Here is a 916,826-nt window from a genome sequence, read left to right as displayed (position 1 = left end):
TTTTTGCGGGCTGACATGGTCGCAGCGGCGGCCATCTTTCTGATCGTAGTCTCCTCGACGTTCCCGGTCGCCTTGCCGTTCGTCGTGTTCAGCCACGTCCCGACTGCCTTGATCGTCTCGCGTGCATTGACGATCGTCATCCTGTTTGGCAGCGGAATAGCGCTGGGCCGTCATTCCGGGTTCGGTGAATGGAAAGCGGGATTGGCCATGGCAGCGCTCGGCGTACTGCTGACCATGGCAATCATCGCGTTGGGAGGATAAAGCAAACGCGGCTCTCCCGGACCGCGTACCGAGCCGGCTACAACCTCACGTGATCGGCTCCCTGCGCCACGACCGCCGATCAGGTCGCCCGGCGTAAGACCAAGGTCTGATTTTCCGATTGTCGCATCGTGACATTATGTAATCGGAGACGTCGCCACCGACGCACCCGTTCACCGAAGACGCGACAGTTTGCATGTTCGCGGGAGACTGCTCGTGTGTGCCATGAGGACAGGAGCGGCAGCCGCGTGAGGACTTCACGGGTCATTGTGCACCGCTGCGTTGCTCGCTGGATGAGCCAGTAAGGCGAGCCGGATTGCGGGCAACCATTGGATCGCGATTGGGCAGGGAACAAGCGGCCAGAAATCGAGCTGGCAGTCCGCACTGTAACCACAATGGAGGTCGATAATGAACAGACGGAATTTTATGCAAAAGATCGCGATTTCAGGCGCCGCCGCGAGTTTGACATTGACGGGGTGCACCGCGACATCCGGCAGCGGCAAGAGTCCTGAAACTGACGCGGCAAAGCGGCAAGAGATCAATGCAGCCGTGGACGGCACGTTGTCACGATTGGCCACGACAGTAAAAGGTTCGAGTGAACTGGTCTCGAAGGCTCAAGGGGTGCTGGTTTTCCCATCGGTGAAAAAGGCGGCCTTCATTGTCGGCGCCGAGCACGGCGAGGGCGCATTGCGAGTGGGTGGCGCGACAGTCGGCTACTACAACACGACCTCCGCTTCATTCGGACTCCAGGCGGGCGTCCAGTCGACCGCGGTCATATTTCTCTTCATGACGCAATCCGCGCTGGACGGTTTCCGCAATTCGGCGGGGTGGTCGGCTGGAGCCGACACAGGAGTCTCGGTCGCGAAAATGGGTGCCAACGGCGCGATAGATACAACATCAGCGACCTCGCAAGTGGTTGCGCTTGTCTTGACCAACGTCGGTCTGATGGCGGATCTGTCGCTCGCCGGAACGAAGGTGACCAAACTTGATTTGTAAGCGCGCGCTACGCGCTCGAGCACACAAAATTAATCAGCATGCTTAAGGAATGCCATATTGATTCGAACCTCTGCACAGCGGACGGCGCGGTACGATGCGATCAACGTTCGTGAGCTGGCCAAATAGGCACGTCTTTACTATCATTCGGCGCGCGCAATGATTCGCTATTGATGGCGTGGTGATGGCAATTTCACCAGGAGACTCATAATCTGATTCACGCAATGCACACAGATCTTTCCGGATAAAAAGCTTGTTGTACGTCCGCTGGTGGCAATAGGACGGCGCACGGGATATATCTAAATAGTCCTTTAGACGTTCCGGCCCGTTGCCGCCTGGATATTGTCCGCCGGTCGCTATATGACGCGAATTCACGGTGCCAGTTAAGGGCATACTTGCATGTATGCAGGCCTGTACTGGATCCACACGAGGAGATGCACCGCTACATTGTATTTAGCAAGGCTTTTCAACGTTCAGATAAGTGCTAGTGAGTGTCCATACAGTACGCATCGGCCAGGGATTGGAAAATCTCAAAAAAGTCTTTCATGAACCTTCACATCCTTGCCTGAGGCTCTATACTGTCTTCAAGTTACCGATGTTTCAGGTTCAACGCTAAGAATCAGTATAGTTGACCGAATCCGCACGTGGCGAGACGGCGACTTTGGACATGCACTCAACATTGGTGACGGAGAGACCAGTGATCAATCTGATCGTGCGTGGCAAAGACCTGGTGCAAGGCATGGTCGGTATCGCCATGGCCTGCTGCTACGCGGCCCGACTGCGCTCGCCTAGAGATGTCCACCGCCAGTCGCGTGCCTCACCCATCAGCGCCCGTTCGCCTCGGGAACGAGCATATTGGCGGCTGAGAACACCAGGCGCGAAATCATTGGCGTTTTTCGACGACGTTGCGGATCAGCCCGAAAAATGGATTGCTGCCAATGAGCGCGAGCTTGCCAATGCAAAGCCGGGACGGCACGCACATGCAGGCGCAAGCGCGACCGGTCTGCAAGCAGAACGCTGCGGCAGGCGCGGGATTCTGGACGAAAGAATTCATTTGCGGGACGCGCTTGAAATGTTGCCGGTCGCGATGCTTACGCTCGATCGGAAAAATCAGATAGTCTTTGCGAACGCCAGAGCGATAGAACTGTTCGGCTACACCAGCGAAGAATTGACCGGCGCACCGATCGAGATGCTGTTTCCGGTCCATGCCTGGCAGGGTTGCGATTCCATGGCCGAAGACCGCGGCGCCCGTCACAGGAGCGCCGATCGGGCAACGACACAGGTGCTGGTCGCGCGCCGGCGCGACGGTGAAGGCTTTCACGTGGAAGCCGATACCAGCAGATACAGCGCGTCTGATCAGGGTTTGCAGATCATTGCCATAGCAGGGCTCGTGGCCTGCCGCGAAGTCGATCAAAACCGCAAGGAGATGGCTCATCTGGTGCGGGTTTCATCTTTGGGAGAACTAGCGAGTTCTCTCGCACACGAGCTGAATCAGCCGCTTACCGCTATCTTGAGCAACGCGCAAGCGGCGCAGAAATTGATTGAGTCGGAGAAGGTCAATACGGCAGAACTCCGTGAGACATTGGGCGATATCATTCTGGATAACCGGCGCGCGAGTGAAGTTATCCAGAAGATCCGGACGATGGTACGAAAAGGTGACCTTGAGCTGCAGCCGGTAGATATCGGCGATGTGGTCCGGGACATCGCCCTGCTCGTACATAGCGACGCAGTAGCGCGGGAAGTTCGCACGGAATTCGACATCGCCGACAATCTGCAGACGTTGTTCGGCGATAGGGTTCAACTGCAGCAGGTGTTGCTCAATCTGCTGCTGAACGCCTTCGACGCGGTGAAGGATTGCGATCCGGCTGAACGCGTCATCGAAACAACGGTGCGAGAAGGGGCCGGGGGAGGAGTACGCATTACGGTGAAGGATCGAGGTCAAGGGTTGACCGTCGACAAGATGAATAAAATATTCAGGCCATTCTTTTCGACGAAGCCTCAGGGACTCGGTCTTGGTCTTTCCATCAGCCGCACGATCGTCACAGCGCACGGAGGCTGGTTATGGGCGGAGAACAACGAGTGCAAGGGAGCGTCGTTTCACATAATGCTGCCTCAGAAAGCGGCTGTACGAATGGATCCCCGCGGGTCGTCATAAATCCGGACACCGCGCGTGTTTTCATCGTGGACGACGACGAGCAGGTGCGATGCGCGCTCTCCCGACTGCTTCGCGTATCCGGTTATCTGGTTGAAACTTTCGACAGCCCCGAAGCTTTTCTGGATAGAGCCGACCTCGCCAGCGTACCTGCATGCCTCATTCTCGATTTGCAGATGCCGGGCAAGTCGGGGCTTGACGTGCAGCGCAGTCTCAATCAGCTCTTGCCAATCGTTTTTCTGACCGGGCACGGCGATGTCGGGTCGAGCGTTGAAGCAATGAAGGGTGGTGCGCTCGATTTTCTGCCCAAGCCGGTATGTCAGTCTCTCCTGCTTGCCGCGGTGGACCGCGCGCTAAAGGTCGCTTGCATGGAGTGGGCGAAGAGGAGCGAAAAGGCTGAGCTGCAGGAACGGGTCGATTGTCTCACGCACCGCGAGCGTGAAGTCATGGCGCTCTTATTGACAGGGCGTCTGAACAAACAGGTCGCCAGCGATCTTGGCGCGGCTGAAAAGACCATCAAGATTCATCGCGCCCGGGTGATGAAGAAGATGAAGGCGCGATCGATTGCCCAACTGGTTCGGCTCGCGGAAAAGGTCGGCATGGACGCAGCCGACGACCTATAAGTTTGCATTGCCCCGATCGGGATTGCGCGGGAAGGGAGGCCGGCGCAATTCCATCCTGTTGACGCCGCTAGTGGACCAAGGTCCTATATCTCGCTTTAAAATCTCACGTTACGCTGGAACTCCGAACGGGTTTTCTCGTGGAGCGACCGCGCTTTCGCATATCAAAATGGTCAACCCCAATCAGATCGTTGCCATAGTCGACGATGATGAATCGGTATGCCGAGCCATCAAGCGGCTGCTGCGCGCCTCAGGTATTGAGGCGGAGACGTTCTCCAGCGGCGACGAGTTCTTGAATACGCTCTCGGCGATTCCGTCGTACCGGCCTGCGTGCGTTATTCTCGACATCCAGATGCCTGGCACAGGCGGACTGGAAGTTCAGCGTCAACTTGCGCCGATGGGCCTGCCGGTCATCATGATCACCGCGCACGATGAGTTCTCCGTCAGACAGACCGCGCTCGCGTCAGGCGCTGCCGCATATCTGCGAAAACCGTTCAATGCGGCCATCCTGATCAAGGCTGTGGAAATGGCGATGAATGGTCCGCTGCGCCCTTGAAGTATCTGTGCCCGGCCGGGCGATATGAGACCAAGGTCTGATTGCCTCTCTGTATTTCAGCTACCAAACTGACCTACATCAGCGCGCGGCTCAAATCGCCAGCCGTCGTCGTGCGCGGGTTACTGCGCGCGCAGCGCTCAAAGAAAAAGCCGGAGTACGTGATGAAACCAGGGCCCACCTTACTCGCTTCTGCAATTGCGATTCTGTTCAGCGCCATTGCATTCGACACGTCGGCCGCCGACTTCGATGGCAGCAAACGACTCATCTGCGCGACGATCGACGCGCATTCATGCGATCCCGGACTAACCTGCAGCCGTTCTTTACCGGCGGATATCGGAGCGCCCCGGTTTCTCTCGCTTGACTTCGACAAGAAGGTGATCATCGGACCCGCGCGAACGACGCCCATGCGTATCGCCAGCAAAGATGCCAATCAAATCATCATGGACGGGACAGAGATGGGATTTGGGTGGACCTTGGTGCTCGATTCGACCGACGGATCAATGACATTGACGATCGTCAATAGCGACGAAGCGCTGGTGCTCTTCGGCAACTGTACGGTCTTGTGATCAGGCGGGCGCGCAATGAAAACTGTCGCCATCCATCATTCCACGCGGGGGCCGCATTGTCTCAGTGCTGCGGACACACCGGTTGTGTTTCGTCGTTCGTGGCGCGCGCTGCTGCTGATGGCAGCGGCGGTGACCTTGCTCGCTGCCTGCAAAAAGCAACCTGCCGCGCCTGCCGCTGCCGCGCCGGAGGTGACCATTACGACCGTCGTACAGAAGGACACGCCTGTCGATTTCGAATTTACCGCTCAGACCCAGAGTTCTCGCGAGGTCGAGATTCGTGCTCGCGTGGACGGTTTTCTCGACAAACGCCTGTACGTTGAGGGGCAACTCGTCAAGGCCGGGCAGACGATGTTCCAGATGGACCGCAAGCCGTTCGAGGCCGCGCTGCAAACCGCGAAAGGACAACTCGCGCAGCAGCAGGCGCGTTATCAGGTTGCCAAGGCGAATCTGGCGCGGGTCGAGCCGCTCGCTGCTCAAAACGCGTTGAGCAAGAAAGATCTCGACGACGCGATAGGCAACGAAAAGCAGTCCGCCGCCGCAGTGATCGCGGCAAAGGGGGAAGTCGATACGGCACAGCTCAATCTCGGCTATACGACGATCAAGTCCCCCCTCGCGGGTCTGTCGAGCTTTGCGCGTCAGCAGGACGGCAGCTATGTCACGGCGACTTCCAACGGCTTGCTGACCTACGTTTATCAACTGGACCCGATGTGGGTGAACTTCAGCATCTCCGAAAACGAGATGTTGAAGTACCGGGACCAGATTGCAGCAGGTCTTCTGAAATTCCCGGAGCACAGCGATTTTGTCGTCAAGCTGATCCTGGCCGACGGATCGGTGTTCTCGCAGGTGGGCCGTATCGACTTTGCGAATCCTGCTTTCAGCACCGAAACGGGGACTTTTCTGGTGCGGGCGGTGTTCGATAATCCGAAGGGAGCATTGCGGCCCGGTCAATTCGTGAAAGCACGCGTTTCCGGGGCCATCAGGCCCAACTCGATTCTCGTGCCGCAGAGGTCCGTATTGCAAGGCTCGAAGAGTCACTTTGTCTGGGTCGTCGACGACCAGTCGAAAGCGCACCAGCGGGTCGTCGAAGTGGGCGATTGGCAAGGCGACGACTGGTTCGTCTCGGAGGGACTCAAGCCGGGCGAGCGCATCGTGGTGGATGGCGCACTGCGTGTCGCAGCGGGAGCGCAACTCAAGATCGTTAAAGGCCCATCCGCCGAGAAGAACGCAGCGCCGCCCGCACCTGCCGGGTCTGAAAGTGCGGCGCAGGCGCCTGCACCTTCCACGCAGGCCAAGGAGTCTGAGGCGCAAGGAACCGGCAGCGGTGCGACCCAATGAAAGGCCGACCGATATGAGCATCTCGCACTACTGCATCGATCGGCCGATTTTCGCGTCGGTCATTTCGATTGTCATTACGCTAGGTGGCGCGTTGGCGATGTTCGCCCTGCCGGTCGCGCAGTATCCCGACATCACTCCGCCGCAGATCACCATTTCCGCCACGTATCCGGGCGCGAACGCGGAGGTTGTGGCGAACAATGTCGCCGCGCCGATCGAGCAGCAGGTCAATGGCGCGGACAACATGATCTATATGAACTCGTCGAGTTCGTCCACTGGCAACCTGACGATCAATGCGTACTTCCAGATCGGCACGAACCCGGAACTGGCTCAAGTCGACGTTCAGAATCGCGTGAATCTCGCCTTGCCGCAACTGCCCCAATCGGTCCAGGCGCAGGGCATTCAGGTGCAGAAGAAGTCGTCCGCCTTCATGATGGTGATTGCAATTTATTCACCTTCCGACCGCTACGACTCGGTCTACATCGCGAATTTCGCCAACGTCTACGTGCTCGACGCGATCAAGCGGGTGCCGGGCGCGAATCAGTCCAGTATCTTCGGCAATCCGGATTACGCGATGCGTATCTGGCTGAAGCCCGATCGGATGGCGCAATTGGGCGTGACAGCCGCGGACGTTCAGCGCGTAGTGGCGAACCAGAATCAGCAGTTCGCCGTGGGCAGTATCGGGCAGTCGCCTACGGGTAAATCGGTTGAGCAGTCGTTTGCCGTGACAACGACTGGCCGTCTGACCGAGCCGTCCGAGTTCGAAAATATCATCGTGCGCGCAGCGAATGGCGGGGCGGCAATCGTGCGCATCAAGGACATCGGGCGTGCCGAACTGGGGCAAAAAGATTACTCCATCCGCAGCCGGTTCCAGGGCAAGCCCGCGACCGTCCTCGCTGTTTATCAGCAGCCGGGTGCGAATGCACTCGAAGTCTCGAAGAGCGTTCGCGCGACGCTGGCGGAACTGAAAAAATCGTTTCCGGAAGGCATGACTTATGAAATCGCGATGGATACGACCGAGTTCACCCGGTCCTCCATCTCCGACGTCATTCACACCTTCTTTGAAGCGCTGGTGCTCGTCGTTATCGTCGTTTTCGTGTTTCTGCAGAGCCTTCGCGCGACGCTGATTCCGATCGTGGCGGTCCCGGTCTCGATTGTCGGCACATGCATGTTCATGCTTCCGCTGGGGTTCTCGATCAACATGCTGACCCTGTTCGGGATGGTGCTCGCCATCGGGATCGTGGTCGACGACGCAATCGTCGTGATCGAGAACGTCGAACGAAACATCACGGTGCTCAAGCTCAATCCCAAAGATGCCTCCAAAAAGGCCATGGACGAGGTGGCGGGACCGGTCGTCGCGATCGTGCTGGTGCTGTGCGCGGTGTTCGTACCGGTGGCGTTTCTCGGCGGCATCACAGGCCAGATGTACAAGCAGTTCGCCATTACGATTGCGATATCGGTCGTGCTGTCCGGCATCGTCGCGCTGACTTTGTCGCCGGCGCTCGCCGCGTTGCTGCTGAAGAGTTCCCACCACGAGAAGAAGGGCTTCTTCCGCTGGTTCGATAAACAGTTCGCGCGCATGACATCGGGCTATTCGCGAGCGGTCAGGCTGGTAATCAAGCGATCGATTTTCGCGCTGGTGTTTTTCGTAGCCATGATCGTACTCGCCGTGCTCATGGTGCGGTCGATTCCCTCCGCGTTCCTGCCACCGGAGGACCAGGGCTATCTGCTCGGCGCAGTGGTTATGCCCGACGCGGCGAGCCTCGACCGTACCGGAGAAGTGTCCCAACAGGTCACCGACTACTTCATCAAACAGCCGGCAGTCGGCAGCATCACAGTGGTCGACGGATATAGCCTGCTTGATAACCAGAACAAAAACAACGCAAGTACTTTCTTTGTCGGTTTCAAGAGCTTCGATGAACGCTATTCTTCGGACAACATCCGCACGCAGAACGCGCGAACCGTCTTGCAAGATGCGTACCGCCATTTCGCCAACGTGAAAGAGGGCGTGGTGATTCCCGTCAACCCACCATCGATTCCTGGTCTCGGCACGACCGGCGGCACGGAAGTGTGGATTCAGAGCAAGGGCGACGCGAGCATCGCGCAACTCGCGGAGGTTGCGCAAGACTTCGTTCAGAGGGCCAAGCAGCGTCCGGAACTCGCGGGTGTGACTTCGACGTTCAATGCCTCGTCGCGGCAACTGCTGGTGCAGGTGGACCGCGACAAGTCCGAGACGCTCGGCGTGCCCGTCGAAGACGCGTACAGCTCGATGCAGACGATGTTCGGCTCGCTCTACGTCTCGCAGTTCAACCGCTCGAGCCGGCTCTGGCAAGTGATTTTGCAGGCTGAGCCGTCGTACCGGTTAAAGCCGAGCGACCTCGATCAGATTTTCGTGCGCAGCAAGACTGGCTCGATGCTGCCGATGACGTCGGTGGCCACTTACCAATTTGTCGTGGGTCCCGATCTGGTCACGCGCTTCAACAATTTTCCCGCGATCAAAATCACGGCGAACGCCGCTCCCGGATTCAGCTCCGGCCAGGTCATCTCCACCCTGGAGGAACTGGCGACGCAAATGCCGGCCGGCTATGACGTCGCCTGGAGCGGAGAGGCTTACGAGGAACGGCAATCGGGCGGCACGTCGGGGCTCGTCTTCGTGTTCGGCCTGGTGATGGTGTTCCTCATCCTCGCCGCGCAGTACGAGAAGTGGAGCTTGCCGTTCGGCGTGCTGATGGCGGTCCCGTTCGCGCTGTTTGGCGCACTGCTCGCCATTCTGCTGCGCGGCCTGAGTAACGACGTCTACTTCCAGATCGGCTTGACGATGCTGGTTGCGCTCGCGGCCAAGAACGCGATCCTGATCTTCGAATTCGCCGTGCTGAATCGCGAGACCGGCGCGTCGGTGTTCGACGCCACCATGACGGCGGCCGAAGAGCGCTTGCGTCCGATCGTGATGACGTCGCTGGCCTTCATTCTTGGCTGTGTGCCGCTTGCCATTGCGACGGGCGCGTCGGCCAACAGCCGCCATTCGATCGGCACGGGGGTGATTGGCGGCATGATCGGCGCGACGGCCATCGCCGTATTCTTCATTCCGATGTTCTATTACCTGCTTGAGTCGATGTCCTCGCGCTCCAGCGGCGGCAAGCAGAAGTCCGACCCCGGCGCAGCCGGAACGACGCGGGAGTCGGGCGCCGCAGAGCCCGGCCTGCCGCCGCCCGCGCCGTCGCAAGAGAGCCCTTGACATGAACGTGACCGCTTTGGCGCGCCTGCTCGCTTCGGCCACGCTGCTTGCGCTGGGCGGGTGCCTGCTCGGCCCCAATTACGTGCGGCCCACGGTGGACGTGCCGGCAACGTATCGCTTTGCGCAGGGCGAGGCCGCCGAGATTGCCAACACGACGTGGTGGGAGCAGTTTCAGGACCCGGTGCTCGACCAGTTGATCGCAACCGCGTTGCTGGAGAACCGCGATGTCAAGATCGCGGCCGCGCGGGTCGACGAGTTTCAGGCGCAGTTCGTGACGACGCGCTCCGCGCTGTTTCCCCAGGTGGTCGCGGGTGCGGATGCATCTCGCCAACGCGCGTCTCAGGCGAGCGGAATACCGATACCGAACGGCGTCAGCCCGATCTACAACCAGTTCGACGCGACCGTGTCGGTGGCATGGGAAATCGATCTTTTCGGCAAGGTTCGCCGCCAGACCGAGGCTGCCCGCGCCAACCTTTTGGCCAGCGAGGAAGGCCGGCGGGCCACCATCCTGACGCTGGTCAGCTCCGTTTCATCCGCCTACATTAACTTGCGCAGTCTTGATCGGCAGCTTGAGATCGCGAAGTCGACCGTGGAAAGCCGCGACGAATCGGTCCGGGTTTTCACGTTGCGCTTCAGGGGCGGCGAGGTGTCGCAAATGGAGCTGGCGCAAAGCCAGTCGGAATACGAGGCAGCAAAGGCCACCATCCCGCAGCTCGAAGCGCAGATCGGCCAGCAGGAAAATGCGTTGTCCGTGCTGATCGGCAAAAATCCGGGCGCCATTCTGCGCGGCCGCGAACTGTCGACGTTGGGCTCGCCGCAGATTCCGAACGAGCTGCCATCGGACTTGCTGGAACGCCGTCCGGATCTGCTGCAGGCCGAGCAGGCGCTGGTGTCGGAAAACGCGCTGATCGGCGCGGCCAAGGCGCTTTACTTTCCGTCCATCTCGCTGACCGGGCTGTTTGGTACGGTCAGCACGCAGTTTTCAAACCTTTTCACCGGCCCGGCGCGTGTATGGTCTTTTGCCGGCAGCGTGACGCAGCCTATCTTCACGGCGGGCAATATCTCCGGGCAGGTGCGGCAGGCCGAGGCGCGTCAGCAGGAAGCGCTGTTCGCTTATGAGAAAGCGATCCAGGTGGCATTCCAGGAGGTCGAAGACGCGCTCATCTCCGTGCAGAAGACGCGCGAGCAGCTGGCCGTGCTGGCCAACCAGGTCGAGGCGCTGCACACCTACGCGCGGCTCGCGCGTCTGCGTTACGAAGGCGGTTACACGAGCTACATCGAAGTGCTCGACGCCGAGCGCAGCCTCTTCAACGCACAACTGAGCTATACGCAGACGCAGGGAGCCGAGCTGACCTCATTCGTCAACCTCTACAAAGCGATGGGCGGCGGCTGGGTTCTCGCCGCTGAGAAACTGTCCGTTCCGCCGGCCGCACCGCCCGCACCGGGCACGCCGTCGCCGGACACCACACCCGCCGCGCCCGTCGCGCGTGGCACGGCGCCGACAAGCGACCCAGCGGTCGCGCTGGAGGCGAGATGACACGCGGGGAAATCATTGCTTGCGAGGAGTGCGACATGCTCCAGCTTGCAGCGCCTCTGCCGCCCGGCGGCTCGTGGCGTTGCCGTCGTTGTCGCGCGGAGCTCGGCAGGGAACGTACGAACGGGCCCGAACGTGCTCTCGCCTTTACCCTCGCGTCCGCCGTGCTGCTCGTCATCTCCAACGCCTTTCCTATCGTAGGTTTGTCGGTCAATGGCCATCTCGTCCAAACGACACTGGCCGGGTCGGTCCGCATGCTCTACATGCATGGCACCTGGCCGCTCGCGGCGCTGGTCTTCCTGACGACGATTCTGACACCGGTGCTGCAGACCCTGGCCATGCTGTGGCTGCTCGTGCCGCTGCGTCTGGGACGTGTGCCGTGGCACGCGGTCGAGGGCTTCCGGCTGTTTCAACTGGCGCGGCCGTGGGGCATGACCGAGGTTCTGATCCTCGGTCTGCTGGTCGCGCTCGTCAAGCTGACGCATATCGCGAAGGTCGTGCCAGGCACGGCGTTGTGGTCGTTCATGGTGCTGATGTTGTTGCTCGCCGCGGCGTCGGCGACGTTCGATCCGCGCGAGATATGGTCGCGCATCTGCGCCCTCAAAAATGCCGACGGCGCGTGGCGGCTGCCTCCCGTGGAGCGGCACCGCACTGCGGTGACGGCCTCCGCATGCGGGCTCGTGCTGTGCGAAGAGTGCGGGCTACTGGTACGCGATCCGGCGCGATCGGGCGAGCAGGGCTGCCCGCGTTGCAGAGCGCGCTTGCATACGCGCAAGCCAGCGAGCATCTCGCGGACGTGGGCGTATCTGTCGGCGGCAATCGTGCTGTATATCCCCGCCAATGTGCTGCCCGTGATGAAAACGAGTTCGCTCTTCGGGGCGCAGAAAGACACGATCATGAGCGGCGTGGTCTATCTGTGGGTATCCGGTTCATGGCCGCTTGCCGTTCTCGTGTTCATCGCAAGCATCGTGGTGCCGATGCTCAAGATCCTTGGCCTTGCGTATCTGGCGGTCTCCACCCAGCTTCACTCGCAATGGCTTCCCGGACAGCGCACCAGAATCTACCGCGCCATCGAACTGGTTGGGCGCTGGTCGATGCTCGATATCTATGTCATCACGATGCTCGTCGCGTTGGTGCAATTCCAGGCGCTGGCGACGATCGAGGCCGGTCCGGCATCGATAGCGTTCGGGGCGGTGGTCGTGTTGACACTGCTGGCGGCGATGGCTTTCGATCCGCGCCTCATCTGGGATGCAGCGGAGAGCGCTCATGTCAAGACCAAATGACGAGCCGGATCGTCCCGAACTCCCCCTGGCGGATTCCATTCCACGCTCGCGCTGGCGTATGCAACTGGTGTGGCTCGTGCCGATCGTGGCGGTGCTGATCGGCGGATGGCTGGCTACGAAAGCGATCCTGGAACGCGGCGAGAATATCACCATCAGTTTCAAGACCGGCGAGGGCCTTGAAGCCGGAAAGACAAAGGTCAAGTTCAAGGACGTCGATATCGGCGTGGTCGAGGCCGTCAATCTCTCGCCGGATCATAAGAGCGTCGTGGCGAAGGCGGAGGTGGCTCGCGACGTGGCGAGTCTGCTGGTCGAGAACACCCGGTTCTGGGTCGTGCGCCCGCGCATTTCAGGCGGCACGGTCTCGGGGCTCGGCACGCTGCTCTCCGGGTCGTACATCGACGTCGATGTGGGCAATGCCGCGAAAGCGCGGCGTGATTTCGTCGGGCTCGAAGAGCCCCCTGTGTTTGCGAGCGACGTGCCAGGGCGGGAGTTCATTTTGAAGGGTGCGGGTCTCGGCTCGCTGGACGTAGGCACGCCCATCTTTTTCCGCAGACTCCGGGTCGGCCAGATTGCTTCTTACAAACTGGACCCGGACGGCAAAGGCGTCACGGTGAAGGCGTTTGTCAATGCGCCTTACGACCAGTTCGTGAAGACCGATACGCGCTTCTGGCACGCAAGCGGGGTAGACATGGCGTTCGATACGAACGGTCTGCGGGTCGAAACCCAGTCGATCGTTTCCATCATCATCGGCGGCGTGGCGTTCGAGTCACCGCCGGAGTCGCAGGAAGTGACCAGCGCCGCCGCCAACACGGGATTCGAACTTTACGCAACGCGCGCCGACGCGATGAAACAGCACGATCGGATCGTCGATAAATACGTCGTCAATTTCATCGATTCGGTGCGCGGCCTGACGGTTGGCGCGCCGGTCGATTTTCGCGGTGTAGTGATCGGCGAGGTGACGGCGATCTATACACGCTTCGAGCCGGCACAAAACCGTTTCAGCATTCCCGTCGAGGTAGCGATCTATCCCGAGCGCTTTACGTCACGCTATCAGAACGGGCGTGACGGAGGGCGTCTAAGCGACAACCCACGTGGACTAGCCGACTATCTGATTGAACATGGATTCCGCTTCCAGCTCAAGAGCGGCAATCCGTTGACGGGTCAGCTTTACGTCGCGTTGGACTATTACCCGGATGCGCCCAAGGCGAAGATTGACTGGAGCAAGTCGCCGCCGGAATTGCCTGCCATACCGCGCACGCTTCAGTCGCTGCAAGACTCGGTTACACGCTTGCTGACCAAGCTCAACAATATTCCGTTCGAGGCGATCGGCAACGATGCGCGTACGACGCTACGCACGACCAACTCGATGATCTCCCAGCTCAATAACGAGGTCGTCCCGAAGGCGCGTGACACGTTCACGTCGGCGCAAACCGCGCTCGATTCCGCGAATACCGCGCTGCAACCGGATTCGTCGCTGCAGCAATCCACGGAACAGGCGATGCACGAAATGACCCGGACGGCAGCCACGCTGCGTACGCTGGCCGACTATCTGTCCCGGCATCCGGAAGCGCTCGTGCGCGGCAAGTCTGAGGACAAGCCATGAGGTACGCCACGACATGTCTGATTCTCGCGCTTGTCGCCGGCTGGTTCGGCGGATGTAAATCGCCATCGGCCAGTTTTTACACGCTGAGCCCCGACCGCTCTCTCGCCAACTCCGGCACAACGCGCTCGATCGCTGCCGTGATCGGGCCCGTTACGATACCGGACCTCGTGGATCGGCCGCAAATCGTGACCCGGGTCGGAGACAACGAGGTCGAGATCAACGAATTCGCCCGTTGGGCGCAACCGTTGAGCGGCGACATCGGCGGTGTGATTGCCGCCAACCTTGCCGTGCTGCTGAACTCACCGCAAATTTCGGTGTTCGATCTGACGCGCGAGCCGCCTGGTGTATGGCGTGTGCGTATCGACGTGATGCGCTTCGAGTCCACACCGGGGCGGGAGGTCACCGTCGACGTGCTATGGGCCGTGCGCCCGCCGGGTAATGGCCGTCCCGTCACGGGCCGCTCTGTTGCGCGCGAGGCGGTCTCCGGTCCGGGCTTCGATGCGCTCGTTGCCGCGCACGATCGCGCGCTGGCGTCGGTGAGCCGCGATATCGCGGCGGCGGTGCAGGGGAGTCCGGCTCAGTGACGCGGCGTGCGGATCGTGCATCGACATCGTGGTGCAACGCCGCGCGCACGGTAACGATCGAGGAGCAAATATCATGGCTGAACTGATGCTGGGCAACGTGGAAGAAAGCGTCTCCGATGAGGAAATCGGGGCGTTCCTTATCCGGTATGGCTTCCCTCAATTCAGTACGATCCGCCGTATCCCGGGCGCGGGCTCGCGGCCCGCAGCGCTGGTGATTTTCGACGACGTGACGGCGGACGGGTTGCGCATGTTGCAGCCGCGCGTCCACAACCTGTTCTGGAAGGGCCGCACGATCACCGCGTTGCTTCTTCCGGAGCGCGATGAATCGTAGAACGCCCGGAGCCGCGTATGGGTCTGCTGTCGTGGTGGTCGTCGAGACGCCGCGCGTTGGCGACAGGGGACGGGGGCCGGTCGCTGTTGGCGAGCGAGGCATCGTGCACCTTCACGGAGGGGGCGCGACTGCGGGCGCAGCTCGACGAGAACGATCGCGCTCTGGCCAATCTGGGCCTGAAAACAGAGGTGCTGGAGCGCGACTGCAGATGGTCTGCAAGGTACTCGCGTTGCCACTCGCGTTGCCTGATGCCCATGTTTGACGCAAGGCGGTCGGGTGGTCTCGCCTCAATCGGTCCGGTGGGGGACGAGGTGGCCCTGACCGTCCTGATTGTCTTGTGCTACCAGCTTATCCGGCTGGTCTATCCACGCGCGGAGCAGATGGTAAGTGACGGCAAGGATAACCGGGCCGATGAACAGGCCGACTGCTCCTATTGCGATCAGACCGCCTAGTACGCCTGAGAGGATGAGCACCATCGGCAGCGCAACCGCGCGACGGATGAGTATCGGCCGCAAAATGTTATCGAGCGCCGAGACGGCGATGGTCCAGACGAGCAGCACGCTGGCCGTCAACTGCGCGTCATGCATGAATAGCCAGATCACGCAACCAAGCATGGGCAGCAATGGACCCAATTGTATGAGGCACATGACAAGCATCAATGCGCTGAGCACACCGGCGAACGGAATGCCCGCGAGCCAGACCCCGACAGCGCCGAGCGAAGCCTGCACCAGCGCCGTGACCACGACGCCGAGTGCGATCGCGCGGATCGACTGACCTGTGAGGTGGATAATGTTCGCGCCGTTCCCGGGCGCCACTCGCAAAGCCAAGGCGGTCACGAGGGCGACGGCAGCCTCGCCCTGGCCATAGAGCAAGCCGCACACGATAAGCATCAGGATCAGATGCACGGCAAACGAGCCGACGAGACCCATCTGCAGCAGAAGCCATTTCGCGACGACGGCGGCGTAGGGTTCCACCTTCGCGAGGATGCCCCCCGGACCCGCGTCGGACAGTTTTTGCCACTCATCCGTTACACGATCCATTAGCGGGACACTGCTGAGCCAATGAGGGGGCGACGGAAGTGCGTAGCCAGGCAGGCCCTCCACGAAGTTCATGATGTCGGCCGTATGGCCGGCAAGCGTGGACACCGCGGCGTAGGTGGGGATGCATATCACCACGATTTCCAGCAACAGCATGACGGTGACGGCGAGTCCGCGCCGTCCTCCGAGCCACGGCTGGATTCTGAGCATGAGCGGCCATGTCGTGACGACAATCGTGGTGCCCCAGATCAACGCGGGCACGAACGGATGCACGATATAGAGGCTGCCGCCAATGAGCAGCAGAAGCGTCCCGACAGCCAGCACGATTCGGGCTAGATCTACTTGGGGCCGAATTACCTGGCGCTGCGGCTCGGGAGAGGATTGGGCCAAATCATCCATTGTCTGTTCGGCTCCGGTTCAACTGTGCAATCAACCCTGCGTGGCTACCTGGCTACCTGGCTTGAGGTTCGACGGAAATTGCCACGGCTTCGTTGTAGAGCACTTCCAGGCGGTCCCCCTTTTTGATCAGCTTGAGCTGGTCGGGATCCTGTACGACAAGGTCCACCGAATTGCCTTGCGGGCCTTTCAACGTGATCGCGCCGGTCTGGTGGTTGACGGCGGTCACGCTGGCCATGACCGTTATCTCCCTGCTTGCCGAGCCGCCGGGTTTGGCGCCCATCGGCGCTCGCTCCAAGGTCTGGCTCTCGTTGACGGCCAGGGGTGCGCCGCCCTTTTTGAGCGTGACGGTAACGGCCTGCGAATACTCCGCCGTGACGACGTCGCCGATCTTCAGCTGGTCGAAGTTGCGTGCTTCTTCACTCACGACGACTTGCACGACCTTGCCTTTGGCGTCCTTGAGCCACACCGTTCGGGTGGCCGGCTCGATACCCACCACAGTCGAGCTCGTCTTCACTGTGCCCTTCATGGATACTTTGCCGGGCGCGCTGTTGACCGCCACTTGTGGCTCTGTCTGGGCGGAAGCCATCGTAGCGAAAGACACGAACGCCGCTGCGACGATGAGTCTGCTGTTTCTCATGCTGCTCTCCTTGAACGCCTGCGCGCACGTCGACTTAGGCCCGAATGGCCGCCGGCCTTTCATGACAGGGCGGGTTACCCGGCTTACACGCTAAAGTTCATTTGATGGAGTAGCCGCGACCTTCCATACACGCGGCATAGGCGCGATTGAATGTGTCCATCGAACCCTGTGTCTGGGACTGTGTCGATGCCGCGGCCGCGCGCCGGTTCTGCCGCGCACGCGATCCACCGACCATCGTGCCGGTTGCGGCTCCGATCGCCGCCCCTTTGCCCGCATCACCCGCTATGGCTCCGATGACCGCGCCTCCGGCAGCCCCGCGTGCGGCGCCCTGAACGCGCTCGCCGCCGCCCACCGCCGGTCCGGAGGGCGGAGGCGGGGCGTTGGCCATCGCCGCCGGATCCACGCCGGTGTTGTTCTTGGCCCACGAATAACATGCACCGTCATCCTGCTGTTGCGTTTGCGCGCTTTGCCCTTTCGCGGGATAGGCAATGGGCTTCGATTGCGCCATACCATCGCATGACATCGAACCCGCTAAAGCGGCGAGAAGAATGTACTTTCTCAACGTGATCACGGCGACTCCTTGCGTAAGTCCACATCCAAGCGGACCGCCGGCTGCCTTTTTGGACGAGCGTGAAATCGAAGCTGGCGTGGGTGTTGGATCCTGTCAGTATCGAGCGCTCGGCGAGGTGTCGGCAGCAATGGCATCTTCGCTCTCATCATTGCGTCCCGGGCATGCAGTGCGCAATCGGACCAAGGTCGTATTTGCAACAGGGCACCCGTCGGGTCCAAACTGTTTGCAGGGCACGTGTGTCTCGTTTCCATTGCTTCGGATAACTGTCTTTTAAAGGTCGTTTAAAGGCCGCAAGCCTGCTTGAGTGTGAAGAGTGAGGGGAAGCAACAATGGACCGCGTTATGCGTGCTTTTGAACGGATCATCCCGTTTGAGTGGGCGCCCGACAGGTGGCCGCGAGCGATCGTCGTGCAGGAACTCAAGTTGCCCCGGATCTCGATCCATGCGGTCATCGTCGCAATGCTGGCGCTCTACGTCATGTCGTCCGCGACGGTCTCAATTGCGCAGGCCCCCGCGGCTGACGTCGGCGCGGCCGCCGTTCCCGCTGCGACGCTCGACAAACTTGTCGGACCCATTGCGTTATATCCGGACGACCTCGTCGCCATCATTCTTCCCGCCGCGACTTATCCGGTCGAGATCGTGCAGGCGGATCGCTTCCTCGATCAGCGCAAAAGTGACAAGTCGCTCAAACTCAACGAGAACTGGCACGATCCCGTGAAGGCCTTGCTGAATTACCCCGAGGTCGTCAAAAGAATGAGTACGGATCTCGACTGGACGATCAGCGTCGGCGAAGCCGTCGTCGCCGATCAGGGCGCGGTACTGGAGGCGGTGCAGCGCTTCCGGCGTCAAACGCAGGCGGCGGGTCAGCTCAAAACCGACGACAAGCAGGTCGTGGTGGTCGAGAAGGAGGTGATCAAGATCGTCCCGGCCGACCCGCAGGTAATTTACGTGCCGCAATACAACCCGACCACCGTCGTGGTAGCCGGCGCACCTCCGAGCTATGCCTACCTGCCTGCACCTTATCCGGCCTACTACTATCCGTACGCTCCGGGTGCGGCGCTCGCGACGGGCCTGATATGGGGAGCGGCGATTGGCGCGGCCTGGAATGGCGGACACTACGAGGCTCATTACGGAGGCGGCGGCAATAACAATATCAACATCAACCGGGAGAGGAACGTCGAGCGAGGCGATCGGGAAAGGAATGTCGAGCGAGGCAATATCAACACGGGCGATGTCAACCGCACGCGAGGCCAGGGAGGGCAATCGTCCGCATGGCGATCCGAGAAGAAGCCAGGCCAGGTGAGCGGCACGACAGGCCGCGCCGCCGGCATGCAACGGGTCGGCGATGCACCGGCCCGCGGCGCCGCGGGAGGTGGTAATGCGGCGTCAGGAGGACGGCAGCAAGCGGCTCAACGCCCGGCTACGCCGGCCGCGAGAGACCAGGGTGCTCAGCGCCCCGCTTCGGCAGGCACGCGGGACCACGGCGCGGGGGCCTCGCAAAGGGGCGGGGGCGATGCGTTTAGCGGCTACGGATCGGCGCGCGACGCACAGGCGAATAGTTCAAGGGGCGCGGCGAGTCGTCAGTCGTTCTCAGACTCCCACAGCCGGGCTTCTGGCCATTCCGGCGGTGGATTTTCATCGGGAGGCGGGCGCGGCGGTGGCGGTGGCGGCGGGTTCCAACGTGGCGGTGGCGGCGGCCGCGGTGGTGGACGGCGATAGGGGATGACAATGACTGACCCGATCAGGACCGGCACGAACCGGCGCGCGGAATGGCGGCCCCGCCTGGCAATATGGTGCGGGTTATACGCGATGGTTCTCGCATTGCTGATTCCGCTTGGTGCCTTCGCCGCGGAGCAGCGCACGTTCGCGACGCCGGAGCAGGCGGTCACCGCTTTGTCCGAGGCGCTGAAGGCCCGCGATGAAGCGACGCTAGTCGCCATTTTTGGCGAGGCGCACAAGCGCCTGGTGGTGTCGCCGGATCAGGCGGAGAACGAAGCGAATTGGGCCAAGGCGAGCGCGGAACTGGATGCCTTCCATGTCCTCGATGAAGCCGGACCGGATCGGCGGATTCTACTGGTCGGCGACGAGGCCTGGCCGATGCCGATTCCCATCGTGAAGGAGAAGGGTAGCTGGCGGTTTGCCACGGAACTCGGCGAGGAAGAAATCCTGAATCGGCGTATCGGCGCAAACGAACGTGAGGCAATCCACGTGCTGCGCGCCTATGTCGACGCACAGCGGGAATATGCGTCACGTGATCGAAACAATGACGGCCTGCTGGAATACGCGCAAAAGCTTGCCAGCACGCCCGGCAGGCAGGACGGCCTTTACTGGCGGACGGACGAGAGCAGCGGTGAGGAAGCCAGTCCATTCGGACCGCTGATCGCCGCCAGCTCAGCGTATCTGAAGGGCCACCAGGCGGGTGACGCTTATCGGGGATATCACTTCCGCATCTTGACGCGGCAAGGCAAGAACGCGGCGGGCGGCGCCTTCAGCTACATCATCAACGGGCACATGCTCGCCGGCTTTGCGATGGTCGCCTATCCGGCCGAATATGGCACGACCGGTGTGATGACTTTCGTGGTCAACAACAACGGGGTGATTTACCAGAAAGATCGTGGCGCGAACGCGTCGCCTGTCACGATGTTCGATCCGGACCACACATGGCAGCGCGTCAACGATCCCTATTGAGGCGGTCGCCGCGCTTGATGCCCGGCTCTGGTGGGTCGCCGGCGGCTTCGACGGTACGACAGTACGACAGCGTGGCCACGCAGGCATCTAGGACCAAGGTCCGATGTGGACCGCGCAGACCACCGACTATGCTTGAGGAGCAGCACGGCCCGGCCTGGGAGCATCGCGCACCGGATCGCGGAACGGCGTGCGGCCCTGCTCCTGTCGAGTTTGCTTCCGTCTGCGAGGCGCTACGTTGACCAACGAATCCAGCGTCACCGAGCCGGTGACGGATCAGATGCCCGCGCGCGGGTGGCGCAACGTGTTTCCGCCCGCGCAATGGCTCGGAGCCTATCAGCCTCGATGGCTCGTCAAGGACGCGGTAGCCGGAGTGACGCTCGCGGCCTACGGGATTCCGGTTTCGCTCGCGTATGCGCTGCTGGCCGGTTTACCCGCGCAATACGGCATCTACGGTTATCTCGTCGGGGGACTCTTCTACGCACTGTTCGGCTCGTCGCGCCAACTCGCGATCGGTCCGACTTCGGCGATCTCGATGCTGGTCGGCGTGACTGTCGCGGCGATGGCCAATGGCGATCCGGCGCGCTGGGCTTCGATCGCGGCGCTCACGGCCTTGGTGATCGCCGGCATGTGTCTGGTGGCCTGGCTGCTACGCTTGAGTTCATTGGTCAATTTCATCAGCGAGACGATCCTGCTCGGCTTCAAGGCGGGCGCGGCGTTGACTATCGCGATGACCCAACTGCCTAAACTCTTCGGGGTCAAGGGCGGCGGAGAGTCGTTCTTCGAGCGGATTGCCGTGCTCGGCGGGCAGCTAGGGCAGACCAATCTCGTCGTGCTCGGATTTGGTCTGGTCTGCATTGCGTTGCTGCTGCTCGGCGAAAAATATCTGCCGGGGCGTCCGGTTGCACTCTTCGTCGTGATCGCGTCGATTGTCGTCTTGTCCATTACGCCGCTGGCCGGTTCCGGATTCAAGCTGGTGGGCGCCCTGCCTCAAGGCTTGCCCGAATTCCGCCTGCCAGGGTTGCGGATACGCGATGTCGATGGCGTCATTCCACTCGCTTTTGCGTGCCTGTTGCTGGCGTACGTCGAAAGTGTTTCGGCGGCGCGCGCGCTCGCGCAGGCCCACGGTTACGAGATCGACGCGCGCCAGGAATTGCTCGCTCTGGGAGCCGCGAATCTGGCTGCCGGATTATTCCAGGCGTATCCGGTCGCAGGCGGACTTTCTCAATCGTCGGTGAATGACAAGGCGGGTGCGAAGACTCCGCTTGCGCTCGTATTCGCGTCGATTGCCATCGGGCTCTGTCTCATGTTCCTGACAGGTTTGCTCGCCAACTTGCCCAATGTCGTGCTGGCGGCCATTGTACTGGTGGCCGTGAAGGGGTTGGTCGATATCGGCGAGCTACGCCATCTCTGGCGCGTCAGCCATTTTGAATTCGCCATCTCCATGGTCGCGTTCGCGGCGGTGCTGATGCTGGGAATTCTGAATGGCGTGATCGTCGCGGTCATTGTCTCCATGCTCCTGATCATCCGGCGTGCCGCGCATCCTCATGTGGCGGTGCTAGGGCGTATTCCTGGCACGCGCATTTTCTCGGACATCGAACGGCACGCCGAGAACGAGGAGATTGCGCATGTGTTGACCGTGCGCGTCGAGGCATCGCTGCTTTACTTCAATGTCGAGCACGTGCGCGAGACCGTCTGGCGGAGAATCCGCGCCGCTTCCGAGCCAGTCGAACTGGTGATCTGTGACCTGTCCGCTTCGCCGGTTGTCGACCTCGCGGGCGCGCGGATGCTGAAGGCGTTGCACGACGCGCTGCTGGCCGCCGGCACGGCGATGAAAGTGGTTGCCGCACACGCGGAGGTGCGCGACATGCTTCGTGCCGAGGGACTCGAAGATCGTTTTGGCCACATCGGCCGGCGCGGCTCGGTGGCTGACCTCGTCGACGAGTTTCAGTCGCAGGAGAATATTGCCGATGGCCCAGGTGTGGCACCACAGGCCGCTACGTGATATGTGGCCGTACCGCTATCAACGGAGATGATCCATGCAAGCGCATTCCCCCATGACCGTCCATTTGTTCGCGCGCCGGCTCGCCGGCGCCGCGTTGCTGGCCGGCGCGACTTTTAGCCATGCCGCGAATCTGAATTTCCTGAAAGACACGCCGGTGAGCTACATGAAGGAAGCTGACCGTAAAGCGCTCAACGATGCAGCCCAGGTGGCGCTCGAAACCAAGAAAGATGGCGAATCGATGGAATGGAACAACTCGGGCACCGGCAACTCCGTTTCGATCAAGGGCACGGTGACTCCGCGCGATACCTCGAAGGAGGGCGACAGAACTTGCCGCACCACGACGCTTGTCGCGATTGCGAAAGGCCAGACGCAAAGCTGGACGCCGACTGTCTGCAAACAGGGCAGCGGCCCCTGGAAGATCCTCAGGCAATGAGCGGAGCGTCGCAACGGGCGACGCCGACCCGGGAAAATTCTTTCTGGAGAGTGCAAATTAGCAAACGGGAAAAGCAGGATACCGGGAAGGCGGCGGGGGGCGCGGTTGAGCGCGGCGAACCTGGCGATGCTGCCAGCCAATCGCGGCGGGTTTGGCAGCAGCGATTGCGCCGCCCATCAGCGGGGTTCGCCTCGCTTTCTCGACCGGTGGTTTGCCATGGGGTTTAGTGCTATGACGAATGTCGCCACGCCAATGATGAGTGCCAGGACGCCATAGCGGAATTCTTGTGGCACTTCATAGAGCAGACCCCGGATCGTCGCATAGAGTCCCCCGATCCAGATAAAAACGCCAACCGCCGCGCAGCCGATTCTAAATTCAGAGCGTTTCATTAACGTCCCCCGGCACTCGCGCGAAGTTGAATTTCAGTTTAGGACATCAGATGCCGCTGCGGGAGCGAGGAATGACTTTTAGGTCTGGATAACCGGGGGTCGGTTCGTCGGACCAAGGTCGTATTGCCTGTTGTCGGGAGAAGGGCCATTGTGGTGAGCCGTATCGATCGGCAAACCACAGATTGGCGTTGCGATGGCATGACGCTACAACGTTGGCCATTATGTGGAGGGTCATGCCATGATGGACGCAAAGAATCAGATCTCCCGGAGTCAGGAGATCGCCGCGAAGGTTGCGCGTCTTTATCAGAAGCGCTCGCAAATCGCGCAGCAGGGTTTCAGCCAACGCGTACATGATGCCGCGACCCGTCTCGGAGCCGACCGCGGCACCGGGTCGCCAGGCAACGCATGGGCTGCCGCGCTCGACCCTTGGGCTGGCTACCGCCATGCCGTCGACGTGATGCAGCGCACGGTACTCTTTTGGGACACGCTGCGCCAGCGCGGAAATAGTTTTGTCGATCAGACGTCTCGCGGATTGCAGCCGGTGCTGCATTTTGCTTACGAGACCGTGCTCGACGCCCGCCTGTTCGCGCGTCCTGTCAACTATGCGTTGCTACGTATCCTGCCGCCCGAAGGCGTGTCGATCGACATGCGCAAACGCCCTTATGTGATCATCGATCCGCGCGCGGGTCATGGCCCGGGCATCGGCGGTTTCAAGGACGATTCACAGGCGGGGGTGGCGCTGAAGGCCGGGCATCCGGTGTATTTCGTCATCTTTTTCCGCGACCCGGAACCCGGCCAGACAATGCTCGATGTTTGCGCGGCGGAGCAACAGTTCGTCCGGAAAGTGTGCGAGTTGCATCCCGACAGCGCTAAGCCCGCGATCGTCGGCAATTGCCAGGGCGGCTGGGCCGCAATGATGGTGGCGAGTTCCGACCCGGACCATACGGGGCCGCTCGTCATCAACGGCGCGCCGATGTCTTACTGGAGCGGCGCGTGGAGCGAAGGGGAGGGCGACAACCCCATGCGTTATTCTGGCGGCATGCTGGGAGGCGCCTGGCTCGCGTCACTCACCGCGGATCTCGGCAACGGCAAGTTCGACGGTGCCCATCTGGTTCAGAACTTCGAGAACCTCAATCCCGCCAATAGCTTGTGGGACAAGTATTACCACCTCTTTGATAACGTCGATACGGAGCCGCCGCGTTTCCTTGACTTCGAACGCTGGTGGGGTGGGTACTATTTAATGAACCGTGAAGAGATTCAGTGGATTACGCAAAATCTGTTCATCGGCAACAAACTGTGGTCCGGGGAAGTCAGAGGCGTGGGTGGCGGCGCATTCGATCTACGCGACATCAAGTCGCCAATCATTCTGTTCGCCTCGCTCGGCGATAACATCACGCCACCGCAACAGGCGTTCAACTGGGTCGCCGACATCTACGGCAGCACGGAAGAAATCAAGGCGCGCGGCCAGGTGATTGTCGGGCTCATGCACAAGAGCATCGGCCACCTCGGCATCTTCGTGTCAGGCAAGGTGGCGAAAAAAGAGCATACGCAGATCACGTCGGTGCTGGAGACGATTGAGACGTTTCCACCGGGACTGTACGGCATGGAGATCACCGAACGCGAAGGAGCGAACGGCGCGACTGAATACGACGTGGAACTGCGTGAACATCGGCTTGAAGAAGTCAGCGCGCGGTTCAACCGGTTCGAGCGAGTGGACGAGCAGCCATTCGAGGCCGTGAAGCGGGTCTCGGAGTTGAATCAGCGGGCGTACGAGTTCTTCGTTCAGCCCTTTGTGCAGGCCATGTCGAACGAGACGACGGCCACTTTGCTACGGCAATTTCATCCGCTGCGCGCGCAGCGTTGGGCATTCTCGGACATGAACCCGTGGCTCGCCTGGCTTGGACCGGCCGCCGAAGCGGTCAGCGCGACACGCAAAACGGACGCACAGGCTGACATGCCGCTGCGGCAGTTCGAACGATATGGCGCCGACATGATCAGCGCATCGCTCGACTACTATCGCGCGATGCGTGACGCCGCGACAGAAAGTGCATTCTTCTCGCTCTACGGCAACATGTTTTCCGCGTATGAAGGCGGCGAGCGGAACGATGCGCTTGAAAGATCCGCTCGAGCCGAGGCGAATCCGCGAGAACTGCCGTTCGTTAAGGATGCGCTTTCGTCGATGACCGAGGGCGGCTACAGCGAAGCCGTTGCGCGGGTGGCCTGTCTGCTGGCGCGGCGAGGCGAAGCACTTCCGCTTGCGCGGCTGGTGTTGCGCCAGCAACTCGCCGAGGATTACGCGGAGTACCTGCCGCAACTTCCGCCGGATCAGTGGCGGCGCATTCGCGGCGAGCAGGAAATCATCGTGTCCTATGAGCCGGATCAGGCGCTTGCGACGCTTCCCGTCCTGCTCGGCGACCGCGAAGATCGCAGCAAACTGCTCGGGCTGATCGCCAAGCTGCTTGCCGATAGCCGCGTGCAAGGCGCAGAGCCAACGCCCGCACAGTTGAGCATGCTAGAAGGCATTCAATCGATTCTACCTGTGAAGGCCCAGCGCGGGCCTCAAGCATCGGCATCCGCGCGTTAGGTCCTTGACAGCGATGCCAGCCAGCCGGGCCTCCGGCACGAAGGAGATCTCATGGACCGCGAGCATGACAAGTATCAACGGCTCATCGACTTTTGCCGTACGCAACAGCCAGTCATCACCGCAGTCGCGCACCCGTGCGATCGAAGCTCGCTGGAAGGCGTGGTTCAGGCAGCGCAGCTTGGGCTGATCATACCGATTCTCGTTGGGCCGCAGCAGCGCATCCAGGCGATCGCCGCGCAAGAGAACCTGGACATCGCGGACTTCACCATCGTCGATGCACCGCACAGTCACGCCGCCGCTGCAAAGGCAGTCGAACTGGTGCGCGAAGGCAAAGCGGAGGCGCTGATGAAGGGCAGTCTGCACACGGACGAACTGATGGGTGCGGTCGTGAGCCGCGAAAGGGGGCTGCGCACGGCGCGCCGGGTAAGCCATTGTTTCGTGATGGACGTGCCTGGGCACGAGAACGCGCTGATCATCACGGACGCAGCCATCAACATCGCGCCCACGCTTGCGGAGAAAGTCGACATTCTGCAGAACGCCATTGATCTTGGGCACGCGATGCAGATGCCTGAGGTGCGCGTGGCTATCCTGTCGGCGATCGAAACAGTGAGTCCGAAGGTGCCATCGACGATCGAGGCCGCGGCCTTGTGCAAGATGGTCGACCGCCATCAGATCACGGGCGCGCTCGTCGATGGCCCGCTTGCGCTCGACAATGCAATCGATCTCGAAGCGGCACGAACCAAGAAGATCGACTCGCCAGTAGCCGGCCGCGCGAACGTGCTGATGGTGCCCGATCTGGAAGCGGGCAACATGCTGGCAAAAAGTCTGTCTTTTCTTGCGGGCGCGGATGCCGCGGGCATCGTGCTCGGCGCGCGCGTGCCGATCATTCTGACGAGTCGCGCGGATTCGGTCAGGACGCGGCTAGCGTCTTGTGCGGTCGCGTCGATGGTGGCGCGGATGCGCAAGGAAGAAGCCAGACTCATGGGGTGAAGCGATGGCCGATGTCATTCTCGTACTCAATGCCGGCTCGTCCAGCATCAAATTCAGCGCCTTCGATGCCGAGTCGCAGGATCTGGCGCTGGTGCTGCGTGGCCAGATCGAAGGCCTTTTCTCTGCGCCCCGGTTCCTGGCGTTCGACCAGTCCGGCGAACAACTCGGCGTCAAAGAGTGGGGCGCTGCCGCACGGCTCGAACATGAAAGCGCGATTGCCTATATCGGTGAGTTCTTGCGCAGCCATCGCGGCGGCAATCGCCTTATCGCGGTGGGGCATCGCGTGGTGCATGGAGGCCAGCATTTCACGCAACCGGCGCTTGCCACCACCGAAGTACTCGACGAACTCGACAAGCTTGCATCACTGGCGCCGTTACATCAGGTCCACAATCTGAAGCCGATTCGCATCATCGCGACGCAGAATCCGGCGATGCCTCAGGTGGCCTGTTTCGATACCGCATTTCACGCAACCCAGGGGGAACTCGCTTACGCCTTCGCACTGCCCGAGTCGATTACGTCGCGCGGCGTGCGGCGCTATGGTTTCCACGGTCTTTCATACGAATACATCGCGAAAGCGTTGCCGCACATCTCACCGGAGGCCGCGAAAGGGCGCACCGTGGTCGCGCATCTGGGCAACGGCGCCAGCATGTGCGCCATGTTGGCAGGCCGCAGCGTCGCGAGCACGATGGGCTTCACCGCTGTAGACGGACTGCCGATGGGCACGCGCTGCGGCAATCTCGATCCCGGCGTCATCCTGTATCTGTTCGACGAACTGGGCATGAACGCGCGCGAGGTGGAAGACCTGGTGTATCGCCGCTCAGGTCTATTGGGTGTGTCCGGCATATCGAGCGATATGCGCACTCTGCTCGCGAGCGACGACGCCCGCGCGCGTTTCGCGATCGAGTTGTACACGTACCGGATCGGGCGCGAACTCGGATCGCTTGTGGCCGCGCTCGATGGACTCGATGCACTGGTCTTCACGGCCGGCATCGGCGAGCGGTCGGCGGAAATCCGCCGGCGGGTCGCTGAAAAGGCGCGTTGGTGTGGCATCGAACTTGACGAGAACGCAAACGCTGCGGACGGTCCACGCATCAGTGCTGCTTCGAGCAAAGTCAGCGTATGGGTCATTCCCACCAATGAGGAACTGATGATCGCGCGGCACACCCGTAATCTGATTGGCGCTCACTGAACGAGCGTGAGAGTGTAAGGAGATCTTGTGATGAGTCTGGATCATCCACAGCCTGTTTTGCAAGGCGCGAAAGCGCTCGTGACGGGTATTGCGAACGAACACTCGATCGCTTATGGCTGCGCAAAGGCGTTTCGCGAACTGGGCGCCGAACTGGCCATTACCTACGCCGATGAAAAGGCGAAGCCCCATGTCGAACCGCTTGCCACGGGTCTGAACGCACCGATTTTCATGCCGCTCGACGCGTCGAGCCAGGAAGAACTGGAAGCAGTATTCGGGCGGATCACGAGTGAATGGAATCAGCTGGACATCATGGTGCATTCCATCGCGTGGGCGCCGAAGGCCGACCTTCAGGGAGGGCTGCTCAATAGCTCGTCTGAAGGGTTTGGCGCCGCGATGGATATCTCCTGCCATTCGTTCGTGCGCATGGCGCGGCTTGCCGCACCCTTGATGAAAAATGGAGGATCGATGTTCACCATGAGCTATCACGGTGCGAACAAGGTCGTCCCGAACTACAACCTGATGGGCCCCGTCAAGGCTGCGCTCGAAGCTTGCGCGCGCTATCTTGCCTATGAACTCGGACCGCAGGGTATCCGCGTACATGCGATCTCGCCGGGCCCGTTGAAGACGCGTGCGGCATCGGGCCTGAAGGACTTCGACCTTCTGCTGACAGAAGCGGCCGAGCGCGCACCGCTCGGCGAGCTGGTCGACATCATGGACGTCGGTTTCACCTGTGCCTTTCTCGCGACGCCGTATGCGCGACGTCTCTCGGGTGAGACGTTATATGTCGATGGAGGGGTGCACATCATGGCGTGATCCGCTCGATGCGGTTAACCTCAAACGCATCGACCTGACAGAGATGATCGGTTTGCCGCTAGAACCGGTTGCGCATGCTGGGATCGAATCTCGGATCGGGCTGTCTCTGCGTCTGCCGCAAGATGCCCTGATCATCGAAGTAGAAGTGGTAGAGCAGATGGTCGATATTGTTCTCCAGGTAGCGGTATGACCAGACCTCCCGGTTGGTTCGCTTAAAGTAGGCGGTTTCGAAGGGGCGGCCAAAATTGACGAGCACGTCGTTGCGGGTCCACTTACCTATCTCCGCGCGATGGAACTCATTGTCCTGAAGTACTTGTCGAACACCCAGCACCTTGCCGGAAGCGTCGATGTCGGCTGCGGTCGTTGTCGTACCCATGGGCTGGGTCGGCCACATCAGCCGCTTGCCGCCGTTCGGCAAATCGTAAGTTTCCTTGGGCGGACCCAACCGGCCGATAAGTACGGACTGGTCTGCACCAGCCTCGACCTGCCGGTGCGGTTCCGTGCAAGCCGCGAGAAACAGCGCCACGGTACATGCCGTTAAAAATGCGAGTCGATTAAGCATGTGAGTGCTCCGGTACGGGTGATCAGACCTGACAGTCTCTGTTCTCACCGAACATTCGCGCCGCGCTTAACAGACGAATGCAGGCATGGGTTGCTATCGGACGTGCTTGCTACGCTCGAAACAACGAGGCTGCGGTAATCTGGCGACGCTCAGTTTGGTGACGGGCATCGATCCAGACTCAGTACTTGATGTTTCGGGCCGCCTGGCGTCCCTGCTCCTTGGTGTGTCGCTTGTCCTGCCGGCATTGCGAATTGCTTTGCTGATTGGCGGCGCGGCAATCCTGCTTGGTGTGTCGCGCGCCCTGGCGAGTGTCCTGGCGAACATCGCGTCCGGCACGGCGTTGCTGCGCCTGCTCCGTCGCCCAGCACGCTCCCGTCGAAGCCGTGAGAAGCGTTGCGACTACGAGCCCGGTGAATCGACGGTTCCATTTAGACATGGCATGACCTCCAGTAGGGTGCGTGGGCCGCTGCTGAAGGACTGGGTTGCGGGGACGTCGGCCGCCTTCGGGGCCGCAGTGTCGAACCGGGACGCATCGATCAGCGCAACACGCAGGCGCGTGGCAGCAAGCGCTTCAAACTTCTGGATGTTGGCGCCGCGAGCGCCGCGCGGATGTCGGGCTCGTACTTCTTCGCTTCGACGTCTGGTTTGACGCCCCTGAATAATAAGCACCGACTTGATGGTTCGTTACCCAAATTAATGCTCTGGCTCCGCTTACCATCGTAGTTCAAGCTACGAGTCTGCGCCTGCCGTTAAGGCATCGGACCATGGTCGTATTGTCATTCCAGGCCTTTAAACCTAGATTGAAATTTCGCCTTCAGACAGTCGAAAAAAAAGCTTCAATCCCAGCTAATGTGACCGGGCGAGCGTCAAGCGGGTGGAGCGACCCTGGCGCGGCGGTTCGATACGCCGCAGCGTCCTTGTGCTTCAAAAGGAACTGTTATGGATGCACTCAGGACGTTGCTCGAGACCCAGCAACTCTTCACGCTGTTTCTGACGGTCGCGTTGGGTTATCTGGTCGGTGAGATCAGCATCAAGGGGGTGTCGCTCGGCGCCGGGGCGGTGCTGTTCGTCGGGTTGGCCATGGGCGGTTTCGCGCCCAAGGCTGCACCGCCCGCGCTGCTCGGCACGCTCGGGCTGCTGCTCTTTCTCTACGGCATCGGCATCCAGTACGGCGACCAGTTCTTCAAGGGCCTGACGAGCATCGAGGGCCTCAAGGCCAATGCGGCCGCGGTGCTCGGGGTCGTGATCGGCGGGCTTGTGTCCGTTGCGTTGGTGCCGCTCTTCGGCGTGAAGCTGGAGGAGGCGCTAGGCATGTTCGCGGGCGCGGGCACCAGCACCGCGAGCCTGCAAGCCGCGATGGCCGCCATGAAGAGCGACGGCCCGACGGTGGGCTACAGCGTCGCGTATCCGGTGGGCGTCGCTGGGCCGATCCTCTTTCTGTACGCCCTTAGCGCTCTGCTCAAGCCGAACATCGCGCGGCCGCCGCCCAAGCTCGTCGAGACCGCCGAGATCGCCTTGAGAAATCCGGCGTTCATCGGTGTGACGCTGGCGGAGTTCGCGGCACGCATGCCGTCAGGGCTTGGGATCGCCGCGGTTCGCCGCGACCACCGCAATCGGCCGCCCGCCGACGATCTCGTCCTCGCCGCCGACGATGTCCTTCTCGCCACCGCCACGGACCCCGCCGTGCTGCGCGAGGCCACCTCGATGTCCGGCGAACTGCAGCCCGGCCGCATGGCGAGCCATCGGGAGGATCTCGACTACGCGCGTGTGTTCGCGTCGAGCCGGCGCGTGGTCGGAAGCATGTTGCGCGACATCCGTTTCCCCGAGGGCGTCGTCTGCACGATCGCACACGTGCGCCGCGGCGACGCCGACCTCATGCCGAACCCGGAGCTCGTCCTCGAATTCGGCGACCGGGTCGGCGTGCTCGTCAATCGCGCGCACCTCAAGCCGATTCGTGCTCTATTCGGCGATTCCATCAAGGGCACGGCCGAGCTGAACTTCATCTCGATTGGCGCCGGCGCGGCGCTGGGCCTCCTGGTGGGCGCGATTCCGCTCACGATTCCGGGGGGCGGCAAGCTCGCGCTCGGGCTCGCGGCGCTCCTCCTGACGGCGCTCGTCCTCGGCCGCGTGCGGCGCTTCGGGCCGTTCGTCTGGACGATGCCGCTCTCGGCCAATCTGGTACTGCGCAACTTCGGTCTGACTATCTTCCTTGCGCAGGTGGGCATTACCTCTGGCCCAAAATTCTTCGCGACCATCGGCGTAACGGGCGTGTCGTTTCTGCTCTATGGCGTCGCCATCCTTCTCGCGCTCGTCGTCGTTACGGCGCTTGTCTGCCTATGGATTTTCAGGCTGCCGTTCGACATGACGGTGGGCGTCATCAGCGGCGCGACGGGTAATCCGGCGATCCTCGCATTCGCTAACCGTGTCGCGCCGACCGATCGGCCCGACGTCGGCTACGCAATGATTTTCCCGTCGATGACCATTGTGAAAATCCTGTTCGTGCAGGTTGCCGTGCTACTGACGGGCGGATAGTGCGTCGGCCGAACCCCCGAACCTCGACCAGCCACGGAGGCCCTCGATGGACATAGCCGTCTTCAGCGCGAAGCCTTACGACCGCGAGTATCTCAACGCCGCGAACGCGGCGCACCGCCACCGTCTTCAGTACTTCGACGTGCCCCTCGACGTCGAGACGGCCGGGCTCGCCGCAGGGCACGGCGCCGTATGCATCTTCGTCAATGACCTCGCGGATTCGCCTGTACTTCAGGCGCTAAAGCAGGGCGGCACGAAGCTTGTCGCTTTGCGCTGCACCGGGTTTAACAACGTCGATCTGAAAGCGGCGGACAGCCTCGGGATCAAGGTGGTTCGCGTGGTGGACTACTCGCCGAACTCGGTGGCCGAGCATGCTGTCGCGCTGCTGATGGCGATCAACCGCAAGATCCACCGCGCCTACAATCGCACGCGCGATTTCAATTTTTCTCTCGACGGCCTGATGGGCTTCGACTTGTGCGGCAAGACGGTCGCTGTCATCGGCACAGGGAAGATCGGGCGCGTCTTCGGCAAGATCATGGTGGGGTTCGGCTGCAACGTGATCGGCTATGACAGGTTTCCGTCGCCGGAATTCGAGGCGTTAGGAGCGCGTTACGCGCTGCCGGGAGAAATCGGCGTGAGCGCGGACATCATCTCGCTGCATTGTCCGCTTACCCCCGAGACTTATCACGTCATCGACGCCGATGCGCTTTCGCGCGCGAAGCCCGGCGCGCTGCTGATCAATACGAGCCGCGGCGCGCTCATCGACACCGAGGCGGTGATTGCCGCGCTGAGAAGTGGCCAGTTGGGCGGTCTTGCGATCGACGTGTACGAGCAGGAGGCAGAGTTGTTTTTTCGCGACCTGTCCGGCACCATCATCGCGGACGACATACTGCAGCGGCTCATCACTTTTCCGAACGTGATCGTGACGGGACACCAGGCTTTTCTCACGCGCGAGGCGGTCACGACGATCTGCGCAACGACCCTGCAAAGCGTCACGGAGTTTGAGACGGGCAAGCCGCTTTCGAACCAGATTAGCGCGAGCTGAATGCAACCCTCTGCGGACGTAACGTGCGGGCGGGTGAGTTTCGCCCGCTTATGGCTGAGCGTGACAGGCTTCCTCGTTCTGTCGGCGGCGCTCATCAATCCGGCGGCCGCCGCGTTGCCATCCGGGTTGCAAAACCTCGTCGACAATGCGACGGGTGGCTCTGCGCCGGCCGCCTCGGCGGCGCAGGCTGCATCGGCACCAACGCTCGCGAGTCAGGCCGAATTGGCGCGCTCGCTGGACAGCCTGATCGGCACGCTCGAGAGCGACCCACAGCGCAAAGCGCTGGTCGGCCAGTTGAAGGGGCTTCGTGCGGGTACCCAAAGTGCCGCACCCGTGGTGCCGGCATCGTCAGCACAGGACAACAGCGATCTGCTCGGCGCGATTGCCTCAGGCATTGCGTCTGTCGAGACGGATCTGAGCGAGGGTCGCACACCGTTGCATTACTGGGCGGCTCGTGCGAGCGCGGCGGCCAACGATTTTTGGACCATTCTCAGAGGCGCAAGCGGCGAGTCGTTCGGCAACGTCCTGCTTGGCCTGATCGGGACGCTCGCGGGCTGGGCCGCGTGCGCTGGCCTGTTGATCTATCTCCGGCGGAGCGTCAGTGCACGTTATGGCTGGAAGGTCACGCTCGAACCGAGTCCAACTTCATTCGAACTTTTGAGTTTTGCATTTTGGCGCACGGCGCCATGGATCGTCGCATTCGTGGCGGTGGCGTTGTTCACGCGAGGAATGCCTGACGCGCTGGGCAGCACGTTAGGGCTTTTGATCGTTTATACAATAGTCGCCGGTTCGATTTTCTCGGCGCTCTGCCTGATCGTGTTCTCGGCGTTCAATACGGCCCACCGGCGTGTCGCGGTTCACCAGTTGCTCGCGCAAAGCCGCTGGCCGCTGTTCGCGATCGGTGCATGTGGCGCGCTCGGCGACGCGACGGCCAATCCAGACGTCACGGGCCTGCTCGGCGTGAATCTCGCCGGGCTCGTATCGGCATCCGCAAACGTGGCAGCGGCCGTCCTGATCGGTTATTTCGCAATCGCTTACCGCCGGCCTGTCACGCATCTGATACGCAATCGCCCGTATGCGGGAAGGCGTGACCACAAACTCGCCACGGAGGCGCTCGATATCCTCGCATCGCTGTGGCACATCCCGATCCTTTTAATCGCGATCGCGTCGGTCGTTGCGATTATCGACGCGCGCGGTTCGGAAGAAAACGTTTTGCGGCCGTCGCTTCTCAGTGCGTTGTTACTCGTGCTCACGCTGTTCGTGTCGGCGCTGCTGATGCACCTGACGCGTCGGAGGGACACCCGCGCACATCGCCGCGCGCCGCATCTGATGCGACTCTTGCGCTTCGCGAGCACGCTACTCGTTCTTCTGATGTGGCTCGCGTTCATTCAATTCGAACTGGACCTGTGGAGCGGTCCGATTGCGCGGATGATCAAGCACGGCACGATGACACCCAGTTTCAAGCACGCGCTGGTTACAGTCATCGCGACGGTTTTCTGCGCCTGGTTCATATGGATACTTTGCGATACCGCAATCCTCAACGCGCTGGGCCCGAGCAGTTCGCGGAACAAAGCACTCGATCCCAGCGTGCGGGCACGCACGATGTTGCCGCTCGTACGCAACGCTGTTTCCGTGACGGTTGTGACGCTCGCTGCCATCGTTGCCGCTGCCACTCTGGGCGTCAATCTGACACCTCTCCTTGCGGGTGCGGGCGTAATCGGTCTCGCAGTCGGCTTTGGTGCGAAGGCACTCGTTACCGATCTGATCACGGGCCTCTTCATCATTATCGAGGAGACGATCTCGGTCGGCGACTGGATTGAGATTGACGGCAGCCACGCTGGCGCCGTTATGGATCTGACGATCCGCACGGTCCGCTTGCGCGACGGACAAGGTGCGGTTCACACCATTCCCTTCTCGCAGATCAAGATCGTGAAGAACCTCTCGCGCGACTTCGCCAACGCGGTGTTCGAGGTGCGGGTGCCCTTCGCCGTTGAACTCGATGACGTCACACGCATGATTGTGGAAGTAGGCGCCGATCTGCAGGAAGATTTTCGCCTGCGCAACGAAATACTTGCGCCCGTCGAAGTGTGGGGGCTAGACCGATTCGAGGCTAACTGGATGGTCGTGAAAGGGCAGATCAAGACACGGCCGCTGCAACAGTGGAGCGTGGCGCGCGCTTTTAACGCTCGACTCAAGCGCAAGATGGATGAAGCGGGTATTGAAATTCCTGTACCGCATATGCGGCTTCATACCCCGGCAAACGGGCCCAATGCATGGTCGCAGTCTGACGAGGACGCCGAGGACGACAGCGGGCAAACGAACGACGCGAACAGTGAGGCAGCGCGCAGTCCGGCTAGTACCATGCCAGTCGAACCGCGGGTGCTCAAGGAGCCGCCCGCAACTCAGCCCGTGGTCCAGACAGGTTCCAGATCGTCCATCAATTCCCCCGGTAGCGATACCGGACGTCTTTAAGATGCGGTACGTGAGCCATTGAAAAAAAGAATACTTTTACTGGCTCGTGCCGTGTTGGGCTGCTTCAACCGCAGTGTCGCGCTTCTTTTTCGCTTCCGCTTTCTTGTGGTCGTAGACTTTTTTGGCAGCCGCGACCTCACGGTTGTATTCGCGATTCGCTGCGGCAACCTGCTGGTGCATCCTGACGATCTCATCAGGATGTTGAGAGGCTGTCGATGAACTCGCGCCGGAACTTTGTTGCGCCCAGGCGCCAGGAAGGGACAACAGTGCAGCGGAAGCCGTAATGACGGCCGCAATGGTGCTTTTCATGAAGATCTCCGCGTTGGTCTGCCAGGCAGCGGACTTCAGCCTATACAGATTGAGCGAGATGTTATATAGGACTTTGGTCCAATGAGGCGGGTTGGACAGCCTGCACGCTGTGCGGAGTCAGCCAGCCGCTCGCAACGTGCTGCTGATGCTGACAAACCGGGATTTGAGGGCGACGGTCCAAAAGAGCTAGAAACTCATTGCAAACCCGAATGAAACGCCATGCACGTTGTGTCCGAACACGTATCGCACCATCGCGCGCGTGCGCGTGATGATGATGGGATACCTGCTGCTATCGAGTTCAAGCCCGACTCCCAACGACGTGAGGTCATTGAACCCCAGCACGCCGGCGCTGTCGCCATAATAGTGCGAGTACGCGGCTTCCAGCACATAGCGGATCGGCCGGTCCAGCGCGTGCCAGCCGGTGGGGGCCCGCCAGCGTGTCCACAGGCTCAGTTGCTGCGCCATGGCCGATCCCTGAACTGCCTCCGATGAACCGCCGAAACTGCGCAGGTAGATGTCGGTGGCACGCAGTTCGGCATCGATTTCGTAGTTTTCGCGGTAATGCTCGTAGTCGAGCATGAGTGAGCCACCGTAGCCGTACGCGTCCAGCGAGCCATTCTCGAGAAACTGTAGATTGCGATCAGTGACGTGATTGAAGATCGACTGCCCCACCTTCAGATCGCTTGAAACACGTCCGATCGTACCGTTCAGGATCGGACGGAACACCAGTTCATTTGTGATCCGGAAATCCCAGCCGAGGCCCACCGTGCCGCTGAAAGTGTTCCATCGTGTCGGCACCGGACGCTGCTCCGCGCCCTCTGTAGCCACAAAGGTCGGATCGTAACGACTATAGGCGAGCGTGCCCTCCATGTACAACGGGAACGACTTGCTGATAGTGAAGCCGCCCCCGAACTGCGTCTGACCAAAGCCGGGATTGCCCGTAGTGCCGTTATTGACCGACAGGTTACTGGTCGTAACGTCGGGCACTGTTGTGTAGGTCATGATGGAGAGCACAGCGTTGGCATGTTGCTTCACATTTCCACCGACCACGGCACTCCCCGGCGGTTGGCTCGGCGCGGTCTGCGCATTCGACGGGCACGGCAGCAGGGCGAAGGTCAGAGCGCCGCACATCCATGCTGCGCGGCGGGGCCGACGCGCCGGGAGCGCGGGCATTTCAAGCGACCTCGCCATGGCCCGCACAATTGCAACCTGCCACACAGCGTACCGAACGAGCATGACACACTCCTGTCAGTTAGATCGTTCTGCTTGTCTTCCACGAGACCGCCATTCCGTGCCAGCACAATAGTTCGAGACAACCGACCCGGCGCGTCACGACCGCTCAACCGTTCGCAGCACCAGGAGCAGGCTACATCGAAGCCCGCCCAATTGTATCGCTGAACGAGCCGATAGATTTCGGTGCCGATTACGGTAGTTGAGCTCGACGTCCCTATTCTGTGGGCCTAAGGTCTCATTGACCGGCCTGAAGTTCAGGGAACATATTGTGTCAGGGAGGTCCGTCTGTCCGCCGGTCGCGCACCGCGGCTAGAGAAGGAGGTCATGGACGTTCCCGCAGCGCTGGACTGGACACCGACGGGTGTCCGCTGCAATATGAATCGTAGGGAGATAGCAGGCATGGGCTGGAATCGCTGGTACAGTTTGAAGAGCTATCTGAGATCTTCGCTGTGGACCGTGCCGCTCTTCGCCGTCGCGATCTATGCCGTGGTGAAGCCTGCGACCGAAATGGTGGGCAGGTGGATGATCAGGCAGGGGAGCCTTGATCCTAAGACCGGCTTTCTTGGGCTGTCCATGACTGGCGCGCGGTCGTTGCTCGGTGACATCGTTTCCGCAGACATGGCGTTTCTGGTGTTTACGTTCGGTTCGCTGCTCGTCGCAATCCAGGTCGCTGGCGGTCAGTACACCCCGCGGATCATCGCGACGACACTGCTGCGCGACAACATCATTCGTGGCATCTCGGGATTGTTCGTTTTCACACTGCTGTTTGCAAATAGAACGCTGGCGTGGATGGGGGAAAATGAGGTACACCAGCTTCAGTTGTTCATTGCGGCGCTATTTGGGTTCGCTTCGGTCGTCGCTTTCCTTTTCCTGATTGATTACGCCGCGAAATTTCTGCGTCCCGTGAGTCTTGTGGCTCGCGTCGGAGAGCAAGGGATCGCCGTCATCGAGAGCGTTTATCCGGCCCCGACTGCGGACGGAGCGACTCCCGCGAATCGTGATAAAGAGCGAGACGTGCCGGACCACATTGTTCGTCACCACGGCAAGTCCGGCATCGTTCTGGCCTTGAATCTGGAAATGCTGGTGGCCAAGGCAAGGCGTGCCGACGCAGTCATCGAATTCGTGCCGCAAGTCGGTGATTTCGTCGCGATGGGCGAACCCTTGTTCTATTTGTACGGGAACTCTGGCGCAATCGACGACGGCAGGCTGCGCGCGCTCGTTGCTTTCGGAACGGAGCGCACGATGGAGCAGGACCCTATGTTCGCGTTTCGCATCCTGGTGGATATTGCGCTGAAAGCGCTTTCGGCAGCGATCAACGATCCCACCACGGCGGTGCTTGCGATCGATCAGTTGCACCGGCTATTGCGGCTGGTGGGCAAACGGTCTTTGCACATCGAAGAGATGGTGGATGGGTCGGGACGGGTGCGTGTGATCTTGTGGACGCCCAAATGGGAAGACTTCGTGCACATCAGTTTCCGCGAGATACGACAGTGCGGCGCGGGCAGCATTCAAATCGCGCGGCGTCTGCGTGCGGCGTTAGAGAACCTCATCCAGAGGCTGCCGGAGCATCGTCATGCCGCGTTGCTCATCGAGTTGATGCTGCTCGATCGCGCGATTGCATTGAAGCATCCGTTTCCGGAGGACCTGGCGTTGGCACGTATCCCTGACTCGCAAGGGCTTGGAGGTTCGGCAGCCTCGCCGGCGAACAACTAGCCTTGCGGAGGCAAGCCGTGCGCAAACTCATAATGGGTATCGTCGAATTCCGCGAGAAAATGCTGCCGCAATACGCGAAGCAGTTCAGCAAGCTCGCGCTTTCGCAAGCGCCTGACGCGCTCTTCATCACGTGCTCGGACAGCCGGGTTGTACCCGATCTGCTTGCCTCGACCCATCCGGGCGATCTGTTCACGATGCGCAACGTCGGCAACCTGGTGCCGCCGGCGACCGCAGAGGGAGTGTCTACCGGTGACCTCTCCGAGGCGAGCGCGATCGAGTACGCAGTGCTAGTGTTGAAAGTCGCGAATATTGTTGTGTGCGGGCATTCCGGGTGCGGTGCAATGAAAGCCGTGTCTACACGCAACGCCAAGCTGAAAACGCCGAACCTCGATAAATGGCTGTGCCACGCCAACACTGCGGCGTTTCGCCTCGAACACGAAGGTCCACTCGATGACAGGCTGAAACCGCACGATCAATTGTCGCAACTCAACGTACTTGTGCAACTCGAGCATCTCATGACTTATCCGATCGTGCGCCAGCAGGTCACTGCCGGGGCGTTGGTGCTGAGCGGCTGGTGGTTCGACATCGCGACGGGCGACATGTATGCCTACCTGCGCACGAGCCGCTCATTCGAAGTCATCGACCGCGCGATGGCTGACCGGATCATTGAGCGCCTTGCCGCACGGGCACGGTGAATGGTTTGTCGCAGTACGGTTCGCGGAGTGAAGTCGAATCGATATGCAAAGTATTGCTTACGTTGCCAGTTCGTGAACCGTCGTTCACGCGTTGCTGATACCCAGTTTGAAATGATGCATCGTACTAGCCAATTTTGGTCTAGGCTGTAAAAGCCAGAAAGCGAATGGCCCGGTCGTCGGCACGGGTCACCCGCACCGGGAGGCGCGCTCAATGGGCTTTGTGTTGTCAGCCGTGATTTTCTTAACGTCGACTGGATTCCTTGTCGACGCTGCGCTGGCGCCGACCCCGCCGGCGGTGATTGTGCCAGCCTCCGCTCCCGGTGCAAGCGAAGGCGGCACCACGGTCCCGCAGTTAAGCCCGGAGGGCTCCGGCGAAGCCACCGCTCCCTAGGCAGGCTCTAGTTTTACCTCCATCTACACGGCGCAGTTCGTCCAGAGCGAGTTTTTACTTGCAAGCATTTCATTGGTCAAAAACTGTAAGCGCACTAGCGGTGCTTACGCGAGGCTTCATGAAAACTTCATTCTTGCAGGCGCTGTTGTACGACGTTTTCGATAAATATTTCGATCCTGCGTTTGCTTTCATCGAGAGGACCGAGGAACCATGTGCAGTGGAGTTTGATGCCCAGCCTGCGTCAGTCGCCGCCGATGCGCAGGTGCTTTGCGCGCCGCGCCGTGTCCGGGCACGACGTTTTGCAACGAGGCGGTGCCTTCGCGAGGGCGTCAGGTTCTTCCACTTCCTGCCTGGCCACGCAGCGTGAGCGCCGTGCGTCTTTTGATCGCGGCCATGGCGGTGGTGTGCGGCGCGGGGGCGGTATTCGGAATCGCCTATACGATCGTCGCGGCCCTGCTAATCAGACGTTTTTTCCGGCGCTCGGCGTGCGTGCCGAGCAGCTATCCGCCAGTCACCGTCGTCAAACCGCTGTACGGCGACGAGCAGGGACTGCTTGCCAATCTTTCGAGCTTTTGCCACCAGGACTATCCCGGCCCGGTGCAGTTTCTGTTCGGCGTGAACGACCCGGCGGATCCGGCGCTACTCACGGTCGATGCCCTGCGGCGCCTGCATCCCGAAGCACACATCACCGTGGTCGCCGATGCGCGGCTGTATGGGCCGAACCGCAAGATCAGCAACATCCTGAACATGATGCCGCAAGCGCGATACGACGTACTGGTGTTCGCTGACAGCGACGTGAGCGTTGCACCGGACTACCTGGGCAAGGTCATCGGCGAGTTGCAGGAGCCGGGCGTCGGACTCGTCACGTGCATTTATTGCGGCAAACCCGAGGCGGGTTTCTGGCCGCGCCTTTCGGCGAAAGCCACCAACTACCAGTTCCTTCCCGGCGTGGTAATCGCCCTCGAACTGGGCCTCGCGCGGCCATGTTTTGGACAGACCATCGCGATGCGACGCACGACGCTCGACAAGATCGGCGGCTTTGAGCAATTCGGCAGGCATCTGGCCGAGGATCATGCGATCGGCGAGGCGGTGCGGCTCGCTGGCGAAAAGGTGTCGATCCCGCCCTTCACGGTCGCGCATGCCTGCGTTGAAAGCAGTGCGCGCCAGCTGATCGCGCACGAACTGCGTTGGAGCCGCACGATCCGCCGTGTCGATCCACTCGGGTATCTAGGGTCGGTGCTCGTTCACCCGCTCGCATTCGCACTGTTTGCCGTGATGTTGTCCGGCGCCGCCGCGTGGTCGTGGCAACTCGTCCTCGCGACAATGGGCGCCAGGCTCGCGCTCGAGCTGGTGTCGGACCGCGTTCTGCGTCATGCACATCGCGATCTATGGCTGTCGCCGCTGTGGGATATCGTTTCCTTTGCGATATTCGTCGCGAGTTTCTGGTCGTCGCGTGTCACATGGCGCGGCTTCCGTTTCGAAGTCGACAGTGACGGCCTGTTGTCGTCTGTTCAGGACGAACGGGTAATAGATTGATGCAGCAAAAGCGATTCGCGCGCACAAGTTGGGCTATGCGGGAGGCGGGTTGCTTCAAAGTGCCGGCATCGCTGCTGTGGGTTCTGATGTACAAATAGCCTCTACTGACCAACTGTTTGCTATAGATGGGATGTCTTATCGAACCGACGCGCGGACGTTCGTCGAAGATCGCGTCTACGGGTCCACCTCCAGCGTTACGCCGGCGCATCGAAGCACGTGCAGGTAAGCGACCGTGTCCCCGACGGCGGCGGCGGCCTGCTCCGCAAGCCTCCACATGTACGCTGACTTTTCGGCGCGCGCCATCATCGTCTCGAGCGCGTCCGAATCTGCGAACCCGTGAGCTGCCGCTGCCCCGAGCACGGCATCGAGAACGCGTCGGGCCGCAACTCGGGCGGCAATCGGCGCCAGCGGAGCACGATAGGTAAGAAAGCCTGCCATCAGCAAAAATTCGGTCGGGCTGATGTGCTTGCAATTACCAAGAGGAACACCGTCTGTATTGACTCGATCTTGCATCATGGTTCGTCTCCGGCTTTGCAGCAGCAAGCGCTGTGATTGCGCGAATCCGTGTCGCTATTGCCGCTGGCCGTTCCGTAGGGGATTCGACGACGGCACGGTGCTGCGCGGCGCCGGACACCCTTTGATGTCTGGGGCGAGTCTTGGCCGGCGCAGAGATAGTCTAGTACAGGATGAATCGCCAATGCCGTCAAACGCGGCTACGATTGCCACAGCGTTGCCTTTTAAGTGTGTGTTTCGCTAAGCTGGGCGTCGACACCGGGTCGATACCACCTTCCACTTCCAACGTATTCGCGCTGCGACGGCTGGCAGGTTAATAGGTCAATTTTTTTGCCCTGCCGACACTCCAAGACGTAGTATTCTTGATCCGCCTCCTGATCCCCAGCTATAGCCGCCGCCTTACTACTTCGCGTCGACTGTCGTGCGGCTCTGAGAATATGATGGTGCGGCGAATCGCTGCGCGCCAGTACCCCGTACCCTCGGGGCTCACAGGAGACGAGGACGTCCAAGGCAACTGTGCAGTCATTGTCATCTTTTTGAAGGCTTCGAAACACTTGGCGAACATCGCCGAGGCCTGGCGAGTCCGTGCGGGTGACTGATCCCGGCCACGCAGACTATTCTCTTCGAGGGCATTCATGAAAACGCTGTTTCTGCAGGCACCTTCGTATGAAGGCTTCGACGGCGGAGCGGGTTCACGCTTCCAGACGAAGCGCGAGATTCGATCATTCTGGTACCCAACGTGGCTAGTCCAGCCCGCTGCGCTGATTGAGGATAGCCGCGTCGTGGATGCTCCCGCGGATGGCCTGTCGCTGGAAACGACACTCGATATTGCTCAGCAATACGAACTGGTCATTATTCACACAAGCTCTCCATCGTTCCAGACTGATGTTCAATTCGCAGAGCACTTAAAGCAGCGGAAGCCCTCAATCCTCATCGGGATGATCGGGGCAAAAGTCGCCGTCGATCCTCAGGGCTCATTAGCCGCGAGCGACGCACTCGACTTCGTGTGCCGTGAAGAATTCGACTTCACTTGTCGCGAGATCGCACAGGGCCTCCCGTTCGCATCGATTCTCGGTCTGAGCTATCGCCTGGCCGACGGCGGGATCACGCACAACGAGGCCCGGCCGATTCTCGAAGACATGGACCAGTTACCGTTCGTCTCGCCGATCTACAAGCGCGACCTGACGCCTGAGAACTACTTCAGTGGCTATCTCAAGCATCCGTATCTGTCGCTCTACACAGGGCGAGGCTGCAAATCCAGGTGCACCTTTTGCCTATGGCCGCATACGGTCGGGGGGCATCGCTACCGCACGCGTTCGGTCGAGAACGTCCTCGCAGAAGTGAAATGGATCAGGGACAACATGCCCGAAATCAGGGAGATCATGTTCGACGACGATACCTTTACGGATCTCAGACCGAGAGCCGAGGAGATCGCTCGTGGTCTTGGCAAGTTAGGGGTGACGTGGTCGTGCAACGCGAAGGCGAACGTGCCATATTCAACCCTCAAGGTCATGAAAGAAAATGGGCTGCGGCTCCTGCTCGTCGGATACGAATCCGGCGACGACCAGATTCTTGTGAACGTCAAAAAGGGCCTGCGAACGGATATGGCTCGCCAGTTCAGTGACGATTGCCGCAAGCTCGGCATCAAGATCCACGGCACGTTCATTCTCGGACTTCCCGGCGAGACGCGCGAAACGATCCAGAAGACAATCGAATACGCGAAAGAGATCAATCCCCACACGATTCAGGTGTCGCTCGCCGCGCCCTATCCGGGAACCGTCCTTCATAAGCAGGCGGTCGAGAACGGATGGTTGAATGAAGGGAAGGTCATCGCCCTCATCAATTCGACAGGCACCCAAGCTTCCACTATCGGCTATCCGCACCTGTCGCGCGAAGAGATCTACCTTGGCGTCGAGGAATTCTACAAACGCTTTTATTTCAGACCAACAAAGATCTGGGAAATCGTTCGCGAGATGCTGATAAGTTGGGAGATGATGAAACGGCGTCTGCAGGAAGGCGTAGAGTTTTTCAGATATCTTCATTCGCGCAGGGCATGAAGCGCCGGTGCGCGGCGACAGGCGAAGCCTCGACATTGGACCAACGTACGATCGTCGCGCAAGCATCACGGGTCAGCTACGCAGCTATCCTGCCGCCTAAGCCGACATTCCAGAGCGGGTCGGCGTAAAGCATGTGTTCGTCAAAGCGGCAGCCGGCATCGCGGGTGATCGAAAAACTCGTGCGAACGCGGCCGGTCGTAACCAAATGACTCAGCAAGTCGGTTAAAAAGAGGGCGCCGCTTCATTCGGTCGCCGCTTTTTGTTCATGCGCGGGAGCGAGGCATCAACGATGTTGCCCCACCTTCTGCCGTCTTTCCAGCACTCGCGCGTACCACGTCAGCGGGAAGCACATGGCGAAGTAAATCATCGCGACCATGCCGTAAATCGGGAACGGGCGGAACGCGGCATTGGTGATCATGGTGCCGGTCTTGGTCAATTCGGTGAAGCCGATGATCGACGCGAGCGCGGTGCTTTTCACCACCTGCACGAGAAAGCCGACCGTCGGCGCCACCGCGATTTTGCGCGCCTGCGGCCACACGATGTAGCGCAACTGCTGGCCGAACGTCATGCCGAGGCTCGCGCCCGCGGCCCACTGGCCGCGCGGCACGGCTTCGACACAGCCACGCCAGATATCGACCAGATACGCGCTCGTGTAGAGCGTCAAGGTGACGGTGGCGGCGACCCACGGCGACACATCGACACCGAGCAGCGGCAAGCCGAAAAACGTCAGAAAGAGCTGCATCAGCAGCGGCGTGCCCTGAAACACCTCCACATACAGCACGACGATGCGGCGCAGCCAGGCGATCGGCGACACGCGCATTGCGAGCAGAATCAGTCCGACAACGCCGCCGCCAACAAACGCGATCAGCGACAGCAACACAGTCCAGCGCGCGGCAAGCAACAGATTGCGGGCGATGTCCCACAGCGTGAATTCGACCATGATCAGCGCTCCGTGGGCAGAGTGCGGGCGCCGCGCCACATCAGGCGATTGCGCCAGTTACGCGGCGCGCTTTCATTGCCGCGCGCCGCACGGCCCGCGAACAGACCGCGGCCGAGCCGGTTGAGGATTTGCCGCAACACGATCGACAGCACCAGATACGTTGCGGTGATGATCAGGTAGCTCTCGAACGAACGGAAGTTGCGCGACTGGATGAAGTTGGCCGCGTACGTCAGATCGGGCACGGAGATCTGCGAGACCACCGCCGAGCCGAGCATGACGATCAGCACCTGGCTCAGCAGCGCGGGAAACACATTGGCGATGGCCTGCGGCAGCACGATGAAGCGAAACACCTGCCGCCCATGCAGACCGAGCGCCTGCGCCGCCTGCACCTGGCCACGCGAAATCGAATCGATGCCGGCGCGCACGATCTCTATGGCATAAGCGCCGAGATTGACGGTCATGGCCAGAATCGCGGCCTGCACTTCGTCGATATGAATGCCGAGGCTCGGCAAGCCGAAGAACACGAAGAACAACTGCACGATGAACGGCGTGTTGCGGATCAACTCCACATAACTCGCTACCACCCAGCGCGCCCATTTCGGCCCGGCCACCGCCACGCTCGCGCCGGCAATGCCGACGATCCCGCCGAGCACGGTCGAGACCGCCGTCAGCCCCAAAGTCACGGCGACGCCGCGCGCGAGCATCCCCGCATAGAGGCCGAAGCCGCTGAAATCGAACGCATAGGTCATGGCGTGGCGCTCATCGTGAGGTCAAACTCCGGCGCGGACCACGCTGCGTGGTCCGCGCAAAAAGGTTCAGAGGTCGGCCGGCAGCGGCGCACGCAGCCACTTCTGCGAAATCGCGTTCATGGTGCCGTCCTTGCGGGCCTTGGCAATCGTTTCGTCGACCTTCTGCTTCAGACGCGGCTCGTTCTTGTTCAAACCGACGTGATCGGGCGAGCTGAACAGCGAGAATTTCTGTTCGGGATCGTTGGCCGGATGACGCGCGAGAATCGTGGCGCCGACGTCGTTGCCGACTACCATCAACTGTACCTGACCAGAAAGGAACGCCGAAATTGCGCCGTTAGGATCGTCGAATCTTTTGATGTTCGCCGAGGGCGGCGCGATCTTGGTCACGCTCAGGTCTTCCAGCGTGCCGCGCGCGACCGAAATGGATTTGCCGGCGAGGTCGGCGGCGTTCTTAACCGGCAGGGCTTTCGGGCCGAACACGGCGAGGTAGTACGGCGCGTACGGTTGCGAAAAATCGATCACCTTTTCGCGTTCCGGCGTCTGGCCGACTGACAGCAGCATGTCCGCCTTGTGGTCGGCGAGATAGGCCATGCGGTTGTCGCCCGTTACCTGCACGAGTTCGACCTTGGCGTTGAGCGCCTTGCCGATCAGGTTGGCGACGTCGATGTCGTAGCCCATCGGCTGCATGTCCGGGCCGATCGAGCCGAACGGCGGATAGTCCTCGAACACGCCAATGCGTACCGTGCCCGATTTGGCGATGTTGTCGAGCGCGTCCGCATGCGCAGCCGACGGCAACGCGCACAGCGCGCCGAGAGCGGTGAAGGCCAGCGTCGCGGCGAGCGTGGCGAACACGCGGCGGGTGCGGGTCGGGTGAGCGGGGCGGTGGTTCATGGTCTGTCCTCTGTCGTAAATGTCGCTGTTGGAATGGGCGAGTTTGCGTGGGTCGGTGGCGTACGGCTCAATGCGGCGCGCGGGCGGCGATCAGTTTGCACGCGTGCGGTGGCAATTCCGCGAGCACCGGCGTGCCGAGCGCGAGCCCCGGCGTTTCGCGCGGCGTGGTGGCGGCCGTCAACGTGAAGCCGGCGCAGTCGATGGTCGCTTCGAGCGACGCACCCACGTCGCGGATAAACGTCACAGTGCCTGGCAGCCGGTTCGGACCCGCCGCGTCGGAGGCCGCTTTCACGCACACGTCTTCCGGGCGGATCAGCAGACGGATATCGCTGCTCGACTCCGGCACGCGCGCCGGTTGCGCGACGCTGATGCGCCGGCCGCCCGGCAAGCTCACGACGCCCGCGCCGTCGTAGGTGACCGGCAGGATATTGCCGAGGCCGATGAAGTCGGCGACAAACTCGCTGACCGGATCGCGATAAATATCGAGCGGCTTGCCGACCTGGGCAATCCGGCCTTTTTCCATCACGACGATTTCGTCGGCCATCGTCATCGCTTCGCGCTGGTCGTGCGTGACCATGATCGTGGTGATGCCGAGGCGCTGCTGCAGCAGGCGGATTTCCACCTGCATTGCTTCGCGCAGCTTGGCGTCGAGCGCGGAGAGCGGCTCGTCGAGCAGCAGCAGTTTCGGCTGCGAGGCGATCGCGCGCGCAATCGCCACGCGCTGGCGCTGGCCGCCGGAGAGTTGCGTGACGGGCCGGTTCGCCATGTGCGGCAACTGGATCAGTTCCAGCAATTCCGCCACGCGGCGGGTTTGCTGGTCCTTCGCGGTATTGCGCAACTTCAGCGGATACGCGATGTTCTGCGCAACCGTCATGTGCGGAAACAGCGCGAGCGACTGAAACACCATGCCGAAGTCGCGCTGGTTCGCGGGCAGTCGCGTGATGTCGCGTCCGGCGAAATGGATCGTGCCCGAGGTCGGCGTTTCCAACCCGGCGATCATGCGCAGCAGCGTGGTCTTGCCGCAGCCGGACGGACCGAGAAAGCACACCAGCTTGCCGTCGGGCACGCTCAGATCGACATTGTCGACGGCATGCGCCGCGCCGAAACGCCGGGTCACGGCCTGCAACGTTAAATGGGTCATCGAATGCTCCAGCAATCAAGCGCTACAAGCGCGTCCGTTCACAAGGCAACGCCTTCGTCGCCGATCAGCTTTTCGAGCAGCCAGATCAGCGCGAAGTCGATCGCGACGATGAACACGGCGAAACAGAACACGGTCGGATCGAGCGACGACACGGTGCGGCTGTAGAGCCACACCGGCAGCGTCATCGTATCGATGCCGTAGAGGAAGAACGTGACCGTGAATTCGTTGAACGAGATGATGAAGGCGAACAGCATGCCGGCGAGAATGCCGGGGCGCATCAGCGGCAGGATTACGTCGATAAGCGCACGGCCGGGACTCGCGCCCATCACGCAGGCGGCCTCTTCGAACTCAGGACCGATCGAGGCGACCGACGCCGCGCAATTCTTCACGGTGAACGGCAGCGCCAGAATCACGTGCGCGATGATCAGGCGGAACACGCCGAGTTCGACCGGCAGCACGTTGAACACCAGCAGCAGCGACAGGCCGAGCATCACGAGCGGATAGACGAGCGGCAACGCGACCATTTGTTCGACCGCGGGCTTGCCGCGAAAGCGGTAGCGGCTCAGCGCATAAGCGGCGGGCACCGAGACCAGCGTGGCGATCACCATGGTAGACAGCGCGACGATCAGGCTCGTGCTCAAGGCGGCGCCCATCGAGAGCGAGTCGCTCGCGTCCGGCGACGCGAAGCTGTGCCACGCGGCGCGATACCAGTGCAGGCCGTAGGCGTGCGGCGGGAATTCGAGCGTGTCGGCCGCGCTGAACGACATGGTGATCATTGTGAGGATCGGCAGCGCAGCGAGGAACAGCACGATCGCCGCGAGCAGGGCGGTCGCTTTGCCTAACTGGCCGGGCATGACGGCCGTTAGTCGTGGTGAGCGTGGAGAGCGCGGCGAGCCCGGCATGCGCGAGGGAGCGGTTTGAACGGGCGTGCTCATGCGTGCGGCTCCTCGGCAAGTTTTTGCGTGCGGCGCACGAGACGCTGCGACAGCGCCATCACCGTCAACGTGGCGATCATCAAAACGACACCCGACGCGGAGGCCGCCGGCCAGTTCAGCAACGGCGCGACCTGATCGTGGACCAGCACGGCGAGCATCGGCACGCGGCGTCCGCCGAGCAGCAGCGGCACGGCGAACGCGCTCGCGTTGTACGCGAACACGAGCAGCGCGCCGGATACGAGGCCGGGCATCGCCAAAGGCAACAGCACGTGACGCAGCGTTTGCCAGCGTGTCGCGCCGAGCGTGGCGGCGGCTTCTTCGTAGGAACTCGAGACCGCGCGCATCGCGCTCGAAAGCGGCAGCACGGCAAGCGGAAACGCCGTCTGGATCAGCCCGAGCAGCACGCCGTTTTCGCGGTACAGCCACATCAACGGACGTTGCACGAGGCCGCTGCCGAGCAGCGCGTGATTGAGCAGACCGGCCGGTCCGAGAATGATCAGCCAGCCATAGCCTTGCAGCAGCAGATTGACGAGCAGCGGCAGCAGCACGCCGGCCAGCAAAAGCCGCCGCGCGAGCCGCGACTTCGTGCGCGCCATGGCCAGTGCGACCGGAATCGCCAGCAGCACAGCGCAGATCATGCTTTGGAACGCGAGCTTCAAGGTGAGCCACAACGACTTCATGAAGTAGCCGTCGAGCAGGTCCGCGTAGTTTTGCAGCGTGAAGCCGTGCCACTCGTTGCCCTGCGTGCCGAAGCTCATGCGCAACACGACCAGCGCCGCCGCGCCGAGGATGGCGAGAAACAGCAGGATCGGCGCGAGCAGCAGCCATGGCCGCGCCTTTGCCATCGCGGTGGCGGCAGGCGTGTCCGGTCCGAGACCGGACGCACCCGACGCCGCATCGGACGCCGGCCCGGACGAAGCAACACGTCGCGAGAAGCGCGCGAGCATCGTCGTCATGCCGCGAAGATTTCGGTGTAACGCTTGATCCACGCTGGCTGCACCACGGCGAGCGCCTTGTCGTCATGCAGCACGGCTTTCTCGGCGATCTGCTGCGGGCTCGGCACGAACGCGCGGCTTTCGGCGGGTATCACCGCTTTCGAATTCACCGGGCCGTTCAGCACGTCGGCGGCCATGCGGCCTTGCACGCCGGCGTCGAGCGAATGGTTGATGAAGGCGTGGATCAGATCGCTGTCGCCCGGATGCGCTTTCGGGATCACGGTGAACATCAGCTGCGTGGCGAAACCTTCTTTCATGCCGTAAGTCACGCCCATCTTGTACTCGGGCTTGCGGATCTGGTCGGGGAAGAACGCCGGCGAATAGATGCCGCCGATATCCAGCGAGCCGGTGCGGAACAGATCCGCCACCTGGTTCGGGTTCTCGCCGAGCGTCATCACGCGATCTTTCAACTGCATCAGTTTCTTGAAGCCCGGCTCGATGTTCTGCTGCGAGCCGCCGTTCATCTTCGCGGCGATGATCGCGAGGTCCACCGCTTCGGCCCACTCGGGCGGCGGCAGGAACAGGCGTCCGGCGTACTTGGGGTCCCACAATGCTTCGTACGATGCCGGCGCGGTCTTCACCGTCGACGTGTTGTAGATCAACCCGTCCGACCACAGCAGATAGCCGACGCCGAAGCCGTTCGCGCCCGTGCGGTACTGCGGCGCGACGTCTTTCAGGTTCGGCAGTTTGTCCAGATCGGGCTTCATCAGCAGACCGGCGTCGCCGAGACCCGACGCGCCGACGCCGGCCAGGGTGATGACGTCGTAGGTCGGGCGGTCGCCCGCGGCCTTGACCTTCGCGACCATGCCGGAGGTGCCGTCGGCGCGGTCGGCGATGACTTTGGCGCCGGTTTTCGCGGTGAAGGTGGCGGCGATATTGCGCAACGCGGCCGCGCCCGTGTCGTCCGACCAGGTCAACAGGCGCAGCGTCTTGCCGCTGAAGTTGTGTTCCTGCGCGCGCAGGTTGATGAACGGCATGGGCAAGGTGGATGCCGCAAGTGCGGCGCCGAGCGTCTTGATGGCCTGCCTTCTACCCCGTTTGATCTCTTGCATGGCGGTCTCCTGTGTTGAACGCCTTGTTGCCCGATGATGCTGTGATTGCCGCCGTCGCCTCGCTGATTGGCGTTGTCCGCCTGCGCTGCGTGTTGAAGCACTCTAGGTTTGCCAAAATCCCTCAACAAACGAAATATGCGCATGGACGGTATGACATAAGCTCATGCGGAGGCGGTCGTGCAATTGCGATGGCGCGGACCCGTCAGGCGGCGGGAGTGCCGAGGCAGTGGCGCATGCGGGTTAACGTCCATGTTTCGTCGACGCTTTAAGCCCTTCAGGAGGTATGAGGAAAGCTCGGTTCTGGTGCGATCGTGGACGCGTTTTGCCCTGTGCCGGTGCATGGCGGCTTGCCGGGCCGCGCGGTTTGGCGGCGGCATGAGCCGAATGCATGAGGGCGCGTGGCACGATTCTCGTGCGGAGATTTGTGATCGCGTATCCTGTAGGCCCGCGCGCGGCATTCGGGCGGCATGCGACGAGTCGCGCCGCCACGCACACGCAATGACTTTTCCTGATCGTACTGGACACTCACGATGCGACGCCTACCGCCGCTGAACGCGCTGCAGATTTTCGAAACCGTGGCGCGGCATCGCAGTTTCACGCGTGCCGCCGATCACTTATGCCTGACGCAAGGCGCGGTCAGCCGGCAAATCATCGCGCTCGAGGATTACTACAAGTTTCCGCTCTTCAAGCGCCATGCGAAAGGCCTGACGCTCACCGCCGAAGGGGAACTGCTGCTGCCGGCCGTCAAGGAAAGCTTCGCGCGCATCGAGGAGATTTCGCTGCGTCTCACACGGCAGCGCACCGATCTCGCGCTGAAAGTGCCGACCTGCGTGATGCGCTGGATGTTGCCGAAGATCATGCGCTTCCAGGCCGAATATCCCGAGCTGCACGTGCAGATCACGACCACGTGGCAGCACGACGTCGATTTCCAGCTCGAACCGTTCGACGCCGCGATCATCTACGGTTCGTCGCCGGGGGCGGGCGTGCAGGCGGTACCGTTGTTCGAGGAACGTCTGACGCCCGTTTGCGCGCCCGATCTGCTGAAAGACAAGCCGCTTGCCGAGGTGGCCGACCTCGCGCGCCATACACTGCTGCATCCCACCCGCGATCATCGCGACTGGAAGATGTGGCTCGCCAAGGTGACCGAGATCGATGCCGCGAACGGCGCGGCGATCGACGCCGGGCACGGCCCGAGCTTCGATACGCTCGATATGGCGACCAACGCCGCGCTACAAGGCTTCGGCGTGGCGATCAGCGACCTCGCGCTGATCGACGAGGACGTGGCGGCCAAGCGTCTGGTGCGGCCGTTCGATACGGTGCTCAAGACCGGTTGGCGTTATTACTTCGTTTATCCGGACTCGGTCGCGCATCAGCAGAAGCTGAATCTGTTCCGCGACTGGATCGCCGCGCACTGGGAAGAGTAGGCGGGCGGCGTGGGGCCGCCGGCCCGATGCTTTCTTTAAGGATCAGGCCTTCACGCTCAAGGCGCGAACGACAGAAACAGATACGCCGCGAACAGCGACAGATGCACGGCGCCCTGAAGAATCGTCGTGCGGCCCGAGCTGAGCGTGAGCGTGCCGACGATCAGCGTGAGAACGAGCAGCACGGTTTCCTTACCGTCGATGCCGAGCACCAACGGCTGCGCGGTATAGAGGAAGACGCAGGCGACAGTCGGAATGGTCAGGCCGATACTAGCCAGCGCCGAGCCGAGCGCAAGATTCAGGCTGTTCTGCAGCCGGTCGGCGCGCGCCGCGCGCACGGCGGCCAGCCCTTCAGGCAGCAGCACCAGCGCGGCGATCACAATGCCGACCACGGCGGCCGGCGCGCCCGCATTCTGGACCGCGGTTTCGACCACCGGCGAGAGCACCTTCGCCAGCAACACCACCGCGACGAGGCACACCAGCAGCAAACCGCCGGCCGCGAGCGCCTGGCCGGCGCTCGGCGGCGCGGCGTGGACGTCCTCATCCGGCGTAGCAGCCAGGAAGTAATCGCGATGGCGTACGGTTTGCACGAACACGAACACGCCGTACAGCACCAGCGACGACACCCCGGCAAACGCCAACTGTGAAGGCGACAGGACCGGACCGACGCGGGTGGTCGTGTAGTTCGGCATGACCAGCGTCAGCACGGACAGGGAGGCCAGCACAGCCAGTGCCGCAGCGGCGCCGCGGCTTTGAAAATCCTGCTCGCGATGGCGAATGCCGCCCACCAGCAGGCAAATCCCGACAATGCCATTGCAGACGATCATCACCGCGGCGAAAACCGTGTCGCGCGCGAGGGCGGCTTTTTCCGGACCGGATGTGAGCATGACCGAGACGATCAGTGCGACTTCGATCACGGTGACGGCCACCGCCAGCACCAGGGTGCCGAACGGTTCGCCGACGCGATGGGCGACCACTTCCGCGTGATGCACGGCGGTGAAGACCGCCGCGCACAACGCCACGCCTACCAGCACGAGCAGCAGTCCATTGCCCGGCATGGCATACGAGATGCCGAGAACGATCCACGCGATAAATGGCGCGGCAATGGTCCAGCGGGGCAGAACGATTGCGGGCGTGGTCATTCGGGCTTCCTTTTAACGCTTGTCGGGAACGGCCCGGCGGGGCCGAATGGCTTCCGCCGTGGCTTGAAGCGAGCGCGCATGTTCATGGAACTTCTAAGCAACACGGTCTAACGTATTAAATTATAAAGGATAATTGTTCGTGCAAGAGGCTTTGTCGATTTCAGGGCCGCATGACGAGGGCGTCGTCCGGCGTGCACTAGCGCAAACGGCGACTGCTGGAGAAAGGGATCGTAGGTCACGCAGAATTGCGCGGATAACGCGCGGCGGACGCTGGCTGGTGCGTGGTGAACGCGGCGGCGATGGCGACCGGTATGCATTGAGGTTCCGCTGGCTGAACGCGGGATGCAGGGCAATGCTTGGCGCGCCGAGCATATTACGGGTGCGCAACGCCCGGCGAAACTGCGCGAAACCGCTCCGGTGCCGCCAATGCCCTGCGAGAGGGCATTGGCGTCCGGCTACATTGCTACAGCACGTTCACTCGATTACTGGCCGACCGGGCGAATGGTCAGCGCGTTCTTGACTGACGTCACGCCTGCCACGCCTTGTGCAGCCTGGGTGGCCAGATCGACCTGCGGTTGTTCGGGCACGGAGCCGGCCAGCGTCACTGCGCCGCCGCGTGCGCGTACGGTGATGTTCGCCACGCTCAGGCCTTTCGTCTTCGACAGGGCCGAACGGACCTTGCGTCCCAAAGCGCGGTCGGCCGCTTTGGTCTGCTTGGCCGTCGGCGCTGCCGCTGCCGGGGCTGAGGCGTCGCTGCTCTGTGCATACACGTTGAGGGACGCGAGGACGATCAGCGCGCCGCCGATCATCTTGATTGCCGGGAATGCTTTCATTCAACTCTCTCCTATTGTCATGGGTACAACCGCCCCCGAATGAGGCAGTGCGCTACACCAGCAGGTACATCGGGATCAAAACTGAATGGAACGGTGTTGCGGACGTGCGAATGCTTTCTATCTGTGCTGATTCGGGCGGGCCGAAACACACGCGAGCCGGCAAAGGCTGTGCTGCAGGCCGGAAACACACGATACTCCAATTAGTGCCATGGTGATGCCGGCGCTGCACAGAAGTGAGGTTTTGGTACAACGAATGGGCCGATGAAAACTGGCCGATGGCGCGCAATCGCTGGAATCGAGGCGCGCATCGCGTCGTTGAGGGCCCGGGCGGTGGGCCGATCGCATTTCATGCGGTCCGCATTTCTGTTCAGTTCCACGCCACGCGCTTTAAAAATAAGGCCTGACGCATGCGCAAAGATGAACTCCCCATCTTGCCATTATTTCGTGACGATTTACCGCTGGATACCGTCGAACTCGCGCGTTTCATGATCGGCAAATACCTCGTGCATGATTTGCCCGAAGGCCGCATGAGCGGGCGAATCGTCGAAACCGAGGCGTATCCGCTTGGCGATTCGACCAGTCATGCATTCATGGGCCGTCGGCCGCATAACGGTTCGATGTTTCTCGCGCCGGGGCACGCGTATGTGCGCCTGACTTACGGGCTGTCGTACATGCTCAATATGTCCGCCGAAGCAGAGCAAGTCGGCGCCGGCATTCTATTGCGCGCGATCGAGCCGCTCGAAGGCCTGCCGTTGATCGAAGCGCGGCGCCCCGGCGTGCCGCTGCGCGACCTCGCGCGCGGGCCCGGCCGGCTCACGATGGCGTTCGGCATCGGACCTTCGTTCGACGGCTGGGATCTATGCTCGGGGCAGGGCTTGTGGATCGGCGTCATCGAGCGGGGCGAAGTGCCGGTCGGTGTGACGACGCGCATTGGCTTGTCGCGCGAAATGCATCAGCCGCTCAGATTCTTCGAACCGGGCAGCGCCTTTGTCAGCGGGCCGCGCAAGCTCCTGCTGCTCCAGTCCGCTGCGCCCAAAGGGGCGTAAATTGCCCGGCGATACCGCATAAGACGGTAGAAGGCGGCCGGGATCGGACGTAGTTTGCAAACTTCAGACACAGAGGGTTACGATCCCGACAATTATTACGCCAGCGATGCGATTTGAATCGGAGCGTGCGGTAATTTCCGGACTATTTTTGCGATTCGAACAATTATCTATCTCACAATCTAGGGTTTTCCCTTGACGATCTGATGACTAGACTTGATTCACTCGCTTCTCACATGGTGTGGCAAGCGTCGCAAATAAAACCAGGTCTGGAGGTAATTCATCATGAAATCGCTTATCAAGGCAGTCGCTATTGCAGCCGTTCTCGCCGCTCCGATCGCTTCGTTCGCTCAATCGAGCCAGCAACCGGTGACCCGCGCGGAAGTTCGCGCCGATCTGATCCGGGTTGAACAAGCGGGTTATAACCCGGGCGCGTCGAACGATCCGACTTATCCGGCGGATATTCAGGCTGCTGAACAGCGCGTCCAGGCGCAAAACCAGGCTGTTGCCCAAACGCAGGAACCGGTCGCCGATACCAGCGGCTACGGTGGCGCGAAGAGTGGTTCGTCGCAAGCCGGTGGCGTGGTTCAACCGACGTCGGGTCCGAGGTCGGTGTACTTCGGTAATTAAGCGAGGTAGGCGTGCACGCGGATTCGGCGCTCAGTGGCCGGCTTGGCCGGCCGGGTGCCGAAAGACGCAGAGCCCCGCGGATCAGTAGAGCAGGGCTCCGACCAGCGTCTCGGTGTCTGAAGGTCGAAACTGAATCCGCAGCGAGCAATCCGAAGTTGAGAACGACGACACGCGCGGCCCGTCGCGGCGGGCGCGACTGCGAACGTTAAATTGCTTGAGCGCGCCTCGCGCAGTTGCGCCGCGAGCGCAGCAAGACCGCCGCGCCACGCGCGTCACGCATGCCGCGGCCAATCCACCAAAGAACCTCCGCTGCCGCAAGGTAGCTTCGCCCAACCGGTTGACCGATTGGGCTTTTTTGCGCGTCCGGTTCCGCGGCGTGGGCCGTGCGTCAGGGCCGCTCGCCGTGAATATAGAACTCGAGCTGCTGAATGGTGAACTGCTGTTCGGCGATGATGTTCTTCACCAGGTCTCCGATCGATACCATGCCGACCAGCCGGTCATTCTCGATCACCGGCAAGTGGCGCATGCGCCGCTCCGTCATCAGGGCCATGCAGTCGTCGGTGGTCTGATCGGGACGCACGAAGCGCACCGCCTTGCTCATGATGTCGCGCACCGGCGTGGCCTTCGACGAACGGTCCATCAGCACGACCTTGCGCGCATAGTCGCGCTCCGTGACGATTCCGGCGATGCTGTCGCCGTCTGTCACGACCAGTGCGCCGATGCCCTTTTCGGCCATCAGCTTGATTGCCTCATAGACCGAATCGTCGGCCCCGACAGTAAAAACGGTGGTGTTGTTCGGTTTCGTTTTAAGAAGCTGTGCGACGCTTGTCATGGAGCGGCTCCGTTTCGCAGTGCAGCACGCCGGCGCGGCGCGCTGTCGTGAGGGACAGGCCATTCCAGTATAGGCGTGACGCGGCACCGAGGTACTTCGGGAATACCTGTGGCGCGGCGGCCGTTTAACTCGGGCAGCGTCGCGACGCGACGGCGGTTCCGTGCTCCATGCAAGGGCATGCGGGTGCGGGACGCCGATTAGCGGTAAACTCCCAGTCCGTATCTTATTCCCGGTTTGATCGGGTTCATGTCAGCACCATTGTCTAACGCCATGCTCACGTCTCACGATCCGTCGCCCGCAGTAGACGGCGCACCCAACGGCGAGTGCGTCATTCTCGACGCCACCGCCACGCTGCCCACGCGCTACGGCACGTTCACTTCCTACGTGTTCCGCGTATGCGAAAGCGGCGCCGAACATCTCGCGCTCGTGATGGGCGACGTCGCCAACCAGTCGTCCGTGTTGACGCGCCTGCATTCCGAATGCCTTACCGGCGACGTGCTCGGCTCGTACCGCTGCGACTGCGGCGAGCAGCTCGACCTCGCGCTGCGCTACATCGCGGCGGAAGGCTGCGGCGTGCTGCTGTATCTGCGCGGCCACGAAGGGCGCGGCATCGGCCTGTCGAACAAGATTCGCGCATACGCGCTGCAGGAGCAAGGGCGCGACACCGTCGAGGCCAATCTCGATCTCGGCTTGCCGGACGACTCGCGCGAATACGATTCGGCAGCGGGCATTCTGCGCACGCTGAAGGTCACGTCGGTGCGTCTGATGAGCAACAATCCGGAGAAGTTCGACACGCTTTCCAAGCACGGCATTCCGGTGTGCGAGCGGGTCGCGCTGGCGATTCCTATGCGCGAGGAAAACGAGCGCTATATCCGCACCAAGCAGGTGAAGTTCGGGCATTACTTCGACGAGAACGAGTAGCGCGAATCCGGAATCGGTCTGCGGTCTCTCAAGGAGAGCCAAAACAGTCCGCAAGCGGTTGAAAATAAAACGGAAAGTGTCCGTGCTGGCCGCCCCGGCCGGCACATCGACGCTTGTCTCCGTGTGTCTGAACTTGCAACGTAGGCGTAGGTTTTCCCCGCGTTGCCAAGGAAACCTACGCCGCGTGCCGCAGCCAACCAGCCAGCGGCGATCACATGACCTTGGATGGATTTCCCGGACTGCGCTTGCATGCGCCTACGAACCGGATTTTGTGAACGTATCGCTTCGATTTTCGCTATGGAGAGCACCGAGATCGCGGAAGAAATCGAAAATCGCACAGAATCATAATTGCCCGCGATTCCCTGCAACGCATTGATCCGCTCGCGATCTTCCACGCGCCATTCTCACACCGCTAGAAACACCTGGTTATCCGAACGAAATAGCCGAGGCAGTTGTCGGTCATATGCAGCGTGGAATCATTGGTATCTCTAATCGGCCAGCGTACGAAAGAGAACGACGCGAGTGGTTCGCGAAACTGTCACATCGCCCGGAAGAGATTTCGGCGACATATCCGGAGGGCGAAGTTTTGACGGCGGGCGAGCCGATTCCGGTGAAAGTCCCGAAGTATCCGAAGGCCGCCGAGACGTTAACGAAGGATCGCGCAGCCTGCTTGCCTTCTATGACTTCCCGACCGATCACTGCCAGCATCTGCGAACGACGGATGCGATCGAGTGGAGGTTGGTGACGGTGCGCCATCGTACGACGCATATGCGCAACTGCATGTCATGACCACCTTCCTGAGTCTTGCATTCAAGCTGATCGAGAATGCCGGGGAAAACGACCTTATCTCGCGAAGCCATACTGGGAGCCGACAAATCGCGACGCACGGTTCTTCATCCATGACGACGCAAGTTTACAAACATTCAGGGACATACCTTCAAGCAGCTAATTTGTTCGGCTCTCCTAAGATCGCCTAGGAACATCCTATAAAGCTCCTATACTCCCTCTGAACAACGCACGTTCAATCATTCCCGTGGCGGAAGCGAAGGCCGACGAGATCGGCCACGCCATGTCTTCCCGGTAAAGAGAGATGCCGCCGGCGGAGATCATCACGCGGCCTCGGTTGAACGTATCGATCCCGAAGCTATCCCCACCGCCCCAGCGAGTTTCGCGACGGTTCGCGCCGTCGCGGGCAGCCGCTTGGGTCGGAAGGATCAGGCAATCGTCGAAGCGGGCACCGCTTTGTTCGCTGGGCCGGCCCCCGCGAAAACCGGACACGAGGTAACGCTTAAACTTTGAGGTAGTCTTACGCCTATGTTTAAGCCCAGCTCTAACGTGGAACCCATTGAAGTTTTGACCCAGCCCGAACAGCGCCGCCGGCGCTCTGTCGAGGAGAAGCTCGCGATAGTGCGCGAGACCTTCGAGCCCGGCGCAACCGTTTCCGGAGTTGCCCGTCGTCATCAGGTGAATGCAAACCAGGTGTTCGCCTGGCGCAAGCTCTATCAGGACGGAAGTCTGTCAGCAGTCAGTGCCGGCGAGCAGGTGGTACCGGCATCCGACCTGGCCGAGGCGATGAAGCAGATTCGTGAACTCCAGCGACTGCTGGGCAAGAAGACGATGGAAGTGGAAATCCTCCGCGAAGCAGTGGAGTACGGCCGGGCAAAAAAATTGATTGCGCGCTCGCCATTGCTGCCGGGGGACGACCGATGAAGACGGTCTGTGAAGTCCTGGGTGTGTCGCGCTCTAATCTAGCGGTGAAATCAAAGCGCGAAGCTGAATGGGTCGACAAGCGCAAAACGCCCGCCCGTGACGACATGCCGCTCGTCGCGGAGCTTCAGGGGCTGGTTGCTGATTTGCCTACTTACGGCTATCGGCGTGCATGGGCCCTGCTGCGGCGAAACCGGGACGCGCAGGGACAGCCTCGCGTTAATGCAAAACGGGTTTATCGGGTTATGCATACCCACGGTCTGCTGCTCCAACGCCGGCCTCGCCATGCCCAGTCAACGCGCCGGCACGACGGCAAGGTCGCGGTGGACCGGAGCAATGCGCGCTGGTGCTCGGACGGCTTCGAATTCCGTTGTGATGACGGCTCGCCGTTGCGCGTCATCTTTGCACTGGACTGCTGCGACCGGGAGGCTATGAGCTGGGCTGCGACCACTGGAGGCTATACCGGTGACATGGTGCGTGATGTCATGCTTCAGGCTGTGGAAAACCGTTTCGATGGTGCGCTGAAGGCCGACAACGAAATCGAATGGCTCAGTGACAACGGTTCCTGCTACATTGCCGAGGAGACGCTGACGTTCTCGAAAAAAGTGGGCCTGAAACCCATCACGACGCCGGTCAGAAGTCCGCAGAGCAACGGGATGGCCGAGAGCTTCGTCAAAACTATGAAGAGAGACTACGTCTCGTGGATGCCCAAGCCGGACGCGAGAACGGCGTTGCAGAACCTGGCCATCGCGTTTGACCACTACAACGAGTCGCATCCGCACAGCGCCCTGAAATACTGCTCACCACGCGAGTTTCGCCAACGAGCAAATTCATCAACCTAAGCGTGACTGCATGTCCGGTCATGCAGGGGCAAGTCCATTCGCTGCGCGCGAGCAGCGCGTGGCGGCCGCCGGAATCGCGCGCGTCTGGCGCGCACAACAACTCACACACCCAACACGGAGAAATATCATGGCTGCGAGTGGTAATCGCGTTGTAACGTACATGGGTCCCATGAAGATGGAGTTGCAGACTTTCGACTACCCGAAGCTCGTCACACCGACAGGCAAGAAAGCCAATCACGGCGCCATTCTCAAGATCGTGACGACGAATATCTGTGGCAGCGATCAGCACATCTACCACGGCCGCTTTGCCGCGCCTGTGGGAATGGTGATGGGACATGAGATGACAGGGGAAGTCATCGAGGTCGGGCCGGACGTCGAGTTCATCAAGGTGGGCGACATATGTTCGGTCCCATTCAACGTCTCTTGCGGGCGCTGCCGCAATTGCAAGGAGCGGCATACCGATGTCTGCATGAACGTCAACGACGCCGTCGATTGCGGCGCCTATGGTTTCAATCTCGGCGGCTGGCAGGGCGGCCAGTCCGACTATCTTATGGTGCCTTACGCCGATTGGAACCTGTTGTCGTTCCCGGACAGGGACCAGGCGATGGAGAAGATCCGCGATCTCACGCTGTTGTCGGACATCCTGCCGACCGGCTTTCATGGCCTGATGGAAGCCGGGGCCAAGGTGGGTTCCACGGTGTATATCGCCGGGGCCGGGCCGGTGGGCCGGTGTGCCGCGGCGGGCGCCCGCCTGATCGGCGCGTCCTGCATCATCGTGGCCGATACCAACCGGGCCCGGCTGGATCTGCTGAAGAATAATGGTTGCGAGGTGGTCGATCTCACGAGCGACACGCCGGTGCCCGACCAGATCGAAGCGATCCTGGGCAAGCGCGAGGTGGATTGCGGCGTGGATTGCGTCGGGCTCGAGGCGCACGGCTCGGGGGCGGAGGCGAACAGCGAGCACTCGGAGGCAGTAATCAACACGCTTATCGAAGTGGTGCGGGCCGGTGGGGCAATGGGCGTCCCCGGCATCTATACCGACGCCGACCCGAAGGCGAGCACTGATCTGACGAAGAAGGGCAAGCTTCCGATTGACTTCGGCAAGGCCTGGATCAAATCGCCGAAACTAACTGCGGGGCAGGCACCGATCATGCACTACAACCGCGACCTGATGATGGCGATCCTGTGGGATCGGATGCCCTATCTTGGCGCCATGCTGAACACCGAGATCATCACGCTGGAGCAGGCGCCTGGCGCCTACAAGACGTTCAGCGAGGGCTCGCCGAAGAAATTCGTCATCGATCCGCACGGCAGCGTGAAGAAAGCCGCATAGAGCCGGCAGACGACACGGGGCCCTCGACTGCTCCTCCTCTTCAGGCACCCCATCCGTCACATGGCGCCAGTGCGATCAGCGAACGGGTCATCGTCTCGCGAGGGCGTCGGCGATAGATCAGCAGCATCACACTGGAACATCGAGCAGGAAGTCGTGGCACGCAATCGCGGCGTCGTCTATGGGAGGTCCGGGCAAAGTCGCCGTCGAGACCCTCCCGGACCCGCAATGGCGGACCCCGTTCGCGCGCAAGCTCGATCACGGGGTCATCCTGAAAGTCTATTGGACCCTCATCACTGGAGATCGGAGCATGACGAATGACACTCTCAAGGGACTGAAGATCGCGATCCTGATCGAGGAAGGATTTGAGCAGGTCGAATTGGTCGAGCCTCGTCGGGCGCTCGACCAGGCCGGCGCCGAGACGCGCATCGTCTCGCCCAGGGATAAGCACGTGCGCGCCTGGAACTTCACTAAATGGGGAGGCGAGTTCCCGGTCGACCTCGCCCTCGACCAGGCCAAGCCGCAAGATTTCGACGCGCTCCTCCTGCCGGGCGGCGTCTTGAACCCGGATGTGCTTCGGACGGAGCCGAAAGCGGTGGCTTTCGCAAAGGCTTTTTTCGACGACGGCAAACCGGTTGCAGCGATCTGCCACGGCCCGTGGACCATCATCGAGACCGGCGCGGCGCGCGGCCGACGCATGACCTCGTGGGCATCGCTCAAAACCGACCTTAAGAATGCCGGAGCGGACTGGGTGGATCAGGAGGTCGTCGTCGATCAAAGCCTGGTCACGAGCCGCAGCCCCGACGATATCCCCGCATTCAATCGGGAAATGATCAAGCTGTTCAACACTGCGCGCGGGCGGCGTCATGCTGCTTGATATCGTGGGGCGCGCAAGCAAGAACATGGAAGGGCGCCGGTTCGGTTCCACGATGCGCGACGTCGCGGTATCGGCGTGATTGGCTGACATTCTTTTTGCGAATCGTTTGAGAGCAGACGAACATGAAAACAGTAGTCGTCGCAGGCGCGGTCGGAGTCATTGGACGCGGAGTACTCGCACACTATGAGAGCGAGGACGTCAATCTGGTCGCAGTTTCCCGGCGCGCACCTGATTTCCCGACGCGCGCCAGGCATCTGGCGGTTGACCTGTTGGACAGAGACTCCTGCGAGGCGTTGCTTGCACAAGTGCCGGAAGCGACGCATCTCGTGTTCGCGGCCTATCAGGAGAAGCCGACATCTGCGGAACTGGTCGAGGTGAATCTGCGGATGCTGAAGAACATGGTGGAGGTCATGGAGAAGCACGCGCCGAACCTGCGGCACATCACGCTGATGCAAGGAGGCAAGGCGTACGGCGTGCATATCGGCCCGATTCCATCGCCCGCGAAGGAGAGCGACCCGCGCCATATGCCACCGAACTTCTATTACGACCAGGAGGATTTTCTTCGGGAAAGTTCACGCGGCAAGTCATGGTCCTGGACTGCATTTCGTCCCGAGGGCGTCGCAGGCGTTGCCGTGGGCAATCCCATGAATCTTCTGATGGTGATTGCTGTCTATGGAACGGTGGCGAAGGCCCTGGGCGTTCCAATGTCATTTCCCGGCCCGCGCGCCGCGTACGACGCGCTCTATCAGATTACAGATACACGAATTCTCGCGAGTGCTGTCGATTGGGCGGGCGAGACCGACGCATGCCGAGGCGAGGTCTACAACATCACGAATGGCGACTACTTCAGGTGGTCTCGCGTCTGGCCGAGACTGGCGGAGTTTTTTGATGTGCCGGTCGGTGAGCCGTTCCCCATGTCGTTAGAGCAGATGATGGCCGACAAGGCAGAACTGTGGAATAGCCTGGTCGGGAAGCACAACCTTCGAGACTACCCGTACGGGCAAATCGTGTCGTGGAGGTTTGGCGACATGATTTTCAAAACGACCTTCGACAACATCACCAGCACGATAAAGGCGCGCAAGCATGGCTTCCACGATTGCATCGATTCAGAGGAAATGTATATAGAGATGCTGACGGACCTCAGGGAGCAGCGCTACATTCCGTGACGTCAGCCATGCAGGACGTAGGTGCTGTCGCCTTGACACGGACGAACTCGCGCCGCGACAGTCTCGGGCTGCGCTTCGCTGTTGAATTTGCCATATAGATCCATGCGAGGAACCGGTCGCTGGATGGGGCACCCCGTAGCGGCGATATTGCCACCGGGGTTCCCGCAGCCAGAGGATCGGACATAAGGCTCGCAGGCTTCCGCAGATGGATGTTCGCCTGAAGCGGCGTGCCGACGTACGCTTCGAATTCCTCCATCTGCATCGACGCGGCCGGCTGCGTGATACCAAACTGGCAACCAGTTGGGTACACATGGTGTGACGTCACACGCAGTCCGTCCGCTGTAACTGAAACTGTCATTTTTATGGAGTACCTATGAAAGCTGTTGTCTATAACGAGTCGGTTCCGCTCGTTTCGCCGGATGCCCTGACCGACACCACGTTGCCCGAGCCTGAGCCAACCGGATATGACCTGTTGGTGGAAGTGCATTCGGTCTCGGTGAACCCGGTCGATACCAAGATTCGTGGCGGCGTGCTGCCGCCCCCAGTGGTACCAAAGGTGCTGGGCTGGGATGCCTCCGGCGTGGTGCGCGCTGTGGGCGACAAAGTAACCCTGTTCAAGCCCGGCGATCGGGTCATGTACGCCGGTTCGCTGTTACGGGCGGGCACCAACAGCGAGTTGCACCTGGTCGACGAGCGCATCGTCGGTCCGATGCCGAAGAGCCTCAGCTTCGAAGAAGCGGCCGCCCTGCCGCTGACCTCGGTCACGGCGTGGGAGCTGCTGTTCGACCGTTTGCAAGTGCGCGAAGGCAGAGACCCGATCGGAATGCTGCTGGTCATTGGCGGCGCTGGCGGTGTCGGCTCGATACTGATCCAGCTGGCGCGTCAGCTGACCGGCCTGACCGTGGTCGCCACCGCATCGCGCCCGGAAACGCGGGAGTGGGTGCGCGAGCTTGGTGCGCACCATGTGATCGACCACACGAAGCCGATGCCGAAGCAGTTGCGCGACCTTGACCTTGACGAGGTCGATTACGTAGCGAGCCTGACCCACACCGACAAGCACCTGGTCGAAATCGCCGAGATGCTGGCGCCGCAGGGCAAGCTGGGGCTGATCGATGACCCCGAGTCGCTCGACGTGCCGATCCTCAAGCCCAAGAGCATCTCGCTGCACTGGGAATTGATGTACACCCGCTCGATGTACCAGACCCCGGACATGATCGAGCAGCACAATATCTTGGTCCAGGTTGCCAGACTGGTCGACGCCGGTGTGCTGCGCACGACGCTGGCGGATCATTTCGGCACTATCAACGCGGCCAATCTGCGCCGCGCCCATGCCTTGATCGAGAGCGGCAAGGCGCGCGGCAAGATCGTGCTGTCCGGCTTTTGAGATTTTGAGGAATCGGGAGGGTCCGACGGGTGTGCCTGTCCGCCGCCACCGCGGCCAGGATGCCGTATTACGAGCACATGTCTGATAGGGGGCCGTGCGCCCACGAAAGTCCTCGTAGGCATACTATCTTTGCGTATCGCTAACTCAGTTCTCGTACTTGGCCACTCGCCAACAGGGACATCAAGATGGCAACGACAGAAGTGAAGGTGCCGCAACTTTCAGAGTCGGTTACTGAGGCGACACTTCTTCAGTGGAAGAAAAAAGTCGGTGACGCCGTCGCCCAGGACGAGATACTGATCGAGCTTGAGACGGACAAAGTCGTTCTTGAGGTCCCTGCGCCAACTGCGGGCGTGCTTCTCGCGATCCTTCATAAAGAAGGCGATACGGTGCACGCGGACGAAATCATCGCGACGATCGACGGCTCAGCCAAAGCGTCCGCCGTTATGCCCGCCGCGACGGCGGCTTCCGTACCCACGTCCCGTTCCTCTACCGTACCCTCGCTGAATGAGCAGAAGACAGACTACGACGTTATCGTCATTGGCTCAGGGCCGGGCGGCTACATTGCCGCGATCCGCGCGGCCCAATTGGGAAGATCCGTGGCGTGTATCGAGCAATGGAAAAACCCCGCTGGCAAGCCGAAACTCGGCGGAACATGCCTCAACATTGGTTGCATTCCTTCAAAAGCACTACTTGCTTCTTCTGAAGAATTCGAGAGTGTGCATCACCACTTGGACGTTCACGGAATTGGAGTCAAGGATATAACTCTCGACCTTGCCACGATGGTGGGCCGCAAGGAGGCGATCGTCGAAAAGATTACTGGCGGGGTTGAGTTTCTGTTCCGGAAAAACAAAATTACCTGGATCAAAGGACACGGCAAGTTGGCCGGCCGGTCCGAGCAATCGATCCGCGTGGAGGTCAGCGGAGAAGACGATATAAAGTCTTACCTCGCTAAGGATGTCATTATCGCAACTGGCTCGAAAGCTCGCCATTTGGCAGGTGTTCCAGTTGACAACCGACTCGTGTCCGACAACGAAGGTGCTCTCGCGTTTGATTCAGTGCCCGGGAAACTGGCGGTAATTGGCGCGGGTGTCATTGGGCTCGAGTTAGGTTCTGTCTGGCGACGGCTCGGCGCGGAAGTTACGCTATTAGAAGCCTTGCCGAGCTTCCTCGCCGCGACCGATGAGTCGATTGCAAAGGAAGCGGCAAAGCAGTTTATGAAACAGGGACTAAAAATTCGACTCGGGGTGACGATTGGTGCTGTTACGACGAGTGAGGCGGGGGTTTCAATCGAGTATAAGGACCAGGACGGGCGGGACCAAACCCTTGAAGCCGACCGGCTCATTGTGTCCATCGGCAGAGTGCCGAACACGGATAACCTCGGGCTCGACTCCATCGGCTTGTCCGTCGACGAGAGGGGCTTCATCCCGGTGAGCGAACATTGCGCGACCAACGAACCGCATGTTTACGCCGTCGGCGACGTGGTGCGAGGCCCAATGCTGGCCCACAAGGCGGAGGATGAAGGCGTGATGGTCGCTGAGATTATCGACGGGCAGAAGCCGCACATCGACTACAACTGCATTCCTTGGGTAATCTACACGGAACCAGAAATCGCTTGGGTCGGGAAGTCGGAGCAGCAGTTGAAGGCTGAGGGGCGAGAGGTCAAGACAGGTCAATTCCCAATGCTGGCAAACGGGCGTGCAATGGGTATCGGCAAGACCGAAGGATTCGTAAAGATGATTGCTGATGCGAAAACAGACGAGCTGCTCGGTATTCACATCATTTCGGCGAATGCCTCGGACTTGATCGCGGAGGCTGTCGTCGCCTTGGAATTCAAGGCCGCCTCAGAGGACATCGGGATGATCAGCCACCCGCACCCCTCCCTTTCCGAAGTGATGCGCGAAGCGGCGCTCGCCGTGCAGAAACGCGCGCTAAACATCTAGCAGGCTGCTGAAGGGCATTGTCAAGTTGCCACGAGTAAGACGCGCGCCCAACTGATCGGTGACGATTGTGCGCGGCGCGGCGCCGGGCTCGAGCACAGCATACGCTTGCAGAAGCATTTGCCACGTCCCACCAGGCTTGCGGCGCGTCGCGTTTTCGCACGGTGAGCGACGCCCTTGCCAAAGCTGGCGCACCAGAACACCTCCTGTTCCAAAGAAGGGTGTCCATGAATCCGGGTCAACTCCATTTGCGCTCTCAAGGCTTCATTCCCGGGAGAATTGGAGCCTCTCCCACACCCGGGGCGGTTCAAACTTGCCGCTAACCTTCAGAGATTTTTTTGTTGCATCAGCCGCTTCCAGTGACCTCAGGCTTCTGGGGCGCCCACCGATGCCATCGATAGGGGTATTTATGGCAGCGCTTCGGCGCACAGTTTTGCAGGCCTAAGATGAAACCGCTCGCTCAGTTTGCCGGCGCTTGTGGCGATGCTGCGCGGGAACGGCGCAATGCGGAGCATCGAAACATGCATGATTGCGGATACGCCAGAGTGAAGGAGCAGGCGTCGCGTTGTGGGAAGACGGCGCTACGCTCTCGATACGTTTCATTAGTTCAGGAATTCTCAGTATGAAAGTAGCCGTGATACAGGCAGCCCCCGTCCCTCTGGACATGGCGGCGACTATCGTGAAGGCATGCGCGTGGGCATTCGGCACCGGTTCTGACGGGTTTCGATGCTTGCCGATGGAAGGTCCCGGCGCTGGACGGAGCTTGAGTTTCGATCGATGCGCAAAACTTGCGCCCGTCCGCCGCACCGCCAGATGGGCGCATGGTTGCCCGATATGGTGCATTAAAAGCAATCTGCTGCAGGTTGAATCGAGACGATCTGCGTTATCGACCACGTCGAGCACGGCGATCTGACCGATCCTGGCTGCCGCTAACCTGCCAGAGCAAGACGTGAGAGAAAATCCGCCACCTCAATGTATTCCATAATCGTATAGAAGAGTGGTTATTCTTCATTTTCAAGGTATGTCAATCGCCGCTAGTATTCAGACTCCTGGCCGCGCCGCGTGGCGCGCCAGGGGCGGCCGGCGCCCGTAGCCCGCCGCGCCGGGCCGATGCGTAAGCGCCGGTTCAACCATTCATTGTGCGCAGCGACGTCGACGGCGAGGCGAGCGTCTGCGAGGAGACCCGAACGTGAAAATGACCTTTCGCTGGTACGGCGACACGGACCCCGTGCCGCTGGCCTATATCCGCCAGATCCCCGGCATGGTGGGGGTTGTCTCGGCGGTCTACGACGTGCCTGTGGGCGACGTGTGGCCGATCGACAAGATCCTGGCGCTGAAAGTGAAGGTAGAGGCTCACGGGCTGACACTGGATGTAATCGAAAGCGTGCCGGTGCACGAGGACATCAAGCTCGGCAAACCGACGCGCGACACGCTCATCGCCAACTACGGCCAGACGCTGCGTAACCTAGGCGCCTGCGGTGTGAAGGTGGTCTGCTACAACTTCATGCCGGTGTTCGACTGGACCCGCACCTCGCTGGAAATGCCGCTGCCCGATGGATCGACGACGCTCGCGTTCGAGACGCAAGCGATCCGCGAGCTCGACGTCAGCCAGGGGATCCAGTTGCCCGGCTGGGACGCGAGCTATCGGCCCGAGCAATTGAAGGCTCTGTTGCGCGACTATGAGGCGCTTGACGAAGCCGGTCTTTGGGCCAACCTCGACTACTTCCTGCGCGCGATCATTCCGGTGGCCAAAGAAGCCGGCATCAAGATGGCGATCCACCCCGACGATCCGCCGCGGCCGATTTTCGGGCTACCTCGCATCGTCAAGAATCGCGCGGATTTGCAGCGCGTGCTGGCTATCGTCGACGATCCCGCTAACGGCCTGACGCTGTGTTCGGGGTCGCTGGGCGCCGACCTGCAAAACGATATTCCGGCACTCGTGCGCGAGTTCGGCGCGCGTGGCCGCATTCATTTTGCACACCTGCGCAACGTGCAGGTCAATACGGCGGGCGACTTTCACGAGACCTCGCATCGTTCGGCCGATGGCTCGCTCGACATGGCGGAAATCGTCAAAGCCTACTTCGAAACCGGCTTCGAAGGCTATGCAAGGCCGGACCATGGACGAATGATCTGGGGCGAAACGGGCCGCGCCGGCTACGGGCTATTCGACCGCGCGCTAGGCGCGGTCTACCTGAACGGCATCTGGGAAGGCCTCGCCAAACATACGGGCGATCATGCGGCTGAGTAATGCTGCCCTGGCTACGCTAGCCACGCGCGCCGCCGGCGAAGTGGCCGTTCCTGCCTACGATCGCGCGGGCCTTGCACCGGGCATTGTCCATCTGGGCCTCGGAGCGTTTCATCGTGCGCATCAGGCTGTGTACACCGAGCACACGTTGCGCGCTGGCGATCACCGTTGGGGAATCGTCGGCGTGTCGCTGCGGCGCGCGGACACGTCAGAGGCGCTCGCTCCACAGGATCATCTCTATGCGGTGGACGTGCGCGACGGCACCGCGGATTCGTTCCAGGTCATCGGTGCGCTGATCGCTTCGCTGGTCGCGCCGCAGTCGCCCGCCGCCGTCCTCGATGCGATGACCGATCCGCGCTGCCATATCGTCAGTTTGACGATCACCGAGAAAGGTTATTGCCGCAATCCAGCGAGTGGCGCATTGCAATTCGATCATCCCGACATTGCTCATGATCTGCGCGAGGCCGCCGCGCCGCGTAGCGCGATCGGCTTCGTCGTGCGCGCGCTGGCGTTGCGCCGCGCGGCCGGTTTGGGCCCGTTTACCGTGCTGTCGTGCGACAACCTGCCGTCCAATGGCGACACGATGCGCGCGTTGACGCTGGCGTTCGCGCGCGAAGCGGATCCTGCGCTGGCCGACTGGATCGAGCAAAAGGGCGCATTTCCCAACACGATGGTGGATCGGATCGTGCCGCTTACCACCGACGCCGATCGCACGCGCGTAGCAAAGCAACTCGGTGCCGACGATGCGTGGCCGGTGACGACCGAGCCATTTTCGCAGTGGGTGATCGAAGACCGCTTCGCGGGGCCGCGGCCGGCGTGGGAGCACGCAGGCGCGACGCTCGTGGATGACGCGCGTCCCTATGAACAGGCCAAATTGCGGATGTTGAACGGCGCGCATTCGGCGCTCGCCTACCTCGGGTCGTTGATCGGCTATGACACCGTCGATCAGGCGATCGGCGCGCCGGCCGTGCTGAACTTCGTCGAAAGCATGTTGCGCGACGAGGTGGAGCCGACGCTGTCGCGACCCGCTTTGGCTACCTATCGCGCTGAACTGTTCACGCGTTTTCGGAACACCGCGCTCGATCACCGCTTGCAGCAGATCGCGACCGACGGCTCACAGAAACTGCCGCAGCGCTGGCTGGAAAGCGTGCGCGCCAACCTGAAAAGCGGCGCGCCGACCGAACGTCTAGCTTTTGCGCTGGCCGGCTGGATCGCGTACCTCGGCGGCGTGGACGAGACAGGCCGCACCTACGCGATCGCGGATCCGCTCGCCGACACACTGACCGATGCGGTCCGCTCGACCTTGCTCGCGGATGCAGTCGATGCGGTACGAACACTGCTCGGAATCGAGTCGATCTTTGGTTGCGATCTGCGCACGCACCCGCGTTTCGTCGCACAAGTCGCACGCCATCTGGATGCGATTCGCACGCAGGGCGTCGTCGAAGCGATTAACGCTTTACCGCCTCAAGCCATTCACATAGCCGCAACGACCGCCGCTTTCTGACGGTCGGCAATCCTGAACAAATGGAGGAAGACATGAGCGACCTGCTCATCAAACCGTCAATGCCTGCCGAAGACGGTCAGATCATCCATATCACGCCGGCGAACGCCGGCTGGAAATACGTCGGGTTCGATGTGTTCGACCTGAAGCCTGGCGCGACCGTTACTCGTGAGACAGGCGATCGCGAAGTCGTGGTCGTGCTCGTCAAGGGGCACGCAACGGCTGGTTGTGAAGGGCTCGCGAGCCGCGCAATAGGGGCGCGGCTCTCGCCATTCGATGGCGCGCCGTGGTCCATGTACGTGCCGCCGCATACGCGCTACACGATCGTGGCCGTGGACGATGTCGAACTCGGCATCTGTTCCGCGCCCGCGAAGGGCGGCTTGCCGCCGCGCTTCATTGCACCTGATGAGGTCAAGCAGGAAACCCGCGGTACTGGCGCCAATCTGCGTCACGTGCGCCACATCCTGCCGGAAACCGAGCCGGCGGAAAGCTTGCTGGTGGTGGAATCCGTGACACCGGCGGGCAACTGGTCGAGTTATCCGCCGCATCGCCACGATACCGACGATGGCGAGCAGCAGACCTATCTCGAGGAAACCTATTACCATCGCGTCTCGCCGCCGCAGGGCTTCGCGATTCAGCGCGTGTACACCGACGACCGCAGTCTCGACGAAACGCTCGCCGCGTACGACAAGCATGTCGTGCTGGTGCCGCGCGGCTATCATCCGGTTGCCGCGGCGCACGGCTACGACCTCTATTACCTGAATGTGATGGCCGGTCCGCGCCGCACCTGGCACGTACACAACGAGCCGGCGCATGAATGGTTACTACAGCCAGGCGCAAGCGCCGCGGTGGACGGCGCGCGCTGAGTCCCGTTGCGATAAGTCAGTCGCTGTCGGCGTCGGGGCCTTGGGTGTCGAATCCGGCGGCCTCGCGCAGCGCTTGCAGCATTGCCCGCGCACCCGGTGAGAGCCTGTCGCCGCGCCGTGTGACGATGCCCGCCGGTCCGAGCTTCAGATCGAGTTCGAACGGCAGCGGTTCGAGCGCGCCGGCAATGCAATACGGCCGCACCGGCTCGCGCGCAAGCGGCGCGATCATATCGCTCATTTGCAGCAGACTCGTGATGACAGGCAGTGATGAGCTCTCGACCACATCCGTCGGCAACGCGAGCTGCCGTTCGAGAAAAAGTTGCGTGAACTGATTGCGCATGACGTTGCCTTTAGGCGGCAGGATCCACGTTTGCGGCGCGAGTTCGTTCCAGCTCAGAGTCTTGCGCTTGACGAGCGGATGGCCAACGCGTGCGAACAGCGCGTGCTGCGCTTCTGCGAGCGGGGCGTAGTGCAGTTCCGCCAGGTCGTCCGGATTGCGGATTCGCGCGACGATCATATCCAGCTTGCCTTCCTGCAGACGCTGCACCAGCACCTCGCTGAACTCCATTTCAATGTTGACGCGAATCTGCGGGAAGCGCTTCTTGAGCAGCGCGACGGCCTGCGGCACGAGGTTGGTGGCCGCGGTAACCTCGGTGCCGATCATCGCCTGCCCGGTCAGGCCGGCTTTGAGCGCGGACACTTCGTCGTACGCGTGCTGCAGCTCCGCCAGCACGCTGCGCGCATGGCGGATCAGCACCTCGCCGTACCAGGTGGGCTCGACACCGCGCGGATGCCGTTCGAACAATTGCACCCCCATGGTCTCTTCCAATTCACGCAACAACTTGGTCGCCCCGGGCTGCGTCATGTATGCGGCCTCCGCCGCGCGCAAAACCGAGCGATGGATGTCCAGCTGAACGATCAGGGCTAGTTGGCGAGTCTTCAGACGCGTGGGATCGAAGCGGCCCGTCGCAGTGGCGCCCACGCCGTTATCAGGATGAATGGCCGAGGTCACGATGTCGTCTCCATGTATTCCTTATCGATATAGATTTTGAGTTATTTTTCATTATAAAAGAATATCGATCGATTCTACTATGCAGATGACGTCTCGCATTCCGATGCGGGGCGGATTCCATCATGGGCATCGAGACCGGCTGCATCCGGCATTCGCGCAGGCAGCCGCACAGGAGACGAAGACGCAATGAACACCCGTACCGCAGACATTCCGCCGGAAGGCATCACTACCGACGAGTTCCTCGGCCGCGTCGCCAAGGTCCGCAGCGCACTCGACAAGGCGGGGCTGGTCGGCATGCTCGCCTTCGGCGATTGCTGGCGTGGCGCGAATATCGGCTACTTTACCGAGTTCCGTCCGCTCGACGGCGTATCGGACATCGCCAACGCGATCCTGCTGCTGCCCGTGGACGGCGACCCCGTGCTGTTCGTGTCCGATCAATGCTTCGACTACGCGACCAGCGTGACCGCCTTCGAGGTGCGCAGCCTGCGGGACGTCACGCAGCAGGTGCAGGCATTCTCGGCGCGGCACCGCAGCGGCACGGTCGGCCTTGCCGGCGCCGCCTATATCCCGGCGGACCTGTTGCAGCGCCTGAACGCCGGTCTCGGCGAACTGAAGCTCGAACCGACAATGGTGCTGGCCGAAATCAAGGCGATCAAGAGCGACGCCGAAGTGGCGCTGATGCGCAAAGCCGCCGCCCTGACCGATTCGGCGATGGCCGCGATTCGCGACGCGCTCGCCGACGGCCGTCCCTACACCGAGCGTGAACTCGCTTTGATCGCCGACCGCGCGATGCTCGCCGGAGGAGCGGACCGGACTGCGTTCGATTCGATGGTGCAATCCGGTCCGCGCTCGGCATATAACCTGGCGCGACCCACCGACCGCATCCTGCAACCGGGCGACCTGATCATGACCGACATCGGTGCGCGTTATCGTGGGTACGTAGCCGATGGCGGACGCGGTTTTACCTACGGTCCGGCGAATCCCGAGAAGATGGCGATCGTCGCGGCAGCGGCGCGCGCGGTCGAAGCGGGGCTTGCCGCCGCGCGTCCCGGCATGGCGGCCCTGGAACTGAACGCCGTGATCCAGCAGGCGCTAGTGAAATCGAACTACGAGCAATACTCGAGCGAAGCGCGCGGCCATGGCACCGGTCACGGCACCGGCATGGACCCGGAAGAAGAAGCGCCGTGGATCGGCCCGGGTAACAAGACCGTGTTGCAGGAAAACATGGTCTTTACCCTGAAGGCGACGATCACGGTGCCGAACGTCGGCGGTCTGCGCACGGAACGTATCGTGCGGTTGACCTCGGGCGGCGTCGAAACGCTCGACCAGTTCCCGATGGAACTGCACTGGTGAGTGCAGCGAATTTAACGTAACGTGCCGGCGGATCCACGCCGCCGTCACGCAGCAGTGCAAGACATAGATTCCCAGAGAAGGGAGGAGACATGAATACATCGCCCGTTTCATCCGGCAACGCGCCGGTTATCAGCCGGTCGGCCGTCAACCGTGTGCTGGTTGCTTCGGTGGTCGGGACCGCCATCGAGTGGTACGACTTTTTTCTGTATGCCACCGCTTCGGCGCTGGTCTTCGCCAAGCTGTTCTTCCCCTCGTTCGATCCGGTGGTCGGCACCATCGCGGCGTTCGGCAGTTTTGCGGTCGGCTATCTCGCACGGCCCTTTGGCGCCGTGTTCTTCGGGCACTTTGGCGATCGCATCGGACGCAAGGCGACGCTCGTCGCGACGCTGACAATCATGGGCGTCGGCACCTTCGTCATCGGCCTGTTGCCGACTTACGCCTCGATCGGCGTCTGGGCGCCGGTCCTGCTGGTGGCGATGCGCTTCCTGCAAGGGCTCGGCGTCGGCGGCGAGTGGGGCGGCGCGGTGCTGATGGTGGTCGAAACGGCGCCGGCCAGCAAACGCGGCTTCTTCGGCGCGTTCCCGCAATTGGGCGTGCCGCTCGGCTTGATGCTTTCGACCGCGGTGTTCAAAGCCGTTTCGAGTCTGCCGTCAGACGCGTTCTATTCATGGGGATGGCGCCTGCCGTTCCTGCTGAGTGTGGCGCTGATCGCGATCGGCCTGTTCATCCGTCTGCGCGTGATGGAGTCGCCGGTGTTCGAACAGATCAAGGCGAGCAAGCAGGTCGTGAAGGCGCCGTTGATCGAATTGCTGCGCCGGCATCCGAAAGACCTCGTGCTGACGATCGGCACGCGCTTCGCGGTCGACATCACTTTCAACGTGATCAACGTGTTCGTGCTGGTCTATGGAACGACGCGGCTCGGCTTGCCGCGTGGACTACTGCTGAACGCCATCATCCTGGGCTGCGTGTTTGCGCTGATCACGCTGCCGCTGTTCGGCAAACTGTCGGACGTGATCGGACGCCGGACCGTCTTCATGCTCGGCGCGGTGTTCGTGGCGATCTATGGATTCGCGTTTTTCCCGCTGCTTGAGACACGCAATCCGACCTTGATTTTCGTGGCGTACGTTTGCGGTATCGCGTTGAGCCAGGCGTCGGTGTACGGCGTGCAATCGACGTGGTTTGCCGAACTGTTCGGTACGCGGGTGCGTTATACGGGTGCCTCGCTGCCGTATCAGATTGCCGGCATCATCACGTCAGGACCGACGCCGTTGATCGCCACCTATCTGTTCGCCACGTATGGCCAGACGCTACCCATTTCGATCTATATCGCGGCGACGGGATTGCTGAGCCTGGTGTGCGCGTTTTTCCTCGCCGAGACTTTCAGGCGGGATCTGTCGGCAGAGCCGGAAGATGAGGCGGCCGCTGCTCTCAGCGCACGTACGTCCGCACACTCGCCGCATCCTCTGCCGCGCTGAGCGCAAATCGATCCGGCCGCTGTGCTCCATGCAGAGCGGCCAGGATCGTACCGGCCCGCGCACGCGAAGACCGCCTTATTGCATGGCGGCCCGCGCTGTAGCGGCGGATTCGAAAATAACTTGTGCCCGGCATGCCGGGCGCTTTGCTTGGTGGCTTCGCGATATCGCATCGCCAAAGCGCCGAATCGCCGAATCGCCGTCGATCAGAACAGGCTGAAGTCGTCGTTGCTATCGGGGATGGCGTTAAGCACGTCCCGCAGCGCGCGCCAGCCGAACCATCCCGAAAGATTCGCCGACATCGCCAGCCAGCGCGGCGCGCTCGTACTCGTGCGCGTCGACGGCGTCCGATGTTGGACTTCGACCTTGCGCGCGTCGAGCGAGGTACGGAGCAAAGGGCAGGTAGGCATGCAGTGTCTCTTTTTCAGCGAGCGGTGCCGTCGGCAGTTGCCGCGGCTGCGGCCACGCGCGGCAGAATCGCCGCGAATACTTCCGCCAGCGTCGTCGCGCCGAACCGCCGCTCGCTGATCCCTGCTTCGACGTCGATACGGCCCGCGTTGTGCGCGTCATAAAGTTCGGTGATCAAACGCGCATGGTGTTCGCCGAGCCCCGCGCCTTGCAGCATCGCGGCCCATTCGCCGCGCGGCACCTCGCGCGCGACGACGGCACGCCCCGCCAGTTCGCTGAGCGTGCGCGCCACGTCCAATGCGCTGGCGCGCTCGGCGCTTTCTATGCTCACCACGCGCGGCGAGACCGGCTGCGCGCCATCGTCGAGCAACAACTCGGCGGCGAGCGCGCCGACGTCCTGTGCGGCGACAGTCGGAAAGCGCTTGCTCAACGGATGATGCAAACTCGGCAGCGCGCCGCTCGCGAGCGCGAGCGGCAGCACACGCGCCCAGTTGTGCATATGTTCGGCGGCGCGCAGAAACGTCAACTGCGAATCGACCGTTCGCAATTGCGTTTCAAGCTCGTGAAACAGCGTGGTGATGCCCGTGCCGGCCGGATGTTCCGCGCCGTAGTCGGAGAGCGCGACGATGCGCGGCGGCGGATCGGCACGCAATGCCGCGACGCTGACGTCGATCATGCGCCGCATCGCCTGCGCGGGATCGGCATGCCCATGCGGCAGCGGACATAGGAGTTGCACCGCATGCGCGCCTTCGATGGCGCGCGCCACCGTGGCGGCGTCGAGCAGATCGGCCACGACGACTTCGCAGCCGAGTTCGGCGAGAAATTCGCCCTGTTGCTTATCGCGAACCACCGCGCGCACGTCGCGGCCCGCCCGGCGCAATGCCGCCGCGCTTACTTTGCCGACATTGCCGGCGGCTCCAAAAATCACGAACACGTTGCGCTCCCTGGTTGACTCGGTATGACCTCATCTTAGGGACGCAGCGGCCGGAAAGCGCGCGGGCAAGGATTGCGCCGCGCAGATTCGGATGACGGTTTTCGCATGCGGCACCGCAGCGGAAGCGTTGAATCACGTAGAGTCGAGCGAAGCCGCGCAAAACGCAGCACAATGCAGACTCACTCGCCGTCATCCACGAGGGAAACAATGAATGCAGCAACACCGACACCAGTAGGGCATTTGTTACCGCATAGCGGTTCCCGCCTCGCGTTGCGCTCGAGCAGGCTGCTCGGCTGGCAGGGCTTCGGCGCGGAACTGGTCAACGTGTCGGCCGGGCTGCACCGTATTCCCGCGTTCAATTATCACCGGGTGGGCGTGCATGTCGGTGCGCCGGTCAGGGCGCGCTGCCTGTGCAACGAGCGGCGCCACTCGCGAATCCAGGCGCATGGCGACGCCGACGTGATCCCCGCCGGACTCGACGGGCAGTGGAGCGACGAAGCCGCCTGCACGATTTTCAGCGTGTGGATCAGCGAGGCGTTTGCGCAGCGGACCGTCGAGCAACTGTCGTTGAAATCGGGCGATGCGCAATTGCGTCCGCAGTTCCAGATGCGCGATCCGCGCTTCCAGCATCTCGCCTGGGCGTTGCGCGCCGAGCTGGAAGCGGACGAACCATCCGATCCGCTTTACGCCGAAAGCCTGTGTACGGCGATGGTGGTGCGCCTGATCGGCGGTGCGCCGATGCTCGACAACAAGCGGCGCCCGCTCGCGCCGAAAACGGCCGCGCGCGTGATCGAGTTCATCGAAGCGCATCTGGACCAGCGGCTCACGCTAAGTGAGTTGGCCACGCTTGTCGGGTTGAGCGTGCCGCATTTCAAGGCGCTGTTTCGCGAGACGCTTGGCATGCCGGTTCATCAATACGTGGTGCAGCGGCGCGTGGAGCGCGCGCGAACGCTGCTGTTGCAAGGCAAGTTCAGCGCGAGCCAGATCGCGCTGGATACGGGCTTCGCGCATCAGAGTCACATGGCGCATTGGATGGGCCGCCTGTTGGGCGTGACGCCGCACGAGCTGATCCGCTCAACGGCAAATGCAAGCCGCGTTGTCGAGTTCGAATCGAACCAGGTCCGCAGCATCGCCATACCGCGATAGAGCTTAAAAACGATGCGATGCGCACGGCCTCACACGTTCGAGGCCGCGCGCCCGCAAAAATAAAAAGCAAACTGCAATGCAGCAGCCCAGCGATCAACCCGGCGCCGCGCCCGTCAACTGCGAATACACGTCATGTGAAAGTTGCAGCAACTCCTTGCGGTCGATCCCTCCCGACACCGCATAGCCGAAGTCACCGTCAATCCAGTAGAACACATTCACCGGGCCGTCCTGATACAGCTTGAACGCAGTCGTATTCGAGTTCTGCTGGCGGCGCGAAATGCACAGCGTGACGCGCTCGCCGTTCGGCCCGCGATACATGAATTGCGCGGTCGGTCCATCGGCACCGGGCAGCAGGCGCCCGCCCGAGAGGTTGAAGCCGCTCTTCGAGAGAACCGGCGGATGCACATTGGTGCCGAGCCGGTTGGCGAGCCACTGCACGAAATCCTGTTCGTGGTCATCGGTGCTCAACTCGGTCGGCCGGTCGACGGCGGGCATGTAGACCACATGCGCCACCGCCGCCTGGTGCGCGAACATTTCCGAGCTGTCCGCACTGACAGGGCGCGTGTCGGAGTGGCCGCCCGCGACCGGCGCAATCACGTCCTGGCCCATATGCGTGCCCACGCCGATGCCCACGCCCATCACCAGCGCCGCCGCCATCCCGGCGAATTGCGGCCAGTTGGCGGCAAGCCGCCAGCGGCGCGGCGCGGGTGCTTGCAGGCGCTTCGGCACGGGCTCGTTCAGCACGCGGTCATAGCGCTCATGGAACATGCTATTCAGCGAAAAATAATCGCTGACGCGCGCGGCCAGCTCGGGATTCTGTTCGAGCGCGCGCTCCACATCGGCACGGCGTTCGTCGGACAGCGTGCCATCCACATACGCATGCAGTTCTTCTTCGCCGATCGGCATAGTCTGGTCGCTCATCGCACCACCTGTAATTTTGCACCGGGCTGCGTGCCCGCCATCAACGCCCGCAAGCGTTCGCGTCCGCGCGACAGCCGCGACATCACCGTGCCGAGGGGAATGTTCAGCGCAAGCGCCACGTCGGCATAGCTCATTTCCTCGAGGCCCACCAGCAGCACGACTTCGCGCTGCTCCATGGGCAGGCGCTGCAACGCGTAGTCGAGATCGCGCATTTCCAGCGAGCGGGTCTGCTCGGAGGGCACGGCGAATTCGCTCTCGGACACGCTTTCGTCGTCGACGGCCACGTGGACGGCGCGCGCCGACGCCTTGCGCGCCTGATTGGCGAACACGTTGTGCATGATCGTAAACAGCCACGCGCGCAGGTCGGTGCCTGGCTGGAACATGCCGGTGCGGCCGAGCGCGCGCTCCAGCGTGTCCTGCACCAGATCGTCGGCGAGGTCGCGATTGTTGATCAGCGCTCGTGCGTAGCGCCGCAATCGCGGCACATGTTCCATCAACTCGTCACGGACATCCATTTTTTATCCCAGTCGTGGGGTTTCCGCTGGCAGGGAGGCGTACTGCTGTCGCGCGAAAAGACGCATTTGAGATGCGAACACAGTTGCGCGCACTTTATTCCGCCGCCGTGTATGAGTTCGTGAATTGCATGCTGTATCCATCACGTCGTCATCGCAAAGTCATCGCAAAGTCATCGCAAAGTCATCGCATGGTCATCGCATGGTCATCGCGTCGGCGGCGCGCATCAGGCCGTGGGTGCGGGCGTCGCCGGCGAGCACGAAACGCTGCCGCTGCGCGGTCCACAGCAACAGGCGAATCTCGCCGATGCGTCTGGCGGACCACTGCGCCTGCGTCGGCGCGAACAGCGCCAGAGCCGACAGCAGCACCACCGGTTGATTGTCGCCGTTCAGATAGATGAATTCGCTGACCCGCTGCAGCGGTCCCAGCGCCACCACGCGTCGGTCCACGAGGCGCAATCCGATCGCCGAGAGATTCGGCGCGGACGGATCGGCGCGCGTGGGCGATGCAGCCGAAAGCTGGCCGGCGGCGCTTTCCGCGAGCGCCATCACCGCGGCGTTGTTCAGCGCCTGGGCGGACACCTGGGTGGCGGCTAGCCAGCCGCTCGCCACCGCCAACGTCAGCGCGAGCGCCGCCAGCGCGTTGAGCCACTTCCGCGTGCGTTTTGACATGTCGATGCGCTCCGGCACGCGGCGCCACCCTTCGACACGGCCCGGCACCGGTTCGTCAGTTGTTTGAAAAGCCTGCTGGATCTGCGCGTTCAGCCTGCCGTAAAACGCCACGCGGCGCGCCTCCGCCGGATCCTTGCCGAGATACTCCCGCAGAAACGCGGCGCGCTCCGGCGTCAGCGTGCCGTCGGCGTAGGCCTGAATGTCCGCTTCGGAGAGCGGCGAATCGGAAGGGGCGTCAGTGTTCATGGTGTCGGCGTGCGTCGGAGTTCGGCTGTCGAGGGGCGAACACGCACACACCCCAGTTTATTCCATATGTTTCGCACGCCAATGTCTACGCTGCCGGCGCTCGCGAGAGCGCATCTCCATGCAGCCCTCACCGCGCCGCCCGCACGCGAGCTAACCCGGTTGCGCGTCCGTTTATTCCCGCTTTCGAATATGTTTTTTCTCTCGCGTCGAGGCAGGAATAAAAGCCGCGGACCCGTGGTTCTCCCTCATGCAAACCCGCACAAAACTCATTGGAGTTCATCATGAAGAAGATCGCTTTCGCCGCATTGTCCGTTGTCGTTCTCGCTGCTTCGTCGAGCGCTTTCGCGCAAGGCAAGACGCGTGCTGAGGTGTACCAGGAATTGATCCAGGCCCAGCAGAATGGCCTGAATTACGTCACCGATGCCTCATATCCCGACGTGAGCCCGGTGTTCGCGCAGCAGGTCGCGCAGCACAAGGAAGCACTCGCGAAAGAAGCGGCAGCCACCCCCCGCGTCGCGAATCACGACGCGCAGGCAGGCAGCGTCAATTGAAGTGGCGATACCCGGCGCGCAACCGGAACGGGCGCGCCGGATATCGAATGGAATAGATCGCTGCATCGTGTGTTTGCCCGGTAAGCGTACCTATCCGAAAGAGGAGTTTTCGTGGCAAAACCATCCGTTCCCAATCCAGCGCCTGCCTGCGTGCCTTGCCGACTTGCCATGATCGGCGCGGCCGTGCTGGTGCTCGCCGGCGGCTTCGCTTACACGGCAGGCTGGCTGACGCCGGCGCGTCTCACCGCACCGCGCATCGTCAATACATTCGAATCGGTGGCGGGGCAGCCGCATCCCGGTTATCGGCGCAATCATGCGAAGGGGCTGTGCATTGAAGGCTATTTCGACAGCAACGGCGAGGGCGCGGCGCTGTCCAGCGCGGAGGTATTCGCGACCGGCCGCACGCCGGTCACGGGACGCTTCGCGGTGCCCGGCGGCAATCCGTCCGCGCCGGATACCAGTTCGCCCGTGCGCAGCCTCGCGTTGCTGTTCCAGTTGCAAAACGGCGAACAGTGGCGCACCGGCATGAATTCGACGCCGGTGTTCGCGGTGCACACGCCCGAGCAGTTCTATCAGCAACTGAGCGCCGCGAAGCCCGATCCGGCGACCGGCAAACCGGACCCTGCGAAACTCAAGGCGTTCTACGCCGCAAATCCAGAAACGCAGCCGTTTCAGGCGTGGGTGAAGGCGCATCCGCCTTCATCGAGTCTGGCGAATGCGGCGTACTACAGCATCAACGCATTCCGTTTTACCGACGCCGCCGGCAACACGCGCGCGGTGCGCTGGGCGATGGTGCCCGAGACACCGTATGCGCCGATCACGGACGCCGAGAAAGCCGAGAAGAATTTCCTCGCAGCCGACCTCGATCAGCGCCTGCAAAACGGACCTTTGCGCTGGCATCTGATCCTGACCGTCGCGAAACCCGGCGACCGCACCGACGACGCCACGCTGCAATGGCCCGACGATCGTCAACATATCGACGCGGGCACGCTTGTGATCGATCACACGACCTCGCAGGCAAACGGCACGTGCCGCGACGTCAACTTCGATCCGACGATCCTGCCGGCGGGCATCGCGCCATCTGACGATCCCTTGCTCGCCGCGCGTTCGGCGGCGTATGCGCTGTCATACAAGCGCCGCACGCGCGAGGAAGCCTTGCATCCCGCGATTCATCAAGCCCAGACAAACGGAGATCACTCATGAGTCCGACGCGCACCCATTTCAGTCCGCTCGCGCGCCTGTTGCATTGGACGATGGCGCCGCTGATCATCGCGATGCTGTTCATCGGCGTGGGCATGGTCGCCACGGTCTCGCGCGCGCACGACACGCTGATCGCGATTCACCGACCGCTCGGCATTGCGTTGCTGCTGCTGGTGGTGCTGCGCGCGGGCGTGCGCATCACTCGCGGCAGTCCGCCGTTGCCCGACGATATGCCCGCGCCGCAGCGGTTCGCGGCGAAGGCCTCGCATCTGCTGCTGTATGTGTTGATGGCGGCCATGCCGTTGATCGGCTGGGCGATGCTGTCCGCTGCGGGTTATCCGGTCACGCTCTACGGTCCGCTGCATCTGCCGCCCATCGCGCCGCAAAACGTCGAACTGTTCGCGTTGCTGCGCGCGTTGCACACGTGGCTCGCATTCGCGTTGTTCGCCACCGTGCTGCTGCATCTCGCGGCCGCGCTGTTTCATGGGCTGATCAGGCGCGACGGCGTGTTTTCGAGCATGGCGCGCGGCGAGCGCTAGTGCTTCTTTAGCGCTTCACGCGTTCCGAACGCGGATCGTAAGGCGCCTTCAGATGCAGCGTGGCCGGAAGCAGCTCGCCGGCAACGTCGATCGCATAGCTGCCGCCGTTCAGGTACGCCGCATCCGCAGCGCCGGCGGGATTGTTCACGTAACCCATTGCCACCGGACAGCCGAGCGTGTGGCCGAACGCCGCCGAACTCACGAAGCCCACCGGCCTGCCGTCGCGCAAAATCGCTTCGCCGCCCCACAGCATGCGATCCGCGGCGCCGTCGGCGGTCAGCACGACCATGCGGCGGCGCAGCGGTTCGGCGCGAAATTTGAGCAACGCGTCGCGGCCGCGAAATGCAATGTCCTTGTCGAGCTTGCACGCGAACGCGAGGCCCGCTTCGAACGGGTTCGTATCCGGCGTGAGTTCGCGGCCCCATGCACGATAGCCTTTTTCGATGCGCAAGGAATCGATCGCGTAGTAGCCCGCGTTGACGAGGCCGAATGCTTGACCCGCTGCGTGCAGCATCTCGTACACGCCGACCGCGAATTCCACCGGCACGTACAGTTCCCAACCGAGTTCACCCACGTACGTGAGGCGCGTGGCCCGTACCGTCGCATAGCCGAGGTCGACCTCGCGGCTCTGGCCGAACCCGAACGCTTCGTTGCCCCAGTCCGCTTTCGACACGCTTTGCAGCAGTTCGCGCGAACGCGGGCCCATCACGGCGAGCACCGCATATTGGCCGGTCACGTCGACGAGCGTGCAGTGCCTGTCGTGTGGAATCAATTTTTCGATGCTGTCGAAGTCGCGCGTGCTTTGCGCGGTACCGGTGACGAGCAGGTATTGATCGTCCGCGAGCCGTGTGAGCGTGAAGTCGGATTCATAACCGCCGCGCTCGTTGAGCATGGCGGTGTATACCGTGGTGCCGGTCGGTACATCCACGTCGTTGGCGACGATGCCTTGCAGCACGCTTTGCGCGTCGCGCCCCTTGACGAGAAATTTGGAGAACGACGTCATGTCGAACAGCGCGACGCCTTCCCGGCACGCGCGGTGTTCGGCGCCGCTCCAGGGCAGCCAGTTCTGCTGGCCGAAGGCGTACTCGATCTTCGCCTCGTCAGGCGAGGGCGCGAAAAAGTTGGCGCGCTCCCAGCCCATCTTGCTGCCGAAACACGCGCCTTCGTCACGCAGCAGCGAATACAGCGGCGAGCGGCGAAACGGCCGCGCGCTGTCGAGTTCGCGATTCGGCCATGGCATCGCGTAGTGCAGGCCGAGCGTTTCCTTCACGCGGTCGTGCAGCCACGTATCGTTACCGTTGAAGCGCGCGAAGCGGCGAATATCGACCGGCCACAGATCCATGGTCGGCTCACCCGCGACGATCCATTCCGCGAGCGCCATGCCGGCACCGCCCGCCGACGCGATCCCCATCGAATTAAATCCCGCACCGACGAAAAAGCGCCGCAGTTCGGGCGCTTCGCCCAGCATGAAGTTGTTATCCGGCGTGAACGATTCGGGGCCGTTGTAGAACTGCTTCACCTGCGCCGTTTCGAGTGCGGGCACGCGCTGCAACGCATTTTCCATCAGGATTTCGAACTGATCCCAATCGTCCGGCAGCAGTTGAAACTCGAAATTCTCGGGGATGCCGTTCATGCCCCACGGTTTCGCATCCGGCTCGAAGCCGCCCATCACGAGACCGCCCACTTCCTCCTTGAAATAGATGAAGCCGTCCGGGTCGCGCATGACCGGCAAATCCGGATGCACGCCGGCAATCCGTTCGGTGACGATGTAGTAGTGCTCGGCCGAGTGCAGCGGCACGGTCACGCCGCACAGGCGTCCGACGGCCTTGGCCCACTGGCCCGCGCAATTCACGACGATGTCCGCGCCGAGCGTGCCTTCCTCGCCGTCCTTGTTGCGCCACGCAAGGCCGCTGACTTCGCGTGCGCCGTTCGCCTTGCCGTCCTGCGCGGTGCGCGTATGGATCGCCGTAACGCGGGTATTTTCGACGATGCGCGCGCCGCGCTGGCGGGCGCCGCGGGCGAGGGCCTGGGTCAGATCGGTGGGGTTCGCCTTGCCGTCGCCGGGCAGCCAGACGGCGCAGAGCAGGTCCTCGGTGCGCATGACCGGCCACAGGTCGCCGGCTTCGCGCGGGCTGATCACGTCGCAGGCCACGCCATAAGCGCGCGCGACGGCGGCGGTGCGTTTCAGTTGTGTCATGCGCTCGGCCGTGCGCGCTACCGAGAGTGAGCCGCATTGCTTCCAGCCGGTGGCGAGGCCGGTATCGGCTTCGAGTTCGGCATAGAGCGCGGTCGAATAGCGGATCAGCTTCGTCATGCTTTCCTGGGCGCGCAACTGGCCGACGAGACCGGCGGCGTGCCAGGTCGTCCCGCACGAGAGTTGCCCCTGTTCGAGCAGCACCACATCGGTCCAGCCCAACTTGGTCAGATGGTAGGCGACCGAGCAGCCGATGATCCCGCCGCCGACGATGACGACGCGAGCGTGAGTAGGAATGGATGTGGGCATGTGTGGAAATGCGTGGATTGGGTGCGCGTAGATTGCCGCAAAAAGACCCGAAATGCAACGAACGCGCGACCTTGTGGTGATTGGAGCGGCGTCATGCAATGGTCACACGATCGTGGTTATAAAACGTGGCTGTCGCACCAAGGCGTGTTTCCGAAGAACGGGACTCGCCGTTACCACCACCCAGATGTGGTTTTGGTTGGAAACGTGTGGCTATCCAACCCGCCGAACTGTGTCTTTTGCTAGACTCCACTGAACCGTCACCGCCCAATCGCCATGTTTTCCAACCAGCGCCAAGCCGAAATCCTGCGACTCCTCCGCGAGCAGCGCACCTGCACGATCACGGATCTCGCCGGCCGTTTCGACGTGTCCGACGAAACCATCCGCCGCAACATCAAACCGCTGATCGCGGACGGCCTGCTGATCAAGGTCCACGGCGGCGTCATGCTGCCTGAGCGGCTCGACGAGCCGCCGTTCCAGCGGCGCATGACGGCGAGCCAGGAGGGCAAGCGGGCAATCGGCGCGCGCATCGGCGAACTGGTGCGGGACGGCGATTCGCTGATCCTGGAGGGCGGCACGACCTGTCAGCATATTGCGCAGGCGCTCGCCGCCCGCTCGCGGCTCACCGTCGTGACCCCTTCCATCGAAGTCGCGCGCGTGCTGGCGCCGCGCAATGGCAACCGGGTTTTCATCACGGGCGGCGAGTTGCGGCCGGACGATTGCGCCGCGGTCGGCGACAGCGCGCTGGCGTTTCTACGGCAGTTTCACGTGCGCTACGCGATCGTCTCGGTCACCGCGATCGACATGCAGGGGCGTTTCATGGACGCGCTGCCCGCCGACGCTGCATTTTCGCAGGCGGCTTTCACTCAGGCCGAACGCCGCGTGGTCGCGGCGGATCACGCGAAATTCGGCCACAGTGCGCTGGTGCATGCGTTCGGCGCCGACGCCGTCGATCTGCTGGTAACGGATGAAGCGCCGGCGCCCGCACTGGCTCAGGTGTTCGCGGCGGCAGGGGTGGATGTGGAGATGGGCACACAAGCAATTTCGTCCAACGCGTAAAATGGCCGGTTACCACAGGCAATCGATGCCGCACAGACAGTCGCCGGTCGCCGCCCTTCGCGCGCTGCCGGGCTGATTCTGTCCGCGCGCTTGCCCAAGCCGGCTTGAATAGGATTGGACGCTGATGTCGTCAGTTTTCTTTGATCGGGAACGGATTGCAGAGTGGCTCGGGGACCACACCGTCGCCAAGGCGCGCTCGGTCGGCCCTGTCAGCAACGTGAAATGGCACGGCGCGACCCTCAGCGGCGACGTGCAGGGCACCCGACCGACACCCTACAAAACGCGGGTGCAATTCCGCACCGACGGCGGTTCGCCCTGGGCGCAGGGCGACTGCTCGTGTCCGGTCGGCCGCAACTGCAAGCACGTCGCCGCGCTGCTGTTCGCCGAGCTCGAGTATCACGACGAGATGGACCATATCACCCAGGTCGAACTGGACGACGGCGAGACCGCGGGCGATCTGCCGCCGAAGCGGATTGCACACATGGGGCACATGGGACAGCCGTCGGGCGTGCGACCCGAGCTGGTCAGTTGGCTCGAACGTTTTCGCGCCCGGGCCGAGGCCGCGGATGCCGACGCGCAGAAGGCGAGCGCGCCACGCACGCAGACGCTCGCGTACCAGCTGAACTGGTCCAGCTTCCACAAGCGCCACGAGGTGGTGCTGCACCGCGCGCGCTGCAATGCCGCCGGCGCGGTCGTCGCGGTCGACGAAGCCTGGGGCAATGTGGAAGCGGCGCTGCTCAAACAGCCGAAGTTCGTCTCCGACGAAGACCTGTCGATCCTGCGCGGTCTGTGGCTTGGCCGCTCGCGTGAGGATTTCGGCCAGTTCATTCTGCGCGGCACGAGCGGCGCGGAGACGCTGCAAAAATTGATCGCGACGGGGCGGCTGTTCTTCGACTTCAAGCCCGCGCCCGGCGAGGCGGGCCCGACCGCGCTGTCGCGCGGCGCCGACCGGCCCGGCCGGATCGAATGGGAGCCGCTCGCCGACGAACGTCTGCGGCCTGTGCTCTGCACCGAGCCGCGCGCCAGCATGGTGCTGCCGACCGAGCCGGTCTGGTACGTGGACGGCGTGGCGAATGAGGCGGGCATTGTCCAGTCGTCGCTGCCGTTCCAGCAGTTGCCCGATTATCTGGCCATGCCGCCGATCTCGCTTGCCGAAGCGCCGCTGGTCGCCTCGGTGCTGCGCGAGATCGCGCCCGAGTTGCCGCTGCCGCCCACGCACGACGCGTCCGCGATTCGCGTGATCGACGTCGAGCCCGTGCCGGTGCTCTCGCTCAATAGTCACGCGCTGCCGTCGTCGACGGGCAAGGCGGGGCTGCGACAATCTGCGGCGGTCGAGCTCGCCGGCGTAAGTTTCGATTACGACGGCGTGAGCATCAACGTCGACAGCAGCGTGACGCTCGTGCCGATGCCGGGCGGCGATGTCATTCATATCCGCCGCCGTTACGAGGCCGAGAAAAAACGTCTGCTCGAACTGCGCAAGACCGGTTTGCAGAAGGTGCCGACCAGCCGCATCTACGCATCGCGGCTGCTGCCCGATACCATGCTTGGCCTGCCCGATGCCGAGGCGTGGTCGGCGTTCGTCAACGACGCCGTGCCGGAACTCGCGAGCAAAGGCTGGCGTGTGACGATGGCGCCCGAGTTCCGCTACAACGTGATCGAGATCGACGCGATCGAAGGCACCGCGCATCAGGCCGGCGACGGCTGGTTCGATCTGGAGATGGGCATTCGCATCGGCGAGCGCAACGTGCGGCTCGAACCGTTGCTCGCCGACCTGTTCCGGCGCGACCGGCGCTGGCTGGGCGGCGCGCTCGAAGCCATCGCCGACGACGAGCCGATCGAGCTGAAGACCGAGGAGAACAAGCGTCTGCGTTTGCGCGCCGATCGTCTGAAACCGGTGGTACGCGTGCTCGTCGATCTGTTCGACACCCTCGGCGGCTCGCTCGCGGACGGTGCGCCGCTGCGCGTGGCATCCGTCGACGCCGGCCGCCTGGAAGCGCTGAACGGCACCGGCCGCTGGCAATTCCGCGGCGACGATTCGATCCGCCGGCTCGCGCAGCGTCTGCAAGCCGGGCCGGGCCTGCGTGAAGTCCAGGTGCCGCGTGGGCTGAAGGCCGAGCTGCGGACCTATCAGCAGCAAGGCCTGAACTGGATGCAGTTTCTGCGCGAACAGAATCTCGCCGGCGTGCTCGCCGACGACATGGGTCTCGGCAAGACCGTGCAGACGCTCGCGCATATCCTCGCGGAAAAAGAAGCGGGGCGTCTGACACAGCCGGCGCTGATCGTCGTGCCGACCACGCTCGTTCACAACTGGCGCGAGGAAGCGCGCCGCTTCGCGCCCGAACTGAAAGTGCTGGTGTTGAACGGACCGCAGCGCAAGGAGCGCTTCGAGCAGATCGGCGAACACGAACTGATTCTGACCACGTACGCGCTGCTGTGGCGCGATCAGAAGGTGCTCGCCGAGCATGAGTATCACTTGCTGATTCTCGACGAAGCGCAGTACGTGAAGAACGCCACCACCAAAGCTGCGCAGGCGATTCGCGGGCTGCGCGCGCGGCATCGGCTGTGTTTGACGGGCACGCCGCTGGAGAATCATCTCGGCGAGCTGTGGTCGCAGTTCGACTTTCTGTTGCCGGGTTTTCTCGGCAGCCAGAAAGACTTCACCAGGCGCTGGCGCAATCCGATCGAAAAGAACGGCGACGGCGTGCGCCGCTCGTTGCTCGCGCGCCGTATCCGGCCGTTCATGCTGCGCCGTCGCAAGGACGAGGTCGCCAAGGAGTTGCCGGCCAAGACCACGATCCTGTGCTCGGTGGATCTCGAAGGCGCGCAGCGCGATCTCTACGAAACCGTGCGCACGGCGATGCAGGAGAAAGTGCGCGCCGCTGTCAGCGCACAGGGTCTCGCGCGCAGTCACATCATCGTGCTCGACGCTTTGCTGAAGCTGCGCCAGGTGTGCTGCGATCCGCGACTCGTCAGAACGCTCAAGGCAGCCGGCGACGCGGGCGACGTGCCTGAAAAAGCTGAACGGACGAGCAAGGTCGAGAAGGGCGCGCGCGCCATGCGGTCGGCCAAGCTCGACCTGCTTCTGTCGATGCTGCCGGAACTGATCGAGGAAGGCCGCCGCGTGCTGCTGTTCTCGCAGTTCACCGGCATGTTGTCGCTGATCGCGCAAGCACTCGAAGAAGCCGCGATTCCCTATGTGATGCTCACCGGCGACACGACGGATCGCGTCACGCCGGTCGAGCGTTTTCAGAAGGGCGAGGTGCCGCTGTTTCTGATCAGCCTGAAGGCGGGCGGCGTCGGCCTGAACCTGACCGCCGCCGACACGGTGATCCACTACGACCCGTGGTGGAACCCGGCCGCCGAGAATCAGGCGACCGATCGCGCGCATCGGCTGGGCCAGGACAAGCCGGTGTTCGTCTACAAGCTGATCGCGGCGGGCAGCATCGAGGAAAAGATCGTCGAGTTGCAGGAGCAGAAGGCCGGGCTCGCCGACAGCATTCTTTCCGAAGACGCCGCCGGGGCCGCCAAGTTCTCGGACGACGACCTCGACGCGCTATTCGCGCCGATGCCGGAAATCGAAGGCGGCCGGTAGGAACCGGCAATCCGGAAAACCATCTCGAAACGTCCGGCGCGCATGCTGCGCCGCGCGACGTCGCGCCCGCTCGCGGGCGCTCAAATATCTCCACATTTGACGCTGCCATGAGCGCAAGCGTGACAAATCGTCAAGGAACGCCCTGTTCCCGGCGCCACCGTCAACGCTTTGTCCTGACACTCGTTGAACACGCGACCGTGAAGCGGTCAGTCAACGCAGTTCGTTAAGGAAATAACGTCCATGAAGAAGCACATTTTCGCCGTCACCGTCGCGGGTTTGTTCTCGATCGGCGCATTCGCCCAGGGATCCACGCCGGTCGGCGTCTCGTCGCAAGCCGGTGTGGCTACGCAGGAGGCCTCCACGCCGGCTGTGAAGCATCACCACAAGAAAAAACATCACAAGCACGCGCATCACCATCAGGCTGCTTCGGCGGCCGGCGGCGCGCAAAACGCGCCGTCGAATGACGACGCGGCGCCGGCTAAGCCGTAAGCATCGCCCGACGATGTGACGATGCGGGCCGGCGAAAGTCGCCGGCCCGCATCGATTGACCCGGATCTCCCCGATGAAAACCTGTACGTCCCGCTTTGCCAGATCGGGCTCTTCCATGCTGTTCGCGTTGTTGCTGGCCGCGTCGTTGACAAGTTGCACGCTGCCCGTGTCGCCGGCGCGCTCGACCCATGTTGACGATGCAGCGCCGCTCGCGCCTGCGCCTTTGCCTACGCCGGTGCCCACTTCGCAAGTCCCGGCGGGCTTCTACCGCGTCAACCCCGGCGACACGCAGATCGGCGTCGCCAAGGCGTTTGGCCGCGAGCCTTCGGCGCTCGCGCAGTGGAATCATTTGTCGCCGGCGGATGGCCTGCGCGTCGATCAGGTGCTGCGCGTCGCGCCACCGCCAATGGCCGGCGCACCGGGCATAACCGGCGCTCCTTCGAATTCGCTCGCACAAGCGCGAGCCATCTTCGCGGATAGTTCGAGTGAGCCTGCGTCCACAAAGGCACGACTCGCGTGGCCGGTGAGCGGTCTCGTGAGCGCGCCGTTCGTGGCGGGCAAGACGAAGGGGATCGTGATAGGCGGGCGCGTCGGCGAACCCGTGCGGGCGGCGTCCGGCGGCCGGGTTGTCTACGCGGGCGGGCGCATCGCGGCGTACGGAAAGCTGATCATCATCAAGCACGACACCGATCTGTTGACGGCGTACGGCAACAACCGCGCGTTGCTTGTCAAGGAAGGCACGGCCGTCAAGGCAGGCGAAGTGATCGCCGAAATGGGCGCCGACGACAAAGGCCAGGCGTCGCTGCGTTTCGAAGTGCGCGCGGATGGCAAACCCGTCGATCCGCTCAAGTACCTCCCGAAGCGCCAGTAACGCGGCGCGCTCGCGGCCTCGCCGCTCATCCGCAGTGATCTCGAACTCGAACGCGACGCGGCGCCTGCCATGGCCAGCGCGTCGCGCGACGTAATGCCTATGACTTTCTATCTACATTGCTTCGCGGCAGGCCGGCGCGCGCCGGCTGTTCTGCTGCTCGGCGTGCTGCTCGCGCTCGCCGGATGCGCGCAACCGGGCGCGGGGCGCGATTCGCTGAGCGGCCGTGCTGCCGTCGATCGCCTCGGTTACGACGCAACGGAGCACGCAGCTCAAACGGGCGACAGCGGCGACACTGACGCATCGAATGCATCGGACACCGCGAGCGACGCGTCGACGCCCGATCCAGCGGCGAACGGCGATGCTGCATTGTCCACACACGCCTGCGCCTGCGGCAACAGCTTCCGGCAAACCGGCATGGCAACGTGGTACGGCAAGCAGTTCCAGGGACGCCGCACCGCGAGCGGCGAGCGCTACGACATGCACGCGCTTACGGCAGCGCATCGCACCTTTCCGCTGGGCGCATGCGTGCGGGTGACAGCGCTCGGCGGTGCGCGTTCGGTGATCGTTCGTATCAACGATCGCGGACCGTTCGTGCGTGGCCGGATCGTCGATTTATCGTACGCCGCCGCGCAGGCGCTCGGTATGGGCGCGGCGGGCAATGCGCAGGTCACGCTGGAACGCATCGCGACAACACGCCGCTGCCAGGAAGCCGGCGCCTGAAGCCGAATCGCGATGACGAAAGGGTTACGGTTGAACAGATGACCCGATCGATAAAAGACAACGTAAGACTCCGACAATCGCGCAACTGTAACAAAACCGCTGCGTATGTAAATTCGCCGCCGCGGGCGCTTCAATTCATACTATTTTCAGCGCATAGGGCTCAAGCTCTCTCCTCCGCAAGAATTACGTCCGACGTAATAACTACCTCACTGCCAGTTACAAAGGCAGTTCTTTCATCTTGAGCGCAATTTTCTGACAGGCTAATTTAACTTCACTCGTGCGGCTAGACCCCGGCGAGCGTGTGATGTTTTGGGCGGCGTCGGCCTTCGGATTGAGGTCACGCCGCATTTTTTTGTCCGGACGGCGAGTCCTGCGGTTTAACAATTCTTAAACGATTTATTTTGAGACTGTTCCTATACTGACTCGCAAATTGTCAAATCGCCACGATCTGAATGCAGGACGCGGCGTGAAACGACAACGGCGAACGGGGCCAATCACCGCGCGAGCGAGACCAGCCGACCCGAACCACGACCCAAGCGGTCGATACCAATAATGGCGTCGCATAGCCGGACCGGATAGCGGCTTAATCGCCTCCGAAAAGAGCAGTCGTTTTTCGATTATGATGACCTTCCCCTCGATACCCGGCGCGATAAAGCGAATCGCGCCTCCTAATACCGAGATGGCGGCGGGCAGGCCTGAAAGGGCGCAAGGCAAGGGACCATAAGTCGAAAAATGTGCAGCCGAAGATGAAATTGGAAGCCGGATCGTCGGTGCTTACGCCGTCATCCCGGTCATCTGCCGGCTAACCGGCCACCAGTTACGAAGAATGTCGCGTTGCGGGGTGTTATGAGAATTGCTGTCCTGGATGACGATTCGGCTCAGGCCGACCTGGTTTGCCAGACACTGTCGGCGGCGGGCCATATCTGTCACGCATTCGGCGCGGGTCGTGAACTGGTGCGGCAACTGCGGCGCCAGACGTTCGATCTGCTGGTGCTCGACTGGAACGTGCCCGACATGTCGGGCGAAGAGGTGCTGCGCTGGGTGCGCGAAAGCCTCTCCGAGCGCCTGCCCGTTCTGTTCATGACGAGTCGCGGCCGCGAAACTGACATCACGTCGATTCTCAACACGGGCGCGGACGACTATGTCGTCAAACCGGTGTCCGCCGCGGTCTTGCTGGCGCGCGTCGGTTCACTTCTGCGCCGGGCGTACCACCTCAAACCGCCGGCGGCGAAGGAAGTCTTCGGCGAATTCGAATTCGATCTGGGCGCCAAGCACGTGGTGGTTCGCGGCACGACGGTCGCCGTCACGCAGAAAGAGTTCGAACTCGCGCTGCTGCTGTTCCAGCATCTGAGCCGGCCGCTGTCGCGGGCGCATATTCTCGACGTGATCTGGAAGCAGGCGACCGACATTCCGTCGCGCACCATGGACACTCACGTGTCGATGCTGCGCAGCAAGCTCGGCCTGCGCCCGGAGCAGGGCTACCGGCTGACGCCGATTTACGGCTATGGCTACCGGCTGGAGCGAATCGATTCCGCCACGCCGCCGGCGGCGCCCGGCGAACGCCCTGAAGAGGGGGAGGCGTGACGGTTGCCGTCGCTGGGGCGGCACGCGGCAGCCTGGTTTCGCCGGGCCGCCGCAGCGGCGCATGGCTCGCGGCGGCCGGCCTGCTCGCGATGACCTGTTTCGCGCCGGTGTCGGCGTCCGCGCAAGCGTCGCACGCGCCGCGCGCACCCAAGCCGCGTGCGAAAGCCGCCGCGCCGGCCTATGTCTCGTATCTGACTCACGCAGGTGACACGCTCTACGAGATCGCCGGCCGCTATCTGCGCGACCCGAGCGATTGGGCCGTGCTGAGTCGCCTGAATCATGTGCCCGCGCCACGCCGCATGCCGGCCGGCATCGCGCTGCTTCTGCCCGCCGACAAGCTCAAACAGGAACAGGAATCGGCCCGCGTGATCGCGACCAGCGGGCCGGCCGAGCACGCGTTCGGCAAGAACCCCTACGTGCCGCTCGCTGAAGGCACGACGCTCGGCGAAGGCGACCGTGTGCGCACGGGAGACAACGGTTTTGTGACGCTGGAATTGCCGGACGGCTCGCACGTCACGGTGGGGCAGAACGGCCTGCTGGATATCGGCACGCTGAGGCGCACCACGCTGACCGGCGCCGGCGATCGCCTGCTCGAACTGCGCAACGGCGAAGTCGAAAGCCAGGTCACGCACGCGACCAAAAAGGACGACCGCTTCCAGATCCGCTCGCCGTCCGTGGTAGCGGGCGTGCGCGGCACGCGCTTCAAGGTCGCCTACGACGGCGGCGCGCAAACCACCGCAGTGCAAGTGCTGGACGGCGCGGTCGGCGTCGACCCGGCCGCGCTCGACGCTCGCGCTTTTGCGCCACTGCCCGGCGTACCGCTGCAGGCCTCCGCGCAACTCGTGAAGGCACGCTTCGGCAGTGTGACGCAGGCGGGCGGCGCGATCGGCGGCCCGGTCGAATTGCTGCCCGCGCCGGCGCTCACGCAGCCGGCCAAGGTGCAGGACGGCAAAACAGTCGCGTTCGACCTCGTGCCGGCCGACCGCGCGGTGGCCTACCGCGTGCAGATCGCGCGCGACGCGGACCAGCTCGACCTGATCCGCGACCAGCGCGTGAGTGAGCCGCACGCGGATTTCGGCGACCTGGCCGACGGCACCTACTTCGTACGCATTGCCGCGATCGACGCCCACGGCCTCGAAGGCTTGCCGCAGGTGTATGCGTTCGAACGCCGCCAGCTCGGATTGGCCGCGTCGGCAACGCAGCGGGCCGGCAGCCGCAACTACGAATTCCGCTGGTTCGTCAGCCGCGCCACGGTCCAGACACGCTTCCGTTTCGTGCTGGCGAGCACGGCCGATCTGCGCCACCCGCTCGTGGATCGCACCGATCTGTCCGGCGGTCAACTGAGCGTGAGCGATCTGCCGCCGGGCGTCTATTACTGGACGATCGTCGCCGAGCAGTTCGAGAACGGCCGCTTCTATGAAAAGAGCAGTGCGGTGCGCTCGTTTACGCTTGCGCGCTGACGCTGGTAGATTCACGGGGCTGAGCCGTGCATCAGCCCGCTTCCTGGTTTCGAACCAAGCAACCCTTTGCCGACCACTCCTACGCGCCTGAGCCTCGATCCGCGCGCCCGTCTCGGACGGCGCGCCGGCCGCCGCTTCCTGATCGAATGGGTGGGTATCGGCTGTCTCGGCATCGTGGTGATTCTGCTCAGTTCGCTCGGCCGCCTGAGCGCGAGCGTCGATCATCTGGTCTACGACCGCTTTCTGAGCCTGCATGCGCCGCCTCTGCTGCGCGATATCGTGGTGGTCGAAATCGACAACGCAAGCATCGCGCAACTCGGCCGCTGGCCATGGCCGCGCAGTGTTCACGCGAAGCTGCTGGAACAGATCGCCGGCGCGAAGCCCGCCGCGGTGATCTACGACGTGCTGTTCACCGAAGCCAATCCGCAAGACGCCGACCTCGCCCGCGCGATCGCGCTGAGTCCGACCTATCTGCCGATCTTGCTCACCGCGCCCGATGACAGCGGCCGACGCGTCGTGGTCGAGCCGGTGGCGCCGCTCGCGCACGCGGCGGCGGGGCTAGGCCATATCAATCTCGAAGTCGACAGCGACGGCATCGTGCGCAGCGTCGCGCGCTACGAGGGCGACGCCGATTCACGCTGGCCGCAACTGATGGTGCCGGTCGCGCAGGCGGTGGAGCACGGCTCGCTCCATCTGACAGGCTCGCGGCGCGGCCCAGTTTTGCCCGCAGCCGAAACCGACGTCGCAGCCGACGACGGCGGCGAAGGCCGTTTCCTGATCCCGTTCGGTCACAACGCGCAGAACTACACGAAGCTGAGTTTCGCGCGCGTGCTCGCCGGCAATGTGACGCCGGAGCAGTTGCGCGGCCGCATCGTGCTGATCGGCGTGACCGCGTCCGGCTTGTACGACCGCTTCGCGACGCCCGTCTCCGGTGAACTCGGTCCGCTGCCCGGCGTGTATATCCACGCGAACGTGCTCGACACGCTGTTGACCGGCCGCGAGATCGAGCCGGTCTATCCGTGGATGCTGTTCGCGGTGTCGCTCGCGCCGCTTGCCGCGTTGCTGGCCGGATTTCTCGTACTGTCGCCGCGCCGTTCGTTGCTGTTGACCGGCGCACTGTGTCTGCTCGCGGCGGCCGGCAGCGCCACCTTGCTGTACGGCGCGCGGCTCTGGATGTCGCCGGTGCCGGCGATCGTGGGTCTGGTGGCCGTGTATCCGATCTGGAACTGGCGGCGCCTCGAAATGACCATGGCGTATTTGCGCGGAGAACTGCAGCGTCTCGCCGACGAACCTCATCTGTTGCCGGAAACGCCGCAGCGCCGGCGCGAGTTCGGCGGCGACGTGCTGGAACAGCACATGGCGCTGATGGCGCAGGCCGCACAGCGCGTACAGGACATGAAGCGTTTCGTATGGGACAGCCTCGACAGCATGCCCGAGCCGATCCTCGTGAGCGACGTGCGCGGCGTCGTGCTGATCGCCAACCATGCCGCCAAAGCGCATTTCGCGCGGCTCGGTGCGCCGCTGCCCGAAGGCCGGCCGATGCAGGACGTGCTGGGCGGCTTGACCCTCGTAAAGACGATCGACACCGATGCCGCCTCCGATGCCGAAAACAATCTGCTCGCCCGCACGCACTGGCCGGCGCCGCTCGATCCCACGCGCTACGAATTTGCCGCGCTGATGGCGCATGGCGTCGAGGTGCGCGACGCTCGCGAGCGCGATCATTTGCTGCGCTACGCAAACTGCACCAACGGGCAGGGCGAGACGACCGGCTGGATTGCGGGCCTCGTCGACGTGTCGGCCTTGCATGCGGCCGAGCGTCAGCGGGAAGACGCGCTGCGGCTGCTCTCACACGACATGCGTTCGCCGCAGGCGTCGATTCTCGCGCTGGTGGAGATCGAGCGTGCCCGCCGCGAGCCGGTACTCGCGCGCGGCGTGCTCGAACGCATCGAACGCTACGCGCAGCGCGCGCTGACGCTGGCCGACGACTTCGTGCAACTGGCGCGCGCCGAATCGCAAACTTATGTGCTCGAACCGGTGAGTCTGGCCGAGTTGCTGATCGACGCGAGCGACGAAGTCTGGCCCCAGGCGCACGCCAGGCGCATCACGCTGCACACGGAGGCGGATGCTGCCGACGACGGCCATTGGATCTGCGCCGACCGTTCGCTGATGACGCGCGCGCTCGTCAACATTCTGAACAACGCGGTCAAGTACAGCCCGCCGGATACGCGGATCGTGTGCAGCATTGCGAGCCTGACGCCGAAGGGCGTGCCGGCGGCGACGCGCGTGTCGTGCACGATTCGCGATCAGGGCTACGGCATTCCGAAAGAGCAGCAGGCCGGGTTGTTCGAGCGCTTCCGGCGGTTTCACGAAACCGAGCGGCCGGAAGTGGGCGGCGCAGGGCTCGGCATGGCCTTCGTCAAGACGGTCGTCACGCGCCACGGCGGCGATGTGGAGGTGGCAAGCGAGCCCGGCCAGGGCACGGCATTCACGATCTGCCTGCCGGTGCTCGAAGACGCACAGTCGAGTGCCTCGTTCACGCCGCGCCCATGACATATGAACACACACCTTATCGAAGCGAGAATATGGTGAAAGCACTCCTGATCTGTGCCGCGCTGGCGGCGGCAAGTCTCACCGGTTGCGCGGGTCTGAGCGCCGACGTGCATACCGCCGGCGCCGGGAACGCGGCCGCTGCTCTGCAAGGCGAGCGGACTTACGCGATCGCGCGCATGCCGTCGCAGGAGGTCAGCGCGGATCATCCGCAATTCGAGCGCCTGTTGGTGGACGAGTTGGCGAAGCAGGGCTTTGTCGAAACGAAGGGCGAGCCCGCGCGTTATCTGCTCTCGGTTGCCTACGACACGCGGCTGGCGACCATCGGCGTCAATGAAAACGGCTGTACGTCAGGCGACTGCCGGCGCGCGCCCGCTGCGCCGTTCTCTCTGTTCGGCGGTTCCGCGTACCAGCATGCGCTGACGCTGCGGTTTTTCGAGCGCGCGAGCGGACAGGAGGTCTATAAAGTGAGCGCGGTGAGCAGCGACCGCGACGCGGACCCGCAGCATGCCATGCCGACGCTCGTCAAAAGTGCGCTCGCCAGGTTTCCCTTCGATGCGCCACCCGATTGGCGCGTGAAATTGCGCGCCGACGAAACCGGCGGCGTGCCGGCCGTGATGTCGGTGAAGCCGCTTCAGCCGTAAGGGTTATAACGCGCGGCGAGCTCATTCCGGCGCATCGTTGTCTTCCGGCCAGCGGTTTTCGAACACGCAATCGGCGAGCGGCACGCGGCTCGCCCAGCGTTCGGTTTCCAGCATCGGCTCGCTATAAAACCGGTCGACGTGACCGAGACACAGAATCGCCACGGGACGCGCGCCCTCGGGCATGCGCAGCAGTTGGCGAACCGCGTCGACGTCGAACAGCGACACCCAGCCCATGCCGAGACCCTCGGCGCGCGCGGCCAGCCACATGTTCTGAATCGCGCACGCCACCGACGCGAGGTCCATCTCCGGCAGCGTGCGCCGGCCGAAGATGTGGCGCTCGCGGCCGTCCATCAGCGCCATCACCAGCAGTTCGCCGCAGTCCAGCATGCCTTCCACTTTCAGCTTCATGAACTCTTCGCGGCGTTTGCCGAGCGCATCGGCGGTGGCGAGCCGTTCGCTTTCCACCGCATCGTGCAAGGCCGTGCGCAGCGCGGGATCGGTGATCCGCGCGATCCGCCACGGCTGCATGAAGCCGACGCTCGGCGCGTGATGCGCGGCGTCGAGCAGGCGCTGCAGCACGGCCGGATCGACCGGATCGCGCACGAAATGGCGCATGTCGCGGCGTTCGTAGATCGCGCGATAGACGGCGTCGCGCTCGGAATCGTTAAAAGGCTTCGCCATGGAACAGGGCGGCCGTGAAGGCCGGGTTGGAGGGCCAGTAAGCGTGCATGTAAGTCGCCACGATCGAGCCGGCGCGATAAATAGCCTCGCCGGGCGCGTCGCCCTGCGGCCTGGTGGCCGAGCGCAGCGGCGTGAGCGACGTGTTCAGCTTCGAGTAGTGAAACGTGTGGCCGGTCATCGGCCCATGCAGGCTGTCGATCTGCTGCATGCCGAGCGCGGTGAAGCGCGTTTGCATGGTCGCGTGGCCGGGCAGCAGGCCGAGCATCGGTGTGGTTACGCCGTGCGTGTCGGTGAGTTGGTCGAGCAGATACAGCATGCCGCCGCATTCGGCGACGAGCGGTTTGCCCGCCGCCGCGTGCGCGTGGATGCTAGCCGCGCTGTGCGTGTTGCCGGCTAGCGTGGCGGCGTGCAGTTCCGGGTAGCCGCCTGGAAGATACACAGCGTCGGTGTGTTCCGGCAGCGCTTCGTCGGCGAGCGGCGAGAAGAAGGCGACTTGCGCGCCGAGTGCTTCCAGCAGCGCGACGTTCGCCGGATAGATGAACGAGAACGCGGCGTCGCGTGCAATGGCGATCGTCTTGCCGTCAAGCAGGCGCGGCAGGATCTCGGGTGTCGGCGTGCCGAACTCGACAGGCGGCGGCAATGCGGCGAGCGCGGTGCGGCCTAGAGTGTCAGCGGCGTGATCGAGGCGCGCGTCGAGGTCGTCGATTTCTTGCGCCTGATGCAAGCCGAGGTGACGATCGGGCAGTGCGATTTCATCGCTGGCGGCAATGTGTCCGCACCAGCGCAAATCTGGCGGCAACGCTTCTTCCAGCATCTGCGCATGCCGCGCGGAGCCGACGCGATTGGCGAGCACGCCGTAAAACGGCACCTGTGGCCGGAATTGCGCGAGACCGAAGGCGACCGCGCCGAAGGTCTGCGCCATCGCCTTCGCCGAAATCACCGCGAGCACCGGCACGCCGAAGACGGTGGCGAGATCGGCGCTGCTCGGCGTGCCGTCGAACAGACCCATCACGCCTTCGATCAGGATCAGGTCGGCTTCGGCGGCGGCTTGCGCGAGCAGCGTGCGGCAGGCGGTTTCGCCTACCATCCACAGATCGAGCGAGAGGACCGGCGCGCCGCTCGCGCGCGCCAGAATCATCGGATCGAGAAAGTCCGGTCCGGTCTTGAAGACGCGCACGCGTCGCCCCAGCCGCCGATGGTAGCGCGCGAGACCCGCGGTGATCGTGGTCTTCCCTTGACCCGAAGCAGGCGCGCTGATGAACAGGGCGGGGCACGCGGCCATCGCTCAGAACTCCACGCCGCGCTGCGCTTTCACGCCTTGCTCGCGATACGGATGCTTGACGATGCGCATTTCGGTGACGAGGTCGGCGGCTTCGATCAATGCGTCCGGCGCGTGACGGCCGGTGACCACCACATGCAGCATCGGCGCGCGGGCGGCGATTACCGACAGGACTTCATCGAGCGGCAGGTATTCGTACTTGAGCACCGTGTTCAGTTCGTCGAGGATCACCATCTGGTACTCGCCGCTTTCGATCATGCGGCGCGCTTCATCCCAGCCTTTGCGCGCGGTCGCGATATCGGCGTCGCGGTTCTGCGTGTTCCAGGTGTAGCCGTCGCCCATCGTGACGAAATCGCAGTTGGCGATCGCGCCGAGAAAGTCGCGCTCAGACGTGTGCAACGCGCCCTTGATGAACTGCACCACGCCGAGACGCATGCCGTGGCCCAGCACGCGCACGGCCATGCCGAATGCGGCAGTAGTTTTGCCTTTGCCCGTGCCGGTGTTGACGATCAGCAGGCCTTTTTCGACGGTGGCGTTGGCCTGTTTTTTCTCGTGGCCTTCGCGGCGGCGCTCGGTCATGCGTTGATGTGATTCGGGGTCGGTCTTCATGGCAGGTCCTGTTGCTGTGTGTCGTTGTCTGGGTGTTCGGCGCGAGCGGCGTGAGCGGTGGTTGAGGCAATCGCCACGGTGACGCCGGCATAAACGGTTTTGCGCACGAGGAGCGTGGCACGAGGCGCATGGCCTATGACAGATTCACCGAGCCCGGCTGTGGCGTCGGCCGCCGCGCCAAGCAGCGCGCACGGCTCGCAGACGCCGTCCACGCCGAGATGCTCGCGCACTGCCGCCGAAGCCACCGCGACAGGCATCGCCGCGATCTGTTCAAGGCTGAAGAACGTCAGCGGCAGCGCATGACGTGCGCAGAATTCGAGGAGGCCCGCTTCGCGGGCTTTGATGTCGAGCGAGGCGACGGTACGGATTTCGTCGAACGAATGCGTGCCGAGCGCGGCGCGCACCGCAGCTTCGATCTGCTCGGCCGAGCTATGCAAACGGCAACCGATGCCGACGCTCAGCGTTTTCATCGCGTATCCGTTCCGTCCGCTGGCGGCGTTGCAGCGCGTTCCGCATGAGCCGCCTCACGCGCCAACGCGAGCGACGCCACGCCGCCGATCACCACGATTGCCGGCGACCCGAGACCAGCACGCGCGACGATGTCGGCAAATTCACCAAGCCGCGCCAGCGCGTGGCGTTGCTCGGGACGGGTGGCCGATTCGATCGCCGCGCACGGCGTATCGGCGCTCATGCCAGCCGCGAGCAGCGCGCCGACGATATCGTTGAGCCGCCGCATGCCCATGTAGATCACGAGCGTCATGCGCGTGGCCACGAGTGCGGCCCAGTCGGGCTCGCCGCTGCCCGCGCCGTGCCCGGTGACGAACACGACGCCCTGCGCATGATCGCGATGCGTGACCGGAATCCCGATCGCCGCGGGCGCCGCGATTCCCGCCGTGATGCCGTTGACGACTTCCACCTCGATACCGGCCGCGTGCAGCGCCTGCTGTTCTTCGCCGCCCCGGCCGAACACGAACGGATCGCCACCTTTCAAACGCGCGACGCTGCGCCCGGCCCGCACATGTTCGAGCATCTGCGCGACGATGCCTTCCTGCGGTGTCGACGGATGACCGCCGCGTTTACCCACGTAGACGACCAGCGCGTCAGCGCGCGCGAATTGCAGCACTTCAGGATTCACCAGATCGTCGACCAGCACCACGTCGGCTTGCGCCAATGCACGGGTGGCCTTGATGGTCATGAGTTCGACGTCGCCGGGGCCGGCGCCGATCAGCCAGGCGCGGGTCATCGCGGCGTGCACGGCGGGCGCCATGTCGTGACAAGCGGGAAAGGGTAAAGCGCGAAGGGTCGCCAGACGGCGGACGTTGGGGTCATGCAGTGCTACGGATTCAGGCATGGCGCAATGCGTGGTTCGTAGCGAGTTTCACACGAAACTCGCCTACGCGGACACTCTGCGTCGTGCTTTAGCGCCTTCGCATCCGTCCCTCGCGGATTCCGGCGTCCGGCGGCGGGATGTTGCCCTGAGGTTCGCCGCCTCCGCGTCTGGCCGGTATCCGGGCTGGCGGCCTCACGCGCTTTGCCTTCCCGTCCGCATTCGCTGGAAATTGCCGGACAGTGGCTTAAAAAAACGCATGCGCGGCGCAAGTCGATTAAACATCGCGCCGCAGGTCGCTTACCGTTGCGGGGACAGCACAGGTTAAGCGCAGGGCGCGCTGCCTGTTTCCCGTTTAACTGCACACGCGAATGCATGTGCGGGCACCAAACGCGCGCATACGATAGCACATGGCGCCCCGTCCGATAAGCGCTTGCGGCCTGGGGTTTCCTTGACGGCACCGAGCGGCGGGCCTACACTCGCACGCACTTTGGTGCTCGTGTGCGCGCTCGTGCGCATGCAGTTAAACGGGAAACAGGGTGCCCACCTGCCATGGATCGGGCCAACCTGTGCTGCCCCCGCAACGGTAAGCGAAATGTGGTGCTAACTGCCGTGTCAAACGCAGTCGGTTAGCGCCGCGGAGCCGGCTTCGATGTCCACGCGCAAGGCCGCGTCGGCATATCACCACTGGGCGAGAAATCACTCGTCCGGGAAGGGGAAGCGGCGCTTTCGCCAGCCCGGATACCGGCCAGATAACGAAGGACGAACGCCGCGGGGATGCGGCGCTACGTTCATGACTCATTCCCGCTTTCTGTTTTTCTGTTGTCGCGGCAACGCCGACTTTCGTCCCCGTGTTTTGTTATGGTCGTGGCTGGCCGGGCGTCTGCTCCGTTTGCCTCGGCATACGCTGAAAAACACGCCGGCGTGCACGTGCAACTCTACGGATGGACCTCACGATGCAAACTCAAATGCGCAAGATCCCCGTCACCATCGTCACGGGCTTTCTCGGCAGCGGCAAGACTACGCTGCTGCGGCATATTCTTCAGCATGCGGGCGGCAAGCGCATCGCGGTGATCGTCAACGAATTCGGCGAACTCGGTATCGACGGGGAAATCCTCAAGGGTTGCGGCATCGGTTGCGATGAAAACGGCGTCGAAACCGAAGGCCAACTGTATGAACTGGCAAACGGCTGCTTGTGCTGCACCGTGCAGGAAGAGTTTTTCCCGGTGATGGAAAAGCTCGTGGAGCGCCGCGAGCAGATCGACCACGTGCTGATCGAGACGTCGGGTCTGGCGTTGCCGAAGCCCTTGGTGCAGGCGTTCAACTGGCCGCAGATAAAGAACAGCTTCACCGTGGATGCCGTGGTCACCGTGGTTGACGGCCCGGCTGCGGCAAGCGGCCAGTTTGCGGATAATCCGGTCGCCGTGGATGCGCAGCGCAAGGCCGATCCGAATCTCGATCACGAGTCGCCGCTGCACGAGCTGTTCGAAGACCAGTTGTCCGCGGCCGATCTGGTGATTCTGAACAAAACGGACTTGCTCGACGACGCGCAGCAAAGCGCGGTCGAAGTTTCGATCCGCGAAGAAATTCCGCCGCAAGTGAAGATCGTTCGCGCACACATGGGCCAACTCGATCTGCATACCTTGCTGGGCCTCGAAGCGGCGTCGGAAGACACGATCCACTTGCGCCACGATCACCATGGCTCCGCCGACGACGCCGACCACCATCATGACGAGTTCGACTCCGTGGTCGTGCAGGCGAATGCGTCGTCGCGCGAGGCGGTGATCGCCGCGTTGCAACAACTTGTCGAAACCAACACGATCTATCGCGTCAAAGGCTTCGCGGCGCTGCCGGGCGCGGCGATGCGTCTGGTGATTCAAGGCGTTGGGCGCCGCTTCGACAGCTATTTCGATCGACGCTGGCAGGCCGGCGAAGGCGGCCCGAGCCGCTTCGTGCTGATTGGTGAAGACCTCGATCAGCCGGCGTTGCAACGTGCGTTCGACGTGGCGCTGGGCATGCCGTCGAGCGTCGAAGCGCAGCAGGCGTAAGCGCATATGCATCTGCTGCGCACCACGCCGGGCGGTTTCGTCGACGACACGCAAGGCGTGATCCGGATCGATCAGCAGCCCGCGGATATCGTGGTGCTCAGCTCCGCCGACACCACGCTGTCGCTGCTGGCGAGCGTTTTTCCGCGGCTGGGTGAAGGCTTCCCGAGCGTGCGGCTCGCGAACGTCACGTATTTGCGGCAACCGGCGTCGGTGGATTTTTATCTCGAAGACGTCTTGCAGCATGCGCGCGTGGTGGTGGTCGATCATCTGGGCGGCGAAGCGTATTGGCCTTACGGCATCGAGCAGGTGGTGGCGCTCGCCGAGCGCAAGCAGCAGACGCTCGCGATGTTCTCCGGCGATCTGCAGGAGGATCCGAACCTGCTCGCGCGCAGCACGGCAAGCGCGGATCTGTGCCATCAACTGTGGCGCTATCTGCGTGAAGGCGGCCCGCAAAATGCCGAGGCGTTCCTGCGCTGTATCGCCCACCGCGCCTTCGGCTGGGGACGCGAACCTGCGCCGCCGCGCGCGTTGCCCGCGGCCACGCTCTACCATCCCGAACGCGATACGCCGACCATGGCCGACTGGCAGGCGCGCTGGAAACAGGGAGCACCGGTTGCGGCGATCCTGTTCTACAAGGCGCATCTGCAGGCTGCCAACACGGCGGTGTTCGACGCGCTGATCGACGCACTCGAATCGCAAGGTCTGAATCCGCTGCCGATCGCGATTACCTCGCTGAAAGATGCGATGAGCCGCGACGTCGTGCAATCGCTGTGCGCGCAGCACGAGGTGGCGCTGGTGCTGAATACGACCGCATTCGCCGCGTCCGCGATCGACGACCCCGAGCCGCTCGCGCTCGCCGGTGATGCCCCGGTGCTCCAGGTGATCCTGAGCGGCGGCAATCGCGACGATTGGGTCAAGGACAATCAGGGCCTCAATTCGCGCGATATCGCCATGCATATCGCGCTGCCGGAAGTGGACGGCCGCATCATCACGCGCGCGATCAGTTTCAAGGGACTCGCGTACCGCTGTGCGCATACTCAGGTCGACGTGGTGCGTTATCAGGCGGACCTTGAACGCGTGGGTTTTCTCGCCGAACTGAGCCGGCGCTGGTGCCGTCTGCGTTCACTCGATAACGCGGACAAGAAACTCGCGCTGATCCTCGCCAACTATCCGATGAGCGAAGGGCGCATCGGCAATGGCGTGGGACTCGATACACCGGCATCGGTAGTCGGCATTCTGTCGATGCTGCGCGACGAAGGTTATCGTCTGGCCGATTTGCCCTCGGGCGGCGATGCGCTGCTGAAAAAGCTCACCGAAGGCGTGACCAACGATCCGGTCGTGCGAGATCTGCGTCCCGCACTGCAGAGCCTCGCCCTCGACGACTATCTCGCGCACTTCAACGCCTTGCCCGCCGAAACCCGCGAGGCGTTGAACGCGCGTTGGGGCGCGCCGGAACTCGACCCGACGCTGCGACGCGGCCGCTTCATGATCGCGGGCTGGCGTTGCGGACAGGTGTTCGTCGGCATTCAACCGTCGCGTTCGCGCGAGCAGGGCGACTACGCGAGCTATCACGACGCCGAACTCGTGCCGCCGCATGCGTATCTGGCGTTCTATTTCTGGTTGCGTCACCAGTTCGGTATCGATGCAATCGTGCATGTCGGCAAGCACGGCAATCTCGAATGGCTGCCCGGCAAAAGCGTCGCGTTGAGCGATACCTGCTGGCCCGATCTGATTCTCGGGCCGATGCCGCATCTGTATCCGTTCATCGTCAACGATCCGGGCGAGGGTAGCCAGGCGAAACGCCGCGCACAGGCTGTCATCATCGATCATTTGATGCCGCCGCTCACGCGAGCCGAAAGTTACGGACCTTTGCAGGACCTGGAGCGCCAGGTCGACGAATACTATGAAGCGCTAATGGTCGATCCGCGCCGCTCGAAGCTGTTGCGGCGCACGATTCTGGCGACCATCGTCGACCATAAGCTGCATGAGGAACTCAGTCTCGCCGCACCGAACGGACAGGACGATGAAGACGCGCTGCTCACGCGCGTCGATGCGTGGCTGTGCGAGTTGAAGGAAGCGCAGATTCGCGATGGTTTGCACACGTTCGGGCAATCGCCCGACGGCGTGCAGCGACGCGATACGTTGCTGGCATTGGGGCGTTTTCCTGTCGGCGACGGGCAAGGCGGCAAGGCCGGCTTGATCGATGCACTGGCGCGTGATCTGCAGATGGATCATCTGTTCGATCCGTTGTCGGTGGATTGGTCGGCGGTGTGGGACGGTCCGCGTCCCGATGTACTTCAGCGCGTGAGCGATGCGCCGTGGCGGCACTGCGGCGATACGCGTGAGCGGCTGGAGTTGCTGGCGGCTGAGTTGCTGCGAGACCTGTGCGGAGATCGAACGCAAGCATCGGTAACCACGACGGCCGCGGGCTTGCCGCAAGCGGAGCAAGTGATCGAGCGTCTGCGTAACGACGTGCTGCCGCGCCTCGACGCCTGCGGTCCGCAGGAAATGCTTCAGCTAAAGCGCGGCCTCGAAGGCCGTTTCGTGCCGCCCGGGCCGAGCGGTTCGCCGTCGCGTGGCCGGCCCGACGTGCTGCCCACCGGCCGCAACTTCTATTCCGTCGACACGCGCGCGATTCCCACCCAGGCCGCCTGGTCGCTCGGCTTGAAATCCGCGCAGCAACTGATCGAACGGCATTTGCAGGAGAAGGGCGACTATCCGCGCGCCATCGGTCTGTCCGTTTGGGGCACCGCGACCATGCGCACCGGCGGCGACGATATCGCCCAGGCGCTCGCGTTGCTCGGTGTGCGGCCGAAGTGGGCGCCGGGCAGCCATCGCGTGACCGATTTTGAAATCATGCCGATCGAGGCGTTCGACCGGCCGCGAATCGACGTCACGTTGCGGGTGTCCGGTTTCTTCCGCGATGCCTTCGCCAACGTCATGCATTTATTTGACGCCGCCGTGCAAGCCGTCGCCGAACTCGACGAACCCGAGGACCTGAATCCGATTCGCGCACGCGTGCTGCGCGAACGCGATGCGCTGATCGCGCGCGGCATGGACGCCGCCGAAGCGCGCAAGCGCGCCGGCTGGCGCGTATTCAGCGCGCGGCCCGGCGCCTACGGCGCGGGTCTGCAGGACATGATCGACTCGCGCCAATGGCAAACCGACGCCGATCTCGCGAACGCGTATCAGGCGTGGGGCGGTTATGCGTACACGCAAAAGAGTGCGGGCGAAGAAGCGCGTCACGCGTTCGGCGCGCGTCTCGCCGCAATGGACGTGGTGCTGCAGAACCAGGACAACCGCGAGCACGACCTGCTCGATTCGAACGATTACTACCAGTTCCAGGGCGGCATGGTCGCCGCGGTGCGGCATCTGGCCGGCGATCAGCCGAGCGTGTATCACGCCGACCACAGCAATCCGGCGGCGCCGCGCGTGCGCACGCTGCATGAGGAGATCGCGCGCGTGATCCGCTCGCGCGTGGTCAATCCGAAATGGCTGGATGGCGTGAAGCGCCATGGGTACAAGGGCGCGGCCGAAATCGCCGCGACCGTCGACTATCTGTATGGTTACGATGCGACGGCGCGCGTGATCGCGGATCATCAATATGCGCTCGTGACTGACGCGTACCTGAACGACGCAGACACCCGCGAGTTCTTGCAACGGCACAACCCGCACGCGTTGCAGTCGGTCTGCGAGCGCCTGCTCGAAGCCATGCAGCGCGGTTTGTGGCAGGCACCCGGCGACTTTCGCGCGCAAGTCGAACAGCATCTGCTTGCGAGCGAGCGGCAGATCGAAGGAATGCAAACATGAATCCAGCGATGAGCGCGGCTGCCGCGCGGCCCGTTTTTCCCTTTGCCGCGTTGATCGGCCAGACGCCGTTGCAGCACGCGCTGCTGTTAGCCGCCATCGATCCGGGGTTGGGCGGCGTGCTGGTCACCGGGCCGCGTGGCACGGCGAAGTCGACTGCGGCGCGCGCGTTGGCTGAGTTGCTGCCGGAAGGGCAACTGGTGAATCTGCCGCTTGGCGCCAGCGAAGATCGTCTGATCGGCACGCTCGATATCGAAACTGTGTTGCGCGACGGTTCGGTGCGCTTCTCGCCGGGTCTTCTTGCCAAAGCGCATCGCGGCGTGCTGTATGTGGATGAAGTCAATCTGCTGCCGGACGCGCTTGTCGATGCCTTGCTCGACGCGGCCGCGAGCGGCGTGAATACCGTCGAGCGCGATGGCGTATCGCATAGCCACGACGCGAGCTTCGTGCTGATCGGCACGATGAATCCTGAAGAAGGCGAACTGCGGCCGCAATTGATCGACCGTTTCGGCTTGATGGTCGAGTTGCAGAACTGTTTCGAGCCGCTCGTGCGTCAGGCGATCGTGAAAGCGCGGCTGGCGTTCGACCTCGATCCGCAGGGTTTTCGTGCGGGCTACGCGCAGCAGCAGGCGGCCTATGTCGAGCGGATTCGGGTGGCGCGCGAAGCGCTGCCGCAACTCTCATTCGACGACGCCGTGCATGCGCATGTGAGCGCGCTGTGCATCGACGCCGCCGTGGACGGTTTGCGCGCCGATCTCGTGATGCTGCGCGCGGCGCGTGCGTTGGCGGCGCTCGAACAGGCGGCTACGGTGACGACGCAGCATGTCGATCGGGTGGCTGAGGCGGTGTTGGGTCATCGGCGGCATGTTCGCGAGTCGCCGGCGGCGGGTGAGACGCGTGAGAGAGACGGCGAGCGGGAGGCGCCTGCCGGGAGCCGCTCCTCATCCGCGCAAGGCAATACGCCGCCGGCCGCCGCGACCGGCGATAGCGACTGGGGCTACCTCGCGCCCGAGCCGGCCGCAACCACGCACGTCAAGGGCGTCATTCCGCTTAACGTAAAAAAACGCTGAGCCATCGGAAGGGCGCCGCCGCTGACTTGCGCAGCGGTTTTCGATGGCTGCGAGGCGCGGGCACAACTGCCGGTTCGCGCGGGCGCTTGCGCGGCGAGCCGGGCAAGCGCATCGACTGGCCGGCCACGCTCGGCGCGAAGCGCCAGGAGACGCTGCGCGCCGGGCATCTGCACTTCGTGCGCGAGGCGCCGCGCGGCGGCGTGCTGCACTGCTTCGTACTCGATTGCTCGGGTTCCATGCTGACCGGGCAGCGCCTCGCGCTCGCCAAGGGATTGCTGATCGCCTTGTTCGATCGTGCAAGCGCGGCGCGAGCCGAGGCGGCGCTGGTCTGTTTCGGCGGCGCCGGTGCGGATGTGCGTTTCGGCCCCGCTGTGCCGCGCTGGTGGAACGAGCGGTGGCTGAGCCCAGTGGGTGGCGGAGGCGGCACGCCGCTGACGGCAGGCGTTCAGCGTGCGTCCCAGCTGCTGGATCGCTGCGCGCGCCGCAAGCCCGGGCAGCAACGCTGGTTGTGGATTCTGACCGATGGCCGCACGCGTGACATGCCGGCGCGGCCGCCGGATGCGGACGAGGTGGTGTTCGTCGATTTCGAGCGAGAAGCGATCCGGCTGGGCCGCTGCGAAGTGCTCGCCGATGCCTGGGGCGCGCGGCGCTTGATGCCGGAAGAACTGATGCTGATGGGCTGAGCGGCTCGCGGGCCGTGCCGCTCATGGGCGTGCGCTTATTTCAGGCCGCTCGACCAATACACCACATCGTCCTGACGGTCGAATACGAAGACTTTCATCGCCATCTGCTGGGCTGCGTCGAGTTGATCGAGTTCGAGCCCGTGCGTCGAAGGCTCGCCAGGGCCGCTGCCTTTCTGCACGTTGCGGATCACCGCCGTGGTTTCGATCTCCGTGTCGAGATCCTTCGACTTCAGGCGAAACGCAACGCGCAACCGTTCGCCGACGGCGCCGAGAGTCCACGAGGCGTCCAGCGACATGCCGAGCGCGCTGATGCCTTTCGCGAGTCCAACGCCCTCATACGATTCCCCGCTTTGACCGATGCCGAAACGCACCGCAAGGTGCGCGCGGACGCGGATCGATTTGCGTTCGCGCAGGCGGCGGATCACGCCGGGCTTCGACAGCACGACGTAGTCGAACGGCGTACGGCAGATCGCTTCGATCGTGCAGACGAAACGGAACACCGCATGGCTGGCGATCGCGACGATTTCGATGTTTTCGCCGATGCTGAGCGGGAAAATGCGGCCTTCGTGCATGGGCGGAGTGACGAAGAGTGAATGATTCGGCGCGAAACCGATGATGCGGCACGGGTGCATGGGCGCGCCGCTGCCGAGCTGCGAGCGCACACCGACCAAGGCACCGATTTCCAGATGCATGTCCTTGAGCGTCAGTTCGCCGTTGGAATCCGCTTGCGTCTCTGCCGGCAATGGCGGTTGCGTGGTCGCGTCCAGTAAGTCGCCGCGCTGCGGACGGAAGTGTCCGAACAGGAATTTGCGCTCGTCCGTGGTCGCCAGGATGGTGCCGCTCGCGAACAGCAGCGTGCCGTCGGCGTCGACGATCGGCCAGTCCAGGGGCGCGCCTACTGGCACCTGCTCCGGATTCAGCGCTGTGGTTTGGGTTGCGGATGAGGCTTCCTCGACGTGTTCCTCGACTGGATTGTCCATGGTCGGCGGCTATTTAAGTGACGGGGTATCCTGGTTGACGGCTGGCGACTGCGAAACTTTAGTTTTTGCGGTGGCGCCGGCTTTCCAGTTGTTTCGACGCTGCTGTCGGGCGTGCGCCTTGTGTCTATATAGTGAGGAGGCTCGCGTGGCTGTTTTAACAGCGGGGAGGCGCGGCTGCTGAGCACCTGGCTGGCCGTCGCGAGTACGATTGCCTCATGAACAGTCAATTAAATCGGATGCCTAACTAATTGGGCGGCGTTGTTGGAGCGGTCTGTTTCCGCGCCTCTTAACTTTCCGAAAAATATTGCGCGAAGGGGGTTGACGACCTGTCGCTCGTTCTCCATAATCTCGTTTCTCTGCTGCTGATGCAGCGACGCAGAACGAAGCGGTACCGGGTGGTTGTGATGCTGACGACTGGCGGTGCGGGTTCGGTGGTGAATGCGTAATCGATCTTTAAAAATTAACAGCCGATAAGTGTGGGCGCTTGATGCGCGACGCGCCGGCGGGCCCTTCGGGATCTGCCGGAACAAGCGAAAGTATCAAGTCTCACACAGTAATGAAAGGAAGGTTTTTCCATTGAAAGATGGAGAGATCATTCGTCAGTACGTTGAGTGAGCGACCGGTTCTTAACTGAACCGAAAAACAGTAACAGGTTTGAACTGAAGAGTTTGATCCTGGCTCAGATTGAACGCTGGCGGCATGCCTTACACATGCAAGTCGAACGGCAGCACGGGAGCAATCCTGGTGGCGAGTGGCGAACGGGTGAGTAATACATCGGAACGTGTCCTGTAGTGGGGGATAGCCCGGCGAAAGCCGGATTAATACCGCATACGATCTGTGGATGAAAGCGGGGGATCTTAGGACCTCGCGCTACAGGGGCGGCCGATGGCAGATTAGCTAGTTGGTGGGGTAAAGGCCTACCAAGGCGACGATCTGTAGCTGGTCTGAGAGGACGACCAGCCACACTGGGACTGAGACACGGCCCAGACTCCTACGGGAGGCAGCAGTGGGGAATTTTGGACAATGGGCGCAAGCCTGATCCAGCAATGCCGCGTGTGTGAAGAAGGCCTTCGGGTTGTAAAGCACTTTTGTCCGGAAAGAAAACCTCTGGGTTAATACCCTGGGGGGATGACGGTACCGGAAGAATAAGCACCGGCTAACTACGTGCCAGCAGCCGCGGTAATACGTAGGGTGCAAGCGTTAATCGGAATTACTGGGCGTAAAGCGTGCGCAGGCGGTCCGCTAAGACAGATGTGAAATCCCCGGGCTTAACCTGGGAACTGCATTTGTGACTGGCGGGCTAGAGTATGGCAGAGGGGGGTAGAATTCCACGTGTAGCAGTGAAATGCGTAGAGATGTGGAGGAATACCGATGGCGAAGGCAGCCCCCTGGGCCAATACTGACGCTCATGCACGAAAGCGTGGGGAGCAAACAGGATTAGATACCCTGGTAGTCCACGCCCTAAACGATGTCAACTAGTTGTCGGGTCTTCATTGACTTGGTAACGTAGCTAACGCGTGAAGTTGACCGCCTGGGGAGTACGGTCGCAAGATTAAAACTCAAAGGAATTGACGGGGACCCGCACAAGCGGTGGATGATGTGGATTAATTCGATGCAACGCGAAAAACCTTACCTACCCTTGACATGTATGGAATCCTGCTGAGAGGTGGGAGTGCCCGAAAGGGAGCCATAACACAGGTGCTGCATGGCTGTCGTCAGCTCGTGTCGTGAGATGTTGGGTTAAGTCCCGCAACGAGCGCAACCCTTGTCCCTAGTTGCTACGCAAGAGCACTCTAGGGAGACTGCCGGTGACAAACCGGAGGAAGGTGGGGATGACGTCAAGTCCTCATGGCCCTTATGGGTAGGGCTTCACACGTCATACAATGGTCGGAACAGAGGGTCGCCAACCCGCGAGGGGGAGCCAATCCCAGAAAACCGATCGTAGTCCGGATCGCACTCTGCAACTCGAGTGCGTGAAGCTGGAATCGCTAGTAATCGCGGATCAGCATGCCGCGGTGAATACGTTCCCGGGTCTTGTACACACCGCCCGTCACACCATGGGAGTGGGTTTTACCAGAAGTGGCTAGTCTAACCGCAAGGAGGACGGTCACCACGGTAGGATTCATGACTGGGGTGAAGTCGTAACAAGGTAGCCGTATCGGAAGGTGCGGCTGGATCACCTCCTTTCTCGAGCTAAACGCGTCAGTTGTGTAAAAGCAATGCGTTGAGCGCTCACGCTTATCGGCTGTGAAATCAGGACAGACTCAGGGGTCTGTAGCTCAGTCGGTTAGAGCACCGTCTTGATAAGGCGGGGGTCGATGGTTCGAATCCATCCAGACCCACCAAAGTCTTGTCTGGTGTGCTGATCGTCTGAACCTCTGGGGTAGCTGTATGACTGGGGGATTAGCTCAGCTGGGAGAGCACCTGCTTTGCAAGCAGGGGGTCGTCGGTTCGATCCCGTCATCCTCCACCAATCCTCAATGCGTAGCGTTCTGCGGGCAGTAAAAGGCAGAGCGTTGTGCATTGGCGATTGAGCCAGTCAGAGTGATATGAAGCAGAGCTTTATATCGGCTGTCGTTCTTTAACAATCAGGAAGAAGTAGTAAAGAGATTCACGAAAGATCACTTAGAGATGGGTGGTTGAGTAGGTGAATCAGGGTTGTGATTGTATCAATGTATGAAAAGAGAGATCGAAAGATCGCTTTTGGAATACGGCGCAACACGAATACTCAACCTGTAGCGAGGGTGGCGAGCGTGTGATTCCCCGTGGATCATGCAGGAGACACACCCGTTATAGGGTCAAGCGAACAAGTGCATGTGGTGGATGCCTTGGCGATCACAGGCGATGAAGGACGCGGTAGCCTGCGAAAAGCGGTGGGGAGCTGGCAAACGAGCTTTGATCCACCGATATCCGAATGGGGAAACCCGGCCCGTATGGGTCATCCGTAGCTGAATACATAGGCTACGTGAAGCGAACGCGGTGAACTGAAACATCTAAGTAACCGCAGGAAAAGAAATCAACCGAGATTCCCAGAGTAGTGGCGAGCGAAATGGGACCAGCCTGTACTCTTTATCTTCATTGTTAGTCGAAGGCTCTGGAAAGTGCCGCCATAGCAGGTGATAGCCCTGTAGACGAAAACAGCGAGGAAGAACTAGGTGTACGACAAGTAGGGCGGGACACGTGAAATCCTGTCTGAAGATGGGGGGACCATCCTCCAAGGCTAAATACTCGTGATCGACCGATAGTGAACCAGTACCGTGAGGGAAAGGCGAAAAGAACCCCGGGAGGGGAGTGAAACAGATCCTGAAACCGCATGCATACAAACAGTCGGAGCCTCTGCGAAGGGGTGACGGCGTACCTTTTGTATAATGGGTCAGCGACTTACATTCAGTGGCAAGCTTAACCGATTAGGGCAGGCGTAGCGAAAGCGAGTCCGAACAGGGCGATTCAGTCGCTGGGTGTAGACCCGAAACCAGGTGATCTATCCATGGCCAGGATGAAGGTGCGGTAACACGTACTGGAGGTCCGAACCCACTAACGTTGAAAAGTTAGGGGATGAGCTGTGGATAGGGGTGAAAGGCTAAACAAACCTGGAAATAGCTGGTTCTCTCCGAAAACTATTTAGGTAGTGCCTCGTGTATCACCTTCGGGGGTAGAGCACTGTCATGGTTGTGGGGTCCATTGCGGATTACTACGCCATAGCAAACTCCGAATACCGAAGAGTGCAATCACGGGAGACAGACATCGGGTGCTAACGTCCGGTGTCAAGAGGGAAACAACCCAGACCGCCAGCTAAGGTCCCCAAATATTGCTAAGTGGGAAACGAAGTGGGAAGGCTAAAACAGTCAGGAGGTTGGCTTAGAAGCAGCCATCCTTTAAAGAAAGCGTAATAGCTCACTGATCGAGTCGTCCTGCGCGGAAGATGTAACGGGGCTAAGCAATATACCGAAGCTGCGGATGCACATTTATGTGCATGGTAGGAGAGCGTTCCGTAAGCCTGCGAAGGTGCACTGGAAAGTGTGCTGGAGGTATCGGAAGTGCGAATGCTGACATGAGTAGCGATAAAGGGGGTGAAAAGCCCCCTCGCCGTAAGCCCAAGGTTTCCTACGCAACGTTCATCGGCGTAGGGTGAGTCGGCCCCTAAGGCGAGGCAGAAATGCGTAGCTGATGGGAAGCAGGTTAATATTCCTGCACCATTGTTAAATGCGATGGGGGGACGGATCGCGGAAGGTTGTCCGGGTGTTGGAAGTCCCGGTCCTTGCATTGGAGAAGGCGCTTTGGCAAATCCGGGCGCAGGATTCAAGGGTGCGAGGCCATTCACTTCGGTGAAGAAGCAATCGGAAGTGGTTCCAAGAAAAGCCTCTAAGCTTCAGTTTAACAAGACCGTACCGCAAACCGACACAGGTGGGCGAGATGAGTATTCTAAGGCGCTTGAGAGAACTCGGGAGAAGGAACTCGGCAAATTGGTACCGTAACTTCGGGATAAGGTACGCCCCTGTAGCCTGATGCGCCTGCGCGCAAAGGGTGAAGGGGTTGCAATAAACTGGTGGCTGCGACTGTTTAATAAAAACACAGCACTCTGCAAACACGAAAGTGGACGTATAGGGTGTGACGCCTGCCCGGTGCCGGAAGATTAAATGATGGGGTGCAAGCTCTTGATTGAAGTCCCGGTAAACGGCGGCCGTAACTATAACGGTCCTAAGGTAGCGAAATTCCTTGTCGGGTAAGTTCCGACCTGCACGAATGGCGTAACGATGGCCACACTGTCTCCTCCCGAGACTCAGCGAAGTTGAAGTGTTTGTGATGATGCAATCTCCCCGCGGCTAGACGGAAAGACCCCATGAACCTTTACTGTAGCTTTGCATTGGACTTTGAACCGGTCTGTGTAGGATAGGTGGGAGGCTTTGAAGCGTGGACGCCAGTCTGCGTGGAGCCGCCCTTGAAATACCACCCTGGTTTGTTTGAGGTTCTAACCTTGGTCCGTAATCCGGATCGGGGACAGTGCATGGTAGGCAGTTTGACTGGGGCGGTCTCCTCCCAAAGTGTAACGGAGGAGTACGAAGGTACGCTAGGTACGGTCGGAAATCGTGCTGATAGTGCAATGGCATAAGCGTGCTTAACTGCGAGACCGACAAGTCGAGCAGGTGCGAAAGCAGGTCATAGTGATCCGGTGGTTCTGTATGGAAGGGCCATCGCTCAACGGATAAAAGGTACTCTGGGGATAACAGGCTGATACCGCCCAAGAGTTCATATCGACGGCGGTGTTTGGCACCTCGATGTCGGCTCATCTCATCCTGGGGCTGTAGCCGGTCCCAAGGGTATGGCTGTTCGCCATTTAAAGAGGTACGTGAGCTGGGTTTAAAACGTCGTGAGACAGTTTGGTCCCTATCTGCCGTGGGCGCTGGATATTTGAAGGGGGCTGCTCCTAGTACGAGAGGACCGGAGTGGACGAACCTCTGGTGTACCGGTTGTCACGCCAGTGGCATCGCCGGGTAGCTATGTTCGGAAGAGATAACCGCTGAAAGCATCTAAGCGGGAAACTCGCCTTAAGATGAGATATCCCCGGGGCTTCGAGCCCCTTGAAGGGTCGTTCAAGACCAGGACGTTGATAGGTCAGGTGTGGAAGCGCAGTAATGCGTTAAGCTAACTGATACTAATTGCCCGTAAGGCTTGATCCTATAACAGGTGTGTTTTGCAATGATCGTCAGTGCTTCAGCACTGACGGGCATCCCACCCCCGAAGGGGGCAAGGCCACTCAGGTTAAGTGATCGTGTTGTGCCAGAAACAACACAGCCCAAAGCAACACGAGAGGCATCCTCTCAGCTACTTCTTCCCGATTGGTTGCATTGCTCCACGAGCAGTGCAGCAACAAGTCATGCCTGATGACCATAGCGAGTCGGTCCCACCCCTTCCCATCCCGAACAGGACCGTGAAACGACTCCACGCCGATGATAGTGCGGATTACCCGTGTGAAAGTAGGTAATCGTCAGGCTCCCCAGCAGCAAACAGAAACCCCACCCCGCAAAGGTGGGGTTTCTGCGTTTACCCCGCCGCCATACGCGGAAAAAAACCGCCGTGTAACCCGCCTTCACTCCCGCCCCATCCGCCGCGCATCCGCGTAACCCGTCAGTTCCAGATACGCCCGTCCAACGTCCACACCTTCGCGGCTCACCCGCACTGCGCCTTCCCAGTACACCGCGCCCGTCGATTGCCGCGAATCGAGCTCCTGATCGTCCATCAGCGGATCGAGTTTCCACGTCAGCACGCCGGTTTTGACCATCATCGAGACGGGATAAGAAGTGTTTGTGCGCGGCGAGCGCCATGTGCGAAGCGGCGTAAAGTCGACTTGATCGGGGGCGAATGTCGTCACCTCGCCGTTGGGTTTGCGAAATGCCGCGTGCGCCCACACAGCGTGTCCATCGCGACTTCGTACCTTGAATGCCATCAGCGCAGAGCCGTCGGTGAGGTTGGCGCCGAGCCAATCCCAGCCTACCGCATTGGCGTCGAGCAATGTGCTCGACCATTCGTGATCGAGCCACGCCGTTCCCGTTACAGGAGTCTCGCCATGCGACGAACCGCCTGCCGCGACCGGTCGAACTACGCCGCCAGTTACGCGCAATTGCGGCTCGCTGTAGTAATAACTCGCCTGCTCAGGCCGCGGCCCCTTGCGTGAATAGCCGCGTTCGCCCTGAATCAAAGGTGCTTGCGTCGGTGTCAACTTGAGATGCAGCGAAAAACCGTTCGCGTCCGCAACGACGTCGTAGTGACCGTCAGCGGCCCGAACCATTTTCCATGCGTCGAGTTTGACGTCCGTGTTGGCCGGCTTCGCATACGCCAGACCGAATCCTTGACGGGCAATGCGCTGCTCGTGCGCAAGATGGCCGAACGCGGGATCGCTTAACGCCGCATGGGCAATGATCAATTGCGAAGGCGCGAAAGCACTCGGATCGGCGGCGTCATGCCCGGTTGCGGAACGGAAGAAGGTGATCTGAAATCCGAGCGACTGGTTATCCGGCGTGGTGAGCCAACCTGTCGCGTACCACCATTCGGTGCGAAAGGCTGCGTGCGCACCGGTGTCCTGCGGCAGGGCGATTGCGTGATCGGGTGTGACCGCGGCGAATTGGGGCGCTGCGGCGAACGCGGGCCAGGCAGTCAGCATCAAGATGGACAGCAAGCCGCGAATACGCGTACCTATGCGCCGATTCGCGACACGAGCGGACTCAACCGGCAACTGGCACGACGGCATCTTGCGTGCAAGCGACATGTAGCACCGCAAACTCTCACCCGACGCCGCGCGCGCCCGCTGCGGCGCACGTGAACGCAGGGCGACGTTGGATCCGCCACTCGCGACAGTCAGGCGAGCCGACGTCCATGGCACCTCGCGCCCAATCGACCCGTAGCTCGGAATAGTCTCGCCCCAATCCACGCCGGTGATCCGCACCTCACGTCGTTGCAGCGAGGTGCAATACCCGTGGCCGGAGGCCAAATCGAAGCACGCTCCGATCCATGGCACCTCGCGCCCAATCAACGCGTCCTTCGACATGTTCCCGTCCAAAACCACGATCCCCATGTGCGGATCAGGCCGCCGCAAAACGAACCGTCTTTCCTCGCCGACGAGATCAAAGCGCGCCGCTACCGCGCGCATACCCCACCGTGCCGGATCGCGCGATAAAGCCTTCATCACCAATCCTCCTTCACGGCACGCACCGCATCCACCGACACTGCGCCGCGTCCCGCAATCACCGCCGTCGAACACGACGAAGCGAGCATCACCAACGCGACGGTGGCGAGCGCCATCCATGGCACGTGCAGCGACATGCTCCAGTGAAACGACTGCGGATTGACGACGAACACCAGAATCAGACTGATCGCGAAGCCGAGCACGAAGCCCAGTGCAATGCCGCAAGCGGTGAGCATGCCGCCTTCGAGCGCGAGGATAGCGAGCACCTGCGAGCGCGTCACACCGACATGCCGCAGCATGCCGAACTCACGCGAACGAGCGAGCGTCTGCGCGGAGAACGTCGCCGCCACGCCGAACAAGCCGATCACGATAGCGACCGCTTCGAGAAGATAGGTGACCGCAAAACTGCGGTCGAAAATCACCAGCGTGCGCGCGCGGATTTCACCCGGTAGGGACAAGTCCAGCGATGCCCCGAACGGCAGTGCGCGCAGCCCCACGGCAATTTGCTCGACACTCGTCCCCCGCTGAACGGTGACGGCCACATCGGTTGCACTCGTGTCACCGGTCAAGCGCCGGAAATCGGCGAGCCGTATCTGAATGGCGCCGGTTTGCCGCACGTAATCGCGCCATACGCCCGCCACCACGAACACGTGGCCGCGTTCGCCAAACGGCAATCGAACGCGCTGACCCAGCTTGTATCCATACAGATCGACCATTGCTTCGGATACCCAAATAGGTGTTTCGCCCGCGTGAAATTCAGCAGGCGGCAACACGGCACCGGTCATCTGCAGATTCGCGCCTGGATCGGCCGCGTCGATCTCGCGCGCGAGCAGAGCGATGTCGGGCCGCGCAGGGTCGAATGTCAGATGCGAAGTGCGCGCGAACGCGGCTGTTCTAACGCCGGGCACGGCCGCGAGCCTGCTCTGTTCGTCCAGCCGCAAACCGCCGGTGTCTCCGTTCGGCGCCACACGAACATACAGATCGGCGGAGAGCAGATGAACCAGCCAGTCTTCAACGGAAACCCGGAAGCTCGCCACCATGATGGCCATCGCGACGATCAGCGCAAAGCTCGACAGCACACCGCCCATGGCGATCGACGCATGCCCAGGCGCGTTCGCCAGTCGTGCGAGCGCCAGCGTGCCGGCCGCGCCGGCCCGGCGTCGCGCGGCGAAAATACGACTCGCCGCGCCGAAGATGAGCGCGGTCACGCGCGGCATCAACGCAATCCCGCCGACCAGCAGCAACGCGACGGCCAGATAACCGCCAATCGGCGCGTCGAACAGCGGCGGCAACTGCGTGAGCACAGCGGCGGCCAGCAGACACAGCAGGGCGGGCCACGGTGTGGCGAGCCGCGCCAACGCGCCTTCTTCGGCGCCCGCCTTGAGCGCCGTGGCGGGCCGCGCACGCGCCGCTTCCAGTGCGGGGGCGAGACTGCCCAACACCGCTACGGCCAGCCCGAGCATCAGAAACAACGCGCTCGCCAGCGGTTCGAAGCCGACTTGCGGCTGCACGCCGGGAAAGTAGCCGCCGCCCAGATCGCTGCCGAAAAAATGCAGCGCACCGCTCGCCATGGCGTAGCCGAGCGCGAGTCCGGCGAGCGAGCCGAGCAGACCCAGCAACGCGCCCTCCATCAGGATCTGGCGCAACAACTGACCCCGCGTCAGCCCGAGCACACGCAGCATGCCGAACTGCGCGCGCCGTCGCACGACGCTCAGCGCCTGCGTCGAAAACACCAGAAACGCGCCGGTAAACAACGCCACCAGCGCGAGCACATTCATATTGATCCGATACGCGCGCGAGAGGCGATCGGTGCGGCTTTCGGCGTCACGCGTTTCGGCAATGACCCACTGGTTGCCGAGCCGCGCTTGCATCTCACGTCTGAAGCGCTCGCGGTCGACGCCGCGTTCGAGTTGCACGTCCACTCGCGAGAGCTTGCCCACTTTGCCGAACCGCCACTGCGCGGCGGCGATATCCATGACGGCGAGCCGCTGGCCCGGCCGTGTTCTCACGATGCCGCCCGCCACGCGCAAATGCACGATCGAGGTGCCGCTTCGCAGCGCCACCTCGTCGCCGGCTTTCACCTTCAGCCATTGCTGCGCCGCCGTAGAGAGAAACACGGTGTCGGCCGCGAGGGTATCGAACGGCTTATCCGGCGACGGCACGCCGATCAGGTCGGGCGCAATGCGGCTCGCTTTAAACACGTCGATGCCGAGCACCGGCAGTGCGGCGCTCCGATCGGGCACGGTGACGTCGAGTGCGAGCACGGGGCTGGCTAGCGCCACGCCGGGCTCGTTGGCGACTAGCGGATAGATGGCTTCGTCGACTAACGGTTGGGCGCCGCGCACCTGCAGATCGGCTTCGCCCGACAGACTGCGGGCCGCCGCGGAAAATTCGCTGAACGCCGCGCTGTTGATCAACTGCACGGCGTAACCGAGCGCCACGCCGAGCGCAATCGTTGCCATTGCAACCAGGGCGCGTCCGCGATGACTGCGCCATTCGGCGCCCAGCAGCCAGCGCGCGAGAACGCGATGGCCTCGCAAGCGCGGTAGGGGACGGGAATCAGCGGATATCATCGGCGGAAGGCGTGCGGTTACGGGAGCCGAAGGTCAGGGCTGTAGAAGGAGGCGTCGCATGCAAACCGCCGTCGCTCAGGATCAGGATGCGGTCGGCGACCGCCGCGGCGGCTTCCGAGTGCGTCACCATGATCGTGGCCGCGCCGGTCGCCTTGCTTTGCGCGCGGAACAGGCCGAGCACTTCGTGCGCCGTATCGGGATCGAGGTTGCCAGTGGGTTCGTCGGCGAGCAGCAGTTTCGGGCGATGCACCAGCGCTCTCGCAATCGCGACACGCTGCAATTCGCCACCCGAGAGTTGACGCGGAAAGTCGTCGCCGCGTCCGCCGAGGCCGACCGCCGCGAGCATGTCGAGCGCGGCGGCGGTGGGCAGTTCGTTGAGCAGCAGTGGCAGCGCCACGTTCTGCGCAAGCGTCAGATGCGGCAGCACGTGAAACGCCTGGAAGACAAAGCCGAGTTTTTGCCGTCGCAGGCGCGTCGCCGCGTTGTCGTCCAGGCGCGAAACGGCGCTGCCGTCGATGATCACGTCGCCGCTATCCGCACTGTCCAGGCCGGCCACTAGATTCAGCAGCGTCGATTTGCCGACACCGGAGTCGCCCATGATCGCGACGAACTCGCCCGGACCGAGTATGAAATCCAGTTGCGCCAGCACGATGCGGCCCGCGCCATAGGTCTTGCTGAGCCCGCGGCACTCGAGCGCGGGGACGACGCCTTCGTCACGTAGCATGCGTTTTCCGAAAAGTGTGGGCGGCGTCTGTACAGGCTAAACGCAGACCAGAAAAGCGCTGCACCGGCGCACGCACATCTGTCCTTGAACCGCCGAAGTATATTCGCCTTCTGTAAGGCACGCCGACGCCCCACGCGCGTACCGGGAGCGCGCTCACACGCGTGCCGTCGGTTTCCTGTCCCGAACCTTCGTCACCTTGCGCCGGATTATTTAGAGCGGAGGATCAAAAAATTTATGCTCGCGGCTAAGCAAAAAATTTTCTCCGGAAGCTCGAAATGCGCGCCGCTGCTCCGTCGGGAACGAGCATTGTCTATTCCGGCTCCGAACGCATGCCTGGGGATTGTGCAAGAGTTTCTAACTGGCTATCAACTGCTCGCTTTTTCCCCTAAAATCCGCCGCTGCAACCGGCGCCGGCGGATTTGTGCGTCTGCACATTTTTATCCATTCCGCAAGCCCAGGCGTCGCAACGATGCATTGCCAGAGGCTTTGCAGCGTTGTTGCGCTGCAAAAGTATTCTTATCTTGGTAATCTCCCACCCTTGGTCATTCGACTGCGGGTAAACGTGTAGCGGCCAACCCCGATTGCACGTCAAATTTCAGCGAAATCCAGCCTACATATCCATTTCAATGCTTTCGATTTCGAAGGCATTGATGCGGCGTTTTTGTACTTCAAGTTTCGATAGAGCACATGCCATTGCCTCTTCTTAGCCTTCTAATCTGGATCCCTATTGTCGCCGGCGTGGTGGTTTTGCGTGCCGGATCCGACGCGGCACGTGGTCGCACACGGTGGCTCGCGTTGATCGGCGCGATTGCGGGTTTTCTGCCGGTGATTCCGCTGGTGTCGAATTTCCGCAACGACGTCACGTCGATGCAGTTCGTCGAGAACGCGCGCTGGTCGCCCACCTTCGATATCGCCTGGCACGTGGGCGTGGACGGAATCTCGCTGTGGCTCGTCGCGCTGACCGCCCTCACCACGATCATCATCGTGGTCGCCTCGTGGGAGTCGATCACCGAGCGGACCGCGCAGTACTTCGGCGCCTTCCTGATGCTGTCGGGTTTCATGCAGGGCGTGTTCACCTCGCTCGACGGCATGCTGTTCTTCATCTCTTTCGAAGCGACGCTGATTCCGCTCTATCTGCTAATCGGAACGTGGGGCCAGTCGAACCGCTCGTACGCCGCGGTGAAATTCTTCTTCGTGTCGTTTCTCGGCTCGCTGCTGATGCTGATGTCGATGCTCTATCTATACAGCCAGACGCACAGCTTCGACCTCGCGCTGTGGCGCGAGACGCACCTCGGCACGTGGCCGCAGGTCCTGATCTTTCTCGGTTTCCTCGCCGCGTTCGGCGTGAAGGTGCCGATGTGGCCGCTGCACACGTGGCTGCCCGACGTCCACCTCGACGGTCCGACGGGCGCCGCCGTGATGATCGGCATGCTGAAGCTGGGCGGCTACGGTCTGCTGCGTTTCGCCTTGCCGATCGCGCCGCAGGCGAGCCACTTCTTCGCGCCGATGATGATCACGCTCTCGCTCGTCGCGGTGATCTACGCGAGCCTGCTGGCGCTCGTGCAGACCGACATGCGCCGCCTGCTCGCGTATTCGACGGTCGCGCACATGGGCCTCGTCACGCTCGGCCTGTTCGTGTTCAACCGCATCGGCCAGGCCGGCGCGATCGTGCAGATGCTGTCGTACGGCGTGGTGTCGGGCGCGATGCTGTTGTGCACCGGCATGCTCTACGACCGCACGAAGACTGCCTCGATCGCCGAGTACGGCGGTGTGGCCAACACCATGCCGCGCTTCGCCGCGTTCGTGATGCTGTTTTCCATGGCCAATATCGGCCTGCCGGGCACGTCGGGTTTCGTCGGCGAATTCATGGTGCTGATGGGCGCGATCCGTTTCAATTTCTGGATCGGCGCGATGGCGGCCACCACGCTGATTCTGAGCGCGGCGTACACGCTGTGGATGTACAAGCGCGTGATCTTCGGCGCGATCGCCAACGCGCGCGTCGCGAATCTCAAGGATGTCGGCAAGCGCGAGTTCGTGCTGCTCGGCGCGATGGCGCTGCTGGTGCTCGCCATCGGCATCAATCCGAAGCCGTTCACCGACGCGATCGATCCGTCGGTCGGCACGTTGCTGGCTCAGTCGGAGCGCTCGGCCCATCCGTCGGACGCGGCGCCGGCTGGCGGCGAGGGAGGCGAGCATCTGCAAGCCGCGGTGCCCGCGCCGGCAGCGGCGACGGCCCGCTCGCCGGGCTGATCGGACGAGGCATTGCGCAGGCGCAGCATTCTCCTGGTGAGTGCTGCGCCGTCAACGCGCTTTTCCCTTATGGATCAAGTCTCTTTGCACGCATGACGCGCGCCGCGGCCACATAGACCGCGGCGCGTTTTCGCGCTTGTTTAAAGGGGTTTTCTCGTTCGGCCGATACTTGGATTCCTTGCAGCGAAGCACTTCAGTTGCTCACCCGCGCGCAAGTGTGCGGCAACGTGTCACACGGTGCTGCGACGCAATAGATCGTTGCTAAATCGAGTGTTTATTACGGCCGGGCGTGCCCCTATTATGCGAGCGCTTACTATTGGAGAGCGGTCGAATGACGTTCGTTGAAGACGTAAAAAAGAGGCAATGGATATGAAAGGAAAGACTCTGCGCGGGTCGATGAGTTTCGTATCCGCGAGCCTCGTGTTGTTGCTCTCGGGTTGCAGCAACCTCGATATTCTGAATCCGAAGGGGAGTGTGGGGCTGGCGGAACGTGAGCTGATTGCCACGTCCACCTGGGCCATGCTGATCGTGGTCGTTCCGGTGATCGCGCTCACGCTGCTGTTCGCGTGGCGTTATCGCGCGTCGAATAAAAACGCCGACTACCGTCCGGGCTGGACGCATTCCACGGGTATCGAAATCGCCATCTGGACGATTCCGACGCTGATCATTCTGTTCCTTGCCGTGTTGACGTGGAAGACCACGCACGAGCTCGACCCGTACAAGCCGCTCGAGTCGCAGGTCAAGCCGATCAACGTCGAAGTCGTCGCGCTCGACTGGAAGTGGCTGTTCATCTATCCGGACCTCGGCATTGCGTCGGTGAACCAGTTGGCGTTCCCGGTCGGCACGCCGGTGAACTTCACGATCACGTCCGACACGGTGATGAACTCGTTCTTCATTCCGCAACTCGGCGGCCAGATCTACGCGATGGCGGGCATGCAAACGCGCCTGCATCTGATCGCGGACGAAGCCGGCAACTACGCCGGCGCGTCGGCGAACTTCAGCGGCAAAGGCTTCTCGGACATGAAGTTCCGTGCGCTCGCCACCTCGCCTGAAGAATTCAACGCATGGGTTGCGAAAGTGCGCGCTTCGTCGGACAACCTCAGCATGGACCGCTACCACACGGTGTCCGCGCCGACCGAGAAAGAGCCGGTGCGCTACTTCTCGAGCGTCGATCCGAAGCTCTTTCACAACATCATTGCCCGATACAACAACGGCAACGTCCTCGACAACATGAAGGACGCCAACTGTGCGCCAAAGGGCAAGGGGTAACGCATGTTCGGTAAACTTTCACTAGACGCGATTCCGTACCACGAGCCGATCATCATGGTCACGGCCGCGATGATCGCCATCGGCGGTGCGACGCTGCTGGGTCTGATCACCTATTTCGGCAAGTGGCGCTACCTGTGGACCGAGTGGCTCACGTCGGTGGACCACAAGAAGCTCGGCGTGATGTACATCGTCGTGGCGCTCATCATGCTGTTCCGCGGCTTCGCGGACGCGATCATGATGCGTCTGCAACAGGCCCTCGCTTATGCGAACCCGGGCTACCTGCCGCCGCATCACTACGACCAGGTGTTCACGGCGCACGGCGTCATCATGATTTTCTTCATGGCGATGGCGTTCATGATCGGCCTGATGAACATCATCGTGCCGCTGCAGATTGGCGCACGCGACGTCGCGTTCCCGTTCATCAACTCGCTCTCGTTCTGGATGACCGCGGTCAGCGCGATCCTGATCAACATCTCGCTGGTGATCGGTGAATTCGCGCAAACGGGTTGGCTCGCGTATCCGCCGCTCTCCGAGCTGCAGTTCAGTCCGGGTGTCGGGGTCGACTATTACCTGTGGAGTCTGCAGCTCTCCGGTATCGGCACCTTGCTGACAGGCGTAAATTTCTTCGCGACCATCGTGAAGATGCGCGCGCCGGGCATGACGTTCATGAAGATGCCGGTGTTCACGTGGACGGCGCTTTGCACCAACGTGCTGATCATGGCCTCGTTCCCGATCCTGACCGTGACGCTCGCGCTGCTGGGTCTGGACCGCTACCTCGGCATGCACTTCTTCACGAACGATGGCGGCGGCAACGCCATGATGTACCTGAACCTGATCTGGGCCTGGGGTCACCCCGAGGTGTACATCCTGATCCTGCCGGCATTCGGTATCTTCTCGGAAGTCGTGGCGACCTTCGCCAAGAAGCCGCTGTTCGGCTACAAGACGATGGTGTGGGCGACCTGCGCGATCATGGTGCTGTCGTTCCTCGTGTGGCTGCATCACTTCTTCACGATGGGTTCGGGCGCTGACGTCAACGCTTTCTTCGGCATCGCCACCATGGTGATCGCGATTCCGACCGGCGTGAAGGTGTTCAACTGGCTGTTCACGATCTACAAGGGCCGGCTGACGTTCACGCCGCCTATCTTGTGGACCATCGGCTTCATGATCACGTTCACGATCGGCGGCATGACCGGCGTGATGATGGCGATCCCGGGCGCGGACTTCGTGCTGCACAACAGCCTGTTCCTGATCGCTCACTTCCACAACGTGATCATCGGTGGCGTGCTGTTCGGTTATCTGGCCGGCTTCAACTACTGGTTCCCGAAGGCGTTCGGTTTCAAGCTGAACGAAAAGCTGGGCAAGGCGTCGTTCTGGTTCTGGCAGATCGGTTTCTGGGTGGCGTTCACGCCGCTGTACGTGCTCGGCTTCATGGGCATGACGCGCCGTATCAACCACTATGACAACCCGCTGTGGCACCCGTGGCTGATTCTGGCCGCGGGCGGTGCGGCGCTGATCGCTATCGGTATCGCATTGCAGGTGTTGCAGATCGTCGTCAGCATTCGCGACCGCAATCTGCCGCAGAATCGCGACGACACGGGCGATCCGTGGAACGGCCACACGCTGGAATGGGCAATGAGCTCGCCGCCGCCGGTCTACAACTTCGCGATCATCCCGACGGTGCACAAGCTCGACGCGTTCACCGACATGAAGTCGCGCAAGGCTACGCAAGCCAAGCCGGTGTATCGCGACATTCACATGCCGTCGAATACGTCCGCGGGTGTGATCGCGGGTCTGTTCTCGCTGGTGCTCGGCTTTGCCGGTGTCTGGCACATCTGGTGGCTGGCAATCGTCGGCCTGGTCGGCGCGATCGGCACCGTGATCGTCTATAGCTTCCAGAAAAACGAAGGCTATTACATCCCGGCCGCCACGGTCGCGGAAATTGAAGAGAAACGCTCTGGCGCTGGTGCGCGGGTCGCGTTGGAGGTGGATTGATGTTGACCAATACTATGGATGCCCACTCGCATCACGACGCGGACCACGTACCGTCGCAATCGGTGTTCGGCTTCTGGCTGTATCTGATGACCGACTGCATCATCTTCGCGGCGCTGTTCGCAGTGTTCGCGGTGATGGGCCACCAGTTCGCGGGCGGTCCGAGCGGTAAGGATCTGTTCGAGATTCCGGGCGTCGCGGTCGAAACGTCGATGCTGCTCCTGAGCAGCATCACGTACGGCTTCGCGATGCTCGGCGCGCACAAGAATCGTAAGGGCGTGCTGCTGTTCTGGCTCGGCGTGACCTTCCTGCTCGGTCTCGCGTTTCTCGTGCTGGAACTGCGCGAGTTCTCGCACCTGATCGCCGAAGGCGCGGGCCCGAGCCGCAGCGCGTTCCTGTCGTCGTTCTTCACGCTGGTTGGCACGCACGGCCTGCACGTCACGTGCGGCCTGATCTGGATGGTGGTGCTCGCCATTCAGGTGATCAGCCATCGTGATCTGACCGAACGCGACATGATCCGCCTGACGTGCCTGAGCCTTTTCTGGCACTTTTTGGACGTCGTGTGGATCGGCGTCTTCACCTTTGTCTATCTCGCGAGCGTGATCTGAATGGACCATAGCCATAACGCCCACGCAGGTGAAAGTCACGGCAGTATCGGCAGCTATACGACGGGCTTCATTCTCTCCGTCGTTCTGACCGTCGCCGCTTTCGGCCTCGTCATGACCGGCACGTTGACCGGCGAGAACGCGCTGCTCGCGATCGCGGGCCTTGCGCTCGTGCAGATCGTCGTGCACCTGATTTTCTTCCTGCATCTGAATACGTCGTCGGAGCAGCGCTGGAATGTGATGGCGTTCGCCTTCACGCTGCTGACCGCGGTCATCGTGATCGGCGGCACGTTGTGGGTCATGCACAACGTCAGCATGCACATGATGTCGCGCTAAACGAACGAGCATCCCGTTCGACACGAAGCCCCGCAAGCCGAAAGTCTTGCGGGGCTTTTTCATGCGGCGAATGCGGGCACGAACGCGCTAGGCGCCTGAAGCGCCAAAGCGCCCTAAGCGCGTCGACGATTGACCGCAGCGGCAAAGCCGCGTTAGGATCGTTTCCATGATCGCTTCAATCCTTTCCCGTCTGCATTCTTCGCGCGCATGCTGTCGCAGCCTGCCGAGGGGAGCTTGCGTCTAGCAAGTCGATCTGCGCACATTCGCATCCCTGAGGCCACCCGTCACGCGACCGGTGGCCTTTTTGCTTTTGAACGCTTTTTTGAACACCCGGCGCCTGGAGACATCACATGCCGCTTCGCCTGTACGACACCTGGACGCGCAGCGTGCGCGAATTCACGCCGATTCATCCGGATCACGTCGGCCTGTATTGCTGCGGCCCGACGGTGTACGACCACGCGCATATCGGCAATCTGCGGACCTACGTGTTCGAAGACGTGCTGCGGCGCGCGCTGGTGTTGAACGGATATAACGTGCGGCACGTGGTGAACATCACCGATGTCGGCCATCTGGTGTCCGATGCCGACGAAGGCGAGGACAAGATGGAGAAGGGCAGCCGGCGCACTGGCGAATCGGCGTGGGCGATCGCCGAGCGGTACACGGCGGCCTTCATGAACGACTGGCGCGCGCTCAACCTGCTGGAGCCCGCGCTCTGGTGCCGCGCGACCGATCACATCGCGGAGCAGATCGACTTTATCGCCGAGCTCGAGCGCAACGGCCACACCTACCGCACGGCCGACGGCGTCTATTTCGACACCGGCAGACAGGATGACTACGGCTATCTGGCGCGTCTGGATGTGGCGGGCTTGCAGGCGGGCAAACGTGTCGCGTCCGGCGAGAAGCAACGCACGACCGATTTCGCGCTGTGGAAATTCAGTCCGCCCGGCGCCACGCGGCAAATGGAGTGGGACAGTCCGTGGGGCCGCGGCTTTCCGGGCTGGCATATCGAGTGCTCGGCGATGTCGGCGAAGTATTTGAGCCCGTGGTTCGATATTCATTGCGGCGGCGAAGATCATATCCCCGTGCATCACAGCAACGAGATCGCGCAAACCCAGGCGCGCCACGGCACGCGTCTCGCCAACTTCTGGATGCACGGCCATTTCCTGTTGCTGGACGCCGGCAAGATGTCGAAGTCGGACGGCGATTTCGTACGTTTGCAAACGCTGATCGAGCGCGGCAACGATCCGCTCGCGTATCGCTATCTATGCCTGGGCGCGCACTACCGCAGCAGCCTGCGCTTCAGCGAGGCCGCGCTGGATGCCGCGCAAGCCGCACTGGACCGTTTGCGCCGGATCTATGCGCAATGGCCGCCAGGCGGTACGGCGGATGCGTCCGCCGTGGCGCGCTTCAAGGCGGAGGTCGATCACGATCTGAACCTGCCGCGCGCGCTCGCGGTGCTGTGGGACGTGGTCAGAAGCGATCTGCCGCCGGCAACGCGAAGGGCGAGCGTCGATTGCTTCGACGTGGTGCTTGGACTGGGTCTCGCCGATTGGAAGGACGTCGATACGCCCGAGCTTCCGGCCGGGATCGCGGCCCTCGCGGATCAACGCGAAAGAGCCCGCGCCGAGAAGCAATGGAGCGAGGCGGATCGTCTGCGCGACGTGATGACGGCGGCCGGCTGGCTGGTGGAAGACAGCGCGGGCGGCCAGATATTGCGGCTGCGCGACCAGACGAAGTAGCAGGAAAATCGACGTGGTGAGCGCGTTCAGGCTTGCGCGCTCGCCACGCCACGGCGCAGACAGGCGGCGCCGTTTGCTTTGGGGCGTGCCGCGGCACTACAGCGGCACCACCTTCAGTTCCTTGTGCGAAGGCAGCGGGTCGAACGGGAAGTAGACCGGTCCGCAGCCGAAATGAACGGGCGGGCATGGGCTCCAGCCGCGTTCGATGTGCATCGGCTGATCCAGTCCCCCGCAACCGGAAGGTGCCTGGCGCGTCAGGCAGGCAGTGCCGCCGCGAACGGATAGCGATGCCGCGCGATCGAGTTCGTCGAGGCGGGCGAGGTCTTTGAGGACGAGCGTTTTCATGGTGGATCTCCAGCGGAGTGAGTGCATCAAGTGGATCGAGGAGAGCGGAAAAATGCCGCGCTCACGTCCGCTGAATGCACGCACCATGCCATCGGCGCTAAAGCGGCGTGCCATATGCTTTTCCGCGATTTCCCCGCGGTGGTGTGATGGCGAGCGGCCAACTCGGTGCATAACGAGTGTCGGCAATTCAGCGACATCCGTCTGCCGCGTCATGCTGTGGTGAGGCGCGCTGAAAATCACGTCACAATAGACGGCCACCGCGAACCCTGCGCCTCGCGCGCAAGGTTCACCGAATCTCGTCAGCAAGGAAAGGAGAACGCATGAATCAGATCAAAGCCGTCGAATACGCTGCGGCGTCGCCGGAAGTCCAAACCGTGTACGACGATATCAAGCAGACCCGTCAGGTCGACGACGTCAACAACTTCTGGAAGTACATCGCCCAGCATCCGCCAACTCTCGAGCGCACGTGGGACAGCCTGAAGGACGTGATGGCGCCCGGCGCGCTCGATCCGCTCATCAAGGAACTGCTGTATGTCGCGGTGAGCGTGACGAACAATTGCGGCTACTGCGTGGCGAGTCACACGGCGGCCGCGCGCCGCGCCGGTATGACCGACGAGATGTTCGGCGAATTGCTCGCGGTCGTGGGCATGGCCAACGAGACGAATCGGCTGGCAGTGGGATACCGCGTGCCGATCGATCCAGCTTTCGAGTAAGGACTGCGGCGAGCGTAAGAGTCGGCGCGATATTTTCAGCGCCGTCGCCGTCGCGGGCTGTGGCGCGAAGGCCGGCGTCGAAGCCAGCGCCTTCGTCAGTGCATTTCAGCGCGCCATCCCGCCAGCAAAGCGGGCAATGCGCGCATGTCCCTGAACACATGCGTGGCACCCGCGCCATGCAATGCGGTCGCGCTGCTGTGGCCGAGTTCGAGCGGGCAATAGCCGAACACCGTAGCGCCCGCAGCCACGCCCGCGGTCGCGCCGGTCACCGTGTCCTCGATCACCGCGCAACGGCGCGGGTCCACGTCCAACGCGGCAGCCGCCGCGAGATAGACATCGGGAAAGGGCTTGCTGCGGGGCATTTCGTGGCCGCTGAAAATGCGTCCTTCGAAACAGTCGAAAATGCCCGCCTTCACCAGTTGCATTTCCACTTTGATACGGTCCGCGCCCGACGCCACCGCAACGCGTCCGTTCAGCGCCGAGTGAAGCGCACGCACGGCTGACGGTGCGCCGGGAATCGCGACCAGTTCGAGATCCAGCGCCGCATTGCGTCGCTCGCGGAATTGCATGAGCCAGTCGGTCGTGATCGCGACGCCGGTGCGCGCTTCGATCAGCGCGGCTTCGTCCCGGACGGCTTTGCCGACGAAAATACGCATCGTCTCTTCGACGCTCAAATGCCAGCCCAGCTCCCCAAGCATCTCGGTGAGCACGCGGTTGGTGATGGGCTCTGAGTCGACGAGCACGCCGTCGCAGTCGAAGAGTACGGCGTCGAAGGGAAAATCGGCCATCGGGCAGGGTACGGATAGAGTTCGCGGAACCGGCAAGGATACCTCACCGGCTCGCGCGCCGCAGCGCAAAGGCCGCGTGTGCGGCCTTCGCAGCACGACGACACAGGCAACCTCAGTTCTTGTACCCGTCGCTGAGCGTCTTCATGAACGCGATGATGTCCTGAATATCCTCTTCGCTCATTGCCGGCTGATCGCCGAACTTGCGGTCGAACGGTGCGTCGGCCACGTCCACGTTGACATGGTACTGAGCCGGCAGATCGTTGTACTTCTGCACCTTGCCCGACGCGTCGCGCGGATAGATTTTCTCCGGCGACGTATTGCGCAGATTGTAGAAGTCCATCACCTGCTTCAGATCGTGGTACACGCCGTTGTGGAAAAACACCTTGCGTTCAGCCGCATTACGCAGCGTCGGCGTGAGGAACATGCCGCAATACTGTGTCTGTTTGGCGAGGTCGTCGCGGAACGGGCCGCACACGCCCATATCGAAGAACTTCGGATCCTTGTTGGCGGGAATCGCCGGATTGCGCGGCACGCCGAGCGCTTCGTATTGCGTGTCGGTGAACACCGGCGGCAGGCCGTCCTTGCTCGGCTGGCTCAAATGGCAGCCGGCGCAGTTCGCCTTGTCCTTGTCGTTGAACAACTGCAAGCCGTGCAGCTCGGCGTGCGTCAGGCGCGCCTTGCCTTCGAGCCAGTAGTCGTACTTGCTGCTGAAAGAATGGAACGACTGGTCCTCGATCTGATAACGCCCAACGGCGAACATCGCCTCGGAAATCATCAGGCTCGGATTGGTGACGATACCCGGCCCGAAGATCCGTTTGAATTGATCCAGATACCTGGTCGCCAGCAGTTTGTGAGCGACGTCCTCCGGCGTTGCGTTGGCCATTTCCACCGGGTTGGTCAAAGGTCCGAGTGCCTGGTCCTGCAAAGTATCGACGCGGCCGTCCCAGAACAATCCGCCTTGCGGCACCATCGCCGCAGCGGCGGGCGCGGCGAGCGCCGTCTTCTGCGCGCGCTGCACGCCGGCGGCTTGCGTGGCCAGTTGCGTCATATCCACCGGCACGTCGGTGTCGCCCTGATCCGGGCCGATGCTGAACGGCGCCTGACGATACAGATACGTGAGCGACGGCGGCGGACGATAACCCGCCTGGTTCATATGCGCGCCGCCGAGCTGCACCGGGAACGCGTTATCCGGTGCATACGAATGCTGCGGCGAGTGGCACGACGCACACGACTGCGTGCCCGACGCCGACAAACTCGGGTCGAAGAAAATCTGTTTGCCGAGCAGCGCCACGGCGCTCAGCGGCACATTCTGTGGACGCATCAACGTCACCGGATGCGGATTCGCGCCGGTGATTTCCTCGACGATCTCGCCGACCGCGGACGGCATGCGCTCCGGATACACGAGCGCGTACGCGCAGTAGACAATGCACGCGAGCACGATGCCGGCCGCGCTCCACGCGAGCAGCTTGAGCCACGAGCGGCGGGTAATCACGGGGCCGGGCTCGCCGCCCGCGGGCAGATGCGAAGGCAAGGCGGCGTCAGAAGGAGGGTTCATGGCGGTGATGACAGATGATTCGATCGGCTTCGATAAAAAGCAAAATCGAGCCAGCACGCTTGCGCTGGCTCGACGCCCAACTACGGCATAGGATGCGTGACACTTTTCACTTCGCGCCGCCGCGCGGCGTGAGGCACGCATGTGACTCGTGCATCACGCAACGGCAAGCGGAACAGAAGAGCGCGGGGCACGTCCGCGGATCAGATCGCCGGCGCGGCTGCCAGCTTCGTACCCAGGTTCTGATCGAGGAACAGCGTCGGATTGTTGCCCGAGCCCGTGAAGTTGAACATGTTCATGATGCTGCCCGCCGTCGCGTCGAACGAACCACCGCCCAGGCGTTGACCGCCCAGCCAGTTGTCCTCGATGAAGCGCACCACGGAAGCCTGCGTGATCGGCGTATCGTCGACGAAGTTGACCTTCGCCCACGGCGACACCACGATAAACGGCGTGCGCGTACCCGGGCCGCAACGGCCGTTGACCACGCCGCCGTTCACGCCTTGCGGCTGCACTGCGCCCGCTGCCGTGCACTGACCGACGCCGCTCAGGTTGTCGGTGCCCGCCACCGTCTTGCCGCCCGCGGATTGCGCCGTGGTCGAATCGAACGATGCGCTCGTCGGTGCCTTGTAACGGTGGTCGTACCAGCCGTCCGAATCGTCGTAGGCGATGATCACGGCGGTGTTCTTCCAGTCAGGCTGCTGTTGCAGGAAGTTGATTACCTTTGTCACGAAAGCCTGTTCGTCGATCGGGTCCGAATTGCCCGGATGGCCGTCGCCGACGGCCGGCGCCTTGAGGAAGTTGACCGACGGATAGTTGCCCGCCTTCACCGCGGCGAAGAAGTCGTCGGTATCGTACTGGTGGTGCACCGGCGTTGCCGTGTTGTCGAGCGGATCCGTGGAGCCGATCACCGCCGCCGACGACGGACGCGTATGCGCCAGGTTGGCCGTGCTCGCGTAGTACTGGAACCACGCGTGATGCTGCACGTAGTCGGCCTTGGTTGCGTTCAGCACTGGCGAGAAGGTCGAACGCAGGCAGCCGGTCGTGCCGTTGGCGTTGACGGTCTGCAGATTGAAGCCGCCCATGAAGCCGCCCCAAGTCAGGCCCTTCGCGTTGAGCAGGTCGCCGATGTTCTTGTTATTCGACGACATCGCGCCGGTCACCGTGCTCTTTGCCGCGATCGTGCAGACGTCGCCGGTCGGGTCGAGGTCGCCGATCATCGTGAAGCTGCCTGCCGAGTCGGGAATCGCGTTGGCCGAGGTGCCGCCGCTCACGACGACGCCGTTGTTCTGGCCGGACACCACTGCGAGCGCACCCGGCGTCGACGGACCGTACGTGTCCGTGTAGGCGTTCTGGTTCATCGCGAAGTTCTGCGCGTAGTTCCACAGAGCCGTGACCGTGTTGCCGTCGAAGTAGCCGAGCACCTGGCCCTTCGTCGCGAACGCGCCGGTGCTGCCGGCGATCGTCGAGTTGGCTGCGGTGAAGAGCGGGAACGAGTCCATCGCGCCGTTGTTATAAGCGAGTTCTTCTGCGGCGTAGGCGTGGTTCTGGCTCGACGTATTGGCTTGCGAGCGGTCCAGGCGGAACGGCAGCAGATCGGCTGCGGGCAGGCCGAGACCCGCGATCGTCACGCTGCCGACCGTGCGGCCCGCTGTATTCGGCGAGGTGGTCAGCGCGTTCGGGTTGGCCGTGATCAGGTTGTTGCTACTGAGGTTGTCGACCGCCGGCGTGCCCGCGGCTGCCACGAATTGCGGCTCGCCAGTCGGGTTGGACGCGTTCGGGTAGGTGCCGAAGTAGTGATCGAACGAAACGTTCTCGCCGAAAATCACCACGACGTGTTTGATCGGCGTGGCCGTGGCCACGGCGTCCTGAGCCGATACCACCGGCGCAGGCGAGTTCACGCTGTTGTTGCCGCAAGCTGCGAGCGTAAGCAGCGCCGCAAACGGGATGGGTAAGAGGGTTCTACGGAACATTTGAAAGGCTCCAGATTCGACTTCGCCGTTCAGCGTTTGCATCGACGTAGGTGTGGATGTTCGCTGGGGATATTTGTTAGAAATACAGCTAGTGCTAGTGGTCTTACCGCGACAAACTGCGCGCATTGGACCATTTGATAATTAAGATTTCGGGGCGCGAACCTTACCGAAACCCTCGTTTCTTATTCATTTGCCTAACCTTTGCTGTCGTTCCGCTGACGCGTCACGGCAATACGGCAACGCGCTGCGACTCTGCGCCTCGCGTTTCATCGCCGCTTTTCGCGCATCCTTCTCTCCTTTTGATTTTTGACGCGCCCGCGGCGACGGATTTTTTCCGCTGCCGCGTTCAACAGGAAACGGAGCCGCTTTCCGGCTTCGGCTTTAATGGGAGAAACCAACATGACATCCACCAAACCGGTTCGCCTGCTTACCGCCATGCTGACTGCCGCGCTGACCGGCGCCGCCACGCTCAGCGCCGCGCCGGCCTTCGCGCAGGCGGTGATCGTCGCGCCGATGGCGCCGCCTGCGCCGCGCGTCGAAGTGGTGCCGCCGCCGCGTGCGGGTTACGCGTGGGATCCGGGCCACTGGCGGTGGGTCGAGGGCCGTTATGTGTGGGTGGGCGGCCACTGGCAGGCGGTGCGCGTCGGTCATCGCTGGGTGCCGGGGCACTGGGTGGCGCGGGGTCCCAACTGGCGTTGGGTAGAAGGCCATTGGGCATGACCCGGTAGCACCACGGCGGTCGTCGTTTTTGACCCGCTGCGTCCACCAACCAGGCAGACTGCCATGAAAACGCTCGTGATGATTCTGCTGGCGGCCACGCTCGCCGGCTGTGTGGTGTACCCGGCGCGGCCGGCCTACTATCGGCCGGCGGTCGTCGTATATTGATTGCGCTTGTGCGTGGCGAGAGGCGCTGTTTTCTCTATCCGCGCGCACCGTTCGAACCGGTGCGCGCAACCATCCGTGTGAGGTGTCTTGAGCGAACGCGACCCCGACGCGGAATTGCTCGAACAGGTCGGCCGGCAAGATCCGGCCGCCGTTCGCTCGCTCGTCTCGCGCAAGCTGCCGCGTCTGCTTGCGCTCGCCACCCGCATGCTGGGCGACCGCATGGAAGCGGAAGACGTGGCGCAGGAGGTGTTCGTGCGCATCTGGAAACAGGCGTCGCGCTGGCGGGAAGGCGAGGCGAAGTTCGACACGTGGGTTCATCGCGTGGCGCTCAATCTCTGCTATGACCGGCTGCGCGGCCGGCGCGAAGAGCCGCACGACGAGATGCCGGAGGAGGTCGACCCTGCGCCGCTGCCTGAGGCCGGACTCGAAGCGCGCGCCCAGAACCAGCAGGTTCGCGATGCGCTCGCCGCGTTGCCGGCACGTCAGCGCGAGGCGCTGGTACTCAACTATTACCAGGAGATGTCGAACACCGACGCCGCGGCCCTGATGGGCATCAGCGTCGATGCGCTGGAAAGCCTGCTGGCACGCGCGCGCCGCAATCTGCGCGCTCAACTGGCCGGCAGCGGCCTTAGCAAGGACAAGTCATGACGCCCGAAAGATTTCAGCAGATCGTCGAGGCCTACGGTGCCGAGCCGCGCCGCTGGCCGCAACAGGAGCGCGCGGCGGCGCAGGCGTGGGCGCAGTCGCATCGCGCCGAAGCCGAGGCGCTGCTGGCGCAGGCGGCCGGCGTCGATGCGTGGCTCGCCGCCGACAAAGTCGAGCCGCCGGGCGCGGCGCTGCTCGAGCGCGTGCTCGGCAGCGCGCCGGTGCGGCAGCCGGCGGCGCCGCGACGCCGCCTGTGGTGGTCGGGCGCGGCGGTCGCGGGCGTTGGGCTGCTGGGCGGCGTAGCCGGCGCTCTCGCCGTATCGTTCTTCGTGTTGACGGAGACCGGAGTGCAGGCACCGCTCGCGCACGAGTCGTCTTATTTAACTTCGAGCTTCGGTGGGTCGTCCGCCGATTGGAGCGACGAATGAACAGCCGATCATGGAAAGTCGTGCTGGTGGCCTCGCTGGTGCTGAATGTGTTTCTGGTGGGCGCGATCGTCGGGGGCGCCTATCAATGGTTTGCCGCGCGCGGCGCGACGGCGCCCGTGCTGGCGCAACAGCGCGCGCTGCGCTTCGCCGCGCAAACGCTGTCCGCCGAGCGCCAGAAAGCCTTTATCGACGGCCTGAAAGATGCGCGCCGCGAGGGCCGGCAATATGCCCGCGAAGGCCGCGAAGGGCGGCGCGAAGTGTTGCGTCTGCTGGCGGCGCCGCAGTTCGATCGTGCCGCGCTGGACGCCGCGCTCGAACGCACGCGCCAGGCCGACAGTCATCTGCGAGCGCAAGTGGAGGGTAGTGTGGCGGACTTCGCGGCGACCTTGTCGCCCGAGGAGCGGGTTCAATTCGCCGACAGCCTGAAGGTGCGCGGGCAATGGCGTGAACCCGCGACCACGCCGAATGTGAAGAAGCCGGCGAATCAGGCATCGAGCGAAACTTCGGGCGAGTAAAAAACCTGCGGCAGGCGCGACGGTTTTTTGCGTGACAGCCGTTTAAAGACTATCCACAGCCGAAGAGGATGGTATGGCCAACTCACCGAACCTGAACGCCGCGGCGATTGCGCTGAACCGTTTTGGCCTGGGTGCGCGTGCCGACGACACGCCGCCCGCCGATCCGAAAGGCTGGCTGCTCGCGCAGTTCGAACAGTACCAGGCGCGGCCGGCCGCGTGGGCGAATCAGCCCGACTCGGTGGCGCTTTCTACTGAACTCGTGCAGCAGCGCATGCAGTTCAATCAGCAGGCGCGTCAGAATGCGAGCGAGGGCGCGGCGACAGGCCCCGCGAACGCACAGAACATGACCATGCCTGATGGGCAAACCCGCACTCAGGCGAACGCACAAGCAAACGTACAAGCAAACGCACGAGCAAACGCGCAGCCGGACACAGCCAGCTCAACGCAAGCAGACGCGCAAACTGCCAGGCAAGCCGAACGAAAAGCGATTCGCGGTGAAATACTCGACATGTACCGCTCATCGGTAAATGCACGGGTGACGAGCGCGCTGACCACGCAGACGCCGTTCGTCGAGCGGCTGGTGCATTTCTGGTCCAACCACTTCGCGGTCTCCACCGAAAAGCCCGGCGTCGCGGCGCTGGCCGGTTCGTTCGAGGCCGAAGCGATTCGCCCGCATGTGCTAGGCCGCTTCGAAGACATGCTGGTGGCCGTCGAACGTCATCCGGCCATGCAGGTGTTTCTCGATCAGACGCGTTCAGTCGGGCCGGACAGCATGGCGGCCATGCGCGCCGCGCAGCGCAATCCCGAGCGCAAACGCGGTCTGAACGAAAACCTCGCGCGCGAAATCATGGAGTTGCACACGCTCGGCGTGCGCAGCGGCTACAGCCAGGACGACGTCACCGAATTCGCCCGCGCGCTGACCGGCTGGAACGTCGCGGGTAATCCCGCCAACCCCGGCAACGCGGGCCGGCTGGCCATGCAACAGAACGCGGCGCCGGGCAGCTTCGTGTTTCGCGCCGCGCTGCACGAACCCGGTTCGCGGACCATCATGGGCCGCCGCTACGATCAACCCGGAGAGGAACAGGCGCTCGCGATCCTGCACGACCTCGCGAGCGCACCCGCGACCGCGAAGCATATCGGCGGCAAGCTGGCCCGTCATTTCGTCGCCGATAATCCGCCGCCCGGCGTGAGCGGACATCTGGCCAGCGCATTCGAGCGCAGCGGCGGCGATCTGCCAACCGTCTACCGCGCGTTGATCGACATGCCGCAAGCGTGGTCGCCCACGGCCGTGAAATTCAAAACGCCTTGGGAGTGGACCATTTCCTCGATGCGCGGACTCGGCTGGCAGGACCTCGGCAAGATGCAGACGGCGCCCATTCTCACGCAGCTCGGCCAGCCGGTATGGCGTCCGGGCTCGCCCGCCGGTTACGACGACATCGCCGCGAGTTGGGCCGCGCCCGACGCGCTCGTGCGCCGGGTCGAAGTGGCGCAGCGTTTTGCGTCGCGAGTGGGCGACCGGCTCGATGCGCGCTCGCTCGGCCAGACCCTGCTCGCCGGTTCGCTCAGTGTGCCGACGGCCACGGCGGTATCGCGTGCCGAAAGCGCGTCGACGGCGATCGCTTTATTGCTGGTCTCGCCGGATTTTCAACGGAGATGAATGCCATGCTGTCACGCCGCAAGTTTCTGAGCGTCGCCGCTGCCGGCGCGGGCGCGATGCTCGTGTCGCCGCGGATCGCGTTTGCCAGCGTCGCCACCGAGAGCCGTTTCGTGTTCGTGATCCAGCGCGGCGCCGCCGACGGTTTGAACATCGTCGTGCCGTACGCCGAACCGGCCTACGCCACATTGCGCGGTGCGCTTGCCATCGACACGTCGAACGCGCCGCGCCTGGACGGCACCTTTGCGCTGCATCCCGCGATGGTCCAGACCGCGGCGATGTATGCGAACCATCAGGCGCTGTTCGTGCACGCGGTGGCGTCGCCGTATCGCGACCGTTCGCACTTCGACGGGCAGAACGTGCTCGAGACCGGCGGCACATCGCCGTATCAGATGAAGGACGGCTGGCTGAACCGGCTCGTCGCACAATTGCCGGCCACGCGTGAGAACGCGATCGCGTTCGCGCCGACCGTGCCGATGGCGTTGCGCGGCCCGGCGGCGGTGACGTCGTATGCGCCGTCGGCGCTGCCACAAGCCCCCGACGATCTGCTCACGCGCGTCTCGCAACTCTACGATCAGGACGCGCAGTTGCGTCCGCTGTGGGAGTCGGCGATGACCGCGCGCGGCCTTGCGGGCGACGCCGGCGCGCGCCAGGATCCGGCGAGTCTCGGCAAGCTCGCCGCGGGTTTCCTGTCGCGCGAGAACGGGCCACGGATCGCGATGATCGAGACCGGCGGCTGGGACACGCACAGCGCGCAGAACGCGCGCCTCGCCAATCAGTTGAAGGCGCTCGACACGATGCTCGCGTCGTTGCGCGACGGCATGGGCCCGCTGTGGAGCAAGACCACGGTGCTGGTCGCGACGGAGTTCGGCAGAACCGCCGCCGCCAACGGCACGGGTGGTACGGATCACGGCACGGGATCGGTGGCGATGGTGCTCGGCGGCTCGGTGCAGGGCGGACGCGTGATCGCCGACTGGCCCGGTCTCGCGCCGCACAATCTGTACGAAGCGCGCGATCTCAAGCCGACCACCTCGCTCGATGCATTGATCGCCGGCACCGCGAGCGAAAGTCTCGGGCTCGATCCGCAGCGCACCGCGAGCGCGCTGTTTGGCCCGACGCCGGCGGGTCGGCCGTTGAGCGGCATCGTGCGCGCGTAGCGGTAGCGAACGGGTGTGAGCCTAAGCGGCCCAAGGCGCTAACGCCGCCCACCCGCAAGCCGTCGCGCATCCGGCAGACGCCGCAAACGCGCCATCGCGATACAGCCGAGCAGCGGCCCGACCGCAAGCATGCCGAAGGCGCCGCGCCAACCCGCCAACGCGACGATGTCCGGCACCAGATGAATGCTCACCAACGTCAGCAGAAAGCCCGCGCAGGTCTGCGCGGTCAATAACGTGCCAATCGACGCGGGCTCGGCGAGCTCCGCAATGCTCGCCGAGAACTGCGCGGAATCGGCGATCACGGAGACTCCCCAGCACAGCGCCACGCAGCCGACCAGCCAGACCGGCGCGCCGAGCAGCCAGCCCATCAGCGCGGCGCACGCGCCGCTTACGGCCATCGCGCCGATCGTTACCGTGGTGCGGCCGAGCCGGTCCGCCAGCACGCCGCCGAGCCACGCGCCGAGCGCGCCCGCGGCGACCGCGCCGAAGGTCAGCCATTCGGCCGCCGCGCGCGGCTCTTGCAGGCCGGCTGCCGCAAAGCTCGCTTGGAGGAATACGGCGAGCCACGCCCACATCGCGTACAACTCCCACATGTGGCCGAGATAACCGAGGTTCGCGAGTCGCAGCGCGGGGTTGCGCCAGGCGCCGGCCAGCGCGGACCATTCGATGCGCGTCGCGCGCGCCATATTCGGTCCGACGCCGCACAGCAGAATCGCCACGCCCGCGAGCAGCGCGCAGCACGCCGAGATGCCGTAGATCGCGCGCCAGTTCGAACCGCCGAGCGCCGCCAGCAGATGCGGGCTCGCCGAGCCGAAGGTCAGCGCGCCGACCAGCAGGCCGATCAACAAACCGAGATCGCCCTTCGCCCAGGTCGCCGCGAGCCGCATGCCGACCGGATAAACGCCCGCCATGCAGATGCCGGTCAGCAGCCGCAGCAGGATGGCGAGCGGACTCGCCGGCGCGAGGAACACGAGACACGCGGTGGCCGCGCCCGCCGTCAACGCGCTGATCATGAAAAGCCGCCGAGGATCGAAGCGGTCGGCAAGCGAGAGCATGGCGCTGGTGACTGTGCCGGCCACGAAGCCGGCCTGCACGGCACTGGTGAGCAAGGTCGCTTGCAAGGCAGACAGACTCTCGGCCTGCCTGACGATCGCCACGACCGCCGACGATGAAAACCACACGCTCATCGCGCCCACCTGGCAGAGCAGCAGAATAACGAGCGAACGCGTCTTGCCGGCCGTCGCGCGGCTCGGTCGATGCGGGCTTGCCGAGGCTTCTTTCATGCTTGCCTTTCGTGCCTTTCGCGCCTGTCGGGTTAGCCGGCCGATTCGGCAGTGAGCGCGCCGCTGGCTTCGGCCGCATGCGTCGCATGCACGGAGCGCGCGCCGACCCGGTGATAGCGGCGGCCGTAATAGATCAGCGCGTCGCCTTCGACTTGCGTATGCGCGGCTTTCACCGCGCAGAAGAACACCGTGTGCGTGCCGACTTCGGTGACCGATTCGATCTCGCAGTCGAGCGATGCGAGCGCGCCATGCAGGACGGGTGCGCCCGTCGCGAGGGTGTCCCATTGAGCGGCGGCGAAGCGTTCCGCTATCGGCAGCGTGCTGGTGGCGAAGTGCGCGGCAAGCGTCTGCTGCTCGGCGCTCAGCACGTTGACGCAGAGCTTGCCGTTGGCGCGGAATGCCGCATTATTGCGGCTGCTGCGATTGATGCAGACGAGCAGCGTGGGCGGTTCGTCGGTCACACCGCACACCGCGGATGCGGTGCAGCCGGCCAGACCCGCCGCGCCGTCGCTCGTGATGACGTTGACGGCGGCGCCGAGGCCGGCCATCGCGTCGCGGAAGGTGCCCCTGTCAAGCATGTGAGCCTCCGTGAAAGAATTGCCGTGCCGCCGCCTGGCAGCGCGGACGGCACGAAGTGAAGGCGTGCATGATGGCGTGATTGCTACGCATTGCCAGGAACCGGCGCAGCGGCACAAGTCGGCGAACGGAACTTCGCCGCCGTGTGGTTGGCAGGCAGGCGTGCATGCCCGAAGAGTTTCTCCCGCAAGGTGCCCTCACGATACGCTCGCTTGTAAGCGCCGCGTTCCTGCAGAATCGGCACGACGTGTGCGATGAAATCCTCGAAGCATTCCGGTGCGACCGTACGCGATAGATTAAAACCATCCACGCCGGCTTCTTCGGTCCACGCGATCAGTTCGTTCGCTACCCGTTCGCCCGAGCCGACGAGCGGCGCCTGGCGGCTGCCCAGCACCATCTGTTCGAGCAGCTTGCGTTTGGTCCACTGCGGACCCGCCGCGCGCGTCATGGCTTCGACGTTCGACACGATGGCCTGGCTCTTGCCGGTTTCGATCGGCTCGTCGAGGTCGTAGCGCGCGAAGTCGATCCCGAGCGACGCCGCCGCGTGCGCCAGCGCCGCCTCGGAGCTGACGTAACGCCGGTACTCCGCGTACTTCTCCTGCGCCTCGCTGTCCGTGCGTCCGGTGATGACGGTTTGCCCGAGCAGCACCTTGATGTCGTCGGCTTTGCGGCCGCCTGCAACCGCGTGCGCTCGAATATCGTCGACGATCGCCCGCACGGCCGGCCTCGCCTGGCCGTTGACGAACACGCACTCCGCGTGCGCCGCGGCGAACCGCTTGCCGCGCGCCGACGACCCCGCCTGATACAGCACCGGCGTACGCTGCGGCGACGGCTCGCTCAAATGCATGGCGTCCACCCGATACTGCTTGCCGTGATGATGGATCACATGGACTTTCGACGCGTCCGCATACACGCCCTGGACCTTGTCGCGCAACACCGCGCCGTCTTCCCAACTGCATTCCCACAGCTTGTAGACCAGTTCCATGTACTCGTCGGCGAGGTCGTAGCGATCGTCGTGCGCCATCTGGCCGGTCAGGCCGATCGCGCGCGACGCGCTGTCCAGATAGCCGGTGACGATGTTCCAGCCGACCCGGCCGCGCGTCAGATGATCGAGCGTGGACATGCGCCGCGCGAACAGATAAGGCTGCTCGACCGTGAGATTGGACGTGACACCGAACGACAGATGGCGCGTCACGGCGGCCATGGCGGGAATCAGCAGCGTCGGGTCGTTCACCGGCACCTGCACGGCGCCGCGAATCGCGGCGTCGGGGTTGCCGCCGTAGACGTCGTAGACGCCGGCAACATCGGCGAAAAAAATGCCGTCGAACAGGCCCGCCTCGAGCGTGCGGGCGTAGTCGGTCCAGTACTGCAGATCCGCATAGCGCGCGGACTGATCGCGCGGATGGGTCCACATGCCTTGCTGGATGTGGCCGACGCAGTTCATGTCAAAAGCGTTGAGAACGATTTCCTTCGGCATGGTGTCTTCCGGCTGGGTGGACGAATGTTGACGGCTGACGTTCGAGCCGCGCGCCCGTGCGGGTTGTTATCGCTATCGTTCGTTTAATATAGTGGACAAAAAATCACTATGCAAGACATTGCTTTCGGCCTTTAATGAGCGGCGAGGCGAGCGCGGACATCAACGTCGGTGGCCTTATCGCCTCGATATAATTTGCGGTGCCAATTTTCCACTCTCCAACGCGTCCATCTTTCCATGTCCGATTCCACTGCCATCGATCTGACCCAGGCGATCTCCTTGCGCGTGAAGGCCGAGCGCGAGGCGCGCAACTGGTCGCTGAGCGAACTGGCGGAGCGCTCGGGGGTGTCGAAGGCGATGATCAGCAAGATCGAACGAGGTGAGGCGAGTCCCACGGCGACGGTGCTCGGGCGTCTGTCAGGCGCATTTGGCCTGACCTTGTCGACTCTGCTGGCGCTCGCCGAGCAGACTGGCGAACGGCTCGTGCGGCATGCGCGGCAAGCGGTGTGGCAAGACCCGGAAACCGGCTACACGCGCCGGCGCATCTCGCCACCCACGGGCGGCGTGCTGGAATTACTGGAGATCGAGTTGCCGCCGGGCGTGAAAGTGCCTTACCCGCCGGACGCGTTCGTGTTCCAGCATCAGCAGATCTGGGTGACGCTCGGGGTATTGACCTTCCGGGAAGGCCAGCAGGTCTATCGGCTGGAAGCGGGGGATTGTCTGCAACTCGGCGCGCCGGTCGAATGCGAGTTCTTCAACGCAAGCCTGGAGGTGTGCCGTTACGTGGTCGGTCTCGTTCGACGCTAGGCGCTTCCACGCAGGTTTCAATGAGCGCTTAATGAGTGCTTCATCAACGTTTCAGATACCAGGACGACAGGCAACGCCTCACGCTCGCATGGAGCGACGAGCGGCGTTGCCTGCGGTCACCGGCAGCTCATCGGGTGAAAGCGGGCTTAACCTCCGCCGCCTTGGGTGCCGATCGTGAGCTTGTTGCTCACCGACTTCACGCCGGCCACGCCTTTCGCCACTTCCTCTGCCTGCGGAATCTGCGCGCCGGCGGGCACTGAGCCGGTGATCGTCACCGCTCCGCCACGGGCCCGAACGAACACGTTCGACACGTCAAAACCCTGCGCCTTTGCTAGAGCCTTGCGCACTTGCAGACCCAGCGCGCGGTCCGCCTTCTTGACCGTTTTGGCACTGGGCGCCGCCATCTCGCCGGACGCCATGGCGTCGCTCGCCTGCGCATAGGCACTGGCCGTCGTTGCCAAACACAATGCGATGCCGAGCGCCTTCAAAAGATTGACTGTTTTCACGTTTTCTCCATCCTCGAAAAGTTGATGTCGCTACGTTGCATGCAAAAAACCACGCGCTTGCGAGCCGTTCTCGCTCACGAGGAGCACCCTGTCTTGTAGAAGAGTGATGCCGCGACGCTCCCGGCGCGCTTAAACAATACTCCAGCCGAAGCGCTCATGCTGGAAAAACTGCCCGGAGCGCCGCATTGGCGGCCATTCCGGCAATCATGGCGACGGCTTGTGTTGCGCATGCGTGACGACGATGTTCCATATATCGGGTTGCCGATTTTGTCAGGGCGCGTCAATGCGCGCCCACGCGGCGACGCCTAGAACCATTGCGGCGCCATGCCGAGCGTGGTGTCGTCAAGGGTGCGCAACGTGGCAAGCATCAACGCGACGCGCGGCAGTTCCCAGCGGAAGAACCACTGGCACGCATGCAGCTTGCCGCGATAGAAGTCCGCGTCTGCTTCGCTATGCGAAGCAGCTAGCGCGGCGCTTGCCACATTGGCCTGACGCAACCATGTCCACGCAATCACGATATGACCGAAGGCTTCGAGAAACGCATTCGCATTGGCGAGCGCGCGTTCGCTTTCATGGCTCAGCGCGGGCAGCAACGCCTCGACTGTGGCGGTCAGATCGGTCCATGCGTCGCCGAGCGCATCGGCATGCGCATGCAATGCCGGGTGTTCTCGCGACGTGTCAATCGTCTGCTGGATTTCGCGGGCCAGTTGTTCGAGCGCCGCGCCCTGTTTCATCGTTACCTTGCGGCCGAGCAGATCGATGGCCTGAATGCCGTGCGTGCCTTCGTGAATCATGTTCAGCCGGTTGTCGCGATAGAACTGCTCGACCGGATATTCACGCGTGTAGCCATAGCCGCCGTGAATCTGGATCGCGAGACTATTCGCTTCGAGACACCATTGGGACGGCCACGATTTCACCACCGGCGTGAGCAGATCGAGCAGCAGGCCCGCTTCGGCGCGCGCGGTGTCGCTCTCGCCGGTGTTCTGTTCGTCGACGAGACGCGCCGCGTACAGGCACAACGCATACGCGCCTTCCACGTAGGCTTTTTGTGCGAGCAGCATGCGGCGCACGTCGGCGTGTTCGATCAGCGGCAACTGCGGGTCGAGCGGATTCTTGTTGTCGGGGCGGCGTCCTTGCGGCCGTTCGCGCGCGTAATCGAGCGACGCGAGATAGCCGCGGTAGCCGAGCATGACCGCGCCGAGACCGACGCCGATGCGCGCCTCGTTCATCATATGGAACATATACGCGAGGCCGTGATGCGGCTCGCCCACCAGTTCACCGATGCACTCGCCGTGCTCGCCGAACGAGAGCATGGTCGACGTCGTGCCGCGCCAGCCCATCTTGTGAATCAGTCCCGCGAGGGCGACGTCGTTGCGCGCGCCGAGGCTGCCGTCCTGGTTGACATGGAACTTCGGCACGGTGAAGAGCGAAATGCCTTTGACGCCCGGCGGCCCGCCGGAAATGCGCGCCAGCACCAGATGCACGATGTTCTCGCTCAACTCGTGGTCGCCGCCTGAAATGAAAATCTTGTTGCCGCGAATCGAATAGGTGCCGTCCGCGTTGGGCGTGGCGCTCGTGACGAGATCGGAGAGGCTCGAACCTGCTTGCGGTTCGGTCAACGCCATGGTGCCGAACGCGCGCCCTTCGAAGAGCGCTTGCAGATACTTGCGCTTCTGCGTTTCGCTGCCGAAACGTTCGATCACGTTCGCATTCGCCGTGGTCAGCATGGCGTACGACGCGGTGGCAATGTTCGCACTCTTGAAGAGCGACAGGCACGCAAACGAAATCACCGACGGCAACTGCATGCCGCCCCATTCGTAGTCCTTGCCCGCGGCGAGAAAGCCGGTGGCGCGCATGGCGTCGAGCGCGTCCTTCACCTCGGCGGGCAGGGTGACGCGTTCACCGTCGAACTGCGGCTCGTGTTCGTCCGAGAGACGGTTGTGCGTCGCGAACTTTTCCACGGCGACCGTATGCGCGGTATCGAGCGCGGCGTTGAAGGTCTCGCGGCTGTGATCGGCGTGACGCGCGCGGCGTGTGAGCGTCTGCGCTTCGAGCACTTCGAACAACTGAAACTCGAGATCGCGTGAGTTGATGATCAGCGCATCTTGCATGAGAGAAGACCTGAGAAAAGTAAGCCGCTATGCGGAACAGCGACGCAACGCAAGCATAAAACGCCCGCGAACATGTCGGCTCGGCGCGAGCTGGAAAGCACGCTATCCGGGTAATTCCCGATGCTTCGCCACGCGGTGATGCGTGCAAGTCTACCTTCAAAGTGAATGACCGTGCTTTTATTTACAGGCCGAATTTCGGCACGTATGATGGGCGCAAAACACGGCATGCCGATCTGCATGGCAGAACAAATCTGGAGGAGCGACACAATGTCTGTGAAGGACCTGTTTCAACTGGACGGCAAGGTTGCACTCATTACCGGCGGCTCGCGCGGCCTCGGTCTGCAAATGGCGGAGGCGCTCGGCGAAATGGGCTGCCGCGTCGCCATCACCGCGCGCAAGGCCGACGAACTTGCCGAAGCGAAAACGCATCTGCAACAACTCGGTATCGAAGTGCAAACGGTGGTCAACGACCTGCAGCGCTTCGAAGGCATCCCCGGTCTCGTGGATGAAGTGCTGGGCCTGCACGGCCGCATCGACATTCTCGTCAACAATGCGGGCGCGACATGGGGCGCACCCGCCGAAGACTATCCCGACGAAGCGTGGCACAAGGTCATGAACCTGAACGTCAACGCACCGTTCTTTCTCGCTCGCGAAGTCGGCAAGCGCAGCATGATCCCGCGGCGCGCCGGCAAGATCGTCAATATCGCTTCGGTGGCGGGCTTGAAGGGTTCCCCGCCGGGCATGAACACGATTGCGTACAACACTTCCAAGGCGGCCGCGATCAATTTCACGCGGGCGCTCGCCGCGGAGTGGGGCAAGTACAACATCAACGTCAATGCAATCTGCCCGGGATTTTTTCCTTCGAAGATGACGGCGGGTTTGCTCGATAAGCTCGGAGAAACGATCGTCTCGCATACGCCATTGCAGCGTCTGGGTGGCGAAGAAGATCTCAAAGGTCCGATCGTGTTTCTCGCGAGCGAAGCGTCGCGCCACGTCACCGGCCAGGAGTTCGCAGTGGACGGCGGCGCGATCATCGTCTGAGCACGGCGCGGGTCCAACGCGGCGATGTGAACGAAAGCGCGCGGCAGCAAACCGACGCGCACCGACAGTAAAAAGCTGGAGACGCTGATGAACCAACGCCATCACCCGCATTGGCCGCCGCAACTGCCACTGCACTTGACGCTGCCCGAGACCAATCTCTTCTATAACGCCGAAGTCTCGGCGGCGCGCTATCCCCACAAGCCGTTCATCATCTTCTACGACACGCCCATCACGTTCGCCGAATTCAAGGACGAAGCCGAACGGATCGCGGGTTTTCTGCAACAGGCGTGTCAGGTCAAGGCCGGCGACCGCGTGCTGCTGTACATGCAAAACAGTCCGCAATGGATCATCGCTTACTACGGCATCCTGCGGGCGAACGCGGTGGTGGTGCCGGTCAATCCGATGAACATGACCGCCGAACTGGCGCACTACGTCGAGGACAGCGGCGCAACCACGATCATCGCGCCGCAATGCCTGTTCGCGAACGTCGAGCCGCTGATCGGCAGCGGACCTGGAAAGGGCATCGAGCACGCAATCGTCGCGACGTATAGCGATTATCTGAAGAAAACCTCGCCGATTCCCGTGCCTGAATTCGTCGCCGCGCCGCGCAAGACATTCGATCTTCCCGGCGTCACCTCATGGCAAGAAGTGATCGATCGACATATCGAGCCGGGGCCGCTCACGACCGGTCCCGACGATCTGTGCGTCATGCCTTACACGTCGGGCACCACCGGCAAGCCCAAAGGCTGCATGCACACGCACCGCAGCGTGATGAGCACGGCGCTCGGCGGCTGCGTCTGGTTCTCGTCGCCGCCGGACGGCGTTTATCTATCGGTCCTGCCGCTGTTTCACGTGACCGGCATGCAAGGCGGCATGAACAGCGCGGTCTTTTCCGGCACGACCATCGTGCTGTTGCCGCGCTGGGATCGCGAGGCCGCCGCGCTATGCATGCAGAAATATCGCGTCACCGCATGGCAGTCCATCTCGACGATGATGGTCGATTTCCTCTCGAACCCGAAGCTCGACGAATACGATCTGTCGAGTCTCACCGGCACGCGCGGCGGCGGCGCGGCAATGCCGGACGCGATTGCCCGCAAGCTGAAGGCGCTGACCGGACTCGACTATGTCGAAGGCTACGGCATGACGGAGACCATTGCCGGCACGCACATCAATCCGCCGCATCGTCCGAAGCCGCAGTGCCTGGGCATTCCCGTGTTCGACGTGGACTCGCGCGTGATCGATCCGGTCTCGCTGGAGGAACTGCCGCAAGGCGAGACCGGCGAGATCGTCACTCATGCGCCGCAAGTCATGCAGGGCTACTGGGGCAATCCGAAGGCGACGGCGGAAGTGTTCATCGAACTCGACGGCAAGCGGTTTCTGCGAACCGGCGATCTCGGCCATATCGACGAAGACGGTTATTTCTTCATGACCGACCGTCTCAAACGTATGATCAACGCGTCCGGTTATAAGGTGTGGCCGGCTGAAGTCGAGGCGCTGATGTACCGGCATCCGGCGATTCACGAGGTCTGCGTGATCGGCGTGAAGGACGAGAAGCGAGGCGAGACCGTGAAGGCGCTGGTAGTGCCCGACGCGGCGCATGCGGGCACAATTACTGCGCAGGAGATCATCGACTGGGCGCATGAGCAGATGGCCGCCTATAAGGCTCCGCGCATCGTCGAGTTCGTGGCGTCACTGCCGAAGTCCGGTAGCGGCAAGATCTTGTGGCGCAAATTACAGGAAGAGGATGCGGCGCGCGTGGCTGGCTCGTGAGATTCGTCTGCGTGATGCAACACCCGCTCGCAACACCCGCTCGCGGCGCTGAAATGACTCTTTTGACGGTTTGCCTGTAAGCTTTGAGCGCGAGTCGGGACTGAGTGTCGTGCACGGCTCGCGGTGGTGCACAGAAGACTCACAGACAAGCCTGGATGCGCTTGAATGCTTTTGCCAACTTGAGAGAGGGGAATTGAAGATGAAGAGCTTCGCCATTAAACAGATCATGCTCGGCCTCGCCGTCACCGCCATGGTCGCCGGCACCATTCCGCTCGCCGCGGCTCAAGGCGCCAGCGACGCTGCCATGTCGGCCGCGCCCGCCGCGGCGAGCAGTGCGAAACCCACCAAAGCGGAGCGTAAAGAGGCGCGCAAGCAAGCCCGCGCCAAGAAGAACGCCGAGTTGAAGAAGCTCGAAGACGCAGGCTATCAGCCTGCTCAGAACGACCCGAACTATCCGGACAAACTGCAGAAAGCGCAGAAGAAGGCCGGCGTCGGAACAGGCGCGAGCCAGTAATCGCCCAGGCAGCCGCGCGGCGAGACTGAACGTCGCGCGGCTGCCGGTAAGGATCGCGTGCGCGAGTCAGGCGACGCGACTCAACCCGCTTCAGCCGCATCTACTCAGCGACCCGCTTAAGACCCACTCAACGCGCGCCGAGCGTCTCGACCAGCATGTCGACGAACGCCTTGACCCGCGCCGTCATCTGTAACTGCTGCGGGTACACTGCGTAGATATCCGCACCGGGGGTGCGGTAGTCGGGCAAGACCTGGACGAGCCGGCCATCGGCGAGATACTCCGCAATATCCCATTCGGCGCGCATCAGAATTCCTTGGCCGTCCAGCGCCCATTTCACCGCGATTTCGCCGTCGTTGGTGGTCAGGTTGCCGCGCACACGGACCGTTTCGGTCTTTTCCGTGGCGCCGCGTCCGCTGGTCAGACGCCAGACGCCGTAAGCGTCGCCGCCCTGGCGAATGCCGATGCAATTGTGCTGCGCCAACTCCGCCGGACCGCGCGGCGCCCGCCGCTCGGCAAGATAGCGCGGCGAGGCGCACAGCAGCCGCCGGTTCGACGCGACCCGGCGCGCGATCACGCGGGTATCCGGCGGCTCGCCGAAACGCACGCACACGTCGAAGGCGTCGTCGCTGAGCGGCGGCGGATCGACCGAAAGCTGCAGCTGCACATCCACGTCGGGAAAGCGCCGCACGAACCGCGAGATCAGCGGAGCCACGTGGCTGCGTCCGAAACCGAGCGTCGCATTCACGCGCAGCAGGCCTTTCGGCGCCGCCTGCGAGCCGCCGAGCAACTGGGCGAGGTCGTCCATCTCGCTCAGAATGCGCCGCGCGCGCGTGAGATACAGCTCGCCCTCCGGCGTGAGGCTCATACGCCGTGTCGTGCGATTGACGAGCGAGACGGCCGCCCGGGATTCCATTTGCGCCAGATGCTTGCTGACGGCCGCCGTGCTCAGTCCGAGTTCCCGCGCCGCCGCCGTAAGACTGCCGCTTGCGGCGAGCGTGGAGAAGAAGGCGAGATCATCCGGCTGGATCGACGAGGACATGAAGCGGCCTATTGTTAACCTGAAGTTAAGGATGCTTTGAGTCTAGCAGCGTTTTTCCCGGCAGTGGCCGTTCTACGATGCACTCCATGCTTTCAACATCATGGAGACGCCCAATGAAGACCTACCGCATCGCAACCATTCCCGGCGACGGCATCGGCAAGGAAGTCGTACCGGCCGGCCGGCGCGTTCTGGAAGCCATCGCCGCGCGCAGCGACGCCTTCGGTTTCGACTTCGAGAATTTCGACTGGGGCGGCGACTACTACCGCGAGCATGGCGTGATGATGCCGGCCGACGGTCTCGATGCGATTCGTCACAAGGACGCGATTCTGTTCGGCTCGGCGGGCGACCCGGATATTCCCGATCACGTGACGCTGTGGGGTTTGCGCCTGAAAATCTGCCAGGGCTTCGATCAGTACGCGAACGTGCGCCCCACGCGCATCCTGCCCGGCATCGACGCGCCGTTGAAGCGCTGCGGGCCGAAGGATCTTGACTGGGTGATCGTGCGGGAGAACTCGGAAGGCGAATATGCCGGTGTGGGCGGCCGCGCGCATCAGGGCCACCCGATCGAAGTCGCCACCGATGTCTCGATGATGACCCGCGCGGGCGTCGAACGCATTCTGCGTTTCGCGTTCCGGCTCGCGCAATCGCGGCCCCGCAAGCTGTTGACGGTGATCACCAAGAGCAACGCGCAACGTCACGCCATGGTCATGTGGGACGAAATCGCCGTGCAGGTCTCGAAGGAATTTCCGGACGTGCGCTGGGACAAGGAACTCGTCGACGCCGCCACCGCGCGCATGGTCAACCGGCCGGCCACGCTCGACACGATCGTCGCCACCAACCTGCACGCGGACATTCTCAGCGATCTGGCCGCGGCGCTGGCCGGCAGCCTCGGCATCGCGCCGACCGCGAATCTCGACCCCGAGCGCCGCTATCCGTCCATGTTCGAGCCGATTCACGGTTCCGCATTCGACATCATGGGCAAGGGCCTCGCGAATCCGGTCGGCACCTTCTGGTCGGTGGTGATGATGCTGGAGCATCTCGGCGAGCACGCCGCCGCGCGGCAGTTGATGGCGGCAATCGAACGCGTCACGGCGGACCCGTCGCTGCATACGGGCGACCTGGGCGGCACGGCCACGACCGTGCAGGTGACCGATGCCGTGTGCGCGATCCTGGAGGCGGAGTCGCCGATCAATGCGTCTACCTCTGTACCGGTGGAACCGGCGGCGAGCGTCAAGGCCGCCTGAAGCCGCCACGCGCAAAAAGTCACACAAAACCATAACGCCCGGACGAACCCGTCACGGGCGATCTCACTGCATCGCGCAGAGATTGAGTGGAGACAGGTATGAACAATGAACTGCAGGCCCGAGTGGTACGCAAGCTGACCTGGCGCATCCTGCCTTTTGTGATGCTGCTTTACTTTGTCAGCTTTCTCGACCGGGTGAACGTCGGCTTTGCGGCTATCACCATGAACAAGGATCTCGGCCTCACGCCGACCATGTTCGGGCTCGGCGGCGGCATTTTCTTCCTCGGCTATTTTCTGTTCGAGGTGCCGTCGAATCTCATCCTCAACAAGGTCGGCGCGCGCATCTGGATCGCACGCGTCATGGTGACGTGGGGGCTGGTATCGGCGGCCTCGGCCTTCGTGGCGGGGCCGACTTCGTTCTATACGCTGCGTTTTCTGCTCGGCGTGGCCGAAGCCGGATTTTTCCCCGGCATCATCCTGTATCTGAGCCAGTGGTTTCCCGCCCGCCAGCGCGCCGTCGCCGCCGCCGCGTTCATGGCGGCCGCGCCGCTCTCGACGGCCATCGGCTCGCCGATTTCCGGCGCGATCATGCAGATGCCCGCGTTGTTCGGCCTGAAGGACTGGCAATGGCTTTTCATCATCGAAGCGATTCCCGCCGTGCTGCTCGGCTTCGTGGTATTGAAAGCGCTCACCGATTCCCCGGACAAAGCCAAATGGCTTGCCGCCGATGAAAAAGCGTGGCTCATCGCCACCTTGCGCGAAGAACGGATGGGACGCGAATCGCAGGCGGGCCATGCCGCCGGTGCGCTCGCCGCACTGCGCGACTCGCGCGTATGGATCATGTCGATGATCTATTTCGGCACCTCCGCGGGACTCTACACGCTCGGCTTGTGGGCGCCGCTCATCATTCGCCAGTTCGGCTTCAGCGCGCTCGGCACAGGCGCATTGAATGCGATTCCGAGCGTGCTGGCGGTGCTCGGCATGGTGGTGTGGGCGCGTCATTCGGACCGCCGCGGCGAGCGCACCTGGCATGTGGTGATTCCTTGCGTGGCGGCCGCCATCGGGCTCGGCTGGGCCGGCCTCGCGGATACGGCGGTGGGCGTCGTGCTGGCGCTGGTCGTGGTGAACGTCGGCATCAGCGCGGCAAAGGCGCCGCTGTGGGCAATGCCGAGCACGTTTCTCTCGGGCGCGGGGGCGGCTGCCGGCATCGCCATGATCAACTCGATCGGCAATCTGGGCGGCTTCGTCGGACCGTTCGCGATCGGCTGGCTCAAAAGCGTGACGGGCGGGTATGCCGCCGGGCTCTACGTGGTGGCGGCGAGTCTCGCGGTTTCGGCGTTGCTCACATTGGCGGTCGGTCGGCGCGGGTATCGGGCCGCGCACGCGGCGCAGTGATCCAGCCCGCTCGAATGGTGATGAGAAGCGTAGTGGTTCTCGCTCACGACGCGCTTTAGGGCTTTGACCTTTTGCGTATCTGAATCGATTACGCTTCGATGCTGTGGACTCGATAGGCGGGCACAGCACCATGGCATCCAGACGCGAAGTCAAACGATACAAAGCCAATCTCTCCGATGAACTGCACAGCGCCGCGCTGTACGAAACGCTCGCGAAAGTCGAGAAAGACGGCACACGCAAGCAGGTCTACAGCGACCTCGCGAGCTCCGAGCGCGATCATGCGCAAGTCTGGGCCGACAAGCTGAGGGCCAACGGGCTCGATCCGAAGGGCACCGGCCAGGCCGTCAAAACACGTTTGATGAAAGGCCTGGTCCGCATGTTCGGCGCGGGCTTCGTGCTGCCCACGCTGGCGGCCGCGGAATACGCCGATCGCAACAAATACCAGGGGCAGCCGGACGCGGGCCGCATGTCGGCCGACGAACATCATCACGCGGCGATGGTGCAGGCGCTCGCTCATGGCGGCGGCGATGCGAGCCTGTCGCCGGGCGCGCGAATTACCGCGGCCGAGTCGTGGCACAAGGGCGCGGGAGCGGGCAACGACTTGCGCGCCGCCGTGCTCGGCGCCAACGACGGCCTCGTTTCGAACTTCTGCCTGATCATGGGCGTGGCCGGCGCGGGAACCGGCAACAAGGCGATTCTGTTGACGGGACTGGCGGGGCTCATCGCCGGCGCGTGTTCGATGGCGCTCGGCGAATGGCTCTCGGTGACCAATGCGCGCGAACTGGCCAGCACGCAGATCGCGAAAGAGGCGCAGGAGCTCGAAGAATCGCCGGAAGCCGAAGAGCACGAACTTGCGCTGATCTATCGCGCCAAAGGTCTCGACGCGGGCGAGGCCAAACGGGTCGCCTCGCAAATGATGCGCGACAAAGGCAAGGCGCTCGACACGCTGACTCGCGAAGAACTCGGACTCGATCCGGCGGAGTTGGGCGGCAATCCATGGTCGGCGGCGGGCGTGTCGTTCTGCCTGTTCTCCGTGGGCGCGATTTTTCCGGTGATGCCGTTTCTGTGGACGCAGGGGTATAGCGCGGTCGTGCAGTGCGTACTGCTGAGCATGCTGGCGCTCGCGTCGATTGGCGTGTTCACGTCGCTGTTCAACGGACGCAGTGCGGGGTTCTCGGCGTTCCGGCAGGTCGTGATCGGGCTGATCGCGGCTGCGTTCACGTTTGGGGTGGGGCGATTGCTGGGGGTGTCGGTGTCGTGAGCGCTCCATTGGCGAGCGCAACTCGCTGTTGAATGGCAGGAACAGCGGTTTTTGGCCCAGGTTTGCGGTGCATGCGCTTGCTGCGTTGCGGCATCAGGGCCTGCAGACCTCCACGGGCAGCGTTTATCTGCGTCGCATCGCCTCCACTTGCTCTAACGCGACACGCGTCAAAGCGCCCCTCGACACTCTCCAAACCCTTGCCCCACAAGGCTCCGCACCACGCTGGCCAGCGTGCCCAAAAAGCGGGTGTCGTATTTACACATGTGGTTGTCGCAAATAGTCGGCTAGCGATACTTTTTTCTGGCAACTATGTATGCACAGCGCGGACGGGCATTTGTCACCGCAGAAACCATCTTGCATGGGACCGAAGTAAGCGCTAAAGCGCCAACTCCGGTCGACAGCTTTGCATGGGACCGGAGTAAGCGCTAAAGCGCTAACTCCGGTCGACAGCTTTGCATGGGACCGGAGTAAGCGCTAAAGCGCTAACTCCGGTCGACATAGGAGAGTATTCAATGAATTCCCCCAAGGTCGTGGTCGAAGGGTTGTGCAAGGTGTTCGGCACCAACCCGAAACAGGCGATCGGCATGCTGGCAGGCGGCGCGACGAAAGAGGAAGTGTTCGCGCGCACCGGTCAGATTGTCGGCGTCCACAACGTATCTTTCGAAGTCAAGGAAGGCGAGATCTTCGTGCTGATGGGCCTGTCCGGCTCGGGCAAGTCGACGCTGATCCGCCTGATCAATCGCCTCGTCGAACCGACGGCCGGCAAGGTGCTGATCGACGGCCGCGACGTGGCCAGCGTGCCGCGCTCCGAGCTGACGGCGCTGCGCCGCAAGGACATGAGCATGGTGTTCCAGTCCTTCGCGCTGATGCCGCAGCGCACCGTGCTGTCCAACGCGGCGTTCGGGCTCGAAGTGGCGGGCGTGGGCCGCAAGGAGCGCGAAAAGCGCGCGATGACCGTGCTCGAACAGGTCGGCCTCGCGCCGTTCGCGCAGAAGCTGCCCGCGCAACTGTCCGGCGGCATGCAGCAGCGCGTGGGTCTCGCGCGGGCGCTGGCGGTCAATCCGTCGCTGATGATCATGGACGAGGCGTTCTCCGCGCTCGATCCGCTCAAGCGCAAGGAAATGCAGAACGTGCTGCTCGATCTGCAACGCGAACAGCAACGCACCATCCTGTTCGTGTCGCACGATCTGGAAGAGGCGATGCGCATCGGCACGCGCATCGCGATCATGGAAGGCGGGCGCGTAGTGCAAGTCGGCACGCCGCAGCAGATCATCACCAATCCCGCCGACGATTACGTGCGCGCCTTCTTCGAAGGCATTGACACCAGCCGCTACCTGACCGCCGGCGATCTGATGCAAACCGACGCCGTGCCGCTCATGCAGCACTCGCCGCAGATCGACGCGTCGAGCGTGGCCGCCACGCTCAACGGCAGCGCCGACTACGCGTTCGTGCTGGACAGCGAACGCAAGATTCGCGGCTTCGTGTGCCGCGATGCGATGGGCAGCGCCTCGCCGCAGCTCAACCAGATCGAATGCATCCGCCGCACCACGCCGCTCGACGATGTGGTCGAACGCGTGGTGGCGAGCCGCGCGCCGCTGCCGGTCGTCGAAGCCGACGGTTCTTACTGTGGTTCGGTCAACAAGACGAACGTGCTGAACGTTCTCACGCGCCATCGGAGTTCCCATGTCTGAAGTCATTCCACTTGGCGCCTGGGTCGATCACGGCGTTCACTACCTGCTCGACCACGACGCAAAAACTTTCGATTCGATCGGCAAGGTGATCGAGAGCTTTGCCGCGGTGATCGAACACGGCTTGCAAGCAGTGCCGATGTGGGCGCTGATGGCGTTCTTCGTGGGCATCGGCCTGTGGCGGGTGGGCTGGCGTTTCGCGCTGTTCACGCTGCTCGCCATGCTGCTGATCTACGGCACCGGGTTCTGGGATCAGATGGTGATCACGCTCGGTCTCACCTTGTCGTCCACCTTGATCAGTCTGCTGCTCGGCGTGCCGCTCGGCATCTGGACCGCGAAGAGCCGCACCGTCGAGATGATCGTGCGGCCCGTGCTCGACCTGATGCAGACCATGCCGGCCTTCGTCTACCTGATTCCGGCCGCGATGCTGTTCGGCCTCGGCCGCGTGCCGGGGATTCTCTCCACCGTGATTTTCGCCATGCCGCCGGCGGTGCGTCTCACGTCGCTCGGCATCAAGCATGTGAACCGCGAGATCGTCGAAGCGGGGCAGGCGTTCGGCTGCACGCCGTTGCAACTGCTCTACAAGGTGCAGTTTCCGAATGCGCTGCCGTCCATCATGACCGGCGTCAACCAGACCATCATGATGGCGCTCTCCATGGTGATCATCGCGTCGATGGTCGGCGCGGGCGGTCTCGGCAACGACGTGCTGGCCAGTATTCAGCGGCTCGACATCGGGCTCGGCTTTGAAAGCGGACTCTCGGTGGTGATGCTCGCGATCATTCTGGACCGCATCACGGAAAGCTTCGGCCGTTCGCCGGGCACGGCGCGCGCGCCGCTGCTGTCGGGCCTGCGTAGCGTCATGAAAGTGCGCCGCGAGCCGGCCGCGCAACACGGCTGAGCCGCCTATGAAGCGCGATGCGCTCACGCCTGTCGAGCCCGAGGCCGATTCGCCGCTGTCCGGGCTCGCGCACGTCGGTTTTCTGACGCTGCCGAACTTTTCGATGATCGCGTTCACCAGCGCGGTCGAGGTGCTGCGCATGGCCAACTACGTGGGCCGCGCGCAGCACTACCGGTGGTCGGTGATCACGCCGGACGGCGAGCCGGCGCGAGCGAGCAACGGCATCACCGTGAAGCCCACCACGACGCTCGCTGAAGCCGGCATGCCGGATGTGCTGATCGTCTGCGCCGGCTGGCATGTGCGCGATTACGTGGACGACACGGTGATCGCGCTGCTGCGCGATGTCGCGGAAAAGGGCATACCGCTCGGCGGCATTTGCACGGGACCGTATGCTTTGCTGGCCGCGGGCCTGCTCGACGGCTATCGCTGCACCGTGCACTGGGAAGACATGTCGCCGTTGCACAAGAGCTATCCGCATGTGCGATTCGCCGACGAACTGTTCGTGATCGACCGCGATCGCATGACCTGCACCGGCGGCACCGCGCCGCTCGACCTGATGCTGAAACTGGTGGGCATGCGGCTGGGTCAGGCGGTGGCGGCGCAGGTGTCCGAGCAATTCATCGTCGAACGGATTCGCGGCTCGACCGATTACCAGCATATTCCCGTCGACGCGCGGGTCGGGTTTTCGCGCGCGGAACTTGTCGAGGTGGTGCGGCTGATGGAAGCGAATATCGAGGAGCCGTTATCGCTCGATGAACTCGCGCGGCTCGTGCATCTGTCGCAGCGGCATTTGCAGCGCATGTTCAAGATGTTCCTGAGCGTGTCGCCCACGCACTATTACCTGACGCTGCGGTTGCGGCGCGCGCGTGAGTTGCTGCGCAATACGGATGCGTCGATTGCGCGCGTGACGAGCGTGTGCGGCTTTCATTCGGCGTGTCATTTCAGCAAGGCGTATCGCGCGCAGTTCGGGCACGCGCCAAGCGTCGAGCGGCGCTTGTCCGCTTAGCACCCGAGTCATGATTGGCGTAAAACAATCCGCTTCATCCAATCCAGTCGAATATCAATCACTCTAAGGGAACGCCATGAAACGTTTGTGGGCTGCGTCGTTGTGCGCGCTGTCTGTGTCGTCTGTGCTGGCTGCGGAACCTGCCACTTGCCGCGCCGTGCGATTTGCCGACGTCGGCTGGACCGATATCGCGGCGACCACCGGGCTGGCGGCGACCGTGCTTGAGGGGCTTGGCTACAAGCCGACCAAGACGATCGCCTCGGTGCCGATCACGTTCGCCGGTGTAAAGAACAAGCAGATCGACGTGTTTCTCGGCTACTGGTCGCCGACCATGGACCCGATGATCGACCCGTTCAGGAAGTCCGGCCAGCTCAGCGTGTTGCCGACGCCGAATCTGACCGGCGCGAAATACACGCTGGCGGTGCCGGATTACGCGTATCAGTCGGGCATCAAGACGTTTGCCGACATCGCGAAGAACTACGACAAGCTCGACGGCAAGATCTACGGGATCGAGCCGGGCAACGACGGCAATGCGTTGATCAAGAAGATGATCGACACTAATCAATATGGACTCGGCAAGTTCAAGCTGGTGGAGTCGAGCGAGGCGGGCATGCTGGTCGAAGTGAACCGCGCGGTTCGCGACAAGAAACCGATTGTGTTTCTCGGCTGGGAACCGCATCCGATGAACGTGCAGATGAAGATCGATTATCTGTCCGGCGGCGATGCGGTGTTTGGGCCGAACTACGGCGAGGCGAAAGTGCTGACGGTTACGCCGAGCGATTATTCGGCGCGCTGTCCGAACGTCGCGAAGCTGGTGTCGAATCTGCAGTTCACGACCGATATCGAGAATCACGTCATGCTGCTGATCATGAACAAGACCGATCCGAACAAGGCCGCGCGCGAATGGCTGAAGACGAATCCGGCGGTGCTGGACAAGTGGCTGGCGGGAGTGAAGACGTATGACGGGAAGGATGGGTTGCCGGCTGTGAAGGCTTATGTGGCGGGGAAGTGAAGCGGAATTTGTTGAAGGCGGCGGCGAGCGGTCGCTTCTTCTTAGATGCGTCTAACGTCGTTTCGTTTTCTTCTTGTGCCTGCGACTCAGCACTCAACTGACATCCCGCCTGCTGACACCGGATCAGGCGTTTCCGTAGTGTGGCTCGGTGTCATCTGACAGTTGCAATTCAAAGCTCCTACGAGTTACGTCAGTGTCTTTCGACTCGCGTCAGAGTCGATGCAAGGTCGACGTAATTTAGGAGTTGTCGGATATTTCATTTGTCGCTGTCCCTTTAGGGTGCTTGGGCTTTACCAAGTACAACCAATAGGGACAACCATGATAAGAAACAGAATTAAAGAGAGTCCGGCCGGGATCTTGGCCCGCCTGCTGGCCGCATTCATCCTGCTCATGATAGCGTTCGGCGCAAACGCCGCCGATTGCAATGCCGTGTGGGCAGCCACTGGCGCAAAGCCTGGCTCGCCCACCTGTCGGTGGGACGCTTACTCTGGCGTACCCGGCGGCATGCAGTACTACAACTGCGTGAGTTTGCCGCTTATCGACGCGTGGTGTGCCGCACCGGCGGATGATCAGCCCGAGGCCAGTTGTCCGGTTGCTGACCCGGTGTATCCCGGCAGCGGAGTGGTCACGTTGACTGAGGCCGACTTTGTCAGCGGCGACGAGATTCCGATGCTTTTCGCGCGGACGTATCGTTCAAAGTCGCTGACAGCATCGGCGACGGCGATGGGGCCGGTGTGGTTCCATAGCTGGCAGCGTAACCTCGGACTAGCGAATGCCAATAACGGCAGCACGTCAACGGTGCTGGCCTATCGGCAGAGTGGTGAGCCAATTACTTTCGTCTGGTCGGCTGGTACCTGGCGGACCAAGGCATTCACTGGTCTGGCACTGGCGCAGGCCGGATCTGGATGGACTCTCACCGACCTCAGCACAGAGACCGTTGAATCGTATTCCGGCCAAGGCGTGCTGCTGGCTGAACGCACGAAGACGGGCTTTGTTCGCACGCTGAGCTATGACGGTTCCGGTCTGCTGACCACTGTTACGCAGCATGCCGAAGGCACGGATGCCAATAAGGACATCACGCTTCGGCTCGACTACGACGATAAGCGGCGTCTGTCGCGTCTCAATGATCCACTAGGTGGCCTGACTCAGTACGGGTATGACGCGAATGGCAATCTTGTTTCGGTCACGTGGCCGGATGGAAACGTGCGCCGCTACGTCTACGACGACACGCGGTTCAAGAACGCATTGACCGGAGAGATCGACGAGTCGGGCAATCGCATTGCGACGTGGAACTACGATGCTCAGGGTCGTGCGGTGGCGGTTAGTCATCCCGATGCTGGACAGAACGTGCAGTTGGCCTATAACGCGGGCTCGACGGTTATTACCGGTAGTAAAGGTTCCACCACGCTGAGTCTGTCGTCGATCGGCGGCATGCTCCGGCCGACCGGGAGCGCTTCGACCGCAGGCAATACGAACTCGGGGTGGGATGCGTCAGGCAATTTGCTGAAAGACACGGACGCCAGCGGCGGCACGTCCGAATACAGCTACGACGATACCGGGCGCCCGGTTCGGGCGACGGTGAAGAGCGCGGCTGCCACATCGATCACGACGATCCGTTACTCCGACGCGAGCGGTCTGCGTCCGTCGATGATCGCATCGCCAAGGTTGATCCAGTCTTTCGTGTACGACGCGAACGGCAATGTCACAGGGATAAGTGAGACGCCGACTACCGACGCAACCGGCTCCAGCGCTTTCGATGCAACGAAGGCTGATGGGGTGACTACCGCGTACGGCATGACCTACGACGCCAACAACCGGCTTGCTTTTGTGATGCAACTAGCGGACGGAAAGTCCGCGGCTCAGTGGAAGGTCAATCGTGACTCAACGGGTAATGTGTTCGCCATTATCGCGCTAGGAGACATTCCACAAGCGACCGAGTTCATCTCACGCGACGCGGCACACCGTGTCCAGTACGGCTATAACCCAACGGGCGATTTTTATCTCCGTTATGACCGGCGCGGACGCATCGACAACTTCAAGTTCAATGAATATGCGAGTCCGGCGAACGGCGGAATTCGACGCGTGTTCAAGGCGAGGTTCGGCTACTCACCAGATGGACGGGTTGTATCACGCATAGGTACGGTTGCGAACGACGGCAGCGTTCTTGACCTGAACGATGGTACGGACATTCCGATCTCCAGCGACGAAGCCAATCAGTGGATCGATAACTATAACTATGGTGACTCGCCGGTGGGGCCGCCTGCGAATCTTCAGGGCGCGCCACGACTGCTGGGGGATAACTTCCTGGGCACGTCAACCGTATGCAGCGGCTGTCATTTTTCGGCTGGACTGATCGACGGCACGGTACGCGGTATCGCGATGGTCTATCGGCTGTTGCAGAACCCGGTGGTGCGCTATGGCATTGGGCAGGGCGCTAGAAAAGCTGCGGAAAACTGGGATCGCATCAAGCAGATGTGCAAGCCCGCCGCGGAGACAGAGGTGGATGGGATTCCGCCGGGGCGGATCACTTCGGAATATACGGATATCACAACCGGCAGTAGTATGCGGAACATTCGTACTGATGTAGGTAAGGCGGAGTTCGAAGCTAATCTGGTAGAGAGCGGGTACGCGCAGACGCTGAGCAAAGACGGAAAGGCTGATATCTTTACCAAAGGTGAAAGTCAGTATACTGTCCGCGAATATTCAAACTCTGGCGCTATGACCGCGGACGTAAAAGTTGGCGGGGTGAATATAGCGAAGATCAGGCTGGGGGGGAAATGAGTAAAAGCGAATATCTGACAGACCGTCAATCCTTTGATCGCCTGCGGAAGCAAGCGGCCGCAGGGCTGAAAATGGTCACTACCGCAGTTGCATCCAATGCGGCGATTTTCTTTGACTCTTCCGATATTTGCACTTTTCGATATCACAAATTTTTGCGGGCGCTTCTTTCCGAGAGAGGCGAGGCGGAATTTGCGGCGCTCGTGTTACGGCCAGACCCGGAGGCATACTTTTTTCACCATTTTTCAAAATTTTCTGCGCTCATTTTCCGACCTGACCATTCGGACGAGGATTTTGTCGTATCACTCAACTCCGATCCGGGAGGGAGTTTGGCGGATGCATTCGACGCAAACTCTGAGCGGTACATCGTTTTTCCGCTCAGTGGTGAATGGGCGATTTACGCGGATCGCTACCAGGAGTTGGCCGCGATGGCAGGACCACCCGAAGTTCTGGAGTTTGCACGTCAGCATTACCCCTTCGAGGTTCATAAAAAAAATCCGGGGTTTGTGATAAGCGATTAAATTTCCCGCTTTTTCGAGCGAGCAGGCTGACTCCGTCAGCCTGCTCAAGGCCAGTCACAACGATTGGAGAAGTTCCATATTTGAGAAGTATGGAATTTTTGCTCGCTACTGTCCTTGCAAGGTACCGAGAGTTACCGAAGGTGATAAACGATGCACTGTTCGAGACGAGTCGAACGCGGCTTCCGGACCGCGGACGTTTATATCGACGGCACCAAGACAATCAAGATCAGGCTAAAGTGAAATGGAAAAGCAAATCTTTGTCGGCGAGCCGGCTGAGTTTCATGACTTGTGGGTACGCGCTACCGCGAGCGTGCGGCGACTTAAGCAAACGCCAGAAGATAATGCAGAGCGTTTTTTCGTTAGCGATCGCGGCTACAGGCGCATCACCAGGCCCATTGAGATCAGTCCAATGCAGAGCGTTTTTTCGTTAGCGATCGCGGCTACAGGCGCATCACCAGGCCCATTGAGATCAGTCCGCGATCGGTAACTAAAAAACCGTTTGCGCTAAACCGCTCCGCAGGCGGTGACCGCTATGGGCATTGAATGACTGCTGCGGTAATTTGCGAGGCCCGTGGTGGGTTATCGCACCTGTGCTCGACACAGTCGCGTGACGCCCGCGTGGCGAGAGACGCACGAATGTAGTGAGCCGCGGGCAAAGGCTTTGACGTTTTGTGCCATTCGGGTGCTGCGACGAATCGAAGGTACGAGTGCAGCCGCGCTTGCCTCGTCGGGATAGGCAAACGTGTCCAAAAACAGGTGCATTGGCAACTAGTGTGCATGGACGGAAGCTGGCGGGGCTCGTGGGAGGCTACCGGGCATACTTTCAATACGGAGCATGTGGCCCGTGCCGCACACGGGGCAGTCGCGCAGCGACTTGCCGGTCAGTCGCTGGTAGCGGTCACGGTAGTCTTCGCTGGGCTCGGCTGACGCAGCGGCGGGAGCCTCGACGCCGAGCAGTTGCCGGCAGGTAGCGAGCCTGTCAGACCGGTGGCAGTTGGCCATCCACCCGTAGCTGCGGATGTGCCTGAAGCCCTCGGGCAGCACATGCAGCAGGAAGCGGCGAATGAACTCGTGGGCCGTGAGCGTCATGGTCCTTTGCCTGGCCTCGTGCCGGTAGTCCTTCCAGCGGAACTGCACGGTGCGCTCGTCGAAGGCAAGCAGCCGGTTATTGGAGATGGCGACGCGATGGGTGTAGCGGCCCAGGTAGTCGAGCACGTGTTCGGCGCCACCAAACGGTGGTTTCGCGTAGACGACCCAATCCGCGTGAGCAGCGGGCGCGAGCCAGGCGGCGAACGCTCGCGGGTCACGCAACGGCTCAAGCTGGCCATGGAAGCGCAGCGCGCCGGCGTCAAACGCGCGGCGCAGCTGTCCGAGAAACAATCGGCGAAAGAGCCGTGAGAGCACCCGCACGGGCAGGAAGAAGCCCGGACGGCAGGCGATCCAGCGCTCGCCGTCCGGGGCGATGCCACCGCCTGGCACCACGCAATGCACATGGGGATGATGCAGCAGATTCTGCCCCCACGTATGCAGGATTGTGATGAAGCCGATCTCGGCACCCAGGTGCTTCGGATCGGCGGCGATCGTACGCAGCGTCTCGGCGCTGGCGCGAAACAGCAGATCGTAGAGCGTCTTCTTGTTCTGCAAGGCGAGCGCAGCGATGGATTCGGGAAGCGTGAAGACGACATGGAAGTACTCGACCGATGAAAGGAGTTCCGCGCGCCGACGTTCGAGCCATTGCGCACGAGCGAGCGACTGGCACTTCGGGCAGGCGCGATGCCGGCACGAGTTGTAGGTGATGCGCTGATGTGAGCACGTATTGCACTGCTCGAGATGGGCGCCGAGCGCGGCGGTACGACACAGTTCGATGGCGCTCATCACGCGACGCTGGGCACGACTGAGCCCCTCGGCATGGGTTTGCCGATACTGAGGGCCGCAGCGGCGGAAGATGTCCGCCACTTCGATCGCCGGCCGCATGACTGCGTTCAGACGTCCTCTGGCACAGCGGGCCCAGACGGAATGGGTGCGGGGTGCGGAAGCAGGTCGAAGGGGCTGGTGGTGGAGCACACGGTGCTCGTGGCCACTGTCAGGTACCGCGAAGTGGTGGCAAGGGACCTATGACCCATGAGCAGTTGGATCTTGCGCACATCAGTACCGGCTTCGAGTAGATGAGTGGCGAACGCGTGCCTCAGCACATGCGGCGTAATCGGCTTCTGGATGCCGCTGCGCTGCCGTGCCCTGTTGCATGCCTGCCAGATCGCGGCAGTGGTAATCGGGTGTCCGGGGATGTCGCCGGGAAAAAGCCAGTCGCGAGGGTGAGCATTGAGCCAGTACGTTCGCAGGATCTCGAGCAGCCGTGGTGAGAGCATCACGAAACGATCCCTACGGTTCTTCCCCTGGTTCACACGGATGACCATGCGCTGGCTGTCAATATCGGTGGTCTTCAGGTGCGCCACTTCTGAAATTCGAAGACCGGCGGCATATGCGGTCATCAGAATGGCACGGTACTTCAGGCTGGGAATAGCGTCGAAAAAGGTTGTTACCTCATCGAGGCTCAGGATGACGGGGAGTCTCAGCGGCTTCTTCGGCAATGGAAAGTCCTCGTCGCTCCAGTCGCGTTTGAGCGTCACGCGGTAGAGGAAGCGCAGTGCACCAATCGTTGGGTGGAGACTGGCGGGCGCTAGCTTGCGCTCTTCCCGAAGATAGATAAGCCAGGCCCGTATCTCCTCGGGACCCAGTAACTCGGGCGAACGGCGGAAGTGCCGGGCGAAGCTTGAAACCTGAAGAAGATAGGATCGCTGAGTATTCTCGGCGAGATTACGGATCTGCATGTCGTGTAACATACGTTGACGCAGTGGCGTCATGGAGCACCTCCTGGAAACAATGATGAAGCCCGGCTTGGCATTCATATATTGCTCCTGGGAAGCGTCCGCTTCTCCTCGCTGATGATCCAGCGCCTGATTACCACCTCCGATGAACGTCAGTTATAGGCACTCGCTCTCCACCCCTACCGCGTCAGCGGTTTAGTGCAAGGTTGTTTATTTTGACTCGGCGATCGTAACGACACGCCATTTCTGTCAGTTCGTTAGAGCTTTACTTAACTTCACCAGCCAGAATACTGACAATTTTGCGTTTGTCCGATTGCACCCAGACCCAGTCGGATACTTTTTCCACCACTTTTCCAGGTGTCCGGCGATCATCTTTCAACCGACAGACAATGAAGCCGACTATTGCGGCATGCTGCAGGCGGACCCGGGTGGCAGTCCTGCCGACGCGCTCGCATTTAACGCTTGGGCTTACATAGTTTTGCCTCGATCCGGCAATTGGATAGCGTACGGGGACGATTCGAAGGAGGTAGCGGCTTTCGTTGTAAACGCAGAGGCCAATGAATTCGCCCGCGCTACTCTAGCTCGCGACATTGTGCGACCTGGCGTGGACTTCAAAATCGTTGATTAGCAGGCGGTCTCATGTTGAATGCTCCAGTTCTGCGGGACTGGAGCATTCCCATGTTCACTCACCGCCGAATAATTCGTATGTCAACTACAACCAAACGAGACTTCATCGCTGATTCAGCGATTTTTCTTTTACTGTGGAGCCGTGCAACTGCAAAGGTGCAACGGCTGTCTTCAGCCTTGCCAGCCGAGCTACTCTATTTTGATTCGATCGATATATCGACACAGAAATTTTTTGAACTTATACGAGCGTTGCTGGCCTTCGAAGGTGCGAGCGACTTTGTCAGTTTGGTGCTGAAGCCGGACCCTTTCACCTATTTTAACTTTCACTTTCAAAAGTACCCGGGCTTCGTGCATCTTTCCGAACAATCCGATGACGATTTCTTCGAATCCTGGCAACTGGACCCGGGCGACAGCCCGGCAGATTGTTTATGGGCCAATTCCGAGCGTTATGCGGTTCTGCCGACACCCGGAACATGGTTCATGTACGCGGACAGAAAATGGGAAATGGGCGTGCTGACAGGGCCGCCCAATATTATTGAGTTTGCCCGGAGCTTTTATCCGTTTTTTCTCCAACCTGGCGAAGGGTTCAGAATCGTTGAATAGCTTGCGATAGATCTGGAAGTCAGCCAAAGCGGAAACGATGCGACACTCCGCTCCGTTTCCGCATCCCACGTTTGCGCCCAAGCCTGCGCAAGATCATTCGCAGGTGATCTGTGAGAGCTGATGAGCAACATAGACCACATTAAAGACCTCGAAATATTCACACCGCTTTGGCGGCGTGCGTGCGAGTGTATGGGACGAGTTGCCGTCACCCCGGCCTCGGAGTTGTTGCATTACGACTCATCTAACCTCGGGACGCAGGTTTTCCACGACCTTATCCGGAGCATTGCGGCGTTCAACGGAATCGGAGAGTTCGCTGTTGTGGTTCTCAATCCGGACCCGTTCAGCTACTTCAATATGCATTTCGGCAAGTACCCGGGATTCATAGTCGAGCCGCAACATTCCGACGACGATTTCTTCGAAATACTGATGAAGGACCCTGGCGACAGTCCGGCTGATGCGATCGGTGTTTATTCGGAGCAGTATGCAATCTTGCCGATTTCGGGGGAATGGTTCTTCTACGCCGATCGAGGATGGGACGGCGGAACCGGTGTTCTCGGTGGTCCTCCGGATGTCATGAAATTTGCTCGGCAACGTTTCGGGTTTTACGAGAACCCGCGTTGAGTTTTTGATTTTTCGCCGCGCGAGCGTGTCCCGATCGACAGATTCGGACACGCGCCGAAAGAGTAGCTGACAAAGCTACGTCGCATCGCGAACTTCAAATCGCCTGCGCCCGCCCCGGAAACGTCTCATCATAATCCCCACTATCCTCAGCTCCCGCCGCCGTGCCACGCTGCTCGCGATACATCATCGGCGGCAAACCGAATTGCTTGCGGAATTCGCGGCCCAGATGCGAAGCATCGGAAAACCCGCAACTCGACGCAATATCCGCCACTGTCTTATCCGAACTCGTCAACAACCACGCGGCGGTGCGCAACCGCACCTGCTTCGCGTAAGCCTGCGGCGCCTTGCCCGTTTCCGCTTTAAAAAGCCGTTCCAACTGACGCGGCGAGAGATCGAGCTTCCCCGCAAGCTCATCGAGCGACAGCGAGCGCCCGACATGCTGCTCCATCAGCAGAATCGCGCGCTTGACCTTGGGATGCGTGGCCGGCGCGAGCCCCGGCGGATGCGGCTGCGGCGCGTTGCCTTTCTGCATATCATCGACGAGCAAAATACGCAGTGCCTTCTGCACCGTAGCGGTTTCAAAATGACGCAACAGGATCGCGGCGGCCACGTCGATCGACGCGCGTCCGCCGGAACACGTAATGCGCCGTCGGTCGATCACGAACAGCCGGTCCGCGATCAGCGCTTCCTCGTTCACCGACGGAAAACGCTCGATGAAATCCCAGTAGTGAAACCAGCTCACGCAAATGCGGTAACCGTCGAGCACGCCCGCGCGCATCAACGAAAACACGCCCGTGCACATGCCGACGAGCGTCGCATCGGTGGCGGCGGCGCGGCGGATGAAAGCGAGCGTCGCGTCGTTCGCGGCCGGTCCGGAATGCAGCAGGCCGCCGACCACCACGACGTAATCGAACGGCTCGGCGCCGTCGAACGTTTCCCACGGCGTGATCTGGATGCCGCAACTCGCGCGCACCGGAGCGAGGGTTTCCCCTATCACGCTCCACGAACAGCGCACGGGCTTGCTGAAATCGCCTTCGTCCGCGGACAGGCGCAGCAGGTCGACGAAACCCGAAAACGCCGTCAGCGTGAAGTTCGGCAACAGGATGATGCCGAAGCGAATGCGCTGCCTGGAGGTGCCGTCGATCGATCGAGGGGGAAGCGGTTCAGCGGAATTCATGCATGCAGCCAGCGAGCGAGCGAAAGGGTTGGATCAAGCATAGCACCGGGGACGGCGTCTGCCGCGTCGGGCCGTACGGCGGCACGACCGGCGCTGCGTCGCAGGCATCGTCAGCATCGCTAGCCACAAGCCGGGCGCATGTCGCAAATACGTCAGAAGTCTTCGTAAATACGCCGCGGACCTTTGCCGGCGCGTCCATTGACGCCACTATCCCACTGCCATGCCGTTTTTATTCTATCGGTTCAATTTGACCTGCGCTGCAATAGAGGCCAATCCACCCAAAGCATCGCAACGCACAAGGCACGCCATGAACGTCAGCGTCTTCGATCTGTTCAAGATCGGTATCGGTCCTTCAAGCTCGCACACCGTGGGGCCGATGATCGCTGCATGCCGCTTCGCTTCGCATATCGAAGACGCCAATCTGCTCGGCTTCGTGCGCGGCGTGAAGGTCGACCTGTTCGGCTCGCTCGGCGCGACCGGCAAGGGGCACGGCACGGACAAAGCGGTGCTGTTGGGACTCGAAGGCAATCTGCCCGATTCCATCGACCCGGACCTGATCGAGCCGCGCCTGCAAGCGATCCGCGCGACAAAACAACTGGTGCTGCTCGGCAAGCACCCGGTCAAATTCGACGAGCGCGAGCATCTGGGCTTTTTCCGCAAGCTGATGCCGGGTGCGCCGGGTTCGGGCATCGTGCATCCGAACGGCATGCGCTTTCAGGCTTTCGACGAAAACGGCCAGCTGCTGGTGGAGAAAGAGTATTACTCGGTCGGCGGCGGCTTCGTGGTGAATCGCGAAGGCGATCGTGTGAACGGTGTGCGCGCCGGCGCCGAAGTGCCATATCCGTTTCGTACCGGCGACGATCTGATGCGCGTCTGCCGCGAAAGCGGATTGTCGATCGCTCAGATCACCTTGCGCAACGAATGCGCGGCGCGTCCTGAACAGGAAGTGCGCGAAGGCTTGCTGGCAATCTGGCGCACCATGTCGGCGTGCGTCGAGCGCGGCTGCAAGGTGCGCGGCGAGTTGCCCGGTCCGATGCACGTGAAGCGCCGCGCGGCCGATCTGTGCGGGCAATTGCGTTCGCGCTCGGAAGAGTCGCTGCGCGATCCGCTCTCCATGCTCGACTGGGTCAACCTCTACGCAATGGCCGTCAACGAAGAGAACGCAGCGGGCGGGCGCGTCGTCACCGCTCCGACCAATGGCGCGGCCGGTGTGATTCCCGCCGTGCTGCACTACTACGTGAAGTTCATGCATGCGTCGAACGACGAGGGCATCGTCAACTTCCTGCTGACGGCCGCGGCGATCGGCATCATCTACAAGGAAACGGCATCGATCTCGGGCGCCGAAGTGGGCTGCCAGGGCGAAGTCGGCGTGGCCTGCTCGATGGCTGCCGCGGCGCTCGCCGCCGTGATGGGCGGCACGCCGACGCAAGTCGAAAACGCCGCCGAAATCGGCATGGAACACAACCTCGGCATGACCTGCGATCCGGTCGGCGGACTCGTGCAGATTCCGTGCATCGAACGCAACGCAATGGGCGCGATCAAGGCGTTGAACGCCGCGCGCATGGCGATGAAGGGCGACGGCCAGCATTACGTGTCGCTCGACAATGTGATCAAAACCATGCGCGAAACCGGCGCGGACATGAAGACGAAATACAAGGAGACGTCGCGCGGCGGGTTGGCCGTCAACGTCATCGAGTGTTGAGAACGGAATCGCGAAGTAACGCAGGGAAAGCCGCAAATAGTAAAGCAGGAACCTGAGAGGCAGCATCAGCACCAGCGTCAGCATTCAGCACAGTACCCACAAGGATCAACGATGAGCCGCTATTCGATATTCAGCCTGTTGCGCAACGGGATGTCGTATCACGAGAACTGGGAGCGACAGTGGAAGAGTCCCGAGCCCAAACGTGAATACGACGTCGTGATCGTCGGCGGCGGCGGGCACGGTCTTGCCACCGCGTACTACCTCGCCAAGGAACATGGCGTGCGCAATGTCGCTGTCCTGGAGAAGGGCTGGATCGGCGGTGGCAATACGGCGCGCAATACGACCATTGTGCGCTCGAACTATCTGTGGGACGAGTCGGCTGCGCTCTATGAGAAAGCGATGAAACTGTGGGAAGGGCTCTCGCAGGACCTGAACTACAACGTCATGTTCAGCCAGCGCGGCGTGATGAACCTCGCGCATACGCTGCAGGACGTGCGCGACACCGAGCGCCGCGTGAATGCGAACCGGCTGAACGGCGTGGACGCCGAATTTCTGACGCCTGCGCAGATCAAGGAAATCGAGCCGACCATCAACCTGAATAGCCGCTATCCGGTGCTCGGCGCGTCGATTCAGCGGCGCGGCGGCGTGGCGCGTCACGATGCGGTGGCCTGGGGCTTCGCGCGCGGCGCGGATCAGGCCGGCGTCGATATCGTGCAGAACTGCCAGGTCACGGGCATTCGCCGCAACGGCAGCCAGGTGACTGGCGTGGACACCACGAAAGGTTTCATCAAGGCGAAGAAAGTCGCGATCGTGGCGGCGGGCAATACCTCGACGCTTGCCGACATGGCCGGCGTGCGGCTGCCGCTGGAGAGCCATCCGTTGCAGGCGCTGGTGTCGGAACCGATCAAGCCGGTGGTCAACACGGTGGTGATGTCTAACGCGGTGCACGCGTACATCAGCCAGTCCGACAAGGGCGATCTGGTGATCGGCGCGGGCGTGGACCAGTACACGGGTTTTGGACAGCGCGGCAGTTTCCAGATTATCGAAGGCACGCTTGAGGCCATTGTCGAAATGTTCCCGGTGTTCTCACGAGTGCGGATGAACCGCCAGTGGGGCGGCATCGTGGATGTCTCGCCGGATGCGTGCCCGATCATCAGCAAGACCGACGTGAAAGGGCTGTACTTCAACTGCGGCTGGGGCACGGGTGGTTTCAAGGCGACGCCGGGTTCCGGATGGGCGTACGCGCACACCATTGCGAAGGATGAGCCGCATCCGTTGAACGCGGCTTTCTCGCTGGAGCGTTTCTATACCGGCCACCTGATCGACGAACACGGCGCCGCCGCTGTTGCCCACTAACGCCACGCACTGCGACGAGGAAAAACCAATGCTATTGATCGAATGTCCGTGGTGCGGGCCGCGCGCCGAAACCGAATTTTCCTGCGGCGGCGAAGCGGACATTGCCCGTCCGCTCGACACCGACAAACTCACAGACAAGGAATGGGGCGACTACCTGTTCATGCGCAAGAACCCGCGCGGCGTGCATCGCGAGCAATGGATGCACACGCAAGGCTGCCGCCGCTGGTTCAAGGCGCAGCGCGACACGGTGAGCTACGAGATCCAGGGCTACGAGACGTTCGAGCGTCCGTTGCTCGCCATGGACAGCGCCGAGGCTAACACGCAAAGCACGGCACAAAACAAGGCACAAGAGGGCAAGGCATCATGAGCCAGAAAGACCGACTCCCCAACGGTGGCCGCATCAATCGCGCCCAGCCGCTGACGTTCACCTTCAACGGCCGGCAGTACCAGGGCTATCACGGCGACACGCTGGCATCGGCGCTGCTCGCGAACGGCGAGCATTTCGTCGCGCGCAGCTGGAAATATCATCGGCCGCGCGGCATCGTCACGGCGGGCGTGGAAGAACCGAATGCGGTCGTGCAACTCGAAACCGGCGCGTACACGGTGCCGAATGCACGCGCGACTGAGGTCGAGTTGTATCAAGGACTGGTCGCCACCAGCGTGAACGCGAAGCCGAGCATCGAGAAAGACCGCATGGCGGTCAACCAGAAGTTCGCGCGCTTCATTCCGGCCGGCTTCTACTACAAGACCTTCATGTGGCCGCGCAAATTCTGGCCGAAATACGAAGAAGTGATCCGCGACGCCGCCGGTCTCGGCAAGGCGCCGGAACACACGGACGCGGATCGCTACGACAAGTGCTTTGCGCATTGCGACGTGCTGGTGGTGGGCGGCGGCCCGACCGGCCTCGCGGCTGCACACGCTGCGGCATTGTCCGGCGCGCGCGTGACGCTGGTCGACGATCAGCCGGAACTCGGCGGCTCGCTGCTGTCGTGCCGCGCGGAGATCGACGGCAAGCCCGCACTGTACTGGGTGCAGAAGATCGAAGACGAACTGCGGCAGATGCCCGAAGTGAAGATCCTGTGCCGCAGCACGGCATTCGGCTATCAGGACCACAACCTCGTGACGGTGACGCAGCGGCTCACCGAACATTTGCCGGTGTCGCAGCGCAAGGGCACGCGCGAACTGATGTGGAAGATTCGCGCGAAACGCGTGATTCTCGCGACCGGCGCGCACGAGCGTCCCATCGTGTTCGGCAACAACGATCTGCCGGGCGTGATGCTGGCATCGGCCGTATCGACCTATCTGCATCGCTATGCGGTGCTGCCGGGCCGCAACGCGGTGGTGTTCACCAATAACGACGACGGCTATCAATGCGCGCTCGATCTGAAAGCAGCCGGCGCCCAGGTGACAGTGGTCGATCCGCGCGCGAGCGAATCGAAGGGCACGCTGCCCGCTTTGGCACGCCGCTACGGCGTCAAGGTGATGAACGGTGTCGTGATCACGGCGGCGCACGGCAAACTGCGTGTGGCGTCGGTGGATCTCGCGTCGTATTCGAACGGACAGGTCGGTGCGAAGCAGAGCGAGCTCGCCTGCGATCTGCTCGCCATGTCCGGCGGCTGGAGCCCGGTGCTGCATCTGTTCGCGCAATCGGGCGGCAAGGCGCACTGGCATGACGAGAAGGCCTGCTTCGTGCCGGGCAAGGCGATGCAGCCGGAGACGAGCGTCGGCGCATGCGCGGGCGACTTTACCTTGGGTCAGGGCATCCGCTTTGCAGTCGATGCCGGCATCGACGCGGCGCGCGCGGCGGGCTTCATTGTCGCGCGGCCGAATCCGGTGCAGGTGGCCGAGATCACGGAAGCGAAGATGCAGCCGCTCTGGCTGGTCGGCGGCCGTGAGATGGCGACGCGCGGGCCGAAGCAGTTCATCGATTTCCAGAACGACGTGTCGGCCGCGGACATTTTTCTCGCGGCGCGCGAGGGCTTCGAATCGGTCGAGCACGTGAAGCGCTATACGGCGATGGGTTTCGGCACCGACCAGGGCAAGCTCGGCAACATCAACGGCATGGCGATTCTCGCGCAGGCGCTCGGCAAGACGATTCCCGAGACCGGCACCACGACCTTCCGTCCGAACTACACGCCCGTCACCTTCGGCACGTTCGCCGGCCGCGAGCTGGGCGAGTTTCTCGATCCGGTGCGCAAGACGGCGGTGCACGAATGGCATGTGGAAAACGGCGCGGCTTTCGAGGACGTGGGCAACTGGAAGCGTCCGTGGTACTACCCGAAAGCGGGCGAAGACATGCACGCGGCAGTAGCGCGCGAATCGCTCGCGGTGCGCACGAGTGTCGGCATTCTCGATGCTTCCACGCTCGGCAAGATCGACATACAGGGCCCCGATTCGGCGAAGCTCCTCAACTGGGTCTACACGAATCCGTGGAGCAAGCTGGAGGTCGGCAAGTGCCGCTACGGCCTGATGCTCGACGAGAACGGCATGATCTTCGACGACGGCGTGACCGTGCGCCTCGCCGACCAGCACTACATGATGACGACCACCACCGGCGGCGCGGCGCGCGTGCTGACGTGGCTCGAACGCTGGCTGCAGACCGAATGGCCGGACATGCGCGTGCGGCTCGCGTCGGTGACGGATCATTGGGCGACCTTCGCCGTGGTCGGTCCGAACAGCCGCAAGGTACTGCAGAAGGTCTGCCAGGACATCGACTTCGCACACGCGGCGTTCCCGTTCATGAGCTATCGCGAAGGCACGGTGGCGGGCGCGGCTTCGCGTGTGATGCGCATCAGCTTCTCGGGCGAACTGGCTTATGAAGTGAACGTGCCGGCGAACGTCGGGCGCGCGGTGTGGGAAGCGTTGATGGCGGCGGGCGCGGAGTTCGACATCACGCCGTACGGCACCGAAACCATGCACGTGCTGCGGGCGGAGAAGGGCTACATCATCGTCGGCCAGGATACGGACGGCTCGATGACGCCGTACGACCTCGGCATGGGCGGGCTCGTCGCGAAGTCGAAGGACTTTCTCGGCAAGCGTTCGCTGACCCGCTCGGACACCGCGAAGGCAGGGCGCAAGCAACTGGTCGGCCTGCTCTCGGACGACCCGTCGTTCGTGATACCGGAAGGCTCGCAGATCGTCGCGGGTCCATTCCAGGGCGAGACGGCGGCGATGCTCGGCCATGTCACGTCGAGCTACTACAGCCCGATCCTGAAGCGCTCGATCGCGATGGCGGTCGTCAAGGGCGGTCTCGACAAGATCGGCGAAACGGTCACGATTCCGCTTTCGAGCGGCAAACAGATTGCAGCGAAGGTCACCAGTTCGGTGTTCTACGACAGCGAAGGAGCACGTCAACATGTGGAATGAAACGAGAGGGACGGCGTCGGTCGTGGATCGTGCTGTCGGCAAACAGACCGGCGTATGGCAGGAGTCGCCGCTGGTCGGCACGGACGCGCTGCTGAAAAAGCATCAGGCGACGGCCAACGCGGCGTTCAGATTGAACGAGCGGCCGTTTCTGGAACTCGTGAACGTGCGCGGCGATACGCGTGACGCCGCATTCGTGCGCGCCTTTGAAAGCGTGCTCGGCTGCCGTCCGCCTGAAAAGGCGAACACGGTGGCGCGCGGCAACGGCTACGACGTAATGTGGCTCGGTCCCGACGAGTGGCTGGTGCGCTCGGCCACCGGGCACGACGCGACGCGCACTGCGCCGTTGCAGGCGAAACTCGGCGCGGCGTTCGCGGGCGTGTTCGCTTCGGCGGTGGATATCGGCAGCGGCTATACGGTGCTCGAAATCAGCGGCACGCGCACGCGTGAAGTGCTGTCGCGCGGTTGCCCGCTCGACCTGCATCCCAAGCTGTTCGGCGAAGGGCAGTGCGCGCAGAGCCATTATTTCAAGGCATCGATGACACTCCTGCCTACCGGCGCGAGCAGTTTCGATATCGTCGTGCGCCGCAGCTTCGCGGACTACTTCGTGAAGATGATGCTCGACGCAGCCGAGCCGCTGATGTCGTAAGGCGCGGCGAGCGGTCCTGTCCGAACCGCTCGCGCGTTTCATCCCTCGGTATTCGCCATGACGTCGACACGTCTAGCCACCGCGCGCCTCACCGAGCGCGCGTGCCACGAAGGCGATGCCCATGCCGCGCTCGCGCTGCTCGATCAGAGCATCGTGCTGCGGCATCGGCGCATTGCGCTGATCCGTTATCTCCTCGCGCAGCAACTCGGCGCGCCGTTGCAGGCGCGTCATCATGAATACGTCGAACGGATCGCCGCACGGTTGAGCGCGGATGCGCTCGCGCGCATTGCCGGCGCCGCGCGGGCGCGTCTGCGGGCCTGAGCGTCTCTATCGCCGCCGCCGTCGCCGCGCATGGAGCGGCGCACCCGTTCCATCCCGATGACGTATTTCTTCTATGTGGCCGATTTATGTCGGCGTCTACTGAAAACACTCAGGAGTATCCACGCGGCAAGCGCCGCATCCACCAGGGGATGACATGTCCACCGCCTATCCGCCGCGCGCGAGCGCTGCTGCCCGACTCGAACGACTGCCGTTCTCCGGTTATCACCGGACCATTTTTATCATCATTGCGATCGCGTTCTTTTTCGATTCCGTCGATCTCGGCACGATGACCTTCGTGCTCGGTTCGATCAAGACGGAATTCGGCTTATCGACCGCAACGGCGGGGCTGGTGGCCAGCGCGAGTTTCTTCGGCATGGTGATCGGCGCGGCAATCGCCGGATTGCTGGCGGATCGCTTCGGACGGCGGCCTGTGTTTCAGTGGAGCATGGTGTTGTGGGGGCTCGCGTCGTATCTGTGCTCGACGGCGCAGAGCGTGGAAGCGTTGATCTTTTATCGCGTGCTGCTTGGCTTCGGCATGGGCATGGAGTTTCCGATCGCGCAGACGTTGTTGTCGGAGTTCGTGCCGGCTGCGTCGCGTGGCCGTCTGATCGCGCTGATGGATGGTTTCTGGCCGCTCGGCTTCATTACCTCGGGCGTGGTGTCGTACTTCGTCTTGCCGGCGTTCGGCTGGCGCACGGAGTTCGCGCTTCTCGCGATTCCTGCTGTATTCGTGTTGATCGTGCGTCGCGTCGTGCCGGAGTCGCCGCGCTGGCTCGAACATCGCGGACGCCTCCATGAAGCGGACAAGATTCTCGCCGAGGTCGAAGTGAAGGTGATGAAGGCGGCCGGGCTGAGCCAGTTGCGCGCGCCCGTCATGCTTGCAGAACCGCCGGCCGCCAAGGGCACGGGGGCGTTCCGCGAGATCTGGAGCATGGCTTACCGGCGTCGCACGATCATGGTGTGGACGCTATGGTTCTTCGCGCTGCTCGGTTTCTATGGGCTGACGTCGTGGCTCGGCGCGCTGATGCAGCAGGCTGGCTTTGCGGTGACGAAGTCGGTGCTGTATACGGTGCTGATTTCGCTCGGCGGGATTCCCGGGTTCATTTGCGCGGCGTGGCTGGTCGAACGTTGGGGGCGCAAGCCGACTTGCATCGCGTCGCTCGCGGGCAGCGCGGTGATGGTCTACGTCTATGGACAAACCGCGCTGCACGCGCAGACGCCGACCTTGCTGATCTGCGCCGGGCTGGCAATGCAGTTCTTTCTGTTCGCGATGTGGGCGGTGCTGTACACCTACACGCCGGAGCTGTATGGAACCGGTGCGCGGGCGACGGGTTCGGGCTTCGCGTCGGCGATCGGCCGCGTGGGTTCGCTGATCGGACCTTATGTGGTGGGCGTGGTGTTGCCGATGTTCGGCCAGGGCGGCGTGTTCTCGCTCGGCGCGATGTGTTTTGTGATCGCGGCGGCGGCGGTGTGGCTTTTGGGCATCGAGACGCGTGGGTTGGCGCTCGAGACGCTGGTGTCGGAGGCGGTTGAGACGGATGCGCGAGGGGGGTTGAGTCCGGTGCGGGAGTGAAGACTATTGCCTGCGGATAGCGCGCACCATGACGCCGTTCCAACCGAATGCGACACGGTTATCGGCCATGCGGAAAACGGCCGTACAGTTCGCGCTGTCCAGCAACGCGGTGCGCGCAGGCAGGCCGACATCCGGCGGGTAGACGTCGTAAAGTTCTTTCAACTTCGCGGCGCTGTCCACCTCACTGACCACAAAGCCGTTATGCGGCGTGCAGTTCTGGTTATTGAACTCGATACGCGTTGGCGAGATCGTCAAAACCTTCCCGAGGATCCGCCTCGCCTCAGGGATACCCGCCGAGACAGGGGAATAGGATACGACATCAGTCACCACCCATTTGCCCGCGAATTCCGCCGCAGACGGTGTTGTCTCCGACGCGCCCTGCTGCGCGCCAGCGAGTCCGGTCGAGAGAATCAGCGCGATGGCCGCGCCCAACTGACGGGCTTTCATTGCGCGGGCTGCCGGAATGGAGCGGACTCGCGCATGGATGGCCCCTAGTGAGCTAACGTACCGATGCCCCATGTGCAATTGCCGTTCGCCGGCGCATCAGTGTAGTACCGCATCACAACGCCCTCGTTGAATCGTAAGGCTGCATAGCCGGCTGCACTCATCCGCATGCTGTCATTGGCACCGGGCATTCTCCACCTCCTCAAAAACGGGGACGAGTATAGAAGGCGATGCGCGTGCGATAACACCTATCAAAATGGATAGGTAACGTGATACGGGAGCGGCAGCCACCCCGATCCTCATTTTCCAATTCAATTCCGAGCGCGAATATTAAACGGCTTCCCAGGCACCCAGGCCCACGTCGCCAACACTTTCGCGCCCGCGGGTCCGGCGCTCGTCACGTGAACGGCGTTCGCCGGCATCCGGTAACTCTCGCCGGCGTGAACCACTTGCGCGGGTCGCCCCTCGACCTGCACCGTGACTTCACCTTCGAGCACATAGGCGACTTCCGGCCCGGTCGCCTTGTGCTTCGGCTTGACGGCATTGGGCGGGAATTCGGCAATGCCCATGCCCATTTCGCGATCGGTTCCCGGAACGGGGACGCGTTGAAGCACCACGGTCTCATTGGCGTCGGGTGCCTTTTCGCCGGAATTGGCCGAAGGCGGATTCATGAGGACGGCAACGATCAACGGCACGCAACGCAAGCTATTCATGATCGCGTCGCCCCCATCAATGCGCGGCGTCAGCAAGCGCCGTCAAAATCTTATAAGCAGCAGCCACCCGATCCTCGTTCGGGAAGTTCTTGTTGGCCAGCAGCACAATGCCCAACTGCTTCTCGGGCACGAAAGCCACATATGCGCCGAACCCATTGGTCGAACCGGTCTTGTTGATCCACACGTTTGAACGAGGCGCGAGCGGCGGCTTGATCTCGACCGCGGGCGTCGCCTTTAAAACCATCGCCGATGAATTGCCCGCCAGCAATGTCTTCAGCGCGACCGGATACGCGTATTGCTCCCAGATCAGATCCTGGGTCAGCACACCTGCCTTGAAGTAGCCGGTGTGCGTATTCGTGATCGCGCGTTGCAACTTTGCATCGAGTGGGAGCAGATTCATGTTGGCCTGCATGAAGCGCGTCATGTCGGCGGCGGTGGATTTGACGCCGTAGGCTTCGGCGGACAGCACGCCGGGTGCCATGCGGATCGGCGCACCGTCTTTCTTGTAGCCTTGCGCGTAGTCCGGCATCCGTGCTGTCGGTACGTCGATATAACTGTTCTTCAAACCCAGTGCAGGAAACATGCGCTGTTCCATCAACGCCGTGAAATCCTGCCCCATACTCTTTGCGGTAATCAATCCAAGCGTGCCGATCCCGGGATTAGCGTAAGTCCGGCACGTGCCCGGGGCGCAACTGGGCTGCCATGCCTTGAAATACTGCATGAGTTCGTCGTTGTTATGGATTTCGTCCGGCACCTGCAAGGGCAGCCCACCGGGCGTATGCGTGCCCAGGTTGACCAGCTTCACGTTGCCGAACCGGCTGCCTTGAAGCACGGGCAAATATTTGCTCGTCGTATCCGACAGGGAAAGATCGCCGCTGACCTGCGCATATGAAGCCAGCGTCGCCGTGAAGGTCTTGCTGATCGAGCCGAGTTCGAACAGCGTGTCGCGCGTTACGGGCTTGCCGGTTTCCGTCGACGCCACGCCGTAGTTGTACACATAAGGCTTGCCCTCGACGATGACACCGACCGCCATGCCATGAATACCGTCTTTCGCCATGAGCGGCTGGATCGCCGCGTCGACCGTCCGTTTAATGCTGTCTTGCGTGGTATCGGCTGCGTGGCTCATGGGAGCGTTCAACGCAAAGGCCACGGTTGCCGTTAGGCTAAAGGCTTTGAACTTCATCTCTCGCGTTTCCTGGGTTGTCTGTCGGCGGAGGCGCTCCAAAAGATTCTTTGAAACGCCTTGAGGCCGCACTATCCGGCTTTTGCCAGACACTGACAATCGAGGATAAGTTGCGCGCGGGTAAAGAAAATCTTATGCGCGGACAACGGCGTCACGTCAAACCGTCGCGGTCTCCCGCTTTCTCGACGCCACGCCATTCGCCACGAAGTAGGGCGTATCCACCCGCGCCAGCGGTTCGCGTCCGCGAATCCGGTCGGCGATTTTTTCGGCCAGCATGATGGTCGGCGCGTTCAGATTGCCGGTCGTGATGCGCGGCATGATCGACGCGTCCACCACGCGCAGCGCTTCCATGCCGTGCACGCGACCCTCATTATCGACCACGGCCATATCGTCGTACCCCATCTTGCATGAACACGACGGATGAAACGCCGTCTCCGCGCGCATGCGCACGAACGTGTCGAGTTGCTCGTCGGTGGTCAGTTCGGCGCCGGGATTCAGTTCGCGGCCGCGATAACGGTCGAGCGCCGGTTGCCGCATGATCTCGCGCGTGATGCGGATGCCGTCGCGGAACTCGCGCCAGTCGAGCGGATCGGCCATGTAGTTGAACAGGATGCTCGGATGCGCGTTCGGATCGCGCGACGTGAGCTTCACGCGGCCGCGGCTCGGCGAGCGCATCGAACCGACGTGTGCCTGGAAGCCGTGCATCTTGATGGCGTTCGAACCGTTGTAATTGATTGCGACCGGCAGGAAGTGATATTGAATGTTCGGCCACAGATCGTCATCGCGCGTGCGGATAAAGCCGCCTGCCTCGAACTGATTGCTCGCGCCGATTCCCGTGCCCTTGACCAGCCATTCGAGTCCGATAGCCGGTTGATTCCACCACTGCAACGCCGGATAAAGCGAAACCGGCTCCTTGCACTCGTACTGGATATACATCTCCAGATGGTCCTGCAGGTTCTCGCCGACACCTGGCAGATCGTGAACGAGCGGCACGTCGAGTTCGCGCAGCCACGTGGAGCGGCCCACACCCGAGCGTTGCAGCAACTGCGGCGACGCGATCGCGCCGCTGCACACGAGCACCTCGCGGCGTGCCTGCGCATTCACCGCATTGCCGTGATGCAGATACGCGACGCCGACCGCGCGCTTGCCGGAGAACAGCACGCGATCCGTCACGGCATGCGTGACGATGGTGAGATTCGGCCGCGCTTTCGCGCGATCCAGATAACCGCGCGCCGTGCTGGCGCGCCGGCCGTTCGCCGTGACCGTGCGATCCATCGGGCCGAAGCCTTCCTGTTGATAGCCGTTCAGGTCGTCGGTGCGTGGAAAGCCGGCCTGCACACCGGCTTCGACCATCGCGGCGAAGAGCGGATTATTGCCGGGCTTGCTGGTGGTCACGTGCACCGGGCCGTCGCCGCCGTGATAGGCGTTCGCGCCCGCATCGCGCGTTTCGGCCTTGCGGAAATACGGCAGACAATCCAGATAGGTCCAATTCTCCAGACCGGCGTGCGCGGCCCAGCCGTCGTAATCGAGCGCATTGCCGCGGATATAGCACATGCCATTGATCAGCGACGATCCGCCGAGCCCCTTGCCGCGTCCGCATTCCATGCGCCGGTTGTTCATGTGCGGCTCGGGCTCCGTTTCGTACGCCCAGTTGTAGCGCCGTCCTTGCAGCGGAAAGGCGAGCGCGGCCGGCATCTGCGTACGGAAGTCGAAGCGGTAGTCGGGGCCGCCTGCTTCGAGCAGCAGCACGGTCACGTCCGCGTCTTCGGTGAGGCGCGAAGCGAGCACGTTGCCCGCCGAACCCGCGCCCACGATGATGTAGTCGTATTCGTTCGCAGCCATCGCGCGCTCTCCTTAAAACACCGGTTGATACGGGCCGAGTTCGACCTGCACGGACTTGATGCGCGTGTAGTGCTCGAGCGTGGTGATGCCGTTTTCGCGGCCCACGCCCGATTGCTTGTAGCCGCCCACCGGCATTTCCGCGGGCGATTCGCCCCACGTGTTGATCCAGCAGATGCCTGCTTCCAGCTGATGAATCACGCGATGCGCGCGCGCCAGGTTCTCGGTCACGACGCCCGCGGCAAGCCCATAAGCGGTGTGGTTCGCGCGCGCGATAGCTTCGTCTTCGTCGTCGAAAACGAGAATGCTCATCACCGGCCCGAAGATTTCTTCGCGCACGATGCGCATGTCGTCATGGCAGTCGGCAAAAACCGTCGGCTCGACATACTGGCCGTTACCGAAGTGGCCTTCGGTGAGACGCTTGCCGCCTGCCACGAGCCGCGCGCCTTCCTGCTTGCCGCTTTCGATATAACCCAGCACCTTGTGCAATTGCGCGGCGCTGACCAGCGGCCCGAAGTTGGTGGCCGCGTCGGTGGGCGCGCCCACGCGAATGCGCTTGACGCGTTCCAGCACCAGCGCTTCGAAGCGCTCCAGCACGCCGCGTTGCACGAATACGCGTGTGCCGTTGGTGCAGACCTGGCCGGAGCTGAAGAAGTTGGCGCTCATCGCGATGTCGGCTGCGCGTTCGAGATTGGCGTCGTCGAACACGAGGAGGGGCGACTTGCCGCCGAGTTCCATCGTCACTTCTTTCAGCGACGAAGCGCCCGCCATCGACATCACGTTCTTGCCCGTTTCCACGCCGCCGGTGAACGAAATTTTCTCTATGTCGGGATGCGCGGCGAGCATCGCGCCGACGCGTCCGTCGCCTTGCACGACGTTGAACACGCCTGCGGGCACGCCGGCTTCGGTATAGATCTCGGCGAGCTTCAGCGCCGACAGCGGCGTGATCTCGCTCGGCTTGAAGATCATCGCGTTGCCGGCCGCAAGCGCGGGCGCCGACTTCCAGCACGCGATCTGGATCGGGTAGTTCCATGCGCCGATGCCCGCGCAAACGCCCAGCGGTTCGCGCCGCGTATAGACGAACGACGTGGGCCGCAACGGAATCTGCTGTCCCTCGATCGCAGTGGCGAGGCCCGCGTAGTACTCGATCACGTCCGCGCCGGTGACGATATCCACCGCGAGGGTTTCCGCGATCGGCTTGCCGGTGTCGCGCGTTTCGAGCGCGGCGAGTTCGTCGTTGCGCTCGCGCAGAAGCTCGACGGCGCGGCGCAGAATGCGCGAACGCTGCATGGCCGTGAGCGCGGCCCATTCGCGTTGGCCTTCCTGCGCGGATCGTACGGCGCGATCGACGTCGGCCGCCGACGCCTGCTGCACGCTCGCGAGCGTTTCGCCGGTGGCGGGGTCGAGCGTGTCGAAGGTTTCGCCGCTGGTGGCGTCGACGTACCCGCCGCCGATATAGAGACGTTGCGTTGCGAATACCGCCATGACTAACTCCTTTCTGAATGTGTCGCCGATCTGTTGGTGTGCTTACTCGTGCGAGGCGAGGACCAGATCGATATAGTCGTTGGCCACGCGCAGCGCGGCTCTGGTGTCGAACGGCTCGCCCGAGAGCGCGCCGCGCAGCCACAGGCCGTCGATCAGCGCCGCGAGGCCGCTCGCCGCACGGCGCGCCGCGGCACGCGGCATGGCTTTGGAAAAATCCGCGCACAGATTCGAGTTCAGGCGGCGCGTGTTCACGTACTGCAGCCGCCGCAATGCCGGCTTGTGCATGCTCTCGGACCAGAACGCGAGCCAGGTTTTCATGACCGGGCCGCTGGTCTGTTCGGCGTCGAAATTCGCGGCGACCACCGCGCGTAATTTCGAGCGCGGGTCCGCTTTCGCCGCGCGGCGCCGGCGTGACGTGGCCTGCCACAAGTCGCGTAGCACGTGACGCATGGTGGCTTCGAGCAAGCCGTCCTTGTCGCCGAAATAGTGGCTGACGATGCCCGTGGAAATGCTCGCGCGCTGCGCGACCGAAGCCAGCGTGGCCCCCGCGAGACCGGTCTGGTCGATCGTGTGGAGCGTGGCGTCGATCAACTGCGCGCGGCGGATTTCGCGCATTCCGAGTTTGGGCATGGTGCGGGCGCTGGTGCTGGCGTTGGGTGCTGGCGTTGACTGCGGGCGGACTGCGGGCGGACTGCGTTAAACGAAAGCAATCCGTCCACGTGGATTCGAACGACCATGTTAGGTTTTTTATATTGAACGGTCAATCAATAAAAAGCCATCTGCGGCAGGATGGGCAAGGGCTCCGCTCACCGTGTCGGTTCCGGCCAAACCCATGTCGCGTTCGGCACATGCGCGTCGTTCACCGGGCGCTACGCTCGTTGAACGGCGTGCTTTTGACGAACCGGGCGAACCGGGCGCGCCGCTCACAAGACATGGAGAGAGACAATGAGCAGCAATCGCGGCGTCGTGTATCTGGGGCAGGGCAAGGTGGAAGTGCAGTCGATCGACTTTCCGAAGATGGTCGATCCGCGTGGCCGGTCGATCGGTCACGGCGTGATCCTGAAGGTGGTGAGCACGAATATTTGCGGCTCCGATCAGCACATGGTGCGTGGCCGCACGACCGCCGAAGTCGGCCTCGTGCTCGGCCACGAGATTACCGGCGAGGTGATCGAAGTGGGCCGCGACGTCGAAACGCTGAAGGTCGGCGATCTCGTTTCCGTGCCGTTCAACGTGGCCTGCGGACGCTGTCCGACCTGCAAGGCGCAGCATACCGGCGTGTGCCTGAACGTGAATCCGTCGCGGGCCGGTGGCGCTTATGGTTACGTGGACATGGGCGGCTGGATCGGCGGCCAGGCCGAATACGTACTGGTGCCGTACGCCGACTTCAATCTGCTGAAATTCCCCGATCACGCGCAGGCCATGGCGAAAATCCGCGACCTCACGTGTCTGTCCGACATTCTGCCGACCGGCTACCACGGCGCGGTGATGGCAGGCGTGAAGCCCGGCGCCACCGTGTATATCGCGGGGGCGGGTCCGGTGGGCATGGCGGCGGCGGCTTCGGCGCGCTTGCTGGGCGCGGCCTGCACGATCGTCGGCGATATGAACGAGGAGCGTCTCGCGCACGCGCGCAAGATGGGCTTCCAGACCATCGATCTGTCGAAGGACGCCACACTGGGCGAGCAGATTGAGCAGATTCTCGGCAAGCCTGAGGTGGACTGCGCGGTCGACTGCGTCGGCTTCGAAGCGCACGGCCACGGCAGCAGCGGATCGCACGAGGAAGCGCCGGCCACCGTGCTCAACTCGCTGATGGAGATCACCCGGGCCGCGGGCGCGATCGGCATTCCGGGCCTGTACGTCACGGACGATCCGGGCGCCGCCGACGCCGCCGCGCGCAAAGGCAGCCTGAGCATCCGTTTCGGTCTGGGCTGGGCCAAGTCGCACTCGTTCCATACCGGGCAGACGCCGGTCATGAAATACAACCACAATCTCATGCAGGCGATCTTGTGGGACCGTTTGCCGATTGCGGATATCGTCAACGTGACCGTGGTGTCGCTCGACCAGGCGCCTGATGGTTATCGTCAGTTCGATGGCGGCGCGCCTAAGAAGTTTGTGATCGATCCGCATGGCTTGCTGAAGGCGGCTTGATCGTGGCTTGAGCGCGGCATGAAGTGGCGGCGGGACTGCATGCGCAGTCTCGCGCAGCGCTGCGCCGTTGTCGGGCGGAAAGGTGAGTAGCCGAAACCGAAGTGGTTGACCCACAAAAAAAACGCGTTGAACGGAAAACCGCTCAACGCGTTTGTATTTGCGGCGGCCGCGCACTCAAGCCGTCAAGCAATCCGTCGCCTCAAGCCGCCAGCACCGGCACTGCCGCGAGCGATGGCGCCTGCTTGCGCCGCTCGCGCGTCGGCGCCGTGCCGAACGCGTCGCGATAGCTCTTCGAGAAATGGCACGCCGACTGGAAGCCGCATGCCATCGTGATGTGCATGATCGACATATCGGTTTGCAGCAACAACTCGCGCGCGCGCCGCAGACGCAGCGTCAGGTAGTAGTGCGTCGGCGTCATGCCCAGATGTTCGCGGAACAGGCGCTGCAATTGGCGTTGCGACATGCCGGCAAGGCGCGCGAGTTCTTCGCGCGAGAGCGGTTCCTCGATGTTGTTCTCCATCAGCGAGATCACTTCGAAGAGCGACTTGTTGGCTGAGCCGAGTCGCGCCACCAGCGGCATTTTCTGTTGCGCGCTGGTGTCGCGCACATGTTCGACGATGAACTGCTCGGCGATCTGCGTGACGCGTGCCGTGCCGACGCGTGGCGCGATAAGGTTCAGCATCATGTCGAGCGGCGCCACACCGCCGGTGCACGTGACGCGATCGCGATCGATCACGAACAGTTCTTTCAGAAAGCGCGTGTCGGGAAACTCTTCCTTGAGCGCCGACATGTTCTCCCAGTGAATCGCGCAAGCATAACCCGCCAGCAAACCGGCGCGCGCCAATGCGTACGTGCCGGTACACAGGCTGCCGAGCACGCAGCCCAGCCGCGCGAAGCGGCGCAATGCGGAAAGATGGGCGGGAGTGGTGGCGCGCTGCACGTCGATGCCGCCGACCACGAACACAATGTCCGGCTGCCCGACGCATTCGACCGGTCCCGTATCGACCGACAGACCGTTGCTGGCCGTGACCGGGCCGCCGTCGGGACTCACGATCGACCAGCGGTAAAGCGTTTGGCCCGTGAGGTAGTTCGCCATGCGCAGGACTTCGATCGCGTTGGTGAACGCAATCATGGTGAAGTTGGGAACCGGCATGAAAGCGAAATGCGACAACGACGCCGTGCGATCGGTGGACATGAGAGGAATGATTCCTTCGAATCTGTAATGTCACGTCGCCGTGGGGAGCAGCGACTTCTTTAATTTTGAGGACTATGGCAACTACCGTGCCATCAGGCTAAACCCTCGGTTAGCCCGTATACGACTCGGATAACTAAACAGGTGGCACCAGAACAGAGCCGTACGGGTCCGCTTGCGCACCTGAAGCGCGCACGGCGTTCGCGTGCAGTGCAGCATGAACGCGCGTTCGGCACGCTCGTTCGGTCATGGGAGGGAGCGCGGCAGCGCCGACTTGTGAAAAAAGGACGCGTATGGCGGAAAAGGCAAAGAACGCGTCTGAATTCATAAATTGACCAGCGGGGCGAGCGTCAAGAATAGACGCAATGCACACCGGTAGTAGCAGGGGCCAGGCAAAGCCCAGACGCGGCTTCCGGCCTTCCGTCAACGACTCCACGGACCTTCCATGTCGAACCCGAATCCTTTCTTCGAAGCAACGCTCGCCACGCGCGATACAGCGGTGCGCGGCGCTATTCTGAAAGAGCTCGAGCGCCAGCAGTCGCAAGTCGAACTGATCGCGTCGGAAAACATCGTGTCGCGCGCGGTGCTCGAAGCGCAGGGCTCGGTGCTGACCAACAAGTATGCGGAAGGCTATCCGGGAAAGCGTTACTACGGCGGTTGCGAATATGCCGACGTGGTCGAAACGCTGGCGCTCGATCGCATCAAACAACTCTTCAACGCGAAATTCGCCAACGTGCAGCCGCATTCCGGCGCGCAGGCGAACGGCGCGGTGATGCTCGCGCTGGTGAAACCCGGCGACACGGTGCTCGGCATGTCGCTCGACGCCGGCGGCCACCTCACGCACGGCGCCAAGCCGGCCATGTCGGGCAAGTGGTTCAACGCGGTGCAATACGGCGTGAACCGCGACACGATGCTGATCGATTACGAGCAGATCGAAGAACTCGCGCAGCAGCACAAACCCGCGTTGCTGATCGCCGGCTTTTCGGCCTATCCGCGTGCGCTGGATTTTGCACGACTGCGCGCGATCGCCGATAGCGTCGGCGCAAAGTTGATGGTGGATATGGCGCACATTGCCGGGATCATCGCGGCTGGGCGTCACCAGAATCCGGTCGAGCATGCGCACGTGGTGACGTCGACCACGCACAAGACACTGCGCGGTCCGCGCGGCGGCTTTGTGCTGACGAATGACGAAGACATCGCGAAGAAGATCAACTCGGCCGTGTTCCCTGGCTTGCAGGGCGGCCCGCTGATGCATGTGATCGCCGGCAAGGCGGTCGCGTTCGGCGAAGCGCTGGAACCGGGCTTCAAGACCTACATCGACAGCGTGCTCGCCAATGCGCAGGCGCTCGGCGAAGTGCTCAAGACAGGCGGCGTCGATCTGGTCACGGGCGGCACGGACAACCATCTGCTGCTGGTCGATCTACGACCCAAGGGCCTCAAGGGCAACCAGGTCGAGCAGGCGCTGGAACGCGCGGGCATCACCTGCAACAAGAACGGCATTCCCTTCGATACCGAGAAGCCGACGATCACTTCAGGCATCCGCCTGGGCACACCCGCGGGCACCACGCGCGGCTTCGGCGTCAGCGAATTCCGCGAAATCGGGCGGCTGATCGTCGAGGTGCTCGACGCGCTGCGCGACCAACCCGAAGGCCATGCCGCCACCGAACAACGCGTGCGCCGCGAGATTTTCGCGCTGTGCGAACGCTTTCCCATCTACTGAGTACGCCTGGAGCACACGATGAGCACATTGCACGACAACAGCATCATCATCGACGGTCTGAACATTTCGAAGTTCGAGCGCTCGGTGTTCGAGGACATGCGCAAGGGCGGCGTCACCGCGGTAAACTGCACGGTCTCGGTCTGGGAAAGCTTCCAGAAGACCGTCGACAACATCGCCGAGATGAAGCAGCAGATTCGCGAGTACGGCGAGATTCTCACGCTGGTGCGCACCACGGACGACATTTTCCGTGCGAAGAAAGAGAACAAGACAGGCATCATTTTCGGCTTCCAGAACGCGCATGCTTTCGAGGACAACCTCGGCTATATCGAGGCGTTCAAGGACCTCGGCGTGAACGTGGTGCAGCTTTGCTACAACACGCAGAACCTCGTAGGCACCGGTTGCTATGAGCGCGACGGCGGCCTGTCGGGCTATGGCCGCGAGGTGATCCAGGAGATGAACCGCGTCGGCATCATGGTCGATCTCTCGCATGTGGGCGGCAAGACTTCTTCTGAGGCGATCGCCGCATCGAACAAGCCGGTGTGCTACTCGCATTGCTGCCCGTCGGGGCTGAAAGAGCATCCGCGCAACAAGAGCGACGAGCAACTGAAGGAGATCGCGGACGCGGGCGGTTTCGTCGGCGTGACGATGTTCGCGCCGTTCCTCAAGCGCGGCCCGGATGCGACCGTCGAAGACTATATCGAAGCGATCGAGTACGTGGTGAATCTGATCGGTGAGGATCAGGTCGGCATCGGCACGGATTTCACGCAAGGCTACAGCACGGAGTTCTTCGACTGGATCACGCACGACAAAGGCCGTTATCGCCAGTTGACGAACTTCGGCAAGGTGGTGAATCCGGAAGGCATCCGCACGATCGGCGAGTTTCCCAACCTGACGGCCGCGATGGAGCGCGCCGGCTGGAGCGAGACGCGCATCAAGAAGATCATGGGTGAAAACTGGGTGCGGGTGTTTGGCGAAGTCTGGAAGGTGTGACCTTCCAGCGCTGCTGAAACCTCACTCGCACACATAAAAAACGGAGCCTCCACATGCAACCTCAACTGCCTATCGACGTCGATGCGAACACCGGCGTCTGGACCACCGACGCGCTGCCCATGCTGTACGTGCCGCGCCATTTCTTCACGAACAACCACACCGCCGTGGAAGAAGCGCTCGGCCTCGAGACGTATGCCGAGATTCTCTACAAGGCCGGCTACAAGTCGGCGTATTTCTGGTGCGACAAGGAAGCGAAGCAGCATGGCCTCGCCGGCATCGCGGTGTTCGAGCATTACCTGAAGCGTCTGTCGCAACGCGGCTGGGGCATCTTCACGATCACCGAAGCCGATCCGTCGAGTTCGCACGCGCGCATCGAGTTGCATCACTCGTCGTTCGTGCTGGCGCAGCCGGACAAGGTCGGCAAGCTTTGCTACATGTTCGCCGGCTGGTTCGCGGGCGCGATGGACTGGGTCAACGACACCGCGCCGGACGCGTCGCGCAAGGGCCCGCCGTCGCATTCGAGAGAAGCGCAATGCGCGGCCGAGCACCACGACCACTGCGTGTTCGAAGTGTCGCCGCTGGCTTCCTGAGCGGCGCACGGCACCGCAAAAAAGCACTCCATTCCGAGGTCGATCGCAATGCGTTACCCGAACCTTTTCAAGCCTCTCACGCTGAACAAGCTGACCTTGCGCAACCGCATCGTCAGCACCGCGCATGCGGAGGTCTATGCGGAGCCGGGCGGCCTGCCCGGCGACCGCTATATCCGTTACTACGAAGAGAAGGCCAAGGGTGGCGTCGGCCTCGCGGTGTGCGGCGGCTCGAGCCCGGTGTCGATCGACAGCCCGCAAGGCTGGTGGAAGTCGGTGAATCTGTCGACCGACAAGATCATCGATCCGCTCGCGCGGCTCGCCGAAGCCATGCACACGCACGGCGCGAAAATCATGATTCAGGCCACGCACATGGGACGCCGTTCCGCGTTTCATGGCGAGCATTGGCCGCATCTGATGTCGCCGTCCGGCGTGCGTGAGCCGGTGCATCGCGGCAACGCCAAGATCATCGAAGTCGAGGAAATTCGCCGCATCATCAGCGACTTCGCGGCGGCCGCGAAACGCGTGAAAGATGCGGGCATGGACGGCGTCGAAATCTCGGCAGCGCATCAGCATCTGATCGACCAGTTCTGGAGCCCACGCACCAATTTTCGCACCGACGAGTGGGGCGGCTCGCTCGAAAACCGCCTGCGTTTCGGTACGGAAGTATTGAAGGCCGTGCGTGAAGCAGTCGGCGCGGACTTCTGCGTCGGCCTGCGCATGTGCGGCGACGAGTTCCATGAAGACGGGCTCGATCACGAACAACTGAAGGAAATCGCCCAGGCGATGAGTGAAACCGGCCTGATCGATTACCTCGGCGTGATCGGCTCGGGTGCGGACACGCATAACACGCTCGCCAACTGCATGCCGCCGATGGCGCTGCCGCCCGAACCGTTCGTGCATCTCGCGGCCGGCATCAAGTCGGTGGTGAAGCTGCCGGTCATGCACGCGCAAAGCATTCGCGACGCGGGCCAGGCGGAGCGCCTCCTCGCCAGCGGCATGGTCGATCTGGTCGGCATGACGCGCGCGCAGATTGCCGATCCGCATATGGTCATCAAGATCCGCGATGGCCGCGAGGATGAAATCAAGCAGTGCGTCGGCGCGAATTATTGCATCGACCGCCAGTACAACGGGCTCGACGTGCTGTGCGTGCAGAACGCCGCGACCTCGCGTGAAGAAACGATGCCGCACGTGATCGCCAAAACGCGCGGGCCGAAGCGCAAGGTGGTGGTGGTCGGCGCGGGCCCAGCGGGACTCGAAGCGGCGCGCGTGGCGAAGTCGCGCGGTCATGACGTGGTGCTGTTCGAGAAGAACGACTACGTCGGCGGCCAGATCATGCTGGCCGCGAAAGCGCCGCAGCGCGAACAGATGGCGGGTATCGTGCGCTGGTTCGACATGGAGACGAAGCGCCTCGGCGTGGACCGGCGCCTCGGTGTCGCCGCCGACGAGAAAACCATCATGGCCGAGAAGCCGGACATCGTCGTGCTCGCCACCGGCGGTTCGTCGTTCACGTCGCAAGTGGCGGCGTGGGGCGTCGACGAAGGCCTCGCCGTGAGTTCGTGGGATGTGCTCTCGGGCAAGGTCGAGCCGGGCAAGAACGTGCTGGTGTACGACGGCGTGAGCACGCATGCCGGCGCGGGCGTGGCCGACTTCATGTCGAGCCGCGGTTCGAACGTCGAGATCGTGACGCCGGACGTGAAGGTTGCCGACGATGTGGGCGGCACCACCTTCCCGATCTTCTACCGCCGGCTCTACGCGCAAGGCGTGATCCATACGCCGAACTACTGGCTCGATAAGGTCTACGAGGAAGACGGCAAGAAGATCGCCGTGATCCGCAACGAGTACACCGAAGAGCAGGAAGAGCGCGCGGTCGATCAGGTGGTGATCGAGAACGGCAGCACGCCGAACGACGAGTTGTACTGGCAGCTCAAGCCGGAGTCGGTGAATCGTGGCCAGGTGGACGTGCATAAGCTGTTCGCCTCCGAGCCGCAGCCGTCCTTGAGCGAAGAACTCGGCAATGGCCGCTTCCTGCTGTTCCGTGTCGGCGACTGCATTTCCATGCACAACATTCACGGCGCGATTTACGACGCGCTGCGCCTTTGCAAGGATTTCTGACGATGAGCCCCGTGTTTGTCATCACCGTCCTGCTGTGGTTGTCGGTGGCTGGTCTGGCGTTCGCGCTCGTCAAACGCGCCGCGTATTGGCGCGAAGGCCGCGCGACGGCGGCGGGCGCGTACGGCTGGACCAATCTGCTGTCGATTCCCAAGCGCTACTTCGTGGATCTGCATCATGTGGTGGCGCGCGATCCGTACATCGCGAAAACGCACGTGGCGACCGCGGGCGGCGCGATTCTCGCGATGGCGCTGGTGTTCGTCAACTATGGGCTGGCGATCTACTCGCCGTGGCTCGACAAGCTGATCTTTCTCGCCGCGCTCGTGATGCTGGTCGGCGCAGTGTTCGTCTGGCGTCGGCGTCATGGTGCGAAAGCGGTGCCGGCGCGGCTCTCGCGCGGACCTTGGGATCATCTGCCGCTGTTGCTCGGCTCGTTCGCACTCGGTCTCGTGCTGTTCATCGCGCTGCCTGCCGGTGCGATGTCCGGCGCGCTTGCGATCATCGTCGCGCTGTTGATCGCGGCCGGCGCGTTTGCGATGACGTTCGGCGCGGCGCGCGGCGGGCCGATGAAGCACGCGCTCGCCGGTCTGCTGCACCTTGCGTTTCATCCGCGTCAGGAGCGTTTTGCGGAGCGCAATGACAACGACGTGGTGCCGCCTACGGCATTGAAAGCGCCGCTGCTCGACGCGAAAGAATACGGCGTCGGCAAGCCGGTCGAGTTTCGCTGGAACCAACTGCTCAGTTTCGATGCGTGCGTGCAGTGCGGCAAGTGCGAAGCGGCCTGTCCCGCGTTCGCCGCCGGTCAGCCGCTCAATCCGAAGAAGCTGATTCAGGACCTGGTCACGGGCATGGTGGGCGGCACGGACGCGGAATACGCGGGCAGTCCCACGCCTGGCATTCCGGTCGGCAAGCATGCTGGCGCGCCCGACAGGCCGCTCATCTCGACGATGATCGAAGCGGACACGCTGTGGTCCTGCACGACCTGCCGCGCGTGCGTGCAGGAGTGTCCGATGCTGATCGAACACGTCGACGCAATCGTCGATATGCGCCGCAATCAGACGCTGGTGGAAGGCAGCGTGCCGGGCAAAGGCCCGATCACGCTCGCGAATCTGCGCGAGACGGGCAGTTCGAACGGCTACGACATCGGCGCGCGTTACGACTGGGCCGTCGATCTGCAGGTGCAGGTCGCCCAGCCGGGCCGTCCGGTGGACGTACTGCTGATCGCCGGCGAAGGCGCGTTCGACATGCGCTATCAACGCACGCTGCGCGCTTTGGTGAAGGTGCTGAATCGCGCGGGTATCGACTACGCGGTGTTAGGCGGCGTAGAAACCGATACCGGCGACACGGCCCGGCGTCTCGGCGACGAGGCCACCTTCCAGCAACTCGCGCTGAAGCTGATCGGCACGCTCTCGCAGTACTCGTTCCGCAAGATCGTCACCGCCGATCCGCACGTGCTGCACAGCCTGCGCAACGAATATCGCGCGCTGGGCGGTTTCTACGAAGTGCAGCATCACACGGCACTGATCGAGCAACTGGTCGCGAGTGGCAAGCTGACGCCACGCGTGGTGGCTGCTTTCGCGGATCGCAAGATCACGTATCACGACCCGTGCTATCTGGGCCGCTATAACGGTGAGACCGAAGCGCCGCGCAAGCTGTTGAAGACCATCGGCATCAAGGTCGTCGAGATGGAGCGCAACGGCATGCGCGGACGCTGCTGCGGCGGTGGCGGCGGTGCACCCTTGACCGATATTCCGGGCAAGCGGCGTATTCCGGATATCCGTATCGACGACGCGAAAACCGTCGGCGCGGAGATCGTCGCGGTGGGCTGTCCGAATTGCACGGCGATGCTCGAAGGCGTGGTGGGGCCGCGTCCGGAAGTACTGGACGTCGCCGAACTGGTTGCAGCGGCGCTGGAGTAACGCGATGAACACGCTCAAACGAATCGATCCGCGCCGTCCGTTCACGATCACGGCAGACGGACTCAAACGCATCACGCTCGGCGTAGTGGGTGCTGCCGGTTCAATGGAAACGGCCACGCACGGCGCTGGCGCCTCGCACCGCGAACAGGCCAAACCGCGCCGCACCACGGCGGCACCGCAGCGCGTGATACTCGTGGCCGCGCACGCGGACCGTGGCGCGTTGGACGATCACGCGCGGCAGACATTGGCCGGCGCGGCGCTGATTGCCGACGCCGCGACCGAAGTCGTGCTGCTGGTATTCGGCGAGTTCGGCGGCGATGCTGCCACGCTCGGCGCCGACAAACTGATCGAGTTGCCGATGTTCGACCGCCGCAATTTTGCGCCGCTGGACGAATTGAACGCGCTGGCTGCGTGCGTCGCGGCGTACGCGCCGGTGCACATTTTCCTGCCGGACAACGCAACCGGCGACGGCGATCTCGGCCGCCGTTATGCCGCAGCCGCGAATGCAAGCGTGGCGGCGCATGTCGTCGAGATCGATGCCGCGCATGTGGCGAGCTATGTTCAAGCGAATACAGCGTTCGCCTCGCGCGCTTTACCCGAGGTGGTGCTGCTCGCGCCCAACGCAGTGGATGCAAAGCTGCCGTTTGTCGGTGCGGGCGAACGCGTCATGTGGCGTTTCGACGGCGAACCTGCATCGCAGCAGCAAGGCCACGGCACAGTGCGCGATCTCGGTATCGAGGAAATCGACGCCGCGCAACTGGCGCTCGAAGAAGCGGATTTCATCGTCTCGGCCGGCAACGGCGTGAGCGATGTGCCGGCGTTCGAGCGTCTTGCGGTCACGCTGGGCGCGGCAATCGGCGCGAGCCGCGTTGCAGTCGACGACGGCAAGTTCACCCGCGACAAACAGATCGGCGCGACCGGCAAAACGGTGGAAGCAAGCGTCTATATCGCCTTCGGCATTTCCGGCGCGGTGCAGCATCTGCAAGGCATCAAGGATTGCCGGCATGTGATCGCGGTCAACCTCGACGCCAGCGCGCCGATCGCCAAACGCGCGAACCTCACGGTGATCGCGGACGCACAGGAAACCATCGCGGCGCTCAACGAAGCGGCGGCCGCGGCGCGCACGGCACGCGGAACCGGTGCCGCGCTGCTGAATTCAACGGCTGTGGCCGAAGGAGCGCTCGCATGAAGATCGCCGTCCTCGTTTCCGTGGGCCGTCATCCGGTGAGCGGCACCGCGCGCTACAGCCGCAACGACGCCGCCGCGTTGACTCTCGCGCTCTCGCTTGCCAGAACGCACAACGCGACGCTCGACGCGTTGCATGCGGGCGATCCGTCTAATCCTGCGTTGAAGGAATATCTGGCGCTCGGCGCACGCTCAGTCGAAGTGCTCGAAACAGCCGCAGCACCTGAATTGCAGGCCGACGCAGCGGCGCCGCTCGCCGCGCGTCTGCGTGGCTACGACCTCGTACTGACCGGCACGCGCGCTGAAGGCGCGTTCGACAGCGGCATGCTGCCGTATCGCGTCGCCAACGCGCTGGAAACACCGCTGGTCGGCGCCGCGGTCGACATCACGCTGCGCGACGGCTGCGCGGAAGTCCGTCAATTCATGCCGAAGGGTTTGCGCCGTCGCGTGGAAGTGCGGCTGCCCGCGCTGATCGCCGTGCATCCGCTCGCCAACGCCGCACCGACCTACGCGTATGCACGCTTGCGCGAAGGCACGATCCGCCCGGTTGCGGCGCCTGTCGCCGCCAACCCCGACGACCTCGCCTGGAGCGTGCGTCCGGCAGCCGCCAAACCCGTGCGGCTCGCCGCAGCCGAAAAGCGCTCCGGCCACGCCCGCATGCTCTCGGCCACGACAACCGAAAGCCGTGGCGGCAGCGTCGTAATTGAAGGAAGTTCTGTCGAAAAAGCACAAGTGATCCTGGCGTATTTGCGCGAGCATCAACTGGTGGATTACTGATTTCCGGTTCGGGCCAGCACGCGTCCAGGAGGGCCTGGCGCGGCGCCAGACGTGACATGCAACGGAGCACACAATGAAAGTTTCGGCAGACGTTCGCGCAATGATCGAACGCCGCAAAAAGAATTACACGCTGGAAGCGCCGTTCTACACGAGCGAGGATATTTTCGCGCTCGACATGGACGCAATCTTCCGGCAACACTGGATCCAGGTCGCGGTGGAACCGGACGTGCCGGAACCGGGCGATTACATCACGGTGGAGATCGGCAACGATTCGATCCTGATCGTACGCGACGACGACATGCAGGTGAGGGCGTTTCACAACGTCTGCCGCCATCGCGGCGCGCGCCTGTGCAATACCGACAAAGGCTCGCTCGGCAATATCGTCTGCCCGTATCACAGCTGGACCTACAACCTGAACGGCGACCTGATGTTCGCCGAACACATGGGCGATCAGTTCGACCGCTGCAAACACAGTCTGAAGTCCGTGCATGTCGAGAATCTGGCGGGCCTCATTTTCATTTGCCTCGCCGATAATCCGCCGACCGACTTCGCCGTGATGCGCGCGGCGATGGAACCGTATCTGCAGCCGCACGATCTGGCCGGATGCAAGATCGCGGCCTCGATCGACATTATCGAAGACGGCAACTGGAAGCTCACGATGGAGAACAATCGCGAGTGCTATCACTGCGTCGCGAACCATCCCGAGCTGACCATTTCACTCTACGAATACGGCTTCGGTTATCAACGCACGCCGGCCAATGAAGAGGGTATGGCCGCGTTCGAAGAGACCGTGGCGCGCCGCACCGCGCAGTGGGAGGCGATGAAGCTGCCGTCGGCGGAAATCGAACGGCTGGCCGATCTGGTCACGGGTTTCCGCACACAACGCCTGCCGCTCGATCGCGACGGCGAATCGCAGACGCTCGACGCGAAAGTGGCGTCGAAGAAACTGCTCGGCGGTTTCGAGCAGGCGGACCTCGGCGGACTGTCGTTCTGGACGCAGCCGAATTCGTGGCATCACTTCATGAGCGATCACATCGTCAGCTTCTCGGTGATTCCGCTCTCGGCCGGCAAGACACTGGTGCGCACCAAGTGGCTCGTTCATAAGGACGCGCGCGAAGGCATCGATTACGACGTGAACAACCTCACAGCCGTGTGGCGCGCCACCAACGACCAGGATCGCGCGCTCGTCGAATACTCGCAGCGCGGCGCGACCAGCAGCGCGTATGAGCCGGGCCCGTATTCGCCGTTCACGGAAGGGCTCGTCGAGAAGTTCTGCGAGTGGTACATCGCGCGCATGGCGGATTACGGCAATGCGCCCCAAACCCACGACGCCGGCGATACCGCGCCGGCCTCGCATGGCGAAAAAGTCGTGTCCTTCATGCGCTGAGCGCGACGCTGCAACCAGGAGTCGGAGAAAACAATGATGCGCGATCAGGCGACGTTTCAACTGAGCCCCGAACCGGCTCCAGATCACGCTGCGAGCCGCGTCACGCAGCCGCGGTTTTGGGAGACGTTGCCGCCACGCTGGAATAGCGATACCGACGACACGCTGGTGTGCTGCCAGGTTCGTCAGGAAACGCACGACGTGAAGAGCTTTTTCTTCCGTGCGCCGTCCGGGCGGGCCTTCGTGTTCGAGCCGGGGCAGTTCATTACGCTGGAACTGGAGATCGACGGTGAATCGATCAACCGTTGCTATACGATTTCTTCGCCGCCCACGCGTCCTCACACAATCTCGATCACGGTGAAGCGCGTGCCGGGCGGCAAGGTCTCCAACTGGCTGCACGATAATCTGCATGCGGGCGCGGAGGTTCGCGTGCTCGGGCCGTCGGGCGAGTTCACCTGCGCGCGGCATCCGGCGCGCAAGTTCCTGTTTCTATCCGCCGGTTCGGGGATCACGCCGCTGATGTCGATGAGCCGCGCGCATCACGAACTAGGTGAAGACAGCGACATCGTGTTCGTGCACAGCGCCCGCACGCCGGACGACATCATCTTCGCGCGCGAGCTCGATCTGATCGCGTCGAATCAGGCCCATTTCCGCACGGCGTTCGTTTGCGAGCGGGTTGGCGCACGCACGAACTGGCCCGGCGTGACTGGCTTTCTGACCTTGCCGTTGCTCAAGCTCATCGCGCCGGATTATCTGGAACGCGAGATTTTCACCTGCGGACCCGCGCCGTATATGCAAGCCGTGCGCAATCTGCTGGATGAAGGCGGCTTCGATCGCGGCCATTATCACGAGGAAAGCTTTTCCTTCGAGACCGTCAGCGAAGTGGCCGCTCAATTGACCACTGCGCACGTCGCGGACGCATTGCAGAGCGTTGGAGCACCGGTGAGCGCGGACAGTTTCGTCGAGGCGCGCGAGGAGGCGCCGGGGTTCGCGCCCGCACCCGTTTCCATCGAAACAGAAATCCGCTTCAAGGTGAGTTTCGCCAAAAGCAATCGCGAGATCGAATGCGGCAGCGGCCAGCACGTGCTCGACGCGGCGAAGAAAGCAGGTGTGCGGTTGCCGGCGTCGTGTACACAGGGCATGTGCGGCACCTGCAAGGTCAAGCTGGTGTCGGGTGAAGTCGCGATGAAACACGCCGGTGGAATTCGCCAGCGCGAGATCGATCAGGGCATGGTGCTGCTGTGCTGCAGCAAGCCGTTGAGCGATCTTGTCGTCGATAAGTAAGACGAGAACAAGATGGGTCCAATGGCGCGAAGTCGCGTGCGGACAACTGCATGTCGGAAAACAACGCTACCCGGTAATTCTGGCTGGCGATTCTAAATGCTCATTGGGTTGTTTTGACGGCAAAGGGAGAACGGCGATGAGACTGATCAAAAAGATATTCGTGTTGAGCGCCATGAGCGCGGCGCTGGCGGCAAGCAGCGTGAGCGTGTCGGCCGATAGCAAGCCGACCATCAAGATCGGTTACGTGGAAGGCTGGGACGATAGCGTCGCGACCTCGAACGTGGCCGCGCGCGTGATCGAAAAGCGCCTCGGCTATCAGGTCACACTCGTGCCGGTCGCGGCCGGCGTGATGTGGCAGGGCGTGGCGCGCGGCGACCTCGACGCGACGCTGTCGGCGTGGCTGCCGGTCACGCACGGTGCGTATTGGAACAACTTCAAGGACAAGGTGGTCGACCTCGGGCCGAACTTCAACGACGCGAAGATCGGCCTGATCGTGCCGGATAACGTCGACGTGAAGAGCCTGAGCGATCTGGAAGCCAAGAAGGCGGAGTTCGGCTCACGCATCGTCGGGATCGACGCCGGCGCGGGCGTGATGCAGAAAACCAGCGAGGCGATCAAGGCCTACGGACTCGACTATCAGTTGATGCCGAGTTCAGGCAGCGCGATGACCGCTGAACTGGCGCGTTCGGAAGCGGCGAGCAAGCCGATCATCGTGACGGGTTGGAAGCCGCACTGGATGTTCGCGAAGTACAAGCTCAAATTCCTCGACGACCCGAAGAAGGTGTTCGGCGAAGCGGAGCACGTGGATAGCGTCGTGAATCCTGAACTCGAGAAGAAGGCGCCGCCGGTCGTCGCGTTCCTCAAGAAGTTCCAGTGGAAGCCGGGCGAGATCGACAGCGTGATGCTGGCGACGCAGAACGGCGAGAAGCCGACCGTCGCGGCCGATGCTTGGATCAGTGCGCATGGTGACCGGGTGGATAGCTGGGTGAAGTGATTCTGCCAGGCACTGCCGGGCACACTCGTACGAAAGCGTTGCCGCCTTGATAAAGCGGCAACGCCTGAAAAAAAATGAACGCCGCCTTCTAGCGGCGTTCTTTGCGTTTACTGCAGGACAACAGTTCGATCGCCGTTGATAAACACGCGCCGTTCGATAAACGCCTTGACGGCCCGCGCAAGCGTAATGCATTCGACGTCGCGCCCAGTGGCAAGCAGACGCTCCGGGCTATACGAGTGATCCACGCGCTCCACCACCTGTTCGATGATCGGACCTTCGTCCAGATCGTCGGTGACGAAATGCGCGGTCGCGCCGATCAGTTTGACGCCGCGCGTATGCGCCTGGTGATACGGCTTGGCGCCCTTGAAGCCGGGCAAAAACGAATGATGGATATTGATCGCTCGCGCGGCCAATGCACGGCTCGTTTCGCCGGAGAGAATCTGCATGTAGCGCGCGAGAATCATCAGTTCGGCACCCGAAGTCTCGAACAGATCGAGCAAACGCGCTTCCTGTTGCGGCTTCGTGTCGGCGGTGATCGGCAGATGGTGGAAGGGCAGGCCGTGCTGCTGCGCCAACGGTTCGAGATCGCGATGATTCGAGCCGATGCCGACAATGTCCATCTTCAGCTCGCCCATGCGCCAGCGGAACAGCAGATCGGCGAGACAGTGTTCGAGTTTCGACACCATGATCAGCACCTTCGGGCGCGTGCCGACGTCGTGCATTGCCCATGTCATGCGGAAGCGTTCGGCGATCGGCTCGAATTCGCGCCTGAGTGCCATGGCGTGCAGCGTCTCCTGAGTGTCGACGCCATGAAAGACGCAGCGCACGAAAAAGCGCTCGCTGAGGTCGTCGTCGAAAACGGTCAGTTCGTCGATATAGCAATGATGCCGGTCGAGAAAGCCGACGACGGCGGCAACCTGGCCGGCCGCGCTCGGACAGGCGACGGTGAGAACCAGCTGCTCGGGACGGGAATCGACGGACATGCGCACTCCACTTGGACGATAGGACGATGCCACGGGGCGCGGCATGCATCTTCGCAGTAGAGCAAATCAGGCGGGCACGCGGATAGAAGCTAACCGCCGTCGCGCTGGAACGGGAGCGTCAGGCCGCCGCGCAGCGCTTATTCCGCGTCGAGCCCGCATTCGCCGAGCAGCCAGTGGCGAAAGGCGCTGACCACGGGTGTCGCCGCGCGCTGCGTGACGAGCAGATAGCCGCGCTGCGTGACGACCGGCGGGTCGAACAGTTCGACGAGTTGCCCGGTGGCGAGCAGTTCGTCGACCAGCGGCGCCCAGCCCAGCGCAACGCCCTGGCCCATGATCGCCGCATGGGCGACGAGCGTAAAACTATTGAACGTGATGCCGCGATGCGCGGCGGGCGCATCGAGTTCGTGCGCGGCGAACCAGTCGGCCCATGACAGCCAGCGCGCCGGCTGGGTAGGCTCGAGATGCAGGAGCGGCAGATTCAGCAGATCAGCGGGCGCGTGCAGTGACGGGTGCGCCGCGAGAAATGCCGGGCTGCACACCGGCGTGACGCGCTCGGGAAACAGCTTGACCACGCCACGCGCGGTCCAGTCCGCGTGTTCATCGCCGAACGCAATGGCGATGTCCGCCTGATCGTGCGACGGATCGAACACGCTTTGCGACGTAATGATCTTCACGTCGACGTCCGGCATCAGCGCCTTGAACTGCGATAGACGCGGCATCAGCCAATAGGTGGCGAAGCCGAAGTCGGTGGAGAGGGTGAGCGTTTGCGGCGTGCGCCGCGCGCGGATTTCGCTGGTGGCGTGGCGAATCGTGTCCAGCGCATGGCGCACCGCTTCGAAGAGCCGTTCGCCATCTTCGGTGAGCGTGACGCCGCGATGGCCGCGCTCGAACAGCGGCGCGCCCAACGCTTCCTCTAGCTGCACGACGCGTTGACTCACCGCGGGCTGGGTTGAACCCAGTTCGCGCGCGGCCGCCGTGAAGCTGGCCAGACGCGCGGCGGACTCGAACATCGTCAACGCCTGCATAGGCGGCAAGCGGTCCTGTCTCGGCATAACACCCTCTTATAGGCACATAACGAATTGCCGTCTTCACAGCCGCGAATTGGACGGCAATAGTGGCGCTCATGGCGGGCCCGGCACACTGGCAGCCCGCTCGCCGTTGCATCCATCACGGCATCCGCATCGACACATGCGATTCTATTCGAGGCGCGCACTCATGCTTGACACCAAAAAGAATATTCTCATCCTGATGGCCGACCAGATGACGCCGTTCGCGCTGGCCGCGTACGGACACCCTCTGACGAAGACGCCCAATCTCGATCGCCTCGCGCAGCAGGGCGTGGTATTCGAATCGGCCTATTGCGCGAGCCCGCTGTGCGCGCCTTCGCGATTTTCCTTTTTGTCGGGCAAGCTGCCGTCCGCGATCGGTGCCTATGACAACGCAGCGGAATTTCCGTCGCAAACGCTGACATTCGCGCATTATCTTCGCGCTGAAGGATATCGAACCATTCTGTCGGGCAAGATGCATTTCTGCGGCGCCGATCAGTTGCATGGCTTCGAAGAACGGCTCACCACCGACATCTATCCCGCCGATTTCGGCTGGACACCCGACTGGGACCACTTCGAAGCACGTCCCACGTGGTATCACAACATGAGTTCGATAATCGACGCGGGCCCGTGCGTGCGCACCAATCAACTCGACTTCGACGACGAGGTCACATTCACCACCCGCCAGAAACTCTTCGATATCGCGCGCGAACGTCATGCGGGCAAGGATGCACGGCCGTTCTGCATGGTCGCCTCGCTCACGCATCCGCACGACCCGTACGCGATTCCGCAAAAGTACTGGGACATGTATCGTGATGAAGATATCGACATGCCCGCGTTTCGCGATTCGTTCGAACATGCGGACCCACACTCGAAGCGTCTGCGCCATGTGTATGAAGCGGATCGCACGCCGCCTACCGATCAGCAGATCCGCAACGCGCGCCGCGCTTACTACGGCGCGATCTCCTACGTCGACGACCAGTTCGGCGCGATCCTCGAAGCGCTCGACCAGGCCGGGCTCGCGCAAGATACGGTAATCGTCGTGACGTCCGATCACGGAGAGATGCTCGGCGAGCGCGGCCTCTGGTACAAGATGACTTTCTTCGAAGGCGGTTGCCGCGTTCCGTTGATCGTGCATGCGCCGCAGCAATTCGACGCGCATCGCGTGAAGGCCTCTGTTTCGCATCTCGATCTGGTGGCGACACTGGTCGAACTGGCGCGCGGCGAGCAACCGGCCGTGTGGCCCGATTCGCTCGATGGACAAACCCTCGTGCCGCATCTGCTGGGCACGCAAGGCGGCCATGATGAAGCCATCGGCGAATACCTGGCCGAGGGCGCGATTGCGCCGATTGTGATGCTGCGGCGTGGGCCGTTCAAGTTCATTCACACGCCAGCCGATCCCGATCAGCTCTATGACGTCTCAGCCGATCCGCTGGAACGCGAAAACCTTGCCGCACGCAGCGAATATGCATCGCAAGTCGCGGCATTTCGTGAGGAAATCGCGCAACGCTGGGACCTCGCCGCGCTGCACAACGAAGTGCTGCAAAGCCAGCGGCGCCGGCATTTTCACTTCGCGTCAACTACGCAAGGCACGGTCGCGTCCTGGGACTGGCAACCGCGCGTCGACGCGAGCCAGCGCTATATGCGCAATCACATCGACCTCGATACGCTCGAAGCGATGGCGCGCTTTCCCGCCGTCGCCCGTTGATCCGCACGCTGCTCACTCACGATCCAATCCACCCCACGAACAGGAAGCCGACATAATGAAAAAGCTCTTCAGACAGGCGGTAACCGGCGTTGCGCTGCTGTGCGCGGCAGCCACTTTCGCCTCGGCCGCCGAGCCGCAGTCGTGCACGCAGGTCAACATGGCCGGGCCCGGATGGACCGACATCGACGCGACCAATGCAATGACCGGCGTATTGTTGAAGGCGCTCGGCTATAAGCAGAACGTGGCGAACCTGTCGGTGCCAATCACGTATCAAGGCCTGAAGAAAGGGCAGATCGACGTGTTCCTCGGTAACTGGATGCCGGCGCAGGCGCCAGTCGTCAAACCGTTCGAAGAAGAAAAGTCGATCGAGGTCGTGCATCCGAATCTGAGCAACGCCAAGTTCACGCTGGCCGTGCCCGACTATGTGGCCGCCGCCGGCATTCATTCTTTCGCGGACCTGGCGAAGAATGCCGACAAGTTCGACAGCAAAATTTATGGTATCGAGCCTGGCGCACCGGCCAATCAGAACATCAAGAAAATGGTCGATGACAAGGCGTTCGGACTCGGCAACTGGAAGCTTGTCGAATCGAGCGAGACCGGCATGCTGACGCAAGTGGAGCGCGCGGTGCGCGAGAAGAAGTGGATCGTCTTTCTCGCGTGGGAGCCGCATTTGATGAACACGAAGTTCAAGCTCACGTACCTTGACGGCGGGGACAAGTACTTCGGGCCCAACTACGGCGGTGCCACGGTCAATACGGTCGCGCGCAGCGGCTATGCCACGCAGTGTCCGAATGTCGGGCGGCTTTTCAAACAACTCACCTTCAACGTCGATCTGGAAAACGGCGTGATTACCGAAGTACTCGAAAAGAAAACGGGCGTGGATGTCGCCGCCACGGAAGCACTCAAGCGTCACCCCGAATTATTGAAGTCGTGGCTCGACGGCGTGAACACCGCGAGCGGCGCCAATGGCCTGCAAGCGGTGCAAACCGCACTCGGCGTGAAATAACAACCGCATTCCTAACGATGAGGTCGCGGTGCGACAGATTTATGTCGCATCCGGTCGAATCTTCGTAAATCTGGACCCGTATTCTTGATCCGGCAATGCGGACGTGAGTGGCTATTGCATGCATCGTAGATAGCTCCAATTCGTTTCACTCGGTCTCAGCCGGTTTCTGAACTGCCCGTCATGCGAGAAGCGCCGCGCGTTGGACAACAGCACGCAGCAGGGATCGCTTTATCCAACTAAATACGCAGGCAAAGAGCAGGGGAGAATTAAATGAAGAAGAGAAATGCCGCCAGCCTTTCGGGACTCGCTATCGCGGCAAGCGCTGTATGCGCGCCGACGGCTGCCCATGCACAAAGCAGCGTCACACTTTACGGCATTCTGGACGCCGGCATTACCTACGTGAACAATGCCGGCGGGGCTCACCAGTTTAAATTCGACGACGGTATTTCATACGGCAACCGGATCGGCTTCAAGGGCGTCGAGGATCTCGGCGGCGGCTTGCAGGCGGTGTTCGTGCTCGAATCGGGTTTTCATCTGGGCAACGGGCAACTTGCATTCGGCGGTGCCGAGTTCGGACGTCAGGCTTATGTGGGCCTGAAGAACAACTGGGGGCAACTCTCGCTGGGTAATCAGCTCGACATGACGGAGGAGTTCGTCTACCTCTACAACATCTCGGCGTGGGCGAGCGGCTACGCGATCCATCAGGGCGACTTCGACCGGATGAACGGCGACCGGCTGCCGAATTCGATCAAGTTCCTCTCCAACGACTATGCCGGCTTCTCGTTCGGCGGCATGTATTCGTTCGGCAATACCGCCGGTGACTTCCACAACAAGAGCGCGTGGAGCGTGGGTGCGCGTTACGAGCACAGCGCGTTCAACATGGGCGCGGCCTATACGCAGTTGAACAATCCGAACGGCATCTATGCATTCGACCCGTACGCGATGATCGGCACACGCACGTTCCTCGGCAAGCCGACCGTGTCCGTCGATCCGGCGACCGGCGCGGTGACGGATCTATACAGCTCGTCGCCGTTTCCGGTCGACAAGCAGGGGGCGTTCGCAGTCGGCGCGGCCTATACGATCGGCAAGGTCATGTTGAGCGGCAACTTTACCTACACGACCATCAAGGGAGTCGGCGAGACATCGCATATGCAGGTCTATGAGGCGGGTGCCTCGTACACGTTCACGCCGGCGTTGATGTTGTACGGCGGCTATCAGCACACGCGGTTCGAAGGCAATCACTGGAACCAGGGCTCGCTCGGGCTGCATTACCTGCTGTCCAAGCGCACGGACGTCTATATCTCCGGCGATTATCTGCGCGCGTCGGATGGCGTGAATGCGGTGATCGGCTATAGCTTCACGCCGTCCACGTCGAACACGCAGAGCGATGTGCGGATCGGCATGCGGCATTCGTTCTGACGCGTCGACACGCGAAGGCTCGAAGGTGTCCCGGTTCACGGGACACCAGATGTGCCATTACGCTGCGCGCTCAAGCTGCTTCTTGAACGTCTCGATCAGCGCCCGCACTTTGGGCGGAGGATGACTCGTGGGCGGAAAGATAGCCTGAATACTTGCGGGCTCGGTCGCCCATTCCGGCAGCAGGCGAATCAGCCGACCCGCAGCGATATCGCCGCCGATCGAGAAGTCCGTCAACAGGCCGAAGCCGCCGCCGGCGAGGGTCGCTGCGCGGCAGGCGTCGGCGGTGTTCACCAGTAACGCGTTTTCGCAGCGCACGCTTTCAGCGTCGCCATCGCCTTTGCCATCGTTGCGCTGCAGGTCGAGCGTCAACGGACGCGGCAGCACCGTCAACGCGCAGAAGGGCATGGCCGACAGTTCGGCGGGTGTTTGCGGCTGCCCCCAGATGTCGACGAAATCCGGGCTCGCCACGATCCATTTGACGAAGCTGCCCAGTTTCACCGCACGGAAGTTGGAATCGGCAAGCCGGCCCAGGCGGATCGCGACGTCGATGCCGTCCGCGATCAGATCCACATAACGATCGGTGCACAGCAACTCGACATTGAGTTGCGGATGCGTGCGGCGCAATTCCACCAATACCGGCGCGACCGCAAGCGAACCGTAATCGATCGGCGAGCTCACGCGCAAGGTGCCGCGCACGGGCGCCGTTTCGCCGCCGATCGCCGCCAGCGCGTCTTCCGTGGCGCGGAGGATTTTCACGCTCGCTTCGTAGAATGCGCGGCCGGGCTCGGTCAAACCGAGCCGCCGCGTCGTGCGCACCAGCAGGCCCGCGCCCACCTCGGCTTCGAGCCGCTGCATGTGCGTGCTGACCATCGTCTTGGCGAGGCCCAGACGCGCTGCCGCGGCGGTTAGCGAGCCCGCCTCGACGACCGCGACGAAGATCGCCAGCCGGTTCAGGTTTACGTCGCGTACGTCGGCCATGGTGGATTGTCCATCTTCGATTGACTGTGTTTCCCGGATTATCAGGCTTCTGCAAAGGGGTGCGTGCGGATTATGCTCGCTTCATCCCTTCACCTTTCCGGAACCTGTCATGCCCGTTGCCCGACCCGCCCAGCCGATCCGCCTCTATACGACCCTGCTATCCGGCCACGGCCATCGGGTGAAGCTGTTTTTGACCTTGCTGGATCTGCCGTTCGAAGTGGTCGAACTGGACATGAAGGCCGGCGACAACCGCAAGCCCGACTATCTGGCGCTCAACCCGTTCGGCCAGGTGCCGACGATTCAGGACGGCGACATCACCCTGTCCGATTCGAACGCGATTCTGGTGTACCTGGCCAAGCGTTACGGCGACGCCTCCTGGTTGCCGGATGACCCGCTCGGCGCGGCCGCTGTGCAGCGCTGGCTGTCGCTCGCCGCCGGCCAGATCGCGTATGGGCCGTGCACGGCGCGGCTGGTCACCGTGTTTGGTGCGCCGCACGATCACGAGACCGCGAAGAAGCTGGCGGTGAAGCTGTTCGACGTGCTCGACCGGGAACTGGCGGACAAGCCGTTCGCGGCAGGCAATCAGGTGACGATCGCGGATATTGCCGCGCACACCTACATCGCCCACGCGCCGGAAGGCGGCGTGTCGCTCGACCCCTATCCGAACATTCGTGCGTGGCTGCGCCGCGTCGAGGCATTGCCGCGGTTCGTCGCGATGCCCTCGACAAAGGCGGGGCTGCTCGCCGAATGAACGGCTGATCCTTTACGACACCGGAGTCCGGTCATGTCCACCGTTATCCCTCTGAATGGCTGGGGCGTCGACACCTCGCCGTTTCATGCCGCCGAACTCGCCGCCCAGCAGCGCGTGGGGGTGCGAAGCGTGGCGGAAGCGTCGGGACGCCGGGGGATCCGGCGCTACATGCCGGACCAGCATCGCAAGTTTTACTCCGAGCAGCCCTTCATGGTGTTCGGCGGCGTCGACGCGCACGGACAACCGTGGGCGACGGTGCGCGCCGGGCTGCCGGGCTTTGTGTCGTCGCCGGATGCGAAGACCTTGCGCATAGAAGGCGGTGCGTTAGCCGGCGATCCGCTCGCGGATAGCTGGCAGAAGGGTTCGATGATAGGCGGCCTCGGGCTGCAGCCGCAGACTCGCCGGCGCAACCGGATCAACGGCATGGTGACGTCGGCGGAAGGGGCGGCGTTGACGGTCGAGGTTCGTCAGAGTTTCGGCAATTGCAACAAGTACATCCAGAGCCGTACACCGACCTGGGCGGAGCAGAGTGCGTCGGAACCTTCCGTGCCGCCGGAAATTGCGACACAACTCAGCGATGCCGACCGCGCATTCCTCGCGCGGGCGGATACGTTTTTTATCGCGAGCGCAAATCTTGCTGAGGACGCGGGTCTCGCGGGCGGCGTCGACGTTTCGCATCGCGGCGGCGCACCGGGATTTGTGCGTGTCGACGATGAGCAAACGCTGACCACGCCGGACTTCGTCGGCAACAACTTCTTCAACACGATCGGCAATCTGATCCATGATCCGCGCGCCGGGCTGTTGTTCATCGACTTTGCTAGCGGCGATCTGCTGTATATCGCGGCGCGCGCGGAAATCGTATGGGACGGCGCGCAACTGGCGGCCTTCGAAGGCGCGCAACGTCTGGTTCGTTTTCACATACAGGAAGTGCGGCGCAGCCGGAGCGCGCTGCCGTTTCGCTGGTCGGACGTCGAGTACGCGCCGCAGTTTGCGGCGGCGGTGCAAAAGCCGGTGGCCGTATCGCCGTGGCACAAGCTGAAAGTCGCGGCGGTGGTCGAGGAGACTGCGTCGATCCGTTCGTTCTATTTTGAATCTGTCGACGGGGCGCCGTTGCCGTCGTACAAGCCGGGGCAGTTTCTGCCGATCCGCGTGCCGGTGGCGGACTCCACCACGCCTTTGTCGCGGACCTACACGCTGTCCGATGCGCACGATGCGCAGCGATATCGAATCAGCGTGAAGCGCGAGGGCGTGGCTTCGCAATGGCTGCATGAGCATCTCATTGCCGGAGCGCAGATCGAAGCGATGAAGCCGCGCGGTGCCTTCGTCTTCGATGAGGACAGCCCGCGGCCTGCCGTGTTGATCTCGGCGGGCATCGGCATCACACCGATGATGGCGATGCTTCGGCATGCGTTGACAGCGTCACGCACGGAGGCCGCGCAAGCGAAGCGGGTGTTCTTCTTTCACGGTGCGCGTAGCGATCGCGAACGTGCGTTCAGCTCGCAGTTGAAAGAGCTTGCCGCGCACAACACCGCGCTTTCCCTGCATCTTTTCGATAGCGCCGCCGATGAGGCCGCCGCAGGCGTGTCGGCCGGGCGTGTGAGCATCGACGCGTTAAAGCGCGCGCTTCCTTTCGACGACTACGACTTCTATCTCTGCGGCCCCGAGCAGTTCATGCGTGACCTGTATGAAGGTCTGCGCGGATTGAATGTCGCCGACGAACGGATTCGTTTCGAAGCGTTCGGTCCGGCGAGCGTCAAACGTGTGCTTGCCATCAAGAGTGAGCCGATGCCGGTGGACAGGTCGGCACAAGACGCGGGCGCGGTGCAAGTGACCTTTGCGCGCTCCGGGCGCACGATTCAATGGCTGCCGCGCGACGGCAGCCTGCTTGAATTGGCCGAAGCGCACGGTATCGACGCGCCGTCGAGTTGCAGGTCGGGAATGTGCGGGACATGTTCGACGCGTTTGTTGTCGGGCCAGGTCAAGTACGACGGCGAAGTGGAGGCGCAAATCGAAGCCGGCGCGGCGCTGGTTTGCATGGCGCATCCGGTGGCCGGTGACGCGAATGTGACGCTGGATCTTTGATCGACGGCGGCGCAAAGCCAACGCCTGATGGTGCTCGCTCGGCTAATCCAGGGATTTTCGGCCGGCGGCGAGTTCAGGGCGGCACCTGTTCGGGCGGACCGTCGAGAATACGGAGCTTGCCGGCTATGTCGGGAATATTGCGGCCGCCCGAGCGTGCTTCGTTGTCAAGTCGATGCGCGGTTGCACGGCAATGCACAAGCGTGTCATGCAATCGGGGCTCAGCCTGAAGGGCGGTCACCACCCTTTCCAGCTCAGCCGGGGACTCACTCAGAAGGGCCGGGACGACCTCTTCCGGCGGTATCAGAGAACCGTTGCTGAGAAGCTGTGCGGTCCAGTCGCATCCGTACAGAAGCGCGCGTCGCTCGGCCCTTTGCGCTTCTTCGTGGTCCAGCGCGGCAAGGCTATGGCGGTTTCTGTGAAGGGAAGTGCGCCAGGTCGTGAGGATGTCGGTGCGCAGTCTGGCAATTGCGTCACCGAGCGGCGCGTTCTGCCCACCCGCCGCGAGGCGGCGTTCATCGAGGCGGTCGACGTAGTCCCGATATCCGTCGAGGAAAGATTGCCAGTTCAGCGGCAGTTCGGTCGTCTGCGCGAACGAGTGGTTGAGCTCACCAAGCTCGTTGCTGATTTCGTGAAGGGCCTGCGTGTCGGCAAGACGTGCTTCATAGACGTCATGCGCCGTCACCATCTGGCGGTGCAGGGGAAACAGGGGATTGCCGTGGCGTCGTTGCAGATGCCGCTCGGCAGCGCCCGGATGGGCGCTCCATTTCCAGTTGGATAGCGATTTCGCGTCAAAGTCGACTTTGTCGATCATCGCCCGGAAGACCGCCAACGCCTCCTCCGTTGCATGGCGAAAGCAGTCAGCTAGCTTGTAGTCGTTGCCTTGCAGACTGGCGCTCTCATTTTCTCCGGCATAAGGGGACTCCGGTGCAAGCCGGAGGAAACCCGTGGCCAGAAAGAATTCCATCGGCAGCTCAACCGGCAGGCTTTCCAGCCGGAACGTACGCTCCTGGGAAGAAATTCCCTCGATAGAATGCGCAAGGCGATTTTCGAAGTCGAGGAGGGCATCGATCCTCTCACCGGATGACGGTTGCGCTTCCTCAGCGAACAGACAGAACGACTCACGCACCATGCGTGCCGCGATCGTGCCGTGCTTCTCGGCAAAGAGCCAGAACCAGAGAGCGAGCTGATATCCCCGGACTCCGTTTCGCAGGACCGGTTCGACATCTGGCGTGAATGTGATGCCGGGCGCGGCCCACCCTGCGAACGGTGCGGCATCGCTGCTCAGGTACATGCCCAGAAGCTGCTTGATCGACTGATTCGTATCGTTGGGCCAGCTTTGCGTCCCATCTTGCCGCTTCTCGGTCTTCCAGAGTCTCCAAACCATCCTGAACCTCGCAAAGGGGTAGGGTGTGCGCCTTGGCAACGATACTTGCACACCCGGCCGCCGATCACTGAACCGGTTCCGCCAAAAACAAGGCTTTTTCCGCCCGCTCATGCGCGAGAGGGCGCTGGACACCCCACACCGACACTTTCAGCGCCACGCGGGGTTTATAAATTTCTGACTACACTGCTCGCCAGTGTGCGCAGTTCGTCGAACTGCGTAACGAGTTCGAGGCACAGAACGAAGGCCAGCATCCCTGAAGGCGCGGGGTGGCGTTCGATCCATCGCAGCGCCGGCGTGGCGTAGCGCACGCGGATGGCATCTCGCGTCATGACATAGGTAATGACGATGCCCACAGCGGCGCCCACCAGCAAATCGGTCGGGTAGTGAAAGCCGAGATAAGCGCGCGGAAGGCAAATGAACAGCGCCGTATAGAGAATCGCCAGCACGCCGATGCGACGCGACACGAGGAAGATACCGGTGGCGACCGCCATCCATAGCATCGCGTGGTCGCTGGGGAAGGAACTCCAGCTTGTCAGCAGTGCGTCGTTGATATCGCTACCTGCAAATTGCAGATGCAGTTCGGCGTTGTAGACGGGGCGGACCCTGAACGGCAACCAGTGAGTCAGCAGTCTTCCGACGACGAGCGCCGCGAGGCCGCTGAAAAGCGTCGCAAGAACCATTTCTTGTCGCCATTCGCGGCGCTCGTCGTGCTGAAACCACATCCACCAAAGCACGGGAATGAGTACGAGGCCTTTGAATGTGTAAAGGTCGGCGATACTTGCAATGGATCGCGTCGCGAGATGGCCGAAGTGTAGGTTGGACAGATATGTTTCGATAGACAAATCGAAGCTGTTCATTATTTTGTAATAAAGTTGAGCCAGGCGACCGAGATTAGCATATCCCAATCAATGCGCCGCCTTTCCTGGCGCTCACGCGATATCCGTCAATCGTGCGTCAATTGCGCGTCGATAGCCGCGGCGGACATGTCGGCGGCAGTGCTTGCTTTAGCGCGTCGCACGCTTTCCGAACTTCCACTTGCATACGGGCGCCCAAAGGGAATCCGCGCGTGAAGCGGAAGGGCGTTTCGCGGCGCGTGCAGCGGCGGTGCGGATTGACTGCTCAGCCGATCAATACCGAATCACCCTTCTCGACGTACGCCTGCAGCAAATGATGGGCAATGGCGAATGGCTTGGGCGCCGAGAGTCTGTCGGCATGCGTTCCCGCCAGCATCGCCGCGACCTCCTGACGGGAGAACCAGCGGGCGTCTTCGAGTTCGATCGTATCGATGACGATGTCCGTATCACTCGCTTGCGCAAAGCACCCGATCATCAGCGATGAAGGAAACGGCCACGGCTGCGACGCAAAGTAGACAACCTGCGCACACGTCACGCCGGCCTCCTCCATTACTTCGCGGCGCACGGCGTCTTCGGCGGTCTCGCCCGGTTCGACGAAACCGGCAAGCGCCGAGTACATGCCCTTGCCAAAATGCGGCTGGCGGCCGAGCAGACACCGTTCGCCGTCTATCGCCAGCATGATCACGACTGGATCCACCCGTGGGAAATGGCGCGCGCCGCAAACATCGCAGATGCGTTGCCAACCGGCGTTAGTGACGCGGCTTGCGGAGCCGCAGTTCGCGCAGAAGCCGTGGCGGCGATGCCAATCGAGCATCGACTTGGCCTCAGCCAGAACGCCGAGGGCTCCAGCTGCGACGAGGTCTTGCAGCGCTAGCGAGCGAAGGTCGATGTGTTCATGCCCGCTGTCAGGCTCCGGGTCCGCAGGCGCGAAGCCGAGCGCAAAACGTCCGCTGCCGTCGCTTTCTTCGCCCAGGAAAATACGATGAAGCGGCTCGCCGAAGGCGGTGGTTTCGCCGGCGGCGAACCACGGGTCGTACTCGCTGCCTCGCTTAAGCAAAGGGACGTCGCCATGGAAGACGAGAAAGCGCGCGGCAGGATGGTTGCGTAGATGCTCGATGAAGGCGTGGTCGTCCCGCTTGTCGGAGTGCCGGTCGAGCGGGTTGAAGTTAAAGCCGATGGACGCGGAAGTGGCGATCATCACGGTCGTCAAGATAGCAGGGAGATCCGCGAGTATGGCACGGGGTTGGGCTTTATCGCCCGTTCCGGTTCAGTCGGCTCGCAGGGGGGGTGGCCAGATGGAGGAGGGTGCGCAAAGGAGGCCACGCATCCATATCCCTGCCACGTCAACTCAGCGCAAACTTCGAACCTGGCTCGGCGTGACACCTCCGGAAAACCGATTGCCGAAATGGGTTCTCGTGTAGTTGACGACAGCGGCGACCTGATCGTCATCCATCTCTTCGCCAAACGATGGCATCGACTTTCGCCCGTGGAGTACGTTGATGATGACGTAGGGTGCGGCTTCGACTGCCGGGTTGTCAGCGAGCGCGGGGAAGTGACCCGCGCCCTGTGCGCCTTTTCCATCCGGCATATGGCATCCCGCGCAACTGGCGTTGTAAAGGGCTTCGCCGCTTTTTTCGGTGAAGCGGTAGCCCGGCGAAATCGTGAAGGTGTGCGTCGCGTCCTGTGCCACCGCCTGAGCCGATATCGTCGCGGCGCCCATCGACAAGGCGATCAGCATCACGCCGAGGATCAGCGTTGGCCTATCCATTGACGATTCTCCGATGCAATCGGGTGATCGCATCCAGTGACGACAGCACGGCGCCTTCCTGCCATGCCGGAATATGGGAAGCGTGCTCGCCGGCGAGGACGATCCGTCCGTCGATCTGACACAGATTCGCGTAATGCGCCTGTCTCAACGCGTCCGTCCAGGCAGCGAAACAGCCATTCGTAAACGGTGAACGGCTCCAACTCATCGCGAAGCCGTTCTGGTACTCACGCGCGTACTGCGGATGAATCTGGCTGCCCTGGCTCAATGCCACGGCGATCCGTTCGGCCGGCGGCAGCGCACCCATCTCATAGCTGGCGGGCCCCCACATGTAGGCGCCGAGCAGCACCGCAGGACCGCTCGAACCGTAACCTGTTGCCGGATAGCCGATCGTCGAGATCGGCAGGTCGGTGTGCGTGATGCCGCCGTAGATCTGCTCGTCTTCCTCCCAGAAGCGCCGGCCGAATTGCAAGCCGATCTTCACCGATGTCTCGTACGGTACGGCATCGATTGCGGCGCGCATGGCCGGGCCAACCGCAATGTCGATCTGACTCAGAATCGAGAGCGGAATGGTGCACACGAGCCAGTCCGCGTGCGCGTTCCGTTCGGTCCGGGTGGTCGTATCGGTATAGCGCACGGTGACGCCGTGCTCGTCCTGCAGGATGCCCGTGACTCTGGCGTTGAACACCACGGCGCTCGCGACCTGCGAATGAAGCGCATGAGCAATCCGGTCCATGCCGCCGACGGGCTGGAAGAGGGTGCTCTGATAGTCCAGCTCGTTGCCCGAAGACAGCCATTGCCACAAGCGCGATGCAAGCAACGGTTCGCGCGGCAGCAGATTCGATGGCACGGCCTCGGGCATCAGCCCACCGCCATGCGCGGTTTTGAATCCACGGCGTTCGCTGCTTCGGCCGCCCACCTGGTAGCGACCATCCCGACCGAGCGCTCCCCATTGGCGCAGGGATTCGAGTAGCAGTTGCGCATCGTCGGCTGACAGCGCATCGTCGAGTGTGTCTTTGCGCATCGCTTTGGAAAGCAACTCGGCAATATAGCCTTGATAGTCCGTCTGCACCGCGCGGAATCGCTGGGGTTGGCCACCGAAGGCCTCTGTCGAATGCAGGTAGGCGTTGTAGTTGACCTGGATAAATGGCTCGAGCGGCACCTTCAGGCGCCTTGCGTAGTCGAGTACACCTTGGTGATGATACGGAATGCGCCACGGCCCCGGGTTCAGATAAAGACCGTCAGCGAAATCGCAGTACTGGGTGGCACCGCCGAGTTCTGTATAACGATCGCCACCCCTGACAGTCCACGCCCGGCCACCCGCGCGGTCGTTGTATTCGAGCACCTGTACGTGGTAGCCCGCGTTCCTCAACTCAAAGGCCGCGACGAGGCCGGCCATGCCCGCGCCGAGCACAAGAATGCGCGTTCCTTTGGGCGCGCCGTCGAGCCGGATCGGTCCGGCATAGGTGGAGGCAGCGGCGAACCCGAGCGTGCCCATACCTTGCATCATGGCGGCCGCGCCGAGGTTCCTGCCGATCAGCGTCAGCAGATGCCGGCGGCTCATAGCGTTGGGGGTCATTCTCGACATAAGGACCTGGTGTCCTGATTGGAGAAACGATAGCGAGCTAAGTCAGATGGCGGCCCGGGTTGCGAAGGCATGCGGCTACCGTCGCTTGAACCGGGCTCGATGCGAATCAAAACTATGAACTGTTTTTCTTCGCCGTGTGCAACTGTCCGTTATCAGGAGTCGTCGCAGCCGGCGGACTGCGTGAACCTAAAGCTCTTAGCCAAGCCAGCTATATGAGAATCGCTCCCTCCTGATGCGACAGGCCGCGAATATTTTCTATCGGGACGGACGTGTCGAGACGTGGGTCTTCGCCTGGGAACAGCCCATAGATCATACGATTTCTTTCAAAGACTGGCGTGACGCGGTCATCTGGAAATCGGCGGAAGGTCTGGACAACAGAAAGTCCTGATATTTAACTGGATCCGCCTCCGCGCTTTCATGGCAGCCGCACCAGGCCTCTCAACGATGCAGGAGCGACGGATAATTGCGCGACACTTCGAGGTGGCCGCGTCCTGAGGAAAGTGCCCTGGACAATCCTGCTCGTTCTATCGCCTGAAGCCTGGCGCTGGCCTGGGACTGCCAGCGGCCCGTAAAACGGCCGCCAGCGCGGATCGTGGCGCGGGAACTTGCGCCCGCCATCCGACACCCAGCGCGAACGCGGTTGTGGATCCCCCCAGGAATAGCCTGTAGGCGAGCAGGTCCTCGTGCGTGAGCGATGACAAAGGCTTGCCCAGCTGTACGATTGACCACAACAGGAGCCGCTCAGCTTCCTTGCGGTAGTTTTCGCAAGTGGTCTTCGTGTCGACGACACGTGCAAGCCACGCGCGTATCGCACTCAGGTCGTCCGCTGTGGCCAGACCGCGCTGGACGTCTCAAGAAAGTGATCCCTTCACCTCTCGTCGGTCGCAAATGAAGTGCCAGACAATCCGCTTGCACGCGCGCCGTCTACAGTTCTCCGCGCGCTGCAAGGGCCTTGATGCGATCGGCGGTGCGGCACGCAATGGCCTGTATCGTCAGCGACGGATTCACGCCGCCGACGGTCGGAAACACCGAGCCGTCACAGATCCACAGGTTGCGGATGTCCCAGCTTCGGCAGTCGGGATTGACGACGCTCGTCGCCGGATCGTCGCCCATGCGCGCGGTGCCGTTCAGGTGGCAGGTGTCGTCGGTTTCGCGCCAGATATCCGAGCCGCCCGCGGCCGCGAGCGCACGCTCCATGAAGCCGAGAGAATGGTCGATCAGGCGTTTGTCGTTATCGCACCAGGAGTACGTGACGCGCGCGACGGGCAGACCGTACTGGTCTTTTTCGTCGGCGAGCGTGACGCGGTTGCGTTCCTGCGGCAGCATTTCGCCCACGATCTTTAGCCCGGCCTGGTGGTTGTATTTGTGCATCTCGGCGGCGAGCGCGTCGCCCCATAAGCCGCGGCCGTTCTGCGATGCGGCCCACGCGTTCGGCAACGGGCCCTGGCTCATGTACGCGTAGCCGCCGAAGAAATCCTTGCCCTTGTCGGTGTAATTCCAGTGTTCGGTGATCGCGAGGGAAGGCGGCCCTTTATACCAGCGGATTTCTTCATCGAAGGTACCGTATACGGCTTGGTTCGACTGCGCCATCAGGTTCTTGCCGACCATCCCGGAACTATTCGCGAGCCCGTCGGGAAAGCGGCCGTTCGCCGACATCAGCAAGAGACGCGGCGTTTCGATCGCGTAGCCCGCCACCACCACGTTCTTAGCGCGCTGGAATTGCCAGCGTCCTTCGCGCAGATATTCGACGCCGGTGGCAAGCCCCGCGTCGTTGGTGACGACGCGGCCCACCATCGCAAGATCGCGCACTTCGGCGCCCGCGCACACCGCGCGCGGAATCCACGTAACCAGCGCGCTCTGCTTCGCGTTGGTCGCGCAGCCGGACACGCAAAAGCCGCGATAGACGCACGGATGCGCCTTGCCGCGCGGCGCGGAAAGCGTCGCGAGCGGCGTCGCGCTCCAGCCGATGCCGAGCGCCTCCGCGCCGCGCGCGAGCACCATCGCGGCGGCGTTCAGTTCGTGCGGACGATACGGATAGCGCGGCCGCTTCGGTCCCCACGGATAGTCGACTGGCCCCGCGATCTTCAACGCGTCTTCGACTTGCGCGTAGTAGCGCCACATCTCGCGCCAATCGAGCGGCCAGTCCGCGCCATAACCCAGCAGGCTGCGCGACTTGAACCACTCGGGACGAAAGCGCAGCGAGACCATCGCGAAGTGCACGGTGCTGCCGCCGACTGCTTTGCCGCTGTTGTTGTTGCCGAGCTTGAGCGGATTGTCGCCGTCGCAGATGCGCTCGTCGGTCCAGTAGAGCTTTGCCTGATGCGCTTCGTCCGACGCGAATTCTTCGAGCGGGCGCCACCACGCGCCCGCATCGAACGCGACGACCTTGAAGCCCAGTTCCGCCAGCCGGCAAGCGAGCGTGCCGCCGCCCGCGCCGGTGCCGACGATCGCGAAGTCGACTTCCTCGTCGTTCGGATACATGCGCATCGGCACCCAGCCGCCGCGCACGAACACGTCCGGCGCGCGCCCGCTCGTGCCGCGCGGTTGGTGTCGAGCGTCATCGAACACGGCGGTTCTCCCGCGCGGCGCGCGCTTCGTCGCCGGGATGCGCTTCGACCGCTTCCCACGGATCGCGCCGGTCGAAGTACATTCGCACGTAACCGCGCGGATTCGCGGGGCCGCCGAAGCCGATCTCGCTCCACGCGTGCGGGTGCGCGTAATACAAGCCGCAGATGTCGTGCAGCACGCGCTCGGCGAAGAACAGTTTGGCTGGCATGCCGCGCCACGCCGCGCCGCTCAGTTCGCCGCGTTGCATCCGTTCGAGAAGCGCGACCTGTGCGTTTCGTTCGATGCTCGCGAACGGCAACCCATGACGCTCGCGGCTTTCGGCGTCGAGCGCGGCGAGGCCGGTGCGCCACGCGTCGCGCTGCGGCGGCAGCCGCGCATCGCGATAACCGTCGCCGCTATTTGCGTGCAGCCGCGCATCGAGCAGCGCGGCAAGCGGCACCACCGGATCGGCGTTCGCCTGCGGCACGATGCACGCGCACAATGCGTTCACGGCGAGCCATTCCACCGGGTTGAAAAAGCGCGGTTCCTGGGGCGTCGCGAGCCGCTCGTCGATCACCGCGCGCGTCGGTTCGTCCCATGACGGTGTGCTGCGTTTGTCGAGGACGTCGTAGCCGGGATATCGGGTTTGCCGTGCACTCACTTTTCGGTCTCCCGCAATTTCAGTGCGGCGAGTCCCGCGAGCGCCAGCGCTGAAAAACTCGGCGGCGCGGGCAGCGGCGGCCCGGCGAACAGGTTCTGGCTCCAGTTGCGCCAGCCGCCCTGGCGTCGCGCGATACCGCGCGCGTGAAAGCCCGCGCCCGCCACGCCGAGCAGCGTCGTCGCGCGCAGCCATAAGCGGACGAACCAGCGCTCGCGCGGCTGCGCCAGCGCGGCCTGCGCGAGCAGCGCCGCCGCGATCGGCGGTACCGAGACCGGCGCATACATCGCGCGATGCTGGAACGAGCCGCGAAAATGCAGCAGCGCCGCCTCGCCGACCGTCCCGATCAAGCCCGCCGCCACCAGCAAGCCCAACGCGCGGCCCGCAGGCATGCCGAGCAGTTGCGGCTCGTGAGCGGGTTCGTCGCGCAGTCTCTCGGCGACCGCGCCGAGCGCGCCGGACAGCAGCAACGCGATCGGCGCGCCGACCGGCGCCGCATGAAAGAGGTTGTTCCAGCTCCAGCCGCCGGGCCGCTTCGTCACGTTGTACAGATGGAAACCGGTGCCTGCAATTCCGGTCGCCGCCGCGCTGCAGTAGATCGCATGCCGGACCTGGTGTCTGCGCGGCCGGTTATCCTTGCCGCCATGCAGACCGGCCGCGAGCGACAAACTTGCGACGACGAGCGGCGTCCACATCGCGGGGTTGTCGAACGAGCCGCGGTAGTGCTCCATTGCGCTGTCGGTCAGCACGGACAGCGCGAGCAGCGCGGCGCTGTGATTGAATGACCGCGCGGCTTCGATATGAACGTGTGTGGCCGGCGCGGCGGCCAACGCTCGCGGCTTTGGCGTGCGGTTCCTGGATTCGCCTGCGTCAGACGATGACGCGGCGTCGCCCCGCGTGCTCAACGAAACGATCGCGGCCGCGCCTGCGATGGTCCATAACATGCCGAGTACGCGTGAGGCATTCATGAGTGCCGCTCCCGTGCTGTGTCGCCGGTCTGTGCGACGAGGTAGGGCGCCGCGTCGGCGTGCTTGAATTCGAGTCCGCAGCCGGGCCGCGACAGATCTGGCGCGATCGCGCCGTCACGCGGTTGCGGCGCGCCGTCGAACAGCATCGCTTCGATACGCACGTGATCGTGAAACCACTCCTGATGACGCAGACGCGGCGCTGCGCACGCCACATGAAGATGCAGCGCGGGCGCGCAGTGCGCCGACAGCGGCAGGTGATACGCATCGCACAGCGTGGCGGCTTGCAGAAAGCCAGTGATACCGCCGCAACGGCTCGCGTCCGCCTGCAGCACGTCGACCGAAGGCGCAGCAAGCAGCCGCTTGAAGTCGTCGAGCGTGTAGCCGTATTCGCCCGCCGCGATGTCCATACCGGCCGGTGCGTGCTCGCGCACGACGGCCATCCCGCACGCGTCGTCGGATGAAACGGGTTCTTCGAACCACTCCACTTGCTGTTCGGTGAAGCACTGCGCGCACCGCAACGCTTCTTTCACGGACAGCGCGCCGTTCGCATCGACGAACAGGCCGGCGTCGCCGATCGCCGCGCGTGCCGCCTTCACGCGCTCCGGGTCTCGTTGCGGGTCGCTGCCGATCTTCATCTTGACCCAGCGGCAGCCGTCGCGCCCGGTCCAGTGCGATAGCTGTTCCTGCAAACGGGCGTTGTCGTAAGTGGTGAAACCGCCGCTGCCGTAGAGCGGCACGGTGTGGCGCGCGGCGCCCAGCAGTCTGACGAGCGGCACGCCGAGCAGCTTCGCCTTCAGATCCCACAGCGCGCAATCTATCGCGGAGATCGCGGTGGCCGCCAACCCAGCGCGGCCGAGATTGCGCACCTGGTACTGCATACGCCGCCAGTGCGCGAGCACGTCCCACGCATCGTGCTTCAGCACGCAGTCCGCGAGCGTGTGGTGAATCAGCGCGACGGTGCTCGCGTCGCTATAGGTGTAGCCGATGCCGGTCTCACCGGCCGCATCGACTTCGACAATCACCAGCGTGGTGGCGTCCCATGCGAACGTGCCGTCGGCTTCCGGCGCGTCGGTGGGAATGCGGTAGGCGCAGGCGCGCAGCGCCTGAACCGGCGCTTGCGCGCTGCCGTGCGTGACGTTGCTGCCGTTCATGCCGCACCTCGGCGCGTTATTTGTCGTGATGACCGGGAAGCACCGCGCCGAGCACCTGCTTCGCCGTTTCGACGATCACGTTGCCTTCGTCCGGGTCGCCCTTCATCAGCGTCGTCGCAAACGCCTTGGCCTGCGCGAGCGTAATGTGCGGCGGCAGCGGCGCGATGTTGGGATCGGCCTTTACTTCGATCACGACCGGCTGGTTCGCCGCGAGCGCTTCATCCCACGCGACGCCCATCTTCCCGGCGTCGTCCACGTAGATGCCCTTCAGTCCTATCAGCTCCGCGAACTTGTGATACGGCACCGAAGGAATGTCCTGCGATGCCTCGAACTTCGGATCGCCTTCCATCGCGCGCTGTTCCCAGGTCACCTGGTTGAGATCCTGGTTGTTGAGCACCATGCAGATCCAGCGCGGATCGGACCAGCGCTTCCAGTACTTCGATACGGTGATCAGCTCGGCCATGTTGTTCATCTGCATCGCGCCGTCGCCAACGAGCGCGATCACCGGACGTTCCGGATACGCGAACTTCGCGGCAATCGCGTACGGCACTGCCGCGCCCATCGACGCGAGTCCGCCCGACAGCGAGCACATCATGCCGCGCTGCACCTGCAAATCGCGCGCGTACCAGTTCGCGACCGAGCCCGAATCGCTCGTCACGATGGCGTTCGACGGGATGCGCTTCGACAGCTCCCAGACTGTGCGCTGCGGATTGACCGCGTCCTTGCCGGGTTCGTGCGCGCGCTTGTCGAGCGTCTTCCACCAGTCCCCGGTCCAGTCTTCGATCTGTTCGCGCCACTTGCGATCCTTCTTTTCTTCGAGCAGCGGCAGCAGCGCGCTCAGCGTCTGCGCGCTGTCGCCGACCAGATTCACTTCCATCGGGTAACGCAGGCTCAGCATGTCGGCCTTCAGGTCGATCTGCACGCCGCGCGCGTCGCCTTCCTTCGGCAGAAATTCCGAGTATGGGAAGCCGGAGCCGATCATCAGCAGCGTATCGCAGCGCGTCATCAGATCGTAGCTCGGCTTCGTGCCGAGCAGTCCGATCGAGCCGGTGACCCACGGCAAATCGTCAGGCAGCACGGCTTTGCCGAGCAGCGCCTTGGCCACGCCCGCACCGAGCTTGTCGGCGATGGCGATCACTTCGTCGGTGGCGTGCAGCGCGCCCGCGCCGACCAGAATCGCCACCTTCTTGCCCGCGTTCAGCACGTCGGCGGCTTGCCGAAGCTGGTCGTCGTGCGGCACGAGACGCGGCGCGCGATAACCCACGCCCGAATGCAGCGTGCCGTGTTTGCGGGCGGGCGGCTCGTAAGTCAAATCCTGCACATCGTTCGGGAGCACTATCGCGGTGACCTTACGTTCGGACAGCGCAATTCGAACCGCGCGGTCCACCAGATGCCGCACCTGGGCGGGCACCACGGCCTGCTCGACGAACGCGCCGGCCACGTCCTTGAACATCGACACCAGATCGAGTTCCTGCTGATAGTGACCGCCGAGCGCGGCGCGCGCCTGCTGGCCGACGAGCGCGAGCACCGGCATATGGTCCATGCGCGCGTCGTAAAGACCTGTGATCAGGTGCGACGCGCCGGGGCCGGATGTGGCGATGCACACGCCCAGCTCACCGGTAAATTTCGCGTGCGCGGAAGCCATGAAGGCGGCCATCTCTTCATGTCGTACCTGAATGAATTCGATCGGGCCGGCGAGCCGGTTTTTCCCATTGTCACCTTGGCCTTTTTCCGCGGCGGCCTGCGCGCGGTTCAGCGCGCCGAACACGCCGTTGATGCCATCGCCAGGATAGCCGTAAATGCGGCGCACGCCCCATGCATGCAGCCGCTCGATGATGAAGTCGCCAACGGTTTGTGCCATACAAGTCTCCTCAGGCCCATCTCGCGGATGGTCTCGCGACGAGCGAGCAATGCAGTCGACGCAAGTACTGTTCCGCGATATTGCAAACCGTAATGTTCGGCATTTCAAATCGTTGCATTCCAGACTAATATTCTCGCGCTGAATGCTTCGGTAGAAGCGGCCCGGGCAGGTGAAGAGGGACGTGGAGTCGCCGTTGTCGCCGAGTTTCCAGTACTTGCGCAGCGTAGCGCATCGCAGCCAAAGAGATCCGGGCGCCGATCAAAAGTACAGTGTAGGGAATTCACAGCGGTGCAGATCTCGTTGATAGCACAGGCGTGAAGATTCGCGCGGTGCAGGAAGCGATTTCGAAAGTGTCTGGCATTGCGAGTGAGATAGCTCCCGCCGCGGCAGAGCAGAGTGCGGGTATCAACCAGGTGAACAATGCAGTCACACAGATGGATAGCACCACTCAACAGAACGTCGCGCTTGTCGAGCAGGCTGCGGCGGTAGCACGAGCTCCGGAGTGTCGTCATCTGCAGGCCACCTGGATAAAACGCTGACGGTGACCAGTTATTGCTCTGGCCACTCAGGGCCATCACGGGAACGCGTCCAATGCGAACGCAGCGCTCGATTCTTTGCGGGACTGTTGGACGAGCGGTACCCGACTGGCCCCCGAATGCGTTGCATCTTGCTGTAATCGTGACGGCGGCCGTAGCTTGACAAGCTGATGGCACCGTTTCCCGGCAACGCGTTGTGGTCTAGCCAGTCGTTATACCAGTAGCGTGCACGCGACAATCTGGCGCGTCACAACCACTCATCGAAGGAACAGAAACTGCTGGTAGCGGCTGGGAGACAGCATTCCCATACGCTTGCCGTCCATACTGGCCGGAGACCGAATCAACCCAGTACGATTAGAGGATTACGCGATGGCCAAAGTTGTGGTGGTGACCGGCGCTGGCGCAGGGGTCGGGCGGGCGACCGTCGAGGAGTTCGCCCGGCGCGGGTATGACGTCGCGCTGCTGTCGCGCAATGAGGCGCGCGTCGCGCGAGCCGTGGCGGATCTGCAAAGGATGTACCGCGTGCGCGCCCTCGGTATTCCCACGGACGTGGCCGATGCCGAAGCCGTCGAGACGGCAGCCTCACTTGTTGAGCGCAAACTCGGGCCGATCGACGTCTGGATCAACGTTGCAATGGCTACCGTGTTCGCGCCGGTCTCGAAACTCACTGCGAAGGAGTTCGAGCGCGGTACACGGGTGACTTACCTCGGACAGGTGCATGGGACGATGGCGGCCCTCTCGCGTATGCGAACACGCAACCGCGGGACCATTGTCAACGTTGGATCGGCACTCGGCTACCGCTCCGTTCCGCTCCAGTCGATCTATTGTGGAGCCAAATTCGCAGTGCGGGGTTTCACGGATGCATTGCGCTCAGAAATCATTCATGACAGATTGGACATCCATCTGACGATGGTGGACCTACCTGCAGTCAACACCCCACAATTCGACTGGGCGTTGAACAAGATGGGGAAAAAGGCTCAGCCAATCGCTCCAATTTACGAACCCGAAGTCGCTGCGCGAGCGATTTTCTTTGCGGCCACGCACCGGCGGCGGGAGGTATGGGTGGGCTTCCCTACGGTCAAGACGATTCTCGCAAATCGGATCGCGCCGGCAATGATTGACAGGTATCTGGCCACGGCCGGGTACAAGGGTCAACTTACTGACGAACCGCTTGAACCTGATTCGCCTGATAACCTGTTCAAACCAGTTCCCGGAGATTACGGTGCGCACGGTCGATTTGATCGTCGCTCGAGAGGGAGCGACTGGGAGATATTTACGAGCAGACATCGCAATGCATTCTGGGCGATGATGGGCGCCGCTGTTTTGGGCGGAGCGTACCTGCTTTTCGGCGGGAAGCGCACGAAATAGCGCTTCTAACTACGCGGTGAGGCGGTATTAACCTTCTTCGCCACGCGATTTCCAGCGAACATTTCCAGCGGCCGGCGGGTGGCGGGAGAAAGAGACCGTGAGCAAGCTGATTGAAGATTATGCGCTGCTTGGCGACGGCGAGACTGCTGCGCTACTGGCTAGCGACGGCTCCATCGACTGGCTATGCTGGCCGCGATTCGACGATGATGCGTGCTTTGCGGCGCTACTGGGCACCGATGATCACGGCCATTGGACTCTCGCGCCGGCAGATGGGGGCGCCTCGCAAAGTCGGCGCTATCAGGACGATACCCTTGTGATGGAAACGGACTTCCAGACACCTGACGGTCGGGTGAGGATTATCGACTTCATGCCTGTACGCACGACGTTTTCTTCGCTCGTGCGCATCGTAGTGGGGCTTCAGGGAATCGTAAAAGTACGCAGCGACGTGCGGCTGCGTTTTGACTACGGGGCGCTTGCCCCATGGAGCGTGGCGGAGGCAGACGCCATGATCGCGAAGGTGGGCCCGAATCTGATCGTGTTGCGGGCGTCGGTGAAGCTCTCCGTGAGCGCCGAGTCAACTGTCGCTGAATTCGAGGTGTCAGCCGGGGAGCGTGTCGCTTTCGTCATGAGTTATGAGAACTCACACGAACGGCCACCCGCGCCAATAGACGCAGAGGCAGCGCTCGTTTCAACGCAACGTTTCTGGCGCGACTGGATTGGCCGGTTCGACAATGCCATGACGGACTGGCCGGTTCAGGTCCGTCGTTCGCTGATTACACTCAAGGCGTTGATTCACCGGCGAAGCGGCGGTCTTGTCGCAGCGCCCACTACCTCGCTCCCCGAAGCCCCCGGTGGCGGGATGAACTGGGATTATCGCTACTGCTGGCTGCGAGATGCCAGCTTCACACTTACAGCATTGCTGAACGCCGGCTACCACGAGGAGGCCGAGGGGTGGAGAAACTGGCTACTCCGGGCGATTGCCGGGTCGCCGGACAAACTTCGGATCATGTACCGCGTTGACGGCTCGCGCCATTTGCCGGAGTGGGGTGTGGATGCGCTGCCAGGCTACCGTTTCGCAAAGCCCGTGCGGGTCGGCAACGCCGCATCCACGCAGCACCAGCTCGATGTGTACGGGGAGGTGCTGGACTGCGTCGATCTCGCATCCCGAGGCGGAGTTCCGCCATCGGACCAGGAATTCGTCATTGAACGAAGGCTCGTCGAACATCTCGAAACGATCTGGCGAACCAGAGGTTCCGGGGTGTGGGAGTCGCGAGCCGAGCCGTGCCATTACACGTATTCGAAGGTCATGGTATGGGTGGCGTTCGATCGCTTTGTCAGTCGGCATGCAACGAACGAGCGGGTTAGTCGCGGCCTCTTAAGCCGGATCACTGAGCTCCGTCAGACCGTACGTGACGAGATCTATCGGGAAGCCTGGAACGAGGGGCTTGGCACATTCACGCAACACTATGGCGCACAGACACTGGATGCTAGCCTTTTGCTCCTGCCACTGGTCGGGTTCCTCCCGGTAGAGAATCCCCGTATGGCCTCGACAATTGCAACGATTGAGCGGGAACTTGTGGAAGGGGGATTGGTTCGACGCAAAAAGGCGAATGCCGATGGGCCAAACGAGGGGGCGTTTCTCGCGTGCTCCTGCTGGATGGCCGAATGCATGAAATTGCAGGGCCGCGATCGGGAAGCTCGGGAGCAGTTCGAGCGACTACTTGCCGTCGCAAACGATGTGGGACTGCTTGCCGAGGAATACAACGTGCCGGGGCGCCACCTTGCGGGCAATTTCCCGCAGGCACTAACCCATCTTTCGATTGTCAACGCTGCACTTGCTCTAAGTGGGCCTACGCTACGACGGGGCGGCAAGGGATTCAGGGAATAACCCTGGTGGTCTGTGCGGCTCTTGCGGCTCTTCCATGCGGGGGCTGACTAGCTCCTGTCACCTGATGTCCTTGCACGACAATGACCAGAGGTTTGGATATTCACGCGACCAGTTGCCAGAAATGGCCAGTTGGGCCTGTTTCAACGGGAGTTCGTCGGCGCAGACGCAACGCCGCAAGAAAACCGTGAATCGGCGCTTACGGCGCTCTCCGTCGTCGCCTTCCCAGGGAAGGACGTCAAGATTCTCGCGGGCGTCCGGCGAGCCCCCCAGCAGCACCGGCATGCGGAAATCCAGCGCATAGTGAGAGGTCAGCGACGGCGCGATACCCTGTTGTGCAAGGAGTTTGTCTTTCAGGCGGATCCGGGCGTCAATAGACGGCATCACCTGAGCAAGGTAGCCTCGGTGGCAGATTGTCAACGCGACTGTCTCCTGGGACACGCGTGCGTCGAGCCAGGATGGCTGCCCGGCGTACGAAGCGGCAGCGCACGGCAATTGCACGAGTAAAAGCAACGCTGCAACTCTGAGCACGTGGAAAAGATGAGGATCTCGATCTGTCAATCTAGGGGTTCCGTGCGAACTCTCCATCGCGACTGCGGCGCAAATCGCGAAGGAAGGCAGTACCATGCGAAAAACATAGTTTAGCCGCTAAGGCGCGCGTTCAAAAGCGCACTGCGCGGGGGGCCTCGCGGTCCGGGCACCCACGGCTAATGCCAGGCATGTCACTGACCAAGTGCTATGTCGCCCGCGCCGGACGCCCGCGGAAAATGGCAGGCTAGGCCTTTTTTCGTCGAAGGCCTGGCAGGGCCGTGGGCGTACAGTCTACCGATGTCCGTCACCGAACTCGCGGGCGACTTCGTGCCATTCGCACTTCCCATCGTGAAGGGGCAGTGCGACGTCGGCGAAGATTTCGAAGATTCCAATCAGTCCCCCGATGCTGCGCTGGCACAACTCGCTATAGGCAAGTCTCACAGCGTATATCACAGAGTGACATATAATGAACAGAGCGCTGTTCCTGTGCAGCTGGCGTCTCCGTGGCAGGCGCCAATGTCACGGCGTCCGCGAATGTTGCAATCAGACATTGGAGAAGAGTGATGGTCATCAACAATGACTTCGAATTCGGCTATCTGGTGATCGCCTTCGCGTTGCTTGGAATCATTCTGTTGGGTAGCCTCCTTGCCGCGCTTCACCTCGATCGGTGGCACCCGAAGCTGATTGGCGCTATTGTTGGCGCCCTCTTGGGGGTGGCCCTCATCGAGGCCGTGCCAATGTTCACTTAGCCGTCCACTGGCACGACGGTATGATGCGCCCGATCATTCAGGAAAAGCCGATGTCAACGCCTTTTGATCGCATTCTTCTGTGTTATGACGCAACGCCTGAAGGACAACACGCGTTGCGTTGCGGCGCTGCATCGGCCAGTCGGTGGGGGGCAGAGACACACCTGTTGTCCATTCTCGAGGTTAGAAGTGGGGAGGGTGGTCGGATTTGCAATGCTGACAGCGTCACTCAGGTCGCGGGCCAGACAAAGATGACATGCTGGGCATTTTCAGGACTCCTTTGATCGCGGTTTGCTGGACGCTGCCAACCGGCGGCCAGACAACATGCCATTTGCCATCTGGTGAAAATGAAAGGGCCGACCGACAATATGCCGAGTGGACTGATTCCATACGCGTCTACCTCGACAGCTGCGACACCCGTCGAGTAGGTGAGATCTTCGACAATGCTTTGTTGACGAGCTTCAGCCCGCACTCGCCTGTGGCCGACAGATGTCACAATGTTCGGCGCAGACGCCGTGAGGCCAGACTGTGGGGCCGCACTGGCAATGCAAGCGCCAGCGCAAAAGCAGAAGACGCCGAAAAAAACAACAGTCGTCGCGCGGGGCCCCAGGAATACCGTCGGCATGTCATGTTCCGTGATAAGGCACCACGCGATCGAGAGCAAAGACGGGGGCAAGCGCCGCAACTTTCACTACTCGCTACCGGAGCGGCAGGGGCGCGGTTTTTCGGGGTTACTCATTTCAGGTTGGTCAGCATAGTTCTGCCTAAAGCCCCCATATAATGTCCGCGTTCTGTTTGCTCGCTTCACGCATCATATCCAGCAGCGGCCACGCTCGTTGTGCGAGCCCTCGATGGTCTTCACCTACAGTGCGACCGTGTGCGTCCGGCACGTGGTAAAGCGATTCGAGCGCAACATCCGCCCGCGCTTCTTCGGAAATCGCTGTTTCGAGACGGACAATCGCTCGAGGCAGTTCATTGTGCTCAATGACGCCTCTTGATCCGAGATGCTTACCTATGAGGTTTAGCAGGTATTGAGCAAGATTCTTGAGCATGACCACGTCGGGCGCGGCAGGTGACCGGAAGGTGATCAGCATGATGAAGTCTCCTAAACGAGCGCGGAACCGCGATGATTTCTTTCGCACCGCAGTTCGTATCTGCCTACCGCAACTGGGACCGCCGACTTGCTGACGCGGTGGGCCAACGGACTCGCGGGCGCACATGAAAACTTTCCGACTACTAATGTCATGCGGCCTGCTGTATGGCTAACGACAATCCACGAGAACGAACGGTCCCATGGGTGCCCCAGCCTACGGCTGGCCACACTTGCGTGCGGGCTCCCATGAACTCGCGTCAGGTCCAGTCAGAGAAGGCCTTAACTGGATTTTATGTCACATAATGACTAATGTAAATATTCTCAGATGTGCCTGACGTCCTTGTCTCGTCGTGTGCCACCGAAATCCGGTTTGCGACTGGCAGCATATGCGCACGCCCCCCCCCCCGACGACTGAAGGGCGGATCGGGTCGTTCATCTCATGGGAAAAGTGCTCAACGCGCGCTGCACGTTGCCGCGTGCCAAGCCTATCTTGGCACAGCCGCGGCCTGAGATGCCGCTCGGAACCTGGTATTATTTGCTAACCGGCGTCCAGCCAAATCCCTGTCCACGAAGTTGTTGGCCGGCGTGCGCACTGTGGAAGTCCAGTTTTTGCAGCGACGGAGGGACGAGATTGCGTTTCGACAAAGAGGGCGGGCTGTACAGGACCCGTGATACCGCTGCTGTCACAGTGGGGGCACCGTTGCTTCTGACGGGGTCGACGGTCGCGGGGTCGGTCATCCCGATCAGCAGGATATGCCCCGGCGCTGCAACAGCAGCGGTGCTGACGGCTAGTGCTGAGAGCGCGGCGCTAAAGGCAATAATGAAGGTTTGCATCTTTCTCCTCCGGGTCGAACGCTGATTTCGCGCTATCTGGAAGTCGGTCGTCCCGTTCCTGCAGAGTGTTTTGGCTAGTCGCCATGGACGCATGGCCTTCCTGTTCCGCACCATTCGCGGATAAGTGGCCCCAGCGTATACGGGCAGAGATTATAGGTCATGAAGTGATACATTTCCAGCTTCGATGTTGATACAGGAGAATAAGGCAATGGTTTCCAGAAAGCGTGCGGAGACTGATGAGCTAACGAAAGCGGAGCTGCAAGAATTATCCGATTTTCGCTATCAGCTGCGTCGATTTTTGCGTTTTTCGGAAGAGATAGTTCATGCTGAAGGGATTACGCCGCTGCAATACTTGTTGCTTCTTCACATCGGCGGCTTTCCGGAGCGGGACTGGGCGACCGTGGGTGAACTGGCCGAGCGCTTGCAAGCGTCATCGCATGGCACGGTTGCGCTGGTTTCCCGCTGCGAAGCGGCAGGTCTTGTCGCGCGTAGACCCAGCGCAGAGGATCGGCGGCAGGTCGAAGTACACCTGCTAAAGAAAGGAGAACGATGCCTCGCGAGGCTTGCGTTGTTGCATAAGACCGAAGTCCAGTCTGTTGGATGGGCGTTCAAGACTGGGCCTGAGAATCCTTGACGCAGCGTCCTTACGACACGCCAACAGGTCAGTGAATTGCTGGGAGCCGGCTGATGGGTTCGCGCCTCGGAATCGACCTGCATCTGTTTCTGGTAGCAACCAGTTTCGTACTCTACGCTGTGTAGTACAGCTGCATCAGAGAGAGGTCCGCAAAGCAGACGGCTGAAGATGCACCAGACGGCTCGGCCAACGTCTCGGTGGTGTTTAGTCGCCGTGAAGAGTCGGCAACGCAAAAGCAGCGCACTATCATCGTCCGCTTCGCCCGGGATACTGCGGGCGCGTTGACGCCAACCGTGAACGAGGCAGGTCGTGAAAACGGGCGTTCATGTTAGACGATACGCGATCAGGTCGGCACGAATGAACTCGACCAATTGGCCACAGTCCTCGGCTCCAAGGTGTTGAGTGAGGTTCGCTTGAGTGGTCAATGACGCAGCGGCGTCGCATGCAGCGCTAACCGTCTGGCGCTTCGATAGGGGCAAGTCATGAATGACGAATCCGATCGGCCTGAAAGCACGGCGACTATCAATTCGCGCCACGTCAAGGTGTCGCCGGTGCAGCCCCAGCCGGCCATGCAGCATGAAGACGATTCCGTCGCCCCAGTGGGTCTGCGCTGGCTGTGTGTGCTTGCTTTCGTAGTGGGGATCGTAACGGGGCTGGGAGCTGTCCTGTTCCGAAGCCTGATCGGGCTTGTCCACAATGCGTTCTTTCTCGGGCGCTTCTCGTTTGCCTATGATGCAAGTCATTTCACGCCTGCATCCCCCTGGGGCGTATTTGTCATTCTGGTACCCGTAGTCGGCGGCATGGCGGTGACGTGGATTGTGAGTACGTTTGCGCCCGAAGCGAAAGGGCATGGCGTTCCCGAGGTCATGGACGCGATTTACTACAAGCGCGGTGTGATCAGGCCCGTGGTGGCGGTTGTGAAATCGGTCGCGTCTGCGTTAGCGATCGGTTCGGGCGCCGCGGTCGGACGCGAGGGCCCAATCATCCAGATCGGTTCCGCGCTTGGTTCGACGCTGGGACAACTGGTCAGAATGACGGCGGGTCAGCGAATAACTCTGGTTGCGGCGGGTGCCGGTGCGGGAATCGCTGCAACTTTCAACACGCCGATTGGTGGCGTGCTGTTCGCCACTGAACTGATGATGCCAGAGATCAGTGTCAACACGTTTTTGCCCGTGGCCCTGGCTACAGGGACTGCGACGTTTCTCGGTCGCCTGTTCTTTGGTGCGGCTCCAGCGTTTTTTGTCCCGGCGCAACTGGGTGCGATTCCGAACGAACCGGGCAGTGTTCTCACGCTCATTCTCTATGCGTTGCTGGGCGCGCTCACCGGAGCGGCCGCCGCGCTGCTGATTCGCTCACTGCACTGGGCGGAAGACGTGTTCGACCGCGTGCCGGGGCGTTATCGCCGCCACGCGCTCGGCATGCTGATCGTCGGTGTAACGATGTATTTGCTGTGGCGCCATGCGGGGCATTACTACATCGAGGGGGTCGGCTACGCCGCCATTCAGGCGACCCTCTACGGTCAACTCCAGGGCGGCGGATTTCTGTTGCTGCTTGCCCTGTGCAAGACGCTCGCGACTTCTGTCAGCCTCGGATCCGGTTCGTCCGGCGGCGTGTTCTCGCCGTCGCTTTTTATCGGTGCCGCATTGGGCGCCGCTTTTGCGTCCTTTATTGCAGCCACTGTCCCGGGCGCACCGGTTAGTGCGCCGGCCTTTGCGATGGTCGGCATGGGCGCGATGGTAGGCGGCGGCACGGGCGCCGCCATGACCGCCGTCGCTATGATCTTCGAAATGACGCGTGACTACGACATTGTGTTGCCGATGATCATTGCTGTTGCATTCAGCCTCGGCGCGCGCCGGCTTTTCTCTCCCGAAAGTATCTACACGCTCAAGCTCGTGCGGCGCGGTCATCCGATTCCCAACGCCCTGCACGCCAACATGTTTCTCGTTCAAAACGCGTCCCAGATCATGGAAACCGATGTGCTGGTGCTTGATACGGGGGTACCTTTTCGCGACCTGCTGACTCGCCTTGACGGTCCCGCCTTCCGGCATGTCGTTGTCACCCGAGAACAGGAGATCTACGGTGTTTTGCGTATCAACACAGGGCTGCGGCGTGCAGTCAGTCAAAGCGACTCGGATATAGCGCTCGGGACGCTGGCGCAGCGCAATTTCATCGTGGTCCAGGAGAAGGATGTTGCGTTCGGCGTCATATCCAGGCTCTCGAAACAACATGCAGTAATGGCGGTAGTGGTCGGACGGCGTGACGGGCCCGGTCCGCTTCGTGTGCTGGGCGTGATAGCGAAAGAGCACATTGCCGACGCCGTAGCGGGAAGCATCCGCATTTTTCCCGGTTGAGGCCAGCCGCCATGACTCATTCGACCGTTGCCTCCGGCATGCTAGCCCGAGCGCGCTGTCGATGAAGGAGGAAATGATGAAACTGGTACATGACGTAGATGTAGCATGCAGGCGACTCGGTAAGTTTCTGCATCTCGATACATTCAGGCACGCATTTGACGCGGAAGAGGGTACTGCCGGGCCTGGCGCGGAGACAGAGTGGGTAATCGTCTATCGGACAGCGCAGGGATTTTGCTGTATCTACCGTGGTGCCGCAGTGGAGTTTCAGGACATGCTCGACGTTCAGATTTGGTCCGGCGAGATGGAGGTGCGGACTTACTTCATCGGACTGTAGCAGAGGACCATGCAGATACCGGCGCTGCAACGGACAACGCCTCTAATAATCAAAACACCCTACAGCGTAACTCGCGTGTCGGGTGGGAGTGACCATCTCATTAAATTCTGACGCAGAATGGTCTCTGGGCAAGCCTGAGTGAGGGCCGCACCACACGAAATGTCGCGGGGCGACCTGTGGAAGCCCGGTAGCGACGCCGGGCTGTTTTGTGGCATGAAAGCCGAGAATTTTTCCACCTAAGATGACCACCGAAGTTCGGTTCTCTGTGAAGTGCCCGGATAGCCGGCAGCTTCGCGTCAGTTCTGGAAAGCGGCACGGCGTGCGGGCGGCGCACTGGGGGCGCGAAGCGCCTCTTCCGGAATACTGGCGACATGAAGCGTGTGAGTCGGCAACGCAAATCTCACTCCCGCATCGGCAAGTTCGGTCATCAGGGCCAGGTTGATTTTCTGTTGAATGTCCATATAGAGGTTGAACCCAGGATCGGTGACGTAATAGACGACTTCGAAGTCGAGAGAGCTTTTTCCGAACTGTTTGAAGTGAGCCCGATCGAATCGCGTATCACCCGCGTTCTCCACAGCTTCACGGACCTTGTCCGGAATCGCGCGAAGTTGCTCTGGAGTTGCGTCATAAGTCACGCCGAATCCAAAGACGATCCGCCGTTCCGACATGCGTTTGTAATTGTGTATCGTATTTTTCAGTAGTTCGGTATTGCTGCAGACGATTTCCTCGCCGCTCAGACTCCGGATGCGGGTCGTTTTGAGGCCAACGTGCTCGATGGTTCCCGCAATATCTCCGAAGACGATGAAGTCACCAATCTCGAACGGCTTGTCCAGTCCGATCGCGAGCGAAGCGAACAGATCGCTCAGAATACTTTGGACCGCAAGGGCTACGGCTACACCGCCGACGCCGAGGCTGGCTACAAAGGCGGTGATATTGACACCCATATTTGCCAGCACGGCGAGCAGCAGGACTGACCACAACAACCCCCTGAGCATCCACGACAACATTGTCGTAATGACCGGGTTATGTGCCGATTCAGCCTGATTTTTAAGTCGTCCGGCTGTCCAGCATCTCACGCCCTGGTTGATCCAGATTGCGATCTGAACGCCTATGAGAAGAAACCAGACGTGATTGATACGCGCGTCCCACCTGTCGTTTAACCCAAGCAATTCGGTGCCGATGAGCAGGGCGGCAACCAGTACTGTGGCGGCATGTGTGCTCTTCAGAACTTCGACGAGTGTGTCGTCGATCTTCGTTGAAGTCTTTTCCGCCAGGCTCTCAAGTCGGGCGGTCACGATGCGCAGAACGATTGACAGAGAAAAATAGGATATGACCGCTGCAACCGCTCCATAGAGCCAGGCCATGGCGGGTACCCCGAGAAACGCGTTCAGATCTAGCCATCTTTGCATTGGCAGATTCCCTCCATTGTTGAGTTCGACGTCGGATGTCGCAAATTGTTACAACCGACTGTCTGGCGGCGTACGCCGGGAAAAGTTCCCGCAAATTGGGCGCACAGGGTGTCGACGGAATTGCATGCCCGAAGTCCCTAGGGACGAGGCAGATGTCGCCCGCATGACAAATCATGGATAGTCGCCCTCCCGCTGTCATTCTCCACGGGCGACATTCTCGAGCCGCTCGAACTGGCAGGACTTCGCTGTGAATGTTCGCTTCAAACTCCGCAGTACCGGCAGACCGGCCCTGGATGTATCGGCGCATACCCTGGTGGACGTATTTTCAATTCGATTGTCAAATTGCATCACGCAGTGACATATAATGGAGCGCAACGACAGAGGACTTCATTACGGGGGCGATAGACGGTGCACGATAACCTGTGGTGCCGGCGAACGCGCTAAATGACTCAATTTCAGCTGTTTTTTTGGTTGTGGCGAGTCGTCACCAGGCACTGCGATGACAGTTGAGTCAGCGGCAGACAGTTGCTGGTCCTCGGTGGGGAGTGGCTTGGTGCTAACGCGCTACACCGCTTCGTGGTGGAGGCGATATGAAAGAGTCAGCAATCTATGCTGATTTTGAAATCATAAGCGAGACAATGCCGGAACAATGTGCCGGTGGCGGCTGTGTATGGGTCGATACGGTGGCAAGGCATGCGGTATCCGGTGAAATCGTATATGCCTGCATCGAACCATTCGGGGGAGCGGGTACGGTCCAGGTAAGCGAACGCATCGCGGTTGGTGAGGCATTAGAACATGCACGTGATTCGTTGAGACATAGGCTGGGAAGACGATAATTTTGCTGGCGCGCGGAGCGCAGAGAATTTCGGAAACAATTATTGACGGAATGGGAAGCTGCCGTCGACCTATGGTGGATAGTGACCGGTTCGTGTGCGCGGAGACCGCCAGCCCTGTCCACGTCTTCCCGCGCAGCGGATTAATAAGGTTTGCCAATCATAGTTGGGCGGTTTCTGATAAATGCGGCGGAGGAGACCATCTGGCTGCAATTGAGAATCGCTGTCGTGAATCACGGCGGTAGTCTTTCTTTCCCCACCTGGCAGTCTTGTCGAAGACAGGGTCGGCGCCGTCTTCGCGAGCGGAACGTATTCAGTTCGGGTGCTCCGCATCTGGCAGGAGCCCTGTCTGAACTCGATTCAACACCCCGGATCGCACATCGAAGGACAATCATTGCCTCGATGATGTCGTGAGCGCCGCGGAAAAGAGATGATAAAAGCGCCAGCAAGTCTTCTTCCGATACTTCGTTGCGTTGACTGCGTGCTGAGATCAATCACAGTCCGGCGAGCAGGTCGCACAGACGCGGACCATCGCCGTGTGGATGAGCCGTGGAATATTGAATACCGCACGGCTGGCGCGTTTCATTGCCCATACGTGGGCGCTTCGACTGCTCGGGGCTCGCCTGATCCCGTGTCGCTAGCCTCAGACCAGATTGAGGGGATCTTTGCCTTGCCACTTCCGGATAAACAGGTATGACAGTCCTGCCGGAATGCCGCAGATGTCTGTCGCGTCGGAAATCGTAGGACCAGATCTTTGGATCGATATCAATCGTTCCATTCGGGCAGGGGTATGAGGCATCCTGGAAACCCAGTTCTTGGCGTACGGAGATTCTCGAGTTCCGGCCGAAGTACTGCGGCCGCACACCCAGCCGGGTCGAAGGACGGTATTCGACGAAGCCGCTATTGAGGTGGTGCGGCGCATGTTGGGTGCGCCCGCAAGCAATTCACCACGAAATGGCCGCCAAACGGCATCAATCGAATCTGGCAATCTTGCGTAACGGTGATATCGGCACAGGCGGTTGCAGCGGTCGTGCGGGCAAGCGCTCTGCGCCGGAACCCCGCGCATATTCCGGCCGCTGCGGAATTACCCGGCATAGCTCGGGCGGGCAGGCCCCGCGCTACACGCGCGACATACCCGAAGTCGGGACCATTCATTGCTTGGAGGTCTTTATTTTCAGAAATGCCAATGACACGCGACACACTGGATGCGATTGCGAAACTGTACCTTCTGCTTTCTGTTGTGTCGGCAGCTTGGGTTGTCGTCGATCTATTTGTATGCGCGCGGCGTCTGCGGATGAAAATCATGGAGATTGTCTGGCCGCTGACGATGCTGTACCTCGGCCCAATCGGGCTGATCTTTTACTTCTGGTTTGGACGAGCGCATCGGCGCAACGATTCGAACAGTAAAGACAAGCCCATGTGGCAGGCGACATTTTCTGGAGCATCCCATTGCGGCGCGGGCTGCGCGTTGGGCGACTTTATCGGGGACTGGCTGGCACTTGGACTGTCGATCACGGTGTTCGGCTCGGACCTGCTAGGAAAGATGCTCATCGGATTTGTGCTCGCCTATCTCTTTGGTATTCTCTTTCAGTACTTTTCCGTCGCCCCTATGCGTGGGTTGAGTATCGTCAAGGGTCTCATGACGGCGGTCAAGATCGACACGCTTTCGCTCGTTGCATATCAGGTAGGGATGTTCTCGTGGATGATGGTTCGCGCCACGCTTTATCCGGATCTGAAGCCAACTGACTGGACATACTGGTTCATGATGCAAATTGCGATGATCGCGGGTTTCCTGACGACGTATCCAGTCAACTGGTGGCTGATTCGAAGAGGGATCAAGGAAAAAATGTGACTTTGGACTGATGGATTATTCCGCACGCTGCGTGGCTTCGGGTATCGGGTCCGTTCGTGTAGTTCGCCAGACATCGGATGGCACATGGCACTTATACTGACAGCTTTTTGCTCCGCCTGCTCCCATGCTTCTGCGCTCATTTGCTGACAAACGGACCCTCCAGCGGGTGCATCGCTTGTGGCTTCATTACGGCGTTTTCTGGCTGGGCGCGGTCGCAGTTGGACTCGTCGCGGTGGCCTATGCCCGGCTGATTGATTTCGGGTATGGTGAATTTCTCCAATACGTTGTCCGGTACCGTTGGCTGCCATTACTGGTGACGCCGGCAATCAGTGCGGCATGTGTTTGGCTCACGCTGCGCTATTTTCCCGGTTCTGAAGGCAGTGGTATTCCCCAGGTTATCGCGACCCTGCACAGTCGTCGGGGGCTGGGCGAGCGCCTTCTTACCCTCAGAATTCTCGCCGGGAAAATACTCGTATCGTTTCTCGCCATACTCGGTGGGTTCACTATCGGACGGGAGGGGCCCACGATTCATGTTGGAGCGGCGCTGATGTTTAACTTGCGTGAGTTTTATCCGAAGCGATATCGCGCCATGCGAGGAGGAGCACTTGAGCGTCGGTTGGCGTTGGCGGGCGCGGCTGCGGGATTGTCCGCGGCGTTCAACGCGCCACTGGCAGGGGTCGTCTTCGCTATAGAGGAGTTGACCCGCAGCTTCGAACAGCGAACGAGTGGCGTACTCCTCACGGCTATCATTTTCGCAGGCGTGGTTGCACTAGGCATACAGGGAAACTATACCTACTTCGGAACGATCGACGTCGGACCGCATTTTCCGGATCTGCTCGCCGTCGCGGTAGTTCTCACAGGTATCGTCGCGGGAGGCGCTGGTGGCGTCTTTTGCTGGTTGCTTCTCAATACCCAAAGATGGATGCCGTCCATGATTCTGGAATGCCGCACGCGGCACCCGATCCTGTTCGGTGCGGGATGCGGTCTCGTCATCGCCGCAATCGGTGTGTTCTCCGGCGGACACACTTTTGGCAGTGGCTATGTCGAGGCGAGGGACATGCTCGACGAACATGCCCATCTGACCATTCTGTATCCCGTCCTCAAGATGGCATCGATGATCGGCTCATACCTGCCCGGGGTGCCGGGAGGCCTCTTCGCGCCTTCCCTTGCAATCGGCGCCGGTATTGGCAATGCGCTCCATCTTGTGTTTTCCCAGATGCAGTTGCCGATGCTGATCGCACTCGGCATGGTTGGCTATCTGGCGGCTGTGACGCAGAGTCCAATCACTTCGTTTGTCATCGTAATTGAGATGATCAACGGGCACGCCCTGGTGATCTCACTCATGGCAACCGCCCTGATTGCGAGTCAGGTCTCCCGTCTGTTTGCGCCGCCGCTGTATGAGGCGTTGTCGGAGCGCTATAGCGCACGTGCCGAAAATTGATCCTGATCAGGGCTCGCAGAATGCCCTCAGCCTCAGCGTTCGGAACATGATTGCTGCGCGGCTTCGGTACGCGCAGCTGCGCTTGTGCACCGTCCCAGACGGGCGGTCAGTTCAGAGATCAGGACGCTTGCGAACGCACAGCGAAAGCTGGCTTTTATCCGCAGGTCGAAAAAAGGTGGTCTGGACCGGCGACGCCGAAGTGCTGAATTACCCCCGCCGCATGCTGGCATTGCGTGACGATGCCGATGCGACAGGGGAAAGCGGGACGCATTGGAACCCGACCTGACCGGTCATGGATCGGCGCTCAAGCCCCGAGCTTTCCCAGGCGTCGTGCCAGCGTACAGCCTTGGTGCAATGTGTCAGTACTGCTGGAACACGCTCATCCGTGGGCAGGCGATCGCGGTAGCCGCAACGATGCGGCGGTGTGTGCGCCTCACTGCACTGCAACCTGTTGGGCAGACAGGCCGACAACGTGCCCGTGCCACACCTGACACGTCGCATTCACAGGTACCCATACAAACTTGCCGCGTACTTTCGCAAACGCCGGAGTCCGCACCACGGTATCAAAAGACGTGAGAGAGCCGGCGCGAGAACCCTCCGGAGTTGCAATTACTTTCGCCGAAAGCGCGCGGCGCTCGGAAATGACGAACAGGTCGTAGCGGGGCGCGGTGCGAACCCAGCGATCGAAAGCAGCGACGCAATTGACGACGACATCCGGCACATGAATGCGTCGAAGATATGCATAGTCTTCAGGCGAATCCAACTGCGGCTGCGCATGAACACGTTGGATTGCCCAGCTAAACGCGAAGAGCAGAAAAATGGCAGTGGTAAGCTTCATTCGGAGGGGTGCCCGTAATAGCGGGTGATTTCGACAAGACGGAGAGGTCATGAGTATACACGCGCTATTCGGACGCTGGGCGCCGACGGCCTTGATGCGTACCGGGAGATGCCGGCGCAGACGCGGATCAGGCGGTCGTCCATGCCTTGAAGGGGCTGGAGTGCCGGTTGAGCGCAGGACGGGAGCCGGCCCGTTTCTGACAGCATTCGTTTGTGTTGCCTTGATGTCCTGCTCCGCGCAAGATTCAGTGTTTTCCAAAGCACCGAAATATTCCGCTGCGTCTGAACAGGATCTTTCGTCTGTAGTCGAATGCATCGCTGATCGGTGGGAGCGAAGCACCCGTCACTTACATCGATCGCGTGTCGGGTCGACAGTGCGTTTGCAGGGGCGCACCTTCTTTCGGGGCGTGCCGATCGGCGTCAAGGCGTGGCATGCCGCCGGGCGCACCGAAGTACAGTTTTTTGAAGGGCGCGCGGCAGACCGGATCTACCTGCTTTCAATCAGGGACTGCTTGCGCTAGCGGGAGAATGAAAAGCGCTCCGTGCTAGTATCGCGCGACACCTGCGAGCTTCTCGCGTTTGCGGCTCGCGTCTTTCCAGTGACGACGGCCTGGCCGCGTGCTCCGACACGGACCCGATGCGCTTTTACCAGAAGACTATCAACTTTTCCCGGCAATCCAGCAGGCAACAGAACTTGCCCCGATGGCGCTCGCGCGCGATCGGCGTGGCGTTCTCGGCAGCGTTTCTGTCGCTTGCTGTGCGAGCCCTCTGGGTGCAAGGAATCAATGATGATTTCTATCAGAAGCAGGGCGATTTGCGCCAGGTGCGCGAGTTCGGCATTCATGCGTCGCGCGGGCGCATTCTCGATCGCGACGGCCGCCCGCTCGCACTAAGCCTGCCCACCCGCGCGCTGTGGATGGACGCTTCGGATACCGAGCCGTTATCGGCTGCGAAGGAGGAGTCGCTTGCCCACCTGCTCCATATCGATCCACAGCGGATCGACGCGATTGCTTCTTCACGCACGTCATTTGCATACCTACGCCGGCAGGTGCCATTGGACGTTGCAGCGCGCGTCATACGGCTCGATGTGCCGGGCGTACATGCACAGCGCGATTACTGTCGCTACTATCCTGAAGGAGCAATCGCAGCACCCGTGGTCGGCTTTGCCGGCGTGGAAGGCACGGGGCAAGAAGGCATAGAAAAGGTGGACAACGCACGGTTGACTGGCCGTGATGGCAGTCGCCGCGTGCTGCGCAACGCAGGTGGCCAGGTGATCGACACGCTCTCGCTGAAGCAGCCCATGCGTGGCAAGGACGTCACGCTTTCAATTGATCAGCCTATTCAGTACGCGACATTTAGCGCGCTCCGCGCAGCGGTCGAACGGACCAATGCGCACTCGGGTTCGGCGATCCTACTGGACGCGCATACGGGCGAGATCCTCGCGATGGCGAACTGGCCCAGTTTCGATCCGAATCTCCGTGCAGGGCGGACCGGGGCGGGGGTGCGCAATCATGCGGTGACCGATGTGTTCGAACCAGGCTCGGTGATGAAGCCCCTGACTATTGCGTTGGCGTTGCAACGCGGGGATGTCTCTGCGCACTCCTTGGTTCCTACAGATGGCGGAAGATTACGGCTCGATGGCGCGGTGATTCACGACGACAAGAACTTCGGTACGTTGACAGTTTCTGGCGTATTGCAGAAGTCGAGCAACATCGGTACGACTAAGATTGCCCTGCTGATGAGGCCGCGCGACATGTGGATGAATTTCCGCGCGGTCGGCGTCGGGCGCGCGCCGCGTGCCGGTTTGCCTGGCGCCGCCGCGGGCACATTGCGTCCTTATCGGCAGTGGCGTCGGATTGAACAGGCGACCATGTCATACGGCTATGGCTTGTCGGCGTCCCTGTTGCAACTCGCGCAGATGTACACGGTGTTTGCAAATGACGGCGTGTTCCTGCCCGCAACGATTCATGCGCGACGCGGCAAGCCTGTGTACGGCCGCCGGGTCTATTCGCCAGCTGTCAGCGAACAGGTGCTGACGATGCTGCGTTCCGTCGTTTCCGACGACGGAACGGCGCCACAAGCGGCGGTACCTGGATACACCGTGGCGGGAAAAACCGGCACGGCTTATCGCTGGACAACGCGTGGATACGACCGGTCGCAGTTTCGGGCGAGTTTTGTCGGGGTCGTTCCCGCCCAACATCCGCGCGTGATTATCGCGGTGTCGATCGACCGGCCACGTCAAGGCTCGCATTTCGGAGGCGCCGTTGCTGGTCCCGTATTTTCTGAAGTCGCGACAAAAACCATGAGTCTGCTGGGCGTCATGCCTGACGACCCCGGCTCGCGCTTTGTGGAAGACAAGAGCGCGCCGATCACGTGATTAATCGATCCGCCGGCTACAGTGCGCGGCTGCAGCCGCGCGACCTTCAAGTGACACACATTTATTTTCGGCCTGCAACATAGTCGAGGTTACCCGGTGCCGTTGCGTCGTCCGCGCAGAAATTCTTCTGGGCACGATCCGAGTGTGGTCGCCGCAGACATTCGTCAAACCTTACTTTGAGACCACGCATCTGGTGGCGGCGTCCTTTTCGCTCGCTCGGTCTCGCGCATATGCCGGACAATTCATTTCGTAGACTCGCCAATTCTGCTTATCAAGTTGTCACAATTTGATTGAGTGGAGGACAGCGCGCGCAGCTTGCGGAATTTTGAACCGAAGACCCAAAAAGAGCATTGCACAAATCGAACCCATGCTAGCGGGCCGTGCCTTAAGGAAATCTGATGCTGGGTAGGGCGGCCGTGCCAGCACAACGAGCACGCCTGAAGGCGGAGGACTTTCGATCAAGCATGGATCAATTCGCGCATTAGCAGGCGATGTCAAGGCCAGTTTCTTGCTGATCCCTCAGGCATCATTAACCGACCATCATCGATGGGAACCTACATGCGCCTGCTAAATCGTCTGGTTGTTTCCATGGTTTTGCCCTTGGCTTCCTGTGCAATCGGACCATCAAGTTCAGGCGACGCGGGCTTCGGCGCGTCGCCGGCCATTCCGGCTCCGGAATCGTCGATGATTCCAATGGTCAACATCGCGCCCGTTCAGGCGCGCCCCGACGGCTTCTTGCCCACCGCTCCCGCCGGCTTTCTCGTCACCGAATTTGCCGGTGGTCTCGCCCATCCGCGCTGGCTTTACACCCTGCCCAACGGTGACGTACTCGTAGCGGAGAGCGACGCGCCAAAAGAACACGATGAAGGCAGCGGCCTGTTCGGCTGGGTCAGAAAGCAGGTCATGAAGCGCGCCGGCTCCGGTGTGCCGAGCCCCGATCGTATCGTGCTGTTACGCGACGCGGACGGCCGCGGCGTCGCCAGGACACAGACTGTGTTTCTGCGCGACCTGCATTCGCCGTTCGGAATGGCGCTCATCGGCAATCAACTCTATGTTGCCGATACGGACGCTCTGCTGCGCTTCGACTACGTGCCGGGCGCCACCCAGATTACAAGCCCCGGCGTCAAGGTTGCCGACTTGCCGGCCGGGCCGATCAACCATCACTGGACCAAAAATATTCTGGCCGACCGCTCAGGCAAGCATCTGTACATCACGGTGGGATCGAACAGCAACGCAGGGGAAAATGGAGTCGGCGCCGAAGAAGGGCGGGCGCGCATCCTCGTGTTTGATATCGACACGGGCCATGTGCGGCCCTATGCGACGGGATTGCGCAATCCCAACGGACTTGCCTGGCAACCGGAAAGTGGCGCGTTGTGGGCGGCAGTCAACGAGCGGGACGATCTCGGCAACAATCTTGTCCCCGACTACATGACCGCCGTGAAAGATGGCGCATTCTATGGCTTTCCATACAGCTATTACGGGCAGCACATCGACACTCGCGTCAAACCGCAACGCCCCGATCTGGTGGCAAAGGCCATCCCGCCTGACTATGCGCTCGGCAATCATACGGCTTCGCTAGGTCTGGTCTTTTACGACCGGACGCTGTTCCCGGCTCACTATCGCGGAGGCGCCTTCGTTGGCCAGCATGGATCGTGGAACCGTAAGCCGCATAGCGGCTACAAAGTGGTGTTCGTGCCGTTTGTCGATGGAAAGCCTGCCGGCACACCTGAAGATTTTCTGAGCGGCTTTCTGATGGCGGACGGCCACGCCGTTGGGCGGCCGGTCGGCGTCGCGCTGGACGCGCACGGCGCCTTGCTGGTGGCCGACGACGTGGGTAACGCTGTCTGGCGAGTCGCGCCGCGCGACAAGGCCAAAACGGCGGGCATCGCGCCGGCAGGTAAATGACTCGGTCGTGGCCGCTTTGTTCCCAGGCAGGGCCGACGCAAGGTCATCTGGCAAATGGCGTATGTGGCACGCAGTGCGGCCTGGCCGCGATAAGGATCGAGAGGAAATGAAATCAATACGCACAGTAGCGCTTATCTTGCATGGGCGTAGCATTGATCCGCAGCGCGGAAGATGGTTGCCGCTGCGGGCATGCCATCTGGCCGATCAATTTTTCATGCTAAGGCTGGACTGGGCCCGTCCCAATGTGCACCTGACTCAGCCGGTGATCGACACGCGGCCTCGTCCTCATCGATTGCTCCTGCCTGAACACGCGACGAGTGAAGTTCAGGCCGCGAAGCCGGGAAAGGCCGGTGCGGGATGTCTTCAACAACTCACAATTTTTCATGACATCGATTCAGTAGACGCGCCAGCCGCATGGCGCAGCGCAAATGTGGCGTGGTAATGATGCGGCACACGCTGCGTGGTCTCCTCCACGCAGTGATGTACGAGAAACACGCCGCGTCATTGACCATATGATTGTGTGGGCATGTGGCGACGCCGGTTCGTACGGGAGATGCAGATGATAGGGCGATGGCAATGGGTACTGAAACGGATCGTCAGGCGCCTATGGTTTCGTGCGGGCCTTTTATCCGCTCTTGGTGTGGCAACAGCACTGCTTGCGCTAGGCGTCAAGAGATACATTCCAGAGAGCCTTTCGGCGCATATTGGGGCGGACGCAGTCGACAATATCCTTGGCATCATCGCGTCAAGCATGCTTGCAACGACAACGTTTTCGCTGAATATCATGGTGTCAGCATTTGGCTCGTCAACGAACACCGTAACGCCGCGGGCGACGCCGCTCCTCGTCGAGGACACCACGACACAGAATGTTCTCGCAACCTTTATCGGCTCATTCCTGTTCAGTCTCGTCGGGATCATCGCGCTCAGTACCGGTCTGTACGGGAACAACGGAAGGGTCGTGATGTTCGCGGTTACGATCTGCGTCATCGCGCTCATCGTTTACACCTTGCTACGCTGGATTGACCACCTCGCCCGTCTTGGGCGATTGGGCGAAACCACGGATCGTGTCGAGGCGGCGGCGATTGCTGCACTGGAAGATCGCCGGCGGCGGCCTTTTCTTGGAGGCGCCCGGCTTTTCGATTGTCGCGACGTACCCCCAAACGCGAAAGCTATCCATGCGTGCAGCGTCGGTTACGTAATGCATGTCGATATCCCGGCACTGGCCCGCCTGACTGACCACGGAAGCAGCGCAATATATGTGCGGGCGATTCCGGGATCATTCGTCGATCTGCAGACTGTTCTGGCAAGCGTCGTGAGCACCAGGGCTATCGATGAGGAGCAGGTTCGGGCCGCGTTTTCGATCGGTGTGCGCCGATCGTTTGATCAGGACCCCAGGTTCGGCATCTCGGTCCTGACGGAGATCGCGTCGCGTGCGCTCTCGCCGGCCGTGAACGACCCGGGAACGGCCATAGATGTGATCGGTCGCGGCGTGCGGATACTTTCAATGTGGGCGCAACCCGGCGAGGTGAATGCTGAGGCCCACGTAGACTGCGACCGGATCTTCGTTCCTGGTCTGAAACTGGATGATATGTTCGACGACTTCTTCGGCCCCATCGCCCGTGACGGTGCAGGACTCGTGGAAGTGGGGATGCGACTGCAGAAGGCGCTTGAGTCGCTTGGGCGCCTGCACAGCGCGGGCTATCAGGCTGCCGCTCAAAGACATTCCGAGCTTGCATTGAGACGTGCGGAACTCGCGTTGCAGCTGGAGGAAGACAAGGAGGTGTTGCGGGTCCTCGCATCGAGGGTCGGTAAGACCCAAGGCAAATTTGCATCAAAATCGAGAAATTGGCCATGCTTCTGAAGAAACGGTTAGAGGTTTAGGTTCGCGGACTCTGGGATGCGGACATCTGAACTTTGGACTGACACTGTAATTGTTGATAATTTATATTATGTCAAATATAGTCGACTTGCAGATAGATGCGGTTGTCGCGGGCAGGCGTTGAGATGAGCACTCGGAGAAAGGCAGCAGCATGCGCGATCTCATTCAGGTAAGGCACTCATCCGGAAAAAATTGCGTGCGTCTGCGTCTGGCTCCCCAAACCACCTTCCGTACACACCGGCAAACTCGGGTGACCTGAACATACGGCTGAGGGTCTGATCTACCAACAGGCGCAGGTCGTCGTCTCCCCGCGCCATGCCGATTGCCACTGGAATTGTCGTGAAATGACGATCGAGCACTGTCAGATCGGTGGCTGCAGAACTCTCACTCGTCATTGCAAGCAGCAGCGAGCGTTCCGCGAAAAAGACGTTCGATTGACGGCTAATGACCTTTTGCACGCCCACCTCGACGGATGAGACCGGAACGACTTTCGCCGCAATCTCGAACTCATTCAGCTTGCCGGACAGCCACCGCTGCGCCTGAGATCCGGAGACGACCGAAATCGTCTGCGGGGACAGAAGCTGCGCGGGGGATGCGCGCCATATCGGGCGCGACGGGCCGGCACCGGACAAGACATCGCGCAGTCCGGCAGGCGCATCGGTGCGAAGGACGGCACCGATCCCCCCCGGATACACCGGGATGGAAAATGACATGCTCTGTCTGCTGGCCAGCGTGTCGGTTGCGCCACACAGCAGGTCGATCCGCTTGTCATGCAGCGCGCGAATATCATCGCCTGGCTGGAGTGGCACCCACTGGACCTTGAGCGCAGCAGTCCTCAACTCGCTGCCGATGTGTTCTGCGACCTTCTGGCACAGCGTGATCATGTAGCCCATCACCTGCCCGGCGTCATCCTTATAAGCAAATGGACGCGCGCCGCTGAGATAGCCCATGTTGATACTGCCCGACTGCCTGATTCGCAGAAGCGTCCCGCTCGTTGGCTGGTCCTGTGCATGCGCCGGTTGTGGGATGAAGGCTGAAAGCGCGAGCAGGGCTATGGCCATCGCGGCAGCCGCGGACGCCCCAGCAATCCGACCCCTTGAGCCCGCTGAGCTGAAGCGAGGAGCCAGGAAACCATAGACCGCATAACCGATCGCCATGACCAGCATACCGCCCAGCACCGCGTCCTTGCCCGACGCGTAAATCGCGTAGACAGAGTACGCCAGCGCCAACAACGTCACCGCCGCATTACGACGATACCTGGCTGGTGGCGTGCTGGCATTGCGCATCATCACAAACAGGGCCGACAGTGAAATGATATAGGGAAGCACATTGGTCACGACGGCCAGATTGACGAGCGCCGCGAACTGTTCGCTCAGATTCGGCGAAATCGTGGAAAGGGCCATTACCGATTGCACGATTGCCATGATGACCATGCCGGCGATCGGCGCTCCCATTCGGTTCGCCTTGCCAAAAATCGCAGGAAACACCCTGGTTTCCGAAGCGTCCTTGGCCGTCTGCGCGAGCGTGAATTGCCAGCCGAGCAGAGAACCGACGCATGCCATCGCGGCCAGTGCCATGACAATGGAGCCGATGGTCGGATTGAACATCCGCGCGAAGGCGAGCCCGAACGGACCCGTCGATTTGGCGAGATCCGCATTCGGTACGATGCCCTGGATTACGGCCGTAGACAAAATGTAGATTACCGCTGCGCCCAAGGTGCCGAACATGCATGCCAAAGGAACATCGCGCTTCGGATTTTCGACCGCCGATGAGTTCTGCACCGCCGATTCCATGCCGAGAAACGCCCACAAGGTCAGCGAGATGCTCGACCCCATGCCTTCAACGAGGCGCAGCCCCTTCGGGTTCCATGCGGCTGCGAAAGTCGCGCCATGGAACCAGAACCAGCCGGCGACCGAAATGAACCCGACAGGCAGGATGACACCCCATACCGTCACTGAGCCGATACGCCCCGTTATCTTCGGCCCACCGAAATTGGCGATGGTGGTCAGCCAAAGAAGGCCGACCACACCGATACAGGTTGCAACGGGCGAAGATACCAGTACCGGGAAGAATGCGGCGAGATAGCCGAGTGCCGAGCTTGCGACTGCCACATTCGCAATCGCAATCGACAGGAAGTACAACAGGAACACCTGAAAGTAACCGTCCTTGCCATATGCGTCCTCGGCGTAGGCGGCCATGCCGCCCGCACGCTGATTGAGCAGCCCCGCTTCCGCGAAACCGTATGCGATGGCGAGCGATCCTATTGCGGTGACCACCCACGACAGCAACGAAATCGCCCCGACTTTCGCCATGTTGGTGGGCAGCATGATGATGCCCGAACCCATCATGTTGACGGTGACGATGAACGTCAGCTGCACGACGTTCATCTTTTTGAGTTGATCAGCCATGATGACTCCCCTCCTGGTCCCGACCAGGTGCGATTATTCGCGGACGACGTAGGTATAGAACCTGATGCGGCCGTCTTCGGGTTCCTGAAACACGCCTTGCACTTCGTAGTTGAAGCCTGGAAAACGATTCAACGACGCCTGGAAAGCCATGAAATAGTCCGCGGCGCACTCGATGACCCAACCGGAACGTCGTGCCTCGCGCGCGAGACGCGTCAGAGCTGAACCTGAACACCAGACATGACAGGTTGAGGGTGAAGATTCGATCGAGAATCGAATGCGCTTCGCCAGGATCGACGGCAAGAAACCCGCGTTGCAGTTCATATGCATCATGCGTCGCCAGCCACTCGCCGAGGTATCCGCTATGCGTTTCAGGGCGATGCCTGCCATCAGGGCGAGAATCGGCACGACCCACAGCGACGATCTCACATAGCTGATCACGCTGTATCCTGTGTTCCAGGCCATGCCGGTCTCCCTTCCCACGCGTCGCAAATACTGGGCACCCGAGCGGACCGCTGCGCGGCCACACGACCGCATCAGGCCACCGTTCCAGCACCTGGCAGAGTTCCGGGATCGGTGCCCACCGACGTCGTGACCTTCGTTTCGATGCCGCGCAGGAACGCCTCGATCACGTCGTCCACCGAGACGCGACGTCCAAAATCGCCGATCTGCTCTTCCAGTCCTTCCGCGCGCAGAATATCGCGTGCGCCGGCGTGGGCGGTAACGATGCGCAGGCGCATTCCAGCTGCGACAAGAGCCGCATGCAATGTCGCGAGCATGCGTGCGCCCGCAATGTCCACCGTCGGAGAAGTGGAAAGATCGCATATCACCAGCTTGACGGGTTGCGTGCTCGACCGAATCCGCTCCAATACCGTCGCGCGGACATGTTCGGCGTTGAAGTAGAGCAATGACGCTTCGATCCGGAATATGAGGACACCCGGAATCGCCTCGTTGTCCGGATGGCGCTCGATATCCGAATATCGTTTCGTGCCTGGAATGCGTCCGAGGACGGCCACATGCGGATGCGCGGCTCGCCTGATCAGCAGCAGCATCGACGCGAGCACGGCGAAGATCACACCCTTCAGAATGCCAAGCAGCAGGACGGCCGCAAATGCGACTATCGATACCAGAAACTCGTAACGACTTACGCGCCACACGTGGCGCAATTCGCGAATGTCCACGAGCCCCTTGACCGCCACCAGTACGATCGCAGCCAGCACGACGTTCGGCAGGTTGGTGAGCAGGCCCGTCAGGAACACCAGGCACAGACCGATGGCGATTGAAGCGAACACAAGCGCAAGCGGCGTCCTGGCACCGGCCTTGTCGTTGACGGAAGACTGCGACAGGCCGCCCGCTACCGGGTAGCCTTGAAAGACACCCGCGGCGAGATTGGCCACGCCCAAGCCCAGCAATTCCTGTCGCGGATCGATTTCGTAGCGGTTCTTTTGCGCAAGGGCGCGCGCAGCCGAAACGCTTCCCACATACGATAACAGCATGCACGCGAACGCCAATGGAATGACACCATCCACGTCGCGCACCCGCAGCGCGGGAAATTGGAACTCGGGCAAGCCGCGGGGCAACGCACCGACTACCTTGAATCCCATCTCGCCCAGTGGCGTCACCGAAAGAAGCACGATGGACAGCACCACGACGAACAATGCGACCGGCCGCCCAGGCAGAAATCTTTCGCCTAGCAGCAGCAGTGCTAGCGCACCGACACCGAACGCCAGCACAGCGACATGCGTGTCGGGAAGCTGCCCGGCCAGAATACCGATGCGCTCGAAAAACTCCTCGCCGCCCCCCTTGACCCCAAACAGCTTGGGCAATTGAGTCAGCGCGATGGTCAGCGCCGCGCCGGCCTTGAAGCCGAGCAATATCGTCTCGCTGATGAAGTTGACGAGCGAGCTTAGCCGCAGAATCCACGCCAGCAGGCACATGAGTGCGATCAGTATCGCGGTCAGCGCCGCGATGGAAGCGAATCGGCCAGGATCGCCGCCGGCCATATCCACGACGGTCACACCGACGAGCATCGAGATTGCCGAAGTGGGACCGATTGCCAGTTGGCGCGACGAGCCGAACAGCGCGTAGAAAAGACCGCCAACCAGATAGCAGTAGATACCGTATTGCGGTGGCAGTCCGGCAAGCGTCGCATAGGCAAGCGACACGGGTATTCCATAAGCCGCGAGCGTCACGCCCGCTATGGCGTCGGATGAAAGCCACCGCAACTGATAATGGGCTAACCATTGCGCCGGCGGAAATATCGCGCGCCAGCCTCTGGCAGGCGCCGTATTCGCGACATCGACGATGTCGACGTGTTCATCAGCCATCGCACGCTCCTTCTGGCGGTTGAGCAGTAGCGGGACTCCACCCAATCGTTCGAGTCCCGTCACCGGCGCCGTACGTGGTCGTCTTCCGCGGGCAACCGCGGCAACGGAAAACCTTCGATCCTCATCCACCGGAGCCGGGCCGCTCCGCCGGCCACATCATGGCAACGTTGACGCCTCCGCGCGGCGGTATATCGACGCGTCGCGAGCGTTCGACGCCGTTCAGCGTTGCGCTGAGCCGGTAATGCCCCGGCGGAACCTGTGCGTAGAGATACGGGCCGTCTGAAGTTGCCGCGAAAATCAATTTGCCGTCGGCCTGCGACAGACGCACGGAGACGCCGGACACGAACTCCCCGGTACTCGTGGAAAAGCGTGCACGCATGCTGTAGCCTGAAGCAACACTGCGCATCGCGGCCACCTCGTCCTGGCCCACGCCACCCGTCACGTAAGCAATGCCCCGGTTCTGAGCGACGGGCAGCCCCGCAGCACCGGACGAACTCGATTTGCCAGTGCCCGCAGCGCCAGGACCACAGTTCATGCCCATGCCCATGTGCATGCCACTGCCATCGCCCATCATCGGTTGATGATCGCGCATGCCAGGCGGAAGTTCGACGCCCTGCTCCGCTGCACGCGCGATCATCGTCTCGTGCCACTTTTGCGCGATTGCCTGACGCTCTGCCGGCGTCGCGGCCTCGCGCATCTGCGTGCAGAAGTCAGCGCGCTCGGCGGCCGTCGTCAATTGAGCGGCGGACGACGCCCGCGGTGGTTGCGCCAGGGTTTCGAACGGGAAATCAAGGGCAAGACACGCGATCGCACACAGCGCCACCTTAAGTAGCCCAGAAGATAACGTATGCATGGCAGGTCTCCGCGAATGTGTCCCGCATGAATTGACTCTAGGCACCGCATGCCCCCACTCCGTTGATCTGAGTCAAGCGCAGGCGGCACGACTTCGCGATCCGGCGGTCCGTCGATGGCATTTGCACGACGTCACGGTGATCCACCCCGTCATATCTCATGGGGCGCTACTCGAAGCGTATCGAACGCCGCAGTGCGTGTGCCGTCAAGGCACCGTCGTGCCGGGAGGACTGGATGAACGGCCGCACTCGCAATCAATGCAAACAGAAGGGCAAGCCACCCTGTCAACCTGTCAACCGCAGCATCTTTCTTTCCGCGGTCACGGAGGACCGGGGGATCCCCTGGTTCTCCAGTGACGACATCCCAGCACTCCTGGCCTAGTCCTCTGTGATCGTCTGAATCCGGCCTTCACGAATCGCGTGGATAAACTCACGGTAGTCGCGCCGGTTCTGTGAGCCGTATTCCGTCGCGAATTCGGTGATCGCGTCGTCGAAGGTCTGGCCTGAACCCATATACCCCGCCATCAGTGCGGCATCACCCGAGCGTGCGTGAGCGCGCGCCAGCGCATGCGCGCACATGCGCGCGTACAGCCGGAGCATGCCCGTGTCGAGCGTCTCGATGACCACGGACATTTTCATGTCGCGCAACTGACGGATATAGAACTCGCGTTCATTCCGTCCCCGGCTCCAGCCGAGAAACACATCGCTAGCGGATTGCATGATGCGTTGGCCGGCGACCACGCGCTCGCCGTGGGTCGGATGCAGACTCTTGCCCGCATACGGCTCGAGCACCGATGCCTTTGCCTCCTTCACCTGCAGGAACAATGGGTCGTTATCGGAGGCCATGAAGAGGCCCACACCACACATCGTGCCGACGCTGCCCACACCCACTACCTTGAGCGCCAGATCGACGAGATGGTATCTGTCGAACAGTATGCGCACATGTTCGGCAAGGCTCTCGCGATATGAGGCGATCGCGCCCGCGTAACCCGATTGAAGACCGGGGGCGATATCTTCAGTGGGATGAAAGATGAGCGGGGGCTCGTCCTTGATCCGGGGCTGTGCGCCTTCCTCCGTGACGAGTTTCGGATATAGATGGTCGGGCACGGTCTTGCGGCGTTCGACTTCGATTCGCTGCGCAATCCGCTTGCGCGCGGCTTCCACGATTCCGGGGTCGCTCGACCGAACCTCGTACTTCTGCAGGTCGATTCTGTCGTACCAGACGTCGAGCGCGCGCATCGACGCGTAATCGTGCATTCGCTCGCGGTATTCGCGCGCGAGATCCGTCGCGATACGTATCGTATCGCCGTAGGGCAGCTCCAGATGCTGGGCTGCGATCACAACGCTCGCTGCGAGCCGCTTCAGATCCCACTCGAACGGGGCAGGCAGCGTCTCGTCGAAATCGTTGAGGTCGAAGATCATGTTGCGCTCCGGCGTCGCGAAGCCGCCGAAGTTCATCAGGTGCGCGTCTCCACATGCCTGCACGCGCAGGCCGCTGGTTGGCGTGGTGGCCAGGTCGGCCGCCATGACGGCGGCCGCGCCGCGATAGAACGCGAACGGCGATGCCGACATTCGGCCGAAGCGAATCGGTATCAGACTCGGAAGGCGCCTTTCATTGGACTCGATGAGCAGTTCGATCAGATCGCGCCGTTGCGCGGGCGACACCCATCCCCCTTGAGACGAGCGGGGCACCAAATCCCGTATGGCGCGCCCATCCGCCACCCTTTCATCAGGTGTACGGTATACCACGGGTTTTTCGCGTCTGTCGCTTGCGCCCTTGCGTGAAACGGCTTTGTCCATGACGACCCCCACGGATTTGGTCTTCGTTGGGTACCCCACGTTTTCGTTGGAAAGGCACACGAAACACTGGGGTCTGCAATGCCGAATGATCGTTCTGGTGGTTATCGCTCGACCTGCATTTGAAGATACTCGGCGATGCACCGACAGGCTTGATACAGGTCAACGCTTTTTTGACGCCGACGGTCGGCAACGCCATTCTCACCGCGGACATTGCAACGCGTACGCAAAGGCAAGTCAAACGCACTCGCCCTCGGACTTTGGTGCCGCCCCGCGTGGAATGAATCGGCTGCTGAATAACAGTTTTCACCCGAAGAAAAAGGCAGCCGACAATGCGAAGGACGTCAACGATCCGCGCATTGTTTCCTATAGTCGGGACAGGAGATGCTGTTCTGAGTGATCCGTATCAAACCTGACTCGCACTCTCCAGATAGCGTTTTGAAGTATCCACTAGCCGCCAGACATTCACCGCTGCCCCAATGGGCCGACTATGCAGGCTATGCGCTCACCGTCAGAACGGTCCTGCGTGCGGCCGCCTCCAGGCGTTCCGCATTTGCGACTCGTGCGCAAGCATCACGTGCGGTTCATCTGCACATCGCTGCTTTTATACGTGCTGCGAGCATCGGCTCAGGAGCTGGAGCCGCGCGCGTATTCGCCGGCTCCCGTCGGCACGAATTTCATCGGACTCACATACACCCATTTGGGCGGGCAGATCCTCACCGATCCGTCACTCCCTGTCACTGACGTTCAGGCAGGAATCAACTCGGTTTCCCTTGGATACCTGCACGTATTCGATCTTGCAGGATCCGCCGCGTCGCTCGGGCTGCTGGCGCCCTTCGTCAGCGGCGATGTGTCAGGCAACGTATTCGACTCGCCGAATCAGATACACCGCGCGGGGATGGGCGACTTGCGCGTCAGGTTCGCCATGGATCTGCTGGGCGGCCCCGCGCTCACACCGGACGAGTTCGCGCATCGGGTACCGGATACCGTCGTCGGCGCGAGTCTCACGATCGTGGCGCCGACGGGGCAGTACGAGCCCGCCCATCTGATCAACGTCGGAAGCAACCGCTGGGCGTTCAAGCCCGAGTTCGGGATTTCGCAGCCACTCGGAAACTGGTTTGCGGAAGTCACAGCCGGCGTGTGGCTCTTCACGGACAACGACTCGTTTGCAGGCAACAGGCGACGCAGTCAGGCGCCGCTCGCGGTGCTGCAACTTCATGGCGGATACACGTTCCGTCCCGGGCTATGGCTCGCCGTCGATGCGGGGTTCTTCGCGGGCGGCGCGACCAGCGTCAACGGTGTCCGCAATGACGACCGGCAGGACAACAGCCGTTTTGGCGTCACGCTCTCAATTCCCATCACGCGCAGTTGGTCAGCGAAACTCGCTGCATCAAAGGGTGTCGTGGTCAGGGCGGGAGGCAACTATAACGCGATTTCGCTGACCCTTCAGTATCTCTGGTTCAACAGATGACGCGGCTGGCCGAAAAGCGAAAAGATCGCCTCCACGCGTCGACTGACCATTGTGCGAGAGCGCAATCGGATTTCTCGCCCCTACGTTAGCTGTGCCCGAGACCTCTGTACTTCTGCGACCGGTCGCAGACCCCTATGCCGTCAACGCGCCGCATGCCAGATGAGATGTTGATTCAGATCAATCGGGACGGTACGGCAGTTCATATGCTGTGTATACGGTGATAGCCGGCCCGAGTGATCGCGCGGCATCCGGGGCGAACCGGATCGTCACCTCAAATGCCGGGTTGTCTCACAGCAAGGTTTTTCTTGAGTGATCAAGACTTTCAGTGAACGCTGAAACGAGCTGTTCAGATATTAAAAAGAACCGCGTTTTGCTAACGCGAACGCTGACCAAACTGCCTTGAAGCGTTGCATGCAGGTACAACTGGTGGATGACCGTGCGACGTCAGTTCTGCACGCTACCGAAGGAGAGGTTACATGTCTGATTCCATATCCCAGCCGGCATCCGGCGCGAATGCACAGCCTTCGACCACCTCCGCCGGCGCCCCGAAGCTTCATCTCGGCGCGCTGACCGCACTCGTGGTGGGATCGATGATCGGGGGCGGCATCTTCTCCTTGCCACAAAACATGGCCGTCAGCGCCGACGCCGGCGCGGTGTTGATCGGATGGGCCATCACTGCGGTCGGCATGCTGACGCTGGCGTTCGTTTTCCAGACACTCGCGAACCGCAAACCGGAACTCGATGGCGGCGTATATATCTACGCAAAGCAGGGCTTTGGCGACTACATGGGCTTTTCATCGGCTTGGGGATACTGGATTAGCGCATGGCTCGGCAACGTCGGATACTTCGTTCTGCTATTCGGCACCTTCGGCTATTTCTTTCCCATCTTTGGCGAGGGCAACACGCCCGCTGCAATTGCCAGTGCCTCCGTGCTGCTCTGGGGGGTTCACTTCCTCGTGCTGCGGGGTATCAAGGAAGCGGCCTTCGTCAACCTGGTCACGACGATCGCCAAGGTCGTGCCCATCGTATTGTTCATCCTGATCTGCGTGTTCGCGTTCAAGGCGCACGTCTTCACGAGTGACTTCCTCGGCTTGAACAGTCCGAAGCTCGGCAGCGTCGCGAACCAGGTCCGCGGCACGATGCTCGTGACGGTCTGGGTGTTCATCGGGATCGAAGGCGCCAGCATCTTTTCGGCGCGTGCCGAAAAGCGCACCGATGTCGGCAAGGCGACCGTCATCGGTTTCATCGGGGTTCTGCTGGTTCTCGTGCTAGTCAATATGCTGTCGCTCGGCATCATGAGGCGGCCCGAGCTCGCCGCGCTTCAAAATCCGTCGATGGCCGGCGTGCTCGAACACGTCGTCGGCCACTGGGGCGCGATTCTGATCAGTGTCGGCCTCGTGATTTCGCTTTTGGGCGCGTTGCTCTCGTGGGTGCTGCTTTGCGCCGAAATCATCTTTTCCGCTGCCCGGGACAGCACGATGCCGCGCTTCGTGCGCAAGGAAAACGCGAAGCATGTACCGGTGAATGCGCTTTGGCTCACCAATGGCCTGACGCAGATATTCCTGTTCATTACGCTGCTCTCGAAAGGGACCTACCTCTCGCTGATCTATCTGGCAACCTCGATGATCCTGCTCCCCTACTTCTGGTCCGCCGCCTATGCGCTGCTTGTCGCGTGGCGCCGTGAGACCTACGAGAGCGAACCGAAGCAGCGCAACAAGGACCTCCTGATCGCCGCGCTGGCCGTCGTCTACGCCGTCTGGCTGCTCTACGCCGGCGGGCTTAAGTATGTGTTGCTGTCCGCCCTGCTTTACGCGCCCGGGGCATTGCTGTTTGCCAAGGCGAAGCACGAAGCCGGGCAACCTGCCTTCACGTTCGTCGAAAAACTTGTCCTTGCGGCGGTCCTGATCGGCGCATTGGTAGCCGCGTTCGGCCTGTACAAAGGCTTCCTCACGCTCTGATTCCGGAGACACATGATGAATACGCAGACGATGAAGTACGGCGTCCATTCCGAAGCAGGCAAGCTGCGCAAGGTGATGGTCTGCTCGCCCGGCCTCGCGCATCAGCGTCTGACGCCAAGCAACTGTGACGAACTTCTGTTCGACGACGTAATCTGGCAAAGCCAGGCGAAGCGTGACCATTTCGACTTCGTCACCAAGATGCGTGAGCGCAATATCGAAGTGCTGGAGATGCACAATCTGCTTACGGAGACGGTGCACAACCCCGAGGCGCTCAAATGGATACTGGATCGCAAGGTGCGTACCGATACCGTCGGCATTGGACTGGCCGGCGAGGTGCGCGCATGGCTGGAGAGCCTCGAGCCCCGCAAGCAGGCCGAATTTCTGATTGGCGGCGTCGTGGCGGAAGACATCCCGGACACGGATGAATCCAACACGCTCAAGATGTTCCGCCAATATCTCGGCTATTCGAGCTTCGTGCTGCCCCCGCTGCCCAATACGCTATTCACGCGCGACACCACCTGCTGGATTTATGGCGGCGTCAGCCTCAACCCGATGTACTGGCCCGCCCGCCGACAGGAAACACTGCTCGCCACGGCGATCTACAAGTTTCATCCGGACTTCGTGAATCACGAGTTCGAGGTCTGGTATGGCGACCCGGATCGCGATCACGGCATGGCCACGCTGGAGGGTGGCGACGTGATGCCGATCGGCAAGGGCTTGCTGCTCGTCGGCATGGGCGAGCGCACGTCGCGTCAGGCCATCGGCGAACTCGCGCAGAATCTGTTCGCGAAGGGTGCGGTCGAGCGCGTCATCGTGGCCGGTTTGCCGAAGTCTCGCGCCGCGATGCACCTCGACACGGTATTCACGTTCTGCGATCGCGACGTGGTCACCGTGTTCCCCGAGGTCGTCAAGGAGATCGTCGCGTTCTCGGTACGCCCCGACAATTCGAGCGCGACGAGGCTCAACATTCGCCGGGAAGACAAGCCGTTTCTTGATGTCGTAGGCGACGCGCTCGGACTTCCAAAGCTGCGCGTCGTGGAAACGGGCGGCAACAGCTTCGCTGCCGAGCGCGAACAGTGGGACGACGGCAACAATGTCGTCTGCGTCGAGCCCGGCGTGGTGATCGGCTACGACCGCAATACCTATACCAACACGTTGTTGCGCAAGGCGGGCGTGGAGGTGATCACGATTACCGCGAGCGAACTGGGTCGCGGCCGTGGCGGCGGCCATTGCATGACATGCCCGATCGTGCGCGATCCCATCGACTATTGAGTGGCATGGCGGCCCGCGGCCGCCCAACCGACTCTCCGAAGGAGAACACCATGTCCTTCAACCTGCGTAACCGGAGCCTGCTGAGCCTGACGCATCACACCAATCGTGAATTGCGGTATCTGCTCGACCTGTCGCGCGACCTCAAGCGCGCCAAGTACACGGGCACCGAGCAACAGCATCTGAAGGGCGTCAACATCGCGCTGATCTTCGAGAAGACCTCCACCCGCACGCGCTGCGCGTTCGAAGTCGCGGCGTATGACCAGGGCGCGAACGTCACTTACATCGATCCGCACTCCTCCCAGATCGGCCACAAGGAGAGCATGAAGGACACGGCACGCGTACTGGGACGCATGTACGACGCGATCGAGTATCGTGGGTTCAAACAGGAAATCGTCGATGAGCTGGCGAAGTTCGCGGGCGTGCCTGTGTTTAACGGCCTGACCGACGAGTACCACCCGACCCAGATGCTCGCCGACGTGCTGACCATGCGCGAGCACAGCGACAAGCCGCTGACGGCAATCAGCTATGCGTACCTGGGTGACGCTCGCAACAACATGGGCAACTCGTTGCTGCTGATCGGCGCGAAGCTCGGCATGGATGTGCGGATCGGCGCGCCGAAAGCGCTTTGGCCGCATGCGGAGCACATTGAAATGTGCCAACGCTTCGCCGCCGAAAGCGGTGCGCGCGTCACGCTGACGGAAGATGCGAAAGCGGCGATCGCTGGGGTGGATTTCGTGCACACGGACGTCTGGGTGTCGATGGGCGAACCGATGGAAGCCTGGAATGAGCGCATCCAGCAACTGCTCCCCTATCAGGTCAACATGGATCTGATGAAAGCCGCACAAAATCCGCACGTGAGGTTCATGCACTGCCTGCCCGCGTTCCACAACTGCGAGACGGAAGTCGGCAAAGAGATTGCAGAGAAATATCCAGCGCTTGCGAATGGAGTCGAAGTGACTGAGGAGGTCTTCGAGTCGCCGTTGAATCTCGCATTCGAGCAGGCGGAAAACCGCATGCATACGATCAAGGCGATCCTCGTCTCGACACTTGCTGACATCTGAGCGAGCCCATCGAACTGGCCGCGACGCTGTGGCACGAGCTCAAGCAACGCTCGCGCCGCCAGCTATCTGGCGTGCATCTATCAGGAGGTGCTGCATCATGCGTATCGTGATTGCGTTGGGCGGCAATGCGTTGCTGCGGCGCGGTGAGCCGATGACGGCAGAGAATCAGCGTGAAAACGTGCGGGTCGCCGCCCGCCAGATCGCGCTGATCGCGCAGGATAACGACCTGGTGATTGCGCACGGCAACGGCCCGCAGGTTGGACTGCTCGCACTCCAGGGCGCGGCCTACAAGGAAGTCGAGGCGTATCCGCTCGACGTTCTCGGCGCGCAGACAGAAGGAATGATCGGATACCTGATCGAACAGGAGCTCGGCAACCTGCTGCCGTACGAAGTGCCATTCGCAACGATTCTGACGCAAGTCGAGGTCTCTGCGCACGATCCTGCCTTCCAGCATCCGACCAAGCCGATCGGACCGGTTTATTCGAAAGAAGAAGCGGAGCGTCTCGCGAAAGAGCGAGGATGGTCCATCGCTCCGGATGGCGACAAGTTCCGCCGGGTCGTCGCGAGCCCGCGGCCGAAGCACATCTTCGAGTTGCGTCCCGTCAAATGGCTGCTCGAGCACGGCACCATTGTCATTTGCGCGGGCGGCGGCGGCATTCCGACCTGCTACGACAAGGATCACAAGCTGACCGGCGTCGAAGCGGTGATCGACAAGGATCTGTGCTCGGCACTCCTCGCCCAGGAACTGGACGCCGACATGCTCGTCATCGCGACCGATGTCGACGCAGCGTATGTGGACTGGGGCACGCCGGAGAAGCGAGCCATCGCACAGGCGCACCCGGACGAACTCGAAAAGCTCGGTTTCGCGAGTGGTTCGATGGGCCCGAAAGTTCAGGCGGCCATCGAGTTCACCCGTCAAACGGGCAAGGATGCCGTGATCGGCTCGCTATCCGACATCCAGGCGATTACCCAGCGCCGGGCCGGCACCTGCGTGAGCATTGCCACACGTGGCGTCCAGTACCGTGCGCCGACGGGCAGCTAACTATGTGGAACTCGAGCGCCCGCCCGGCCCTGCGGCACACCTTGCCTGCGGTGCGGTGCGGTTCGGGTGCGGTCGATAGGTGTGATTCCGCACGTCAGTCGCTGGAACTGGCAATGCGGACGCGAAAATGCTGTCCGAATCTGATCGACTGGATTCGCCCACGACGCTAATTTTTCACCAGAGTGACCGCGATGAATCAGCCAATGATCGGGATTACGGCGCCCCTGCTATCCCACGGGTCCGCTGTGTGGTTTTCCGCGCACGGATTCGGATGGGGATACCGTGCATTCGCGATTTCGTATGAAGTGATTTTCGAATCGCTCGGAGCGCGCGACGCCACGGATGAACAGATTCGCCTCGCTTTTCAGTTAGGAAAGCGAAAAATTCTTCAAGCCGTGCTCCAGCAAGAGCTGCTTCCTTATGAAGGACAGAGGATCTGGCTTCTGCTGGAAAGCCCATCGCTGTCAACGCCTCCTGAAGAACCCGATGTACCCGAAAGGGTGACGGATAGCTGACCCTGACAATCAGGGCAACTACTGTCACGGCCTGCGTTTGCCGTTGACGGTAACTGAGGCGGTCGGGTGGCTCAGGAACACCACAATGAGTGCAGCCTCTGCGCGAGGCATTGCCGTGGCCCGAGGAGCACGTTCTCAGAGCGCCCGCATCGCCGCATCGATATGTAATCCACCCGGCAGCAGTTCCCGCCGCGGGAACCGCACAAGCACAAATGCCCGCACTACTGCGGGATTGCCCGGAATGCGCGCAAAGTGGAGTTCGATCTCCTGTCCCGCCTCACTTCCTTCGGGGTGTACGACATTCATCGCGTCGACGCGCACGTGTCTGCTCTGAACGTAGAAGTGATCGGACGGTTTCGAAAACACATTGCATACGCACTCCAGTTCAATTTCACTTTGCTGCGCAGGCACTCTGAGCTTGGCAAGTGCTTGCGAATTTTCTTGCATCAGTGTTTGAAGGCGGCCCAACTCGTCCGATTCGGTAACTGAAGGCGCGCCGACCACCGCACGCATACCCGTGCCTTGCCGTTCCAACAGCGCGACACGCTCTTCGATCAATGCCCGTGATTGCCTCAGCAGATCGCGCCGATTGCCGGCGAGACTGGCAAAGCCTTCCAACGCCAGTTGATCGACCATCCGGCGCGCGATCTCTCCACGTAACGACGCTTCTGAACCGCTGCAGATTCTGACACGATGGTCGCTAAAGCACAGCGTAGTCTGTGGCACATCGCGACGGATAGAGTCTCCTTCCAGGGCGACTCCCAATACGTGGCGCTCGTTCATCGCCATCCCGAGGACGGCATAGGCTTCCGCAGAATCGGCGTTTTCCTCAAAAAAAGCACGCAACTCTTCCGAACGGCTAAAGGCTTGAGCGAGATCGTCAGGTGTCGCGAACAATGCTCGAATCATGGGATCAGACGACCACGCGTCGGCATTGGCATCCCGTGGTCGCGGCAGCGAGGCGACAAGACTGTCCGTGTGGTTCAATGACGTCTTGAGCACACGCGTGAGCCGCTCTTCGTAGTGACGCGCATTCCTTAGCCGCGGATTCATTGCGAGAACACGACCGACTGCTTCGCTGGTCCGTCTTTCTTCCTCGGAACCCGTGCGCGCCCGCTGGCGAAAAAAAATTCTGTCGAGTAGACCCATCGCTCAACTCCACGCGAAGTGTTTCAATGTTCGACAAATACTGCAATGCCGGCGAATGGCGTTTGATCTTGAGCAAACAGCATCCGACTTCATCGACGAACCGGGCTTCGGTCTGCGGCCCATTCACGATCGCAGATGTCGGACCAGCAGGACTCGACGAGGGGCGCGGCGGCAAATACTTTGTTCACCCCGCCCGGCTTTAAAGGGCACATCCCGAAAGGCTACCTTCACGTCGCTTCGCCCAATTACCGGATCGCGTTTGCGTTTCGCTCGGTCCCGGTGCCTGGCAAGGGCGCGGATCAGGCGTACGTCTATGCCAGGAAACTGCGCATGTACTACCTATCTGAGGCCGGCAACCCGCCGCAGCAGCGTTTCGTTGATCCGATTAACCAGCGGTATCCGACGCTGCCGTTCTACGACGAACGGCATTTCAACAATATGCACGAGGTGATGAGCATTGAACCCGTCAGGGAGCAGGATAAGGTCATGTTGTGTGTGCAGGCAGCGTGGCGATGGTCCTGACTGTCGGGCCCCCTCAGAACGTGACTGGTATCGTCATAGTTTTGCCGAGCGCCTGGCTTCTTTCCGATCCCGTCATCTACCGGTGCGGACTGCCACTGGACCCAACAGAAAACGACGAGGCAGTGTCCTCTATTCATGGACCGCTATTGCACAACCAGTCTAGTCATGCAGACACGCCGGGGGTTGACGCAAATCAATTGAGCGCAAAGCGGGAGGTCTTATACCTGGGACATCGATTGCCTTTCGAAGGCTGTGCCTACACGGCGCTTCAGCCGGCGCTTTCCGCGCTCAACACGGAGTCTTTCCATGAACCAGCAAGTCAGCTCCAATTCACCTTCAGCCCGTTTCAGCCGGCTTCTGCTGTGCGCAGATTCGAGTATCGCGTCCATCCAAGCCGCTACCTACGCCTGTCAACTCGGCGTCGCCGGCATTCAGGTCCGTGTAGTGAGCGTGCTCGAAAACCCCCGGGCGATACTCTCCGCGCACTCTGCAACCGGACTGGATATCGCAGCATTCTCCGAAGGATTGCGGGAATCCGCGAGCGTTGCGTTATCGAATGTCCGTCGCATTTTTGAAGACCATGGTTTAACGGTCGAGGCCGAACTGATAGACCTCGCCAGGTACGGAGGCGATGTGTCTCATGCCCTCGCATCGGAAGCGCAGAGATGGAATGCAGATCTGCTGGTCCTTGGGGCGAGACAACATCATGGCCTGTTGCGATGGGTGGAGAGCGCCGTCTCAGGACCCGTGAGCAAGCTGGTTAAATGCCCAGTGCTCGTCGTCCCGGAGAGCTACGAGCCGCAACTCCAGCACGGACCGACGAAGATTCTCTTCGTTATCGACGGAAGCCCGGCGTCTCATCAGGCTTTGCTCACAGGCATGACGCTGGCCGCGAAAGGGGCGCATCTAAGGGCGCTGTTTGTCGTAGATCGGACCTTTAGCTTCACCGATCTGGTTCCAATGGACGTGCGAGAGGCGGCACTGGTTGACGAAGGGAAACGGGCGCTCGCCACGGTGGCTGAAGTATTTACATCGCTTGCCCCCGGTATTTCGGCCGACTCCGGTTTTCTGCATACGAAGCGGAGCGGCGATGATGTCGCACACACCATAGTTCGCGAGGCTATTCGCTGGCCGGCCGACCTGCTCGTGATGGGCACGCATGGGCGGCGAGGCGTTGCAGGTTGGGTGCTCGGCAGTGTGTCAAGCCGCGTCGCGCGTATCACTGCAACGCCGCTGCTGCTCGTCCGGGCAGCAGCCGATCAGGAAGAGAACCACGAAGAGACCGAGACCTCGACAGTAGAAATCAGATCGTTATGGAACCAGTATTAGACTGGCAGCGCCCGCTTGAGTATTCTGATTTTTGTTTTTCCAATAGCGTACGTGGGTCTGATTTCCAAACACCGCGAATGCGTGTGAGATCGCACGTTGCACGGAGCACGAATCATGACTGCATCAAGTGCCGGCAGTATCCCTAAATCAGGATTCGAGCGGATCCTGATCGGTGTAGACTCGTCGCCTATGTCCGCACGCCTGGCGAAGTATGTATGCGGCCTCGTGAGGCCCGGCGTAGAAGTGCGTATCGTAAGTGTCGCCGAGAACCCGCGTGCGCTCGTGCCGCTTGGATCTCTGGCCGATGCCGTATTCGAGACCATTCGGGAAGAGCTTTTGCGGGATGCCAGTGAGGCGGTTAAACAGGCACAAGAAGTTTTCGCTGATGCGAACATCGACGTCGACGCCCGCGTGCTTGAACTTTCGAGGCTAGGTGGTTATGCGGGAAATGCGTTGATCGATGCTGCAGGTGATTGGCACGCTGACCTGCTCGTAGTCGGTGCTCGGCAACATCACGGCATGTTGCGCTGGTTCGAAGGAACGGTATCCGAATTCGTCACAAGCCAGACTCCGTGTTCAATTCTCATCGTGCCCGCCAGCTATGTGGCCGCGATACAAACCTATCCGCGACGAATCCTGTTCGCGCTTGACGGTAGCGAAGCTTCATTCGATGCCCTGCAGTCTGGCCTGCGTCTCGCAAGACCCGATTCGTCCATTCGAGCTGTCTACGTCGTCGATCGCGCTGTTCGATTTCTCAAGGATGCGTTTATCGACGAGGGGGATAAGGCGCTCGCCGCGGCGGCCGAAGTTTTTGCCAATCAGATTAACGCCGTAGACTTCGGGCTGGTCGAAACAGATCCGCCAGGCGATGACATACCCCACACGATTGTTCGCGAGGCGCAGCGATGGCACGCGGACCTCGTAGTCGTCGGCACACACGGTCGGCGCGGCTTCTCACGCTGGTTTCTCGGAAGCGTCGCAGGCCGAACGGCCCGCATTACTCAAACTCCGCTGTTGATGGTTCGACCCCGGCTGAATTCTTCATCGTTATCCTGAGACGTGAAGAAAATGGATCTCCTCATGAATTCCATGCGATCAACCGGGTGATGCACGGCCGCGCGGTTGCGTTAGTCAGGTACGGGCATTCTCACCCGGCCTGGGGCGCCTGAAACGGAGCCTGTGCTCGTTAAGTGCAACGCTCCAGTCGATCCGCATCAGGGCGAAGACGAGGCACAGCAATGCAAGTTGGGTGAGAACGAAGTAGGCTCCCAGGTACCCTCCATCGAGATCCAGTTCGGGGTCCAGGTACGAGTGGGCGATCTGCGCGAAATGTGTCCAGACCGCGTAGCTCGCAAGGCGTCCGAAGAAGAAAGGCACGCCGATTAACCACAGTCTCAGCCGGGTTAGCCCATATGCGATGAAAAGATAGTTTGATGGAAAGGGACTGAATGCATACAGCAGTAGCGCGCCGGCAGTCACCACCCTCCTCTTTTCAAGCCAGGCCTTCACGACATCAATGTTTTGCCGGTCCTCTTCGCGCATCAGATGGCCGCGTACGAGCCATGTGGAACATCGCGCAAGGATCAGACGCCCCGACGTGGCGGCACAGGCAGCAACTACGGCAAGCAGGAATGGGTTCTGGTCTGGCTGGTTGAATCCTATCCACGACATTGCCATCCACGTCGGAGGGGCGAAGGCGGGAATGACGTTGAGCAGCAAAATGGCCGCGAAGAGTACCGCCATCATGATCACAGGAACATTCTCCAGGTTTTTCTTGTATCTGGACCGTCAGGCGCCTAGCAACGCGACCAGTCCAAACAGCCGCGCTAGGGCAGGAACGGTCATGAGAAGCAGAAGCCCCGCGCCGGCGACACCCGGTACAACCCAGAGGTAGCGATTCTGCTGACGTGTGGGCGCATAGGCCCCCGACTGCGGAAGTAATCGGATCACAAAGATCAAGGCCACGTTACACGCCGCGAGTGCCATGAATGACAATGTGCGTGAGAAAGCAGGATCGTAGCCGCAGCTCAGCAAGCCTGCATATAGCCCGAGCACCAGCATGGCGGCCACCGCGCCTGCCATCGCCCCTTTTCCCAATGCGCGGTTCGACAGCAGGCGCGCGCCGGCGCGGCGCGGTGGCGTATGCATCAGGTTCTCGCGTTCAGGCTCGTTCTCGAACACGACTGAGCAGACGGGGTTGATAATCAGTTCCAGAAAGACGATATGAACGGGCGCAAGCAGCGGCGGCCAGCCGACGAAAACCGGAATCATGGCTGCGGCGATCATCGGGATGTGAACAGCGACCGTATAGCTGATTGCCTGCACGAGATTGGCGTAAATACGCCTTCCCAGTCGGATCGCTGACAAGATTGGGGCAAAGTCGTCACGCAGCAGGACCAGCGAAGCTACCTCGCGCGCAACTTCTGCGCCGCGCAGTCCCATCGCAATGCCGATGTGCGCCGCCTTAAGCGCGGGTGCGTCGTTCACGCCGTCGCCCGTCATCGCAACCACCTGACCACTTTCCCTGAACGCGTTGACGAGCCGCAATTTTTGCTCTGGCTTGACACGGGCAAATACGTCAACATTCTTTATGGTCTCGTGAAGTCGCGCGTCATGCATCGCTGCCACTTCCTGGCCGGTCACGATCCGCGTGCCGTCGATGCCGACTTCGATCGCAATAGCCCGCGCCGTCGACGGATAGTCGCCGGTAATCATCACCACGCGGATGCCGGCCGCCTGGCATCCGGCGATAGCGCCAGCGACCTCCGGCCGGACTGGGTCCAACAACCCGACCAGCCCCACGAAAGAGAATTCGAAGTCATGCTGCTTTTTTGGCCAGTCGGGATGTGAGTGCCGTGCCTTGGCCACCCCAAGCACCCGCAGTCCGCCCGATGCCATTTGCGCGGCCTCATCAAGGACAGTCTGCGTATCCCGCTCGCCCAGGTGACACAAAGCACAGACCGCCTCCGGCGCGCCCTTGCAGGCTACTGCATGATGGTCGAGTTCTGGCGCTTGCCATGCGTGGGACATGGCCGGCAACTCCGGTGTCAGCGCGTACTCGTGAACCAGCGACCAGTCCTCGTGGAGACGTCCTGTGCCGGCGAGCCCAACCCGGCCTGTTTCATGAAATGCCCGCTCCATTGGATCGACCGGTTCGATTTCGCTGGCGAGCACCAGATATTCGATGAGTTCGTGATACGCCTCGTCAATCCGTTGCGTTGTCTGATCGATGATCTGCCGTTTTCCTCGCGCAAACAGCACGCGCACGGACATGCGGTTTTGCGTCAATGTGCCCGTCTTATCGACGCACAGCACTGAGGTCTGGCCGAGGGTTTCGATGGCGCTCATACGGCGCGTTAGCACGCCTTCGCTGGCGATGCGGCGAGCCCCTAGCGCCATGAACACGGTCAGTATCACCGGAATCTCTTCGGGAAGAATCCCCATGGCCAGCGTGATCCCGGCGAGCACGCCCGGAAGCCATTCCCCGGAGCGCAAACGATAGGCCACGACGAGCAGCAGACACAGTACGATCGCAGCCAACGTAAAGCGATTGACGAATGTTCTCGTCTCCAGTTGCAGCGGCGAGCGGGCTTCCGTAATGCCGGTCAGCGACTTGCCAATGCGACCAAGCTTCGTATTCGCCCCCGTCGCGGTCACGATCATCTGCCCCTGGCCCTGCACTACCATTGACCCGAAAAAAAGCTGCCCGCCAGGATCTTCCACCGGAAGTGCATTGGCTCGCGCCACCGACTTGTTCACCGAAGCGGACTCGCCTGTCAATAGCGACTCGTCTACGCTCAGTTCGTGAGCCTCCGTCACCACGCCATCGGCCGGCACGCGTGCGCCTTCGTCGACGAAAACCACGTCGCCGGGCACCAGTTCAGCAGCGGAAACGAGTTGCCTCTGCCCGTCCCGAAGTACCTGCGCACGGGGCGCGGACAGCTCGCGAAGAGAGTCGAGCACCCGCGCGGTACGATGGCTTTGAAAGACCGTCAGAAAGACAATTGCGGCGACAAACGCGAGAAGCGCCAGCGCCTCCGACACATCTCCAAGCAGAAAATAGATGCCGGTTGCGCCGAGGAGCAGCAGAAACATGGGCTCACGGATTACCTCCCCAAGCGTTTGCCACCAGGTGCGGCGGACGTTTGAGTCCACGACGTTACGACCGAAGCGGGCGCGCAACTCCTCCACCTGCCTGCCCGACAGTCCGCGCTTCCTCTCGGCGTGCCCGACCGGCGGTGCGGGTTCGACGTGGCCAGAGACTATGTCCGGAGCGGATTGAACGGGATTTGTCTGCATTCTGGTGCCCATCGGGACGCGGATTGAGTAACGAAACAGGCCGCTCAGGAACGAGCCTTTTCCGGACAGCCTTTACAGATGCGTACGACTCCGTGACGATCCGGATCCTCCCAGTAGAAACGCAAATCAGCGCCGCCGTGCGCGGGCACCTGGATCTTTCTGGTTTCCGTGATGTGACGCGTTTGCGCTCCGATCTGGTAGCGCCCTGCCGGTAGCCGGACAAACAGGAACGGGCCCTCTGTCCGAACTGACAGGATGGGTCGCCCGGCGCCCGACGTTATCGTTACATCGATGTCGGACAGATAGTTCCCTGTCTTCGAGGCGAACGTCATGCGAAGGTTGTAGCCTGGCGCTGCGCCGCGAAAAGCCTGAACTTCATCTTCGCCCACACCGCCAGTTATGTAAAAGACGCCGTTTTGCGAAGCGGGTTGCGGTGGTGATTGCACGAGCGCAGTGCCACTTGCCCACGCGCAGAACAGGCGAGGTAAAAGCAGCGAAACGCGGGCGTTCATGAACATGGCAATTCTCGATATGCGAACTTTCTGGCGACGCAGGCGACCGAAGCCGTGATTTGTTGTCGCCTGGACACGGAATGTTCAATACGCTGCCGACAGGTGCCCTGCGCTGACAACGTATCCATTTTCAGAATGACGCCGGACGAACAGGCAGGTGTTGACCTGCGTCAAGTGGCTGACGTCCGGGTGAAATAGCCTGAAGTCAGCTATCCGTCGCTGCGGCGTGACGCGACCGACGATCTGACTACCGAATTGCCGGAGGTGGATGATGATCAAGCTGATTCCAAGGCGGTGGAGCATCTTGGGAGCACTGCTGATATTTTCGTCTTCCGTTGTCGTAGCCAAGGAGCTGGCGACGATCGAAACGCATACCCAGCGATATGGTTCTCACATCGCCATTTCGGCTTACGACGATCCTCTCGTGAAAGGCGTGACCTGTTATGTGTCAGAGTCGCATTCCGATGGCGCACTGGGAAGTGGACGCATGACCCATGGGACGGACCTGACGGCTTCCTGCCATCAGACAGGCAATATCCGCATTGCCGAAAATGTTCCCAGGAAAACGCAGGTATTCACGACCGAGTCAGATCCAACTTTCGACTCGCTCCATATAATCCGGATACTGGACACCGAGCGTCACTCGCTTGTCTACTTCACGTACAACGAAGACGAGGTTGCGGGTGACTTGCCGGGTCGCATCGATGTGATACGGTTGCCAGCAGGTCCCAGGATGCCCGCCAGATGATTGACCGTCGAGATTTACTGCTACGCCGCGCTCAGGGAATTCATTCGCGCATAAGAAACATACAAACCATATGTTCCGATTGACACGGAAAGTCATATCGGGTTGTTCCATGCCTGCCATCGCCGGCAGGCGTCGAACGAGCCTCGATGGAAGAAACCACGGAGTGGTCCGATCCGGTCGGCGTGCTGGACGCTGTGGCGATTGATAGGCCGGGATGGCCAGCAATGTTGATGGATGTGTGGTGCGGTGGGATGCTGGATGGGCGCTGACGCAGTGATGAAGCGGTGCAGTGGCGCAGTTGTGCGGTAAGGCGGCCCACGTGCGAGAGACTGCGCGAGACGCCAGGCGCAGACGCCCGAGCCGCCTTTCTATGCGTCGGTATCAACGCCCACCGGCGAGCGCAATCAACAGCCGCTTTTACCTGGCTATATCGCCGGATTGCGAGTTGCCACTCTGCCCGGACCCGTAACCGGCGCCATCGCGTGAGCGTGCGTCGCGCAGACTCTTGCGGAACTGCGCCGCCTGGATTTCACCGTCGGGGAAATCGGCCCAGTCGAGCGGGCTATATCCACTTTGCTTCGCCTGAATCGTCTGCGCGCGAACCTCCGCGCGCGTGAGGGACTGCTGGCTCTGCTGCGCGAACGACACGACCGGCGCGCCAAGAGCGAAAGCAATAGCTAGCGCCTTGATCAGCGATTTCATGTTAGCCCACCTTTCTAAACAGTTTCGAGTGCTGCTCGCGGACGCAAGCAGCCGACCAGCACAGTTTAGTCAGGCCATGACACCAGGGCAAACACTGAATCGAGAATCGATGCGCAGAGCGCCTCCAGCCGCGGCCAAAGCAGGATGATGGCCGGCTGTTATTGATCGCGGAGCCGAGACTTTTATTACAGAACTCTTACCTCTCGACTAAAACTGGGTCAAGCAATACCGTTCGTTTTCCGAACTGTTTACGTCTTCAAGAAACTGGCCGCACCTCGAACGTGTGCGGCCAGCGCGTTTCCGATCGGCTTACCGGTCGGCTCACGCTTCCGGTGCGCTGGGTTCGCCATCGACCAGGCGCCAGACGCCCAACGGATTGGCGTCCCGCACCGCCTCTGGAAGCAACATGTCAGGTAGATCCTGATAACAGACCGGCCGCAGGAAGCGGTCAATCGCTGTCGCACCGACCGACGTGAACATCGAATTCGACGTCGATGGGTATGGACCGCCGTGCACCATCGCATCGCAAACCTCCACGCCCGTCGGAAAGCCATTCGCGAGAATCCGGCCCGCCTTGCGTTCGAGCACGGGCAACAGGCGCTTCGCCTCAGCCACGTCCGCCGGATCGATCTGTAGGGTAACGGTCAACTGCCCCTCGAAGTGCTCTGCCAATTCGAGCAACTGATCGAAATCGCGGGCACGCACCACGACGGATGCGGGACCGAACATCTCCGCTTTGAGTTCGGACGACGCGAGCAGGCGCGCCGCCTCGGTCACGTAAAGCACAGCCTGCGCGGCATTCGCACGCTCGCCGGCAGGCTCACCTTCGGCCACTTTGACTACGCCCCGTACGGCGTCCGTGCCGTGTGCGCCGGCGCGGTAAGCATCGAAAATCCCCGGCGTCAACATGGTCTGAGCCGGCTTCGAAGTCAGTGCAGTCGCGGCCGCGTCAACGAACCGCTCGAGATCCGGACCATCCACGGCGAGAACGAGACCCGGATTCGTGCAGAATTGCCCCGCGCCCATGGTCAGAGACTCGACGAACGCGTTGCCGATTGCTTCGGCGCGGTTCGCAAGCGCGGCGGGAAACAGGAACACCGGGTTGATGCTGCTCATCTCCGCATACACCGGAATCGGCTCTGGGCGCGCGTTGGCAAGTTGCATCAGCGCGATCCCGCCCTGTCGCGAGCCCGTAAAGCCGACCGCCTTGACGGCCGGATGCGAGACCAGCGCTTCGCCCAACTGCCGACCCGCGCCGAACAGCAGCGAGAATGTGCCCTCCGGCAAGCCTTGCTCCTTGACCGCCTTCTGGATCGCACTGCCGACCAGCTTCGAGGTGCCCAGGTGCGCGCTGTGTGCTTTCACGATTACCGGCGCGCCAGCGGCCAGCGCGGCAGCGGTGTCGCCCCCCGCCACCGAAAAGGCAAGCGGGAAGTTGCTCGCGCCGAAGACGGCGACCGGCCCCAGCGGCATTTTCGCGAGCCGCAGATCCGCGCGAGGCAATGGTTGACGCCCAGGCTGCGCGCGATCGATGGTGGCGCCGAGAAAGTGTCCGTCGCGCACCACTTTCGCAAACAGACGCAACTGACCGACCGTGCGCGCACGCTCGCCCTGAAGGCGTTGCACGGGCAAGCCCGTCTCCGCGTGCGCGCGGTCGATCAGTTCGTCGCCAAGTCCCAGAATGTGCTCTGCGATGGCTTCGAGCAGCGCCGCGCGCTTTGCAAGCGGCGCTGCTCGATAGCGGTCGAAAGCGTTCGCAGCCAGCGAAGCCGCGCGCTCGACCTCCGCGACGCCGCCCATGCCGAACACCGGCTCCGCGATTTCCGAGTTGGTTGCGGGATTGAACGCGAGCCGCTCGCCCTCGTTGCCGCGCACCGCAGCAAAGCCGATCAGCATCTCTCCATTGAGAGTCATAAGGGTTTCCTGTAGTGAGTTGAGTGTCCTTGTGTTTTTTCGCCGGCGCGCAGGTGTGGCGAGTCTCGCGATTCGCGGCGCTTTGGAAGCTATGCGGCGATGAGTTGCGGCACGCGCGCCGGCACGGCTAAGTGCATAGCCACTTCAACACGGGCCGCACGACCGGCGGCGGATAGACACACCATGAGCCGTCGTCATGCCGAAAGAACACGATCGCGAATGTTCCGGATGAGCGCGCGACTTCGACTTGCACGGCTCGCCACGGCATTTTCGTAGTGCGGCCGGGCCGCGTGACCCGGAACTGTCCGCCGTTGCCGAACCAGTCACCGACAAGGGTGCGCAGGGAATGGTGCTGACCACTCATAGACGTCTCCGCGCTTTGCGGACGTGTTGGCGTGTCCACGAAGCTATTTCAGCAAATTCGTTCGTGCGCCAACACCAAACGACCCGAACTGGCTCTCAGCGACTGGAGAAGGCAAGCCGGTATGGGCATCATCGGTCGCCAGGCGGACACCGTCCATTGAAGATAGACGCCAGAGGTTTAACCAGAACGTTAAGGCGAGCCAGCTCACTGGAATGTCTCGCGCCGGGCCAGTGGCTTGAACAGTCGACTCCACGCGGCACTGACGAGGATCGTCGCGCACCCGCCGAGCACCACCGAACCGACCACGCCAAAGGCCGCCGCGGACACACCGGATTCGAATTCACCGAGTTGATTGCTCGCGCCGATGAATAGCGTGTTGACGGCCGCCACGCGCCCGCGCATGCGATCCGGCGTTTCCAACTGGACCAGCGTCTGGCGCACGATCACGCTGATCGTGTCGGCGCCACCCGAGATCGCCAGCAGCAGCAGCGAAACCGGGAACGAGCGGGACCCTCCAAACGCGACGATCGACGCGCCGTACACTGCCACGGCAATCAGCAGCTTGCGGCCGACACCACTGCGAATCGCCCGTCGCGACAGCACCAGGCCGACACACAGTGCGCCCACCGCGGGCGCGGAGCGCAGCAAACCCAGCCCTTGCGGACCTACGTGCAAAATCTCCTTCGCATAGATCGGCAGTAGCGCAGTAGCGCCGCCGAACAGTACTCCGAACAGGTCGAGGGAAATCGCGCCGAGCAGCAACGGGTTGCCCCAGACGAAACGCAAGCCGGCCAGCACCGTTTCGGCCGTCACGGGCTCACGCGGCGGCGCAACGTGGTCATAACGGATCAGCGCGTATAGCACCGCGCTCACGCAAAATAGCGCGATGCAGGTCAGGTAAAGCGCTTTGATGCCGGCCGCGAACAGCAAGCCGCCGAGCGCCGGCCCGGCGATCACGCAGACCTGCTGGACCACTGTACTGAGCGCCATCGAACGTGACAATAACGCTTGTGGAACGAGCATCGGCAACAGCGCCTGCTGACCCGCCATCTGAAACGGCCGGATCGCGCCGAGCACGAGCGAGAGCCCGAGCAGCAAGTCGCGGCTCACCGCGTGCGTGATCGTCGACACCGCAAGCAACGTGGCGATTGCGGCCTGAGCCGCCAGGCAGACCGCGACGATCTTGCCGCGATGCAGCCGATCGGCGCAATGTCCGGCGAACAAAGTCGTTGCGAGCCCGGGCATGAATTGAAACAGTCCGACCAGCCCCAGATACCAGGCGCTCGACGTCAGATCGTACATATGCCAGCTGATCGCGAGCATGAGCATTTGCTGGGCGGTGATCGAACCGGCGCGGGCGCTCAGGAAACGCGTCAACGCCGCATGCTGGAACAATGCCGCCATCCCTGACTGCGCGTCCAGCGCGGACGAAGACGTGTACTTGGTCGGGCTCATCGGTACATGCAGCCTTTTTCGGTGAACTTGCGAGTGTTTTTTGTCAACGGGTGCCGGCGGAACCAAACCGCTTGGGACGGCGGCACTTCGAGCTCGCTTTCATTCACCTTCGGCGCCCACTTGCGCTGCAACAACACCACGTTGCTCGTCGCGTCAAGGATCAGAAACACGAAAATCGCGGCGACGGGCGGCGTGTAACTGCGGCCGACATGTTGGCCCGGTCGACGAAGGAGATCATCGGCCCAACCGCGAGCAGCATGAGAATGCGCCAGCGATTCTCCGCGTGACCCGCTTTACGTACTGTGATCTCCACCACTCGGCTCCGATTTTTTCCCTAGTTATCCGAACTTAACTTCCGACATTCAACCGAGGCTGCCAGTCACATCGTCGAACAGCTCGTCGACGGATAGGCGGCGCGGAATGATCTTCTGATCGAACGCCCAGTCGACCGCCAGTTGCAGCCCCTCGCGGTTCGCGTCGAGCCCGAGCGGCGGAAAAATCGCCGGCACGCCTTCGGCGAGCGAGCGGCTGTCCACGATCATCCGGTACAGATCACGAACGATGTCAGGACGTTGCTTCGACAGCTCTTCGTGCACCACGAACATGTGGTTGATCGGCACGACGCCAGTGCGCGAGAACCAGTCCTTCGCGGCAGCGTGCGCGTCGGGCACTAGCGTGCGCACGCGCTCGTCCTTTGGCATGTCTTCGCCGAGCAGCGCCGCTGCCAGCTCGCCTTTGAGCATCATCTCCGGGATCGACGATCCGGCCGGCAAACGCTGGCAGTTTTGCGGATCGCTGTACTCGGCCAGGTGGCCGTCGCCGAGCGTCACCCACACGACCTTGTCGAGGTCCACGCCGTACTCGTGGCGCAGGATGCCACGAATCCACAGCGCGGTGGTCTGCGTGTAGGTCCGCACGCCGACCTTTTTACCTTCGATATCCTTAGGATCGAGATGCCCGAAGTCGATGTTGTAGCCCGCGCAGTGATGCTGGAAGCGGCCGGAAATCGGCGTCGGCAGAAGCACGTACGGCTTACCATAGGCCTTGGCCTGCAGAAACGTGACGATCGCGAGTTCGCCGGCGTCAAATTTATTCTCGCGCACCATCGCCTTGAAGCCGTTATGCGCGGGAGTCGGTCCGCAAAAATCCAGCGTCACCAGATCCGACGATACGCGTCCGTCGCGCATCGCCTTCGTCACCGCGTATTCGGCGAGATTGGTGCGCAACGTCGGCGCACCAGTCAGCGTCGTTGTCATGGATATCTCTCCTGTTGCTTGTTACCTGAAAAATCGCGAGTGAAATCGCGAATCAAAGCCGCTTCAAAGTCGAACCTCGATCAGGCGCGGACCCGCCTCGCGAGCCGAATCGACCAACGCCTCGTGAAAGTCCTCCGCTGTCTCGACGGCGGCGCCCGGCACGCCCATGCTCCTGGCCATCGCCAGCCAGTCGATGCGGGGGTTGTCGATGTCGATCATCGACAGCGCGCGTTCGCCAGGCGCTCCCGCGCCCATGTTCGCGTACTCGGCCTTCAGAATCGCGTAGCTGTTGTTGGCGAAGATGATCGTCGTGACGTTCAGGTTCTCGCGCGCCTGGGTCCACAGCGACTGGATCGTGTACATCGCGCTGCCGTCGCCGACCATGCAGAACACGCGCCGATCCGGGCAAGCGAGCGCCGCACCCGTCGCGACCGGCGTCGAATAGCCGATCGAGCCGCCCATGTTGTTGATCAGGTCGTGCGGCCGCGCGCCCATCGTCAGGCTCATGGACTCGCGGCCCGTCGTCAGCGATTCATCGACGACGATGCAGTGCTCGGGCAGCGCCGCCGCCAGCGCGTGAGCGATGCTGGTGGGATTGAGCGCGCCGCTGGGCACCGGCGTTTCGATGCGCGGCTGCACGAGCGCGGCAGTGCCGGTGGCGCCGAGTGCCTGCAGCAGCATGTCGAACGCGAATTCGCTGTCCTCGTCGGCCTCGACCAGCGGGTGGACCAGCGTGCCCTCGGCCTTCAGCAAACTCGGCCTGTCCGGGTAGGCGAAGAAAGCGACCGGCTCGGTAGTCTCGACCGTGACGATGTGCTTGAAGTCCTTCAGAAACGCGAGCGCCTGTGGCACCGCGTACGGAATCCGCGCGAGCGGCACACGGCCCGCGCCACGCTCGATGCGCGCGGTGAAAAACTGCGAGCCCAGCCGCGCGCCGGTCGCCGCCGCGATCTGGCCGGCTTTTTGGAGCGCCGCGCCGCGCGTCGCCTTGTTGGCAAGAATGAATAGAGTAGGCTCGCCGGAGCGCAACACCCGCGCGACGTGCTCGATGCGAGCGGCGCTCGGCGTCTTGCGGCGGCTTTCGACAGCCAGAGGCAGCACGCGCGCCGCGGCGGTCTGCTGCCACGACGTGTCGCCGGGCAGAATCAGCGTGGCGATCTGCCCCGGATGCTCACTGGCTTTCGCGACCGCCTGCGCGGTATCCCAGCCGATGCTGTCGGCCGATTCGACGCGCCGCACCCAGTGGCTCAGCGGCCGCGCAAGGCCCTCGATATCGGAGGTGAGCGGCGGGTCATACTTCAGATGCGAAACCGAATGCTCGCCGACAACGTTCACCATGCCCGACGAAGCGCGCTTTGCATTGTGGATGTTCGCAAGACCATTCGCCAATCCCGGTCCGAGATGCAGCAGCGTCGAGGCCGGCTTGTCCTTCATCCGGTACCAGCCGTCGGCGGCGCCAGTCGCCACGCCCTCGAACAGGCACAACACGCTGCGCATTTTCGGGTTGTTACCCAACGCCGCGAGGAAGTGCATCTCCGAGGTGCCCGGATTGGCGAAGCAGATGTCCACGTCCTGATCGACCAGGGCCGCGACCATACTTTCCGCGCCGTTCATCAGTAACCTGCCACTTCGCGTGCGAGACCGACCACGCCATAAGTCCGCTGCGGCGCCGACATCAGGAAGCGGTAGCCCTCGTCGATCAGGCGACGATGGTTCCTGGCCGTGACGTGCGGATTGCCGACCACCACCTTGTGCTTGTGGCAAGTCTCGGCGATCCGGCGCATTGCATCCGCGACCTCGGGGTGCTCGTATTGCCGCGCGAGACCCAACTCCTGGCTTAGGTCACCCTCGCCGATCAGAATGAAACCGATGCCGGGCACGTTAGCAAGAATATCGTCGAGGTTCTCGATGGCCTGCGTGCTCTCGCACATCAGCCCGACGAGAATCTCGCCCTGCGGCGCCAGCGGCCACACGTCGGCCTTTTCGTAGTATTCCTGCACCGAAAGCCCCCAGTAGCGCGCCGCATTGGCCGGGCCGTCGCCGCGCACGCCCTTCGGCTCATACAGCGGCGCGCTCTTGGGCCGCGCATAACGGCAGGACGCGACAGCGTTGTAGGCCTGCTCGACGGTCGCCACATGCGGCCAGATCACGCCGTAAGCACCGCGGTCCAGCACCTGCTTGGCAAAGCTCTGGTTCATCTCGACGCCATTGGCCGGGATTCGCGCCAGCGGTGTCACCTTGGGGGCCACCGATGCGGACTCGGCGATCTGTTTGCGGCTGAGCATGTACTGCAGAGCGTCGCCGAGCGCGCTCACGTCATACGGGTTGTGCTCCATTTCGAAGACAATGCCGTCGTACGGCGAATCGCTCATTTCGATGGCGGTCTGCTTATCGAGCTTGGCGAAAGCGGCATGCGCGGGTTTGCCCGATTCAAAGGCGCGAATGATGCTGTTGAGACGGTTGATCGACATAGGAATCTCTCTTTCTCGCTGCGGCGCCGCTCAGTGACGGCACACGCGGTTGGCATGTTTCGAAGCTCAGTTCAAGGCTGTGTACAGCTTCCGCGCAGTCTTGCCAAAGATCCAGGCGCGGTCTTCCTCGCCGAGGCTGGCCAGCCCTTCTTCAGCCGTCGCCAGAATGTCCTTGAGTTCGCCAGGCGAGGTCGGGAAATTCGAGCCCCAGGCGAGGCGCTGCGCGCCGAATGCCTCGACCACGCGCGGGAAGAAGGTCTGCGCGCTGGCCTTCTCTTTCTTCACGTCGCCGAAGATGCGTGGCGTGAGCTTGAGATAGAGGTTGGGCAGGTCGGCCATCGCGAACAGGCTGGCCGCGTTGGCGTAGGGAGGCCCGTCGAGCACGTCAGGCCGGCCGAGATGGTCGAGAACGATGTTCACGGCCGGGAATTTCTCGGCCAGCATGCGCACTTGCGGCAGGCCGATCGGCCCGGTCTGGATGCACATGGGCAGCTTCAGTTCGGCGAGCATTTCCCACGCCTTGAAGGACTTCGGATTATCGAGCTCGCTAGGATCGAAATCCTTGGTCGAGCCGCCGGTGAAGATCCGCAAGCCGGCAAGGCCTTGATCGGCCCAGGCCTTGATCACTGCCTGCACATCGTCGGCCAGCATATCCACCGAACCGACGGCGATGAGCCGATCCTTGTAGCGATTGCAACTGTCCACCACATAGCTGTTGTCGAACCCGTAGGTCGTCGATGAATGCACGACCGTGGCCTTGGCGACGCCGGCCTCATCCATCGCCGCGATCAACGCTTCGACCGTGTTGGGCCGCTCCTGCGACCAATCCGAGCGCTTGCCGAACAGCGGCGCGGGCGGGTAGCGCTTCTCGTCGTCCGAAATGATATGCGGATGAATATCGATGATGCTCATGGTCTCCCTCCTGTTATTCGCCTGCTTACAGGCCCTTGGTCTTGAGGTGCTGGTCGAGGCGCGGATACACGCGGCGCGCATTGCCCTCGAAAATGGCATGCCGGTCGGTCTCGCTTAGCGCCGCACAGGCGTCGACGTAGCGCTTGGTGTCGTCGAAATACTCGCCGGTGTCGGGGTCGCGGCCTCGCACGGCGCCAACCATTTCCGAGCCGAACAGCACGTTGCTCGTCGGCACGACCTTGGTCAGCAGTTCCACGCCCGGATGGTGGTAGACGCAGGTGTCGAAGAAGATATTGTCCAGCAGACCTTCGAGCGGACGCTTGGCGATCTCCAGCGACATGCCACGGTAGCGGCCCCAGTGGTAAGGCACCGCGCCGCCGCCATGCGGGATCACGAGACGCAGCGTCGGGAAGTCCTTGAAGAGATCGCTCTGCAGCAACTGCATGAACACCGAGGTGTCGGCGTTCAGATAATGCGCGCCGGTGCCGTGGTGACACGGGTTGCACGAGGCCGCGACGTGAATCATGGCGGGCACGTCGAGATCGCACATCGCCTCGTAGAGCGGATACCACTCGCGGTCCGTTACCGGCTTGCCGGTCCAGTAGCCGCCGCTCGGGTCGGGATTCAGGTTGCAGCCGACGAACCCCATTTCCTCGACGCAGCGGCGCAGCTCGGGCACGGAGTTTTTAGGCGGCGCCAGCGGCGACTGCGGCAACTGGCAGACGGGTACGAAGTTGTCCGGATAGATGTCGCAGACGCGGCGCACGAGGTTATTCGACACCTCGGCCCACTCCAGGCTCGTGCGCTCGTTGCCGAGGTGGTGGCTCATCAGGCCGGCGATCGGCGAGAACAACGTGAGGTCGCCGCCGCGCTCCTTTTGCAAACGCAACTGGCCGTTGCCGACGCCCTCGCGGATCTCGTCATCGGTTACGTGTGCTCCCGAGACGGACGGCGCGTTCGCCGGGTCGTTGGCAAACTCGATCTGTTTGGCGCGCCAGTCGCGGAAAGAAGCCGGGACGGTCGTGAAGTGGCCGTGGCAATCGATAATCATGTTTCTGGTTTCCGTGCGGGATTCAGACGCGGGGATCGACGAACAGCTCGCTCATGGACATGCGCCGCGGCGTCAGGCCTTGCTTGAATGCGGTGGCTTCGAGAGCCTCGATGGTCTTGCGGTTTTCTTCGATGCCATAGGGCAGCGGGTCGTGGCCGACGATCTTGCGCAACTCGAGATACTTCGCGTTCTTCTTGTCGGTGAGTTCACCCGCATCGAGACGAGCCAGCCACTCCTGCTTGGCACGATCGAAAGCGTCGTAAATCGACCTGGCCACCCAAGGATGCTCCGCGAGCACCGAATCCTTGACGACGATCGTGCCGTGCATCGGGTACACGTCAGTGCGGGCGTAATACTCGGCTTCCAGCTCGGCCGCGTTCGGGAACAGATCGGGATAGTCGGCTTCGACTTCCTTCCAGCCGCCCGTCGGCGCGCCCGTGCGGCCAATGCCCGCGTTGGCGCCGAACCCGGCGGCCAGTTCGCCCTTCTCCATCATCTCCGCAAGCGAGGTGCCGTCCGGCGCATGAATGACATTCGGCGGCAGCTTGAGCTGCGTGACATGTTCTTCGTCATCCACCACCCAGGTCACCTTCGACGAATCAAGGCCGAATTCGTCCATCAGCACCTGACGCGTCCACGCGCCGGTCGTGACCGAATAGGCGCGCACGCCGACCTTCTTGCCCTCGAGATCCTTGGGCGTCTTGATCCCCGCGTCCGGGCGCACCAGCAATCCGGAATGATGGAAACGACGCACGACAAAAATGGGCAGCGCGACGAAAGGCGCGCCATAGGCGCGGGCAATGATGTAGGTGGTCGGTGCCAGTTCGCACACATCGAATTCAACGTCGCGAACCATGCGGCGAAAGGCGCCGATTTGCGGATGGACTGTGATGAACTCGGCGTCGACGCCCTCGATAGGGATCGAACCGTCACGGATCGCGGCGGTGTGCGGGTGCTCCGCAATGGCGATCTTGAGATGTACTTGCTTGGTCAATTTAGTCTCCTGTGACTTGGACAATCGAATCAGCCTGCGCTCGCCGTGCTAGGTCAGCCCCGCTACGGAGCCGGGCGGCTATTCAGTTGATCTCGTTGACTCAATCATCTTGCCGCGCCGGCTTTGCGTCTATTGAATTAAGCTGCGAGCCAGTTAACCGTTCGGTAAAGTCGGGCCAGAAGCGCGGTGCGCGCGGCGCGCAAGGCGCCGGAGAGCGTCGTGCGCAGCGACATACAAGCTCTCGCGTCGTGGCTACCAGGGTTGAGCGCCCGGTTGCGTTGACCCGATGGCTAACGGCAAACGCCGCCCGCGCCGATGCCGACGCCGGGGGTTGAACATCGACGAGAGGGCGATAAACGACAGACCGACCGGCGCGAGCCATCACCGACCCACGCAGATCAACGATGCCTGAATGCGCGCTTATTGCGCATCGGTGGCAGGATGGCTCCGGGTTGCTTTGGCTGGGGGCGACACCGCGCGCGCAGCGGTCCCCTGTCCCGTTTGAAGACGCTGGGCGGCCTCTTCCAGACACGCGAGCATCAGTTGCGCGCTCGGTGTGAGCCCGCGATTGCGGTTCCACAGCACACCGGCCGGCCGTAGCAGCCGCGGCAGACTCAACGGCAGCGTATGCAGCGGTTGCGGGGTGTCGCCGCCCGGCGTCCCCGCCATCACCGCGATAAAGTCCGAGATCTGCAGCTGCGCGCGGGCAACGTGAATCGACAGGGTTTCGATGTAGTTATTCGTCAGCGGCACGTCATGCGCTTCGAGCGCGCGTTCCAGCGGATCGCGCAGAATCGAGCCGAGCGGCGGCAGGATCCACGGGAACGGCCGCAAATCCGACCATGCGAGCGTCTTTCTGCGGGCCAGCGGGTGATGCCGGCCGGTCATCAGCGTCACCGGTTCTTCGAGCAATTCCTTCTCCTCGAAACTGCCGAGCGTATCCGGCGGCGGCAGTCGGCCCACCACCAGATCGAGATGGCCTTGCCACAGTTCGGGCAGCAGTGAGGCCGTCGTGCCTTCGGTGACCATCACGTTGGTGCCCGGAGAGCGCTCCTTCAGCAGGCTCAATGCCTGCGGTAGCAGCACCGAAGCCGAGGCCGGTAACATGCCAATATGAACCTTGCCCTCAGTGCCCGAACTAAGCGCCTTCAACTCGTCGCGCGCATGATTCAGTATGGTCAGCATTTCGCGCGCATGACGAATCAGGCAATCGCCATACTGGGTGGGCACGAGGCCCTGCGCGGTGCGCGAAAACAGCGTGAGTCCGATGCCCCGTTCGAGTTCCGCAAGCGACTTCGAGACGGCGGGCACGGTCACGTGCGTGACGTCGGCCACCTGGGTCAGATTGCGGTACGTGTCGATCGTCACCAGCAGGCGCATATGGCGCGCTTTCAGATTGATCTGCAGATACCAGTCGAGAGCCGACACGTCGAGTACCTCCGCGGTTTCGCCAGTTCGTTCAAGCAACATGCGGCGGTGCAACGGTCGAGGCTGCGCGCCGCCGGATCTTTTGGGTCAGTCTTTCGGCTCGAGCGCGTGCAGCGTCATGCCGAGCGAAATCGAAGTGAAATAGCCGATCGTGACAAGCAGTTCGGCAATCACCGCGCGGCCCAGCCCGACGTCGTAACGGTCGAAACGCGCGTCGTCGATCGCGGCGCCCGCGAGCAGGTCGTCGACCGCCTCGTAGACCAGGCCGAAGCGGTCATCGCCCGCCGCAGGGCGGCGCTTCTCCAGAATCGCGCTGACCATCGCCTCAGGCACACCCGCCTTCAATGCATGCCGGCGATGGTTGGCGATCACGTAGGGAGAATTCCAGAACACCGCGGTCGCCAGAATCGCGACTTCGGTCTCCGCCTCGCTGAGCACCGGCGAGCGATCGACGTGGGTGCCGATGATCTCCATCCCGGCCGCAAGATTCGGGTTGTGCAACCAGATGTTGAACGGGGTGGGAATACGCCCACGCCCCTCGCCCAGCCGCGCGATGACCTTCTTTTGCTCGTCCGAGGCCCGCTCTGGGTCGATGCGTTCGAGTCGGTTATTCGTCATGCGATTTCCTTCCAGGGTTGATTCAGCAATCAGGGGCGCAAGCCGCGCAGCCATGTCGGCACGCCGGCCTCACAACAGGCTGCTAGGCCACGGGATATGGATGATCCGGTCGAACACGCCGTAAATGAGCGCCGTCACACAGGCCGCGAGAATCACGCAGAGCTTCCAGGACTCGCGGCCCTCGATCCGCATGTACGCGACGATGACGATTGGCACCGTGGGGATCAGGCCGATTACCGACATGCAGACCAGAAAGCCGATGAACCAGCCGAAGAACTTCGCGGCCCTGAGCAGCACCACCCTGTTCGGCAGCTTTTCGCCGTGGTCGCTCGACACGTCCATGTGAATTCCGCCGCCGGCGTGACCCGAGCCCGCCGTGGCCGGAATAAAGAACATTTTGTACGCAAGGCTGAAACTGCCGGCCAGCACGAGAATGCTCGCAATCACCGTCGGCCCGATTTTCGCCATCAGCAACCAGCTCTGCGCGCTCACCAGCGTGTACAATCCGATGCCGATAAAGAACACATAGACAAGATCCTCCGGCTTGAGCACGATCTTCCCGCTCGGCCGCATGCGCGCAAGGCCGCCCGAGCGCAGCGCGTTGAACAGCGGCTTGAAAAACACCAGCGCCGCGAGAATCAGCAGCACCATCACGATCGGGCGCGTCATCCACTGCGTGCCGTAGCGCACGAAGGAAATCGTCATGTAGCGCTCCATCAGCGTGCCGAGCACCAGACCGAGGATCAACGGCGGGCGCGCCCATTTCAGACGCTTCATGGTCCAGCCGATCGCCGCCGCAGTCAGGAGCACGAACAGATCGCCCCAGCTGCGCGAACCCTGGAACGCGCCGACGTAGATGATCGGCATGATGACTGGCAGGATCAGCGTGTAGCGCAGCGTCGAAACCTTCGCGAATTGCCCGCTGAGCAGGAAGCACAGACCCGCGCCAAAGATATTGGCCAGCGCGATGGACCACACCATCGAGTAGGTAAAAGCGAGGTGCTTGGTCAGCATGTCGGGCCCGGGGATGAACCCGTGCACCATCATCGCCCCGAGCAGGATGGCCTGGGCCGCGCCGCCCGGCACGCCAAACGCCAGCATCGGCACGAGGCTGCCACCTTCGCGTGCGTTATTGGCGGCTTCGGGCGCAATCACGCCGCGCACGTCGCCGGTGGTGAAGGTCTGCTTCGCGCCCTTCGAGGTCTGCAACGCATGACCGTAAGCGATCCAGTCCGTCACCGCGCCCGTAATGCCGGGCACCACGCCGAGCAGCGCGCCGAGGCCGCCGCAGCGCAGCACGAGGAACCAGTTGCGCAGACCGTCGATCACGCCCTGGCGCATCCCTTCGCGCGAATTGAATTGCACTTTTTCGGCGATCGCGGTGCGGCGGATTGCGAGCTCACACAACTCGGGCAGTGCGAAAATGCCGAGAATGATCGGAACCAGCGGGATGCCATCCTGCAGATAAAGAATGTCCCCTGTCCAGCGCATTTGCCCGGTCTCGACATTGGTGCCGATCATGCCGACCAGAATCCCGAAGCAGGCCGCGACAACACCCCTCAACGGCGCGTTGCCGGACAGCGCCGACACCATCGAGACGCCGAATATCGTCAGCCCCAACATTTCGGGCGTGCCGATCGACAGCACGAACGGGCGCACCAACGGCAGCGAAATGGCCAGCATCACCGCGCCGATCAGACCGCCGAGCAGCGAAGACGTATAGCAGGCGCTCAATGCGCGCGACGCTTCACCGCGCTTGGTCATCGGCAGGCCGTCCAGCACGGTCGCCTGCGAAGCCGCATGACCCGGCACCCCGAAGAGGACCGCCGGAATCACGTCGGAGGTCGTAATGACCGAGGCCATGCCGAGCAGCATCGCGAACGCGGCGACCGGGTCCATCGTGTAGGTGAACGGCACGAGCAACGCAAAGCCCGTCAGTCCGCCGATCCCCGGCAGCAGGCCGATCGCCAGTCCGACCGTGACGCCGAAAACGAGGAAGATCAGCCGGTTGAATTGCAGGAGCGTCGACAGCGCATGGCCCGCTGCCATTAACGTTGCGTCGTTGAAAAATTCCATGCGTGATCCTGATGAAAGGGCGAGCCCGGTTGGCTCGCATCGCAAGCCCATGGGGCTGCGAAGATCGGAAACATCGAAGCAGGCGAAGCTGTCTGGATCTTCGGCCTCGTCACGGGTTCAGTCAGCCAGTGGTGGGTAAAGGACCTTCGCCGTACGGCCCCACACCCATGCGCGCTCCTCATCGCTAAGCGCCGCGAAGCATGCCTTGCCCTGTTCGATCAGCTTTTTCAACGGTCCGACGGAGGCCGGATAGTTCGAACCGAAGGCCAGGTGATCCGCGCCGAACACCTTCACCAGTTGCGGGAAGAACGCCGCTGCCCCACCCGGCGCGGCCTGCGCGAGATCGAACGTTTTCGGAGTGATCTTCAGGTACACATTGCGGTACTTCGCCAGCTCGAACAGTGCCGCGCAGCGTACATACGGAGGGCCGTCCTCGAGATCGGGCCGCCCGCAGTGATCGAGTGCAATCTTCACGGTCGGGAAACGCCCGGCCAGTTCGGCCACCATCGACAGACCTTCCGGCGTCGTCTGCACCACCATGGTCATGCCGATTTCCGCGCAGCGCTCCCAGATCGGGAAAGTCGCGGGATCGACGAGCCAGCTGCCGTCGCTCTGATGGGTCGCGCCGCCGGTGAACAGACGGATACCACCCATGCCGTTGGCCAGCCAGTGATCGAAAGTCTTCAATGCGTCCGGCGCCAGCAGGTCGAACGAATACACCCCGGTGAAGCGCACCGGATACGCCGCGACACTATCGGCGACATACGAATTGTCATGTCCGTAAGTGGTCGACGAATGCACGATCGCCGCCTTGGCAACGCCGGCCTCGTCCATCTCGGCGATCAACTGCTCGAAGGTCACAGGCCGTGTGGCCGACCACTTCGAACGATGACCATGCTGCGGGGCGATCGGATAACGAACCGTATCCGCCGAAATGATGTGCGGATGAATGTCGATGATTTCGGGTGTCATGCGAGTTAACCTCTTCGTGATTTGCTATCAGTCACCCGCTTCGGGTTCCTGACATCTCGGTTTCAGACGGAAACAGGGCTGTGCCGACGGGACCGGGCACACCGAGCCTGTCGTCATCAGTGCGAGCTGAAGATCAGCTTGCGCGCGGCCTCGACTTGCGGTTGAGGCGTCGCATAGAGCTTGTTGACTATCTGCTCTACCGCGCCGCCGTCGATCGGATCGATTGGGTAGCCTGAACTTTTCATTGCGTCGATGAACGCGGGATCCGCGATCGTTTTGGCGAAAGCCGCCCGTAGCGCGTCCATGCGGTCTTGCGGCACGCCCTGCGGAACGGCGATCGGGCGCCCCGCATCGAACGGCATCAGGAACAGATTGAACAGCGCCTTGACATTCGGATCGGTGATATAGGCGCTCAGGTTCGGGACATCCGCGAACGGCGCCGGACTTTTCCAGCCCAGATGCAGCAATACCTTCATCTTGCCGTGAGCGAGCATCTGCACCGGCTCGCCCTGCTGCAGTCCGTCGAGGGTCGAGGCCCAGCCGTCGACTTCACCACGTTGCATCGCCAGGTACACTTCACCCCGGCCGGTGTAGCCGGGCACAATACTCATCTTTGCGCCCATGTACTCATCGAGCAGCGCGGGCAGCGTCCGGTCCTCGTTGGCGAAACCTGTCGCGCCGATGTACATCTTTTTCTTGCCGAGGTCAGCCGCGCTGGTCACGCCGGATCGCGTCATCGACACAACGCAGTATTCGACCTTGTTGAGACTGCCCAACCAGCGCACCTTGCGCGGATCGAAGCGGTTCTGACGCGGATCGAGCAGCGGGATATAGAGGTTGTTGCGTTGCAGGAAGCCGATCACGCTTCCGTCGTTCGGCTGTCGGGTCTGCAGCGACGCCGCCGCCACCATACCGCCCGCGCCGACCACGTTCATGACGACCACGCGCGGTTTGCCGGGAATGTAGTTGACGAAGAAGCGCGCGAACTGGCGCGCAATGATGTCAGTCGGAGTGCCGGCATCGGCGCTGACAACGATCGTCAGAATCTTGCCGTGATAGAAGTCCTCGACCGATTGACCAAAAGCGGGCCCGGTAATCGCCATCGCGGCAATGCCTAGCAACGCCGCGCAAGCGCGTATCGCGGTCATAAACTTCATGGTCGTCCTGTCTCCGGGTAATAATCCGCGCTTCGCCTTCGTGACAAGCGCGAAACCATTGCAGTCCCGTGCCGCAAAACGCGTCGTTTTTGTTCAACTATCGAGCGAGCGCAGTCAGTTTCTGCCAGGCCGGGCACCTGAAGCAATTGAGAAAATCTGCGCGAGGCTTGAGCAAAGGGTTAAGGCGAACCGGCGGTTAACGCGCCGAGGTCGGCCCGCGCAGCGTGGCGGGCAAAGCGCGAGACGGTTCGGGAGCCGCTCAGCGCCTTATATGGCTTTTTGCCGCGAGCTGTTGCGCGGCTTCGTCGAGGCACGCGACCATCAGCGCCGCGCTCGGCGTCAAGCCGCGATTACGATTCCACAGCACTCCAGTCGGGCGCAGCAGTCGCGGCAGGCTCAACGGCAGCGTATGCAGCGGCTGAGCAGGATCGTTGGCGGGGGTGTCCGCCATCACGGCAATAAAGTCCGAGACTTGCAAATGGGCGCGCACGACGTGAATCGACAGCGTTTCGATGTAGTTGCTGGTCAACGGCACGCCATGAACTTCCAGTGCGCGTTCAAGCGGGTCCCGCAGGATCGAGCCGGGTGGCGGCAGGATCCACGGATAAGGTTCCAGGTCTGACCATTTCAGGTTCTTCCGGCGGGCCAATGGGTGATGACGGCCCGTCACCAGCGTCACCGGATCCTCGAGCAACTCTTTCTCCTCGAAGCTGCCGAGCGTATCCGGTGCGGGGAGCCGGCCCACCACGAGGTCGAGGCGGCCCTGCCAAAGATCGGGGAGCAACGAAGCAGTCGTACCTTCGATCACCACCGCATTAGTGCCCGGGGAGCGCTGCTTCAGCAGGCTCAGCGCCTGTGGCAACAGGACGGACGCCGATGCAGCCAGCATGCCGATATGAACCTTGCCTTCGGCCCCGGAGCTCAAAGCCTTCAACTCGTCGCGCGCCTGTTGGAGGATGGTCACCATTTCCCGCGCGCGCCGGATCAGGCATTCGCCGTACGGAGTGGGCACGAGTCCTTGGGTGGTGCGCGAAAAAAGCGTCAGCCCAAGCCCTCGTTCGAGTTCGGCCAACGCCTTAGAGACGGCGGGCACGGTCACATGAGTAACTTCCGCTACCTGCGTCAGGTTGCGGTACGTATCAATTGTTGCGAGAAGGTGTAAGTGCCGCGCCTTCAGGTTGATCTGCAGGTACCAGTCAAGCGCCGACACGTCGTATACCCCTTTACGGTTTGGTTAAGTCTGCGGCCATTTTACTCAATTGCCCGCGCGCCGGTTGGAAGGCAGGATCGACGCGACCCAGTGGTATTGCAAGCGGCACTCCGCTCTTTTTGCGGTACTGCTCGTGACCGACGGAGTACCCGCAGCCGGTCTGCATCGTCTCGCGCCCATGCATGGCTTTCGTGCATCTCGCCGGCGCGGAGCGTCAAACCCACCACAACGACTCGCCGGCTCGCCCGGCAGATGGAGATACCCATGTCGCAATCTCCCGAACGACGCCGCTTCCTGCGCAGCGCCGGCCTGCTCGGCCTGAGCGTCGCTGCCGCCGGACTCGGCGCGCCCTATGTCGCGCGCGGCGCGTCCTCGCAAATACGCATCGTCAGCAACCCGGGATTGGAGAACGCCACGCTCAACGCGCTGATGGAGGAGATGGGATATTTCCGGAAATTCGGCGTTAACGCGCTGATCGTGGCCATCCCCGGCTCGACGGGACCCTTCGATGCGATCGCGGCAGGCGCCGCGGACCTGTGCATGGTTTCCGGCTACAACCAGGTGTTGTCGCGCATCGCGCAAGGTGCCGACGTGAAGATCGTGGGCGCCGGAATGAAGAAATGCGCGCTGACAGTGTTCGCGAAACCAGAGGGTATCGGGACACTTGCGGACCTGCGGGGCAAGACGGTCGCTGTTGGCCCGGAGCGCGGCTTGCTGCATTCCCTGATGCGGCAACTCATGCGGGAAAAAGGCATCGACGCGTCGCGGATCAAATTCGTGAACAAGGGCAGCAACGACGACTGCCACCAGGCACTAGTCAACGGCGAAGTCGATGCCTGCTGCGCCAGCATCTCGCATCTGAACGATCACGACGGGCTCGTGGTTCTCAACGACGCGAACATGTGGCAAGCGCTGCCCAAATGCATTTTCCAGACCGCCTACGCGTCCGACTCAGCGGTGCGTTACAAACAGGAGTCGATGGTCGCCGTGATGGCCGCTTATGGCGCGCTGTACGAATTCCTCATGTCGCCGGCCTCGGGTGATGCGTTCTTCGCCGCTCGCCAACACGCGCAGAAGAAGTTCGATAGGAAATCGGCGCAGGCCATCTGGGATTTCAACGAGAGCCAGCGCCCATACTCGAAAGATCTGTCGCTATCCAGCGACGACATCGGCTATCTGCAGGACATGTACATCGGCCTTGGAAGCTTGCAGCGCAAGCAGCCGTTCGCCGCCGTGGCCGATATGTCTGCGGCACAGTCCGCGGCGAAGCTTCAAGGCTAACTGTCCGCTTCGTAATGGAAAAAACCCCAAAGGCCGGAAATCGCTCCGGGCTTTGGGATTGACAGGGTTGATGACTTCCTATCGGTCCAGCTGCGGGCAGCCCGAGCTCAGAACGTGTGGCGAATACCGGCGATGACGGACAGCTGCGAGCCTCCAGCCGGTGGCGTGGGAACCGGCGTAATGGTGGTCGCCGCATCCGTGAGGGTGCCGTAGTTGTGGATATGGTCGGCCGTCACATAGAGGAAGGTCCGCTTGGACAGCAAGTACTCGCCGCGCAATACAAGCACCAGTGCCTTGTTGGGCGAACGGTCGTATTTGATGCCCGCAACCATCCCGTCGATATAGAAGAACGGCGTTACGGGCACCGTGCCCGTCACCCAGACCAGGTTGCTCTTTGGTGTCTTGATCCCCTCGTCGTCGCGCCTGATCCAGCCCACGCCGAATTTGGCATTCTTGATCTTGAAGTAGCCCCCCAATGTGAACCGGCTGTCCGTGAGCTTCGGCGAAGTGAGGCCACCAAAGGTGCCCGACGTGCCGCCATAGTTGCGCTCGTAGGACGTGGCCACGCCCCAGGTATGGCCGTCGTACTTGACCATCGCCGAATACTCGCGGCATTCGTTCGACGGTGTCGTCTGACCCGGGCAATTCGCGGCGGCGACGGTCGCCGGGTCGCCGTTGACCGCATCGCGGCCGAAACTGTAGTTCACCCCGCCTTCGAAGCCGCCGTGGAAATAGCGGTAGCTCACGGAATTGTCAGCACGGGCATTGGCGATGCCGTTGTCCAACGTCGTCAAACCCTGTGCGCCGGTACCGAACGGGTTGATGAATGACACCGCGAAGAATCGCATCGTGTACTGCCGACCGAACGTCAGACGACCGTAAGTGCTGTCGTCGAGACCGACGTAGGATTGCCGTCCGAACAGACGCCCGCCTTGCCTCGAGGTTCCGTTGCTGGGCATGAAGCCGCCCTGCAGATCGAAGATCGCCTTCATGCCGCCCCCCAGATCCTCACTACCCCGAATACCGAAATAGGACGTTGCAGTACCGTCTCCCATGCGAAAAGCGTTGGTGGTGGCATTTTTACCGTGGGCGACGTTATTGACGTACTCGATCCCCTGATCGATCAACCCATACATGGTTACCATGCTGGCACCTGCACCTGCGGGTGGCGTAGCCTCCTTGGCCTCATCCTCACCTCGCGCCCAGGCCGGCGCGATATACATCAGCGCCGCGCAAACACAGATTGCGGTCCTATATTTCATAGTCGATGCTGTCTCCGGGTATTCGGCCAACTTGAGCCGGCGGCAAGCTGGCATAACCAGCCACCGCGGTGTGTCGACCGCTTTTTTAGGTTTCTCTGTAACGCAATGAAATTTTGCCAGCGTGGCGCCGGCGGTCCATTGAGAAAAAAAGCCTAGCGCTTGAGCGAACGGTTAAAGGCGCTCGACACTTGCCGCGATCAACGCGCATATTTCGCCGGCGGCCTGCACACTGCGTTGCGCGAGGCTGCGCAATGCAGTCGCGACCACGGCGAGGCTACGGCCCTGTTCGCACGCGCGCGCAGCGCTCGTGCTCCCCGGTTCGCTCGCTCAAAAGCCACTGCCCGACGTGATCTGCGTACCCACGGCTGCGACCGCATCGCTACTCCCGGGCACCTGCCCGACGATTCGGGCGAGCCACACCGCCGTCTCGCTCATCACCGCAATCAGGCTGTTCGAGTCTCCTGGCCGCACCCGCAGATCGACGTTGAGATTGCCCCGCGCAACCTCTCGGGCCTTGCGGCGTCGTCGGGCGCGCCGCCGAGCTTGCGAGTGATCGCACGCCAGATCTGATACGCGCCCCAGTATTTGCTGAACAGTTGCGGATCTTCGTCTCGCACGAAAATATCGTTACGGTTCTGCACCTTGGTTCATGAATGCAACCAGCGCATCGCCGACCTCGCGTGCCTGTGCATCGTCGACTTCGATCGGTTTCTCGTAAGCGTTCGCGGCGTATTTGTCTGCGCGACGCCCGACGCCTCGCCCCCGACGCGATAAGCAACACGCTTCTCAGTGCCAGCGGGATTCGATGCACCAGCTTCATATGTCGCCTTGTGAAGCGCCCAGCTACCGCGGATCATCTCCACTGCAAGCTTATTTGTCGACTTGGCAGGTTGGTGAAAGACCTCCCGCGCCTCGCATGCGGCGGGATATCGAACGTTGGAACGATGTCCGTGGAAGACCTATCCACCGATGGTGATTGAGTTGTCTCGCTGTCTGCACTTTTAATGCAGCGGCATTTTTACTAACGTGTAGCCACTGGTCTACTAAAGAATTTTGGCGCGTGCTTGACCGGTGGGTTAATTGTCGCGTTGCGCGCGCCGGCACAGGGATCAGCCACGAGCCATTCGTTCCGGGCCGATCCGACTGTGTCCGACTCATTTGCCGGCTTGCGTGGTGCCGTTCAACGCCGGACCATACGCGGCGTTTGCGTTGCTCTGACGACGTCGCGCGACCACGCCTTCAGCGCGTTGGAGACCCTCTGGGCAATTCCCCGAGCAATCAGCGCCGGGATTGTATCCGGCCTGTTCGAGCTCGATGAGCTGCGAACGGACCTGCGCACGCGTAAGCGGCCCATTCGTTTCGGCGAACGCGAGTGCCGGTACCACGATGGTGGCGGCGACCATGATGGTCTTGATCAACAGTTTCATCTTACTACCCCTCTGGTGTTGAGAAAGCGCTGAGCACCGAGTGCAGCAGCAACCCTAGTATTTGACCTTAGGGGTAAGTACCTGGACTATTGAATTAACCCGCCGTCGGGTTGAGTGCCCAGTTAAGCAAGCGGATGCAACCGGTGTATGCGACACACATCTATGGGACATTGGAAGTCACGATACGTCGCGAGCGCTTGCCACCCACCGGCAAAGCGCTGGTTAAACGATAGGCTCAACTGGCTGGCCGGCCGGAAGCGCAGCCAGCTCCACGCGAGTTCCGCCATCAACCACCGAGCTCGTTTGTTGCCGGCCTTGCTGATGCCCTGCTCGACCTCGCTGGTGCAACTCGCATACGGCGTCGGCGCGAGACCCAGACAACCGGCAACTTCCCGTCACGAACCTCGAGCGGGACAGCACCACGGGTATTACGGGAATCCGATTGTGGAACATGAGGCGGCGGTTCTTTGATCAGGTCGCTGATGTCATTGCGGATGACCACCCCGCAGCCGCCGGAAAGCTGCGACATGCCAGCCCGCGCTGGACGAGTCAAAGTGACGAACACAAACGCGCCCGCCAGATGAATCAGGCGTTTGCCGCACGATAGTTTGCCCAACGCCCCAAGGACGACATGTTTCATGTTTTAGCCCCACACACTACCGTGGTCGTCAACCTCGGAGCTGCTACTGCGAGACACTGCTCACGCATTGCCCGGAAGACGTCTATAGTCCGACAATCTGAATACTGCAACGGTCGCCTGCAGGTCGCGCCCCTGATCCTCCAGTGACCGCGCCGCCGCTGCTTCTTCGACGAGCGCGGCATTCTAATGCGTCACTTCGTCCATTTGCGTAACCGCCAGTGCAACCTGTTCAATACCGGTTTGTTGCTCGGCTGAAGCGGCGGATATCTCACGCATGATATCTGTCACGCGCCGCACGCTCGTATCGATCTCATTCATCCGTTGGCCGGCCTCCGCAACCAGCAAACTTCCGGCGTGTACATGATCTGCGGACGTATCAATCAAATCCTTGATTTCCCTTGCCGCAGACGACGAGCGTTGTGCAAGCGTGCGCACTTCTCCCGCGACCACGGCAAAGCCGCGGCCCTGTTCTCCTGCCCGGGCAAATCGATAGGCCGCTCCCCGCCGACGCATGGATGGCCTGCGATACGCCGAGCAGACGTCAGTGGCCCGTTCGACAAAATGACTCATCCGGGGACACACCGTCATGATGAAGCTTCCCGCGCGCGCGCAACCGCGACGTGAGCCCGGTGACGAGCGCCGTGCTCCCGTGCACGGAAGGTTTAAGCAAGGTCCGTCTTCTGTCACGCCGGCTCCATGCCGTGACGAAGCTTGGCGGGGGACGCCGCGGGGGAGGCCAGAAATGAGAGGAATGCCCTCGATGCATCTCTTTCCCTGGATGCCATGCATATGGCCGCTGAAAAGGTCGTGATGATCTGCACTTCGGGGGGCAAAGAACCGATGACATCGATGCCCGGCAGGTGCATCAACTCGCTCAATTGCTGGAAACCGAGCTCGACATCCCCGCGCGCGACAAGGATGCCGACCGGGACACCCGGAGGCGCCTGCACAATGCGCGGCGCAATGGTCTCGGCGATGCCCCAGCGTTCGAACAGGCGGCCCAGGTGCGAACCGCTCGGCCCCGTCGAGTAGCCGATACTACGCGCGGCCAGAATGGTGTCGCGTAACGCGGCTTCAGTGCCGATCTCGGGCCGCGGAGCGCCGGCTACTACCGCAATCGCAACGCCCGAACGGACCAGTTCGATCCGACTGGCCGGATCGATCCGGCCGGCTGCGGCAAGCCGGTCGAGCGCGTCGGCCGCAAGCACGACGATATCCAACGGCTCACCCGCCTGGACGCGCCGGGCAGCGTCGACGCCGCCGACCGACTCGATGGCCACCCGCCGCCCCGATATCCGCCCGTATTCCTTTACCAGCTCGGCCAGCAGCTGGCGCGTGGCCATCGACGAGACGCCGGTGATCTGCTCATTCATGGTTTGACCGATGGCCATGTTCTTCGCCTTTTCAATCGATATAGCGCAGGCCGGCCTGTTGCAACGGCTCGCGCATGTTGTACATATCCAGGCCGAGCACGCCGGCGGCCAGCTTCGCGCGCTTTTCGCCTTCGTTGGCTTCCCGCGCGGCCGCTTTTTCGAGCACCTGCGGCGCCCATGCTGCGGGCACCACGACTACACCGTCGTCATCCGCGACGACAACATCTCCAGGATTTACCAGCGCCCCCGCACACACGACGGGTATGTTCACCGAACCGAGCGTCGCCTTGACTGTCCCCTTGGACGAGATCGCCTTGCTCCATACCGGGAAGTTCATCTCCGCCAGCACGCGCACGTCGCGCACGCCTGCGTCGATGACGAGCCCTTGCGCGCCGCGCGCCTTGAAGCTCGTCGCCAGCAGGTCGCCAAAAAAGCCGTCGGTGGAATCGGCCGTGACAGCGGCAACCACGATGTCGCCCTGCTGGATCTGCTCCGCCGCGACGTGCAGCATCCAGTTGTCGCCTGGTTGCAGCAGGACCGTGACAACCGTGCCGCTCGCCTGCGCGCCGCTATAGATCGGACGCATGTAGGGCTTCATCAGTCCTGTACGTCCCATTGCCTCGTGTACCGTGGCAGTCCCGAGCGCACCGAGCTTTGCGGCAACGTCGCTGCCTGCCCGCTGAATGTTGCGATACACCACTCCAAGTTCATACATGATCAATGTCCCTTCGCTTTCAATGCTGCGTCCAGACGCGGGTACACGCGTCGTGCGTTGCCCTCGTAAATCTTGTACCGCTCGTCTGCGTCGATGTGCGCGGCCTCGATGTAGCGCTTGGTGTCGTCGAAATAGTTGCCGGTCTCCGGATCGATGCCGCGCACCGCGCCGATCATCTCGCTAGCAAACAGGATGTTGTCCACAGGAATGACGCGGGTGAGCAGGTCGATGCCCGGCTGGTGATAGACGCAGGTATCGAAGAAGACGTTGTTGAGCAGATGCTCCGTCAGAAGCGGCTTCTTCAGCTCCTGGGCGAGCCCGCGAAAGCGACCCCAGTGGTACGGTACAGCGCCGCCGCCATGCGGAATCACGAAGCGCAGCGTCGGAAAGTCGCGGAACAGGTCCGAGGTCAGGCACTGCATGAACGCGGTTGTGTCCGCGTTCAGGTAATGTGCGCCAGTGGTGTGGAAGCACGCGTTGCAACTCGTGCTGACGTGGACCATCGCAGGCATGTCGTACTCGACCATCTTCTCGTAGATCGGGTACCAGTAGCGGTCGGACAGTGGCGGGCTGGTCCAGTGGCCGCCCGACGGGTCCGGATTCAGATTGATCGCAACGTTGCCATACTGTTCGACACATTTCACCAGTTCGGGAATGCAGGTGGCGACGTCCACGCCAGGGCTCTGGGGAAGCATCGCAGCCGGAATGAAATGCTCCGGAAAGAGCTGGCTCACCCGGTAGCAGAGTTCGTTACAGATGGCGGCCCACGTGCTCGAGACTTCGAAGTCGCCAATGTGATGTGCCATGAAGCTCGCACGCGGGCTGAAAATGGTCAGATCGAGGCCGCGCTCGCGCATTAACCGCAACTGGTTGCTTTCAATCGATTCGCGCAACTCGTCGTCCCCGATCTGCAATTCGGAAACCCTGGGCATCTCCGAAGGACTCCCGATGCCCGCAATCTGGCGGTTGCGCCACGTCTCGAGCGCCTTCGGCGCGGTCGTGTAGTGGCCGTGAATGTCGATGATCATCGTCGCTCCAAAAACTGGTTGAGTTACCGGCGCGATGGTGCGAATGATGCGCGCCGACTTCGTTAGCGAGTCTTTTGCGACTGCAGAGTCGCCTCGCCTTAAAACGTATGCTGCATCCCAACGCCGTATGTACTGCCCGACGGATTGGCCGTCAGTTTGTCGTAGGAATAGACCGCGTATACATACGTGCGCTTCGACAGGATGTAGTCGTATGCAATGGAGCCGGTGTTGCGTACGTTGCTATGGTTCAGCGGTGCGCTGTGCTTCGTGCGCGCCCATTCGGCAAGGATCACGTTCGACGGCGACAACGGTATGGAAACGCCCAGCTCGTAGGTGTGCGAGCCAGTCTCGACGTCGTTGTTGCTCGTCATCTGCGCGGCCCCGTAGAACTTGGCGAGCTTTGCATCGTACGCGGCGCCTGCAAGATAAAGGTACTGACCGCTTGATGGCGCGACTGCCGCCGTCCGAACGCGCTGCGCAGAGAACACCGCTGTGAGCGGCCCGTTTGCGTAAGTCAGATGCAAACCGATGTTGTCCTTCCCCTGTTGGCCCGCGGTGCTACTGACGCCATAGATTGCGGTGCCGGTGAGGCCGCCGTAGCTGGGCGAAACATACTCGATGGCGTTGGCCCAAACGGTGTCGCCGATCTGCGTATTGTTGTAGCTCGCCGTGTACGACTGCACAATCAGCGGCGAAAACACTACGGACGAACCAAACGGATTGACGAAGATCTGGTTTATATAGGTTGGATTGGTCTGCGCTCCGAACTTGAACGTGCCATATGCGCCGGTCAGGCCGACGTACGCATTGCGCGAAAACAGGCCATCAGTCGCATTGCGTCCCATCTGCCCCGTGTTCGGCCTGAAAAAACTCTCGAGCGCGAAGAAGACCGCATTGCCACCACCAATGTCCTCCCGGCCGCGCATGCCCCAGAACGACGTTGTCATCCCGCCGCCGCCCAGCTGGACCGTGCTTGCGCGCGTCGTGCTCAGTTTTGAACTGTCGAGATACATACCGATCAATCCATACAGTTGCACTGCCGAGCCTGCCATCGTCGCTGCGCCCGCGGCTGCCTGTGAATCGTCGGCGTGCGCGGCACGTGCGGCGAGCCCACTGGCCGCGAGCAGTGCGGCGCCCAGCCATGCCGCGTTGAAATTCAAGGGCGCGTAGGTGCGGCTGTTCTTACGGGACATCATATTTCGTCTCCAAACCAGTTGTTGTTTTATGCGCGAACGTTTCCCGCTGCCTGCGCCGCTGGCACAGGCAGACAGACACGGACATACAGGAGGGTTTTTCTCGCCAGCTAGCCGATCATTCGATATGACGGCGGGACATTTCCGCGTTCAGTTTCGAACGATCAAGCTCATGCTCCCAGGCGGACACGACCAACGTGGCGACGCCGTTGCCGATGGTGTTGGCGATCGCCAGCCCCGTTCCCATGAAGCGGTGGATGCCGAGGATCAGCACCATTCCTGACACTGGAATGATTGGGAACACCATCAATGTCGACGTCAGCATCACAAAGGCCGCGCCAGCCACGCCGCTTGCACCTTTTGACGTCAGCATCGCCACGCCCACGAGCGTCAGTTGCTGCGTCAGGGTAAGTTCGATGTTGAAGGCCTGCGCGATGAACAGCACGGCCATCGTCAGATAGATGTTGGTGCCGTCCAGATTGAATGAATAGCCGGCCGGAATCACCAGACCCACCACCGATTTGGAGCAGCCAAGCCGTTCGAGCTTTTCGAGCATGCGCGGCAGCGCGGCTTCCGACGAACTCGTCCCGAGCACGATCAGGATTTCCTCGCGGATATAGCTCAGGAAGCGCAGGATGCTGAAGCCGAGTAACCGGGAAATGATGCCGAGCACCACCAGCACGAAGAAGGCAAGCGTCAGGTAGAACGTCCCGATCAGCTTGACCAGTGGCAGTACGGCGCCGATCCCGTAGGTGCCGATCGTGAACGCGATCGATCCAAACGCGCCGATCGCCGCGACCTTCATGATGATGTGAACGATGCCGAAGAACGTATGTGCAAAGCGGTCGATCATGCGAACCAGCGGCAGGCCATATTCTCCGGTAGCCGCAAGCGCCGCCCCGAACAGCACCGAGATCAGCAGAATCTGCAGCACGTTACCGGTCGAGAATGCACTGACTACGGTGTCGGGAATGATGTGCATCAGAAAGTCGACCGTGTTCTGTTCATGCGCGGCGGTCGTGAATCCGGCGAGCGCTTTCGTGTCGATGGTCGCTGGATTCAGATTGAAGCCTTTGCCGGGATGGAACAGATGTCCGGCCACGAGCCCAATGACGAGCGACACCGTCGATACGATTTCGAAATACAGCAACGCCTTGCCGCCGACACGCCCGACCTTCCTGATGTCGCCCATGCCGGCGATGCCGGTGACGACGGTGCAGAAAATGATCGGGCCAATCACCATCTTGGCCAGCTTGATGAACGCGTCGCCGAGCGGTTTCATCTGCACGGCGAGCGACGGCGCGAAATGACCGAGCAGCACGCCAAGCAGGATCGCGATCAAAACGTGGAAATACAGCGTGCGATAGAAGGGTTTCTTCGCGCTGGGCGCGGGGGACGTCATGACAGCACTATTGTTCATGACGCTGCTTCCTGATCGGCCGAGGGGGCCGCATTATCCGCGTGGCGATGCATACCGGTCATCGTTGTCTCCTGATTCGAATAGTGAACGAAAAGCCGGTCGATTCCGGATTTCCGCCTGACTGCCATTCTCGGTGTGGCAGTTCAAAAGTTTGTTAGCCGAACGAGCCGCTAGAACCGGTAAAGCCGCGCCGGGTTAGTCACGAGCAGTTGTTCGCGCAGCGCCTCGTCCGGACAGAAGCGGAACAGCAGATCAACCAGTTCGCCGTCGTTCGGCATGTCCTTGCTGATGTTTGGATGCGGCCAGTCGGTACCCCATAGCACGCGGTCGGGCGCGGCTTCGATCAGGGTGCGCGCGAACGGAATCGCATCGTCGAACGGACGGCGGCCCGCGGACACGCGCTCGGCCCCGCACACCTTGACCCAGGCGAGCGGATTGCGCATCAGTTCCAGAAGCTGGCGGAAAGGCTGCTGATCGACCCCGGCTTCCGCGCGTACGCGGCCCATGTGGTCGATCACGAACGGTACCTTGATACGCGCGATCCGCTCGGCGTATTGGAGAATGTCCTGTGCATCGAGATGCAGCACGACGTGCCAGCCAAGCCGCTCGATACGTTCGAGCACGCGGTCGAAAACGTCGAGGTCGGGCGCACCGCCCAGATGCGCGACGAAATTGAAGCGCACGCCACGCACGCCGCGCGCGTCGAGGTCGGCCAATTGTTCGTCGGTGACGTCGCCGTCGACAATCGCGACGCCGCGATAGCGTCCGTTGCCGCGCGCAATCGCATCCAGCATCGCAGTGTTGTCCGTGCCGTGGCAACTTGCCTGCACGATCACGCCGCGGCTCGCGCCGAGAAAATCGTGCAGCGCAACAAGGCGCTCGAAAGGGGCATCGGGTGGCGTGTAGCTACGGTCCGGCGCGTAAGGAAACTGAGCGGCAGGGCCGAATACGTGGCAATGCGCGTCACACGCGCCGGCAGGAAGTTGCTGAGAGGGTCGAACGGGGTGGGGATCCGGAGGCAGGCAGGATTTCATGGCGCGTCGTCTCGATGTCATTGCCGCAGGGGGCGGCTTGCTATGGGTTGAATGCATTGTGGCCGTGACGATGGATGGATACAATCGCCATATTCAACTAGCTGATATGTGAATTTCACATGAATTGCCGAAAATGGACCTGAAGCAGCTCGAGGCATTCGTTCACGTCGCTGAACTCGGCAGCTTTACACGTGCCGCGATCACGCTGGACTCGAATCAGCCCGCTCTGAGCCGGCTGGTGCGGCATCTGGAAGTGGAATTGCGGCATACGCTGCTCGAGCGCACCGGCCGCGGCGTGACGTTGACGCCGGCGGGCCAGCGGATGCTCGCGCATGCCAAAGGTATCCTGCAGCAGGTGCAGCGCGCCTCACAGGATCTGGACGAGTTGCATGGCGCGCCCGGCGGTCATTTCGGCATCGGCATTACTCCCAGCTTCGCGAGAGTCGCCACACATGAACTCGTCCGTAGCTTTCGTTCCTCCTTTCCCGGGGCGACTATCTCGGTGGCTCAAGGCTTGTCCACCTATCTGATCGAATGGCTGATGATGGGCCGCATCGACGTCGCGGTCCTGTACGACACATTCGACACGCCGTTGATCGACAAGCGAACCATCTTTACTGAGGAACTGTTTCTGATCGGCCCGGACAGCGGCGATACACTCGCAGAGGCAGTACGCGAGCCCACCACAACGATCACGCTGCGGGAAATCGTGCGCTACCCGCTCATCATCCCCGGCCGCATGCACGCGATCAGACGGATGGTCGAGGCGGCTGCCGCGGAACAAGGCGTAAGATTGCGGATCGAACTGGAGGTCGATGCAGTGACCTCGATTCTCGATCTGGTCAGCGAGGGTATCGGCTACGCAGTGCTATCGCTCAATGCGACTACGAGCGATGCACTCAAGCGGCGCTTCAAGGTGATCCGCATTACCGAGCCGACGCTCTTCAGCCGTCTCGCGATTGCAACCAGTAGCAAGCACACGCTGTCGCAACTTGCCATTCAGGCGATCGCGATGCTCGAATCGAAAATATTGCCACTCTATGGCACCGCTGCGTGACCCTGCGCTTACTTCGCATGTCCGCTCTCTTGGCCAACTCCACATCCGTGACCGCCGAACTGCTCAATCTCGCCTAACTGTGTGTGCTTACCATCGTTGTCGAACACGGCAGTGCAAGCCGGGCGGCGGCGCTGCTCTTTCGCGCGCAATCAGCCGTGACGGGCTCCGCGCGGGAGCTCGAGAAAACGCTCGGCGAACGGCTTCTGGGACGTCGGCCATCGGGGATGGCTGCCCAGCTTTGCTGGACGTGCCGTCGACAAACGCAGCCGGCGCATTTCCGCGGTATTGCATGCCCTCGCGTAATGGTGCGCGACGCGCCAGGTGCGCGCACGAGCCTTCACTCCTGGCTCAATTCCCTCCTACTTGCTGAACACGCGCACCTGCAGTTGTTCGTGGCGCTCGTGCGCCATCAGCATATGCCAAGCGCGGCGCAGGCGCTCGGCGCCAGCCAGCCGGCCGTCAGCAGCACAGTGCGGATTCTTGAGAATGGCGCGGATATCGCGCTGTTTCATCGCACGGCGCGCGAGGCGTACAACTCACCCGTGAGGGCGAAGTTTATGCACTGCACGTGCGGCGCGCCCTCAACGCGCTGCGCCATATACCGGACGATATCGCTGCCGTGCGCGGCAGTATCCGCGGTAATGCTGCGGTCGACGCGTTAGCGTTCAGCCGCACCTTGATCCTGTCAGATTGCTCATCGTGCCACGCCTTGAATCAGCCATGCACGTCATGAATACCAGGTTTCATAAAATGCCTAAGACACCTCGATAATCACTTTGAGCGCATGCGTTTCGGCCGCTCGGCCAAAAGTGTCATAGGCGTTGGCAACATCCTCCAGCTGGAAGTGGTGGGTAATGAGTTGCGCGGGATCGATGCGCTTCGCGCGGACAGTCTTGAGCAACATCGGCGTGCTGACGGTGTCGACCAGACGCGTCGTGATCGAGATGTTGCGGTCCCACAGTTTTTCCAGGTGCAGATCGGCCTTCACGCCATGCACGCCGACATTCGCAATCACGCCGCCGGGCGCGATGAGCGCTTCACACAATTCGAACGTCGCGGGTACCCCTACGGCCTCGATCGCGCAATCGACACCCGTCTGGTCCGTCAGTTGCATCACGGTGGCCACCGGATCGGCACTGCCGATGTCGACGCAGGCCGTGGCGCCGAAGCGGCTCGCAACCTCGAGACGATTGCGGTCACGGTCGATCATCACGATCTGCGCCGGGGAATAGAACTGCGCGGTCAGGAGCGCGGCGAGGCCGATCGGGCCAGCGCCGACAATCGCCACTGTGCAACCCGGCTGCACCTTGCCGTTCAGCACGCCGCATTCAAAGCCGGTGGGAAGAATGTCCGAGAGCATGACGAGCGCTTCTTCGTCGGCGCCGGCCGGGATCGGGTACAGACTGGTCTCGGCGTGCGGAATGCGCACGTACTCGGCCTGCGTCCCGTCGATCTTGTGACCCAGAATCCAGCCGCCTGTCGTACAGTGCGAATAGATCCCGCGCCGACAGTAGTCGCATTTGCCGCACGAAGAAATGCACGAGATCAGCACTCTATCGCCAGGCTTGAACGCGGAAACGGCCGCGCCGACCTCCTGGACGATGCCAACCCCCTCATGTCCGAGAATGCGGCCAGGCGCGCAAGTCGGCACGTCTCCTTTCAGGATGTGCAGATCGGTGCCGCAAATCGTGGTGCGCGTCATCTTGACGATCGCATCGCCGGGTGCGGCGAGCTTGGGAATCGGCCGCTCATCGAGCGATTTCTTGCCGGGACCGTGATACACGAGCGCTTTCATGTCATGCCTCCGTTGAACGAAACAGAACTGCTGTACGACTGACTGTAGGCCGGCCGACATAGTCTCGCTTGACATGTATCAAGCGGAAGTCAGCGTCCGCAGCACACCTGGAAAAATGTCCCGTCAGTGCGTACGGATCGCGCCAGCGCTCACGCTGATGGGACCCTGCCCTGCTTCCCGCTCAGGCGTCGACCGCAGGCCCCCGAACAAGCAGCACGGGGCACGGCGAATGGCGCACGAAACGCTCGGCGACGCTGCCCAGCACCATGCGCCGCATCCCACGCCGGCCGTGCGTGCCCATCACGACGAGATCCACGCCGTGCGCGTCGACATAGCGAGCGATACAACTGGCGATGTCCTCGGCGATGCCCAGCGTCTCGATAATTTCGGAATGCCCGGGCAGGTTGAGCTCGCTCATCCTCGCTACAGCGTCGTCAAGCAGGCTTCGCCCGACCTGGCGCGCGGCGTCGGTCAGCAGATGCGGGTCGCAGGCGCCTGCGTACGTAAATGCGCCAGACTGGTCGATAACGTAGACGGCGGTCAGTTTGGCGTGCGCCAGTTTGGCCATGCGGATCGCCTCGTTGAGCGCACGGTTGGACGCTTCGCTGCCGTCCACGGCTACCAGAATGTTTTCGTACATGGTCTCCTCCTCAGTGTGCATGGCGAAAGACAAGGCGGGCGGCCCGCCTTCGGTATCGAGCGGCTCAGGGCCGCGTACGAGCCGGAGTGCCATTGAGCTTCTGTTCGGCGAAATCGAATGCGGCCTTGATCGCCGCGTTGGCGCTGGCGTCGAGGCAATGTCTGACCGGGACCAGTTCGCCATCGCGCATGATCAGGTCGAGCCGGGCGTCGAACAGCGGTGTGGGCGCTTCACCGACATGGGCACCGTTCCGGCAGCCGTCCGGTGTCACGCGGACGGCTTCGACCGCCAGGTGGCAGCCCGCAATGGACTTGCCGAAACGTTGCAGACGAATCAATTGCGACGCCGCCTCGGCTTCGATTTGCGACGTTCCCACGAAGCCGAGATAGACGATTTGCATGCCAACTCCCATTTGCCTTCTCCCTGGCGTAACACCTTGTCGCGCAACTCGCTGTGAAATCGTCTGCCGCGGCCGCATTGCTGCCATCACGATATGAAAACTCCGCCCGGACGTTTAGATCATCGGCGCGAACGGCCTGAGCTAATTGACTTGCGTCAAGATATCAACTACGCGTCCGCTCAAACGGCAGTCTCGGCACTCGCCGCCAATTCGACGATGTCAGCCGTGATTTTGTCCTGACGGACCTGCCGGTGCCGTTGCGTCAGTTCGTCGAGCGTGTCCTTCACATTGGCGCGCGCAGCCATCATTGCGCGCACGCGGGCTTCGTTTTCCGCGGCGAATCGTCCGATAGGATCAGGAGTGCGTCGTCGATTGGAGGAAGCGGACCGTCCGCAAACCTGACGTCGACGACCGCGCCTCGCACGGCGACGACCCAGCCCTCGTTTCCGGCCGGCTGTCCTGCTTTTGGATCTGCTGCTGGATGACTCGACATAGGGATCCCGTGGCAGCTTGAACAGTCGAAAAGTAACGCCGCTATCGGCCCGGAAAAATGACCTTTATCAAACGTATCGCACATGATGACTCGCGGTCCGCAGTCAGGAGGCTGGGCCGTCTTTGCCCATCGTCACGACGCGCCAATGAATGCGCGGAAATTCATTTCCACCGCACGGATCTGCTCGGCGCAACTTTTGTACAGCCAGCCGGGGCTGCCATCTGCGCGATACATACCCCGGCACATACCCTTGAGGCTGATCGTCGAGGCTCCTGTTTCATCGGTCGTCCGCGCCGCCCACACATAGACCGCGCCAAACATGTGCGGCTCGGCTGTTTCGATCACCGCTTCGTCGGCGTGGCGGATCGGCGTCACTGAACGCTGTGCAACGTACGTCCTGGTCAGGGCCCAAAGACGATCGCAATCTGCGCGCGTGGAACATTCCACCGACGCATGGGCGCGCGCTTCGCCGAGCTGAATTTCCGTATCGCGGAGCGCGGCAAGGCGAGCATCGGTGGTGCACGCCGCGAAACCGGCGATCATTACGGCAAGGACCAATCTATTTCCCACGTCCGCTCATCCCCGGCGAATCAGCATGCCCATTCGAGATTCCGCGATCTGGCGATGTGGCGCTTGAGGTCACTGCCAAACACGGCAAGGGCGGGGTGTACACCGTGAAGTGCCTCGTTCGCAGTGACCTTGCATTCGGCGACGGCTGGCTTGCCCACAATCTGCTGCATTTCACGCAGCGCTTTGTCGGCGCCCCGCCCGCCGAAGCTGCAAAAGAACGCCACCTGCGGCAACCGCGCTCGATTCTCCATGAGGTATGAACGCACCGGGGCCGACACCGACCCCGCCCACACCGGCGAGCCGATGACCACCAGGTCGTAAGCCGAGACATCCAGCCCTGCCGGCACGATCTCCACTTGCCGCCTACGGATAGCATCGAGGAGAGAGCGCAGATAGCCACCGGGCCCTTCGCGATTGCTGCAGTCGCAGATCTCCTCCAGATCGGCGCCCAGCATCTTCGCCAACCCCGACGCGAGCGAGCGCGTGGTGCCGGTGCGCGAGTAATAGACGACAAGAACTTTTGCTTCGGACATTTCGATCTCCCTACCACGCGCCGCCATGCATTCACCTGCGGGATTCGCAGTGCATGCCCCGAGCATAGGTGCGGTTTGGGGAATTCTCATGATCCACATCAAGCGTCCACCCTGCCCATCATCACTGCGCCGTTGCCTGTAGGAAATTCCTGACATCAACGTAGGCCGCCCTACGCAAAGCTCAGCGTCAACTGATTTCTATCCGCCTTGCCCTGACCAATACTCAATTTCGAGACAGCAGCAATCAATCGCGCTCGCGATGCCGCCAATGAGCGCGCCGAGGTGGACATTCAAGGAGACGGCCATGTCGAACAATGCTTCTTGCGCCGGCGCCACGGCGCCGGCCGCGCAACTGCAGCGCAACTGCAACGCCGCGAGCGAACTCGAGATCCTCGCGCTGGCCCGTGAGGCCGGAATGCTGATCACACTGGACGGGCAAATCGGCCGCGAGAAATATCAAAGCGTCGTGGGCTCGCTACACGCCTTCAAACGTTTCGCAGAGGCGCTGAGCAACAACTTTGCCCAACGCGCGGCGGCGTGACAAACGTGCAGTCCATCCGTCAGAAGAGGTGAGGAAAATGAAGCTGACTTTTTTGGGCGCGGCGGAAACCGTCACTGGCTCGAGGTATCTGCTGGAGGGTGCGGGTTTACGCGTGCTGATCGACTGTGGACTCTTTCAGGGCACAAAGAATCTGCGTCTGCGTAACTGGGAAGCCTTTCCGGTTCCCGTGGAGACGCTGGACGCCGTGATCCTCACGCATGCCCACCTGGATCATAGCGGCTACCTGCCAATTCTCGCGCGGCTGGGTTATCGCGGAGCGGTCTATTGCACGCGCGGCACGCGTGACCTCTGCGAGGTGATGTTGCGCGACAGCGCCAGGCTCCAGGAAGAAGAAGCTAGCTTCGCCAACCGGCACGGATTCTCGAAGCATCGCCCGGCACTGCCGCTTTATACCCTCGAAGACGCGGAAAACGCGCTTCGCCTGCTGGTGCCACGCGAATTCGACTTACCGAAGCAACTGAACGACCACGCGTGCTTCCGGCTGCTGCCGGCCGGGCACATTCTGGGCGCCGCAAGCGTCGTGCTGTGCATGGAAGGCAAGGTGATCGCCTTCTCCGGCGACGTTGGCCGGCCGAACGATCCAATCATGCGTCCGCCCATGCCGCTCGCACACGCTGACTATCTCGTGTTGGAGTCGACGTACGGAGATCGTGTGCACGCAGCCGCCGACCCCGCGACGCAACTGGCGGAAGTCTTCGAACGCACCTTCGCGCAAGACGGTGTGGTGGTGATCCCAAGTTTCGCGGTTGGCCGCGCGCAAACCATTCTTCATTACATCGCGCAGTTGAAGGCGAGCGGGCGGATGGCCAACGTGCCGGTCTATCTCGACAGTCCGATGGCATCCAGCGTCACACAGCTTTACCGGCATCACGTGGGCGAACACCGCCTGAGCATGACCGAAGCCAATGCGATCGGCCACGCGGCTGAGATGGTGCGCACCGTCGACGAATCCAAAGCCGTGTCCGCGCGGCGCGGCCCAATGGTGGTGATCGCCGGCAGCGGCATGGCGACGGGCGGACGAGTCGTGCATCACCTGAAGACGTTCGCGCCCGATAGCCGCAACACCATCGCGCTGGTCGGCTATCAGGCGGCCGGCACGCGTGGGGCGGCGCTTGCCGGTCACGTGCCTGCCATCAAGATCCACGGCGACTATGTGCCGGTGCGCGCCTCGGTCGTTTCGCTTTCATCGCTGTCCGCCCACGCCGACTATCGGGAATTGACGGATTGGCTTCGTTCCATCGCCGTCGCGCCAAAGCGCGTGTTCCTGACGCACGGCGAACCGGCTTCGGCCGATGCGCTACGGCGCCATCTCGATGAATCGCTGCACTGGCGCTGCGAGGTACCCATCCACCTCGAAGCCGTCGAGCTCCCTGGCTCGAATGCAGTGACAGGCATTCATCCGTGCGCGGCCACCGCCATGTCCAACGTCGAAGCGGCTGATCCCGATCAACTGGCCAGGCCGCCCGAAGTGTCCTGATCAACGCGTCATGAAGAATCTAGCGGATTCATTTGCGAGCCCCGTCGGCACCCCGGCCAGCCACCCGCATTGCGGCAGGGGATAAGCGCGACATCTGCCAGAACGCGATCGACCTGCTGCATGTCCTCGGCGTTGAGTTGCCGCGGGTCGCGGTGCTTGCCGCCGTGGAAACCGTGAACGCCAACATGCCGACCACGCTCGACGCAGCCGCCCTCACCGTCATGGCAGCACGCGGCCAGATCACCGGTGCTCTGGTCGATGGCCCCCTGGCTTTCGACAATGCCATCAGTTTCGCGGCAGCGAAAACCAGACAGATCAATTCGCCCGTCGCAGGTCAGGCGGATATCCTGCTGGTTGCGGGTCTGGATGCGGGCAACATGCTCGCAAAGCAACTGGTGCACTTCGCAGGCGCCGATGCAGCGGGCCTTGTGCTCGGCGCCCGCTTGCCGATCATTGTGACCAGCCGCGCGAACAGCGCTCATGCTCGCCTCGCTTCCGCGGCGCTCGCCAAGCTGGCGGCTGAACGCGCTTCGCGCTCATCAGGCTGGCTTGCGTCGGCCGTCGCCTCGTGCTCTAACACGCCGTTGATCTGAATCAACGCCGCCGACTACGCGGCTCCTAGACTCAGATCACGCGTCCATACGCCGCTCACCCACTTCCGGAACATTGCGATAACCGACAAGACAATCGTCGTTCATCTGGATATGAGTCAGCGAGCGCATCCCTGGCGTGAACTCGCCCTGCGGCTCGCCAGGCAGTTCGACGCCGATCTGAGCAACGTGTTTGCCGTGTTCGCGCCCGCTTCGCGTTCGTTCTATGTAATGGCCGGAACCACCGAATACTACGCGTCGCACGAACAACTGCGCGCGGAACTCCGCAGCGCGCCATGAAGGAGAGTTCGCCATGTACCAACGGATTCTGGTTGCCCTCGACGGCAGTGACACCTCGGAGCGTGCGCTCGACTCGGCATTGCAACTGGCGCACGACGCCAACGCGCAATTGCAGCCGCTTTTCGTGGTGAATGTCCCGCTGATGGCCTATGACGTGCCCGCCTACGACCCATCTTATATTCGCAATGCGATCGCGGAAGAAGGCACCCATGTGATCGACGGCGCCGTCGCGCGTATGCGCAAGGCCGGCGTACAGGGCACGCCGCGTCTCATGGAAGCCGACCCGGTCGCTGACGACGTTGCACGTTGCATACAGCGAGCGGCCAGCGACTTCAGGGCCGACCTGGTGGTGATGGGGACGCACGGCCGGCGCGGTTTCCAGCGACTGATGCTCGGCAGCGTCGCCGAGCACTTTCTACGCGTCGCCGAGTGCGCGGTGCTGATGATCTCCGCGCATTGCGCGCTACCGGCGACAGGCGTCCCGCGAGTTGCGAACGAGGCCGTCAAGGAACTATCATGACCTGCAAAACTCTCCTTGTCCATGTGGACGACAGCACCCACAGCGCCGCGCGCACCGAATTCGCGCTCGAATTGGCCCGCCGGTACGATGCACATCTGATCGGCCTTTACGTAGTGTGTCAGGAACTGACGCGGCCGATCTTTCTTCACGGCGAAGGTGTATGGATCGCTACGCAGGAAGCGCAACGCGACACAAATCTCAAAAGCGCACAGGCACACTTTCTCGCGGCGGCCGGGCGGGCCGGCCTGAGTAGCGTGGAATGGCGTGCGCCGGCCGGCCCAGCGGCTGACTCGGCGGTCCTGCACGCACGCCATGCGGATCTGCTGATTCTGGGCGAGCGCGATCCAGAAGACCCTTCATCTTACATAGCCCGGCATTTTGTCGAGGATGTGGTGATGAGTTCAGGCCGGCCCGCCATCGTGCTGCCTTATGCAGGCGCCGTTCATACGTTCGCGGAAAACGTGCTGGTTGCCTGGGACGGCAGCCGCGAGAGCGCGCGTGCCCTCGCTGACGCGCTGCCGGTTATCAGACATGCGAAGTTTGTCACCGTGGTGACCGTGCAAACGAGCCCGGCCAGCGGCGAACCTGCCGGCATCGACGTCGCCGCATGGCTGGAACGGCACAACATCCAGGCCGGATTTGCAACGGCACCCCGGGTGGCCGGCGTCTCCGCGGGCGCACTGCTGCTGAACATGCTGACCGACCGGCATATCGATCTGGTTGTGATGGGCGCGTACGGTCATACGCGGGTTCAGGAACGGCTGCTCGGCGGTGTGACACAAACCATGCTTCAGTCGATGACCGTGCCTGTGCTGATGTCGCATTGAACCGACGCCTCAGGACTTGTGGGAATCCCGGAAATTACGTGGAAAGAGCCCTCGCGTAGTTTTAAAGCGCCTGCTTGCCGGGCGTTTCTTTTTTTCGGCATCTCCGCCCGGTTTCTTCAAAGGCTCGACGGGATTTCGTCGATGTCATGCGCGCGCCGAACCACGAGAACCGGCACACTGGCGCGCCGCAGGAGCGCCTCGGCCACGCTGCCCAGCAACAGGCGCCCGATCCCATGCCGTCCATGTGTGCCCACCACCAGCAGATCGGCCTCGCACTCGTCGGCGACACGGCAAAGCACGCTGGCAATATCCTCGCCGTAGGCGTCGATGATGCGTGTCAAACCACGCACCTTGCGCTGCTGGAGCAACGCTCGGGCGTCTTCCAGCGTGGCCATGGCGGCCTCGGCAGATGCTGTCGTGCGAGCCTGCTCGTCAAGGAGTCCGGTGCTCATATCGACCATTTGCGCGACATGTTCGGCCACGAACACGGCAGTCACAGTCGCCTGCGCCGCTTCAGCGATTTTCAAGGCTTCTTCGAGCGCGCGTTGAGCGGCTTGACTACCGTCGATTGCAACGAGAATCCGTTTGTACATGGCTTTCTCCCAGAACTCGCCTCGCTGCGCACGGCCGCGACCAACAGGCGATCAGAGCTTCAGTCTGCAGTCGCGACCCAGAATTCGCTTGATGAAGATCAAGCGCCCCCTTCCTGTCCCAGCGCCTGTCGGATCACAAATTGAACGTGTCCGCCGCATCGCAGCAGGACAAACGCTCATCGACATTGCCCGCGAGTTGTCTGTCCAAGACGGTAAGCACTTATAAGACGCGCGTCCTCATCAATGTTGCTCGTAGGAAACCCCCTACACGTGTTCGTGTCCGCCTACCTGAAGTTCGTTCACCGCCGATTTTATTCTGAGATAGTGCGCCCGATACTTCAATCCATGACCTCCCGCAGTACTCCGGACACGCGTGAAGGAGACCTGAATGACCGCGATTCCCCAGCCGACGGCATGGTCCGTCGACGCACGGCAGTTCGATGAGCATGCCGGCGTTGAAGAAAAATTGCGCTTTGCGCTTCACTATGCGGTGCTGGCGCCGTCCACCCACAATACGCAGCCCTGGCATTTCATCGTCGACGGCGGCTGCGTGACACTCTGTGCCGACCGCACGCGAGCGTTGCCGGTCGTCGATCCGTTCGATCGCGAACTGATCATCAGCTGTGGCGCGGCACTGTTCAATCTGCGCGTCGCATTAAGCTACTTCCGGCTGGCTTACGCCATCACGCCGTTTCCCGCGCCGGCCGACGTGGACGTGCTGGCGCATCTGCGCATTTTGCGCGAGGGCCGTTGCGACACTAGCCTCGTCCCGCTCTTCGACGCGATCCCGCAGCGCGTCACAACTCGCGAGATCTTCGTCGACGAACCCGTGCCTTCCGAATTCCAACGACGGGTCGTGGAGGCTGGCGCGGCTGAAGGCTGTGACGTTGTCTGCATCGAAAGCGGCGCCAGCCGCGAAGATGTCGCCGCGCTGATCGGGGAAGCCGATCGGGCGCAGTTCAAGGATCCGCGCTTTCGCCGCGAGCTCGCCAGCTGGGTGCATCCGCGGCGCAGTCAAGACGGCATGCCCGCGCTGTCCGCCGGCATGCGCGCTTTGCTCGATCTCGCGGTGCCGCTCGTCAGCTCGGTGATTCGCACGTTCGACGTGGGTGGCGGCATGGCCGCGGCGCATCACGCGCTGGCCGTCGGCTCGCCGTTACTCCTATGCATTGCCACCGGAACCGACGACGCTTCCGCGTGGTTCGCAGCCGGCCAGGCGCTCGAGCGGGTGCTATTGACTGCTGCCGGAGCCGGCATGACGGCGTCCTATCTGAATCAGCCGATCGAATTGACGCCGCTGCGCGAGCGACTGCGCACCACCCTGAATCTGGACGGCATGCCGCAACTGCTGATACGCGTCGGCCGCGGCGGACAGGCGCCCCATTCGCCGCGGCGTCCGCTCGCCGACGTATTGTCGTAGCGGGAAGACCCGCAGACCGCCGATCGTCGCTTGCATCACTCGCGCGACCGTAACTCAATACCGCGTACCATGACCGGCCACTCGCACGCGCAGTGTATCGATCGCGATGATGTGCAACCGTCACATGGCATCTTCGCCGGCGAGGACAACCCCTGAGGCGAAACGGTCACCGCAACACAGTGCGAGTGTCCCACTCATGACCTCTCCGCATGGCATGCGTCGCCCCTCATGAGCCGCTTCACCGGACGGCAGCGCGCGGTGAGCTATATCCCGACAACCCGCTACACCACGTCCTATCAGACCCGCGCCTCTTACCGGCAGGTGGTGGTCGTTCAGTTCGAAATCGGTGCCGAGCGTGGGGTTCTTCAGTTTGACGAACTCGGCATCGTCAATCGCAATGAAACCGTTCTCGGCGTAAATGTCTTCGATCTTGCCCTGCTTCATGATCGGCCAGCCAAACAGGCTCGCGTCGTTCCAGCCCGATCACGCTCACCGCCTGATAAGTGCCGTCGCGCAGCTTGACCAGCGCCGAGCCGGAGTACAGCGGCACGGCATATTTCACGCCGTCAGTGCTGCGCACGGCATCGAGCATGTAAGCCGGCATACCGATGCTGCTCGCAATGGTCTGCACTGCCGGGTCCATCACCCACACCTTCCCGCCGATGTTGATAGCTGAGCCATCACACCTCCAAAGTTGGATGCCGAACCGTTTCGGCCGCCGTCCGCTAGATGCCCGGCATGACCGGATAAGGCTCGGTGTGATCCTCCACGCGCTTGACACCGGGTATGGTTTGCGCCGCCACACGAACCGCCTCGACGGCTTCCAACGAATGGAAGATGCCCCACAGATGCACGACTCCGTCTGTGACGACGATATTGCGTCCGGCGAAGCTCCACTTGCGACCCGCGAGTTCGCCCATCAACATCGCGCGGATCTCGCCGTCGGAGAGCGTCACATCCGATGCCGGTTCATCCGGTACGCTCGCCAGCGCTTGGACTAGATTGGCCCGGCTCACGATTCCCACGAGCCGCCCAGCACTCGTCACAGGCACACGCTTAATGCGCCGCGTTTCGAGGATGCCGGCGACTTCACCGAGTTGCGTTTCGGGCTGAACGGTCACCACGTCGGTGGTCATCACATCGCGAACTTTCACCGCATGGGTTTTGATGTAATCCCGAGCCTCCTGGCTCGCGGACCAGAAATCGAGCCACGAGGTTCGCGTGCGCTCGTCGGTGCCGATTTCGGTACGGCGCAGCAGATCGCCTTCGCTGATCATGCCGGCGACATGGCCGTCGGCATCCACAACCGGCGCGCCGCTAATGCCGTTGTCGACAAAAATTCTAGCGACCTCTCGCACGGTCATCTCGGGTGTAACGGATATAACGTTGCTGGTCATGACATCGGATGCGCGCATGGTAAGCCTCCTGAACAGTTGGGATGATTTAATTCGTGGGACGCCCATCTCGGCCGTCGGTACCGGAAGCGCCAAGCCCCCGTCGTCATTTGAGATTAGGTCTGCACGACGCCATGTCGTTTGACATGGATCATCTCGAAGGGTCCGGGTATGTTCCGGGTGGCTTGCACCTTGAAAGCGCGGCTGAGCGGAGCAATTAAAGGGACGCCGCGCCGCGCGCGGCCTTTTCGCCAGATCAGTTGATCTGCAGGCGCTTGCGTCCGGATGGCGCCTTCTTCGGCAGCGTCAGGGAGAGCCGGGCGTTCACTGATCTTCGCTCATCGCATCACGCACGCTGTATCAACGACTTTAGGCTCGGTTATGAGGCGCCGATTGACATGTATCAAGCGGCCCCGCATGGCAGGGCGGCAGGTCAGAAAGCACGCCTTTGGTCAAGGGACCATGGCGGTCCGCGTTTGTCCTGAGCCCAGAATCGATTTTCATGCGCGTGCGGCCGCTTCTTGTGCGAAATCGGAATCGGACGCTGACCCGCTCGTGCTGATCCGGCAACTGGCGAACGAGAAACCCCTTCCTGCCGAAGAATTGGAGCGAACGGCGAGCCTCGATACCGAAGTGCCAATCGCAAGTTTTGACCGCCTCGATTACTGGCCAAAGCTGTCGCGACGGCTTTGTGAAACACCGGTAGCCGGCGCGCCGCGGAATGCTTCAGGCGCTACAAAGCCGCTGACTCGGCAGAATTTGTGTGCCAGTCGCCAGAGCGTTGTTTTTATCGCATATGCATGCCGCCGTTGATCGGGAAATCCGCGCCGGTGATAAAGCCGGCGTCATCGGAACAGAGGAAGGCCACGAGGGCAGCGATCTCGCCCGGCCGACCGAGGCGCCCCACCGGGATCTGCGGCAGGATCTTCGATTCCATCACATCCTTTGGGACGGCCGCGGTCATCGCCGTGGCAAGGTAGCCAGGCGACACCGTGTTCACGGTCACGCCGTGTCTGGCCACTTCGAGCGCGAGCGACATCGTGAAGCCGTGGATGCCCGCCTTGGCCGCGGCATAATTGGTTTGCCCGAACGCGCCGCGCGAGCCGTTCACCGAGCTGATATTGACAATCCGCCCGAACTCCTGTTCGAGCATCCCACCGATCAGTGGCTTGGTCATGTTGAACATGGAATCGAGATCGGTGTGCAACACCTTGTCCCAATCCTCCTTGTTCATCTTCACAAAAGTCGAATCGCGGGTGACGCCCGCGTTATTCACCAGAATGTCGACCGTGCCGAATTCAGCGAGTACCCGCTCCGCGCAATGCGCGCACGAATCGAAGCTGGACACGTCGGCCTCATACGCGACGAAATGGCGGCCGGCTTCGCGTTCTTGCATAAGCCAGGTGGCAACATGATCGTTGCGCTCGGAATGCGACATGGCGACCACCATGCCGGCATCGTGGAGACGTCGGCTGATCGCGGCGCCCAAACCGCCCATGCCGCCAGTAATAAAGGCAACGCGTTTAGCCGACATGCGGTTCCCCTTGCTTTGCATCGCAGGCTTGCTGCCGGGTTTCGTGACTGAACCTCAGCATTTGCAGCGCGAACGAAGGACTCGCGCGATAGAGATCGAACGGTGTGACGAATCGGTCTGCCATGATGGATCTCCTGACTTGATGAAGCCGTCCGCATGCGTGCAGCGCGAAGTTGCGGCGAACATGGGCGCGGCAACAGTGCGTTCAATGTAGACGCGGCTGTCAGGCGCCGGTTGACCTGAATCAACCGCGAATCGGCTTGCCACGAACGTGTGCGCTTTGCGCCGTCGTCAGGCCGTTTCGCGATGCGTTCATTGGGGCGAAACGTGCTGACAACAGTTGGCAGAAGCGGCGTATCAGACCAAGAGATGGGCAAGCAACGTGTGCGTTACGGCTTGCGCGCCACCGACGGGATTTCCCCTCCAGGCGTCGATCTCGCAGACTCGTGATGGCGACAACCGGCTTTACACCGTCATCTGTGCGACATCACGGAGCGCGTTAAAGCAGAGCGGGGGCAATGCGCCGCATCGATGTGGCCATCGCGTCGAGTTGGCTGGCCATCTCGTGGACTAAACCCAGATGCGCGCGACGCGTTGCGGAAACGAACTGCGCCAGTTCCGTTTTGTGGAGCGCGAGCGTCATCTTGAGCGCAGTGATCTGCTGTCCCAGATCGTCGTGCAGTTCGCGTGCAATGCGCTTCTGCTTCTTCTCGCGTGCCTGTCGCACGAGCGCCGACGCGCCACTCGCGCGCTCAAGGTCTTCCAGCCGACGCCTCTCTGTCATATCACGGGTGATCTTCGCAAATCCCAGCAGGTCGCCACTTTCATCGTAAACCGCCGTGATTACAACGTTCGCCCATAACCGGCTTCCGCCTTTGCGCACGCGCCAACCTTCGTCTTCGACGCGCCCCGCGACGCGGCTTGTTTCACTGGTTTCGCGCCGGATGGCGCGGCGGCCCTCCTTGGGGCAGCATCCGTTGCAACACGTGGTCTTTCAGAACGAAGCGATGGAATAGTGCAGCGGCCACATGCAGAACAATGAGTGCAAAGAGCACCCATGCGAAGATGCCGTGCACATCACCCATCTCGTGGCCGAAAGCCGAGCCCGGCTCGCTCAGCGCCGGATATTGCACGAGGCCCAGCAAGCGGATCGTCCAGCCGCGCGAAGATGCGTTGATCCAGCCGAGCAGCGGCACAACCAGCAAGGCCGCATAGAGCAGAAAATGCGTGATGCGCGAGACTATGTTGAGCAACGGCGGCAACTCTTCCGGGCTTGGCCAATGGGTCAATCGCCAGAGAACCCTGACCACCATAACAGCGATGAGTGCCGAGCCGACGCCGAGATGCCAGGCTATCAGGCCGACGGGCTGCGTGCCTTTATGGATATCGGGCATCGTCCAGCCAATCACAAACTGCATCGCGATCAGGACGGCCGTTAGCCAGTGCAGCGTCCGCGCCACTGCATCATATGCAGGAAGCCGCATTTCATAGACCTTATCCATCCGTGCTCCTCGATTCGACCAGAAATTGATTGGATTGACGGCGCGCACGGCCAGAACACACAAATCGACCGCCGGAAAATACACCGCCCAAAAGAAGCGATGCTAACGACCTAACCTTAAGGAAACCTGATACCGGTACAGCCGTCTCGTGGGTTCGACGCCGGCTTCACCTTCGGCCGAGGCGCCGGTCCGCGGCCATTTCAGCTGGGTGCGTTCCCGGTGGCTTGCACCTTGAAAGCGCGGCTGAGCGGAGGAATTAAAAGGACGCCGTGAGAATGGATGTTCGCGCGGTCGAACGCGAAAAGGCGGACGCATGCGGCGATGGACCAAGGGCGCGCGCGGCTGACCTCACTCCGGCTCGGCGGGACAGTCGCGCGGCTGAACCGACAGGGTATGCGACATCTTGAGCTGAACCCAATCCATACCTTCGCGCAAACCGGCCAGAACGGCTTCGCGCTCCGTCGGAAAAATACTGCTGTGCGTGAACCGATGTTTGAAAATTCCCTCTGGCGTGCGATGACTAAGCTGGATCGTACAGTCGAAGCCGCCCGCCGTGCAATGCGTCATTGCAGCGACCGACCAATCGCCATCGCTCACGTTACCTGAAATCGTCATGGGTCGCTCCTTTGATACGTCGTCGAAATGAAACGACTGCGGCAGGCGAACGTGTCATCCCACTGTCAGGTTGTCGACGACCGCGTGCACACCAGGCGCCGACCACGCCGCGCCGCGCACGGCCGAGCGCTCCGCCGTCGAGTCGACCTTGCCCGTGAGCGTAACCGTTCCCTCGTGCACCTTCACGTCGATATGCTTCGCCTCGCGTTCCGCATGGCGTTGCAGCGCTTTGCCGATCTGTTCGCCGATATCTTGCGCCGCCGCATTGCCGCCTATCTGGATGAGGCTCGAGACCCCTGTTACGCCACGCATCTGTGAAATCGTGCGCGTGGCAACGTGACTCTGGTAGGCACAGTCGACCTCGCCGCGCAACGTCACCCAGCCTTTCTCGACCTGCACCTTAACCGCCTCTTCGCTCAAGCCCACGGTCCAGTGCAGGATGGTGCGAACCGCATTGGCAATTTCTTCGTCCGTCCGCACGTCCGTGTGCAGCAGCCGGATATCCATCTCCACGACGACTGCCTTTACACCCGCCACCCGTTGCGCGGCCTTTTCCGCCGCGAGCTTCTCGGCATAGCTCGCGGGATGGCCCGACAGCGTGACGACGCGATCATGCACTTCGACACCAATGTCCGTGACGTTCACCGCCGGATCCCAAGCCAGCTCGTCTTCGACCTGCCGTTTCAATTCCATGTCCGACTTCATTGCGTGCTCCTCAGTGGCATATAGGTATGCGGCGTCGCGCGGTGCATGAGGCTGTCATGCCTCCCGCGACGCAAGATCAGTTGATCTGCAGGCGCTTGCGTTCGGATGGCGCCTTCTTCGGCAGCGTCAGAGAGAGCACCCCGTCCTTGTATTCGGCAGTGGCAGAACTCTCATCGACTTCGCTGGCCAATGAAAACGCACGGCTGACGGTGCCCGAATACCGCTCCCGGCGAATCACCCGTTCGCCGTCTTTCATTTCCTGATTCCGTTCGACTTTCGCGCTGATGGCAACGAGGTTGCCGTCGATTTTCACGTCGATATCCTTTTTCTCGACGCCCGGCAGCTCTGCTTTTACGGTGTAACCGCTATCGCTCTCGGTCACGTCGACCTTGATGTCGGCAAGGGACTGTTCGCCGCCCGTGCCGCGCAACGGCCGGAACAGCCCCTGGAAGAGTTCCGACATCGGCTCAAGCGTAAACGGATCAAATCGGGTTAAGTTGCTCATCGTCATGCTCCTGACTTGGTGAATCACATCACTGATACAAACTGGCGTTGCATCTCGCGCCCCGCGCTGCTCCACGCAGAACCTGCTGGCCGGGATGGGCGCATTCCAGCGCGTTTCGATGCCGGGCGTTCACTGATCTTCGCTCATCGCATCACGCACGCTGTATCAATGACTTTAGGCTCGGTTATGAGGCACCGATTGACATGTATCAAGCGGCCCGCATCGCGGGGCGGGGCGTTTAGCCGACATGAGGTTCCCCTTGCTTCTCCCCGCCACTGGCGACCGGCGATGCGCCCCGACTCGCCAAGTCGAACGGTGTAACTTGACTGGCGCCAGCGCGGCCTGCCCGCCCGTAAGGCATGCCCGCCACCGCGCTTTGCGTCTGTTGCTGCCACGCCTGCCACGGCAGCATGACCGGACTCATAGGGACATGCGTCGGCCATTGCTCGCGCCAGGCCGATTGCCAGGTCGCCAACGCTTCGCACAGGCCTTCGCTGAATCCGCGCTGCCCCTGCACGGCCGAACCCAGCCCCTGCTGCCAGAGGTTCACGGTGGTCGCCAGGTAATCGCGCACCGAGGCCTGATATGACGTCGCGAATTCGCTCCAGTCACCAGCGGCCGCGGCCGCATTGCGAACGGCATGCGCCGCCGCCATATCGCGCCGGGCGCGCTGCATCTCGAACTCGCAGGCCCGCTGCCGGGCTTCGTGGCTGAAACTCAGCATTTGTAGCGCGAACGAAAGACTCGCGCGGTAGAGGTCGAACGGTGTGACGAACCGGTCTGCCATGATGGATCTCCTGACTAGATGAAGCGGTCCGCACGCGTGCGGCGCGAGGCCGCGGCGAACATGGGCGCGGCGGCAGTGCGTTCAATGTAGACGCGGCTGTCAGGAGCCGCTTGACCTGAATCAACCGCGAATCGGCTTGCCACGAACGTGTGCGCATTGCGCCGTCCGTCAGGCCGTTTCGCGATGCGTTCATTGGGGCGAAACATGCTGACAACAGTTGGCAGAAGCGGCATCATTCGGCGTAGAGTAGCTTGTCTGCTCTATCCTGCATTGAACCGACCGTCCGCAAATCACACCCTTTGCCGGAGATACAGGTGGTCTTCAACTGGAACGATGCAAAGCGCAGTGCCGGAGCGGAGAACGATTCCGACGTACCGCTCGAGTACCGCTATCAGTTGCTGATAGACGCGGTGCAGGATTACGCGATCTTCATGCTTGATCCGGCCGGTCGCGTGGCAAGCTGGAACAGCGGCGCGCGCAAAATCAAGGGCTATGCGGCCGACGAAATCATTGGCCGACATTTCTCGATTTTCTATACGCCTGAAGATGTCGCCGCCGACAAGCCGGGCCGCGAACTGGTCCTCGCAACCACGCAAGGCCGGGCCGAAGACCAGGGCTGGCGTGTACGGCGGGACGGCTCGCGGTTCTGGGCGGACGTCACGATCACGGCGGTGCATGATTCGTCTGGCGCCCTGCTGGGTTTTGCCAAGGTCACCCGTGATATGACCGAGCGCATGCGACTCGCCGAACTCGAGCACGCAAGCGAGATGTCCGCGCAGATGCAACTCGTGCGCGAGGACGAGCAAAGGCGCGTTGCCCGCGAGTTGCATGACGATCTCGGCCAGCAACTCACCGCGCTCAAGATGGGCATCGCCGCTCTGGAGCCGCGCCTTGCCTCGAGCAGCAGCGATCAGCAAGCCGGAATCGCCGCGGCGGGCGAACTGCAACGTCAGATCGACAGCATGATGGCCTCGTTGCGCCGCATCGCCGCCAATTTGCGGCCGCCCATGCTGGACGATCTCGGTTTCAGCGCGGCGCTCGAGTGGATGGTGGACGATTTCTCGCACCGCTTCAAAGTGGCAGCCACACTGCGCATCAATATCGATGACGCGGACCTCACGTCGTTCGCCGCCACCAACCTCTATCGCATCGTGCAGGAAGCGCTGACCAATGTGGCGCGGCATGCGCAGGCAAGCGAAGTAGTGGTTGAGATATCGAGCGACGCCAACCTCTGCACGATTTATGTCGCAGACAATGGCTGCGGAACCACGGTGGAAGACGCTGGCAAGCGCGGCTCGTTCGGTTTGCTCGGCATGCGGGAGCGGGTGCGCCTGCTGCGCGGCACGCTGACAATCGATAGCGCGCCCGGCAAGGGTTTCAGGATCGCCGCCCAGGTACCAATCAGCGCGATTCGTCCGGACGAGACGCCGCCAGCTTGACAGGTTCGGCTGGCGCCCAGGCAGCGCGCGTTTCGCCGCCGAGTGCCGAGACCCGCAACGCGCAAATTCTGCTTCATGTCCACACCGCCTTCAGCAGCGCACAAACTGTTGGCCGCCGCTTTTCCATTTCTGCCTGCCCATTTTCACGGTCAGCGGCACGACGTGTCGTTGCAGACCACTCGCCTGCTCTTTAAAAGTATGGCCAGGACGCCGCGGGCGATTTGATGTCGATCATCGTCTGTCGCGAGAGCAGCGCGCTGTTAGTCACGACGACTGGTGGACGCCAGACTCCTGCCATGACCGAGTACAGCGCTCCGCTTCCTGCTTGATATGCATCAATGGAGCCGGCCGCGACTCAGTCATAGTCGGCCTACACCCACGCTGATTTGCCGCCGCCCTGCAAACGACGGAAAGCAGGCGCCCGCACCCCATGGCCAGCAAGAGCCCACTCTCATCGGTGAAGCGTTACGCGCTGCGCCGCCTTCATGATTCATGTGAGGAGACTATGTCTACCATCGATACCCTTCCGCCCACCGCCACCACGCTGCAAATTCCGCTTGCCCGGCATGCCAGCATCGACGGCATGGAGGCTTATCGCGCTCTCGTTGCCGAGGCTGAGCAGGATCACGAAGCGTTCTGGGCGCGTCTTGCCCGCGAACATCTGGATTGGCGCCGCCCATTCACGAAGGTGCTGAACGACACGAACGCACCGTTTTATCAGTGGTTCGAAGACGGCGAGCTGAATGCGTCCTACAACTGCCTCGATCGCAACCTGATCAACGGGCTCGCGGAGAAAACCGCGATCGTGTTCGAGTCGGACGACGGCAACGTCACGCATGTCACGTATCAGGCGCTCTATCACCGCGTCTGCCGGCTCGCCAATGCGTTGCGTGCTCGCGGCGTAAAGAAAGGCGACCGTGTGGTGATCTACATGCCGATGTCGGTTGAAGGCGTGGTCGCGATGCTCGCGTGTGCCCGCATCGGCGCGCCGCACTCGGTGGTGTTCGGCGGTTTTTCCGCCAGGTCGTTGCACGAACGTCTGATCGATGTCGGCGCGTGCGTCGTCATTACCGCTGACGAGCAGGTTCGCGGCGGGAAGACATTGCCGCTCAAAACGATCGTCGACGAAGCGCTCGCGATGGGCGGCACGGAGAGCGTCAAAACGGTGGCAATCTACCGGCGCACAGGCGGCCGTATTCCATGGATAGCTGGCCGCGATGCATGGCTGCACGAACTCGAAGCGGGCCAGCCGAACACCTGCGAGCCCGAGTGGGTGGGCGCGGAGCATCCGTTGTTCGTGCTTTATACGTCAGGCTCCACGGGCACGCCGAAAGGCGTTCAACATAGCACCGGCGGTTATCTGCTATGGGCCGCACTGACGATGAAGTGGACCTTCGATATCAAACCCGCCGACGTGTTCTGGTGCACGGCGGACATCGGCTGGATCACGGGTCATACCTACATCTGCTACGGACCGACCGCGGTCGGCGCAACCCAGGTGATCTTCGAAGGCGTGCCCACCTATCCGAACGCGGGACGCTTCTGGAACATGATCCAGCGCCACAAGGTCAGCATCTTCTACACGGCACCGACGGCTATCCGCTCGCTCATCAAGTCCGCAGATGCCGACCGTTCGGTACATCCGGACCGCTTCGACCTGCGCAGTCTGCGTCTGCTCGGCACGGTCGGCGAGCCGATCAATCCGAGCGCGTGGACGTGGTATGCCCGGCATGTCGGCGGTGGGCGTTGTCCTGTCCTCGACACTTTCTGGCAAACAGAAACCGGCGGGCACATGATTTCACCGCTGCCAGGTGTCACTCCGCTCGTGCCGGGTTCATGCACGCTGCCTATGCCCGGCATCGACGCGGCGATCGTCGACGAGACCGGGCATGAAGTTCCAAACGGACACGGCGGCGTGCTCGTCGTCCGCAAGCCGTGGCCTTCGATGATCAGGACCATCTGGGGTAATCCGGAGCGCTTCCGGCATGGTTACTTTCCCGAAGAGCTTGGCGGAAATCTGTATCTTGCGGGCGACGGCGCAATCCGCGACCGCCACACGGGCTACTTCACCATCACCGGCCGTGTCGACGACGTGCTGAACGTTTCCGGACATCGGCTCGGAACAATGGAAATCGAATCGGCGTTGTCGGCGCATCCGCTGGTCGCCGAGGCTGCGGTGGTCGGGCGTCCCGACGAGACCGCCGGCGAAGCGATCGTCGCGTTCGTGGTACTCAAGGCGACGCGTCCGTGCGGTGCCGATGCGAAGCGCGTGGCCGACGAATTGCGCGCATGGGTGGGCAAGGAAATCGGCCCGATCGCCAAGCCGAAAGACATCCGCTTCGGCGATGCGATGCCAAAGACGCGCTCGGGTAAGGTCGTGCGCCGTCTGTTGCGCTCCGTGGCCAAAGGAGAAGCCATCGTGCAGGACACGTCGACGGTTGAAAACCCGGCTGTGATTTCCCAGTTCGCAGACGCCGCCTGACAGGCAAGCGATAAGTGCTCACCGCCCTGCTTCCGACGCAATTCGAAGCCGCGCGTGCATGGCATGCACGCGCGCGCAACCCCAATTTCAGCGTTCCTGTATGGAACGGAGGATGTCATCATGAACATCAAAGCTCCCAATCCCGCTTCACTCGGCCTCGCCGGTTTTGCCCTGACGACGTGGCTGCTCAGCATGATCAACGCCGGCTGGTTCAGCGGCAATGCGATGGGGATGGTGCTCGCCGTCGCCTTCGCATACGGCGGCACCGCGCAGGCGCTCGCCGGACTCATGGAAATTCCTCGCGGCAACACCTTCGGCGCGACCGCTTTCCTCAGCTACGGCGCGTTCTGGTGGTCGCTTGCCCTGTTCGTGCTGTTTCTGCACGGCACGGTGCCGGCGGCCTTTATCGGTTGGTATCTGTTTCTGTGGGGCGTGTTTACGTTGTACATGTGGGTGGCGACGTGGCGCGCCGCGCGCGTGCTGCAATTGGTGTTTCTCTCGCTGTGGATCACGTTCTTCGTGCTTGCCGCGAGCGAATGGACCGGACTGGAATGGCTGCATCACGCCGGCGGGTATCTGGGCATGCTGACCGCGCTGCTGGCGTTTTATCTGTCGGCTGCGGAAATCATCAACGAGACGCATGGGCGCGTGGTACTGCCGACCGGCGCAGCGACTGAGTCGCTTGCGGTGACCTTGACGGTTCAGGAAGAGTTGCGCAACGCATAAGCGGCCGCGTTGCACTGCGCTGGCGTGTCCAGTCGCGCTCCGTTGATCCAACTCAACGGGTGTGCCTGCCGCGCGAGTATGGTCTGGGGAACACCTCCACGGCTATCAGGGGATCCCACCATGAATCATTCCGCATATCCCGCCAAGCATCCGGTCGCGGATCGGGCCCGGGAAGAAAACATCGCACCCGGGCATTTCTATCTCGTGGGAGGCGGTATTGCGTCGTTGGCCACCGCCGCCTTCCTGATTCGCGACGCCGATGTGCCCGGCTGTCTGATCACGATCTTCGAAGCACTCGACAAACCGGGCGGCAGCCTCGACGGCACCGGCTCGCCGCAGGAAGGCTACGTCGTGCGTGGCGGCCGCATGCTCGAGAGCAAGTATCTGTGCACCTACGATCTGTTCGATTCGATTCCCACGCTCGACGGCCGCAGCAGCGTCACCAAGGAAATCTTCGACTGGAACGAGACGATTCGCACTTCCTCGAAAGCGCGCCTCGTGCGCAACGGCCGGCGCGAAGACGCGCCTCCTTACGGACTCGCGGAGACGCACCTGCTCACGCTTGGCCGTCTTTCTCTCGAACCCGAAGCGCTACTGGGCGACAGCCGGATCGCCGACCACTTCGAGCCCGACTTCTTCGAAACCAATTTCTGGATCATGTGGTGCACGACGTTCGCCTTCCAGCCATGGCATAGCGCCGTCGAATTCCGGCGCTACCTGCTGCGCTTCACCCATATGACGCCGGGCTTCAACCAGTTGCACGGCATCATGCGCACGGTATACAACCAGTACGATTCGATGGTGCGGCCGCTGCGCAAATGGCTCGACGAACGCGGTGTGCGATTTCGCGCCAACACGCGGGTCATCGATCTGCGATACGACGAAAGCGGCGCACTGAACCGGGTCGCGGGTATTGTCTGCGAACAGGACAACCGTCGCATTGAAGTTCCGGTGGGCGAAGCCGATAAGGTCGTCGTCACGCTCGGTTCGATGACGGCGGGTTCGAGCCTCGGCGGCACGAACCGCGCTGCCGTGCTCGATCATCAAGACAGTAGCGGCGCGTGGGCGCTCTGGAAAACGATCGCGGCGGGACGCGCCGAATTTGGCCACCCATCCGTTTTCGCGGATCACGTCGACGAATCGAAATGGCTCTCCTTCACCGCAACGTTGCACGATCCGACATTGTTCCGCCTGATCCGCGATCTGACCGGCAACGTGCCAGGCGAAGGCGGCCTGATCACGTTTCCTGAATCGAATTGGCTCGCCTCGATCGTCCTGCCGCACCAGCCGCATTTCATAGGGCAGCCGAAGGACGTCGAGGTGTTCTGGGGCTATGGGCTCTTCGTCGACAGGCGTGGCAATTTCGTCGGCAAGCCAATGATCGAATGCACGGGACGCGAAATCATCATCGAGCTACTCGGTCATCTACACGTTCAGGCGGAGGCGCCGCGTATTCTCGACGACGCGATCTGCATTCCGTGCCTGATGCCGTTCATCACCAGCCAGTTCCTGCGGCGCAAACGCGGCGACAGGCCTGAAGTGGTACCCGAGGGTTGGGCGAATCTTGCGTTCGTCGGGCAGTTTTGCGAGTTGCCGAACGACGTCGTGTTCACTGTCGAATATTCGGTGCGCTCCGCGCAGACCGCGGTGTACACGCTGCTTGGGTTGAATCGCTCGGCTCCGGCGGTGTACAAAGGCCAGTACGACCCTCGCGTGGTGTATGGCGCGGCTTCGGCGCTGCGCAGCCACTGAGTGCGCTGCGGCCACTTCGCCTATCCGCTGCTCGTGCTCGGCGCGATCGCGACGGTGGTCATGGGCTCGGCCGCCGTGCTGATGCTACTCCCTGCCTAGACACGGCATGCGGCATCAGCAGGCCCGCTCCAGCGCTTCGTCATGCGTGAGATGGCGTTTCAGCACGCTGACGAAAAGCCGCGCGGCGCCGCAGCCGTCGTTGATCTGCATCAAAGGGGCCGCCGCCATCGTTCCTAGACTCAAGCTCACTTATCCGCGCTTCACCGTCCCTTCCAGGAGCGAATGCCATGAGCTACAAAACCATCGTTGTCCACCTCGACACCAGCCCCAACGCCCATCCGCGTCTCGAAATCGGGCTGCGTCTGGCCAAACAGTTCGGCGCACATCTGACCGGCGCCTTCGCCGTCTTCAGTCCGGACCCTCGCTCCCTCTATGTCATGGCCGGGACTGCGGAGTATTACCGGCAGCATGAAGAGATGCGCGCGGAGCGGCGCGCGGCGCTCGAACGGCTGTTTCACGCCGAACTGCGGCGCGCCGACGTGCCGGGCGAATGGGTCGCCATCGACGAGCCCGCCAGTCTCGCCGTGCCGCGTGCGGGCCGCTGCGCCGACCTCATCGTGGCAGGCCAGGACAATCCGGAGGATCCGGAATCGTATGTCGGCGACTTCTTTCCGGAAAACCTCATTCTGTCGTGCGGCCGCCCGGTGTTGCTTGTACCTTACGCAAGCAATGAAAGGTCGGCAGGCGGGCGGGTCCTGGTCGCGTGGGACGGCAGCCGCGAAGCCACACGCGCCGTGCACGACGCGCTGCCGTTTATGCGCACGGCGAGCAGCACGAAGATTGTTACTGTCAACGGGGTGCACGAATTCGAGCGCGCTCGCATCCCCGGCGCGGACATTGCCACCGTGCTCGCACGGCACGGCGTGCAGGTGGAAATCGCCGACATCGAAACCGGACCGGGCGGCTCGGTCGGCGAGGTGCTGCTGTCACAGGTGGCCGACAGCGGCGCTGATCTGCTGGTGATGGGTGCCTACGGTCACGCCCGCTGGCGCGAGCTGGTGATGGGCGGCGCCACGCGCACGATTCTTCGCTCGATGACCGTGCCCGTGCTGATGTCGCACTGACTGGCGCCGGAACCGGCCCGGTACGTGGCCGCCCACACTCACGCAACGAGCACGCCGACTGGCGGCACTGGCATGTGGCGGGCGTTTCACGGAAAATGAACGCAAATCAGTGGTTCGCCAGGGGCAGATGCCGCCGAACCAACGTGTCCGCCTGACGCGCCGCCGTATGGGCATCGGCGGGCAACGCGACCAATCCTTGTTCGCAGCCTTTCCAAAGAGGCGCACATGCCCGTCAGTGGTAGCACGCCCCCCTCCCGCACTGCCGCTTTGCGCGGGCGGTCCGGCTCGTTTGCGGCGTCGCCGGCTCTCGCAGCGGCGACCGTGTTTGTCGTGACACTGGCCGTCATGCTGGCCGCGCGGCGCTGGTTCGATCCCGTGCTGATCATCTGCGTCGCCGCCGCTTTTCTCCTCGCCGCGAGCGCGTTTGTGCTCGTGCGCACGCATCGAAATGGCGCTCATGCAAACAGCGAAACAAATGCAGGCATTAGCCAGTCCGCCTTGAACGAGGCTCGCATGATGGCGATCATCCGTTCGTCGATGGAAGCGATCATTACGATCGACGAACAGCAGCGCGTGGTCATCTTCAATCCCATGGCGGAACAGATTTTTGGCTGCTCCGCCATGGACGCGATAGGCGCCCCGCTCGCTCGCTTCATTCCGGAGCGGTTTCGGGCGGCGCACGCGCAGCATGTCGCCCAATTCGGCGTGACGGGCGTGTCGGACCGGCAGATGGGCAATCAACGCGTGCTGGCGGGCTTGCGCGCCAACGGCGAGGAATTCCCGCTCGAGGCCTCCATCTCGCAGATTCGCGATGGCGACACGCGGCTCTACACGGTGATGCTGCGCGACATCACGGAACGCGTCAAAGCGGAGCGCGCGCAACGTCAGGCGCGCGAGGAACTGCGCGAACTGTCGGCCAATCTGCAGAAGATTCGCGAAGACGAGAAAACACGCATCGCCCGTGAACTGCACGACGATCTTGGCCAGCAACTCACCGCGCTGAAAATGGATATCTCGTCGGTCGAGCTGGCGCTGGCTGCTTCGGCTGGCGCGGCGGTGCTCGACCAGTTGCAAGGCATGCGCCGGTTGATCGATACCACCGTGGCCTCGGTACGCCGCATCGCGGCGGATCTGCGGCCGGTCATGCTCGACGACCTCGGGCTCATTCCAGCGATCGAATGGCTCGCCAACGACTTCACCAACCGCTACGGCATCGACGTGGAGCGTCAAATCGAGACCGGCGACGCTCGCTTCAGCCCGGCAGGCGCCACCGCGCTGTTCCGGATCGTGCAGGAGGCGTTGACAAACGTTGCGCGCCATGCCGACGCCACTCTGGTTACACTCAATCTGCAGGCGAAAGACCAGGCCTTCGAGCTCAGCATCGCCGACAATGGTCAGGGAGCGCACCGCACGGCGGAGCCGGCGGCCAAGTCGTTTGGCTTGCTCGGCGTTCGCGAACGCGCGCACATGCTAGGCGGGGCGGTCGAAATTCATACCGCGCACGGCAAAGGCTTTGTGTTGACTGTCACCATTCCGGTGGAGACCGTACAAGTGCAGGAGATACAAACATGACGCGCGTCCTGATTGCCGACGACCACGCGCTGGTGCGCGACGGCCTGCGCCATATCCTGCAGAGCACGAGCGGCTTCGAAGTCAGCGGCGAAGCGAACGATAGCGTCAGCACCATCGCGCTGATCCGCGAGCGGGCAGCCGACGTGCTGGTGCTCGATCTGTCCATGCCCGGCCGCAACGGCGTCGAGTTAATCAAGCAGATCAAGGAGGAAAAGCCAACGCTGCGCATCCTGGTGCTGACCATGCACGCCGAGCAGCAATACGCGGTGCGCGCGTTCAAAGCCGGCGCGTCCGGATACCTGACGAAGGAAAGCGCGAGCGCCGAACTGGTGGCGGCCGTGACCAAGGTCGCTGCCGGCGGTGTGTACGTGAGCCTTGCGATGGCCGAACGGTTCGCGCAAAGCCTGAATGAACCGACCGATCTGCTGCCGCATCAACGGCTGTCGGATCGGGAATTCGACGTCCTGAAGCGTATTGCAGCCGGTCAAACGATCACCGAGATCGCGGCCGAACTGTGTGTGAGCAGCAAGACCGTCAGCACGTACAAGACGCGCATCCTCGAAAAAATGCAGATGCCGCACGAAGCGGCGCTGGTGCGCTATGCGATGCGCCACAAACTGGTCGGCGACGAAGAGGACGACATCTGAGCGCCTTCGCAGCCGTCCGCTTGCGGGTGCCGCCGCACTGTGACCCGGAAAACGCGCGCCTCTGATCTGTAGCTCGACACATACGCAGCGCACTCAGCATCTTCCTAATCCGCCTGACCATCGTGTAGGAAACTCCCTACACACCTTCCCGCTTGCCTACTTGAAGTTCATTCGGCGCCGATTTTATTTTGAGACAGCGCGACCGATACTTCGAGCCATGAACTCAAGCCCTGACCGCCGCGCGCTGCGTGTGTTTCTCGTCGACGATGCCGTGTTGGTGCGGCGCCGCCTGGCCGCGCTGCTCGGCGCACTCGACGGCGTGGAGATCGTCGGCGAAGCCGAGGAGCCTGCCGCGGCATTCGCGGGCATCGGCGCGGGCATGGCTGATCTGGTCGTGACGGAGTTGCATCTAAGCGGCGGCACCGGCCTGGAGTTGCTCGGGTTGCTTGCACAAAGAATGCCGCATGTGGTTGTCATGGTGCTGACGAACCATTGCGGCACCTGGTTTCGGCGCGCATGCCTGATAGGCGGCGCCCACTACTTTTTCGACAAGACCGGCGAATTCGATCTCGCGCGAAACACGATCCAACGGATCGCTGGCGAACATCGCACGCACGCCCTCTTTCAATCAGGAGCACACCATGTCTGACGTCGCCGCATCTCCCGCCATCTCGCCCGCGCTTGCCCGTTCGCAAGGATCCCCACCCTCCGGACAAGTATCGGCAAATGCAAGTGCGCCGCGCAAGGGCGCACTGCGCTGCACGGCCTGCTCGATGCGCTTGATCTGCATGCCGCACGGCCTGACAGCCGAAGAATTGCAAAGGATCGAATCGCTTATTTGCCCGTCGCGAACCATCAAACAGGGCGAAACGATCTACCGTGCGAACGACTCGTTTCAGAGCATCTACGCCGTACGCGCGGGCTCGTTCAAGACCGTTGTCATGCATCGCGACGGCCGCGAACAGGTCACGGGCTTCCATCTCGCCGGCGACTCGCTGGGCCTCGACGGGGTCTGCTCCGGCTACCATAGTTGCGATGCTGTCGCACTCGAAGACAGCAAGGTTTGCATCATCCCATTCCATCTTCTCGAAGCCATGTGCCGCGAAGTCAAAGCCGTCCAGCAACACGTGCACCGCATGATGGGCGGCGAGATCGTGCGCGAGTCATCGCAGATGATGTTGCTCGGCACGATGTCCGCCGAGCAGCGGGTGGCGACATTCCTGCTGAATCTGTCGGACCGCCTGAGAATGCGCGGATATTCGCCGGCGGAATTTCACCTGCGCATGACGCGCGAGGAAATCGGCAGCTATCTGGGAATCAAGCTCGAAACGGTCAGCCGGATGCTCTCTAAATTTCAGCGCGACGGACTGCTCGATACGCACGGCAAGGACATCCGGATTCTCGATCACGAAGGCCTTGTGCGGGTTTGAATATAGACGCGGCTCGCGACCCGGCCGTCGGCCGCAAACGCCGCGATCGTAAGGCGATGCCGGCCGCCGGGCCCGGCCACGCTAACGGACAGCGAGCACTGCCGCACCCGTGAGCCTGCCATCGCGCAGATCGCTCAGGGCCTGATTGGCCTCCGTCAGCCGATAAGTCGTCGTTTTGATTTCGAGGCGCGTCTCGCCCGCAATGCGCATGAAGGCCAGCCCGTCATCGCGGGTCAGATTCGCGACCGACACCACGCGCCGCTCGCCCCACAGAAACGCGTACGGAAACGACGGGACGTCGCTCATGTGAATCCCGCCGCAGACCACCACGCCACCTTTCGCGACCGCTTGCAATGCTAACGGAATGAGTGCACCGACCGGTGCGAAAAGCAAAGCCGCATCGAGTTCCTCGGGCGGTGCCTCCGCACTGCTGCCCACCCACGCCGCGCCGAGACGCAGCGCGAGTTGCTGGGCCGCGTGATCGCCCGGGCGCGTGAACGCGTACACCGTGCGCTGCTGATGACGCGCGACCTGCGCGACGATATGCGCCGCGGCGCCGAAACCGTAAATGCCGATGCGCTGCGCGTCGCCCGCCATGCTCAACGTGCGATAGCCAATCAGGCCGGCGCATAGCAGCGGCGCCGCCTCGATGTCGGTGTACTGCTCCGGCAGATGAAAGCAGTAGCGGCTGTCGGCAATGGTGCGCTCAGCGAAACCGCCGTCGATCGTATAGCCGGTAAATTCGGGATCGTCGCAAAGATTTTCCCGCGCCGACAGGCAGTAGCGGCAATGCCCGCACGTGTGGCCAACCCAAGGCACGCCCACCCGGTCTCCGAGGACGAACCCCGTCACGCCCACGCCGAGCCCGGCTACCGTGCCGACGATTTCGTGACCTGGAATGACAGGCTGTTTGGGATGCTCGAGTTCGTGGTCAACCAGATGAAGATCGGTGCGGCACACGCCGCACGCATGAATATCGATCAGGATCTGGCCGGCACCGGGCACGGGATCTGGCAACTCCTGCTCACGCAAAAACGACGTACTGCCGTCAAATAGCATCGCACGCATAGGATGATTCTCCTCGAACTTGCCTGAGCGACCAATACCCGGCTTCCTGCCGGCGTGACGCATCGAAAGAGGCGTGCGCTCCGCCGTCGCATGGGATTCACTCGCAAAAGCGGAAGTAGCCGCTGTGCATCAGCACCGGCTTGGCGCCGATCTCGTTAAGCAGTCGCCTCGCTGCGTGTTCGATCGGATGCCGGTTGGAATTGAATGCGGCGATCAAATCGTCTTCGCGCAGCGAGACGGCGCCGAAATGATCTTCTAGCGCCTCCGCGGTAATCGCGCACTGCACACGCGCACCATCCACCTCGGCCGGAAACGCGACGACGAGATCACGCGCGCAATACTCCGGATGTTCCTCAGGAAAATAAATCTTCATGTCCGCACCTGGTTCGTCGCGCAGGATGGGAGGCTGGGACAGCGTTTCTGCACGCCTACGCGTCGTGCACCGCATTCTCGGGGCCGCCCGTTCTGTGCGACACCCGTCTGTCATCAGCATAGGAGCTAAGCGCGATACGTCAAATTCAGGGCTTGCGTCCTGGTTGACCGAGGTCAACGGCACGCAAGCCACCGCTCCTACACTGAACTTATTCCGTTGCAAAGGAGCGCGTGCCTTGAACACACCATTCCGAAGCTGTCTGGCGGCATGTGCCGTGTTTGTGCTGGCTGCCTCTACCGCGCACGCCGAGCCGGAGCCGACCGCGTTAGTCGATCAGCAGCATTGCATGTTTTGCCACACGCGCGATGCGCCGTTCCTCGCGCCGTCGTTCGAGCAGATCGCCGAGCGCTACCGTAATGTGCCCGACGCCCAGTTCATGCTTGAGCACAAGCTACGCCTCGGCGGCAAAGCGCATTGGGGTGATATGGCGATGCCGTTGCCCGCTGATCGCGGCGGCCCGTTGTCGGCAGAGGATGCGCGCACGCTGGTGGAATGGGTTCTGAGTCAATAACCCATCCTTTAAGTCACGACTTTCGCGGTCCAATTCGCTGGAACACGACTGCATGTTACGGAGAACTCTCCATGCGCCTCACAGTCCACCTTGACACGTTCGACCGTGCCCATCCGATGGCATTTGCAATCCTGTGGCTCGACAAAGATATCCGGCAATGGTCGCGCGAAGGTCACCACGGCCTTGACCTGCCCGAATGGGGCGTGCTGCACGTAGATTGCGGCAATACGCTCGTGTGCGGCCCGGACGGCTCGGCGCCGGTTTGCGTGCTCGAAGGGCTCGACCTTAACGCTTGCGCCGGGCCTTTCGAGGGCGAGACCGGACGTGCACAGTGGTGCGCGGAACGCGGCCGCGACCTGATGTCCGGCCACTGGCACGTGCAATGTATCGACACCGATCAGATCGCCCCGGAACACGGCCTTTTTGCCGCCGGGAATGACATGTGAAGCACGCACTTCACCGACACCTCAAGGAGCGAACTTCATGGGACTCACGACCGATCTGGACGGCGCGCGGCACGCTTACGGGCTCTGTTTCGTGCGTGCGCCGTGGGCGTATTTCACGCGTATACCGCTCGCTCAGCAGTGGGGCGACGGATGGGAGCGTGTGCCCTATGAAAAACACGCCGGCCCGCCTTATGACGATGCGGCGCAGCAGATCCTGACCGTCGCATTTGACGGGCCGCTGCTGCCGCCCGACGCGGGTTACGACAGCCATGCGCGCAGCGTCAACGAAATCAATCGAGGTGACGCGCCATGGCTGCGCACGCAGAATTTCATCAGCAACGCGCCGGTTCGGATTGCCGCGGGCGTGTCACTCGAGAAATTCGTGGAACTGGTCGAACTGGCCGGCGGCCGTGTGTTTGCTCCGCTAGGATGGGGCGCGCTGCGGCTGGAGCCGAACGACGCTTCGTAACGCATTTAATATCAAATACTTGCACCGGCATTTTTCCGATCGAATTTGCATGCGTCGCCCATGACGTACCTCAGGACCGCCCTGCCTGACTGCGCCATATTGCTTCCTTTTATAACCAGCCACCAACCAATGCCCTTGCGATCCATCGAGCTTGTGCGTCACCATGCACATGGTATGCAACATGAAGCCGCACATGGGTAAAGCACTCGAAGTTCGACCGCGTAAATCCACCAACGTCACCTTGCCGCCGGAGGTGCTGGAGCGGGCCAAGCAGTGGGTTATTAATCTTTCGTGGGCGAGCGAGCGCGGCGTGCGCGAAGAAATCCAGGAGGCGGAGGCGCGCCGTTGGGCGGACGATAACGCCGAGTTGGTCGCCGCTTACACCATGATGGTCGATCGCGACGGGCTTCCGCTCGCGAAATGCAGGACGTTTAAAGGCCCGGTTCGATCTCTACACGAACCCCGACATTGAGACGCGCAAACTTGCGCCTTACCTACTCGACGTGCAAAGCATCCATGTCGGCATTCTGCCGGTGCGCATCGTGATTCTTCTGCGACCTCTCCGACATCTTGCCTTCTCCGGCAAACCATTCGACCTGCTTCCCGTTTTCGAAATCAGCGGCGAAGAATGTTTGCTTGATACGCTGGCATAAGCGCGGTTCCCCTGACCGCTCTCGGCAAGTGCATCGGATCCCTCACAGATCGACGTTAGACCATCCTCGCGGCGCTCGCCCGGAACTTGGGCGCATACTGAGCGATAACAGGACGGCTTTGTTCAAATGGCACAACCCTCGTATCAGCAAATCAGGATCAAACTTCTAAACATTTATCTCGCGGTTGCGCTTCACCCTTGAAGCCGCCCCGGGAAACCGCGATTGGAGATGCAATGGAATTCAACAAGCATCAGGAAAGGCTCAAGCAGAGTGGCGCAACTATGCGTCCTGGTCCGCCGAGCCTATTGGCGAAGGTACTAGCCGTGGTGACAGGCGCTGCCCTACTCGTCGTGGGGTTCGCCGTTTCGCTTGTGATGTTGGCGGCGGTGCTTGGAGCAGGCATTTTGATCGGCGGTTTTGTCTGGTGGAAAACGCGCGATCTGCGCAAACAGCTTCGCGAGCAAGCAATGCGCGCACAGCAAACGCACGAGCAACAGGTGCACGTGCGTGCGGGACAACGCATGGATATCGACAACGTGGTCGAGGACGTCGAGTTCCACGACGAAACTCGACAGAAATAATCACGGCACCGTGACTGCGCATGCGCTCCGTTACCGGGTGCGGAGAGGAATGTTCAGTATGGCTCTGTCGCACCAAGGAGCTTTGTCAAGTCGAAGGCGTGCCATATAGAATGCCGTGACCAAGTGCGATCGCAGTCACGAGGTTCCTTTCAGCGTAGGCCGGCGGCAATTTCTCGGCTACACCGGCGCCGGGATGCTCGCGGCGGTGCTGCCCGGCTGCGGCAACGGCGACATCCAGTCGACGCCCTATCAGCAGACCATTGCGCTCGGTCAACAGATGATCCAGCAGGCCGTCAGCGATCCGTCGAATCCCGTCGCCGCGATCTCGATCGCAATGGTCAAGGGCAACACCGTGCGTTCTTCGCGACACTCGCCGAACTCCCGGGCTACGTGCTGTACGGCAACGATGATCTTCGCTATGAACTGATCGTGCCGCTGAGTGATACGCTCGGCGGCATGTCGATCAAGGTGCAGGGCAATTTTGGACGCGACCTCTACGAGGTCCGTTTCGCGTCGACCGCGGCAACTTCGCTGACGATCGGCAGTTCGATCTACGCGCGGATCCGACAGTGAGTCGTTCCATGACGCCGGGCCTCGCGGTCTGCGTCGACGGCATGGCGTTTCGCGTACGAGGCGCCTGGCGAGCATGCGGTGGTCTTCGGTTTGCCGCAGCGCGCGCACCATGTGTCGCTGCAATTTCTCGCGCAGAAACGACCCGGGATGGCTGTATGAACGACGGCTTATCCGCAGCAGCGAGGGCTGACAACCAACTTCGGCCACCTGCTGCATTGCTTTCACACGCCGACTTCGCCGAGCAGAATTCGGTGGAAGTCAGTACGGAATACGGCAGCCCTTCCCCATCGCCGGGGTCGGGCTTTGTGTTCGGGAAAGCTGTCGTGGATGCCGTTTGCCTGGACGGTCGGACTCACGATTACTCGCTGCGGCCCGAAGTAAGGTTTGCATTGATCCACGATGCCACGTCGGTGACCGGAATGGCGCGGTGTTGATTGAACGTCCCCTTCTTGTTCCATGCGACGCCCCGCCCTTCAGCAAAAGCCGCACGATACTCGCGTCATATCGTGCGGCAAGCGCCAACTCGTCCAGCAAATACTGCACGCTCCGCGTCGCCTCGCGATTCTCACGCGCGCCACTGACCACTGGCTGTCGCCGTATTTTTCTCGCCACCCTCGCAGAACTAACGAGCCGCGTGCGTCGACTTGCGCAACTTCGCCACGTCGTCCGCCGTCACCGCGGGCGCGCCGTTGTTCCATCCGGCGCGCACGAAAGTCAGCACATCCGCGATCTGCTGGTCGTTCAGCACCGGAGCGTACTTCGGCATCGGATACGGCGCGGGAATGCCGCCGATCACCAGGTCCTCGGTGCCGTTCAACGTCACGTTGATCAACGACGACGCATCCTTCTCCAGCACGTTCGGATTGCCGGACAACGGCGCGAGCATCGGCGCGAAGCCGCGTCCATCGACACCGTGGCAGTGCATGCAATACGCCGTATAGACGCGCGCACCGGCATCGTTCGCGGGACGGTTCAGCGACACCTTCGTCGCCTGCGGATCGTACTTATAAGGCGGCGCACCGTTGCCCCCTGACGGCGGCAGCGACTTCAGATACGTCGACATCGCCGCGATATCCGTATCGTTCATGCCCTGCGTGCTGTTGTTGATCACGCTGGTCATCGAACCGAATGCGGAGGCATGGCGATTCGCGCCGGTCTTCAGAAACGCCTGCAAGTCCTGATCGTTCCAGCGGCCCAGACCGACGTTCTGCTCGCCGGTGAGGTTCGCCGCGAACCAGCCGTCGAGCACGCCGCCGGTCAGGAACGCGCTGCCGCTTTCATCCAGCGCCTTTTCCTGGAACGCGATGCCGCGCGGCGTATGGCACGACCCGCAGTGTCCGAGCCCCTGAATCAGATACGCGCCCCGATTCCACGCGACGTCCTTGCCCGGCTTGTCCTGATAGACGCCTTTATCCAGGAACACCATGTTCCAGAACTTCAGCGGCCAGCGCATGTTCAACGGCCACTTGATGTCCGGCTCGCGATTCGCCTGCTGCACCGGCGCCACGCCGCTCATGAAATACGCGTACAGCGCTTTCATGTCGTCGTCGTTGACCTTGGCGTACGACGGATACGGCATCGCCGGATAGAGGTTGTGGCCGTCTTTCGCCACGCCTTCGCGCATCGCCCGCGCGAAGTCCTCTTCCGTATAGCCGCCAATGCCCGTCTGCGGGTCCGGCGTGATGTTGGTGGTGTAGATCTGGCCCATCGGCGTGGCCATCGGCAGGCCGCCCGCGAAGGGCTTGCCCTTCGGCGCCGTATGACAGGCGACGCAATCGCCGACCTTCGCCAGATAAGCGCCGCGTTGCACCAACGCCTGATCCGCCGCTCGCGCCGGAGTCTGCGCGAACAACGGCAGTGCCACGCACAGCGCCGCGCCGAAACCCTTCAGTGTGTTTTTCATGTCGGGCTCCGTTCAGACGGTTTGCAGTTGGCTGCCGACCGGCAATTGCCGCAGCCGCTTGCCGGTGGCCGCATAAATCGCGTTGGTCAGCGCGGGCGCGAGCGCCGCCGTGCCGGGTTCGCCGATGCCGCCGGGCGCCTCGCTGCTCTTCACGATATGCACATCGATAGGCGGTGTCTGATCGATCCGCAGCATCCGGTAATCGGTGAAATTGTTCTGCTCGACGCGGCCGTCCTTGATCGTGATCTCGCCGTAGAGCGCCGCCGTGATGCCGAAGATGATGCCGCCCTGCACTTGCGCTTCGACCGTGTTCGGATTGACCACCATGCCGCAATCGACCGCACACGTTACGTGCTTGACCGCCACCTCGCCCTGCTCCACCGCGACGTCCACCACCACCGCAAAGAAACTGCCGAACGCGTGCATGACCGACACGCCGCGCCCTTGGCCCTTGGGCACCGCGCTGCCCCAGTTCGCCGCTTGCGTGGCGACGTTGAGCACGTTCAGCGCGCGCGGCGTCTTGCCGAGCAGGTCCTGACGGTATTTGACCGGATCGACTTTCGCCTGCGCCGCGAGTTCGTCGATGAAACTCTCCACCACGAAGGTCCCGCGCGTCGGTCCCACGCCGCGCCAGAATGCGGTGGGCACCGTGCGCGGTTCCTGGCGAACGTAGTCGATCAGCTGGTTGGGCAAGTCGTACGGCAAGTCCGATGCGACCTCGACCGCGTCTGGATCGATGCCGTTCTTGAACGCGGGCGGCGCGAACCGCGCCAGTATCGAGGAGCCGACAATCCGGTGCTGCCATGCGACCGGTTTGCCATTCGCGTCGAGCCCGGCCGAAATCTTGTCGTAGTAATACGGGCGGTACATGTCGTGCTGAATGTCTTCCTCGCGTGTCCAGACCACTTTCACCGGCGTCGACACCTGCCTGGCCACCTTCACGGCTTGCGTGACCATGTCGAACTCGAGCCGCCGGCCGAAGCCGCCGCCGATCAGATGGTTGTGCACGACGATCTTGTCGGCGGGCAGACCCGTGACCGCCGCGGCGGCATCCACCACACGCGTCGGCACCTGCGAGCCGAGCCAGACCTCGCAGCCGTCGGGGCGCACATGCACCGTGCAGTTGATCGGCTCCATGGTGGCGTGCGCGAGAAACGGCTGCTGATACACGGCGTCGACGCGTGTCTTCGCATTGGAGAACGCATTGCCGACGTCGCCATCTTTACGCGCCACCGCGCCGTCGCGCTGCGAGGCATCGGCGAGCTCGTCGACGATCTGCTTCATCGACAGGTTCGCGCCCGCTCCTTCGTTCCATTTGATGACGAGCGCCTGCACGCCGCGTTTGGCGGCCCACGTGTGGTCGCCGATCACCGCGACCGCGTTGTCGATCTTGATGACCTGGCGCACGCCAGGGATTTTCTTCGCGTTGGTGTCGTCGACACTGGCAAGCGTGCCGCCGAACACCGGGCAGTTCGCAATCGCCGCGTAGACCATGTCGGGCACGCGCACGTCGAGACCGAACATCGCGGTGCCGTCCACCTTCTCCGGCGAATCGAGGCGCTTAACCGCCGTACCAATCAGCTTGAAGTCCTTCGGGTCCTTGAGCTTGACGTTCGGCGGCACGGGCAGACCGGCAGCTGCCGTCGCCAGCTGACCGTAACCGATGCTGCGCTTGCTGGCCTCGTGAATCACCTGTCCGGCCTGCGCATGGCAGCTTGCCGGATCGACCTGCCATTGCTGCGCCGCCGCGCTGATCAGAATGGTGCGCGCAGTGGCGCCCGCTTTGCGCATCGGCTCCCACGCGTAGCGGATCGAGGTCGAGCCGCCCGTGAGCTGGCCGCCGAGCAGCGGATCCATAAAGAGCTTTTCGTTCGGCGGCGCGTGATCGATGGTGATCGTGTCGAGCGGCACTTCGAGTTCTTCGGCGATGAGCATCGGAATCGACGTGTAGACGCCCTGGCCCATCTCGACCTTGGGAATCACGAGCGTGACCTTGCCCGCGGTATCGATCTGGATGAACGCGTTCGGTGCGAACACGCCGCTTTGCGGCGTTTCTACGCCGTCGCCGCCGATCACCGATTTGCCGGCCTTCTGATCCTGGCTAGCGGCCGGCATGCTGAAGCCGAGCAGCAGACCGCCGCCCGCCGCCGCGCCGACCGTCACGCCGAACTTCAGAAAGCTGCGGCGTGAAAAGCCAGCTGCGGCGCGCGCGCCGGCCTTCGACGCTTGCGCGCCGTTCTGCGAATCAAGCAATCCCTGGGACATATCAAGCCCCCTTGGCGGCTTGCTTGATCGCCGCGCGGATACGGTTGTAGGTTCCACAGCGGCAGATATTGCCGGCCATGGCGGCGTCGATGTCCGCATCGGTAGGATTGGGGTTGCCTGCCAGCAGCGACGCCGCCGACATGACCTGCCCCGACTGACAGTAGCCGCATTGCACCACGTCCAGTTGACGCCAGGCCTGCTGCACCTTCTGACCGGCCGGCGTGCTGCCCACCGCTTCGATCGTCGTGATCTTTTTATCGCCGACGGCCGCTGCCGGCAATACGCACGAGCGCACCGCCACGCCGTCGAGGTGCACGGTGCACGCGCCGCATTGGGCAATGCCGCAACCGAACTTCGTGCCGGTCAGACCGACGATATCGCGCAAGACCCACAAGAGAGGCATGTCGGGCGGCGCGTCGACGGTGTGCGTCTGGCCATTGATATTCAGCGTTGTCATGGAGCGGCTCCGAGTGGGGTTTATTGTTTATCAAGCTGTTTAGACAGAGACGTCAGACCAAAACATAAAGACTCGCCGCGTTTATTCGACTAACTGGACTAATACGCATGGTGTTTTTCCGGTCCTTGAAAACGGCGATAAATGCATGGGCGCGAACCTGCCGATACTGACCGGCGAATTGTAGACGCGCATTAAAAAATTCGCCTCGTGGCTGCACACTGCGGTCAGCCCGATGCATTTCGCGGGTGCTGAGTGCGCGGTTGAAAGGTGTTTTTAATCGACGGCAAACGATCCGCGCATCGGCCTTGATGATCGGCCTCTATACGCCAGTGAATCTAGTTGAATCAATGCCGGGCGATTTTGTTAGCATGGATCCGGTCTGACTATCCGAAGGAGCAGCACACATGGACGACTCGCAATGCACTCAATTCCTCTCGGACATTCGCCGGCCGCTGTTGGCGCTGCACAAAGCCATTCTCGATCACGAACGTGCCGTGTACGAAAAGGAATTTGGCCCGGTCACACCGGCAGCTTTCCTGCAGGTGCTCATCAACGGGTCGGGGTTCCGCTGGCTCGCGGCGCTCTCGACAGTCATAGCGAACGTCGACGAAATTCTCGACGATAAGGAAGCCGAAGCCGCCGACCGCATCGCCGCGGCCGAAGCGGTGACGGGACTTTTCTCGCCCGACCAGCCGAACAATACTTTTTTGCCACGCTATCTGCCGCTGTTGCAGGCCGATCCGGCGATCCTGCATCACCATGGCCAGGTGTCGCAGTTGTTGCGCGGGTACGAATCGAAGTAGCCGGTTGCGCGCGGCCTTCTGCGCTCGTGTGGTGCGAGTTCGGGCCGCGCTGATCATGTGGCGCGTTGCGTTCACCCGCCTCGGCTCCCGAATTTCCTCACCATTGAATACGCGCGCTTCGACCCATCGCGCCGTGTCTGCGCGATGACGGCATGGGTGCGCCGTCGTCGCGATTACTAGGGTTTTCGAACACGTCCAACGCAACGAGGCCTTGTTTCAGGCCAATTTATGCGCGATTCGTAAGAGTGCGTGTTGCCGGCCTCGCTCGTTTGCGATTGAAACGAGTGCGCGATCTGGTCATGGCTGAATTTGCCTGGCTTTGCTGAATAAAACAAAGGTGAGCTTCTGCGGGAGATCTTCAGCGGGAGCTACGAAAAGCCGGTCAGCATGCTTCACGAAGCCCTGCTAAGGTAGGCAGACCTTCTTGCAACGCTCATCGCCATGCAAATCTGGCCGCTCCCCGAAAGCTATGCCTTCCGCGATCAAACCGTGCGTTTCAACGTGACGGGCAATGGTCCGCCGCTGGTGCTGGTTCACGGCACGCCGTTTTCTTCATATGTGTGGCATCGCATTGCACCGCATCTCGCCCAGACACGCACCGTCTATTACTACGATCTGCTCGGCTACGGGCAATCCGAACAGCGCGACGGCGCGGACGTCTCGCTCGGCGTGCAGAACGCCTTGCTGGCGGAATTGCTCGCGCATTGGCAACTGACAAGCCCGGACGTGATCGCGCACGATTTCGGCGGCGCGACTTCATTACGCGCGCATCTGATCGATGGCTGCGACTACCGCAGCCTCACGCTGATCGATCCGGTAGCGGTCGCGCCATGGGGTTCGCCGTTCGTGCGGCATGTGCGCGATCACGGCGACGCGTTGCCGGACTGCCGCCGTACATTCACGAGGCGGTGGTGAAAGCGTATGTGCGCGGCGCGATCGCGCGCGAGATTGCGGACGACGAACTCGCGCCCTATGTGACGCCATGGCTCGGCGCAACCGGCCAGGCCGCGTTCTACCGGCAGATTGCGCAAATGGATCAGCGCTACACCGACGAGGTCGAAGCGCGCTATGCGCAGCTACGTTGCCCGGTGCAAATTCTGTGGGGCGAAGAAGACCAGTGGATTCCACTGGCGCGCGGCCGTCAACTGGCCGCGGCCATACCGGAAGCGCGCTTTCAGGCGGTGCCGAAAGCCGGCCATCTGATGCAGGAAGACGCGCCGGAAGCGATCGTCGCCGCGGCGCTGCTGTGGCTGGATTGAAGGCGCGCGCCTAGCCGCGTCCTTGGGGCAGGTACGGCATCGGATCGATCGGTTTGCCGTCGCGGCGCAACTCGAAACCCACGGAAACGCGCGAGTTCTTTTCGTCGCCCATCTCCGCGATCTGCTGCCCCTGCATGACGATATCGCCGGTTTTGACCAGCAGCTTGCGGTTGTGCGAGTAGGCGGTCAGAAAGTCCTTGTTGTGCTGGACGATGATCAGACTGCCGTAGCTGTTCAGGCCCGTGCCGGCGTACATCACCTTGCCGTCGGCCGCGGCGCGTACCGGATCGCCCGGCCTGCCGCCGATTTCGATGCCGCGTGTTTCGCCCGGCTGGAATCCCTCGACCACCCGTCCGCCCGCGGGCCAGGCCAGCGCTACGCCGTTCGCGTGCCGTGCGGTTTGATGCGCCACTTCGCGTGCTTCAGCGGAGCTAGGCGCCGGCGACTGCGGGGCTTGCGCGGTCTGCGCGGCTTGCGACGGTAACTGCGTAGCGCCCGGCGCCAACGCCGGCTGCCGCGCGGCGACCGAAGCACTCGATGCGGACGCCGCCGCGGCTTTCGCTGCCGCATTGGCGGCATTGGCCGCATTCACCGCCCGCACCGTTTCCGGCGACGCGACATGCAAGACCTGTCCCAACTTCAACCGCGAGGACGCCTTCAATCCGTTCCACGCCTGCAACTGCTTCACGCTGCAATGATGATGCTGCGCGATGCGCGCCAGGCTGTCGCCACGTTTGACGCGATACACGAGCGGCGGCGAATTCTTGAGCAGCGCGCTCCCGTCGGCATTGATGCCGGGCGGTGCAACCGCTGTCGCATCGGAGGCCGGCGCGGTTGCCGCCGGCGCACCGGACGCGAGCGCTGCGCCCGCTGCCGCGCCTGTCTGCGCGCCCTGCTGGCCCACATTCGCACAACCGCTGACCGCCAGCGCGGCCCATACGCCAGCCAGACTCGCCATCATTGTTCTGTCGAAGCGCTTTCCCATCTTGTTCGACTCCTGCCTCGTTCATTGGCGAGCTGGATGTTGCCTTGTCGCAAGCGATGCGCACGCCCGCACGGCGCGCTGCTTTCCCTGCGACACGACAAAGCCGCCTCGTGCGGCGCTCGCCCTCACCTTGCCGACCAATCCAACCCCTCGCCTTCACAAGCTGCCGAACACTTGGACGCGCCCATGGCGCCCGCCGAAACAGCCGATTTTCCGCGGAAAGGGCCAGATTGCCGATTAAAATTCAAGCGGAATTGTAAAGTGCGTTTTATACAAAACGCGTCGAGCCACATACTTTGATACAAACCTTACGCTGGGTATTGCGGAAAACGTTGCGCATGCAACGTGAACGCGCGGCGCGTGCCCGTCAGGCATCCGCATGACCGTCGCAATTCCGGTTGTTGCAGGACCGCGTTTCGTGTACTGCGGCGGATCGGGTGCGCGTTTGCAATTCATGCAAAAGGCACCTGCGGCCCCACCTCGGCAAACGCGCGATAACGTTTGCATTAACGGCAGAGTGGCGTGAAAACTTGAATCGTCAGCGGGTGGCGACCGTGGGTGTGAAGTGAGAGTCGTCGCGGCGCTCGGACGGAACGGCGTCCGTCCGGCGCGACCGGACAGGGCTAGCTGTAATACTGCCCCTGGTATTTCACGTAACCGACCGGGTGATGCGTGAAGTGCAGCACCGGCAGAACGGGATTGCGATTGTCTTCGGTGGGATAGGCTTTGGCGTCGGGGATGTACTCGCCCTGGGCTTCGATCGGCTCGCCTGCCTGCAAGTTGGGAATCTCATGCGCGAGGCCCTCGTTGTCGCCGAACCGCACGGCGACGAAGACCTCGGTGCCCACGAGATTTTCCGTACCGCCTTCGAACTTCACCACAGTGTCGATCTTGATGACGAAGTGCTGGTGATTGGCGCCGTTGTGATTTTCCGGGCTGGCGAACACCTTGCTGATCGTGCCTTGCACGCAGGCCAGCGGCGCGCCCAGCGAATAAACGTAACTATGATGCGGAAGGATCTCCGTCGCGCGATTGCTCATGAAGTCTCCGTGAAAGGAATCTGCCTTGCCTACGGCGGAAACGTAAGGGCGCGCCGCAAGCCGGTAGCGGCGCGATACCATTTGAGCAGACCATGGCGCGCGAGTTCATTGCGCGACATCACGAGGAGGCACGATGACCGAAGCGGCGCAAGCAAAAACCGACGCCCTTAACAACCCGAGGCGTCGGTTTCTGCGAATGCCTGCGCACAGCGCCCTGACGGTAGGCGCCGGAAGCACATCAAAGGTTCAACGCAGTGCTTTCACCGCATCCGCCGTCACATCGGCAGGCTGGCCGCCCCACGTCGCACGCAGATAATTGGCGAGTTGCGCGAGTTCCATATCGCTGAGTTGCGTGGCGAAGCCAGGCATCTCCTGCATCCGCTCGAGGCCCGGAAAATCCTGCGCGCCGATGCCGTCGAGCATCGCCACAATCAGATTGTGGGCATCGCTTTGACGCAGCGTCGAATTGCCGTGCATCGGCACGGCAACATGCGGCTTGCCCTCGCCGTTCAATCCATGACAGCCCGCGCACACGCCCAGATACACGTTGCGCCCTGCTTCGAGCTGAGCGGCATCCGCGGAAACCGGCTGCAGCGGTTGCGGCGCGGGGGCCTGGTCGCCGAGCAGGTAGGTCGAGATCGCGCGCAAGTCCTCATGCGTCAGGTACTGGCTGCTCAGATGCACCACGGGATACATCTCGCCGAATGCCGAACCCTGCGGCGCGATGCCGGTGGCGAAGAACGTCTGCAAATCCGCCGCGGTCCAGCCGCGAGCCGCGAGACCATGCGGCGTGATATCCGGCGCCGCGATCCGGCCGAGCGCCGCGCCGGTCAACGGCTTGGCACCGTCGAGCTGGCCGAACGTGCCGCGCGGCGTATGACACTCGGTGCAATGGCCGAGCGCGCTCGCCAGATAGCGTCCGCGATTCCACTGCGCCGTCTGTCCCGTCGACGCATCCGGCAACGCGTCTTCCAGGAACATCCAGTTCCAGAAACGCACGCCGAAACGCAGCGTGAACGGGAACGACAGTTCGGGCTCGTGGTTCGCCACCGCGGCCGGCTTCTGCGCCATCAGGTACGCGTAGATCGCATCGCTGTCCGCGCGCGACAGCCGGCGGTACGACGTGTACGGCATGGCCGGATAGAGCTGCTTGCCCGGCGCGACGCCATCGTGCAGGGCCTTGTACAGGTCGTCCGCGCTCCAGTTGCCGATACCGTGGTCCTTGTCCGGCGTGATGTTCGTGCCGTAGAAGGTGCCGAACGGCGAAGCAAGCTTCACGCCGCCGGCGAACGGCGCGCCGTCTGCCGCAGTGTGGCAGGCGGCGCAATCGGCGGCTTTGACGAGGTAGCGGCCGCGCGCGAGTGGATCGGCGGCGGTGGCTTGCGGTCCCAATGCGGCGGCCGCGGCCAGTGCGGCGGAGTCGTCGTGCTTACCGCCGCACGCGCTCAGCGTGAGCACCGTACCGAGCAGCAAGAGCGTGCGGCGCAAGGTGATGGGTCGCCTCATTGTGCGGCGTCCTTTACGAGGCCCGGCGTCGTCAGCACGACTTCCTTCACGGCTTCGTAGTAGCGCACGTAGCCCGTGCAGCGGCAGATGTGATCGTTCAACGCTTCGGTAATGGTTTCCTCGACCTTGTCTTTAGCGACCGGCTGACGCTTCAGGCGTTCGATCAACACGGTCGCCGCGTTGACGAAGCCCGGCGTGCAATAGCCGCACTGAAAACTGAAGTGCTCGAGAAACTTCTGCTGGATCGGTGCCAGTTCGACGACCTCGCCAGCTTCGTTGCGCTTCGCGTGGCCTTCGATCGTGCGAATGGACTTGCCGTGAAAAAAATTCGCGCCGGTGATGCAGGTGCGCACTTCTTCGCTGGTGCCGTCCGGTTTGTCGACGATCACCACACACGCGCGGCAAACGCCCTGCCCGCAGCCGAGGCGCGAGCCGGTCAAGTGAAGATACTCGTGCAGGTAGTCGATCATCATCAGGCCGGCGGGCACATCGGTCGGGCCGACGATCTCGCCGTTCACCTTGATCGACAGCGGCATCGAGCGGAATTGCGTCAGCGGTCGCTCGACCGCGCTGGCTGCGGACGCACCCGCAGGCGCGCTGGCAGCGACGGCAGCCGAAGCCGCGGCGACGCCGCTCGCCTGAGTGGCAGAAGAACCGCTTGCAGAGGCGGCGTAAGCGCTGCTTGCGGAAGCGCCACTTGCTGCAGCAGCGCTCACCGCGCCACTAGCGACATTTGCGTTGGTTTGATTGGGGGCCGTCATGCGAGCACCTCCTGAATACGTTGCGGGGTGACCGGCAGGTCGGTAAAGCGATGCCCGATCGCGTGCGCGATCCCGTTCACGATGGCGCCGACCACGGGAATCATCACCACTTCGGCGATGCCCTTCGGCGGATCGGTTTCGGTCAGCGGCGGCAGCACTTCGCCGGTCTGCGTCCAGACGGCGACGTCCGTCGCGCGCGGCAAGTGGTAACGATTGAAGTTCCACGTGCCGTTGCCGGGACCGTCTTCGTAGAGCGGCAGATATTCATGCAGCGCGTGGCCGATGCCCATCGCCAGACCGCCTTGCAACTGGCCGGACACGAGTTGCGGCGAGATCTGATTGCCGCATTCCATGATCGAGTGATGCGCGAGCAGCTCGACCTTGCCGCTTGCTTCATGCACCGACAGTTCGACCAGCGTGCCGACCGCGCTGTAGTACGTCACGGCCGCGTTGTTGCGCTGGACCGGCGGAATGAACACACGCTGACGATCCAGCACGCGATAGCGATTCGGCGTGGTCTGCGTCTTCTGCTTATCGGCCGACGCGCTGTCGCCGTAGCGCACCGCGAGCCCGTCGAGCGGCCAGCGCTCGATGCTGCCGTCGATCTCGAAGTCCGCTTCGGTCCACTGCCACCGGTTGAACACGTGCACGGTCGCGCCGGTCACGAGTCCGAGTTCGTGCGCCTTCTTCGCGAGCTGTTCGAACGGCAGCGCTTCGAGGCCTGCCGCGGAGAGCTTGCCGTCGACCCAGCGCGCGTCTTCGATACGCACCAGCAATGGCGCGGCCTGGCCGCCGCCAATGCCCTGGCTCCAGATCGACATCGCCGCCGGCCACAGACCATGCGTGAACACGACGCGCGCCGCTTCGCGCGTGCTGTTCGTGAAGTAGTAAGCGGAATTCGTCGCGCTCGAGGGCGACGCGTAACCCGGCGACCAGCGCGGATTCGCCGCGAGTTTGTCCTGATCGGCTTGCGACATCATGTACGGATCGCCGCTCGTCACCACGGGCAGATCGGGCCAGTCGGTGATGGCAACGTGCACGTCGGTGGCCGGCTTGCCGAGCCATTTCGCCACCGCGACGGCCTGCGAGGTCGACATGCCGGTGCCGATTTCGGCGGCCGTGTGTTGCAGGCTGATCTTGCCGTCGGCACTGAATTCGACCTTCGCGAACGAAGTCTCCGCGCCGGTGCCGAAGTCCTTCTGCACGCACGCGAAGCCGACGCCGTAACGCTTGCCCGGATGCGCCGCTTCGAACTCGGTCTTGCGCTTTGCGCGGTTCGTCCACAGCGGATGCAGCTTCGCTTTGTTCAGCACATCGTCGACGCGAATCGCGCCGGCCGGCACCGCGCCTTGCGTGTTTTTCATGCCGGAACGCAGCGCATTTTTCAGGCGGAACTCGATCGGATCGAGTTCGAGCTGCGCGGCGATTTCATCGATCATCATCTCGGTCGCGGCCATGCTCTGCAGCGTGCCGTAGCCGCGTGCGGAACCCGCGTCGATCGCGCGCGAAGCAATCGCCACCGCCGACAGATCGTTCTTCGGGAAGTAATAGATCGACTGCGCGGCCGTCGCACCGACCATTGCCACCGACGGCGAGAAGTTGCAACGTCCGCCGCCGTTCGCTTCCATCTGCGCCTTGAACGATTGCAGCAGGCCGGTTTTTTTATCGACGGCGATGCGGTAGTTCATCTTGAACGCGTGGCGCTTCAACGAAGTCTGGAACTGCTCGTAGCGATCGTTGGCGAGGCGCACGGGACGGCCGTCCGAATACATTGCGCAAACGAGGCCGTAGAACGGCACGTTGAAGTGATCCTTGGAACCGTAGCCCACCGTGTAACACGGGTGGAGGAACAGATGCTTCACCGGGAACGCGCACTTCGCGACCATCTCGGCCGCGCTGTCGGCAACCTCCGACGGCGCCTGGGTCGGCACGACCATATGCAGCGATTGCGTCGCCGCGTCGTACCAGCAGTTCGCGTTGTCGGGCTCGAGCGCGGCCGTGTCGATCGACTGCGTGTTGTACTCGCGCTCCATCACCAGCCAGTCGGCCGACGGCTGATCGAGTTCCTGCTGGATGCGCGCGGCGTGGAACATGCCCTGCTCGTCGAGCTTGCCGTGTTCGACGCCGTCCGGCCACACCGGCTGGTGCTTGCGCATCATGCTCGGGAAAACAGGCGCGTCTTTCAGACTGGAGAAGGTGTCGTCGTCGTACGGCGTCTTGCCCCCGACGCGCACGAAGCGGAACGTGCCCCACGGATCGCGTTCGAGCGCGCCGGTCGACGCTCCGTAACGGATGATCTGATCCTGAAACTTCAGCTTGTCTTTTGCGAAGCGGAAGCGCGCGAAGTCGTGATAGATCAGGATCGCCACCGCCTGGCCGAGATACGCGGGCGTCTTGCCCGGCGGCAACAGCATGTCGTCGCCGTAGAAAGCCGGGAAGATCAGGCCGTCGCGCGCCAGATCGGCGGCGGTGATCACGCGGTCCGGCTTCAGTTCGTCGCCGAGCAGCGACAGGTCGAAGCCTTCGTAGCTGCGGTCGGCTTGCGTCGTGCGCAGAATGAAAGCGTGCGATTGCTGCTGCGGCCAGTGCGGCATGTCGGCGGCGCGAATGTCGCGCGCGAACACTTTCGAGCCGGTGACCTTGGCGATCCCGTCGATGCGGAATTTCGCCTGACCGTTGGCCGCATCCCACTGCACGGGTGTCAGGATTTTCTCTTCGAACAACGCAGCGAATGCGCGGCTGCCCATCGGCGCGATATACACCGACACACCCGCCAACACGCTGGCCTTCAGAAAACTGCGACGCGAAAGGTCGAGTTTCCCCATGGACTTCTCCTTTAGTGAATACGGCGGCAACCCGGCCTCGTGGGGCTTCCATCGGGGCGGCTCGCGAGGTAACCGTTCCGGCGTCGTTAGAAAGACGCGGGGCGCGGACCGTCGCACGCGAGCGTCTGTGTGCGTGCTGGCACACACGACGAACTTGCGCTGAACGGCTATCACCACGAGGGAGGTATTCGAACCGCGGACGCTATCCAACGTCCGGGCGTACCGGCGACCTGCGACGACCGTCACTTCGGTCGCGCCGCAGTCGATCTGATTGACCTTGAACTACCGTGAGTTGCCTTTCCTTGCCCCACAGAGGGCAAGGGGCGCGATTATCGCGTTAATTCGCCGCAGCGTGCGTCAAATTTTGTGCACTATCTCGCAAATAACGGATCTGGTATGAGGCGCCATATTCACGGGACTACAGCGGTTTTTGGCGCTCTATTTTTTGGTTTTTTAATCAGTATGTCGAACTATGCACGCACGATGCTGATGCCCAAGGCCTCGAACGGCGAGGTCAACGCCTCTTCCGTGTTCCGCTCGACGACGATCGCACTGGCCGCCGTGACATCCGCGATCTTGTACGCCGAGGCCGCATTGAGTTTTTCCGCCGACGCCAGCACCACCGTCTCCGCGGCATGCTCCGCGAACGCGCGTTTCACATAGGCCTCTTCCCTATCGCCGGTGCTCAGGCCCGCTTGCGGATGCACGCCGGTCACGCCCATGAAATACAGGTCCGCGCGAATGTGGCTGAGCGCTTCGATGGCCGCGGCGCCAACGTTGACCATCGAATGCCGGAACAGGCGGCCGCCGATCATCACGACCTCGAGCTGGGCATGCTCCGCGAGTTCGACGGCAACGCTCGGGCTATGCGTGACGATCGTCGCCCGCAAGTCGCGCGGCAGATGGCGCGCCAGTTGCACGGCCGTCGTGCCACCGTCGACGAACGCAATCTGGCCGTGCGCGATCATGCCCGCCGCCGCCCGGCCGATCGCCGCCTTCGACGCCAATTCGATCCGCTCGCGCCCGGCAAAATCCACTGCCGCCGGCGACGCCGGCAGTGCGCCGCCATGCACGCGCTGAAGCTGGCCTTCGGCGGCGAGTTCGCGCAGATCGCGGCGAATCGTGTCCTCGGAGACTTCGAATTCAGCGCTCAAGCTTTTAGCGATCACTTGCCCGTTGCGCTTGAGCGCGTCGAGTATCAGCTGCTTTCTTTGCGATGTGAGCATGGCGGTGGTCCTCAGCGGATTTTCGCGGGTTTGCACGAAATTACTTGTTTTTGCACGATATCGCACGATACCATGATTCGCATACGGAGCGAACCGCGTTTCCCACTGACAGGATACGAGCCATGAACGAAACCGCCGAACGGGTCAGGATTGTCGACGTCGAGGTGCTGTCGGACGACTGGTACGTGCTGAAAAAAACCACCTTCGACTACCGGCGCGCCGACGGCAGTTGGCAGCGCCAGAGCCGCGAAACCTACGACCGCGGCAACGGCGCGACGCTGCTGCTCTACGAACCGCAGGGGCGCACGGTCGTGCTGACGCGGCAGTTCCGGCTGCCGGCGTTCGTCAACGGTCATCACGGCATGCTGATCGAGACGCCGGCCGGGCTGCTGGAGACCGCGTCGCCGGAAGAGCGGATTCGCGCGGAAGTCGAGGAAGAAACCGGCTACCGTGTGCACGACGTCCGCAAGGTCTTCGAGGCCTTCATGAGTCCAGGTTCGGTCACGGAGAAGCTGCACTTTTTCGTCGCTGAATACGATGCAGTGGCGAAAGTCGGCACGGGCGGCGGCCTCGCTGACGAAGGCGAGGACATCGAGGTGCTGGAACTGCCGGTGGAGAATGCGCTGGCGATGATCGAGCGCGGCGAGATCGTCGACGGAAAGACCATCATGCTGTTGCAGTACGCCAGGTTAAATCTGTTCGGCACCTAGCTCAAAACATGGCGAGTTTCCGTACTTTTCGGACTGATCTTAAGCGGCATTAGGAAAAGGACGATAGGTTGGACAAGGCAATAAAAATATTCTTGCGTATCCCGTTGAGGTCGACCGGCGCCGTAGTCAAGGCGGTGCCGGTTTTATCGAATGGAAAACCTTTCCGTCAGAATATTTTCGATGCGCCGCTTTTTGTCAAGGCGGTGCATACAGCCGAGGTTCAAATGGATTCTCTCAGTTCAGCAAGCCGATTCATGAGCGGTTTTTTCTTCGGCACGCTGATTGCCGCCGTCGTCATGGTGCTCCTGTGCAATGCCGGCGAATTTTCGCCGTTCATGGCCAAACTGCATGCGCTGGAACAGGTTATCCTGACCGCGCTGATTTCCATCGTCATCGTCGATGCAAAGCCGTTGGCCTACAAAACCGTGTGGCGCGAGCGCCGCTGCAGCTTCGTCCTGGATGAAGATATCAACGCCACGCTTCGCGGCCGGACCTTCGGCATTCCGTTCGGCGTGATCGTCGGCATTCTGTTTCAGAATTACGTGATGAATTGAGCGTTAATCCGGTTTAAATACACTGCTCGATATTCACTGCATTCAATCCGCGCGCCTTGTGATAATCCTTATCCAAGGCGCGCGATTCGTTTTACCTCTTCCCTTTTCCCACTGCTGGCTGATCGATTAGCCGATCAATGCCCGCTGCGTTCGCTGTCCAGATGCGCCATCTGCACTTCGTTGTAGCGCGAGCCCGCCACGGCGTCAGGCGGAATCGCCGCTTCGATGCGGGCCAGTTCGTCGGCGCCCAGTTTCAAGCCGGTGGCGGCGAGCGCATCCGTCAACTGGCCGCGGCGCCGTGCGCCGACCAGCGGCACGATGTCGTCGCCGCGTGACAGCGCCCACGCGATTGCCAGTTGCGCCGGACTGGTGCCGCGCGCGTCGGCGATCCCGCGCAACGTTTCGACCAACGCGAGATTGCGCTCGAGGTTCTCGCCCTGAAAGCGCGGGCTCACGCTGCGAAAATCCTTCTGCGCGCCGCGCTCTTTCGACCACGCGCCGCTCAGCAAACCACGCGACAACACGCCGTACGCCGTGATGCCGATGCCGAGTTCACGGCACACCGGCAAGATTTCGGCCTCAATGCCACGCGACATCAGCGAATATTCGATTTGCAGATCCGCAATCGGCGCGACGGCCCGCGCCCGGCGCAGCGTGTGCGCGCCGACTTCCGACAAACCGATCTGACGCACGTAGCCTTCCTTCACCAGATCGGCGATAGCGCCGACGGTCTCCTCGACCGGCACCGCCGGGTCGAGTCGCGCGGGACGGTAAATGTCGATATAGTCGGTGCCGAGCCGCCGCAGCGTGTAAGCGAGGAAATTGCGCACCGCCACCGGCCGCGCGTCGAAGCCGATCCAGCCGCCGGCCGGATCACGCATTCCGCCGAATTTCACGCTGACCACCACGTTCTCGCGCTGACGCCCTTGCAGCGCGTCGCGGATCAGCATTTCGTTGTGGCCCATGCCGTAGAAGTCGCCCGTGTCGAGCAGCGTGATGCCGGCGTCGAGCGCCGCGTGAATCGTGGCGATGCCTTCGTCGCGGTCGGCCGGACCGTATAGATCGGACATGCCCGTGCAGCCGAGGCCGATGGCGGAAACTCGCGGGCCTTGCTGGCCCAGTTGACGTGTATTCATTGCGTGCCTTCCCGAAGTCGTTTGATCGCGTTGAGGATGACGGCGAACCGGCGTGTCTGAAGGTGCGCTTGCAGCCGCGCCTGAAGCCGCGCTTACAGGCGCGTTCGCCAACTCTGAACGGCATTCTGCGCCTGGCCCGCCTAGCGATAAAGGCGCGCCGCTCGATCAGATTGGTCGAAAACGGTTAACAATCGGCACAATGGAAAGCCACCGAACCCGGCCCGAGCGGGCTCAGACGGAGAGCATCGTCGATGGATCACTTGCAGGCCATGAAAATCTTCGCGCGCGTCGCGCAACTCGGCAGCTTCACCAAGGCCGCCGAGCAGATGCAGCTGCCGCGCCCCACCGTGAGCAACGCGATCCAATACCTGGAAAGCCATCTGCGCGTGCGGCTGCTTCAGCGCACCACGCGGCGCGTCGCGCTCACGCCCGAAGGCGCCGCTTATCACGAGCGCTGCGTCCAGGTGCTAGCCGATATCGACGACGCCGAGGCGCTCTTCGCCGATGTCACCACCGGCCCGCGCGGTGTGATCCGCGTCGACTTGCCGGAGCGGCTGGCGTTGCACGTGGTGATTCCCGCGCTGCCGGATTTCTTCGCGCGCTATCCGGACATTCGCGTCGTGCTGAGCGCGACCGACCGCATGATCGATCTGATCGAGGACGGCGTCGATTGCGCGGTGCGGGTCGGCAGCATGAGCGACACGACGCTGGTCGCGCGGCGCATCGGCGAGTTCGAGCAGTTCAATTGCGCGTCGCGCGGCTACATCGAGAAACATGGCCTGCCGCGTACGCCCGCCGATCTGGACGAGCATGTCGCGGTCGGTTTTTTCTCCAGCCGCAGCGGGCGCGATCTTGACTGGGAATATCTGGAACAAGGCGAACTGAAGACGGTGGCAATGCGCAGCGCCGTCTCGGTCAACAGCGCGCATGCCTATATCGGCTGTTGCCTCGCCGGACTCGGCATGATTCAGGGGCCGGTCGGCGGCGTGGATGCGCTGCTGTTCGAGAGCGGTGAGCTCGTCGAAGTGCTGAAGGACTGGAGAGCGCCGCCGCTGCCGGTGTCGGTGGTATTTCCCCATGGCCGGCATCTGGCGCCGCGCGTGCGGATTTTCGTCGACTGGGTGGCGGAGTTATCGGCGCCAGGACGCCCGCGCGGTACGGTCAGGCAAGGTGAAATCAGAACTTATGCCGGATCGCCGCGCGCACCACGACCTGCTTCGAGGTCGATGACGGCGATTGCGTGCCGACGTTGAAGGCATCGTCCAGAATCGAATAGGTCGTGTCGCCGGTCACCTGCTGATACTGGCCCTGGATGTAGACATCGGTGCGTTTGGACAGGTTGTAATCCGCCATCAAACCGAACGAGTGAATTTTCGGCTTCACGCCGCCGGTCGAGGCGTCGTAGGTTTCCATCGTGTACACGTACTGCGCGCCGACGAACAGCATCGGCGAAATCTGATACTTGCCGTTCACCTCGAAGTTCTGATACTTCAGCGAGTTCAGCAATACGCCCGGCGGCACGAGCGGCGTCACGCCGAGATAGCCGTTGCCGGTCGGGTCCAGATAGTTCGAATTGGTATAGACGAAGCCGGCTGTCGCCGGCCCGAATGTGTAAGTGATGCCGCCGCCGAACACGCGCATGCGGGCGGCGATGAAACTGGCGTCGTTCGCCGTGATCGCACCGTTCGCGCCATTGCCGGGATTGTCGGCCTGCAGATAGGCCGCGGCCACCAGCAGGCCGCCATACGTATACTGGCCGCCGAAACTGTACGCGCGATTGTTAGCGAAGTTTGTGTCGTTACTGAAGCTATACACGCCGCCGAACTGGAAGCCGGACAGCGACGGACTCGTGTACTTGACCGAGTTGTCGAGCCTGAACGAGTTGTCCGTATTGTCGTTGTCGTACGGGTGCGAGAAGAGCGAGCCGGCCCAGTTGCCGTTCGCCGTGGTCTGGGCCAGATAGTCGACCACCGAATCGTACTGGCGGCCGAACGTCAACGTACCGAACCGGTTCGCGCTCAAGCCGACGAAGGCCTGGCGGCCGAACATGCGGCCGCCCTGATTGAGCCGCCCGGAACTCACGTCGAAACCGTTTTCCAGCTGGAAGATCGCCTTCAGGCCGCCGCCCAGGTCCTCGGCGCCTTTCAGCCCCCAGCGGCTGCCTTGCGCAAAGCCGCTCGCCAGTTCATAGACATGGCCGCGGCCGACATTGTTGGTGTAGTTGATGCCTTCGTCGAGCACGCCATACAGCGTGACGCTCGTCTGCGCCAGGGCGGGCGCGGCGAAAGCGGCGGACATGGCGGTGGAGACAGCTAGCGCGAACACTTGCTTGTTCATGACGATCTCCCTGCACTCGAGCAATGGGACAACTCGATCCGGCCGCTTGTTCTTCGCGCCTCGCACGGTGCTGCACCGACCTCGACGCGCTTTACAGAAATCCTCACACGCCGTTAGGCCGCCGTCCATTGGGTGTCGTGTCGATATCTAAAAACGTTGCAAAATCTCCACTTGGTGCGGCGGGCCCTGTTGTCGCGGCGCTCATTGAGGTAAACGGCGCAACGCCACACGGACTTGACACCGGCGGCGCGCCCGCACCGCGCGGGCCGCCTTGCCCTGTCTCAAGCCGATTTGTCACGAAAAGAAATATAATCGCGAACTTCTTGCGGCGGCGCAGCGGAACTCCGCGCCGCCACCCGGGTCACTTTTATCGCCTCCTGCAACCGTGCCGCGTCCGGCCGGTTGGACAGCGGCGACGCGGGTCGCGTATCCGCCCCGGCATCCCAATCCAATTTCTAAAAGCCTTGTGAGACGCCTGCCGCGCTGAACCAGCGCGCCGTCGCACGGGGTTTGCTTTTGGCGAACACAATGCAAAAGTCGCAATCCCGCCTGATCGAACTCGATTTTTTTCGGGGGCTGGTCCTTCTGATCATCGTCGTCGACCACATCGGCGGCAGCATTCTGTCGCGCGTCACGCTGCACGCCTACGCACTATGCGATGCCGCCGAGGTGTTCGTGTTCCTCGGCGGCTTTGCGACCGCCACAGCTTACGCGGCGCTGGCCGAACGGCGCAACGAGACGATCGCGCGCAGCCGCTTCCTGCGGCGCTCGCTGGAAATCTACCGGGCATTCCTCGTCACCGCCGCGCTGATGCTGCTGGTCAGCGCCGCGCTCAGCGCGTTCAGCATCGACGGGCCAAATCTCGCCACCACGGATCTCGACGATCTGATGGACACCCCGCTCGCGGCGCTCGGCGACATCCTGCTGTTCCGCCGCCAGCCGTATCTGGCTTCGGTGCTGCCCATGTACGCGTTCTTCGCGCTGCTGGTGCCGATGATCCTGCCGCTCGCGCGCAGCAAGCCGTGGCTGCTGCTGGCCGGCAGCGTCGCGTTGTGGGCCGGCGCGCCGGCCATCGACGCCTACCTGCCCGCCGCGCCGGACATGCACTGGGATTTCAATCCGTTCGCATGGCAGTTGCTGTTCGTGCTCGGCGTGCTGGCGCGTTGCCAGCCGGTTTATCAACGCGTGAGCGCACACCGTCTGAGCTGGCTCGTCAGCCTGCTGGCGTTCGCCGTGGTCGCGGCCGCCGCTTACTACAAGCTGTTTATCGAGCACGAGCCGCTCGATGCCAGCCTCAAGCAAAACCTCTCCTATCTGCGGGCTGTCAATTTTCTCGCCGTCGCATGGCTCGTCGCCAATGTGATTCAGCTCGGCTGGGCAAGAAAGCTCGCGCAATGGGTCCCTTGGGTCGGCGTGATCGGCCGCAAAGGGTTGCTGTGCTTTATCGCCGGCGCAGTGATCTCGCTCGTCGTCGACTCCGTGTTGTACGCGGCGACGGACGGCTATCTGAACTATCCGCTCGGACTTCTCGCGGATGCGATCGCGATCGGCGCGCTGTTCGCGGTGGCGCTGGGCGCGGAGCCGCTCAAGCGCCTGGCCGGCCGGTTGTATGGCGGGCGGCTGCGCACGTCGCCCTGAGCGATATGCATGCGGAATGGCGCGGGCTCACCGCCTGCCGGTCCCGGGCCATTTCTCCCCCACTCACTCATGTTCCATGCAATCGTCCGCTGAGTTCGCTAGCGGTCAAAATGTTCCGCCGATCCTGATAGCATGACGGCCGCGCCCGACCTGCGCGGCGGCCTCCTACTCTGACATGCGTCTATTCCTACGTTCCGCCCTCGTTGCGCTCTGCGCAGCCTCGATCAGCGCGCCGGTGCTCGCCAGCACCGTGATCAGCCGCAGCTTCCATTCCGACGCCCTCGGCCGCGATTGGGCCTACACGATCTATCTGCCGACCGGCTATCGCCATGACGCCGGCCGCCTGCCCGTGCTGTATCTCCTGCACGGCAATAACGGCGACGCCAACGACTGGATCACGCAAGGCCATCTGCAGAGCACGGCCGACGCATTAATCGAGCATAAGGACATGCCGCCCGTCGTGATCGTGATGCCGCAAGGCGGCACGGACTGGTACGTCGATCGCAAGGAGAAGATGGAGACCGCGTTCTTCGACGATCTGCTGCCCGAGATCGAGGCGCGCTATGCGGTCTCGACGCAACGCGCCGCACGGATGATCGGCGGTGTCTCCATGGGCGGTTTCGGCGCGCTGCGTTATGCGATGACGCAACCCGAGCGCTTCTGCGGCGCGCTGCTGCTCAGCCCCGCGATCTATCCAAACGAGCCGCCGCGCGCGTCGGCCGCGCGCCGCGTCGGTGTGTTCGGCGAGCGCGAATTCGACGCGCACATCTGGCACGAACTCAACTATCCGGCGCAATGGGACCGCTACATGAGCCGGCCGTCCCGTCTGCCGATGTTCATCGCCGCTGGGGACGACGACCTCGCGATCCAGGCCGATGCGTCGTCGCTGTATACGCACCTGCGGCTGGCGGGCAATCCGGCGGCGCTGCGCATAATCGACGGCGGTCATACGTGGGACGTCTGGAGCGCGCTGCTGCCCGCCGCGCTCAAATACACGCTCGGTTGCGTGAAGTCGCAGCCCCAACAGCAACCGCAGCAGCAGCCGCCGCCGCTGGATCATCCGTCAAACCAGCGGCCGTAAAACTCGTGCAACTATCTCACGAGGTCGGTCCACAACACCATCAGCACGGTCATTAGCGCGGGACCGATGAAGATGCCAAGCAGGCCGAACGTTTCCGCTCCGCCGAGTATGCCGAACAGCACGAGCAGGAACGGCAAACGCGTCGAGTTGCCGATCAGTACCGGCCGCACGAAGTGCTCGGCGATGAACACCACGACCGAGCCGAACACGGCGAGGCCGACACCCGCCGCGACCGAGCCTTGCGAGGCCAGCCACAAGGCCGCGAGACCGAAGGTGAGCGGCGCGCAGAACGGCAGCATGGCGGCGACTGCGGTAACGAGCGCGAGCAGCGCGACATGCGGCAAGCCCGTCACGAAATAGGCGACGCCCAGTAACGCGCCCTCGCCGAGTCCGACCACGACCAGTCCCGACACCGTCCCGCGCACCGCCGTGGCCATGCGTAGCAGAAGCTGCGCGCCCTCTTCGCCAAAGCCACGCCGCATGCCTTTGAGCAGCGAGCCCGACAGGCGCGGTCCCGCCTGAAAAATCACGAACAGCGTGATCAGCATGAAACCGAACACTGCCACGGCATGCGCCGCGCGCGCGCCGAAGTGCCGGCCGAGCGTCATCACCGTGGTGCTGTGCAGCCCTTTCATGGCCGCCGATCCCCGCAGCGGCTGAGCGAGATTGGCCTGCCACCACGCGGCAGCCTGCTGCGCGCCGAACGGCAGATGCTGGATGAAATCGGGCAACGGGATGCCGTTTTCCTGCGCGTCTTTGAACCACTCGCTCATGTCATGCGCTTCGCGCAGCGCCTGGGCAATGCCGATGCCCACCGGCAGCACGACCAGCAACGCGATCGCCAGCGTCAACACGGCTGCGATCAGCGTCGTGCGGCCGGAGAACCAGCGGTTGCGCTCGACCCTGCGCAACAGCGGCCACAGCGCGATCGCAAGCACGGCGGCCCATGCCACCACCGCGATGAAGTCGCGCACGACCCACAACGCCAGCAAGACCAGGCCGATGTACAGCACGAGCGAGGCCGCGTTCTGCTTCTTCAGGCAGTCCGGCACCTCAGGCGGTTCAGGCGGTGCGACAGGCGGGCGTGAATTCATGTGAGCTCTTATGGTTTTTCGAAGGTGCCCCTCAGGGGCTTTCTTCGGCGTGTGTGCGCGAGCCGACCGGAAAAATGCAAAACCGCTACACTGCCATTGCCCGGTCGCTCATCAATAACCACATCTTAAAGGAAGCCCCGGCGCCCCCTTGCAGGCGGTACGCTTGTCTCACTACGTACAACACTGCGTTGCAAAAATCCGACCTATCGTAAATTCAGCATGACAATGGCCCGCGAAGGCCCGTCTTTTCGGGATAGCGCGAATGTCAAATTTTATTGTTGCTGTTTGAAGAACAGTGTTTCAACCGCCGCACAATGGCTATCCGGCGCGCGCGGGACTACATTCGGCACACCACACATACGGAGCCGACGACGATGACCTTAGAGTCCATCCCCCTTGACGGTACCCATGGCGTCCGCATCGAAATTCTCGAGCGCTCGGACACGACGCTCGTGATTCGCTGGGTCGAGCCGGGAAAATGTCACTACGGCGAGCAGCGGTGGCGGCGCAGGTCGGCACATACGTCAGGAACGTGTGCAGTATCGCGCCGCAAGATTCGCCGTGGCGACGCCGTGTTCAAACCGGCCGAGCGGCCAGCGCCGCTGAATGCTTCCGCCATGATCTGCGCTGAACTGCTGGAGTGCGTCGAGGCGTAACGCATCAATCCCTGCCGGCGTCGCGTGCGCGCTCTGCCAATGCGCCTGACGCGCCCGATTCGCCCGGCGGCCCAACCCACATAGCGGCACGCGCATCGCGCGCAACCTGCTTCACGCCGTGGGTAAAACACCCTCTGATTGCGGCCCCTCGCCACGTGCGTTAAGGTGGACGTCGTTGCGTCAAGTCACCTGCCCGCTCCACGCGCGGCGCTAGCGTGACCCGCACTTCACCTACCGCGCCGTGCCCCGTGCGGCGCCGATTGAGGGCATACCATGGCCGAAGACACGCCGGAAACCCGCACGCCAATCGCGCCACCCGCGCCCCCCGTACCTCCCGCTCCCCTCGTCGCACCGCAACAATTCTCCCTGGACGTCCTGCTTGAAAAGTACGCGAAAGGCGACGAGCAATCCGCCGACGACGTATTCAAGCGGGTCGCGCGCGGCGTCGCCGAGGCCGAACCGCAAGCGCTGCGCGAATCGGTCGAGGCGCTGTTCGTCGACAACCTGCGGCACGGCGCGCTCGGCGCCGGCCGCATCATGAGCGCGGCGGGCACCGGCATTGCGGCCACGCTGATCAATTGCTTCGTGCAACCCGTGGGCGACGCAATTCAGGGCGTCGACGAACAAGGCCTGCCCGGCATTTACGTCGCCTTGCTGCAGGCGGCCGAAACCATGCGCCGCGGCGGCGGAGTCGGCTACAACTTCTCGGCGATCCGTCCCAAAGGCGCGCGCGTTCATACCACCAGTTCGTCGGCGTCCGGTCCCTGCAGTTATATGGATGTGTTCGATGCGTCGTGCCGCACGGTGGAGAGCGCCGGGTCGCGGCGTGGCGCGCAGATGGCCGTGCTCGACTGCGACCACCCCGACCTGCTGGAGTTCATCGAGGCCAAGCATTCGAAAGGGCGCTGGAACAACTTCAACGTCTCGGTCGGCGTGACCGATGAGTTCATGCGCGCCGTCGAGGAAGACCAGCCCTGGCAACTCGTGCATCGCGCCGAACCCTCGCCCGCCCAGCGCGCGGCCGACGACGTGCGGCAACGCGAAGACGGCCTGTGGGTCTACAGCGAACGCCCAGCGCGCGCGATCTGGGATCGCATCATGCGCTCCACTTACGACGTCGCGGAACCCGGCATCGTGTTCATCTCGCGCATGAACGATGACAACAATCTGCGCGCCGTCGAAACCATCCGCGCCACCAATCCGTGCGGCGAGCAACCACTGCCGGCGTACGGCTGCTGCAATCTCGGGCCGCTGAACCTCACGCGCTTCGTGATCGACCCGTTCGCGCAGATGAAAGGCCGCAAGCCTTCGTTCGACTGGGACGGCCTCGCCCGACGCACGCGCACGCAGGTGCGCTTTCTGGACAACGTGCTCGACGTCACGCTGTGGCCGCTGCAGCAGCAATACGACGAGTCGCGCGCCAAGCGGCGCATCGGCGTGGGCTTTACCGGCCTCGGCGATACGCTCGTCATGCTCGGCTTGCGCTACAACTCGCAGGAAGGCCGCGACTTCGCCGTGCGCATCGCGCAAGTGATGCGTGACGAGGCGTATCGCGCGTCCGTGGACCTGGCGCGCGAGCGCGGCGCGTTTCCGCTTTTCGATGCGGCGCGTTATCTGGAAGCCGGCACGTTCGCCTCGCGCTTGCCTGAGGACATCAAAGAGGCCATCCGTCGCGATGGCATTCGCAACAGCCATCTGCTCTCCATCGCGCCGACCGGCACGGTAAGCCTCGCCTTCGCGGACAACGCGTCGAACGGCATCGAGCCGGCCTTCTCGTGGACTTATACGCGCATGAAGGTAATGGCCGACGGCGGGCGCGAATCCTTCGATGTCGAAGACTACGCGTATCGGCTTTATCGCGAGCTAGGCGGCGACACGAGCAAGCTGCCGGATTATTTCGTCAGCGCACTGGAGATGTCCGCACGCGACCATCTCGACATGATGGCGGCTGTGCAGCCGTATGTGGACACGTCGATCTCGAAGACGGTGAACGTGCCCGCCGACTATCCGTTCGAAGCGTTCGAAAGCCTCTACTTCGATGCGTGGAAAAACGGCCTAAAGGGTCTCGCCACCTATCGTCCGAACGAAACGCTCGGCGCGGTGCTGAGCGTGAGCCCCCCGCAAGCCGACGACACGCTGACCGAGAGCGATCTCGATCCGCTGCGTATCGCGATCGATCATCGGCCCAGGGGCGAGTTGCCCGCGATCATCGAGAAGGTCGAATATCTGACGCAGTTGGGCAAGAAGTCGCTTTACGTAGCGGTATCGTTCATCGAGGTCACGGGGCGGCTCGGTGGCGAAGACGTCACCATCGAACGGCCTATCGAGTTCTTCATTCCGACGGGTCAGCGCGACGAATCGCAGCAATGGATCACGGCGACGATGCGCTCGCTGTCGCTGGCGGCGCGCGGTGGTTTCGTCGCGCGCAATCTGCAAGACATGCGCAAGGTTTCGTGGGATCGCGGGCAAGTGCGGCTCGGCGACGTGCAGCGCCTCGACGGACATCGCGCGCCACGCTGGCACGATTCGGAAGTGGCCGCCCTCGCCTTCGCGATCCAGCAGATTCTGCACCGGCGCGGCTTTCTCGATGCCGAAGGTAACCAGGTGCCCTCGCGCATGCTGGCGCGTTTGCCGCGCGGACAAATGCGGGCTGAGACCGCATTGCCGGCGGATTTCGGCATTCGTCCGCATCCCGTTGAGACTGATGCCGACGCTCTCGCGTTGACGCAGCCGGGCGGCGCGCAAGGCCTGCATACGATGCTCGGGCGCAAGTGCGGGTCGTGCGGGGCGAATGCGGTGATTCGCAAGGATGGCTGCGACTTTTGCACTGCCTGTGGCGAGGTGGGTGCGTGCGGGTAGAGAGGGTGCGAGGTGCTGTCCGCTGAGAACTGTGGGGCGCACCATAAAATGAAATATCGACCGCATAAAATGAAATGTTGCATTTCGTGCAATGTTCAAGCGAATGTCCGTCCCGCGCCCGCCTGCTACGCAGGCGGGCGCTTTTAAATCGGCTTCCATCTCACCCCGGTATCACCGTTGCCGCCCATGCTGGACGACACACCACTCGATAGCCCGCGTCCAGACGCACGGCCGTCGCGCCTCGCTTCGCCCCGAAACATTACAAAAAGTTAACTTGAAGGCCGGCGGAAAGAAAATTTACGCGTAAACGTGAATTTGTATGAAGAATAAATTCATGCTGCCGTTAACTCCCTACATGAACCACATGTCGCACACGCTGCCCACCCACCTCACCTTGGGAGGGACGGCCGGACGATCTTCACCTGTTCAGGTTTCTTTCACGTCGACGAAGCTAGCTATGAATATTGGCAATATGAAACTGGGCACCAAACTGATCAGCGCCTTCATCCTGGTATCGGTGATCAGCGCTATCGTCAGCGTGATCGGTGTTCGCAGCATGGGCCAGATTAACGCGAACGCGGATATGAGCTATCGATTGGATCTCGTGGGGCTTAACCGGATCCAGCAAGCGAACGCCGATGTGCTGCGAGCCGGCACATATCTACGCAACGCCATTCTGGCCGCCACGGCCGAGCAGCGGACTGCCTCTATTGCTCAGGCCGAAAAAGCTTTGACCTCGGCGCGCGAACACCTCAATCAAGCCGAACCCCTCGTCTATACCGAGAAAGGCAAAGCCACGTTTGCCGAGCTCGATCAAAGCTGGCACGACTACATAGAGGCTTTCAATGAAATGAAAGGCCGGATCAGCGCTGCGGGGCTGCAGGATCAAGCTGCGCTGACTTCCTATCTGTTGGGCGAATACCACGAGAAGGGATTCAAGACGCTAGTCCTGATGGGCACGCTCGTCGATGTGAAACAGGCCGATGCACAAACGACGGCCGGATCCAACGATCAGGTGTACGAGGAAGGCCGCAATCTGATGCTGGTTCTGGTGGCGTTGTCGATGTTGATCGGTGCGGGAATCGGCGTCTGGATGGCACGCAGTTTGACACGGCAGTTGGGAGGCGAGCCGGCGACAGCCGCCAATCTGGCAAAAAGCGTGGCAGCCGGCGATCTCAGCGTAAGCATCGATCTACGGCGCGGCGACATGAACAGCCTCATGGCATCGCTGAAGGCGATGCGTGACGCGCTATCGCGCGTCGTGGCAGAGGTCCGCGAAAGCGCCGAAGGGGTGGCCACGGCGAGCGTGCAGATTGCGCAGGGGAACCTGGATCTGTCGAGCCGCACCGAGGAGCAGGCAGCATCGCTCGAAGAAACCGCTTCGAGCATCGAAGAACTGACCGCTGCAGTGCGTCACAACACGGACAACGCGAAGCAGGCGGCAACGCTCGCCGGCACCGCCTCCGGCATCGCGCAGCAAGGCGGCGAGGTCGTCGGGCGGGTGGTCGATACGATGCGCGAGATCTCCGGCAGTTCGGCCAAAATGTCCGAGATCATCGGCGTGATCGAGGGTATTGCATTCCAGACCAATATCCTTGCGCTCAACGCAGCGGTCGAGGCGGCTCGTGCCGGCGAACAGGGACGTGGATTTGCAGTCGTGGCCGGAGAAGTCCGCGCGCTCGCGCAGCGCAGTGCCAGCGCGGCAAAGGAAATCAAGGACTTGATTGCCGATTCGGTCAGCCGGTTCGAGGTGGGCTCAACCCTTGTCGAACAGGCGGGCGGCACGATCAATGAGATCGTCGCATCGGTGAAACGCGTCACCGACATCGTCGGCGAAATCTCATCGGCGTCGCAAGAACAGAGCACCGGCATCGAACAGGTCAACCAGGCGGTCAATCAGATGGACCAGGTTACCCAGCAGAATGCCGCGCTGGTGGAAGAAGCTTCGGCGGCAACGCAGGCGATGGCACAGCAGGCGAAGGACCTGCGCGCAGCGGTCGCCTTCTTCAAGGTCGACGATAGGCAAGTCTCTCTGTCACCAGCGAATGCGCCCTCGAAGGAAACACAGCGCGCGCCGTCGAAGGTTCATACGTCATCCCCCGCGAGATTGACGAAACCCGCGGCGGCGCCACGCCTTGTAGCCGGCGGCAGCACCGAAGTAGCGGCCAACACCGCACAGGCTGCCGACTGGCAGACATTCTGAACAGGTCAGCACATGGTTGCACGACAAGCGGTGGCTGAACACACCGCAGCACTGGACTCACGCGTGCGATAGCGTGAATAACGTCTGGTCGCTCCGGCTTTGTCATTGAGGCAATGCACGCGAGCGACGTTGCAGCACAGGAAGAGTACTCACGGATGGAGACACGGGGCCGCTGCAAGCGGGCTCGATGAAACAGCACGAGACGCGACTGCAGCCGCTGTGCAGCGCGTTCAAGCCGTCTCGCTGTCTCCAGATGCCGGTTGTGTCCGGCTTGATCGCGTTGCTTCTTCGAGGCCACACGCGGTGACCGGATGAGGGATAGTGAGATCCGATTAAAGGTTTCTGCTCGGATCGTACTCAAGAATATGGAATCACGCGCCCCACTAAACGTATCGAAATCGGTCGTGAAGTCGTTGGAAGCCGCGAAAATCGACCACGTATTCCTGGTGCCGGGGAAGATGATTTATCCCCTGCTGGATGCAATCGACAAGTCGCCGTCGATCCGCGGAATTGTTTGCGCACATGAGACCAGCAGTGCTTTCATGGCTGACGGTTATGCGCGGGCCAGCCGGAAGTTCGGTGTCTGCGTCGGCATCTCCGGACCAGGCACCATGAATTTCGTGCCCGGCATGGCGGCCGCCCATGCAGACCGGATTCCCATGCTCTACATTGCCGGCGGTGTCTCGTCGCGAGCGGAAGGCAAAGGCGCGTTCCAGGACGCTACGCTGAGCGGCATTTTCGAAAGCGGCGTCGTAAAGAGTCTGGTGGAAAATGTGGTCGAGCTGAAGAACAAGGACAATCTTCAAGCCGAAATGCGGCGCGCGATGGATGGGCTGAACTGGATGCGTCGAGCGCAGTCTTTCGTCAGCATTCCTGTCGACGTTCAGCAGCAGGAAGCTCTGCCCGGTCAGGAAGTATCGCGACAACCTTACGACCATGGCGAGTTCAATGCATCCGGGGTCCCCGCAAACCATGCAGCATTGCATGCCTTATGCGACCAGTATTTGCTCACATCGAAGCGAGTCGCGTTTCTGATCGGCAGTCGCGGCAATGACCCGGAAACTGCAAAGGCCTTACTCGACGTGGCCGAGAAATTTTGCATTCCTGTTGCAACTACGCTATCGGGGAAAGGCGCGTTTCCTGAAGATCATGTCCTTTCGCTCGGCGTGTACGGATTCGCGGGCCACTCGCGGGCCGTTCGCGTCATCAACTCGGACGAACTCGATGTTCTCGTCGTATTCGGCAGCGACCTGAACCAGCGCGACAGCATGAACTGGACAGAGAAGCTGCCTGCCGGGAAAGAGTTGATCATCTTCGACGACAGCTTTGATGCGCCCGCCATGGGGCATGTCGCGCGCGGTCGCGTGTTCTCCGGGATTCGTGCCACATTCCGCCTGCTTTCAAAGATGTTCGCTGACTGGGGCGCCGACTTTCACACCGTTCTGGAACGAAGAAAAGCATGGACCGCCGAAGTGAACCAGACCCCTCTGTACGACGATAAATTCGAACAACCCGGCGCGTGGGACATGGATGGCGATGAATCGCTCTATACAGGAGACGTCGTCAAGCAACTGTGCCGACTAATGCCGAAGGACGCCAACGTCGTGGTTGATTCCGGCGCCCACCGGATATTCATGGCTCATTACTGGCTTTCGTCGGGCATTGGCAATTACTTTTCCTCCAGTTCGCTCGCGCCGATGGGTTGGGCAATCGCCGCCGGGATCGGCATCAAGCTTGCAGCCCCGGAACAACCATGCGTCGTAGTGACTGGAGACGGGTGCATGCTGATGCACGGAATGGAGATCCAGACCGCAGCCCGATACGACGTCAAGATGCTTTACATCGTGTTGAATAATTCGGCGCATGGCGCAGTCCATATCGATGCGATCAGCAAAGGCTCCATTCCGGAGCGGTTCACCAGGCTGCCGAGCCATAATTGGGCGGCGTTTGCGGCTTCGCTCGGTGTCGCCGCGCGCAGGGTCGAGCGCCTTCAGGATCTGGCTGATGCGCTGAGCGAGGCGTCCCGACGTAACGGTCCGTTCCTGATTGAAGTGATGACCGGGGTTTTTCCCGCACCGAACCGGTACTACGCGGAAAGCGCGCTCAGTGCCTCACCGACTGAATCCGCACGTACGGCCTCACTACGCGGTCACGCCGCTGTCGTTCGGCACGTACAAGCTTGACTGCCGGCAAACCCTGAAGAACTGGATCTCGGAGACGATACTCCTGAGTTGCTGCCGCATCACTGCCGGTCCATGCAGGCGTCTATCCAATCTCGACGCGATTACGGCCGGATTGCTTTGCCCGATAGAGCGCACGGTCCGCACGCTTCATTAACGCGTTAACATCGACCTCGCCGGCTTCACGAGTGGCCACGCCGATGCTGACGGTAAATGGAATCGGCTCAGAATGCCACGCGTGCTCGAAATCCTGCCGTTCGTAGCGCCGCCGCAGTTCATTCGCGAGCGCATAGGCAAGATGTGTATCCGCACCAGGCAAGGCCGCGACAAACTCCTCACCTCCCCAGCGGGCGAATAAACCCGGCCCATCCGCCATTGACGTTCCGACCTTGGCGAGCACGCGTAAGACCTCATCACCGGCATCGTGTCCACGGCGATCGTTGATCTCCTTAAAAAAATCAACGTCAAGAATGAACACTGATAAACCATCGCTCGTAGCAAGTACTCTCTCCACGAACTCCAGAAATTCACGGCGATTCGGCAGACCCGTTAGCACGTCGGTCTTAGCCTGCGCTTTTAGCAGCGTCATTAGCCGGGCGCGATCGCTGATGTCCCGGACGACCGCCATGAATTCGGTCGCGCCGTTCCTCTCGATCTTGGAGACTGCGATTTCGACCGGTATTATCGATCCGTCGCGATGCTGCCCGTACACACTGTTGCTTTGATCCATACGCGGCGGGGTCGCCTGCCGCTGCATGGGCTGGTACGAGTCCGCGAACTGCTGCACCTTCCGTGGGTGGTGCGTGCGAAACCTTTCGGGCAAGAGAGTTACGACTGGCCGGCCAAGCACCTCGGCAGACGAAAAACCAAAAAGATTCTCAGCCGCGCGATTAAATAGTGTGATGTTGTGCTGTTCGTCCATCGTGACAATAGCGTCGTAAGCCAGATCGACCAAAGCACGATAACGCGAAGCATCAACTTCCGGCTCCTGCGGCCGATCGATCTTTGCAGTCATGTCGAAACCGGTAACGAGCACCTCGCGCGCGCTGGAGCCGTCCCCGTGCCTGATCGGTTTGAGCGAAAAGCGCCACCATTGGCTGCCCTCGCGAAAGTCATGAGTTTGCTCGGGCTCCGGCGGCCGCCCGGACGCAAAACACGCGAGCAGTTTCTTGCGGAACCCGCGCGGCGCGGAACTTGCAAGCAGTGCATCGAATGCAACGGGGAAAATTTGCAGACCCGCGTCCGCTCTCCCCGTTAACTGAAAGAATCGATCGTTGCACGCAGTGACGATGAGTTCCCGGCTTTCATCGAGCGCTATCATGGCAACGCATATGGCATTCTCATCGATCACCTGGCTTGGCTCCTTGGACCAATCTGAGGGCTCCATTTTGCAGCGGTCTTAATTACTGACAGTTTTGCGCCACGGGACATAATTGTCGCACAGCGGGAATACGGAGATTTGACTTCCCTTTCCAAACATCTGACGCTGGTGGGAGAGCGAATAGCCATGCGTTTGGGCATCTTCATCACTGGCGACAGCGGATTGGCGTCGACCTCAAAGGGTTCGGCAACATGAATTATTTTTACCCCGTGGCGTCGGCATAGATATTCGTAGAACGCCGAATCATCAATGTCCTGAAATCGGCCCCAGCGACTCATGTCGTAGACAAGAATCAATGTGGAGCATTGCGCCGGGTCGGTCGCATCGGTAAGCAAGCGAGTTAGCGCGGGCGAGCACGCGGCGTGAGCCCGCTGATCCTCTGGCCGCTTTCCAGTGAAGAGTTTGAAGAGCGGACTGGCGCAGCCCGACCTTCAGGAGTCCCTCGCCAGGATCTTGCGAATGGCCGCTGTTTTATGTCCATTTCGGATTTTCCCCGTCTTGGATAACACCTGCTCCAAAGCTATATCGCTTTGAAGATCGCTGCGTCAGGGCTTCGCTTGAACGGAGAGAACACACAACGATTCCAGATAACCGCAACCGCAATCCATGCTTTTGCGCGTTCTGAAAACATCAAACCTTTCTGAATGTCATCGGGGCTTCACTTAGATCGCCCAAGATCCGTCCCCATTGACTCTTTTGCCACCGACTCAGGAAGCCTATGTTGTTTCGATTCCCCCGCCCCCGCCCGCTATCCAGTTTCATTGCCCTATGCACCCTGCTGACGCTGAGTGCCTGCGGGAGCGGTGATGACGTCCAAAGTAATGCGGCCGTCGTGCCCGCCCCGCCGGCAGATCCAGGTTTTGTGGACAGTGCGTCCATCCCTCCTGTACCTGCATTCGTCGACAATGCCGCCTCCAACCAGCGAAACGATGCCCACTTCGCGACACTCGATACAAATGCCGGCGTACGCGTTGTCGCTCGTTTCCTCGACCTGTGGCAGCCGTCGACCATGGTTGTCGACGCGGGCGCTTCGGCACCGGCCGTCGATGGATTCCCGGCCGTGGTCGCTTCCACGTGCTCAGGCCTCGTTAACTCGGGCACGCCTTGCGGCACGGTCCTGAATGCCGCCGTGTTGGGCCAGAACACGCAGTTCGTCGTCAACGAAACAGTCTCCCGCACACAGGCGCAGGCCGATGCGGCTTATTTCGACGACCGCCGCAACAAGGGATACAGTGTGACCGACGGCTTGGGGCCATTGACCAGCGCATGGCTAGGCAGCACGCAGCAAACCACGACGATCACCTCCATCCCGGCCAACGCTACCACGACGCTGTACAGCGACGCAGGCAACAACACAGGCGTTGGCCGTCCGACCAACACGACTTTTGGCACCGTCGTCGATTTTGTCAATGCCATGAGCACCAACGGTTCGACGGAACCCGCCAAGCGCTTTTATAAATACGCCAGACCGTTCCGGTGGAGCAGTTCCGTGGTGGTCGATCCCACGTTGGTACCGGCCGAAAGCGCCACGCCCGCGACAGACGGTGGCTTCATTAGCGGCCATACCGCCGAAGCAATGCGTGACTCGATGGCCATGGCTTACGTAGTTCCGCAGCGCTTCCAGGAAATGATGAGCCGCGCAATGGAATTAGGAGAAAACCGAATCATCGCGGGCATGCATTCGCCACTCGACGTAATCGGTGGCCGGATGCAGGGCCTGGCCGTAGTGGCGGCCAACCTCTACAACCCCGCAAATGCCTCCTTGAAAACCTCGGCATATGCGCAGGCCCAAAGTGCATTGATGTCCCAGACGAACACGACGAGTGCCGCGCTCTCTACCTTCGCGCATTCGGGCACAACCTCAACGGACCGCTTTGCCGACTACGCGACCAATCAGTCCAATTACTTGCGTCGCATGACTTTTGGCTTTTCGCAGATCGAGGCGACCGATGCCGCGCCGGTCGTTCCGAAGGGTGCAGAAACGCTGCTTGAAACTCGTTTCCCCTATCTCAGCGCAGATCAGCGCCGGGTCGTGCTGAAGACGACCGAGTTCCCGTCCGGCTACCCGGTCATGGACGATGCGGAAGGCTGGGGGCGTTTGAACATGTTCGCAGCGGCGGATGGCTACGGCGCATTCAACGGCAACGTCATCGTGTCCATGGACGCCACCCAGGGCGGCTTCAACGCAGCCGATACGTGGCGCAATCCGATCTCAGGAGCCGGCAAGCTGACCGTGCAGGGCAGCGGAACGCTCAGGCTGGCTGGCGCTAACACCTTCTCCGGCGGCTCACAGGTCAGCGGCGGTACGCTCGAAGCGGACTCGACGACCGCGTTCGGCACCGGGGACGTCTACCTTGGCGCGGGCACCGTGGTCATCCATGCGCCTGGTGTCGTATCCGTGGTCGGCAAATACACGCAACTTGCGAATACGACGCTGGAACTCGATATCGGCGCGAATGGGCAAGGCTCGATGAAGGTGGGCGCTCAGACTACGGTTGTTGGGGGAACGCTGCATGTGAAGTTCGTCAACGGCTTCACACCTAAGGTCGGCGATACGATCAACCTGATCAGCGGCAATGGTTCGAACGTGAAGTTTTCGACTATCGCTGTTGACGGCTTCACCGTCACGCCTATCTATACATCGACTGGCGTTCAGGTCCATCTCGATTCCTAACTGAAGTGCTGGTCCGTGAGCGGCCGCTGTGCATGCCGCTCACGTCCTTGCGGACGATCCTCTTGTTTCCCCGTTGTATGGTGCAAAAAAGGCGGGGAAACAACGCCGCTATCGGCTAGAACTTTTCGGCCCGGTCTTCCGGGTCGGGCACGGCGGAACGCTGGTTCCGCACGACTGTTTCGGGCTCGCCAACGGCCGCTCACACATCGAACATGTCCGGCCGTTCATGGGCCCGGTCTCTGTCGGTAAAAGAATCTACTTCATGCTGGCCGCCAGACATGTCATCGGCTGCCGACAGTAGGGCTGCGCGAGCAGCGAACCGAGTACGGCGGCGGTGGTGATCTTCCAGACCAGCGGAGAGCCGAGCCCACTGCGTCGCGCTCAAAACAGACCTTCACGACGCGCGCGGCCGAAATGAAGCGATGCGAACACACCCATGACCAGCACGCCGACGAGCAGCGCCACGCTATCGATATTGAAGCCGGGTGTGAACGGGTGGTGAATCATTAGCGCCAGGCCGATCAGTGTATTCAGCAAGCCCCACAGGAAGTTGACGAGCGGCGACGATGGCCCCTTGCCATGGGGCTCCGAAAACGGAGACGGGAACGTTTCACCGCGCAGACCAGCGGTCAGATGCGGCATCGCGTTGCACAGGAAGGCACCCGCGAAGAAGGCTACAACGAAGCTCATGGTTCGTCCTTTCGAAGGAAGCGGGAGAAGCCAGAATGGCTAGGGAAGCGTGGAATCGCCGAGTCGCCTGATCAGCGGAATGGCCGCAGCGAGCGTCGCGACGTCCTGAGGATCAAACTGTTCGAGCGTCGCCAGCAGCCATTCGCGTTTGGCCGCCGTGCGCCGCTTGCGTTCGTTCAGCCCTTTGCGCGTGATGGCGAAGAGAATCTGGCGGCCGTCCGTGGGATGCGGTTCCCGCTCGACGCAGGCCTCTTCTTCGAGGCTTGCGAGGATGGTTTTCATGGACTGAGGCTTCATCGATTCGGCGCGCGAGAGAGCCGCAGTGGTCATCGGGCCTTCACGTTCCAGCCGCGCGAGCACGCTGGACTGCGACAGGTTCAGGTCGCCAGGGCTGGCGATGCGCAGCCGGCGCAGAAGCTGGCCGACAGCCAGCGCCAGATCGGAGACGACGTTTTCCAGCGGCGGAGTGGATTCAGAGACACGGGTCATGCGCGAAGCGTAAACCAAGACAGTTAGACTTGCAAGTTAAACTGTCTAAATGCAGATACGGACTGCACGGTGCACCTTCGAGGCTGGTGAAAATTTCCCCTTATGAACGCCCTCAATTTCAACTTGTACTGAATTGCTCCCCTGTAGCAATTGGTTTTAATGCGCTCGTAGTTTCATCTTATGTGCGAACGCACAGAGAAACGACGCGGCCGCCATTTCTGGCGGCCGCGTTCGTTGTGTCCACTTGATAGGGTGAAGCGCGCCTCTTCTTTTAGCCTACCCTCGCGTAGTAAAGATTCTGCGGATGCTTCGCCTCTGCAAAGAAAAACCACCGCTCCGCCACCAGCCCCGCGTATTGCACAAGACACGCCGCGGCCAGCAAGCCGAGCGAAACGCCAATCGAATGCAGGCTCGCGCCTAGCGCCATCAACAAAACCGGCGCGACGAACGCCGTCGCGAGAAAGCCCCATTTGACATTGCGCAGCGTGCCGGCTGATTTGCCGTGAAAGAACTCGCGCAGATTGAACGCACCGGCGGTAAAGCCGCGCGACACCTGCACCAGCTTGGGATTGTGAATGCCGGTGGCGCTCTGCACGGTCGACTTCGGCCGCAAGCGCGCGTTGCGCATGAGCGACGCCGAGCGGCTCGCGCAACCGGCGAGCGTCAGCACACATGCGCAGACGGCGAGTCCAGCTGTCCACTCAGGCGCGAACCACGCGCTCAAGGCCGTCGCCAGCGTGAAGCCTGACGCGCAACCGAGCAGCGCGAAATTCACCAGCGTGAGCGGCGTGGCCCACTCCTGCAGAAAGCGCAGGCACGCATAGATCATCGCCGTGCAGACGAACAGCACGGCGCTCGCCAGCACGCCGAGCCAGCCGATCGCGAGCGACCACGGCGAGGCGAACCAATGCGCGACGCCATATAAAAACGCGCAGGCGAGAAACGCCGGCAGGCACAGACATTCACGCGACAACCACGACGTGCGCCACATGGCGATCGCGCGCCATGCGCGTTCGGGATGACCGAGATGGAAGAACGACGCGATCAACCCGAGCCCGCCCAACACCACCGACACCCCCGCGCCGGTGATATAGAACGCACCGGAGGGCGAAGCGAGCAGGCCCAGATGCGCGGCAGTTTCCACACCGACGAGCGCGATCAGCAGACCCTGCGCCGCGCCGCTCAAAGTGGTGAGAAAAACCACGGAGAATGCGGGATTCATCGTGAGGTCCTGTGGGTTGATTAGATGCGCGTCGCCATCGACGCAAGATGCAACTCGCCGCGCTCGAATTGCGCATCGAGCGATTCCGGTTCCTGTACCGAGCCCGTCGATTTGCACGAGCACGAGCCACTGCCGCAGCCCGCGGCCTCGGTGGGCACGCGCGGCAAATAGTGATTCGCCGGCCGCGTATTCCACTCGGGCATCAACTGATAGCCGCCGCGCTCCTCGATCGCCTTCGACACCACCGATTCCGGATCGTGAATATCGCCGAACAGCCGCGCCGAAGTCGGGCAAGCGAGCACACAGGCCGGCTGCCGATCGCGCTCGGACAGATTTTCATCGTGGATCCGATCGACGCACAGCGTGCACTTGGTCATCTCCTTGCGGCTTTCGTCGAGTTCGCGCGCGCCGTACGGACACGCCCACGCGCAATACTTGCAGCCGATACAGCGGTCGAAATCCACCAGCACGAGCCCGTCTTCCTTGCGCTTATAGCTTGCACCGGTCGGACAGACCGGCACGCACGGCGGATCCTCGCAGTGCAGACACGACTTCGGAAAATGGATCGTCTCCGCGTTGGGAAAACTGCCGGCTTCAAAGCTCTGCACCCGGTTGAAGAACGTGCCGGACGGATCCGCGTCGTATGGATTCATATCGGCGAGACTGCCCGATTCGCCTGACGTGTTCCACTCCTTGCAACTCGTCACGCAAGCGTGGCACCCCACGCACACGTTCAGGTCGATCACCAATGCCATCTGTGTCATCACAGGCTCCTTGCGGCTGTCCTGATGTTATTTGCGCCCCGTCGCGCCGCGCAGCCGCGCCGCGAACTCCCCTCGTCCCGCGAAGTAGGTTTGCACGATCCGCGAGATCACACCGTTCTCGCCCGGCACGGCGGGCATCGCCGCGAATTGCGGCAGCGTATGCCGCGCGTCCGCCTCCGCCGGATAGATGCGCACGCGCACGTCGTACCATGCGGCCTGGCCCGTCACCGGATCGGAATTCGACATGCTTCGCGCTACGTCGTCGACGCGGTTGGGCAACTCGTCGGTGATGAGGTGATTGAGCAGGAAACCGCGTTGCGATTCGTTCGCGCCCGGCCCAAGATTCCATGCGCCCGACGCCTTGCCGATCGCGTTCCACGTCCATACCGTGCCCGGCTCGACGGTCTCGCTGAAGCGTGCCATGCAGCGCACGCGGCCCCATTGCGATTCGGCGTAGATCCACGCGCCGTCGGCGATACCGTTCTCGGCCGCCATCAACGGATTCATGTACAGATAGTTCTCGCCGTGAATCTGCCGCAGCCATGCGTTCTGCGAGTCCCACGAGTGGTACATCGCCATCGGCCGCTGAGTCACCGCGGCGAGCGGAAACCTGTCGAGGTCGGTCGCCGCGCTCTCGAGCGGCGCATACCAGAACGGCAGCGGATCGAAGTACTTTTCCACCCGCGCGCGCAAATGATCCGGCGGTTGCCTGCCGCTCGTGCGGCCCTGCGCGGCGAGCCTGAATTTCTGCATCACGTCGGAGTAAAGCTGGATCAGAATCGGCTCGCTGAACTTGCGGAAACCATGCTTGACCGCCCACTCGAGATACGGTCCGTTGCAGTTGCGCATATATTGCAGCGTCTCGGGCAACGGGTAATGGAACACGCAATTGTTCTTCGCGTACTGCTCCCACTGGTTCGGATTCGGTTCGCCCACCAAGGCCTTGTCGCCATTTTTGCCACGCCAGCCGATCAGAAAGCCCACGCCGGAATCCGGCGACGTCGTGAAATTGACGACGAAGTCGGGATAGTCGCGAAAGCGGCGCGCGCCCTCCGCGGTCGTGAAGGCAGGAAACTTCAGACGCGACGCAAGCTCGATCAGCACTTCCTGGAACGGCTTGCATTCACCGGTAGGCGGCACGACCGGCACGCGCACCGAATCCACCGGGCCGTCGAATTCGGAGATCGGCCGGTCGAGCATGGACATCGCGTCGTGCCGTTCCAGATAGGTCGTGTCGGGCAGGATCAGATCCGCGAACGCGGTCATCTCCGACTGGAACGCGTCGCACACCACCAAAAACGGAATCTTGTACTCGCCGCTGGCGTGCTTGTCGACCAGCATTTCACGCACTTTCATCGTATTCATCGACGAATTCCACGCCATGTTGGCCATGAAAATCATCAGTGTGTCGATGGGATACGGATCGCCGCGCCACGCGTTGGTAATCACGCTGTGCATCAGGCCATGCACGGCGAGCGGATATTCCCATGAGAAGGCCTTGTCGATGCGCACCGGACCGCCCTGTTCGTCGATGAACAGATCCTCGGGCGCGGCCGGCCAGCCCAACGGGCCGGTGGCGAGCGGCGTGTTCGGCTTGACGGCGTCGGGGCTGTTCGGCGGTTTCGCCGATGGCGGTACAGCGCGCGGAAACGGCGACTTGTGACGAAAGCCGCCGGGCGTGTCGATCGTACCGAGCAGCGACATCAGCACGGCCAGCGCGCGGATCGACTGGAAGCCGTTGGAGTGCGCCGCCAGCCCGCGCATCGCGTGAAACGCGACCGGGTTGCCGGTGACGGTTTCGTGCGTCTCGCCCCATGCGTCGGTCCAGCGGATCGGCAAGGTGATGCGATGGGCGCGGCTCGTCTGGATCATTTCACCCGCGAGGCGGCGAATCGTGTCGGCCGAGATGCCGGTGATGCCGGCAGCCCACTCGGGCGTGCAATCGGCCACGCGTTCGCGCAGCAAGGCGAACGACGGCGTGACGGGTGTGCCATCGTCGAGCGTATAGCGGCCGTCGAGCGCGGGACTGACGCCGGCCGCGTGATGCGGCACGGCGCGCGCGGCTTGAGTGTCCCACCAGAGGTGATTCTGCGGAAACAGCGGATTGCCGACCGGCCGCTCGGGATCGCGCACGAACAGGCCGAAGTTTTCGCTGGCTTCGTCGAGCGAGACGAGTTCCGCCGCGTTGGTGTAGCGGCGCACGAATTCGTGATCCCACGCGTCGGCGGCAATCAACTCGTGGAGGAACGCCATGAACAGCGCGCCGTCGGTGCCGGGCTTGATCGGCACCCACTCGTCGGCGATCGCCGCGTAGCCCGTGCGAATCGGATTGATCGCGATGAAGCGGCCGCCCGCGCGCTTGAATTTCGAAATCGCGATCTTGAGCGGATTCGAATGATGATCTTCCGCCGTGCCGATCATGAAGAAGAGCTTGGCGCTGTCGAGGTCCGGGCCGCCGAATTCCCAGAACGAGCCACCGATCGTATAGATCATGCCCGCCGCCATATTGGACGAGCAGAAGCCGCCATGCGCCGCGTAATTAGGCGTACCGAACTGTTTGGCGAAGAGCCCGGTCAGCGCCTGCATCTGGTCGCGGCCGGTGAAGAGCGCGAATTTTTTCGGGTCGGTGGCGCGAATGTGGCCCAGACGCTTTTCGAGCACCTCGAACGCATGCTCCCACGACACCGGCTCGAACTGCGCGCTGCCGCGCTCCGCGTCCGGCTTGCGCATCAGCGGTTGCGTGAGACGCGCGGGAGAGTACTGCTTCATGATGCCCGAGGCGCCCTTCGCGCAGATCACGCCTTGGTTGAGCGGATGCTCCGGGTTGCCGTCGATGTAGCGCACCTCGCCTTCGCGAAGATGCACTCGAATGCCGCAGCGGCAGGCGCACATGTAGCAGGTGGTCGTCTTGATGTCGAGCCGTTCGTTCTGCGTGCGAGCGTGATGTTCCATGCGGGATCTCCGTCGCTGCTCCGGCTGCGCCGAAGCGGTGGTGATGCGATACCGCCCATCCTATGCGCCGTGGCCTCACAAGGGAAATCGCCATTTTCGAGAGAAACTATCCGCTGCGCCGATAGTTTGTGTTTGCCTTTCGACGACGGCGCTACGCGTCGGCCATGCCGCACGCGCTGTCCGACGAACAGTACGAGCACATCGGCAACCGGCCGGGCAGCGACGAAGACCAGTAATTACCGACCCCCGCCGGTTCTGGACATCAGATGGGCGTCAGTACCCCATCGCCCGCAAAATGCCGGCGGGCGTTGTCCAGAAAGTTGTCGACCGAGGCCGTGATCGCTTCCGGCGAGCGGCCGCCCACGTGCGGCGTCAGCACCACGTTCTGCAGCATTAGCAAGGCTTCGGGCGGATTGGGCTCGCTCTCGTAGACGTCGAGCGCGGCGCCGGCAATCGTCCCTGCTGTGAGCGCCTGCGCAAGCGCCGCCGTGTCGAGCACACTGCCGCGCGACACGTTGACCACGAAGCCCTGTGGCCCGAGCGCCTCGAACACCGCCGCGCCGATCAGATGACGCGTGCCCGCACCGGCCGGCGTCGCAACGATCAGAAAGTCGCTCCAGCGCGCAAGGCCTGCCACGCTATCGAAGTACCGATGCGGTGAGCCTTCGCGCGGCTTACGGTTGTGATAGCCGATTTCCATCTCGAACCCCGCGCCGCGCCGCGCGACTTTCTCGCCGATGTTGCCGAGCCCGACAATGCCGAGGCGCTTGCCGGAGACGTTCGGTTGCATCGGCAACGAATCGCGCCACACACCCTTGCGCGTGGCCTGATCGAGTTGCGGCACGTCGCGCACCACCGCGAGCAGCAGCGCGAACGCATGATCGGCCACGCAATGATCGTTGGTCCCCGCGCCGTTGACGACCACGATATCGCGCGAGCGGGCGTGGTCGATAGCGAGGTTTTCATAGCCCGCGCCCAGCGCGCTGATCAGTTCGAGTTGCGGCATGCGGTCGATGTCCGCGGCGGCGAGCCCGGTCGTGCCGTTGGTCAGCACGGCGCGAATCGTCTCACCGTGCGCGTCGAGCGCGGCGGCTCGCGCGGTGGCGTCGGGCGCATAGACCACGTCGAACGCGGCTTCGATCTTCGCGCGGCTTGCATCGTTAAGGTGGATCAGAACCAGCAGGGATGGCTTCATGGCGGCGCTTTTTCCTGGCGACGTGAATGGACAGGACAATTTGCAGGCCAGTGTAACAAGCCTCCGGAAGGCTTGCCGGTAAGCCCGCTGAAGGGTCGGCCGCCCCGCTGGATGCGTCCTGGCGCGCCTCAAGTCCAACGGTACGGCGCCGTTATCCCACTAGATGGACTGACGTAAAAATGATGCGTAACCGGTCTTTCTTTTCAGCCACAGCCGAACCCGTCTTAAAATAGCGGCACTTCCGATTTTGAGAATCTCATGCTGGATATCCTCCCGCCCGGCCCGGCGCCCGCCAACGACGATTCCGAGATGTTCGAACTCGCGCCCGTCTCGCTCTGGCTCGAAGACTTCAGCGGCGTGCGCGCCTTGTTCGATGCATGGCGGGCAGACGGCATAACCGATCTGCGTGCGCATTTCGCCGCCAATCCGGGCTGCGTCGCGCAATGCGCGCACAGCATCCGCGTCATCAAGGTCAATCAGAAGACGCTAACGCAATTCGAGGCAGTCGATTTCGAGGCGCTCACCGGCAATCTCGCCTCGGTGTTCCGCGACGACATGCTCAAGACCCACCTGGAAGAGTTATGCCAGTTGTGGGCCGGCCAAGCGCAGTTCACCAGCCAGACAGTCAACTACACGCTCGGCGGACGCCGCCTCGACGTGCTACTCAAGGGCGCCGTGCTGCCCGGCCACGAGGCGCGCTGGGATCGCGTGCTGGTGTCGGTGGAAGACATTACAGAACTGGAAGGCGCGCGGCATCGCATGACGCTTGCCGAGCAGTATGTGCGCGGTCTGTTCGAATATTCGCCAGTGTCGCTGTGGGTGGAGGATTTCAGCGCGGTCAAGCGTCTGCTCGACGAAGCACGGGCGGCCGGCATCAACGATTTCCGCGTGTTTACGGACGTGCATCCCGAGTTCGTCGAACGTTGCATGCAGGAAATCCATGTGCTCGACGTGAACCAGCACACGCTCGACATGTTCGCGGCGAAGGACAAGAAAACGCTGCTGTCGCATCTCGCCGAGGTGTTCCGCGACGACATGCGTCCGCATTTCCGCGAGCAACTGGTCGATCTATGGGACGGCAAGCTGTTCCAGCAGCGCGAAGTGCTCAACTATTCGCTCGACGGCAGCGAGGTGCATGTGCACCTGCAGTTTTCCGTGCTGCCGGGGCATGAGCAGAGCTGGGATCTGGTGCTGGTGGCGCTCACGGACATCACGGCGCGCAAGAAGGCCGAAGCCTATCTCGAGTTCCTCGGCAAGCACGACGTGCTGACCAAACTGCGCAACCGCTCGTTCTACGTGGACGAACTGAACCGGCTCGAACGCAAGGGTCCGTGGCCCGTGACGATCATCATGGCCGATCTGAACGGCTTGAAACGTGTCAACGATCAGCTCGGCCACGCGGCCGGCGACGCGCTTTTGCGGCGCGCCGGCGAGGTGCTCGCCAAGGCAACCGAGACGCCGTTTCATGCGGCGCGGATTGGCGGCGACGAGTTCGCGATTCTGATGCCGGACACCGACGAGCGCGGGGGCGCCGCAATGATCGATGCGATCCGCCAGCTGATCGAGCTGAACAATCAGTTTTATCCGGGCTCGCCGCTCAGTTTCTCGATGGGCGCGGCCACCTGCCAGCGCGGCGACCGGCTCGAAGCGGGCGTGCAGCGGGCCGATCTGCTGATGTACGAGGAAAAGCGCGCGACCTACGCGAGCCAGCCGGCGGGCGACCCGGCGGGCCGCTAAACACTGGCTTGGCCGCGCCGGATCATGGCGTGGCGTCGTCGGATGATCAGCGCGTTTTTTGCGTTACGGGGTCGGCGAACCGGACAACGGAGCGACCGGCCCCGCCCCGCGGTCAGTGCTTCGCTTAGCCCGGCAATTTCGCTGCCAGCACGTCCACTTTTTCGATCGTGGGCGGCGAGGCGAACAGGTCGCCGGCCTTCGCCATCAGCGCGGCCGCCACCTTGCCGTTCAGGTGTGCTTCACGGCCGGCTTCATCCGGAAAGGCGTCGAAGATACCGAAGGTGGACGGCCCCAGTTTCAAACCGAACCACGCGACAGTGCCCGGCTCCTCCTCGACCAGCGGCAAGCCGCCGAGCAGAAACGCTTCGACGTCTTTTTCCTTGCCGGGTTTGGCTTCAAGACGAACGTACAGGGCGAGCTTGACCATGACAGAACTCCTGCTGTGAGATGCGAACAATGATGTACTTTGCGAGGGTTCGCAAAGCACGACGAGACATTGGGGACCGCCGGTCTATCGGAAGAGTATAGTCCGCTGCCCGTCTAGCGCCGTCATACGCTTTTCGCGTCAAGATCTACACACGCCGGTTTGCGCTAGCACAGCATTCCGTGTCGCGGATGCGGGCCGCCCGGCGTCCGTCGGCTATACTCGCCGCCCCTGAAGTTTTCCGCGGCCCGGCGCCGCGGTCTGGAAAAAATCATGTCGACAATTCCCGCCTGCCCGCAGTGCGCGATGGAAAACACCTACCCGGACGGCGACAACTACGTCTGCCCCGACTGCGCGCATGAATGGCCGATGAACGCCGCTGCGTCCGTCGACGAAGCCGACGCACGCGTGGTCAAGGACGCCAACGGCAACCCGCTGGCCGATGGCGATGCCGTCGTGCTGATCAAGGACCTGAAAGTGAAAGGCTCGTCGATCACGCTGAAAATGGGCACCAAGGTGAAGAGCATTCGTCTTGTCGGCGGCGATCACGAAGTGGACTGCAAGATGGACGCCGGCAACTTTATGCTGAAGGCCGCGTATCTGAAGAAGGTTTGAGTCTGAACGAACAGCGCTGGCGTGTGCAGCCAGTAGTCACCAGGAGCGACAGCGATGCTTTCCCACGTTTTCATCGGTATCGGCGATTTCGAGCGTGCTTGCAGCTTTTACGACTCGCTGATGGGCACGCTCGATCTGCGCCTCAAATTCCGCGATCCGGAAGCATGCTGGTCCGGCTGGATGGCGGCGGATGCGTCGCGCCCGCTGTTCGTGATCGGTAAGCCTTACGATGGCCACCCTGCCTCGGCCGGCAACGGCCAGATGATCGCCCTGCTCGCCGCCGACCGCATCACGGTGGATCGCGCGCACGCCGCGGCGCTCGCTCACGGCGGCACGTGCGAGGGGCCGCCCGGTTTGCGTCCGCAATATCACGCGAACTATTACGGCGCCTACTTTCGCGATCCGGACGGCAACAAGCTCTGCGTGTGCTGTCACGAACCGGAAAACCCGGCCGGCGCGACGCGCACTTAGGCGCCCGGAAAGCGCAACTCGAAGCGCACCACGCCCGGCGCCGGACACACCACGCTTGCCGTGCCGCCATGCAAATGCATGATCGCCTTGACGATCGCGAGACCCAGACCGCTCGATTCGGTGAACGCGCTGCGCGCCGCGTCCGCGCGATAGAAACGGTCGAACAGACGGCCTAGCTGCTCTTCGGGAATCGGCGCGCCGTCGTTTTCGACCGCCACGGTGGCGCCCGCCTCGTCCTGCGTGCCACGCAGACGCACCACGGTGTCGCTCGCCCCGTAACGCACGGCATTGACCACCAGGTTGTTGATCGCGCGGCGGCACAGCATCGGATTGACCGACGCCACGCCTGCGGCCTCGACCACGAAGCGCATCCCGCGTTCGTCGGCGGGACCTTCGAAATAATCTGCGATCCTGACGAGTTCCTCACGCAGATCGACCGGCTCACGTTCCACCGAGAGCGCCGCGTGGTCCGCATGCGCGAGAAACAGAATGTTCTCCGCGATATGACTCAGGCGGCTCAGTTCCTCGAGATTCGATTCGAGCACCTGCTGATACTCGTCGGGCTCGCGGGTCCGCGCGAGCGTCACCTGCGTTTGCCCTATCAATGCGCCGACCGGCGTCCGGATCTCGTGGGCCAGATCGGCGGAAAACTGCGAGAGCCGTTGGTAGCCCTCGGCGAGACGGTCGAGCATGGCGTTGAACGCATGCGTGATCTGGCGCAATTCGAGCGGCGCCGCCTCGCTGTCGAGCCGCACCGACAGGCTCGTGGGGCTGATCTGCGCGGCCCGCGTGGCAATCTCGCGAACCGGGCGCAGCGCGCGGCGCAGCACGTACCAGGCGAGCAGCGTCGCGGCCAGCATGCCGATCAGCGTGGCCAGCACGATGCGGTCGCGGTACGCCGCCAGCATGCGCATTTCCTCCGTCATCGGATGGCCGGCGATCACTTCGACTTCGGTGCCGTCTTCGCGTGCCTTTGCGGTTGCGATCGCCCAATGCACCGGCACGCCGTTGGCCAGGTGCGTCTGGCGGATATCGGCGAAGGTCGGCAAGCGCCCCTCCGCGTCGGCTTGCAGCGCGGGCACGGCCACGCCCGCCGGGTTCACGTCGATGAACGGCGCCTCGCCCGGGCGGCGAAACAGCAGCACGTCCTGTTCCGCGCCGAGCATGGTCTCGAATAGCAAGGGCCGGGTCTTCAGTTCGCCGACCGGATAGAGATCGCGCACGATGCGGCTGAAATGCTCGACACGGGCGGCCAGCACCACGTCGGCGCGGCGTTGCAGCGAGACTTCGGCGGAGTGATAGAAGTACGCGCCGAGCGTGCCGATCACCACGCATGCGATCGTCGCGAACAGTATCGTAGTGCGAGCCGTGAGCGAGCGCCTGGTCCAGAATTTCATGAGCCGTCGCCGAACGCGTAGCCGATGCTGCGCACCGTATGGATCAGCTTCTTTTCAAATGGATGATCGATCTTGGCGCGCAGCCGTTTAATGGCCACGTCGACCACGTTGGTGTCGCTGTCGAAGTTCATATCCCACACTTCAGAAGCGATCTGCGTGCGCGACAGCGCTTCGCCCTGACGGCGCACCAGCAGATGCAGCAGCATGAATTCCTTATTGGTGAGCGGAATCTCCACGCCTTCACGCGTCACCTTGCGGCGCAGCACGTCGAGCTTGAGGTCAGCGATCTCGAACACGTCGCTCTCGCGGATCACACCGCGGCGCAGCAGCGTGCGGATGCGCAGCATCAGTTCGGTAAATGAAAACGGCTTGACGAGGTAATCGTCCGCGCCGAGTTCAAGACCGCGAATACGGTCGCTGACATGGTCGCGCGCGGTCAGGAAGATCACCGGCAGATCGCGCCGCGCCCGCAGCGCACGCATGATTTCCCAACCGTCGATACCGGGCAGCATCACATCCAGCACCACGAGGTCGTACGCATTTTCGAGCGCCATGTGCAGCCCGTCCGTGCCGGTGCGCGCAAGATCGACCGCATAGCCGCTCTCGCGCAAGCCCTTCTTCAGGTAGTCGCCGGTTTTCGGATCGTCTTCGATGACGAGGATACTCATGGTGCTCGGTGCTCGGTGCTCCGATTCGGCGTTGGCGCAGAGCCTCGCCCTGCCGCTCGCCGAATTCTGGACGTGGATATGCCGGTCATTCTACGTGTCCGCCGCGCGCCGTTCATGACGTTTTTGTCATCCGTCTGTCACTCGCCGGAGCCGGTCCCAGGTCTAATCTGCCCCCATCCTTCACCACCTGGAGCAGATTCATGAAGATCGTTTCCCCGCGTGCATTGCGCGTTTTCGCCGCCCCCGCGCTCGTCGCCGCTGCCTTGCTTGCCGCCGGACCGGCTGCGCATGCCCAGAGTGCCGTGCCCACCGGTGTCCGTGGCACGGTGACATCGCTGTCGGGCGATCTGCTCAAGGTCCACACGCGCGACGGCAAAGACGTCGACGTGAAGCTCGTCAAGGACACGCCGATCCGCGGCGTGGTGCTCGCCAACATCAACGATATCAAGCCGGACAGCTATGTCGGCACCGCCGCGATTCCGCAGGCGGACGGCACGCTGAAGGCGCTTGAAGTGCATGTGTTTCCGGCGAGCATGCGCGGCGCCGGCGAAGGTCACCGTCCGTGGGATCTCGGCGGCAACAGTTCGATGACCAACGGCACGGTGGGTTCGCTCGTGGTCAGCAATGGCCGCACGATCACCGTGAAGTACAAGGACGGCGAAAAGAAAATCGTGATTCCGCAGGACGTGCCTATCGTCGCGCTGGAATCGGGTGACCGTTCGCTGCTGGTGCCCGGCGCGAAAGTCGTGTTGTTCGCGCACAAGGAAGCCGACGGCTCGATGGCCGCCAACTTTATCTCCGCGGGCGAGCATGGCGTGACGCCGCCGATGTAAGACAGTGCTGCTGTTTTCACCTTGAGCCGGGCAGCCGCGTTCTTGCAGGACGCGGCTTTTCGACTCCCCGTTTGTCTCGTGAGCTTCACACCATGCCCGACACCCCAACGCGCCTGCCCGTTCACCCGCTCGCCGTACGAATCACGCACTGGATCAACGCATTCGCGATGGTCTGCATGGTGATGAGCGGCTGGGCCATTTATAACGCGTCACCGTTTTTCCCGTTCCGGTTTCCGGTTTGGGCGACCGTCGGCGGATGGCTAGGCGGCTCGATTGCGTGGCATTTCGCGGCCATGTGGCTGCTGTGCGCGAACGGGCTGCTGTATTTCGCGTATGGCGTCGGACGCGGGCATTTCCGGCGCAAGCTGTTGCCGGTTCATCCACGCGACGTGGCGCATGACGCCAGCCTCGCGCTGCGCTTCAAGCTACCGCACGATACCGGCAAATATAACGCAGTGCAGCGCGCGCTGTATCTGCTGGTGCTATGTCTTGGCGTGTTGCTGGTCGCGTCGGGGCTGTCGATCTGGAAGCCCGTGCAATTCTCATGGCTCACCGCACTATTCGGCGGCTTTGATTTTGCGCGACGCGTGCATTTCATTGCAATGGCAGGCGTGGTCGGTTTCGTGGTCGTGCATCTGGCGCTCGTGCTGCTGGTGCCGCGCACCTTGCTGCCGATGCTGACCGGACACGCACGGCCACATCCGGCACATAAAGGGAGCGAGGCATGAGCGCACCAAAAACTAACCGCGACGCACGCCGCTCACGCATCGTGCTTGCCGACCATCAACCGCAAATCGAGCGGCTGCAACGGCGCATGTTCCTGCGTTCGTCGCTCTCCATCGGCGCACTGGCGATGCTCTCGGGCTGCAACATGCAGGACGGCGATTCGGTCGACAAGGTGCTCTGGGCGATGTCGCGCTGGAACGATCGCGTGCAGGGCTGGCTGTTCGACCGCAACAAGCTTGCACCGACCTATTCGGCGCGCGAAATCACCGACCCGTTCCCCTTCAACGCCTTCTATCCGGAGTTCGACGCGCCGGACATCGACGGCTCGACGTATCAACTGGAAGTGTCAGGGCTCGTCTCGGACAAGCGCACCTGGAACCTCGATCAGCTACGCGCGTTGCCGCAGGCTTCGCAGATCACTCGCCACATCTGTATTGAAGGATGGAGCGCGATCGGACAATGGCGCGGCGTGCCGTTTCGCACGTTTCTGGAGCGCATCGGCGCCGATCTGAATGCGCGCTATGTTGGGTTCAAATGCGCGGACCGCTATTACTCCAGCCTCGACATGGCGACGGCCCTGCATCCGCAGACGCAGCTCACGCTCGATTTTCGCAACGAGCCGCTGCCGGCGAAATACGGTTATCCCTTGAAGCTGCGCGTGCCGACCAAACTCGGCTTCAAGAATCCCAAGCACATCGCGGCGATTTTCGTGACTAACACGAATCCCGGCGGCTATTGGGAAGACCAGGGGTACAACTGGTTCAGCGGTTTGTAGTGCGGTCCGTTTTGCCCGATCACACGGCAGTAACGTAACGCGCTACGGGTTTCACCACGCGCGGCGGCGGCGCGTCGTAGAGCGCGCGCATGCGCTTCACTTCGTCGACCGGACTCAACCCGAACAGACGCTTGAACTCGCGGCTGAACTGCGACGCGCTTTCATAACCGACGCGCGCCGCGGCCGCGCCCGCATTCAGCCCATCCTGCACCATCAGCAAACGCGCGTGATGCAAACGCGTGGTCTTTACGTATTGCATCGGCGAAGTCGCGGTGACCGCTTTGAACTGTGCATGAAACACGGCGAGGCTCATGCCTGCTTCGGACGCGAGCGTATCGACGTCGAGTACACCGTGGTAGTCGGCATGAATTCGCCGCAGCGCCTTGGCAATGCGGCCGAAATGATTCTGATGCGTGAGCGCCGCGCGAATCGCGTCGCCTTGCTCGCCGGTCAGCACGCGATAACAGATTTCGCGCACCACGCCGGGCGCGAGAATACGCGCGTCGAGCGGCGAAGCCAGCGCATCCATCAGCCGTTGCACCGCATTGCACAGCGCCGGGTCGAGCGGTGTCGAATAAATGCCGACGGGTTCGTTCTGCGCGGCGCCCTGCGTTTCGTTCAACGCCATCAGCAATTCGGCCACCATGGTCAGATCGACGCGCACCGAGATGGCGAGAAACGGCTCTTCCGCACTCGCCTCGGTTTCGCATTCGAACGGCAACGGCACTGAGAGCACCAGGTACTGCTGCGCGTCGTACTGAAACACCTGATCGCCGAGAAAGCCGCGCTTGCGGCCCTGGCAGACGATCACGATGCTCGGTTCGTACATGACCGGCATGCGCGGCATGGGACTATTCGCGCGCATCAGGTTGACGCCTTCGAGACTCGTGCGCGTGAAGCCCGGGGTGGGCGCGAGCACATCGAATAATTCGACCAGGCGCTGCTGGGCGCGATCGACCGAGACGGGTTCAGCGGAACGGGGAGACATGACGGTATAGTGACGTGCGAGAGAATAATGCTTGAAATTTAGCACCAAACAACCTATCGCGCTCCTCGCCAGGAGTTTTAGGCAAATCTTCAAGACATTCAGGTATTCCCGGGCTGCCTGCCCGCTCCTATCATGGGAACCCTGCCGGATCATCCTTTTCCGCGCTGCGCCGGGCTCGGTTGCCAATTCCCAGTTTGACGAATTTGCCAGCCACCGCCCGCGCCGTGATCCCGGTTCATGACGAGGTTGGCCACATCGGCGGCATATGTCGCCCATCGCCGGCGCCTTGCAACTTCACCCTCTTTGCTGGAGCTACCCATGAGCACGACTTACGCCTATGCAGCGACCGACGCTACTGCGCCGCTCGCCCCGTTCGAAATCCAGCGCCGCGAACTGCGCGCCCACGACGTGCAGATGGAAGTTCTGTTTTGCGGTGTGTGCCATTCCGATTTGCATCAGGCGCGCAACGAATGGAAGAACACGGTGTTTCCGGTTGTGCCGGGCCATGAGATTGTCGGCCGCGTGACCGCGGTGGGTCCGGATGTCACGAAGTACAAGGCTGGCGACCTGGTCGGCGTCGGCTGTCTGGTGGATTCGTGCCGCACCTGTGCGAGTTGCAAGGAAGATCTCGAGCAGTATTGCGAAAACGGTTTTGTCGGCACGTATAACGGTGTTGATCGAGTTGACGGGCAGAACACTTACGGTGGTTATTCCACGCAACTCGTCGTGGATGAAGCCTTCACGCTGCGTGTGCCGGAGAATCTCGATCCCGCTGGCGTGGCACCGTTGCTGTGCGCGGGGATCACGACGTATTCGCCGCTGCGGACCTGGGGTGCTGGTCCTGGCAAGAAGGTCGGCATTGTCGGTCTTGGCGGTTTGGGGCATATGGGTGTGAAGCTCGCTCGCGCGATGGGTGCGCATGTTGTGTTGTTCACTACCTCGCCTTCCAAGATTGAAGATGCGAAGCGGTTGGGTGCGCATGAAGTCGTGATTTCGAAGAATGCCGAGGAAATGGAAGCGCATTTGAATAGCTTCGATCTGATCGTGAATACGGTTGCTGCTCAGCATGATTTGAATCCGTTTTTGAATCTGCTTAAGCGGGATGGGACTATGACGCTGGTCGGCGCACCGGAGCATGATCATCCGTCGCCGCAGGTGTTCAATCTGATCTTCAAGCGTCGCCGGTTGGCTGGGTCGTTGATTGGTGGGATTGCTGAGACGCAGGAAATGTTGGATTTCTGCGGGGAACATGGGATTACTTCGGATATCGAGGTTATTCCTATGCAGGGGATTAATGAGGCTTTTGAACGGATGCTGAAGAGTGATGTTAAGTATCGGTTTGTGATTGATCTGGATTCCTTGCGGAAGTGATTTTTTTGGTTTTTTGGCTTGCGCTGCGGGTCGTTTTTTTGGCTTGCGGCGCGGGCTGGTTCTGGTTTTTTTCTTGACCTGTGATTGGTTGTTACGTTGGGGTGTTGGCCTTTCCTTGCTTTGTTAGTGGTCTATTAGCGTTGCCCCTGTGCGGGGCGGCACCTACTTCTCTTTGCCGCCGCAAAGAGAAGTAGGCAAGAGAAAGCGGCTCAAACCGCTAGCTCTTAAGCGGGTCCCCCGCACAGCCGCGGTAGCGGCACATCTGGAATCCGTGCTCTCACACATTCGGCGTGAGTGACAAAGCAGTCATTCTTCCGGCGGCGCTACGCGCGCCCCCCGGTACAAATTAAACCAATCGTCTTTTTCGACGCATCGCCGAGGCGATGCCGACGGCCCCCACAATGCACAAAACGAAGCCACCGATTCCTAAGTGGACCGCCCCGGCGAGCGCGGAGCGCGAGGCGGGAAGAATGACTGCTGTGTCACGTGCGCGAAATGTGCGAGAAGACAGATTCCAGATGCACCACCAGCGCGACTGCGCGAGGAACCCGCTTATGAGCTAGCGGTTTGAGCCGCTTTCTCTTGCTTACTTCTCTTTGCGGCCGGCAAAGAGAAGTAAGTGCCGCCCCGCACAGGGGCAACACTAATAGACCACTAAAAAAGCAAGGAAAGGCCAAAACCCTAAGCATCCCAAAACAAAAAATACCCACCAAAAAACAGGCAAGAAAAAAACCAAAAGCAACCCTCGACAGGAGCATGAACCCGTGATTGACAGAATAACTGCAATGCGCACCTTCATCCGAATCGTGGACACCAACAGCTTCACCCGCGCAGCGGAATCATTAAACATTCCGCGCGCCACGGCGACCACCATCGTCCAGAATCTGGAAGCCCTGCTAGGCACAGCCCTTCTAGCCCGCACAACGCGGCGCCTAAGCGTCACCCCCGAAGGCGCCGCCTACTACGAACGCTGTGCGCAAATCCTCGCCGACATCGACGAAATGGAAGCCAGCATCCGTCACGCGACGGATAACCTGACCGGCCGTCTGCGTATCGAAATGCCCGGCGCCGTAGCCAGCGCTATCGTGCTGCCAGCGCTCGAAGACTTCCACACGCGTTACCCCAACCTCGATCTCGCGATCGGTATCAGCAACCGCACAGTCGATCTGATCACCGAAGCCATCGACTGCAGCATCCAGCTCGGCGAATTGCCGGACTCGAATCTGGTCGCGCGCCAACTCGGCACGCTCGAACACGTGACCTGCGCGAGCCCGGCCTACCTGGCCCGCTACGGCACGCCGACGGATCTCGACGATTTGCGCGGACATGCGGCCGTCAATTGCATGTCGCCGCATAACGGCCGCGAAGTGGACTTCGATTTCGAAGTGAACGGCGAAGCGCAAAACGTAAAGGTGAAAGGCTTCGTCAAGGTCAGCGACGAACAGGCCTATCTCACCTGCGGCCTGCAAGGCCTCGGTCTGATCCAGCCCGCACGAATCGCCGCGCAACCGTACCTCGACTCGGGACTGCTGCGCGAAGTCATGCCGCAATGGAAGCCCGTGCCGATGCCGGTCTCGGTCGCCTACGTGAAGAATCGCCGCGTGTCGCCGCGCGTGCGCGCGTTCGTGGACTGGCTGGGGGAGTTGTTCGAGAAAGCGGAGCACGTCGATCGGGATCTCTCGCGCGTCCGTCAATTGCTGCGCGGCCTGCATCACGCCTGAGGCGGCTTGAATGCAGGCGCGCAGCGCGGTAGCAAACCGCGTCAGTTCGGCAGCTTGACCGGCACCGGCCGCGTCAGCAGTTCAGCGTCTTGAACAATTGCGTGATGCTGGTCGGCGGAGTCTGCGCATTGATTTCGCTACCGCCGCAGCCCGAGGGTGAATGAAGAAGTGTGACTAAGGCTGACGAGCCTGCTGCGCCGATCCCGGGCACGCGGGATCCTTACCCCAATGGCCGTCACATACGCGCCACCGGCACAACTGGTCTTCGAAGAATCCGCGCTGTCCGCACTCTTTCACGCGCTCAGCGAGCTTGGCGTTGCCAGGTGTCGCGGATGCGCTAACCTTGGTCGCGGTCTTGCCGTCCGCAGCTTTCGCATCCGCCGGCTTGGTCCGTGCAACGAGCGCAGCCAATAGATCGGCATCCGAATCATCTTTCGATGCATTACCGCTCGTGCGCGTTTTCTTCGACTGAGCGACCGCAGTCGGCGCGCTCGCATGACGGTTGCCGGCAGTCGCACTTTCCTTCTTGCCGTGCACGGCGCTCTCGTGCTTCTCCTTGATGGCCACCGCCGTAGCGCTTTTGCCATGCTTCGCCGCCGGCGCCGTGACCGCGGAATCGGCCGTTGCGGATGCCACCGGTGCGGGTGCGCTGCTCGGCTCCGCGCCGTCGGCGAGCGCGCGCGACAGACGGCTGCCGTCGCTGGCGGGTGCCGTAGCGGACGCCGCAACGGCTTTGCTGTCGCTATCGTCGGCAACGATCGTGGCCGCTTGCGACGACGCCGGAGCCGGCGCCTCCGCTTTGGCGACAACCAGCGGAGCGGCGCTCGCGGCAGCCGCCGGCGCAGCACTCTTCTGCACGCTCTCAGGCGTGGCCGCCGCCAGCGACTCGCTCTGCACGCGCTGCTGCATATGCCATGCGCCCCAGCCGCCGGCTGCGATCACCAGCAACGCGACCAATAGCAATGGCGCCCTGGACCGGCGTGGTTGTTCCGTAGGCGGCGCAACGCGGCCTTCAAGGTTCGCAAGAATTCGCGAACCATTGCCGTCAGCGCCTTTAGCCTTATCGGATAACAGGCTAGGCGGGGCTTTGGAATTCGAACTTTCCGGCGCACTCATTCACTGTCTCATTGAATCCTGGATTATTTCGCCGTGATAATACGTTCCGGCTCGCTCCGAGCAGGCCTGATTCTAAGAGCAAGCATTACAAAATACAATTGTTTCCAATTTCCGGGGTCGCCTTTGATTGCCGTAGTACTTCTCGCCTATTTCGCCATCGCCGTCGTGATCGCCGCAATGTTGCTATTGCCGGCGGCACGCGCCTCTTTATTAGGCGCGGCGCTCGCTATTCACGGCCGCGTTATGCGCGGAGCATCTCGTAATGCGTCGCGCGCTCGCGGTCAATTAGCACGCTCGGCAAAAATTTCGCAATCGACCGCAGCCGATATGCAAAAGTTACTGGTGAAGCGGCGCTTGCTGATTTTTACCACGACAGGTATTCTTGCGACGCCTCCATTGGTGGCATTGGCTTTACGCGGCCGGCAATTATTCCAATTCGATGACACCGCACGGGTTCCGGACGAGAAAATTGCCGCGCTATTGAATGGCGAACAGCTCGTACCCCCGCCGCCGTTGCCGCCGGAGGTATTCGCAACGCGGGAAGTCGAGCAGATCCGGCCGGCGCTTAAAGACGCGAGCCGCGACTGGAATTTGCTCGACGCCGATTTCAGAACGCGTTTATTGCTCGTGTACAAAATCATGCGCGAACAATACGGGTATGAAATGGCTTTGCTGGAGGGATATCGCAGTCCGGAGCGGCAAAACCGGCTTGCGCAAATGGGGGGCAACGTCACCAATGCCGCGGCGTTTCAAAGCTATCACCAATACGGTCTTGCCTCGGACAATGCGTTTTTGCGTGACGGCAAGCTCGTCATTTCAGAAAAAGATCCCTGGGCCATGCGCGGTTATCAGTTATACGGGCAGACAGCCGAACAGGTCGGTCTGACTTGGGGTGGTCGCTGGAAAATGATGGATCTCGGGCACGTCGAATATCACAAACCCGGCTTCGTCCTCGGGCGCGGTCATTAAGGCGCAATGGGCAAAGCCGGATAATAAAGAGGTTGGCATGGGGCGTTCAATCAATTTTTCTGGCGAAAAGCGGCAATGCCGCACGCATAACGGCATTGTTCCGATCAGCGTAATCACGGTCAAAACCTGTCGATTTAACAATTCCGCCGTATTCGCTTTCGCCTGAATATGCTTTCGTTTTATTTCAAACGCCGTACGCGCGCCATGCTGTCCGCTACAGCACGCGCCACAACACTCATCACCAAGACCTGAACGGCTTATGCGACGCATTCTCAACGTGTTGACCCACACACGCACGCTCTCGATCATCGGCTTGCTCGCGCTCGCTGCTGTTTTATTCATCGGCGCCGATACCTTGCAGATCGACCTGATGTGGCCGGCCATCGTGCTCGGCGCCGTGATCGCGCTGTGGCTGCTGGTGTGGATCGTGCGCCGGCTGCGCGCGCGCCGCGCCAATCGCAAGCTCGGCGAAATGCTCGAGCAGCAGGCGGAGAAGCAGGCCGAGGCCGGTCCCGCGCCCACGCCCGCGCGCCAGGCCGAACTCGACGTGCTGCGCACGCGTCTCGTCGATGCGGTGAAGACCATCAAGACCTCGAAGATCGGTCAGGTTTCGGGCGGTTCGGCGCTCTATGAGTTGCCCTGGTACATCGTGATCGGCAACCCCGCCGCGGGCAAGAGCAGCGCGGTGTTGAATTCGGGCTTGCAATTCCCCTTCGCCGACAAGAACAACGCGGTGATCCACGGCATTGGCGGCACGCGCAACTGCGACTGGTTCTTTACCACCGAAGGCATTCTGCTCGACACCGCCGGCCGCTATTCCGTGCATGAGGAAGACCGCACCGAATGGCTCGGCTTTCTCGGGCTGCTCAAACGTTTCCGGCCGAAGGCGCCGATCAACGGCATCATCGTCACGGCGAGCATTGCGGAACTAACCAGCAGCAAGCCCGAATTCGCGATCAATCTCGCGAAGAACTTGCGCCAGCGCGTGCAGGAGTTGACCGAGAAGCTCGAAGTGTTCGCGCCGGTGTATGTGATGTTCACCAAGGCCGACCTGATTACCGGCTTCACCGAATTCTTCAGCGGCAGCGAGCGTCACGAATACGATCGCGTGTGGGGCGCCACCCTGCCCTACGAGCCGGACGAGAAGCGCGACGTGGTGGGCCTCTTCGACGAACACTTTGAAGAACTGTACGACGGCCTGAAAGAGATCAGCGTCGCGCAGATGTCGATCAATCGCGGCAATAAGCTCTCGCCGGGCCAGCTGAGTTTCCCGCTCGAATTCTCGACAATCAAGCCCGCGTTGCGCGCGTTCCTCGCCACGTTGTTCGAGACCAATCCGTTCCAGTACAAGCCGATTTTCCGCGGCTTCTATTTCACCAGTGCCTTGCAGGAAGGCGAAACCAATAGCGCCGCAGCCACACGCATTGCGAACCGTTTCGGCCTGAGTTCGGACAGCCTGCCCAAGCCACACAGCGCGTTCTCGAAGAACGGCTTCTTCCTGCGCGATCTGTTCTCGAAGGTGATCTTCGCCGACCGGCAAACGGTCAGGCAATTCGCCAGCCCTGCCAAGACGCGCATGCGCTATGCGACCTTCTTCGGCTTCGTCGCGGTGCTCGCATTGGCGCTCGGCGGCTGGACCTGGTCGACGGTCAACAACCAGCAGCTCACGGCGAACGTGCAAGCCGACCTCGATAATGTCGTGCGCCTGCAGCAGAACCGCAACGATCTGCAATCGCGGCTGCAGGCCATGGACGTGCTCGAGGACCGCATCGACCAGCTCGAACAGTTCCGCCGCGACAGGCCGCTCGCGGTGTCGCTCGGCCTGTATCAGGGCGATCGCCTCGAACAGCGCCTGCTCACCGAGTACTACAACGGCGTGCGTCAGATCCTGCTCGATCCGGTCTCGCAGAATCTCGCGTCGTTCCTGAAGGACGTCAACGCGCATCCCGATCAGCTCGCGCCGTTGAATCGCGCGCCGGATGCTGCCGCGATTCCGGTCTCCACCCATTCGGCCATGAGCGCGAACAGCCAGGGCGGCCTGTATAGCGACGCCTCGCCGACCAACGTCGAAGATGCGTACAACGCGCTCAAGACCTACCTGATGCTGAGCGACAAGCGTCATGTGGAAACCGCTCACCTCACCGATCAGGTTGCGCGCTTCTGGCGCGGCTGGCTCGAAACCAATCGCGGCAACATGCCTCGCGACGAGATGATCCGCAGCGCCGAACGCATGATTACGTTCTATCTCGCGCGCGTGTCCGACGACGACTGGCCGATGATCGACCAGAACCTTGGCCTCGTCGATCAAACGCGAGAGAACCTGCGCCGCGTGGTGCGCGGCATGCCGGCCCGTCAGCGCGTCTACGAGGAAATCAAGGCGCGTGCGTCGACCCGTTTCGCGCCAATGACGATCGCGCGCATCGTCGGCGAAAACAATACGGCGCTGGTGGCGGGCAGCTATGCGATCCCCGGCACCTTTACGCGTGAAGCGTGGTTCCAGTACGTGCAGCCCGCGATTCGCGACGCCGCCACGAAAGAGCTGCAGGCGAAGGACTGGGTGCTCAACACGTCCGCGCACGACGATCTGACGCTGGAAGGCAGCCCCGAACAGATCCAGAAAGCGCTCGTCACGATGTACAAGACCGAGTACGCGATGCACTGGCAAAAGTTCATGCAAGGCATTGCGGTGCAGAGCTTCGGCAGTTTCGGCCAGGCGGTGGATGCGATGAACCGTCTCGGCGATCCGCAGGACTCGCCAATCCGCAAGGTGCTCGAAACCGCGTACGACCAGACTTCCTGGGACAACCCGTCGCTCTTCAACGCGAATCTGAAGCGCGCGCAAACCGGTGTGACGAGCTGGGTGAAGAACCTGTTCTCGCGTGCGCCGACCGGCCAGATCAACGCGAATATCGACATCAACGGCAATCCGGTTGAAGTGCCGATGGGTCCGATCGGCCAGGAGTTCTCGGCGTTGGGCCGCATCGTCGTGAGCGGCGACAACGGGTCGATGCTCAAGGGCTATATGGAGACGCTGTCAAAAGTTCGCACGCGCTTTAACGTGATCAAGAACCAGGGCGATCCGGGACCGGGCGCGCGTCAGCTGATGCAGCAGACGCTCGACGGCAGCGGTTCCGAACTTGCCGATTCGCTGAAGTACGTCGACGAACAGATGCTCACGGGTCTCACCGACTCGCAGCGCAAGGCCCTGCGTCCGCTGCTCGTGCGTCCGTTGATGGCGGCGTACGCGGTGGTGATCCAGCCGGCCAGCGTCGAAGTCAACAAGGTGTGGAACGCGCAGGTGTACCAAAGCTTCCAGGGTTCGCTCGCCAACAAGTATCCGTTCGCGAGCGATGCGAAGGTCGAAGCCGGCGCGGGCGAGATCGCCCAGGTGTTCGGCCCGGACGGCGCGATCGCCAAGTTCGTCGGCACCACGCTCGGACCGCTCGCGGTGCGTCGTGGCGACACGCTGACGGCCCGCACATGGGGCGACATGGGACTCGCCCTCACGCCCGACTTCACCAGCGGCTTTGCGCGCTGGGTGGCGCCGCTCGCCGGTGGCGCGGCGGGTGCGACGGCGGCCCAGGGTTCGGCCGAACCGCAGACCGTGTTCCAGATTCTGCCGCAGCCGAGCAGCGGCACGACGGAATACACGCTGGCAATCGACGGCCAGCAGATGCGCTACCGCAACACGCCGCCGCAGTGGACCAACTTCGTGTGGCCGAATCCGTCGGGCTCACCAGGCGCGACGTTGAACGCCACCACATTCGACGGCCGCACGCTGCAACTGGTGAACGAACCGGGCCGCTACGGTCTGGAGAAGCTGATCAACTCGGCGCAGCGCAAGCGTCGTCCGGACGGCACGTTCGATCTGTCGTGGACGCAAGGCAGCGTGACGGTAGCGGTCAGCATGCGCATCATCAGCACGTCGCAAGCTTCGAGCGGCAGCAGCGATGCGCCGCAGCAGCAGAGCTTGCGCGGCTTGCGGCTGCCGTCCTCGGTGGCGGATGTGAGCGCGGCGGCGAACTCGGTCAACGCGACGGCTGCGGGTGCGCCAGGCGCCGCGCCCGCGCCGGCTTCCCCGGCGGCACGCCCGGCCACCGCCGCCACCGCGGTTTCGAATACAGGGGGTGCGCAATGACGCAAACCGTGCAGGCGCAAATCGCCTACTTCGGCAAGATCCCGTCGCGCGGCGACTTCGTGAAAAGCGCGCATAACCCGCAATTGCTGGCTACGCTCGACCGCTGGATCGCCGAAGCCATGGAACTGCTCACCGACGATCCGCGCTGGAAGATCGTCTACGAAAACGCCAAGCCGATGCACTTCGCGTTCCTCGGTTCGCGCAGCAAGCTGGCGATTGCCGGGCATATGATGGCGAGCCACGACCAGTCGTCGCGGCGCTTTCCGTTTCTTGCCGCGACCGCGCTCGAAGTCGAAAAGCCGCTGACGTTTCTCGCGCACAGTCCGCTCGCCTTCGCGCGCTTGTGGTCGCGCGTCGCGGCGCAAATGAAGCCGCTGCTCGGCGCCAGCGAACCGCCCGGCGCACTGCAGGCGCTCGGCGAAACGCAAGTGCCGATCGAGATCGGCGGCGGTCCGGGCAATCCGCACGACGGCACCTTCAACGACTTCGTCGAACACCAGACACTCGCCGGGCTCGAACAAATGCTGCTGGCGAGCGGCCATCCGGTGCGCTTGCGCGGCGCGATGCTGGCGCTCGGCTCACTGCTGCGTCCAGTGATGCAAAGCGGCTCGTCGCATCTCGAACGCGGGCTGACCTTGCCGCTGCCGAACGACCCGTTCTATCGCAGTCTCGTTGCCGCGTTCTGGCTCGAGCTGGTTGCGCCGTTCGTCGCGCAGGCAGATTTCGAACTGGCGATTTTTATCGGCACGATTGCCGAGCGCGAGCGGCTCATCATCGGCTTTAACGGCGCCTCGGCCAAAACGCTGCATAGCGTGGTCGATCCGCAGTCGTACGCGGCGCACAACATCGATATCGACGATCCCGAATGGATCGACGAACACGCACAAAACGATCATGGCATCAGCAAGCTCGTCAGTTATCTCGACCAACCGCAACTGTCGCTGCGCGTCAGCATCGACACGTTCCGCGAAGCATTCACGGGAGCGTGACACGATGCTGAACAACACATCCACCGCACGCATGACGGTGCTGCTCGCGGGTCTTCTGCTCAGCGCGTTCGCGCATGCCGACAACGACGGCCCCGCTCGCGTCACGCCAGTCGACAATAGCGGCGTTTCGATTCACACCACGGTGTTGCCGCCGGCCGCTTCGGCCTCAGTCGGCAATGCGGGGCCCGCAGTGAGCACGGCCGGACTCGCGAGCGGTACGACCGGCGCCGGCACCGGCGCGATCACCGCGGCGCCGCCGCCCGCCAATGCGACGCCTGGCCAGGTCGTGGTCGGCGGCAAGGTGCCTGACGAAGCGACCAAGGCGGCCGTGCTCGCGCGCCTGCGCGACACGTACGGCGCGGCCAACGTGGTCGATCAAATTGAAGTCGCCGATGTGGCGACGCCGCCGAACTGGTCCGCCAATGTGCAGAAGCTGATCGGCCCGCAGTTGAAGCAGATCAGCAAAGGCCAGCTGAAAATCGACGGCACGCAGATCGACGTGAAGGGCGAAGTACACAACGAATCGCAGCGCCAGCAACTTGCGAGCGACATGGCGAATGCGTTGAACCCGACTTACACGATCAAGAATGGACTACGTGTGAGTGCGTCCGAACAAGGCCTGCTCGATCAGACGCTCGCGAATCGTACGATCGAATTCGAAACCGGCAGCGCGACGCTCACGCCGCAAGGCCGCGCGATTCTCGATCAGATGGCCGCCGCGATGGGGAAGATGACGACGAAGACTGTCGCAATCATCGGCCACACGGACAACTCCGGTAACCGCACGTCGAATATCGCCTTGAGCCAGGCGCGCGCGGATGCGGTGAAGGGTTATCTGGTCGCGAAGGGCATTCCGCCGCAGCAGATGACAACGACCGGCGTCGGCCCGGATCAGCCTATCGCGTCGAACGACACGACCGACGGGCGGGCACGGAATCGGCGGATCGAATTTCGTGCGGGCTCTTGAACGGTTGCTGTTTGCGCAGCAGCGTGCATGAAAAAAGCCTGGCCTCGATGAGAAGCCAGGCTTTTTTTCGTTCGGACCGCCTTTTTTAGCTGTTTTCTTCCGGCTTCACGCCCAGCAACTCGCGAATATGCGCGAGCGATCCATCGTCCTTGACCACCGTCGAAAGCCATTGATGCAATGGCATATCCGCCGCCTCCGCAGCTTTTTCCGCGAAATACGCGGCAGGATTATGCGGCTCGGTCGCGCGAAAGAACCTGGCCACCGCACGCAATTGCGCGACGGCCTGCGCGCGGCTCTGGATTCCTGCAACTGGACTCGTCGGCATGGTCGTCAACACAGGTTCCTCGCGTTGCGGTGCGGTCTTGAAGGTGGGCTCGGCGCGGTCCTGCTCGTGCGCCGCGGGTGCTTTAGCGGACGACGCTTCAGCGCTCACGCCGATTTCGCGCGCAAAACGCTCGGCCAGCCGGTAGACGTTTTCGTAAGCGTCCTTCGCCTGACGGAAACTCGGCGCGGAATCGGGCGCGCGCCGGTCCAGTTCCTGTTCGAGCGCGAGCATTGCCGCTTCGAACGCCTTCAGATCGACTAGCAGCGTCGAATAGAACGCCGGCGGTGTAGCGCGTTTGGACGCCTCGATCTGATCGATCGACGGCTTGCCGCGCGCGATATCGTCGGCGTGATCCGGATCGCGTTTAACGGCTTGCGCAACGTGCGTAGCCACGTCCCAATCGATCGTGCTGTACGCATTGCCCTGCGACGACGTGAGCGGCATGGCGCGCAGCAGATCTCCCGTGCGCCCGACCAGCCACGCGACATTGCCGAGGCGATACTCGGTGTCATCGCCGTCCGGCAGCGGATGCACGTGGTCCCAGTAGCGCTCGCATAGTTTCGTCAGTAGCGCGTAACCCTGCGAAAGACCGTTGACGCCCTCATCGATCGCAAGTGCTTCGGTAAGCCACACCGCGAGGCGCAAGTCCTTGGTCTGCGTCTGCAGCAGACTGGCCGAACGCTCGACCACGAAAGCCCAATCGGCTTCCTTGACCTCCGTGACCCATTCGCCCTGATCGAGCGACGGGTCTTCGAAACGGCGCGCGTGCTGGATTGCGTCGAAATCCGCCGAAAACAGCAGATCTTCGCCACAGGGCGAGGTTTCGCTGAGCGGAGCCAGCAAGGTGTCTAGATTAATCGGCATGAAAGGAAGCAATAAGTATCGGGTACGGCATTAAAACAATTTGGCGCGTCCGCTCACACCACCGTGTAATCGAACTCACCCGCCTCGCTCGCGCGCACCGCAATGCGTTCGATCGTCGCGCCGTTCGCCACACGTTCCAGCACCTGCTGCGCCACTTCGGGCAACAACGTGCCGTTCAGAATGTGATCCACATTGCGCGCGCCGGAATCCACTTCGGTGCAACGTGCAAGCACCGCATCGACCAGCGACTCGTCCCACTCGAACACCGCCTTGTGATTCGACTCGATACGGCGGCGAATGCGCTCGAGTTTCAACTCGATGATTTCGGCGAGCACGTCGTCGGAAATCGGATAGTACGGCACCACTTTCATGCGTCCGAGAAATGCCGGTTTGAATGCTTTGTATAGCTGCGGGCGCAAGGTTTCCGCGAGTTCATCGGCGTCGGGCAGTTCTTCCACGCCCTTGTTCAGGCAGGCCTGCATCACCGCCTGCGAGCCGACGTTCGACGTCAGAATGATCAACGTGTTGCGGAAATCGATCTCGCGGCCTTCGGCATCATCCATCGTGCCTTTGTCGAACACCTGGAAGAACATTTCGAGCACGTCGGGGTGCGCCTTTTCGACTTCGTCGAGCAGCACCACGGAATACGGATTGCGGCGCACCGCTTCGGTCAGCACACCGCCCTCGCCATAACCGACATAGCCCGGCGGCGAACCTTTCAGGCCAGACACACTGTGCGCTTCCTGATACTCGCTCATGTTGATCGTGACCATCTTGCGCTCGCCACCGTACAGCACGTCGGCCAGCGCCAGCGCGGTTTCGGTCTTGCCGACGCCCGAGGGTCCCACGAACATGAACACGCCACGCGGTTTGTTCGGGTCTTCGAGATTCGCGCTTGCGGTGCGTACGCGCTGCGCAATCGCTTCGAGCGCGTGGTCCTGGCCGATCACACGCGCGGCCAGCAACGGCTGCAGGTTCAGCACGGTCTGGATTTCGTCCTTGACCATGCGGCCGAGCGGAATGCCGGTCCACGCGGCGATGATTTCGGCGACGACATGAGCATCGACCTGCAACGGCACCATCGGTTGGCCGCCTTGCAACGCGTGCAGTTCGGCGACGCGCGTGGCCAGCGTTGCGCGCGCCTGCTGCGCTTTATCCGCCTGCTCCGGGTCCGCGCTGCTCACACGCGCCGCGTCGATGTCCGCGCGCAAGCCGACGATCTCCGTCACCAAAACGCGTTCCTTATCGTAGCGGGCTTCGTCTTCGGCGAGATCCTTGAGGTCCTGTTCACGCAGGCCGCGCAATTCGGTGAGCCGTTCATCGTGCAATGCGCCGCTCGCTACTTCGCGTTCCAGTGCGGCGATTTCAGCGTCGATACGTTCGAGGCGTTTTTTTTTGTCGTCGATGGCTGCGGGTGTCGAACTGTGCGCAAGCGCGACTTTCGCGCAAGCGGTGTCGAGCACGCTGATCGCTTTATCCGGCAGTTGCCGGCCGCTGATGTAGCGATGCGACAGCCGCACCGCTTCGGTAATCGCATCGTCGAGCACGCGCACGTTGAAGTGCTTTTCCATCAACGCGGCCATGCCGCGCAACATGGCCGCGGCAAGCGACTCGCTCGGCTCCTCGATCTTCACGACCTGAAAACGCCGCGCGAGCGCCGCGTCTTTCTCGAAGTACTTTTTGTATTCGCTCCACGTGGTGGCAGCGATGGTGCGCAATTCGCCGCGCGCCAACGCCGGTTTCAGCAGATTGGCCGCGTCGTTCTGCCCGGCCTGGCCACCGGCGCCGATGATGGTGTGCGCTTCGTCGATAAAGAGAATGATCGGATGCGGACTCTTCTTGACCTCATCGATCACGTTTTTCAGGCGGTTTTCAAACTCGCCTTTCACGCTCGCGCCGGCTTGCAGCAGTCCCATGTCGAGCACGTGCAGCGCCACGCCTTTGAGCGGCGCGGGCACGTCGTCGGCGGCGATGCGCAGGGCGAGACCCTCGACCACCGCCGTTTTCCCGACACCGGCCTCGCCCGTCATGATCGGGTTGTTCTGGCGGCGGCGCATCAGAATGTCGATGGTCTGGCGAATCTCGCCTTCACGGCCGATCACCGGATCGATCTTGCCTTCACGCGCGCGCTGCGTGAGGTTGCTCGTGTAGGTATCGAGCGCCGGCGTTTTAGACGGCGTGCCCGGTGCGGTAGCGGTCGCGACTGGATCGCCCGCGTTGTCTCCCGCGCTTTGCGTCTCGTTGCTGCGCTCGACTTCGCGCGAGCCCGCGGTCAGTTCATCGAACTTGTGCTTCAGGTCGGCTACGCGCACATCGCGCAGCAACGGCGACATGCGCTCGGCGAATTGCGCGAGATCCGGCGCGCTCAGCAGCGCCAGCAACAGGTGTCCTGAACGGATCCTCCCGATCTGCGAATCGAGCGACGCAATCAGCCACGCCTGTTCAAGCAGCTCGATGAGATGCTTCGAAAACACCGGCGTGCGCGTATTGCCGGTTTTCAAACGCTGCAACTCGCGCTCGAGATCCGCGCGCAACGCATGCGCGTCGATCCTGCTCGCGCGCAGCACCAGTGCGATGTCGCTGGCCGGCTCGTCCAGCAGCGCCAGCAGCAGATGCTCGAGGTCGACCTCGTAGTGACCGCGCGCGAGGCAATTGTTCGCCGCCAGCAAAGCCGCCTGCCGGCAGGTCGGATTCAGTTTGGCGATCAGGGTATTGAGGGACGTGCTCATGTCGTGCGATCCGGGTCCGGGTTCTGTCGTTATAGTCAGTGAATCACGTGCAATTCGTAGCGGGCATCCGCGCGGTCACGGTCGGCGTCTTTCGTGCACAGGAACGCGTCCCAACCGAGGCGCGCGCCCTTGCTCAACAGGCTCGGCCCGACGGCTTCGCGGCGCAGCACCAGCGACACCTCGTATTCGAGCGTGACGCCGGCCAGCAGCGTGAGCATGCGTTCGAGCGCCACCGCCCGCTCTGCGCCGGGTAAAAACGCTTCGTAATCGGCCTTGTCGAGCGGTCCGATCACGAGCCGCGCGCGCATGTCGCGCTGCCAGACGCGCTCGCCCGCCAGCGCGGTCGCGCCGAGCGTCGCGTTGACGCTGCCGAGCAAGGTCAACTGATCGCGCGGCACGTCGTACCATTTGCCGACGAACTGCTCGACGCGCACCCGCACCTTGAAGTACTCCGAGAGCGTGCGCTGCAAATACGCCGCCGATACCGGCCGATGCCGCGCGGCCAATGCGTAGCCGGCAATCGCTTCGTCGAATAGCGCGCCCTTGCCGCTTTGCAGGCTGTTGCGCGTGTCGTCGTCGGCGACACCGGCGAGCGCGAGCAAAAGCGGCAGGTAACGTTCGTCGCGATCCAGTTCGTAGTGGAACGGCAGACGGTATTTCTTCCACGCCGCGTAGAACAGCGCCGTCGCGCGATTCGAGAACACATCGAAGAACTCGCGCGCGGCGCGATCGCGCTTGATCTGTTCACGCGCGATGATCTGCTCGGTGTAATGCAGCGGCAGAGCGCCCTGCCCGCCGAGCAGGCCGAAAAAGGCCGGCGTGATATCCACCTTATCGAGCGAACCGTCCTCGAGCGCTGCCGTGCGCTGCGACTTTTCTTTCAGCGCTGCGCCTGCATTGTCAAAAGACTGCGCGCCGTGAATCTCACTCGGCGGGAACGACATCGACAGCGAATTGCGAAAAGCAATCCGCTGCGCGACGACTTCGCCGGGACGTCCCGCGTGAGATGGCGATTGCTGCGCGAACCACTTCTCGAGAATCCGCACCGCCTGAAAAAATTCGAAGCGATGCGGCTCGTCGAGAAGTTGCTCGACTACGCCAGGATCGATTCGCCGCTGCGCGGTTTGCATCGCAGGATCTCCTCGCCGGTGCGCTTCGACACGACGACCAGTTGCACAAAGCTGTTCAGATGCACGTACAGCCCGAAAAACGTGTCGATCACGCGCACGAACGACGCGAGACTCGTGCCGACGAAATGTTCTTCGTCGATCGTCAAACGGATCTCTATACCGCGCACGAAAGTGGCGAACGGTTTGCCCGGCAGCCATTGCACGGCGGCGTGCTGCTCGATGCCGACCAGTCCGTCGATGTGCCGCGCGGACACCGCCGTGCGCCGCAAGTCGTAAAGCACGAGCATTTCCTTGAGCGCGGACAAACCGCTACTGGCGAGCGAGACGTGATTTAACGCCAGATGTGAAATCAATCGCCAATGCGCGGCGCGTCCGCGTTCGAAACGCACGCTTGGCGTAGGCCGGCGCAGCATCGAGATGCTGCCGGTCAGCGAGCCGCCTTCGAGAAACAGATCGCCGCCGTCCAGCCCCACTGCGAGACCAGCAGGCAAATCGCGATTAGTACACGTCAGATCGAGACTCAAGGTATCAGTCTGCGGTGCGGCCGGTTCGAAGTCGATATCGACGATCGAGATTTCAGTCTCGTAGCCGGGGCTTTTCTGCGCGACCCAGTCGTTGCGCCGCGCGAACCAGTAATGCCCCGCGCGAGCCGCTTCGCCGTGATGCAATGAATAGAACGGCCGGAATTCGATCACGGATTCTTCGTGCGCCTGCTGCCTGACGAGTTTCACCGAATCGATCGAATAGACCTCATAGGCGAACGCGCGGCGCACTTCGGCGATCACCGGATAAGAAATCGCCTGATGGCTGACACGGATCGGCTCGCCGTGCTGTTCGAACAGATTCACCACCGGCGTGCAGAACAGGCGGAAATGATGCGCGGACAATGAATCCAGCAGGCGCGCCATGTGCGAATCGCTGCGCACCTCCTTCAACACGACATGCAGCGTCAAACGCTGGCAGCGGCCGCTCGCGCGTGTCATCGCCGCCAGATCGAAGTCGGCGAAATTGAATTTTTCAGGGAACGCGAAGTATTCGGTCAGCAACCGGTACGCCGGATGCGATTTGGCAGGATAGTCGATCAGCGCGTCGTCTTCGTCGAAGCCCGCTTGCACGACCGGAGATTCGCGCAGTTGTTTCCACACGCCGCGGCGGTCGGCTTCCACGTATGTGGCCATGCCGTTGACGAACAGACAGTCCGCCAGTGCTGCGATAAACGACTGTTCGCCGTGCAAATGCGTGCGCAGCTTGCCGACTTTCAGCGCCGTGAGGTCGAGTTGCGCCGCCGTCGATTCAAAGGTGATCGATACGATCGCCGTGGCATTGCCGGGCAGCACGGTCGCACTCGGCGCCATCGCCACCGACGTGTACTTCGCCTCGGAAATACGGATCGGCGCCAGCGTCACATCGTACGCGGTACGGAAACGGCATTGCACGCCGCGAATGGGCCGCGACTTGAGTTCGGTGCCGCGCTCGACAACCACCGGTTCGGTCAGATGACTCAGCGCGGCGGACGTGCCCAATTGCGCGATCGAGCACGACGGGAACGGCCGCAGGTAGTGCGGATAGAGCACTTCCAGCAGCGCTTCGGTGAATTCGGGGTAATCGTCGTCGAGTTTCTTGTTGATGCGCGCGCCGAGTAGCGCGAACGACTCGATCATCCGCTCGACATGCGGGTCTTCGCAGTGTTCGCCGGACATGGCGAGACGCGCCGCGATCTTCGGATAGCGCTCGGCGAAGTCGCGCGAATAGCGCCGCAGAAATGACAACTCGCGCTCGTAATACGGCAGCAATTCTTCCATCGATTTATCCCCGGACCTGACACTTCTCCGCCTGGTTCATCGCAGCCGTTGCGCGTAACGGTTGCGGTAAAGCGGTACTCTCAACACAACTACTCAGAAAAACACCCACTACAACTTCGCGCGTGCGCGCGTAACCGAGTATTGCAATGTGGACGGCTGCAACATTGCATCGAAACTCACCGGTTCTTCCGCCGGATGCACCACCAGCAGCGCCTGAATCGCAAAGTTCAGCGCATTGGTGGATTGTTCGTTCAATTCGAGCGTGACTGCCACCTGCTGCAAGCGCGGCTCGTGCCGCGCAATCGCCTGTTGAATCGATTTGCAGATGAACGTGCGGTCGTAATGGCTTGCAAGGCTCAAGCCCGCGAAATCGTTCAGACCGTATGTGAGCACCGAGCGCTGACATTCCGGCAGCGCCGCCAGTTCGTGTTCGGTCAGCGCGATGCGCGTATTCAGGATCGCCTCGACGTCGCGCGCGACGGTGCTCTTCAATTCATCCAACGACAATTGCCGCATCGCCGGGGAAGCCGGCAGATGCGGTTCGTCGTCGAACAGCTTGTCGAGAAAGCTGGGTTCGAAGCGTTTCATCAGCGTCCGAAGAAGCGGATCGATGCGCGGCGCACCTAACGCGCGGCAACTCTTTCGAGCCACGCGCGCCGCGTGCGCCCTTGCATCAGACCGCGTACGTCTTGTCGTTCTTCGTCAGGCTCCACGCGCCTTGCGCGTTGCCGCCCTGGTTGCCGCCGATCTTCTGCTGCGTGTACTTCCACTGCACGGCAGCGTACTTCAGCGAGAACTGTTCGGTCGGCAGGCCTTCGCCCACCACGCTCGGCGTCACGCTCGAAATGATCACATACTTGAGCTTCACTTCCAGGTACTTGATGCGATTGCCTTCGCCGTCCGAACGCATGAAGTCGATCGTGACTTCGTCGAACGTCGTGCCGCCCGACGCGTGTTGATAGATCAGCGGACTGACCACGTCGATGTCTTTCGTGAACTGCATATCGGCGTGTTCGCAGCGCTCGGAGGTGTGACCACCTGCCGTGGAAGCCGTTGCCGAACGCGGTTGCGTGATCGAGTGGCTCCACGAATCGATTTCGATCCAGCCAGCGTGATCCTTATCGGCAGACTCGCCTTTGATCGCCGGATTGCCGAATTTTAAATAGATATCCTTCATAACTCATCGACTCCCCAAAGAGGTGGTTTCAACAGCTGACCCGGGCGGCCAGCCCGAGCCAACTGACTTGCTTTGCTTTATGAATTAGCCGGTTTCGGCAGGTCAGCGACAAGCCGCAAAGAGATCGACAGCTCATCCAGTTGAAAGTGCGGACGCAGGAATGCGACCGAACGATACGCACCGGGCTTGCCCGGAATCTCCGAGACTTGAATGGACGCCTCGCGCAACGGGAACTGCGCCTTCTGCTCCTGAGTTGCGTTGTCGTCCAGCAGCACGTACTGCGAGATCCAACGGTTCAGGAATACTTCGACGTTCTGCGCGGATGCAAAGCTGCCGATCTTGTCGCGCATCATCGCCTTCAGGTAGTGCGCGACGCGCGATACCGAGAAGATGTACTGCAATTGCGCGGACAGGACCGCGTTGGCATTCGCGCTGTCGGTGCTGTATTTCTTGGGTTTCTGCACCGATTGCGCGGCGAAGAACGCGGCGTAGTCGGAGTTCTTGCAATGCACGAGCGGAATGAAGCCGAGGTCGCTCAGTTCCTTTTCGCGGCGGTCGGTAATCGCGATTTCAGTCGGGCATTTCAGCGCGACTTCGCCGTCGTCGGTCTTGAAGGTGTGGGTGGGCAGGTCTTCGACCAGGCCGCCGCCTTCCACGCCGCGAATCGCCGCGCACCAGCCGAAGTCGTCGAATGCGGCCGTCAGGCGTGCGGCGAATGCCCACGCTGCGTTACACCACAGGTATTTGCTGTGATCGGTGCCGTCCACGTCTTCGACGAAGTTGAAACCCTCCGCCGTGGCGCCGTCTTTCGGATTGAACGGCAGGCGGCCGAGAAAACGCGGCAGCGTGAGACCGACGTAGCGGGAATCTTCAGCGTCGCGGAACGACTTCCACTTCGCGTATTCGACCGTGTCGAACACCTTGCCGAGATCACGCGGCTTGCCGAGGTCGGCGAAGGTATCGAGGCCCATCAGTTCGGGCGACGCCGACGCGATGAACGGCGCATGCGCGGCCGCGGCAACGTGCGACATCTGTTCGATGAAGTACATGTCTTCCGGCTGACGCGTCACTTCGAAGTCGCCGACGATCGTGCCGAATGGCGAACCGCCGAAGGTGCCGAATTCTTCTTCGTAGATCTTCTTGAACAGCGCGCTCTGATCGAATTCGATCGCGGTCTTGAAGTCGCGCACCAGGTCGCGCTTGGGCGCATGCAGCGCCTTGATCTTGACCGTTGCCCCGGTGTTGCTTTCCTTGCACAGATAGTCGAGGCCGCGCCACGTGCTTTCCATGCGCTGGAATTCCGGCGCGTGCATCACCGCGCTCAACTGCGCGGAGATCAGGCGGTCGAGTTCGGCGACGCGCGCGTCGATGGTGGCCGACAGGTTGTCGGACACCACCACCGTGCCGTCGAGCACCTGATGCACGAGCTCACCGATCAGGTCTTTCGCGCGCGCGTGCTCGGAATCGGACTTCGCCACGCGGCTTTTCTCGACGATTTCGTCGAGCAGCGTGGATTCCGTACCGCTTTGCGCGGTCGCCAGTTGGGCTGCTGCCGTTTGCTGATTCATCTCACACCCCGTGCTTATTCGCCCTGCTTGTCGTGGTCCGGCGCGCCGCCGTGCTGGTCCGCCGCGTTGCTCTGGTCTTTCGCCAGGGTTTGCAACTGCTGCGTGTTGTTGAGCACTTCGCTCAGCAGGTCTTCGAGTTTGTCGTTGCCGGCCAGCTTGTTGCGCAGATCGGCGAGCTTCGAACGGGCTTCGAGCAGGCGCCGCAGCGGTTCGATTTGCGCGACCACTTCGTCCGGATTGAAATCGGCCATCGACTTGAAGCGCAGGTCGACCGCGAATTTGCCGCCGGCTTCGCTCAGGCGGTTTTCCACCTGAAACGCGGCGCGCGGCTCGATTGCCTTCATCACGTCGTCGAAGTTGTCGCGGTCGATATTGACGAACTTGCGATCGCGCAGCTTCGGCTGCTCGACTTCTGACTGCCCCGCCAGATCGGCCACCACGCCGACGACGAACGGCAGTTCCTTCACCTCGATCGCATCGCCACGCTCGACCTCATAGGTCAACTGAACGCGGGGCGGCCGCACTTTTTGCAAGCGTTTTTGAATGCTTTCTTTCTTCGCCATCGTCGGCTCCCGGTGCTGATGGATCAGGCGTGTGGATCAGCGCAGTGCGCTGAACGGATCGGACGCGCCGCTGCTTTGCGCGGCTTTGGCGGGTGCTGCGGGCGCTGCCGGCGTGGCGGCGGGCGCAGCGGCGCCGGTCGTAGCGTCCGGCGTCTCCGCTGCAGGCTTGCCCTTGGCGACGTGACGAACCACGCGCTTCTTCTTCACCGCTGGCTTGTCGCTCGGGTCGGGCGGGAACAGCGTGGCTTCGCCGAGCGTGTCGCGCAGCTGCTTGGCGAGCGCTTGCGCGTCCGACTTGGCATCGCCCGCGAGCGACGCGTCCTGCCGCAATTCGCCGAGCGATTGCGTGGCGACGCGCAAGCCGGCCACCGCGAGCACGCTCTTTGCCTGACGATCCGTCTGATCGCGTTGCAATGCTTCTTGCGCGGCCACGATTGCCTGACCGTAATGACCTTGCGTGAACTGGATCTGCGCAATACGCGACCACGGTTCTTCACGCGTCGGATCGGATTTGGAAAGCTGCTGATAAAGCGCGATAGCGCGATCCTGATCGCCGCCCTTTGCGACGGTATCGGCATCCGCGAGTTGCTTATTAAAAGCCTCCGGTGTGGTCGCCACGTTGTTGCCCTGTGTTGCGCAACCGGCCATCACGCCGCATGCCAACACAACCCCAGATAGTTTTACTAACAGACGCTCATTCATCGTTTTTCACCGACGTGCGAATTTTTTAATTCAAGGAGAAACCGGAGTTTTGCTTTGCTTGAAGTGCGCGGGTATAGTACAGGCCAATTTTCGATAATTCAACTTTCGTGTGAAGAAGGATTGCACAAAAAAAATGCATGCGGATCATTTAAACGAAACATGCAGAAATTGTTTCCTGGCGCAATAGCAGCACTGCGGATACCGGAAAAAATTTCCACTCTCCGGTTGCCGGCCCGGTAGCGCCGGCAGTTACAAGCGCTTTGCATATCGCGGCATTAAGTGGCATAGCGAGGCTGCAAATTTGCCGGATTGAGTTCGTTATTGATGTTTTGACGGGGGACGGCGCCAAGCCGGTCGATGTATATGAATTCGCGTGTTATTCGCTATGCATCGCTTTTGATCGCCAATGCGGCGGTCTGCGCGCTTCTGGGCGGCTGCGCGGCCGGCGTGACGGTGCTCGGAGCCGCTGCCAACGCGGCTTTGCAGGCAAGCGGCCTCGGCAAGCCGGAGCTGCCGGACGCCCAGAAACCGCCGCGCAATCTCGGCCTCACCTTATATGCAGCGTCGAATCTGAATGCCGCGAATGACAAACGGCCATTGGCGCTGGTGGTGCGGCTTTACGTACTGAAAGACCCGACTTCATTCCAGCAGGCGCCGTTCGACGCATTTACCGATCCAGCAAAGGAAAAGTCCGTATTGGGCGGTGATTTGCTGGGCGTGCGTGAAGTAACGCTGATCCCGGGCCAGCGCTACGTTGTTACCGAAAAAGTCTCGCGAGAAGCGCAGGCATTCGGTATCGTCGCGCTATTCCGTGATCCGGCAATGCAGCGTTGGAAATTCGCCTTCGACCCGGCGAAGTCGGAGAAATCCGGCATAATGATCGGCCTGCATAACTGTGCAATGACGGTGACCAATGGCACGGTGATCCCGCCAGACCAGGGACTGCCGGCGCAAGCGCTAAATATGCTTTCTTCGGTAAGCTGCGGATAAAGATGCCGGTCAAATGCGATTTAACATTTTTTAAGCAATTAACAATTCGGCGCTCGAATCGGTTATCTCCGGGTGCGCCACACGCATAACGCATATAACGGGTTTGAGATGAGTTATTCCGCAAAAGTGCTATGGGGGGAAGGCCTGTTTCTGAGGCCGCAGCATTTTCAGCGTCAGGACGCTTATCACGAGGCGCGCCTGTTCGAGTCGATCCAGGCGATCCAGCCGTATAACTGGGGCGTGCGCTCGGCGCGCTTCGATCGCGACGCGCTCGGCAGCAACGTGCTGCGCATGAGCGAACTCTCGCTAGTGTTTCCCGACGGCGCGCTTTACTCCGCGCCTCAGGCCGACGACCTGCCGCCGCCCATCGCGCTGGATACGCTTCCTGACGGCATCAACGAATTCACGTTTTATCTCGCGCTGCATCCGCTGCGCGAAACCGGTGCGAACTATGCGCAGGACAGCAACGCCGGTTTCGTCTCGCGTTACGTCAGCGAACAGACGCCGGTGGCCGATCATTTCACCGACGCCGCCGAAGCCGACATCACCTTCCTGAAGACCAGCGTCAAGTTGATCGCGCATAGCGAGCCGCGTGATCAACTGCTCTCGGTGCCGCTCGTGCGGGTACGCCGCACCGCTACGAGCGGTTTCGAAATCGACGACACGTTCGTGCCGCCCTGCCTTGCTATCGACGCCTCGCCGACCCTGCATCAGCGCCTGCGTCAACTGATCGACGCCTTGCAGGCCAAGGTCAACGCGTTATACGGTTTTCACCGCGAGCCAACCAAGAACATCATCGAGTTCCGTTCCGGCGACATCGCCTCGTTCTGGCTGTTGCATACCGCGAGCGCGGCGTTCGCTTCGCTCGCGCATCTGTACCAGCATTCGGCGCTGCATCCCGAACGCCTGTTTCAGGAACTGCTGCGGCTCGCCGGCCAGTTGATGACGTTTTCGAAAGGCTATGCGCTCTCCGATTTGCCGGCGTATCGCCACGACGATCCGGGCCCCGGCTTCGCGCGTCTCGACACGATCCTGCGCGATCTGCTCGAAACCGTGATCTCCACGCGCTATTTCGCGATCGCGCTCGAGGAAGTGCGTCCGTCGTTCCATGCGGGCCGGCTCGACTCGGGCAAGATCGACGACAAAACCATGTTCTACATCGCGGTATCGGCGGATATGCCGACCGCCGAGCTCGTGGAAGCCGTGCCCGCGCGCTTCAAGGTCGGCGCGCCGGACGACGTCGACAAGCTGGTGCTCTCGGCCATGCCGGGCGTACGGCTCGTCTACACGCCGCAGGTGCCACCCGCCATTCCGGTGCGTCCGGGCGCGTGCTACTTCTCGTTCGAATCGCGCGGCGCGCTGTATGACCGTATGTTGCAGGCTCAGTCGGCAATGATCTACGCGCCGTCGGGCATCAACGATCTTCAACTCGAACTGATCGCCGTCACATCATGAGCTACGCGCCATCCCTCTTTGGCGGCAGCACGCCTGCCGCCGCGCCCGCCCCGATCACCGAGCCGAGCTATCAGGTGCGCTCGCTGCTCGATCTGCTGTACGACGGTTTCTTCATGTTGTTCCTGTTGAAGAACGGCCGCGAGCCCGGCGACGCGCAGGAATTCAGCCAGCGCATCCAGCAGTTCCTCGGCGACTTCGAGCGCGGCGCGAAGAAGCTCAATGCGTCGGCCGAAGATGTCTACGCGTCGAAGTTTGCGTTCTGCGCGGCCATCGACGAATCGGTGTTGTCGTCCACCTTCAGGATCCGCACGGAATGGGAGCGCCGGCCGCTGCAACTGGTGCTGTTCGGCGAGCAACTGGCGGGCGAGAAATTTTTCCAGTATCTCGAGGAGTGCCGCGCACAAGGCGCGGCACGCTTGCAGTCGCTGGAGGTGTTTCACATGTGCCTGCTGCTCGGTTATCAGGGCAAGTATCTGCTCGAGGGACCGGAGAAGCTCGCGTATCTGACCGCGCGCATCGGCGACGAAATCGCTCATCTGAAGGGCAAGCGCGCGCAGTTCGCGCCGCATTGGCCGCTGCCCGATCAGGTCGCGCACCGTCTGAAGCGCGAGGTGCCGCTGTGGTCGATCGGCGCGGTGTTCGCGCTGGTGGGATTGCTGGCTTATCTCGGGCTGAATACTTATCTGCGTGATCAGACCTTGCGTTCGCTCGCGCCGTATTCGCAGGTGGTCAAGCTCGGTCCGCAATCGGCTACGTTGACGATTTCGTTGCCTTAAGCAAGTCACTTCCTCGACGCGGACTATAGGAACTCTGTGACCCATCGTCGCGCGGGCTCGCTTTCGTCCTCGACGGCCTTGATATGCGTATCGAATCGACCTGTGTAAAACAACGTCAAGGATGCGCTCGCCTTATGTACAGACGTGCAAGAGCAATGCTACAAGGAGGTTCTCCCGACTACGGAAAAAACAATGCCCGTGTTCTGTAGCTTCACTCTCAATCGAAAAGAAACTTCGCGGTTGGTTTGCTCGGGCTTCGGCGAGGTCGAGGCTTACTCAGGGCAGAAGATAGGTCGGGACAATCCTGACGATGTGGCCGATGTGAATGTGGGCCCCATTCCCCCCGGCACGTATTATCTAGTCGACCGGCAATCGGGCGGACGCCTGGGCGGGCTACGAGATTTTATCGCCGAACACGCGGGTAGTACTGACCGGCACACGTGGTTCATGCTTTGGAATCCACACGGCGGCGATATCACAATGACCCACGGCATTCGGCGAGGCCAGTTTCGCCTTCACCCCGAGGGTGAAAGGCGCCTCAGCGAAGGCTGCATCACCGTGAAGAGTCCGGCTGATTTTGAGCGACTCCAACGTTATATCCGCGCGTTCAAACCTGCCATGCAGGTGCCCGGAGGTGACATGCAAGCATACGGGCGGGTCGAGGTCCGATGAAACCTGCGCGATTGCTTCGATGGTGCATTGGCTCGCTGGCCGTTTGGTTTGCACTGGGGACAGCTTTCGCCTGGGGATCGCAACAGCTTTCGTTTGAAATACCGCTATGGCTTGCGGACTTCGTGAGATGGCTGCTGCGTTCCCTGTATCCCGACTGGACGCCAGATGCCTACGATATCGAGGCGTGGACTAACTCTCTCCTTATCGTGTCGGGTTATCTCATCGCCGCCGTCGTTGTTGGATTCATAAGCGTATTCGCATCGAAGCGTCTGTCCAGCAGGCGATAGGCTTCGGCTGCCAACTTCGTGGCTCGCCAACACTTGCGTGCATTGCCATCCAGCGTGAAAACCGCTTATTGCGACTCTTCCGCCCACACCGCGTTTTCGCGCGCCATCAGCGCCGTCGAAGCCGCCGGTCCAAACGTGCCCGCCGTATAACCGCGCGGCTTCTCACCCGATTTGCCCCAGCCTTCCAGAATCGGTTCGGCCCATGCCCACGCCGCTTCGAGTTCGTCGCGCCGCATGAAATGCGTGAGGCGTCCGCGAATCACGTCGATCAGCAAGCGCTCATACGCTTCCGCGCGACGCTCGGTGAAGGCCTGCTGCAAATCCAGATTCAGATTCACCGGCAGCATGTGCATGCCGCTGCCTGGCTCCTTCGCCAGCACCTGCAACTGGATCGATTCTTCCGGCTGCAACTGGATCACCAGACGATTGCCGTAATTGCGCCCGCCCTTCGGAAAAATCGAGAACGGCAGTTCGGCGAATTCGATGACGATCTCCGACACCTTCTTCTGCATCCGCTTGCCGGTGCGCAGGAAAAACGGCACGTGCGCCCAGCGCCAGTTGTTGATATGCGCGCGCAACGCAACGAAAGTTTCGGCGCGACTGCCCGCCGGCACGTTGTCTTCTTCCTGATAACCTTTCACGGCCTCGCCGTCCACGGCGCCCGCGGTGTACTGGCCGCGCACGGTATCGCGCGCGATATCCTCGGGCGTCATGGGCCGCAGCGAGCGCAGCACCTTGAGCTTTTCGTCGCGCACCGCGTCCGGGTCGAGCGACACCGGCGGCTCCATCGCAACGATGCACAGCAGTTGCAGCAAGTGGTTCTGCACCATGTCGCGCAGCGCGCCGGTTTTATCGTAGAAGCCCGCGCGGCTGCCCACGCCGACCGTTTCCGCCACGGTGATCTGCACGCTCTTGATATACGGCGCCTGCCACAGCGGGCCGAAAATCGGATTGCCGAAGCGCAGCACCATCAGGTTCTGCACGGTTTCCTTGCCGAGGTAATGGTCGATCCGGTAGATCTGCGCTTCGCTGAAATGCTTGCCGACCGCCGTGTTGATTTCCTGCGCGGAGGCCAGATCGTGACCCAGCGGCTTCTCGAGCACGACGCGCGAGTTGGCGTCGATCAAGCCCGCGGCGGCGAGGTTGTCACAGATGTTCGTGAACAGATCCGGCGACGTCGCGAGATAGAACACGCGGCGCACGCCTTCGCGCGACACTTCTTTCAGGCGCTGATAGTCTTCGACCGAGTCGACGTCCATGCGCACGTACTCGAACAGCGCGAGAAACTTGTCCCAGGCGCCGGCATCGAACGCTTTCTTTTCGATGAAGGGCTTCGCCTTCAGCTCCATGAATTCGTTGATGTACTCCTCACGCGACCAGGGCTTGCGGCCAATCGTGAGAATGCGGGTGTTCGGCGGCAGATTGCAGTGCAGATGCGCCATGTAGAGCGCAGGCAGCAGCTTGCGAAACGACAGATCGCCGGTGCCGCCGAAGATGATCATGTCGAGCGGCAGGTCGGGAGTGGCAGAAGCGTGTTGGGTCGTCATAGCGCGGTCGCAGCGTCGTGAGGGATAAGGCGTCGGTGAACGGCAGAAAAAAGCGTGCAGAAAAAAGCAGCGGCGCGGTGCCGGCGCACCGGCACTTCTTCTGGCAAACGCCTATGGTGCAACGTTTTGAGATTGTTTGCACGGCAACATGTGCCTCAGGTTCGCGCAATATGCCAACCTGGCGCGCTAAAGGCCTGTTTTCAGGACCTTTTTCGGTGTTGGCGGGCACGCCCTGTCCTGTCGCAAAGCATGCCCGCAGGCCATGCGCGGCCCTCTCACGTGGGTTTTCCCCCCAAGCCTTCAACCTCCTGACAACGCCTCGCGCGCCACGCGGCACGCCGCCAGATCCCACGCCGCACAGCCGACGCTTTTAAATACGATCGGTTTTTTTTGCGGCAACGACACTGCATTGTCGAGCACCGAAGCGATGCCGCCGACCTGAGCCCAGTCGACGCCCGCCTGAATGAAGTCGCCGGCTTCGTGGCGCGCGCCGGCTTCGTCGTCGACGAAAAGTGCGCTTTCGCCGAGGGTGCGCGCGCCGATCTCGACCATCGCCGGCGTGAATGCGCCGACGCCGATCACGAGGCGCTCCGCGCGCGCCGCCTCGTCGTAGACCGGCTGTCTGCTCGTGGTCAGCGCGATCACTACATCGACCGAGTCGGGGATCGTGGCGCCGGGTTGGATCAGCGGCTGAAGATCACGCGCCTTGCCCTGATGCGCGGCGCAAAACGCCTCGGCGCGCGCAGGCGCGCTGCCCTTCACCCACACTCGCGCGTCGGGAAACAGTTCGCCGATCGCCTCCAGATGGTTGAGCGCCTGCGTGCCGGTGCCGATCAGCAGGAATTCGCGCGGCGTTGCCGCGGCGAAAGTGTCGATGCCGAGCATCGAGATTGCCGCCGTGCGCCGTCCCGTCACGGTCGGGCCATCGAGAATGAAGAGCGTCTCGCCGGTGTCGGCGTCGAACGCCATCACCTTGCCGTGGATGGTCGGCAGGCCGCGTGCGCGATTGGCCGGGCATACGTTGACCAGCTTGTGGATCGCGAGATCGGGCGCGGTGGCCGGCATCGACAGCATGATGCCGTCTTCGTTGAGCGGCACGACCAGCCGCTCGGGACTCGCAATGCGCCGCTGCGCATAGTCGATGGTCGCGCGCTTGAGTGCATCGACAAGCGCGGCGTAGGGAATCAGCCGGGTGGTCGCGGCGGCGTCGAAAGTCTGCGTGGTCGGCTGGGTCATGGGCAGGTTGTTCCGGTGTTTGGCAAAAGTTTGAGTTCGGATGGGCTAGCAGGCGGCGGGCGTCTCATTCGGCTACCGCGACGACTGGATCAGCATCAACAGATCGCCCGCCTCGATCGGACACGGCTCGTCTTCGTAAAACGACAGCACGCGCCCCGCGCGCACGAGACCCACCACCACCGCGCCCGGCAGCGCATTGCTCCAGCGGCCGATCTCCTGCGCCGTCGCGCGACGTTCGACCAGGTTGACACGGCCGCGTGCCGATAACAGGTCGTTCACGAAGGGCACGATGTATTCGCTGTCCACCGCGTCGGCAAGCAGCAAGCCGCCGATCTTGGTCGACGAGACGATCACGTTCGCCCCGGCCTGGCGCAATTGCCGCTGGTAGGTCTGCTCCTGAATCCGCACCACGATCTTGGTCTGCGGCGCGACGCTGCGCACGGTCAGCGTGAGCAGGATCGCGGTGGCGTCGTCGGTGACGGCAATGATCACCGCGCGGGCGATCTGCACCTGCGCCTGCTGCAACAGATCCTCGCGCGACGGATCGCCGAGCAGGCCGGCGACGCCGAGCGCCGTGGCCGCTTCGAGCGCCGCCTGCTGCGGATCGATCACGACGATCGATTCCGCGGCGAAACCGCTTTCCAGCAACTCGCGCACCGCGACCGAACCGCTCAATCCATAGCCGCAAATCACGACGTGATCGCGCAACTGCTTTTGCAGGCGTTTCATGCGGAATTCCTCGATGACGCGTTGAATGACGAACTGATAGGCGGTGCCGAGAAACACGAACCAGATGACGATGCGGATCGGCACGATGAAAAAGGCGTCGATGAGCCGCGCGCGGGCGGTCACCGGAACGATGTCGCCGTAACCGACGGTGGCTACCGTCACCATCGTGAAATACATCAGATCGACGATGCCGAGGACTTTGCGGTTGGCATCGCGCAAGCCGTCCCGATCGAGATAGAGCACGGCGAAGGCGAGCACGCACAGGCCGACCACCAGATAGACGCGCTGCAGCAGCATGCGTTGCGGGGACGCTGCTGGCCGCGTGAACAGCGTGCGGGCGCGCGGCGCCTGCCACGGCGTGCGGGCGCGGCGCGGCAAACGGAAGCGCGGCAGACGTGGCTCCGGCTTGGGCGATTCAGGCACGCGGCGGCTCCCGCAGTCGATGACAAGCGATTCTACGACGCCGGACGCGCTGCGGGGCCGGATCGCGACAGCGGGACGTTAAACCGCCCTGCCGTCACTGCGTCGTATTTTTATCGCTGCCCTTCTTGCCGCCTTTGAACATCGCGCGGCATGCCGGGCTCAGTTCATCGACGTGCTGCTTCATGCAGGCAGTGATCTTGTCTTCGTTCGGGATGTCGGCGGCGCAAAAATGCATGGCGTCGCCCCGGCAGGCCTTGGTCTGTTCGTCGCGGCTGGCCGCAGTCGCCGTGGCAGCGGAGCCAAGAGCAATCAAGCTGGCAGCAAGGAGGGCGTAGGTTCGTTTCATGGCGGTTCCGGTAGCACTAGAGTCGATACCGCGTATCAGCAGAAAACGGGCCCAATCACCCCTTTCACCGTGCGACAAAAAAACGCCGCCCGCCGCGGCTAGCGCGCGACCCGGCTGAGCGTCATGCCGCGTCCCGCGTAGAAACGCGTCATGGTGTCGAACGGCAGATACACATCGGCCTGATGCGGCGCGATACCCGAGGGATTGTGGAACCACACGCCATCGCGGCCGCGTCCGTGCAGCAGGATCAGATGACCGCCCTGGCGCTGATTGGGCCGCTGGGGATAACGGATCTCCGGGCTCACGGAGACGATTGCCAGCGTCTCGGCGTTCAGGCGCGCGGCCATGTCTTCGAGCGGCGCTTGCGGCAGCACGTCGACCCGAACGCCGAACGCGGCGGCCACCCACTCGGCGAACGGCCGGTAAATCAAACCGTCGACGCCGCCATCCTCGCGCATGCGGTACACGCCATGCCGCAACGCTTCGTCGAGCAGCGCGGCGCGCGGCGCGTGATCAATGCGCCAATAGTCGAGCACCGACTCGAGGCACGTCAGACCGCACAGCCGCTTGGCCCAGAAGCGGTAACGCTCCGGATCGGAGAAGCCGCTGCGCTGCCAGCCGGGATCGGCGCACGGGTCGCTGTGCTGCTCGACGATCCGGCCGACCCATTCGGGACTGCCCCATTGCGTGTAGTACGGCACGCCGATGTGGCGCAGAGTCGCTTCGTTCATGGGTGGTGCGAGAAAAGGATTGCGACAGAAACTTTTTACAGCATGCTGCGAGGCCGTTGCATCGTGCCGTCGAAGAAACGCTGCAAGCGGAACGCCGACAGATCGAGCGACGCCTGGCCGCCGTCGTTCAATTCCGCGAGCAGTTTGCCGACGATCGGTCCCATCGCGAAACCGTGGCCGCAAAAGCCGGTGGCGATGGTCAAGCCGCTGACCTGCGGCGGCGCGTCGATCACCGGAATGCCGTCGGGCAACACATCGATCAGGCCGGCCCACGATTCGACCACCTGGGCGTCTTTCAACGCGGGAAACAAAGCGCGCAGTTTTTTCAACGCCCGCGGCGCGTGGCCCACGTTCGGCTGCGCATGCGGGTCACGCGGATGCAGCACACGCTCGTGTTTCGGCACGCCGCCCGGCAAACGCTCGCGCAGATCACGCAGGCTTGCGCCGTTCAGGTGGAAGCTGAACTTCTCGCGCTGCGCCCACAACTCCGGCAAGAACCACTTGAGCGCGCGGAAATGACCAAGCGTCATGTCGACATCGACCTGCATGTCGTCGGCGAGATTGATCGCGCCGTTCGCGCGCTGCCGCACGCCGAGGCCGTGGCCCCAGAACGTCGACGCGGTGATGCGCGGCAGCGGATTGGTGCGCATGCAGGTGCCGCGCACCGCCTGCTGCGGCAGTTCGAGCCCGAGCGTTTTGAGCAGACGCCAGCTGCTCGCGCCCGCCGCGCAGATGAAGCGCGAAGTGCGCAGCGGGCCGCGCTCGGTGATCACGCCGGCAATCGCGCCGCCCGCGCGTTCGACGCCGATCACGCCGCAGCCTTCGAAAAACAGCGCACCGGCTTCCCTCGCGCGCGCCGCAAAGGCCGCTGCGGCGCGGCGCGGTTCCGCCTGGCCGTCGCTTGGCGTGTAGAGGCCGCCGAGCGCCGGCGCGTGCATGCCGGTCACGACCGTGTCGATCTGCTTGCGGTCGAGCGTGCGCGTGTCGAGGCCGTGCTGACGCGCGACGTCCATCCATTGCCGGAACGAGGCCCACTCCTCTTCGCCGGTCGCCACGTACAGACAACCGCCCTGACGCCATTCGAGGTCGAAATTCAGCTCGCTTTCGAGTGTTTTCCACAGCGGGATACCGGCCATCATCAGCGGCACTTCGGCGGACTCGCGGCCCTGCTGACGCACGAATCCCCACGCCCGCGACGACTGCTGCCCGGCAATGCGCGACTTTTCGAGCACCACCACCGAAAGGCCGCGGCGCGCCAGATAGTAGGCGGCCGCACAACCCATGATGCCGGCGCCGGCGATCACCACATCGGCGTGCTTCGGGAATGCCTGGTCGGCGGAAGTGAGGTTCGCGTGCAGCGGGTAAGTCGTGGTCATCAGGGCGGGCAGGTTTTAAGTGTGGGCGTAATCTTCGCAGGCGGCCTGCTTGTCCGCAATGCCGCGATGGCCGATGACCGGCGACGCAGGCGGACAAAGACGCGCGGGGTGGCGTACGCGCTAGCTTCACGCCGTTTATTCGCCAGCCGCATATTTGCATTTTATTCGCGAGACAGATATTAGTAAAATATGCGCGACACGAATATTTGACAAATATGCGTCTGACGCATAAAGTGCATTTATTCGTGTCACAGATAAATTGCCATGCTGAATCTCATCGCCACACCGGACCAGGTCGCCCGGCTGCTTGCCGCCAGCCGGCGGCAAGCCGGCCTCACGCAGGCCGAGGCGGCGGCGCGGATCGGCGTCAGCCAGAGCCGCATCTCTGCCTTCGAAAGCGACGCCGCCGCTCTCACCCTCGCACAATTGCTGGCCTTGTGCGGCGCCTACGGTCTGCAGCTGCAACTGCGCGACAAGAGCCAGACGCTGCCCGGCCCCACGCCATTGATCGAGTGGTGAGCATGGGACGGCAAACTCACTCGCGCGCACTCTCGGTCTGGGCCAACGGCGAGCGCGTCGGCGTCTGGCGCCTGCCCGCTCGCGGCCCCATGGAATTCGCCTACGAGCCCGCCTGGGTCGCATCGCCTGCGGGACGGCCGCTGTCGCTGTCGCTGCCGTTCACACCGGGCGATCTGGCGCACAAAGGTCCGCGCGTGCTCAACTATTTCGACAACCTGCTGCCCGACAGCGAGGCGATCAGAAAGCGCATCGCCCAGCGCTACCAGACCGAGACACTCGATGCGTTCGATCTGCTGCAAGCCATCGGCCGCGACTGCGTGGGCGCCGTCCAGCTGCTCGCTGAAGACGACGTGCCGCAAGGCGTCGAACGGATCGAGGGCACGCCACTCACGGAGGCCGAGATCGAGGCCATGCTCGCGCGCACGGTCAGCAACCCGGCTTTCGGCGCGCCCGACGAGGCGGACGAGTTCCGCATCTCGCTCGCCGGCGCGCAGGAAAAAACCGCGCTGCTGTGGCATGACGGCAAATGGCAGCGGCCGCACGGCGCCACGCCCACCACGCACATTTTCAAGCTGCCGCTCGGCCTGGTCGGCAACAAGCTCGCCGATCTCAGCACTTCGGTTGAAAACGAATGGCTCTGTCTGCGGATTCTGCAGGCTTACGGCCTGCCTGTCGCCAACACGGAGATCATGACGTTCGGCAAGCAGCGGGTGTTGAGTGTCGAGCGCTTCGACCGGCAAATGCATTCGAGCGGGCAGTGGCTGCTGCGCCTGCCGCAGGAAGACTTCTGCCAGGTGTACGGCGTGCCGTCGCATCGCAAATATGAAAACGAAGGCGGCCCGGGCGTGCTCGACCTCGCGCGAGTTCTGCAGCAGTCGGTCGAGGCGCGGCAGGACATCGAGACGCTGCTGGCAAGCCAGATTCTGTTCTGGATGCTGGCGGCGCCGGACGGCCACGCCAAGAACTTCAGCATTCGCCTGCTGGCGGGCGGCCACTATCGCCTCACGCCGCTCTACGACGTCATGTCGATCTGGCCGGTGGAAGGCAGCGGCCCGAACCAGTGGTCGTGGTTCAAGGCGCGACTCGCCATGGGCATGTGGTCGCGCAGCAAGCACGACGCGTTTCGCGAGGTGCAGCGGCGCCACTTCAACACCATGGCGGTGAAGTGCTCGTACGGCGCGGACGCAGAGCCGCTGATTCAACGGTTGATCGAACAGACGCCCGGCGTGATCGAGCGGGTCTCCGCAGAATTGCCCGAACGTTTTCCGGCCAGAGTCGCCGAACGGATTTTCAAAGGCCTGAAAAACTCGGCGGCGAAGCTCGGCAAGATGTCTGCTGGCTAGACGTTTCGTGCGGCCGGCATCGCCTGACATATTTCTCTTTAGATGCAGCGAGGTTTCATCGGTAAAATACATTGATGCTCAATGCATAAAAAGATCGCCAAACCGGTTTGTTTCGACTCTCGCATCGACGGACCAGACGGCGATCGTACAAAACGACAGACTGCGATACTTTTTACGGTACATTTGCTGTCCCCTGCGACGCCGCGTCTTTGCGCATTGCATGTGCATGGTCGCGCTATGCCTGTCGTATCGCACTCCCCCAGTACCCTTTAAGACGGCGGATTCTCACGCAGCATGGCCAACGAAACACACTCACCTGACTCCATCGCAGTCGCCGAGCGCGTGCGCGAGTTGATGAGCCGGCACGGAATCGGCAAACGCCAGCAGACCACGGAGCTGTGCCGCATCCTCGATCTGAGTTTTTCGCAGGGACACCGCAAGTTGCGCGGCAACAGCCCGTGGACGCTCTCGCAAATCAAGAAGGTCGCCGAGGTGTTCGGCGAACCGGCCGCCCAGCTATTCGGCGCGCAGTCGCTCGATCCCGGCATGGTCGGCGCGATCGCCCAGGAAGCCGTGTTCAGCATCGGCGCGATCGAACTGGCCTGCACGGCCTGGGTCGGTGCCGCGCTCGAGGCCGGTAGCCGCCCGGAATTTGTCGCGTACTCCCGGCTCGGTCAATGGCGCGTGGCACGCCACGACGGCACGCTTTACCAGAGCGCGTACGAGGTCCACAAGATCGAGATCTATCCGCGCCGCGCCGAAACCGACAAGCCCACCATCGCGGTAGTCGACGACGACCAGGCGAGCGCCGACAACCTGCGCGACTACCTGGAGCGCAGCGGCTTCGCCGCGGTGGCGATCTACGGACTTTCGGCCTTTGCCGACCAGTTGCAAACCCAGGTGTTCGACGGCATCGTGATCGACTGGCTGTTCGGCACGCAGACCTCGGCGGCTGCCATTCGCGCAGTGCGCGCCTCGGAAAATCCGGACGCGCCGATCTTCGTGCTGACCGGTGAATTGCTGACCGGCAAGGCCAGCGAATCGGAGATCAGCCAGGTGATCCGCAATTACGACGTCGCGTGCTATGAAAAGCCGGCACGCATGGCGATCCTGGTTGCCGATCTGTCGAAGCGGCTGAACCGGCCTTAGCGGACCCACCCGCGCCGGCAAACGGCTGAAGGCGTGTGCTCAGGTTGATGCCCACCTTCGCCCGGCCACCCACGCTTCGCCTCACGCCATATGCCGCGAAGCGAGCGCCCGCTGCAACGCGCTGCGGAGCTCCTCGTAATGTACCGGCTTTAATAACGCATCGAAGAACGGCTGCGAGCCGCCTTCCTCTTCCGCCTTCCCAGTCACTTCTGCCTCCGGCGCATACGCGCTGACCACGATCACCGGCACGCCCGCGGACGGTCCGCCCCGCTTGGCAAAGTCCGCGAGAAACGTATAGCCGTCGCGCTCGGGCATATGCAGATCGAGCAACACCACGTCGCAACGGCGCGTGTCGAGCCAGGCGAGCGCATCGTCGGCGGTGGCGACGGCGTGCGCGTCGAAATTCATGTGCGCGACCATTTCGCTGAGCGACTCGCGGATCAGGCTGTTGTCGTCGACGATCAATACGCACGGGCGCGCGCCGCCAGGCTCGGCGCGCGTCGCGACATCTTGCGGTTGCGCGGCGGCGACCGGCGTGACCGGAATCGTCACGGTGAAGGTGGTGCCCTCGCCGACCTTGCTCGCCACCTCGACGGTGCCACCGAACAGCTTGACCAGCCCCTGCACGATGGTCAGCCCCATGCCCGCGCCTTCGAAACGGCGCGTGCGCGACGCGTCCAGCTGGGTGAACTCCTGAAAGATGAGTGGAATCTGCGCATGCGGCACGCCCGGCCCCGTATCGCTGACGACGAAGACCAGCAGCGCCGGCCGTTGCCGCAACTGCACGCGCACGGTGCCGGTTTCTGTGTAGCGGATCGCGTTGGTGACGAGGTTGTTGACGATCTGGCGGATGCGGTGCGGATCGGAATCGACAAGGCCGCTCATGCCGGCCGCCTCGCTCTCCAGTTGCAAACCGCGTGCGGCCGCCGACATCGCGTGTTCGTCGACGATCGACGCCAGCAGTTCGCGCGGCTCGAAATGCTCGTGACGCAACTCGAGCTTGCCGGCGCCGAGCCGCGCGTAGTCGGTCAGATCCTTCATCTGCGCCTCCAGATGCCGGCCCGCAGTTTCGAGCCGCTGGATCACCTTGCGGTCCGCCTCGGAGTGATAGTTGAAGCCCAGCAATTCGATCGACGACACGATCGCATGCAATGGCGTGCGCAGTTCGTGGCTGATCATGCCGAGAAACGCGTCCTTGGCGTGACTCGCCTCGCGCGCGGCGCGGCTCGCCTGGTGCTCGGCCTCGAGCGCCGCGTGCTGCTGATGCATCAGGCGTGTACGGCGCCGGCCGTTCAATACGAGCAGCAGCGTCGCCGCCGCCGACAGCAACAGCAGCAACAGGCCGCCGGCGAAAAGCATGCGGCGCTTGTTGATGAAGTCGCGGTTCATCGCCTCGCGATCGGCGACGTCGGCAAAGCGGCGGCTCAGCGCGAGATCGTTGACCTCGTTCCAGTGCTGACGCAGTTGCGCGACGATCTGGTTGGCCTGGCTGCGGTCTTTCGGCAGCGCGTCGACTTCGGGTCCGATACCGCCCAGAAGTTGGTCGAGCGAATGGATTTCATCCAGTTGCCTTTGCAGCAGCGAGAGCTGGGTGGTGAGCCGGCGCGTGGAACCCGCCATCACGTGCAGCTTGGATTGCAGCAACTGATAACGCAGCATCAGCCGCTGATAGTCGTCGTCGACGCCCGACTGATACAGCAGTAGCTGATTCTCAAAGCGCGCGTAGGCGATTTGCAGTTGCGCGGCGTCCCAGTAGAAGCCGTCGTACGAACCGGTCAACTGCTCGGTGGCGCGCGGGTTGAGCAGATTCGCGTACAGCAGATAGCCGATCGCGCCGACCGGCGCCGCGAGCGCGGTCAGCCAGATCAGCACGTAGAACGCACGGCGCCACGAACGGCGCATTATTTGACGATGAGGGCCTTGATCTGCCATACGAATTTCGAATCGCCCGAGGCACCCGCGAGTTCGTCCGGGAACGCATCGCGCGGGTAGATAAGGAACAGCGGCCCGAAGTCGCTGATCTTCAGACGCCGGCCGTTCATGCTGTACGCAACGACCACGCCATAGCGATCGCAGTCCGACACCGGAATGGTGTAGGTATAGTCGTCGAGCGTATGGATCTCGACCTGGGTGCCATTGGCGCCGACTGTCTTCAGAATATCCGCCAGCAACGGTCCTGTGAAGGTGGCACGCGGCGTCCACGTGGTCGAGGTCGTGATCGAGTGGGCCGGCAGCGCGAGCAGTTGCGCTTCGGTGAACTGGTAAGTCTTGTGCGCGGCGTCGGTAGTCTTGCCGATCTTGCCTTGCACGTCGAGCGATAAAGGCGTGGGCTCCGGCTGCGCCTGCGCGCTCCAGGCGGCCAGCGCGAGCACGAGGCCCGCGGCCCAGCGCGCGCCCGTAACGGCGCGTTGTCGGTCATACACCCTGGCGGTCGACTTGGTCATGTGCTTTTCCCCGTTATCTATTCTTCTGGCGGGCGGCTTGAAAGTCGCTGGCTCGCCGCCCGTTGGCCTTGTTTCTTGTCCCTTGCGCCGGACGCGGTTTCGCGTCGCGCGTCGGGTTACCGCGCGTCACCCCGACGCGCGATCTTTGAACCGCATGCATAATATCGCCAAAATTCTTTGTCTCAAAAACGAGGGCTCCCAGCCGCTTGAGCACCACCGGCCGCTCCCGTGCCAGAGACGCTCGCCCTACACGCGCCACGCCCTACGAGTCATGAACAAGCCGGTTTTGCCCCTGACGTACGAACAACTCGATCACTGGATCGAATCGCTGCAGCCGGCCTTGCTGGCCGAGCGCTTCGCGATGGCGATCGGCATTCTGCGCGGCGGCGCGCCGCTCGCGCTGATGGTCTCGCACGCCGTCGGCACGCCGGTCGCCTTTCTGCGCTACGACCGCCTGACGCGCACAGTCGCCTGGGATTCGACGCTGCCGATCCCGCCCGCGGGCTCGACCGTGCTGCTGTGCGAGGACATCGCCGGGCGCGGTTTTACGCTGACCGATTGCATTGCGTTTCTTCAGCAGCAGGGTCTCGTGGTCAGGACGCTGACCGGCGCCGTCGACGAATTGAGCCGCACGCAGCCCGACTATGCGATCGACGCGCGCGGCTACTTCGCGTTGTTTCCGTGGGAGCGCCAGGCGTACACCGAGCGATATCGCGACGACTGGGCGCGCGTCGAATCAGGCGCCGCGCCCGCGATGGCCGACGATCACGAATACGCCACCTACGCGATCGACCTCGACGGCATTCTGCTACCCGACGTGCCCCTCGCGCGTTACGACGAAGATCTCGCCGCCGCGCTCGCCGAGCGCGACGCGCTGCTGCCGTTCGAGGAGTTGCCGGAGATTGACTTGCAGCAGGTACGCACGATCATCACCGGCCGGCCCGAGGCGGATCGCGCGCGCACCGAAGCATGGTTGACGCGCCACGGCTTCGGTCATCTGCAACTGGTGATGCGCACGCCCGACACGCACGATGAAAGCCCCACCGGCAGCGCCGCGCACAAAGCCGCGGCCGCATTGCGCGGCGGCGTCACGCATTTCATCGAGAGCGATCCGGTGCAGGCGCTGCTGATCGCGCAGCAAGCGCCGCTCTTGCGGGTGATCTGGTGGGACGCGCACACGCAAACCGGCATGCTCGTCGGCGCGCGTGCGTGGTCATGATCCAGGCGTCCGGGAGCTAGACCTCTTTCGCTTCCTTCACTTCGCGGCTGTCCTTGCCGTCGCGCACATGCAGATGCCGCGCGGCGCGCTGCGACGCAACCACGATCAGCTTCATCGTGGCGCGCGTGGCGCCGACGAACAGCTTGCGCGCGATGCGTTCGTCGAAAGCCTCGAAGTCGACCTCCGTAAAGATCACGCATGGCGCCGCCTGCCCCTTGAAGCGGTAAATCGACTCGAACAGCACGTCGCCTTCACGGTACTCCGGGTTGCCGAACAGATCGTACGTGCCGGTGAAACTGCGCAGCCGATGCGGCCCGAGGTGACCGAGCGCGCTCATTGCCGAGCCCTCGCGTCCGCGAAACGACAGCACCACGATGTCCTGCTTGCGAAAGCCGAGCGAAAGCGCCTGCGTGATCGCGCGCTTGGTGGCCTCGATGCTGCCCTCGGCGGCATTCGCTTCGTCGTAGACCGAAAGCGAAATGTCGGAGCCGTCGAACGGACTGCCCGACGCGAGCGCGGCGGCGACCGGAACCGAAGCACCGACCACGTCGCGCACGTAATCGAGAATGTCGCGCGGACTGCGATAGTTGGTGGTTTCCTTCAGCGTGGTCCAGCCGGGCAGCGCGACGGGCTCGCGCATATACAGATTCTGCAGCGGGTCTTCGAGCCACCACCACGCCGCGTTGGGGCGCAATAGACGCTCGAGTGCCGCCACCCACGGCTGCTGGAAATCTTGCCCCTCGTCGACGATCAGCACGTCGAATTGCCAGCGCGGATCGATCGGTGTTTCGGCGAACGTGGTTTCGAGCTGATCGAATACGTCGCCCGCCTGAAAATCCGGCGCGCGGCCCGCGTCGCGCGCAATCCAGTCGCAGAGCTGGTGATAGTTCGCCACCTTCGCTTCGGACGGCGCGACTCGCGCGATGTGATCCGCCAGCGGCCGGTTGAAGCACACGTATAGCGGCGTCTGGCCGCGCGCCACCGCGTCCTTCATGACCTGCACCGCGAGTTGCGTCTTGCCCGAGCCGGCCGTGCCGATCACGCGCAGCCGGAACGGCGCGAACTCGAGCCGCCGCGCCCAGGTCGCCAGACCGCCCGCGAGCCGCGTGACGAGCGTGCCCGCCTGGCCGACCAGCGCGCTGGCGTCGGGGCTGAGCGCCAGTTCGTCGGCGAGGAAGTGATGGATTTTCGGCGCGCAGGCAAGACGCGGCTCGTCCGCCGGCAAGGCTTCGCGGATGATCGCCGCGAGCCGGTCTTTACGCGTTGCATCGACGATCCGCGCGGGGTTCACGCCGGCGATCGCCGCGTCCTTGACGATGTGGTCCGGACAGTACAGCAGTTCCTCGACGAAATACGTGCCACCCCCAAACGCGGCGGTAAAGCGCCGATGCAAGCTTTCGATGGTGTGCGCGAGCGCGATCGCCACGTTGCGCTCGGTTTGCAGATAGACCTTGACGAGCCCTTTCGGCGTTTCGCGCAGAAAGCCGGTTTTCTGTTCGACGATCATCACGCGTCCGGCCGGACTGACGATCACGAAGTCGGCTTCGCCGAACACCGAGAAGTTCTGGTTCAGGCGCGTCCAGTGCACGCCGTGATAGACGGTGTAGCCATCGGGCAGCGCCTCTTCCAGCAACGCCAGCGTTTCGCGTTCGCGAGCCGCGGCGCCGGTCGCGGCGAGGCTCTTCCAGTCGTCGGGAACAATGCGGGCCATGCGTGCCTCGTCGGATTCGGGTGGGCTCATTGTACGCAACGCGCATGCATTCCCCGAATCGCTCCGGGGCGTCGTTTTCGGACGTGCCTGCCGCCATGTTTATGCGGGCGCTTGCGGCGCTGCGGCGAGCAAGATCGCGCTCATCGTGTATCGTTACCGGTTGAACGCCGCGCGATGGGCGCGGCTTGCCAACGTAAAAACAAGGATTTGCCGGATGATTACGATCTGGGGACGCGCCAACTCGGTCAACGTCCAGAAAGTGTTGTGGTGCTGCGATGAGCTGGTGCTGCCGTATAACCGTGTCGACGCCGGCCTGCAATTCGGCCGTAACAACGAAGCCGACTATCTCGCGATGAACCCGACGGGCAAGATCCCAACGCTGGTCGACGACGACTTCGTGCTGTGGGAATCGAACTCGATCCTGCGCTATCTGGTGCTGCAATACGGCGAAGGCAGCCTGCTGTATCCGTCGGAGCCGAAAGCGCGCGCCAGCATCGACCGCTGGCTGGACTGGTCGTTGTCCACGCTGCAGCCCGCCGAACGCCCGGTGTTCTGGGCGCTCGTGCGTACGCCCGCCGCCGCGCGCGACGCCACCAAACTCGCCACCGACTTCGACGCCGTCACCGCGCTGTGGCGCATGCTGGACACGCATTTGCAAGGGCGCTTCTTCCTCGAAGGGGAGAAGTTCACGCTGGCCGACATTGTGATCGGCGCCTACGCCAAACGCTGGTTCGGACTCGACGGCGTGGCGCGTCCGCCGCTGCCGAATCTCGAACGCTGGTATTCGCGTATTGCGACGCGCACGGGGTTCAAGAAGTACGTCGACTTCGCTTTGACCTGATCCGTCAGTTCGCGCGTGGTCCGTGGTCCGTGCCCTGGCCACGCGCCCGACTGTCTAATCATGCCGCGTATGACCAGGGCGGGCAGCCGCTCGAATCGCGCGCCGCTACAGCGAGACGCGATGCCCTTTATAATCGACGCATGAAGACCGCCAAGCCCGCCGCGACCGCCGACAAAGCCGCCTCCGCTCACTCGGATGAGCCGGGGCACACACACGGTGTTTCGCAGGAAGCCGCGCTGACACTCGCGGAAGAATATTGCCGCGAACGCGGCGAAAAACTCACCCCGATCCGCCGTAAAGTACTCGAATTGCTGCTGAATTCCGGGCGCGCCACCAAGGCGTATTCGCTGCTCGACGAGATGCGCCAGATCCATCCCGGCTCGGCTCCGCCCACGGTGTACCGGGCGTTGGATTTTCTGCTCTCGGCTGGGCTCGTGCATCGAATCGAATCGATCAACGCCTTCACCGTCTGCCACGATCTGACGCAATGCCAGCACGGCATCCTGGTGGTGTGCCAGCAGTGCGGCAACGTCACCGAATTGCATCAGCCGAAACTGCGCCAGGCGCTAGTCGCGCAAATCGAAGACTCGGGCTACCGTCTCGCGAGCGATGAAATCGAGTTGAAGGGTTTGTGTTCCGCGTGCCAGGCGTTGGAAGCCGCGGCGTCGAGCAAGGATTCGGCAACGCCTGTTGCCGTCAAGTAACAGCGTCAACGTTTGGCGACGGTCGCGAACCGCACTCCACGCGGCTTTGCCGTCAAGCCAGGCATCTGAAGAATCTGAAGATACGGCGTTTCGCGACGCGGCTGTCGAGCCGCGCCGCGAATTCATTCGCTCGATCGAAGCCTGATTCAGCCCGCTGCGCGAGCGTCAATTGCATCGTGCAGCAGCGTCACGAGATCTTCGGGCAAAGCAGGCTTGGTCATGAAATGCTGGAAGCCCTCGCCGATGCTGCGCAAGCGGTAAGCGTCGTCAGTGTGGCCAGTAAGCGCCACCGCAACCGATGGCGGGTGGTCGCCGCGAATCTCGTGGTCGCGCAAGCGCTGGATCAGATAGAAACCGTCCATGGCAGGCAGTTCCAGATCGCACACCACGGCGTCGGGCAACAATCGCAGTGCCGCCTCCACGCCCTCTTCCGCATCCGCCACAGCGACGACATGCGCGCCTTCTGCTTCGAGTAATAAGGTCAACGATTCCCGGCTGTCCGGGTCGTCTTCTACGAGCACGATCGTGGCCTGATCGAGTCTCAATGCTCCGTTCATTTTCCGTTGTTGCTCAAAAAAACCGGTTAGGCCGTCCGACTTGGCCAACGTTTCGCCCTGCTGCTTGCCGCCGATGTGCGCGGCTGCGCTATTGCTATTCATGGTTCCGACTCGATTTCATGCGCGGAGTTGCAACCAGGCCCAAGATTGTAAAGCATGGCCCAGGCGCCAACGCGCGCGCACAGTAACGCGCCAAAATTGCACGCCGATGAAAAACCGGCCCTCGGTGCCACAGTCACGGCTCTCCGATGCCGACCCGATTCGCCGTGGCGGCCCGCGCAAACCCCGTTCGCACGGCCTCTCCCGCCCAACGTCTCTTTTCCCATTCCTGTTCTTGTGCGATGCCGGCAACCTGGTTGATGCCGCCTGCATGCACATCCACACCACCTGCAGCACGTTGCGTGCCTCGCCGGCCCCGGCGGGCGACGAAAGTCTCACGGCGCGCAGATTGGCTTGCCGGCTGCTTGGGGCGCTATCATCGTGTGGGCGCAGACCGTGCCGAACTTTGCGCCGCCACGTCGCCGCGCGGCATGCGGTCGCCGTGCCCCGTTTGCGCTTCCAACCTTGAGGCCGCCCGACACCATGTCCGATCTCGACTCCGCCACGCTCGAAGCACTCCGTCAGGTCAGCACTGCCACGCTGACGACTCAATTATTCAAACGCGGCCTGCGCAATACATTCATGCGCGGCGTCGCGCCGCTCGCCGTGCATAGCGGCGCGAATCTGGTCGGGCCGGCGTTCACGCTGCGCAACATTCCGTCGCGTGAAGACATCGACGTGCTCGAGCTGTTTGCCGATCCCGAGTACGCGCAGCGCAAGTGTGTCGAAACGATTCCGGCCGGCCATGTGCTGGTGCAGGATTGTCGCGGCGAACGCGGCAGTGCGTCATTCGGTTCGATCCTGACGCAACGCTTGCAGGTTCGCGGCGTGGCGGGCATGGTGTCCGACGGCCCGGTACGGGACAGCACGACGATCGCGGCGCTCGGCATACCGGTGTTCTGCGCGGGGGCGAGCGCGCCGCCCAACCTGATTCGCCATCACGCGGTCGATATCAATGTGCCGATCGGCTGCGGCGGTGTCGCGGTGTTTCCGGGCGACGTGATTGTCGGCGATGCGGATGGTGTGGTGGTGATCCCGCTGAAGATGGCGGCAGAGGTCGCGCAGGCCGCCGCGGAACAGGAGCAACTCGAAGCATTTCTAACCGAGCGGATTCGTGACGGCGCCGCGCTGCCCGGCACTTACCCGCCGAACGAAGCGACCAAAGCCGCTTATGAGGCGTGGAAGCGGAAACGGCAAGCATGAGACGACTTGGCGTAGCGATGGGTGATGGATGATGGATGATGGTCTATCGCACCCCGCGCGGCGCGGGTAGGGTTCAGAAAGCGTCGCCGGCCGTCAGCCGGCCTTCTTCGGACCGATACCTTGCACCAGCAAAGCCACGGCATGCCGCGCGATTTCCGCTCCGCCAATATTGCGGCGAAGCGGGTCGTTACACCACAGCTTCGACGTGGCAAGCGGCAAAATCGTCAGCCCCAGTAACGTGACAAAGACGAGCGCGGGTTCCAGCCCCGCGTTCAGCCGCCCTTCCTTCTGCCACCGGGCAATAGCCGACAGCGACGCCTTCTGGTGCGCGTTGCCGAAGCGCTCGTGCATGCGCTGGCGCAACAGGCCGCCGTCGCTGATTACTTCGCGCACCCACAGCGACGGAAACCACGGATGCTCGTCCGCCGCCTGCACCAGCCGCTGCGCGAGTTGCGTGATGGCCGCGACCGGATCGTCGGGATTTTCCTGGAACGGCACGCCGAGCCCCGCCCGCAACGGCGCGAAACGTTCGTCGATCAACACGTCGAGCAGTTGATCGCGCGTCTTGAAGTAGTAATGCATCATGGCCGGCGTGAAACCGGCTTCGCGGGCAATTTCCCCGAGCGTGGTATCGACGATGCCCTGCCGCGCGAACAGCGCGAGCGCGGCGTCGAGCAGACGGCTGCGCTGCTCCGGTCCGCGCGCCGCGCCGGGAGGCCTGCCCGGACGCCGTGCCGGCGCGGCGGCCGCCTCTGCTTGCACCGACGAAACGCTCGCCTGGGTTTCGACACCCCGACCGGGCGCGGAACGCCGCTTGCGAACCTTCGCAGCAGCCGTATCAGGCGGCGCGCTTTTCACGCTTCGATCGTCGGACGGAATCCTTGCCATTGCATTCAATTTGACTGGTGACGCGATGTCGCATATATTAATCTCTGAATTAATTAATTTCAACCCGCGATGCCATGGACCAATCGACCACGACACAACCCGCTGAATTGACGCAGCCCTATGCGCAGGCAACCGCGCCCGCAGTTGATCATCCGCCGATCCGCCTGCTGTTTCCGGCGCTGCTGCTGGTCATGCTGCTCGCCGCGCTCGATCAGACAATCGTTTCCACGGCGCTGCCGACTATCGTCGGCGACCTGGGCGGCCTGAACAATCTCTCATGGGTGGTGACGGCCTACCTGCTCAGCTCGACCATCGTCGTGCCACTGTATGGCAAATTCGGCGATCTGTTCGGCCGCAAGATCGTCTTGCAGACGGCGATCATCGTGTTCCTGGTCGGCTCCGCGTTGTGCGGCGTCGCGCAGGACATGACGCAGCTCATCGTGCTCCGCGCGCTGCAAGGTCTCGGCGGCGGCGGTTTGCTGGTGGTCACGATGGCCGCCATCGCCGACGTGATTCCGCCGGCCGAACGCGGCCGCTATCAGGGCGTGTTCGGCGGCGTGTTCGGCCTTGCAACCGTGATCGGACCGCTGCTCGGCGGCTTTCTCGTCGAGCATCTCTCGTGGCGCTGGATCTTCTACATCAATTTGCCGCTCGGCATCATCTCGCTCGTCGTGATCGGCGCGGTCTTCAGGCCGCACGTTCGCCATGTGAAACACACCATCGACTACATGGGCGCCGCATTTCTCGCCGGCGCCCTCACCTGCATCATCCTGTTCACGAGCCAGGGCGGCACGATCCTGCCGTGGTCGTCGCCGCAACTCTGGTTCACGCTGGGCATGGGACTGGTGGCGATCTGGGGTTTCATTCACGAAGAACGCAGCGCGGTCGAACCGATCATGCCGCTCGAACTCTTCAGGCAACGCACGTTTTTGCTGAGCAGCCTGATCGGTTTCATCATCGGCGTATCGTTGTTCGGCTCGGTGACGTTCCTGCCGTTGTATTTGCAAGTGGTCAAAGGCTCGACGCCAACGGAAGCCGGCATGCAGATGCTGCCGATGATGGGCGGCCTGTTCCTGATGTCGATGGTGACCGGCCGGGTGATCAGCAAGATCGGCAAGTACCGCATGTTCCCGATCGCGGGCACGTTGCTCGTCGCGGTGGCGATGTTGCTGCTCGCCCGCCTGCAGATCAGCACGCCGATTCATGTGATGTATATCGACATGGGCATTCTCGGCTGCGGGCTTGGCATGGTGATGCAGGTGCTAATTCTCGCGGTGCAGAATACCGTCGAGTTCAAGCATATGGGCGTGGCGACTTCCGGCGCGACACTGTTCCGCTCGATCGGTGGATCGATCGGGGTCGCCGCCTTCGGCGCGGTGTTTTCCAACGGCCTCGCCGCGCGCCTCGAAAAGCTGATCCCACCCGACACCGAGCTGCCGCACGCGCTCGGCCCCGCCGCGATCCATTCACTGCCGCAAGCATTGCGCGACGATTATCTGCAAGCATTCGCGGGCGCGTTGCACACGGTGTACCTTTCGGCTGCGTGCGTGGTGGTGCTGGCCTTTGCGCTCGCATGGCTGCTGAAGGATCATCCACTGCGCAAACATTGACTGTTTTTCCGCTTGCTTCAGGCGCTTGCTTCAGGCGCTTGATGCATGCGCTTAATGACGAGGCCGGACGCCGTGCGCGCCGGCCTCGTTCTGTTTTCGCGCGCCGTCGATTCGTGTGAAAAAACCCCCGCGCCTGTTCGTCCTGCCGATGTAGCGGCTATTTCGTCCTACCTAACAATGTTCGCTGGCGCACATAAGATAGGTAGCAACGGCGATTGACGTTCCGATTGAAACCCCACATATTGCAATCAGCGGCAGCGCAAGCGTGGGCTGGCCGCCCAAGACTCTCCGGCGCATGTGGATCGTGATTCCCGCGGACCTGGCTGCCGCTTCAACATGATCCGGAACATGCCGTAATGGCATCGTTTTCCAAAGGTGGGTCCACAGCATGTCCACCCAGACACTACTCGGTCACAGTTTTCCGACGCCTTGCAAGCGGTGTGGCGGCGCGCTGTACCGGCAAGTCGACTATTGCCCCTATTGCGGCGAGGTGCATCCGCTCGATGCAGGTCCGCACAAGCGCACCGTGATTCCCGGCAGCCGCGCCAGCGCCATGAACAAAGCAGCGCAAAAAAACAGCCTCGACCCGGCGACAGTCGATGAAACCGACCCCACGACGCGTGTCGCGTTCATGGACGACCCGGTCCGAGCCGAAGCAGTGATGCCTGCGTCAGCACTCGTTTCAACGGACAGACCGATCGCGCCTCTTCCCGCCATGCCCTATGCGGAGGGTCGCGGTGCAATCTCGTTGCGTAAGATGCTTTATGCGATCGGGGCAGTTGGCGTAATCGGCCTGGCGTATGTCGGATATGCGCTATTCAGTGGGCGCGATGTGTCGAGCGGGAATAACGACCAGTCCGCCGAGAGCGAAACTGCTCAGGATGCCAGAACGACGACCGGCACGATCGCACTGTATTCGCCGACCCAGGCGGCCAACCCGTCTGCCGCCGCGGGCAAACCCGCCACGTCCGTCAATCCCGCGAAGCCGGTGCAAGCGATACAAGCGATGCCGGCAACGCCCGTCGCGCCGGCGGTGACCGCCGTGCCCGCCAAGCCCGCGCCGCAGTTCCGCGATGCAGCGCAAGCCGTGCAGGCGGCGCGTCTCGCCTCCCGCGCCAACGATCTCTCTTCAGCGCAAGCCGCGCTTGGCGTGGCGCAGACGATGCAACCGGGCAATTCCGACGTCGAAGACCTCGCGACAGAATTGAAGCCGCTGACCGCCCGCCGCGACGCCGCCTTGCAAGCCGCGCAAACTTGCGCCGCGCAGCAGTCGTGGCCCTGCGCACGCCAGTACGCCAACGAGGCGCTCGCGATCGACACCGGCAGCGATACGGCGAAGTCCATACTTGAACGCGTGATTCGCGAGACCGGCTGGGCGCCGCTCAATCCGCGTGGCGCGGCCGGCGCGCCGTCACAAGGCAAACCGTCGGCGCCAGCGCGAGCCGCTCCGTCGTCACAGCAGGTGGTTCAATCGCAAACTCCACTGTCCAAAGGTCTGCCGCCGAACAGCGAAGTGATAGTGACCGCCCCGCGCTCCACCACCGCGACGCCCGACGGCAATAGCGTCGAGGCGCGGGAACGCGCCATCAAGGACTCCGGCTGGAAACGTCCGGCGACGAATGCCGCGAAGCCCTCCGCGGGTGGTTCACCCGGCCAGTGACAGATAGTTTGGATACCGAATCGTATAACTAATCTGCTCGGGAATCGCGCGTATCGGCGCCTTTGGTTTGAGAGGTAACAGACGGACGTGGCAGGCGCGGCACATAGAACATGACATGGCAATCCGGCTCACTGGTGCTTCGTGCGCGTCGACGCGCGAAGTCATACGAACCTGACCGATAGGTAGAGAGACCATGCTGAAGAGACTTCTCATGGGATGGCTGGGGCTGGCGTTGATGGTCGTGTCTTCACTGGCCTGCGCGGAGCCGGCGCATTACAAGATCGTCACCGGACCGGAACGGGGCACGTATATCCAGATCGGCCAGGATCTGTCGAAATGGGTTGCGCAGCCGGCGGGCATCGACCTGGAAGTGATGGCGTCGAAGGGCTCGGCTGAAAACGTGCAACGCATGCGCTTCGAGCCAGGCGTGAAACTGGCGCTCGTGCAATCCGACGTGTATCAGGCTTACATCGACATGGCCAACGCCGGCAACGCCGACGCCGGCACGGCGATCCGGCCGCTGCGGCTCATCATGCCGCTTTACGACGAGGAAATTAACGTCGTGGTGCGCGCGGACTCGCCCCTGAAAACTCTCGCCGATATCAAGGACAAAAGCATTAGCGTCGGCCTGATTGGCAGCGGAACCGCGCAATCGGCCACGACGCTGTATCACCTGATGTTCGGTCAGGCGATACCCGAGCAGAACATCCAGCATCTCAGCAACGAAGATGCACTGGCCGCGTTGATCGTGAAGAAAGTGGATGTCGCGATCATCGTGGTCGGACAGCCGGCCAAGCTGTTCAACGATATGAATCCCGACCTGTTGCAGCAGATCCGTCTTCTGAAGGCCGATCCGGCCGCACCGGAAACCAGCCGCGCCAAACAAACCTATTTCCCCACGACGATCCGCGCGACCAGCTATCCGACCTGGCTCAAGGAAGATGTGCCCGCGCTGACCGTCAAGGCGTTTCTCGTCACCTACGATTATGGCCTGCGCGACACGGTCGGCAATCTCAACCACTTTGCCGACTCGCTCTGCGCCAACTTCGACAATCTCCAGGAGCATGGGCATCCGAAATGGAAGCAGGTGAAGCTGGAGTTGCCGCCGCTCGTGCGCGGGTGGAAATACTACTCGCCGGTTGAGAAACATCTGCGCGCGTGCCTCACGAACAAGAGCGCCGCGATGAACGCTGCGGCCGCCCTGCAGGGCACGCCGAAACCGCGTCCGACGTGTACGGATCAGGAGCGCTTGCTTTTGCTGTGCAAGTGAGTTCAGCGCATTGGCGAGGGAATGTTCAGCCGCGCACCCAACGTCCGCGTTCGACGTGACGCCGGCCCCACCGCTGTACCGCCCCATTCCTCGGTACAGTTTGGACGATTTGCACCGATCCGTACCTTACTGTCCATAGCCGGATAGCGGATGCTATCAATCCTCTTTCCCGCGCACGGACTCCCCGATGGACAAAACGACGAATGGCTGGCTGAGCGGCTTCATAGGGGTATTGATCTTCAGCGGCTCGCTGCCGGCCACGCGCGTCGCCGTGCAAGGCCTCGATCCGCTATTCCTGACGGTCGCCCGCGCGACGATCGCCGGCACGCTCGGTCTGCTGCTCCTGCTCGTATTCCGGCAGGCGCGGCCGTCCCGCCGCGATCTGATTCCGCTGGTGATCGTCGCACTTGGCGTGGTAATCGGCTTTCCGTTACTGACGGCGCTGGCACTGCGCCACGTGAGCGCGGCGCATGCCGTCGTGTTCGTCGGCCTCCTGCCGCTCGCCACGGCGATCTTCGGCGTGCTGCGCGGCGGCGAGCGTCCACAGCCGGCGTTCTGGCTGTTCTCGGCGCTCGGCAGCGGCGCGGTGGTGGCGTTTGCCCTGCGTCACGGCCTTGACGCATCGCCGCTCGGCGACGCGCTGATGCTGGCCGCCATCGTCGCATGCGGGCTCGGCTACGCCGAAGGCGCGCGCCTGTCGCGCCACCTCGGCGGCTGGCAGGTGATCTCGTGGGCGCTCGTGCTGTCGTTGCCCCTCATGCTGCCGCTCGCGGTGTGGACACGGCCCGCCTCGCTCGACGGCGTCAGTCAGGCGTCGCTCTGGGGTCTCGCCTATGTGTCGCTCTTCAGCATGTTGATCGGCTTCGTGTTCTGGTATCGCGGCCTCGCGCTCGGCGGCATCGCGGGCGTCGGGCAGTTGCAGTTGCTGCAGCCGTTCTTCGGCTTGCTGCTCGCGGGACTGCTGCTGCACGAGCAGGTACCGCCCGCGATGATCCTGGTTACCGTCGTCGTGGTGGGCTGCGTGGCGGGCGCGCGGCACTTCTCGCGGGCGGCGCCGGCGCAGCCGGCTGTCTGATGCGTGCCCGGCATCGACTTTCGAGAACCCGCGCGGCGCGGGCGACCGGTCGAGTATGTCATCATTCCACGTTCGACTAACCACCACCCAGCGCCGCGACTACGATGCCGACCGCTTTTGCTCAAACCGTCGAAGCCCGCTTTGCCGAACTCACGCCCACTTCCAAGCGCGTCGCCAGCTACATGCTGGCCAATCTCGACCGGCTCGGCCTCGAAACCGCCGACCAGATCGCCCAGCAAGCCGGCACGAGCGGCATATCGGTCGGCCGTTTCCTGCGCAGCGTCGGCTATCAGAATCTCGACGACCTGAAGCGCGAACTGCGCGGCGCTCAGGAGCGTCCGTGGCTGATCACGGACCGGCTCGATGCGTTCCGCCGCGCCGCCGGTCAGCACGACGGCACCACGCCGGACGTTAGTTCGCCTGCCGAGCCCAACCCCGCGCTCGCCCATTCGCTCGAACTCGAAATCGGCGCGATCCAGCACGTTTACCAACTCGCGCAATCGCCGGTGTTCGCGCACGTGGCCGAGCGCATCTCGAACGCAGATGCCGTCTACATTCTCGGCATTCAGTCCACGCGCGGCATCAGCAACGCGTTCTACAGCTACCTCGAATACATCCGTCCGCGCGTGTTCTATTCAGACGGCATGTCGGGCTCGTACGTCGATTCGCTGAACGCCGGCTTCGAATCGCCGTATCTGATCGTCACCGACACACGCGCCTACTCGAAGGTCGCGCGACGCTATTGCGAAGCCGCCACGCGCCGCGGCTTGCCCTTCGCGCTCGTTACCGATATTTACTGTCCGTGGGCGCGCGAATTCGACGGCGACCTGCTGCAGGTGAAAACCGACGTCGGCCAGTTCTGGGATTCACTCGCGCCGCTCACCTGCCTTTTCAATCTGCTGATCTCGGCGGTCGTCGAAAGACTCGGGCCGCGTATCGACGAACGTGTCGCGCGCAACCGGGAACTGCAAAGCGAATTCGATCAATTCGACGACCTCTGATGCACGCCACGTCCTTCGCCTCATGACCGACCATCGACTCATCGAAATCACGCCCGCCACGCATGGCGTGGATCTCGACCTCGTCTACGCCACTGCGCGCAACCTCACCGGGAAACCGATCTACCAGTCCGCGCATTGTCTTCTGCTCGAACCAGCGGAAGCGGCACTGCGCCGTGCGGTCGAACTCGCCCGCCAGATCGGCACGACACTACGCATTTTCGATGCATACCGGCCGCCGCAAGCGCAGCAGGTGCTGTGGGATTTTCTGCCCGATCCGACCTACGTGGCGGACCCGACGCGCGGCTCGAACCATAGCCGCGGGACAGCGCTCGACCTGACATTGCTCGACCCGCACGGCGAAGAACTCGACATGGGCACCGGCTTCGACGCCATGACGATCGAATCGGAGCACTTTCATCCCGGCTTGCCGGAAGAGGTGCAGCGCAATCGCATGCTGTTGCTGGGCGTGATGCATGGCGCGGGCTTTACGCACGTCAAGAGTGAATGGTGGCATTACGAGTTGCCCGGTTCTCGCGCGTTGCCGCTGATCGACAACAGCGTGAGCGGGCCGCTTCGCCTGATGTGACGATCGATCGTCAGGAAAACAGGTATCCTCACCGGCTCGTTCAGAAGGAGGATCCATGAAGTTTTCAATGTGCCTGGCGGTTGCCGCCCTGACGGTTTCTGTCGGCGCGTATGCCCAGACCGCGCAAACCTTCCGCTTCGGCGAGGGCCAAGGCTCGCTGCCGTCCGGTCATGCACAGGCGCAGCAGGCGCCGGCTCCGCAGCCATCCGCCGAACAGCACGCGCCGACGACCGAGGCCAAGCCGAAACATAAGGTGAGGCATAAACGGCATCATCGTGGGTACGTGACGCAGCCCGATACGTACTCGCATAGCTAAGCGGTACCAGGCGCGTGGGCGTGGGGGTGTGTCACCATCGCCATACGTCGCGGCGATTTTTGGCTCGCTTCAAATTCGCGCGCGCGGCGGGCATAGTCAAGCGTATCCGCCGATTGATCGCCACGACAGGACCACGTATGAGCATCACCCGCACCACGCCCGCCACTTCGGGATCAGCGTCCGCAACCGCCCCGCTGATCCGCGACGCCACCGAAGCCGATCTTCCGGCGATCCAGGCGATCTACGCCCACCACGTGCTGACCGGCGTCGCCTCGTTCGAAGAAACCCCGCCCTCCGTCGACGATCTGCGCACGCGGCTCGCGTCGGTACGCAGCCACGGGCTGCCGTACATGGTGGCGGAGATCGACGGCGAAGTCGCCGGCTATTGCTACGCGACGCCTTATCGGCCGCGCGCCGCGTATCGCAGCACCATCGAAGACTCCATCTATGTGAACGACGCCTATCGAGGCCGCGGTCTGGGGCGCGTGCTGCTCCAGGCGCTGATCGACCGCTGCGAAACCGGACCATGGCGTCAGATGGTCGCCGTGATCGCGGACGGCGGCAGCGGCGGTTCGTTGTCGCTGCATACGCAGTTGGGTTTCGAATTGACAGGCACGCTGAAGGCGGTGGGCTTCAAACACGGCCGCTGGCTCGACACGACGCTGATGCAGCGCGCACTCGGCAAGGGTGATTCGAGCGTGCCGGACGACGTGTCGGCAGGACGCGACTGAAGCGCCGCGCTAGAATCCTTCCCATGCCCAACACCCCGCCTCCTGTCCCACCGTTGTCCGCCGACGCGCACGAAGCGGCCGGCGCTACGCCGCGCAACGAATACACCGTCGACGAACTCGCGCGCGTTACCGACACCACCGTGCGCAATGTGCGCGCCTATCAGGATCGAGGCCTGCTCGCGCCGCCGGAAAAACGCGGCCGCGTCGGCGTGTACGACGACACGCACGCTTCGCGTCTGAAGCTGATCAACCATCTGCTCGCGCGCGGCTATACGCTCGCGAACATCCAGGACCTGATCATGGCCGTCGACGAAGGCCACGACCTGCGCTCAATCCTCGGCCTGGAAACGGCGATCGGCGGCCGCTGGTCGCGCGAGCGGCCGAAAAAATACTCGCTGCTCGAACTGCTGCACATGTTCGGCGACAAGGCTTCGCCGAGCGCGCTCGGCAAGGCGGTCGACCTCGGTCTGCTGGAGCGCGACGGTCTCTCGTTCGTGTCGGGCAGCCCGACGGCGCTGGCCGCCGGCGCGACCATGGCGAAGGAAGGCATTCCGCTTGCCGACCTGCTCGACGCCGTAGGCATCGCGCGGCCGCATTTCAACGCGGTCGCTAAAGCGCTCGTCGATCTGGTGGTCCGCCAACTGGACCGCTACGACGCCGACGCGCTGCCGCCGCCCGCCGACGTGCCGGCTCTCGTCGACGCGATCTGGCGCCTGCGGCCGCTCGCGATGGTGCTGGTGGAAAGCGAAATGAACCGGGCGCTGGAAGAAGCCTCGGGCGATTACCTCGGCGACCGTGTCGCGGCGATCATGGAAAAGAAACTGGGGCATCCTGCGGAAGGCGCTGCGAGCACGACAAAGAAGCACAAAACAAAGAAGTAGTCTGCACGCGCGGTCTCGCTCTCGCCTTCGCGTCCACCTGCGCCCGCGTACTAGCCTTCGCCTTCACTCGACTTATACGCACGCCCGCTTGCGCGTGCTAGCTGGACACACCGGGACCGCGCATGTTCCGCCCCGTGTCATATTCAAATCTGCATTGCTTCGTTTGAACGGCGCTCGCTCCATGCGACGATTTCCGAACGTCGCCGCAACGCGTTTTCTGCCGCGTTCGCGAGCCCGCGCCAAGCTTTTAGCGGACCGAACGATGCCTGCAGACAACCCGCGGCGGCCACACCAATCGAACGCCATGGAGATTCGCAGGATGGTCCGTCACGCCCGTTATTCGCTTCAACTCGCCGCCGCCTTGCTCGCGGCCTTCACCACCTTGAACGCCACCGCGCAGACCGGCGGCAACGGCAGCGTGCCGGCCAAGGTACTGCGCATCGGCTATCAGAAATCAGGCCTGCTCGCGATTCTCAAGGCGCAAGGCTCGCTCGACGAAAAACTCAAACCGCTCGGCTACAGCATCAAGTGGTTCGAATTCCCCGCTGGACCGCAGCTGCTCGAAGCGTTGAACGCGAACAGCATCGACTTCGGCTACACGGGCGCGCCGCCGCCGGTGTTTGCTCAAGCCGCCGGCGTGCGCTTCGTGTACGTCGGCGCCGAGCCTTCGGGACGCCACGCCGAGGCGATCCTCGTCAAAGGCGACTCGCCGCTGCATAGCGCGGCCGATCTGAAAGGCAAACGCGTCGCACTGCAAAAAGGCTCGAGCTCCAACTATCTGATACTCGAAGCGCTCAAGAAAGCAGGCATGCGCTACGAGGATATTCGCCCGGTGTATCTGCCCCCCGCCGACGCGCGCGCCGCCTTCGAAAGCGGCAGCGTCGATGCATGGGTGATCTGGGATCCGTACTACGCGTCCGCGCAGCAGGCGTTGAAAGCGCGCACGCTGGCCGACTACACCGAACTCAACGCCCCGTACAACTTCTATGAAGCGACGCGCGACTTCGCGCAGCAGCATCCCGACGTGATCGGCGCGATTCTCGGACAATTGCGCACCGCCGGGCTGTGGGTCAACGCGCACCCGGTGGAAACCGCCGCACTGATCGCGCCGAAGGTCGGTCTCGATCAGAAGCTGGTCGAAACATGGGTGCGCCGCTATCCGTATGGCACCACCGCCGTCACGGACGAGATCGTGCGTTCGCAGCAGATCGTCGCCGATGCGTTCTACGGCGCCAATCTGATCCCGGCGAAGATCATCGTCAAAGACAGCGTCTGGCAAAACCACGAAATCACGTCGGCGCTGGCCGCAAAGTAGCCCGGCGGCTGGTCTCCGCGCCTAGAGGCGGGCGTCTAACCGCCGGCTTGCGTCATCCGTTACCAGCCTCTATTGTTACATCAACCAATGTAACAGTTAAGAAGGTAAAAGGAGACGGATCGGATGAACGCACGCACGATGCCCCACGACGCCGCGGCGCCCGAAGCGTCAGCGCCTATCGAGACCGACATCGCCATCATCGGGACCGGATTCGCGGGCCTCGGCATGGCAATCCGCCTGCGCCAGTCCGGCGTCACGGACTTCATGGTCGCCGAAAAGGCCAATTCGGTCGGCGGCACGTGGCGCGACAACCATTACCCCGGTTGCGCGTGCGACGTCCAATCCCACGTCTACTCGTTCTCCTTTGCCCCGAATCCGCGCTGGACCCGCATGTTCGCGCGCCAGCCGGAAATCCGCGCTTACCTCGAAGACTGCACGCAGCGCTTCGGCGTCGAGCGGCATCTGCGTTTCGGCCATGAACTGGCCAGCGCGATCTACGACGAAGCGCGCCACCGCTGGCAACTGACCTTTGCGAACGGCCGGCAATGGTCGGCGCGCGTGCTGATTTCGGCTATGGGCGGCCTGTCGCGCGCGGCCGTGCCGAACATTCCCGGCCTCGAAAAATTCAGGGGCAAGACCTTCCACTCGCAGCAGTGGGATCACAGCTATTCGCTCGAAGGCAAACGCGTCGCCGTGATCGGCACGGGTGCGAGCGCGATCCAGTTCGTTCCGCAGATCGCGCCGCGCGTCGCGCATCTCGACCTGTTCCAGCGCACGCCGCCGTGGATCATGCCGAAGGCCGACCGTGCCGTCAGACCGCTGGAGCAATGGCTGTTCAAACACCTGCCGTTCACGCAGAAGATCATGCGCTCGGCACTCTACTGCATGCTCGAATCGCGCGCCTTGGGTTTCGCGATTCATCCGTCGCTGATGAAAACCGCGCAGAAAGCCGCGGAGCGGCATCTGCGCCGTCAGGTGCGCGATCCGCAATTGCGCGCCGCGCTCACGCCCAATTACACAATGGGCTGCAAGCGCGTGCTGATTTCGAACGACTACTTCCCCGCCCTGTCGCGCCAGAACGTTTCGGTGACGACCACCGGCATCGCGCGCATCGAGAAAGACGCCGTTGTCACCACCGACGGCGCGCGTCATCGCGCCGACTGCCTGATCTTCGGCACCGGTTTCCAGGTGGCCGACCCGTTTCCGCGCGGCGTGGTGCGCGGGCGCGGCGGCGTCGATATCGTCGATACGTGGCGCGACGGCGCGCATGCTTACCTTGGTACGACATTGCCTGGTTATCCAAACTTCTTCATGGTGGTTGGACCGAACACGGGTCTCGGCCACAACTCGATGGTGTTCATGATCGAGTCGCAGGTCGAGTACATCCTGCGCGCGCTGAAGACGATGCATGCTGAACGCGCCGACGCCATCGAAGTACGTCCGCAAGTGGAGCGCGCGTACAACGAGCAGATCCAGCAGAAGCTCGGCCGCGCGATCTGGTCCACGGGTGGCTGCAAGAGCTGGTATCTCGATCCGTCGACCGGCAAGAACACGACGCTGTGGCCGGGATTTGCCTACAAATTCCGCCAGGCCACCAGCACCTTCAGCATGGCCGATTACCTCGCGTATTCGCCCGCACCGCATGTGGCGAGCGTGCCGCCGGGTTCACCGCACGGCACGCATGCTCATGGCGGCGCTGCTTCAGCGCCTGTGGAAGCAGCCTGACGACACATAAAGACAACGACAACGAAAAAGGCACCGTTCAGGGAGAACCGGAGATAAACCAATGAAAAACTTTACCGACAAAGTCGCCGCGATCACCGGCGCAGGCTCGGGCATGGGCCGCTCGCTCGCGATTCAACTAGCGCGCGAAGGCTGCCACCTCGCGCTCGCCGACCGCAATGCCGCGAGCCTCGCCGAAACCGCACAGCTTGCGCAGGCCGCGGCACCGCGGGTCGTCGGTTCGCCGTTGCGCATCACCACCCGCGTGCTCGATGTTGCCGAGCGCGCCGCGATGTTCGATTGGGCCGCCGAAACGGCCGCGCAGCATCAGGGCGTCAATCTCGTGTTCAACAACGCGGGCGTTGCGCTGTCGAGCACGATCGAAGGGATGGATTACACGGATCTGGAGTGGATCGTCGGTATCAACTTCTGGGGCGTGGTGCACGGCACGAAAGCGTTTCTGCCGTACATCAAGGCCTCCGGTGACGGCCATATTGTCAATACGTCGAGCGTGTTCGGGTTGTTTTCGCAGCCCGGCATGAGCGGGTACAACGCGACCAAATTCGCCGTGCGCGGCTTTACCGAAGCGCTGCGCCAGGAACTCGACCTGATGAAATGCGGCGTCTCGGCGACCTGCGTGCATCCGGGCGGCATCCGCACGAGCATCGCGCAATCGAGCCGCATCGCGACAAACATGGTCGGCTTCATGCTGGAAACCGAACAGCAAGGCAAGGACGACTTCGAAAAGTTTTTCATCACCAGCGCCGACGAAGCCGCGCGCGTGATTCTCGACGGCGTGCGCAGAAACAAGCGGCGTGTGCTGATCGGACGCGACGCGCGAGCCGCCGACTGGCTGGCGCGCACGCTGCCGGCCGCCTATCAGGCACTCGTGGTGATGCAAACGCGCCGCATGAAACGCATCGCCGAGAAACGCGCGCGGCGCGCCGCTCAGATGGACGGCAAGCGCGCCTGATGCGCCGGACTTCTTTGCCGGGCGCCACGTACGTCATTCGATCACGATCAGCAATTCATCGAGAATCACAAGGAGAAAGGCCATGATGCCGATTCGCCGCGACCTCCGTTTCAATCTGCCGCCTGCACGTGCCTGCGATTGGCACGTGCAGGGCTCGCATGTGACACACTTCTTCAACGCGCTTTCGCTGCTGTTTCCGGCCGGCGAGCGTTTTTTCATGGACAGCGTGCGCAACTACCGCGATCAGATCGACGACCCTGTGCTGAAGAAGCAGGTGCTCGGCTTCATCGGCCAGGAAGCCATGCATACGCGCGAGCATGTCGAATACAACGATCTGCTGCAGGCAGCCGGCCTGCCCGCGCACAAGCTCGACAAACGGCTGTGGGCGATTCTCAACTTCGGCCGCAAAGTCCTGCCGCATTCTTACCAGCTCGCCGTCACCGTCTGCCTCGAACACTACACGGCGATGCTGGCCGGCCTGCTGCTGGAAGACGCGTCGCGCATCGGCGGTTCGGTGGAAGGCTATACGCAGATGTGGACCTGGCATGCGCTCGAGGAAACCGAGCACAAGTCCGTTTCCTACGACGTATGGAACGCCGTGCTCAAACCCGGGCTCGGCCGCTATCTGCTGCGCACCGGCACCATGCTCGCCACGACGCTGACGTTCTGGCTGATCGTGTTCGACTACCACGTGCGGTTGCTCATCGCCGACCGCAAACGCGGCGGTCATCTACGCGGCATGTGGCGCGTCGTGAAGTATCTGTATGGCCCGCGTCATGGTGTGTTTCCGCGCATCGCAGGCGAATGGCTGAGTTTTTTCCGGCCCGGCTTCCATCCGTGGGATCACGACAACCGTGTGCAACTGGCCCGCATCGAGGGTCTCGTCGCCGCGGTCGATGCCGCCAATGCGCTCACGCCGAGCGCGCGCAAGGCCGCGCGGCGCGGTGTGCAGGCGGCCGCGTGATACGCGACACGCTGTCGGTCGAGGCCGGCGACGTGCGGCTCACGGTGTACGTGAGCGGACCGCGCGACGCGCCGCCAATCGTGCTGGTGCACGGTTATCCCGACTCGGCCGCCGTGTGGGAACCGGTGCGCGCGCATCTGGACACGCGCTACCGTGTGATTGCCTACGACGTGCGCGGCGCCGGCGCCTCCGAAGCGCCGGCCACGCGCCACGCGTACCGGCTCGAACGCCTCGCCGCCGACCTTGCGGCGGTCGCCCACGCAACCTGCGGCGCGCGGCCGTTCCACCTCGTCGGCCACGACTGGGGCTCGATTCAAAGCTGGGAAGCGGTGACCGACCCGGCGTTCAAAGGCCGCATTGCTTCGTACACGTCGATCTCAGGGCCGTGTCTCGATCACGCGTCTTCCGGCTTACGCGGCGAGAGCGAGCGCGACGGCGCCGCTCGAGCCGTACAGCCGACAACGAAACGCCCGTTCGGCAGCGGCGTCCGGCAAACGCTCAAGTCCTGGTACATTTTCTTCTTTCATTTGCCATGGTTGCCCGAACTCGTGTGGCGCGTAGGCGCCGCACGCCTGTGGCCGTTGTGGCTGCGCGTGACGGAACACGTGCGTCCCACGCCCGATCCGGCGCGGCTGCGCAACGCGCTCAACGGCCTGAATCTGTACCGCGCCAATTTCATCGACAAGCTGCTGCGCCCGCGCGCGCGTCATGCTCACGCGCCGGTGCAATTCATCGTGCCGCTGCGTGACCGCTACGTCGGCCCGGCGCTCTCGCTTGGGCTGGAGGGCTGGCTTGGCGCGTATGAGCGCAATGAGATCGATGCCGGCCATTGGGTCGTGCTGCGCGAACCCGAACGGATCGCGGCAAGTATCGAACGCTTCGTGGAGCGGCATCGCGGGGACCATGGCGGCTGGGCCGCGCCGTCTACACTCAACGCCCGCGCGGCAGGCGTGTGAAGAGCGTCGGATAATCGATCACGAGGCCGTCGTCGTCGACCTTCATATCTGCCGTGAAGTTGCGGAAGATGCCCTCGTAGCGATACTCGCGATGCGACTCGATGCATGAGTACGCCTGTTCGACACGGGTAACGTGCAAATCGGGCGTCGATATATACGCCACCGAAATGGGTTGACGCTCGCCTTCGGCCAGTTGCAAGCGACGGATTGGCAGCGTGTTGGTGAACGGCGTGGCGGCAATGTCAATGTCGACGCAGCCCTCGATCGCGCTCAGCGCGAGGCCGTGTCCATCGTGCCAATGGCCGGCGCCATCGCCATGCAACTCCAGCTCGCCGCCGCCGACGATCTTCAGCCACGCGTAGTGTGTGCGCCAGTGCGAGTCGCAGCGCACCTTGTAATGCAGGCCATACGACTTTCCGTAACGCTGACCGACCACGACGCTTTCCACCGCGAAGCCGTCCTCGTGCGCGTCGAACGCCAGATGTTCGATGCCGTCGCCCTCTTCCGATGCCCACCGTAATTCACGCATCTGCCTGCCTCCTCTTTGGACGGCGCGACCGGGTTCTGCCGGGCCGCGCCGGGTTCTTCATATCGTAGCGCGAAAACTTTCGTTTCGGCGACGCATGGTATGGCGAGCAGGTATCGCAAATAGCCACTATCAACGCACGCGATGCCCAGCGCGGCGTGGCTGGCCTATGCTCGCGGTTCGCAGTCCTCCGACCCCGACGCGCGCCCGACGCCCGGACAGCGGAATTGCGCAACATTGAAGACACACTGCCTTCCCATCATGCACCCCGTCGCTACCGAAGCTCGATCCGCCGCCTTGCGCACGTTGTTGCGCAGCCTCGGCCAGATCGTGCTGCAACCGAACGCCTTCACTGGCGCGTGCCTGCTCGCCGCATGGCTGCTCTACGACCCGCGCCTCGCCTGCGCGGCGCTGATGGGCGCGGTCGCGGCCAATGTGAGCGCGGTATTGGCCGGCTACCGCGAGGACGATACGCGCGCCGGGCTGCACGGTTTCAACGGCGCGCTGGCGGGGCTGGCCGCCTTCAACTTCATCGCCGACAATGCGACAGCGGGCGCGGTGGCGATTCTCGCCGCCACCTGCACGGCGTGGCTGTTAGCGCCGTGGTCGCGCTGGCTGCGTGAGCGCGGACTGGGGTTTTTCTCGAGCCCGTGCCTGATCGTCACGTGGCTTTGGCTGCCGATGATCACCGTCAATGCGCCGCCGGTCACCGCAAGCCCGGCGCACGTGACGAGCGTGACGCAATGGGGCGGCGGCTTGCTCGCCGGTTTCGCGCAAACCGGTTTTGCGTCGGACGCGTTGCCCGGTTTGCTCGTGTTGCTCGGGATTGCGGCGGCGTCGCGCAGGCATGCGCTGCGGGCGCTGATCGGCGCGGCGCTCGCCAGCGCCGCGCACCTGCTGCCCGGCGCAACGATGGCGTCGTTCGACTCCGGCCTGTTAGGATTCAACGGCGTGCTGACCGCGCTCGCGCTAGCGGACTGCCGCCTCGTCACGATGCTCGGCGGCGTGGCCTTGTCGAGCGTGCTGCAAGCGGCGGCGGCATACTTCGGCTGGCCGGTCATGACCGCGCCCTTCGTCCTCGCGACGTGGAGCGTGCAGTGGCTCACACAGCGCCCGGCGCATGGCGTGGCCACCGTCGAACCAGCACAACCTGTGGACACCACACGCCGCGCGACGACACCGGTTCCGGCCAGGAGCGCGAGCTAGTCAGGCCACGAAGTCTCGCCAAGCGCCACGCGCACGCACGCGTTGTGGCGATCGAGCAATTTCCGGATTCAGGAGACTGATATGTCGTTCACTCACACCCCTGCCGGCCACGTCGCGGAGACAGGGCCATTGTCCGACGCGGAGCGCCAGACCCGCGTCGACCTGGCCGCAGCCTACCGGCTCGTGGCGCTCAACGATTGGGACGATCTGATCTACACGCATATCTCGGCAAGTGTTCCGGGCGAGCCCGGCCACTTTCTGATCAACCCGTTCGGCCTCGCCTTCGATGAAGTGCGCGCCTCGAATCTCGTGAAGATCGATATCGCGGGTAACGTTGTCGGCGCGAGCGAACATGCGGTGAATGCGACCGGCTTCGCGCTGCACGCGGCGGTCCACGCGGCACGCGCCGACGCTTTCTGCGTGATGCATCTGCACAATACGGCGGGCGTGGCGGTCTCCGCGCAGCCGGCCGGCCTGCTGCCCGCCTCGCAACACGCGCTGCGCTTTTACGGCCAACTCGCGTACCACGATTACGAAGGCCTCGCGTTTTCGCCGGCGGAAGGCGAGCGCCTCGTCGCGCATCTCGCCGACAAGCCCGCCATGCTGTTGCGCAATCACGGCACGCTGACCACGGGCCGCACGGTTGCCGAAGCCTATGTGCTGATGGCAACGCTGCTCAAGGCGTGCGAGATCCAGTTACAGGCCCAGGCGTGCGGCGCGCAACTCGTGGTGCCGGGCGATGCGGTCGCCGCACGCACGGCGGAACAACTGTACGATGGCGGCGCCATTGAGGGTGCGCTCGAATGGCCCGCCTTGCTGCGCAAACTCGACCGCCTCGATACCAGCTATCGTGATTGAAATTGCGCCGCGCTCATTTCAACCCCACTCTCATGCTTAACGGAGTCACACCATGCCCACGTTTCATATCGAACTCTTCGAAGGCCGCTCGGTGGAACAGAAACGCCAGTTCGTCGAAGCCATCACCAGGGCGACATGCGAGTCGCTAGGAGTCGAACCGAACTCGGTGGATATTATTCTGACCGACGTGAAACGCGAAAACTGGGCAACGGCCGGGCGTTTGTGGTCCGACGCGTGAGCGCGTGAAACGCGCGGCTTGCCTGCCTGCGGCCGCTGCTCGAAGCGGCCTTTTGTAGGCGATCGCCGCCGAACTGAATACAACGGAAATGGCGCGAGCGGCGTCGCGAAGCATGCGCGCTGCCACCATGGCGATGCTGAAAACGGCTGCGGACGCGAAGATTGCCGATTTGGCGGTGATAACGTTTATCTGGCTGATCGCGCTAATCGGGCCGGCTCGCGCAATGCTCGAGGACCGGGTGCCAGAGATGCTGCGCGCCTTGCGCGCGCAGCTGGTGATGCTCGGCGAAGCGTAATTTAAACGCGTCGCCGTGGCGGTGTAACAACACACCGCCACGAACTTACACCATCAGAACTTGTGGATGATGCCCACACCGGCAGCAAACTGGCTGCGTGACGAGGACGGCGCGCCGTTCTGGCCGTCGCCGACACTGGCCGTCGCGTTGATGATGCTCACGCCGTTCGTGCCCAGGGTCTGACCGCCTGCGCGTTGATACGCCTCGAGCGCATACAGGCCGGTGCGCTTGGAGAGGCTGTAGTACTGCGAGAGGTTGAACTGCTGATAGCTGGCCGAGCTCGTGATGCCATTCGCTTTGGTAGCACGCGTGTAGCTGTAGCCCGCAGCCAGGTCGAGTGCCGTCAAAGGCTTGAAGTGCAGCACGGCGCCGCCCGTGTTGAAGATCGCCGTGGTGTGGAACGGCGAATTGATACCCGGAATGTATTGCACGTTCGAGTACGAGAACGACACGTCCCACTGCTGGGAAAAGGCATAGCCGCCCGTCACCGCCACGCGCTGCTGTGCCTGGGCGCGCTGATAGCCATTGTTGATGGCCGACACACCCGCTTGGGCGCCGTTGTTCGACGTCGTGGAGTCAGCGCCCCATGCGCCGCCACCCGACGTCGAGTTGTTGATGCGCTGGAAGCCCGCCGCGATGCCGAACGGACCGTTCAGGTACTGCAACGCCGCGCTCCACGTCGAACCGGCGTTGAAGCTGCCCGGCACGCCACCCAGCGCATACGAGCCGCTCGCCGTCAGGCCATACAGGCTCGGCGACGTGTACACCAGCGAGTTGTTGACGCGATACACCGTGTCGAGAGAGTCGATATCGCCCGGGTGCGCGCCGTATGCGCCCGTCAGCCACGTGGTCGGGCTGTACGGCGAGAGCATCGTATAGTACGACGTATATTGGCGGCCGGCTGTGAAGGTACCGTAGCTCGCATTCGTCACGCCGACATAAGCCTGGCGATTGAACCCGAGGCCGGAGACCGACTGCGCGCCGGTGGCGCTGTTAAAGCCCTCTTCCAACTGGAAGATCGCCTTCGTGCCGCCGCCCAGGTCCTCGGCGCCCTTCAGGCCGAAACGGCTGCCAGCCCAGATGCCGTTGATCATCTTCACGTTCGAACGGCCGCCGCTGGTCGAACCGAGCGTCGTCTGGCTGCTCTGATAGCCGATACCCGTATCGACGATCCCGTACAGCGTCACGCTGCTCTGAGCGTGCGCGCCGAGGGCGACCAAGCCAAGCGCCGAAGTTGCCAATGCCTTTTTCATTTCTGCTCCTCTTTAAAAAATTATTCTTTGACTGCGGCACGCTTCAAGTGCCGCCGAGTGTGGATATTGTTCGAATGCCCCGGTGTTCACTAAGGGATTTCAAAATACCGGGTGACCATTGATCAGGCTGGGCAACCATGTCGAGAACATCGGTACGTAAGTCACGATGTTGATCGCGCTGAAGATAGCCAGGTAATAAGGCCACGCCACCTTGGTAGTTTCACCAATCGACACATTGCCAATCGCGCACCCGATAAATTGCACCGAGCCGATCGGCGGATGCACCAGGCCCAATGCGCAATTCAGCAGGATCATGATCCCGAACTGCACGGGGCCGACGCCGGCGTGCATCGCCATCGGCAGGAACAGCGGCGTGGTGATCAGGATGTGCGCCGCCATGTCGACGAACGTGCCGAGGAAGATCTGGATCAGGTTGATGTACAACAGCATCAGCCACGGCAGGCTGGTCGCGCCGTCGAGCATGTGTTCGATCGCATCCGGAATCTCCAGATAAGCCATCTGATAACGCAGCATGTTCGACACGCCGATCAGCAGCAGCACCACGCCGGTGGTTTTGGCCGCCTTGGAGAGCGCGTGGAACAGCTTCTTCATCGTCATGGAGCGATACACGACGATTGTCAGCACCAGCGAATAGAACACGGCGATAGCGGCGGCTTCCGTCGCTGTAGCAATGCCCTTCGCCACGCAAACCAGAATGATCGCGATCACCATCAAGCCGGGCAACGCACCGAGGAACGTGCGGGCCACGGCGTACCAGCCGGGGAATTTCTGCAACTCCGTCGAACCGTCGGCGCGACGCGGATAACCGTATTTGACTGCTTGCCAGTATGCGGCGATCAGCACGAAACCCATCACCCACAACACCGGCAGCAGACCGGAAAACAACAGATCGCCGATCGACACACCGCTCATGGGATGTCCATTCAACGTGCCGGTGATGCCTTGGGCCGCGAATGCATAGATGATCATGTTGGTCGACGTCGGCATCAGCGCGCCCGCCAGCGACGAGTGAGTCGTCACGTTGACCGCGTAGGCCGCGCTATAGCCTTCACGCTTCATCAACGGAATCACCACACCGCCCATGGCCGACGTATCCGCCGAGGGCGAACCGGAGACGCCGCCGAACAGCGTGCACGCAACCACGTTGGCCATGCCGAGGCCACCGCGGAAATGCCCGACCGTGGCTTGCGCGAAACGCAGGATGCGGTCCGCGATGCCACCGTGCAGCATCAGCTCACCGGACAGAATGAAGAACGGCACCGCGAGAAACGAGAAGCCGTTGATGCCCGAAATCATCGACTGCATGGCGGTGGCCGCCGGCAACCCTTCGTATAGATAAGTCAGGACACACGCGAGCCCGAGCCCGAAAGAAACAGGAACGCCGAGAAGGAGGAAAACTAGAAAACTGACGGAGAGGATGGCAAGTTCCATGATTGCTCTATTTTTGTTTCTGTGCGAAAAGCGCGAGCAGGTTCTCAATCGAGAACATTGCAATGCAGACGCTGGCAATAACCGGAATGCAGTAACGCAACGATTCGGGCAAACCGATAATGGGAATCCGGTCTTCAGCGGTAGCCTCGACCATCTGCAGACAGCCGAAGAAAACCATCACCGCAAACACGATCAGGCAAATATGCTGAAACGACGTGGCGATGAGCTGCCCTTTCGGCGGCAATTTCTTCACGAGCGAATCGAGACCAATATGGCCGCCTTCGCGCACCTTGAGCGCGGCGCCGAACATGGCGATCACGATCACCAGCAGAAGCGCGATGGGCTCGACGAAATCCGGTGCATCGCTGAAGACGTAGCGCATCACGACGCTGTAGATCACCAGCAGGCTCAGCACGGCGAGACTCAGCGACGCCACGATAACCAGCGCACGGAATAGAAAATCATTTGGGCGCTTCATGAATCTCATTGGACCCGTCCTTGCATTCGACCGACCTGTCTTTTTCTTTAATATTCAGCAATCTGCTCGACTTTTCTGTTCAGAAAGCGCACAGCGGCAAGGCCTGCGAAATCTTCTCGCAGGCCCTTCACGCCTTCACCGCTGGATAGCTTCCGTTCAGGCGAACCTTATTTGACTGCTTGGATCTCGTCGACGAGTTGCTTCATTTGCGGGGTCTTTTCGTACTTTGCCCACACCGGCTGCATCGCCTTGACGAACGCGGCACGATCGATCTGCGTCGAAGCGACGATGGTCGCGCCGCCCTTCGTGACCGTCTTGCTCGCGTCGGCTTCGCGCGCGGTCCACAGCTTCTGGTAGTACGGCACCGAGTCCGCCGCGGCCTTCTTGATGATCTCCTGCTCTTGCGGCGTCAGCGTGTCCCACACTTTTTTCGAGAACACCAGCACTTCCGGCGTCATCGAGTGCTGGGTTTCGGAGTAGACCGGCGCGACTTCGAAGTGCTTGGTTTCTTCGTACGACGGCAGGTTGTTTTCAGCGGCATCCACCAGACCCGTTTTCAGGCCCGTATAGACTTCGGCGAACGGCATCGGCGTGGGCGTGCCGCCCATTGCGCGGATTTCGTCGACCATCAGATCGGACGGCTGCACGCGAACCTTGAGGCCCTTCATATCAGCCGGCGTGTGAATCGGCTTCTTGGTGTAGATGGAACGCGCGCCGCTCTCGTAGAACGTCAGCGCGATCATGCCCTTCGCCTTGAAGGCGTCGAGAATCTTCTGGCCTTCCGGGCCGTACATCACTTTGCGGAAATGGTCGATGTCGCGGAACAGGAACGGCAGCGACGGGATCATCGATTCGGGCACGATCTCGTTGAACGCGGCACCGTTGGCGCGCGCCATGTCCAGCGCGCCGATGCGCACCTGATCGATCGTGTCGTTTTCGGAACCCAGCGCGCTATTGCCGAAGACCTTCACGGAATCTTTGCCGCCGGTTGCCTTGTTGATCTCTTCCCCCATGTATTTCACGGCCATGTTGGTCGGATAGGTGTCGCCATGCACGTCGGACACGCGGAACACACGCGCTTGTGCCGACACGGTGCTGAACGCCAGCACCGAAGCTGCGACGATCAGCGAAACACGGGAAGAGGCAAACTTCTTGTTCATCGTGAAATTCCTTGAAAAATTGACCATCCAATCGATTGCGGAAGGCCCGCTTGCGGGTGCTACCCGCGGATGCGACATGGTTTGCTGCGTCTCCCGGCTCGGCGCTCGCCACCGCTTGCGGTCACTCACGCGTTGCCATGCTGGTCTGTGCAACGTCCCCGGCGCAGATGCTCAGCACTCCTGTCAGCCAACTCGACTCTTTTACTTTTGCTTCAACTGCATCGGCCTGCGTCTCGTCCAAACCGAAAAATTCGAACTACCAAGAAAGGAATTCGTTTGGGCTCATACGTTGTACGACGACATATGAAGTCTATAAAACGTAGTTTGAGTTGTACAGACGGTATTTACCCGCACCACGAAGGCATCCGGCACACATGACCGATGGATCATCCGGCAAGCCCCCGCGCCAGCAGGAACGGTGCTGACGGGGCGAAACCATAAGCGCTGGACGGCCGGCTTTTCGTAAAAGAAATGTGACACTACCGTAGTCTTTACGCCACAACGTTGTACGATGACCTATGAATATCGGGCAGACAAAAAAGGCGCCGGACATGCGTGACATGTCCGGCGCCCTTCTCGTACAGGCTCCGCTTACAGTTCGCCGGCGAACTCCGGCTCGGGCAGCCCGGTTACGCCAGCACGCACGGCGAACAGATGGCCGTCGTGCTCGCTCGCGTTCGCAGCGGGACGAATCGACGTGACGAACAGCGTATCCAGACCGCGCCCGCCGAATGCGCACATGGCCGGCTTGATGGCCGGCACCGCAATCCGCCGGTCCAGCTTGCCTGCGGGTGTGAAGCGCAGCAGCAGGCCCGCGTCGTTCGCACAGATCCAGTAGCAGCCGTCGGCGTCCACCGCGGCGCCATCGGGACGGCCCGCATGGTGATTCAGGTCGGCAAACACGCGGCGGTTGCGCGGCTCGCCAGTTTCGATGTCGTAATCGAATGCCCATATTTGCCTGCGCAACGGGTGCGAGTCCGACAGATACATCGTCGTGCCATCCGGCGACCACGCGAGGCCGTTCTGCGTGATGAGTCCTTCGACGACCGGCACGGACAGCACGCCACGTTCATCGAATCGATACAACGCACCGGCCGGCTTGGCCGCCGCCATGTCCTGCACCATCGTGCCGGCCCAGAAGCGTCCTTGCCGGTCGCAACGGCCGTCGTTGAAACGCATGTCGTCGCAAGCGAAGACCGGTGCGGCGAGCTTGCGCCCTGTCACCTGCATGGGTTCGCCGTTGGCCGAAGACTCAGTCAGCGAGACCGCGAACAGCCCAGTCTCGCAGCCGGCCAGCACCGTACCGCGATGATCGAACGCGATGCACGCGACTTTCTCCGGCAGCAGCCATTCCGAGCGCTCGCCTGAATCGATCCGCAAGCGCGCGATCTTCCGCGCCGGAATATCCACCCAGTACAGCGCTTGCTCGTTAGCACGCCACACCGGACTCTCGCCGACGGAAGCCGGCGCTTGGCCCCCCGCCTCGACCCGCTCCACGCGCGGGTTCGCCGCGGCGCTCACCGCTTCGGCTCCATCGGACCGGCGAGCACGAACGGGCCGCCCTGGAAACGCTGCGTCGGGTCGTCGAGATCGGCAGTGGGCGCCGTGACCGGAAACAGATGCTCGAATTCCACCGAACTGTCCTGCGGACGAAAACCGAGGAACGCGGCCTTGGTGTTGTCCACCCACTTGGTCCGGTTATCCGACACACCGTAGACGATCGCGTGACCCACGCGGTTGGTGAACAGCGAGCAGCGCACCAGTTCGATGAGGTCGCGAAAGCTCAGATAGGTCACGAGCATGCGTGGATTCTTCGGCTGCTCGAACGATGAGCCGATCCGCAGACACACCGTTTCCAGACCGAAGCGATCGAAGTAGTAACGCGACAGCGATTCGCCGAAGCACTTCGTCACGCCGTACAGGCTATCTGGACGCAGCGGCGCGTCGATATCGACCACCTCCGTTACCGGATGAAAACCCACCGCGTGATTCGAGCTCGCATACACGATGCGCTTCACGCCCTGCTTCTGCGCCGCCGAATAGAGGTTGTACAGGCCGCGGATATTCGCTTCGAGCAGATCTTCGAACGGCGCTTCGACGGAAATGCCGCCGAGGTGAACGACCGCGTCCACGCCTTCGAGCAGCGCGTGAACCGCGGCTTCGTCGGCGATATCGACGATCGAGGCTTCTTCATGTGCCGCCACGTCGCCGAGCGGCGCGATATCCGTGACGCGCACGATATCGGCCCACGCGGCGAGCGCGCCGCGCAATTGCTTGCCGAGGTTGCCCGCCGCACCGGTGAGCAGCAGACGGCGGAAGGGTTTCTGTGCCGCGCCGCGGTCAAGGTTCGAGTCAGTCATGTTCTATTGGTGTAAGTGTGATCGGATCGCGCAACCTAGCCGGATCAGTCAGGTCACCGGCGCCGGATTGAACAGCGTCAACGCATTGTGGAGCTTGAGCTTTTCCGCGCAAGTCTCTTTGCGGCCGCTGGCGACGTCGAGCATCAGACGGAACAGTTCCCAGCCCACTTCTTCGATCGTCGCCGCGCCGGTCGCGATCGTACCGGCGTTGATGTCCATCAGGTCATGCCAGCGGCGCGCCAGATCCGAGCGCGTCGCGACCTTGATGACCGGCACTTCGGCGAGGCTGTACGGCGTGCCGCGGCCGGTGGTGAACACATGCAGGTTGATACCCGCCGCGACCTGCAGCGTACCGCAAATGAAATCGCTAGCCGGCGTGGCCGCGTAAATCAGGCCTTTCTGTTTGACCTTCTCGCCCGGCGACAGCACGCCGGAAATCGCCGAGTTGCCCGACTTGATGATCGAGCCCATCGCCTTTTCGACGATGTTCGACAAGCCGCCCTTCTTGTTGCCCGGCGTGGTGTTGGCGCTACGGTCCGCGCCGCCGCGCTTCAGATAATCGTCGTACCACTGCATTTCGCGGATGATCGCCGCGGCGACCTCCGGGTTGGCCGCGCGCGCCGTCAGTTGATCGACGCCGTCGCGCACTTCGGTAACTTCGGAGAACATGACCGTGGCGCCGGCTCGCACCAGCAGATCGGTCGCGTAGCCCACCGCGGGATTCGCGGTGAGACCGGAGAACGCATCGCTGCCGCCGCACTGCACGCCGATCACGAGATCAGACGCGGGACACGTCTCGCGGCGGCGATTGTTCAAACGCTTCAGATGACCGTCGGCCATTCGCATGATCGACTCGATCATCGACTGGAAGCCGACGTGCGATTCATCCTGCAGCACGACCACGTCGCCATTCAGATCCGCCTCGATATCGCCGATGTCCGCGACCTCGGCCACGTTCGCGGCCGCGGCGATCGGAATCGTGCCGGGCGGCATCAGGCGCTCGGGCTGCAGCTTCTCGCAACCGAGGCTGACCATCATCACCTCGCCGCCGAAATTCGGATTCAGGCTGATGTTGCGCACGGTGCGGATCGGCACCATCGCGTCGGGCGCGTCGATCGCGACGCCGCAACCGTAGGTGTGGCCGAGGCTCACCACGTCGTCGACATTCGGATAGTTCGGCAGCAGCTCGGCCTTGATGCGCGCCACCGCGTGTTGAACCACGTCGGCCACGCATTGCACCGTGGTCGTGATAGCGAGAATGTTGCGCGAACCGACTGAGCCGTCCGCGTTGCGATAGCCCTCGAACGTGTAGCCCTCGAGCGGCGGCATTTCCGGCGCCTTGATCGTGGCGATCGGCAGATCCTCGAGTCCCGGCGGGCTCGGCATGCGAATCACGTGTTCGTTGATCCAGCTGCCTTTCGGCAGCGCCTTCAGCGCATAGCCGATCACCACGTTATAGCGGATGACCTCGTCGCCCTCGGCCAGGTCGGCCAGCGCGACCTTGTGGCCCTGTGGTACACGCTCGCGCAGCGCCAGACCATCGGGGAAGACGGCGCCCTCACCCAGACCGCCGTCGTTGACGACGATCGCGACGTTGTCGTTGGGGTGAACGCGAATGTAGAGCGGAGATTGTTCCATTGCCTCGATCCTTATGGCGGCGTATGCCTGCTGCGCCAAACTATTCATACGTCATCCTACAACATGAAAGATTGCGTGGACGTTCCGTATTTACCCTAGGGCAGGCATTATGCCGTGAAAACATCGTTGAGTTAGCCGATTTGTTGTTGTACGATGACGTATAAGAAATCTCAATTCCTACTTAATTGAGCTTCCACGAACCTTTCCGACGCTCTGGATACTTATCATGACGACACCGCAGGAACTGAAGCAGATCGTTTCCGAAGGCCTCCTGTCCTTCCCGGTCACCGACTTCGACGAACAAGGCGATTTCCGCGCCGATACCTATGCTGAGCGCCTCGAATGGCTCGCGCCTTACGGCGCTTCGGCGCTGTTCGTCGCCGGCGGCACGGGTGAGTTCTTCTCGCTGACGCACACCGACTATTCGAACGTCGTGAAAACGGCCACCGAAGTCTGCAAAGGCAAGGTGCCGATTCTGGCCGGCGCCGGCGGCCCGACGCGCGTCGCCATCGCCTACGCACAGGAAGCCGAGCGTCATGGCGCGAACGGCATTCTGTTGATGCCGCATTACCTGACGGAAGCCTGCCAGGAAGGCATCGCCGCGCACGCCGAAGAAGTTTGCAAGTCCGTGCCGAACATGGGCGTGATCATCTACAACCGCGCGAACTCCAAGCTTAACGCCGATATGCTCGAAGGTCTGGCCGAACGCTGCCCGAACCTGATCGGCTTCAAGGACGGCGTGGGCGAGATCGAGAACATGGTGTCGATCCGCCGCCGTCTCGGCGAGCGCTTCTCGTATCTCGGCGGCCTGCCGACCGCTGAAGTCTATGCCGCGGCGTACAAGGCGCTGGGCGTGCCGGTGTACTCGTCGGCGGTGTTCAACTTCATTCCGAAGACCGCGATGGACTTCTACCGCGCGATCGCCGCGGACGACCACGCGACCGTCGGCAAGCTGATCGACGAATTCTTCCTGCCGTATCTGGCGATCCGCAACCGCCGCGCAGGCTACGCGGTCAGCATCGTCAAGGCCGGCGCGAAACTGGTCGGCCACAGCGCCGGCCCGGTCCGCGCACCGCTGACCGATCTGACGGAAGAAGAAATGGGCAAGCTGGACGCGCTCATCAAGTCGCTCGGCCCGCAGTAATCAGGCTGGCGCAATCGCAGCAATCGACACCCGGCGGCCGTGCGAACGACGGCCGCGTAGACGGCACCGCAAAGAGCGCCCGGGACGGCAACGTCGCCGGGCGTTTTTTGTAGCGCCGCACCAGCATGTATCGAAAGGCCTGTGGCCGCTCATTGCGCCACGACGCCTGGGAGCCCGCTCCCACGCATAAGAAATTCAGGAGATGACCATGGAAATGAGCCGCACGGCGAGTGCCGCCCATGTCGCAAAGCGCACCCGAGTCCGCTACGGAATTTTGCTGCTGATCTTTCTGATCACCACCTTCAACTACGCGGACCGCGCCACGTTGTCGGTGACTGGCTCGGCCATGCGCGCCGAGTTCGGCTTCGACGCGATCCGCATGGGCTACATTTTCTCCGCGTTCAGTTGGGCCTACGTGCTGTCGCAACTGCCGGCCGGCTGGCTGCTGGACCGCTTCGGCGCGCGGCGCGTCTACGCGGCGAGTATTTTCTTCTGGTCGCTCTTCACCCTGCTGCAAAGCTCGATCGGTTTGCTGGGCAGCGCAGCGGCGGCCGTCACCGCGCTGTTCGTGCTGCGCTTCGCAATGGGCGCGGCCGAATCACCGGCGTTTCCGGCCAATGCCAAGGTGGTGGCAAGCTGGTTCCCGACCAACGAACGCGGCACGGCGTCGGCCATTTTCAATTCGGCGCAATACTTCGCGGCGGTCGTGTTCACGCCGTTAATGGCGTGGCTCACCCACGCGTTCGGCTGGCACATGGTCTATGTGGTAATGGGCGGGATGGGGCTTCTCCTCGCGCTCACCTGGTTGAAGGTGATGAAGAACCCCGCCGATCATCCGCGCGTGTCGCGTTCGGAACTCGAGTACATCGAGCAAGGCGGCGGCGTGGTCAACGGGCAGAAGAAAGCTCCCTCCGCCGGCAAGATCGAGAACACAGGCGGCTGGTCTCTGGTTCGCCAACTGCTGAGCAACCGCATGCTGCTCGGCGTCTATCTCGCGCAGTATTGCATCAACGTGCTGACCTACTTCTTCCTGACGTGGTTTCCGATCTACCTTGTCCAGGCGCGCGGCATGACGATTCTGCAAGCGGGCCTGGTCGCCTCGCTGCCGGCGATCTGCGGATTCTCCGGCGGTGTGCTCGGCGGCATTCTCTCCGACGGGCTGATCCGCCGCGGTCATTCGCTGACCGTCGCGCGCAAGGTGCCAATTGTCGGGGGCATGCTGCTGTCGGTGTGCATCATCGGCTGCAATTACGTGTCCACCGACTGGGTCGTCGTCGCGCTCATGTCGCTTGCGTTCTTCGGCAAAGGCATCGGCGCGCTCGGCTGGGCGGTCGTCGCCGATACATCGCCGCGGGAAGCACTCGGTCTCTCGGGCGCGATCTTCAATATGTTCGGCAACGTCGCCGGTATCGTGACGCCGATCGTGATCGGCTATCTCGTGGCGAAGACCGGCTCGTTCAACGGCGCGCTGGTGTTCGTGGGCGTCAACGCCCTGCTCACGGTGTTCAGCTATCTCGTGATCGTGAAAGACATCAAGCGGGTCGAACTGCGGCCGAGCTGATCGCGTAGCGGTTATCGTACTTCCCCTGCGGACGGCGAAATGAGCGTTGCGGCAGGGTAAAACGCAGACGGGAAAGGATTCCGGCGCGGTATCGGACGCCGGTCCGCAAAATGATATGGCGTGGTTATAATCAGTCGTCAGACGACGGTATAATGAAACGCATGAAGTGTCTGCAACTATCTGATTCAAGGGGCGTTTTCGATGGCTACACCACTGGCATCCGCGGCACCGCCACGACGCGCGCGTAATCTTGCCGAGTTCGTCGTCAGCTACGTCACCGAGCAAATTGCGTCCAACGCCTTGAAGCCCGGCGACAAACTGCCCACCGAATCGCAACTCATGGTCACGCTGAGCGTGAGCCGCACCGTGATTCGCGAGGCGATTTCGCGTTTGCAGGCGGGCAAGATCATCGAGACGCGGCACGGCATCGGCAGCTTCGTGCTGGAGCCGCAGCGCGAAAAGCTGGGTATCGACATGGTCCCCGCCACCACCTTGCGCGACGTGTTGTCCATCCTCGAACTGCGCATCAGTCTGGAAACGGAGTGCGCGGGTCTCGCGGCCCAGCGCGCCAAGCCGGACGACCTCGCCCGCATGCGCACCGCGCTCGACGCGATCGAAGCTACGCGCCACAACGGGCTGGACAGCGTGGACGCCGATCTGCAGTTTCATATCTCGGTGGCGCGCGCCACCGGCAACCGCTATTTCGTCGACATCCTCACGCAAATGGGCAGCGCGCTGATTCCGCGCAACCGGCTCGATTCGGCGGGCATTGCGCGCGCGGAGCCGGATGCGTATCTGTCGCTCGTCAACCTCGAGCACGAAAGCATTCTCGAAGCAATCTCGCGCCATGATGCAGAAGGCGCGCGCGCGGCGATGCGCATGCATCTGTCCAATAGCCGCGAGCGCTTGCGGCGGGCGAATGAAGCTGCTGAGGCGAATAGCTGAGTCGCTTCATTCAGTTACACGCCAATGAAAATGGCCGGGATCGCTCCCGGCCATTTTCATTTCACTCGACCACCCGCCACTCAGCTGCGCGTGATCTCGCCATCGCGACGACGCCACAGATCCAGCGGGTTGCTGTCGGTCAGTGCTTCCGGCAGCAGATCGGCCGGGAAATCCTGATAGCACACCGGACGCAGGAAACGCTCGATCGACGTCGTGCCCACCGACGTCGCGCGGCTATCGGATGTAGCCGGGAACGGCCCGCCGTGCACCATCGCGTGCGACACCTCGACGCCCGTCGGGAAACCGTTCACCAGAATCCGCCCGGCCTTGCGTTCGAGAATCGGCACCAGCTTTTTCGCCGACGCCAGATCGGCGCTGTCCATCTGCACCGTGGCCGTCAACTGGCCGTCGAAGTACTCGGCGACCGCCAGCATTTCCTGCTCGTCCTTGCAACGCACAATAGTGGACGCCGGGCCGAACACTTCGTCTTCCAGCGCCGGCGTGGCGAGGAACGTCTGCGCATCGGTCACGAACAACGCCGCGCGCGCCTGGGTCGGGCCGGTCGTATTGACACCGCGAGCCACGGCTTCGACGCCCTTGATCGCGGCCAGCTTGCCCTCGCCTTCTTCATAGGCCGCGCAGATGCCCGACGTCAGCATGGTCTGCGCGGGCTTACCGCTCAGCGCGTCGGACGCCGTTGCGACAAACGTCTTGAGCGCGTCGCTGTCGACGGCAATCGCGAGGCCAGGATTGGTGCAGAACTGACCGGCGCCGAGCACCAGCGAATCGACGAAGCCGCGCGCGATGCTCTCGCCGCGCGCCGCCAGCGCATTCGACAGCAGAAACACGGGGTTGATGCTGCTCATTTCCGCATAGACCGGAATCGGCTCGGCACGCGCCGCCGCCACGCGCATCAGCGAGGTGCCGCCCGCGCGCGAACCGGTGAAGCCGACCGCCTTGATCGCCGGATGCGCGACAAGCGCCTCGCCGACCGAATTGCCCGCGCCGACGATCATCGAGAACACGCCTTCCGGCAAGTCCATTTCCTGCGCGACCCGCTGGATCACACGGCCGACCATCTCCGAGGTGCCGAGGTGAGCGCGGTGCGCCTTCACCACCACCGGGCAGCCGGCCGCGAGCGCGGCCGCCGTGTCGCCGCCCGCCACCGAAAACGCGAGCGGGAAATTGCTGGCGCCGAATACCGCGACCGGGCCGAGCGGAATCTTCTGCATGCGCAGGTCGGAGCGCGGCAACGGCTTGCGCTCCGGCAGCGGCGAATCGAGCGTGGCGGCGAGCCACTGGCCGGCACGCACGACTTGCGCGAACAGCTTGAGCTGGCCGGTGGTTCGGCCACGCTCGCCTTCGAGACGCGCCTTCGGCAGACCCGATTCCTGGTGCGCCCGATCGATCAGCGCATCGCCCAGCGCCGTGATGCCGTCGGCGATACGCTCCAGGAACTCCGCGCGCACCGTGAGCGGCAGTTGGCGGTACGGATCGAACGCTTGCTGCGCCAGCTCACACGCCTGTCCGACAAGCGCCGCCGAGCCGCTGCCGAAAACCGGCTCCGCGATATCGGATCCCGTGGCAGGATTGAACGCATGCAATGGTTTTTCCTCGCCGCGCACCGCTTTGCGGCCGATCAGCATTTCGCCGGTAATTGTCATTTGCTTTCCTTGAATGAAGGCCTAAGATATAGGTCATCCTACAACATTGTGAGGCGTGCGCGCAACCTGAAACGCTTGCCTGGCGAGGAATTCGGGTTAACGTGACCGTTACAATCGGCGAGGCCGGTGCTAACCTGCAATCAAGACATACGACGACCTATAACCCATGTTGAGCCGTCTTCGGAGCTTGCCCGATCCATTGTCGCTTGAGGAAACCCGCCCATGCCCGCCGTCACACCTTACCAGCCCTTACCCAATAGTTTCCGCCGGGCAGTCTGCGGCGGCGAAACCCTGATCGGCTGCTGGGCGTCGCTCGCCAGCCCGATCGTGACCGAGCTACTCGGCATTGTCGGCTTCGACTGGATGCTGCTGGACGCCGAGCACGCGCCGAACGACGTGCTCACGCTGATTCCCCAACTGATGGCGCTCAAGGACAGCGCCAGCGCGCCGGTTGTGCGGCCGCCCGCCAACGACAGCGTGTTCATCAAGCGGCTCCTCGACAGCGGCTTCTCGAATTTTCTGGTGCCGTTCGTGGAAAGCGCCGGCGACGCGACCCGCGCCGTTGCAGCCACGCGCTATCCGCCGCAGGGCATTCGCGGCGTGTCGGTGAGTCATCGCGGCAACCACTATGCGACCGTGCCCGACTACTTTAGCGTCGCGAACGACAATGTCTGCGTGATCGTGCAGATAGAAAGCCGCAAGGCTGTGGATGCGATCGACGAGATTCTCGCCGTGGACGGCGTGGACGCCGTGTTCGTCGGCCCGTCCGACCTCGCGGCCGCTTACGGCCAACTCGGCAACGCGAATCATCCGGACGTGCAGGCGGCGATCGCGCACGTGTTCGAACGCGCGCGGGCCGCGGGCAAGCCGAGCGGCATCCTCGCTCCGGTGCAGGCCGACGCCGAGCGCTATATTTCCATGGGCTGCCGCGTCGTCGCGGTGTGCGCGGATATGGGGCTGCTGAAAGGCGCCGCGCAGACGGTTCAGAAACACTTCATGCAGAAACAGGCGGGCCAGCAGTAACCGGGCCGCCATGACATCTTCGGAGCATTCCATGCAAAAAGCAGGCTTTATCGGACTCGGCATCATGGGCAAGCCCATGGCCGCCAACCTTCTCAAGAACGGCGTCGCGCTGGCGGCGTTCACGCGCAGCGGCGTGCCCGACGATCTCGTCCAGGCAGGCGCCGTCGCGTGCGACAGCCCCGCCGCAGTCGGCGCGCAGGCCGACGTGATTTTCATCATGGTGCCGGATACACCTGATGTCGAACGCGTGCTGTTCGGCGAACAGGGTCTCGCGAGCGTGTTGCGCGCGGGACAAACCGTCGTCGACATGAGCTCGATTTCGCCGATGGCCACGCGTGAGTTCGCGGCCCGCGTGCGCGAGAGCGGCGCGGACTATCTGGATGCGCCGGTTTCCGGCGGCGAAGTTGGCGCCAAGGCCGGCTCGCTGACCATCATGGTGGGCGGCGAAACCGCGACCTTCGATGCCGTCAAGCCGCTCTTCGACATGATGGGCAAGAACGTCACGCTGATCGGCGGCGTCGGCGCCGGCCAAGTATGCAAGGTGGCCAACCAGGTGATCGTCGCCGCGACGATCGAGGCTGTGGGCGAAGCGCTGCTGCTCGCCTCCAAGGCCGGCGTCGATCCGGCGCGCGTGCGCGAAGCGCTGATGGGCGGCTTCGCGTCGTCGCGCATTCTCGAAGTGCACGGCGAACGCATGACCAAACGCACTTTCGATCCGGGCTTCCGCATCGAACTGCATCAGAAGGATCTGAACCTCGCGCTGTCGACCGCGCAATCGCTCGGCGTGTCCCTGCCGAATACCGCCACCTGCCAGGCTCTCTTCAACGCCTGCGTTGCGCACGGCGGCAAGGCGTGGGACCACTCGGCAATGGTGCGCGCGCTCGAATTCCTCGCCGATCACGAGATTGGCCAGAAAACCGCTTAAGGCAACGCTGATTAAGTCCACCGATCCGGTACGTCAAGCGTTATAGAGATCGGATTGAATGAGGAAGGCGAACCAGGATGAAGCAGCAGACGCTGGCGATGGCAGCCGATCAAGGTGCGGGTTTTGAGACGCACCGCAAACGCACGCGGCGCGACGAGTTTCTCGACACGATGAATGCGATCGTGCCATGGGCGCAGTTGTGCGCGGTGATCGAGCCGCACTATCCGAAACGCGGCAATGGCCGCCCGCCAATTGGTCTGGAGCGCATGTTGCGGATTCACTTCATCCAGCACTGGTTCAATCTGGCCGACTTCGCCTGCGAAGAGGCACTGTACGACAGTGCTAGCCTGCGTCGCTTTGTGGGTATTGATCTGGGCTGCGAAGCCGTGCCGGACGCGACGACGCTGCTCAAATTCCGGCGCCTGCTGGAGACCCACCAACTGGGTGAGCAGCTCTTCGCCGAAGTGGGCCGGGTACTTCAGGCCAGCGGCATGAAGCTCAGGAGCGGCACCATCGTGGACGCCACGATCATCGGTGCGCCGAGCTCGACAAAGAATGAACAGAAGGCGCGCGACCCCGAGATGCATCAGACCCGCAAGGGTAAGCAGTGGTACTTCGGCATGAAGCTGCACATTGGTGTCGATAGCCAAAGCGGGCTGGCGCACAGCGCAGTGCTCACTCCGGCCAACGTGCATGACAAGCACCCGCTGCCGCAATTGCTGCACGGCCAGGAGCAGCGCGTCTACGGCGACAGCGCCTATGCGAGCCAGAAAGACCTGATTCACGGCAAGGCGCCGAAGGCACGCGACTTCACCAATCAGCGGACGCGTCGTGCGGGCGGAGAAGTCGACGAGGTGCAGCGCGGCAGGAATCGCAACAAGTCGAAGATCCGGGCCCGGGTCGAGCATGTCTTTGCGGTCGTGAAGCGACTATGGGGATTTACGAAGGTGCGCTATCGCGGGTTGGCAAAGAACGCCAACCGGGCGTTCGTCGCGCTCGCGCTGGCCAACGTCTACCTGTCGCGCAGGCAACTGACGGCATCGGTACGCCCATAGTGGGCCAAAGGCGGGCAAAGTGCCCGCCCACAAGGCCCGCGAGGGCCGCAAAGCAACGGCGCAAGCTCGGCCTCATGACTTGACGACGTTCAAATTGCTAACGCGTCGCCAATTTCGCGGCTTGTTCAGTGTAGCCTTAAGCCGCACGCCGCTTTTTGATGCGCCGCTCCGCTTGCCGTGAAAGATAGGCAAGCAGCGGCGCATTCGTGCATTCCCTCCTCTCTGCCGTGAGTTGACAAAAGTTGCGTCGTTTCTATCGGCAGAGTTTTTTTACAAATATTAAGGATGCCTTATGTAAACAACCGGCTTTGACGAACTGCCCTGCATCCCAAAAGTAGCAACGATTACTGATAACGCCCGCAAAGGGCAAGGAGACATCCGTGGCAAACATAGATAAAACCAGCGACAAGCGGGCAGCATCGAAAACGCCCGGTCAGGCTGAACCGAATTCGCCCGCTCGCCGCGCGTTTATCGTGCTGGCGGGAACGTCAGCGGGCGCGACGCTGCTCGGTGGCCTGTCCGCTTGCGGCGGCTCCGTCAACGGCGGGACAACCACACCGCCGGTCGTGCAGGATCCGATCTGGGGCACCTCGGGCGCCGCGACACAGATCATCGCGTCCTTGCACGGCATCAACCAGTCGATGTTTCCCACCCGCGACTTCCTCGTCACGCAGTACGGCGCCGCACCATGCGCCGTCGTCGCCGCGACCAATCCGTACACAGGCTCAGCGTCGGCCGCAAGCCCTGGTTCGAACCAGACCAACGCCGCCGCTTCGTTCGACTCGCGCCCCGCGTTTCTCGCTGCAATCCAGGCCTGCAACGCCGCGGGCGGCGGACGCGTGGTCGTGCCGGCCGGCACCTGGTACTGCGCCGGACCGATCGTGCTGCTGAGCAACGTGAACTTCCACCTCAGCGCGAATTGCACGATCTATTTCAGCCCGAACCCGGCCGACTACGCGAAGGACGGCCCGGTCGCGTGCGGCGCCAACGGCAATCTGTTCTATAGCCGCTGGCAGGCAAACGATTGCCTGAACTACGGCTCGCCGGTGTACGCGCGCAACCAGACCAACATCGCGCTGACCGGCGAAGACGCGACCTCGGTGCTCAACGGACAAGCCATGACGCCGTTCGCCGGCAGCGGCAATACCGCCACGTGCTGGTGGACCTTCAAGGGATCGAATGGCGCGTACGGTTGCGTCAATTCGTCGACGCCGTCACAGGTGTATCTCAATCCGAAGAACGTCGACCTGAAAACCGCCGCACCGGGCATTTCCGATGCGCTGTATGCGCAACTAACCAGTCCCACGACACCCTGGCAGGAGGATCAGAACTACCTGCCCGCGCTCTCCGAAGCCGGCGTGCCTATCGCGCAGCGAGTCTTCGGCGTGGGCCACTATCTGCGTCCGTGCATGGTCGAGTTCATCGGCTGCACGAATGTGTTGATGGAGAACTACTGCACCAACAACACGCCGTTCTGGCAGCATCATCCGACCGATTGCAAGAACGTCGTGATTCGCGGCGTGACGACCAACAGCATCGGCCCGAATAACGACGGCTTCGATCCGGACGCGTGCGACAACGTGCTGTGCGACAGCGTCACGTTCAACACCGGCGACGACTGCATCGCAATCAAGTCGGGCAAGGATCTGGATACGCAATACGGCCCCGCGCAGAATCACGTGATCCAGAACTGCATCATGAACAGCGGCCACGGCGGCATCACGCTCGGCAGCGAAATGGGCGGCGGCGTGCAGAACATCTACGCCCGCAATCTGCAGATGCTCAATCAGAATTGGGCGACCAATCCGCTGAACATCGCGATTCGCATCAAGACGAATATGAATCGCGGCGGCTTCGTGAAGAACTTCTATGTCGATACCGTCACGCTGCCGAACGGCGTCAGCCTGAAAGGCGCGGGTTACGGCAGCGCATTGCTGAGCGGCAGCCCGATCAACGCCACGGTGCCGCTTGGCGTCGTGACGGCGAGCGCGGCCAATCCATCGGCGGCACAGGGCGGCCTGATCACGTTCGACTGCGACTATCAGCCGGCCAACGACGCCATTCGCATCCGGCCGGCGGTCGTGCAGAACGTGAACATTTCGAACGTAAAGGCGAGCAACGTGACGCTTAACGGCGTGACCGGCTCCTGCTTCCAGGCGATCGTCGCGCAAGGACCCGTCGCGTTCGACTACAACGGCGCGGCCCCGGCGCCGACCATTCCGCCGATTACCGGCGTGACGATCTCGAACTGCAATCTGGGCACTGCCGTTTCGGCCGGACCCGCGGGCGCGACCATGCCCGGGCCGATCTACGCGTACAACGTGAACGGCATTACGTTGAACAATGTGGTGATCGGCGCGACGACCTATAACACGACGGTGGTCGATAAGCGTTAAGCAGCAAGCGGTTGAACGGCTGGGCGAAGCGCGAGCTTCGTCCAGCCGTGAGGACTGAAACAACGCAGTGAACAAGAGCAAAAAAAATGGCGACGCCCGAAAGCGCCGCCATTTTCATTTTCCCGATTCGCTCGATCAGCGTCCGGAATTCATCGTCACTTAACGCGCCTCACTTGGCCGCCGCACTCGCCGGCGTCCAGCGCGGCTCAGGCGTCTTGTCGGCGCTTTTCGCCAGCAGACACACAACCGCAGCCGCGATGATATCGAACACCGCCAGCACGACGAACAGCGGGCTGTAGCCGACCTGCGTAACCAGCACGCCGAACAGCGCCGTGAACGCAGCCGCGCCCAGGTAGCCGGCCATGCCGCCCATGCCGGTCGCGGTCGCGACTTCGTTCTTGCCGAACATGTCCGACGTGATCGCGTACAAGGCACCCGACAAGGTCTGATGCGCGAACCCGCCGACGCACAGCAGTGCCACCGCCACATAAGGACTCGCCACTAGGCCCACGCAAGCCGGTCCGATCATGAACAGCGCGCCCACCACGAACACCATTTTCCGCGACGTGAACAACGACACCTTCGCGTACTTGTGAAACAGCGGGCTAAGGTAGCCGCCCAGCACGCAGCCAATGTCGGCTGCGAGAAAAGGCATCCATGCATATAGCGCGACTTCCTTCAGATTCATGTGACGCTCGGTCATCATGTACAGCGGAATCCACGCATTGAAGGTCTGCCAGGCCGGCTCGGACAGAATGCGCGGAATGCCGATCGCCCAGAAGTCGCGGCTGCCAAGCATGGCGAGCCAGTTGCGCTTGGCGGCGCCCGCGTCGCTGTGCTTCGCTTCCTGACCGCTCAGAATGTAGTCGCGTTCGGCGTCGCCTAGCAGCTTCTGATTGCGCGGATGCTTATAGAGCGCCATCCACAGCAAGCTCCACACGATCCCGGCCACGCCGACTATCACGAAAGCCAACTGCCACTCGCCATGCAGCAACGCCCACACCACCAGCGGCGGCGCCAGCAACGCGCCGATCGACGACCCGATGTTGAACCAGCCGATCGCGACCGAGCGCTCCTTGGCCGGGAACCACTCGCTCGTCGCCTTGACGCCGGCCGGAATGCCGGCCGCCTCGGCAATGCCGAGCAGGCCGCGGAAGAACGCGAGGCTGCGCCAGCCCGTCGACCACGCCGCCGCGGCGCATGCCAGCGACCAGGCGAGCGCGAACGCCGCGAAGCCGATCTTGGTGCCGACCGTGTCGAGCAGGAAGCCCGCGACCGGCTGCATGAATGCATAGCAAAGCTGCCACGCCACGACCACGTGCGCATACTGCTCGGTAGTGATGTGGAGGTCTTTCATCAACGTCGGCGCCGCAACTGACAGCGTATTGCGCGCGAGGTAATTGATAATGAGCCCGGCCGCGACCAGACTGACCATCCACCAGCGGATGCCCTTGATTTTCATTGCTGCGTCTCCTCGAAATCCTGAACGGCTTAAACAGGCCGCGTGGCGGAAGCGGCCGAGCCGTCCGGAGCGGCGTCATCGCGCGAATAATCGATACCCACGAAGCTGCCGCCCTGGAAGCGCTGACCCAGCGCGTCGAGCGGATTCGGACGCGCAAGAATTTCTTCGGCATAGACCTCGGCATCCTGCGTCGGCCGATAGCCCAGACGTTCGGCACCGCTGTTGTCCCACCAGCTGCGTGTGTTGGCCGACACGCCCCAGATGGTCAGGAAGCCGACGTTCTCCGCTTCGACGCAACGATCGAGGAAATGCAGCAGATCGCGATGGCCGAACCAGGTGCTCAGGTGCCGAGGCTCGGTCGGGCGTTCGAGACAACTGCCGATGCGCACGCAAACACTCTCGATGCCGTGCTTGTCCCAATACATTCTGGCGAGCGCTTCGCCCCACACTTTGCTCAGTCCGTAGAAACCGTCCGGGCGCAGTTCGCAGTCGAGGCTCAGATGCTCGGTGACCGGGTACATGCCGATCGCGTGATTGGAACTCGCGAACACGATGCGCTTCACACCTTGCCGGCGCGCGCCTTCGTATACTTCGACGAGTCCGCGCAGATTGTTTTCGATGATCTCGGGCAGCGGACGCTCCACACTCGTCCCCGCGAAATGGATCAGGACGTCGACGCCTTCCAGCAGACGATCCACGACCGCCGGATCGCGCAGGTCGCCGTGCATCACGTCCTCGCCATCCACGAGCGGCACCAGGGCCTTCGAGCCCGCCGCCGAACGCAACGGCGTGCCGCGCGCGACCAACGCGGCGCGTACCACCGAGCCTAGCTGGCCGCCGGCTCCACTGAGAGCAATCTTCTTCATAAGCTTCCTTTCCTGCGCCGCGCGCGATCGAACTTGGGTACAGCACTCACTTCTGTCATCACGGCAGTGTCTGCCGGTTCAGCGTTAGTTGTACGATAACGTACTATCAACGATGCTAGACCGGATTTCAATTAGGCACTTACCCTTATTCGGATTCGCTACAACCTTGTTTCTCCTTATCAAACAAGCAAATGCACTCGGATTATTTATGTGACATCGTATAACTAAGACGACCTTTTTACGCAGATGCACGAGGTGAACAACCGCGTCGGCCGCTCCGCGCAGACGCCCACAATCGCGTAGACTTGATGCGCTCTCGTGTAAGCCGATCCGCCGCCAAGACCCGGCGCAGCGCCCCTCTTCGATTCATCATTTAGCGCCGCACGTCACCATGCTCACTGCCCACTGTCCAGTGCAACCCGTTGCCCTGCCGGCTGAATCAGGCGTCGCGCGTTTCTACGACGCGCCGGACCTGGCCGACGCATACGCCGTCCGCTTGCCCGAGAACGCCATCGGCGATCCGGAATTGCTCGCGCGCTTCGTGTTCACGCATCAGGCGGGATGGGTCGCGAAACTGATGAGCGTGCGCGATGCGATCGTCGCGCATGCCGGCTTGAAGACCGCCAGACAGTTGCGCAGCATCAAGGATCCGGCCGCCGCGAGGGAGCGCCTCGACATCTTCAGGATCTATACGCGAAGTGCGCACGAGATCATTCTCGGCGAAAACGACCGTCATCTCGACTTCCGGGTTTCAGTGCTGCAGCAGACCCGCAGCACGCGCGAAGGCAGTTCGCGCTATCTGATCCTGTCGACCGTCGTGCATTGCCACAATCGACTCGGCCGTTTCTATATTCTCGCGATCGCGCCGTTCCACCGGCTGGTCGTGCGCTCGTCGTTGCAACGAGCCGCGCGGATCGGCTGGCCGACCGCCTGAAGCAGCTCGAACCGCGGGCGCGAAGGCCCGCGGTTCAGGCTTGAGTGCGGCCGGGCGCGCGTGCCTGCACACGACCCGCCGCACCCGGGGCATCAATACTAATCACCGCAGCGCCGCATCACGATCCGATGAACTCCAGCAGGTCGCCGTTCACCTTGGCGGCCTCGACGGTGCACATGCCGTGCTGGCCACCCGGATAGACCTTCAGCGTGGCGTTCTTCACGATCTTCGCGGTCAGACGGCCGGCTGCATCGATCGGCACGATCTGGTCGTCGTCGCCGTGCAGCACCAGGGTCGGCACGTCGATCTTCTTCAGGTCTTCGGTGTAGTCGACTTCGGAGAACTGCTTGATGCAGTCGTACAGCCCCTTGATCGAGCCGGCCATGCCCTGGACCCAGAATGAATCGATCACGCCTTGCGACACCTTCGCGCCCGGACGGTTGTAGCCGTAGAACGGCAGCGCGAGATCCTTGAAGAACTGCGAGCGGTCGTCTTCGACACCTTTGCGGATGCCGTCGAACACGTCGATTGGCGTACCGTTCGGATTGCTCCCGGTCTTCAGCATCAACGGCGGCACCGCGCCGATCAGCACGGCCTTCGCAACGCGTTGCGTGCCATGCCGGCCGATGTAATGCGCGACTTCGCCGCCGCCTGTCGAATGGCCGACGAGCGTGGCGTCCCGCAGATCGAGGTGGTCGATCAGCGCCGCGAGATCGTCGGCGTAGGTGTCCATGTCGTTGCCGTCCCACGTCTGCTCCGAGCGACCATGCCCGCGCCGGTCATGCGCGATCACGCGAAAGCCCTTGCTGCCGAGAAACAGCATCTGCGCGTCCCAGGCGTCCGCGCTCAACGGCCAGCCGTGCGAAAAGACGACCGGGCGGCCCTTGCCCCAGTCCTTGTAGAAAATGCTCGTACCGTCTTTCGTCTTGATCGTGCTCATCTGCTGACTCCTTGTAGTTGAAGTCTGCCGTTGCCGGCAGGTGGATGATGCGTGGCTTCTCGAAGCATTCGCGCGGCTCGCGACACGACGCCCATTCAGGCACGACATGCCCTGCACCACATCTGGATAACGGATTCGCGACGCGCCGGGCCGGGCCGTTCGGCTGGTCGGTACGTCGGCTATGACTATTCGAAGCGGATAACGGGAAAAAATACTGGACTGGCTATACGGCGTGCACGCGCAACTAGCATGCGCTGTTTTGAAAAAAGCTGCCGTCTGGCTGCCTGCATGGTATGGGCAAACGGGCTTGATGGCTAGCCGCCGCGCGCATGGAAAGTCGGTTCGGACGGAGCGATTGTCGGTTGATGACGAGCAAATCCCGATTTGCCGAACATCGCCTTGCCGATCGAATCGCTGCGCAAAGTCGTGGCTGCCGCGGGAAACACTGCAGCCGCGTCAGAAGCGTAGAACCCGCCGCGCGACAATGCTGCAGCGCGGTCGATTGCCGCAGTTGCGCAGCCAAAGTGAGCAACCGCCCGCATACTGCTCAGCGATGCGATCAGAAAAACTTGATATTCATCAACGGTTTGCCGTCCCAAAAAAGAAAATCACCATAAAACAAGGTGGTTTTTTGACGCACGTCGCGTCGCAGCACAAAACTCGACCATCCCCTACTCTTGCGCCATCTGCCCAGCGCAGTGCGCACCGACAACGGTCGACGCGCGTAGTCCGCCCTCACGGACCCCACGCACTTCAAGTACGTCACGCTCATGAACTCCGCTCTATCGGCATTCGATCTTGCCCGCATCCAGTTTGCGTTCACCGTCTCTTTCCACATCGTTTTTCCGGCGCTCAGCATCGGCCTCGCCAGCTTCATCGCCGTCCTCGAATGGCGCTGGCTGAAAACCCGCAAGGCGTACTACAAAGACCTTTGCCTGTTCTGGTCGAAGATCTTCGCCGTGGCCTTCGGCATGGGCGTGGTTTCCGGCGTCGTGATGAGCTATCAGTTCGGCACCAACTGGTCGGGCTTCTCCAGTTTCGCCGGCCCCGTCACCGGCCCGCTGTTGATGTACGAAGTGATGACCGCGTTCTTCCTCGAAGCGGGATTCCTCGGCATCATGCTGTTCGGCTGGCAGCGCGTGAGTCCGCGCGCCCACTTCGGCGCCACGCTGATGGTGGCGGTCGGCACGCTGATCTCGACCTTCTGGATTCTCGCTTCCAATAGCTGGATGCAAACGCCGCAAGGCTTCGAAGTCGTGAACGGCCGCGTCGTGCCGCTCGACTGGTTCAAGATCGTGTTCAATCCGTCGTTCCCGTACCGGCTCGCGCATATGGCGCTCGCGGCGTTCATCGTCGCCGCGCTGGTGGTGTCGGCGGTCGGCGCGTGGCATCTGCTGCGCGGACGGCGCGATCCGGCCGTCAAGAAAATGTTCTCGATGGCGCTCTGGCTGCTGCTGATTCTCACGCCGATCCAGGCGTTCGTCGGCGATCAGCATGGGTTGAACACGCGCAAATATCAGCCTGCCAAGATCGCGGCGATCGAAGGTCTGTGGGACACCGAAAAAGGCGGCACCGCGCTGAACCTGTTCGGCATTCCCGACATGCAGGCGGAAACCACGCGCTACGCCGTGTCGATTCCGCATCTCGGCAGCCTGATCCTCACGCATAGCTGGGACGGCGAAATTCGCGGTCTCAAGGAATTTCCGCCGCAAGACCGGCCCAACTCGACGGTGGTGTTCTGGAGTTTTCGCATCATGGCCGGCCTCGGCGTGCTGATGATCATGATGTCGGTAGCCGCGTGGGTGCTGCGCCGCCGTGGACGCCTGTTCGAATCGAAGTGGTTCCAGCGCGTTGCCGTGGCAATGGGGCCGACGGGTTTCATCACGCTGCTGGCCGGCTGGGTCACCACCGAAGCGGGCCGCCAGCCGTGGGTCGTGTACGGCGTGATGCGCACCTCGCAGGCCGTGTCGCCGCTCACCACGCAGCAGGTCGGCATCTCGCTGATGACCTTCGTAATCGTGTATTTCCTCGTGTTCGGCACCGGCGTGTACTACATGCTCAAGCTGATGCGCGCGGGTCCCGCGTTGCCCGGCCACACGCCGCACGACGCGCCGGAGCGCTCGCCAAACGAGACCGCGCGCCGCCCGCTCTCCGCCGTCGATCACATGATCGACGCCGCCTGAACGACCCTGCTGCAGCAGCTACTTGCGATAGAGAAAAAACATGGACGTAACCGTAGTGTGGGCCGCGATCATCGCGCTGGGCCTTTTCATGTATGTGGTGCTGGACGGCTTCGATCTGGGCATCGGCATCGTCTTCCCGTTCTTCCCCGATGAAAAGGAACGCGACCTGATGATGAACACCGTCGCGCCGGTGTGGGACGGCAACGAAACCTGGCTGGTGCTCGGCGGCGCGGGTCTCTTCGCCGTGTTTCCCGCAGTCTATTCGACCGTGCTGTCCGCGCTGTATCTGCCGCTGATCTTCATGCTCGTGTGTCTGATCTTTCGTGGCGTGTCGTTCGAGATTCGCGCCAAGGCGAATCGGACCAAGCATTTGTGGGATCTGGCGTTCATCGGCGGCTCGGCGGGCGCGACGTTCTTTCAGGGCATTGCGCTGGGCGCGTTTCTGCAAGGCATTCCCGTAGTCGATGGCGCATATGCCGGCGACGCCTTCGGCTGGCTCACGCCGTTCAGCCTGCTCACGGGCCTCGGACTCGTGGTCACGTATGCGCTGCTCGGCTGCTGCTGGCTGGTGGCGAAGACCGAAGGCGATCTGCAACGCCGGCTGCATCGCGTGGTCTGGCCGCTGACCGTCGTGCTGCTCGGCTTCGTCGCGATGGTCAGCCTGTGGACGCCGCTGCAGGATCCGAATATCGCGCAACGCTGGTTCCACGACGGCCTGTTCTACCGTCTGCTGCCGGTGCCGTTCCTCGTGGCGGTCGCGGCATTCCTCATGCATCGCGCGGTGCGCGAACGGCATCACAACACGCCGTTCGCGCTCGCGCTGCTGCTGGTGCTGCTCGGCTACGCGGGGCTGCTGGTGAGCTTGTGGCCGTATGCGATTCCGTCGAGCATGACGCTGTGGGAAGCGGCCGCGCCGCGCTCGAGCCAGATGTTCACGCTGGCCGGCGCGGCGGTCATTCTGCCGATCATCATCGCCTACACGACGATGGGTTATTGGGTATTTCGCGGCAAGGTGCGTCATGGCGACCAACATCACTATCACTAAGCAGACAAACTCCGGCACGACTCACGGCGCATCGACAGCATCGACAGCAGCGGCGACAACGGCGCGCAAACTGCCGGGCTGGCTCTGGTTCATCGCGCTGTGGTGCTTCGGCGTGGGCTCGGCGATGTCGCTCGGATTCGCATTCAAGATTCTGATGAATGCGACGTTATTTGCAGTCAAATAGAGACTGCTTCAGCGCGCTTCGATCCGGCGCGCATAACCTTCGGAATCCTTGATGGATGCCTTCAAAAAAGGGCCGTTCCGCTCGTCTACCATGCAAGCCGGAACCTATGCGCGGGAGACCTGCCTTACAGATCATGCGGCGCATCGGACCAGACGGCGATTTAACGAATATACGGTTATATAAGCGGCCGCCGGAAGGTGCGCCGCGCCACCGATCAGGCATATGATCGCGGGGTGGGCGGCAAATGATGCGATTCACGAGGCTAGAAGTAAAACGAGACCCTATAACGGCGGTAGCCCACATCGGGCAGGCCCGACTCGCGGAGACATCATGAAGTTTCTTGTAGCCGACGACCATGAACTGATCCGGCAAGGTGTCAAAGGCATGCTGCGCGGCCTCGATCCCGACGCCCAGTTCGACGAAGCCGACAACTGGGAGACGCTTGCCCTGCTCGCGCGTCCCGACGCCGATCACGATCTCGCCATTGTCGATCTGCATATGCCGGGCATGAGCGGCGCTTCATCGCTCGAAGTCCTGTTGAAAGCGAATCCGGCGCTCCCGCTCGTCGTTCTCTCCGCCGAAGAATCGCCCGACGAAATGCGCGCCGTGCTGGCCGCCGGCGCGCTCGGTTTCGTGCCGAAGCGCCAGCCTGCCAGCGTCATGCTCAAGGCGATCGAGCTGGTGCTCTCAGGCGGCGCCTATGTGCCGATGGAAGCGCTCAGCCTGCTGGGCTCGCGCGACGCGCAGGCCACGCCCGCGCGTGCCGAAGCGCTCGCCGAACCGGCGCCGCAGCATGTGGCTCCGGTCGGCGCGCACGCACCCAGCCAGGGCGGCGCCACGCTTACCGAACCCCTTACGCAGATCCAGGCGTTGCAGCCGCACCAGCAGCATCTGTTGGAGAATCTGTCGCCGCGTCAGCAGGACATCATGCGGCTCGTGCATCGTGGCTGGACCAACAAGATGATCGCGCGCGATCTGGGCGTTGCGGAAGGCACGGTGAAAGTGCATCTGTCGGTGATCTTCCGGGCACTCGGTGTGCATAACCGGTCGACGGCGATTGCCGTCATCAATGGCTGGCTGGAAGCCGGGAAAACCTTGTAGCGCGAGATCCGCAGGCGGCGGGCGCGCCGCCCTGTGCAGCAGGCTCGCCTTACTTTGCGGTTCGCCTGTCCTTTTTGCTGCGCGCCTCTCCTTCTGCGCGCCTCTCTTCCGCCGTGCGCCTCTCTTCTGCCGTGCGCCTTTGCTTCTCCTGCGCGCCTCTACTTCTGCGGTTCCCTTTGCGACTGGGTGCTTCGGGTCAAAATGCTTTGCGGCTCGCTCTTCGATCCCATTCTCGCGTCTCCTTGCGCCGCGCTCCCAGCAGCCGCCATCGCGCCATGCATCACCTGGCCGCTCGCTTCATTTCCCGCTTCATCTACCGCTTCACGTCCCGTTTGACCCACGCGTAATGCCAGCGCCGCAGCGGCCCGCCCCTTGTCCAGTTCGGCCTGCTGCCACAGCATCTCCAGCGTGCGCCGCAAGCGCGCCGGCGTAACCGGTTTGTGAAGCACCGGAATCCCCTGCAAGGCGAGCGCCGCCAGTTCGGCCGACGCCATGTCGCCCGTGATCAGCAGCGTCACCACGTTGTCGTGCCCCGCGCGCGCGAGCATGTTGCGCACGGCAGTGAGCGCCTGCGCACCGGTCCGGTGATTCGCCAACTGGTAGTCGCACAGCACGGCATCCGGCACGAAGCCGCCTTCGAGCGCCGCGAGCGCATTGGCTTCGTCGCGCGCGCCGAGCACACTGCAACCCCACCGGCCCAGCAGACTGACGAGGCCTTCGAGAATCGACGGATCGTCGTCGATGCACAGCACGTGCCGCCCTTGCGCCGACGGACCGCCGGCCACGGCTTCGTTCAGGCTCGCCACGATGCCGCCGGGGTCGCCTGCCTGCACCGGAAAGCGGAACACCGACCCGCGGCCCGGCGCCGAGCGCAGTTGCAACTCGCCGCCGAGCATCTCGACCAGCCGCTTCACCGTCGGCAAGCCGAGGCCGTGCCCCTGGCGCGCGTCGCGTTGCGGATTAGCGACCTGATAGAACTCCTCGAAAATGCGCGCGTGTTCCTCCGCGGGAATGCCGATGCCCGAGTCGCGCACTTCGATAAAGCCGCCCGTCTGCCGCCCGGCGCGGCGCAAGCCCAACCAGATCGCGCCGTCTTCGGTGTAGCGCACCGCGTTCGACAGCAGATTGCTCAGCACGCGTTCGAGCAGCACCGGATCGTCGTGCACCACCATCGCGGTCGGCGCGATGCGCAACGCCAGCCCTTTGGCGGCCGCCTGCGGACGGTACTGGCTGCCGACCCGCTCGAACAGTTCGGACAGCCGGAAATGCAGCCGGATCACCTGGGTCACGCCGCTTTCGAGCCGCGCCAGATCGAGCACCTGGTTGAACAACTGGTTCAATGCCTCGACGTTGTAGACGATGTGCTCGGCGGTTTTCGCGTGCTGCACGGGCGTCGCCGCCGCGTCGTTCAGCGAGGCCGCGAGCAGGCCGATCGCATGCAGCGGCTGGCGCAAGTCGTGGCTGGCGGCCGCAAAAAAGCGCGTCTTGGCAAGACTCGCTTCTTCGGCGACCCGTTTTTGCGCGGCCAGCGATTCCGCCAGGTACTGCTGATCGACGCGCGCCTGCACGACCTGCTGGAACAGCTTGCGATAACTCAGCGCGTAGACGTTGATCGCGCAGAAGAAAAACGCGAGGACGATGGCGAGCAGCGTGCGGTCGAACGTATGCGTGCCGAAATGCATGACGATCGACGGAAACAGCAGAAACGGAATCGAGGTCGAGAAATTCAGCAGGTCGAAGCCGTTCGACATGAACACGCCTGCGGCCAGCGTGACGAGCATGACCGTGTGCAGCAGCGGCAGGTCGGACTGCGGGCTCTGGAACGCGAACCACACCGCGATGCCCGGCCCGCTGTAGAGCAGCATGCCGCGCACCGCGTGAAGCACGATCCAGCCGCGCGGCGAGACGAGCTGCGGGTAACGGCGGTTGACGAGCCACAGCGCGAGGCTCGCGCAATTGGCCGCGGCATAGAAACCGAAGCACGCGATAAAGAGCGGCGGCGACGGTATGTTCGGCCAGTAAATCGACACCAGCACCGCGATCGAAAACCAGTGCGAAAAGAAAGCAATCGGATCTTGCGCGTACAGCACGCGCACCAGGTCTTCGTCGATGGCACGCTGGATCGGGTCGGCCCGCATCACGCGGTCTCCTCGGACTCGGCAAATTCGGTTATGTGGATCGAAGCGCGGCGACGCAAGCGGCGCAAGCCGCATCGGACACTTCGGATACGGCGTGGCTCTACGTCTGCGATGCAACTGCGTAGCCGCAGTGCGATGCAATTTTCCAGTGCAAGCCCGTTTTACTTCAGACGAATAAGATGCACTTTGTCGGATGGTTTACCCGGCAGTTTACCCATCAGCTACCACTTAATCCATATAGGCGAAGCCGCCGCCGGAAACCATACTGGTTTCACATTCCAGCGCGGCCTCAAAGCTTCAACATCCACACCCCGCCGGCAGTTCAGGCTCACCGCGCTCCTTGCCTTTCCCCTTATGGAGGTTTTCATGGGCGCAGTTCCGAGCCACGAGTTCGTCCGCAATCTCGACGATGCAATCCTGCCGGATTTGTGGCGCCGGCGCACCCGGTTGTCCGGCGACGAAATGGTGTCGATGGTCGAACTGGTCAAGCGGGCTTTGCGGACCTATCACCCGCTCGAACTGCAGGCGCTCGGCGAGGACAAGGAAGAACTGGTCGCCCAGTTCATCTACGCGAAGGTGCTGCGTCTCGCGCCCGGCCATACTGAAACCCACGCCTGCGCCGACAGCGCGCCGTCCAACGGCTACGCATTGTGCGCGTATTTCCGCCGCTACCTGATCGACTGCCTGCGCAGCGCCGGCCATCAGCGCAACGTATCGATGGAAAACGACGGCATGGCGCAGGAAATCGATCTGCACGCGCAGGCGCTGGAAGATCCGGTGGAAAGCGTGCTGCTGCAATACGGCCTCGACGAACAGCGCGTGCGGCTCTCGGCGCGCGCCTTTATCGAAAGCCTCGACGAACCGGAGCGGATCGTGCTGGCCGGCAGCCTCGGCTGGTGCTCGGAAGGCAAAGGCGGTCTGTCGGCAGTCGCAGCGCAGCATCGTGTGCCCTCGTATCACTATCGCGCCGTCAAGCTCGGCGTCACCATGAAGAAGACGGCTGGCGCCGAGGATTTTTCGAATACGAAGATCGGCCGCTGGCTCACGGACGCGCTCGGCATCGAGATCGAGGTCGACAATCGCCCGGCGATCCTGCTGGCGCTGAACCTGCTCGCCGCCGAATCGAGCGACAGCGAAATGAATGAAGCGGCCGCGTAATAGCACGCGGCCGTGCGCCCGCTGGGCCTCGGCACCCTCTCACGACGTCCCGGACGCGGCACAGCCGGCCCGCGCGCCACATACGATGCGCCTTTTTTTGTGAGCGCGCACCGCCTAGGATAAAAAAGCTGTCGCCGCACGCCGTCTTGCTTCCGAAGTCCTGGTTGTCTTTCCCCGCATTCCATTCCAGACGAGGTGGTCGTGATGAACCGCTTATCGAGCGTCGTGACTGCAATCCAATCGCATTACGACGTGGTTGTGGTGGGTTCCGGCTATGGCGGCGGGATCGCCGCGAGCCGTATGGCGCGCGCCGGGCGCCGCGTGTGCGTGCTCGAACGCGGACGCGAATTCATGGCCGGTGAATTTCCCCGCACGCCGTTTCAGGGCACCGAAGAAGTGCAATACAACACGGCGCTGGCGCATATCGGCTCACCGCTGGCGCTGCTCGAAGTGCATGTGAACGACGATGTGAACGCGGTAGTCGGCTGCGGTCTCGGCGGCACCTCGCTGATCAACGCGAACGTCGCGCTCGAAGCCGACCCGCGCCTGTGGGACGACCCGCGCTGGCCGGCCGCGTTGCGCGCCGACAAGGCTGGACGCGACAAAGGGTATGCGGACGCGCGAGCGATGCTGCAACCGTCGCCGGTGCCGCCAAGCTATCCGGCCTTGCCGAAATTGCAGGCCCTCGAAAAGTCGGCGCAGGCGCTTGGCATGGAAGACCAGTTCTCGCGTCCGGAGATCACCGTCACCTTTGTGGACCGCACGAATGCCGCGGGCGTCGAGCAGAAGGCTTGCGTCGGCTGCGGCGACTGCAATTCCGGCTGCAACTACGACGCGAAGAATTCGACGCACATGAACTATCTGCCAGATGCCGTCGCGCACGGCGCGCAGATTTTCACGGGCACCGCCGTCCATTCGGTGCTGCGCGACGCGGCCACGGGGAAATGGATCGTGGGTTATCAGCTGGTGAGCCTCGGCCGCGAAAGCTTTGGCGCGCCCGATCTGTTCGTGAGCGCCGATATCGTCATCGTGTCGGCCGGCACGATCGGCTCGACGGCCTTGCTGCTGCGCTCGCGCAAGCAGGGCTTGAGCGTCTCCAACCTGCTCGGCAAACACTTTACCGGCAATGGCGACGTGCTCGCCTTCGCCTACAACACCGAGCCGGTAATCAACGGCGTCGGCTGGGGTGCGCATGAAAAGGGCGAGATTCCTCCGGTCGGGCCGACGATCACCGGCCTCATCGATCATCGCGGCACGCCTAACGTCAGAGACGGGTATGTGATCGAAGAAGGCTCGCTCGCCGGTCCGGTGGGCGCGGCGCTGGTCGGCCTGCTCGGCGCCGCCGCGCCGATAGAAGGCGTGGATGTCGCGCCGCGCTCTTTCGAGGAACAACTTGCTTACGACGCCCGCGTGGCCACCAGCTTTCTGCGCGGCCCGTATCACGGCGCGCTGCATCACACGCAAAGCTATCTCGTCATGGCGCACGACGACGAAAACGGCGAGATCGACGTGGACGACAAAGGCCAGCCACGCATCGTGTGGGAGAACGCCGGCAAGCAGCCGATCTTCCAGGCGGTCGAAGAGGTGCTCAAGCGGGCGACCGTGCCGCTTGGCGGCAAATACATGCGCAATCCGATTTCCACCGATATTCTCGGCAACCGCACCGTGACCGTGCACCCGCTCGGCGGCTGCGGCATGGGCGAAGATGCGGAACACGGCGTGGTCGATCATATGGGCCGCGTGTTCAGCGGCGCCACGGGCAACGCAGTGCACGACGGACTGTATGTGATGGACGGCGCGGTCATGCCGATGTCGCTCGGCGTCAATCCGCTGCTGACGATTTCCGCGCTGGCCGAACGCAACTGCGAGTTGCTGCTCGCCACCCACCCGCTGAACGCCGCGCCGGCGGAAGGCGCCGCCGTTACGCCGACCCTGCCGCCTCCGCCGACGCCGCAGGCCGCGTCCTCGTCATTGACGCCCTCCTCGCCGCAGAAGATCGGTCTGCACTTCACCGAAACGATGGTCGGCACCTACACGCCGAACGTTGCAGGCGAAGCGGCCACGAGCCCGATGGAGTTCACGCTGACCGTCGAATCGGAAGACCTCGCCGATATGATCAGCAATCCGCAGCATCTGGCGCAAACGGCCGGCACGCTGACCTGCCCCGCGCTCTCCGCGCAACCGATGACGATCTCCAACGGCACCTTCAATCTGTTCGTGGTCAACGAGTCGGACGTGGACGAGCGCAACATGAATTACCGCATGACGCTCAACGCCACCGAAGGCAAGACGTATTTCCTGAGCGGCAAGAAGGTCATCACGCGCACGTCGCCGATCAATCTGTGGGAGCAGACCAACACGCTCTATGCGGAGGTCCGCGAGTCGGCGCAAGCCGATGCGCCGCTGCTCGGCAAAGCGACGCTGATCATCACGCCGGAAAATTTCCTCAAGCAGCAGCGCACGCTCGAAGTCACCCACGCGCCGGATCTGAAGACGCGTCTCGAATGGACCCTGAAGTTCGGCAAGTTTTTCGCGGGCGTGCTGTTCACCGAATACGGCGGCGTGGCCGCACCCTTGCAGTATTTCGACCCGAAAGCGGAGCCGCGTCTGAAGCGCGCATTGCGCGCGCCGGCACCGCAAATCGTTTTCTTCGATACGCCCGACGGCACGAAGCTCAGGCTCACCCGCTATCACGACCCCGCGCGCAAAGCGGCGCGTCCGGTGCTGCTGATTCACGGCTCGGGCGTATCGAGCCGCATCTACTCCACCGACCTGATTGCGACCAACATGGTCGAGTACCTGTTCGCCGCCGGCTACGATGTGTGGCTCGTGGATCTGCGCGTCAGCATCGAAATGCCGAGCGTGTTCGTGCCGACTAACGTCGACAAGGTGGCGCGCGAGGACATTCCGTCGGCGGTTGCCAAGATCCGCGAATTGACCGGCGTGCCGGAGATTCAGGCGCTCGGGCACTGCATGGGCGGCGTGGCGCTGACCATGTCGCTGCTATATGGACTCGAAGGCGTGCGTTCGGTGTTCATTTCGCAGGTGTCGGCGCATCCCGTGCCGGGCACGCTGGAGAAGATCAAGGCTGGCCTGCATATTCCCGACTTCATGGAAAATCTCGGGCTGATGGACGTGACCGCCTATACGGAACACAAGTCGTGGCCGCAGAATCTGCTCGACGAAGCGCTCAAGTTTTACCCGCTCAATCATAAGGAAGGTTGCGGCAATCCGATCTGCCATCGCGCGACTTTTCTGTATGGCCTGCTCTACGAACATGAGCAGTTAAACCAGACGCTGCACTCGAACCTGCAGGAAATTCTCGGTGTGCACGACGTCGGCGTATTCAAGCATCTGGCCACGATGGTGAGAGCACACAAGGTAGTCGATGCCGAAGGCAAGGATGTCTATCTCACCGGCACCGACGGCATGAAAGGACTGGAAGGCATGCGCCGGCCGATCGGGTTCATCCATGGCGATAAAAACGAAACCTATCTGCCGATCAGCACGCAACTCACCTATGAAATGCTGGTCAAGCAATTTCCCGAGCAGCCCTACGAGCGCACCATCATTCCCGGCTATGGGCATATCGACTGCATCTTCGGGAAGAATGCCGCGGTGGACGTGTACCCCGTGATCGTAAAGTATCTGGACGCGCATTGACGCAGCACGTTGGCGGTACATGAAAGGCGCGTGCAGGCCTTGCGCACCTTCCTTTCGTGTCGCTCAGAACAGCTTGCCCGGATTCAGAATGCCGTGCGGGTCGAGCGCATGTTTGATCGCGGCCATTGCCGCCAATTCCGCCGGCGAGCGCGAGATCGGCAGGAACTCGCGCTTGAGCAAACCAATACCGTGTTCCGCCGACACCGAACCGTGCAGCGGTCCGAGCATGTCATAGACAAACGCGTACACCGCATGATGATCGACGCCGGGAATCGAATGGCCGTCCACGGTGACATGCAGATTCGAATCGCCGATATGCCCGAAGAAATACGACGCGTTGCCCGGCCAGCGCTGATCGAGCGCCGCACGGCAGTGGTCCACGAAGACGCCGATCTCGCCGATCGGCAGGCTCACGTCGAAGTTGATCGCATCGAGCCGCACCGGAAACTCCGCGGTGCATTCGCGAATCGCCCATAGCGCGCGCACGTCGGCCACCGACTGCGCGATCACCGCGTCGCGGATCGCACCCGCGTCGAGCGCTTCGGTCAGCGCGGCGGAGAAACGCTCGCCGTCATCGGCCGAATCGAAGCTGGCATGTTCGATCAGTGCATAGAGCGGATGCGCGTCGGCGAATGGCGAGCGCGTGCCGGTCAGCTTCACGCCGAAGTCGTAGAAGTCCGGCCACATGATTTCGAACGCGCCGATATCGTTGCCGAAGCGTGTCGTCAAACGGCGCAGCAGGCTCACGGCGGCATCGTAGCCGTCGAGCGCGACCAGCGCCGTATGACGCGCCGCGCGTTGTGGATGCAATCGCAATACCGCGCGCGTGATCACGCCGAGCGTGCCCTCCGAGCCGATGAACCAGTGCTTCAGGTCATAGCCGGTATTGTTCTTGACCATCTTGCCGAGTGACGTCAGCACATCGCCATTGGCGAGCACGACCTCAAGACCGAGCACCTGATCGCGCGCGGTGCCTGACTGGATCACCCGGTTGCCGCCCGCATTGGTCGCGAGATTGCCGCCGATCTGGCAGGACCCGCGCGCGCCGAGATCGAGAGCGAGTTCGAAGCCGGCCTCAGCGGCGGCTTCCTGCGCGGTTTGCAACGTGGTGCCGGCGCGCACGGTCAGTGTGGCCGACGCACTATCGACCTCCTCGACACCGACGAACCGTTCGAGCGACAACGCAATATCCGTGGCGCGCGCAATCGCGCCGCCCGCGAGGCCGGTCATGCCCCCTTGCGGCACCACCGGCTGATGAGCCGCGTGGCAGATAGCGAGCGCGCGCGAGACCTCTTCCGTGGTGCGCGGCAGCAGCAAGGCGGCGGGTCGCGTCGGTTGATGGCGCGTCCAGTCCGTCATGGCGTGTTCGCTGATCTGCTCGCCCACGCGTACGCTGTCTTCACCGAGCACGGCGCGCAGCGCGTCGAGTGTCGCCGAAAGCGGCGCGGCTTGATTCGCCGTGCTGTTATCTGTCATGCGGTGGTTCCTTGCGCGCCTTGAACGGCGTGTTTCTTCCGATAACCCATCGAGTCGTTGATACGCCCGAGAATATAGTCGCCCGCGGCGACCGGCTGATACTTGAGATCGGCGTCGCTGGTACCGAGATCACGCGGATCGACCAGCGCGCCGTAAGTCGGATCATAAAACGTCGCGATCGAATAGCGCTCGCGCCCCGATGCATTGATCACACGATGCAAGGTGGAGCGGAAGCGGTCGTTGGTCCAGCGCGCCAGCAGATCGCCGACGTTGACCACGAAGCTGCCCTCGACCGGCGGCGCCTCTACCCACGTATCGTTGGCGATTTCGCGCACTTGCAGGCCGCCCACCTGATCCTGCCACAACAGCGTGATGCAGCCGTAGTCGGTATGCGGCGCGACACCGAACTGATCGTCGTCCGATTGGGGCGGCTGCGGCGGATAGTAGACCATCTGCGTGCGCTGCATCCGCTTCGTGTAGCGCGGCGCGAAGAAGTGTTCGTCGACGCCGAGGCTCACCGCCACCGCGCGCAGCAGATCGGCTCCGCATTCAGCGACCGCTTCGTAGTAGCCATACAGCGCGGGACGCAGCTCCGGCATGAAGTCCGGCCAGTTGTTCGGTCCGCGCAGCGCCTGGCCGGCCAGCACGTCGGGGTCGTCTTCCGGCAATTCGAGGCCGATGCTGAAGAACTCCTTGTAGTCGGGGCGTTTGGCCTGATACATGGTCGCGTCGCCGAGCGCATTGAAACCGCGATGCCGCTGATTGACCGCCGCGCGCCGCTTTGTCTCCACCGGAAACGCGAAGAAGCGCCGCGCGGCTTGCGCGGCAGCATCGATCGAGGCTTGCGGCACGCCGTGATTGACGATGTAGAAGAAGCCGATCGTCGTGCACGCTTCACGGATTTCTTGCGCCACGCGCTGCAAAGCTTGCGGGTCGCCCGCGCGAACGCCGGCGAGATCGATGATCGGAATGCGGGTCACGGGCATCGTGCTGCTCCTGGGTGGGCGGCTCAAGCGGCCGAATCGGCTGAATCGGCTGATGAAAATGACGGTTCAAGCGTCTGCGGGAAGACGCCTTCCCGTCTCGTGCATTGCAGTTGTATATACCGCCAAAAGCACACCTGCAAGGTGCTTCGCAGCGCCTCGCGTAAGGGCTTCTCTCTACTCGCCTGTTTATTTATTTCGCGCGAAAACTGCGGTATATACTGCCTCGCATGACTCGCGCCGAGTTCGCACCGGACTCGTTTCATGCAGCACTTTCGCGCGACACCGCTTTGCCAACCGGAGAATCTCATGAGCATCCTTGCAGGCTGGAAGTGTCGTTTGGTCATGCTGGCGTTGTGCGCAGCAAGCGTCACCGCCCACGCGGAAGACCAGCTCGCCAAAGTGAAGAAAGCCGGCGAACTGGTGGTCGGCACCGAGATGCAGTTCGCGCCCTTCGACTTCCTCGAAAACGGTCAGCAGGCAGGCTTCAACAAGGACCTGTTCGCCGAAGTCGGCAAGGAAATGGGCGTAAAGGTGCGCTTTATCGACTTGCCGTGGCCGAGCGTGCTGCCGGGTCTCGAAGCCGGCAAGTTCGACATGGTGGGCGGCCCACTCACCGTCACCAAGGCGCGCATGGAGCGCTATACGTACACGCTACCCGTCGCGGACGCCACCGACGCGCTGCTCAAACGCGCGAACGATACCTCCGTCAAACAATCGTCGGATATCGCCGGTAAGACGGTCGGCGCGGGCAAGGGCTCGGCGCAACTCGACCAGTTGAAAGCCTACGTCGCCACGTTGCCGAAGCCGCCTGAAATCCGCGAATACGTCGACAACAATCAGGCTTACGCCGATCTTGCCGCCGGCCGGATCGCGGCGGTCGCGAACTCCATGACGAACATCGCGTACGTGGCCAAGCAGCGCCCGGAAACGTTCGCCGTGGTGCAGCCGCCGTTCGGCGCGAAGGTGTACTTCGCCTACTGTCTGCGTAAAGACGCAGACAGCAAACCGCTCGCCGATGCGTTCAACGCCGCGCTCGTGAAAATGCACAACGACGGACGTCTCGCCACGTTGCAGAAGAAATGGTTCGGCGTCGCGATGGATGCGCCGACCACCATGCCCACACCGAACTATTGATCGACGCTCTGATGTCGATACACATGTCCTGATGCACGCGATGCGGGCGCCTCAACGCCCCGCATCGCCCTCCCCGTTCCAGCGAGTGCGACGCTTATGTTCAGCACGACCGTCTTCCTCCAGGGCTTGCCGCTGCTGCTGCACGCGGCACTCGCCACCATCGGCATTTCGCTGACGGGTCTCCTGATTGGCTTCTTCGTCGCGATCGGCGTGTGCGCGGCGCGCCTCTCGCCGAACCGCGCGGCGCGCATGTTCGGCGGCGCCTATGTGTTCTTCTTTCGCGGCGTGCCGATGCTGGTGCAGTTGCTGCTCGTGTACTACCTGTTGCCGTTCGCGGGCATCAACGTGTCGCCGATCGTGGCGGCGCTCAGCGCTGTGTCGTTATGCTCCGCCTCGTATATCGCCGAGATTCTGCGCGGCGGTTTTCTCAGCGTTCCGGCGGGTCACCTCGAAGCCGCGCGCATGCTCGGGCTTTCGCCGTTCGACATGCTGCGCCGCATTCTCGTGCCGCAGGCGTTCCGGTTGACGCTGCCCTCGCTCGTCAATGAAATGGTGCTGCTCATCAAGGCTTCGTCGCTGATCTCGGTGGTGGGCGTGGCCGAGTTGACGCGCACTGCGCAGAACATTGCGGCCAGCACGTATCGTCCGCTGGAAGCGTACGTCGCGGCCGGGCTGATCTACTTCGTGATCTGCGGCGCGCTCGCGCTCGTCGCGCACGCCGCCGAATACCGCTTGCAGCACGCCTGAGCCCGACATCGACATCACGCCATGCAAACGCTCGATCCCGCCGTCATCACCCACAACCTGCAGCCGATCGCCGCGGGCCTCGCCACGACGCTCGGCACGTGGGCCGCGGGCGTCGCGATCGGCATCCTGATCGGCTTTCTGATCGCCGTGCTGCAACTCTTTTGCGGACGCTGGGTGCGCGGCGTGTTGCGCATCTATATCGAACTGTTTCGCGGCACGCCGTTTCTCGTGCAACTCTTTTTGCTGTATTACGGCGGCCCGTCTTTCGGCCTCACGCTCGAACCGATGACCGCCGGCGTGCTCGGTTTGGGCCTCTACGGCAGCGCGTATTTCGCCGAAGCGTTTCGCTCCGGCTTTCAATCGGTGCCGCCGGGTCATCTCGAAGCGGCCTCGTGTCTTGGCCTCACGCGCTGGCAAGCGGTCCTGCGCATTCAGGTGCCGCAAATGCTCGTGCTGATCGTGCCCGCGCTGACCAATCTGATTATCGTGTTGAGCAAGGAAACGGCCGTGCTGTCCATCGTCACCGTGCCCGAACTCACGTTCGTGCTGACCGGCATCGGCTCGGCCACGTTTGCTTTCGTCGAAACGCTGCTGGTGCTGTGCGTGTGCTACCTCGCGCTGGTCGAACTGACTTCGCGCGCGGGCATGTGGGCCGAAACGCGCATCGCGCGCTTCATGGCATAAACGGAAAGAGGATTCTCCTATGAACGCTATCGCCGACATGCCCTCCTCCGCGTCCTCCACCAGCGTCGGACTTTCGTCCGGCGCGCCGCTGATCGAAGTGCGCGACCTGCGCAAACGCTTCGGCGAAGTCGAAGTGCTGCGCGGCGTCGATCTCGAGATTGCGCGCTCGGAAGTGGTGTGCATCATCGGGCCATCGGGCTCGGGCAAGAGCACACTGCTGCGCTGTCTCGCCGCGCTCGAAACCTACGATCAGGGCGACGTGCGCATAGAAGGCGAACTGCTCGGCTACAGCGAGCGCAACGGCAAACGCGTGCGCGCGTCGCAAAGCGAAATCAATCGCGTGCGGCGCAATGTCGGCATGGTGTTTCAGCAGTTCAACTTGTGGCCGCATATGACGGCGCTCGGCAACGTGATGGAATCGCTGCTGCGTGTGCGCCATCTGTCGCGCGACGAAGCGCGCCGCCGCGCCAACGCGATGCTCGACACAGTCGGCCTCGCGCACAAGGGCGACGCGTATCCCGCCAAACTTTCCGGCGGCCAGCAGCAGCGCGTGGCGATCGCACGAGCCCTGGCAATGGAACCGCACATCATGCTATTCGACGAGCCTACTTCGGCGCTCGATCCGGAACTGGTCGGCGAAGTTCTGCAAGTCATGAAACAGCTCGCGCGCGACGGCATGACGATGGCGGTGGTCACACACGAAATGGGCTTCGCCGCGCAGGTCGCGGACAAAGTCATGTTCATCGATCAAGGCCGGATCGCCGTGCAAGGCAAACCGCGCGATGTCTTTCACGACGCGGGACAACCGCGCTTGCGGCAGTTCCTGCAAAACTACTTCGACCGCAACGCATTCTGGACGCGTGGGCCCAACGACGCACAGCCGCTATGAACGCGCGCCGCCAGCTTCTTCCCGCTATGAACGCGCGCCGCCAGCTTCTTCCTGCCTTATGCGGACACTGACGCAAGAGCCGCCATGTCCTCCACAGTCCGCAGCCGCGCTCACGACAAGCCGCTTTCCGCGCCGGCGCTGAAAGCCGCGCGCGCCGCGGCCGACGCGCCTGCCGCGCGCTACGAACAGGTCAAGAGCCATATCCGGCAGATCATCGAATCGGGCGAGCGCCGCGCGGGTGACCGTCTGCCGTCGGAACTCGATCTGGTCGCGACGCTTGGCGTGTCGCGCATGACGGTCAATCGGGCGCTGCGCGAACTTGCCGAAGAAGGACTCGTGACGCGCGTCTCGGGCGTCGGCACTTTCGTCGCGCAAAGCAAGCCGCAATCCACACTGCTGATGATCGCCCATATCGGCGACGAGATCCGCTCGCGGGGCCATGAATATCGCTGCGATACGGTCCTGTCGCAACGCGAGACGGCGTCCGTGATGGTGTCGAACGCGTTAGGCCTCGCGCCGGGCGCTTCGGTATTTCATGTGATTTGCGTGCATCGCGAGAACGGCTTGCCGGTGCAACTCGAAGATCGCTATGTGAATCCGGCCATCGCGCCGGATTTTCTGCTGCAGGATTTTTCGGTGGTGCGGCCGTCGGAATATCTGTTCGAGATCGTACCGGCGCACGACGTCGAGCACGTGGTCGACGCCGGCCTGCCCACGCGCGCCGAAGCGGAACTGCTTGAAATTCGCGCCGAGGAACCCTGCCTCACGCTGATGCGCCGCACGTGGACGAGCGGCGTGGCAGTCACGTTCGCGCGTTTCGTGCACCCTGGGTCGCGCTACCGGCTCGGCTGCCGCTTCTCGCCGGAGTTGTCGCAACGCCAGGGGTGAAAACGCGTTGCGTGTTGAATCGCGTTAGACGTTCCCCGCCAAATGAAAACGCGACGCCGGATGCCACAACTGCACCGACGTCGCCACGTCGTCGCCCACCCACGTGCGGCGCCAGAGTTGCAGACACGGCTCGCCGATATCCATTAGCAGATGCCGGCGCACATAGGCGTCAGGCTTCTGCGCATAGATGCGAAACTCGGCGCGCTGAATCGGCGCGAGCCGCACCATGTAGTGATTCGGCGTCTCGATCGTGAAATCCTGGTTCAGATAATCCGGGAACACCTTCGGGTTGACGTAGCGGTCCTCGTACTGGATCGGCTCGCCCTCCTCGCTGTGCACGATGCACGAATGAAAGGCCGGCCCGCTGGCGAGACCGAGCGCTTCCAGCGCCTGCGGGTCGTCGCTCGGTTCGAGCGTCAGCACGCGTGCCGAATGGCGATGGCCGCGCGCGGCGATTTCGTCGGCGATATTGCGGATCTCCAGCACCGTCGATTCGTAGCGCTGCGGCGCGACGAACGTGCCGGAACCTTGCACGCGTGTGAGCACGCGTTCGGTAGTCAATTCGCGCAACGCGCGCGACACCGTCATGCGTGCGACGCCGAACTCCTTCACCAGTTCAGTCTCGGACGGAATCAGTCCGCCGGGTTTCCAGTCCCCTTCGCTGATGCGCCTGATTACATAGCGCTTGATCTGTTCATAGGCCGGCATGGCTTTCGCCGGTGTCTCCTGGCTGCGATCAGGGCGGCCCTGCATCTCCGCGGTTCGCGTGCTTGTAGTTGTGTTCACTCCGACCTCGTGGGTGGTACGCCGGTTGTACCTGGTTGGTACACCATGGCCGGCTTGCCGGCGGATAGCCCGCTCACCGGCATCGTCTGCGTCATGCGATGTGCGCGGCAGCCTGGCCGTCGTTGACGGCGACGCCCGCCGCCGCACGCACGTGACCCGCGGCCGCCAGATTTACGAGCGTGCCAGGTGCCGCAAGGTCCGCGCCGCCGGCGGACCTGAGCGGCCGGGGGCCAATCTTACCAGGGTTCGGCAACGGTGGCGGCGCCTCGTCGGCGATCATGCGAAAGGCCACGCTCATGTCGTCCGCAAGCGGACGGTCGTCGCGGTAAGTCGGCACGACGCGGCGCACGCGCTGCCAGAGCGCGCCGGTGTGCGGCGCGCGTGGCGCGTCGATACTTTGCAGGTCGTAGGCTTGCGCGGCCGCCAGCAATTCGATCGCGACGATGCGCCCGGCGTTGTCGATGATTTCCAGCGCCTTTAACGCGGCGGGCGTGGCATGGCACAGATGATCTTCCTGCAAGGCCGAGGTGATGCCGCCGTCGAGACTCGCGGGCAGCGCCAGCCGCCGGTTCTGCGCGACCAGCGACGCCGCCGTGTACTGCGCGATCATGAAGCCGGAACAGGTGCCGCCCGGCTCCGCGAGAAACGCCGGCAAGCCGCTCACCAGCGGATTGACCAGACGGTCGAGGCGCCGCTCGGCCATTGCGGCGACTTGTGCGATCGCGGTGGCGAGGCTGTCCATGGCCAGCGCGATCGAGGCACCCACTGCGTGCGCCTGCGAATACACGCGCGGCTCCTCCGGCGTGCCGGCGACGATCGGGTTGTCGGTGATCGACGCGAGTTCGCGATTGACCACGTCGGCGGTCGCGGTGAGCACGTCGCGCGCGGCGCCGTGCACGTGCGGAATGGTCCGCATGCTCAGCGGGTCTTGCGTGCGTTGGCCGACCACCGCCGCGAGAATCCCGCTATCGGCCAGCGCGGCGCGCATCCGTCCGCCGACCAGGTTCAGGCCCGGCGAGATACGCAAGGCCAGCGACTCTTCGTCGAAAGCGGCAAGCTGACCGCGCAGATTCTCGAAGCTCATCGAGGCGACCATATCGGTCCAGTCGAGCAGGCGTTCGGCGCGCGCGAGCGCCAACGCGGCGAGGCCCGTGACGCACGGCGTGCCGTTGACGAGACTCAGTCCTTCCTTGGCTTCGAGCACGAGCGGTTCGAGCCCGAGGCGCTGCAGCGCGTCGCGTCCTTTGATCCGCTCGCCGCGATAGCGCGCGTAGCCCTCGCCGATGCAAACGAGCGCGATGTGCGCCATATGGCTCAGATACCCGACCGAGCCGAACGCCGGCACTTCCGGCAGGCAATCCGCGTTGAGCAGCGCCACCAGTTGGTCCGCGACTTCGAGGCGAATCCCCGAATGTCCGTGCGCGAAGTTGTTGACGGCCGCGGCCATGACCGCGCGCGTTTCGGCGGCGCCGAGCGGCGCACCGACGCCGACCGCGTGGCTCATCAGAATGTTGCGCGACAGCGTGCGCTGCTCGCCCGGCGAAACGACGACATCGCACAGCGCGCCGACGCCGGTATTCACGCCATACGCGCGAATCCCGCGCTCGACGATCTGTTCGACCAGCACGCGCGCCGCCGCGATGCGCGCGCGGGCGTCGGCGGAAAGTTCGAGCGGCTCGCCGGCGGCAACCGCTGCCACCTGAGCCCAGTCGAGAGGACGATTGGAACGGATCACGGCCATGTCAGTGCTCTGCTTGGTAGATTACCTGGTGATGCTGATCAGTTGGTGGTGCGGTCCTGATGGCTCGAAACGAATTGCCGGAAGCGATCGGACTTGCATTCGACGAACACTTCGTCGGGTGTGCCGTCGGCTTCCACTTGCCCCTGATGCAGGAACATCACACGATTCGATACATGGCGCGCGAAACCCATCTCGTGCGTCACCACCAGCATGGTGCGGCCCTCTTCGGCCAGCGAGCGCATCACGCGCAGCACTTCGCCCACCAGTTCGGGGTCGAGCGCCGAGGTCGGCTCGTCGAACAGCATCACTTTCGGATGCATGGCCAACGCGCGCGCAATCGCCACGCGTTGTTGCTGACCGCCCGACAGATGCGCCGGATAGTGGCCGCGTTTTTCCGCGAGGCCGACTTTCGCCAGCAGCGCTTCCGCCTCTTCCACCGATTCGGCGCGGCTGCGCTTTTGCACGCGCATCGGTCCTTCGATCAGATTTTCCAGCACGGTCATGTGCGACCAGAGGTTGAAGTTCTGAAACACCATGCCGAGTTGCGAGCGCACCCGGTCCACCTGGCGGCGGTCGCTCGGCTGCAGTTTGCCGTCGCCGCGACGCTTCATTTTCAACTCTTCGCCGGCGAGCGAGACCGAACCATCGTCCGGCGTTTCGAGCAGATTCAGACAGCGCAGGAACGTGCTCTTGCCCGAACCGCTCGCGCCGAGAATCGAGATCACGTCGCCCTGATGGGCGTCGAGCGAAATGCCTTTGAGCACGTGGTGATCGCCGAACGATTTGTGAATGTTCTTGACCGACAGTGCAACGGGTGCCGTAGCGTTCATGGGATTCTCCAGATTCATCCAGGATGGGCGGCCGTTCAAGGCGCGGCGCGGCGTGCTTCGGTGGTGGCGGAAACCGGGCGGTTCGCCGCGGCCTGCGGACGCGCCGCGCGAAGATGGCGCGACAGACGCGTTTCGAGCATGCCGAGCAGTCGCACGATGACGAAATTCAGGAACAGATAGATCAGCGCGGCGCAGATGAACACTTCCGTCGTGCGATAGGTTTGCTGAATGATCTGCTGCGCGACGCCGGTGACTTCCCACACGGTGACGAGACTCGCGAGCGCCGTCGATTTGACGAGCAGCACCGCTTCGGTCGAATACGCGGGCAAACACTGGCGCAAAGCGATCGGGCCGATCACGCGGCGCAGCAGCGCGAAACCCGACAGGCCGATCGAATAACCGGCTTCGATCTGGCCGACTGGCACGGCCATCAAACCGCCGCGAATAATCTCAGCGGTATAGCCGGCCGTGCATAGCGCGAGCGACAACACCGCGCACATGTAGGGCTCGCGCAGCACCGGCCAGAGGAAGCTCTCGCGGATCACGCCGAACTGGCCCATGCCGTAGTACACGAGGAACATCTGGATCAGCAGCGGCGAGCCGCGAAACACGAGGATGTAGGCGCGTGCGAAGCGATTCGGCAGCCAGTGCGGCGACACGCGCATCGTGACGATCACGAGCGATAGCAGGCCGCCGAGAATCAGCGAGCAGAAAAACAGGCCGAGCGTGGTCGGCACGGCCCCGAGCAATTGCTTGATCGTGTCGAACAGAAAGTCGAAGTCGAAATGCATGATGGCCGCCCTTGTCAGTTACGCGCGAAGTTGCGCTTGAAGGACCGGCCCACGTGCGCTTCGGCACGGTTGAAGACGCGGTTCGAGATGCTGGTCATGAGCAGATAGAGCGCGCCGCCCACGACGAAGAACGTGAAGTATTGATGCGTGGAACCCGCCGCCACCTGACTCGTGCGCAGCAATTCGGCGAGCCCCGTCACCGAGATCAGCGCCGAGTCCTTCAGGCTCAGTTGCCACACGTTGCCGATGCCCGGCAACGCGAAACGCAGCACTTGCGGAATCAGGATGCGGCGGGCCATGGTCAGCGTCGGCATGCCGATCGAGCGCGCGGCTTCGAGTTCGCCGCGCGACACCGCCAGCACCGCCGAGCGGTACACCTCGGCCTGATAGGCGCCCGAAATCATGCCCACGGCCAGCGCGCCGACCACGAACGGCGGCACGCCGACGAAGCCTTCCGCGCCGAACCACTGGCCGACGGTCGTGACGAGCGTCGAGCCGCCGAAATAGAACAGATAGATGACGAGCAGTTCAGGCACGCCGCGAAACACCGTGGTGTAGATATCGCCGATCACGCGCAGCGTGCGAAAGCGCGACAGCTTGGCGGCCGCCACCAGCGCGCCGAACACCGCGCCGACCGCGAGCGCCGCGAGCGTGAGCGCCACCGTCATCAACGCCGCGAGCAGCAATACGCCGCCCCAGCCTTCCGGCCCGAAGCCGAGCATCTGTATCAGAGCCATTTCCTACCTCTTATCCGTTACGGCGGATCGAACCGGCCGGCGCGCGCAGGTTGTCGCCACGCGCCTGCCGTTACCTCTTAACGTGAAGGCGAATCAAGGCGTGACGTCGGTTTTGAACCACTTGTCGGAGAGCTTCTTGACGGTGCCGTCGGCGAGCGCGGCGCTGATCGCGGTGTCGAACTTCGCTCTCAGGTCGGCGTCCTGCTTGCGGAACGCGAGGCCTTCGCCAGGGCCCCAAATCGGGCCGCCGATCTTCGGGCCGGCCATCACGATCGACGCGGTTTCTTTCTTGTCGATGTTGGCGGCGTAGTACGTCACGTCGTCGAACGAGGCGTCGATGCGGCCGTTGGCCAGATCCAGATCGCGCTCGGGCGAGGTCTTGTAGACGCGGATCGTGGCGATGTCCTTGAAGCCGTCATTGATGAACTTGGTGTAGACCGTGCCCGACTGGATGCCGATGGTCTTGCCCTTCAACTGCTTGCGCAACGCGTCGACGGTCGGCTGGTCGGCCTTCGGGTCGCCCGACAACTTGACGACGCCGGCGCCCGGCGCCGCCTTGGGCAGCACCTTCGCGTCGGCCACGGCAAACGTGGCGGGCGTGGCGGCGTACGGCTTCGAGAAGGCGATGATCTTTTCACGCTCTGGCGTGATCGAGATCGCGTCCATCAGGACGTCGAACTTGCCCGCTTGCAAACCGGGAATCATGCCGTCCCAGTCTTGCGCCACCAGATTGCATTGCAGCTTGATGCGCTCGCACAGGTTGGCGACCAGTTCGGGTTCGAAGCCGCCCAGCTTGCCGCCCGGCAAGGTCAGATTCCACGGCGCGTAGCCGCCTTCAAGCGCGATCGTCACCGTCTTCCAGTCTTTGGCCTGCACCGGTGCCGCGAAAATCGCCGCGGCGCCGAGCACGGCGCCGATCAATGCTTTTGCTGCCGTTGAGCGCTTCACTTTCACGTCGAAACTCCTTTGATTGAGGAAACCGTCGAACCGGATGTTTAATCGCTGCTTAATTTGTATAGACAAGTCTGCATGAGTCAAAAAGCGGTCGCAAGAGAATTTGCGAGAAAATGGCGGAATCATCGGGTAAGCCCCTAGTCGCCACTGCGCGGCGCGGCTTTGCGGGGAGTTTTTAATGCAGGAAAGATGAATGACGTGCGTCGCGGCGGGAGCGAACGCAATCCATTTTGTCTAGACAGGTTGATGCAAGCTGAGCCAATACGCGCGAGCGCGCCTCATGCCCGGTGCGTCCTACCAGATGAACGGCACGAAGCGATAACGCACGCGCGTCATGTAGTCCGCGTAACCGTCGAGCTGCGCGGCCAATACGCGCTCTTCGCGCACCGCGCGCCAGCCGACGCCGATCACCATGACGGGCACGAAGGCCAGGCCCCACCACGAGCCGAGCAGCAAGGGCGTGCCGACGAACAGCAGCAGCGCGGCGGAATACATAGGGTGACGGACGTGCGCGTAAAGCCCGGTGTCGATCAACTTATGTCCGCGGCTCGCCTGGATCTTCACAACCGGCGCGGCGTAGCTATTGGCCTGGAATACGAAGCGGCACATGAAGAGGCAGAGCGCCACGCAAAGCGAGCCGAGGCTGACCAGCGCGACGGGCAATGGTGCGGTCCAGTGAAAGCGCATCGCGTCGAGCGCCATCAGGATCAGCCAGGCGCACCATGCCACTGAGACGCTCACCATGAAAATGCGGTCCCAGCGGCTTTGCTGCGCCTGCACGAATGGCGACAGTCGCTCGGCGAGCAGCCCGGGATCATGACGCGCCAGCCACAAACCGATCCATAGGCTCAGCACACCCAGCTCGATCACATACCACCACGCGGCCGGCCACGCAAAGGTGCCCGCCGCGCCGAACAGCAGCGCGCCCATGCCCGCTAGCCAGACCACCGTTTGAAAGATGAGGCGCGCGACCATGGCGTTGTGATTGCTACGTGGTTTGCGCCGGCGTGCGCACGCGGTCGAATATCTCGGCGATGTCGAGGTCGCCGGTGTTGATGCCGAACTGATCGCGCAGACACGCCGCCAGTTCGCCGGCGCTCTTGAGTTGCCGTTCGCTGATGAGCCGCCCATCGGCCGCGCGCTCGCTCAGCTGGTCGTTGAGTAGCGCGAGCCGCGCTTCGGGCAACACGCGGCACACGATCAGCGTGCTCGCGAAAATCGCTTCCGGCGAAGTCGACGTGTACCAGTTCGAGGTTTCGTAATCGATCCACTCGACCGGATGCAAATCGAAGCGATACACCCGCGCCCAGCTTTCGTCGCGCGCCTGGACTTCGAGATAAAGCGCCTCGCGCGCTGCGTCGGCGAGACGGAACGTGCCGAGTTCCGTGGGCTGCGCGAGACCGGCGGTCAGGCGCAGCGGCGCGGTCAGCGTCACGCTGCCGAAGCCCACGTCCGCAATCCAGGCTTCGTTGTCGATGTCGAGGCGCAACACCATATGCGTGCGCGGCGGCGGCGTGTCGGATTCCCGGCCCCACAGCACGCGCGCAAGCAACGGCGTGACCGTGAAGCCTAACTGCATCAGCACGTCGGCGAACAGCGCGTTCTGTTCGAAACAGTAGCCGCCGCGGCGTTCGGTGACGAGTTTGCGTTCGACCGATTCGAGGTCCAGTTTCACCGGACGCCGCGTGAGCGGATTCAGGTTCTCGAACGGGATCGCGCGCGGGTGCAAACGGTGAAGCGCCTGAAGCACTTCCAGCGTTGCCGCACGCGGCCCTTCGTAGCCGATGCGGGCGAAGTAGTTGTCCAGATTCACTGTGTGCGACATCGGCAGGGTTCCGGTGTGGGTTTGCGCGCGGGACGCTTACTGGCCACGCGTGTCTGTGCGGTTCGGGAGTCGATCATAGCTGCTTTTGCGGTCAACTCGCAGCGGTGGCCTTGACCGGTTTTCGTAGTCGCTGTTCGACGCCGCCGACACCCCGCGTTTTGTCATATCGCATCCCCTGCATACCCGTTGTGGTTAGCTCGGCAGCTCTGGATATGACCGCATTCATTCGTTTTCATTACGTCAATATTCACCGCAAATTACTTGCAAATGCCGTCTAGTAGCAGTCCGTAAAGAGCAAAGTTATATGTCAGTAATATTGATGCGAATCGTTCTCATTTGTGTTGACTCCCCAAGGTCGCATGCGTACGATCTCGCCATCTACCGTGCCGGGCGTCGCGAACCGATACGGCACATCGCGGGCATGCGGCGACGCGCCGCGATGGTTTAGATCAGTCGATACAACACCAATAAGGATTTCGATGAAGTTCGCCCATTTCAACGGACCTGGCGCAGCAGCGCGTCCGTTTCGCGATTTCGCGACGCGCGCCGATCTCACGCGCCGTTCGCGTTTGCCCTCGATGCGGCGTGCCGCGCTCTGCACGGCGTTCGCGTGGGCGTCGCTGACAGCCGGCGTCGCCATGGCCGAAGCCAATCCCGACGCTGCGCCGGAAGCGCCCGAGGCCGACCTGAAGATTCAGGCGACCCAAACGAACCAGTGGACCGGTTTCTGGAATCGCCAGCAGATGCTCGGCGACATCGGCGGCCTGCGCCCCTGGCTCGGCAAATACGGCGTGACCTTCACGCTCACCGAGACCAGCGAAGTGCTCGCCAACCTGCGCGGCGGTCTCGCGAAAGGCGCCGACTACGACGGCCTGACGACCGGCACCGTGCAATTGGACACGCAAAAAGCGTTCGGCCTGCCGGGCGGCCTGTTTAACGTCAGCGCGTTGCAGATCCACGGCGCCAATCTCAGTGCCAACAAGCTCGGCACGCTGAACACGGCGAGCGGCATCGAAGCGGACGACGCGACCCGTCTGTGGGAATTGTGGTACCAGCAATCGTTCCTGAACAAACGCATCGACGTGAAGATCGGTCAGCAAAGTATCGACCAGGAATTCATCACGAGCCAGTACTCGGCGCTGTTCGTCAACACGATGTTCGGCTGGCCCGCCCTGCCTTCGTACGACATGCCGTCCGGCGGCCCGGCGTACCCGCTGTCCGACCTCGGCGTGCGCGTGCGCGGCCAGATCACGCCGTCGTTGACGGCGCTCGCCGGCGTGTACGACGGCGACCCGCTCGGCAACAACCCGAACAACAAGAGCGGCACCAACTTCAACCTGCACAACGGCACGCTGTTCATCGGCGAGTTGCAGTACGCGATCAACCAGCCGGCCGACGGCGAAATGGTCGGCGCGGGCGGCGGCGGTTTGCCCGGCACCTACAAACTCGGCGTCTGGTACAACAACGGCAGCTTCGCGGACCAACGCTACGACAACACCGGCTTGTCGCTCGCGAATCCGGCAACGAGCGGCATCGCCCAGAATCATCACGGCGACTACAGCATTTACGCGGTGGCCGACCAGATGATCTGGCGCCCCGACCCTGACGAGCCGCGCAGCATCGGCGTATTCGCCCGCGTGATGGGCGCGCCCGGCGATCGCAACCTGGTGAGTCTCGCCGCCAACCTCGGCGTGGTGATGAAGGCGCCGTTCGCCGGACGCGACAACGACAGCGCGGGCCTCGCGCTCACCTACATCAAGGTCGGCAACCACGTGAACGGGCTCGACGCCGACACCCGCGCATTCAGCAACGGCCCGTACGGCGTTCGCACCAGCGAAACCGCGCTTGAAGCGACCTATCAGTACCAGGTCAATCCGTGGTGGCAAGTGCAAGCCGACGCGCAATACACGTTCAACGCCGGCGCCGGCCAGAATCCGAACGATCCGACGCAGCCGCTGCGCAACACGTTCGTCATCGGCGTGCGGACCAACATCAACTTCTGATGACATTCGCGCCCAATTCACACGCTATCGACAATATCGAATCCCATGCTTTCGATCATGACCGCAATCACCGCTTTGTGCGCAGGCACGGAGGCTCAATCGTGAACACTCCCACGCGCAGGTTTTCGCCGCGCGCCGCGCGGGCCCTCGCATGGCCGCTGTTTGCCGCCGCCCTCGGTGCGGCCGCATTCGTGACGGCCGGCAGCGCGCAGGCCGAGCCGCAAGGTTTCCTTGAAACCGTCAAGCACCACACCACACTGATCAACACCGTGCCGAGCAACGGCGACCAGAATCCGTACGCGGTGGTGGTCGCGCCGGTCTCGGCGGGCACGGTCAAGCAAGGCGACGTGCTGGTCGGCAACTTCAATAACTCCACCAATCTGCAGGGCACCGGCAGCACGATCATCGACTATCACCCGGACACCAAAGAGATGACCGTGTTCGCGACGGTGCCGCGCGATCTGAAGGAATGCCCGGGCGGCATCGGCCTGTCGACCGCGATGACCATGCTCAAGTCCGGCTATGTGATTATCGGCAGCACGCCGAGCAACGACGGCACCACCGGCACCAAGGGCGCCGGCTGTCTGATCGTGATCGATCCGCAAGGCAAGGTCGCCTCGACCATCAGCAGCCCGAACATCAACGATCCGTGGGGCAACATGGCGGTCGTCGACAACGGCAGCAGCGCCACGCTGTTCGTCAGCATGGCCGGCTTCGGCGTGGGCGGTGCGGACGGCAATCCGCCGGTGTTCAAGCAGGCCACCGTGTTGCGTCTGGACCTCGACGTGCCAGCCGGCAAGCCGCCGGTCGTGAAGAAGGAAACGGTGGTGGGCAGCGGCTTCGGCGCGCAGGCGGACAAGGGCGTGTTTCTCGTCGGCCCGACCGGCCTCGCGCTCTCGACCGATCAGAAACTGCTGTACGTGTCCGACGCGATCGGCAACCGCATCACCGAAATCGACGAACCGATGACGCGCGACACGAGCGCGGGCGTCGGCCGTCAACTGACCGCCGACGGTCTGCTGCACCGGCCGCTCGCGATGGTGACCGCACCCAACGGCCACCTGCTCGTGACCAACGCGCTGAACGGCCAGATCGTGGAAATCGACCCGGCCAGCGGCAAGCAGATCTACGCGCGCTGGATCGACACGGACAAGGCGCAATCGCCTCCGGGCAACGGCGACCTGTTCGGCCTCGCATTGACGCCTGAAGGCGACGGTTTCTACTACGTGCAGGACGACGTGAACACGCTGGTGCTCGCGAAATAAGCTGACTGTTCCAAAGCCGAACGAAGGTGAAGTAACCATGGCAAACGATCACCCCCCGCGGCCGTCACGGCGCGGGTTTCTCAAGGCCGGCGGCGCCGCGGTCGCGGCGGGCGCGAGCCTCGGCGCGGGTCTGGCGACATCGCAGAACGCGCTCGGCAAAACCCAGCCGCATGCTCTCGCCGATCCGCAGATGGCCGTCGAACCGTTCTACGGCGTGCATCAGGGCGGCATCGTCACGCCGCAGCAGAGTCATACCTATGTCGCCGCGCTCGACCTCACCACCGAGAAGCGCGACGACGTGATCGCGCTGCTGCGCGCCTGGACCGACGCCGCCGCGCGACTCACGCAAGGTGGCACGGCCGCGCCGTTGCCGACCGGCGATGCGGACCAGAATAAAGCCGCGCCCGATTCCGGCGACGTGCTCGGTCTCGGGCCCAACGGACTGACGGTCACGTTCGGCTTCGGCCCCGGTCTTTTCACGCATGAAGGCAAGGATCGCTACGGGCTCGCGGCGCGCCGCCCCGCCGCGCTCGTCGATCTGCCGCGCTTTAACGGCGACCAGTTGATCAAGGAAAAGACCGGCGGCGATCTGTACATCCAGGCCTGTGCGAACGACGCGCAAGTGGCGTTTCACGCGGTGCGTCAATTGTCGCGCATGGCATATGGCGCGGCGGCGATGCGCTGGGGCCAGGCCGGTTTTCTGTCGGGTCCGCGCGGTCAGACGCCGCGCAATCTGATGGGCTTCAAGGACGGCACCAACAATCCGTCCACTGCCAAACCGCCGTTGATGAACCAGTTCGTGTGGGCCGGCGCCAGCGTCGACGCGCCGTGGATGGAAGGCGGCACCTACACCGTCGTGCGGCGCATCCGCATCACGCTGGAGCACTGGGACAACACCGAACTGGACTTCCAGGAACAGGTGTTCGGACGCCACAAATACAGCGGCGCGCCGATCGGCAAGAAGAACGAGTTCGACGCCGTCGACCTGAAGGAAGAAGACAAGGACGGCAATCCGGTGATTCCGGAGAACTCGCACGTGCGTCTGTCCAATCAGGCGAGCAACAACGGCGCGCAAATCTTGCGCCGTTCGTACTCGTATAACGACGGCACGAACTTCTACATCGAGCGCTGGCCGCCATGGCGCCAGGAAACTGAGTACGACGCGGGCTTGATTTTTATCGCGCATCAAAGCGACCCGCGTACCGGCTTCATTCCGATCAACGACAGGCTCGCCAAGTTCGACATGATGAACCAGTTCACCACGCACGTCGGCAGCGCGATCTTCGCCGTGCCGCCGGGCGCGAAGCCGGGTTCTTATATCGGCGCGGGCTTGTTCGAGACGTAAAGCGCACGCAGTCGACAAAACACAGATCAAAACAACATCACAACGGACTTCTGGATCATGGCTTATAACTCGTTTGGCACGCGTCTGCGTGTCCTGGCCAATACGCTGGGCAGCGCGGTCGCCCTCACGCTGGCCGCTGTCGCGACGGTGCCGTCCGCGGCAGAGGCCGCGTCGATCACGCTGTATAACGCGCAGCACGAGCAGGTCGTCAATCTGCTCGCCAAGGACTTCGAAAAGCAGTCGGGCATCTCCGTGAAGATCCGCAACGGCGAAGGCCCGGCCATGGCCGCGCAGATCGTCGCCGAAGGCGCCGCCACGCCCGCCGACGTGTACTTCACGGAGAACTCGCCGGAGCTCATGCTGCTCGAAGAGAAGGGTCTGCTGAACAAGGTGGATCCCTCGACGCTCGCCACCGTGCCGACGCGTTTCAACTCGCCGAGCGGCGCATGGGTCGCGGTGACCGCGCGTGAAAACGTGCTCGCCTACAACACGACCAAGGTCCAGCCGTCGCAACTGCCGCAATCGCTGTTCGATCTCGCCAAGCCGGAGTGGAAAGGCAGGATCGGCATTGCTCCGAGCGACGGCGACTTCCTGCCGCTCGTCTCCGCCGTGCTCGCACTGAAGGGCGAAGCGCAAACGGTGCAATGGCTCAAGGGCCTGAAAGCCAACGCGCAGATTTTCGACGACGACGAAGGCGTGGTCGCCGCCGTGAACCGCGGCGGTGTCGCCACCGGTCTGATCAACAACTACTACTGGGCGCGCCTGCACGCCGAACTCGGCGACGGCAAGACCCGCAGCGCGATCTACCACTTCGGCAACGGCGACGCTGGCGCTGCGGTGAACGTGTCGGGCGCTGCGGTGCTGAAGTCCGCGCACAACACGGACGGCGCGCAGAAGTTTCTCGCGTATCTGGTGAGCGACCGTGCACAACAGTTGATGGCGAAGAGCCACGTGATGTTCGAATATCCGCTGCACGCAGGCGTCGCACCGGACCCGATCCTCAAGCCGTTCGCCGAACTGAGTCCGCCGCCGCTGACGATCCAGCAACTCGGCGACGATAGCCAGGCCGGCAAGCTGCTGCGCCAGGCAGGCCTGCTGTAATGAGCGAAGCATTGTCAGCCGGGCCACCGGCTGTCTCCACCGTCCCGGCGCGCGTGCGTTCGCGCGCGCCGCGCGGTCTGTTCGCGGCAGCGGCACTCAGCGCTTTGCTGGTGTTGCTGCCGATTGCGTTTACGTTCTGGCGCGCCGCGAGCTTCGGCGTCGGCGAGGCGATCGACCTGATCTTCCGGCCGCTGGTCGGCGAACTGCTGATCAATACGTTGATGATCACCGTCTCGACCACGCTGGTGTCGGCCGTGATCGGCACGGCGGCTGCGTGGTTCGTCGAACGCACGCATTTGCCGGGGCGCCGCGCGTGGGCCGTGTTGAGCGCCGCGCCGCTCGCCATGCCGGCGTTTATCTCGAGCTATGCGTGGGTCTCGCTAAGCCAGGACTTGCAGGACTTCAACGGCGCATTGCTGGTGCTGACCTGCGCGTATTTTCCGCTGGTCTATCTGCCGGTCGCTGCCGCGTTGCGTGGCATGGATCCGGCGCTCGAAGAAAGCGCGCGCGCACTCGGTTGCAACCGTTGGACCACGTTCATTCGCGTGGTGCTGCCGCAACTGCGCCCCGCGTTGCTCGGCGGCATGCTGCTGGTCGCGCTCGGTGTATTGTCCGAGTTCGGCGCGTTTACGCTGCTGCGCTTTCGCACATTCACCACGCAGATCTACGCGGAATTCCGCACCAGTTTCGATGGCGGCGGCGCCTCGTTGTTCGCCTGTCTGCTGATCGTGATCTGCCTGATCGTGCTGGCCTTCGAGTTTCGCGTGCGCGGTGCGGCGCGTTATGAACGCGTCGATCGCGGGACACGTCGTGCGGTTTTACGCTACGAGTTGGGCGTATGGCGCTGGGTCGTCGTCGCCGGCTTTGCGTTGCTCTCGATCACCACGCTCGGCGTGCCGCTCGCCATGATCGGCTACTGGCTCACGCAGCCTGGCGCCGCGGCCGTCACACCGGCTGACGTCTCACCTGAATTGCTGTTCAATGCCACGGTCTCGTCGCTTGGCTTCGGCCTCGCTGCGGCGTTGCTGACTACCTTGCTGGTGGTGCCGCTTGCGTTTCTGCTGGTGCGCTATCCGACGCGTTTCGCGACCTTGTTCGAACGCACCGTGTTTCTCGCGCAAGGCGTGCCGGGTCTGGTGATCGCGCTGGCGATCGTGTCGCTCGCGGTGCATGCGCTGCAACCGCTTTATCAGAGCGCGACGCTGCTGGTGATCGCCTACGCCATGCTGTTCATGCCGCTTGCGCTGGTCAGTGTGCGCGCCGCCTTCATGCAGGCGCAGCCGCGCCTCGAAGAGACCGCGCGCGCACTCGGCCTGAACTGGTCGCAGACGCTGTTCCGCGTGGTCTTGCCGCTCGCCGGACCAGGGCTCGGCGCCGCTGCGGCGATGGTGTTCATCTCGGTCGTCACCGAACTGAACGCGACGCTGCTGCTCTCCCCGCTCGACACGCAGACGCTCGCCACCCAGGTCTGGGCCGACACCTCGACGATGGCGTTCGCCGCCGCGGCGCCCTATGCCGCGTTGCTTACCGGCATTTCGCTGTTCGCCTCGGGCCTTCTGTTCGCGTTGCTCGGTAAATCGGCACTACCCGGCGAACGCAGCTAATGCGCCGCGCTTTTACCATCGGATTTTCATGAGCGAACTTCGTATCCGTGGGCTGGAAAAATCATTCGACGGCACGCCGGTGCTGCACGGCATCGACCTCTCCGTCGAACGCGGCGCGCTGCTGGCGCTGCTGGGTCCGTCGGGCAGCGGCAAGACCACCTTATTGCGTTTGCTTTGCGGTTTCGAACGCGCCGATAGCGGCAGTGTGGAAATCGACGGCCGCCGGGTGGTCGGCGACGGTCTGCATGTGCCTTCCGAACAACGGCGCATTGGCTACGTGCCGCAGGAAGGCGCGCTGTTTCCGCATCTGTCGGTGGCGGACAACATCGTGTTCGGCTTGCCTCGTGCCCAACGGCGCGCGCGGCATCGCGTGGCCGAGTTGCTGGAACTGGTCGGCTTGCCGGCGAACTTCGGCGAACGCGCGCCGCAGCAGTTGTCGGGCGGCCAGCAGCAACGCGTCGCGCTGGCGCGCGCGCTCGCGCCCTCGCCCACACTGGTGATGCTGGACGAACCCTTCTCGTCGCTCGACGCCGCGTTGCGGCTCGAAACCCGGCAGGCCGTGGCCAGCGCGCTGGCCGCGACCGGCGCGACGGCCGTGCTGGTCACGCACGATCAGTCCGAGGCGTTGTCGCTCGGGCATGAAGTGGCGGTGTTGTGGAACGGCCGGCTGATCCAGACGGCGACGCCGGAGACGCTTTATCGCCGGCCCGTGACGCGCGAACTGGCATCGTTCGTCGGCGAGGCGGTGTTGCTGCCGGGCATGGCCACGCGGGATCGCGTGAGTTGCGAACTGGGTGAATTGCCATTGTCCGGGCCGATTGGCCAAGGCGCTGTCGACGTGATGGTGCGGCTCGAGCAGATCCGTCTGCTGCGTGCCGGAGAAACGACGCCCAACGGCGCGGCATCCTACGACGCTGTTGTCACGGAAGTGATCTTTCAGGGGCAGGACGCGGGCGTCGCACTGCAATTGCGCTCCGAGACGCGGACGATGGTCCGCGCGCGGGTGCCGGGCTATCTTTGCCCGCGGCCGGGCGAGCAGGTGCGGCTCGCGGTGGACGGCGAAGTGACGGCCTACGCGCGTGCCTGAGCCTGAGGCCGCTGCGACAGATCCTGCATCATCTGCGCGGCCAGATAGTCGCAGGTCGGACGATCCGACTTGGCGCTGCGCGCCACCACGATTTCGAGCGGCGCGATTTTCGGCAAGCCCTGCGCCTCGCCGAGAATCGCGAACCGCGGTGGCACGCTGCAACGCGTGAGCGCAATCACCGACAACCCCGCATCCACGGTCGCCACCAGTCCCATCAGGCTCGCGCTGCTGAACGCGGCGCGATAACGAATCCGCGCGCCGTCGAGCGCGGCGAGCGTGTGCTGGCGCGCCACGCAGCCGGGCTCATAGAGTCCCACCGGCAGCGGCGAGGCCGCCAGAACCGGCGTATCCACCGACGCCCCCACCCACACCATCGGCTCACTGCGCACGAATTCACCGCGCAGCTTGCGGTCGCGCGTGACGAAGGCGAGATCGATCTTGTTGTCGGCGAGCATCGGCGCGAGCGACGTGCTCTGCGCGCAGACGATCTCGATCTCCACGTGCGGATACAGATTCGAAAAGCGCCGCAACACCGGTGACAGCAGCGACGACACGTAGTCGTCCGGCGCGCCGAGCACCACGCGTCCGGTCACCTCCGGCCGCACGATCGCCGACCATGCCTCCTCATGCAACGCCAGCACACGCCGCGCGTATTCGAGCAACGTATTGCCTGGCCGCGTGAGCGATAGATTGCGTGTGTTGCGGGCGAACAGTGTCGTGCCCAGCATGGTTTCGAGCCGCTTGATCTGCATGCTGACCGCCGCCTGCGAACGATGCACGGTCGTCGACGCCTTCGTAAAGCTGCCCGTTTCCACCACCGCGACGAAGGTGCGCAGCAGATCGACGTCGAATTCGGGGTGCATGATTTATCAATCCAGCTTATGGAATTGCTCAATTTAATTCGTTTGTCGGTGCCGTGCAAGCCGCGCAATACTCTGGACACCACCTCATCGCATCAATTCGCGGAGCCGTTGCGCATGTCCCTCACCCAACGTCAACAAGGCGCTATCACGCTGGCCAGCGGCGGGCTTCTGATGGGCACGATCGGGATCTTCGTCGAGGAAGCGCGGCTCGGCGCGCTGACGCTCGTCTTCTTTCGCTGCCTGTTCGGCTTTCTCTCGCTCGCCGCGTATTGCGCGTGGAAAGGCTTCTTCACGCGCGCGCATTTCACGCGGCGCACCGTCACGCTGGCGCTGATCACGGGCGTGCTGATGGTCACGCAGTGGGTCGGTTTCTTCGATGCGATTCATCGCACCAGCATCGCGGTGGCCACCGTGGTGTTTCATGTGCAGCCGTTCTGGGTCGTGCTGATTGGCGCGGCGTTGTTCAACGAGCGGCTCGGCGTGGACCGGCTCGGCTGGATTGCGACCGCTTTCGTCGGGCTCGTGCTCGCGTCGGGCGTCGCGGCCACGGAGAATCTGCAGGGTCATACGAGCTATCTGATCGGCATCGGCGAAGCGTTGGTGGGGTCGGTGCTGTATGCGAGCGTCACGTTGATCGCCAAAGGGCTCGGTAATCTGCGGCCGCATCTGCTGACCCTCGCGCAGTGCGCGGTCGGCGTGGTGTGCCTGCCGTTCGTCGCGCCGCTGACCGCCGTGCATATCGGGCCGATGCAGTGGTTCTGGCTGGTCGGCATGGGCGTACTGCATACGGGGCTCTCGTATGTGTTGATTTACGGCGCGCTGCCCAAGCTGAGCACGCCGATCATCGCCGTGTTGCTGTTCGTATATCCGCTGACGGCGATCGTGGTCGATGCGCTCGTGTATGGACGCGCGCTGTCGATGCCGCAACTGGCGGGCAATGGTGCTGATCGTGGTGGCGAGTCTTGGAGTGAATCTGGGGTGGCCGCTGCTTTCGTTGTTGCGGCCCGGCGGACGGGTGCGGCGGCAGGTGGATTGAGAGTCCGGCGCATCCGGCCGTCAGTCGAAACGTTGAACAAAACCGGGCACATGCGCCCGGTTTCTCTTAGCGGTCGTAGTGGAAGCGACAGGCAATCACGTAGATCTTTCCCTCTCGCGGCAAGTAGACGAGGCGGTCGGCAAGTGTGATACGGCGCGACCACAATCCGCTCAAACTTCCAAGCAGCGCCTCCGGTTTCCCCGTGCCACGATAAGGATCGCGCCGGCATTCCTCCAGCAGCGTATTGATCTTGCGCAAGACCTGTCGGTCGGTCTCCTGCCAATACAGGTAGTCGTCCCACGCGTCGTCGGTGAACATAAAAATGCTGTCAGCCTTTGCGGCCTCCTCGTTGCGGCTTTTCTGTTTGTTCATCGTTCAGCAGTTCGCGAGCAGTCGCACTGCCGGCATTCAACTGGGCGATAGACCTGGCGAGCCGCTGGGCATTCTTCGACGAACTCAACAGATACAGGGTCTCCTGCATCGCATTGAAATCCTCGAGTGAAACCATGACCACGTTTTCGCCGGTCTGCCTCGTGATCAGCATGGGTGTGTGATCGCGGCAGACGTCGTCCATCGCTTGCTTAAAGCCGGCACGCGCCTCGCTGTAAGTAAGGACGTTCATTCGTTTCTCGACCCGAGAGGTTGCCCTCCAGTCGCTCCTGTCAAAAGTTAGGGACGATTCCACCGCCGAACGGATGGCCGCACTGCGGGACCGCGGGGTGAGCCGATGGCACGGAGCGGAAACGCCTCGAAGCCATCGGCAATCATTGTACGGAGTTCTGTACAAATCAGCAAACTCGCAACGGCGGAAAAATACGTCGTCTAACGGATGAAGAGGATGCCCGTTCGTCACCCCACCCGCCACTCAGCCAAACGGCCAACCTCACTGCGGCAACACCTCGCCCTTGGTCTCCGGCGCAAACGGAATCACGAACAGCCCGACGATAAACGCGATCGCCGTCAACGCCACCGGCACCCCGAGCGTATGCATATGGAGCACCGCCGCGCCGAGCAGAAAGTTGACGCCCGCGCCGACGAACCGCCCGATCGACGTGCAGAACGCGAACGCCGTCGCCCGCACGCGGGTTTCGAACTGCTCCGGCAGCCACAAGCTGAACAGCGCGAAATTGCCGCCGAAGAAACCCAGCACGAACAGCCACGCAATAAACGGCGCAAGCCCATTGGGCAAGTAAAACGCCCAGCCGAAACTGCCGACGATCGCCACGGCCATGCCGAAAAAGTAAATCGCCAGCGTCTTCTTGCGGCCGATGCGCTCGGCAAGCGGCGGTAACGCGAGACAGCCGAGGATCGTCGCGATCGACAACAACCCCGTGGCCAGCGAAGCGGTTTTGATCGCATCGGTCTTCGCCATGCCGGCCTTGGTCGCCAGTTGGATCACGGCGGACGGCTCGTACACCGCGCCCGCCCACAGCCCGATGATGGCGATGGTCAGCAGAATGCACGCTACCCAGGTGCGGCGTCGATAAGCCGGTCCCATGATCTCGCGCAGCGGCTTGGTGCGCACGGTGCGCGCCTCGGCCTTCTCCCATTTCTCCGACTCCTTCACCCGCAGCAGGATCAGAATCGCGACCACCACCGGCACTGCGCCGGTCAGGAACATCGCGCGCCAGCCGTAATGCACGCCGACCGTGTAATTCAGCGCCGCGGCGAGGAAGAACCCGGCGTAGTAGCCCGTTTGCAGATAACCGGCTCCCATCTTGCGGCGATCCTCCGGCCACGCTTCGGCCACATACGTCCCGGCCAGCGCCCACTCGCCGCCAATGCCGACGCCCGCAATGAAGCGATAGATGCCGAGTTCCCACACGTTATGCGAGGTCGCCGCCAGTCCCGTGAAAATGGCGAACGTAAAAATTGTGCCGGCCAATACCTTGGTGCGGCCGTAGCGGTCGGCGAGCGGCCCCCAGATGAACGACAGCCCCCACCCGACCAGGAACAGCGCAAACAGGATGGAGCCGGCCAGACCGACGTTCGCCGGCGTCGCCGCATAACCCGAGCGCGGCAGCAGTTCGGTCAGGGCCGGCGTCAACACGAGCGCGTAGATGAACGAGTCCATCCCGTCGAGCGTCCAGCCGGCCCACGCTCCCCAAAAACCTGCGATCTGCGAACGATTGAGCGGCGTGCGGCGCCGCGTGACCGACGTGCGGTCGGTGAGTGAATTCATCATGCTCCTCCGGTCCAACAGTTGGCGTACGTAACAGGAACGACGAGATGCGCGTTAGTGATGAACCGGAGTGTCCTTGCACCACCGGTCAGGGGGCTTCGCGGACAGAACGGGAGTATTTTTTCCGGGTTTGTCCGCGTTTAATTCGCGTCTTTTCATATATAATATTTGATATCATGAGCGACGCAATAGATGGTTTTCCCCTGGACGCCCCGGCGCGCACCCCGCTTTTACCTGCGGCGGCGCCGCGTGAAAGCACGTCCCGCGTGATCGCGGAGGCGCTTCGGGCGGCGATTGTCGACGGCACGCTGGCGCCCGGCGCGCCGCTGCGGCAGGACGCGATCGCGCGGCATTTCTCAGTCAGCGCAATTCCCGTGCGCGAAGCGCTGCGGCAGTTGGAGAGCGAAGGCTGGGCCAAAGCCGCCGTGCATAAGGGCGCGACCGTCGCGCCCTTGTCGGCGGAAGAAGCGCGCGAAATCTACGAGATCCGTTCCGCGCTGGAGAGTCTCGCCATTGGCCTGGCCATACCCAGGCACACGGCCGCCACGTTGCGCGAGTCCGCCAGCCTGTGCCGCGCCGCCGAACGCGAGTCGAACCCGTCGCTGTATGTCGAGCGCAATGTCGCGTTTCACATGAGCCTGTACGCGCCCGCGCGCCGTCCGCAACTCGAGGACATGATCGGCACGCTGCACCGGCGCGGGGAAAGATATCTGCGCCTGAAATTCGGCTTGCCGTCGTACAAGGGCGAGTCCGACAATGAACACGCCGCGCTGCTCGACGCCGTAAAACGCCACGACATTCCCGCCGCACAGAAACTGGTCGTCGCGCATCTGCTGGGCACGGGCGAACTGCTTTATCGTTTCCTCACCGAACGCGCGCAGGCCGAAGCCGCGCTTGCGAATCAACCCAAGCCGCGCGGCAGACGCCCGCGCGCCACCACCGGGACCTGACTAAGCCGATGAACCGACCCGCCGCAGCCGCTGCGTCCGCAGTATCGACACCCACCGCCGCCCGTTCGTGGACCACGCGCCGCGACGAAAAGAACCGCCGCCTCGCCGCCATTGCCCCGTGGCTCAAAGACGGCGTGCTGCCGCCGGAGCGCATTGTCGACGCGCTCGAAACGCTGATTCAGCCGGGCGATCGCGTCGCTCTCGAAGGCGACAACCAGAAGCAGGCCGATTTCCTCTCCCGCTCGTTCGCCAACGTCGATCCACAAAAGATTCACGACGTGCATCTGCTGATTTCGAGCATCGGCCGGCCCGAGCATCTGACGCTGTTCGAGCGCGGCATCGCGCATAAGGTCGACTTTTCGTTTGCCGGCCCGCAGAGTCTGCGGGTCGCGCAACTGCTCGAAGACGGCCAGCTGGAAATCGGTGCGATCTATACGTACGTCGAGTTGTACGCGCGCATGTTCGTGGATCTGACGCCGCACGTCGCGCTGCTGTGCGCGGAAAAGGCCGACCGTCACGGCAATCTGTACACCGGCGCGAATACCGAAGACACGCCCACCATCGCCGAGGCCGCCGCCTTTCGTCATGGCATCGTGATCGTGCAGGTCAACGAGATCGTCGACGAACTGCCGCGTGTCGATATTCCGGGTTCATGGGTCGACGTGGTCGTGCAGGCGGACCGGCCGTTCGCCGTCGAGCCGCTGTTCACGCGCGATCCACGCCACATCGGCGACCTGCAGGTGTTGACCGCGATGATGGTGATTCGCGGCATCTACGAGCCCTATGGCGTGACATCGCTGAATCACGGCATTGGCTTCGATACGGCCGCGATCGAATTGCTGCTGCCCACCTACGGCGAATCGCTCGGCCTGAAGGGCAAGATCTGCCGCAACTGGACGCTCAATCCGCATCCCACCATGATTCCCGCGATCGAATCGGGCTGGGTCGACAGCATCCATTGTTTCGGCAGCGAAGTCGGCATGGAGGCGTATATCGAGGCGCGTCCGGACGTGTTCTTCACCGGCAACGACGGCAGCCTGCGCTCGAACCGCGTGCTGTGCCAGCTGGCCGGGCAATACGGCGTCGATCTGTTCATCGGCTCGACTTTGCAGATCGATGCCGACGCGAATTCGTCGACGGTCACGCGCGGGCGTCTCGCCGGCTTCGGCGGTGCGCCGAACATGGGCCACGATCCGCGCGGCCGGCGTCATTCGAGCGAAGCGTGGCTCAAGCTGCTGCGCGACGAGGGCCCGGTGTCGCGTGGCCACAAGCTGGTCGTGCAGATGGCCGAGACCTACAAGAAAGGCGGCGAGCCGACCTTCGTCGATGAACTCGACGCCGTCGCGGTCGGCGCGAAAAGCGGCATGCCGATTGCGCCCGTGATGATCTACGGCGACGACGTCAGCCATGTGGTCACCGAGGAAGGCATCGCGCATCTGCACAAAGCCGAGGGCATCGACGAACGGCGCGCGGCGATCGCCGCCGTGGCCGGCGTGACGCCGATCGGTCTGCGTGCGAAGCCGGAAAAAACGGCGGAGTTGCGCCGGCGCGGCATCGTCGCATATCCCGAGGATCTGGGCATCCGGCGCGGCGAGGCCAAGCGCTCGCTGCTGGCGGCACGCAGCATCGACGATCTGGTGACGTGGTCGGGCGGCCTGTACGAACCGCCGGCACGCTTCAGGAGTTGGTGAGCATGGCGTCCGTTGCTTGGCTCGCGCGAGAAGAAGCGCAGGCGCGCTGCGCTAACGCTGTACCTACGCTTTCCGACGCGCAACTCGCCCATTACGCCATCACCGCGCTGATCGACGAAGCCCATCTCACGCCCAAGCCCGCGCTGGTCGACCGGCGCGGCAGCGGCGCGCATCGCGACCTCGATCTCGACACCATGCTGCGCTCGGCGCGCGCGCTCGAGCCGACTTTCGCCGCGCTCGCCCGCGCGGCGCGTCGCCGCGGGGAGCCGTCCGCGTTGCTGCGTGCCGAACTCGCGCAGATCGGCCGCGCCGGCGAGCTCGACATGCTGCACGCCACGGGCGGCAGCAATGCGCATCGCGGCGCGATCTGGATCGTCGGCCTGCTGGTCGCGGGGGCGTCGCTGCCCACCGGCACCAGGCGCGCGAACCCATCGCAGATCTGCACGCATGCCGCGCAGATCGCCTGCTTCCCGGATCGCTTCGCCGCGCCTTCCGATAGCCACGGCGAACGCGCGCGTCAGCGCTACCAGGTCGGTGGCGCACGCCGTGAAGCGCAAGACGGCTTCCCGCATGTGATCGACGTAGGCCTGCCCGCGCTGCTCGCGGCGCGTCGGCGAGGCATCGACGAAAACGCCGCGCGCGTCGACACCCTGCTCTCGATCATGGCCACGCTCGACGACACCTGCCTGCTGCATCGCGCGGGCTTGCCCGGTTTGCATGCCGGACAACACGGCGCGCAACGCGTGCTGGACGCGGGCGGCAGTTCGACGCCCGCAGGCAGCGCCGCGCTCGCCGCGCTCGAACACGACTTGCTGACGCTCAACGCATCGCCCGGCGGCGCAGCCGATCTGCTCGCCGCCACCCTCTTTCTCGACATGCTGGCGCATCACGACGCCGACAGGAGCCCCGACTCATGGAACATCTGACCTTCGACTATCCGGCGCAACGCGCCGTCACGACCCGCGCGCACGTCGGCGTGGTGGGCTCGGGCGATTTGGAAGTGCTGCTCTCGCCCGCCGACCAGGCTGGCGCGCTGAGCGCACACGTGGTCGTGCGCACCAGCGTCGATGGTTACAGCCACATCTGGAAGAGCGTGTTCGATCGCTTCTTCACGCGCTATGACGGCGCCGCGCAAATCGAAATCAACGACTTCGGGGCCACGCCCGGCGTGGTCGCGTTGCGCCTCGCGGAAGCGGTCGAAGCCGCCGAAGCCGCCGAACGGGGAGACGACGCATGACTACGGTTGCGACCGCTCATCCCGCGCCGATGCTGCGCGAGAGTTTCATCGAACTGCCGGCGCGTGAGCGCGCCCGCTCGCTGCTGGACGCGGGGACCTTCCGCGAACTGCTCGGCCCGTTCGACAAGATCGAATCGCCGTGGCTGCCGTTGCAGAGCGTCGTCTGCCAGGCGGATGACGGCTGCGTGATCGCGCGCGGCACCATCGGCGGCGAGCCCGCCGTGGTCGCCGCGATCGAATCCGCGTTCCAGGGCGGCAGCATCGGCGAAGTGTCGGGCAGCAAGATCGCCGCGGCGCTCGAGCTGGCCTTGCGCGACTGCGAACGCGGCAAGACCGTGCGGCCGGTCGTGCTGTTCGAAACCGGCGGCGTGCGGCTTCAGGAAGCCAACCTCGGCCTCGCGGTGATCGCGGAGATTCAGGCGGCGATCGTCGCACTGCGGCGGCATGTGCCGGTGGTCGGCGTGATCGCGGGCATGGTGGGCTGCTTCGGCGGCATGTCGCTGGCGGCTGCCTTGTGCTCGTACCTGGTCGTCACGAAGCAAGGGCGGCTCGGCATGAATGGGCCCGAAGTGATCGAACAGGAAGCCGGCATCGACGAACTCGACGCCAGCGATCGCCGCCGCGTATGGCAACTGATCGGCGGCGAACAGCGCACGGCGACGGCGCTCGCCGATCAACTGGTCGACGACGATTCCGACGCGGTGCGCACCGCCGTGCGTTCCGCCTTCGAGCAAGGCGTGCCCGCCGCGCATCGCAGCGAACAGGTCGACATGTTCCTCGACCGGCTCGCACGGATCGATCCCGCCAGCGTCACGCCCGAAACCATGCGTGACGTGTTCAACCGTCAAACGCAAAGCGATTCGCGCAAGGAGCAAGCATGAGCGACGCAAAACTCAGCCGCGGCGCGCGCTGGTTCCAGGCACTGGCCGGCGAATCGGCCAGCCAGGCGCCTGTGTTGAGCGGCGACGCGCCGCTCGGCGCAGAGACCGCGCACTTCTTCTCAGTCGTGCCGGACCCGGCCAACCGCTTTCCGCGCGCCACCGACAACGTGGTCGGCCTCGAACAGGGCTGGCGGCTCGCGCGCGCCGTGCGCGACGCCATTGCGCGGGACGAAGCGAGCGGCACGCGCCGCCCGATCGTCGCGATCGTCGACGTGAAAAGCCAGGCGTACGGCTATCGCGAGGAGATGCTCGGCATTCACCTGGCGTGCGCCGCGGCGGTGGACGCGTACGCCGCCGCGCGCGATGCCGGTCATCCGGTGATCGCGCTGATCGTCGGACCGGCCATGTCGGGCGCGTTCCTCGCGCACGGCTATCAAGGCAACCGCATCGTCGCGCTCGACGCGCCCGGCACCATGGTTCATGCGATGGGCAAGGAAGCCGCCGCGCGCGTCACGCGCCGCACGGTCGAAGAACTCGACGCGCTCGGCGAAACCATCGTGCCGATGTCGTACTCGATGGCGTCGTTCGCCAGGCTCGGCTTGCTCGATCAGTTGATCGACGGCGTCGATGCCGATGCGCCGGACGCCGCGCAGATCGAGCGCGTGCGCCAGGTGTTGACCGAGCAGATCCGGAGCGTGCGCGACGATGGCCGCCGCAATCTCGCGCATCGGCTGGAATCCGAGGCGGCGCGGAAGAATCGCGCGGCGTCGATCGAAGTGCGCCGGCGTCTCGCCGAACAGTGGGACGCGGTGTAATGCAAGTCTGTGCCGCAGCGCCGTTTGCAATCGACCACGCGCTCTCGTGCGATGTGCGATGGCGGCCGCACGACTTGCTGCGTCTGCAACGTCTGGAAGCGTTTGACGATGAACCGTCGTGGGTGCGCGAGGCTTTCGGGCGCGCGCCGTATGCGGTCGTACGACGCGCGCTGGCGGCCGAGGGATTCGTCGCGATCGGGATGCGCGGTGTTGGGCGGTCGGAACGGTACGGCACGTGGGCATCGTCGGCGGATGTAGTGAGCACCGTGTCGCCGGAAGCTCTTTCACGCCCACCGCTCGCCGGCCGTGATGCATTGCCCGCCTTCGCCGCACTCGCCGCATTGCAAAACGACGCGACGGGTCCGCTGAATGCATTCGCCTGGGGACCGACCGGCAGCGCCGGGTTCGAACTGGCCACACACGTGCCGACGGTGACGGCATCAAGCGATCTCGATCTGCTCATCCGAACGCGCGACAAACCGCTCACGTCAGACATGGCGGGCGAATTGCTGCACTATCTGCAAGGGCTCGCGCAACGCATCGGCGTTCGCGTGGACGCGCAACTCGATACACCCGCCGGCGGTGTGGCGCTGGCCGAATGGGCCGCGGGCAAACCACGTGTGCTGGCACGCCACGCGCGCGGCCCGCAACTGATCGCCGATCCGTGGGGCTCCGCGTCTCATGGCGACGACGCCTGATGCTCGCGCTGCTTTTCCCCGGGCAAGGCGCGCAGAGCGATGGCTTCCTGCATCGTTTGCCGGAGCATCATGCGGTCCGCGACACGCTCGACGAAGCGTCACACGTGCTCGGCGTCGATGTGCTCACACTGGACACGCCGGACGCCTTGCGCTCGACCGTCGCCGTGCAGATCGGCCTGACGGTCGCGGGCGTGGCGCTTACACGCGCGCTGGCTGCCGAACGTTTCGTGCCGGAGATCAGCGCGGGCTTGTCGGTCGGCGCGTATCCGGCGGCAGTGAGTTGCGGCGCGATTCACTTCGAAGACGCGTTGAAAATGGTTCGCCGCCGGGCCGAGCTGATGGAGACAGCATACCCATCCGGTTATGGGCTTGCCGCGATAGCGGGCTTGACTGAGTACCAAGTGGAAACGCTCGCTGCGCGCCACGCCGATGAAGTCCAGCAACACGTCTATATCGGCAATGTCAACGCGCCGCGCCAGATCGTCATAGCGAGCGCAAATGATGCACTGGACGCCTTCATCAAACGCGCACTGGCTGCGGGCGCGCGCAAGGCCACTCGCCTCGCGGTGAGCGTGCCGTCGCATTGCGAATTACTCGCGCAAGCCACGGACGAACTGATCGCCTACGCGAAGGACGTGCCGTTTCACACGCCGCAAAGTATCTATGTCGGCAATCGCGGCGGCCGTCCGTTGTATACGGCGGACGCGATCCGCGACGACCTCGCCACCAATATGCGTTACACCGTGCGCTGGTTCGACGCGCTCACGGTGATGCAGGAAATGGGCGCACATGTGCTGATCGAAGCGCCGCCGGGCCAGGTCTTGACCGATATCGCGCGCGAATACTTGCCGGAAACCGCCGCGCTCGCCGCCAGCACTTTCTCGTTCGATCGACTCGTGGCCACCGCACGACGGCGTCTCGACGCGCATTGAATGATGGGCGGCATGTTCCTCACGCTTGCCTCAGCGTTTCTCGATCAACTGCCGCCCCATCGCCTTCGCATATTGATCGAGCGCGTTTCGCGCGACACGTGATGCCGCGAGCACACCGACATCGGCGTCGTCGCGGTAATACATCGCGACGTCGATCGGCGGCGGCAACGGATGCACCTGCAACTGCCCCAGTTCGCCGCTGCTCAGATAAGGCTCGACAAATAGCGCGGGCACCGCGGCAATCCCATAGCCGTCGCGCAGCAGTTTCACGATCACCGCAACCGATGGCATGCAGGTCACCTGAGTCTGCGCGAGCGGCACGCCCGCGCGTTTAGCGAGCGCCTGCACGATCGCCTCGACGGCGACTTGCGGCGCGGTGCCACGGCCGAACGTCAGCACGGGCTTGCTCAACACGGTCTGCACGTGTTTCGCGCGGCTGGCCGGAATCAGATCGCTGCGCGCGATCCAGCGCACGGGGTAGCTCGCCAATAAGGTCGACACGATCGACGCTTCAGGCTCCGCGGTTTCTTCCACTTGAATCACCAGATCCAGTTCGCCCGCGCGCAAGCGCGGCCCGAGTATCGCGCTCGAATCGACCGTGAGATCCACGACGATACGGTTGTACTCGAGGTTCAGCAGGCGGATGTAGTCCGGCAGCCAGCTATGCACCACCGTCTCGATCACGCCGAGGCGCAAACGCGTCGCCACTTGTGTCTCGTCCTGCGCGGCCAGTTGCAGTGAGCGCGTGGCCTGCACCACCGAGCGCGCATGCGCGAGCAGCCGCTCGCCATTCGCTGTGAGCTGAAATTCGGCCGCATCGCGCTCGATCAACTCGACGCCCAACTCCGCTTCGAGCGTTTTGATGCGCAGCGAAATCGCTGCGGGCGTCGCATGCATGGCGGCGGCCGTCGCGCGAAAACTGCCCAGACGGGCGAGCGTCAGAAACGTTTCGACAAAGCGGGTATTCATGGCGGAGCTCTCTTAACAGCGGCGGGTTGCACGCGATCATCGCCGTGAACGGGCTACGGCGCTGTTAAGTTTAAGTTAACGAAACCCAATAAAAACTCGCTGGATGGATATTTTTGACGTTACTAATCTGGGTTGCATCCGCGACAGCTTTTCAGCCGCACGATCTACCAGGGAGTCGAGCAGTCCATGTCCTACACGCCGTCCGAGTTTCGTCAGCAGATACGCAGCCGTCGCCTGTCCGGCCCCACCGCGGGTTATTGCGGCGACTATGCGCAAGCCAATCTCGCCATCCTGCCCAAACAGCACGCCGACGATTTCCTGCGCTTCTGTACGCTGAATCCGAAGGCGTGTCCGCTGCTGGGCATCGGTGAACCAGGCGACTGGCGCGTGCCTGCTCTAGGCGCCGATCTCGACATCCGCAACGATGTGCCCGCGTTTTATGTGTACCGGCATGGCGAGCGCGCCGAGGAAGTGCGCAGTCTCGACGAATTGTGGCGCGACGACCTGGTGGTGTTTGCGATCGGCTGCTCGTTTTCTTTCGAAGAAATGCTGCGGCGTGAAGGCATCGCGCTGCGCCATATCGAACAGCAGGTCAACGTGCCGATGTATCGCACCCGCGAGCGCAACGTGGCGGCCGGCGTGTTCGGCGGCAACCGCGTCGTGTCGATGCGGCCGATGAAAGCCGCCGACGCCATCCGCGCGATCCAGATCACCAGCCGCTTTCCCGCCGTGCACGGCGCGCCGGTTCATATCGGCGATCCGTCGCTGATCGGCATTCGCGATCTGGCGCGTCCCGATTTCGGCGACGCCGTCGAAGTACGCGGCGACGAGCTGCCTGTGTTCTGGGCTTGCGGAGTCACACCGCAAGCCGCCATCGAAAGCGCGCGTCTGCCGTTCGCGATCGCTCACAAACCGGGGCACATGCTCGTCACCGATATTCCCAACACCACGCTGGCGATGCTGTAGCCGCAGCCTTTGTGCCCTCACCCGCCGTGCGACGAGACACGGCCAACGACGACCGGAGTACAAGCATGGAAACCGAAGCGCAGTTGACCGCCGACGCCGAGCATTATGCCGAGTCCGGTGCAGGACAAGGCCCGTTCGCGTGGTATCGGCAGATCTCCGCCAGCGAGAAGCGCGCCTTCTGGAGTTGCAAGATCGGCTACGTGCTCGACGCCATGGACACGCAGTTCCTGAGCTTCGTGATACCGACACTCATAGCGACGTGGGGCATCACGCGCGGCGACGCCGGTCTGATCGGCACCGTCACGCTGCTGAGTTCAGCGCTTGGCGGCTGGGGTGCCGGCGTGCTGTCGGATCGCATCGGCCGGGTGAAGACCTTGCAGATCACGATTCTCTGGTTCGCGGTCTTCACGCTGGCTTGCGCGCTGGCGCAGAATTTCTCGCAGCTGTTGTGGGCGCGCGGGCTGATGGGCCTCGGCTTCGGCGGCGAGTGGACGGCCGGCGCGGTGCTGATCGGCGAAGTGATCCGCGCGCGCGATCGCGGCAAGGCGGTCGGACTCGTGCAGGCGGGCTGGGCAATCGGCTGGGGTATCTCGACGCTGCTCTTCATGGCCGTGTTCTCGCTGGTCCCGGCCGATTACGCGTGGCGCGTGCTGTTCGCAATCGGCATTGCGCCGGCGCCGTTCGTGATCTGGATCCGCCGCTTCGTCGACGAGCCCGAGGTGCATCGGCAGCAGAAAGCGGCGCAGGCCGCCACGCAAACGCGCACTTCGCTGCTCGATATTTTCCGTGGCGAGATCGTCTGGACGACGCTGCGCGCGTCCGTGCTGGCAACCGGCGTGCAAGGTGGCTACTACGCGGTAACCACGTGGCTGCCGACGTATCTGAAGACCGAACGGCATCTGAGTGTGATCGGCACCGGCAGCTATCTGGGCGTGGTGATCGTCGGTTCGTATTGCGGCTACCTGACCGGCGCTTATGTCAGCGACAGAATCGGCCGCAAGCGCGCCTTCATCGCGTTCGCTCTGGCGTCGTGCGCGATTGCGCTGATCTATACGCAACTGCCGCTCGATAACCTTTCGATGCTCGCGCTCGGTTTCCCGCTCGGCTTCTGCGCGTCCGGCATTTTCTCGGGCATGGGCGCGTTCCTCACCGAGCTGTTTCCCACGCGGATTCGCGGCTCCGGTCAGGGCTTCTGCTACAACTTCGGGCGGGCGGTCGGCGCGACGTTTCCGTTCCTGATCGGCTACGTGTCGCAAACGACGACGCTCGGCCACGCGATCGGCGTGTTCGCTGCGGCGGCGTACGGCATAGTGATCCTCGCCGCGTTGACGCTGCCTGAAACCAGAGGACGGCAACTCAGCGCGTGAGCCGCCGCGGCGCGCGCGTTCAAGCCTGTTCAGGCGCGCGCCCGATCACATGCGAATCCGACGCCGCCGAGCCGTCCGCATGCCCGCGTTCGCGTCCCGCGGTCACGACCGCACCCGTGCCGCCCGGACGGCCCACCGACTTCGCATGACGCTCGATCAGCCGTTGCAGTAAGCAGAACGCGCACAGCAAGGCGCCGATCACGATGCGGGTCCACCACGAACTGAGCGTGCCGTCGAACGTGATCAGCGTCTGGATCGTGCCGAGAATGCCAACGCCGAACAGCGAGCCGATCACATAGCCGACGCCGCCCGTCAGCAGCGTGCCGCCGATCACGGTCGCGGCGATCGCATCGAGTTCCATGCCCTGCCCTTGCAAGCCGTAACCCGACAGCACATAGAACGTAAAGACCGCGCCGCCTAGCGCCGAACAGAAGCCGCTCAGCGCATACACGCCGATGCGCGTGTGCGCCACCGGCAAGCCCATCAGCAAAGCCGAACGCGCGTTGCCGCCGACCGCGTAGACGTTGCGGCCGAAGCGCGTGAAATGCGCCACGTAAATCGCGGCCAGCAGCGTGACGAACGCGATCAGCACATTAGCCGTCACCGAGCCGACGCCGATGTCGAGGCGAAACGCCGATATCTTCTGGAACGTCGGATCGGTGATGGTGATCGACTGTGTCGTGATCAGAAAACACAAGCCGCGTGCGAAGAACATACCGGCCAGCGTGACGATAAAGGCCTGCAAGCGGAAGAAGTGAATCAACGCGCCTTGCACCGCGCCGAACACCGTGCCCATCAGCAGCACGATCGGCAGGATCACCCAGACCGGCCAATGCAGATGTTCGGACAGCACCGCCTCGACGATGGTCGTCAGCGCGACGACCGAGCCCACCGACAGGTCAATGCCGCCGGACACGATCACGAACGTCATGCCGATCGCCACGATCAGCAGGAACGCATTGTCGACCAGCAGATCGAGCAGCACTTGCCACGAGAAAAATCCGGTGTACATGACCGAGCCGAATCCGAACAGCGCGCAGAACAACAGGATCGTCACGGCGATCGGCAGCGTGCGCGGATCGACAATATGAGCCCAGGCTTCGAGGATGCGTCTCATCGCGCCACTCTCCGTTGCGTGACAAGCGCCATACCGAGCGCGCGCGCCGACGGCGACTGGATCACGCTCACCGCGAGCACGACGGCCGCCTTGACGACGAGCGTGGCTTCCGGCGGCACGCCGATCGAATAGGTGGTGTACGTGAGCGTCTGAATGATGAGCGCGCCCAGCACCGTGCCCGCGAGACTGAAGCGGCCGCCGAGCAGCGACGTGCCGCCGAGCGTCACCGCGAGGATCGCATCGAGTTCGAGCAGCAGACCGGCGTTATTGCCGTCGGCGCTGCGCACGTTCGAGCTGATGAGAATGCCCGCCATCGCCGCGGTCAGTCCCGAGAAGCCATACACCGTGAAAACGAGCGCCTTGGAGCGCAAGCCGACCAGACGCGTGGCGACCGGATTGACGCCGATCGCGCGAATGAACAGTCCGAGCGCGGTGCCTTCGACGAGCGCGGCGGTTGCCAGCACCGACACCGTGGCGATCCACACCGAACACGGCACGCCGAGCCAGTAACCTCCGCCCACAAACAGATAGCCCGGCGCGCCGATCGGAATGATCTGCCCCGCCGTCAGCAATTGCGCGATGCCGCGCCCGGCGACCATCAGGATCAACGTGGCGATGATCGGCTGCATCCCGACGAACGACACCAGCAAGCCATTCCACATGCCGCTCAGCACGCCGACGATCAAAGCCGCCAGCAGTGCCTGCGCGATCAGTCCGCCAGTCGGCACCGGCTGCGTGGCGAGTATCGTGGCCGCGGCGGCGCCCGCGATCGCCACCACCGCGCCGACCGAAATATCGATGCCGCGCGTCGCGATCACCAGCGTCATGCCGGTCGCGACGAGCACCAGTGGCGCGGCACGATTGAACACATCGATCGGCGCGCCGAACAGATGGCCGTCGAGCATGCGTAGCGACAGGAAATGCGGATTGACCCACAGGTTCAGTCCGCACAACAACACCAGCGTGACGCACGGCCAGATCAAAGGACGCTCGGCGCCGTCGCGTACGAACCAGTTAGATAGCTTCATTCGCCGCTCCCCGCGATGAGTCGATAGATATTGTCTTCGTTCGACGCCTTGCCGGCCACTTCGGCGATCTTGCGACGGTCGCGCAACACCACCACGCGATGGCTCACGCGCAGCACCTCGCTGATCTCCGACGAAATGAACAGGATGCTCAGACCGCTCGCGCATAGCGCCAGCAGACGATCCATGATGTCGAACTTGGCCGCAACGTCGATGCCGCGCGTGGGTTCGTCGAGGATCAGCAGTTTGGGATCGGTGGCGAGCCAGCGCGCCAGCAGCGCTTTCTGCTGATTGCCGCCGGACAGCAGACCGATCGGCTGTTCCGCATCCGACGCCTTGATGCCGAGCCGCTCGATCCATAGATCCGCCAGTTCGCGCGCGCGTTGCCGGCTGATCTTGCGCCACCAGCCGCGCCGCCCCTGCAACGCCAGCAGAATGTTTTCGCGGATCGACAGTTCCGCGACGATGCCCTCTTTCTTGCGGTCTTCCGCGCAATAGCCGATGCCGTGGCGCACCGCGTCGCGCGGCGAACGCAGCCGCACCGGGCGCCCCTTCACCAGGATCGTGCCGCTGTCGGCTCGGTCCGCACCGAACAGCAGCCGCGCGGTTTCCGTGCGGCCCGAGCCGAGCAAACCAGCGAGACCGAGGATCTGGCCGGGCTGCACGTCGAGATCGATCGGCTGCAGCGTGCCGCGCCGTCCCACGCCGCGCAACTCGACGAACGGCTGGCCGGTCTGCGCGGCCTGTTTTTCTTCGGTGTCGCGCCCTTCCTGCGCGGCTTCGCGCAAACGTGCGCTCATCCGCTCGTGGCCGACCATCTTCGATACCAGTTGATCGGCCGGCAGATCGCGCGCGAGATATTCGCCTTCGCGCTCGCCGTTGCGCATTACCGTGATGCGATCGGAGATGGCGTACGTCTGTTCGATGAAATGCGTGACGAACAGAATTGCAATGCCCGATTGCTTAAGATGCCGAAGTATTTTGAAAAGCTGACTGACCTCGCCGTCGTCGAGGCTCGAGGTCGGTTCGTCGAGGATCAGCACGCGCGCATCGACCGAAAGCGCTCGCGCGATGGCCACCATCTGCTGCACGGCGATCGGATAGGCGTCGAGCGATCGCGTGACGTCAAGACTCACGTCGAGGCGCGCCAGCGCGGCTTGCGCGCGCCGCTTGATGTCGGGCCAATCGATCGCGCCGAAGCGCCGTGGCTGCCGCCCCGCAAAAATGTTCTCCGCAACGGAGAGGTTCGGGCACAGATTCACTTCCTGGTACAGCGTGCGCACGCCGGCCGCTTCAGCTTCCTGCGGCGAGGCGAACGCCACTACCTGGCCACCGAGGCTGATCGTGCCGGCGTCCGGCGCTAACACTCCGGTAAGCACGTTGATCAATGTGGATTTGCCCGCGCCGTTCTGCCCCATCAACGTGTGGATCTCGCCGGGGAACAGGCGGAAATCGACCCGCTGCAGCGCCTTCACGCCAGGAAATGTCTTGCTGATGCCGGCGGTCGCGAGAATCGGCTCGGCGCGGTTCGTGGTGCCGTCGGCATGGGTTGCGGCGGCGCCGATGATGCCGGCCGGCGGGTTCGGTACAGATGCGGGATGCGTCATAGGCCTCGCTCGATCGGCGGTGCGTGGTTCGGCGGCCTCCAGCGGCCTCAAGCCGGCAGTGCGCGGAAAAGAGGCCGCCGCTGCCCAAGCAGTCGGACGGCCAGGCACCACTGGAGAAACCTTTTTTCGTGTGTCGATACCGCGCTTCCCGTTGCGCTTGTCCGCGTTTCTATGCCCGCCTTTGACAGTCAGGAAGCCTTATCAATTGCCGTCAGTACTTACGCGTCGGCAGTGTCTGCGCGGCGACACTCATCGGGAAGACCGTCTCTTCCGTCAGGATGCGCTTAGGCAGTTGCTTGCCGGCCACTACATCTTTGACCGCCGACATCAATTGCGGACCTAGCAGCGGACTGCACTCCACATCGACATTCATCTTGCCCGCGGCCATGGCCTGGAAGCCGCCCTTGGTCGCATCGAACGAAACGACGGTGATGTCCTTGCCCGGATGCATGCCGGCCTCTTCCATCGCCTGGATGGCGCCGAGCGCCATATCGTCGTTATGCGCATAAACTACATTTATTTTATTTCCATATGTCTTTATAAACGCTTCCATGACCTGCTTGCCGCCGGCGAGCGTGAAGTCGCCGCTTTGCGACGCAATGATTTTGAACTTGGGGTCGTTCTTGATCACTTCGAGGAGACCCGAGTGCCGGTCGTTGGCGGGCGCCGATCCGACCGTGCCCTGAAGTTCAGCGATGTTGATCGGGCCTTGGTCGTTCTTGTAGTGATCCGCGAGCCAATGACCACCGCGCCGGCCTTCTTCCAGGAAGTCCGATCCGATCATCGTCACATAAAGCGAGGGGTCTTTCGTATCGATGTTCCGGTCGGTGAGAATCACGGGAATTTTCGCGGCTTTAGCCTCGCGCAGTACTGGTTCCCAGCCCGACTCGACGACCGGCGAAAACGCAATCACGTCGACTTTTTGCGCGATGTAGGAACGGATCGCCTTGATCTGGTTTTCCTGCTTCTGCTGGGCGTCGGAGAATTTGAGCTTGATCTTCGCGTCGGCCGCCGCGGACTTGATCGACTCGGTGTTGGCGGTGCGCCATGCGCTTTCCGCGCCGACCTGCGCAAAACCCAGCGTGATCTGTTTGTCCTGCGCGTAAGCGCCCGGCATAGCCAGCGTCAGCGCACCGAAGCCCGCGCAAAGTGCGAGCGCGCTCAACGCACGACATGCGGCGCGTCGTGTATTCGCCATGACTGTCTCCTGATCGTTGTTGTGTAGGCGACCCATCGAATCCGCCCAGCCGTTGCGGCCCTCACGGTGCGTGGATCGTGATGTAGCGTAGTGTGTAGGGCGTTAACCGTCCAATCATATGATTCGCGTCGGCGATATCAATTTTGGTATAGGGCGTCTGGCGGTTGTGGGTGGTCGCGGGGCGTGATGCCTGGGTGGCTCGGGCGCGTTGCCTGGCGTTACTGCATTCGCGCTTTTTTTTATGCGCTTACGTGTTCCGTGGCTTGGTGGCCTGGTGGCTTGGTCAGCTCTGCGGCGCAACCGCCCTCGCCCAATGCACACCACACATTAGCGAACACCCGCACGCGGCGTCACCCATCGAAACGTCAGGTTGATGCGCTCGCCCGCCACTCGCGGCTCTTTGGGCACCCGGTGCCGCCACCCGGCCTGTGTGTCGCCCTTCATCACCAGCAAGCTGCCGCCTTTCAGCGAAAAAGACTGCATGACGCCGGTCTTGTTGTGCCGCAGATCGAACGTGCGAGCGACCCCCAAGCTCACCGAGGCAATCACCGGATGCGTGCCGAGTTCAGGCTCGCGATCCGCATGCCAGCCCATGCTGTCCGTGCCGCTTCGGTAGCGGTTGAGCAGCACGCTATTAAAATGCGCGTCGCAAATCGACTCCACCGCGGACTTCAACTCGGCGACGGTCGGCGTCCAGGCTTGTGGCACGTTGCGAATACCTGAGTAGACATAGACGGCGTCAGGCTCGCCCTGCCACGCGGTCAGCCGCGGCAACGGCACTCGCCCGGCAGGCGTGCCCATCATGTCCTGACGCCATTCGACTTCGTCGATGAGGTGCGTCAAGGCCCGTGCCGCCGCTTCAGACGACAGCCAATCGGGATACCAGTCGACGTCGGGCGTCGGCAGAGCATCGGAAAAATCCGCAAAAAGATCCGTCATGAGAATGCCTGAGTACAATCGCGCGCACAAAGCGCGACTGGATGAGAACCTTGGCTATTATGGCGGCAACGATAACGACGCTACTACGCGTGGCTTGCGGTCTGATCCGGCGCCGTCCTTTTCATTTCGCTCACGTCACCTTCAAGGAACCATCCAATGATTCTTTCCGACCAGGCGCTCAATCAGCTTTTCCGCGAAGCGCGCACGCATAACGGCTGGCAGCCAAAACCGGTCGACGACGCCGTGCTCAAGCAACTCATCGAACTCGTGCTGCTCGGCCCGACATCGGCCAATTCGAGTCCGGGCCGCTTCGTCTTTGTCAGAACGCAGGAGGGCAAGGAAAAACTGCGCCCGGCTTTGTCACCAGGCAATCTCGAGAAGACGAAGGCAGCGCCGGTCACAGCGATCGTCGGCATGGATATGGCGTTTTACGAGCATCTGCCGAAGCTGTTTCCGCACGCCGATGCACGCAGCTGGTTTGCCGGTAACGAGAAGGCGATCGCCGACACGGCATTTCGCAATTCGACGCTGCAAGGCGGCTATCTGATTCTCGCCGCGCGCGCACTTGGCCTGGACACGGGCCCAATGTCAGGATTTGATGCCGCCAAGGTCGACGAAGCGTTCTTTGCCGGCACCACCGTGAAATCGAACTTTCTGATCAATCTGGGCTACGGCGACCCGTCGAAACTGTTCCCGCGCAGCCCGCGCTTCGCTTTCGACGAGGCCGCGCGGATCGTCTGACGCAGGATGCCCGGCACGTCGCTGCGCGGTCAAGTCAAGATCGCCACGTAGAAGACCACGGCGCCGATCAAGGCGCCGATGAAGCAGAAGCCCTCTTCGGCTTCGTCGCTGTTGGACCGCACCCAGGCCCCCACGACGCCGAACAGCCCCGCGATGCCGAGAGCGACGCTAAGCATGACGACATAGAACAGCGCGCTCTTGCCCAACTCGGAAAAATCGATGTTGCGCACGCCGAAGTACAAGCCGATCGCCATTAACGAAATGACCACGAGTGGCAGCATGACGTGGCTGCCCTCATATCCGACGTGATGCGCGTGGCGGAACGGGTTGCCTGATCTGAGCAGCTTCATATGTGCCTCCTGCTTTGCCCTCTGCCGGCGACAGTACGAACCGCGAGCGGACTGCGCGGGCCCTCGCTGTGGCCTTTGCCCTGACTGCGATACAAGCCGGCTCTATTTGAGAATAGTCCACGCCCGACCACAATTCAAAGCCCATTTAATTCGAACCAATCGGCAGCCTGAACGGCCTACCCTCAGCCGCTTCGGTTGCTGCAATGCAATACCGCGCGCGTGCCTGTTAGCCTTGCACGGTTCGTCGTAGCGGCGTCAATTTGGCGCGCCCGGCAGGCGGTTGCACATCTCGGTAGAATGGATCGGCTCGTTCGCCACGCATTGCCGCGGTCGGCGAGCCGCCGCCGCTCCGCCGTGTGCCGGCCCCTTCCCGCCCTGATCCTCTCTATGCGCCGCTCATCGTTTCTTGTTCGCTTCATCCTGATTGGCATTCTCCTGCATATCTACGTGGGCTTGCGTCTGATTCCGGACATGCCGATCGATATGACCGGCCGATGGCTGTGTGCGTTGTGGCTCGTGCTGTCGATCTTTCTGATTCCGCTCGGCATGCTGGCGCGCACGATCAAACAACAACCGCTCGGCGATCGGCTCGCATGGGTCGGCCTGCTGGCGATGGGCTTCTTTTCGTCGCTGCTGGTCCTGACATTCGCGCGCGATCTCGTGCTCGCTTCGCTCCTTACCGTCGATGCAATCTGGCCGAACACCATTGCCATCCCACACTGGCGAACAGGCTCCGCCGCGGCTGTGCCGCTGCTCGCGCTGCTTTCCACGCTCGTCGGCCTGTTCAACGCTCGCCGCCGCGCCAAGGTGGTGACGATCGAAGTGCCCATCGACGATTTGCCCGCCGCGCTCGACGGTTTCACGATCGTGCAGATCAGCGATATTCACGTCGGCCCGACCATCAAACGACGCTATGTCGATGCAATCGTCGACGCGGTGAATCGCCTCAAGCCGGATCTGATCGCTGTCACCGGCGATGTCGTGGACGGCAGCGTGCCGCAACTGACCAACCATACGCAACCGCTGTCACGGTTGAGCGCACGCCATGGCGCTTTTCTCGTTACTGGCAATCACGAGTATTACGCCGGCGCCAACGCCTGGATCGACGAATTCCGGCGCTTGGGATTGAACGTCCTGCTGAACGAGCATGTGATCGTGGATCACGACGGCGCACGTGCCGTGATCGCCGGCGTGACCGACTATTCAGCGGGCCATCACGACCCGGCGCACCGCAGCGATCCAGTCGCGGCGCTGGCCGGCGCACCTGGCGACGTACTGATCAAGGTGCTGCTCGCCCACCAGCCGCGCTCAGCCGAAGCCGCCGCAGCAGCCGGCTTCACGCTGCAGCTATCCGGCCACACGCATGGCGGCCAGTTCTTCCCATGGAATTTCTTCGTGCGCCTTCAGCAGCCGTTCACCGCCGGCCTCGCGCGGCTGAATGGACTCTGGGTGTACACGAGCCGCGGCACAGGCTACTGGGGACCGCCGAAGCGCCTGGGTGCACCTTCCGAAATCACGCGCTTGCGCCTCGTACCCGGCGAGCCCGATTAAGGCCCGACAGGTCCGATCAAGGCGCCCGTTACTGCGCGGGCGCCACCGCCACGCTCACTTGCGGTGCGAACGCCACCACCACTTGCATGCCCGGTGTCACGCCGGTGATCTTGGCGGGATCGCGGCCCTGGATATGAAACAGGGACCCATTCGGGTCTTTGAGCGCCATGATGCCGGAAACGTGGTCGATGGACTCGACCCGGGCGTGCACGCTCTGCACCGTGTCCAACTGGGCAATCTGAGCCGCTGCCGATTGACCGTTCGCGCTCTGCGTGACGCTGATCACGGCATTGCGCATCATGCGGATGTGAACCTTGCCGCCTTGCCTGATCTGCGCGAGATTGCGCGTGTCGGTAATGGTGAATGACGCTTCACCGCCTTGCGCGTCGAGCACAGTGACTGAATGGTTAGCCTGATCGACCGACTTCACGACACCGTCTGCCTGCAGCGTGCTGCTGCCTTCGAACGGCGCCGGCAGAGCTGCGGCTGACGACACGAGCGGAGCGGCAGCGATCAGCGCGCCGGCGATGACGCCAAGAGCTTTAACTTTCATAGATTCCTCGATTCGGATGAGCGGCGGAAATAACGACGTCGTGCGGATCACGGCGTAACGCTGCAAGAGCGAAAACCCCGACAAATAAGACCGCGCATTTAAGCGCCAAGGCCGCGCGACGTGTTCCGGATGATTCAGACAGTGTGTTTTCCGGGACGGCTACCGTCAATATTCGGAGTCCGTATTTATGTAGGAATAGCTCTCCCATGCATACGGAAACTTCCCCAAAGATGGCATGCAATTCATTCGCCGCCTCGCTCCGTCGCGACTTGACTTACCTTTGCAGAGATGCCTAAAATCCGCCCAGTTCATTTACCCGGGATCACGATCTTGGACAGTAGCAGTAGTACCCGTCGAGCTTCGATTCGCCCGATCGCCTGATCGGCAAGATTTCCGCGCCAGTCTTTGTCTGTCGCCGTCTTGCCTTCGGGCCGGCGGTGCACGTCGTTGATACCCACTTTTTACCAGCGAAATTGCCAGTAAGTTGCAGTGAAGTGCCGCACGGCTCCATGCCGTGCCGACCTTGCTCGACTGTCGGCGCCGTGAACCGTTCGTTCGCGCTGCGCCGCGCCTGAACGCGCCCGCGTCCCATCGAGACGGACGTGCTGCTGTCACGTGTACGGTTCACACTGTGCAGTTTTGCGCCTCAACCTTGCTTACCGATGACCATCGAATTCGTCTGGCGGCTTCTCGCCGCCTTCGCCTGCGGCGTCGCGATCGGCCTCGAACGGCAGATACGTCAGCGCAATGCCGGCCTGCGCACCATCACGCTGGTCGCGAGCGGCGCGTGCCTGTTCGTCACGCTCGGCGTACTGACCGGCAACGGCACGGCCGGCATCACCCAGATCGCCGCCTATGTGGTCTCCGGCGTCGGCTTTCTCGGCGGCGGCGTGATCATGCGCGATAAGGGTTCCATCCAGGGAATCAACACTGCGGCAACCTTGTGGTGCTCGGCCGCGGTGGGCGTTTTGTGCGGCGCGGGTCATTACGGGCCGGCGCTCGCCGGCACCCTCGTCGTGCTGTTGACCAATACCGTGCTGCGCGAAGTCAGCCGTACGATCAACGCGACGCCGGTATCGAACGCCGACCTGGTCCGCGAATATGTGTTGACGATCGTCTGCCGGGAAGCCGACGAGATCCACATTCGTACCGCCGTCTCCAACTCCATGTATTCGACGCCGCTGTCGTTTCAAAGCCTGACGAGCGAGGACGTTGAAAACGACCCAGGACGCATTCGCGTTACGGCAACGTTGAAGATGCATCCCAAGGATCAGTCGAAGCTCGAACAGATGGCCAGCCGCATCAGCATGGAAAAGAGCGTTTCCAGCGTCAGTTGGACGGCCAGAGAGGCGGAGCCGACGCCGGAGTAAGCGTGACGTGTAAGTTCCCTATCTGCGCGCGCATCGTCTACACTTGATCTGCAATAGATTTAGACAATGTTAATTCCGCGTCCTGAATATGGACTGTCCCATAACCATCGACTAAGCTCTGTCACCGTGAATTTTTCACACTCAACTAGGGAGTCTCGATTATGGAACACGGCATCATTGCATGGCTCATCATCGGCGCGATCGCTGGCTGGCTGGCAGGCGTGCTCGTCAAGGGCGGCGGCTTCGGCCTGATCGTCGACATCATCGTCGGGATTGTCGGCGCGTTCATCGGCGGCTGGCTCGCCGGCGTGCTGCACATTTCGCTGGGCGGCGGCTGGATCGGCTCGATCATCACGGCGGTGATCGGCGCGGTCATTCTATTGTTTCTTATCCGCCTCATTCGACGAGGCACCTGAGCGTAGCCCTGATGTCTTTCGGCGTCAGGGGCGAATGCCACCTGACACCGGTTTGATCCGACAACTTGTGTTTAAAGCCTTGTCTCCACCGCCGGCAACATCGAGCCGGTGTCCCGCAGCCGCGTATGCCAGGCGAAAGCCTGATCCAACTGATGCGGCGTTTGCCCGCCTCCCTTCAATGCTTCCCTATAGTAGTCGCGCAACAGATCGCGATAGAGCGGATGCACGCAATTGTCGATGATCAACGTTGCGCGTTCCCGCGGCGCGAGACCGCGCAAGTCGGCGAGTCCCTGCTCCGTCACGACCACGTCCACGTCGTGTTCGTTGTGATCGCAATGCGGCACCATCGGCACGATGCTGGAAATGCGGCCGCCCTTCGCCATCGACTTGGTCGCGAAGATCGCGCACGACGCGTTGCGCGCAAAGTCGCCCGAACCGCCGATGCCGTTCATCATGTGCGTGCCGCCCACGTGTGTCGAATTCACGTTGCCATAGATGTCGAATTCGAGCGCGGTATTCAACGCGATTAATCCGAGACGACGGATCACTTCAGGATGGTTGCTGACTTCTTGCGGCCGCAGAACGAGTCGATCGCGATAGCGTTCGAGTTCGCTGAACACCTGCGCCTGTCGCGCGGCCGACAACGTGATCGACGCGCCGGAGGCGAACGTCACCTTGCCGGCATCCATCAGATCGAAGGTCGAATCCTGCAGTACCTCTGAGTAAATTTCGAAGGCGTCGAATGGCGAATCGACGAAACCGGCCAGCACGGCATTGGCAATCGTGCCGATGCCGGCCTGCAACGGCGGCAAGCGTTTGGGCATGCGCCCGCGCGATACTTCGTGCTGGAAAAACTCGATCAGATGACCCGCGATCAATTCGGTCTCGGCATCCGCCGGCAACACGGTGGACGAACTGTCGGCCATATTGGTGATGACGATCGCCGCGATTTTCTCGCGCGGAATCTCGATAGCCGGCGTGCCGACCCGGTCTTGTGGACGGACGATCGGCAGCGGCTCGCGGTTCGGCCTGCGGCCCGGAATCCAGATGTCGTGCAGTCCCTCGAGCGCGAGCGGTTGCGCAAGATTGATCTCGACGATCACCTTGTCGGCGAGAATCGCGAAGCTCGCCGAGTTGCCCACCGAGGTGGTCGGCACGATGCCGCCGGTCTCGGTGATCGCGGTGGCTTCGATAATGGCGATATCGAGTTTGCCGAGCTGGTTCGCGCGCAGCATCTCGACCGTTTCAGACAGATGCTGATCGACGAACATGACTTCGCCGCGATTGATCGCGTCGCGCAGCGTCTTGTCCACCTGGAACGGCAAGCGGCGCGCCAGCACGTGCGCCTCGGTGAGCGTGCGGTCCACGTCGTGACCCAGCGACGCACCGGTCATCAACGTAATGCGCAGCGGCTTGCCTTCCTGGCGGGCGCGCTCGGCAAGCGCAACGGGAACTGCTTTGGCATCGCCAGCGCGCGTGAAGCCGCTCGCGCCGACACACATACCGTCCTGAATCAGAAGCGCCGCCTCGGCGGCTGAAGTGATTTTTGCGCGCAATTCAGCGCAGCGAATCCGGTCTTGGTACATGAAACTGGGTCTCTCCATAGTCACCCGTCCAGACTACCAGTGCGCACGTCTGCGGTGTGCTTCGCTCGGTAGCCGGATTGTCGCACCCGCCGCGGCGTCACGATGGGACGCGGTCGCGGTCAGGTGATTCGTCGCGCGTCGAACGTTCGCGACAGGTCTTGCACATACGTCAGATATAACGAGTGGCGCGGCCTAGCTGCCAAAGTAGAGGTTGCAGAAGCTCACAGGCCCGACGCACTCGTCAGCTTTGATTGCCGGTGTGGTGCTGCGGCTTTGCGTTTCGGCATTCTTCGCGCGCTGCGCATTCGCTTGGGCAACCTGTTGTTCCGGGGCGGCCGGCGCCGTTTGCGCGTGAGCGACGACAGCGGACAAAGAGCAGGCAATCAGGGCAATCTTCAACACATTCATTTCGTTCTCCAGGACTTACGGTGCTGCCTCGCGGGAAACCCGTTGGGGAAACTGCGGGGCAGTGATGAAACTATATGGCTGCCTGTCCCGCGGATAAATGGGGCGGTCCGGAAGTGATCCTTCCATCTTGCAGAAGGATCGCCGCACAGAGTCCGTCGCCGCGTGCATCGGTCAATGCGGGTTGAACGGCGCGTCCTTGTCGAGCAACGCCGTGCGGATGAAGTGCAGGCAACTCAGGATGCGCTGCAGGTCGTGACGCTGGTCGCGATCGGCATGAACCATTTGCAGCACGTCCTGCGCAAGCCAAGTGGCCGCGCGCACGGACAGCAGCGCTCGCTCCAGACCACGCGCGTCGGGCCGCTCGAACAGCCGCGCGAGGTCGTCGCGCGCATGCTCTACGGTGCTGGTCCAGCGAGGATGAAGAGTCTGCACGTAGTCGGCGCGCGCCATTTCGTTGCGCAGATCGATCACGGCGTGGCCGACTTCGAGCGTCGCGAGTGTCCAGCGCAACGCATCGCGGCGGCGGCGGGAGCGTCGCGTCAATAGCATGCGCAACTGTGAAGTCAGGTCGTGCGTGCTCGACTGAAAGCGTTGATTGAGACCCGGCAGTGCGTCCTTGCACGCGAATACGACTTGCGCGCGTAAATCGCCCATGATTTTCCCGATGAGCCAGGGCATGTCGGCCGGGAAAACCACCGTGAAAACGAGCGCCGCCAACAGCATCGACGCGCTCAACGCGATGCCGTTGTTGATCAGCAGATCCGGCGCGTAAGTGACGACGTTGTCGGGTCCGGCGAGCAGGCAGAAGAACACTGAGAAACCGATCCCATATCCCGCCGCCAGCTTGCGCGTGGCGATGAATGCGCCGAGCGCGAGCACCGGCGCCAGCGTCGCGCACAGTAGCGGAAAGCCGTCGATGTTCGGATACACGTAGCACGTGAACGCGTAGCCGGTCACGGTGGCCAGCACCGCGCCGACGGCCATCTGCACGGCCATCTTCGACGGGTTCGGCGCAGTCGATGTCAGCGCGCACGCCAGCGCCGCGCCGATCACCGCAAGGCCGCCGCTCGGCCAGTCGGTCATGAACCAGAACCAGCCCGCGATCGCCATCACCACCGCCGAGCGGATAAACGTCAGCGCAACGACAAAGGTGTTGGTTTTGCTCACATAGCGGCTTTTCGTTCGCGGATGGCTGTCGTCACGCTTTCGCTGCGTCACGGATGCGTAGGTCTGCGAGTAGCGGATCCATTCGTCGACGAACCGGTACAGCAACTCCGCCGCCGTATCGAAGTCCGCCAGCGATTCGGCGGGCGCGGCTTCCAGCGGCCGTCTCGTTTCACGCACACGCCTCGGCAGGCTCGCCTGGAAATGTCGCAAACGGGCGGCCGTGCGCGATGCATCCACCGCAGACTCGAACTGCGGGGCCATGAGCGCGGCCAGTTCGTCGAAATACGGTTTGATCGCCGCGACGATCGGCGCCGAGCCGTTCGCATGTAGCCGCTTGAGCAGTTGATGCAGCGCATGCAGCCGCGCACAGGCATCCATGAACTCGCCGTTCAGACGACCGAGATGCTGACTGCGCGAACGCATGGCCGGGTCTTCGAAGGCGGCAAAAGTACGTGTCGCCTCGAACCCGACGATCTCGTCGACGAGATTCGCGAAGCGCCGCTCGAACTGGCCCCGCTTGATGCCGCGAGCCAACACGTCGGCAGCGAACGCAGTAAAATTTCCGTACCGAATTTGTAGCGCGCGCCGCAGCGCGAGGCTCGACCGCTGCGGCACGATCAGCGCGCTCACCGCGCTCGAAGTCACGATGCCAACCGCCACTTCCGCCGCGCGCGTAAGCGCTGCCAGGAACAGGTCGTGAGGCACTGTGACGTTCGGGATGCCAATCAGCGCAGCGGTATAACCCGCGAGCACAAAGCCGTACCATCTGAAATGCCGATACCGGACCGCTGCCGCAATGCAGGCGCTCACCCAGCCGATCATGCCGAGCATATACAACTCGGGCTGCTGGACGAACAGCGCGCCGAGCACCAGCGCGGCGACCGTGCCCGCCACCGTCCCGAGAATCCGGTAGAAACTCTTGGCCAGCACCATGCCGCTGAACGGCTGCATCAGCACGAACACGGTGGTCATCGCAATGCGCGGCTGCGGCAGATCCAGCAACATCGCAATGCCCAGCGCCAGCAAGCCCGCCGTAACGGTTTTCAGCAGATGCAGCCAGATGAGACTCTCGCCGGCCGCCCAGTCGCGGACGGCCGGGCTTAGCATCTGCAACATGCGGCCCCACTGCCGGCGGGAATCCGCCGTCGGTTCGATCGCATGTTGGCGTTTCATCTGGAATCTGGGCGCCCCGGTTGGTCGCTTAAGGAAGCACCGGCGGGAATACTGCGGACACCGGCACGCAAGCCGCCGATTGTAGGAGCATGCTATGTGTGCATTAAGAGGACGGCTGCGGAACGTCCGTTCCAGAACGAACAACAATGCGCATCCGGGACAGGCGGACAATACGGCTTAAGCCGTGAAATGGAAGGATCGATGGATACGTTACAAAATATGCGAGTGTTCGTGCGCGTGGTCGAAGCCGGTAGCTTTACCGCCGCCGCTCAGTCGCTCAATTCAACGACCGGCGCGATGTCCCGCGCGGTTTCGGAACTCGAAGCTCATTTGCGCACGCGGCTGCTCAACCGCTCGACGCGACGACTTGCGCTCACCACAGCAGGCGAGCGTTATCTGAAACGATGTCAGCAGATACTGGCAGATGTCGACACGGCGGAAGAAGAAGCCAGTTGTGCGCATGAGCGGCCAAGCGGCGCTTTGCGGATGCACAGCTTTGCCAGCATCGGCCAGCACTACGTTTTGCCGGCTATTTCGCGTTATCGCGCACTGTATCCGGAAGTCACGGTCGAGCTGACATTGTCGCAGCGCATGCCGGATCTTTTTGAAGGTAGCGCCGATGTCGCGGTGATCGGCGCATCCACCTTGCCCGATTCGGACCTCGTGTCGCTTCCGTTGGGGACGACTTTTAGCATCATGTGCGCATCGCCGGCGTATGTGCGCGCACACGGCGCGCCGCAGCAGCCCGCCGATCTGGCGCACCACGAATGTCTGATCCTGCACACGCCGGCGTTTCCGCCGCACGACTGGGTGCTCGATGGGCCGAATGGCAGCGAAATGATGGAGGTGAATGGGCCGGTGCACGTGAACATCGCTGAATCGCTGATTGTCGCGATTCGCGAAGGGATGGGCATTGGCATGGTGCCGCTGTACGCCGCCATTTCCGGATTGCGTGATGGCACACTAGTGCGCGTGTTGCCGGACTATACCGCGCAGAAGATGCATGTTTACGCGCTGTATCCGTCGCGTAAGTTCATCGACGCGAAGACGCGGACCTGGGTTGAGTTCCTGCGCACCCATCTGCCGAAAGTCATCGCACGCGATGAGGCGCTGCTCGCGGAAGTCGGAGAAGCGCAGGCCGACGGGCCGGCTCCGGTGAAAACCGGACATGAGGTAGCGCATAAACTTTGAGGTGGTCTTACGCCTATGTTTAAGCCCTGCTCTAACGTCGAACCCATGGAAGTTCCGACCCAGCCCGAACTGGACTAGACCCGATTTCGTGGACAGCTATCCTTTTGAGCAGGGTGCGCCGCCCACGGCGAAGCATCGCACCCCTTACCCGGCGGAATTCCGGGCCGAGATGGTTCCGGTAAAGGCCGGGCGGGCGCCTGAGGAGTTGGAGAAGGGTTCGAGCCGACCGCACGGACGATTTGCAACTGGCTGCCACGTGCCGGACGCGTCACGACGCGCTGACCACGGCCGAGCATGAAGAGCTGACGCGGTTGCGTCGCAAGGCTCGCCAGCTCGAGGCCGAACGCGAAATATTGGCAAAAGCCGCGGCCAAGCTGCGCGCGCCGAACATGGCACTCTCCCAGCGTCATCTCAGCGCGGTGATCCATCACTCTGATCAGGGATGCCCATGGACAGGCGCGGCGCGCGCTCTCTTCGCTCATTGAGAGCTGCTATGACCCACATCGTCTTCACAGGGGGATCGGTTATCGCTTGCCGATGATTTATGAACGCATAGATGCCGCGCAAAATCAGACCTTGCTCGTTTGCGGGTTGCCCACCGCCGGCCAGCGTCATGGTCGTAACAGGCGACCGCCGTCCGGCCGTGGACAACCCGCACCGTCATCCCAAATGGAGCAAACTCACCCAGGCAGAATTCAGTTGCATAACCGAAAAGGGTCCCCCCGCACCGCGCTTGCTGATGCCATTCACATTCATCCTGCCAACCGAACCCGTCTGCCTTGGCATCAGTCCGGTCCGGCCGACGATCAAGAGCTCGATTCGCGGCAATCGACGGGCGCGGTGTACTGGGAAGGCGCAGTGCGGGTGAGCCGCGAAGGTGTGGACGTTGGACGGGCGTATCTGGAACTGACGGGTTACGCGGATGCGCGGCGGATGGGGCGGGAGTGAAGGCGGGTTACACGGCGGTTTTTTTCCGCGTATGGCGGCGGGGTAAACGCAGAAACCCCACCTTTGCGGGGTGGGGTTTCTGTTTGCTGCTGGGGAGCCTGACGATTACCTACTTTCACACGGGTAATCCGCACTATCATCGGCGTGGAGTCGTTTCACGGTCCTGTTCGGGATGGGAAGGGGTGGGACCGACTCGCTATGGTCATCAGGCATGACTTGTTGCTGCACTGCTCGTGGAGCAATGCAACCAATCGGGAAGAAGTAGCTGAGAGGATGCCTCTCGTGTTGCTTTGGGCTGTGTTGTTTCTGGCACAACACGATCACTTAACCTGAGTGGCCTTGCCCCCTTCGGGGGTGGGATGCCCGTCAGTGCTGAAGCACTGACGATCATTGCAAAACACACCTGTTATAGGATCAAGCCTTACGGGCAATTAGTATCAGTTAGCTTAACGCATTACTGCGCTTCCACACCTGACCTATCAACGTCCTGGTCTTGAACGACCCTTCAAGGGGCTCGAAGCCCCGGGGATATCTCATCTTAAGGCGAGTTTCCCGCTTAGATGCTTTCAGCGGTTATCTCTTCCGAACATAGCTACCCGGCGATGCCACTGGCGTGACAACCGGTACACCAGAGGTTCGTCCACTCCGGTCCTCTCGTACTAGGAGCAGCCCCCTTCAAATATCCAGCGCCCACGGCAGATAGGGACCAAACTGTCTCACGACGTTTTAAACCCAGCTCACGTACCTCTTTAAATGGCGAACAGCCATACCCTTGGGACCGGCTACAGCCCCAGGATGAGATGAGCCGACATCGAGGTGCCAAACACCGCCGTCGATATGAACTCTTGGGCGGTATCAGCCTGTTATCCCCAGAGTACCTTTTATCCGTTGAGCGATGGCCCTTCCATACAGAACCACCGGATCACTATGACCTGCTTTCGCACCTGCTCGACTTGTCGGTCTCGCAGTTAAGCACGCTTATGCCATTGCACTATCAGCACGATTTCCGACCGTACCTAGCGTACCTTCGTACTCCTCCGTTACACTTTGGGAGGAGACCGCCCCAGTCAAACTGCCTACCATGCACTGTCCCCGATCCGGATTACGGACCAAGGTTAGAACCTCAAACAAACCAGGGTGGTATTTCAAGGGCGGCTCCACGCAGACTGGCGTCCACGCTTCAAAGCCTCCCACCTATCCTACACAGACCGGTTCAAAGTCCAATGCAAAGCTACAGTAAAGGTTCATGGGGTCTTTCCGTCTAGCCGCGGGGAGATTGCATCATCACAAACACTTCAACTTCGCTGAGTCTCGGGAGGAGACAGTGTGGCCATCGTTACGCCATTCGTGCAGGTCGGAACTTACCCGACAAGGAATTTCGCTACCTTAGGACCGTTATAGTTACGGCCGCCGTTTACCGGGACTTCAATCAAGAGCTTGCACCCCATCATTTAATCTTCCGGCACCGGGCAGGCGTCACACCCTATACGTCCACTTTCGTGTTTGCAGAGTGCTGTGTTTTTATTAAACAGTCGCAGCCACCAGTTTATTGCAACCCCTTCACCCTCTGCGCGCAGGCGCATCAGGCTACAGGGGCGTACCTTATCCCGAAGTTACGGTACCAATTTGCCGAGTTCCTTCTCCCGAGTTCTCTCAAGCGCCTTAGAATACTCATCTCGCCCACCTGTGTCGGTTTGCGGTACGGTCTTGTTAAACTGAAGCTTAGAGGCTTTTCTTGGAACCACTTCCGATTGCTTCTTCACCGAAGTGAATGGCCTCGCACCCTTGAATCCTGCGCCCGGATTTGCCAAAGCGCCTTCTCCAATGCAAGGACCGGGACTTCCAACACCCGGACAACCTTCCGCGATCCGTCCCCCCATCGCATTTAACAATGGTGCAGGAATATTAACCTGCTTCCCATCAGCTACGCATTTCTGCCTCGCCTTAGGGGCCGACTCACCCTACGCCGATGAACGTTGCGTAGGAAACCTTGGGCTTACGGCGAGGGGGCTTTTCACCCCCTTTATCGCTACTCATGTCAGCATTCGCACTTCCGATACCTCCAGCACACTTTCCAGTGCACCTTCGCAGGCTTACGGAACGCTCTCCTACCATGCACATAAATGTGCATCCGCAGCTTCGGTATATTGCTTAGCCCCGTTACATCTTCCGCGCAGGACGACTCGATCAGTGAGCTATTACGCTTTCTTTAAAGGATGGCTGCTTCTAAGCCAACCTCCTGACTGTTTTAGCCTTCCCACTTCGTTTCCCACTTAGCAATATTTGGGGACCTTAGCTGGCGGTCTGGGTTGTTTCCCTCTTGACACCGGACGTTAGCACCCGATGTCTGTCTCCCGTGATTGCACTCTTCGGTATTCGGAGTTTGCTATGGCGTAGTAATCCGCAATGGACCCCACAACCATGACAGTGCTCTACCCCCGAAGGTGATACACGAGGCACTACCTAAATAGTTTTCGGAGAGAACCAGCTATTTCCAGGTTTGTTTAGCCTTTCACCCCTATCCACAGCTCATCCCCTAACTTTTCAACGTTAGTGGGTTCGGACCTCCAGTACGTGTTACCGCACCTTCATCCTGGCCATGGATAGATCACCTGGTTTCGGGTCTACACCCAGCGACTGAATCGCCCTGTTCGGACTCGCTTTCGCTACGCCTGCCCTAATCGGTTAAGCTTGCCACTGAATGTAAGTCGCTGACCCATTATACAAAAGGTACGCCGTCACCCCTTCGCAGAGGCTCCGACTGTTTGTATGCATGCGGTTTCAGGATCTGTTTCACTCCCCTCCCGGGGTTCTTTTCGCCTTTCCCTCACGGTACTGGTTCACTATCGGTCGATCACGAGTATTTAGCCTTGGAGGATGGTCCCCCCATCTTCAGACAGGATTTCACGTGTCCCGCCCTACTTGTCGTACACCTAGTTCTTCCTCGCTGTTTTCGTCTACAGGGCTATCACCTGCTATGGCGGCACTTTCCAGAGCCTTCGACTAACAATGAAGATAAAGAGTACAGGCTGGTCCCATTTCGCTCGCCACTACTCTGGGAATCTCGGTTGATTTCTTTTCCTGCGGTTACTTAGATGTTTCAGTTCACCGCGTTCGCTTCACGTAGCCTATGTATTCAGCTACGGATGACCCATACGGGCCGGGTTTCCCCATTCGGATATCGGTGGATCAAAGCTCGTTTGCCAGCTCCCCACCGCTTTTCGCAGGCTACCGCGTCCTTCATCGCCTGTGATCGCCAAGGCATCCACCACATGCACTTGTTCGCTTGACCCTATAACGGGTGTGTCTCCTGCATGATCCACGGGGAATCACACGCTCGCCACCCTCGCTACAGGTTGAGTATTCGTGTTGCGCCGTATTCCAAAAGCGATCTTTCGATCTCTCTTTTCATACATTGATACAATCACAACCCTGATTCACCTACTCAACCACCCATCTCTAAGTGATCTTTCGTGAATCTCTTTACTACTTCTTCCTGATTGTTAAAGAACGACAGCCGATATAAAGCTCTGCTTCATATCACTCTGACTGGCTCAATCGCCAATGCACAACGCTCTGCCTTTTACTGCCCGCAGAACGCTACGCATTGAGGATTGGTGGAGGATGACGGGATCGAACCGACGACCCCCTGCTTGCAAAGCAGGTGCTCTCCCAGCTGAGCTAATCCCCCAGTCATACAGCTACCCCAGAGGTTCAGACGATCAGCACACCAGACAAGACTTTGGTGGGTCTGGATGGATTCGAACCATCGACCCCCGCCTTATCAAGACGGTGCTCTAACCGACTGAGCTACAGACCCCTGAGTCTGTCCTGATTTCACAGCCGATAAGCGTGAGCGCTCAACGCATTGCTTTTACACAACTGACGCGTTTAGCTCGAGAAAGGAGGTGATCCAGCCGCACCTTCCGATACGGCTACCTTGTTACGACTTCACCCCAGTCATGAATCCTACCGTGGTGACCGTCCTCCTTGCGGTTAGACTAGCCACTTCTGGTAAAACCCACTCCCATGGTGTGACGGGCGGTGTGTACAAGACCCGGGAACGTATTCACCGCGGCATGCTGATCCGCGATTACTAGCGATTCCAGCTTCACGCACTCGAGTTGCAGAGTGCGATCCGGACTACGATCGGTTTTCTGGGATTGGCTCCCCCTCGCGGGTTGGCGACCCTCTGTTCCGACCATTGTATGACGTGTGAAGCCCTACCCATAAGGGCCATGAGGACTTGACGTCATCCCCACCTTCCTCCGGTTTGTCACCGGCAGTCTCCCTAGAGTGCTCTTGCGTAGCAACTAGGGACAAGGGTTGCGCTCGTTGCGGGACTTAACCCAACATCTCACGACACGAGCTGACGACAGCCATGCAGCACCTGTGTTATGGCTCCCTTTCGGGCACTCCCACCTCTCAGCAGGATTCCATACATGTCAAGGGTAGGTAAGGTTTTTCGCGTTGCATCGAATTAATCCACATCATCCACCGCTTGTGCGGGTCCCCGTCAATTCCTTTGAGTTTTAATCTTGCGACCGTACTCCCCAGGCGGTCAACTTCACGCGTTAGCTACGTTACCAAGTCAATGAAGACCCGACAACTAGTTGACATCGTTTAGGGCGTGGACTACCAGGGTATCTAATCCTGTTTGCTCCCCACGCTTTCGTGCATGAGCGTCAGTATTGGCCCAGGGGGCTGCCTTCGCCATCGGTATTCCTCCACATCTCTACGCATTTCACTGCTACACGTGGAATTCTACCCCCCTCTGCCATACTCTAGCCCGCCAGTCACAAATGCAGTTCCCAGGTTAAGCCCGGGGATTTCACATCTGTCTTAGCGGACCGCCTGCGCACGCTTTACGCCCAGTAATTCCGATTAACGCTTGCACCCTACGTATTACCGCGGCTGCTGGCACGTAGTTAGCCGGTGCTTATTCTTCCGGTACCGTCATCCCCCCACCGTATTAGGGCGGAGGTTTTCTTTCCGGACAAAAGTGCTTTACAACCCGAAGGCCTTCTTCACACACGCGGCATTGCTGGATCAGGCTTGCGCCCATTGTCCAAAATTCCCCACTGCTGCCTCCCGTAGGAGTCTGGGCCGTGTCTCAGTCCCAGTGTGGCTGGTCGTCCTCTCAGACCAGCTACAGATCGTCGCCTTGGTAGGCCTTTACCCCACCAACTAGCTAATCTGCCATCGGCCGCCCCTGTAGCGCGAGGTCCTAAGATCCCCCGCTTTCATCCACAGATCGTATGCGGTATTAATCCGGCTTTCGCCGGGCTATCCCCCACTACAGGACACGTTCCGATGTATTACTCACCCGTTCGCCACTCGCCACCAGGATTGCTCCCGTGCTGCCGTTCGACTTGCATGTGTAAGGCATGCCGCCAGCGTTCAATCTGAGCCAGGATCAAACTCTTCAGTTCAAACCTGTTACTGTTTTTCGGTTCAGTTAAGAACCGGTCGCTCACTCAACGTACTGACGAATGATCTCTCCATCTTTCAATGGAAAAACCTTCCTTTCATTACTGTGTGAGACTTGATACTTTCGCTTCTTCCGGCAGATCCCGAAGGACCCGCCGGCGCGTCGCGCATCAAGCGCCCACACTTATCGGCTGTTAATTTTTAAAGATCGATTACGCATTCACTACCGAACCCGCACCGCCAGTCGTCAACATCACAACCACCCGGCACCACTTCGTTCTGCGTCGCTGCATCAGCAGCAGAGAAACGAGATTATGAAGAACTTCCGCTACGCCGTCAACAGGTTTTTCTAACTTCCTGAACCTGCCCGCTTCGCTGAAAGCCTTGCCACTGCTGGCTCTCCCGCCTCCCGTGCCCCGTTGTCCGAAGCACGAAAGAGCGAGATTCTAGCGAGCCGGACCCCGCCTTGCAAGCGTTATTTTGACAAGCATATTAACGATGCTTGAAAACCGGTTTGCGCTTCTCGACAAATGCGGCCATGCCCTCCTTCTGATCTTCGGTGGCGAAGAGGGAATGGAACAGGCGGCGCTCGAAATGCACGCCTTCTGCGAGTGTCGTTTCATAGGCGCGGTTGACCGATTCTTTCACCATCATCACGGCCGGCAACGGGAATTCAGCGATCGTCGCAGCCGCAGCCACTGCCTCATCAACCAAGGACGCAGTTGGAATCACACGCGACACCAATCCTGCGCGCTCGGCTTCGGCGGCATCCATAAATCGCGCGGTCAGGCAGAGGTCCATCGCCTTCGCTTTGGACACGGCACGCGGCAGGCGCTGCGTACCGCCTGCGCCAGGCATGATGCCGAGCTTGATTTCCGGCTGGCCGAACTTTGCCGTGTCGGCGGCGAAAATGATGTCGCACATCATCGCCAGTTCGCAGCCGCCACCGAGCGCAAAGCCCGCCACCGCCGCAATAATCGGCTTACGAATGGAGCGAACGGTCTCCCAGTTGCGGGTAATGTAGTCACCCTTGTAGACATCCATATAGGTATAGGTGGACATCATGCCGATGTCAGCACCAGCCGCGAACGCCTTTTCGCTGCCCGTGACCACGATCGCGCCAATCGCGTCGTCGGCATCGAACTCGCGCAACGCCGCCCCCAGTTCGTCCATCAATGCGTCATTTAAAGCGTTCAACGCCTTCGGGCGATTCAACGTGACCAAGCCGACCCGTCCCCGCGTCTCAACCAGAATGTTCTCGTAAGCCATTGCCGCCTCCTAAGGTTAGAAAAATTGCGCGCGAAAACGCTTCGCGCGGTCATCTTAATAATGCTACCATTCGCCAACCAACCGGTCGGTCAATTATTCGACAGTCTTTTCCCAACGTACAGCCAAGCCCTCTGCCATGACACATCCGCTATTCACCAAGCACGAAGACACGCTGCAAAAGGCACTCACCGCGGTTGAAACGCGCGGCTACTGGAGCCCGTTCGTCGAAATGCCCAGTCCGAAAGTGTACGGGGAAACAGCTAATGCGGACGGCGAAGCCGCATTCAAAGCGCATCTCAACGCAACGTTCCAGCTGGACCAACCCTCGACGGGTGAAACCGTCGGCGCCGAAGTCTCACCGTTCGGATTCCCGCTCGGCGTGCGCTACCCGAAGGCCGACCCCGCCGCACTGATCGCGGCTGCCGCCGCTGCCCAACGCGAGTGGCGCGCAGCAGGCCCGCACGCATGGATCGGTGTCTGCCTCGAAATCCTTGCCCGCGTGAATCGCGCCAGCTTCGAAATTGGCTACAGCGTGATGCACACGACCGGCCAGGCATTCATGATGGCCTTCCAGGCCGGCGGCCCGCACGCACAAGACCGCGCGCTGGAAGCCGTCGTGTATGCGTGGGACCAGTTGCGCCGCATTCCCGGCGACGCCCATTGGGAAAAGCCGCAAGGCAAGAATCCGCCGCTCGCCATGCACAAGCGTTACACCGTCGTGCCGCGCGGCACCGGCCTTGTGCTCGGCTGCTGCACCTTCCCGACGTGGAACGGCTATCCGGGCCTCTTCGCCGATCTGGCCACCGGCAACACGGTCATTGTCAAGCCGCATCCGGGCGCAATTCTGCCGCTGGCGCTGACCGTGCGAATCGCGCGTGACGTTTTGCGCGAAGCGGGTTTCGATCCGAACGTCGTCACCTTGCTGGCCACCGAGCCGAACGACGGCGCACTCGTCCAGGACTTGGCCCTGCGTCCGGAAATCAAACTCATCGACTTCACGGGCAGCACGCAAAACGGCACGTGGCTCGAGCGCAATGCGCACCAGGCCCAGGTCTACACCGAAAAAGCCGGCGTGAACCAGATCGTGATCGACTCGGTCGACGACATCAAGGCTGTTGCCCGCAACATCGCCTTCTCGCTCGCGCTGTACTCGGGCCAGATGTGCACCGCGCCACAAAACATCTACGTGCCGCGCGGCGGCATCCGCACTCCGGAAGGCACGCTCGGTTTTGACGAAGTTGCCCAAGCCATTGCGGGCGCGGTGCAAAAACTCGTCGCCGACCCGGCCCGCGCTGTCGAGCTGCTCGGCGCGATTCAGAACCAAGGCGTGATTCAACGCATCGACGAAGCCGCAGAGCTCGGCCACGTTCTCGTCGAGAGCCTGTCGCTTGAACATCCCGCTTTCGCCGGCGCCCGCGTGCGCACGCCGCTCGTGCTCCAACTGGATGCCGCCACCGACCAGGCGCAGTTCACCAAAGAATGGTTCGGCCCGATCTCGTTCGTGATCGCGACGGACTCCACTGCGCAGTCGCTCGAACTCGCCGGCGCAATCGCCGCGGAACACGGCGCGCTGACGCTGTCGGTTTACAGCACGGACGAAGCGGTGCTCGAAGATGCGCACGAAGCATCGATCCGCGGCGGCGTGGCCTTGTCGATCAATCTGACCGGCGGCGTGTTCGTCAATCAGTCGGCAGCGTTCTCGGACTTCCACGGCACGGGCGCAAACCCGGCGGCCAATGCCGCGCTGGCTGACGCCGCCTTTGTCGCGAATCGCTTCCGCGTAGTTCAAAGCCGCGTTCATGTTGAACCCAAAGCGGCGCCGGCGGTAGCTGGCTGAATGGCATAAGACAAAAACACGGCTTTCGTCCTATGCCGTTTGGCCGAATGGACCGGGCAGTGCACCCCAACTAACATGAGGCATTGGATCGGCACCTCACGCCGATCCGTTCCAGCAGGAATCCATATGAACGACGCCTTCATCTGCGATGCGATTCGCACTCCAATTGGCCGCTACGGCGGCGCACTCAAGGATGTCCGCGCCGATGACCTCGGCGCGGTGCCGATCAAGGCGTTGATCGAACGCAATCCAGGCGTCGACTGGCGCGCTGTGGACGATGTCATTTATGGCTGCGCGAACCAGGCCGGCGAAGACAATCGCAACGTCGCCCGCATGTCGGCGTTACTAGCCGGCTTGCCCACCGAGGCACCCGGCGCAACCATCAATCGCCTGTGCGGCTCGGGTATGGACGCAGTTGGCACCGCTGCGCGCGCTATCAAGGCGGGCGAAGCGCGTCTGATGATCGCCGGCGGCGTCGAAAGCATGACGCGTGCGCCGTTCGTCATGGGCAAGGCGACCAGCGCCTTCGCGCGCCAGGCTGACATTTACGACACGACCATCGGCTGGCGCTTCATCAATCCGTTGATGAAACGTCAGTACGGCGTCGATTCGATGCCTGAGACCGCGGAAAACGTCGCAGTCGAGTTCAGCGTGAGCCGCGCAGATCAGGACGCGTTTGCCTTGGCGAGCCAGCAAAAGGCCGCGCATGCCCAGAGGGACGGCACATTAGCTCAGGAAATTGTCGGCGTCGAAATCGCGCAAAAGAAGGGCGATCCTATACGCGTACTGCTCGATGAGCACCCGCGCGAAACCTCGCTCGAAAGTTTGGGCAAGCTCAAGGGCGTGGTTCGCCCGGACGGCAGTGTGACGGCCGGCAATGCGTCGGGCGTGAACGACGGCGCGTGCGCGTTGTTGCTAGCTAACCAGCAGGCCGCCGATCAATACGGACTGCGCCGCCGCGCCCGCGTGGTGGGCATGGCAACGGCGGGCGTCGAGCCGCGCATCATGGGTATCGGTCCGGCGCCGGCCACGCAAAAACTGTTGAAGCAGCTTGGCATGAGGCTCGAACAACTCGATGTGATCGAGTTGAACGAAGCCTTCGCCTCGCAAGGTCTCGCTGTTCTGCGTACGCTCGGTCTGCGCGACGACGACCCACGCGTCAACCCGAACGGCGGAGCCATTGCACTCGGCCACCCGCTGGGCGCTTCGGGCGCGCGTCTGATCACAACCGCGCTGTACCAGTTGGAGCGGACCAACGGCCGCTTTGCGCTTTGCACGATGTGCATTGGCGTGGGCCAGGGCATCGCACTGGTCATCGAGCGGCTCTGATATCAGCGCCGCAGCGCCCATCGGTCGAAGAGACTTTGAGGAGACACCCAATGTCATATGAAGCGATTCGCCTGGACATCGACTCATCGAGCCATGTCGCAACCATCACGCTGAACCGGCCGGACAAGCTCAACAGCTTCACGCGCGCGATGCATCAGGAACTGAGCGCCGCGCTCGACGAGGCCGAAACGTCCGGCGCGCGCGCGCTCGTGCTCACCGGAGCGGGCCGCGGCTTTTGCGCCGGCCAGGACCTCGCCGACCTCGATTTCACTCCAGGCGCCATGACCGATCTGGGTGAACTGATCGAGCAACATTTCAACCCGTTGATCCGCCGTCTGCAAGCACTGCCGCTGCCCATCATCGCCGCGGTGAACGGCACGGCCGCTGGCGCAGGCGCCAATCTCGCGCTCGCGTGCGACCTCGTGCTCGCGGCTCGCTCGGCCAGCTTCATTCAGGCGTTCGTGAAAATCGGCCTCGTTCCGGACTCGGGTGGCACATGGTTCCTGCCGCAGCGTGTCGGCATGGCTCGCGCGTTGGGACTCGCCATCACTGGCGACAAACTCAGCGCGGAAAAAGCTGAAGGCTGGGGCTTGATCTGGCAAGCAGTCGACGACTCGGAGCTCGCCGCCACCGCCGGGAAACTCGCGTCTCAACTCGCGCAGCAACCCACGCGCGCCATCGCCGCTATCAAGCAGGCCATGCGTGCGGGCGCGACGCAAACGCTCGACCAGCAACTCGATCTGGAACGCGATCTGCAACGCGATCTGGGAGCTTCCCACGATTACGCGGAAGGCGTGCAAGCCTTCGTTGAAAAGCGCGCACCGCGCTTTGAGGGCCGTTGAACATGTCCACGCAAGCCAATCATCCCGATCAGATGACGCCCGAGGAACTCGCCCGCGCCACTGCTGCCGCGATGTACGAGAACGACGCGTGCAGCCGTGCGCTCGGCCTCGAAATCGTCGAGGTGCGCCCCGGATACGCGCGCCTGCGCATGGCCGTGCGCGACGACTTTCTGAACGGTCATCAGATTTGCCACGGCGGCCTGATTTTCACGCTCGCGGATTCGACGTTCGCGTTCGCCTGCAACACGTACAACATCAACACGGTTGCAGCCGGCTGCTCGATCGAGTTTCTGCGGCCTGTGAAAGGCGGCGACGTGTTGACGGCGGAAGCCGTCGAGCAAACCTTGAGCGGCCGAACCGGCATCTACGACATTCGCGTGACGAACCGCGCCGAAGAAACCGTGGCGATGTTCCGCGGCAAATCCGCACAGATCAAAGGCAATTTGATTCCCGCAGGCGATTGATAACCGCAACCCTGCGGCAAGCTTAAGAGAGATTCGCGGTTTGGTGGCCGCACTTCACCACCAAACCGTTAAACCGCTAAAAAGCACCCAGCGCCCGGTTTTTGCGCACGAGCGCACGTACATCAGACTCAAGCATTGAGGCAGCAAGGAGACATTCAATGACCACCGCCCTTCCGCTCGATCCGATCGAGACCGCCAGCCGCGACGAACTTGCCGCGCTTCAACTCGAACGGCTTAAATGGTCGTTGAACCACGCTTATGAAAACTCGCCGGTTTATCGGCACAAATTCGATGAAGCCGGCGTTCACCCAAGTGAAGTGAAAACCCTCGCGGACCTGGCGCGTTTCCCCTTCACCACCAAGAAGGATCTGCGCGACAGCTACCCGTTCGGAATGTTCGCCGTGCCGCAGGAACAGATTTCACGGATCCACGCGTCGTCGGGTACGACAGGTAAGCCGACCGTGGTGGGTTACACCGCGCGCGATATCGACACGTGGGCGAATCTCGTCGCGCGTTCGATCCGCGCCGGCGGCGCAAGACGCGGCGACAAGGTTCATATCAGCTACGGCTACGGCCTCTTCACGGGCGGCCTCGGCGCGCACTACGGCGCCGAGCGCGCGGGACTCACCGTGATTCCGTTCGGTGGCGGGCAGACTGAAAAGCAGGTGCAACTGATCCAGGATTTCCGGCCGGACATCATCATGGTCACGCCGAGCTACATGCTTTCTATCGCAGACGAACTCGAGCGTCAGGGCATCGACCCGGCCAATTGTTCGTTGCGCATCGGCATCTTCGGCGCGGAACCGTGGACCAACGACATGCGTCGGGCGATCGAAAAGCGCATGGGCATCGACGCTGTCGACATCTACGGCCTGTCCGAAGTGATGGGTCCAGGCGTGGCGTCGGAGTGCGTGGAGACGAAAGACGGCCCGACCATCTGGGAAGACCACTTCTATCCCGAGATCATCGATCCCGAAACCGGCGAGGTGCTGCCGGACGGCGAACTCGGCGAACTGGTGTTCACGTCGCTGACTAAAGAGGCGCTGCCGATCGTGCGTTACCGCACGCGCGACCTCACGCGCCTCCTGCCGGGCAGCGCGCGCACCATGCGGCGCATGGAAAAAATCACCGGCCGCTCGGACGACATGATGATCGTGCGCGGCGTGAACGTGTTCCCGACGCAGATCGAAGAACTGCTGCTCAAGCAGCGCGCGCTCGCGCCGCATTATCAGATCGTGCTGACCAAAGAAGGCCCGCTCGACGTGTTGACGTTGAACGTCGAACCTTGCCCGGAATCGGCGCCTGACACAGCAGCGCTGAGCACGGCCAAGCAGGCGCTGGCCTATGACATCAAGGCGCTGATCGGCGTGAGCGCGGTGGTGAATGTGCTGGCTGTGAATGGGATCGAGCGTTCGGTAGGCAAGGCGCGGCGCGTGGTGGATAAGCGCAAGTCGGGACTGTAACGAAAGCCGCTTTGATCGACGCATGCAGCACGACGCATGCGTCGCACCCGCCTGTGCGCACGGTCGAATTGAACAGCCACACCCAAAACAAAGTGCAGCCAATCAAATAAGCAGCGCCGCCGCGCCGCTTACCGATCACATCAACCGGAAACAGCGGCGGCGTTAAACCTAACGTCCACCGCGAAACCTCAAGAATTCGGCAGCAACAACCACATCCGGCCGCCCTGCTTCATCTTCCCGGCCAGATCGCCGGCGTCGTCGCCGAGGCCCCAGAAGTAATCGGCGCGCACGCCGCCTTTAATCGCGGAACCCGTGTCTTGCGCGAACACGAGGCGGTTCATCGGCGAATTCGTCAACGGACGCGTTGTCTGTAAGAACACGGGCGTACCGAGCGGAATCGAAGTCGGATCGACCGCGATCGACCTCTCTGGCGTGAGCGGCACACCCAGTGCGCCGATGGGACCATCCGCGCCACTGCTCGGCACGCTCTCGCCGGACGGCATCTCGCGGAAGAACACGAAGCGCGGATTCGTATCGAGCAACGCATCGACGCGCGTCGGGTTCGCGCGCGCCCACGCCTTGATGCCCTGCATGGTCGCCTGCGCGGGCGTGAGTTCGCCGCGGTCCAGCAGCCAGCGTCCGATCGACTTGTACGGTTGATTGTTAGTCCCGCCAAAGCCGAGCCGCATCACACTGCCGTCTTCCATCACGATGCGCCCGGAGCCCTGCACCTGCAGGAAGAACGCTTCGATCGGATCGTCGACCCATACGAGTTCGTTACCGTTGAGCACACCCGCGCGTTCGAGTTGCGCACGCGCCGGCAGCGGCGCGCCCGCGCGATAACCGGAAGGCCAGCGGTACAGCGCGGTCTGATACACGCCGTGGCGTGTGCGCGAACCACGCAACAAGGGCTCGTAGTAACCGGTAACCAAGCCGTCGAGCGTGCCGTCGGTATTCGCTAACTGGAAAGGCGTGAAATAGGCTTCAAAAAAAGCCCGCGCACTGGTGACGTCGAGGTCGTCGATTTGCGAGGCCGCGGCACAGGCGCGGGCCCAGTTCGGTTGACGCGCGAGCCTCACGCAGTTTTGCCGCAACGCGGCCGTCGCACCGATCAACGAGTCGTCCTGCCAACCCGGCACCTGCTGCCAGGCAACGGCGGTTAGCCGCGCCGCGGCAATCTGCCCAGGTATGATCGCCGCCCCCGTGGGTGGCGAAACCGAGGGCCGGACCGCGCCGCCGCCACCGCAGGACGCCAGCATCACCGCAACCGAAAGCGCGCCGAGCCATGCTCCGGCCGCGCGGACAAAACGCATACAATGTTCGTTCTTGATGGAAACCGCCATGTCTGATCTGTTCGACGAATACCCGATGCTCATCTTCGCGCTGGAATCGCTCCTCGCGCTCTTCCTGCTCGTCTTTATCGTTGTGTGGACGTCGTCCGGCAAGAAGAAAGTGGCGCGCGCCAACGCGAGTAAACAGCAAAAGCAGCAAAAATCGCAGTAAAGCTACGCGTTGCACCGCGCATGAGCTTCTTAAAGACCGCGGGCGGCGCCCTCGGTTCAATGCAACGTACGCGGCATGCGCAGGATGAACTCCGGCACCGGCGCGTCGAAACGCTCACCGTCCTCGGCCACGCAGAAGTACTCTCCGCGCATGGTGCCGACCGGCGTGGCGATCACCGCCCAACTCGTGTATTCGAAATGCTCGCCCGGTTTGAGCAACGGCTGGTGTCCGACCACACCCAAGCCCTTCACCTCCTGCACGCTCTTGTCGCTGTCGGTGATCACCCAATGACGCGCGATCAATTGCGCGGGCACCTGGCCGGTGTTACGGATAGTCAGCGTGTAGGCGAATGCATACTGGCGGCGCTCCGGGTCCGACTCTTCGGGCAGATATTGCACCTGCGCCGAGACGCTGAATTCGTACTGGCTCATCCTGATTCCGGTCTGCTGAAACGGGGTGTGAAAAATCGCGGGAAAGCCCGAACGCCAATGGTTTGCGGGCGCACTGGCGAGGCGGCGCTGATGGTTTTGGCATTCTGCTTGATGCGCGGCACGCCCGCAACCGGACAAATCCCTTTGGCCAAGGGACATTAGGACGTTTTGTCACATTCGCCGCTTGAACGAAGGTTCACGCCCGAAAGCGTCCACGAACCGGAACGCCCGCGCGCAAAACGGTAAAATGGCGCTTTCCCGCTTGCCTCCGCCCCCGCCATGACGCAATTCCGCATCGCTCCAAGCATTCTGTCAGCCGACTTCGCCCGCCTCGGCGAAGAAGTCCGCAACGTTGTCGCCGCCGGCGCCGACTGGATTCATTTCGACGTGATGGACAACCATTACGTGCCGAACCTGACCATCGGCCCGCTCGTCTGCGAGGCGATCCGCCCGCATGTGGACGTGCCGATCGACGTGCATCTGATGGTGCGCCCGGTCGACCGCATCGTGCCGGACTTCGCGAAGGCCGGCGCGAATCTGATCAGCTTTCACCCGGAAGGCTCGGACCATATCGACCGCACGCTGTCGCTGATCCGCGACCACGGCTGCAAGGCCGGCCTGGTCTTTAATCCGGCCACGTCGTTGAATTATCTGGATCACGTGATGGACAAGGTCGATCTCGTGCTGATCATGTCGGTGAATCCGGGTTTCGGCGGCCAGTCGTTCATTCCGGAGGCGCTCAACAAGCTGCGCGAAGCACGCCGGCGGATCAATGCCTACAAGGAGCGCACCGGCCGCGAGATTCATCTGGAAGTGGACGGCGGCGTGAAGGTCGACAACATCGCCGAAATCGCGGCGGCCGGCGCGGACACCTTCGTGGCCGGTTCGGCGATCTTCGGCCAGCCCGACCACAAGGTCGTGATCGAGAAGATGCGCGCGGCACTCGCCAACATCCAGCACTGAGCACCGACGCATAACCGGCACGCAACATGACCACTCCGTTCCCCACCCCGACTTTCACCGGCCCACGCCTGCAAGCGGCGATCATCGACCTCGACGGCACGATGATCGATACCGCTGACGATTTCGCCGCCGGCCTGAACGGCATGCTCGCGCAACTCGACGCGGAAGAAACGTCACGCGAGGAAGTGGTCGGTTATGTCGGCAAGGGTTCGGAGCATCTGATCCGCAGCGTGCTGGCGCCGCGCTTCGAAACGGAGCATGCGCAAGACCGCTTCGACGAAGCGCTCGCGATCTATCAGGAGGAGTACGCGAAGATCAACGGCACGCACACGCGGCTCTATCCCGATGTCGAAGCCGGATTGATCGCCATGCGCGACGCCGGCCTCAAGCTCGCCTGCGTGACCAACAAGCCGCATCGGTTCGCGGTGGAATTGCTGCAGCAGTATGGGCTCGCCCAGTATTTCGGCGTCGTGCTCGGCGGCGACAGCCTGGCGAAAAAGAAGCCGGATCCGCTGCCCATGCTTACCGCGGCCGCGCAGTTGGGCGTCGAACCGCGGGCCACGGTTGCCATCGGCGATTCGGAAAACGATGCGCTGGCGGGCCGTGCGGCCGGCATGGCGACGCTCACGGTGCCCTATGGCTACAACCATGGCCAAGCTATACAAACAATAAAATCCGATGGTATAGTTGGCTCGCTGCTCGACGCCGCCAAGGCGATCGCAGCGCACCATTCCACGACTTAAAAGTCCTTCATCCTCATGTTTCTGAATAAAAAACGGAGTCTGATTAGCATCGACCGGGGAGCCTGGCCCTGGCGTCGCTGGTCGCGCTAACCTCGCCTGAGGTACGCTGAAGTTCGTCTTCGGCAACCGTTTTTTACTTCGCTGCGCTCACGCGTTTTTTCCATCATCTTGTTTCGCTGCATCGGTTGATTCGGCCTGCGTGTACCCGCAAAGTACAGTTGTGCGCTGAAATCCCTTGCACGCGTCGATGGGAAACTCGCGCCGGTCGGTATCATCGTATCGACACGTCGAACGAACGCCTGACCGGCCGCGCAATGACCCGCTTTGTCCGACGCACGCCGCCGCCGGACCACCGTACAGGATCGGAACATGACCGAACTCGAATTCCAGTCCCTCGCCAATGAGGGTTTCAACCGCATTCCGCTGATCGCCGAAGCGCTAGCCGACCTCGAAACGCCGCTCTCGCTGTACCTGAAACTCGCGCAGAGCGAGCGCAACGGCGCCAACTCGTTCCTGCTGGAATCGGTGGTGGGCGGCGAACGGTTCGGCCGCTATTCGTTCATCGGCCTGCCGGCGCGCACGCTGCTGCGCACCCGCAACGGCGTGTCCGAAGTGGTGCGCGACGGCAAGGTCGTCGAAACGCACGAGGGCGACCCGCTCGAATTCATCCAGCAATTCCAGGGCCGCTTCAAAGTGGCGCAGCGCCCCGGCTTGCCGCGCTTCGCTGGCGGTCTGGCCGGCTATTTCGGCTACGACGCAGTGCGCTACATCGAGAAGAAGCTTGCGCACACAGCGCCGAAAGACGATCTGAATCTGCCTGACATCCAGTTGCTTCTGACTGAAGAAGTCGCGGTGATCGACAACCTCGCGGGCAAGCTCTACCTCGTGGTCTACGCCGACCCGACGCAGCCCGAGGCCTACACAAAAGCGAAGCAACGTCTGCGCGAACTGCGCCAGCGTTTGCGCACGACCGTGCAACCGCCGGTCACGTCGGCGAGCGTACGCACCGAGACCTACCGCGAGTTCGCCAAAGACGATTACCTGACGGCCGTGCGCAAGGCGAAGGAATATATCGCCGCCGGCGAGCTGATGCAGGTGCAGGTCGGCCAGCGCCTGATCAAGCCGTACCGCGACAATCCGCTCTCGCTGTATCGCGCGCTGCGCTCGCTGAATCCGTCGCCGTATATGTATTTCTACAACTTCGGCGACTTCCACGTGGTCGGTGCATCGCCGGAAATCCTCGTGCGCCAGGAAAAACGTGGCGAGGATCGCATCGTTACCATCCGGCCGCTCGCCGGCACGCGGCCACGCGGCAATACGCCGGAACGCGACGCGGAACTCGCCACCGAGCTGCTGAACGACCCGAAGGAAATCGCCGAACACGTCATGTTGATCGACCTCGCGCGCAACGACGTCGGCCGCATCGCGCAGATCGGCTCGGTGGTCGTCACCGACAAGATGGTGATCGAAAAGTACTCGCACGTGCAGCACATCGTGAGTTCGGTCGAAGGCAAGCTGAAACCCGGCACGACGAATTTCGACGTGCTGCGCGCCACTTTCCCGGCGGGCACGCTGTCAGGCGCGCCGAAAGTCCGCGCGATGGAGCTGATCGACGAACTGGAGCCGGTGAAGCGCGGCCTGTATGGCGGTGCGGTCGGCTATCTGTCGTTCACGGGTGAAATGGATCTGGCCATCACGATCCGCACCGGCGTGATCGCGAACGGCAATCTGTATGTGCAGGCGGCAGCGGGTGTAGTCGCGGATTCGGTGCCGGAATCCGAATGGCAAGAGACCGAAAACAAGGCGCGCGCCGTGCTGCGCGCCGCGGAACAAGTGCAAGACGGCCTCGATAGCGACTTCTGACCGGAGACACACCATGCTGCTCATGATCGAAAAATAGCATGGGCATGCCACGAAATGCTGATGCATGCGGAAAGCCTTGTTTTATAAGGGTTTTACTGTTTTAGGCATGCGGGTACATGCGGCTGCTTGCAGGTAAATGCGGGTAAAATTAAGGTAAATTTACCCGCCCGGAGTTACCGCCATGCCCGCGATCAAAGGTCTAACTGACGCTAAAGCCAAAGCCGCCAAAGCCACCGGCAAGCCGTACAAACTGAGCGACCGGGACGCAATGTATTTGCTAGTCGGGGCGAACGGCAGCAAGAACTGGATGTTTGCCTACCGCATGGAAGGCGTCGCGCAGAAGGGGCCGAACAAGGGCAAGTCGGGCTTGCTGAACTACGCGTTTAACCTCGGCAAGTGCCCTGACGTTGACCTTGACGAAGCCCGCAAGCGCCGCGCTGCCGCCGCCGAACTGGTTAGCAAGGGCATCCACCCTAAGGACGCAAAACAGGCTGAGAACGCCAAGGCCAAGAAGGAACTGGCGACCACCTTCGGCGGCATCGCCCAGGAGTGGATCGACGCCAATGCGCCTGACCCAGCGGACCCAAACCCCAAGGGTTCCGGCAAGTGGTCGCATTACTACGTCCAACAGATACGCAACGCCATGGGCCGGTATGTCATCAATGCTCCGCTCGGCACAACGCCGATCAAGGAAGTCACCAGCGCCGACATCTTCAACCTCGTCCAAGGCATCGCCGACCGCAAGGGCAAAGCAGCCGGGGATGAGCGCAAAACCAAAGGCGCACCGTCTATCGCTGTGCTGCTCAAGCAATGGTCCTCCGCCGTGTTTGCCTTGGCGATTGCAACCCAGCGAGCCGTTATCAATCCGGCTGAAGGCTTCAAGGTTTCGACAGCGGTAAAGAAGCCCAAGCCGCGATCAAACAAGGCGTTGGACGAGGATGAACTACGGTCACTGCTGAGCGCCCTTCCCCGGTACAGCGAAAAGAAACCCGGCAACAGAAACACCGGTAGCCGCGAGACGGTAATCGCCATCGAGCTACTGATGTTGACCGCCGCTAGAACGGTGGAACTGCGCAAGGCTCAGTGGCCGGAGTTCGATTTTATGACCGCCACCTGGAAGATTCCGGCCGAACGGATGAAGATGGGCGAGCCGCATGTGGTGCCTCTAAGTACGCAGGCAATCGTACTATTACAGGAACTGCGGGAGATCAACCCGCCGCCCAAGACCGGGCCGCAATGGCTGTTTCCCAATCGCCGCCGTGGCAGCGTCGATTGCATGTCGGCCACCACGATCAACCGCGCGCTCGGCAACATGGGCTTCAACGGCGAGCAGCTATTCAGGGCGCACGGCGCACGCGGTACGGCGTCCACATACCTGCATGGCGCTGACTATGAGCCGCTAATTGTTGAAAGCGCGCTGGCGCACAAGCAAAAAGGCGTGGCAGGCGTCTATAACCAGGGCAAGTACCTCAAGCAGCGGCGGGCGATGATGCAGGCATACGCCGATTACCTCGATAGCCTGCGGCCCCGCGAAGGTGCTGTTGCGGCTTGATGCGTTAGGTTAATGCGGGGCTTGCGGAAGCATGCTATCGTGGTTTCGCAATCACTGTTAATTCACTTAGGCAATGGAGTGCCGCTGATCCCTTGGATGGGAATGGAGCACTCGTATGTCCGTCAATTTCGCCAAGCCTAAAGCCCTCATCGCTGCGCAGGTTCCCCCTGTCGCGGTCCCGTTGCCCAAGCCCAAGAAGAAAGGTGGCGGCAGCACCAAGCCCAAGGCCCCGCCCTTCGATCTGGATACGCCAGCGCGCGTACGCAACTACCACTTCCAGTTTCTGCTCGGCAACCTATCGGCCTCGGCATTCCATGACCGCCGCCGTAAGGGGCTAGTGCCGCCGCCCGATGGTAATGATGGTCGTCCATTCTGGCTGACCGAAACCGTACGGGCGTTCCTGACCAAAGGCGGGGCTTAATCCGCGTTGCTAACAGCACCATAGCGCGTACGCTTGCACGGCAAATCCCAAGAACATGCAGGCCAGCGCTAGAAAAGACATGGCTTTATAAAAGCGCTTTCTTCTTCGGATTTCCGCATTGTGCTCGGCCACGGTTTGCCCGTTCTGGAGCGGGGTATTTGGCGACAGCCCGAGTGACACTCCTTCATTGTGATCGGGTTGAGGAAAGCCGTAGAAGAATGCCAGAAACACGCCGACCATATTAGAGGCGAGACCAATCGTATTGAGCATTTGTGCGTTCATGGTCGCATGTTCATACGGAATCCATGCTCCTCGCAAGTGGTTAGCCCCGATACCCCATACTAATTACCGGCCTTAATTAGCATGGCTAGCGGCAAAGCATTACGGGCGGCGCTTGTGTGGGCTAGCCTTAGCGGCGGGCCGCCCGCTTTACCCGTAGCTTTACCCGCAAGCCGCATGCACCCGTATGCTTCGTGCAATCCGTTGCGCTGCAGAGCTAGTTTGGTTTGAGCGCACTTTCCGTATGCGGCTGGAGTTCGTCCAGATAAGCGTCAACGACTTCATCGCGCACAGCCACCGGTGCTTTCTGACCCACCTCGGGCGGAAAAGCGATCATGGTCGCAGCCTTATTGATCGCGTTCAGCAGGGCAGGAAGCGCGACGCCGGGGTAACGGGCCGCAAGCTGTTCGGTTCTGAACATATAACGAACTAGCATTGGCGAAATGAATCCTGTAGCCATCAAATCCATCGCGTCCTCGACCGCGCCGAGCTGCGCGAAGGTCATGCTTTGGACTTCATCAAAGGTGAACTGCTTCATCGTGAGGCCCTTCGGATATTCAGGAACCACCAGTGTGCCACGACTAGCGCACGCCCCATGCACGGAGGTAGCCCGCGACCGCTGGGCTTAGCCTCACGCCCTCGCGCTGTACGACGGCGGGCACGCGTCTGGTCTCGGTGTGCGCTAGCAAGGGTGCATCAGCGCGCGGTTCATGTTTGAGCGAGGCTTGCACGAGGTGCGCGCTCATAGCTGTCATACCTCCGTACTCCGGCGCGGCGGGTGGTTGGGTTTGCTCAGGCGGTGTCTCTATTGGCGCTTCCGGCCTGTCCGCTGCCTCGCATGCCTTGCAAACGCGGGCGCGCTGGTAATGCGCAATATGGTTGAACGCCGTCAGGGGCAACATCAGCTTGCACGCCGTGCAGGGTTTGGATTTCATGTTCTACACCCTCATGCGCTTTAACAGGGCGTGGACCGCAGCGCGTTCTTCCTCAGAACAGATGAAGCGGCATGGATACCTGACAGGTGTTGCTGTGCTATCGGCCCGTACCGCCTGCTCCGCTACCTCGCGTGCGAGGGTTTGCATCGTTGCTTCCGACAAGCCGTGCTTCGCGGCGTCGGCCTTAAGGCGGGCTAGTACGTCTTCGGCGTCCATGGGTTACACCGTAATAATCGGTTTGCCTGCGCGGGCGCGCTCAAGCGCTATCTCGACATCAGCGCGCTTCGCGGTGCGTCCATTGATGCGCCAGTACACCTTGCCGCGCTCCGCGATGTACTCACAATCGATGCGCAGCTTGCCGCTGACAAAGGTGACGACCGCACCATTGGTGGCGGCCCGCGTAGCAAGGTCATCGAGCGTTTGCGATACGTCTTTCATGTTCTGTCCAAAAAAGTCCGGCGCGCTGGTGGAGATAAGCCAGTTGGGGACACGACGCCGGATAACCCTTCACCTACTGATCAATCCTTACCCCAGTTCTCTTTGAAGTCGTAACCCTTGACCAACTCTTTATTGACGGGAATACGGCTACCTACCTTCTGCCCTGTGTGCGATGCGAATACGGCATCGGCGGTGCCGTTATAAAGCTTGTCTTTGCTCTCGGAACCCCCGGCTCGCATCTTGTTCGGCTTGGTACTGCCGGGCCGTGTATCGCTGCCGGGGTTTTCCCAATGGTCCAGAATAGGCTTCGTCATGGTGTTTCTCCTTAACGGTTCTTGATCGAGCCTTCGCTGCTCGGCCCGATGGGCAAATCACGCACGCGGGGCGTACCCTGCTCGGTGGGGACGGGCGTCGGGGTTGCGCGGTTAAAGCGGTCCATGATGTTTCCGCCGTAATGCTTCGCGGTATCGCTGCCTGCGTTGGTGTATGGGTCGCGTCCCGTATGGCTATCTGCGCTCATGATGTGTACTCCTAAAAAATCAGATCGTGAAAATCATGCTGCTCTGGCTTTGCTGTACGACATAGGGCGGCCCGCCGCTGAAGGCGAGGGACACAGCGGCATTAAACCCGCCCGGAGAATTGATGGTCGTCAATGCAGTGCCAGCCGCGTTATAGACGGTGGCCACGCACGGCCCGGTACATGCGATGCCGGTAATCGTGCCGCTGTTCTGGGCACTCAGCGCTATCTTCCCCGAAGGGACGCCAACGGGACAGGTCGTGTAGGTATTGCTCATGGCGTTTGCTCCTTAGCGGCGTTGGGCGCGGTCTAGCATTCGCGCCAGCGTGGCTTCATCAACCACCACGCTATTAACGATGAGCGTATGCGCGGGCACCGTCCCCTTGTCATACATGCAAGTAACCTGCATCCCGTGGTGGAAGCCCACGGTGACCGCACCGAACAGCTTGGCGGCCTCCTTGATGCTCGCGGCGGTATGCACGGGCGCGGGCGTTTCCTGTGCACTAAAAGCGCTGCCCTGTGCATCCGCCTGTGGGGCGAGGGGTTCTGCCTGCTCTGCGGCCTCCGCGTTCTCGACGGCTTCCACCGCATCTTCTAACGTGACCTGTTTGATGACTGGCATTTCTTTACTCTCCTGTCTTTAACTGAAATTCCGTATTACGGGTAAATTTAAGGGTAAAGCGCATGCCAGAATGTCAAAATACCGAGACTAATCCTTTAATATCAGCGCCTTATCGATGGCAATGCTAATTATTGAGTAAAAATAGCATTACTCTTTACCAGAGTCTTTGGCTAGCAATGGGTCAGCCCAAGGCAAAACAATCAGTTTGAAAACGCCCTTCTTCCGATCGCTGATAATGGGCATTGTAATAACCGCCTTCACTTCGAGGTCCATCGCCAATGGGTCATTAACCAAAGTGAAGGCCATATTCGTTTTGGCGTCCTCGCCCTTAACCCTGCGTACAAAGCGGCCTTTCATTATTCGTCTCCCTCATCGTCATCGCCCGCATCAGCGTCCCATGCAAACGGCTCTGCATTCTTACGGGCCTCAGCGAGGATCGCCAGCGCCAGCTTATGATCGCCCGCTATCAGCACGTTGGTGAGCATGTCCTCAAGACGCACGGCACGGATCGCTGCGTGCGCGTTGGGCACTAAGTGCAGCGCATTGACCGTGCGCTCACGTACCTTAAAGAAAAGTTCTTTGAGGTCATCGGACAAACCGGCTCCTGTGATCGTCGTCGGGTCGTATCTCGACATCTGCTGTATTGACGGCAGGACCGCGTACTCACGCTGGAACGCCCGCGCCGTCTCCACCACGCCTTTACCTGACGCAAGCTGCATCACCACGAATCTTTTCTGGCTCTTGGTAAGGACGTTAGACATGATCGCTGCCCCATTAATCTGAAAAGATTAAACATTATTCAACGCAGGCTTTACATTGATAAATCAACAAATCTCATTTAAACGGCTCTTTTTAACCTCTTTTACACCAATCCGGCATCCCATTAATCAATAAATAATCCCTATGCTGCCTGATACCGTATCCACCTATACAGTCTCCGGGTATCTATCCTAGTCATCAAGCTTTAAAACCTTCTCGCCCCGCCCCCGCATTGATTGTCAAATGGAGATCGATGGTCATTGGGCCAGCCCTCCGACAGTAACGTTGGTATCCGCGCCAGCGGGAGTATTGACATCAACCTTCACGCGTAAAGACCCTTGGTGCATGGCTGTAGAAGTTCTACGGGGCGGTGCATCGGGCGTACGGTATTGGGAGCCGCCGCCCTCACGGAAGAAGCCGGTCATTACCTTGTCGAGATGCTGGATGGCGACGGTCAGTTCACCAATAAAGTGATCCGTCGCCCCCGGATACCCCGCGCCCCGGGCACCGGTGTTGTCCGTGGTTACCTGCGACTGGTAACCCTTGGTCCGCGCATAATCCGCTTTCTGTTCCTGCCTAAGCTTGCCGCTCGCGTGTGCGTCGATGTAATGCTGTTCTTCCTTGGACAGACCGAGGTTAATACCCTGCCGTTCGATCTTCGCAAGGTAATTAATGGTCTCCGGCTTTGCGCCTTTCCAGTATTGCCCGTCGTATTTCTTGTCATCGGCGGCGACATGCGTATCGCCATCGTATGCAGCGAGGGCGCGGCCATAGTCGCCATGGAACTCCCGCAGGAAGCCATCGAGAACCTCGCGTGCGCGATTACGTGCGGCCACGGGATCATCGACATTGATGCCCTTGCTATTTGACGGCATCAATCCATACAGGCCCGCCGCGCCGCTAGCGGCATTGACGGCACCGATCTTGCCTGAACTCTCATTCATCCTGATGGCGCTGAGCACCTTCTCTTTGTAGACCGGCCCCATCGCGCCTGGAGGCGTAGTTCCGCCTTGCGCAGCACCCAGGCTATCCGTCGATAGCTCCGGCAAAGGGCTAGTCAGGATGTTCAAAGCGCCTTTCCAATCGCCATTTTTTGCATCTTTCCATGCGTCAATCAGCCCGCCGCCTAGCTGCTCCGACTGTGCTTCGTTGGTCTCTAGCCGGGGAGCGATTTTGTCGCTCAGCCATTCGGCGGCGGTTCCGAGCTTTCCGAAAACATCAATTAGCTCGTCAATGTCAGTTTGAAGTTCACCTGATTTGGCAAACGCCACCACAGCATCGGAGAACTCGCCCGCCAATTTGCTAAGCGGGTCGAGAAGCGGCGTAAAGACTGCGAGCAGGGATGTTTCATCCTCTTTCAGCGCAGCAGTGAATTTCTTGAGGGCCTCGGTGCCTGCGTCATAGGCGCTTTGGGCCAATGCCAATTTAGGCACCAGCGCGGCCATTTCCTCGCGCGTCTTCGCGAAGGCTTCGGGGCTATATGTACTCGCCTGCTGCGCGGTATTGGGGTCAATCAGGTTGGAAAGGCCCGTACTCTTCATCCATTGCGCGCCCATACCGTTCTTGTTGTGGGCAGCAAACGCTGGGCCGATCTTCTCAGCTATCGCTTGAGCAAGTTCAACGGTGGACAATTTGCCGACCTCAGCGCTACTGATCCCAATGGCGTTTAGCGGCTGCGCGAATACCGCATCACGCTTCGCCTGCGCCGCTGTCTGAAGGGTATCTTCGCCAAAGCCGTAGGGCTTGTACTCAGTGGTGAAAGCTTCTTCCTGGCCTGGCTGCAAACCCAAAGCGCGCATCTGTGCATTCTTGTCGGCCAAGGAATTCCCTGCCACAGCAGCACCCCCAACAACCCCTGCCGCAACGCCACTTAGCGCACCCGCCGCCGCGCCAAACAGACCACCCCTTGCGCCGCCGATAATTGCGAGGCGCGCGATACCACTGAGGTTCTTTTCGGACTTCTCGGTCCAACGGTTGATCTTCGACCAGCTTTTCTCCGCCTTGTCCGATGACTTCTCGAAGCGGCTAATAAATGACGACTGGCCGCTAAGCTGGGAGCTAGCAGCGTTTTGACGCATCTTGCTAAGCTGGTCGGCGGCTTCCTCGAAGTTGTTTTTAAGATGCTCGACACCAGCATTCTGGTCGGCCCATTCATCTGGAAGTTCTTCGATGATTTTTTTGAATTCCTGAACCTTCTTCACAAGATCGTCAAAATCAGCGCTGTCCACCGGTAACTTCAAAATTGGTTTGGCTGAATCGGTCATGCTGGTTACCGCCTCGTGTATTACCGAAAGTTGCAACTGCAATCGAATGCTTAACGCATGCGGGCGCGTACTACTGAGCTTCAGTGCAGCGTCGGTGACATTGTTGAGAGAATCAGGTTGGCTCTCTGTACAACCTCAACCTCATGCAAATGCACCAATACTTGCGCCCGCATTTCGCGGGTTTTATTCCAGAAAACCGCCAATACCTGGCATTCCGATAGCGTGGCGGTTTCGCCAAGCAGCAGGAGAGAGTCCTCAAGCTGATCAAGCGCTGTAATGAAATCACGCAGGACTTCCGGGTCACGCGGGCGGGCCGAGAGCTGTTCGGATGCCTGGTCGCAGATAATTCTTACCTTGGTGACCATGTTTTCAAGTGAGGGTATGTTCATTTCTTGCCCCTTCGCTTTCCCTGCTCAATCTCAGCCAACCGATCGGGCTTGCAATGCTTTTCGCACCACGTCTGACCCGGTGCTGTCTCCACCAGTTTCGACCTGAACGGCGTGCGGGGAATCGGTTTCGGCCACCGGTTGCTACCGTTTCCCCCGCGAAGCGCACCGGCCTTGAACTTTGCTCTCCCCACTTCACACCTCCGTTACAACCCAAGCGCTTCAGTTGGCACTCCGTCCAACTCTGTCATGCGCCAGCCGGGACCACGGAACTGGCCAAGCCACGCATTTTTGTCGCCAATGAACGTAGAAATCACCCGTCCCGCCTGGTCACGCGTCCGTATATCAGCCAGGCGACCTTCACGACGAGGCTTGTCCAAAACGTCGGCAATGAGATTTTTCTCTACGAGAGGCAAGCTCGATTGCCCCGTAAGTTCCAGCCGTTTTCGCTCTAGGAAACTTGTTTTCGGGCTTGCGTGCGGAAGCAGGTCTTCAACCAGCATGCGGGCATACTGTTGAGAGGTTTGGCCCTTCTGCGGCATCAGGGGATGCGCATTCGCAACCTGGAGTGCTTTATCAAAACGTTGCCGGATCGCCGTGAACTCCTGACGTGTTGTGTCGTTCTCGAAACCATCGCCCCGCACGCTGTCGGGATTAACGATTGCGTGCCCAAAAACAAGGTCTGGACCCGTCTTCGGATTTCCGAAAGGGCCTCGATAAACAACAGGCAAACTGGCGATGTACTCCGCGCTGTCGGCTGCAGGGTCCGTTTTTTGAGTGTAGTCGTCCATGACTTACACCTTCAGGTCAGGGTGAGACATGCGGAACAGGGAAAGCGCTGATGCCTTCATTTCAGGCGTCTGCGCCTCCGAACTGTTGTTGATTTTGATTTGCACGAAACCTTGGCTCCGGAATTCATCGAGCCAGAACTTTCGCTGTCCACGCGTCGCGGGCTCGTAGGTGTAGTGCGGGCGGTTGGCTGCATCAAGGGAAGTCCTCTTAATCAGCCCGTGTGCATCCCCACGCTTCGCTGCATCAGCGCGCGCATCAGCGCCAGAGTAGTGGCGGGGGTCGGGATTTTCACCGCGCCGATGCGCTGCCTCAAAGGCTTCTTGCTGTTGGCGACTCATTCTGTTTGCTTGCCATGCGTCCATGTCGGCTCTCCTAGTAACAAAGACCTTGCGCGATGCGTTGAAACACTTCAGCGGCCTGCTCATGGTCCACCACGCGCGATGCCGTTTTGACGCCAACGGGACCGGGTTCGCAGATGACCCATACAACGCTGTCCGTCGTCTCGTCGTATTTGGCATAGCACCGCGCATAGTTCGGGTGCAGCGCGATACCGGCTTCGCGGGCGAGTTGCTCGGTACGTCGCATTAGCATTTCTACATCGACCACGGCTCAACTCCTCAAAATCCGTTTTGCGACTTCCTGGGAAACCGTTTCGATGAACATCACGCCATCAAGTACTTCACACCTCACCCAGCTCACTTTTCCCGCGACACACAAGCAATAAACCGTGTGTTTCCGGCTGGTGGAGGAAGCTGTTACCAAGCCGCCGCGCCTTGCCTGCCGTTCCGCGCATTGCATGTCGGCGTTAGAGGCTGGCTTTTCCATCACCCGCCCGCCGCATTTGATACTTTCTCAAGGTGCCGCGATGCACGCGCCCATTCGATATTTTCGAGAAACTCAATCGCCTGCCGCCTTGTAATAGGGAAGGTCTTTGTCTCCCCCCGTCCGTACCGGCCACGGGCCTTTACCGTACGCAACCAGACGAAATTGCGGAGGTTCCATTTGCAAGCCAACGCGATGCGCGGAACGGGGTGCGGGCAGAACCCAGCCGACTTTGCTCTACGTTCCATCAAAGACATGACTTCTTTAATCGACGACATGACTAGCTCCCGCACCGACTCCAACTGCACACGATTGCACTAACCATGTCCCTAATTTGACAAACAGTAGTGCTAATCTTTTGCGTACCTCGAATGCACCTGTGCGGCCACGGCGGATGCATACTGGTTCGCTACCTCGGATGACTGGCCTAGCCATTCGTAAAACGATGAACGACCCACTCCCGCCGCAGCACACGCCTTCGAAACTGAATCCCCTTTCGCAATACCGGCCATAATCAGCTTGATCGTGGCTTGGGGCACTAGTCGAAGCGGCGTTGTTTCAGAAGTCTCAATCACGACAATCTCCTATCCATTACGGACGATTGTCCGCCGACACTATCTAACGTGGAAGACGCGACACAATTATTTTTCGCCATCCGAACCGTCATGCAGCCACCGCGATCGGTTTCGCTTTGGACCACCCGTTAGCCGCGATGATGGCCATCGTTGCCTCTTCTCGCTGAGTTCTCAGATGCCCGACAAAGCGCATCTCCTCAAGCCACGCGATAGGGTCAGACGTGAAGGTGATAACCGGCGCTACAGCGGCTTGCTTGGGCGCGGGGCCATTACCCCCGGCAAGCATTGCGGCGGGCGGCACGGCGGGGGTATTGTCGCCGTCTGTGGGGGGCTTGGCATACTTGGCCTCTACCTTTGCGCAACGGCGGCGGTCCAGTTCCCGGCGCAATGCTTTGGCATCAGCGAAGCCGAGGCGCTGGGCACGTGCATCACGGCGTGCCTTGCTCGCTGCCGCCGCAAGTTTGGCCTGCCGTTTGATTTCGTGCTCAGCGTCAAGGTCGGCAGTGTTCTCAGCTGCCGACTTCCCTTTCTTCTCGAAATTGGTTTTGGTCGGCGTGTCGCTGGTGGCTGGCGGTTCTTTCGTTAGGTGATGCCCAATAGCATCAAGCGCCGTCCACAGCCGGTTCTTCCCGCTCGTCTTGCTGCCGACCACATACAGGAGCGCATCGGCATCAGCGGGCATCCCATGCCCCGCATAGCCCATCGCGGATGTGTATTGCTTCCAGTGGCATTGCAGATATTCACGATGGACGCCAACGAGGAAGAAGAACTCGTGAAGCTGCTCATAGGAGAGCCGTCCGCTCTCCCGCAACCTTCCAGCCGCTGCCTGCACGTTAAACAGTTCTTCTTTCGTTGGAGTGTTTACAAATCCCCCGGTTGATTCAACACCTATTTTGTAATCTTCGAAGTAGCTCGATTTGCCAGAACCCTTCTTACTGCTTCCAGCAGTTGAGGTTTGGTTTTTCGTTTTCCCTGGAGCCCCCGCAGATTCGCCAGGAGAAGCAACAAGCGAAGCGACGGTTGCGGGGGTTGTCTTTTCTTCTTTTGTAGAGTCTTTAGTGTTCTCTGTTATAGGCGGGTTTCCCGCCAGTGCTTTCTGAAGCATAGGAGGCTTTCCCGCCAGTGCTCTCATCGCCAGCGCTTTCTCCGTCAGCACGTAGAATGTGGACTCAGACTTGAATCGCCCCCAAGGGCCTTTATAGATTTCCACCATGCCGCACCGGACGAGTACGCCGTTAATGCGCTGTACCTTGTCCTTGGAGATGCCTAACTCTTTCTTCCAATCGGCGTAGCTTTTCTTTACGCCACGATGGCCCCTAACGCGCTTGGGCCACCAGTAGCGAATTTGGCCCAGCACTACCGCCGCTTCGAGGTCGAAACCCATTGCGCGTGAATCGGCCATGCTGAATAGCCTAGTATCTTCAGAGGCATGAGGCGCGGCAACAGATTGTGTTGGCGGCTCAGCCGGTTTGACAAACGCGGGGGTGGTGGCTGTGGGGTCCGAGAAATGTTGTAGTTCAGCGAGGTTACTCATGATGCTTCTCCTGTATGGCAACCATTTGATGGGATGCAATACAGGAGCTATAATTGGTACTCCTGTATTGCATGGTTTTACGGCTAGACACCTATCAAACCAACTTAAAAGCCCCGTTTGCAGCGGGGCTTTTTTCTTGCTTACTCCACTTCTGCTGTTTCTTTCTGTGCGTGCTGTTGTGGGTCGCGGCGATCAAGGTACTCGACTACCGCAGCACGCATCAGGTTGCTCATATTCAAGCCGGTCTCAACGCCATAGGCGTCGATACGCTCCCGAAGCGGTTCGGGAAGATACAGACAGGTTCTTTGCATGACGGACTCCTTCCAAGGGCTAGCGCCGATTGGGCGTACATAAAGACTATGCCCAATCAATTTTTTCTCCTAAGGCTAGCGCGCGCTGTCTCAGAAGGCTTGAAACCCGAATCAATGAACAGCGGCCTTGTTTCGGTCCAAATGGAGGTAGGTGCGCACTGGCGGTGCAAAGAGATTTATTTTGTAACAAGGCTGCGACGGACAAGATGCATCGGGCATCAAGTGTGGCGCTTGAGCATTTCGGACGATGTTCTGTCTTACCTTTCGGCTAAAATCGACGCTCCACGCACTTGTATTGGGGCTGTCATGGCGGTTATCTGCGGTGATTTTGGAAAAGCGTTTCAACAGAATATGAGCGCGCTGGGTTTGCCCGCCCCCTCAAGCCTGTTCGGCTCTATTCAGGCTGCGGCATCGAATGTCGCCACGATGCTCGGCGCGCTCAAGACCCTGGGGCCGGGCGCAACGGTCGCGGAAATCATCGGCGCAACCACCGCGCTAGAGGCGCTATCGGTCGTCGGCGCGTTGTCGGCATCGTTTTATGTGGGCGCGTGTGTCGGCTCGCTGATTGTCGCCGCGAATGCCGCCATGCAATGCACTAGCGGCGCAACTGCTGCGGCCACCGCACGAATGGCAGCGAGTCGGCTTGGATTGGTGATCCCGGATATGATGCTGGCGTTTATTCAGCGCCACCCCGAAGTCATGATGGATACGCCGTCACGCCGCAACTACGCGTTTCTGGCGTCCCGCCAAAGGGCGGCAGCATGAAGCGGATTCTGGATAAGGCGGCGCTGCTGCTATCGGCTATCGCGTGCGCGGGTGCCGCATGGGGGCTGATCCACTATAGCGGCCAGTGGTTTTATCTGCTGCTGTTCGTGCTGGCGTTTGGTGGGCTATTCGCGGACAACCAGCGCTTGCGGACGCGCCTGAAGGAACTGGGCGAAGACCCCAGCCGCCGCGCACGGCCTTAGAGACGCAGACAAAAAAGCTCGCCAGTACATCAGCGGGCTTCGGGCGGTCAGTTACACGAACGTCCTGCATGCGCGCCTCCTCGGCGAGAATTGATCGCGACGGCGGTCCAGCGCTACTTGCCCATCGCCGCCTTTTCGGCTTCACACGGCTTACATGGCCCCGCCCAATCCCAGCTATCGCCCTTCGGGACGATCTTCGGAAAACCATTGGCGGCTCGCGTCGTTACGCATGTCGGCCAGCGTTTGTCGAAAGTCCGTACGATCATCCGATCCGGGGGCAAAAACTTATCAATCCATTGCGGCCCGCCATCCTTCTCGATCATATCCACGGCCATGATCTGAATTCCCGCCATAGGTATGTCGGTGAAATTGCTAGGGCATGCCGTAGTCACAGCCTGCAATTCAGGTGTCACCGCATATTGCGGGTTGCCGCTGAAAATGTAGCCAGCGTCAAACAGCGCTCTCTTTGTTTGCGGCTCGCACTGCGCCCATGCCGTGGCCTCTGTCGCGCTCGATGCCGGGGCTTTGGAATTGATGGAGGACCAACAGCTATCGAACCACTGTTGGCCGGTCTGGTAAAACCAGCCGCTGTGTGCGGCGTATGCAACGCCCGCCGCGATTACAAGAATTCCCAAGGCGGTAGAACCACTCTCACTATTGCTCATCCTGCCCCCGCTCGCGTGTTGTCGTTTCTGATAGTCGTAACGTTCGTGCGATAGATTGCGCAACTAGCGCATCGGATGACTAGCTAACCACTTTTCCGCCTCGCTCAAGAATTTTGGGACTACCTCGGACAGTTCCCTGTCGTGAGCCTTCAGCCGCTGGCGATGGTTGCTAAGTTCCTTTCTTCTTTCATCGACGATCATGAACTCCTTTCCGTTGTGGTGATAGAAAGGTTCCAGCGGCAGCAAATCCCTGAGCATCACCGTGTTGAGTTCGAATCCGCTGATCATCGCGAAGGCGACTGCATGGACCTTTACTGCCAGATCACGCAACTCTCTATCATCGACCTTGCCGATAGCCGCAGGAGCAGCACGATAGATCATCAGTTGATCGACATGCAATGGCGCATGCTCTTCAAAATGATGTTTGAACATGTCAGTAAGGTGCGGCTGAACGTCCCTACAATAGACAGTCCAGAATACGTTCACTTCAGCCCGCATCGCCTGCACGAAGGCCACGGTCGTTGCTTCGTCATCGGCTTTCTTATCTTGATACTGCCTTGCGTAGATCCATACCGCCGCGCCGATGGCGAGTAACGAGCCCACGCCCTGCACCCAAGCCGCGATGTCGGCGGCGCTAGTCATCGGTTTTGCGTTGAACGCGGCGATCAGGATGATTATGATCAGCGCCGCTAATGGTATTCGCCAACCACCCTTCATATTGGCCCCTCTTATGTTGTTAGTTGAGGGATTATCAAGGCTCTACGGTACGACTCGCAAAAGCCGTTCAGCATTTTCCCCGACCGCATGATAAATCGTTCGGAGTTTCTGTCGAATCTCCCTAGAGTCGGCTTCAGGCAACGCAGCAACGCCGCCACCCTGAACCAAATCTCAACGGAGTGAATATCATGGCCCGCGCTACTTCCGCAGCACCCACCCCCGCCCTCGTTACCGTGACGCACCCGGTTGTAACGCTGCGCGACCAACGCGAAGGTGCATTCGAGTTTCCGACCGCCCCGCAAACCTTACGCGCACAAACAGCCTCCGCTCGGATTAGCCGCGACAGATTTGATGCCGATGACGCACTGATCAGCTTCATCAAGGCCAACGGCTGGGCCGACCTCAAAACGCAGAAGATTCTGGATTCCATCCGTGCCAAGGGTCACGCATGCGGGATGAGCCGCTTGAACAAACTCCTTGGTCGCGACAGCAAGGGTAACGCCTTGCCCGCCGAAGCCGACAAAGCATGACCCCCGCAGCTTGCGATAGGGGCCGTCCTCAGGGGCGGCTTTTTTTATGGCGGCAGCGATTATTCGCCTTTCTTTCCCGCGTACGATTTCCAGAGATCAAGCGCCTGAGTACCGAGCGCCTGCAACAGCGTGACGAACGAAGGCTCGTCGTCTTTCTTATCCCCTGGTGACCGGAACGCGAGCTTGAGCAATGCCAGCGTAAGGAGCGCCGCCAGCGTTGCGAGCACGATCACAGGGGCAACAAAGAACGATACGCGGTAGGTCGTGGTTACGTTTGCGTCTGTAACATGGGTTCCAATAACATAGACCCACCCGAACAGCGCGGCAAAAGTAACCAGAATGAGTATCCCAGCCCCGAAGAACCCCACCGTCTGGAAGGTGCGCAGCCGCTGACGGTCTTTGATGTCCTCAGCCAGGATTTTGGATACGTCGGGCGTGCTGCCTGCGGAAAGATCGTCTTTGCCGCCGTTGACCGTATCGCGGAAGGTGTCTCCCTGGGGAAGAAGAGTCGAGACTTCAATCTTCCCATCTTGCGGTTCTGGGCTTACAGCCATCCGAGATTTTTTAGACGATATTTCATAGCAACACCTGACGTGTTGAACATGTGAGACAGCCGCTCGAAGTCAGTAATGTCATGCATACGGATCATCCCATTGACCACAGCGGCGGGCATCAATAGTTCGGCAGCAAACTTGTTCGCGTCTGCTTCTAACGGGTCGTAATTGGTAAGTGAAAACGCCTCAGCGCCATCCCTTGGACGCGCCCCATGCGCAAGCGCAAAGTGGCCAAGTTCATGCGCAATAGTGAAACGCTGACGCACCAACGGATCGCGCCCGTTGTACTCAATCGTCGGCACATCTTCATGCACATAGAACCAACCGGCGTACCGCCCCATGTCGGGGTTGGTAAACACCCGAACTCCCGCAGCCTTTGCAATAGCGACGGGATCGACTGGCAGTTCCTGGTTCCAGTACTGCTCAAGAAACGATTGTGCGATGCGAGCAGGGTCAGCAGAGCCCAACGCCTGCCGATTGCCCGATGCAAATGAGGCTATAGACATGGCTCACTCCGTGAATTTATGGTCGCGGCTCGGGAAACTGGCCGAGTATACCAACAAGCGTGAGTATTCTCGGTGTCAATATGTGCGATATCGTGCGAAAAAGCGAGAAATCAAGGCGGTATTGTTGCGATATCGCACCCATTACGGCCCAGAACTACGCGCTCACCTCTGTGTATATGTACAGTATAGCGATGTCAAGCCGTATCCACCCTCCCCTCACGGCATGGGCCGCTTGAGTGCAACGGATTGCCCCGCGCATGCGGCTCCAATGCCGTCACGCTTGCTGGCACGGAACGGCTTGGCGCTGGTAATATAGACGCATCATGCGATTTCCTAGCAAATACCCCTCCTCCCTGCTCCTCCACGGTTGGCGTTAGCCATCCGAATCCCCCTTTGACACGTCCGTGTCGCGCCCCCGCGTGGGCCTTTGCCAGCGTTTGCGGGTAAAAATTCAGGTAAAAACCGCTAAGCATTACCCGCAAAGGCCGCGAACCCTTATTTAGCAAGGCTTGGAGGTTTATTATGCTATTGATGATCGACAACTACGACTCGTTCACCTACAACCTGGTGCAGTACTTCGGCGAACTCGGCGAAGACGTGCGCACCTATCGGAACGACGAAATCACGCTGGACGAAATCGCCAGGCTCAACCCGGAGCGCATCTGCCTGTCGCCCGGGCCGAGCAATCCGCAACACGCCGGCATCACGCTCGACGTGCTGCGCGAATTCAGCGGCAAGACGCCGATTCTCGGCGTGTGTCTCGGCCATCAGGCGATCGGCGAGGCATTCGGCGGGCGCGTGGTGCGCGCGCAAACCATCATGCACGGCAAAGTCAGCACGATCGAAACCGACTGCAAGGGCGTGTTCGCCGACCTGCCGAAGCATTTCGTCGTGACCCGCTATCACTCGCTCGCGATCGAACGCGAATCGCTGCCCGACTGCCTTGAAGTGTCCGCATGGACCGAAGACGGCGAGATCATGGGCGTGCGTCACAAGGAACTGGCGGTCGAAGGCGTGCAGTTCCACCCTGAATCGATCCTGTCCGAACACGGCCACGCGCTGCTCGAAAACTTCGTCAAGCAATCGAAGCTCGCCGGTGCGCCAACGTCCAATCGCAACGCTTGATGAAAAGAGACGACATCATGACGATTACGCCCCAGGAAGCGCTGCAACGGACCATCGAGCACCGCGAGATTTTCCACGACGAAATGCTGCACTTGATGCGGCTCATCATGCGCGGCGAACTCTCGCCCGTCATGGCGGCCGCGATCATCACCGGCTTGCGCGTCAAAAAAGAGACCATCGGCGAAATCACCGCCGCCGCCACGGTGATGCGTGAATTTGCCCGGCACGTCGAGGTGCAGGACAACTCGAACTTCGTCGATATCGTCGGCACCGGCGGCGACGGTTCGCATACCTTCAACATTTCCACGGCAACCATGTTCGTGTCGGCCGCGGCCGGCGCCAAGGTCGCGAAGCACGGCGGCCGCGGCGTGTCGAGCAAGTCGGGCAGCGCGGACGTCCTCGAAGCGCTCGGCGTGAATATCGATCTGCAGCCGGAACAGGTGGCGGCGTCGATTGCGGAAACCGGCATGGGCTTCATGTTCGCGCCGAACCATCATCCGGCCATGAAGAACATTGCGCCGGTGCGCCGCGAACTCGGCGTGCGGACCATCTTCAACATTCTCGGGCCGCTGACCAATCCGGCCGGCGCACCCAATCAGTTGATGGGCGTGTTCCACGGCGATCTGGTCGGCATTCAGGTGCGCGTGATGCAGCGTCTCGGCGCGAAGCACGTGCTGGTGGTGTACGGTATGGACGGCATGGACGAGGTCTCGCTTGGCGCGGCGACGCAAGTCGGCGAGTTGCGCGACGGCCAGATTTACGAGTACGAGATCCATCCGGAAGACTTCGGCATGCAGATGGTGTCGAATCGCACGCTCAAAGTGGCCGACGCCACCGAATCGAAAGCAATGCTGCTCGACGCGCTCGACAACAAGCCGGGCGTGGCTCGAGAAATCGTCACACTGAACGCGGGCACGGCCCTGTATTCGGCGAACGTGGCTTCGTCGATTGCGGACGGCATTCAGTTGGCGCGCGAAGCGATCGCGAGCGGCAAGGCGCGAGCCAAGGTCGACGAGCTGGTTCGCTTCACCCAGCAATTCAAGCAGTGATCAAGTAGCAATCAACGTAGCGAGACACTTATGAGCGACATCCTCGACCGTATCATCGCGGTCAAACGCGAAGAAGTCCGCGCGGCCGAACAGAGCGCGCCGCTCGAAGAGCTGCGCCTCGAAGCGTCGTCGCGCGACATTCGCGACTTCGTCGGCGCATTGCGCGCGAAACACACGGCAGGCCTTGCCGCCGTGATCTCCGAAGTCAAGAAAGCGAGCCCGTCGAAAGGCGTGTTGCGCGAACACTTCGTGCCGGCCGATATCGCGCGCTCTTACGAAAAGCACGGCGCGGCCTGCCTGTCCGTACTGACCGACGTGCAGTTCTTTCAAGGCAGCGTCGCGTATTTGGAGCAAGCGCGCGCGGCCTGCAATTTGCCGGTGCTGCGCAAGGACTTCATCGTCGATCCTTACCAGATCGTCGAAGCGCGCGCGATGGGCGCCGACGCGATCCTGCTGATCGCCGCCGCGCTCGAAACGTCGCAGATGCAGGACCTGGAAGCGCTCGCGCATTCGCTCGGGCTCGCCGTGCTGGTCGAAGTGCACGATCAAGACGAACTGATGGAATCGCTCACGCTGAAAACGCCGCTGATCGGCATCAACAACCGCAATCTGCGCACCTTCGAGACCTCGATCGAAACGACAATCGGCATGCTCGAATCGATTCCGGACGACCGCATCGTCGTCACGGAGTCGGGCATTCTGTCGCGCGCCGATGTGGAGCGCCTGCGCGCAATGGACGTGCATACGTTCCTCGTCGGCGAGGCGTTCATGCGCGCGGACGAGCCGGGCGTGGAGCTTGCCCGGATGTTTTTCTGAGCGCGCTGTCGGCATACGGCACGCGGCGTACGTAGCGGAGCAGATCATGGGCATGGAACGCGAAATCAAACTGGCGCTGCCGCCCGCCCAGGTGCAAGCGGCGACGCAGTGGTTCGCCACCCGCACGGGCGCGGCGGGTCGTCCGGTCAAGCTGGTGAATATTTACTTCGACACGCCGCAACTGACGCTCGCGAATTCGAAAAGCGCCTTGCGTTTGCGGCAGACGCCGGACGGGTGGCTGCAAACCTTCAAGACGGTGGGCAACGCCAAAGATGGTTTGCACAACCGGCACGAATGGGAAATGCCGGTGGCGGGCGAAAAGCTGGAGATCGACGCGCTGCTGCGCGAGTGCGACGAGCCGTCCGCTGCGGATGCTTTGCGTCAGGCAGCGCCTGAGCTGACCGAACTGTTCCGCACGAATTTCACCCGGACGCTGTGGCGTGTCGAAGTGGACGGCTCGGACATCGAAGCGGCCATCGATCAGGGCGACGTGTTCGCCAAAGTCGACGCAGAAACGCGCCGCGCGCCGATCTCGGAAGTCGAACTCGAACTGAAGTCCGGTGACGAAGCGGCGCTTCACACGCTTGCAGCGGAGCTCGGCAAACAGATAGCCGGCCTCGCGCCGGACAATATCAGCAAGGCGCAGCGCGGTTATAAGTTGCGGGCCGGCTGAGGCGCGGCACGTAAAGCTACCGGGCGAACGCGACAAGCCGCGCCGCCCCACCTTGAGCAACGCCGCGTTTGCTGCGACACTTCCCCGCCATGACCTCTGCTTCCCGAACCCGCTCCAATCCGTCGCAGGCCTCGCTGTTCGGCGACGCCGCCTCCGCACCCGCCAAGGCTGCCAAGACGAGCACCCAGCCGCAGCAATCCGGCGCAAGCGCGCCCCCGCCGACGCTCGAAGCGCAATTCGACGCCCTGCCGCCCGCATGGCGCGCGCATCTCAAACCGTTCATCGAATGCGACGCCTATGCGCCGCTCTGCCGTTTCGTCGATGGTGAACGCGCCGCCGGCAAAACCGTCTATCCCGCCGACGTGTTCCGCGCGTTGCGCCTGACCAGTCCGGAAGACGTCAAAGTCGTCATCCTCGGCCAGGACCCGTATCACGGCGAAGACCGCGGCACGCCGCAAGCGCACGGACTCGCGTTCTCCGTGGCGCCGAACGTGCGCACGCCGCCGTCGTTGCGCAATATTTTCAAGGAAATCGCCGCGAGCCTCGGCCACGAGACGCCGCGTCACGGCTGTCTCGACACATGGGCGAAGCAAGGGGTGCTGCTGCTGAACACCGTGCTGACCGTCGAGCGTGACTCCGCCGCCAGCCACGCGAAACGCGGCTGGGAAAAATGCACCGACACGTTGATCCATGAACTGGCCATGCGTCATGACGGCCTCGTGTTCATGTTGTGGGGTGCGCATGCGCAAGCCAAGCGCGCGCTGCTCGGCGGCAAGTCACATTACGTGCTGGAAGCGCCGCATCCGTCGCCGCTCTCGGCGCATCGCGGTTTTCTCGGCTGCGGGCATTTTGCGAAGGCCAACGACTATCTCGCGCAGCACGGTCGTGAACCGATCGATTGGCGTTTGCCCGACGAAGCGCAAATGCTGGCGTAAACCGCCGGCAATAGGCAGCGAGCGTGACACCGCCGCTGAGCCTCAAAGCAAAAACGCCACGGACCCAAAGATCCGTGGCGTTTTTTTCTCCCAGTCTGTTCACCGCATCGAAGCGGCGCAGCCAACCTTACGCAGCAGCAATCGCTTCACGCGCCGAAGCCAACGCAGCACCCGCAGCGTCCGGGCCCATGTTCAGGCCTTCGGCGTAGATGAAGTTCACGTCGGTCATGCCGAGGAAGCCGAGGAAGCTCTTCAGGTACGGCGTCTGGCTGTCGTTCGGCGTGCCCAGATACTTGCCGCCGCGTGCCGACACGACGTAGACCTTCTTGCCCTTCACGAGACCTTCCGGACCATTCGCCGTGTACGCAAACGTGATGCCGGCACGGGCGATGAAGTCGAAGTACGTCTTGAGTTGCGACGAGATGCCGAAGTTGTACATCGGCGCGCCGATCACAACGATGTCAGCGGCTTGCAGTTCGGCGATCAGCGCGTCGCTGCGCGCAGCGATCGCGGCTTGCTCAGCCGTGCGTTGCTCGGCCGGCGTGAAGAACGCGCCGAGGACGGCGTCGTCCAGGTGGGGCAGCGGCTCAGCTTGCAGATTGCGGACGACGACTTGCGCGCCCGGATTCGATTGTTGCAGCTTGGCGGTCAGTTCGTTGACGAGCAGCGTCGAGTTTGCGCCTTGCGAACGGGCTGCCGAATTGATTTGCAGGATCGTGGTCATGGTTGACTCCAGTTGGGGCGCGCAGTGTTGCGCGAATGGAGCCATTGTGTTTTTTTGCCGCATCCGGAACAAGCCATCCGGCGGCGACGGATTGTTGCACTGGTAGAACAATCCGCCCGTCCGGGCCGTCCATTGGAGACGGCCCGGACGACGATCAGCTAGCCAGCCAGCGCTCACGCGCCTTGCGCGCGGCGGGCCGCTTGTCGCTGGCGGTGAGCTTGTAGCGTGCCACCTCGGGCCCGTCCAGCTTGACCTGCGTGGTGCGCAGCTCGTCGCGGCGGAACGCGTGAACTTCGACTTTCGCGCCAGGCTGATAGCGCGCGAGCAGCCCGTCAAGATTCGAGCCGGTTACGCGCAGGCCGTCGAGCGCGATCAGCACGTCGCCCGCCGAGAGTCCTGCTTTTTGCGCGGCGCTGTCGTCATGAACCGCCGCCAGCGTGCAATCGGCGCCACCGCGCACGCGCGCGCCGAGCGTCGGCTTGCCGTTTTTGTCCAATTCGGGCGCGATGTCGACGCCGAACGGCGCGAGCAGCGTGTCGAGGGGCAGATCGCGCGTGCCGTGCACGGCTTCGGCGAACAACTCGGCCAGTTTCGCGCCGGTTGCTTCGGCGAAAAGCGCCTCGATCTCGCCTTCGTCGACGCCAACCGGCTTGCCGCGATAAAAATCACGGCCGAAGCGCTGCCACAGCAAACGCATCACGTCGTCGAGCGATTTGCGGTTGTTGGTCTGCGCGCGGATCGTCAGATCGAACGCGAGCGCGACGAGCGAGCCCTTGGTGTAATAGCTGACGATCGCGTTCGGCGCGTTCTCGTCCTGCCGGTAGTACTTGACCCACGCGTCGAATGAGCTTTCCGCGACGGTCTGCTTGAGACGCCCGCTGCCGCGCTGCACGCCGCCGATCACCTTGCCGAGCATGCCGAAATAGTCGTCCTGCGAGATGAGGCCGCTGCGCACGAGGATCAAGTCGTCGTAGTAAGAGGTGAAGCCCTCGAACAGCCACAGCAGCGACGTGTAGTTTTCGACGCTGAGATCGTACGGTGCGAACACAGCCGGCTTGATGCGCTTCACGTTCCAGGTGTGGAAATACTCGTGGCTGCACAAGCCTAGATAGGTTCGATAGCCTTCAGTGAGCGCCTCACGGCCTTCCACCGGCAGATCGCCGCGATTGCAGATCAGCGCGGTCGAAGCGCGGTGTTCAAGGCCGCCGTAACCATCGGTGACGGCCTGGGTCATGAACACGTAGCGATCCACCGGCGCTTTCTTCGACTTCGGCTCGAACAACGCGATCTGCGCTTCGCAAATGCGCTTCAGGTCGGCGGACAGACGCGCCATGTCGAGCCCGATCACGCGCCCGGCGATCACGATGTCGTGCGGCACGCCATGCGCCTTGAACGTCGCCAGTGCGAATTCACCGAGCGTGACCGGATGATCGATCAGTTCGTCGTAGTTCTGCGCGCGATACTCGCCGAAGCCATACCGCTTCGTGCCGCGCACTTCCGGCAGCGCGGTCGCGACACGCCAGTTGCGGTACGCCGCGCCCTCGGGCTTCTGAATATCGACCACGCACTGCGCCTCTTCGTGGCCGAGCGGCGAGAGAAACACGCTCGTGCCGTTGAAAAAGCCCGTCGTATCGTCGAGATGCGCGGCGCGCACCGACAGATCCCACGCATAGACCTCGTAGCGCAGCGTCAGCGCGCCTTTGACCGGCGCGGCTTGCCACGTGTGCTTGTCGGTCTTTTCGACGCGCACTTTGCGGCCCGCCTCGTTGACCGCGCGGAGCGTCACGATATTGCGGGCGAACTCGCGCACCATGTAGCTGCCCGGAATCCATACCGGCAGCATGAAACGCTGCCCAGCCGGATCAGGATCGGCGACGGTCACGGTGACTTCGAACAGGTGGGCGGCAGGCTGCTTGGGAACGATGGTGTAGCGGATCGGCTTCATCGGCGGCAATTAGGAGAGGTCAGGCGGGGATGTTCGGGCTCGATGTGAAAGGAGGCGCACGACGCGCCTCCTTTGCTTGATGTTTTACGCGTGCTCAGTGCACCGCGGACATTTCTTTATCCAGCCGGTCTGCCGGCACGGCGCCCGGCAGACGGCGGCCGTCGGCGAGAAACACCGTGGGCGTGCCGTCGACGTTCATGGCGTGGCCGAGCGCCAGGTTCTTGTCGATCGCGGCGGTGTCGCAGGTGCCGGCGGCGGTGGGCGCCTGGTGATCCTGCATCCACGACTCCCAGGCTTTCGCGCGATCCGTCGAGCACCAGATCGACTTCGACTTCGCCGTCGAATCCGGCGACAGCACCGGGTACAGGAAAGTGTAGACCGTCACGTTGTCGATCGACTTGAGCGACGTTTCGAGCTGCTTGCAGTACGGACAATTCGGATCGGAGAACACGGCGATCTTGCGCGCGCCGTTGCCCTTCACGACCTTCACCGCGTTGCCGAACGGCAGGCTCGCGAAGTCGATGCGGTTGGTTTCGGCCAGACGTGCTTCGGTCAGATTCTTGCGGGTCTTGGCGTCCACCATGTCGCCGAGCAGCAGGTATTCGCCGTTCGCGTCGCTATAGACGATCTGCGTGCCGAGGTTCACTTCGTACAGACCGGCAATCGGCGACTTCGTCACGCTCTTGATCGACACGTCGGCGAGACGCGTTTGCAGCGTGGCTTTGAGCTTGTCCGTGGTCTGGTCGGCCTGAGCGGAGCAGCCGATGGTGACGGCAGCAATGGCGAGCACGGCGGCTGCCATGCGGAAAGTTTTTTTCATGCTGAATTCCTGGTTCAATCGCGCGCAATGCGCGGGCAGTGCTCGTTTCCTGACGCTCCCGGTCTGACCGGAACGGCGTCCACCCGTTCATGATACCTGTCTCGCCGGCCGCGGCATGCCCCGCCGGATGCTTCAACCCAGCGCGGCCGATACCAGCCAGCGTTTGATGAACGGCTGCGCGCCGACAAACGCCATGCCGGTGTTACGCAACACCTTGGCAAATGGACCGGGGACGGAGAAGAGTTTTTGCAGGCCGTCGGTGGCGATCATTAGCGCGCGGATGTCCTCGCGGCGCGAGCGTTCGTAGCGGCGCAGCAGCACCATGTCGCCGAGATCGCGGAACGACTCCTTACCGGCGACGGTGTCGGCGAGCGCAGCGACGTCGCGCAAGCCGAGGTTCATGCCCTGCCCGGCCAGCGGATGAATCAGATGCGCGGCATCGCCGACCAGCGCGACGCGCGGCGCCACCAGCCGGTCGACCGTTTGCAGCGCGAGCGGGAAGCCTTGCGCCGGCGTCACGCAATCGAGCGCGCCGAACTGGCCGCCGGTCACGCGCTCCACCTCAGCGGCGAGTTGCGCCGGAGCGAGCGCGACCAGCTGCTGGGCGTGCTCCGTGCGCGCCGACCAAACCAGCGAGACGTGACCGTCCGGCATGGGCAGCAGCGCGATGATCTCGCCGTCCTTGAACCATTGGTACGCAGTTTCGCTGTGCGGTTTTTCCGCCTTGAAATTGGCGACCACGCCGGTTTGCTTGTAGTCGCGCCGGTCCATTTTCGAGCCGATTTGCGCGCGCACCCACGAATGTGCGCCGTCCGCGCCGACCACCAGATTGGCGTCGAGCACATTGCCGTTGGCGAGGCCGACGCTGGCGCTGTCCGCCGTGAAGTCGAGCGCCTGCGCGCGCGCGTCGATCCAGGTGAGGCTCGGCTGGAAGCGCAGCGCCGCATCCAGCGCACGTTCGATCACCGACGATTCGACGATCCACGCCAGCTGCGGCACCGAAGCCTGGAACGCGGAGAAATGCAGTTCGGCGTGCGCGTCGCCGTAAACGCGCATGTCATACACCGGCCCAAGCCGCGTCAGATCGAGCGCCTGCCACACCCGCAACCGCTCCAGCAAAGCCTGGGAACTCGACGACAGCGCGTAGACCCGCGAGTCGAAGGCCGCGCCGGCGGGCAGCGCCGCGCACGGTTGCGCGAGCAGTGCCACGCGCAGTCCGCCTTGCGTCAGCGCCAGCGCCGCGGTCTTGCCGACGAGCCCGCCGCCGATCACGGCGGCATCAAAGGTCTGGTGGTGTGCGTTCATCCGCGCATTATAGCCGTGGGGGTTGCGGGGGACGGATCGATGCAGGCGGCTTTCGCGCGCGCCTTTGCGCCGGAACAACCGCGCCGCTGCTCACTGGTGACCGGCCGCCGCCAATGCCGCGTTGGCTTCGCGCAGCCGCGTGAATGCGCGGTCGGAAGACAGCAGCCGCCACGCGCTCGCCTCGAGGTCGCCCTTGCGCTCCCGCTGATCGCCGCGCACGGCGCAGTCCGGGAAGATGCGGTCGTACACGCGCCAGAGCGAATCGAAGTCGTTGGTATCGGCGAACTGCGCGATCTGTTTTTTATCGTCAAGCGTTAAGTGGCTTGAGAGACAGTTGACCGTTTGCCGGTCGGAGTTCGCCTGAGCGTCGTCGAAGTTCGGCGACACCCATGACGCAATCGCGCTGCCCACCGCGACGACAGCCACACCCGTGAAGACCCACCGTATTGTTCTCATTTTTTCCTCGGATTCGGGCTCTAGCGGCCCTGAACTGGCGATTCTACAGTGTGCCCGAGAAAACCTTACCTGAACCTTGCAATCGCGGACCGAGCGGCGAGCACCGCTTTCCCGCAGCCGCGTCGGTGAGCCGATCCGAACGGGTTACAATTGCGCTTTCCGTGAAAACTCGCACCCGGTCGTCGAGCAACGCCCCGATCCGGTGTCTTGTCCCGCTCCGCTGCACTGGTCCGCCACGCCACCCGCGAAGGCTTCTCGAATCCTGCACACAGCGTCGAGCGCATCACGCAACTTACTGATTCACTGAAGGATTTCCATGAGCCTCAAATGCGGCATCGTCGGCCTGCCTAACGTCGGCAAGTCCACCCTGTTCAATGCGCTGACCAAGGCGGGCATCGCCGCCGAAAACTATCCGTTCTGCACGATCGAGCCGAACGTCGGCATCGTCGAGGTGCCGGACGCGCGGCTGAAGGCGCTCGCTGAAATCGTCAAGCCGGAGCGCATCCTGCCGGCCGTGGTGGAATTCGTCGACATCGCCGGTCTCGTGGCAGGCGCAAGCAAGGGCGAAGGTCTGGGCAACCAGTTTCTCGCCAACATCCGCGAAACCGATGCGATTACGCACGTGGTGCGCTGCTTCGAAGACGAGAACGTGATTCACGTCGCGAACAAGATCGATCCGCTGTCGGATATCGAAGTGATCAACACCGAACTGGCGCTGGCCGATCTCGCGACCGTCGAAAAGGCGCTGGCGCGCTATTCGAAGGCGGCCAAGTCGGGTAACGACAAGGAAGCCATCAAGAACGCGGCCGTGCTGGAGAAGGTGCGCGCGCAGCTCGACCAGGCCAAGCCGGTCCGGGCGCTCGACCTGTCGGACGAAGAAAAAGCAACGCTCAAGCCGTTCTGCCTGATCACCGCCAAGCCGACCATGTACGTGGCCAACGTGAAGGAAGACGGCTTCGAGAACAATCCGCATCTGGACGCAGTCGCGAAGCACGCGGCGGCGGAAAATGCGCCGGTCGTGGCCGTGTGCGCCGCGATCGAAGCGGAAATCGCCGACCTCGACGAAGCCGACATGGAAGTGTTCCTCGCCGACATGGGCATGGAGGAGCCGGGCCTGAACCGCGTGATCCGCGCCGCCTTCAAGTTGCTGGGTCTGCAAACGTATTTCACGGCCGGCGTGAAGGAGGTGCGTGCGTGGACGATCCATATCGGCGATACCGCGCCGCAGGCTGCGGGCGCGATTCACACGGACTTCGAGCGCGGCTTCATTCGCGCGCAGACGATCGCGTACAACGACTACATCACCTATAAGGGTGAGCAAGGCGCGAAGGAAGCGGGCAAGATGCGCGCGGAAGGCAAAGAATACGTCGTGCATGATGGCGACGTGATGAACTTCCTGTTCAACGTCTGAACTCCGGCTTCGGCGTGCGGCGACGGGTGCAAATCTGAACGCCGCCAACCGCAGCAAGTGACTTCAAGAGAGCCCGTTCATCGAAGCGGGCTTTTTTATCGCTCACTGCTTGCCTTGGAACGTGCACAACGCAACGGCAACGCAATGCTGTCCCTGATGGCCGCCATTTTCTCTGGTGAATCCGCGAGCACCGCATCGATGTCGAGGCACGCCGCCATACGGTAATCGTCCGCGTCGTTCACCGCAATCGCGACGATTCGCACGTCCGGCTTCTGCCGGAAACAAGCGACCGTTGCAGGCGTCCACAGCGTAGCCTGCACGTCCGAGCGCCCCTCCCCTAGCGTGAACTTCTCCACCACCGTCAGCGCGCGATGCAGCTCGAACGCGGTCATGGCGTGTTCGGCCGGCGCGTCCACGCAGCCCTGCTTCAGCAAGACCCGCACAAGCCGCCCACGCGTCGCATCGCGCGATTCGAACAGCTTCGCTTGTGGATACGCGGCAAAGCTGCGTTGATAATCCGCTTCGGTCGAATAGATCGACACACGTTGCCACGCGTGTTCTTCATCGAGCACACGCACGACGGCTTGCGTCTGCGGCCCGGCGGGCAGCGCTTTCATATCGAGGATGACCGGCATGGTCGCAGGCACGGCATGCAGCGCCTCGCGCAACGTCGGAATTCCCACAGGATGATCGCGGTACGGATAGGCCTCGCTGCGCCGAAAGCTCCAACCGGCATTGACGCGACCGAGTTCGGCCGCGGTGTAGGCGGCCACTGGACCTTTCGCGTCGGTCAATGCCGCCAGGTCCGCCGGCCGATACAAAACCGGCACGCCGTCCTTGCTCAACTGCACGGTGAGCCACATGGCGTCGGCGTGATGCTCGACCGACAGGCGGATCGCTTCGAGCGTGTTCTCTGGCGCGTCGCCCGTGCCGCCGCGATGCGCGATGATCGCCGGCAAGGAGTTCACCTGCTTGACGGCATCGTTGTTCGTGACCGGCGTGAACGCACACCCCGCCAAAGCGAGGGCCATCATCCAGCCACCTGTCGCCGACCGCACTGAGGAACCCAGCATCTGCAATCCTGATTATCGGACACCGTGATGTGACGCACACGAATCGCCACGCGCGACTCAAACCCTCGTCCATCATGCCCTCTCGCAAACGGCCGCGTCCAGCCGGCACCTCCGGCTTTGCCTTCGCGCAAACTTCGCCTTCAGACGCCGACTGTTTCAGTTTTATGACACCGATGTTAAATTGCGGCATCCGGCGCCCGTCAAAAATGGTGCACCGTGCCCGGCAACCGTCGCCGGACTGTCATCGAACACAAATAGAATCGCGCGATTCGCATTCGCGCCCGTTCCGACTGGAGACAAATCGATGAGTTTGAAGCCGCTAATCCGTTCGCTTTCCCTTGCCGCCGTATTGAGCGCCGGCCTTAGCCAGGCGGCCCATGCCGCGACTGAAATTCAGTTCTGGCACGGCATGGAAGCCGCATTGGGCGAACGGCTGAACGACATCGCCAACGCGTTCAACGCATCGCAAAGCGACTACAAGATCGTGCCGGTCTTCAAGGGCACCTACGATCAGACGCTCGCCGCCGGCATCGCCGCGTATCGCAGCGGCAATGCGCCGGCCATTCTGCAGGTCTACGAAGTCGGCACCTCCACCATGATGCAGGCGAAGAAGGCGGTGATCCCCGTCTCGGAAGTGTTCAAGCAAGCCGGCGTGCCGCTCGATGAAAAGGCCTTCGTGCCGACCATCGCCAGCTATTACAGCGACGCCAAAACCGGCGAGCTGATCTCGATGCCGTTCAATAGCTCGACGCCGGTGCTGTACTACAACAAGGACGCCTTCAAGAAAGCCGGCCTCGACCCGAACCAGCCGCCGAAAACCTGGGCCGAACTGCAGGCCGACGCGCAGAAGCTGAAGGCGTCGGGCATGGCGTGCGGTTATTCGTCGGGCTGGCAGAGCTGGATTCAACTCGAAAACTACAGCGCGTGGCACGGCGCGCCGTTCGCGTCGAAGAACAATGGCTTCGACGGCCCGGACGCGCAACTGGAATTCAACAAGCCGCTGCAGGTCGCGCACATCCAGTTCCTGCAGAACATGCAGAAGGACGGCACGTTCACCTACGTCGGCCGCAAGGACGAACCGGTATCGAAGTTCTATAGCGGCGACTGCGGGATCATCACCAACTCGTCGGGGTCGCTCGCCACGATCAAGAAGTACGCGAAGTTCAACTTCGGCACCGGCATGATGCCGTACGACGCCAGCGTGAAGGGCGCGCCGCAGAACGCGATCATCGGCGGAGCGAGCCTGTGGGTCCTGTCGGGCAAGGATCCTGCCGTGTATAAGGGCGTGGCGAAATTTCTCTCGTATCTGTCGTCGGCGCCGGTTGCGGCCAAGTGGCATCAGGACACCGGCTATCTGCCGGTCACCACGGCGGCGTATCAACTGACGCAGCAGCAAGGCTTCTACGAGAAGAATCCGGGCAGCGACACCGCCATCAAGCAGATGCTCAACAAGCCGCCTCTGCCGTACACCAAGGGCTTGCGTCTGGGCAACATGCCGCAGATCCGCACGGTCATCGACGAAGAACTCGAGCAGGTCTGGGCACAGAAGAAAACGCCGCAACAGGCGCTCGACGCGGCTGTGTCGCGCGGCGACGAACTGCTGCGCCGCTTCGAAAAAGCCGGCAACTAAGCGGTCGGCGGCGGGGTTTCGGTGCGCCCGCGCCGAAACCCGTGCTTGCAGCAGAACCTTGGAAATCATCGATGGAAAAGCGCTCCAGCTTCGGCACCAGCCTGCTGCCCTACCTGCTCGTCGCGCCGCAACTGGCGATCACGTTGCTGTTTTTTCTGTGGCCGGCCGGTGAGGCGCTCTGGCAATCCACGCAAAGCCAGGATGCGTTCGGCACGTCGAGCGAGTTCGTCGGACTGGCCAATTTCAAGCAACTCTTCGCCGATCCGCTCTACCTGTCGTCGTTCTATACGACGCTGATCTTCTGCGCGCTGGTCACCGTGTCGGGACTTGTGATCTCGCTGCTGCTCGCGGTCTGCGCCGATCGCGTAACGCGCGGCGCCAAGACTTATCAGACGCTGCTGATCTGGCCGTACGCCGTCGCGCCCGCGATCGCAGCGGTGTTGTGGTCGTTCCTGTTCAATCCGAGCATCGGCCTCGTCACCTACGCGCTGGCCAAATACGGGATCGTCTGGAATCACGCGCTGAACGCGGGTCAGGCGATGTTCCTTGTGGTGCTCGCGTCCGTCTGGAAACAGGTCAGCTATAACTTTCTGTTCTTCTACGCGGGCTTGCAGGCGATTCCGCGCTCGCTTATCGAAGCAGCGGCGATCGACGGCGCCGGTCCGGTGCGGCGCTTTTTCGGCATCGCACTGCCGCTCCTGTCGCCGACCAGTTTCTTCCTGCTGGTGATCAACATCACGTACGCCTTCTTCGACACTTTCCCTGTAATCGATGCGGCCACCGGCGTCGGCCCCGCGCAGGCAACCCGCACGCTGATCTACAAGATCTTCGCCGAAGGTTTTCAGGGGCTCGACATCGGCAGTTCCGGCGCGCAGTCGGTGATCCTGATGGTGATCGTCGTTGCGTTGACGGTCGTGCAATTCCGCTTCATCGAACGCAGGGTTCAATACTCATGATCGAGAACCGCCGCGGTTTCGACCTCTTCTGCCACGCCGTGTTGATTCTCGGCGTCGTGCTGGTGGTGTTTCCGGTGTACGTCGCGTTCTGCGCGGCGACCATGAGCGAGCACGAAGTGTTCAGCGTGCCGCTTTCGCTGGTGCCGAGCACGCATCTGTTCGAAAACATCGCGACCGTCTGGTCGCAAGGCAGCGGCAACGCGGCGGCGCCGTTCGGCCGCATGCTGTTCAACAGCCTCGTGATGGCGCTGGTGATTTCGATCGGCAAGATCGCGGTCTCCATGATCTCCGCCTACGCGATCGTGTTCTTCCGTTTTCCGTTGCGCAACCTCGCGTTCTGGCTGATCTTCATCACGCTGATGCTGCCGGTGGAAGTGCGGATCTTCCCGACCGTGCAAGTCGTGTCGTCGATGCATCTGAGCAATACGTATAGCGGTTTGACGTTGCCGCTGATCGCCTCGGCCACCGCGACATTCCTGTTCCGCCAGTTCTTCATGACGCTGCCGGACGAATTGATGGAAGCGGCGCGCATCGACGGCGCCGGCGCCATGCGGTTCTTCTGGGACGTCGTCTTGCCGCTGTCGAAAACGAACATGGCGGCTCTGTTCGTGATCACATTTATTTACGGCTGGAATCAATACTTGTGGCCGATTCTGATTACGAGCCAGCAATCGCTGACCACGGCGGTGGTCGGCATCAAAAGCATGATCGCGTCGGGCGACACGGCGACCGAATGGCATCTCGTGATGACCGCGACGCTGCTCGCGATGCTGCCGCCGCTGGCAGTCGTGCTGACGATGCAACGCTGGTTCGTGCGCGGGCTCGTGGACGCGGAGAAGTAAGCGGCGCTTCACCGAGCATTCTTGATGCATTGGAATAGATAACACCGCGCGATCCGCGGCACGCAACGAAAGGCTAAACGGCATGGCTGCACTAACCCTGCAAGGCGTTAAAAAAACCTACGACGGAAAACAGTTCGTGCTGCACGGTATCGACGTGGACGTCGCCGACGGCGAGTTCGTCGTGATGGTCGGCCCGTCGGGTTGCGGCAAATCGACCTTGCTGCGGATGGTGGCGGGACTCGAACGCATCTCCGAGGGCAGCATTTCGATCGCCGGCAAAGTAGTCAATCAACTGGAGCCGAAGGATCGCAACATCGCGATGGTGTTCCAGAACTACGCGCTGTACCCGCATATGAGCGTCGCCGAAAACATGGGCTACGCGCTGAAGATCGCGGGCGTGGACCGCGCGCAGATTGCGAAGCGTGTGGACGCGGCCGCGCAGATTCTCGAACTCGAAGCGCTGCTGCAACGCAAGCCGCGCGAGTTGTCCGGCGGCCAGCGGCAACGCGTCGCGATGGGTCGCGCAATCGTGCGCGAGCCGGCCGTGTTTTTGTTTGATGAACCCCTGTCGAATCTCGACGCGCGCCTGCGCGTGCAGATGCGGCTCGAAATCCAGCGCCTGCATGCGCGGCTCGCCACGACGAGTCTGTACGTGACGCACGATCAGATCGAAGCGATGACATTGGCGCAGCGTGTGATCGTGATGAACAAGGGCCATGCCGAGCAGATCGGCGCACCGACCGAGGTGTATGAACGGCCTGCGACGGTGTTCGTGGCGAGCTTCATCGGCTCGCCGGGGATGAATCTGCTGGAAGGCCGCGTATCGGACGACGGCGCGTATTTCGAAGTGGCGGGCAATGGCCCGAAGCTGCCGCTGACCGACGTCGCGTCGATCGGCCAGGAAGTTGCCAAAGGACGCGAATGGACGCTCGGCATTCGTCCGGAGCACATGAGCCCCGGCCAGGCGGACGCGCCTCACGGAACGCTCACCGTCGACTCCTGCGAGTTGCTCGGCGCGGACAACCTCGCGCACGGCCGCTGGGGCAAGCACGACGTCACGGTGCGCCTGCCGCACGCGCATCGGCCCGCGGCGGGTGACGCGCTGCAGGTGGCGCTGCCCGCGCGGCATCTGCATTTCTTCGATCCGGCGAGCGGACGGCGCGCGAATTGAAGCGCGGCAAAGCGCGTCGGAACTCAGAACAACAAGCGCAAGAAAGACAATGACACGCACGACCCACAAGAGCCTGCGCTCGTGCGCGGCGGTTGCCGCAGCGCTGCTGTTCAGCGCATCGTCCGCGTTCGCTTACGTAGCGCCGGGCACCACGCCCGACGAAGCAGACCTTAGCAACCACAACACCTACACCAATCGCGACGGCAGTACGGTGCACACGCCGGCCCGCTCGTTATCCGGCAAGGCGCCGGAAGGCGCAACCGCGCGCTGCCGCGATTCCACCTACAGCTTCAGCCGGCATCGCAGCGGCACCTGTTCGCGCCATGGCGGCGTGGCGGATTGGCTCTGAACACCCGAGCGAGGCCTGGCTGAACGGGTAGCCGCTGCCGCCCCGCGCTTGCGCCGAAGTACAATGCCACCTGAACCACCCGCCCGCGCGCGGGGCGTCGCGAAGTTCGACGCCGCGCTACATGCCGCGCCGGCCGGCGCCGGGCGCTCCGCCCGGCCATAACACCGATTACCCATCCACCCACGACCGCCCGCCCCAATGCGGCCGGCGTCGTCAACGTCTATTGCAAGCAAATGGCCCAATACGTCTTCACCATGAACCGGGTCGGCAAGATCGTGCCGCCCAAGCGTCAAATCCTGAAAGACATCTCGCTGTCGTTTTTCCCCGGCGCGAAGATCGGCCTGCTCGGCCTGAACGGCTCGGGCAAGTCGACGCTGATCCGCATCATGGCCGGTGTGGACAAAGACATCGAAGGCGAAGCCACGCCGATGCCGAACCTGAACATCGGCTATCTGCCGCAGGAACCGCAACTCGATCCGAACAAGACGGTGCGTGAAGCGGTCGAGGAAGGTCTCGGCGATGTCTTCGGCGCGCAAAAGAAACTCGACGAAATCTACGCGGCCTACGCCGAACCGGACGCCGACTTCGACGCGCTCGCCGCCGAACAGGCGAAGTACGAAGCGATCCTCGCCACCACCGACGGCAGCGCCGAGCAGCAGATCGAAATCGCCGCCGACGCGCTGCGCCTGCCGGCCTGGGACGCGAAAATCGAACATCTGTCGGGCGGCGAAAAGCGCCGCGTTGCGCTGTGCAAGCTGCTGCTCGAAAAGCCCGACATGCTGCTGCTCGACGAGCCGACCAACCACCTGGACGCGGAATCGGTCGACTGGCTCGAGCAGTTCCTCACGCGTTTCCCCGGCACCGTGGTCGCCGTGACTCACGATCGCTACTTCCTGGACAACGCCGCTGAGTGGATTCTCGAACTCGACCGCGGCCACGGCATTCCGTGGAAGGGCAACTACAGCAGCTGGCTCGACCAGAAGGAAGAACGCCTGAAGCAGGAAGAATCGTCGGAGTCGGCGCGTCAGAAGGCGATCAAGAAGGAACTGGAGTGGGTGCGCCAGAACCCGAAGGGCCGTCAGGCGAAGTCGAAGGCGCGTATTGCGCGCTTCGAGGAACTGAACAGCCAGGACTACCAGAAGCGCAACGAAACCTCGGAAATCTTCATCCCGGTCGGCGATCGCCTGGGCAATGAAGTGATCGAGTTCAAGAATGTCAGCAAGTCGTATGGCGACCGTCTGCTGCTCGACGACGTCAGCTTCAAGATTCCGGCGGGCGCGATCGTCGGCATCATCGGGCCGAACGGCGCCGGTAAGTCGACGCTGTTCCGCATGCTGACCGGCCGCGAACAACCGGACTCGGGCGAGATCGTGCAAGGCCCGACCGTCAAGCTCGCGTACGTGGATCAAAGCCGCGACGCGCTCGACGCCTCGAAGACCGTATTCGAGGAAATTTCCGGCGGCGCCGACGTGCTGACGGTTGGCAAGTACGAAACGCCGTCGCGTGCTTACATTGGCCGCTTCAACTTCAAGGGTGGCGATCAGCAAAAGATTGTCGGCAACCTGTCGGGCGGTGAGCGCGGCCGGCTGCATCTGGCGAAAACGCTGATCGCGGGCGGCAACGTCCTGCTGCTGGACGAACCGTCGAACGACCTCGACGTCGAAACGCTGCGCGCGCTCGAAGACGCCTTGCTCGAGTTCGCCGGCTCGGTGCTGGTGATCTCGCACGATCGCTGGTTCCTCGACCGGATCGCCACGCACATCCTGGCGTTCGAAGGCGATTCGCAAATCACGTTCTTCGACGGCAACTACCAGGAATACGAAGCGGACAAGCGCGCGCGTCTGGGTGAAGAAGCTGCGCGTCCGAAGCGTCTGCGTTACAAGCCGATCGCGCGATAAGCCCGGATCGGGCGGCCTGCGCGTCGGATTGATCGACGCGTGCGCCGCCCAGATGCCCGTGTTTCAGGCGCTCGGACGACGTCACTTCGAAGTGCAACCTGGCTCACGGCGCGAACACGCCTAGGGCATCACCCGTATGAGCGGCAGGGCACACGCATTGCTCGCAATGGCGTGATACACGTCGTCGCGGCGGAATGCGTGTCGCGCGTTCCGCCTTGGACAGACACATCTAAGAGCGCGCGCCGCCCGGCGTGCACACACAGACCGATCACTGCCACACCGCGCGACAGGCGGTGACGAGGAGGCAAGCATGGCGATGTCGAAGGGCAAGCGCTGGGCCGTCGCCGTGGGCGGTGTGCTGCTGGTGCTGATCGTCGTCGTGGTCGGCGCCTTGCAGTTCGCGCAACGCGAGGTCAAGGAGCGCGTGATCGCGGCGCTCGGTCCCTTGGGCAGCGCCGAAACTATCGAGGTCGGCCTCACTTCGGTTCATCTCACCAACGTTCTTCTCAAGGCGCCGCCCGGCTGGCCGGCCGGCGATCCGCTCCGAGCGGACGAAATCACCCTCACACCCGACATTCGCGATCTGATCGCGCGACGCATGCATATTCGCAGCGTGGTGGTACGCGGCTTCGACATCGCCGTGCTGCGCACGAAGGACGGCGCGATTCGCCTGATGCCGAATCTACGAGAAACGGTGAATCGATCCGACACCGAAGGCAGCGGCACGGCGATGTCCATTCCACGCGAAAAGCAGTTCGACCACATCAGCTTCGAACGGGGCAACTTCCACTTCTACGACATGACAGTTGGCCCGCCGCCCTTCAAGGTGACGGTGAGCGATGCCAACGCGACAGTCGATAATTTGCGCCTGCCCGCGCTCACTGACCCGACCCATGTCAATGTCACGGGCTCTATCAAGGGCCCGCAGCATACGGGCACGGTGTCGTTCGGCGGCTGGATCAAGGTCGCCAGCAAGGATTCGCAGACTACGAGCAAGCTGCGCGGCGTCGATATCGTGATGCTCGACCCGTATCTGATCAAGAAAGCCGGCGCCAAGGCGCAAGTGGCGGGCGGCACGGTCGATCTGACAGTGGACTCGACGGTGAGCAACTATCAGTTGCACGCACCCGGCACGCTGACCATCCACAATCTGCAACTCGCCGACAGCGGCAGTCCGCTCGACACTTTCATGTCGATTCCGACCAAGGCTGCGGTCGCCGCGCTCAAGTCGCACAACGGCGACATCACGCTGCATTTCGTACTGGATGGGAATTTGCGCGACCCGAAATTCTCGGTGCAGGAGGGGCTGATAAAGCGCATCGGCAACGGCTTCGCCAAGGCGCTGGGTGTGAGCGTCGAAGACGTGGCAAAGGGCGCAGGCGAAACCGTGAAAGGCTTGGGTAACGCGTTGAAAAATCTGCTCGGCCAGTAGGCCGGGGCAGACGCCACAGCCTTAAACCGGCAAGCCAAGCTCGCGCAGTTTCGCTTCGGTTCGCGCGGCGCTGGTGTGATGCACGCCATGCCAGCCGAGCGCCGTCGCGGCCTCGGCGTTCCTCAGGTTGTCGTCGATGAAGACGAGTTCGGCAGGCTCGATGCCGGGCAATTGCGCCTCGATCCGCTCGCGCATGGTCGCGAAAATGGCCGGATCGGGCTTCACCATCTTCACTCGCCCCGACACGACAATGTCGCGAAAGCGCCGCAACACCGGGTAATGCTCCCACGCATACGGAAAGGTTTCCGCCGACCAGTTGGTCAGCCCGAAAAGCGGCACTTCGGCCGCTTCGAGCTTTTCCATGATTGCCACGCCCTCTTCCAGCACACCGGCCACCATCTCGTGCCAGCGCTCGTAGAACGCGCGGATCAGCGCTTCGTGATCGGGAAACTTCGCCACCAGTTCGGCTGTGGCCTCGACGATCGGCTGGCCGCCGTCCTGACGGATCACCCAGTCCATCGAGCAGACGTGGGTCAGAAACCAGCGCCGCTCGGTTTCGTCAGGGATCAGTTCCCGATACAGATACTCGGGACTCCAGTCGATCAGCACGCCGCCGAAATCGAACACCACTGCCTTGATGGCCATGCACGCTCCGTAAGCTCGTTTCCGATTGCGATCAGATGGGTTGCGTGCGCAGCTCCAGCCACGCCTTGGCGTCGCCCGACACGTGCGGCGACAGCCGCGTGCGCACCGTCTCGTGATACGCGTTCAGCCACGCGCGCTCGTCCTCGCGCAGCAGCGACAGGTCTAGACAACGCGTATCAATCGGGCACAGCGTCAAAGTCTCGAACTTGAGGAAATCGCCGAACTCGGTTTCACCGGCCGGCACGTTCAGCACCAGATTCTCGATTCGCACGCCCCATTTGCCCGGACGGTAAATGCCCGGTTCGACCGAGGTAATCATGCCCTCTTCCATCGCCGTCCACGGTTCGGCCGGCGCGTAGTGCGAGATCACTTGCGGACCTTCGTGCACGTTCAGGAAGTAGCCCACGCCGTGACCGGTGCCGTGGCCATAATCGGCGCCGACTTCCCAGATCGGCGCGCGGGCGATCGCGTCGAGCATCGGCGAACGGATGCCGCGCGGGAACTGCGCGCGCGAGAGCGCCATGGTGCCCTTCAGTACGATCGTGAAATCGCGCCGCTGCGCGTCGCCAGGGGTGCCGATCGGCACCACGCGCGTAATGTCGGTCGTGCCGCTCAGATACTGCGCGCCCGAATCGATCAGCAACAGGCCGTCGCCTTCGATCACCGAATGCGATTCCTCGGTGGCGCGGTAGTGCGGCATCGCGCCGTTCGCGTTGAAGCCGGCGATCGTCGCAAAGCTCAGCGACACGAAGCCCGGACGGCGCGCGCGAGCGGCCGTCAAACGTTCGTCGATGGTGAGTTCGGTGATCGTCTCGTTGCCCAGCGCGCCTTCGAACCACGCGAAAAATTCCGCCAGCGCCGCGCCGTCCTGTTCCATTGTCTCGCGCACATGCTCGGCTTCCGCCTCGGTCTTGCGCGATTTGAAGAAGGTGGACGGATTGACCGCCTCGACCACCGTGACCGTCGACGGCACCGATTGCAGCGAGCCGAACGTGATACGGCGCGGGTCGATCAGCAGCGTGCTGCCGGCGGGCAGCGCGGCCAGTGCGTCCGCCGCCTTCGCGTACGGCTCGACGCTGATGTTGTCCTTCGCGAGCGCGTCGGCTAGCGCCTGCGGCACCTTGCCGTCTGCGACGAACAGCGACGCGTGGTCGACACCGATCAGCGCATGCGCCACGAACACGGGGTTGTAGCTGACGTCGGCGCCGCGCAGATTCAGCAGCCACGCGAGATCGTCGAGCGTGGAGATGAAGTGCCATTGCGCGCCTTTGTCAGCCATCGCGCGGCGAATCTGCGCGAGCTTGTCCGACCGGGCGACGCTCGCGTGCGGCGCGGCGTGCTCGAACACGGCGGCCGCCGGCAGCGACGGACGCTGCGGCCAGATCGCGTCGAACAGATCGACGTCGGTACGCAGCTGCACGCCGCGGGCGTTCAGTGCCTGGCTCAAGGCACGCGCCGCCGCTACGCCAAGCACGGCGCCATCCACGCCGACCGTGGCGCCAGCCGGCACGTTCTGAGCGAGCCATTCGAAATGCGGCACGGTCTGCTGGCCGCCGGTCATTTTCATGAGCTGAACGCCGGTGCCGGCCAGTTGCGCATTGGCCTGTTCCCAATAGCGGCTGTCTGTCCAGACGCCGGCGAAGTCCGCGGTCACGACCAGCGTGCCGGCCGAGCCGGTGAAACCGGACAGCCACTGCCGGCCTTGCCAGCGCCCAGGCAGATACTCGGACAGATGCGGGTCGGCGGACGGCACCAGATAGGCGGCCACGCCTTCGCGCGCCATTGCGTTGCGCAAGGTGGCAAGCCGTTCGGGAATGGAGGAAGTTTCGGGGAGTCGGGCATTCATCGGAGTCACCTGCAAATATTCATCGACGGGAAAGCAAGCCGACCGTCACGGCAACGGCGATCAACGCGACGCCGGTGCAGACCGGCCATTCGAGCGTATCGCCGTCATGGAAGAGACCAATCACGTTGCCGGCCATGTGCGCGACGGCCGCGCCCAGCACGCCGGCCAGCAGCGCCACCCACCACCGGGCGCGGCTCGCGCGTCGCAGCGGATGCAACCACCAGCCCGCGAGGCCGATCGCCGCCCCCAACACTACAAGGCCGGGCCACCCCATTAACGGCTGGCCTCGCGCAGTTTCGGATTCGTCTCATGGGCGCAAGGGGCCAACACAGCTAGCATTTTTGTCTCATTAACTATAGAAGTTCAGCACGGCGCTTTCCGCATAGCGGTTGAGTTTAGGGGTCGGGGTGATGTTAGGCAAGCTGTCAGCCTTACGGAAAAGCCTGGTCCCCGGTGATTGCCACGCTGAAAGCGCGTCATGCGAATTGCCCTTATCGAGCCGGACTTGCGGCATGCTGAACTGGTCGGCCGGTTGGTCTTCGCCGGCGGTCATCTGTGTCAGCACTTCATCGCGAGCGTGCCGTTTCTCAAGCACGCGAACGAAGAATTCTTCGACCTTCTCATCACCGAAAGCTGGGCCGGCGACCATTCCGCCGAAGACGTCATTCCTCGAGCCCGCGCCATCCTGCCGGGGTTGCCGGTGATCGTGCTGATGTCGGCGCCGCGCGAAAGCCAGATTGTCGCCGCGCTGCACGCCGGCGCCGACGACTGCCTGACCAAGCCGGTCCGCGGCCCCGAGATGCTGGCCCGCGTCGACGCGCTGCTGCGCCGCGCCGGCTTGCGGCGCCCGCCCAACCGGCGGCGCGACATCATCGGCGAATATGCGTTCGATGCGGCGCAATTTCTCGTCACGTTCCGTAAGCAAACAGTCTCGCTGACGCCGAAGGAATTCCGCCTTGCGCTGCTGTTGTTCAGCAATCTCTCGCGGCCGGTGTCGCGAGCGCATATTCTTGAAAACGTCTGGACGCGCCGACGCGACGTAAGGTCGCGCACCGTGGACACGCACGCGTCGCGCGTGCGCAATAAATTGCAGCTTCATCCGGAACACGGCTATTGCCTGACGCCGCTTTACGGTTTCGGCTATCAACTCGACGCGATCCCGCTGGAGGCCGTTGTAAACGCGGAATAAGCCGCGCGCAATGTGGAAATCGTGGAAACGCTATAATATTGGGCTAAACCATAGCTCCCCCAAATGCAGCTTCTAACGATCGGAATCAATCACCACACTGCGCCTGTCGCCTTGCGCGAACGCGTGGCGTTTCCGCTCGAACAGATCAAGCCTGCTCTGGACACCTTCAAGAGCATCTGGCTCGGCCCGTCGGCACGCACGGCGCCTGAAGCGGCCATTCTCTCCACCTGCAATCGCACCGAACTCTACTGCGCGACCGACGACCAGGCGGCGCGCGAAGCCGCGATCCAGTGGCTTTCCAAGTACCACAACCTGCCCATCGAGCAGCTCGCGCCGCACGTCTATGCGCTGCCGCAGTCGGAAGCCGTGCGCCACGCGTTTCGCGTCGCTTCCGGGCTGGATTCGATGGTGCTGGGTGAGACGCAAATCGTCGGACAAATGAAGGACGCGGTGCGTACCGCGTCCGAAGCGGGCGCGCTCGGCACCTATCTGAACCAGTTGTTCCAGCGCACCTTCGCCGTGGCGAAGGAAGTGCGTAGCACGACCGAAATCGGCGCGCAGTCGGTTTCCATGGCGGCCGCCGCGGTGCGCCTCGCCCAGCGGATTTTCGACAAGGTCTCGAACCAGCGCGTGCTGTTCATCGGCGCGGGCGAAATGATCGAGCTGTGCGCCACGCACTTCGCGGCGCAGCAGCCGCGTGAACTCGTGGTCGCGAATCGCACGGCCGAGCGCGGCACGCGTCTCGCCGAGCGTTTCAACGGCCGGGCCATTCCGCTGTCGGAACTGCCTTCGCGCATGCATGAGTTCGACATTATCGTGTCGTGCACGGCGTCCACCTTGCCGATCATCGGTTTGGGCGCGGTCGAGCGGGCAGTGAAAGCGCGTCGTCACCGGCCGATTTTCATGGTCGATCTGGCCGTTCCGCGCGATATCGAACCCGAAGTCGGCAAGCTCGAAGATGTGTTCCTCTATACCGTCGACGACCTCGGCGCGATCGTCCGCGAAGGCAATGCGTCGCGGCAAGCCGCCGTGGCGCAAGCTGAAGCGATCATCGAAACGCGCGTGCAGAATTTCATGCAATGGTTGGACGCACGCAGCATCGTGCCGGTGATCCGCCATATGCACACGCAGGCCGACGTGCTGCGCCGCGCCGAAGTCGAACGCGCGCAGAAAATGCTCGCGCGCGGCGAAGATCCGGCCGCCGTGCTCGAAGCGCTGTCGCAATCGCTCACCAATAAACTGATCCACGGTCCTACGCACGCGCTCAATCGCGCGAGCAGCGAGAACCGCGACACGCTCATCGAACTCATGAGCGGTTTCTACAAACACTCCGGTTCCACGGAGCGTTAGCGGCGCAGCCACCGCCGCGCTGACCGGGCTACCCGCGAGTGGCCCGCGACGTGCTTCAGACCAGGGCATCCGCCCATTCCCCTAGTCGTCGTCTTTGCCGGAGCCCGCTCCGATACCCCGTCCGATGAAAACGAGCATGCAACGCAAGCTCGACCAGCTCACTACCCGGCTGGCCGAACTGAACGATCTGTTGAGCCGCGAGGACATCACCTCGAATCTCGACCAATACCGCAAGCTCACGCGGGAACACGCCGAGCTCGGACCGGTGGTGGACCACTACGCGCTGTGGCGGCAGGCCATGAACGACGCAACCACCGCGCAGGAATTGCTGGCGGATGCGTCGATGCGCGACTTCGCCGAAGATGAAATTCGCGCCGCCCGCGAGCGCATGGAAAAGCTGGGCGCCGAGTTGCAGAAAATGCTGCTGCCGAAAGATCCGAACGACGACCGCAACATCTTCCTCGAAATCCGCGCCGGCACGGGCGGCGACGAATCCGCGCTGTTCGCGGGCGACCTGCTGCGCATGTACCTGCGCTTTGCCGAACGCAACCGCTGGCAAGCGGAAATGATGTCGGCGAGCGAGTCGGACCTGGGCGGCTACAAGGAAGTGATCGTGCGCATTGCGGGCGAAGCCGCCTATTCGAAGCTCAAGTTCGAGTCCGGCGGCCACCGCGTGCAACGTGTGCCGGCGACCGAAACGCAAGGGCGCATTCACACGTCGGCGTGCACGGTCGCGGTCATGCCGGAAGCGGACGAAATCGGCGAAGTCGAGATCAATCCCGCTGATTTGCGGATCGACACGTTTCGCGCCTCCGGCGCGGGCGGGCAGCACATCAACAAGACCGATTCCGCGGTGCGCGTCACGCACTTGCCGACAGGGATCGTCGTCGAATGTCAGGACGACCGCTCGCAGCACAAGAACAAGGATCGCGCTCTGAAGGTGCTGGCCGCGCGCATCAAGGACAAGCAATCGCACGAGCAGCAGGCGAAGGAAGCCGCCACGCGCAAGAGCCTGATCGGCTCGGGCGACCGCTCGGAGCGGATTCGCACGTACAACTTCCCGCAAGGGCGACTGACGGATCATCGTATCAACCTGACGCTTTACCGCCTCGACGCGATTATGGACGGCGATCTCGACGAACTGATCGCGGCGCTCGTCAGCGAGCACCAGGCGGAATTGCTGGCCTCGCTGGGCGACGCGGACTGAAGCGCGCATGAGTTCGGCCAAACCTGCCACGTCCGCCACACCTGCCGCGCTACTGCGCGCCTCGACGCTGCCGCCGCTCGAAGCGCGCATCCTGCTCACGCATGTGCTCGGCTGGCGACCCACGCAGCTGATTACACGCAGCGACGAAGCGCTCGACACCCAGTTCGTCGAGCGTTACCAGATGCTCGAAGCGCGGCGCATAGCCGGCGAGCCTGTGGCGCAACTGGTCGGCGCGCGCGAATTTTTTGGGCTGGATTTCGAAGTCACGCCGCACGTGCTGATTCCGCGCCCTGAAACCGAATTGCTGGTCGAGACTGCGCTGACGGCGCTGGAAAACCACGTGCGGCCGCGCGTGCTGGATCTCGGCACGGGGACCGGCGCCGTTGCCGTCGCGATTGCGTCGATGCGGCCCGACGCGCAAGTGTGGGCGCTCGACCGTTCCGCTGAAGCACTGGCGGTCGCCACGCGCAACGCCGCCCGCCTGCTCGACGCGCAACGCCCCGGCGGCGCCGTGGCGTTGACCCAAAGCGACTGGTACGACTCGCTGGACGCCTCGTTGCGCTTTGACGCGATCGTCAGCAATCCGCCGTATATCGCGAGCGGCGACCCGCATCTGGACGAAGGCGATCTGCGTTTCGAACCGCGCGGCGCGCTCACCGACGAAGCCGACGGACTCAGCGCGATCCGCGTCATCATCGCTGGCGCCCCCGCCCGGCTTGCCGCCGGCGGCGTATTGTGGATCGAGCACGGCTACGATCAGGCCGAAGCCGTGCGCGCGCTGCTGGCGGCACAAGGTTTCGTGCAAGTCCGCTCGGAGTGCGACCTGGCGGGCATCGAACGGATCAGTGGCGGGCGTCTGGACGGCTGACGCGAACCGGCAAATATCCACAAACGCTGCTCGGACAAAGCGGCGCTCGGCCGGCTGTATCGAAATCCGCTATCATTTCAGCCTATTCCCTACACATAACGGAACCGCAAGGTCAGTCATGGATACGCAACAACGCATCAAGCAAATCGTCGACGAGAACAATGTCGTCCTCTTCATGAAGGGCACCGCTCAGTTCCCGATGTGCGGCTTTTCGGGCCGCGCCATTCAGATTCTGAAGGCGTGCGGCGTCGGTGAGATCAAGACCGTCAACGTGCTCGAAGACGACGAAGTCCGCCAGGGGATCAAGCAATTCTCGAACTGGCCGACCATTCCGCAGCTGTACGTGAAGGGCGAATTCGTCGGCGGCTCGGACATCATGATGGAAATGTACGAATCGGGCGAACTGCAGCAGCTGTTCGCCGCGGCCTAAGCGGCCCGGTTCACACGTTTCTCTCCTTAGGCGCCGCGAGCCATGGAAACACGCGCTGCGGCGCCACGCCGGCTGATCGTCGCGATCACCGGCGCGACGGGTGCCATCTACGGCATCCGGATACTCGAAACGCTGCGCCGGCTGGGCGGCGTCGAGAGCCATCTGCTGATTTCGAGCGCGGGCTGGCTCAATATCCAGCACGAACTCCAGTTGAGCAAAGAAGACGTGCATCCGCTCGCGGATGTCGTTCATTCGGTGCGCGACGTCGGTGCGAGCATCGCGTCCGGCTCGTTTGCCACCGACGGCATGGTCGTCGCCCCTTGCTCCATGAAGACGCTCGCCAGCGTCGCGCACGGTTTCTCGGACAACCTGATCACGCGCGCCGCCGACGTTACGCTCAAGGAGCGCCGCCGCCTCGTGCTGCTCGTGCGCGAAACGCCGTTCAATCTGGCGCATCTGCGCAACATGACGGCCGTCACTGAAATGGGCGGCGTAATCTTCCCGCCTTTGCCTGCCTTCTACAACCAACCCGCTTCCATCGACGAAATGGTCGATCACACTGTGGCGCGCGTGCTGGATCTGTTTGCGCTCGGACCGGCTTTGTCGCCGGCGTGGGCTGGGCTGCGCGGCACGCAGGAATAACGCGTCACCTCCGCCGGGCGATGATGTCCGTGCATACGCACGCATTCACAACATCTGCGACACAATCAATTCTGTTTTAGCCCGTTTATCAAATCACGGTAGACCCCTATATTGGTAGCAACCCAATCTTTGCGCCGCGCCCTCGCGGCCGCGTTGCTGCCATGAACCGCTTACCCTCGCTTTTTCTGTCCCACGGCGCGCCCACGCTGCCGATCGACCCGTCGCTGCCGTCCGCCGAATTCGGTACGCTGAGTGCCCAGTTGCCGCGTCCGAAAGCCGTGCTGATGCTGTCGGCCCATTGGGGCACGGCGCAGCCGGTGGCGAGCACGTCCACGGCGCCGGAAACCATTCACGATTTCTACGGCTTTCCGCGTCAGTTGTACGAAATTCAGTACCCGGCCCCGGGTGCGCCCGATGTGGCGCGCCGCGCCGCCGTGTTGCTCGGCGAGAGCGGCATCCTCGCCGGCGCTCAGCCGCACGGACTCGATCACGGTGCGTGGGTCCCGATGCTGCTCATGTTTCCGGAGGCCGATATACCCGTCGCCCAGTTGTCGATCCAGCCGCACATGGACGCGGCGCATCACTTTCGCGTCGGCCGGGCGCTGCGGTCGCTGAAAGACGACGGCGTGATGGTGATCGGCTCCGGCCAGATCACCCACAATCTGCGCGCCGCCGACTTCTCCGCGCGCCCTGAGGACGCCGATCCAAGGGTCGCCGAATTTACCGACTGGTTCGAGGAAAAACTCGCCGCGCACGATATCGACGCGCTGCTCGACTATCGCCGCCAGGCGCCACATGCGGTGCTGATGCATCCCACCGACGAGCATCTACTGCCGGTATTCGCCGCATTGGGTGTGGCGGACGACGATTACTCGCTGGCTATCCAGTCGCTCGGCACCTACCAGCGCTCGCTCGCCATGACGAACTACGTGTTCGGCACAGCCTAACGCAAGGTCATAGGCACCTTAGAAAAGAAAAACCCCCGCCTGAGCAACTCCGGCGGGGGTTTTTTCCACAAGCTTCAGCGCAACACTTTAATGAGCGCCCATGCCTTCGAGCACTTCGTCATGCTCGCTGCGCTCGTCCAGGTATTCCGAGCGATAACCGCTCGTCACGCCCCAGTAATAGAACACCAGCGAAAACGCGATCACCACCACCATGTCCCAGCCATAAGGGATCAGGTCGTGACCGCCGAACTGCTTGCTGCCGATCAGCGACAGAATCGCCATCACCGGCAGATAAGCGACCAGCCACCACGCCGCCTTCAGATCACGTCCCCAGCCAGCGAAACCCGACTTCGCCTGGAAGTAGAAGTAGACCGGCAACGCGACGACCATCAGCAGAATGATTTCGCCGGTCAGCGGCCACTTCGCCCAGTACAGAATCAGCGACGCGCAGACGAACGCGAACGGCGCAATGATCTTCATGCCCGGGATATGCAGCGGACGCTCGAGGTCCGTCGCCGCACGGCGCAGCGCCATGAGGCTGATCGGACCGGTCAGGTACGAAATCACGGTTGCGACCGAAATCACCGCCGCGAGCGAACTCCAGCCGCGGAAGAAAAACAGGAAAATGAACGACACCAGCAGGTTGAACCACATTGCCTGACGCGGCACGCCATAGAACGGGTGGACGTTGCCGAACATCTTGGGCATCGTGTTGTTGCGCTCCATCGCGTAGATCATGCGGCTGGTGGTCGCCATGTAGGTCGTGCCGGTGCCGCTCGGGCTGACGAATGCGTCGACGTACAGCAGGATCGCCAGCCAGTTCAGGTTCAGCGCGATCGCGAGCTCCGCGAACGGCGAAGCGAAGTTGAAGTGGCTCCAGCCCTTCATCACGTCGCTCGGATTCACCGCGCCGATATACGCAATCTGCAGCAGAACGTAGATCACCAGCGCCAGCAGGATCGAGCCGATCACCGCGAACGGCACGCTCTTGGCCGGATTGCGCGCTTCACCGGCGAGATTGATCGGGCTCTGGAAACCGTTGAACGCGAACACGATGCCGCTCGTCGACACCGCCGTCAGCACCGCCGACCAGCCGTACGGCGCGAAGGTGCTCGCTTCGCCGAAGTTTTCCTTGTGGAAGCCCGCGAACATCAAGCCGAGGATCGTCGCGCCAGGAATCAGGAACTTGAAGATCGTGATCGCCGAATTGGCACGCGCAAACAGTTTCACGCCCCAGTAGTTCAGCATGAAGTAAATGATCACGAGCGCCGCGGACAACAATAACCCGTTCGTGGTTAATGATCCATCCACGAATAGCGCATGCGCCCAGGGATAGGGCCACGTGCTCATATATTGAATGGACGCTTCGGCCTCGATCGGAATCACCGAAACAATGGCAATCCAGTTGGCCCATGCGCTGATGAAACCCACCAGCGCACCGTGCGAGTAGCGCGCATAACGCACCATGCCGCCGGACTCCGGGAACATCGCGCCGAGTTCCGCGTACGTCAATGCGATCGCGAGAATCACAACCGCGCCGATCACCCATGCACAAACGGCAGCGGGCCCGGCAATTTTTGCAGCCTTCCACGCGCCGAAAAGCCAGCCCGATCCGATGATGGAACCTAAGCCCGTCAGCATCAGCGCGAATGGCCCGATGTTCCGTTGTATAGAACTTTTCACGTCTTCTCCTGTGTCGGCCGGAGTGAGCGCTTCAGCACCAACTCCGCTCCATGCAAATTTGCAGCAGAACCATGTCGGCACCGCGTCACATCGCCTTGGAGGCGCTGGAAATGGGCGACAATCATGCGTACGCGACGGCCATTCCAAACAGGTGCAACCGACGCGAGGCGCGTAGTTTAACGGTTGCACCCAGCCCCCGCATCGAAACTAAGGGTTGTCCCTAGCAAAAAATTCAGATGAATAGCAAGCTTTGTAAGCAACTTTTACGCCAAGCTAGCGAAAGTTCGTAAAGTTGTGGGGAGACTGTTGACCTTCTCTCAAAATCGCCGTATAACGTCGGGGCAGGATTTCAAGCGGCGAGTGAATTGGTCTTTCGTAGTTCGCCCATCAACGGTACTCCGGTTGGTCCCATTACCCCTTCCTTGATTTTCATGCACCCTCTGGGCTTCGGCCTTATTTACCATCTTTAGGAACAAGTAATATGGAAACCGGTACCGTCAAGTGGTTCAATGACGCAAAGGGCTTTGGCTTCATCACGCCGGACGGCGGCGGCGAAGATCTGTTCGCGCATTTCTCGGAAATCCGCACGGAAGGCTTCAAGACGCTGCAAGAAAACCAAAAGGTTACGTTTGAAGTGAAGACGGGCCCGAAGGGCAAGCAAGCTGCTAACATCAAGCCGGTGTAAGCAACACGCTTCCTTCTGGACGCAAAAAAACCCCGCCTCGGCGGGGTTTTTTTATATCCGCCGCTATTGCGAACGGTGATTATCTTCGCAGTATGCGATTGATGATTCTGGTTATCCGAATACACGCCGTGCGTGAATGCCGAGTCCAGTCGCGACACTCGCGAGCCGGTCGCCGAATACCGCTTTAGCATCGGGAAATGCCGCCGCCAATGCGCCCGATAGAAATGCCAATCCGGTCGAACCGCCCGTAAAGTAAATCGCATTGACGTCGCGTGTCGCCACGCCGGCCGCCTGCACAGTGTCGCGTGCCGCCTGCACGATGCGCAGCGTTTCGTCCTGGCCGGCCTTGATGAGTTGCGCTTCGTCGAACGCCAGACGCAAGTCGTCTTCCACTTCATCAAGGTCGATCACGGTCTCTCCGCCCGCCGCCACGCCGATCTTCGCCTCTTCCGCGTGAGCGGCCAGCGCATGACCCAGGCGGCGTTCCACGACGCGCATCAGGCGGTCGTGATGCTTGACCTCGGTGAACAGGTGCCGCATTAGCGCGAGCTCGTTGACACGCTTCGGGGCGTAGACGGTGTTGATCAGATGCCAGGTCGCCAGATCGAAATAAATCCGGTTCGGAATCTCACGGCCTTCCGGGTCGAGCGTCTGATATCCCATTTCCCGCAGGATCGTCGCCAGTTCCACGCGACGGTCGAAATCCGTGCCGGCGACGTGCACGCCGTGGTGGGCCAGCACGTCGTCCTTGCGCTCGACACGCTTCATCCGCTCCGGCCCGACTCGCACCAACGAAAAGTCCGAGGTACCGCCGCCGATATCGGCCACCAGCACGAGCCCTTCTTCCGTCAGATGCGATTCGTAGTCGAACGCGGCCGCGATCGGCTCATACTGAAAGTGAATTTCCCGCAGGCCGACTGAGCGCGCGGCGGCTTCGAGCTGCTGCTGCGCCATCTGATCGGCACGCGGGTCGTCGTCGACAAAAAACACCGGGCGGCCCAGCACGGCGCGATGGATCGGGCCGCCGGCGCTTTTTTCCGCCGAGCGCTTGAGATGCTCGACGAAAATCGCGATCACGTCCGTGTACTTGATCGCCGAGCCGTCGCCGAGATCGGTGGAGTTCTCGGCGAGCGGCGAGCCGAGAATGCTCTTCATTGAACGCATCAGACGGCCGTCGAAGCCGTCGATATAAGCTGCGAGCGCCGCCCGCCCGAATTCGCGGGTGTTTTCGTCGGTATTGAAAAAGACCGAGGTGGGCAACGTCGTGTAGGCGCCCTCGACCGGCGCGAGCTTGAGCGCGCCGTCGACAGGAACGGCCACAGCCGAATTGGAAGTACCGAAGTCAATCGCGCAATAGTTCATGGCAGGAATCGCCGCTCACGGCTGGCGCGGACAGAAGGGGAGCGGCTTTGTAACACGAAAGCCCAATCAGCATCAACTGACGTTTCAGGCACGCTCGCGAGAACGCAAACACGCAGTTCGACGGAACGAATATTGCTCATTTTGACAGGATATACCGCCAATTTTCGGAATTGAGGAGACTTCAAGCAATGAGCGCGCCGCCTACTGCCGCTGTCCACGAAAAAAACGCCACGGTCGTCGAAACGGATCTGCCTTCGCGGCTCGACCGTCTGCCGTGGGGCCGGTTTCACTCGCTGATCGTGGTGGCGCTTGGCGTGACGTGGCTGCTCGACGGTCTGGAAGTCACGCTGGCGGGCGCGGTCGCAAGTGCGTTGAAGTCTAGTCCATCGTTGCACTTTACCAACGCCGACGTCGGTCTGGCCGGTAGCGCCTACATCGCCGGGGCGGTGCTCGGCGCGCTGGGATTCGGTTGGCTCACCGACCGGCTCGGACGCCGCAAGCTGTTTTTCATCACGCTCGCCCTGTATCTGGCAGCGACGGCGGCAACCGCGCTGTCGTGGAATCTGGCGAGTTTTCTGCTGTTTCGCTTCCTGACCGGCGCCGGGATTGGCGGCGAATATACGGCGATCAATTCGACGATCCAGGAATTCACGCCAGCCCGTGTGCGCGGCTGGACCGATCTGGGCATCAACGGCACGTTCTGGGTCGGCGCGGGCCTCGGCGCGGCCGGCTCGCTGGTACTGCTCGATCCGCATCTGCTGCCGCCCGACTGGGGCTGGCGCGCCTGTTTCTTTATCGGCGCGGTGCTCGCTCTGGGGATTTTGCCTATGCGCATCTGGGTGCCCGAAAGCCCGCGTTGGCTCCTGACGCACGGCGACGAGCGCGACGCGCGCGCGATTGTCGAAGGCATCGAAACGCGCTTTCGCAACGAAGGCCACGCGCTCTCCGACAACGACCTCACGCGCCTGCGCCTACGCGCTCGCGGACACACGCCGCTGCGCGAGGTATTCCATACGCTCTTTAACGTGCACCGACGGCGCGCGCTGGTCGGTCTGTCGCTGATGACCGCGCAGGCGTTTTGTTACAACGCGATCTTTTTCACCTACGCACTTGTGCTCACCGATTTCTACCACGTGCCGGGCGATCGCATCGGCTGGTATCTGCTGCCCTTTGCGCTCGGCAATTTCCTCGGACCGCTGCTGCTCGGGCGGCTCTTCGACGTGATCGGGCGGCGCAAAATGATCACGGCGACTTACGCGATCTCCGGCATCCTGCTGACGCTGAGCGGCTACCTGTTCGAGCAGCAGATGCTCACCGTCGCGATGCAGACGATCGCGTGGATGGTGATTTTCTTCTTCGCGTCCGCGGCCGCGAGTTCGGCCTATCTGACCGTCAGCGAATCGTTTCCGCTGGAAATTCGCGCGCTGGCCATTGCGGTTTTCTACGCGTTCGGCACGGCGCTCGGCGGCATCGCCGGGCCGGCGTTTTTTGGCCGGCTGATCGACACGCATCAGCGCAGCGAAGTGTTTTCCGGCTATCTGGTCGGCTCGGGTCTGATGCTGGCGGCGGCGGTGATCGCGGCAATCTGGGGCGTGGATGCGGAGCGCAAGTCGCTGGAGAGCGTGGCGACGCCGCTGTCGAGTGTCGCGGATGACGCCGAATAAAAAACGCGCGGTCAGCGCCGCGCGTTCGTTTTACTCAATACATAAGCTGGAAAACCGCTCAGAACGCCTTCTTCCAGCCGCCGCCGTAAGCAATTTCCGCCAGCGGCAGACGCTGACGCACTGATTTCTCGCGCTCACGCAACACCGGGTCCAGTTTGTCCACGTCGCCGTAGTGGCCGAGCGAAATCATCGCGATCACTTCGACGTCGTTCGGCAGCTTGAATGCGGTGCGGAACGCGTTCGGGTCGAAACCGCTCATCTGGTGCGCGGCCAGGCCGAGCGCATGCGCCTGCAAGACCAGCGCCATCGCCGCGGCGCCCGCATCGTACGGCGCGCAGCGATTCACCTCGCCCTTGTTGGTCAGTGTGTGCGTAGTCACCGCGATCAGCACCGGCGCGGGCGCATTCCAGCCCTGGTTGAACGGCACCAGCGTGGCGAAGGCCTGCTTGAACGAGACTTCATCGACGCTGCGGTCGAATACGAGAAAACGCCACGGCTGCGCGTTATACGAAGACGGCGCCCAGCGTGCCGCTTCGAGCACGGAGTGCAGATGCTCGCGGCTCACCGGCTCGCTCGAATACGCGCGCGGGCTCCAGCGGCCTGCAATCAGCTCGTGAATGGCAATTGCGGTAGGGGCGGGTTTGTTGGTCATGCGCTTCTCTCGGTCGAAATTCATGATCGACGGGCAACTGCCCGGGGTCACATAGCATAACCGGGCTTCGGCACGCGTGCGCCAACAAGCGAGCAGTTTGTTTACCACCGGCTGCGATAGCAAAACGGCCCCTTGCGGGGCCGTCGTTGCCGCGATGCCCGAACAGCCGCGCGCGGTTTCATACCGGTGCTTTTGCCGGCATCGTTCAGGGCGATTGCGTGCGGCTCTACGCCACCTGCGGTTCCGGCACTTTGGCGGGCCGGTTGATCCGCAACACGATCACCGCCGCCACGAGGCACAAGCCGCCGGAAATCATCGACGCCACCGTGTACGTACCGAGACTCGCGCGCAGCATACCCGCGCCGAGCGCCGCGAACGCCGCGCCGAGCTGATGCCCGGCAACGACCCAGCCGAACACCACCGGCGCCGATTCCTTGCCGTAGACGTCGGTGGCCAGACGCACGGTCGGCGGCACGGTCGCGATCCAGTCGAGGCCGTAGAACACGGCGAACAGCGGCAACCCGAAGAAGTCGATGCCGAACGCGTGCGGCAGATACATCAACGACAACCCGCGCAGACCGTAGTACCAGAACAGCAGCACGCGGCTGTTGAAGCGGTCGGACAACCAGCCCGAGAGGGTCGTGCCGAACAGATCGAAGATGCCCATCGCGGCGAGCAGGGAAGCGCCCTGCACTTCCGTCATGCCGTAGTCGCCGCACATCGCGATCAGATGCGTACCGACATAGCCGTTGGTGCTCGCGCCGCAGATAAAGAAGCTGAAAAACAGCAACCAGAAGTCGCGCGTCTTGCTGGCCATGGCGAGTGTGCCGAAGGCGATCGCCAGCGGATTCTGCTTGGTGACGGTGCTGTTGATGGGCGAATCGTGCGGTTCGCCGTACGGGCGCAGCTTCATGTCGGCCGGGCGCTCGGGCAACAGAAACGCCACCAGCGGAATCACGACCGCGGCCGCAATGGCGACGACCCACACCACTTGCCGCCAGCCGTGGTGCTCGGCGATAGCGGCGAGCATCGGCAGGAACACGAGTTGGCCGGTCGCCGAACTCGCCGTAAGAATGCCCATGACGAGACCGCGCCGCGTGGTGAACCAGCGCGTCACCACCGTCGCCGAGAGCGACAGCGCCGCGACACCCGTCGAGCCGCCGACCATCACGCCCCAGATCAGGACCATCTGCCACGGGTGCGTCATCAGCGACGACAGCGCGACGCCCGCCGCCATCGTCCCCAGCGCGGCCAGCAGCGTGGGGCGCACACCGAAACGTTGCATCGCCGCCGCCGCGAACGGTCCCATCAGACCGTACAGCGCGATGTTCACGGAAATCGCGAGAGAAATCGTTGCGCGGCTCCAGCCGAATTGATGCTCGAGCGGCAGCATCATCACGCTCGGCGTGGCGCGCGTGCCGGCCGCCGCCAGCAGCACCAGAAACACCACCGCGACGGTCAACCAGCCGTAGTGGAAACGTCCGCCAATCAGTCTTGCTGCCCAATTCATGGATTCTCCAATCGACACCTGCTCCGCAGGCGACGCCGCTTAGATTGTTACGTGTTCGGTAAAGGACTTGTGACAGATCAGTCACAATAGGTGTTGCGATCTTAGTTACTGCTCGGTAACATGTCAAGGCGTTAATTGAGTTCAGGTGGTCATCCATGTCGGACAGTCAAACCCCAAAGCCGGTCGTCGCGCGCCGCACGCGCGGCGCGCAGACCGCCGGCCCGCAGGCGCAGCAGCACTTGCTGCGTGCCGCGGACGAGTTGTTCTATCGCGAGGGCGTGCGAGCCGTCGGCGTAGACGCGGTGGTCGAGCGCGCGGGCGTGAACAAGATGAGCTTGTACCGGCAATTTTCGTCGAAAGACGAGCTGGTCATGGCTTATCTGGAGCGCAAGGACGAGCAGTTCTTCAGCTATGTGGAGCGGAGCTTCGCCAAACATCCGGGCGAACCGGCAAGGCAGCTTCAGCAATATTTCGACGACCTCGCGGTGCGCGCGTCTGTCGACGATTATCGCGGCTGTCCTTTCGTGAACGTGTCGGTGGAGTTTCCGGAGGCGGCGCATCCGGCGCGGCAATTCGTGTTTCGCAACAAAGCGCGCTTGATGGCGCGGCTCACGGAGCTGACCACGGCGGCCGGCGCCGACGATCCGGTAGCGCTCGCCAATGCGCTGGGTTTGATGATCGAAGGCGTGTATGCGGCCAGTCAGACCTACGGGCCCGGATGCGGGCCCATTCTGGCTGCGCCGAAAGTCGCCGCACAGTTGATCGCCGCCGCGTGCGGCAGCGGCAGCGGCAGCTAACCGAATTTTCTGCTTTGACGTTCTGTTTGAGCGAGGCGCGAATCGACGCCGGTCCGCCCGTTAAAATGGCGCTTTATCTCCCGCGCCGCCTGCCATGTCGTTGTCCGCCGAATCCCACGATGCCGTTGTTGCCGCTACTCGTCACTGGCTGACCGAGGCTGTGATCGGCCTCAATCTCTGCCCGTTTGCGAAGGCGGTCCATGTGAAGGGACAGATTCGCTATGCCGTCAGCGATGCCGTGGACATGGAAGGCGTGCTGACCGATCTGGAAACCGAGCTTCAGACGCTGGTCGCCGCCTACCCTGATGCCGTGGATACGACGCTGTTAATCGTGCCGCAGGCGCTCAGCGATTTTCTCGACTACAACGATTGCCTGTTTTTCGCCGAACGCATGCTCAAGCAGCTTCGGCTCGAAGGCGTCGTTCAGATCGCGAGCTTCCATCCCTTTTATCAATTCGAAGGCAGTGAGCCCGACGATATCGAGAACTACACGAATCGCGCGCCGTATCCGATTTTGCATTTACTGCGCGAGGACAGCATCGAACGCGCGGTTCAGGCTTTTCCCGACGCTGAAGAGATTTACGAGCGGAATCAGGAAACGCTCCGGCGAATCGGGCTGGCGGGCTGGAATGCGTTGATGAAGCGTTGATGAAGCGCTAATACGCGCAACGTCCCGCAAAAGCGACCGCGCGCCGCCGCCCCATAGGCTCAAACAAAGAACCGTTCCTTCAACTCCTCGATCCCGAGGGTTTCCATCACCTCGTTCAGGCGCTCGGCCGGCCGGCGCCTCGGCAAATCCTTGTACTGGGCGATGATGAGTTCATTCTTCATGGAATGCTCCCAGCCCACCAGTTCGGTCACGCTGACCTGATAGCCGTGCGCCTCAAGCTGCAAACACCGCAGCACGTTGGTGATCTGGCTCCCGAACTCCCGCGTGTGCAACGGATGCCGCCAGATTTCCGTGAGGGCGTTGCCGAGCGATTTGCCCTTGTTCTGCCGCAAAACCCCCGCCACCTCGGCCTGACAGCACGGCACGACCACGATGTACTTCGCCTTCTTTTCGAGCGCGAAGCGCAGCGCGTCGTCGGTTGCGGTGTTGCAGGCGTGCAGCGCGGTCACGATGTCGATCCGGGCCGGCAAGCGGTCCGACGTGATCGAGTCCGCCACCGACAGATTCAGAAACGACATGCCGGTGAATCCCAGCCGTTGGGCCAGTTCCTCCGACTTCGCGACAAGCTCCTCGCGCGTCTCAATACCATATATGTGTGACGCACCGCCCGCATCGCCCTGAAATTCCTTGAAGAAAAGGTCGTACAGGATAAAACCTAGATAGGACTTGCCCGCGCCGTGGTCGACGAGGGTCACGGCGCCCTGCTCACTCTGGAGGTCTTTGAGCAGCGGCTCGATGAACTGGAACAGGTGATAGACCTGTTTCAGCTTGCGACGGCTGTCCTGGTTCATCTTGCCGTCGCGCGTGAGGATATGCAGCTCCTTCAGCAATTCGACGGATTGGTTGGGGCGGATTTCGTGCGTTTTGGTGGACATCGAGGGAAATCGCCAATAATTGCAGCGTGAACGTGCGACAGGCGACGGAAAAAGGGAAAAGTTGCTGCCAGTTTACCCAAAGTGCGGCTTGCTGACCGAAGGAGCCGTCAAACCATGCCAGAAAGAGCACAAACCTGGAACACTTCCTGCACGAAAAGCGCCGCGAGGAAGGTTTCGGAAAGGTACAAAAGCAGCTTGCGTACCGGCCAGGCACGATGGTGCCGGCTGTTCCGCCTATAACAACGGGCTGCGGCCGTGGCTTTCACCACGCGAACCGAATGCATGTGGGGAGGACGGTCCCGGAACACGGGCCGAACGTTACGTAACCAGTAGCGCGCCGAGACTTCAAGCGGACGCGTGCTCGGAAAATAGAAGAGGCGGCAATGGATACGGTACCCAACGGAAACGTCGAACAGAAATTTCAGGAAATGCTGGCGAAACTGATCGCCACCCCGGCGTGGTCCGAGAAGCAGCAACTCGAGCTGGAAATGGCGCGCGACATCTCGACGGAGATGCTGCGTCTGGCCGAAGTCATGCGCGACGGCAGCGTGGACATGGAAACCTGTCTGACGATGCTCAAGTACGCCAAAGTGCTCGACTTCGTCATGACTACGCTGGCTTCGCGGCGCGATATCAAGCCGCAAACGCTGCGGGTGATCTTCAAGCTCGCCGGGTTGAAGGTGGACGAGGCGTACCCCGGCTAGGACATTGTTCGACGATGCTGCGACCCGCGCGGGCGGCAAGGTGCCGTTCGCGCGGGTCGCTCGTTCTGTAGCTCCCCAAAAGACAGCAGCTCACGCGCGCGGTGCTTCGACCGGCGGCGTGCCGTCGTGAAAGAGCGTCTTGAGTTGCGAGCGCAATTCCGGCGAATCCGTATGTTTGTGCACCGTGACCGCGTGCTGAACGGCGGCGTCGAGCAATTCGCTCTCGCTGTCGGCAGACAGGGCGACGGTGCAGTTCGTTTCGCTCGGAAACTCGCGGCAATCGATGTATTTGCGGGACATGGCGGTCTCCTTGATTCAGATGACGTTCAGACATCCACGCAGGCAGCAGACGCGCGGACCAGATCGCCGGCCGTGACACGGCGGCTCCGATTGCGCGGATAGCGCCGGGTGGCGGGGAAGGTGGCGAGTTGGTCTGACGCGAGGAAGACGCGTGCGGCGTCCGATGGAAGGTGTCTGAAAAGTATAGGTCGCGCCGCTCGATAACAAAGGCACCGAAGCAAACCGGCCGGATGCAGGAGCGCCTGAACCCAGCCTATTTCGGCCTGCCGATCCGCTCGCGCGTTTGCCCTGCGCTGTCCACGGTGTGAAAATAGCGGCCTTCGCGCCGCCGGATCATCCGAACCGTCGGCGCGCCGCCACTTCCGCTCTTCCGCAGGCCCGCATGCCATCCTCATTCCATTCCGCCCGCGTCGCCGTGATCGGCGGCGGCCCCGCCGGCTTGATGGCCGCCGAGGCGCTCTCGCAGCAAGGTGTGCAGGTCGACGTCCATGACGCCATGCCGTCGGTCGGCCGCAAGTTTCTGATGGCGGGCAAAGGCGGCATGAACATCACGCATTCGGAGCCGCTCGAGCCGTTTCTCGGCCGCTACGGCGCGCGCCGCGAGCAGATCGCGCCGCTCGTGCGGGCCTTCGATCCCGACGCTTTGCGCGCGTGGCTGCACGAGTTGGGCGTGGAAACATTCGTCGGCAGTTCGGGGCGCGTTTTTCCGGCCGACATGAAAGCCGCGCCGATGCTGCGGGCGTGGCTGCATCGACTGCGCGAAGCGGGCGTGCGTTTTCACATGCGCCACAAATGGTGCGGCTGGGACGCCGAAGCCGCCGACGCCGCCACGCATACGCTCCGTTTCGCCACGCCCGACGGCGAGCAAGCCGTCACCTTCGACGCCGTGGTGTTTGCGCTCGGCGGCGCAAGCTGGCCGCGTCTCGGCTCGGACGCCGCGTGGGTCCCGCTGATGGCGTCGCGCGATGTGCCCGTCGCGCCCTTGCTGCCCGCGAACTGCGGCTTCGACGCGGACTGGAGCCCCTATCTGCGCGAGCGTTTCGCGGGTCAACCGGTCAAGCCCGTGGCCATCACGCTCACCGATGTAGACAGTAAAGTCCACAATCGACAAGGTGAAATACTTTTGACCGAAACGGGCCTCGAAGGCAGTTTGATCTATGCCTTGTCGAGCCAGATTCGGGAGCGGATTCTGGCTGACGGCGATGTCACGATCATGCTCGATCTGGCGCCAGGCCTGGCTTTGGAGCGAGTCGTCGCCGAAGTCACGCGGCCGCGCGGCTCACGTTCGATGTCGAGCCACTTGCACGGCCGGATCGGGATTGGTGGGGTAAAACTGGCTCTGTTGCATGAGATTCTGTCGAAAGAAGCTTTCGCGGACGCCAACGGTCTCGCGCACGCGATCAAGGCGCTGCCGGTAAGGCTCACGCGCGCCCGTCCGATCGCGGAAGCAATCAGCACCGCTGGCGGCATTCCCTTCGAGGCGCTCAACGAACATCTGATGATCGAGCGCCTGCCCGGCGTCTTCTGCGCGGGCGAAATGCTCGACTGGGAAGCGCCGACGGGCGGCTACCTGCTCACCGCCTGCTTTGCCAGCGGCCTCGCGGCAGGGCGCGGGGCAGCGGCGTACGTCGGCCGCGCATCGACCTGAGGCGCCGCATTGCTGCTCTCGCTGTTGAGCGAGCCGCAATCCGTCTCACCGCTTAGCGCGCCTTCAGACGCCACAGTGACGTCACTTCGGCCAGACGCGCCGTGTGAAGCGCATCGGTTTCATCGGTCGACTTGGGGTGTCGCGGACGAATGTCCTCGCGGCCCACCACGCTCAAACCCGCCTTGTCGATGGCCGCCAGCAACCAGTCGCGCGTGCGCAAACCGAGATGCTCGGCGAAATCCGACATGATCAGCCAGCCTTCGCCACCCGGCGACAGATGCTCCGCCAGCCCGTTAAGGAAGCCGAGCAGCATGCGGCTTTCCGGATCGTAGATCGCGTACTCGATCGGCGAAGCGGGCCTCGCCGGCACCCACGGCGGATTGCACACCACGAGCGGCGCGCGGCCTTCGGGAAACAGATCGGCCTGCACGACGTCGACCTGCTGGTCGTAACCGAGACGCGTGAGATTTTCGCGCGCGCAAGCGAGCGCGCGCGGATCCTGATCGGTAGCGATGATTTTCTTCACGCCGCGTTTGGCGAGCAGCGCCGACAACACGCCCGTGCCCGTGCCGATATCGAAGGCCTTGTTCAGCGAAGGCAGCGGCGTGCGCGCGACGAGATCCACATATTCGCCGCGCACCGGCGAGAACACGCCGTAATGCGGATGAATCCGGTCGCCCAGCGCGGGAATCTCGACGCCCTTCTTGCGCCACTCGTGCGCGCCGATCATGCCGAGCAGTTCACGCAGCGACACGACGGACGGTTCGTCGTTCGACGGTCCGTAGGTTTCGATGCAGGCTTGCTGGACATCGGGCGCGCGGCGCAGCGGAATGGTGTACGTGGCGTCGAGCGGAATCAGGATCATGCCGAGCGTACGCGCGCGCTGCGACTGCGCTTGCCGATGCAGATTGAATGCGTCGAGCGGCGTTTCGCCCTGCTTGCGCGGCTTGCGCTCCAGTCGGCGCGTTACCGCTTGCAGCAGCTGGCGAGCGTTCTGAAAGTCGCCGTTCCACAGGAGCGCCGTCCCTTCGCACGCGAGTCGGTACGCGGAATCGGCGGTGGTGCGGTCGTCCGCAACGATGACGCGCTTGGGCGGCGGCACGGCTGCTTCGGAGCGCCAACGCGCGGTGCGGGGGCCGTCGGCTTCGGGCCAGGTGATGGTTGCGGGGCTGGTCATGGTGAGGTGGGATCGGTGTTGCGGGAGCGACGCGCTGAGGAGGCGCGTCATCGGGGGCGGTGCCCGCCGGAGTACTTGGAAGCGTTGCCGACTGACGCCCGAATAGTACCTCTGTCGTCCGGGTCCGCGGTGCGCTATTCGCCGGCCGGACGGGTAAGGAGCGTTATCTCTGCCGGCCTTGGCCGACAAATCGTAGACTTTGCAGTCCACAATCGACAAGGTGAAAGAGATATGGTGATTTTGGACCGATTTGCGCCTCACCGATATTTCATGAAACCAGTCCTTTTGCAGGCGGAAGCGCCGCGCAGCGCCTCGGACACGGTGACTTCGTCGATAAGCACGCACCAAGAAAAACGGGGTTTCTGATTGAACAGAAACCCCGTTTTAGTACAACTGGTGCCGGCTGCAGGACTCGAACCCGCCACCTCATGATTACAAGTCAAGCGCTCTACCTGATGAGCTAAGCCGGCATGAGGCCGTGATTCTACTTCATTTTACGATCTTGAGGCGAGCCCTTCCGCCGCCTTTTGAGCCATCGTCGTCAGGCTGCGGTCCGGCCGTCTCGCTATCCGCTTTGGCGGTGGCGGCACCCGTAGCGGGCGCCGTTTCGACCGCTCGCGGCGCGGGCGCTTCGGTCTCGTCCGCCGCTTCCGCGTCCGCGCCCGAATCCTGCGCTTCACCGCCTGCCGACTCGACCGGAAATGCCATGCCCTGGCCGTTCTCGCGCGCATAGATCGCAAGAATATTGGCGATCGGCACCTCGATCTTGTGCGACTTGCCGGAGAAACGCGCGCTGAACTCGATCCACTCGTTGCCCATCTGCAGCTGGCTGGTCGCCTCGAAGCTGATGTTCAACACGATTTCGTTGTCGCGCACGAACTGACGCGGCACACGCGTCTGATTGTCGACCCGGACCGCGATGTGCGGCGTATAGCCGTTATCCGTGCACCATTCGTAGAGTGCACGCAGCAGATAGGGCTTGGTGGAAATCTCTTGCATCTACAGTCCTCTAACGAACGCGGGCCCGCGCCCACTCAACCGCGCGGCGCCCTCGTCCAAAAGCCAAGCTCAACGACGCATCACCTTTTCCGAAGGCGTCAGCGCTTCGATATAAGCCGGGCGGCTGAAAATGCGCTCGGCGTACTTCATGAGCGGTGCGGCGTTCTTCGACAGTTCGATGCCGTAATGATCCAGACGCCACAGCAACGGCGCGATCGCGACGTCGAGCATCGAGAACTCTTCGCCGAGCATGTACTTGTTCTTCAGGAAGATCGGCGCCAGTTGCGTCAGACGATCACGGATCGCGAGACGAGCTTTCTCGTGATTCTTCTCCGCAGCCTTGCCCTTTTCGTTTTCGAGCGTGCCGACGTGCACGAACAGCTCTTTCTCGAAGTTCAGCAGGAACAGGCGGGCACGCGCGCGCTGAACCGGATCGGCCGGCATCAGTTGCGGGTGCGGGAAGCGCTCGTCGATATACTCGTTGATGATGTTCGATTCGTACAGAATCAGGTCCCGTTCGACGAGAATCGGCACCTGACCATACGGATTCATCACGGCGATGTCTTCCGGCTTGTTAAACAGGTCGACGTCGCGGATCTCGAAGTCCATGCCCTTTTCGAACAACACCAGCCGGCAGCGCTGGGAGAACGGGCAAGTTGTGCCGGAATACAGAACCATCATATTTACGTTTCCTCAAAAAGCTGAAAGGCCAGCGCGCGGAAAAACCGTCCAACAGGTTTTTCCTGGCGCCGGCCCCACGCCGGGTGACGGCGTGATTATTTGATATGTTTCCAGTACGCGGCGTTCAATCGCCAGGCGAAAAAGCTCAGGATACCGAGGAACATCAGCACCCACACGCCAAGCTGCTTGCGGGTTTTCTGGGTCGGTTCGGACATCCATGACAGGTACGACACGAGGTCGGCCACAGCAGAATCATAATCTACCGGCGACATCGTCCCCGGAGTGACCTGCTGGAAGCCGACGAATTTGTGTACCGTCTCGCCAGTTTTTTCGTCGGTTTCATCCCCGAACTTCGCGGTACGTTCGCCCTGAAGCTGCCACAGCACGTGAGGCATGCTCACGTTTTCATACACCAGATTGTTCCAGCCGGTCGGCCGCGTATTGTCGCGATAAAAAGTGCGCAAATACGTGTACAGCCAGTCCTTGCCGCGCGCCCGCGCTTCCACCGACAAATCCGGCGGACTCGCGCCGAACCACGCTTTCGCGTCGTCCGGGCGCATGGCCACGGTCATGGTGTTGCCGACTTTGTCCGTGGTGAACAGCAGGTTCGCCTGAATTTCGTTTGGCTTGATGCCGATGTCGGTCAGGCGGTTGTAGCGCATCAGGTTCGCGCTATGGCAATTCAGGCAGTAGTTTACAAACAATTGCGCGCCGTGCTGCAAGGAAGCGAAATTCTCCGCGTTATCCGGCGCGCGGTCGAGAGGGAAATTCTCGTCCGCGTATGCCGGGGCGGCCAGCACCGCGAGCAGTGTCGCGCCGATCAGCGCGCACTTCGTAAGCAGTTTTTTCATTCGTGTTCTCCTGGCTCGCGATTAGTGAGGCTTGAACCGCACCCGCTCGGGCGGCTGCTTGAACGTGCCAAGCCGCGTCCAGAACGGCATACCGAGGAAAAACGCGAAGTAGATCAGCGCACAAACCTGCGCGATCAGCGTGGCGGCCGGCGACGGCGGTTTAGTGCCGAGGAAGGCCAGCGTCAGGAACACGAGCACGAAGATCCCGTAGAACACCTTGTGAAAAAACGGCCGGTAACGGATCGACTTGACCGGCGAGCGGTCGAGCCAAGGCAGGAAGAACAGCGACACCACCGCGCCGCCCATCACCACCACACCCCAGAACTTCGACTCGGTCAACGCCATGGCCAGGATCACCAGCACTGCGAGCACCGGCAGGCCGAGTTTCCACTTGCCGCGAGCGCGCACCAACGCGAGCAGGCCGAGCAACCCGATTACCACCATCAGCACGATCTTGAACGGATCCGTCGTGGCGCGCAGCATCGCGTAGAACGCCGTGAAATACCACACCGGCGCAATTTCAGGCGGCGTTTGCAGCGGATTGGCCGGCACGAAGTTATTCGCTTCGAGGAAATACCCGCCCATCTCCGGCGCGAAGAAAATGATCGCCGCGAAGATGATCAGGAACACCGTGACACCCATGAAATCGTGCACCGAGTAATACGGGTGGAACGGAATGCCGTCGAGCGGAATGCCGTCCGGGTCCTTCTTCGCCTTGATTTCGATGCCGTCCGGGTTGTTCGATCCCACCTCGTGCAGCGCGACCAGGTGGGCGACCACCAGACCGATCAGCACCAGCGGAATCGCGATCACGTGGAACGCGAAGAAGCGGTTCAGCGTGACGTCCGAGACCACATAGTCGCCGCGAATCCACAGCGACAGATCCGGCCCGATGAACGGAATCGCCGAGAACAGGTTGACGATCACCTGCGCGCCCCAAAAGGACATCTGGCCCCACGGCAGCAGATAGCCGAAAAACGCTTCAGCCATCAGGCAGAGGAAAATCGCGCAGCCGAAAATCCACACCAGTTCGCGCGGCTTGCGGTACGAGCCGTACATCAGCCCACGGAACATATGCAGGTAGACGACGACGAAAAACATCGACGCGCCCGTGGAGTGCATATAGCGAATCAGCCAGCCCCACGGCACCTCGCGCATGATGTACTCGACCGACGCGAACGCGAGCGTTGCGTCGGGCTTGTAGTTCATGGTGAGGAAGATGCCGGTGACGATCTGGTTGACCAGCACCAGCAGGGCAAGCGAACCGAAGAAGTACCAGAAGTTGAAGTTCTTCGGCGCGTAGTACTCGGAAACGTGCTTCTTCCAGGTGGAAGTCAGCGGAAAGCGCCGGTCGATCCAGCCGACCAGCCCGGTCGTCTCTACTTCGTGTTCGATCGCCATTACGCGTCTCCTTTCTCGTCCTTGCCGATCACGAGGCCGGTGGCCGAGGTGAACATGTAAGGCGGGATGTCGAGGTTCTGCGGCGCAGGTTTGTTCTTGAAGACGCGGCCGGCCATGTCGTAGGTCGAGCCGTGGCAAGGGCACAGGAAGCCGCCTGGCCAGTCGTCTGGAAGATTGGGCTGCGCGCCCTCCTGGAAGCGCGGTGTTGGCGTACAGCCCAGATGGGTGCACACGGCGACGGCGACGAAAAGGTTCTTGTGGTCGGTGCGTGAACGGAACTCGTTGTTGCAGTACTCCGGCAACGGCATCGAAAAAGGATTCTTGGTGTGGGGATCCGCGACTTCGTTATCGGCTTTCTGGACATCGGCGAGCATACGGTCGGTGCGGTTGATGATCCACACGGGCTTACCACGCCAGGCAACGGTCTTCATGTCGCCGGGCTTGAGATCACTGATATCGACTTCGACCGGGGCACCTGCTGCCTTGGCCTTTTCAGATGGTGCAAACGAACTAACAAAGGGTACGACAGTGGCAACGCCTCCTATGCCACCTGCTACGGTCGTCGCTATCAGCCAGGTACGGCGGCTGCCGTCGACGCGTTCATCTTCCTTGTCTCGCATCACACGCCCCACTTCTGAGTTGGATTTTTCCTTCACGTCTCTTCTACCGCCGCTAGTTTGCGCGAATGGAGTCGCCATTTACAAGGCCCGATTGCCAAAAACCGTGCGAAGCCTTTGATAAATCAGGGTTACTCCGTACGCATCGCAAACTTTTTCGCACCTCCTTTTAAGTGCCCTCTGCGTTATTCGTGCCTTTTTCTTCCCTAATGCGTTTTACGTAACTCGGCGATTCAAACGGGATTAGGGATATCGATAAAGAGATGCTCGATATCGAACTGCTCGGACAGATGCTTGCCCACCGCCTGCACGCCGAAGCGCTCGGTGGCATGGTGGCCCGCTGCGAGAAACGCGACGCCGCTTTCCGCCGACGTGTGCATCACCGATTCCGACACTTCGCCCGTCAGATAAACGTCGGCGCCCGCGTTGATGGCCGCGTCGAACATGCCTTGCGCGGCGCCCGTGCACCAGCCCACGCGGCGCAGTTCGCGGTCCGCGTCGCCGAATACGAGCGGCGTGCGGCCGAGCGTCTGCTCGACTTGGGCGGTGAAGTGCGCGAGCGTGATCGGCATGGGAAACGTGGCGAGCCAGCCGAGGTCGTTCTCGCCGAAGCGCGCGTCGCTGATCCAGCCCATCTTCTGGCCGATCTGCGCGTTGTTGCCGAACTCGGGATGGTCGTCAAGCGGCAGGTGATAGGCGAACAGGTTCAGGTCGTTGGCGATCAGCAGCTTGAGCCGCGCGTGTTTACGGCCGGTGATCTGCGGCGCTTCGTTGCGCCAGAAGTAGCCGTGATGAACCAGCACAGCGTCCGCGCCCCAATCGAGCGCGGCCTCCAGAAAGGCCACCGAAGCGGTCACGCCGGTCGCGAGCTTATTGATCTTGCGACGCCCTTCGACCTGCAATCCATTGGGGCAATAGTCCTTGAAGCGCGCGGTTTCAAGGAGATTGTTCAAGTACAATTCAAGTTCGATCCGATCCATATAAACCTCTAGTCTTCAGATGCTTAGACGCTTTTGGCTGTTCTTTGCCCAAGCGGTGACCGTGCTGTTGGCGCTCATGTTCATCATTGCGACCCTCAAACCGCAGTGGCTCCAGCGTCAAGGGCAATTCGGCAAGCAACTCGCCGAACCGATCGTCGCGCTGCGGGAAGTAGCGCCAGGCATCGGCAGCGGCCCAGCTCAGGCGTCGTACGCGGACGCCGCGCAAAAGGCCATGCCCGCGGTCGTCAACGTGTTTTCCAGCAAGGATGGCTCACTGCCGCCCGACCCACGCGCGAAAGATCCGCTGTTCCGCTACTTCTTCGGCGACAAGAACCGCAAGCAGCAGGAACAACCCGCATCCAATCTGGGCTCCGGCGTGATAGTGAGTTCGGAAGGTTACATTCTAACGAACCAGCACGTCGTGGACGGCGCCGATCAGATCGAAATCGCGCTGGCCGACGGCCGCACCACGAATGCGAAGGTGATCGGCGTCGATCCGGAAACGGATCTAGCCGTGCTCAAGGTCAACATGACCAATCTGCCCACCATCACGCTCGGCCGCATGGACCAGACGCGAGTGGGCGACGTGGTGCTCGCCATCGGCAATCCGTTCGGCGTCGGCCAGACGGTGACCATGGGCATTGTCAGCGCGCTCGGGCGCAATCACCTCGGCATCAACACGTTCGAAAACTTCATTCAGACCGATGCGGCAATCAATCCGGGCAACTCGGGCGGCGCGCTCGTCGACGTGAACGGCAATCTGCTCGGCATCAACACCGCGATCTATTCCCGCTCGGGCGGCTCGCTCGGCATTGGCTTTGCGATTCCCGTCTCGACCGCGAGGAGCGTACTCGAGAGCATCATCACCACGGGTTCGGTCACGCGCGGCTGGATCGGCGTCGAACCGCAGGACGTCACGCCGGAGATCGCCGAGTCGTTCGGGCTGGAGCAGAAGTCGGGCGCGATTGTCGCTGGCGTGCTGAAGAACGGCCCCGCTGACCGTGCGGGCATCAAGCCGGGCGACATTCTCATGAGCGTGAACGGTCAGGAAATTACCGACACCACGCGTCTTCTGAACGTGATCGCGCAGATCAAGCCGGGCACGGCGGCGAAGGTGCATCTCGTGCGCAAGAGCCATGAGATGGATCTGGAGGTCACCATAGGCAAACGCCCGCCTCCGCCGAAGCAGCCGGCCGAGGACAATGGCGGCGGCAGCGGCGATCAGGACGACGACGGCGGCTGACCTTAGCGAAAGGCAAATCGAATCCAACGTCTCGCAATAAGCAAGCACAAGCCATGCGCCGTGTGCCAAACAAAAAGGGCAGTTCACTATGAACTGCCCTTTTTGTTTGCGTGCGTTCGCTGAAGCGCTAGACCATCATTCCGACGCGCTCGCGTCTTCGATCACCACCGGCTGCTTGCCGACGATCAACCGCGCCGCGATGATCCCCGCCTCGTACAGCACGATCAGCGGAATCGCCAGAATCAGTTGCGAGAACACGTCCGGCGGCGTGACCACGGCCGAAATCACGAAGGCGCCGACGATCACATACGGTCGAATCTCCTTGAGCTTCTTGAGCGTCACCACGTTCATGCGCACCAGCAGCACCACGACGATCGGCACTTCGAACGTCACGCCGAACGCAATGAACATGGTCAGCACGAAGCTCAGGTAATTGTCGATGTCCGTGGTCATCTCCGCGCCCAGCGGCGCGTTGTAGTGCGCCATCACGCGGAAAATGGTCGGGAACACCACGAAGTACGCGAACGCCATGCCGCACAGGAAAAGCGTGTAGCTGCTGCCCACCAGCGGCCCGACCAGTTTCTTCTCGTGCTGATAAAGACCTGGCGCGACGAAGGCCCAGATCTGATAGAGCACGATCGGCAGCGCGATCACGAAGGCCACCAGCATGGTCACCTTCATCGGCACGAAGAACGAGCCGGTCACGTCGGTGACGATCATCTTGCCGTCCTTCGGCAAGTTCTGCATCAACGGCCGCGCCAGCAACCGGAAGATATCCGGCGCCCAGTACACGAGTCCGACGAACACCACGACGACGGCAAGGCCGGCGCGAATGATACGGTCGCGCAATTCAACGAGGTGGGAAATGAAGGTCTCTTCAGTGCCTTCGTCCTGGGTTTGCTGGGGGTCGCTCACGCCGGCCCTCGGTTAGAGATTGTCGTTCTGATCATCAGAAGAACCGCGTCGGGCGACGCATGCTGGTCGGCGTATGACGCGCCACGCGCGCCGCGCCCGACTGTACACGCGTGCGGCGCGTGGTCGCGCGCTTGTACCAGGTGGGCATGGCCGTCTGCTTGACGCGCCAGTTCTTGCGTTTGGCCGCCGCAGCGGGCGTGCTGCCCGACCACGAGGTATTGCCGACATCTTCGAGCGCGCCGCCGGCAACGCTCGGCGACACCGACGAGCCGCTGCTCCACGCGTCGTTCAGTTCGGACTCGTGCTTGCGCAGGTTGTCCTGAACGGAGGTTTGAACGTTGGTCGCGGCGGCCTCGAACTCGCTTTTCATCCGACGCAATTCGTCGAGTTCGATTTCGCGCGTGACTTCAGCCTTCACGTCGTTGATATACCGCTGCGCGCGGCCGAACAACGCGCCTGCCGTGCGGGCGACGCGCGGCAGGCGCTCAGGCCCGAGTACGACCAGCGCGACGACGCCGATCAGCGCCATCTTGGTTAGACCGAGGTCCAGCATGAAGTGGAATGTCCGTCAGTAACGCGGGTAAGCCGCGGCTTAGCGGTAATCGCCCGAACGCGGCGTCTTTTCCTTTGCTTCCACATCCACGGCGCCGTTGCGCGGCAGTTCGCGCTGCTGCGCTTCGGCTGCCGGCGTTTCGCCTTCCTTGATGCCTTCCTTGAAGCCCTTCACCGCGCCACCCAGATCGGTGCCGATATTGCGCAGCTTCTTCGTGCCAAACACGAGCGCTACGATCAACAACACGATCAGCCAATGCCAAATACTCAACGAACCCATGACTACTCTCCTTAACCCCGATACCGCACCGGATGCGGCGAAACTCGGGCGCCTTGCGGCATGAATCGAAGCGCGTACGCTTCATCTATACGTTACCGCGACCTTTTCGGCTGCAACCCGCGACACGGAATGTCATTGTGACCAGACGATCGCGTCGGCGTCGTTACAATGCGGCAAAAACAACGGCCGCGCTATTGTCCGCGACCAAAACTCGCTACACACCCCCCACTGCCGCGTCAGCCCATGCGCTGCCAGGGGCGCGGTCCCGCGAGAATGTGCGCGTGCAGGTGATACACCTCCTGCCCGCCGCCAGGACCGGTATTGATTACCGTGCGAAAACCCGTTTCGCCGCCGGTGTACGCCACGCCCAGTTGATCGGCCAAACGCGCCGCCAGGACCAGCATTCTACCAAGCAGCGGTGCATCGCTCTCGGTGCAGTTCGATAAGGTCGCAATGTGCTTGCGAGGAATCACCAGCACATGCGTATCAGCGGCCGGCCGAATGTCGCGGAAGGCGACGAACTCGTCGTCTTCGTGGACTTTGGTCGACGGGATCTCGCCGGCGGCAATCTTGCAGAAAAGGCAGTTCGGGTCGTGGCTCATCGTATTCCTGACACAGTATGGCTGAAGCGCAAAGCCGACGCGGCGCGATTCATGTCAGGCCCGGCAACCGTCGGACGAAACCTAGAACCAGCCCCGCGGATTCGCGAGCGGCTTGTTATCGTACAGATACAGCCAGCCCTTGATAATACGGTACAACATCCAGATGCTCACGGCCCACAGCACCGGAATGCCGATCACCACGAACAGCAGCACGCCGCCGATCGCATAGCCCAGCAAAGCCATCCAGAAGGAGCGGATCTGCCACTCGAAATGGGCCTCGTACGGCGTGCCCACCACGTCGGGCCGCTTCACATAGTTGATGATGATCGCGATCAGGATCGTCAGGCCGCCCGTCAGCCAGTGGACCGCATACAGCGCGTACAGCACGTGGGTGAGCGTACGCAGGCTGCGCTCCCGCTCAGGCTCGAGAGCATTGCGATAGGCCGGCGGCGGATACCTCTCGTGCGACTGTTCCATGCTTGCGTCCTCCCAAGGATGCGATCAGATGCGTTCCTGCAATATGGGCGCCGGTGCCCTGCACTTCAACACGCAAGCGCGGACCCACTACGATCAGTCGCCGTTCTGCTCGCGGTCGCGGCTCTTGCGCAGCGCCTTTTCCTCGATACCCGACATGCCTTCGCGGCGCTCCAGTTCGGCGAGCACGTCCGCCGGGCTCAGATCGAAGTGCGACAGCATTACGAGGCAGTGGAACCACAGGTCCGCGACTTCGCCCACCAGCGCCTTCGGCGCGCCACCGTGGCGTGCGTCCTTGGCGGCCAGCACGACTTCGGTGGCTTCTTCGCCGATCTTCTTCAGCACCGCGTCGTCGCCCTTGTGGAACAGGCGCGACACGTACGACACGTCCGGATCGCCGCCCTTGCGGCTGTCGATGATCGCCGCGAGGCGCATCAGCGTGTCAGTCGTTGACGTGGAATTGGACAACGTGGTTTGCGTGGATTGCGTCATTTGTAGATGTGTTCGGGGTCTTTCAGCACGGGATCGACGGCGACCCAGTCGCCGTCATCCACAGAGCCTTCGAATTTCTGGAAAAAGCACGAGTGGCGGCCAGTGTGGCAGGCAATGCCCGATACCTGCTCCACTTTCAGCAGCACGACGTCTTCGTCACAATCGAGCCGCACTTCGTGCACATGCTGCACGTGGCCGGACTCTTCGCCCTTGAACCACAGGCGTTGGCGCGAACGCGAGAAATACACCGCGCGATGAGTTTCGATGGTTTTCGCCAGGGCTTCGCGGTTCATCCACGCGAACATGAGTACGTCGTTCGTCGACGCTTCCTGCGCGATCACGGGCACGAGGCCGTTCACGTCCCACTTGACCTTGTCGAGCCAATTGACTGCCGAGGGATTCACCACGTCACAACCTCACCGAAATGCCCTGATCGGCCATGAAGCGCTTGGCCTCGCCCACGGTGTGTTCGCCGTAGTGGAAGATGCTCGCGGCGAGCACCGCGTCTGCGTGGCCGCTTTTGATGCCGTCGGCCAGATGTTGCAGGTTGCCCACGCCGCCCGAAGCGATGACCGGAATCGGCACGCCGTCCGACACGGCGCGCGTGAGCGCGAGGTCGAAGCCGCTCTTGGTGCCGTCGCGATCCATGCTGGTGAGCAGGATTTCGCCCGCGCCGAGTTCGGCCATCTTGCGCGCCCATTCGACGGCTTCAAGGCCGGTGGCCTTGCGCCCGCCGTGCGTGAAGACTTCCCAGCGCGGCGGCTCGCCGTCCGCGGAGACGCGCTTCGCGTCGATTGCGACGACGATGCACTGCGAGCCGTATTTGTCCGTCGCGTCTTTCACGAGTTGCGGATTCGCCACCGCCGACGAGTTCATGCTGATCTTGTCCGCGCCCGCGTTCAGTAAGCGCCGCACGTCTTCGACGGCGCGCACGCCGCCGCCGACCGTCAGCGGAATGAACACTTGCGAAGCGACGGCCTCAATAATCGGCAGGATCAGATCACGCTGATCCGAGGTCGCGGTGATGTCGAGGAAGGTGAGTTCGTCGGCGCCTTGATCGTCGTAGCGGCGGGCGATTTCAACCGGGTCGCCCGCATCGCGCAGTTCGACGAAGTTGACGCCCTTGACCACGCGGCCAGCCGTGACGTCGAGACAGGGAATGATGCGTTTAGCTAGAGCCATGATCTTGCAATTCTGCCAATACCGCTGATGAGGCCGCTCGCTTTGGAACTTCAACGAGCGGCGCAAGGTCGGCGCGGCGCAGTCGCGCTGCGCCGCCGGTGAGTCGCACGCGGACGGCCTGAGGCACTCTGCCGGTGCATTACCGCGTCCGTTTCGGCTGCCGGCGATTCGTTCACCGCGACGCCGGCCGGAAACGCGAGACGCGGGCGGCGAGCCTGAAGGTTCGCCTGAGCAGCCTTAAGCGTCGTCCGACTCGCGCAGCCGGTCCGCGAGGGTTTGCGCCGCCGCGAAGTCGAGATCGCCCGAGTAAATCGCCCGGCCGCAGATCACGCCTTCGATGCCTTCGTCTTCGACTTCGCACAGCGATTCGATGTCGGTGAGGTTGGACAAGCCGCCGCTCGCGATCACCGGAATCTTCACCGCGCGCGCAAGGCGCACCGTCGCTTCGATGTTGATGCCCTGAAGCATGCCGTCACGGCCGATGTCGGTGTAAATGATCGACTCGCAGCCGTAATCTTCGAACTTGCGCGCGAGATCGGCCACTTCGTGGCCGGTCAGCTTGCTCCAGCCGTCGGTCGCGACTTTGCCGTCTTTCGCATCCAGGCCGACGATGATATGGCCGCCGAACGCCGTGCAGGCATCCTGCAGAAAGCCGGGGTTCTTCACCGCCGCCGTGCCGATGATCACGTACGACAAACCGTCGTCCAGATAGCGCTCGATCGTGTTCAGGTCGCGAATGCCGCCGCCCAGTTGCACGGGAATCTCGCCACCCACTTCCTCGATGATCGCGCGAATCGCGTCTTCATTCTTCGGCTTGCCGGCAAACGCGCCATTCAGGTCGACGAGGTGGAGACGCCGGGCACCGCGCTCGACCCAGTGTCGGGCCATGGCCGCCGGTTCCTCGGAAAATATCGTCGCCTGGTCCATATCGCCCTGTTTGAGGCGTACACACTGACCGTCTTTCAGGTCGATGGCGGGAATCAGCAGCATAGCAATCGGGTGTTGTCTGGGAAGGGGTTGAGGGTCGGCGGCAGCGGCTGGTGGTCCAGCCCGCCGGGACGCCGTTTCGCTAGTTTAGTACAACTCTTTCGACGCCCTTGCGTGGCGTCGTGAGGCAGCGAAAGCATGGTGTTGCGATTGCGGCGCGCGACATACGGTCCGCTTGTGGCGGAGCGACGCACCGCAACAGGGTGAAGAAAGGCGCTCACGGGTTCCAGTGCACGAAGTTGCGATACACGCGCAGCCCCGCTTCGGCGCTCTTTTCCGGGTGGAATTGGGTCGCGAAGATGTTATCCCGCGCCACCGCCGAGGTAAAGGGCACACCGTACACTGTTTCGCCCGAGGTATGGGCGGCGTTGTCCGGCGCCACGTAATAACTGTGCACGAAGTAGAAGAACGCGTTGTCCGCGACGCCGTCCCACAGCGGATGCGGCTGCGCCTGGCGCACGCGGTTCCAGCCCATTTGCGGGACTTTGAAGCGCGAACCGTCGTCCTGCAACTGGCCTTCCAGGTCAAAGCGCAGCACCTTGCCGGGCAACAGGCCCAAGCCGGGCGTGTCGCCCTCCGCGCTCCAGTCGAACAGCATCTGCTCGCCGACGCACACGCCCATCAGCGGCTTGCTGCGCGACGCCTCGATCACCGCTTCCTGCAGGCCGGACTCGGCCAGACTGCGCATGCAGTCGGGCATCGCACCCTGGCCGGGCAGCACGACGCGGTCGGCCGCGCGAATCGCTTCCGGCCGGTCGACGATCGCCACGTCCGCTTCCGGCGCGGCTTTGCGCAGTGCCTGGGCGACCGAACGCAGGTTGCCCATTCCGTAATCCACAATCGCTATCGAAGTTTTCATTTCAAGTTAGGCAGCAATGCCTTCAGTCCATCGACGATGAATTCCACCGCCAGCGCCGATAACATCAAACCCATGAGCCGCGTGCCGATGTTGATACCCGTGCGACCGACCCAGCGGGCAATCGGTTCGGCGAGCCGCAGCGAAAAAAAGCAGATCGCCGCCAACACCGCGCCGATCGCGACGAGGCTGATCCGGTCGTACCAATGCGCCGAGCCGGCCGCATAGATGATCGTAGTGCTGATCGCGCCCGGACCGGTGAGCAGCGGAATCGCCAGCGGCACGACCGCGATGTTGTCCTTCTGCTCCGCTTCATGGCGCTCTTCCGGCGTCGAACGGCTGTTGCCGATCTGCGCGTTCAGCATGTTGATCGCCATCAGCAGCATGATGATTCCGCCGCCCACTTCGAGCGAGCCGACCGAAATGCCGAAGAAGCTGATGATCTGCTGCCCGAGCAGCGTGGTGATCGCGATCACGCAGAACACCGAGATCGCCGCAATGCGAATGGTTCTACGCCGCTCGGCGTCGCTCTGATTCGCCGTCAGGCTCATGAAGAACGGGATGGCGCCGACCGGGTTGATCAACGCCAGCAGCGAAATAAACGACTTCAGAATGTCCATCGCACACCGGGAGCGCGCGCACTCGACGCGGGTCCCGGTCCTGGTAATTGAGTTGGCCTATGAACCGGCTATTGAGGGCTTAGAGGCTGCCCTTGGTCGACGGAATCTGCCCCGCCGCGCGTTCGTCCAGTTCGGTGGCCATGCGCAACGCACGCCCGAACGCCTTGAACACCGTTTCCATCTGATGGTGGGCGTTCAGGCCGCGCAGGTTGTCGATATGCAAAGTGACGCCGGCGTGATTCACGAAACCGCGGAAAAACTCGATGGACAGATCGACGTCGAACGTGCCGATGCGCGCACGCGTGAATGGCACATGGAATTCGAGACCCGGACGGCCCGAGAAATCAATCACGACGCGCGACAGCGCCTCGTCGAGCGGCACGTACGAATGACCGTAGCGGCGGATGCCCTTGCGGTCGCCGATCGCTTTTGCGACGGCCTGGCCTAGCGTGATACCGGTGTCTTCGACCGTGTGGTGGTCGTCGATATGCAGGTCGCCATGCGCTTCGATTTCGAGGTCGAACAATCCATGCCGCGCGATCTGGTCGAGCATGTGGTCCAGAAACGGCACGCCGGTGGCCAGCTTTTGCTGACCGGTGCCGTCCAGATTGATCTTCACACGGATCTGCGTTTCGCTGGTGTTGCGAACGACTTCCGCAAGGCGCATGGTAATTCCTCGAATCTAGCTAGAAAGCGACAGGTAGTGGGGTGAAAAAACGGCGGGCCACGCGCGCCTTCCCACCATATGGAAAAGCGCCAGCGCGGCCGTTCAGTTCAGCACGAGTTTCAGTCCGGCGAGCAATTGCGCGTTTTCTTCCGCCGAACCGACGGTCAACCGCACGCAATTAGCCAGCAATGGATGCATTTTACTCACGTTTTTGATCAGAACCCGCGCCGTGAGTAGCGTTTCGAACAGAACCGACGCGTCGGGCACGCGCACCAGCAGGAAGTTGCCGGCGCTCGGGAACACTTCGGCGCCCGGTAATCGGGACACCGCGTGCGCGAGTTTCGTGCGTTCGTCGCGCAATTGCGCCGCTTGCGAGTCGAGCACGTCGACATGGTCGAGCAGGAAATCGGCGGCGGCTTGCGTGAGCACGTTGGTGTTGTACGGCGGCCGCACTTTATCGAATTCGGTCAGCCAGCCGGGTTTGCCCGCCAGATAGCCGAGACGGATGCCGGCAAGGCCGAGCTTGGAGACCGTGCGCATGACAACGACGTTATCGAACGCGTCGGCGCGCGGCAGCCAGCTTTGTTGCGCGAACGGCTGATAAGCCTCGTCGATCACCACCAGGCTCTTGTTGGCCGCCGCGATGATGCGCTCCATGTCGGCGTCGTCGTACAGCGTGCCGGTCGGGTTGTTCGGGTAGGCAAGATAGATGATCGCCGGCTGGTGTTCGGCGATCGCGGCCAGCATCGCTTCGGTGTCCAGCGTGAAATCCGCTTTCAGCGGCACGCCGATGAACTCGAGATTCGCCAGCTTCGCCGACATCTGATACATGACGAAACCCGGCACCGGCGCGAGCACCTTGGCGCCCGGCTGCGCACACGCGATCGACACCATGCTGATGATTTCATCCGAGCCGTTGCCGAGCAGCACGTCGCAGCCGGCCGGCACGCCCATCACACGCTTGATCTTCTCGATCAGCGCGTCAGGACGCGGCGCCGGATAGCGATTCAGCGCAACGCCGGCCAGATGCTCGCCCAGATGCGCGGCCAGCACGGGCGGCAGCGTGAACGGATTTTCCATCGCGTCGAGCTTGATATAGCCCGTGGCGTCCGGAACGGGATAGCTCGTCATCGCGAGCACGTCGCGGCGGATGATGTCTTGAGGTGTCGTCATAGGTCGGTAAAGCCGGTCGCAAGGGAACGCCGGCCCGGCGTTGGCGGCATGCGGGCCGCCCCAGGTTGTCTGTATTGTCTTTATTAAACGAAGAACCACGCGCAATCCGTCGCCGCTGTTCGCGGGCCGGTTCGACGTCCGCGCCTTCAGCGCCGGATCAAGCGCGTTCAGCTGTTCTGCCGCATCCGGTATTCGGCGCTACGGGCATGCGCCTGCAGGCCTTCGCCGTAAGCGAGCTCGGCGGCGATCTCGCCGAGCGTCTGCGCGCCGTCCGCGCTGACCTCGATCACGCTCGAACGCTTGAAGAAATCATAGACGCCCAAGGGAGACGAGAACCGTGCGGTACGAGACGTAGGCAAAACGTGATTCGGCCCCGCGCAGTAGTCGCCGAGGCTTTCGCTGGTGTAGCGGCCGAGGAAGATCGCGCCGGCATGGCGGATCAGCTGGCCCCACTGATGCGGCTCCAGCGCGGAGATTTCGAGGTGCTCCGGGGCGATGTCGTTGGCGATCGCGCAGGCTTGCTCCATGTCGCGCACCTTGATCAGCGCGCCACGGCCTTCGAGCGATGCCTGGATCACATCGCGGCGCGGCATGGTAGGCAACAGTTCGTCGATCGCGTCTTTCACGCGGCCGATGAACGCGTCGTCCGGGCACAGCAGGATGGACTGCGCGAGCTCGTCGTGCTCGGCTTGCGAGAACAGGTCCATCGCGACCCAGCGCGGGTCCGTGGTGCCGTCGCACAGCACGAGGATTTCCGACGGCCCGGCGATCATGTCGATGCCGACCGTGCCGAATACGCGGCGCTTGGCCGACGCGACATACGCATTGCCGGGACCGCAGATCTTGTCGACTGCGGGAATGGTTGCCGTGCCGTACGCCAGCGCGCCGACCGCCTGCGCGCCGCCGATCGTGAACACGCGGTCCACGCCGCCCAGCAGCGCGGCCGCGAGCACCAGCGGATTCTTCACACCGTCCGGCGTGGGCACGACCATGACGATTTCGCGCACACCGGCCACTCGCGCCGGAATCGCATTCATCAGCACCGACGACGGATATGCCGCCTTGCCGCCCGGCACATAAATGCCCGCGCGATCCAGCGGCGTGACTTTCTGGCCGAGCACGGTGCCGTCGGCTTCCGTGTACTGCCAGCTATGGCTGCCGCATTCGATCTTCTGCTTCTCGTGGTAACCGCGCACGCGCGCCGCCGCCGCTTCGAGCGCCGCGCGGCGCTTCGGTTCGAGGCTTTCGAGCGCCGCTTCCAGCTCCGCCATCGGCAACTCGAGCGCGTCGACGCTCTTTGCCTCGACACGGTCGAAGCGTTGCGTGTATTCGAGCACCGCAGCGTCGCCGCGCGCCTTCACGTCGTTCAGAATCTGCGCGACCGAGCGCTCGATTGCTTCGTCTTCGCTCGCCTCGAATGCGAGCACCGCGTGCAGCGACTTCTGGAAGTCGGGAGCGGCGGAATCGAGCTTGCGAATCTTGATAGACATACGGGTATCCGTTTCGGTAAGGCGCGCTTTAGAATGTGGTCACACTGACGCTATCAGGCCGTCGTGGCGCCGGCCTTCGACGCGCGTTCGAACGCGTCGAGGATCGGCCGCAACGCGGCGCGCTTGAGCTTCAGCGCCGCCTGGTTCACCACGAGGCGCGACGAAATCTGCATGATCTCCTCCACCTCGACCAGATTGTTGGCGCGCAAGGTGTTGCCCGAGCTCACCAGGTCGACGATCGCATCGGCGAGACCGACCAGCGGCGCCAGCTCCATCGAACCGTACAGCTTGATCAGATCGACGTGCACGCCCTTGGCGGCAAAATGCTCACGCGCGGTTTCAACGTACTTGGTCGCCACGCGCAAGCGGGCGCCCTGGCGCACCGCGCTCGCGTAATCGAAACCGGCGGCGACCGCGACCGACATGCGGCAGCGCGCAATATCCAGGTCGACCGGCTGGTACAGACCGCTGCCGCCGTGTTCGAGCAGCACGTCTTTGCCGGCCACGCCGAAATCGGCCGCGCCGTATTCGACATAGGTCGGCACGTCGGTGGCGCGCACGATGATCACGCGCAGGTTCGCGTCGGTGGTCGGCAGAATCAGCTTGCGCGAGGTCTCCGGGTCTTCGGCCACTTCAATGCCGGCTGCGGCGAGCAGCGGCAACGTTTCCTCGAAGATACGCCCTTTCGACAGCGCCAGCGTGAGCGGCGCGCTCACCGCCGGCGACGACGAAGTTTGCGGCACGGCGCTCATGCCTGGCTACCCGAAACCCGGCGCACCTTCGCGCCGAGCGCGGTGAGCTTGGTTTCCATGCGGTCGTAACCGCGGTCGAGGTGATAGATCCGGTCGATCAGCGTTTCACCGTCGGCACGCAACGCCGCGATCACGAGACTCGCCGACGCGCGCAGATCGGTCGCCATCACTTTCGCGCCGGACAGCTGTTCGACGCCGGTCACGAGCGCGGTGTTGCCGTCGATCGTGATATTGGCGCCGAGGCGGTTCAGTTCCTGCACGTGCATGAAGCGGTTTTCGAAGATCGTCTCCACAACCTGCGAGGTGCCCGTCGCGATCGTGTTGAGCGCCATGAACTGCGCCTGCATGTCGGTCGGGAACGCGGGGTATTCGGAGGTGCGGAAGGTGACCGCGCTCGGGCGCTTGTCCATGCGCACGCGCATCCAGTCGTCGCCCTCTTCAACCGTGACACCGGCTTCGCGCAGCTTTTCGGTCACCGCTTCGAGAATCAGCGGACGCACCTTGCGCAGCGTGACGTCGCCACCGGCCGCCGCCACCGCGCACAGGAACGTGCCGGCTTCGATGCGATCCGGAATCACCGTGTGCTTCGCACCGTGCAGCTTGTCGACGCCCTGAATCACGAGGCGATCCGTGCCGATGCCTTCGATCTTCGCGCCCATCGCGACCAGCAGATGCGCGAGGTCGCCGACTTCCGGCTCGCGCGCCGCGTTCTCGATGACGGTTTCACCTTCGGCCAGCACGGCTGCCATCAGCAGGTTTTCAGTGCCGGTCACGGTGATCATGTCGGTAACGATACGTGCGCCCTTCAGACGCTTCGCGCGTGCTTCGATGAAGCCGTGCTCGATCGTGATCTCGGCGCCCATGGCCTGCAGGCCCTTGATGTGCTGATCCACCGGACGCGCGCCGATCGCGCAGCCGCCCGGCAGCGAAACACGCGCGTGACCGAAGCGCGCCACCAGCGGGCCGAGCACGAGGATCGACGCGCGCATGGTCTTGACCATTTCGTACGGCGCGACGAGGTTATCCACCTTCGCCGCGTTCAGCGACACGCGCCCGTCGCCGCTTTCGATCTGCACGCCCATCTGGCCGAGCAGTTTGAGCATTGTGCGCACGTCCTGCAGGTCGGGCACGTTGTCCAGATGCACTGGCTCCGCGCTGAGCAGACTCGCGCACAGAATCGGCAACGCCGCATTCTTCGCACCCGAGACGACGACTTCACCCGACAGCGGGTAGCCACCTTCAATGACGAGTTTATCCATGCCTGTCAGTTCCTGATTGACCCGGACTTCGGCCGGGGCTGCTTTGACTGTGTTCGGCGCGCCGCTACCGGCGTCACGCCCTTCTTGAGTAATTCGCACTAAATTTCCAGATTACGCGTTCTGCCATTCGGCGGGCGTCAGCGTCTTCATGCTGAGCGCGTGGATCTCTTCGCGCATGCGATCGCCGAGCGCCGCATACACGAGTTGATGTCGCTGGATCAGACGCTTGCCTTCGAAGCTCGGCGAAACGATGGTCGCAAAGAAATGCTGGCCGTCGCCTTCGACTTCGAGATGCTGGCAGGCGAGCCCAGCCGCGATGTATTGCTTGACCTGTTCGGGAGTCGGCAACATAAGAGAAGCTCCTGATCAGTGGCGCAGTTTGTAGCCGGAAGCGAGCATGCGCATCGCCACCATGGCCAGCACCACAAAGAAACCGGCAACGATCGCAAGGCTCGCGAGCGGATTGATATCCGACATCCCGAAGAAACCGTAGCGAAAGCCGTCGATCATGTAGAAAAAGGGATTCAGCCGCGACACTTCGCGCCACACCGGCGGCAGCGTGTGCGTGGAGTAGAACACGCCCGAGAGGAACGTGAGCGGCATGATCAGAAAATTTTGAAACGCCGCGAGCTGATCGAATTTGTCGGCCCAGATGCCGGCGATCAAACCGAGCGTGCCGAGAATCGCCGCGCCGAAAATCGCGAACAGGATGATGTAGAGCGGCGCGGTGAAACTGACCGGCACGAACCAGATCGTCACGATGAATACGCCGAAGCCGACCGCCAACCCGCGCGCCACGGCCGCCAGCACATAAGCGCCGAACATCTCGTAGTGCGACAGCGGCGGCAGCAGCACGAACACCAGGTTGCCCGTGATCTTCGACTGGATCAGCGACGACGAGCTATTGGCAAACGCATTTTGCAACACGCTCATCATCACGAGACCGGGAATCAGGAAACTCGTGTATTCGACGCCCGGATAAACCTCCACGTGACCGCGCAAAGCGTGGCCGAAAATCGTCAGATACAGGAGCGCGGTGATGACCGGCGCCAGCACCGTCTGGAACGCCACCTTCCAGAAACGCAGGAGCTCTTTGTAAAACAGCGTACGGAAACCGCTCATGCAAGCCCCTCGATCACTTCCGGACCGTTCATCACCTGAACGAACACATCTTCGAGATCGGCTTTGCGGACCTCGATTTCTTCGAATACGCAGCCCGCCGCGCGGCACTGCGCGAGGATTTTCTCGACGTCGTCGTAGCTTGCCAGACGCAGCAGATGCTGACGGCCATTGCCGTTGCCCGTGCCGCTGTCCACTTCGAGCGGACGCAGATCGACCGGCAAGACTCCTTGCGTGAACCGCAGGAACAGTTGCATGCCGGCAAAGCGTTGCAGCAGCGTGCTGGTGCGTTCGAGCGCCACGACCTCGCCGCGCCGCAACATGGCGATGCGGTCGCACAGCGATTCGGCTTCTTCGAGGTAGTGCGTGGTCAGCACGATGGTGTGGCCTTCGCGGTTCAGGCGCGAAATGAACTTCCACAGCGTTTGCCGTAATTCCACGTCGACGCCCGCGGTCGGCTCGTCGAGCACGATCACCGGCGGACGGTGCACCAGCGCCTGCGCGACCAGCACGCGACGCTTCATGCCGCCCGACAGCGCGCGCATGTTGGCGTCGGCTTTGTCGGTGAGGTCGAGATTGGCCATGATCTCGTCGATCCACGCGTCGTTGTTGCGCAGCCCGTAATAGCCGGACTGGATGCGCAAGGTTTCGCGGACCGTGAAGAACGGATCGAACACCAGTTCCTGGGGCACCACGCCGAGCGCGCGGCGCGCGTCGCGGAAATCGTTGACGACGTCGTGGCCGCGCACCGCGATGCTGCCTTCATCGGCGCGCGCGAGCCCGGCGAGTATGCTGATGAGCGTCGTCTTGCCCGCGCCGTTCGGACCGAGCAGTCCGAAGAACTCGCCTTCTTCAACTGTGAGGCTGACGCCCTTGAGCGCCTGCAAATCCTTGTAGCGCTTCTTGACGTTACGAATTTCTATGGCTGACATGACTGTGGGCCGCGTGCGTCGCGGCGCCTAAAGGAGCCCCGAGGGGGCGCGCAAATGCTTGGAAGGAACGGAATTGGGGCCGGTTAGGCGCCCCAAAAAACGTTTGATTATAGGGCAAAAATCCGTGGCCCTATCTCAGTAGGAGATGTTCGGAGATGACGCGTCAGAGCGTCAATGTCGCGCGCCGATGAGGGTATCGACGCCGTAGGCTTGCGCGAGACTGGCGAGACCAGCCGGCAGATTGACGATCTCAAACGTGGCGCCGCGTGCCTGGGCGGCACGCTGCCATGCGAGGAGGACGGCCAGCGCGGACGAATCGAACTGCGCGAGCGGCGCGCAGTCCACGCCGTTGGCGCCCGCCGCAATACGCTGCAAACCCGCCGCGAGTGCGGCATTCGCGCTCGCGTGGGTCAGTGTCGCACCGCTCTCGAAGCGGCTGGCGACAGGGCTCAGCACTTCGCTCACGACTGCTTGCCCGCGGCGAGTTGCTGGTTGCGCTGCGTGAGGAACTGGATCAGTCCGTCCACACCCTTCTGCTGGATCTGCTCGTTGAACTGCTGCTGATACGCCTGGATCAGCCATGCGCCGAGCACGTTGATGTCATACACGCGCCAGCCTTGCGGCGTTTTGTACAGACGGTAGTCGAGTTCGATCGGCGAGCCGTTGTTCATCACCACCGAGCGCACCACCGTGTCGGTGTCGTCCGGGTTCATGCGGAACGGCTTGTACTGGATCTGCTGATCGCGCACCTGAGCCAGTGCGCCCGAGTACGTACGGATCAGCAGCATCTTGAACTGCTCGACCACCGCGTTCTGCTGCTCCGGCGACGCGGTGCGCCAGTTGCGGCCCATCGCCAGTTGCGTGGTGCGGCGGAAATCCGTGTACGGCAAGATCTTCTCGTTGACCAGCTTCGTGATGTGCGAGATGTCGCCCTGCTGGATCGACTTGTCCGCGCGAATTGCGTCAATCACCTGCTGGGTGACGGTCTTGATCATGCCGTCGGGTGAATTGGAGTCGACCGTCTGAGCAGACGCGCCGGCACTGGCAAACGAGAACAACGCGGCGAACAGCGGAATCAGGAAGAATTTTTTCATTTGGAGCCTTGCCTTAAAAATAGTGCAACCGTTTGAGCCGACATTAACACGCGAGTTCAGCAGCAATCCATGCGCAAACTGCGAGAGTCGTATCGATCTGTTACGGCAGCACGATCAACGCAATTTGAATGACGGGAAGTTGAAACGCGACGGCGGCACCAGCTGGCCGGCCGGGATCTGCGTCGTCTCGGGGCCCCCGTTCAGGTCCAGTGGCGGCGATTCGGAGCTGCCCGATGCGGCCTCCGGCGCAGCTGCCGTGCCGGACGCCGCCTGCGGTGGCGTTGCCGCGGTCGCACCCGAAGCCGGCGCCGCCTTCGCCGCCGCAGCACCCTGCGTGCCCGCCGTGCCGGAAACAGCGCCTGCCGGCGCACCCGCCGCACCGCTGTCGACGTCGTCGTACTTCGGCAGCGGCGCTTCGTCGCCGTAGTTCGGCAGGCCCTGCGCCTGCTTGCCGTCCGACAGCAGGTACTGACGGCGTTGCAAATACGCGTTACGCACGAACGAATATTTGTCGAGAGCCGCGCCTTCCAGCACATCGCTCGCGTTCAGCAGATTCGCGCGCGTGTTGACGACGTTCAGCCCGTACAGCGCCCAGCTCAGACCATCCGGATGAATGTAGCTGAGCGGATTCACATAGTAATTGCCGATCGAGCCGACCGCGTCGCGCACGGTGCTCGGCCCGAACAGCGGCAACACGAGGTATGGGCCCGCCGGCACGCCGTAATGGCCAAGCGTGAGGCCAAGGTCGTTGTCGTGCTTGGGCAGCTTGGCGAGCGTTGCCACGTCGAACAGACCGCCAACGCCGAATACCGTGTTGATCACGATCCGCATGATGTCTTCGACACCGTCGGTGATCTTCAACTGCAGCAGGTTGTTCGCCGCAATGTAGACGTCGCCGATGTTCGAAAAGAAGTTCGTCACGCTGTCGCGAACCGGCTGCGGCGTGATGAATACGTAGCCCTTCGCGACCGGCTTGAGCGCGTATTGATCGAGCTTGTCGTTGACGGTGAAGATCGTGCGGTTCAAACCTTCGAGCGGGTCGCCCTTGGTCGGCGTCTGGACAGTCGTACAGCCGGCGAGCAGCGCTGCGCCTACCGCCAGCTTGCAGGCCTGGAAGGCGCGCGCGCCGCCGATGCGTGTGGTCTGCATTCTTGTTCTCCTTATTGAGCGGCCGCGCCGGAGGCGGGCAGGCTCGACGCCGCAGGCGCTGCGGCAGGCGCCGGCGCGGGAGTACCCGCCGCCGCGCCAGGCTTGGACGCACCCGAATCGGCCGCTTTGCTATACAGAAACTGGCCGATGAGGTTTTCCAGCACGATCGCCGATTGCGTCATGGAGATGGTGTCGCCCGCCTTGAGCATTTCGCTGTCGCCGCCGGGTTCGAGCCCGATGTATTGCTCGCCGAGCAGCCCCGAAGTCAGGATCTTCGCCGAGGTGTCTTTCGGAAACTGGTATTGCTTGTCGAGGTCGATCGTGACGAGCGCCTGATACGCGTTACTGTCGAAGCCGATCGAAGCGACCCGGCCGACCGTCACACCCGCGCTCTTCACGGGCGCGCGTGCCTTCAGTCCGCCAATATTGTCGAACTTGAGCTTGACCGGATAGGTTGCCTGGAACGACAACGAGCCCATGTTGCCGGCCTTCAGCGCGAGAAACAGCAACGCCACGAAACCCAGCACCACGAACAGGCCGACCCAGAAGTCGAGAGCAGCAGTCTTTTTCATCGTCATCCCAAAGTGAATCCGCCACGCCGCAGACACTCCCCGCCGCGCGCGTCCCGTGACGCGCCGCCGGCGGAAAACGTGCAGCGCAGTCTTAGCTGAACATCAGTGCGGTCAGCAGAAAATCGAGGCCGAGCACCACAAGCGACGCGTACACGACCGTCTTGGTCGTGGCGCGCGACACGCCTTCCGGCGTCGGCTTGGCTTCGTAGCCTTGAAACAGCGCAACGAACGTCACCGCGAGGCCGAACACCACGCTCTTGATAACGCCTGCGCCGACGTCGCGCCAGACATCGACGCCGCCTTGCATCTGCGACCAGAACGCGCCAGCATCGACGCCGATCAGCAGCACGCCCACCACATAACCACCGAATACGCCGACCGCGCTGAAGATCGCGGCGAGGATCGGCATCGAGATGATGCCGGCCCACAGACGCGGCGCGACCACCACCTTGACCGGGTCGACGGCCATCATTTCCATCGCGGTCAGTTGCTCGCCCGCCTTCATCAAGCCGATCTCGGCGGTGAGCGACGTGCCGGCGCGCCCGGCGAACAGCAGCGCCGTGACCACCGGGCCGAGTTCGCGCACGAGCGACAGCGCGACCAGCAGGCCGAGCGCCTGCTCGGAACCGTAGCGGTTCAGCGTGTAGTAGCCCTGCAAGCCGAGCACGAAGCCGACGAACAGACCGGATACCGCAATGATCACCAGCGAATAATTACCTACGAAGTGGATCTGCTTCGTGACAAGACGCGGACGGCGCAGCAACGGAAAAAACTCGAGCAGCAGCCGGAAGAAAAAACGCGTGGCGTAGCCGGCTGTGCCCAGTCCGTCGATCACCGAGCGGCCGATCGCACTGATCATGACTGACCTCCGCCGATGCCGAAGTCCGCCGCGAGCGGCGTCTTGCTGGGATAGTGAAATTTGAAGGGACCGTCCGGCGCGCCGTCGATGAACTGACGCACGGTGGGATCGGTCGACGCGCGCAACTCGGCGGGCGTGCCTTCGGCGTGAACCCCGCCGTTGGCGAGAAAGTAGACGTAATCGGCGATCGCGAACGATTCGGGCACGTCGTGCGTGACGAGAATCGAGGTGGCGCCGAGCGCCTGATTGAGCGCGCGAATCAGGTTCGCGGTGATGCCGAGCGAAATCGGATCGAGACCGGCGAACGGCTCGTCGTACATCATCAGCTCGGGATCGAGCGCGATAGCGCGCGCCAGCGCCACGCGCCGCGCCATGCCGCCCGAAATCTCCGACGGCGCCAGGTCGCGCGCGCCGCGCAGACCGACCGCGTTGAGCTTCATCAGCACGAGGTCGCGGATCAGTTCTTCAGGAAGGTCAGTGTGCTCACGCAGCGCGAAGGCGACGTTTTCGAACACGGACATGTCGGTGAACAGCGCGCCGAACTGGAACAGCATGCCCATCTTGCGGCGCAGAGCGTAAAGGCCGTCGCGCGTCTGCCGGCCGATGTCCTGGCCCTGGAACAGGATCTGGCCGCGCTGCGCGCGCACCAGGCCGCCGATCAGACGCAGCACGGTGGTCTTGCCGCAACCCGACCCGCCCATGACCGCGACCACCTGGCCGCGCTTGAAGCGCAGGTTCAGGTTCGACAGAACGAGCCGTTCGCCGTAACCGAAGTCGACGTCGCGCAGCTCGAGTAAGGTCTCGGGGGAGGAAGACACGAAACGGACAGTCCTTTTACACGGAAGGCGAATTATAGGGCCACCGTGCAAAAGTTGCCGTGAGGGTGCCCTGTCCCTTAACTAATCATAGGATTATCGCGTAAACCCTTGCTGCAGTGCAGAAACTGCGGCGGCCGGATCCGCCGCTTCCGTCACCGCCCGCACCACGGCCGCGCAGCCGACACCCGTCGCCAGCACGTCAGGCAGCACCTGCAGGTCGATTCCGCCGATCGCCACCATCGGCACGACGCCGTCGAGGAGGCGCACGTAGCGGGCCAGCCGCCTGAGGCCCTGCGGCGCGGTCGGCATGACCTTGGTGGTGGTCGGAAACACCGCGCCCAATGCGATGTAGCTTGGCCGGAAATGCAGCGCTTTCAGAATCTCGTAGAAACCGTGGGTCGACAGGCCCAAGCGGACGCCTCCCGCTGCCAGCGTCGCGAGGTCGGCCGTGTGCAGGTCCTCCTGGCCGAGGTGGACGCCGTAGGCGCCGGCGTCGAGCGCGGCCTGCCAATGGTCATTGATGAACACCTGAGCGTCGTGCCGACGGCCGACGGCCACGCAGCGGGCAATTTCACGCTTCAGCTCATCGGCAGGTTCGGCTGATTTGCGGCGCAACTGTACGGTCTTCACGCCGAAGCCGACCACCCGTTCGACCCATTCCGCCGTCGGCAGCACCGGATACAGGCCCAGCCGGTCCGGGCAGCGCGCGAACGCCTGGGCAGGGGCGTCAGGCAAACCGGCGAGACGCGGAAAATGGCTCAGATCGGCGGGAAAGGCGTCGTCGGCACGGGTTTCGTCGCCGTCGCGCCAGGCGAGCGCCAGCACCAGTGCGTCATGCGGGTCGAAGCCGCAGTCGAGGAACGCCGCCAGCGCGGCAATCCAGTCTTCCGCCAGATGACCTTCGAGGCGGTATTTTTCGCCGCCCAGATGCAGTGTGGCCTTGTCCTCGGCGGCTTCGATCACGCCGGCGCCCCGCACCAGCCAGCGCGCCATCTGCTCGCCATGCTGCTGCGCGTCGGCGATCACGATCAGATCGCCGCCGTTCGGCTCGTCCGGCGCGGTCAGGCAGATGCGCCACGGCGCATGCGTCGGCGGCCAGTCGCCCAGCCGGGCGCGGATGCGCTCGGCGGCTTCGGTGAGTTCGTCGGCGGGCGGCCAGAACAGGTCGCGGTCTTTCAATGTCAACGTCTGCGTCATGCGGCGCTCCCGTCTTGATGCCAGAACGGCATGCCGACCACCGGCGTGCTCGCGTGCGCGCTTTCGCGCTCGGCCATCGGCCCCGCCAGAAAAGCCTGGCGCCCCGCTTCGACGCCCAGCGCGAAAGCGCGAGCCATCGCGTCGGGATGAGTGGCCTGCGAAACCGCGGTGTTCAGCAACACGCCGTCGAAGCCCCACTCCATCACCTGCGCCGCATGCGACGGCACGCCGAGACCGGCGTCGACGATCAGCGGCACGTCCGGCAGACGCTCACGCAACACGCGCAGGCCATATGGATTGATCACGCCCTTGCCGGTGCCGATCGGCGCGCCCCACGGCATCAACGCTTCACAGCCGGCGTCCAGCAAGCGACGGCCGATCACCAGGTCTTCGGTGCAATACGGCAGCACCTTGAAGCCGTCCTTGACCAATTGCGCGGCCGCTTCGATCAGGCCGACCGGGTCGGGCTGCAGCGTGTAATCGTCGCCGATCAGTTCGAGCTTGATCCACTCGGTTTCGAAGATTTCGCGCGCCATATGCGCGGTCGTCACCGCCTCGCCGACGGTCAGGCAGCCGGCCGTGTTCGGCAGTAGCGGTACGCCGTGGCGCTTCAGCAGATCGAAGAAGCCGGCTTCCGCGCCGCCTTCGTTCATTTGCCGGCGCAGCGCGACAGTCACCATGCCGGGCCGCGCGGCATCGATCGAATCGGATAGCGATTGCAGCGACGGATAACGCGAGGTGCCAAGCAGCACGCGGCTCGCGAAAGTCTGGCCGTAGAGCGTGAGCGCGTCGGCGGTATTTGGGGAAGTCATTTGCATAATCTTTTGTCTCCGGCAATCCGGCGTTTCAGGCAATGCATGGCGGTCGTTCAGCCGCCAGCCACGGGTTGCACGACATCGAGCCTGTCGCCCGCTTGCAGCGCGCGCGCCGCGTGCTGGGCGCGCGCCACGAAGTCGCCATTCAAGGCGACCGCAAACGGCGGACGCGCGCCGAACGCGGTCAGCGCGTCCGCGACAGTCGCGCCCTCGGGCAGCGACAACGGCTTCTGATTGATATGAATGTCCATGGTGTTCGAATACGTTTCAGTCGATGGCGAAAGCGGCGTGGCGGGCAGCGCTCGTCTGAGTCATGACGGGTCGCGCAACGCTCATGCCGGCTCCCGCGCGGAGTCCAGTTGAAAAAGCTCGCTCCAGCGCGCGTCGCGCTGCCAGTCGGCGAAGGCATCGGCGTCGCCGATGCGGCCGTCGAGCAGCGCCGCGGCGAAGCGCACGGCTTCGTCGGCGACTTCGGGCACGATCATGTAGCCGTGCCGGTACAGGCCGTTCACGCGCAGTGTTTGCGCGCCGTCCCACAGCACGGCCGGACGGTGGTCCGGCAGAGTTGGGCGGCACTGCGAATTCAGTTCGAGGATGCGTGCCTCGCCGAAGCCGGGATGCACGGAAAACGCCGCGCTCAGCAGTTCGAGCGCGGAGCGCACGCTGACCGGCGACATGTCCTCGCCTTCCACTTCGGTGGCGCCGATCACGTAGAGATCGTCCTGCTTCGGCGCGATGTAGAGCGGATAGCGTGGATGCAGCAGCCGCACCGGTCGCGTCAGCTTGATACCGGGCGCATGCACGCGCGCGACTTCACCACGAATGCCGCGCAGCTTAGGCAGCACGGACTTCGCGCCGAGGCCGCGGCAATCGATTGTGATACGCGCGGGCGGCAGCGCTCGCTCGTCGACCGGCGTATTCCAGTGCGTGTCGACGCCGCGTTGCGCGAGGCCCGCGGCCAGCGCGGTCAGCACCTGACGGTTATCCAGCTGGCCTTCACGCGGCAGCAGCCAGCCCTGGTTGAAACGGCCCGCCAAAGCAGGCTCGGCGGCGCCGAGCTGCGCGCCCGCCAAGGTGACGAAGCCGCCGTCCAGCAATTCATCCGGAGCGTTCGAGCGCACCCGGCGTTCGAATAGCGGCGCTTCGGTGCGGTCGGCGTGATGCCAGACGACCAGCGTGCCGTTGCGCTGAAAGAACACCGGCTCAGGAAGTTCGGCCAGCACTTGCGGCCAGGTGTCGAGCGAACTCGCGCCGAGACGGGTGATCAGCAGTTCGGCGCTGGCGGCTTCCGCGAGCGGTGCCAGCATCGCCGCGGCGACCCACGCGGCCGATTGCGTGCCGGCGGCATCGCCACGTTCATAGAGCGCCACGCGATGCCCCTGACCGGCGAGCCGCCACGCCACCAGCCGCCCGCACAGGCCACCGCCGAGCACGGCGAAATCGGGTTGTGCAGAACGCGTCATCGCGCACACTCCGTTTCAGGACGGCAAGCAAAGCTGAAGCACCGCGCGCCGACGGCGGCGTGACGAAGAGCAAAACACATATCTGAAGAATAGGCGGTCATCGAGTCCTTTCCGTACGGCAACAAAACGCTCGTACCCAGGACGAAACCGGCGGGTGAGGCCGGCCGGGCAATGCGCGATCCAATGACGGACGCTGCCCGGCGGGGAATGGAAGACTGGCTGCTTCCGGAAACTTCCCGCGCCGGTATTACCCGGATCGGGTGCAAAGGGTGTCTCTCAGCCTCGCCGCCGCGCCATGAAAATCATGCCGCCTGTGCGCGAAGCACCCCTGTTTCGTCGAAGGTCATTAGACCATAAAAGGCGCGGCGCCCGCAAACCAGCGGCTGGCCGCGTCGCACGCGATTTGATCCGACACCATCTTTCACGTTATCAATGCGGCCGAAGGCGGCGCTCTGGCACAATGCCAGCACAGGACGCCGCACGGACGCGGCGCGGGCGGCACGCCGTCCCGCCGTGTTCGCAACTGCAGCGGCGCGGGGCCTCGCGGCGCAAATTAATTTTCGCTTAAGGGCTTCACGCCAGAATCTGACGCTCACTCAGGCGTGCGTTCGTCGAGCACGACGCCCGGGCATGTACCGCAAACCCGCCGCAGGGCAGCCCGCAGACGAGCTGCCCGAACGGGGTCAGCCCCAATGGGCCACCCCGATGGGCCAGCACTACTTCAGGATGCTCATGACACCGAATACCTCTGCCAGCCCCGTGCTGCCGCCGGACGAAAAAGTCTCCGCCTGGAGCCTGATCAAACCTTACTGGGTTTCCGAAGAACGAAAAACGGCCTGGGGCCTGCTCATCGCGATCATCGTGATGAATCTGCTCGTGGTGTGGATCAACGTACGGCTGAACCGCTGGAGCGCCGACTTCTACAACGCGCTGCAAACCAAGAACGTGCACGACTTCCCGCACCTGCTGATGGTGTTCTCGGGGCTCGCGTTCGGCTTCATCATTCTCGCGGTGTACGGCCGTTACCTGCGCCAGATGCTCGGCTTCCGCTGGCGCCAGTGGCTGACCACGCGCTACCTGAACGAGTGGCTGAACGACAGCGCCTTCTACCGGATCGAGCGCGACCGTCTCGCCGACAACCCCGACCAGCGGATCAGCGACGACCTCCAGTCGTTCGCCACCAGCACGCTCTCGCTGACGCTCGACCTGCTGTCCACCGTCGTCACGCTGGTGTCGTTCATCACGATCCTGTGGTCGCTGGCCGGCGCGCTGACCATCTCGCTCGGCGGCATGCCGATCGAGATTCCCGGCTACATGGTGTGGGCCGCTGCGCTCTACGCCGTGGTCGGTTCGCTGATCATCCAGAAGGTCGGCCATCCGCTCGTACCGATCAACTATCAGGCGCAGAAAGTCGAGGCGGATTTCCGTTTCGGCCTGATCCGTCTGCGTGAAAACGCCGAACAGATCGCCTTCTATAACGGCATGGAGACCGAGAAGAAGAACGCGCATTCGCTGTTCGGCCGTATCCGCGACAACTGGTGGCAGGTGATGAAGTACACCAAGCGGCTCACCTTCGTGCTGAGCTTCTACGGCCAGATCGCGATCATCTTCCCGCTGGTGGTCGCCGCACCGCGCTACTTCGCCGGCGCCTTCACATTCGGCGTGCTGATGCAGATCTCCAGCGCCTTCGGCACGGTCAGCGATTCGTTTTCGTGGTTCATCAACAGTTACGGCACTTTGGTCGAATGGCGCGCTACCGTGAACCGGTTGCGTGAATTCAAGCGCGTCGTGCACGCGCCGCGTTTGAAGGAATCGGTCTCGCCGGCTACCGCGCATGGCGGCATCAATCTGCATTTCGTCGACGAAGACAAGCTCTCCACCGACGGCCTCAAGCTCGCCCTGCCCAACGGCAATCCGTTGTCGCGCATTCGCGATGTCGCGATTCAGCCGGGCTCGCGCTGGCTGGTGCGCGGCCCGTCGGGCTCGGGCAAGAGCACGCTGATGCGCGCGCTCGCCGGCTTGTGGCCGTTCGGCGATGGTTCGATCGACGCCCCGGTCAACGCGCGCATGATGTTCATTCCGCAGGTCAGCTACATGCCGATCGGCACGCTCAAAGCGGCGCTCGCCTATCCGTCCGCCGCCGACACCTACACGGACGACGAATGCCGCGAAGCGCTCGTCGTCTGCCATCTGTCGGAATACGCGGACCGTTTGCAGGAAACGGGACACTGGACCCGTATTCTGTCGCCGGGCGAGCAACAGCGCCTCGCCGCCGCTCGCGTGCTGCTGCACAAACCGGACTATCTGTTCCTCGACGAAGCCACCAGCGCGCTCGACGCGGAAAACGAAGCGCGTCTGTATCGCCTGTTCACAGAGCGGCTGCCGAAGGCGGCGATTGTCAGCGTCGCGCATCGCGAGTCGCTGGCTGCGTTCCATGACGAGACGCTCGACGTCGAGCGCTCGGGCGAAGCGGTCGCGGCATGACCACCGTGAGCCGCGTGAGCGACCTGAACGACGCGGGCAGCGCAGGATTCGAGCGCGTCGTGCTGATCACCGGCGCGGGCTCCGGCATCGGCGCGGCATTGGCCAGACGCATCGCCGCGCCACGCTCGGCCTTGATGTTGCACGCACGCGGCGCGGATCAGGAAGCGCGTGAACGGCTCGCGCAAGTCGCCGCCGATTGCAGCGCGAACGGTGCGCGCTGCGCGACGGTGTTCGGCGATCTCGCCGAACGCGGCGCTGCGGAACATGTGATTCATCAAACGCTGGCGAGCTTCGGCGCACTCGATCAATTGGTCGCCAACGCAGGACACGCGCAGCGCCAAACGCTGAATGCGCTCGATCCCGACGCGCTGAGCGCAGCCTTCGCGGCGATGCCGGCGGCGTTCGCGGCGCTCGTCAGACGCGCGACGCCCGCGTTGGAAACCTCTAAGCGCGGCCGCGTGGTCGCGCTCAGTTCGTTCGTCGCGCACCGCTATCGCGCGGATACGCCGTTTGCCGCGACGGCTGCTGCGAAAGCGGCGCTCGAGTCGCTGGCGAAAACCGCGGCCGCCGAGCTCGCACAGCATGGCGTGACGGTCAACTGCGTGGCGCCCGGCTATACCCGTAAAGATCGCGGACCGAGTGCCGATAATGCATCGGTATGGACTCGCGCCGCGCAGGCGACGCCGCTCGGGCATGTCGCCGAACCCTCGGATGTCGCCGCGCTGATCGCGTTTCTACTCTCCGATGAAGCGCGACATATCACCGGCCAGGTGATTCATGTGGACGGTGGTCTCACGCTTGGTTGAGTGAACGGGCGAACTGCCTCACTCAGCCACACCGGATCGCGGCGGCCGCCCCCGCATTCGTTCGCTCCCAGCGCAATACACCGCAACATCCCGAAACACGCGAGAAGAGTTCGAAAGCATTTGCGAAGCGCCTAAGCTGTTCCGCGCTTTGGAAATGCCTCCCAGCGGCGACGATAGCCGTGCGGGCCGTACCCGGTCCTGCCCCACGTCATTCATCGCTACTGGAGTCTCCGTCCATGTCATTCGATCGCCGCTCCCATCCTTTGACCCAGCGCCTGGCGCTAGCTCTCGGCGCCGCGCTGCTCGTCACAAGCGTTGCGCACGCAGCCCAGGCGACTCAGGCCAATCTGGCCAACGAGCCGGCCGACGTTTGCCCCGCGCTCAAACATATCGTCGATGCCGCTGATTTCCGGCAGTTGCAGACCCAGGCCGCCGCGCAATTGCCGGGCACGTCGAGCGCCGTCGACTGCCGCGCCAACACGCACGCCTACGATTGCCACTGGCGCGCGCACTGGCAAGCCGACGGCGTCGTCACCGATCCGCTCGAGGAGTTCGGTGCCGATATCGCCGCCTGCTTCCCGAACGTCGTGCATGACGTCAACACGCCGACGCGCCAGCATTTCATCGTCACCACCGCCGAGCGGCGCGTCAGCGTCACGGCGAACGTGCAGGGGCAAAACGAACTGCGTCTGCGCGTCACGCGCTGAGCGTGATCCTGACTGCAGTTACCCGAGGTGATTCGCCGTGACTCACCGCCTCCACCAACCGCTACCAGGCGCCGCCCCATGACCTTCGTGCCGAGCATGCGCGCCTATGCTTTCACGCGAGCCCCACGGGCCGCGTGGGTCGCGTTGCGGCGTCCCTGCGCGTGGCTCACCGTATCCGCCACGCTGGCGGTTGGCCTGAACGGCTGCGCCTGGACATTGATCCAGGCCGCCGACGCCACCGGCTCCGTGATTCAGGCGGGCTACGCGATCGCTGCGAACTATTCGTCGCCGACCTTCGTCAACGGCAGGCCGGCCGAAGTGAGCAACGTCTGCATCGAAGTCAATCAGAACGTGTCGGTGGGCGATTTCGTGCCGGCGCTGCAACTCGCGCTCGACCGGCGCGGCATTCGTTCGGACGTCTACAATCCGGGCACCTCGCCCGCCGGCTGCGAGGCGCGCCTCGTCTATAACGCCGCAATCGATTATGGCCGCCGCTCGTTCAGCGACGAGACGATCCAGTATCTGTCGATCATCGACCTGACGCTGATTCAGAACGGCCGCATTCTCGTCACCGCCCGCTATCAGACCGGCGGCCTGAACACCGATCGCTTCTCTTCGGCGTCGACCAAGCTCAACGGGCTGATCGAGCGAATGGTGGTCGATCGAACCGACTTCGCGCGGCAGCCGCTGCAGACCATCCAGACCTCGCAGGCGAACTAGCCACGCGGGCTCTTGCCATCTCTTACACGGGAAAGGATTCGAAAGCGTTACGCGCTTTGCTCCGCGCGCGTGCTTCTCTAAGATGACCTGAATGAACCAATCCATTCTCGTCGTCGACGACGACCCCGTCGTACGTGAGCTCGTCAGCGGCTATCTGCAAGGGCGCGGCTTCAAAGTCGACACGCTCCAGAACGGCCTGGCGCTGCAGCGTCGTTTGCAGGACGAACGGCCCGCCTTGATCGTGCTCGACATCATGATGCCGGAACTCGACGGCATCAGCGCGCTACGCGCCTTGCGCGTGGCCGGCGACGACATCCCCGTGATTCTGCTGACCGCGCGATCCGATCCGATCGACCGCGTGATCGGCCTCGAACTCGGCGCGGACGACTATCTCGGCAAACCCTTCGAACCGAGCGAGCTGGTCGCGCGGATTCGCACTGTGCTGCGCCGTCGCGGCACGATTGCGCCGAGCGCGCCGGAGCAGCGCGCGCCGTACCGCTTCGGCCGTTTCGAAGTCAATTTTCCGGCGCGCGAGTTACGCCGGGATGGCGAGCGCATCACGCTGCGTTCGAGCGAATTCGCCATGCTGAAGGTATTCGTCAGCCATGCAATGACCGTGCTGACGCGCGCGCAGTTGCTGGAGAAACTGCACGGCAATAGCGAGGTGCATCGCAATCGCAGCCTGGACGTGTCGATCTGGCGTTTGCGCCGGCTGATCGAAGTGGACCCTTCCGAGCCGCGCTATGTGCAAACCGTGTGGGGACGCGGCTACGTGTTCGTGCCGGACGGTGAAATGGGCGCGGCTGAACGCAGCGCCTGACGGGTGCGTGAAGTGCAATGGACTGTCCACTTCATGTGTCGCCTGCGTCTCAGACCTGTAGCGCGCCGACGGCTCAGAACGTCAGCACGCTCATGAACATTCTCTGCAGCCAGCCCATCGTCGTGGCGTCGGATACCATGCCCACGCCGGCCTGCTCGATGCGCGCGTTCGCCACCTTGCTCGACGCCACGTAATTGCCCGCTTCGATATCCTTAGGATTGACGATGCCCGACAGGCGCAGCCGGTCGCGGTTGCCGCTCATTGCGATCACCTTCTCACCCGACACCACGAGGTTGCCGGTCGACATCGTGCCGATCACGGTGACAGCGAGCGTGCCGTTCATGCCGCTGACGTCGGTCAGACTGCCCTGCCCTTTGTATTCGGTGCTCGCCGAGCCGATGTTGAACAGTCGCGCGAGCCGCGCGGCGGCGTTGGTGGAATGATCGGCGGCGTCGGCGGTGATGCTGCTCGAGCGGCTCGCCGCCGCGGTCGCGCTGTTGTTGCCGCTGTACGATTCCGCAAGGCGAATGGTCAGCACGTCGCCGATATGCTGGGCGCGCGGTGTTTCGTATAGCAGCAGCGGCGTGCCGGCCTGATAGATCGCGCCTTGCGTGTTGACGTTCAGCGGCGCCGAGGCGAGCGGCGGCGCCATCGGCGTATCGACGATCGAGCTTTGCTGCTGGCTCGCGCAAGCCGCGAGGCAAGCCGCCGCAGCTAGCGCGACAGCCAGACGTAGCGCAGTCATGCATGCTCCTCGTTGAAAACGGGCCTCACGGCCGCACTCATCGGCGCTCATCAACCCGCCTCCGCGCCGCTCGCCTGCCATTGCCGCACGACCGACTTCACCCACGCATCCGAACCCTTCAGAAGATAGGTCAGCGTGCCGTTGCGCGTGCCCGGCAGAAAGCACAACGTGATCGAACTCATCGCGTTTTCCCACACGTACATGGGCATCGCGCCCGTCGCCGACGCGTTCTGCGTCGCGAGACGCGGCGGCCCGTAGCGGTCCGCGAGTGCGTCGCGCAAATCTTCGGCGGTGATCTCGTCGATCACGAAAGAAATCTCGTATAGATGCAGCGCGCTTTGGCCGTCCACGCGCGCGAAGCGCAGCACGTGCTCCAGCGCCGGCGCGCCGTCGACCACCGCTTGCGACACCGCCCAGCCATTGTCCGCGCGATGCGCCCAGCGGCACGCCACCGTCAGACTGTCGTGCGACTTCAGCCGCATGCCGAGCGCGCCCGCCTGCACGTCCGTCTCGCAGACCGGCACGCTGCCGAGCGGCGTCGCCCGCACGCTCGAGCCCGCGCGGAATTCGTCGAGCGTGATGCCGAGCGCGATGCCACGGAACGCGAACGGCGCGTCTTGCGAGCGCCGCCGCGCATCGGTGGAAGGGTCTTTCGATGCGGCGCCCGCAGCACTTGCGTCGCGCGCAGGCGGCCGCGCTTGCGCGGTCGACGACAGCACGGCGCCCAGCAACGCCAGCACCCAGGCAATCCGTTTGAGTGTCATGATTCAGTCGATGGCGGATGAACACATGTCGAACGGCGAGGCCGCGGCATGGCCGACGACCGGGATGATTTTCAGCGTGGCCGAAGTCAGCCGGCACGGCAGCGCGGCGACGGCGCAGCCACCCAGTGGCAGCAGCGCCGCGCCGAGCGTCGACCACGCAACGACACGCATGAAGCGGTGAAGAATTCTCGGAGTCGACACGTGGGCCTCGGTACGTCAGGCGGTCGTATTGACGTGGTGCCCGACCAGCCCGGTGGGCAGCGACGGCGGTGTCTGAGCGCCAGACTCTCGCGTCGGCGTGGCGGCGCCCGGGTTGTTGGCGGCGGCGGGTCTTCCGGCCGGCGGCGTCGGCGCCAGAGAAGAAAAGCGGGTTGAAGAGAGATTGCTGGGAACGGTCATGATGAGCCTCGCGTGGCGCTAGGTTTCGATTTCACGCCGCCTGCCGTGGGCCCAAGGCGTTAGGCTGTTTTCAGCATGCGGCGCAACGTACTGCACGACGAATCATCTCGCCAGCCACGCGATGCCGATGCACGAAGGAAAGCGCGCTTTCCGGCGGTTCTTACGACCCGTTCCGACCTGTTTCGACCGGTTCCAGATGCGCGCAATTTCTTTCCTGCGAGGAATGTTCGCGCTGCGCAACGAAATCGGCGCCGCCGCGCGCGTTGCCCAATATGAGGCGGCTGAAATATCCCACGAGCCTTGCGTAGCGAGCCTGACAAGCGGGCCGGCCGAAGCGGCGCGGCCTCTCGTAAGCGTTGGTAAGAAAACAGTCGGCCGCGCGCCACGCGCGTCAGCTTAAAATTTCAGCATGAATCCACAGGTCCTTATCGTCGACGACGATCCGGTCGTACGCGATCTGCTTTGCAAGTTTCTGCAGTCGAACGGCTTCGACGCGTCCGTGCTCCACGACGGCACACATCTCCAGCGCCGGCTCGAACGCGAACGGCCGTCCGTCGTCGTGCTCGACATCATGATGCCGAACACCGACGGCTTGCGCGCGCTCACCGCGCTGCGCGCCGCCGGCGACGACATTCCGGTGATCTTCGTGACGGCGCGCGGCACGGTGGCCGACCGCATTGTCGGGCTCTCGCTCGGCGCGGACGACTACCTGACCAAGCCGTTCGATCCACGCGAATTGCTCGCCCGCATCCACACGGTTTTGCGCCGGCGCGGGCCGTCCACCACGAGCGCGCCGGAAGCCCGCAAGCCGTATCGCTTCGGCCCGTTCGAGCTCGACTTCGCCACCCGTTCACTGTGCCGCGACAACTCCAAGCTGCCGCTGCGCGACAGTGAGTTCGCGCTCCTGAAGATCTTCGTCAACAATCCGTACAAGGTGCTGTCGCGCGTGCTGATTCACGATCTCGTGCATCGCGACAACCTCGCCTTCCGCGACCGCAGCCTCGACGTGCCGATCTGGCGCCTGCGCCGCGTGATCGAAGACGACCCGTCGAATCCCTGCTACGTGCAGACGGTGCGCGGCAAAGGCTACGTCTTCGTGCCCGACGCCGACGGCACGCCCTTCGCCGACGAGGCCGCCTCAAGCGCATGAAAAACCCGCTGAACACGCTGTTCGGCAGAATGGCGTTACTCTCGGCGGCGGTGTTGTTCGCGATTCAGGCCGGCTGGTTTGTGCTGGTGGTGATGCAGCCGCCGCGCCACGAAATCGACGGCTTCGCGCGCGGCATCCTGCTGGTGCTGCAAGCCGTCAACGGCGAGCCGATGAAAGGCGCCGCGCTCGCGCCCGCCATGCGCGTCCATCTCGTACCCACCTGGAACATGCCGGCGAGCGTGCATCTACACACGCCCACGCAGCGTCCGCTCGAAGACCTGAGCCGGCACTTGCGCGAGAATCTGCCGCCCGGCACGCAGATCGCCGTCGACGACCTACGCCCGCCGCAGCTATGGGTGCTGTTTCCCGGCAAGCCGAACTGGGTCGTGGTGCCGGTCGATGTGCCGCCGCGCCCACGCTTTCTGATCGAGTCGATCTCGATGCTGCTTGCCGCGCTGATCCTCTCGCTGTTGGCGGTCTGGCAGATGCAGCGGCCGCTTTCGCGCGTCGCCGATGCCGCGCGTGCGTTCGGCTCGGGCGGCCGTCCGGAACCGGTGACAGTGCAAGGCCCGCGCGAGTTGCGCGATCTGATCGGTTCGTTCAACGACATGATGCGGCGCCTGAATGAAGCGGGCGATGATCAGGCCGTGATGCTGGCCGGCGTCGCGCACGACCTGAAGGCGCCGCTCACGCGCCTGAAGCTGCGCGCGAGCGTATTGGTGGCGGAGAACGAGCGCGCCGGTCTGATCCGCGACGTCGACTCGCTCACCAACATCGTTCAGCAGTTTCTCGAATTCGCGGGACAGTCCGCCGACGCCGGGCCGCCGGTCGAAGTCGACGACTTCCTGCAGGAACAGTTCTCCGCCAGCGACAGCACCGAAGCACCGCTCTTCACTCTCGATCTGCGCGCCGGCTCGGCGTTCAGGCTGCCGCGCACGCTGCTCGACCGGCTGGTCACGAACCTCGTCGACAACGCGCTCGAACACGGCGCGCCGCCGGTGGATATCGCCACCGCCCGCACTGACGGCCATTGGGTAATCAGCGTGCGCGACCACGGCGCCGGCATTCCCGACGACCGCATCGCCGCAGCCATGAAGCCGTTTGTCCGGCTCGACGCGGCGCGTGGCGGCGAGGGCCATTGCGGCCTCGGCCTCGCGATCGTCGCACGGCTCGCGCACGATCGCGGCGGACGCTGTCACGTGCGTAATCACGCGCAGGGTGGTCTGGAAGTGCGGATCGAATTGCCAGTGGTGCCGGCGTTGACGTAACAGAGAGGTGAAAGAGGTTGGGCGGCGCTTACGCGCCCTTACTGGATGAACCATGGCAGGCGCGGGGGCTTTATAGTCGCTTCCGGCAACCTCGATGCCGCCCTTCTCTGTCCGCCCCGTCATTTAGGGCGGACTTTTTTTTGGCCGGCTTTTTTCGTGTCGAACGCCTAGCTCGCGGCTGTGGCGCCTCAAACCACCAGGCGACTGTGCAAGGTATCGATGGTCGTCTGCGAGACGCCGAGACCTTGCGTCAGATAGCTCACCATCGTGCCGTAGATCGCCTGCACCTGGTCGAATCCGGCCTGCAGATAATTTTCCTGGACATTCATCAGCGGCGCCTCGGCGGCAGCGATGGCGTCGCCGTCCTGCGCGCGCAGCCTGCCGGTTTGCGTTTCGATCGACGGCGCCAGATAGGCGTTGCTCAGCAGATAGTCCTGCATGATGACGTCGAGCGGAACGTTCGCAATGCTGAGCAGGAGCGCCGCGACCCAGCCGGCGCGGTCCTTGCCCGCGTTGGAATGAAAGAGTTGCGCGCCTGGCCCTTCGGCGAGACCGGTCAGCAGCGCCCCGTATGCGGCGCGCTGGGCGGCGCCGGTGACGTAGCCGCGCGCCTGCGATTCCATGAACGCGACGGCGGCGCCCGCCGTCTCGACGTTCGGCGTGACGAAGTCAGTGATGCCGAGCACATTGAGCGTCTGGGTGGTCGCGCCGCTCGGCAGGATATCGGCGGTGCGCGCAATTTCACCGGGCGTGCGCAGATCGTAGACCGAGGCAATGCCGAGCCGGTCGATCGTGGCCTGGTCGGTGGTGTCGAGCGTCAACGCGTTCGCGCGGTAGAACGCGCCCCGGCGCATCTGTTTGCCGTCGACGGTCGGATACCCAGCGGCCGCGCCCGCCAGATCGCGGAAGTTGTCGACCGACGCAAGGCGCGGCGTGGCGGGCTGATCAGCGTCGAGGTTGCCGCCGCCGCACGCGGACAGCAGCGAGCTGCCCATGCCGGAGATCAGCAGCACGCTGGCTGAGCGCTTGAGGAAAGTCCGGCGCGAGGCCGGCGGCGCCTCGTCCGACAGTTGGCTCGTCCGCGGAAAAATGCTCGCGGAGCGTCGGAATGGCGAGCAGTTTTTTGCGGGAGCGGGCATTCGGCGTGGCTGGCGCGGGCGTGAGTGGATAAGTCGCAGCATCGGCGCTGCGAGCGCAGTTTAACCATGCTCAATATCGTTTGGGTTACACGGTAGTAGTTGGTAAGGAAAAAGCGGCTCGCGCGCATCGCGCCGAACAGCGCGATCGTCAGCCAGGCCGCGACATTGCCTTTCCCTCGCGCAGATTTCTCCGGCTTTTCATCTCTTATCGGTTTCTTACCGTTGCCTGCCATTTTTGACCACAACTGGCCGCACGACGCCTCATCCCCGTAGAATACAAACACCCCACATTCACGCCGACGGCAGGCCAACAAGCCCTGGAGACCACAACAAAACATGCCCTCTCTCCAATGGTTCACCGAACTGACCCAACGCGAACGCCGCACGCTATACGCCGGCTTCGGAGGCTACGCGGTCGATGCCTTCGACTTCATGATTTACTCCTTCCTCATTCCGACGCTGATCGCGACGTGGGGCATGACCAAAAGCGAAGCCGGCATGATCGCCACCAGTTCGCTGATCTCGTCGGCGGTGGGCGGCTGGCTAGCCGGCATTCTCGCCGACCGCTACGGCCGCATCCGCGTGCTGCAGTGGACCATCGCCACCTTCGCGCTGTTCACCTTTCTGTCCGGCTTCACGCACTCGTTCTGGCAGTTGCTCACCACGCGCACACTGCAAGGCATCGGCTTCGGCGGTGAATGGTCGGTCGTGACGATCATGATGGCCGAGACCATTCGCTCGCCTCAGCATCGTGCGAAAGCGGTCGGCACCGTGCAAAGCAGCTGGTCGTTCGGCTGGGCGGCTGCGGCCATCATTTACTGGGCGTTCTTCGCGCTGCTGCCTGAGCAGTACGCATGGCGCGCCTGCTTCTGGATCGGTCTGCTGCCCGCTGCATGGATCATCTACATTCGCCGCAATGTGAGCGATCCGGAGATATTCCTCGAAACACGCCGGGCTCGTGATAGCGGTTTCGATACGTCACATTTCCTGCAGATCTTCTCGGGCGCTCACCTCAAAACCACTCTGCTCGGTAGCGTGCTGTGCACCGGCATGCTCGGTGGCTATTACGCGATCACCACGTGGTTGCCGACCTATCTGAAGACGGTGCGGCATCTGTCTGTGTTCAACACGAGCGGTTATCTGATCGTGCTGATCGTCGGTTCATTCACGGGGTATATCGTCGGCGCGATTCTGTGCGACAAGATCGGCCGGCGCGCGTCGTTCGTGCTGTTCGCGATCGGCTCGTTCGTGCTCGGCATGTTCTACACCATGCTGCCGATCACCGACGGCATGATGCTCGCGCTCGGCTTTCCGCTCGGCATCGTGGTGCAAGGGATTTTCGCGGGCGTGGGCGCCTACCTGTCCGAGCTTTATCCGAATGCAATACGCGGTTCGGGACAAGGATTCTGCTACAACCTCGGACGTGGGCTCGGTTCGTTCTTTCCGATTCTGGTCGGTGCACTGTCGCAAACCATGACACTGGTGAAGGCGATGGGCATCGTGGCCGGCTCAGGCTATCTGCTTGTGATCGTCGCCGCGTTGTGTCTGCCCGAAACCAGGGGCAAGGTGCTCGGCGCGACCCAGCCTGCTGCCTGAATCCGCAGTACACACACATGAAAACGATTGTTCTGGGCGGCGGCGTGATTGGCGTCGCCACTGCTTTTTACCTGCGCCAGCAGGGCTGCGAAGTCACCGTGATCGAGCGCGAACCGGACGTCGCGCTCTCCACCAGTTTCGGCAACGCGGGCGTGATCGCGCCGGGCTACGTCACGCCCTGGGCCGCGCCCGGCATGCCGGCGAAGATCCTCAAATATCTGTTCAAGCCGGCCTCGCCGCTGATCTTCCGCCCGACCTTCGATCCAGCTCAATGGCGTTGGATCGCGCGCTGGCTGCATGAATGCGATCTCGAACGGTTTCGCGTCAACAAGCAGCGTATGCAGCGCATTGCTTACTACAGCCGCGACTGTCTGCACGAATTCCGCGCTTGCTATCCGTTCGACTACGCCCGCAGCCAAGGCTATCTGCAGTTGTTCCGCAGCGAGTACGACGTCGAACTCGCGCAGCCGGCGCTCGCCGTGTTGCGCGACGCGGGTATCGCGCATCGGGAAGTGAGCGCGGCGCAGTGTGTCGAGATCGAGCCGGGTTTGAACTGGGCGCGTCAGGCGCCGCTCTCGGGGCTCTATCTGCCCGACGACGAAGCCGGCGATTGCGCACGCTTCACGCGCGAACTGCGCGCCATATGTGAACGCAATGACGTGCGCTTCCGTTTCGACACGCGGGTGACGTCGCTTGATGTGCAAGGCGGGGCGGTGCGCGCAGTGCGTATCGAGAGCGAGCGCGGCGCGGAGATGCTGTACGCGGATGCCGTGGTGGTGGCGCTGGGCGTCGACAGTGCGGGGTTGCTCGCGCGGCTCGGCGTGAAGGTGCCGCTTTATCCGGTGAAAGGCTATTCCGCGACGCTGCCCGTCACCGACGAAGAAAAAGCCCCGCGCGGCGCGTTGATGGACGAATCGCTGAAGACGGCAATCACGCGTTTTGGCAACAACCTGCGGGTAGCCGGCACTGCGGAACTCGGTAATCGGCAGACCACCTTGCGCGAACAGGCCTTGCAAACGCTCATGAAAGTGCTGAGCGACTGGTTTCCGCACGCGGCTAATCCCACGTCCGCGCATTTTTGGGTCGGCCGCCGTCCCATGACACCCGACGGCGCGCCGCTGCTCGGTCCGTCCGGCGTGGAGAAACTGTGGTTGAACCTCGGGCACGGCTCGACGGGTTGGGCGATGTCGATGGGTTCGGGACGTGTGGTCGCGGATTTGATCACGCACCGCAAGCCGGAGATCGATCTTGATGGGCTGACGTTGGGGCGGTACGGTAAATCACGTACATAGCGCAGCTGCACGCTGAAGTTAAAAAGCCGGGTCACCCTCTCAGGTGCCCGGCTTTGTTTTTTCACCGCTTGATGCACCGCTGACGCGGCACATTGTCGTCTCCACCTCTTCCTGCAAGCAGTAGCCGGCTCCCATGCCTCAGCACGAAAACCAGACGGGAGACGTTTAACGCGGCAGTTCCGAATGCCCCATCAGGAACGCGTCGACCGAACGCGCGCACTGACGGCCTTCACGAATCGCCCACACCACCAGCGACTGACCACGGCGCATGTCGCCGGCGGTGAACACCTTGTCCACCGACGTGTAATACGCCTTCTCGCCTTCGGTCGAAGCACGCACGTTGCCGCGATTATCCTTGTCGACGCCGAACGCTTCGAGCACCGGCGACACCGGCTGCGTGAAGCCCATGGCGAGCAGCACCAGATCGGCCTTCATTTCGAATTCGGAGCCCGGCACTTCCTGCATCTTGCCGTCCTTCCATTCGACGCGCGCCGCGATCAGCTTCTCGACCTTGCCATTCTTGCCTTCGAGGCGCTTGGTCGCGACTGCCCAATCACGCGAGCAGCCTTCGTCATGCGACGACGACGTGCGCAGCTTGATCGGCCAGTACGGCCACACGAGCGGCTTGTTTTCTTCTTCCGGCGGCTGCGGCAGCAATTCGAATTGCGTGACGCTCTTCGCGCCATGGCGATTCGACGTGCCCACGCAGTCCGAACCCGTATCGCCGCCGCCGATCACGACCACATGCTTGCCCTTCGCAAGCAACTGGTTCGCGACCTTGTCGCCGGCATTGACCTTGTTCTGTTGCGGCAGGAATTCCATCGCGTAGTGGATCCCTTCCAGCTCGCGGCCCGGCACCGGCAGATCGCGCGGCGTTTCCGAACCGCCCGCGATCACCACGGCGTCGAACTCTTCCTTCAGTTGCTCCGGCGAAACGGTTTCCTTCGCCGTGTTGCCGATATGCGCCGGCAGTGAATCCGCCTTGCCGATGAACACGCCCGCGCGGAACGTCACGCCTTCGGCTTCCATCTGACGCATGCGGCGATCGATCAGCCACTTTTCCAGCTTGAAGTCGGGAATGCCATAACGCAGCAAACCACCGATGCGGTCGTTCTTTTCGAACACGGTGACATCGTGCCCCGCGCGCGCGAGTTGCTGCGCGACGGCCAAACCAGCGGGGCCGGAACCGACCACGGCGACCTTCTTGCCGGTCTTGTGCTTCGGCGGCTGCGGCGCAACCCAGCCTTCGGCCCAGGCTTTGTCGATGATCGCGTGCTCGATCGACTTGATGCCGACCGGATCGTCATTGATGCCGAGCGTGCAGGCCGCTTCGCACGGCGCCGGGCAGATGCGGCCCGTGAACTCGGGGAAGTTGTTCGTCGAGTGCAGCACTTCGATCGCGTTCCTCCAGTCCTGATGAAACACCAGGTCGTTGAAGTCCGGGATGATGTTGTTCACCGGGCAGCCGTTGTTGCAGAACGGAATGCCGCAGTCCATGCAACGTGCGCCTTGAATCTTCGCTTCGTCGTCGGTCAGCGCGGCGACGAATTCCTTGTAGTGCTTCACACGCGTGAGCGGAGCTTCGTACGCCTCGTGGCGGCGTTCGAACTCGAGAAAACCGGTTGCCTTGCCCATGTGGTTCTCTTCTCTATCTAATCAGGTGGGGTGATCTACACCCGCCGCGTGCACCGTTGAACGGCGGGGCGCGGCGGATACGGCTTGTATGTGACGTCTTTGGCTTGAGGCCAGTTGCAAATCAGGCGGCGAGCACTTCCTTGTTCGCTTTCTTCGCGGCCATTTCGCCCAGCGCGCGCTTGTATTCGGTCGGGAACACCTTCACGAATTGACGGCGCGACGCGTCCCAGTTTTCGAGCAGCGCCTTGGCGCGCGGCGAACCCGTGAACTGGAAGTGACGCTCGATGAGTCCCTTGAGCAGCGCCTCGTCGGTTGCGCCGGCGTGCCACAGGCCCTTGTCGACCGTGCGTTCCTGTTCGGCGGTTTGCAGAACCGGATCGAGCGCGACCATCGACTTGTTGCACTTGCCCGCGAACGAGTTGTCCGGGTCGTACACGTAGGCGATGCCGCCCGACATGCCGGCCGCGAAGTTGCGGCCCGTTTCGCCGAGCACGACCACCGTGCCGCCCGTCATGTATTCACAACCGTGGTCGCCCGTGCCTTCGACAACCGCTGTCGCGCCCGAGTTACGCACGCAGAAGCGCTCGCCGGCGACGCCGCGGAAGAACGCTTCACCTTCGATCGCGCCGTACATCACCGTGTTGCCGCAGATGATGTTCTCTTCCGACTTGCCGCGGAAATCGTTGGTCGGACGGATGATGATGCGGCCGCCCGACAAGCCCTTGCCGACGTAGTCGTTACCGTCGCCGACGAGATCCAGCGTGATGCCCTTGGCGAGGAACGCGCCGAAGCTCTGGCCCGCCGTGCCCTTCAACTGGATGTGAATGGAGTCGTCGGGCAAGCCGTCGTGACCATACTTCTTCGCGATCGTGCCGGACAGCATCGCGCCGACGGTACGGTTCACGTTGCGCACCGGCTGGATGAACGAGACGTGCTCGCCCTTCTCGATCGCCGCCTTCGCCTTCTCGATCAGCGTGTGGTCGAGTGCCTTGTCCAGACCGTGGTCCTGCATGTCGACATGCTTACGCGCAACTTCAGCCGACACTTGCGGCAGATAGAACACGCGCGAGAAGTCCAGACCCTTGGCCTTCCAGTGCTCGATGCCCTTCTTCATGTCGAGCAGTTCGGCGTGGCCGATCAGGTCGTCGAACTTGCGGATGCCCAGTTGCGCCATGATTTCGCGCGCTTCTTCCGCAACGAAGAAGAAGAAGTTCACGACGTGTTCCGGCTGGCCCTGGAACTTCGCACGCAGCACCGGATCTTGCGTCGCGACGCCGACCGGGCAAGTGTTCAAGTGGCACTTGCGCATCATGATGCAGCCTTCGACGACGAGCGGCGCCGTCGCGAAACCGAACTCGTCCGCGCCAAGCAGCGCGCCGATCACGACGTCGCGGCCGGTCTTCATCTGACCGTCGGCCTGCACGCGGATACGGCCGCGCAACTGGTTCAGCACCAAAGTTTGCTGCGTTTCGGCGAGACCCAGTTCCCACGGCGTGCCGGCATGCTTCACCGACGACAGCGGCGACGCGCCCGTGCCGCCGTCATGGCCGGCGATCACGACGTGATCGGCCTTGGCCTTGGCGACACCGGCGGCAACCGTACCGACGCCCGATTCCGACACCAGCTTCACCGAGATGCTGGCCGCCGAGTTGGCGTTCTTCAGATCGTGAATCAACTGCGCCAGATCTTCGATCGAGTAGATGTCGTGGTGCGGCGGCGGCGAAATCAGTCCGACGCCCGGCACCGAGTAACGCAGCTTGCCGATGTAGTCCGACACCTTGTGGCCCGGCAACTGGCCGCCTTCGCCCGGCTTCGCGCCTTGCGCCATCTTGATCTGGATCTGATCAGCGGACGCGAGGTATTCCGCGGTCACGCCGAAACGGCCTGACGCCACCTGCTTGATCTTCGAGCGCAGCGAGTCGCCTTCCTTTAGCGGAATGTCGACGATCACTTCGTCGCCGATCACCGACTTCATGGTGTCGCCGTTCTTGATCGGAATGCCGCGCAGTTCGTTGCGATAACGGTTCACGTCCTCGCCGCCTTCGCCCGTGTTCGACTTGCCGCCGATGCGGTTCATCGCGACAGCCAGCGTGGCATGTGCTTCAGTCGAGATCGAGCCTAGCGACATCGCGCCGGTTGCGAACCGCTTGACGATTTCCTTCGCCGATTCGACTTCGTCGAGCGGGATGGCCTTGGTCGGATCGAACTTGAATTCGAACAGGCCGCGGAACGTCATGTGGCGCTTGGTCTGATCGTTGATCAGATGCGCGTATTCCTTGTATGTCTGATACGAGTTGCTGCGCGCCGAGTGCTGCAGTTTGGCGATCGCATCCGGCGTCCACATGTGTTCTTCGCCGCGCACGCGGTACGCGTATTCGCCGCCCGCGTCGAGCATGTTCGCAAGAACCGGGTTGTCGCCGAACGCGTCGCGGTGCAGACGGATCGCTTCTTCCGCGACGTCGAACAGGCCGATACCGCCCACCTTCGACGACGTGCCCTTGAAGTACTTCACCACCAGGTCTTCGGCCAGGCCGACCGCTTCGAAAATCTGCGCGCCGGTGTAGGACATGTAGGTCGAAATGCCCATCTTCGACATGACCTTCATCAGGCCCTTGCCGACTGCCTTCGTGAAGTTGTAGACCGCCTTCTCCGCCGACAGGTCGCCCTTCAGGCCGGCCGCGAGCTGGCTCAGCGTTTCCATGGCGAGGTACGGGTGCACGGCTTCCGCGCCGTAGCCCGCGAGCAGCGCGAAGTGGTGCGTTTCACGCGCCGAACCGGTTTCCACGACCAGGCCCGCGCTCGTGCGCAGACCATGCTGCACGAGGTGCGTATGAATCGCGGCGGTAGCCAGCAGCGCCGGAATCGCGACGTTGTCGCGGTCGGTCTTGCGGTCCGACACGATCAGCATGTTGTAGCCGGACTTGACCGCATCCACGGCTTCCGCGCACAGCGAGGCGAGGCGCGCTTCGATGCCTTCCTTGCCCCACGCCACCGGATAGCAGATGTTCAGTTCGTACGAGCTGAACTTGCCGCCCGTGTACTGATCGATCGCGCGGATCTTGGCGATGTCCTTGAAGTCGAGCACCGGCTGCGACACTTCGAGACGCATCGGCGGGTTGATGTTGTTCGTGTCCAGCAGGTTCGGTTTCGGACCGACGAACGACACCAGCGACATCACCATGTTTTCGCGGATCGGGTCGATCGGCGGGTTTGTCACTTGCGCGAACAGCTGCTTGAAGTAGTGATACAGCGTCTTGTTCTTGTTGGACATGACCGCGAGCGGCGAGTCGTTGCCCATCGAGCCGACCGCTTCTTCGCCGGCTTGCGCCATTGGCGCCATCAGGAACTTGAGGTCTTCCTGCGTGTAGCCGAACGCCTGCTGGCGATCCAGCAACGCAGCGGCTTCGCGGCGTTCCGTGGCGACGTCTTCGGCCTTCGCTTCGATCTCGTCGAGCTTGATGCGCACGGCGTCAATCCAGCTCTTGTACGGCTTGGCGTTCGCGAGGTTGTCCTTCAATTCCTTGTCGTCGATGATGCGGCCGTGTTCCATGTCGATCAGGAACATCTTGCCCGGCTGCAGACGCCACTTCTTGACGATCTTCGACTCGGGGATAGGCAGCGTGCCCGCTTCCGACGCCATGATGACGAGATCGTCGTCCGTGACGATGTAGCGCGCCGGGCGCAGGCCGTTACGGTCGAGCGTCGCGCCGATCTGACGGCCGTCGGTGAAGGCGATCGCGGCGGGGCCGTCCCACGGCTCCATCATCGCGGCGTGGTATTCGTAGAACGCGCGGCGGTTGTCGTCCATCAGCGTGTGCTGTTCCCAGGCTTCCGGGATCATCATCATCATGGCGTGGACGAGCGGGTAGCCGGCCATAACCAGCAGTTCGAGACAGTTGTCGAACGAGGCGGTGTCCGATTGGCCCGGATAAATTAGCGGCCAGAGCTTCGGCAGATCGTCGCCGAGCACGTGCGACGCGATCGCGCCGGTGCGGGCGTTCAGCCAGTTGACGTTGCCCTTGACCGTGTTGATTTCGCCGTTGTGGGCGATCATGCGGTACGGGTGAGCCAATTCCCACGCCGGGAACGTGTTGGTCGAGAAGCGTTGGTGCACCAGCGCCAGCGCCGACACCGTGCGCTCGTCCTGCAGGTCGCGGTAATACACGCCGACCTGGCCGGCCAGCAGCAGGCCCTTGTAGACGACCGTGCGCGCGGAGCACGACGGTACGAAGTATTCCTTGCCGTGCTTGAGCTTGAGCGCCTGGATGCGGTGGCTCGCGGTCTTGCGGATGATGTACAGCTTCCGCTCGAGTGCGTCCGTCACCATGATGTCCTTGCCGCGGCCGATGAAAATCTGGCGGATCAGCGGCTCGCTCGCCTTCACGGTGGGCGAAATCGGCATGGTGTGGTCGACCGGCACGTCGCGCCAGCCCAGCACGACCTGGCCTTCGGCCTTCACCGTGCGTTCCAGTTCCTGTTCACAGGCCAGACGCGACGCGTGTTCCTTCGGCAGGAAGACCATGCCGACGCCATATTCGCCGTGCGGCGGCAGCACCACGCCCTGCTTGGCCATTTCCTCGCGATAAAAGCCGTCCGGAATCTGGATCAGGATGCCCGCGCCGTCGCCCATCAGCGGATCGGCGCCGACGGCGCCCCGGTGGTCGAGGTTCTCGAGAATCTTCAGGCCCTGCTCGATGATCTCGTGGCTTTTCTTGCCCTTGATGTGAGCGACGAAGCCGACGCCGCAGGCGTCGTGCTCGTTTTGCGGGTCGTACAGACCTTGCGCGGCGGGAACCGGGTGAATCGGTTGCTGGTGGTCGTTCATGGGGACACCGTCTGTGAGGGGCCGGACAGGCCGTTAAACCGTTTTTCTATTGCCGCAGTGCGATTCACAACCGCGACGGCGCGCTCAACGCTCGATGCTACGCGCGTCAAAAAGCACCGGAATTCGGAATATACGCGACGAATCAATGGAATAGCAAATAAATCGTTGTCATTGAACCCCAATTATCAAGTTGGTGCATTGCGGTGAAATTTTATTGGTTCCACATCAAATTGGGGCAAAAGAAAACGGCATGCAAAGATGCCGTTTCGCTGCAGCTCATTGATGGAGAACGCTTTATTGCTGCTGCGGCGTCTCGCGCACCTTGCGTGGCCGCCCGCGTGGCAATGGCGATACACGCCGATTGGCGGCCCGCGCCGCCCACTCGCGGTATGTCTCGCTGCCCAAAACCCAGCCCTTCAGCGTGGCCTGCTGAAGCTGGCTGGCCTCGCGTTCGTCGAGCGGCTGCTCGCACAGTTCGCGGTACGCGCGCTGGCGTTCGAACGGCGTATTGCCCAGCGACCAGTACAGCGGATGGTCGGTAATCAGGCTGTCGAGCGTCAGGCCGATGTGATGGCGGTAGCTCGACCAACGGTAGTCTTCCGGCGCGCTCGCGAGTCCCGCACGCACCGGACACATTTCGACGACGCGGCTCGCCAGTAGAAAGTAGCGCTCGCCTTCGATCACCGTGGCTCTGTAGCGCCCTTCCCACAATGTGCCACGGCGCGCGTAGCGCCTGTTAAAGTGCGCCACGTAACGGCGCCCGACCGCCTGCATCGCCTTCGGCAGGCTCGACTCCTCGGTCGGCGTGACGAGCAGTTGCACCGCGCCCGGCATCAACGCATACGCGTGGATGGACAGGTGATGATCGCGTGAAGCCGCTTTCAAACAATCGATGAAAAGCTCGTAGTCCTGGTCGTCGACGAAAGCGGGCTGCTGATCGAGCCCGCGGAGGATGACGTGCTGCGGCTGGTCAGGGACATAGAGACGTGCAAGCCGTGCCATGCTGGAGTATCCGATAGTCGCGTTGGTACATACCCGAAGGTCCGAAGAACCGCATGCGCTCAAGCTTCGGCGCCATGCGGCAGAGCCAGAAACCACGCGGTGCTTAGGGAGAAAGCTCTAACCGCCGCGTATGGTTTGTTTCAAACGTTGTAGTCATAATGAGCGGGCCTTTTTTGGAGGAGCACATATGAAATTAAAACAGGCCGTAACGGGGATCGCGGCGCTAGCCTGCATGACAACGGCAGCGCACGCGCAATCGGCCGGTAGCTTTTACGTCACTTCGGGCTGGTTCCATCTAGCGCCTCAATCGAGCAGCCAACCGTTGAAAGTGACGAGCATCGGCGGCAGCCCGACCAACATCACCGAAGCCAACACCGGTGCAACCCTCGGCTCAGCCGACACCATCGGTTTCACTGCCGGCTACTTCGTTACCGATCACATCGCAACTGAGTTCGTCATTGGCGTGCCGCCATCGTTCGACCTGGAAGGTTCGGGCAGTCTCGCCCAGTTCGGCAAGCTGGGCCAGGCAAAACAGTGGAGCCCGACTCTGCTGTTCAAGTACTACTTCAATGCCCCGACCGCCACGTTCCGCCCGTATCTCGGCCTCGGCGTGAGCCGCGTCTCGTTCACCGACGAAAAGATCACCAATAGCGCGTTCGAGGCAAACGTTCTGCATGGTCCGACCACCGTCACTACGGATAGTTCGTGGGAGCCGGTGTTTAATGCCGGCTTCACTTATGCGTTCAACCAGCACTGGTTCGCGGGCGTCTCGATCTCGTACCTGCCGCTCAGCACGACCGCCAAGCTGAACACCGCGGCGAACACGCCGGTCGGTACTCTGAACGTGCAGTCGCAAACCAAGATCAAACTGAACCCGATCGTTTCCTACGTCAACATCGGTTACCGTTTCTAACGCTTCAAAAAATTAGGGCCGTTGAGGTAGGGTAGTCGAATTTTCGTGGCTTGGACAACGCCGTCATACATCCAATGACGGCGTTTTCATTTGTGCGCGCATCAGGCGACCGGTTCGGCGCTCATGAAGCCGCGCGGCGACTCCGCTGTCAGCGTTTGTAAATTTGACCCGGAATGGTGCCCGCCAGTGCAATGCCTGCCGACGAATCCGCGTTCGGACCACGGTGGCTAGGGCCTGCGGGGTTTGGCACCGAAGTTGCATTCGCATGGTGTTTCCCGCGTCCCGACGTGAAACTGCGTCTTCGTGACAACGCGCGGGTCCTTTTTCACCTCATCGACGGAGCGACCATGACTGCACTTCCGAATACGCGAGACGCCCTCGGCGAATCCTGGACCAGCACCAGCCGCCGTGCGCGGCGTATCGCTCGCCATAGCCGCCACGCGGCCGAAGATATCGCAGGCGAACTGCGCACGCTAATGTCGGAACTCGAATCCACGCTGGCGGACGGCACCCAAGCCGACGCGGTAGCGTTGCGCGGCAAACTTCGCAAACAACTCGACGTCGCGCGCGCGCGCCTGAACGATACGCGCGACGCCGTACGCGAACGCGCCCAGGTGGCGGTGGCAGACGCCGACGATTACGTGCATGAGAATCCATGGCAGACGATTGCGATCGTCGGGGGCGTTGCGCTGATTGCGGGCGCGTTGTTCGCGTCGCGGCTGCGTTAAGGCGCTACCGCGCAGGGCTGCCGCCGCCGGTTGAGCGGTGGCCTGCTGCAAGTGATCTGAACCGGTACATTGCACTGGCCCCGGCTCGCAAGTCGTCGCGGCCGGCGCGACTTTGTGCCGCGCTACTCAGTTGTCGTCGATCACGAACAGCCGCTGATATTCCTTGACCGCGTACCGATCCGTCATACCCGCGATGTAATGGGCGATCAGACGCGGTTGCTGCGTCGCGTCGGTTGACTGATAGCTTGGCGGCAGCAGTCGCGGGTCGTCCGTGAACGCGTCGAACAAACCGGCGACGACGCGGCGCGCCTTGTTGGCCATGCGCATCACGCGGTAATGGCGATACAGGTTTTTGAACAGGAAGCGCTTGAGCGCCGCAGCCTGCGTGGCAATCTCGTCACTGTGCGCGACGAGCGCGGGCGATAAGCGCACGGCGTCAAGCGACTCGGGCGCGTGCCTGTCCAGGTTCGACCTGGTCGTATCGATCAGATCGACAATCAGCGTATTGATGATGCGGCGCACTGTTTCGTGAATGAGACGTCGGCCTTCGATCTGCGGAAAGTCGCTACGCGCCGCCTCGTAGTGCACCTGCCACAACTCCACTTCGGCGAGTTGCTCGACAGTGAGCAGGCCCGAGCGCAAGCCGTCGTCGACGTCGTGGTTGTTGTAGGCGATCTCGTCGGCAACGTTCGCGATCTGCGCCTCGATGGACGGCTGCCGGCCTTCCAGAAAGCGCTCGCCCAATGCGCCGAGCCGCCGCGCATTCTCACGTGAGCAGTGCTTCAGAATCCCCTCACGCGTTTCGAAACACAGGTTCAGGCCGTTGAACGCGCCGTAGTGCTCCTCCAGATCGTCGACGACCGCGAGGCTCTGCAGATTGTGCTCGAAGCCACCGTGCTCACGCATGCATTCGTTGAGCGCGTCCTGTCCGGCATGGCCGAACGGTGTATGACCCAAGTCATGGGCGAGGGAGATGGCTTCGACGAGATCTTCGTTCACCCGTAGATTGCGTGCGACCGAGCGCGCGATCTGCGCGACTTCCAGGCTGTGAGTCAGACGCGTGCGAAACAGGTCGCCCTCGTGATTCACGAACACCTGAGTTTTGTACTCGAGCCGGCGGAATGCCGTCGAATGGACAATGCGGTCACGGTCGCGCTGGAATTCGGTGCGCGCGCTAGGGGCGGCTTCCGGATAGCGGCGACCGCGCGATTGCGCGGAATGCGCCGCGTACGGCGCGAGGTGCGCTTCGAGTGCTTCTTGCGAGGGCACGCTGATTGTCGCCGTGCCTGCCGCCGGTTCATGCTTTACATCGTCGCTGCGCCTGTCAGTCACCGGGTTCTCCGAATCATGGGCGGCGCCTCGTGACGCGAGTGCGTGCAGCGTTGCTGGATGCCCCGCGAGACTCAGACGGCGGCGGCCAGCGTGGCGTGCACCTCGGCGTCGGGCGCCTGGGTGATCAGCGTCTCACCGAAACGCTTCAGCAGAATGAATTTGATCGCGCCGGCTTCCGCCTTCTTGTCGACCCGCATGAGTTCGACATAACGCGACTCGCCGAGCGCGGGTGCCCGGGTCGGCAAATGGGCTGCGACGATCACGTCCACCAGACGCTTGCGGGCGGCCTCGTCGAGATAGCCGAGACGCACGGACAGATCCGCCGCCATCACCATCCCGCAGCCCACTGCTTCACCGTGCAGCCATTCGCCGTAGCCGAGGCCGGCTTCGATCGCATGGCCGAACGTGTGGCCGAAATTGAGGATGGCGCGCAGTCCGCCTTCGCGCTCGTCCTGTGCGACCACCGACGCCTTGATTTCGCATGACCGCTTGACCGCCTCGGCCAGCGCCTCGGATTCGCAGCGATTCAGTGCCGCGATATTGGCTTCGATCCAGCGAAAGAAACCCGCGTCGGCGATGGCGCCGGTCTTGATCACTTCGGCGATGCCCGCCGCCAGTTCACGCGGCGGCAGCGTGCGCAGCACGCCGATGTCGGCGATCACGGCCTGCGGCTGATAGAACGCGCCGATCATATTCTTGCCAAGCGGGTGATTGATGCCGGTCTTGCCGCCCACCGACGAATCGACCTGCGACAGCAAGGTGGTCGGCACTTGGATGAACGGCACGCCGCGCATATAGCAGGCGGCCGCAAAACCCGTCATGTCGCCGATCACGCCTCCGCCCAACGCGATCAGTGTGGTCTTGCGATCGGCGCGGCCGCCGAGCAGCGCGTCGAAAATCAGGTTCAGCGTTTCGAGGTTCTTGTACGCTTCGCCGTCCGGCAAGACGACCGTGGACACCTGCTTGCCGAGCGGCGCCAGCGCGGCGCGCAGCTTGTCGCCGTATAGCGGATCGACGGTGGTATTGGTGACGATGGTGACCGAACTGCCGGCGATGTGCGGCGCGAACAGCGCTGTCTGGCCGATCAGATCGGCACCGATATGGATGGGGTAGGCGCGCTCGCCCAGTTCGACGTTGACGGTATTCATACGGTCCATTATGACGCAGGATGTTTGGCGACGCCGGCCATCTCGAGCTGCATCAGAACCATGTTGACGAGTCCGTTGACCGAAGGTCGGCCGGTCTCGATCACGAAATGCGCGCATTCCCGGTATAACGGGTCGCGCACTTCGTAGAGCGCTTCGAGACGCGCTTTGGGGTCTTCGGTCTGCAACAGCGGGCGATTCTTGTCGCGCCGGGTGCGCAGCCACAGGTCGTGCGGATTGGCGCGCAGATAGATCACCACGCCGCGATTCTGCAAGGCTTCGCGATTTTCCGGCCGCAGTATCGCGCCGCCGCCAGTGGCGAGGACGATATTGTCACGCCCGGTCAGGTCGGAAATCACGCTGGCTTCGCGCTCGCGGAAGCCCGCTTCGCCCTCCAGCTCGAAGATCACGGGGATGCGCGCGCCTGTGCGCGCCTCGATTTCATGGTCGGAATCGAAGAATGGGCGATCGAGACGGCGCGCAATGGCCCGGCCCACGGTGGTTTTCCCTGCCCCCATGAGCCCTACGAAAAATACATTGGCGTGTGCGTCCCGCGCTTGCAACGGTGTCCTCTGGCTAATCCGGTTTGGTTCGTGCCGCAGCTTACTGGCAAAGCGGCTGCCTTGTCGAGCCTGCGCCCCGCTTGAGAGTGCCCTCAGGCCTGTCGCTTCGCGCCAGGCCGCTTGATAGGGCTTCCGGCGCAGCGCAAAAGCCGCGGCGGTCCGGTGCTCTCTCGCAAGCGGCGACAGCGTGCCCCTAATTTGTCTGAACGACGCGCGGCGTGATGAAAACTGCCAGTTCGCTGCGCTGATCGCGATGAGCCCGATGGCGGAAAAGCGCACCCAAAACCGGTATTTTGCCCAGGACCGGAACCCGCGTCACATCGTCCCGGTCGTCGGTCGCATAAATTCCGCCGATCGACACCGTACCACCATCCTCGACCTCGACGCGCGTTTGCACGTGCTTGGTGTTGATCGCGGGTCCGGCGTCGGTCTGCTCGCCGACGCTGTCTTTGGCGACGTCGAGGTCCAGCACCACCCGGCCGTCCGGCATGATTTGCGGCTCGACCTCCAGTTTGAGCGTGGCGCGGCGAAACTGCACGCCCGATACGCCCTGCCCCACTTTTGCCTGATACGGCAGCTCGGTGCCCTGCTCGACGACCGCTTTCATCCGGTCGGCCGTGACCACGCGCGGGCTCGAGACGATTTCGCCGCGCCCCTGCGCTTCGAGCGCGCTCAGTTCGATGTTCAGCAGCCGCGTCGCGCCGGCGGCGAACAAGGTCAGGCCGGCGGTCGCGACGTCGAAGCCGGAAATCGGGCGGGCCGACAGATCATAGCCGGCGTCGGTCAAGCCTTTCGCGGTGCCGTCGGCGTTCGCGGCCGCCATGGAAAGCTTCACGCCGAGATTGCGCGAAAACCCATGTTCGCCCTCGACGATACGCGCTTCGATCAACACCTGGCGCGTCGGCCGGTCGACGGAGGCTAGCAGCGCGGCAATCTGCGCGAGGCGCCCTTCGAGATCGGTCACGAACAGCAGATTGGTGCGCGGATCGGCAGTCGCGGCACCGCGTTTGGACAGCACACGCTGAGCGCCCGAACCGGTCAGCAGACGCCTGACATCTTCGGCGTGTGCGTAGTGCAGCTCGAAAGTGCGGCTCGCGAGCGGCTCGAGATCGGCGGCCCGGGCGTGGGCTTCGAAGCGCTGCCGCTCACGCGCGGCCAGATCCGCCATCGGCGCGACCCAGATCACGTTGCCGTGGCGCTCCATGGCGAGCCCGTTGACGTCGAGCAGCGTGTCGAACGCGGTGCGCCACGGCACTTTGTCGAGCCGCAGCGAGACGGCGCCGCGCACTCTCTCGCTCGCAACGATGTTCAGCCCGGTGAATCGGGCGAACGCATTCAGCACAGCGCCGAGTTCGGCACGCTGGAAATTCAGCGAGATCGGTTTGTCGTCGGGCGCGAGGGCCGCGTCGGCGGCGCTGCGTGGCGCATTGCTCAGACGTGCGAGCGGTGGCAGCGGCACCGGCGGACCCTCGAGCGTGGCGGTGCCGGTGCCGGTGGCATCGGCGCGAGTTGGGACGGTGGACTGTCTTCGCAGCGGCACGGAGCCGTCGGAATCGGCGTCCGCATCGTCGGGCGTCGAAGCGGCGGATTGGCTTCGCGACGGCGGAGACACCAAGCCCTCGGCGGCGTCGGCGGCAGCAGGCTCCCCCGTACGAGTATGGGCCGATGTCGCGCCCATACTCGGTGCGTCCGCGTCGTCTGCGAAATCCTGACGAAACGGATTGGGCACCTCGGTGGAAACGATACGTGGCAGCGGCGGTGAGCCGTTGTACGAAGCATCGCGTGGCGATACCGCGTCGTCGAACGGCATGTAGGCGGGCAGCGGCGGCAGCGGTGGAGTCGACGCCTGTGCTACGCCGGCGCCCAGCGCGGCGCTGAAATACAGGCCAAGACACGTCTTGAGGCGAGGCGACGCACGCGTATCGGCACTCGACAAGGCAAAAGGAAATGGTTTCGGCAATCTCATCAGGAAGCCTCCGCCAGCGCTAGCGTGCGTGTCGCGCCATCCTTCGCGAGCGTAATGCCGGACGCGTCCTGCTTCGTGACACGCTCGGCGCCGATCCGCTCTCCTGGCTCGACGTTGGTCACGCCGTCCGGTGTTTCGAGCACGGCCAATCCACGCGTGCGATCGCTCAGCAATCCGACCAGACGCAGTGGCGAGCCATCGGGCAGATCGCCGGCGGCCTGCATCTGCGGCTGCGGCTGCGAAAACGGATCGAAGAAGACAATCTCTTCATCGTCGTCCGAATCGAGGCTGTCGTCGTCGAGTGCTTCCACCGAGTTTGCCGACGACGTCGGCCGCAGCGCGTCGAACACGCGTAACGTGGTGCTCACCGACAACGACGCCGCGGCTTCCCGCTTGACGGTCACGTCGACGGGCACGATCAGCACCGGCAGATCGGACAGTCCGCGCAGGAAGGCCATCAGGTGAACGAAGTCCGTGCGCGCGGTCAGTTGCAACGGACGCATACGCTCAACGCCCGCGCCGCTCACCGCTCCGGGCTCCACCGCTAGCAACGCGACGCTATTTTGCGCAGCCAGTTCGGAGACGATGCGGAGGTCGTCCGCGGAACTCCACGGCCCTGATGAACGCGCCGCCGAAGCAGCAAGCGGCATGGCGGCAGCTTCGCGGCGCAACGCAGGCAATTGCGCAAGCGCATGCCGCGCGTTCGCGAGACGCAAGCGACTGGCCTCCAACGCCGCGCGGCTCGCTTCGACGCCGCCGAGATCGGCCACCACCCAACCATGCGCGCCCAAACCGAACACCACAACGGCAATCATCAACGCGACCAGCCAGCGGCGGCGCCGGCTCCATGCATCAAGCGGCACGCGCACGCGTTTCATCCAATGGGAAAGAACAAGCCGCGCATTTGCCGCGCCGCCGAACTCGACAAAGATCGTACTCATTTCGCACCTCTTGATTGTTCAGACTTCATAGGACGCTGCGTGGTGGCCCCAGCCAGGTGAGCCGTTTTTTGCGCGGGCTCGCTCCAACGCAGATGCGCGCCGAATTCGATCGGACCGGCCACGCTCGCTGGCGCGAGCGCACCGCCGCGCGGAACAGAACGATGCAGGTCGCTCACTTCCGCACCCTTCACGCCCCGGATCGCACTCAAGCGCTTAAGCCACTCGGCCGAAGCGAGATGCCCGCGCGACGTCGCCAGCAACTCGGTCTCGTTTTCACGCTGACGCAACTGCTGCAACACCACGCCGTCGCCCGGGTCGAAACTCAATGCGTCGAGCAGATCGCGCAGATGTGTGAGCGGATCAGAAAGGCTTTTTGCGCGGGCGACGTTCTGCCGCTGTTCGTCTCGCGTGCGCAGCAACGTGGCATGCTCGGCGAGCGGCGCAGATAGATGCGTGAGCGTGTGTTCGACCGACACGCGCTGTGCCTCGAGCCGCGCCCTCCCGATTGCCTGCCAGGCGACCAGCACGAAGACGGCGGCAAAACCGGCGCAGACCGCGGCAATCCATTCGAGCACGCGCCGTCGACGCGCAAGCCGCGCGTCGCGCTGCCGATAAGGCAGCAGATTGAAACCACCAAGCCTGGATCGCGCGAAGCGCATGCCGCGTTCCGGTGCTCGCGTGTCGGAGGCCGTGGCGTAGAACATGCGCCCGGTCATTCGAGCACCCCGCGTAGCGCAAGTCCGAATGCGACCGCGCCGGCCGGTTCGTGCAACAGCGAACCGTCCAACGGTCGAACAAGGCCGCCGAGCGGCGCACACTCGAACGGAAGGACCGTGCAGCCCAAGACGTCGGCGATATCGGCAGTCGAGAAACCCACGCCGCCGAGCAGATCGACCTCACCGCTCACCAGCGCGCAGTCAAGTTCCGGGCCGTGCGCCATATCGCGCAATGCATCGGCGAGATCGGTATGTTCGGGCGCCGGGTAGCGCATCTCGCTGGCGACGATGTCGTCCACGATTCGCCAGCCGTACACGCCGTCCGTGCCGATCCACAACGCGACATACGGCTCGTGCGGATCGAGCTCGTAACTCGCCGCGTAGCGCATGGCGCGCAACGCCGCATGGGGCTCACCGTCGATGGCGGTGAGCGAGATGCCGGCAATCGCCGCGCATTCGATTCGCGCTTCGAGATGTTGCCGCGCGGTGGCGGCAATGGTCACGGAGCGGACCGGCGCATACGCTTCGTCGAGATACCAGTCGACAGCGAGAGCATGGCGCTCGAGGCCCGCAATGCGCTCGACTTCGCTCATCACCGCCGGCTCCAGTTCAGCCAGTTGATGCCCGCCGTCTTCCGAACAACCGCTCTGCGCGGCAAGCCGCGTGAGCGGCACCGTGGTGGTCATGGTGGCCGACGCGGGCAGCGCCATCGCGCACCTCAGGGCGTGGGTCGCGCAGGCGTGCGGCAGACCCGCGAACGCGTCGCGCAACGCACGCGCCACCGCGTGCCGGTCCGCGATCTCGCTGCCGGCCATTGCACCGGCAACAAGTGGGACCGTGCTCGCGTATTCGATATGCAGCGCACCCGGTGAGCGCGCGCGCTGACTCAGCACGACCAGACGCACAGTCTGCGAGCCAACATCGATACCCGCGGCAAAACGCTGCGCGCCGGGTTGCACTGCCTGAAGCCAAGATCTTTTCAACGCCATGACGCCCTCCCTCTGATTCACGCGACGAACCATTCGAACGCGAGTGATGAGGAAGAATTGTGCGCAGCCGCGCCGCCGCGCGACACTCAGCCAAACGGCTAACGTTAAGCAACGCACGACCTGTACGCGATCAAAGCGACTACAGTGATGTCATTCCCGCGCGGCGCGCAGACTTGTCAAGAAGTGTCAGTAAGCATGCCGAAAGCTGAAAAGCGAGACGGCTATAATCGCGGGACTGTTTTTTTGGTGCCTACATGCAATCCACGTCTTCTACGTCCCCGCCGCCCGCGCCCAAAAAGCGCAAACGCCCGTTGTGGCTGAAGCTCATCCTGGGCTTCGTGGGTCTGATCGTCGCAGGCATTCTGTGCGGGCTCCTGGTGCTCGGCTATGCGCTCGTCGTCGCCACGCCCAATCTGCCCTCGCTCGATGCGTTGACCGACTACCGCCCGAAGGTGCCGCTGCGCATCTATACGGCCGACCATGTGCTGATCGGCGAATTCGGCGAGGAACGGCGCGACATCGTCCATATTCAGGATGTGCCCGATAGTTTGAAGAAGGCGATCCTCGCCATCGAAGACGCGCGCTTCTACGATCACGGCGGCGTCGATCTCACGGGCATTGCGCGCGCGGGCTTCGTCGCGCTGACGAATGGCCACGCGACCCAGGGCGCAAGCACGATCACCATGCAGGTGGCGCGCAACTTCTTTCTCTCGAGCGAAAAGACCTACACGCGCAAGATCTACGAGATGCTGCTGGCGTACAAGATCGAATCGAAGCTGTCCAAGGATCAGATTCTCGAGGTGTACATGAATCAGATCTATCTCGGCCAACGCGCCTACGGCTTTGCGAGCGCGGCGCGCGTGTACTTCGGCAAGGACCTGAAGGATCTGACTTTGGCGGAATCGGCCATGCTGGCGGGCTTGCCGAAAGCGCCGTCCGCGTATAACCCGGTGGTCAATCCGAAGCGTGCGAAGGTGCGTCAGGAGTACATCCTGCAGCGCATGTACGAACTGCACTACATCACGCAGGAACAGTACGACCTGGCGAGCAGGCAGCCGCTCGTGGTCAAGGGCGCGGGCAAGGAGTTCAGCGTGCACGCGGAGTACGTCGCGGAAATGGTGCGTCAGATGATGTACGCGCAGTATCGCGAAGAAGCCTACACGCGCGGCCTGAACGTGGTGACCACGATCGATTCCGCCGATCAGGACGTCGCGTACCGCGCGCTGCGCAAAGGTCTGATGGACTACGAACGGCGTCACGGCTATCGCGGTCCGGAAGCGTTCATCGATCTGCCGTCCGACGCCGACGACCGCGAACAGGCCATCGACGACGCCTTGCTCGAACACCCGGACAACGGCGAGATCATTGCCGCGGTGGTCACCGCGGCGAGTCCGAAGCAGGTGCAGGCTGCTTTCATCGACGGCAATGTCGCGACGATCCAGGGCGACGGCCTGCGCTTCGCGCAGTTCGCGCTCGGTCCGCGGGCGCAACCGAATCAACGTGTGCGGCCCGGCGCGGTCATCAGGCTCGTCAAGAACGACGACGGCAACTGGTCGATCACGCAACTGCCACAGGTGGAAGGCGCGTTCGTTTCGGTGATCCCGCAAGATGGCGCGATCCGCGCGCTGGTCGGTGGCTTCGACTTCAACAAGAACAAGTTCAATCACGTCACGCAAGCGTGGCGCCAGCCGGGGTCGAGCTTCAAGCCGTTCATCTATTCGGCGTCGCTCGAAAAAGGCCTCGGACCGGCAACCGTGATCAACGACGCGCCGCTCTTCTTCAGCGCGGCCGAGACCGGCGGCCAGGCGTGGGAGCCGAAGAACTATGGCGGAGGCTTCGACGGCCCGATGACCATGCGCACCGCGTTGCAGCGCTCGAAGAACCTGGTGTCGATTCGTATCCTGAACCAGATCGGCACGAAGTACGCGCAGCAGTACATCACGCGTTTCGGCTTCGACGCGGATCGCCACCCGGCTTATCTGCCGATGGCGCTAGGCGCCGGTCTCGTCACGCCGTTGCAGATGGCGGGGGCGTTCTCGGTGTTCGCCAACGGCGGCTATCGGGTCAATCCGTATCTGATCGCCGAAGTCACCGATCAGCGCGGCATGGTGGTCGCGCATGCGCAACCGCTGGTCGCCGCGCAGAGCGCGCCGCACGCGATCGAGCCGCGCAATGCGTACGTGATGAACAGCCTGCTGCAAAGCGTCGCGCAACGCGGCACGGGCGCCAAGACCAACGTGTTGAAGCGCACTGATCTCGCCGGCAAGACGGGCACGACCAACGACTCGCGCGACGCGTGGTTCGCCGGCTATCAGCACACGCTCACCGCGATTGCGTGGATCGGCTACGACAATCCGCGCAGTCTCGGCGACAAGGAAACCGGTGGCGGCCTCGCGTTGCCGGTGTGGGTCGAATACATGGGGCGCGCGCTGAAGGGCGTGCCGGAGTACAAGATGCCCAAGCCCGACGACGTCACGGAAATCGGCTCGGAGCTTTATTTCGACGAGTTCACGCCGGGAAATGGTTTCGTTGCCACCGTCGGCATCAGTCAGGCGACACTCGATGCACAGTCGAGTGCTGCGTCGGCGGCGGCACCTGAGCAGGTCGGCGAGCAGGAGAAGCAGGACATCATGAATCTGTTCCGCGGACACTGACGCGCCCGCTTATGCAGTCCAGCAGAAAAGCAAAATGGCCGCGCTCAATGCGTGGCCATTTTGCTTTGTGCGATCAGGGCGAATCGATTCGGCCGCTTTGGCGGCGCTCGCCCGATCGGCGGATCTTACGCTTCGAAGTGAACCGGCTCGCCGGCCTGCTGCGTCGCGTACTCCGACAGCGCGGCGAAAAACTCCGTGCCGCTGCGCGTGTCGCGCCATTCGCCGTCGACGAAACGGAAGTGGAAACCGCCCGCTTTCGCCGCGATCCAGATCTCGCTCATGGGCGGCTGAAGGTTGACGATAATCTTCGAACGGTTCTCGAATTCGAGGGTCAGGACGTTGCCGCTGCGCTCCAGTTCGATGTCGGCATCCGTGTCGTCGAGCGCGCGTTCGATGGCGGCTAGCGCGGCTTCCGCGCGGGTCAGGTATTCACTATCGGACATGCTAAACTCCATCGATTATTTATTCAGGGACAGTCATGCGAGTCGTATCTCGGATGCGCGCGGCGGCGCCCGGCCGCGCGATTGTAGCGGTTTTAGCCATTCTCGCAGGTTGTGCACTTGCCGGCTGCGGACAACGCGGTTCGCTCTATTTGCCCCACGTGCCGCCGCTACCGGCCAAGCCGTCCGACCGCACGCAAACCCCGGACGTCGCGCAGCCCGCGTCGACTACCTCCACCGACATGAGCACTGTTCCGGATACCTCCGGCACACCGCTTTCGTTGGCGCCGGAAAACGAACTCGCCGCGCCGCCCGCCTCCGCTGCATCCGCCACGACGGCTCCGCTGCCTGCTTCCGCCGCCACACCCGTTCAATAAGACTTTCGCATGACTCGATCCGCATTTGACTACGTCGACGGCGTGCTGCACGCCGAAGGCGTGTCCGCCGTCTCCCTCGCCGAGCAGTTCGGCACGCCGCTGTATGTGTACTCGCGCGCCGCGCTCACCGAGGCGTGGAACGCTTACGCAGGCGCTTGCGCGGGCCGTCGCGCGAGCGTGCATGTCGCCGTCAAGGCCAATAGCAATCTCGCGGTGTTGAACGTGTTCGCGCGCCTCGGCGCCGGCTTCGATATCGTGTCGGGCGGTGAACTGGCGCGTGTGCTGGCCGCCGGCGGCAAAGCGGAAAACACCGTGTTTTCCGGCGTCGGCAAGAATGCGGACGAGATGCGCGATGCGCTAGCGGCGGGGGTGAAATGCTTCAACGTCGAATCGATTCCCGAACTCGACCGCCTGAATGCGGTTGCCGCGGCAATGGGCAAGAAGGCGCCTGTCTCGCTGCGCGTGAATCCGGACGTCGACGCAAAGACGCATCCGTATATTTCCACCGGCCTGAAGTCGAACAAGTTCGGCGTCGCGTTCGAAGACGCGCGCGCTACGTATCAGGCGGCGGCGGCCATGGCGAATCTCGAGGTGGTCGGCATCGACTGCCATATCGGCTCGCAGATCACCGAAGTCGCGCCGTATCTCGACGCGGTCGACAAAGTGCTGGAACTGGTCGAGCAGATCGAACAGGACGGCGTGAAGATTCGTCACATCGACGTGGGCGGTGGTCTCGGCATCACGTACGACGATGAAACGCCGCCGGAAATCGGCGAGTTCGTGCGCACCGTGCTGGATCGAATCGAAGCGCGTGGTCACGCTCATCGTGAAGTGTATTTCGAGCCGGGCCGTTCACTGGTCGGCAATGCGGGCGTGCTGCTTACGCGCGTCGAGTTTTTGAAGCCGGGCGCGGAAAAGAATTTCGCAATCGTCGACGCGGCTATGACCGATCTCGCACGCCCCGCCATGTACGAGGCGTATCACGCGATCGACCCGGTCGTGAAGCGCGACGTGCCGGCGCACGTGTATGACGTGGTCGGTCCGGTTTGCGAGAGCGGCGACTGGCTCGGACGTGAGCGTCTGCTCTCGGTAGAACCCGGCGATCTGCTCGCGATTCGTTCGGCCGGCGCGTACGGCTTCGTGATGAGCTCGAACTACAACACACGTCCGCGCGCGGCCGAGGTGATGGTTGATGGTACACAGGTGCATGTGGTCCGCGCACGCGAAGAGGTGAAGCAGCTGTTTGCGGGCGAAAGCATTCTGCCGGCATAACCTTCAATAGCTGCGCCAATATCGAAAAAAGGCGATGCCGCGTGGCATCGCCTTTTTCTGTTTACAACGCGAGGCCCACCAACGCTCGTCAGCGTGTCTTCAACTTTCTGTCACGCAGCCACACGATCAAGCGCCAGCCGAGCAACGCCACCATGATCGCGCCGTAAATCTTCGGCAGGATCAGATCGTGTTTGCCGGCCTTCATCCACCAGAAGTGCAGGATCGCGAGCGCGCCGATCGCATAGATGGAACGATGCAGCATTTGCCAGCGACGCCCGAGCTTGCGCACCATCGCACTCGGCGACGTTACGGCCAATGCGATCAGCAACACGAACGCCGCGAAGCCCACCGTGATGAACGGCCGCTTGCCTATGTCCTTGATGATCGCGGCGACGTCGAACCACTTGTCGAACCAGAGGTAAGTGGTGAAATGCAGCGTCGCGTAGAAGAACGCATAGAGCCCGAGCATGCGGCGAAAGCGCACGAACGCGGCAACGCCAGTGAGTTTGCGCAACGGCGTCACAGCAAGCGTGATGCAGAGGAAAACGAGCGTCCAGAGACCGGTCGAGCGCGTGATGAATTCGATCGGATTCGCGCCTAGCCGGTCAGTCACGCCGAACAGCACGATGCGCGCGAGCGGATACCACGCGGCGATGAATACCGCGATCTTGGCCGGCACGATCCAGCGCGCGCCGGTTGCGGGCCGCTTTGCCGTCGTTGTTGTGGCGGACACCTGCGCGCGCGGCGCTTTGCGTTCGGTCTGCGTGGCGGATTGCGTCTCAGAGGAAGCCATGTTCGCGCCGCTCAGAAATTCTTCTTCAGGTCCATGCCCTGATACAGCGACGCGACCTGATCGCCGTAGCCGTTGAACATCAACGTCTTGCGCTTGGGCGTGAAAAAACCGTCTTCGCCGATACGACGCTCGGTCGCCTGACTCCAGCGCGGATGATCGACGTTCGGATTCACGTTCGAGTAAAACCCATATTCGCTCGATGCATACGTGTTCCAGCTGGTCGGCGGCTGCTTGTCGAGAAAGCGGATCTTCACCAGCGACTTCGCGCTCTTGAAGCCGTATTTCCACGGCACCACGACGCGCACCGGCGCGCCGTTCTGATTGGGCAGCACCTGGCCGTACAGGCCCATCGTCAGCAACGTCAGCGGATTCATCGCTTCGTCCATGCGCAGCCCTTCGGAGTACGGCCAATCGAGCACGGGCGCCGACAGTCCGGGCATTTGCGACGGATCGGCGAGCGTGATGAATTGCACGTATTTAGCGTTGCCCGTCGGCTGAACGCGCTTGATCAATTCCGCGAGCGGCACGCCGATCCACGGAATCACCATCGACCATCCTTCGACGCAGCGCATTCTGTACACGCGCTCTTCCAGCGGCGCGAGCTTGAGTAACTCGTCGATGTCGTAGACCTTCGGATTCTTGATCTCACCCTCGACGCTCACCTTCCACGGATGCGGGCGCAGCGTCCCGGCGTTGTGGGCGGGATCGGCTTTGTCGGTGCCGAACTCGTAGAAGTTGTTGTACGTGGTGATGTCCTTGAACGGTGTGATTTTGTCGAGCGCGACGAATTTGGCGTTGGTCTTAGCCGCCAGCTTCTGCGCCTTCGGGTCCGGCGACGTGTAAGCCGCCAGCGCCTCGCCGTTCACTCCGATCAGACTGCCGAGCGCCACCGCGCCGGCCGCCTGCAACACGCGCCGCCGGTTCTGAAAGACGTGCTGCGGCGTGATTTCGCTGCGCGCGATGTCGTCGCCATTCAATTGAATTCTGTCGCTACGCTTGATCCACATCGTGCTGCTCCTTGCCGGCCCGCCGGTCTGTACATCCTAAGGGGCCATATTGATGATCGGTCGTCTGTCCAGCCATCTGTAGGTACTCTGAGGGCGAACACTTTGGATGCAGCCAATATTCCATCGGCCATAAAAAAACCGCCGGTGCGAAGCACGCGGCGGTCTTTAGTCGTTTCAGCGCGGCAGATCTTACAGCTTGCCGTAGCTATGCAGGCCCGACAGGAACATGTTGACGCCGAGGAATGCGAAGGTCGTCACCAGCAGGCCGGTCAGCGCCCACCATGCCGCGACCGCGCCGCGCAGACCCTTCATCAGGCGCATATGCAGCCAGGCCGCATAGTTCAGCCAGACAATCAGCGCCCACGTTTCCTTCGGGTCCCAGCTCCAGTAGCCGCCCCAGGCTTCAGCGGCCCACAGCGCGCCGAGAATCGTGGCGATCGTGAAGAACGCGAAACCGACGGCGATCGATTTGTACATCACGTCGTCGAGCACTTCGAGCGCCGGCAGGCGGTCGGCCAGAATGCCGCGTTCTTTCGCCAGATACGCGACGCCCACCATGGCCGACAGCGCGAAGCTGCCATAGCCGATGAAGTTCGCCGGCACGTGAATCTTCATCCACCAGCTTTGCAGCGCGGGAACCAGCGGCTGGATCTGCTGCGCGTCGCGCGCCACCGAGTACCACATCAGGAACCCGACTGCGGCGCTGATCACCAGCAGCACGAACGCGCCGAGCGCGCGGGTGTTGTAGTGCTGCTCGTAGTACAGATAGAACAGCGCGGTGATCAGGCTGAACAGCACGAACACTTCGTACAGGTTCGAGATAGGAATATGGCCGACGTCCGCGCCGATCAGGTACGACTCGTACCAGCGCACCATCAGGCCGACGAAGCCCATCACCACCGCCGCCCACGTCATTTTCGAGCCGATCGCGGCGCCGGTCGGCGAGCGCGACAGCAGGCCGATCCAGTAGAACACCGTGGCGAACACGAAGAGCGCGCTCATCCACAGAATCGCGGACTGGCTCGACAGGAAATACTTGAGGAAGAAGGCGTTGTCCGCGCGGCTCAGATCGCCGTGGTAGATCTGGATGGCCAGCAGCGATAGCGCGGCGATGCCCACCATCAGCGGACGCACCGGTTTCCAGCGCCAGCCGAGCACCACGAAAACCGGCACGGCGCAGCAGAGCACCAGCTTGTCGTAGTAGTTCATGAACGGGTGATAGCGCGACAGCGCGAACCCGGCGCCCGCGACCATGGCGAGGGCAAACAGCCAGTCGACGATGCCGAGCCGTTTCAGGAACGGCCGTTCGTCGTACTCGCCGACGTTGAGTGACTCGCCTGCCAGCGCCTTGTGGGGCCGCGAGGAGGGAGATTGGGAAACCTGAGTCAAGTCCATGATCTTACCGGGTCGAATCTTGTGAGCTTGCGGACGGCGCGCCGGCGTTGCCGGATTGAGCGGAGGCGCTGGCTTCGTCGGGTGCTTCAACGAGTTTGGCGCCCAACGCCGCGCCTACCGCATCGCGCGTCTGAACGAACTCTTTCTCGAAGTCGAGCGTCTTGCGTGCGCTCGACATTGCCATCACGACATTCGTGCCGTGCGCAGTGTCTTTGAGCCAGAACCAGAGGCGCCGTTCGCGAACGTAGAACATCGAAAAGATGCCCAACACGAGGAGCAGGCTGCCAAGATACACGACTTTTTTGCCCGGTGCGCGCGTCAACTGAAATACCGAAGCTTGCACCTGCTTGAATGAGTCAAGTTGTAAATAGACCGGCGATCCATACAAAAAGCTGTCGGATATCGCATTGATCGAGCTTTGGATGAAGCGGCTGGCGTCCGCATTGGCCGTCGCCTCCGGCTCGCCGAGTTGCTGGCGGGACAGCTGATACAGGTCCCACGTCGAGCCTTCCAGCATGCGCAGCAGCAGGCCGGCGGCCTTTTCCTGCTCACCCTTGGGCACCGAATGGTCGATAAACCCGGCGATCGCCTGGAAGCCGCCGACCGTCTGACCGTTCGGCATCTTGATGCTGTTATCCGCGCCGGCAAAAAGGGTCAGCACGCGCAGCGCGCTTTCTTCCAGATGCTGTTGCAGTTCGGCATTCGAGCCGGGCACCGAGCGCAGCGCGAAACTGTGCGCCGCCGCAGCGCGCATGGCCGGATCCTCGAGCGTCGCGCGCAGGTTCATCCAGTCCTTCACGGTGCCGCCGCTGTCGGCGGGAATGCGCAGGTAGCGGAACGGATCGTCCGGGTTCACGCGCATGCCGGCCAGGAACATCTTTTCGCCGGACACATCGACCGGCAGCATGTAGTTGTTGTACTCGCGCGCCTGGCCGTCCTTATCACGCACCTTGTATTGCACCGACGGGCCGACGTTGTGCAGGTCGAGCGGCTTCGAGGTCTTCGCGCCGGAGCCGAGGCGTTCGTCGAACGCTTCTTTCAGCGTGCGGTGCGCCGCGACACCGCGGGCGTCGGTCTGGCCGCTGCCGTTCTGGATGTTCTCGACGTTGATCGCGCGAAAATCGGTGAATTCGACCGTTTGGCCGTCGGCTAGCGGCGTGGCCGTGCTCAACGGCGCGTTGCCGCCGATCGTGCCGCCGAACGGCGCGGTCTTCGCGCTCGCGCCGCTCATCGGGTAGGCCGTCATCTGCATCTGCGAGCCGCCGTCCTGGAAGCTCGACTGGTAGATCGACACGCCGTCGTAGGTGAACGGTTTGTTCACTTCGACGCGCGCCGGCACGCGCGCGCCCGTCTTGTGGTCGACCACGACGATGTCGCTCGCGAACAGCTTCGGCATGCCCGTCGAGTAGTAATCGACGATGAACTTGTTCAGTTCGATCGAAAACGGCAGATCCTGGATCAGCGAGCCGTCGGGCTGGTTGAGAATCGCCGTGGACACGTGCTGGCCTTCCGGCACCCATGCGTAGCCGCGGAACGTCGGATTGGACTGCGACAGACGATGATCCGGCGTGATGTCGTTGATCACCGTGTTGGCGCGGATCGGCGACTTGTCGAACAGCCACATTTGCAGCTTGATCGGCAGATTACTGTCGAGCAGGCCGCCAAGGCAGATCACCACGATCGCGAGGTGAGCAGAGATGTAGCCGAACTTGGTCAGCGCGCCGCGTTTGGCGGCGATCAGTGTCGCGCCGTCGGACTCACGGGTAACGAACTTGTAGCCGAGCTTCGCCGAGAGCCGCGCGAGCAACGCCGCGGTCTGCGCGCGAGTTGCGTGCACCGCGAATTCGCCCTTGTGATGGAACGCGCGCAGGCTGCCTTCGCGGACCTTGTCCTTCCAGCTCTTTACGTCGGCGACCATTTTCGGCGCATTGCGGATCACGCACAGTGATACCGACACCATCAGGAAGCCGAGAATCAGCATGAACCACCACGAGCTGTACACCGTGTACAGGCTCAGCGAACGGAAGATGTCCGCCCAGAACGGGCCGAACTGATTGACGTAATTGGGATACGGATCGTCCTGCGTGAGGACGGTGCCGATGATGCTGGCGATCGACAGAATCACGAGCAACGAGATGGCAAAACGCATCGAACTCAAGACTTCGACGACGCTGCGCATAACGCGATTGCCCGACTTGGACTGCAAACCCGACGTGGTGACGCTCATTCATACTCCGACTGAACAGCAAAAAAGGGTGAAGGGCTGTCGTAGGCACGACGCCCTCACCCTTTTCTTGTTTTGTACCGACCTCGCCGGGCCGGTTGCACTTGCGTGCGGACTTGTGAGAAAACGCGAGGCCGCCCGAGTTTTCTCACGCCCCCGCAGGGGGACTTGGCGCAAAGCGCCAAGTTTGGGGGCACTCTATCCTAGTGCAAGCCCGCGATGTAATCGGCCACTGCCTTGATCTCGCTATCCGACAGACGCGTTGCGATCGCATGCATCGGCTCGTTGTTGTTACGTGCGCCCGGACCTTGCGTGAACGCCAGCAACTGCGCCACCGTGTATTCCGCCCACTGCCCCGACAGCCGCGGATACTGCGACGGAATCCCCTGCCCGGTCGGTCCGTGACAGCTTGCGCACGCCGGCACGCCCTTGTCGGCGATCCCGCCGCGATAAATCTTCTGACCGAGCGGAACGGTGTCTTTGTTGTGCGCGTAGCCTGGCTTCGGGGTCTGCGCCGCGAAATAGGCCGCGACGTTGACCATATCCTGATCGGACAGCGCCGCCGCCATGCCCGCCATGATCGCATTGTTGCGCGCTGGCTGCTTGGCGCCCGGCTGGATCTTGAAGTCCTTGAGTTGCTTGACGAGATACTCAGGGTGCTGGCCCGCCAGCTTCGGATATGCGCCGCCGGCACTGTTGCCGTCTGCCCCGTGACATGACGCGCACACCTGCACCGCGATTGCCTGCCCCCGATTGACGTCCGGCTTTGCCGGTTCTGCTGCTCGTGCCTGAATTGCCAAACCTGAAAGACCTGCCGCTACATGAAGCACCATCAGAGTCTTGCTCAGTCGATTCATTCGCACACCCTGTCTCGTCTTGTGGGATTTTTAGAGAGCCCCTAAACCTGTCGCTGCGCGCCAGGCCCGGCGTTTTCTTGAAGGTTTTGCAAAACACGACGGCGACCGAGTGACCGCCAGGAGCCGCCAAGGCACGTGGGCTGGCCCCCTCAGGTTTTCAGTAAACCATCGTATTGTACAATAACTCGCTAATCGCTAAGACGCCAGTCGGGCTTGACCCGTCCCCACTCCGGGTTCCCCGGCGTCTCGAATCTTGGCCTGATCATGTCCTTCCTGCTCCACCAATCCCGCTTTTTCACGACCGTCAATCACTTGCGTGATCTGCCGGCCACTTCGCAACCCGAAATCTGCTTTGCGGGGCGCTCGAACGCGGGCAAGTCGACAGCCATCAATATTCTGTGCAATCAGAAGCGGCTGGCCTTCGCCAGTAAAACGCCGGGACGCACGCAGCATATCAATTACTTTTCGGTGGGCAAGGCGGACGAGCCGACCGCGCATCTGGTCGATCTGCCGGGCTATGGCTACGCGGAAGTGCCGGGCGCCGCCAAGGCGCATTGGGAAGCGCTGCTGTCCACCTATCTGCAATCGCGCTCGCAGCTGCGCGGCATGATCCTGATGATGGACTCGCGCCGCCCGCTGACGGATCTGGATCGCCGCATGATCGAGTGGTTCGCGCCGACCGGCAAGCCGATCCACACGCTCCTCACCAAGTGCGACAAATTGACGCGCCAGGAAAGCATAAACGCGTTGCGCGCGACGCAGAAAGGCCTGGCCGAGTACCGCACCGCCGGCTACCAGGGCGAACTGACCGCCCAGCTGTTCTCCGCGCTCAAACGCGTCGGCATCGACGAAGCGCACGAACTGATCGAGAGCTGGCTGATCCCCGACGACAAGGGCGAAACGGACGCCGCTCAGTAAGCGAGTTGGCGTCTCGGGCGAGGACAAAAGCGCTATTCCGGCCGCCCATAAAAAAACCCGCCGCTTTAACGGCGGGTCAAACAGCCTAATCGAAAAACGACAGGCACCCGCTCAGGGAGGAGAAGCGGGGAGGTCAGCGCAAGGCGCCTTGCTCGATCGGTATGATATACCATTGTCTCGAAAAGTTTCCGGGAGCGGAGGCAGGCGTTACTTGTCCACTCCACATATCCACGTTTCCTCGATTCGCTATGAGCTTCTATCCGCACCACCGTCCGCGCCGCATGCGCCGCGACGACTTCTCGCGCCGTCTGATGCGGGAAAACATCCTCACCACCAACGATCTGATTTATCCAGTCTTTATAGTCGAAGGCACCAACGTGCGGCAAGCCGTGCCATCGATGCCTGGCGTCGAACGCGTGTCGGTCGATCTGCTGATGGGCGTGGCTGAGCAGTGCGTCGAACTGGGCGTGCCCGTGCTGTCGCTGTTTCCGGCGATCGAGCCGTCGCTGAAAACGCCCGATGGTCGCGAAGCGACCAACCCGGCCGGTTTGATCCCGCGCGCGGTTCGCGAACTGAAGAAAAATTTCCCCGAACTGGGCGTGCTCACCGACGTGGCGCTCGACCCGTACACGAGCCACGGCCAGGACGGCGTGCTCGACGAAGCCGGCTATGTCATCAACGACGAGACCGTCGAGATTCTGGTCGAACAGGCGCGTGCGCAGGCTGAAGCGGGCGTCGATATCGTCGCGCCGTCGGACATGATGGACGGCCGCATCGGCGCGATCCGCGAAATGTTCGAGAGCGAAGGTCTTGTCCACACGCGCATCATGGCTTATGCGGCCAAGTTCGCGTCGGCGTTTTACGGCCCGTTTCGCGACGCCGTCGGTTCCGCGACGAATTTGGGCAAAAGCAACAAGATGACCTACCAGATGGATCCGGCCAATTCGAATGAAGCGCTGCGCGAAGTGCAAGCGGACATCGACGAAGGCGCGGACATGGTGATGGTCAAGCCCGGCATGCCGTATCTGGATATCGTGCGCCGCGTGAAGGATGAGTTCCGGTTCCCGACGTACGTGTATCAGGTAAGCGGCGAATACGCGATGCTGAAAGCGGCCGCGCAGAACGGCTGGCTCGATCACGACAAGGCGATGATGGAATCGCTGCTGGCGTTCAAGCGGGCGGGCGCGGACGGGGTGCTGACCTATTTCGCGCTGGATGCCGCGCGGATTTTGCGTTCGCAGAAGTGACGTGACGAGACGCCTTGCGGGGCGTTTAAGCGTTGCAATGAACGGAGGACGGCTTTGTGTCGTGCCTCCGTTTTTTTCAAGCTTTCGTGGTCAGTCTGCGTCGAGCACGATTGCCTGACGCTTGACTGGCAGTCGATCGTCGCGGCCGCACACCGGCCGCCGCAGTCGCCGCGACCGACCAGCTGCTATCCGTTACGCGCCGGGCGCATTCGCCCGATCCAGACTGCGCAAGAATTTATCCGCCGACTCGTATCCCACGACGCGCAGCACTTCCCTACCACCCTGATCGAAAAAGATGATCCCCGGCGGACCAAATAGGCTGAAGCGCTTGAGCAGCGTTTGATCGTCGGAGTTGTTCGCGGTCACATCGGCGCGCAGCAGGTTCATCTGCTTCAATTTCGCCTGGACGCGCGGGTCGCCGAAAGTGAATTTCTCCATTTCCTTGCAGCTGACGCACCAGTCCGCGTAAAAATCGAGCATGGCGGGCTGTGCGGCCGCTTTGACGGCCTGGTCGAGCTCATTCGATGAGCGAACCGGCGCGAACGTCAGATCGCCCTGCGGCGCGCTGTCCGGCTTATTCGACGCGCTCGCGACACCCGCTTCCCCGCCACGCGCCGCCAGCACGGCAAGCGGGCGCAGCGGATCGGAGGAGCCCGCCGCCAGACCAACCAGCAGGACTGCAGCCCAGATAGCGAGCGCAGCGCCCAAGCCTCGGCCAAGCCTGCGCCACACGGAAGCCTGCGCAGTCGGCGCCGAAAATAAGCCGAGAGAGGCCGAGGCGACCAGCAACCAGAGCGCGCTCAGCAGCATCGTCGCCGTCGCGCCGAGCACCGGCCAAACGATCCATAACGCGGCCGCAAGCAGCACGACGCCGAAGAAGACCTTGACGCCGTCCATCCATGCGCCGGCTCGCGGCAGCAGCGTGCCCGCGCCAAAACCGAGGATGAGCAGCGGCACGCCTAGACCCAGCCCCATCGAGAACAGCGCCGCGCCACCGAGCACCGCGTCGCCCGTATGCGCAATGAACGCCAGTACAGCAAAGAGCGGTGCGGTCATGCACGCGCCGACCACCAGCGCGGACAGCGCGCCCATCACCGCAACAGCCGCAAACTTACCGCCGGAGCGCCTGGACGACGCGTGTGAAACGCCGTCCTGCCAACTTTGCGGCAGCGCGATGTCGACACCCGCAATCAGGGTCAGCGCAAAAATGGTCAAAAGTACGCCGAATGCGCCAAGTACCCACGGATTCTGCAGCCATGCGCCGAGACTCTGCCCGACCAACGCAGCGGCGATACCGAGCGCCGTATACACGAGCGCCATGCCGATGACATAGGCCAGCGACAGCGCAAATCCGCGGGCACGCGTCACGCGCGCGCCTTCGCCGATGATGATCGCCGAGAGAATCGGAATCATCGGATACGAACAGGGGAGCAGGCTGAGCACGGCGCCGGCGACGAAAAAGAGCCCGACGATCGCGAAGAAGCCGCCGCCTTGCAGCAGCGACTGCGCGTAATCGGCGCTGGTAGCGCGGTCGTACCATGAGGTGCCCGCGGGGACGGCGGCTGCCGGCGCGGCCGCGCTGCCGGCCGGTTGAAGTGCCGCGCCGGTTACGTGATACACGCGCTCCATCGGCGGATAGCAGATGCCCGCATCGGCACAGCCTTGCGACGTCACTGCCAGATCGAACGGTCCAGCCGCCTGTTTAACCGGAATCCGGATAGTCAGTTCGTTCCGATACGTCTCGACGTTCTTGTTAAAGGTCTGATCGAACTTGATGTGGCCGGCCGGCAATTGCGGCTCGCCGATCGTGGTCGTGCCGTTACGCGTCGCGAACGCGAAGCGCTCACGGTACATGTAGTAGCCGTCCGCGATTTTGTAGGTCACGTCGACTTCGCCGGGCTTCTCCGACGCGCTGAATTTGAACGCGACCGCGGGATCCAGGAAATCGTCCGCCGCGCGGGCGAGCGTGCCGAACTGCGCGAAGATCAGGCAGCCGAGCAGAAAGAATGCGGTGCGCAGCGCATTGCGCGCGCGCCGGTCGAGGCCGTTAAACATGGAGAGGACGTTGGGTTTCAGCAGTGATCCACTGGCCGTACGCGGCCGACGCCGTCGCTTGCCATGAGAGGATTTCCGGCGTGTCGTAGGGATGGTGAGCCTGAATGTACTGCTCGAGTTCAAGCACGCGTGCCGCGCTGGTCTTGAACAGCAACTGGATTTCCTGCGCGGTTTCAACCGCACCCTGCCAGTGGTAGCTGGACTGCACGGAGCCTAATTGCGTGACACAGGCGCATAGCCGCATGGCCAAGGCATCCGCAGCAAGCTTCTGAGCCACGGCGGCGTCCGGCACCGTCGTCAGAATCAAGGTCACATTCACGCTCACAGATGGCTCCGGCAAGGCACGATTCAGGTGCCGATATCGTATCACCTGGTCTTGCCTGCACGCAGGCCGCTCCGCAGCGACCGTGCGGCGGATGGCCGCTGCCAACGCCTTACGCTACAAACAAAAAAGCCAGGCTTGGCGCCTGGCTTTTTGCGATGCGAGGAAGCTTATTCAGCTTCTTGCACTTCGACTTCTTCAACTTCCGGACGGTCGAGCAATTCGACCAGTGCCATCGGAGCGTTGTCCCCGACGCGGAAGCCGAACTTCAGGACGCGCAGGTAGCCGCCCGGGCGGGTAGCGTAACGCGGGCCCAGAACTTCGAACAGCTTCGTGACCGAGTCACGATCGCGCAGGCGGTTGAACGCCAGACGACGATTTGCCAGCGACGGCTTCTTGCCGAGCGTGATCAGCGGCTCGACAACCTTACGGAGTTCTTTTGCTTTCGGCAGCGTGGTCTTGATGACTTCGTGCTCGATCAGCGAGTTGGACATATTACGGAGCATAGCCAGACGGTGGCTGCTCGTGCGGTTCAGTTTCCGCAAACCATGACGGTGACGCATGTTAATTCCTTCGATTCAAAGTTTTGGTCCAGCTCTTCTATCGCGCTCGAACTACCTGCGGTTTCCCAACGGTAGCGAGTGCACGGGCCGGTAGTGAAAAAAGACAAGACGCGGATTTTAAAGGAAAATCCGCGTCTTTGCCAGTGCAGCGGCGGGTTCTGTCCCGGGATTACTTGTCCAGACCAGCCGGCGGCCAGTTTTCAAGTTTCATGCCGAGCGTCAAACCACGCGACGCCAGTACTTCCTTGATTTCGTTCAGCGACTTGCGGCCCAGATTCGGCGTCTTGAGCAGCTCGTTTTCCGTGCGCTGGATCAGGTCGCCGATGTAGTAAATGTTCTCGGCCTTCAGGCAGTTCGCGGAACGAACCGTCAGTTCGAGATCATCCACCGGACGCAGCAGGATCGGATCGATCTGCGGCGCGCGCGACGGCGCTTCAGCCGTTGCTTCGGTGCCTTCCAGTGCAGCGAATACCGACAGTTGATCGACCAGAATGCGCGCCGATTGACGGATCGCTTCTTCCGGCGAAATCACACCGTTGGTTTCGATGTTCATCACGAGCTTGTCGAGGTCGGTACGCTGTTCGACGCGAGCGCTTTCAACGGCGTAGCTCACGCGGCGAACCGGCGAGAACGACGCGTCCAGCACGATACGACCGATGATCTTGGCCGACTCTTCGCCATAACGACGCACATTGCCCGGCACATAGCCGCGGCCCTTTTCGACCTTGATCTGCACGTCGAGCTTGCCGCCCTTCGACAGATGCGCAATCACGTGATCCGGATTGATCACTTCGCAATCGTGCGCGAGTTCGATGTCGCCAGCAGTGACAACGCCTTCGCCTTCCTTGCGCAGCGTAACCGTGACTTCATCACGGTTGTGCAGCTTGAACACCACGCCCTTCAGGTTTAACAACAGGTTGACTACGTCCTCTTGCACACCGTCGAGCGTCGAATACTCATGTACGACGCCTGCGATCGTCACTTCGGTCGGCGCGTAGCCGATCATCGACGACAGCAGCACGCGCCGGAGCGCGTTACCCAAGGTGTGGCCGTAACCGCGTTCAAACGGTTCCATGACCACTTTCGCATGGCTCTCACCAAGCGATTCAACAGCGATGATCTTGGGCTTCAACAAACTGGTTTGCATAGGTTTTCCTTTTCAATACCCTCGGCTCGTTACACCGATAAGGCTGACCGGTAACAACCTGAAAATAAACAGCCGAGGCGCCCCCTTGCTCAGCGCAATCAGGGTACCCCGGCCGTTAATCCGATTACCGCGAATACAATTCGACGATCAGGCTTTCGTTGATATCGCCAGCGATGTCGCTGCGTTCCGGCTTTTGCTTGAACGTGCCTTCGAACTTCTTCGAATCGACGGCGACCCAGCTCGGCAGACCGCCTTGCTCAGCCAGCGACAGCGCTTCCAGAATACGCGCCTGCTTTTTCTTCGTTTCGCGCACTGCGACGACGTCGCCAGCCTTCACTTGCATCGACGGGATGTTCGACACAACGCCGTTCACGACGATCGCCTTGTGGCTCACGAGCTGACGCGCTTCAGCGCGCGTCGAGCCGAAGCCCATGCGGTACACGACGTTGTCCAGACGCGATTCGAGCAATTGCAGCAGGTTTTCACCCGTGTTGCCCTTCAGGCGGTCGGCTTCAGCGAAGTAACGACGGAATTGACGCTCGAGGACACCGTAGATGCGCTTCACTTTTTGCTTTTCGCGCAGCTGCGTGCCGTAGTCGGACGTGCGTGCGCCCGAGGTGCGGCCGTGTTGGCCGGGCTTGCTGTCAAGTTTGCACTTGTCAGCGAGCGAACGACGGGCGCTCTTCAGGAAGAGGTCAGTGCCTTCACGGCGGGACAGCTTGGCCTTAGGGCCGATATAACGTGCCACGTTGATTCCTTTGTTGATTGATCACGCGGATGCATGCACTCGCGCTAGTCCGAACCCTTTGGGTCGAACGGTGGGCTTAGTCAATTCAATAACGCAAGCAGCCTGCCGCCGCCCAAGGCGGCAACAGGCGCTAGCAAAATCGGCGTCTTAGATACGACGACGCTTCGGCGGACGGCAGCCGTTGTGCGGGACCGGGGTCACGTCGGAGATCGCGGTGATCTTGATACCAAGACCATGCAACGCGCGCACCGCCGACTCACGGCCAGGACCGGGGCCCTTGATCCGCACTTCGAGGTTCTTCACGCCGTATTCCATCGCCACGCGGCCAGCCGATTCGGCCGCCACCTGGGCTGCAAACGGGGTCGATTTGCGCGAACCCTTGAAGCCTTGACCACCCGACGTTGCCCAAGCAAGTGCATTGCCTTGACGATCGGTGATCGTGATGATGGTGTTGTTGAACGACGCGTGAACGTGAACCACGCCCTCGGCGACGTTCTTCTTGACCTTCTTGCGAACGCGTTGCGCCGCGGAGTTGTTCGAAGCCTTAGCCATTACGTTTTCCTGTAACTGTCAGTTCCGCTTACTTCTTCAGCGATTGCGCTGCACGACGCGGACCCTTGCGCGTACGGGCATTCGTACGCGTACGTTGGCCGCGCAGGGGCAAGCCCTTACGATGCCGAACGCCACGGTAGCAGCCGAGATCCATCAGGCGCTTGATGTTCATCGTCGTTTCACGGCGCAGATCGCCTTCAACGATGAACTTGCCGACTTCTTCACGCAGCTTTTCGAGGTCTGCGTCGTTCAGGTCTTTGACCTTCTTCGAAAATGCCACACCAGCAGCGACGCAGATGTCGCGCGAGCGCGTGCGGCCGACACCGTAAATAGCCGTCAGGCCGATTTCGGTATGCTGGTGATTCGGGATGTTAACCCCTGCGATACGAGCCATTGTTTTTCCTCAAACAAAAAGCGCAGCAAAAAGCGCGGCGTTCAGCCTTGACGCTGTTTGTGGCGCGGATCAGTGCTGCAAATCACGCGCACAACGCCTTTGCGCTTGATGATCTTGCAATTGCGGCAAATGCGCTTAACCGATGCCATCACTTTCATGATATTACCCTTTTTTCAAATCACTTCGCCCGGAACACGATCCGCGCACGCGACAGATCGTAAGGCGTCAATTCAACCGTCACCTTGTCGCCAGGCAAGATTCGGATGTAGTGCATCCGCATCTTGCCGGATATGTGTCCCAATACGACATGGCCGTTTTCCAGCTTCACCCTGAAGGTAGCGTTAGGCAGGTTTTCGATGACTTCACCCTGCATCTGGATAACATCGTCTTTGGCCATAAGTCCTTTCAACGCATCGGGACGCCGCCGCCTTTGAAATTAGCTTTCTTCAGCAGCGATTCATACTGTTGCGACATAACGTACGACTGCACCTGCGCCATGAAATCCATTGTGACGACGACAATGATCAGCAGCGACGTTCCACCAAAATAAAACGGCACGTTCCAGCGCAGCACCAGAAACTCGGGCAGCAGACAAACAAACACGATGTAGATCGCACCGGCCAGCGTCAGACGCGTCAGGATGCGGTCGATGTATCGCGCTGTTTGATCACCCGGGCGGATGCCTGGGACGAAAGCGCCACTCTTTTTCAGGTTGTCGGCCGTCTCTCTGCTGTTGAACACCAATGCGGTGTAGAAAAAGCAGAAGAAAACGATCGCCAACGCGTACAGCAACACGTACACAGGTTGACCGGGCTTGAGGGCCTCTGCCACATTGTGCAACGTGTCTGCGAACCAGCTGGTACGCGACCCCGAACTGAACCAGTTCAGGATAGTTGCCGGGAAGAGAATGATCGACGATGCAAAGATCGGCGGAATCACGCCCGACATATTCAACTTCAGCGGCAGATGCGAAGACTGTCCGCCGTAAATCTTGTTGCCGACTTGCCGCTTCGCGTAGTTCACAAGAATCTTGCGCTGGCCGCGTTCGATGAACACCACCAGATACGTAACAGCAGCAATCAGCGCGACGACGATAATCGCGGATATCGGGCTCATCGAACCGGTTTGCACCAGTGAAACGAGACCACCGATCGCATTCGGGAAACCCGCTGCAATCCCGCCGAAAATAATGATCGAGATACCGTTGCCAAGCCCGCGCTCCGTGATCTGCTCACCAAGCCACATCAGGAACATCGTGCCGGTCACCAGCGTCACGACCGTCGTCAACCGAAAAACCATTCCCGGATCGATCACCAGGCCCGGCTGATTTTCCAACGCGACGGCAATGCCGAACGCCTGGAACGTCGCCAGCAGGACCGTAAAGATACGCGTGTACTGCGTAATCTTCCGTTGACCCGCCTGCCCTTCCTTTTTCAGCGCTTCGAGTTGTGGCGAGACGATTGCCAACAACTGCATGATGATCGACGCCGAAATGTACGGCATGATCCCCAGCGCAAAAATCGTGAACCGCGATAGCGCGCCACCCGAAAACATGTTGAACATGCCAAGGATGCCGCCCGACTGACTTTGGAACAACTTTGCCAGCTGGTCCGGGTCAATACCCGGCACCGGAATATGCGCGCCGATACGGTAGACGATCAGCGCCAGCAGCAGGAATACTGCCCGCCGACGCAGATCGCCAAACTTCGCCGCGCTGCGACCGGGTTTTGCGAGACTCGGGCTGTTAGCCAAGTACCTTCTCCGATGCAAATGCTAGTGACGGCAAATAACTTGCGCGTTACTCGGCGAATGAGCCGCCAGCTGCTTCAACAGCAGCGCGCGCACCCTTCGTCGCACCCAGACCTTTCACAACAATCTTGCGCTTCAACTCGCCGGTCTTGATGATCTTGGCACTCGTGATCATCTCGCCAATCAGGCCGGCTTGTTTCAGAGCCAACAGATCGATCTCGTCGACCGGCAGCTTTTCCAGATCCGAGAGACGCACTTCACCAACGAATTCCTTCGTCAGCGAGGTGAAGCCACGCTTCGGCAGGCGACGTTGCAGCGGCATTTGACCGCCTTCGAAGCCAACCTTGTGAAAGCCGCCCGAACGCGACTTCTGACCCTTGTGACCGCGGCCAGCCGTTTTGCCCAGACCGGAGCCGATGCCACGGCCGACGCGACGCTTAGCGTGCTTCGAACCTTCAGCCGGCTTCAGGTTATTCAATTCCATTATCAACTCCTTGAGTCCTGGTCAGCCGCTTAGCTGATGACCTTAACGAGGTACGAAACCTTGTTGATCATGCCGCGCACGGCCGGCGTGTCCTGCAACTCGCTAACCGAGTTGAGTCGGCGCAGACCCAAGCCACGCACCGTTGCACGGTGCGTTTCACGGGTGCCGATCAGGCTCTTGACGAGCTGGACCTTGACAGTTTTATCAGACATGGTGTCCACCTTAGCCCAGAATATCTTCGACGGACTTGCCGCGCTTCGCCGCGATATCGCCCGGCGTCGACTGCTTGCGCAGACCGTCGAGCGTTGCACGAACGAGGTTGTACGGGTTCGTCGAACCGTGGCTCTTAGCAACCACGTTTTGCACGCCCATCACGTCGAACACTGCGCGCATCGGACCACCAGCGATCACGCCCGTACCATCCTTCGCCGGAGCGAGGAGGACGGCGGATGCGCCGTGCTTACCGTGCACTTCGTGTTGCAACGTACCGTTCTTCAGCGGCACCTTGAACATGTTGCGGCGAGCTTGTTCCATTGCCTTTTGAACAGCAACCGGAACTTCCTTCGCTTTGCCCTTGCCCATGCCGATGCGGCCATCGCCGTCGCCAACCACGGTCAGTGCGGCAAAACCGAGAATCCGGCCGCCCTTCACAACCTTGGTCACGCGGTTGACCGAAATCATCTTTTCGCGCAGGCCGTCGTCGCGTTCGTCAGCCTGAACTTTCGCTTGCATCTTTGCCATGACGAATTCTTCCCTTAGAACTTGAGTCCGGCTTCGCGCGCCGCATCAGCCAGCGCTTTCACGCGGCCGTGGTAACGGAAACCCGAACGGTCGAAGGCGACGGATTCGATGCCGGCAGCCTTAGCCTTTTCTGCGATGCGCTTACCGATCAAGGTCGCAGCATTGACGTTGCCGCCCTTGCCCGTTTGATCAGCCAGTTGCGCACGCACTTCGGCCTCGAGCGTCGACGCGCTGGCGAGCACCTTGGTGCCGCACGGCGAGAACACTTGCGCATAGATGTGCGTGTTCGTGCGATGCACGGCGAGACGCGCGACCTGCAGCTCAGCGATCTTGATACGCGTCTGACGAGCGCGGCGCAGGCGAGATTGAGTCTTATCCATGATTGCGCACCCTTACTTCTTCTTCGTTTCTTTGAGGATCACAACCTCATTGGCATAACGCACACCCTTGCCCTTATAGGGCTCCGGCGGGCGATAGCCGCGCACTTCTGCCGCGACCTGGCCAACTTGTTGCTTATTGATCCCCTTGATCACGATTTCGGTTTGCGTCGGGGTTTCAGCCTTGACGCCTTCCGGCATCTGGTGCACCACAGGGTGCGAGAAACCCAGCGACAGGTTCAACTTGTCGCCTTGCGCCTGTGCGCGGTAACCGACGCCAACCAGCGTCAGCTTGCGCTCGAAACCCTTCGTCACGCCGTTCACCATGTTCGCAACCAGTGCGCGCATCGTGCCCGACATCGCATTCGCTTCGCGGCTTGCGTCAACCGGCTCGAAATTCAGCGTGCCGTTGTCGTTCACCACTTTCACGAGGCGGTTTGCCGCCTGCGTAATCGTACCCAGCGGGCCCTTGACGGTGATGCGTTCGTCGCTCAGGGCCACTTCTGCGCCTTGCAGCGCGACCGGGCTTTTACCTACTCGAGACATGTTTCTCTCCTTTCGGCCTTAAGCGACGTAGCAGATGACTTCGCCGCCAACGCCCGTTGCACGCGCCTTGCGGTCCGTCATCACGCCCTTCGGCGTCGACACGATTGCCACGCCGAGGCCATTCATGACCACGGGGATGTCGTTACGGCCGCGGTACACACGCAGACCAGGCTTCGAGACGCGTTCAATGCGCTCGATAACCGGACGGCCAGCGTAGTACTTCAACACGATGTTCAATTCAGACTTCGCACCTTCGGACTTCACTGCGAAATCATCGATATAGCCTTCGTCCTTCAGGACCTGCGCAATCGCAACCTTGACTTTCGACGAGGGCATTGTCACCGAGACTTTCTCAACCATCTGCGCATTGCGGATGCGAGTCAGCATATCGGCGATAGGATCACTCATGCTCATTTACGTTTCTCCTATTACCAGCTCGCCTTGGTCAGGCCAGGGATCTCGCCGCGGAACGCGATTTCGCGAATCTTGTTACGCGCCAGCCCGAATTTACGGAACGTGCCACGCGGGCGACCGGTAATTGCGCAACGATTGCGCTTACGGGTCGGGTTAGAGTTGCGCGGCAATTGTTGCAGTTCCAGACGTGCTGCGTAATGCTCTTCGTCCGACTTGCTCATATCGCCGATGATCGCTTTCAGCTCAGCACGCTTGGGAGCGTACTTAGCAGCCAGGCGAGCACGCTTCTTTTCACGTTCGATCAGTGCCAGTTTAGCCACGGTAACCTCAGTTTCTGAACGGGAACTTGAAGCTGGCGAGCAGAGCCTTTGCTTCGTCGTCGGTCTTCGCAGTCGTCGTGATGCTGATGTTCAGCCCACGCAGTGCGTCGATCTTGTCGTAGTCGATTTCGGGGAAAATGATCTGCTCTTTCACACCGATGTTGTAGTTGCCGCGACCATCGAACGCACGACCCGACACACCACGGAAGTCACGCACACGGGGGAGCGCGACCGTCACGAAACGGTCCAGAAATTCGTACATTGCCTGACCACGCAATGTGACCATTGCACCGATCGGATAGCCCTGACGGATCTTGAAGCCAGCGATTGCCTTGCGTGCCTTCGTGATCACCGGCTTCTGGCCTGCGATCTTCGTCAGGTCGCCAACGGCGTTTTCGATGATCTTCTTGTCAGCAACCGCTTCGCCAAGGCCCATGTTCAGGGTGATCTTGGTGATGCGCGGCACTTCCATCACGGACTTGTAACCGAACTTCTCGATGAGGCCGGGTACAACCTTCTCTTTGTAAAACTCTTGCAAACGAGCCATTTTTTTACTCCGCAGCGTCAGGCGCTCAGCTCGGCACCGGTCGTTTTAAGGAAACGGACTTTCTTGTCTCCTTCGACCTTGATGCCTACACGCGACGCCTTGCCATTCGCGTCGACCAATGCGACGTTCGAAATTTGCAGCGGCATCGTCTTGGCTTCAACACCGCCCGTCGTACCCTTCATCGGGTTCGGCTTGACGTGTTTCTTGACGAGGTTGATACCCTCGACAATCACTTTGCCCTCGCCAACGGACAGCACGACGCCGCGCTTGCCTTTATCTTTGCCGGTGATGACGATAACTTCGTCACCCTTGCGAATCTTGTTCATCGCGACTCCTTACAGCACTTCAGGTGCCAACGAAACGATCTTCATGAATCGTTCGCTGCGCAACTCGCGCGTGACAGGCCCGAAAATACGGGTGCCAATAGGTTCGAGCTTGGCATTCAACAACACAGCGGCGTTGCCATCGAACTTGATCAGCGAGCCGTCCTGACGGCGCACGCCCTTGGCGGTGCGAACCACCACGGCGTTGTAAATTTCGCCTTTCTTCACGCGCCCGCGCGGCGTTGCTTCTTTGACGGTCACCTTGATGATGTCGCCAATGCTGGCATAACGACGCTTCGAGCCGCCGAGCACCTTGATGCACATGACTTCACGCGCACCCGTGTTGTCGGCCACTTCAAGCCGAGTTTCGGTCTGGATCATGGTTTATCTTTCCCAACTTAATCCGGTCACACCACCATGGCGCACCCGGTCAGTCTTGGTCCCGTCAGCCAATCGGCTGCTTGGGTATGAACAGCAGCGACGGCAAACGAAACCCGCCATCGCAATCCGGTGAATCCTACGGAACAGACTTGGCGCCCGATCCGCTTCCCCCACCAACTTCGCCCGCGACGGGGCTCCCATAAAGAGGGAAGACCGAGAGTATAACAAATAATCTCGGTCTTGCAAGCGAAATCTACTGCGATTTCAACAACTTCTACTACTTCGCGGCGTCAGATGACGCGAGCAGCCTCGACAAGGCGAGCCACAACCCAAGCTTTCGTCTTCGAAATCGGACGCGTTTCCTGGATTTCAACGAGGTCGCCCTCGTTGTACGTGTTCGCGTCGTCGTGCGCGTGGTACTTCTTCGAACGCACAACGTACTTGCCGTAGATCGGGTGCTTCACGCGGTGCTCAACCAGCACGGTGACCGTCTTGTCCATCTTGTTGCTGACGACCTTGCCGACCAGCGTCCGCTTGAGCGAGGTTTTTACGCTATCGTTCATTTCTGGTTCGCCTTCTCAGTCAGGACGGTCCGCACACGTGCGATGTCGCGACGAACCTTCTTCAGCTGGCTCGTGTTCGTGAGCTGCTGGGTCGCGAGTTGCATGCGCAGGCCGAATTGCGCCTTCAACAGGTCCGACAGCTCCTTGTTGAGCGCGGCCTGATCTTTCTGGTGAAGTTCGGATGCCTTCATCATTTGCTCCTTAGGCGCCGAGCTGACGCACGATAAACGTCGTCTTGAGCGGCAGCTTAGCTGCAGCCAGACGGAACGCTTCGCGTGCCAGCTCTTCGGTTACGCCGTCCATTTCGTACAGCATCTTGCCCGGTTGAATCTCTGCGACGTAGTACTCAGGGTTACCTTTACCGTTACCCATACGTACTTCAGCCGGCTTGTGCGAGATCGGCTTGTCCGGGAAGATGCGAATCCAGATGCGGCCACCACGCTTGATGTGACGCGTCATTGCACGACGTGCCGCTTCAATCTGGCGCGCGGTCAAGCGACCACGACCGATAGCCTTCAGGCCGAATTCACCGAACGACACCGCGTTGCCGCGGGTAGCGATACCGGTGTTACGACCCTTCTGCTCTTTGCGATACTTTCTGCGTTTCGGTTGCAGCATCGTTATTCTCCAGTCTTCCCGCCGTCGCCGGCACCGCCAGCACGACGAGGAGCGCCACGGCGTGCACCTGCCGGGCCACCACCTTCACCATCACGACGCGGACGGCGATCGCCACCCGGACGTGCGTTGCGGCGCGGACGCTTTTCTTCGGCGACTTCTTCAACCACCGGTGCGTCGTTGCGGCCGAGCGTGTCGCCCTTGTAGACCCACACCTTCACGCCGATGATGCCGTACGTTGTCTTCGCTTCCGAAGTTGCGTAGTCGATATCAGCACGCAGCGTATGAAGCGGCACGCGACCTTCGCGATACCATTCCGTACGAGCGATTTCGATACCGTTCAGGCGGCCAGCGCTCATGATCTTGATGCCTTGAGCACCCAGACGCATTGCGTTTTGCATCGCACGCTTCATCGCGCGGCGGAACATAATCCGGCGCTCGAGCTGTTGCGTGATCGAATCCGCGATCAGTTGCGCATCGGTTTCCGGCTTGCGGATTTCTTCGATGTTGACGTGAACCGGAACGCCCATACGCTTTTGCAGCTCGGACTTCAGCAGTTCAATGTCTTCACCCTTCTTACCGATCACGACACCCGGACGCGAGCTGAAAATCGTGATGCGGGCGTTCTTTGCAGGACGCTCGATCACAACGCGGCCGACGGACGCGTTCTTCAGCTTCTTCTTCAGGTATTCACGAACACCGATGTCTTCCTGCAACATCGCCGCGAAATTGTTGTTGTTCGCGTACCAACGCGACGCCCAATTGCGGCTGACGGCCAAACGGAAGCCAGTCGGATGAATTTTCTGTCCCATCGTATGACCCCTTAATTCCCGACCGTCACAGTGATGTGACAGGATTGCTTCTCGATGCGGTTACCGCGGCCTTTAGCGCGCGCGGTGAAACGCTTGAGCGACGCAGCCTTGTCGATGTAGATGCTCGTGATCTTGAGCTCATCGATATCGGCGCCTTCGTTATGCTCCGCATTCGCGATCGCCGACAGCACGACCTTTTTCACGATTCCCGCAGCCTTCTTCGGCGAGAACGTCAGAACGTTCAGCGCCTTGTCGACCGGCAAACCGCGGATCTGGTCAGCCACAAGGCGCGTTTTCTGCGCCGAGATGCGGGCACCGCGATGAATTGCTTTCACTTCCATCATGAGCCCCTTATTTCTTAGCCTTCTTGTCGGCTGCGTGACCCTTGAACGTACGGGTCAATGCAAACTCGCCAAGCTTGTGGCCGACCATGTTTTCCGAGATGTACACCGGAACGTGTTGACGGCCGTTATGAACGGCGATCGTCAGACCGATGAAATCCGGGAGGATCGTCGAACGGCGCGACCAGGTTTTGATCGGCTTCTTATCCCGCGAAGCTGCTGCCGCCTCAACTTTCTTCAGCAAATGGGCGTCGCAGAACGGACCTTTTTTTACAGAACGTGCCATTGCCTACTCCTTAACGCTTGTGACGGCGCTGGACGATCATGCTCGTCGTGCGCTTGTTGCTGCGGGTGCGATAACCCTTAGCAGGCGTGCCCCACGGGCTCACCGGATCGCGACCTGCAGCCGTCTTGCCTTCACCACCACCGTGCGGGTGATCGACCGGGTTCATTGCAACGCCACGCACCGTCGGGCGGATACCGCGCCAGCGGTTTGCGCCAGCCTTACCGATTTGACGGAGGCTATGCTCTTCGTTGCCAACTTCACCAATCGTCGCGCGGCACTCAACGTGGACGCGGCGGATTTCACCCGAGCGCAGGCGGACCTGTGCGTAGATGCCTTCACGAGCCAGCAGCATCGCCGACGTACCAGCCGAACGCGCCATTTGCGCGCCCTTGCCCGGCAGCATTTCGATGCAGTGAATCGTCGTACCGACCGGAATGTTGCGGATCGGCAGCGTGTTACCTGCGCGGATCGGAGCTTCCGAACCCGACATCAGTTGCTGGCCAACCGTCACACCCTTCGGAGCGATGATGTACTTGCGCTCGCCGTCTGCGTACAGAACCAGCGCGATGTTCGCGCTACGGTTCGGATCGTACTCAAGACGTTCGACCTTCGCTGCGATACCGTCCTTGTTACGGCGGAAATCGACGACGCGATAATGATGCTTGTGACCACCGCCCTTATGACGGGTGGTGATGTGACCGTTGTTATTACGGCCGGCGGTCGAGGATTGCGAGTCGAGCAGCGGTGCGTACGGCTTGCCCTTGTGCAGATCCTTGTTGACCACCTTGACCATCGCACGGCGACCCGGCGAAGTCGGCTTAACTTTAACGATTGCCATGATTACTTGGCCTCCGCTTCAAAGTTGATTTCCTGGCCGGGCTTCAGGCAGACGTACGCCTTCTTCACGTCCTTGCGCTTGCCCATGAAGCGGCCAAAGCGCTTGGCTTTGCCCTTCGAGACCAGCACGTTGACGGAATTGACTTCCACCTTGAACAGCAGCTCGACTGCAGCTTTCACTTCCTGCTTCGTGGCATCGGGCGCGACTTCGAACACAACTTGTTCGTTCTTGTCGGCCACCAGCGTCGCCTTTTCGGAGATCACCGGCGCGAGCAGGACCTGCATCAAACGATGATCGTTCTTGCGAATCTCGCTCATGACAGCAACTCCTCGATCTGGGCGACCGCAGCCTTCGTGATCAGGATCTTCTTGAAGTAGATCAGCGACAGCGGGTCGGCGTAACGCGGCTCGACAACTGCCACATGGGCCAGGTTGCGCGACGCGAGGTACAGGTTTTCGTCAACCGTGTCGGTAATCACCAGCACGGATTCGAGACCCATCGCCTTGAATTTTTCGGCCAGCAGCTTCGTCTTCGGCGCTTCGAGCGTCAGCTCGTCGACCACCGAGATGCGGCCTTCGCGGGCCAGCTGCGAGAAGATCGAGCAGAGACCTGCGCGATGCATCTTCTTGTTGACCTTGTGCGAAAAGTTTTCTTCCGGCGAATTCGGGAAGATACGGCCACCGCCGCGCCACAACGGGCTCGACGACATACCGGCACGGGCGCGGCCCGTACCCTTTTGGCGCCACGGCTTCTTGGTCGTGTGCTTAACTTGCTCACGGTCCTTCTGCGCGCGGTTGCCGCTGCGGGCATTCGCTTGATACGCCACTACTACCTGGTGAATCAGGGCTTCGTTGTAATCGCGGCCGAACACGACGTCCGACGCGCTAACGCCTGCACCTTCCTGACCATTGGCATTCAGGAGCTTAAGTTCCATTATTTCGCTCCTTTCACGGCACGCGTCTTCACGGCCGGCGTAACGAATACCTTGCCACCCTTCGCACCCGGAACGGCGCCCTTGACCAGCAACAGCTTGCGGTCAGCGTCGATACGAGCGATTTCGAGGTTTTGCACGGTTACCGTATCGTCACCCATGTGACCGGTCATGCGCTTACCCGGGAAAACACGCCCCGGATCCTGCGCCATACCGATCGAGCCCGGCACGTTGTGCGAGCGCGAGTTACCGTGCGATGCACGGCCGGATGCGAAGTTGTAACGCTTGATGGTACCGGCGTAGCCCTTACCGATCGACACGCCTTGCACGTCGACCTTCTGGCCTACTTCGAACAGGTCGGGACCGACCACGGTGCCGTTCGACAACTCGGCAGCCTTGGCAGCATCGATCTGGAATTCTTTGAGGATTTCACCGGCTTGAACACCGGCTTTGGCGAGATGACCGGCCAACGGCTTCGTCACGCGCGATGCACGGCGCGTACCGAATGCAACCTGCACGGCCGTGTAGCCGTCGGTTTCAACAGTCTTGATCTGCGTCACGCGGTTGTCGGACACGTCCAGCACGGTAACGGGAATCGAATCCCCTTCTGCCGTGAAGATACGGGTCATGCCAACCTTGCGACCTACGAGTCCAAGGCTCATCGTTTTCTCCATTCCCGACTGCGATTGGTCGGGGCTAATTTACAAAATGCCGGTGCCGTTTCGGGCGTGAAATCACGCTGCAGCACACCGACTTTTTTGCGCAAATGCGCGAAAAGCCCACTATTATAGCGAGGCTTTTCGTTTTCCGCAAGCAATCAATGACTTAGCGCTGCCTGGCACGCCAGGCAGCACTTTGAAGCTTTATTGCAGCTTAATTTCCACGTCCACGCCAGCTGGCAGGTCCAGCTTCATCAGTGCGTCAACGGTCTTGTCCGTCGGATCGACGATGTCCATCAGGCGTTGGTGCGTACGGATTTCGAGCTGATCGCGCGACGTCTTGTTGACGTGCGGCGAGCGCAGGATGTCGAAGCGTTGAATGCGGGTCGGCAGGGGCACCGGACCACGAACGATTGCGCCAGTCCGCTTTGCCGTGTCGACGATTTCAGCTGCCGATTGATCGATCAGGCGATAGTCGAAAGCCTTCAGGCGAATGCGGATTTTCTGGTTCTGCATGACAATTCCTTGGAAAAGAGCGAGGCGGTATTGCACCGCCAGACAATAAAAGAACGTAGAGCCGGACGCCCGCGGAGGGCCGGCGCCCGGCTCCGGGCACCACTTACAGCAAATACGTCAATCCGCGATTTTACTCGAGAATCTTGGCAACCACACCTGCGCCGACCGTACGGCCGCCTTCGCGGATTGCGAAGCGCAGACCTTCTTCCATCGCGATCGGGTTGATCAGCTTCACCGTGATCGACACGTTGTCGCCCGGCATGACCATTTCCTTGTCCTTCGGCAACTCGATCGAGCCCGTCACGTCCGTCGTACGGAAGTAGAACTGCGGACGATAGTTGTTGAAGAACGGCGTGTGACGGCCACCTTCGTCCTTGCTCAGCACGTACACTTCAGCCGTGAAGTGCGTGTGCGGGTTGATCGAACCCGGCTTGGCCAGCACCTGGCCACGCTCCACGTCTTCACGCTTCGTGCCGCGCAGCAGGATACCGACGTTGTCGCCTGCCTGACCCTGATCGAGCAGCTTGCGGAACATTTCCACGCCCGTGCAGGTCGTCTTCACCGTCGGCTTGATACCGACAATTTCGATTTCCTCGCCGACCTTCACGACGCCGCGCTCAACGCGACCCGTCACCACCGTGCCGCGACCCGAGATCGAGAACACGTCTTCCACCGGCATCAGGAACGCACCGTCAACTGCGCGCTCCGGCGTCGGGATGTACGTGTCCAGCGCGTCGGCCAGATTCATGATCGCCACTTCGCCCAGCTCGCCCTTGTCGCCTTCCAGCGCCAGCTTGGCCGAACCCTTGATGATCGGCGTGTCGTCGCCCGGGAAGTCGTACTTCGACAGAAGTTCGCGAACTTCCATCTCGACCAGCTCCAGCAGCTCAGCGTCGTCCACCATGTCGCACTTGTTCAGGAACACGATGATGTACGGCACGCCAACCTGACGCGCCAGCAGGATGTGCTCACGCGTTTGCGGCATCGGGCCGTCAGCGGCCGAACACACCAGGATCGCGCCGTCCATCTGCGCTGCGCCCGTGATCATGTTCTTCACATAGTCAGCGTGGCCCGGGCAGTCGACGTGTGCGTAGTGGCGGTTTGCCGTTTCGTACTCGACGTGTGCCGTGTTGATCGTGATACCACGTGCCTTTTCTTCCGGCGCCGCGTCGATCTGGTCGTATGCCTTCGCTTCGCCGCCAAACTTCTGCGTCAGAACCGTCGTGATCGCTGCCGTCAGCGTGGTCTTGCCGTGGTCAACGTGACCGATCGTGCCGACGTTCACGTGCGGCTTGGTCCGTTCGAATTTACCTTTAGCCATGTTTCTCTTCTTTCAAAAAGTTAATCGTTGAATGACTTTGCCGCGCGATTACTTCGACTTGGCGTTGATGATCGCTTCCGACACGTTACGCGGTGCTTCGGAGTAGTGCTTGAACTCCATCGTGTACGTTGCACGACCTTGGGTCAGCGAACGCAGCGACGTCGAGTAGCCGAACATTTCCGACAGCGGCACTTCGGCGCGAACGATCTTGCCTCCGCCAACCATGTCGTCCATGCCCTGAACGATACCGCGACGACCCGACAGGTCACCCATCACGTTGCCCATGTAATCTTCAGGCGTTTCGACTTCCACAGCCATCATCGGTTCGAGGATGACCGGTTGAGCCTTGCGCATTGCTTCCTTGAACGCCATCGAACCGGCCATGCGGAACGCATTTTCGTTCGAGTCAACGTCGTGGTACGAACCGAACGTCAGGTGAACCTTGACGTCGACGACCGGGAAGCCTGCCAGCACGCCTGCCTTCAGCGTTTCCTGGATACCCTTGTCCACCGCCGGGATGTATTCGCGCGGGATCACACCGCCCTTGATCTCGTCGAGGAACTCGTAGCCCTTGCCTTGCTCATTCGGCTCGAGCGTGATGACCGCGTGACCGTACTGGCCGCGACCACCCGACTGCTTGACGAACTTGCCGTCAACGTCTTCCGCCTTGCCGCGAATCGTTTCGCGGTACGCAACCTGCGGCTTGCCGACGGTCGCTTCCACGCCGAATTCGCGCTTCATACGGTCAACCAGAATTTCCAGGTGGAGCTCGCCCATGCCCGAAATAATGGTTTGGCCCGATTCTTCGTCCGTTTGAACGCGGAACGACGGATCTTCCTGTGCCAGACGGTTTAGCGCCAGACCCATCTTTTCCTGGTCGGGCTTCGTCTTCGGCTCAACAGCCTGCGAAATCACCGGCTCCGGGAAAATCATGCGTTCGAGCACGATCGGGCTTTGCGGATCGCACAGCGTGTCGCCGGTCGTCGCGTCTTTCAGGCCGACTGCAGCAGCGATGTCGCCTGCGCGGACTTCCTTGATTTCTTCGCGCTGGTTCGCGTGCATCTGCAGAATACGACCCAGACGTTCCTTCTTGTCTTTGGTCGCGTTCAGCACGGTGTCGCCCGAATTCACGACGCCCGAGTACACACGGAAGAAGATCAGCTGGCCGACGAACGGGTCGGTCATGATCTTGAATGCCAGTGCCGAGAACTTTTCGTCGTCGGCAGCGCGGCGCTCGCCCTTTTCACCGTTTTCCAGCTCGCCGGTAACCGGCGGGATGTCGATCGGCGACGGCAGGAAGTCGAGCACGGCGTCCAGCATGCGTTGCACGCCCTTGTTCTTGAACGCGGTGCCGCACAGCATCGGCTGGATTTCGCAAGCGATCGTACGGTCGCGCAGACCCTTGATGATTTCCGCTTCAGAGAGCTCGCCCTCTTCCAGGTACTTGTTCATCAGTTCTTCGCTCGACTCGGCAGCCGCTTCGATCATCTTCTCGCGCCACTCGTTGCAAGAGTCAGCCAATTCTGCCGGGATTTCTTCGTACGAGAACTTCGTGCCTTGGGACGCTTCGTCCCAAATGATCGCTTTCATCTTCAGCAGATCGACGACACCCGTGAAGTTTTCTTCCGCGCCGATAGGCACCACGACCGGAACCGGGTTCGCCTTCAGACGCAGCTTGAGCTGGTCGTAAACCTTGAAGAAGTTCGCGCCGGTACGGTCCATCTTGTTGATGAACGCGAGACGGGGAACCTTGTACTTGTTTGCCTGACGCCACACGGTTTCCGACTGGGGCTGAACGCCGCCCACAGCGCAGTACACCATGCACGCGCCGTCGAGCACGCGCATCGAGCGCTCGACTTCAATCGTGAAGTCGACGTGGCCCGGGGTGTCGATGATGTTGATGCGGTGCTCAGCGCGGTCGCCGGCCATGCCTTTCCAGAACGCCGTGGTAGCAGCGGACGTGATCGTGATGCCGCGTTCCTGCTCCTGCTCCATCCAGTCCATGGTGGCAGCGCCGTCGTGAACTTCACCAATCTTGTGGTTCACGCCGGTGTAGAACAAGATGCGCTCGGTCGTCGTCGTTTTGCCGGCGTCGATGTGAGCGCTAATACCGATGTTACGGTAGCGCTCGATAGGTGTCTTGCGAGCCACTTTGATCCTCTATTGGGATGACGCGATGCGAGAAAATACCCATCGCGCTGTAACACAAACGGGCGAGGCGCTTTGTAAGCGCACCCGCCCGGAATTTCTTTCCGTTTTTCCTGCTAAACCCGGGTTCGGGAAGCTTAGAAACGGAAGTGCGAGAACGCCTTGTTGGCTTCTGCCATCCGGTGAACTTCGTCGCGCTTCTTCATTGCGCCGCCACGGCCTTCGGCCGCTTCGGAAAGTTCACCTGCCAGACGCAGGGCCATCGACTTCTCGCTGCGCTTCTTCGCGGCTTCACGCAGCCAACGCATCGCCAATGCCATACGACGCGACGGGCGCACTTCGACCGGAACCTGATAGTTCGCACCACCAACGCGGCGGCTCTTAACTTCGACCACCGGCTTGACGTTGTTGAGCGCTACCGTGAACACTTCCAGCGGGTCCTTGCCACCCTTGGTCTGGATCTGTTCGAAAGCGCCGTAGACGATACGCTCGGCAACCGACTTCTTGCCTGAGAGCATCAGCACGTTCATGAACTTAGCTACATCAACGTTACCGAACTTCGGATCCGGCAACACTTCCCGCTTGGGGACTTCGCGACGACGCGGCATGTTTCTTCCTTTAACTTTTCAGTTGGAGCTACTTTTAGCCCCACGGTCACCAACTAACCCGATTCATCTCTAACGACTTACCAGCCTGGTCGGGTGACCACTTACTCGACAGCACCGGCGATTCCGGCACCACCGCTATTACCGCCTTTACAGGCGACCTGAAACTGCTGACCGGCTGATTACTTGCCAGCCTTGGCACGCTTCGCACCGTACTTCGAGCGAGCCTGCTTACGATCCTTGACGCCCTGGGTATCCAGCGAGCCGCGAACCATGTGATAACGCACACCCGGCAAGTCCTTCACACGGCCGCCGCGAATCAGCACGACCGAGTGTTCCTGCAGGTTGTGGCCTTCACCACCGATGTACGAAATCACTTCGAAGCCGTTCGTCAGACGAACCTTGGCAACCTTACGCAGTGCCGAGTTAGGCTTCTTAGGCGTCGTGGTGTACACACGGGTGCACACGCCGCGACGCTGGGGGCAGTCCTGCAAGGCCGGGCTCTTGCTCTTAGTCGTTTCCGACTGGCGGCCTTTGCGAACCAGTTGATTGATGGTTGGCATTGTTTATTCCTGAAATTGAACAAAATCGACGCATCTGTTTCCGGGCAAAGCAGAAACGATTGCGCATCGAACTTCCGGACCCAAGTGCCGATACACGAGTTAGCTACGCGCGCAGGCATTCCAAGAACCGGAACCTAGCATAATATTCCGAAAATACTAAGGGAGTCAACAGGTTGCGACGTTTCGCACCCCTGTCAACCCGCTCAAGCGCTCGCCGAGCGCTTAGTCGGCGGCGACGACTTCCAGCAATTCGTCGCCGAAACGGTCGAGTTTGCGTGCACCCATACCCGGAATGCCGCGCAAATCTTCAATCGAGTCGGGGCCGTTGCGGGCGATTTCCGCCAGGGTCGCGTCGTGGAAGATCACGTAGGCCGGCACGCCGTCGCTCTTCGCGGTTTCAGTGCGCCATGCGCGAAGCCGCTCCCAGCGCGCGCGTTCGCGCGGGCCCATGCCGATCGTCGGGTCGGCGCGCTCGCTGGTGCGGCCGGACGATTGCCGCGTGCGTGTAGGCTTCACATAGCGGCGCATTGTGACGTTCTGCTCACCTTTGAGCACCGGCTTGCTTGCCTCGGTCAGGACCAGCGAGCCAAATCCTTCATGGTCGACCGTCAGATAGCCGAACGCGACCAACTGACGGAACACAGCTCGCCACTCCGGTTCGCCTAGCGCCGAGCCGATGCCGAACGTGGTCAGCTTCTCGTGACCACGCTGCAGGATTTTCTCGTTACTGTTACCGCGCAGAATGTCGATCAGATGGCCGGCGCCGAAATGAAAGCCGCTTGCCCGCTGCGCGCGGAACACGCACGACAGCGCCATCCGCGCCTCGCGCGTCGCATCCCATGTGTCCGGCGGTTCAAGGCAGTTGTCGCAGTTGCCGCAAGGCTTGCTCGATTCACCGAAATACGCGAGCAGTCGCACTCGCCGGCAGGTCGCCGCTTCGCACAGCCCGAGCAACGCGTCCAGCTTGCCGGTCTGTACGCGTTTGTGCGCGTCGTCGGCGTCGGACTCGTCGATCATCTTGCGCTGCTGCACGACGTCGCCGAGACCGTAGGCCATCCAGGCGTTCGCCGGCATGCCGTCGCGGCCCGCACGCCCCGTTTCCTGGTAGTAACCTTCGACGCTCTTCGGCAAATCAAGGTGAGCGACGAAACGCACGTCCGGTTTGTCGATGCCCATGCCGAACGCGATGGTCGCGCACATCACAATCCCTTCCTCGCGCTGAAACATCTCCTGATGCTTCTGGCGGATTTCGAATTCCATGCCGGCGTGATACGGCAGCGCTCGCATGCCTTTTTCCTTCAACCATTCCGCCGTCTCTTCGACCTTCCGGCGCGACAGGCAATAGACGACGCCGGCGTCGGTCGTACCGTCCGGCTTCGAATGCTCCGCGCGAATGAAGTCCAGCAACTGCGTACGCGCATTGTCTTTTTCGACGATGCGATAACGGATGTTCGGTCGGTCGAAGCTCGACACGAAAATGCGCGCGTCATCCAGCGCGAGGCGATGGATGATCTCGTCGCGCGTGATTGCGTCAGCGGTGGCCGTAAGCGCGATCCGCGGCACGTTCGGGAATCGCTCGTGCAGCACCGACAACTGAATGTATTCCGGCCGGAAATCGTGCCCCCACTGCGACACGCAATGCGCTTCGTCGATGGCGAACAATCCGATGCGAGTGCGCTCCAGCAGTTCCTGGAACCGGGGAGTCATCAAACGCTCTGGCGCTACGTAGAGCAGATCGATTTCGCCTTCGCGCAATGCGCGCTCGGTCGCCATCGCCTCGGCGCTAGAGAGCGTCGAATTCAGATACGCAGCACGCACGCCCACTTCGGTGAGCGCGGCCACCTGATCCTGCATCAGCGCGATCAGCGGAGAAACGACGATGCCGGCGCCGAAGCCGCCTTCGCGGCGCACCAGCGACGGAATCTGATAGCAGAGGGACTTGCCGCCGCCCGTCGGCATCAACACGAGGCAGTCGCCGCCGTCGGCGACGTGCTCGACAATTTCGCCCTGCTGCCCTCTGAACGCGGGGTAACCGAAGACTTCGTTGAGAATTTCGAGCGGACGGGACATGAATTTGAGAGAAGCAGCGTGATGCCGGTGACACGAATTTTACCAACGCATTCGTGCTGCGCCCGCGCTTTGATGCAGCGTTAGCCGTTTGGCCGACTGATCCGCAAAAAATGCAAGAAAGAAGAACGCATAAAAAAAGCCGCTCAGTCGAAACTGAGCGGCTTCGCTGGCTGGTGAGCCCAAGCGGCTTACGCTGCCTGGACTGACTGACCTGAGCTTACTCGCCTGAGTGCTGCTGTTCGGCGGCCGGGGTTTCCGGCGTACCGAATTCGAACGACTCTTCCGCTGCGATCTGATCGAAACGCTCGCGGTCCGACAGCTCCTTGGTCTTGCGCGCCTTGTGGAACGCGAGACCCGTACCAGCCGGAATCAGACGGCCGACGATCACGTTTTCCTTCAGACCACGCAGGTCGTCGCGCTTGCCCATAATCGCCGCTTCGGTCAGCACGCGCGTCGTTTCCTGGAACGACGCCGCCGAGATGAACGAATCGGTCGACAACGAGGCCTTCGTGATACCGAGCAAGACGTTTTCGTACGTTGCCGGACGCTTGTCTTCCGCGATCATACGGTCGTTCTCGTCGAGCATATCCGACCGCTCGACCTGTTCGCCCGGGATGAAACGCGTATCGCCGTTGTCCGTAATCTGCACGCGGCGCAGCATCTGACGAACAATCACTTCAATGTGCTTGTCGTTGATCTTCACGCCTTGCAGACGGTACACGTCCTGCACTTCGTCCACGATGTAACGCGACAGCGCTTCGATACCTTGCAGACGCAAGATGTCGTGCGGATCGGCAGGACCGTCGACAATCATTTCGCCCTTGTTGACGACCTGACCATCGTGCACCAGAACCTGCTTTTCCTTCGCGATCAGGAACTCGTGCTGATTGCCGTCGAGGTCCGTGATAACGAGACGCTGCTTGCCCTTCGTGTCCTTACCGAACGACGTCGTACCCGTGACTTCCGCCAGGATACCTGCGTCCTTCGGCGAACGCGCTTCGAACAGCTCGGCCACACGCGGCAGACCACCGGTAATGTCACGCGTTTTCTGCGATTCAACCGGGATACGTGCCAGCACTTCACCGACCTGCACTTGCTGACCGTCCTTCACGGTGATCAGAGCGCCGACCTGGAAGCCGATCTGCACCGAGTGCTCGGTGTTCGGGATCTTGACTTCTTCGCCGTTCGCGTCGAGCAGCTTGACCTGCGGACGCACCGTCTTCGACGCTTGCGAACCACGACGCTTCACGTCGATCACGACCAGCGTGGACAGACCCGTCACATCGTCGATCTGCTTCGCAACGGTCACGCCTTCTTCGACGTTTTCGAACTTCACCGTACCGCCCCACTCGGTGATGATCGGACGCGTCAACGGATCCCACGTCGCCAGTTGCGTGCCGGCCTTGATCTGCGCGCCATCCAGTTGCAACAGCGTCGCGCCGTACGGCACCTTGTGACGTTCGCGCTCGCGACCGTGGTCGTCGGTGATCATCGCCTCGCCCGAACGCGAGATGACGATCTGCTCGCCCTTCGCGTTGGTGACGTAACGCATCGTTGCCGTGAAACGCACTGTACCGTTCGACTTCGCTTCAACCGACGAAGCCACTGCCGCACGCGACGCCGCACCACCGATGTGGAACGTACGCATCGTGAGCTGCGTGCCCGGTTCACCGATCGACTGAGCAGCGATCACGCCGACTGCTTCACCGACGTTGACCGACGAGCCACGACCCAAGTCGCGGCCGTAGCAGGCTGCGCACAGACCGTAACGCGTTTCGCAAGTCAGCGGCGTACGTACGCGCACTTCGTCGATGCCGAGGCGTTCGATTTCTTCGACCGCATCTTCGTCGAGCAACGTGCCCGTTTCGTACAGCGTTTCCTGCGATTCCGGATTGACGACGTCAGCCACCGTCACGCGACCCAGAATACGGTCACGCAGCGCTTCGACGACTTCACCGCCTTCGACCAACGCCTTCATGGCGACGCCGTTGGACGTACCGCAATCGTCCTCGACCACCACCAGATCCTGCGTCACGTCGACCAGACGACGCGTCAGGTAACCCGAGTTAGCCGTCTTCAGTGCCGTATCAGCCAGACCCTTACGTGCACCGTGGGTCGAGATGAAGTACTGCAACACGTTCAGGCCTTCACGGAAGTTCGCCGTAATCGGCGTCTCGATGATCGAGCCGTCCGGCTTCGCCATCAGGCCACGCATACCGGCCAGCTGACGAATCTGAACCGCGGAACCACGAGCACCCGAGTCCGCCATCATGTAAATCGAGTTGAACGATTCCTGACGCGTTTCGTTGCCGTCGCGATCCGTGACCGGTTCCGTCGACAGCTGCTCCATCATCGCCTTGCCGACCGCTTCCGACGTTGCCGACCAGATGTCGACCACGTTGTTGTAGCGCTCTTGCGACGTGACGAGACCCGACATGTACTGACGATCGTATTCCTTCACCTTCTTCGCGGCGTCGCCGACGATGGTTTCCTTCTGCGGCGGCACGAGCATGTCGTCGACGCAGATCGAGATACCAGCGCGCGTTGCCAGACGGAAACCCGACTGCATCAACTGGTCGGCGAAAATCACCGTTTCACGCAGACCGCACTTGCGGAATGCGGTGTTGATGAGGCGCGAGATTTCCTTCTTCTTCAGCGGCTTGTTGAGCACCGAGAACGGCAGGCCCGGCGGAAGGATTTCCGACAGGATTGCACGGCCGACGGTGGTCGGGTACAGCGTGATCTTCGGCACGAACGCCGGCGCACCTTCCGACTTGTCTTCGTTGTGGACCATTTCGGTGATCCGCACGTTGACGCGCGAGGCGAGCTCGACTTCCTTGTTCTCGTAAGCACGCAGCGCTTCCGAAACGCCGGTGAACGTCAGGCCTTCGCCCTTTGCGTTCACTGCTTCACGGGTCGCGTAGTACAAACCGAGCACGATATCCTGCGACGGCACGATCGACGGATCGCCGTTGGCCGGGAACAGGACGTTGTTCGACGCCAGCATCAGCGTGCGCGCTTCCATCTGCGCTTCCAGCGACAGCGGCACGTGAACAGCCATCTGGTCACCGTCGAAGTCGGCGTTGAACGCCGCGCAAACGAGCGGATGCAGCTGGATTGCCTTACCTTCGATCAGCACCGGCTCGAAAGCCTGAATGCCGAGACGGTGCAGCGTCGGCGCACGGTTCAGCATGACCGGATGTTCGCGAATGACTTCTTCGAGAATGTCCCACACCACCGGCGTCTGGTTCTCGACTTCCTTCTTCGCAGCCTTGATGGTGGTAGCGACACCCATCACTTCGAGCTTGTTGAAGATGAACGGCTTGAACAGTTCGAGCGCCATCAGCTTCGGCAGACCGCACTGATGCAGCTTGAGCGTCGGGCCGACCACGATCACCGAACGGCCCGAATAGTCAACGCGCTTACCGAGCAAGTTCTGACGGAAACGACCGCCCTTACCCTTGATCATGTCGGCGAGCGACTTCAGCGGACGCTTGTTCGCGCCGGTCATGGCCTTACCGCGACGACCGTTGTCGAGCAGCGAATCGACGGCTTCCTGCAGCATCCGCTTTTCGTTGCGGACGATGATTTCAGGCGCCTTCAGTTCGAGCAGACGCTTCAACCGGTTGTTACGGTTGATCACGCGGCGATACAGGTCGTTCAGGTCCGACGTCGCGAAACGGCCGCCATCCAGCGGCACCAGCGGACGCAGTTCCGGCGGCAGCACCGGCAGCACTTCGAGCACCATCCAGTCAGGCTTGATGCCCGAACGCTGGAAAGCCTCGAGCACCTTCAGGCGCTTCGCGTACTTCTTGATCTTCGCTTCCGAACCCGTGTTCTTGAGCTCGGTGCGCAGCATCTCGACCTGTTCGTCGATGTTGATCGCGCGCAGCAACTCGCGCACGCCTTCCGCGCCCATCTCGGCACGGAATTCGTCACCGTACTCTTCGACCTTGTTGTAGTAATCCTCTTCCGTCATGATCTGCCGCGCTTTCAGCGGCGTCATGCCCGGATCGATCACCACATACGCTTCGAAGTACAGCACGCGTTCGATGTCGCGCAGCGTCATGTCGAGCACCATGCCCAGACGCGACGGCAGCGACTTCAGGAACCAGATGTGCGCAACCGGCGAGGCCAGTTCGATGTGCCCCATCCGTTCGCGACGCACCTTCGCCAGCGTCACTTCGACGCCGCACTTCTCGCAGATCACGCCACGGTGCTTCAGGCGCTTGTACTTGCCGCAAAGGCATTCGTAGTCTTTGATCGGCCCGAAGATCTTCGCGCAGAACAAACCATCGCGTTCCGGCTTGAACGTCCGGTAGTTGATGGTTTCCGGCTTCTTCACTTCACCGAACGACCACGAACGGATCTTGTCCGGCGAAGCCAGACCGATCTTGATCGCGTCAAAAACTTCAGGCTGTTGGACTTGCTTGAATAGATCGAGCAGAGCTTTCATTGCTTTCTCTCCGTAGTCCGATTAGTTGCGGTCGAGGTCGATGTCGATACCGAGCGAGCGGATTTCCTTCACCAACACGTTGAAGGATTCCGGCATGCCGGCGTCGATCACGTGATCGCCCTTGACCAGGTTTTCATAAACCTTGGTCCGGCCTGTCACGTCGTCCGACTTCACCGTCAGCATTTCCTGCAGCACGTACGATGCGCCGTACGCTTCGAGCGCCCACACTTCCATTTCACCGAAACGCTGGCCACCGAATTGCGCCTTACCGCCCAACGGCTGCTGCGTCACGAGCGAGTACGGACCCGTGGAACGCGCGTGCATCTTGTCGTCGACCAAGTGGTGCAGCTTCAGGTAATGCATGTAGCCGACCGTCACCGTACGTTCGAACATTTCGCCCGTGCGGCCGTCGTACAGACGCACCTGATTCTTCGACGGCGTCATGCCGAGGTTCTTCGCGATGTCGTCCGGGAATGCCAGATCCAGCGCGCGCGACATTTCTTCTTCCGTCGCACCGTCGAACACCGGCGTAGCGAACGGCACGCCTTCGCGCAGGTTCTTCGCCAGTTCGACGATCTCGTCGTCCGTGAAGCTGTCCAGCTCTTCAGCGCGGCCCGACTCGTTGTAGATCTTGGTCAGGAATTCGCGCAGTTCTGCGATCTTCGCCTGACGCTGCAGCATTTCGCCGATACGCCAGCCGAGACCCTTCGCGGCCCAACCCAGATGCACTTCGAGAACCTGCCCCACGTTCATCCGCGACGGCACGCCGAGCGGGTTCAGAACGACGTCAGCCGGACGGCCGTCGGCCATGTACGGCATGTCTTCGATCGGAACGATCTTCGACACGACACCCTTGTTACCGTGACGGCCGGCCATCTTGTCGCCAGGCTGCAGGCGGCGCTTGACTGCCAGATACACCTTGACCATCTTCAACACGCCCGGCGGCAGTTCGTCGCCTTGCGTGAGCTTCTTGCGCTTTTCTTCGAACGCCAGATCGAACTGGTGACGCTTCTGTTCGATCGAGTCCTTGATAGCTTCGAGCTGTGCCGCTGCTTCTTCGTCCGCGAGGCGGATGTCGAACCAGTGGTAGTGATCCAGATCTTGCAGGTAAGCCTGTTCGATCTTCGTGCCCTTGGCCAGTTTCTTCGGACCGCCGTTCGCGACCTTGCCGTCGAGCATACGTGCGAGACGCTGGAATGCGTCGCCTTCCACGATACGCAGCTGGTCGTTCAGGTCGAGGCGATAGCGCTTCAGTTCATCGTCGATGATCTGTTGCGCGCGCTTGTCGCGCTGAATGCCTTCACGCGTGAACACTTGAACGTCGATCACCGTGCCGCTCATGCCCGACGGCACGCGCAGCGACGTGTCCTTCACGTCCGAAGCCTTTTCACCGAAGATCGCGCGCAGCAGCTTTTCTTCCGGCGTCAGTTGGGTTTCGCCCTTCGGCGTGACCTTACCGACCAGCACGTCGCCTGCTTCGACTTCAGCGCCGATGTAGACGATGCCCGACTCATCGAGACGGCCGAGTTGCACTTCAGCCAGGTTCGAGATGTCGCGCGTGATTTCTTCCGGTCCGAGCTTCGTATCGCGAGCTACGACGTTCAGTTCTTCGATGTGGATCGACGTGTAACGGTCGTCGGCAACCACCTTCTCCGAGATCAAAATCGAGTCTTCGAAGTTGTAACCGTTCCACGGCATGAACGCGACCAGCATGTTCTGGCCGAGAGCCAGTTCGCCGAGGTCGGTCGATGCGCCATCAGCCAGCACGTCGCCACGCGACACGATGTCGCCGACCTTCACGATCGGGCGCTGGTTGATGTTCGTGTTCTGGTTCGAACGCGTGTACTTGATCAGGTTGTAGATGTCCACGCCGACGTCGCCAGCAACGGCTTCATCGTCGTTCACGCGGATCACCATACGGCCTGCGTCGACGTAATCGACCACACCGCCACGGAATGCCTGAACCGTCGTACCCGAGTCGACTGCCACCGTGCGCTCGATACCCGTACCGACCACGGCCTTTTCAGGACGCAGACACGGCACAGCCTGACGCTGCATGTTCGAACCCATCAATGCGCGGTTCGCGTCATCGTGCTCGAGGAACGGAATCAGCGATGCTGCCACCGACACGATCTGCGACGGCGCCACGTCCATGTACTGGATGCGGTCCGGCGTAACCATCAGCGTTTCGCCAGCTTCACGCGACGACACCAGTTCGTCGGTCAGCGAGCCGTCTTCGGCCACGGCCGCGTTCGCCTGAGCGATCACGTAACGGCCTTCTTCGATCGCCGACAGATAGTCGATCTGATCGGTCACCTTGCTGTCCACAACCTTGCGATACGGCGTTTCGAGGAAGCCGTATTCGTTCAGGTGCGCGTACAGTGCGAGCGAGTTGATCAGGCCGATGTTCGGACCTTCCGGCGTTTCAATCGGACACACGCGACCGTAGTGAGTCGGGTGCACGTCGCGGACTTCAAAGCCAGCGCGTTCACGCGTCAAACCGCCCGGGCCAAGAGCCGAAACACGGCGCTTGTGGGTGATTTCCGACAGCGGGTTCGTTTGGTCCATGAACTGCGACAGCTGCGACGAACCGAAGAACTCGCGAATCGCCGACGAAATCGGCTTCGAGTTGATCAGGTCGTGCGGCATCAGGTTTTCGCTTTCGGCTTGGCCGAGGCGTTCCTTCACAGCACGTTCGACACGCACGAGACCTGCGCGGAACTGGTTTTCCGCCAGTTCACCGACGCAACGCACACGACGATTGCCCAAGTGGTCGATGTCGTCGACTTCGCCCTTGCCGTTGCGCAGTTCGACCAGGATCTTGATCGTGGCGAGGATGTCGTCGTCTTGCAACGTCATCGGACCGACGATTTCGTCGCGGCCGACACGGCGATTGAACTTCATACGACCCACCTTGGACAGGTCGTATGCGTCTTCGCTGTAGAACAGACGGTTGAACAGCGCCTCGACCGCTTCTTCGGTCGGCGGTTCGCCCGGACGCATCATGCGGTAGATCGCGATGCGCGCGGCCATCTTGTCCGCGGTTTCGTCGATACGCAGCGTCGACGAGATGTACGGACCTTGATCCAGATCGTTCGTGTAGAGCGTCTGGATATCTTTGATCTTCGACTCGCGCAGCTTCTCGAGCACGGTTTCCGTGATTTCGTCGTTCGCGTTAGCGATGACTTCACCCGTGTCGCCGTCGACGACGTTCTTTGCCAGCACGCGGCCGAGCAAATAGTCTTCCGGGACCGAGATGAACTTGGTCTTGGCGTTGTCGAGATCGCGAATGTGCTTCGCGTTGATCCGCTTGTCCTTCTGGACGATCACGTTGCCATCACGGTCCGTGATGTCGAAACGCGCGACTTCACCACGCAGACGCTCGGGCACGAATTCCATCTGCGCGCCTTCCGGCATCAGCGTGAAATTGTCGAACACGAAGAAGTTTGCGAGGATCTGTTCCGGCGTGAGGCCGATTGCCTTCAGCAGGATCGTGACCGGCATCTTGCGGCGACGGTCGACGCGGAAGTACAGCACGTCCTTCGGGTCGAACTCGAAGTCGAGCCACGAACCGCGGTAAGGAATGATACGTGCCGAGAACAGGAGCTTGCCCGAGCTGTGCGTCTTGCCCTTGTCGTGCTCGAAGAACACGCCCGGCGAACGGTGCAGCTGCGAAACGATCACACGTTCCGTGCCGTTGATGACGAACGAACCCGTCGGCGTCATGAGCGGAATTTCGCCCATGTACACTTCCTGTTCCTTCACTTCCTTGACGACCGGCTTGCTCGGCGATTCCTTGTCGAGCAGCACCAGGCGCACTTTCGCGCGCAGGGCCGAACAGTACGTCAAACCGCGCTGCTGACATTCCTTGATGTTGAATGCCGGCGGCGACAGCATGTAGCTGACGAACTCTAGACGAGCGAACCCGTTATGCGAAACAATCGGAAAAACGGAGGTAAACGCAGCTTGCAGGCCTTCCGGCTTGCGTTGCGTGGACGACGTGTCTGCTTGCAGAAACGTGCTGAATGATTCAAGCTGGGTAGCCAGCAGGAAAGGTACTTGGTGAACGATGGGGCGCTTCGCAAAACTCTTGCGAATACGCTTCTTCTCGGTGAAGGAATATTGCATACGATCTCCGAATCACGGCGGGCATTGTTGTCGAGGCAGGATACCTTGATGAGACAACCCGAGTGTTCACCGACTGAGACCCGATGGCCGTCCGATGGCTTGAACGAGCCTAGAAGCTTGGTGGTTGGCCGCTACCAACCGCTGGCTGACGGCAGCGGATGCCTATGTTGCCCGCTACCCGACCAAACTTGCCTTCTGCAGTCGCTTCAGAAGACAAAGAGAAGCGCCGGTCAATGTTGCCGAATGGCGATTTTCTTTGGCTTCTGGGGCACCGGTTCTTGCCGAAACTGGCAGGCAAAAACGCTGTCCCCACAAAGCACAAAAAGGCCGGCGGTGGAAAACCGCCAGCCTTCGCACAGCGCGCTGAAACTTACTTGATTTCAGCTTTCGCGCCGGCTTCTTCCAGCTTCTTCTTGGCTTCTTCAGCAGCAGCCTTCGGTACCGATTCCTTAACAGGCTTCGGTGCGCCGTCGACCAAGTCCTTCGCTTCCTTCAGGCCGAGACCCGTCAGTTCACGAACAGCCTTAATGACCGAAACCTTGTTCGCGCCGACTTCCGTCAGGTTGACCGTGAATTCGGTTTGCTCTTCAGCAGCAGCAGCAGCGCCGCCGCCTGCCGGGCCTGCCACTGCAACAGCAGCTGCCGACACGCCAAACTTTTCTTCGAACGCCTTGACCAGCTCGTTCAGTTCCAGAACCGACATCGAGCTTACTGCCTCGAGGATGTCTTCTTTTGCGATTGCCATTTGAAATACTCCTAAATTGAATTCGGATACAGCCAGCGATCAATCACGCTCAACTGAAGTGCATTACGCAGCGGTTTCTTCGCTTTGTTTCTTTTCTGCCAGCGCGGCCAGAGCGCGCGCAAAGCCAGAAACAGGTGCCTGCATAACGTACAACAGCTTGGAGAGCAGTTCTTCGCGGCTCGGGATGTTTGCCAGCGCTTGCACGCCAGCCTTGTCCATCACCTTGCCTTCGTAGGAACCGGCCTTGATGATCAACTTGTCATTGGTTTTGCCGAAGTCGTTGACGACCTTAGCAGCAGCAATTGCATCTTCCGAGATGCCGTAGATCAGCGGACCAGTCATCTGCTCTGCCAGCGGAGCAAACGGGGTACCTTCGACAGCGCGACGCGCCAGCGTGTTTTTCAACACGCGAAGGTAAACCTGTTGCTCACGCGCTTTCGCGCGCAGCTTGGTCAGATCGCCAACCGCGATTCCACGATACTCAGCCAGAACCACGGTCTGAGCTTTCGCGACTTGCGCGGCAACCTCAGCGACGACGGCCTGCTTGCTTTCTTTGTTAAGTGGCACGGTTAACCTCCAGATTCGATACACGCGGCGTGCGCCTTGTGTACCGCGTTCAATAACGGCGTCCGACCAGTCAGGAGTATTTCGACCGCCTGAGCCCCGCATTGCTGCGGATATCAACCGGCTTCATCACTACAAAACCTTTTCGGGTTCGCCATCTGCGTTGGCTTTACATTAAGGACGCGCCTACCAGCTGCGCACCCGCCAACGGTCTTTGACAACCGGTCGCTCGATGCAGACTGCCACCTTACGACCGCCCAAAGCCCATAAAACCGCCCCGACTCACGTCGAGGCGATGAAATTCATTACTGTGCAGCGATCGATGCCTGGTCGACGCGAACGCCGACGCCCATCGTGCTCGACAGCGCTACCTTACGCAGGTAGACACCCTTGCTCGTTGCCGGCTTCGCCTTTTGCAGCGCGTCGACGAGAGCGTTCAGGTTGCTACGCAGAGCTGTCGGCTCGAAGGAAGCACGGCCGATGGTAGCGTGGATGATACCGGCCTTGTCGACGCGAAATTGCACCTGACCAGCCTTAGCGTTCTTGACGGCAGTCGCGACGTCCGGCGTGACCGTACCGACCTTCGGGTTCGGCATCAGGCCGCGCGGGCCGAGGATCTGGCCGAGCGTACCGACAACGCGCATCGTGTCCGGCGAAGCGATCACAATGTCGAAGTCCAACTTGCCAGCCTTGACTTGTTCAGCCAGGTCTTCCATACCGACCACTTCTGCGCCGGCTGCACGAGCTTGCTCAGCCTTTTCGCCCTGTGCGAACACTGCGACGCGAACCGACTTACCCGTACCAGCCGGCAGCACGACCGAGCCACGAACCACTTGGTCCGACTTCTTCGCGTCGATGCCGAGTTGCACTGCGACGTCGATCGACTCGTCGAACTTCGCGCTTGCACATTCCTTCACGAGCGACAGAGCTTCGTCGATTGCGTACAGCTTTTGACGATCAACCTTGGCTGCAAATGCTTGCAGACGCTTTGAAAGCTTAGCCATTTACACGCCCTCCACGGTGATGCCCATCGAGCGGGCGCTACCAGCGATCGTACGAACCGCTGCGTCAAGATCAGCTGCCGTCAGATCGGGCATCTTGGTCTTGGCGATATCTTCAGCCTGAGCGCGGGTGATCTTACCGACCTTGTCGGTATGCGGCTTGCTCGAACCCTTATCGATCTTTGCTGCCTTCTTGATCAGAACCGTTGCCGGCGGCGTCTTCAGAACGAACGTGAAGCTCTTGTCCGCAAACGCAGTGATCACGACCGGAGTCGGCAGACCTGGCTCCAGTGCTTGAGTCTGCGCGTTGAACGCCTTGCAGAACTCCATGATGTTCAGGCCGCGTTGACCCAGTGCCGGGCCGACCGGCGGCGACGGATTGGCTTTACCTGCAGGAATCTGCAGCTTGATAAAGCCGATAATTTTCTTTGCCATGTTGAAAACCTCTTTGGAACACCGCACGGGTACATGCGGACGTTCAGTGAGTAGTAGCGCGCGTTCGCCAAAAAATCGGCTACTTACGCTCCTCAACGGTCATTACGCGGACCGTAAGCGCGAAATACGGAACGCACCGACTGGTGCGCTCCGCAGAATTCCGGACTACAGCTTTTCAACCTGGCCGAATTCCAGTTCGACCGGCGTTGCGCGGCCGAAGATTGTAACGGAAACACGGACACGCGACTTTTCGTAATTCACTTCTTCGACGCTGCCGTTGAAATCCGTGAACGGACCGTCCTTCACCCGCACCATCTCGCCGACTTCGAACAGGGTCTTTGGACGCGGCTTTTCCACGCCTTCCTGCATTTGCGACATGATCTTCTCGACTTCCCGCGGGGAAATCGGACTGGGACGATTACGCGCACCGCCTACGAAACCCGTCACCTTTGCCGTGTTTTTCACGAGGTGCCACGTCTCATCAGTCATTTCCATTTCGACGAGCACATAGCCCGGGAAGAAACGACGCTCGGTCACCGATTTGTGACCACCCTTCACCTCGACGACTTCTTCAGTCGGAACGAGGATTTGACCAAACTGGTCTTGCATGCCAGCACGTTCGATGCGCTCCTGAAGCGCACGTTGCACGCTCTTCTCCATGCCGGAGTAGGCGTGCACCACGTACCAACGTTTGCCGCTCGGGGATGCCGGAGTATCGCTCATATCATTTCCAACCCAGAATCACCGAGAAAATCGCCCATTCGATGGATTTATCACTAACCCAAAGAAGGATCGCCATGACGAACACGAAGCCGAACACCACAAGCGTCGTCTGGGTAGCCTCTTTGCGAGTCGGCCAAACGACCTTGCGGACTTCCTTGTACGAATCTTTGGCGAAAGCGATGAAACCCTTGCCAGGCGCGGAGAGAAGACCGACTGCAATACCCGCGATCGCACCAACAGCCAAGGCGGCTCCGCGGACGTACCATTCCTGGCCGCTGAGCCAGAAGAACCCCACGAACCCGGCCAAGACCAACAATACGCCCGCGACGAGCATCAGCTTGTCGCCGGATGTATTTACAGTTTCGACGGAAGGATTCGCCATAACACCTTAACGAAGCGCCACGTACGGCGCGAGAGTTGGCAGGGGCAGAGGGAATCGAACCCCCAACCTTCGGTTTTGGAGACCGACGCTCTGCCAGTTGAGCTATACCCCTAAACCATTTTGGGGTTGACGACACCGCCAACCCCGAAACTACCGATTAACGAGAACTTTCTGGCGTTACTCGAGAATCTTGGCAACCACACCTGCGCCGACCGTACGGCCGCCTTCGCGGATTGCGAAGCGCAGACCTTCTTCCATCGCGATCGGGTTGATCAGCTTCACCGTGATCGACACGTTGTCGCCCGGCATGACCATTTCCTTGTCCTTCGGCAACTCGATCGAGCCCGTCACGTCCGTCGTACGGAAGTAGAACTGCGGACGATAGTTGTTGAAGAACGGCGTGTGACGGCCACCTTCGTCCTTGCTCAGCACGTACACTTCAGCCGTGAAGTGCGTGTGCGGGTTGATCGAACCCGGCTTGGCCAGCACCTGGCCACGCTCCACGTCTTCACGCTTCGTGCCGCGCAGCAGGATACCGACGTTGTCGCCTGCCTGACCCTGATCGAGCAGCTTGCGGAACATTTCCACGCCCGTGCAGGTCGTCTTCACCGTCGGCTTGATACCGACAATTTCGATTTCCTCGCCGACCTTCACGACGCCGCGCTCAACGCGACCCGTCACCACCGTGCCGCGACCCGAGATCGAGAACACGTCTTCCACCGGCATCAGGAACGCACCGTCAACTGCGCGCTCCGGCGTCGGGATGTACGTGTCCAGCGCGTCGGCCAGATTCATGATCGCCACTTCGCCCAGCTCGCCCTTGTCGCCTTCCAGCGCCAGCTTGGCCGAACCCTTGATGATCGGCGTGTCGTCGCCCGGGAAGTCGTACTTCGACAGAAGTTCGCGAACCTCCATCTCGACCAGCTCCAGCAGCTCAGCGTCGTCCACCATGTCGCACTTGTTCAGGAACACGATGATGTACGGCACGCCAACCTGACGCGCCAGCAGGATGTGCTCACGCGTTTGCGGCATCGGGCCGTCAGCGGCCGAACACACCAGGATCGCGCCGTCCATCTGCGCTGCGCCCGTGATCATGTTCTTCACATAGTCAGCGTGGCCCGGGCAGTCGACGTGTGCGTAGTGGCGGTTTGCCGTTTCGTACTCGACGTGTGCCGTGTTGATCGTGATACCACGTGCCTTTTCTTCCGGCGCCGCGTCGATCTGGTCGTATGCCTTCGCTTCGCCGCCAAACTTCTGCGTCAGAACCGTCGTGATCGCTGCCGTCAGCGTGGTCTTGCCGTGGTCAACGTGACCGATCGTGCCGACGTTCACGTGCGGCTTGGTCCGCTCAAACTTACCCTTGGCCATTTTCGACTCCTAAGAGGATTTTTCCGTACGTTGCGCCGGGCGCAAACAATCACCGAGTACGTCTGGTGCCCATGGGCAGGATCGAACTGCCGACCTCTCCCTTACCAAGGGAGTGCTCTACCACTGAGCCACATGGGCGCTACTTCTATATTGCTGGAGCGGGTGAAGGGAATCGAACCCTCGTCGTAAGCTTGGAAGGCTTCTGCTCTACCATTGAGCTACACCCGCAAGGATCCATGGATTCCCAACAACTGCTACAACTTGCATTCTGGTGGAGGAGGTTGGATTCGAACCAACGTAGGCGTAAGCCAACAGATTTACAGTCTGCCCCCTTTAGCCACTCGGGCACCCCTCCGCAGAGAACTGATGATTATGGGGGAACAACCGCTTGTTGTCAAGACTTGCTTGACCGCTCCAAACCCAAGGCTCTCACTTATATAGTGATTTCAGCGCTATCGTAAACGCAGAAACCCCACCTTTTCGGGGTGGGGTTTCTGATTGCTGCTGGGGAGCCTGACGATTACCTACTTTCACACGGGTAATCCGCACTATCATCGGCGTGGAGTCGTTTCACGGTCCTGTTCGGGATGGGAAGGGGTGGGACCGACTCGCTATGGTCATCAGGCATGACTTGTTGCTGCACTGCTTGTGGAGCAATACAGCCAATCTGGAAGAAGTAGCTGAGAGGATGCCTCTCATGTTGCTTTGGGCTGTGTTGTTTCTGGCACAACACGATCACTTAACCTGAGTGTCCTTGCCCCCTTCGGGGGTGGGATGCCCGTCAGTGCTGAAGCACTGACGATCATCGCGAAACACACCTGTTATAGGATCAAGCCTTACGGGCAATTAGTATCAGTTAGCTTAACGCATTACTGCGCTTCCACACCTGACCTATCAACGTCCTGGTCTTGAACGACCCTTCAAGGGGCTCGAAGCCCCGGGGATATCTCATCTTAAGGCGAGTTTCCCGCTTAGATGCTTTCAGCGGTTATCTCTTCCGAACATAGCTACCCGGCGATGCCACTGGCGTGACAACCGGTACACCAGAGGTTCGTCCACTCCGGTCCTCTCGTACTAGGAGCAGCCCCCTTCAAATATCCAGCGCCCACGGCAGATAGGGACCAAACTGTCTCACGACGTTTTAAACCCAGCTCACGTACCTCTTTAAATGGCGAACAGCCATACCCTTGGGACCGGCTACAGCCCCAGGATGAGATGAGCCGACATCGAGGTGCCAAACACCGCCGTCGATATGAACTCTTGGGCGGTATCAGCCTGTTATCCCCAGAGTACCTTTTATCCGTTGAGCGATGGCCCTTCCATACAGAACCACCGGATCACTATGACCTGCTTTCGCACCTGCTCGACTTGTCGGTCTCGCAGTTAAGCACGCTTATGCCATTGCACTATCAGCACGATTTCCGACCGTACCTAGCGTACCTTCGTACTCCTCCGTTACACTTTGGGAGGAGACCGCCCCAGTCAAACTGCCTACCATGCACTGTCCCCGATCCGGATTACGGACCAAGGTTAGAACCTCAAACAAACCAGGGTGGTATTTCAAGGGCGGCTCCACGCAGACTGGCGTCCACGCTTCAAAGCCTCCCACCTATCCTACACAGACCGGTTCAAAGTCCAATGCAAAGCTACAGTAAAGGTTCATGGGGTCTTTCCGTCTAGCCGCGGGGAGATTGCATCATCACAAACACTTCAACTTCGCTGAGTCTCGGGAGGAGACAGTGTGGCCATCGTTACGCCATTCGTGCAGGTCGGAACTTACCCGACAAGGAATTTCGCTACCTTAGGACCGTTATAGTTACGGCCGCCGTTTACCGGGACTTCAATCAAGAGCTTGCACCCCATCATTTAATCTTCCGGCACCGGGCAGGCGTCACACCCTATACGTCCACTTTCGTGTTTGCAGAGTGCTGTGTTTTTATTAAACAGTCGCAGCCACCAGTTTATTGCAACCCCTTCACCCTCTGCGCGCAGGCGCATCAGGCTACAGGGGCGTACCTTATCCCGAAGTTACGGTACCAATTTGCCGAGTTCCTTCTCCCGAGTTCTCTCAAGCGCCTTAGAATACTCATCTCGCCCACCTGTGTCGGTTTGCGGTACGGTCTTGTTAAACTGAAGCTTAGAGGCTTTTCTTGGAACCACTTCCGATTGCTTCTTCACCGAAGTGAATGGCCTCGCACCCTTGAATCCTGCGCCCGGATTTGCCAAAGCGCCTTCTCCAATGCAAGGACCGGGACTTCCAACACCCGGACAACCTTCCGCGATCCGTCCCCCCATCGCATTTAACAATGGTGCAGGAATATTAACCTGCTTCCCATCAGCTACGCATTTCTGCCTCGCCTTAGGGGCCGACTCACCCTACGCCGATGAACGTTGCGTAGGAAACCTTGGGCTTACGGCGAGGGGGCTTTTCACCCCCTTTATCGCTACTCATGTCAGCATTCGCACTTCCGATACCTCCAGCACACTTTCCAGTGCACCTTCGCAGGCTTACGGAACGCTCTCCTACCATGCACATAAATGTGCATCCGCAGCTTCGGTATATTGCTTAGCCCCGTTACATCTTCCGCGCAGGACGACTCGATCAGTGAGCTATTACGCTTTCTTTAAAGGATGGCTGCTTCTAAGCCAACCTCCTGACTGTTTTAGCCTTCCCACTTCGTTTCCCACTTAGCAATATTTGGGGACCTTAGCTGGCGGTCTGGGTTGTTTCCCTCTTGACACCGGACGTTAGCACCCGATGTCTGTCTCCCGTGATTGCACTCTTCGGTATTCGGAGTTTGCTATGGCGTAGTAATCCGCAATGGACCCCACAACCATGACAGTGCTCTACCCCCGAAGGTGATACACGAGGCACTACCTAAATAGTTTTCGGAGAGAACCAGCTATTTCCAGGTTTGTTTAGCCTTTCACCCCTATCCACAGCTCATCCCCTAACTTTTCAACGTTAGTGGGTTCGGACCTCCAGTACGTGTTACCGCACCTTCATCCTGGCCATGGATAGATCACCTGGTTTCGGGTCTACACCCAGCGACTGAATCGCCCTGTTCGGACTCGCTTTCGCTACGCCTGCCCTAATCGGTTAAGCTTGCCACTGAATGTAAGTCGCTGACCCATTATACAAAAGGTACGCCGTCACCCCTTCGCAGAGGCTCCGACTGTTTGTATGCATGCGGTTTCAGGATCTGTTTCACTCCCCTCCCGGGGTTCTTTTCGCCTTTCCCTCACGGTACTGGTTCACTATCGGTCGATCACGAGTATTTAGCCTTGGAGGATGGTCCCCCCATCTTCAGACAGGATTTCACGTGTCCCGCCCTACTTGTCGTACACCTAGTTCTTCCTCGCTGTTTTCGTCTACAGGGCTATCACCTGCTATGGCGGCACTTTCCAGAGCCTTCGACTAACAATGAAGATAAAGAGTACAGGCTGGTCCCATTTCGCTCGCCACTACTCTGGGAATCTCGGTTGATTTCTTTTCCTGCGGTTACTTAGATGTTTCAGTTCACCGCGTTCGCTTCACGTAGCCTATGTATTCAGCTACGGATGACCCATACGGGCCGGGTTTCCCCATTCGGATATCGGTGGATCAAAGCTCGTTTGCCAGCTCCCCACCGCTTTTCGCAGGCTACCGCGTCCTTCATCGCCTGTGATCGCCAAGGCATCCACCACATGCACTTGTTCGCTTGACCCTATAACGGGTGTGTCTCCTGCATGATCCACGGGGAATCACACGCTCGCCACCCTCGCTACAGGTTGAGTATTCGTGTTGCGCCGTATTCCAAAAGCGATCTTTCGATCTCTCTTTTCATACATTGATACAATCACAACCCTGATTCACCTACTCAACCACCCATCTCTAAGTGATCTTTCGTGAATCTCTTTACTACTTCTTCCTGATTGTTAAAGAACGACAGCCGATATAAAGCTCTGCTTCATATCACTCTGACTGGCTCAATCGCCAATGCACAACGCTCTGCCTTTTACTGCCCGCAGAACGCTACGCATTGAGGATTGGTGGAGGATGACGGGATCGAACCGACGACCCCCTGCTTGCAAAGCAGGTGCTCTCCCAGCTGAGCTAATCCCCCAGTCATACAGCTACCCCAGAGGTTCAGACGATCAGCACACCAGACAAGACTTTGGTGGGTCTGGATGGATTCGAACCATCGACCCCCGCCTTATCAAGACGGTGCTCTAACCGACTGAGCTACAGACCCCTGAGTCTGTCCTGATTTCACAGCCGATAAGCGTGAGCGCTCAACGCATTGCTTTTACACAACTGACGCGTTTAGCTCGAGAAAGGAGGTGATCCAGCCGCACCTTCCGATACGGCTACCTTGTTACGACTTCACCCCAGTCATGAATCCTACCGTGGTGACCGTCCTCCTTGCGGTTAGACTAGCCACTTCTGGTAAAACCCACTCCCATGGTGTGACGGGCGGTGTGTACAAGACCCGGGAACGTATTCACCGCGGCATGCTGATCCGCGATTACTAGCGATTCCAGCTTCACGCACTCGAGTTGCAGAGTGCGATCCGGACTACGATCGGTTTTCTGGGATTGGCTCCCCCTCGCGGGTTGGCGACCCTCTGTTCCGACCATTGTATGACGTGTGAAGCCCTACCCATAAGGGCCATGAGGACTTGACGTCATCCCCACCTTCCTCCGGTTTGTCACCGGCAGTCTCCCTAGAGTGCTCTTGCGTAGCAACTAGGGACAAGGGTTGCGCTCGTTGCGGGACTTAACCCAACATCTCACGACACGAGCTGACGACAGCCATGCAGCACCTGTGTTATGGCTCCCTTTCGGGCACTCCCACCTCTCAGCAGGATTCCATACATGTCAAGGGTAGGTAAGGTTTTTCGCGTTGCATCGAATTAATCCACATCATCCACCGCTTGTGCGGGTCCCCGTCAATTCCTTTGAGTTTTAATCTTGCGACCGTACTCCCCAGGCGGTCAACTTCACGCGTTAGCTACGTTACCAAGTCAATGAAGACCCGACAACTAGTTGACATCGTTTAGGGCGTGGACTACCAGGGTATCTAATCCTGTTTGCTCCCCACGCTTTCGTGCATGAGCGTCAGTATTGGCCCAGGGGGCTGCCTTCGCCATCGGTATTCCTCCACATCTCTACGCATTTCACTGCTACACGTGGAATTCTACCCCCCTCTGCCATACTCTAGCCCGCCAGTCACAAATGCAGTTCCCAGGTTAAGCCCGGGGATTTCACATCTGTCTTAGCGGACCGCCTGCGCACGCTTTACGCCCAGTAATTCCGATTAACGCTTGCACCCTACGTATTACCGCGGCTGCTGGCACGTAGTTAGCCGGTGCTTATTCTTCCGGTACCGTCATCCCCCCACCGTATTAGGGCGGAGGTTTTCTTTCCGGACAAAAGTGCTTTACAACCCGAAGGCCTTCTTCACACACGCGGCATTGCTGGATCAGGCTTGCGCCCATTGTCCAAAATTCCCCACTGCTGCCTCCCGTAGGAGTCTGGGCCGTGTCTCAGTCCCAGTGTGGCTGGTCGTCCTCTCAGACCAGCTACAGATCGTCGCCTTGGTAGGCCTTTACCCCACCAACTAGCTAATCTGCCATCGGCCGCCCCTGTAGCGCGAGGTCCTAAGATCCCCCGCTTTCATCCACAGATCGTATGCGGTATTAATCCGGCTTTCGCCGGGCTATCCCCCACTACAGGACACGTTCCGATGTATTACTCACCCGTTCGCCACTCGCCACCAGGATTGCTCCCGTGCTGCCGTTCGACTTGCATGTGTAAGGCATGCCGCCAGCGTTCAATCTGAGCCAGGATCAAACTCTTCAGTTCAAACCTGTTACTGTTTTTCGGTTCAGTTAAGAACCGGTCGCTCACTCAACGTACTGACGAATGATCTCTCCATCTTTCAATGGAAAAACCTTCCTTTCATTACTGTGTGAGACTTGATACTTTCGCTTCTTCCGGCAGATCCCGAAGGACCCGCCGGCGCGTCGCGCATCAAGCGCCCACACTTATCGGCTGTTAATTTTTAAAGATCGATTACGCATTCACTACCGAACCCGCACCGCCAGTCGTCAGCATCACAACCACCCGGTACCGCTTCGTTCTGCGTCGCTGCATCAGCAGCAGAGAAACGAGATTATGAAGGCTCTTTTTCGTTTCGTCAACAACATTTTTCGCTTTCGCTTAAAACCTTGTTGACGCTACGGCCGCTGGTTTCTGCCGCGGCCCTCGTTCTGCAACGAGGAGGCGAATCTTAGGTCAACATCGGCCATATAACAAGGGTTTGACCGAAATCTTTTTTTGGCGGCTCATTTGTGGGTTGAATTCACCACCGCGTCCATCGGAACCACGTCGGCCATCGCGGCGTAGCCGGCGTCGCTGGGATGGATGTGATCGCCACTGTCAAAGTTGCGCCGCAGACGATCCGGCTGCGCCGGATCACGCAGCGCGGCGTCGAAGTCCACCACGCCGTCGAAGGCATGGCTCGTCCGAATCCACTGGTTGACGGCGAGCCGCATGCTTTCTCGCTGCGGCGGAAGCGACGCCGGCGTGAGCGTCGCACCGAACAGCTTCACACCGGCGTGCCGGGCAGCGGTGATCAGCCGCTGGTATCCGGCAATCAGATCGACGGCCGTCACCGACGTGTGCGGAAAATCGCAATCGAGCCCATTGCGCGGCGGCATGGCCGCGAAGTTGATGTCATTGATGCCGATCAGCAGAATCGCCGTCTTGACGCCCGGGCGCCCGAGCACGTCGTGCTCGAAGCGCGTCGCGAGCGCGTCGCCGTAGCAAGGGGAGTCGCTCAACAGGCGGTTGCCGCTGATCCCCAGATTGACAATCGCGGTCGACCGGTCGCCGCTAGCGGCAAACCGGCGCGCCAACGCGTCGGGCCAGCGGCGATTCTGGTTCAGGCTGGAGCGCATGCCGTCTGTGATCGAGTCGCCGATCGCGGCAACGGCCGCGGATGCAGGTGCCGCATCCACCGACAATCCGGTTACCCACACATATTGGGTGAACCTACCGCGAAACGCCTCGGCAGAAGCATCCGCCGTGTGATTACCCGGCGCCGAAACATAGTTCACCTGGTTCGACACACGATGCCACGCCACGATACGCTGCTCGGCCCCCATAAATGCGCTGACGGCATAAGGCGCACCTCCGGCGATATCGATCGCGACGGGGTCACTGTCCAGCTCGCCACCCGGCGGAATCGAGACTGCACTCTTGCCGCTGAACGTCACGCGCGCCTCACCATTACCAGCCGCCGCGCCACCCGCAGAACGCGCGATCCGCAGGTCTTCGATGACGAGCGGAGTTTTACCGTACCGATTGCTGAGATGGACCCGCGCGGACTTTCCGGACAGCGTCGGATAAACGATCTGGCGCACTGTGCGCCCAGCTACTTCGGGTGCGCGATACAGCGGCGGCAAGTCCGCCCGCTGAGGAATAGGTTGCAGCGCAGTCGCCCATGCGGTGACCCAATGTGCCGGGGCGTCGGCTGCGAAAACGGTCGGGGAAACGGCAAATTGGACAAACAACGCCGCGCTGCACGCGGCGGCCAAGGTGCGAATGGTCATTCGGGTGGTCGGTTGAAGGCGAAACGTGCATTGTGCCCGATCGCTCCAGCCGTCGCGGGTCTCTGCGACGGCATTCGCGCGCGGCCGACTCAGGCCGTCTGCGCTCCGGCCATCTTCAACGCGAGCGCTTCGGCGACTTCGATCCCGTCGATGGCAGCCGAGTAGATCCCGCCGGCATAGCCCGCTCCTTCGCCGGCCGGATACAGGCCTTCGACGTTCATGCTCTGATAGTCGTCCCGCCGCCGCACGCGAATCGGCGACGACGTTCTCGTCTCGACGCCTGTCAGCACGGCGTCGTGCATCGCGAACCCGGCGATCTTCTTGTCCATCTCCGGCAAGGCTTCGCGAATGGCCTCGATCACATAGTTGGGAAGCGCCGTGCTGAGATCGGTCGGATGCACGCCGGGCTTGTAGGACGGCACCACCGAACCCAGCGACGTGGACGGCCGGCCGGCGATAAAGTCGCCGACCAGCTGGCCCGGCGCCATGTAGTTGCCGCCACCCAGCTCGAAAGCCCGCTCTTCCCATTTGCGCTGAAAAGCGATCCCGGCGAGCGGGCCGCCCGGGTAATCGTCCGGCGTGATGCCAACCACGATCCCCGCGTTGGCATTCCGCTCCGCCCGCGAATACTGGCTCATGCCGTTGGTCACCACGCGGCCCGGTTCGGAGGTCGCCGCCACCACGGTGCCGCCCGGGCACATGCAAAAACTGTAGACGGCGCGCCCATTGCTGCAGTGATGCACCACCTTATAGTCAGCGGCTCCAAGCTGCTTGTGACCGGCAAACTTGCCGAAACGGCTGCGGTCGATCAAACCCTGCGGATGTTCAATGCGGAAACCGAGTGAAAACGGCTTCGCCTCAATGTAGACGCCGCGGTCGTTCAGCATCTGGAAGGTGTCGCGCGCGCTATGCCCGACCGCCAGCACCACATGATCGCAGCGCAGCGTTTCGCCGGTAGACAGCTTCAGCGCCCGCACCTTGCCCTGATCGATCTCGATATCGTCGACGCGGGTTTCGAAACGCACCTCGCCGCCCAGCTCGTGGATGGTCGCGCGCATTTTTTCAACCATGCTCACCAGCCGGAACGTGCCGATATGCGGCCGGCTCAGAAACAGAATGTCTTCCGGCGCGCCAGCCCGCACGAATTCGTCGAGCACCTTGCGGCCGTAGTGCTTCGGATCCTTGATCTGGCTGTACAGCTTGCCGTCCGAGAAAGTGCCCGCGCCGCCTTCGCCGAACTGCACATTCGATTCGGGATTGAGCACCGACTTACGCCACAAGCCGAAGGTGTCCTTGGTGCGCTCGCGCACGGCCTTGCCGCGCTCGAGGATGATTGGCCGGAAACCCATTTGCGCCAGGATCAACCCGGCAAACAGGCCGCACGGCCCCATGCCGATCACGACCGGGCGCAGCGCGGTCATCTGCGCCGGCGCTTTGGCGACGAACCGGTAGGCCATGTCTGGCGTCACGCCGCAATGTGGCACGTCGGCGAGCCGCTTGAGCGCCGCCGCTTCATCCGTCACCTCGGCATCGACGATGTAGGTGAGCTTGATGTCGGCGCGCTTGCGCGCGTCGTGCGCGCGACGAAACACGGTGTATCGGATGAGCCCGTCCGCGGCCACGCCGAGTTCCGCGAGGCGCGCACGCACGGCGGCTTCGAGGGCGCTCTCGGGATGATCGAGCGGGAGTTTGATTTCGCTTAAACGTAACATGAGTACCGGGGGCTGCAGGAAGGCCGCAAATCGCGGCCAATTCGCAATTTTATAGGTTTAGTGTGGGGGCGGGGCGCCGGCGCCGACGAAACGCCTTGCTAACGAATCTCTTCCCTCCCCCATCGGCTCGATCGACCCATCTCAAAAAATTTATTAACCGACCGGTCGGTTGGTTTATACTGTGCGCACACAGACAACTTCCGCAGAGAGCGTCCCCATGTACACGCAATCCCTGGATATTCCCGGCAATGTCGCCCCGCTAGACGCGGGCGCAGACTCGTCCGAGCAGATGCGGTTCGACGCGGTCATGGCCGCCGACGGCAAGATCGAAGCTCAGGACTGGATGCCGGAGGCCTACCGCAAGACGCTGGTCCGGCAAATCTCGCAGCACGCGCATTCGGAAATCGTCGGCATGCTGCCGGAAGGCAACTGGATCACGCGCGCGCCCAGCCTGAAACGCAAGGCGATTCTGCTTGCCAAAGTGCAGGACGAGGCCGGCCATGGCCTCTATCTATATAGCGCGGCGGAAACGCTCGGTGTGTCGCGCGATCAGCTGATCGCCGCGCTGCACTCGGGCAAAGCCAAATATTCGAGCATTTTCAATTACCCGACGCCTACATGGGCGGACGTCGGCGTGATCGGCTGGCTGGTGGACGGCGCGGCGATCATGAACCAGATTCCGCTGTGCCGTTGCACGTATGGCCCGTACGCGCGCGCCATGATCCGCATCTGCAAGGAAGAGTCGTTCCACCAACGGCAGGGCTTCGACGCGCTCATGTCGATGATGGCCGGCACCGAAGCACAGCGCGAACTGGTCCAGCAGGCCGTGAACCGCTGGTGGTGGCCGGTGCTGATGATGTTCGGCCCGAGCGACAAGGATTCGATCCACAGCAACCAGTCGTCGAAATGGGGCATCAAGCGCATTTCGAACGACGATCTGCGCCAGAAATTCGTCGACGCCACCGTCGACCAGGCCAAGGTACTCGGCGTCACGCTGCCCGATCCGGACCTGAAATGGAACGAAGCGCGCGGCCATCACGACTACGGCGACATCGACTGGGAAGAATTCTGGCGCGTGGTGAACGGCGACGGCCCGTGTAACCGCGAGCGTCTCGCCACCCGCGTCAAGGCCCACGACGACGGTGCCTGGGTCCGCGAAGCGGCCCTCGCCCACGCCGAAAAACAGCGCCAGCGCGCACAACAGCACGCCGCTTAACGCGCGCCGCATGCCGGACACAGAATCAGGAGATCTGCAATGAACAAGGAATGGCCGATTTGGGAAGTCTTCGTGCGCAGCAAGCAGGGACTCGATCACAAACACTGCGGCAGCCTGCACGCCGCCGACGCGCCGATGGCGCTGCGCATGGCGCGCGACGTCTACACGCGCCGCCAGGAAGGCGTGAGCATCTGGGTGGTGCCGTCGTCGGCGATTACGGCGTCCGCGCCGGAAGACAAGGCGGAGCTGTTCGAACCGGCGGGCGACAAGATCTACCGCCACCCGACGTTCTACACGCTCCCCGACGAAGTCAACCACATGTAAGCGCGGCCATGACCATCACGCCCCAACATCTTCAGTACGTGCTGCGCCTCGCGGATACCGCGCTGATCCTCGGTCAGCGCAATACCGAATGGTGCGGCCACGGCCCGATCCTCGAAGAGGACATCGCGCTGTCGAACATGAGCCTCGACCTGATCGGCCAGGCGCGGCTGCTGTATACACACGCCGCGTCGCTCGAACAGCAGCTCACCGGCAAAAACCGCACGGAAGACGACTACGCGTACTTTCGCGCCGAGCGCGAGTTTGCCAACTACACGCTCGCCGAGTTGCCGCATGTCGGTCCGCTGTCGGCCACCGCGAAAACCGAGAAGGATTACGCGGTCACGATCGTGCGCAATTTCCTCTACTCGACGCTGATGGCGCATCTGTGGACTGCCCTCACCGCATCCACCGACGAGCAACTGGCGGCGATCGCATCGAAGTCGATCAAGGAAACCAGCTATCACGTGCACCACGCACGCGAATGGCTGATCCGTTTCGGCGACGGCACCGAGGAATCGCATCGCCGCGCGCAAGCCGCGCTGGACTATCTGGTGCCGTACACGCGGGAGTTCTTCAGCACGGATGCCGTTGAGGAAGGCATTGCGGCAGCCGGCATCGGCCCGCTGACGTCGGACCTCGAAGCAGCGTGGCTCGACGACGTGCGCGCCACGCTCGACGAAGCCACCTTGACACTGCCCGAACCGGTCAAGCACATCACGACCGGCAAGCACGGCGAGCATTCCGAGCACATGGGTTTCGTGCTGGCCGAAATGCAGAGCCTCGCGCGTCAGCATCCCGGCGCCACCTGGTAATCCAACGATGACGACTTCGACGGCCTTCCGCACGACCGACATGACCGACGCCACACTTGAACGCGCATGGGCCGTGCTCGAAACGGTGCCCGATCCGGAGATTCCGGTGGTGTCGATTCGCGAACTCGGCATTCTGCGCGACGTGCGGCGCGCCGCCGACGGCACGCTCGAAGTCGTGATCACGCCGACCTACTCCGGTTGCCCGGCCATGTCGCAGATCGCCGAGGACGTCGCGCATGCGCTCGACGCGGCGGAACTCAAGCCTTATCGGATCGCCACGGTGCTCGCGCCGGCCTGGACGACGGACTGGATGACCGCCGACGCGCGCGAAAAATTGCGCGCCTACGGCATCGCGCCGCCCACGGGCAATTGCGGTTCGGCCATGCCCGTGCAGGAAAAAGTGATGCGCTTCGTGCCCCGCGCGCTGCCCGCGCCGTCCTGCCCGCGCTGCGGTTCGGCGCACACCGAGCGGCTCGCGCAATTCGGCTCGACCGCCTGCAAAGCCTTGTACCGCTGTCTCGATTGCCGCGAGCCCTTCGACTACTTCAAACCATACTGATATGGCCACTCCGCAATTTCACCCGCTGCGTATCCGCGAAGTACGGCCCGAAACCGCCGATTCGGTTTCGGTCGCCTTCGAAGTCCCCGCCGAACTGCGCGACCATTACCGCTTCACGCAAGGCCAGTTCGTCACGCTGAAGACGCATATCGACGGTGAGGAAACGCGCCGTTCGTATTCGATCTGTGTCGGCGTCACCGATTACGACCGCGACGGCGAACTGCGCATCGGCATCAAGCGCGTACGCGGCGGGCGTTTCTCGAACTTTGCCTTCGATACGCTGCAGCCCGGCCACACAATCGACGTAATGACACCGGACGGGCGCTTCTTCACCCATCTGAACGCCGATCAGGGTCAACAATACCTCGCGTTCTCCGGCGGTTCGGGCATTACGCCGGTGCTGGCCATCATCAAAACGACACTCGAAGTCGAACCGCGCAGCACCTTCACGCTCGTGTACGGCAACCGTAGCGTCGATCAGATCATGTTCGCGGAAGAGCTCGAGGATCTGAAGAACCGCTTCATGAACCGCTTCGTGCTCTATCACGTGCTGTCCGACGATCTGCAGGACGTCGAGCTATTCAACGGCGTGCTCGATCAGGATAAGTGCGCGGCCTTCATCGAGAATCTGCTGCCGGCCGAGGCGATCGACGAAGCCTTCATTTGCGGCCCCGCTCCGATGATGGACGCCGCCGAAGCCGCGTTGAAAGCCGCCGGCGTGCCATCGGAGAAGGTACACGTGGAACGCTTCGGTTCGCCGCTGCCGCAAGCGGGCGTGCCGCCGGTCGAAATCACCGAAGATACGCCGGCTGCCGACCTCGAAATCGTGCTCGACGGCAAACGCCGCAAGCTGCGCCTGCCGTATCAAGGCGTAAGCGTGCTCGACGTCGGCCTGCGCGCCGGTCTCGCGCTGCCTTATGCGTGCAAGGGCGGCGTCTGCTGCACCTGCCGCGCGAAGGTGCTGGAAGGCGAAGTGAAGATGGAAAAGAACTACACGCTCGAAGAACACGAAATCCGCGACGGTTTCGTGCTGACGTGCCAATGTCATCCGATCAGCGACCGCGTGGTGGTGAGCTACGACGAACGTTGAGCCGAATGCGGCGGACGAACCTGCTGGACGTCCGCCGCGCTTTGAGCAGGTCCGCGATCCGCTTACACTAGGGGCCGCTCGCGACCGGACACCTGTTCCGGTCGATGAGCGGCCCCTAGTGTTGTTAACCGCCCCACACCACTGCCGATGAGCACGATCCACCTCACCAATGGCGATGTCGCCGCCGAGTCACTGCGCACCGCGTTGCGGGATGCGGGCCGCGACGAGCGCGTGCACGCATTGCGCGACGATCTCGCGGTCGGCCCGCTGCGCGGCGTCGACGACGCGCCCGACGTGCGCGCGGACTTCTGGGATCGCGTGAGCGCCGACACGAAGCGCGATTTCCTTCGGGAATTCCGCGAGCAGGCCGCGGCGCTGGAGAATATCGCGCGCGGCGAAGCGAATCTGGTGGTCTGGCACGGCGAAAGCGCATCGGATCAATTAATGCTGCGCCGCGTCTGCTACCACCTGCGCAACAACCCGCAGCGCCTGAACGAAGTGCGTCTGTCGATTCGCGATCTCACCGATCCGGGCGCGTGGGCGCATAGCCGCAAAGACCGCGCGACATCGGTCGGCATGTTTGCGCCGCCCGTGCTGCAATCCCGTCTTGCGGACGCCGCGCCGATTTCGGTGCTGCGCATCAGCCGGCTCGCGCTCGAATGGCAGGAAGTCAAACACGCGAACGGCGAAACGCGGCGCTGGCGCGACAATACATTCACGAGCGGCAGCTTCGCGGAGCTGGACGCGCTGATATTCGAGCACGTCACAGAAGACTGGCAGCCCGCCGCGCGCGTTGCCGCCGAATTGATGACGGCCGAACTCGGCTTTCTGGTCAGCGACAGCATTGCGCTGTGGCGCTTCCGGGAACTGGCTGCAACCCGACGCATCAAGCTGCGCGGCGACGCGAACGGCTGGCGCACGCTCGAATTGTGCGCAGCGTTCGCACCCTGTCCACACTAATAGAACAGACGACTATGGCCCGCACCCGAGCGCCCGACCACGAAACTCAGCGCGAGCAGATTCTCGAACTCGCTGCGGCGAAGTTCGCCCAGACCAGCTATCCCAGCACCTCAATGGCCGACCTCGCCGCCGCGAGCGGCACTTCGAAAGCGCGCCTCTACCACTACTACGCGAGCAAGGAAGCGATCCTGTTCGATCTGTTGGACCGCTATACCAAGCGGCTCATGCTGATCATCGCGGAAGTGGAAGGCGCGAGTCAGCGGCGCGGCTTGTCGGAGCGGGAAACCTTCGCCGAGCTGATCCGGGCATTTCTGTCGGAGTATGAGACGTCGCATAGCCGGCACGTCGCGCTGTTGAACGACGTGAAATATCTGGTCGATACCCAGCGCGAAGTGATCCTGAACCGCCAGCGTGACGTGGTGGCGGCTTTTGCGCGGCAGTTGGCGCGCGCCTATCCGGAGCGCGCCACGCGCGACAACCAGACCGCGCTCACCATGATGGTGTTCGGCATGATCAACTGGACCTTCACCTGGCTGAAGCCGGACGGCCGGCTGGGCTACCGTGAGTTCGCCGAACAGGTGGTCGGCATGGTGGACCACGGCTTGAGTTCAAATCAGGCCTGATTCCGCACTGCAGCAATATGCAGACGAAATAACGTGCCGGTGTGATCGATGTGCGACATCGTGTCACGAACGCTCGTATCATTTATTTATTCTTTAAAATCAAACGCATAAAAATAGGGCGCAAACTTTTTAGGCACTCCCTTCAAATATTGATACGGGTTTTCCCTAGTGCGCAGTGTGTATCTCCGCTAAAATTGCTTTTGCGGTGCACCACGCCGCTCGACCAAAAGGAGAACCCGACCATGAACTTGACTACACCCCGCGCTGCTGAGCCGATCGTTGCGCATGATCGTTTGATGCAGCCAGCCGGTCGTGCGCCTGCTCTGGTCCGCGAACTCACCGCAGTCGACCGCGAACGCCTGCTCACCCACTTCCTCGCGCTCGACGAAGACGACCGGCTCCTGCGCTTCGGCCAGATCGTGCCGGACCACGTCATCGAAAACTATGTTCGTGCGATCGACTTCAAGCGCGACACCGTCTTCGGCGTCTTCAACAATCAATTGGAGTTGACCGGCGTCGGCCACCTGGCTTATCTGCCGGCCGAAGGCGACAAGCGCACGGCCGAGTTCGGCGTGTCCGTGCTGGAAAGCGTCCGCGGCCAGGGCATCGGCTCGAAGCTGTTCGAGCGCGCCGCCATTCGCAGCCGCAATACGCACGTCGGCATGCTGTACATGCACTGCCTGTCGCGCAATTCGACCATGATGCATATCGCGAAGAAGGCAGGCATGAAGATCGAATATGCCTACGGTGAGGCAGACGCGTACCTCACGCTGTCGCCGGCGGATCAATCGAGCATCATCACGGAAATGCTGCAGGAACAGGCCGCCGTGTTCGACTACGCGCTCAAGCGGCAAGCGTGTCGCACGTCGAAGCTGTTCGAGTCGTTCATGCCGACGGCTGTCGCAGCCTGAGAACACCAAGCTTCAGCAAGAACAAAGGGCGGCCACGTGGCCGCCCTTTTTGTTTGCATCCGCCCGCCGCCTCGCGCGGGACGCTTACCTCACAAGATCGGCAGCGCGGTCGTCTCCTTAAACTTTTCCAGCGAGAAGCTCGATTTCACGTCGATTACCGACGGATGGTGCAGCAACTGGTCCTGCACGAAGCGTGAAAAGTGCGCCATGTCTTTCACCTGGACGCGCAGCAAATAATCCATGTCGCCGGTCATTGCGTGACATGCCACCACTTCAGGCCACGTCTGCACCGCCGCGCGAAACAGATCCGCATGAGTAGCGTCGCCGCGCGAACTGAGCGCCGGACCGCCGCGCTTTTCCAATCGCACATTCACGTAGGCAAGCAAATCGAGCCCAAGCTGCTGCGCATCGAGCAGCGCCACATAGCCGCGTATCACGCCGCTTTCTTCCAGCCGGCGGATACGCCGAAGACACGGACTGGGCGAAAGATTGATGCGCTCGGCGATCTCCTGATTCGACAGCCGGCCATTCTCCTGAAGAATCGCCAGAATCCGCCTATCGATGGCGTCTATCTCTATATTGGCCATTTTCTGCCATCCATTCGCAATGTTGAGCTAGAAACTAGCGTCAGCGTATCGACGGACGATTAAATTCGCAAGTTTTCGCCGCAGACAGGCCTTTACACTTGCGTCATTCAGTCGCGCAATGGCTCATTCGGCTCGCGCTCATCAGGAGACAGACAATGCAAGTTTCAACCTGGGAAAATCCGCTCGGCACCGACGGCTTCGAGTTCATCGAATACACCGCGCCGGATCCGAAGGCGCTCGGCAAGCTCTTCGAGCAGATGGGCTTCACCGCCGTTGCGCGGCATCGCCATAAAGATGTGACGCTGTATCGCCAAGGGGAAATCAACTTCATCGTCAACGGCGAGCCGGATTCGTTCGCGCAACGCTTCACGCGTTTGCACGGCCCTTCGATCTGCGCGATTGCTTTCCGGGTTCAGGACGCCGCCAAGGCGTACAAGCAAGCAGTGGAAAAAGGCGCCTGGGGCTTCGACAACAAGACCGGCCCGATGGAATTGAACATTCCGGCGATCAAAGGCATTGGCGACTCGCTGATCTATTTCGTCGACCGCTGGCGCGGCAAGAACGGCGCCGAGCCGAACAGTATCGGCAACATCGACATTTACGACGTCGACTTCGAACCCATTGCGGGCGCGAACCCGAATCCGGTCGGCCACGGCCTGACCTACATCGACCACCTGACACACAACGTGCATCGCGGCCGCATGCAGGAATGGGCGGAGTTCTACGAGCGCCTGTTCAACTTCCGCGAAGTGCGTTATTTCGACATCGAAGGCAAGGTGACGGGCGTGAAGTCGAAGGCGATGACCTCGCCGTGCGGCAAGATCCGCATCCCGATCAACGAAGAAGGTTCGGAAACCGCCGGCCAGATTCAGGAATATCTCGACGCGTACCACGGCGAAGGCATTCAGCACATTGCCCTCGGCAGCAACGACATCTACCGCACGGTGGACGGCTTGCGCGCATCGAACATCTCGCTGCTCGACACGATCGACACGTATTACGAGCTGGTGGATCGCCGCGTGCCGAATCATGGCGAGCCGCTCGACGAGTTGCGCAAGCGCAAGATCCTGATCGACGGCGCGCCCGACGATCTGCTGCTGCAGATTTTCACCGAAAACCAGATCGGTCCGATCTTCTTCGAGATCATTCAGCGCAAGGGGAATCAGGGCTTCGGCGAGGGCAACTTCAAGGCACTGTTCGAATCGATCGAACTGGATCAGATTCGCCGTGGTGTGGTGCAAGACAAAGTCTGACAGCGTGCGCCGCTTCACCAGAGCGGATGCGTGATGCGTAGACCCAATTGAAAAGGGCGAAGATCTCACGATCTTCGCCCTTTTCGTTGGCGCCGTTGTCTCAAGCGAAACCTTTATGGCTTGACGCAACAACGGCGGGTTACTCAACCGACACACCGCATGCGCGGCGTATCACGAATTCTTGTCTTCCCCGTCGGACTCGATGGATCGCGTGACGCTGCTCATGGCAATCCGTGCGGGCGCGACCTGCGCCGTACGGGTTACCGCGTTCGACAGCGCCCCTGCACTGCCCGAATTCGAGCGCACCGGCGCGCTCATGGCGAAAAATGCTGCCGAAACCATCAGGAAGGTCTGGATGTTTCTCGTGTTCATGCGTACTCCTTTTCTGACTGCCCTGTTGTCGTGAAGCTCCACCGAATGCGGAGCGTTGCGCGGACATTGCTCACAGGTGGGGGTTAGACAGACATTTTGCGCACGGTTCCGCAGATTTGTAGTTTTTACAGCTTGTTACAGGCAGTCGCGAGAGCGGTACGCGAGCGAACAGCGAGCCCGCGCGCCGACATTCGCGACAAAAGCGGAAGCCACGTTCTTCCTAGGCTGCGGCGGGTTTTCACCAGTGCTACCATCACTTAAAACACGTCAATATGACGGCCCCGGCCCTACGCATTCACAAGATGCCGCGGCCCAAAAAAGTTTTGGTGATCCCAAACTGGTTGGAGGAGTACACATAATGAACGCCCCGCTAGACGCAGGTCAGCGAGCCTCGCTCGAAGCCGCGCTATCTTCCGTCACGCTCGACGACAAATACACCCTCGAACGCGGCCGCGCGTATATGAGCGGCATCCAGGCGCTGGTGCGTCTGCCGATGTTGCAGCAGGAACGCGACCGGGCCGCCGGGCTCAACACCGCCGGCTTCATCTCCGGTTACCGTGGATCGCCGCTCGGCGGGCTCGACCAATCCCTGTGGAAGGCGAAACAGCATCTCGCCGCGCATCAGGTCGTGTTCCAGCCAGGCGTCAACGAAGACCTCGCGGCCACCGCCGTTTGGGGTTCGCAGCAGGTCAATCTGTACCCGAGCGCCAAATACGACGGCGTGTTCTCGATGTGGTACGGCAAAGGCCCAGGCGTCGACCGTTCCGGCGACGTCTTCAAGCATGGCAACTCGGCCGGCTCGGCGCGCAACGGCGGCGTTCTCGTCCTTGCCGGCGACGACCACGCCGCAAAATCCTCCACGCTCGCGCACCAGTCCGAACACATTTTCAAGGCGTGCGGCCTGCCGGTTCTGTTCCCGTCAAACGTGCAGGAATATCTCGACTTCGGCCTGCACGGCTGGGCAATGAGCCGCTATTCCGGTCTGTGGGTCGCGATGAAATGCGTGACCGATGTGGTCGAGTCGTCGGCCTCGGTCGACATCGATCCACATCGCACCAAGATCATCCTGCCGGAAGACTTCGCGATGCCCGAGGGCGGCTTGAATATCCGCTGGCCGGATCCGCCGCTCGTGCAGGAAGCGCGTCTGCTCGACTACAAGTGGTATGCAGCGCTCGCCTACGTGCGGGCCAACAAGCTCGACCGCGTCGAAATCGATTCGCCGCATGCGCGCTTCGGCATCATGACCGGCGGCAAGGCGTATCTCGACGTGCGTCAGGCGCTGACCGACCTCGGCCTCGACGACGAAACCTGCTCGCGCATCGGCATCCGTCTGTACAAGGTCGGCTGCGTGTGGCCGCTCGAAGCGCAAGGCGCGCAGGCGTTCGCGCGCGGCCTCGACGAAATTCTGGTGGTCGAAGAAAAGCGCCAGATTCTCGAATACGCGATCAAGGAAGAACTGTACAACTGGCCCGACGCGCAGCGTCCGCGCGTGTTCGGCAAGTTCGACGAGAAAGACGGTGCGGGCGGCGAATGGTCGGTGCCGATGGGCAACTGGCTGCTGCCGGCGCACTACGAACTCTCGCCGGCGATCATCGCCAAGGCAATCGCTACGCGGCTCGACAAGTTCGACCTGCCGTCGGACGTGCGCGCTCGCATCGCCACGCGTATCGCGGTGATCGAAGCCAAGGAAAAAGCGCTGGCGCGCCCGCGCGTCGAAGCCGAACGCAAGCCGTGGTTCTGCTCGGGCTGTCCGCACAACACGTCGACCAACGTGCCGGAAGGCTCGCGCGCGATGGCCGGCATCGGCTGCCATTACATGACGGTGTGGATGGACCGCAGCACCAGCACGTTCAGCCAGATGGGCGGCGAAGGCGTGGCGTGGATCGGCCAGGCGCCGTTCAGCAACGACAAGCACGTGTTCGCCAATCTCGGCGACGGCACCTACTTCCACTCCGGCCTGCTGGCGATTCGCGCGGCGATCGCGTCGAAGGCCAACATCACCTACAAGATTCTCTATAACGACGCGGTCGCCATGACCGGCGGCCAGCCGGTCGACGGCGTGCTGACCGTGCCGCAGATCACGCACCAACTCGCCGCCGAAGGCGCGACGAAAATCGTGATCGTCACCGACGAGCCGGAGAAGTACTCAGCGAACGTCGGCCTCGCGCCGGGCATCGACATTCATCATCGCGACAAGCTCGACGAAGTACAGCGCCAACTGCGCGAAGTGTCCGGCACGACGATCCTGATCTACGACCAGACTTGCGCGACGGAGAAACGCCGCCGCAGGAAACGCGGCACGTATCCGGACCCGGCGCGCCGCATCGTGATCAACGAGGCCGTGTGCGAAGGCTGCGGCGATTGCTCGGTGAAGTCGAATTGCCTGTCGGTCGAGCCGCTCGATACCGAGTACGGCACGAAGCGCCAGATCAATCAGTCCACCTGCAACAAGGACTTCTCGTGCGTGAACGGTTTCTGCCCGAGCTTCGTCTCAGTTGAAGGCGGTCAGTTGCGCAAGCCGAAGGCCGCCTCCGGTGTCGCGGGCGACGCGATGCCGCTGGTGCCGGAACCCGAATTGCCGTCGATGGAGCGGCCGTACGGCGTGCTGGTGACGGGCGTCGGCGGCACGGGTGTCGTGACGATCGGCGCGCTGCTCGGCATGGCCGCGCATCTGGAGAACAAGGGCGTCACTGTGCTCGACGTCACCGGGCTCGCGCAGAAAGGCGGCGCCGTGATGAGCCACGTGCAGATCGCGAAGAATCCGGCCGACATCCACGCAACCCGTATCGCCATGGGCGAAGCGAGTCTCGTGATCGGCTGCGATGCGATCGTCACGGCCAGCGACGAATGCGTGTCGCGCATGCAGGCCGGCCGCACGCGCGTCGTGTTGAACAGCGCGCATACGCCGACCGCCGAACTCATCAAGAACCCGAACTGGCGCTTCCCGGGCAGCAGCACGGAAGCCGACGTGCGCGCCGCCGCGGGCGACGACGGTGTCGATACGGTCGACGCGAATCACTTCGCGGTCGCGCTGCTCGGCGACGCGATCTATACGAACCCGTTCGTGCTCGGCTACGCATGGCAACGCGGCTGGGTGCCGCTCACGTATCAGTCGCTGATGCGCGCTATTGAGTTGAACAACGTGCAGGTCGAGAAGAACCGCGCGGCGTTCGAATGGGGTCGCCGTGCCGCGCACGATCTGGCCGGCGTTCGCAAGCTCGCGCAATCGCAAGGACGTGGTGCGGCAGCGGAAACGACAAGCAGCAAGATCATCTCGCTGCACACGCCGAAGGCGCTCGACACGCTGATCGACAAACGCGCCGAGTATCTCACCGCGTGGCAGAACAGCGCGTATGCCGACCGTTATCGCGCGCTGGTGTCGCAAGTGCGTGCAGCGGAGTCGGCGCTCGATTCTATCGACGGCCAATTGCCGTTGACCGAGGCAGTCGCGAAGAACCTGCACAAGCTGATGGCCTACAAGGACGAGTACGAAGTCGCGCGTTTGTACAGCGATCCGGCGTTCATCGAAAAGTTGAAGGCAAATTTCGAAGGCGACTGGAAGCTGCACATTCACCTCGCGCCGCCGACGTTCTCGAAGAAAGACACCAAGGGTCATCTGGTGAAGAAGAAGTACGGCCCGTGGGTTTTCAGCGCGATGCACGTGCTAGCCCGCTTCAAGTTCCTGCGCGGCACCGCGCTCGATGTGTTCGGCAAGACGGAAGAGCGTCGTACCGAACGTGCGTTGATCGGCGAGTATGAGACGCTGGTGCGCGAACTGATCGCCGGCCTGACTGCGCAGAATCGCGAGTTGGCCATCGAACTGGCGAATCTGCCGGACGGCATCCGCGGCTATGGTCACGTGAAGGAAAACAACCTGAAGGGCGTGCGCGTCAAATGGAACGAGTTGCTCGCGCGGTGGCGTTCGCCTGAGGCCGGCACGACGCAACACGCGGCATGATCGTAATGGCTTGACCGGCTCGCTGGTCTGAAAACAGAAAGGCGGCTGTCCTCGCGGACAGTCGCCTTTTTTATGTGCTGTGCTGTGAAACGTGACGCGCGAAGCTGGTGCAACGACAGCGCCAATAAAAAAGCCACGGAAACGACATCCGTGGCTTTCTCGCAGATTCGTCGCGACGCCTCGACGAGAGGCGCCGCTCCGATTCTCAAAGCATCCGCATTACTTCGCGTTCACTGCCTTGCGTGCGTTGGCCGAAGCCACTGCCGTCATGTTGATGATCCGGCGCACGGTCGCTGCCGGCGTCAGGATGTGCACCGGCTTTTCCGCGCCCAGCAGGAACGGGCCGACCGTCACGCCTTCGCCGCCGATCATCTTCAGCAGGTTGTACGTGATGTTCGCCGCTTCCACATTCGGCATGATCAGCAGGTTGGCTTCGCCGGTCAGCGTCGTGCCCGGGAACGCAGCCTTGCGCACCGCTTCCGACAGTGCCGCATCGCCATGCATCTCACCGTCGATCTCGAGCGAGGGCGCACGTTCGGTAATCAGCTTGCGAGCCGCCGCCATACGTTGCGACGACGACGACGGTGCGCTGCCGAAGTTCGAGTTCGACAGCAGCGCCACCTTCGGCGTGATACCGAACTTCTCCATCTCACCCGCGGCCAGCATCGTCATGTCGGCGAGTTGCTCGGCGGTCGGCGTTTCGTTCACGTACGTATCGCAGATGAACAGATTGCGGCCCGGCAGCATCAGCAGATTCATCGCGGCGAAGTTCTGCACGTTGTCCGCCTTGCCCAGAACCTGCTCGATGAACTTCAGATGCGCGTGGTATTGGCCGATCATGCCGCAGATCATGCCGTCCGCTTCGCCAAGGCGCACGAGGATCGCGCCGATCAGCGTGTTGAACTTGCGCATTGCGGCCTTCGCCACGTCCGGCGTCACGCCTTCGCGCGCGCCAAGTTCGTGATAAGCCTGCCAGGATTTCTGATAGCGCGGATCGTCTTCCGGGTCGACGATTTCGAAGTCGTCGCCGCACTTGAGCTTCGAGCCCATCTTCTTCAGACGCATCTCGATCACCGACGGACGGCCGACCAGAATCGGCTTGGCGATCTTTTCCAGCAGCACGAATTGCGCGGCTCGCAGTACGCGCTCGTCTTCACCTTCGGCGAACACGATACGCGCCGGTTCCGACTTGGCGGCCGCGAACACCGGACGCATCACCATGCCCGTGCGATACACCGTCGTGCCGAGTTCTTCGCGATACGCGTCCATGTCCTTGATCGGACGGGTCGCGACGCCCGAATCCATCGCCGCTTGCGCGACAGCCGGCGCGATCTTGATGATCAGGCGCGGGTCGAACGGCTTCGGAATCAGATACTCGGGGCCGAATTCCAGCGAGTGGCCTTCGTATGCCTTCGCGACTTCATCGCCCTGATCGGTTTCTTCGGCCAGTTCGGCAATCGCGCGCACGCAGGCGAGCTTCATTTCTTCCGTGATCGTGGTGGCGCCGACATCCAGCGCGCCGCGGAAGATGAACGGGAAGCACAACACGTTGTTGACCTGGTTCGGATAGTCCGAACGGCCGGTCGCGATGATGCAGTCCGGGCGAACCTTCTTGGCGTCTTCCGGGCGAATCTCCGGTTCCGGATTGGCCAGCGCGAGAATCAGCGGTTGCGTGCCCATTTCGGCAACCATCTCCGGCTTGAGCACGCCGGCGCTCGAGCAGCCGAGGAACACATCGGCGCCGCGGATCGCGTCAGCCAGCGTGCGTGCCTCGGTGTTCGCCGCGTAACGTTCCTTCGAGGGATCGAGGTTGCCGCGGCCTTCGTAGATCACGCCCTTGGAGTCGGTGACGAGAACGTTCTTCTTCGACAGGCCCAGGTTCACCAGCAGGTCCAGACACGCAATCGCGGCGGCGCCCGCGCCCGAACACACCAGCTTCACTTCGTCGAGCTTCTTGCCCACCACTTTCAGGCCGTTCAGGATCGCCGCCGAAGCGATGATCGCGGTGCCGTGCTGATCGTCGTGGAAGACCGGAATCTTCATACGCTCGCGCAGCTTCTTCTCGATGTAGAAGCACTCGGGCGCCTTGATGTCTTCGAGGTTGATGCCGCCGAGCGTGGGCTCCAGCATCGCGATGGCTTCGACCAGCTTGTCCGGATCGGACTCGGCGAGTTCGATGTCGAACACGTCGATGCCCGCGAACTTCTTGAACAGGCAACCCTTGCCTTCCATCACCGGCTTCGCGGCGAGCGGACCGATGTTGCCGAGGCCGAGCACGGCGGTGCCATTCGTGATCACGCCGACCAGGTTGCCGCGCGAGGTGTACTTCTGCGCGTCGAGCGGCTCGTCGTAGATCGCCATACAGGCCGCGGCGACGCCCGGCGAGTAAGCCAGCGACAGATCGAGCTGGTTCGATAGCGGCTTGGTGGGCGTGACCGAAATCTTGCCGGGTTTCGGATTCTGGTGGTATGCGAGAGCGCTTTGCTTAAGTTGTTCGTCCATTTTTTGGCCTGCGAGACGTAAGTAATTGGGCCCGGCACACCGCACCGTCAGCGTCGCGTGCATCTATCGAATGGATAATCGATTGAGGCGGTTTTCGCTTGCGCCGGTTGGGCGCCGCGTCGAACCTCGCCGGAGGACAGGACGATGCGGAGTGCTTCGCGGGTCGGTTAGTGTACACCCCGAACGAGACGATGCACTGACCGGTTAACCATGCTCACCATCGGCGAAACAGCGCGTACGCATTGCTGCGGCGCCGCATTCGACGGCCTCGTTGCGGCTTGTCATTCGCAGGTCATGGACCGGCCGTTCGCACTCACTCGAGCTCGGCGCCGCGTCGTTCGGGAATCAGGAATAGTGTCGCGAAGATGTCGAGCAGGTAAATCGAGGCGAGCAAAGCGAGCGCCGCGCCGAACGAATAGCGCGCGGCCAAGGCGCCCACCACCACCGGTCCGAAACCGCCCACCGCGCGGCCCGCATTGAACAGCACGTTCTGCGCAGTGGCGCGCGCATCGGTCGGATAAAGCTCGGAGATCAGCGCACCGTAACCGCCGATCATGCCGTTGACGAAGACGCCCATCGCCGCCCCGCCTATCAGTAGCGCCGTCGGCGTGCTCAGGTGAGCGTAGACGAACACCATCACCATCGCGCCCGCCTGATAGAACAGGAATGTCGGCTTGCGGCCGAAGCGGTCGGCGGCGATGCCGAACAGCCAGATGCCGCACGCCATGCCGAGAATTGTCGCGGCGGTCCACAGTCCGGATTTGGTCAGCGAATAGCCGAAGGTTTTGGACAGATAGCTCGGCAGCCAGATCATCAGACCGTAATAGCCAAAGTTCTGGACCGAACAGAGAATCGCCACGCCAATGCTCGCGCGCGTGGTGCGACGGTCCGCCACCAGCATTTTCAACGGCGGCTTGCGCATGCCGCGCGCCACGCGCTCGGTAAAGAGCGCCGGTTCTTCGACGCGGCGCCGCACGAAGAACGACACCACCGCCGGCAACAGGCCGAGCGCAAACATGCCGCGCCAGCCGATCACGGGCAACAGCATCGGCGTCAGCAATGCCGCCGCCAACACGCCGAGTTGCCACCCCAAGCCGACATACGACGACACGCGCGCCCGCTGCGACGCCGGCCACGCTTCGGCCACCAGCGTCATACCGATGCCGAACTCGCCGCCGAGCCCGATTCCGGCAATGGTCCGGTAGGCCAGCAGATCGGCATAGCCTTGCGCCAGCGCGCACAAGCCGGTGAACACGGCAAAGATCAGAATCGTCCAAGTCAGCATGCGCACGCGGCCAAAATAGTCGCTCAGCACGCCGAAGATCAACCCGCCCGCCACCGCGCCGATCAGCGTCCAGGTGACGAGCGAGCCGGCCTGCGCCGAACTCAGATGCAGATCGGCGGCAATCACTGGCAGCATGAAGCCGAGGATCAGCAGATCGAAGCCGTCCATCGCGTAGCCGAGCACCGAGGCGATCAACGCCCGGCCGGCATAGCCATTTCTCACGGATGCGCGGGCTTCGGCGGCGGAGGGAGCAAGGTTCATTGAAAGCATTCCGTAGGTCGAATGGGCGGCAACGGCGGCAAGCGCCCAAGAAATTCGCGTGAGTGTAAAGGCGCCCCCAACGGCCCACAAGCGAACCAAAAAGCACTCGTCGAGGCGAGCGCCCAACGCGGCCCGTCGGTCCCCGGCAAGCTCGCGCGAGGCGTCCGTTATGACCGTCATTCGCCGCCGCCACGCACGAGAGGCTCCTCGGAAGGGCCTGTTTCGGGTAAAATGTCGGCCTACGCGCGCAGCAAAAACCGGCCTGCACTCCACTGACCGGCCGCGTATTCCGCCCAGCATGGCGCGGAATACCACGCTTGCTGCGCCACCGGGCCCCGCGCCCGCTTCTCCTCGCTCACACCCAAGGATCCGCCCATGACAGGCTTCGATCGCCAGACGATCTCCGACACGACCGCCAAAATGCTGCTCGAAGTGCAAGCCGTGCACTTCAACGCGGAGAAACCGTACATTTTCACGTCCGGCTGGGCGAGCCCGGTTTATATCGATTGCCGCAAGCTGATCTCGTATCCGCGCGTGCGCCGCGGCCTGATGGAAATGGCCGAGACCACGATCCTGCGCGACGTCGGCTATGAGCAGATCGACGCCGTCGCCGGCGGCGAAACTGCCGGCATCCCGTTCGCGGCATGGCTGTCCGATCGCCTGATGGTGCCCATGCAATACGTGCGCAAGAAGCCGAAGGGTTTCGGCCGTAACGCGCAGATCGAAGGCCTGCTGACCGAAGGTCAACGCGTGCTGCTGGTCGAAGACCTGACCACGGACAGCCGCAGCAAGATCAACTTCATCAACGCGCTGCGCACCGCCGGCGCCACGGTGAACCACTGCTTCGTGCTGTTCCACTACAACATCTTCAAGGAAAGCGTGTCGGTGCTGAAAGACATCGACGTCGATCTGCACGCGCTTGCCACGTGGTGGGACGTGTTGCGCGTCGCGAAGGAAAACAAGTACTTCGACACCAAGACGCTCGACGAAGTGGAAAAATTCCTGCACGCACCGGCCGAATGGTCGGCGGCGCACGGCGGCGCAACCTCGACGCCGCAGTAAGCTTCGCCGCCTCGCGCGGATCGAATAAAAAGGGCGCCTGTCTTAACGACAGGCGCCCTTTTCTATTTTTGCCTTAGGCCTCGCGTGCGACCTTAAGACGCTCCGCTGTTGTCTTCGGTGGAATGCGACGACAGGTTCAGCAAGCCATTGCTCTGCGCGTACTGGAACAGTTCGGAATCCCGTTCGATACCGAGCTTGCGCATGGCGGTGTTCTTCTGCGTGCTGATGGTCTTGATGCTGCGGTTGAGGTGCTCCGAGATTTCCTTGATCGTCATGCCCGACACGAACAGGCGCACCACTTCCAACTCGCGTTTCGACAACATCACTTCGTCGTTCTTGCCACCCGCATTCATGCGCAATGTATCGAGCGAGGCTTTCACCGACGGGCTCATATATTCCAGGTTGCGGCTGACGTGCTGCACCGCGAGCCCGATGTGGCTGAGATCGTCCGACTTGTTGACGACGGATGTGACGCCGAGTTCGCTCAGCCGCTTGAGCAACGCAGCGTTCTCGAGCATCGTCAGGACGACGATGGGAAGCTTGGGAAAATTGCGGCGCAGATAGCCGATCAGCGGCAGACCGTCGCCGTATTGACCGCCGGGCATTGCCAGATCCGTGACGAGCACGTCGCAGGCAATGGTCTGCAGCACCTTGATCAACTCGGTTGACTGCCGCGCACGCGCGACGACCTGTAGACCGGGAAACTTGAGCAAAGCCTGTTCGGCGCCGAACAAAATAACCGGATGGTCGTCAGCGACCACAACCCTGACTGGATCTTGCATTGCCCTCCCCTCGACAGATGAACCACTCTGCAAAACTTCCGACATGTCTTATGTATTCTAGATGCTGAAACGGGTAAGGGCGCGGGCTGCCTCCGCGCGGAAAATTCCTCCGACTATAGCCGATTCTGGTCTGCAAATTCCACCAGGCGGCAACAATGATGCGTCGTAGAGCTAATGTTAGACTTGGATCGACCTTGAGGCACAAAATAGGGACAATAACCATCGCGAGGATAACCGCCTCGCGCCCTCACAGGAGAACCGGCACATGCGCTCGCGTTGCCTGGTTGTTTCGATTGCTTCGCCGTTCCGCCGTCTGCCGTCGTTCCCCTGCGCCATGCTGGGCCTCGCACTTTTGGCTGCGCATGGGCCTCATGCTCTTGCCGAAGGCGCGTTTGCGCTGACCAGCGCGAGCTTCCACGCGGGCGGCACCGTGGCGGACGCTCAAGTTTTCAATCAGGACGACTGCAAAGGCGGCAACCGCTCACCGCAGCTTTCGTGGCACGACGCGCCGCCCGGCACGCGCGGCTTCGCGATCACCATGTTCGATCAGGATGCGCCGGGCCGCGGCTGGTGGCACTGGTCGGTGGCGGGCATTCCCGCCACGGTCAACAGCTTGCCGGAAAACGCCAGTTCTTCCGGCTTCCTCAGCAAACTCGGCGCGGTCGAAGCACGCAACGACTTCGATACCGACGGCTATGGCGGTCCCTGTCCGCCGCCGGGCAAGCCGCATCGCTACATCATCACCGTTTATGCACTCAGCACCGTCGACCTGCGCCTTGCCCAAGGCCGTCCCGCGCTGATGTTCGATCATGAGATCGGCACCGCCACGCTCGGCTTTGCGCGGATGGTGGTCAATTACGGGCGCTGATTGCGCGCTCGCGGCACAGCCGGTCGCATGCAAACTGCGCCGCCGCGGCTGGCGTACGGCTTGCGTCGTATTGCCGCCCGCGCGGGAATTCTGTCATCGGCGCACGCTAAGGTGCGGCCTGGCAGGGTGCGGCGTGCTCACCGCCGCGGGTGCGCACCACTGCCGTGCTCGACCCATCCTCTTTCACTTTGCTGGAGCGTCTCATGTCGAAGATCGTCATCGTCTATCACAGCGGCTACGGCCACACGAAAAAAGCCGCCGAGTCCGTGCTGGCTGGCGCCCTCGAAGCCGGCGCGGACGCGAAACTGTTGCCGGTCGGCGAGATCGACGATGCAGCATGGGCCGAACTGGCCGCGGCCGACGCCATCATCTTCGGCGCGCCGACCTACATGGGCGGCCCTTCCGCCGACTTCAAGAAATTCGCCGATGCAAGTTCGAAGCCGTGGCTCGAGCAGGCGTGGAAGGACAAGATCGCGGCCGGCTTCACCAACTCCGCGACCATGAACGGCGACAAGTTCTCGACGATCCAGTACTTCGTCACGCTGGCCATGCAGCACGGCATGATCTGGGCAGGCACCGGCATGATGCCGTCCAACACCAAGGCGGCGACTCGCAACGACCTGAACTATGTGGGCGGCTCGACCGGCCTGCTCACCCAGTCACCGGCCGACGCTTCGCCAGAAGAAGCGCCGCCCACCGGCGATCTCGAAACAGCGCGGATGTTCGGCGCACGCGTGGCCGCGGTCACGGCGCGCTGGATCGCCGCGGCCCACTGAGGCCCGGACTGCCGCGATCCGGCCGGCATCGGCTTGCATCTACCGCACAACAGGTCACGCCGATGTCATGTTCGGCGCGCATCGTCGTTTTTTCACCCCTTTTGCGCGTCCGGCGTCATCACGTCATAAAATGACGTTCCGGCGCGGTGTCGCGCCCCGTTTCCAGCAAGCCAGTGAGAGCGAGATGAGCACGAAAGTTTTTGTCGACGGACAGGAAGGCACGACCGGACTGAAGATTTTTGAATACCTGTCGCAACGCGCCGACGTAAAGATCCTGCGTATCGAAGAAGCGAAGCGCAAGGACCTCGAAGAGCGCCGTCGTCTCATCAACGCGTCGGACGTCACGTTCCTGTGCCTGCCGGATGTCGCCTCGCGCGAATCCGCTTCGCTGGTCCAGAACGACCGCACCGTGCTGATCGATGCCAGCACCGCGTTCCGCACGTCCGCCGACTGGGCTTACGGCCTGCCCGAACTGGCCCGCTCGCAACGCGAGCGTCTGCGCACGGCGAAACGCATTGCCGTGCCGGGCTGCCATGCTTCGGCCTTCGTGCTCGCCATGCGCCCGCTGGTCGAGGCCGGCGTGGTGGCGCCCGAGTTCGCTGCACACGCTTACTCGATCACCGGCTACAGCGGCGGCGGCAAGAAAATGATTGCCGACTACGAAGCCGGCGGCAACGACAAGCTCAAGAGCCCGCGTCCGTACGCGCTCGGTCTCACGCACAAGCATCTGCCGGAAATGGCCGCGCATACCGGCCTGAAGTCGGCGCCGATCTTTACGCCGATCGTCGGCGATTTCTATAAGGGTCTCGCTGTCACCACCTTCTTCTCGCCAAACCAGTTGGCGAAGAAAGCCACGCCGCAGGACGTGCAGGCGCTGTTCGCCGAGTACTACGCGGGCGAGGCGTTCGTGAACGTCGCACTGTTCGACGCGGAAGCGAACCTCGACAGCGGCTTCTTCGACGTGCAGGCGAACAACGATACGAACCGGGTCGACCTGTTCGTATTCGGCAATGAAGAACGCTTCGTGACCGTCGCGCGTCTGGACAATCTGGGCAAGGGCGCGTCGGGCGCGGCGATCCAGTGCATGAACCTCGCGATCGGCGCCGCTGAGGAAAGCGGCTTGAAACGCTAATCAGGTTGCAATTGCGGACGGTAATTCGCCGTCAATCAATTGAAAGGCCGGTCTGCAGCAGACCGGCCTTTTTGTTTTAAATACGCACCATTCAAAATCCCCTTTCCGCGATTAATCAGTACTAGCCCGTATTTCTTAAAAAATAAAAATCGGACTATCCAACAATTCGCCGGTAATTCATTCCGAATATCGACGCAGGGCGCATAGTTTTCCGCCTAGGGAAACTCCGGATTTTTTCGCGAACGGTCGTTCGCAGATGATAGAGCCATTTTGCCCGAAGCCTTACCTGGAAAGGGAGTGCGAGGAAACAACGTTGCCGCCATTCAGGCCAAAAATCCTTTTCCGTTTAAAAGACCCGCAGACGTCCACGCGGTGCGCGTGCCCCAAAAATTGCGCTGTTTGAATCGGTCTTTTTAGACGGCTCATTCAATTGACAGCCATTATCCGCGCAGCGAAATTAGTTCGCACAATTACATGAAGGGAGACAGCTGCATGTCGCATGCCATTACTCGAGGCCTCGCGCTGGCCATTGCCACGGCCCCATTCCTGATCGCTTGCGGCGGCGGCAAGGCCGACAATCCAGGTCCGATCAACGCACCGCAATGTTCGGGCGCGAGTTGCGGCGTGCAAGGTCCGCCCGCCTCGGGCGCCGGCGCGGCAGCGTTGTGCCCGGCGACGGCCGACATCGTCAAGAGCACCTTCCTGGGTGGCGCGGGCAGCGGCGAAGTGGTGCAGCTGAACATTGACGCGACGGCGATGACGTACACGCTGAAGTGGCTCAAGTCGCCGATCCCGCTAACCAGCGCCGATGTCACGATCACGCGCGAAGGCACTCAGATTACCGGCGCGGTAATTCATCCGCCAACGGGCATGCTGCCGACCGCGGAGCAAACGCGTTGCGCATTCATTCTCGGCAAAGGCACCGGCACCGCGCCTGCCAACGGCACGACCTACACCACGCCCGACTTCGTCAATAACCCGAATCCGCCGATGATCCTGGTGGGCCAGGGCGTGGCCGGCGGCGGCATTCCGGGCGCGACCGTCGAGTACGACGGACTGACCATCATTCCTGGCATCATCGATCACGTCGGCGCAGTCCCGAACCGGCACTTCGATTTCTATCCGTTCCTCGGCTTCGCCAGCACGACGAACGACGTCACCAAGCTGGCCGGCACTTACAACGGTCTGCTGTATCACCTGGTGCCGTCGGGCTCGTACGCGGCGACGGCCACCAACACGGTCGAGACCTTCGACGCGGCCGGCAACTGCACGGGATCGAATCCGGCGAACGCAGCCTTTACGCCGAGTTCGAGCGGCTGCCTGACGACCGGCACGGCGTGGACCGCTAATAGCAGCGGTTACTTCGACAGCCAGAATGCACCGCAGATCGGCACGCAGCTCAAGCTGCCGCCGCTGAATCAGCCGAGCGGCGTGTCCGCGTCGGCGCACATGATTCTCGGCCAGGTGAACGGCGCCACGGTGCCGCTCGTGATCCGCACGGGCTCCGTGAATCTCGGCACCGCCCCGCTGCACCTTGACGCCAAGGTCGACGACGAATCCGGTATCGCGATGCTCGCCGCCGCCACACCGCTTGCCTCCGGCGGCTTCGACGGCGGCTACGTCGGTGCGGACTCCAACTTCAAATATACCGCGGCGTTGATCCAGGGCGGCGTCGGCACCTTCATCAATCCGTCGACTTCCGCTGGTGAAGACGGCTTCGGCCTCGGCTACGGTTTGCCGAGTCCGGGACTGGTCGGTGTCCAGCAGGCCAACGGTCAAAAGGGCCTCGCGATCTCGTCCGGCGGCCTGTATGCGATCGAGATCCAGGGAACCGTCAATGGCGGCGTAGCGCCGACGTCGCAACTCAGCAGCACGGCTTCGAGCGCGCCTTACTTCGGCATCGGAGCGCAAATCAGCAAGTAAATCACGCGAGTGAGCCGCGCAGGTAAGCCACAGCGGACCGGCAGTGGGCGGCATGAGAGACAAATAGCAAAAAGGTGGCGGGACTGGGAGCCGGCCACACACAACGAAAAAATTCTGGAGGCGGTATGAATTGGAGAATCCTTTCGGTGCTCGCTCTTGCAGCACCGTTGTTGGGGGCGTGCGGCGGCGGCGGCGGCGGCGACGGCCCGGTGACGGAAGTCCGTCTGTGTCCGGCGTCGCTGGACTACAGCACGGTGTTCACGGGCGGCGGCGGTGACGGCGAACTGGTCAAGCTGCAACTCGATACGACCAAGATGACCTGGCAGGTCAGCTACATCGAGTCGCCGATCCCGGCGACCACCGGTACGGTCGTCCCGACGCGCGCGGGCCAGACCGCCAGCGGCACACTGACTCAGGAAACCCTGCTGCCGACCAACAAGCTCAACCAGTGCGCGTTCCGCCTGAACGGCGCGAGTCTCGATCCGAATCGTCCGGCGCGGATTTTCGTCGGCGAAGGCGTGGCGGGCGGCACGATCCCGGGCGCGGAGATTTCGTTCGGCGGGATTCTTGGCGTGGGCGCCGTGCCCGATACCAAGTTCCCGTACTACCCGTTCATCGGCTTCTCGTCGATTGAAACGAATCTTGCGAATGTGGCCGGCACGTACAACCAGCTCGGCTATCACCAGGTGCCGTCGCAAAATTTCGCGCCGGTCGCGGTCGATTCGAAGATCACGATCAACGCGGACGGCACGTGGACCGAGTGCGACAACTCCGGCGTCAACGCGGGCAAGTGTCAGCAGCCGGGCAGCAACTTCGCGCCGGCGGCGGACGGCAGCGGCGCGTTCCAGACCAACAACTTGCTCGGCCAGGCTAAACCGACCCTCGCGGCGACCCCGGAAGCACGCGGCTACATGATCGTCGGCAAGCTGCGCAACCAGCTTGTGCCGATCCTGGTGCGAGCGGGCGCGGCGAACTCATCGGTGACGGTGCCGCAAAACGGCGCGCTCGGCCCGTACGCCGACGACGAATCAGGCATCTCGATTCTGTCGCCGCAAAGCGCGATCACGGTGAACTCGCAGAACGGGGAGTACATCGGCGTGGACAGCCAGTTCGACTACCGCACCACCGCGCTCGAAGGCACCGAGGCCACGCTGCTCGATCCATTCAACGCCTCGCAGGCATCGCTCGCGACGGCGCTGAATCTGGACTTCACGCAAGCGGTTCCGGGCGTGGTGACGACGACGCGAGTGGGCGCTTCCACCGGTACCACGCCGACCGGAAAGATGATCTTCACAGGTGGTGTGTTCGGCTACCTGGATCTGACCAACGCGGCCTCGCCGTACTTCACGATCGGCGCCTTCGTCCAGTAACGGACGCAGCACGCGCCGCCAATCCGCAACGTGGCGTTCGCGTCCCGGCTGCCGCGCAGTGTGACCGCGCGGCAGCTGGTGCCAAACGAATATGCAGCGCGCCGGCGTGGCCGGGAACCCGTCGCCGCTTGCTGCGCGCGATCGGCTTGAGCCGCGCCTCAGGAGGAACAAGATGAAAAAAATCTATTTCGCGTTACTGGCCGCTTGCCTGTCCGCCAGCGCGCACGCCCAGCATGCGGGCGACAACGTCGCCGTGCTCGGCTGGTTTCACGTGATGCCACAGGATTCGAGCTCGCCGCTCACCACCACCGTCGCGCCGACGCCGATCAACACGCCGCTGCGTCTGCCGAGTTCTTTCACGTCGCCCGGCACGAGTTTGTCGACCAACAGCGCCGACACCGTCGGCCTGGTGTTCAGCCACTACCTTACCGATCACATCGCCGTGACGACGGTGGCGGGCGTGCCGCCGGTCTTCAAGATCTACGGGCACGGCACCATCAAACCGCCGGGACCGGCCGGCGCGCTCGGCCAGCAGGATCTGGGCGATCCGCAGGCCAACCCGATCGTCAAGAGCGTGCGCCAGTGGAGTCCCGCGCTGCTGTTCCAGTACTACTTCAATGCCCCGACGGCGCATTTTCGGCCATTTGTCGGCATCGGCGTGTCCTATAACTGGTTCTCCGACGTTCAACTGAGTCAGAACTTCATCCAGTCGACGCAGAACAACCTCGGCGCGGTGCTGGCTGCCGGCGCGGGCAAGCCGGGGCAGACGCAGGTGTCGGCGAAAGCGTCGTCGTCATGGGCGCCGGTGTTCAACGCGGGCCTCGCGTACAACATCACCGACCACTGGGGTCTCGTGGCATCGGTCACCTATATTCCGCTGAAGACGACCTCGTCGGTCATCATCAAGGCGGCGGACGGCACGGAACTGGGCGTGTCGAAAGCGGAACTGAAGGCCGACCCGATCATTTCTTTCCTCGCCGTCTCGTACAAGTTCTAAGTTCGGTCCTGACGCAAGAAAGCCGGCGGCCCTGCGCAAGGGTCGGCCGGCTTTGTCCTTCTGGGAACGGGAAATTCGAGGCAAAAAAAAGCCCGCCTAAGTTGGCGGGCTGAATCCATATCAGAGGAGACATGGAGGAGACAAGACAAACTATAGCAAACGGCGTGGTGCGGCGCAACATGCTAATTAGGGTAGACCCTCGACGTTGCAAATACACAACACCTCGCCAAATGTCCTGTCCTGTCGTCTCCGCGGCGCTGCGCCTCGCGCTCAGTGGCGCACCAGCGCCATCATCGCGCCGAAGCCGACGAACACGCCGCCCGTCAGCCGGTTGAACATGCGGGCGACGCTGCGGCTCTTCAATTTCGCGCCGATGCGAGTGCCGAATCCCGCGTACACCAGATACCAGCTCACCTCGATCACAGCGAACGTGGCGACGAGTACGCCAAACTGCGGCAGTTTGGGCTGCGCGGCGTCGATGAATTGCGGCAGCAGCGCCGCAGCGAACAAAATCGCCTTGGGATTGCTGCCTGCGACCAGAAAGCCGTTGCGAAACAGCGCGAAGCGCGAGCGCGCGGGCTTCGCGGCGAGTTCGTCGGCATTGTCGGCGGCGGCTTCGTCAGCCGGCGCGCGCCACGCCTTGATGCCGAGATACACGAGGTAAGCGGCGCCCAGCATCCGCAGCGCGTTGAACATGGCTGGCCACGCTGCGAGGAAAACACCAAGACCCGCCGCCGACACCGCCAGCATCAGCACAAGCGCCGACAGGCAACCGGCCATGGTCGCGCTGGAACGGCGCAAGCCATGCTGGGCGCCGTGCGTCATCACGAGCAACATGTTCGGACCGGGAATCGCTGAAACGACGAAGACAGTGGCGATGAATAGCCACCAGGTATGGAGACTCATGGGAAGCACGGCGGATAAGGGAACGGGCGGCTATTATGCCCGCCCGCGTCCTTCACTGCCGCCTGTCAGTTGCTTTTAGCTTTTACCGCCCGGCTCGCCGCGCGGCGACCTGGCCCAGCACCGCGAAATCCTTCTCGCCGTCGCCGTGAGCCACGGCTTCGATCAAGCTATCGCGCACCACGCTGGCGATCGGCAGCGGCGTCGTCACGGCGTCGGCAGCGGCCAGCGCGAGACGAATGTCCTTCAGGCCGAGACGCGCCTTGAACAGCGCCGGCTCGTAGCGCTGCTCCGCGATCAGTTTGCCGTAGCCGGAATAGACCGGTCCCGGAAACAGGCCGCCTGTGATGACGTCGAGGAAATCCTGCATGGCGACGCCGTGCCCAGTCACCAGCGTAGCCGCTTCGCCAAGCGTTTCGACCGCCGCGCCGAGCATGAAGTTGGCGGCGAGCTTCATGACGTTCGCCTGCTGCGGCAGCGAACCGATCCGCCAGGTCTTCTGGCCGATCACGTCGAAAATCGGCTGAACACGATCGATCGATTCGGCCGGTCCGCCGGCCACGATGGTCAGCTTGCCCGCCGCCGCGACATCGGGCCGGCCCAACACCGGCGCGGCGACGTAGTTGACGCCGCGCGACGCGTGCGCCGTCGCCAGTTCCTCGGCCAGCGCCACCGAGATCGTCGCCATGTTCACGTGGATCAGCCCGCGCGGAGCGTGTTCCAGCAACGAAGCGGTGATGACCTCGCGCAAGGCGCTATCGTCGGCGAGCATGGAGAACACGGCGTCGCCCGCAAACGCTTCGGCCGGCGTCGCAACGACGCGCGCGCCTGCGTCGGCGAGCGGCTGCGCGCGCTCCGGTGAGCGGTTCCACACGCGCACCTGATGCCCGGCTTTCAACATGTTTGCAACCATCGCGGCGCCCATCTCGCCGAGACCGATAAAACCGATGTCCATCTGTCGCTCCGTCTTCTAAAGAACTGGAAGTAAAACACACCCATGCGACACGTGCAGGACAGCGCGCAAAGAAACGCGGTGCGATACTGCGGTGATGGTGACCGCGACATTCCGCTTCTACGAGGAGCTGAACGATTTTCTCGCCCGGCCGTTACGCCGGCGCGCGTTTAGCTACGCCTGCGCGCCGGGCGCCACCGCGAAGCACATGATCGAAGCGCTCGGCGTGCCGCACACGGAGGTCGAACTGATTCTGGTCAACGGCGAGTCGGTCGGTTTCAATCATCCTCTCGCGGACGGCGATCGCATAGCCGTTTATCCGAAGTTTGAAGCGCTCGATATCCAGCCGCTCCTGCGCGTGCGCGAACGTCCGCTGCGCGTGGTGCGTTTCATCGCCGACGCGCATCTGGGCGGCCTCGCGCCGCTTCTGCGGCTCGCCGGCTTCGACACGCTGTACGACAACCACTATCCCGACGCCGACATCGAGGCGCTCGCCGCCGCGCAGCAGCGCATCGTCCTGACACGCGACCGCGAGTTATTGAAACGCCGCAGCATCACGCATGGCTGCTACGTCCGCACGCTCAGGCCGCGCGAACAACTGCGCGAAGTGTTTGAACGGCTCGATCTGGCCGGCAGCGCGCGGCCGTTCCGCCTATGCCTGATGTGCAATGTGCCACTGCGGCGCATCCCCAAGGAAGAAGTCGGCGCGCGTGCGCCCGACGGCGTGCTGGAACGGCACGCGCAATTCGTTACCTGCGACGTGTGCCGTCGAGTGTTCTGGGAAGGCACGCATTGGCAAAGAATGCGCGCGCTGATGGACAGCGTGGCTGCCGCGCCGGGCCAGTCCGTTTGAACCTGCAACGAGGTTCATGCCGGTTCTGAACAGGCGTGCCAAGCCGTGCGCGCGGATCCCGAACGCCGCGCGCTCGCCCGAGGTCCGGCGCGGTGCGTACAATGCGGGATTACTTATCTGGCAGAGGCCTTCCGAATGGCGATGAAAAAAACCGACCTTGAAAAGAACAAGGCACTCAAGCTGAACAACGCAATGAAGCTGTCGACCGCCGACCGTTTCGGCAAGGCCGCCGCGGCCGAACCGAAGCTCGATCGCCGCGAACAGCGCAAGCTCGATCAGGCGCAGGGCCTCGTGGCGTTTGCGTGCAAGCTGAACGGCGATCTGGTGACCGAACTGAAAGAGCGCGCCGCGACCCACCCCGAAGGCATGACCGGTTTGCTGAACGAAGTCATCAAACGCGGCCTTGCCGGATAATCGCCGCAACAAAAGCTGCCCCAAATGCAAAAAGGCCAGAGCTCGTGCTCTGGCCTTTTTGCTTGCGACACCTGCATCCGGTCGTGCTGCACTCGCCAGCATGCGGCGCCGTGCGATCGACCGGCAAAGCTGGCCCGAAGATCGGGCAGCAGCTTAGTTTTGCGCGCCCTTGTCGTTCGTGCCAGCTGCCGAAGCGGCTGCCGAAACCGGAGCGCGCTTGCCGTGCGTGTTCAGCTTCTTGACGTGATGCTTCTTCGGCGCGCTTGCTGCAGCAGCCGGTGCTGCGTCCGACGCTTGTGCGAAAGCTTGAACAGAAACCAGCGCGATCGAAGCGGCTGCGAGCGAGACGATAACTTTTTTCATGTGTTGTTCCCCAAACCTGGACGACTGAGTCAATGTGAATGAATAAGCTGCACGGTGAAGCAGACAGGGCTTGAGGCGCCTTCCCGCTCCCCGCGGGAGAGTATTACCCAGTGTAGGCGGTTTGTCATGCCCAAAACTCGATATGTATTTTCCGGGAGACAGCTTGCTTTCGACCGGCTTTCACTCATTAAGCGGCTCGTACCAGGGGATTCACCTAGACCGCCTGGAACGAGGTTACGCGGCAAGCTAGCGTTCTCCAAAAGGGTCGGCAGACACGTGATTTAGCGGTGCGCGCCCATATCGGGCTTTTCCGCGCACGTGGATAAAATCGACGCCTGCCCGTCACGACAACCGAATTACAAAGACCACCGTTGAAAGCCGAAACCCGCCAACACCTGCGTGCCAATGTCCTGATGCTGATCGCCGCGATAATCTGGGGTTCCGCGTTCGTCGCGCAACGCCTGAGTCTCGATGCGATCGGCCCGTTTCTCTTCACCGGCCTGCGCTTCCTGCTCGGCGCGCTCGTCGTGCTCACGCTGATCGTTTGCGTGCGGCGCCCGGCACTCGCCGAACTGTGGAAGCGCGAACCGGGCGGCGCACGTGAGCTACTCGGCGCGGGCGTGCTGCTCGGCGCAGTGCTGGCCGCCTCGATTTCATTGCAGCAGATCGGCCTGCAATACACGAAGGTCGCCAACGCGGGTTTCATCAGTTCGCTGTACGTAGTGATCGTGCCGCTTCTCGGTGTGCTGTTCAGGCATCGCACGGGAATCGGCACGTGGCTCGGTGCGGCGCTCGCGGCCGCGGGCATGTATTTTCTGAGCGTCAACGAACATTTCTCGATGCTGTACGGCGACTGGTATCAGCTCGCCGGCGCGCTCGTGATCTCCATTCAGATGATGCTGGTCGGACGTTTCGCGCTGCGCCACGACACGCTGATGCTCGCGCTCGTTCAGTTCGTGACGTGCGGGCTCGCGTGCCTCATAGTCGGTCTCGCCATTGAACCCATCAGCCTCGCGGTGATCGTGCGCGCCGCGCCGACCATCCTATACGGCGGGGCGCTGTCGGTCGGCGTCGCCTATACGATTCAGGTCGTCGCGCAAAAGCATGCTGCGCCGGCGCACGCGGCGGTGATCTTCAGCATGGAGGGCGTATTCGCCGCGCTTGCGGCGTGGGTCGTGCTCGGCGAAACGCTGTCGGCCCGCGCACTGTTCGGATGCGCGCTGATGCTCGCGGGTTTGATCGTGTGTCAGGTGATGCCGGCGTGGCAACGCGGGCGTGACCGTGTGCCTGGAGCGTCGTCTTGAGGATGGCGGCAGTCGCCGCATTGGAAAGCGACGCGCACAAAGTATTTGCGCAGGCGGTCGGTGTCGCCGGCTTGCTCGCCGCGCTCAGGCGGCCCGCGGATGCGCAAGCAAAGCCGGCGTATCGGCGGTCGGCGGAAATACACACCAACAGCCGTCGTCGTGACGAAAGAAGAACAGCCCGCGCGAGCCCGCCTGAAGCGAAGTCGCGACGCGCACATAACGCCGGCCTCCCAGGCGGGTGCGGCTGAATTCGGTGACATGAACCGGCGCCGAAGGCTCCGGCGCAAGCCATTTCTCGACCAGAAACCGCAACGATTGCTCGCTTGCCGTTCTCATGATCTGCTCCGGGCGGGCTTGTCCTGATGCGGGTCGCGCGTGGCGTCGGTGCCGTCGTCGGTGTCGGCGACCTCAGCTTCGTGTTCAGAGGAGGCGAGCGCGATGGCCCGATTGGTGGCTGCCGCCCGCAACGTGCTGCAGTGGGTGGCATGTCGGATATCCGACAGAAGACGGACAAGCTGTCGTGCTGTTCTGCGTTTCATTACACACCCCCGCACTGCACCAATAACTTCAGAAAACACTTTAACTCTATGCCTGGATCGGGCGTTGCCGAAATGGTTTTGACTAAATAGCAACAGTTGCGCTTGCAAAAAGAGAGACGCAATCTTTGTACCGTCCGTCTTCAATGTGCGCGTGCGGCGAGGGGCGGTCTGTACGCTGGCGAGCGCTTGGACAGGTTGAAAAACTTGCCCGGCATCTATTGGAAAAACGACTTCAAACGCGAGTTATCCACATTTCCCTCTGAATAACTTCGGGATAGCGCATGGAACAGCCTGTGTGCGGAATCTTGATAAGACGGCTCGCGACGCAAGCCCCATCAGAGTTATCCCGGGTTGGTAGTTTTTCTACAGGCGTGATCCGCAGGGTTATGGAGTTCGCATGACGTTGATGCGACGGAACAATTAGGAGTTATCCACAGAAGGGGTTAACCCTTGTTAACTATTACTACATATGTATACGTATGAAGTAAAAGACCTAGGATAAGTGATGGATCGCGATGTGATTGAAGGCTGATCGGATCTTGACCAGCCTCGACACCGCGAACTTCCGCAGACGAATCAGGGCACTACGCCGGCTCCGCTCGCCGATTGCACGGAAGCCGCCTTGCCGATCGCATCGGGCATCTCGGGAACGGGCAACGGCGCAGTTGTCTCAACCGGCACCGGCAGGAGACGGGTCTCGATGCGATTACTGACGACCGGCTGAGTGCGCACCACCGTTTGCAGATAGTGGTCGACGAGTCCGAAGAAACGGTCGTAGAACTTGCCTGACGGAATGGTCTCGCTGGAAATCTTGACCATCGCATCGCTGTTCGAGCGGATCGGCAGCGATAAGGAACCCAGCACGCTCAGCCCGACGCTCGCCGACGTATCGCTTTTCTTGAGCGCAAAGCCGTTTTGCACGGCATTGACGTAGACGATGCTGGTGTCGCTCGCCTCTTCGCCCGGCGTGCAGACCACATGAAATTCGACGACCACGTGGGTGTCGCCCGTCGGCTGGAAGTTCTTGGTGCCGTCAACGGTGTCGTTGCGCGTCATCGTCGTCAGATAGCCTTGGCTCAGGAGCGCCCGGCGCGCCGCCTCGCAACTATCCGTCGTGCTCGAATTGAAATTGCGCGCATACGGGCTCGCGCCTGTTTCGAACAATTCCTGCTGGAATTTAGGCTGCGGCGTGCTGCTACAGGCGGCAAGGGTCAACAGGCCGAAACACGCGGCGGCTGTGAGTCTGAAAAGCGAGGTCAACATGGTCGATCGGAAGAGGCGCTGCATCAGCGCGAATGGGAATGCATTGTAGAGCGGTTCCGAACTGTGCGTAAAAAGCGCGCAACGGGTGTCTTTCCGGACGTGACAGAGCATCGCGGCAGTTGCGACGCCGCGGTATGAAAAGAGACGGAATGTCGCTTAGCGCGACGTCGTGTGAAGTCCAGTCGCCGACGTCGCCGTGCCGTTCAACCCGGCGGCATTGACGGCCGGAACCATAAACGCATTGGCCCAGTTGCCCGGCTCCGTGCAACGGTCAGACGTGGGTCGTGCAGCGCACATTCCGGCCTGCGCGTCCGATTGCTGCGCACCGTCTTGCGACGGGGCGACCGCCGCAAAGTCTTCGACGCGCAAGCTCACTTTCTGCGCGTACGCTTGCGATCCGCCGTAGCTCTTGAGCGCGGCGTTCATGTCGCCGTTGGCCGAGCGCATGTAGCCGTACAGAATCGCCGAGCCCACTTCGATGTTCGCGGTCGGCTCGGTGAGGTCCTTGACGTTCCTCAACAGTCCGCGGTGCGCGCCAGGCACGACCTGCATGAGCCCGGTCGCGCCGTTGGCGCCCTTGGCCTTTTCCTTGAAGCGGGATTCGATCGATATGATCGCCAGCAGGAGCGCCGGCGGGAGGGAATATTTCGAGGCGGCGGCTTGCACCGCGTCGGAAATCTTTTGAGCCTTTTCCTTTGCCAGACCGAATTTTTGCGTCAGATACGCGGACATGCGGTCTGTGTTTTCGTCGGCCGTCGCGGTCTGCATCAGTCCGAGCGAAAGCACGATCAGGCAAAGTAACCGGCTCATAACGGTGGACGGGGAAAAAGGGGATCCGGCCATTATAGCTCTGCCCCCAAATAAGCCCTAGAAAGAGCCAAAATTCGTCTTAGGAATTGCGGGCGGCTCTTCATGGTTCGGGTTCAGTGCGAGAGCTTGGGCCCCAGCACGTAGCCGTCGTTCAACGTCGCCAGGAAGGCGGCGACGTCGTTGATATCGCGCTCCGACCAGACGGGGCGCTCGCCGGGTTTGCGTGTGAGCGGTTCGTCGGTCGTATCGACGTTCACGCGTAGCGCGACGGGCAAGTCGTTGAACTTGTCGATCTTGCCGTGCACGTCTTTTGGATACCACTTCGCCGGACTGGTATCGCGCTGCACGTAGAAGCGCAATGCGTCCTTCAGCGTGTGGAAGCGGCCGTTGTGGAAGAACACCTGACGCGTCGCCGTATTGCGCAGCGACACCGATTTGAAGAGCCCGCAATTGCTGCTGTCGCTCGACTGATCAGTTCGCAACGGACCGCACAAGCCCATGTCGAAGTACTTCGGATCGGCATTCGCCCGCAACTCCGGATTGCGCGGCACACCGAGCGCCTGGAAATTGAAGTCGGTGAACAGCGGATGAGAGCCGTCGGCGCCCACCTGATCGATATGGCAGGAAGCGCAATTGCCGCCCGCCGGATTGTCGAACAGTTTCTTGCCTCTCAACTCTTGCGCCGTTAGTTGCAATTTGCCATCTAGGTAATAGTCGAACTTGCTGCTGTACGGATGAAAACTCGGGTCTTCGAGCTCGAAGCGCTCGATCGCATACATGGCTTGGGCGAACGCCTTAGCGCGGTCGACGAAGATGTTCTGGCCGAAGACGTCCTTGAAGCGCGCCGCGTACGGCGCCTGCTCCAGTTTCGCGAGCACGGCCGCCGGATCCTTGTTGGCCATCTCGTTCGGATTGAACAGGGGGAAACTCGCCTGATCGTGCAATTGGTTGAAGCGCCCATCCCAACCGAAACCGCCCACCGGCGCATTGTCCGTTTCGCTCAGACGCTCGGAGAGGCTCGCAGCCTGCGCGTGGCTCCACATCGGCGTGCGGTTCAACACGTAGCGCAGGCTCGGCACGGCGCGCGTGCCCTGCGAGTGCATATCCGCCCCACCCAACTGCGCCGCGAGCCCGTTGGGCGGCCCATACGCATGCGACGGGCTATGGCAGCTCGCGCACGACATCTTGCCCGAGGCGGACAACGTGGCATCGAAGAAGATCAGCTTGCCGAGCGCGGCGGCATCGCTATACACAGGTTTGGTGTCGGCTGCGGCGGCAGCGACCGCGGCAACGGGCAGCAGCGTTGCAACGAGCAGAGCGGTGAGCCCCGCCCATTGCGCGCCGAAGCGCTCGGTCAATCGCATTGCAGAAAACAGCATCGAATCGCTTACAGGTTCGTGAAGATGTCGCCGCCGAACCCGACGAGGCCGGCCTGTCCCGCATAACCGAGGTGGTCCAGCTGGAAGATGTCTTCGATGCTCTTGAGCATCGAATAATGGTTGTACTGCACCGTCGAGACCGTGCCCGGCTTGATGAACTTCGAGATCATGACCGCGCCGGTCTGGTCGCCGCCGAAGCTCTGCTTGGTCAGGTTGATCGTCAAACCCTTGTAAGTCAGCGACGAAGTCTGCGGGAACGCCGGCAGATTCGGACCTGGCTGCTGGCTACAGCAGGTCGCACCGGAAAATATCAGGTCCTCGTTCGTGCCGGACTGCGTCACCGTCGCGTAGCTGCTTTCGTCGAAGTTGATGATCAGCAGGCCGTCCTGCTGGAACGCGGGCGAAGCCGTGATAATCGGCACCCACTTCTGCAGGAACGTGTTGGCGCTCGTCAGGCCGCCCGGCTGACCGTTCACGCACGGCGCGTCGTGGCCGTCGTCGCATAGATTCGGGGTGATCAGGTTGAAGTTGGCGGTGGTCGCGATCGACTGCAGATCGGTCGTCAGCTTGTTCAGGTTGACCACATTCTGCCCGCAGTCCGGCGAATCGATGATCGAGTGGAAATACATGAACGGGTTGTGACGCGTCGCGTACTGATCGCCCAGCGGCACGGCCGCGCTCGGCGCTTCCGCGGACTGCGTCAGGTCGGTCGTGTTGAGCGTCGGGTGGCCGCAGGTCGCGGCTTCCCGCGCCGGGTCGTTGCCCATGTCGCCTTCATAGCCCTTCCACGTGTAGCCCGCGGCCTTCAACTGGTCCGGCAGCGTCTTGATGCTCGCCGGATAGACGCAGCCCGACCCGATCGCCTGGCCGTCGGCGGTCACGCCCGTGAGTTTGTAGTCCTGGAAGGTGATGCAATCGTTATCCGTTTCCGGCGTCGGCGCCTGACCGCTGATCATCGAAATGTAGTTGTCGAGGCTCACGTGCCCCGTGCCGTAGTACTGCTGCACCATCGCGCCCTGCGAGGCGAGAGTCTGCGAGAGATACGGCGCCTTGCTGTTCGCGCCAAAGGTGGTCGCGTAGTTTTCGTTCTCGAGCGTGATCACGAAAACGTGCCGGATCTGCTGTTGCCCGCTCAATTTCAGCGACGAAGACGACGATCCGCACGCCGCGACGATCAAGCCGATCAAGGCCGCGCAGACGACCATGAGAACCGCACGCAACCCGCTGCGTTGTGACATGTTTTTGCCCTTGGGGATTGGAGTTTTATTCGCGGGCAAACTGTATGCAGCGTGTATGACGTCACCGTGAATGCACTCGCATTGTTGCCGTATGCCGGCCATCTCACGCGCCGTATGACGCGTGTGCGCAGGATGCCGTCACGTCGTCATTGCGCGTAACGGAGATGCAGCGCCGCCGCAACTTCCGACATCTGCGCGCGCAGCTCGGGCGGCGCCAACGCCTCTGCCTCGGTGCCGAAGCGCAGCAACTCCGCGCACGCCTGCCTCACCGAACCGACGGGCAGCGTCACGGTGCGCCAACCATCGGTGGGATCGGGCTCGCCAATGATCGCCGCCGCACGGGCGAATGGCGACGTGAAAACGTCGAGCATCTGCATGCCCCAAGGCGACAAACGCAGCGTCGCTTCGCTCGCGTGCATTTCTTCGGAGAGGCGCTGCGTGCTGTCCTGCCAGTAGGCGGCAAGCTCGAACGTGGGCGGCCGCTCGAACGTCTCGTCCACCAGGTTCAATTCGAGAATGCGCGAAATGCGGTAGATGCGCACATCCTGCCCGACGCGCCCGACCACATACCACGCGCCGCTTTTCAGCACGATGCCGAGCGGTTCGATCCGGCGAAACTTCTCGGCTTTCCAGCTTTGATAGCGAATCTCAAGCGGATGCTGCTCCCACACCGCACGCGCGATCGACGGCAGATGGGCAGGCTCGTCCGTGTCCGAAAACCACGCCGGGGCGTCGAGATGAAAACGCGAGCGCATGCGCTCCGCGGTCGAGCGCAATTCGACGGGCAGAGCGGCCAGCAACTTGGTCTGCGCACCGGCCATCACCGCACCCAGGCCGAGCGCCTGCATCGGGCCGGGCAGGCCGCCGAGAAACAGCGACTCCGCTTCCTGCGAGGACAAGCCGTTCAGCCGCGTCCGGTAGCCGTCGAGCAGGCGGTAGCCGCCTTCCGCTCCGCGCTCGCTATGCACGGGGACGCCCGCAGCGCTCAGGGCGTCGATGTCGCGATAGATGGTGCGCAACGACACCGCGCATTCATCGGCGAGGAACTGCGCGGTGACCCGGCCACGCGCCTGCAGCGTCATCAGGATGGAAAGAAGGCGGCTCGCTCTCATGCGGACAAGTGTAGTCATACCTGACACAAACTGACAGGTACGGACGCTTAGGATGAACGCATCTCCGGCGCCTTGTCGGGCTCTCAAGCCCGGTTTTTTCGTCCACCACGCTCATTCGGGAAAGCTCAAACCATGACCACGGATCGCACGATCACACTGTTCCACTCGCCGCAATGCCGCTCCGTCAGCGCGCTCACGCTGCTCGAAGAGCTTGGTGCGCCTTACCAGTTGAAGGTACTTAACATGAAAGCCGGCGAGCAGCGTAAAGCGCCCTATCTCGCCATCAATCCGCTCGGTAAAGTGCCGGCGCTTCTTCACGGCGACGCGTTGATCACCGAACAGGTCGCCATCTTCATCTATCTGGCCGATCTGTTTCCTGAAGCCGGACTCGCGCCGGCGCTCGACGATCCGTCGCGCGGACCGTATCTGCGCTGGCTGGTGTACTACGCGGCGTGCTACGAACCGGCGCTAGTCGACAAGGCGATGAAGCGCGACCCGGCCCCGCCCGCCACGTCGCCCTACGGCGATTTCGACTCGATGATCGGAACCGTGACGAGCCAGTTGCAAGCCGCGCCCTATCTGCTCGGGGACACGATGTCGGCGGCGGATATCTTGTGGGGCATCGCCTTGCATTGGGGGATGATGTTCAAGCTCGTGCCCGAAACGCCGGTCCTGCTCGAGTATGTCGAGCGCATCTGCTCGCGGCCGAGCTTCGTGCGCGTGAGCGAGCGGGACGTGGCGCTGGCGGCCGAGCACGCGGCGGCAGTCAAAGACGCCTGACGAGACTCGCGGGCGGCTTCGCCGCCAACCGTCGCCCGGTGCGCAAGCCGGCTCGCCGGTCGAATCCGCCCGGCTTTGAGACAATGAAGGCCGCCGGCGAATATCCTCCCCGGACAACCGGGTGTAGGCTTGGCGTTTCGTGCCGCTGCCGGCCCATCGAACAAGAGATGTTTTCAGGTATGAGCAAGACCGCATTCATTCCCAGCGTCCCCGCAACGTCGGAAGACGACTTTGAAATTTCAGCCACGTCGAAGCTGGCCGGCTACCGGCGTTTCTTCGGCGTGTTGAAAGTGGTTCGAACCACCGACGGACGCGTGTTGTTTCCGTTCGACGGCGCGCCCGAACTCGGGCCGTACGCGACCAAGCTCGAAGCCATCGCGGCGGCGCAGGTGTATGGCGAACATATTGTCACCAGCGATCTGGCGCGGCCGGAGTTGTAGGCGCGAGTGGGTGGCCGGTGTCGGGTTGGCCGTTGGCGGTGATCACTTCGGGAGCAGCAAATGATCTGTGCGCGCAAAGTCGGATCATCGGCCGCAGTCGTGTGGCGGGCGGCCTCTCTCGTGAGCGTGCTCGCCGCCGTGCTCTGTCAATCCAGTTTCGCGCAGGACGCGGGCGTTCCCGCCGGACAGCAGGCGCTCGGACGCGCCGAGGTGATTCACGCACAGGTTCGCGTCGTTGCCATCAATACCGCCACGAATAGCGTCACGCTGCGTGGTCCGCGCGGCAATCTCGCCGACGTCGACGTCAATCCTTCCCTGGCAGATGTCGGCCGGCTTAAGGTTGGCGACAAGCTCAACGTTGCTTATCAGCAAGCGCTGCTGCTGACCATCGACAGGCTCGCGACCCACGGTGTGCGCGAGCGCGTGGAGACGACCGCGGCAATACCGGCGTCGGCAGGGTATGCGTCGTCGGCGCACAGCGTGACGGTTGTCGCGACGGTGACGAAGATCGATCGCAAGAGCCGTATGGTGACGCTGCGTGGCCCGAAGCATCAGCAGGTGCTCAGGGCCGCGAAGGGTATTTCGCTCGATGGGTTGAAAGTCGGCGATAGCGTGCGCGCGGAATTCGTTTCGGCAGCGGCGGTGGAACTGGTGAGGGAGTAGCGACTATCGCTGCCGTTGCCGATGCGTAACGTGGTCGGCAAGCAGCCGATGCATCGTGGCCAATAAAATTGGCCCCTCCACCGGCTTACGAAGGAACCCGTCGTAGCTGACGAAAGCGGGTGGACTAGGCTCTCCGGAAACCAGAATGAAAGCGAAGTCTGCTAATCCGGGAAGTGTTCGCAACCGATGGCAGAACTCGCTGCCCGACATGACCGGCATCCGCCAGTCCGCAACCACGATATCGACCGGGGCTTCAATGAACTTCAAATCCGTCACCGGCACAAATGGCGCTCCATGCGGCCAATGCCTCCTCGTCATCGTCTACCAGCAGTAGGCTTGCCATACCCATTCGTCCGAGTCGCCATATTCGTTTGGCAACTCGATGACGGCCAAAGTTCACACGGCCGTTCAGGCTCATCTCAATCGTCTCGAATGCAGTAAATCGTCTCGAATGCAGTAAAAGATACTGAGTGAGACAGCCGCGTTAAGATCGATCGACGAAATGGATGCTGCACGAGGCGCGTTGACCGCTCATTTCCTGCAAGAAGGGAATGTCGTGACGTATGGCGATGAGCTAGGCGGATTCATCGTCGTACCCGCTCAAATTGACGGCGGCAGAAGGACCTAAGTCGGGCTCCTTGAGCGATTGCACTTATATGCGTGGGCTCAAAGGCCGTCGGCAACGAATAAGATGCCGTAAAGCGCGAAGCGCTTCTACCCGTAAGGTAGAAGCGCTTCGATTACATGCTAACAACAACCGTCAACGACCCAGCCCGGCAATCACTCCACCGTCACCGATTTCGCAAGGTTCCGCGGCTTGTCCACATCCGTGCCCCGCGCACATGCCGTGTGATACGCCAGCAACTGCAGCGGCACCACATGCAAGATCGGTGACAACAAACCATAGTGCTCCGGCATCCGGATCACATGCAGACCTTCGTCATTGACGATCTTCGTATCCGCATCCGCGAACACATACAGCTCGCCGCCGCGCGCGCGCACTTCCTGAATATTCGACTTCAGCTTTTCCAGCAGCGCGTCGTTCGGCGCCACCGTCACCACCGGCATCGCTTCCGTCACGAGCGCGAGGGGCCCATGCTTCAACTCACCGGCCGGATAAGCCTCGGCGTGAATATACGAGATCTCCTTAAGCTTCAGCGCGCCTTCGAGCGCGATCGGATAATGCAGGCCACGCCCGAGGAACAGCGCATGTTCCTTGCGCGAAAACTCTTCCGACCACGCGATGATCTGCGGCTCCAGCGCCAGCACGCTATTCAACGCCGCAGGCAAGTGGCGCAGCTGCTTCAGGTATTCCGCTTCCTGCTCTTCATTCACACGACCGCGCATCTTGCCCAGCGTCGCCGCCAGCACGAATAGCGCAACCAGTTGCGTGGTGAACGCCTTGGTCGACGCCACGCCGATTTCGCGGCCCGCGTGCGTCAGGAACGAGAACTCCGTCTGGCGCACCATCGCGCTCGTACCGACGTTGCAGACCGCCAGCGTATGCTTGTGACCGAGTCCCTGCGCATGCTTGAGCGCGGCGAGCGTGTCCGCCGTTTCGCCCGATTGGGAGATCACCACCACCAGTTGCTTCGGGTTCGCCACCGACTCACGGTAGCGGTACTCGCTGGCAATTTCCACCTGAGTCGGAATCTTCGCGATCGATTCGAGCCAGTACTTCGCCGTCAGCCCCGAGTAGTAGCTCGTGCCGCACGCCAGAATCAAAAGGCTGTCGATCTCCGCGAACACTTTGCCCGCGCCCTCGCCGAACAGCGATGCATCGAACGAATCCGCTTGCGGAATCGTGTCCGTAATCGCGCGCGGCTGCTCGAAAATTTCTTTCTGCATGAAGTGGCGATAAGGACCGAGTTCGACCGCGCCGCCATATGCCGCTACCTCACGCACTTCGCGCGGCGTTTCATTGCCGTCGCGATCGGCGATTCGCACGCCCTCTAGCGACAGTTCGCACACGTCGCCTTCTTCGAGGAAGATGAACCGTTCGGTGCTGCCCGCAAGCGCCAACGCGTCCGAGGCGAGGAAGTTCTCGCCCTGGCCGAGCCCGACCACCAGCGGCGAACCCTGCCGCGCGCCGACCACGGTATGCGGCTGGTCCTTATGCAACACAGCGATCGCATAAGCGCCGTGCAATTGCCCGACGGTTTCACGCACCGCCGCGAACAGATCGCCGCGATACATGCTATGAATCAGATGCGCGATAACCTCGGTGTCGGTCTGCGAGACAAACGTATAACCCTTGCCACGCAGCATTTCACGCAGCGATTCGTAGTTCTCGATGATGCCGTTGTGTACCAACGCCAGAGTATCTTTCGAGAAGATCGGGTGTGCGTTGTCCGTGACCGGTGCACCGTGCGTCGCCCAGCGCGTGTGGGCGATGCCCGTGATGCCTTCGAGGTGGCTCTCGCGCACCTGCTCGTCGAGATCGGCCACGCGCGCCACGCTGCGCGCGCGACGCGGACCGTTTTCGCCGAGCACGGCCACGCCGCACGAATCGTAGCCGCGATATTCGAGGCGACGCAGTCCTTCGATCAGGACGGGAACGATGTTACGTTGCGCTACCGCGCCGACAATGCCACACATGGCTCATTCCTTTTGAGTGCTCTAGGTGCTGGATTTCAATGAGCGCGCCTGTTACGCGCACCATGCCTATCAGCTCTTCTTTTTGGTCGGACGCACGTAGCCCGTTTTGCTCGTTTGCGTCTTTTCGTTCAGGGCCAGCGCGTCGGCTTCGACGTCCTTCCAGACCGTGGTGCCCGCCGCGATGGTCGCGCCGCGCTTCACGCGAACCGGCGCAACCAGTTGCGTATCCGAACCGACGAACACGTCGTCTTCGATGATCGTGCGGAACTTGTTCGCGCCGTCGTAATTGCAGGTGATGGTGCCCGCGCCGATGTTCACGCGCGCGCCGATATCCGCGTCGCCGATATACGTGAGGTGGTTCGCTTTCGAACCGCGGCCGAGCACCGCGTTCTTCACCTCGACAAAGTTGCCGACATGCGACTCGTCGTGCAGCGACGCGCCGGGGCGCAAGCGCGCATACGGTCCGAGCACGGCATTCGCGCCGACTTCGGCGCCCTCGATGTGCGTGAACGCGTCGACGCGCGTGCCGGCGCCGATGCTCGCATCGCGGATCACGCAGTTCGGTCCGATGGTGACGTTGTCAGCCAGCGTCACGCGGCCTTCGAACACGCAGTTCACGTCGATCGAGACATCGCGGCCGCATTCGAGCGTGCCGCGCACATCAAGCCGCGCCGGATCGGCGAGCGTTACGCCCGCGACCAGCAGCGCATCCGCCACGTTGTGCTGATGAATGCGCTCGAGTTCGGCAAGCTGCTGCTTGCTATTTACGCCAAGCGTTTCCCACTCGTCTTCCGGCTGCGTGGTCACGACTTCGAGTCCGGCTTCGATTGCCATCTCGACTGCGTCGGTCAGATAGAACTCGCCTTGCGCATTGTCGTTCTTCAGCGCGGCAAGCCAGCCGCCCAAACGCTCCGTCGGCGCGACGATGATGCCGGTGTTGATCTCGGCAATCTCGAGCTGCTCGGGCGTGGCGTCTTTCTGCTCGACGATGCGTGCCACCTTGCCTTGTGCATCACGCACGATCCGGCCGTAGCCGCTCGGGTCCGCGAGCGTGACGGTGAGCACGCCGTAACCACCTTGCCCCGCCTGCTCGGTCAGCGCCTGCAGTGTGCCGGCGCGCGTGAGCGGCACGTCGCCGTAAAGCACCAGCGTGGGCGCGGACGGATCGAGCAGCGGCAACGCCTGTTGCACCGCGTGCCCCGTGCCGAGCTGCTGTTCCTGCACGGCGAACTGCACGTCCGGAGCGGCAACCGCTTTGCGCACCGCTTCGGCGCCATGGCCGATCACCACGACGAGATGCGTGGGCTTGAGCGTGCGAGCCGTGTCGATGACGTGAGCGAGCAGCGGCCGGCCAGCCAGGGGATGAAGCACCTTGGGAAGCGCGGACCGCATGCGCTTGCCGGTGCCTGCCGCCAAAATCACAATGTTCATGGCACGGCAAATAGACGAGTTTGGAGGCGACGATTCTAACACGCACCCTCTAGCGAAAAGGGCCGCTGTGGCGGCCTCGATGCGTACTGCAATGTGCGGAAACGCCCATACCACGGGCGCTTTTTGTCAAAGATCGTCGAACTGGACGATGGAAATCGACTTTGTTGCGCCGGGCATTGCGCTTTCTCCGGCATCGGTCGAACACGGCTCTTCGTCGAAGGCGATATCGCCTTGCGGATCGGCCTCGCCGGTCGCTCGCAGGCCCGCGAACGGGAACAGCTTGTGGTCCATCAAATGCGAGGGCACGACGTTGGACAAGGCATTGAACATATTTTCGATGCGTCCTGGGAAGCGCTTCTCCCAATCGCGCACGAGCGCCTTCATTTCCGCGCGCTTCAGATTCGGCTGGCTGCCGCACAGGTTGCACGGAATGATCGGGAATTCACGCAGCTCGGCGTACTTCTCCAGATCGGTTTCCTTCACGTAGGCGAGCGGGCGAATCACGATATTCTTGCCGTCGTCCGATTGCAGCTTGGGCGGCATGCCCTTCAGCTTGCCGCCGTAAAACATGTTCAGCAGCAGCGTTTGTAGAATGTCGTCGCGATGATGGCCGAGCGCGATCTTGGTCGCGCCGAGTTCGCCGGCCACGCGGTAAAGAATGCCGCGCCGCAGTCGCGAGCATAGCGAGCAGGTAGTCTTACCCTCCGGCACCAGCCGCTTGACGATGCTGTACGTGTCCTGATTCTCGATATGAAACGGAATGTCGAGCTGCTTCAGGTACTCGGGCAGCACGTGCTCGGGAAAGCCTGGCTGCTTCTGGTCGAGGTTCACCGCGACGATATCGAAGTTGATCGGCGCGCGCTCGCGCAGCCGCATCAGAATTTCGAGCATCGCGTAGCTGTCCTTGCCGCCCGACAGACACACCATGACCTTGTCGCCGTTCTCGATCATGTTGAAGTCGACGATTGCCTCGCCAACCTGGCGCGCGAGCCGCTTGAAGAGCTTGTTGTTCTCGTACGCTTCCTTCTGCTCACGGCGCGTGAGCGGCGTCTTGGCGCGCCCGGCGGCTTGCCCGGCCTCGCTTGCATCGGCAGTCGAGGCGCTGGCCACGGTCGCGGCGCCGTTCAGGATTTCCGGAGCATTCATGGCTCAATCCTCTTTGATACGGAAGACTTCGACGCCCACCGCGTCGCAGTCAGGATAAACGTCCGGCTTTTCCGTCGACACGCGCGCGGCCCGCACTTGCGGATGCTCGAGCATGGTCTTGACGAGGTCGTCGCAAAGCGTTTCCTGCAAGTGGATGTGACCTTGCTCGACCCGGCGCGAAATGGTGGAGCGCATGAAGTCGTAGTCGACGACTTCGTTCAGTTTGTCCTGAACCGGCGTGGACAGTGCGAGCGGCACGAACAGTTCGACGTTGATCACGACGCGCTGTTCGCCGCGCTTTTCGAAGTCGTGCACGCCGATGTTGATATGCACTTCGTAATTGCGCAGAAAAAGCCGGCGGCAATCGGCGAGCCGGGGATGCGAAAGAGCGGCAAACATGTTCGTTCCAGTCGAAAAAGGCGTGCGGAGCACGCAAAGGGACGCTTCACAACGCAGCGGCGGCCGCTAATACGGCCGGCCGGCCGCGCGCGCTTCAGGCGCCCGTCAAAAACATAACGTCGCGCGGCAGGGGCACGAGATGCTGCCCGCCGTCGACCACCAGCGTCGTTCCGGTGACGCCGGCTGCATCCGCGAGATACAGCGCGGCGGCGACAATATCCTCGGCCCGCGACGCGCGGCCCAAAGGCGTAGTACGGTGAGCGGCGGCGAAACCGTCCGGCGTTTGATCGCCGGATTGCATCGTCAGACCGGGCGCCAGCCCGACCACGCGCACTTTCGGCGCCAGCGCCTGCGCCAGCGCGACCGTGGCTGTCTGCAACGCCGCCTTGGTCAGCGTGTACGACAGATAGTCCGGATTCATGTTGTACAGCTTCTGATCCAGCACGTTGATGACGACGCCGCGCAGGCTTTCGTCGGTGCGCGCGGCTTCCGGCGTCGCCTCGAACAGCCTGCGCGCCAGCACCAGCGGCGCGGCGACGTTCATCGCGGTCAGCTTCAGCAGCAGGTCGTAACCGACGGTCTGCGCCGTGTCTTCCTCGAAGCGCGACGCATTGTTGACGATACACGACGGCCGGCCCAAGGCGTCGATACAAGCCGGCAAAAGGCGCTCGACCTGCGCCTCATCGCCCAATTCGGCCTGCAAGGCGACAGCCCGGCGGCCCAAGGCGGTGATTTCAGCGACCAGTTCGCCCGCTTCCTCGCGCGAAGCGCCGTAATGGACGGCCACGTCCCAGCCACGCGCGGCAAAGCCGAGCGCGAGCGCGCGCCCGATACGGCGGGCGGCGCCAGTAATCAGCACGACGCGCGGCGTGTCGGGCGCGCGGGGGGTGGCGGTGTCCAGAGAGGCGGTCATTTACAATGCGGGGATGAATCCGAAAGCTCACCAACCCGATAGTTTACCTGCTCCCGGCCCGAGCGCGCTTGCGCAGTCCGAAGCGCTGGTCGCGCAGATCCGTACGGAGCTCGACGCCGCCGGCGGCTGGTTGCCGTTCGACCGCTACATGGAACGTGCGTTGTACGCGCCGGGACTCGGCTATTACAGCGGCGGCGCCCGCAAATTCGGGCTGCGCGGCGACGACGGCAGCGACTTCGTTACCGCCCCGGAACTGTCGCCGCTGTTCGCCGCGACGCTGGCGCGCCCGGTGGCCGAGGCCTTGCAAGCGAGCGGCACGCGCGACGTGATGGAATTCGGGGCCGGCACGGGCAAACTCGCCGCCGGCGTGCTGAACGCGCTCGACGCATTGGGTGCGGAATTCGACAGCTACTCGATCGTTGATCTGTCCGGCGAGCTTCGCGAACGCCAACGGGAAACGGTTGAAGCCGCCGCGCCCACGCTCGCTGCCAAAGTGCGCTGGCTGGATGCTTTGCCGGAGCGGTTCGAGGGCGTGGTGATCGGCAACGAGGTGTTGGACGCGATGCCGGTGCGGTTGTTCGCGTTCAACGGCGGGGCGTGGTTCGAGCGCGGCGTGGTATGGCGCAACGAGGCGCTCGCATTCGACGACCGGCCTGTGTCCGCCGCGGCGGACCTCGCGCTGCTGTCGGAAATCGAAACCGCCGGCGAAGACTACGTGACCGAGACGCACGACGCGGCGAGCGCATTCACACGCACCATCTGCACGATGCTTGCGCGCGGCGCGGCCTTCTTCATCGACTATGGTTTTCCGCGTCACGAGTATTACCATGCGCAGCGCGCACAGGGCACGTTGATGTGTCACTACCGGCATCGGGCGCATGGCGATCCGTTCCTCTATCCGGGTTTGCAGGACATCACGGCGCATGTGGAATTTACCGGCATCGCCGAAGCGGGCGTCGAGACGGGCGTGGATTTGCTGGGCTTTACGTCGCAAGCGCGGTTTCTGCTGAATGCCGGGATTACCGACGTGTTATCTGAAATCGATCCTGCGGATACGGCGAGATATTTGCCTGCGGCGAATGCGGTGCAGAAGTTGTTGTCGGAGGCGGAGATGGGGGAACTGTTCAAGGTGATCGCGTTTTCGCGCGGACTGGATGACACGCTGCAAGCGTTTTCCAGCGGCGACCGGTCGCATACGTTGTGAATTTTTGCTTCAGGAGGCGGCCATGATTCGCTGGCTGTTGACTACGTTTATTGCGGTGGCGGTGTTGTCGTCCTGCTGGCCGTGGCTTAGGAAGATTGGCATTGGGCGTTTGCCCGGTGATGTGACATTGCGGATTTTTGGGCGGGAGTATCCGTTTCCGTTTATGTCGACGTTGGTGCTTTCTATGGTGTTGTCGATTGTTGCCAGGGTTTTGTAGGGTGGGGGTTTTGCCTTTGGCGGTGGGGGGGCTTTCTTTTTTTCTGATTGCTCTGGGGTTGGCCTTTCCTTGCTTTGTTCGTGGTCTATTAGCGTTGCCCCTATGCGGGGCGGCACTTACTTCTCTTTGCCGGCCGCAAAGAGAAGTAAGCAAGAGAAAGCGGCTCAAACCGCTAATTCTTAAGCGGGTCCCCCGCACAGCCGCGATAGTGGCAAATCTGGAATCTGTGCTCCCGCACATTCGGCGTGAGTGACAAAGCAGTCATTCTTCCAGCGTCGCTGCGCGCGCCGAAGCGGCGTTCATCACGCCGCTCTGTACGTTCAAATCGTCAGTGCTCACGACACTTTTGCTGCCGCTGTTTGACGCGCCGCGCACATCAAAAATTAGGTTTCCAAAGCATACCCGTCCGCGACGCACGCAGTGCGGAGCGGGAGCTGATGAGCCCTTGGTCACTGGCGCGGAGTGTGCGAAAACACTGATTCCAGATGCACCACTACCGTGACTGCGCGAGGGACCCGCTTAAGAACTGGCGGTTTGAGCCGCTTTCTCTTGCTTACTTCTCTTTGCGGCCGGCAAAGAGAAGTAAGTGCCGCCCCGCACGAGCCTGTCCGCATTTTTGTGTGCGAGGCGGTTAGCGGAGTTACCCGCGTGCGTTGGTAAAACGCTCTCCAAACAGAATAGCGAACTGGTTCATGGCGGAGGACCAGTCGAATGCCGCCCGTACAGACTTCGCCAGCACGTTGCGCAATGCCAGCCACAATAGCTTGATGGCGGCCTCGTCGTTGGGGAAGTGGCCGCGGGTCTTGATGATCTTGCGTAGTTGCATGTTCAGGCTCTCAATGGCATTCGTGGTGTAGACGACACGGCGTATGTCGGGCGGAAACACGAAGAACGGTGTGACGTTCTCCCACGCCCGTCGCCACGACTGCACGATGGTCGGATACTTCGCGCCCCATGGCCCTTCGGCAAAGGCCTCCAGGGCCTGCTGCGCGGCCTGTTCGTTCGCGGCGGCATAGACCGGACGCAGCGCTGCGGCGACGCCTTTGCGGTCCTTGTAACTGGCGTATTCCAGGCTGTTGCGGATCAGGTGCACGATGCAGGTCTGCACGGCCGTGCGCGGGTACGCCGTGCCGATCGCCTCGGCCAGCCCCTTCAGGCCGTCGACCACCGCGATCAGGATGTCCTGGCAGCCCCGGGTCTTCAGTTCATTGAACACCTTCAGCCAGAACTTCGCACCTTCGGTCTGCTCGATCCACAGGCCGAGCACGTCGCGCTGGCCGTCGGCCTGAATGCCCAGCGCCAGATACACCGCCTTATTGCTCACCACACCGTCACCACGGATCTTCACGCGCAGCGCGTCGAAGAACACCACCGGGTACATCGGCTCAAGTGGACGGCTTTGCCAGGCAAGCGTTTCGGCCATCACCTCATCGGTGACCGAACTGATGAAGTCGGGCGAGACCTCGGTGCCATAGCTTTCGGCCAGAAACGCCTGGATCTCGCGCACGCTCATGCCCCGTGCGTACATGGCAATGATGCGTTCGTCGAAGCCCGTGAAACGGCGCTCGTGTTTGGGAATCAGGATCGGCTCGAAGCTGCCTTCACGGTCGCGCGGCAGATCGACCCGCACCGGGCCACGCTCGGTGATGACTGTCTTGCCGCTGGCGCCGTTGCGTTCATTGGTCTGCTCCGCAGGCTTGGGCTGGCCGGGCCGGTAGCCCAGATGCATGTTCATTTCGGCGCCCATCGCGCGCTCGATGAGCGCCTTGTTGAACGCCAGCATCAGGTCCTGAACCTCGGCGGGCGTCATCGGACCCTTCACCAGTTCATCCAGCAGCGCTTCAGGCAGTTCAGGCAGCGGCCCGCGGGCCGCTGCCTGAGACGCGACGGTGCGTTTCTTTTTCATCGGCATATCCATGACCTTGATCCCTCATGATATGCCCCGCCCACGAAATTACGGATAGGTCCCCCCGCACAGGGGCAACGCCAATAGACCACTAAAATTCAAGAAAAGGCCAACACCCCAAGCATAACGAAACCCAACAACCGAGCCGCCCCAACCCTCATGCAATAGCCAACTCCACAGCCCGCACCCGCTCCTGATGCACAGCATCCTTAATCCCAGCAGGCGCATCAGCAAGCCGCTTAGCCACAGCACCGGCATCGACGCCACGCGCAGCGACAAGAGCGACTCTCAACCTCTCAGCCTGCGGATACTCCCGCATCTCAAACCCCAACCGCCCGCGAGCATCCGCCTCACACGCCTGCAAGGCTTCAGCAAACCGCGCAGGTTTCCGAATCGCATCACTACGCTCAAGCAATCTCACCAGCGCGGCAGCGCCCATCTCCATCACGCGATGAATATTGCCATGCTCCCGCGCGACCAGCACCGCAAGATCGCGGCAATCGTTCGGCACCCGCAACCGCTCGCATAACGGCTTCAACAGATCCACGCTACGCGCCTCGTGGCCGATATGCCGCGGCAACACGTCTTCCGGTGTGGTCGCTTTGCCGAGATCATGCGCCAGCGCGGCAAATCGAACCGGCAGCGCGTAGCCCTGCTGCGCGGCATGATCGACCACCATCATCACGTGCACACCCGTATCCACCTCAGGGTGATAATCGGCACGCTGCGGCACGCCAAACAGCGCGTCAATCTCGGGCAGAATCCGCGCCAACGCGCCGGACTCGCGCAGCACCTCGAACATCCGCGACGGTTTCTTCTCCATCAAGCCGCGCGATACTTCCTGCCACACGCGCTCGGCCACCAGCGCATCCACTTCGCCATCAGCCACCATCTTGCGCATGAGCGTCAACGTCTCCGGCGCGACCGTGAAATCCACAAAGCGCGCCGCAAACCGCGCGATCCGCAAAATCCGCACGGGGTCTTCGAGAAACGCGTCACCGACGTGACGAAACAGGCGCGCCTGCAAGTCGCCCTGGCCGTTGAACGGATCGATCACCGGGCCGGTCAACTCGCCGTCCGGACGCACCTCGCGCGCCATGGCGTTGATGGTCAGGTCGCGGCGCGCCAGGTCTTCCTCGAGCGTCACGTCCGGCGCATAAAAGAACTGGAAGCCGTGATAGCCTGCCGCCGTCTTGCGCTCCGTGCGGGCGAGCGCGTACTCCTCGTGCGTCTGCGGATGCAGGAACACCGGAAAATCCTTGCCCACCGGCCGGTAGCCTTGCGCCACCATCTGCTCCGGCGTCGCGCCGACCACCACGTAATCACGGTCCTGCACCGGAACGCCCAGCAACTCGTCGCGAATCGCACCGCCTACAGCGTAGATGTTCATGGGCATACGTCTAGGTAGGCAACCGCGTGCGTTTCGTTCAGCGCGTCGCCGATCCACGCCTTCACCGCCGGCAGTTCGGTCACGCGCTGCATATAAGCTTTGGAAACTTCCGACAACGCGGGTTGCCACGTGTTGAAGCGCATCACGACCGGCGCGTACATTGCGTCGGCAATGCTGAACTCGCCGAATAAAAACGGGCCGCCGTAAGCGTCGAGACAGTCGCGCCAGATCGCCTCGATCCGCGCGATATTTGCCAACGCGCCCGGCGTTGCATTCTTGCCTGGAAACGACGCGCGAATGTTCATCCACATGTCCGAGCGCAATTCCCCGAAGCCCGAATGCATTTCCGCGCTCACGCTACGCGCGCGGCTGCGCGCCGCCGCGTCGCGCGGCCACAGCGCATGTTGCGGAAAGCGCTCGGCCAGCGTTTCGGCGATCGCCAGGGAATCCCATGTCGCGGAACCGTCGTCGTTGACCATGCAGGGGATCTTGCCTGGACCCGACGGCGCAAGCGCGAGCACTTTCGCGTTGGTGTCCGGTTGATTCAGATGAATCAACACTTCCTCGAACGGAATGCCGAAATGTTTGAATAGCAGCCACGGCCGCATCGACCATGACGAGTAGTTCTTATCACCAATAAGCAGCTTCATGCTTTGTACAAGGAATGAGAGGAAATTTAACGTCCCGCGCTGGCGCGGAATGCGTCGAAACGTGAACGCGTCGACGCCCCGGTCAGATAGATCGGCGCGATCGTTTCGATGCTGGCCGGCTCGATGCCGAGTTCGGGCGCAAGCGGTCCGCTCAACACGTTGTCGACTTTCATCGAATCGAGATTGTCGCGCGAGATCACCGGTTCGCCGGGCGCCATTTCGAAGGTCAGCGCCTGCAGCCGCGCGAACGCTTCCGGCAGGCGGATGATGCGTGCATGCTTGCCGATCACATCGCCGCAATATTTGACGAGATCTTCGAGCGAGTAAACGGTTGGGCCGCCCAGTTCATAGGTGCGTCCGCCGGCGGCATCGAGATCGAGCACATTGACGATCGCCTTCGCCACGTCGCCGACATAGACTGGCTGAAATTTCGCATCCGGCATGGCAAGCGGAATCACCGGAAACATCCGTTGCAACATGGCGAACTTGTTGAGGAATTGATCTTCCGGGCCGAACACCACGGAGGGCCGGAAAATCGTCCACGCCAGATTCGCGGCGTGCACGGCCTTCTCGCCGTCGCCCTTCGAGCGTGTGTACATGCTCGGCCCGTTCGGGTCGGCGCCAAGCGCACTGATATGAAGCAGCCGGTGCACGCCCTTGCCTTCGCATGCGGCGACGATTTTGGTCGGCAATTCCACATGCATCCGCGCGAATTCCGGACCGTACGGCGTGCCGCGTTTGCCGTGCAGCGTGGCCACCAGATTGATCACGCAATCCGCGCCTTCGACGAAGCGCGCGAGCTGAACCGGATCGAACACGTCCGCTTCGATCACGTCGATGGGCAAGAGGGTGAGATGGCGGGCGTTGTAGCGCCGCCGGGTGGCGATGCGCACGTCTTTGCCCATTTCGACGAGGGCGTTGACGAGATGGCTGCCGATAAAACCGGAGCCTCCAATGATCGCAATGGCTTTATGTCGCATTTTCGACTCCCTGGTGGAAGCCGCGGCAACGGCTGGCGTGGCGCGCCGCCGCCTCTGAATGAAGCGGCGGCGGCACGGCGCTTTACGGCGCGATATAACCCAGACGCGCCTTCAGCGATTGCGGACGGCCTTCGAACAATGCCGCGTAGTAGACCGTGTTGGACAACACATTCTTAACGTAGTCGCGCGTTTCCTGGAACGGAATCGCCTCGGCGAAGATCGCGCCTTCCACCGGATGCTGCAAGGACTGCCGCCAGTTACGCGGACGGCCGGGGCCGGCGTTATAGCCCGCGGTGGCTAACACGGCCGATCCGTCGAATTGATTGTAGATCATCGACAGATAGTTCGTGCCGAGCAGGATATTGGTGTTGATGTCGTTCATCTGCTCGCGCGAGATCGGACCGAGGCCGATCTTCTTCGCGACCAGCTGCGCGGTACCCGGCATCAGCTGCATCAACCCGCTCGCGCCGACTTCCGAGCGCGCGTTCATGATGAAGCGCGACTCCTGGCGAATCAGGCCGTAGGCCCATTCCACATCCAGGCCATTCGACTGCGAATCGCGCTCGACGATATCCTTGAACGGCGACAGATACCGCAGCGAGAAATCGTGCTCGCTCTTCGTGCGGTCCGCGGTATTGACGGTGCGGTCATACAGCTCGATACGGCGTGCGTATTCGGCGGCTGCGATCAGTTGCCGGTCGCTCATGGTGCGCAGCGGCCAGTTCCATTCGCGATTGCCTTCGAGCCGCAGATTCAGCGCGTAGAAACGCTGCGCCAGATCGAAACCGGGCGTATTGCCGGCCTGCTGCACTTCGGCGTCGCTCACCGTGGTTTTCGGGGGAACCGTGATCTTCTGGCCCAACTCTTCCGCCGCCAGTTGGCCGTAGAAGTTGTAGCCCTGCGAGATCGACTCGAATTCCTGGTTGGCCGTGGTCGTGTCGCCGGCCTGCTTGAGCGAGCGGGCATGCCAATATACCCACGACGGCTGATTGCGCAGCGCAGCAGGCATCTGTTCGATCGACCAGCGCACCATCGTCCAGTCGCCCGCGAGCAAGGCGGTGCGGGTGCGCCATTCATAGGCGGGATTCGACAGCGGCGCATTCACCGACAGGCGATACCAGTCCACCGCGCTCGGCATCTGTTTAGCGGCCGCCTGATAGGCAATCGTGCCCCAGCCGATGGCGCGTTCGGGCGAGCTCAGCGACGGCGCCACCGACGCGAACGTGGCTGCGGCCATGGCCGGATCGTTGCGCGCCATGCGCGTGATGGCCAGCAGCGCCAGTTGATGCGACTGCGTATCCGGACCTACACCACGCGCCAGCAGCAACGGCGGCGTAGTGGTGGCCTGATTGAACAGCACCGGATCGGGCGGCTGGTTGCTGAGCGCGTCGACGAGCTTCGCACCCGTGTTGGTGTAGTTCTGTTCGTAGGCGAGGCGAATCTGTTGCCACACGTCCGCGGAACTGAACTGCTGGTTGATAGACAGCGAGGTGATCAGATCGACGCAGCCGTCGCCGTACCACTTCGGATCGACCAGTAGCGCGCGCGCCGCGTCGGCGACATTTTCGCCGCGCGAGGCACGCGATTCGAGCGCGTAGCACTTGACCTGCGTGTCGTCGTTCAGCACGAAGCGGGCGTATTGCTGATCGAAGTTGCGCCAGTCGTGCCGCGCGCCGAGCACCGTGAGGTAGTCGTTGCGCATGCGGTCGGCGATCGCCTGGCCGTCGTACTTCTGCAGGAACGCCAGCACCGGCGCATCCGGCGCGTCGATCCGCGCGTGGCCGCTCGAATCGAACAACTGCGGCTTGATCTGGAAGTACTCCAGATACGAAGGCGCCGGGTAGCTCGGAATCATGGCAGCCAGTTGCGCGGCGCGCCCTGCGTCATTATTGCGGGCGGCTTCGCGCAGTTGGACGAAGATCTGGTCGTCGTTCGTGAGTTGCGAAAGGGGAAGGGGCTTGACGGCGGAGGCCGTGCTGCACGCGACGAGTGCCGCAGCGGCAAGCGCCAGACCGGCCGCGCGATATACTCGGTAAAGGCGTTTTGACATCGTTGTTTCTGGAGCGCGAATTGAACCCAAGCATAGCATGCAACCCTGCCGCGGAATCGAAAAAGGCGCTGCGGAAAATGCTATTGGAAGCAAGGCTGCAAGCCGCTTCCGAGCCGGCGCACAATACCGCGCTCGCGCGGCACCTGCTCGATGCGTTGAAGCAGTACGGCGTGCACAGCGTGGGATTTTACTGGCCGCTCGCCGGCGAGTTCGACGCGCGCCCCGCTATCTCGGTCTGGCTCGCGGCCGGCGCGCAACGCGAGGCGAGTCTGCCGGTCGTCAAGGAACGTGGCGCCCCGCTTGAGTTTCACGCATGGACCCCCACCACGCCGATGAGGATCGGCCACCACAAGATCGGCGAGCCCACGTCCGGGCGCATTGTGATTCCGCAATTGCTGTTCGTGCCGTGCGTGGGCTTCGATTCGCACGGCTACCGGCTCGGCTACGGCGGCGGCTATTACGATCGCACGCTGGCTGCGTGGCCCGGAGAGACTCGGCCGATCACGGTCGGCATCGCGTATGAAGCATGCCGAACGCAAGCATTTCTACGCGAAGTCCACGACATTCCGCTCGACCTGATCGTCACCGAGGCTGCACTCTATCCGCGCCCGGTGGACTAAGCATCCGGCAAGCGCCGCGCTGCGGCAAACAGACAGCCCTGCGTTATAAAGACGCCGCCGCCCGCGCCGCCGTGTCGTAAAGACCTGACGCGTTGCGCATCAGTTGCGCCGCTTCGCCGATCTGCTCGTTGGTGAGACCGCTTTCCTTCAGCGTCGAAATCAGACAGCTCTCGCGCACCTCACGATATTTCAGACAGAGCTCGCGGCCCGCATCGGTCGCCGAGAAAAACACTTCCTTGCCGGTCTTTTCGCTTTTTACATACCCTCTAGCTACGAGCTTCTTCAACGCGTAGGTGGCGACGTGCGTGTCCTCGATATTCAGCACGAAGCAGATGTCCGCCAGCTTCTTGCGTCGCTCGCGATGGCTGACGTGGTGCAGCAGCGAGACCTCGATCGCGGTCATGTCCTTTTCGCCGGCCGCCGACATGCAGCGCACCATCCATCGGTTGAATGCATTGCCCGCCATGATGAGCGCGTACTCGAGTTCGGACAGTTCCGCGCTGGTCTCGGACACGAGATGTTCCGAGGAGACGATCTTGGTGGGATGGCGCGACATGGTGACGATTCTCGGCAAACAGGTTGGGAAGGTGTCGGGAGTGTACGACGCGCGTTCGCTCCCAGGGAGCCTGGCACAAACGCTTATTGAGAAATTGTTGATATTTTATTGATAATGTACGCTTCAACCGTCGCCTGCCCGATGTCGATAACCGATCAGAGGGCGTGCCGTGCCCGAATCCTCCGACTCGACCTGGGCCCTTGATCCATGAGCCAACCTAGAATTTTTCCGCTCGGCGATGCCGCGCTAGTCTGCGAGGCGCCGCCGCCCGCCACGCTGGAATGCCAGCGGCGCGTGTGGGCGGCCGCCGAGGCCGCGCGCGACTGGCCGCATGTGCTGGAGGTGGTGCCGGGCATGAACAACCTCACGCTCGTCTTCGACCCGCTCGAAGCCGACCGCGACGCGCTGGTGAGTCATCTTCAAGCGGCGTGGGATGCGGTGAGCGACGCGCCCGCGCCGGGCCGCGAAGTTGAGATTCCGGTGCAGTACGGGGGCGAGTTCGGCCCCGATCTGGAAACGGTCGCCAATCACACGGGCTTGAGCGTGCGCGAGGTCGTCGAACGTCATTCGCAGGGCGAGTACGTGGTGTTCTTTCTCGGCTTCCAGCCGGGCTTCGCCTATATGGGCGGCCTCGAAGCCGCGCTGCATACGCCGCGTCGCGCGTCGCCGCGGCTCGAAGTGCCGGCCGGCTCAGTCGGCATCGGTGGCGAGCAGACCGGGATTTATCCGGCCACTTCGCCCGGCGGCTGGCAGTTGATCGGCCGCACCGAGCTGCCGCTGTTCGACCCGGCGCGCCGGCCGCCCACGCTGTTGCAGCCGGGCGACCGGGTGCGCTTCACGATCGCGGGGATACACGCATGATCGATGTGATTCGCGCGGGTCTGTTGACCACGATTCAGGATCTCGGCCGTCACGGCTACCGGCATCTCGGCGTCGCGATGGGGGGCGCGCTCGATCGTCTGTCGCTCGAAGTCGGCAACCGGCTGGTCGGCAACCGGCCCGATGCGGCGGGTCTGGAGATCACCTTCGGCCCGACCGTGCTGCGCTTTCTGCGCGCCACGCGGGTCGCTATCACCGGCACCGAATTCGGCGCAACGCTCGACGGCAAGCCGGTCTACTCATGGTGGAGCCTGCCGGTGCAGGCCGGCCAGGAGCTGGTGCTCAATGCGGCGAAGCGAGGCATGCGCGGCTATGTGTGCGTGGCGGGCGGCGTCGACGTCCTGCCGATGCTCGGCTCGCGCAGCACCGATCTGGCCGGCCATTTCGGCGGACTCGGCGGCCGCGCGCTGCGCGACGGCGACCGCCTGCCGGTCGGCGCGCCGCCACAGCGCGGCCATCTCGGCTTTACCTCCGAGGCGCCGGAATTCGGCGTAAAGGCGCCCGCCTGGTGCAAGTTCGTGCTGGTGCATGAGCCGCTGCGGCGCGGCCGTCATCCGTCGGGCGTGCCGTGGGCGGTGCCGATCCGCGTACTGCGCGGGCCGGAATACGAGAGCTTCACCGATGAAGCCCACGAGTCGTTCTGGTCCGATGAATGGCTCGTCACGCCGAACAGTAATCGCATGGGCTACCGCCTCGCGGGCACCGAACTCAAGCGCACGCGCAAGGCCGATCTGCTTTCGCACGCTGTGCTGCCCGGCACGATCCAGGTGCCGCCGAACGGCCAGCCGATCGTGTTGATGAGCGACGCGCAAACCACCGGCGGCTATCCGAAGATCGGCGCGGTGATTCAGGCCGATCTGTGGAAGCTCGCGCAAGTCCGCCTGAACGCCGCGGTCCGCTTCATCCCGACGACGCCCTACGAGGCGCGCCAGGCTCTACTGGACGAACGCACGTATTTGCGGCAGATCGACGCCGCAATCGCAATGCATGAAGAACGCTGCGCACGGCAAGCGGCCGTCGCGGCACTGTAACGATGAGCGTCTCCAAGCCGGCGCTGTGCGCCGGCCGCCGAGGGAGCCCAGGAAAACCCGCGGCACCCCGGCGTTTTGTTGAAAAGTAGAGGAACACCATGGAAATCGATTTGAACGCCGATCTCGGCGAAGGCTGCGGGTCCGACGAGGCACTGCTCGACCTGGTCAGCTCGGCCAACATCGCGTGCGGCTGGCATGCGGGCGGCGCCAATGCGATGCGCGACTGCGTGCGTTGGGCGGTGGAGAAAGGCGTGTCGATCGGCGCGCATCCGAGCTTCAACGATCCGGAAAATTTCGGCCGCAAGGAAATGGACCTGCCGGCCAACGACATCTACGCGGGCGTGCTGTATCAGCTCGGGGCCCTGTCGGCGATTGCCCAGGCTGAAGGCGGGCGCATCGCGCACGTCAAGCCGCACGGCGCGCTGTATAACCAGGCCGCGCGCGACAGCAAGATCGCCGATGCGATCGTCTCCGCGGTGCACGATTTCGATCCATCGGTGGCGGTGTTCGCGCTTGCCAACAGCGGACTCGTGACGGCCGCGCGCAACGCGGGTCTCGTCGCCGTCGAAGAAGTCTTCGCCGATCGCGGCTATCGCGCGGACGGTTCGCTGGTGCCACGCAAAGAGCCCGGCGCGCTGCTCGACGACGAAGACGAAGTGCTGACGCGCACGCTCGCAATGATTCGCGAGCAGCGCGTGCAGGCCGTGGATGGTCAATGGGTGTCGCTGAACGCGCAGACCATCTGCCTGCACGGCGACGGTCCGCATGCGCTGGCGTTCGCGCGGCGCATTCGCGGCGCGTTGCAGGAAGCCGGCATCGAGGTCCACGCGGCCGGTGCGGCGCGCGCCTGAAGCGCCGGCCGAAGCGTCGCCAGAGCGCGAGCCGGACAGCGCGATTCAAACCTCGTGCACCTTGCAACGCCCCGCTTCAAGCGGGGCGTTTGCCAGGTACAGGACACATTGCAGTACCCGCAGTCGATCAGCAGGCGCAGGTGTAAATGCAGGTGTAGTTCGAAGCAAACGCGGCCGTCAAGAGCCGTGGCAACAAGACGGCGTCTGGACGACCAGCCGCCGGCCCACGTTAGCCGTCACAAGCGGCGAGGTTGAAACCCTGTTTGGAGATCCAGATGCAGACAACAGTCAGTCTATGGCCGCTCATTGGCGTGGCCGTCATCATCGTCGGCTTTTTATTGCGGTTCAATCCGATGCTGATCGTGGCGGTCGCCGCGGTCATCACGGGCCTGGCCGCGCACTTCCCGCCTGAAAAGATTCTCGCCGAGATCGGCACCGGCTTCATCAAGACCCGCAATATCCCGCTGATCATTCTTCTGCCGCTCGCCGTGATCGGCTTGCTCGAGCGGCACGGCCTGCGTGAACGGGCGCAAACATGGATCGGCAGCATCAAGGCCGCGACCGCGGGGCGACTTCTGATCGTCTATCTGCTGGTGCGCGAGCTGACCGCCGCGGTCGGCCTGACCGGGCTCGGCGGCCATCCGCAGATGGTGCGTCCGCTGATCGCGCCGATGGCCGAAGGCGCGACCGAAACCCGCTTCGGCAAGATCAGCGACGCGGTGCGTTTCAAACTGCGCGCGTTCTCCGCGGCGACCGACAACGTCGGCCTCTTCTTCGGCGAGGACATCTTCGTCGCGTTCGGCGCGATTGTGCTGATGACCACCTTCCTCAAGGAAGCGGGAATCATCGTCGAACCGATTCACGTGGCCGTGTGGGGCATTCCGACCGCCATTTGCGCGTTTCTCATTCACGGCTTCCGCCTGTATCTGCTCGACCGCAGGCTCGAACGCGAACTGCGCGGCAATGCCACGGCGAGCAACGCCGCCGGTTCGTCGACGCAATCCGCAGCAGGAGACAAAGCATGACGTTCACGATCACCTATCTTTTCTGGCTGCTGGGCCTCGTGCTGCTGGTGGTCGGCGGCATGATCGTCACGGACAAGGACCATCCGCGCCGTTTAACGGCCGGCGGCTTCTGGATTCTCTACGCGCTGATCTTCCTGATCGGCGATAAGCTGCCGCCCGCCGTGGTCGGCGTGCTCGTGATCGTCATGGCGCTGATTGCCGGCTTCGGCGGCGTGACTGCGGGCAAGCCCAGGGTGCTGTCGCTCGAAGCGCGCAAGGCGAGCGCCGCGCGTCTGCGTAACAAGCTGTTCGTGCCCGCGCTGACCATTCCGGTCGTCACCGTGATCATCACGCTGTCGGCGAGCCATCTGGTGTTCAACGGCATGCCGCTGATCGAGAAGGCGAACGTCACGCTGATCGGCTTCGGCATCGGCTGCGTCATCGCGCTGGCAATTGCCTGCGTGATGACGCGCGACACCGTCGGCCAGTCGATGAAGGAAGCGCGCCGCCTGGTCGACGCGCTGTCGTGGGCCGCCGTGCTGCCGCAGATGCTCGGCATGCTCGGTCTCGTGTTCTCGGATGCGGGCGTCGGCAAGGCCGTCGCGCACGTGACCACGGCGTACATCAGCCTCGACTATCGCTTCATTGCGGTGGCCGTGTACTGCATCGGCATGGCGCTCTTCACCATGGTGATGGGCAACGGCTTCGCCGCGTTCCCGGTGATGACGGGCGGCGTGGGCGTGCCAATTCTGGTGGGCGTGTTTCACGGCAACCCGGCCGTGATGGTCGCGATCGGCATGTTCTCCGGCTACTGCGGCACGCTGATGACGCCGATGGCCGCGAACTTCAACATGGTGCCGGCCGCGCTGCTGGAACTGCCGGACAAGAACGCGGTGATCAAGGTGCAGATTCCCACTGCGCTGACCTTGCTGATCGTGAATATCTTGCTGCTGAACTTTCTGATGTTTCTGTAGGACTCGCATCACTGATGTCGAGAGACACCGACGTATCGCCGGACTGCTCTGCGATACGTCGGTGAAATGGAGTCACTGGAACGCCAGGATGCGACCGAATTAGGATGCGTCCGATCGTCGGGAAATGGGGGGCGACCATACGATGCTGGACGCTCTCCCATCCACGCGCGGCGGCGCGCGCAACGCGCACCGCCGACGCTCTCCCGCAGGTTTCCATGGAACATCGATCCCAGCCTGATCGCGCGCGCACCGAACCGCCGCACGCCGCTTACCTCGCCTCATTGATCGACGCCGCGCTCGAAGCGCATCAAGCCGGCCGTCTCGACGCCGCCGAATCCCTCTATCGCGAAGCCCTCACGCTCGATCCCGCCCATACGGGCGCGCTCCACTACTTCGGCGTGCTGCAATTCCAGCGCGGCGATCATGACACTGCTGCCAGCTTGATGAGCCGCGCGCTCAAACTCGACCGTCGCGACGCCGCCTGCTGGAGCAACCGGGGACTGGTGGCCGCCGCACTCGGTCATCTCGACGAAGCAATGATCTGCTACGACCAGGCGCTGCAAATCCAGCCGGATTTCGCCGATGCGCGCAACAACCTCGGCGTCGCACTGCAAGCACAAGGTGACTTCAACGAAGCGATCGAACACTACCGGTTGGCACTGGCCTCGAACCCCACGCTGCTCGACGCGCGTCTGAACCTCGGCACGGCGCTCAGCAAGCTCGCGCGTTTCGACGAAGCCCTGGTGTGCTATCACGAAGTCTTGTCGCTCGACCCGACGTCGGCGGAAGCGCACTTCAACGTGGGCAATGCGCACAAAGCGCGAGGCGATCACGGCGCGGCAATCGCCAGCTTCGAGCGAGCCCTCTCGCTGCGCGCGAATTACGTGGAGGCGCACATTAATCTGGGCAGCCTGATCGGCAAGCTCGGCGACTACGCGGGTGCTGAAGCGCATTACCGGCGCGCGGTCGCACTCAAACCGATTCCGGCTCACCTCGTGTGTCTGGGTGGATCGCTCGGTGCGCAAGGCCGGCTGGACGAAGAGGATGGCTTCTATCGCCGGGCGCTCGCACTCGACCCGCACTACGCGGACGCGCATCAGAATCTCGCGTGGCTGTTGCTCAAGCGCGGCGACTATCGACAAGGCTGGGCTGAATTCGCACTGCGCTGGCGCAAGAGCGACTACGACGCGATCGCGGTGGCGGGCGTTGCCGAATGGCGTGGCGAACCGCTCGAGGGGCGTCGTCTGCTGCTGGTCGGCGAGCAGGGTTTCGGCGACCACTTCCAGTTCCTGCGCTTTGCGAGCGTGCTGGCCCAGCGCGGTGCGACGGTCGACCTGTGTGTGCGCGAGCCGCTACTGCCTTTGGTCGGACGCATCGCAGGCGTGCATCGCGCATTCAGCGGCAAACCCGACGATGAATACGATTTCTGGGTACCCATGATGAGCGTGCCGTCGTGTCTCGGCATGGATGTCGCCGACATTCCCGCAGAGCTGCCCTACCTGTTCGCCGACAAAGCGAAGATCAACGCATGGCGCAAACGGCTCGGCGCGACCGACAAGTCGAAGCGCAAAGTGGGGCTGGTCTGGGCCGGCAGTCCCACATTCGGCAACGACCGCTACCGGTCGATGCAGCTAGCCGTCCTGAGCGCGCTCAGCGAATTGGAGGACATTGCCTGGTACGCGCTGCAAAAAGGCCCGGCGCATGGGCAACTGGCCGACGCGCCGCCGGCATTCCGTGCGCACGATTTCACCGCCGATCTGCACGGTTTCGAAGACACGGCCGCCTTGATCATGAACCTCGATCTGGTGATCGCCGTGGACACTGGCGTCGCGCATCTGGCGGCGGCGTTGGGCAAGCCGGTGTGGTTGATGTTGCCCGCCAATTCTGACTGGCGCTGGCTGGAAGCACGCAGCGACTCACCGTGGTATCCGGGGATGAGATTGTTCCGGCAGCCGATGCTGGGAGACTGGACGCCGCTGGTCGAAGACGTGACCGGCGCACTGCGCGACGGCGGTTTCTAACGGCCACACCGCGCCGAGGCCCGAGGCCTGCGCGCGGCATCTCTGACACCGGGCATCAACGAAGTGCTGCCTACGGACGCCGCCGCTGCTGCGCCAGCATATAGGCGCGCAACAATTTGTTGATGCGCGTCTGATAACCCTGGCCCTGCTCCTTGAACCAGTTCAGCACGTCCGCATCCAGACGCATTGTCACGGCCTGTTTCGGCGGAACGTGCAACTCGGCGCGTTGAAAAAAATCGTCGCCGAGTTCGGGCACGTCGCTCGTATCGATTTGCGCGTCGCCTGTTTTGGCGAGTCGCTTCCAGTCTGTTCCCGATGCTTTAACCATCATGTCACCTCTGCTCATGCTTGATTGCCACAGTGCCCGTCAATGCCAGACACGCTGCTTGTAGTGCTTGACCTCATGCCGCGATGCCTTGCGTGCCGAAATGATCCGGATCACGTCCTCAACCCGCTCGACGTACACCACAACGCCCACAATGTTTGCGATCCAGCCCATCGCGAACCAGCGGTCTTCGCCGTAGTCTTCCCGCTGGTCCAACGCCGTGAGTAACGGGTGATTGAACACGTCGATAGCATCCTGAAAATCGATGCCGTGTTTGCGGATGTTGATCTGATTTTTGATTTCGTCCCATTCAAACAGCACGCGCCACCTGTATTGACGTTTGTACATACATCATAGCATGCAAAGGCTGCTATGGCTGCGTGTGCCGCGAGCATTTTGCGGCAGACGTGTACGTCGGACTGGGTGCTTCGAAGACCGGTTCCTATGATGGCCGAACGGCCGATCCGGTTTAGGACGTTTGAGTCGTTACGTGCGTTTCGTGCTCGGCTCCGATGAACCTCACCCCGCCTCGACCACGAACCCGTGCTGCCGCAAAAGCTGCAGGACGCCCTTGCGGCCGCCAAGATGCAACGCGCCGATCGCCACGAATACCGGCTTGTTCGGGGCGGCGATCAACAGCATCTTCGAGACGAAGCGGCGGTTGCGGTCATAGACGATCTTGTTGTCGATCGAATCGGAGATGCGTTTGTCGCGGGCCAGCTTTTCGGATTTCGCGGCCTGCCAGGCGGCGATCGCATCCGCATCGCCCACACGCCACAGCCGATGCAAGGTCCGCACGTCCGCGACATTTTCCGCCGGTGTCTGCACCAGATCCTGCGCCAGCATCTCGCGCTGCTGCGCGAGCGTCAGCCCTGTGAACGCGCGCATCTGCTGCGATAAAGTCTCCAGACCGACAATCTTGCCGCGCGTGCGCAGATACACGTTCTGCAGTTGCGCTTCCGACCCGTACTCGGTCTGTAGGCCGGCACTCAACGAATCGTAGGTTTCGACCAGCAACGAAGCGAGCCACGGCCGCATCTTCTTGATGGCATCGAGTGCCGCCGGGTTGCCGTGCAGCCGGAGGGCGAGCTTGCGCCACAAAGGATCAGGCAGCAGTCCCGGCAGACAGTCGCGTTTGCAGACGCCGTACTTAGAGACGTCGTCTTGCGAAACCAGCAGTTCGTCGGGTGAGAGTTCGAGCGCCAGCGTCGGCGAGGCGGCTAGCGCGCCGAGGATCGGGGCACGGAAAGGCTGATCGGCAGGGTAGTCGGCGGGATCGCCGACATGCAGTGTGCCCAGCACGTAAATGGTGGTCGTGCCGCGTGTCGCGACATAGAACGGCATGCGCGCCGGTTGCGCCCGCACCGGGCCGCTCGCCGTGGTGCCTGGCAAGGCAGGCGGCGAAGCGGGCGGCGGATTGGAGCCCGGCACACGGGCGCGCGGCGGAGCCGGCATGTTAGGCACCGGCAGCGCCGGGCGCCCGGCCTGCGCGGGCGCATTGGCAGCCGCGCCGGCGGCATGCGCGACGCCGAACGAGTCCATGCCCAGATGAAATACAGAACAAACGACAAAGAGCGCGGCACCCGCCAGTGCACGCGCCCTCCAGCGCCGCGTTGAAGCGGCGTTCAAGCCGCCGTCACGCAAGCGGCGCGCAAGACGACGCGCCGCCAACCCATCAGGCATCCACGTCCCCCACCTCCTCGGCGCGGTGACACGACACCTGGCGGCCATCCACTTCACGCAGCTTCGGTTCTTCGCTGCGGCAGCGGTCGATCACGTACGGGCAGCGCTGATGAAACGTGCAACCCGACGGCGGATTCAGCGGCGACGGCATTTCGCCTTGCAGCTTGATCTTGATCGTGCGATCCGCCTCGAAGATCGAGGGCGTGGCCGACATCAGCGCGCGCGTGTACGGATGACGCGGGTTCGAGAAGATCCGCTTCTTGTCGCCGAGTTCCGCCACGCCGCCGAAGTACATCACCATCACATCGTCGGCGATATGCTCCACCACCGAAAGATTGTGCGAGATGAACACGTAGCTGGTCTTGAACTGTTCCTGCAAATCCATGAACAGATTCAGAATCTGGGCCTGGATCGACACGTCGAGCGCCGAGACCGGTTCGTCGGCAACCACGATCTGCGGGTCGAGAATCATCGCGCGCGCAATCGCCACACGTTGCCGCTGACCGCCGGAGAACATATGCGGATAGCGCTTCGCATGTTCCGGACGCAGGCCGACGGTGCGCATCATCTGCGCGATCCGTTCGGCGCGCTCGGTCGCGCTCAGTTGCGTGTTGATTGCGAGCGGTTCGCCGAGCGTCTGCTCGACGGTCTTGCGCGGATTGAGCGAGGCAAACGGGTTCTGGAACACCATCTGCACGCGCCGGCGCAGCGCCGCGATCTTCGCGTGATCGGCGCCGGCCACGTCTTCACCGTCGATCAGCAGACGGCCCGCGGAGGGCGCTTCGATCATGGTCAATTGACGCGCGAGCGTCGATTTGCCGCAGCCGGATTCGCCGACCACCGCCAAAGTCTTGCCGCGTTCGAGCGCGAACGAGACGCCGTTGAGCGCCTTCACCATGCCCGACGCGAACATGCCGCGCTTGACCGTGTAGTAGCGCGCCAGTTGCTCCGCGACCAGCACGTGGTCGCCCGCATGGTCGGACTGGCGCCGCGTTTCCAGTACTGCGTTCATCGTGCGCCTCCATGGGTGTGAACGTTGGCGTCGCCGCTCAGGTTCAAAGGTTTGATGCAGCGCACGCGCGCCACTTCAGCGTGACCTTGCATCGGCGCAAGCGCGGGCCGCGCTTTCAGGCAGTCGTCGACGACATACTTGCAGCGCGGCGCGAACAGACAGCCTTTGGGACGGTCGTCGCGGCCCGGCACCATGCCCGGCAACGCGGCGAGCCGCACGGCGCCGACATTGTGCTCGGGGATCGCCGCCAGCAACGCTTCCGTGTACGGATGATGCGGCGCGGCGAAGATGTCCGGCACTTTGTTCGTCTCGATCACTTCGCCAGCGTACATGACCGCGACGCGTTGCGCGACTTCGGACACCACCGCCAGATCGTGCGAGATCAGCACGAGCGCCATGCCGCGTTCCTTCTGCAGCTTGATCAGCAACTCCATGATCTGCGCCTGAATCGTCACGTCGAGCGCGGTGGTCGGTTCGTCGGCGATCAGCAGCTTCGGGTTGCAGGCAATCGCCATGGCGATCATCACGCGCTGGTTCATGCCGCCCGACATCTGATGCGGAAACGAACCAATGCGCCCTTTCGGGTCGGGAATGCCGACCTGGTCCAGCAGTTCCAGAGCGCGTTTGTCCAGGGCGCTGCCGCGCAAGCCTTCGTGCAGCTTCAATACTTCCTTGATCTGATAGCCGACGGTATAGCTCGGATTCAGACTGGTGAGTGCGTCCTGGAACACCATCGCGATATCTTTGCCGATGATCTTGCGGCGTTCCTTCGCCGATGCCTTCAGCAGATTCTTGCCGTTGAAGGTGATTTCGTCGGCGGTGACTTTGCCCGGCGCGTCGATCAGGCCCATCAGCGCCATCATCGTCACGCTCTTGCCCGAACCCGATTCGCCGACCACGCCGACCACTTCGCCCGGCGCGACATCGAGGTTGATCCGGTCGACAGCGGGCAGGCCGTTGAAATTCACCGCCAGATTGCGGATGGTCAATAAGCTAGACATTTAGGCCATCCTTTTCAGTTTGGGATCAAGTGCGTCGCGCAGCCCGTCGCCGAGCAGATTGATCGCGAGCACCGAGATCAGGATGGACAGACCCGGCATGGTGACGATCCACCAGGCGCTGTCGATGTAATCGCGCGCCGAGGCCAGCATCGCGCCCCACTCCGCCGACGGCGGTTGCACACCGAGGCCGAGAAAACCGAGCGCCGCGGCATCGAGAATCGCCGACGAAAAACCCAACGTAGCCTGCACGATCAGCGGCGCGGTGCAGTTCGGCAGCACTTGCGAGAACATCAAACGCAAGGTGCCGGCACCCGCCACGCGCGAAGCCGTCACGTACTCTTTCTGCAACTCGCCTTGCGCCGACGCGCGCGTCAAACGCACATAACCCGGCAAGGCGACGATCGCGATCGCGAGCATCGTGTTGACGAGACCCGGACCGATGATCGCCACCACCGCTACCGCGAGCAGCAGCGACGGCAGCGCGAGCAGCACGTCCATGATGCGCATGATCGGCGTGTCGGCCCACTTCTCGAAGAACGCCGCGATGAGACCGAGCACGACGCCCGGAATCAGCGCGAGCACCACCGAGACGAAGCCGATCCAGAACGACAGCCGCGCGCCGTACATCAGACGCGAGAGGATGTCGCGGCCCGCTTCGTCGGTGCCGAGAATGAACTTCCAGTTGCCGCCCTCGAGCCATGCGGGCGGAATTTTCACGAAGTCGCGGTATTGCTCGATCGGACTGTGCGGTGCGATCAACGGCGCGAAGATCGCGATGAAGATCAGCACGAGCACGATGACGCCGGCGCTGACAGCGCCCCGGTTACGCGAGAAATTCGCCCAGAATTCACGGGCGGCGATAGCGCGGCCACTGGGCGGCGTGACCGACTGGGGGACTGTATTTTGAATGTCTGCCATTTCGGTTTACCTCGTATGGCGGATGCGCGGATTCAGCACGCCGTACAACAAATCGACGACGAGGTTCACGACGATCACCAGCGTGGCGATCATCAGGATACCGCCCTGCACCACCGGATAGTCGCGCCGGCCGATCGCGTCGATCAGCCACTTGCCGATACCCGGCCATGAAAACAGCGTCTCGGTCAGCACCGCGCCCGCGAGCAGCGTGCCGACCTGCAAGCCGATCACCGTCACCACCGGAATCAGCGCATTGCGCAACGCATGCACGACGATCACGCGCCCCGGCGACAAGCCCTTCGCGCGCGCGGTGCGGATGTAGTCCTCGCGCAGCACTTCGAGCATCGACGAACGCGTCATGCGCGCGACGACTGCCAGCGGAATCGTGCCGAGCACGATGGCCGGCAGAATCAGATGGCTGAGCGCGGATTTGAACGCGCCTTCGTCGGTGGACATCATCGCGTCGATCAGCATGAAGCCGGTCACGTGCGGAATGTCGTATTCAACCGCAATGCGGCCGGACACCGGCGTCCAGCCGAGCTTCACGGAGAACACCATGATGAGGATCAAGCCCCACCAGAAGATCGGCATCGAGTAGCCGGTCAGCGCCGTGCCCATCACGCCGTGATCGACCACCGTGCCGCGCCGCAAGGCCGCGAACACGCCCGCCGGCAAGCCGACGATCAGCGCGAACAGCATCGCGCAGATCGACAGTTCGACGGTAGCGGGAAAGCGTGCGAGGAATTCGCCCATCACGCTGGTGTTGGTGATGATCGAGGTGCCGAGGTCGCCGTGCAACGCGCGCCCAATGTAGTGGACGTACTGCATCGGCAGGGATTCGTCGAGCCCGAGGCGGTGCATCGCCGCGGCGTGCATGGCGGGATCGACGCCGCGCTCGCCCATCATCACTTCGATGGGGTCGCCCGGTATCAGGTGAATCAGCGCGAACGCGAGGATCGTGATGCCGATGAAAGTCGGAATCACCATGCCGATGCGGCGCAAAACAAAGCGGAACATGGTTCGTCCCTATGGTCTTGGTGAAGAAAAAACGCAACCGGCGACGAGGGCTCGTGACCCCGGTCGCCGGACCATTTCGACCAGTTTTCTAACCGTGCGAAAAGCGTACTGCGCAAATTTTACGACTAGCTCGACGAATTACTTGATGCTGACGCCGTCGAAACGCGCATAGCCGAGCGGTTCGATACGCATATCCACGACCTTCTTGCTAACAGGCTGGTACACCGTGGAGTGAGCGATCGGCGAGAACGGCAGTTGCTGCGCGAAGATCTGCTGAGCCTGCATGTAAGCCGTCGTGCGCGCGCCTTGATCGGACGTGACGCGACCCTTCTGGATCAGGTCGTCGAACGGCTTGTAGCACCACTTCGAGAAGTTGTTGCCGTTCACTGCTTCACAGCCGAGCAGCGTGCCGAGCCAGTTGTCCGGATCGCCGTTGTCGCCGGTCCAGCCGATCAGCATCGTGTCGTCCTCACCTGCGTGAGCGCGCTTGATGTACTCGCCCCACTCATAGGTGACGATCTTCGCCTTCACGCCGATCTTGGCCCAGTCGGCCTGGATCATTTCCGCCATCAGGCGGGCGTTCGGGTTGTACGCGCGTTGCACCGGCATCGCCCACAGGGTGATGTCGAAGCCGTTCGGATAGCCGGCCTTGGCCAACAGGGCCTTAGCTTTGTCCGTGTCGTAGGACGCGCTCTTCAGGTTCTTGTCGTACGACCATTGGGTCGGCGGCATCGGATTCGTGGCGGCCTGGCCTGCGCCTTGGTACACGGAGTCGATGATCGCCTTCTTGTTGATCGCCATGTCGAGCGCCTGACGCACTTCGACCTTGTCGACTGGCTTGTGCGTGACGTTGTACGCGAGGTAGCCGAGGTTGAAGCCCGGTTGCGACGGCATCGCGATGTTCGCTTCAGCCTTCAGCGGCGCAATGTCGGCCGGACGGGGATAGCTCATCACCTGGCATTCGTCGCGCTTGATCTTCTGCACGCGCACGCCGGCGTCCGGCGTGATCGAGAAGATCAGCTTCGAGATCTTCACCGTGTTCGGCTTCCAGTAATCCGGATTGCCGTCGAAGCGGATCGTGGCATCTTTCGTGTAGCTCTTGAAAATGAACGGGCCCGTGCCGACCGGGAACTGGTTAATGTCGGCGGCCTTGCCGGCTTTCATCAACTGGTCGCCGTATTCACCCGAGAGAATCGACGCGTATTCCATTGCCAGATTCTGGATGAACGGCGCGTTGACTTCCTTCAGCGTGAACTTGACCGTGTACGGGTCGACCTTTTCGACGCTGGTGATCAGCTTGTCGAGGCCCATGTCCGTGAAGTACGGGAACTGGACCGGGTAAGCCTTATGAAAGGCCGAGTTCGGGTCCAGCATGCGCTGGAACGTGAACACGACGTCGTCCGCATTGAATTCGCGCGTCGGCTTGAAGAACGACGTGGTCTGGAACTTCACGCCATGACGCAGATGGAACGTATACGTCTTGCCGTCCGCGGAGACATCCCACTTTTCGGCGAGGCCCGGTTCGACCTTGGTGCCGCCGCGTTCGAATTCGACGAGACGGTTGTAGACGGTGAATGTGTTAGCCGTGAAATCGGTGCCCGTGGTGTATTGGGCAGGATCGAAACCCGCGGGGCTGCCTTCTGAGCAGTAGACCAGGGTTTTATTCGGGATCTCGGCGCGCGCGACACTCGCGCCCACCAACGATGCCGCTGCAGCTGCGACGAGCGTCGTAACACGCGCGGCGCGCAACAGATTGTTTTGCTTCATGTTTCCTCCAGGTTCGTGGCCGGCTCCCGCCGGCGTAGCGCGATATTACTTGAGCTTGGCTCACAGCACCAAGCGGAGGAAATTCCCTCCGTTGATCGGAGTTACCGCTTTAGCGGTTACTCCGATCCCACGCAGCACGGACAATTGGAAACCATTCGGGCATAAGCGGCAGCCGCACGCCGGCGCTGGCCGGGCATACGGCTCTAGAGGGGCGTCTCAGCAAAAAACGGCCCGCCGTCCTTATTTCAGACCTACGTTCATGAATTGCGTCGGGCCGAACGGGTCGATCTTGAAGCCGGTGACGTCTTTGCTGATCGGCTGATAGACCGTCGAGTGAGCGATCGGCGTGAACGGAACTTGATCCTTGAAAATTTCCTGAGCTTGCGTGTAGTCCTTGGTGCGCTCCGCCAGATCCGTCGTGCCGCGCCCCTTTTTGATCAGATCGTCATACGGTTTGTAGCACCATTTGGAAAAGTTACTGCCGTTCACCGCGTCGCACCCGAGCAGCACGCCGAGCCAGTTATCCGGATCGCCGTAATCGCCAGTCCAGCCGATCAGCATGGCTTCATGCTCGCCGGCATGGCCGCGGCGAATATATTCACCCCACTCGTAAGTGGTGATCTTCACCTTGACGCCGATCTTCGCCCAATCGGATTGCAGCATTTCCGCCATCAGGCGCGCGTTCGGGTTATAAGGCCTTTGAACCGGCATAGCCCAAAGCGTCAAATCGAAGCCGTCCGGATAACCCGCCTGTTTCAAGAGTGCCTTGGCTTTTTCCGTGTCGTATGGTGCATCCTTCAGATTCTTGTCATAGCCCCACTGGGTCGGTGGCATGGGGTTGGTCGCCGCCTGTCCGGCACCCTGATACACCGACTCGATAATCGCTTTCTTATTGATCGACATATCGAGCGCGCGGCGCACCAGCACGTTGTCGAGCGGCTTCTTGGTAGTGTTGTAGGCAATAAAGCCGAGATTGAAACCGACCTGATTGGGGACCACGAGCGACGCGTCGGCTTTGGCTTGCGGAATATCGGCGGGACGCGGATACGACATGACCTGGCATTCGCCGCGCTTCAGTTTCTGCAGACGCACGGCCGGATCGACGGTAATCGCAAATATCAGTTTGCCGACTTTGACGACGCCCGGTTTCCAGTAATCGGGATTGCCGTCGAAGCGAATCGTGTCGTCTTTCGTATAGCTTCGGAAAATAAACGGACCCGTGCCGACCGGATATTGGTTGATATCCGACGCCTTACCCGCTTTCAATAACTGATCGCCGTACTCAGCCGAGATAATCGATGCGAACGGCATGGCGATCTGCTGTAAAAACGGCGCATCGACTTCTTTCAGCGTGAATTTCACGGTGTAAGGATCGACCGCTTCGACCTTCGCGATGTTCTTGGCGAGGCCGAGATCGGTGAAATACGGGAACGGCACCGAGTACGCCTTGCGGAACGGCTGCTCGGGATCGAGCATGCGCTGATAGGTGAAGACGACGTCGTCGGCGTTGAATTCGCGCGTCGGCTTGAAGAACGCCGTGGTCTGGAACTTCACGCCGTGGCGCAAATGAAACGTATAGGTGAGCCCGTCAGGCGATACATCCCATTTTTCGGCGAGGCCCGGTTCGATATCCGTGCTGCCGTGCGCGAACTCGATCAGCCGGTTGTAGACCGTGTACGACGCCGCGCTGAACTCGACGCTGGTGGTGTATTGCGCACTGTCGAAGCCCGCCGGACTGCCCTCGGAGCAGAACACGAGAGTCTTGTCGGGCAGCTTGGCCGCGTCGGCGACGGCGGGCAGCAGCGCGGCGCTCAGAACCGCACAGGCGCTCAGCACTGGAAGGCAGGTTTGGCGAACTGCAAACAGCAACTTGGGTACCGTCATCACGTTCTCCCCACAGCAGCCACGTCAGCTGCGCTTTGATCATAGACAGCACAAAAATCGGGTTCAATGAGGGCTTACGCGCCGCAAGTTTCATTCGCGCCGGCGTGTTTATTGCGGCGCAGCAGCCGCCGCTACGGTCGTGCAAGCACGGAATCCCCGGTTTCGACTTCGTTCGCGTGGCGCTCGGCCGGCACCCCTATGAGGCTCGCGCCGCCCGCCGCCGCGCCATTCGTCGCGCGAAAAAAAACCGCGCGGCCAAACGCGCCGCGCGGTTTCGTCTCCACGACGTGATGCGAGCTTAAACGGCCAGCCGTTCGCAGATCGCTTTAGTCGCCGCCGCACCGTTCAGCGTGTAGAAGTGCAGGCCGGGCACTTTGGCGTCGATCAGACGCCGACACAGGTCCGTCACCACGTCCAGCCCAAACGCGCGAATCGACTCGCGATCGTCGCCGAAACTTTCCAGCCGTCGCGCGATCCAGCGCGGCACTTCAGCGCCGCACATCTCCGAAAAACGCATCAGTTGGGAGAAGTTCGTGATCGGCATGATGCCCGGCACGATCGGCACATCCACGCCGAGCTTCCTTGCGTCGTCGACGAAACGGAAGTACGCGTCCGCGTTGAAGAAGTACTGCGTGATAGCCGAATTGGCGCCGGCCTTCACCTTGCGGGCGAAGTTGTCCAGATCGTGACGCGGCGAGCGCGACTGCGGATGGTATTCCGGATAGCCGGCCACCTCGATCCAGAACCAGTCGCCAAACTCGGCGCGGATAAAGCTCACCAGTTCCGACGCATAGCGCAACTCGCCGACTTCGCCCATGCCGGACGGCAGATCGCCGCGCAGCGCGACGATATGGCGGATGCCATGCGCGCGGTATTCGTTGAGAATGGCACGCAGGCTCTCTTTCGACGAGCCGATGCACGACACGTGCGGCGCCGCTTCGAGCCCTTCCTTCGCCATTTCGACGACGGTATCGAGCGTGCCCTGTTGCGTCGAGCCGCCGGCGCCGAACGTGACGGACACGAACTTGGGCTTGAGCGTGACGAGCTGGGCGCGCGTGGCGCGCAGCTTGTCGACGCCTTCCTGCGTTTTCGGCGGGAAGAATTCGAATGATAGTTCGATCGGGTTCATGATTCAGTGGGTCAACCGAGACTGCGGTTGCCGAAAATAAGCGCGGACAGCAGCCAGGAAACGATGCTGTACAGAATCGAGCCGATGAACGCCGACCAGAACCCCGACACTTCGAAGCCCTTCAGGAGCGACGCGCACAGCCAGAAGCACAGCGCATTGACCACCAGAATGAAGAGTCCGAGCGTGAGAATCGTGACGGGCAGCGTCAGCAGGATCAGAACCGGCCGCAGGATCGTGTTGATCAACCCGAGCACCACCGCGACGATCAATGCGGTGCCGAAACTGCGGATATGAATCGACGGAACGAGGTAGGTGATGATCAGGAGCGCAAGCGCGTTGATCAGCCAGGTCAGCAGCAAGGTCATGTAGAGCTCCTTTGGCAGGATGTCCAATAACGAAAAAAGCGCGCAAAGCGGCAGGCATGGCGGACAAAGCGGCGCATCATGCGCCGCCCTGTCGTCAAGCTGTCATGCGGTCAAACCGCCGCGACGCGCTCAATAGCGGTAGTGGTTCGGCTTGAACGGACCGTTCTTGTCGACGCCGATGTAGCCGGCCTGATCGTCCGACAGCACGGTCAGGTTCGCGCCGATGCGCGCCAGATGCAGGCGTGCGACCTTCTCGTCCAGATGCTTCGGCAACACGTACACCTTGTTCTCGTACTTCTTGCCTTGCGTGAACAGTTCGATCTGCGCAAGCGTCTGGTTCGTGAACGAGTTCGACATCACGAACGACGGGTGGCCCGTCGCGCAACCCAGGTTCACGAGGCGGCCTTCAGCCAGCAGGATCACGCGCTTGCCGTCCGGGAAAATGATGTGGTCGACTTGCGGCTTGATGTTGTCCCACTCGTACTGACGGGTCGACGCCACGTCGATTTCCGAATCGAAGTGACCGATGTTGCAGACGATCGCATTGTGACGCATCGCCTTCATATGGTCGTGGCCGATCACGTGGTAGTTGCCGGTTGCCGTCACGAAGATGTCGGCCTTGTCCGCCGCGTATTCCATCGTCACGACGCGGTAGCCTTCCATTGCCGCTTGCAGCGCGCAAATCGGATCGATTTCGGTGACCCACACGGTCGCGCCCAGACCGCGCAGCGATTGCGCGCAGCCCTTGCCCACGTCGCCGTAACCGGCCACCACGGCGATCTTGCCCGCGATCATCACATCGGTCGCGCGCTTGATGCCGTCGACCAGCGACTCACGGCAGCCATACAAATTGTCGAACTTCGACTTGGTGACCGAGTCGTTGACGTTGATCGCCGGGAACGGCAGACGGCCTTCTTTTTCCATCTGATACAGACGGTGCACGCCGGTCGTGGTCTCTTCCGTCACGCCCTGGATGTGCGCGAGGCGCGTGGAGTACCACGTCGGGTCAGCGTCGAGGTGCGAAGCGATCGACTTGTACAGCGCGACTTCTTCTTCGTTCGTCGGCTTCGAGATCACCGAACGGTCTTTTTCTGCTTTCGAGCCCAGGATCAGCAGCAACGTGGCGTCGCCGCCGTCGTCGAGGATCATGTTGGCGAATTCGCCGTTCGGCCATTCGAAAATGCGGTGCGAGAATTCCCAGTACTCGTCGAGCGACTCGCCCTTGAAGGCGAACACCGGCGTGCCGGCCTTGGCGATTGCCGCGGCGGCGTGATCCTGCGTCGAGAAGATGTTGCACGAGGCCCAGCGCACGTCGGCGCCGAGCGCGGTCAGCGTCTCGATCAGCACACCGGTCTGGATCGTCATGTGCAGCGAACCTGCAATGCGCGCGCCCTTCAGCGGCTGCTGCGCCTTGTACTCTTCGCGCGTTTGCACGAGGCCGGGCATTTCCGTCTCGGCGATGTTGAGTTCTTTGCGGCCCCAGTCGGCAAGCGACATGTCGGCAACAACGAAGTCCTGGGAATTTTTGGAATCGATAACAGCGGCGTTCATCACGCCCTCCTTTCTAAGTAGTGACTAGAAATTTGACGTGAGCGCGGTTCGATGCGGTGGCGAGGAAAGCGCAATGCGCATCCGAGCCCTCCGATTGAAGTCTCCGAGCCTGGCGGGCGGCCGGCGAATAGCTGATTCGCGGTACCCGTCGCAACGCTCCTCGAAGACGAACGGCGATTGTAGCAAAACGAGATGGCTTCGGGGCGTGGATCCGGTTTTCAGGCGACGCGAGTTTCTCGCGCTTCGAGCGAGTGCGCGAGCGCCGTTATGGACGCCTCGCAGACGTCGCGCGGCCTGTCAGGCGGCGGCCCCGGCCGTCAAATTCGCCGCGCGCAATTGCGCGATGCCGGCGCGCGCGGTCTCGAGAAACTGCCTGGAAACGCGGAACGCTTCGGCGACATCGGCGGGATCCGGAATCTGCAATCCGAGCGCGACGCGAAAGTAACGTTCGGCGTGAATGCCCGCGTGGTAATGCATGCGCACGCGCTTCGCGTCGCTCAACCGTGGGTTGCCGAATATATCGCGCAACGCCCACGAAAACGCGCCGTCTTCGCCGCCGATCCGGCGAAACGCATCGTCCATTGGAAAGCCGCCGAGGGCGAGATAAGCCGCCCGGCGAATAAACAGGCCACTCGGCACCGTATTGCTAAGCGTCGCGGCATGCGCGGCGAAGTCAGGGTGAGCCGTGAGGTCGCGCGGAAAATCCGCGTACTCGACGTCGAGCCGCACGGACACTTGCGTGGGATTTTCCGCGAGGAATGCGCTCGCCGCGGCGAGGGCGCCGGGCAGGTATTCGTCGTCGGCATCGAGGAACGCAATCAGGTCGTGCGACGCGTGCATCGCGCCCCAGTTGCGCGCTCGGGCCGGCCCGCCGTTGTACGGCATCGGCAACAGCCCCACGCGCGCGTCGACGCGGCCGCATTGCGCCACGATGTCCGTGGAGGCGTCGGCCGAGCCGTCATCCACCACGATTATCTGCGTGGTCTCAGGCTGGGTCTGGCAACTTTGCAGAGCACGCGCCAGCGTCGCCGCGCCGTTATAGCAGGGAATGATGATCGAAATAGGCGTCATGATGAACCGGGGGTGATGGGCGGGTCGGCGGTTGAAAATCCATTGATGTTATTCCGCTTGCCGCCGGGCGTATCTTGAATTGGCGGCCGCGTCCCCGCAGCGGCGCTCTCTGCAATATAAATATATTGACTTACAATCGTCCGGATCATTCCAATTTGGAATTCTGGAGCTCAAGATCGTGGAACTACGTGCGCTGCGGTATTTCGTCGAAGTGGTGCGTCAGCAGAGTTTCACCGTCGCGGCCGAGCAGATGTTCGTCACGCAGCCGACCATCAGCAAAATGGTCAAGTCGCTGGAAGATGAAATCGGCTCGCCGCTGCTGCTGCGCGACGGGCGCCAGATGGTGCTGACCGATGCCGGCCGGATCGTCTATCAGCGCGGCCAGGACGTGCTGGCGGCGCACGCGCAACTGCAGGCTGAACTGAACGATCTCGACACGCTCGGCCGCGGCCAACTCACCATCGGCATTCCGCCCATGGGCGGCTCGCTCTTCACGCCGGCCATCGCGATGTTTCGCCAGCGCTATCCGAAAATCGAACTCAAGCTGTTCGAACAGGGTTCGCGCGCCATTGAAACTGCGCTGATCAACGGCGAACTGGAATTAGGCGGCGTGCTGCAGCCGGTCGACCCGGAAAATATCGACGTGCTGCCCATGACGCGTCAGTTGCTGTGGCTCGTCGCACGCACGGGCTCGAGCTGGGACGAGCTGCATGAGGTGCCGCTCGCGCAACTGGCCAACGAGCCGTTCGTGTTCTACGGCGAAAGTCTGGCTCTCAACGATGTCGTCCTGAACGCATGCCGCACCGCCGGCTTTGCGCCGACCATTGTCGGACGCAGCGGGCATTGGGATTTTATGGCGGCGCTGGTGCTGGCCGGAGTCGGCATTGCGCTGTTGCCGGCGCCGTACTGCCGGCGTCTCGACCCCGCCCAATTCACCTGCCGACCGGTGGTGGAACCGGAGATTCCATGGGAAATGGCGATCGGCTGGCGTCGCGACGGCTATCTGTCACACGCCGCGCGCGCGTGGCTCGAAGTCGCGCGGGAAGCGCTGCCCGGCCAGGCCGCCGACGATTTCATGCTCGGGCCGGGTATCGGCGTGACCGGTATCACGACACCGTTTACGGCACGTCCCGCCGAGTGAGGCAGTGCCGCCCGGCGCAAACCGGGCGGCATGTCTTACGCGATGGGTTCAGCCCGCAATCACTGCTGCGCGACGAACTCGATGCGGCGATTGGCAAAGCGGCCGCTCGCCGTGTCGTTGCTCGCCACCGGACGCGTTTGGCCATAGCCTTGCGCCAACAGCGAATCAGCCGGCACGCCTGTCTTGACGAGGTAGGCGCGCACCGCTTCGGCACGTTGCTTCGACAATTGCAGATTCGCGCCTTCGCCGCCGACGTTGTCCGAATAGCCCGCCACTTCCAGACGCGCAGTCTTGCCGTTGCCGGCGCAGGCGTTCAGCACGCGCGCCGACTGCTTCAGATCATCCACCGCCGAAGCCGGTACATGCGCGCTGGCGCTCGCGAAGTTGATCACCTGCAGGTTCAGCACCTTGACCACATCCGCTGCGGCGCACGAGCTATCCGGCGTGAGCAGGTTCTTGATCGCGCTGCGGAAGTTATCGTTGGCATCGGCGACGGCGTGGGCGACGTCGAACGAACCGATCTGATACGACGTGCCGAACAGCGACTTCAGCTTGTCGAGCCAGCCGAGCTTCTTGTCCGCGGCAGCGCCGCTCAGTTCGATGTGCGTGCCGACCACTTTCACTTCCGCGCCAGGCAGCGAAAGCAACGGCAACAGACTGTCGAAATGCGCCAGCCAGTCGGCCGGTTTCGTGGCCGGATCGACCGTGATGTTGGGCACGAAGTTGTATTGACCGAGACGCTTCGTCAGCTGATCGATCAGCAGCGTCTTTTCAGCTTCGCTGCCCACCGTGGCGGTCAGCGTGGGTTTGCCGGCTGAGTCGACGGTGAAGCTGAGCTGGCTGTCCTGAGTCGGCGCGAGTGCGGCGGCGGGTTGCTGCGCGTCGCTCGCCGAACTGGCGGGCGCTGCGGCGCTGGCGGCGGGAGCCGACGCCGCCACGTCGCTGGCGGCCGCCGCAGCGGCCGACGCCTGAACAGGCGCCGAAGCCGGTTGCACGCTAACCGCTGCTTCGGAACTGTTGTGCCCTGCGGCGCGGCTGGCGTTCTGCTCACTCTGGCAGCCACGCAAAAACAGAAACGCCAGCACCGCCGCGATTGCCGCGAGCAGCCACCACAGCCACGTGTGCGAACGGCGTTCTTCGCGCACCACGGCGCCCGCGGGCACGTGAATGGTCGACAAGGCGTCCGCGACCGGCTTCGCCGCGGGCGTCGGATGATCGATGTGTGACGAAACAGCCTTCAGTTGCGCCAGAATGTTGCCGGCAAACGCGCCGACGCCGCCCAGACCGAGCGCGGCCATCAGGCGGTCGTTCAGATAAGGTGCAATGACCGGCAGCTGATGGCCCAGCAGCGTAGGCAGTTGTCCGGCGTTGCCCTGACCTTCGAGACAATGGCGCTTCAGCAAGCCAAGCAGCGTTGCCCCGACGATGCCCGTCATGGCATGCGTGGCGTGCGCCGGTACGCCGGTTTGCGAGGCGACTTCGTCGCTCAGCGCGTCGACGCGGCGGTCCAGTGTTCTTTCGAGCAACTGCCGCCCGGTCATTTCCAGTCGGCTCAAGCCATTCGTGCTGTCGATCAGATGCGGCAGTTGTTCGGCGATATGGCCGTTCACTTCCGGCGAGAGGATCGTGGCGAACAGCGAACGCGCACCGTCGAGCGTCGCACCCTTTTGCATCAGACCGGCGACAAGCGTCGGCGCCGCGACGGACAGCACCTTTTGAGTCGCGTCCGCCGGTAGCCCCAGGCGCCCCGCTAGCTGCCGCACCACACCGTCCGTCATGGCGGACTGAATCAATTGAATTGCGTTGATGCTCATCGCTTCGCTTCCTTGAGTTCCCGAACGCGTCACCTGACGCGCTCCTTTTTGCGGCGCGATTATAGGTTTCGGGAAATCTCATAAACGAAACAACACAATTTATGACGAATTGGCAGACGTTCGCTCAAGTTGTCTTATATTTGGCGGCAAAATCTGACATCTCGCCGAGCGCACAGGCGGCCTTCGCCGCCATGCCAGCTCAACTGATCGGCGCCATCTGCAACTCCGCTTGCGGCTCGCAACGGGCCGCCGCGATCAGATCCGCCGCACGCTCGCCGATCATCACCGTCGGCGCATTGGTGTTGCCGCCGATCAGCGTCGGCATCACCGAAGCGTCGACGATCCGCAGCCCCGTGACGCCGCGCACCCGCAACTGCGGATCGACCACCGAGCGCGCGTCGCCGCCCATCCGGCACGTGGCAACCGGGTGATAGATCGTGTCGGCATGCTCGGCGATCGTGCGACGCAACTCCTCGTCCGACTGGCCAGGGTGCGTGTACAACTCGCTGCCGCCGTGCAACGCAATCGAGGGCGCGTCGAGAATACGCCGCGCCATCCGCGCGCCGTCCACCAATAGATCGAGATCGCGCGGGTCGCTGAAGAAACGCGGGTCGATCACCGGCGCGGTGCGCGCATCTGCGCTCGCGAGCGTCACGGTGCCGCGGCTGTGCGGCCGCAACACGCACACGTGCAGCGAATATCCGTGACCCCAGTGCATGTGACGGTTGTGATCGTCGACGATGGCCGCGCAGAAATGCATTTGCAGATCCGGCCGGTCGAGCGTCGGCTTGCTCTTCAGAAAACCGCCCGCCTCCGCGACATTGCTCGACAGCATGCCACGCCCGTGCCGCATGAACGTGACGAACTGCGGCAGCATTCGCGCGATGCCGCGAATCGAAAAGCCGGTCGGCTCGATCGACGAAACCCGTTTGTTGATGGTGAAATCGACGTGGTCGATCAGATTCTGGCCGACCTCCGGCGCGTCGTGCAGCACCGAAATGCCAAGCGACTGCAGATGCGCAGCCGGTCCGATCCCCGAGCACATCAGCAGTTGCGGCGAATTGAATGCGCCTGCGGCAAGCACCACTTCCCCGCCTGCCTCGAGCGTTTCCGTGCGGCCGCCGCGCACGATCTCCACGCCGCTCGCGCGCTTGCCGTTGAAAGTGACGCGCAGCGCCGTCGCGTCGGCGATCGTATGCAGATTGGGACGCGCGCGGTCGTAGATATAGGCGTGCGCGACGCTGCAGCGGCGTCCGTCGCGCTGCGTCACCTGGTAGAAGCCGATCCCTTCCTGATCGGCGCCGTTGAAGTCGGCATTCGGCTTGTGGCCGGCTTCCATCGCTGCCTGCACGAAGCGCCGCGAAAACGGATTTTGATAGCGCAGATCGGCGACGGTCAGCGGGCCGCTGTCGCCATGCCATGCATCGGCGCCGCGCTGGTTGCCTTCGGCGCGGCGGAAATACGGCAGCACCTCCGCCCACGACCAGCCTTCGCAGCCCAGTTCCGCCCACTCGTCGTAATCGAGCGGATGGCCGCGCGTGTAAATCATCGCGTTGATCGCACTCGATCCGCCGAAGCCGCGCCCGCGCGGCTGATACCCTTGCCGTCCGCCGAGCCCAGGTTGCGGCGTGGTCAGATAACCGTAATTGGTCTTGAGTTTGTGCGGCACCACCGCCGCCACGCCGACCGGCATATTGACCAACAGATTGCGGTCCGTGTGCGGGCCCGCTTCGATCAGGGCGATCGTCGCGTCCGGGCAGCTATCCGCGAGACGGCTCGCCAGCGCGCAGCCGCCCGAGCCTGCACCGACGATGATGTAGTCGTATTGCATCCGCTCCTCCTGATGGGCCGCGTTGCTCGCACGCCCTGTCTCGTGCACACTTGTCTACGTGTGTTTCATCGGCATTGTAGGGAGCCTTCGGACGGTGCGGCGCCTCTACGGCAGAGCGATTCCTCTAAACGGAAGGGCCGCCGCGCCCCTATGATGAAAGACGCGCTAACGCCCGCCGGGCGGCTGCGCCCAGCATTCAAACGCGGCGTTGCACGCGCCGTCCTCTCAGCGCGCGGCATGACACGCGGCGATCAAACAGCGCGCTGCCGGCCGACGCCGGCGAGCATGCGTTGAACGGAGACAGCAGATGGAAAAGCACAGCTTCGGCCAGACTCACGAGGTGACCAATCAGGTCGCGCCGCTGGCGGACTACAACCTCTTTTCCAGCGACGCCGCGTTGTCCGCCGCCCTCGAACGTGACGGCGCCGGTTGGCATCGCGGTGCATTGCTGCGGCACGGCGCGGCGCTCACCACGCCCGAGACGCTCGCGCTCGCCGAACTGGCCAACCGTCACGAGCCCGAGCTTTTCACGCACAGTCCGCGCGGCGAGCGCATCGACGCGCTGGAGTTTCATCCTTCGTGGCACACGCTGCTCTCGCTGCTGCGCCGCGAAGGCCTGCACGCGCTGCCATTTTCCGATCCGCAACGCGGCGCGATGGTGGCGCGCTGCGCCGGTTACTTCCTGCATGCGCAAATCGAATCCGGTTCGCTCTGCCCGCTGACGATGACCTTCGCGAGCATCCCCGTGTTGCAACGCGAACCCGCGCTATTCGCGACGCTGCGCGACAAGCTCTACGCGCGCGAGCACGATTCGCGCGATCTGCCGCTCAAGCAGAAAACCTCCGCGATGATCGGCATGGGCATGACCGAAAAACAGGGCGGGTCGGACGTGCGCAGCAATCAGACGCGCGCCTACGCCACCGCCGGCAGCGGCTGCGGCGGCGCCTACCGGCTCGTCGGCCACAAATGGTTTTTCTCCGCGCCGCAGTGCGATGCGCATCTCGTGCTCGGCCGCACCGACGAACACGAAGGCCTGTCGTGCTTCTACGTCCCACGCTTCGCGCCGGACGGCCGCAAGAACAATGTGCAGATCCAGCGTCTGAAAGACAAGCTCGGCAATCGCTCGAATGCGAGCAGCGAAGTCGAATTCCTCGACGCGTTCGGCATCATGATCGGCGACGAGGGACGCGGCGTGCCGACCATCATCGAAATGGCGAATTACACGCGGCTCGATTGCGTGATCGGCAGTGCGGCGCTGATGCGCGCGGCGCTCGTGCAGGCAATTCACCACGCGCGTCATCGCAGTGCGTTCGGCCGCCATCTCGCCGATCAGCCGCTGATGCGCAACGTGCTCGCCGATCTGGCTCTGGAATCGGAAGCGGCGACGGTGCTGTTCATGCGTCTCGCGCGCGCGTTCGAGGAGTCCACCGACGCCGCTTCCACTTCGCTTGCCGAGCGCGCGTGGCGCCGTATCGTCACGCCCGCGGCGAAATACTGGGTCTGCAAGCGCGCGCTGGAATTCACCGGCGAGGCGATGGAAGTCTGGGGCGGCAATGGCTACGTCGAGACCGGTCCGATGGCGCGCTTCTACCGCGAAGCGCCGGTGAATTCGATCTGGGAAGGTTCCGGCAACGTCATGTGCCTCGACGTGTTACGCGCGATGGAGCGCGAGCCGGAAGCGGCGCAGGCGCTGTTCGCCGCGTGGCAAGCGGACGCGCAAGCGCATCCGGCATTGAGCGCCGCACTCGGCAAACTCGCCGCCACGCTCAACGGACCGGCCGAGCATCGCGAAGCTTCAGCGCGGCGGATCGCGCAGCAAGTCGTGCTGATCGCGCAGGCCACCTTGCTGCTCAAACACGCGCCTGGCGAAGTGGCCGAGGCGTTTATTGCCACGCGCCTCGCCGATGGCTGCGGCGAAAGCGGCCGCGTGTACGGCACGCTGCCGGCCACGTTCGATCACGCGGCGATCATCGAACGGGCATTTCCTGCCTGACGTTAAACACGCACGCTTGCAACACGCCGCGAAGCAGAGGCTGCGGAAGCACATCCAATAAAAGCGCGATTCGACGCGCAAATCCATCAGGGGGTGGACACACATGAAAAACGATCTGCCGGAGGTCGCCGCGCTCGAAGCGCTGCTGCGCGACCAGCGCCACGCTTATCTGCGCGCGCCGTATCCGTCGTGGGAGACGCGCGCCGCGCATCTGAAAACGCTGCGCAAAGTCATGCTCGACAATCGCGACGCGCTCGCCGAGGCGATGAACGCCGACTTCGGCAATCGCTCGAAACAGGAAGTGTTGCTCGCCGAATTCCTGCTGGTGAAGGAGGAAATCGACGGCGCGCTTAGACACGGCAAGCGCTGGATGAGATCGCAACGACGCAGCACCAACAAATGGCTGCTGCCCGCGCGAGCGAAGGTCGTGCCGCAGCCGCTCGGGGTGGTCGGCATCATCGTGCCGTGGAATTATCCGGTGCTGCTCGCAGTGGGACCGCTTGTCAGCGCGCTGACTGCCGGCAATCGCGCGATCATCAAGATGTCCGAACTGACGCCTCGCACCTCGGCGCTGTTCGAACAGTTGATCGGACAAACCTTCGCGCGCGATCACGTCGCGGTGGTGAACGGCGACGCCGCGCTGGCCGCCGCGTTCAGCGCGCAGCCCTTCGACCACCTGCTGTTCACCGGCTCGACCAAGGTCGGTCACGAGGTGATGCGAGCCGCCGCCGAGCATCTGACGCCGGTCACGCTCGAACTGGGCGGCAAGTCGCCCGCCATCATCGGCGCGCATGCGCGTTTCGACAACGCGGTGGACAACCTGGTCGCCGGCAAGACGCTCAACGCGGGGCAAACCTGTGTCGCGCCGGACTACGTGCTGGTGCCGCGCGGCAAGGAGCAGGCGTTCGTCGAACGGGCACGCGCGCGGATGGCGAAGATGTACCCGAACTTCGCCGGCAATCCGGATTACACGTCGATCATTTCGGCGCGCCACTTCGCGCGGCTGGAGCGTCTCGCCGACGAAGCCCAGGCCGCCGGCGCGCAACTGCACTCGCTCACCAACAGTTCGCCCGATGCAACGAGCCGCCGCTTCCCGCTGATCGCCGTCACCAACGCGCCGGACGAATGCGCGCTGATGCAGGAGGAAATCTTCGGGCCGCTGCTGCCTATCGTGTCCTACGACACGCTCGACGACGCGATCGCGTGGATCAACGCCCGGCCGCGTCCGCTCGCGCTATATCTGTACGCCGACGACGCCGCCACCATCGAACGCGTGACGCACGAAACCATCGCCGGCGGCATGGCGATCAACGAGACGCTGATGCATCTAGCGTGCGAGAGTCTGCCGTTCGGCGGGGTCGGCGCGAGCGGCATGGGCGCGTATCACGGCTACGAAGGTTTCGTGACGTTCTCGAAGATGAAGCCGGTGCTGACGCAGGCGCGTCTGAACGCCCGCGGATGGATTTCGCCGCCGTACGGCAAACGGGTCAACGCGCTGCTCAAACTGATGATGCGGTTCTGACGCTCAGCGCGTCGCCGGGCCGCCTTCGATTTCGGTGGCCACCACGTCGATGACATCCGGCGCGTCGGTGCTCGGGGCTGCCGGCGGCTCATTCTCGGCGCCGCTTTCCAGCCGATGCAGCCACGCGAGCATTTCCGCCACTGCCTGATAAAGCTGCGGCGGAATGCGCGCGTCGAGATCCACCTGCATCAGCAGGGAGACCATTTCGGGCGCTTCATGCACGTACAGGCCGGCTTCCTTGGCCCGCTGCACGATCATCTCGGCCAGCATGCCGTAGCCTTTGGCGATCACGCGCGGTGCCGGATCACTGCCTTGGGCGTCGTAGACGAGCGCGGCCGCGCTGCGGCGATGTTTGCGGCTCATCACATGTCCCAATCGAAATCGTCGAGGGGCGTGGCCGCGGTGCGACGGCGTCCGCCCGCGGTGCGGTTCGTTGCCGGGCCGGCCGCGCTGTTTGCACTGCCCGCATCGGCCGGACTGGCCGCCGAAGCCGACCGCGCATACGCCGACGCCGCCGCCTGAGCGGCTGCCGCGCCCGCGCCATTCGCGGCGGTGGCGGGCGCGCCGCCGCCGATCTCGCGAATCGTCAAGCCATTTAGCTGGATGCCCGCCGCCGCGAGCCGCTGGCGAAAGCTCTCGCCCTGCATCGCAAGCCGCGCGGCGCCGCCGGGACTCGCCTGCACGCGCGCGACGAGTCGCGTGCCGGTCAGCGTCAATTCCGCATCGACTGTACCGAGCGTCGGCAGCGATAGCGTCAGGCGGGTGCGCCACGGCTGGTCGTCCTCGCTTGCCGTGCCGCCGCCGCTGCGGTCCCATTCGTCGCCTTCCTGCTCGATGGTCCAGTCGAGCTTAGCGCCCGGCCATGCTTCGCCGGTCCAGCGAAACTGCCCGGTCGCGAGCAGGTCGAGCTGCTGACGCACCAACGGCACCGTCGCGGGATGAACCGCGGCGGCCATCGACTGTGCATTCTGCGAAGCGCCACCGTCGACGGTTTGCGCGGTCGCGCCGTGCAGGCTCGCGTGCGCGGGCTGGCCATTCAGATCGGACAGGGAACTGGCCAGCACCTCGCCGGCCACAAAACGCGCGGTTTGCGCGTTGGGGATCGACGTCATCCCGCGAGCGGTGGCGCCCGCGTCTTGCGCGCCACCGTTCGAGAACCCTTTCGGCGCCGCACCCGTGCCCTGCCGGGCGGACGGATTGGCGGGCGACGTTTCGCCGCTGTCGTTCGCCCAGTCGAGCGGCAGTTGCGCGGCAGCCGCGACGAGTTTGTTTTGCGCCTCGCCGGCGAGCGAAGCAGGCGAACGCTGGCCCGCCAGCCATTGCGCGAGATGCGCTTCATAAAAGAGTCCGCTATCGCCGACGGTCTGTTCAAGCGCGGCCGCAAGCGCCGCGACCGGCAGCTGTGCCGCCGCGACATTGTCGCTGGCCGCGGTGGCCGCGGCATTCGGATTGTCGGCGGATGCCGTGGCAGCCGTTGCAGCAGAAGACGTAGCGAACAGCGGCAACCCGCCTATTTCCACATCGAGCGCGGGCGCGGCCGGCCAGATCGGCGTCTGGCCGATCACGGCGGGCGTCGCCTCGCCGCCCGAGCGCACGATCGCATTGAGCGTGAGCGCGACGGCGGACAGCGCGGTTTGGGCGGAGGGCTGCGGCGCGGGCGTCTCAATGAGCGCCGGCATGGTCGGCGCGGTTTCGACGCCCGCCGTGCCGGCCTGTGAAGCGGCCGCACTGCCCGGCGCGATATTGAGCAGACTATCGATCCGGCTCGCGAGCACCGAAGCGACAGTCGTGTCGATCCCGTTCATGCCGATTCCTTGGTCACATTGGCGGCGTCGCGCTCAAATAAAGTCAGTCAGCCGGATAAATAGAGGCGCCTCTGAACGCGCGCGGCGCAACTCAGCGCGCGCCGTACAGTTCCTTGAGCACGCGTGTCGGCCGTCCGGCGAACAGCGCGGACAGATTGGCCATGCGCGGATTCGCCAGATCGCGGATCGCGGCGTCGTCGGCGAGTATCTGACGGATCAGCGCGTATTTGCGCAGACGCTCCGCTTCGTCGAGCTTCACGCCCGTTTCCGCGTCGCTCAACGCCTCGACCAGATGGCGGTATTCCTCCTGCAGGTGGACCAGATCGTTCCACAGCGCGCGCCGGGCAGCTATCAGCATGCGGCAGGAAATCGCTGCAATCGCCTCGTAACGGGCGAAGTATTCTGCGTTCGATGTCATCTCATGCTTTCCGCGGCGGGCTGGGCTGCCATCCGCGCGATCTCCGGGGCAATCCCGATCCATGCCTCTTCGAGTGTGGCCAGAAGACCATCCACCTCGACCAGCATCGCCTCGCTTTGTTTTATGTTGGCTTCGAGCAGCCGGCGCGACATATAGCTATACAGCGCGTTCAACCGCTCCGCAATCTCACCGCCCGCCTCGAGGTTGAGCGACTGCTGCAGCCCGCTTTCGACGATCTGAATCGCCTTGCCGACCGCCTCTCCGCGCGCCGACACATTGCCCTGCTGCAAATGCATGCGCGCCTGCGCGATCGCTTGCCTTGCGCCCTGATACAGCATCACGATCAGACGATGCGGACTCGCGCCCATCACCCCTGTCTCGACGCCGACGCGTGCGTACGCATTGGCTCCAGAGTGTCCTGGGGAAAACATCGGCGCTCCTCCTGTCTTGCACTGCGGTTGGTCGTGGCACCCCATCCGGGCACGTTGCGGCACCCGATTTTTGCCTGTACCTGGTTATCGGATAGGCAGCGGGAAAGCTTTAGGCCAGTGTAAGGAGGATTAAGGGGCCAAACGCCACAGCCCGCGCCGGGCACACGGTTCGCACGCGTTCGGGCGGCCGGATCAGCGTTGCCGCCCGACTCGCGTTCACACGGACATCTGCATGATGTCGTTATAGGCGGACACCAGCTTGTTGCGCACCTGCAGACCGAACTGGAAGCCCACGTTGGCCTTTTGCATGTCGACCATCACGTCGTTCAGCGACACGTTCGACGAGCCGAGCTCGAACGCCTGCGATTCACCGACCGCCTTGGTCTGATCGCCGCTGATCTTATCCAGCGAGGCTTTCAGTGCCGACGCAAAACCGGTGGGCGTCGCCGCGCCCGACGTGTCAGCGACCGAATTACTGCCGCCGGCCGCTTGCGCCGCCATCGACTGCATCTGTTGCAGCGCCGACGAAAGCGCGTTCACGGGGAAAGTCATGTTTTCTCCAGGGAAGGACGACCGGCATGCCAAACCGTACCGATCTGGATGAAAGCATAGCAGCGGGCCATACGGGAAAGCCCCGAAACTAGGGGGGAAACCCGGCTCTATTCAAGCAATCGGGTTGGGCCGCGCTGCGGATAATTTCAAGGGTGAAAGTCTCTGTCCGTGCGCCCGCCGACCCTCGGTGCGGTAGCGGGCAGAACGCAAAAGGCATCCCGGAGAAACCCGACGCATGGATTCGTCAGCCAACTCTTTGATCAACCCCGACGCCCGCATGGGCCTCGCTGGCGCGCAGCCTGGCGCCGGCGCGGCCGGTGCCGGCCAGGCCGGCGGCGCAGCAGACCTCGGCGGCCTGGGGAGCAACCTCGGCGGCAACTTCGGTCAGCGCCTGTCAGGCCTCGCGCAAATGCGCGGCAACCCGCGCGCTCCGCTGATATTCGCGGTGGCGCTGCTGGTCGCCGTGGTGGCGGGGCTGTTCCTGTGGTCGCGGGCGCCGGACTACAAGGTGCTGTACAGCAACCTGTCGGACCGCGACGGCGGCGCCATCATCACCGCGCTCCAGGCCGCCAACATCCCCTACAAGTTCTCCGACGCCGGCGGCGCGATCCTCGTGCCGGCCGAACAGGTGCATGAAATGCGTCTGCGTCTGGCCTCGCAAGGCTTGCCCAAGAGCGGCTCGGTCGGCTTCGAACTGATGGACAACCAGAAGTTCGGCATCAGCCAGTTCGCCGAGCAGATCAACTATCAGCGCGCGCTGGAAGGCGAACTGGAGCGCACGATCGAATCGATTTCGTCGGTGAAGTCGGCGCGCGTGCATCTGGCGATTCCGAAGCCTTCCGTGTTCGTGCGCGACAAGGAAGCGCCGTCCGCCTCCGTGCTGGTGAACCTCTACCCTGGCCGCGCGCTCGACGAAGGCCAGGTGATGGCGATCACGCACATGGTGTCGTCGGCGGTGCCGGATATGCCGGTGAAGGGCGTGACCATCCTCGATCAGGACGGCAACCTGTTGACGCAACCGTCCACCGGCAGCGGGCTCGACGCCTCGCAACTGAAGTATCGCCAGCAGATCGAGCGCAGCACCCAGCAGCGCATCGACGCGATCCTGGCGCCCCTGTTCGGCTCGGGCAACGCGCATTCACAGGTCAGCGCCGATATCGATTTCTCGCACAGCGAGCAGACCTCGGAAAACTACGGCCCGAACGGCAACCCGCAACAGGCGGCGATCCGCAGCCAGCAATCGAGCACCGCCACGGAAATGTCGCAAGGCGCGGCCTCGGGCGTGCCGGGCGCGCTGTCGAACCAGCCGCCGCAGCCCGCGTCGGCGCCGATCAACGCGCCCAACGGCGCGAGCGGTGTGACGACCACGCCGGTCAGCGATCGCAAGGACTCGACCACCAACTACGAACTCGACAAGACAGTGCGCCACCTCGAACAACCGATGGGCGGCATCAAGCGTCTGTCGGTGGCGGTGGTGGTGAACTATCTGCGTGTGGTCGACGCCAAGGGCCACGCCACGATGCAGCCGGTCACCGCCGACAAGCTCGCGCAGGTCAATCAGCTCGTGAAGGACGCGATGGGCTTCGACCAGGCACGCGGCGACTCGGTCAACGTGGTCAACAGCCCGTTCAGTACCGAAGTCGATCCGAACGCCGACTTGCCGTGGTGGCGCACGCCGGACATGATTGCGCTCGCCAAGCAGATCGCGACTTACCTCGGCATCGGCGCGGTCGCCCTGTTCCTCTACTTCGTGATGGTGAAGCCGGCGCTGCGCCGCGCCTTCCCGCCGCCGGAGCCGGCCGCCGTCGCGGCGCTGGCGTCGCCGGACGAACCGATCCTGCTGGACGGCATTCCCGCCGCCGAGCGCATGGGCGCAAATGGCACCAGCAGCAACGTCGCCGAACTGGAAACCGACAGCGAACTGCTCGCGCTCGAAAGCTCCAAGCACAAATATGAGCGGAACCTGGAATTCGCGCGCAACATCGCGCGCCAGGATCCGAAGATCGTTGCAACCGTCGTGAAAAATTGGGTGTCCGATGAGCGCTGAAGGCGTAATGAAGAGCGCGCTCCTGCTGATGTCGATCGGCGAGGAGGAAGCCGCGCAGGTGTTCAAGTTCCTCGGGCCGCGTGAAGTCCAGAAGATCGGCGTCGCGATGGCCGCACTGAAGAGCGTGACCCGCGAGCAGGTCGACGAAGTCCTGCAGGAGTTCGTGCGCGAGGCCGAGCAGCACACCGGCATGTCGCTGGATTCGAACGAGTACATCCGGTCGGTGCTGACCAAGGCGCTCGGCGACGACAAGGCCGGCGCGATCATCGACCGCATTCTGCAAGGCAGCGATACCAGCGGTATCGAAGGCCTGAAGTGGATGGATTCCGCGGCGGTCGCCGAACTCATCAAGAACGAGCATCCGCAGATCATCGCGACGATTCTCGTTCACCTGGACCGCGATCAGGCGTCGGAAATCGTCGCCTGCTTCACGGAACGGCTGCGCAATGACGTGCTGCTGCGGATCGCGACGCTCGACGGCATCCAGCCGGCCGCGCTGCGCGAACTCGACGATGTGCTGACCGGCCTCCTGTCCGGCAGCGACAACCTCAAGCGCAGCCCGATGGGCGGCATCCGCACCGCGGCGGAAATCCTCAACTTCATGTCGAGCAACCATGAAGAAGGCGTTATCGAGAACGTTCGTCAGTACGACGCGGAACTTGCGCAGAAGATCATTGATCAGATGTTTGTGTTCGAGAACCTGCTCGATCTGGAAGACCGCGCGATCCAGCTGTTGCTGAAGGAAGTCGAGTCCGAGGCGTTGATCATCTCGCTGAAGGGCGCGCCGCCCGCGCTGCGCCAGAAGTTCCTGTCGAACATGTCGCAGCGTGCGGCCGAACTGCTCGCCGAAGACCTCGACGCGCGCGGTCCGGTGCGCGTCTCCGAAGTCGAGACGCAGCAACGCCGCATCCTGCAGATCGTGCGCAACCTGGCCGAAGGCGGCCAGATCGTTCTAGGCGGCAAGGCCGAAGATGCATATGTCTGATCAGAACTCCGCAGCGAAGGAACGCCTCTCGGCCTACCAGCGCTGGGAGATGGCCTCGTTCGATCCGGTGCCGCCGGCACCGCCCGAACCCGAAGTCGACGACGGCGCGTTCGAAGCCGAACTCGAACGCCTGCGGGACGCCGCTCATGCGCAGGGCATCGCGTCCGGCCACGTGGCCGGTCAGGCGCTTGGCTATCAGGCCGGTTACGACCAAGGCCACGCGCAGGGTTTCGAGCAAGGCCAGAGCGAAGCGCGCGAAGAAGCCGCGCGGCTCGCGGCGCTGGCCGAAACCTTCAAGGCAGCGCTCGACGGCGCTCAAAGTGCGATTTCGGAGACGCTGGTCGCGCTCGCACTCGACATCGCGCAACAGGTGGTGCGCCAGCATGTACAGCACGATCCGACCGCACTGATCGCCGCCGCGCGTGAGGTGCTGGCCGCCGAGCCTACGCTGGTCGGCGCGCCGGCCTTGATCGTCAGTCCCGCCGATCTGCCGGTGGTCGAAGCCTATCTGATGGAAGAACTGCAAACGCGCGGCTGGACCGTGCGTACCGACCCGGCGGTGGAGCGCGGCGGCTGCCGCGCGCAAGCCAACACCGGCGAAGTGGACGCCGGCATCGACACCCGCTGGGAGCGCGTGGCTGCCGCCCTCGGCAAGGTGAGCACATGGTGAAGCCGACGCTCGAAGAAATCCGCGCCAGCGACCTGACGCCGCTAGAACGTGAACTGGCGCTGGCGTCGTTCGGCGCTGAAGCGCTCGCGGAAGAACCGGCGGCGGTGACGCCCGCTGCCGCTGCGGTCGCGGCAATTGAAGCCGCCTTGCGCGATCCGGCGCATGCCCATCCGACTACGGGCGCCGCAGCGAGCCGCGTTGCCGCCTCCGCGAGCCCCGCTTCCGCCGCGATCGCTCACCCGCCTTACGACCCCGCGCTCGACAGCAATCCGCACATGCAAGCGTGGCGCGGCCGCCTCGACGCGTTGCGCGCACGCAACGCGATCGCCAAGCCGATGCGCGCCTGCGGACGTCTCACGCGCGCCGCCGGCCTCGTGCTCGAAGCCGTGGGCCTGCGCCTCTCCGTGGGCGCCGAAGTGATGATCGAGCTGCCGCAAGGCAGCTCGCTGCCGATGGCCGAAGCCGAAGTGGTCGGCTTCTCCGGCGACAAGCTGTTTCTGATGCCGACCACCGAAGTGATCGGCCTCCTCCCCGGCGCGCGCGTTTTTCCGCTCGAAAGCGCGCCGATCGCCGATCCGATGGCGGGCGCCAAGCGCCTCCCGGTCGGTTGGGAATTGCTCGGCCGCGTGCTGGATGCGTCCGGCCGTCCGCTCGACGGACTCGGCCCGCTCGGCTCGCACGCCGACGCCCCGCTGTCCGCGCCGGTCATCAATCCGCTGAACCGCGAGCCGATTCACAAGGTGCTCGACGTCGGCGTGCGCGCCATCAACGCGTTGCTGACCGTGGGCCGTGGCCAGCGCATGGGGCTGTTCGCCGGTTCGGGCGTCGGTAAATCGGTCCTGCTCGGCACGATGGCGCGCTACACCAGCGCCGAAGTGATCGTGATCGGCCTGATCGGCGAACGCGGCCGCGAAGTGAAGGAATTCATCGAACAGATTCTCGGCGAGGAAGGCCTGGCGCGCTCCGTGGTGATCGCCGCGCCGGCCGACGTCTCGCCGCTGCTGCGCATGCAGGCCGCATCGTATTCGACCTCGCTCGCCGAATATTTCCGCGACCAGGGCAAGCACGTGCTGCTGCTGATGGATTCGCTGACCCGTTACGCAATGGCGCAGCGCGAGATCGCGCTCGCCGTGGGCGAGCCGCCGGCCACCAAGGGTTATCCGCCTTCGGTGTTCGCCAAGCTGCCGGCGCTCGTCGAGCGGACCGGCAACGGCCCGGCGGGCGGCGGCTCGATCACCGCGTTCTATACGGTGCTGACTGAAGGCGACGACCAGCAGGACCCGATCGCCGACTCCGCGCGGGCGATTCTGGACGGCCACATCGTGCTGTCGCGCTCGCTGGCTGAAGCCGGTCACTATCCGGCCATCGACATCGAAGCGTCGATTAGCCGGGCAATGACCGCGCTGATCGACGATAACCATCTGGACAAGACGCGTATGTTCAAGCAGATGCTGTCGCGCTACCAGCGCAACCGCGATCTGATCAACGTCGGCGCGTATTCGAGCGGGCGCGACGCGCTGCTCGACCGCGCCATCGCGCTGTATCCGCGGATGGAAGCATTTTTGCAGCAAGGTTTTCGCGAGTGCGCGAACTTTGAACCGAGTCTCGAGATGCTGGACGCGCTGTTTGCCCAAGGAGGCTGACGATGGCGAAACACTTTCCGATCAAGACACTTATCGGCCTTGCGCAGGACGATGTGGATGCCGCCGCGCAACGTCTGGGTCGCGCGCAACGCGAGCGCAACGACGTGCAGTCGCAGCTCGACGCGCTCGTCCAGTACCGCGACGAATATCACGCGCGCTTCACGGCAACGGCCCAGACCGGCATGCCTGCGGGCAACATGCGCAATTTCCAGGCATTCATCGACACGCTCGACGCCGCCATCGAGCAGCAGCGCAACCTGCTGGTGACGGCCAATGCGCGCGTCGAGGCCGCCAAGCCCGACTGGCAGCGTCAGAAGCAGAAGCTCGGCTCGTACGAAGTGCTGCAGGCGCGCGGCGAAGCAGCCGAAGCCAAAACCACGGCGCGGCGCGATCAGCGCGACGCCGACGAACACGCCGCCCGGATTCTAAGGATGCGCGCCGAAGGCGCCTGACGTGCATCAGGCGCACGGGCGCCGTCTCGATTGACTGAACACCTCGTTTGACCGATTGACAGGATTCCCTATGTCGCTTCTTTCTCAGATTGGCTCGCTGCTCGGCTCCGCCAGCAGCACGTCGACCAGCGCGGCCATGGCCGCTGCGGCGAATGCCAAACCGTTCTCCCAAACCTTGCAGCAGAGCATCGACCAGCAGAACAGCGCGGCTGCACTGAGCGCAAGCCAGCAGCAGGCCGCGGCGTCTTCTGGATCGTCGTCGTCGAGCGTACACGACGCGCCGCCGCCGGCCGACCCCGCGCCGAAGAGCGCGGACGACGCCAGCAGCATGGACACCGGCACGCCGACGAACTCGGCATCGTCCGCGGCTTCGTCGGGCAACACGCAACAGGCTTCGACCGACAAGACGAACGCCACGCCGACGAAAACCGGCAACACGACGAGCCAGACCGACGCGGGCACCGCGGCGGCAGCGGCTGCCGCTCAAGCCCAGGCTCAGGCACAGGCCCAAGCTCAGGCCGACGCAAACAGTGCCAATGCGCCGTCAATAACCGACCCGGCTACGGCCCTGACCGATGCTGCGACCGCGCAGCCTGGCACGACCACCGACGCCACGACTGGCGGCACGCCGGGCAAGAAAACCGCCGCCACCGATCCAAAGTCATTGCAAGACGCGTTGCAGGCGGCGTTGGCCGCGTTGGCGAACGGCCAGGGCGTTCCCGCGCAAGCATTGGCGAGCGGCGCGGCCGCGAACGCCGCGACCTCGGCAAACGGCTTGGCCGGCACGAACGCAGGGCTGAAGGAAACCGCCGACGGCAAGGCCTTGGCAGCCGGGCTGTTCGGCGACGGCAAGGGCTCGACCGCATCGAAAACTGCCATGACGACGGCGACGACCATAGCCGACCCATCCGCTGCGGCAAAAGCGGCGGTCGACACATTGACAGCGACGGCAGCCGGAAGCACGCAAGCCGGCGATCTGGCGTCCTTCAAGAGCGCAACGGATGCCGCAACAGCGGCGCTAGCCGCCTCGCAGGCCGCGGCGAGCGCAGCGAGCACGACGGCGGCCGTCCAGACCACGGGCAACGCCGGCGCGGCGGAGGCGGCGAATACATTGTCACCGCAGGTCGGCACGACCGACTGGGAAGACGCGTTGAGTCAGAAGGTGGTGTTCTTATCGAATGCGCATTCACAGAGTGCCGAGTTGACGTTGAACCCGAAGGATCTGGGGCCGCTACAGGTTGTCTTGCAGGTTGCCGATAACCATGCACATGCGTTGTTCGTATCGCAGCACCAGTCCGTGCGCGAAGCTGTCGAAGCCGCGCTGCCGAAATTACGCGAGGCGATGGAATCCAACGGCATCGGCTTGGGAAGCGCGAGCGTCAGCGACGGCTTTGCGCGCCAGAGCGGCCAGCAGCAGAACGCCGACACCGGCCGTTCCGGCGGCCGCTCGAGCGGCGCGAGCGGATCATTCGGTGGCGGCGGCAGCACGGACGCGATCGACACGACGGTAAACGTCCCGGTGCGCCGCACGGTAGGCCTGGTCGACACATTCGCGTGATCTTCACGCCAAGTCAGCGGCGTCGCCGCGCCCGGCGCGCACAAGCGGCACCTTGATTTGCAGACGATTTGAGATCGGCGCCCTCCAGAGGGCGCCGATTGCGTCTAGCGGCGGACAAATACCGCGACGGCGCGCGAAGCGCCGCCGGAAGAATGACTGCCTTGTCACTCACGGCGAGTGTGCGAGAGCACGGATTCCAGATGCGCCGCTGGCGGGACTGCGCGAGGGTCCCGCTTATGAGCTAGCGGTGTGAAGCGGCTTTCTTTGCCTACTTTCTTTGCCGCGGCAAAGAAAGTAGGTGCCGCCCCGCACAGGGGCAACGCTAATAGACCACAAAGAATTCAAGGAAAGGCCAGGAAAGCAAAAACAAGAGATAACCCGCAATCCCCCTTCTTTTCGACCCATCGCGCCGCGACCAAATCAACAACAATTACCATCACCAGCACTAACGGCAGGAAAAGCAAACCTCATGGCAACCACGACCGCACCTCAACAAGCCGCGCCGGCATCCCCCGGCCCGATGAAGCGCATCATCCTGATCGTGCTGATTGCGATCATTGCCGCGGGCGCAGCAGGCGCGGGCGTCTGGTTCTTCATGTCGAAGCGCACCCCGACAGCAGCGTCGGCTGAAGCAGCACCGCCGCCTCCAGCACCGCTATTCTTCCCGCTGGAATCAATGACCGTGAACCTGCAATCAGACGACGGCCAGCAACATTTCCTGCGCATCGGCCTGACACTAAAACTCGCCGACGCAAAAACCCAGCAAGAGCTGACAGACCACATGCCCGAAGTGCGCAGCCGCATCCTGCTCGCACTCTCGAACAAGCACCCTGACGAACTCGCGCCGCTCGAAGGCAAGCGCGCCCTCGCCACGGAACTGCGCACGCTGATCGAGCAACCGACCGACAAGGGCGCCGCGCCGATCCATGTCCAGGACGTGCTGTTCACCGAATTCGTCGTGCAGTGACGCCGGTCGTGACGTTAATCAGCGCTGCCATCATCAACCGCCACGGGACGCACGAGGAATAAGGAATGGGCCACGAAGAGTTCATGTCCCAGGAGGAGGTCGATGCCCTCCTCAAGGGCGTAACCGGCGAGTCCGATTCGGAAGCCGAGCAGACCGATCGTGTGGGTGTTCGCCCATACAACATCGCGACGCAGGAACGCATCGTCCGCGGCCGGATGCCCGGCCTGGAAATCATCAACGACCGCTTCGCGCGCCTCTTGCGCGTCGGCATTTTCAACTTCATGCGGCGTTCGGCGGAAATCTCCGTCGGCCCGGTGAAGGTGCAAAAGTACAGCGAATTCACCCGCAACCTGCCGATCCCGACCAACCTGAACCTGGTCCATGTGAAGCCGTTGCGCGGCACCTCGCTGTTCGTGTTCGATCCGAACCTGGTGTTCTTCGTGGTCGACAACCTGTTCGGCGGCGACGGACGTTTCCATACCCGCGTCGAAGGGCGCGACTTCACGCAGACCGAGCAGCGCATCATCAACAAGCTGCTGAACCTGGTGTTCGACAACTACACGGCGTCGTGGAAAAGCGTGCGTCCGCTGCAGTTCGAATACGTGCGCTCGGAAATGCACACGCAGTTCGCCAACGTGGCGACGCCGAACGAAATCGTCATCGTCACGCAGTTCTCGATCGAGTTCGGCACGACGGGCGGCACGCTGCATATTTGCATGCCGTACTCGATGATCGAACCGATCCGCGACATTCTCTCGTCGCCGATCCAGGGCGAAGCACTCGAAGTCGACCGCCGCTGGGTCCGCGTGCTGTCGCAGCAGGTGCAGGCAGCCGAAGTGGAACTGACGGCCGACCTCGCGCAGGTGCCGATCACGTTCGAACAGATCCTGAACATGCGCAAAGGCGATGTTCTGCCGATCAACATTCCCGAACACATCACGGCGAAAGTCGATGGTGTGCCGGTGATGGAATGCGGCTACGGAATTTTCAATGGTCAGTATGCGTTGCGGGTCCAGAAGATGATCAGCGCAGCCGAAACGATGAAGGAAGGTGGATATGAGTGACCTGAACGCAAAGACTGAGGCCGAACTGGCCGCTGCCGCGCCGCAATTCGCGGCCGACGCCGCCGCTGCCGAAGACGAAGCGGCGATGGCGGACTGGGCCAGCGCACTGGCCGAGCAGAACGACAATTCGGAAGTCAGCGCGACGACAGCGGGCGTGTTCCAGCCGCTGTCGAAAGTCGAGCCGACCACGACGCGCAACGACATCGACATGATCCTGGACATTCCTGTTCAGATGACCGTCGAGCTCGGCCGCACCAAGATCGCGATCCGCAACCTGCTGCAACTTGCGCAGGGTTCGGTGGTGGAACTGGACGGCATGGCCGGCGAACCGATGGACGTGCTGGTGAACGGCTGCCTGATCGCACAGGGCGAAGTGGTGGTGGTGAACGACAAGTTCGGCATCCGTCTGACCGACATCATTACGCCGTCCGAACGTATCCGGAAGTTGAATCGATGAAATGCGTTGCTGGCCGCGCCGTGTCGCGCACTGTTCTGAATCGCGCTGCACGGGTGGCGAACGTTGCGGCTGCCGCCTTATGGGCGTCAGCTTCGCTGGTCGCGCTGCTCGCAACGCCCGTTGCTCAGGCAGCAGACATGAATGCGGTCAACAACGCCGCGAAGATCGCCTCGGGCGTCGGTGCGGGTTCTGCTGTTCCGGCGCTCGGCGTCGGTGCGGTGCTGCAAACCATCGTCGGGCTGCTGGTCGTGATCGGGCTGGTGTTCGGTTGTGCATGGCTCGCTCGCCGCTTCGGCTTGCAGCCGGCGAACCGCGGCGGTCTCGTGAAGACTATCGGCGGCGCTTCGCTCGGCGGCAAGGAGCGGGTCGCGGTGGTCGAGATCGGCGATACGTGGCTCGTACTCGGCACGGCGCCCGGCAACGTCCGTCTGCTTCACACGATGCCGGCAGGTACGGCTGCCCTCGATCCGCTCGGCGCCACGCACCCCGCTCCGGCAAGCACGCCGGCGCCGGGCACGGCACTGCCGGGCACCTTCGGCCAACGGTTTCGCGACGCTTTGAAAGGCGAAGTCGGCAAACGTTTCAACGGGCAAGGCGGCGGGGTTCGGTAATGCAGTTCAGTCTTTCTTCGGCGCGTCACGCGCAATCCGCTCGTATGTCCAGCACCACTTCGAAAGTGATTTCGGGCGTGCGCCGCGCGGCACCTGTCGCCCCGATCGCACTAGCGGCGCTGATGCTCGCGCTGCCGACGCTGTCGTTCGCGCAGACCGCCGGCTTGCCGGCCTTCAACACGAGCCCTGGCCCGAACGGCGGCACGACCTACTCGCTGAGCGTGCAGACGATGCTGCTGCTCACGATGCTGTCGTTCCTGCCGGCCATGGTGTTGATGATGACCAGCTTCACGCGCATCATCATCGTGCTCTCGCTGCTGCGCCAGGCGCTCGGCACTAGCACGACGCCGCCTAACCAGGTGCTGGTCGGACTCGCGCTGTTCCTCACGTTGTTCGTGATGTCGCCTGTGCTCGACAAGGCCTATACCGACGGCTACAAACCGTTCTCCGATGGCACGATGCCGATGGAGACCGCCGTCAACCGCGGCCTCGCTCCGTTCAAGACATTCATGCTGCGCCAGACCCGCGAAAGTGATCTCGCGCTGTTCGCCCGCATCTCGCACGCCGCGCCGATGCAAGGTCCGGAAGACGTGCCCCTGTCGCTGCTGGTGCCCTCGTTCGTGACGAGCGAACTGAAAACCGGCTTCCAGATCGGCTTCACGATTTTCATCCCGTTCCTCATCATCGACATGGTGGTGGCGAGCGTGCTGATGTCGATGGGTATGATGATGGTGTCGCCCGCGACCATCTCGCTGCCGTTCAAATTGATGTTGTTCGTGCTGGTGGATGGCTGGCAGTTGCTGCTCGGCTCGCTTGCACAGAGCTTCGTTTAGCGCGCGCTCCAACCGCGCCCATGCCCTTCACGCTTCCGGTCCCAACGCCATGAATCAAGAATCCGTCATGACGCTCGCGCACCAGGCCATGTATATCGGCCTGCTGCTCGCCGCGCCGTTGCTGCTGGTTGCGCTGGTGGTCGGTCTGGTGGTGAGCCTGTTTCAGGCCGCCACGCAGATCAACGAAAGCACGCTATCGTTCATTCCGAAACTGCTCGCGATCGCCGTCACGATGGTGATCGCCGGTCCGTGGATGCTGACGACCATGCTCGACTATCTGCGCCAGACGCTCACCAACATTCCGACGCTCGTCAACTGAGCGGCGCACCGGTTCTCACCTTTCCGTCCGGCCCACGATGTTCTCCGTCACCTACGCGCAACTGAACGCCTGGCTCACTGCGTTCCTGTGGCCGTTCGTGCGCATCCTCGCGCTGGTCGCCACCGCGCCGGTGCTCGGCAACCGCTCGCTGCCGATCCGCGTGAAGATCGGCCTCGCGGCGTTCATCACGATCATCGTCGCGCCCACGCTCGGCGCGCTGCCGCAAGTCACGGTGTTTTCCGCCGAAGGCGTGTGGATCATCGTCAACCAGTTCCTGATCGGCATCGCGCTCGGCATGACCATGCAGATCGTGTTTCAGGCGATCAGCGCGACCGGCGACTTTGTCGGCCTTGGCATGGGACTCGGCTTTGCGACCTTCTTCGATTCGCAGGCGGCCAGTTCGAGCCAGGTGCTGTCGAGCTACATGAACACCATCGCCATGCTGGTGTTTCTGGTGATCGACGGCCATTTGCAGATGATTAGCGCGCTACTCGCCACGTTCCAGTCGGTGCCGGTGTCGGCGAACATACTCGGCGCGCCCGGCTGGCGCACGCTGGCGAACTTCGGCAGTACGGTGTTTTCCGCGGGGCTGCTGTTGTCGCTGCCGGTGGTCGCCGCGCTCCTCATCACCAACCTCTCGCTCGGCATTCTGAATCGCGCCGCGCCGCAGATCGGCGTGTTCCAGATCGGCTTCCCGCTGACCATGCTGATCGGCATGCTGCTTCTGCAACTGATGGTCCCGAACATGATTCCGTTCTTCGTACGGCTCTTCGACGTCGGCCTCGATCAGATGGGGCGGGTAGCGGCCGGCTTCAAATAGCACGCTCCTCTCATCGCGAGGAACGACGAAAAAGAAGAAGGGCGGAACCGGCTCACACCGGCTTCCGCCCTTCTCCGTTTCAGTCTGCTCGTGCTATCAGTTCAGGTACTGGAACAGCGAGATGTTCTGAATTTTCGCGAACGCCTGCTGCGCGGCTTGCAATGCGGCCTGCGTCATCGTGTACTTGCCGATCGTCTTGACCATGTCGGTCTGCGTCAGATCCGCCAGGTTGCTCGACGTCTGCAGCGTGTTGGTCTGCGTGACCGTCTGCAAGGCCTGCACTTCCTGTTCGCGGCCGCCCACTGCCGCTTGCGCCGTCACGACGTTGTTCATCGTGTTTTCGAGCTGGGTCATGCTGGTGGTCAACGCGCTCTGGAAGCTCGCCGTCGACGCGCCGCCCGACACCGGCGTTTGCAGCGTGGTGATCAGCTGGCTCAGGTTGGCGAACACATCCATGCTGCCTTGCGTGGCCGGCGTCACCGTGAAGCTGTCGCCCGCGTTCGGCGCGCCGGTGATCGACACCGACTGGCCGCCAAGCGTGATCGCCGACCCGGCCGTGAACGCCTGCGGCGCGCTCGTGGTCACCGCGCCGGTAGCTGGATCGGTCTGGCTCACGGTATAGGTCGTCGCCGACGAGAAGTTGATCGAAAACTTGTCGGCGTTGGTCGGATTGGTCGGATTGGTCAGGCTCACCTGACTGATCACGCCCGTGCCGGTGTTGCCGGTCGTCGCAGCCGGCACGGCGCTGGTGCCAATCGGCGCAACGCTGCCGAAGATCGCAATGCCGTTGTCGCCGGTCTGCACCACGTGCGAATCCGTAACCTGCACGCCCGGCGTGCCGGTGTCGCCCGAATAGGTCACAACGCCGGCCGAATTCGTGGTGTACGGCTGCGCGCTGCTTTGATAACCGGCGAACAGATAGTTGCCTTGCGGATCGGTCGAATTCGCGAGCGTCATCAGCTGGCTGCGCAAGCTTTGCAGTTGCGTCGCGATCGAACCGCGGTCGCCGTCGTTCAGCGAACCGTCGCCGGCGCGCAGCACCAGCGTATGAATGGTTTGCAGCACGGTATTGACGCTGCCGAGCGTGGTGTCTTCCTGTTGCAGCGAAGCGAGCGCGGTGCCCTGATTGGTCGTGTATTGCGACAGGGTCGTCGCCGTCGAGCTCAACTGCACAGCCTGCGCCGCGCCGAGCGGATTGTCCGACGGCGTGGCAAGGCTCACGCCGCTCGAAATCTCGGCATACAACTGCGACAACTGAGCTTGCTGATCGCTCATCGTCGCAACGTTCATGTTGAAGTACTGCGTGCTGGAGATGCGCATTGTCAACGCCTCACTGGAAGATGCCGAGTATCGTCTGGAACAGGGTCTGCGCGGTCTGGATGACCTTGCTGTTCGCCTGATACAGCTGCTGATACTGAAGCAGGTTGGCTGCTTCTTCGTTGATATTCACGCCCGAAACCGACTGCTGCGCGGTGGTGATCTGCGTCACCAGCGAGCTTTGCGCGGTGCTCGACGTCTGAATCTGGTTGGTCTGGTTGCCGATATTGTTGACGTAGTTCGCGTACGCGCCCGTCAGCGTGACCGTGCCGCCCGCCAGCGCCTTCGCGGTGGACAGATTCGACAGCGCCAGCGCGTTGCGGCCGTCGTTGGTCGCGCCGGTGTTCGGGCCGATGGTGAACTTGTCGCCGGCAGCCGGCGCGCCACTGATCGTCACCGAGACGTTGTTCATCTGGCCGGCGGTCGCGTTGTTGATCGTCAGCGAGGCGCCGGTGGCCGACGAATACGGCACCACGGTCGCCGCGCTGGCGATCGTGTACGTGGTGGCGGGGGAACCGGCCACCGTCACCGTCGAACCGACCGGGAAGCCGGACAGGCCCGTGCCGTCGTACGAGAGCGTGGTGGTCGAACTCGGCATGGTGTAGCCGGCCGTCACTGTGCCCGGCGTGATCGAGCCGGTGCCGGTGTTGCTCGACGCGGCGGCGCCCAGCACGGGCGCGGCCGCGGCGATCGCCGATGCGTCGGTGGTGGCGGTCGCGAAGCTGTTGAGCGCGCCACGAGTCGGCTCGACCGTGAACGAGTCGCCGGCGTTCATCGTGCCGGTGGTCGAGAAATTCAGGCCGTTGATCGGCTGGCTCAGGTTGGTCGCCGAGCCGACCACGCTGCCCGTCGAATTGTCGGTCAGCGTGTAGGTGGTGCCGTTGTAGGCGAGCGTGTAGTCGCCGGTAGTCGGTTGCGCGGCGTTCGCGAACGACACGTTCAGCGACGCATTGCCGGTGTTCTGCGTGTTCGCATAGACGGTCGGGCCGCCCACCGAGAACAGCGCGCCACCATTGGCGCCGGCGAGCGTGATGCCCAGCCCGTTTTGCGCGTTGACCTGCGCGGAGAAGCTCACGGCGATCGCGCCGAGTTGCGCCTCGCCCGGATCGAGCGTCTGGCTGCGGAACGCGAGCAGGCCGCCGAGCGTGCCGCCGTCGATCTTGCTGTCGGGCAGGTTCTGCGGCGCGGCCGCCGGATTCGCACCCGCCTGGCCGAGATACTGAACGGACAATTCGCTGGTGTCGCCGGTCGAAGGCGCCGTGCCCAGGTTGTAACTGTTGTTGGAGGACACCAGCGGCTGGCCGTTGCTCATGAAGACGCTGTAGCTGCCGTTGCTGTTCACCACGTTCACGCCGATCAGTTGCGACAGATTCGACACGGCGAGATCGCGCTGATCCATCAACTGGTTCGGCGGCTGACCTTGGGTACTGGCCTGGGCGATCTGTCCGTTCAACTGCGCGATCTGCTGCGTGTAGCTGTTGATCTGCGAAACGGTGTTGGTGAGCTGCGTGTTGACGCTCTGGCGCAACGCGTCGTATTGCTGACCCGCCGCGTTGATCTGGTTCGCCAGCGTCTGCGCGCCGCTCATCGCGGTCTGACGCGTGGCCAGGCTCGACGCATTGTTCGAGACGTTCTGCAAGCCGGTGAAGTAGCTGGTGATCGCGCTCGCAATCCCGGCGGTCGGGCTGCCGATCAGATTGTTCAGTTGCGAGATCAACGTGTTGTACGTCGACAGCGAGCTGCCCGAACTCTGCGCGTTGTTCAGCTCAGTGGTCAGGTACTGACTGTACTGGCGCGTCACGGTCGTGGTCGAGACGCCTTGCGGCAGATACCCCGAGCCCGTGTACTGGCCACCGCTTTCCGCATACACCGGTGTTTCGATGGTGTAGCCGGGCGTCGACGCGTTGCTGATGTTCTGGCCGGTCGTCGTGAGTCCCCACTGGGCTGCGTTCAGTCCACTGAGGCCGAGATTGATGAGATTGGACATGCGTCATCCTGAAGGGCGACACCGTACACGTGCCGCCGCGTTACTTGAACATCCTGTTTAACGGCCTCAACAAGGAAAAATTGAGGTCATTCCGACGCGCGTCGGGCATCAGCGGACCAGCGAACGACGCTTCATCTCGAGTTGCGTGATCAGGCGTTGCAGCGTGTTTTCCGCGCTGCCCGGCAGCGTCAGGAAGCGGAAGCCGAGCTGAAAACGCTGCGTGCCGTTCGGCAGCGCGGTGGAGCGATGCGACACGAGCTGCAGATCGAGCGAGAGCCGGCCGAGCGCGCCGAGCGCCAGTTCGCAATCGAGCAGGCGCGTGCCCATCGGCAATTCGGCCACGCGTTCGTCCGACGTGCGCATGCCGACGCCGCCAAGCGACAGGTCGTGCACCTCGAAGCGAAACGTGTCGCCTTCGGGCAAACGGCCGGAGCACATGTACGGATCGAGAATCGGCGCATCGACGCGGAAGTACTCGCGGCGCTGCACGTAGAACAGCACCTCGGGGAAATCGGCCTCGAATGCGGGCAGTCCTTCGAAACGGGTCTCGCGCGGCGTGCTCGTCGCGAATTCGACGCGCACGCCGTCCGGCTGCGCGTGGAACTGGCAGCGCGGTGCGCCCAGCAAGCCTTTGTTCTGATCGGACAAGGCGCCCCAATCGAACGTGAAGGTGCGGCCGCGCACGTCGACGTCGAGTAGCCGTGTAACGAGCTGTCCGCCTGCGTATTGAACCGTGAGGAAATCGCCGCGATTGACGAGATTGCGCAACTGAACGCCGATCTCCAGCGGATTGCGACGGCCGAAGTCGTTGCCGGCTTCGTCTGTCGCGGCGTGCAGCTGGCCGTGTGTGTCGGTCTGGCCGTTCGACTGGGTAGTATCCATGGGCTTGCCGGTATGCTTGTTCTTGCGGGCGCGTGCCAGAGCTCCTGCCGGGGCTTTCGCGCGGTCTTCATCGAAGCCGCAGCACGCGCATCCCAACCAGACATTACAACGCTTTCCGGTATTGGGTCTAACTGATTAGCGGCAGCGCCCGGTCAAAATTTAGGGGCCTGTCATGAATTATTTGCCGCAAACGTTAAAACGCGTCGTCCCTTTTCGCGGGTGGGCCGGCCGCCCGTGGGCGGCCGGCCTCGTCCGTCTTGTTATGCACCTGGCCCCGTCGCGTGCATCGTTTTGATTCGATTAACGATCAGGTGACTCGAACCGCGGTCACGGCGGATCAGCCCATCTTCTGCATGATGGACATCAGTTTTTTCGCGTAATGCGGGTCGGTCGCGTAACCGGCGCGCTGCATGCCGTTGGCAAAACCGTTCACGTCATGCGCCGAATTGATCACCTGCGCGTAACGCGGATTGCCCTTGAGCAGGTTCGCGTAGTCGGTCATGGCTTCCTGATACGAGTCGTAAGCGCGGAATTTTTCGACCACGCGCTGCGGCTTGCCGTTTATGTATTCGGTCGTGACCGTCGACACGGTCTTGCCGGTCCAGTCCCTGGTCGCTTTGATGCCGAACACGTTGTGGCTGGTCGAGCCGTCCGTCTTCTTGATCTCGCTCTTGCCCCAGCCGGATTCGAGCGCCGCCTGGCCGATGATGAAGCGCGCCGGAATGCCGGTCGCCGCGCTGGCCGCCTGGGCCGGTTGGGCGAGCTTGTCGACGAAAGCGTCGACCTTCGGTGAAGTGCCGTCGCCTTTCAATGGCGGAGTCAAAGCGCTGTTGGCCGAGTAGCCCTTGCCCATCGCCAGCTGGCCGTTGGCTTGCGCATTGCCGTACGCTTTGGCGAGCGCGTTCAGCGCCGCGGTCTGACCTTCATCGCCACCGCTGCCGCCGCCCAACGCGTTGGCCATGCCGGCCAGGCCACCGGCGGCGCCTGCGCCGCCCGCACCGCCGCCCACCTGCATGCCCTGATTGCGCATCAACTGCTTGAGCATGGCGTCAGCCACGCCAATGCCCTTTTGCGACATCTGTTGCGACAACTGCTGGTCCATCATCGACGTGAAGGTGGCGCTGTCGTGTGAATCGAACGGGCTGTCTTGCGGGGTCGCGTCGCGCATGCTCTTCAACATCATCTGCGTGAACACCGCGTCGAACTGCTGCGCGGCCATCTTCATGCCGGCTTGCGGCGATGCCTTGGCCTGCGCGCTCAGCTTCGCGAACCCCTGCACGTCGAGGGCAAAGCGGTTGCTCAGGTCGTTCGCCGCGCCGGCGGAATTGGTCGTATCCGAATTCATCCTGTGTCTTCCTTAGATGATTTCCAGGTCGGCGCGCAGAGCGCCCGCCGCTTTCATCGCCTGCAGGATCGACATCAGATCCGCGGGCGTCGCACCCAATGCGTTGAGCGCCTTCACCACTTCGGCGAGATTGGCGCCGGCGGTCACCAGCTTCAGTGCGCCGTTGTCCTGCTTCATCTGAATCTGCGACTGCTTGGCCACCACCGTCTGGCCGTTCGAGAACGCGCCAGGCTGGCTCACTACCGGCTGCGTATTGATCACGACCGAGAGGTTCCCGTGCGCCACCGCGCAGTTCTGCAGCGTGACCATCTGATTCATCACGATCGAGCCGGTGCGCGCGTTCAGGATCACCTTCGCGGCGGCTTGCGCGGGCTTGACGTCGAGATTCTGCAGTTGCGCCATGAAGGCGACCTGCTGCTCCGGATCGCTCGGCGCGCGCAACTGGATCGTGCGGCCGTCGAGCGCGGTGGCCGTGCCGCCGCCGAACGCGTTGTTCACCGCGGCCACGACGCGCTGCGTGGTGTCGTAGTCCATGTCGTTCAGGTCGAGTTGCATCGTGCCCGCTTGCGAGACCGATGTCGGCACCGCACGTTCGACGATCGCGCCACCGGCGATGCGGCCCGCGGCAAGCGTATTCACCTGCACCTTGCTGCCGTTGGCGCTCGCGCCGGCGCCGCCGACCGCGAGATTGCCCTGGCCGAGCGCATACACCTGGCCGTCGGCGCCCTTCAGCGGCGTGAGCAGCAGCGTGCCGCCGCGCAGGCTCTTGGCATTGCCGAGCGACGACACGGTCACGTCGATCGCTTCGCCCGGACGCGCGAACGGCGGCAGCACCGCCGTCACCATCACCGCGGCGACGTTCTTCAACTGGATGTTCGACAGCGACGACTGCGAATTGCTCGAACCCGCCGCCTGGTTGTTGATCGAGATGCCAAGGTTCGCCAGCATGTTGGCGAGCGTCTGCGTGGTGAACGGCGTCTGCGTGGTCTGGTCGCCGGTACCGTCGAGGCCGACGACGAGGCCGTAGCCGATCAGCGGATTGTCGCGCACGCCCTGGATCTGCACGAGGTCCTTCAAACGTTCGGCATGAGCAGGCGTGACCGCCGGCAGCGCCGCGCAGGCGAGCGCGACGAAGGCGAGCACGCGGCTAAAACCGGCGAATCGCGCGAGGCGGGTGCGGGAGAAAACGGTACGCATGATCACCACGGCGACACGTTGAGGAAGAAGCGCTGCAGGAAGCCCATGTTCTGGGATTCGTCGATATAGCCCTTCGCGGAATATTCGATCTTCGCGTCGGCCACCTGGGTCGAGTACACGGCGTTCAGGTTGGAGATCGTATTGGGATTCACCACACCGGAAAAGCGCACGAATTCATTGCCCTGGTTGATCAGCATCTGCTTCTCGCCGCTGACCATCAGGTTGCCGTTCGGCAGCACGCCCGTCACCGTGACGGTGATCACGCCGCTGAACGTGTTCGACGCATTCGCACCGCCCGTCGCGGCGAACTTGTTGGCGCCGTTCGCACTCAGGTTGACCTTGCCGAACAGGCCGCCGAGAAAGCCGGCGGTCGGCACGTCGAAGTTGGTGTTGCCACTGCGGTTGATGCCCGCGCCCGAGGACTTGGTCGCATTGACGTTTTCCTGGATCACGATCGTCAGAATGTCGCCGACATTGCGCGGCCGCTGGTCCTCGAACAACGGACGGCCCGCGTAACCCGGGTTGAAGATCGAGCCGGGCGACTGCGCCGACGGCGGCATCGGCGGCAGCGCCGTCATCGGCTGCTGCGTGATCGGCTGCTTCGGCACGAGGCCGCAGCCACCCAGGGCCGCGAGCAGCGTGAGCTGCACGAGCGCCTGAGCGGTGCGCGAATGAACCGGATTACGAGTGAAGTGCGACATCTTGATTTACCGCCTTTTTGATTCCCAGTCCCTTGAGCCTTAAACCTGCATCTGGCTCAGGGTCTGCAGCATCTGGTCGGAAGTGGTCACGGCCTTGCTGTTGATTTCGTAAGCGCGTTGCGTCTGGATCATGTTCACCAGTTCCTGCACCACGTTCACGTTCGATGCTTCCACGTAGCCCTGATTCAGCGTGCCGGCGCCGTTCAGGCCCGGTTGCGCGACGTTCGGCGCACCCGACGAAGCGGTTTCCGCGAACAGGTTTTCACCCTTTGCATCCAGACCGGCCGGGTTGATGAACGTGGCGATCTGCATCGAGCCGAGTTGCTGGCTGTTGGTCGAGCCGGCCACGGTGATCGACACCACGCCGTCGCTGCCGATGGTGAGCGAAGTCGCGTTGTTCGGGATCGTGATCGCCGGGATCACCTGGTAGCCGCTCGACGTCACGAGCTGACCTTGCGCGTTGGTCTGGAACGAGCCGTCGCGGGTATAGGCGGTCGTGCCGTCGGGCATCTGCACCTGAAAAAAGCCTTGGCCGTTGATGGCGACGTCTTTCGAGTTGCCGGTCTGCTGCAGGTTGCCCTGCGTGTACAGACGCTCGGTGGCGACCTGCTGCACGCCCGTGCCGAGCTGGATGCCGGACGGCAGTTCGGTGTTCTGCGTCGAGTTCGCGCCCGGCTGGCGGACGGTTTGATACAGCAGATCCTCGAACACCGCGCGCGAGCCCTTGAAGCCGTTGGTGCTGACGTTCGCGAGGTTGTTCGAGATCACGTCCATCTGCGCCTGTTGCGCATTCATGCCGGTCGCGGCGATGTAGAGTGAGCGATTCATGGTTCTTCTCCTGGGCGCCGAAGCGACCCGTTAGCTAAAGCTGAGCAACTGGTTGGCCGACTGATCGTTCTTGTCGGCGCTTTCCAGCAACTTCGTCTGCATCTGGAACTGGCGTGCGTTGGTGATCATCGAGACCATCGCGCTGACCGGATTCACGTTGCTGCCTTCGAGCGAGGCCGGCGCCAGCGTGACGGTCGGATCGGCGTCGGCGGCGTTGCCGTCGGCGGTGCGAAACAGACCGTCGTCGCCACGCGTCATGGTTTGCGGCTCCGGATTCACCAGCTTCAGCTGATCGACCGTCACGACAGCTGTCGGCGGATCGCCCGGCGTCAGCGCGGACACCGTGCCGTCCTTGCCGATGGTGATTTCCGCGCCCGGCGGCACCGACACCGGGCCGCCGTTGCCGAGCACCACCTGATTGGTGGCGTTCACCAGCTGGCCGTTTTCATCGACATGCAGATTGCCGGCGCGTGTATAAGCCTCGCCGCCGTCGGCGGTTTGCACCGCCAGCCAGCCCGGACCCTGAATCGCCACGTCGAGCGGGTTGCCCGTCTGCTGGATCGGCCCGGGCGTGTAGTCCGCGCCCGGCGTCGACGACAGCACGAAGGTGCGCGTGGTGTTGTCGTTGATCGAACTGCCGTCGCCGAACGACATCGGCACGGCGCGGAAAGTGGCCAGTTGCGCGCGAAAACCGGTGGTCGATGCGTTGGCCAGGTTGTTCGCGACGATTGCCTGCTGTTCGAGCGCCTGCGTGCTGCCCGACATCGCGGTGTAGATCAGCCGATCCATGATGGGTTAGTCCCGGTCGCTTACAGGTTGATCAGTGTCTGGTCGACGGTCTGCTGGGTCTTGATCGTCTGCGCGTTCGCCTGATAGTTGCGTTGCGCGGTGATCAGGTTCACCAGTTCGCTCGTCAGATCGACGTTCGAGTTTTCCACCGCGCCGCCTTGCAGCACGCCGTGGTTGGTCGAGCCCGGCGCCGAAATCTGCGCGACGCCCGATTGCGAGGTCTGCTGGAACTCGTTGTTGCCGAGGTTGACCAGACCGTTCTGATTCGAGAAGTTCGCCAGCACGATCTGGCCGAGCGCGGCGGTTTGCTGGTTCGAATAGTTGCCGGTCAGCGTGCCGTCCGCGCCGATCGTGAAGCTCGTCAGCGTGCCGGCCGCGTAGCCGTCGGGCTGCAGCGAGTTCACGCCGTTCTTGCCGCCGTACTGCGTCGTGCCGGCAATGTTGAGCGTCAGGTTCTGAGGCGTCGACGAACCGTCGGTGGTCGGGATCGAGAAGTTGTAGGCGAACGGCGTGGTGGTGGCGACGAAAGTCGCCGGCACGGTCGCCGGGACAGACGGCTGGGTCGTGCCGAGCAGCGTGCCCGACGAGTTGAAGTTTGCCTGGCCGATCAGGTTCGCCGCGCCCGTCGAGGTGCCGGCATACACGTCCCACGTACCGGCCGACGTCTTGGCGAAGTACATGTTGACCGTCTGCGAGCCGCCGAGCGAGTCATAGACCGTCGTGCTGGTCGAGTAGTTGTACGTTGACGAGCTGTTCTGGTTGAACGCCACCGGGGTCGGCGCGATCGCGACGCTGTCGCCCGTCGCCGGTGTGCCGTTGAAGGTGATGGTCTGGCCATTGCCGAGCGCGACCGCCGTGCCCGCCGTATACGTCGCGGCGGCGGACGTCGTGCCGAGCGTGGTATCGGTGACGGTGTAGGTCGTCGGGCTCGTGAAGTTGACGGTGTAGCTGTCGTTGTTGGTGCCCGAAGCGGTGTTCGTGATGGTCGCGCCCGGCGTCGTGAGCGTGCTGCCGCCCGCGAGTGTCGGCGTCACGGTCGGCGTGCCGAGCATCAGCGGGTCCTGCGCGTTCAGGTTCAGACCGGCGGTGATCTTGGTGGTCGCCTGCGGCGCGATGTTCGCGGTCGGCACGGTGAGCGGCACGGTCTGCGCGGTGTTGATGATGCCCGAGCTGTTCGCGGCGTAGCCCATCAGTTGCAGGCCTTGCGCGTTGGTGATGAAGCCGTTCTTGTCCAGCTGGAACACACCGTTGCGCGAGTACACCAGCGATCCGTTATTCGACAGCTGGAAGAAGCCATTGCCGTTGATCGCGACGTCGAGCGCCTGATTGGTGCTCGTAATCGTGCCTTGCGAGAACTGCTGCTGCACTTCGGAGAGCTTGGTGCCGATGCCGACCTGGTTGCCCACCGCCGTCGCCACCGAATTGGCGTACATGTCGGCGAATTGCGCGGCGCCGCTCTTGAAGCCAACCGTATTCGCGTTGGCGATGTTGTTGCCGATCACGTCGAGGTCGCTCGACGATGCCGACAAACCACTCAAACCTTGTTGGTAACCCATGACGGTCTCCGTATCTGGAAAGTCGTAACTGACAGAATCTGAATCAGAGGATGGCGGCGACGCTGGTCAGGCCGACCGTCGAGCCGTTCGAGAGCACGAGGCCCGGCGTACCGTTGTTCTGCATGACGACGCTTTGCACCGTGGCGCCCGTGAGCGTGGTGGCCGTGGCCTGCTGACCGTTGATCGTGCCGACCGCGCTGATCGTGTAGTTGCCGTCCGGCAGCGCATTGCCCGCTGTGTCGGTCGGTGTCCAGCCCACCGGAATCGTGCCGGCCGACTGTTTGCCGAGGTCGATCGTGTTGACGATCTGGCCCGCCGAGTTCTTCACGACCACTTGCAGGTCGTTCACCGAGTTGGCGAGTTGCACGCCGAACGCGCCGGCCTTGCCGCTCGCGACCGCCACCGAGCTGCCGGGCGCGAGCACGGTCGAGCCGATCAGCAGTGCGGCCTGCGACTGCTGGCCCGCCGACATCTGCGTGGCGAGCGAGCTGAGCGTCGTGTTCAACTGGCTGATGCCCGAGACCGTGTTGATCTGCGCCAGCTGCGAAGTCATCTGCGAGCTGTCCATCGGGTTGGTCGGATCCTGGTTCTTCAGCTGCGCGACGAGCAGTGACAGGAAGGTGTTCTGCAGATCGGTCGCCGAGGTGCCGGACGTGCTGCCCGTCGAACTCGAGGCACTGTTCGTGCCGTTCATCGTATCGAGCAGCGTTTGCGACACTGTCGTGCCGCTGCCGCCGATGGTGGTGTTGGTGGTCAAGGAGCTCTCCTCAGGTTCCGATCGTGAGCGTTTTCAGCATCAGTGTCTTGGCGGTGTTCAAGGTCTCGACGTTGGCCTGGTACGAGCGCGAGGCCGAGATCATGTTGACCATCTCCTGCACCGGATCGACGTTCGGCAACGTGACGTAGCCGTCCGAATTGGCGGCCGGATTGCCGGGGTCGTAGGCGGTCTTCATCGGCGTCGGGTCGTCGACCACGCCGGTGACCTGCACGCCGCCGACCTGCTGGCCGGACGCCGTGCGCGCGCCGCCGAGCGGGCTGACCGCGAACACGACCTGCTTGGCCTTATACGGCTGGCCGTCCGGGCCGGTCGTGCTGTCCGCGTTGGCGAGATTCGACGCCGTCACGTTGAGCCGTTGCGACTGCGCGGACATCGCGGAGCCTGCAACACCAAAAATGTTCATCAGGGATGGCATGTTTCCTGACCTCTCCTGCCGGTAGAGCCGGCTTCCAAGTTAATCCCGTAGCGATTGTTCTTGCGTACTGCTGAGTCTGTCGGCGTGGCTTCTTACGAGCCCGACTGGATCGCCGACAGCATCGTTTTGATCTGGCTGGACAACACCGTCATGCCCGATTCGAAATGCAGCGTGTTGTCCGCGAACTGCACCCGCTCGGTATCGATGTCGACCGTGTTGCCGTCGAGCGCGGGTTGGGTCGGCACGCGGTATTGCAGATTGCCGTAGTCGTCGGACGGGCCGCCGGTCGGCGTCAGCGTCGACTTGCCGGCCATGTGGCCCGGCGCCGTCGACACCATCGACATGCCGCTCGTCACACCCGCGGGTTGCGTCATCGCCAGCGTCGCGTTGTTCGACGCGGCGGTGCCAGTGGCGCCGCCGCTCTTCTTCAGCGCGCCGGCGAGCGACGAGGCGAAGTCGACGTCGCGCGCCTTGTACCCAGGGGTATCGGCGTTGGCGATATTCGACGACAACAGCTCCTGCCGGTAGGCACGCACATCGAGCGCTTGACGGCCAAAGGCGAATTCGGCATCGAGTTTGTCCAGCATAAGAATCTCCGGAGAACGTTCCCGAGGCTTCCCATGCATGCCTCGCGTGAGGACTGCACCAGGCGGGAAGACCTTTTTGCATGAGGTGCATCTTATGGGCCGAACGCAAGCGGCAATCGGACGAATAACCGGGAAAGGGGGCTTCTATTCAACGTTTGCGCAAAGGGGGCGCTCACTAGAATGCAAGGCGTACCGATGCATTCGATGGAGAAACACGATGGACCAGCCCGCTTTCGATCCGACGCACCGCGCGAATTGCGCGGCGGCGCATCGCGTGGGTTCGGGTGCCGGCGTCGCACGGCGTGTTGCGCGTCCGGCCTCACGTCTCCTGACTCGCCTCGTCGTGAATCTGGCGGTGTGGGTCGCCGGCGGCATTGTGCTGCTGCCCACTACCACGCAGGCCCAGGAAGCCGGCGGCCCGATCGTGATTCCCGGTCCGGGAGAAAAGAACCCTGCCGCGCTGGCCGACCTGGCCGAGCACATGCAAGCCGCGCCGGCGAAACGCATCGGCTCCGCCGCCACACTGGCCGCTGCCACCGCGCAATCGCTACGGTCGAATTCCGCGGCTCGCAACGCCGATTCATTCACGCGCGCCGCCAACGCTGGCGGCTCGATCGTCATTCCGGGCGCGGGCGAACCGCCCGCCGCGCCGCAAATGATCCGCACCAGCTTCAGGCCCGACGCCAACGGCGTCGTGACGATTCCCGCGCCGGGCAGCGCCAATGCCGCCGCCATGGACGGCGTCGCACGGGTCAATGTCATGCCGGGTTCGCGTCAGGTGGTTCCGGTCATGGTGACGCCCGCGCCGCAGGCCAACGGCGCTCGGCAAGCGGCAGGCGTTCAGCCGGTTGCCGCCAATGCGCCGCTCAATGCAGCCGCTGAGGCATCCGCGGCGGCAGGTTTCGATAGTTTGGCGTCGCGCGGCGAGCCGCCGCAGTTGGGCGCGAATGGCAAGCCGCTCGCGACCCGCGCCGCCGTGGCGCCGGTTGCAACGGCGGCGCCTCCGACCGCGCCGGCCACCATCGCCCGCACGCCGGCCGCGCGGCAAGTCGCACCGGCTGTCGCGCAACAGAATCTGCGCCCCGCGACACTCGCGCCAGCCGCGCCGCTGCCCGGCCAGCAGGATCCGGAAGCGATCCGCAGCGCCGCGCTCGCATTCCTGCAGCAGCAGTCCGCCGGCTTGCCCGGCAAGGTCGACATCACCGTGGCGCCGGCGTTTCCGCGCGGTCTCGCAGACTGCACGATGCTCGAACCGTTCATGCCGAGCGGCGCGCGCCTGTGGGGTCGCATGACCGTCGGCGTGCGCTGTGCGGGCGAGCGTCCGTGGACCATTTATCTGCAGGCGCGCATCTCGCTGCACGCCACCTACTATCTGGCCGCCCGCGCCATGGCGCCCGGCGAAGTGCTCACCGCCGCCGACCTCGTCGCGCGTGACGGCGATCTCACCGGCTTGCCGCAAGCCATCGTCACGGACCCGTCGCAGGCGGTCGGCTCGGTCACGCTTACGCGCGTCGCGGGCGGCATGCCGCTGCGCCGCGACATGCTGAAAAGCGCGTCGGCGGTATCGATCGGACAGACGGTGCGAGTCGTGGCAGCCGGCGAAGGTTTCGCGATTTCGGCGGAAGGCAGCGCGATGAACAATGCGTCGCCGGGCCAGCAGGTGCGGGTCAAGACGGCCAACGGCCAGATCATTTCCGGCATCGTGAAAGATGGCTCGACCGTGGAGATTCAGCTGTGAACCGCTGCGGCGCGCACGCCATGACGAACTCCCGCGCCGCGCCCGTTCTGGCCGTCGCGAGCAGTGCGGCCAGCGCCGAAATGAGACCGGCCAACGGGCCGTGTGGAGATGTAAGGAAAGGTAACGCCTTGATCGATTGCGCTAAAGTTTTGATCAGCGGTAGCCGTTATAAGGATCAAATCGTTCAGGAAGCCAATCGTGAAAGTCGATTCCACAAACAATTCGAATCTGCCGACGTTGAAAGACGCCCTGTCCCGCTCGCAAGCAGGCGAAGCGACGACCGCGAACAGCAACGCGCAGAATGCGGGCACGGCCTCGCAGACCACCACCAGCGGTTCGGGCGACGCCAGCGTCAGCCTGTCGGGTTTGTCGCAGCATCTGCGCAGTCTCGCGGCGTCCGGCTCGGCCGATATCGACACGGCGCACGTCGAGTCGATCAAGCAGGCCATCAAGGACGGCTCGCTGAAGATCGATTCCGGCAAGATCGCCGACGGCGTGCTGAACACCGCACGCGAACTGTTGCAAAGCAAAACCTCGTCGGCCGGCAACTGATCGACGCATCGAAGTACGGTGAAGTGCCGGGCGGCGTTCGACAAACCCGGCTCGCGGATCATGCGCGAGCCGTCGTGTTCAGCGAGTTGTTGAGATGAAAGACGCCCTGCTTGCCACCCTCATCGAAGAATATTCGGCCGTCGAGGCCTTTGCCTCGATTCTGACGCTCGAGACCAAGGCGCTCACTGCCTTGTCGCCGCTGGAATTACTGCCACCGATCGTCGAGAAGAAAACCGAACTGATTGGCGCGCTTGCCAAGCTCGAAGCCACCCGTGACGGGCTGCTCGCCGAGATGGGCTTTCCCGCCGGCTGGCCCGGCATGGAACTCGCGGCCAGCACCGACGCGCGCGTGGCCGAGCAGTGGTCGTTGCTGCAGAAAGCCGCCGAACGCGCGCGACGCTGCAATACCAGCAACGGCGAACTGATCCGCGTGCGAATGGACTACAACCAGAGGGCGCTGACGGCGCTTCAGGTAGCCGCGCCGCAGAAGGCCGGCTTCTATGGTCCGGATGGCCGGATTCCGGCGCGTCCCGCCGTGTAATGTAGCTGGATCAGCACGGCCTGACGCTCGGGTCTGGCTGAAACAGATGGATTGAAAAGGGCTCGTCTTTTGACGAGCCCTTTTTGCTTTTCAGGCACCCCGCTTCGAGCGCGCCCCACTCCTTCCCGCACGCGTTAGCCATCCGGCCAGGTGGCGCGAAATCGCCAGCCGCGTTGAAATCACGACTTCCCCCTTACTGAGTTGGTCCGCCGTCCTGCGCTTTTTCAAGGCTATCCGGACGTGCATCAACGGAGTGCTAACCACTAGCGAGGTTGTGTAATGGTGTGTATGATTCGAGGAGTGCAGTATGAAAAGTGCCGAGGTCGTGAAACTCATTCCGGCGGCGGGTTGGCAGCTGGTCCGCACATCGGGCAGCCACCATCATTTTCGTCACGCGGCAAGAGCCGGTCTCGTGACCATCCCGCATCCGAAGAAAGATCTTCCGCCCGGCACATTGAACAGCATCCTGAAACAGGCGGGCCTGAAATGAAAAACCTGACTTTCCCTATCGCGATTGAACCGGGCAGCGCGGATCACGCGTTCGGCGTCATCGTGCCCGACATCCCGGGCTGTTTTGCGGCAGGCGACACGCTGGAAGAAGCCTACGCGAACGCCAAGGAGGCTATCGAGGCGCATCTGGAAGTGCTGCTCGACGAGGGCTTGCCGATTCCCGCGCGGCGCACGCTGCAAGAGCACCGCCGCAATCCCGACTATGCGGATTTCACGTGGGGACTTGTCGCCACCCGGAATATTCCCGCCTTGAAGAAGGCGGTACGAATCAATATCTCGCTGCCCGAAGCGCTGGTCCAGGAGATCGACACTTATGCCCAGGCGCGTGGCATGTCGCGCTCGGCCTTTCTGGCACTGGCCGCGGAACATGAAATGGCCGAGGCATGAGGTCAAGCGGAGGCGAGACACGCCGCTCACCGCTCATTTACATCACCGAATACCCGGACGTCAGGTCGCCTCGGCGTTCGCCCAGGCCATCTCGCGCAAGCGCGTACGCAAACGGGCCACGGCCTGGCTGTGCAACTGGCAGACTCGCGATTCGCTGACTTCCATCACCGCGCCGATTTCGCGCAGGTTCATGCCGCGTTCGTAGTACAGCGACATCAACAGCTTCTCGCGGTCCGGCAGGCGGTCGATCGCCTCCACCAGCGCCGAGCGCAGGCTGTCGTCGAGCAGCGCCGACAGCGGGTCCGAGTGATCGACGCAATAGCGGTCGAGGAACGGCTCGTCGTCCGCCGAACGGTCGAAGTCTTCGTAATAGATCAGCTGGCTGCCGTGCAGATCCTGCAGCATCGACTGATACTCGTCGAGCGGCATTTGCAGGTGCTCGGCAATTTCGGTTTCGCTCGCCGAGCGGCCCAGATTCTGCTCCACCTTGTGCACCGCCGTTTCCACTTCACGCGAGGTGCGCCGCAAGCTGCGCGGCAGCCAGTCGTTGCTGCGCAATTCGTCGAGCATCGCGCCGCGAATCCGCTGGCTCGCGTAAGTCTCGAACTGCGCGCCCTGGTCTTCCTTGTAGCGGCCTGCCGCGTCCAGCAGTCCGATCATGCCGGCCTGGATCAGATCGTCGAGATCGACGCTCGCCGGCATCTTGGCGACGAGCTGCAAGCCGAGGCGACGCACCAGCGGTGCGTACTTCGTCAGAACTTCGGCTTGGGAAATCTTTCCCTGAGCGTTATACATCGTGCTCCCCTTGTCCTTGTGCCGCCACTCAGGCGTGCTGCGCAGACGGTTGGTCGGCGTGTTGCGCCGCTGTAACTGCCGCAGGCGCCATCCACGGCGTTTGCGACGACATCGCTGGCCGCATCGGCCAGTACTGCAATTCGGCGGCGAGATGCCGGAAGTCGCGCGCAGCCGGTGTCGACGGAAACGCATCGACGACACAACGCGACAACTCCAGGGCTCGCGCCATCCGCGTATCGGCGGCAATACAACCGGCGTCTTCCAGCGCCACCGTCAGGTAGCGCCCGGCCACGCCGGCCAGGTTTGCAAACGCGGTATGCGCGTCGTTCACGCTCTGCACGTGGTTCACCAGCACGCGGAACTGCGCGATGGCGTGCGCGTAGTGCAGGCGCTTCATGCATGCGTACGCGTCGGTGATCGCGTGCGCGGCCATGCGCGTGACGATCATCACGTCGTGCGCTTGCCTCGCGAGCGCCGAGAGATGCCCTTGCGCATCCAGTTCCGCGTCGATCAGCACGACGTCGGCGGAACCGCGCAACACCACGCCGAACTCCGCGGCCGTATGACCTTCCCGGTTCGGGCGCGAGGCGGCCAGCACCGAGAAGCCGAGCGCGTGCCTTGCAGCGGCGTCGTCGAGCGTCATCTCGCCGCGCATCACGGCGGCGAAATTGCCCGCCCCGCGCACGCCGCCGAGCATCGTGCTCACCGACTTCTCGCCGAGGCATTCGTCGATCACGAGCACGTCCTTGCCCTGCTGCGCCAGCGCGGCGGCGAGGTTCACCACCGTCGTCGTCGAGCCGACGCCGGCCGAGCCGCTCGTCACCGCAATCACACGCGAGCCGCTGCGGGCCAACATCCGCCGCAGTCCTTCTGCCTGATCGGAGATGACCTTATCCAAAGCGGACCTCGTGCAATTCGGCCGTGGAACGTGCGGACAATGCGGACAGCAACGCCGGAATGTCGTCGTCGTGCGGCACGAATGGCGAGTTATCGCGCGGTATGCAGAAGGTGCTCTTGATCAGGAATTTCTTCGTCGCGACGTACAGGTTCTCCGGCACCTTCTGACCGGTCGACACGTAATGCACCGGCAGCTTGTAACGGATCACCGTATCGAGCACGCCGCCGAGATTGGTGGCTTCGTCGAGCTTGGTCAGAATGCAGCCGGCGAGCGGCTGTTGATCCGGCGCGCGCTGATAGGCCTGCACGACTTCGTTGAGCGTGTCGCCATGGCTGGTGGCATTGAGCAGCAGCAGGCGCTGCACCGGCTGACCGGCGTGGCACAGCATCGCGATCTGGTCGGAGACGAGGCGGTCGCGCTGGCTCATGCCGATCGTGTCGATCAGCACGATGTGCTTGTTGCGCAGTTCGGCGAGCGCGAGTTGCAGGTCGGCGCCGTCTTTTACCGCGTGCACCGACACGCCGAGAATCTTGCCGAAGATGCGCAGTTGTTCGTGGCCGCCGATCCGGTAGCTGTCGGTCGTGAGCAACGCGACCTTGCTGGCGCCGAAGCGCATCACGCAACGCGCGGCGAGCTTGGCGGTGGTCGTCGTCTTGCCGACGCCCGTCGGGCCCATCAGCGCGAATACGCCGCCGCGCTCCATCAGCGCGTCTTCGTCTTCCATCACCGGCAGGTTCGAATCGAGCACCGAGCGGACCCAGTCCATGCCGCCTTCCATGTTCTCGACGTCGGCCGGCAGGTTGTCGACCATCATCTGTACGAGCTGCGCGGAGAAACCGGCCGCGAACAGATGCTTGGTGAGCGAGGCGCGCACCGGGTTGCGGCGCTGGCGCTCGCCCCACAGCAGGCCGGCGAAATGCTCTTCCATCATTCCGCGCATCGACGACAGTTCGCTCATCACGGTGTCGTTGACGACTTGCTCCATACGTGCCTTGATTGCTTCGGCGACCGAAGCGGGCGTGCGGGCGTCGTCGTTCGAGGACGGCGCCGATGCGTTTTTCTGCGCGGCGCGGCGTGCGGCGGCTTGCGCGCCTTCGCGCGCCCAGTCGGGCGTATCGCCCCCCTGCGGCGCGGCGGCCTTGGCCGGTTCGACGGCGGCACCGAGGCCCTTGGCCATCGCGGCAGCCGGCGTCATCGCGGCGGGACGCGCGCTGTATGCGCCTTCCTGCTGCTGTTCGGCGGCGATGCGGCGAGCGTGGTCGATCAGCCAGGGATTCGATTCGGCCATCGTGCGCGGCGTTTGCACGTCGGCGCCCGGTGCGGTGGACGCAGCCGGCACGCCGGCCGCTTTGAGCAGATCGGCGCGGATGTCTTCGGTGAGGCGCGAGGCCGCGGCGCGGGCGCTCGGTTGCTCGGGGCTGGTCGGTTTCGACGGCACTTCCGCGGCTGCCTTGATCGGGGCGGCTGCCTTGACGGGGGCGGCGGTCGGTGCGTCGCTCGCGTCGTCGTCAATGTGCTCGGAGTATGAGACGTGGTTGCCAACGCCGTTGCCGAGATTCTCCGCGCCGGCTTCCGGGCTCGCACCGAACACCGACGAGAACACATCGGGCATGCCGCTCGCATACGGGTTCGCCTGCATCGGCGCTGCCGCCGGCATGGCGCGCGGTGCGGCCAGCGCGGGCCGTCCAGCCATCGCATTCATCGATCCAGCCTGCGGTGCGCCGGCGCCTGCGCGCGAGACTTTCGGCGAGAGTGCGGCGAGGTCGCTGTCGGCCAGCGCGACGATCTCGACGCTGCCGTCGTCCATCGTGCGATTGGACAGTACGACCGCGTCCGCGCCCAACGCTTCGCGCACGAGACGCAGCGCATCACGACTGGTAGCACCGACAAATTTACGAATGTTCAAGCTGGACCCCCGATGAGGTAAACGGACTAACGGACCGGCAACATATTGCTTCCCATTGAGATCATTATTGCGAAACCCGTCGAGGCACGATCGATGGATAAAGACCGTTAAACGTGGGCAATTCGGACGATGGAAACGTGCTCCGATTCACACGCACGCCGGTTTGAAACACGCCTGGCGGCGGCGTCGGACGGCACTTTCTCGGACGCGGCGTGTACTCCGCCGTCCGCTTGCGACATGAAAAGTCAGGCGACGAAATGAAAACCGGCGCTCCACGAGCGCCGGCAAAAGACATCGGCCACAAACTGGCCTCGGTGAGCGATCCGCCTTACCCGTGCGCGCCGATCAGATTCACCACCTTGATATTGCGCGTGTCGGGCACTTCCGCATACGACAGCACCTTCAGCTGCGGCAGGCTGCGGCGCAGGAAGCGCGCGAGCATCGGCCGCAACGCATGCTGCACCAGCAGCACAGGCGCAAGCCCGAGGTTCTGCTGACGCGTCATCGCCTTCTGGGTTTCGTTCAGCAGCGTGTGCGCGAGGCCCGGCTCGAGACCCGGGTTGGAGCCGGTCGAGAGCGCCTGCGAGAGTACACGTTCGAGATTTGAATCGAGGCCCATCACCTGCATATCGCCGACGCCCGGGAACCACTGCTGCGTAATCGCCCGACCGAGCGCGAGGCGCACGGCGGCGGTGAGATCGTGCGCGTCGGTGATCTTCGGCGTGTGTTCGGAGAGCGCTTCGAGAATCGTGCGCATGTCGCGAATCGGCACGCCTTCTTCCAGCAGATTTTGCAGCACCTTTTGCAGCGTGGTGAGCGGCAGCGCCTTCGGCACCAGATCGTCGACCAGCGACGGCGTGTCCTTCTGCATCCGTTCGAGCAACGCCTGCACTTCGCGGCGGCCGAGCAATTCCGACGCATGCGTGACCACGAGATGATTCAGGTGCGTCGCCACCACCGTGCTCGAATCGACCACCGTGTAGCCGTACACCTGCGCCTGCTCACGCAAATTCGTATCGATCCAGATGGCCGGCAAGCCGAAGGCGGGATCCTGCGTCGGCGTGCCCGGCAGCGCGGCGGACACCTGGCCCGGATTGATCGCCAGCCACTGGCCCGGATACGCTTCGCCGACGCCCACCTCGACGCCCTTGAGCGCGATGCGATAGCCGTTCGGCCGCAATTCCAGGTTGTCGCGGATATGAATGACCGGCGGCAGAAAGCCGATTTCCTGTGCGAACTTCTTGCGGATGCTCTTGATCCGCTTGAGCAGTTCGCCGTCCGAGTTCTTGTCGACGAGCGGAATCAGCCGATAGCCGACTTCGAGGCCGAGCGTGTCGATCATCGTCACGTCGTCCCAGCTCGCTTCGGTGTTTTCGACCGGCGCCAGCGCGGCCGGTGCGACATCGACGAGCGCCGTGGTGTTCTTGCGCTCCTCGGCGCGCTTTTTCATCGTGCGGCCGAGCTGGATCAGACCGCCGCCGAGAATCAGAAACGCGAAGTGCGGCATGCCCGGAATCAGGCCCATCAGCACGAGAATGCAGCCGGTGATCACCAGCACGCGCGGATTGGTGAACAACTGGCCGGTGAGCTGCGTGCCGATGTCCTCGTTGGTCGCGACGCGCGACACGATCACGCCGGCCGCCGTCGAAATCACCAGCGACGGAATCTGCGCAACGAGGCCGTCACCGATGGTGAGCAGCGTGTAGTTCTTGCCCGCCGCCGCGAAGCTCATGTCGTGCTGCACGATACCGACGATCAGTCCGCCGATGATGTTGATCACCATGATCAGCAAACCGGCGATCGCATCGCCGCGCACGAACTTGCTCGCGCCGTCCATCGAGCCGTAGAACTCGGCTTCCTGCGAGACTTCGGCGCGGCGCTTTCTGGCCTGCTCTTCGTTGATGAGGCCGGCGTTCAGGTCGGCGTCGATCGCCATCTGCTTGCCGGGCATCGCGTCGAGCGTGAAGCGCGCGGACACTTCCGCGATCCGCCCCGCGCCCTTGGTGATCACCGAGAAGTTGATGACCATCAAAATGATAAAGACGACGATACCGACCGCGAAGTTGCCGCCCACGAGGAAGTGGCCGAACGACTCGATCACCTGGCCGGCCGCGTCTGGGCCGGTATGGCCTTCGAGCAGCACGACCCGCGTGGACGCCACGTTCAGCGAAAGGCGCAGCAAGGTCGAGAACAGCAGCACGCTCGGGAATGCCGCGAAATCGAGCGGCTTCATCGTGTACATGCTGACGAGCAGCACCATCACGGACAGCGCGATGTTGAAGGTGAACAGCAGATCCAGCAGAAACGGCGGCAACGGCAAAATCATCATGCCGAGGATCATGCAGATCAGCACCGGCCCGGCGAGGGCGCGCAAATTGGTGCTACTCAAGGCGTCTGGCCGTCGGGCGAGGAAACCGGCGCGAGCGTTCATGCGGAGGCTCCTGAAGCGTCGTCGTTATCTGGGTTGAGCGTGTCGGCGGCTTCCTGATCGGCTTCGTCGTCCGATACACCGCCCTTGTCGAGTTCTGCGGGCACGTCGAGTTCGGTCGGTGCGAGCGGCACGTCGCCGCCCTCGGCCTTGAAGCGCCGCAACTGATACACCCACGCGAGCACTTCGGCGACCGCACCGTACAGCGGGCCCGGTATCTCGCGATTGAGTTCGACGTTGTGGTACAGCGCCCGCGCGAGCGGCGGCGCTTCCAGCAACGGCACATTGTTCTCGGCGGCAATTTCGCGAATTCGCGCCGCCACCAGGTTGACGCCCTTGGCGACCACCTTCGGCGCGCGCATCTCGCCGTCGGTGTATTGCAGCGCCACCGCGAAGTGCGTCGGGTTGGTCACCACCACGTCGGCCTTCGGCACGTTGGTCATCATGCGACGGCGGGCAATCGCGCGCTGCTGCTGGCGAATCCGGCCTTTGACGTGCGGATCGCCTTCACTTTCGCGGTGTTCGCGCTTCACTTCTTCCTTCGTCATGCGCAGCTTTTTGTGGAATTGCCACAGTTGATACGGCACATCCATCGCGGCGACGACGAACATGCCCGCCACCGTCATGCCGCAGCACACGGCGATCAGATGCACGGTATTGGCGAGCGCGAGATGGAGGGGTTGGGTCGCCAGCGCGAGAATTTCTTCACGGCGATTCCAGATCGCCGTGCCGCCGATCACGCCCACCACCAGCGTCTTCGCGAGCGACATGCCGAGCTGGATCGGTCCGTTGATCGAAAACATCTTGCCGAGGCCGGCGATCGGATTGAGGCGGTCGAACTTCGGCTCGAGGCCTTTCGCCGACAACTGCCAGCCGCCCAGCGCCATCGGCGCGAACAAAGCGGCGACGCCGGTGAAGGCGAGAATCGGCAGCAGCGCGTAGAGCCCTTCGCGGCTCGCCACGCCCGCGCCGATCATCATGCGGCGGGTCTCGAACGCGCCGGCGTGATCGAACGTGAAGGCCACGCGCAGCATGCCCTGCAAATGTTCGCCGATGCTGCCGGACATCCCCCACACGCCGAAGAACCCCGCCGCCAGCAGCGCAAACGTGGACAGCTCGCGCGAACGCACGATCTGCCCTTCCTCGCGCGCCTTCTGCAGGCGCCGGGGAGTGGCTGATTCGGTTTTTTCGAGGTCGCTATCCTCTGCCACAAACGCTCTCCGGTCGGCTGAGGCACGGCGCCTCTTTCCAGTGAGAGCGATTATTCCCGCTCGACGCAAGCACCGATCGGCGGATAAAGGCGGAGAAAGGGGGGTATTTCGACGGATGGAGACGGCCGGGAAGCCCGCCGGCCGGCCCTGCGGACGCGAAACGGCAACTCGTGGCCAAGCCGGACACCCGCGTGTTTCGCGCGAGCGCCGGGTCGGCTTCAGCCCTCAGGCTTCAGTGTGGCGCTTCGATCAGAACGCCACGAAAGGCGTTTGACCGCCATTCGCGGTCTGATCAATGCCGTAATACACATGGCGGCCGTAGAAGAACGGCAATCCGAGATCGAAGCTGCTGTTGCCGCCGATCTGCCCCGCCAGGTCGTTGAACGCGTAGTTGTTGCCGTTGCTGAACAGCGTCGCGGCACTCAGGATGCCGATGCTGGCGTTCGCCTGCGCCTTGTTCAGCCCGACCAGCGTCAGCGTCCGCGTTTGCGCCGACGATGGGCAGTAAAAGCCCGCGAAGTTGCTGCCGCACTGCGCAAGCGAGCTATCGCCGAAGAAGTAGGCGTTTGAGCCCGAATCGAGGAAGGCTTGTACCTGCGCGCCGTTGAACACACTGTTGTCCATGTCGCCGAAAGCGTCGGTGGTGAAAAGCTGGACCCCGGTGAGCGCGTTGTTCGCCTGTGTGCCGACGCCGAACACCAGTGTGCCGGTGGCCGACGCTGCGCCGGTATTCGACACCGGCGGCATCTGCACGATCACGCCGTTGTTGTCCACCGGGAAAAACGGGACCGGATTGGCCACCTGCTGCGCGAGTGGCACCGCCGTGCGGGCGCAAGACACGCCGCCCGGACAGGCGAAGTAATTGCTGAATTTGGCGGCCTGTGCCGGGTCCGAGCAGGTCGTACCGCAATCGGTGGGCGACGTGCCGATGCCGAGAATACCGTTGGCGCCGAGATCGTCAACCTTGTTCTCGGCCTGGCCGCTGCCGCAGCCGGGCGTGGGCACCGTGCTCGAATCCTTGTCGCCGATGATCTGCATCGGAACGGCCGCCGTCGTCGTCTCGCCGCCGATCGCGATGGTCGCGGTGCGCACCGTGCCCCACGTGAAGCCGTCCGCGAAGGTCGCGCACTCGGCGAGCTGGGCGCCGCTGCCGCTGATGACGCTGACCGGCAACGCACTGAGCAGCGCGGGGTTCACGACCGAACTGACCACGCGCAGCCCGTAGGAACCGGTATCGACCTGGATATTGTCAATAGTCTGACAATTCGTAGTTGAGCCGGGCGCGCATATTTTCACGCTGACCGCCGGAATATTGATTACCCCGTTCACACCGCGGCCGACGGTGATGGGCACTGTATTCGCCGCAGTCGCAGCGATCGGCTGCTGGGTCGGACTGGCCGGCAGCGAGCCGCCGTTCAACGTGGCCGAAGAATCGTTACTGGAGCCGCCACCGCCGCCGCACGCGACGAGCGCGGACACCAGCGCCACGGCCACGACGGCCTGCATCCAACCCTCGAGCTTCACAGCAATATGCTTGGTTCGCATGTCTCGTCCTCGCTATTACTGGATGTCTGAACCGCTGACGCCGGCGGGCAGCGCAGGGGGCAACCACGCCTGGCCATTGAACGAGCCCATGTGGCCGCCGGAGCGCACCACGAGGCCGCTCTGGTCGACCGCGACCGGGCCGCGGCCGCCGCCGCGCGCCGCGCGCACCGCTTTCACGCCGGCCACGTACTGCGGGAAATAGCTGCCGAGCAGATCGTTCAGATCCGGCATTTGCGGGCCGCGCCAGGCGATGCCGAAAACGGTGCCGTCCGAGGCGAGATATTCGCGGACCACGGTGCCGTTGCCGAGCGCCGTCTCACGCACGGTGTAAGACGTGGAAGCTGTAGCGGACGACCCGGCGTTGGACGCGGAACGCATCACGCTCTGCGCCGCGTTGACAGCGCTGTTGCCGGGCTGAACGGTACGCGACGAGACGGACGCGCCCGTGGGCGGTGTCATGGGGGCGCCGCCCAGTCCAGCATGAGCGGACTGCACGACGATTAGCGAACAGGGCAAGGCAAGCGCCGTAACAATCCCGGCGCGGCGTACACGACTCCACATAACAAGGCTCCTCCCGAGCGGCCGCTCGGTTCGCACGTGATGCAAACCGGCTGCATGTACGCAGATCATACGGCACCGCTGCGGTCGCACCGTGGAGGGTTTTTCCCCATCGTGCCACCGACCGGCATGTGTCTTCACCGGAGCGCCGTGCCGCTGCTTGAGTCCGTAGTATGCCTGTGGTTTGTGTCGGCAGACAGCAAGCACACGGGGGTGCGTGGCTCGCTATGGGTCCCGGTTGGACCCGGCGCGTTTGGTGGGCGGGCGCGACGTGGCGTCGCGCCGGCGGGTCAGAAGCCGAGGCTGGCCAGAAGATCGTCGACTTGCGACTGGTCTTGCACCACGTCCGTTTTGCCTTCCGGATTGATTTGCGGACCGTTCAGCAGATGCTCGGGACTGCCGGTCGACGAGACTTCGGCCGCCAGTGCCGCCGCGTTCGCCGCGAACTGCTCGCGCCGTTCGAGCGCGATGTTCTCGACCAGCACGCCGAGCAGCTGCTGCTCGATCAGATACACGACATCCGTGATCTTCTTGATGACCTGGCCGGTCAGATCCTGGAAGTCCTGCGCCAGCATGATCTCCATGAGCTGCGAGTTGGTCCCGCTGGTCGCCTCGGGGACACCGCGCAGAAAGGTCCGCGTGTCGTTCATCAACGCGCGCACTTCCTCGCGCTCGATCGGCGCCGCGTACCACTGCTCCCAACGCGCGTCGAGTTCGCCCGCGTCTTTCTGCAGCTGCTCCTGGATCGGCTTGGCGATGTCGATCGCGGACAGGACGCGCTCGGCGGCCTGCTCCGTCATATCCGCGATGTACTTCAGGCGGTCGCGGGCGTCGGGCACGGCTTCGGCCGCACGCTCGACATGCTTGTCGAGCCCGAGCTCGCGCATCGAGTCGCGCAGCGTGCGCGTCAGTTGTCCAATGCGAGCCAGGATACGGTCGGACGCGAAGTCGCCGCTCTCGTTGCCCGCGTCGGCGCCTTGCGCGTTGGTCGGCAGATTCACATCAGCTCCCGGTCTTGGCCATCTTCTCGAGAATCTTGTTGAGCTTCTCGTCGAGCGTCGCGGCCGTGAACGGCTTGACGACATAACCGCTCGCGCCGGCCTGCGCCGCCGCGATGATGTTTTCCTTCTTCGATTCGGCTGTCACCATCAGCACCGGCAGGTGCGTGAGGTTGGCGTCGGCGCGGATCTCCTTGAGCATGGCCAGACCGTCGAGGTTCGGCATGTTCCAGTCGGAGATCACGAAGTCGTACGTGCCACCACGCAAGCGCGCGAGACCGGCTTGACCGTCTTCCGCCTCGTCGACGTTCGAATAGCCGAGTTCCTTGAGGAGGTTGCGGACGATCCGGCGCATCGTCGGAAAGTCGTCAACAACCAGAATCTTCATTCCCTTATCCATTTCATTCCCTTTGCTTGATCCATGGTGCGGCGCCTGACCGCTCAACTCGCGCCTCAAACCAGCGCCTCAAATCCTACCGGCCCGCATCATACCCGCTGAACGCGGTCGCCCATTGCCGAGAGACGCGCCATCACACGTCGGCTCATTTCCGGCAACGCGGCAATCTCGTCCGCCGCGCCAAGCGCAATCGCTTCACGCGGCATGCCGAACACAATACAGCTCGCCTCGTCCTGCGCAAGGGTGTACGCCCCTGCCTTTTTCATGTCCAGCAGTCCGGCGGCGCCGTCGCGCCCCATCCCGGTCAGAATCACGCCGACCGCGTTCTTGCCCGCGTGCTGCGCGGCCGAACGGAACAGCACGTCCACCGACGGACGATGCCGGTTGACCGGCGGCTCGTCCGACAGGTGAGCAATATAGTTCGCGCCACTACGCGCAAGCAACAGATGGGCATGGCCGGGTGCAATGTAAGCATGTCCCGGCAGCACGCGTTCGCCGTGCTCTGCCTCTTTAACGGTAATCCGGCACAAACCATTGAGGCGTTGTGCGAAAGATTTTGTGAAGCCCGGCGGCATATGCTGCGCGATCAACACCGCGGGCGCATCCGGCGGCAGCGGCACCAGCACTTCGCGGATCGCTTCCGTGCCGCCCGTCGACGCGCCGACGATGATCAGCTTCTCGGTACTGAGCAGCGGATTGTTGAACAGCGGTGCGGCGCCGACCGTCGCCTGCGCGGCATGTGCAGCCGCGTGCTGCACCGGCGCGGCCTGGCGCACGCGTGCGCGCGCGGCGGCGCGAATCTTGTCGGCGAGCTTTTCCGAATAGTCGAGCATGCCGTCGCGGATGCCGACCTTCGGTTTGGTGACGAAGTCGACCGCGCCGAGTTCCAGCGCGCGCAGCGTGATTTCATTGCCGCGTTCGGTCAGCGACGAGACCATCACGACGGGCATGGGCCGCAGGCGCATCAGCTTCTCGAGGAAGTCGAGGCCATCCATGCGCGGCATTTCGACGTCGAGCGTCAGCACATCGGGGTTGTGCTGCTTGATGAGATCGCGCGCGACCAGCGGGTCCGGTGCGGTCGCCACTACCGTCATATCCGGCTGGCCGTTGATGATTTCCGTCATCAGGCTGCGGATCAGCGCCGAATCGTCGACGCACAGTACTTTGATCTTTTGCACAGCGCTCACGCCTCCTCTGTGGTTCTGGCGTTGTTTGAATTAATCGGGCGCGTGCCGAACAGTTCGATGCGCGGCTTTGCTGCCCCTGCGCTCGCACTGCTTGCTGCTGTTCCCGCTGCTGCGCCGGCCGGCGCGCCGAACAGTTCGACCTTGGCTCTCGACGCAGCCGGCGCCGAGAACAGTTCCACCCGCTTGCGCGCCGCGGCGAGCCGCTCGGCGCGTGCCTCGGCGCTCCGCCGCATCAGCGCCTGTTCGCGCTCGGCCACGCCCGCTTCCTGCTGCAGGCGCAACTTCTTCACCATCACCTGGCCGGTGCGCGGCATGAACGCCACCTTGCGCGGATGCGAGCCCTGCAAGTCCTCGGCGACGATGCGGATCTTCTCCACCGCGAGATAGCGGCGCACGAACTCCGAATTGCGATCGCCGATGTTCATCGTCGTCATGCCGGCGAGCACCGCGCCGCCGCCGAATACCTTGGCCTCGAAGCGCTCGCGCCGGCCGCCGGCCTTGATCAGTTCGTTGATCAGCACTTCCATCGCGTAAGCGCCGTAGCGCATCGAATCCGATGCGGCCTGCGCGACGTCCGCGCCGTCGTCGGGCAACATGAAGTGATTCATGCCGCCGATGCCGGCCGTGCGATCCTGGATGCAGGCCGCGACGCAGGAACCGAGCACGGTGACCAGCACCATGTCTTCGTGCGTGGTGTAAAACTCGTTCGGCAACAACTTCACGCCGGGGCGCTGGAAGTGGTTGTCGAAATACAGATTGGTGGCGATCGGCAGGGCGCTGCTCATACCGTCACCCCGCTCGCCGCTTGATGCGATGCCGTTGCCGAGCCGCGAGTCGCCGTCGGCGTGCGCGCGCCGCTTGCATCACGCGTCAATTCATATACGGTCTGGCCGCGCAGCTTGAATGCCTGCGTGACGTACGTGAAGTTCTCCGAGTGGCCGGCGAACAGCAGGCCGCCCGCCTTCATCAGTGGCTCGAAGCGCGCGAGCACTTGCGCTTGCGTCGGCTTGTCGAAATAGATCATCACGTTACGGCAGAAGATCGCGTCGAACTGCGAACGCAACTGGTAATCGCGGTCGGTGAGATTGAGTTGCTCGAAGCGCACCAGCGCACGCACTTCCGGGCGCACCTTGACCATACCCGCGTGCGCGCCAGTGCCCTTCAGGAAAAAGCGCTTGAGCCGCTCGGGCGAGAGATGCTTCACCTGATCGAACTGGTACATGCCGGCTTCGGCCTTGGCCAGCACCTGGGTGTCGATGTCGGTGGCGAGCACCGATGCCTGACGCGCGCCGCTGTCGCCGAGCGCTTCGATCAGCGTCATCGCGATCGAGTACGGCTCTTCACCGGTCGAGGCCGCCGAGCACCACACCGAAACCGGCTGCGGGCGGCGCGGCACGAAATCGGCGAGGATCGGAAAGTGATGCGCCTCGCGGAAAAACGCCGTCAAGTTGGTGGTCAGCGCATTGGTGAACGCTTCCCACTCGGCCGGATCGTTTTCCGCTTCGAGCAGATCGAGATACTGCTTGAAGGTGTCGAGACTGCGGGTGCGCAGACGGCGCGCCAGACGGCTGTATGCCATATCGCGCTTGTGATCCGACAGCGAAATGCCCGCGCTGCGGTGAATCAGTTCGCGAATGCGAGCGAAGTCCGCCGACGTGAATTCGAAATCCCGCGACTGTTCGCCGGATCTAACCGGGTCTGGACGTTCGGGACGTTGCTGTGCGCGCGTTGCCATCATGAGTGTTCCTGCCTGCGATACGAGCCATCCCGTATTCCGCCCGGCAACTCGCCTTGGGAAGAAGGGATTGTGTTCGCGGGGTCGCGCCCGCCCGCGAGTTCCGCCACCATGCAGTCGGCCCGCGACACGCCGATAAAGCGTGCTTCGATGATTCGCCCCTCATGGAGCGAGATGCCGAATGACCGCATGTCTTCGTGCCACTTCCTAGAATGTTTCCCAGTCCGCGTCCGAGCCCGCCGTGGCTGCGCTGACCGCGGCCGGACGTGCTGCGGATTCGGATGCCGCGCGGGCTGTCTTCGGCCTGAGCGCCGGTTCGACGCGCGCGGCGCCTGCGTCGTGATTGCCCGGCGCCGATGGGGTGCTCGTTGCGGCTGCGCCTGTCGCCGGATGCGCTGCACCGCCGTTCACGCCTGCATGCTGCGCGAGCTTGGCAGCCGGCTTGCTCTTGCTGCTCGTCACGCGGGATGCGGCCGGTTGCGGACGGGTTGCCGCCGCGCTACCGTGTGCCACGCCGCCGGCCACTTTCCAGCCATTCACCACGGCCTGCAACTGACGCGTCTGATCTTCGAGCGAGGCCGCCGCGGCCGCCGCCTGTTCGACCAGCGCGGCGTTCTGCTGCGTGACTTCGTCCATCTGCACGACCGCGCGGTTCACCTGTTCGATGCCGCCCGACTGCTCTTCGGACGCCGCACTGATTTCGCCCATGATGTCGGTCACGCGGCGCACGGCCTGCACGATCTCGTCCATCGTCGTGCCGGCACGGCCGACCAAAGTCGAGCCGCTTTGCACCTTGTCGACCGAGTCGCCGATCAGTTCCTTGATTTCCTTCGCGGCGCTGGCGCTGCGCTGCGCGAGACTGCGAACTTCGCCCGCCACCACGGCGAAGCCACGGCCCTGTTCGCCGGCGCGCGCGGCTTCGACCGCCGCGTTCAGCGCGAGAATATTGGTCTGGAAGGCAATGCCTTCGATCACGCCGATGATGTCGACAACCTTGTTCGAACTGCTCGCGATGTCCTGCATGGTCGTGACGACCTGGCTCACCACGTCGCCGCCGCGCGTGGCGATGTCGGACGCGTTGACGGCCAGTTGGCTCGCCTGACGCGCGTTCTCGGCGTTCTGCCGCACGGTGCCGGTCAACTGCTCCATGCTCGATGCGGTTTCCTGCAGCGAGGCGGCCTGCTGTTCGGTGCGCTGGGACAGGTCGGTGTTGCCCATCGCGATTTCGCGCGCGCCGGTGTCGATCGATTCCGTGCTGCTGTGAACCGCCCTCACCATTGTCGACATGCTGTCCTGCATGCGCTTGATGCCGGCGAACAGCCGCCCGATTTCATTGCGGCTGAAGACGTTGATCGATTCGGACAGATCGCCTGCGGCGATGCGCTCGAAGCACGCGGTCGCGTCGGCGAGCGGCTGCACGATCAGGCCGCGCAGCGCGAAGCGGACACCCACCACCACCAGCAGCGCGAGCACGGTGACGGCGATGATCAGCGTCGTCATCAGCGAGATGTTCGATTGCGCGCTCGCCTGCTGATCCACGGCCTGCTGCTGCAAGCTCTTGACAACCGCCGAGGCCGCGTTGTCGTAGGACACGAACATCGGGCTGATCTTCGTATCCGCAATTGCGTGATAGGCGGCCAGATCGTTCGCGCGCAGCGCGGCGAACTCCGGCTCGAGGCCTTCACGCATCACCACCGTACGGCGCGCCAGCAGTTCGTCGAGCTGCGCCTGCGCCACGCCGTTTTTGGGCGCGTCGAGATACGTCTGCCAGCTCTGATTGCCCTTGCCGTACAACTCCTCCGCACGATCGAGCACCTTCTTCGCCTGCTCGGTGTCGCCCGACGCGCTCAATGCATTGAAGCGGTCCAGCGACACGCGCGAGCGCAGCAGGTACGCCGAAGCATCGTCGAGCGCGTGAATGGCGACCAGATCGCCGCGCGCAATGCGGTCGAGCGATTGGCTCGCGCCATTCAGCGCGCTCAGCCCAAGTACGCCGACCACCACGGTCAGCGCGACCAGAATGATCCCCATCATCGTCAACGACGTGCGAATCGACCACCTGCTCAACATTTCGATGCTCCCTGTCCCAATCGTTTCGTGAAATCTGCCGCTGTCAGGCGCCGAGCGTTTCGATCAGCGCCATTTCGCGGCTGGTCATGAGCTTCTCGATGTCCATCAGGATCAGCATGCGGCCGTCGACGGTGCCCAGACCCGTGAGGTACTCGGTCGTCAGCGTGGCGCCGAATTCCGGCGCCGGCATGATCTGGTCGATGGCGAGCGTCAGCACATCCGACACACCGTCCACCACCATCCCGACCACGCGATGCGCGACGTTCAGGATGATCACCACCGTCTGGTGGTCGTACTCGACGCGGCCCAGATGGAACTTGATGCGCATGTCCACGATCGGCACGATGATGCCGCGCAGATTGATCACGCCCTTGATGAACTCGGGCGCATTGGCGATCCGCGTCACGTTGTCGTAGCCGCGGATTTCCTGCACCTTGAGAATGTCGATGCCGTACTCTTCGGCGCCGAGCGTGAAGACGAGGAATTCCTGACCGCCGGCGTCTGCCTGCTGCGCGTCGCGGCGGCTATTGGCACCGCTTGCGTTCGCGACGCTCGAATTGATGGATTGGACTTCTGCCACGTTAGCCCCCAAACGGTTGGGATGAAATGAGTTGAGTAAGTGTTACTGTTGCGGCGATTGTGACGGACATCATGCGAGGCTCATCGCGCCATGCGCGTGGCGTGTTTCGCGGTTCAGCGCCGCCACGTCGACAATCAGCGCGACGCTGCCGTCGCCGAGAATGGTCGCGGCGGAAATGCCGTGCACCTTGCGGTAATTCGTTTCCAGGTTCTTCACGACCACCTGCTGCTGGCCCACCAGTTCGTCGATGAGCATCGCAAAGCGGCGCCCCTCGGTTTGCATGATGGTGACGATGCCTTGCGTCGGTTCCTGCTTCGCCCCGTCGACGTTGAACACTTCGTGCAACGCCACGAGCGGCAGATATTCACCGCGCACCCGCACCACGCGCTCGCCGTTGGCCACCGTATAAATGTCTTCGGCTTGCGGCTGCAGCGACTCCATCACGAAGTTCAGCGGCAGAATGAAGATCTCGTTACCGACCTTGACCGACATGCCGTCGAGAATCGCCAAGGTGAGCGGCAACACGATGCGCGTGGTGCTGCCCTTGCCGGCGTGCGAGGTGATTTCCACGTGACCACCCATCGACTGGATGTTCCGCTTCACCACGTCCATACCCACGCCGCGGCCCGACACATCGGTGACCTGCTCCGCCGTCGAGAAGCCCGGCAGGAAGATCAGGTTCCAGACTTCTTCGTCGCTCATGGTCTCGCTGACCTGCATGCCCTGCTTGGCCGCCTTCGCGAGAATCTTGTCGCGGCGCAGGCCCGCGCCGTCGTCGCTCACTTCGATGACGATGTTGCCGCCGTGATGCGCCGCCGACAGCACCAGCTGACCGGTCGAATCCTTGCCCGCCGCGCGCCGTGCCTCCACGGTTTCGATGCCGTGGTCGAGACTGTTGCGCACGAGGTGAGTCAACGGATCGATAATCCGCTCGATAAGGCTCTTGTCGAGTTCGGTCGCTTGCCCGAAGGTGACGAGTTCCACTTCCTTGCCGAGTTTCGCCGCCAGATCGCGCACCAGACGCGGGAAGCGGCTGAACACGTAATCCATCGGCATCATGCGGATTGACATCACCGCTTCCTGCAGATCGCGTGCATTGCGCTCGAGTTGCGCCATGCCGTTGAAAAGGCGATCGTGCAGTGCCGGGTCGAACGTGCTGGTGGTTTCCGCGAGCATGGCTTGCGTGATCACCAGTTCGCCGACCAGGTTGATCAACTGATCGACCTTTTCGACGCCGACGCGAATCGAACTGCCTTCCGCCCCGCCGGCTGCCGCAGCCGGACGTGCTGCTTTGCGATCCTGCTCCGCGGGCGTGGCTGCGCTCGCTGCGCTTGCCGCTGCCGCGGGTTGCGCCGCTGGTTGAGCCACAGCCGACGGTGCTGCGGCCGGTGCGTCGAACAGGCCGTGCGTGGCCGTTGATGCGGGCGCAGCGGTGCCGGCCGCCGGTGCCGGCGATGCTGCATGGTCCGCCTGAGTTGCCTGTGCTGCTTGCGCCGGGGACGAATCGGCAGCGTCGGGCGTTCCAGGTTCGCCTTGCTGCGCGTCGTCCGCCGGTGCGGTGCCGCGGCCGATCACGATCTGACTTTCGTCGATCACGAAACAGCACACGGCGATGATGTCGTCGGAGGTCACATCGGTCGCGAGCCACAGCGTGAGATCGCCGCCGCTCTTGACCTGCCCGACGATGTTGCCCAGGTTGCCGAGCTCTTCGGCCAGCAGTTCCTGGTCCTTCTCACCAACGCCCCGTAGCGTAATTTTCAGATGGGGACCGGTTTCTGCGCCGTCTCCCGTGGCTTGCCCGGTCTGTGCCGGTTCGCCGTCAATCCATTCACCCGCCGCCTGCACCGCCTGTTCGACGACGTGCTCCGGCGGGGTGCCGCCTTCAACTGCTTGTGTTTCAACGGGCGCCACGCTCGCGGCAGCGGGCGCGGCCGCAGCCGGTGCCACGCCGTCACGGCTTTCCGCGTTCAGGCGTTCGAGCTTCGCGCAAATCGCCTTCGCAGTCGCCGCGTCCGGCTCGGCGCTCGCGCGGTAATCGGCGAGCTGGCCGGACAACACGTCCTTGGTTTCGAGGAACGTGTCGATCATGTCCTTGCGCAGCACGAGTTCGTTATTGCGCGCGCGGTCGAGCAGCGATTCGAGAATGTGCGTCGTTTCCGTCAGCGCGGTAAAACCGAACGTCGCCGCGCCACCCTTGATCGAATGCGCCGCGCGGAAAATGGCCGCGAGGTCTTCGGGGTCCGGGTGAGCGATATCCAGATTGAGCAGCAACTGCTCCATCTGCGCGAGCAGTTCGTCCGCTTCGTCGAAGAACGTCTGATAGAACTGAGTGATGTCGAGTGTCATGCCTGGGTCACCGCGAGAGTTCCTGTCTTGGCTTGGGCTGCCGTGCCGCCGCGTCGAGAGCTTCTTTAACTGGGTCTATGTGGCGCTTACGCGTGGTCTGGCTCGGCTAACGCCGCCACCAGTTCGGTCAGCATGTCCGGGTCGAGCGGCTTTTCGATCCAGCCGGTCGCGCCCGCAGCCCGTGCCGCTTCCTTGAACGGCTCGCCCGATTCCGTCGTGAGGACGAGGATGGGCGTGGCCTGGTAAGCCGGGTTGTTGCGCAGCGCGGCAATCAGATCGAGGCCGGTCTTGCCTGGCATGTACTGATCGGTGAGCACGAGGTCGAACGACTTGGCGAGCGCGTTTTCGAGCCCTTCGTTGCCGTCCGCCGCGAGCGCCACCTCGTAGCCTGCCGTCGTCAGCGTCGCGGCGAGAATCTGCCGCATCGATGCCGAATCGTCGATTGCCAGGATGTGCCTGATCATGAAAACCTCGCTGCACGTACGCTATGGTTCGTCCCGCCGTCCGCGCCGGCAGGGCGCGTGAAGCGGCGGGGCAACCGCTGTCTGTTACTGGGCCGACGGCACTGCCGCCGGCAACTTCGGTGCAACCGTTACCGGCTGCGCAAGCTTTTGCAGCAACGGCTTGGAGCCGGCTGCGTCGTCCGACAAGGTGGTCGTGGTGGAGTCGTCATGATTCAGCGCCTCCTCCGACTTCCTGTTCAGCACGATGATGCTGATGCGGCGGTTCTCCGGATCCATGGGGTCCGCCTTGTTCAGGTTCTGCGTCGACGCGAGGCCGAGCACGCGCATCACCTTCGCTTCGTCCATGCCGCCGCCGATCAGCTCGCGGCGCGACGCATTGGCGCGGTCCGCGGACAGTTCCCAGTTGCTGTAGCCCTTCTCGCCGCCGGCGTACTGCGCGGCGTCGGTGTGGCCTTGCACGATGATGCGGTTCGGCACGTCGTTCAGCGTGTGGCCGATTTCGCGCAGGATGTCGCGCATATACGGCTCGACCTGGTCTTTCGCGGTTGCGAACATGGGCCGCTTCTGCGAGTCGACAATCTCGATGCGCAAGCCGGTCAGCGTCGAGTCGATACGGATCTGCTGCCTGAACTGGCGCAGCACCGGATTCGCTTCGATCGCGGCCATCAGCTTGACCTGCAGATCGTGCAGGCGGACCTGCTCGCGACGCTCCAGTTCGCCCTGCAACTGCTTGATCGAGTCTTCGCTGCCGCGCGCGACGGTGTGCTCGGCATGGTTGTTCGAACCGTCGCTGGAGCGCGTCACGCCTTGCGCGTCGGTCGAGATATCGCGGCCGCCGCCTTTCAGGATGCTCGAATCTTCCGCGCTGCGGTCGCCGCCCCACAGCGTGATCTTCAGCGGCTGGTTGAAGTAGTCGGCAATGCCTTTCAACTGCACCGTGGACGCCGAACTCAGCAGCCACATCAGCAGGAAGAACGCCATCATCGCGGTCATGAAGTCCGCATACGCGAGCTTCCACGCGCCGCCGTGGTGGCCGGCTTTCTTCGGCGCGGCGCGCTTGACGATAATGGCGCGGTCTTTGTCCTTGCTCATCGGTTCGGTTCCCGGCGCCCTTTATTTGGCCTTGACGCGGCGCACGTGCTCTTCCAGCTCGGCGAACGACGGGCGTTCGGTCGAGAAGAGCACCTTGCGGCCGAACTCGACGGCGATCGCCGGCGCGTAACCGTTCAGGCTGGCCAGAATCGTCACCTTGATGCACTGGAACATCTTGGTCGACTCGGTCACGCGCTGTTCGGCGACGCTCGCGAGCGGCCCGATCAGCCCGTACGAAAGCAGAATCCCGAGGAAGGTACCGACCAGCGCCTGCGCGATCATCTCGCCGAGCACCGCGGGCGGCTTGTCGGCGGAGGCCATGGTGTGCACCACGCCCATCACCGCGGCCACGATACCGAACGCCGGCATGGCGTCGCCGACCTTGTTCAGCGCGTGAGCGGGCGCTTCGCCTTCCTGGTGATGCGTCTCGATCTCCTCGTCCATCAGGCTTTCGATCTCGAACGCATTCATGTTGCCGCCCACCATCAAGCGCAGGTAGTCGGTCAGGAATTCGATGATGTGATGGTCGGCGAGAATCTTCGGATACTGGGTAAAGATCGGACTCTTCGACGGATCGTCGATGTCCGCTTCCAGCGTCAGCGTGCCTTCCTTGCGCGCCTTGGCCAGCAGGACGTAGAGGAGCGCCATCAGCTCCATATAGACGTCCTTGTTGTACTTCGCGCCCTTGAACAGGGTTGGAATGACGCGCAGCGTCGCCTTGATCGTCTTCATTCCGTTACCCAGAATGAATGCGCCGACGCCAGCGCCGACGATCATCAGCACTTCAACGGGCTGCAGCAGCGCGCCGAGATGGCCGCCTTCCAGCGCGTAACCGCCGAAAACGGACAAAAGCGTCACGAGTGTTCCCACGAAAATCAGCACTGCCGAGCCCTCACAAAGAAGCGACGGTGACCGTCGTTAATCTGGTTTACGGCAACGAAGCGGAAAACTTTGGCGGAAAAGCGGCTCGTCGCTCCGGTGTAAACCAGAGGCGGATGCGCCGGTCCGGCTGGACCGGGGGTCTCGCGGACGGGCTGGAAGGCCCGCCACACGGAAGATGCAAGGCGGCTCGCACGGCGGCGGCCGCCCTGTGGGTCAGGCTTCGAGAGAGGCGAGGCTCTCGCGGACCTGGGCGTCGGCGAATTTCTTTGTCTTACCGGCGCGTGAGGGCGGCTGGCACAGGCCGCAGACGAACGCATGCTGCGGATCGTGCGCATGCGCGACAAAATGCCCCCCGCAGCGGCAGCAGGCTGTCATTTGCAGCATTCCGGAACTGAAAAAGCGCACCAGAGTCCAGGCGCGCGTGAGACTGAGCACAGGCTCGTCGTCGTGCAACTGGACGTGTTCCAGGTAGAGCCGGTAGCTCTTCACGATCGACTGGATTGTCGGGCAGCCGCCGTGGCCGGCCATGAACCGGTAGATGTTGTAGAACAGCGAGGAGTGAAAGTTCGGCTGCCAGGTCATGAACCAGTCGGTCGAAAATGGCAGCATGCCCTTGGGCGGCGAAACCCCTTTCAGTTCTTTATAGAGCTTGATGAGCCGGTCGCGCGACAGGCTGGTTTCCGCTTCCAGCAATTGCAAACGCGCGCCGAGCTCGATCAGTTCGATCGCCAGGGTGATTTCCCTGACTTCGAGCACAACACTTTTATAGGCCATCCGTTTGCGTTTCCCCCGTCCTGATCGCTTTGTTTGAATTACAACGTGCCATCAGCCGAGGTGCTCGACTGGCTGGCTTGCCATCAGGATCGCGGAATGCGCCTGGGCCACGGCGCTGGATTTGCCTTTGTCCGCCAGAGCGGACAGCACGGCATGGTCGTCGAAACGGAAACGGCACAACACCTGATTGGACGCCGCCAGCTTGACGGTCTGCGCCAACGACAGATTGGCGAGCACATCGGCTAACTGGTCCGAAATCCCCATGCGAAACATGCCCATTGGCTTGTCTTCGCGCAGCAATCGCTGGGCGAGCAGGAGATAAGACAGGTTGACTTCTCTGATCTCATTGAGCATTTCGCTTGTCGCGCTCATGATTCCCCCGGGGTGTATCTGGCTGGTCAGGCCGTTACGGAAACGTTTGCTCGGACGCGCGCACTTAAACGCACGAATCGGCTCGTTTCTGGTCTTGCGAGCATTGTGTCGAAATGGGGAGCGGACGAAAATCGGACAGACACCCAGCCTTGTTGACGGATTAATCCGTCATTCGTGTAGGAATTTTTCCTACAAAGACAAGCCGGGGAGCGGGTTTGCGGAGAGCGAAGGTGCGCAATCTGGAATTTTCCAATGCGCCTTGAACAGGCTGCTTTCACTGACGTGAACCAGACGGTGAGTCTGAACGACTCATGGCCCGCACCGTAACAGCGGTGAGCGAGAATTATAAGACGTTTTCACTTCTCTGCAATGTGCCCCGTGTAGGCGTCGCGCTCCATGTTTCGGGCCCGCGCCTTGCTGAGGGCTTCTCAGCGTTCGAATAATCATCCGGCGGCTTTCCTCCTTGACCGAGATCGGCGTCCTGACGACCTGTAACGCGCCATGTTTCGCGCTGTAACAACATTAAGCGTTTGAAAAATAGCTCGAATTAGCGCGGCCGATCCCGATAATGAAGCTAAGGGATTACCCGATGCAGGTTCGGAACACCCCGGGCGGCGGCTTACCGCGCCCAACCGTCCGTTAGGCATTCGCTCCTCGCTCTACTGAGCGCCGCTGTGCGATGCCGTTCTGATTAGGAGAAAACGAATGCGAATCGCACAAATTGCGCCGTTGTATGAAGCTGTTCCGCCGAAACTTTACGGTGGCACCGAACGCGTCGTGTCGTATCTGACTGAAGCGCTGGTCGATCTCGGCCACGATGTCACGCTGTTTGCGAGCGGCGACTCGGTCACCTCGGCGAATCTCGACGCCTGCTGGCCTCGTGCGCTGCGTCTGGACCCGACGATCCGCGATGCGCTCGCTCCGCACGTCCTGATGATGGAGAAGGTGCGGAAGGTCGCGCATGAATTCGACGTGCTTCACTTCCACCTCGACTACATGCCGTTCCCGCTCTTCACGACAATGGACACGCCGTTCGTGACGACGCTGCACGGTCGCCTCGACTTGCCGGAACTGCAACCGGTGTTCGATGCATTTTCCAACGTGCCGGTGGTTTCTATTTCGGATTCGCAGCGCGCGCCGCTGCCGCAAGCGAATTGGCTCAACACGATTTACCACGGTCTGCCGGAGCAACTGCTCACGCCGCAAACCCACAAGAAGCCGGAGTACCTGGCGTTCCTCGGCCGTATTTGTCCGGAGAAGCGCGTCGATACAGCTATCAAGATCGCTGCACAAAGCGGTTTGCCGCTGAAGATCGCCGCCAAGGTGGACAAGGCCGACCAGGAATACTTCAAGCGCGAAATCGAGCCGTTGCTGTCGTTGGCGCATGTGGAATTCGTCGGCGAGATTAACGAAGCGCAGAAGCCCGAATTCCTTTCCGGCGCCAAGGCGCTGCTGTTCCCGATCGACTGGTCGGAACCGTTCGGCCTCGTGATGATCGAGTCGATGGCGTGCGGCACGCCGGTGATCGCGTTCAACCGCGGTTCGGTGCCGGAAGTGATCGACCACGGCGTGACGGGTTACATCGTCGAGGACGTGCAAGGCGCAGTCGCGGCGCTGCAGCGCCTGGACGAATTGTCGCGCACCGAAATCCGCGCGCAGTTCGAACGCCGCTTCAGCTCGAAGACGATGGCTCAGAATTACGTGGGCGGCTATTCGGCACTGATCGACGCCACGCGCCGCCCGGTATTGCGTCAAGTCGCGGTGGGCTAAACGCCGCGTTCAAGCGGCCGGGCAGTTCTCGCTCGGCCGCTTGAATGTCGAAAGTCGCCGCTTACGGCGTTTCCGATTTGCCGACCGATAACCAGCCGATTTGTCGTGTGAATCGTTTGCGCGATCGGCAAACCTAGATTATCCCGCTTCTTTGTCCAGAAAAGCCGCCCCTCGAGGGCGGCTTTTTAATACGGGTATGGATGCGCTTCCATCGCAGATTAGCACTCAACGAATAAAGGCCGAGTGCCAATCAACCTTCAGTTGGCTTTCGCCCCGACCGGCGATCAGCTTAAGCCGCGCCAATCAGAAAACGCTCGCGATTCTTACCGACGATCCACTTGGGCGGTTTGCCACGCCCGCTCCACGTATTGCCCGACTTCGGATCCTGGTATTTCGCCGGCAACGGCGCCTTCTTGGGCGGGCGGCCCCGCTTGGCGGCGACCGCAAAGCCGAGGTCTTGAGCCGTCAGACCATATTCAGCGATCTTTTGGCGGATGTCGGCGACCACATTGTCGATTTCAGTGCGCCGCGCTTCTTCTGCCTGTGCCTGCAATTTAGCGATCTGCGCCTTGAGGTCTGCATATTGAGACATTCCGGTTCTCCCTTTTTCTAGAACTCATTGGCTCGCAGACTAACTGCAATTATAAAAATTCGCAATGGACAAGAATACCGATTTAGCAAGATATCCTCTGATAATTATTAAGACCGGCCAATTGTAAAACGCCATCTTTATCTCGCAATAAAAAGGTAAAGGCGACACCACATTGACAATTCTTGACACCTGATTTGGCGGCCTTTCCCTAGAATTGCCCGCTCAAGGCATGCAGACGGATTTAGTCGCGCGTGCTAGCGGAAGGCCCCATCTTTTTAGGATTACCAATCATGCAGTTGTCAAAGCGCCTCGCTGCCGAGTTGTTCGGCACTTTCTGGCTCGTGCTCGGGGGCTGCGGCAGCGCTGTCCTCGCCGCCAATTTCGCCGGCCCGGTTCATGGTCTCGGCATCGGCTTCGTGGGCGTGTCGCTCGCGTTCGGCCTGACTGTCCTGACTATGGCCTATGCGATCGGCCACGTCTCCGGCTGCCATCTGAATCCGGCGGTGAGCGTCGGCCTGACCGTCGCGGGCCGCTTTCCGGCGCGCGATCTGCTGCCGTACATCGTCGCCCAGTTGATCGGCGCGGTGCTCGGTGCGCTGGTGCTGTCGCTCATCGCGTCGGGCAAACCCGGCTTCGACCTCGTTGCCAGCGGCTTTGCCAGCAACGGCTATGGCGAACGCTCGCCGGGCCACTACTCGCTCACCGCGGCATTCATTTGCGAAGTGGTGATGACCGGCTTCTTCCTCTTCGTCATTCTCGGCTCGACCGACAAGCGCGCGCCGGCTGGCTTCGCGCCGATCGCCATCGGCCTGTGCCTCACGCTGATTCACCTGATCTCGATTCCGGTCACCAACACGTCGGTCAATCCGGCACGTTCCACGGGGCCGGCGCTGTTCGTCGGCGGTGCGGCGATGGATCAACTGTGGCTGTTCTGGGTTGCGCCGATCCTCGGCGCAGTGATCGCGGGCGTGTTGTACCCGGTCATCGCTGAAAGCCGCAGCGGCAATTCGCAGAAGCTGGCGCTCGACTAATTCGCGCGCAGTCATTTCGGCAATAAAGCGGGCGCCTCGGCGCCCGCTTTATTTTGCGGCCGATGGCGCCGGGTCTCGATATCGCCGCGATGGCGCACTCGCGCCCGCTGCTAGAATCGTGCGACTTCCCAAGCTCGCACAGGTGCTCCCTATGAAGCGTTTCCGCGGATTCCTGCATGGCGTCGCGCTTGCCATCGGCGGCTTGTGCTCCGGTGTGCTGGCGCTACCCACGGCGCATGCGGCCGACGGCCGGACGGAAACGCTCGTGTTCGTGCGGCACGGCGAGAAACCCGCCCAAGGCTATGGGCAGCTGAACTGCCAGGGACTCAACCGCGCGCTGGCCTTGCCGGCCGTGATCGCGGCCAAGTTCGGCAAACCGGATGCGATCTACGCACCCGATCCCGGCCAGCAGAAAGACGACGGCGGCAAGCCCTACTACTACATCCGGCCGCTTGCGACGATCGAGCCGACCGCCATCCAGTTCCAGATGCCGGTGCAAACGCCGTATGGCTTCGCTCAGATCGACCAGCTCGGCACCGCGCTCGTCAACCCGGCCAATCGCAACAAGCTCATTGTCGTCGCGTGGGAACACAAGCTAATCGTGAAGCTATTGCGCCAGATGATGACCGCGCATGGCGGTAATGCCGCCGATGTCCCGAACTGGAAGAGCGACGACTTCGACAGTATTTATATTGTTCGCCTCGACTGGGATAACGGCACCGCGCGCGCCAGCTTCAAACACGATCGACAGGGGCTGGACGGACGCGCGACCGATTGCCCTTGCGCGCAGTTGCAAGGGACGTCGGCGGCGGCTGCGTCGGCGGCTTCTTCGAGTGCGGCAGATTAATCGGGTAATACAGATGTAAGCCGCAATTACGCAAGCGGCCATTTGATTTGAGTACAGCGAGGCGACGGGCGCGATCCGGCGCGGCTTGAGTAGCCGCGAATCCTTAGCTGACGGGGCTTTGACCGAGTGGCACTCGGCGTGCCGTGTACCTATGCAGGGCTCCTCACACCTTTCAAATCCTGCGACGATGCTTGCAGTCCGTAACATCTCGTCGCAGTACCCATCGACCGGAATGCGTAGATTGATCCTGTGCGACAAACATACGTCGCCTCACAGGAGAACAAACATGAAACGCATCGTCACTCACTTGCTGGTTGCTGCAGGACTCGCGGCGGGCGCATGCGGTGTCGCGCAAGCGCATACGGATCTGAACATCGGCCTGTCGCTCGGCGCACCGGTTTATACCCGTCCGGCTCCGGTCTATGTCGCGCCGCAGCCCGTCTACTACGGCAACGGTGGCTGGGACCACCGCTACGATCGCGGCGACTACTACCGTGGCGACCATCGATATGATCGCGACTGGCACCGCAATGATCGCGGCTGGGGCCACGATAACCGGGGCGACCATGACAACCGCCGTGGCGGATGGCACGGGTAATCTTCCGGCTGCGCCTGCCATTGGCCGGTGAGACAGCTTGCCGACCTTGATGGACCTTCGGTCGCGCAACGCCGTGACTCGCAGCCTGAACCGACCGGCGCGTCCACTTGAAAGAAACGGCCTGCATCCGTGAACTGGATGCGGGCCGCTTCCATTTCCGCTCAGGACGTCAGTTCGTCGTCGAGCGAGAAAAGCTTGCGTAGATGGTGCGCGACGCCCGCTTCGAAGTTGTTGCCGATGCGCGGCACGTTCGGCAAACGCATGATGAGGTCGGGATTGGCGTTGTTCATCATGAAGGGATGACCGGCCGTTTCCAGCAGATCGATATCGTTCATGTTGTCGCCGAAAGCGACGCATTGCGAGGCGTCCACGCCAAGGCGCTCAAGCACGATCCGCAGCGCGCGGCCTTTCGAGACGTTCGCCGTCATCACTTCCAGACAGTCCGGCAGCGAATAGGTCACGTATAAGGCATCGCCGAATTCGCTGGCGAGATTGGCCGCGACCTGCGCAAGATCAGCGGGATCGCCGATGTAGAGGGCCTTCGCGATGTCGACGCCGTCGTGTTTCGGCAGGTCGGTCACCTCGTAGGTGAAGCCCGAGTCCTGGTGAAACTTCAGCAGATCCGGCGCGTCGCGGTCGATCAGCCACGCCTGATCGGCGAACAGGTTGACGATCACGCGACCATGCGCGCCGGCGACTTCCGGCTGTACCAGCCGTTGCACGATAGCCGGAGGCAGGTCGTCGGCGTGGATCACCGTGTTGTCCGGCGCGTGGATGCGCGCGCCATTGGATGTAATCAGATACGGATTGATGCCCAGCACGTCGCGGATGCCGGCGACATCGCAATAGTGACGGCCGGTTGCAATCACGAACCGCAACCCGTCGCTTTCAAGTTTGCGCACAGTGGCGATCGTAAACGGGTCCACCTGGTGATCCGCGTTGAGCAGCGTGCCGTCGAGATCCGTGGCGATGACTTTGTACATAGTTTGGGCAGCCGGGCAGCGTCGAAGCTGCGTATTTTACCGTTGCCGGCCGCATTCGACGGAACGCGTTCGCCGTGCGCGGCTATTCTCGGCCGCAAGCGTACGACTCACGCGCGCCGGGGTTCGCCGTTCTCAGCCGCGAATGCGGGCTGCTTCACGTTGCGCCAACTGCAATCCACCGTGCGCCGAGTCGGCCAGCGGTTCGCGCAAACGCGCCTGATAGATCTGCGGCACGTACTCGCGCAGCGGCGCGCCGAGGCCGCCGCACAACGCGACAGGCAGGCTCGCCGACGGGTCCAGCGCGGCAATCATCTTGCCCACCTCGATGCCGGCCTCGCCGAGCAAACGCGCCGCGAACGGATGCGCGCGGTGGGCAATGACAATCGGCGCGAGCCTCGCATAAGCCGTCTGGTTGGCTTCGCAGAGCCAGACGACGAGGCTGTCGCGGTCGTGCGCGCCGGTGTGCGCGACCAGGGCCCGCGCAAATTCGTCGATGGGACCGCGGCCGTCCAGCGCATGCTGGGCATGCACGATGGCCCGCAGTCCAAGCCACGCGCCGCTTGCTTCGTCGCCCGACGGAAAGCCGTAGCCGCTGACCTGGCGGCATTCGCCCTCGCCGTCCAGCACGGCCGCCACGCTGCCGGTGCCGAGCGCGACGATCACGCCGCGCGCGCCGCCGTGTGCGCCCAGCAAGGTGGTGTAGGCGTCGCTTTCCACGGCGAGTCCCGCTAGCGCGGGCGCTTGCGCGCGAAACGCCGCCAGCCAGTCGCGATTGTTGACGCCTGCCAATCCGCAGCCGAGCACGCAGCGCGACCAGTCCAGCGCCTTGCCGGCGCTCGCAAATGCTTCGCCGCAGCCGGCCGCGATAGCCTGCCACGCACGTTCGACGCCGAGCCCCAAGCCCGACGGCCCGCTTGCCGCCTGCGCCAGCTCGCGGCCTTGCGCGTCGCCGAGCACGACTCGGGTGCCGCTGCCGCCGCCGTCAATGCCGATCAGAAAGAAGTCTTTGTTCATGGAAACCAATGAGTTCCGTGGATGAATAATGCATAGCGTGGCAGGTCAGTTTCAATCCGGCAATCGGCCGAATGGCCAGCTTGCAGCGCGCTCGGCTTCGGCTATGCTGGCGGGCGACATCAAAACGCAGGAGCGCGACAGTGACACAGCGATGCAACTGGGTATCGAGCGAAGCGCTCGCACAGTATCACGACGCCGAATGGGGCGTCCCCTCGCGCGACGACCAGCATCTGTTCGAGATGCTCGTGCTGGAAGGCGCTCAGGCCGGCTTGTCGTGGTCGACGATTCTCAACAAACGGGCCGGCTATCGCCGCGCATTTGCGGACTTCGACATCGCCAAGGTTGCGCGGTTTACGCCGAAGCACGTGGACGCGCTGGTGGTAGACGAAGGTATCGTGCGCCACCGCGGCAAGATCGAAGCGGCCATTACCAACGCGCGTGCCGTCCAGCAGATTCAGAGCGAACACGGCTCGCTCGCCAACTTCGTGTGGTCGTTCGTCGATCAAACGCCCATCCAGAACGATTGGACTTCTTACAAGCAGGCGCCTGCGTCGACCGACATTTCGGACGCGCTGAGCAAGGGGCTGAAGCGCTACGGCTGCAAGTTCGTCGGCTCGACGATCTGTTACGCGTTCATGCAAGCAGTCGGCATGGTGAACGACCACGAGGCGAGTTGCATGTGTCGCGCGCGATGCGCGGCGCTCGGCAAGAAAGGACGCAATCGTAAAGCGGGCTGAGGCGGCCCGGCATTCGCCCTCGCTTAGTGCCGCTGTTCTAACAAAGGACGGCGGCTCAGGGAAACTCCCAGGCGTTACGCCGCGTGCCCGGCCAGCACCTCGCGGCGCAAGGCCTGGAGCACGCGAACACGACAACTCACGACGCCGGGTTCGGCGCGATGCGCCCATCCGGTAAAGCCCTGCTGCGCTTTCCGGGCATGTCGGTCGTTATACGGTTATGAGTTGCGGCTGCGGCAGACGGCGAAACCTGCGGCATGGAGTGCATCGCGGAAGACGAGCCAAACCGGGAATTGGCGCCTTTTCGCCACGCTAGTCCGGCGTTCGCCGAATGGAGCACGCTCGATACTGCAAGTCATGCGCTCGAACAACGAATAACCGCTGCGTAACGCGTGGGAGACCAACCATGAAAACTCTTAGCTTCCTGACGCATCAGGAGATTTTCGACCAGGCCGTGGATCATTTGTTGGGCCAGAAGCGCTCCGCGCTACTGCCGCGAGGCGGCGGCGCTTATCGCGGCTACTGTGGCGGCTGCCCGGTCGGCAGCTTCATCAAACCGCGCGACTACATGACCGCGATGGAGGGCATTCCGGTGCGCTTCGTCGGCAAAACGCCTGCGGAGATGCCGGCATATATGGACGTCGGCGTGTCCGCACTGAAGAAGGCGCTGCTGCGCTCGCGCATCAACGTGTACGACGCGGCCACCGTCGACCTGCTCAGTTGCCTGCAAAACGTGCACGACGTATTCGGCACTTGGGAATGGCTGGAGCGCCTGGCCTCGATCGCCCGTCAGTTTGGCTTGTCCGCTGACCGGCTGAAAAGCGCGGCGTAGGCAGAAAAAAACCCGCTTGGATGCCGCAGCGGCGCCACGCTGCGTTGTCGCGGCGCACCGGCAACGGTTCCGCAAACCCGAGCTCCCGAGTCACCAAGGCCGCCTTCGCCCATTCCAGACTGAGCGCTCCATTTGACGCCCAAAAAGCAAAACGGCGATGTGGCTTCTTTCGAAGCTCACACCGCCGTTCGGCCGTGCGGAAAACGCGTGCTTAGTGCAGCTTTTTCGGCAGCATCTGGCTGCGCAGGCGCTTGTGCAGGCGCTTCACAGCAGCAGCCTTCTTGCGCTTACGTGCCGTGGTCGGCTTTTCGTACGATTGACGCTCACGCAGTTCAGCGATCAGGCCATTCTTTTCGATTGCGCGACGAAAGCGGCGAATCGCCACTTCGAACGGCTCGTTTTCTTTCAGAAGAATCGTCGTCATTTAATTCCTAACTCAATCACTTGATAGGGGTAAATTGCGTGGCGGCATACCGCTCACGCGCCGGCCCTCCGGTCGTTTCAGTTCATGGCCAGTAACAGGCAAACGCGGGCAGAACCCGGCCAAACCACGAATGAAACGGAGGCAAAGCGGCCACGGAGGCCGGAAAAGAGAGGTGGGGAGTTCACCGCGGAACGCGGACAGACATAATGCAAAAGCCGCGTCTGCTGCTGTTTCGCCAACCTTTCATCAATAAAAAGCTTTGACGAAACAGGCAAAGATCTCAATTCACTCCCGATGATATCAGGAAACTCTCCATCCTACCAGGGGTTTAGGGATTGCGCCAGGTCGCCTATTGCATGCTCAGGCGCTCGCTTCGTCCAGTTCACGGATATCGGCGCCCGTGAGCATCAGATGCACAGCGGCCGCGAGGCTTTTGAGTTGCTCGACAGAAGTCGCGCTGGCAATCGGGGCCGTAACACTGGGTCGCGCGATCAACCAAGCCAGAGCGACGGTGGCCGGTGTGCTGCCATGAGCGTCCGCGACCCGATCCAGCGCGTCGAGAATTCGCAAACCGCGATCATTCAGATACTTTTCGACCCGGCTGCCGCGCGCCTTATCGGCCAGATCCGCCTGCGAACGGTATTTCCCGGACAGAAAGCCGCTCGCCAGACTGTAGTACACCACCACGCCGAGCTGGTTGGCGAGCGCCACCGGTTCGATGTCGCGCTCATATTCGGCGCGATCATACAGGTTGTACTCCGGTTGCAGCACCTGGTATTCGGGCAGGCCGTGCTGCCGGGATACGGCCAGCGCTTCTTCCACCCGCGCGCCGCTGTAGTTCGACGCGCCGATCACCCGCACCTTGCCCGCCTCGATCAGCTTCTGATACGCGCCCAGTGTTTCGGCGAGCGGCGTTTCGGTGTCGTCGTCGTGAGAAAAGTAGACGTCGATGTAGTCGGTCTGCAAGCGCCGCAGCGAATCCTCGACGGCCGCCTGTATGTTGGCCACCGACAACCCTTTGCGCTGCGGATGCTTCGAGACCTTGGTGGCGATCACGATCTTGTCGCGCTTGCCGCTCCGACGGAACCACTTGCCGATGATCGTTTCCGATTCACCGCCCTGGTTGCCGGGTACCCATGCGGAATAGACATCCGCGGTATCGATAAAGTCGAGACCGGCGTCGACAAACGCATCCAGAATCGAAAACGAGGTGGCTTCATCGGCGGTCCAGCCGAAAACATTGCCGCCGAACATAAGCGGCGCGACCTGTAATTCCGAACGCCCAATCCTGCGCTTTTGCATGATTTCTCCAGGGTTTGTCACAAGAGAAAACGAGAATACGCCGTCTTTTCAATACCTGCAGCGCATCTGCCGAATAAGGCTGCAAGGGGCTTTGAGCCACATTGCAATATGCCCGGCGTGGAAAGCGTTAGGTCCGTCATTGCATAAGTCCCTCAAGTTTTTTTTAGTGGGGCCGTCAACCTTCACTGAGGCGGCCAGCAATGAACGAGTGCTTCCGCCGATGCCAACGTGGCGTATTGGGCTCAAGGCTTATTTAGGAGATTTTCCATGCTCGGAATCAATAGCAACATCAACTCGCTGGTTGCACAGCAAAACCTTAATGGCTCGCAAAGCGCCCTTTCGCAAGCCATCACCCGCCTGTCGTCGGGCAAGCGCATCAACAGCGCGGCTGACGATGCAGCAGGCCTGGCAATCTCGACGCGTATGCAAACGCAGATCAACGGCCTGAACCAGGGCGTGTCGAATGCGAATGACGGCGTGTCGATGATTCAAACCGCATCGAGCGCACTGTCCTCGCTGACCTCCAGCCTGCAACGTATCCGTCAGCTGGCGGTGCAAGCATCGACCGGTTCGCTGTCGTCGAGCGACCAGGCAGCGCTGCAGAAGGAAGTTTCGGCGCAGATCGCTGAAGTGAACCGTATCGCATCGCAAACGACATACAACGGCACGAACATTCTGGACGGCTCGGCAGGCAGCGTGTCGTTCCAGGTCGGCGCAAACGTCGGTCAGACGATCAGCCTGGACCTGAGCCAATCGATGTCGGCAGCGAAGATCGGTGGCGGTCTGGTGCAAACGGGTCAAACGGTTGGCACGATCGCGGTCAGCCTGGACGCAGCCGGCGCATACACCAGCACCGGCGCGACGATCACGTCGGTCAACGTTCTGTCGGACGGCAAGGGCGGCTACACCTTCACGGACCAGAACAACACTGCCATCACGGCGGGCGTTGCAAGCGCAATCTTCAGCGCAGGCACGGGCGCGGGCTCCGGCACGGCCATCACCAGCCTCGCCATCAGCACGGCAGCTCTGCCGACGACCGGCGCAGCTTCCGGTGCCGCCATCGCCGCAGTCAATCAGATCAACGCGATCAACGCGCCGCCGACGGTTTCGGGCCTCGACATCAGCACGGTCACGGGCGCGAACGAAGCGATGGTCTCGATCGACAACGCATTGCAGACGGTCAACACGCTGCAAGCCGCACTGGGCGCCGCGCAAAACCGCTTCACCGCAATCGCGACGTCGCAGCAAGCTGAGTCGACCGACCTGTCGTCGGCACAATCGCAAATCACGGACGCCAACTTCGCACAAGAAACGGCGAACCTGAGCAAGGCGCAAGTGCTGCAACAAGCTGGTATCTCGGTGTTGGCGCAAGCTAACTCGAACCCGCAGCAAGTTCTGAAGCTCCTGCAGTAAGAGCTGATGCGGTAACGGCGATGCGTCGCGCGCAAGCGGGGCGCATCGCCGGGTTTGAAACGACGGGAGGCATGCCTCCCGCTGTGCATTTCCATCACTTAGTGATGTAGCATCGCGCACCAACCAATACAGATTTCCAGACGCCCGGAGCCTCTGCATGTCCTCGATCTCAACCTCGTCCTCTACAGCAAGTGCCAATTCCGCGCTGCAGTCGGCTGCTCAGTCGATCATCAGCGGTTCGACCGGCAATTCGTCGATGGACGTGTCTACGCTCGTCACGGCACTCGTGAACGCGAAGGTCGCCGGGCAAACTTCGGCTCTGGCGGCACAGCAAACCTCCGACAACACCACGCTGTCCGCATACGGCGCGCTAAGCTCCGCGCTCAGCGCCCTGCAATCGGGCATCACGAATCTCGCCAATGGCAACACGCTGGCGACGTTCGCGGCAACCGCGAGCGGCACCGGGCTGACCGCGACCGCCGGCGTCGGCGCCGTGGCCGGCAGTTATTCGATCGCCGTCACGCAGATCGCCAGCTCGCAAGCCTTGTCGTCGGCGGCCTTCGGCTCCACGACGCAACTGGGCACCGGCACGTTGTCGATTTCGATGAACGGCAAGTCGATGGATATCAACGTCGACAGCAGCAACAACACGCTCTCGGGCATCGCGTCGGCGATCAACGCGAGCAGCAGCAACCCCGGCGTCACGGCAACCATCGTGACCGGCACGGACGGCGCCCACCTTGTGCTGCGCGCGGCGAACACGGGGGCGGCCAACGTCATCAATGTTTCGACCAGCAACATCACGAGCGATACCGGCCTGTCGAGCCTCGGCGTGACGTCGACGGCAAGCACCACGGGCGGCCAATCGACCATTACGTCGGCTAATTCGAGCAGCGCGTGGACGCAGAGCGGCTACGCGCAAGACGCGGAGTACACGATCGGCGGAATCGCGGGCAGCAGCGCGAGCAACGCGGTGACGGGCGCCATTTCAGGCGTGACGATCAACCTGACGGCGGCGGCGGTCGGCACGCCCGCAGGCACCCCGCAGACGCTGACCATCGCGCAGGACACCACCGCACAGAACACCGCGATCAACAATTTCGTGAGCCTGTACAACACCGTCGTCACGACGATGTCCACGCTCACTTCGTTCAGCGCCGGCTCGACGTCGCAAGGCCCGCTGCTGGGCGACTCCACGCTGCAGACCATCAAGAACACGCTGGCCAACATCATCGGCGGCGCGGTCGGCTCGGGCAGCACCGGCACCACGCTGGCGGCGATCGGCATCACGCTGAAGGACGATCCGGCCGACGGCACGATGGTGGTCGACAACAACGCGCTGAACACGGCGCTGACCAGCAGCCCGGCCACGGTCGCATCGCTCTTCAACTCGACCAACGGCATCGCCGAGCAGTTGAACGCCAGCATCACCACCTTCACGCAGACCGGCGGCATCATTGATACGCGCAACAGCGCGCTGAACGCCGACCTGAAGAGCATCACCACGCAACAAACCGCGCTCGCCGACTACACGACACAATTGACGAACCAGTATCAGGCGCAGTTCACCGCCCTGAACACGTTGATGGCGACCATGAACAACAATTCGCAATACCTGACCGCGCTGTTCGGCGGCACCAACAGCGCAGGCGCGCTGGCCACGAACAAGGGCTAAGCCATGACCGCGCACAACCTGAACCAGATGGAATTGGTCGAACGTGTGCTTTCGATCACGCGGCAAATCGAGCAGGCCGCCTCGCTGGCGGACTGGCCGGAAGCCGCCCGCCTGACCGAAACGCGTTCGCCGCTGCTGATGTCGCTCACCGCGGATCAGGAACCGGCGGCGCTAGACATGATCCGCCAGATCCAGACGATCGACGCGGCGCTCCTCGCGGACGCGGCAGTCACCCAGAACGAACTGCATTTCGAGTTCGAAGCGGCGATCGGACGCACCAAGGCCGCCGGCGAATATCAGCGGATGGCCCGCCTGTAAAAAACCCGGAGCGGAGCCGCGCAAGGCGGCATCCGTTCCCGGAAAGCCGGTTCAGCCGGCCGACCCAATAATAAGAACTACGTGCCGAAGTGAGGCGCGCTCGTTCCCTCGGCCCGCCTCGTGCGGGCTTTTTTCTTGCCTTTCGGCTTTCCGGCCCCTTCCTCCATACGCTAAACAGGCGGCCTTTTTACCGTCATCTCCGCGCATCGGAAAGACCGGCCTCGTCGCACAATTTCCTCCATAGAACATTTTGCGCCGAGACCATGACTCTCCTGTACGAGCAGCCGCCTGCTGAACCCCTGACGCCCGAACAACAACTCGAGCAGGACATTGCGCTTGTGTTGCAAACGGCGCTCGACCATCACCACAAGGGCGAATTCGAGGACGCCGAAGCGCTCTACCGGGCGATCCTCGATGCAAAGCCGCAGCACGCGGATGCCCTGTATGACCTAGGTGTGTTGCTCGGTCAAACCGGCCGCCCAGAAAACGCCGTGCCTGTGTTCGAGTTAGCGCTGGGCCAACAGCCGCATAACGGCCAGTATTGGGCGGCATATGTCAGTGCGTTGATCGACGCCGGTGAAAGCGCCGCTGCGTGGCTTGCACTGGAAATGGGCCAGAAGCAGGGTCTGAAGGGTCCGGCGGTAGACGGCCTGATCGTACGAATGGCCAATCCCGGCAAGGTCATCGCGACGCAGCCTGTGGCAGTACAGAACTCGCAGGCCGGCGGCAGCGCCGCTGTCGAGACAGATACCGGCGCGGCAAATACAGCGGCCGAAACCGGTAAATCCACAATCGCGGCCGGACGGCGCGTGAGCCAACAGGAAACGACGCGATTCACGTCGCTGTACAACAAAGGCCAAATCGCCGACGCCGTCAAACTGGCGCGAACGTTCACCCAGCGGTTTCCCGCCGACGGTAACGCGTGGCGCTGGCTCGGCATTGCACTGCATCGTCTAGGCCGGTACGACGACGCGCTCATTCCCTTGCGCAAAGCTGCCGAACTGCTGCCGGAGGAACTGGAAAGCCGCACTGTACTCGCGGATACGCTGCGCCTGAAAGGCCTGCACAAGGATGCCGAAGAAGTCTGCCGCGCGATCATCGCGATCAATCCGGCGTACGCCGAAGCGCAACGAATCTACGGCATGTCGCTGGTTCACCAGGGACGCGTGGCCGAGGGTCTGGCAGCCGCGCGGCGCGCAATCGAACTGGCGCCGGACACGTCCGGCATGCACAACACGCTGGGCGTGCTGCTGCTCGATCTGGGCATGGTGAGCGAGGCTGAAAAAAGCTTTCGCGTCGCGCTGGAGAAGGACCCGAAAGATGCGATCGCAGCGGACAATTATCTGTTTTCGCTCACTCACAATCCCGCAGTCAAGCAGGACACGCTGTTCGCCGAACACCTCAAATTCGCTCAACAGCACGAAGCGCCAGTGCGCGCGCAATGGCCGCGTCATGTGAACAAGCGCACGCCGAATCGCAAGCTGAAAATCGGCCTCGTTTCCGGCGACTTGTTCCGTCACGCGGTTGCCTCTTATCTGCTGCCGATCATGGAGCGCCTCGCGACCGATCCCGGTGTCTCACTGCATGTGTACAACAACCACATTGCGGTAGACGACTACACCCATCTGCTGCGCAAATGCGCCCATGAGTGGCACCAGGTCACCGGCATGCCGGACGCGCAGTTGGCGAACCGGATTCGCGAAGACAGAATCGACATTCTGTTCGACCTGTCCGGCCATACGGGCCGCAACCGCCTTCTCACGTTCGCGCGCAGGCCCGCGCCGATCCAGGTCAGCTGGCTCGGCTACCCTGCCACGACCGGGCTAAGTGCGATGGACTATTACCTCGTGGACCGGTTCGGCGTGCCGTTCGGCCCGGCGGAGCAAATGTTCTCCGAAAAGATCGTGCATTTGCCGGCGAATGCGCCCTTCCTGCCGGAAGAAAGCGCGCCGCCGGTCAATATTCTGCCGGCCATGCACAACGGCTATGTGACATTCGGCAGCTTCAACCGCCTCAACAAATTGCGCCCCGATGTGATCGCTCTCTGGGCGCAATTGCTGCACGCACAACCGTCGTCGCGAATGTTGCTGGGCGCGATTGCAACCGACGAGGATGAGCAGCTTCTGATTGACTGGTTTGCCGACGCAGGCATCTCGCGCGAGCGCCTGCTGTTCCGCCGCCGTTCGAGCATTCCGGTCTACCTGCAACAGCATTTTCACGTCGACATCTGCCTCGACACGTTCCCGTACACGGGCTCGACCACTGTGCTGAACTCATTGTGGATGGGCGTGCCGACCTTGACGATTGCAGGCGACACGTTGCCCAGCCGCGCCGGCACCACCTGGATGTCGCATGTCGGGCTGGAACAGTTTCTCGCCACGGACAAGGCGGATTTCGTCACCAAGGGCGTCGCGTTGTCCTCCGATATCGCCACGCTCGCCGCGCTGCGTACGGGCTTGCGCGAGCGCTGCATGGCGTCGGCGGCATTCCGGCCTGAAGTGGTCGCTGCCGGTTTGTCGCGCGCGTTGAGAATCATGTGGCAACGCTGGTGTGACGATCAGCCGCCCGTCGCATTCGAAGTCACGGCGGAAGAAGCCGTTGCCGCCACGGTCGACACCGCCGCTCCGTCCAGATCAGAGGAAAACAAATGAATGCAGCCTTACCACTTGGGGCCGTCGCGCCGCAGATCGACGAGCGCATTTACGTTACCCAGCCGCATCTCCCGCCGCTCGAAGACTTCATTCCCTATCTTCAACAGATCTGGGACAGCAAGATCCTGACCAATGCCGGCCCGTTTCACCAGCAGTTCGAAGCGGCGCTGTGCAAGTATCTCGGCGTCAAGCATCTTGCGCTGTTCACCAACGGCACGCTGGCGCTGCTCACCGCGCTGCAGGCGTTGCGCGTGACCGGCGAAGTGATCACCACGCCCTATTCGTTCGTTGCCACCGCGCACTCGCTGGTCTGGAACGGTATCAAGCCGGTATTCGTCGACGTCGATCCGCACACGCTGAATCTCGACCCTGCGAAGATCGAGGCAGCGATCACGCCGCAGACCACCGCGATCATGCCGGTGCATTGCTACGGCAAGCCGTGCGACGTCGACGCGATTCAGAAGATCGCCGACAACTACAATCTGAAGGTGATCTACGACGCGGCCCATGCTTTCGGCGTGCAGACCGAAACCGGCAGCGTGCTCGAGCACGGCGACCTCGCCGTTCTGAGCTTCCACGCGACCAAGGTCTTCAACACGTTCGAAGGCGGCGCGATCATCTGTCAGGACGCCAAGACAAAGCAGCGCATCGACCATCTGAAGAACTTCGGTTTCGTGGATGAAGTGACCGTGGTGGCGTCAGGCATCAACGGCAAGATGAGCGAGATCAACGCGGCATTCGGCTTGCTGCAATTGCAGCACATTGATGAAGCGCTGGCACGGCGCGCGCGGATCGATGCGCTCTACCGCGAACGGTTGCGCGACGTGCCCGGTATCAGCTGCGTGCCGAAAGGGGGCGAGAAAGTGGCGAACCACTCGTATTTTCCGATTCTCGTCGGCCCGGAGTACCCAATCAGCCGCGACGTGCTGTATCAGAAGTTCCGCGACGCGAACATTTACGCGCGCCGCTATTTCTATCCGCTGATCTCGGACTTTCCGATTTATCGCGGCCTGCCTTCCGCACGCCCGGAAAACCTGCCGGTCGCGCACGCCGCTTCACAGAAGATACTGTGTCTGCCGATCTTCCCGGCACTGACGGACGACATGCTCGACCGCATCGTCGGGATCATCGCGGGTAGCTGAACGTCATGAAGCTCGCGATCATGCAGCCCTACCTGTTTCCGTACATCGGATATTTCCAGCTGGCGGCGGCAGTCGACAAGTTCGTCTTTTACGACGACGTGAACTTCATCAAGAATGGCTGGATCAACCGCAACCGGATGTTGCTGGGCGACCAGGTGCGTTATCTCACCGTGCCGCTCCGCGGTGCGAGTCCTTCGTTAAAGATCAACGAGGTACTGGTCGAACCGCGCGAGCGCTGGCTGCGCAAGCTGCTGGAATCGATTCGGCATGCGTATGCCAAAGCGCCTCACTACGCGCAGGTCAGCGCGTTGGTCGGGCGGATTCTGGCAGAGCCTCTCGCACCTGTTTCGCAGCTCGCGTCGCACACTGTCATGGAAATTTGCAAGTACCTCGAGATCGATACAGAATTCGTCCCGTCTTCGACGAAGTACGGCAATGCGCAACTCAAAGGTGCCGAGCGGGTCATCGATATCTGCGCGAGAGAGCACGCGAGCACCTATGTGAATCTGCCGGGTGGCCGCGCACTTTACGATAGTGCGGCATTCTTGACGCGCGGCGTGGAGCTCGCCTTCGTTGAACCGAACCTGTGTCCCTATACGCAGTTTGACGATACTTTTCACCCCGCCTTATCGATTCTCGACGTCCTGATGTTCAACAGCAAAAACAGCGTCAGAGATATGCTGTGCGTCGAGGTGAACGCATGATCCCGCGCGAGCCGCGCGCAATCGGCGGATATTTCGAACTGGAACTTCCACGAGCAGGAGCGACGCTTCACGACGACGCGTTGCGTTTCCAGTCGTCGCGCGCGGCGTTTCTTGCGCTGCTTCGGGCAGTGCGGCCGACTGCCGTCTGGATGCCCTGGTACATTTGCGACGCGATGATCGAGCCACTGCGCATGACCGGCACGCCGTTCAAACGCTATCGGCTCGACGCCGAATTGCGCGTGCAGCCTGTCGATATCGCACAAGGTGAGTGGCTAGTTTACGTCAACTATTTCGGCTTGTGCGCTCAACAGGTCGACGATGTGCTCAGCCGGTTCCCACGCGAACGCGTCGTGATCGACAATGCGCAGGCGTTGTTCGCACGGTCCGCGGATTGCCTCGCCACGCTGTACTCGCCGCGCAAATTCCTTGGCGTGCCGGATGGCGGATACCTCGTTACACGGCAGCCGATCGCAATGCCGGAAGCTGTCGACGATGCCTCGTTGCTGCGCAGCGGCTATCTGCTGACGAGGCTCGCGAAAGATGCGGAAGCAGGTTACTCCGACTACGCCGCGGCCGAAGAAAGCCTCAAGCACCAGGAACCGTTGCGCATGTCGGCACTGACGCAACGGCTGCTCGCCGGCGTCGACTACGAAAGCGTCCGCGCACGGCGAGCCGAAAATTTCGCCTATCTGCACGATAAATTGCAGCGCTATAACCGCTTCACGTTTCGTTACGACGAAGATGCGGCGCCGCTCTGCTACCCGTTTTTCGGCGCGCCGCCCGGCATGCGCGAGGTTCTTCGAGCGCAACGCATCTATACGCCGACTTACTGGCCGGATATCGCAACCGCTGCAGGCGCACCGGACTTCGAACGCAGGCTTCCCGAATCGACCTTGTGCCTTCCTTGCGATCAGCGGCTGACGCACAGCGATCTGGCGCCGATGGTGCAACACCTACTGGACCGACTCGCATGAGCGACAACACGATATTCCTGCGCGAGATCGAACGAGGCGACCTGTCGACCATCAACACATGGCGCGCCGACAAGACGCTGGTCAGTCATTTGGGCGGCGCCTTCCGATACGTGGGCACCGAGATCGACAGTAAATGGTTCGATAGCTATCTCGGCTCCCGGACGAATAACGTGCGTCTCGCCGTGTGCCTCGCGTCTACAGAGGAAGTTGTCGGCGTGACGTATCTGCTAGGCATCGACTGGGTGAGCCGCTGCGCGGAGTTCTCGATTCAGATCGGCGCCGAGACGGCTCGCGGCCGGGGCATTGGCGAGGCCGCCACGCGCCAGACGCTCGAGCACGCATTTGGCGACCTCAACCTCCACCGTATTTCGCTGACCGTGCTCGCGTCAAATGCGCGCGCCATCGCGCTCTACGAGAAAGTGGGCTTTCGCGCCGAAGGTCTTTTACGCCAGGCCGTCTTCAAAGGCGACCGCTATCTTGACGTCATGCCGATGGCCATTCTGGCCGCCGATCGACACTGAGCCTTTTGCTTTTGCCGTTACCTCGCTCCATTCATGAACACGATTGACGCTCGACACCACACCGAACTCGCCACGGCGGGATGGACGGTGCTCCCCGGACTGATTCACACCGAATTGCTCGATTCGCTGGTGAAGGCGCTCGGTCCTTCGCTCGCGTTGCGCGACCAGATCAGGCGACGCAACGGCGTGCTGGAAAACAGCGCCGGCACTTTGCATCATCTGCTGATGGATGACCCGAGCTACGTCGAATTGCTGGCGCAATTCTCAGCGCTCGAGCCGCTTTTCAAAGAATACTTCGAAGGCAACTTCGTTCTGAATTCGTACGGCGGCGTGATCAACGAGCGCGACTCGCGCTCTTACGTGCAGAACGTGCACCGCGATATCCGTTTCGGCTCCGACTCGCGGCGCTTCATGGTGAACGCATTGGTGATGCTCGACGATTTCACGCTGGCCAATGGCGCGACGCATATTCTTTCGCACTCGCAAAATCTCCAGCAGCAGCCCACCGACGAGCATTTCTACGCGCAGGCTGCGCGGGCGACCGGAAAGCGCGGTTCGGTTCTGCTGTTCGATTCCCGCATGTGGCACGCTACCGGCCGCAATACCACCGATGCGCCGCGCCGTGCGCTGACACTGACGTTCACCAGCCCCTTCTTCAAGCCGCAGCTCGACTACGCGCGGCTATTCGGATACCGCAATCTCGACCGCTGCAACGCATGGATGCGCCAGGTGCTCGGCTTCAACGCCCGGGTGCCGGAGTCGCTCGAGGAGTTTTATGTGCCGGTTGAGCAGCGGTTCTATCAACGTGGACAGGATTGACGACCATGAACAGAGACTACGACGCGGAAGCGAAAGATCATCCCGAACATCGCTACGCTTACGACTTCGATTATCTGATGCACGAATACATGCTTCGGACATTCGCACCGTTCGTCGTCGGCGGCAACGCGCTCGAACTCGGATGCTTCGAAGGTAACTTCACGCGACTCCTAGCACAGCGCTTCGATTCACTGGAAGTCGTCGAGGCATCGGCAGACTGCATTGCCGTTGCGTCGGACAAGACGAAAGGCGCTGTCAAATTCCATCACTCGACGTTCGAGACTTTCGAACCGGCGCGACGCTACGACAACATCTTCCTGATTCATACGCTCGAACACCTCGATCATCCGGTCGAAGTCCTGAGCCGGATCGGCAGCTGGCTACCGAAAGGCGGCCGCCTGTTCGTGGCCGCGCCAAATGCGCGCGCCGGATCGCGGCAGATCGCAGTCAACATGGGGCTGATCGACCATCACGCGGCCGTGACGGCGGCTGAAGCCGCACACGGTCATCGCGTGACGTATTCAATCGACACGCTGCGAGCCGATCTGCGTGCGGCAAAGCTTCGCCCGGTCACCGAAGGTGGGGTCTTTTTCAAGGGCCTCGCCAACTTCCAGATCGATGCGGCATTGCAGGCCGGCATCATATCCAGAGAGTATCTGGATGGCTGTTTTGAGCTCGGGCGTGTCTATCCCGACTTGTGCTCCAGCGTCTACGCGATCTGCGAGCGCGGCACGGGCGCCTGATCGATTGCGGTCCGGCCGCGAAGGCGCCTCCGCGGATGTCCCTCCGCATCCTTGCGTTGCCGTTGTTCCGCGCGCCGGCGTGCCCAGTGTCCTTGTTAGCCGCAATGCCGCGCGAACCCGCCTCTTGCTCGCCTGGAAGTAAGCGCCTCACACCTCGCATGCCGCGACGTTACTTAAACGTCGCATTGACCGACAATTGCACCGCGTTACCCTTCGGCCGATTGCTGGTGTTGAATTCGTTGACCCAGCGCAGCGCAGCCGAAATGGGGGTTTTCTGCACCTTCCCCGACCACGTGATCATCGGCCCGAGGCCTACGGAATGACCCTGGTCGCCACCGACAATGTCCGCAATGCCGCCGCTGTCATGGCCGATCTGCTGGATATAGCCGCCCACCACGCCGACGCCCCACCCGCTGCTGAAGCGCTTGAGCACGAGCAGATCGAGCACGCTCACCGGTGCGTTGTGATAGTGGGTGTCCTTATTGGGCGTATAGAACTCGAGGCCGTAATTCAACGACAGTTCGATGTTCTCCTTCGGCAGCAATTTCGTATAAGCGATTGTCGGCGTGAAGGTCCACGTGTTCTGTCCGGCATTGGCAAGCCGGTTCGAGTTGTACGCACCGGTCGGCGCGTAGATCTGCACGCTCAACGCGACGTGGTCGGTCTTGGTCAGGTGATAGCCGGCAATGACTGGCGTAAAGAAGAAATCGGCGAACTGGGTGCCGTGGTCGTTCGGCAAGCGACCATGAAACGACGAGATGTTGGTGTACTGAACCGGCACCCCGAACGACGACGCGAAGTTCCAGCCGCCCACGGTAATCCCCCACGTCTTGACTGCGGCGAGGATCGTGTATTCGGCCTTCGCATTGACGCCTTGCGTGACCTGTCCGGCAATCGGAATCGACTTGCTCGCGCTTAGCGAGCCTTCGTAATAGATCGTGGCGGCCGACACGATCCAGTCGCTGGTGGGCGGCACGATGCCGCCGTACGGCGTCACCTGCTGGCCGGTGATCGGACGGCCTATGCCGCCTTCCGTCGCCCACGCCGTCTGGGAGAGGCTCACGCCGACGGTGGTCAGAAGCGCGCCTTTGCAGAATCCGGCAACGAGCCGACCGGCTGCGAACAAACAGTTAGGTTGACTCATAATCGTCCTCATCGAATGGATGTTCGGCATTCTCACTCTTCCGGCACCGCATCTGGGCAGCCTGCGTCCGCAAGCCACACTGCGCGTACGTGCGCAGGCATCAGGCTTCGCGCACAATTGGCGGCGCGACCGACGCCAGCACGGCCATCGTCACCCATGTCGCCGCCTTCCTGTGCATGTCGATGTCCGGGTCGTCCATGCGCGCCTCAGCGCTCTGCGGCGTGGGAACATCCAGTTGTGGTCGAGCACGGTGCCGAACACGTTCGGCGTGTAGTGGTTATGGATGCTGAATGGGACGGCGAGATTGAGCGAGAGATTATCTTTATCGACGTCGGCGGCGGATGCCTGAGCCAAGACCCGCGACCACGCGAACGCAGCGGCGTTTAACGTCCTCATCCGAAACGCGCAACGGTAACCCATTATCGAGCCTTGTTTTATGGTTATTTCTTCTAGGCGTGCACCCGCCTTTCCACGACGAAAAATCATTTCAAAGGAATGGCGTTCGGGTGGCCGATTCAAGCCCAATTGATTTCGCGCGTGTTTGCGAATTCGGGCAGCTACGCGCGGCCGGACGCCACATCGCGCAAATGAAGCGCGTTATATCACTCGAACAATCTAGAAAGGTGACGCAGCTGAGTACGGGGCTTGCATGAACGGTCCTTGAAACGAGAGACGCCGCATCAAACGAAGCATGCGGAAAGGGGAAGATTCACCACGCTGGCATCGTTAGGAATACTAGCAACGATTTCTGCAATCACGGAGATAATTTTGTAACACGGCAGAAGCCAGATCAGTCGCGACCGGCTTGCCCGCTTATTCAATCGGCATTGTGTTTTGCCGAGGCAAGCTCAAGCCTCAATGTCGAAAAAATCCCACAACGGCTGCAATAAACCCTTTGGCCCATTAGACTGGCGCTCGCTTGAGTTCGACCCACCGTTTTCGATGAGGCTTTCATGATTCGCACGCTGCACCGCTACTGCATCGCCTTCGCCGTTGTCCTTCTTTCTGCCTGTTCCGTGACGCCGCGACAGGACGAGGTGTCGCAGGCCGGCGCATCGACGGCCGCCGCGTTGGCGTCATGGAATGACACGAAGACCAAACGCTCGATTGTCGACTTCGTGACGCTCGTGACTACGCCCGAGTCAAAGGATTTCATCCCGCGTGCCGACCGGATCGCCGTATTCGATAACGACGGCACACTGTGGCCCGAGCAGCCCGCATCGGTGCAACTGGTGTTCGCGCTGCAACGTGTGAAGACGGTGGCCGGACGGCATCCGGAATGGAAGCGTCAGGAGCCGTTCCGCTCGATCCTCAAAGGCAATCTCAGGAATGTGGCGGCAACCGGCGACAGCGGCTCGATGCGGGTGTTGGCGGCGGCCCACGCCGGCATGACGGGCGATCAGTTCGCCGCACTCGTGCACGAATGGTTCGATTCCGCGAGCGACCCGCACTTCAACCGGCCCTACGCCGATCTCGCGTATCAGCCCATGCTCGAGTTGCTCGCCTATCTGCGCGCGAACGGCTTCAAGACCTATCTGGTGACGGCTGGCGACGCCGAGTTCGTCCGCGACGTCGCCCAACGCATGTACGGCATTCCGCCCGAGCAGGTGATCGGCAGCACCGTTAAGTATCGGTATGGCCAGAGCAACGGTGCGGTCTCGCTGACGCGCCTCGCACAAGTCGACACGCTGGTCGACGGCTCGGCCAAACCGCTCGCCATCGAGCGCGTGATCGGCAGACGTCCGGTGATCGCGTTCGGTAACGCGGATGGCGACGTGCCAATGCTCGAATGGACCTCGGCAGGCGCTGGCCCGCGCCTCGCCGCGCTCGTGCATCACACGGACGCGGAACGCGAATACGCATACGACCGCACGGCGAAGAGCGGCAAACTCGACAAAGGTCTGGACGAGGCCGGCGCGAAAGGCTGGCTTGTCGTCGATATGAAAGATGACTGGAGAGTCGTGTTCAAGCCGGACGGCGCGGCAGCGACCGCAGCGCCGACAACGGCCCGGCCGAACTGAACCTGAAACTCAGAAGGCCGTGGGCCAAGCGGCCTTCTGCGACTGATTCGAACGTCGCCGACGGCTCGTCTAGCGGCTCAGCGTGATCGCCAGATAAGTTGCATACAACACCCCGCAAACCAGTAACGCCCACACCGGCACGCCGCGCTCACGCACATTGATCCGCAGCCACGCCGCGGCGGCCAGCGTGATCACGATGCCGGTCACCACTTCGATACGCGGCACCCACGGCGTCAGTAGGATACCGATTGCTGGCAGCAAGGTGCCCTGAAACACCATCGCACCGGTGATGTTGCCGAACGCCAGCGTGTCCTTGCCGCGGCGAATCCAGAGAATGCTGTTGACCTTCTCGGGCAGTTCGGTCGCGATCGGAATGATCAGCAGCGAGAGCAGCAGCGGCGACACGCCGAGCGCCTGCGAGACACCGCGCACACCATGGATGAAGCCTTCCGCGCCCCACACCAGCAACGCGACGGCGAGCGCCAGTTGCACCACGATGGTCGCGAGGTTGGTCGGCACGCCGAGGCGCGAGATCAACATCTTGCCCGGCGCTTCAGTGCCGTGACCGGCATCGACCAGGTCATTCGATGCACGGAAGGTCATCACCACGTAGGTGACGTACACGCCGACCAGCGCCACGCTGAAGAGCGCGCGTACGATCATTTGCTCATGCGGCACGTACATCGCCGCGGCGGCCAGCACGAACGCGCACAGGAAATAGTTGAGGTCGCGCGTGAAACCCGTACGCTCCGGCGCGACCCAGCCGCGCGCGCCGCGTGAGCCGAGAATCGCGAGCGTCATGAGGAAGGTGGAGAGGGTGGAGAGCATCAGCGGCGCACCGAGAATCGCGCCGACGCCGATTTCCTGGTTGACCACGTTATCGGTCGTGCCGCCGGCGATCGCGAGCAGCGGTACGAGCGTCTCGGGCAACGCCGTGCCGACGGCGGCGAATAGTGAACCCGTCACGCCTTCGGAAATCTTGAGGCGTTCGCCCAGATGCTCGAGCGCATTGGTGAAGAGCTCGGCCGCCACCAGAATGACAACCAGCATGATGGCAAGTTCGAACAGGAGACCCGTCATGCGCGGCGCTCCGCGGACAGGCAGAAGTAGAGGCGCGGCGGACGGACGAGAGGGGAGACTTGCTGGATGCGACGATGTTTCACAGGGCAACTCCGCGGCCGGACGTAGATGACAAACCAATGACGCACCGCCGCCCGTCCGACCAGAACGAGGCTGTGCGTCAATGGTCTCGCCAAACCGACCCGGTCGAACGCGCCATGACCCGCAGGCCAAGTATGTTGACGCGCTCTCCTTCAGTACATGAAGGAAGGCTACTCCCCAGTGACCGGGGGATTCTAACGGTAGGGGGCGCTTTCAACAACCTTGTTGCGGGCAAGGCGGTTGTTCGAGCCCGATCGGTTAGCCGCGCAGTTGCGAATCCAGCACGTCAGTTGAAGTGATATTGCACGCCGATTGTGAGGCTGTTATTCGTTCTTCGGGTGCCGTCGTGATTGCTGGTGTCGGTTGTCCATTCGCCCACCGCACTCACGTGTCTAGCGAATTTATATTCGACGCCTAAACCCCAGTGAGGGCGGATGTTCGGCCAATCCGTTGTCAACCCAATACGGACATAGGGCATGAACTGATTGAACGGCATGCCGAATTTCGCATCGATTCCGCCGTCTTTATAGGTTGTCGAGCCATGATGCAGATCGGCAAAAACTTCGGCGCCTGCGACGAAACGGTCGACGTCAAAGTTATATCCCGCCGTGAAACCAGGAAAAACCGTGGTGTGCGATGCTTTACTGTCAACGCCTGAGGCATCGGAGGTATTCACACCCAACTTGAAACCCACATAGGGACCGGCAAACTCGCTCGCACCTGTTTGAGGCGCCGCCGATTGCGCGTGGACGAGATTGGATAGCATCATGATCGATGCGGTTAAGATCAGCCGGGTTATTTTGTACATGACCTGCAATAAAACGATCGGCGCGCGGATTGATCGCCACACCTTTATTAATCAGTGAAGCGATGTCGAAATGCCGCTCCGGGGTATTCATGCGATGGAAATTGCATGAGCAAACCATGCTAATTAAGGGGATAGGGTGGGGCAATGCGAAATGTCCGCATGGAGACCTTCAAACGTCCGATTCTTAATTTCAATACAGACAAAGTGCATGTTTCTAGGATTATTCTGCGAAGCGCATGCGAGCGTACGCAGGGCGTCGAGGGACGATTACTTGCAGGAATGTGGGAGCTTAGGCGGCAGTCGTCTGAACACGACATGACCGTAAAAACAAAAGGGCTTAGCGCATATTGCGTAAGCCCTTGAGCGAGATCGACTCTTTTTTGGTGCGCCCGGCTGGGATCGAACCAGCAACCCCTGCCTTCGGAGGGCAGTACTCTATCCATTGAGCTACGGGCGCTTCAACAAGAATGCGCGGCACCAGAACGGATGCGACGCCAAAGCGAGACCGAAAGGATACCCGGTTTCCGCCATACCGTCCACCGGACGGCCTGAATGGCGGTCTTCGAAGTCTTTCGCACAACCCGCGCGATGCGGGTAAACGCCTGCTGAACACCGCGCCGCGCCCCTCGCCGCCGCCGAAATGTTCCGTCTATAATCGTCCGTGCCTGATTAAAGAACAAGAAGTTGCCGTCACGCTGTACCGCTCACATACCCACGGAGACGAGACAAGCATGAGCGAAGCACCACACGGAGCCCCGATCAAAACCCCCGGGCAGCTCGTCGCCGCAATCATTGCCAGTTTTGCGGTACCGATCGTCATCATCGTTCTGCTAGTGATCTACGTCGACAATTCGACGCGCACCGGCGCCGGCACCGACTCCCTCTCCGAAGCCGAGGTCACCGCCCGCATCAAGCCGTTCGCCCAGGTCGACATTCGCGACGCCAACGCGCCGCGCGTCTACAAGACCGGCGAGGAAGTCTACAAGGCGGTGTGCTCCGCGTGTCACGCGTCGGGTGCCGCAGGCGCGCCGAAATTCACCAATACCGCCGACTGGGCACCGCGCATCGCCCAGGGCTTCGACACGCTTTTGCACACGGCGCTCTCCGGCAAAGGCGCGATGCCCCCGCGCGGCGGCACCAGTCCGGACGACTACAGCGATTTCGAAATCGCCCGCGCGGTCGCCTACATGGCCAACAATTCCGGCGGCAGTTTCCCTGAACCGGCTCAGCCGGCAGCGGGCACAGCAGCAGCATCCGGTGCTGCGGCCGAAGCGCCGGCCGGCGCTTCCGACGCGGGTGCGGCTCAGGCCGCCGCAGCGATGGCCGCCATGGCGAGCGTGCCGCAAGCGGCCGCGCCGGCAGCGGGCGGCACGCAAAGCGCCGACGCATCGCAAGCCGGCAAGGCGTTGTATCAGCAGGTTTGCCAGGCCTGCCACGCAGCCGGCGTGTTGAACGCACCGAAGTTCGGCGACAAGGATGCCTGGGCTCCCCGTCTGAAAGAGCCTATGGACACGGTCTATAACTACGCGCTGCACGGCAAGGGCGCGATGCCGCCGAAGGGCGGCTCGACAGCCTCCGACGCGGATGTGAAGGCCGCCGTCGACTACATGGTCAGCGCGGTGAAGTAACACGCTCGCGGCGTTTGCCGCAGCACAAAAAATCCCTGCACCGCGTCGCCGCGTTGCAGGGATTTTTTTATCTCTCGGTCGGCAAACGGGCCTATGCGATCTCAACAATCTCGGCATCAGCTCAAGGCTTCTGCAACAGCGCCTTCAAACTCGCGAGCCGGTCTTTCGGCGACATCGGCGCTTCTTCGGGCGTCGGCGGCGGGGCGTCGTCGAGCAGCATTTCGGGAATGAAGCGTGACGGCTCGCACACCACCGTCTCTCGCGCGCGCTTGCGCTTCTTGCACCAGTTCAGATGCAGACTGCGCTGCGCACGCGTGATCGCCACGTACATCAGCCGGCGTTCTTCTTCGATGCGCGCGTCGTCGATCGGCTCGTCGTCCGCACCGCCGCGATGCGGCATGATGCCTTCCTCGACGCCCACCAGAAACACGTGCGGATACTCCAGACCCTTCGACGCATGCACCGTCGACAAACGCACCGCGTCGGGATCTTCCTCGCGGCCTTCGAGCATCGACATCAGCGCAACCGTCTGGATCAGCCCGAGCAGGCTCTTGCCGGTGTCGCCGAGACCGTCGGCGGTGTCGTAGCCGGTGGCTTCATCGGCCGCGGCGCCCGTGGGCTCGGCCTTGGTGCCCTTGCGCTTGAGCCATTCCATGAACTCCAGCACGTTTTGCCACTTGGACTGCGCCTGACGTTCGTCGAATGCATCGTACAGATAGGCCTCGTAGTGGATCGCGTCCATCAGTTCGTCGAGCAGCGTGCCGGCGGCGTCCTTCTCGGCGCGATCGGTGAGACGCTGCATGAAGTCGCAGAACACGCGCATCGGTTCGATCTGCCGCGGCGACAAACGCGCCTCGATGCCGCCCATGTACACCGCCTCGAAAAGCGAGACTTTGGCTTGGCCCGCGAACGAGCCGAGCGCCTCGAGCGTCGTATTGCCGACACCGCGTCGCGGCGTCGTGATCGCGCGGATGAACGCGGGGTCGTCGTTGGCGTTGGCGATCAGACGCAGATACGCGCAGATGTCCTTGATCTCGGCCTTGTCGAAGAACGATTGGCCACCGGACAACACGTACGGAATCCGCTCGCGCCGCAACACCTGCTCGAAAATGCGCGCCTGAAAATTGCCGCGATACAGGATCGCGTAGTCGCGAAAATTCGCGCGCCGCTCGAACTTGTGCGCCGACAGCCGAAACACCACGGACTCGGCCTCGTGCTCTTCATCGTTGCATGGCGTGACGGTAATCGTGTCGCCCATGCCGTGTTCGGACCACAACTTCTTTTCGAACAGCTTCGGATTGTTCGCGATCACGTTGTTCGCGGCGGTCAGAATGCGGACCGTGGAGCGGTAGTTCTGCTCCAGCTTGATGAGATGCAGCTTCGGAAAATCCTTGCTGAGCTGGCCGAGATTTTCGAGCGTCGCGCCGCGCCAGCCGTAGATCGCCTGATCGTCGTCGCCCACCGCCGTGAACGCCGCGCGCTTGCCGGCCAGCAGCTTCACCAGTTCGTACTGGCAGGCGTTGGTGTCCTGATATTCGTCGATCAGCAGATAGCGCAGCTTGTTCTGCCAGCGGTCGCGCACCTGCTCGTTCTTTTCGAAGAGTTCGGCAGGCAGACGGATGAGGTCGTCGAAATCGACTGCCTGATACGCATGCAGCGTCGCCACGTAATTGCGGTAGACGATCGCGGCCTGATGTTCATCCTCGTTGGCGGCGATCGCGATCGCCTGCTCCGGCATGATCATGCCGTTCTTCCACAACGAGATGATCGACTGGATCTTGCGGATGAAGCCCTTGTCCGTCGAGCCGACCTGCTCCTGGATCATGCCGAAGCAGTCGTCGGAATCCATGATCGAGAACTGCGGCTTCAGGCCGACGTGCTCCGCTTCCTGCCGCAGAATCTGCACGCCGAGCGAGTGGAAGGTGCAGACCGTCAACTGGTTGACGGGCACTTTGCGGCCTTCCTTGCCGGGCGTGGTGAGCGTCTTGCCTTCGAGCAGCTTGCCCACGCGCTCGCGCATTTCCAACGCGGCCTTGTTCGTGAACGTGACGGCAGCGATGTGGCGCGGCTCGAAGCCCTTGGCCTCGATCAGGTGCGCGATCTTCTGCGTGATCACGCGCGTCTTGCCGCTACCTGCGCCGGCGAGCACGAGACACGGACCGTCGAGATAACGGACCGCTTCATTTTGAGCGGGGTTCAGGCCTGCGGACATCGTCAGTGGATGGGTGTTGCGGTTGAAAGCAGCGGTTGAGGGCGTGGCGGCATATTCGCCGGCCGGAGGCCCGGGGGCATGCTGCGCGGCCCCGGCGGCTGGAACGGGCGCCCCGCGCGGTGCGCGGGTGTTCCGGCCCGCTGCGGTTCGCGCGAGATGAGCGATGTTAACACGATTGTGCTGACGGACAGCGGCGACAAACGCTCACGACGACGCTGACGGTCCACCTCCAGGACATGCCACAATTGCGGTGTTGCGCGCCGTCGCCGCGGTGGCAAAGCGGCGCGCCGTTTTTGCAGGAAGACACGCATGTCCGCATCGCTGAAGATTGGATTGATGGGTTACGGTTTCGCCGGCGCGACCTTTCATGCGCCGGTGATCGAGCACTGCGGCCGCGCGAGCGTCGCGGCCATTGCCACGAGCCAGCCCGAGCGCGCGCTCGCCGACTATCCGCACACGAAGGTGGTGGCCGACCTCGACGCGCTGCTGGCGCTGGATGAACTCGACTGCATCGTGATCGCCACGCCGAACGACACGCACTTCGACCTGGCGCGCCGCACGCTGGAAGCGGGCAAGCACGTGGTGGTGGACAAACCGGTCACGCTGAACGCCGCCGACGCCCATACGCTGGCCAACATCGCGCTCGCCCGAGGCAAACTCTTCATGCCGTTTCACAACCGTCGCTGGGACGGCGATTTTCTGACCCTGCGCGATCTGCTCACGAGCGGCGAGTTGGGACGGATCACGCAATACGAATCGCACTTCGACCGTTTCCGGCCGGAGGTGCGCCAGCGCTGGCGCGAGGAAGCGTCGCGAGGCGGCGGCTTGCTGCTGGACCTCGGCCCGCATCTGATCGACCAGGCGCTGGCGCTGTTCGGCACGCCGCAAACCGTGTCGGCAACGGTGCGCGCACATCGTGACGACGCTGGTGCGCCCGACTACGTGCACATCCAGCTCGGCTACGGTGAATTCGAAGTGGTGCTGCACGCGAGCGCGCTGACGGCGCTGGTCGCGCCGCGCTTCACCCTCCACGGCACACGCGGCAGCTATATGAAATACGGGCTCGACACGCAGGAAGATCAGTTGAAGGCGGGCCTGCGTCCAGGCGACGACGGCTTCGGCGCCGGCAACGCCCCGGGTGTGGTGCGCGTCGTGGAAGGCGATCAGGAAGTCGAGCGGGAGTGGCCGACGCGCAATGGCGATTACGCCGGGTTTTATGTCGCGGTGGCCGACGCGATCCAGAGCGGCGTCAAATTTCCGGTGAGCGCACAGGACGCCGTCGACGTCATGACGGTTATCGAGCTCGCCGGCCGAAGCTCGGAAGAAGGCGCCCGGCTGCCGTTCGAACGGATTCGCTGACGGTTTGGTCCGCACGGCGAGACGGCTTGTGTACCTAAAACAGCACTCGCCGTGCACACGGCGCAGGCCAAAAACGCTGACAAGCCCGAAAGGAACATAACGTTACAAATCGGGCCGCGCGGCAGGTCAGCGCGGCCCGGTAGTCATCCGTTGCTACCAGGGTAGCACCACAAAACGACAATGACTTCCGGAGTGTCCATGCCCCGTACTATCCGCGCGCTCGCCGCTTGCGCCTTGCTCAGTTCCCTCGCCGCCTGTGTGGTGGCGCCTCAACCCCACAGCCGGCGCCTCGCCCCAACCCGCAACAGATCGCGGATCAGCGCCTGCATCAGGTCGAAGGCCGCATCGACAACCTCAGCCGCCGGATCGACAACCGCGTGAATCAGGGCTATTACCCGCCGCCACAAGGCGCAGCGCTGCACCATCGCCTCGACGTGATCCGTCAGGAAGCGCACGACATGGCCGCGCAACACGGCGGCGGCCTGTCGGGCGACGAACAGCGCGTCTTGAATCAGGAACTGGACAACGCGGCACACGCTATCGGCGAGTAATCGCGCCAGAATCAATTTCGGCTTCAACGCCGAAGCAGCACGAGCGCGGGCATCACGTCCCGCGCTTTTTTTGACAAGCGCGCAGACGCTCCGTCAACCGCCGCGCGGTTCTCGGGCCTTTATTTGACAAGCCCCCGGCCCTCGCGTACATTCGCCGCACGCGTCGGGAGAGCGTGCTGGCCGCAGAAAACCGCAGGCCGCGCCGCCGAAGGGGCACACCCGCAAACTCTCAGGCAAAAGGACCGACCGCGTCGAAGAACCCGCTCTCAGGCAACATCGGGCACCGGTTTTTCGCACTCTGGAGAGCGGCAGTAGCCGTGCGCATCGCGCGTCGTAAGTGCGAGCGGATCTGGCAAGCTGCCCACCGAAGGGGCGCGCGTTTCACCGTGACACGTCAACGTGACCACGGCAACGCAATCTCTCAGGTATCGAGGACAGAGGGGCCATGCAACGCATCGCTCGCAGCTAAAAGGCCGCGAGGCGTAGCGCCGCATGGCCTTTTTTGTTTCGCGAGACGCCCGAGGCCCCATGACCGAACTCAAACACACCCCGCTCAACGCCACCCACCGTGCGCTCAATGCCCGCATGGTCGATTTCGGCGGCTGGGACATGCCTGTCAACTACGGCTCGCAGATCGACGAACACCGCGCCGTGCGCACCGACGCCGGCATGTTCGACGTCTCGCACATGTGTGTCGTCGATTTCACCGGGGAGCGCGTGCGCGCATTCTTCGAGTATGCGCTGGCGAACAACGTCGCCAAGCTGCAAACGCCGGGCCGCGCGCTGTACTCCTGCCTGCTGAACCCGAACGGCGGCGTGATCGACGATCTGATCGTCTATTACTTCGGCGAAGATCATTTCCGCGTGGTCGTCAATGCCGGCACCGCCGATAAAGACATCGCCTGGTTCGGCCAACTCAACGCCGAAGGCAGCTTCGGCCTGACCATCACGCCGCGCCGCGATTATGCGATCGTCGCCGTGCAAGGCCCGAATGCGCGCGAAAAAGTATGGCAAACCGTGCCGGCCGCACGCGCCGCCACCGAAGCGCTCAAGCCCTTCAACGCCGCCCGCATCGAAGACACGCCGTTCGGCGAATTGACCGTGGCCCGCACCGGCTACACCGGCGAAGACGGCTTCGAAATCATTGTCCCCGCAGATCACGTCGAAGCGCTGTGGAGTGCGCTGCAAGCCCAAGGCGTGCGCCCGGCCGGTCTCGGCGCGCGCGACACGCTGCGGCTCGAAGCCGGCATGAACCTGTACGGCCAGGATATGGACGACAACGTCTCGCCGCTCGACGCCGGCCTCGCCTGGACCGTCGACCTCACCTCGCCGCGCGACTTCGTCGGCAAGGGCAAGCTGGAAGCGGATGGTTCGCAGGCTGCGTTCGTCGGCTTGATTCTGCTGAAGGAAAACGGCAAGGCGGCGGGCGTGCTGCGTGCTCATCAAAAAGTCGTCACGTCGCAGGGCGAAGGCGAAATCACCAGCGGTACGTTTTCCCCGACCATGCAGGAATCCATCGCCTTTGCGCGTGTGCCGAAAGGCGTGCAGCCGGGCGACACCGTTCACGTTCAGATTCGTGACAAGAACGTACCTGCAAGCGTGGTAAAACTGCCGTTCGTGCGCAATGGCAAAGTGCTCGCGGTTTAAGCAAACCTGCGCGCGCGTCTACTTCCCAAGTTACAACCGAATCACACCGCATAGGAGCATCCGATGAGCATCCCGGCCGATCTGAAATACACCGAATCGCACGAGTGGGTCCGCACCGAGGCGGACGGCACGCTGACGGTCGGCATCACCGACCACGCGCAGGAAGCGCTCGGCGACATCGTCTTCTTCGAAGTCCAGGAACTGGGCAAGACCGTCACCGCCGGCGACACCGTCGCTGTCATCGAATCGGTGAAAGCCGCTTCCGATATCTACGCGCCGGTTTCAGGCGAGATCATCGAAGCGAATACCGCCGTGGCCGACACGCCTGATTCGGTCAATTCCACACCGTACGAAAGCTGGCTCTTCAAGATCAAGCCGGCCGCGGACGCGACGCAAGACCGTCTGATCGACGCCGACGCGTACAGCAAGTCAATCGGCGCCTGATTCACCTTTACGTTTAACCCGACAGGTGCGGCGCGTCCTTTTTCGAATACCGAAGGACACCGCACCGCCAGGAACACCCATGAAGCTCGAACACCCGGATCGTCTGATGAACCGCACTCCTCTCTCGCTCGCCGCGCTCGAAGTGCATGACGCCTTCGCCGAACGGCATATCGGCCCGGACGCGGCCGACCAGCACGCAATGCTCGAAGCCCTCGGCTTCGCGTCGCGCGCCGCGCTGATCGACGCCGTCATTCCGAAGACGATCCGCCGCACCGAAACGCTGCCGCTCGGCCCCTTCACGCAACCGAAGAGCGAAGCCGAAGCGCTCGCCGCGCTGCGCGAACTCGCGGACAGGAACCAGGTGTTCCGCTCGTACATCGGGCAGGGCTATTACAACGCGCACACGCCGACGGTGATCCTGCGTAACGTGCTGGAAAATCCGGCGTGGTACACCGCGTACACGCCGTATCAGCCGGAAATTTCGCAAGGCCGTCTGGAGGCGCTGCTGAACTTCCAGCAGATGATCGTCGACTTGACGGGTCTGGCGATCTCGAACGCGTCGCTGCTCGACGAAGCCACGGCTGCGGCTGAAGCGATGACGCTGCTGCAACGCATCGGCAAGCCGAAGTCGAACGTGTTCTACGTGGCCGACGACGTGCTGCCGCAAACCATCGAAGTGGTGAAGACGCGCGCCACGCCGGTCGGCATCGAAGTGAAAGTGGGCCCGGCCGCGGAAGCCGCGGATGCGAATGCGTTCGGCGTGCTACTGCAATACCCGGGCGTGAACGGCGACGTGCGCGACTACCGCGCGCTCACCGAAGCGATCCACGCAGCGGGCGGCCACGTGGTGGTCGCAGCCGACCTGCTCGCGCTGACTGTCCTCACGCCGCCGGGCGAATGGGGCGCGGACGTGGCGGTCGGCAATACGCAGCGCTTCGGCGTGCCGGTCGGCTTCGGCGGCCCGCATGCGGCTTACCTCGCCGTGCGCGACGAATTCAAGCGCCAGATGCCGGGCCGCCTCGTCGGCGTGACCGTCGACGCGCAAGGCAACCCCGCGCTGCGTCTCGCGCTGCAAACGCGCGAACAACATATCCGCCGCGAGAAGGCGACTTCGAACGTGTGTACCGCGCAAGCGCTGCTCGCGATCATGGCCAGCATGTACGCCGTTTATCACGGCCCGCACGGTTTGAAGACGATCGCATTGCGCGTGAACCGCATCACCGCGTTGCTGGCGGAAGGTGCGAAGCAACTCGGCTACACGCTCGCTAACGAAACGTTCTTCGACACGCTCACCTTCGAATCCGGCGCACGCACGCAAGCGCTGCACGAGGCCGCGCAAGCGAAACGCATCAACCTGCGCCGCGTGAGCGATACGCAAGTCGGCCTGTCGATCGACGAAACCACTACGCGCCGCGATCTGGCGGATCTGCTCGAAGTATTCGCGCAAGCCGCCGGCGCGAAAGGCGTCCCGCAAGTCGACACGCTCGACTCGGCAATGGCTGCGTCGAATACCGCATCGGTGCCGGCCGCGCTTGAGCGCACGAGCGCCTACCTCACGCACCACGTGTTCAACCGTCATCATTCGGAAACGGAAATGCTGCGTTATCTGCGCAGCCTGTCGGACAAGGACCTCGCGCTCGACCGTTCGATGATTCCGCTGGGTTCGTGCACGATGAAGCTGAACGCGACCTCGGAAATGCTGCCGGTTACATGGCCTGAATTCGGCCAGATCCATCCGTTCGCACCGGCTGAGCAAACTGTCGGCTACCGCGAAATGATCGATCAGCTCGAAGAGATGCTGGTCGCGGCCACCGGCTACGCTGCCGTGTCGCTGCAACCGAACGCCGGCTCGCAAGGCGAGTACGCGGGCCTGCTGATCATCCACGCGTATCACGCGTCGCGCGGCGAAGCGCATCGCAACGTCTGCCTGATTCCGGCTTCGGCGCACGGCACGAACCCGGCGTCGGCGCAGATGGCCGGCATGCAGGTCGTCGTGGTGGCCTGCGACGCGCAAGGCAATGTCGATATCGAAGACCTGAAGAAGAAAGCCGATCAGCACGCCGACAAACTCGCGGCGATCATGATCACGTATCCGTCCACGCACGGCGTGTTCGAGCAGAACGTGCGCGAAATCTGCGAGATCGTGCACGCGCACGGCGGTCAGGTGTATGTGGACGGCGCGAACATGAACGCGATGGTCGGACTGACCGCGCCGGGCCAGTTCGGCGGCGACGTGTCGCACCTGAATCTGCACAAGACCTTCTGCATTCCGCATGGCGGCGGCGGACCGGGCGTCGGTCCGGTTGCGGTCGGCGCGCATCTCGCGCAGTTCCTGCCGAACCAGATTTCGTCGGGTTATGAGCGCGCGCCGAACGGCATTGGCGCGGTATCGGGCGCTCCGTACGGCTCGGCATCGATCCTGCCGATTTCGTGGATGTACATCGCAATGATGGGTGCGAAGAACCTCACCGCCGCGACCGAAACCGCGATCCTCAACGCGAACTACGTCGCGAAGAAACTCGCGCCGCATTATCCGGTGCTGTATTCGGGCCCGGGCGGCCTGGTCGCGCACGAGTGCATTCTCGATCTGCGTCCGATCAAGGAAACCAGCGGCATCACCGTCGACGACGTCGCCAAGCGACTCGCCGACTATGGCTTCCACGCGCCGACCATGAGCTTCCCGGTGCCCGGCACGCTGATGGTCGAGCCGACCGAATCGGAATCGAAGGAAGAACTCGACCGTTTCATCGAAGCGATGATCGCGATCCGCGAGGAAATCCGTGCCGTCGAAGAAGGCCGCTCGGATCGCGAGGACAACCCGCTGAAGCATGCGCCGCATACGGCGGCGGTGGTTATCGCGAATGACTGGAAGCACGCGTATGCGCGCGAAACCGCGGCATATCCGCTGCCCACGCTGATCGCGAAGAAGTACTGGCCGCCGGTCGGCCGCGCGGACAATGTGTATGGCGACCGCAATCTGTTCTGCTCCTGCGTGCCGATCGCCGACTACGAGTAAGCGGGATTGCCAATGCGCATCGCCCGTCGTCTCGAAAAAGAGGCGGCGAGGCGATGCGCGGTTCCGCTCTGAGGTTCTCTGTCGTTCGTGGCCGCAAACGGCTAACATCACACACCGAATCAGCCTAATGAGGAGTTTCGCATGGCGCGAAAGGTGCGATTGATGCAAAGCCGGACCGAAGCAACGCGAGCGCCGAATTGGCGGCAAGCCTGCACGTTGCTGTTGGCTGGCGCAGCCGTGCTGCTGCCGCTGCGGCAAGCGCAGGCCGCGATGAATTTTTGCGCGGCGCCCGCGCTGCAAACCAGCGAACGCACGAACGCCGATCCCGGCGTGAAAGCGCTGGTGAGCAACGTGCAGGCCCATCTGAACGACCAGCCGCATGCGCTGGCGAAACTGCATACCGAAGGCACACTGCCGCACGAGGGCATTTACGACCAGAGCGTCGAGGCGGAGAAAGATCTCGATCTGTTGCGCGACGCCGCGCTCGCCTGGCGCGCCACCAGCGACGACCGCTATCTCAAGCTCGTCGACCGCTTGCTGTACGCCTGGGTCACGACCTATCAACCGAGCTTCAATCCCATCGACGAAACCCGTTTCGAAGGACTGATTCTCGCGTACGACATGACGGCGAGCGCGTTGCCGGTGAAAACGCGCAATGCGTCCATGGCGTTCCTGACGAAACTCGCGAACGGCTACATTGGGCAAATCGACGCGCAGCCGCGCCCGCTCAAAGGAACGTTCAGGAACAACTGGCAGAGCCATCGGATCAAACTGATTGCCATGGCCGCGTTCACGCTCGACAACCGCAAGATGATCAATGCGGCCCAGCGTCTGTTCGTCGAGCATATCGGCGACAACATCGAGCCGGATGGTTCGACGGTCGATTTCAACGAACGCGACGCGCTGCATTACGTCACCTACGACTTGCAGCCGCTCGTGACAGCCGCGCTCGCCGCGCGTCGCCATAACCGCAACTGGCTGCCGGAGAAGGGCGCGGACGGCGCGTCGTTGCAAGCCGCGCTCAACTGGCTGGCGCCGTATGCGGCCGGCAGCAAGACGCATGAAGAATTCGTGCATTCGAGCGTTCCGTTCGATGCAAAACGTCGCGAGGCCGGCTTGCCCGGCTATTCGGGTCAGTGGGATCCGAAGAACGCGACCGAACTGTTTCACCTGGCGGCGCGCCTCGACGGGCGCTATACGCCGATCGCGCTACAGCTCGCACCGACGCCGCCCGCGTGGCTCGCCGTGTGTTTGCCGCTGCCGGCGCGGTAAATCAACTTTATCCATAGCAGGGAGCAGTAAATGGCAGTCAGCGTCTTCGACCTCTTCAAAATCGGCATTGGTCCGTCCAGTTCGCATACGGTCGGGCCGATGCGCGCGGCGCTGATGTTCGCTCAAGGGCTCGAACGCGATGGGCTGCTCGCTGCGACCGCATCGGTGAAAGTGGAGTTGTACGGCTCGCTCGGCGCGACGGGCAAAGGGCACGGTACCGATCGCGGCGTCATGCTCGGCCTGATGGGCGACGCGCCCGATACCGTGGACCCGGACACGATAGCCCAGCGGCTCGAGGCAGTGCGCGTGTCCCGCAAGCTGGCGCTGCTCGGCACGCACGAGGTGCCGTTTGTGCAGAAGGATCACATTGCGTTTTATCGTCAGGCGCTGCCCGAGCATCCGAATGGTCTGAAGTTGCGTGCGCTCGACGCGCAAGGCGAGACATTGCGCGAGTCGACCTATCTGTCGGTGGGCGGCGGTTTCGTGGTGACGGCCGGCGCGCCGAATTCGAAAGTCCTGGCCGCGGTCGATCAACTGCCGTACTCGTTTCGCAGCGGCAACGAGTTGCTCGCGCTGTGCGAATCGACCGGTAAGAGCATTGCCCAGTTGATGTGGGAAAACGAACGCGTCTGGCATACGGAAGAAGAGACGCGCGCGGGCCTGCTGAAGATCTGGGACGTGATGCAATCGTGTGTATCGCGGGGTTGCGGCATCAACAATCCGGATGCCGACGGTAACTTGCCCGGTCCATTCCAGGTGAAACGGCGCGCGCCGCAGCTGTATCGCGCGCTGTCCGGCAATCCGGAACTGGCGTTACGCGATCCACTGTCGATGATCGACTGGATCAATCTCTACGCGATCGCCGTCAACGAAGAAAATGCCGCCGGCGGACGTGTGGTGACTGCGCCGACCAACGGCGCGGCCGGCATCATTCCGGCCGTGCTGCATTACTACACGCGCTTCATGCCGGGTTCGAATCAGCAAGGCGTGATCGACTTCCTGATGACCGCCGCGGCGATCGGCATTCTGTACAAGCTGAACGCGTCGATTTCGGGCGCCGAAGTGGGCTGTCAGGGCGAAGTGGGCGTCGCCTGCTCGATGGCGGCGGGCGCGCTCGCGGCAGTCATGGGAGGCACCCCCAAGCAGGTCGAAAACGCCGCGGAAATCGGCATGGAGCACAACCTCGGACTGACCTGCGATCCGGTCGGCGGCATGGTGCAGATTCCGTGTATCGAGCGCAACGCGATGGCATCGGTGAAAGCAGTCAACGCCGCCCGCATGGCCTTGCGCGGCGACGGCAGTCACTACGTGTCGCTCGATTCGGTGATCAAGACCATGCGCGAGACCGGCGCGGATATGAAAACCAAATACAAGGAAACGTCGCGGGGCGGGTTGGCGGTGAATATCGTCGAGTGTTGAGGGCGGCGCTTCCTTGCCTCGATGCGGATGACGACGCGGGCTATGGCCCGCGTTTTTATTTGCGCGTCGCTTCCTCGCATTCGTGCATCACGTGCGGACGCCTGTGCTACGGACTGTCGCCAAAGCGGGAGAAGGCGCGTGCGCTTCTTACCTGCGCGCGACCGCGAGCGATCCAGTAGCGCGGCACCGTGACAGCGGCAGCGCGCTCGGCGTAAGCTGTCGGAGCGCCGATCGGCTGATGTTCAGGTTGATTCGGCAATCTCATACCGCACTTACGCACTGCCTGGAGACTTCATCGCAATGTCGCAGCCGAATACTCCCGTTTCCGGTCCCGCCGCCGCTCAAACCACCGGCGCGCGTCTCGTCGTCGATGCTTTACTCACGCACGGTGTCGAACGTGTTTTCTGTGTGCCCGGCGAGAGTTTTCTCGCTGTGCTGGATTCGCTGCACGACGAAACCGAACGCATCCAGACCATTGTTTGCCGTCACGAAGCGGCCGCGGCGAATATGGCGGAGGCCGTCGGCAAATTGACGGGGCGCCCTGGCGTCGCGCTCGTCACGCGCGGGCCGGGCGCCACGCATGCATCGATCGGCGTGCACACTGCGTTTCAGGATTCCACGCCGATGATTCTGCTGATCGGCCAGTGCGCGCGTGAGCATCTCGACCGCGAGGCGTTTCAGGAAATCGACTATCGGCGCATGTTCGGCCAGATGGCGAAGTGGGTCGCGCAAATCGACGATCCGAAGCGTATTCCCGAGTATCTGAGCCATGCGTTTCACACAGCGACTTCGGGGCGACCCGGGCCGGTGGTCTTGTCGTTGCCCGAAGACGTGTTGAGCGACGCATGCGATGCCGTGGCCGGCGCGCCGGCTTATCAGCGCGTGGCGGCGTCACCGTCGGCGGCGCAGATCGAGAAGTTGCGCGGATTGCTCGACGGGGCGCAACGGCCGATGGTGATCGCAGGCGGCAGCGGTTGGACGCCGGCTGCGTGCGCGGACTTTCGGCGCTTCGTCGAGAACTGGCAATTGCCGGTCGGCCTCGCGTTCCGCTTTCAGGACACGCTCGACAACGAGCATCCGAACTATGCCGGCGACGTCGGCCTCGGCATCAATCCCGCGCTCGCGCAACGCATTCGCGACGCCGACGTGCTACTCGCGATCGGACCGCGTTTGGGCGAAGCGACGACGAACGGCTATACGTTGCTCGACATTCCGAAAACGAAGCAGACGCTCGTGCACGTGCATCAGGGCGCGGAGGAATTGGGCCGCGTGTATGCGGCCGATCTGCCGATCGTCTCTGGCATGCCGGAGTTGGCGGTAATGCTTGCGGAGTTGGAGCCATCGTCAGAGCAACTCGCCTGGTCGGGCGCAGCGAGCGAGGCGCATCAGGCGTATCTCGACTGGCGCAAACCGCGTCAGATTCCCGGCGACGTGCAGATGGGCGAAGTGATTCAGCAGTTGCGCGCGCATCTGCCGGACGATGCGATTCTCACCAACGGCGCGGGTAATTACGCGACGTGGCTGCATCGGCACTTCGCGTATCGGCGTTACCGTTCGCAGCTTGCGCCGACGAGTGGCGCGATGGGCTACGGCGTGCCGGCGGCGATTGCGGCGAAGTCGATGTATCCGCAACGCGCGGTTGTGGCGCTGGCCGGCGACGGCTGCTTCATGATGGCCGCACAAGAACTTGCGACGGCGATGCAGTACGACCTGCATGTGCTTTTCATCGTGGTGAATAACGGTCACTTCGGTACGATTCGTATGCATCAGGAGCGGCACTATCCTGGGCGGGTACATGGCACCGGGCTCACCAATCCGGATTTCGCGGCGTTCGCGCGATCGTTCGGCGCGCATGGCGAGACGGTGGAGCGGACTGAGGATTTTCTGCCTGCGCTCAAGCGTTCGATGGAGGCGAAGTGTGCGGCGGTGATCGAGATTCGCATGCCGCAGGAAGCGAGCACGCCGGGTGCGACGTTGGAGCAGGTTAGGGAGCAGGGGAGGAAGATGCGCGGGGAGTAATTGCGTTGTCGTGCCATCGGCACAGGGTGTCAGGAAGCACAAAACAAAAAGCCCTGCGGTTCGAAAACCGCAGGGCTTTTTTTGCCTGGCTGGCACGTCAAGCAATCACATGGCAGCCGAGTGCGCTAGCAGGAGAAGCTACTTACTTTCCACCCACGCTCTGCAACGTCGTCCACTTACCATCGACGACCTTGTACAGTGTAATACCACCGTTCTTCAGGTCGCCCTTGCTGTCGTACGCGAGGTTCGCGGACGTCACCGCCGGCATCGACGTCTTCGCGAGTACCGGCAGGTACTTGGCCGGATCGGTCGAGTTCGCCTTCTTCATTGCATCGAACATGGCCATTGCGCCGTCGTAAGCGTACGGCGAGTACGTTTGCACGTCTTCGTTGAAACGCTTCTTGTACTTCGCGACGTAGTCCTTGCCGCCCGGCATTTCTTCCAGCGGCAGGCCGGCGAGCGATGCCACCGTGCCGTTCGCCGCGTCACCCGCGATCTGGATGAACGTCGGCGTGTGGACCATTTCGCCGCCCATCAGCGGCGCCTTGATGCCCAGTGCCTTCATCTGCTTGACCATCGGTGCCGCTTGCGAATCCGCGCCGCCGTAGTAGATCAGATCCGGTTGAACAGCCTTCAGCTTGGTCAGGATCGACTTGAAGTCGACTGCTTTGTCGTTCGTGTATTCACGATCGACAATCTGGCCACCCGCTGCCTTCGCCGCCTTTTCGAACTGATCAGCCAGACCCTGGCCATAAGCCGTGCGGTCGTCGACGATCACGATCTTCTTCATGCCCAAGGTCTTCACCGCGAACGTGCCGGCGACCGAACCTTGCTGCGTGTCCGACGTCATCATGCGGAACGTGGTCTTGAAACCTTGTTGCGTGTATTCCGGCGCCGTCGCCATGGCGATTTCGGGGATGCCCGCGTTCGCGTAAATGCGCGAAGCCGGAATCGTGGTGCCCGAGTTGAAGTGGCCGAGCATGCCCTTGATGCCGTCATCCACCAGCTTTTGTGCAACCGTCGTACCGGTGCGCGGGTCGGCCTGGTCGTCGGCCGAGTCCAGCACGAAGCGGACTTGCTTGCCGCCGATCACCGGCTTGGTCGCGTTCATGTCTTCCACCGCCAGCGTAATGCCGTTCTGGAAGTCCTTGCCGTAGTGCGCCTGCGCGCCTGTCATCGGGCCGGCAAAGCCGACCTTCACATCTTCCGTCGATTGAGCATTGGCCGTCCCCGCCAGCGACATCGCTGCAACCAGTGCAGCGCCTGCCAGCTGTTTCATCTTGTGTTGCATAGCTTCTCCTTGGTACCAGGTGTGGATGGAGCGGTTTCGGGGTCGCCGTACCGCTTCCTTCTTTTTGAAAAGATCAATGAGGTTCGCTCAACCGATCGTCATCAAATTCGCATTACCGCCTGCTGCTGCCGTATTCACGCTGACCGAGCGTTCCGTCAACAGACGCTCGAGCGCGTAATCCTCGTCGCCGCTTTCCAGCGCGCCTGCCGCGACGCCCTGCACCGACACGATCGGGCCCGGACGCTTCGCGACTTCCTTCACCAGCGCCAGCAACTCGTCGCTATCGCCTTCGAACAGCACGGCGTCGAACGTTGCATCGGCGCTCTTCTTCACGCTCGCATGTGACTTCAGCGACGCGGGCAATTGCGCCACCAGTTGTTCACCCGCCGCGCCCTCGAACAACGCGCGATTTCCCGTAGCCAGCGCCGCGGCGAACTGCACGCGCGCGCCGCTCGCCGTCGACGCAATGCACAGCACCGTGCCGCGCGCGCCCAGCGTGTACGTGTTGCGCTCGCCAGTCGGTCCCGACAGTACCGCGGTGGCGCCCGCCGGCACATGCGACAGATAGCCGTCGCAGCGCGCGGCCAGCACCGGTTGTTGTTCGGCAATCAGCCAATCGCGATAGGCCGTCAATGCAGCGGACGGATTGTCGCTGTTTTCGGCTGCCTTCGGTACATCCACGACCAATGCCTGCGCGAGCGACTTCGGCAAACCGGCGGGACGCGTCGCCAGCAGACGCTGCAAATACAGCGCGCCGCCCGCCTTCGGACCCGTGCCCGACAAACCCTCACCGCCGAACGGCTGCACACCCACCACCGCGCCGATCACATTGCGGTTCACATA

At 62.3% G+C, this 916,826-nt stretch carries 831 protein-coding genes, 12 tRNA genes, 9 rRNA genes, 15 pseudogenes and 7 riboswitches (2 of these 874 cut by a window edge); of the genes and pseudogenes, 403 read left to right on the top strand and 464 right to left on the bottom strand.

The features are described 5' to 3' along the window. From B0G71_RS24080 to B0G71_RS24020, 13 genes are all read left to right on the top strand, one after another. A protein-coding gene (locus tag B0G71_RS24080; protein WP_116144734.1) for a hypothetical protein crosses the window boundary here: on the top strand, positions 1 to 261 show its 3' end. It extends 420 nt beyond the left edge of the window; the window shows 261 of its 681 coding nt (coding positions 421–681); its start codon lies off the left edge, out of view; it ends in the stop codon at positions 259 to 261. 405 nt (positions 262 to 666) lie between these two features. Further along, on the top strand, positions 667 to 1,254 hold the full coding sequence (locus tag B0G71_RS24075; RefSeq protein WP_116144732.1) for a YSC84-related protein: 588 nt from the start codon (positions 667 to 669) through the stop codon (positions 1,252 to 1,254). Positions 1,255 to 1,948: 694 nt separating this feature from the next. Next, positions 1,949 to 3,406, top strand: a complete 1,458-nt coding sequence (locus B0G71_RS24070; RefSeq protein ID WP_116148843.1) for a nitrogen regulation protein NR(II) — start codon at positions 1,949 to 1,951, stop codon at positions 3,404 to 3,406. Continuing rightward, complete coding sequence (locus B0G71_RS24065; protein ID WP_404935482.1) at positions 3,403 to 4,026, top strand: response regulator transcription factor; 624 nt, start codon at positions 3,403 to 3,405, stop codon at positions 4,024 to 4,026. Before B0G71_RS24070 ends, B0G71_RS24065 begins: the two co-directional genes overlap by 4 nt. A gap of 166 nt (positions 4,027 to 4,192) precedes the next feature. Next, positions 4,193 to 4,579, top strand: a complete 387-nt coding sequence (locus tag B0G71_RS24060; RefSeq protein WP_116121609.1) for a response regulator transcription factor — start codon at positions 4,193 to 4,195, stop codon at positions 4,577 to 4,579. 41 nt (positions 4,580 to 4,620) lie between these two features. Beyond that, positions 4,621 to 5,145 carry a hypothetical protein gene (locus B0G71_RS24055; protein ID WP_241974955.1) on the top strand — a complete coding sequence of 175 codons (525 nt, stop codon included), beginning with the start codon at positions 4,621 to 4,623 and terminating at the stop codon, positions 5,143 to 5,145. A gap of 117 nt (positions 5,146 to 5,262) precedes the next feature. Then, positions 5,263 to 6,480: an efflux RND transporter periplasmic adaptor subunit gene (locus B0G71_RS24050; RefSeq protein ID WP_241975050.1), complete on the top strand. Its 1,218-nt coding sequence runs from the start codon at positions 5,263 to 5,265 to the stop codon at positions 6,478 to 6,480. Between the two features lie 13 nt (positions 6,481 to 6,493). Beyond that, positions 6,494 to 9,712, top strand: a complete 3,219-nt coding sequence (locus B0G71_RS24045; protein ID WP_116144726.1) for an efflux RND transporter permease subunit — start codon at positions 6,494 to 6,496, stop codon at positions 9,710 to 9,712. Between the two features lies 1 nt (position 9,713). Continuing rightward, positions 9,714 to 11,249, top strand: coding sequence for an efflux transporter outer membrane subunit (locus B0G71_RS24040; RefSeq protein WP_116144724.1), 1,536 nt, complete (start codon positions 9,714 to 9,716; stop codon positions 11,247 to 11,249). Next, positions 11,246 to 12,529, top strand: coding sequence for a paraquat-inducible protein A (locus B0G71_RS24035; RefSeq protein ID WP_116144722.1), 1,284 nt, complete (start codon positions 11,246 to 11,248; stop codon positions 12,527 to 12,529). The genes B0G71_RS24040 and B0G71_RS24035 overlap by 4 nt, the downstream gene beginning before the upstream one ends. Beyond that, entirely contained in the window at positions 12,513 to 14,132 is a 1,620-nt protein-coding gene (locus B0G71_RS24030; protein WP_116144720.1) for an intermembrane transport protein PqiB, read from the top strand. The genes B0G71_RS24035 and B0G71_RS24030 overlap by 17 nt, the downstream gene beginning before the upstream one ends. After that, positions 14,129 to 14,716: a membrane integrity-associated transporter subunit PqiC gene (locus B0G71_RS24025; protein ID WP_116144718.1), complete on the top strand. Its 588-nt coding sequence runs from the start codon at positions 14,129 to 14,131 to the stop codon at positions 14,714 to 14,716. Before B0G71_RS24030 ends, B0G71_RS24025 begins: the two co-directional genes overlap by 4 nt. A gap of 73 nt (positions 14,717 to 14,789) precedes the next feature. Next, positions 14,790 to 15,047, top strand: a complete 258-nt coding sequence (locus tag B0G71_RS24020) for an RNA-binding protein (protein WP_106277869.1) — start codon at positions 14,790 to 14,792, stop codon at positions 15,045 to 15,047. Positions 15,048 to 15,334: 287 nt separating this feature from the next. Here B0G71_RS24020 and ydiK read toward each other — a convergent pair whose 3' ends face one another. From ydiK to B0G71_RS24005, 3 genes are all read right to left on the bottom strand, one after another. Next, positions 15,335 to 16,483: an AI-2E family transporter YdiK gene (gene ydiK / locus B0G71_RS24015; protein ID WP_116144716.1), complete on the bottom strand. Its 1,149-nt coding sequence runs from the start codon at positions 16,481 to 16,483 to the stop codon at positions 15,335 to 15,337. Between the two features lie 52 nt (positions 16,484 to 16,535). Continuing rightward, complete coding sequence (locus tag B0G71_RS24010) at positions 16,536 to 17,120, bottom strand: hypothetical protein (protein ID WP_116123770.1); 585 nt, start codon at positions 17,118 to 17,120, stop codon at positions 16,536 to 16,538. Positions 17,121 to 17,217: 97 nt separating this feature from the next. Beyond that, complete coding sequence (locus tag B0G71_RS24005) at positions 17,218 to 17,643, bottom strand: glycine zipper family protein (protein WP_106278373.1); 426 nt, start codon at positions 17,641 to 17,643, stop codon at positions 17,218 to 17,220. Positions 17,644 to 18,032: 389 nt separating this feature from the next. On the opposite strand from B0G71_RS24005, the gene B0G71_RS24000 reads away from it, so the two are divergent. The 4 genes from B0G71_RS24000 (at position 18,033) to B0G71_RS23985 (ending at position 22,813) form a co-directional block, all read left to right on the top strand. Beyond that, complete coding sequence (locus tag B0G71_RS24000; RefSeq protein WP_258875653.1) at positions 18,033 to 19,409, top strand: DUF3300 domain-containing protein; 1,377 nt, start codon at positions 18,033 to 18,035, stop codon at positions 19,407 to 19,409. A 9-nt stretch (positions 19,410 to 19,418) separates the two neighbouring features. After that, complete coding sequence (locus B0G71_RS23995) at positions 19,419 to 20,378, top strand: DUF2950 domain-containing protein (RefSeq protein WP_116148839.1); 960 nt, start codon at positions 19,419 to 19,421, stop codon at positions 20,376 to 20,378. Positions 20,379 to 20,655: 277 nt separating this feature from the next. Further along, positions 20,656 to 22,380, top strand: a complete 1,725-nt coding sequence (locus tag B0G71_RS23990) for a SulP family inorganic anion transporter (protein ID WP_116148837.1) — start codon at positions 20,656 to 20,658, stop codon at positions 22,378 to 22,380. Positions 22,381 to 22,414: 34 nt separating this feature from the next. Then, a complete protein-coding gene (locus B0G71_RS23985; protein ID WP_116144712.1) occupies positions 22,415 to 22,813 on the top strand; it encodes an RT0821/Lpp0805 family surface protein in 399 nt (132 codons plus the stop codon). A 176-nt stretch (positions 22,814 to 22,989) separates the two neighbouring features. Here B0G71_RS23985 and B0G71_RS23980 read toward each other — a convergent pair whose 3' ends face one another. After that, positions 22,990 to 23,202, bottom strand: a complete 213-nt coding sequence (locus B0G71_RS23980) for a DUF2964 family protein (protein WP_116121599.1) — start codon at positions 23,200 to 23,202, stop codon at positions 22,990 to 22,992. A 241-nt stretch (positions 23,203 to 23,443) separates the two neighbouring features. Here B0G71_RS23980 and B0G71_RS23975 point away from each other — a divergent pair, with 241 nt between their 5' ends. Genes B0G71_RS23975 through fabI form a run of 4 tightly spaced genes read left to right on the top strand, consistent with a single transcriptional unit; the run spans position 23,444 to position 28,778 of the window. After that, a complete protein-coding gene (locus B0G71_RS23975) occupies positions 23,444 to 25,786 on the top strand; it encodes a DUF3141 domain-containing protein (protein WP_116148835.1) in 2,343 nt (780 codons plus the stop codon). 51 nt (positions 25,787 to 25,837) lie between these two features. Beyond that, positions 25,838 to 26,776: a phosphate acetyltransferase gene (locus tag B0G71_RS23970; RefSeq protein WP_116144710.1), complete on the top strand. Its 939-nt coding sequence runs from the start codon at positions 25,838 to 25,840 to the stop codon at positions 26,774 to 26,776. A gap of 4 nt (positions 26,777 to 26,780) precedes the next feature. Further along, entirely contained in the window at positions 26,781 to 27,965 is a 1,185-nt protein-coding gene (locus B0G71_RS23965) for an acetate/propionate family kinase (RefSeq protein WP_116144708.1), read from the top strand. Between the two features lie 30 nt (positions 27,966 to 27,995). Next, positions 27,996 to 28,778: an enoyl-ACP reductase FabI gene (gene fabI / locus B0G71_RS23960; protein ID WP_116144706.1), complete on the top strand. Its 783-nt coding sequence runs from the start codon at positions 27,996 to 27,998 to the stop codon at positions 28,776 to 28,778. Positions 28,779 to 28,836: 58 nt separating this feature from the next. On the opposite strand, the gene B0G71_RS23955 is transcribed toward fabI, so the two are convergent. Both B0G71_RS23955 and B0G71_RS23950 read right to left on the bottom strand, forming a co-directional pair. Continuing rightward, a complete protein-coding gene (locus tag B0G71_RS23955; RefSeq protein ID WP_116144704.1) occupies positions 28,837 to 29,340 on the bottom strand; it encodes a hypothetical protein in 504 nt (167 codons plus the stop codon). A 178-nt stretch (positions 29,341 to 29,518) separates the two neighbouring features. Next, positions 29,519 to 29,776, bottom strand: coding sequence for a hypothetical protein (locus tag B0G71_RS23950; protein WP_106277851.1), 258 nt, complete (start codon positions 29,774 to 29,776; stop codon positions 29,519 to 29,521). Positions 29,777 to 30,279: 503 nt separating this feature from the next. Here B0G71_RS23950 and B0G71_RS23940 point away from each other — a divergent pair. From B0G71_RS23940 to B0G71_RS23930, 3 genes are read left to right on the top strand one after another with little or no spacing between them, the layout of a single operon-like run. Next, positions 30,280 to 31,872, top strand: coding sequence for an aspartate:alanine exchanger family transporter (locus B0G71_RS23940; protein WP_116144702.1), 1,593 nt, complete (start codon positions 30,280 to 30,282; stop codon positions 31,870 to 31,872). 46 nt (positions 31,873 to 31,918) lie between these two features. Next, entirely contained in the window at positions 31,919 to 32,914 is a 996-nt protein-coding gene (locus tag B0G71_RS23935) for a 2-hydroxyacid dehydrogenase (protein ID WP_116144700.1), read from the top strand. Next, on the top strand, positions 32,915 to 35,386 hold the full coding sequence (locus B0G71_RS23930; protein WP_116144698.1) for a mechanosensitive ion channel family protein: 2,472 nt from the start codon (positions 32,915 to 32,917) through the stop codon (positions 35,384 to 35,386). 36 nt (positions 35,387 to 35,422) lie between these two features. Here the strand turns inward: B0G71_RS23930 and B0G71_RS23925 are convergent, their stop codons facing one another. Both B0G71_RS23925 and B0G71_RS23920 read right to left on the bottom strand, forming a co-directional pair. Then, positions 35,423 to 35,695, bottom strand: coding sequence for a hypothetical protein (locus B0G71_RS23925; RefSeq protein ID WP_106309030.1), 273 nt, complete (start codon positions 35,693 to 35,695; stop codon positions 35,423 to 35,425). A 186-nt stretch (positions 35,696 to 35,881) separates the two neighbouring features. Beyond that, entirely contained in the window at positions 35,882 to 36,868 is a 987-nt protein-coding gene (locus tag B0G71_RS23920) for a hypothetical protein (RefSeq protein ID WP_404935480.1), read from the bottom strand. 384 nt (positions 36,869 to 37,252) lie between these two features. Between B0G71_RS23920 and B0G71_RS23915 the strand changes: the two genes are divergently transcribed. The 4 genes from B0G71_RS23915 to hpnI all read left to right on the top strand — a co-directional run bounded on the left by B0G71_RS23915 (position 37,253) and on the right by hpnI (position 41,263). Then, positions 37,253 to 38,641, top strand: a complete 1,389-nt coding sequence (locus tag B0G71_RS23915) for a DUF2254 domain-containing protein (RefSeq protein WP_258875651.1) — start codon at positions 37,253 to 37,255, stop codon at positions 38,639 to 38,641. A 17-nt stretch (positions 38,642 to 38,658) separates the two neighbouring features. Then, positions 38,659 to 39,336, top strand: coding sequence for a carbonic anhydrase (locus B0G71_RS23910; protein ID WP_116144692.1), 678 nt, complete (start codon positions 38,659 to 38,661; stop codon positions 39,334 to 39,336). 509 nt (positions 39,337 to 39,845) lie between these two features. Beyond that, positions 39,846 to 40,094 (top strand): hypothetical protein, encoded by a 249-nt coding sequence (locus B0G71_RS23905; protein WP_116144690.1) that lies wholly within the window; start codon positions 39,846 to 39,848, stop codon positions 40,092 to 40,094. Beyond that, positions 40,091 to 41,263, top strand: coding sequence for a bacteriohopanetetrol glucosamine biosynthesis glycosyltransferase HpnI (gene hpnI / locus B0G71_RS23900; protein ID WP_116144688.1), 1,173 nt, complete (start codon positions 40,091 to 40,093; stop codon positions 41,261 to 41,263). Before B0G71_RS23905 ends, hpnI begins: the two co-directional genes overlap by 4 nt. Positions 41,264 to 41,437: 174 nt before the next feature. On the opposite strand, the gene B0G71_RS23895 is transcribed toward hpnI, so the two are convergent. Further along, positions 41,438 to 41,779, bottom strand: coding sequence for a hypothetical protein (locus B0G71_RS23895; protein WP_116144686.1), 342 nt, complete (start codon positions 41,777 to 41,779; stop codon positions 41,438 to 41,440). A gap of 632 nt (positions 41,780 to 42,411) precedes the next feature. On the opposite strand from B0G71_RS23895, the gene hpnJ reads away from it, so the two are divergent. After that, entirely contained in the window at positions 42,412 to 43,833 is a 1,422-nt protein-coding gene (hpnJ, locus tag B0G71_RS23890) for a hopanoid biosynthesis associated radical SAM protein HpnJ (protein ID WP_106277829.1), read from the top strand. Between the two features lie 283 nt (positions 43,834 to 44,116). Here the strand turns inward: hpnJ and B0G71_RS23885 are convergent, their stop codons facing one another. From B0G71_RS23885 to B0G71_RS23855, 7 genes are all read right to left on the bottom strand, one after another. Then, positions 44,117 to 44,773, bottom strand: coding sequence for an amino acid ABC transporter permease (locus tag B0G71_RS23885; RefSeq protein ID WP_116144684.1), 657 nt, complete (start codon positions 44,771 to 44,773; stop codon positions 44,117 to 44,119). Positions 44,774 to 44,775: 2 nt separating this feature from the next. Beyond that, entirely contained in the window at positions 44,776 to 45,522 is a 747-nt protein-coding gene (locus tag B0G71_RS23880; RefSeq protein WP_106277825.1) for an amino acid ABC transporter permease, read from the bottom strand. Between the two features lie 66 nt (positions 45,523 to 45,588). Continuing rightward, a complete protein-coding gene (locus B0G71_RS23875; protein WP_116144682.1) occupies positions 45,589 to 46,413 on the bottom strand; it encodes a transporter substrate-binding domain-containing protein in 825 nt (274 codons plus the stop codon). 67 nt (positions 46,414 to 46,480) lie between these two features. After that, complete coding sequence (locus B0G71_RS23870; protein ID WP_116144680.1) at positions 46,481 to 47,554, bottom strand: ABC transporter ATP-binding protein; 1,074 nt, start codon at positions 47,552 to 47,554, stop codon at positions 46,481 to 46,483. 38 nt (positions 47,555 to 47,592) lie between these two features. Further along, a complete protein-coding gene (locus tag B0G71_RS23865; RefSeq protein WP_116144678.1) occupies positions 47,593 to 48,489 on the bottom strand; it encodes an ABC transporter permease in 897 nt (298 codons plus the stop codon). Further along, positions 48,486 to 49,436, bottom strand: a complete 951-nt coding sequence (locus B0G71_RS23860) for an ABC transporter permease (RefSeq protein WP_404935479.1) — start codon at positions 49,434 to 49,436, stop codon at positions 48,486 to 48,488. The genes B0G71_RS23865 and B0G71_RS23860 overlap by 4 nt, the downstream gene beginning before the upstream one ends. A gap of 5 nt (positions 49,437 to 49,441) precedes the next feature. Then, complete coding sequence (locus tag B0G71_RS23855) at positions 49,442 to 50,536, bottom strand: PotD/PotF family extracellular solute-binding protein (protein ID WP_116144676.1); 1,095 nt, start codon at positions 50,534 to 50,536, stop codon at positions 49,442 to 49,444. 530 nt (positions 50,537 to 51,066) lie between these two features. Between B0G71_RS23855 and B0G71_RS23850 the strand changes: the two genes are divergently transcribed. Then, complete coding sequence (locus B0G71_RS23850; RefSeq protein ID WP_106277814.1) at positions 51,067 to 51,960, top strand: LysR substrate-binding domain-containing protein; 894 nt, start codon at positions 51,067 to 51,069, stop codon at positions 51,958 to 51,960. A gap of 56 nt (positions 51,961 to 52,016) precedes the next feature. On the opposite strand, the gene B0G71_RS23845 is transcribed toward B0G71_RS23850, so the two are convergent. Continuing rightward, on the bottom strand, positions 52,017 to 53,099 hold the full coding sequence (locus B0G71_RS23845) for a calcium:proton antiporter (protein ID WP_116144674.1): 1,083 nt from the start codon (positions 53,097 to 53,099) through the stop codon (positions 52,017 to 52,019). A gap of 482 nt (positions 53,100 to 53,581) precedes the next feature. Further along, the gene (locus tag B0G71_RS23840; RefSeq protein ID WP_106277811.1) at positions 53,582 to 53,932 is read right to left on the bottom strand and encodes a BON domain-containing protein; all 351 of its coding nucleotides are present in this window, start codon (positions 53,930 to 53,932) and stop codon (positions 53,582 to 53,584) included. A gap of 407 nt (positions 53,933 to 54,339) precedes the next feature. On the opposite strand from B0G71_RS23840, the gene B0G71_RS23835 reads away from it, so the two are divergent. After that, on the top strand, positions 54,340 to 54,978 hold the full coding sequence (locus B0G71_RS23835) for a DNA-3-methyladenine glycosylase (protein WP_116144672.1): 639 nt from the start codon (positions 54,340 to 54,342) through the stop codon (positions 54,976 to 54,978). 282 nt (positions 54,979 to 55,260) lie between these two features. Then, complete coding sequence (locus B0G71_RS23830; RefSeq protein WP_116144670.1) at positions 55,261 to 55,605, top strand: DUF4148 domain-containing protein; 345 nt, start codon at positions 55,261 to 55,263, stop codon at positions 55,603 to 55,605. 388 nt (positions 55,606 to 55,993) lie between these two features. Here B0G71_RS23830 and B0G71_RS23825 read toward each other — a convergent pair whose 3' ends face one another. Further along, a complete protein-coding gene (locus tag B0G71_RS23825; RefSeq protein ID WP_012426849.1) occupies positions 55,994 to 56,437 on the bottom strand; it encodes a CBS domain-containing protein in 444 nt (147 codons plus the stop codon). 270 nt (positions 56,438 to 56,707) lie between these two features. Between B0G71_RS23825 and ribA the strand changes: the two genes are divergently transcribed. Then, a complete protein-coding gene (gene ribA / locus B0G71_RS23820) occupies positions 56,708 to 57,358 on the top strand; it encodes a GTP cyclohydrolase II (protein WP_116121574.1) in 651 nt (216 codons plus the stop codon). Here the strand turns inward: ribA and B0G71_RS41010 are convergent. After that, complete coding sequence (locus B0G71_RS41010) at positions 57,337 to 57,753, bottom strand: hypothetical protein (RefSeq protein WP_147308702.1); 417 nt, start codon at positions 57,751 to 57,753, stop codon at positions 57,337 to 57,339. The genes ribA and B0G71_RS41010 overlap by 22 nt on opposite strands. Positions 57,754 to 57,980: 227 nt before the next feature. On the opposite strand from B0G71_RS41010, the pseudogene B0G71_RS23815 reads away from it, so the two are divergent. From B0G71_RS23815 to iolB, 10 genes and pseudogenes are all read left to right on the top strand, one after another. Further along, a pseudogene (locus B0G71_RS23815) lies at positions 57,981 to 58,188 on the top strand (transposase); the annotation flags it as partial. Positions 58,189 to 58,672: 484 nt separating this feature from the next. Further along, positions 58,673 to 59,907 (top strand): IS3 family transposase gene (locus B0G71_RS23805; RefSeq protein WP_181916731.1). Its coding sequence is split into 2 segments (ribosomal slippage): positions 58,673 to 59,027 and positions 59,027 to 59,907, totalling 1,236 coding nucleotides; the frame shifts between segments, so codons are not numbered across the junction. Positions 59,908 to 60,034: 127 nt separating this feature from the next. Beyond that, the gene (locus B0G71_RS23800; RefSeq protein ID WP_220377330.1) at positions 60,035 to 61,240 is read left to right on the top strand and encodes an alcohol dehydrogenase catalytic domain-containing protein; all 1,206 of its coding nucleotides are present in this window, start codon (positions 60,035 to 60,037) and stop codon (positions 61,238 to 61,240) included. Positions 61,241 to 61,547: 307 nt separating this feature from the next. Continuing rightward, a complete protein-coding gene (locus B0G71_RS23795; RefSeq protein ID WP_116148831.1) occupies positions 61,548 to 62,114 on the top strand; it encodes a type 1 glutamine amidotransferase domain-containing protein in 567 nt (188 codons plus the stop codon). Positions 62,115 to 62,236: 122 nt separating this feature from the next. Next, positions 62,237 to 63,280, top strand: a complete 1,044-nt coding sequence (locus tag B0G71_RS23790; RefSeq protein ID WP_116144666.1) for an SDR family oxidoreductase — start codon at positions 62,237 to 62,239, stop codon at positions 63,278 to 63,280. Between the two features lie 373 nt (positions 63,281 to 63,653). Further along, positions 63,654 to 64,664 (top strand): zinc-binding alcohol dehydrogenase family protein, encoded by a 1,011-nt coding sequence (locus B0G71_RS23785; protein WP_116144664.1) that lies wholly within the window; start codon positions 63,654 to 63,656, stop codon positions 64,662 to 64,664. 185 nt (positions 64,665 to 64,849) lie between these two features. After that, complete coding sequence (gene lpdA, locus B0G71_RS23780) at positions 64,850 to 66,604, top strand: dihydrolipoyl dehydrogenase (protein ID WP_116144662.1); 1,755 nt, start codon at positions 64,850 to 64,852, stop codon at positions 66,602 to 66,604. A gap of 1,186 nt (positions 66,605 to 67,790) precedes the next feature. Further along, positions 67,791 to 68,849 carry a mannonate dehydratase gene (gene uxuA, locus B0G71_RS23775; RefSeq protein ID WP_181916815.1) on the top strand — a complete coding sequence of 353 codons (1,059 nt, stop codon included), beginning with the start codon at positions 67,791 to 67,793 and terminating at the stop codon, positions 68,847 to 68,849. After that, positions 68,836 to 70,350 (top strand): mannitol dehydrogenase family protein, encoded by a 1,515-nt coding sequence (locus B0G71_RS23770; RefSeq protein WP_116144658.1) that lies wholly within the window; start codon positions 68,836 to 68,838, stop codon positions 70,348 to 70,350. Before uxuA ends, B0G71_RS23770 begins: the two co-directional genes overlap by 14 nt. Positions 70,351 to 70,382: 32 nt before the next feature. After that, entirely contained in the window at positions 70,383 to 71,213 is an 831-nt protein-coding gene (gene iolB / locus B0G71_RS23765; RefSeq protein WP_116148829.1) for a 5-deoxy-glucuronate isomerase, read from the top strand. A 16-nt stretch (positions 71,214 to 71,229) separates the two neighbouring features. Here iolB and B0G71_RS23760 read toward each other — a convergent pair whose 3' ends face one another. Next, positions 71,230 to 72,225, bottom strand: a complete 996-nt coding sequence (locus B0G71_RS23760) for a LysR substrate-binding domain-containing protein (protein WP_116144656.1) — start codon at positions 72,223 to 72,225, stop codon at positions 71,230 to 71,232. A 186-nt stretch (positions 72,226 to 72,411) separates the two neighbouring features. On the opposite strand from B0G71_RS23760, the gene B0G71_RS23755 reads away from it, so the two are divergent. Next, positions 72,412 to 73,578: a Xaa-Pro peptidase family protein gene (locus B0G71_RS23755; protein ID WP_116144654.1), complete on the top strand. Its 1,167-nt coding sequence runs from the start codon at positions 72,412 to 72,414 to the stop codon at positions 73,576 to 73,578. A gap of 89 nt (positions 73,579 to 73,667) precedes the next feature. Further along, positions 73,668 to 75,053 carry an MFS transporter gene (locus B0G71_RS23750; protein ID WP_116144652.1) on the top strand — a complete coding sequence of 462 codons (1,386 nt, stop codon included), beginning with the start codon at positions 73,668 to 73,670 and terminating at the stop codon, positions 75,051 to 75,053. A gap of 203 nt (positions 75,054 to 75,256) precedes the next feature. Here the strand turns inward: B0G71_RS23750 and B0G71_RS23745 are convergent, their stop codons facing one another. Further along, complete coding sequence (locus tag B0G71_RS23745; RefSeq protein WP_116144650.1) at positions 75,257 to 75,460, bottom strand: hypothetical protein; 204 nt, start codon at positions 75,458 to 75,460, stop codon at positions 75,257 to 75,259. Positions 75,461 to 75,474: 14 nt separating this feature from the next. Further along, positions 75,475 to 76,392 (bottom strand): NAD(P)H-binding protein, encoded by a 918-nt coding sequence (locus B0G71_RS23740; protein ID WP_116144648.1) that lies wholly within the window; start codon positions 76,390 to 76,392, stop codon positions 75,475 to 75,477. Between the two features lie 207 nt (positions 76,393 to 76,599). Here B0G71_RS23740 and B0G71_RS23735 point away from each other — a divergent pair, with 207 nt between their 5' ends. Further along, positions 76,600 to 77,538: a helix-turn-helix domain-containing protein gene (locus B0G71_RS23735; RefSeq protein ID WP_116144646.1), complete on the top strand. Its 939-nt coding sequence runs from the start codon at positions 76,600 to 76,602 to the stop codon at positions 77,536 to 77,538. A gap of 93 nt (positions 77,539 to 77,631) precedes the next feature. Here the strand turns inward: B0G71_RS23735 and B0G71_RS23730 are convergent, their stop codons facing one another. The 3 genes from B0G71_RS23730 to B0G71_RS23720 form a co-directional block, all read right to left on the bottom strand. Beyond that, positions 77,632 to 78,459 carry an anti-sigma factor gene (locus B0G71_RS23730; RefSeq protein ID WP_116144644.1) on the bottom strand — a complete coding sequence of 276 codons (828 nt, stop codon included), beginning with the start codon at positions 78,457 to 78,459 and terminating at the stop codon, positions 77,632 to 77,634. Further along, positions 78,456 to 78,974, bottom strand: a complete 519-nt coding sequence (locus B0G71_RS23725; RefSeq protein WP_012426855.1) for a sigma-70 family RNA polymerase sigma factor — start codon at positions 78,972 to 78,974, stop codon at positions 78,456 to 78,458. The genes B0G71_RS23730 and B0G71_RS23725 overlap by 4 nt, the downstream gene beginning before the upstream one ends. Positions 78,975 to 79,166: 192 nt before the next feature. Then, positions 79,167 to 79,889: an anti-sigma factor gene (locus tag B0G71_RS23720; RefSeq protein ID WP_116144642.1), complete on the bottom strand. Its 723-nt coding sequence runs from the start codon at positions 79,887 to 79,889 to the stop codon at positions 79,167 to 79,169. A 281-nt stretch (positions 79,890 to 80,170) separates the two neighbouring features. Here B0G71_RS23720 and B0G71_RS23715 point away from each other — a divergent pair, with 281 nt between their 5' ends. The 3 genes from B0G71_RS23715 to B0G71_RS23705 all read left to right on the top strand — a co-directional run bounded on the left by B0G71_RS23715 (position 80,171) and on the right by B0G71_RS23705 (position 82,179). Further along, positions 80,171 to 80,440, top strand: coding sequence for a DUF4148 domain-containing protein (locus B0G71_RS23715; RefSeq protein WP_116144640.1), 270 nt, complete (start codon positions 80,171 to 80,173; stop codon positions 80,438 to 80,440). A 111-nt stretch (positions 80,441 to 80,551) separates the two neighbouring features. After that, positions 80,552 to 81,643: a catalase family peroxidase gene (locus B0G71_RS23710; RefSeq protein WP_116144638.1), complete on the top strand. Its 1,092-nt coding sequence runs from the start codon at positions 80,552 to 80,554 to the stop codon at positions 81,641 to 81,643. Then, positions 81,640 to 82,179, top strand: a complete 540-nt coding sequence (locus B0G71_RS23705; RefSeq protein WP_116144636.1) for a cytochrome b — start codon at positions 81,640 to 81,642, stop codon at positions 82,177 to 82,179. Before B0G71_RS23710 ends, B0G71_RS23705 begins: the two co-directional genes overlap by 4 nt. 7 nt (positions 82,180 to 82,186) lie before the next feature. On the opposite strand, the gene B0G71_RS23700 is transcribed toward B0G71_RS23705, so the two are convergent. Then, positions 82,187 to 84,682, bottom strand: a complete 2,496-nt coding sequence (locus B0G71_RS23700; protein WP_116144634.1) for an FAD-dependent oxidoreductase — start codon at positions 84,680 to 84,682, stop codon at positions 82,187 to 82,189. A 273-nt stretch (positions 84,683 to 84,955) separates the two neighbouring features. Between B0G71_RS23700 and B0G71_RS23695 the strand changes: the two genes are divergently transcribed. From B0G71_RS23695 to B0G71_RS23655, 9 genes are all read left to right on the top strand, one after another. Further along, positions 84,956 to 85,738 carry a DeoR/GlpR family DNA-binding transcription regulator gene (locus B0G71_RS23695; RefSeq protein ID WP_116144632.1) on the top strand — a complete coding sequence of 261 codons (783 nt, stop codon included), beginning with the start codon at positions 84,956 to 84,958 and terminating at the stop codon, positions 85,736 to 85,738. A 124-nt stretch (positions 85,739 to 85,862) separates the two neighbouring features. After that, positions 85,863 to 89,330 (top strand): DEAD/DEAH box helicase, encoded by a 3,468-nt coding sequence (locus B0G71_RS23690; protein ID WP_116144630.1) that lies wholly within the window; start codon positions 85,863 to 85,865, stop codon positions 89,328 to 89,330. A gap of 240 nt (positions 89,331 to 89,570) precedes the next feature. Then, a complete protein-coding gene (locus B0G71_RS23685; protein ID WP_116144628.1) occupies positions 89,571 to 89,819 on the top strand; it encodes a hypothetical protein in 249 nt (82 codons plus the stop codon). 73 nt (positions 89,820 to 89,892) lie between these two features. Continuing rightward, the gene (locus tag B0G71_RS23680) at positions 89,893 to 90,690 is read left to right on the top strand and encodes a peptidoglycan DD-metalloendopeptidase family protein (protein WP_116144626.1); all 798 of its coding nucleotides are present in this window, start codon (positions 89,893 to 89,895) and stop codon (positions 90,688 to 90,690) included. Between the two features lie 99 nt (positions 90,691 to 90,789). Next, complete coding sequence (locus tag B0G71_RS23675; protein WP_116148827.1) at positions 90,790 to 91,410, top strand: septal ring lytic transglycosylase RlpA family protein; 621 nt, start codon at positions 90,790 to 90,792, stop codon at positions 91,408 to 91,410. Between the two features lie 846 nt (positions 91,411 to 92,256). After that, positions 92,257 to 92,994 carry a response regulator transcription factor gene (locus B0G71_RS23670; protein WP_116144624.1) on the top strand — a complete coding sequence of 246 codons (738 nt, stop codon included), beginning with the start codon at positions 92,257 to 92,259 and terminating at the stop codon, positions 92,992 to 92,994. After that, positions 92,991 to 94,454 (top strand): FecR domain-containing protein, encoded by a 1,464-nt coding sequence (locus tag B0G71_RS23665; protein WP_116144622.1) that lies wholly within the window; start codon positions 92,991 to 92,993, stop codon positions 94,452 to 94,454. The genes B0G71_RS23670 and B0G71_RS23665 overlap by 4 nt, the downstream gene beginning before the upstream one ends. A 66-nt stretch (positions 94,455 to 94,520) precedes the next feature. Further along, complete coding sequence (locus B0G71_RS23660) at positions 94,521 to 97,004, top strand: CHASE2 domain-containing protein (protein WP_116144620.1); 2,484 nt, start codon at positions 94,521 to 94,523, stop codon at positions 97,002 to 97,004. Beyond that, complete coding sequence (locus tag B0G71_RS23655; protein ID WP_116144618.1) at positions 97,001 to 97,645, top strand: DUF4136 domain-containing protein; 645 nt, start codon at positions 97,001 to 97,003, stop codon at positions 97,643 to 97,645. Before B0G71_RS23660 ends, B0G71_RS23655 begins: the two co-directional genes overlap by 4 nt. Positions 97,646 to 97,666: 21 nt before the next feature. Here the strand turns inward: B0G71_RS23655 and bluB are convergent, their stop codons facing one another. From bluB to cobA, 5 genes are read right to left on the bottom strand one after another with little or no spacing between them, the layout of a single operon-like run. Beyond that, positions 97,667 to 98,326, bottom strand: coding sequence for a 5,6-dimethylbenzimidazole synthase (bluB, locus tag B0G71_RS23650; protein WP_116144616.1), 660 nt, complete (start codon positions 98,324 to 98,326; stop codon positions 97,667 to 97,669). After that, entirely contained in the window at positions 98,310 to 99,608 is a 1,299-nt protein-coding gene (locus B0G71_RS23645; protein ID WP_116144614.1) for a cobyrinate a,c-diamide synthase, read from the bottom strand. The genes bluB and B0G71_RS23645 overlap by 17 nt, the downstream gene beginning before the upstream one ends. Before the next feature lie 3 nt (positions 99,609 to 99,611). Further along, positions 99,612 to 100,214, bottom strand: a complete 603-nt coding sequence (cobO, locus tag B0G71_RS23640; protein ID WP_116144612.1) for a cob(I)yrinic acid a,c-diamide adenosyltransferase — start codon at positions 100,212 to 100,214, stop codon at positions 99,612 to 99,614. Continuing rightward, positions 100,211 to 100,684, bottom strand: coding sequence for a cobalamin biosynthesis protein (locus B0G71_RS23635; RefSeq protein WP_116144610.1), 474 nt, complete (start codon positions 100,682 to 100,684; stop codon positions 100,211 to 100,213). Before B0G71_RS23635 ends, cobO begins: the two co-directional genes overlap by 4 nt. Next, positions 100,681 to 101,457, bottom strand: coding sequence for a uroporphyrinogen-III C-methyltransferase (gene cobA, locus B0G71_RS23630; protein WP_116148825.1), 777 nt, complete (start codon positions 101,455 to 101,457; stop codon positions 100,681 to 100,683). Before cobA ends, B0G71_RS23635 begins: the two co-directional genes overlap by 4 nt. Before the next feature lie 238 nt (positions 101,458 to 101,695). Beyond that, positions 101,696 to 101,947: riboswitch (cobalamin riboswitch) on the bottom strand. A gap of 68 nt (positions 101,948 to 102,015) precedes the next feature. Continuing rightward, a riboswitch (cobalamin riboswitch) is annotated at positions 102,016 to 102,309 on the top strand. 188 nt (positions 102,310 to 102,497) lie between these two features. On the opposite strand from cobA, the gene cobW reads away from it, so the two are divergent. From cobW to B0G71_RS23610, 4 genes are all read left to right on the top strand, one after another. Beyond that, positions 102,498 to 103,589, top strand: a complete 1,092-nt coding sequence (gene cobW / locus B0G71_RS23625) for a cobalamin biosynthesis protein CobW (protein WP_116148823.1) — start codon at positions 102,498 to 102,500, stop codon at positions 103,587 to 103,589. A 6-nt stretch (positions 103,590 to 103,595) separates the two neighbouring features. Further along, the gene (gene cobN, locus B0G71_RS23620; RefSeq protein ID WP_116144608.1) at positions 103,596 to 107,399 is read left to right on the top strand and encodes a cobaltochelatase subunit CobN; all 3,804 of its coding nucleotides are present in this window, start codon (positions 103,596 to 103,598) and stop codon (positions 107,397 to 107,399) included. Further along, the gene (locus B0G71_RS23615; RefSeq protein WP_116144606.1) at positions 107,396 to 108,466 is read left to right on the top strand and encodes an ATP-binding protein; all 1,071 of its coding nucleotides are present in this window, start codon (positions 107,396 to 107,398) and stop codon (positions 108,464 to 108,466) included. Before cobN ends, B0G71_RS23615 begins: the two co-directional genes overlap by 4 nt. Positions 108,467 to 108,552: 86 nt before the next feature. Next, a complete protein-coding gene (locus B0G71_RS23610; RefSeq protein ID WP_116148821.1) occupies positions 108,553 to 109,149 on the top strand; it encodes a VWA domain-containing protein in 597 nt (198 codons plus the stop codon). A gap of 35 nt (positions 109,150 to 109,184) precedes the next feature. On the opposite strand, the gene B0G71_RS23605 is transcribed toward B0G71_RS23610, so the two are convergent. After that, positions 109,185 to 110,129 (bottom strand): flagellar brake protein, encoded by a 945-nt coding sequence (locus tag B0G71_RS23605; protein ID WP_116144604.1) that lies wholly within the window; start codon positions 110,127 to 110,129, stop codon positions 109,185 to 109,187. Positions 110,130 to 110,785: 656 nt separating this feature from the next. Between B0G71_RS23605 and B0G71_RS23600 the strand changes: the two genes are divergently transcribed. The 5 genes from B0G71_RS23600 to rrf (B0G71_RS23580) all read left to right on the top strand — a co-directional run bounded on the left by B0G71_RS23600 (position 110,786) and on the right by rrf (B0G71_RS23580) (position 116,121). After that, positions 110,786 to 112,316, top strand: a 16S ribosomal RNA gene (locus B0G71_RS23600). 81 nt (positions 112,317 to 112,397) lie between these two features. Continuing rightward, positions 112,398 to 112,474: transfer RNA gene (locus B0G71_RS23595), tRNA-Ile, on the top strand. 52 nt (positions 112,475 to 112,526) lie between these two features. Continuing rightward, positions 112,527 to 112,602, top strand: a tRNA-Ala gene (locus tag B0G71_RS23590). 323 nt (positions 112,603 to 112,925) lie between these two features. Continuing rightward, positions 112,926 to 115,807, top strand: a 23S ribosomal RNA gene (locus tag B0G71_RS23585). 200 nt (positions 115,808 to 116,007) lie between these two features. Continuing rightward, positions 116,008 to 116,121: ribosomal RNA gene (rrf, locus tag B0G71_RS23580) — 5S ribosomal RNA — on the top strand. Positions 116,122 to 116,217: 96 nt separating this feature from the next. On the opposite strand, the gene B0G71_RS23575 is transcribed toward rrf (B0G71_RS23580), so the two are convergent. The 3 genes from B0G71_RS23575 to B0G71_RS23565 all read right to left on the bottom strand — a co-directional run bounded on the left by B0G71_RS23575 (position 116,218) and on the right by B0G71_RS23565 (position 121,107). Further along, a complete protein-coding gene (locus B0G71_RS23575) occupies positions 116,218 to 117,288 on the bottom strand; it encodes a carotenoid 1,2-hydratase (protein WP_258875777.1) in 1,071 nt (356 codons plus the stop codon). 521 nt (positions 117,289 to 117,809) lie between these two features. Beyond that, positions 117,810 to 120,383: an FtsX-like permease family protein gene (locus B0G71_RS23570; protein WP_181916814.1), complete on the bottom strand. Its 2,574-nt coding sequence runs from the start codon at positions 120,381 to 120,383 to the stop codon at positions 117,810 to 117,812. Next, a complete protein-coding gene (locus tag B0G71_RS23565) occupies positions 120,370 to 121,107 on the bottom strand; it encodes an ABC transporter ATP-binding protein (RefSeq protein WP_116144602.1) in 738 nt (245 codons plus the stop codon). Before B0G71_RS23565 ends, B0G71_RS23570 begins: the two co-directional genes overlap by 14 nt. 687 nt (positions 121,108 to 121,794) lie before the next feature. On the opposite strand from B0G71_RS23565, the gene B0G71_RS23560 reads away from it, so the two are divergent. The 6 genes from B0G71_RS23560 (at position 121,795) to cysS (ending at position 129,295) form a co-directional block, all read left to right on the top strand. After that, positions 121,795 to 123,357 carry a NuoM family protein gene (locus B0G71_RS23560; protein WP_116144600.1) on the top strand — a complete coding sequence of 521 codons (1,563 nt, stop codon included), beginning with the start codon at positions 121,795 to 121,797 and terminating at the stop codon, positions 123,355 to 123,357. Between the two features lie 369 nt (positions 123,358 to 123,726). Next, positions 123,727 to 124,626, top strand: coding sequence for a ubiquinol oxidase subunit II (gene cyoA, locus B0G71_RS23555; RefSeq protein WP_116144598.1), 900 nt, complete (start codon positions 123,727 to 123,729; stop codon positions 124,624 to 124,626). 3 nt (positions 124,627 to 124,629) lie between these two features. Continuing rightward, positions 124,630 to 126,618, top strand: a complete 1,989-nt coding sequence (gene cyoB, locus B0G71_RS23550) for a cytochrome o ubiquinol oxidase subunit I (RefSeq protein ID WP_116144596.1) — start codon at positions 124,630 to 124,632, stop codon at positions 126,616 to 126,618. Then, positions 126,618 to 127,223: a cytochrome o ubiquinol oxidase subunit III gene (gene cyoC / locus B0G71_RS23545; RefSeq protein WP_116144594.1), complete on the top strand. Its 606-nt coding sequence runs from the start codon at positions 126,618 to 126,620 to the stop codon at positions 127,221 to 127,223. The genes cyoB and cyoC overlap by 1 nt, the downstream gene beginning before the upstream one ends. Then, positions 127,224 to 127,556, top strand: coding sequence for a cytochrome o ubiquinol oxidase subunit IV (gene cyoD / locus B0G71_RS23540; RefSeq protein ID WP_012426887.1), 333 nt, complete (start codon positions 127,224 to 127,226; stop codon positions 127,554 to 127,556). A gap of 350 nt (positions 127,557 to 127,906) precedes the next feature. Next, positions 127,907 to 129,295 carry a cysteine--tRNA ligase gene (gene cysS, locus B0G71_RS23535; protein ID WP_116144592.1) on the top strand — a complete coding sequence of 463 codons (1,389 nt, stop codon included), beginning with the start codon at positions 127,907 to 127,909 and terminating at the stop codon, positions 129,293 to 129,295. A 96-nt stretch (positions 129,296 to 129,391) separates the two neighbouring features. Here the strand turns inward: cysS and B0G71_RS23530 are convergent, their stop codons facing one another. After that, positions 129,392 to 129,640 (bottom strand): hypothetical protein, encoded by a 249-nt coding sequence (locus B0G71_RS23530; RefSeq protein WP_116148815.1) that lies wholly within the window; start codon positions 129,638 to 129,640, stop codon positions 129,392 to 129,394. Between the two features lie 320 nt (positions 129,641 to 129,960). Here B0G71_RS23530 and B0G71_RS23525 point away from each other — a divergent pair, with 320 nt between their 5' ends. Then, entirely contained in the window at positions 129,961 to 130,353 is a 393-nt protein-coding gene (locus B0G71_RS23525) for a carboxymuconolactone decarboxylase family protein (RefSeq protein ID WP_116144590.1), read from the top strand. A gap of 95 nt (positions 130,354 to 130,448) precedes the next feature. Here the strand turns inward: B0G71_RS23525 and B0G71_RS23520 are convergent, their stop codons facing one another. The 3 genes from B0G71_RS23520 to B0G71_RS23510 form a co-directional block, all read right to left on the bottom strand. Further along, positions 130,449 to 131,141, bottom strand: a complete 693-nt coding sequence (locus B0G71_RS23520) for an HAD family phosphatase (protein WP_116144588.1) — start codon at positions 131,139 to 131,141, stop codon at positions 130,449 to 130,451. A gap of 112 nt (positions 131,142 to 131,253) precedes the next feature. Next, a complete protein-coding gene (locus tag B0G71_RS23515; protein WP_404935386.1) occupies positions 131,254 to 132,837 on the bottom strand; it encodes a cytochrome-c peroxidase in 1,584 nt (527 codons plus the stop codon). Positions 132,838 to 132,896: 59 nt separating this feature from the next. Continuing rightward, positions 132,897 to 134,663 carry a phospholipase C gene (locus B0G71_RS23510; protein WP_116148813.1) on the bottom strand — a complete coding sequence of 589 codons (1,767 nt, stop codon included), beginning with the start codon at positions 134,661 to 134,663 and terminating at the stop codon, positions 132,897 to 132,899. A gap of 399 nt (positions 134,664 to 135,062) precedes the next feature. On the opposite strand from B0G71_RS23510, the gene B0G71_RS23505 reads away from it, so the two are divergent. The 6 genes from B0G71_RS23505 to B0G71_RS23480 all read left to right on the top strand — a co-directional run bounded on the left by B0G71_RS23505 (position 135,063) and on the right by B0G71_RS23480 (position 139,947). Further along, positions 135,063 to 135,383 carry a YXWGXW repeat-containing protein gene (locus tag B0G71_RS23505; RefSeq protein WP_116144584.1) on the top strand — a complete coding sequence of 107 codons (321 nt, stop codon included), beginning with the start codon at positions 135,063 to 135,065 and terminating at the stop codon, positions 135,381 to 135,383. 252 nt (positions 135,384 to 135,635) lie between these two features. Continuing rightward, positions 135,636 to 136,196 (top strand): RNA polymerase sigma factor, encoded by a 561-nt coding sequence (locus B0G71_RS23500; protein ID WP_116144582.1) that lies wholly within the window; start codon positions 135,636 to 135,638, stop codon positions 136,194 to 136,196. Then, positions 136,193 to 136,621, top strand: a complete 429-nt coding sequence (locus tag B0G71_RS23495) for a hypothetical protein (protein WP_116144580.1) — start codon at positions 136,193 to 136,195, stop codon at positions 136,619 to 136,621. Before B0G71_RS23500 ends, B0G71_RS23495 begins: the two co-directional genes overlap by 4 nt. Next, on the top strand, positions 136,618 to 137,136 hold the full coding sequence (locus tag B0G71_RS23490) for a periplasmic heavy metal sensor (RefSeq protein ID WP_116144578.1): 519 nt from the start codon (positions 136,618 to 136,620) through the stop codon (positions 137,134 to 137,136). Before B0G71_RS23495 ends, B0G71_RS23490 begins: the two co-directional genes overlap by 4 nt. Before the next feature lie 73 nt (positions 137,137 to 137,209). Further along, on the top strand, positions 137,210 to 138,793 hold the full coding sequence (locus tag B0G71_RS23485) for a DUF1800 family protein (RefSeq protein ID WP_116144576.1): 1,584 nt from the start codon (positions 137,210 to 137,212) through the stop codon (positions 138,791 to 138,793). A 5-nt stretch (positions 138,794 to 138,798) separates the two neighbouring features. Beyond that, positions 138,799 to 139,947 (top strand): DUF1501 domain-containing protein, encoded by a 1,149-nt coding sequence (locus tag B0G71_RS23480; protein ID WP_116144574.1) that lies wholly within the window; start codon positions 138,799 to 138,801, stop codon positions 139,945 to 139,947. A gap of 38 nt (positions 139,948 to 139,985) precedes the next feature. Here B0G71_RS23480 and B0G71_RS23475 read toward each other — a convergent pair whose 3' ends face one another. From B0G71_RS23475 to B0G71_RS23465, 3 genes are all read right to left on the bottom strand, one after another. Continuing rightward, positions 139,986 to 141,230 carry a nitrate/nitrite transporter gene (locus tag B0G71_RS23475; protein WP_116144572.1) on the bottom strand — a complete coding sequence of 415 codons (1,245 nt, stop codon included), beginning with the start codon at positions 141,228 to 141,230 and terminating at the stop codon, positions 139,986 to 139,988. 32 nt (positions 141,231 to 141,262) lie between these two features. Then, entirely contained in the window at positions 141,263 to 141,808 is a 546-nt protein-coding gene (locus B0G71_RS23470; protein ID WP_116144570.1) for a flavin reductase, read from the bottom strand. An 83-nt stretch (positions 141,809 to 141,891) separates the two neighbouring features. After that, positions 141,892 to 143,283 carry an LLM class flavin-dependent oxidoreductase gene (locus B0G71_RS23465; protein WP_116144568.1) on the bottom strand — a complete coding sequence of 464 codons (1,392 nt, stop codon included), beginning with the start codon at positions 143,281 to 143,283 and terminating at the stop codon, positions 141,892 to 141,894. A 234-nt stretch (positions 143,284 to 143,517) separates the two neighbouring features. On the opposite strand from B0G71_RS23465, the gene B0G71_RS23460 reads away from it, so the two are divergent. Beyond that, the gene (locus tag B0G71_RS23460; protein ID WP_116144566.1) at positions 143,518 to 144,087 is read left to right on the top strand and encodes an XRE family transcriptional regulator; all 570 of its coding nucleotides are present in this window, start codon (positions 143,518 to 143,520) and stop codon (positions 144,085 to 144,087) included. 146 nt (positions 144,088 to 144,233) lie between these two features. Here B0G71_RS23460 and B0G71_RS23455 read toward each other — a convergent pair whose 3' ends face one another. Next, positions 144,234 to 144,593, bottom strand: a complete 360-nt coding sequence (locus tag B0G71_RS23455) for a BON domain-containing protein (RefSeq protein WP_116144564.1) — start codon at positions 144,591 to 144,593, stop codon at positions 144,234 to 144,236. A gap of 305 nt (positions 144,594 to 144,898) precedes the next feature. Continuing rightward, on the bottom strand, positions 144,899 to 146,704 hold the full coding sequence (locus B0G71_RS23450; RefSeq protein WP_116144562.1) for an acyl-CoA dehydrogenase: 1,806 nt from the start codon (positions 146,702 to 146,704) through the stop codon (positions 144,899 to 144,901). 267 nt (positions 146,705 to 146,971) lie between these two features. On the opposite strand from B0G71_RS23450, the gene B0G71_RS23445 reads away from it, so the two are divergent. The 3 genes from B0G71_RS23445 to B0G71_RS23435 all read left to right on the top strand — a co-directional run bounded on the left by B0G71_RS23445 (position 146,972) and on the right by B0G71_RS23435 (position 150,029). Beyond that, entirely contained in the window at positions 146,972 to 147,745 is a 774-nt protein-coding gene (locus B0G71_RS23445) for an SDR family oxidoreductase (protein ID WP_116148811.1), read from the top strand. A gap of 87 nt (positions 147,746 to 147,832) precedes the next feature. After that, positions 147,833 to 149,515 (top strand): long-chain fatty acid--CoA ligase, encoded by a 1,683-nt coding sequence (locus B0G71_RS23440; RefSeq protein ID WP_116144560.1) that lies wholly within the window; start codon positions 147,833 to 147,835, stop codon positions 149,513 to 149,515. A gap of 199 nt (positions 149,516 to 149,714) precedes the next feature. Next, positions 149,715 to 150,029, top strand: coding sequence for a hypothetical protein (locus B0G71_RS23435; RefSeq protein ID WP_106280876.1), 315 nt, complete (start codon positions 149,715 to 149,717; stop codon positions 150,027 to 150,029). 127 nt (positions 150,030 to 150,156) lie between these two features. Here the strand turns inward: B0G71_RS23435 and B0G71_RS23430 are convergent, their stop codons facing one another. After that, positions 150,157 to 151,068, bottom strand: coding sequence for a LysR family transcriptional regulator (locus B0G71_RS23430; RefSeq protein ID WP_116144558.1), 912 nt, complete (start codon positions 151,066 to 151,068; stop codon positions 150,157 to 150,159). 113 nt (positions 151,069 to 151,181) lie between these two features. On the opposite strand from B0G71_RS23430, the gene B0G71_RS23425 reads away from it, so the two are divergent. The 9 genes from B0G71_RS23425 to B0G71_RS23385 all read left to right on the top strand — a co-directional run bounded on the left by B0G71_RS23425 (position 151,182) and on the right by B0G71_RS23385 (position 162,870). Next, positions 151,182 to 152,312: a tartrate dehydrogenase gene (locus B0G71_RS23425; protein ID WP_116144556.1), complete on the top strand. Its 1,131-nt coding sequence runs from the start codon at positions 151,182 to 151,184 to the stop codon at positions 152,310 to 152,312. Between the two features lie 98 nt (positions 152,313 to 152,410). Continuing rightward, on the top strand, positions 152,411 to 153,706 hold the full coding sequence (locus B0G71_RS23420; RefSeq protein ID WP_116144554.1) for an MFS transporter: 1,296 nt from the start codon (positions 152,411 to 152,413) through the stop codon (positions 153,704 to 153,706). Between the two features lie 130 nt (positions 153,707 to 153,836). Continuing rightward, positions 153,837 to 154,967, top strand: coding sequence for a VIT1/CCC1 transporter family protein (locus B0G71_RS23415; RefSeq protein WP_116144552.1), 1,131 nt, complete (start codon positions 153,837 to 153,839; stop codon positions 154,965 to 154,967). 512 nt (positions 154,968 to 155,479) lie between these two features. Then, the gene (locus tag B0G71_RS23410; protein ID WP_116144550.1) at positions 155,480 to 156,658 is read left to right on the top strand and encodes a glycine betaine/L-proline ABC transporter ATP-binding protein; all 1,179 of its coding nucleotides are present in this window, start codon (positions 155,480 to 155,482) and stop codon (positions 156,656 to 156,658) included. Further along, entirely contained in the window at positions 156,651 to 157,553 is a 903-nt protein-coding gene (gene choW / locus B0G71_RS23405) for a choline ABC transporter permease subunit (RefSeq protein ID WP_106280865.1), read from the top strand. The genes B0G71_RS23410 and choW overlap by 8 nt, the downstream gene beginning before the upstream one ends. Positions 157,554 to 157,560: 7 nt before the next feature. Next, on the top strand, positions 157,561 to 158,559 hold the full coding sequence (locus B0G71_RS23400; RefSeq protein ID WP_116144548.1) for a GlxA family transcriptional regulator: 999 nt from the start codon (positions 157,561 to 157,563) through the stop codon (positions 158,557 to 158,559). 76 nt (positions 158,560 to 158,635) lie between these two features. Next, complete coding sequence (locus B0G71_RS23395) at positions 158,636 to 159,571, top strand: choline ABC transporter substrate-binding protein (protein ID WP_116144546.1); 936 nt, start codon at positions 158,636 to 158,638, stop codon at positions 159,569 to 159,571. A 318-nt stretch (positions 159,572 to 159,889) separates the two neighbouring features. Then, positions 159,890 to 162,352: a DUF6531 domain-containing protein gene (locus tag B0G71_RS23390; protein ID WP_116144544.1), complete on the top strand. Its 2,463-nt coding sequence runs from the start codon at positions 159,890 to 159,892 to the stop codon at positions 162,350 to 162,352. Further along, on the top strand, positions 162,349 to 162,870 hold the full coding sequence (locus B0G71_RS23385; protein ID WP_116144542.1) for a hypothetical protein: 522 nt from the start codon (positions 162,349 to 162,351) through the stop codon (positions 162,868 to 162,870). The genes B0G71_RS23390 and B0G71_RS23385 overlap by 4 nt, the downstream gene beginning before the upstream one ends. Before the next feature lie 768 nt (positions 162,871 to 163,638). On the opposite strand, the gene B0G71_RS23380 is transcribed toward B0G71_RS23385, so the two are convergent. Together B0G71_RS23380 and B0G71_RS23375 are read right to left on the bottom strand one after the other, a co-directional pair. Then, on the bottom strand, positions 163,639 to 164,844 hold the full coding sequence (locus B0G71_RS23380) for an IS91 family transposase (RefSeq protein ID WP_116144540.1): 1,206 nt from the start codon (positions 164,842 to 164,844) through the stop codon (positions 163,639 to 163,641). Between the two features lie 8 nt (positions 164,845 to 164,852). Continuing rightward, positions 164,853 to 165,776, bottom strand: coding sequence for a site-specific integrase (locus tag B0G71_RS23375; RefSeq protein WP_258875650.1), 924 nt, complete (start codon positions 165,774 to 165,776; stop codon positions 164,853 to 164,855). A 597-nt stretch (positions 165,777 to 166,373) separates the two neighbouring features. Between B0G71_RS23375 and B0G71_RS23365 the strand changes: the two genes are divergently transcribed. Beyond that, entirely contained in the window at positions 166,374 to 166,925 is a 552-nt protein-coding gene (locus B0G71_RS23365; protein ID WP_258875649.1) for a hypothetical protein, read from the top strand. A gap of 120 nt (positions 166,926 to 167,045) precedes the next feature. Continuing rightward, positions 167,046 to 167,546: a hypothetical protein gene (locus B0G71_RS23360; protein WP_116144536.1), complete on the top strand. Its 501-nt coding sequence runs from the start codon at positions 167,046 to 167,048 to the stop codon at positions 167,544 to 167,546. 94 nt (positions 167,547 to 167,640) lie between these two features. On the opposite strand, the gene B0G71_RS23355 is transcribed toward B0G71_RS23360, so the two are convergent. Further along, positions 167,641 to 168,723: a GlxA family transcriptional regulator gene (locus B0G71_RS23355; protein WP_116144534.1), complete on the bottom strand. Its 1,083-nt coding sequence runs from the start codon at positions 168,721 to 168,723 to the stop codon at positions 167,641 to 167,643. A gap of 307 nt (positions 168,724 to 169,030) precedes the next feature. Between B0G71_RS23355 and B0G71_RS23350 the strand changes: the two genes are divergently transcribed. The 7 genes from B0G71_RS23350 (at position 169,031) to B0G71_RS23320 (ending at position 177,687) form a co-directional block, all read left to right on the top strand. Then, on the top strand, positions 169,031 to 170,425 hold the full coding sequence (locus B0G71_RS23350; RefSeq protein WP_116144532.1) for an L-serine ammonia-lyase: 1,395 nt from the start codon (positions 169,031 to 169,033) through the stop codon (positions 170,423 to 170,425). A gap of 111 nt (positions 170,426 to 170,536) precedes the next feature. Then, entirely contained in the window at positions 170,537 to 171,781 is a 1,245-nt protein-coding gene (locus B0G71_RS23345) for a sarcosine oxidase subunit beta family protein (protein WP_106280856.1), read from the top strand. Positions 171,782 to 171,809: 28 nt separating this feature from the next. Further along, positions 171,810 to 172,148 (top strand): sarcosine oxidase subunit delta, encoded by a 339-nt coding sequence (locus B0G71_RS23340; protein ID WP_116144530.1) that lies wholly within the window; start codon positions 171,810 to 171,812, stop codon positions 172,146 to 172,148. Then, a complete protein-coding gene (locus B0G71_RS23335) occupies positions 172,145 to 175,147 on the top strand; it encodes a sarcosine oxidase subunit alpha family protein (RefSeq protein ID WP_116144528.1) in 3,003 nt (1,000 codons plus the stop codon). Before B0G71_RS23340 ends, B0G71_RS23335 begins: the two co-directional genes overlap by 4 nt. Then, positions 175,137 to 175,793 (top strand): sarcosine oxidase subunit gamma, encoded by a 657-nt coding sequence (locus B0G71_RS23330; protein ID WP_116144526.1) that lies wholly within the window; start codon positions 175,137 to 175,139, stop codon positions 175,791 to 175,793. The genes B0G71_RS23335 and B0G71_RS23330 overlap by 11 nt, the downstream gene beginning before the upstream one ends. A 57-nt stretch (positions 175,794 to 175,850) precedes the next feature. Then, a complete protein-coding gene (locus B0G71_RS23325; protein WP_116121511.1) occupies positions 175,851 to 176,114 on the top strand; it encodes a hypothetical protein in 264 nt (87 codons plus the stop codon). A gap of 154 nt (positions 176,115 to 176,268) precedes the next feature. Then, positions 176,269 to 177,687, top strand: a complete 1,419-nt coding sequence (locus B0G71_RS23320) for an MFS transporter (protein ID WP_116144524.1) — start codon at positions 176,269 to 176,271, stop codon at positions 177,685 to 177,687. A gap of 3 nt (positions 177,688 to 177,690) precedes the next feature. Here B0G71_RS23320 and B0G71_RS23315 read toward each other — a convergent pair whose 3' ends face one another. From B0G71_RS23315 to betI, 6 genes are all read right to left on the bottom strand, one after another. Beyond that, positions 177,691 to 178,119, bottom strand: coding sequence for a hypothetical protein (locus B0G71_RS23315; RefSeq protein WP_258875648.1), 429 nt, complete (start codon positions 178,117 to 178,119; stop codon positions 177,691 to 177,693). 323 nt (positions 178,120 to 178,442) lie between these two features. Beyond that, positions 178,443 to 178,880, bottom strand: coding sequence for a cupin domain-containing protein (locus tag B0G71_RS23305; protein WP_258875647.1), 438 nt, complete (start codon positions 178,878 to 178,880; stop codon positions 178,443 to 178,445). Further along, a complete protein-coding gene (ampC, locus tag B0G71_RS23300) occupies positions 178,861 to 180,027 on the bottom strand; it encodes a class C beta-lactamase (RefSeq protein ID WP_116144520.1) in 1,167 nt (388 codons plus the stop codon). The genes B0G71_RS23305 and ampC overlap by 20 nt, the downstream gene beginning before the upstream one ends. A 156-nt stretch (positions 180,028 to 180,183) precedes the next feature. Then, positions 180,184 to 181,869, bottom strand: a complete 1,686-nt coding sequence (gene betA / locus B0G71_RS23295; RefSeq protein ID WP_116144518.1) for a choline dehydrogenase — start codon at positions 181,867 to 181,869, stop codon at positions 180,184 to 180,186. A 12-nt stretch (positions 181,870 to 181,881) separates the two neighbouring features. Beyond that, the gene (gene betB, locus B0G71_RS23290; RefSeq protein WP_116144516.1) at positions 181,882 to 183,351 is read right to left on the bottom strand and encodes a betaine-aldehyde dehydrogenase; all 1,470 of its coding nucleotides are present in this window, start codon (positions 183,349 to 183,351) and stop codon (positions 181,882 to 181,884) included. A 42-nt stretch (positions 183,352 to 183,393) separates the two neighbouring features. Next, positions 183,394 to 183,981: a transcriptional regulator BetI gene (gene betI, locus B0G71_RS23285; RefSeq protein WP_106280839.1), complete on the bottom strand. Its 588-nt coding sequence runs from the start codon at positions 183,979 to 183,981 to the stop codon at positions 183,394 to 183,396. 315 nt (positions 183,982 to 184,296) lie between these two features. Here betI and fdhA point away from each other — a divergent pair, with 315 nt between their 5' ends. Further along, positions 184,297 to 185,496, top strand: a complete 1,200-nt coding sequence (gene fdhA, locus B0G71_RS23280) for a formaldehyde dehydrogenase, glutathione-independent (protein WP_106308190.1) — start codon at positions 184,297 to 184,299, stop codon at positions 185,494 to 185,496. Positions 185,497 to 185,695: 199 nt separating this feature from the next. Here the strand turns inward: fdhA and B0G71_RS23275 are convergent, their stop codons facing one another. Then, positions 185,696 to 186,691, bottom strand: a complete 996-nt coding sequence (locus tag B0G71_RS23275; protein WP_106280835.1) for a GlxA family transcriptional regulator — start codon at positions 186,689 to 186,691, stop codon at positions 185,696 to 185,698. A gap of 442 nt (positions 186,692 to 187,133) precedes the next feature. On the opposite strand from B0G71_RS23275, the gene B0G71_RS23270 reads away from it, so the two are divergent. The 10 genes from B0G71_RS23270 to B0G71_RS23225 all read left to right on the top strand — a co-directional run bounded on the left by B0G71_RS23270 (position 187,134) and on the right by B0G71_RS23225 (position 199,640). Further along, entirely contained in the window at positions 187,134 to 188,408 is a 1,275-nt protein-coding gene (locus B0G71_RS23270; RefSeq protein WP_116144514.1) for a serine hydroxymethyltransferase, read from the top strand. Positions 188,409 to 188,426: 18 nt separating this feature from the next. Beyond that, positions 188,427 to 189,398: a dipeptidase gene (locus B0G71_RS23265; RefSeq protein WP_106280831.1), complete on the top strand. Its 972-nt coding sequence runs from the start codon at positions 188,427 to 188,429 to the stop codon at positions 189,396 to 189,398. A gap of 53 nt (positions 189,399 to 189,451) precedes the next feature. Further along, positions 189,452 to 189,988, top strand: coding sequence for a DUF5943 domain-containing protein (locus B0G71_RS23260; protein ID WP_116144512.1), 537 nt, complete (start codon positions 189,452 to 189,454; stop codon positions 189,986 to 189,988). 48 nt (positions 189,989 to 190,036) lie between these two features. Next, on the top strand, positions 190,037 to 192,100 hold the full coding sequence (locus B0G71_RS23255) for an NADH:flavin oxidoreductase (RefSeq protein WP_116144510.1): 2,064 nt from the start codon (positions 190,037 to 190,039) through the stop codon (positions 192,098 to 192,100). Positions 192,101 to 192,102: 2 nt separating this feature from the next. Continuing rightward, positions 192,103 to 194,016: a (Fe-S)-binding protein gene (locus tag B0G71_RS23250; protein ID WP_116144508.1), complete on the top strand. Its 1,914-nt coding sequence runs from the start codon at positions 192,103 to 192,105 to the stop codon at positions 194,014 to 194,016. Between the two features lie 4 nt (positions 194,017 to 194,020). After that, the gene (locus B0G71_RS23245; protein WP_116144506.1) at positions 194,021 to 195,205 is read left to right on the top strand and encodes an electron transfer flavoprotein subunit alpha/FixB family protein; all 1,185 of its coding nucleotides are present in this window, start codon (positions 194,021 to 194,023) and stop codon (positions 195,203 to 195,205) included. Next, a complete protein-coding gene (locus B0G71_RS23240; RefSeq protein ID WP_116144504.1) occupies positions 195,202 to 195,978 on the top strand; it encodes an electron transfer flavoprotein subunit beta/FixA family protein in 777 nt (258 codons plus the stop codon). Before B0G71_RS23245 ends, B0G71_RS23240 begins: the two co-directional genes overlap by 4 nt. A gap of 73 nt (positions 195,979 to 196,051) precedes the next feature. After that, positions 196,052 to 197,365 (top strand): SRPBCC family protein, encoded by a 1,314-nt coding sequence (locus B0G71_RS23235; protein ID WP_116144502.1) that lies wholly within the window; start codon positions 196,052 to 196,054, stop codon positions 197,363 to 197,365. Positions 197,366 to 197,398: 33 nt separating this feature from the next. Further along, complete coding sequence (locus B0G71_RS23230) at positions 197,399 to 198,646, top strand: hybrid-cluster NAD(P)-dependent oxidoreductase (protein ID WP_116144500.1); 1,248 nt, start codon at positions 197,399 to 197,401, stop codon at positions 198,644 to 198,646. 136 nt (positions 198,647 to 198,782) lie between these two features. Continuing rightward, entirely contained in the window at positions 198,783 to 199,640 is an 858-nt protein-coding gene (locus tag B0G71_RS23225; RefSeq protein WP_116144498.1) for a glycine betaine ABC transporter substrate-binding protein, read from the top strand. Positions 199,641 to 199,747: 107 nt separating this feature from the next. Here B0G71_RS23225 and purU read toward each other — a convergent pair whose 3' ends face one another. Both purU and B0G71_RS23215 read right to left on the bottom strand, forming a co-directional pair. Then, on the bottom strand, positions 199,748 to 200,623 hold the full coding sequence (purU, locus tag B0G71_RS23220) for a formyltetrahydrofolate deformylase (RefSeq protein ID WP_116144496.1): 876 nt from the start codon (positions 200,621 to 200,623) through the stop codon (positions 199,748 to 199,750). Between the two features lie 137 nt (positions 200,624 to 200,760). After that, positions 200,761 to 201,675, bottom strand: coding sequence for a choline sulfate utilization transcriptional regulator (locus B0G71_RS23215; RefSeq protein ID WP_116144494.1), 915 nt, complete (start codon positions 201,673 to 201,675; stop codon positions 200,761 to 200,763). Between the two features lie 163 nt (positions 201,676 to 201,838). Between B0G71_RS23215 and betC the strand changes: the two genes are divergently transcribed. The 3 genes from betC to B0G71_RS23200 all read left to right on the top strand — a co-directional run bounded on the left by betC (position 201,839) and on the right by B0G71_RS23200 (position 205,802). Then, positions 201,839 to 203,377, top strand: coding sequence for a choline-sulfatase (gene betC / locus B0G71_RS23210; RefSeq protein ID WP_116148803.1), 1,539 nt, complete (start codon positions 201,839 to 201,841; stop codon positions 203,375 to 203,377). Between the two features lie 55 nt (positions 203,378 to 203,432). Then, the gene (locus B0G71_RS23205; protein WP_106280811.1) at positions 203,433 to 204,383 is read left to right on the top strand and encodes a choline ABC transporter substrate-binding protein; all 951 of its coding nucleotides are present in this window, start codon (positions 203,433 to 203,435) and stop codon (positions 204,381 to 204,383) included. A 270-nt stretch (positions 204,384 to 204,653) separates the two neighbouring features. Then, positions 204,654 to 205,802: a porin gene (locus B0G71_RS23200; RefSeq protein WP_116144492.1), complete on the top strand. Its 1,149-nt coding sequence runs from the start codon at positions 204,654 to 204,656 to the stop codon at positions 205,800 to 205,802. Positions 205,803 to 205,859: 57 nt separating this feature from the next. Here the strand turns inward: B0G71_RS23200 and B0G71_RS23195 are convergent, their stop codons facing one another. After that, positions 205,860 to 206,780 (bottom strand): LysR family transcriptional regulator, encoded by a 921-nt coding sequence (locus tag B0G71_RS23195; RefSeq protein ID WP_116144490.1) that lies wholly within the window; start codon positions 206,778 to 206,780, stop codon positions 205,860 to 205,862. Positions 206,781 to 206,889: 109 nt separating this feature from the next. Between B0G71_RS23195 and B0G71_RS23190 the strand changes: the two genes are divergently transcribed. Beyond that, positions 206,890 to 207,531 (top strand): glutathione S-transferase family protein, encoded by a 642-nt coding sequence (locus B0G71_RS23190; RefSeq protein ID WP_116144488.1) that lies wholly within the window; start codon positions 206,890 to 206,892, stop codon positions 207,529 to 207,531. Positions 207,532 to 207,564: 33 nt separating this feature from the next. Continuing rightward, on the top strand, positions 207,565 to 209,613 hold the full coding sequence (locus tag B0G71_RS23185; protein WP_116144486.1) for a pyridoxamine 5'-phosphate oxidase family protein: 2,049 nt from the start codon (positions 207,565 to 207,567) through the stop codon (positions 209,611 to 209,613). A 73-nt stretch (positions 209,614 to 209,686) separates the two neighbouring features. On the opposite strand, the gene B0G71_RS23180 is transcribed toward B0G71_RS23185, so the two are convergent. The 11 genes and pseudogenes from B0G71_RS23180 to B0G71_RS23130 form a co-directional block, all read right to left on the bottom strand. Further along, positions 209,687 to 210,997: a tryptophan leader peptide gene (locus tag B0G71_RS23180; protein WP_116144484.1), complete on the bottom strand. Its 1,311-nt coding sequence runs from the start codon at positions 210,995 to 210,997 to the stop codon at positions 209,687 to 209,689. A gap of 164 nt (positions 210,998 to 211,161) precedes the next feature. Beyond that, complete coding sequence (locus B0G71_RS23175; protein WP_116144482.1) at positions 211,162 to 211,854, bottom strand: phosphatase PAP2 family protein; 693 nt, start codon at positions 211,852 to 211,854, stop codon at positions 211,162 to 211,164. Positions 211,855 to 212,116: 262 nt separating this feature from the next. Further along, positions 212,117 to 213,049, bottom strand: a complete 933-nt coding sequence (gene nudC / locus B0G71_RS23170) for an NAD(+) diphosphatase (protein ID WP_116144480.1) — start codon at positions 213,047 to 213,049, stop codon at positions 212,117 to 212,119. A gap of 150 nt (positions 213,050 to 213,199) precedes the next feature. Beyond that, a complete protein-coding gene (locus B0G71_RS23165; protein ID WP_116144478.1) occupies positions 213,200 to 213,619 on the bottom strand; it encodes a cytochrome c in 420 nt (139 codons plus the stop codon). Beyond that, on the bottom strand, positions 213,612 to 215,204 hold the full coding sequence (locus B0G71_RS23160) for a flavin monoamine oxidase family protein (protein WP_220377329.1): 1,593 nt from the start codon (positions 215,202 to 215,204) through the stop codon (positions 213,612 to 213,614). Before B0G71_RS23160 ends, B0G71_RS23165 begins: the two co-directional genes overlap by 8 nt. 535 nt (positions 215,205 to 215,739) lie before the next feature. Beyond that, positions 215,740 to 216,040, bottom strand: a pseudogene (locus tag B0G71_RS42060) (integrase); the annotation flags it as partial. 88 nt (positions 216,041 to 216,128) lie between these two features. Continuing rightward, positions 216,129 to 217,772: a GMC family oxidoreductase gene (locus B0G71_RS23150; RefSeq protein ID WP_116144474.1), complete on the bottom strand. Its 1,644-nt coding sequence runs from the start codon at positions 217,770 to 217,772 to the stop codon at positions 216,129 to 216,131. Continuing rightward, positions 217,762 to 218,412, bottom strand: coding sequence for a gluconate 2-dehydrogenase subunit 3 family protein (locus tag B0G71_RS23145; RefSeq protein WP_116144472.1), 651 nt, complete (start codon positions 218,410 to 218,412; stop codon positions 217,762 to 217,764). The genes B0G71_RS23150 and B0G71_RS23145 overlap by 11 nt, the downstream gene beginning before the upstream one ends. Continuing rightward, positions 218,409 to 219,377: a hypothetical protein gene (locus tag B0G71_RS23140; protein WP_116144470.1), complete on the bottom strand. Its 969-nt coding sequence runs from the start codon at positions 219,375 to 219,377 to the stop codon at positions 218,409 to 218,411. The genes B0G71_RS23145 and B0G71_RS23140 overlap by 4 nt, the downstream gene beginning before the upstream one ends. After that, positions 219,374 to 220,528, bottom strand: coding sequence for an enolase C-terminal domain-like protein (locus B0G71_RS23135; RefSeq protein WP_116144468.1), 1,155 nt, complete (start codon positions 220,526 to 220,528; stop codon positions 219,374 to 219,376). Before B0G71_RS23135 ends, B0G71_RS23140 begins: the two co-directional genes overlap by 4 nt. A gap of 16 nt (positions 220,529 to 220,544) precedes the next feature. After that, positions 220,545 to 222,389 carry a thiamine pyrophosphate-requiring protein gene (locus B0G71_RS23130; protein ID WP_116144466.1) on the bottom strand — a complete coding sequence of 615 codons (1,845 nt, stop codon included), beginning with the start codon at positions 222,387 to 222,389 and terminating at the stop codon, positions 220,545 to 220,547. A 111-nt stretch (positions 222,390 to 222,500) separates the two neighbouring features. Here B0G71_RS23130 and B0G71_RS42705 point away from each other — a divergent pair. The 4 genes and pseudogenes from B0G71_RS42705 to B0G71_RS23115 form a co-directional block, all read left to right on the top strand. After that, positions 222,501 to 222,644, top strand: a pseudogene (locus B0G71_RS42705) (methyl-accepting chemotaxis protein); the annotation flags it as partial. A gap of 59 nt (positions 222,645 to 222,703) precedes the next feature. Continuing rightward, positions 222,704 to 222,928: a hypothetical protein gene (locus tag B0G71_RS42700; RefSeq protein ID WP_181916813.1), complete on the top strand. Its 225-nt coding sequence runs from the start codon at positions 222,704 to 222,706 to the stop codon at positions 222,926 to 222,928. A 366-nt stretch (positions 222,929 to 223,294) separates the two neighbouring features. After that, positions 223,295 to 224,293 carry an SDR family oxidoreductase gene (locus B0G71_RS23120; protein ID WP_116144464.1) on the top strand — a complete coding sequence of 333 codons (999 nt, stop codon included), beginning with the start codon at positions 223,295 to 223,297 and terminating at the stop codon, positions 224,291 to 224,293. Between the two features lie 97 nt (positions 224,294 to 224,390). Beyond that, complete coding sequence (locus tag B0G71_RS23115) at positions 224,391 to 226,181, top strand: glycoside hydrolase family 15 protein (RefSeq protein ID WP_116144462.1); 1,791 nt, start codon at positions 224,391 to 224,393, stop codon at positions 226,179 to 226,181. A 57-nt stretch (positions 226,182 to 226,238) separates the two neighbouring features. On the opposite strand, the gene B0G71_RS23110 is transcribed toward B0G71_RS23115, so the two are convergent. Next, positions 226,239 to 226,739: a hypothetical protein gene (locus B0G71_RS23110; protein ID WP_258875646.1), complete on the bottom strand. Its 501-nt coding sequence runs from the start codon at positions 226,737 to 226,739 to the stop codon at positions 226,239 to 226,241. A 533-nt stretch (positions 226,740 to 227,272) separates the two neighbouring features. On the opposite strand from B0G71_RS23110, the gene B0G71_RS23100 reads away from it, so the two are divergent. Continuing rightward, on the top strand, positions 227,273 to 227,458 hold the full coding sequence (locus B0G71_RS23100) for a hypothetical protein (protein WP_116144458.1): 186 nt from the start codon (positions 227,273 to 227,275) through the stop codon (positions 227,456 to 227,458). Positions 227,459 to 228,219: 761 nt separating this feature from the next. Here B0G71_RS23100 and B0G71_RS23090 read toward each other — a convergent pair. Beyond that, positions 228,220 to 228,549, bottom strand: a complete 330-nt coding sequence (locus B0G71_RS23090; RefSeq protein ID WP_116144456.1) for a DUF1840 domain-containing protein — start codon at positions 228,547 to 228,549, stop codon at positions 228,220 to 228,222. A 530-nt stretch (positions 228,550 to 229,079) separates the two neighbouring features. Beyond that, positions 229,080 to 229,382 carry a hypothetical protein gene (locus B0G71_RS23085; protein ID WP_116144454.1) on the bottom strand — a complete coding sequence of 101 codons (303 nt, stop codon included), beginning with the start codon at positions 229,380 to 229,382 and terminating at the stop codon, positions 229,080 to 229,082. A 208-nt stretch (positions 229,383 to 229,590) separates the two neighbouring features. Between B0G71_RS23085 and B0G71_RS23080 the strand changes: the two genes are divergently transcribed. From B0G71_RS23080 to B0G71_RS41745, 3 genes are all read left to right on the top strand, one after another. After that, positions 229,591 to 230,016, top strand: a complete 426-nt coding sequence (locus B0G71_RS23080; protein WP_116144452.1) for a MarR family winged helix-turn-helix transcriptional regulator — start codon at positions 229,591 to 229,593, stop codon at positions 230,014 to 230,016. Between the two features lie 482 nt (positions 230,017 to 230,498). Then, positions 230,499 to 232,367, top strand: a complete 1,869-nt coding sequence (locus tag B0G71_RS23075; protein ID WP_116144450.1) for a chloride channel protein — start codon at positions 230,499 to 230,501, stop codon at positions 232,365 to 232,367. A gap of 73 nt (positions 232,368 to 232,440) precedes the next feature. After that, a complete protein-coding gene (locus B0G71_RS41745; RefSeq protein ID WP_258875645.1) occupies positions 232,441 to 232,701 on the top strand; it encodes a hypothetical protein in 261 nt (86 codons plus the stop codon). Between the two features lie 296 nt (positions 232,702 to 232,997). Here the strand turns inward: B0G71_RS41745 and B0G71_RS23065 are convergent, their stop codons facing one another. Next, the gene (locus tag B0G71_RS23065) at positions 232,998 to 234,110 is read right to left on the bottom strand and encodes a mechanosensitive ion channel family protein (RefSeq protein ID WP_116144448.1); all 1,113 of its coding nucleotides are present in this window, start codon (positions 234,108 to 234,110) and stop codon (positions 232,998 to 233,000) included. A 590-nt stretch (positions 234,111 to 234,700) separates the two neighbouring features. Between B0G71_RS23065 and B0G71_RS40995 the strand changes: the two genes are divergently transcribed. From B0G71_RS40995 to B0G71_RS23055, 3 genes are all read left to right on the top strand, one after another. Then, a complete protein-coding gene (locus B0G71_RS40995; protein ID WP_147308700.1) occupies positions 234,701 to 234,946 on the top strand; it encodes a hypothetical protein in 246 nt (81 codons plus the stop codon). A gap of 1,183 nt (positions 234,947 to 236,129) precedes the next feature. Further along, the gene (locus tag B0G71_RS23060; RefSeq protein WP_116144446.1) at positions 236,130 to 236,795 is read left to right on the top strand and encodes a DUF4396 domain-containing protein; all 666 of its coding nucleotides are present in this window, start codon (positions 236,130 to 236,132) and stop codon (positions 236,793 to 236,795) included. A 124-nt stretch (positions 236,796 to 236,919) separates the two neighbouring features. After that, a complete protein-coding gene (locus B0G71_RS23055; protein ID WP_116144444.1) occupies positions 236,920 to 238,236 on the top strand; it encodes a chloride channel protein in 1,317 nt (438 codons plus the stop codon). A 433-nt stretch (positions 238,237 to 238,669) separates the two neighbouring features. On the opposite strand, the gene B0G71_RS23050 is transcribed toward B0G71_RS23055, so the two are convergent. Further along, on the bottom strand, positions 238,670 to 239,074 hold the full coding sequence (locus B0G71_RS23050) for a BspC domain-containing protein (RefSeq protein ID WP_241974947.1): 405 nt from the start codon (positions 239,072 to 239,074) through the stop codon (positions 238,670 to 238,672). Between the two features lie 822 nt (positions 239,075 to 239,896). Between B0G71_RS23050 and B0G71_RS23045 the strand changes: the two genes are divergently transcribed. The 3 genes from B0G71_RS23045 to B0G71_RS23035 all read left to right on the top strand — a co-directional run bounded on the left by B0G71_RS23045 (position 239,897) and on the right by B0G71_RS23035 (position 245,216). Then, positions 239,897 to 241,450 (top strand): penicillin-binding protein 2, encoded by a 1,554-nt coding sequence (locus B0G71_RS23045; protein WP_116148793.1) that lies wholly within the window; start codon positions 239,897 to 239,899, stop codon positions 241,448 to 241,450. A 558-nt stretch (positions 241,451 to 242,008) separates the two neighbouring features. Beyond that, the gene (locus B0G71_RS23040; RefSeq protein WP_116144442.1) at positions 242,009 to 243,355 is read left to right on the top strand and encodes a sorbosone dehydrogenase family protein; all 1,347 of its coding nucleotides are present in this window, start codon (positions 242,009 to 242,011) and stop codon (positions 243,353 to 243,355) included. Positions 243,356 to 243,881: 526 nt separating this feature from the next. Next, entirely contained in the window at positions 243,882 to 245,216 is a 1,335-nt protein-coding gene (locus B0G71_RS23035) for a DUF2254 domain-containing protein (RefSeq protein ID WP_309546267.1), read from the top strand. A gap of 179 nt (positions 245,217 to 245,395) precedes the next feature. Here the strand turns inward: B0G71_RS23035 and potE are convergent, their stop codons facing one another. The 5 genes from potE to B0G71_RS23010 form a co-directional block, all read right to left on the bottom strand. Beyond that, entirely contained in the window at positions 245,396 to 247,642 is a 2,247-nt protein-coding gene (gene potE, locus B0G71_RS23030) for a putrescine-ornithine antiporter (RefSeq protein ID WP_116144438.1), read from the bottom strand. A gap of 33 nt (positions 247,643 to 247,675) precedes the next feature. After that, complete coding sequence (locus tag B0G71_RS23025) at positions 247,676 to 248,104, bottom strand: hypothetical protein (protein WP_116144436.1); 429 nt, start codon at positions 248,102 to 248,104, stop codon at positions 247,676 to 247,678. A 71-nt stretch (positions 248,105 to 248,175) separates the two neighbouring features. Then, complete coding sequence (locus B0G71_RS23020; RefSeq protein ID WP_116144434.1) at positions 248,176 to 249,966, bottom strand: SulP family inorganic anion transporter; 1,791 nt, start codon at positions 249,964 to 249,966, stop codon at positions 248,176 to 248,178. Between the two features lie 121 nt (positions 249,967 to 250,087). Continuing rightward, on the bottom strand, positions 250,088 to 250,819 hold the full coding sequence (locus B0G71_RS23015) for a carboxypeptidase-like regulatory domain-containing protein (protein WP_147308699.1): 732 nt from the start codon (positions 250,817 to 250,819) through the stop codon (positions 250,088 to 250,090). 376 nt (positions 250,820 to 251,195) lie between these two features. Further along, a complete protein-coding gene (locus tag B0G71_RS23010; protein WP_116144430.1) occupies positions 251,196 to 252,617 on the bottom strand; it encodes a DUF2252 domain-containing protein in 1,422 nt (473 codons plus the stop codon). A 559-nt stretch (positions 252,618 to 253,176) separates the two neighbouring features. Here B0G71_RS23010 and B0G71_RS23005 point away from each other — a divergent pair. The 6 genes from B0G71_RS23005 to B0G71_RS22980 all read left to right on the top strand — a co-directional run bounded on the left by B0G71_RS23005 (position 253,177) and on the right by B0G71_RS22980 (position 259,933). Further along, positions 253,177 to 254,085: a transporter gene (locus B0G71_RS23005; protein ID WP_258875776.1), complete on the top strand. Its 909-nt coding sequence runs from the start codon at positions 253,177 to 253,179 to the stop codon at positions 254,083 to 254,085. A 476-nt stretch (positions 254,086 to 254,561) separates the two neighbouring features. After that, on the top strand, positions 254,562 to 256,043 hold the full coding sequence (arcD, locus tag B0G71_RS23000; RefSeq protein WP_116144428.1) for an arginine-ornithine antiporter: 1,482 nt from the start codon (positions 254,562 to 254,564) through the stop codon (positions 256,041 to 256,043). Between the two features lie 12 nt (positions 256,044 to 256,055). Beyond that, positions 256,056 to 257,315, top strand: a complete 1,260-nt coding sequence (gene arcA / locus B0G71_RS22995) for an arginine deiminase (RefSeq protein ID WP_220377328.1) — start codon at positions 256,056 to 256,058, stop codon at positions 257,313 to 257,315. Between the two features lie 50 nt (positions 257,316 to 257,365). Beyond that, positions 257,366 to 258,376, top strand: coding sequence for an ornithine carbamoyltransferase (locus B0G71_RS22990; RefSeq protein WP_116144424.1), 1,011 nt, complete (start codon positions 257,366 to 257,368; stop codon positions 258,374 to 258,376). A 97-nt stretch (positions 258,377 to 258,473) separates the two neighbouring features. Then, positions 258,474 to 259,418 (top strand): carbamate kinase, encoded by a 945-nt coding sequence (gene arcC / locus B0G71_RS22985; protein ID WP_116144422.1) that lies wholly within the window; start codon positions 258,474 to 258,476, stop codon positions 259,416 to 259,418. Positions 259,419 to 259,609: 191 nt separating this feature from the next. Continuing rightward, positions 259,610 to 259,933 carry a hypothetical protein gene (locus tag B0G71_RS22980; RefSeq protein WP_181916811.1) on the top strand — a complete coding sequence of 108 codons (324 nt, stop codon included), beginning with the start codon at positions 259,610 to 259,612 and terminating at the stop codon, positions 259,931 to 259,933. A 135-nt stretch (positions 259,934 to 260,068) separates the two neighbouring features. Here the strand turns inward: B0G71_RS22980 and B0G71_RS22975 are convergent, their stop codons facing one another. After that, positions 260,069 to 261,082 (bottom strand): hypothetical protein, encoded by a 1,014-nt coding sequence (locus tag B0G71_RS22975; protein ID WP_116144420.1) that lies wholly within the window; start codon positions 261,080 to 261,082, stop codon positions 260,069 to 260,071. Positions 261,083 to 261,217: 135 nt separating this feature from the next. Between B0G71_RS22975 and B0G71_RS22970 the strand changes: the two genes are divergently transcribed. The 3 genes from B0G71_RS22970 (at position 261,218) to B0G71_RS22960 (ending at position 263,989) form a co-directional block, all read left to right on the top strand. Continuing rightward, positions 261,218 to 261,604: a hypothetical protein gene (locus tag B0G71_RS22970; protein ID WP_220377327.1), complete on the top strand. Its 387-nt coding sequence runs from the start codon at positions 261,218 to 261,220 to the stop codon at positions 261,602 to 261,604. Between the two features lie 306 nt (positions 261,605 to 261,910). After that, positions 261,911 to 262,933: a universal stress protein gene (locus B0G71_RS22965; protein ID WP_116144418.1), complete on the top strand. Its 1,023-nt coding sequence runs from the start codon at positions 261,911 to 261,913 to the stop codon at positions 262,931 to 262,933. Between the two features lie 114 nt (positions 262,934 to 263,047). Then, positions 263,048 to 263,989: a universal stress protein gene (locus B0G71_RS22960; RefSeq protein ID WP_116144416.1), complete on the top strand. Its 942-nt coding sequence runs from the start codon at positions 263,048 to 263,050 to the stop codon at positions 263,987 to 263,989. 75 nt (positions 263,990 to 264,064) lie between these two features. Here B0G71_RS22960 and B0G71_RS22955 read toward each other — a convergent pair whose 3' ends face one another. Genes B0G71_RS22955 through B0G71_RS22945 form a run of 3 tightly spaced genes read right to left on the bottom strand, consistent with a single transcriptional unit; the run spans position 264,065 to position 267,750 of the window. Next, positions 264,065 to 264,685, bottom strand: a complete 621-nt coding sequence (locus tag B0G71_RS22955) for a hypothetical protein (RefSeq protein ID WP_116144414.1) — start codon at positions 264,683 to 264,685, stop codon at positions 264,065 to 264,067. A 36-nt stretch (positions 264,686 to 264,721) separates the two neighbouring features. Next, positions 264,722 to 267,232 (bottom strand): cation-translocating P-type ATPase, encoded by a 2,511-nt coding sequence (locus B0G71_RS22950; protein WP_116144412.1) that lies wholly within the window; start codon positions 267,230 to 267,232, stop codon positions 264,722 to 264,724. 44 nt (positions 267,233 to 267,276) lie between these two features. Continuing rightward, positions 267,277 to 267,750: a carboxypeptidase regulatory-like domain-containing protein gene (locus B0G71_RS22945; RefSeq protein WP_116144410.1), complete on the bottom strand. Its 474-nt coding sequence runs from the start codon at positions 267,748 to 267,750 to the stop codon at positions 267,277 to 267,279. 265 nt (positions 267,751 to 268,015) lie between these two features. Between B0G71_RS22945 and B0G71_RS22940 the strand changes: the two genes are divergently transcribed. Further along, positions 268,016 to 268,492, top strand: a complete 477-nt coding sequence (locus B0G71_RS22940; RefSeq protein WP_116148789.1) for a CreA family protein — start codon at positions 268,016 to 268,018, stop codon at positions 268,490 to 268,492. A gap of 146 nt (positions 268,493 to 268,638) precedes the next feature. Beyond that, positions 268,639 to 268,761, top strand: coding sequence for a hypothetical protein (locus tag B0G71_RS42050; protein WP_258875644.1), 123 nt, complete (start codon positions 268,639 to 268,641; stop codon positions 268,759 to 268,761). Positions 268,762 to 268,909: 148 nt separating this feature from the next. Here B0G71_RS42050 and B0G71_RS22935 read toward each other — a convergent pair whose 3' ends face one another. The 16 genes from B0G71_RS22935 to B0G71_RS22860 form a co-directional block, all read right to left on the bottom strand. Continuing rightward, the gene (locus B0G71_RS22935) at positions 268,910 to 269,194 is read right to left on the bottom strand and encodes a DUF4148 domain-containing protein (protein WP_116144408.1); all 285 of its coding nucleotides are present in this window, start codon (positions 269,192 to 269,194) and stop codon (positions 268,910 to 268,912) included. A gap of 321 nt (positions 269,195 to 269,515) precedes the next feature. Continuing rightward, positions 269,516 to 271,108 (bottom strand): aldehyde dehydrogenase (NADP(+)), encoded by a 1,593-nt coding sequence (locus tag B0G71_RS22930; RefSeq protein ID WP_116144406.1) that lies wholly within the window; start codon positions 271,106 to 271,108, stop codon positions 269,516 to 269,518. Positions 271,109 to 271,235: 127 nt separating this feature from the next. Further along, complete coding sequence (locus tag B0G71_RS22925; RefSeq protein WP_116144404.1) at positions 271,236 to 271,472, bottom strand: hypothetical protein; 237 nt, start codon at positions 271,470 to 271,472, stop codon at positions 271,236 to 271,238. 204 nt (positions 271,473 to 271,676) lie between these two features. Further along, a complete protein-coding gene (locus tag B0G71_RS22920; RefSeq protein ID WP_116148787.1) occupies positions 271,677 to 272,876 on the bottom strand; it encodes an MFS transporter in 1,200 nt (399 codons plus the stop codon). Between the two features lie 413 nt (positions 272,877 to 273,289). Further along, the gene (locus tag B0G71_RS22915) at positions 273,290 to 274,183 is read right to left on the bottom strand and encodes a phosphate ABC transporter substrate-binding protein (RefSeq protein WP_116144402.1); all 894 of its coding nucleotides are present in this window, start codon (positions 274,181 to 274,183) and stop codon (positions 273,290 to 273,292) included. A 63-nt stretch (positions 274,184 to 274,246) separates the two neighbouring features. Then, complete coding sequence (locus B0G71_RS22910; RefSeq protein ID WP_116144400.1) at positions 274,247 to 275,797, bottom strand: acetolactate synthase large subunit; 1,551 nt, start codon at positions 275,795 to 275,797, stop codon at positions 274,247 to 274,249. After that, positions 275,797 to 276,654, bottom strand: a complete 858-nt coding sequence (locus tag B0G71_RS22905) for an HpcH/HpaI aldolase/citrate lyase family protein (RefSeq protein WP_116144398.1) — start codon at positions 276,652 to 276,654, stop codon at positions 275,797 to 275,799. Before B0G71_RS22905 ends, B0G71_RS22910 begins: the two co-directional genes overlap by 1 nt. Positions 276,655 to 276,720: 66 nt before the next feature. Next, complete coding sequence (locus B0G71_RS22900; RefSeq protein ID WP_116144396.1) at positions 276,721 to 277,566, bottom strand: amidohydrolase; 846 nt, start codon at positions 277,564 to 277,566, stop codon at positions 276,721 to 276,723. A 25-nt stretch (positions 277,567 to 277,591) separates the two neighbouring features. Next, positions 277,592 to 278,617 carry an amidohydrolase family protein gene (locus tag B0G71_RS22895; RefSeq protein WP_116144394.1) on the bottom strand — a complete coding sequence of 342 codons (1,026 nt, stop codon included), beginning with the start codon at positions 278,615 to 278,617 and terminating at the stop codon, positions 277,592 to 277,594. Positions 278,618 to 278,639: 22 nt separating this feature from the next. Continuing rightward, positions 278,640 to 279,611 carry an ABC transporter substrate-binding protein gene (locus tag B0G71_RS22890; RefSeq protein WP_116144392.1) on the bottom strand — a complete coding sequence of 324 codons (972 nt, stop codon included), beginning with the start codon at positions 279,609 to 279,611 and terminating at the stop codon, positions 278,640 to 278,642. A 420-nt stretch (positions 279,612 to 280,031) separates the two neighbouring features. Next, the gene (locus B0G71_RS22885) at positions 280,032 to 281,081 is read right to left on the bottom strand and encodes a LysR substrate-binding domain-containing protein (RefSeq protein WP_241974942.1); all 1,050 of its coding nucleotides are present in this window, start codon (positions 281,079 to 281,081) and stop codon (positions 280,032 to 280,034) included. 45 nt (positions 281,082 to 281,126) lie between these two features. Further along, positions 281,127 to 281,711, bottom strand: coding sequence for a carboxymuconolactone decarboxylase family protein (locus B0G71_RS22880; RefSeq protein ID WP_258875643.1), 585 nt, complete (start codon positions 281,709 to 281,711; stop codon positions 281,127 to 281,129). A gap of 15 nt (positions 281,712 to 281,726) precedes the next feature. Beyond that, positions 281,727 to 283,733 (bottom strand): tripartite tricarboxylate transporter permease, encoded by a 2,007-nt coding sequence (locus tag B0G71_RS22875; protein WP_116144388.1) that lies wholly within the window; start codon positions 283,731 to 283,733, stop codon positions 281,727 to 281,729. A gap of 117 nt (positions 283,734 to 283,850) precedes the next feature. Beyond that, entirely contained in the window at positions 283,851 to 284,705 is an 855-nt protein-coding gene (locus tag B0G71_RS22870) for an amidohydrolase (RefSeq protein WP_116144375.1), read from the bottom strand. Positions 284,706 to 284,821: 116 nt separating this feature from the next. Then, the gene (locus B0G71_RS22865; protein ID WP_116144373.1) at positions 284,822 to 285,862 is read right to left on the bottom strand and encodes a tripartite tricarboxylate transporter substrate binding protein; all 1,041 of its coding nucleotides are present in this window, start codon (positions 285,860 to 285,862) and stop codon (positions 284,822 to 284,824) included. A 259-nt stretch (positions 285,863 to 286,121) separates the two neighbouring features. Continuing rightward, positions 286,122 to 287,072 carry a LysR substrate-binding domain-containing protein gene (locus B0G71_RS22860; protein WP_116144371.1) on the bottom strand — a complete coding sequence of 317 codons (951 nt, stop codon included), beginning with the start codon at positions 287,070 to 287,072 and terminating at the stop codon, positions 286,122 to 286,124. Here B0G71_RS22860 and B0G71_RS22855 point away from each other — a divergent pair. Continuing rightward, positions 287,025 to 288,353, top strand: a complete 1,329-nt coding sequence (locus B0G71_RS22855) for an ABC transporter substrate-binding protein (RefSeq protein ID WP_241974938.1) — start codon at positions 287,025 to 287,027, stop codon at positions 288,351 to 288,353. The genes B0G71_RS22860 and B0G71_RS22855 overlap by 48 nt on opposite strands. Before the next feature lie 107 nt (positions 288,354 to 288,460). Here the strand turns inward: B0G71_RS22855 and B0G71_RS22850 are convergent, their stop codons facing one another. The 11 genes and pseudogenes from B0G71_RS22850 to B0G71_RS22795 all read right to left on the bottom strand — a co-directional run bounded on the left by B0G71_RS22850 (position 288,461) and on the right by B0G71_RS22795 (position 298,445). After that, the gene (locus B0G71_RS22850) at positions 288,461 to 289,615 is read right to left on the bottom strand and encodes a porin (protein WP_116144367.1); all 1,155 of its coding nucleotides are present in this window, start codon (positions 289,613 to 289,615) and stop codon (positions 288,461 to 288,463) included. Positions 289,616 to 289,786: 171 nt separating this feature from the next. After that, positions 289,787 to 289,909 (bottom strand): annotated as a pseudogene (locus tag B0G71_RS22845) (hypothetical protein); the annotation flags it as partial. Between the two features lie 860 nt (positions 289,910 to 290,769). Further along, positions 290,770 to 291,042, bottom strand: coding sequence for a DUF4148 domain-containing protein (locus B0G71_RS22840; RefSeq protein ID WP_116144363.1), 273 nt, complete (start codon positions 291,040 to 291,042; stop codon positions 290,770 to 290,772). A 122-nt stretch (positions 291,043 to 291,164) separates the two neighbouring features. Next, positions 291,165 to 291,419, bottom strand: coding sequence for an IS110 family transposase (locus B0G71_RS22835; protein ID WP_241975046.1), 255 nt, complete (start codon positions 291,417 to 291,419; stop codon positions 291,165 to 291,167). A 323-nt stretch (positions 291,420 to 291,742) separates the two neighbouring features. Further along, positions 291,743 to 292,180 (bottom strand): annotated as a pseudogene (locus B0G71_RS42040) (methyl-accepting chemotaxis protein); the annotation flags it as partial. Between the two features lie 185 nt (positions 292,181 to 292,365). Next, on the bottom strand, positions 292,366 to 293,073 hold the full coding sequence (locus B0G71_RS22820) for a substrate-binding domain-containing protein (RefSeq protein ID WP_258875642.1): 708 nt from the start codon (positions 293,071 to 293,073) through the stop codon (positions 292,366 to 292,368). 13 nt (positions 293,074 to 293,086) lie between these two features. After that, positions 293,087 to 293,770, bottom strand: coding sequence for a 4-carboxy-4-hydroxy-2-oxoadipate aldolase/oxaloacetate decarboxylase (ligK, locus tag B0G71_RS22815; protein ID WP_116144361.1), 684 nt, complete (start codon positions 293,768 to 293,770; stop codon positions 293,087 to 293,089). Positions 293,771 to 293,772: 2 nt separating this feature from the next. Further along, the gene (locus B0G71_RS22810) at positions 293,773 to 294,798 is read right to left on the bottom strand and encodes an amidohydrolase family protein (RefSeq protein WP_116144359.1); all 1,026 of its coding nucleotides are present in this window, start codon (positions 294,796 to 294,798) and stop codon (positions 293,773 to 293,775) included. 98 nt (positions 294,799 to 294,896) lie between these two features. After that, positions 294,897 to 295,991, bottom strand: coding sequence for a porin (locus B0G71_RS22805; RefSeq protein ID WP_116148783.1), 1,095 nt, complete (start codon positions 295,989 to 295,991; stop codon positions 294,897 to 294,899). A gap of 118 nt (positions 295,992 to 296,109) precedes the next feature. Beyond that, entirely contained in the window at positions 296,110 to 297,411 is a 1,302-nt protein-coding gene (locus B0G71_RS22800; RefSeq protein WP_116144357.1) for a dicarboxylate/amino acid:cation symporter, read from the bottom strand. Positions 297,412 to 297,581: 170 nt separating this feature from the next. Then, positions 297,582 to 298,445 (bottom strand): amidohydrolase, encoded by an 864-nt coding sequence (locus B0G71_RS22795; protein WP_116144355.1) that lies wholly within the window; start codon positions 298,443 to 298,445, stop codon positions 297,582 to 297,584. A gap of 133 nt (positions 298,446 to 298,578) precedes the next feature. On the opposite strand from B0G71_RS22795, the gene B0G71_RS22790 reads away from it, so the two are divergent. Continuing rightward, positions 298,579 to 299,502, top strand: coding sequence for a LysR family transcriptional regulator (locus B0G71_RS22790; protein ID WP_116144353.1), 924 nt, complete (start codon positions 298,579 to 298,581; stop codon positions 299,500 to 299,502). An 83-nt stretch (positions 299,503 to 299,585) separates the two neighbouring features. Beyond that, a complete protein-coding gene (locus tag B0G71_RS22785; protein WP_309546266.1) occupies positions 299,586 to 300,164 on the top strand; it encodes a LysR family transcriptional regulator in 579 nt (192 codons plus the stop codon). Positions 300,165 to 300,256: 92 nt separating this feature from the next. Here B0G71_RS22785 and B0G71_RS22780 read toward each other — a convergent pair whose 3' ends face one another. The 6 genes and pseudogenes from B0G71_RS22780 to B0G71_RS22750 form a co-directional block, all read right to left on the bottom strand. Beyond that, entirely contained in the window at positions 300,257 to 301,297 is a 1,041-nt protein-coding gene (locus B0G71_RS22780) for a zinc-dependent alcohol dehydrogenase family protein (RefSeq protein WP_116144351.1), read from the bottom strand. Between the two features lie 181 nt (positions 301,298 to 301,478). Further along, the gene (locus B0G71_RS22775; protein ID WP_116148781.1) at positions 301,479 to 301,937 is read right to left on the bottom strand and encodes a universal stress protein; all 459 of its coding nucleotides are present in this window, start codon (positions 301,935 to 301,937) and stop codon (positions 301,479 to 301,481) included. A 64-nt stretch (positions 301,938 to 302,001) separates the two neighbouring features. Next, a complete protein-coding gene (locus B0G71_RS22770; protein WP_309546265.1) occupies positions 302,002 to 302,337 on the bottom strand; it encodes a hypothetical protein in 336 nt (111 codons plus the stop codon). A 179-nt stretch (positions 302,338 to 302,516) separates the two neighbouring features. Next, positions 302,517 to 302,678 (bottom strand): annotated as a pseudogene (locus B0G71_RS22765) (F0F1 ATP synthase subunit gamma); the annotation flags it as partial. Positions 302,679 to 302,962: 284 nt separating this feature from the next. Continuing rightward, positions 302,963 to 303,373 (bottom strand): hypothetical protein, encoded by a 411-nt coding sequence (locus tag B0G71_RS22755; protein ID WP_241974934.1) that lies wholly within the window; start codon positions 303,371 to 303,373, stop codon positions 302,963 to 302,965. Positions 303,374 to 303,420: 47 nt separating this feature from the next. Then, the gene (locus B0G71_RS22750; RefSeq protein ID WP_116144345.1) at positions 303,421 to 303,933 is read right to left on the bottom strand and encodes a flavodoxin; all 513 of its coding nucleotides are present in this window, start codon (positions 303,931 to 303,933) and stop codon (positions 303,421 to 303,423) included. Between the two features lie 304 nt (positions 303,934 to 304,237). Between B0G71_RS22750 and B0G71_RS22745 the strand changes: the two genes are divergently transcribed. From B0G71_RS22745 to B0G71_RS22720, 6 genes and pseudogenes are all read left to right on the top strand, one after another. Continuing rightward, positions 304,238 to 304,474, top strand: a complete 237-nt coding sequence (locus B0G71_RS22745; protein ID WP_116144343.1) for a hypothetical protein — start codon at positions 304,238 to 304,240, stop codon at positions 304,472 to 304,474. A gap of 37 nt (positions 304,475 to 304,511) precedes the next feature. Continuing rightward, on the top strand, positions 304,512 to 305,972 hold the full coding sequence (locus tag B0G71_RS22740) for an MBL fold metallo-hydrolase RNA specificity domain-containing protein (protein WP_116144341.1): 1,461 nt from the start codon (positions 304,512 to 304,514) through the stop codon (positions 305,970 to 305,972). Between the two features lie 83 nt (positions 305,973 to 306,055). Next, a pseudogene (locus B0G71_RS22735) lies at positions 306,056 to 306,565 on the top strand (phosphate acyltransferase); the annotation flags it as partial. 111 nt (positions 306,566 to 306,676) lie between these two features. After that, on the top strand, positions 306,677 to 306,862 hold the full coding sequence (locus B0G71_RS22730; protein ID WP_116144339.1) for a hypothetical protein: 186 nt from the start codon (positions 306,677 to 306,679) through the stop codon (positions 306,860 to 306,862). 13 nt (positions 306,863 to 306,875) lie between these two features. Beyond that, positions 306,876 to 307,382 (top strand): universal stress protein, encoded by a 507-nt coding sequence (locus B0G71_RS22725; RefSeq protein ID WP_116144337.1) that lies wholly within the window; start codon positions 306,876 to 306,878, stop codon positions 307,380 to 307,382. Continuing rightward, the gene (locus tag B0G71_RS22720) at positions 307,379 to 308,209 is read left to right on the top strand and encodes a universal stress protein (RefSeq protein WP_116144335.1); all 831 of its coding nucleotides are present in this window, start codon (positions 307,379 to 307,381) and stop codon (positions 308,207 to 308,209) included. Before B0G71_RS22725 ends, B0G71_RS22720 begins: the two co-directional genes overlap by 4 nt. A gap of 116 nt (positions 308,210 to 308,325) precedes the next feature. Here the strand turns inward: B0G71_RS22720 and B0G71_RS22715 are convergent, their stop codons facing one another. Beyond that, positions 308,326 to 308,802, bottom strand: a complete 477-nt coding sequence (locus B0G71_RS22715; protein WP_116144333.1) for a universal stress protein — start codon at positions 308,800 to 308,802, stop codon at positions 308,326 to 308,328. Positions 308,803 to 309,190: 388 nt separating this feature from the next. Here B0G71_RS22715 and B0G71_RS22710 point away from each other — a divergent pair, with 388 nt between their 5' ends. Continuing rightward, the gene (locus tag B0G71_RS22710) at positions 309,191 to 310,222 is read left to right on the top strand and encodes an Acg family FMN-binding oxidoreductase (protein WP_116144331.1); all 1,032 of its coding nucleotides are present in this window, start codon (positions 309,191 to 309,193) and stop codon (positions 310,220 to 310,222) included. A 291-nt stretch (positions 310,223 to 310,513) separates the two neighbouring features. Here B0G71_RS22710 and B0G71_RS22705 read toward each other — a convergent pair. The 11 genes and pseudogenes from B0G71_RS22705 to B0G71_RS22660 form a co-directional block, all read right to left on the bottom strand. Continuing rightward, positions 310,514 to 310,910, bottom strand: a pseudogene (locus B0G71_RS22705) (ABC transporter permease); the annotation flags it as partial. Positions 310,911 to 310,947: 37 nt separating this feature from the next. Continuing rightward, positions 310,948 to 311,637, bottom strand: a complete 690-nt coding sequence (locus B0G71_RS22700) for a CBS domain-containing protein (protein WP_116144329.1) — start codon at positions 311,635 to 311,637, stop codon at positions 310,948 to 310,950. A gap of 766 nt (positions 311,638 to 312,403) precedes the next feature. Continuing rightward, entirely contained in the window at positions 312,404 to 313,150 is a 747-nt protein-coding gene (phbB, locus tag B0G71_RS22690; RefSeq protein WP_116144327.1) for an acetoacetyl-CoA reductase, read from the bottom strand. After that, positions 313,140 to 313,274 carry a hypothetical protein gene (locus B0G71_RS42035; RefSeq protein WP_258875641.1) on the bottom strand — a complete coding sequence of 45 codons (135 nt, stop codon included), beginning with the start codon at positions 313,272 to 313,274 and terminating at the stop codon, positions 313,140 to 313,142. The genes phbB and B0G71_RS42035 overlap by 11 nt, the downstream gene beginning before the upstream one ends. A gap of 375 nt (positions 313,275 to 313,649) precedes the next feature. Continuing rightward, positions 313,650 to 313,934 (bottom strand): histidine kinase, encoded by a 285-nt coding sequence (locus tag B0G71_RS22685; protein WP_404935478.1) that lies wholly within the window; start codon positions 313,932 to 313,934, stop codon positions 313,650 to 313,652. A 36-nt stretch (positions 313,935 to 313,970) separates the two neighbouring features. Continuing rightward, positions 313,971 to 314,033 (bottom strand): annotated as a pseudogene (locus tag B0G71_RS42695) (hypothetical protein); the annotation flags it as partial. 43 nt (positions 314,034 to 314,076) lie between these two features. Then, positions 314,077 to 314,652 (bottom strand): cytochrome b, encoded by a 576-nt coding sequence (locus B0G71_RS22680; RefSeq protein ID WP_116144325.1) that lies wholly within the window; start codon positions 314,650 to 314,652, stop codon positions 314,077 to 314,079. Between the two features lie 348 nt (positions 314,653 to 315,000). Beyond that, on the bottom strand, positions 315,001 to 315,267 hold the full coding sequence (locus tag B0G71_RS22675) for a UDP-glucose 4-epimerase (RefSeq protein WP_116144323.1): 267 nt from the start codon (positions 315,265 to 315,267) through the stop codon (positions 315,001 to 315,003). Positions 315,268 to 315,321: 54 nt separating this feature from the next. Continuing rightward, positions 315,322 to 315,972 carry a BON domain-containing protein gene (locus tag B0G71_RS22670; protein WP_116144321.1) on the bottom strand — a complete coding sequence of 217 codons (651 nt, stop codon included), beginning with the start codon at positions 315,970 to 315,972 and terminating at the stop codon, positions 315,322 to 315,324. Positions 315,973 to 316,048: 76 nt separating this feature from the next. Next, on the bottom strand, positions 316,049 to 316,477 hold the full coding sequence (locus B0G71_RS22665) for an Hsp20/alpha crystallin family protein (protein ID WP_116144319.1): 429 nt from the start codon (positions 316,475 to 316,477) through the stop codon (positions 316,049 to 316,051). A 238-nt stretch (positions 316,478 to 316,715) separates the two neighbouring features. Then, on the bottom strand, positions 316,716 to 317,264 hold the full coding sequence (locus tag B0G71_RS22660; protein ID WP_116144317.1) for a hypothetical protein: 549 nt from the start codon (positions 317,262 to 317,264) through the stop codon (positions 316,716 to 316,718). Positions 317,265 to 317,578: 314 nt separating this feature from the next. On the opposite strand from B0G71_RS22660, the gene B0G71_RS22650 reads away from it, so the two are divergent. From B0G71_RS22650 to fnr, 9 genes are all read left to right on the top strand, one after another. Further along, positions 317,579 to 318,703 carry a PAS domain-containing sensor histidine kinase gene (locus B0G71_RS22650; protein ID WP_258875640.1) on the top strand — a complete coding sequence of 375 codons (1,125 nt, stop codon included), beginning with the start codon at positions 317,579 to 317,581 and terminating at the stop codon, positions 318,701 to 318,703. Between the two features lie 505 nt (positions 318,704 to 319,208). Further along, complete coding sequence (acs, locus tag B0G71_RS22645) at positions 319,209 to 321,185, top strand: acetate--CoA ligase (protein ID WP_116144313.1); 1,977 nt, start codon at positions 319,209 to 319,211, stop codon at positions 321,183 to 321,185. A 120-nt stretch (positions 321,186 to 321,305) separates the two neighbouring features. After that, positions 321,306 to 321,911, top strand: coding sequence for an acetate uptake transporter (locus B0G71_RS22640; RefSeq protein ID WP_116144311.1), 606 nt, complete (start codon positions 321,306 to 321,308; stop codon positions 321,909 to 321,911). Between the two features lie 120 nt (positions 321,912 to 322,031). Then, positions 322,032 to 323,663 (top strand): oleate hydratase, encoded by a 1,632-nt coding sequence (locus tag B0G71_RS22635; RefSeq protein ID WP_116144309.1) that lies wholly within the window; start codon positions 322,032 to 322,034, stop codon positions 323,661 to 323,663. A 287-nt stretch (positions 323,664 to 323,950) separates the two neighbouring features. Next, entirely contained in the window at positions 323,951 to 324,787 is an 837-nt protein-coding gene (locus B0G71_RS22630; protein ID WP_116144307.1) for a universal stress protein, read from the top strand. 225 nt (positions 324,788 to 325,012) lie between these two features. Continuing rightward, positions 325,013 to 326,359 (top strand): PAS domain-containing sensor histidine kinase, encoded by a 1,347-nt coding sequence (locus B0G71_RS22625; RefSeq protein ID WP_116144305.1) that lies wholly within the window; start codon positions 325,013 to 325,015, stop codon positions 326,357 to 326,359. Beyond that, positions 326,356 to 327,006 carry a response regulator transcription factor gene (locus B0G71_RS22620; protein ID WP_116144303.1) on the top strand — a complete coding sequence of 217 codons (651 nt, stop codon included), beginning with the start codon at positions 326,356 to 326,358 and terminating at the stop codon, positions 327,004 to 327,006. The genes B0G71_RS22625 and B0G71_RS22620 overlap by 4 nt, the downstream gene beginning before the upstream one ends. Before the next feature lie 217 nt (positions 327,007 to 327,223). Next, the gene (locus tag B0G71_RS22615; protein ID WP_116144301.1) at positions 327,224 to 327,655 is read left to right on the top strand and encodes a response regulator; all 432 of its coding nucleotides are present in this window, start codon (positions 327,224 to 327,226) and stop codon (positions 327,653 to 327,655) included. Continuing rightward, a complete protein-coding gene (fnr, locus tag B0G71_RS22610) occupies positions 327,648 to 328,436 on the top strand; it encodes a fumarate/nitrate reduction transcriptional regulator Fnr (RefSeq protein ID WP_116144299.1) in 789 nt (262 codons plus the stop codon). Before B0G71_RS22615 ends, fnr begins: the two co-directional genes overlap by 8 nt. 81 nt (positions 328,437 to 328,517) lie before the next feature. Here the strand turns inward: fnr and B0G71_RS22605 are convergent, their stop codons facing one another. After that, on the bottom strand, positions 328,518 to 329,504 hold the full coding sequence (locus B0G71_RS22605) for a zinc-dependent alcohol dehydrogenase family protein (protein WP_116144297.1): 987 nt from the start codon (positions 329,502 to 329,504) through the stop codon (positions 328,518 to 328,520). 97 nt (positions 329,505 to 329,601) lie between these two features. Next, the gene (locus tag B0G71_RS22600; protein ID WP_116144295.1) at positions 329,602 to 329,877 is read right to left on the bottom strand and encodes a DUF1488 domain-containing protein; all 276 of its coding nucleotides are present in this window, start codon (positions 329,875 to 329,877) and stop codon (positions 329,602 to 329,604) included. 235 nt (positions 329,878 to 330,112) lie between these two features. Between B0G71_RS22600 and B0G71_RS22595 the strand changes: the two genes are divergently transcribed. The 8 genes from B0G71_RS22595 to B0G71_RS22560 all read left to right on the top strand — a co-directional run bounded on the left by B0G71_RS22595 (position 330,113) and on the right by B0G71_RS22560 (position 333,170). After that, on the top strand, positions 330,113 to 330,448 hold the full coding sequence (locus B0G71_RS22595) for a cytochrome C (protein WP_181916810.1): 336 nt from the start codon (positions 330,113 to 330,115) through the stop codon (positions 330,446 to 330,448). Between the two features lie 71 nt (positions 330,449 to 330,519). Then, positions 330,520 to 330,894 carry a DUF3564 domain-containing protein gene (locus tag B0G71_RS22590; protein ID WP_116144293.1) on the top strand — a complete coding sequence of 125 codons (375 nt, stop codon included), beginning with the start codon at positions 330,520 to 330,522 and terminating at the stop codon, positions 330,892 to 330,894. A 37-nt stretch (positions 330,895 to 330,931) separates the two neighbouring features. Further along, positions 330,932 to 331,363, top strand: coding sequence for a hypothetical protein (locus B0G71_RS22585; RefSeq protein WP_116144291.1), 432 nt, complete (start codon positions 330,932 to 330,934; stop codon positions 331,361 to 331,363). Positions 331,364 to 331,544: 181 nt separating this feature from the next. Continuing rightward, positions 331,545 to 331,835 (top strand): type II toxin-antitoxin system CcdA family antitoxin, encoded by a 291-nt coding sequence (locus B0G71_RS22580; RefSeq protein ID WP_258875639.1) that lies wholly within the window; start codon positions 331,545 to 331,547, stop codon positions 331,833 to 331,835. Next, positions 331,759 to 332,016, top strand: a complete 258-nt coding sequence (locus B0G71_RS42690; protein WP_116144289.1) for a CcdB family protein — start codon at positions 331,759 to 331,761, stop codon at positions 332,014 to 332,016. The genes B0G71_RS22580 and B0G71_RS42690 overlap by 77 nt, the downstream gene beginning before the upstream one ends. A 233-nt stretch (positions 332,017 to 332,249) precedes the next feature. Then, entirely contained in the window at positions 332,250 to 332,597 is a 348-nt protein-coding gene (locus tag B0G71_RS22570; protein WP_116144287.1) for a hypothetical protein, read from the top strand. A 115-nt stretch (positions 332,598 to 332,712) separates the two neighbouring features. Next, entirely contained in the window at positions 332,713 to 333,024 is a 312-nt protein-coding gene (locus B0G71_RS22565; protein WP_258875638.1) for a hypothetical protein, read from the top strand. 2 nt (positions 333,025 to 333,026) lie between these two features. Further along, positions 333,027 to 333,170: a hypothetical protein gene (locus B0G71_RS22560; protein ID WP_258875637.1), complete on the top strand. Its 144-nt coding sequence runs from the start codon at positions 333,027 to 333,029 to the stop codon at positions 333,168 to 333,170. Positions 333,171 to 333,528: 358 nt separating this feature from the next. On the opposite strand, the pseudogene B0G71_RS42030 reads toward B0G71_RS22560, so the two are convergent. The 4 genes and pseudogenes from B0G71_RS42030 to B0G71_RS22540 all read right to left on the bottom strand — a co-directional run. Then, positions 333,529 to 333,716 (bottom strand): annotated as a pseudogene (locus tag B0G71_RS42030) (aromatic alcohol reductase); the annotation flags it as partial. Positions 333,717 to 333,792: 76 nt separating this feature from the next. After that, entirely contained in the window at positions 333,793 to 335,073 is a 1,281-nt protein-coding gene (locus B0G71_RS22550; RefSeq protein WP_116144285.1) for a cytochrome c, read from the bottom strand. Between the two features lie 12 nt (positions 335,074 to 335,085). Further along, on the bottom strand, positions 335,086 to 337,338 hold the full coding sequence (locus B0G71_RS22545) for a xanthine dehydrogenase family protein molybdopterin-binding subunit (RefSeq protein WP_116144283.1): 2,253 nt from the start codon (positions 337,336 to 337,338) through the stop codon (positions 335,086 to 335,088). A 1-nt stretch (position 337,339) separates the two neighbouring features. After that, the gene (locus tag B0G71_RS22540; protein ID WP_106280786.1) at positions 337,340 to 337,795 is read right to left on the bottom strand and encodes a (2Fe-2S)-binding protein; all 456 of its coding nucleotides are present in this window, start codon (positions 337,793 to 337,795) and stop codon (positions 337,340 to 337,342) included. 404 nt (positions 337,796 to 338,199) lie between these two features. Between B0G71_RS22540 and B0G71_RS22535 the strand changes: the two genes are divergently transcribed. Next, entirely contained in the window at positions 338,200 to 338,598 is a 399-nt protein-coding gene (locus B0G71_RS22535; protein ID WP_106280784.1) for a hypothetical protein, read from the top strand. Positions 338,599 to 339,039: 441 nt separating this feature from the next. Next, a pseudogene (locus tag B0G71_RS22530) lies at positions 339,040 to 339,857 on the top strand (alpha/beta fold hydrolase). Positions 339,858 to 339,867: 10 nt separating this feature from the next. Here the strand turns inward: B0G71_RS22530 and B0G71_RS22525 are convergent. From B0G71_RS22525 to B0G71_RS22500, 6 genes are all read right to left on the bottom strand, one after another. Beyond that, the gene (locus B0G71_RS22525; protein WP_116144281.1) at positions 339,868 to 340,842 is read right to left on the bottom strand and encodes a peptidoglycan DD-metalloendopeptidase family protein; all 975 of its coding nucleotides are present in this window, start codon (positions 340,840 to 340,842) and stop codon (positions 339,868 to 339,870) included. 623 nt (positions 340,843 to 341,465) lie between these two features. Then, complete coding sequence (locus B0G71_RS22520) at positions 341,466 to 341,882, bottom strand: hypothetical protein (protein ID WP_116144279.1); 417 nt, start codon at positions 341,880 to 341,882, stop codon at positions 341,466 to 341,468. A gap of 246 nt (positions 341,883 to 342,128) precedes the next feature. Continuing rightward, positions 342,129 to 343,388 (bottom strand): cytochrome c, encoded by a 1,260-nt coding sequence (locus B0G71_RS22515; RefSeq protein WP_116144277.1) that lies wholly within the window; start codon positions 343,386 to 343,388, stop codon positions 342,129 to 342,131. After that, entirely contained in the window at positions 343,385 to 344,149 is a 765-nt protein-coding gene (locus B0G71_RS22510; RefSeq protein WP_116144275.1) for a (2Fe-2S)-binding protein, read from the bottom strand. The genes B0G71_RS22515 and B0G71_RS22510 overlap by 4 nt, the downstream gene beginning before the upstream one ends. Then, a complete protein-coding gene (locus B0G71_RS22505) occupies positions 344,146 to 346,974 on the bottom strand; it encodes a xanthine dehydrogenase family protein molybdopterin-binding subunit (protein WP_116144273.1) in 2,829 nt (942 codons plus the stop codon). Before B0G71_RS22505 ends, B0G71_RS22510 begins: the two co-directional genes overlap by 4 nt. Before the next feature lie 470 nt (positions 346,975 to 347,444). Continuing rightward, positions 347,445 to 348,200 carry a DeoR/GlpR family DNA-binding transcription regulator gene (locus tag B0G71_RS22500; protein WP_116144271.1) on the bottom strand — a complete coding sequence of 252 codons (756 nt, stop codon included), beginning with the start codon at positions 348,198 to 348,200 and terminating at the stop codon, positions 347,445 to 347,447. Between the two features lie 122 nt (positions 348,201 to 348,322). Here B0G71_RS22500 and B0G71_RS22495 point away from each other — a divergent pair, with 122 nt between their 5' ends. Continuing rightward, positions 348,323 to 348,910 carry an NUDIX domain-containing protein gene (locus tag B0G71_RS22495; RefSeq protein WP_116144269.1) on the top strand — a complete coding sequence of 196 codons (588 nt, stop codon included), beginning with the start codon at positions 348,323 to 348,325 and terminating at the stop codon, positions 348,908 to 348,910. 224 nt (positions 348,911 to 349,134) lie between these two features. Further along, positions 349,135 to 349,464, top strand: a complete 330-nt coding sequence (locus B0G71_RS22490; protein ID WP_106280770.1) for a hypothetical protein — start codon at positions 349,135 to 349,137, stop codon at positions 349,462 to 349,464. Positions 349,465 to 349,598: 134 nt separating this feature from the next. Here the strand turns inward: B0G71_RS22490 and B0G71_RS22485 are convergent, their stop codons facing one another. Further along, on the bottom strand, positions 349,599 to 350,600 hold the full coding sequence (locus tag B0G71_RS22485; protein ID WP_116144267.1) for an aldo/keto reductase: 1,002 nt from the start codon (positions 350,598 to 350,600) through the stop codon (positions 349,599 to 349,601). A 251-nt stretch (positions 350,601 to 350,851) separates the two neighbouring features. On the opposite strand from B0G71_RS22485, the gene B0G71_RS22475 reads away from it, so the two are divergent. Beyond that, the gene (locus B0G71_RS22475; RefSeq protein WP_116144263.1) at positions 350,852 to 351,853 is read left to right on the top strand and encodes a LysR family transcriptional regulator; all 1,002 of its coding nucleotides are present in this window, start codon (positions 350,852 to 350,854) and stop codon (positions 351,851 to 351,853) included. On the opposite strand, the gene B0G71_RS22470 is transcribed toward B0G71_RS22475, so the two are convergent. Beyond that, the gene (locus B0G71_RS22470; protein ID WP_116144261.1) at positions 351,777 to 352,937 is read right to left on the bottom strand and encodes a porin; all 1,161 of its coding nucleotides are present in this window, start codon (positions 352,935 to 352,937) and stop codon (positions 351,777 to 351,779) included. The two genes, B0G71_RS22475 and B0G71_RS22470, sit on opposite strands and share 77 nt — an antisense overlap. Before the next feature lie 528 nt (positions 352,938 to 353,465). Here B0G71_RS22470 and B0G71_RS22465 point away from each other — a divergent pair. Both B0G71_RS22465 and B0G71_RS22460 read left to right on the top strand, forming a co-directional pair. Beyond that, the gene (locus B0G71_RS22465; RefSeq protein ID WP_116144259.1) at positions 353,466 to 354,575 is read left to right on the top strand and encodes an OpgC domain-containing protein; all 1,110 of its coding nucleotides are present in this window, start codon (positions 353,466 to 353,468) and stop codon (positions 354,573 to 354,575) included. A 175-nt stretch (positions 354,576 to 354,750) separates the two neighbouring features. After that, positions 354,751 to 355,656, top strand: a complete 906-nt coding sequence (locus B0G71_RS22460; protein ID WP_116144257.1) for an alpha/beta hydrolase family protein — start codon at positions 354,751 to 354,753, stop codon at positions 355,654 to 355,656. 11 nt (positions 355,657 to 355,667) lie between these two features. Here B0G71_RS22460 and B0G71_RS22455 read toward each other — a convergent pair whose 3' ends face one another. After that, entirely contained in the window at positions 355,668 to 356,750 is a 1,083-nt protein-coding gene (locus B0G71_RS22455; protein ID WP_116144255.1) for an AI-2E family transporter, read from the bottom strand. Positions 356,751 to 357,124: 374 nt separating this feature from the next. Between B0G71_RS22455 and B0G71_RS22450 the strand changes: the two genes are divergently transcribed. The 4 genes from B0G71_RS22450 to B0G71_RS22435 all read left to right on the top strand — a co-directional run bounded on the left by B0G71_RS22450 (position 357,125) and on the right by B0G71_RS22435 (position 364,651). After that, entirely contained in the window at positions 357,125 to 357,406 is a 282-nt protein-coding gene (locus B0G71_RS22450) for a DUF3331 domain-containing protein (protein WP_012426819.1), read from the top strand. 273 nt (positions 357,407 to 357,679) lie between these two features. After that, a complete protein-coding gene (locus B0G71_RS22445; RefSeq protein WP_116144253.1) occupies positions 357,680 to 360,265 on the top strand; it encodes an adenosylcobalamin-dependent ribonucleoside-diphosphate reductase in 2,586 nt (861 codons plus the stop codon). A 457-nt stretch (positions 360,266 to 360,722) separates the two neighbouring features. Continuing rightward, entirely contained in the window at positions 360,723 to 362,468 is a 1,746-nt protein-coding gene (locus tag B0G71_RS22440; RefSeq protein ID WP_116144251.1) for a methyl-accepting chemotaxis protein, read from the top strand. A gap of 311 nt (positions 362,469 to 362,779) precedes the next feature. Next, positions 362,780 to 364,651, top strand: coding sequence for a thiamine pyrophosphate-binding protein (locus tag B0G71_RS22435; protein WP_309546263.1), 1,872 nt, complete (start codon positions 362,780 to 362,782; stop codon positions 364,649 to 364,651). Between the two features lie 82 nt (positions 364,652 to 364,733). Here the strand turns inward: B0G71_RS22435 and B0G71_RS22430 are convergent, their stop codons facing one another. Then, positions 364,734 to 366,035 carry a diguanylate cyclase gene (locus tag B0G71_RS22430; protein ID WP_116144249.1) on the bottom strand — a complete coding sequence of 434 codons (1,302 nt, stop codon included), beginning with the start codon at positions 366,033 to 366,035 and terminating at the stop codon, positions 364,734 to 364,736. 712 nt (positions 366,036 to 366,747) lie between these two features. On the opposite strand from B0G71_RS22430, the gene B0G71_RS22425 reads away from it, so the two are divergent. After that, a complete protein-coding gene (locus B0G71_RS22425) occupies positions 366,748 to 368,703 on the top strand; it encodes a phosphatase PAP2 family protein (RefSeq protein WP_181916809.1) in 1,956 nt (651 codons plus the stop codon). Between the two features lie 381 nt (positions 368,704 to 369,084). On the opposite strand, the gene B0G71_RS22420 is transcribed toward B0G71_RS22425, so the two are convergent. The 6 genes from B0G71_RS22420 to B0G71_RS22395 form a co-directional block, all read right to left on the bottom strand. Further along, positions 369,085 to 369,393, bottom strand: coding sequence for a hypothetical protein (locus B0G71_RS22420; RefSeq protein ID WP_116144245.1), 309 nt, complete (start codon positions 369,391 to 369,393; stop codon positions 369,085 to 369,087). A gap of 39 nt (positions 369,394 to 369,432) precedes the next feature. Then, positions 369,433 to 369,882: a MarR family winged helix-turn-helix transcriptional regulator gene (locus B0G71_RS22415; protein ID WP_116144243.1), complete on the bottom strand. Its 450-nt coding sequence runs from the start codon at positions 369,880 to 369,882 to the stop codon at positions 369,433 to 369,435. Between the two features lie 271 nt (positions 369,883 to 370,153). Beyond that, a complete protein-coding gene (locus B0G71_RS22410; RefSeq protein WP_116144241.1) occupies positions 370,154 to 371,104 on the bottom strand; it encodes a DmsC/YnfH family molybdoenzyme membrane anchor subunit in 951 nt (316 codons plus the stop codon). A gap of 20 nt (positions 371,105 to 371,124) precedes the next feature. Then, entirely contained in the window at positions 371,125 to 371,868 is a 744-nt protein-coding gene (locus B0G71_RS22405; RefSeq protein ID WP_106280742.1) for a 4Fe-4S dicluster domain-containing protein, read from the bottom strand. A 27-nt stretch (positions 371,869 to 371,895) separates the two neighbouring features. Continuing rightward, positions 371,896 to 374,820: a molybdopterin-dependent oxidoreductase gene (locus B0G71_RS22400; RefSeq protein ID WP_116144239.1), complete on the bottom strand. Its 2,925-nt coding sequence runs from the start codon at positions 374,818 to 374,820 to the stop codon at positions 371,896 to 371,898. Between the two features lie 262 nt (positions 374,821 to 375,082). Continuing rightward, positions 375,083 to 376,015: a 2-hydroxyacid dehydrogenase gene (locus tag B0G71_RS22395; RefSeq protein ID WP_116144237.1), complete on the bottom strand. Its 933-nt coding sequence runs from the start codon at positions 376,013 to 376,015 to the stop codon at positions 375,083 to 375,085. A 258-nt stretch (positions 376,016 to 376,273) separates the two neighbouring features. Between B0G71_RS22395 and B0G71_RS22390 the strand changes: the two genes are divergently transcribed. Continuing rightward, positions 376,274 to 377,752 (top strand): sensor domain-containing diguanylate cyclase, encoded by a 1,479-nt coding sequence (locus B0G71_RS22390; protein ID WP_116144235.1) that lies wholly within the window; start codon positions 376,274 to 376,276, stop codon positions 377,750 to 377,752. Positions 377,753 to 377,876: 124 nt separating this feature from the next. On the opposite strand, the gene B0G71_RS22385 is transcribed toward B0G71_RS22390, so the two are convergent. After that, a complete protein-coding gene (locus B0G71_RS22385) occupies positions 377,877 to 378,179 on the bottom strand; it encodes a putative quinol monooxygenase (protein WP_106280735.1) in 303 nt (100 codons plus the stop codon). Between the two features lie 270 nt (positions 378,180 to 378,449). Between B0G71_RS22385 and B0G71_RS22380 the strand changes: the two genes are divergently transcribed. Beyond that, the gene (locus B0G71_RS22380) at positions 378,450 to 378,791 is read left to right on the top strand and encodes a zinc ribbon domain-containing protein YjdM (protein ID WP_116144233.1); all 342 of its coding nucleotides are present in this window, start codon (positions 378,450 to 378,452) and stop codon (positions 378,789 to 378,791) included. A 54-nt stretch (positions 378,792 to 378,845) separates the two neighbouring features. Beyond that, entirely contained in the window at positions 378,846 to 379,262 is a 417-nt protein-coding gene (locus B0G71_RS22375) for a VOC family protein (RefSeq protein ID WP_116144231.1), read from the top strand. Here B0G71_RS22375 and B0G71_RS22370 read toward each other — a convergent pair. Together B0G71_RS22370 and B0G71_RS22365 are read right to left on the bottom strand one after the other, a co-directional pair. Next, complete coding sequence (locus tag B0G71_RS22370; protein WP_116144229.1) at positions 379,259 to 380,659, bottom strand: heavy metal sensor histidine kinase; 1,401 nt, start codon at positions 380,657 to 380,659, stop codon at positions 379,259 to 379,261. The two genes, B0G71_RS22375 and B0G71_RS22370, sit on opposite strands and share 4 nt — an antisense overlap. Further along, on the bottom strand, positions 380,656 to 381,327 hold the full coding sequence (locus tag B0G71_RS22365; protein WP_106280728.1) for a heavy metal response regulator transcription factor: 672 nt from the start codon (positions 381,325 to 381,327) through the stop codon (positions 380,656 to 380,658). Before B0G71_RS22365 ends, B0G71_RS22370 begins: the two co-directional genes overlap by 4 nt. A 200-nt stretch (positions 381,328 to 381,527) precedes the next feature. Between B0G71_RS22365 and B0G71_RS22360 the strand changes: the two genes are divergently transcribed. The 3 genes from B0G71_RS22360 (at position 381,528) to B0G71_RS22350 (ending at position 383,661) form a co-directional block, all read left to right on the top strand. Further along, a complete protein-coding gene (locus tag B0G71_RS22360; protein WP_116144227.1) occupies positions 381,528 to 382,160 on the top strand; it encodes a hypothetical protein in 633 nt (210 codons plus the stop codon). Positions 382,161 to 382,252: 92 nt separating this feature from the next. Beyond that, entirely contained in the window at positions 382,253 to 382,888 is a 636-nt protein-coding gene (locus B0G71_RS22355; protein ID WP_116144225.1) for a cytochrome b/b6 domain-containing protein, read from the top strand. Continuing rightward, a complete protein-coding gene (locus tag B0G71_RS22350; protein WP_106280722.1) occupies positions 382,885 to 383,661 on the top strand; it encodes a molybdopterin-dependent oxidoreductase in 777 nt (258 codons plus the stop codon). The genes B0G71_RS22355 and B0G71_RS22350 overlap by 4 nt, the downstream gene beginning before the upstream one ends. A 19-nt stretch (positions 383,662 to 383,680) precedes the next feature. Here B0G71_RS22350 and B0G71_RS22345 read toward each other — a convergent pair whose 3' ends face one another. Beyond that, complete coding sequence (locus B0G71_RS22345) at positions 383,681 to 384,649, bottom strand: AraC family transcriptional regulator (RefSeq protein ID WP_116148775.1); 969 nt, start codon at positions 384,647 to 384,649, stop codon at positions 383,681 to 383,683. A gap of 318 nt (positions 384,650 to 384,967) precedes the next feature. Here B0G71_RS22345 and B0G71_RS22340 point away from each other — a divergent pair, with 318 nt between their 5' ends. Continuing rightward, on the top strand, positions 384,968 to 386,020 hold the full coding sequence (locus B0G71_RS22340; RefSeq protein WP_116144223.1) for an NAD(P)-dependent alcohol dehydrogenase: 1,053 nt from the start codon (positions 384,968 to 384,970) through the stop codon (positions 386,018 to 386,020). A 764-nt stretch (positions 386,021 to 386,784) separates the two neighbouring features. Further along, complete coding sequence (locus tag B0G71_RS22335) at positions 386,785 to 387,741, top strand: LysR family transcriptional regulator (protein WP_147308697.1); 957 nt, start codon at positions 386,785 to 386,787, stop codon at positions 387,739 to 387,741. A 174-nt stretch (positions 387,742 to 387,915) separates the two neighbouring features. On the opposite strand, the gene B0G71_RS22330 is transcribed toward B0G71_RS22335, so the two are convergent. Further along, the gene (locus tag B0G71_RS22330; protein ID WP_116144218.1) at positions 387,916 to 388,857 is read right to left on the bottom strand and encodes a hypothetical protein; all 942 of its coding nucleotides are present in this window, start codon (positions 388,855 to 388,857) and stop codon (positions 387,916 to 387,918) included. Between the two features lie 123 nt (positions 388,858 to 388,980). Here B0G71_RS22330 and B0G71_RS22325 point away from each other — a divergent pair, with 123 nt between their 5' ends. The 4 genes from B0G71_RS22325 (at position 388,981) to B0G71_RS22310 (ending at position 395,920) form a co-directional block, all read left to right on the top strand. Then, positions 388,981 to 389,826, top strand: coding sequence for a M15 family metallopeptidase (locus B0G71_RS22325; protein WP_116144216.1), 846 nt, complete (start codon positions 388,981 to 388,983; stop codon positions 389,824 to 389,826). Between the two features lie 259 nt (positions 389,827 to 390,085). Further along, positions 390,086 to 393,964 carry a type VI secretion system membrane subunit TssM gene (gene tssM / locus B0G71_RS22320; RefSeq protein ID WP_116144213.1) on the top strand — a complete coding sequence of 1,293 codons (3,879 nt, stop codon included), beginning with the start codon at positions 390,086 to 390,088 and terminating at the stop codon, positions 393,962 to 393,964. Then, a complete protein-coding gene (gene tagF, locus B0G71_RS22315; protein ID WP_106280708.1) occupies positions 393,961 to 394,953 on the top strand; it encodes a type VI secretion system-associated protein TagF in 993 nt (330 codons plus the stop codon). The genes tssM and tagF overlap by 4 nt, the downstream gene beginning before the upstream one ends. Positions 394,954 to 394,957: 4 nt before the next feature. Beyond that, positions 394,958 to 395,920 (top strand): OmpA family protein, encoded by a 963-nt coding sequence (locus B0G71_RS22310; RefSeq protein ID WP_116144211.1) that lies wholly within the window; start codon positions 394,958 to 394,960, stop codon positions 395,918 to 395,920. An 85-nt stretch (positions 395,921 to 396,005) separates the two neighbouring features. Here the strand turns inward: B0G71_RS22310 and tssA are convergent, their stop codons facing one another. The 9 genes from tssA to B0G71_RS22265 all read right to left on the bottom strand — a co-directional run bounded on the left by tssA (position 396,006) and on the right by B0G71_RS22265 (position 406,780). Beyond that, on the bottom strand, positions 396,006 to 397,109 hold the full coding sequence (gene tssA, locus B0G71_RS22305; protein ID WP_116144209.1) for a type VI secretion system protein TssA: 1,104 nt from the start codon (positions 397,107 to 397,109) through the stop codon (positions 396,006 to 396,008). Between the two features lie 53 nt (positions 397,110 to 397,162). Next, positions 397,163 to 399,838, bottom strand: a complete 2,676-nt coding sequence (gene tssH / locus B0G71_RS22300) for a type VI secretion system ATPase TssH (protein WP_116144207.1) — start codon at positions 399,836 to 399,838, stop codon at positions 397,163 to 397,165. A 35-nt stretch (positions 399,839 to 399,873) separates the two neighbouring features. Beyond that, the gene (gene tssG / locus B0G71_RS22295; RefSeq protein ID WP_116144205.1) at positions 399,874 to 400,968 is read right to left on the bottom strand and encodes a type VI secretion system baseplate subunit TssG; all 1,095 of its coding nucleotides are present in this window, start codon (positions 400,966 to 400,968) and stop codon (positions 399,874 to 399,876) included. Next, positions 400,932 to 402,770: a type VI secretion system baseplate subunit TssF gene (tssF, locus tag B0G71_RS22290; protein WP_116144203.1), complete on the bottom strand. Its 1,839-nt coding sequence runs from the start codon at positions 402,768 to 402,770 to the stop codon at positions 400,932 to 400,934. Before tssF ends, tssG begins: the two co-directional genes overlap by 37 nt. A 108-nt stretch (positions 402,771 to 402,878) precedes the next feature. Then, on the bottom strand, positions 402,879 to 403,358 hold the full coding sequence (gene tssE / locus B0G71_RS22285; protein WP_007176945.1) for a type VI secretion system baseplate subunit TssE: 480 nt from the start codon (positions 403,356 to 403,358) through the stop codon (positions 402,879 to 402,881). Between the two features lie 85 nt (positions 403,359 to 403,443). Then, entirely contained in the window at positions 403,444 to 403,947 is a 504-nt protein-coding gene (locus B0G71_RS22280) for a type VI secretion system tube protein Hcp (protein WP_020070381.1), read from the bottom strand. Positions 403,948 to 404,024: 77 nt separating this feature from the next. After that, a complete protein-coding gene (gene tssC / locus B0G71_RS22275) occupies positions 404,025 to 405,515 on the bottom strand; it encodes a type VI secretion system contractile sheath large subunit (RefSeq protein WP_012426790.1) in 1,491 nt (496 codons plus the stop codon). A 14-nt stretch (positions 405,516 to 405,529) separates the two neighbouring features. After that, the gene (gene tssB / locus B0G71_RS22270; RefSeq protein WP_106280696.1) at positions 405,530 to 406,078 is read right to left on the bottom strand and encodes a type VI secretion system contractile sheath small subunit; all 549 of its coding nucleotides are present in this window, start codon (positions 406,076 to 406,078) and stop codon (positions 405,530 to 405,532) included. Between the two features lie 36 nt (positions 406,079 to 406,114). Further along, complete coding sequence (locus B0G71_RS22265; protein ID WP_116144201.1) at positions 406,115 to 406,780, bottom strand: M48 family metallopeptidase; 666 nt, start codon at positions 406,778 to 406,780, stop codon at positions 406,115 to 406,117. A 363-nt stretch (positions 406,781 to 407,143) separates the two neighbouring features. Between B0G71_RS22265 and tssJ the strand changes: the two genes are divergently transcribed. From tssJ to B0G71_RS22245, 4 genes are all read left to right on the top strand, one after another. After that, the gene (gene tssJ, locus B0G71_RS22260) at positions 407,144 to 407,770 is read left to right on the top strand and encodes a type VI secretion system lipoprotein TssJ (protein ID WP_116148773.1); all 627 of its coding nucleotides are present in this window, start codon (positions 407,144 to 407,146) and stop codon (positions 407,768 to 407,770) included. Positions 407,771 to 407,878: 108 nt separating this feature from the next. Further along, entirely contained in the window at positions 407,879 to 409,225 is a 1,347-nt protein-coding gene (gene tssK, locus B0G71_RS22255) for a type VI secretion system baseplate subunit TssK (RefSeq protein ID WP_116144199.1), read from the top strand. Then, on the top strand, positions 409,222 to 410,001 hold the full coding sequence (icmH, locus tag B0G71_RS22250; RefSeq protein WP_106280691.1) for a type IVB secretion system protein IcmH/DotU: 780 nt from the start codon (positions 409,222 to 409,224) through the stop codon (positions 409,999 to 410,001). The genes tssK and icmH overlap by 4 nt, the downstream gene beginning before the upstream one ends. A 192-nt stretch (positions 410,002 to 410,193) precedes the next feature. Beyond that, positions 410,194 to 410,673, top strand: a complete 480-nt coding sequence (locus tag B0G71_RS22245) for a DUF2778 domain-containing protein (RefSeq protein ID WP_116144197.1) — start codon at positions 410,194 to 410,196, stop codon at positions 410,671 to 410,673. A gap of 352 nt (positions 410,674 to 411,025) precedes the next feature. Here the strand turns inward: B0G71_RS22245 and zwf are convergent, their stop codons facing one another. From zwf to B0G71_RS22210, 6 genes are all read right to left on the bottom strand, one after another. Further along, the gene (zwf, locus tag B0G71_RS22235) at positions 411,026 to 412,507 is read right to left on the bottom strand and encodes a glucose-6-phosphate dehydrogenase (RefSeq protein WP_116121336.1); all 1,482 of its coding nucleotides are present in this window, start codon (positions 412,505 to 412,507) and stop codon (positions 411,026 to 411,028) included. Positions 412,508 to 412,807: 300 nt separating this feature from the next. Next, positions 412,808 to 413,743, bottom strand: coding sequence for a bifunctional Delta(1)-pyrroline-2-carboxylate/Delta(1)-piperideine-2-carboxylate reductase (gene lhpI, locus B0G71_RS22230; RefSeq protein ID WP_116144193.1), 936 nt, complete (start codon positions 413,741 to 413,743; stop codon positions 412,808 to 412,810). Between the two features lie 72 nt (positions 413,744 to 413,815). After that, positions 413,816 to 414,895 (bottom strand): TrkA family potassium uptake protein, encoded by a 1,080-nt coding sequence (locus B0G71_RS22225; RefSeq protein ID WP_181916808.1) that lies wholly within the window; start codon positions 414,893 to 414,895, stop codon positions 413,816 to 413,818. Positions 414,896 to 414,989: 94 nt separating this feature from the next. Continuing rightward, positions 414,990 to 415,241, bottom strand: a complete 252-nt coding sequence (locus B0G71_RS22220) for a hypothetical protein (RefSeq protein WP_116144191.1) — start codon at positions 415,239 to 415,241, stop codon at positions 414,990 to 414,992. Positions 415,242 to 415,339: 98 nt separating this feature from the next. After that, positions 415,340 to 415,972: a C39 family peptidase gene (locus tag B0G71_RS22215; protein WP_116144189.1), complete on the bottom strand. Its 633-nt coding sequence runs from the start codon at positions 415,970 to 415,972 to the stop codon at positions 415,340 to 415,342. 35 nt (positions 415,973 to 416,007) lie between these two features. Then, positions 416,008 to 417,348, bottom strand: coding sequence for an FAD-binding oxidoreductase (locus B0G71_RS22210; RefSeq protein ID WP_116144187.1), 1,341 nt, complete (start codon positions 417,346 to 417,348; stop codon positions 416,008 to 416,010). Between the two features lie 264 nt (positions 417,349 to 417,612). Between B0G71_RS22210 and B0G71_RS22205 the strand changes: the two genes are divergently transcribed. From B0G71_RS22205 to B0G71_RS22195, 3 genes are all read left to right on the top strand, one after another. After that, positions 417,613 to 417,867 (top strand): helix-turn-helix domain-containing protein, encoded by a 255-nt coding sequence (locus tag B0G71_RS22205; RefSeq protein ID WP_106280678.1) that lies wholly within the window; start codon positions 417,613 to 417,615, stop codon positions 417,865 to 417,867. A gap of 2 nt (positions 417,868 to 417,869) precedes the next feature. Beyond that, positions 417,870 to 419,210, top strand: coding sequence for a type II toxin-antitoxin system HipA family toxin (locus B0G71_RS22200; protein ID WP_116144186.1), 1,341 nt, complete (start codon positions 417,870 to 417,872; stop codon positions 419,208 to 419,210). Between the two features lie 294 nt (positions 419,211 to 419,504). Further along, positions 419,505 to 420,359 (top strand): helix-turn-helix domain-containing protein, encoded by an 855-nt coding sequence (locus B0G71_RS22195; RefSeq protein ID WP_116144184.1) that lies wholly within the window; start codon positions 419,505 to 419,507, stop codon positions 420,357 to 420,359. Between the two features lie 81 nt (positions 420,360 to 420,440). On the opposite strand, the gene B0G71_RS22190 is transcribed toward B0G71_RS22195, so the two are convergent. Together B0G71_RS22190 and B0G71_RS22185 are read right to left on the bottom strand one after the other, a co-directional pair. Continuing rightward, entirely contained in the window at positions 420,441 to 422,291 is a 1,851-nt protein-coding gene (locus B0G71_RS22190) for an ATP-binding protein (RefSeq protein ID WP_116144182.1), read from the bottom strand. Further along, on the bottom strand, positions 422,261 to 422,803 hold the full coding sequence (locus B0G71_RS22185) for a molybdopterin-dependent oxidoreductase (RefSeq protein WP_116144179.1): 543 nt from the start codon (positions 422,801 to 422,803) through the stop codon (positions 422,261 to 422,263). Before B0G71_RS22185 ends, B0G71_RS22190 begins: the two co-directional genes overlap by 31 nt. Positions 422,804 to 423,074: 271 nt before the next feature. On the opposite strand from B0G71_RS22185, the gene B0G71_RS22180 reads away from it, so the two are divergent. Continuing rightward, the gene (locus B0G71_RS22180) at positions 423,075 to 424,022 is read left to right on the top strand and encodes a phosphoribosyltransferase (protein WP_116144177.1); all 948 of its coding nucleotides are present in this window, start codon (positions 423,075 to 423,077) and stop codon (positions 424,020 to 424,022) included. A 16-nt stretch (positions 424,023 to 424,038) separates the two neighbouring features. Here B0G71_RS22180 and B0G71_RS22175 read toward each other — a convergent pair whose 3' ends face one another. Further along, complete coding sequence (locus tag B0G71_RS22175) at positions 424,039 to 425,733, bottom strand: ATP-binding domain-containing protein (RefSeq protein ID WP_116144175.1); 1,695 nt, start codon at positions 425,731 to 425,733, stop codon at positions 424,039 to 424,041. 214 nt (positions 425,734 to 425,947) lie between these two features. Between B0G71_RS22175 and B0G71_RS22170 the strand changes: the two genes are divergently transcribed. Next, on the top strand, positions 425,948 to 426,574 hold the full coding sequence (locus tag B0G71_RS22170; RefSeq protein WP_116148769.1) for a glutathione S-transferase family protein: 627 nt from the start codon (positions 425,948 to 425,950) through the stop codon (positions 426,572 to 426,574). 140 nt (positions 426,575 to 426,714) lie between these two features. Continuing rightward, positions 426,715 to 427,278: a Fur family transcriptional regulator gene (locus B0G71_RS22165; RefSeq protein WP_106280665.1), complete on the top strand. Its 564-nt coding sequence runs from the start codon at positions 426,715 to 426,717 to the stop codon at positions 427,276 to 427,278. 146 nt (positions 427,279 to 427,424) lie between these two features. Here B0G71_RS22165 and B0G71_RS22160 read toward each other — a convergent pair whose 3' ends face one another. After that, positions 427,425 to 427,937, bottom strand: a complete 513-nt coding sequence (locus tag B0G71_RS22160; protein WP_106280663.1) for a response regulator — start codon at positions 427,935 to 427,937, stop codon at positions 427,425 to 427,427. A 480-nt stretch (positions 427,938 to 428,417) separates the two neighbouring features. On the opposite strand from B0G71_RS22160, the gene B0G71_RS22155 reads away from it, so the two are divergent. Further along, entirely contained in the window at positions 428,418 to 429,137 is a 720-nt protein-coding gene (locus tag B0G71_RS22155) for a ribonuclease activity regulator RraA (RefSeq protein WP_116148767.1), read from the top strand. 93 nt (positions 429,138 to 429,230) lie between these two features. Here the strand turns inward: B0G71_RS22155 and B0G71_RS22150 are convergent, their stop codons facing one another. Then, complete coding sequence (locus B0G71_RS22150) at positions 429,231 to 430,025, bottom strand: TetR/AcrR family transcriptional regulator (protein WP_116144173.1); 795 nt, start codon at positions 430,023 to 430,025, stop codon at positions 429,231 to 429,233. Between the two features lie 74 nt (positions 430,026 to 430,099). Here B0G71_RS22150 and B0G71_RS22145 point away from each other — a divergent pair, with 74 nt between their 5' ends. From B0G71_RS22145 to B0G71_RS22080, 14 genes are all read left to right on the top strand, one after another. Further along, on the top strand, positions 430,100 to 431,635 hold the full coding sequence (locus tag B0G71_RS22145) for an MDR family MFS transporter (protein ID WP_116144171.1): 1,536 nt from the start codon (positions 430,100 to 430,102) through the stop codon (positions 431,633 to 431,635). Positions 431,636 to 432,023: 388 nt separating this feature from the next. Continuing rightward, entirely contained in the window at positions 432,024 to 433,295 is a 1,272-nt protein-coding gene (locus B0G71_RS22140) for a hypothetical protein (RefSeq protein WP_116144169.1), read from the top strand. A gap of 193 nt (positions 433,296 to 433,488) precedes the next feature. Beyond that, the gene (locus B0G71_RS22135) at positions 433,489 to 434,565 is read left to right on the top strand and encodes a TAXI family TRAP transporter solute-binding subunit (protein WP_116144167.1); all 1,077 of its coding nucleotides are present in this window, start codon (positions 433,489 to 433,491) and stop codon (positions 434,563 to 434,565) included. A 187-nt stretch (positions 434,566 to 434,752) separates the two neighbouring features. After that, entirely contained in the window at positions 434,753 to 435,640 is an 888-nt protein-coding gene (locus B0G71_RS22130; RefSeq protein ID WP_116144165.1) for a DMT family transporter, read from the top strand. Positions 435,641 to 435,744: 104 nt separating this feature from the next. Beyond that, positions 435,745 to 436,641, top strand: coding sequence for a sap1 transcriptional regulator SapR (sapR, locus tag B0G71_RS22125; protein ID WP_116144163.1), 897 nt, complete (start codon positions 435,745 to 435,747; stop codon positions 436,639 to 436,641). A gap of 22 nt (positions 436,642 to 436,663) precedes the next feature. After that, the gene (ddpX, locus tag B0G71_RS22120; protein WP_116144161.1) at positions 436,664 to 437,227 is read left to right on the top strand and encodes a D-alanyl-D-alanine dipeptidase; all 564 of its coding nucleotides are present in this window, start codon (positions 436,664 to 436,666) and stop codon (positions 437,225 to 437,227) included. Between the two features lie 55 nt (positions 437,228 to 437,282). Then, positions 437,283 to 437,543 carry a hypothetical protein gene (locus B0G71_RS22115; RefSeq protein WP_116144159.1) on the top strand — a complete coding sequence of 87 codons (261 nt, stop codon included), beginning with the start codon at positions 437,283 to 437,285 and terminating at the stop codon, positions 437,541 to 437,543. Between the two features lie 137 nt (positions 437,544 to 437,680). Next, positions 437,681 to 438,274 carry a GNAT family N-acetyltransferase gene (locus B0G71_RS22110; protein WP_116148766.1) on the top strand — a complete coding sequence of 198 codons (594 nt, stop codon included), beginning with the start codon at positions 437,681 to 437,683 and terminating at the stop codon, positions 438,272 to 438,274. A 23-nt stretch (positions 438,275 to 438,297) separates the two neighbouring features. Next, positions 438,298 to 439,155, top strand: coding sequence for a MerR family transcriptional regulator (locus tag B0G71_RS22105; protein WP_116144157.1), 858 nt, complete (start codon positions 438,298 to 438,300; stop codon positions 439,153 to 439,155). A gap of 319 nt (positions 439,156 to 439,474) precedes the next feature. Then, positions 439,475 to 440,470, top strand: a complete 996-nt coding sequence (locus tag B0G71_RS22100; protein ID WP_116144155.1) for a sulfonate ABC transporter substrate-binding protein — start codon at positions 439,475 to 439,477, stop codon at positions 440,468 to 440,470. A gap of 123 nt (positions 440,471 to 440,593) precedes the next feature. Next, entirely contained in the window at positions 440,594 to 442,195 is a 1,602-nt protein-coding gene (locus B0G71_RS22095; RefSeq protein WP_116144153.1) for an NAD(P)/FAD-dependent oxidoreductase, read from the top strand. Between the two features lie 61 nt (positions 442,196 to 442,256). Beyond that, a complete protein-coding gene (locus tag B0G71_RS22090; RefSeq protein ID WP_116144151.1) occupies positions 442,257 to 443,165 on the top strand; it encodes an SDR family oxidoreductase in 909 nt (302 codons plus the stop codon). A gap of 82 nt (positions 443,166 to 443,247) precedes the next feature. Next, a complete protein-coding gene (locus B0G71_RS22085; RefSeq protein WP_116144149.1) occupies positions 443,248 to 444,129 on the top strand; it encodes a metal-dependent hydrolase in 882 nt (293 codons plus the stop codon). Continuing rightward, positions 444,126 to 445,085 (top strand): alpha/beta fold hydrolase, encoded by a 960-nt coding sequence (locus B0G71_RS22080; protein ID WP_116144147.1) that lies wholly within the window; start codon positions 444,126 to 444,128, stop codon positions 445,083 to 445,085. Before B0G71_RS22085 ends, B0G71_RS22080 begins: the two co-directional genes overlap by 4 nt. On the opposite strand, the gene B0G71_RS22075 is transcribed toward B0G71_RS22080, so the two are convergent. Then, positions 445,060 to 445,614: a putative glycolipid-binding domain-containing protein gene (locus B0G71_RS22075; protein WP_116144145.1), complete on the bottom strand. Its 555-nt coding sequence runs from the start codon at positions 445,612 to 445,614 to the stop codon at positions 445,060 to 445,062. The two genes, B0G71_RS22080 and B0G71_RS22075, sit on opposite strands and share 26 nt — an antisense overlap. A gap of 258 nt (positions 445,615 to 445,872) precedes the next feature. On the opposite strand from B0G71_RS22075, the gene B0G71_RS22070 reads away from it, so the two are divergent. The 4 genes from B0G71_RS22070 (at position 445,873) to B0G71_RS22055 (ending at position 448,208) form a co-directional block, all read left to right on the top strand. Continuing rightward, positions 445,873 to 446,817 (top strand): urea transporter, encoded by a 945-nt coding sequence (locus B0G71_RS22070; RefSeq protein WP_116144143.1) that lies wholly within the window; start codon positions 445,873 to 445,875, stop codon positions 446,815 to 446,817. Between the two features lie 81 nt (positions 446,818 to 446,898). Further along, a complete protein-coding gene (locus tag B0G71_RS22065) occupies positions 446,899 to 447,675 on the top strand; it encodes a class II aldolase/adducin family protein (RefSeq protein ID WP_116144141.1) in 777 nt (258 codons plus the stop codon). Between the two features lie 52 nt (positions 447,676 to 447,727). Continuing rightward, positions 447,728 to 447,913, top strand: a complete 186-nt coding sequence (locus tag B0G71_RS22060) for a 4-oxalocrotonate tautomerase (RefSeq protein ID WP_116144139.1) — start codon at positions 447,728 to 447,730, stop codon at positions 447,911 to 447,913. Between the two features lie 112 nt (positions 447,914 to 448,025). Continuing rightward, positions 448,026 to 448,208 carry a hypothetical protein gene (locus B0G71_RS22055; RefSeq protein WP_116144137.1) on the top strand — a complete coding sequence of 61 codons (183 nt, stop codon included), beginning with the start codon at positions 448,026 to 448,028 and terminating at the stop codon, positions 448,206 to 448,208. A gap of 53 nt (positions 448,209 to 448,261) precedes the next feature. Here the strand turns inward: B0G71_RS22055 and B0G71_RS22050 are convergent, their stop codons facing one another. From B0G71_RS22050 to garD, 7 genes are all read right to left on the bottom strand, one after another. Beyond that, a complete protein-coding gene (locus B0G71_RS22050) occupies positions 448,262 to 449,461 on the bottom strand; it encodes a porin (protein ID WP_116144135.1) in 1,200 nt (399 codons plus the stop codon). Positions 449,462 to 449,560: 99 nt separating this feature from the next. After that, positions 449,561 to 450,913: a TRAP transporter large permease gene (locus B0G71_RS22045; RefSeq protein ID WP_012426747.1), complete on the bottom strand. Its 1,353-nt coding sequence runs from the start codon at positions 450,911 to 450,913 to the stop codon at positions 449,561 to 449,563. 7 nt (positions 450,914 to 450,920) lie between these two features. Further along, a complete protein-coding gene (locus tag B0G71_RS22040) occupies positions 450,921 to 451,400 on the bottom strand; it encodes a TRAP transporter small permease (protein ID WP_116144133.1) in 480 nt (159 codons plus the stop codon). Positions 451,401 to 451,558: 158 nt separating this feature from the next. Further along, the gene (locus tag B0G71_RS22035; protein WP_116144131.1) at positions 451,559 to 452,551 is read right to left on the bottom strand and encodes a TRAP transporter substrate-binding protein; all 993 of its coding nucleotides are present in this window, start codon (positions 452,549 to 452,551) and stop codon (positions 451,559 to 451,561) included. Positions 452,552 to 453,142: 591 nt separating this feature from the next. Continuing rightward, positions 453,143 to 454,072: an SMP-30/gluconolactonase/LRE family protein gene (locus tag B0G71_RS22030; protein WP_116144129.1), complete on the bottom strand. Its 930-nt coding sequence runs from the start codon at positions 454,070 to 454,072 to the stop codon at positions 453,143 to 453,145. Then, positions 454,069 to 454,911, bottom strand: a complete 843-nt coding sequence (locus B0G71_RS22025) for an NAD(P)-dependent oxidoreductase (RefSeq protein WP_116121301.1) — start codon at positions 454,909 to 454,911, stop codon at positions 454,069 to 454,071. The genes B0G71_RS22030 and B0G71_RS22025 overlap by 4 nt, the downstream gene beginning before the upstream one ends. Positions 454,912 to 454,959: 48 nt before the next feature. Beyond that, the gene (gene garD / locus B0G71_RS22020) at positions 454,960 to 456,549 is read right to left on the bottom strand and encodes a galactarate dehydratase (protein WP_106280585.1); all 1,590 of its coding nucleotides are present in this window, start codon (positions 456,547 to 456,549) and stop codon (positions 454,960 to 454,962) included. A 226-nt stretch (positions 456,550 to 456,775) separates the two neighbouring features. Here garD and kdgD point away from each other — a divergent pair, with 226 nt between their 5' ends. The 3 genes from kdgD to B0G71_RS22005 all read left to right on the top strand — a co-directional run bounded on the left by kdgD (position 456,776) and on the right by B0G71_RS22005 (position 460,199). After that, positions 456,776 to 457,693, top strand: coding sequence for a 5-dehydro-4-deoxyglucarate dehydratase (gene kdgD / locus B0G71_RS22015; RefSeq protein WP_116144127.1), 918 nt, complete (start codon positions 456,776 to 456,778; stop codon positions 457,691 to 457,693). A 208-nt stretch (positions 457,694 to 457,901) separates the two neighbouring features. Then, a complete protein-coding gene (locus B0G71_RS22010; RefSeq protein ID WP_116144125.1) occupies positions 457,902 to 459,254 on the top strand; it encodes an MFS transporter in 1,353 nt (450 codons plus the stop codon). A 201-nt stretch (positions 459,255 to 459,455) separates the two neighbouring features. Continuing rightward, positions 459,456 to 460,199: a FadR/GntR family transcriptional regulator gene (locus B0G71_RS22005; RefSeq protein ID WP_106280579.1), complete on the top strand. Its 744-nt coding sequence runs from the start codon at positions 459,456 to 459,458 to the stop codon at positions 460,197 to 460,199. Between the two features lie 80 nt (positions 460,200 to 460,279). Here the strand turns inward: B0G71_RS22005 and B0G71_RS22000 are convergent, their stop codons facing one another. After that, on the bottom strand, positions 460,280 to 461,863 hold the full coding sequence (locus B0G71_RS22000; RefSeq protein ID WP_116144123.1) for an aldehyde dehydrogenase (NADP(+)): 1,584 nt from the start codon (positions 461,861 to 461,863) through the stop codon (positions 460,280 to 460,282). A gap of 222 nt (positions 461,864 to 462,085) precedes the next feature. Here B0G71_RS22000 and garL point away from each other — a divergent pair, with 222 nt between their 5' ends. From garL to B0G71_RS21980, 4 genes are all read left to right on the top strand, one after another. Beyond that, positions 462,086 to 462,886 carry a 2-dehydro-3-deoxyglucarate aldolase gene (gene garL, locus B0G71_RS21995; RefSeq protein WP_116144121.1) on the top strand — a complete coding sequence of 267 codons (801 nt, stop codon included), beginning with the start codon at positions 462,086 to 462,088 and terminating at the stop codon, positions 462,884 to 462,886. Positions 462,887 to 462,917: 31 nt separating this feature from the next. Continuing rightward, positions 462,918 to 463,811: a 2-hydroxy-3-oxopropionate reductase gene (locus tag B0G71_RS21990; protein ID WP_181916807.1), complete on the top strand. Its 894-nt coding sequence runs from the start codon at positions 462,918 to 462,920 to the stop codon at positions 463,809 to 463,811. Positions 463,812 to 463,888: 77 nt separating this feature from the next. Then, positions 463,889 to 464,866 carry an IS5 family transposase gene (locus tag B0G71_RS21985; protein ID WP_116140668.1) on the top strand — a complete coding sequence of 326 codons (978 nt, stop codon included), beginning with the start codon at positions 463,889 to 463,891 and terminating at the stop codon, positions 464,864 to 464,866. A 380-nt stretch (positions 464,867 to 465,246) separates the two neighbouring features. Further along, positions 465,247 to 467,262, top strand: coding sequence for a glycoside hydrolase family 28 protein (locus tag B0G71_RS21980; protein WP_116144117.1), 2,016 nt, complete (start codon positions 465,247 to 465,249; stop codon positions 467,260 to 467,262). A 169-nt stretch (positions 467,263 to 467,431) separates the two neighbouring features. Here B0G71_RS21980 and B0G71_RS21975 read toward each other — a convergent pair whose 3' ends face one another. Both B0G71_RS21975 and B0G71_RS21970 read right to left on the bottom strand, forming a co-directional pair. After that, positions 467,432 to 468,724, bottom strand: a complete 1,293-nt coding sequence (locus B0G71_RS21975; protein ID WP_116144115.1) for an MFS transporter — start codon at positions 468,722 to 468,724, stop codon at positions 467,432 to 467,434. A 29-nt stretch (positions 468,725 to 468,753) separates the two neighbouring features. Next, the gene (locus B0G71_RS21970; RefSeq protein ID WP_116144113.1) at positions 468,754 to 469,590 is read right to left on the bottom strand and encodes an NAD(P)-dependent oxidoreductase; all 837 of its coding nucleotides are present in this window, start codon (positions 469,588 to 469,590) and stop codon (positions 468,754 to 468,756) included. A gap of 391 nt (positions 469,591 to 469,981) precedes the next feature. Here B0G71_RS21970 and B0G71_RS21965 point away from each other — a divergent pair, with 391 nt between their 5' ends. Beyond that, complete coding sequence (locus tag B0G71_RS21965; RefSeq protein WP_116144111.1) at positions 469,982 to 470,524, top strand: DUF2867 domain-containing protein; 543 nt, start codon at positions 469,982 to 469,984, stop codon at positions 470,522 to 470,524. A 118-nt stretch (positions 470,525 to 470,642) separates the two neighbouring features. On the opposite strand, the gene B0G71_RS21960 is transcribed toward B0G71_RS21965, so the two are convergent. Both B0G71_RS21960 and B0G71_RS21955 read right to left on the bottom strand, forming a co-directional pair. Then, positions 470,643 to 471,464, bottom strand: a complete 822-nt coding sequence (locus tag B0G71_RS21960; RefSeq protein ID WP_116144109.1) for an alpha/beta fold hydrolase — start codon at positions 471,462 to 471,464, stop codon at positions 470,643 to 470,645. A 314-nt stretch (positions 471,465 to 471,778) separates the two neighbouring features. Continuing rightward, complete coding sequence (locus B0G71_RS21955; RefSeq protein ID WP_147308696.1) at positions 471,779 to 472,063, bottom strand: hypothetical protein; 285 nt, start codon at positions 472,061 to 472,063, stop codon at positions 471,779 to 471,781. A gap of 171 nt (positions 472,064 to 472,234) precedes the next feature. Here B0G71_RS21955 and B0G71_RS21945 point away from each other — a divergent pair, with 171 nt between their 5' ends. From B0G71_RS21945 to B0G71_RS21930, 4 genes are all read left to right on the top strand, one after another. Next, positions 472,235 to 473,647, top strand: coding sequence for a cytochrome ubiquinol oxidase subunit I (locus B0G71_RS21945; protein WP_116144102.1), 1,413 nt, complete (start codon positions 472,235 to 472,237; stop codon positions 473,645 to 473,647). A 40-nt stretch (positions 473,648 to 473,687) separates the two neighbouring features. Further along, on the top strand, positions 473,688 to 474,692 hold the full coding sequence (gene cydB / locus B0G71_RS21940; protein ID WP_116144100.1) for a cytochrome d ubiquinol oxidase subunit II: 1,005 nt from the start codon (positions 473,688 to 473,690) through the stop codon (positions 474,690 to 474,692). Next, on the top strand, positions 474,667 to 474,876 hold the full coding sequence (locus tag B0G71_RS21935; protein ID WP_116144098.1) for a hypothetical protein: 210 nt from the start codon (positions 474,667 to 474,669) through the stop codon (positions 474,874 to 474,876). Before cydB ends, B0G71_RS21935 begins: the two co-directional genes overlap by 26 nt. 330 nt (positions 474,877 to 475,206) lie before the next feature. Further along, positions 475,207 to 475,977: a response regulator transcription factor gene (locus B0G71_RS21930; RefSeq protein ID WP_116144096.1), complete on the top strand. Its 771-nt coding sequence runs from the start codon at positions 475,207 to 475,209 to the stop codon at positions 475,975 to 475,977. A 158-nt stretch (positions 475,978 to 476,135) separates the two neighbouring features. Here B0G71_RS21930 and B0G71_RS21925 read toward each other — a convergent pair whose 3' ends face one another. Further along, entirely contained in the window at positions 476,136 to 478,115 is a 1,980-nt protein-coding gene (locus B0G71_RS21925; protein ID WP_116144094.1) for a hybrid sensor histidine kinase/response regulator, read from the bottom strand. Positions 478,116 to 478,481: 366 nt separating this feature from the next. On the opposite strand from B0G71_RS21925, the gene B0G71_RS21920 reads away from it, so the two are divergent. Both B0G71_RS21920 and B0G71_RS21915 read left to right on the top strand, forming a co-directional pair. Next, positions 478,482 to 479,273, top strand: a complete 792-nt coding sequence (locus B0G71_RS21920) for a hypothetical protein (RefSeq protein WP_116144092.1) — start codon at positions 478,482 to 478,484, stop codon at positions 479,271 to 479,273. Positions 479,274 to 479,477: 204 nt separating this feature from the next. Next, positions 479,478 to 482,936 (top strand): alpha/beta fold hydrolase, encoded by a 3,459-nt coding sequence (locus B0G71_RS21915; RefSeq protein WP_116144090.1) that lies wholly within the window; start codon positions 479,478 to 479,480, stop codon positions 482,934 to 482,936. Between the two features lie 63 nt (positions 482,937 to 482,999). Here B0G71_RS21915 and B0G71_RS21910 read toward each other — a convergent pair whose 3' ends face one another. After that, positions 483,000 to 484,412 (bottom strand): FAD-binding oxidoreductase, encoded by a 1,413-nt coding sequence (locus B0G71_RS21910; RefSeq protein ID WP_116144088.1) that lies wholly within the window; start codon positions 484,410 to 484,412, stop codon positions 483,000 to 483,002. Continuing rightward, positions 484,409 to 485,398, bottom strand: a complete 990-nt coding sequence (locus B0G71_RS21905; RefSeq protein ID WP_116144086.1) for an isopenicillin N synthase family oxygenase — start codon at positions 485,396 to 485,398, stop codon at positions 484,409 to 484,411. The genes B0G71_RS21910 and B0G71_RS21905 overlap by 4 nt, the downstream gene beginning before the upstream one ends. Positions 485,399 to 485,704: 306 nt before the next feature. Between B0G71_RS21905 and B0G71_RS21900 the strand changes: the two genes are divergently transcribed. From B0G71_RS21900 to hutC (B0G71_RS21880), 5 genes are all read left to right on the top strand, one after another. Then, the gene (locus B0G71_RS21900; protein WP_116144084.1) at positions 485,705 to 486,532 is read left to right on the top strand and encodes a transporter substrate-binding domain-containing protein; all 828 of its coding nucleotides are present in this window, start codon (positions 485,705 to 485,707) and stop codon (positions 486,530 to 486,532) included. A gap of 96 nt (positions 486,533 to 486,628) precedes the next feature. After that, a complete protein-coding gene (locus B0G71_RS21895; RefSeq protein WP_116144082.1) occupies positions 486,629 to 487,279 on the top strand; it encodes an amino acid ABC transporter permease in 651 nt (216 codons plus the stop codon). Between the two features lie 21 nt (positions 487,280 to 487,300). Beyond that, positions 487,301 to 487,963, top strand: coding sequence for an amino acid ABC transporter permease (locus B0G71_RS21890; protein ID WP_116144080.1), 663 nt, complete (start codon positions 487,301 to 487,303; stop codon positions 487,961 to 487,963). Between the two features lie 19 nt (positions 487,964 to 487,982). Continuing rightward, on the top strand, positions 487,983 to 488,852 hold the full coding sequence (locus B0G71_RS21885; protein WP_116144078.1) for an amino acid ABC transporter ATP-binding protein: 870 nt from the start codon (positions 487,983 to 487,985) through the stop codon (positions 488,850 to 488,852). A gap of 84 nt (positions 488,853 to 488,936) precedes the next feature. Next, entirely contained in the window at positions 488,937 to 489,740 is an 804-nt protein-coding gene (gene hutC, locus B0G71_RS21880; protein WP_116144076.1) for a histidine utilization repressor, read from the top strand. Positions 489,741 to 489,764: 24 nt separating this feature from the next. On the opposite strand, the gene hutC (B0G71_RS21875) is transcribed toward hutC (B0G71_RS21880), so the two are convergent. From hutC (B0G71_RS21875) to B0G71_RS21840, 8 genes are all read right to left on the bottom strand, one after another. Then, the gene (hutC, locus tag B0G71_RS21875) at positions 489,765 to 490,493 is read right to left on the bottom strand and encodes a histidine utilization repressor (protein ID WP_181196532.1); all 729 of its coding nucleotides are present in this window, start codon (positions 490,491 to 490,493) and stop codon (positions 489,765 to 489,767) included. Positions 490,494 to 490,617: 124 nt separating this feature from the next. Next, a complete protein-coding gene (hutH, locus tag B0G71_RS21870) occupies positions 490,618 to 492,267 on the bottom strand; it encodes a histidine ammonia-lyase (protein ID WP_116144074.1) in 1,650 nt (549 codons plus the stop codon). Positions 492,268 to 492,305: 38 nt separating this feature from the next. Beyond that, on the bottom strand, positions 492,306 to 493,097 hold the full coding sequence (locus B0G71_RS21865) for an ABC transporter ATP-binding protein (protein ID WP_012426714.1): 792 nt from the start codon (positions 493,095 to 493,097) through the stop codon (positions 492,306 to 492,308). Between the two features lie 35 nt (positions 493,098 to 493,132). After that, entirely contained in the window at positions 493,133 to 493,888 is a 756-nt protein-coding gene (locus tag B0G71_RS21860) for an ABC transporter permease (RefSeq protein ID WP_106280534.1), read from the bottom strand. A gap of 14 nt (positions 493,889 to 493,902) precedes the next feature. After that, a complete protein-coding gene (locus B0G71_RS21855) occupies positions 493,903 to 494,625 on the bottom strand; it encodes an ABC transporter permease (protein WP_106280532.1) in 723 nt (240 codons plus the stop codon). A 93-nt stretch (positions 494,626 to 494,718) separates the two neighbouring features. Next, entirely contained in the window at positions 494,719 to 495,579 is an 861-nt protein-coding gene (locus B0G71_RS21850; protein WP_116144072.1) for a transporter substrate-binding domain-containing protein, read from the bottom strand. 294 nt (positions 495,580 to 495,873) lie between these two features. Then, positions 495,874 to 496,554: an isoprenylcysteine carboxylmethyltransferase family protein gene (locus B0G71_RS21845; protein ID WP_116144070.1), complete on the bottom strand. Its 681-nt coding sequence runs from the start codon at positions 496,552 to 496,554 to the stop codon at positions 495,874 to 495,876. Between the two features lie 13 nt (positions 496,555 to 496,567). After that, entirely contained in the window at positions 496,568 to 497,404 is an 837-nt protein-coding gene (locus B0G71_RS21840) for an arylamine N-acetyltransferase (protein ID WP_116144068.1), read from the bottom strand. Between the two features lie 479 nt (positions 497,405 to 497,883). Between B0G71_RS21840 and B0G71_RS21835 the strand changes: the two genes are divergently transcribed. The 6 genes from B0G71_RS21835 to B0G71_RS21810 all read left to right on the top strand — a co-directional run bounded on the left by B0G71_RS21835 (position 497,884) and on the right by B0G71_RS21810 (position 505,809). Then, positions 497,884 to 499,407: a carbohydrate porin gene (locus B0G71_RS21835; RefSeq protein WP_116144066.1), complete on the top strand. Its 1,524-nt coding sequence runs from the start codon at positions 497,884 to 497,886 to the stop codon at positions 499,405 to 499,407. 101 nt (positions 499,408 to 499,508) lie between these two features. Then, positions 499,509 to 500,672 carry a hypothetical protein gene (locus B0G71_RS21830; RefSeq protein ID WP_116148764.1) on the top strand — a complete coding sequence of 388 codons (1,164 nt, stop codon included), beginning with the start codon at positions 499,509 to 499,511 and terminating at the stop codon, positions 500,670 to 500,672. A gap of 37 nt (positions 500,673 to 500,709) precedes the next feature. After that, positions 500,710 to 502,017 carry an iron uptake transporter deferrochelatase/peroxidase subunit gene (efeB, locus tag B0G71_RS21825; protein WP_116144064.1) on the top strand — a complete coding sequence of 436 codons (1,308 nt, stop codon included), beginning with the start codon at positions 500,710 to 500,712 and terminating at the stop codon, positions 502,015 to 502,017. A gap of 57 nt (positions 502,018 to 502,074) precedes the next feature. Next, positions 502,075 to 503,118: an iron ABC transporter substrate-binding protein gene (locus B0G71_RS21820; protein WP_116144062.1), complete on the top strand. Its 1,044-nt coding sequence runs from the start codon at positions 502,075 to 502,077 to the stop codon at positions 503,116 to 503,118. After that, positions 503,118 to 504,722, top strand: a complete 1,605-nt coding sequence (locus B0G71_RS21815; RefSeq protein ID WP_116144060.1) for an iron ABC transporter permease — start codon at positions 503,118 to 503,120, stop codon at positions 504,720 to 504,722. The genes B0G71_RS21820 and B0G71_RS21815 overlap by 1 nt, the downstream gene beginning before the upstream one ends. A gap of 28 nt (positions 504,723 to 504,750) precedes the next feature. Beyond that, entirely contained in the window at positions 504,751 to 505,809 is a 1,059-nt protein-coding gene (locus tag B0G71_RS21810) for an ABC transporter ATP-binding protein (protein WP_116144059.1), read from the top strand. On the opposite strand, the gene B0G71_RS21805 is transcribed toward B0G71_RS21810, so the two are convergent. Continuing rightward, positions 505,794 to 506,672 carry a LysR substrate-binding domain-containing protein gene (locus B0G71_RS21805; RefSeq protein WP_116121266.1) on the bottom strand — a complete coding sequence of 293 codons (879 nt, stop codon included), beginning with the start codon at positions 506,670 to 506,672 and terminating at the stop codon, positions 505,794 to 505,796. The two genes, B0G71_RS21810 and B0G71_RS21805, sit on opposite strands and share 16 nt — an antisense overlap. A 114-nt stretch (positions 506,673 to 506,786) precedes the next feature. Here B0G71_RS21805 and B0G71_RS21800 point away from each other — a divergent pair. Then, positions 506,787 to 507,708 (top strand): annotated as a pseudogene (locus B0G71_RS21800) (DMT family transporter). Positions 507,709 to 507,774: 66 nt separating this feature from the next. On the opposite strand, the gene B0G71_RS21795 reads toward B0G71_RS21800, so the two are convergent. The 3 genes from B0G71_RS21795 to B0G71_RS21785 all read right to left on the bottom strand — a co-directional run bounded on the left by B0G71_RS21795 (position 507,775) and on the right by B0G71_RS21785 (position 509,890). Beyond that, positions 507,775 to 508,026 (bottom strand): Txe/YoeB family addiction module toxin, encoded by a 252-nt coding sequence (locus B0G71_RS21795; RefSeq protein WP_116121265.1) that lies wholly within the window; start codon positions 508,024 to 508,026, stop codon positions 507,775 to 507,777. 10 nt (positions 508,027 to 508,036) lie between these two features. Then, complete coding sequence (locus tag B0G71_RS21790; protein ID WP_106280509.1) at positions 508,037 to 508,330, bottom strand: type II toxin-antitoxin system Phd/YefM family antitoxin; 294 nt, start codon at positions 508,328 to 508,330, stop codon at positions 508,037 to 508,039. 261 nt (positions 508,331 to 508,591) lie between these two features. Then, entirely contained in the window at positions 508,592 to 509,890 is a 1,299-nt protein-coding gene (locus B0G71_RS21785; RefSeq protein WP_181916924.1) for an MFS transporter, read from the bottom strand. Positions 509,891 to 510,066: 176 nt separating this feature from the next. Between B0G71_RS21785 and B0G71_RS21780 the strand changes: the two genes are divergently transcribed. From B0G71_RS21780 to mdcH, 8 genes are read left to right on the top strand one after another with little or no spacing between them, the layout of a single operon-like run. After that, positions 510,067 to 510,840, top strand: a complete 774-nt coding sequence (locus B0G71_RS21780; RefSeq protein ID WP_116144055.1) for a GntR family transcriptional regulator — start codon at positions 510,067 to 510,069, stop codon at positions 510,838 to 510,840. Between the two features lie 8 nt (positions 510,841 to 510,848). Next, on the top strand, positions 510,849 to 512,531 hold the full coding sequence (gene mdcA / locus B0G71_RS21775) for a malonate decarboxylase subunit alpha (RefSeq protein WP_116144052.1): 1,683 nt from the start codon (positions 510,849 to 510,851) through the stop codon (positions 512,529 to 512,531). Between the two features lie 2 nt (positions 512,532 to 512,533). Then, on the top strand, positions 512,534 to 513,457 hold the full coding sequence (locus B0G71_RS21770; protein WP_116144050.1) for a triphosphoribosyl-dephospho-CoA synthase: 924 nt from the start codon (positions 512,534 to 512,536) through the stop codon (positions 513,455 to 513,457). Continuing rightward, positions 513,445 to 513,768 carry a malonate decarboxylase subunit delta gene (locus tag B0G71_RS21765; protein WP_116144048.1) on the top strand — a complete coding sequence of 108 codons (324 nt, stop codon included), beginning with the start codon at positions 513,445 to 513,447 and terminating at the stop codon, positions 513,766 to 513,768. The genes B0G71_RS21770 and B0G71_RS21765 overlap by 13 nt, the downstream gene beginning before the upstream one ends. Further along, positions 513,765 to 514,649, top strand: coding sequence for a biotin-independent malonate decarboxylase subunit beta (locus B0G71_RS21760; RefSeq protein ID WP_116144046.1), 885 nt, complete (start codon positions 513,765 to 513,767; stop codon positions 514,647 to 514,649). The genes B0G71_RS21765 and B0G71_RS21760 overlap by 4 nt, the downstream gene beginning before the upstream one ends. Next, positions 514,646 to 515,464 carry a biotin-independent malonate decarboxylase subunit gamma gene (mdcE, locus tag B0G71_RS21755; protein ID WP_116144044.1) on the top strand — a complete coding sequence of 273 codons (819 nt, stop codon included), beginning with the start codon at positions 514,646 to 514,648 and terminating at the stop codon, positions 515,462 to 515,464. Before B0G71_RS21760 ends, mdcE begins: the two co-directional genes overlap by 4 nt. Next, on the top strand, positions 515,464 to 516,162 hold the full coding sequence (locus B0G71_RS21750; RefSeq protein ID WP_116144042.1) for a malonate decarboxylase holo-ACP synthase: 699 nt from the start codon (positions 515,464 to 515,466) through the stop codon (positions 516,160 to 516,162). The genes mdcE and B0G71_RS21750 overlap by 1 nt, the downstream gene beginning before the upstream one ends. Continuing rightward, a complete protein-coding gene (gene mdcH / locus B0G71_RS21745) occupies positions 516,162 to 517,094 on the top strand; it encodes a malonate decarboxylase subunit epsilon (RefSeq protein WP_116144040.1) in 933 nt (310 codons plus the stop codon). The genes B0G71_RS21750 and mdcH overlap by 1 nt, the downstream gene beginning before the upstream one ends. Positions 517,095 to 517,124: 30 nt before the next feature. Here mdcH and B0G71_RS21740 read toward each other — a convergent pair whose 3' ends face one another. Next, positions 517,125 to 518,063 (bottom strand): LysR family transcriptional regulator, encoded by a 939-nt coding sequence (locus tag B0G71_RS21740; RefSeq protein ID WP_116144038.1) that lies wholly within the window; start codon positions 518,061 to 518,063, stop codon positions 517,125 to 517,127. A gap of 186 nt (positions 518,064 to 518,249) precedes the next feature. Between B0G71_RS21740 and B0G71_RS21735 the strand changes: the two genes are divergently transcribed. Next, the gene (locus B0G71_RS21735; RefSeq protein ID WP_116144036.1) at positions 518,250 to 519,029 is read left to right on the top strand and encodes a putative hydro-lyase; all 780 of its coding nucleotides are present in this window, start codon (positions 518,250 to 518,252) and stop codon (positions 519,027 to 519,029) included. A 65-nt stretch (positions 519,030 to 519,094) separates the two neighbouring features. After that, positions 519,095 to 520,396, top strand: a complete 1,302-nt coding sequence (locus tag B0G71_RS21730; RefSeq protein WP_116144034.1) for an MFS transporter — start codon at positions 519,095 to 519,097, stop codon at positions 520,394 to 520,396. Between the two features lie 19 nt (positions 520,397 to 520,415). On the opposite strand, the gene yjfF is transcribed toward B0G71_RS21730, so the two are convergent. From yjfF to B0G71_RS21705, 5 genes are all read right to left on the bottom strand, one after another. After that, positions 520,416 to 521,513, bottom strand: coding sequence for a galactofuranose ABC transporter, permease protein YjfF (gene yjfF / locus B0G71_RS21725; RefSeq protein ID WP_116144032.1), 1,098 nt, complete (start codon positions 521,511 to 521,513; stop codon positions 520,416 to 520,418). After that, complete coding sequence (locus B0G71_RS21720) at positions 521,510 to 522,541, bottom strand: ABC transporter permease (protein WP_116144030.1); 1,032 nt, start codon at positions 522,539 to 522,541, stop codon at positions 521,510 to 521,512. Before B0G71_RS21720 ends, yjfF begins: the two co-directional genes overlap by 4 nt. Then, positions 522,538 to 524,145: a sugar ABC transporter ATP-binding protein gene (locus tag B0G71_RS21715; protein WP_116144028.1), complete on the bottom strand. Its 1,608-nt coding sequence runs from the start codon at positions 524,143 to 524,145 to the stop codon at positions 522,538 to 522,540. The genes B0G71_RS21720 and B0G71_RS21715 overlap by 4 nt, the downstream gene beginning before the upstream one ends. A gap of 211 nt (positions 524,146 to 524,356) precedes the next feature. Beyond that, complete coding sequence (locus tag B0G71_RS21710) at positions 524,357 to 525,343, bottom strand: ABC transporter substrate-binding protein (RefSeq protein WP_116144026.1); 987 nt, start codon at positions 525,341 to 525,343, stop codon at positions 524,357 to 524,359. 327 nt (positions 525,344 to 525,670) lie between these two features. Next, the gene (locus B0G71_RS21705) at positions 525,671 to 526,282 is read right to left on the bottom strand and encodes an alpha-ketoglutarate-dependent dioxygenase AlkB (RefSeq protein WP_116144024.1); all 612 of its coding nucleotides are present in this window, start codon (positions 526,280 to 526,282) and stop codon (positions 525,671 to 525,673) included. A 156-nt stretch (positions 526,283 to 526,438) separates the two neighbouring features. Here B0G71_RS21705 and B0G71_RS21700 point away from each other — a divergent pair, with 156 nt between their 5' ends. Beyond that, positions 526,439 to 527,023 carry a malonic semialdehyde reductase gene (locus B0G71_RS21700; protein WP_116144022.1) on the top strand — a complete coding sequence of 195 codons (585 nt, stop codon included), beginning with the start codon at positions 526,439 to 526,441 and terminating at the stop codon, positions 527,021 to 527,023. Positions 527,024 to 527,052: 29 nt separating this feature from the next. Here B0G71_RS21700 and B0G71_RS21695 read toward each other — a convergent pair whose 3' ends face one another. Next, on the bottom strand, positions 527,053 to 527,373 hold the full coding sequence (locus B0G71_RS21695) for a hypothetical protein (RefSeq protein WP_116144020.1): 321 nt from the start codon (positions 527,371 to 527,373) through the stop codon (positions 527,053 to 527,055). A 387-nt stretch (positions 527,374 to 527,760) separates the two neighbouring features. On the opposite strand from B0G71_RS21695, the gene B0G71_RS21690 reads away from it, so the two are divergent. Beyond that, complete coding sequence (locus B0G71_RS21690) at positions 527,761 to 528,924, top strand: metallophosphoesterase (protein ID WP_106311902.1); 1,164 nt, start codon at positions 527,761 to 527,763, stop codon at positions 528,922 to 528,924. 28 nt (positions 528,925 to 528,952) lie between these two features. Here the strand turns inward: B0G71_RS21690 and B0G71_RS21685 are convergent, their stop codons facing one another. Further along, positions 528,953 to 529,477, bottom strand: a complete 525-nt coding sequence (locus B0G71_RS21685; RefSeq protein WP_116148762.1) for a hypothetical protein — start codon at positions 529,475 to 529,477, stop codon at positions 528,953 to 528,955. A 662-nt stretch (positions 529,478 to 530,139) separates the two neighbouring features. Here B0G71_RS21685 and B0G71_RS21680 point away from each other — a divergent pair. Together B0G71_RS21680 and B0G71_RS21675 are read left to right on the top strand one after the other, a co-directional pair. Next, positions 530,140 to 530,847, top strand: coding sequence for an MgtC/SapB family protein (locus tag B0G71_RS21680; protein ID WP_106311959.1), 708 nt, complete (start codon positions 530,140 to 530,142; stop codon positions 530,845 to 530,847). A gap of 161 nt (positions 530,848 to 531,008) precedes the next feature. Continuing rightward, positions 531,009 to 531,263, top strand: coding sequence for a GlsB/YeaQ/YmgE family stress response membrane protein (locus B0G71_RS21675; RefSeq protein ID WP_007176844.1), 255 nt, complete (start codon positions 531,009 to 531,011; stop codon positions 531,261 to 531,263). A gap of 71 nt (positions 531,264 to 531,334) precedes the next feature. On the opposite strand, the gene B0G71_RS21670 is transcribed toward B0G71_RS21675, so the two are convergent. The 3 genes from B0G71_RS21670 to B0G71_RS21660 form a co-directional block, all read right to left on the bottom strand. After that, entirely contained in the window at positions 531,335 to 532,849 is a 1,515-nt protein-coding gene (locus tag B0G71_RS21670) for an acetyl-CoA hydrolase/transferase family protein (protein WP_116144018.1), read from the bottom strand. Between the two features lie 192 nt (positions 532,850 to 533,041). After that, the gene (locus B0G71_RS21665; protein WP_116144016.1) at positions 533,042 to 533,257 is read right to left on the bottom strand and encodes a hypothetical protein; all 216 of its coding nucleotides are present in this window, start codon (positions 533,255 to 533,257) and stop codon (positions 533,042 to 533,044) included. Positions 533,258 to 533,428: 171 nt separating this feature from the next. Further along, positions 533,429 to 535,597, bottom strand: a complete 2,169-nt coding sequence (locus B0G71_RS21660) for an FUSC family protein (RefSeq protein ID WP_116144014.1) — start codon at positions 535,595 to 535,597, stop codon at positions 533,429 to 533,431. A 201-nt stretch (positions 535,598 to 535,798) separates the two neighbouring features. Here B0G71_RS21660 and B0G71_RS21655 point away from each other — a divergent pair, with 201 nt between their 5' ends. The 3 genes and pseudogenes from B0G71_RS21655 to B0G71_RS42685 form a co-directional block, all read left to right on the top strand. Continuing rightward, positions 535,799 to 536,788, top strand: coding sequence for a LysR family transcriptional regulator (locus B0G71_RS21655; protein ID WP_116144012.1), 990 nt, complete (start codon positions 535,799 to 535,801; stop codon positions 536,786 to 536,788). A gap of 239 nt (positions 536,789 to 537,027) precedes the next feature. Continuing rightward, positions 537,028 to 537,273 carry a hypothetical protein gene (locus B0G71_RS21650; protein WP_116144010.1) on the top strand — a complete coding sequence of 82 codons (246 nt, stop codon included), beginning with the start codon at positions 537,028 to 537,030 and terminating at the stop codon, positions 537,271 to 537,273. 313 nt (positions 537,274 to 537,586) lie between these two features. Then, positions 537,587 to 537,736: pseudogene (locus tag B0G71_RS42685) on the top strand (lipocalin family protein); the annotation flags it as partial. Between the two features lie 96 nt (positions 537,737 to 537,832). On the opposite strand, the gene rrf (B0G71_RS21640) reads toward B0G71_RS42685, so the two are convergent. The 6 genes from rrf (B0G71_RS21640) to B0G71_RS21615 form a co-directional block, all read right to left on the bottom strand. Next, positions 537,833 to 537,946: ribosomal RNA gene (gene rrf, locus B0G71_RS21640) — 5S ribosomal RNA — on the bottom strand. Positions 537,947 to 538,146: 200 nt separating this feature from the next. Next, positions 538,147 to 541,028 (bottom strand): 23S ribosomal RNA (locus B0G71_RS21635). A 323-nt stretch (positions 541,029 to 541,351) separates the two neighbouring features. Next, a tRNA-Ala gene (locus B0G71_RS21630) sits at positions 541,352 to 541,427 on the bottom strand. A gap of 52 nt (positions 541,428 to 541,479) precedes the next feature. Next, positions 541,480 to 541,556: transfer RNA gene (locus tag B0G71_RS21625), tRNA-Ile, on the bottom strand. 81 nt (positions 541,557 to 541,637) lie between these two features. Beyond that, positions 541,638 to 543,168, bottom strand: a 16S ribosomal RNA gene (locus B0G71_RS21620). Positions 543,169 to 543,658: 490 nt separating this feature from the next. Next, positions 543,659 to 544,435, bottom strand: a complete 777-nt coding sequence (locus B0G71_RS21615) for an enoyl-CoA hydratase (protein ID WP_116144006.1) — start codon at positions 544,433 to 544,435, stop codon at positions 543,659 to 543,661. Positions 544,436 to 544,571: 136 nt separating this feature from the next. Here B0G71_RS21615 and paaN point away from each other — a divergent pair, with 136 nt between their 5' ends. The 5 genes from paaN to paaK all read left to right on the top strand — a co-directional run bounded on the left by paaN (position 544,572) and on the right by paaK (position 550,370). Continuing rightward, the gene (gene paaN, locus B0G71_RS21610) at positions 544,572 to 546,272 is read left to right on the top strand and encodes a phenylacetic acid degradation protein PaaN (RefSeq protein ID WP_116144004.1); all 1,701 of its coding nucleotides are present in this window, start codon (positions 544,572 to 544,574) and stop codon (positions 546,270 to 546,272) included. Between the two features lie 126 nt (positions 546,273 to 546,398). Next, complete coding sequence (pcaF, locus tag B0G71_RS21605) at positions 546,399 to 547,601, top strand: 3-oxoadipyl-CoA thiolase (protein WP_116144002.1); 1,203 nt, start codon at positions 546,399 to 546,401, stop codon at positions 547,599 to 547,601. Between the two features lie 50 nt (positions 547,602 to 547,651). Next, positions 547,652 to 548,443 carry a 2-(1,2-epoxy-1,2-dihydrophenyl)acetyl-CoA isomerase PaaG gene (gene paaG / locus B0G71_RS21600; protein WP_116144000.1) on the top strand — a complete coding sequence of 264 codons (792 nt, stop codon included), beginning with the start codon at positions 547,652 to 547,654 and terminating at the stop codon, positions 548,441 to 548,443. 2 nt (positions 548,444 to 548,445) lie between these two features. Further along, positions 548,446 to 548,907, top strand: coding sequence for a hydroxyphenylacetyl-CoA thioesterase PaaI (gene paaI, locus B0G71_RS21595; protein ID WP_116143998.1), 462 nt, complete (start codon positions 548,446 to 548,448; stop codon positions 548,905 to 548,907). A 158-nt stretch (positions 548,908 to 549,065) separates the two neighbouring features. Then, positions 549,066 to 550,370 (top strand): phenylacetate--CoA ligase PaaK, encoded by a 1,305-nt coding sequence (gene paaK, locus B0G71_RS21590; RefSeq protein WP_116143996.1) that lies wholly within the window; start codon positions 549,066 to 549,068, stop codon positions 550,368 to 550,370. A gap of 188 nt (positions 550,371 to 550,558) precedes the next feature. Here paaK and B0G71_RS21585 read toward each other — a convergent pair whose 3' ends face one another. Then, positions 550,559 to 551,683 carry a murein transglycosylase A gene (locus B0G71_RS21585; RefSeq protein WP_116148760.1) on the bottom strand — a complete coding sequence of 375 codons (1,125 nt, stop codon included), beginning with the start codon at positions 551,681 to 551,683 and terminating at the stop codon, positions 550,559 to 550,561. A 28-nt stretch (positions 551,684 to 551,711) separates the two neighbouring features. On the opposite strand from B0G71_RS21585, the gene B0G71_RS41445 reads away from it, so the two are divergent. After that, entirely contained in the window at positions 551,712 to 551,873 is a 162-nt protein-coding gene (locus tag B0G71_RS41445; protein WP_181916806.1) for a hypothetical protein, read from the top strand. Between the two features lie 56 nt (positions 551,874 to 551,929). Here the strand turns inward: B0G71_RS41445 and apaG are convergent, their stop codons facing one another. Then, the gene (apaG, locus tag B0G71_RS21575; RefSeq protein WP_012434444.1) at positions 551,930 to 552,304 is read right to left on the bottom strand and encodes a Co2+/Mg2+ efflux protein ApaG; all 375 of its coding nucleotides are present in this window, start codon (positions 552,302 to 552,304) and stop codon (positions 551,930 to 551,932) included. 279 nt (positions 552,305 to 552,583) lie between these two features. Here apaG and rpe point away from each other — a divergent pair, with 279 nt between their 5' ends. From rpe to B0G71_RS21550, 5 genes are all read left to right on the top strand, one after another. Then, positions 552,584 to 553,267, top strand: coding sequence for a ribulose-phosphate 3-epimerase (rpe, locus tag B0G71_RS21570; RefSeq protein ID WP_116118354.1), 684 nt, complete (start codon positions 552,584 to 552,586; stop codon positions 553,265 to 553,267). Between the two features lie 26 nt (positions 553,268 to 553,293). Beyond that, positions 553,294 to 554,010, top strand: a complete 717-nt coding sequence (locus B0G71_RS21565) for a phosphoglycolate phosphatase (protein ID WP_116143994.1) — start codon at positions 553,294 to 553,296, stop codon at positions 554,008 to 554,010. A 369-nt stretch (positions 554,011 to 554,379) separates the two neighbouring features. Continuing rightward, the gene (trpE, locus tag B0G71_RS21560) at positions 554,380 to 555,873 is read left to right on the top strand and encodes an anthranilate synthase component I (RefSeq protein WP_106284240.1); all 1,494 of its coding nucleotides are present in this window, start codon (positions 554,380 to 554,382) and stop codon (positions 555,871 to 555,873) included. A gap of 181 nt (positions 555,874 to 556,054) precedes the next feature. Beyond that, positions 556,055 to 557,425: a site-specific integrase gene (locus B0G71_RS21555; RefSeq protein ID WP_116143992.1), complete on the top strand. Its 1,371-nt coding sequence runs from the start codon at positions 556,055 to 556,057 to the stop codon at positions 557,423 to 557,425. Positions 557,426 to 557,540: 115 nt separating this feature from the next. After that, positions 557,541 to 557,846, top strand: coding sequence for a hypothetical protein (locus B0G71_RS21550; protein ID WP_116143990.1), 306 nt, complete (start codon positions 557,541 to 557,543; stop codon positions 557,844 to 557,846). Between the two features lie 9 nt (positions 557,847 to 557,855). Here B0G71_RS21550 and B0G71_RS21545 read toward each other — a convergent pair whose 3' ends face one another. The 18 genes from B0G71_RS21545 to B0G71_RS41440 all read right to left on the bottom strand — a co-directional run bounded on the left by B0G71_RS21545 (position 557,856) and on the right by B0G71_RS41440 (position 568,080). Further along, complete coding sequence (locus B0G71_RS21545; protein WP_116143988.1) at positions 557,856 to 558,128, bottom strand: hypothetical protein; 273 nt, start codon at positions 558,126 to 558,128, stop codon at positions 557,856 to 557,858. Positions 558,129 to 558,342: 214 nt separating this feature from the next. Further along, positions 558,343 to 558,663: a hypothetical protein gene (locus B0G71_RS21540; protein ID WP_116148758.1), complete on the bottom strand. Its 321-nt coding sequence runs from the start codon at positions 558,661 to 558,663 to the stop codon at positions 558,343 to 558,345. 616 nt (positions 558,664 to 559,279) lie between these two features. Continuing rightward, complete coding sequence (locus B0G71_RS21525) at positions 559,280 to 559,498, bottom strand: hypothetical protein (protein ID WP_116143982.1); 219 nt, start codon at positions 559,496 to 559,498, stop codon at positions 559,280 to 559,282. An 80-nt stretch (positions 559,499 to 559,578) separates the two neighbouring features. Beyond that, a complete protein-coding gene (locus tag B0G71_RS21520; protein ID WP_116143980.1) occupies positions 559,579 to 559,812 on the bottom strand; it encodes a hypothetical protein in 234 nt (77 codons plus the stop codon). Positions 559,813 to 559,823: 11 nt separating this feature from the next. After that, positions 559,824 to 560,018, bottom strand: coding sequence for a hypothetical protein (locus tag B0G71_RS21515; RefSeq protein WP_116143978.1), 195 nt, complete (start codon positions 560,016 to 560,018; stop codon positions 559,824 to 559,826). A gap of 19 nt (positions 560,019 to 560,037) precedes the next feature. After that, positions 560,038 to 560,292 carry a hypothetical protein gene (locus B0G71_RS21510; protein WP_116143976.1) on the bottom strand — a complete coding sequence of 85 codons (255 nt, stop codon included), beginning with the start codon at positions 560,290 to 560,292 and terminating at the stop codon, positions 560,038 to 560,040. A gap of 12 nt (positions 560,293 to 560,304) precedes the next feature. After that, positions 560,305 to 560,637: a hypothetical protein gene (locus tag B0G71_RS21505; RefSeq protein ID WP_116143974.1), complete on the bottom strand. Its 333-nt coding sequence runs from the start codon at positions 560,635 to 560,637 to the stop codon at positions 560,305 to 560,307. A gap of 147 nt (positions 560,638 to 560,784) precedes the next feature. Beyond that, the gene (locus B0G71_RS21500; protein WP_116143972.1) at positions 560,785 to 560,994 is read right to left on the bottom strand and encodes a hypothetical protein; all 210 of its coding nucleotides are present in this window, start codon (positions 560,992 to 560,994) and stop codon (positions 560,785 to 560,787) included. Then, positions 560,994 to 561,398: a DUF2280 domain-containing protein gene (locus B0G71_RS21495; protein WP_116143970.1), complete on the bottom strand. Its 405-nt coding sequence runs from the start codon at positions 561,396 to 561,398 to the stop codon at positions 560,994 to 560,996. Before B0G71_RS21495 ends, B0G71_RS21500 begins: the two co-directional genes overlap by 1 nt. A gap of 255 nt (positions 561,399 to 561,653) precedes the next feature. Further along, positions 561,654 to 563,660 carry a lytic transglycosylase domain-containing protein gene (locus B0G71_RS21490; RefSeq protein ID WP_116143968.1) on the bottom strand — a complete coding sequence of 669 codons (2,007 nt, stop codon included), beginning with the start codon at positions 563,658 to 563,660 and terminating at the stop codon, positions 561,654 to 561,656. Positions 563,661 to 563,740: 80 nt separating this feature from the next. Next, positions 563,741 to 564,049, bottom strand: a complete 309-nt coding sequence (locus B0G71_RS21485; protein ID WP_116143966.1) for a hypothetical protein — start codon at positions 564,047 to 564,049, stop codon at positions 563,741 to 563,743. A gap of 203 nt (positions 564,050 to 564,252) precedes the next feature. Continuing rightward, positions 564,253 to 564,837 carry a hypothetical protein gene (locus B0G71_RS21480; RefSeq protein WP_116143964.1) on the bottom strand — a complete coding sequence of 195 codons (585 nt, stop codon included), beginning with the start codon at positions 564,835 to 564,837 and terminating at the stop codon, positions 564,253 to 564,255. A 3-nt stretch (positions 564,838 to 564,840) separates the two neighbouring features. Next, positions 564,841 to 565,200: a hypothetical protein gene (locus B0G71_RS21475; protein ID WP_116143962.1), complete on the bottom strand. Its 360-nt coding sequence runs from the start codon at positions 565,198 to 565,200 to the stop codon at positions 564,841 to 564,843. A gap of 10 nt (positions 565,201 to 565,210) precedes the next feature. Continuing rightward, positions 565,211 to 565,444, bottom strand: coding sequence for a hypothetical protein (locus tag B0G71_RS21470; protein ID WP_147308695.1), 234 nt, complete (start codon positions 565,442 to 565,444; stop codon positions 565,211 to 565,213). Positions 565,445 to 565,662: 218 nt separating this feature from the next. After that, complete coding sequence (locus B0G71_RS40990) at positions 565,663 to 565,938, bottom strand: hypothetical protein (RefSeq protein ID WP_147308694.1); 276 nt, start codon at positions 565,936 to 565,938, stop codon at positions 565,663 to 565,665. Between the two features lie 72 nt (positions 565,939 to 566,010). Further along, positions 566,011 to 566,199, bottom strand: a complete 189-nt coding sequence (locus B0G71_RS42680) for a hypothetical protein (RefSeq protein ID WP_404935476.1) — start codon at positions 566,197 to 566,199, stop codon at positions 566,011 to 566,013. 124 nt (positions 566,200 to 566,323) lie between these two features. Further along, positions 566,324 to 567,769 carry a hypothetical protein gene (locus B0G71_RS21465; RefSeq protein WP_116143958.1) on the bottom strand — a complete coding sequence of 482 codons (1,446 nt, stop codon included), beginning with the start codon at positions 567,767 to 567,769 and terminating at the stop codon, positions 566,324 to 566,326. A 140-nt stretch (positions 567,770 to 567,909) separates the two neighbouring features. Further along, the gene (locus B0G71_RS41440) at positions 567,910 to 568,080 is read right to left on the bottom strand and encodes a hypothetical protein (RefSeq protein WP_181916805.1); all 171 of its coding nucleotides are present in this window, start codon (positions 568,078 to 568,080) and stop codon (positions 567,910 to 567,912) included. Positions 568,081 to 568,311: 231 nt separating this feature from the next. Here B0G71_RS41440 and B0G71_RS21460 point away from each other — a divergent pair, with 231 nt between their 5' ends. Both B0G71_RS21460 and B0G71_RS21455 read left to right on the top strand, forming a co-directional pair. Next, complete coding sequence (locus B0G71_RS21460) at positions 568,312 to 568,845, top strand: hypothetical protein (RefSeq protein WP_181916804.1); 534 nt, start codon at positions 568,312 to 568,314, stop codon at positions 568,843 to 568,845. Beyond that, positions 568,842 to 569,048 (top strand): hypothetical protein, encoded by a 207-nt coding sequence (locus B0G71_RS21455; protein WP_116143956.1) that lies wholly within the window; start codon positions 568,842 to 568,844, stop codon positions 569,046 to 569,048. Before B0G71_RS21460 ends, B0G71_RS21455 begins: the two co-directional genes overlap by 4 nt. Positions 569,049 to 569,161: 113 nt before the next feature. Here the strand turns inward: B0G71_RS21455 and B0G71_RS21450 are convergent, their stop codons facing one another. After that, entirely contained in the window at positions 569,162 to 569,713 is a 552-nt protein-coding gene (locus tag B0G71_RS21450) for a hypothetical protein (RefSeq protein ID WP_147308693.1), read from the bottom strand. Between the two features lie 63 nt (positions 569,714 to 569,776). After that, positions 569,777 to 570,430 carry a hypothetical protein gene (locus B0G71_RS21445; protein WP_116143952.1) on the bottom strand — a complete coding sequence of 218 codons (654 nt, stop codon included), beginning with the start codon at positions 570,428 to 570,430 and terminating at the stop codon, positions 569,777 to 569,779. A 188-nt stretch (positions 570,431 to 570,618) separates the two neighbouring features. On the opposite strand from B0G71_RS21445, the gene B0G71_RS21440 reads away from it, so the two are divergent. Then, on the top strand, positions 570,619 to 570,960 hold the full coding sequence (locus B0G71_RS21440; RefSeq protein ID WP_116143950.1) for a hypothetical protein: 342 nt from the start codon (positions 570,619 to 570,621) through the stop codon (positions 570,958 to 570,960). A gap of 59 nt (positions 570,961 to 571,019) precedes the next feature. On the opposite strand, the gene B0G71_RS21435 is transcribed toward B0G71_RS21440, so the two are convergent. Beyond that, positions 571,020 to 571,514 (bottom strand): hypothetical protein, encoded by a 495-nt coding sequence (locus B0G71_RS21435; protein ID WP_116143948.1) that lies wholly within the window; start codon positions 571,512 to 571,514, stop codon positions 571,020 to 571,022. Next, the gene (locus B0G71_RS21430; RefSeq protein ID WP_116143946.1) at positions 571,505 to 572,020 is read right to left on the bottom strand and encodes an ImmA/IrrE family metallo-endopeptidase; all 516 of its coding nucleotides are present in this window, start codon (positions 572,018 to 572,020) and stop codon (positions 571,505 to 571,507) included. Before B0G71_RS21430 ends, B0G71_RS21435 begins: the two co-directional genes overlap by 10 nt. A gap of 522 nt (positions 572,021 to 572,542) precedes the next feature. On the opposite strand from B0G71_RS21430, the gene B0G71_RS21425 reads away from it, so the two are divergent. The 5 genes from B0G71_RS21425 to B0G71_RS21405 all read left to right on the top strand — a co-directional run bounded on the left by B0G71_RS21425 (position 572,543) and on the right by B0G71_RS21405 (position 576,618). Further along, complete coding sequence (locus B0G71_RS21425) at positions 572,543 to 573,145, top strand: aminodeoxychorismate/anthranilate synthase component II (protein ID WP_116143944.1); 603 nt, start codon at positions 572,543 to 572,545, stop codon at positions 573,143 to 573,145. Positions 573,146 to 573,162: 17 nt separating this feature from the next. Next, positions 573,163 to 574,194, top strand: a complete 1,032-nt coding sequence (gene trpD / locus B0G71_RS21420) for an anthranilate phosphoribosyltransferase (RefSeq protein ID WP_106284259.1) — start codon at positions 573,163 to 573,165, stop codon at positions 574,192 to 574,194. 30 nt (positions 574,195 to 574,224) lie between these two features. Beyond that, positions 574,225 to 575,010 (top strand): indole-3-glycerol phosphate synthase TrpC, encoded by a 786-nt coding sequence (gene trpC / locus B0G71_RS21415; protein ID WP_116143942.1) that lies wholly within the window; start codon positions 574,225 to 574,227, stop codon positions 575,008 to 575,010. A gap of 46 nt (positions 575,011 to 575,056) precedes the next feature. After that, positions 575,057 to 575,683 (top strand): CYTH domain-containing protein, encoded by a 627-nt coding sequence (locus tag B0G71_RS21410; protein ID WP_116143940.1) that lies wholly within the window; start codon positions 575,057 to 575,059, stop codon positions 575,681 to 575,683. Positions 575,684 to 575,772: 89 nt separating this feature from the next. Beyond that, entirely contained in the window at positions 575,773 to 576,618 is an 846-nt protein-coding gene (locus tag B0G71_RS21405) for a uracil-DNA glycosylase (protein ID WP_116143938.1), read from the top strand. A 127-nt stretch (positions 576,619 to 576,745) separates the two neighbouring features. On the opposite strand, the gene B0G71_RS21400 is transcribed toward B0G71_RS21405, so the two are convergent. The 5 genes from B0G71_RS21400 to B0G71_RS21380 form a co-directional block, all read right to left on the bottom strand. Next, a complete protein-coding gene (locus tag B0G71_RS21400) occupies positions 576,746 to 577,342 on the bottom strand; it encodes an FMN-dependent NADH-azoreductase (RefSeq protein ID WP_106284235.1) in 597 nt (198 codons plus the stop codon). A gap of 154 nt (positions 577,343 to 577,496) precedes the next feature. Beyond that, a complete protein-coding gene (locus B0G71_RS21395; protein WP_116143936.1) occupies positions 577,497 to 579,287 on the bottom strand; it encodes a M61 family metallopeptidase in 1,791 nt (596 codons plus the stop codon). 94 nt (positions 579,288 to 579,381) lie between these two features. Continuing rightward, positions 579,382 to 580,107, bottom strand: a complete 726-nt coding sequence (locus B0G71_RS21390; protein ID WP_116148756.1) for a DsbC family protein — start codon at positions 580,105 to 580,107, stop codon at positions 579,382 to 579,384. 132 nt (positions 580,108 to 580,239) lie between these two features. Continuing rightward, on the bottom strand, positions 580,240 to 581,412 hold the full coding sequence (locus B0G71_RS21385) for a UbiH/UbiF family hydroxylase (RefSeq protein ID WP_116143934.1): 1,173 nt from the start codon (positions 581,410 to 581,412) through the stop codon (positions 580,240 to 580,242). Positions 581,413 to 581,502: 90 nt separating this feature from the next. After that, entirely contained in the window at positions 581,503 to 581,868 is a 366-nt protein-coding gene (locus B0G71_RS21380; RefSeq protein ID WP_116143932.1) for a hypothetical protein, read from the bottom strand. A 316-nt stretch (positions 581,869 to 582,184) separates the two neighbouring features. Between B0G71_RS21380 and ychF the strand changes: the two genes are divergently transcribed. Next, positions 582,185 to 583,279: a redox-regulated ATPase YchF gene (ychF, locus tag B0G71_RS21375; protein ID WP_116143930.1), complete on the top strand. Its 1,095-nt coding sequence runs from the start codon at positions 582,185 to 582,187 to the stop codon at positions 583,277 to 583,279. A gap of 95 nt (positions 583,280 to 583,374) precedes the next feature. Here ychF and B0G71_RS21370 read toward each other — a convergent pair whose 3' ends face one another. Then, a complete protein-coding gene (locus B0G71_RS21370) occupies positions 583,375 to 584,352 on the bottom strand; it encodes a glycerophosphodiester phosphodiesterase family protein (protein WP_116143928.1) in 978 nt (325 codons plus the stop codon). 304 nt (positions 584,353 to 584,656) lie between these two features. Between B0G71_RS21370 and ugpB the strand changes: the two genes are divergently transcribed. From ugpB to B0G71_RS21335, 7 genes are all read left to right on the top strand, one after another. Further along, positions 584,657 to 585,982, top strand: coding sequence for a sn-glycerol-3-phosphate ABC transporter substrate-binding protein UgpB (gene ugpB / locus B0G71_RS21365; protein WP_116143926.1), 1,326 nt, complete (start codon positions 584,657 to 584,659; stop codon positions 585,980 to 585,982). Positions 585,983 to 586,053: 71 nt separating this feature from the next. Beyond that, positions 586,054 to 586,938, top strand: coding sequence for a sn-glycerol-3-phosphate ABC transporter permease UgpA (gene ugpA, locus B0G71_RS21360; protein WP_116143924.1), 885 nt, complete (start codon positions 586,054 to 586,056; stop codon positions 586,936 to 586,938). After that, positions 586,935 to 587,780: a sn-glycerol-3-phosphate ABC transporter permease UgpE gene (gene ugpE, locus B0G71_RS21355; protein WP_116143922.1), complete on the top strand. Its 846-nt coding sequence runs from the start codon at positions 586,935 to 586,937 to the stop codon at positions 587,778 to 587,780. Before ugpA ends, ugpE begins: the two co-directional genes overlap by 4 nt. 82 nt (positions 587,781 to 587,862) lie before the next feature. After that, complete coding sequence (locus B0G71_RS21350) at positions 587,863 to 588,951, top strand: sn-glycerol-3-phosphate import ATP-binding protein UgpC (RefSeq protein WP_116143921.1); 1,089 nt, start codon at positions 587,863 to 587,865, stop codon at positions 588,949 to 588,951. A gap of 49 nt (positions 588,952 to 589,000) precedes the next feature. Then, positions 589,001 to 589,300 (top strand): DUF3761 domain-containing protein, encoded by a 300-nt coding sequence (locus B0G71_RS21345; RefSeq protein ID WP_116143920.1) that lies wholly within the window; start codon positions 589,001 to 589,003, stop codon positions 589,298 to 589,300. 233 nt (positions 589,301 to 589,533) lie between these two features. Next, the gene (ettA, locus tag B0G71_RS21340) at positions 589,534 to 591,198 is read left to right on the top strand and encodes an energy-dependent translational throttle protein EttA (protein ID WP_116143919.1); all 1,665 of its coding nucleotides are present in this window, start codon (positions 589,534 to 589,536) and stop codon (positions 591,196 to 591,198) included. A gap of 310 nt (positions 591,199 to 591,508) precedes the next feature. After that, on the top strand, positions 591,509 to 592,630 hold the full coding sequence (locus tag B0G71_RS21335; protein WP_116143918.1) for a DUF748 domain-containing protein: 1,122 nt from the start codon (positions 591,509 to 591,511) through the stop codon (positions 592,628 to 592,630). Positions 592,631 to 592,651: 21 nt separating this feature from the next. Here B0G71_RS21335 and B0G71_RS21330 read toward each other — a convergent pair whose 3' ends face one another. From B0G71_RS21330 to B0G71_RS21320, 3 genes are read right to left on the bottom strand one after another with little or no spacing between them, the layout of a single operon-like run. Beyond that, positions 592,652 to 593,275 carry an HAD family hydrolase gene (locus tag B0G71_RS21330; protein ID WP_116143917.1) on the bottom strand — a complete coding sequence of 208 codons (624 nt, stop codon included), beginning with the start codon at positions 593,273 to 593,275 and terminating at the stop codon, positions 592,652 to 592,654. A 31-nt stretch (positions 593,276 to 593,306) separates the two neighbouring features. After that, positions 593,307 to 595,121, bottom strand: coding sequence for an aminopeptidase P family protein (locus B0G71_RS21325; RefSeq protein WP_116143916.1), 1,815 nt, complete (start codon positions 595,119 to 595,121; stop codon positions 593,307 to 593,309). Between the two features lie 19 nt (positions 595,122 to 595,140). After that, the gene (locus tag B0G71_RS21320) at positions 595,141 to 595,395 is read right to left on the bottom strand and encodes a hypothetical protein (protein WP_106284224.1); all 255 of its coding nucleotides are present in this window, start codon (positions 595,393 to 595,395) and stop codon (positions 595,141 to 595,143) included. Between the two features lie 204 nt (positions 595,396 to 595,599). On the opposite strand from B0G71_RS21320, the gene B0G71_RS21315 reads away from it, so the two are divergent. The 7 genes from B0G71_RS21315 (at position 595,600) to B0G71_RS21285 (ending at position 601,754) form a co-directional block, all read left to right on the top strand. Beyond that, the gene (locus tag B0G71_RS21315) at positions 595,600 to 596,310 is read left to right on the top strand and encodes a response regulator transcription factor (protein WP_116143914.1); all 711 of its coding nucleotides are present in this window, start codon (positions 595,600 to 595,602) and stop codon (positions 596,308 to 596,310) included. Between the two features lie 63 nt (positions 596,311 to 596,373). After that, on the top strand, positions 596,374 to 597,660 hold the full coding sequence (gene hemA, locus B0G71_RS21310; protein ID WP_106284222.1) for a glutamyl-tRNA reductase: 1,287 nt from the start codon (positions 596,374 to 596,376) through the stop codon (positions 597,658 to 597,660). A 124-nt stretch (positions 597,661 to 597,784) separates the two neighbouring features. Then, positions 597,785 to 598,867 (top strand): peptide chain release factor 1, encoded by a 1,083-nt coding sequence (prfA, locus tag B0G71_RS21305; RefSeq protein ID WP_106284221.1) that lies wholly within the window; start codon positions 597,785 to 597,787, stop codon positions 598,865 to 598,867. 7 nt (positions 598,868 to 598,874) lie between these two features. Next, complete coding sequence (gene prmC / locus B0G71_RS21300) at positions 598,875 to 599,735, top strand: peptide chain release factor N(5)-glutamine methyltransferase (RefSeq protein WP_116143913.1); 861 nt, start codon at positions 598,875 to 598,877, stop codon at positions 599,733 to 599,735. A gap of 118 nt (positions 599,736 to 599,853) precedes the next feature. Next, positions 599,854 to 600,165, top strand: a complete 312-nt coding sequence (gene grxD, locus B0G71_RS21295) for a Grx4 family monothiol glutaredoxin (protein WP_012434475.1) — start codon at positions 599,854 to 599,856, stop codon at positions 600,163 to 600,165. A 42-nt stretch (positions 600,166 to 600,207) separates the two neighbouring features. Next, the gene (locus B0G71_RS21290) at positions 600,208 to 600,807 is read left to right on the top strand and encodes a UbiX family flavin prenyltransferase (RefSeq protein ID WP_116143912.1); all 600 of its coding nucleotides are present in this window, start codon (positions 600,208 to 600,210) and stop codon (positions 600,805 to 600,807) included. Positions 600,808 to 600,968: 161 nt separating this feature from the next. Then, positions 600,969 to 601,754 (top strand): class III extradiol ring-cleavage dioxygenase, encoded by a 786-nt coding sequence (locus tag B0G71_RS21285; RefSeq protein WP_116143911.1) that lies wholly within the window; start codon positions 600,969 to 600,971, stop codon positions 601,752 to 601,754. Between the two features lie 87 nt (positions 601,755 to 601,841). Here B0G71_RS21285 and B0G71_RS21280 read toward each other — a convergent pair whose 3' ends face one another. Next, positions 601,842 to 603,437: an APC family permease gene (locus B0G71_RS21280; RefSeq protein ID WP_041759043.1), complete on the bottom strand. Its 1,596-nt coding sequence runs from the start codon at positions 603,435 to 603,437 to the stop codon at positions 601,842 to 601,844. A 481-nt stretch (positions 603,438 to 603,918) separates the two neighbouring features. Between B0G71_RS21280 and B0G71_RS21275 the strand changes: the two genes are divergently transcribed. Continuing rightward, the gene (locus tag B0G71_RS21275; protein ID WP_007180251.1) at positions 603,919 to 604,122 is read left to right on the top strand and encodes a cold-shock protein; all 204 of its coding nucleotides are present in this window, start codon (positions 603,919 to 603,921) and stop codon (positions 604,120 to 604,122) included. A 111-nt stretch (positions 604,123 to 604,233) separates the two neighbouring features. Here B0G71_RS21275 and B0G71_RS21270 read toward each other — a convergent pair whose 3' ends face one another. Further along, entirely contained in the window at positions 604,234 to 605,484 is a 1,251-nt protein-coding gene (locus tag B0G71_RS21270; protein WP_116118392.1) for an Hsp70 family protein, read from the bottom strand. A 188-nt stretch (positions 605,485 to 605,672) separates the two neighbouring features. Between B0G71_RS21270 and B0G71_RS21265 the strand changes: the two genes are divergently transcribed. Then, positions 605,673 to 607,148 (top strand): MFS transporter, encoded by a 1,476-nt coding sequence (locus B0G71_RS21265; RefSeq protein ID WP_116143910.1) that lies wholly within the window; start codon positions 605,673 to 605,675, stop codon positions 607,146 to 607,148. Between the two features lie 58 nt (positions 607,149 to 607,206). Here the strand turns inward: B0G71_RS21265 and B0G71_RS21260 are convergent, their stop codons facing one another. Continuing rightward, complete coding sequence (locus B0G71_RS21260; RefSeq protein ID WP_181916803.1) at positions 607,207 to 607,800, bottom strand: nitroreductase family protein; 594 nt, start codon at positions 607,798 to 607,800, stop codon at positions 607,207 to 607,209. A 226-nt stretch (positions 607,801 to 608,026) separates the two neighbouring features. Next, positions 608,027 to 609,310 carry an MFS transporter gene (locus tag B0G71_RS21255; protein ID WP_106284214.1) on the bottom strand — a complete coding sequence of 428 codons (1,284 nt, stop codon included), beginning with the start codon at positions 609,308 to 609,310 and terminating at the stop codon, positions 608,027 to 608,029. A gap of 155 nt (positions 609,311 to 609,465) precedes the next feature. Here B0G71_RS21255 and B0G71_RS21250 point away from each other — a divergent pair, with 155 nt between their 5' ends. Beyond that, positions 609,466 to 610,107 (top strand): TetR/AcrR family transcriptional regulator, encoded by a 642-nt coding sequence (locus B0G71_RS21250; RefSeq protein ID WP_116143908.1) that lies wholly within the window; start codon positions 609,466 to 609,468, stop codon positions 610,105 to 610,107. Positions 610,108 to 610,201: 94 nt separating this feature from the next. Next, on the top strand, positions 610,202 to 610,756 hold the full coding sequence (locus B0G71_RS21245; protein WP_116143907.1) for a DUF1415 domain-containing protein: 555 nt from the start codon (positions 610,202 to 610,204) through the stop codon (positions 610,754 to 610,756). Positions 610,757 to 610,815: 59 nt separating this feature from the next. Here the strand turns inward: B0G71_RS21245 and B0G71_RS21240 are convergent, their stop codons facing one another. After that, entirely contained in the window at positions 610,816 to 611,652 is an 837-nt protein-coding gene (locus B0G71_RS21240; protein ID WP_116143906.1) for an SAM-dependent methyltransferase, read from the bottom strand. 383 nt (positions 611,653 to 612,035) lie between these two features. Between B0G71_RS21240 and B0G71_RS21235 the strand changes: the two genes are divergently transcribed. After that, a complete protein-coding gene (locus B0G71_RS21235; protein ID WP_012434486.1) occupies positions 612,036 to 612,356 on the top strand; it encodes a hypothetical protein in 321 nt (106 codons plus the stop codon). A gap of 90 nt (positions 612,357 to 612,446) precedes the next feature. On the opposite strand, the gene B0G71_RS21230 is transcribed toward B0G71_RS21235, so the two are convergent. Next, positions 612,447 to 612,656: a DUF1059 domain-containing protein gene (locus B0G71_RS21230; RefSeq protein ID WP_106284210.1), complete on the bottom strand. Its 210-nt coding sequence runs from the start codon at positions 612,654 to 612,656 to the stop codon at positions 612,447 to 612,449. Between the two features lie 382 nt (positions 612,657 to 613,038). Between B0G71_RS21230 and B0G71_RS21225 the strand changes: the two genes are divergently transcribed. Continuing rightward, positions 613,039 to 614,304, top strand: coding sequence for a TIGR03862 family flavoprotein (locus B0G71_RS21225; RefSeq protein WP_116148754.1), 1,266 nt, complete (start codon positions 613,039 to 613,041; stop codon positions 614,302 to 614,304). Between the two features lie 52 nt (positions 614,305 to 614,356). Here B0G71_RS21225 and B0G71_RS21220 read toward each other — a convergent pair whose 3' ends face one another. From B0G71_RS21220 to B0G71_RS21185, 8 genes are all read right to left on the bottom strand, one after another. After that, positions 614,357 to 615,481 carry a class I SAM-dependent methyltransferase gene (locus B0G71_RS21220; RefSeq protein WP_116143905.1) on the bottom strand — a complete coding sequence of 375 codons (1,125 nt, stop codon included), beginning with the start codon at positions 615,479 to 615,481 and terminating at the stop codon, positions 614,357 to 614,359. A gap of 394 nt (positions 615,482 to 615,875) precedes the next feature. After that, a tRNA-Thr gene (locus B0G71_RS21215) sits at positions 615,876 to 615,951 on the bottom strand. Between the two features lie 19 nt (positions 615,952 to 615,970). Beyond that, complete coding sequence (locus tag B0G71_RS21210; protein ID WP_116143904.1) at positions 615,971 to 616,480, bottom strand: ClpXP protease specificity-enhancing factor; 510 nt, start codon at positions 616,478 to 616,480, stop codon at positions 615,971 to 615,973. 69 nt (positions 616,481 to 616,549) lie between these two features. Next, the gene (locus tag B0G71_RS21205; protein ID WP_006052302.1) at positions 616,550 to 617,161 is read right to left on the bottom strand and encodes a glutathione S-transferase N-terminal domain-containing protein; all 612 of its coding nucleotides are present in this window, start codon (positions 617,159 to 617,161) and stop codon (positions 616,550 to 616,552) included. A 95-nt stretch (positions 617,162 to 617,256) separates the two neighbouring features. Further along, positions 617,257 to 618,012 carry a cytochrome c1 gene (locus B0G71_RS21200; RefSeq protein WP_116143903.1) on the bottom strand — a complete coding sequence of 252 codons (756 nt, stop codon included), beginning with the start codon at positions 618,010 to 618,012 and terminating at the stop codon, positions 617,257 to 617,259. A gap of 21 nt (positions 618,013 to 618,033) precedes the next feature. Next, positions 618,034 to 619,413: a cytochrome bc complex cytochrome b subunit gene (locus B0G71_RS21195; protein ID WP_116143902.1), complete on the bottom strand. Its 1,380-nt coding sequence runs from the start codon at positions 619,411 to 619,413 to the stop codon at positions 618,034 to 618,036. Next, the gene (gene petA, locus B0G71_RS21190; RefSeq protein ID WP_106284205.1) at positions 619,413 to 620,033 is read right to left on the bottom strand and encodes a ubiquinol-cytochrome c reductase iron-sulfur subunit; all 621 of its coding nucleotides are present in this window, start codon (positions 620,031 to 620,033) and stop codon (positions 619,413 to 619,415) included. The genes B0G71_RS21195 and petA overlap by 1 nt, the downstream gene beginning before the upstream one ends. A gap of 230 nt (positions 620,034 to 620,263) precedes the next feature. Continuing rightward, complete coding sequence (locus B0G71_RS21185) at positions 620,264 to 621,010, bottom strand: Nif3-like dinuclear metal center hexameric protein (protein WP_116143901.1); 747 nt, start codon at positions 621,008 to 621,010, stop codon at positions 620,264 to 620,266. Positions 621,011 to 621,029: 19 nt separating this feature from the next. Here B0G71_RS21185 and B0G71_RS21180 point away from each other — a divergent pair, with 19 nt between their 5' ends. Further along, positions 621,030 to 622,253 (top strand): Do family serine endopeptidase, encoded by a 1,224-nt coding sequence (locus B0G71_RS21180; protein WP_106284203.1) that lies wholly within the window; start codon positions 621,030 to 621,032, stop codon positions 622,251 to 622,253. A 135-nt stretch (positions 622,254 to 622,388) separates the two neighbouring features. Here the strand turns inward: B0G71_RS21180 and tatC are convergent, their stop codons facing one another. The 29 genes from tatC to B0G71_RS21035 form a co-directional block, all read right to left on the bottom strand. Continuing rightward, positions 622,389 to 623,168 carry a twin-arginine translocase subunit TatC gene (tatC, locus tag B0G71_RS21175; protein WP_106284202.1) on the bottom strand — a complete coding sequence of 260 codons (780 nt, stop codon included), beginning with the start codon at positions 623,166 to 623,168 and terminating at the stop codon, positions 622,389 to 622,391. A 34-nt stretch (positions 623,169 to 623,202) separates the two neighbouring features. Continuing rightward, complete coding sequence (gene tatB, locus B0G71_RS21170) at positions 623,203 to 623,721, bottom strand: Sec-independent protein translocase protein TatB (RefSeq protein WP_116143900.1); 519 nt, start codon at positions 623,719 to 623,721, stop codon at positions 623,203 to 623,205. Between the two features lie 39 nt (positions 623,722 to 623,760). After that, positions 623,761 to 624,000, bottom strand: coding sequence for a Sec-independent protein translocase subunit TatA (tatA, locus tag B0G71_RS21165; protein WP_106284200.1), 240 nt, complete (start codon positions 623,998 to 624,000; stop codon positions 623,761 to 623,763). A gap of 236 nt (positions 624,001 to 624,236) precedes the next feature. Beyond that, entirely contained in the window at positions 624,237 to 624,602 is a 366-nt protein-coding gene (locus B0G71_RS21160; RefSeq protein ID WP_116143899.1) for a histidine triad nucleotide-binding protein, read from the bottom strand. A gap of 81 nt (positions 624,603 to 624,683) precedes the next feature. Beyond that, positions 624,684 to 625,079, bottom strand: coding sequence for a hypothetical protein (locus B0G71_RS21155; RefSeq protein WP_106284198.1), 396 nt, complete (start codon positions 625,077 to 625,079; stop codon positions 624,684 to 624,686). 93 nt (positions 625,080 to 625,172) lie between these two features. After that, the gene (locus B0G71_RS21150; protein ID WP_116143898.1) at positions 625,173 to 625,568 is read right to left on the bottom strand and encodes a phosphoribosyl-ATP diphosphatase; all 396 of its coding nucleotides are present in this window, start codon (positions 625,566 to 625,568) and stop codon (positions 625,173 to 625,175) included. Next, on the bottom strand, positions 625,565 to 625,975 hold the full coding sequence (hisI, locus tag B0G71_RS21145) for a phosphoribosyl-AMP cyclohydrolase (protein WP_181196648.1): 411 nt from the start codon (positions 625,973 to 625,975) through the stop codon (positions 625,565 to 625,567). Before hisI ends, B0G71_RS21150 begins: the two co-directional genes overlap by 4 nt. Before the next feature lies 1 nt (position 625,976). Continuing rightward, positions 625,977 to 626,750, bottom strand: a complete 774-nt coding sequence (gene hisF, locus B0G71_RS21140; RefSeq protein WP_116148752.1) for an imidazole glycerol phosphate synthase subunit HisF — start codon at positions 626,748 to 626,750, stop codon at positions 625,977 to 625,979. Positions 626,751 to 626,987: 237 nt separating this feature from the next. Next, positions 626,988 to 627,740 (bottom strand): 1-(5-phosphoribosyl)-5-[(5-phosphoribosylamino)methylideneamino]imidazole-4-carboxamide isomerase, encoded by a 753-nt coding sequence (gene hisA, locus B0G71_RS21135; protein ID WP_106284196.1) that lies wholly within the window; start codon positions 627,738 to 627,740, stop codon positions 626,988 to 626,990. 214 nt (positions 627,741 to 627,954) lie between these two features. Continuing rightward, positions 627,955 to 628,596 (bottom strand): imidazole glycerol phosphate synthase subunit HisH, encoded by a 642-nt coding sequence (gene hisH, locus B0G71_RS21130; protein ID WP_116143897.1) that lies wholly within the window; start codon positions 628,594 to 628,596, stop codon positions 627,955 to 627,957. After that, positions 628,593 to 629,213 (bottom strand): MarC family protein, encoded by a 621-nt coding sequence (locus B0G71_RS21125; RefSeq protein ID WP_116143896.1) that lies wholly within the window; start codon positions 629,211 to 629,213, stop codon positions 628,593 to 628,595. Before B0G71_RS21125 ends, hisH begins: the two co-directional genes overlap by 4 nt. Positions 629,214 to 629,292: 79 nt before the next feature. Further along, entirely contained in the window at positions 629,293 to 629,880 is a 588-nt protein-coding gene (hisB, locus tag B0G71_RS21120) for an imidazoleglycerol-phosphate dehydratase HisB (protein WP_064267519.1), read from the bottom strand. Positions 629,881 to 629,982: 102 nt separating this feature from the next. Then, entirely contained in the window at positions 629,983 to 631,053 is a 1,071-nt protein-coding gene (gene hisC, locus B0G71_RS21115) for a histidinol-phosphate transaminase (RefSeq protein ID WP_116143895.1), read from the bottom strand. A gap of 167 nt (positions 631,054 to 631,220) precedes the next feature. Then, positions 631,221 to 632,543 (bottom strand): histidinol dehydrogenase, encoded by a 1,323-nt coding sequence (hisD, locus tag B0G71_RS21110; RefSeq protein ID WP_106284192.1) that lies wholly within the window; start codon positions 632,541 to 632,543, stop codon positions 631,221 to 631,223. 53 nt (positions 632,544 to 632,596) lie between these two features. After that, positions 632,597 to 633,295, bottom strand: a complete 699-nt coding sequence (hisG, locus tag B0G71_RS21105) for an ATP phosphoribosyltransferase (RefSeq protein WP_106284191.1) — start codon at positions 633,293 to 633,295, stop codon at positions 632,597 to 632,599. After that, a complete protein-coding gene (gene murA / locus B0G71_RS21100; RefSeq protein ID WP_116143894.1) occupies positions 633,292 to 634,554 on the bottom strand; it encodes a UDP-N-acetylglucosamine 1-carboxyvinyltransferase in 1,263 nt (420 codons plus the stop codon). The genes hisG and murA overlap by 4 nt, the downstream gene beginning before the upstream one ends. A gap of 111 nt (positions 634,555 to 634,665) precedes the next feature. After that, positions 634,666 to 634,905, bottom strand: coding sequence for a BolA family protein (locus B0G71_RS21095; RefSeq protein WP_006052280.1), 240 nt, complete (start codon positions 634,903 to 634,905; stop codon positions 634,666 to 634,668). 15 nt (positions 634,906 to 634,920) lie between these two features. After that, the gene (locus B0G71_RS21090) at positions 634,921 to 635,676 is read right to left on the bottom strand and encodes an ABC transporter permease (protein WP_116143893.1); all 756 of its coding nucleotides are present in this window, start codon (positions 635,674 to 635,676) and stop codon (positions 634,921 to 634,923) included. Next, positions 635,673 to 636,605, bottom strand: coding sequence for an ABC transporter ATP-binding protein (locus B0G71_RS21085; protein WP_116143892.1), 933 nt, complete (start codon positions 636,603 to 636,605; stop codon positions 635,673 to 635,675). Before B0G71_RS21085 ends, B0G71_RS21090 begins: the two co-directional genes overlap by 4 nt. A gap of 171 nt (positions 636,606 to 636,776) precedes the next feature. Next, positions 636,777 to 637,070 (bottom strand): lipid asymmetry maintenance protein MlaB, encoded by a 294-nt coding sequence (locus B0G71_RS21080; RefSeq protein ID WP_106284187.1) that lies wholly within the window; start codon positions 637,068 to 637,070, stop codon positions 636,777 to 636,779. Continuing rightward, positions 637,067 to 637,699, bottom strand: a complete 633-nt coding sequence (locus tag B0G71_RS21075; protein ID WP_116143891.1) for a phospholipid-binding protein MlaC — start codon at positions 637,697 to 637,699, stop codon at positions 637,067 to 637,069. Before B0G71_RS21075 ends, B0G71_RS21080 begins: the two co-directional genes overlap by 4 nt. A 114-nt stretch (positions 637,700 to 637,813) precedes the next feature. Further along, positions 637,814 to 638,848 (bottom strand): VacJ family lipoprotein, encoded by a 1,035-nt coding sequence (locus tag B0G71_RS21070; RefSeq protein ID WP_116143890.1) that lies wholly within the window; start codon positions 638,846 to 638,848, stop codon positions 637,814 to 637,816. A gap of 11 nt (positions 638,849 to 638,859) precedes the next feature. Next, positions 638,860 to 639,420, bottom strand: a complete 561-nt coding sequence (gene mlaD, locus B0G71_RS21065; protein WP_116148750.1) for an outer membrane lipid asymmetry maintenance protein MlaD — start codon at positions 639,418 to 639,420, stop codon at positions 638,860 to 638,862. Positions 639,421 to 639,511: 91 nt separating this feature from the next. Beyond that, entirely contained in the window at positions 639,512 to 640,279 is a 768-nt protein-coding gene (gene mlaE, locus B0G71_RS21060; RefSeq protein WP_116143889.1) for a lipid asymmetry maintenance ABC transporter permease subunit MlaE, read from the bottom strand. Continuing rightward, on the bottom strand, positions 640,276 to 641,097 hold the full coding sequence (locus tag B0G71_RS21055; protein ID WP_116143888.1) for an ABC transporter ATP-binding protein: 822 nt from the start codon (positions 641,095 to 641,097) through the stop codon (positions 640,276 to 640,278). The genes mlaE and B0G71_RS21055 overlap by 4 nt, the downstream gene beginning before the upstream one ends. Before the next feature lie 93 nt (positions 641,098 to 641,190). Next, on the bottom strand, positions 641,191 to 642,294 hold the full coding sequence (gene thiE, locus B0G71_RS21050; protein WP_116143887.1) for a thiamine phosphate synthase: 1,104 nt from the start codon (positions 642,292 to 642,294) through the stop codon (positions 641,191 to 641,193). Continuing rightward, positions 642,291 to 643,106, bottom strand: coding sequence for a thiazole synthase (locus tag B0G71_RS21045; RefSeq protein WP_116148748.1), 816 nt, complete (start codon positions 643,104 to 643,106; stop codon positions 642,291 to 642,293). Before B0G71_RS21045 ends, thiE begins: the two co-directional genes overlap by 4 nt. 56 nt (positions 643,107 to 643,162) lie before the next feature. Then, entirely contained in the window at positions 643,163 to 643,360 is a 198-nt protein-coding gene (thiS, locus tag B0G71_RS21040) for a sulfur carrier protein ThiS (RefSeq protein WP_116143886.1), read from the bottom strand. Between the two features lie 81 nt (positions 643,361 to 643,441). Further along, on the bottom strand, positions 643,442 to 644,572 hold the full coding sequence (locus B0G71_RS21035) for an FAD-dependent oxidoreductase (protein WP_116143885.1): 1,131 nt from the start codon (positions 644,570 to 644,572) through the stop codon (positions 643,442 to 643,444). A gap of 216 nt (positions 644,573 to 644,788) precedes the next feature. Beyond that, positions 644,789 to 644,912, bottom strand: a riboswitch (TPP riboswitch). A gap of 392 nt (positions 644,913 to 645,304) precedes the next feature. Here B0G71_RS21035 and B0G71_RS21030 point away from each other — a divergent pair. The 5 genes from B0G71_RS21030 to B0G71_RS21010 all read left to right on the top strand — a co-directional run bounded on the left by B0G71_RS21030 (position 645,305) and on the right by B0G71_RS21010 (position 650,109). Next, entirely contained in the window at positions 645,305 to 647,056 is a 1,752-nt protein-coding gene (locus B0G71_RS21030; RefSeq protein WP_106284251.1) for an ABC transporter ATP-binding protein/permease, read from the top strand. After that, positions 647,053 to 647,862, top strand: a complete 810-nt coding sequence (locus tag B0G71_RS21025; RefSeq protein WP_116143884.1) for an SDR family NAD(P)-dependent oxidoreductase — start codon at positions 647,053 to 647,055, stop codon at positions 647,860 to 647,862. The genes B0G71_RS21030 and B0G71_RS21025 overlap by 4 nt, the downstream gene beginning before the upstream one ends. A 236-nt stretch (positions 647,863 to 648,098) precedes the next feature. Continuing rightward, positions 648,099 to 648,569, top strand: a complete 471-nt coding sequence (locus tag B0G71_RS21020) for a hypothetical protein (protein ID WP_116143883.1) — start codon at positions 648,099 to 648,101, stop codon at positions 648,567 to 648,569. A gap of 78 nt (positions 648,570 to 648,647) precedes the next feature. Then, on the top strand, positions 648,648 to 649,289 hold the full coding sequence (locus B0G71_RS21015; RefSeq protein WP_116143882.1) for a hypothetical protein: 642 nt from the start codon (positions 648,648 to 648,650) through the stop codon (positions 649,287 to 649,289). Between the two features lie 91 nt (positions 649,290 to 649,380). Then, entirely contained in the window at positions 649,381 to 650,109 is a 729-nt protein-coding gene (locus B0G71_RS21010; RefSeq protein ID WP_106284176.1) for a response regulator, read from the top strand. A gap of 73 nt (positions 650,110 to 650,182) precedes the next feature. Here the strand turns inward: B0G71_RS21010 and B0G71_RS21005 are convergent, their stop codons facing one another. The 3 genes from B0G71_RS21005 to B0G71_RS40985 are packed head-to-tail and all read right to left on the bottom strand — an operon-like array spanning position 650,183 to position 651,789. Continuing rightward, a complete protein-coding gene (locus tag B0G71_RS21005) occupies positions 650,183 to 650,854 on the bottom strand; it encodes a flagellar basal body L-ring protein FlgH (protein WP_116143881.1) in 672 nt (223 codons plus the stop codon). Positions 650,855 to 650,904: 50 nt separating this feature from the next. Beyond that, complete coding sequence (locus B0G71_RS21000; RefSeq protein WP_116143880.1) at positions 650,905 to 651,618, bottom strand: hypothetical protein; 714 nt, start codon at positions 651,616 to 651,618, stop codon at positions 650,905 to 650,907. A gap of 3 nt (positions 651,619 to 651,621) precedes the next feature. Next, entirely contained in the window at positions 651,622 to 651,789 is a 168-nt protein-coding gene (locus B0G71_RS40985; protein WP_309546286.1) for a DUF6726 family protein, read from the bottom strand. 637 nt (positions 651,790 to 652,426) lie between these two features. On the opposite strand from B0G71_RS40985, the gene B0G71_RS20990 reads away from it, so the two are divergent. Together B0G71_RS20990 and B0G71_RS20985 are read left to right on the top strand one after the other, a co-directional pair. Then, a complete protein-coding gene (locus tag B0G71_RS20990; RefSeq protein WP_012434533.1) occupies positions 652,427 to 653,167 on the top strand; it encodes a response regulator in 741 nt (246 codons plus the stop codon). Continuing rightward, the gene (locus B0G71_RS20985) at positions 653,164 to 654,435 is read left to right on the top strand and encodes an ATP-binding protein (protein ID WP_116143878.1); all 1,272 of its coding nucleotides are present in this window, start codon (positions 653,164 to 653,166) and stop codon (positions 654,433 to 654,435) included. The genes B0G71_RS20990 and B0G71_RS20985 overlap by 4 nt, the downstream gene beginning before the upstream one ends. 188 nt (positions 654,436 to 654,623) lie before the next feature. Here B0G71_RS20985 and B0G71_RS20980 read toward each other — a convergent pair whose 3' ends face one another. Further along, positions 654,624 to 655,574 carry a tyrosine-protein phosphatase gene (locus tag B0G71_RS20980; protein ID WP_116143877.1) on the bottom strand — a complete coding sequence of 317 codons (951 nt, stop codon included), beginning with the start codon at positions 655,572 to 655,574 and terminating at the stop codon, positions 654,624 to 654,626. Positions 655,575 to 655,910: 336 nt separating this feature from the next. On the opposite strand from B0G71_RS20980, the gene B0G71_RS20975 reads away from it, so the two are divergent. Next, entirely contained in the window at positions 655,911 to 657,170 is a 1,260-nt protein-coding gene (locus B0G71_RS20975; protein ID WP_116143876.1) for an MFS transporter, read from the top strand. A 17-nt stretch (positions 657,171 to 657,187) separates the two neighbouring features. Beyond that, positions 657,188 to 658,462 carry a D-amino acid dehydrogenase gene (locus B0G71_RS20970; RefSeq protein ID WP_116143874.1) on the top strand — a complete coding sequence of 425 codons (1,275 nt, stop codon included), beginning with the start codon at positions 657,188 to 657,190 and terminating at the stop codon, positions 658,460 to 658,462. 165 nt (positions 658,463 to 658,627) lie between these two features. Here the strand turns inward: B0G71_RS20970 and B0G71_RS20965 are convergent, their stop codons facing one another. The 3 genes from B0G71_RS20965 to B0G71_RS20955 form a co-directional block, all read right to left on the bottom strand. Further along, complete coding sequence (locus tag B0G71_RS20965; protein WP_116143873.1) at positions 658,628 to 660,097, bottom strand: glutamate synthase subunit beta; 1,470 nt, start codon at positions 660,095 to 660,097, stop codon at positions 658,628 to 658,630. A 121-nt stretch (positions 660,098 to 660,218) separates the two neighbouring features. Further along, complete coding sequence (locus B0G71_RS20960; RefSeq protein ID WP_116143871.1) at positions 660,219 to 664,922, bottom strand: glutamate synthase-related protein; 4,704 nt, start codon at positions 664,920 to 664,922, stop codon at positions 660,219 to 660,221. Between the two features lie 294 nt (positions 664,923 to 665,216). Next, on the bottom strand, positions 665,217 to 665,924 hold the full coding sequence (locus B0G71_RS20955; RefSeq protein ID WP_116143869.1) for a transposase: 708 nt from the start codon (positions 665,922 to 665,924) through the stop codon (positions 665,217 to 665,219). 187 nt (positions 665,925 to 666,111) lie between these two features. On the opposite strand from B0G71_RS20955, the gene B0G71_RS20950 reads away from it, so the two are divergent. Both B0G71_RS20950 and B0G71_RS20945 read left to right on the top strand, forming a co-directional pair. Continuing rightward, positions 666,112 to 666,837, top strand: a complete 726-nt coding sequence (locus B0G71_RS20950) for an OmpW family protein (RefSeq protein ID WP_116143867.1) — start codon at positions 666,112 to 666,114, stop codon at positions 666,835 to 666,837. A gap of 347 nt (positions 666,838 to 667,184) precedes the next feature. Continuing rightward, positions 667,185 to 667,565 (top strand): YqjD family protein, encoded by a 381-nt coding sequence (locus tag B0G71_RS20945; protein ID WP_012434543.1) that lies wholly within the window; start codon positions 667,185 to 667,187, stop codon positions 667,563 to 667,565. 126 nt (positions 667,566 to 667,691) lie between these two features. On the opposite strand, the gene B0G71_RS20940 is transcribed toward B0G71_RS20945, so the two are convergent. The 7 genes from B0G71_RS20940 to pilM all read right to left on the bottom strand — a co-directional run bounded on the left by B0G71_RS20940 (position 667,692) and on the right by pilM (position 675,217). After that, positions 667,692 to 668,897, bottom strand: coding sequence for a deoxyguanosinetriphosphate triphosphohydrolase (locus tag B0G71_RS20940; protein WP_116143865.1), 1,206 nt, complete (start codon positions 668,895 to 668,897; stop codon positions 667,692 to 667,694). A 71-nt stretch (positions 668,898 to 668,968) separates the two neighbouring features. Further along, positions 668,969 to 670,054 carry a 3-dehydroquinate synthase gene (gene aroB, locus B0G71_RS20935; RefSeq protein ID WP_181916802.1) on the bottom strand — a complete coding sequence of 362 codons (1,086 nt, stop codon included), beginning with the start codon at positions 670,052 to 670,054 and terminating at the stop codon, positions 668,969 to 668,971. Continuing rightward, positions 670,054 to 670,605, bottom strand: a complete 552-nt coding sequence (locus B0G71_RS20930; RefSeq protein WP_106284162.1) for a shikimate kinase — start codon at positions 670,603 to 670,605, stop codon at positions 670,054 to 670,056. Before B0G71_RS20930 ends, aroB begins: the two co-directional genes overlap by 1 nt. A 193-nt stretch (positions 670,606 to 670,798) precedes the next feature. Next, entirely contained in the window at positions 670,799 to 672,571 is a 1,773-nt protein-coding gene (locus B0G71_RS20925; protein WP_116143863.1) for a type IV pilus secretin PilQ, read from the bottom strand. Further along, the gene (locus B0G71_RS20920; RefSeq protein ID WP_116143861.1) at positions 672,571 to 673,512 is read right to left on the bottom strand and encodes a hypothetical protein; all 942 of its coding nucleotides are present in this window, start codon (positions 673,510 to 673,512) and stop codon (positions 672,571 to 672,573) included. The genes B0G71_RS20925 and B0G71_RS20920 overlap by 1 nt, the downstream gene beginning before the upstream one ends. Beyond that, positions 673,509 to 674,228, bottom strand: a complete 720-nt coding sequence (locus B0G71_RS20915) for a fimbrial assembly protein (RefSeq protein WP_116143859.1) — start codon at positions 674,226 to 674,228, stop codon at positions 673,509 to 673,511. The genes B0G71_RS20920 and B0G71_RS20915 overlap by 4 nt, the downstream gene beginning before the upstream one ends. Further along, the gene (gene pilM, locus B0G71_RS20910) at positions 674,225 to 675,217 is read right to left on the bottom strand and encodes a type IV pilus biogenesis protein PilM (protein WP_116143857.1); all 993 of its coding nucleotides are present in this window, start codon (positions 675,215 to 675,217) and stop codon (positions 674,225 to 674,227) included. The genes B0G71_RS20915 and pilM overlap by 4 nt, the downstream gene beginning before the upstream one ends. 254 nt (positions 675,218 to 675,471) lie before the next feature. Here pilM and B0G71_RS20905 point away from each other — a divergent pair, with 254 nt between their 5' ends. After that, the gene (locus tag B0G71_RS20905) at positions 675,472 to 677,871 is read left to right on the top strand and encodes a penicillin-binding protein 1A (protein ID WP_116143855.1); all 2,400 of its coding nucleotides are present in this window, start codon (positions 675,472 to 675,474) and stop codon (positions 677,869 to 677,871) included. Between the two features lie 125 nt (positions 677,872 to 677,996). On the opposite strand, the gene cyaY is transcribed toward B0G71_RS20905, so the two are convergent. Continuing rightward, positions 677,997 to 678,314, bottom strand: a complete 318-nt coding sequence (cyaY, locus tag B0G71_RS20900; RefSeq protein ID WP_011490036.1) for an iron donor protein CyaY — start codon at positions 678,312 to 678,314, stop codon at positions 677,997 to 677,999. 35 nt (positions 678,315 to 678,349) lie between these two features. Here cyaY and B0G71_RS20895 point away from each other — a divergent pair, with 35 nt between their 5' ends. Further along, on the top strand, positions 678,350 to 678,688 hold the full coding sequence (locus tag B0G71_RS20895) for an LPS translocon maturation chaperone LptM (protein ID WP_116143853.1): 339 nt from the start codon (positions 678,350 to 678,352) through the stop codon (positions 678,686 to 678,688). 9 nt (positions 678,689 to 678,697) lie between these two features. Next, positions 678,698 to 679,960 carry a diaminopimelate decarboxylase gene (lysA, locus tag B0G71_RS20890; protein ID WP_116143851.1) on the top strand — a complete coding sequence of 421 codons (1,263 nt, stop codon included), beginning with the start codon at positions 678,698 to 678,700 and terminating at the stop codon, positions 679,958 to 679,960. 88 nt (positions 679,961 to 680,048) lie between these two features. Here the strand turns inward: lysA and msrQ are convergent, their stop codons facing one another. From msrQ to B0G71_RS20865, 5 genes are all read right to left on the bottom strand, one after another. Next, positions 680,049 to 680,753 (bottom strand): protein-methionine-sulfoxide reductase heme-binding subunit MsrQ, encoded by a 705-nt coding sequence (gene msrQ, locus B0G71_RS20885; protein WP_116143849.1) that lies wholly within the window; start codon positions 680,751 to 680,753, stop codon positions 680,049 to 680,051. Between the two features lie 11 nt (positions 680,754 to 680,764). Beyond that, entirely contained in the window at positions 680,765 to 681,760 is a 996-nt protein-coding gene (gene msrP, locus B0G71_RS20880; RefSeq protein WP_116143847.1) for a protein-methionine-sulfoxide reductase catalytic subunit MsrP, read from the bottom strand. Positions 681,761 to 681,949: 189 nt separating this feature from the next. Continuing rightward, positions 681,950 to 683,155: a c-type cytochrome biogenesis protein CcsB gene (gene ccsB / locus B0G71_RS20875; RefSeq protein WP_116118437.1), complete on the bottom strand. Its 1,206-nt coding sequence runs from the start codon at positions 683,153 to 683,155 to the stop codon at positions 681,950 to 681,952. A 4-nt stretch (positions 683,156 to 683,159) separates the two neighbouring features. After that, positions 683,160 to 685,382 carry a cytochrome c biogenesis protein ResB gene (locus B0G71_RS20870; RefSeq protein ID WP_116143845.1) on the bottom strand — a complete coding sequence of 741 codons (2,223 nt, stop codon included), beginning with the start codon at positions 685,380 to 685,382 and terminating at the stop codon, positions 683,160 to 683,162. A gap of 200 nt (positions 685,383 to 685,582) precedes the next feature. Further along, a complete protein-coding gene (locus B0G71_RS20865; RefSeq protein ID WP_106284151.1) occupies positions 685,583 to 686,236 on the bottom strand; it encodes a cytochrome c in 654 nt (217 codons plus the stop codon). Between the two features lie 264 nt (positions 686,237 to 686,500). On the opposite strand from B0G71_RS20865, the gene yihA reads away from it, so the two are divergent. After that, positions 686,501 to 687,154, top strand: a complete 654-nt coding sequence (yihA, locus tag B0G71_RS20860; RefSeq protein WP_116118440.1) for a ribosome biogenesis GTP-binding protein YihA/YsxC — start codon at positions 686,501 to 686,503, stop codon at positions 687,152 to 687,154. A 248-nt stretch (positions 687,155 to 687,402) separates the two neighbouring features. Beyond that, entirely contained in the window at positions 687,403 to 688,401 is a 999-nt protein-coding gene (gene hemB / locus B0G71_RS20855; protein ID WP_116143843.1) for a porphobilinogen synthase, read from the top strand. Positions 688,402 to 688,593: 192 nt separating this feature from the next. On the opposite strand, the gene dsbD is transcribed toward hemB, so the two are convergent. From dsbD to B0G71_RS20575, 56 genes are all read right to left on the bottom strand, one after another. Further along, complete coding sequence (gene dsbD, locus B0G71_RS20850) at positions 688,594 to 690,456, bottom strand: protein-disulfide reductase DsbD (RefSeq protein ID WP_116143841.1); 1,863 nt, start codon at positions 690,454 to 690,456, stop codon at positions 688,594 to 688,596. Next, on the bottom strand, positions 690,449 to 690,781 hold the full coding sequence (gene cutA, locus B0G71_RS20845) for a divalent-cation tolerance protein CutA (protein ID WP_116143839.1): 333 nt from the start codon (positions 690,779 to 690,781) through the stop codon (positions 690,449 to 690,451). The genes dsbD and cutA overlap by 8 nt, the downstream gene beginning before the upstream one ends. 167 nt (positions 690,782 to 690,948) lie before the next feature. Continuing rightward, positions 690,949 to 691,341 (bottom strand): 50S ribosomal protein L17, encoded by a 393-nt coding sequence (gene rplQ / locus B0G71_RS20840; RefSeq protein ID WP_006052227.1) that lies wholly within the window; start codon positions 691,339 to 691,341, stop codon positions 690,949 to 690,951. A gap of 169 nt (positions 691,342 to 691,510) precedes the next feature. Beyond that, entirely contained in the window at positions 691,511 to 692,488 is a 978-nt protein-coding gene (locus B0G71_RS20835) for a DNA-directed RNA polymerase subunit alpha (protein WP_006052226.1), read from the bottom strand. Between the two features lie 124 nt (positions 692,489 to 692,612). Beyond that, positions 692,613 to 693,236: a 30S ribosomal protein S4 gene (gene rpsD, locus B0G71_RS20830; protein ID WP_106284146.1), complete on the bottom strand. Its 624-nt coding sequence runs from the start codon at positions 693,234 to 693,236 to the stop codon at positions 692,613 to 692,615. Between the two features lie 147 nt (positions 693,237 to 693,383). After that, the gene (gene rpsK, locus B0G71_RS20825) at positions 693,384 to 693,788 is read right to left on the bottom strand and encodes a 30S ribosomal protein S11 (RefSeq protein WP_006052224.1); all 405 of its coding nucleotides are present in this window, start codon (positions 693,786 to 693,788) and stop codon (positions 693,384 to 693,386) included. A 28-nt stretch (positions 693,789 to 693,816) separates the two neighbouring features. Next, complete coding sequence (rpsM, locus tag B0G71_RS20820; protein WP_012434566.1) at positions 693,817 to 694,182, bottom strand: 30S ribosomal protein S13; 366 nt, start codon at positions 694,180 to 694,182, stop codon at positions 693,817 to 693,819. 41 nt (positions 694,183 to 694,223) lie between these two features. Then, complete coding sequence (gene rpmJ / locus B0G71_RS20815) at positions 694,224 to 694,340, bottom strand: 50S ribosomal protein L36 (protein ID WP_116143837.1); 117 nt, start codon at positions 694,338 to 694,340, stop codon at positions 694,224 to 694,226. A gap of 20 nt (positions 694,341 to 694,360) precedes the next feature. Next, the gene (infA, locus tag B0G71_RS20810; RefSeq protein WP_004521905.1) at positions 694,361 to 694,579 is read right to left on the bottom strand and encodes a translation initiation factor IF-1; all 219 of its coding nucleotides are present in this window, start codon (positions 694,577 to 694,579) and stop codon (positions 694,361 to 694,363) included. A gap of 8 nt (positions 694,580 to 694,587) precedes the next feature. After that, positions 694,588 to 695,934 (bottom strand): preprotein translocase subunit SecY, encoded by a 1,347-nt coding sequence (gene secY / locus B0G71_RS20805; RefSeq protein ID WP_007180124.1) that lies wholly within the window; start codon positions 695,932 to 695,934, stop codon positions 694,588 to 694,590. Positions 695,935 to 695,980: 46 nt separating this feature from the next. Then, the gene (gene rplO / locus B0G71_RS20800) at positions 695,981 to 696,415 is read right to left on the bottom strand and encodes a 50S ribosomal protein L15 (protein WP_106284144.1); all 435 of its coding nucleotides are present in this window, start codon (positions 696,413 to 696,415) and stop codon (positions 695,981 to 695,983) included. A gap of 29 nt (positions 696,416 to 696,444) precedes the next feature. After that, positions 696,445 to 696,627 (bottom strand): 50S ribosomal protein L30, encoded by a 183-nt coding sequence (gene rpmD, locus B0G71_RS20795; RefSeq protein WP_007180126.1) that lies wholly within the window; start codon positions 696,625 to 696,627, stop codon positions 696,445 to 696,447. A 10-nt stretch (positions 696,628 to 696,637) separates the two neighbouring features. Then, on the bottom strand, positions 696,638 to 697,156 hold the full coding sequence (gene rpsE / locus B0G71_RS20790) for a 30S ribosomal protein S5 (protein WP_007180127.1): 519 nt from the start codon (positions 697,154 to 697,156) through the stop codon (positions 696,638 to 696,640). Between the two features lie 14 nt (positions 697,157 to 697,170). Next, positions 697,171 to 697,536, bottom strand: coding sequence for a 50S ribosomal protein L18 (rplR, locus tag B0G71_RS20785; protein WP_012434568.1), 366 nt, complete (start codon positions 697,534 to 697,536; stop codon positions 697,171 to 697,173). 12 nt (positions 697,537 to 697,548) lie between these two features. Then, a complete protein-coding gene (gene rplF / locus B0G71_RS20780) occupies positions 697,549 to 698,079 on the bottom strand; it encodes a 50S ribosomal protein L6 (RefSeq protein WP_116143835.1) in 531 nt (176 codons plus the stop codon). A gap of 18 nt (positions 698,080 to 698,097) precedes the next feature. After that, positions 698,098 to 698,493 carry a 30S ribosomal protein S8 gene (gene rpsH / locus B0G71_RS20775; RefSeq protein ID WP_006052216.1) on the bottom strand — a complete coding sequence of 132 codons (396 nt, stop codon included), beginning with the start codon at positions 698,491 to 698,493 and terminating at the stop codon, positions 698,098 to 698,100. A gap of 14 nt (positions 698,494 to 698,507) precedes the next feature. Next, the gene (gene rpsN, locus B0G71_RS20770) at positions 698,508 to 698,813 is read right to left on the bottom strand and encodes a 30S ribosomal protein S14 (RefSeq protein ID WP_006052215.1); all 306 of its coding nucleotides are present in this window, start codon (positions 698,811 to 698,813) and stop codon (positions 698,508 to 698,510) included. 7 nt (positions 698,814 to 698,820) lie between these two features. Then, a complete protein-coding gene (rplE, locus tag B0G71_RS20765) occupies positions 698,821 to 699,360 on the bottom strand; it encodes a 50S ribosomal protein L5 (protein ID WP_006052214.1) in 540 nt (179 codons plus the stop codon). 17 nt (positions 699,361 to 699,377) lie between these two features. After that, on the bottom strand, positions 699,378 to 699,686 hold the full coding sequence (rplX, locus tag B0G71_RS20760) for a 50S ribosomal protein L24 (RefSeq protein WP_006052213.1): 309 nt from the start codon (positions 699,684 to 699,686) through the stop codon (positions 699,378 to 699,380). A gap of 9 nt (positions 699,687 to 699,695) precedes the next feature. Continuing rightward, positions 699,696 to 700,064, bottom strand: coding sequence for a 50S ribosomal protein L14 (gene rplN / locus B0G71_RS20755; protein WP_006052212.1), 369 nt, complete (start codon positions 700,062 to 700,064; stop codon positions 699,696 to 699,698). Positions 700,065 to 700,354: 290 nt separating this feature from the next. Next, positions 700,355 to 700,627 (bottom strand): 30S ribosomal protein S17, encoded by a 273-nt coding sequence (rpsQ, locus tag B0G71_RS20750; protein WP_007180129.1) that lies wholly within the window; start codon positions 700,625 to 700,627, stop codon positions 700,355 to 700,357. Continuing rightward, positions 700,624 to 700,818, bottom strand: a complete 195-nt coding sequence (rpmC, locus tag B0G71_RS20745; protein WP_007180130.1) for a 50S ribosomal protein L29 — start codon at positions 700,816 to 700,818, stop codon at positions 700,624 to 700,626. The genes rpsQ and rpmC overlap by 4 nt, the downstream gene beginning before the upstream one ends. 10 nt (positions 700,819 to 700,828) lie before the next feature. Beyond that, complete coding sequence (rplP, locus tag B0G71_RS20740) at positions 700,829 to 701,245, bottom strand: 50S ribosomal protein L16 (protein WP_007180131.1); 417 nt, start codon at positions 701,243 to 701,245, stop codon at positions 700,829 to 700,831. Positions 701,246 to 701,247: 2 nt separating this feature from the next. Further along, positions 701,248 to 702,054, bottom strand: coding sequence for a 30S ribosomal protein S3 (gene rpsC, locus B0G71_RS20735; RefSeq protein WP_007180132.1), 807 nt, complete (start codon positions 702,052 to 702,054; stop codon positions 701,248 to 701,250). A gap of 11 nt (positions 702,055 to 702,065) precedes the next feature. Continuing rightward, a complete protein-coding gene (gene rplV / locus B0G71_RS20730) occupies positions 702,066 to 702,398 on the bottom strand; it encodes a 50S ribosomal protein L22 (RefSeq protein WP_007180133.1) in 333 nt (110 codons plus the stop codon). Between the two features lie 7 nt (positions 702,399 to 702,405). Beyond that, positions 702,406 to 702,681, bottom strand: coding sequence for a 30S ribosomal protein S19 (rpsS, locus tag B0G71_RS20725; protein WP_004199273.1), 276 nt, complete (start codon positions 702,679 to 702,681; stop codon positions 702,406 to 702,408). 10 nt (positions 702,682 to 702,691) lie between these two features. Then, the gene (gene rplB / locus B0G71_RS20720; RefSeq protein ID WP_106284141.1) at positions 702,692 to 703,519 is read right to left on the bottom strand and encodes a 50S ribosomal protein L2; all 828 of its coding nucleotides are present in this window, start codon (positions 703,517 to 703,519) and stop codon (positions 702,692 to 702,694) included. Positions 703,520 to 703,521: 2 nt separating this feature from the next. Next, on the bottom strand, positions 703,522 to 703,836 hold the full coding sequence (gene rplW / locus B0G71_RS20715; protein WP_007180135.1) for a 50S ribosomal protein L23: 315 nt from the start codon (positions 703,834 to 703,836) through the stop codon (positions 703,522 to 703,524). Beyond that, entirely contained in the window at positions 703,833 to 704,453 is a 621-nt protein-coding gene (gene rplD, locus B0G71_RS20710; protein ID WP_106284140.1) for a 50S ribosomal protein L4, read from the bottom strand. The genes rplW and rplD overlap by 4 nt, the downstream gene beginning before the upstream one ends. Beyond that, positions 704,453 to 705,112 (bottom strand): 50S ribosomal protein L3, encoded by a 660-nt coding sequence (gene rplC, locus B0G71_RS20705; RefSeq protein WP_007180137.1) that lies wholly within the window; start codon positions 705,110 to 705,112, stop codon positions 704,453 to 704,455. The genes rplD and rplC overlap by 1 nt, the downstream gene beginning before the upstream one ends. A gap of 201 nt (positions 705,113 to 705,313) precedes the next feature. Then, complete coding sequence (gene rpsJ / locus B0G71_RS20700) at positions 705,314 to 705,625, bottom strand: 30S ribosomal protein S10 (RefSeq protein ID WP_006998489.1); 312 nt, start codon at positions 705,623 to 705,625, stop codon at positions 705,314 to 705,316. A gap of 130 nt (positions 705,626 to 705,755) precedes the next feature. Next, positions 705,756 to 706,946, bottom strand: a complete 1,191-nt coding sequence (tuf, locus tag B0G71_RS20695) for an elongation factor Tu (RefSeq protein ID WP_012434572.1) — start codon at positions 706,944 to 706,946, stop codon at positions 705,756 to 705,758. A gap of 48 nt (positions 706,947 to 706,994) precedes the next feature. After that, positions 706,995 to 709,097, bottom strand: a complete 2,103-nt coding sequence (gene fusA, locus B0G71_RS20690) for an elongation factor G (RefSeq protein WP_012434573.1) — start codon at positions 709,095 to 709,097, stop codon at positions 706,995 to 706,997. A gap of 134 nt (positions 709,098 to 709,231) precedes the next feature. Then, positions 709,232 to 709,702: a 30S ribosomal protein S7 gene (gene rpsG / locus B0G71_RS20685; RefSeq protein ID WP_006053291.1), complete on the bottom strand. Its 471-nt coding sequence runs from the start codon at positions 709,700 to 709,702 to the stop codon at positions 709,232 to 709,234. A 179-nt stretch (positions 709,703 to 709,881) separates the two neighbouring features. After that, positions 709,882 to 710,262: a 30S ribosomal protein S12 gene (gene rpsL, locus B0G71_RS20680; RefSeq protein WP_012434574.1), complete on the bottom strand. Its 381-nt coding sequence runs from the start codon at positions 710,260 to 710,262 to the stop codon at positions 709,882 to 709,884. 222 nt (positions 710,263 to 710,484) lie between these two features. Then, entirely contained in the window at positions 710,485 to 712,332 is a 1,848-nt protein-coding gene (gene recQ / locus B0G71_RS20675; protein ID WP_116143833.1) for a DNA helicase RecQ, read from the bottom strand. Between the two features lie 217 nt (positions 712,333 to 712,549). Continuing rightward, entirely contained in the window at positions 712,550 to 716,788 is a 4,239-nt protein-coding gene (gene rpoC / locus B0G71_RS20670; RefSeq protein WP_106284138.1) for a DNA-directed RNA polymerase subunit beta', read from the bottom strand. A gap of 21 nt (positions 716,789 to 716,809) precedes the next feature. Beyond that, positions 716,810 to 720,916, bottom strand: a complete 4,107-nt coding sequence (gene rpoB / locus B0G71_RS20665; RefSeq protein WP_106284137.1) for a DNA-directed RNA polymerase subunit beta — start codon at positions 720,914 to 720,916, stop codon at positions 716,810 to 716,812. 370 nt (positions 720,917 to 721,286) lie between these two features. Next, a complete protein-coding gene (gene rplL / locus B0G71_RS20660) occupies positions 721,287 to 721,661 on the bottom strand; it encodes a 50S ribosomal protein L7/L12 (protein ID WP_011490060.1) in 375 nt (124 codons plus the stop codon). A gap of 63 nt (positions 721,662 to 721,724) precedes the next feature. After that, positions 721,725 to 722,228, bottom strand: coding sequence for a 50S ribosomal protein L10 (gene rplJ, locus B0G71_RS20655; protein WP_116143831.1), 504 nt, complete (start codon positions 722,226 to 722,228; stop codon positions 721,725 to 721,727). Between the two features lie 302 nt (positions 722,229 to 722,530). Further along, the gene (gene rplA / locus B0G71_RS20650) at positions 722,531 to 723,229 is read right to left on the bottom strand and encodes a 50S ribosomal protein L1 (protein WP_007180145.1); all 699 of its coding nucleotides are present in this window, start codon (positions 723,227 to 723,229) and stop codon (positions 722,531 to 722,533) included. Continuing rightward, on the bottom strand, positions 723,230 to 723,661 hold the full coding sequence (gene rplK / locus B0G71_RS20645; protein ID WP_012434578.1) for a 50S ribosomal protein L11: 432 nt from the start codon (positions 723,659 to 723,661) through the stop codon (positions 723,230 to 723,232). 165 nt (positions 723,662 to 723,826) lie between these two features. Next, complete coding sequence (gene nusG, locus B0G71_RS20640) at positions 723,827 to 724,384, bottom strand: transcription termination/antitermination protein NusG (RefSeq protein WP_007180147.1); 558 nt, start codon at positions 724,382 to 724,384, stop codon at positions 723,827 to 723,829. Between the two features lies 1 nt (position 724,385). Beyond that, positions 724,386 to 724,766 carry a preprotein translocase subunit SecE gene (secE, locus tag B0G71_RS20635; RefSeq protein ID WP_106284136.1) on the bottom strand — a complete coding sequence of 127 codons (381 nt, stop codon included), beginning with the start codon at positions 724,764 to 724,766 and terminating at the stop codon, positions 724,386 to 724,388. A gap of 36 nt (positions 724,767 to 724,802) precedes the next feature. Beyond that, positions 724,803 to 724,878 (bottom strand) — tRNA-Trp (locus B0G71_RS20630). 65 nt (positions 724,879 to 724,943) lie between these two features. Then, positions 724,944 to 726,134, bottom strand: coding sequence for an elongation factor Tu (gene tuf, locus B0G71_RS20625; RefSeq protein ID WP_012434572.1), 1,191 nt, complete (start codon positions 726,132 to 726,134; stop codon positions 724,944 to 724,946). A 63-nt stretch (positions 726,135 to 726,197) separates the two neighbouring features. Then, positions 726,198 to 726,272: transfer RNA gene (locus B0G71_RS20620), tRNA-Thr, on the bottom strand. A gap of 16 nt (positions 726,273 to 726,288) precedes the next feature. Next, positions 726,289 to 726,362 (bottom strand) — tRNA-Gly (locus B0G71_RS20615). A gap of 41 nt (positions 726,363 to 726,403) precedes the next feature. Next, positions 726,404 to 726,489, bottom strand: a tRNA-Tyr gene (locus B0G71_RS20610). 156 nt (positions 726,490 to 726,645) lie between these two features. Then, a 5S ribosomal RNA gene (gene rrf / locus B0G71_RS20605) occupies positions 726,646 to 726,759 on the bottom strand. A 200-nt stretch (positions 726,760 to 726,959) separates the two neighbouring features. Continuing rightward, a 23S ribosomal RNA gene (locus B0G71_RS20600) occupies positions 726,960 to 729,841 on the bottom strand. A gap of 323 nt (positions 729,842 to 730,164) precedes the next feature. Further along, positions 730,165 to 730,240: transfer RNA gene (locus B0G71_RS20595), tRNA-Ala, on the bottom strand. 52 nt (positions 730,241 to 730,292) lie between these two features. Next, positions 730,293 to 730,369: transfer RNA gene (locus B0G71_RS20590), tRNA-Ile, on the bottom strand. An 81-nt stretch (positions 730,370 to 730,450) separates the two neighbouring features. Beyond that, a 16S ribosomal RNA gene (locus tag B0G71_RS20585) occupies positions 730,451 to 731,981 on the bottom strand. A 482-nt stretch (positions 731,982 to 732,463) separates the two neighbouring features. Continuing rightward, on the bottom strand, positions 732,464 to 733,732 hold the full coding sequence (locus B0G71_RS20580; RefSeq protein WP_116143829.1) for an SGNH/GDSL hydrolase family protein: 1,269 nt from the start codon (positions 733,730 to 733,732) through the stop codon (positions 732,464 to 732,466). 89 nt (positions 733,733 to 733,821) lie between these two features. Beyond that, positions 733,822 to 735,444 carry an NAD(P)/FAD-dependent oxidoreductase gene (locus B0G71_RS20575; RefSeq protein WP_116143827.1) on the bottom strand — a complete coding sequence of 541 codons (1,623 nt, stop codon included), beginning with the start codon at positions 735,442 to 735,444 and terminating at the stop codon, positions 733,822 to 733,824. Between the two features lie 217 nt (positions 735,445 to 735,661). Between B0G71_RS20575 and paaA the strand changes: the two genes are divergently transcribed. From paaA to B0G71_RS20535, 8 genes are all read left to right on the top strand, one after another. Beyond that, positions 735,662 to 736,660 (top strand): 1,2-phenylacetyl-CoA epoxidase subunit PaaA, encoded by a 999-nt coding sequence (paaA, locus tag B0G71_RS20570; protein WP_116143825.1) that lies wholly within the window; start codon positions 735,662 to 735,664, stop codon positions 736,658 to 736,660. A gap of 39 nt (positions 736,661 to 736,699) precedes the next feature. Next, positions 736,700 to 736,984 carry a 1,2-phenylacetyl-CoA epoxidase subunit PaaB gene (gene paaB / locus B0G71_RS20565; RefSeq protein WP_007179854.1) on the top strand — a complete coding sequence of 95 codons (285 nt, stop codon included), beginning with the start codon at positions 736,700 to 736,702 and terminating at the stop codon, positions 736,982 to 736,984. Between the two features lie 8 nt (positions 736,985 to 736,992). Next, entirely contained in the window at positions 736,993 to 737,796 is an 804-nt protein-coding gene (paaC, locus tag B0G71_RS20560; protein ID WP_106286038.1) for a 1,2-phenylacetyl-CoA epoxidase subunit PaaC, read from the top strand. A gap of 7 nt (positions 737,797 to 737,803) precedes the next feature. After that, positions 737,804 to 738,355: a 1,2-phenylacetyl-CoA epoxidase subunit PaaD gene (gene paaD / locus B0G71_RS20555; RefSeq protein WP_116143823.1), complete on the top strand. Its 552-nt coding sequence runs from the start codon at positions 737,804 to 737,806 to the stop codon at positions 738,353 to 738,355. Between the two features lies 1 nt (position 738,356). Further along, entirely contained in the window at positions 738,357 to 739,445 is a 1,089-nt protein-coding gene (gene paaE / locus B0G71_RS20550) for a 1,2-phenylacetyl-CoA epoxidase subunit PaaE (RefSeq protein WP_106286040.1), read from the top strand. Positions 739,446 to 739,592: 147 nt separating this feature from the next. Then, positions 739,593 to 740,405, top strand: coding sequence for a DUF1835 domain-containing protein (locus B0G71_RS20545; protein ID WP_116143821.1), 813 nt, complete (start codon positions 739,593 to 739,595; stop codon positions 740,403 to 740,405). A 14-nt stretch (positions 740,406 to 740,419) separates the two neighbouring features. Continuing rightward, positions 740,420 to 741,028: a TetR/AcrR family transcriptional regulator gene (locus tag B0G71_RS20540; RefSeq protein WP_106286042.1), complete on the top strand. Its 609-nt coding sequence runs from the start codon at positions 740,420 to 740,422 to the stop codon at positions 741,026 to 741,028. 242 nt (positions 741,029 to 741,270) lie between these two features. After that, positions 741,271 to 741,939 (top strand): GNAT family N-acetyltransferase, encoded by a 669-nt coding sequence (locus tag B0G71_RS20535; protein WP_106286043.1) that lies wholly within the window; start codon positions 741,271 to 741,273, stop codon positions 741,937 to 741,939. Between the two features lie 89 nt (positions 741,940 to 742,028). Here the strand turns inward: B0G71_RS20535 and B0G71_RS20530 are convergent, their stop codons facing one another. After that, complete coding sequence (locus B0G71_RS20530) at positions 742,029 to 742,526, bottom strand: Lrp/AsnC family transcriptional regulator (protein WP_116143819.1); 498 nt, start codon at positions 742,524 to 742,526, stop codon at positions 742,029 to 742,031. Between the two features lie 155 nt (positions 742,527 to 742,681). Between B0G71_RS20530 and hppD the strand changes: the two genes are divergently transcribed. Next, positions 742,682 to 743,779, top strand: coding sequence for a 4-hydroxyphenylpyruvate dioxygenase (gene hppD / locus B0G71_RS20525; RefSeq protein ID WP_116143817.1), 1,098 nt, complete (start codon positions 742,682 to 742,684; stop codon positions 743,777 to 743,779). A 171-nt stretch (positions 743,780 to 743,950) separates the two neighbouring features. Here the strand turns inward: hppD and B0G71_RS20520 are convergent, their stop codons facing one another. Further along, the gene (locus B0G71_RS20520) at positions 743,951 to 744,151 is read right to left on the bottom strand and encodes a hypothetical protein (RefSeq protein WP_106286046.1); all 201 of its coding nucleotides are present in this window, start codon (positions 744,149 to 744,151) and stop codon (positions 743,951 to 743,953) included. Between the two features lie 358 nt (positions 744,152 to 744,509). Between B0G71_RS20520 and B0G71_RS20515 the strand changes: the two genes are divergently transcribed. After that, positions 744,510 to 748,109, top strand: a complete 3,600-nt coding sequence (locus tag B0G71_RS20515) for an indolepyruvate ferredoxin oxidoreductase family protein (protein WP_116143815.1) — start codon at positions 744,510 to 744,512, stop codon at positions 748,107 to 748,109. A gap of 219 nt (positions 748,110 to 748,328) precedes the next feature. On the opposite strand, the gene B0G71_RS20510 is transcribed toward B0G71_RS20515, so the two are convergent. Both B0G71_RS20510 and B0G71_RS20505 read right to left on the bottom strand, forming a co-directional pair. Then, the gene (locus B0G71_RS20510) at positions 748,329 to 750,611 is read right to left on the bottom strand and encodes an NADP-dependent malic enzyme (RefSeq protein WP_106286048.1); all 2,283 of its coding nucleotides are present in this window, start codon (positions 750,609 to 750,611) and stop codon (positions 748,329 to 748,331) included. A gap of 313 nt (positions 750,612 to 750,924) precedes the next feature. Then, positions 750,925 to 752,157, bottom strand: a complete 1,233-nt coding sequence (locus B0G71_RS20505) for an MFS transporter (RefSeq protein ID WP_116143813.1) — start codon at positions 752,155 to 752,157, stop codon at positions 750,925 to 750,927. A gap of 375 nt (positions 752,158 to 752,532) precedes the next feature. On the opposite strand from B0G71_RS20505, the gene B0G71_RS20500 reads away from it, so the two are divergent. Then, complete coding sequence (locus B0G71_RS20500) at positions 752,533 to 753,219, top strand: orotate phosphoribosyltransferase (RefSeq protein ID WP_007179868.1); 687 nt, start codon at positions 752,533 to 752,535, stop codon at positions 753,217 to 753,219. A 92-nt stretch (positions 753,220 to 753,311) separates the two neighbouring features. Here B0G71_RS20500 and B0G71_RS20495 read toward each other — a convergent pair whose 3' ends face one another. Beyond that, on the bottom strand, positions 753,312 to 754,001 hold the full coding sequence (locus tag B0G71_RS20495) for a response regulator (protein WP_106286050.1): 690 nt from the start codon (positions 753,999 to 754,001) through the stop codon (positions 753,312 to 753,314). A gap of 265 nt (positions 754,002 to 754,266) precedes the next feature. Between B0G71_RS20495 and B0G71_RS20490 the strand changes: the two genes are divergently transcribed. From B0G71_RS20490 to B0G71_RS20465, 6 genes are all read left to right on the top strand, one after another. Next, positions 754,267 to 754,869: a YbhB/YbcL family Raf kinase inhibitor-like protein gene (locus tag B0G71_RS20490; RefSeq protein WP_116143811.1), complete on the top strand. Its 603-nt coding sequence runs from the start codon at positions 754,267 to 754,269 to the stop codon at positions 754,867 to 754,869. Between the two features lie 203 nt (positions 754,870 to 755,072). Next, positions 755,073 to 755,645: a flavodoxin family protein gene (locus tag B0G71_RS20485; RefSeq protein WP_116143809.1), complete on the top strand. Its 573-nt coding sequence runs from the start codon at positions 755,073 to 755,075 to the stop codon at positions 755,643 to 755,645. A gap of 184 nt (positions 755,646 to 755,829) precedes the next feature. Continuing rightward, positions 755,830 to 756,777 (top strand): N-acetyl-gamma-glutamyl-phosphate reductase, encoded by a 948-nt coding sequence (argC, locus tag B0G71_RS20480; RefSeq protein WP_116148744.1) that lies wholly within the window; start codon positions 755,830 to 755,832, stop codon positions 756,775 to 756,777. Between the two features lie 492 nt (positions 756,778 to 757,269). Then, a complete protein-coding gene (locus B0G71_RS20475) occupies positions 757,270 to 758,700 on the top strand; it encodes a DUF2957 domain-containing protein (RefSeq protein ID WP_116143807.1) in 1,431 nt (476 codons plus the stop codon). A 125-nt stretch (positions 758,701 to 758,825) separates the two neighbouring features. Beyond that, complete coding sequence (locus B0G71_RS20470; protein WP_116143805.1) at positions 758,826 to 760,070, top strand: DUF2957 domain-containing protein; 1,245 nt, start codon at positions 758,826 to 758,828, stop codon at positions 760,068 to 760,070. A gap of 172 nt (positions 760,071 to 760,242) precedes the next feature. Further along, positions 760,243 to 761,067 (top strand): OmpW family protein, encoded by an 825-nt coding sequence (locus B0G71_RS20465; RefSeq protein ID WP_116119658.1) that lies wholly within the window; start codon positions 760,243 to 760,245, stop codon positions 761,065 to 761,067. Between the two features lie 270 nt (positions 761,068 to 761,337). Here the strand turns inward: B0G71_RS20465 and B0G71_RS20460 are convergent, their stop codons facing one another. Continuing rightward, a complete protein-coding gene (locus B0G71_RS20460; protein WP_116143803.1) occupies positions 761,338 to 761,973 on the bottom strand; it encodes a LysE family translocator in 636 nt (211 codons plus the stop codon). Positions 761,974 to 762,055: 82 nt separating this feature from the next. Further along, the gene (locus B0G71_RS20455) at positions 762,056 to 762,925 is read right to left on the bottom strand and encodes an NAD(P)-dependent oxidoreductase (protein ID WP_106286056.1); all 870 of its coding nucleotides are present in this window, start codon (positions 762,923 to 762,925) and stop codon (positions 762,056 to 762,058) included. A gap of 94 nt (positions 762,926 to 763,019) precedes the next feature. Here B0G71_RS20455 and B0G71_RS20450 point away from each other — a divergent pair, with 94 nt between their 5' ends. Both B0G71_RS20450 and B0G71_RS20445 read left to right on the top strand, forming a co-directional pair. After that, entirely contained in the window at positions 763,020 to 763,775 is a 756-nt protein-coding gene (locus tag B0G71_RS20450; RefSeq protein ID WP_116143801.1) for a Mut7-C RNAse domain-containing protein, read from the top strand. A 135-nt stretch (positions 763,776 to 763,910) separates the two neighbouring features. After that, positions 763,911 to 764,189, top strand: a complete 279-nt coding sequence (locus B0G71_RS20445; protein ID WP_012434605.1) for a hypothetical protein — start codon at positions 763,911 to 763,913, stop codon at positions 764,187 to 764,189. A 153-nt stretch (positions 764,190 to 764,342) separates the two neighbouring features. On the opposite strand, the gene B0G71_RS20440 is transcribed toward B0G71_RS20445, so the two are convergent. After that, positions 764,343 to 764,552, bottom strand: a complete 210-nt coding sequence (locus B0G71_RS20440; RefSeq protein ID WP_116143799.1) for a hypothetical protein — start codon at positions 764,550 to 764,552, stop codon at positions 764,343 to 764,345. Positions 764,553 to 764,923: 371 nt separating this feature from the next. Between B0G71_RS20440 and B0G71_RS20435 the strand changes: the two genes are divergently transcribed. After that, positions 764,924 to 765,856, top strand: coding sequence for a DMT family transporter (locus B0G71_RS20435; RefSeq protein ID WP_116143797.1), 933 nt, complete (start codon positions 764,924 to 764,926; stop codon positions 765,854 to 765,856). Positions 765,857 to 765,940: 84 nt separating this feature from the next. On the opposite strand, the gene B0G71_RS20430 is transcribed toward B0G71_RS20435, so the two are convergent. From B0G71_RS20430 to B0G71_RS20400, 7 genes are all read right to left on the bottom strand, one after another. Next, positions 765,941 to 766,192: a hypothetical protein gene (locus B0G71_RS20430; RefSeq protein WP_116143796.1), complete on the bottom strand. Its 252-nt coding sequence runs from the start codon at positions 766,190 to 766,192 to the stop codon at positions 765,941 to 765,943. Continuing rightward, on the bottom strand, positions 766,189 to 766,395 hold the full coding sequence (locus B0G71_RS20425) for a hypothetical protein (RefSeq protein WP_116143794.1): 207 nt from the start codon (positions 766,393 to 766,395) through the stop codon (positions 766,189 to 766,191). Before B0G71_RS20425 ends, B0G71_RS20430 begins: the two co-directional genes overlap by 4 nt. A 576-nt stretch (positions 766,396 to 766,971) precedes the next feature. Beyond that, complete coding sequence (locus tag B0G71_RS20420; protein ID WP_116148741.1) at positions 766,972 to 767,658, bottom strand: DUF2242 domain-containing protein; 687 nt, start codon at positions 767,656 to 767,658, stop codon at positions 766,972 to 766,974. A 156-nt stretch (positions 767,659 to 767,814) separates the two neighbouring features. Continuing rightward, positions 767,815 to 768,468, bottom strand: a complete 654-nt coding sequence (locus B0G71_RS20415) for a lytic transglycosylase domain-containing protein (RefSeq protein WP_116143792.1) — start codon at positions 768,466 to 768,468, stop codon at positions 767,815 to 767,817. A 113-nt stretch (positions 768,469 to 768,581) separates the two neighbouring features. Continuing rightward, positions 768,582 to 769,847, bottom strand: coding sequence for a cytochrome-c peroxidase (locus B0G71_RS20410; protein WP_116143790.1), 1,266 nt, complete (start codon positions 769,845 to 769,847; stop codon positions 768,582 to 768,584). 8 nt (positions 769,848 to 769,855) lie between these two features. Next, positions 769,856 to 771,085: an alkaline phosphatase family protein gene (locus B0G71_RS20405; protein ID WP_258875632.1), complete on the bottom strand. Its 1,230-nt coding sequence runs from the start codon at positions 771,083 to 771,085 to the stop codon at positions 769,856 to 769,858. Positions 771,086 to 771,231: 146 nt separating this feature from the next. Beyond that, positions 771,232 to 772,215 (bottom strand): YafY family protein, encoded by a 984-nt coding sequence (locus B0G71_RS20400; protein ID WP_258875631.1) that lies wholly within the window; start codon positions 772,213 to 772,215, stop codon positions 771,232 to 771,234. A gap of 114 nt (positions 772,216 to 772,329) precedes the next feature. Between B0G71_RS20400 and B0G71_RS20395 the strand changes: the two genes are divergently transcribed. From B0G71_RS20395 to B0G71_RS20385, 3 genes are all read left to right on the top strand, one after another. Beyond that, entirely contained in the window at positions 772,330 to 772,977 is a 648-nt protein-coding gene (locus B0G71_RS20395; protein WP_116143786.1) for a glutathione S-transferase family protein, read from the top strand. A gap of 179 nt (positions 772,978 to 773,156) precedes the next feature. Further along, positions 773,157 to 773,417: a DUF6723 family protein gene (locus B0G71_RS20390; RefSeq protein WP_116148737.1), complete on the top strand. Its 261-nt coding sequence runs from the start codon at positions 773,157 to 773,159 to the stop codon at positions 773,415 to 773,417. A gap of 60 nt (positions 773,418 to 773,477) precedes the next feature. Beyond that, a complete protein-coding gene (locus B0G71_RS20385) occupies positions 773,478 to 774,080 on the top strand; it encodes a copper-binding protein (protein WP_116143784.1) in 603 nt (200 codons plus the stop codon). Between the two features lie 3 nt (positions 774,081 to 774,083). Here B0G71_RS20385 and B0G71_RS42025 read toward each other — a convergent pair. The 6 genes and pseudogenes from B0G71_RS42025 to B0G71_RS20350 form a co-directional block, all read right to left on the bottom strand. Continuing rightward, a pseudogene (locus B0G71_RS42025) lies at positions 774,084 to 774,423 on the bottom strand (two-component system response regulator). Between the two features lie 437 nt (positions 774,424 to 774,860). Beyond that, positions 774,861 to 776,678 carry a glutamine--fructose-6-phosphate transaminase (isomerizing) gene (glmS, locus tag B0G71_RS20370; protein WP_116143782.1) on the bottom strand — a complete coding sequence of 606 codons (1,818 nt, stop codon included), beginning with the start codon at positions 776,676 to 776,678 and terminating at the stop codon, positions 774,861 to 774,863. A 69-nt stretch (positions 776,679 to 776,747) separates the two neighbouring features. Further along, on the bottom strand, positions 776,748 to 778,109 hold the full coding sequence (gene glmU, locus B0G71_RS20365; RefSeq protein WP_116143780.1) for a bifunctional UDP-N-acetylglucosamine diphosphorylase/glucosamine-1-phosphate N-acetyltransferase GlmU: 1,362 nt from the start codon (positions 778,107 to 778,109) through the stop codon (positions 776,748 to 776,750). Positions 778,110 to 778,235: 126 nt separating this feature from the next. Further along, positions 778,236 to 779,255, bottom strand: coding sequence for a tRNA 2-thiocytidine(32) synthetase TtcA (gene ttcA / locus B0G71_RS20360; RefSeq protein ID WP_116143778.1), 1,020 nt, complete (start codon positions 779,253 to 779,255; stop codon positions 778,236 to 778,238). Between the two features lie 3 nt (positions 779,256 to 779,258). Beyond that, positions 779,259 to 779,654, bottom strand: coding sequence for a dihydroneopterin aldolase (locus B0G71_RS20355; protein ID WP_012434647.1), 396 nt, complete (start codon positions 779,652 to 779,654; stop codon positions 779,259 to 779,261). Positions 779,655 to 779,748: 94 nt separating this feature from the next. Next, the gene (locus tag B0G71_RS20350; RefSeq protein WP_116143776.1) at positions 779,749 to 780,567 is read right to left on the bottom strand and encodes an SDR family oxidoreductase; all 819 of its coding nucleotides are present in this window, start codon (positions 780,565 to 780,567) and stop codon (positions 779,749 to 779,751) included. Between the two features lie 13 nt (positions 780,568 to 780,580). Here B0G71_RS20350 and B0G71_RS20345 point away from each other — a divergent pair, with 13 nt between their 5' ends. Next, positions 780,581 to 781,771 carry a class I SAM-dependent methyltransferase gene (locus B0G71_RS20345; protein WP_116143774.1) on the top strand — a complete coding sequence of 397 codons (1,191 nt, stop codon included), beginning with the start codon at positions 780,581 to 780,583 and terminating at the stop codon, positions 781,769 to 781,771. A 22-nt stretch (positions 781,772 to 781,793) separates the two neighbouring features. Then, positions 781,794 to 781,988, top strand: coding sequence for a DUF2905 domain-containing protein (locus tag B0G71_RS20340; RefSeq protein WP_012434650.1), 195 nt, complete (start codon positions 781,794 to 781,796; stop codon positions 781,986 to 781,988). A gap of 640 nt (positions 781,989 to 782,628) precedes the next feature. On the opposite strand, the gene B0G71_RS20335 is transcribed toward B0G71_RS20340, so the two are convergent. The 5 genes from B0G71_RS20335 to B0G71_RS20315 form a co-directional block, all read right to left on the bottom strand. Beyond that, the gene (locus tag B0G71_RS20335) at positions 782,629 to 783,900 is read right to left on the bottom strand and encodes an IS256 family transposase (protein WP_404935474.1); all 1,272 of its coding nucleotides are present in this window, start codon (positions 783,898 to 783,900) and stop codon (positions 782,629 to 782,631) included. A 151-nt stretch (positions 783,901 to 784,051) separates the two neighbouring features. After that, on the bottom strand, positions 784,052 to 785,284 hold the full coding sequence (locus tag B0G71_RS20330) for a multifunctional CCA addition/repair protein (RefSeq protein ID WP_116143772.1): 1,233 nt from the start codon (positions 785,282 to 785,284) through the stop codon (positions 784,052 to 784,054). Then, positions 785,281 to 785,934 carry a glutathione S-transferase family protein gene (locus B0G71_RS20325; protein ID WP_116143770.1) on the bottom strand — a complete coding sequence of 218 codons (654 nt, stop codon included), beginning with the start codon at positions 785,932 to 785,934 and terminating at the stop codon, positions 785,281 to 785,283. The genes B0G71_RS20330 and B0G71_RS20325 overlap by 4 nt, the downstream gene beginning before the upstream one ends. A 26-nt stretch (positions 785,935 to 785,960) precedes the next feature. Then, positions 785,961 to 786,914, bottom strand: a complete 954-nt coding sequence (locus B0G71_RS20320) for a complex I NDUFA9 subunit family protein (RefSeq protein ID WP_116143768.1) — start codon at positions 786,912 to 786,914, stop codon at positions 785,961 to 785,963. An 82-nt stretch (positions 786,915 to 786,996) separates the two neighbouring features. Next, on the bottom strand, positions 786,997 to 788,964 hold the full coding sequence (locus B0G71_RS20315) for a lytic transglycosylase domain-containing protein (protein ID WP_116143766.1): 1,968 nt from the start codon (positions 788,962 to 788,964) through the stop codon (positions 786,997 to 786,999). A 77-nt stretch (positions 788,965 to 789,041) separates the two neighbouring features. Here B0G71_RS20315 and B0G71_RS20310 point away from each other — a divergent pair, with 77 nt between their 5' ends. Further along, positions 789,042 to 789,584 (top strand): 5-formyltetrahydrofolate cyclo-ligase, encoded by a 543-nt coding sequence (locus B0G71_RS20310; RefSeq protein ID WP_258875630.1) that lies wholly within the window; start codon positions 789,042 to 789,044, stop codon positions 789,582 to 789,584. 43 nt (positions 789,585 to 789,627) lie between these two features. On the opposite strand, the gene B0G71_RS20305 is transcribed toward B0G71_RS20310, so the two are convergent. Continuing rightward, on the bottom strand, positions 789,628 to 790,140 hold the full coding sequence (locus B0G71_RS20305; protein ID WP_106284849.1) for a winged helix DNA-binding protein: 513 nt from the start codon (positions 790,138 to 790,140) through the stop codon (positions 789,628 to 789,630). Between the two features lie 207 nt (positions 790,141 to 790,347). Here B0G71_RS20305 and pxpB point away from each other — a divergent pair, with 207 nt between their 5' ends. The 6 genes from pxpB (at position 790,348) to B0G71_RS20275 (ending at position 796,900) form a co-directional block, all read left to right on the top strand. Beyond that, the gene (pxpB, locus tag B0G71_RS20300; RefSeq protein ID WP_116143764.1) at positions 790,348 to 791,001 is read left to right on the top strand and encodes a 5-oxoprolinase subunit PxpB; all 654 of its coding nucleotides are present in this window, start codon (positions 790,348 to 790,350) and stop codon (positions 790,999 to 791,001) included. Continuing rightward, on the top strand, positions 790,998 to 792,050 hold the full coding sequence (locus tag B0G71_RS20295; RefSeq protein ID WP_116118478.1) for a biotin-dependent carboxyltransferase family protein: 1,053 nt from the start codon (positions 790,998 to 791,000) through the stop codon (positions 792,048 to 792,050). Before pxpB ends, B0G71_RS20295 begins: the two co-directional genes overlap by 4 nt. Positions 792,051 to 792,148: 98 nt before the next feature. Beyond that, entirely contained in the window at positions 792,149 to 792,901 is a 753-nt protein-coding gene (gene pxpA / locus B0G71_RS20290; protein ID WP_116143762.1) for a 5-oxoprolinase subunit PxpA, read from the top strand. Positions 792,902 to 793,176: 275 nt separating this feature from the next. After that, entirely contained in the window at positions 793,177 to 793,926 is a 750-nt protein-coding gene (locus B0G71_RS20285; RefSeq protein WP_106284845.1) for a DUF969 domain-containing protein, read from the top strand. Continuing rightward, a complete protein-coding gene (locus tag B0G71_RS20280; protein WP_116143760.1) occupies positions 793,923 to 794,879 on the top strand; it encodes a DUF979 domain-containing protein in 957 nt (318 codons plus the stop codon). The genes B0G71_RS20285 and B0G71_RS20280 overlap by 4 nt, the downstream gene beginning before the upstream one ends. Positions 794,880 to 795,094: 215 nt before the next feature. Continuing rightward, entirely contained in the window at positions 795,095 to 796,900 is a 1,806-nt protein-coding gene (locus tag B0G71_RS20275) for a tetratricopeptide repeat protein (protein ID WP_116143758.1), read from the top strand. A gap of 70 nt (positions 796,901 to 796,970) precedes the next feature. On the opposite strand, the gene B0G71_RS20270 is transcribed toward B0G71_RS20275, so the two are convergent. The 9 genes from B0G71_RS20270 to B0G71_RS20230 all read right to left on the bottom strand — a co-directional run bounded on the left by B0G71_RS20270 (position 796,971) and on the right by B0G71_RS20230 (position 806,507). Then, positions 796,971 to 797,231, bottom strand: a complete 261-nt coding sequence (locus B0G71_RS20270; RefSeq protein WP_374956879.1) for a BrnA antitoxin family protein — start codon at positions 797,229 to 797,231, stop codon at positions 796,971 to 796,973. Positions 797,232 to 797,267: 36 nt separating this feature from the next. Further along, positions 797,268 to 797,573: a BrnT family toxin gene (locus B0G71_RS20265; RefSeq protein WP_243856579.1), complete on the bottom strand. Its 306-nt coding sequence runs from the start codon at positions 797,571 to 797,573 to the stop codon at positions 797,268 to 797,270. Positions 797,574 to 797,744: 171 nt separating this feature from the next. Further along, a complete protein-coding gene (locus tag B0G71_RS20260) occupies positions 797,745 to 798,908 on the bottom strand; it encodes a TraB/GumN family protein (protein WP_116143756.1) in 1,164 nt (387 codons plus the stop codon). Beyond that, complete coding sequence (locus B0G71_RS20255; protein ID WP_116143754.1) at positions 798,901 to 799,920, bottom strand: peptide ABC transporter ATP-binding protein; 1,020 nt, start codon at positions 799,918 to 799,920, stop codon at positions 798,901 to 798,903. Before B0G71_RS20255 ends, B0G71_RS20260 begins: the two co-directional genes overlap by 8 nt. Then, positions 799,917 to 800,921: an ABC transporter ATP-binding protein gene (locus tag B0G71_RS20250; protein ID WP_116143752.1), complete on the bottom strand. Its 1,005-nt coding sequence runs from the start codon at positions 800,919 to 800,921 to the stop codon at positions 799,917 to 799,919. The genes B0G71_RS20255 and B0G71_RS20250 overlap by 4 nt, the downstream gene beginning before the upstream one ends. Then, on the bottom strand, positions 800,922 to 801,839 hold the full coding sequence (locus B0G71_RS20245) for an ABC transporter permease subunit (RefSeq protein WP_106284839.1): 918 nt from the start codon (positions 801,837 to 801,839) through the stop codon (positions 800,922 to 800,924). It abuts the gene before it with no gap. 6 nt (positions 801,840 to 801,845) lie between these two features. After that, positions 801,846 to 802,856: an ABC transporter permease subunit gene (locus tag B0G71_RS20240; protein ID WP_091798153.1), complete on the bottom strand. Its 1,011-nt coding sequence runs from the start codon at positions 802,854 to 802,856 to the stop codon at positions 801,846 to 801,848. A gap of 138 nt (positions 802,857 to 802,994) precedes the next feature. Beyond that, positions 802,995 to 804,623, bottom strand: a complete 1,629-nt coding sequence (locus tag B0G71_RS20235; RefSeq protein ID WP_116143750.1) for an ABC transporter substrate-binding protein — start codon at positions 804,621 to 804,623, stop codon at positions 802,995 to 802,997. 240 nt (positions 804,624 to 804,863) lie between these two features. Continuing rightward, positions 804,864 to 806,507: an ABC transporter substrate-binding protein gene (locus B0G71_RS20230; protein WP_116143748.1), complete on the bottom strand. Its 1,644-nt coding sequence runs from the start codon at positions 806,505 to 806,507 to the stop codon at positions 804,864 to 804,866. Positions 806,508 to 806,542: 35 nt separating this feature from the next. On the opposite strand from B0G71_RS20230, the gene B0G71_RS40980 reads away from it, so the two are divergent. Further along, the gene (locus tag B0G71_RS40980) at positions 806,543 to 806,809 is read left to right on the top strand and encodes a hypothetical protein (RefSeq protein ID WP_147308691.1); all 267 of its coding nucleotides are present in this window, start codon (positions 806,543 to 806,545) and stop codon (positions 806,807 to 806,809) included. Here the strand turns inward: B0G71_RS40980 and metF are convergent. From metF to B0G71_RS20210, 4 genes are all read right to left on the bottom strand, one after another. Then, positions 806,806 to 807,636, bottom strand: a complete 831-nt coding sequence (metF, locus tag B0G71_RS20225) for a methylenetetrahydrofolate reductase [NAD(P)H] (protein ID WP_116143746.1) — start codon at positions 807,634 to 807,636, stop codon at positions 806,806 to 806,808. The two genes, B0G71_RS40980 and metF, sit on opposite strands and share 4 nt — an antisense overlap. An 11-nt stretch (positions 807,637 to 807,647) precedes the next feature. After that, on the bottom strand, positions 807,648 to 808,001 hold the full coding sequence (locus B0G71_RS20220; RefSeq protein ID WP_106284835.1) for a phage holin family protein: 354 nt from the start codon (positions 807,999 to 808,001) through the stop codon (positions 807,648 to 807,650). Between the two features lie 129 nt (positions 808,002 to 808,130). Further along, positions 808,131 to 809,552 (bottom strand): adenosylhomocysteinase, encoded by a 1,422-nt coding sequence (ahcY, locus tag B0G71_RS20215; protein WP_106284834.1) that lies wholly within the window; start codon positions 809,550 to 809,552, stop codon positions 808,131 to 808,133. Positions 809,553 to 809,584: 32 nt separating this feature from the next. Then, a riboswitch (S-adenosyl-L-homocysteine riboswitch) is annotated at positions 809,585 to 809,720 on the bottom strand. 129 nt (positions 809,721 to 809,849) lie between these two features. After that, positions 809,850 to 810,623 (bottom strand): glycosyltransferase family A protein, encoded by a 774-nt coding sequence (locus B0G71_RS20210; RefSeq protein WP_116143744.1) that lies wholly within the window; start codon positions 810,621 to 810,623, stop codon positions 809,850 to 809,852. Positions 810,624 to 810,801: 178 nt separating this feature from the next. Between B0G71_RS20210 and B0G71_RS20205 the strand changes: the two genes are divergently transcribed. Continuing rightward, complete coding sequence (locus B0G71_RS20205) at positions 810,802 to 811,764, top strand: LysR family transcriptional regulator (protein ID WP_116143742.1); 963 nt, start codon at positions 810,802 to 810,804, stop codon at positions 811,762 to 811,764. Positions 811,765 to 811,823: 59 nt separating this feature from the next. Here B0G71_RS20205 and B0G71_RS20200 read toward each other — a convergent pair whose 3' ends face one another. Together B0G71_RS20200 and B0G71_RS20195 are read right to left on the bottom strand one after the other, a co-directional pair. Next, positions 811,824 to 813,578, bottom strand: coding sequence for an OmpA family protein (locus tag B0G71_RS20200; protein WP_116143740.1), 1,755 nt, complete (start codon positions 813,576 to 813,578; stop codon positions 811,824 to 811,826). 199 nt (positions 813,579 to 813,777) lie between these two features. After that, positions 813,778 to 815,409, bottom strand: a complete 1,632-nt coding sequence (locus B0G71_RS20195; protein WP_116143738.1) for a GMC family oxidoreductase — start codon at positions 815,407 to 815,409, stop codon at positions 813,778 to 813,780. 307 nt (positions 815,410 to 815,716) lie between these two features. Between B0G71_RS20195 and B0G71_RS20190 the strand changes: the two genes are divergently transcribed. Then, positions 815,717 to 817,402 (top strand): isovaleryl-CoA dehydrogenase, encoded by a 1,686-nt coding sequence (locus B0G71_RS20190; protein ID WP_116143736.1) that lies wholly within the window; start codon positions 815,717 to 815,719, stop codon positions 817,400 to 817,402. Between the two features lie 103 nt (positions 817,403 to 817,505). Then, a complete protein-coding gene (locus tag B0G71_RS20185) occupies positions 817,506 to 818,924 on the top strand; it encodes a coniferyl aldehyde dehydrogenase (protein ID WP_116143734.1) in 1,419 nt (472 codons plus the stop codon). A gap of 3 nt (positions 818,925 to 818,927) precedes the next feature. Here the strand turns inward: B0G71_RS20185 and B0G71_RS20180 are convergent, their stop codons facing one another. The 5 genes from B0G71_RS20180 to fliE form a co-directional block, all read right to left on the bottom strand. Beyond that, entirely contained in the window at positions 818,928 to 819,287 is a 360-nt protein-coding gene (locus B0G71_RS20180) for an EscU/YscU/HrcU family type III secretion system export apparatus switch protein (RefSeq protein WP_116143732.1), read from the bottom strand. After that, entirely contained in the window at positions 819,287 to 820,729 is a 1,443-nt protein-coding gene (locus B0G71_RS20175) for a flagellar hook-length control protein FliK (protein WP_116143730.1), read from the bottom strand. Before B0G71_RS20175 ends, B0G71_RS20180 begins: the two co-directional genes overlap by 1 nt. Before the next feature lie 91 nt (positions 820,730 to 820,820). Beyond that, complete coding sequence (locus B0G71_RS20170; RefSeq protein WP_106284825.1) at positions 820,821 to 821,147, bottom strand: flagellar protein FliT; 327 nt, start codon at positions 821,145 to 821,147, stop codon at positions 820,821 to 820,823. Further along, a complete protein-coding gene (gene fliS, locus B0G71_RS20165; RefSeq protein ID WP_106284824.1) occupies positions 821,144 to 821,578 on the bottom strand; it encodes a flagellar export chaperone FliS in 435 nt (144 codons plus the stop codon). The genes B0G71_RS20170 and fliS overlap by 4 nt, the downstream gene beginning before the upstream one ends. A 216-nt stretch (positions 821,579 to 821,794) precedes the next feature. Beyond that, the gene (fliE, locus tag B0G71_RS20160; protein WP_106284823.1) at positions 821,795 to 822,130 is read right to left on the bottom strand and encodes a flagellar hook-basal body complex protein FliE; all 336 of its coding nucleotides are present in this window, start codon (positions 822,128 to 822,130) and stop codon (positions 821,795 to 821,797) included. A 235-nt stretch (positions 822,131 to 822,365) separates the two neighbouring features. Between fliE and fliF the strand changes: the two genes are divergently transcribed. The 13 genes from fliF to fliR all read left to right on the top strand — a co-directional run bounded on the left by fliF (position 822,366) and on the right by fliR (position 834,556). Next, the gene (fliF, locus tag B0G71_RS20155; RefSeq protein ID WP_116143728.1) at positions 822,366 to 824,177 is read left to right on the top strand and encodes a flagellar basal-body MS-ring/collar protein FliF; all 1,812 of its coding nucleotides are present in this window, start codon (positions 822,366 to 822,368) and stop codon (positions 824,175 to 824,177) included. Next, positions 824,167 to 825,162, top strand: a complete 996-nt coding sequence (gene fliG / locus B0G71_RS20150; RefSeq protein WP_007179928.1) for a flagellar motor switch protein FliG — start codon at positions 824,167 to 824,169, stop codon at positions 825,160 to 825,162. The genes fliF and fliG overlap by 11 nt, the downstream gene beginning before the upstream one ends. Then, complete coding sequence (gene fliH, locus B0G71_RS20145; RefSeq protein WP_181916800.1) at positions 825,149 to 825,832, top strand: flagellar assembly protein FliH; 684 nt, start codon at positions 825,149 to 825,151, stop codon at positions 825,830 to 825,832. The genes fliG and fliH overlap by 14 nt, the downstream gene beginning before the upstream one ends. Next, a complete protein-coding gene (fliI, locus tag B0G71_RS20140) occupies positions 825,826 to 827,475 on the top strand; it encodes a flagellar protein export ATPase FliI (RefSeq protein ID WP_116143724.1) in 1,650 nt (549 codons plus the stop codon). The genes fliH and fliI overlap by 7 nt, the downstream gene beginning before the upstream one ends. 2 nt (positions 827,476 to 827,477) lie before the next feature. Next, positions 827,478 to 827,927, top strand: a complete 450-nt coding sequence (gene fliJ / locus B0G71_RS20135; protein ID WP_106284820.1) for a flagellar export protein FliJ — start codon at positions 827,478 to 827,480, stop codon at positions 827,925 to 827,927. A gap of 70 nt (positions 827,928 to 827,997) precedes the next feature. After that, a complete protein-coding gene (locus B0G71_RS20130; RefSeq protein WP_116143722.1) occupies positions 827,998 to 829,485 on the top strand; it encodes a flagellar hook-length control protein FliK in 1,488 nt (495 codons plus the stop codon). Positions 829,486 to 829,954: 469 nt separating this feature from the next. After that, positions 829,955 to 830,452, top strand: a complete 498-nt coding sequence (gene fliL / locus B0G71_RS20125; RefSeq protein ID WP_116143720.1) for a flagellar basal body-associated protein FliL — start codon at positions 829,955 to 829,957, stop codon at positions 830,450 to 830,452. A gap of 65 nt (positions 830,453 to 830,517) precedes the next feature. Continuing rightward, entirely contained in the window at positions 830,518 to 831,516 is a 999-nt protein-coding gene (gene fliM, locus B0G71_RS20120) for a flagellar motor switch protein FliM (RefSeq protein WP_116143718.1), read from the top strand. Beyond that, on the top strand, positions 831,509 to 831,973 hold the full coding sequence (fliN, locus tag B0G71_RS20115) for a flagellar motor switch protein FliN (protein ID WP_116143716.1): 465 nt from the start codon (positions 831,509 to 831,511) through the stop codon (positions 831,971 to 831,973). The genes fliM and fliN overlap by 8 nt, the downstream gene beginning before the upstream one ends. After that, positions 831,970 to 832,584, top strand: coding sequence for a flagellar biosynthetic protein FliO (gene fliO, locus B0G71_RS20110; protein ID WP_116143714.1), 615 nt, complete (start codon positions 831,970 to 831,972; stop codon positions 832,582 to 832,584). The genes fliN and fliO overlap by 4 nt, the downstream gene beginning before the upstream one ends. Further along, the gene (fliP, locus tag B0G71_RS20105; RefSeq protein WP_116143712.1) at positions 832,584 to 833,417 is read left to right on the top strand and encodes a flagellar type III secretion system pore protein FliP; all 834 of its coding nucleotides are present in this window, start codon (positions 832,584 to 832,586) and stop codon (positions 833,415 to 833,417) included. Before fliO ends, fliP begins: the two co-directional genes overlap by 1 nt. A 49-nt stretch (positions 833,418 to 833,466) precedes the next feature. After that, the gene (gene fliQ, locus B0G71_RS20100; protein WP_116118502.1) at positions 833,467 to 833,736 is read left to right on the top strand and encodes a flagellar biosynthesis protein FliQ; all 270 of its coding nucleotides are present in this window, start codon (positions 833,467 to 833,469) and stop codon (positions 833,734 to 833,736) included. Positions 833,737 to 833,773: 37 nt separating this feature from the next. Beyond that, positions 833,774 to 834,556, top strand: coding sequence for a flagellar biosynthetic protein FliR (gene fliR, locus B0G71_RS20095; protein ID WP_116143710.1), 783 nt, complete (start codon positions 833,774 to 833,776; stop codon positions 834,554 to 834,556). Positions 834,557 to 834,652: 96 nt separating this feature from the next. Here fliR and flgL read toward each other — a convergent pair whose 3' ends face one another. From flgL to flgB, 12 genes are all read right to left on the bottom strand, one after another. Then, positions 834,653 to 835,876, bottom strand: coding sequence for a flagellar hook-associated protein FlgL (gene flgL, locus B0G71_RS20090; RefSeq protein ID WP_116143708.1), 1,224 nt, complete (start codon positions 835,874 to 835,876; stop codon positions 834,653 to 834,655). A 10-nt stretch (positions 835,877 to 835,886) separates the two neighbouring features. Beyond that, complete coding sequence (gene flgK, locus B0G71_RS20085) at positions 835,887 to 837,860, bottom strand: flagellar hook-associated protein FlgK (protein WP_116143706.1); 1,974 nt, start codon at positions 837,858 to 837,860, stop codon at positions 835,887 to 835,889. Between the two features lie 108 nt (positions 837,861 to 837,968). After that, positions 837,969 to 838,742, bottom strand: a complete 774-nt coding sequence (locus B0G71_RS20080; protein ID WP_116143704.1) for a flagellar brake protein — start codon at positions 838,740 to 838,742, stop codon at positions 837,969 to 837,971. Positions 838,743 to 839,079: 337 nt separating this feature from the next. Continuing rightward, entirely contained in the window at positions 839,080 to 840,087 is a 1,008-nt protein-coding gene (gene flgJ / locus B0G71_RS20075; protein ID WP_116143702.1) for a flagellar assembly peptidoglycan hydrolase FlgJ, read from the bottom strand. A 12-nt stretch (positions 840,088 to 840,099) separates the two neighbouring features. Next, positions 840,100 to 841,284 (bottom strand): flagellar basal body P-ring protein FlgI, encoded by a 1,185-nt coding sequence (locus B0G71_RS20070; protein WP_116143700.1) that lies wholly within the window; start codon positions 841,282 to 841,284, stop codon positions 840,100 to 840,102. A gap of 2 nt (positions 841,285 to 841,286) precedes the next feature. Further along, positions 841,287 to 841,985, bottom strand: coding sequence for a flagellar basal body L-ring protein FlgH (flgH, locus tag B0G71_RS20065; protein WP_116143698.1), 699 nt, complete (start codon positions 841,983 to 841,985; stop codon positions 841,287 to 841,289). A gap of 39 nt (positions 841,986 to 842,024) precedes the next feature. Further along, a complete protein-coding gene (flgG, locus tag B0G71_RS20060; RefSeq protein WP_012434703.1) occupies positions 842,025 to 842,813 on the bottom strand; it encodes a flagellar basal-body rod protein FlgG in 789 nt (262 codons plus the stop codon). Between the two features lie 30 nt (positions 842,814 to 842,843). After that, on the bottom strand, positions 842,844 to 843,602 hold the full coding sequence (gene flgF, locus B0G71_RS20055; protein ID WP_116143696.1) for a flagellar basal-body rod protein FlgF: 759 nt from the start codon (positions 843,600 to 843,602) through the stop codon (positions 842,844 to 842,846). Positions 843,603 to 843,622: 20 nt separating this feature from the next. Then, positions 843,623 to 845,158, bottom strand: coding sequence for a flagellar hook protein FlgE (locus B0G71_RS20050; RefSeq protein WP_116143694.1), 1,536 nt, complete (start codon positions 845,156 to 845,158; stop codon positions 843,623 to 843,625). Positions 845,159 to 845,201: 43 nt separating this feature from the next. Continuing rightward, complete coding sequence (gene flgD, locus B0G71_RS20045; protein ID WP_116143692.1) at positions 845,202 to 845,915, bottom strand: flagellar hook assembly protein FlgD; 714 nt, start codon at positions 845,913 to 845,915, stop codon at positions 845,202 to 845,204. A gap of 10 nt (positions 845,916 to 845,925) precedes the next feature. After that, on the bottom strand, positions 845,926 to 846,351 hold the full coding sequence (gene flgC / locus B0G71_RS20040) for a flagellar basal body rod protein FlgC (protein ID WP_012434707.1): 426 nt from the start codon (positions 846,349 to 846,351) through the stop codon (positions 845,926 to 845,928). A gap of 92 nt (positions 846,352 to 846,443) precedes the next feature. Beyond that, a complete protein-coding gene (gene flgB / locus B0G71_RS20035) occupies positions 846,444 to 846,938 on the bottom strand; it encodes a flagellar basal body rod protein FlgB (RefSeq protein ID WP_116143690.1) in 495 nt (164 codons plus the stop codon). A 217-nt stretch (positions 846,939 to 847,155) separates the two neighbouring features. On the opposite strand from flgB, the gene flgA reads away from it, so the two are divergent. The 5 genes from flgA (at position 847,156) to B0G71_RS20010 (ending at position 850,666) form a co-directional block, all read left to right on the top strand. Continuing rightward, entirely contained in the window at positions 847,156 to 848,676 is a 1,521-nt protein-coding gene (gene flgA / locus B0G71_RS20030) for a flagellar basal body P-ring formation chaperone FlgA (protein WP_116143688.1), read from the top strand. Positions 848,677 to 848,874: 198 nt separating this feature from the next. Further along, positions 848,875 to 849,228 carry a flagellar biosynthesis anti-sigma factor FlgM gene (flgM, locus tag B0G71_RS20025; RefSeq protein ID WP_116143686.1) on the top strand — a complete coding sequence of 118 codons (354 nt, stop codon included), beginning with the start codon at positions 848,875 to 848,877 and terminating at the stop codon, positions 849,226 to 849,228. A gap of 94 nt (positions 849,229 to 849,322) precedes the next feature. Next, positions 849,323 to 849,769, top strand: a complete 447-nt coding sequence (locus tag B0G71_RS20020) for a flagella synthesis protein FlgN (RefSeq protein ID WP_116143685.1) — start codon at positions 849,323 to 849,325, stop codon at positions 849,767 to 849,769. A 307-nt stretch (positions 849,770 to 850,076) separates the two neighbouring features. Next, entirely contained in the window at positions 850,077 to 850,259 is a 183-nt protein-coding gene (locus B0G71_RS20015; RefSeq protein ID WP_116143683.1) for a type II toxin-antitoxin system HicA family toxin, read from the top strand. Next, the gene (locus B0G71_RS20010) at positions 850,256 to 850,666 is read left to right on the top strand and encodes a type II toxin-antitoxin system HicB family antitoxin (RefSeq protein WP_116143681.1); all 411 of its coding nucleotides are present in this window, start codon (positions 850,256 to 850,258) and stop codon (positions 850,664 to 850,666) included. Before B0G71_RS20015 ends, B0G71_RS20010 begins: the two co-directional genes overlap by 4 nt. A 60-nt stretch (positions 850,667 to 850,726) precedes the next feature. Here B0G71_RS20010 and B0G71_RS20005 read toward each other — a convergent pair whose 3' ends face one another. The 20 genes from B0G71_RS20005 to flhD all read right to left on the bottom strand — a co-directional run bounded on the left by B0G71_RS20005 (position 850,727) and on the right by flhD (position 872,904). Beyond that, a complete protein-coding gene (locus B0G71_RS20005) occupies positions 850,727 to 851,461 on the bottom strand; it encodes an RNA polymerase sigma factor FliA (RefSeq protein WP_012434714.1) in 735 nt (244 codons plus the stop codon). Between the two features lie 28 nt (positions 851,462 to 851,489). Continuing rightward, positions 851,490 to 852,359 carry an AAA family ATPase gene (locus tag B0G71_RS20000; protein ID WP_116143679.1) on the bottom strand — a complete coding sequence of 290 codons (870 nt, stop codon included), beginning with the start codon at positions 852,357 to 852,359 and terminating at the stop codon, positions 851,490 to 851,492. Continuing rightward, positions 852,352 to 854,265 carry a flagellar biosynthesis protein FlhF gene (gene flhF, locus B0G71_RS19995; protein WP_116143677.1) on the bottom strand — a complete coding sequence of 638 codons (1,914 nt, stop codon included), beginning with the start codon at positions 854,263 to 854,265 and terminating at the stop codon, positions 852,352 to 852,354. The genes B0G71_RS20000 and flhF overlap by 8 nt, the downstream gene beginning before the upstream one ends. Before the next feature lie 328 nt (positions 854,266 to 854,593). Beyond that, positions 854,594 to 856,696: a flagellar biosynthesis protein FlhA gene (gene flhA, locus B0G71_RS19990; protein ID WP_106284792.1), complete on the bottom strand. Its 2,103-nt coding sequence runs from the start codon at positions 856,694 to 856,696 to the stop codon at positions 854,594 to 854,596. Then, the gene (flhB, locus tag B0G71_RS19985) at positions 856,693 to 857,904 is read right to left on the bottom strand and encodes a flagellar biosynthesis protein FlhB (protein WP_116143675.1); all 1,212 of its coding nucleotides are present in this window, start codon (positions 857,902 to 857,904) and stop codon (positions 856,693 to 856,695) included. The genes flhA and flhB overlap by 4 nt, the downstream gene beginning before the upstream one ends. Before the next feature lie 249 nt (positions 857,905 to 858,153). After that, entirely contained in the window at positions 858,154 to 859,449 is a 1,296-nt protein-coding gene (locus B0G71_RS19980) for a DUF3443 domain-containing protein (RefSeq protein WP_116143673.1), read from the bottom strand. Positions 859,450 to 859,464: 15 nt separating this feature from the next. Next, positions 859,465 to 860,010, bottom strand: coding sequence for a DUF2844 domain-containing protein (locus B0G71_RS19975; protein ID WP_116143671.1), 546 nt, complete (start codon positions 860,008 to 860,010; stop codon positions 859,465 to 859,467). A gap of 287 nt (positions 860,011 to 860,297) precedes the next feature. Further along, on the bottom strand, positions 860,298 to 861,008 hold the full coding sequence (gene cheZ, locus B0G71_RS19970) for a protein phosphatase CheZ (RefSeq protein WP_106284788.1): 711 nt from the start codon (positions 861,006 to 861,008) through the stop codon (positions 860,298 to 860,300). Between the two features lies 1 nt (position 861,009). Beyond that, on the bottom strand, positions 861,010 to 861,405 hold the full coding sequence (cheY, locus tag B0G71_RS19965) for a chemotaxis response regulator CheY (RefSeq protein WP_095417937.1): 396 nt from the start codon (positions 861,403 to 861,405) through the stop codon (positions 861,010 to 861,012). A gap of 86 nt (positions 861,406 to 861,491) precedes the next feature. Continuing rightward, positions 861,492 to 862,580, bottom strand: coding sequence for a chemotaxis response regulator protein-glutamate methylesterase (locus B0G71_RS19960; protein ID WP_166679057.1), 1,089 nt, complete (start codon positions 862,578 to 862,580; stop codon positions 861,492 to 861,494). A 5-nt stretch (positions 862,581 to 862,585) separates the two neighbouring features. Then, positions 862,586 to 863,374 (bottom strand): chemoreceptor glutamine deamidase CheD, encoded by a 789-nt coding sequence (cheD, locus tag B0G71_RS19955; RefSeq protein ID WP_116143669.1) that lies wholly within the window; start codon positions 863,372 to 863,374, stop codon positions 862,586 to 862,588. After that, positions 863,371 to 864,327 (bottom strand): CheR family methyltransferase, encoded by a 957-nt coding sequence (locus tag B0G71_RS19950; RefSeq protein WP_116143667.1) that lies wholly within the window; start codon positions 864,325 to 864,327, stop codon positions 863,371 to 863,373. The genes cheD and B0G71_RS19950 overlap by 4 nt, the downstream gene beginning before the upstream one ends. Positions 864,328 to 864,531: 204 nt before the next feature. After that, positions 864,532 to 866,394 (bottom strand): methyl-accepting chemotaxis protein, encoded by a 1,863-nt coding sequence (locus B0G71_RS19940; RefSeq protein WP_116143663.1) that lies wholly within the window; start codon positions 866,392 to 866,394, stop codon positions 864,532 to 864,534. A 43-nt stretch (positions 866,395 to 866,437) separates the two neighbouring features. Continuing rightward, complete coding sequence (locus tag B0G71_RS19935) at positions 866,438 to 866,974, bottom strand: chemotaxis protein CheW (protein WP_116143661.1); 537 nt, start codon at positions 866,972 to 866,974, stop codon at positions 866,438 to 866,440. A 69-nt stretch (positions 866,975 to 867,043) separates the two neighbouring features. Then, positions 867,044 to 869,320, bottom strand: a complete 2,277-nt coding sequence (cheA, locus tag B0G71_RS19930) for a chemotaxis protein CheA (protein ID WP_116143659.1) — start codon at positions 869,318 to 869,320, stop codon at positions 867,044 to 867,046. 86 nt (positions 869,321 to 869,406) lie between these two features. Next, positions 869,407 to 869,784, bottom strand: a complete 378-nt coding sequence (locus B0G71_RS19925; RefSeq protein ID WP_116143657.1) for a response regulator — start codon at positions 869,782 to 869,784, stop codon at positions 869,407 to 869,409. A gap of 84 nt (positions 869,785 to 869,868) precedes the next feature. Next, a complete protein-coding gene (gene motB, locus B0G71_RS19920) occupies positions 869,869 to 870,876 on the bottom strand; it encodes a flagellar motor protein MotB (protein ID WP_116143655.1) in 1,008 nt (335 codons plus the stop codon). A 21-nt stretch (positions 870,877 to 870,897) separates the two neighbouring features. Beyond that, positions 870,898 to 871,758 (bottom strand): flagellar motor stator protein MotA, encoded by an 861-nt coding sequence (motA, locus tag B0G71_RS19915; protein WP_006050895.1) that lies wholly within the window; start codon positions 871,756 to 871,758, stop codon positions 870,898 to 870,900. A 213-nt stretch (positions 871,759 to 871,971) separates the two neighbouring features. Beyond that, the gene (gene flhC / locus B0G71_RS19910; protein WP_116143653.1) at positions 871,972 to 872,532 is read right to left on the bottom strand and encodes a flagellar transcriptional regulator FlhC; all 561 of its coding nucleotides are present in this window, start codon (positions 872,530 to 872,532) and stop codon (positions 871,972 to 871,974) included. Positions 872,533 to 872,583: 51 nt separating this feature from the next. After that, positions 872,584 to 872,904 (bottom strand): flagellar transcriptional regulator FlhD, encoded by a 321-nt coding sequence (gene flhD / locus B0G71_RS19905; protein ID WP_168795559.1) that lies wholly within the window; start codon positions 872,902 to 872,904, stop codon positions 872,584 to 872,586. Positions 872,905 to 873,609: 705 nt separating this feature from the next. On the opposite strand from flhD, the gene B0G71_RS19900 reads away from it, so the two are divergent. Continuing rightward, positions 873,610 to 874,674 (top strand): glycosyltransferase family 4 protein, encoded by a 1,065-nt coding sequence (locus tag B0G71_RS19900; RefSeq protein ID WP_116143649.1) that lies wholly within the window; start codon positions 873,610 to 873,612, stop codon positions 874,672 to 874,674. 289 nt (positions 874,675 to 874,963) lie between these two features. On the opposite strand, the gene B0G71_RS19895 is transcribed toward B0G71_RS19900, so the two are convergent. After that, a complete protein-coding gene (locus B0G71_RS19895) occupies positions 874,964 to 875,266 on the bottom strand; it encodes an H-NS family nucleoid-associated regulatory protein (RefSeq protein ID WP_007179981.1) in 303 nt (100 codons plus the stop codon). A gap of 290 nt (positions 875,267 to 875,556) precedes the next feature. Between B0G71_RS19895 and aqpZ the strand changes: the two genes are divergently transcribed. The 3 genes from aqpZ (at position 875,557) to B0G71_RS19880 (ending at position 877,742) form a co-directional block, all read left to right on the top strand. After that, positions 875,557 to 876,297, top strand: coding sequence for an aquaporin Z (gene aqpZ, locus B0G71_RS19890; RefSeq protein ID WP_116143647.1), 741 nt, complete (start codon positions 875,557 to 875,559; stop codon positions 876,295 to 876,297). A gap of 151 nt (positions 876,298 to 876,448) precedes the next feature. Further along, entirely contained in the window at positions 876,449 to 877,144 is a 696-nt protein-coding gene (locus tag B0G71_RS19885) for a histidine phosphatase family protein (RefSeq protein WP_116143645.1), read from the top strand. 286 nt (positions 877,145 to 877,430) lie between these two features. Beyond that, complete coding sequence (locus B0G71_RS19880) at positions 877,431 to 877,742, top strand: PXPV repeat protein (protein WP_116143644.1); 312 nt, start codon at positions 877,431 to 877,433, stop codon at positions 877,740 to 877,742. Positions 877,743 to 877,903: 161 nt separating this feature from the next. On the opposite strand, the gene B0G71_RS19875 is transcribed toward B0G71_RS19880, so the two are convergent. Together B0G71_RS19875 and B0G71_RS19870 are read right to left on the bottom strand one after the other, a co-directional pair. Continuing rightward, positions 877,904 to 878,725 carry a Cof-type HAD-IIB family hydrolase gene (locus B0G71_RS19875; protein WP_116143642.1) on the bottom strand — a complete coding sequence of 274 codons (822 nt, stop codon included), beginning with the start codon at positions 878,723 to 878,725 and terminating at the stop codon, positions 877,904 to 877,906. Positions 878,726 to 878,857: 132 nt separating this feature from the next. Then, positions 878,858 to 879,739 (bottom strand): BadF/BadG/BcrA/BcrD ATPase family protein, encoded by an 882-nt coding sequence (locus B0G71_RS19870; protein ID WP_116143640.1) that lies wholly within the window; start codon positions 879,737 to 879,739, stop codon positions 878,858 to 878,860. A 140-nt stretch (positions 879,740 to 879,879) separates the two neighbouring features. Here B0G71_RS19870 and B0G71_RS19865 point away from each other — a divergent pair, with 140 nt between their 5' ends. Both B0G71_RS19865 and B0G71_RS19860 read left to right on the top strand, forming a co-directional pair. Beyond that, positions 879,880 to 880,476 carry a DNA-3-methyladenine glycosylase I gene (locus tag B0G71_RS19865; RefSeq protein WP_241974506.1) on the top strand — a complete coding sequence of 199 codons (597 nt, stop codon included), beginning with the start codon at positions 879,880 to 879,882 and terminating at the stop codon, positions 880,474 to 880,476. A 403-nt stretch (positions 880,477 to 880,879) separates the two neighbouring features. Beyond that, on the top strand, positions 880,880 to 881,305 hold the full coding sequence (locus B0G71_RS19860; protein WP_116143636.1) for a hypothetical protein: 426 nt from the start codon (positions 880,880 to 880,882) through the stop codon (positions 881,303 to 881,305). Positions 881,306 to 881,516: 211 nt separating this feature from the next. Here the strand turns inward: B0G71_RS19860 and rpsU are convergent, their stop codons facing one another. Together rpsU and B0G71_RS19850 are read right to left on the bottom strand one after the other, a co-directional pair. Beyond that, positions 881,517 to 881,729: a 30S ribosomal protein S21 gene (rpsU, locus tag B0G71_RS19855; protein ID WP_006050883.1), complete on the bottom strand. Its 213-nt coding sequence runs from the start codon at positions 881,727 to 881,729 to the stop codon at positions 881,517 to 881,519. Positions 881,730 to 882,089: 360 nt separating this feature from the next. Then, a complete protein-coding gene (locus B0G71_RS19850; protein WP_116143634.1) occupies positions 882,090 to 883,031 on the bottom strand; it encodes an aldo/keto reductase in 942 nt (313 codons plus the stop codon). Between the two features lie 267 nt (positions 883,032 to 883,298). On the opposite strand from B0G71_RS19850, the gene B0G71_RS19845 reads away from it, so the two are divergent. The 10 genes from B0G71_RS19845 (at position 883,299) to B0G71_RS19800 (ending at position 893,991) form a co-directional block, all read left to right on the top strand. Continuing rightward, complete coding sequence (locus B0G71_RS19845) at positions 883,299 to 884,444, top strand: flagellin (RefSeq protein WP_116143632.1); 1,146 nt, start codon at positions 883,299 to 883,301, stop codon at positions 884,442 to 884,444. A 157-nt stretch (positions 884,445 to 884,601) separates the two neighbouring features. After that, positions 884,602 to 886,119, top strand: coding sequence for a flagellar filament capping protein FliD (fliD, locus tag B0G71_RS19840; protein WP_116143630.1), 1,518 nt, complete (start codon positions 884,602 to 884,604; stop codon positions 886,117 to 886,119). A gap of 3 nt (positions 886,120 to 886,122) precedes the next feature. Beyond that, on the top strand, positions 886,123 to 886,437 hold the full coding sequence (locus B0G71_RS19835; RefSeq protein ID WP_116143628.1) for a flagellar protein FliT: 315 nt from the start codon (positions 886,123 to 886,125) through the stop codon (positions 886,435 to 886,437). A 263-nt stretch (positions 886,438 to 886,700) separates the two neighbouring features. Beyond that, positions 886,701 to 889,088 carry a tetratricopeptide repeat protein gene (locus B0G71_RS19830; protein ID WP_116143626.1) on the top strand — a complete coding sequence of 796 codons (2,388 nt, stop codon included), beginning with the start codon at positions 886,701 to 886,703 and terminating at the stop codon, positions 889,086 to 889,088. Then, on the top strand, positions 889,085 to 890,230 hold the full coding sequence (gene vioA / locus B0G71_RS19825; protein ID WP_116143624.1) for a dTDP-4-amino-4,6-dideoxy-D-glucose aminotransferase VioA: 1,146 nt from the start codon (positions 889,085 to 889,087) through the stop codon (positions 890,228 to 890,230). Before B0G71_RS19830 ends, vioA begins: the two co-directional genes overlap by 4 nt. Before the next feature lie 5 nt (positions 890,231 to 890,235). Continuing rightward, entirely contained in the window at positions 890,236 to 890,934 is a 699-nt protein-coding gene (locus B0G71_RS19820) for a WbqC family protein (protein WP_116143622.1), read from the top strand. Then, the gene (locus tag B0G71_RS19815; protein ID WP_116143620.1) at positions 890,931 to 891,908 is read left to right on the top strand and encodes a hypothetical protein; all 978 of its coding nucleotides are present in this window, start codon (positions 890,931 to 890,933) and stop codon (positions 891,906 to 891,908) included. The genes B0G71_RS19820 and B0G71_RS19815 overlap by 4 nt, the downstream gene beginning before the upstream one ends. Continuing rightward, a complete protein-coding gene (locus tag B0G71_RS19810) occupies positions 891,905 to 892,429 on the top strand; it encodes a GNAT family N-acetyltransferase (protein ID WP_116143618.1) in 525 nt (174 codons plus the stop codon). The genes B0G71_RS19815 and B0G71_RS19810 overlap by 4 nt, the downstream gene beginning before the upstream one ends. A gap of 33 nt (positions 892,430 to 892,462) precedes the next feature. Then, positions 892,463 to 893,248 carry a phytanoyl-CoA dioxygenase family protein gene (locus B0G71_RS19805; RefSeq protein WP_116143616.1) on the top strand — a complete coding sequence of 262 codons (786 nt, stop codon included), beginning with the start codon at positions 892,463 to 892,465 and terminating at the stop codon, positions 893,246 to 893,248. Positions 893,249 to 893,253: 5 nt separating this feature from the next. Then, entirely contained in the window at positions 893,254 to 893,991 is a 738-nt protein-coding gene (locus tag B0G71_RS19800) for a trans-aconitate 2-methyltransferase (protein ID WP_116143614.1), read from the top strand. A gap of 169 nt (positions 893,992 to 894,160) precedes the next feature. On the opposite strand, the gene B0G71_RS19795 is transcribed toward B0G71_RS19800, so the two are convergent. Next, the gene (locus tag B0G71_RS19795) at positions 894,161 to 895,135 is read right to left on the bottom strand and encodes a transporter (RefSeq protein WP_258875628.1); all 975 of its coding nucleotides are present in this window, start codon (positions 895,133 to 895,135) and stop codon (positions 894,161 to 894,163) included. 953 nt (positions 895,136 to 896,088) lie between these two features. Between B0G71_RS19795 and B0G71_RS19790 the strand changes: the two genes are divergently transcribed. After that, positions 896,089 to 897,156: an HAD family phosphatase gene (locus B0G71_RS19790; protein WP_116143610.1), complete on the top strand. Its 1,068-nt coding sequence runs from the start codon at positions 896,089 to 896,091 to the stop codon at positions 897,154 to 897,156. A gap of 69 nt (positions 897,157 to 897,225) precedes the next feature. On the opposite strand, the gene B0G71_RS19785 is transcribed toward B0G71_RS19790, so the two are convergent. The 3 genes from B0G71_RS19785 to B0G71_RS19775 all read right to left on the bottom strand — a co-directional run bounded on the left by B0G71_RS19785 (position 897,226) and on the right by B0G71_RS19775 (position 899,582). Next, positions 897,226 to 898,236: a sodium:calcium antiporter gene (locus B0G71_RS19785; protein WP_116143608.1), complete on the bottom strand. Its 1,011-nt coding sequence runs from the start codon at positions 898,234 to 898,236 to the stop codon at positions 897,226 to 897,228. A 96-nt stretch (positions 898,237 to 898,332) separates the two neighbouring features. Further along, positions 898,333 to 898,508: riboswitch (yybP-ykoY riboswitch) on the bottom strand. 95 nt (positions 898,509 to 898,603) lie between these two features. Continuing rightward, the gene (locus B0G71_RS19780) at positions 898,604 to 899,167 is read right to left on the bottom strand and encodes a porin family protein (RefSeq protein WP_258875627.1); all 564 of its coding nucleotides are present in this window, start codon (positions 899,165 to 899,167) and stop codon (positions 898,604 to 898,606) included. A gap of 339 nt (positions 899,168 to 899,506) precedes the next feature. After that, positions 899,507 to 899,582 (bottom strand) — tRNA-Arg (locus B0G71_RS19775). Positions 899,583 to 899,856: 274 nt separating this feature from the next. Here B0G71_RS19775 and B0G71_RS19770 point away from each other — a divergent pair. After that, a complete protein-coding gene (locus B0G71_RS19770; RefSeq protein ID WP_116143604.1) occupies positions 899,857 to 900,753 on the top strand; it encodes a cytochrome c5 family protein in 897 nt (298 codons plus the stop codon). A 121-nt stretch (positions 900,754 to 900,874) separates the two neighbouring features. Here B0G71_RS19770 and B0G71_RS19765 read toward each other — a convergent pair whose 3' ends face one another. After that, the gene (locus B0G71_RS19765; protein WP_116143602.1) at positions 900,875 to 902,965 is read right to left on the bottom strand and encodes a UvrD-helicase domain-containing protein; all 2,091 of its coding nucleotides are present in this window, start codon (positions 902,963 to 902,965) and stop codon (positions 900,875 to 900,877) included. A gap of 309 nt (positions 902,966 to 903,274) precedes the next feature. On the opposite strand from B0G71_RS19765, the gene B0G71_RS19760 reads away from it, so the two are divergent. The 8 genes and pseudogenes from B0G71_RS19760 to B0G71_RS19725 all read left to right on the top strand — a co-directional run bounded on the left by B0G71_RS19760 (position 903,275) and on the right by B0G71_RS19725 (position 914,692). After that, the gene (locus B0G71_RS19760; RefSeq protein ID WP_116143600.1) at positions 903,275 to 904,324 is read left to right on the top strand and encodes an oxidoreductase; all 1,050 of its coding nucleotides are present in this window, start codon (positions 903,275 to 903,277) and stop codon (positions 904,322 to 904,324) included. A gap of 198 nt (positions 904,325 to 904,522) precedes the next feature. After that, positions 904,523 to 904,875, top strand: a pseudogene (locus tag B0G71_RS19755) (hypothetical protein). A 154-nt stretch (positions 904,876 to 905,029) separates the two neighbouring features. After that, positions 905,030 to 905,131: riboswitch (glycine riboswitch) on the top strand. 32 nt (positions 905,132 to 905,163) lie between these two features. Further along, positions 905,164 to 905,323, top strand: a riboswitch (glycine riboswitch). Between the two features lie 80 nt (positions 905,324 to 905,403). Further along, positions 905,404 to 906,522 carry a glycine cleavage system aminomethyltransferase GcvT gene (gene gcvT / locus B0G71_RS19750; RefSeq protein ID WP_116143598.1) on the top strand — a complete coding sequence of 373 codons (1,119 nt, stop codon included), beginning with the start codon at positions 905,404 to 905,406 and terminating at the stop codon, positions 906,520 to 906,522. Positions 906,523 to 906,585: 63 nt separating this feature from the next. Further along, on the top strand, positions 906,586 to 906,966 hold the full coding sequence (gene gcvH / locus B0G71_RS19745; RefSeq protein ID WP_116143596.1) for a glycine cleavage system protein GcvH: 381 nt from the start codon (positions 906,586 to 906,588) through the stop codon (positions 906,964 to 906,966). 79 nt (positions 906,967 to 907,045) lie between these two features. Beyond that, positions 907,046 to 909,982 carry an aminomethyl-transferring glycine dehydrogenase gene (gcvP, locus tag B0G71_RS19740; protein WP_116143594.1) on the top strand — a complete coding sequence of 979 codons (2,937 nt, stop codon included), beginning with the start codon at positions 907,046 to 907,048 and terminating at the stop codon, positions 909,980 to 909,982. Positions 909,983 to 910,123: 141 nt separating this feature from the next. Continuing rightward, positions 910,124 to 911,254: an alginate lyase family protein gene (locus B0G71_RS19735; protein WP_116118551.1), complete on the top strand. Its 1,131-nt coding sequence runs from the start codon at positions 910,124 to 910,126 to the stop codon at positions 911,252 to 911,254. Between the two features lie 30 nt (positions 911,255 to 911,284). Then, positions 911,285 to 912,673, top strand: coding sequence for an L-serine ammonia-lyase (locus tag B0G71_RS19730; RefSeq protein ID WP_116143592.1), 1,389 nt, complete (start codon positions 911,285 to 911,287; stop codon positions 912,671 to 912,673). Between the two features lie 300 nt (positions 912,674 to 912,973). Next, on the top strand, positions 912,974 to 914,692 hold the full coding sequence (locus B0G71_RS19725) for a thiamine pyrophosphate-binding protein (RefSeq protein WP_116143590.1): 1,719 nt from the start codon (positions 912,974 to 912,976) through the stop codon (positions 914,690 to 914,692). A 142-nt stretch (positions 914,693 to 914,834) separates the two neighbouring features. On the opposite strand, the gene B0G71_RS19720 is transcribed toward B0G71_RS19725, so the two are convergent. Both B0G71_RS19720 and putA read right to left on the bottom strand, forming a co-directional pair. Next, complete coding sequence (locus tag B0G71_RS19720; protein WP_106284862.1) at positions 914,835 to 915,983, bottom strand: branched-chain amino acid ABC transporter substrate-binding protein; 1,149 nt, start codon at positions 915,981 to 915,983, stop codon at positions 914,835 to 914,837. 87 nt (positions 915,984 to 916,070) lie between these two features. Then, positions 916,071 to 916,826, bottom strand: partial view of a trifunctional transcriptional regulator/proline dehydrogenase/L-glutamate gamma-semialdehyde dehydrogenase gene (gene putA / locus B0G71_RS19715; RefSeq protein WP_116143588.1) — the end only. 3,174 nt of this gene lie beyond the right edge of the window; 756 of the gene's 3,930 nt are visible here — the last part of the coding sequence; the start codon falls outside the window, past its right edge — the gene reads right to left on this strand; it ends in the stop codon at positions 916,071 to 916,073.

It is taken from the genome of Paraburkholderia sp. BL27I4N3, assembly GCF_003386115.1.
Classification (GTDB): domain Bacteria; phylum Pseudomonadota; class Gammaproteobacteria; order Burkholderiales; family Burkholderiaceae; genus Paraburkholderia.
This window is presented reverse-complemented; position numbering and strand designations above follow the sequence as displayed.

Coding starts and splice junctions, on each gene's coding strand:
- B0G71_RS21000 (WP_116143880.1), bottom strand. CDS start 651,618: ATGACACTCAAACGGATTGCCTGGGTGCTGGCGTTGCTGGGCGCCGTG.
- B0G71_RS24005 (WP_106278373.1), bottom strand. CDS start 17,643: ATGTCATGCGATGGTATGGCGCAATCGAAGCCCATTGCCTATCCCGCG.
- rplN (WP_006052212.1), bottom strand. CDS start 700,064: ATGATCCAGACCGAAACTCGGCTTGAAGTGGCCGACAACACGGGTGCG.
- flgJ (WP_116143702.1), bottom strand. CDS start 840,087: ATGAATTCGGATACGACCAATTCCGCCGGCGCGGCGAACGACCTGAGC.
- B0G71_RS22525 (WP_116144281.1), bottom strand. CDS start 340,842: ATGGGAAAGCGCTTCGACAGAACAATGATGGCGAGTCTGGCTGGCGTA.
- B0G71_RS21205 (WP_006052302.1), bottom strand. CDS start 617,161: ATGATGGTTCTGTATTCCGGCACAACTTGCCCGTTCTCCCAGCGCTGC.
- B0G71_RS19880 (WP_116143644.1), top strand. CDS start 877,431: ATGAAACGCATCGTCACTCACTTGCTGGTTGCTGCAGGACTCGCGGCG.
- B0G71_RS23135 (WP_116144468.1), bottom strand. CDS start 220,528: ATGAACGGCAGCAACGTCACGCACGGCAGCGCGCAAGCGCCGGTTCAG.
- B0G71_RS22180 (WP_116144177.1), top strand. CDS start 423,075: ATGAACAAGCCGGTTTTGCCCCTGACGTACGAACAACTCGATCACTGG.
- B0G71_RS22905 (WP_116144398.1), bottom strand. CDS start 276,654: ATGTCGATCAACCGTCTCAACAGCATCATTCGCGCCTTTGAATCGGGC.
- B0G71_RS22580 (WP_258875639.1), top strand. CDS start 331,545: ATGAAGCCGCACATGGGTAAAGCACTCGAAGTTCGACCGCGTAAATCC.
- B0G71_RS24040 (WP_116144724.1), top strand. CDS start 9,714: ATGAACGTGACCGCTTTGGCGCGCCTGCTCGCTTCGGCCACGCTGCTT.
- B0G71_RS23360 (WP_116144536.1), top strand. CDS start 167,046: ATGAGCAACATAGACCACATTAAAGACCTCGAAATATTCACACCGCTT.
- B0G71_RS20505 (WP_116143813.1), bottom strand. CDS start 752,157: ATGAACCTTGCTCCCTCCGCCGCCGAAGCCCGCGCATCCGTGAGAAAT.
- B0G71_RS23570 (WP_181916814.1), bottom strand. CDS start 120,383: ATGATATCCGCTGATTCCCGTCCCCTACCGCGCTTGCGAGGCCATCGC.
- fliL (WP_116143720.1), top strand. CDS start 829,955: ATGGCAACCACGACCGCACCTCAACAAGCCGCGCCGGCATCCCCCGGC.
- tssC (WP_012426790.1), bottom strand. CDS start 405,515: ATGAATCAGCAAACGGCAGCAGCCCAACTGGCGACCGCGCAAAGCGGT.
- flhC (WP_116143653.1), bottom strand. CDS start 872,532: ATGGCCTATAAAAGTGTTGTGCTCGAAGTCAGGGAAATCACCCTGGCG.
- fliP (WP_116143712.1), top strand. CDS start 832,584: ATGCAGTTCAGTCTTTCTTCGGCGCGTCACGCGCAATCCGCTCGTATG.
- paaN (WP_116144004.1), top strand. CDS start 544,572: ATGACACATCCGCTATTCACCAAGCACGAAGACACGCTGCAAAAGGCA.
- flgC (WP_012434707.1), bottom strand. CDS start 846,351: ATGCCATCCCTGATGAACATTTTTGGTGTTGCAGGCTCCGCGATGTCC.
- B0G71_RS22140 (WP_116144169.1), top strand. CDS start 432,024: ATGTCCACCCAGACACTACTCGGTCACAGTTTTCCGACGCCTTGCAAG.
- B0G71_RS23795 (WP_116148831.1), top strand. CDS start 61,548: ATGACGAATGACACTCTCAAGGGACTGAAGATCGCGATCCTGATCGAG.
- B0G71_RS19765 (WP_116143602.1), bottom strand. CDS start 902,965: ATGTCCGCAGGCCTGAACCCCGCTCAAAATGAAGCGGTCCGTTATCTC.
- flgH (WP_116143698.1), bottom strand. CDS start 841,985: ATGTCGCACTTCACTCGTAATCCGGTTCATTCGCGCACCGCTCAGGCG.
- B0G71_RS23130 (WP_116144466.1), bottom strand. CDS start 222,389: ATGGCACAAACCGTTGGCGACTTCATCATCGAGCGGCTGCATGCATGG.
- ligK (WP_116144361.1), bottom strand. CDS start 293,770: ATGTATGAACTTGGAGTGGTGTATCGCAACATTCAGCGGGCAGGCAGC.
- B0G71_RS24035 (WP_116144722.1), top strand. CDS start 11,246: ATGACACGCGGGGAAATCATTGCTTGCGAGGAGTGCGACATGCTCCAG.
- B0G71_RS20980 (WP_116143877.1), bottom strand. CDS start 655,574: ATGCCCGCTCCCGCAAAAAACTGCTCGCCATTCCGACGCTCCGCGAGC.
- paaC (WP_106286038.1), top strand. CDS start 736,993: ATGACCATCACGCCCCAACATCTTCAGTACGTGCTGCGCCTCGCGGAT.
- B0G71_RS22895 (WP_116144394.1), bottom strand. CDS start 278,617: ATGATTATCGATTGCCACGGCCACTTCACGACCGTCCCGGCTTCTTTC.
- B0G71_RS23240 (WP_116144504.1), top strand. CDS start 195,202: ATGAAGATCGCCGTCCTCGTTTCCGTGGGCCGTCATCCGGTGAGCGGC.
- B0G71_RS20450 (WP_116143801.1), top strand. CDS start 763,020: ATGGTGACCGCGACATTCCGCTTCTACGAGGAGCTGAACGATTTTCTC.
- B0G71_RS22495 (WP_116144269.1), top strand. CDS start 348,323: ATGAACGAAACCGCCGAACGGGTCAGGATTGTCGACGTCGAGGTGCTG.
- B0G71_RS23750 (WP_116144652.1), top strand. CDS start 73,668: ATGAATACATCGCCCGTTTCATCCGGCAACGCGCCGGTTATCAGCCGG.
- kdgD (WP_116144127.1), top strand. CDS start 456,776: ATGACGACACCGCAGGAACTGAAGCAGATCGTTTCCGAAGGCCTCCTG.
- B0G71_RS21235 (WP_012434486.1), top strand. CDS start 612,036: ATGGATACGGTACCCAACGGAAACGTCGAACAGAAATTTCAGGAAATG.
- B0G71_RS20315 (WP_116143766.1), bottom strand. CDS start 788,964: ATGTCAAAACGCCTTTACCGAGTATATCGCGCGGCCGGTCTGGCGCTT.
- B0G71_RS22190 (WP_116144182.1), bottom strand. CDS start 422,291: ATGGCAGATCAAGGCCCTCATCGTCAAATAATGCGCCGTTCGTGGCGC.
- B0G71_RS20015 (WP_116143683.1), top strand. CDS start 850,077: ATGAAAAGTGCCGAGGTCGTGAAACTCATTCCGGCGGCGGGTTGGCAG.
- garD (WP_106280585.1), bottom strand. CDS start 456,549: ATGGAACAATCTCCGCTCTACATTCGCGTTCACCCCAACGACAACGTC.
- B0G71_RS21675 (WP_007176844.1), top strand. CDS start 531,009: ATGGAACACGGCATCATTGCATGGCTCATCATCGGCGCGATCGCTGGC.
- B0G71_RS20170 (WP_106284825.1), bottom strand. CDS start 821,147: ATGACATCGAACGCAGAATACTTCGCCCGTTACGAGGCGATTGCAGCG.
- B0G71_RS22385 (WP_106280735.1), bottom strand. CDS start 378,179: ATGGTCAAGCTCGCCCTGTACGTTCGTCTTGAAGCCAAACCCGGCAAG.
- B0G71_RS21945 (WP_116144102.1), top strand. CDS start 472,235: ATGAACTCCGCTCTATCGGCATTCGATCTTGCCCGCATCCAGTTTGCG.
- ttcA (WP_116143778.1), bottom strand. CDS start 779,255: ATGAATGCTCCGGAAATCCTGAACGGCGCCGCGACCGTGGCCAGCGCC.
- B0G71_RS22515 (WP_116144277.1), bottom strand. CDS start 343,388: ATGAGGCGACCCATCACCTTGCGCCGCACGCTCTTGCTGCTCGGTACG.
- hisB (WP_064267519.1), bottom strand. CDS start 629,880: ATGCGCCTTGCGGAAGTCGTTCGCAACACCAGCGAAACGCAGATCCGT.
- fliQ (WP_116118502.1), top strand. CDS start 833,467: ATGAATCAAGAATCCGTCATGACGCTCGCGCACCAGGCCATGTATATC.
- zwf (WP_116121336.1), bottom strand. CDS start 412,507: ATGACGACCCAACACGCTTCTGCCACTCCCGACCTGCCGCTCGACATG.
- B0G71_RS22355 (WP_116144225.1), top strand. CDS start 382,253: ATGCCCGACACCCCAACGCGCCTGCCCGTTCACCCGCTCGCCGTACGA.
- B0G71_RS20175 (WP_116143730.1), bottom strand. CDS start 820,729: ATGAACGGGATCGACACGACTGTCGCTTCGGTGCTCGCGAGCCGGATC.
- rplV (WP_007180133.1), bottom strand. CDS start 702,398: ATGATGGAAGTGAAAGCAATTCATCGCGGTGCCCGCATCTCGGCGCAG.
- B0G71_RS21445 (WP_116143952.1), bottom strand. CDS start 570,430: ATGAAGGGTGGTTGGCGAATACCATTAGCGGCGCTGATCATAATCATC.
- B0G71_RS23205 (WP_106280811.1), top strand. CDS start 203,433: ATGAAAAAGCTCTTCAGACAGGCGGTAACCGGCGTTGCGCTGCTGTGC.
- B0G71_RS23830 (WP_116144670.1), top strand. CDS start 55,261: ATGAAATCGCTTATCAAGGCAGTCGCTATTGCAGCCGTTCTCGCCGCT.
- rpsQ (WP_007180129.1), bottom strand. CDS start 700,627: ATGAACGATAGCGTAAAAACCTCGCTCAAGCGGACGCTGGTCGGCAAG.
- flhD (WP_168795559.1), bottom strand. CDS start 872,904: ATGAGCGCGACAAGCGAAATGCTCAATGAGATCAGAGAAGTCAACCTG.
- rplD (WP_106284140.1), bottom strand. CDS start 704,453: ATGGAACTTAAGCTCCTGAATGCCAATGGTCAGGAAGGTGCAGGCGTT.
- B0G71_RS23705 (WP_116144636.1), top strand. CDS start 81,640: ATGAGTCCGACGCGCACCCATTTCAGTCCGCTCGCGCGCCTGTTGCAT.
- B0G71_RS23065 (WP_116144448.1), bottom strand. CDS start 234,110: ATGCAAAGATGGCTAGATCTGAACGCGTTTCTCGGGGTACCCGCCATG.
- B0G71_RS22280 (WP_020070381.1), bottom strand. CDS start 403,947: ATGAAGGATATCTATTTAAAATTCGGCAATCCGGCGATCAAAGGCGAG.
- motB (WP_116143655.1), bottom strand. CDS start 870,876: ATGAGCAAGGACAAAGACCGCGCCATTATCGTCAAGCGCGCCGCGCCG.
- B0G71_RS23100 (WP_116144458.1), top strand. CDS start 227,273: ATGGTCATCAACAATGACTTCGAATTCGGCTATCTGGTGATCGCCTTC.
- B0G71_RS22850 (WP_116144367.1), bottom strand. CDS start 289,615: ATGAAATATAGGACCGCAATCTGTGTTTGCGCGGCGCTGATGTATATC.
- B0G71_RS21400 (WP_106284235.1), bottom strand. CDS start 577,342: ATGACCACGATCCTGCAAATCAATTCGGCAGCCCGTTCGCAAGGCGCA.
- tuf (WP_012434572.1), bottom strand. CDS start 706,946: ATGGCTAAAGGTAAATTCGAACGGACCAAGCCGCACGTGAACGTCGGC.
- B0G71_RS22750 (WP_116144345.1), bottom strand. CDS start 303,933: ATGTCCGAAGCAAAAGTTCTTGTCGTCTATTACTCGCGCACCGGCACC.
- rpsJ (WP_006998489.1), bottom strand. CDS start 705,625: ATGCAGAACCAGAAAATCCGCATTCGCCTGAAGGCTTTCGACTATCGC.
- B0G71_RS20405 (WP_258875632.1), bottom strand. CDS start 771,085: ATGTCACAACGCAGCGGGTTGCGTGCGGTTCTCATGGTCGTCTGCGCG.
- B0G71_RS22920 (WP_116148787.1), bottom strand. CDS start 272,876: ATGGCGGCATTGTTCCAGCATGCGGCGTTGACGCGTTTCCTGAGCGCC.
- fliH (WP_181916800.1), top strand. CDS start 825,149: ATGCATATGTCTGATCAGAACTCCGCAGCGAAGGAACGCCTCTCGGCC.
- B0G71_RS22380 (WP_116144233.1), top strand. CDS start 378,450: ATGTCGACAATTCCCGCCTGCCCGCAGTGCGCGATGGAAAACACCTAC.
- B0G71_RS21935 (WP_116144098.1), top strand. CDS start 474,667: ATGGCGACCAACATCACTATCACTAAGCAGACAAACTCCGGCACGACT.
- B0G71_RS22960 (WP_116144416.1), top strand. CDS start 263,048: ATGACTGCATCAAGTGCCGGCAGTATCCCTAAATCAGGATTCGAGCGG.
- B0G71_RS22310 (WP_116144211.1), top strand. CDS start 394,958: ATGCTGAACAACACATCCACCGCACGCATGACGGTGCTGCTCGCGGGT.
- B0G71_RS23140 (WP_116144470.1), bottom strand. CDS start 219,377: ATGAATGCCTCACGCGTACTCGGCATGTTATGGACCATCGCAGGCGCG.
- B0G71_RS22795 (WP_116144355.1), bottom strand. CDS start 298,445: ATGAAATCCTGCCTGCCTCCGGATCCCCACCCCGTTCGACCCTCTCAG.
- gcvH (WP_116143596.1), top strand. CDS start 906,586: ATGAGCATCCCGGCCGATCTGAAATACACCGAATCGCACGAGTGGGTC.
- B0G71_RS21490 (WP_116143968.1), bottom strand. CDS start 563,660: ATGACCGATTCAGCCAAACCAATTTTGAAGTTACCGGTGGACAGCGCT.
- B0G71_RS20010 (WP_116143681.1), top strand. CDS start 850,256: ATGAAAAACCTGACTTTCCCTATCGCGATTGAACCGGGCAGCGCGGAT.
- B0G71_RS20925 (WP_116143863.1), bottom strand. CDS start 672,571: ATGAGATTGCCGAAACCATTTCCTTTTGCCTTGTCGAGTGCCGATACG.
- B0G71_RS21220 (WP_116143905.1), bottom strand. CDS start 615,481: ATGACCAGCCCCGCAACCATCACCTGGCCCGAAGCCGACGGCCCCCGC.
- B0G71_RS21380 (WP_116143932.1), bottom strand. CDS start 581,868: ATGAGAACAATACGGTGGGTCTTCACGGGTGTGGCTGTCGTCGCGGTG.
- B0G71_RS23790 (WP_116144666.1), top strand. CDS start 62,237: ATGAAAACAGTAGTCGTCGCAGGCGCGGTCGGAGTCATTGGACGCGGA.
- aroB (WP_181916802.1), bottom strand. CDS start 670,054: ATGGACCGTATGAATACCGTCAACGTCGAACTGGGCGAGCGCGCCTAC.
- B0G71_RS22435 (WP_309546263.1), top strand. CDS start 362,780: ATGAGGGATAGTGAGATCCGATTAAAGGTTTCTGCTCGGATCGTACTC.
- B0G71_RS22055 (WP_116144137.1), top strand. CDS start 448,026: ATGCGCGCTGCCACCATGGCGATGCTGAAAACGGCTGCGGACGCGAAG.
- B0G71_RS22635 (WP_116144309.1), top strand. CDS start 322,032: ATGAATCATTCCGCATATCCCGCCAAGCATCCGGTCGCGGATCGGGCC.
- B0G71_RS20250 (WP_116143752.1), bottom strand. CDS start 800,921: ATGTCTAGCTTATTGACCATCCGCAATCTGGCGGTGAATTTCAACGGC.
- B0G71_RS20460 (WP_116143803.1), bottom strand. CDS start 761,973: ATGAGTCTCCATACCTGGTGGCTATTCATCGCCACTGTCTTCGTCGTT.
- B0G71_RS23635 (WP_116144610.1), bottom strand. CDS start 100,684: ATGAAAACGCTGAGCGTCGGCATCGGTTGCCGTTTGCATAGCTCGGCC.
- aqpZ (WP_116143647.1), top strand. CDS start 875,557: ATGCAGTTGTCAAAGCGCCTCGCTGCCGAGTTGTTCGGCACTTTCTGG.
- B0G71_RS22505 (WP_116144273.1), bottom strand. CDS start 346,974: ATGGGGAAACTCGACCTTTCGCGTCGCAGTTTTCTGAAGGCCAGCGTG.
- B0G71_RS22175 (WP_116144175.1), bottom strand. CDS start 425,733: ATGGCCCGCATTGTTCCCGACGACTGGAAGAGCCTCGCCGCGACCGGC.
- B0G71_RS21785 (WP_181916924.1), bottom strand. CDS start 509,890: ATGAATTCACTCACCGACCGCACGTCGGTCACGCGGCGCCGCACGCCG.
- B0G71_RS20285 (WP_106284845.1), top strand. CDS start 793,177: ATGCAGACAACAGTCAGTCTATGGCCGCTCATTGGCGTGGCCGTCATC.
- B0G71_RS21895 (WP_116144082.1), top strand. CDS start 486,629: ATGTTCAGCACGACCGTCTTCCTCCAGGGCTTGCCGCTGCTGCTGCAC.
- B0G71_RS19830 (WP_116143626.1), top strand. CDS start 886,701: ATGACTCTCCTGTACGAGCAGCCGCCTGCTGAACCCCTGACGCCCGAA.
- ydiK (WP_116144716.1), bottom strand. CDS start 16,483: ATGGATGATTTGGCCCAATCCTCTCCCGAGCCGCAGCGCCAGGTAATT.
- B0G71_RS21500 (WP_116143972.1), bottom strand. CDS start 560,994: ATGAAAGGCCGCTTTGTACGCAGGGTTAAGGGCGAGGACGCCAAAACG.
- B0G71_RS21335 (WP_116143918.1), top strand. CDS start 591,509: ATGGCGATGTCGAAGGGCAAGCGCTGGGCCGTCGCCGTGGGCGGTGTG.
- purU (WP_116144496.1), bottom strand. CDS start 200,623: ATGTCCGTCGATTCCCGTCCCGAGCAGCTGGTTCTCACCGTCGCCTGT.
- B0G71_RS23745 (WP_116144650.1), bottom strand. CDS start 75,460: ATGCCTACCTGCCCTTTGCTCCGTACCTCGCTCGACGCGCGCAAGGTC.
- rplC (WP_007180137.1), bottom strand. CDS start 705,112: ATGAGCCTTGGACTCGTAGGTCGCAAGGTTGGCATGACCCGTATCTTC.
- B0G71_RS23770 (WP_116144658.1), top strand. CDS start 68,836: ATGCGGCTGAGTAATGCTGCCCTGGCTACGCTAGCCACGCGCGCCGCC.
- B0G71_RS20220 (WP_106284835.1), bottom strand. CDS start 808,001: ATGACCTTGCTGCTGACCTGGCTGATCAACGCGCTTGCGCTCCTGATC.
- B0G71_RS22210 (WP_116144187.1), bottom strand. CDS start 417,348: ATGACCACGACTTACCCGCTGCACGCGAACCTCACTTCCGCCGACCAG.
- B0G71_RS23390 (WP_116144544.1), top strand. CDS start 159,890: ATGATAAGAAACAGAATTAAAGAGAGTCCGGCCGGGATCTTGGCCCGC.
- B0G71_RS23215 (WP_116144494.1), bottom strand. CDS start 201,675: ATGCCGAGACAGGACCGCTTGCCGCCTATGCAGGCGTTGACGATGTTC.
- B0G71_RS22900 (WP_116144396.1), bottom strand. CDS start 277,566: ATGAGCATCATCGATATTCATCCGCATATCATTTCGGACGACGAGAAG.
- B0G71_RS22740 (WP_116144341.1), top strand. CDS start 304,512: ATGAAGCTGACTTTTTTGGGCGCGGCGGAAACCGTCACTGGCTCGAGG.
- B0G71_RS22105 (WP_116144157.1), top strand. CDS start 438,298: ATGCCCAACACCCCGCCTCCTGTCCCACCGTTGTCCGCCGACGCGCAC.
- B0G71_RS20410 (WP_116143790.1), bottom strand. CDS start 769,847: ATGCTGTTTTCTGCAATGCGATTGACCGAGCGCTTCGGCGCGCAATGG.
- B0G71_RS21015 (WP_116143882.1), top strand. CDS start 648,648: ATGACCTTCGTGCCGAGCATGCGCGCCTATGCTTTCACGCGAGCCCCA.
- betB (WP_116144516.1), bottom strand. CDS start 183,351: ATGGCGGTATTCGCAACGCAACGTCTCTATATCGGCGGCGGGTACGTC.
- fliG (WP_007179928.1), top strand. CDS start 824,167: ATGAGCGCTGAAGGCGTAATGAAGAGCGCGCTCCTGCTGATGTCGATC.
- B0G71_RS20320 (WP_116143768.1), bottom strand. CDS start 786,914: ATGCGACATAAAGCCATTGCGATCATTGGAGGCTCCGGTTTTATCGGC.
- B0G71_RS23050 (WP_241974947.1), bottom strand. CDS start 239,074: ATGAAGCTTACCACTGCCATTTTTCTGCTCTTCGCGTTTAGCTGGGCA.
- B0G71_RS22165 (WP_106280665.1), top strand. CDS start 426,715: ATGAAGACCGCCAAGCCCGCCGCGACCGCCGACAAAGCCGCCTCCGCT.
- B0G71_RS20335 (WP_404935474.1), bottom strand. CDS start 783,900: ATGCCGATGAAAAAGAAACGCACCGTCGCGTCTCAGGCAGCGGCCCGC.
- cyaY (WP_011490036.1), bottom strand. CDS start 678,314: ATGTCCGATAGTGAATACCTGACCCGCGCGGAAGCCGCGCTAGCCGCC.
- B0G71_RS19725 (WP_116143590.1), top strand. CDS start 912,974: ATGTCGCAGCCGAATACTCCCGTTTCCGGTCCCGCCGCCGCTCAAACC.
- B0G71_RS22195 (WP_116144184.1), top strand. CDS start 419,505: ATGGCCAACGAAACACACTCACCTGACTCCATCGCAGTCGCCGAGCGC.
- B0G71_RS42035 (WP_258875641.1), bottom strand. CDS start 313,274: ATGGCAGACCGATTCGTCACACCGTTCGATCTCTATCGCGCGAGTCCT.
- B0G71_RS21070 (WP_116143890.1), bottom strand. CDS start 638,848: ATGCAGACCACACGCATCGGCGGCGCGCGCGCCTTCCAGGCCTGCAAG.
- B0G71_RS21920 (WP_116144092.1), top strand. CDS start 478,482: ATGGGCGCAGTTCCGAGCCACGAGTTCGTCCGCAATCTCGACGATGCA.
- cyoB (WP_116144596.1), top strand. CDS start 124,630: ATGTTCGGTAAACTTTCACTAGACGCGATTCCGTACCACGAGCCGATC.
- B0G71_RS19900 (WP_116143649.1), top strand. CDS start 873,610: ATGCGAATCGCACAAATTGCGCCGTTGTATGAAGCTGTTCCGCCGAAA.
- tatA (WP_106284200.1), bottom strand. CDS start 624,000: ATGGGTTCGTTGAGTATTTGGCATTGGCTGATCGTGTTGTTGATCGTA.
- B0G71_RS19795 (WP_258875628.1), bottom strand. CDS start 895,135: ATGAGTCAACCTAACTGTTTGTTCGCAGCCGGTCGGCTCGTTGCCGGA.
- iolB (WP_116148829.1), top strand. CDS start 70,383: ATGAGCGACCTGCTCATCAAACCGTCAATGCCTGCCGAAGACGGTCAG.
- B0G71_RS21075 (WP_116143891.1), bottom strand. CDS start 637,699: ATGAAAAAATTCTTCCTGATTCCGCTGTTCGCCGCGTTGTTCTCGTTT.
- B0G71_RS22040 (WP_116144133.1), bottom strand. CDS start 451,400: ATGAGATTCATGAAGCGCCCAAATGATTTTCTATTCCGTGCGCTGGTT.
- B0G71_RS24000 (WP_258875653.1), top strand. CDS start 18,033: ATGCGTGCTTTTGAACGGATCATCCCGTTTGAGTGGGCGCCCGACAGG.
- trpD (WP_106284259.1), top strand. CDS start 573,163: ATGACGATTACGCCCCAGGAAGCGCTGCAACGGACCATCGAGCACCGC.
- rpoC (WP_106284138.1), bottom strand. CDS start 716,788: ATGAAAGCTCTGCTCGATCTATTCAAGCAAGTCCAACAGCCTGAAGTT.
- msrQ (WP_116143849.1), bottom strand. CDS start 680,753: ATGGCTTCCTCTGAGACGCAATCCGCCACGCAGACCGAACGCAAAGCG.
- paaA (WP_116143825.1), top strand. CDS start 735,662: ATGTACACGCAATCCCTGGATATTCCCGGCAATGTCGCCCCGCTAGAC.
- cheA (WP_116143659.1), bottom strand. CDS start 869,320: ATGACACTCGACATCACTCAGTTCTATCAGACGTTCTTCGACGAAGCG.
- rpsK (WP_006052224.1), bottom strand. CDS start 693,788: ATGGCTAAGGCTTCGAACAACTCCGCGGCGCAACGCGTTCGCAAGAAG.
- B0G71_RS23425 (WP_116144556.1), top strand. CDS start 151,182: ATGAAGACCTACCGCATCGCAACCATTCCCGGCGACGGCATCGGCAAG.
- B0G71_RS22535 (WP_106280784.1), top strand. CDS start 338,200: ATGGACGACTCGCAATGCACTCAATTCCTCTCGGACATTCGCCGGCCG.
- rplX (WP_006052213.1), bottom strand. CDS start 699,686: ATGAACAAGATTCGCAAGGGTGACGAAGTTATCGTCATCACCGGCAAA.
- B0G71_RS21260 (WP_181916803.1), bottom strand. CDS start 607,800: ATGACCAACAAACCCGCCCCTACCGCAATTGCCATTCACGAGCTGATT.
- B0G71_RS21210 (WP_116143904.1), bottom strand. CDS start 616,480: ATGCAAGAGATTTCCACCAAGCCCTATCTGCTGCGTGCACTCTACGAA.
- flgB (WP_116143690.1), bottom strand. CDS start 846,938: ATGCTGGACAAACTCGATGCCGAATTCGCCTTTGGCCGTCAAGCGCTC.
- B0G71_RS23505 (WP_116144584.1), top strand. CDS start 135,063: ATGACATCCACCAAACCGGTTCGCCTGCTTACCGCCATGCTGACTGCC.
- B0G71_RS20400 (WP_258875631.1), bottom strand. CDS start 772,215: ATGACTACACTTGTCCGCATGAGAGCGAGCCGCCTTCTTTCCATCCTG.
- B0G71_RS20415 (WP_116143792.1), bottom strand. CDS start 768,468: ATGAGCCGGTTACTTTGCCTGATCGTGCTTTCGCTCGGACTGATGCAG.
- paaE (WP_106286040.1), top strand. CDS start 738,357: ATGGCCACTCCGCAATTTCACCCGCTGCGTATCCGCGAAGTACGGCCC.
- nudC (WP_116144480.1), bottom strand. CDS start 213,049: ATGATCGCCACTTCCGCGTCCATCGGCTTTAACTTCAACCCGCTCGAC.
- B0G71_RS23715 (WP_116144640.1), top strand. CDS start 80,171: ATGAAGAAGATCGCTTTCGCCGCATTGTCCGTTGTCGTTCTCGCTGCT.
- tssF (WP_116144203.1), bottom strand. CDS start 402,770: ATGGAAGAATTGCTGCCGTATTACGAGCGCGAGTTGTCATTTCTGCGG.
- B0G71_RS23060 (WP_116144446.1), top strand. CDS start 236,130: ATGACACGCGACACACTGGATGCGATTGCGAAACTGTACCTTCTGCTT.
- petA (WP_106284205.1), bottom strand. CDS start 620,033: ATGCGAGACAAGGAAGATGAACGCGTCGACGGCAGCCGCCGTACCTGG.
- ddpX (WP_116144161.1), top strand. CDS start 436,664: ATGACCGACCATCGACTCATCGAAATCACGCCCGCCACGCATGGCGTG.
- B0G71_RS20345 (WP_116143774.1), top strand. CDS start 780,581: ATGAATCCGAAAGCTCACCAACCCGATAGTTTACCTGCTCCCGGCCCG.
- B0G71_RS22950 (WP_116144412.1), bottom strand. CDS start 267,232: ATGCAGACAAATCCCGTTCAATCCGCTCCGGACATAGTCTCTGGCCAC.
- B0G71_RS21350 (WP_116143921.1), top strand. CDS start 587,863: ATGGCTGCACTAACCCTGCAAGGCGTTAAAAAAACCTACGACGGAAAA.
- B0G71_RS20835 (WP_006052226.1), bottom strand. CDS start 692,488: ATGCAAACCAGTTTGTTGAAGCCCAAGATCATCGCTGTTGAATCGCTT.
- B0G71_RS21890 (WP_116144080.1), top strand. CDS start 487,301: ATGCAAACGCTCGATCCCGCCGTCATCACCCACAACCTGCAGCCGATC.
- B0G71_RS21585 (WP_116148760.1), bottom strand. CDS start 551,683: ATGCGTTTTGTCCGCGCGGCCGGAGCATGGCTCGGCGCGCTTTCGGTT.
- B0G71_RS23685 (WP_116144628.1), top strand. CDS start 89,571: ATGAAGAAGCACATTTTCGCCGTCACCGTCGCGGGTTTGTTCTCGATC.
- B0G71_RS23230 (WP_116144500.1), top strand. CDS start 197,399: ATGATGCGCGATCAGGCGACGTTTCAACTGAGCCCCGAACCGGCTCCA.
- B0G71_RS22085 (WP_116144149.1), top strand. CDS start 443,248: ATGATGCCGATTCGCCGCGACCTCCGTTTCAATCTGCCGCCTGCACGT.
- B0G71_RS22185 (WP_116144179.1), bottom strand. CDS start 422,803: ATGACCAAGTCGACCGCCAGGGTGTATGACCGACAACGCGCCGTTACG.
- grxD (WP_012434475.1), top strand. CDS start 599,854: ATGGATACGCAACAACGCATCAAGCAAATCGTCGACGAGAACAATGTC.
- tssA (WP_116144209.1), bottom strand. CDS start 397,109: ATGCCGATTAATCTAGACACCTTGCTGGCTCCGCTCAGCGAAACCTCG.
- B0G71_RS20255 (WP_116143754.1), bottom strand. CDS start 799,920: ATGAACGCAGTACTGGAAACGCGGCGCCAGTCCGACCATGCGGGCGAC.
- B0G71_RS19800 (WP_116143614.1), top strand. CDS start 893,254: ATGAACAGAGACTACGACGCGGAAGCGAAAGATCATCCCGAACATCGC.
- rpsH (WP_006052216.1), bottom strand. CDS start 698,493: ATGAGCATGAGTGATCCTATCGCCGATATGCTGACTCGCATCCGCAAT.
- sapR (WP_116144163.1), top strand. CDS start 435,745: ATGCCGACCGCTTTTGCTCAAACCGTCGAAGCCCGCTTTGCCGAACTC.
- flgA (WP_116143688.1), top strand. CDS start 847,156: ATGGACCAGCCCGCTTTCGATCCGACGCACCGCGCGAATTGCGCGGCG.
- B0G71_RS22660 (WP_116144317.1), bottom strand. CDS start 317,264: ATGGCAGACCGGTTCGTCACACCGTTCGACCTCTACCGCGCGAGTCTT.
- cysS (WP_116144592.1), top strand. CDS start 127,907: ATGCCGCTTCGCCTGTACGACACCTGGACGCGCAGCGTGCGCGAATTC.
- B0G71_RS21905 (WP_116144086.1), bottom strand. CDS start 485,398: ATGCCCGTGACCCGCATTCCGATCATCGATCTCGCCGGCGTTCGCGCG.
- choW (WP_106280865.1), top strand. CDS start 156,651: ATGTCTGAAGTCATTCCACTTGGCGCCTGGGTCGATCACGGCGTTCAC.
- B0G71_RS21735 (WP_116144036.1), top strand. CDS start 518,250: ATGTCCTACACGCCGTCCGAGTTTCGTCAGCAGATACGCAGCCGTCGC.
- B0G71_RS23250 (WP_116144508.1), top strand. CDS start 192,103: ATGAGCCCCGTGTTTGTCATCACCGTCCTGCTGTGGTTGTCGGTGGCT.
- B0G71_RS21865 (WP_012426714.1), bottom strand. CDS start 493,097: ATGAACGCTACGGCACCCGTTGCACTGTCGGTCAAGAACATTCACAAA.
- B0G71_RS21090 (WP_116143893.1), bottom strand. CDS start 635,676: ATGAGCGGTTTCCGTACGCTGTTTTACAAAGAGCTCCTGCGTTTCTGG.
- B0G71_RS19895 (WP_007179981.1), bottom strand. CDS start 875,266: ATGTCTCAATATGCAGACCTCAAGGCGCAGATCGCTAAATTGCAGGCA.
- B0G71_RS21020 (WP_116143883.1), top strand. CDS start 648,099: ATGTCATTCGATCGCCGCTCCCATCCTTTGACCCAGCGCCTGGCGCTA.
- B0G71_RS22840 (WP_116144363.1), bottom strand. CDS start 291,042: ATGAAACTGTTGATCAAGACCATCATGGTCGCCGCCACCATCGTGGTA.
- B0G71_RS22970 (WP_220377327.1), top strand. CDS start 261,218: ATGTCGGACCAGCAGGACTCGACGAGGGGCGCGGCGGCAAATACTTTG.
- B0G71_RS20425 (WP_116143794.1), bottom strand. CDS start 766,395: ATGAAACGCAGAACAGCACGACAGCTTGTCCGTCTTCTGTCGGATATC.
- garL (WP_116144121.1), top strand. CDS start 462,086: ATGCCCGCCGTCACACCTTACCAGCCCTTACCCAATAGTTTCCGCCGG.
- murA (WP_116143894.1), bottom strand. CDS start 634,554: ATGGATAAACTCGTCATTGAAGGTGGCTACCCGCTGTCGGGTGAAGTC.
- B0G71_RS19735 (WP_116118551.1), top strand. CDS start 910,124: ATGGCGCGAAAGGTGCGATTGATGCAAAGCCGGACCGAAGCAACGCGA.
- B0G71_RS20295 (WP_116118478.1), top strand. CDS start 790,998: ATGATCGATGTGATTCGCGCGGGTCTGTTGACCACGATTCAGGATCTC.
- B0G71_RS41440 (WP_181916805.1), bottom strand. CDS start 568,080: ATGCAAAGAACCTGTCTGTATCTTCCCGAACCGCTTCGGGAGCGTATC.
- B0G71_RS22720 (WP_116144335.1), top strand. CDS start 307,379: ATGACCTGCAAAACTCTCCTTGTCCATGTGGACGACAGCACCCACAGC.
- B0G71_RS23420 (WP_116144554.1), top strand. CDS start 152,411: ATGAACAATGAACTGCAGGCCCGAGTGGTACGCAAGCTGACCTGGCGC.
- B0G71_RS21710 (WP_116144026.1), bottom strand. CDS start 525,343: ATGGCGAATACACGACGCGCCGCATGTCGTGCGTTGAGCGCGCTCGCA.
- B0G71_RS22880 (WP_258875643.1), bottom strand. CDS start 281,711: ATGGCTGCGCGGCTTGCGCCCCTGATTGCTGAATCAACCCTGGAAGGA.
- B0G71_RS21240 (WP_116143906.1), bottom strand. CDS start 611,652: ATGTCCACCAAAACGCACGAAATCCGCCCCAACCAATCCGTCGAATTG.
- recQ (WP_116143833.1), bottom strand. CDS start 712,332: ATGTCCCGTCCGCTCGAAATTCTCAACGAAGTCTTCGGTTACCCCGCG.
- B0G71_RS22620 (WP_116144303.1), top strand. CDS start 326,356: ATGACGCGCGTCCTGATTGCCGACGACCACGCGCTGGTGCGCGACGGC.
- B0G71_RS22685 (WP_404935478.1), bottom strand. CDS start 313,934: ATGACAGAGAGGCGTCGGCTGGAAGACCTTGAGCGCGCGAGTGGCGCG.
- B0G71_RS22045 (WP_012426747.1), bottom strand. CDS start 450,913: ATGGAACTTGCCATCCTCTCCGTCAGTTTTCTAGTTTTCCTCCTTCTC.
- B0G71_RS21030 (WP_106284251.1), top strand. CDS start 645,305: ATGACACCGAATACCTCTGCCAGCCCCGTGCTGCCGCCGGACGAAAAA.
- B0G71_RS20870 (WP_116143845.1), bottom strand. CDS start 685,382: ATGAGCGTCACCACGTCGGGTTTGCAGTCCAAGTCGGGCAATCGCGTT.
- B0G71_RS22675 (WP_116144323.1), bottom strand. CDS start 315,267: ATGACGATTTCAGGTAACGTGAGCGATGGCGATTGGTCGGTCGCTGCA.
- cyoA (WP_116144598.1), top strand. CDS start 123,727: ATGAAAGGAAAGACTCTGCGCGGGTCGATGAGTTTCGTATCCGCGAGC.
- fliJ (WP_106284820.1), top strand. CDS start 827,478: ATGGCGAAACACTTTCCGATCAAGACACTTATCGGCCTTGCGCAGGAC.
- B0G71_RS23020 (WP_116144434.1), bottom strand. CDS start 249,966: ATGGCTGATGAACACGTCGACATCGTCGATGTCGCGAATACGGCGCCT.
- B0G71_RS22540 (WP_106280786.1), bottom strand. CDS start 337,795: ATGACAACGCTGAATATCAATGGCCAGACGCACACCGTCGACGCGCCG.
- B0G71_RS22485 (WP_116144267.1), bottom strand. CDS start 350,600: ATGAATACACGTCAACTGGGCCAGCAAGGCCCGCGAGTTTCCGCCATC.
- rpsC (WP_007180132.1), bottom strand. CDS start 702,054: ATGGGACAGAAAATTCATCCGACTGGCTTCCGTTTGGCCGTCAGCCGC.
- B0G71_RS21965 (WP_116144111.1), top strand. CDS start 469,982: ATGCTCACTGCCCACTGTCCAGTGCAACCCGTTGCCCTGCCGGCTGAA.
- glmU (WP_116143780.1), bottom strand. CDS start 778,109: ATGAACATTGTGATTTTGGCGGCAGGCACCGGCAAGCGCATGCGGTCC.
- B0G71_RS19820 (WP_116143622.1), top strand. CDS start 890,236: ATGAAGCTCGCGATCATGCAGCCCTACCTGTTTCCGTACATCGGATAT.
- B0G71_RS23225 (WP_116144498.1), top strand. CDS start 198,783: ATGAGACTGATCAAAAAGATATTCGTGTTGAGCGCCATGAGCGCGGCG.
- B0G71_RS23085 (WP_116144454.1), bottom strand. CDS start 229,382: ATGCAAACCTTCATTATTGCCTTTAGCGCCGCGCTCTCAGCACTAGCC.
- B0G71_RS21685 (WP_116148762.1), bottom strand. CDS start 529,477: ATGAAAGTTAAAGCTCTTGGCGTCATCGCCGGCGCGCTGATCGCTGCC.
- B0G71_RS20275 (WP_116143758.1), top strand. CDS start 795,095: ATGGAACATCGATCCCAGCCTGATCGCGCGCGCACCGAACCGCCGCAC.
- hisD (WP_106284192.1), bottom strand. CDS start 632,543: ATGTCTATCAAGATTCGCAAGCTCGATTCCGCCGCTCCCGACTTCCAG.
- B0G71_RS22200 (WP_116144186.1), top strand. CDS start 417,870: ATGGGACGGCAAACTCACTCGCGCGCACTCTCGGTCTGGGCCAACGGC.
- B0G71_RS23365 (WP_258875649.1), top strand. CDS start 166,374: ATGTTCACTCACCGCCGAATAATTCGTATGTCAACTACAACCAAACGA.
- fdhA (WP_106308190.1), top strand. CDS start 184,297: ATGAGCAGCAATCGCGGCGTCGTGTATCTGGGGCAGGGCAAGGTGGAA.
- B0G71_RS21855 (WP_106280532.1), bottom strand. CDS start 494,625: ATGGCTCTGATACAGATGCTCGGCTTCGGGCCGGAAGGCTGGGGCGGC.
- B0G71_RS22945 (WP_116144410.1), bottom strand. CDS start 267,750: ATGTTCATGAACGCCCGCGTTTCGCTGCTTTTACCTCGCCTGTTCTGC.
- B0G71_RS23970 (WP_116144710.1), top strand. CDS start 25,838: ATGGACCGCGAGCATGACAAGTATCAACGGCTCATCGACTTTTGCCGT.
- rpmC (WP_007180130.1), bottom strand. CDS start 700,818: ATGAAGGCATCCGAACTTCACCAGAAAGATCAGGCCGCGCTCAACAAG.
- B0G71_RS22680 (WP_116144325.1), bottom strand. CDS start 314,652: ATGGATAAGGTCTATGAAATGCGGCTTCCTGCATATGATGCAGTGGCG.
- B0G71_RS22375 (WP_116144231.1), top strand. CDS start 378,846: ATGCTTTCCCACGTTTTCATCGGTATCGGCGATTTCGAGCGTGCTTGC.
- B0G71_RS22370 (WP_116144229.1), bottom strand. CDS start 380,659: ATGAAATTCTGGACCAGGCGCTCGCTCACGGCTCGCACTACGATACTG.
- B0G71_RS20975 (WP_116143876.1), top strand. CDS start 655,911: ATGCCCTCTCTCCAATGGTTCACCGAACTGACCCAACGCGAACGCCGC.
- rplK (WP_012434578.1), bottom strand. CDS start 723,661: ATGGCAAAGAAAATTATCGGCTTTATCAAGCTGCAGATTCCTGCAGGT.
- fliR (WP_116143710.1), top strand. CDS start 833,774: ATGTTCTCCGTCACCTACGCGCAACTGAACGCCTGGCTCACTGCGTTC.
- flgL (WP_116143708.1), bottom strand. CDS start 835,876: ATGCGCATCTCCAGCACGCAGTACTTCAACATGAACGTTGCGACGATG.
- B0G71_RS21840 (WP_116144068.1), bottom strand. CDS start 497,404: ATGTCGCACACAGTGAATCTGGACAACTACTTCGCCCGCATCGGCTAC.
- B0G71_RS20070 (WP_116143700.1), bottom strand. CDS start 841,284: ATGCGTACCGTTTTCTCCCGCACCCGCCTCGCGCGATTCGCCGGTTTT.
- B0G71_RS23090 (WP_116144456.1), bottom strand. CDS start 228,549: ATGCTGATCACCTTCCGGTCACCTGCCGCGCCCGACGTGGTCATGCTC.
- B0G71_RS22715 (WP_116144333.1), bottom strand. CDS start 308,802: ATGTACAAACGGATTCTCGTTGCAATCGACGGTAGTCAAGCCGCTCAA.
- glmS (WP_116143782.1), bottom strand. CDS start 776,678: ATGTGTGGCATTGTCGGCGCGGTAGCGCAACGTAACATCGTTCCCGTC.
- B0G71_RS20990 (WP_012434533.1), top strand. CDS start 652,427: ATGAATCCACAGGTCCTTATCGTCGACGACGATCCGGTCGTACGCGAT.
- B0G71_RS23345 (WP_106280856.1), top strand. CDS start 170,537: ATGAGCCGCTATTCGATATTCAGCCTGTTGCGCAACGGGATGTCGTAT.
- potE (WP_116144438.1), bottom strand. CDS start 247,642: ATGGCTGATCAACTCAAAAAGATGAACGTCGTGCAGCTGACGTTCATC.
- B0G71_RS21200 (WP_116143903.1), bottom strand. CDS start 618,012: ATGAAAAAACTGCTTACGAAGTGCGCGCTGATCGGCGCGACACTGCTC.
- B0G71_RS23485 (WP_116144576.1), top strand. CDS start 137,210: ATGGCCAACTCACCGAACCTGAACGCCGCGGCGATTGCGCTGAACCGT.
- B0G71_RS21815 (WP_116144060.1), top strand. CDS start 503,118: ATGAGCGAAGCATTGTCAGCCGGGCCACCGGCTGTCTCCACCGTCCCG.
- B0G71_RS23410 (WP_116144550.1), top strand. CDS start 155,480: ATGAATTCCCCCAAGGTCGTGGTCGAAGGGTTGTGCAAGGTGTTCGGC.
- B0G71_RS22780 (WP_116144351.1), bottom strand. CDS start 301,297: ATGAAAGCGCTCGTGTATCACGGTCCCGGCAAGAAATCGCTCGATGAG.
- B0G71_RS19790 (WP_116143610.1), top strand. CDS start 896,089: ATGATTCGCACGCTGCACCGCTACTGCATCGCCTTCGCCGTTGTCCTT.
- B0G71_RS23675 (WP_116148827.1), top strand. CDS start 90,790: ATGACTTTCTATCTACATTGCTTCGCGGCAGGCCGGCGCGCGCCGGCT.
- rpsL (WP_012434574.1), bottom strand. CDS start 710,262: ATGCCAACCATCAATCAACTGGTTCGCAAAGGCCGCCAGTCGGAAACG.
- B0G71_RS23725 (WP_012426855.1), bottom strand. CDS start 78,974: ATGGATGTCCGTGACGAGTTGATGGAACATGTGCCGCGATTGCGGCGC.
- B0G71_RS20340 (WP_012434650.1), top strand. CDS start 781,794: ATGATTCGCTGGCTGTTGACTACGTTTATTGCGGTGGCGGTGTTGTCG.
- B0G71_RS19815 (WP_116143620.1), top strand. CDS start 890,931: ATGATCCCGCGCGAGCCGCGCGCAATCGGCGGATATTTCGAACTGGAA.
- rpsE (WP_007180127.1), bottom strand. CDS start 697,156: ATGGCAAAGATGCAAGCGAAAGTTCAGGCTGACGAACGCGACGACGGC.
- apaG (WP_012434444.1), bottom strand. CDS start 552,304: ATGAGCCAGTACGAATTCAGCGTCTCGGCGCAGGTGCAATATCTGCCC.
- B0G71_RS20230 (WP_116143748.1), bottom strand. CDS start 806,507: ATGACGGTACCCAAGTTGCTGTTTGCAGTTCGCCAAACCTGCCTTCCA.
- B0G71_RS24045 (WP_116144726.1), top strand. CDS start 6,494: ATGAGCATCTCGCACTACTGCATCGATCGGCCGATTTTCGCGTCGGTC.
- B0G71_RS22340 (WP_116144223.1), top strand. CDS start 384,968: ATGAGCACGACTTACGCCTATGCAGCGACCGACGCTACTGCGCCGCTC.
- B0G71_RS21180 (WP_106284203.1), top strand. CDS start 621,030: ATGCTTAGACGCTTTTGGCTGTTCTTTGCCCAAGCGGTGACCGTGCTG.
- B0G71_RS23495 (WP_116144580.1), top strand. CDS start 136,193: ATGACGCCCGAAAGATTTCAGCAGATCGTCGAGGCCTACGGTGCCGAG.
- rplW (WP_007180135.1), bottom strand. CDS start 703,836: ATGAGCGAGATTCGCAAGAACGATCATCGTTTGATGCAGGTCCTGCTC.
- B0G71_RS20430 (WP_116143796.1), bottom strand. CDS start 766,192: ATGAGAACGGCAAGCGAGCAATCGTTGCGGTTTCTGGTCGAGAAATGG.
- B0G71_RS22870 (WP_116144375.1), bottom strand. CDS start 284,705: ATGACACCCGAAATCATCGACATTCATCCGCACATCATTTCGGCGGAT.
- B0G71_RS21545 (WP_116143988.1), bottom strand. CDS start 558,128: ATGAACGCACAAATGCTCAATACGATTGGTCTCGCCTCTAATATGGTC.
- B0G71_RS22425 (WP_181916809.1), top strand. CDS start 366,748: ATGTTGTTTCGATTCCCCCGCCCCCGCCCGCTATCCAGTTTCATTGCC.
- B0G71_RS23785 (WP_116144664.1), top strand. CDS start 63,654: ATGAAAGCTGTTGTCTATAACGAGTCGGTTCCGCTCGTTTCGCCGGAT.
- B0G71_RS21150 (WP_116143898.1), bottom strand. CDS start 625,568: ATGACGCAATCCACGCAAACCACGTTGTCCAATTCCACGTCAACGACT.
- B0G71_RS21680 (WP_106311959.1), top strand. CDS start 530,140: ATGACCATCGAATTCGTCTGGCGGCTTCTCGCCGCCTTCGCCTGCGGC.
- B0G71_RS23735 (WP_116144646.1), top strand. CDS start 76,600: ATGAATGCAGCAACACCGACACCAGTAGGGCATTTGTTACCGCATAGC.
- B0G71_RS23670 (WP_116144624.1), top strand. CDS start 92,257: ATGAGAATTGCTGTCCTGGATGACGATTCGGCTCAGGCCGACCTGGTT.
- B0G71_RS22510 (WP_116144275.1), bottom strand. CDS start 344,149: ATGACGGCCCCCAATCAAACCAACGCAAATGTCGCTAGTGGCGCGGTG.
- B0G71_RS23265 (WP_106280831.1), top strand. CDS start 188,427: ATGAGCACATTGCACGACAACAGCATCATCATCGACGGTCTGAACATT.
- B0G71_RS22600 (WP_116144295.1), bottom strand. CDS start 329,877: ATGAAGATTTATTTTCCTGAGGAACATCCGGAGTATTGCGCGCGTGAT.
- B0G71_RS23475 (WP_116144572.1), bottom strand. CDS start 141,230: ATGAAAGAAGCCTCGGCAAGCCCGCATCGACCGAGCCGCGCGACGGCC.
- B0G71_RS21705 (WP_116144024.1), bottom strand. CDS start 526,282: ATGACGGATCTTTTTGCGGATTTTTCCGATGCTCTGCCGACGCCCGAC.
- B0G71_RS20915 (WP_116143859.1), bottom strand. CDS start 674,228: ATGACCGGGCGCATGTTCTACGCCACGGCCTCCGACACGCGAGCACCG.
- B0G71_RS22110 (WP_116148766.1), top strand. CDS start 437,681: ATGAGCATCACCCGCACCACGCCCGCCACTTCGGGATCAGCGTCCGCA.
- B0G71_RS23840 (WP_106277811.1), bottom strand. CDS start 53,932: ATGAAAGCATTCCCGGCAATCAAGATGATCGGCGGCGCGCTGATCGTC.
- B0G71_RS22465 (WP_116144259.1), top strand. CDS start 353,466: ATGCAAAAGTCGCAATCCCGCCTGATCGAACTCGATTTTTTTCGGGGG.
- B0G71_RS20905 (WP_116143855.1), top strand. CDS start 675,472: ATGCAATCCACGTCTTCTACGTCCCCGCCGCCCGCGCCCAAAAAGCGC.
- fnr (WP_116144299.1), top strand. CDS start 327,648: ATGTCTGACGTCGCCGCATCTCCCGCCATCTCGCCCGCGCTTGCCCGT.
- B0G71_RS22570 (WP_116144287.1), top strand. CDS start 332,250: ATGGAATTCAACAAGCATCAGGAAAGGCTCAAGCAGAGTGGCGCAACT.
- B0G71_RS22925 (WP_116144404.1), bottom strand. CDS start 271,472: ATGAGTGGTCAGCACCATTCCCTGCGCACCCTTGTCGGTGACTGGTTC.
- B0G71_RS22820 (WP_258875642.1), bottom strand. CDS start 293,073: ATGGCCATCGGTCAAACCATGAATGAGCAGATCACCGGCGTCTCGTCG.
- B0G71_RS23245 (WP_116144506.1), top strand. CDS start 194,021: ATGAACACGCTCAAACGAATCGATCCGCGCCGTCCGTTCACGATCACG.
- B0G71_RS22700 (WP_116144329.1), bottom strand. CDS start 311,637: ATGCGCGCATCCGATGTCATGACCAGCAACGTTATATCCGTTACACCC.
- B0G71_RS23415 (WP_116144552.1), top strand. CDS start 153,837: ATGGCATCCAGACGCGAAGTCAAACGATACAAAGCCAATCTCTCCGAT.
- B0G71_RS22415 (WP_116144243.1), bottom strand. CDS start 369,882: ATGACCCGTGTCTCTGAATCCACTCCGCCGCTGGAAAACGTCGTCTCC.
- B0G71_RS23680 (WP_116144626.1), top strand. CDS start 89,893: ATGAAAACCTGTACGTCCCGCTTTGCCAGATCGGGCTCTTCCATGCTG.
- yjfF (WP_116144032.1), bottom strand. CDS start 521,513: ATGAGACGCATCCTCGAAGCCTGGGCTCATATTGTCGATCCGCGCACG.
- B0G71_RS22400 (WP_116144239.1), bottom strand. CDS start 374,820: ATGGAACATCACGCTCGCACGCAGAACGAACGGCTCGACATCAAGACG.
- B0G71_RS22095 (WP_116144153.1), top strand. CDS start 440,594: ATGAACGCACGCACGATGCCCCACGACGCCGCGGCGCCCGAAGCGTCA.
- B0G71_RS22520 (WP_116144279.1), bottom strand. CDS start 341,882: ATGAGCAATCGCGCGACGGAGATCCTTCCGCATCATAGTTACGTTTAT.
- B0G71_RS20510 (WP_106286048.1), bottom strand. CDS start 750,611: ATGGACGAACAACTTAAGCAAAGCGCTCTCGCATACCACCAGAATCCG.
- B0G71_RS21915 (WP_116144090.1), top strand. CDS start 479,478: ATGAACCGCTTATCGAGCGTCGTGACTGCAATCCAATCGCATTACGAC.
- B0G71_RS23990 (WP_116148837.1), top strand. CDS start 20,656: ATGCCCGCGCGCGGGTGGCGCAACGTGTTTCCGCCCGCGCAATGGCTC.
- fliN (WP_116143716.1), top strand. CDS start 831,509: ATGAGTGACCTGAACGCAAAGACTGAGGCCGAACTGGCCGCTGCCGCG.
- B0G71_RS20260 (WP_116143756.1), bottom strand. CDS start 798,908: ATGCCTGATGGGTTGGCGGCGCGTCGTCTTGCGCGCCGCTTGCGTGAC.
- rplF (WP_116143835.1), bottom strand. CDS start 698,079: ATGTCTCGAGTAGGTAAAAGCCCGGTCGCGCTGCAAGGCGCAGAAGTG.
- rpmD (WP_007180126.1), bottom strand. CDS start 696,627: ATGTCTGATAAAACTGTCAAGGTCCAGCTCGTCAAGAGCCTGATCGGC.
- B0G71_RS22730 (WP_116144339.1), top strand. CDS start 306,677: ATGAGTCAGCGAGCGCATCCCTGGCGTGAACTCGCCCTGCGGCTCGCC.
- cobO (WP_116144612.1), bottom strand. CDS start 100,214: ATGAAGACCGACCCCGAATCACATCAACGCATGACCGAGCGCCGCCGC.
- B0G71_RS23730 (WP_116144644.1), bottom strand. CDS start 78,459: ATGAGCGACCAGACTATGCCGATCGGCGAAGAAGAACTGCATGCGTAT.
- B0G71_RS20580 (WP_116143829.1), bottom strand. CDS start 733,732: ATGACCATTCGCACCTTGGCCGCCGCGTGCAGCGCGGCGTTGTTTGTC.
- rpsG (WP_006053291.1), bottom strand. CDS start 709,702: ATGCCGCGTCGTCGCGAAGTCCCCAAGCGGGAAGTGTTGCCGGATCCG.
- rplA (WP_007180145.1), bottom strand. CDS start 723,229: ATGGCTAAGCTTTCAAAGCGTCTGCAAGCATTTGCAGCCAAGGTTGAT.
- B0G71_RS22410 (WP_116144241.1), bottom strand. CDS start 371,104: ATGAATCCCGCATTCTCCGTGGTTTTTCTCACCACTTTGAGCGGCGCG.
- rplE (WP_006052214.1), bottom strand. CDS start 699,360: ATGGCTCGTTTGCAAGAGTTTTACAAAGAGAAGGTTGTACCCGGCCTC.
- metF (WP_116143746.1), bottom strand. CDS start 807,636: ATGAACCCGATCGAACTATCATTCGAATTCTTCCCGCCGAAAACGCAG.
- B0G71_RS21435 (WP_116143948.1), bottom strand. CDS start 571,514: ATGGCTGTAAGCCCAGAACCGCAAGATGGGAAGATTGAAGTCTCGACT.
- paaK (WP_116143996.1), top strand. CDS start 549,066: ATGACCACCGCCCTTCCGCTCGATCCGATCGAGACCGCCAGCCGCGAC.
- B0G71_RS21565 (WP_116143994.1), top strand. CDS start 553,294: ATGACCACTCCGTTCCCCACCCCGACTTTCACCGGCCCACGCCTGCAA.
- B0G71_RS21715 (WP_116144028.1), bottom strand. CDS start 524,145: ATGACGCATCCCGCATCTGTACCGAACCCGCCGGCCGGCATCATCGGC.
- B0G71_RS23895 (WP_116144686.1), bottom strand. CDS start 41,779: ATGATGCAAGATCGAGTCAATACAGACGGTGTTCCTCTTGGTAATTGC.
- B0G71_RS20330 (WP_116143772.1), bottom strand. CDS start 785,284: ATGAACATCTACGCTGTAGGCGGTGCGATTCGCGACGAGTTGCTGGGC.
- B0G71_RS23200 (WP_116144492.1), top strand. CDS start 204,654: ATGAAGAAGAGAAATGCCGCCAGCCTTTCGGGACTCGCTATCGCGGCA.
- B0G71_RS21695 (WP_116144020.1), bottom strand. CDS start 527,373: ATGAAGCTGCTCAGATCAGGCAACCCGTTCCGCCACGCGCATCACGTC.
- B0G71_RS23040 (WP_116144442.1), top strand. CDS start 242,009: ATGCGCCTGCTAAATCGTCTGGTTGTTTCCATGGTTTTGCCCTTGGCT.
- gcvP (WP_116143594.1), top strand. CDS start 907,046: ATGAAGCTCGAACACCCGGATCGTCTGATGAACCGCACTCCTCTCTCG.
- ugpB (WP_116143926.1), top strand. CDS start 584,657: ATGAGTTTGAAGCCGCTAATCCGTTCGCTTTCCCTTGCCGCCGTATTG.
- B0G71_RS21985 (WP_116140668.1), top strand. CDS start 463,889: ATGAAGCAGCAGACGCTGGCGATGGCAGCCGATCAAGGTGCGGGTTTT.
- B0G71_RS22910 (WP_116144400.1), bottom strand. CDS start 275,797: ATGAACGGCGCGGAAAGTATGGTCGCGGCCCTGGTCGATCAGGACGTG.
- tssH (WP_116144207.1), bottom strand. CDS start 399,838: ATGAGCACGTCCCTCAATACCCTGATCGCCAAACTGAATCCGACCTGC.
- phbB (WP_116144327.1), bottom strand. CDS start 313,150: ATGTCGGCTAAACGCGTTGCCTTTATTACTGGCGGCATGGGCGGTTTG.
- B0G71_RS21045 (WP_116148748.1), bottom strand. CDS start 643,106: ATGACTTCCCCAAATACCGCCGACGCGCTCACGCTCTACGGCCAGACT.
- B0G71_RS21790 (WP_106280509.1), bottom strand. CDS start 508,330: ATGAACGTCCTTACTTACAGCGAGGCGCGTGCCGGCTTTAAGCAAGCG.
- B0G71_RS24030 (WP_116144720.1), top strand. CDS start 12,513: ATGTCAAGACCAAATGACGAGCCGGATCGTCCCGAACTCCCCCTGGCG.
- B0G71_RS21780 (WP_116144055.1), top strand. CDS start 510,067: ATGAGCGACGCAATAGATGGTTTTCCCCTGGACGCCCCGGCGCGCACC.
- B0G71_RS20575 (WP_116143827.1), bottom strand. CDS start 735,444: ATGTTACGTTTAAGCGAAATCAAACTCCCGCTCGATCATCCCGAGAGC.
- B0G71_RS22500 (WP_116144271.1), bottom strand. CDS start 348,200: ATGCTCACATCGCAAAGAAAGCAGCTGATACTCGACGCGCTCAAGCGC.
- B0G71_RS22805 (WP_116148783.1), bottom strand. CDS start 295,991: ATGTCCCGTAAGAACAGCCGCACCTACGCGCCCTTGAATTTCAACGCG.
- B0G71_RS41745 (WP_258875645.1), top strand. CDS start 232,441: ATGATGAAACTGGTACATGACGTAGATGTAGCATGCAGGCGACTCGGT.
- B0G71_RS23845 (WP_116144674.1), bottom strand. CDS start 53,099: ATGACCACGCCCGCAATCGTTCTGCCCCGCTGGACCATTGCCGCGCCA.
- B0G71_RS20325 (WP_116143770.1), bottom strand. CDS start 785,934: ATGAAGCTGCTTATTGGTGATAAGAACTACTCGTCATGGTCGATGCGG.
- B0G71_RS22440 (WP_116144251.1), top strand. CDS start 360,723: ATGAATATTGGCAATATGAAACTGGGCACCAAACTGATCAGCGCCTTC.
- B0G71_RS22065 (WP_116144141.1), top strand. CDS start 446,899: ATGTCGTTCACTCACACCCCTGCCGGCCACGTCGCGGAGACAGGGCCA.
- B0G71_RS23875 (WP_116144682.1), bottom strand. CDS start 46,413: ATGAACCACCGCCCCGCTCACCCGACCCGCACCCGCCGCGTGTTCGCC.
- B0G71_RS21540 (WP_116148758.1), bottom strand. CDS start 558,663: ATGAAGCAGTTCACCTTTGATGAAGTCCAAAGCATGACCTTCGCGCAG.
- B0G71_RS21270 (WP_116118392.1), bottom strand. CDS start 605,484: ATGAACTATTGCGCGATTGACTTCGGTACTTCCAATTCGGCTGTGGCC.
- B0G71_RS22070 (WP_116144143.1), top strand. CDS start 445,873: ATGCACCCCGTCGCTACCGAAGCTCGATCCGCCGCCTTGCGCACGTTG.
- arcC (WP_116144422.1), top strand. CDS start 258,474: ATGCGTATCGTGATTGCGTTGGGCGGCAATGCGTTGCTGCGGCGCGGT.
- B0G71_RS21195 (WP_116143902.1), bottom strand. CDS start 619,413: ATGGCGATCGAACACGAAGTAGAGACGACCGGGCTGGTCGGCTGGATC.
- B0G71_RS21370 (WP_116143928.1), bottom strand. CDS start 584,352: ATGCTGGGTTCCTCAGTGCGGTCGGCGACAGGTGGCTGGATGATGGCC.
- B0G71_RS22935 (WP_116144408.1), bottom strand. CDS start 269,194: ATGAAATCGCTGATCAAGGCGCTAGCTATTGCTTTCGCTCTTGGCGCG.
- B0G71_RS22605 (WP_116144297.1), bottom strand. CDS start 329,504: ATGCGTGCGATGCTATTTGACGGCAGTACGTCGTTTTTGCGTGAGCAG.
- B0G71_RS22265 (WP_116144201.1), bottom strand. CDS start 406,780: ATGAATGAGCGTCTGTTAGTAAAACTATCTGGGGTTGTGTTGGCATGC.
- B0G71_RS22025 (WP_116121301.1), bottom strand. CDS start 454,911: ATGACTGACTCGAACCTTGACCGCGGCGCGGCACAGAAACCCTTCCGC.
- B0G71_RS24060 (WP_116121609.1), top strand. CDS start 4,193: ATGGTCAACCCCAATCAGATCGTTGCCATAGTCGACGATGATGAATCG.
- tssB (WP_106280696.1), bottom strand. CDS start 406,078: ATGGCGAAGAAAGAAAGCATTCAAAAACGCTTGCAAAAAGTGCGGCCG.
- gcvT (WP_116143598.1), top strand. CDS start 905,404: ATGACCGAACTCAAACACACCCCGCTCAACGCCACCCACCGTGCGCTC.
- B0G71_RS21330 (WP_116143917.1), bottom strand. CDS start 593,275: ATGGCCATCAAGGCAGTGGTGTTCGATTTCGGCGGCGTGCTGATCGAC.
- B0G71_RS23835 (WP_116144672.1), top strand. CDS start 54,340: ATGCGCAAAGATGAACTCCCCATCTTGCCATTATTTCGTGACGATTTA.
- B0G71_RS21385 (WP_116143934.1), bottom strand. CDS start 581,412: ATGAACGCACACCACCAGACCTTTGATGCCGCCGTGATCGGCGGCGGG.
- B0G71_RS21465 (WP_116143958.1), bottom strand. CDS start 567,769: ATGAGTAACCTCGCTGAACTACAACATTTCTCGGACCCCACAGCCACC.
- B0G71_RS22930 (WP_116144406.1), bottom strand. CDS start 271,108: ATGACTCTCAATGGAGAGATGCTGATCGGCTTTGCTGCGGTGCGCGGC.
- B0G71_RS21345 (WP_116143920.1), top strand. CDS start 589,001: ATGACACGCACGACCCACAAGAGCCTGCGCTCGTGCGCGGCGGTTGCC.
- B0G71_RS20280 (WP_116143760.1), top strand. CDS start 793,923: ATGACGTTCACGATCACCTATCTTTTCTGGCTGCTGGGCCTCGTGCTG.
- B0G71_RS20470 (WP_116143805.1), top strand. CDS start 758,826: ATGAATTGGAGAATCCTTTCGGTGCTCGCTCTTGCAGCACCGTTGTTG.
- B0G71_RS20955 (WP_116143869.1), bottom strand. CDS start 665,924: ATGGCACGGCTTGCACGTCTCTATGTCCCTGACCAGCCGCAGCACGTC.
- B0G71_RS23925 (WP_106309030.1), bottom strand. CDS start 35,695: ATGAAAAGCACCATTGCGGCCGTCATTACGGCTTCCGCTGCACTGTTG.
- fliD (WP_116143630.1), top strand. CDS start 884,602: ATGTCCTCGATCTCAACCTCGTCCTCTACAGCAAGTGCCAATTCCGCG.
- B0G71_RS23920 (WP_404935480.1), bottom strand. CDS start 36,868: ATGCCCGCGCTCCCGGCGCGTCGGCCCCGCCGCGCAGCATGGATGTGC.
- B0G71_RS21700 (WP_116144022.1), top strand. CDS start 526,439: ATGATTCTTTCCGACCAGGCGCTCAATCAGCTTTTCCGCGAAGCGCGC.
- fliF (WP_116143728.1), top strand. CDS start 822,366: ATGGATTCGTCAGCCAACTCTTTGATCAACCCCGACGCCCGCATGGGC.
- B0G71_RS23645 (WP_116144614.1), bottom strand. CDS start 99,608: ATGGCCGCGTGCCCCGCCCTGTTCATCAGCGCGCCTGCTTCGGGTCAA.
- B0G71_RS22775 (WP_116148781.1), bottom strand. CDS start 301,937: ATGTACGAAAACATTCTGGTAGCCGTGGACGGCAGCGAAGCGTCCAAC.
- B0G71_RS21925 (WP_116144094.1), bottom strand. CDS start 478,115: ATGCGGGCCGACCCGATCCAGCGTGCCATCGACGAAGACCTGGTGCGC.
- B0G71_RS20520 (WP_106286046.1), bottom strand. CDS start 744,151: ATGAACACGAGAAACATCCAGACCTTCCTGATGGTTTCGGCAGCATTT.
- ychF (WP_116143930.1), top strand. CDS start 582,185: ATGAGCCTCAAATGCGGCATCGTCGGCCTGCCTAACGTCGGCAAGTCC.
- rpsU (WP_006050883.1), bottom strand. CDS start 881,729: ATGACGACGATTCTTCTGAAAGAAAACGAGCCGTTCGAAGTGGCGATT.
- lhpI (WP_116144193.1), bottom strand. CDS start 413,743: ATGACCCAGCCGACCACGCAGACTTTCGACGCCGCCGCGACCACCCGG.
- B0G71_RS23565 (WP_116144602.1), bottom strand. CDS start 121,107: ATGCTACGTGACGAAGGCGTCGTCCCCGCGCTCGAGTGCCGCGGGCTC.
- B0G71_RS22345 (WP_116148775.1), bottom strand. CDS start 384,649: ATGTCTCCCCGTTCCGCTGAACCCGTCTCGGTCGATCGCGCCCAGCAG.
- B0G71_RS22745 (WP_116144343.1), top strand. CDS start 304,238: ATGTCGAACAATGCTTCTTGCGCCGGCGCCACGGCGCCGGCCGCGCAA.
- B0G71_RS23520 (WP_116144588.1), bottom strand. CDS start 131,141: ATGGCCGATTTTCCCTTCGACGCCGTACTCTTCGACTGCGACGGCGTG.
- B0G71_RS21690 (WP_106311902.1), top strand. CDS start 527,761: ATGCGCCGCTCATCGTTTCTTGTTCGCTTCATCCTGATTGGCATTCTC.
- B0G71_RS21765 (WP_116144048.1), top strand. CDS start 513,445: ATGGAACATCTGACCTTCGACTATCCGGCGCAACGCGCCGTCACGACC.
- B0G71_RS21845 (WP_116144070.1), bottom strand. CDS start 496,554: ATGGTCGCGCGCCTCATCTTTCAAACGGTGGTCTGGCTAGCGGGCATG.
- B0G71_RS23185 (WP_116144486.1), top strand. CDS start 207,565: ATGTCCACCGTTATCCCTCTGAATGGCTGGGGCGTCGACACCTCGCCG.
- fliI (WP_116143724.1), top strand. CDS start 825,826: ATGGTGAAGCCGACGCTCGAAGAAATCCGCGCCAGCGACCTGACGCCG.
- B0G71_RS21315 (WP_116143914.1), top strand. CDS start 595,600: ATGCGAATTGCCCTTATCGAGCCGGACTTGCGGCATGCTGAACTGGTC.
- B0G71_RS21230 (WP_106284210.1), bottom strand. CDS start 612,656: ATGTCCCGCAAATACATCGATTGCCGCGAGTTTCCGAGCGAAACGAAC.
- B0G71_RS22915 (WP_116144402.1), bottom strand. CDS start 274,183: ATGACAACGACGCTGACTGGTGCGCCGACGTTGCGCACCAATCTCGCC.
- B0G71_RS23690 (WP_116144630.1), top strand. CDS start 85,863: ATGTCGTCAGTTTTCTTTGATCGGGAACGGATTGCAGAGTGGCTCGGG.
- B0G71_RS23825 (WP_012426849.1), bottom strand. CDS start 56,437: ATGACAAGCGTCGCACAGCTTCTTAAAACGAAACCGAACAACACCACC.
- B0G71_RS20465 (WP_116119658.1), top strand. CDS start 760,243: ATGAAAAAAATCTATTTCGCGTTACTGGCCGCTTGCCTGTCCGCCAGC.
- B0G71_RS21615 (WP_116144006.1), bottom strand. CDS start 544,435: ATGGCTTACGAGAACATTCTGGTTGAGACGCGGGGACGGGTCGGCTTG.
- B0G71_RS19845 (WP_116143632.1), top strand. CDS start 883,299: ATGCTCGGAATCAATAGCAACATCAACTCGCTGGTTGCACAGCAAAAC.
- hutC (WP_116144076.1), top strand. CDS start 488,937: ATGTCCTCCACAGTCCGCAGCCGCGCTCACGACAAGCCGCTTTCCGCG.
- B0G71_RS22980 (WP_181916811.1), top strand. CDS start 259,610: ATGAATCAGCCAATGATCGGGATTACGGCGCCCCTGCTATCCCACGGG.
- flgK (WP_116143706.1), bottom strand. CDS start 837,860: ATGTCCAATCTCATCAATCTCGGCCTCAGTGGACTGAACGCAGCCCAG.
- B0G71_RS19950 (WP_116143667.1), bottom strand. CDS start 864,327: ATGATGGCAACGCGCGCACAGCAACGTCCCGAACGTCCAGACCCGGTT.
- ribA (WP_116121574.1), top strand. CDS start 56,708: ATGCTCACGTCTCACGATCCGTCGCCCGCAGTAGACGGCGCACCCAAC.
- hpnJ (WP_106277829.1), top strand. CDS start 42,412: ATGAAAACGCTGTTTCTGCAGGCACCTTCGTATGAAGGCTTCGACGGC.
- lpdA (WP_116144662.1), top strand. CDS start 64,850: ATGGCAACGACAGAAGTGAAGGTGCCGCAACTTTCAGAGTCGGTTACT.
- B0G71_RS23450 (WP_116144562.1), bottom strand. CDS start 146,704: ATGCAAGATGCGCTGATCATCAACTCACGCGATCTCGAGTTTCAGTTG.
- hutC (WP_181196532.1), bottom strand. CDS start 490,493: ATGCAGGGCCGCCCTGATCGCAGCCAGGAGACACCGGCGAAAGCCATG.
- betI (WP_106280839.1), bottom strand. CDS start 183,981: ATGCCCAAACTCGGAATGCGCGAAATCCGCCGCGCGCAGTTGATCGAC.
- B0G71_RS22430 (WP_116144249.1), bottom strand. CDS start 366,035: ATGGAGCCCTCAGATTGGTCCAAGGAGCCAAGCCAGGTGATCGATGAG.
- B0G71_RS21245 (WP_116143907.1), top strand. CDS start 610,202: ATGTCGTTGTCCGCCGAATCCCACGATGCCGTTGTTGCCGCTACTCGT.
- B0G71_RS22395 (WP_116144237.1), bottom strand. CDS start 376,015: ATGAAGCCATCCCTGCTGGTTCTGATCCACCTTAACGATGCAAGCCGC.
- icmH (WP_106280691.1), top strand. CDS start 409,222: ATGAGCTACGCGCCATCCCTCTTTGGCGGCAGCACGCCTGCCGCCGCG.
- B0G71_RS22010 (WP_116144125.1), top strand. CDS start 457,902: ATGGAAATGAGCCGCACGGCGAGTGCCGCCCATGTCGCAAAGCGCACC.
- tatB (WP_116143900.1), bottom strand. CDS start 623,721: ATGCTGGACCTCGGTCTAACCAAGATGGCGCTGATCGGCGTCGTCGCG.
- B0G71_RS22150 (WP_116144173.1), bottom strand. CDS start 430,025: ATGGCAAGGATTCCGTCCGACGATCGAAGCGTGAAAAGCGCGCCGCCT.
- B0G71_RS23035 (WP_309546267.1), top strand. CDS start 243,882: ATGTGGCGACGCCGGTTCGTACGGGAGATGCAGATGATAGGGCGATGG.
- B0G71_RS21810 (WP_116144059.1), top strand. CDS start 504,751: ATGAGCGAACTTCGTATCCGTGGGCTGGAAAAATCATTCGACGGCACG.
- B0G71_RS23330 (WP_116144526.1), top strand. CDS start 175,137: ATGTGGAATGAAACGAGAGGGACGGCGTCGGTCGTGGATCGTGCTGTC.
- B0G71_RS21770 (WP_116144050.1), top strand. CDS start 512,534: ATGGCGTCCGTTGCTTGGCTCGCGCGAGAAGAAGCGCAGGCGCGCTGC.
- B0G71_RS23165 (WP_116144478.1), bottom strand. CDS start 213,619: ATGGATAGGCCAACGCTGATCCTCGGCGTGATGCTGATCGCCTTGTCG.
- B0G71_RS22160 (WP_106280663.1), bottom strand. CDS start 427,937: ATGAATAGCAATAGCGCAGCCGCGCACATCGGCGGCAAGCAGCAGGGC.
- B0G71_RS20390 (WP_116148737.1), top strand. CDS start 773,157: ATGAGCAAGACCGCATTCATTCCCAGCGTCCCCGCAACGTCGGAAGAC.
- B0G71_RS21525 (WP_116143982.1), bottom strand. CDS start 559,498: ATGAAAGACGTATCGCAAACGCTCGATGACCTTGCTACGCGGGCCGCC.
- B0G71_RS23870 (WP_116144680.1), bottom strand. CDS start 47,554: ATGACCCATTTAACGTTGCAGGCCGTGACCCGGCGTTTCGGCGCGGCG.
- B0G71_RS22810 (WP_116144359.1), bottom strand. CDS start 294,798: ATGATCATCGACATTCACGGCCACTACACGACCGCGCCGAAGGCGCTC.
- rplL (WP_011490060.1), bottom strand. CDS start 721,661: ATGGCAATCGCAAAAGAAGACATCCTCGAGGCAGTAAGCTCGATGTCG.
- B0G71_RS21085 (WP_116143892.1), bottom strand. CDS start 636,605: ATGTCAGCCATAGAAATTCGTAACGTCAAGAAGCGCTACAAGGATTTG.
- pxpA (WP_116143762.1), top strand. CDS start 792,149: ATGGAAATCGATTTGAACGCCGATCTCGGCGAAGGCTGCGGGTCCGAC.
- vioA (WP_116143624.1), top strand. CDS start 889,085: ATGAATGCAGCCTTACCACTTGGGGCCGTCGCGCCGCAGATCGACGAG.
- B0G71_RS23025 (WP_116144436.1), bottom strand. CDS start 248,104: ATGGCCTGGAACACAGGATACAGCGTGATCAGCTATGTGAGATCGTCG.
- yihA (WP_116118440.1), top strand. CDS start 686,501: ATGTCCTTCCTGCTCCACCAATCCCGCTTTTTCACGACCGTCAATCAC.
- B0G71_RS22170 (WP_116148769.1), top strand. CDS start 425,948: ATGATTACGATCTGGGGACGCGCCAACTCGGTCAACGTCCAGAAAGTG.
- hisH (WP_116143897.1), bottom strand. CDS start 628,596: ATGAAAACTTCGATAGCGATTGTGGATTACGGAATGGGCAACCTGCGT.
- rplB (WP_106284141.1), bottom strand. CDS start 703,519: ATGGCAATCGTTAAAGTTAAGCCGACTTCGCCGGGTCGCCGTGCGATG.
- B0G71_RS21730 (WP_116144034.1), top strand. CDS start 519,095: ATGGAAACCGAAGCGCAGTTGACCGCCGACGCCGAGCATTATGCCGAG.
- B0G71_RS19980 (WP_116143673.1), bottom strand. CDS start 859,449: ATGCGAACCAAGCATATTGCTGTGAAGCTCGAGGGTTGGATGCAGGCC.
- B0G71_RS23055 (WP_116144444.1), top strand. CDS start 236,920: ATGCTTCTGCGCTCATTTGCTGACAAACGGACCCTCCAGCGGGTGCAT.
- B0G71_RS23965 (WP_116144708.1), top strand. CDS start 26,781: ATGGCCGATGTCATTCTCGTACTCAATGCCGGCTCGTCCAGCATCAAA.
- B0G71_RS21750 (WP_116144042.1), top strand. CDS start 515,464: ATGCAAGTCTGTGCCGCAGCGCCGTTTGCAATCGACCACGCGCTCTCG.
- msrP (WP_116143847.1), bottom strand. CDS start 681,760: ATGTGGATCAAGCGTAGCGACAGAATTCAATTGAATGGCGACGACATC.
- B0G71_RS22360 (WP_116144227.1), top strand. CDS start 381,528: ATGAAGATCGTTTCCCCGCGTGCATTGCGCGTTTTCGCCGCCCCCGCG.
- infA (WP_004521905.1), bottom strand. CDS start 694,579: ATGGCCAAAGACGATGTTATCCAGATGCAGGGTGAAGTCATCGAAAAC.
- B0G71_RS22130 (WP_116144165.1), top strand. CDS start 434,753: ATGGACAAAACGACGAATGGCTGGCTGAGCGGCTTCATAGGGGTATTG.
- B0G71_RS22100 (WP_116144155.1), top strand. CDS start 439,475: ATGGTCCGTCACGCCCGTTATTCGCTTCAACTCGCCGCCGCCTTGCTC.
- B0G71_RS21835 (WP_116144066.1), top strand. CDS start 497,884: ATGAAGTTCGCCCATTTCAACGGACCTGGCGCAGCAGCGCGTCCGTTT.
- efeB (WP_116144064.1), top strand. CDS start 500,710: ATGGCAAACGATCACCCCCCGCGGCCGTCACGGCGCGGGTTTCTCAAG.
- B0G71_RS21325 (WP_116143916.1), bottom strand. CDS start 595,121: ATGAATGCCCGACTCCCCGAAACTTCCTCCATTCCCGAACGGCTTGCC.
- B0G71_RS23270 (WP_116144514.1), top strand. CDS start 187,134: ATGTCGAACCCGAATCCTTTCTTCGAAGCAACGCTCGCCACGCGCGAT.
- secE (WP_106284136.1), bottom strand. CDS start 724,766: ATGGCGAATCCTTCCGTCGAAACTGTAAATACATCCGGCGACAAGCTG.
- B0G71_RS22475 (WP_116144263.1), top strand. CDS start 350,852: ATGGATCACTTGCAGGCCATGAAAATCTTCGCGCGCGTCGCGCAACTC.
- tuf (WP_012434572.1), bottom strand. CDS start 726,134: ATGGCCAAGGGTAAGTTTGAGCGGACCAAGCCGCACGTGAACGTCGGC.
- B0G71_RS22590 (WP_116144293.1), top strand. CDS start 330,520: ATGCGCCTCACAGTCCACCTTGACACGTTCGACCGTGCCCATCCGATG.
- cyoC (WP_116144594.1), top strand. CDS start 126,618: ATGTTGACCAATACTATGGATGCCCACTCGCATCACGACGCGGACCAC.
- mdcE (WP_116144044.1), top strand. CDS start 514,646: ATGAGCGACGCAAAACTCAGCCGCGGCGCGCGCTGGTTCCAGGCACTG.
- B0G71_RS21320 (WP_106284224.1), bottom strand. CDS start 595,395: ATGGGGTGGCCCGGCCTTGTAGTGTTGGGGGCGGCGATCGGCCTCGCG.
- B0G71_RS21480 (WP_116143964.1), bottom strand. CDS start 564,837: ATGGACGACTACACTCAAAAAACGGACCCTGCAGCCGACAGCGCGGAG.
- B0G71_RS23515 (WP_404935386.1), bottom strand. CDS start 132,837: ATGCGTGCCTCACGCCGCGCGGCGGCGCGAAGTGAAAAGTGTCACGCA.
- hutH (WP_116144074.1), bottom strand. CDS start 492,267: ATGGCCGTGATCCGTTCCAATCGTCCTCTCGACTGGGCTCAGGTGGCA.
- B0G71_RS21425 (WP_116143944.1), top strand. CDS start 572,543: ATGCTATTGATGATCGACAACTACGACTCGTTCACCTACAACCTGGTG.
- B0G71_RS20180 (WP_116143732.1), bottom strand. CDS start 819,287: ATGAGCCGCAAACATCGCCGCAGCGCGGCCGCGCTCGTCTACGACGCC.
- B0G71_RS21265 (WP_116143910.1), top strand. CDS start 605,673: ATGAGCGCGCCGCCTACTGCCGCTGTCCACGAAAAAAACGCCACGGTC.
- paaG (WP_116144000.1), top strand. CDS start 547,652: ATGTCATATGAAGCGATTCGCCTGGACATCGACTCATCGAGCCATGTC.
- B0G71_RS20485 (WP_116143809.1), top strand. CDS start 755,073: ATGTCGAAGATCGTCATCGTCTATCACAGCGGCTACGGCCACACGAAA.
- B0G71_RS23075 (WP_116144450.1), top strand. CDS start 230,499: ATGAATGACGAATCCGATCGGCCTGAAAGCACGGCGACTATCAATTCG.
- B0G71_RS21510 (WP_116143976.1), bottom strand. CDS start 560,292: ATGAGCAATACCTACACGACCTGTCCCGTTGGCGTCCCTTCGGGGAAG.
- B0G71_RS23575 (WP_258875777.1), bottom strand. CDS start 117,288: ATGCTGACTGCCTGGCCCGCGTTCGCCGCAGCGCCCCAATTCGCCGCG.
- B0G71_RS21820 (WP_116144062.1), top strand. CDS start 502,075: ATGGCTTATAACTCGTTTGGCACGCGTCTGCGTGTCCTGGCCAATACG.
- B0G71_RS23395 (WP_116144546.1), top strand. CDS start 158,636: ATGAAACGTTTGTGGGCTGCGTCGTTGTGCGCGCTGTCTGTGTCGTCT.
- tssM (WP_116144213.1), top strand. CDS start 390,086: ATGCGACGCATTCTCAACGTGTTGACCCACACACGCACGCTCTCGATC.
- B0G71_RS22670 (WP_116144321.1), bottom strand. CDS start 315,972: ATGAAGTCGGACATGGAATTGAAACGGCAGGTCGAAGACGAGCTGGCT.
- B0G71_RS22005 (WP_106280579.1), top strand. CDS start 459,456: ATGGCTACACCACTGGCATCCGCGGCACCGCCACGACGCGCGCGTAAT.
- B0G71_RS22640 (WP_116144311.1), top strand. CDS start 321,306: ATGAACATCAAAGCTCCCAATCCCGCTTCACTCGGCCTCGCCGGTTTT.
- B0G71_RS22545 (WP_116144283.1), bottom strand. CDS start 337,338: ATGTCCCAGGGATTGCTTGATTCGCAGAACGGCGCGCAAGCGTCGAAG.
- B0G71_RS22405 (WP_106280742.1), bottom strand. CDS start 371,868: ATGACACAGATGGCATTGGTGATCGACCTGAACGTGTGCGTGGGGTGC.
- B0G71_RS23975 (WP_116148835.1), top strand. CDS start 23,444: ATGGACGCAAAGAATCAGATCTCCCGGAGTCAGGAGATCGCCGCGAAG.
- B0G71_RS20310 (WP_258875630.1), top strand. CDS start 789,042: ATGCTATTGGAAGCAAGGCTGCAAGCCGCTTCCGAGCCGGCGCACAAT.
- B0G71_RS20265 (WP_243856579.1), bottom strand. CDS start 797,573: ATGTACAAACGTCAATACAGGTGGCGCGTGCTGTTTGAATGGGACGAA.
- fliM (WP_116143718.1), top strand. CDS start 830,518: ATGGGCCACGAAGAGTTCATGTCCCAGGAGGAGGTCGATGCCCTCCTC.
- B0G71_RS23525 (WP_116144590.1), top strand. CDS start 129,961: ATGAATCAGATCAAAGCCGTCGAATACGCTGCGGCGTCGCCGGAAGTC.
- B0G71_RS20190 (WP_116143736.1), top strand. CDS start 815,717: ATGGAAAAGCACAGCTTCGGCCAGACTCACGAGGTGACCAATCAGGTC.
- B0G71_RS23010 (WP_116144430.1), bottom strand. CDS start 252,617: ATGGACAAAGCCGTTTCACGCAAGGGCGCAAGCGACAGACGCGAAAAA.
- B0G71_RS22205 (WP_106280678.1), top strand. CDS start 417,613: ATGCTGAATCTCATCGCCACACCGGACCAGGTCGCCCGGCTGCTTGCC.
- B0G71_RS22975 (WP_116144420.1), bottom strand. CDS start 261,082: ATGGGTCTACTCGACAGAATTTTTTTTCGCCAGCGGGCGCGCACGGGT.
- B0G71_RS21475 (WP_116143962.1), bottom strand. CDS start 565,200: ATGGACGCATGGCAAGCAAACAGAATGAGTCGCCAACAGCAAGAAGCC.
- arcA (WP_220377328.1), top strand. CDS start 256,056: ATGATGAATACGCAGACGATGAAGTACGGCGTCCATTCCGAAGCAGGC.
- B0G71_RS21860 (WP_106280534.1), bottom strand. CDS start 493,888: ATGCATTTCGACTTCGACTTTCTGTTCGACACGATCAAGCAATTGCTC.
- B0G71_RS20245 (WP_106284839.1), bottom strand. CDS start 801,839: ATGGCAGACATTCAAAATACAGTCCCCCAGTCGGTCACGCCGCCCAGT.
- B0G71_RS22625 (WP_116144305.1), top strand. CDS start 325,013: ATGCCCGTCAGTGGTAGCACGCCCCCCTCCCGCACTGCCGCTTTGCGC.
- B0G71_RS22155 (WP_116148767.1), top strand. CDS start 428,418: ATGTCCGATCTCGACTCCGCCACGCTCGAAGCACTCCGTCAGGTCAGC.
- B0G71_RS21095 (WP_006052280.1), bottom strand. CDS start 634,905: ATGTTGCCGACTCCCGAACAGGTCAAGCAATACATCGCGGCTGGGCTC.
- B0G71_RS22755 (WP_241974934.1), bottom strand. CDS start 303,373: ATGATCGCCGGTTTCGCGGCGTGCACCACCGATGCTCGCCTTGCCGCG.
- fliO (WP_116143714.1), top strand. CDS start 831,970: ATGAAATGCGTTGCTGGCCGCGCCGTGTCGCGCACTGTTCTGAATCGC.
- rplO (WP_106284144.1), bottom strand. CDS start 696,415: ATGGAATTGAATAACCTGAAGCCGGCTGAAGGTTCGAAGCACGCTAAG.
- B0G71_RS21255 (WP_106284214.1), bottom strand. CDS start 609,310: ATGAATTGGGCAGCAAGACTGATTGGCGGACGTTTCCACTACGGCTGG.
- B0G71_RS23700 (WP_116144634.1), bottom strand. CDS start 84,682: ATGCCCACATCCATTCCTACTCACGCTCGCGTCGTCATCGTCGGCGGC.
- B0G71_RS23465 (WP_116144568.1), bottom strand. CDS start 143,283: ATGCCGAAGGAAATCGTTCTCAACGCTTTTGACATGAACTGCGTCGGC.
- thiS (WP_116143886.1), bottom strand. CDS start 643,360: ATGGACATTCATATCAATCAGAAGCCGTTGTCGCTGCCCGAGGGCGCG.
- B0G71_RS21395 (WP_116143936.1), bottom strand. CDS start 579,287: ATGAAGCCGATCCGCTACACCATCGTTCCCAAGCAGCCTGCCGCCCAC.
- B0G71_RS23905 (WP_116144690.1), top strand. CDS start 39,846: ATGAAAACTTCATTCTTGCAGGCGCTGTTGTACGACGTTTTCGATAAA.
- B0G71_RS41445 (WP_181916806.1), top strand. CDS start 551,712: ATGTCTGATCTGTTCGACGAATACCCGATGCTCATCTTCGCGCTGGAA.
- B0G71_RS20495 (WP_106286050.1), bottom strand. CDS start 754,001: ATGCAAGATCCAGTCAGGGTTGTGGTCGCTGACGACCATCCGGTTATT.
- B0G71_RS22220 (WP_116144191.1), bottom strand. CDS start 415,241: ATGAAACGAACCTACGCCCTCCTTGCTGCCAGCTTGATTGCTCTTGGC.
- B0G71_RS23255 (WP_116144510.1), top strand. CDS start 190,037: ATGCGTTACCCGAACCTTTTCAAGCCTCTCACGCTGAACAAGCTGACC.
- B0G71_RS23510 (WP_116148813.1), bottom strand. CDS start 134,663: ATGTTCCGTAGAACCCTCTTACCCATCCCGTTTGCGGCGCTGCTTACG.
- B0G71_RS21990 (WP_181916807.1), top strand. CDS start 462,918: ATGCAAAAAGCAGGCTTTATCGGACTCGGCATCATGGGCAAGCCCATG.
- B0G71_RS20970 (WP_116143874.1), top strand. CDS start 657,188: ATGAAAACGATTGTTCTGGGCGGCGGCGTGATTGGCGTCGCCACTGCT.
- B0G71_RS24025 (WP_116144718.1), top strand. CDS start 14,129: ATGAGGTACGCCACGACATGTCTGATTCTCGCGCTTGTCGCCGGCTGG.
- hisF (WP_116148752.1), bottom strand. CDS start 626,750: ATGGCTCTAGCTAAACGCATCATTCCCTGTCTCGACGTCACGGCTGGC.
- B0G71_RS40990 (WP_147308694.1), bottom strand. CDS start 565,938: ATGTCGTCGATTAAAGAAGTCATGTCTTTGATGGAACGTAGAGCAAAG.
- B0G71_RS22050 (WP_116144135.1), bottom strand. CDS start 449,461: ATGAAAAAGGCATTGGCAACTTCGGCGCTTGGCTTGGTCGCCCTCGGC.
- B0G71_RS40985 (WP_309546286.1), bottom strand. CDS start 651,789: ATGCGTGTCGTTGCGTGGTCGACGCTCGGCGCGGCGCTGCTGCCACTG.
- B0G71_RS21450 (WP_147308693.1), bottom strand. CDS start 569,713: ATGAGCAATAGTGAGAGTGGTTCTACCGCCTTGGGAATTCTTGTAATC.
- B0G71_RS23930 (WP_116144698.1), top strand. CDS start 32,915: ATGCAACCCTCTGCGGACGTAACGTGCGGGCGGGTGAGTTTCGCCCGC.
- paaB (WP_007179854.1), top strand. CDS start 736,700: ATGAACAAGGAATGGCCGATTTGGGAAGTCTTCGTGCGCAGCAAGCAG.
- B0G71_RS19885 (WP_116143645.1), top strand. CDS start 876,449: ATGAAGCGTTTCCGCGGATTCCTGCATGGCGTCGCGCTTGCCATCGGC.
- cobA (WP_116148825.1), bottom strand. CDS start 101,457: ATGACCCGCGCCTGGCTGATCGGCGCCGGCCCCGGCGACGTCGAACTC.
- cyoD (WP_012426887.1), top strand. CDS start 127,224: ATGGACCATAGCCATAACGCCCACGCAGGTGAAAGTCACGGCAGTATC.
- B0G71_RS20210 (WP_116143744.1), bottom strand. CDS start 810,623: ATGACGCCTATTTCGATCATCATTCCCTGCTATAACGGCGCGGCGACG.
- B0G71_RS21185 (WP_116143901.1), bottom strand. CDS start 621,010: ATGGATCGGATCGAACTTGAATTGTACTTGAACAATCTCCTTGAAACC.
- B0G71_RS21665 (WP_116144016.1), bottom strand. CDS start 533,257: ATGAATGTGTTGAAGATTGCCCTGATTGCCTGCTCTTTGTCCGCTGTC.
- B0G71_RS21520 (WP_116143980.1), bottom strand. CDS start 559,812: ATGACGAAGCCTATTCTGGACCATTGGGAAAACCCCGGCAGCGATACA.
- B0G71_RS21390 (WP_116148756.1), bottom strand. CDS start 580,107: ATGAAAAAAACTTTCCGCATGGCAGCCGCCGTGCTCGCCATTGCTGCC.
- B0G71_RS22330 (WP_116144218.1), bottom strand. CDS start 388,857: ATGAGTGCGCCGGAAAGTTCGAATTCCAAAGCCCCGCCTAGCCTGTTA.
- B0G71_RS19860 (WP_116143636.1), top strand. CDS start 880,880: ATGAAAACTCTTAGCTTCCTGACGCATCAGGAGATTTTCGACCAGGCC.
- B0G71_RS20985 (WP_116143878.1), top strand. CDS start 653,164: ATGAAAAACCCGCTGAACACGCTGTTCGGCAGAATGGCGTTACTCTCG.
- B0G71_RS23175 (WP_116144482.1), bottom strand. CDS start 211,854: ATGAACAGCTTCGATTTGTCTATCGAAACATATCTGTCCAACCTACAC.
- B0G71_RS22790 (WP_116144353.1), top strand. CDS start 298,579: ATGGACCTGAAGCAGCTCGAGGCATTCGTTCACGTCGCTGAACTCGGC.
- B0G71_RS19940 (WP_116143663.1), bottom strand. CDS start 866,394: ATGTTGAGCAGGTGGTCGATTCGCACGTCGTTGACGATGATGGGGATC.
- B0G71_RS22665 (WP_116144319.1), bottom strand. CDS start 316,477: ATGAGCAACTTAACCCGATTTGATCCGTTTACGCTTGAGCCGATGTCG.
- B0G71_RS23940 (WP_116144702.1), top strand. CDS start 30,280: ATGGATGCACTCAGGACGTTGCTCGAGACCCAGCAACTCTTCACGCTG.
- B0G71_RS19785 (WP_116143608.1), bottom strand. CDS start 898,236: ATGACGGGTCTCCTGTTCGAACTTGCCATCATGCTGGTTGTCATTCTG.
- dsbD (WP_116143841.1), bottom strand. CDS start 690,456: ATGTTTAACGGCCTCGACCGGCGCGCGCGCAATGCGCTGCGCACCGCA.
- B0G71_RS23340 (WP_116144530.1), top strand. CDS start 171,810: ATGCTATTGATCGAATGTCCGTGGTGCGGGCCGCGCGCCGAAACCGAA.
- pilM (WP_116143857.1), bottom strand. CDS start 675,217: ATGGCGTTGAAAAGATCTTGGCTTCAGGCAGTGCAACCCGGCGCGCAG.
- B0G71_RS19975 (WP_116143671.1), bottom strand. CDS start 860,010: ATGTGGAGTCGTGTACGCCGCGCCGGGATTGTTACGGCGCTTGCCTTG.
- B0G71_RS21405 (WP_116143938.1), top strand. CDS start 575,773: ATGACCTCTGCTTCCCGAACCCGCTCCAATCCGTCGCAGGCCTCGCTG.
- B0G71_RS23160 (WP_220377329.1), bottom strand. CDS start 215,204: ATGTCGAGAATGACCCCCAACGCTATGAGCCGCCGGCATCTGCTGACG.
- B0G71_RS21960 (WP_116144109.1), bottom strand. CDS start 471,464: ATGAGCACGATCAAGACGAAAGACGGTACGAGCATTTTCTACAAGGAC.
- B0G71_RS21930 (WP_116144096.1), top strand. CDS start 475,207: ATGAAGTTTCTTGTAGCCGACGACCATGAACTGATCCGGCAAGGTGTC.
- B0G71_RS20305 (WP_106284849.1), bottom strand. CDS start 790,140: ATGTCGCGCCATCCCACCAAGATCGTCTCCTCGGAACATCTCGTGTCC.
- B0G71_RS23275 (WP_106280835.1), bottom strand. CDS start 186,691: ATGTCCACCGATCGCACGGCGTCGTTGTCGCATTTCGCTTTCATGCCG.
- B0G71_RS22725 (WP_116144337.1), top strand. CDS start 306,876: ATGTACCAACGGATTCTGGTTGCCCTCGACGGCAGTGACACCTCGGAG.
- hisC (WP_116143895.1), bottom strand. CDS start 631,053: ATGACGACACCTCAAGACATCATCCGCCGCGACGTGCTCGCGATGACG.
- ccsB (WP_116118437.1), bottom strand. CDS start 683,155: ATGGACTTGACTCAGGTTTCCCAATCTCCCTCCTCGCGGCCCCACAAG.
- B0G71_RS23530 (WP_116148815.1), bottom strand. CDS start 129,640: ATGAAAACGCTCGTCCTCAAAGACCTCGCCCGCCTCGACGAACTCGAT.
- B0G71_RS23015 (WP_147308699.1), bottom strand. CDS start 250,819: ATGCATACGTTATCTTCTGGGCTACTTAAGGTGGCGCTGTGTGCGATC.
- B0G71_RS22710 (WP_116144331.1), top strand. CDS start 309,191: ATGACCGCGATTCCCCAGCCGACGGCATGGTCCGTCGACGCACGGCAG.
- B0G71_RS23120 (WP_116144464.1), top strand. CDS start 223,295: ATGGCCAAAGTTGTGGTGGTGACCGGCGCTGGCGCAGGGGTCGGGCGG.
- B0G71_RS21550 (WP_116143990.1), top strand. CDS start 557,541: ATGTCCGTCAATTTCGCCAAGCCTAAAGCCCTCATCGCTGCGCAGGTT.
- mdcA (WP_116144052.1), top strand. CDS start 510,849: ATGAACCGACCCGCCGCAGCCGCTGCGTCCGCAGTATCGACACCCACC.
- B0G71_RS20080 (WP_116143704.1), bottom strand. CDS start 838,742: ATGGATACTACCCAGTCGAACGGCCAGACCGACACACACGGCCAGCTG.
- B0G71_RS21555 (WP_116143992.1), top strand. CDS start 556,055: ATGCCCGCGATCAAAGGTCTAACTGACGCTAAAGCCAAAGCCGCCAAA.
- trpC (WP_116143942.1), top strand. CDS start 574,225: ATGAGCGACATCCTCGACCGTATCATCGCGGTCAAACGCGAAGAAGTC.
- B0G71_RS20420 (WP_116148741.1), bottom strand. CDS start 767,658: ATGTTGACCTCGCTTTTCAGACTCACAGCCGCCGCGTGTTTCGGCCTG.
- bluB (WP_116144616.1), bottom strand. CDS start 98,326: ATGGCGAAGCCTTTTAACGATTCCGAGCGCGACGCCGTCTATCGCGCG.
- B0G71_RS20865 (WP_106284151.1), bottom strand. CDS start 686,236: ATGAATCGACTGAGCAAGACTCTGATGGTGCTTCATGTAGCGGCAGGT.
- B0G71_RS22135 (WP_116144167.1), top strand. CDS start 433,489: ATGCTGAAGAGACTTCTCATGGGATGGCTGGGGCTGGCGTTGATGGTC.
- B0G71_RS20240 (WP_091798153.1), bottom strand. CDS start 802,856: ATGTTCCGCTTTGTTTTGCGCCGCATCGGCATGGTGATTCCGACTTTC.
- B0G71_RS23880 (WP_106277825.1), bottom strand. CDS start 45,522: ATGACCTATGCGTTCGATTTCAGCGGCTTCGGCCTCTATGCGGGGATG.
- tagF (WP_106280708.1), top strand. CDS start 393,961: ATGACGCAAACCGTGCAGGCGCAAATCGCCTACTTCGGCAAGATCCCG.
- B0G71_RS23950 (WP_106277851.1), bottom strand. CDS start 29,776: ATGTCTAAATGGAACCGTCGATTCACCGGGCTCGTAGTCGCAACGCTT.
- B0G71_RS23985 (WP_116144712.1), top strand. CDS start 22,415: ATGCAAGCGCATTCCCCCATGACCGTCCATTTGTTCGCGCGCCGGCTC.
- tssE (WP_007176945.1), bottom strand. CDS start 403,358: ATGAAACGCTTCGAACCCAGCTTTCTCGACAAGCTGTTCGACGACGAA.
- ettA (WP_116143919.1), top strand. CDS start 589,534: ATGGCCCAATACGTCTTCACCATGAACCGGGTCGGCAAGATCGTGCCG.
- pxpB (WP_116143764.1), top strand. CDS start 790,348: ATGAGCCAACCTAGAATTTTTCCGCTCGGCGATGCCGCGCTAGTCTGC.
- B0G71_RS22875 (WP_116144388.1), bottom strand. CDS start 283,733: ATGGAATTTTTCAACGACGCAACGTTAATGGCAGCGGGCCATGCGCTG.
- B0G71_RS20005 (WP_012434714.1), bottom strand. CDS start 851,461: ATGTATAACGCTCAGGGAAAGATTTCCCAAGCCGAAGTTCTGACGAAG.
- B0G71_RS20445 (WP_012434605.1), top strand. CDS start 763,911: ATGGCGATGAAAAAAACCGACCTTGAAAAGAACAAGGCACTCAAGCTG.
- B0G71_RS23865 (WP_116144678.1), bottom strand. CDS start 48,489: ATGAGCACGCCCGTTCAAACCGCTCCCTCGCGCATGCCGGGCTCGCCG.
- B0G71_RS20535 (WP_106286043.1), top strand. CDS start 741,271: ATGAACTTGACTACACCCCGCGCTGCTGAGCCGATCGTTGCGCATGAT.
- B0G71_RS21285 (WP_116143911.1), top strand. CDS start 600,969: ATGAACCGCTTACCCTCGCTTTTTCTGTCCCACGGCGCGCCCACGCTG.
- rpmJ (WP_116143837.1), bottom strand. CDS start 694,340: ATGAAAGTGATGGCATCGGTTAAGCGCATTTGCCGCAATTGCAAGATC.
- B0G71_RS21410 (WP_116143940.1), top strand. CDS start 575,057: ATGGGCATGGAACGCGAAATCAAACTGGCGCTGCCGCCCGCCCAGGTG.
- tssK (WP_116144199.1), top strand. CDS start 407,879: ATGAGTTATTCCGCAAAAGTGCTATGGGGGGAAGGCCTGTTTCTGAGG.
- B0G71_RS42050 (WP_258875644.1), top strand. CDS start 268,639: ATGGAAGAAACCACGGAGTGGTCCGATCCGGTCGGCGTGCTGGACGCT.
- thiE (WP_116143887.1), bottom strand. CDS start 642,294: ATGACGCAGACGTTGACATTGAAAGACCGCGACCTGTTCTGGCCGCCC.
- B0G71_RS23445 (WP_116148811.1), top strand. CDS start 146,972: ATGTCTGTGAAGGACCTGTTTCAACTGGACGGCAAGGTTGCACTCATT.
- argC (WP_116148744.1), top strand. CDS start 755,830: ATGAGCACGAAAGTTTTTGTCGACGGACAGGAAGGCACGACCGGACTG.
- B0G71_RS24020 (WP_106277869.1), top strand. CDS start 14,790: ATGGCTGAACTGATGCTGGGCAACGTGGAAGAAAGCGTCTCCGATGAG.
- tssG (WP_116144205.1), bottom strand. CDS start 400,968: ATGCAAACCGCGCAGCGGCGAATCGATCCTGGCGTAGTCGAGCAACTT.
- pcaF (WP_116144002.1), top strand. CDS start 546,399: ATGAACGACGCCTTCATCTGCGATGCGATTCGCACTCCAATTGGCCGC.
- B0G71_RS20945 (WP_012434543.1), top strand. CDS start 667,185: ATGACTGCACTTCCGAATACGCGAGACGCCCTCGGCGAATCCTGGACC.
- B0G71_RS23380 (WP_116144540.1), bottom strand. CDS start 164,844: ATGCGGCCGGCGATCGAAGTGGCGGACATCTTCCGCCGCTGCGGCCCT.
- B0G71_RS23955 (WP_116144704.1), bottom strand. CDS start 29,340: ATGCTTAATCGACTCGCATTTTTAACGGCATGTACCGTGGCGCTGTTT.
- B0G71_RS23695 (WP_116144632.1), top strand. CDS start 84,956: ATGTTTTCCAACCAGCGCCAAGCCGAAATCCTGCGACTCCTCCGCGAG.
- B0G71_RS23655 (WP_116144618.1), top strand. CDS start 97,001: ATGACATATGAACACACACCTTATCGAAGCGAGAATATGGTGAAAGCA.
- B0G71_RS22390 (WP_116144235.1), top strand. CDS start 376,274: ATGCTGGATATCCTCCCGCCCGGCCCGGCGCCCGCCAACGACGATTCC.
- hppD (WP_116143817.1), top strand. CDS start 742,682: ATGCAAGTTTCAACCTGGGAAAATCCGCTCGGCACCGACGGCTTCGAG.
- B0G71_RS21155 (WP_106284198.1), bottom strand. CDS start 625,079: ATGGAACAGTCGCACGAGAGGTATCCGCCGCCGGCCTATCGCAATGCT.
- B0G71_RS23480 (WP_116144574.1), top strand. CDS start 138,799: ATGCTGTCACGCCGCAAGTTTCTGAGCGTCGCCGCTGCCGGCGCGGGC.
- B0G71_RS23355 (WP_116144534.1), bottom strand. CDS start 168,723: ATGAATTCCGCTGAACCGCTTCCCCCTCGATCGATCGACGGCACCTCC.
- B0G71_RS23180 (WP_116144484.1), bottom strand. CDS start 210,997: ATGGTTTGGAGACTCTGGAAGACCGAGAAGCGGCAAGATGGGACGCAA.
- B0G71_RS20020 (WP_116143685.1), top strand. CDS start 849,323: ATGAAAGACGCCCTGCTTGCCACCCTCATCGAAGAATATTCGGCCGTC.
- B0G71_RS22450 (WP_012426819.1), top strand. CDS start 357,125: ATGACCTTAGAGTCCATCCCCCTTGACGGTACCCATGGCGTCCGCATC.
- B0G71_RS21760 (WP_116144046.1), top strand. CDS start 513,765: ATGACTACGGTTGCGACCGCTCATCCCGCGCCGATGCTGCGCGAGAGT.
- ampC (WP_116144520.1), bottom strand. CDS start 180,027: ATGAAGTTCAAAGCCTTTAGCCTAACGGCAACCGTGGCCTTTGCGTTG.
- B0G71_RS21005 (WP_116143881.1), bottom strand. CDS start 650,854: ATGACTGCGCTACGTCTGGCTGTCGCGCTAGCTGCGGCGGCTTGCCTC.
- B0G71_RS20130 (WP_116143722.1), top strand. CDS start 827,998: ATGTCGCTTCTTTCTCAGATTGGCTCGCTGCTCGGCTCCGCCAGCAGC.
- B0G71_RS21970 (WP_116144113.1), bottom strand. CDS start 469,590: ATGAAGAAGATTGCTCTCAGTGGAGCCGGCGGCCAGCTAGGCTCGGTG.
- prfA (WP_106284221.1), top strand. CDS start 597,785: ATGAAAACGAGCATGCAACGCAAGCTCGACCAGCTCACTACCCGGCTG.
- fabI (WP_116144706.1), top strand. CDS start 27,996: ATGAGTCTGGATCATCCACAGCCTGTTTTGCAAGGCGCGAAAGCGCTC.
- mlaD (WP_116148750.1), bottom strand. CDS start 639,420: ATGAAAAAGACTGCTGCTCTCGACTTCTGGGTCGGCCTGTTCGTGGTG.
- B0G71_RS22215 (WP_116144189.1), bottom strand. CDS start 415,972: ATGAACGAAGCGACTCTGCGCCACATCGGCGTGCCGTACTACACGCAA.
- B0G71_RS24010 (WP_116123770.1), bottom strand. CDS start 17,120: ATGAGAAACAGCAGACTCATCGTCGCAGCGGCGTTCGTGTCTTTCGCT.
- B0G71_RS21250 (WP_116143908.1), top strand. CDS start 609,466: ATGTCGGACAGTCAAACCCCAAAGCCGGTCGTCGCGCGCCGCACGCGC.
- B0G71_RS22000 (WP_116144123.1), bottom strand. CDS start 461,863: ATGACAATTACCGGCGAAATGCTGATCGGCCGCAAAGCGGTGCGCGGC.
- B0G71_RS23855 (WP_116144676.1), bottom strand. CDS start 50,536: ATGCAAGAGATCAAACGGGGTAGAAGGCAGGCCATCAAGACGCTCGGC.
- B0G71_RS22145 (WP_116144171.1), top strand. CDS start 430,100: ATGGACCAATCGACCACGACACAACCCGCTGAATTGACGCAGCCCTAT.
- B0G71_RS22550 (WP_116144285.1), bottom strand. CDS start 335,073: ATGAAAAACACACTGAAGGGTTTCGGCGCGGCGCTGTGCGTGGCACTG.
- flhA (WP_106284792.1), bottom strand. CDS start 856,696: ATGAACGCTCGCGCCGGTTTCCTCGCCCGACGGCCAGACGCCTTGAGT.
- flgF (WP_116143696.1), bottom strand. CDS start 843,602: ATGGATCGGCTGATCTACACCGCGATGTCGGGCAGCACGCAGGCGCTC.
- B0G71_RS22990 (WP_116144424.1), top strand. CDS start 257,366: ATGTCCTTCAACCTGCGTAACCGGAGCCTGCTGAGCCTGACGCATCAC.
- B0G71_RS22885 (WP_241974942.1), bottom strand. CDS start 281,081: ATGTTGCTTGAACGAACTGGCGAAACCGCGGAGGTACTCGACGTGTCG.
- B0G71_RS22800 (WP_116144357.1), bottom strand. CDS start 297,411: ATGAACAATAGTGCTGTCATGACGTCCCCCGCGCCCAGCGCGAAGAAA.
- B0G71_RS21455 (WP_116143956.1), top strand. CDS start 568,842: ATGAAGCGGATTCTGGATAAGGCGGCGCTGCTGCTATCGGCTATCGCG.
- B0G71_RS21290 (WP_116143912.1), top strand. CDS start 600,208: ATGGAAACACGCGCTGCGGCGCCACGCCGGCTGATCGTCGCGATCACC.
- B0G71_RS23460 (WP_116144566.1), top strand. CDS start 143,518: ATGTCCGATTCCACTGCCATCGATCTGACCCAGGCGATCTCCTTGCGC.
- B0G71_RS19770 (WP_116143604.1), top strand. CDS start 899,857: ATGAGCGAAGCACCACACGGAGCCCCGATCAAAACCCCCGGGCAGCTC.
- B0G71_RS21485 (WP_116143966.1), bottom strand. CDS start 564,049: ATGAACATACCCTCACTTGAAAACATGGTCACCAAGGTAAGAATTATC.
- B0G71_RS20500 (WP_007179868.1), top strand. CDS start 752,533: ATGACAGGCTTCGATCGCCAGACGATCTCCGACACGACCGCCAAAATG.
- B0G71_RS21160 (WP_116143899.1), bottom strand. CDS start 624,602: ATGAGCCACGACCCGAACTGCCTTTTCTGCAAGATTGCCGCCGGCGAG.
- cheY (WP_095417937.1), bottom strand. CDS start 861,405: ATGGATAAGGGAATGAAGATTCTGGTTGTTGACGACTTTCCGACGATG.
- B0G71_RS22090 (WP_116144151.1), top strand. CDS start 442,257: ATGAAAAACTTTACCGACAAAGTCGCCGCGATCACCGGCGCAGGCTCG.
- rpsM (WP_012434566.1), bottom strand. CDS start 694,182: ATGGCTCGTATCGCAGGGGTTAACATCCCGAATCACCAGCATACCGAA.
- B0G71_RS21225 (WP_116148754.1), top strand. CDS start 613,039: ATGCCATCCTCATTCCATTCCGCCCGCGTCGCCGTGATCGGCGGCGGC.
- cydB (WP_116144100.1), top strand. CDS start 473,688: ATGGACGTAACCGTAGTGTGGGCCGCGATCATCGCGCTGGGCCTTTTC.
- B0G71_RS21495 (WP_116143970.1), bottom strand. CDS start 561,398: ATGTCTAACGTCCTTACCAAGAGCCAGAAAAGATTCGTGGTGATGCAG.
- rplR (WP_012434568.1), bottom strand. CDS start 697,536: ATGGATAAGACTCAATCTCGCCTGCGCCGCGCTCGTCAGACGCGTATC.
- B0G71_RS19925 (WP_116143657.1), bottom strand. CDS start 869,784: ATGATCAGGCACATCCTGGCAATCGACGATTCGGCATCGATGCGGCAG.
- B0G71_RS22420 (WP_116144245.1), bottom strand. CDS start 369,393: ATGAGCTTCGTTGTAGCCTTCTTCGCGGGTGCCTTCCTGTGCAACGCG.
- B0G71_RS19730 (WP_116143592.1), top strand. CDS start 911,285: ATGGCAGTCAGCGTCTTCGACCTCTTCAAAATCGGCATTGGTCCGTCC.
- B0G71_RS22075 (WP_116144145.1), bottom strand. CDS start 445,614: ATGCGTGAATTACGGTGGGCATCGGAAGAGGGCGACGGCATCGAACAT.
- B0G71_RS22365 (WP_106280728.1), bottom strand. CDS start 381,327: ATGAGTATCCTCGTCATCGAAGACGATCCGAAAACCGGCGACTACCTG.
- B0G71_RS21655 (WP_116144012.1), top strand. CDS start 535,799: ATGGATACGTTACAAAATATGCGAGTGTTCGTGCGCGTGGTCGAAGCC.
- B0G71_RS23430 (WP_116144558.1), bottom strand. CDS start 151,068: ATGTCCTCGTCGATCCAGCCGGATGATCTCGCCTTCTTCTCCACGCTC.
- ahcY (WP_106284834.1), bottom strand. CDS start 809,552: ATGAACGCCGCTGTTATCGATTCCAAAAATTCCCAGGACTTCGTTGTT.
- B0G71_RS22350 (WP_106280722.1), top strand. CDS start 382,885: ATGAGCGCACCAAAAACTAACCGCGACGCACGCCGCTCACGCATCGTG.
- B0G71_RS23720 (WP_116144642.1), bottom strand. CDS start 79,889: ATGAACACTGACGCCCCTTCCGATTCGCCGCTCTCCGAAGCGGACATT.
- trpE (WP_106284240.1), top strand. CDS start 554,380: ATGACCGAACTCGAATTCCAGTCCCTCGCCAATGAGGGTTTCAACCGC.
- rpoB (WP_106284137.1), bottom strand. CDS start 720,916: ATGCAATATTCCTTCACCGAGAAGAAGCGTATTCGCAAGAGTTTTGCG.
- B0G71_RS22585 (WP_116144291.1), top strand. CDS start 330,932: ATGGGACTCACGACCGATCTGGACGGCGCGCGGCACGCTTACGGGCTC.
- B0G71_RS20195 (WP_116143738.1), bottom strand. CDS start 815,409: ATGCAATACGACTACATCATCGTCGGTGCAGGCTCGGGCGGCTGCGCG.
- rplQ (WP_006052227.1), bottom strand. CDS start 691,341: ATGCGTCACCGTCATGGTTTGCGGAAACTGAACCGCACGAGCAGCCAC.
- B0G71_RS20960 (WP_116143871.1), bottom strand. CDS start 664,922: ATGAACGACCACCAGCAACCGATTCACCCGGTTCCCGCCGCGCAAGGT.
- rpe (WP_116118354.1), top strand. CDS start 552,584: ATGACGCAATTCCGCATCGCTCCAAGCATTCTGTCAGCCGACTTCGCC.
- B0G71_RS20200 (WP_116143740.1), bottom strand. CDS start 813,578: ATGAGCATCAACGCAATTCAATTGATTCAGTCCGCCATGACGGACGGT.
- fliS (WP_106284824.1), bottom strand. CDS start 821,578: ATGTTTTCCCCAGGACACTCTGGAGCCAATGCGTACGCACGCGTCGGC.
- B0G71_RS20235 (WP_116143750.1), bottom strand. CDS start 804,623: ATGAAGCAAAACAATCTGTTGCGCGCCGCGCGTGTTACGACGCTCGTC.
- cheD (WP_116143669.1), bottom strand. CDS start 863,374: ATGAGCAGCGCCCTGCCGATCGCCACCAATCTGTATTTCGACAACCAC.
- B0G71_RS22490 (WP_106280770.1), top strand. CDS start 349,135: ATGGATTCTCTCAGTTCAGCAAGCCGATTCATGAGCGGTTTTTTCTTC.
- B0G71_RS19835 (WP_116143628.1), top strand. CDS start 886,123: ATGACCGCGCACAACCTGAACCAGATGGAATTGGTCGAACGTGTGCTT.
- B0G71_RS19810 (WP_116143618.1), top strand. CDS start 891,905: ATGAGCGACAACACGATATTCCTGCGCGAGATCGAACGAGGCGACCTG.
- B0G71_RS21910 (WP_116144088.1), bottom strand. CDS start 484,412: ATGACAGATAACAGCACGGCGAATCAAGCCGCGCCGCTTTCGGCGACA.
- B0G71_RS23560 (WP_116144600.1), top strand. CDS start 121,795: ATGCCATTGCCTCTTCTTAGCCTTCTAATCTGGATCCCTATTGTCGCC.
- mdcH (WP_116144040.1), top strand. CDS start 516,162: ATGCTCGCGCTGCTTTTCCCCGGGCAAGGCGCGCAGAGCGATGGCTTC.
- B0G71_RS20540 (WP_106286042.1), top strand. CDS start 740,420: ATGGCCCGCACCCGAGCGCCCGACCACGAAACTCAGCGCGAGCAGATT.
- B0G71_RS20050 (WP_116143694.1), bottom strand. CDS start 845,158: ATGGGTTACCAACAAGGTTTGAGTGGTTTGTCGGCATCGTCGAGCGAC.
- B0G71_RS22770 (WP_309546265.1), bottom strand. CDS start 302,337: ATGCAAATCGTCTATCTCGGCTTCGTGGGAACGTCGCAAATCGAAGCC.
- B0G71_RS23440 (WP_116144560.1), top strand. CDS start 147,833: ATGAACCAACGCCATCACCCGCATTGGCCGCCGCAACTGCCACTGCAC.
- B0G71_RS23080 (WP_116144452.1), top strand. CDS start 229,591: ATGGTTTCCAGAAAGCGTGCGGAGACTGATGAGCTAACGAAAGCGGAG.
- B0G71_RS20270 (WP_374956879.1), bottom strand. CDS start 797,231: ATGATGGTTAAAGCATCGGGAACAGACTGGAAGCGACTCGCCAAAACA.
- B0G71_RS23400 (WP_116144548.1), top strand. CDS start 157,561: ATGAAGCGCGATGCGCTCACGCCTGTCGAGCCCGAGGCCGATTCGCCG.
- B0G71_RS23260 (WP_116144512.1), top strand. CDS start 189,452: ATGCAACCTCAACTGCCTATCGACGTCGATGCGAACACCGGCGTCTGG.
- B0G71_RS23375 (WP_258875650.1), bottom strand. CDS start 165,776: ATGAATGCCAAGCCGGGCTTCATCATTGTTTCCAGGAGGTGCTCCATG.
- B0G71_RS19875 (WP_116143642.1), bottom strand. CDS start 878,725: ATGTACAAAGTCATCGCCACGGATCTCGACGGCACGCTGCTCAACGCG.
- B0G71_RS21885 (WP_116144078.1), top strand. CDS start 487,983: ATGAACGCTATCGCCGACATGCCCTCCTCCGCGTCCTCCACCAGCGTC.
- B0G71_RS20545 (WP_116143821.1), top strand. CDS start 739,593: ATGAGCACGATCCACCTCACCAATGGCGATGTCGCCGCCGAGTCACTG.
- B0G71_RS23470 (WP_116144570.1), bottom strand. CDS start 141,808: ATGCTTGACAGGGGCACCTTCCGCGACGCGATGGCCGGCCTCGGCGCC.
- B0G71_RS22455 (WP_116144255.1), bottom strand. CDS start 356,750: ATGAATTCACGCCCGCCTGTCGCACCGCCTGAACCGCCTGAGGTGCCG.
- hemA (WP_106284222.1), top strand. CDS start 596,374: ATGCAGCTTCTAACGATCGGAATCAATCACCACACTGCGCCTGTCGCC.
- B0G71_RS20350 (WP_116143776.1), bottom strand. CDS start 780,567: ATGACCGCCTCTCTGGACACCGCCACCCCCCGCGCGCCCGACACGCCG.
- rpsS (WP_004199273.1), bottom strand. CDS start 702,681: ATGGCACGTTCTGTAAAAAAAGGTCCGTTCTGCGACGCCCATTTGCTG.
- acs (WP_116144313.1), top strand. CDS start 319,209: ATGTCTACCATCGATACCCTTCCGCCCACCGCCACCACGCTGCAAATT.
- B0G71_RS20950 (WP_116143867.1), top strand. CDS start 666,112: ATGAAATTAAAACAGGCCGTAACGGGGATCGCGGCGCTAGCCTGCATG.
- mlaE (WP_116143889.1), bottom strand. CDS start 640,279: ATGATCAGTGCGATCGGCCGCTCGGTGATCGACGGACTGGGCACAGCC.
- B0G71_RS21430 (WP_116143946.1), bottom strand. CDS start 572,020: ATGTCTATAGCCTCATTTGCATCGGGCAATCGGCAGGCGTTGGGCTCT.
- B0G71_RS21035 (WP_116143885.1), bottom strand. CDS start 644,572: ATGACGCGTTCTGCACAACCCGATTTCGCCGTGCTCGGCGGTGGCCTG.
- B0G71_RS22965 (WP_116144418.1), top strand. CDS start 261,911: ATGAACCAGCAAGTCAGCTCCAATTCACCTTCAGCCCGTTTCAGCCGG.
- cobN (WP_116144608.1), top strand. CDS start 103,596: ATGCATCTGCTGCGCACCACGCCGGGCGGTTTCGTCGACGACACGCAA.
- B0G71_RS22035 (WP_116144131.1), bottom strand. CDS start 452,551: ATGAACAAGAAGTTTGCCTCTTCCCGTGTTTCGCTGATCGTCGCAGCT.
- B0G71_RS22470 (WP_116144261.1), bottom strand. CDS start 352,937: ATGAACAAGCAAGTGTTCGCGCTAGCTGTCTCCACCGCCATGTCCGCC.
- arcD (WP_116144428.1), top strand. CDS start 254,562: ATGTCTGATTCCATATCCCAGCCGGCATCCGGCGCGAATGCACAGCCT.
- B0G71_RS23190 (WP_116144488.1), top strand. CDS start 206,890: ATGCCCGTTGCCCGACCCGCCCAGCCGATCCGCCTCTATACGACCCTG.
- B0G71_RS20355 (WP_012434647.1), bottom strand. CDS start 779,654: ATGTTTGCCGCTCTTTCGCATCCCCGGCTCGCCGATTGCCGCCGGCTT.
- B0G71_RS20455 (WP_106286056.1), bottom strand. CDS start 762,925: ATGGACATCGGTTTTATCGGTCTCGGCGAGATGGGCGCCGCGATGGTT.
- B0G71_RS19850 (WP_116143634.1), bottom strand. CDS start 883,031: ATGCAAAAGCGCAGGATTGGGCGTTCGGAATTACAGGTCGCGCCGCTT.
- B0G71_RS24050 (WP_241975050.1), top strand. CDS start 5,263: ATGGCAGCGGCGGTGACCTTGCTCGCTGCCTGCAAAAAGCAACCTGCC.
- B0G71_RS21670 (WP_116144018.1), bottom strand. CDS start 532,849: ATGTACCAAGACCGGATTCGCTGCGCTGAATTGCGCGCAAAAATCACT.
- B0G71_RS21025 (WP_116143884.1), top strand. CDS start 647,053: ATGACCACCGTGAGCCGCGTGAGCGACCTGAACGACGCGGGCAGCGCA.
- B0G71_RS22940 (WP_116148789.1), top strand. CDS start 268,016: ATGATCAAGCTGATTCCAAGGCGGTGGAGCATCTTGGGAGCACTGCTG.
- B0G71_RS22615 (WP_116144301.1), top strand. CDS start 327,224: ATGAACTCAAGCCCTGACCGCCGCGCGCTGCGTGTGTTTCTCGTCGAC.
- tssJ (WP_116148773.1), top strand. CDS start 407,144: ATGAATTCGCGTGTTATTCGCTATGCATCGCTTTTGATCGCCAATGCG.
- B0G71_RS21975 (WP_116144115.1), bottom strand. CDS start 468,724: ATGAAAATCAAGGGCATCCGCTGGTGGATGGTCAGTCTGGTCGCGGCC.
- B0G71_RS22445 (WP_116144253.1), top strand. CDS start 357,680: ATGGCCGAAGACACGCCGGAAACCCGCACGCCAATCGCGCCACCCGCG.
- B0G71_RS23235 (WP_116144502.1), top strand. CDS start 196,052: ATGAAAGTTTCGGCAGACGTTCGCGCAATGATCGAACGCCGCAAAAAG.
- B0G71_RS23860 (WP_404935479.1), bottom strand. CDS start 49,436: ATGCTCGCGCGCTTCTCGCGACGTGTTGCTTCGTCCGGGCCGGCGTCC.
- B0G71_RS21805 (WP_116121266.1), bottom strand. CDS start 506,672: ATGCACCCCGAATTCGACGTCGATCTGCTGCGCACCTTCGTCGCGGTG.
- B0G71_RS20185 (WP_116143734.1), top strand. CDS start 817,506: ATGAAAAACGATCTGCCGGAGGTCGCCGCGCTCGAAGCGCTGCTGCGC.
- ugpE (WP_116143922.1), top strand. CDS start 586,935: ATGATCGAGAACCGCCGCGGTTTCGACCTCTTCTGCCACGCCGTGTTG.
- B0G71_RS19870 (WP_116143640.1), bottom strand. CDS start 879,739: ATGAACAAAGACTTCTTTCTGATCGGCATTGACGGCGGCGGCAGCGGC.
- B0G71_RS21740 (WP_116144038.1), bottom strand. CDS start 518,063: ATGAATACCCGCTTTGTCGAAACGTTTCTGACGCTCGCCCGTCTGGGC.
- B0G71_RS23435 (WP_106280876.1), top strand. CDS start 149,715: ATGAAGAGCTTCGCCATTAAACAGATCATGCTCGGCCTCGCCGTCACC.
- B0G71_RS21125 (WP_116143896.1), bottom strand. CDS start 629,213: ATGGACATTCTGAAGTCGTTTATTTCGCTGCTGGCGTTGATCAACCCG.
- B0G71_RS20530 (WP_116143819.1), bottom strand. CDS start 742,526: ATGGCCAATATAGAGATAGACGCCATCGATAGGCGGATTCTGGCGATT.
- B0G71_RS22245 (WP_116144197.1), top strand. CDS start 410,194: ATGCCCGTGTTCTGTAGCTTCACTCTCAATCGAAAAGAAACTTCGCGG.
- B0G71_RS20475 (WP_116143807.1), top strand. CDS start 757,270: ATGTCGCATGCCATTACTCGAGGCCTCGCGCTGGCCATTGCCACGGCC.
- B0G71_RS21660 (WP_116144014.1), bottom strand. CDS start 535,597: ATGAAACGCCAACATGCGATCGAACCGACGGCGGATTCCCGCCGGCAG.
- B0G71_RS20895 (WP_116143853.1), top strand. CDS start 678,350: ATGCGAGTCGTATCTCGGATGCGCGCGGCGGCGCCCGGCCGCGCGATT.
- fliE (WP_106284823.1), bottom strand. CDS start 822,130: ATGACTTTCCCCGTGAACGCGCTTTCGTCGGCGCTGCAACAGATGCAG.
- B0G71_RS22865 (WP_116144373.1), bottom strand. CDS start 285,862: ATGAAGTTTATGACCGCGATACGCGCTTGCGCGGCGTTGCTAGGCATT.
- betC (WP_116148803.1), top strand. CDS start 201,839: ATGCTTGACACCAAAAAGAATATTCTCATCCTGATGGCCGACCAGATG.
- B0G71_RS22115 (WP_116144159.1), top strand. CDS start 437,283: ATGAAGTTTTCAATGTGCCTGGCGGTTGCCGCCCTGACGGTTTCTGTC.
- B0G71_RS20490 (WP_116143811.1), top strand. CDS start 754,267: ATGCGCTCGCGTTGCCTGGTTGTTTCGATTGCTTCGCCGTTCCGCCGT.
- B0G71_RS23350 (WP_116144532.1), top strand. CDS start 169,031: ATGAACGTCAGCGTCTTCGATCTGTTCAAGATCGGTATCGGTCCTTCA.
- B0G71_RS20440 (WP_116143799.1), bottom strand. CDS start 764,552: ATGAAAAAAGTTATCGTCTCGCTCGCAGCCGCTTCGATCGCGCTGGTT.
- B0G71_RS20965 (WP_116143873.1), bottom strand. CDS start 660,097: ATGGGCAAGGCAACCGGTTTTCTCGAGTTCGAACGCCGCCACGAGGCG.
- B0G71_RS23935 (WP_116144700.1), top strand. CDS start 31,919: ATGGACATAGCCGTCTTCAGCGCGAAGCCTTACGACCGCGAGTATCTC.
- nusG (WP_007180147.1), bottom strand. CDS start 724,384: ATGAGCGATACTCCGGCATCCCCGAGCGGCAAACGTTGGTACGTGGTG.
- B0G71_RS23995 (WP_116148839.1), top strand. CDS start 19,419: ATGACTGACCCGATCAGGACCGGCACGAACCGGCGCGCGGAATGGCGG.
- rplP (WP_007180131.1), bottom strand. CDS start 701,245: ATGCTGCAACCGAAACGCAGAAAGTATCGCAAAGAGCAGAAGGGTCGT.
- B0G71_RS21275 (WP_007180251.1), top strand. CDS start 603,919: ATGGAAACCGGTACCGTCAAGTGGTTCAATGACGCAAAGGGCTTTGGC.
- B0G71_RS23980 (WP_116121599.1), bottom strand. CDS start 23,202: ATGAAACGCTCTGAATTTAGAATCGGCTGCGCGGCGGTTGGCGTTTTT.
- betA (WP_116144518.1), bottom strand. CDS start 181,869: ATGGCTGCGAACGAATACGACTACATCATCGTGGGCGCGGGTTCGGCG.
- B0G71_RS23325 (WP_116121511.1), top strand. CDS start 175,851: ATGACGTCGACACGTCTAGCCACCGCGCGCCTCACCGAGCGCGCGTGC.
- prmC (WP_116143913.1), top strand. CDS start 598,875: ATGAGTTCGGCCAAACCTGCCACGTCCGCCACACCTGCCGCGCTACTG.
- B0G71_RS23320 (WP_116144524.1), top strand. CDS start 176,269: ATGTCCACCGCCTATCCGCCGCGCGCGAGCGCTGCTGCCCGACTCGAA.
- B0G71_RS21010 (WP_106284176.1), top strand. CDS start 649,381: ATGAACCAATCCATTCTCGTCGTCGACGACGACCCCGTCGTACGTGAG.
- B0G71_RS21440 (WP_116143950.1), top strand. CDS start 570,619: ATGGCCCGCGCTACTTCCGCAGCACCCACCCCCGCCCTCGTTACCGTG.
- B0G71_RS23195 (WP_116144490.1), bottom strand. CDS start 206,780: ATGGCCGACGTACGCGACGTAAACCTGAACCGGCTGGCGATCTTCGTC.
- flgG (WP_012434703.1), bottom strand. CDS start 842,813: ATGAATCGCTCACTCTACATCGCCGCGACCGGCATGAATGCGCAACAG.
- lysA (WP_116143851.1), top strand. CDS start 678,698: ATGACTCGATCCGCATTTGACTACGTCGACGGCGTGCTGCACGCCGAA.
- B0G71_RS21900 (WP_116144084.1), top strand. CDS start 485,705: ATGAGCATCCTTGCAGGCTGGAAGTGTCGTTTGGTCATGCTGGCGTTG.
- B0G71_RS24075 (WP_116144732.1), top strand. CDS start 667: ATGAACAGACGGAATTTTATGCAAAAGATCGCGATTTCAGGCGCCGCC.
- B0G71_RS23915 (WP_258875651.1), top strand. CDS start 37,253: ATGGACGTTCCCGCAGCGCTGGACTGGACACCGACGGGTGTCCGCTGC.
- B0G71_RS23755 (WP_116144654.1), top strand. CDS start 72,412: ATGAACACCCGTACCGCAGACATTCCGCCGGAAGGCATCACTACCGAC.
- B0G71_RS20920 (WP_116143861.1), bottom strand. CDS start 673,512: ATGAGTACGATCTTTGTCGAGTTCGGCGGCGCGGCAAATGCGCGGCTT.
- B0G71_RS19720 (WP_106284862.1), bottom strand. CDS start 915,983: ATGCAACACAAGATGAAACAGCTGGCAGGCGCTGCACTGGTTGCAGCG.
- B0G71_RS20395 (WP_116143786.1), top strand. CDS start 772,330: ATGACCACGGATCGCACGATCACACTGTTCCACTCGCCGCAATGCCGC.
- B0G71_RS21720 (WP_116144030.1), bottom strand. CDS start 522,541: ATGAAGCTATCTAACTGGTTCGTACGCGACGGCGCCGAGCGTCCTTTG.
- B0G71_RS40995 (WP_147308700.1), top strand. CDS start 234,701: ATGAAAGAGTCAGCAATCTATGCTGATTTTGAAATCATAAGCGAGACA.
- B0G71_RS19805 (WP_116143616.1), top strand. CDS start 892,463: ATGAACACGATTGACGCTCGACACCACACCGAACTCGCCACGGCGGGA.
- B0G71_RS22060 (WP_116144139.1), top strand. CDS start 447,728: ATGCCCACGTTTCATATCGAACTCTTCGAAGGCCGCTCGGTGGAACAG.
- B0G71_RS21505 (WP_116143974.1), bottom strand. CDS start 560,637: ATGCCAGTCATCAAACAGGTCACGTTAGAAGATGCGGTGGAAGCCGTC.
- hisG (WP_106284191.1), bottom strand. CDS start 633,295: ATGAGCGCCGTGCCGCAAACTTCGTCGTCGCCGGCGGTGAGCGCGCCG.
- B0G71_RS21515 (WP_116143978.1), bottom strand. CDS start 560,018: ATGAGCGCAGATAGCCATACGGGACGCGACCCATACACCAACGCAGGC.
- B0G71_RS23335 (WP_116144528.1), top strand. CDS start 172,145: ATGAGCCAGAAAGACCGACTCCCCAACGGTGGCCGCATCAATCGCGCC.
- B0G71_RS23885 (WP_116144684.1), bottom strand. CDS start 44,773: ATGGTCGAATTCACGCTGTGGGACATCGCCCGCAATCTGTTGCTTGCC.
- B0G71_RS23490 (WP_116144578.1), top strand. CDS start 136,618: ATGAACAGCCGATCATGGAAAGTCGTGCTGGTGGCCTCGCTGGTGCTG.
- paaI (WP_116143998.1), top strand. CDS start 548,446: ATGTCCACGCAAGCCAATCATCCCGATCAGATGACGCCCGAGGAACTC.
- B0G71_RS23850 (WP_106277814.1), top strand. CDS start 51,067: ATGCGACGCCTACCGCCGCTGAACGCGCTGCAGATTTTCGAAACCGTG.
- hisA (WP_106284196.1), bottom strand. CDS start 627,740: ATGCTGCTGATTCCCGCCATCGACCTGAAAGACGGTCAGTGTGTACGC.
- B0G71_RS21795 (WP_116121265.1), bottom strand. CDS start 508,026: ATGTTCACCGACGACGCGTGGGACGACTACCTGTATTGGCAGGAGACC.
- B0G71_RS23385 (WP_116144542.1), top strand. CDS start 162,349: ATGAGTAAAAGCGAATATCTGACAGACCGTCAATCCTTTGATCGCCTG.
- hemB (WP_116143843.1), top strand. CDS start 687,403: ATGAGCTTCTATCCGCACCACCGTCCGCGCCGCATGCGCCGCGACGAC.
- B0G71_RS22630 (WP_116144307.1), top strand. CDS start 323,951: ATGAGCTACAAAACCATCGTTGTCCACCTCGACACCAGCCCCAACGCC.
- B0G71_RS19760 (WP_116143600.1), top strand. CDS start 903,275: ATGTCCGCATCGCTGAAGATTGGATTGATGGGTTACGGTTTCGCCGGC.
- B0G71_RS20515 (WP_116143815.1), top strand. CDS start 744,510: ATGAACGCCCCGCTAGACGCAGGTCAGCGAGCCTCGCTCGAAGCCGCG.
- ugpA (WP_116143924.1), top strand. CDS start 586,054: ATGGAAAAGCGCTCCAGCTTCGGCACCAGCCTGCTGCCCTACCTGCTC.
- paaD (WP_116143823.1), top strand. CDS start 737,804: ATGACGACTTCGACGGCCTTCCGCACGACCGACATGACCGACGCCACA.
- B0G71_RS23605 (WP_116144604.1), bottom strand. CDS start 110,129: ATGGACAATCCAGTCGAGGAACACGTCGAGGAAGCCTCATCCGCAACC.
- cobW (WP_116148823.1), top strand. CDS start 102,498: ATGCAAACTCAAATGCGCAAGATCCCCGTCACCATCGTCACGGGCTTT.
- B0G71_RS22460 (WP_116144257.1), top strand. CDS start 354,751: ATGCGTCTATTCCTACGTTCCGCCCTCGTTGCGCTCTGCGCAGCCTCG.
- B0G71_RS20385 (WP_116143784.1), top strand. CDS start 773,478: ATGATCTGTGCGCGCAAAGTCGGATCATCGGCCGCAGTCGTGTGGCGG.
- B0G71_RS23800 (WP_220377330.1), top strand. CDS start 60,035: ATGGCTGCGAGTGGTAATCGCGTTGTAACGTACATGGGTCCCATGAAG.
- B0G71_RS23615 (WP_116144606.1), top strand. CDS start 107,396: ATGAATCCAGCGATGAGCGCGGCTGCCGCGCGGCCCGTTTTTCCCTTT.